827 protein-coding genes, 4 tRNA genes, 1 other RNA gene, 12 pseudogenes, 6 riboswitches and 1 other annotated feature (1 of these 851 cut by a window edge) are annotated in these 922,746 nt (G+C 55.6%); of the genes and pseudogenes, 655 read left to right on the top strand and 189 right to left on the bottom strand.

What is annotated here, in order from left to right; translation table 11 throughout:
- Positions 1–179: 179 nt before the first annotated feature.
- Complete coding sequence (locus ABC336_RS04780; protein WP_413237584.1) at positions 180–1,379, top strand: methyl-accepting chemotaxis protein; 1,200 nt, start codon at positions 180–182, stop codon at positions 1,377–1,379.
- Positions 1,380–1,463: 84 nt separating this feature from the next.
- On the opposite strand, the gene ABC336_RS04775 is transcribed toward ABC336_RS04780, so the two are convergent.
- Positions 1,464–2,339, bottom strand: a complete 876-nt coding sequence (locus tag ABC336_RS04775) for a LysR family transcriptional regulator (protein WP_413237583.1) — start codon at positions 2,337–2,339, stop codon at positions 1,464–1,466.
- Between the two features lie 189 nt (positions 2,340–2,528).
- Between ABC336_RS04775 and ABC336_RS04770 the strand changes: the two genes are divergently transcribed.
- From ABC336_RS04770 to ABC336_RS04710, 13 genes are all read left to right on the top strand, one after another.
- The gene (locus ABC336_RS04770; protein WP_413237582.1) at positions 2,529–3,515 is read left to right on the top strand and encodes a phosphate ABC transporter substrate-binding protein PstS family protein; all 987 of its coding nucleotides are present in this window, start codon (positions 2,529–2,531) and stop codon (positions 3,513–3,515) included.
- Between the two features lie 83 nt (positions 3,516–3,598).
- Positions 3,599–4,513 carry a phosphate ABC transporter permease subunit PstC gene (gene pstC / locus ABC336_RS04765; protein WP_413237581.1) on the top strand — a complete coding sequence of 305 codons (915 nt, stop codon included), beginning with the start codon at positions 3,599–3,601 and terminating at the stop codon, positions 4,511–4,513.
- The gene (gene pstA, locus ABC336_RS04760) at positions 4,510–5,397 is read left to right on the top strand and encodes a phosphate ABC transporter permease PstA (protein ID WP_413237580.1); all 888 of its coding nucleotides are present in this window, start codon (positions 4,510–4,512) and stop codon (positions 5,395–5,397) included. The genes pstC and pstA overlap by 4 nt, the downstream gene beginning before the upstream one ends.
- A gap of 24 nt (positions 5,398–5,421) precedes the next feature.
- Positions 5,422–6,180 (top strand): phosphate ABC transporter ATP-binding protein PstB, encoded by a 759-nt coding sequence (gene pstB / locus ABC336_RS04755; protein ID WP_413237579.1) that lies wholly within the window; start codon positions 5,422–5,424, stop codon positions 6,178–6,180.
- A 29-nt stretch (positions 6,181–6,209) separates the two neighbouring features.
- On the top strand, positions 6,210–6,965 hold the full coding sequence (gene pstB / locus ABC336_RS04750) for a phosphate ABC transporter ATP-binding protein PstB (protein WP_413237578.1): 756 nt from the start codon (positions 6,210–6,212) through the stop codon (positions 6,963–6,965).
- A gap of 43 nt (positions 6,966–7,008) precedes the next feature.
- Positions 7,009–7,668: a phosphate signaling complex protein PhoU gene (gene phoU / locus ABC336_RS04745; RefSeq protein WP_413242438.1), complete on the top strand. Its 660-nt coding sequence runs from the start codon at positions 7,009–7,011 to the stop codon at positions 7,666–7,668.
- An 88-nt stretch (positions 7,669–7,756) separates the two neighbouring features.
- Positions 7,757–9,256 (top strand): GGDEF domain-containing protein, encoded by a 1,500-nt coding sequence (locus tag ABC336_RS04740; protein WP_413237577.1) that lies wholly within the window; start codon positions 7,757–7,759, stop codon positions 9,254–9,256.
- The gene (locus ABC336_RS04735) at positions 9,253–10,440 is read left to right on the top strand and encodes an EAL domain-containing protein (protein ID WP_413237576.1); all 1,188 of its coding nucleotides are present in this window, start codon (positions 9,253–9,255) and stop codon (positions 10,438–10,440) included. The genes ABC336_RS04740 and ABC336_RS04735 overlap by 4 nt, the downstream gene beginning before the upstream one ends.
- Before the next feature lie 196 nt (positions 10,441–10,636).
- Positions 10,637–13,294: a DNA polymerase I gene (gene polA / locus ABC336_RS04730; protein ID WP_413237575.1), complete on the top strand. Its 2,658-nt coding sequence runs from the start codon at positions 10,637–10,639 to the stop codon at positions 13,292–13,294.
- Between the two features lie 39 nt (positions 13,295–13,333).
- The gene (gene mutM / locus ABC336_RS04725; RefSeq protein ID WP_413237574.1) at positions 13,334–14,245 is read left to right on the top strand and encodes a DNA-formamidopyrimidine glycosylase; all 912 of its coding nucleotides are present in this window, start codon (positions 13,334–13,336) and stop codon (positions 14,243–14,245) included.
- A 307-nt stretch (positions 14,246–14,552) separates the two neighbouring features.
- Entirely contained in the window at positions 14,553–15,275 is a 723-nt protein-coding gene (locus tag ABC336_RS04720; RefSeq protein ID WP_413237573.1) for an MntP/YtaF family protein, read from the top strand.
- A gap of 32 nt (positions 15,276–15,307) precedes the next feature.
- On the top strand, positions 15,308–15,907 hold the full coding sequence (gene coaE / locus ABC336_RS04715; RefSeq protein ID WP_413237572.1) for a dephospho-CoA kinase: 600 nt from the start codon (positions 15,308–15,310) through the stop codon (positions 15,905–15,907).
- Positions 15,904–16,467 (top strand): lytic transglycosylase domain-containing protein, encoded by a 564-nt coding sequence (locus tag ABC336_RS04710; RefSeq protein ID WP_413237571.1) that lies wholly within the window; start codon positions 15,904–15,906, stop codon positions 16,465–16,467. The genes coaE and ABC336_RS04710 overlap by 4 nt, the downstream gene beginning before the upstream one ends.
- A 115-nt stretch (positions 16,468–16,582) precedes the next feature.
- Here the strand turns inward: ABC336_RS04710 and ABC336_RS04705 are convergent, their stop codons facing one another.
- Positions 16,583–16,801: an alpha/beta-type small acid-soluble spore protein gene (locus ABC336_RS04705; RefSeq protein ID WP_413237570.1), complete on the bottom strand. Its 219-nt coding sequence runs from the start codon at positions 16,799–16,801 to the stop codon at positions 16,583–16,585.
- Between the two features lie 117 nt (positions 16,802–16,918).
- Here ABC336_RS04705 and nrdR point away from each other — a divergent pair, with 117 nt between their 5' ends.
- Positions 16,919–17,398: a transcriptional regulator NrdR gene (nrdR, locus tag ABC336_RS04700; RefSeq protein ID WP_020620600.1), complete on the top strand. Its 480-nt coding sequence runs from the start codon at positions 16,919–16,921 to the stop codon at positions 17,396–17,398.
- Positions 17,399–17,778: 380 nt separating this feature from the next.
- Entirely contained in the window at positions 17,779–18,927 is a 1,149-nt protein-coding gene (locus ABC336_RS04695) for an S-layer homology domain-containing protein (protein ID WP_413237569.1), read from the top strand.
- A gap of 202 nt (positions 18,928–19,129) precedes the next feature.
- On the opposite strand, the gene ABC336_RS04690 is transcribed toward ABC336_RS04695, so the two are convergent.
- Both ABC336_RS04690 and ABC336_RS04685 read right to left on the bottom strand, forming a co-directional pair.
- Positions 19,130–20,554 carry a M56 family metallopeptidase gene (locus tag ABC336_RS04690; RefSeq protein ID WP_413237568.1) on the bottom strand — a complete coding sequence of 475 codons (1,425 nt, stop codon included), beginning with the start codon at positions 20,552–20,554 and terminating at the stop codon, positions 19,130–19,132.
- Between the two features lie 3 nt (positions 20,555–20,557).
- Positions 20,558–20,932: a BlaI/MecI/CopY family transcriptional regulator gene (locus ABC336_RS04685; protein ID WP_413237567.1), complete on the bottom strand. Its 375-nt coding sequence runs from the start codon at positions 20,930–20,932 to the stop codon at positions 20,558–20,560.
- 254 nt (positions 20,933–21,186) lie between these two features.
- On the opposite strand from ABC336_RS04685, the gene ABC336_RS04680 reads away from it, so the two are divergent.
- The 10 genes from ABC336_RS04680 (at position 21,187) to ABC336_RS04635 (ending at position 34,006) form a co-directional block, all read left to right on the top strand.
- Positions 21,187–21,259 (top strand) — tRNA-Ala (locus tag ABC336_RS04680).
- Between the two features lie 991 nt (positions 21,260–22,250).
- The gene (locus ABC336_RS04675) at positions 22,251–23,564 is read left to right on the top strand and encodes an ABC transporter substrate-binding protein (RefSeq protein ID WP_413237566.1); all 1,314 of its coding nucleotides are present in this window, start codon (positions 22,251–22,253) and stop codon (positions 23,562–23,564) included.
- 74 nt (positions 23,565–23,638) lie between these two features.
- Positions 23,639–24,520 carry a carbohydrate ABC transporter permease gene (locus ABC336_RS04670; protein WP_413237565.1) on the top strand — a complete coding sequence of 294 codons (882 nt, stop codon included), beginning with the start codon at positions 23,639–23,641 and terminating at the stop codon, positions 24,518–24,520.
- A complete protein-coding gene (locus ABC336_RS04665; protein WP_413237564.1) occupies positions 24,520–25,347 on the top strand; it encodes a carbohydrate ABC transporter permease in 828 nt (275 codons plus the stop codon). The genes ABC336_RS04670 and ABC336_RS04665 overlap by 1 nt, the downstream gene beginning before the upstream one ends.
- A gap of 218 nt (positions 25,348–25,565) precedes the next feature.
- Positions 25,566–26,726, top strand: a complete 1,161-nt coding sequence (locus ABC336_RS04660; RefSeq protein WP_413237563.1) for a cache domain-containing protein — start codon at positions 25,566–25,568, stop codon at positions 26,724–26,726.
- Between the two features lie 90 nt (positions 26,727–26,816).
- Entirely contained in the window at positions 26,817–28,007 is a 1,191-nt protein-coding gene (locus tag ABC336_RS04655) for an IS256 family transposase (RefSeq protein WP_413237562.1), read from the top strand.
- A gap of 104 nt (positions 28,008–28,111) precedes the next feature.
- Positions 28,112–28,783, top strand: a complete 672-nt coding sequence (locus ABC336_RS04650) for a sensor histidine kinase (protein ID WP_413242437.1) — start codon at positions 28,112–28,114, stop codon at positions 28,781–28,783.
- Between the two features lie 22 nt (positions 28,784–28,805).
- Entirely contained in the window at positions 28,806–29,945 is a 1,140-nt protein-coding gene (locus ABC336_RS04645; RefSeq protein WP_413237561.1) for a response regulator transcription factor, read from the top strand.
- Between the two features lie 194 nt (positions 29,946–30,139).
- Positions 30,140–32,884 (top strand): cohesin domain-containing protein, encoded by a 2,745-nt coding sequence (locus tag ABC336_RS04640; protein WP_413237560.1) that lies wholly within the window; start codon positions 30,140–30,142, stop codon positions 32,882–32,884.
- A 78-nt stretch (positions 32,885–32,962) separates the two neighbouring features.
- The gene (locus tag ABC336_RS04635; RefSeq protein WP_413237559.1) at positions 32,963–34,006 is read left to right on the top strand and encodes an S-layer homology domain-containing protein; all 1,044 of its coding nucleotides are present in this window, start codon (positions 32,963–32,965) and stop codon (positions 34,004–34,006) included.
- Between the two features lie 610 nt (positions 34,007–34,616).
- Here the strand turns inward: ABC336_RS04635 and ABC336_RS04630 are convergent.
- Entirely contained in the window at positions 34,617–35,618 is a 1,002-nt protein-coding gene (locus ABC336_RS04630) for an NADP-dependent oxidoreductase (protein WP_413237558.1), read from the bottom strand.
- A gap of 177 nt (positions 35,619–35,795) precedes the next feature.
- Here ABC336_RS04630 and ABC336_RS04625 point away from each other — a divergent pair, with 177 nt between their 5' ends.
- Both ABC336_RS04625 and ABC336_RS04620 read left to right on the top strand, forming a co-directional pair.
- Entirely contained in the window at positions 35,796–36,116 is a 321-nt protein-coding gene (locus tag ABC336_RS04625; RefSeq protein ID WP_413237557.1) for a winged helix-turn-helix transcriptional regulator, read from the top strand.
- Positions 36,117–36,236: 120 nt separating this feature from the next.
- Positions 36,237–36,617 carry a MerR family transcriptional regulator gene (locus ABC336_RS04620; protein WP_413237556.1) on the top strand — a complete coding sequence of 127 codons (381 nt, stop codon included), beginning with the start codon at positions 36,237–36,239 and terminating at the stop codon, positions 36,615–36,617.
- A 53-nt stretch (positions 36,618–36,670) separates the two neighbouring features.
- Here ABC336_RS04620 and ABC336_RS04615 read toward each other — a convergent pair whose 3' ends face one another.
- Positions 36,671–37,429 (bottom strand): SDR family oxidoreductase, encoded by a 759-nt coding sequence (locus ABC336_RS04615; protein ID WP_413237555.1) that lies wholly within the window; start codon positions 37,427–37,429, stop codon positions 36,671–36,673.
- 241 nt (positions 37,430–37,670) lie between these two features.
- Here ABC336_RS04615 and ABC336_RS04610 point away from each other — a divergent pair, with 241 nt between their 5' ends.
- The 9 genes and pseudogenes from ABC336_RS04610 to ABC336_RS04570 all read left to right on the top strand — a co-directional run bounded on the left by ABC336_RS04610 (position 37,671) and on the right by ABC336_RS04570 (position 51,194).
- Positions 37,671–39,461: a cache domain-containing sensor histidine kinase gene (locus tag ABC336_RS04610; RefSeq protein WP_413237554.1), complete on the top strand. Its 1,791-nt coding sequence runs from the start codon at positions 37,671–37,673 to the stop codon at positions 39,459–39,461.
- A gap of 18 nt (positions 39,462–39,479) precedes the next feature.
- Positions 39,480–40,082: a response regulator gene (locus ABC336_RS04605; protein ID WP_413237553.1), complete on the top strand. Its 603-nt coding sequence runs from the start codon at positions 39,480–39,482 to the stop codon at positions 40,080–40,082.
- A gap of 43 nt (positions 40,083–40,125) precedes the next feature.
- Positions 40,126–40,293, top strand: a pseudogene (locus tag ABC336_RS04600) (response regulator); the annotation flags it as partial.
- A 255-nt stretch (positions 40,294–40,548) separates the two neighbouring features.
- Positions 40,549–41,088: a helix-turn-helix transcriptional regulator gene (locus tag ABC336_RS04595; protein ID WP_413242436.1), complete on the top strand. Its 540-nt coding sequence runs from the start codon at positions 40,549–40,551 to the stop codon at positions 41,086–41,088.
- A gap of 234 nt (positions 41,089–41,322) precedes the next feature.
- Positions 41,323–42,684 carry an ABC transporter substrate-binding protein gene (locus ABC336_RS04590; RefSeq protein WP_413237552.1) on the top strand — a complete coding sequence of 454 codons (1,362 nt, stop codon included), beginning with the start codon at positions 41,323–41,325 and terminating at the stop codon, positions 42,682–42,684.
- Between the two features lie 99 nt (positions 42,685–42,783).
- A complete protein-coding gene (locus ABC336_RS04585) occupies positions 42,784–43,668 on the top strand; it encodes a carbohydrate ABC transporter permease (protein WP_413237551.1) in 885 nt (294 codons plus the stop codon).
- Positions 43,669–43,681: 13 nt separating this feature from the next.
- Positions 43,682–44,494: a carbohydrate ABC transporter permease gene (locus ABC336_RS04580; RefSeq protein ID WP_413237550.1), complete on the top strand. Its 813-nt coding sequence runs from the start codon at positions 43,682–43,684 to the stop codon at positions 44,492–44,494.
- 266 nt (positions 44,495–44,760) lie between these two features.
- Complete coding sequence (locus ABC336_RS04575) at positions 44,761–50,067, top strand: DUF4972 domain-containing protein (RefSeq protein ID WP_413237549.1); 5,307 nt, start codon at positions 44,761–44,763, stop codon at positions 50,065–50,067.
- Positions 50,068–50,159: 92 nt separating this feature from the next.
- A complete protein-coding gene (locus ABC336_RS04570; RefSeq protein ID WP_413237548.1) occupies positions 50,160–51,194 on the top strand; it encodes an S-layer homology domain-containing protein in 1,035 nt (344 codons plus the stop codon).
- Between the two features lie 77 nt (positions 51,195–51,271).
- Here ABC336_RS04570 and ABC336_RS04565 read toward each other — a convergent pair whose 3' ends face one another.
- Complete coding sequence (locus ABC336_RS04565) at positions 51,272–52,492, bottom strand: MFS transporter (protein WP_413237547.1); 1,221 nt, start codon at positions 52,490–52,492, stop codon at positions 51,272–51,274.
- A 98-nt stretch (positions 52,493–52,590) separates the two neighbouring features.
- Between ABC336_RS04565 and ABC336_RS04560 the strand changes: the two genes are divergently transcribed.
- Entirely contained in the window at positions 52,591–53,343 is a 753-nt protein-coding gene (locus ABC336_RS04560) for a MerR family transcriptional regulator (RefSeq protein WP_413237546.1), read from the top strand.
- Positions 53,344–53,432: 89 nt separating this feature from the next.
- On the opposite strand, the gene ABC336_RS04555 is transcribed toward ABC336_RS04560, so the two are convergent.
- Positions 53,433–54,272: an oxidoreductase gene (locus ABC336_RS04555; RefSeq protein WP_413237545.1), complete on the bottom strand. Its 840-nt coding sequence runs from the start codon at positions 54,270–54,272 to the stop codon at positions 53,433–53,435.
- Between the two features lie 247 nt (positions 54,273–54,519).
- Between ABC336_RS04555 and ABC336_RS04550 the strand changes: the two genes are divergently transcribed.
- From ABC336_RS04550 to ABC336_RS04540, 3 genes are read left to right on the top strand one after another with little or no spacing between them, the layout of a single operon-like run.
- Positions 54,520–55,164: a TetR/AcrR family transcriptional regulator gene (locus tag ABC336_RS04550; RefSeq protein WP_413237544.1), complete on the top strand. Its 645-nt coding sequence runs from the start codon at positions 54,520–54,522 to the stop codon at positions 55,162–55,164.
- A 38-nt stretch (positions 55,165–55,202) separates the two neighbouring features.
- Complete coding sequence (locus tag ABC336_RS04545) at positions 55,203–57,392, top strand: glycoside hydrolase family protein (protein ID WP_413237543.1); 2,190 nt, start codon at positions 55,203–55,205, stop codon at positions 57,390–57,392.
- A gap of 57 nt (positions 57,393–57,449) precedes the next feature.
- On the top strand, positions 57,450–58,292 hold the full coding sequence (locus ABC336_RS04540) for an ion transporter (protein ID WP_413237542.1): 843 nt from the start codon (positions 57,450–57,452) through the stop codon (positions 58,290–58,292).
- A gap of 66 nt (positions 58,293–58,358) precedes the next feature.
- Here the strand turns inward: ABC336_RS04540 and ABC336_RS04535 are convergent, their stop codons facing one another.
- Positions 58,359–59,363 (bottom strand): aldo/keto reductase, encoded by a 1,005-nt coding sequence (locus tag ABC336_RS04535; protein ID WP_413237541.1) that lies wholly within the window; start codon positions 59,361–59,363, stop codon positions 58,359–58,361.
- 182 nt (positions 59,364–59,545) lie between these two features.
- Between ABC336_RS04535 and ABC336_RS04530 the strand changes: the two genes are divergently transcribed.
- The 10 genes from ABC336_RS04530 (at position 59,546) to ABC336_RS04485 (ending at position 74,028) form a co-directional block, all read left to right on the top strand.
- On the top strand, positions 59,546–60,736 hold the full coding sequence (locus ABC336_RS04530; RefSeq protein WP_413237540.1) for a DUF4317 domain-containing protein: 1,191 nt from the start codon (positions 59,546–59,548) through the stop codon (positions 60,734–60,736).
- Positions 60,737–60,873: 137 nt separating this feature from the next.
- Positions 60,874–61,656 (top strand): DeoR/GlpR family DNA-binding transcription regulator, encoded by a 783-nt coding sequence (locus tag ABC336_RS04525; RefSeq protein ID WP_413237539.1) that lies wholly within the window; start codon positions 60,874–60,876, stop codon positions 61,654–61,656.
- Between the two features lie 85 nt (positions 61,657–61,741).
- Positions 61,742–63,493 carry a class I mannose-6-phosphate isomerase gene (locus ABC336_RS04520; protein WP_413237538.1) on the top strand — a complete coding sequence of 584 codons (1,752 nt, stop codon included), beginning with the start codon at positions 61,742–61,744 and terminating at the stop codon, positions 63,491–63,493.
- A 12-nt stretch (positions 63,494–63,505) separates the two neighbouring features.
- Positions 63,506–64,441: an ROK family protein gene (locus ABC336_RS04515; protein WP_413237537.1), complete on the top strand. Its 936-nt coding sequence runs from the start codon at positions 63,506–63,508 to the stop codon at positions 64,439–64,441.
- A 121-nt stretch (positions 64,442–64,562) separates the two neighbouring features.
- Positions 64,563–67,010, top strand: a complete 2,448-nt coding sequence (locus ABC336_RS04510; RefSeq protein ID WP_413237536.1) for a glycoside hydrolase family 38 N-terminal domain-containing protein — start codon at positions 64,563–64,565, stop codon at positions 67,008–67,010.
- 81 nt (positions 67,011–67,091) lie between these two features.
- Complete coding sequence (locus ABC336_RS04505) at positions 67,092–68,648, top strand: response regulator transcription factor (protein ID WP_413237535.1); 1,557 nt, start codon at positions 67,092–67,094, stop codon at positions 68,646–68,648.
- A gap of 97 nt (positions 68,649–68,745) precedes the next feature.
- Complete coding sequence (locus tag ABC336_RS04500) at positions 68,746–70,425, top strand: extracellular solute-binding protein (RefSeq protein ID WP_413237534.1); 1,680 nt, start codon at positions 68,746–68,748, stop codon at positions 70,423–70,425.
- A gap of 93 nt (positions 70,426–70,518) precedes the next feature.
- Positions 70,519–71,409: an ABC transporter permease gene (locus tag ABC336_RS04495; protein ID WP_413237533.1), complete on the top strand. Its 891-nt coding sequence runs from the start codon at positions 70,519–70,521 to the stop codon at positions 71,407–71,409.
- A gap of 15 nt (positions 71,410–71,424) precedes the next feature.
- The gene (locus tag ABC336_RS04490) at positions 71,425–72,306 is read left to right on the top strand and encodes a carbohydrate ABC transporter permease (protein WP_413237532.1); all 882 of its coding nucleotides are present in this window, start codon (positions 71,425–71,427) and stop codon (positions 72,304–72,306) included.
- Between the two features lie 51 nt (positions 72,307–72,357).
- Positions 72,358–74,028, top strand: coding sequence for a sensor histidine kinase (locus ABC336_RS04485; RefSeq protein WP_413237531.1), 1,671 nt, complete (start codon positions 72,358–72,360; stop codon positions 74,026–74,028).
- An 85-nt stretch (positions 74,029–74,113) separates the two neighbouring features.
- On the opposite strand, the gene ABC336_RS04480 is transcribed toward ABC336_RS04485, so the two are convergent.
- Entirely contained in the window at positions 74,114–75,541 is a 1,428-nt protein-coding gene (locus ABC336_RS04480) for a family 43 glycosylhydrolase (RefSeq protein WP_413237530.1), read from the bottom strand.
- A gap of 318 nt (positions 75,542–75,859) precedes the next feature.
- On the opposite strand from ABC336_RS04480, the gene ABC336_RS04475 reads away from it, so the two are divergent.
- The 8 genes from ABC336_RS04475 to ABC336_RS04440 all read left to right on the top strand — a co-directional run bounded on the left by ABC336_RS04475 (position 75,860) and on the right by ABC336_RS04440 (position 86,573).
- Positions 75,860–77,611, top strand: coding sequence for an extracellular solute-binding protein (locus tag ABC336_RS04475; protein ID WP_413237529.1), 1,752 nt, complete (start codon positions 75,860–75,862; stop codon positions 77,609–77,611).
- An 85-nt stretch (positions 77,612–77,696) separates the two neighbouring features.
- Positions 77,697–78,596: an ABC transporter permease gene (locus ABC336_RS04470; RefSeq protein WP_413237528.1), complete on the top strand. Its 900-nt coding sequence runs from the start codon at positions 77,697–77,699 to the stop codon at positions 78,594–78,596.
- A gap of 12 nt (positions 78,597–78,608) precedes the next feature.
- Positions 78,609–79,514, top strand: a complete 906-nt coding sequence (locus ABC336_RS04465; protein ID WP_413237527.1) for a carbohydrate ABC transporter permease — start codon at positions 78,609–78,611, stop codon at positions 79,512–79,514.
- Positions 79,515–79,580: 66 nt separating this feature from the next.
- Complete coding sequence (locus ABC336_RS04460; protein WP_413237526.1) at positions 79,581–81,320, top strand: sensor histidine kinase; 1,740 nt, start codon at positions 79,581–79,583, stop codon at positions 81,318–81,320.
- Between the two features lies 1 nt (position 81,321).
- Positions 81,322–82,962 (top strand): response regulator transcription factor, encoded by a 1,641-nt coding sequence (locus ABC336_RS04455; protein ID WP_413237525.1) that lies wholly within the window; start codon positions 81,322–81,324, stop codon positions 82,960–82,962.
- A 168-nt stretch (positions 82,963–83,130) separates the two neighbouring features.
- The gene (locus ABC336_RS04450) at positions 83,131–84,162 is read left to right on the top strand and encodes a LacI family DNA-binding transcriptional regulator (RefSeq protein WP_413237524.1); all 1,032 of its coding nucleotides are present in this window, start codon (positions 83,131–83,133) and stop codon (positions 84,160–84,162) included.
- A 563-nt stretch (positions 84,163–84,725) separates the two neighbouring features.
- Positions 84,726–85,313, top strand: a complete 588-nt coding sequence (locus ABC336_RS04445; protein WP_413237523.1) for a TetR/AcrR family transcriptional regulator — start codon at positions 84,726–84,728, stop codon at positions 85,311–85,313.
- A 90-nt stretch (positions 85,314–85,403) separates the two neighbouring features.
- The gene (locus tag ABC336_RS04440; RefSeq protein WP_413237522.1) at positions 85,404–86,573 is read left to right on the top strand and encodes a DUF418 domain-containing protein; all 1,170 of its coding nucleotides are present in this window, start codon (positions 85,404–85,406) and stop codon (positions 86,571–86,573) included.
- 69 nt (positions 86,574–86,642) lie between these two features.
- Here ABC336_RS04440 and ABC336_RS04435 read toward each other — a convergent pair whose 3' ends face one another.
- Entirely contained in the window at positions 86,643–87,434 is a 792-nt protein-coding gene (locus tag ABC336_RS04435) for an SDR family NAD(P)-dependent oxidoreductase (RefSeq protein ID WP_413237521.1), read from the bottom strand.
- A 195-nt stretch (positions 87,435–87,629) separates the two neighbouring features.
- Between ABC336_RS04435 and ABC336_RS04430 the strand changes: the two genes are divergently transcribed.
- From ABC336_RS04430 to ABC336_RS04390, 9 genes are all read left to right on the top strand, one after another.
- Positions 87,630–88,187, top strand: a complete 558-nt coding sequence (locus tag ABC336_RS04430; protein ID WP_413237520.1) for a TetR/AcrR family transcriptional regulator — start codon at positions 87,630–87,632, stop codon at positions 88,185–88,187.
- 108 nt (positions 88,188–88,295) lie between these two features.
- Positions 88,296–89,933 carry a response regulator gene (locus ABC336_RS04425; protein ID WP_413237519.1) on the top strand — a complete coding sequence of 546 codons (1,638 nt, stop codon included), beginning with the start codon at positions 88,296–88,298 and terminating at the stop codon, positions 89,931–89,933.
- Positions 89,933–90,559, top strand: coding sequence for an SGNH/GDSL hydrolase family protein (locus tag ABC336_RS04420; protein ID WP_413237518.1), 627 nt, complete (start codon positions 89,933–89,935; stop codon positions 90,557–90,559). The genes ABC336_RS04425 and ABC336_RS04420 overlap by 1 nt, the downstream gene beginning before the upstream one ends.
- Positions 90,560–90,587: 28 nt before the next feature.
- Complete coding sequence (locus tag ABC336_RS04415; protein ID WP_413237517.1) at positions 90,588–92,396, top strand: cache domain-containing sensor histidine kinase; 1,809 nt, start codon at positions 90,588–90,590, stop codon at positions 92,394–92,396.
- A gap of 235 nt (positions 92,397–92,631) precedes the next feature.
- The gene (locus tag ABC336_RS04410) at positions 92,632–93,546 is read left to right on the top strand and encodes an ABC transporter permease (RefSeq protein ID WP_413237516.1); all 915 of its coding nucleotides are present in this window, start codon (positions 92,632–92,634) and stop codon (positions 93,544–93,546) included.
- 17 nt (positions 93,547–93,563) lie between these two features.
- Entirely contained in the window at positions 93,564–94,454 is an 891-nt protein-coding gene (locus ABC336_RS04405; RefSeq protein ID WP_413237515.1) for a carbohydrate ABC transporter permease, read from the top strand.
- A gap of 105 nt (positions 94,455–94,559) precedes the next feature.
- Positions 94,560–96,089 carry an extracellular solute-binding protein gene (locus ABC336_RS04400; protein WP_413237514.1) on the top strand — a complete coding sequence of 510 codons (1,530 nt, stop codon included), beginning with the start codon at positions 94,560–94,562 and terminating at the stop codon, positions 96,087–96,089.
- 93 nt (positions 96,090–96,182) lie between these two features.
- A complete protein-coding gene (locus ABC336_RS04395) occupies positions 96,183–97,211 on the top strand; it encodes a glycoside hydrolase family 130 protein (RefSeq protein WP_413237513.1) in 1,029 nt (342 codons plus the stop codon).
- A gap of 173 nt (positions 97,212–97,384) precedes the next feature.
- Entirely contained in the window at positions 97,385–99,532 is a 2,148-nt protein-coding gene (locus ABC336_RS04390; protein WP_413237512.1) for a glycoside hydrolase family 28 protein, read from the top strand.
- A 19-nt stretch (positions 99,533–99,551) separates the two neighbouring features.
- Here ABC336_RS04390 and ABC336_RS04385 read toward each other — a convergent pair whose 3' ends face one another.
- From ABC336_RS04385 to ABC336_RS04375, 3 genes are all read right to left on the bottom strand, one after another.
- Positions 99,552–100,982: a sensor histidine kinase gene (locus tag ABC336_RS04385; protein ID WP_413237511.1), complete on the bottom strand. Its 1,431-nt coding sequence runs from the start codon at positions 100,980–100,982 to the stop codon at positions 99,552–99,554.
- A gap of 9 nt (positions 100,983–100,991) precedes the next feature.
- Entirely contained in the window at positions 100,992–101,663 is a 672-nt protein-coding gene (locus ABC336_RS04380; protein ID WP_413237510.1) for a response regulator transcription factor, read from the bottom strand.
- A gap of 194 nt (positions 101,664–101,857) precedes the next feature.
- A complete protein-coding gene (locus ABC336_RS04375; protein WP_413237509.1) occupies positions 101,858–102,919 on the bottom strand; it encodes an SGNH/GDSL hydrolase family protein in 1,062 nt (353 codons plus the stop codon).
- 196 nt (positions 102,920–103,115) lie between these two features.
- Between ABC336_RS04375 and ABC336_RS04370 the strand changes: the two genes are divergently transcribed.
- From ABC336_RS04370 to ABC336_RS04340, 7 genes are all read left to right on the top strand, one after another.
- Positions 103,116–104,942: a sensor histidine kinase gene (locus ABC336_RS04370; protein WP_413237508.1), complete on the top strand. Its 1,827-nt coding sequence runs from the start codon at positions 103,116–103,118 to the stop codon at positions 104,940–104,942.
- Positions 104,939–106,501, top strand: coding sequence for a response regulator transcription factor (locus ABC336_RS04365; protein WP_413237507.1), 1,563 nt, complete (start codon positions 104,939–104,941; stop codon positions 106,499–106,501). The genes ABC336_RS04370 and ABC336_RS04365 overlap by 4 nt, the downstream gene beginning before the upstream one ends.
- 155 nt (positions 106,502–106,656) lie before the next feature.
- Positions 106,657–107,634 (top strand): ABC transporter permease, encoded by a 978-nt coding sequence (locus ABC336_RS04360; protein ID WP_413237506.1) that lies wholly within the window; start codon positions 106,657–106,659, stop codon positions 107,632–107,634.
- 13 nt (positions 107,635–107,647) lie between these two features.
- The gene (locus ABC336_RS04355) at positions 107,648–108,517 is read left to right on the top strand and encodes a carbohydrate ABC transporter permease (RefSeq protein ID WP_413237505.1); all 870 of its coding nucleotides are present in this window, start codon (positions 107,648–107,650) and stop codon (positions 108,515–108,517) included.
- A gap of 56 nt (positions 108,518–108,573) precedes the next feature.
- Positions 108,574–110,253 carry an extracellular solute-binding protein gene (locus ABC336_RS04350; RefSeq protein ID WP_413237504.1) on the top strand — a complete coding sequence of 560 codons (1,680 nt, stop codon included), beginning with the start codon at positions 108,574–108,576 and terminating at the stop codon, positions 110,251–110,253.
- Between the two features lie 80 nt (positions 110,254–110,333).
- A complete protein-coding gene (locus ABC336_RS04345; RefSeq protein ID WP_413237503.1) occupies positions 110,334–112,868 on the top strand; it encodes a hypothetical protein in 2,535 nt (844 codons plus the stop codon).
- Between the two features lie 128 nt (positions 112,869–112,996).
- Complete coding sequence (locus ABC336_RS04340) at positions 112,997–114,277, top strand: hemolysin family protein (RefSeq protein ID WP_413237502.1); 1,281 nt, start codon at positions 112,997–112,999, stop codon at positions 114,275–114,277.
- An 83-nt stretch (positions 114,278–114,360) separates the two neighbouring features.
- On the opposite strand, the gene ABC336_RS04335 is transcribed toward ABC336_RS04340, so the two are convergent.
- The 5 genes from ABC336_RS04335 to ABC336_RS04315 form a co-directional block, all read right to left on the bottom strand.
- Positions 114,361–115,860 (bottom strand): BCCT family transporter, encoded by a 1,500-nt coding sequence (locus ABC336_RS04335; RefSeq protein WP_413237501.1) that lies wholly within the window; start codon positions 115,858–115,860, stop codon positions 114,361–114,363.
- Positions 115,847–116,020, bottom strand: coding sequence for a cytochrome c oxidase assembly protein (locus ABC336_RS04330; protein ID WP_413237500.1), 174 nt, complete (start codon positions 116,018–116,020; stop codon positions 115,847–115,849). The genes ABC336_RS04335 and ABC336_RS04330 overlap by 14 nt, the downstream gene beginning before the upstream one ends.
- A gap of 52 nt (positions 116,021–116,072) precedes the next feature.
- The gene (locus tag ABC336_RS04325) at positions 116,073–116,924 is read right to left on the bottom strand and encodes a cytochrome c oxidase assembly protein (RefSeq protein ID WP_413237499.1); all 852 of its coding nucleotides are present in this window, start codon (positions 116,922–116,924) and stop codon (positions 116,073–116,075) included.
- Complete coding sequence (locus ABC336_RS04320) at positions 116,921–117,382, bottom strand: DUF2243 domain-containing protein (RefSeq protein ID WP_413237498.1); 462 nt, start codon at positions 117,380–117,382, stop codon at positions 116,921–116,923. Before ABC336_RS04320 ends, ABC336_RS04325 begins: the two co-directional genes overlap by 4 nt.
- A gap of 382 nt (positions 117,383–117,764) precedes the next feature.
- The gene (locus ABC336_RS04315; RefSeq protein WP_413237497.1) at positions 117,765–118,670 is read right to left on the bottom strand and encodes a CPBP family intramembrane glutamic endopeptidase; all 906 of its coding nucleotides are present in this window, start codon (positions 118,668–118,670) and stop codon (positions 117,765–117,767) included.
- Positions 118,671–118,840: 170 nt separating this feature from the next.
- Here ABC336_RS04315 and ABC336_RS04310 point away from each other — a divergent pair, with 170 nt between their 5' ends.
- Genes ABC336_RS04310 through ABC336_RS04295 form a run of 4 tightly spaced genes read left to right on the top strand, consistent with a single transcriptional unit; the run spans position 118,841 to position 122,100 of the window.
- On the top strand, positions 118,841–119,752 hold the full coding sequence (locus ABC336_RS04310; RefSeq protein ID WP_413237496.1) for a M15 family metallopeptidase: 912 nt from the start codon (positions 118,841–118,843) through the stop codon (positions 119,750–119,752).
- Complete coding sequence (locus tag ABC336_RS04305) at positions 119,749–120,276, top strand: VanZ family protein (RefSeq protein WP_413237495.1); 528 nt, start codon at positions 119,749–119,751, stop codon at positions 120,274–120,276. The genes ABC336_RS04310 and ABC336_RS04305 overlap by 4 nt, the downstream gene beginning before the upstream one ends.
- Before the next feature lie 38 nt (positions 120,277–120,314).
- Positions 120,315–121,010: a response regulator transcription factor gene (locus ABC336_RS04300; protein WP_413237494.1), complete on the top strand. Its 696-nt coding sequence runs from the start codon at positions 120,315–120,317 to the stop codon at positions 121,008–121,010.
- Positions 121,003–122,100, top strand: coding sequence for a HAMP domain-containing sensor histidine kinase (locus tag ABC336_RS04295; protein ID WP_413237493.1), 1,098 nt, complete (start codon positions 121,003–121,005; stop codon positions 122,098–122,100). The genes ABC336_RS04300 and ABC336_RS04295 overlap by 8 nt, the downstream gene beginning before the upstream one ends.
- 63 nt (positions 122,101–122,163) lie before the next feature.
- Here ABC336_RS04295 and ABC336_RS04290 read toward each other — a convergent pair whose 3' ends face one another.
- The gene (locus ABC336_RS04290) at positions 122,164–122,631 is read right to left on the bottom strand and encodes a hypothetical protein (RefSeq protein ID WP_413237492.1); all 468 of its coding nucleotides are present in this window, start codon (positions 122,629–122,631) and stop codon (positions 122,164–122,166) included.
- Positions 122,632–122,908: 277 nt separating this feature from the next.
- Here ABC336_RS04290 and ABC336_RS04285 point away from each other — a divergent pair, with 277 nt between their 5' ends.
- The 9 genes from ABC336_RS04285 (at position 122,909) to ABC336_RS04245 (ending at position 136,054) form a co-directional block, all read left to right on the top strand.
- Positions 122,909–126,160 carry an RCC1 domain-containing protein gene (locus ABC336_RS04285; RefSeq protein ID WP_413237491.1) on the top strand — a complete coding sequence of 1,084 codons (3,252 nt, stop codon included), beginning with the start codon at positions 122,909–122,911 and terminating at the stop codon, positions 126,158–126,160.
- A gap of 215 nt (positions 126,161–126,375) precedes the next feature.
- Complete coding sequence (locus tag ABC336_RS04280) at positions 126,376–127,179, top strand: AAA family ATPase (RefSeq protein WP_413237490.1); 804 nt, start codon at positions 126,376–126,378, stop codon at positions 127,177–127,179.
- A 196-nt stretch (positions 127,180–127,375) separates the two neighbouring features.
- Positions 127,376–127,460: riboswitch (cyclic di-GMP riboswitch) on the top strand.
- 75 nt (positions 127,461–127,535) lie between these two features.
- A complete protein-coding gene (locus ABC336_RS04275; RefSeq protein ID WP_413237489.1) occupies positions 127,536–129,206 on the top strand; it encodes a pyridoxal phosphate-dependent decarboxylase family protein in 1,671 nt (556 codons plus the stop codon).
- Positions 129,207–129,273: 67 nt separating this feature from the next.
- Positions 129,274–130,953, top strand: a complete 1,680-nt coding sequence (locus ABC336_RS04270; RefSeq protein ID WP_413237488.1) for a methyl-accepting chemotaxis protein — start codon at positions 129,274–129,276, stop codon at positions 130,951–130,953.
- Positions 130,954–131,099: 146 nt separating this feature from the next.
- Positions 131,100–132,143, top strand: coding sequence for an ABC transporter substrate-binding protein (locus ABC336_RS04265; RefSeq protein ID WP_413237487.1), 1,044 nt, complete (start codon positions 131,100–131,102; stop codon positions 132,141–132,143).
- Positions 132,144–132,178: 35 nt separating this feature from the next.
- The gene (locus tag ABC336_RS04260; RefSeq protein ID WP_413237486.1) at positions 132,179–133,183 is read left to right on the top strand and encodes a FecCD family ABC transporter permease; all 1,005 of its coding nucleotides are present in this window, start codon (positions 132,179–132,181) and stop codon (positions 133,181–133,183) included.
- A complete protein-coding gene (locus ABC336_RS04255; protein ID WP_413237485.1) occupies positions 133,176–134,246 on the top strand; it encodes a FecCD family ABC transporter permease in 1,071 nt (356 codons plus the stop codon). The genes ABC336_RS04260 and ABC336_RS04255 overlap by 8 nt, the downstream gene beginning before the upstream one ends.
- Before the next feature lie 286 nt (positions 134,247–134,532).
- Positions 134,533–135,486 (top strand): D-2-hydroxyacid dehydrogenase, encoded by a 954-nt coding sequence (locus ABC336_RS04250; RefSeq protein WP_413237484.1) that lies wholly within the window; start codon positions 134,533–134,535, stop codon positions 135,484–135,486.
- Positions 135,487–135,631: 145 nt separating this feature from the next.
- A complete protein-coding gene (locus tag ABC336_RS04245) occupies positions 135,632–136,054 on the top strand; it encodes a VOC family protein (RefSeq protein ID WP_413242435.1) in 423 nt (140 codons plus the stop codon).
- A 7-nt stretch (positions 136,055–136,061) separates the two neighbouring features.
- On the opposite strand, the gene ABC336_RS04240 is transcribed toward ABC336_RS04245, so the two are convergent.
- Both ABC336_RS04240 and ABC336_RS04235 read right to left on the bottom strand, forming a co-directional pair.
- Positions 136,062–137,132, bottom strand: coding sequence for a saccharopine dehydrogenase family protein (locus ABC336_RS04240; protein WP_413237483.1), 1,071 nt, complete (start codon positions 137,130–137,132; stop codon positions 136,062–136,064).
- Positions 137,125–137,631 (bottom strand): MarR family winged helix-turn-helix transcriptional regulator, encoded by a 507-nt coding sequence (locus ABC336_RS04235; protein ID WP_413237482.1) that lies wholly within the window; start codon positions 137,629–137,631, stop codon positions 137,125–137,127. Before ABC336_RS04235 ends, ABC336_RS04240 begins: the two co-directional genes overlap by 8 nt.
- A gap of 139 nt (positions 137,632–137,770) precedes the next feature.
- Between ABC336_RS04235 and ABC336_RS04230 the strand changes: the two genes are divergently transcribed.
- From ABC336_RS04230 to ABC336_RS04190, 9 genes are all read left to right on the top strand, one after another.
- Positions 137,771–138,358 (top strand): dihydrofolate reductase family protein, encoded by a 588-nt coding sequence (locus ABC336_RS04230; protein ID WP_413237481.1) that lies wholly within the window; start codon positions 137,771–137,773, stop codon positions 138,356–138,358.
- On the top strand, positions 138,351–138,914 hold the full coding sequence (locus ABC336_RS04225; RefSeq protein WP_413237480.1) for a dihydrofolate reductase family protein: 564 nt from the start codon (positions 138,351–138,353) through the stop codon (positions 138,912–138,914). The genes ABC336_RS04230 and ABC336_RS04225 overlap by 8 nt, the downstream gene beginning before the upstream one ends.
- Before the next feature lie 310 nt (positions 138,915–139,224).
- Positions 139,225–139,707 (top strand): DinB family protein, encoded by a 483-nt coding sequence (locus ABC336_RS04220; protein WP_413237479.1) that lies wholly within the window; start codon positions 139,225–139,227, stop codon positions 139,705–139,707.
- Positions 139,708–139,728: 21 nt separating this feature from the next.
- A complete protein-coding gene (locus ABC336_RS04215; protein WP_413237478.1) occupies positions 139,729–140,373 on the top strand; it encodes a TetR/AcrR family transcriptional regulator in 645 nt (214 codons plus the stop codon).
- A gap of 5 nt (positions 140,374–140,378) precedes the next feature.
- On the top strand, positions 140,379–140,897 hold the full coding sequence (locus tag ABC336_RS04210) for a DinB family protein (protein WP_413237477.1): 519 nt from the start codon (positions 140,379–140,381) through the stop codon (positions 140,895–140,897).
- 71 nt (positions 140,898–140,968) lie between these two features.
- Positions 140,969–141,568, top strand: coding sequence for a hypothetical protein (locus tag ABC336_RS04205; RefSeq protein ID WP_413237476.1), 600 nt, complete (start codon positions 140,969–140,971; stop codon positions 141,566–141,568).
- Positions 141,569–141,582: 14 nt separating this feature from the next.
- Positions 141,583–142,479 (top strand): SDR family oxidoreductase, encoded by an 897-nt coding sequence (locus tag ABC336_RS04200; protein WP_413237475.1) that lies wholly within the window; start codon positions 141,583–141,585, stop codon positions 142,477–142,479.
- The gene (locus tag ABC336_RS04195) at positions 142,476–142,928 is read left to right on the top strand and encodes a DinB family protein (RefSeq protein ID WP_413237474.1); all 453 of its coding nucleotides are present in this window, start codon (positions 142,476–142,478) and stop codon (positions 142,926–142,928) included. The genes ABC336_RS04200 and ABC336_RS04195 overlap by 4 nt, the downstream gene beginning before the upstream one ends.
- A 42-nt stretch (positions 142,929–142,970) precedes the next feature.
- Entirely contained in the window at positions 142,971–143,633 is a 663-nt protein-coding gene (locus ABC336_RS04190; protein ID WP_413237473.1) for a hypothetical protein, read from the top strand.
- Here ABC336_RS04190 and ABC336_RS04185 read toward each other — a convergent pair.
- Complete coding sequence (locus tag ABC336_RS04185; RefSeq protein WP_413237472.1) at positions 143,630–144,232, bottom strand: nucleotidyltransferase domain-containing protein; 603 nt, start codon at positions 144,230–144,232, stop codon at positions 143,630–143,632. The two genes, ABC336_RS04190 and ABC336_RS04185, sit on opposite strands and share 4 nt — an antisense overlap.
- A gap of 218 nt (positions 144,233–144,450) precedes the next feature.
- Between ABC336_RS04185 and ABC336_RS04180 the strand changes: the two genes are divergently transcribed.
- On the top strand, positions 144,451–145,440 hold the full coding sequence (locus tag ABC336_RS04180; RefSeq protein ID WP_413237471.1) for a cell wall hydrolase: 990 nt from the start codon (positions 144,451–144,453) through the stop codon (positions 145,438–145,440).
- A 442-nt stretch (positions 145,441–145,882) separates the two neighbouring features.
- Here the strand turns inward: ABC336_RS04180 and ABC336_RS04175 are convergent, their stop codons facing one another.
- Together ABC336_RS04175 and ABC336_RS04170 are read right to left on the bottom strand one after the other, a co-directional pair.
- The gene (locus tag ABC336_RS04175) at positions 145,883–146,359 is read right to left on the bottom strand and encodes a YfbM family protein (RefSeq protein WP_413237470.1); all 477 of its coding nucleotides are present in this window, start codon (positions 146,357–146,359) and stop codon (positions 145,883–145,885) included.
- Positions 146,360–146,375: 16 nt separating this feature from the next.
- Entirely contained in the window at positions 146,376–147,641 is a 1,266-nt protein-coding gene (locus ABC336_RS04170; RefSeq protein WP_413237469.1) for a copper amine oxidase N-terminal domain-containing protein, read from the bottom strand.
- A 155-nt stretch (positions 147,642–147,796) separates the two neighbouring features.
- On the opposite strand from ABC336_RS04170, the gene ABC336_RS04165 reads away from it, so the two are divergent.
- The 12 genes from ABC336_RS04165 to ABC336_RS04110 all read left to right on the top strand — a co-directional run bounded on the left by ABC336_RS04165 (position 147,797) and on the right by ABC336_RS04110 (position 170,076).
- Positions 147,797–148,402 carry a DNA-3-methyladenine glycosylase gene (locus ABC336_RS04165; protein ID WP_413237468.1) on the top strand — a complete coding sequence of 202 codons (606 nt, stop codon included), beginning with the start codon at positions 147,797–147,799 and terminating at the stop codon, positions 148,400–148,402.
- Positions 148,403–148,608: 206 nt separating this feature from the next.
- The gene (locus ABC336_RS04160; protein WP_413237467.1) at positions 148,609–150,924 is read left to right on the top strand and encodes a helix-turn-helix domain-containing protein; all 2,316 of its coding nucleotides are present in this window, start codon (positions 148,609–148,611) and stop codon (positions 150,922–150,924) included.
- Positions 150,925–151,174: 250 nt separating this feature from the next.
- Positions 151,175–152,149 (top strand): ABC transporter permease, encoded by a 975-nt coding sequence (locus ABC336_RS04155; protein WP_413237466.1) that lies wholly within the window; start codon positions 151,175–151,177, stop codon positions 152,147–152,149.
- Between the two features lie 13 nt (positions 152,150–152,162).
- On the top strand, positions 152,163–153,062 hold the full coding sequence (locus tag ABC336_RS04150) for a carbohydrate ABC transporter permease (protein ID WP_413237465.1): 900 nt from the start codon (positions 152,163–152,165) through the stop codon (positions 153,060–153,062).
- Positions 153,063–153,082: 20 nt separating this feature from the next.
- Positions 153,083–154,765, top strand: a complete 1,683-nt coding sequence (locus ABC336_RS04145; RefSeq protein WP_413237464.1) for an ABC transporter substrate-binding protein — start codon at positions 153,083–153,085, stop codon at positions 154,763–154,765.
- Positions 154,766–154,891: 126 nt separating this feature from the next.
- Positions 154,892–156,265 (top strand): alpha-L-fucosidase, encoded by a 1,374-nt coding sequence (locus ABC336_RS04140; RefSeq protein WP_413237463.1) that lies wholly within the window; start codon positions 154,892–154,894, stop codon positions 156,263–156,265.
- A 45-nt stretch (positions 156,266–156,310) separates the two neighbouring features.
- Positions 156,311–156,772 (top strand): RidA family protein, encoded by a 462-nt coding sequence (locus ABC336_RS04135; protein WP_413237462.1) that lies wholly within the window; start codon positions 156,311–156,313, stop codon positions 156,770–156,772.
- A gap of 8 nt (positions 156,773–156,780) precedes the next feature.
- Positions 156,781–157,881: an alanine racemase gene (locus tag ABC336_RS04130; RefSeq protein WP_413237461.1), complete on the top strand. Its 1,101-nt coding sequence runs from the start codon at positions 156,781–156,783 to the stop codon at positions 157,879–157,881.
- Between the two features lie 15 nt (positions 157,882–157,896).
- Positions 157,897–159,060 carry a M20 family metallopeptidase gene (locus tag ABC336_RS04125; RefSeq protein ID WP_413237460.1) on the top strand — a complete coding sequence of 388 codons (1,164 nt, stop codon included), beginning with the start codon at positions 157,897–157,899 and terminating at the stop codon, positions 159,058–159,060.
- Positions 159,061–159,521: 461 nt separating this feature from the next.
- Entirely contained in the window at positions 159,522–163,058 is a 3,537-nt protein-coding gene (locus tag ABC336_RS04120) for a metallophosphoesterase (protein WP_413237459.1), read from the top strand.
- Between the two features lie 10 nt (positions 163,059–163,068).
- Positions 163,069–164,658 carry an S-layer homology domain-containing protein gene (locus ABC336_RS04115; protein ID WP_413237458.1) on the top strand — a complete coding sequence of 530 codons (1,590 nt, stop codon included), beginning with the start codon at positions 163,069–163,071 and terminating at the stop codon, positions 164,656–164,658.
- A gap of 24 nt (positions 164,659–164,682) precedes the next feature.
- On the top strand, positions 164,683–170,076 hold the full coding sequence (locus ABC336_RS04110) for a GH92 family glycosyl hydrolase (RefSeq protein ID WP_413237457.1): 5,394 nt from the start codon (positions 164,683–164,685) through the stop codon (positions 170,074–170,076).
- 396 nt (positions 170,077–170,472) lie between these two features.
- Here ABC336_RS04110 and ABC336_RS04105 read toward each other — a convergent pair whose 3' ends face one another.
- From ABC336_RS04105 to ABC336_RS04075, 7 genes are all read right to left on the bottom strand, one after another.
- Positions 170,473–171,285 (bottom strand): alpha/beta fold hydrolase, encoded by an 813-nt coding sequence (locus ABC336_RS04105; RefSeq protein WP_413237456.1) that lies wholly within the window; start codon positions 171,283–171,285, stop codon positions 170,473–170,475.
- Positions 171,272–171,823 (bottom strand): helix-turn-helix transcriptional regulator, encoded by a 552-nt coding sequence (locus tag ABC336_RS04100; RefSeq protein ID WP_413237455.1) that lies wholly within the window; start codon positions 171,821–171,823, stop codon positions 171,272–171,274. Before ABC336_RS04100 ends, ABC336_RS04105 begins: the two co-directional genes overlap by 14 nt.
- 442 nt (positions 171,824–172,265) lie before the next feature.
- A complete protein-coding gene (locus tag ABC336_RS04095) occupies positions 172,266–172,799 on the bottom strand; it encodes a hypothetical protein (RefSeq protein WP_413237454.1) in 534 nt (177 codons plus the stop codon).
- A 112-nt stretch (positions 172,800–172,911) separates the two neighbouring features.
- Positions 172,912–173,328 (bottom strand): hypothetical protein, encoded by a 417-nt coding sequence (locus ABC336_RS04090; protein WP_413237453.1) that lies wholly within the window; start codon positions 173,326–173,328, stop codon positions 172,912–172,914.
- An 87-nt stretch (positions 173,329–173,415) separates the two neighbouring features.
- A complete protein-coding gene (locus ABC336_RS04085; RefSeq protein WP_413237452.1) occupies positions 173,416–174,432 on the bottom strand; it encodes an ABC transporter substrate-binding protein in 1,017 nt (338 codons plus the stop codon).
- Between the two features lie 62 nt (positions 174,433–174,494).
- On the bottom strand, positions 174,495–175,013 hold the full coding sequence (locus tag ABC336_RS04080) for a TroA family protein (protein ID WP_413237451.1): 519 nt from the start codon (positions 175,011–175,013) through the stop codon (positions 174,495–174,497).
- Positions 174,943–176,097, bottom strand: coding sequence for an AraC family transcriptional regulator (locus ABC336_RS04075; RefSeq protein ID WP_413237450.1), 1,155 nt, complete (start codon positions 176,095–176,097; stop codon positions 174,943–174,945). The genes ABC336_RS04080 and ABC336_RS04075 overlap by 71 nt, the downstream gene beginning before the upstream one ends.
- Before the next feature lie 174 nt (positions 176,098–176,271).
- Here ABC336_RS04075 and ABC336_RS04070 point away from each other — a divergent pair, with 174 nt between their 5' ends.
- Positions 176,272–177,033, top strand: a complete 762-nt coding sequence (locus ABC336_RS04070) for a TVP38/TMEM64 family protein (protein WP_413237449.1) — start codon at positions 176,272–176,274, stop codon at positions 177,031–177,033.
- 29 nt (positions 177,034–177,062) lie between these two features.
- Here ABC336_RS04070 and shc read toward each other — a convergent pair whose 3' ends face one another.
- Positions 177,063–178,964, bottom strand: coding sequence for a squalene--hopene cyclase (gene shc / locus ABC336_RS04065; protein WP_413237448.1), 1,902 nt, complete (start codon positions 178,962–178,964; stop codon positions 177,063–177,065).
- Between the two features lie 197 nt (positions 178,965–179,161).
- Here shc and ABC336_RS04060 point away from each other — a divergent pair, with 197 nt between their 5' ends.
- From ABC336_RS04060 to ABC336_RS04050, 3 genes are all read left to right on the top strand, one after another.
- Positions 179,162–181,012, top strand: coding sequence for a UbiD family decarboxylase (locus ABC336_RS04060; RefSeq protein WP_413237447.1), 1,851 nt, complete (start codon positions 179,162–179,164; stop codon positions 181,010–181,012).
- 2 nt (positions 181,013–181,014) lie between these two features.
- Positions 181,015–181,869 (top strand): amidohydrolase family protein, encoded by an 855-nt coding sequence (locus ABC336_RS04055; protein WP_413237446.1) that lies wholly within the window; start codon positions 181,015–181,017, stop codon positions 181,867–181,869.
- Positions 181,870–181,942: 73 nt separating this feature from the next.
- The gene (locus ABC336_RS04050) at positions 181,943–183,010 is read left to right on the top strand and encodes an alcohol dehydrogenase catalytic domain-containing protein (protein WP_413242434.1); all 1,068 of its coding nucleotides are present in this window, start codon (positions 181,943–181,945) and stop codon (positions 183,008–183,010) included.
- 88 nt (positions 183,011–183,098) lie between these two features.
- On the opposite strand, the gene ABC336_RS04045 is transcribed toward ABC336_RS04050, so the two are convergent.
- The gene (locus ABC336_RS04045) at positions 183,099–183,743 is read right to left on the bottom strand and encodes a GntR family transcriptional regulator (RefSeq protein ID WP_413237445.1); all 645 of its coding nucleotides are present in this window, start codon (positions 183,741–183,743) and stop codon (positions 183,099–183,101) included.
- Between the two features lie 295 nt (positions 183,744–184,038).
- Here ABC336_RS04045 and ABC336_RS04040 point away from each other — a divergent pair, with 295 nt between their 5' ends.
- The 23 genes and pseudogenes from ABC336_RS04040 (at position 184,039) to ABC336_RS03930 (ending at position 211,357) form a co-directional block, all read left to right on the top strand.
- Complete coding sequence (locus tag ABC336_RS04040; RefSeq protein ID WP_413237444.1) at positions 184,039–184,863, top strand: transporter substrate-binding domain-containing protein; 825 nt, start codon at positions 184,039–184,041, stop codon at positions 184,861–184,863.
- Positions 184,864–184,885: 22 nt separating this feature from the next.
- Positions 184,886–185,545: an amino acid ABC transporter permease gene (locus ABC336_RS04035; protein ID WP_413237443.1), complete on the top strand. Its 660-nt coding sequence runs from the start codon at positions 184,886–184,888 to the stop codon at positions 185,543–185,545.
- A complete protein-coding gene (locus ABC336_RS04030; RefSeq protein WP_413237442.1) occupies positions 185,542–186,264 on the top strand; it encodes an amino acid ABC transporter ATP-binding protein in 723 nt (240 codons plus the stop codon). The genes ABC336_RS04035 and ABC336_RS04030 overlap by 4 nt, the downstream gene beginning before the upstream one ends.
- 171 nt (positions 186,265–186,435) lie before the next feature.
- The gene (locus tag ABC336_RS04025) at positions 186,436–187,641 is read left to right on the top strand and encodes an ornithine--oxo-acid transaminase (protein ID WP_413237441.1); all 1,206 of its coding nucleotides are present in this window, start codon (positions 186,436–186,438) and stop codon (positions 187,639–187,641) included.
- A 40-nt stretch (positions 187,642–187,681) separates the two neighbouring features.
- Positions 187,682–188,596 (top strand): arginase, encoded by a 915-nt coding sequence (gene rocF, locus ABC336_RS04020; protein ID WP_413237440.1) that lies wholly within the window; start codon positions 187,682–187,684, stop codon positions 188,594–188,596.
- A gap of 27 nt (positions 188,597–188,623) precedes the next feature.
- Complete coding sequence (locus tag ABC336_RS04015; protein WP_413237439.1) at positions 188,624–189,553, top strand: proline dehydrogenase family protein; 930 nt, start codon at positions 188,624–188,626, stop codon at positions 189,551–189,553.
- Positions 189,550–191,115, top strand: coding sequence for an L-glutamate gamma-semialdehyde dehydrogenase (gene pruA, locus ABC336_RS04010; RefSeq protein ID WP_413237438.1), 1,566 nt, complete (start codon positions 189,550–189,552; stop codon positions 191,113–191,115). Before ABC336_RS04015 ends, pruA begins: the two co-directional genes overlap by 4 nt.
- Before the next feature lie 361 nt (positions 191,116–191,476).
- A complete protein-coding gene (locus ABC336_RS04005) occupies positions 191,477–191,614 on the top strand; it encodes a hypothetical protein (RefSeq protein WP_413237437.1) in 138 nt (45 codons plus the stop codon).
- A gap of 100 nt (positions 191,615–191,714) precedes the next feature.
- The gene (locus tag ABC336_RS04000) at positions 191,715–195,128 is read left to right on the top strand and encodes a M20/M25/M40 family metallo-hydrolase (protein WP_413237436.1); all 3,414 of its coding nucleotides are present in this window, start codon (positions 191,715–191,717) and stop codon (positions 195,126–195,128) included.
- Entirely contained in the window at positions 195,095–196,045 is a 951-nt protein-coding gene (locus ABC336_RS03995) for an S-layer homology domain-containing protein (protein WP_413237435.1), read from the top strand. The genes ABC336_RS04000 and ABC336_RS03995 overlap by 34 nt, the downstream gene beginning before the upstream one ends.
- A gap of 237 nt (positions 196,046–196,282) precedes the next feature.
- On the top strand, positions 196,283–196,900 hold the full coding sequence (locus tag ABC336_RS03990) for a hypothetical protein (RefSeq protein WP_413237434.1): 618 nt from the start codon (positions 196,283–196,285) through the stop codon (positions 196,898–196,900).
- Positions 196,893–197,414 (top strand): accessory gene regulator ArgB-like protein, encoded by a 522-nt coding sequence (locus ABC336_RS03985; RefSeq protein WP_413237433.1) that lies wholly within the window; start codon positions 196,893–196,895, stop codon positions 197,412–197,414. The genes ABC336_RS03990 and ABC336_RS03985 overlap by 8 nt, the downstream gene beginning before the upstream one ends.
- Positions 197,415–197,419: 5 nt before the next feature.
- Positions 197,420–197,542 carry a cyclic lactone autoinducer peptide gene (locus ABC336_RS03980; RefSeq protein ID WP_413237432.1) on the top strand — a complete coding sequence of 41 codons (123 nt, stop codon included), beginning with the start codon at positions 197,420–197,422 and terminating at the stop codon, positions 197,540–197,542.
- Positions 197,543–197,606: 64 nt separating this feature from the next.
- Positions 197,607–197,957: a LytTR family DNA-binding domain-containing protein gene (locus ABC336_RS03975; protein WP_413237431.1), complete on the top strand. Its 351-nt coding sequence runs from the start codon at positions 197,607–197,609 to the stop codon at positions 197,955–197,957.
- A gap of 1,056 nt (positions 197,958–199,013) precedes the next feature.
- Entirely contained in the window at positions 199,014–200,762 is a 1,749-nt protein-coding gene (locus ABC336_RS03970; RefSeq protein ID WP_413237430.1) for a sensor histidine kinase, read from the top strand.
- Positions 200,759–202,399: a response regulator gene (locus ABC336_RS03965; protein WP_413237429.1), complete on the top strand. Its 1,641-nt coding sequence runs from the start codon at positions 200,759–200,761 to the stop codon at positions 202,397–202,399. Before ABC336_RS03970 ends, ABC336_RS03965 begins: the two co-directional genes overlap by 4 nt.
- A gap of 100 nt (positions 202,400–202,499) precedes the next feature.
- Positions 202,500–204,200 carry a type 2 periplasmic-binding domain-containing protein gene (locus tag ABC336_RS03960; protein WP_413237428.1) on the top strand — a complete coding sequence of 567 codons (1,701 nt, stop codon included), beginning with the start codon at positions 202,500–202,502 and terminating at the stop codon, positions 204,198–204,200.
- Between the two features lie 351 nt (positions 204,201–204,551).
- Entirely contained in the window at positions 204,552–205,412 is an 861-nt protein-coding gene (locus ABC336_RS03955; RefSeq protein WP_413242433.1) for an ABC transporter permease, read from the top strand.
- 15 nt (positions 205,413–205,427) lie between these two features.
- Positions 205,428–206,306 carry a carbohydrate ABC transporter permease gene (locus tag ABC336_RS03950; protein WP_413237427.1) on the top strand — a complete coding sequence of 293 codons (879 nt, stop codon included), beginning with the start codon at positions 205,428–205,430 and terminating at the stop codon, positions 206,304–206,306.
- A gap of 314 nt (positions 206,307–206,620) precedes the next feature.
- Positions 206,621–209,692 (top strand): S-layer homology domain-containing protein, encoded by a 3,072-nt coding sequence (locus tag ABC336_RS03945; RefSeq protein ID WP_413237426.1) that lies wholly within the window; start codon positions 206,621–206,623, stop codon positions 209,690–209,692.
- A gap of 163 nt (positions 209,693–209,855) precedes the next feature.
- Positions 209,856–210,534, top strand: a pseudogene (locus tag ABC336_RS03940) (YebC/PmpR family DNA-binding transcriptional regulator).
- Positions 210,535–210,696: 162 nt separating this feature from the next.
- Positions 210,697–210,879 (top strand): hypothetical protein, encoded by a 183-nt coding sequence (locus ABC336_RS03935; RefSeq protein ID WP_413237425.1) that lies wholly within the window; start codon positions 210,697–210,699, stop codon positions 210,877–210,879.
- A 100-nt stretch (positions 210,880–210,979) separates the two neighbouring features.
- Positions 210,980–211,357, top strand: coding sequence for a DUF948 domain-containing protein (locus ABC336_RS03930; protein WP_413237424.1), 378 nt, complete (start codon positions 210,980–210,982; stop codon positions 211,355–211,357).
- 180 nt (positions 211,358–211,537) lie between these two features.
- On the opposite strand, the gene ABC336_RS03925 is transcribed toward ABC336_RS03930, so the two are convergent.
- Entirely contained in the window at positions 211,538–212,257 is a 720-nt protein-coding gene (locus ABC336_RS03925; RefSeq protein ID WP_413237423.1) for a glycosyltransferase family 2 protein, read from the bottom strand.
- A 206-nt stretch (positions 212,258–212,463) separates the two neighbouring features.
- Positions 212,464–212,656: riboswitch (cobalamin riboswitch) on the top strand.
- A 1,295-nt stretch (positions 212,657–213,951) separates the two neighbouring features.
- On the opposite strand from ABC336_RS03925, the gene ABC336_RS03920 reads away from it, so the two are divergent.
- The 5 genes from ABC336_RS03920 (at position 213,952) to ABC336_RS03900 (ending at position 221,651) form a co-directional block, all read left to right on the top strand.
- A complete protein-coding gene (locus ABC336_RS03920) occupies positions 213,952–217,281 on the top strand; it encodes an S-layer homology domain-containing protein (RefSeq protein ID WP_413237422.1) in 3,330 nt (1,109 codons plus the stop codon).
- Between the two features lie 65 nt (positions 217,282–217,346).
- Positions 217,347–218,378 (top strand): DUF4430 domain-containing protein, encoded by a 1,032-nt coding sequence (locus ABC336_RS03915; protein WP_413237421.1) that lies wholly within the window; start codon positions 217,347–217,349, stop codon positions 218,376–218,378.
- A complete protein-coding gene (locus tag ABC336_RS03910) occupies positions 218,375–219,265 on the top strand; it encodes an energy-coupling factor transporter transmembrane component T (RefSeq protein WP_413237420.1) in 891 nt (296 codons plus the stop codon). Before ABC336_RS03915 ends, ABC336_RS03910 begins: the two co-directional genes overlap by 4 nt.
- The gene (locus ABC336_RS03905; protein WP_413237419.1) at positions 219,238–220,950 is read left to right on the top strand and encodes an ABC transporter ATP-binding protein; all 1,713 of its coding nucleotides are present in this window, start codon (positions 219,238–219,240) and stop codon (positions 220,948–220,950) included. The genes ABC336_RS03910 and ABC336_RS03905 overlap by 28 nt, the downstream gene beginning before the upstream one ends.
- Entirely contained in the window at positions 220,929–221,651 is a 723-nt protein-coding gene (locus tag ABC336_RS03900) for an ECF transporter S component (protein WP_413237418.1), read from the top strand. The genes ABC336_RS03905 and ABC336_RS03900 overlap by 22 nt, the downstream gene beginning before the upstream one ends.
- A 109-nt stretch (positions 221,652–221,760) precedes the next feature.
- On the opposite strand, the gene ABC336_RS03895 is transcribed toward ABC336_RS03900, so the two are convergent.
- Positions 221,761–222,900 carry a zinc-dependent alcohol dehydrogenase gene (locus ABC336_RS03895; protein ID WP_413237417.1) on the bottom strand — a complete coding sequence of 380 codons (1,140 nt, stop codon included), beginning with the start codon at positions 222,898–222,900 and terminating at the stop codon, positions 221,761–221,763.
- A gap of 101 nt (positions 222,901–223,001) precedes the next feature.
- Positions 223,002–223,223, bottom strand: a complete 222-nt coding sequence (locus ABC336_RS03890; protein WP_413237416.1) for a DUF2905 domain-containing protein — start codon at positions 223,221–223,223, stop codon at positions 223,002–223,004.
- Positions 223,224–223,348: 125 nt separating this feature from the next.
- Between ABC336_RS03890 and ABC336_RS03885 the strand changes: the two genes are divergently transcribed.
- The 21 genes from ABC336_RS03885 (at position 223,349) to ABC336_RS03785 (ending at position 249,681) form a co-directional block, all read left to right on the top strand.
- Positions 223,349–223,780 (top strand): CBS domain-containing protein, encoded by a 432-nt coding sequence (locus tag ABC336_RS03885; protein WP_413237415.1) that lies wholly within the window; start codon positions 223,349–223,351, stop codon positions 223,778–223,780.
- A 124-nt stretch (positions 223,781–223,904) separates the two neighbouring features.
- Positions 223,905–224,315, top strand: a complete 411-nt coding sequence (locus ABC336_RS03880) for a GntR family transcriptional regulator (RefSeq protein ID WP_413237414.1) — start codon at positions 223,905–223,907, stop codon at positions 224,313–224,315.
- 74 nt (positions 224,316–224,389) lie between these two features.
- On the top strand, positions 224,390–225,166 hold the full coding sequence (locus tag ABC336_RS03875; protein ID WP_413237413.1) for a hypothetical protein: 777 nt from the start codon (positions 224,390–224,392) through the stop codon (positions 225,164–225,166).
- A 33-nt stretch (positions 225,167–225,199) separates the two neighbouring features.
- Positions 225,200–226,507 (top strand): hypothetical protein, encoded by a 1,308-nt coding sequence (locus tag ABC336_RS03870; RefSeq protein WP_413237412.1) that lies wholly within the window; start codon positions 225,200–225,202, stop codon positions 226,505–226,507.
- Entirely contained in the window at positions 226,504–227,241 is a 738-nt protein-coding gene (locus tag ABC336_RS03865) for an ATP-binding cassette domain-containing protein (protein WP_413237411.1), read from the top strand. The genes ABC336_RS03870 and ABC336_RS03865 overlap by 4 nt, the downstream gene beginning before the upstream one ends.
- 164 nt (positions 227,242–227,405) lie before the next feature.
- Positions 227,406–228,773: a hypothetical protein gene (locus ABC336_RS03860; protein WP_413237410.1), complete on the top strand. Its 1,368-nt coding sequence runs from the start codon at positions 227,406–227,408 to the stop codon at positions 228,771–228,773.
- A gap of 217 nt (positions 228,774–228,990) precedes the next feature.
- Positions 228,991–231,252, top strand: coding sequence for a helix-turn-helix domain-containing protein (locus ABC336_RS03855; RefSeq protein ID WP_413237409.1), 2,262 nt, complete (start codon positions 228,991–228,993; stop codon positions 231,250–231,252).
- Positions 231,253–231,494: 242 nt separating this feature from the next.
- A complete protein-coding gene (locus ABC336_RS03850) occupies positions 231,495–233,117 on the top strand; it encodes an extracellular solute-binding protein (protein ID WP_413237408.1) in 1,623 nt (540 codons plus the stop codon).
- Between the two features lie 267 nt (positions 233,118–233,384).
- Positions 233,385–234,287 (top strand): ABC transporter permease, encoded by a 903-nt coding sequence (locus ABC336_RS03845; RefSeq protein ID WP_413237407.1) that lies wholly within the window; start codon positions 233,385–233,387, stop codon positions 234,285–234,287.
- A gap of 27 nt (positions 234,288–234,314) precedes the next feature.
- Positions 234,315–235,190, top strand: a complete 876-nt coding sequence (locus ABC336_RS03840; protein WP_413237406.1) for a carbohydrate ABC transporter permease — start codon at positions 234,315–234,317, stop codon at positions 235,188–235,190.
- A gap of 43 nt (positions 235,191–235,233) precedes the next feature.
- A complete protein-coding gene (locus tag ABC336_RS03835) occupies positions 235,234–236,976 on the top strand; it encodes a hypothetical protein (RefSeq protein WP_413237405.1) in 1,743 nt (580 codons plus the stop codon).
- A 68-nt stretch (positions 236,977–237,044) separates the two neighbouring features.
- Positions 237,045–238,931: a 3D-(3,5/4)-trihydroxycyclohexane-1,2-dione acylhydrolase (decyclizing) gene (gene iolD / locus ABC336_RS03830; protein WP_413237404.1), complete on the top strand. Its 1,887-nt coding sequence runs from the start codon at positions 237,045–237,047 to the stop codon at positions 238,929–238,931.
- A gap of 2 nt (positions 238,932–238,933) precedes the next feature.
- Positions 238,934–239,839, top strand: a complete 906-nt coding sequence (iolE, locus tag ABC336_RS03825; protein WP_413237403.1) for a myo-inosose-2 dehydratase — start codon at positions 238,934–238,936, stop codon at positions 239,837–239,839.
- A 57-nt stretch (positions 239,840–239,896) separates the two neighbouring features.
- Positions 239,897–240,895, top strand: a complete 999-nt coding sequence (iolC, locus tag ABC336_RS03820; RefSeq protein ID WP_413237402.1) for a 5-dehydro-2-deoxygluconokinase — start codon at positions 239,897–239,899, stop codon at positions 240,893–240,895.
- A 55-nt stretch (positions 240,896–240,950) separates the two neighbouring features.
- Complete coding sequence (locus ABC336_RS03815; RefSeq protein ID WP_413237401.1) at positions 240,951–242,411, top strand: CoA-acylating methylmalonate-semialdehyde dehydrogenase; 1,461 nt, start codon at positions 240,951–240,953, stop codon at positions 242,409–242,411.
- Positions 242,412–242,450: 39 nt separating this feature from the next.
- The gene (gene iolG, locus ABC336_RS03810) at positions 242,451–243,488 is read left to right on the top strand and encodes an inositol 2-dehydrogenase (RefSeq protein WP_413237400.1); all 1,038 of its coding nucleotides are present in this window, start codon (positions 242,451–242,453) and stop codon (positions 243,486–243,488) included.
- 13 nt (positions 243,489–243,501) lie between these two features.
- Complete coding sequence (iolB, locus tag ABC336_RS03805; RefSeq protein ID WP_413237399.1) at positions 243,502–244,314, top strand: 5-deoxy-glucuronate isomerase; 813 nt, start codon at positions 243,502–243,504, stop codon at positions 244,312–244,314.
- A gap of 145 nt (positions 244,315–244,459) precedes the next feature.
- On the top strand, positions 244,460–245,074 hold the full coding sequence (locus tag ABC336_RS03800; RefSeq protein WP_413237398.1) for a biliverdin-producing heme oxygenase: 615 nt from the start codon (positions 244,460–244,462) through the stop codon (positions 245,072–245,074).
- 27 nt (positions 245,075–245,101) lie between these two features.
- A complete protein-coding gene (locus ABC336_RS03795; RefSeq protein WP_413237397.1) occupies positions 245,102–247,645 on the top strand; it encodes a diguanylate cyclase domain-containing protein in 2,544 nt (847 codons plus the stop codon).
- Between the two features lie 17 nt (positions 247,646–247,662).
- On the top strand, positions 247,663–248,031 hold the full coding sequence (locus ABC336_RS03790; protein ID WP_413242432.1) for a DUF423 domain-containing protein: 369 nt from the start codon (positions 247,663–247,665) through the stop codon (positions 248,029–248,031).
- A 36-nt stretch (positions 248,032–248,067) separates the two neighbouring features.
- Complete coding sequence (locus tag ABC336_RS03785) at positions 248,068–249,681, top strand: MHYT domain-containing protein (RefSeq protein ID WP_413237396.1); 1,614 nt, start codon at positions 248,068–248,070, stop codon at positions 249,679–249,681.
- 115 nt (positions 249,682–249,796) lie between these two features.
- On the opposite strand, the gene ABC336_RS03780 is transcribed toward ABC336_RS03785, so the two are convergent.
- On the bottom strand, positions 249,797–250,735 hold the full coding sequence (locus ABC336_RS03780; RefSeq protein ID WP_413237395.1) for a ribose-phosphate diphosphokinase: 939 nt from the start codon (positions 250,733–250,735) through the stop codon (positions 249,797–249,799).
- Between the two features lie 191 nt (positions 250,736–250,926).
- On the opposite strand from ABC336_RS03780, the gene ABC336_RS03775 reads away from it, so the two are divergent.
- Positions 250,927–251,034 carry a hypothetical protein gene (locus tag ABC336_RS03775; protein ID WP_020616996.1) on the top strand — a complete coding sequence of 36 codons (108 nt, stop codon included), beginning with the start codon at positions 250,927–250,929 and terminating at the stop codon, positions 251,032–251,034.
- Positions 251,035–251,149: 115 nt separating this feature from the next.
- Here ABC336_RS03775 and ABC336_RS03770 read toward each other — a convergent pair whose 3' ends face one another.
- Positions 251,150–251,368, bottom strand: coding sequence for a hypothetical protein (locus ABC336_RS03770; RefSeq protein WP_413237394.1), 219 nt, complete (start codon positions 251,366–251,368; stop codon positions 251,150–251,152).
- 115 nt (positions 251,369–251,483) lie between these two features.
- On the opposite strand from ABC336_RS03770, the gene ABC336_RS03765 reads away from it, so the two are divergent.
- Positions 251,484–251,717 (top strand): DNA-binding protein, encoded by a 234-nt coding sequence (locus ABC336_RS03765; RefSeq protein ID WP_413237393.1) that lies wholly within the window; start codon positions 251,484–251,486, stop codon positions 251,715–251,717.
- 115 nt (positions 251,718–251,832) lie between these two features.
- On the opposite strand, the gene ABC336_RS03760 is transcribed toward ABC336_RS03765, so the two are convergent.
- Positions 251,833–252,960 carry a toxic anion resistance protein gene (locus ABC336_RS03760; RefSeq protein WP_413237392.1) on the bottom strand — a complete coding sequence of 376 codons (1,128 nt, stop codon included), beginning with the start codon at positions 252,958–252,960 and terminating at the stop codon, positions 251,833–251,835.
- A gap of 34 nt (positions 252,961–252,994) precedes the next feature.
- Positions 252,995–253,606, bottom strand: coding sequence for a 5-bromo-4-chloroindolyl phosphate hydrolysis family protein (locus ABC336_RS03755; RefSeq protein WP_413237391.1), 612 nt, complete (start codon positions 253,604–253,606; stop codon positions 252,995–252,997).
- Between the two features lie 200 nt (positions 253,607–253,806).
- On the opposite strand from ABC336_RS03755, the gene ABC336_RS03750 reads away from it, so the two are divergent.
- From ABC336_RS03750 to ABC336_RS03730, 5 genes are all read left to right on the top strand, one after another.
- Positions 253,807–254,517, top strand: a complete 711-nt coding sequence (locus tag ABC336_RS03750) for a GntR family transcriptional regulator (protein WP_413237390.1) — start codon at positions 253,807–253,809, stop codon at positions 254,515–254,517.
- Positions 254,514–255,593 carry a mannonate dehydratase gene (uxuA, locus tag ABC336_RS03745; RefSeq protein WP_413237389.1) on the top strand — a complete coding sequence of 360 codons (1,080 nt, stop codon included), beginning with the start codon at positions 254,514–254,516 and terminating at the stop codon, positions 255,591–255,593. Before ABC336_RS03750 ends, uxuA begins: the two co-directional genes overlap by 4 nt.
- Positions 255,590–256,438: an SDR family oxidoreductase gene (locus ABC336_RS03740; protein WP_413237388.1), complete on the top strand. Its 849-nt coding sequence runs from the start codon at positions 255,590–255,592 to the stop codon at positions 256,436–256,438. Before uxuA ends, ABC336_RS03740 begins: the two co-directional genes overlap by 4 nt.
- A 174-nt stretch (positions 256,439–256,612) precedes the next feature.
- A complete protein-coding gene (locus tag ABC336_RS03735) occupies positions 256,613–257,839 on the top strand; it encodes a DUF2157 domain-containing protein (RefSeq protein ID WP_413237387.1) in 1,227 nt (408 codons plus the stop codon).
- Positions 257,832–258,359, top strand: a complete 528-nt coding sequence (locus ABC336_RS03730) for a GDYXXLXY domain-containing protein (protein WP_413237386.1) — start codon at positions 257,832–257,834, stop codon at positions 258,357–258,359. The genes ABC336_RS03735 and ABC336_RS03730 overlap by 8 nt, the downstream gene beginning before the upstream one ends.
- Before the next feature lie 118 nt (positions 258,360–258,477).
- Here ABC336_RS03730 and ABC336_RS03725 read toward each other — a convergent pair whose 3' ends face one another.
- Together ABC336_RS03725 and ABC336_RS03720 are read right to left on the bottom strand one after the other, a co-directional pair.
- Complete coding sequence (locus ABC336_RS03725; RefSeq protein WP_413237385.1) at positions 258,478–259,506, bottom strand: S-layer homology domain-containing protein; 1,029 nt, start codon at positions 259,504–259,506, stop codon at positions 258,478–258,480.
- Positions 259,507–259,618: 112 nt separating this feature from the next.
- Entirely contained in the window at positions 259,619–261,640 is a 2,022-nt protein-coding gene (locus tag ABC336_RS03720) for a cohesin domain-containing protein (RefSeq protein ID WP_413237384.1), read from the bottom strand.
- Positions 261,641–261,958: 318 nt separating this feature from the next.
- On the opposite strand from ABC336_RS03720, the gene ABC336_RS03715 reads away from it, so the two are divergent.
- The 10 genes from ABC336_RS03715 (at position 261,959) to ABC336_RS03670 (ending at position 275,669) form a co-directional block, all read left to right on the top strand.
- Positions 261,959–262,945: a LacI family DNA-binding transcriptional regulator gene (locus tag ABC336_RS03715; RefSeq protein WP_413237383.1), complete on the top strand. Its 987-nt coding sequence runs from the start codon at positions 261,959–261,961 to the stop codon at positions 262,943–262,945.
- 77 nt (positions 262,946–263,022) lie between these two features.
- Entirely contained in the window at positions 263,023–264,534 is a 1,512-nt protein-coding gene (locus tag ABC336_RS03710; RefSeq protein ID WP_413237382.1) for a tagaturonate reductase, read from the top strand.
- Positions 264,531–266,021 carry a UxaA family hydrolase gene (locus ABC336_RS03705; protein ID WP_413237381.1) on the top strand — a complete coding sequence of 497 codons (1,491 nt, stop codon included), beginning with the start codon at positions 264,531–264,533 and terminating at the stop codon, positions 266,019–266,021. The genes ABC336_RS03710 and ABC336_RS03705 overlap by 4 nt, the downstream gene beginning before the upstream one ends.
- A gap of 68 nt (positions 266,022–266,089) precedes the next feature.
- Complete coding sequence (locus tag ABC336_RS03700; protein ID WP_413237380.1) at positions 266,090–267,349, top strand: glucuronate isomerase; 1,260 nt, start codon at positions 266,090–266,092, stop codon at positions 267,347–267,349.
- Between the two features lie 224 nt (positions 267,350–267,573).
- Positions 267,574–269,349 carry a sensor histidine kinase gene (locus tag ABC336_RS03695; RefSeq protein ID WP_413237379.1) on the top strand — a complete coding sequence of 592 codons (1,776 nt, stop codon included), beginning with the start codon at positions 267,574–267,576 and terminating at the stop codon, positions 269,347–269,349.
- On the top strand, positions 269,346–270,860 hold the full coding sequence (locus tag ABC336_RS03690; protein WP_413237378.1) for a response regulator: 1,515 nt from the start codon (positions 269,346–269,348) through the stop codon (positions 270,858–270,860). The genes ABC336_RS03695 and ABC336_RS03690 overlap by 4 nt, the downstream gene beginning before the upstream one ends.
- Before the next feature lie 540 nt (positions 270,861–271,400).
- Positions 271,401–272,363 (top strand): ABC transporter permease, encoded by a 963-nt coding sequence (locus tag ABC336_RS03685; protein ID WP_413237377.1) that lies wholly within the window; start codon positions 271,401–271,403, stop codon positions 272,361–272,363.
- 18 nt (positions 272,364–272,381) lie between these two features.
- Positions 272,382–273,287 (top strand): carbohydrate ABC transporter permease, encoded by a 906-nt coding sequence (locus tag ABC336_RS03680; RefSeq protein WP_413237376.1) that lies wholly within the window; start codon positions 272,382–272,384, stop codon positions 273,285–273,287.
- Between the two features lie 88 nt (positions 273,288–273,375).
- Positions 273,376–275,073: an ABC transporter substrate-binding protein gene (locus tag ABC336_RS03675; protein ID WP_413237375.1), complete on the top strand. Its 1,698-nt coding sequence runs from the start codon at positions 273,376–273,378 to the stop codon at positions 275,071–275,073.
- 167 nt (positions 275,074–275,240) lie between these two features.
- Positions 275,241–275,669, top strand: a complete 429-nt coding sequence (locus tag ABC336_RS03670) for a YhjD family protein (protein ID WP_413237374.1) — start codon at positions 275,241–275,243, stop codon at positions 275,667–275,669.
- A gap of 10 nt (positions 275,670–275,679) precedes the next feature.
- Here ABC336_RS03670 and ABC336_RS03665 read toward each other — a convergent pair whose 3' ends face one another.
- Positions 275,680–275,937, bottom strand: coding sequence for a hypothetical protein (locus ABC336_RS03665; RefSeq protein ID WP_413237373.1), 258 nt, complete (start codon positions 275,935–275,937; stop codon positions 275,680–275,682).
- A 121-nt stretch (positions 275,938–276,058) separates the two neighbouring features.
- Between ABC336_RS03665 and ABC336_RS03660 the strand changes: the two genes are divergently transcribed.
- On the top strand, positions 276,059–276,346 hold the full coding sequence (locus tag ABC336_RS03660) for a Dabb family protein (RefSeq protein WP_413237372.1): 288 nt from the start codon (positions 276,059–276,061) through the stop codon (positions 276,344–276,346).
- 356 nt (positions 276,347–276,702) lie between these two features.
- The gene (locus ABC336_RS03655) at positions 276,703–277,128 is read left to right on the top strand and encodes a DUF86 domain-containing protein (protein WP_413237371.1); all 426 of its coding nucleotides are present in this window, start codon (positions 276,703–276,705) and stop codon (positions 277,126–277,128) included.
- A gap of 105 nt (positions 277,129–277,233) precedes the next feature.
- Here ABC336_RS03655 and ABC336_RS03650 read toward each other — a convergent pair whose 3' ends face one another.
- Genes ABC336_RS03650 through ABC336_RS03640 form a run of 3 tightly spaced genes read right to left on the bottom strand, consistent with a single transcriptional unit; the run spans position 277,234 to position 280,458 of the window.
- Positions 277,234–278,295, bottom strand: a complete 1,062-nt coding sequence (locus tag ABC336_RS03650) for an ABC transporter permease (protein ID WP_413237370.1) — start codon at positions 278,293–278,295, stop codon at positions 277,234–277,236.
- Entirely contained in the window at positions 278,279–279,256 is a 978-nt protein-coding gene (locus tag ABC336_RS03645) for an ABC transporter ATP-binding protein (RefSeq protein ID WP_413242431.1), read from the bottom strand. The genes ABC336_RS03650 and ABC336_RS03645 overlap by 17 nt, the downstream gene beginning before the upstream one ends.
- Before the next feature lie 41 nt (positions 279,257–279,297).
- Positions 279,298–280,458, bottom strand: a complete 1,161-nt coding sequence (locus ABC336_RS03640; RefSeq protein ID WP_413237369.1) for a COG1470 family protein — start codon at positions 280,456–280,458, stop codon at positions 279,298–279,300.
- Positions 280,459–280,648: 190 nt separating this feature from the next.
- Between ABC336_RS03640 and ABC336_RS03635 the strand changes: the two genes are divergently transcribed.
- The 5 genes from ABC336_RS03635 (at position 280,649) to ABC336_RS03615 (ending at position 283,772) form a co-directional block, all read left to right on the top strand.
- Positions 280,649–281,290, top strand: coding sequence for an RNA polymerase sigma factor (locus ABC336_RS03635; protein ID WP_413237368.1), 642 nt, complete (start codon positions 280,649–280,651; stop codon positions 281,288–281,290).
- Positions 281,274–282,059 (top strand): anti-sigma factor domain-containing protein, encoded by a 786-nt coding sequence (locus ABC336_RS03630; RefSeq protein WP_413237367.1) that lies wholly within the window; start codon positions 281,274–281,276, stop codon positions 282,057–282,059. The genes ABC336_RS03635 and ABC336_RS03630 overlap by 17 nt, the downstream gene beginning before the upstream one ends.
- A gap of 80 nt (positions 282,060–282,139) precedes the next feature.
- Complete coding sequence (locus ABC336_RS03625) at positions 282,140–282,835, top strand: helix-turn-helix transcriptional regulator (protein WP_413237366.1); 696 nt, start codon at positions 282,140–282,142, stop codon at positions 282,833–282,835.
- A 95-nt stretch (positions 282,836–282,930) separates the two neighbouring features.
- Positions 282,931–283,338: a hypothetical protein gene (locus ABC336_RS03620; RefSeq protein WP_413237365.1), complete on the top strand. Its 408-nt coding sequence runs from the start codon at positions 282,931–282,933 to the stop codon at positions 283,336–283,338.
- 38 nt (positions 283,339–283,376) lie between these two features.
- A complete protein-coding gene (locus tag ABC336_RS03615) occupies positions 283,377–283,772 on the top strand; it encodes a YtxH domain-containing protein (protein ID WP_413237364.1) in 396 nt (131 codons plus the stop codon).
- Here ABC336_RS03615 and ABC336_RS03610 read toward each other — a convergent pair whose 3' ends face one another.
- Positions 283,773–284,693, bottom strand: a complete 921-nt coding sequence (locus tag ABC336_RS03610) for a helix-turn-helix domain-containing protein (RefSeq protein WP_413237363.1) — start codon at positions 284,691–284,693, stop codon at positions 283,773–283,775.
- A 182-nt stretch (positions 284,694–284,875) separates the two neighbouring features.
- Between ABC336_RS03610 and melA the strand changes: the two genes are divergently transcribed.
- From melA to ABC336_RS03585, 5 genes are all read left to right on the top strand, one after another.
- Positions 284,876–286,174 (top strand): alpha-glucosidase/alpha-galactosidase, encoded by a 1,299-nt coding sequence (gene melA, locus ABC336_RS03605; protein ID WP_413237362.1) that lies wholly within the window; start codon positions 284,876–284,878, stop codon positions 286,172–286,174.
- 196 nt (positions 286,175–286,370) lie between these two features.
- Positions 286,371–287,180 (top strand): glutamate racemase, encoded by an 810-nt coding sequence (gene racE / locus ABC336_RS03600; RefSeq protein ID WP_413237361.1) that lies wholly within the window; start codon positions 286,371–286,373, stop codon positions 287,178–287,180.
- Between the two features lie 167 nt (positions 287,181–287,347).
- Positions 287,348–288,298, top strand: a complete 951-nt coding sequence (locus tag ABC336_RS03595) for a M14 family metallopeptidase (protein WP_413237360.1) — start codon at positions 287,348–287,350, stop codon at positions 288,296–288,298.
- 211 nt (positions 288,299–288,509) lie between these two features.
- Positions 288,510–288,812 (top strand): iron-sulfur cluster assembly accessory protein, encoded by a 303-nt coding sequence (locus ABC336_RS03590; protein ID WP_413237359.1) that lies wholly within the window; start codon positions 288,510–288,512, stop codon positions 288,810–288,812.
- A gap of 70 nt (positions 288,813–288,882) precedes the next feature.
- Entirely contained in the window at positions 288,883–289,110 is a 228-nt protein-coding gene (locus tag ABC336_RS03585) for a DUF1450 domain-containing protein (RefSeq protein WP_413237358.1), read from the top strand.
- 73 nt (positions 289,111–289,183) lie between these two features.
- Here the strand turns inward: ABC336_RS03585 and ABC336_RS03580 are convergent, their stop codons facing one another.
- Entirely contained in the window at positions 289,184–291,136 is a 1,953-nt protein-coding gene (locus ABC336_RS03580; RefSeq protein ID WP_413237357.1) for an LTA synthase family protein, read from the bottom strand.
- On the bottom strand, positions 291,133–292,290 hold the full coding sequence (locus ABC336_RS03575) for a THUMP domain-containing class I SAM-dependent RNA methyltransferase (protein ID WP_413237356.1): 1,158 nt from the start codon (positions 292,288–292,290) through the stop codon (positions 291,133–291,135). Before ABC336_RS03575 ends, ABC336_RS03580 begins: the two co-directional genes overlap by 4 nt.
- Before the next feature lie 139 nt (positions 292,291–292,429).
- Here ABC336_RS03575 and ABC336_RS03570 point away from each other — a divergent pair, with 139 nt between their 5' ends.
- Complete coding sequence (locus ABC336_RS03570; protein ID WP_413237355.1) at positions 292,430–293,062, top strand: O-methyltransferase; 633 nt, start codon at positions 292,430–292,432, stop codon at positions 293,060–293,062.
- Positions 293,063–293,132: 70 nt separating this feature from the next.
- Here ABC336_RS03570 and ABC336_RS03565 read toward each other — a convergent pair whose 3' ends face one another.
- The 7 genes from ABC336_RS03565 to ABC336_RS03535 form a co-directional block, all read right to left on the bottom strand.
- A complete protein-coding gene (locus tag ABC336_RS03565; protein WP_413237354.1) occupies positions 293,133–294,983 on the bottom strand; it encodes a CotH kinase family protein in 1,851 nt (616 codons plus the stop codon).
- Positions 294,984–295,014: 31 nt separating this feature from the next.
- Positions 295,015–295,698 (bottom strand): DUF4956 domain-containing protein, encoded by a 684-nt coding sequence (locus ABC336_RS03560; protein ID WP_413237353.1) that lies wholly within the window; start codon positions 295,696–295,698, stop codon positions 295,015–295,017.
- A 36-nt stretch (positions 295,699–295,734) separates the two neighbouring features.
- Complete coding sequence (locus ABC336_RS03555; RefSeq protein ID WP_413237352.1) at positions 295,735–296,436, bottom strand: polyphosphate polymerase domain-containing protein; 702 nt, start codon at positions 296,434–296,436, stop codon at positions 295,735–295,737.
- A gap of 165 nt (positions 296,437–296,601) precedes the next feature.
- A complete protein-coding gene (locus ABC336_RS03550; RefSeq protein ID WP_413237351.1) occupies positions 296,602–297,954 on the bottom strand; it encodes a sensor histidine kinase in 1,353 nt (450 codons plus the stop codon).
- A 1-nt stretch (position 297,955) separates the two neighbouring features.
- Positions 297,956–298,633 carry a response regulator transcription factor gene (locus ABC336_RS03545; RefSeq protein WP_413237350.1) on the bottom strand — a complete coding sequence of 226 codons (678 nt, stop codon included), beginning with the start codon at positions 298,631–298,633 and terminating at the stop codon, positions 297,956–297,958.
- Positions 298,630–299,865: an MFS transporter gene (locus ABC336_RS03540; protein ID WP_413237349.1), complete on the bottom strand. Its 1,236-nt coding sequence runs from the start codon at positions 299,863–299,865 to the stop codon at positions 298,630–298,632. The genes ABC336_RS03545 and ABC336_RS03540 overlap by 4 nt, the downstream gene beginning before the upstream one ends.
- Before the next feature lie 595 nt (positions 299,866–300,460).
- Positions 300,461–300,742, bottom strand: a complete 282-nt coding sequence (locus ABC336_RS03535) for a hypothetical protein (protein WP_413237348.1) — start codon at positions 300,740–300,742, stop codon at positions 300,461–300,463.
- A gap of 220 nt (positions 300,743–300,962) precedes the next feature.
- On the opposite strand from ABC336_RS03535, the gene hemE reads away from it, so the two are divergent.
- The 5 genes from hemE (at position 300,963) to ABC336_RS03510 (ending at position 306,764) form a co-directional block, all read left to right on the top strand.
- Positions 300,963–302,033: a uroporphyrinogen decarboxylase gene (gene hemE, locus ABC336_RS03530; RefSeq protein ID WP_413237347.1), complete on the top strand. Its 1,071-nt coding sequence runs from the start codon at positions 300,963–300,965 to the stop codon at positions 302,031–302,033.
- Positions 302,026–302,958 carry a ferrochelatase gene (hemH, locus tag ABC336_RS03525; protein WP_413237346.1) on the top strand — a complete coding sequence of 311 codons (933 nt, stop codon included), beginning with the start codon at positions 302,026–302,028 and terminating at the stop codon, positions 302,956–302,958. Before hemE ends, hemH begins: the two co-directional genes overlap by 8 nt.
- A 6-nt stretch (positions 302,959–302,964) precedes the next feature.
- Positions 302,965–304,479: a protoporphyrinogen oxidase gene (gene hemG / locus ABC336_RS03520; protein WP_413237345.1), complete on the top strand. Its 1,515-nt coding sequence runs from the start codon at positions 302,965–302,967 to the stop codon at positions 304,477–304,479.
- Between the two features lie 187 nt (positions 304,480–304,666).
- On the top strand, positions 304,667–305,989 hold the full coding sequence (locus tag ABC336_RS03515; protein WP_413237344.1) for a CapA family protein: 1,323 nt from the start codon (positions 304,667–304,669) through the stop codon (positions 305,987–305,989).
- Between the two features lie 25 nt (positions 305,990–306,014).
- Positions 306,015–306,764: a glycerophosphodiester phosphodiesterase gene (locus ABC336_RS03510; RefSeq protein WP_413237343.1), complete on the top strand. Its 750-nt coding sequence runs from the start codon at positions 306,015–306,017 to the stop codon at positions 306,762–306,764.
- Positions 306,765–306,788: 24 nt separating this feature from the next.
- Here ABC336_RS03510 and ABC336_RS03505 read toward each other — a convergent pair whose 3' ends face one another.
- Entirely contained in the window at positions 306,789–307,946 is a 1,158-nt protein-coding gene (locus ABC336_RS03505; RefSeq protein WP_413237342.1) for an HD-GYP domain-containing protein, read from the bottom strand.
- 128 nt (positions 307,947–308,074) lie between these two features.
- Between ABC336_RS03505 and ABC336_RS03500 the strand changes: the two genes are divergently transcribed.
- The 3 genes from ABC336_RS03500 (at position 308,075) to ABC336_RS03490 (ending at position 312,792) form a co-directional block, all read left to right on the top strand.
- Entirely contained in the window at positions 308,075–308,956 is an 882-nt protein-coding gene (locus ABC336_RS03500) for a DUF92 domain-containing protein (protein ID WP_413237341.1), read from the top strand.
- 173 nt (positions 308,957–309,129) lie between these two features.
- Positions 309,130–312,171 carry an efflux RND transporter permease subunit gene (locus tag ABC336_RS03495; protein ID WP_413237340.1) on the top strand — a complete coding sequence of 1,014 codons (3,042 nt, stop codon included), beginning with the start codon at positions 309,130–309,132 and terminating at the stop codon, positions 312,169–312,171.
- Between the two features lie 27 nt (positions 312,172–312,198).
- The gene (locus tag ABC336_RS03490; RefSeq protein WP_413237339.1) at positions 312,199–312,792 is read left to right on the top strand and encodes a TetR/AcrR family transcriptional regulator; all 594 of its coding nucleotides are present in this window, start codon (positions 312,199–312,201) and stop codon (positions 312,790–312,792) included.
- Between the two features lie 84 nt (positions 312,793–312,876).
- Here ABC336_RS03490 and pepF read toward each other — a convergent pair whose 3' ends face one another.
- The 6 genes from pepF to ABC336_RS03460 form a co-directional block, all read right to left on the bottom strand.
- Positions 312,877–314,676 (bottom strand): oligoendopeptidase F, encoded by a 1,800-nt coding sequence (gene pepF / locus ABC336_RS03485; RefSeq protein ID WP_413237338.1) that lies wholly within the window; start codon positions 314,674–314,676, stop codon positions 312,877–312,879.
- Between the two features lie 215 nt (positions 314,677–314,891).
- Entirely contained in the window at positions 314,892–315,080 is a 189-nt protein-coding gene (locus tag ABC336_RS03480) for a hypothetical protein (protein ID WP_413237337.1), read from the bottom strand.
- A 20-nt stretch (positions 315,081–315,100) separates the two neighbouring features.
- The gene (locus tag ABC336_RS03475) at positions 315,101–315,334 is read right to left on the bottom strand and encodes a hypothetical protein (protein ID WP_413237336.1); all 234 of its coding nucleotides are present in this window, start codon (positions 315,332–315,334) and stop codon (positions 315,101–315,103) included.
- Between the two features lie 83 nt (positions 315,335–315,417).
- Positions 315,418–316,077 carry a nitroreductase family protein gene (locus tag ABC336_RS03470; protein WP_413237335.1) on the bottom strand — a complete coding sequence of 220 codons (660 nt, stop codon included), beginning with the start codon at positions 316,075–316,077 and terminating at the stop codon, positions 315,418–315,420.
- A 77-nt stretch (positions 316,078–316,154) separates the two neighbouring features.
- Positions 316,155–317,345, bottom strand: coding sequence for an MFS transporter (locus ABC336_RS03465; RefSeq protein WP_413237334.1), 1,191 nt, complete (start codon positions 317,343–317,345; stop codon positions 316,155–316,157).
- Between the two features lie 21 nt (positions 317,346–317,366).
- Positions 317,367–318,689 (bottom strand): multi antimicrobial extrusion protein MatE, encoded by a 1,323-nt coding sequence (locus ABC336_RS03460; protein WP_413237333.1) that lies wholly within the window; start codon positions 318,687–318,689, stop codon positions 317,367–317,369.
- A gap of 213 nt (positions 318,690–318,902) precedes the next feature.
- On the opposite strand from ABC336_RS03460, the gene ABC336_RS03455 reads away from it, so the two are divergent.
- Positions 318,903–319,934: a tetraprenyl-beta-curcumene synthase family protein gene (locus ABC336_RS03455; protein ID WP_413242430.1), complete on the top strand. Its 1,032-nt coding sequence runs from the start codon at positions 318,903–318,905 to the stop codon at positions 319,932–319,934.
- A gap of 34 nt (positions 319,935–319,968) precedes the next feature.
- Positions 319,969–320,937, top strand: coding sequence for a 6-phosphofructokinase (gene pfkA / locus ABC336_RS03450; protein ID WP_413237332.1), 969 nt, complete (start codon positions 319,969–319,971; stop codon positions 320,935–320,937).
- A 128-nt stretch (positions 320,938–321,065) separates the two neighbouring features.
- Here pfkA and ABC336_RS03445 read toward each other — a convergent pair whose 3' ends face one another.
- The 3 genes from ABC336_RS03445 to ABC336_RS03435 form a co-directional block, all read right to left on the bottom strand.
- Positions 321,066–322,238: a putative glycoside hydrolase gene (locus ABC336_RS03445; RefSeq protein ID WP_413237331.1), complete on the bottom strand. Its 1,173-nt coding sequence runs from the start codon at positions 322,236–322,238 to the stop codon at positions 321,066–321,068.
- Between the two features lie 133 nt (positions 322,239–322,371).
- Positions 322,372–322,566 (bottom strand): hypothetical protein, encoded by a 195-nt coding sequence (locus ABC336_RS03440; protein WP_413237330.1) that lies wholly within the window; start codon positions 322,564–322,566, stop codon positions 322,372–322,374.
- Between the two features lie 191 nt (positions 322,567–322,757).
- Positions 322,758–323,582: a YitT family protein gene (locus tag ABC336_RS03435; protein ID WP_413237329.1), complete on the bottom strand. Its 825-nt coding sequence runs from the start codon at positions 323,580–323,582 to the stop codon at positions 322,758–322,760.
- Between the two features lie 184 nt (positions 323,583–323,766).
- Between ABC336_RS03435 and cshA the strand changes: the two genes are divergently transcribed.
- Positions 323,767–325,356, top strand: a complete 1,590-nt coding sequence (gene cshA / locus ABC336_RS03430; RefSeq protein WP_413237328.1) for a degradosome RNA helicase CshA — start codon at positions 323,767–323,769, stop codon at positions 325,354–325,356.
- Positions 325,357–325,446: 90 nt separating this feature from the next.
- On the opposite strand, the gene ABC336_RS03425 is transcribed toward cshA, so the two are convergent.
- Entirely contained in the window at positions 325,447–325,554 is a 108-nt protein-coding gene (locus tag ABC336_RS03425) for a sporulation protein YjcZ (RefSeq protein ID WP_413237327.1), read from the bottom strand.
- A 196-nt stretch (positions 325,555–325,750) separates the two neighbouring features.
- Between ABC336_RS03425 and ABC336_RS03420 the strand changes: the two genes are divergently transcribed.
- From ABC336_RS03420 to ABC336_RS03410, 3 genes are all read left to right on the top strand, one after another.
- Positions 325,751–326,554: a YesL family protein gene (locus tag ABC336_RS03420; protein WP_413237326.1), complete on the top strand. Its 804-nt coding sequence runs from the start codon at positions 325,751–325,753 to the stop codon at positions 326,552–326,554.
- 50 nt (positions 326,555–326,604) lie between these two features.
- Positions 326,605–326,787, top strand: a non-coding RNA gene (gene ssrS / locus ABC336_RS03415) — 6S RNA.
- Between the two features lie 199 nt (positions 326,788–326,986).
- The gene (locus tag ABC336_RS03410; RefSeq protein ID WP_413237325.1) at positions 326,987–327,379 is read left to right on the top strand and encodes a DUF1499 domain-containing protein; all 393 of its coding nucleotides are present in this window, start codon (positions 326,987–326,989) and stop codon (positions 327,377–327,379) included.
- A 68-nt stretch (positions 327,380–327,447) separates the two neighbouring features.
- Here the strand turns inward: ABC336_RS03410 and tpx are convergent, their stop codons facing one another.
- Positions 327,448–327,966 carry a thiol peroxidase gene (tpx, locus tag ABC336_RS03405; RefSeq protein WP_413237324.1) on the bottom strand — a complete coding sequence of 173 codons (519 nt, stop codon included), beginning with the start codon at positions 327,964–327,966 and terminating at the stop codon, positions 327,448–327,450.
- A gap of 111 nt (positions 327,967–328,077) precedes the next feature.
- Here tpx and ABC336_RS03400 point away from each other — a divergent pair, with 111 nt between their 5' ends.
- Together ABC336_RS03400 and gltC are read left to right on the top strand one after the other, a co-directional pair.
- A complete protein-coding gene (locus tag ABC336_RS03400) occupies positions 328,078–328,695 on the top strand; it encodes a rhomboid family intramembrane serine protease (RefSeq protein ID WP_413237323.1) in 618 nt (205 codons plus the stop codon).
- Positions 328,696–328,707: 12 nt separating this feature from the next.
- Complete coding sequence (gltC, locus tag ABC336_RS03395; protein WP_413237322.1) at positions 328,708–329,616, top strand: glutamate biosynthesis transcriptional regulator GltC; 909 nt, start codon at positions 328,708–328,710, stop codon at positions 329,614–329,616.
- Between the two features lie 90 nt (positions 329,617–329,706).
- On the opposite strand, the gene ABC336_RS03390 is transcribed toward gltC, so the two are convergent.
- Together ABC336_RS03390 and ABC336_RS03385 are read right to left on the bottom strand one after the other, a co-directional pair.
- Complete coding sequence (locus ABC336_RS03390) at positions 329,707–330,390, bottom strand: zinc metallopeptidase (protein WP_413237321.1); 684 nt, start codon at positions 330,388–330,390, stop codon at positions 329,707–329,709.
- Between the two features lie 30 nt (positions 330,391–330,420).
- Entirely contained in the window at positions 330,421–330,852 is a 432-nt protein-coding gene (locus tag ABC336_RS03385; RefSeq protein ID WP_413242429.1) for a MerR family transcriptional regulator, read from the bottom strand.
- 484 nt (positions 330,853–331,336) lie between these two features.
- Between ABC336_RS03385 and ABC336_RS03380 the strand changes: the two are divergent.
- The 3 genes and pseudogenes from ABC336_RS03380 (at position 331,337) to ABC336_RS03370 (ending at position 334,821) form a co-directional block, all read left to right on the top strand.
- Positions 331,337–332,634 (top strand): annotated as a pseudogene (locus ABC336_RS03380) (ammonium transporter).
- A gap of 354 nt (positions 332,635–332,988) precedes the next feature.
- Positions 332,989–334,062 (top strand): DUF294 nucleotidyltransferase-like domain-containing protein, encoded by a 1,074-nt coding sequence (locus ABC336_RS03375; RefSeq protein ID WP_413237320.1) that lies wholly within the window; start codon positions 332,989–332,991, stop codon positions 334,060–334,062.
- A 21-nt stretch (positions 334,063–334,083) separates the two neighbouring features.
- On the top strand, positions 334,084–334,821 hold the full coding sequence (locus ABC336_RS03370) for an exonuclease domain-containing protein (RefSeq protein ID WP_413237319.1): 738 nt from the start codon (positions 334,084–334,086) through the stop codon (positions 334,819–334,821).
- Here ABC336_RS03370 and ABC336_RS03365 read toward each other — a convergent pair.
- Positions 334,795–335,232, bottom strand: a complete 438-nt coding sequence (locus ABC336_RS03365; RefSeq protein ID WP_413237318.1) for a M67 family metallopeptidase — start codon at positions 335,230–335,232, stop codon at positions 334,795–334,797. The genes ABC336_RS03370 and ABC336_RS03365 overlap by 27 nt on opposite strands.
- Positions 335,233–335,311: 79 nt before the next feature.
- The gene (locus ABC336_RS03360; protein ID WP_413237317.1) at positions 335,312–336,616 is read right to left on the bottom strand and encodes an MFS transporter; all 1,305 of its coding nucleotides are present in this window, start codon (positions 336,614–336,616) and stop codon (positions 335,312–335,314) included.
- 137 nt (positions 336,617–336,753) lie between these two features.
- On the opposite strand from ABC336_RS03360, the gene ABC336_RS03355 reads away from it, so the two are divergent.
- Positions 336,754–337,284 carry a TlpA family protein disulfide reductase gene (locus ABC336_RS03355; protein ID WP_413237316.1) on the top strand — a complete coding sequence of 177 codons (531 nt, stop codon included), beginning with the start codon at positions 336,754–336,756 and terminating at the stop codon, positions 337,282–337,284.
- A gap of 94 nt (positions 337,285–337,378) precedes the next feature.
- On the opposite strand, the gene cimA is transcribed toward ABC336_RS03355, so the two are convergent.
- Positions 337,379–338,992 (bottom strand): citramalate synthase, encoded by a 1,614-nt coding sequence (gene cimA, locus ABC336_RS03350; RefSeq protein WP_413237315.1) that lies wholly within the window; start codon positions 338,990–338,992, stop codon positions 337,379–337,381.
- Between the two features lie 349 nt (positions 338,993–339,341).
- Between cimA and ABC336_RS03345 the strand changes: the two genes are divergently transcribed.
- From ABC336_RS03345 to ABC336_RS03320, 6 genes are all read left to right on the top strand, one after another.
- Positions 339,342–340,628, top strand: a complete 1,287-nt coding sequence (locus ABC336_RS03345) for a DNA polymerase IV (RefSeq protein WP_413237314.1) — start codon at positions 339,342–339,344, stop codon at positions 340,626–340,628.
- 44 nt (positions 340,629–340,672) lie between these two features.
- A complete protein-coding gene (locus ABC336_RS03340; protein WP_413237313.1) occupies positions 340,673–340,909 on the top strand; it encodes a ferredoxin in 237 nt (78 codons plus the stop codon).
- A gap of 132 nt (positions 340,910–341,041) precedes the next feature.
- Complete coding sequence (locus ABC336_RS03335) at positions 341,042–342,916, top strand: CHASE2 domain-containing protein (protein ID WP_413237312.1); 1,875 nt, start codon at positions 341,042–341,044, stop codon at positions 342,914–342,916.
- A complete protein-coding gene (locus ABC336_RS03330; RefSeq protein WP_413237311.1) occupies positions 342,913–344,694 on the top strand; it encodes a FecR domain-containing protein in 1,782 nt (593 codons plus the stop codon). Before ABC336_RS03335 ends, ABC336_RS03330 begins: the two co-directional genes overlap by 4 nt.
- A gap of 14 nt (positions 344,695–344,708) precedes the next feature.
- Positions 344,709–346,316 (top strand): stalk domain-containing protein, encoded by a 1,608-nt coding sequence (locus ABC336_RS03325; RefSeq protein WP_413237310.1) that lies wholly within the window; start codon positions 344,709–344,711, stop codon positions 346,314–346,316.
- An 88-nt stretch (positions 346,317–346,404) separates the two neighbouring features.
- Positions 346,405–347,739: a L,D-transpeptidase gene (locus ABC336_RS03320; protein ID WP_413237309.1), complete on the top strand. Its 1,335-nt coding sequence runs from the start codon at positions 346,405–346,407 to the stop codon at positions 347,737–347,739.
- Positions 347,740–347,741: 2 nt separating this feature from the next.
- On the opposite strand, the gene ABC336_RS03315 is transcribed toward ABC336_RS03320, so the two are convergent.
- Positions 347,742–347,879, bottom strand: coding sequence for a hypothetical protein (locus tag ABC336_RS03315; RefSeq protein WP_413237308.1), 138 nt, complete (start codon positions 347,877–347,879; stop codon positions 347,742–347,744).
- A gap of 195 nt (positions 347,880–348,074) precedes the next feature.
- On the opposite strand from ABC336_RS03315, the gene ABC336_RS03310 reads away from it, so the two are divergent.
- The gene (locus ABC336_RS03310) at positions 348,075–349,172 is read left to right on the top strand and encodes a quinone-dependent dihydroorotate dehydrogenase (protein ID WP_413237307.1); all 1,098 of its coding nucleotides are present in this window, start codon (positions 348,075–348,077) and stop codon (positions 349,170–349,172) included.
- A 20-nt stretch (positions 349,173–349,192) separates the two neighbouring features.
- Complete coding sequence (gene yjbM / locus ABC336_RS03305) at positions 349,193–349,999, top strand: GTP diphosphokinase (protein ID WP_413237306.1); 807 nt, start codon at positions 349,193–349,195, stop codon at positions 349,997–349,999.
- 67 nt (positions 350,000–350,066) lie between these two features.
- Here yjbM and ABC336_RS03300 read toward each other — a convergent pair whose 3' ends face one another.
- Positions 350,067–350,549: a thioredoxin family protein gene (locus ABC336_RS03300; RefSeq protein WP_413237305.1), complete on the bottom strand. Its 483-nt coding sequence runs from the start codon at positions 350,547–350,549 to the stop codon at positions 350,067–350,069.
- Positions 350,550–350,697: 148 nt separating this feature from the next.
- On the opposite strand from ABC336_RS03300, the gene ABC336_RS03295 reads away from it, so the two are divergent.
- The 15 genes and pseudogenes from ABC336_RS03295 (at position 350,698) to ABC336_RS03225 (ending at position 365,753) form a co-directional block, all read left to right on the top strand.
- Complete coding sequence (locus ABC336_RS03295; RefSeq protein ID WP_413237304.1) at positions 350,698–352,266, top strand: RsmB/NOP family class I SAM-dependent RNA methyltransferase; 1,569 nt, start codon at positions 350,698–350,700, stop codon at positions 352,264–352,266.
- Between the two features lie 45 nt (positions 352,267–352,311).
- On the top strand, positions 352,312–353,076 hold the full coding sequence (locus tag ABC336_RS03290) for a pseudouridine synthase (protein ID WP_413237303.1): 765 nt from the start codon (positions 352,312–352,314) through the stop codon (positions 353,074–353,076).
- A 295-nt stretch (positions 353,077–353,371) separates the two neighbouring features.
- Positions 353,372–354,538 (top strand): type III polyketide synthase, encoded by a 1,167-nt coding sequence (locus ABC336_RS03285; RefSeq protein WP_413237302.1) that lies wholly within the window; start codon positions 353,372–353,374, stop codon positions 354,536–354,538.
- Positions 354,531–355,268, top strand: a complete 738-nt coding sequence (locus ABC336_RS03280; RefSeq protein WP_413237301.1) for a methyltransferase domain-containing protein — start codon at positions 354,531–354,533, stop codon at positions 355,266–355,268. Before ABC336_RS03285 ends, ABC336_RS03280 begins: the two co-directional genes overlap by 8 nt.
- Positions 355,261–356,424, top strand: coding sequence for an NAD(P)/FAD-dependent oxidoreductase (locus ABC336_RS03275; protein WP_413237300.1), 1,164 nt, complete (start codon positions 355,261–355,263; stop codon positions 356,422–356,424). Before ABC336_RS03280 ends, ABC336_RS03275 begins: the two co-directional genes overlap by 8 nt.
- Before the next feature lie 12 nt (positions 356,425–356,436).
- Entirely contained in the window at positions 356,437–358,482 is a 2,046-nt protein-coding gene (locus ABC336_RS03270) for an MMPL family transporter (protein ID WP_413237299.1), read from the top strand.
- Between the two features lie 72 nt (positions 358,483–358,554).
- On the top strand, positions 358,555–359,862 hold the full coding sequence (locus ABC336_RS03265; protein WP_413237298.1) for a sensor histidine kinase: 1,308 nt from the start codon (positions 358,555–358,557) through the stop codon (positions 359,860–359,862).
- A gap of 18 nt (positions 359,863–359,880) precedes the next feature.
- Positions 359,881–360,522 carry a response regulator gene (locus ABC336_RS03260; RefSeq protein WP_413237297.1) on the top strand — a complete coding sequence of 214 codons (642 nt, stop codon included), beginning with the start codon at positions 359,881–359,883 and terminating at the stop codon, positions 360,520–360,522.
- Between the two features lie 104 nt (positions 360,523–360,626).
- Complete coding sequence (locus ABC336_RS03255; protein WP_413237296.1) at positions 360,627–361,478, top strand: ATP-dependent DNA ligase; 852 nt, start codon at positions 360,627–360,629, stop codon at positions 361,476–361,478.
- Between the two features lie 124 nt (positions 361,479–361,602).
- The gene (locus tag ABC336_RS03250; RefSeq protein WP_413237295.1) at positions 361,603–362,040 is read left to right on the top strand and encodes a thiol-disulfide oxidoreductase DCC family protein; all 438 of its coding nucleotides are present in this window, start codon (positions 361,603–361,605) and stop codon (positions 362,038–362,040) included.
- Positions 362,037–363,005: a DoxX-like family protein gene (locus ABC336_RS03245; RefSeq protein WP_413237294.1), complete on the top strand. Its 969-nt coding sequence runs from the start codon at positions 362,037–362,039 to the stop codon at positions 363,003–363,005. Before ABC336_RS03250 ends, ABC336_RS03245 begins: the two co-directional genes overlap by 4 nt.
- Positions 362,965–363,642 carry a DUF4166 domain-containing protein gene (locus ABC336_RS03240; RefSeq protein ID WP_413237293.1) on the top strand — a complete coding sequence of 226 codons (678 nt, stop codon included), beginning with the start codon at positions 362,965–362,967 and terminating at the stop codon, positions 363,640–363,642. The genes ABC336_RS03245 and ABC336_RS03240 overlap by 41 nt, the downstream gene beginning before the upstream one ends.
- Before the next feature lie 137 nt (positions 363,643–363,779).
- Positions 363,780–364,262, top strand: a complete 483-nt coding sequence (gene fur, locus ABC336_RS03235; protein WP_413237292.1) for a ferric iron uptake transcriptional regulator — start codon at positions 363,780–363,782, stop codon at positions 364,260–364,262.
- A gap of 309 nt (positions 364,263–364,571) precedes the next feature.
- The gene (locus ABC336_RS03230; RefSeq protein WP_413237291.1) at positions 364,572–364,967 is read left to right on the top strand and encodes a GNAT family N-acetyltransferase; all 396 of its coding nucleotides are present in this window, start codon (positions 364,572–364,574) and stop codon (positions 364,965–364,967) included.
- Between the two features lie 18 nt (positions 364,968–364,985).
- Positions 364,986–365,753: pseudogene (locus ABC336_RS03225) on the top strand (DUF4184 family protein).
- A gap of 303 nt (positions 365,754–366,056) precedes the next feature.
- Here ABC336_RS03225 and ABC336_RS03220 read toward each other — a convergent pair.
- On the bottom strand, positions 366,057–366,419 hold the full coding sequence (locus tag ABC336_RS03220; RefSeq protein ID WP_413237290.1) for a c-type cytochrome: 363 nt from the start codon (positions 366,417–366,419) through the stop codon (positions 366,057–366,059).
- A gap of 161 nt (positions 366,420–366,580) precedes the next feature.
- Here ABC336_RS03220 and ABC336_RS03215 point away from each other — a divergent pair, with 161 nt between their 5' ends.
- The 3 genes from ABC336_RS03215 to ABC336_RS03205 all read left to right on the top strand — a co-directional run bounded on the left by ABC336_RS03215 (position 366,581) and on the right by ABC336_RS03205 (position 368,089).
- Positions 366,581–367,012, top strand: coding sequence for a disulfide oxidoreductase (locus ABC336_RS03215; RefSeq protein ID WP_413237289.1), 432 nt, complete (start codon positions 366,581–366,583; stop codon positions 367,010–367,012).
- Positions 367,013–367,065: 53 nt separating this feature from the next.
- A complete protein-coding gene (gene hisA, locus ABC336_RS03210) occupies positions 367,066–367,830 on the top strand; it encodes a phosphoribosylformimino-5-aminoimidazole carboxamide ribotide isomerase (protein WP_413237288.1) in 765 nt (254 codons plus the stop codon).
- A 100-nt stretch (positions 367,831–367,930) separates the two neighbouring features.
- Positions 367,931–368,089, top strand: a complete 159-nt coding sequence (locus ABC336_RS03205; protein ID WP_413237287.1) for a hypothetical protein — start codon at positions 367,931–367,933, stop codon at positions 368,087–368,089.
- A gap of 242 nt (positions 368,090–368,331) precedes the next feature.
- Here ABC336_RS03205 and ABC336_RS03200 read toward each other — a convergent pair whose 3' ends face one another.
- Together ABC336_RS03200 and ABC336_RS03195 are read right to left on the bottom strand one after the other, a co-directional pair.
- Positions 368,332–369,219, bottom strand: a complete 888-nt coding sequence (locus ABC336_RS03200) for an alpha/beta fold hydrolase (RefSeq protein ID WP_413237286.1) — start codon at positions 369,217–369,219, stop codon at positions 368,332–368,334.
- 32 nt (positions 369,220–369,251) lie between these two features.
- A complete protein-coding gene (locus ABC336_RS03195; protein WP_413237285.1) occupies positions 369,252–369,596 on the bottom strand; it encodes a DUF2512 family protein in 345 nt (114 codons plus the stop codon).
- A 274-nt stretch (positions 369,597–369,870) separates the two neighbouring features.
- Here ABC336_RS03195 and ABC336_RS03190 point away from each other — a divergent pair, with 274 nt between their 5' ends.
- The 3 genes from ABC336_RS03190 (at position 369,871) to ABC336_RS03180 (ending at position 373,711) form a co-directional block, all read left to right on the top strand.
- Positions 369,871–370,716 (top strand): M15 family metallopeptidase, encoded by an 846-nt coding sequence (locus ABC336_RS03190; protein ID WP_413237284.1) that lies wholly within the window; start codon positions 369,871–369,873, stop codon positions 370,714–370,716.
- 77 nt (positions 370,717–370,793) lie between these two features.
- Positions 370,794–371,468, top strand: coding sequence for an SOS response-associated peptidase (locus ABC336_RS03185; RefSeq protein ID WP_413237283.1), 675 nt, complete (start codon positions 370,794–370,796; stop codon positions 371,466–371,468).
- Between the two features lie 98 nt (positions 371,469–371,566).
- Complete coding sequence (locus ABC336_RS03180; RefSeq protein ID WP_413237282.1) at positions 371,567–373,711, top strand: DNA topoisomerase III; 2,145 nt, start codon at positions 371,567–371,569, stop codon at positions 373,709–373,711.
- 4 nt (positions 373,712–373,715) lie between these two features.
- Here the strand turns inward: ABC336_RS03180 and ABC336_RS03175 are convergent, their stop codons facing one another.
- Entirely contained in the window at positions 373,716–374,339 is a 624-nt protein-coding gene (locus ABC336_RS03175) for a TraX family protein (protein ID WP_413237281.1), read from the bottom strand.
- A gap of 173 nt (positions 374,340–374,512) precedes the next feature.
- Here ABC336_RS03175 and ABC336_RS03170 point away from each other — a divergent pair, with 173 nt between their 5' ends.
- The 5 genes from ABC336_RS03170 to ABC336_RS03150 all read left to right on the top strand — a co-directional run bounded on the left by ABC336_RS03170 (position 374,513) and on the right by ABC336_RS03150 (position 377,998).
- Positions 374,513–374,983, top strand: a complete 471-nt coding sequence (locus ABC336_RS03170; RefSeq protein ID WP_413237280.1) for a GyrI-like domain-containing protein — start codon at positions 374,513–374,515, stop codon at positions 374,981–374,983.
- A gap of 69 nt (positions 374,984–375,052) precedes the next feature.
- Positions 375,053–375,499 (top strand): hypothetical protein, encoded by a 447-nt coding sequence (locus ABC336_RS03165; RefSeq protein ID WP_413237279.1) that lies wholly within the window; start codon positions 375,053–375,055, stop codon positions 375,497–375,499.
- A gap of 6 nt (positions 375,500–375,505) precedes the next feature.
- The gene (locus ABC336_RS03160) at positions 375,506–376,066 is read left to right on the top strand and encodes a GNAT family N-acetyltransferase (protein ID WP_413237278.1); all 561 of its coding nucleotides are present in this window, start codon (positions 375,506–375,508) and stop codon (positions 376,064–376,066) included.
- Between the two features lie 126 nt (positions 376,067–376,192).
- The gene (locus ABC336_RS03155) at positions 376,193–376,663 is read left to right on the top strand and encodes a VOC family protein (RefSeq protein WP_413237277.1); all 471 of its coding nucleotides are present in this window, start codon (positions 376,193–376,195) and stop codon (positions 376,661–376,663) included.
- Positions 376,664–376,858: 195 nt separating this feature from the next.
- Complete coding sequence (locus ABC336_RS03150) at positions 376,859–377,998, top strand: glycosyltransferase family 4 protein (RefSeq protein ID WP_413237276.1); 1,140 nt, start codon at positions 376,859–376,861, stop codon at positions 377,996–377,998.
- 4 nt (positions 377,999–378,002) lie between these two features.
- Here the strand turns inward: ABC336_RS03150 and ABC336_RS03145 are convergent, their stop codons facing one another.
- Positions 378,003–379,040 carry a YkvI family membrane protein gene (locus tag ABC336_RS03145; RefSeq protein ID WP_413237275.1) on the bottom strand — a complete coding sequence of 346 codons (1,038 nt, stop codon included), beginning with the start codon at positions 379,038–379,040 and terminating at the stop codon, positions 378,003–378,005.
- 89 nt (positions 379,041–379,129) lie between these two features.
- A complete protein-coding gene (locus ABC336_RS03140; protein ID WP_413237274.1) occupies positions 379,130–379,861 on the bottom strand; it encodes a hypothetical protein in 732 nt (243 codons plus the stop codon).
- 120 nt (positions 379,862–379,981) lie between these two features.
- Here ABC336_RS03140 and ABC336_RS03135 point away from each other — a divergent pair, with 120 nt between their 5' ends.
- From ABC336_RS03135 to ABC336_RS03105, 7 genes are all read left to right on the top strand, one after another.
- Positions 379,982–380,551, top strand: a complete 570-nt coding sequence (locus tag ABC336_RS03135; RefSeq protein ID WP_413237273.1) for a xanthine phosphoribosyltransferase — start codon at positions 379,982–379,984, stop codon at positions 380,549–380,551.
- An 81-nt stretch (positions 380,552–380,632) separates the two neighbouring features.
- Positions 380,633–380,959: a hypothetical protein gene (locus ABC336_RS03130; RefSeq protein ID WP_413237272.1), complete on the top strand. Its 327-nt coding sequence runs from the start codon at positions 380,633–380,635 to the stop codon at positions 380,957–380,959.
- Between the two features lie 108 nt (positions 380,960–381,067).
- Positions 381,068–381,277, top strand: coding sequence for a hypothetical protein (locus ABC336_RS03125; RefSeq protein ID WP_413237271.1), 210 nt, complete (start codon positions 381,068–381,070; stop codon positions 381,275–381,277).
- A 20-nt stretch (positions 381,278–381,297) separates the two neighbouring features.
- The gene (locus tag ABC336_RS03120; protein WP_413237270.1) at positions 381,298–381,753 is read left to right on the top strand and encodes a zf-TFIIB domain-containing protein; all 456 of its coding nucleotides are present in this window, start codon (positions 381,298–381,300) and stop codon (positions 381,751–381,753) included.
- A gap of 730 nt (positions 381,754–382,483) precedes the next feature.
- Positions 382,484–382,729, top strand: coding sequence for a hypothetical protein (locus ABC336_RS03115; protein ID WP_413237269.1), 246 nt, complete (start codon positions 382,484–382,486; stop codon positions 382,727–382,729).
- Positions 382,730–382,892: 163 nt separating this feature from the next.
- Positions 382,893–382,976 (top strand) — tRNA-Leu (locus ABC336_RS03110).
- Positions 382,977–383,123: 147 nt separating this feature from the next.
- Positions 383,124–383,969, top strand: coding sequence for a divergent polysaccharide deacetylase family protein (locus tag ABC336_RS03105; RefSeq protein WP_413237268.1), 846 nt, complete (start codon positions 383,124–383,126; stop codon positions 383,967–383,969).
- On the opposite strand, the gene ABC336_RS03100 is transcribed toward ABC336_RS03105, so the two are convergent.
- On the bottom strand, positions 383,937–384,614 hold the full coding sequence (locus ABC336_RS03100) for an N-acetylmuramoyl-L-alanine amidase family protein (protein WP_413237267.1): 678 nt from the start codon (positions 384,612–384,614) through the stop codon (positions 383,937–383,939). The two genes, ABC336_RS03105 and ABC336_RS03100, sit on opposite strands and share 33 nt — an antisense overlap.
- Positions 384,615–384,753: 139 nt before the next feature.
- Here ABC336_RS03100 and ABC336_RS03095 point away from each other — a divergent pair, with 139 nt between their 5' ends.
- A complete protein-coding gene (locus ABC336_RS03095; protein WP_413237266.1) occupies positions 384,754–384,966 on the top strand; it encodes a YqzE family protein in 213 nt (70 codons plus the stop codon).
- Between the two features lie 158 nt (positions 384,967–385,124).
- Here the strand turns inward: ABC336_RS03095 and ABC336_RS03090 are convergent, their stop codons facing one another.
- From ABC336_RS03090 to ABC336_RS03080, 3 genes are all read right to left on the bottom strand, one after another.
- Positions 385,125–385,892, bottom strand: coding sequence for a hypothetical protein (locus ABC336_RS03090; protein ID WP_413237265.1), 768 nt, complete (start codon positions 385,890–385,892; stop codon positions 385,125–385,127).
- A 249-nt stretch (positions 385,893–386,141) separates the two neighbouring features.
- Positions 386,142–387,071: a YqhG family protein gene (locus ABC336_RS03085; RefSeq protein WP_413237264.1), complete on the bottom strand. Its 930-nt coding sequence runs from the start codon at positions 387,069–387,071 to the stop codon at positions 386,142–386,144.
- The gene (locus tag ABC336_RS03080) at positions 387,068–388,864 is read right to left on the bottom strand and encodes a DEAD/DEAH box helicase (protein WP_413237263.1); all 1,797 of its coding nucleotides are present in this window, start codon (positions 388,862–388,864) and stop codon (positions 387,068–387,070) included. The genes ABC336_RS03085 and ABC336_RS03080 overlap by 4 nt, the downstream gene beginning before the upstream one ends.
- Before the next feature lie 304 nt (positions 388,865–389,168).
- On the opposite strand from ABC336_RS03080, the gene ABC336_RS03075 reads away from it, so the two are divergent.
- From ABC336_RS03075 to ABC336_RS03005, 15 genes are all read left to right on the top strand, one after another.
- The gene (locus tag ABC336_RS03075) at positions 389,169–391,778 is read left to right on the top strand and encodes an adenosylcobalamin-dependent ribonucleoside-diphosphate reductase (RefSeq protein WP_413237262.1); all 2,610 of its coding nucleotides are present in this window, start codon (positions 389,169–389,171) and stop codon (positions 391,776–391,778) included.
- A gap of 279 nt (positions 391,779–392,057) precedes the next feature.
- The gene (locus ABC336_RS03070; RefSeq protein WP_413237261.1) at positions 392,058–392,888 is read left to right on the top strand and encodes a carbohydrate ABC transporter permease; all 831 of its coding nucleotides are present in this window, start codon (positions 392,058–392,060) and stop codon (positions 392,886–392,888) included.
- Positions 392,889–392,900: 12 nt separating this feature from the next.
- Positions 392,901–394,124, top strand: coding sequence for an extracellular solute-binding protein (locus ABC336_RS03065; RefSeq protein WP_413237260.1), 1,224 nt, complete (start codon positions 392,901–392,903; stop codon positions 394,122–394,124).
- A 32-nt stretch (positions 394,125–394,156) separates the two neighbouring features.
- Positions 394,157–395,038 carry a carbohydrate ABC transporter permease gene (locus ABC336_RS03060; RefSeq protein ID WP_413237259.1) on the top strand — a complete coding sequence of 294 codons (882 nt, stop codon included), beginning with the start codon at positions 394,157–394,159 and terminating at the stop codon, positions 395,036–395,038.
- A 55-nt stretch (positions 395,039–395,093) separates the two neighbouring features.
- Positions 395,094–395,888, top strand: coding sequence for an inositol monophosphatase family protein (locus tag ABC336_RS03055; protein ID WP_413237258.1), 795 nt, complete (start codon positions 395,094–395,096; stop codon positions 395,886–395,888).
- Positions 395,889–395,915: 27 nt separating this feature from the next.
- The gene (locus ABC336_RS03050) at positions 395,916–396,638 is read left to right on the top strand and encodes a GntR family transcriptional regulator (protein WP_413237257.1); all 723 of its coding nucleotides are present in this window, start codon (positions 395,916–395,918) and stop codon (positions 396,636–396,638) included.
- A 26-nt stretch (positions 396,639–396,664) separates the two neighbouring features.
- The gene (locus tag ABC336_RS03045; protein WP_413237256.1) at positions 396,665–397,108 is read left to right on the top strand and encodes a hypothetical protein; all 444 of its coding nucleotides are present in this window, start codon (positions 396,665–396,667) and stop codon (positions 397,106–397,108) included.
- Between the two features lie 42 nt (positions 397,109–397,150).
- The gene (locus ABC336_RS03040; protein ID WP_413237255.1) at positions 397,151–398,590 is read left to right on the top strand and encodes an RNA-guided endonuclease InsQ/TnpB family protein; all 1,440 of its coding nucleotides are present in this window, start codon (positions 397,151–397,153) and stop codon (positions 398,588–398,590) included.
- A 75-nt stretch (positions 398,591–398,665) separates the two neighbouring features.
- Entirely contained in the window at positions 398,666–398,815 is a 150-nt protein-coding gene (locus ABC336_RS03035) for a hypothetical protein (protein ID WP_413237254.1), read from the top strand.
- The gene (locus ABC336_RS03030; RefSeq protein ID WP_413237253.1) at positions 398,812–399,636 is read left to right on the top strand and encodes a hypothetical protein; all 825 of its coding nucleotides are present in this window, start codon (positions 398,812–398,814) and stop codon (positions 399,634–399,636) included. The genes ABC336_RS03035 and ABC336_RS03030 overlap by 4 nt, the downstream gene beginning before the upstream one ends.
- A gap of 398 nt (positions 399,637–400,034) precedes the next feature.
- Entirely contained in the window at positions 400,035–405,623 is a 5,589-nt protein-coding gene (locus ABC336_RS03025) for an Ig-like domain repeat protein (protein ID WP_413237252.1), read from the top strand.
- Positions 405,624–405,709: 86 nt separating this feature from the next.
- Positions 405,710–413,368, top strand: a complete 7,659-nt coding sequence (locus ABC336_RS03020) for an S-layer homology domain-containing protein (protein ID WP_413237251.1) — start codon at positions 405,710–405,712, stop codon at positions 413,366–413,368.
- Positions 413,369–413,455: 87 nt separating this feature from the next.
- Positions 413,456–422,479, top strand: coding sequence for a chitobiase/beta-hexosaminidase C-terminal domain-containing protein (locus tag ABC336_RS03015; protein WP_413237250.1), 9,024 nt, complete (start codon positions 413,456–413,458; stop codon positions 422,477–422,479).
- Positions 422,480–422,502: 23 nt separating this feature from the next.
- Complete coding sequence (locus ABC336_RS03010) at positions 422,503–423,177, top strand: S1 family peptidase (protein ID WP_413237249.1); 675 nt, start codon at positions 422,503–422,505, stop codon at positions 423,175–423,177.
- A gap of 96 nt (positions 423,178–423,273) precedes the next feature.
- Positions 423,274–423,645 carry a LytR/AlgR family response regulator transcription factor gene (locus ABC336_RS03005; protein ID WP_413242428.1) on the top strand — a complete coding sequence of 124 codons (372 nt, stop codon included), beginning with the start codon at positions 423,274–423,276 and terminating at the stop codon, positions 423,643–423,645.
- A gap of 71 nt (positions 423,646–423,716) precedes the next feature.
- On the opposite strand, the gene ABC336_RS03000 is transcribed toward ABC336_RS03005, so the two are convergent.
- The 5 genes from ABC336_RS03000 to ABC336_RS02980 all read right to left on the bottom strand — a co-directional run bounded on the left by ABC336_RS03000 (position 423,717) and on the right by ABC336_RS02980 (position 429,853).
- Positions 423,717–424,538 (bottom strand): TerC family protein, encoded by an 822-nt coding sequence (locus ABC336_RS03000; protein WP_413237248.1) that lies wholly within the window; start codon positions 424,536–424,538, stop codon positions 423,717–423,719.
- 93 nt (positions 424,539–424,631) lie between these two features.
- Positions 424,632–424,749, bottom strand: a riboswitch (yybP-ykoY riboswitch).
- A gap of 73 nt (positions 424,750–424,822) precedes the next feature.
- Positions 424,823–426,271, bottom strand: coding sequence for a methyltransferase domain-containing protein (locus tag ABC336_RS02995; RefSeq protein WP_413237247.1), 1,449 nt, complete (start codon positions 426,269–426,271; stop codon positions 424,823–424,825).
- A complete protein-coding gene (locus ABC336_RS02990; RefSeq protein WP_413237246.1) occupies positions 426,268–427,155 on the bottom strand; it encodes a hypothetical protein in 888 nt (295 codons plus the stop codon). The genes ABC336_RS02995 and ABC336_RS02990 overlap by 4 nt, the downstream gene beginning before the upstream one ends.
- Positions 427,152–428,744, bottom strand: a complete 1,593-nt coding sequence (locus ABC336_RS02985) for a glycosyltransferase family 2 protein (RefSeq protein WP_413237245.1) — start codon at positions 428,742–428,744, stop codon at positions 427,152–427,154. The genes ABC336_RS02990 and ABC336_RS02985 overlap by 4 nt, the downstream gene beginning before the upstream one ends.
- Positions 428,741–429,853, bottom strand: coding sequence for a glycosyltransferase (locus ABC336_RS02980; RefSeq protein ID WP_413237244.1), 1,113 nt, complete (start codon positions 429,851–429,853; stop codon positions 428,741–428,743). Before ABC336_RS02980 ends, ABC336_RS02985 begins: the two co-directional genes overlap by 4 nt.
- A 648-nt stretch (positions 429,854–430,501) precedes the next feature.
- Between ABC336_RS02980 and ABC336_RS02975 the strand changes: the two genes are divergently transcribed.
- From ABC336_RS02975 to ABC336_RS02935, 9 genes are all read left to right on the top strand, one after another.
- Positions 430,502–432,733, top strand: coding sequence for a helix-turn-helix domain-containing protein (locus ABC336_RS02975; RefSeq protein WP_413237243.1), 2,232 nt, complete (start codon positions 430,502–430,504; stop codon positions 432,731–432,733).
- A gap of 333 nt (positions 432,734–433,066) precedes the next feature.
- On the top strand, positions 433,067–434,056 hold the full coding sequence (locus ABC336_RS02970; RefSeq protein ID WP_413237242.1) for an ABC transporter permease: 990 nt from the start codon (positions 433,067–433,069) through the stop codon (positions 434,054–434,056).
- The gene (locus tag ABC336_RS02965) at positions 434,050–434,949 is read left to right on the top strand and encodes a carbohydrate ABC transporter permease (RefSeq protein ID WP_413237241.1); all 900 of its coding nucleotides are present in this window, start codon (positions 434,050–434,052) and stop codon (positions 434,947–434,949) included. The genes ABC336_RS02970 and ABC336_RS02965 overlap by 7 nt, the downstream gene beginning before the upstream one ends.
- Before the next feature lie 101 nt (positions 434,950–435,050).
- Positions 435,051–436,637 carry an extracellular solute-binding protein gene (locus ABC336_RS02960; protein ID WP_413237240.1) on the top strand — a complete coding sequence of 529 codons (1,587 nt, stop codon included), beginning with the start codon at positions 435,051–435,053 and terminating at the stop codon, positions 436,635–436,637.
- Between the two features lie 63 nt (positions 436,638–436,700).
- The gene (locus ABC336_RS02955) at positions 436,701–439,418 is read left to right on the top strand and encodes a hypothetical protein (RefSeq protein ID WP_413237239.1); all 2,718 of its coding nucleotides are present in this window, start codon (positions 436,701–436,703) and stop codon (positions 439,416–439,418) included.
- Positions 439,415–440,197, top strand: a complete 783-nt coding sequence (locus tag ABC336_RS02950; protein WP_413237238.1) for an SDR family NAD(P)-dependent oxidoreductase — start codon at positions 439,415–439,417, stop codon at positions 440,195–440,197. The genes ABC336_RS02955 and ABC336_RS02950 overlap by 4 nt, the downstream gene beginning before the upstream one ends.
- Before the next feature lie 16 nt (positions 440,198–440,213).
- On the top strand, positions 440,214–441,140 hold the full coding sequence (locus ABC336_RS02945; protein WP_413237237.1) for a dihydrodipicolinate synthase family protein: 927 nt from the start codon (positions 440,214–440,216) through the stop codon (positions 441,138–441,140).
- Positions 441,137–442,585: an aldehyde dehydrogenase family protein gene (locus ABC336_RS02940; RefSeq protein ID WP_413237236.1), complete on the top strand. Its 1,449-nt coding sequence runs from the start codon at positions 441,137–441,139 to the stop codon at positions 442,583–442,585. Before ABC336_RS02945 ends, ABC336_RS02940 begins: the two co-directional genes overlap by 4 nt.
- Positions 442,586–442,606: 21 nt before the next feature.
- The gene (locus ABC336_RS02935; protein ID WP_413237235.1) at positions 442,607–443,797 is read left to right on the top strand and encodes a mandelate racemase/muconate lactonizing enzyme family protein; all 1,191 of its coding nucleotides are present in this window, start codon (positions 442,607–442,609) and stop codon (positions 443,795–443,797) included.
- Positions 443,798–443,808: 11 nt separating this feature from the next.
- Here ABC336_RS02935 and ABC336_RS02930 read toward each other — a convergent pair whose 3' ends face one another.
- Entirely contained in the window at positions 443,809–444,537 is a 729-nt protein-coding gene (locus tag ABC336_RS02930; RefSeq protein ID WP_413237234.1) for a FadR/GntR family transcriptional regulator, read from the bottom strand.
- 253 nt (positions 444,538–444,790) lie between these two features.
- On the opposite strand from ABC336_RS02930, the gene ABC336_RS02925 reads away from it, so the two are divergent.
- The 4 genes from ABC336_RS02925 to ABC336_RS02910 all read left to right on the top strand — a co-directional run bounded on the left by ABC336_RS02925 (position 444,791) and on the right by ABC336_RS02910 (position 451,375).
- A complete protein-coding gene (locus tag ABC336_RS02925) occupies positions 444,791–446,206 on the top strand; it encodes an FAD-linked oxidase C-terminal domain-containing protein (RefSeq protein ID WP_413237233.1) in 1,416 nt (471 codons plus the stop codon).
- Entirely contained in the window at positions 446,199–447,572 is a 1,374-nt protein-coding gene (locus tag ABC336_RS02920; protein ID WP_413237232.1) for a (Fe-S)-binding protein, read from the top strand. Before ABC336_RS02925 ends, ABC336_RS02920 begins: the two co-directional genes overlap by 8 nt.
- Before the next feature lie 201 nt (positions 447,573–447,773).
- Positions 447,774–448,700, top strand: a complete 927-nt coding sequence (locus ABC336_RS02915; RefSeq protein ID WP_413237231.1) for a nucleoside hydrolase — start codon at positions 447,774–447,776, stop codon at positions 448,698–448,700.
- A complete protein-coding gene (locus ABC336_RS02910) occupies positions 448,697–451,375 on the top strand; it encodes a family 78 glycoside hydrolase catalytic domain (protein WP_413237230.1) in 2,679 nt (892 codons plus the stop codon). Before ABC336_RS02915 ends, ABC336_RS02910 begins: the two co-directional genes overlap by 4 nt.
- Before the next feature lie 169 nt (positions 451,376–451,544).
- Here the strand turns inward: ABC336_RS02910 and ABC336_RS02905 are convergent, their stop codons facing one another.
- Positions 451,545–452,609, bottom strand: coding sequence for a LacI family DNA-binding transcriptional regulator (locus ABC336_RS02905; RefSeq protein ID WP_413237229.1), 1,065 nt, complete (start codon positions 452,607–452,609; stop codon positions 451,545–451,547).
- 350 nt (positions 452,610–452,959) lie between these two features.
- Here ABC336_RS02905 and ABC336_RS02900 point away from each other — a divergent pair, with 350 nt between their 5' ends.
- From ABC336_RS02900 to ABC336_RS02875, 6 genes are all read left to right on the top strand, one after another.
- Positions 452,960–454,402: an L-fucose/L-arabinose isomerase family protein gene (locus ABC336_RS02900; RefSeq protein WP_413237228.1), complete on the top strand. Its 1,443-nt coding sequence runs from the start codon at positions 452,960–452,962 to the stop codon at positions 454,400–454,402.
- Between the two features lie 71 nt (positions 454,403–454,473).
- On the top strand, positions 454,474–455,292 hold the full coding sequence (locus tag ABC336_RS02895) for a transketolase (RefSeq protein ID WP_413237227.1): 819 nt from the start codon (positions 454,474–454,476) through the stop codon (positions 455,290–455,292).
- Positions 455,293–455,297: 5 nt separating this feature from the next.
- Complete coding sequence (locus ABC336_RS02890) at positions 455,298–456,254, top strand: transketolase family protein (protein ID WP_413242427.1); 957 nt, start codon at positions 455,298–455,300, stop codon at positions 456,252–456,254.
- 12 nt (positions 456,255–456,266) lie between these two features.
- Positions 456,267–456,587, top strand: coding sequence for an FGGY family carbohydrate kinase (locus ABC336_RS02885; protein ID WP_413237226.1), 321 nt, complete (start codon positions 456,267–456,269; stop codon positions 456,585–456,587).
- A 37-nt stretch (positions 456,588–456,624) separates the two neighbouring features.
- A complete protein-coding gene (locus ABC336_RS02880; RefSeq protein WP_413237225.1) occupies positions 456,625–457,764 on the top strand; it encodes an FGGY family carbohydrate kinase in 1,140 nt (379 codons plus the stop codon).
- A complete protein-coding gene (locus ABC336_RS02875; protein WP_413237224.1) occupies positions 457,748–457,978 on the top strand; it encodes a hypothetical protein in 231 nt (76 codons plus the stop codon). The genes ABC336_RS02880 and ABC336_RS02875 overlap by 17 nt, the downstream gene beginning before the upstream one ends.
- Positions 457,979–458,163: 185 nt before the next feature.
- Here the strand turns inward: ABC336_RS02875 and ABC336_RS02870 are convergent.
- Positions 458,164–458,240: transfer RNA gene (locus tag ABC336_RS02870), tRNA-Pro, on the bottom strand.
- A gap of 184 nt (positions 458,241–458,424) precedes the next feature.
- Between ABC336_RS02870 and ABC336_RS02865 the strand changes: the two genes are divergently transcribed.
- The 4 genes from ABC336_RS02865 (at position 458,425) to ABC336_RS02850 (ending at position 462,589) form a co-directional block, all read left to right on the top strand.
- On the top strand, positions 458,425–459,798 hold the full coding sequence (locus ABC336_RS02865; protein WP_413237223.1) for an ATP-binding protein: 1,374 nt from the start codon (positions 458,425–458,427) through the stop codon (positions 459,796–459,798).
- Between the two features lie 61 nt (positions 459,799–459,859).
- Positions 459,860–460,546 carry a response regulator gene (locus ABC336_RS02860; RefSeq protein WP_413237222.1) on the top strand — a complete coding sequence of 229 codons (687 nt, stop codon included), beginning with the start codon at positions 459,860–459,862 and terminating at the stop codon, positions 460,544–460,546.
- Positions 460,547–460,744: 198 nt separating this feature from the next.
- On the top strand, positions 460,745–461,458 hold the full coding sequence (locus ABC336_RS02855; RefSeq protein ID WP_413237221.1) for a YwaF family protein: 714 nt from the start codon (positions 460,745–460,747) through the stop codon (positions 461,456–461,458).
- Between the two features lie 69 nt (positions 461,459–461,527).
- Positions 461,528–462,589 carry a LacI family DNA-binding transcriptional regulator gene (locus tag ABC336_RS02850; protein ID WP_413237220.1) on the top strand — a complete coding sequence of 354 codons (1,062 nt, stop codon included), beginning with the start codon at positions 461,528–461,530 and terminating at the stop codon, positions 462,587–462,589.
- Between the two features lie 77 nt (positions 462,590–462,666).
- Here ABC336_RS02850 and ABC336_RS02845 read toward each other — a convergent pair whose 3' ends face one another.
- Complete coding sequence (locus tag ABC336_RS02845; RefSeq protein ID WP_413237219.1) at positions 462,667–463,143, bottom strand: glutathione peroxidase; 477 nt, start codon at positions 463,141–463,143, stop codon at positions 462,667–462,669.
- A gap of 244 nt (positions 463,144–463,387) precedes the next feature.
- Here ABC336_RS02845 and helD point away from each other — a divergent pair, with 244 nt between their 5' ends.
- The 7 genes from helD to ABC336_RS02810 all read left to right on the top strand — a co-directional run bounded on the left by helD (position 463,388) and on the right by ABC336_RS02810 (position 472,722).
- A complete protein-coding gene (gene helD / locus ABC336_RS02840) occupies positions 463,388–465,772 on the top strand; it encodes an RNA polymerase recycling motor HelD (protein ID WP_413237218.1) in 2,385 nt (794 codons plus the stop codon).
- Positions 465,769–466,350: a hypothetical protein gene (locus tag ABC336_RS02835; RefSeq protein WP_413237217.1), complete on the top strand. Its 582-nt coding sequence runs from the start codon at positions 465,769–465,771 to the stop codon at positions 466,348–466,350. The genes helD and ABC336_RS02835 overlap by 4 nt, the downstream gene beginning before the upstream one ends.
- Before the next feature lie 2 nt (positions 466,351–466,352).
- A complete protein-coding gene (locus tag ABC336_RS02830; protein ID WP_413237216.1) occupies positions 466,353–466,646 on the top strand; it encodes a DUF1294 domain-containing protein in 294 nt (97 codons plus the stop codon).
- Between the two features lie 360 nt (positions 466,647–467,006).
- Positions 467,007–468,170 (top strand): glucose-1-phosphate adenylyltransferase, encoded by a 1,164-nt coding sequence (locus ABC336_RS02825; RefSeq protein WP_413237215.1) that lies wholly within the window; start codon positions 467,007–467,009, stop codon positions 468,168–468,170.
- A gap of 2 nt (positions 468,171–468,172) precedes the next feature.
- A complete protein-coding gene (glgD, locus tag ABC336_RS02820; protein WP_413237214.1) occupies positions 468,173–469,285 on the top strand; it encodes a glucose-1-phosphate adenylyltransferase subunit GlgD in 1,113 nt (370 codons plus the stop codon).
- A 22-nt stretch (positions 469,286–469,307) separates the two neighbouring features.
- Positions 469,308–470,753 carry a glycogen synthase gene (locus tag ABC336_RS02815; RefSeq protein ID WP_413237213.1) on the top strand — a complete coding sequence of 482 codons (1,446 nt, stop codon included), beginning with the start codon at positions 469,308–469,310 and terminating at the stop codon, positions 470,751–470,753.
- Between the two features lies 1 nt (position 470,754).
- Positions 470,755–472,722: a glycoside hydrolase family 15 protein gene (locus tag ABC336_RS02810; protein ID WP_413237212.1), complete on the top strand. Its 1,968-nt coding sequence runs from the start codon at positions 470,755–470,757 to the stop codon at positions 472,720–472,722.
- Positions 472,723–472,790: 68 nt separating this feature from the next.
- On the opposite strand, the gene ABC336_RS02805 is transcribed toward ABC336_RS02810, so the two are convergent.
- From ABC336_RS02805 to ABC336_RS02780, 6 genes are all read right to left on the bottom strand, one after another.
- Positions 472,791–472,931 carry a hypothetical protein gene (locus tag ABC336_RS02805; RefSeq protein ID WP_169447564.1) on the bottom strand — a complete coding sequence of 47 codons (141 nt, stop codon included), beginning with the start codon at positions 472,929–472,931 and terminating at the stop codon, positions 472,791–472,793.
- Positions 472,932–473,094: 163 nt separating this feature from the next.
- A complete protein-coding gene (locus tag ABC336_RS02800) occupies positions 473,095–473,520 on the bottom strand; it encodes a spore germination protein GerPE (protein WP_413237211.1) in 426 nt (141 codons plus the stop codon).
- Complete coding sequence (locus tag ABC336_RS02795; protein ID WP_413237210.1) at positions 473,517–473,717, bottom strand: spore gernimation protein GerPD; 201 nt, start codon at positions 473,715–473,717, stop codon at positions 473,517–473,519. The genes ABC336_RS02800 and ABC336_RS02795 overlap by 4 nt, the downstream gene beginning before the upstream one ends.
- Positions 473,714–474,361 carry a spore germination protein GerPC gene (gene gerPC, locus ABC336_RS02790; RefSeq protein ID WP_413237209.1) on the bottom strand — a complete coding sequence of 216 codons (648 nt, stop codon included), beginning with the start codon at positions 474,359–474,361 and terminating at the stop codon, positions 473,714–473,716. Before gerPC ends, ABC336_RS02795 begins: the two co-directional genes overlap by 4 nt.
- Before the next feature lie 18 nt (positions 474,362–474,379).
- A complete protein-coding gene (locus ABC336_RS02785) occupies positions 474,380–474,583 on the bottom strand; it encodes a spore germination protein GerPB (RefSeq protein ID WP_413237208.1) in 204 nt (67 codons plus the stop codon).
- A complete protein-coding gene (locus ABC336_RS02780) occupies positions 474,580–474,807 on the bottom strand; it encodes a spore germination protein (protein WP_020616825.1) in 228 nt (75 codons plus the stop codon). The genes ABC336_RS02785 and ABC336_RS02780 overlap by 4 nt, the downstream gene beginning before the upstream one ends.
- Before the next feature lie 165 nt (positions 474,808–474,972).
- On the opposite strand from ABC336_RS02780, the gene ABC336_RS02775 reads away from it, so the two are divergent.
- The 4 genes from ABC336_RS02775 to ABC336_RS02760 all read left to right on the top strand — a co-directional run bounded on the left by ABC336_RS02775 (position 474,973) and on the right by ABC336_RS02760 (position 478,231).
- Positions 474,973–475,437 (top strand): Hsp20/alpha crystallin family protein, encoded by a 465-nt coding sequence (locus ABC336_RS02775; RefSeq protein WP_413237207.1) that lies wholly within the window; start codon positions 474,973–474,975, stop codon positions 475,435–475,437.
- Between the two features lie 118 nt (positions 475,438–475,555).
- Positions 475,556–475,756 carry a hypothetical protein gene (locus ABC336_RS02770; RefSeq protein WP_413237206.1) on the top strand — a complete coding sequence of 67 codons (201 nt, stop codon included), beginning with the start codon at positions 475,556–475,558 and terminating at the stop codon, positions 475,754–475,756.
- 131 nt (positions 475,757–475,887) lie between these two features.
- Entirely contained in the window at positions 475,888–476,112 is a 225-nt protein-coding gene (locus ABC336_RS02765; protein WP_413237205.1) for a hypothetical protein, read from the top strand.
- Between the two features lie 178 nt (positions 476,113–476,290).
- Entirely contained in the window at positions 476,291–478,231 is a 1,941-nt protein-coding gene (locus ABC336_RS02760; RefSeq protein ID WP_413237204.1) for a stalk domain-containing protein, read from the top strand.
- A gap of 86 nt (positions 478,232–478,317) precedes the next feature.
- Here the strand turns inward: ABC336_RS02760 and ABC336_RS02755 are convergent, their stop codons facing one another.
- The 3 genes from ABC336_RS02755 to ABC336_RS02745 all read right to left on the bottom strand — a co-directional run bounded on the left by ABC336_RS02755 (position 478,318) and on the right by ABC336_RS02745 (position 481,524).
- Positions 478,318–479,427 (bottom strand): Gfo/Idh/MocA family protein, encoded by a 1,110-nt coding sequence (locus ABC336_RS02755; protein ID WP_413237203.1) that lies wholly within the window; start codon positions 479,425–479,427, stop codon positions 478,318–478,320.
- Positions 479,428–479,458: 31 nt separating this feature from the next.
- Positions 479,459–480,412, bottom strand: coding sequence for a helix-turn-helix transcriptional regulator (locus ABC336_RS02750; protein ID WP_413237202.1), 954 nt, complete (start codon positions 480,410–480,412; stop codon positions 479,459–479,461).
- 122 nt (positions 480,413–480,534) lie between these two features.
- The gene (locus ABC336_RS02745) at positions 480,535–481,524 is read right to left on the bottom strand and encodes a Gfo/Idh/MocA family protein (protein WP_413237201.1); all 990 of its coding nucleotides are present in this window, start codon (positions 481,522–481,524) and stop codon (positions 480,535–480,537) included.
- A gap of 257 nt (positions 481,525–481,781) precedes the next feature.
- On the opposite strand from ABC336_RS02745, the gene ABC336_RS02740 reads away from it, so the two are divergent.
- The 7 genes from ABC336_RS02740 (at position 481,782) to ABC336_RS02710 (ending at position 488,674) form a co-directional block, all read left to right on the top strand.
- Positions 481,782–482,210 carry a Fur family transcriptional regulator gene (locus ABC336_RS02740; RefSeq protein WP_413237200.1) on the top strand — a complete coding sequence of 143 codons (429 nt, stop codon included), beginning with the start codon at positions 481,782–481,784 and terminating at the stop codon, positions 482,208–482,210.
- Between the two features lie 21 nt (positions 482,211–482,231).
- Positions 482,232–482,477, top strand: coding sequence for a membrane protein insertion efficiency factor YidD (gene yidD / locus ABC336_RS02735; protein WP_413237199.1), 246 nt, complete (start codon positions 482,232–482,234; stop codon positions 482,475–482,477).
- Between the two features lie 442 nt (positions 482,478–482,919).
- Complete coding sequence (metG, locus tag ABC336_RS02730; protein ID WP_413237198.1) at positions 482,920–484,920, top strand: methionine--tRNA ligase; 2,001 nt, start codon at positions 482,920–482,922, stop codon at positions 484,918–484,920.
- Between the two features lie 133 nt (positions 484,921–485,053).
- Positions 485,054–486,220 carry a metal ABC transporter solute-binding protein, Zn/Mn family gene (locus ABC336_RS02725; RefSeq protein ID WP_413237197.1) on the top strand — a complete coding sequence of 389 codons (1,167 nt, stop codon included), beginning with the start codon at positions 485,054–485,056 and terminating at the stop codon, positions 486,218–486,220.
- A gap of 56 nt (positions 486,221–486,276) precedes the next feature.
- The gene (locus ABC336_RS02720; protein WP_413237196.1) at positions 486,277–487,095 is read left to right on the top strand and encodes a metal ABC transporter ATP-binding protein; all 819 of its coding nucleotides are present in this window, start codon (positions 486,277–486,279) and stop codon (positions 487,093–487,095) included.
- Positions 487,096–487,132: 37 nt separating this feature from the next.
- On the top strand, positions 487,133–487,936 hold the full coding sequence (locus ABC336_RS02715; RefSeq protein WP_413237195.1) for a metal ABC transporter permease: 804 nt from the start codon (positions 487,133–487,135) through the stop codon (positions 487,934–487,936).
- 30 nt (positions 487,937–487,966) lie between these two features.
- Positions 487,967–488,674: a cytochrome c biogenesis CcdA family protein gene (locus tag ABC336_RS02710; protein WP_413237194.1), complete on the top strand. Its 708-nt coding sequence runs from the start codon at positions 487,967–487,969 to the stop codon at positions 488,672–488,674.
- A 16-nt stretch (positions 488,675–488,690) separates the two neighbouring features.
- On the opposite strand, the gene splB is transcribed toward ABC336_RS02710, so the two are convergent.
- The gene (gene splB / locus ABC336_RS02705; protein WP_413237193.1) at positions 488,691–489,761 is read right to left on the bottom strand and encodes a spore photoproduct lyase; all 1,071 of its coding nucleotides are present in this window, start codon (positions 489,759–489,761) and stop codon (positions 488,691–488,693) included.
- A 177-nt stretch (positions 489,762–489,938) separates the two neighbouring features.
- Here splB and mntR point away from each other — a divergent pair, with 177 nt between their 5' ends.
- Complete coding sequence (mntR, locus tag ABC336_RS02700; protein WP_413237192.1) at positions 489,939–490,361, top strand: transcriptional regulator MntR; 423 nt, start codon at positions 489,939–489,941, stop codon at positions 490,359–490,361.
- A gap of 104 nt (positions 490,362–490,465) precedes the next feature.
- Here mntR and ABC336_RS02695 read toward each other — a convergent pair whose 3' ends face one another.
- Together ABC336_RS02695 and ABC336_RS02690 are read right to left on the bottom strand one after the other, a co-directional pair.
- A complete protein-coding gene (locus ABC336_RS02695) occupies positions 490,466–490,780 on the bottom strand; it encodes a hypothetical protein (protein ID WP_413237191.1) in 315 nt (104 codons plus the stop codon).
- A 44-nt stretch (positions 490,781–490,824) separates the two neighbouring features.
- On the bottom strand, positions 490,825–491,853 hold the full coding sequence (locus ABC336_RS02690; protein WP_413237190.1) for a DUF1385 domain-containing protein: 1,029 nt from the start codon (positions 491,851–491,853) through the stop codon (positions 490,825–490,827).
- Positions 491,854–492,037: 184 nt separating this feature from the next.
- Here ABC336_RS02690 and ABC336_RS02685 point away from each other — a divergent pair, with 184 nt between their 5' ends.
- From ABC336_RS02685 to ABC336_RS02665, 5 genes are all read left to right on the top strand, one after another.
- Positions 492,038–492,511, top strand: a complete 474-nt coding sequence (locus ABC336_RS02685) for a YqhR family membrane protein (protein ID WP_413237189.1) — start codon at positions 492,038–492,040, stop codon at positions 492,509–492,511.
- An 85-nt stretch (positions 492,512–492,596) separates the two neighbouring features.
- On the top strand, positions 492,597–493,037 hold the full coding sequence (gene aroQ / locus ABC336_RS02680) for a type II 3-dehydroquinate dehydratase (protein ID WP_413237188.1): 441 nt from the start codon (positions 492,597–492,599) through the stop codon (positions 493,035–493,037).
- A gap of 28 nt (positions 493,038–493,065) precedes the next feature.
- Positions 493,066–494,136 carry a M24 family metallopeptidase gene (locus ABC336_RS02675; protein ID WP_413237187.1) on the top strand — a complete coding sequence of 357 codons (1,071 nt, stop codon included), beginning with the start codon at positions 493,066–493,068 and terminating at the stop codon, positions 494,134–494,136.
- Positions 494,137–494,167: 31 nt separating this feature from the next.
- Positions 494,168–494,725 (top strand): elongation factor P, encoded by a 558-nt coding sequence (efp, locus tag ABC336_RS02670; protein ID WP_413237186.1) that lies wholly within the window; start codon positions 494,168–494,170, stop codon positions 494,723–494,725.
- A 195-nt stretch (positions 494,726–494,920) separates the two neighbouring features.
- Positions 494,921–496,177 carry an aspartate kinase gene (locus ABC336_RS02665; protein WP_413237185.1) on the top strand — a complete coding sequence of 419 codons (1,257 nt, stop codon included), beginning with the start codon at positions 494,921–494,923 and terminating at the stop codon, positions 496,175–496,177.
- A 91-nt stretch (positions 496,178–496,268) separates the two neighbouring features.
- Here ABC336_RS02665 and ABC336_RS02660 read toward each other — a convergent pair whose 3' ends face one another.
- Together ABC336_RS02660 and comA are read right to left on the bottom strand one after the other, a co-directional pair.
- Positions 496,269–496,733, bottom strand: a complete 465-nt coding sequence (locus ABC336_RS02660; protein WP_413237184.1) for a DUF441 domain-containing protein — start codon at positions 496,731–496,733, stop codon at positions 496,269–496,271.
- 84 nt (positions 496,734–496,817) lie between these two features.
- Positions 496,818–497,681 carry a phosphosulfolactate synthase gene (comA, locus tag ABC336_RS02655; protein ID WP_413237183.1) on the bottom strand — a complete coding sequence of 288 codons (864 nt, stop codon included), beginning with the start codon at positions 497,679–497,681 and terminating at the stop codon, positions 496,818–496,820.
- A gap of 181 nt (positions 497,682–497,862) precedes the next feature.
- On the opposite strand from comA, the gene ABC336_RS02650 reads away from it, so the two are divergent.
- The 31 genes from ABC336_RS02650 (at position 497,863) to ABC336_RS02500 (ending at position 526,967) form a co-directional block, all read left to right on the top strand.
- Positions 497,863–498,126, top strand: coding sequence for a YqhV family protein (locus ABC336_RS02650; RefSeq protein WP_413237182.1), 264 nt, complete (start codon positions 497,863–497,865; stop codon positions 498,124–498,126).
- 95 nt (positions 498,127–498,221) lie between these two features.
- Positions 498,222–499,241: a stage III sporulation protein AA gene (spoIIIAA, locus tag ABC336_RS02645; RefSeq protein WP_413237181.1), complete on the top strand. Its 1,020-nt coding sequence runs from the start codon at positions 498,222–498,224 to the stop codon at positions 499,239–499,241.
- Positions 499,234–499,752 (top strand): stage III sporulation protein SpoIIIAB, encoded by a 519-nt coding sequence (gene spoIIIAB / locus ABC336_RS02640; RefSeq protein ID WP_413237180.1) that lies wholly within the window; start codon positions 499,234–499,236, stop codon positions 499,750–499,752. Before spoIIIAA ends, spoIIIAB begins: the two co-directional genes overlap by 8 nt.
- 15 nt (positions 499,753–499,767) lie before the next feature.
- Positions 499,768–499,971 (top strand): stage III sporulation protein AC, encoded by a 204-nt coding sequence (gene spoIIIAC, locus ABC336_RS02635; protein WP_128655744.1) that lies wholly within the window; start codon positions 499,768–499,770, stop codon positions 499,969–499,971.
- A gap of 50 nt (positions 499,972–500,021) precedes the next feature.
- Entirely contained in the window at positions 500,022–500,417 is a 396-nt protein-coding gene (gene spoIIIAD / locus ABC336_RS02630; protein ID WP_413237179.1) for a stage III sporulation protein AD, read from the top strand.
- Between the two features lie 4 nt (positions 500,418–500,421).
- Positions 500,422–501,618 carry a stage III sporulation protein AE gene (spoIIIAE, locus tag ABC336_RS02625; protein WP_413237178.1) on the top strand — a complete coding sequence of 399 codons (1,197 nt, stop codon included), beginning with the start codon at positions 500,422–500,424 and terminating at the stop codon, positions 501,616–501,618.
- Positions 501,619–501,652: 34 nt separating this feature from the next.
- Complete coding sequence (gene spoIIIAF / locus ABC336_RS02620; protein ID WP_413237177.1) at positions 501,653–502,336, top strand: stage III sporulation protein AF; 684 nt, start codon at positions 501,653–501,655, stop codon at positions 502,334–502,336.
- A 27-nt stretch (positions 502,337–502,363) separates the two neighbouring features.
- Complete coding sequence (gene spoIIIAG / locus ABC336_RS02615; protein ID WP_413237176.1) at positions 502,364–503,002, top strand: stage III sporulation protein AG; 639 nt, start codon at positions 502,364–502,366, stop codon at positions 503,000–503,002.
- Between the two features lie 38 nt (positions 503,003–503,040).
- Positions 503,041–503,706, top strand: a complete 666-nt coding sequence (locus ABC336_RS02610; RefSeq protein ID WP_413237175.1) for a SpoIIIAH-like family protein — start codon at positions 503,041–503,043, stop codon at positions 503,704–503,706.
- Between the two features lie 179 nt (positions 503,707–503,885).
- Positions 503,886–504,377, top strand: coding sequence for an acetyl-CoA carboxylase biotin carboxyl carrier protein (gene accB / locus ABC336_RS02605; RefSeq protein WP_413237174.1), 492 nt, complete (start codon positions 503,886–503,888; stop codon positions 504,375–504,377).
- 27 nt (positions 504,378–504,404) lie between these two features.
- The gene (gene accC, locus ABC336_RS02600) at positions 504,405–505,790 is read left to right on the top strand and encodes an acetyl-CoA carboxylase biotin carboxylase subunit (RefSeq protein WP_413237173.1); all 1,386 of its coding nucleotides are present in this window, start codon (positions 504,405–504,407) and stop codon (positions 505,788–505,790) included.
- A gap of 113 nt (positions 505,791–505,903) precedes the next feature.
- Positions 505,904–506,314: an Asp23/Gls24 family envelope stress response protein gene (locus ABC336_RS02595; protein WP_413237172.1), complete on the top strand. Its 411-nt coding sequence runs from the start codon at positions 505,904–505,906 to the stop codon at positions 506,312–506,314.
- 165 nt (positions 506,315–506,479) lie between these two features.
- The gene (amaP, locus tag ABC336_RS02590; protein WP_413237171.1) at positions 506,480–507,040 is read left to right on the top strand and encodes an alkaline shock response membrane anchor protein AmaP; all 561 of its coding nucleotides are present in this window, start codon (positions 506,480–506,482) and stop codon (positions 507,038–507,040) included.
- A 14-nt stretch (positions 507,041–507,054) separates the two neighbouring features.
- Positions 507,055–507,285 carry a DUF2273 domain-containing protein gene (locus ABC336_RS02585; RefSeq protein WP_413237170.1) on the top strand — a complete coding sequence of 77 codons (231 nt, stop codon included), beginning with the start codon at positions 507,055–507,057 and terminating at the stop codon, positions 507,283–507,285.
- 127 nt (positions 507,286–507,412) lie between these two features.
- The gene (gene nusB / locus ABC336_RS02580) at positions 507,413–507,880 is read left to right on the top strand and encodes a transcription antitermination factor NusB (RefSeq protein WP_413237169.1); all 468 of its coding nucleotides are present in this window, start codon (positions 507,413–507,415) and stop codon (positions 507,878–507,880) included.
- A gap of 16 nt (positions 507,881–507,896) precedes the next feature.
- Positions 507,897–508,757, top strand: coding sequence for a bifunctional methylenetetrahydrofolate dehydrogenase/methenyltetrahydrofolate cyclohydrolase FolD (folD, locus tag ABC336_RS02575; RefSeq protein WP_413237168.1), 861 nt, complete (start codon positions 507,897–507,899; stop codon positions 508,755–508,757).
- A gap of 4 nt (positions 508,758–508,761) precedes the next feature.
- Entirely contained in the window at positions 508,762–510,132 is a 1,371-nt protein-coding gene (gene xseA / locus ABC336_RS02570) for an exodeoxyribonuclease VII large subunit (protein ID WP_413237167.1), read from the top strand.
- Complete coding sequence (gene xseB, locus ABC336_RS02565) at positions 510,119–510,376, top strand: exodeoxyribonuclease VII small subunit (RefSeq protein ID WP_413237166.1); 258 nt, start codon at positions 510,119–510,121, stop codon at positions 510,374–510,376. The genes xseA and xseB overlap by 14 nt, the downstream gene beginning before the upstream one ends.
- A gap of 8 nt (positions 510,377–510,384) precedes the next feature.
- A complete protein-coding gene (locus ABC336_RS02560) occupies positions 510,385–511,287 on the top strand; it encodes a polyprenyl synthetase family protein (protein WP_413242426.1) in 903 nt (300 codons plus the stop codon).
- A gap of 116 nt (positions 511,288–511,403) precedes the next feature.
- Entirely contained in the window at positions 511,404–513,299 is a 1,896-nt protein-coding gene (gene dxs / locus ABC336_RS02555) for a 1-deoxy-D-xylulose-5-phosphate synthase (protein ID WP_413237165.1), read from the top strand.
- A gap of 17 nt (positions 513,300–513,316) precedes the next feature.
- Complete coding sequence (locus ABC336_RS02550) at positions 513,317–514,159, top strand: TlyA family RNA methyltransferase (protein ID WP_413242425.1); 843 nt, start codon at positions 513,317–513,319, stop codon at positions 514,157–514,159.
- 231 nt (positions 514,160–514,390) lie between these two features.
- Entirely contained in the window at positions 514,391–514,849 is a 459-nt protein-coding gene (locus ABC336_RS02545; RefSeq protein WP_413237164.1) for a hypothetical protein, read from the top strand.
- A 23-nt stretch (positions 514,850–514,872) separates the two neighbouring features.
- Positions 514,873–515,331 carry a transcriptional regulator AhrC/ArgR gene (gene ahrC / locus ABC336_RS02540; RefSeq protein ID WP_413237163.1) on the top strand — a complete coding sequence of 153 codons (459 nt, stop codon included), beginning with the start codon at positions 514,873–514,875 and terminating at the stop codon, positions 515,329–515,331.
- A 52-nt stretch (positions 515,332–515,383) separates the two neighbouring features.
- Positions 515,384–517,084 carry a DNA repair protein RecN gene (gene recN / locus ABC336_RS02535; protein ID WP_413237162.1) on the top strand — a complete coding sequence of 567 codons (1,701 nt, stop codon included), beginning with the start codon at positions 515,384–515,386 and terminating at the stop codon, positions 517,082–517,084.
- A 120-nt stretch (positions 517,085–517,204) separates the two neighbouring features.
- Positions 517,205–518,527: a SpoIVB peptidase gene (gene spoIVB, locus ABC336_RS02530; RefSeq protein ID WP_413237161.1), complete on the top strand. Its 1,323-nt coding sequence runs from the start codon at positions 517,205–517,207 to the stop codon at positions 518,525–518,527.
- Positions 518,528–518,811: 284 nt separating this feature from the next.
- Positions 518,812–519,618 carry a sporulation transcription factor Spo0A gene (gene spo0A, locus ABC336_RS02525; protein ID WP_413237160.1) on the top strand — a complete coding sequence of 269 codons (807 nt, stop codon included), beginning with the start codon at positions 518,812–518,814 and terminating at the stop codon, positions 519,616–519,618.
- A 196-nt stretch (positions 519,619–519,814) separates the two neighbouring features.
- The gene (locus ABC336_RS02520) at positions 519,815–521,368 is read left to right on the top strand and encodes a response regulator (RefSeq protein ID WP_413237159.1); all 1,554 of its coding nucleotides are present in this window, start codon (positions 519,815–519,817) and stop codon (positions 521,366–521,368) included.
- 15 nt (positions 521,369–521,383) lie between these two features.
- Entirely contained in the window at positions 521,384–523,135 is a 1,752-nt protein-coding gene (locus tag ABC336_RS02515; RefSeq protein WP_413237158.1) for a sensor histidine kinase, read from the top strand.
- 116 nt (positions 523,136–523,251) lie between these two features.
- The gene (locus tag ABC336_RS02510) at positions 523,252–524,949 is read left to right on the top strand and encodes an extracellular solute-binding protein (protein ID WP_413237157.1); all 1,698 of its coding nucleotides are present in this window, start codon (positions 523,252–523,254) and stop codon (positions 524,947–524,949) included.
- A 124-nt stretch (positions 524,950–525,073) separates the two neighbouring features.
- Positions 525,074–526,003, top strand: coding sequence for an ABC transporter permease (locus tag ABC336_RS02505; RefSeq protein ID WP_413242424.1), 930 nt, complete (start codon positions 525,074–525,076; stop codon positions 526,001–526,003).
- Between the two features lie 22 nt (positions 526,004–526,025).
- On the top strand, positions 526,026–526,967 hold the full coding sequence (locus ABC336_RS02500) for a carbohydrate ABC transporter permease (RefSeq protein WP_413237156.1): 942 nt from the start codon (positions 526,026–526,028) through the stop codon (positions 526,965–526,967).
- Between the two features lie 180 nt (positions 526,968–527,147).
- Here ABC336_RS02500 and ABC336_RS02495 read toward each other — a convergent pair whose 3' ends face one another.
- Entirely contained in the window at positions 527,148–527,447 is a 300-nt protein-coding gene (locus ABC336_RS02495) for a DUF2627 domain-containing protein (protein ID WP_413237155.1), read from the bottom strand.
- A 162-nt stretch (positions 527,448–527,609) separates the two neighbouring features.
- Here ABC336_RS02495 and lpdA point away from each other — a divergent pair, with 162 nt between their 5' ends.
- The 5 genes from lpdA to lipB all read left to right on the top strand — a co-directional run bounded on the left by lpdA (position 527,610) and on the right by lipB (position 533,316).
- Positions 527,610–529,037: a dihydrolipoyl dehydrogenase gene (gene lpdA / locus ABC336_RS02490; RefSeq protein ID WP_413237154.1), complete on the top strand. Its 1,428-nt coding sequence runs from the start codon at positions 527,610–527,612 to the stop codon at positions 529,035–529,037.
- 158 nt (positions 529,038–529,195) lie between these two features.
- Positions 529,196–530,227 (top strand): thiamine pyrophosphate-dependent dehydrogenase E1 component subunit alpha, encoded by a 1,032-nt coding sequence (locus ABC336_RS02485; protein ID WP_413237153.1) that lies wholly within the window; start codon positions 529,196–529,198, stop codon positions 530,225–530,227.
- Between the two features lie 2 nt (positions 530,228–530,229).
- Entirely contained in the window at positions 530,230–531,213 is a 984-nt protein-coding gene (locus tag ABC336_RS02480; RefSeq protein ID WP_413237152.1) for an alpha-ketoacid dehydrogenase subunit beta, read from the top strand.
- A 59-nt stretch (positions 531,214–531,272) separates the two neighbouring features.
- Positions 531,273–532,589: a dihydrolipoamide acetyltransferase family protein gene (locus tag ABC336_RS02475; protein ID WP_413237151.1), complete on the top strand. Its 1,317-nt coding sequence runs from the start codon at positions 531,273–531,275 to the stop codon at positions 532,587–532,589.
- 13 nt (positions 532,590–532,602) lie between these two features.
- A complete protein-coding gene (lipB, locus tag ABC336_RS02470) occupies positions 532,603–533,316 on the top strand; it encodes a lipoyl(octanoyl) transferase LipB (RefSeq protein ID WP_413237150.1) in 714 nt (237 codons plus the stop codon).
- Here the strand turns inward: lipB and prli42 are convergent.
- The gene (prli42, locus tag ABC336_RS02465; protein WP_413237149.1) at positions 533,284–533,379 is read right to left on the bottom strand and encodes a stressosome-associated protein Prli42; all 96 of its coding nucleotides are present in this window, start codon (positions 533,377–533,379) and stop codon (positions 533,284–533,286) included. The two genes, lipB and prli42, sit on opposite strands and share 33 nt — an antisense overlap.
- A gap of 95 nt (positions 533,380–533,474) precedes the next feature.
- Between prli42 and ABC336_RS02460 the strand changes: the two genes are divergently transcribed.
- Positions 533,475–534,605 carry a M20/M25/M40 family metallo-hydrolase gene (locus tag ABC336_RS02460; RefSeq protein ID WP_413237148.1) on the top strand — a complete coding sequence of 377 codons (1,131 nt, stop codon included), beginning with the start codon at positions 533,475–533,477 and terminating at the stop codon, positions 534,603–534,605.
- Between the two features lie 57 nt (positions 534,606–534,662).
- On the opposite strand, the gene mciZ is transcribed toward ABC336_RS02460, so the two are convergent.
- On the bottom strand, positions 534,663–534,830 hold the full coding sequence (mciZ, locus tag ABC336_RS02455) for a Z-ring formation inhibitor MciZ (protein ID WP_413237147.1): 168 nt from the start codon (positions 534,828–534,830) through the stop codon (positions 534,663–534,665).
- A gap of 122 nt (positions 534,831–534,952) precedes the next feature.
- On the opposite strand from mciZ, the gene ABC336_RS02450 reads away from it, so the two are divergent.
- The 5 genes from ABC336_RS02450 (at position 534,953) to ABC336_RS02430 (ending at position 539,088) form a co-directional block, all read left to right on the top strand.
- Positions 534,953–535,510 (top strand): NUDIX domain-containing protein, encoded by a 558-nt coding sequence (locus ABC336_RS02450; protein WP_413237146.1) that lies wholly within the window; start codon positions 534,953–534,955, stop codon positions 535,508–535,510.
- Positions 535,510–536,742 (top strand): endonuclease Q family protein, encoded by a 1,233-nt coding sequence (locus ABC336_RS02445; protein WP_413237145.1) that lies wholly within the window; start codon positions 535,510–535,512, stop codon positions 536,740–536,742. The genes ABC336_RS02450 and ABC336_RS02445 overlap by 1 nt, the downstream gene beginning before the upstream one ends.
- Positions 536,743–536,814: 72 nt before the next feature.
- Complete coding sequence (gene spoIIM, locus ABC336_RS02440) at positions 536,815–537,441, top strand: stage II sporulation protein M (RefSeq protein WP_413237144.1); 627 nt, start codon at positions 536,815–536,817, stop codon at positions 537,439–537,441.
- Between the two features lie 106 nt (positions 537,442–537,547).
- Complete coding sequence (gene fur / locus ABC336_RS02435; RefSeq protein WP_413237143.1) at positions 537,548–538,009, top strand: ferric iron uptake transcriptional regulator; 462 nt, start codon at positions 537,548–537,550, stop codon at positions 538,007–538,009.
- A gap of 107 nt (positions 538,010–538,116) precedes the next feature.
- A complete protein-coding gene (locus ABC336_RS02430) occupies positions 538,117–539,088 on the top strand; it encodes a 2-hydroxyacid dehydrogenase (RefSeq protein WP_413237142.1) in 972 nt (323 codons plus the stop codon).
- Here ABC336_RS02430 and ABC336_RS02425 read toward each other — a convergent pair.
- Positions 539,069–540,280, bottom strand: a complete 1,212-nt coding sequence (locus tag ABC336_RS02425) for a S8 family peptidase (RefSeq protein WP_413237141.1) — start codon at positions 540,278–540,280, stop codon at positions 539,069–539,071. The genes ABC336_RS02430 and ABC336_RS02425 overlap by 20 nt on opposite strands.
- 161 nt (positions 540,281–540,441) lie before the next feature.
- Between ABC336_RS02425 and ald the strand changes: the two genes are divergently transcribed.
- The 36 genes and pseudogenes from ald to ABC336_RS02245 all read left to right on the top strand — a co-directional run bounded on the left by ald (position 540,442) and on the right by ABC336_RS02245 (position 572,897).
- Positions 540,442–541,581: an alanine dehydrogenase gene (ald, locus tag ABC336_RS02420; protein ID WP_413237140.1), complete on the top strand. Its 1,140-nt coding sequence runs from the start codon at positions 540,442–540,444 to the stop codon at positions 541,579–541,581.
- Positions 541,582–541,677: 96 nt separating this feature from the next.
- Complete coding sequence (locus ABC336_RS02415) at positions 541,678–541,911, top strand: DUF4227 family protein (protein ID WP_413237139.1); 234 nt, start codon at positions 541,678–541,680, stop codon at positions 541,909–541,911.
- Positions 541,912–541,993: 82 nt separating this feature from the next.
- Complete coding sequence (gene xerD / locus ABC336_RS02410; protein WP_413237138.1) at positions 541,994–542,929, top strand: site-specific tyrosine recombinase XerD; 936 nt, start codon at positions 541,994–541,996, stop codon at positions 542,927–542,929.
- On the top strand, positions 542,926–544,101 hold the full coding sequence (locus ABC336_RS02405; protein WP_413237137.1) for a phosphopentomutase: 1,176 nt from the start codon (positions 542,926–542,928) through the stop codon (positions 544,099–544,101). Before xerD ends, ABC336_RS02405 begins: the two co-directional genes overlap by 4 nt.
- Positions 544,102–544,124: 23 nt before the next feature.
- Positions 544,125–544,949, top strand: coding sequence for a purine-nucleoside phosphorylase (locus ABC336_RS02400; RefSeq protein WP_413237136.1), 825 nt, complete (start codon positions 544,125–544,127; stop codon positions 544,947–544,949).
- 119 nt (positions 544,950–545,068) lie between these two features.
- Positions 545,069–545,251: an aspartyl-phosphate phosphatase Spo0E family protein gene (locus tag ABC336_RS02395; protein WP_413237135.1), complete on the top strand. Its 183-nt coding sequence runs from the start codon at positions 545,069–545,071 to the stop codon at positions 545,249–545,251.
- A 13-nt stretch (positions 545,252–545,264) separates the two neighbouring features.
- A complete protein-coding gene (locus tag ABC336_RS02390) occupies positions 545,265–546,614 on the top strand; it encodes a pyrimidine-nucleoside phosphorylase (RefSeq protein ID WP_413237134.1) in 1,350 nt (449 codons plus the stop codon).
- Positions 546,615–546,704: 90 nt separating this feature from the next.
- On the top strand, positions 546,705–547,544 hold the full coding sequence (locus ABC336_RS02385; protein WP_413237133.1) for a sugar phosphate isomerase/epimerase family protein: 840 nt from the start codon (positions 546,705–546,707) through the stop codon (positions 547,542–547,544).
- A gap of 192 nt (positions 547,545–547,736) precedes the next feature.
- Entirely contained in the window at positions 547,737–548,912 is a 1,176-nt protein-coding gene (locus ABC336_RS02380; RefSeq protein WP_413237132.1) for a D-alanyl-D-alanine carboxypeptidase family protein, read from the top strand.
- A 109-nt stretch (positions 548,913–549,021) separates the two neighbouring features.
- Complete coding sequence (spoIIAA, locus tag ABC336_RS02375; protein WP_413237131.1) at positions 549,022–549,375, top strand: anti-sigma F factor antagonist; 354 nt, start codon at positions 549,022–549,024, stop codon at positions 549,373–549,375.
- Positions 549,372–549,818, top strand: coding sequence for an anti-sigma F factor (gene spoIIAB / locus ABC336_RS02370; RefSeq protein WP_413237130.1), 447 nt, complete (start codon positions 549,372–549,374; stop codon positions 549,816–549,818). Before spoIIAA ends, spoIIAB begins: the two co-directional genes overlap by 4 nt.
- Before the next feature lie 21 nt (positions 549,819–549,839).
- Positions 549,840–550,595, top strand: a complete 756-nt coding sequence (sigF, locus tag ABC336_RS02365; RefSeq protein WP_413237129.1) for an RNA polymerase sporulation sigma factor SigF — start codon at positions 549,840–549,842, stop codon at positions 550,593–550,595.
- 131 nt (positions 550,596–550,726) lie between these two features.
- Entirely contained in the window at positions 550,727–551,482 is a 756-nt protein-coding gene (locus tag ABC336_RS02360) for an SDR family oxidoreductase (RefSeq protein WP_413237128.1), read from the top strand.
- Between the two features lie 75 nt (positions 551,483–551,557).
- Positions 551,558–552,136: a TetR/AcrR family transcriptional regulator gene (locus ABC336_RS02355; protein ID WP_413237127.1), complete on the top strand. Its 579-nt coding sequence runs from the start codon at positions 551,558–551,560 to the stop codon at positions 552,134–552,136.
- A gap of 179 nt (positions 552,137–552,315) precedes the next feature.
- Positions 552,316–552,954 (top strand): stage V sporulation protein AA, encoded by a 639-nt coding sequence (locus ABC336_RS02350; RefSeq protein ID WP_413237126.1) that lies wholly within the window; start codon positions 552,316–552,318, stop codon positions 552,952–552,954.
- The gene (locus ABC336_RS02345; RefSeq protein WP_413242423.1) at positions 552,947–553,375 is read left to right on the top strand and encodes a stage V sporulation protein AB; all 429 of its coding nucleotides are present in this window, start codon (positions 552,947–552,949) and stop codon (positions 553,373–553,375) included. The genes ABC336_RS02350 and ABC336_RS02345 overlap by 8 nt, the downstream gene beginning before the upstream one ends.
- 40 nt (positions 553,376–553,415) lie before the next feature.
- Positions 553,416–554,996: a spore germination protein gene (locus ABC336_RS02340; protein ID WP_413237125.1), complete on the top strand. Its 1,581-nt coding sequence runs from the start codon at positions 553,416–553,418 to the stop codon at positions 554,994–554,996.
- A 137-nt stretch (positions 554,997–555,133) separates the two neighbouring features.
- Positions 555,134–556,465 carry a diaminopimelate decarboxylase gene (gene lysA / locus ABC336_RS02335; protein ID WP_413237124.1) on the top strand — a complete coding sequence of 444 codons (1,332 nt, stop codon included), beginning with the start codon at positions 555,134–555,136 and terminating at the stop codon, positions 556,463–556,465.
- Between the two features lie 201 nt (positions 556,466–556,666).
- Positions 556,667–557,098 (top strand): peptidylprolyl isomerase, encoded by a 432-nt coding sequence (locus ABC336_RS02330; RefSeq protein WP_413237123.1) that lies wholly within the window; start codon positions 556,667–556,669, stop codon positions 557,096–557,098.
- Between the two features lie 122 nt (positions 557,099–557,220).
- Positions 557,221–557,433, top strand: a riboswitch (FMN riboswitch).
- A gap of 137 nt (positions 557,434–557,570) precedes the next feature.
- Positions 557,571–558,686, top strand: a complete 1,116-nt coding sequence (ribD, locus tag ABC336_RS02325) for a bifunctional diaminohydroxyphosphoribosylaminopyrimidine deaminase/5-amino-6-(5-phosphoribosylamino)uracil reductase RibD (protein ID WP_413242422.1) — start codon at positions 557,571–557,573, stop codon at positions 558,684–558,686.
- A gap of 11 nt (positions 558,687–558,697) precedes the next feature.
- Entirely contained in the window at positions 558,698–559,390 is a 693-nt protein-coding gene (locus ABC336_RS02320) for a riboflavin synthase (RefSeq protein ID WP_413237122.1), read from the top strand.
- A 53-nt stretch (positions 559,391–559,443) separates the two neighbouring features.
- Entirely contained in the window at positions 559,444–560,709 is a 1,266-nt protein-coding gene (locus ABC336_RS02315; RefSeq protein ID WP_413237121.1) for a bifunctional 3,4-dihydroxy-2-butanone-4-phosphate synthase/GTP cyclohydrolase II, read from the top strand.
- A gap of 5 nt (positions 560,710–560,714) precedes the next feature.
- Complete coding sequence (ribH, locus tag ABC336_RS02310; RefSeq protein ID WP_413237120.1) at positions 560,715–561,185, top strand: 6,7-dimethyl-8-ribityllumazine synthase; 471 nt, start codon at positions 560,715–560,717, stop codon at positions 561,183–561,185.
- A 21-nt stretch (positions 561,186–561,206) separates the two neighbouring features.
- Positions 561,207–561,986 carry a segregation and condensation protein A gene (locus ABC336_RS02305; protein ID WP_413237119.1) on the top strand — a complete coding sequence of 260 codons (780 nt, stop codon included), beginning with the start codon at positions 561,207–561,209 and terminating at the stop codon, positions 561,984–561,986.
- Positions 561,955–562,581, top strand: coding sequence for an SMC-Scp complex subunit ScpB (scpB, locus tag ABC336_RS02300; protein ID WP_413237118.1), 627 nt, complete (start codon positions 561,955–561,957; stop codon positions 562,579–562,581). Before ABC336_RS02305 ends, scpB begins: the two co-directional genes overlap by 32 nt.
- Before the next feature lie 85 nt (positions 562,582–562,666).
- Positions 562,667–563,329 carry a DUF2953 domain-containing protein gene (locus ABC336_RS02295; RefSeq protein ID WP_413237117.1) on the top strand — a complete coding sequence of 221 codons (663 nt, stop codon included), beginning with the start codon at positions 562,667–562,669 and terminating at the stop codon, positions 563,327–563,329.
- Positions 563,302–563,787: a GerW family sporulation protein gene (gene ytfJ / locus ABC336_RS02290; RefSeq protein ID WP_413237116.1), complete on the top strand. Its 486-nt coding sequence runs from the start codon at positions 563,302–563,304 to the stop codon at positions 563,785–563,787. The genes ABC336_RS02295 and ytfJ overlap by 28 nt, the downstream gene beginning before the upstream one ends.
- Positions 563,788–563,956: 169 nt before the next feature.
- Positions 563,957–565,141: a D-alanyl-D-alanine carboxypeptidase family protein gene (locus ABC336_RS02285; RefSeq protein WP_413242421.1), complete on the top strand. Its 1,185-nt coding sequence runs from the start codon at positions 563,957–563,959 to the stop codon at positions 565,139–565,141.
- A complete protein-coding gene (locus ABC336_RS02280) occupies positions 565,135–565,809 on the top strand; it encodes a nucleoside recognition domain-containing protein (protein ID WP_413237115.1) in 675 nt (224 codons plus the stop codon). Before ABC336_RS02285 ends, ABC336_RS02280 begins: the two co-directional genes overlap by 7 nt.
- A 24-nt stretch (positions 565,810–565,833) precedes the next feature.
- A complete protein-coding gene (locus ABC336_RS02275; RefSeq protein ID WP_413237114.1) occupies positions 565,834–566,367 on the top strand; it encodes a spore maturation protein in 534 nt (177 codons plus the stop codon).
- A gap of 71 nt (positions 566,368–566,438) precedes the next feature.
- A complete protein-coding gene (locus tag ABC336_RS02270; RefSeq protein ID WP_413242420.1) occupies positions 566,439–567,182 on the top strand; it encodes a pseudouridine synthase in 744 nt (247 codons plus the stop codon).
- A 78-nt stretch (positions 567,183–567,260) separates the two neighbouring features.
- Positions 567,261–567,788, top strand: coding sequence for a redoxin domain-containing protein (locus ABC336_RS02265; protein WP_413237113.1), 528 nt, complete (start codon positions 567,261–567,263; stop codon positions 567,786–567,788).
- A gap of 21 nt (positions 567,789–567,809) precedes the next feature.
- Positions 567,810–569,464: pseudogene (resB, locus tag ABC336_RS02260) on the top strand (cytochrome c biogenesis protein ResB).
- Positions 569,461–570,723: a cytochrome c biogenesis protein CcsA gene (gene ccsA, locus ABC336_RS02255; protein ID WP_413237112.1), complete on the top strand. Its 1,263-nt coding sequence runs from the start codon at positions 569,461–569,463 to the stop codon at positions 570,721–570,723. Before resB ends, ccsA begins: the two are co-directional and overlap by 4 nt.
- Positions 570,724–570,755: 32 nt before the next feature.
- A complete protein-coding gene (locus ABC336_RS02250; protein ID WP_413237111.1) occupies positions 570,756–571,472 on the top strand; it encodes a response regulator transcription factor in 717 nt (238 codons plus the stop codon).
- Positions 571,473–572,897, top strand: coding sequence for a sensor histidine kinase (locus ABC336_RS02245; RefSeq protein WP_413237110.1), 1,425 nt, complete (start codon positions 571,473–571,475; stop codon positions 572,895–572,897).
- A gap of 125 nt (positions 572,898–573,022) precedes the next feature.
- Here the strand turns inward: ABC336_RS02245 and serA are convergent, their stop codons facing one another.
- On the bottom strand, positions 573,023–574,615 hold the full coding sequence (gene serA / locus ABC336_RS02240; RefSeq protein WP_413237109.1) for a phosphoglycerate dehydrogenase: 1,593 nt from the start codon (positions 574,613–574,615) through the stop codon (positions 573,023–573,025).
- Positions 574,616–574,883: 268 nt separating this feature from the next.
- Between serA and ABC336_RS02235 the strand changes: the two genes are divergently transcribed.
- Positions 574,884–575,210, top strand: coding sequence for a rhodanese-like domain-containing protein (locus tag ABC336_RS02235; protein WP_413237108.1), 327 nt, complete (start codon positions 574,884–574,886; stop codon positions 575,208–575,210).
- Positions 575,211–575,240: 30 nt separating this feature from the next.
- Here the strand turns inward: ABC336_RS02235 and ABC336_RS02230 are convergent, their stop codons facing one another.
- Positions 575,241–576,152: a hypothetical protein gene (locus ABC336_RS02230; protein WP_413237107.1), complete on the bottom strand. Its 912-nt coding sequence runs from the start codon at positions 576,150–576,152 to the stop codon at positions 575,241–575,243.
- A gap of 87 nt (positions 576,153–576,239) precedes the next feature.
- Between ABC336_RS02230 and ABC336_RS02225 the strand changes: the two genes are divergently transcribed.
- The 3 genes from ABC336_RS02225 to ABC336_RS02215 are packed head-to-tail and all read left to right on the top strand — an operon-like array spanning position 576,240 to position 577,934.
- A complete protein-coding gene (locus ABC336_RS02225) occupies positions 576,240–576,833 on the top strand; it encodes a CPBP family intramembrane glutamic endopeptidase (RefSeq protein ID WP_413237106.1) in 594 nt (197 codons plus the stop codon).
- Positions 576,830–577,093: a hypothetical protein gene (locus ABC336_RS02220; RefSeq protein ID WP_413237105.1), complete on the top strand. Its 264-nt coding sequence runs from the start codon at positions 576,830–576,832 to the stop codon at positions 577,091–577,093. Before ABC336_RS02225 ends, ABC336_RS02220 begins: the two co-directional genes overlap by 4 nt.
- Position 577,094: 1 nt before the next feature.
- Complete coding sequence (locus ABC336_RS02215; RefSeq protein ID WP_413237104.1) at positions 577,095–577,934, top strand: metallophosphoesterase; 840 nt, start codon at positions 577,095–577,097, stop codon at positions 577,932–577,934.
- Here the strand turns inward: ABC336_RS02215 and ABC336_RS02210 are convergent.
- Positions 577,900–578,805: a polysaccharide deacetylase family protein gene (locus tag ABC336_RS02210; protein ID WP_413237103.1), complete on the bottom strand. Its 906-nt coding sequence runs from the start codon at positions 578,803–578,805 to the stop codon at positions 577,900–577,902. The two genes, ABC336_RS02215 and ABC336_RS02210, sit on opposite strands and share 35 nt — an antisense overlap.
- A 142-nt stretch (positions 578,806–578,947) precedes the next feature.
- Between ABC336_RS02210 and ABC336_RS02205 the strand changes: the two genes are divergently transcribed.
- The 59 genes and pseudogenes from ABC336_RS02205 to ABC336_RS01915 all read left to right on the top strand — a co-directional run bounded on the left by ABC336_RS02205 (position 578,948) and on the right by ABC336_RS01915 (position 626,073).
- Positions 578,948–579,259, top strand: coding sequence for a hypothetical protein (locus ABC336_RS02205; RefSeq protein WP_413237102.1), 312 nt, complete (start codon positions 578,948–578,950; stop codon positions 579,257–579,259).
- Between the two features lie 187 nt (positions 579,260–579,446).
- Positions 579,447–580,058, top strand: a complete 612-nt coding sequence (locus tag ABC336_RS02200; protein WP_413237101.1) for a genetic competence negative regulator — start codon at positions 579,447–579,449, stop codon at positions 580,056–580,058.
- A gap of 156 nt (positions 580,059–580,214) precedes the next feature.
- Positions 580,215–581,468 carry a Glu/Leu/Phe/Val family dehydrogenase gene (locus tag ABC336_RS02195; RefSeq protein ID WP_413237100.1) on the top strand — a complete coding sequence of 418 codons (1,254 nt, stop codon included), beginning with the start codon at positions 580,215–580,217 and terminating at the stop codon, positions 581,466–581,468.
- 28 nt (positions 581,469–581,496) lie between these two features.
- Complete coding sequence (gene prsW / locus ABC336_RS02190; protein ID WP_413242419.1) at positions 581,497–582,192, top strand: glutamic-type intramembrane protease PrsW; 696 nt, start codon at positions 581,497–581,499, stop codon at positions 582,190–582,192.
- Positions 582,193–582,467: 275 nt separating this feature from the next.
- Positions 582,468–583,829, top strand: a complete 1,362-nt coding sequence (ypeB, locus tag ABC336_RS02185) for a germination protein YpeB (protein ID WP_413237099.1) — start codon at positions 582,468–582,470, stop codon at positions 583,827–583,829.
- 162 nt (positions 583,830–583,991) lie between these two features.
- Positions 583,992–584,645 carry a flagellar brake protein gene (locus tag ABC336_RS02180; protein ID WP_413237098.1) on the top strand — a complete coding sequence of 218 codons (654 nt, stop codon included), beginning with the start codon at positions 583,992–583,994 and terminating at the stop codon, positions 584,643–584,645.
- Positions 584,646–584,715: 70 nt separating this feature from the next.
- Entirely contained in the window at positions 584,716–584,982 is a 267-nt protein-coding gene (locus tag ABC336_RS02175) for a hypothetical protein (RefSeq protein WP_413237097.1), read from the top strand.
- A gap of 125 nt (positions 584,983–585,107) precedes the next feature.
- Positions 585,108–585,809: a (d)CMP kinase gene (gene cmk / locus ABC336_RS02170; protein ID WP_413237096.1), complete on the top strand. Its 702-nt coding sequence runs from the start codon at positions 585,108–585,110 to the stop codon at positions 585,807–585,809.
- Between the two features lie 3 nt (positions 585,810–585,812).
- Positions 585,813–586,391, top strand: coding sequence for a lysophospholipid acyltransferase family protein (locus ABC336_RS02165; RefSeq protein ID WP_413237095.1), 579 nt, complete (start codon positions 585,813–585,815; stop codon positions 586,389–586,391).
- A 99-nt stretch (positions 586,392–586,490) separates the two neighbouring features.
- A complete protein-coding gene (rpsA, locus tag ABC336_RS02160) occupies positions 586,491–587,765 on the top strand; it encodes a 30S ribosomal protein S1 (protein WP_413237094.1) in 1,275 nt (424 codons plus the stop codon).
- Between the two features lie 111 nt (positions 587,766–587,876).
- A complete protein-coding gene (locus ABC336_RS02155; RefSeq protein WP_413237093.1) occupies positions 587,877–588,506 on the top strand; it encodes a YphA family membrane protein in 630 nt (209 codons plus the stop codon).
- Positions 588,503–589,411, top strand: coding sequence for a YIEGIA family protein (locus tag ABC336_RS02150; RefSeq protein ID WP_413237092.1), 909 nt, complete (start codon positions 588,503–588,505; stop codon positions 589,409–589,411). Before ABC336_RS02155 ends, ABC336_RS02150 begins: the two co-directional genes overlap by 4 nt.
- A gap of 7 nt (positions 589,412–589,418) precedes the next feature.
- Positions 589,419–589,595: a capping complex subunit for YIEGIA gene (locus ABC336_RS02145; protein WP_413237091.1), complete on the top strand. Its 177-nt coding sequence runs from the start codon at positions 589,419–589,421 to the stop codon at positions 589,593–589,595.
- A gap of 73 nt (positions 589,596–589,668) precedes the next feature.
- Positions 589,669–590,991, top strand: a complete 1,323-nt coding sequence (gene der / locus ABC336_RS02140; RefSeq protein ID WP_413237090.1) for a ribosome biogenesis GTPase Der — start codon at positions 589,669–589,671, stop codon at positions 590,989–590,991.
- Between the two features lie 6 nt (positions 590,992–590,997).
- A complete protein-coding gene (gene plsY, locus ABC336_RS02135; protein WP_413237089.1) occupies positions 590,998–591,621 on the top strand; it encodes a glycerol-3-phosphate 1-O-acyltransferase PlsY in 624 nt (207 codons plus the stop codon).
- Positions 591,608–592,618 carry an NAD(P)H-dependent glycerol-3-phosphate dehydrogenase gene (locus ABC336_RS02130; RefSeq protein ID WP_413237088.1) on the top strand — a complete coding sequence of 337 codons (1,011 nt, stop codon included), beginning with the start codon at positions 591,608–591,610 and terminating at the stop codon, positions 592,616–592,618. Before plsY ends, ABC336_RS02130 begins: the two co-directional genes overlap by 14 nt.
- Positions 592,619–592,741: 123 nt before the next feature.
- Positions 592,742–593,014: a stage VI sporulation protein F gene (locus ABC336_RS02125; protein WP_413242418.1), complete on the top strand. Its 273-nt coding sequence runs from the start codon at positions 592,742–592,744 to the stop codon at positions 593,012–593,014.
- A gap of 136 nt (positions 593,015–593,150) precedes the next feature.
- Complete coding sequence (locus tag ABC336_RS02120; RefSeq protein ID WP_413242417.1) at positions 593,151–593,330, top strand: DUF2768 family protein; 180 nt, start codon at positions 593,151–593,153, stop codon at positions 593,328–593,330.
- A gap of 25 nt (positions 593,331–593,355) precedes the next feature.
- Positions 593,356–593,652: a 2Fe-2S iron-sulfur cluster-binding protein gene (locus tag ABC336_RS02115; RefSeq protein ID WP_413237087.1), complete on the top strand. Its 297-nt coding sequence runs from the start codon at positions 593,356–593,358 to the stop codon at positions 593,650–593,652.
- Positions 593,653–593,665: 13 nt separating this feature from the next.
- Complete coding sequence (locus ABC336_RS02110; RefSeq protein ID WP_413237086.1) at positions 593,666–594,271, top strand: nucleotidyltransferase family protein; 606 nt, start codon at positions 593,666–593,668, stop codon at positions 594,269–594,271.
- Complete coding sequence (locus tag ABC336_RS02105; RefSeq protein WP_413237085.1) at positions 594,268–594,618, top strand: 2Fe-2S iron-sulfur cluster-binding protein; 351 nt, start codon at positions 594,268–594,270, stop codon at positions 594,616–594,618. The genes ABC336_RS02110 and ABC336_RS02105 overlap by 4 nt, the downstream gene beginning before the upstream one ends.
- Positions 594,619–594,635: 17 nt before the next feature.
- Positions 594,636–595,370 (top strand): hypothetical protein, encoded by a 735-nt coding sequence (locus ABC336_RS02100; RefSeq protein WP_413237084.1) that lies wholly within the window; start codon positions 594,636–594,638, stop codon positions 595,368–595,370.
- Positions 595,371–595,713: 343 nt separating this feature from the next.
- The gene (gene spoIVA / locus ABC336_RS02095; protein ID WP_413237083.1) at positions 595,714–597,192 is read left to right on the top strand and encodes a stage IV sporulation protein A; all 1,479 of its coding nucleotides are present in this window, start codon (positions 595,714–595,716) and stop codon (positions 597,190–597,192) included.
- Between the two features lie 191 nt (positions 597,193–597,383).
- Complete coding sequence (locus tag ABC336_RS02090; RefSeq protein ID WP_413242416.1) at positions 597,384–597,719, top strand: HU family DNA-binding protein; 336 nt, start codon at positions 597,384–597,386, stop codon at positions 597,717–597,719.
- Between the two features lie 112 nt (positions 597,720–597,831).
- A tRNA-Pro gene (locus ABC336_RS02085) sits at positions 597,832–597,908 on the top strand.
- 88 nt (positions 597,909–597,996) lie between these two features.
- Complete coding sequence (gene mtrB, locus ABC336_RS02080) at positions 597,997–598,218, top strand: trp RNA-binding attenuation protein MtrB (protein ID WP_413237082.1); 222 nt, start codon at positions 597,997–597,999, stop codon at positions 598,216–598,218.
- 105 nt (positions 598,219–598,323) lie between these two features.
- Positions 598,324–598,860, top strand: a complete 537-nt coding sequence (locus tag ABC336_RS02075) for a hypothetical protein (protein ID WP_413237081.1) — start codon at positions 598,324–598,326, stop codon at positions 598,858–598,860.
- Positions 598,861–598,999: 139 nt separating this feature from the next.
- The gene (locus ABC336_RS02070) at positions 599,000–599,833 is read left to right on the top strand and encodes a heptaprenyl diphosphate synthase component 1 (RefSeq protein WP_413237080.1); all 834 of its coding nucleotides are present in this window, start codon (positions 599,000–599,002) and stop codon (positions 599,831–599,833) included.
- A gap of 5 nt (positions 599,834–599,838) precedes the next feature.
- Positions 599,839–600,558 carry a demethylmenaquinone methyltransferase gene (locus ABC336_RS02065; RefSeq protein WP_413237079.1) on the top strand — a complete coding sequence of 240 codons (720 nt, stop codon included), beginning with the start codon at positions 599,839–599,841 and terminating at the stop codon, positions 600,556–600,558.
- Positions 600,555–601,430 (top strand): UbiA-like polyprenyltransferase, encoded by an 876-nt coding sequence (locus tag ABC336_RS02060; protein ID WP_413237078.1) that lies wholly within the window; start codon positions 600,555–600,557, stop codon positions 601,428–601,430. Before ABC336_RS02065 ends, ABC336_RS02060 begins: the two co-directional genes overlap by 4 nt.
- Positions 601,424–602,080: a UbiX family flavin prenyltransferase gene (locus ABC336_RS02055; RefSeq protein ID WP_413237077.1), complete on the top strand. Its 657-nt coding sequence runs from the start codon at positions 601,424–601,426 to the stop codon at positions 602,078–602,080. Before ABC336_RS02060 ends, ABC336_RS02055 begins: the two co-directional genes overlap by 7 nt.
- Positions 602,043–602,897, top strand: coding sequence for a menaquinone biosynthesis protein (locus tag ABC336_RS02050; protein ID WP_413237076.1), 855 nt, complete (start codon positions 602,043–602,045; stop codon positions 602,895–602,897). The genes ABC336_RS02055 and ABC336_RS02050 overlap by 38 nt, the downstream gene beginning before the upstream one ends.
- Before the next feature lie 4 nt (positions 602,898–602,901).
- Positions 602,902–603,874, top strand: a pseudogene (locus tag ABC336_RS02045) (polyprenyl synthetase family protein).
- A 36-nt stretch (positions 603,875–603,910) separates the two neighbouring features.
- Complete coding sequence (gene ndk, locus ABC336_RS02040; RefSeq protein WP_413237075.1) at positions 603,911–604,354, top strand: nucleoside-diphosphate kinase; 444 nt, start codon at positions 603,911–603,913, stop codon at positions 604,352–604,354.
- 64 nt (positions 604,355–604,418) lie between these two features.
- The gene (locus tag ABC336_RS02035) at positions 604,419–605,201 is read left to right on the top strand and encodes a CheR family methyltransferase (protein ID WP_413237074.1); all 783 of its coding nucleotides are present in this window, start codon (positions 604,419–604,421) and stop codon (positions 605,199–605,201) included.
- A gap of 60 nt (positions 605,202–605,261) precedes the next feature.
- On the top strand, positions 605,262–605,429 hold the full coding sequence (locus tag ABC336_RS02030; RefSeq protein WP_413237073.1) for a hypothetical protein: 168 nt from the start codon (positions 605,262–605,264) through the stop codon (positions 605,427–605,429).
- 286 nt (positions 605,430–605,715) lie between these two features.
- Positions 605,716–606,885 (top strand): chorismate synthase, encoded by a 1,170-nt coding sequence (gene aroC, locus ABC336_RS02025; RefSeq protein WP_413237072.1) that lies wholly within the window; start codon positions 605,716–605,718, stop codon positions 606,883–606,885.
- A 1-nt stretch (position 606,886) separates the two neighbouring features.
- Complete coding sequence (gene aroB, locus ABC336_RS02020) at positions 606,887–607,984, top strand: 3-dehydroquinate synthase (protein ID WP_413237071.1); 1,098 nt, start codon at positions 606,887–606,889, stop codon at positions 607,982–607,984.
- Between the two features lie 2 nt (positions 607,985–607,986).
- Positions 607,987–608,358 (top strand): chorismate mutase, encoded by a 372-nt coding sequence (gene aroH, locus ABC336_RS02015; RefSeq protein WP_413242415.1) that lies wholly within the window; start codon positions 607,987–607,989, stop codon positions 608,356–608,358.
- Between the two features lie 335 nt (positions 608,359–608,693).
- Positions 608,694–610,244 (top strand): anthranilate synthase component I, encoded by a 1,551-nt coding sequence (gene trpE / locus ABC336_RS02010; RefSeq protein ID WP_413237070.1) that lies wholly within the window; start codon positions 608,694–608,696, stop codon positions 610,242–610,244.
- A 12-nt stretch (positions 610,245–610,256) separates the two neighbouring features.
- Positions 610,257–611,303, top strand: coding sequence for an anthranilate phosphoribosyltransferase (gene trpD / locus ABC336_RS02005; RefSeq protein ID WP_413237069.1), 1,047 nt, complete (start codon positions 610,257–610,259; stop codon positions 611,301–611,303).
- Positions 611,293–612,090: an indole-3-glycerol phosphate synthase TrpC gene (trpC, locus tag ABC336_RS02000; RefSeq protein WP_413237068.1), complete on the top strand. Its 798-nt coding sequence runs from the start codon at positions 611,293–611,295 to the stop codon at positions 612,088–612,090. The genes trpD and trpC overlap by 11 nt, the downstream gene beginning before the upstream one ends.
- A complete protein-coding gene (locus tag ABC336_RS01995; RefSeq protein WP_413237067.1) occupies positions 612,087–612,743 on the top strand; it encodes a phosphoribosylanthranilate isomerase in 657 nt (218 codons plus the stop codon). Before trpC ends, ABC336_RS01995 begins: the two co-directional genes overlap by 4 nt.
- Positions 612,740–613,945 (top strand): tryptophan synthase subunit beta, encoded by a 1,206-nt coding sequence (gene trpB, locus ABC336_RS01990; RefSeq protein WP_413237066.1) that lies wholly within the window; start codon positions 612,740–612,742, stop codon positions 613,943–613,945. The genes ABC336_RS01995 and trpB overlap by 4 nt, the downstream gene beginning before the upstream one ends.
- Entirely contained in the window at positions 613,932–614,738 is an 807-nt protein-coding gene (trpA, locus tag ABC336_RS01985; protein WP_413237065.1) for a tryptophan synthase subunit alpha, read from the top strand. The genes trpB and trpA overlap by 14 nt, the downstream gene beginning before the upstream one ends.
- 90 nt (positions 614,739–614,828) lie before the next feature.
- Positions 614,829–615,926, top strand: coding sequence for a histidinol-phosphate transaminase (gene hisC / locus ABC336_RS01980; protein ID WP_413237064.1), 1,098 nt, complete (start codon positions 614,829–614,831; stop codon positions 615,924–615,926).
- 3 nt (positions 615,927–615,929) lie between these two features.
- The gene (locus ABC336_RS01975) at positions 615,930–617,021 is read left to right on the top strand and encodes a prephenate dehydrogenase (protein ID WP_413237063.1); all 1,092 of its coding nucleotides are present in this window, start codon (positions 615,930–615,932) and stop codon (positions 617,019–617,021) included.
- 531 nt (positions 617,022–617,552) lie between these two features.
- Positions 617,553–618,149, top strand: coding sequence for an RNA polymerase sigma factor (locus ABC336_RS01970; protein WP_413237062.1), 597 nt, complete (start codon positions 617,553–617,555; stop codon positions 618,147–618,149).
- A complete protein-coding gene (locus tag ABC336_RS01965; protein WP_413237061.1) occupies positions 618,146–618,739 on the top strand; it encodes an anti-sigma factor in 594 nt (197 codons plus the stop codon). The genes ABC336_RS01970 and ABC336_RS01965 overlap by 4 nt, the downstream gene beginning before the upstream one ends.
- Before the next feature lie 98 nt (positions 618,740–618,837).
- On the top strand, positions 618,838–619,410 hold the full coding sequence (locus ABC336_RS01960; RefSeq protein ID WP_413242414.1) for a histidine phosphatase family protein: 573 nt from the start codon (positions 618,838–618,840) through the stop codon (positions 619,408–619,410).
- A 65-nt stretch (positions 619,411–619,475) separates the two neighbouring features.
- Positions 619,476–620,684: a hypothetical protein gene (locus ABC336_RS01955; protein WP_413237060.1), complete on the top strand. Its 1,209-nt coding sequence runs from the start codon at positions 619,476–619,478 to the stop codon at positions 620,682–620,684.
- A 58-nt stretch (positions 620,685–620,742) separates the two neighbouring features.
- Positions 620,743–621,249: a gamma carbonic anhydrase family protein gene (locus ABC336_RS01950; protein WP_413237059.1), complete on the top strand. Its 507-nt coding sequence runs from the start codon at positions 620,743–620,745 to the stop codon at positions 621,247–621,249.
- A gap of 55 nt (positions 621,250–621,304) precedes the next feature.
- A complete protein-coding gene (locus ABC336_RS01945) occupies positions 621,305–621,490 on the top strand; it encodes an IDEAL domain-containing protein (protein WP_413237058.1) in 186 nt (61 codons plus the stop codon).
- Positions 621,491–621,625: 135 nt separating this feature from the next.
- Complete coding sequence (locus ABC336_RS01940) at positions 621,626–622,045, top strand: DUF2487 family protein (protein ID WP_413237057.1); 420 nt, start codon at positions 621,626–621,628, stop codon at positions 622,043–622,045.
- A gap of 261 nt (positions 622,046–622,306) precedes the next feature.
- On the top strand, positions 622,307–622,864 hold the full coding sequence (locus ABC336_RS01935; protein WP_413237056.1) for a Rieske (2Fe-2S) protein: 558 nt from the start codon (positions 622,307–622,309) through the stop codon (positions 622,862–622,864).
- A gap of 20 nt (positions 622,865–622,884) precedes the next feature.
- A complete protein-coding gene (qcrB, locus tag ABC336_RS01930) occupies positions 622,885–623,556 on the top strand; it encodes a menaquinol-cytochrome c reductase cytochrome b subunit (protein ID WP_413237055.1) in 672 nt (223 codons plus the stop codon).
- 18 nt (positions 623,557–623,574) lie between these two features.
- Complete coding sequence (locus ABC336_RS01925; protein ID WP_413237054.1) at positions 623,575–624,453, top strand: menaquinol-cytochrome c reductase cytochrome b/c subunit; 879 nt, start codon at positions 623,575–623,577, stop codon at positions 624,451–624,453.
- An 82-nt stretch (positions 624,454–624,535) separates the two neighbouring features.
- The gene (locus tag ABC336_RS01920; RefSeq protein WP_413237053.1) at positions 624,536–625,195 is read left to right on the top strand and encodes a DUF1405 domain-containing protein; all 660 of its coding nucleotides are present in this window, start codon (positions 624,536–624,538) and stop codon (positions 625,193–625,195) included.
- 41 nt (positions 625,196–625,236) lie between these two features.
- Positions 625,237–626,073, top strand: a complete 837-nt coding sequence (locus ABC336_RS01915; RefSeq protein WP_413237052.1) for a sporulation protein YpjB — start codon at positions 625,237–625,239, stop codon at positions 626,071–626,073.
- A 151-nt stretch (positions 626,074–626,224) separates the two neighbouring features.
- On the opposite strand, the gene ABC336_RS01910 is transcribed toward ABC336_RS01915, so the two are convergent.
- Positions 626,225–627,091, bottom strand: a complete 867-nt coding sequence (locus ABC336_RS01910; protein WP_413237051.1) for a YitT family protein — start codon at positions 627,089–627,091, stop codon at positions 626,225–626,227.
- Between the two features lie 159 nt (positions 627,092–627,250).
- Here ABC336_RS01910 and ABC336_RS01905 point away from each other — a divergent pair, with 159 nt between their 5' ends.
- The 22 genes and pseudogenes from ABC336_RS01905 (at position 627,251) to ABC336_RS01800 (ending at position 649,058) form a co-directional block, all read left to right on the top strand.
- Complete coding sequence (locus ABC336_RS01905; RefSeq protein ID WP_413237050.1) at positions 627,251–627,583, top strand: nucleotide pyrophosphohydrolase; 333 nt, start codon at positions 627,251–627,253, stop codon at positions 627,581–627,583.
- A gap of 52 nt (positions 627,584–627,635) precedes the next feature.
- A complete protein-coding gene (locus ABC336_RS01900) occupies positions 627,636–628,181 on the top strand; it encodes a tetratricopeptide repeat protein (protein WP_413237049.1) in 546 nt (181 codons plus the stop codon).
- 8 nt (positions 628,182–628,189) lie between these two features.
- Positions 628,190–628,993, top strand: a complete 804-nt coding sequence (gene dapB / locus ABC336_RS01895; protein WP_413237048.1) for a 4-hydroxy-tetrahydrodipicolinate reductase — start codon at positions 628,190–628,192, stop codon at positions 628,991–628,993.
- A gap of 39 nt (positions 628,994–629,032) precedes the next feature.
- Positions 629,033–629,458, top strand: a complete 426-nt coding sequence (locus ABC336_RS01890) for a methylglyoxal synthase (protein ID WP_128655906.1) — start codon at positions 629,033–629,035, stop codon at positions 629,456–629,458.
- Positions 629,455–630,156 (top strand): bacillithiol biosynthesis deacetylase BshB1, encoded by a 702-nt coding sequence (gene bshB1 / locus ABC336_RS01885; RefSeq protein ID WP_413237047.1) that lies wholly within the window; start codon positions 629,455–629,457, stop codon positions 630,154–630,156. The genes ABC336_RS01890 and bshB1 overlap by 4 nt, the downstream gene beginning before the upstream one ends.
- 247 nt (positions 630,157–630,403) lie before the next feature.
- On the top strand, positions 630,404–631,567 hold the full coding sequence (bshA, locus tag ABC336_RS01880; protein ID WP_413237046.1) for an N-acetyl-alpha-D-glucosaminyl L-malate synthase BshA: 1,164 nt from the start codon (positions 630,404–630,406) through the stop codon (positions 631,565–631,567).
- A gap of 18 nt (positions 631,568–631,585) precedes the next feature.
- Positions 631,586–632,854 (top strand): CCA tRNA nucleotidyltransferase, encoded by a 1,269-nt coding sequence (locus tag ABC336_RS01875; protein WP_413237045.1) that lies wholly within the window; start codon positions 631,586–631,588, stop codon positions 632,852–632,854.
- Positions 632,851–633,813 (top strand): biotin--[acetyl-CoA-carboxylase] ligase, encoded by a 963-nt coding sequence (locus tag ABC336_RS01870; RefSeq protein ID WP_413237044.1) that lies wholly within the window; start codon positions 632,851–632,853, stop codon positions 633,811–633,813. The genes ABC336_RS01875 and ABC336_RS01870 overlap by 4 nt, the downstream gene beginning before the upstream one ends.
- 394 nt (positions 633,814–634,207) lie before the next feature.
- Positions 634,208–635,060 (top strand): annotated as a pseudogene (panB, locus tag ABC336_RS01865) (3-methyl-2-oxobutanoate hydroxymethyltransferase).
- Between the two features lie 2 nt (positions 635,061–635,062).
- Positions 635,063–635,947 (top strand): pantoate--beta-alanine ligase, encoded by an 885-nt coding sequence (gene panC, locus ABC336_RS01860; protein WP_413237043.1) that lies wholly within the window; start codon positions 635,063–635,065, stop codon positions 635,945–635,947.
- Entirely contained in the window at positions 635,940–636,323 is a 384-nt protein-coding gene (gene panD / locus ABC336_RS01855; RefSeq protein ID WP_413237042.1) for an aspartate 1-decarboxylase, read from the top strand. The genes panC and panD overlap by 8 nt, the downstream gene beginning before the upstream one ends.
- Positions 636,324–636,460: 137 nt before the next feature.
- The gene (locus ABC336_RS01850; RefSeq protein WP_413237041.1) at positions 636,461–637,108 is read left to right on the top strand and encodes a hypothetical protein; all 648 of its coding nucleotides are present in this window, start codon (positions 636,461–636,463) and stop codon (positions 637,106–637,108) included.
- 15 nt (positions 637,109–637,123) lie between these two features.
- On the top strand, positions 637,124–640,021 hold the full coding sequence (gene dinG / locus ABC336_RS01845) for an ATP-dependent DNA helicase DinG (protein ID WP_413237040.1): 2,898 nt from the start codon (positions 637,124–637,126) through the stop codon (positions 640,019–640,021).
- A complete protein-coding gene (locus ABC336_RS01840) occupies positions 639,999–640,661 on the top strand; it encodes a redox-sensing transcriptional repressor Rex (RefSeq protein ID WP_413237039.1) in 663 nt (220 codons plus the stop codon). Before dinG ends, ABC336_RS01840 begins: the two co-directional genes overlap by 23 nt.
- On the top strand, positions 640,642–641,943 hold the full coding sequence (locus tag ABC336_RS01835) for an amidohydrolase (RefSeq protein ID WP_413237038.1): 1,302 nt from the start codon (positions 640,642–640,644) through the stop codon (positions 641,941–641,943). The genes ABC336_RS01840 and ABC336_RS01835 overlap by 20 nt, the downstream gene beginning before the upstream one ends.
- A 3-nt stretch (positions 641,944–641,946) precedes the next feature.
- Positions 641,947–642,498 (top strand): cell wall elongation regulator TseB-like domain-containing protein, encoded by a 552-nt coding sequence (locus tag ABC336_RS01830; RefSeq protein ID WP_413237037.1) that lies wholly within the window; start codon positions 641,947–641,949, stop codon positions 642,496–642,498.
- Positions 642,499–642,607: 109 nt separating this feature from the next.
- Complete coding sequence (locus ABC336_RS01825) at positions 642,608–643,141, top strand: hypothetical protein (RefSeq protein ID WP_413237036.1); 534 nt, start codon at positions 642,608–642,610, stop codon at positions 643,139–643,141.
- On the top strand, positions 643,134–644,630 hold the full coding sequence (locus tag ABC336_RS01820) for an AAA family ATPase (RefSeq protein ID WP_413237035.1): 1,497 nt from the start codon (positions 643,134–643,136) through the stop codon (positions 644,628–644,630). The genes ABC336_RS01825 and ABC336_RS01820 overlap by 8 nt, the downstream gene beginning before the upstream one ends.
- A 214-nt stretch (positions 644,631–644,844) precedes the next feature.
- Positions 644,845–645,759: a 3-hydroxyacyl-CoA dehydrogenase family protein gene (locus tag ABC336_RS01815; RefSeq protein WP_487247456.1), complete on the top strand. Its 915-nt coding sequence runs from the start codon at positions 644,845–644,847 to the stop codon at positions 645,757–645,759.
- Entirely contained in the window at positions 645,756–646,961 is a 1,206-nt protein-coding gene (locus ABC336_RS01810) for an acetate kinase (protein WP_413237033.1), read from the top strand. Before ABC336_RS01815 ends, ABC336_RS01810 begins: the two co-directional genes overlap by 4 nt.
- Positions 646,962–647,003: 42 nt before the next feature.
- Positions 647,004–648,299 carry an asparagine--tRNA ligase gene (gene asnS, locus ABC336_RS01805; protein ID WP_413237032.1) on the top strand — a complete coding sequence of 432 codons (1,296 nt, stop codon included), beginning with the start codon at positions 647,004–647,006 and terminating at the stop codon, positions 648,297–648,299.
- An 87-nt stretch (positions 648,300–648,386) separates the two neighbouring features.
- On the top strand, positions 648,387–649,058 hold the full coding sequence (locus ABC336_RS01800) for a DnaD domain protein (RefSeq protein WP_413242413.1): 672 nt from the start codon (positions 648,387–648,389) through the stop codon (positions 649,056–649,058).
- Between the two features lie 113 nt (positions 649,059–649,171).
- Here the strand turns inward: ABC336_RS01800 and ABC336_RS01795 are convergent, their stop codons facing one another.
- On the bottom strand, positions 649,172–650,203 hold the full coding sequence (locus ABC336_RS01795) for a zinc-binding dehydrogenase (RefSeq protein WP_413237031.1): 1,032 nt from the start codon (positions 650,201–650,203) through the stop codon (positions 649,172–649,174).
- A 141-nt stretch (positions 650,204–650,344) separates the two neighbouring features.
- On the opposite strand from ABC336_RS01795, the gene ABC336_RS01790 reads away from it, so the two are divergent.
- Positions 650,345–651,208 carry a LysR family transcriptional regulator gene (locus ABC336_RS01790; protein ID WP_413237030.1) on the top strand — a complete coding sequence of 288 codons (864 nt, stop codon included), beginning with the start codon at positions 650,345–650,347 and terminating at the stop codon, positions 651,206–651,208.
- Positions 651,209–651,234: 26 nt separating this feature from the next.
- Here ABC336_RS01790 and ABC336_RS01785 read toward each other — a convergent pair whose 3' ends face one another.
- The 9 genes from ABC336_RS01785 to ABC336_RS01745 all read right to left on the bottom strand — a co-directional run bounded on the left by ABC336_RS01785 (position 651,235) and on the right by ABC336_RS01745 (position 660,199).
- Positions 651,235–652,254: a MerR family transcriptional regulator gene (locus tag ABC336_RS01785; RefSeq protein WP_413237029.1), complete on the bottom strand. Its 1,020-nt coding sequence runs from the start codon at positions 652,252–652,254 to the stop codon at positions 651,235–651,237.
- A 5-nt stretch (positions 652,255–652,259) separates the two neighbouring features.
- Positions 652,260–652,913, bottom strand: coding sequence for a methylthioribulose 1-phosphate dehydratase (gene mtnB / locus ABC336_RS01780; protein ID WP_413237028.1), 654 nt, complete (start codon positions 652,911–652,913; stop codon positions 652,260–652,262).
- Positions 652,910–653,581, bottom strand: a complete 672-nt coding sequence (locus ABC336_RS01775; RefSeq protein ID WP_413237027.1) for a 2-hydroxy-3-keto-5-methylthiopentenyl-1-phosphate phosphatase — start codon at positions 653,579–653,581, stop codon at positions 652,910–652,912. The genes mtnB and ABC336_RS01775 overlap by 4 nt, the downstream gene beginning before the upstream one ends.
- A complete protein-coding gene (locus ABC336_RS01770; protein ID WP_413237026.1) occupies positions 653,578–654,810 on the bottom strand; it encodes a 2,3-diketo-5-methylthiopentyl-1-phosphate enolase in 1,233 nt (410 codons plus the stop codon). The genes ABC336_RS01775 and ABC336_RS01770 overlap by 4 nt, the downstream gene beginning before the upstream one ends.
- Positions 654,807–655,682, bottom strand: a complete 876-nt coding sequence (proC, locus tag ABC336_RS01765) for a pyrroline-5-carboxylate reductase (protein ID WP_413237025.1) — start codon at positions 655,680–655,682, stop codon at positions 654,807–654,809. Before proC ends, ABC336_RS01770 begins: the two co-directional genes overlap by 4 nt.
- Before the next feature lie 24 nt (positions 655,683–655,706).
- Positions 655,707–656,957, bottom strand: coding sequence for a glutamate-5-semialdehyde dehydrogenase (locus ABC336_RS01760; protein WP_413237024.1), 1,251 nt, complete (start codon positions 656,955–656,957; stop codon positions 655,707–655,709).
- A gap of 38 nt (positions 656,958–656,995) precedes the next feature.
- Positions 656,996–658,096, bottom strand: coding sequence for a glutamate 5-kinase (gene proB / locus ABC336_RS01755; protein ID WP_413242412.1), 1,101 nt, complete (start codon positions 658,094–658,096; stop codon positions 656,996–656,998).
- Between the two features lie 307 nt (positions 658,097–658,403).
- The gene (locus ABC336_RS01750; RefSeq protein WP_413237023.1) at positions 658,404–659,597 is read right to left on the bottom strand and encodes a pyridoxal phosphate-dependent aminotransferase; all 1,194 of its coding nucleotides are present in this window, start codon (positions 659,595–659,597) and stop codon (positions 658,404–658,406) included.
- A 170-nt stretch (positions 659,598–659,767) separates the two neighbouring features.
- A complete protein-coding gene (locus tag ABC336_RS01745; protein ID WP_413237022.1) occupies positions 659,768–660,199 on the bottom strand; it encodes a hypothetical protein in 432 nt (143 codons plus the stop codon).
- A 156-nt stretch (positions 660,200–660,355) separates the two neighbouring features.
- On the opposite strand from ABC336_RS01745, the gene ABC336_RS01740 reads away from it, so the two are divergent.
- Positions 660,356–661,159 carry a carbon-nitrogen family hydrolase gene (locus tag ABC336_RS01740; RefSeq protein WP_413237021.1) on the top strand — a complete coding sequence of 268 codons (804 nt, stop codon included), beginning with the start codon at positions 660,356–660,358 and terminating at the stop codon, positions 661,157–661,159.
- Here ABC336_RS01740 and ABC336_RS01735 read toward each other — a convergent pair.
- Positions 661,150–662,055: a LysR family transcriptional regulator gene (locus ABC336_RS01735; RefSeq protein WP_413237020.1), complete on the bottom strand. Its 906-nt coding sequence runs from the start codon at positions 662,053–662,055 to the stop codon at positions 661,150–661,152. The genes ABC336_RS01740 and ABC336_RS01735 overlap by 10 nt on opposite strands.
- Before the next feature lie 164 nt (positions 662,056–662,219).
- On the opposite strand from ABC336_RS01735, the gene leuC reads away from it, so the two are divergent.
- The 16 genes and pseudogenes from leuC to gyrA all read left to right on the top strand — a co-directional run bounded on the left by leuC (position 662,220) and on the right by gyrA (position 687,334).
- Positions 662,220–663,644, top strand: coding sequence for a 3-isopropylmalate dehydratase large subunit (gene leuC, locus ABC336_RS01730; RefSeq protein ID WP_413237019.1), 1,425 nt, complete (start codon positions 662,220–662,222; stop codon positions 663,642–663,644).
- A gap of 31 nt (positions 663,645–663,675) precedes the next feature.
- Positions 663,676–664,269 carry a 3-isopropylmalate dehydratase small subunit gene (gene leuD / locus ABC336_RS01725; RefSeq protein ID WP_413237018.1) on the top strand — a complete coding sequence of 198 codons (594 nt, stop codon included), beginning with the start codon at positions 663,676–663,678 and terminating at the stop codon, positions 664,267–664,269.
- 186 nt (positions 664,270–664,455) lie between these two features.
- Complete coding sequence (locus ABC336_RS01720; RefSeq protein ID WP_413237017.1) at positions 664,456–665,862, top strand: N-acetylmuramoyl-L-alanine amidase family protein; 1,407 nt, start codon at positions 664,456–664,458, stop codon at positions 665,860–665,862.
- A 20-nt stretch (positions 665,863–665,882) separates the two neighbouring features.
- Entirely contained in the window at positions 665,883–666,515 is a 633-nt protein-coding gene (locus ABC336_RS01715) for a GerMN domain-containing protein (RefSeq protein WP_413237016.1), read from the top strand.
- Between the two features lie 114 nt (positions 666,516–666,629).
- Entirely contained in the window at positions 666,630–669,338 is a 2,709-nt protein-coding gene (locus tag ABC336_RS01710) for an S-layer homology domain-containing protein (protein ID WP_413237015.1), read from the top strand.
- Positions 669,339–669,563: 225 nt separating this feature from the next.
- Positions 669,564–670,256 carry an endonuclease III gene (nth, locus tag ABC336_RS01705; RefSeq protein WP_413237014.1) on the top strand — a complete coding sequence of 231 codons (693 nt, stop codon included), beginning with the start codon at positions 669,564–669,566 and terminating at the stop codon, positions 670,254–670,256.
- 6 nt (positions 670,257–670,262) lie between these two features.
- A complete protein-coding gene (locus ABC336_RS01700) occupies positions 670,263–670,541 on the top strand; it encodes an NAD/NADP transhydrogenase alpha subunit (protein ID WP_413237013.1) in 279 nt (92 codons plus the stop codon).
- 45 nt (positions 670,542–670,586) lie between these two features.
- Positions 670,587–674,303 (top strand): dynamin family protein, encoded by a 3,717-nt coding sequence (locus tag ABC336_RS01695; protein WP_413237012.1) that lies wholly within the window; start codon positions 670,587–670,589, stop codon positions 674,301–674,303.
- Positions 674,304–674,800: 497 nt separating this feature from the next.
- Positions 674,801–676,570 (top strand): ABC transporter ATP-binding protein, encoded by a 1,770-nt coding sequence (locus tag ABC336_RS01690; RefSeq protein ID WP_413237011.1) that lies wholly within the window; start codon positions 674,801–674,803, stop codon positions 676,568–676,570.
- Positions 676,567–678,395, top strand: a pseudogene (locus tag ABC336_RS01685) (ABC transporter ATP-binding protein). The gene ABC336_RS01690 and the pseudogene ABC336_RS01685 overlap by 4 nt, the downstream one beginning before the upstream one ends.
- A 152-nt stretch (positions 678,396–678,547) precedes the next feature.
- A complete protein-coding gene (purT, locus tag ABC336_RS01680) occupies positions 678,548–679,732 on the top strand; it encodes a formate-dependent phosphoribosylglycinamide formyltransferase (protein ID WP_413237010.1) in 1,185 nt (394 codons plus the stop codon).
- Between the two features lie 209 nt (positions 679,733–679,941).
- Positions 679,942–680,841: a GDSL-type esterase/lipase family protein gene (locus ABC336_RS01675; RefSeq protein WP_413237009.1), complete on the top strand. Its 900-nt coding sequence runs from the start codon at positions 679,942–679,944 to the stop codon at positions 680,839–680,841.
- Positions 680,838–681,815, top strand: a complete 978-nt coding sequence (locus ABC336_RS01670; RefSeq protein ID WP_413237008.1) for an ABC transporter ATP-binding protein — start codon at positions 680,838–680,840, stop codon at positions 681,813–681,815. Before ABC336_RS01675 ends, ABC336_RS01670 begins: the two co-directional genes overlap by 4 nt.
- Entirely contained in the window at positions 681,808–682,797 is a 990-nt protein-coding gene (locus tag ABC336_RS01665; protein ID WP_413237007.1) for an ABC transporter permease, read from the top strand. The genes ABC336_RS01670 and ABC336_RS01665 overlap by 8 nt, the downstream gene beginning before the upstream one ends.
- 107 nt (positions 682,798–682,904) lie before the next feature.
- Positions 682,905–684,890 carry a DNA topoisomerase IV subunit B gene (gene parE, locus ABC336_RS01660; RefSeq protein WP_413237006.1) on the top strand — a complete coding sequence of 662 codons (1,986 nt, stop codon included), beginning with the start codon at positions 682,905–682,907 and terminating at the stop codon, positions 684,888–684,890.
- Positions 684,887–687,334: a DNA gyrase subunit A gene (gyrA, locus tag ABC336_RS01655; RefSeq protein ID WP_413237005.1), complete on the top strand. Its 2,448-nt coding sequence runs from the start codon at positions 684,887–684,889 to the stop codon at positions 687,332–687,334. Before parE ends, gyrA begins: the two co-directional genes overlap by 4 nt.
- On the opposite strand, the gene ABC336_RS01650 is transcribed toward gyrA, so the two are convergent.
- A complete protein-coding gene (locus tag ABC336_RS01650) occupies positions 687,325–687,492 on the bottom strand; it encodes a hypothetical protein (protein WP_413237004.1) in 168 nt (55 codons plus the stop codon). The two genes, gyrA and ABC336_RS01650, sit on opposite strands and share 10 nt — an antisense overlap.
- Positions 687,493–687,668: 176 nt before the next feature.
- On the opposite strand from ABC336_RS01650, the gene ABC336_RS01645 reads away from it, so the two are divergent.
- Both ABC336_RS01645 and ABC336_RS01640 read left to right on the top strand, forming a co-directional pair.
- Positions 687,669–688,115, top strand: a complete 447-nt coding sequence (locus tag ABC336_RS01645; RefSeq protein ID WP_413237003.1) for a MarR family winged helix-turn-helix transcriptional regulator — start codon at positions 687,669–687,671, stop codon at positions 688,113–688,115.
- Between the two features lie 163 nt (positions 688,116–688,278).
- Positions 688,279–688,473 (top strand): annotated as a pseudogene (locus tag ABC336_RS01640) (helix-turn-helix domain-containing protein); the annotation flags it as partial.
- A 356-nt stretch (positions 688,474–688,829) separates the two neighbouring features.
- On the opposite strand, the gene ABC336_RS01635 reads toward ABC336_RS01640, so the two are convergent.
- From ABC336_RS01635 to ABC336_RS01625, 3 genes are read right to left on the bottom strand one after another with little or no spacing between them, the layout of a single operon-like run.
- Complete coding sequence (locus tag ABC336_RS01635; RefSeq protein WP_413237002.1) at positions 688,830–689,576, bottom strand: RluA family pseudouridine synthase; 747 nt, start codon at positions 689,574–689,576, stop codon at positions 688,830–688,832.
- Positions 689,573–690,445: a class I SAM-dependent methyltransferase gene (locus ABC336_RS01630; RefSeq protein ID WP_413237001.1), complete on the bottom strand. Its 873-nt coding sequence runs from the start codon at positions 690,443–690,445 to the stop codon at positions 689,573–689,575. Before ABC336_RS01630 ends, ABC336_RS01635 begins: the two co-directional genes overlap by 4 nt.
- The gene (locus ABC336_RS01625; protein WP_413237000.1) at positions 690,432–691,163 is read right to left on the bottom strand and encodes a response regulator; all 732 of its coding nucleotides are present in this window, start codon (positions 691,161–691,163) and stop codon (positions 690,432–690,434) included. The genes ABC336_RS01630 and ABC336_RS01625 overlap by 14 nt, the downstream gene beginning before the upstream one ends.
- A 144-nt stretch (positions 691,164–691,307) precedes the next feature.
- Here ABC336_RS01625 and ABC336_RS01620 point away from each other — a divergent pair, with 144 nt between their 5' ends.
- Positions 691,308–693,329: a sensor histidine kinase gene (locus tag ABC336_RS01620; protein WP_413236999.1), complete on the top strand. Its 2,022-nt coding sequence runs from the start codon at positions 691,308–691,310 to the stop codon at positions 693,327–693,329.
- Positions 693,330–693,406: 77 nt separating this feature from the next.
- On the opposite strand, the gene ABC336_RS01615 is transcribed toward ABC336_RS01620, so the two are convergent.
- A complete protein-coding gene (locus tag ABC336_RS01615; RefSeq protein ID WP_413236998.1) occupies positions 693,407–694,132 on the bottom strand; it encodes a hypothetical protein in 726 nt (241 codons plus the stop codon).
- Positions 694,133–694,294: 162 nt separating this feature from the next.
- On the opposite strand from ABC336_RS01615, the gene ABC336_RS01610 reads away from it, so the two are divergent.
- Complete coding sequence (locus ABC336_RS01610) at positions 694,295–694,849, top strand: hypothetical protein (protein WP_413236997.1); 555 nt, start codon at positions 694,295–694,297, stop codon at positions 694,847–694,849.
- A gap of 30 nt (positions 694,850–694,879) precedes the next feature.
- Here ABC336_RS01610 and ABC336_RS01605 read toward each other — a convergent pair whose 3' ends face one another.
- Entirely contained in the window at positions 694,880–695,200 is a 321-nt protein-coding gene (locus ABC336_RS01605; protein WP_413236996.1) for a helix-turn-helix domain-containing protein, read from the bottom strand.
- 150 nt (positions 695,201–695,350) lie between these two features.
- Here ABC336_RS01605 and ABC336_RS01600 point away from each other — a divergent pair, with 150 nt between their 5' ends.
- Both ABC336_RS01600 and ABC336_RS01595 read left to right on the top strand, forming a co-directional pair.
- Positions 695,351–695,536 (top strand): hypothetical protein, encoded by a 186-nt coding sequence (locus ABC336_RS01600; RefSeq protein ID WP_413236995.1) that lies wholly within the window; start codon positions 695,351–695,353, stop codon positions 695,534–695,536.
- A 67-nt stretch (positions 695,537–695,603) separates the two neighbouring features.
- Positions 695,604–696,224, top strand: a complete 621-nt coding sequence (locus ABC336_RS01595; RefSeq protein WP_413236994.1) for an MBL fold metallo-hydrolase — start codon at positions 695,604–695,606, stop codon at positions 696,222–696,224.
- A gap of 472 nt (positions 696,225–696,696) precedes the next feature.
- On the opposite strand, the gene ABC336_RS01590 is transcribed toward ABC336_RS01595, so the two are convergent.
- Complete coding sequence (locus ABC336_RS01590; protein WP_413236993.1) at positions 696,697–697,800, bottom strand: AI-2E family transporter; 1,104 nt, start codon at positions 697,798–697,800, stop codon at positions 696,697–696,699.
- 243 nt (positions 697,801–698,043) lie between these two features.
- On the opposite strand from ABC336_RS01590, the gene ABC336_RS01585 reads away from it, so the two are divergent.
- The 13 genes from ABC336_RS01585 to ABC336_RS01525 all read left to right on the top strand — a co-directional run bounded on the left by ABC336_RS01585 (position 698,044) and on the right by ABC336_RS01525 (position 713,795).
- Entirely contained in the window at positions 698,044–698,919 is an 876-nt protein-coding gene (locus ABC336_RS01585) for a fumarylacetoacetate hydrolase family protein (protein WP_413236992.1), read from the top strand.
- Between the two features lie 29 nt (positions 698,920–698,948).
- Positions 698,949–700,409 (top strand): alpha-ketoglutaric semialdehyde dehydrogenase GucD, encoded by a 1,461-nt coding sequence (gene gucD / locus ABC336_RS01580; RefSeq protein WP_413236991.1) that lies wholly within the window; start codon positions 698,949–698,951, stop codon positions 700,407–700,409.
- 52 nt (positions 700,410–700,461) lie between these two features.
- Positions 700,462–702,462, top strand: a complete 2,001-nt coding sequence (locus ABC336_RS01575; RefSeq protein WP_413236990.1) for a YjhG/YagF family D-xylonate dehydratase — start codon at positions 700,462–700,464, stop codon at positions 702,460–702,462.
- Positions 702,459–704,027 (top strand): glycoside hydrolase family 43 protein, encoded by a 1,569-nt coding sequence (locus ABC336_RS01570; protein ID WP_413236989.1) that lies wholly within the window; start codon positions 702,459–702,461, stop codon positions 704,025–704,027. Before ABC336_RS01575 ends, ABC336_RS01570 begins: the two co-directional genes overlap by 4 nt.
- Before the next feature lie 223 nt (positions 704,028–704,250).
- Entirely contained in the window at positions 704,251–704,994 is a 744-nt protein-coding gene (locus tag ABC336_RS01565; RefSeq protein ID WP_413242411.1) for a GTP pyrophosphokinase, read from the top strand.
- Positions 704,995–705,127: 133 nt separating this feature from the next.
- Positions 705,128–705,970 carry an STM4015 family protein gene (locus ABC336_RS01560; RefSeq protein ID WP_413236988.1) on the top strand — a complete coding sequence of 281 codons (843 nt, stop codon included), beginning with the start codon at positions 705,128–705,130 and terminating at the stop codon, positions 705,968–705,970.
- 11 nt (positions 705,971–705,981) lie between these two features.
- A complete protein-coding gene (locus ABC336_RS01555) occupies positions 705,982–707,217 on the top strand; it encodes an STM4014 family protein (protein WP_413242410.1) in 1,236 nt (411 codons plus the stop codon).
- Positions 707,205–707,990, top strand: a complete 786-nt coding sequence (locus ABC336_RS01550) for an STM4013/SEN3800 family hydrolase (protein ID WP_413236987.1) — start codon at positions 707,205–707,207, stop codon at positions 707,988–707,990. Before ABC336_RS01555 ends, ABC336_RS01550 begins: the two co-directional genes overlap by 13 nt.
- A 45-nt stretch (positions 707,991–708,035) precedes the next feature.
- A complete protein-coding gene (locus ABC336_RS01545; protein ID WP_413236986.1) occupies positions 708,036–709,406 on the top strand; it encodes an STM4012 family radical SAM protein in 1,371 nt (456 codons plus the stop codon).
- Positions 709,403–710,266, top strand: a complete 864-nt coding sequence (locus ABC336_RS01540; RefSeq protein WP_413236985.1) for an STM4011 family radical SAM protein — start codon at positions 709,403–709,405, stop codon at positions 710,264–710,266. Before ABC336_RS01545 ends, ABC336_RS01540 begins: the two co-directional genes overlap by 4 nt.
- A gap of 415 nt (positions 710,267–710,681) precedes the next feature.
- A complete protein-coding gene (locus ABC336_RS01535) occupies positions 710,682–710,870 on the top strand; it encodes a hypothetical protein (protein WP_413236984.1) in 189 nt (62 codons plus the stop codon).
- 226 nt (positions 710,871–711,096) lie between these two features.
- Positions 711,097–712,812, top strand: a complete 1,716-nt coding sequence (locus tag ABC336_RS01530; protein WP_413236983.1) for an ABC transporter ATP-binding protein — start codon at positions 711,097–711,099, stop codon at positions 712,810–712,812.
- 221 nt (positions 712,813–713,033) lie between these two features.
- Positions 713,034–713,795 carry a pirin family protein gene (locus tag ABC336_RS01525; protein ID WP_413236982.1) on the top strand — a complete coding sequence of 254 codons (762 nt, stop codon included), beginning with the start codon at positions 713,034–713,036 and terminating at the stop codon, positions 713,793–713,795.
- Between the two features lie 122 nt (positions 713,796–713,917).
- Here ABC336_RS01525 and ABC336_RS01520 read toward each other — a convergent pair whose 3' ends face one another.
- Positions 713,918–714,322, bottom strand: coding sequence for a CBS domain-containing protein (locus tag ABC336_RS01520; RefSeq protein ID WP_413236981.1), 405 nt, complete (start codon positions 714,320–714,322; stop codon positions 713,918–713,920).
- Between the two features lie 207 nt (positions 714,323–714,529).
- Here ABC336_RS01520 and ABC336_RS01515 point away from each other — a divergent pair, with 207 nt between their 5' ends.
- The 4 genes from ABC336_RS01515 to ABC336_RS01500 all read left to right on the top strand — a co-directional run bounded on the left by ABC336_RS01515 (position 714,530) and on the right by ABC336_RS01500 (position 721,682).
- Positions 714,530–716,059 carry an FAD-dependent oxidoreductase gene (locus ABC336_RS01515; protein ID WP_413236980.1) on the top strand — a complete coding sequence of 510 codons (1,530 nt, stop codon included), beginning with the start codon at positions 714,530–714,532 and terminating at the stop codon, positions 716,057–716,059.
- 143 nt (positions 716,060–716,202) lie between these two features.
- On the top strand, positions 716,203–718,248 hold the full coding sequence (locus tag ABC336_RS01510) for a molybdopterin-containing oxidoreductase family protein (protein ID WP_413236979.1): 2,046 nt from the start codon (positions 716,203–716,205) through the stop codon (positions 718,246–718,248).
- 169 nt (positions 718,249–718,417) lie between these two features.
- Positions 718,418–720,733, top strand: a complete 2,316-nt coding sequence (locus tag ABC336_RS01505) for a glycoside hydrolase family 95 protein (protein WP_413236978.1) — start codon at positions 718,418–718,420, stop codon at positions 720,731–720,733.
- A 151-nt stretch (positions 720,734–720,884) separates the two neighbouring features.
- Positions 720,885–721,682 carry a DUF2935 domain-containing protein gene (locus ABC336_RS01500; RefSeq protein ID WP_413236977.1) on the top strand — a complete coding sequence of 266 codons (798 nt, stop codon included), beginning with the start codon at positions 720,885–720,887 and terminating at the stop codon, positions 721,680–721,682.
- 28 nt (positions 721,683–721,710) lie between these two features.
- Here the strand turns inward: ABC336_RS01500 and ABC336_RS01495 are convergent, their stop codons facing one another.
- Both ABC336_RS01495 and ABC336_RS01490 read right to left on the bottom strand, forming a co-directional pair.
- A complete protein-coding gene (locus ABC336_RS01495; protein ID WP_413236976.1) occupies positions 721,711–722,268 on the bottom strand; it encodes a helix-turn-helix domain-containing protein in 558 nt (185 codons plus the stop codon).
- 154 nt (positions 722,269–722,422) lie between these two features.
- The gene (locus ABC336_RS01490; protein ID WP_413236975.1) at positions 722,423–723,286 is read right to left on the bottom strand and encodes a sigma-70 family RNA polymerase sigma factor; all 864 of its coding nucleotides are present in this window, start codon (positions 723,284–723,286) and stop codon (positions 722,423–722,425) included.
- A gap of 139 nt (positions 723,287–723,425) precedes the next feature.
- On the opposite strand from ABC336_RS01490, the gene ABC336_RS01485 reads away from it, so the two are divergent.
- The 3 genes from ABC336_RS01485 (at position 723,426) to ABC336_RS01475 (ending at position 725,572) form a co-directional block, all read left to right on the top strand.
- The gene (locus ABC336_RS01485; RefSeq protein ID WP_413236974.1) at positions 723,426–723,974 is read left to right on the top strand and encodes a cupin domain-containing protein; all 549 of its coding nucleotides are present in this window, start codon (positions 723,426–723,428) and stop codon (positions 723,972–723,974) included.
- A gap of 141 nt (positions 723,975–724,115) precedes the next feature.
- Positions 724,116–724,610 (top strand): RNA polymerase sigma factor, encoded by a 495-nt coding sequence (locus ABC336_RS01480; RefSeq protein ID WP_413236973.1) that lies wholly within the window; start codon positions 724,116–724,118, stop codon positions 724,608–724,610.
- The gene (locus tag ABC336_RS01475) at positions 724,607–725,572 is read left to right on the top strand and encodes a hypothetical protein (RefSeq protein WP_413236972.1); all 966 of its coding nucleotides are present in this window, start codon (positions 724,607–724,609) and stop codon (positions 725,570–725,572) included. The genes ABC336_RS01480 and ABC336_RS01475 overlap by 4 nt, the downstream gene beginning before the upstream one ends.
- A gap of 291 nt (positions 725,573–725,863) precedes the next feature.
- Here ABC336_RS01475 and ABC336_RS01470 read toward each other — a convergent pair whose 3' ends face one another.
- Positions 725,864–726,175 (bottom strand): hypothetical protein, encoded by a 312-nt coding sequence (locus ABC336_RS01470; protein WP_413236971.1) that lies wholly within the window; start codon positions 726,173–726,175, stop codon positions 725,864–725,866.
- A gap of 130 nt (positions 726,176–726,305) precedes the next feature.
- Positions 726,306–727,355, bottom strand: a complete 1,050-nt coding sequence (locus tag ABC336_RS01465) for a LacI family DNA-binding transcriptional regulator (protein ID WP_413236970.1) — start codon at positions 727,353–727,355, stop codon at positions 726,306–726,308.
- 111 nt (positions 727,356–727,466) lie between these two features.
- Between ABC336_RS01465 and ABC336_RS01460 the strand changes: the two genes are divergently transcribed.
- On the top strand, positions 727,467–729,023 hold the full coding sequence (locus ABC336_RS01460; protein ID WP_413236969.1) for an FAD-dependent oxidoreductase: 1,557 nt from the start codon (positions 727,467–727,469) through the stop codon (positions 729,021–729,023).
- Here the strand turns inward: ABC336_RS01460 and ABC336_RS01455 are convergent.
- On the bottom strand, positions 728,999–729,205 hold the full coding sequence (locus ABC336_RS01455) for a hypothetical protein (protein ID WP_413236968.1): 207 nt from the start codon (positions 729,203–729,205) through the stop codon (positions 728,999–729,001). The genes ABC336_RS01460 and ABC336_RS01455 overlap by 25 nt on opposite strands.
- A gap of 84 nt (positions 729,206–729,289) precedes the next feature.
- Positions 729,290–730,969 (bottom strand): extracellular solute-binding protein, encoded by a 1,680-nt coding sequence (locus tag ABC336_RS01450; RefSeq protein WP_413236967.1) that lies wholly within the window; start codon positions 730,967–730,969, stop codon positions 729,290–729,292.
- A gap of 155 nt (positions 730,970–731,124) precedes the next feature.
- Here ABC336_RS01450 and ABC336_RS01445 point away from each other — a divergent pair, with 155 nt between their 5' ends.
- Positions 731,125–731,865 (top strand): NADPH-dependent oxidoreductase, encoded by a 741-nt coding sequence (locus tag ABC336_RS01445; RefSeq protein ID WP_413236966.1) that lies wholly within the window; start codon positions 731,125–731,127, stop codon positions 731,863–731,865.
- A 235-nt stretch (positions 731,866–732,100) separates the two neighbouring features.
- Here ABC336_RS01445 and ABC336_RS01440 read toward each other — a convergent pair whose 3' ends face one another.
- The 3 genes from ABC336_RS01440 to ABC336_RS01430 are packed head-to-tail and all read right to left on the bottom strand — an operon-like array spanning position 732,101 to position 733,568.
- Positions 732,101–732,511 carry an alpha/beta fold hydrolase gene (locus ABC336_RS01440; protein ID WP_413236965.1) on the bottom strand — a complete coding sequence of 137 codons (411 nt, stop codon included), beginning with the start codon at positions 732,509–732,511 and terminating at the stop codon, positions 732,101–732,103.
- Entirely contained in the window at positions 732,496–732,990 is a 495-nt protein-coding gene (locus ABC336_RS01435; RefSeq protein ID WP_413236964.1) for an alpha/beta fold hydrolase, read from the bottom strand. Before ABC336_RS01435 ends, ABC336_RS01440 begins: the two co-directional genes overlap by 16 nt.
- Positions 732,991–733,028: 38 nt before the next feature.
- Positions 733,029–733,568 carry a CGNR zinc finger domain-containing protein gene (locus tag ABC336_RS01430; protein WP_413236963.1) on the bottom strand — a complete coding sequence of 180 codons (540 nt, stop codon included), beginning with the start codon at positions 733,566–733,568 and terminating at the stop codon, positions 733,029–733,031.
- A gap of 146 nt (positions 733,569–733,714) precedes the next feature.
- Positions 733,715–733,943 (top strand) — a binding site (T-box leader).
- Positions 733,944–734,012: 69 nt separating this feature from the next.
- On the opposite strand from ABC336_RS01430, the gene tyrS reads away from it, so the two are divergent.
- The gene (tyrS, locus tag ABC336_RS01425) at positions 734,013–735,272 is read left to right on the top strand and encodes a tyrosine--tRNA ligase (RefSeq protein ID WP_413236962.1); all 1,260 of its coding nucleotides are present in this window, start codon (positions 734,013–734,015) and stop codon (positions 735,270–735,272) included.
- A 516-nt stretch (positions 735,273–735,788) separates the two neighbouring features.
- Here the strand turns inward: tyrS and ABC336_RS01420 are convergent.
- A complete protein-coding gene (locus tag ABC336_RS01420; protein ID WP_413236961.1) occupies positions 735,789–736,625 on the bottom strand; it encodes an aldo/keto reductase in 837 nt (278 codons plus the stop codon).
- Positions 736,626–736,879: 254 nt separating this feature from the next.
- Between ABC336_RS01420 and ABC336_RS01415 the strand changes: the two genes are divergently transcribed.
- A complete protein-coding gene (locus ABC336_RS01415; protein ID WP_413236960.1) occupies positions 736,880–738,016 on the top strand; it encodes a SurA N-terminal domain-containing protein in 1,137 nt (378 codons plus the stop codon).
- A 45-nt stretch (positions 738,017–738,061) separates the two neighbouring features.
- Positions 738,062–741,208, top strand: coding sequence for a beta-xylosidase family glycoside hydrolase (locus ABC336_RS01410; RefSeq protein WP_413236959.1), 3,147 nt, complete (start codon positions 738,062–738,064; stop codon positions 741,206–741,208).
- Between the two features lie 535 nt (positions 741,209–741,743).
- Here the strand turns inward: ABC336_RS01410 and ABC336_RS01405 are convergent.
- A complete protein-coding gene (locus ABC336_RS01405; RefSeq protein ID WP_413236958.1) occupies positions 741,744–742,298 on the bottom strand; it encodes a hypothetical protein in 555 nt (184 codons plus the stop codon).
- Complete coding sequence (locus ABC336_RS01400; protein WP_413236957.1) at positions 742,288–743,157, bottom strand: hypothetical protein; 870 nt, start codon at positions 743,155–743,157, stop codon at positions 742,288–742,290. Before ABC336_RS01400 ends, ABC336_RS01405 begins: the two co-directional genes overlap by 11 nt.
- 270 nt (positions 743,158–743,427) lie before the next feature.
- On the opposite strand from ABC336_RS01400, the gene ABC336_RS01395 reads away from it, so the two are divergent.
- The 5 genes from ABC336_RS01395 (at position 743,428) to ABC336_RS01375 (ending at position 750,437) form a co-directional block, all read left to right on the top strand.
- Complete coding sequence (locus ABC336_RS01395; protein WP_413236956.1) at positions 743,428–744,384, top strand: ABC transporter permease; 957 nt, start codon at positions 743,428–743,430, stop codon at positions 744,382–744,384.
- 13 nt (positions 744,385–744,397) lie between these two features.
- Positions 744,398–745,279, top strand: a complete 882-nt coding sequence (locus ABC336_RS01390) for a carbohydrate ABC transporter permease (RefSeq protein ID WP_413236955.1) — start codon at positions 744,398–744,400, stop codon at positions 745,277–745,279.
- A 27-nt stretch (positions 745,280–745,306) separates the two neighbouring features.
- Positions 745,307–746,845: an extracellular solute-binding protein gene (locus tag ABC336_RS01385; protein ID WP_413236954.1), complete on the top strand. Its 1,539-nt coding sequence runs from the start codon at positions 745,307–745,309 to the stop codon at positions 746,843–746,845.
- A 167-nt stretch (positions 746,846–747,012) separates the two neighbouring features.
- Positions 747,013–748,845, top strand: coding sequence for a cache domain-containing sensor histidine kinase (locus tag ABC336_RS01380; protein ID WP_413236953.1), 1,833 nt, complete (start codon positions 747,013–747,015; stop codon positions 748,843–748,845).
- Entirely contained in the window at positions 748,842–750,437 is a 1,596-nt protein-coding gene (locus tag ABC336_RS01375; protein WP_413236952.1) for a response regulator, read from the top strand. Before ABC336_RS01380 ends, ABC336_RS01375 begins: the two co-directional genes overlap by 4 nt.
- 114 nt (positions 750,438–750,551) lie before the next feature.
- On the opposite strand, the gene ABC336_RS01370 is transcribed toward ABC336_RS01375, so the two are convergent.
- Positions 750,552–750,977, bottom strand: a complete 426-nt coding sequence (locus ABC336_RS01370; RefSeq protein ID WP_413236951.1) for a VOC family protein — start codon at positions 750,975–750,977, stop codon at positions 750,552–750,554.
- Between the two features lie 114 nt (positions 750,978–751,091).
- On the opposite strand from ABC336_RS01370, the gene ABC336_RS01365 reads away from it, so the two are divergent.
- The 3 genes from ABC336_RS01365 to ABC336_RS01355 all read left to right on the top strand — a co-directional run bounded on the left by ABC336_RS01365 (position 751,092) and on the right by ABC336_RS01355 (position 755,140).
- Positions 751,092–752,057: a helix-turn-helix transcriptional regulator gene (locus tag ABC336_RS01365; protein ID WP_413236950.1), complete on the top strand. Its 966-nt coding sequence runs from the start codon at positions 751,092–751,094 to the stop codon at positions 752,055–752,057.
- Between the two features lie 93 nt (positions 752,058–752,150).
- Positions 752,151–752,927: a hypothetical protein gene (locus ABC336_RS01360; RefSeq protein WP_413236949.1), complete on the top strand. Its 777-nt coding sequence runs from the start codon at positions 752,151–752,153 to the stop codon at positions 752,925–752,927.
- A gap of 443 nt (positions 752,928–753,370) precedes the next feature.
- Positions 753,371–755,140, top strand: a complete 1,770-nt coding sequence (locus tag ABC336_RS01355) for a methyl-accepting chemotaxis protein (RefSeq protein ID WP_413236948.1) — start codon at positions 753,371–753,373, stop codon at positions 755,138–755,140.
- 503 nt (positions 755,141–755,643) lie between these two features.
- Here the strand turns inward: ABC336_RS01355 and ABC336_RS01350 are convergent.
- From ABC336_RS01350 to ABC336_RS01340, 3 genes are all read right to left on the bottom strand, one after another.
- Positions 755,644–756,081 carry a VOC family protein gene (locus ABC336_RS01350; protein WP_413236947.1) on the bottom strand — a complete coding sequence of 146 codons (438 nt, stop codon included), beginning with the start codon at positions 756,079–756,081 and terminating at the stop codon, positions 755,644–755,646.
- Positions 756,082–756,205: 124 nt separating this feature from the next.
- On the bottom strand, positions 756,206–757,216 hold the full coding sequence (locus ABC336_RS01345; RefSeq protein ID WP_413236946.1) for an N-acetylglucosamine kinase: 1,011 nt from the start codon (positions 757,214–757,216) through the stop codon (positions 756,206–756,208).
- A 14-nt stretch (positions 757,217–757,230) separates the two neighbouring features.
- Entirely contained in the window at positions 757,231–758,514 is a 1,284-nt protein-coding gene (locus ABC336_RS01340; protein WP_413236945.1) for a 6-phospho-beta-glucosidase, read from the bottom strand.
- Positions 758,515–758,756: 242 nt separating this feature from the next.
- Between ABC336_RS01340 and ABC336_RS01335 the strand changes: the two genes are divergently transcribed.
- The 14 genes from ABC336_RS01335 (at position 758,757) to ABC336_RS01270 (ending at position 775,395) form a co-directional block, all read left to right on the top strand.
- A complete protein-coding gene (locus ABC336_RS01335; protein WP_413236944.1) occupies positions 758,757–759,620 on the top strand; it encodes a MurR/RpiR family transcriptional regulator in 864 nt (287 codons plus the stop codon).
- 323 nt (positions 759,621–759,943) lie between these two features.
- Entirely contained in the window at positions 759,944–760,858 is a 915-nt protein-coding gene (gene murQ / locus ABC336_RS01330; RefSeq protein ID WP_413236943.1) for an N-acetylmuramic acid 6-phosphate etherase, read from the top strand.
- 299 nt (positions 760,859–761,157) lie between these two features.
- Positions 761,158–762,609: an ABC transporter substrate-binding protein gene (locus tag ABC336_RS01325; protein ID WP_413236942.1), complete on the top strand. Its 1,452-nt coding sequence runs from the start codon at positions 761,158–761,160 to the stop codon at positions 762,607–762,609.
- Between the two features lie 82 nt (positions 762,610–762,691).
- Complete coding sequence (locus ABC336_RS01320; RefSeq protein WP_413236941.1) at positions 762,692–763,594, top strand: carbohydrate ABC transporter permease; 903 nt, start codon at positions 762,692–762,694, stop codon at positions 763,592–763,594.
- Between the two features lie 18 nt (positions 763,595–763,612).
- Positions 763,613–764,473, top strand: a complete 861-nt coding sequence (locus tag ABC336_RS01315) for a carbohydrate ABC transporter permease (RefSeq protein WP_413236940.1) — start codon at positions 763,613–763,615, stop codon at positions 764,471–764,473.
- 22 nt (positions 764,474–764,495) lie between these two features.
- Positions 764,496–765,467: a GNAT family N-acetyltransferase gene (locus ABC336_RS01310; RefSeq protein WP_413236939.1), complete on the top strand. Its 972-nt coding sequence runs from the start codon at positions 764,496–764,498 to the stop codon at positions 765,465–765,467.
- Entirely contained in the window at positions 765,464–766,171 is a 708-nt protein-coding gene (locus ABC336_RS01305; protein WP_413236938.1) for a PIG-L deacetylase family protein, read from the top strand. Before ABC336_RS01310 ends, ABC336_RS01305 begins: the two co-directional genes overlap by 4 nt.
- A gap of 65 nt (positions 766,172–766,236) precedes the next feature.
- Complete coding sequence (locus tag ABC336_RS01300) at positions 766,237–767,376, top strand: exo-beta-N-acetylmuramidase NamZ family protein (RefSeq protein ID WP_413236937.1); 1,140 nt, start codon at positions 766,237–766,239, stop codon at positions 767,374–767,376.
- A 36-nt stretch (positions 767,377–767,412) separates the two neighbouring features.
- On the top strand, positions 767,413–768,405 hold the full coding sequence (locus ABC336_RS01295) for an N-acetylglucosamine kinase (protein ID WP_413236936.1): 993 nt from the start codon (positions 767,413–767,415) through the stop codon (positions 768,403–768,405).
- Positions 768,402–769,586: an anhydro-N-acetylmuramic acid kinase gene (locus ABC336_RS01290; protein WP_413236935.1), complete on the top strand. Its 1,185-nt coding sequence runs from the start codon at positions 768,402–768,404 to the stop codon at positions 769,584–769,586. The genes ABC336_RS01295 and ABC336_RS01290 overlap by 4 nt, the downstream gene beginning before the upstream one ends.
- Positions 769,587–769,619: 33 nt before the next feature.
- Positions 769,620–773,609, top strand: a complete 3,990-nt coding sequence (locus ABC336_RS01285) for a family 10 glycosylhydrolase (protein ID WP_413236934.1) — start codon at positions 769,620–769,622, stop codon at positions 773,607–773,609.
- A 161-nt stretch (positions 773,610–773,770) separates the two neighbouring features.
- A complete protein-coding gene (locus tag ABC336_RS01280; RefSeq protein WP_413236933.1) occupies positions 773,771–774,583 on the top strand; it encodes a DUF6597 domain-containing transcriptional factor in 813 nt (270 codons plus the stop codon).
- Between the two features lie 71 nt (positions 774,584–774,654).
- Complete coding sequence (locus tag ABC336_RS01275; RefSeq protein ID WP_413242409.1) at positions 774,655–775,092, top strand: ribonuclease domain-containing protein; 438 nt, start codon at positions 774,655–774,657, stop codon at positions 775,090–775,092.
- Between the two features lie 12 nt (positions 775,093–775,104).
- The gene (locus tag ABC336_RS01270) at positions 775,105–775,395 is read left to right on the top strand and encodes a barstar family protein (RefSeq protein WP_413236932.1); all 291 of its coding nucleotides are present in this window, start codon (positions 775,105–775,107) and stop codon (positions 775,393–775,395) included.
- A gap of 347 nt (positions 775,396–775,742) precedes the next feature.
- On the opposite strand, the gene ABC336_RS01265 is transcribed toward ABC336_RS01270, so the two are convergent.
- A complete protein-coding gene (locus tag ABC336_RS01265) occupies positions 775,743–777,116 on the bottom strand; it encodes an IS110 family RNA-guided transposase (RefSeq protein WP_413236931.1) in 1,374 nt (457 codons plus the stop codon).
- Between the two features lie 639 nt (positions 777,117–777,755).
- Between ABC336_RS01265 and ABC336_RS01260 the strand changes: the two genes are divergently transcribed.
- The 12 genes from ABC336_RS01260 (at position 777,756) to ABC336_RS01205 (ending at position 790,087) form a co-directional block, all read left to right on the top strand.
- The gene (locus ABC336_RS01260) at positions 777,756–778,451 is read left to right on the top strand and encodes a DUF7002 family protein (protein ID WP_413236930.1); all 696 of its coding nucleotides are present in this window, start codon (positions 777,756–777,758) and stop codon (positions 778,449–778,451) included.
- Between the two features lie 210 nt (positions 778,452–778,661).
- Positions 778,662–779,339 carry a response regulator transcription factor gene (locus ABC336_RS01255; RefSeq protein ID WP_413236929.1) on the top strand — a complete coding sequence of 226 codons (678 nt, stop codon included), beginning with the start codon at positions 778,662–778,664 and terminating at the stop codon, positions 779,337–779,339.
- Positions 779,340–779,414: 75 nt separating this feature from the next.
- Positions 779,415–780,338, top strand: a complete 924-nt coding sequence (locus ABC336_RS01250) for an ABC transporter ATP-binding protein (RefSeq protein ID WP_413236928.1) — start codon at positions 779,415–779,417, stop codon at positions 780,336–780,338.
- Positions 780,331–781,113 (top strand): ABC transporter permease, encoded by a 783-nt coding sequence (locus ABC336_RS01245; protein ID WP_413236927.1) that lies wholly within the window; start codon positions 780,331–780,333, stop codon positions 781,111–781,113. Before ABC336_RS01250 ends, ABC336_RS01245 begins: the two co-directional genes overlap by 8 nt.
- 19 nt (positions 781,114–781,132) lie before the next feature.
- Complete coding sequence (locus ABC336_RS01240; protein ID WP_413236926.1) at positions 781,133–782,062, top strand: sensor histidine kinase; 930 nt, start codon at positions 781,133–781,135, stop codon at positions 782,060–782,062.
- 133 nt (positions 782,063–782,195) lie between these two features.
- Complete coding sequence (locus ABC336_RS01235; RefSeq protein WP_413236925.1) at positions 782,196–784,463, top strand: helix-turn-helix domain-containing protein; 2,268 nt, start codon at positions 782,196–782,198, stop codon at positions 784,461–784,463.
- A 318-nt stretch (positions 784,464–784,781) separates the two neighbouring features.
- Positions 784,782–786,386, top strand: a complete 1,605-nt coding sequence (locus ABC336_RS01230; protein ID WP_413236924.1) for an extracellular solute-binding protein — start codon at positions 784,782–784,784, stop codon at positions 786,384–786,386.
- 25 nt (positions 786,387–786,411) lie between these two features.
- A complete protein-coding gene (locus ABC336_RS01225; protein ID WP_413236923.1) occupies positions 786,412–787,317 on the top strand; it encodes an ABC transporter permease in 906 nt (301 codons plus the stop codon).
- Between the two features lie 34 nt (positions 787,318–787,351).
- Complete coding sequence (locus ABC336_RS01220) at positions 787,352–788,245, top strand: carbohydrate ABC transporter permease (protein ID WP_413236922.1); 894 nt, start codon at positions 787,352–787,354, stop codon at positions 788,243–788,245.
- A 140-nt stretch (positions 788,246–788,385) separates the two neighbouring features.
- The gene (gene hxlA, locus ABC336_RS01215; RefSeq protein WP_413236921.1) at positions 788,386–789,018 is read left to right on the top strand and encodes a 3-hexulose-6-phosphate synthase; all 633 of its coding nucleotides are present in this window, start codon (positions 788,386–788,388) and stop codon (positions 789,016–789,018) included.
- A gap of 4 nt (positions 789,019–789,022) precedes the next feature.
- On the top strand, positions 789,023–789,583 hold the full coding sequence (hxlB, locus tag ABC336_RS01210) for a 6-phospho-3-hexuloisomerase (protein WP_413236920.1): 561 nt from the start codon (positions 789,023–789,025) through the stop codon (positions 789,581–789,583).
- Positions 789,584–789,733: 150 nt separating this feature from the next.
- Positions 789,734–790,087, top strand: coding sequence for a winged helix-turn-helix transcriptional regulator (locus tag ABC336_RS01205; protein ID WP_413236919.1), 354 nt, complete (start codon positions 789,734–789,736; stop codon positions 790,085–790,087).
- A 670-nt stretch (positions 790,088–790,757) separates the two neighbouring features.
- On the opposite strand, the gene ABC336_RS01200 is transcribed toward ABC336_RS01205, so the two are convergent.
- Positions 790,758–791,165 (bottom strand): phosphotransferase enzyme family protein, encoded by a 408-nt coding sequence (locus ABC336_RS01200; protein WP_413236918.1) that lies wholly within the window; start codon positions 791,163–791,165, stop codon positions 790,758–790,760.
- 32 nt (positions 791,166–791,197) lie between these two features.
- Positions 791,198–791,413, bottom strand: coding sequence for a hypothetical protein (locus ABC336_RS01195; protein ID WP_413236917.1), 216 nt, complete (start codon positions 791,411–791,413; stop codon positions 791,198–791,200).
- 155 nt (positions 791,414–791,568) lie between these two features.
- Here ABC336_RS01195 and ABC336_RS01190 point away from each other — a divergent pair, with 155 nt between their 5' ends.
- The 8 genes from ABC336_RS01190 to ABC336_RS01155 all read left to right on the top strand — a co-directional run bounded on the left by ABC336_RS01190 (position 791,569) and on the right by ABC336_RS01155 (position 801,231).
- On the top strand, positions 791,569–792,966 hold the full coding sequence (locus tag ABC336_RS01190; protein ID WP_413236916.1) for an extracellular solute-binding protein: 1,398 nt from the start codon (positions 791,569–791,571) through the stop codon (positions 792,964–792,966).
- A gap of 487 nt (positions 792,967–793,453) precedes the next feature.
- The gene (locus ABC336_RS01185) at positions 793,454–793,726 is read left to right on the top strand and encodes a hypothetical protein (RefSeq protein ID WP_413236915.1); all 273 of its coding nucleotides are present in this window, start codon (positions 793,454–793,456) and stop codon (positions 793,724–793,726) included.
- A 9-nt stretch (positions 793,727–793,735) separates the two neighbouring features.
- A complete protein-coding gene (locus ABC336_RS01180; protein ID WP_413236914.1) occupies positions 793,736–795,118 on the top strand; it encodes an extracellular solute-binding protein in 1,383 nt (460 codons plus the stop codon).
- A 94-nt stretch (positions 795,119–795,212) separates the two neighbouring features.
- Positions 795,213–796,169 carry an ABC transporter permease gene (locus ABC336_RS01175; RefSeq protein ID WP_413242408.1) on the top strand — a complete coding sequence of 319 codons (957 nt, stop codon included), beginning with the start codon at positions 795,213–795,215 and terminating at the stop codon, positions 796,167–796,169.
- Between the two features lie 19 nt (positions 796,170–796,188).
- A complete protein-coding gene (locus tag ABC336_RS01170) occupies positions 796,189–797,067 on the top strand; it encodes a carbohydrate ABC transporter permease (RefSeq protein WP_413236913.1) in 879 nt (292 codons plus the stop codon).
- 63 nt (positions 797,068–797,130) lie between these two features.
- The gene (locus ABC336_RS01165) at positions 797,131–798,255 is read left to right on the top strand and encodes a zinc-dependent alcohol dehydrogenase (RefSeq protein ID WP_413236912.1); all 1,125 of its coding nucleotides are present in this window, start codon (positions 797,131–797,133) and stop codon (positions 798,253–798,255) included.
- Complete coding sequence (locus tag ABC336_RS01160; protein ID WP_413236911.1) at positions 798,140–800,149, top strand: WD40 repeat domain-containing protein; 2,010 nt, start codon at positions 798,140–798,142, stop codon at positions 800,147–800,149. Before ABC336_RS01165 ends, ABC336_RS01160 begins: the two co-directional genes overlap by 116 nt.
- Complete coding sequence (locus ABC336_RS01155; RefSeq protein ID WP_413236910.1) at positions 800,146–801,231, top strand: glycosyltransferase family 4 protein; 1,086 nt, start codon at positions 800,146–800,148, stop codon at positions 801,229–801,231. Before ABC336_RS01160 ends, ABC336_RS01155 begins: the two co-directional genes overlap by 4 nt.
- Before the next feature lie 217 nt (positions 801,232–801,448).
- On the opposite strand, the gene ABC336_RS01150 is transcribed toward ABC336_RS01155, so the two are convergent.
- Positions 801,449–802,174, bottom strand: coding sequence for a hypothetical protein (locus tag ABC336_RS01150; protein WP_413236909.1), 726 nt, complete (start codon positions 802,172–802,174; stop codon positions 801,449–801,451).
- Positions 802,175–802,414: 240 nt separating this feature from the next.
- On the opposite strand from ABC336_RS01150, the gene ABC336_RS01145 reads away from it, so the two are divergent.
- From ABC336_RS01145 to ABC336_RS01120, 6 genes are all read left to right on the top strand, one after another.
- On the top strand, positions 802,415–803,071 hold the full coding sequence (locus tag ABC336_RS01145; RefSeq protein ID WP_413236908.1) for an RraA family protein: 657 nt from the start codon (positions 802,415–802,417) through the stop codon (positions 803,069–803,071).
- 81 nt (positions 803,072–803,152) lie between these two features.
- Positions 803,153–803,914, top strand: coding sequence for an SDR family NAD(P)-dependent oxidoreductase (locus tag ABC336_RS01140; protein WP_413236907.1), 762 nt, complete (start codon positions 803,153–803,155; stop codon positions 803,912–803,914).
- 44 nt (positions 803,915–803,958) lie between these two features.
- Entirely contained in the window at positions 803,959–804,729 is a 771-nt protein-coding gene (locus ABC336_RS01135) for an SDR family NAD(P)-dependent oxidoreductase (RefSeq protein ID WP_413236906.1), read from the top strand.
- An 80-nt stretch (positions 804,730–804,809) separates the two neighbouring features.
- Positions 804,810–805,721, top strand: coding sequence for a fumarylacetoacetate hydrolase family protein (locus tag ABC336_RS01130; protein ID WP_413236905.1), 912 nt, complete (start codon positions 804,810–804,812; stop codon positions 805,719–805,721).
- Positions 805,718–806,557 (top strand): amidohydrolase family protein, encoded by an 840-nt coding sequence (locus ABC336_RS01125; protein ID WP_413236904.1) that lies wholly within the window; start codon positions 805,718–805,720, stop codon positions 806,555–806,557. The genes ABC336_RS01130 and ABC336_RS01125 overlap by 4 nt, the downstream gene beginning before the upstream one ends.
- Positions 806,558–806,582: 25 nt before the next feature.
- Positions 806,583–808,313, top strand: coding sequence for an IlvD/Edd family dehydratase (locus ABC336_RS01120; protein ID WP_413236903.1), 1,731 nt, complete (start codon positions 806,583–806,585; stop codon positions 808,311–808,313).
- A gap of 492 nt (positions 808,314–808,805) precedes the next feature.
- Here the strand turns inward: ABC336_RS01120 and ABC336_RS01115 are convergent, their stop codons facing one another.
- The 5 genes from ABC336_RS01115 to ABC336_RS01095 all read right to left on the bottom strand — a co-directional run bounded on the left by ABC336_RS01115 (position 808,806) and on the right by ABC336_RS01095 (position 811,877).
- A complete protein-coding gene (locus ABC336_RS01115; protein WP_413236902.1) occupies positions 808,806–809,558 on the bottom strand; it encodes an ABC transporter permease in 753 nt (250 codons plus the stop codon).
- Complete coding sequence (locus ABC336_RS01110; protein ID WP_413236901.1) at positions 809,555–810,535, bottom strand: ATP-binding cassette domain-containing protein; 981 nt, start codon at positions 810,533–810,535, stop codon at positions 809,555–809,557. Before ABC336_RS01110 ends, ABC336_RS01115 begins: the two co-directional genes overlap by 4 nt.
- Before the next feature lie 12 nt (positions 810,536–810,547).
- A complete protein-coding gene (locus tag ABC336_RS01105; RefSeq protein WP_413236900.1) occupies positions 810,548–811,123 on the bottom strand; it encodes a hypothetical protein in 576 nt (191 codons plus the stop codon).
- A complete protein-coding gene (locus ABC336_RS01100) occupies positions 811,113–811,436 on the bottom strand; it encodes a PadR family transcriptional regulator (RefSeq protein ID WP_413236899.1) in 324 nt (107 codons plus the stop codon). The genes ABC336_RS01105 and ABC336_RS01100 overlap by 11 nt, the downstream gene beginning before the upstream one ends.
- Before the next feature lie 144 nt (positions 811,437–811,580).
- A complete protein-coding gene (locus ABC336_RS01095) occupies positions 811,581–811,877 on the bottom strand; it encodes a hypothetical protein (RefSeq protein WP_413236898.1) in 297 nt (98 codons plus the stop codon).
- 71 nt (positions 811,878–811,948) lie between these two features.
- Here ABC336_RS01095 and ABC336_RS01090 point away from each other — a divergent pair, with 71 nt between their 5' ends.
- From ABC336_RS01090 to ABC336_RS01080, 3 genes are all read left to right on the top strand, one after another.
- Complete coding sequence (locus ABC336_RS01090) at positions 811,949–812,185, top strand: hypothetical protein (protein ID WP_413236897.1); 237 nt, start codon at positions 811,949–811,951, stop codon at positions 812,183–812,185.
- Positions 812,186–812,534: 349 nt separating this feature from the next.
- Positions 812,535–814,793 (top strand): ATP-binding cassette domain-containing protein, encoded by a 2,259-nt coding sequence (locus ABC336_RS01085; RefSeq protein ID WP_413242407.1) that lies wholly within the window; start codon positions 812,535–812,537, stop codon positions 814,791–814,793.
- A gap of 743 nt (positions 814,794–815,536) precedes the next feature.
- A complete protein-coding gene (locus ABC336_RS01080) occupies positions 815,537–816,091 on the top strand; it encodes a hypothetical protein (protein ID WP_413236896.1) in 555 nt (184 codons plus the stop codon).
- Here ABC336_RS01080 and ABC336_RS01075 read toward each other — a convergent pair.
- Entirely contained in the window at positions 816,077–817,357 is a 1,281-nt protein-coding gene (locus ABC336_RS01075) for an adenylosuccinate synthase (protein ID WP_413236895.1), read from the bottom strand. The two genes, ABC336_RS01080 and ABC336_RS01075, sit on opposite strands and share 15 nt — an antisense overlap.
- Positions 817,358–817,468: 111 nt before the next feature.
- Between ABC336_RS01075 and ABC336_RS01070 the strand changes: the two genes are divergently transcribed.
- From ABC336_RS01070 to ABC336_RS01060, 3 genes are all read left to right on the top strand, one after another.
- Complete coding sequence (locus tag ABC336_RS01070) at positions 817,469–818,350, top strand: LysR family transcriptional regulator (RefSeq protein WP_413242406.1); 882 nt, start codon at positions 817,469–817,471, stop codon at positions 818,348–818,350.
- Positions 818,351–818,511: 161 nt separating this feature from the next.
- Positions 818,512–819,999: a DUF5605 domain-containing protein gene (locus tag ABC336_RS01065; protein WP_413236894.1), complete on the top strand. Its 1,488-nt coding sequence runs from the start codon at positions 818,512–818,514 to the stop codon at positions 819,997–819,999.
- An 18-nt stretch (positions 820,000–820,017) separates the two neighbouring features.
- A complete protein-coding gene (locus ABC336_RS01060; RefSeq protein ID WP_413236893.1) occupies positions 820,018–820,524 on the top strand; it encodes a GNAT family N-acetyltransferase in 507 nt (168 codons plus the stop codon).
- 18 nt (positions 820,525–820,542) lie between these two features.
- Here ABC336_RS01060 and ABC336_RS01055 read toward each other — a convergent pair whose 3' ends face one another.
- Both ABC336_RS01055 and ABC336_RS01050 read right to left on the bottom strand, forming a co-directional pair.
- Positions 820,543–821,067, bottom strand: coding sequence for a hypothetical protein (locus tag ABC336_RS01055; protein WP_413236892.1), 525 nt, complete (start codon positions 821,065–821,067; stop codon positions 820,543–820,545).
- 61 nt (positions 821,068–821,128) lie between these two features.
- Entirely contained in the window at positions 821,129–822,034 is a 906-nt protein-coding gene (locus ABC336_RS01050; RefSeq protein WP_413236891.1) for an AraC family transcriptional regulator, read from the bottom strand.
- Positions 822,035–822,198: 164 nt separating this feature from the next.
- On the opposite strand from ABC336_RS01050, the gene ABC336_RS01045 reads away from it, so the two are divergent.
- From ABC336_RS01045 to ABC336_RS01030, 4 genes are all read left to right on the top strand, one after another.
- A complete protein-coding gene (locus ABC336_RS01045; RefSeq protein WP_413236890.1) occupies positions 822,199–822,936 on the top strand; it encodes an SDR family oxidoreductase in 738 nt (245 codons plus the stop codon).
- A 322-nt stretch (positions 822,937–823,258) separates the two neighbouring features.
- Complete coding sequence (locus ABC336_RS01040) at positions 823,259–823,627, top strand: ArsR/SmtB family transcription factor (RefSeq protein ID WP_413236889.1); 369 nt, start codon at positions 823,259–823,261, stop codon at positions 823,625–823,627.
- Positions 823,628–823,731: 104 nt separating this feature from the next.
- Positions 823,732–824,523 (top strand): SDR family NAD(P)-dependent oxidoreductase, encoded by a 792-nt coding sequence (locus ABC336_RS01035; RefSeq protein WP_413236888.1) that lies wholly within the window; start codon positions 823,732–823,734, stop codon positions 824,521–824,523.
- A gap of 84 nt (positions 824,524–824,607) precedes the next feature.
- Positions 824,608–825,819 carry a GTP-binding protein gene (locus ABC336_RS01030; RefSeq protein ID WP_413236887.1) on the top strand — a complete coding sequence of 404 codons (1,212 nt, stop codon included), beginning with the start codon at positions 824,608–824,610 and terminating at the stop codon, positions 825,817–825,819.
- A gap of 12 nt (positions 825,820–825,831) precedes the next feature.
- Here the strand turns inward: ABC336_RS01030 and ABC336_RS01025 are convergent, their stop codons facing one another.
- Both ABC336_RS01025 and ABC336_RS01020 read right to left on the bottom strand, forming a co-directional pair.
- Complete coding sequence (locus tag ABC336_RS01025) at positions 825,832–826,452, bottom strand: zf-HC2 domain-containing protein (RefSeq protein ID WP_413236886.1); 621 nt, start codon at positions 826,450–826,452, stop codon at positions 825,832–825,834.
- Positions 826,453–826,462: 10 nt separating this feature from the next.
- Positions 826,463–826,618, bottom strand: coding sequence for a hypothetical protein (locus ABC336_RS01020; RefSeq protein ID WP_413236885.1), 156 nt, complete (start codon positions 826,616–826,618; stop codon positions 826,463–826,465).
- A 168-nt stretch (positions 826,619–826,786) separates the two neighbouring features.
- Between ABC336_RS01020 and ABC336_RS01015 the strand changes: the two genes are divergently transcribed.
- Positions 826,787–827,440, top strand: a complete 654-nt coding sequence (locus ABC336_RS01015) for a DUF998 domain-containing protein (RefSeq protein WP_413236884.1) — start codon at positions 826,787–826,789, stop codon at positions 827,438–827,440.
- Positions 827,441–827,500: 60 nt separating this feature from the next.
- On the opposite strand, the gene ABC336_RS01010 is transcribed toward ABC336_RS01015, so the two are convergent.
- Positions 827,501–828,100: a TetR/AcrR family transcriptional regulator gene (locus ABC336_RS01010; protein ID WP_413236883.1), complete on the bottom strand. Its 600-nt coding sequence runs from the start codon at positions 828,098–828,100 to the stop codon at positions 827,501–827,503.
- A gap of 167 nt (positions 828,101–828,267) precedes the next feature.
- Here ABC336_RS01010 and ABC336_RS01005 point away from each other — a divergent pair, with 167 nt between their 5' ends.
- The 6 genes from ABC336_RS01005 (at position 828,268) to ABC336_RS00980 (ending at position 833,385) form a co-directional block, all read left to right on the top strand.
- Positions 828,268–829,194: a ketopantoate reductase family protein gene (locus ABC336_RS01005; RefSeq protein ID WP_413236882.1), complete on the top strand. Its 927-nt coding sequence runs from the start codon at positions 828,268–828,270 to the stop codon at positions 829,192–829,194.
- 152 nt (positions 829,195–829,346) lie between these two features.
- The gene (locus ABC336_RS01000) at positions 829,347–830,276 is read left to right on the top strand and encodes a sensor histidine kinase (RefSeq protein ID WP_413236881.1); all 930 of its coding nucleotides are present in this window, start codon (positions 829,347–829,349) and stop codon (positions 830,274–830,276) included.
- A 2-nt stretch (positions 830,277–830,278) separates the two neighbouring features.
- The gene (locus ABC336_RS00995; RefSeq protein ID WP_413236880.1) at positions 830,279–830,971 is read left to right on the top strand and encodes a response regulator transcription factor; all 693 of its coding nucleotides are present in this window, start codon (positions 830,279–830,281) and stop codon (positions 830,969–830,971) included.
- A 143-nt stretch (positions 830,972–831,114) separates the two neighbouring features.
- Complete coding sequence (locus ABC336_RS00990) at positions 831,115–832,041, top strand: ABC transporter ATP-binding protein (protein WP_413236879.1); 927 nt, start codon at positions 831,115–831,117, stop codon at positions 832,039–832,041.
- Entirely contained in the window at positions 832,034–832,795 is a 762-nt protein-coding gene (locus ABC336_RS00985; RefSeq protein WP_413236878.1) for a hypothetical protein, read from the top strand. The genes ABC336_RS00990 and ABC336_RS00985 overlap by 8 nt, the downstream gene beginning before the upstream one ends.
- Positions 832,796–833,100: 305 nt before the next feature.
- Positions 833,101–833,385, top strand: coding sequence for a hypothetical protein (locus tag ABC336_RS00980; RefSeq protein ID WP_413236877.1), 285 nt, complete (start codon positions 833,101–833,103; stop codon positions 833,383–833,385).
- On the opposite strand, the gene ABC336_RS00975 is transcribed toward ABC336_RS00980, so the two are convergent.
- Entirely contained in the window at positions 833,382–833,972 is a 591-nt protein-coding gene (locus ABC336_RS00975) for a YdeI/OmpD-associated family protein (protein WP_413236876.1), read from the bottom strand. The genes ABC336_RS00980 and ABC336_RS00975 overlap by 4 nt on opposite strands.
- A gap of 199 nt (positions 833,973–834,171) precedes the next feature.
- Here ABC336_RS00975 and ABC336_RS00970 point away from each other — a divergent pair, with 199 nt between their 5' ends.
- Both ABC336_RS00970 and ABC336_RS00965 read left to right on the top strand, forming a co-directional pair.
- Entirely contained in the window at positions 834,172–836,952 is a 2,781-nt protein-coding gene (locus ABC336_RS00970) for a glycoside hydrolase family 3 C-terminal domain-containing protein (protein WP_413242405.1), read from the top strand.
- Positions 836,953–837,104: 152 nt separating this feature from the next.
- Positions 837,105–838,238, top strand: a complete 1,134-nt coding sequence (locus ABC336_RS00965; RefSeq protein ID WP_413236875.1) for a serine hydrolase domain-containing protein — start codon at positions 837,105–837,107, stop codon at positions 838,236–838,238.
- Position 838,239: 1 nt separating this feature from the next.
- On the opposite strand, the gene ABC336_RS00960 is transcribed toward ABC336_RS00965, so the two are convergent.
- Positions 838,240–838,977: a MerR family transcriptional regulator gene (locus ABC336_RS00960; RefSeq protein WP_413236874.1), complete on the bottom strand. Its 738-nt coding sequence runs from the start codon at positions 838,975–838,977 to the stop codon at positions 838,240–838,242.
- A 153-nt stretch (positions 838,978–839,130) separates the two neighbouring features.
- Here ABC336_RS00960 and ABC336_RS00955 point away from each other — a divergent pair, with 153 nt between their 5' ends.
- Positions 839,131–839,352 carry a hypothetical protein gene (locus tag ABC336_RS00955; protein WP_413236873.1) on the top strand — a complete coding sequence of 74 codons (222 nt, stop codon included), beginning with the start codon at positions 839,131–839,133 and terminating at the stop codon, positions 839,350–839,352.
- Complete coding sequence (locus tag ABC336_RS00950; RefSeq protein ID WP_413236872.1) at positions 839,318–840,196, top strand: RCC1 domain-containing protein; 879 nt, start codon at positions 839,318–839,320, stop codon at positions 840,194–840,196. Before ABC336_RS00955 ends, ABC336_RS00950 begins: the two co-directional genes overlap by 35 nt.
- Positions 840,197–840,360: 164 nt before the next feature.
- On the opposite strand, the gene ABC336_RS00945 is transcribed toward ABC336_RS00950, so the two are convergent.
- The 7 genes from ABC336_RS00945 to ABC336_RS00915 form a co-directional block, all read right to left on the bottom strand.
- A complete protein-coding gene (locus tag ABC336_RS00945; RefSeq protein ID WP_413236871.1) occupies positions 840,361–841,692 on the bottom strand; it encodes an alpha/beta fold hydrolase in 1,332 nt (443 codons plus the stop codon).
- Complete coding sequence (locus tag ABC336_RS00940; protein ID WP_413236870.1) at positions 841,689–842,024, bottom strand: ArsR/SmtB family transcription factor; 336 nt, start codon at positions 842,022–842,024, stop codon at positions 841,689–841,691. Before ABC336_RS00940 ends, ABC336_RS00945 begins: the two co-directional genes overlap by 4 nt.
- A gap of 153 nt (positions 842,025–842,177) precedes the next feature.
- Complete coding sequence (locus ABC336_RS00935) at positions 842,178–842,735, bottom strand: NADPH-dependent FMN reductase (RefSeq protein ID WP_413236869.1); 558 nt, start codon at positions 842,733–842,735, stop codon at positions 842,178–842,180.
- Positions 842,729–844,093, bottom strand: a complete 1,365-nt coding sequence (locus ABC336_RS00930) for an MFS transporter (protein ID WP_413236868.1) — start codon at positions 844,091–844,093, stop codon at positions 842,729–842,731. Before ABC336_RS00930 ends, ABC336_RS00935 begins: the two co-directional genes overlap by 7 nt.
- A gap of 56 nt (positions 844,094–844,149) precedes the next feature.
- Positions 844,150–844,740: a TetR/AcrR family transcriptional regulator gene (locus tag ABC336_RS00925; RefSeq protein ID WP_413236867.1), complete on the bottom strand. Its 591-nt coding sequence runs from the start codon at positions 844,738–844,740 to the stop codon at positions 844,150–844,152.
- A gap of 162 nt (positions 844,741–844,902) precedes the next feature.
- Complete coding sequence (locus tag ABC336_RS00920; protein WP_413236866.1) at positions 844,903–845,463, bottom strand: DUF2703 domain-containing protein; 561 nt, start codon at positions 845,461–845,463, stop codon at positions 844,903–844,905.
- Positions 845,464–845,520: 57 nt separating this feature from the next.
- The gene (locus ABC336_RS00915; protein WP_413236865.1) at positions 845,521–845,976 is read right to left on the bottom strand and encodes a MarR family winged helix-turn-helix transcriptional regulator; all 456 of its coding nucleotides are present in this window, start codon (positions 845,974–845,976) and stop codon (positions 845,521–845,523) included.
- 205 nt (positions 845,977–846,181) lie between these two features.
- Here ABC336_RS00915 and ABC336_RS00910 point away from each other — a divergent pair, with 205 nt between their 5' ends.
- The 4 genes from ABC336_RS00910 to ABC336_RS00895 all read left to right on the top strand — a co-directional run bounded on the left by ABC336_RS00910 (position 846,182) and on the right by ABC336_RS00895 (position 848,865).
- Complete coding sequence (locus ABC336_RS00910) at positions 846,182–846,631, top strand: MarR family winged helix-turn-helix transcriptional regulator (RefSeq protein WP_413236864.1); 450 nt, start codon at positions 846,182–846,184, stop codon at positions 846,629–846,631.
- A gap of 56 nt (positions 846,632–846,687) precedes the next feature.
- A complete protein-coding gene (locus tag ABC336_RS00905; protein WP_413236863.1) occupies positions 846,688–847,746 on the top strand; it encodes an NAD(P)-binding domain-containing protein in 1,059 nt (352 codons plus the stop codon).
- A 24-nt stretch (positions 847,747–847,770) separates the two neighbouring features.
- On the top strand, positions 847,771–848,568 hold the full coding sequence (locus ABC336_RS00900) for an arsenite methyltransferase (protein WP_413236862.1): 798 nt from the start codon (positions 847,771–847,773) through the stop codon (positions 848,566–848,568).
- A gap of 99 nt (positions 848,569–848,667) precedes the next feature.
- Entirely contained in the window at positions 848,668–848,865 is a 198-nt protein-coding gene (locus tag ABC336_RS00895; RefSeq protein ID WP_413236861.1) for a tautomerase family protein, read from the top strand.
- 99 nt (positions 848,866–848,964) lie between these two features.
- On the opposite strand, the gene ABC336_RS00890 is transcribed toward ABC336_RS00895, so the two are convergent.
- Positions 848,965–849,774, bottom strand: coding sequence for a helix-turn-helix domain-containing protein (locus ABC336_RS00890; protein WP_413236860.1), 810 nt, complete (start codon positions 849,772–849,774; stop codon positions 848,965–848,967).
- 116 nt (positions 849,775–849,890) lie between these two features.
- Between ABC336_RS00890 and ABC336_RS00885 the strand changes: the two genes are divergently transcribed.
- From ABC336_RS00885 to ABC336_RS00820, 14 genes are all read left to right on the top strand, one after another.
- Positions 849,891–851,273 (top strand): FAD-dependent oxidoreductase, encoded by a 1,383-nt coding sequence (locus ABC336_RS00885; protein ID WP_413236859.1) that lies wholly within the window; start codon positions 849,891–849,893, stop codon positions 851,271–851,273.
- Positions 851,274–851,331: 58 nt separating this feature from the next.
- Positions 851,332–852,903 (top strand): response regulator, encoded by a 1,572-nt coding sequence (locus ABC336_RS00880; protein ID WP_413236858.1) that lies wholly within the window; start codon positions 851,332–851,334, stop codon positions 852,901–852,903.
- Positions 852,900–854,585, top strand: a complete 1,686-nt coding sequence (locus ABC336_RS00875; RefSeq protein WP_413236857.1) for a sensor histidine kinase — start codon at positions 852,900–852,902, stop codon at positions 854,583–854,585. Before ABC336_RS00880 ends, ABC336_RS00875 begins: the two co-directional genes overlap by 4 nt.
- A gap of 202 nt (positions 854,586–854,787) precedes the next feature.
- Positions 854,788–855,648, top strand: a complete 861-nt coding sequence (locus tag ABC336_RS00870; protein WP_413242404.1) for an ABC transporter permease — start codon at positions 854,788–854,790, stop codon at positions 855,646–855,648.
- Positions 855,642–856,502, top strand: a complete 861-nt coding sequence (locus tag ABC336_RS00865) for a carbohydrate ABC transporter permease (RefSeq protein ID WP_413236856.1) — start codon at positions 855,642–855,644, stop codon at positions 856,500–856,502. The genes ABC336_RS00870 and ABC336_RS00865 overlap by 7 nt, the downstream gene beginning before the upstream one ends.
- A gap of 35 nt (positions 856,503–856,537) precedes the next feature.
- Positions 856,538–858,097: an extracellular solute-binding protein gene (locus ABC336_RS00860; RefSeq protein WP_413236855.1), complete on the top strand. Its 1,560-nt coding sequence runs from the start codon at positions 856,538–856,540 to the stop codon at positions 858,095–858,097.
- Positions 858,098–858,210: 113 nt separating this feature from the next.
- Entirely contained in the window at positions 858,211–859,875 is a 1,665-nt protein-coding gene (locus ABC336_RS00855; RefSeq protein WP_413236854.1) for a response regulator transcription factor, read from the top strand.
- Positions 859,859–861,604, top strand: coding sequence for a sensor histidine kinase (locus ABC336_RS00850; RefSeq protein WP_413236853.1), 1,746 nt, complete (start codon positions 859,859–859,861; stop codon positions 861,602–861,604). Before ABC336_RS00855 ends, ABC336_RS00850 begins: the two co-directional genes overlap by 17 nt.
- A 155-nt stretch (positions 861,605–861,759) precedes the next feature.
- A complete protein-coding gene (locus ABC336_RS00845) occupies positions 861,760–862,737 on the top strand; it encodes an ABC transporter permease (protein ID WP_413236852.1) in 978 nt (325 codons plus the stop codon).
- A gap of 22 nt (positions 862,738–862,759) precedes the next feature.
- Positions 862,760–863,671 carry a carbohydrate ABC transporter permease gene (locus ABC336_RS00840; RefSeq protein ID WP_413236851.1) on the top strand — a complete coding sequence of 304 codons (912 nt, stop codon included), beginning with the start codon at positions 862,760–862,762 and terminating at the stop codon, positions 863,669–863,671.
- Positions 863,672–863,778: 107 nt separating this feature from the next.
- Positions 863,779–865,389 carry an ABC transporter substrate-binding protein gene (locus ABC336_RS00835; protein ID WP_413236850.1) on the top strand — a complete coding sequence of 537 codons (1,611 nt, stop codon included), beginning with the start codon at positions 863,779–863,781 and terminating at the stop codon, positions 865,387–865,389.
- 216 nt (positions 865,390–865,605) lie between these two features.
- A complete protein-coding gene (locus ABC336_RS00830) occupies positions 865,606–869,850 on the top strand; it encodes a glycoside hydrolase family 9 protein (RefSeq protein ID WP_413236849.1) in 4,245 nt (1,414 codons plus the stop codon).
- A 236-nt stretch (positions 869,851–870,086) separates the two neighbouring features.
- A complete protein-coding gene (locus ABC336_RS00825) occupies positions 870,087–870,794 on the top strand; it encodes a DNA alkylation repair protein (protein ID WP_413242403.1) in 708 nt (235 codons plus the stop codon).
- A 70-nt stretch (positions 870,795–870,864) separates the two neighbouring features.
- Entirely contained in the window at positions 870,865–871,788 is a 924-nt protein-coding gene (locus tag ABC336_RS00820) for a DUF2268 domain-containing putative Zn-dependent protease (RefSeq protein ID WP_413236848.1), read from the top strand.
- A 37-nt stretch (positions 871,789–871,825) separates the two neighbouring features.
- Here ABC336_RS00820 and ABC336_RS00815 read toward each other — a convergent pair whose 3' ends face one another.
- Complete coding sequence (locus ABC336_RS00815) at positions 871,826–872,926, bottom strand: GNAT family N-acetyltransferase (protein WP_413236847.1); 1,101 nt, start codon at positions 872,924–872,926, stop codon at positions 871,826–871,828.
- A gap of 50 nt (positions 872,927–872,976) precedes the next feature.
- Positions 872,977–873,058, bottom strand: a riboswitch (ZMP/ZTP riboswitch).
- Between the two features lie 318 nt (positions 873,059–873,376).
- Between ABC336_RS00815 and ABC336_RS00810 the strand changes: the two genes are divergently transcribed.
- The 9 genes and pseudogenes from ABC336_RS00810 to ABC336_RS00770 all read left to right on the top strand — a co-directional run bounded on the left by ABC336_RS00810 (position 873,377) and on the right by ABC336_RS00770 (position 879,370).
- On the top strand, positions 873,377–874,687 hold the full coding sequence (locus ABC336_RS00810; protein ID WP_413236846.1) for a phytoene desaturase family protein: 1,311 nt from the start codon (positions 873,377–873,379) through the stop codon (positions 874,685–874,687).
- The gene (gene sigJ / locus ABC336_RS00805; protein ID WP_413236845.1) at positions 874,684–875,586 is read left to right on the top strand and encodes an RNA polymerase sigma factor SigJ; all 903 of its coding nucleotides are present in this window, start codon (positions 874,684–874,686) and stop codon (positions 875,584–875,586) included. The genes ABC336_RS00810 and sigJ overlap by 4 nt, the downstream gene beginning before the upstream one ends.
- Positions 875,587–875,754: 168 nt before the next feature.
- Complete coding sequence (locus tag ABC336_RS00800; RefSeq protein ID WP_413236844.1) at positions 875,755–876,156, top strand: VOC family protein; 402 nt, start codon at positions 875,755–875,757, stop codon at positions 876,154–876,156.
- A 196-nt stretch (positions 876,157–876,352) separates the two neighbouring features.
- Positions 876,353–876,629, top strand: a pseudogene (locus ABC336_RS00795) (PadR family transcriptional regulator).
- Positions 876,626–876,973, top strand: coding sequence for a DUF1048 domain-containing protein (locus tag ABC336_RS00790; protein WP_413236843.1), 348 nt, complete (start codon positions 876,626–876,628; stop codon positions 876,971–876,973). The pseudogene ABC336_RS00795 and the gene ABC336_RS00790 overlap by 4 nt, the downstream one beginning before the upstream one ends.
- Before the next feature lie 11 nt (positions 876,974–876,984).
- The gene (locus tag ABC336_RS00785) at positions 876,985–877,335 is read left to right on the top strand and encodes a DUF1048 domain-containing protein (protein ID WP_413236842.1); all 351 of its coding nucleotides are present in this window, start codon (positions 876,985–876,987) and stop codon (positions 877,333–877,335) included.
- A 103-nt stretch (positions 877,336–877,438) separates the two neighbouring features.
- A complete protein-coding gene (locus ABC336_RS00780; RefSeq protein ID WP_413236841.1) occupies positions 877,439–877,849 on the top strand; it encodes a hypothetical protein in 411 nt (136 codons plus the stop codon).
- Between the two features lie 35 nt (positions 877,850–877,884).
- Positions 877,885–878,763: an aminoglycoside phosphotransferase family protein gene (locus ABC336_RS00775; RefSeq protein ID WP_413236840.1), complete on the top strand. Its 879-nt coding sequence runs from the start codon at positions 877,885–877,887 to the stop codon at positions 878,761–878,763.
- A 34-nt stretch (positions 878,764–878,797) separates the two neighbouring features.
- Entirely contained in the window at positions 878,798–879,370 is a 573-nt protein-coding gene (locus tag ABC336_RS00770) for a hypothetical protein (protein ID WP_413236839.1), read from the top strand.
- Positions 879,371–879,439: 69 nt separating this feature from the next.
- Here the strand turns inward: ABC336_RS00770 and ABC336_RS00765 are convergent, their stop codons facing one another.
- On the bottom strand, positions 879,440–879,541 hold the full coding sequence (locus ABC336_RS00765; RefSeq protein ID WP_413236838.1) for a YwiC-like family protein: 102 nt from the start codon (positions 879,539–879,541) through the stop codon (positions 879,440–879,442).
- Between the two features lie 199 nt (positions 879,542–879,740).
- Here ABC336_RS00765 and ABC336_RS00760 point away from each other — a divergent pair.
- The 7 genes and pseudogenes from ABC336_RS00760 to ABC336_RS00730 all read left to right on the top strand — a co-directional run.
- Positions 879,741–880,341: pseudogene (locus ABC336_RS00760) on the top strand (phosphotransferase).
- A 284-nt stretch (positions 880,342–880,625) separates the two neighbouring features.
- Positions 880,626–881,753, top strand: a complete 1,128-nt coding sequence (locus tag ABC336_RS00755) for an NAD(P)/FAD-dependent oxidoreductase (RefSeq protein WP_413236837.1) — start codon at positions 880,626–880,628, stop codon at positions 881,751–881,753.
- Between the two features lie 255 nt (positions 881,754–882,008).
- On the top strand, positions 882,009–883,487 hold the full coding sequence (locus tag ABC336_RS00750) for a DHA2 family efflux MFS transporter permease subunit (protein ID WP_413236836.1): 1,479 nt from the start codon (positions 882,009–882,011) through the stop codon (positions 883,485–883,487).
- 35 nt (positions 883,488–883,522) lie between these two features.
- A complete protein-coding gene (locus tag ABC336_RS00745) occupies positions 883,523–884,230 on the top strand; it encodes a DsbA family oxidoreductase (protein WP_413236835.1) in 708 nt (235 codons plus the stop codon).
- 372 nt (positions 884,231–884,602) lie between these two features.
- On the top strand, positions 884,603–885,556 hold the full coding sequence (locus ABC336_RS00740; protein ID WP_413236834.1) for an NAD-dependent epimerase/dehydratase family protein: 954 nt from the start codon (positions 884,603–884,605) through the stop codon (positions 885,554–885,556).
- 317 nt (positions 885,557–885,873) lie between these two features.
- Positions 885,874–886,113: a response regulator gene (locus tag ABC336_RS00735; RefSeq protein WP_413236833.1), complete on the top strand. Its 240-nt coding sequence runs from the start codon at positions 885,874–885,876 to the stop codon at positions 886,111–886,113.
- A 185-nt stretch (positions 886,114–886,298) separates the two neighbouring features.
- Positions 886,299–886,928, top strand: a pseudogene (locus ABC336_RS00730) (FMN-dependent NADH-azoreductase); the annotation flags it as partial.
- Positions 886,929–887,035: 107 nt separating this feature from the next.
- On the opposite strand, the gene ABC336_RS00725 reads toward ABC336_RS00730, so the two are convergent.
- On the bottom strand, positions 887,036–887,392 hold the full coding sequence (locus tag ABC336_RS00725; RefSeq protein ID WP_413236832.1) for a winged helix-turn-helix transcriptional regulator: 357 nt from the start codon (positions 887,390–887,392) through the stop codon (positions 887,036–887,038).
- 130 nt (positions 887,393–887,522) lie between these two features.
- Between ABC336_RS00725 and ABC336_RS00720 the strand changes: the two genes are divergently transcribed.
- The 7 genes from ABC336_RS00720 (at position 887,523) to ABC336_RS00690 (ending at position 898,388) form a co-directional block, all read left to right on the top strand.
- Complete coding sequence (locus ABC336_RS00720; RefSeq protein WP_413236831.1) at positions 887,523–888,350, top strand: AraC family transcriptional regulator; 828 nt, start codon at positions 887,523–887,525, stop codon at positions 888,348–888,350.
- Between the two features lie 129 nt (positions 888,351–888,479).
- Positions 888,480–892,592: a discoidin domain-containing protein gene (locus ABC336_RS00715; RefSeq protein ID WP_413236830.1), complete on the top strand. Its 4,113-nt coding sequence runs from the start codon at positions 888,480–888,482 to the stop codon at positions 892,590–892,592.
- Between the two features lie 367 nt (positions 892,593–892,959).
- Positions 892,960–895,596, top strand: a complete 2,637-nt coding sequence (locus tag ABC336_RS00710) for a winged helix-turn-helix domain-containing protein (protein WP_413236829.1) — start codon at positions 892,960–892,962, stop codon at positions 895,594–895,596.
- 149 nt (positions 895,597–895,745) lie between these two features.
- Positions 895,746–896,435: a DUF4386 domain-containing protein gene (locus tag ABC336_RS00705; protein ID WP_413236828.1), complete on the top strand. Its 690-nt coding sequence runs from the start codon at positions 895,746–895,748 to the stop codon at positions 896,433–896,435.
- Between the two features lie 36 nt (positions 896,436–896,471).
- The gene (locus ABC336_RS00700; RefSeq protein WP_413236827.1) at positions 896,472–897,140 is read left to right on the top strand and encodes a DUF4386 domain-containing protein; all 669 of its coding nucleotides are present in this window, start codon (positions 896,472–896,474) and stop codon (positions 897,138–897,140) included.
- Positions 897,137–897,850 (top strand): NAD(P)-dependent oxidoreductase, encoded by a 714-nt coding sequence (locus tag ABC336_RS00695; protein ID WP_413236826.1) that lies wholly within the window; start codon positions 897,137–897,139, stop codon positions 897,848–897,850. Before ABC336_RS00700 ends, ABC336_RS00695 begins: the two co-directional genes overlap by 4 nt.
- Positions 897,851–897,857: 7 nt before the next feature.
- Positions 897,858–898,388 (top strand): GNAT family N-acetyltransferase, encoded by a 531-nt coding sequence (locus tag ABC336_RS00690; protein WP_413236825.1) that lies wholly within the window; start codon positions 897,858–897,860, stop codon positions 898,386–898,388.
- Positions 898,389–898,513: 125 nt separating this feature from the next.
- Here ABC336_RS00690 and ABC336_RS00685 read toward each other — a convergent pair whose 3' ends face one another.
- Positions 898,514–899,215 carry an ABC transporter permease gene (locus ABC336_RS00685; protein WP_413236824.1) on the bottom strand — a complete coding sequence of 234 codons (702 nt, stop codon included), beginning with the start codon at positions 899,213–899,215 and terminating at the stop codon, positions 898,514–898,516.
- Positions 899,212–900,165, bottom strand: a complete 954-nt coding sequence (locus tag ABC336_RS00680) for an ABC transporter ATP-binding protein (RefSeq protein ID WP_413236823.1) — start codon at positions 900,163–900,165, stop codon at positions 899,212–899,214. The genes ABC336_RS00685 and ABC336_RS00680 overlap by 4 nt, the downstream gene beginning before the upstream one ends.
- Positions 900,166–900,309: 144 nt before the next feature.
- Between ABC336_RS00680 and ABC336_RS00675 the strand changes: the two genes are divergently transcribed.
- Both ABC336_RS00675 and ABC336_RS00670 read left to right on the top strand, forming a co-directional pair.
- The gene (locus tag ABC336_RS00675) at positions 900,310–900,984 is read left to right on the top strand and encodes a response regulator transcription factor (protein WP_413236822.1); all 675 of its coding nucleotides are present in this window, start codon (positions 900,310–900,312) and stop codon (positions 900,982–900,984) included.
- Between the two features lie 68 nt (positions 900,985–901,052).
- Positions 901,053–902,075: a HAMP domain-containing sensor histidine kinase gene (locus ABC336_RS00670; protein WP_413236821.1), complete on the top strand. Its 1,023-nt coding sequence runs from the start codon at positions 901,053–901,055 to the stop codon at positions 902,073–902,075.
- A 13-nt stretch (positions 902,076–902,088) separates the two neighbouring features.
- Here ABC336_RS00670 and ABC336_RS00665 read toward each other — a convergent pair whose 3' ends face one another.
- The gene (locus tag ABC336_RS00665) at positions 902,089–902,943 is read right to left on the bottom strand and encodes an SDR family NAD(P)-dependent oxidoreductase (RefSeq protein WP_413236820.1); all 855 of its coding nucleotides are present in this window, start codon (positions 902,941–902,943) and stop codon (positions 902,089–902,091) included.
- Between the two features lie 244 nt (positions 902,944–903,187).
- On the opposite strand from ABC336_RS00665, the gene ABC336_RS00660 reads away from it, so the two are divergent.
- From ABC336_RS00660 to ABC336_RS00650, 3 genes are all read left to right on the top strand, one after another.
- Positions 903,188–903,475 carry a hypothetical protein gene (locus tag ABC336_RS00660; protein WP_413236819.1) on the top strand — a complete coding sequence of 96 codons (288 nt, stop codon included), beginning with the start codon at positions 903,188–903,190 and terminating at the stop codon, positions 903,473–903,475.
- A gap of 413 nt (positions 903,476–903,888) precedes the next feature.
- Positions 903,889–904,389, top strand: coding sequence for a hypothetical protein (locus ABC336_RS00655; protein ID WP_413236818.1), 501 nt, complete (start codon positions 903,889–903,891; stop codon positions 904,387–904,389).
- Positions 904,390–904,881: a DinB family protein gene (locus ABC336_RS00650; RefSeq protein ID WP_413236817.1), complete on the top strand. Its 492-nt coding sequence runs from the start codon at positions 904,390–904,392 to the stop codon at positions 904,879–904,881.
- Between the two features lie 322 nt (positions 904,882–905,203).
- Here ABC336_RS00650 and ytvI read toward each other — a convergent pair whose 3' ends face one another.
- From ytvI to ABC336_RS00635, 3 genes are all read right to left on the bottom strand, one after another.
- Positions 905,204–906,262, bottom strand: coding sequence for a sporulation integral membrane protein YtvI (gene ytvI / locus ABC336_RS00645; protein ID WP_413236816.1), 1,059 nt, complete (start codon positions 906,260–906,262; stop codon positions 905,204–905,206).
- Between the two features lie 120 nt (positions 906,263–906,382).
- A riboswitch (cyclic di-AMP (ydaO/yuaA leader) is annotated at positions 906,383–906,540 on the bottom strand.
- Between the two features lie 243 nt (positions 906,541–906,783).
- Positions 906,784–907,068, bottom strand: coding sequence for a YxcD family protein (locus tag ABC336_RS00640; protein ID WP_413236815.1), 285 nt, complete (start codon positions 907,066–907,068; stop codon positions 906,784–906,786).
- Between the two features lie 2 nt (positions 907,069–907,070).
- Positions 907,071–907,508: a hypothetical protein gene (locus ABC336_RS00635; RefSeq protein WP_413236814.1), complete on the bottom strand. Its 438-nt coding sequence runs from the start codon at positions 907,506–907,508 to the stop codon at positions 907,071–907,073.
- A gap of 132 nt (positions 907,509–907,640) precedes the next feature.
- Here ABC336_RS00635 and ABC336_RS00630 point away from each other — a divergent pair, with 132 nt between their 5' ends.
- The gene (locus ABC336_RS00630; protein WP_413236813.1) at positions 907,641–908,216 is read left to right on the top strand and encodes a DUF309 domain-containing protein; all 576 of its coding nucleotides are present in this window, start codon (positions 907,641–907,643) and stop codon (positions 908,214–908,216) included.
- On the opposite strand, the gene ABC336_RS00625 is transcribed toward ABC336_RS00630, so the two are convergent.
- Together ABC336_RS00625 and ABC336_RS00620 are read right to left on the bottom strand one after the other, a co-directional pair.
- Positions 908,213–908,806: a beta-class carbonic anhydrase gene (locus tag ABC336_RS00625; protein ID WP_413236812.1), complete on the bottom strand. Its 594-nt coding sequence runs from the start codon at positions 908,804–908,806 to the stop codon at positions 908,213–908,215. The genes ABC336_RS00630 and ABC336_RS00625 overlap by 4 nt on opposite strands.
- 51 nt (positions 908,807–908,857) lie before the next feature.
- Positions 908,858–909,184 carry an iron-sulfur cluster biosynthesis family protein gene (locus ABC336_RS00620; RefSeq protein WP_413236811.1) on the bottom strand — a complete coding sequence of 109 codons (327 nt, stop codon included), beginning with the start codon at positions 909,182–909,184 and terminating at the stop codon, positions 908,858–908,860.
- A gap of 273 nt (positions 909,185–909,457) precedes the next feature.
- Between ABC336_RS00620 and ABC336_RS00615 the strand changes: the two genes are divergently transcribed.
- From ABC336_RS00615 to ABC336_RS00585, 7 genes are all read left to right on the top strand, one after another.
- Positions 909,458–910,963 (top strand): carboxypeptidase M32, encoded by a 1,506-nt coding sequence (locus ABC336_RS00615; protein WP_413236810.1) that lies wholly within the window; start codon positions 909,458–909,460, stop codon positions 910,961–910,963.
- A 463-nt stretch (positions 910,964–911,426) separates the two neighbouring features.
- Positions 911,427–912,008, top strand: coding sequence for a sigma-70 family RNA polymerase sigma factor (locus ABC336_RS00610; RefSeq protein ID WP_413236809.1), 582 nt, complete (start codon positions 911,427–911,429; stop codon positions 912,006–912,008).
- A 102-nt stretch (positions 912,009–912,110) separates the two neighbouring features.
- The gene (locus tag ABC336_RS00605) at positions 912,111–912,749 is read left to right on the top strand and encodes a DUF3600 domain-containing protein (RefSeq protein ID WP_413236808.1); all 639 of its coding nucleotides are present in this window, start codon (positions 912,111–912,113) and stop codon (positions 912,747–912,749) included.
- A 456-nt stretch (positions 912,750–913,205) separates the two neighbouring features.
- Positions 913,206–914,225 (top strand): ABC transporter substrate-binding protein, encoded by a 1,020-nt coding sequence (locus ABC336_RS00600; RefSeq protein ID WP_413236807.1) that lies wholly within the window; start codon positions 913,206–913,208, stop codon positions 914,223–914,225.
- 156 nt (positions 914,226–914,381) lie between these two features.
- Positions 914,382–915,185, top strand: coding sequence for an ABC transporter ATP-binding protein (locus tag ABC336_RS00595; RefSeq protein WP_413236806.1), 804 nt, complete (start codon positions 914,382–914,384; stop codon positions 915,183–915,185).
- Positions 915,163–916,023 carry an ABC transporter permease gene (locus ABC336_RS00590; RefSeq protein ID WP_413236805.1) on the top strand — a complete coding sequence of 287 codons (861 nt, stop codon included), beginning with the start codon at positions 915,163–915,165 and terminating at the stop codon, positions 916,021–916,023. The genes ABC336_RS00595 and ABC336_RS00590 overlap by 23 nt, the downstream gene beginning before the upstream one ends.
- 117 nt (positions 916,024–916,140) lie before the next feature.
- Positions 916,141–917,094 carry an aromatic acid exporter family protein gene (locus tag ABC336_RS00585; RefSeq protein WP_413236804.1) on the top strand — a complete coding sequence of 318 codons (954 nt, stop codon included), beginning with the start codon at positions 916,141–916,143 and terminating at the stop codon, positions 917,092–917,094.
- 598 nt (positions 917,095–917,692) lie between these two features.
- Here the strand turns inward: ABC336_RS00585 and ABC336_RS00580 are convergent.
- On the bottom strand, positions 917,693–918,061 hold the full coding sequence (locus ABC336_RS00580) for a hypothetical protein (protein ID WP_413236803.1): 369 nt from the start codon (positions 918,059–918,061) through the stop codon (positions 917,693–917,695).
- A 189-nt stretch (positions 918,062–918,250) separates the two neighbouring features.
- On the opposite strand from ABC336_RS00580, the gene ABC336_RS00575 reads away from it, so the two are divergent.
- The 3 genes from ABC336_RS00575 to mutS all read left to right on the top strand — a co-directional run.
- A complete protein-coding gene (locus ABC336_RS00575; RefSeq protein ID WP_413236802.1) occupies positions 918,251–918,814 on the top strand; it encodes an outer spore coat protein CotE in 564 nt (187 codons plus the stop codon).
- A gap of 298 nt (positions 918,815–919,112) precedes the next feature.
- Positions 919,113–920,687 carry a putative amidoligase domain-containing protein gene (locus ABC336_RS00570; RefSeq protein WP_413236801.1) on the top strand — a complete coding sequence of 525 codons (1,575 nt, stop codon included), beginning with the start codon at positions 919,113–919,115 and terminating at the stop codon, positions 920,685–920,687.
- A 375-nt stretch (positions 920,688–921,062) separates the two neighbouring features.
- Positions 921,063–922,746, top strand: partial view of a DNA mismatch repair protein MutS gene (gene mutS / locus ABC336_RS00565; protein WP_413236800.1) — the 5' portion only. The gene runs 1,073 nt beyond the window's last position; 1,684 of the gene's 2,757 nt are visible here — the first part of the coding sequence; it begins with the start codon at positions 921,063–921,065; its stop codon lies off the right edge, out of view.

Genomic DNA, 922,746 nt, shown 5'->3' with positions numbered 1-922,746 from the left:
ATCATATACCTATTTAACCATGAAGTCTTGTTGAAAACAAGATGAAAATCGCCATTCATATGGGTCTCCCGAACCAAATTTAACGTCTCGTTTACAAGAATCTGCAGTTGGGATAATAGGAGGCGGCTACAGTTAGAAGAGTGAATGAGCACTGTAATGTGGATAAAGGGGGAAAAAACATGCTTAGCGTGACCGCCAAACCCATGGAACCGACTGTACGGGATGATAAAGATGAGAAAAGACCGTTGCCAGTGGAGCAGAACAATCGCCGGCAGGTGATGCCGGGCACAGCGGACTCCGTGATCCGCCGGTTCGTTCGTCAAAGTCCAATCGTATCTCCACTATATACTTGCCGAGAAGTAGCAGGGGTATTCGATCAATATCCGGATGCTGAATGCATCACAGTATCGTCGGAGGACGGGGAGCCAGCGGGCCTGGTCATGCGGGATCGCTTCTTCCGGCAGCTAAGCCGCCGCTTCGGAACGGAACTCTATTATGACCGGCCGATTACCTGCCTCATGACAGAGGGGCCGCTCTGTGTCGATATCGCCTCTCCGGCGCAGCAGCTGATCGAAGAAGCCCTCTCCAGAGAGGACAAAACCTTGTATGACTGTGTGCTGGTAACGGACCAGAGCCGGATCGCAGGCATCCTGACCGTCTCCGATCTGCTGGGCATCTCGCGTGTGCTGCAGCGGCAGGCAACCCAATCTCAGGCCCAGACCATCGAAGGTGCGGAAGCGCGTGTGCAGGAGATCAACCAGGTGGTTGTGGCCGTGCGGACCTCGGCAGAGCAAGGGGACGAGCTGTCCGAGCATATGGTCGATCTGACTTTGCAGGGCAAGCAGCAGCTCGATCAGGTGAAGCGCGCGTTCCAGAGCTTGTCTGAACAGACCAATGCTCAGGAGAGTCAGGCGCTGGAGCTGCAGGCTCGTGCAGGAGAGATCGGCAGCGTCTCGCGGGTCATCCGGGAGCTCGCCGATCAATGCAATCTGCTGGCGGTCAATGCCACCATCGAAGCAGCGCGCGCCGGCGAGCACGGCCGAGGCTTCGCTGTCGTCGCTGACGAAGTCCGGAGTCTGGCTACCCAGACCAAAAAATCCGCGGAAGAGATCAGCGGGATGATCCAGGCGATCTTGGATGCCGTGCTGCAAACCGTCAAGCTGGTGCATAGCGCAAGGTCAGAATCCCAGGCGAGCGCGGCTTACGTCGATCAGGCTGCGGATCTGTTCCAGAGGCTGTTCATTGCCGCTGCGGACAATCAGAAAAGCAGCAAGGAGATGACGGGACTGTCCATCCAAGCGCATGAGCAATCCTCCCGTGTTATTCGCGAGATGGAGCAGCTGCTGGCGGAGATAACGGATAATAAGCGGAGTGAATGAAGTTACATATATCGTGCACACAAATCGCGCCGGCATCCTGTCGGCGCGATTGCTGATATCGTCGTAGAAGCGGGGGTGCTGCGCTTACCCTTGACGCAGCCGCTCTATCGTCTGACTGAGAAGGGGAAGATTCCAATGCTGCTTGGGCGAGTGAACGTAGAGCTTCCAGTGCGGTGCCCGTCCTGGCAAGGACAGTCTGCGCATACCGGGTTCATCCTCGGCGATCGCGGCTGCCGGGAGGATGGCGAAGCCGCGGCCGCGCCTGATCGTCTGGGTGAGCAGAGCGCAGCGATCGGTGCGGAGATGAGGCAGCAGGGAGATGCCTTGCTCGGCTTCCCAGACCATGACCGTTTCTGTCACTGAACGGTCCTCCAGCATGAGATATGGATAGGCAGTCAGATGGACGCCGACGAGCGGGCCTTCGAGGTGCACGAGCGGATGGCTGTCGGAGACAAACAGCGCGAGCGGCATCTCCATCAGCGTCAGACTCTGATAGCGGCTTGGCTCCTGAGCGCTCTGGCCGCTCAGGAGCAGATCAAGACGGCCTTCGCCAAGCATATCGATCAGAAGATCGTGATCGCCGGTGCGGATATGATAAAAACTGTCCTCCGTGGCTCCCCCTTCTGTCAGCCATGGCGCCTCCGCCAGCATGCCCAGCGACGTATCGGTACAGCCGATCGTCAAGCTGCCCCGGCCATGACCGCTCATCTCCTGTACACGCATGACGGCTTCATCACAGCTGGCGACGATCCGCTGCGCATAGTGATGGACCAGTCTGCCGGCCTCCGTGAGGATGATCTTGCCGGCTTTGTACTCGAACAGCTTGATGCCCCACTCTTCTTCCATCTTCTTCATATGAAAGCTGATCGTCGGCTGTTTCATCCCCAGATGCTCGGCAACCGCCGTCGCTTTTTTATAACGTTCAATGAGGACAAGCATACGGAATTTTAAAATGTTCATCACATTCACCGCCTGAATCGGTAATATCATAGAACTATTCTATGGCAGCGCCATGCATTATGCAATTATTCGAATGAATTTTGTTTTTGCGTTAACATTTCGAAGATATGAATTTAATGACGGAATTCTATACTTTGTCTTGTAAAGCAAACTATTATCATGTGGAAAACGGAAGGGGAACCCAAAGAAATGAAAAAGAGCTTACTGTTGATTATGACGCTGGTCCTGTCAATCACTCTGGCGGCATGCGGAGGCACCAACACGACCAACAATGGTACAAACCCTGGCACGAATAACACACAAGGCGGCACGAACAACGGCGGGAACACGGGTGCAAACAATACGTCTGAGGAAGAGCCTGCTGCGGAACTGGAAGGCTCGATCCTGGCGGTCGGCTCGTCGGCCATGGCACCGCTCGTAGAGCAAGCTTCCATCAAGTTCATGGACATGCCTGAATATAGCAAGGTTACCGTTCTGGTACAAGCCGGCGGCAGCGGCACCGGCCTGACGCAAGTATCCGAGGGACAATCCGACATCGGCAACTCCGATATCTTCGCTGAAGAGAAGTTCGTAGACGACGAAGCACCAAAAGCAGAAGAACTGGTCGATCATCAAGTAGCCGTTGTAGCTATGGCTGCCGTCGTCAACCCGGCTGTTGGCGTAGAGGACCTGACTCAGGCTCAACTGGTACAGATCTTCAAAGGCGAGGTCTCCAACTGGTCGGAAGTAGGCGGCGTGGATCAAGAAATCGTCATCGTCAACCGTCCTTCCAGCTCCGGTACGCGCAAAACGTTTGAAACGTATGCGCTGGGCGAAGCTTCCCCTGACCTGCCAGGTCAGATCCAAGAAGAATCGTCCGGTAACGTAAGAAAGCTCGTGGCTGAAACGCCTGGCGCCATCGGCTACCTGGCTCTTTCATACCTGGATGACTCCATCACTGCACTGAACTATGAAGGTATCGAACCAAACGAAGAGAACGTAACCAATGGCACTTACCCGATCTGGGCATACCAGCACATGTATACAAAGGGTGAGCCAAACGAAGTGGTTCAAGCGTTTCTGGACTTCATGCTCTCTGACGAAGTACAAACGAACGATGTTGTTGAGCTTGGCTACATCCCGGCTTCCGCGATGACGATCGTCCGTGATGTTGAAGGCAACGTTTCGCAGAAGTAAGCTGCGCCCAGGCAAACTGCATAAGCTTTGTACGGAACTAAAACCGATGAAGAGGTGGAGTTAATCTGCCTCTTTATCGGCGTGTGAAGGAGAGGGTCACCCTGGATCACCCCAAGGAGAAAGTAAGCAAGCAGCATCTGACCGAAGAATGGGTCGGCAAGATATATACCTGGCTATGTATCATCGTTCTTATCATAACCATCTTTTCCATGGTTTATTTCGTCGCCTCCCGCGGCATGACCACCTTCTTCAGAGGTGTCAATGTGTGGGATTTCATCACAGGTGTCAGCTGGCAGCCGGACGCCAAACCGCCGATCTTCGGTGCGCTGCCGTTCATCTTCGGCTCCTTCAGCACGTCTATTATGGCGGCGCTGATCGCAGCGCCGCTTGGGTTTTGCGCGGCTATCTTCATGACAGAGATCATGCCCAAGTACGGCCGTCGCTATCTGCAGCCGGTAGTCGAGCTGCTGGCCGGCATTCCGTCCGTCGTCTATGGCTTCGTCGGCCTTAGCGTCATCGTCCCTTTCCTGCGCGATATGTTTCCCGGACAAGGTGTCGGATTGGCTGCGGGTTCGCTGGTCCTCTCCATTATGATCTTGCCGACGATTACGACGATCGCTACCGATGCGTTGTCGGCACTGCCAGGCGGTTTGAAAGAAGGAGCGTATGCCCTTGGTGCGACACGCTGGCAGACGATCTACCGGATCGTGCTGCCGACCACCTTTCCTGCCCTGATGACGGGGGTGGTCCTTGGCATCTCGCGCGCTTTCGGAGAAGCGCTGGCCGTGCAGATGGTGATCGGCAACGCGCCGTTCCTGCCAAGATCCCTGTTCGACTCGACGTCGACGCTGACCAGTGTCATCACGCTGAGCATGGGCAACACGGTCATGGGCTCTCCCCACAATAATGCGCTGTGGACACTTGCTCTTATTTTGATGCTGATGACCTTTGTGTTCGTATTTATCGTCAGATGGCTGGAAGGGAGGACCAAGGTATGAGTGCAAAGCTAGCCAATCGGATCGCTACCATTGTCATTATCGCGGTAGCCATTTTTATCGTTGCGATTCTGGCCGGGCTGCTCGGCTATATTCTGATCCGTGGTCTCGGCCATGTCAGCTGGGACTTTCTGACCTCGGTTCCACAGACGATCCGTGCCGGCGGCGGGATCGGCCCGCAGCTGTTCAACTCGATTTTCCTGCTCGTGCTGACGCTGCTCATTACCGTACCGCTGGGAGTGGGTGCAGGCATCTATATGAGCGAGTATGCCAAAGCCAACCGGTTTACGGATTTTATCCGTCTGGTCGTCGAGGTGCTCTCCTCGTTCCCGTCGATCGTCGTCGGTTTATTCGGCCTGCTCGTTCTGGTTCATTATTTCGGTTTGGGCTACTCCTTGTTTGCAGGCGCGCTGGCATTGACCGTGTTCAATCTGCCGCTGATGGTCCGCATCACGGAGCAGGCGATCCGCGCCGTACCCAAAGAGCAGAAGGAAGCGAGTCTGGCGCTCGGCCTGTCCCGGTGGAAGACGATTACTTCGATCATGCTGCCGATCGCGATGCCGAACATCCTGACAGGCACGATCCTGGCTTCCGGGCGCGTATTCGGCGAAGCGGCAGCGCTGCTGTTCACTGCCGGCATGAGCTCGCCGAGGCTGGATTTTACCAACTGGAATCCGTTCAGCCCGACTTCCCCGCTTAATCCTTTCCGTCCGGCTGAGACACTGGCGGTGCATATATGGAAGATCAATAGTGAAGGGTTGGCCCCCGACGCCGCCCAGATCGCAGCGGGCGCTTCGGCCGTGCTCGTCATCGTCGTTCTGTTATTCAACTTTACGGCCCGCTTCATCGGCGGTTATATCCATCGCAAGTTTACAGCCAGCAGATAATGCGGGGGAGTGGAGGAGGCAGAGATGCAAAACACAGATTTATATGTACGTGATCTAAGTGTTTATTATGGCAAAAAGCAAGCTGTCAAGAATATCAATCTGGACTTTGCGGCCAAGGAAGTAACGGCGTTGATCGGCCCGTCGGGCTGCGGCAAGTCAACCTTCTTGCGCAGTCTGAACCGGATGAACGACCTGATCGGCGATGCCCGCATCACCGGGGAGATCTGGATCGAGAATAACAATATCAACGACCCGTCCGTCGATGTGGTGCTGCTGCGCCAAAAGATCGGCATGGTCTGGCAGCGGCCCAACCCCTTCCACAAATCGATCTATGAGAACATCGCTTTCGGGCCGCGTTATCACGGCATCAAGAACAAAAAAGAGCTCGACGGCATCGTCGAGAACTCGCTGCGCAAAGCGGCGCTCTGGGAGGAGACGAAGGACAGGCTGCATCAGTCTGCGCTCTCGCTCTCAGGCGGTCAGCAGCAGCGTCTGTGCATCGCCCGGTCGCTGGCGGTCAAGCCGAAGATCATCCTGATGGATGAGCCGGCTTCGGCGCTGGATCCGGTCTCGACGTCCAAGATCGAGGAGCTGATCGCCGAGCTCAAGCAGGATTACTGCATCATCATCGTCACGCACAACATGCACCAGGCAGCCCGGATCTCGGACAAAACAGCCTTCTTCTTCATGGGCGAGCTGGTCGAGTTCGACGATACGCAGAAGATGTTTACGAATCCTGCCAAGAAACAGACGGATGACTACATCTCCGGCCGCTTCGGTTAACGCCAATGGACACGATGAGAGGTGAGAAAATGCAGACCAAATACGAAATCAAAGACCTGAAGCTGTATTATGGGGAGTTCATGGCGCTTAAGGGACTCAACTTCGATATACCGGAAAAGTCGATCACGGCTTTGATCGGTCCATCAGGCTGCGGCAAATCCACGTTTTTGCGGACGCTGAACCGGATGAACGATATGATCGCGGGGACGCGCGTGGAAGGCCAGATCCTGCTGTCCGGAAGCAATATCTATGCCCAGGAAACGGATGTCGAGCAGCTGCGCAAACGCGTGGGGATGGTATTCCAGCAGCCCAATCCTTTTCCGAAGTCAATCTATGAGAATGTTGCGTTCGGTCCAAGGCTGCACCAAAAGCTGGACCGCAAGCAACTGAATGAAGTAGTCGAACGGAGTCTGCGCGGCGCCTCGCTCTGGGACGAGGTCAAAGACGACCTGAACAAAAGCGCAATGGGACTCTCAGGCGGTCAGCAGCAGCGACTCTGTATCGCCAGGGCACTCGCTGTTGACCCGGATGTACTGCTGATGGATGAGTCGACCTCGGCGCTTGACCCGATCTCGACGCTGAAGATTGAGGAATTGGCGCAGGAGTTGAAGCAAAAGTACACGATCGTCATGGTGACGCACAATATGCACCAGGCGGCCCGCGTATCGGACCGGACGGTCTTCTTCCTGAATGGTGAAGTCATCGAGGCGGACCAGACGGGGCAGTTGTTCTCCAACCCGTCCGACAAGCGGACGGAAGAATATATTACGGGTCGGTTCGGCTAAGAGCTGAGCTATCCGTCCCCAAACGAAAGGTGGCCTATCTATGATGACGATTCGCAAGGAGTTCGACCTGGGGCTCCAGGAGCTGCACAACCTGATCGTAGAGCTCGGCGGGCGGGTGGAGCAGGCGCTCAGCGAAGCGATGATCGCGCTGCAGGAAGTGGATGTCGTCAAGGCAAAAGCGATCATCCGCCAGGATCCGGAGCTCAATAATCTGGAGGACCGCATCACCGAGATCGGCTCCAAGCTGATCGCGACTCAGCAGCCGGTCGCCAAGGATCTGCGGATCATCCTGTCGGCCTTCAAGATCGCCAGCGATCTGGAGCGGATGGGCGACCTGGCGACGGACATCGCCAAAGTGGTCGTGCGCCTGGAGGGCCAGGAACTCATCAAACCGCTGATCGATCTGCCTCGCATGGCCGAGATCGCCCAGACGATGACCTATGAATCGATCCAGGCATTTATCCATGAGAATGTGGACCTGGCTTATAAAGTCGGCAGGGATGACGACAGCGTCGATGCGCTGTACAGCCAGATTATCCGCGAGCTGTTCTCCCTGATGATGGAGAATCCGACGACGATCTCGCAGTCTGTGCTGCTCAGCTTTGTCGGCCGGTACATCGAGCGGATCGCTGACCATGCGACCAACATCGGCGAGAGCGTCGTCTATCTGGTTACCGGCAAACGACCGGACCTCAACGTATAATCAATAACATCTGGAACTGTTTGTCCCCTTGCGGGGCAGACAGTTTTTTGAATGGTCAGAGGACAGCTCATCCGCGAGGGGATACGAGATGGAACAGACAGGGACCGGACTGATCAATCGGAAGCTGATCAAAGCAATCAACCGATGTCAAAGGCAGGGAGAGCGGCTAACGGTGCTGTATGCCGGCATAGACGAGAGCAGCGAGGCTGCGGTGCGGCTGCAGCGCTGGCTGCAAGGACACAAGCAGCTGCTGTGGTCGCAGCAGCTGGGAGAGGACTATTACGGATTCTTCCGCCAAGGCGCGGAGCGCTCAGCGGGATCGGCCTTCAGCAGTACCGACGAGCCGCCGCGGACGGCGGCAGACATCCTGGTCGAGGCGGCGGCTCAGGCTCTGGGCGATGCCGCGCCGGAGACGCTCATCCATGCTGTGCCGCTGCGGGCGGCAGATACCGATGACGGGACCGAGACGATGGTCTACCGGGCGATCAAGGAGGCGCAGCTGGCTGCAAGGGAGAGCCGCTTCTTGCCACGGAGCAAGGCGCAGCGTCGGAGTAGTGTGCGGTACGGGAGGCGGGTCAGGGACGGCCGGCGCGAGCCTGTGCCGGCACAGGGCGCCGCAGCGACCATCGGCGAGCTGGCCGTGCCGATCCCGAGCTTCCCCAGAGATACGGAAGTATCTGAGATTGCCCGCCTGATGAGTCAGGATGCGGGTATCCATAACGTTGTCATCGTCGATGGGCAGCGTCCCGTCGGGTTGGTCATGAAGGAGAAGCTGAATCAGCTGCTGGCGGGACAATACGGGATGCCTCTGTACTGGCGGCGGCCGGTGAGCCGGATCATGGACAGCGAGCTGCTCGTCATCGAGAGCAGCACCTCGGTCGAGGTGGCTTCACAGCGGGCGATGGCCCGGGACGATGCCAAGCTCTACGATGTGGTCACCGTCACCTGCGGGGGCAAGCTGCTCGGAGCGGCTTCGATCCGGGCGATGCTGGAGGCGGTCACGAGCCGTCGTACGGAAGCGGCAAGAACGGCTAATCCGCTCACCGGTCTGCCCGGCAACGAAGGTATCCAGCGCGAGCTTGCGCGGATGCTGGAGAGCGGCCGTCCGTTTAGCATCGTCTATGCCGATCTGGATTATTTCAAATGGTTCAACGACACGTTCGGCTTCCGCAAAGGGGACGACATGATCCGATTCACGGGAGAGCTGCTCCAAGCAGCGGAAGGTCCGCATGCGGAATGCTACCGCTTCGTCGGTCACATCGGCGGAGACGACTTCATCGTCCTGACGGATGATATGGAATGCCAACTCTGGTGTCACAGCCTGCTCCGGCAGTTCGACCTGGAGGTGCGGAGGTTCTACGGCGAGACGGAAGTGACAGAGGTGTCCGACCGTCACGGTCAGACGCTGGAGCGCGAGGGGGTCACGCTATCCCTTTCTCTGATGATGTGGGATGGTACTGAACCGGCTACGCCGGAATCGATCTCCGCGCTGGCCGCCCAGCTCAAGAAACGCGCCAAGTCCCAGCGCGGGAGTATATGTGTCGCAGAGTTCATACAAGCACAGCAGCACAGAGAGGAAGGCAGATGATGCAGCAGCGACAGGCGAATTACCAAGGGTACGAAGAGGACAGCCGGAGCGGGCTTCGATACGGTATCGTCTATTTGTCCTGGCATGGGACGGACGGAGGAGCGACGATCCCCGGGGAGCATTTCCATAGGAGTTGGAAGGGGTTTGCAGACCGGCATCTGCCGGAGCACCGGCTGGGCAGACGGGTTGCCGATCGAAGATGGGTGGCGGATGACCTGTACCTGCTGATGCCGATCGGGAGAGTGGAGGAGTGGATGCAGGAGGTGCAGGAGTTCCAGCTCGGTCTCCAGACCGCTTACCTCGCACACATCCATGAGCCCCAATCCGGGAGCTGGCTGCTGCATGTGGGGATGTCCGAGACGTTCGGCCCGGAGTCGCTGGCAGACCGGGAGCAGTGGTACCGTGCCGCCAAACAGGCGGTAATCGACGGTCAGGCCAGAGACAGCGTCGAGCTGAGCATGAGGCGGCGGGAGCTGCAGCGCATCCTCTCACATGGCTTGCTGTATCCGGTGTACCAGCCCATCTACCGGATAGGCGGCGGGATCCTGGGCTTCGAGGCGCTCTCGCGCTGTGAAGAGAGCCGTTGGTTTGACGGTCCGCTGGCGTTGTTTTCGTTCGCGGAGCGGGAGGGGGAGGTCTACAGCCTGGACAGGCTCGCCCGAGAGAAAGCAATCTCCGGCAGCACGGGGCTGGGAGAACGGCAGAAGATGTTTATTAACATCTCGGCGAATATTATGCAAGATCCTCATTTTACGCCGGGACAGACGCTGAGCCTGCTGCGGCAGCAGGGGCTCTCCCCCCGTCAGATCGTCTTCGAGGTGACGGAGCGCAGCTCGATCGAGGATTTCGAGACGGCCAAGAAGGTACTCTCCCACTATCGGAGCCAAGGGTATGAGATCGCCATCGATGATGCGGGGGCGGGTTATTCATCGCTGCAATCGATCGTGGAGCTGCGACCGGACTATATCAAGGTGGACCGTTCACTGATCCGGAGCATCCATGAGGATGAGATAAAAGAGCATATCTTGGAGACGTTCGTCGCTTTTGCGCGCAAGATGGGCATCCGGGTCATTGCCGAAGGCATCGAGCTGCCGGAGGAGCTGGCCAAGCTGGAAGCGATGGGCGTCGATTATGCACAGGGCTACCTGCTGGGCAGGCCTGCGCGGGATATCGGTGTCTGGTGAGGAAGAGACAAAGGATGAACAAGTTTTTCCGATATGCAGGGTGTGACTGCAGAGTGGGAAAGCTTGTTTTTTTGTGAGTGTTGGATTCCGGGGTCCCCGCAAAGTATCGGACATCGCTTCGAAGCCAAGGCTCCACTTTGCGGGGATATTTTGTGATATGATAGATGAAAGACATGTTAATGAGTGAGGTGCCTTGATGGATAAATGGATGTTGATCGACGGCAACAGTATCGCCTACCGCGCGTTCTTTGCGTTGCCGCCTTTGACCAATAGCGCCGGGCAGTATACGAACGCGGTGTTCGGCTTTACGACGATCCTGCTGAAGCTGATCGAGGAAGAGCAGCCGACGCATATCATGGTCGCGTTTGATGCCGGCAAGACGACGTTTCGCCATGAAGGCTATGCGGAGTATAAAGCCGGCCGCGAGAAGACGCCTTCGGAGCTGTCGGGCCAGTTCCCGCTGCTCAAGGATCTGCTCACGTCCTTTGGCGTCGCCCGCTTCGAGCTGGAAGGCTATGAGGCGGATGATATCATCGGCACGCTGACGCGGCTGGCGGATGAACAGGGGATCCCGGCGCTGGTCGTGAGCGGCGACAAGGATCTGCTGCAGCTCGCCTCGGAGCAGGTGACGGTGGCGCTGACGCGCAAAGGCGTCAGCGAGGTCGAGCGCTACGACCCGGTTGCGATCAAGGAGCGGTATGGCCTGGAGCCGCTGCAGATCATCGATCTGAAGGGGCTGATGGGGGATGCCTCGGACAACATCCCCGGCATCCCGGGCGTCGGCGAGAAGACAGCGCTCAAGCTGCTGCATGAATACGGCTCGGTAGAGGCGGTGCTCGAAGCCAGCGGCTCGCTCAAGGGGAAGATGAAGGAACGGGTCGAGACGCATCAGGAGGATGCGCGCATGAGCAAGCAGCTCGCGACGATCTACCGCGAGGTGCCGCTGGAGCAAGGACCCGAAGGCATGAAGTACGACGGCTATGATCCGGCCGTGCTCGGTCAGGCGCTGCGCAAGCTGGAGTTCCGGTCGCTGCTGGAACGGCTGGATCTGCCATCCTCCGCAGGAGACAGCGGCGAGGCAGTGGAGCTGCCGGAGCTTGAGGTGATCACGGCCGCGGGAGCGGCTGAGCTGCAGGCGTTGGAAGCGGCGCTCCCACAGATCGAGAGTCTGCTGGTCGAAGCGGTCGGCGAGAATCCTCATCATGCAGAGCTGCTGGCGGTCGCCTTCACAACGGGAGAGCAGGTGTATGTCGTCCCCGCAGAGCTGCTGGCGAGCGAGGAAGCGGCGGCGATCCGGGGCTGGATGGGAGATGCGGGGCGCGAGAAGCGGGGATATGATATGCACAAGTCCCAGCTCGCCCTGAGCTGGCGCGGCATCGAGCTGCGCGGCGTCAGCTTTGATGTGCAGCTGGCGGCGTATCTGCTCGATCCGACTGATCCCGATCACACGCTTAATGGGCTGACGCACCGTTACCGGCTGCCGGCCGTCCCAGCGGATGAGGACGTCTACGGCAAAGGCGCCAAGTTCAAAGTGCCGGAGCCGGAGACGCTGCATGCGCATATCGCCCGCAAGGCGCATTCAGTCTATGCCGTGATGCAGATCCAGCAGGAGGAGCTGGAGAAAAGCGGCATGCACAAGCTGTATTACGAGCTGGAGCTGCCGCTGTCCTCGATCCTGGCGGGTATGGAGAAGCAGGGGATCACCGTGCAGTCCGAGGAGCTCAGCAGGCTAGGCAGCGAGATCGAGAGCCGGATTGCCACCGCGATGCAAGAGGTCTACTCGCATGCAGGAACCGAATTCAACATCGGCTCTACGAAGCAGTTGGGAGAGATCCTGTTCGAGAAGCTGGGCCTGCCGGTCATCAAGAAGACCAAGACCGGTTATTCCACGGACGTGGATGTCCTGGACAAGCTGGAGCCGTATCACGGCATCATCCCGTCGATCCTGCATTACCGGCAGCTGACCAAGCTGCAGTCGACGTATATCGAGGGGCTGCTGAAGGAGATTCGCCAGGACACCGGCAAGGTGCATACGTACTTCCGGCAGACGATCGCGGCAACGGGACGGCTGAGCAGCCAGTTCCCCAATCTGCAGAACATCCCGATCCGTCTGGAGGAAGGCCGTAAGATCCGCAAAGCATTCGTGCCGTCGGAAGCCGGATGGTCGATCCTGGCGGCCGACTATTCGCAGATCGAGCTGCGGGTCCTGGCCCATATCTCCGGGGATGAAGGGCTGAAGGAAGCATTTATCCATAACATGGATATCCACACGAAGACGGCCATGGATGTGTTCGGCGTCAGCGAGAGCGAGGTTGACGGCAATATGCGTCGGCAGGCCAAGGCAGTCAACTTTGGCATCGTGTACGGGATCAGCGATTTTGGCTTGTCGCAGAACCTCAATATTACCCGCAAAGAAGCGCAGCGTTTCATCGATCAGTACTTCGATGCGTTCCAGGGCGTGCGTGCTTATATGGACAATATCGTCCAGCAGGCGCGCAATGACGGCTACGTGACGACGCTGCTCGAGCGGCGGCGTTATCTGCCGGAGATCAAGGCATCCAACTTCAACGTCCGCTCGTTCGCGGAGCGCACGGCGATGAACACGCCGATCCAGGGGACGGCGGCGGATATCATCAAGCTGGCGATGGTGCGGATGGACGAACAATTGCGCACGCGCAAGCTGCGCAGCCGGATGCTCCTGCAGGTGCATGACGAACTTGTCTTCGAAGTGCCGCAGGAGGAGCTGGAGACGATGCAGGAGCTGGTGCCTCAGGTGATGGAATCGGCCATCGAGCTGGATGTGCCGCTGCGCGCGGATGTCAGCTTCGGTGCCAATTGGTATGAGACGAAATAAGGTGGTCTCGGTTATAATGGAAAAGGAGGTGTTGACAGCATGCCGGAATTGCCGGAGGTAGAGACCGTGCGGCGAACGCTGATCGAACTCGTCGCGGGAAAAACGATCGAGCGGGTCACAGTGCGGCTGCCGCGCATCATCCAGCGACCAGAGGAACCGGAGATCTTTGCCGGTGCGCTGGCAGGACGGACGATCGAGACCGTCGAGCGGCGGGGCAAATTCCTGCGTGTGATTATGGACGGGCTGGTGCTCGTCTCTCATCTGCGCATGGAAGGCCGCTACGGGCTGTTCCGCGAGGAGGAGCCGATCGAGAAGCACACACACGTCATATTTCATTTTACGGATGGCACCGCCTTGCGATATAAAGATGTCCGCCAGTTCGGCACGATGCATCTATTCGAACCCGGAGAGGAGTTCCTGCTCCCCCCGCTTAACCGTCTGGGCGTGGAGCCGTTCTCCGAAGCTTTTACATCTTCGGAGTTGAGGCGCATGCTCTCGCGGAAGAGCACGCGGATCAAGCCGCTGCTGCTCAATCAGGAATATGTCGTCGGTTTGGGGAATATCTATGTCGATGAAGCACTGTTCCTGGCCCGCATCCATCCGGAGCGGTCCGCTGACAGTCTGACACGACCGGAGTGGCAGCGGCTCCATGAGGCTATCGTCGTCACGCTCGGACAGGCCGTTGAAGCGGGCGGCTCTTCGATCAAGTCCTATGTGAACGGCCAAGGCGAGATGGGGATGTTCCAGCACAGCCTGTCCGTCTATGGACGGCAGGACCAGCCGTGCCCGAGCTGCGGGCGCAGTATCGTCAAGTTTGCGGTCATCGGCCGCGGTACGCATATCTGCGACCGCTGCCAGCGGGCGCCCCGCGGGGCGACAGCCGCTCCCAAGCGCCGGAAACAAGCGGGGGCCAAAGCAGGGACGAGCCGGACTGCCGAGACCACTTCGTAATCAAAAAAGTCCGCTTTTCAGCACCGAGAAGGTTGGAGGCAGGAGGAAGTGAGGAGCGTCCACGTTTTCGGTGAAAACGACTTCGGAAGCATTAGGCTACGTGAGCACCTAGGATGAAGCTTACGAAGCTAGTTTCCTTCGGAAACTCTTATTCGACTACATTCAAGATTCGATGTCGAGTTGGCTTCCCTGAACCACTTCGTGATCAAAAGCGGACGATGGATGCACTCCCGGTGGGCGCCTGCATATGATGTGTAACAGACATGGGCGCGCCTAAGCCGCGCCTACGTGAGGAGGGACACATCTCATGCTGGCGCATTTGGTATCGCTGATCCTGCTGGCCTGTGCTGTCAGTCTGGACGGATTTGGAGTCGGCGTCACCTACGGCCTGCGCAAAATCCGGATCCCGTTCTTGTCGATCCTGATCATCGCCGGCTGCTCCGGTCTAGTGATCGGTCTGTCCATGATCGCTGGACAGTGGCTGGCGGGTTACTTGCCGCCGGTGGTCGGTCAGTTCATCGGCGCGTTTATCCTGATCGGCATCGGGTTGTTCGCGATCATCCAATTCATCCGGCGGACGAACAGGGAGCCCGAGGATTCGTCTGTTGGGAATCGCGAACAAGATGTATTTGTGCGGGATGACGTTCCTACACATACGGACACTGCAATGCTGCCGGCTTTGTCGCCGTCGATGGTGATGATCGTCGAGCTCAAACGGCTCGGGATCGTCATCCACATCCTGCGCAAGCCCCAGGCGGCGGACATGGACCGCTCGGGCACGATCTCCGCTTCAGAGGCGGTACTGCTGGGCTGCGCATTATCGCTCGATGCGTTCGGAGCAGGCCTCGGAGCAGCCATGCTCGGCTTTTCGCCGCTCTGGACCTCGCTGCTGATCGCCGGGGCCAGCGGCAGTTTCCTGCTGATGGGGCTGCGCGTTGGTCTCCGGTTCGCAGCATCGGAGCGGATGCGCGCATTATCGCTGCTGCCGGGAGTCATCCTGATCTTGATGGGCATTCTAAAGTTGTTGTAGGCTGTAGAGTGAAAATGAGGTGAGTGAGACTAATGAAAATCGGATTGACCGGCGGCATCGCCTGCGGCAAAAGCACAGTCGCGGCGATGCTGGCGGCCCGCGGCGCCGCACTGACGGATGCGGATCAAGTCGCCAGGGAAGTGGTGATGCCGGGCGAGCCCGCGCTCGCAGCCGTCGTCCGGCAGTTCGGACAAGCCGTGCTCTCGGCGGATGGGACACTTGATCGTCCGGGGCTGGGCAAGCTGGTATTCGGCAACCGGGAGAGGTTGAAGGAGCTGGAAGCGATCCTTCACCCGGCTATCCGAGAGCGGATGCAGAGCCGGCTCCAGCAATATGAAGACGAGGACCCTGACCGACTGGCGGTGGCCGATGTACCGCTGCTATTCGAGACTGGACAAGCCGGGCTGTACGAAGGCGTGCTAGTGGTATACATACCCCAGCCCTTGCAGGTCGAGCGGCTGCTGGCGCGCTCCCCCGGGATGACGGAGGAAGAGGCGCTCTCGAGAATCGGGCTGCAGATGGATATCGAAGAGAAGCGCAGCAGGGCCGATTGGGTCATCGACAACAGCGGATCGCTCGAGGAGACGGAGCAGCAAGTGGAAGCCTTTATGCGGAAGGCGGTGAAACGGTGAGACGACTGATGCGTACAGTTGTACTGCTGGCGGTAGTTGTCGCTACCGTCGTGTTGTTCATCCGCTCGGATCGTATCGAACAGATGATGTATCCGATTCATTATCGGGAGGATATACGTGCCAGTGCAAGCAATTACAAGGTGGATCCATATCTGCTGGCGGCAATCATCCGCTCGGAGACCAACTACCAGACCGGGCGTGAGTCGTCCAAAGGCGCGCTGGGCATCATGCAGATCATGCCGGACACAGCCGACTGGATTATCGATCAAGCCAATTTTACTTCTGTGACCATGGATGACATCCATCATCGCGCGGATGTAAGCATCGAGATGGGGTCATGGTATATTCATTCCCTGAGCAAGCAATTCGATCAGAATACGATCGCGGCAGTGGCCGCGTACAACGCGGGTCCCGGCAATGTGAAGCGCTGGATGTCGGAGCAGGTGTGGGACGGCACCCTTGATCAATTGAGCGATGTTCCGTTCGGAGAGACGAGGCATTATGTGAAGCGCGTTTTTTATTACTATGAAAAGTATAAGTCCTTATATCCGACACTTTGACGGAAGGCAGGGACGTTCTATATAGAGTGAAATTGGCTAGCGTCCATTACACCAAAGAAAGCCTTGACCGGCTGACTTTCGGCAGTGGTCAAGGCTTTCGAATTAAGACTTAGTATTATTTGTATTGCCCGGCAAGGGATTGCTCAGCGATCTGTACCAGGCGGCGGGTAATATAACCCCCGATGGAACCCGCATCGCGAGTTGCCATATTGCCGTAGTATCCGTCTTGCGGAATAGCAATACCCAGCTCTTGCGCTACCTCGAATTTCATTTGGTCCAGCGCTGCTGTTGCTTGTGGTACGACCAGTTGGTTGCTGCTGCGGTTTTGGCTCATGTGTGTCACCTCCTTGCGGTTGGTAAAAGTATTATGTGCGATTTTCGTCTGATCATAACCGAGAATACATGGTAATTATTGTCCCCATACTTTAAGAGAACGGAGGGAATGACGAACATGAAATGTCCCTATTGCGATTATGCGGGTACCAAGGTGCTGGATTCCAGACCGGCCAACGAAAATAAATCGATCCGCAGACGGCGCGAATGCGAGCAGTGCAGCCGACGGTTCACGACCTTCGAGATGATCGAGGAGACGCCGCTTATCGTCATCAAGAAAGGCGGCAGCCGCGAAGAGTTCAGCCGCGATAAAATCCTGCGCGGGTTGATCCGAGCCTGCGAGAAGCGACCAGTCTCTATTGATCAGTTGGAGGTTATCGTCTCCGAGGTGGAGAAGGAGATTCGGACCACGGCACAGGCTGAGGTCGAGAGCTTCCAGATCGGCGAGCTGGTGATGGAGCAGCTGTACCCGATTGATGAAGTCGCTTACGTGCGCTTCGCCTCGGTATACCGGCAGTTCAAGGATATCAACATGTTCATGAAAGAGCTGACCGGTTTGCTATCCAAGCATCCGATGTCTGACAAGGACGGGCGGTAGCAGGGAGCGTTAATTTGTATTGGTCTGTAGACGTTCGAAACGAACATGAGGATGGTCGAAAAAACAGTGGCAGCGATGCCTCTGTTTTTTTGTCGTTAAGAATTTTGGTTGCTTCGGCAAGATGTGTCCGCTAACCGCTGGTTGTCAGCTGTGACACACCTTTCTTCCTCTATTTGCTGGCAAACCCGCCACGCGTCGACTGTAACGTACCGGGCATCGTCAGAGCCAGGGGATAGTCTTTAATAATTATTTTCAGGATGATAAACATACGATGCAAAATTAAACGAAAAAAAATTTGACAGCTGCTGGAAGGATGCGGTATGCTTTTATCAATTGGGTTAATGAGAATGATAATCAATTGAGGGTGGAGGGCTTTTATTTTGAATACGTACATAAAAACAACGGCTGCATCTGTAGCACTCATGGCTGTTCTGCTAACACCGGTGTCACCTGGGGCCGCGATTTCCGGTACAAATCAACAAGGACCTTCTATCGCATACGCGGCAGAGACAGGGCAGCAGCTGGCTGATGGTGTGTACAGCCTGGACTACACCTTCCTGAAGCACAATACCGACCAGGTCTCCGTCATGCAGGATTATGTCGTGACTCCGGGCAAGCTCATTGTGCAAAACGGCAAGTTGACGGTAGAAGTGACTCTAAAGCAGAGCAAGGAGATTATTGGGTTCAAAATCGACACTGGCAACGGGCTTGCGACACCGGAGACGGTAGTGGAGAACGAGCAAGCCAATACCCGAGTCGTCTCGTTTGAGGTTGACGATCTGAGTGAGAAGCTTGAGGGCTGGGTGAAGATCTACTGGCAGGTCAGTCCGACCTTCCTGTATGATCACGAGTACAAGGTAGAGCTGCAGCTGGATAAGGACTCAATCGAGGAATGGCAAGGGGAGCAGGAGCCTACAGAACCAGTGGACCCTGAGCCTGAGCAGCCCACCCAGCCGGAGCAGCCAGCGCCAGGGCCTGAAGAGCCTGTCGCACCTTCTCCTGATTTCACGGATCTGACGAATCATTGGGCAAAATCCGCGATCGAGCAAGCTGTGAGCAAGGGGATCGTCAATGGCTATGAGGATAACACCTTCCGTCCTAATGGACAGGTGAGCCGGGCGGAATTTGTGGCCATGCTGGGACGTGCGCTGCCAGCTAATGAGGAGCCATCTACGTATGCTAGCTTCTCGGATGAGCAGGACATACCGGCTTGGGTGGAGCCTTATCTTGCGCCAATTGCTGGAGCGGGCATCATCGGTGGTTACGAGGATGGCACGTTCCGACCAGCGCAGCGCATTACCCGTGCTGAGCTGGCAGTCATTATTGTCCGTGCGCACCAGCTCCAGACCACACCTGACGCTACATTGACCTTTGCAGACGCCGCGGACATTCCTGACTGGGCCAGAGCCGAAGTAGCCGCAGCTCATGCAGCTGGACTGATGAACGGACGAGAGGGCAATGTGTTTGCGCCGCATGTCCTTGCAACGCGTGCGGAGGCTGTGAGTTTAATTCTGTCCTTGTCTAATTAATTCTTATGTATAAACCATGATACAGGTGTAAATGCTGCATTTTACACCTGTTTGTCATGCATTTTTTTTGTGGCATGTCATAGAATAATGAACAGAAAACATATTCCCGCCAGTCGACAACGACACTATGAACGTTCGGGAAGAGCGTAAAAACACTGCCCAAGGGCAGTGTTTGAAGGACGGGTATGGAATGGTTAGCTACTTATTTCTCACTTGCGGGGACAGTTCTGACCTCATCGGTAGGTGGCGCCTCAGCAGGGATATTATCGGACTCAGAGACAAACGGTGGTTCAGAGATGGACACGTCTGGAACATTATCCACGCCTGTCTCATCAGCAGGGACAAGTAACGGCTTCTCCTCCGCTGGGACAGTTTCCGCTACACCTGGTGCAATCTCATATTGGTCCTGCGGCACGGGGCGGGCTTCCGTGACCCTATCTGGAGCTGGAATCTCTTCGTCCGAAACAGCATACAGTTCGCTTGGATAGTCATCAGCCACTTTGGATGCTGCGGGATAGAGCTCGATTGGAATGGTGTGAGCCTCCGACGCATCCGAAGGTGCGGGAAGAGGCTCCACCTTGGATGGCGCTGGATCAGTTACAGGTGACAGTTCGGCTGGAGCGGGTTCGATCGAAGGCGCATTGTCGGATGCCCAGACAGCCGCAGATGTGCCCAAGGCAGCGACGAGCAGGCCGGATCCGGCCAATAGAATGAGTGTCTTCTTTTTCATTTGTTTCACAGTCAGCATAAGGGTTAATCTCCTTTTTAGATGTTGGCCTTCAGAGGACAAGGAAGCACAAAATTGCGTGGGTACGGATCGTGAATCTGTCATCACACTCAGAATCGTCTGACCATAGCGTTTACGCTCACGATGGGACATGGTTTTGACCACTTGTTCATCGCACGCCAACTCGCTCCAGGTCTGGATTTCGCGGCGGAGCAAGTAGACCAGCGGGTTAAACCACTGTAGTGCAGTTACGCACAATACCGATGCCTTAATCCAGAGATCCTTGTGCTTCAGATGAATGAGTTCGTGATGGAGGACCATCCCCAGATCCATCTCCGCAGCCGCTTGTCGGGGGAGGTAGATTGTTGGACGCCATAAGCCTACCAGCAAAGGCGTGCGAATCAACTCGCTATAGGCGAGCCTGACCGGGCGCTTGAGCGAAAGAAACGTTTTGTAATGGGCTAGTTCTAATGAAGCATCACTATTAGGCGGCACGTCGGTGCCCGAACGTTCGAGCAAACGGACGAATCTCCGATATTGATAGATCTGCCAACTGATATAACTTAGCGCACCTACAGCCCACACGGTCAAGATAAGGGCAGCAGCAGATACGGGAATCGTAGTCGCGGACGAGCCTGCGGGTAGCAAAACCGCTCCAGTGTCAGGTGCGTCTGATGTGCTATGAGCCGCAGCGAACCAGGATGTCAAAAAGGGAGTCAGCCATTGAACAACGATTGCTAGCGGCACAAGATAGAAGAAGACAGCCAACTGGTTGAGTTTGTAGCGCCATAAGGCTGGCATATCCTGAACAGGAAGCAAACGCAGCAGCAAGCTGCAAGCCACGACCACGCTCCCGGCGACGGTTAACGACACGAGCCAGTCAAGAAGAAGAGTCATCATGGCCTACTTCTCCGAAAACCATTGCTTCAGCTCATTGATATCTTGCTTGGAAAGCTTGTCGCCGTCGTAAAGCGCCGAGATTAGGTTCTTTACAGAGCCTTGATACAAATCGTCCAGTACGTTCTGGGTTTCAGCCAGTTTGTACGCTTCTCTAGTGATGCGGGGGACGTACTTATTGGTACGGCCTTCTTTGGTTGTAGCCAGTGCGCCTTTCTCCACGAGCCGCGATAGGAACGTGGACATCGTCTGAGCCTTCCAGTCACGGCCTTTCTCTGCAAATTGGGTTAGCAGCTCGGTAGACGTCACCGGCGGATCGCTCGCCCAGATCGCCTCCATGAGCTCCATTTCTGTATCTGACAACTTATGAACCTGGTTCATTGCAGTACACCTCTTCTTCACGTTATGCGTCCATAACGATGGTATTACTACACTACGTAGTATTAACAATCTACTACATAATGTAGTAATAAGTCAAGCGAGGAGAAGGGGGATTAAGAGTGCCAGGGAAATGGCTGAAAAAGTTTATGAAAAGTGTTGACACACAAATCGAATTTATGATATTATCTATTCTGTTGCCACATAAACTTATGAACACGGAACGTAAGCTCCAGTTACATAAGATGTAGGAATACGGGGCCTTAGCTCAGCTGGGAGAGCGCATCGCTGGCAGCGATGAGGTCAGGGGTTCGATCCCCCTAGGCTCCATACGAACAAGAACGCCATCACAATCATGTGATGGCGTTTTTCGTATGGATTGCCTAGGGGGTGATGAACCCCGAGAAGGGGGTTCGCCCGCACGGACGGAGCGAAGCGGAGGAGTACGGCGTTTGAATCTACCGCTAAAAGTCCCCGTCGAATACGCTTCGTCAGCCATATAATCAAAGATTCATACATCCCCCTAGGCTCCATAGGTTCAAAAGTCTAAATTCCCTCCACATTTCAGCGCGTAATCAACGGCTAAGGAATTGGATTGTTCGGAGAATAATATATGTTCTATAATGAATCAACACCCTTTAAAAGGACGATTGATCCAAATCTGGAATGGGGAAATATTCAGGGGGCAAACAGATGGATATATCTGATCGACTCTTTATGTCAATTATAGTTTTTGTTTTGTTGGGGGGGGTCTGGATTGATGAGAATCTTTTTTCCTGAGTTTTCTTATCGAACCTCATCCACCAATTTATTGAAAAATAAACCAACTAAAAGAAATATCAAAAGTACTATAATAAGTAGTTATATATTATTATTTATTTCAATTATAATAGTAATACTAATTCTATTAGGGAAGATCCCTTCGTCCTAGGAATTTTATTTGAACAGGTTAATGAGGATACAATCGTTGTGCCACCGGTGCCCTTTCTTCACATACGTTAGGATCTTTGACCGCATAGCGCTTCGCCGTAATCAAAGATTTCTACATCCCCTAAACTCCATACACAAAAAAAGGCTGTCTCAAAAAGTCATCCCCAGATGACTTTCGGGACAGCCTTTTCGCCGATTCTTGCCCGCATAAGCTTCCGAATACTTTTGCAGCGTATTCAAATGGTTTCGAACATACACCTGTGCAAGATTTGACAACAAATGATGCAATGATATGAATTCAAATTTGAGCGAGCAAGCAGTATACTCAACGTGTAAGTGCTTTCAGCCAGTGCTTAACACAAACACAATGATGCTATAGGGGGTTTACGAAATGAAGAAAACGTCTTCGCTGCTATTAACCACTGTTCTTTGTTTGTCCGTTGTGCTCGGTGCCTGCAGTAGTAACACCAATACCAATACGAGTAATACGGGCACTCCGGGCAATCAAAATACGAGCAGCACCAATACGACTGGTGAAGAAGCACCGACACCGGTCAAGCTGAGCATCCTTGCCTGGAACAATGAAAAAGAAATGAAGCCCGTCCTGGACGGTTTCCAAGCGAAATATCCACATATCTCCTTCGATTTTCAGTTTGCTCCACCGGTTACAGATTACATAGCGAAACTGCAGACGATGCTGTTGTCTGATACGGCCCCTGATCTATTCATCATCGCTGCGGAAAATCGCAATGAGATTATCGATGGCGACTTCGCGCTAGATTTGACCGATGAGCCGTTCATGTCCGTTATGTTGGACAGCAACAAACCGATGGTTAGCAAAGATGGAAGAATCTACGCGTTCTCACAAGCAGGTTGGGCAGGCGGCTTATTTTATAACAAGAAATTATTTGAACAGGCCGGCATAACTGAATTGCCACAAACATGGGATGAATTCGTTCAAATGTCCTTGCAATTAAAGGATGCTGGCATTCTTCCGCTGTATGACAGAATGCATGATATTACCATTATTCATTCCGCAATGTTTGGTGCGAATGTACTATCGAAGGACCCAGCGTTTGACGAAAAGCTCTTTAATGGCGAGGCAACATTTTCGGAGGGCTGGACCGAAGTGTTAACGATGTGGAAAGAAGGGCTGATCGACAATGGCATTCTGTCCCCTGACATGATCGGTCTGACGAGTGAGCAAGTTATGAACGAGTTCGCTCTTGAGAACGTAGCTATGGTCCCTGGTGGCCCTTGGAACATCCCGACGATTGAGGAAATTAATCCGGATATCGAGTTCGAAATTATGGGGATCCCGGGTAAGGAGCCTGGCAACACGTATTACAACGGAGCGCCAGGTGTAGGCTTTGCCGTCAATAAGAAGACGCAACACAAAGAAGAGGCTTTGCTATTCCTTGAATACTTGACAACAACTGAAGGGTTGAAGGAGTTCGAAGAAGGTACGGGCGGCATCATAACGGTTCATGGCTATAATACTGAAGTACACCCAGCGTACGAACCGGCCTATAGAGATGGACTCATGGAAGGGCGAATTTACTTGCCGATGGTATCATGGAATCGCCACCAAGAAGCACTTCGACTCCAATTTCTAGTATCGTTCCAAGACATCGCGACCAACAAAATAACGCCGGAAGAAGCAACCGCATCCCTTGACAATAAATTGAAGGAAATGGATGAGTAATCAGCATTAGAGGATTGAGGGGGAGGGGGCAGCCTGCTCCCTCTCTTTGACTATTCGAATTTGGAGGCAAAACCATGAACAAACTTAAACGACAGCTACAGTTCCAGTCCTTTTTGCTTCCCATTCTCATTGTGTATACCTTGTTTACCATCTATCCATTATTGCAATCTCTATTTTTAAGCTTTACTAACTTCGGTGGATATTCAAATATCTATGATTTTGTAGGTTTTAGAAACTATAAACGGTTATTTGTTGATGATGCGATACGTGCTTCCATATCCTATACGCTGTTATTTACATTTGGCAAGGCTTTGCTTGTCACGGTCTTAGCCATACCGCTTGCGATGGTGTTGGATCAAAAGTTTTTAACAAGGAATTTGCATCGGGCCATTTTTTTCTTCCCTTCCATTCCAAGTGGGTTGCTAATCGCCTATATATGGGGATTTATTCTGGCACCGATTGGGTCTGGCGTATTAAATAAGATCCTCAATCAGTTGTTTAACATCGGGGCACAGCCTTGGCTGTCAGACCCGCTTCTTGCGAAGTGGTCTACCATTTTCGTTGCTACTTGGGCGATCACCGGTTGGCATGCCGTGTTGTACTTAGCCTTCTTGCAGTCAATCCCTAAAGATTATTACGAGGCCGCCTCCATAGATGGGGCGAATCGCTTTCAGCAATTCCGATATGTTACCTTGCCATTACTCGCTCCTGCGATGACCGTTAGCGTGATGTTACTCCTTACAGGCGGACTAAAAGTGTTCGAAATTCCATTTGCATTGACGAAGGGCGGGCCTGGTTTCGAGACGTTAACCGTCACCCAGGTGATCGTGCAAAAGGGAATCACAGAGGCACAATACGGTCTTGCATCGGCGATGTCAGTCGTATTTTTCCTCATTGTATTAGCGATCGCAATCTTCCAGGTGACAATGATGCAACGAAGGGAGCAGGACTTGTAATGACGACGACTTCTCAAAAACGCAATTGGATTCTCGATCTAGTCATGCTCCCTATAGGATTAGCTGTTTTTTTTCCGTTTTATTTAATCATTATTAATACCTTCAAAACGATGCAAGATGCTACGAGGAACCCGATAGGCTTACCTAAAGAGTGGATCCTAACGAATTACGTACAAGTTTTTGAAGAAACTGCACTCTTGCGCAGCTTTGGAAATAGCTTGACCATCACCTTCTTTTCAGTAACCCTGGTTGTGATCATTGGCGCAATGGGGGCCTATCCGGTTGTTTTCAATGCGAATCGTGTAACAAGATTTGCTATGCTCTATTTGTTAGCAGGATTCATGATTCCATTTCAGGCGACACTGATCCCATTGTTCCAGCTGATGACTGGATTGAATCTAATCGACAAGCTCTACGGTCTCATTGCGCTATACTTGAATGGCTCCGTTTTTGTATTCTTCCTTATGATGGGGTATATGAGAACGATCCCGCGGGAGCTATCTGAAGCGGCGGTCATAGACGGTTGCAGCGTGTGGGGCATCTTTTGGAGGATTATTTTCCCACTCCTGAAACCGATCTCGACGACGGCTGTTATTTTTCAGACGATGTGGATATGGAACGACTTTTTGGCACCTATGCTGTTTCTAAACTCGTCCTCCAACTCAACGCTTGTTCTGCAAATTTATCGAGCGAAAGGTGAATTTACCGTGCATTGGCCGATGTTTATGACACTTACGGTCGTTACCTTGGTGCCGATATTCCTTTTCTTTATCTTCATGCAAAAGCATATCGTCAAGGGAATCGCTGCCGGTGCTGTTAAAGGCTGATCCAAACCAAACAAAAAAACATGTTAACCGCCCAATCCCTTGTCACGCTCGAGGTTGAGGCGGTTTCTGTGACTGAAAACGGTCAAAGCCGGAATCAACTGCCCAGGAAAATTTACATGGACATCTTCATTCTCATTTGCTATTATGTGGCCATATATAATAAGAAACGATGTTTTATATTATAAAACGAATTTGAAAGCGCTTAAAGGAAGTGCGGGATGAAGAACACTGGAATCAAATTTTTAATTCGTTCTCTAATCGGAAATACCATTATTCGAACGATCTTGTTCTCCTATTTGGTCGTAAATATCCTGCTCTTATTGCTGCTCGGATTGTTATCTGTACGCGATTCAACAGCAAGTCTTACCAGGGAAGTTACGCAGTCCAGCTATAAGGTGATGGAGCAAGCGGCACGTGGTCTGAGCTTTAATCTAGAAGAAGCTACTCGCTCGCTTGTCCTTCTGGCTGGCGATCACTCCGTTCGCAGGATGATGATACCAGGGAGGGAAATGGATATCGGAGGGCGAATCCAGCATGAAAGGAATATCGCTGACGTAGCTTTCGGCGTATCTTCTTTGCAGTCTATGATTAGCGATATTTTAATATTAGGGAAGAATGATTATGTAAACAACCTAGATGGAAGAAAGTCTCTGCAATGGGACTATTCATTCACTGGGCAGACTTGGTTTAAGCAGGCCATTTCGGAAACGGGAAGCAAGGGTTTCATCGCGCTTGGACTTCATATGCAGGACTACTATTTCAAAAGTAATATTTCAAAACATAACCTGCCTACGTTATCGATCGCTCTCCCAGTAAAGGATTACACGCTCAAGACGATCGGCGCTGTCGTCGCTAACTTGGATATTGCCAAAATCAATGCGATGTTTGAATTAAGCTATTATCAAAACAATGAAAGCATCTTTATGATCGATAATGAGCAGAACATCATCGCACACAGAGAGATAGCTGCAATCGGCACAAAGCTTAACTTCACAGGCATCGAACGTATTCATCCCGGATTTTCTGGAAGTTTCATGACAGAGCTTGATGGAGATGAAACCCTTGTCATTTTTCACCCTACTGCTGTAGAAGGCTGGAGTATCATCTCAACGATTCCAAAGTCGGTCATTAACGAACAAGCAGACTCGTTAAAATCTAATCTGATCGACTTTATTTGGTTGTGCTTGTTGCTTAACATCCTGATTTCAATCTTGATCACCGCTAAAATCTCTCTCCCCTTCGGAAGTTTGCTCTCCAACTTAGACAAAATTGGAAAAGATGACATCTATGTGATTAAGAATAATTACAAATATCGCGAGCTGGACGTAATAGGCGATAAATTTAGGGAGTTAGTCGTGCGAATCGGTGAAGTACAATAGTTTGTGTACCATGATTTGGAGTCTATCCAAAACATAAAAAAGTAGGGTATCCTCGGGATTGCTAAGATCACCAAGGAGGAACCCTACTCGATGAATACTATACCCGAAACCATGTACAGCAATCTACTTGAAAATTCTGTTACCCAGCTGCTGCAAGAGAAGCTGGAACTTCTCTTGCGAGAAGAAATTAAAAACCACCTGAGCGTCGAACAACCGCATGTACGCAATAGCCGGAACGGACACTACAAACGAAGCTTCCAGACCCAGCACGGAACAATTCGAGCCTTACGGGTTCCACGCGATCGAAAGGGTACGTTCCATACTCGTTTGTTTGAGCCGTACCAGCGGCGTGAGGGGTGGTTGGAGGAAACCATCATTCACATGTACAAAGGCGGCATGAGCACGCGGGAGGTCGCCAAGTTCATTGAGTCTATGTTCGGTACCCACTACTCGCCCACCACGATCAGCAACATCACGCAGACGGTCATGGAAGACATTGAGGCATGGCAGAATCGCCCTCTGGAGAAGCGGTACTCCGTCATCTATCTCGATGGACTTTACGTCAAACTCAAACGCAACTCGGTCAGCAGTGAAGCCGTGTACTTGGCCATGGGGATCGACGAGAGAGGCATTCGTGAAATTCTTGGTTTCTACGTCGGCGGTCACGAAAGCTCAAACGGCTGGCGTGAGGTCCTGAAAGACCTTCAGAAGCGTGGTGCGACCGAAGTGCTGCTCGGTGTGTTTGACGGCTTACCCGGCCTGGAGGAAGCCTTTCAGGAAATCTATCCGATGGCTGACGTCCAGCACTGTATCGTCCACAAAGTGCGGGCGACGTTCCCCAAAATCCGTGTCGCAGACAAAACCGAATTTCTCGCTGACCTCAAGCAAGTGTACTCGGCCATTGATGGCGATGTGGCACGCGCGGTCTTTGAAGGATTCAAGGAGAAGTGGCGCAAGCAATACCCAAAAGAGGTGAAGTCTTGGGAGGAACAGCTGTCAACACTTCTGACCTTTTACAAGTATCCCGCGCTCACCTGGCCTGCCATCTACACGACCAACCCGATTGAGCGAATGAACAAAGAACTCCGCAAACGCCTTAAGCCAATGAATAGCTTGACCAACATTGAAGCAGCCGAAAAGATTATTTACTTGCAGGCGACGGATTACAATGAAAAATGGTGCGGTAGAGCCATACGAGGCTTCGTTGATTCCGACACGAAAGCCGCGTTTGATACCATGTACCGTGAGCGGTATGCCAGAGGATCGAGCGACAAGCACTAGCCTCCCGCGCCTTCGCTTGGGCTACACTCGCCACCAGAACGACAACCTATATACCACCCATCGTCCCGATGGATAATCTTACTACACAAACTTCTTGACGCTACCTGCGAATCGAATCTCTGGTCAAGCAAAACTATCAAGCAGATATTGCATTAAAAGAAGTAGAGCTTAAAACGCTGCAGTCTCAAATCAATCCGCATTTTCTTTTCAATACGCTGCAGCTGCTGCAAACCGAGATTGTTTGCGGGAATACGGAAGACTCCAACCATTTGGTGCTGTCCTTGAGCGGACTGCTGCGGTACTCCATGAAGCAATCGGAAGAGATGGTAGAGCTGAAACAGGAGATTCAAAATGTCAAAGATTATTTGTATATCGTGAACAAGAAATATGACAATCGAATTGATATTCAATTTCACATCCCGGATGAGGACGTTTTGAAAAATAGAGTGCTTAAGTTGCTCCTGCAACCACTAGTAGAAAATGTAGTTCTTCACGGATTTGGGGAAAATCCGCAATCCGCAAAAATGACGATTCGTGTCGTTTCCGTCAAACCGGGGATTCTAATCGTTATTCATGATAATGGAAGAGGTATAGCGAAAAATCGATATCGTCAACTTGCTAGCCAATTAAACAAACCGGACATGAAGCCGGATAGCATAGGTCTATTCAACGTCAATCAACGGATTCGATTAAAATTCGGCCCTCAGTACGGATTGAAGCTCCGAAGTAAGGAAGGTGTATTCACAACGGTTTATATTGTGTTGCCTAGAAATTGATATCTTCAAGGGGGGAATCAAGTTGAAGCTGCTTATAGTTGACGACCAAGTATCATTGCATCGATATTTAGACAAAGTGATGGATTGGAAGGAGCTTGGACTAACAAGTGTAGAGCATGCTTATGATGGCGAGGAAGCGGCAACCATGGTCGAACAATTGCTCCCGGATCTCATGATCATGGATATTCATATGCCGTTATTAAATGGCATCCAATCGTTGGAGCGAATGCAAGGGTTAAAAAAAATACCGCAGACGATTATCTTAAGCGCTTATGATGAATTCGAATACGCCAGGGATGCGCTTCGACTCCGCGCTTCCCAATATTTGCTGAAACCTGTTGATGCGCAATTGCTTAAGAAATCTTTAAGCGATTTGATTGAAACGTCCATATTGGCTGCCCGACAAGCCATTCTCAGCGAAATCAATCGAACGGTGTACTCCGGACAGATTGATTCAGAGTCCATCATGAACGTGCAGAAAGCATTTGAAATTCTCGCCATCGATCGTTATGCGATTTTGACATTCGAGGACAGTCTGCACTCGGAAATTGATTATTCATGCTTATTGCAAGGACAAACAGATATGAACAACCACTGTATCATGTGTACGAGACACCGCAACGGGCAAATCGTATTAGTAGGCGGGGGAGAAGGTTTAACCGAAGATCGTTTGCGTCAAATCAGTGAAACGGTGATGGACAATATGGCGACATCAACGGACACCTTGTCCGTCGGAATTAGCTCGATTGCCCAAGATACCGCATACCTGCCACAATTAATTACGGAGAGTACGCAAGCCCTTCGCTCGCCCGCTTCGGGAACCAGATTCAAGCTGAGGGATGCGGTCCGCCGGATCAAAACGTATGTAGAAAACGATTATCAAGAGGATCTAACCTTGCAAACGGTTGCAGATCGATTCGATATTGATAAATACCAATTAAGCCGCGCGTTCAAACAGGAATTCGGTATTAATTATTGGGCTTATGTCACGCAAGTGAGGATGAATAAAGCCGCGGAGCTACTCATTGGCACGAGTTTGAGGAACATACAGATCGCAGAGCATACCGGCTTTTTGGGTGAAAGTCACTTTAGCCGCGTGTTCAAAAAATACTATGGAGCTACGCCCAAGGAGTACCGCGAATCGTATGCTCGTCCGATCTAATCGAATCTAGATTTGTGCAAGATTTGACAACAACTGATGCAATGATATGAATTTAAATTTGAATGAACACAGACTATACTTGCTTTGTAAGCACTTACAAAAGGAGCTTACCACAAAAAAGGAAAAGGAGTTGTAGCTCAATGCGTAGAATGGTGGCTCTCTTGGTTTGCTTTGCAATGTTAGCAGGTTTAGTTGTGTCGGGCCATGCGGAGGCAGCGCAAGAACCAAACGACACGTGGAGGCAGGTCGACCCTGCTGATGTCGAGATTGGCAAAAGCTATCTCGTGGTGTCCGAGCACGGCGCGCTATCTAACGCTCAAGCGACAATCAAAACACCTGGCGACGTCACCGGCGACACTCAGATTGGCATGGCTTCCAAGCCTGTAACCATCGAAGGGGACCTCATTACATCCGAAGTAACAGACGACATGATCTGGCAGTTTGGCCGTGGCGCGAACACTGCTGCGGCATCCGGCGGTCTTGGTGAAGGCCCGGGCTACTATTTGTTGAACAATGCTCCCGGCCCAGGTGCAGGCAAGGAACCGCTGAGAAGGGAATCGAGCTTCAACGCCCAGCACGCGCCGCTCAACACGACTGGCGCAGCCATCAATGGCAACCAGCAGAGCATGCTGCTGCATGTTCTGGATGAAGAAGAAGGCACCGTTTCCCTGTACATCTGGGGTGGGAATAACCAGTGGAACTTTGCTCTGACGAGTACGGAAGACGGCTTCACCTCGAAGAGCAGGACGGCGAACACGACGAGCGCCGCTCAACTGCTGGAGCAGATCAATCAGTCACCGGCACTGCGGCTGTATGAGCCGAACGTGACCGCCGGCGTTCAGCACTACGTCATGGCATCATCCGGCGCGAATGGCAGTATAAGCCCATCCTCCCTGGCCGGCCATGTCTGGGTCAACGATGGCGAAGACGTGACCTTCACGTTCAACCCTGCGTTCGGCTTTGAAGTGGATACCGTTACGGTGAACGGCGATGAAGTGGCTGTGTCAGACAACACGTACACCATTGAGAATGTTACCGCAAGCGGCACCACGATCCACGCCACATTCAAGGCTGCTGCAAACGCAGGAGAGTTGCCGTTCACCGTGTACAACGACATCTTCTCTGTCGGCAATGTGACGACAGCAGTTGTCATCGATCTTGGCGAAGGCAACACGGCCAACCTTGCTGACCTGAGCGCCGACATGTTCACGGCGGCCGCCACGAACACAAGGCTGGATGGTTCGACCGTCATTTTCGATGGCTTGCGTAATATTACGAGAGTCTATGTCAACAACGATCCCGAGCCGCTTGGCTACCTATCACCCGCACCGGGATCAGGCGACCTCGTCACCGATACGCCTGCTAGCGGACGCTACATCATCATCGAATTGGAGTTCTGGAATGCCAACGGCTATACATCGGGGGCCATGGTGTCGGGCAACCTGCAAAACGCCTTCTCGGCGATCCTCAATTACCGCATCAACGTGGATCGTGAGATCAAGCTGACAGACGGTACGTCCGTAACCCCGAGATTCACTCAGCAAGCGGTAGTCAACCCGGCGCTCGACAAGTTTGACCCGGACAAAACGAACCCGGACGGCACAGGCAGTATGGACATCCTGATCTCGATCGACGACTCTTGGGAAGAGCAAGGTCCGCTTCCTCTCTTCATCTACAACCATGGCGGCGGCCGCGGCGGCCCTTCGGGAGACTTCTTCGCACCGATGCAAACCGCGAATGGCGCAGCGGTGCTCTCCAAACGCCAACTGGAGAACCCCGGCAAGTACAACGCGCACATTATAGCTACGCAGAACCACGCGAACAATCAGGACAATAACGAGGCTCTTATCGCTTACGTGGAGAAACTGGCTGCTGAGGGCAAGGTGGATCTGAACCGTGTCTACATGTCCGGCTTCTCGATGGGCAGCATGTACACCCTCGGTTTCTATAGCCGCAATCCTGAGTTCCTCTCTGCCATCGTTCCACTTGCAGGAGGCAGCTTGCCGACCGAGGCACAGCTTACGGCGAACCCCGAGCTCGCAAAAACCGCCATATGGGCGCATACGCATAAGAATGACGGGGCTGGTAATAGCTGGACACAGTATTTCTCAACCGGTGCTGGCGTCAGCGGCTTGTATGCTAATGCCAACGTGAATGTGCTGGAAACCAACCAGGCCTATAATTTCCCATATTTTGGCTATGACTGGACGCCGCATGAAACCGAAGCTCAAGTGTACAGCAACCTTCTTGGCCAATCCAATGCCAGCTTCAGGTATGGCCCAAGCCAAGAAGCGTTCGCAGATAAGAACATTTTTGATTGGATGTTCGCCCAGTCCAGAAACCAGGCGACTAGCTCAGCCGTATTGTCAGGTCCAGCTCAAGTGCAGTCTGGAGCAACATTCGAGGTGACCTACAGTCTTGAGGGCCTGGAAGAGGAAGTGTACGCCCAAGATATTACCATCGAATATGACGCTGATAAGCTGGAGCTTGTCGGCCAGCCAGTATCGGTGGATGCGGAGAAGTTTATCATCGCAGGTACAGACAAAAGCCAAGAAGGAAGCATTCGAATTCTGGGTATTCATGTGAATGACAGCGTACAACATCCAAATGAGACTTTCTTTAAGCTCACCTTCAAGGCCAAGAACACAGCGGGTATTGCGGATATCGCAGTAACGCTTGTCATGCTTGCGGATGGCGAGGGAATCGAGGCGGAAATTAATGGTGGTACGCATTCCGTTGAGATTGTTAAACCTGTCATACCAGGTGACGTGAACAATGACGACAGAGTAAGCGTGGGTGACCTGGCGCTCGTTGCGAAAGCGTATGGCAAAACGTCAAGCAGCCCGGATTGGAATGAAGTGAAGATCTACGACATTAATGAGGATGGAAAAATCGACATTGAAGACCTTGTCGCATTGGCTCGTTTCATTCTGCAGTAAAAAGTATAACACGGAGGCCGGCGTCATGCCGACCTCCGTTTCTCCACTCCTTTAAATTCACAGAAAAGGATCGATTCCATGATGAGACGTAAAGTCCTATGCCTATATTTATCTCTGATGCTATCGTTAGCTGTCATTCCTTTCCCCGCTTTTGCTCAGGATGCTTCCTTTACCTTGACCGTAGACAATGAACGCCCTGCTGTCGGTCAGAATATCCAGGTTACCGTAACTGGAGACCACTTGACCGATGTGTACGGCTATGAAATAAAACTGACCTTCGATCCAAGTCGCTTGCGTTATGTGAAAGCGGAAAGCTCCTTGCAGGGCTTCTCCGTTCCGATGGCCCCCAAGGGTGGGGAGCTTGTATTTGCCCATACGAAGGTTGGCAGGGTTGCTGGTGAAAACGGAAGGGTGGTTCTGGCTGCGCTTACGTTTGAGGCCATCGGTACGAGCGATGACCCGACAGCGATCGAGCTTAAGCAGGTGAAGCTGGTGAAGAGCGACCTGACCGCTACGAATCCAGTAGCCAATGTAAACCTGAGCGTGATACCTGCCGATACCTCCCCACCGCCACCGGTAAGCTTCACTGACCTTGATAACCACTGGGCGAAAGAGGAGATCGAAAGAGCAGCGGGACTTGGTTTCGTAAACGGTTATCCCGAGGGCACGTTCCGTCCGCAGAATCATGTAACCCGAGCAGAGTTTATCGTGATGATCGCCCGGGCGATGGAGCTTACGTCCAAAGGCGGGGAAGCTTTTGATTTTGCCGATCTGGACGCGATTCCGGGTTGGGCTAGGCCGTCTGTTACGGAAGCCCAATTGGCGGGCGTGATTACGGGATACGAGGACGGAACCTTCCGTCCGAACCAGCTGATCAACCGTACCGAAATGGCCGCCATGGTCATGCGGGCATTGAATATTGTGCCTGGCCAAGGCTTGACGCCGACATTTGCCGATACCGACAGCATTGCAGCCTGGGCTCAGCCCTTCGTTGCTGCGGCAGCGGATGCGGGGCTGATCAACGGCAGAGGCAATAATCGATTTGTGCCTGCGGCTAACGCGACCCGCGCGGAGGCAGTCGTTTTGATCTTGAGAATGATGGACTTCGAATCGACTGAGTAATACGGAGGCCACAGAAAAGGTCTTAACGAAATGAAGAAGGTACTGTACCCCGAAATAATGATGGGTGCAGTACTTTTTTGTTTTTAAAACGAGGTTGGTAAGCGCAATCGTTGTAACGTGTCTTACCACTTACGATGCGACAATCCAGGTAATGGAACCAGCGGGAAATAGGTTGGCTGGCTGGACATTAGTTACACTGAACTCGGGCATCCCTTCAGGTGCTCGCAGGATGGCTGCTTGGGCAACCGGACATGGCGCGAGGTTCCTTGATGGTGCTGTCAAGAACGTACCTGCAGCTGTGGGTAAACCGGATACCGTCTTATATTATTGTGGCAATAAGTCTGCGTTCGACGACTACCAGTCCACGCTTAAGGTGTTGGGCGGAGACACCGTCTACCTGGGCGAGGATGCAGACCTCGCTAAGCTTTACGAGTATGCCGTGGGAGGTATGCTATTGCCTGCTCTTCTTGGTTTCTTCCAGGGAGCTGCTCTAATCACAGGGCGAGGTCTTAAGGCAAGCTCGTTGGTCTTATTGTGAATCGCTATCTGCCACAGAGTTTTTGTTTGCGATTGAAAGTTATCCGATAATTCTCATGCATCTATCCCATCATTAAATCTGAACCAACAGCTTTCCGATATTCTCCCCTGAGAATAATCCTGCGAATGCTCTTGGCGCTTGTTCGAAGCCTTGGATGATATGTTCTTTATATTTAATTTTGCCTGCCTCACTCCAACTGTTCAACTGCTCCAGAGCCGCCGGGAACTGCGAAGAATAATCAATGAATGAGAATCCTTGCATGCGGGCAGATTTTTTGACAAGCAGGTTCCCTACTCTCGGACCGAGCTCCGGTTCCTCAGAGTGGTATTGTGAAATTTGGCCGCTGATAGGAATGCGTGCTCCTCGATTCAAGAGAGCCAAAACGGTGTCGGAAATCCATCCCCCTACGTTGTCGAAATATACGTCAACACCATTCGGAGCAGCTGCCTTTAAATCAGCCAGCAGGTTCGATGTCGTACGATAGTTAATTGCCCCATGGAAACCGAGTTCTTGAAGCAAATAGTTCGCCTTCTTATCGGAACCCGCGATACCTATGACTCTCGCTCCATTAATCTTAGCGATCTGACCGGCCAGCATACCTACCGCACCTGCTGCTCCTGAGATGACTACGGTTTCGCCGGCTTTTGGCTTGCCAATCTCGTTCATTCCGAAATATGCGGTTAAACCTGATATTCCGAGAAGGCCCAGTGCGGTGGAGATCGGGGCTTGGTCTGGATTAATAAGCATCAGATCCTCATCGCTTACATTCGCATAGGTTTGCCAGCCCCAAGAACCGGATACGAAATCGCCGGGTCGGAACATCTTACTTGTTGATTCGGTAACTTCGCCTACAACTAACTCCCCAAACACTTGACCCAATTGAAAGGATGGCGCGACAAATGGTTGTTCATTCATCATGTTGCGCAAATAAGGATCTATCGACATATATTGAGTCTTCACTCGAACTTCATTCCTCTCCAGTTTCGGGAGCATGGCTTGAACGATTTCAAAATTTGATTCATCCGGACGGCCTATCGGTCTCTTCATTAAGTGTATTTGCTGTGTGATGTGCATAGCTCATTCATCTCCTATCCTTGGTTAGCATCTAGAGTTATCTTTTGGCGCCAAAAGTATTGAATGTACCGGTTTATTGATATTATAAGGCAGTGGTTGTAGACTTGTAAGAAGGCAATTGCTTTTGACATACTCCATTGCTTTTGACTAGCTAACCTTATGGTAAGGAGTGTTTTTATGGCTGAAAATGATTTGAATGATACCAATTTGTATATTTGTGAAGTGCTTCAAATTCTCGGTTCGAAGTGGACGCATACAGTCATGAAGGAATTGCTGAATGGGCCGACACGGTTTAATCAATTACAGCGTAACACTTCGATCATTCGAACCCAGTCACTTCGAGATACACTGCGTCACTTGGAGAGCCATGGACTGGTCAATCGTGAAGTGTTTCCAACGGTACCTGTCAGTGTAGAATACACGTTGACGGAAAAAGGCATCGATTTTTATGCGGCATTGAAGGAAATGGAAAAGTGGGTGCTGAAGTACCGTGAGTAAGACGGAGCGCATAGGAGGGACCAATTTTTTAAGGGGGAATTTGTAGATGCCGAACGTGATATAATGAGGTTCGGGGCATATACATGTAAAATTCATTTAAAAGCAAGGAGGTCTACTCGAGTGAAAATAAGTGAATTATCCCGCCTGACAAATGTCAGCCCGCGTGCAATTCGGCATTATGAAGAAAAAGGTCTGCTAATGGCGGATAGACTCGAAAACGACTACCGAGATTTCGGTGAACCAGCCGTCGAACGGGTTCGAGCGATTCAGCTCTATTTGAAGCTGGGATTCACAACGGATGAAATACATAGCTTGTTCCAGTGCGAGGTCGCATCACCAGACGATTATGAATACTGCGATGAAATGCAGGAAATCTACGAAAACAAACTTCGTAAGGTGAATTATCAGATCGATTCCATGCTGCAATTGAAGCGGCTGCTGGAACGGCAGGTTGCGCTGTCTAGTTCGAGCAAAGGACATAAGCTGGGTATGTCCGTCTAGAGTGCCAGAGCATCTTGTCAGTGGCACCTAGGACGGAGTGTACCAGCTTTTTTTTACTGCACTGAGAGGCCTTGCCCTAAGCCGCCGTCTATTGCCAATTTGGCGCCAGTGGTGAAAGTGGCCTCAAAAGCGAGAAAAAGTACTGCTTTTGCTACTTCCTCAGGCGAGCCATGACGTTTCATTGGCGTAATCTGGTCTCCAAGCTCTTCAAAGGCGGCGCGTTCCGATTCTAAGATGCCAGCCACACCCATTGTCGGCGTTTGGATGAAACCGGGACTGACCACATTGACGCGAATACCCCGAGGCAACAGTTCAGCTGCAAAACCAGAGGCCAGCGAACGCAAGGCCGCTTTTGAAGCGCCGTAGACGCTCATCCCCGGGGTGCCGCCTTCCTCTGCCACGGATGATGCAAAGACGATCGACCCGCCTTCTCGGATGAGGGGGGCCAAACGCTGAACGGTGAAGAAAGCCCCTTTAGTATTAATGTCGAATGTCTTATCGTACGAGCTCTCGGTCACTTCCGTGAATGGTTCTAGCATCGCGATTCCTGCATTGAAGTGGACTAAGTCGACCTCTCCGAACTGTTCGGCTACGTAAGCACCAAATGCATCGATATCCGTCATGAGAGATACATCGGATTGCATGACTTGCGCCCGTTCTCCCAGTTCCCGTCTCGCTTTTTCTACATTTTTAGGACTGCTTCCCGTCAACATCACCTGGGCTCCCCCCGCTAGCAATGCCTCCACCACAGCTCTCCCCATACCATGTGTACCGCCTACGATAACAGCTTTTTTACCCTCATAATGGTTCAAGACTTTGTTCCTCCTGTTCATCATAATGTTGATTGCAGCTTTCTAGCCATAGTATAAAGCTTCACGCTGGTGTGAAGGTCAACCGTCGCTGAGATTACAAGCAGTTCTCACGTTACAGGCAGGTTTATCATTTTCTGCACACGCAGGAGGAATGCTTACCTATGATGTCGAATGTTCATTAAAATGAAAACGGTTTTATGCTGGGAACCTTTTTACTGTGGGGGGAAGTGAGGGTTCAAGAATGAAGCACCCATTCGATCTGAAAAGCATCTCGATCAAAAACAAAATTTTCGCCACCATCATTGTTATTGTGGGCATTCTCATTACCGTCATCGCTTACTTCTCCAATAGTATCTCGCAAAAAGCGATCATCGACAAGGCGATGAACAATTCATTGCGCGAGCTCGTTCTTATCAACAATAATATCGAGACGTTGATTACGTATGTGGAGGATTACTCCAAAATGCTGGCGACTGATTTTCGTTTGCAGGAGGTTTTGTACAAGGATATGGCCATGGAAAAGTCGGAGGGCGGACTCGAAAGCTTAAATATGAGTATGAAAATCTCGGAGATCATCAGCAATTTTGTGGAGCCCAATACGATCGTCAAAGCTGCCAGTGTCCTTTCGTCCCGCATGCGATGGGCAGATGCTGGATATGGGGATAACAGATATGCAACACAACTATTCGGTACGGAGCCAACGGCCATGGAGCTTGCCAATAACAATCGTCCGATCTGGACGGGACTGGTGCCGTTCAAATTCCGCTATGATGCTTCCGAGAGCGATGTGTTCGCCGTGTCCAAAGCGGTGGTGCACAAAGAAATGGGACAAACCATCGGCATGGTTGCGCTCTATATCAAAGAATCTGTCATTGCCGCGATTTATGAAAGTAGCTTAAACTATCAGGGAGGGGAATTCTATGTCCTCGATGATACGAATCGTATCATATCTTCCCGAAATAAGTCGTTACTGTATCGAAATTTCACGAAAATGACCTCGATTACCCTTCCTGATCCGGATGAAAGTCAATTGAGTTTCATTCTCGGCAAGGGACGGGACAAGCTGCTCGTATCTACGCAGCGGTTTGAACCGCTCAGTTGGACCATCATCAGTGTCATTCCGCTTGAAGTCATCACGGCAGAGAATAAAGAAATCAATCAGTTTATTATTCGTACCGGAATCTTGTGTCTTGTAGTGGCATTGGGAATTTCTTTTTTTCTGTCCCGTTCCATCACGAAGCCTCTGCTTATCCTTGCCAGCACCATGAGGAAAATAAGAAATGGTCAAATGAATGTGCGGAGCGCATATAAATCTACGGATGAAATCGGACATTTGAGTGACGGCTTCAATAGTTTGATGGACCGGATCGAAGCGCTTGTGACCAAGATTGCTGAAGAGGAACGAACGAAGGGAGAGATTGAATTCAAGCTGCTTCAGTCTCAGGTCAAACCCCATTTTCTATACAACACGGTTGAAACGATTATTTCGCTGATCAAGCTGAATATGAAGACAGAAGCGATTGCCGTGGCCAAGTATATGGCGGATTTTTACAACATCTCACTCAGTAGAGGCAATGATGTCATATCGATACGGGAAGAGATGAAATTAACGGAGAGCTATCTGGAGATCCAGAAGCTTCGCTATGTCGAATATATGGATTACAGCATGACGATTGATGAAGAGATTATGCGTTATGCAACGCCCAAGCTGATGCTTCAGCCGCTAGTCGAGAACGCGATTTATCACGGGCTCAAGTGGAAGAAAGAGAAGGGACAATTACGCATCACCGGTACGTTGCAGGAGGGTCAAATTATTATTGAGGTGCTGGATAACGGTGTTGGGATGAACCCGCAGCAAATCGAGCATCTGTTGCAGCCTGCGGTGGAGGACAAGAAACAAGCGAGCTTCGGGGCACGAAGCGTGAACCGCCGCATCAAGATGTTGTATGGGGACTTCTATGGATTAGAAGTGGATAGCGTCTCCGGCTCGTTTACCAAAGTCACGATCCGTCTTCCGCTAACAGAGCTATAGAATGAAAGGGGCAGGAGCATGTATAAAGTGTTAATTGTCGATGATGAATATTACTTTAGACAAGCGCTCAAAATTTCATTGCCTTGGGAGGAATGGGATCTTCAATTGATCGGCGAGGCAAAAAATGGGGAGGATGCGCTTGAACAGATGAGAGTGCTGCATCCGGATATTATTATGGTGGATATCAACATGCCGATTATGGACGGATTAACGTTTATTGCGAAGGCAAGGTCAGCGGGCTTCAACGCCAAGTTTATCGTACTGACGGGTCATAGCGAATTTGCCTATGCGAAGAATGCAATCCAGCTCGGTGTCTCCAACTATGTATTAAAGCCGATTGATACCGATGAGATTCAACGATCATTAAGTGAAATGAAGCATGTGATCACTCACGAGAGACATGCAAAAATAGAGCTGGATGATTTGAAAAGGCAGGCGGTTGAAAAAGCATCCCTGCAGAGAACGCAAGCTCTCAACGACTGGGTGCTGGGCAACCTCGAAGCTGAACATAAGGACGAGCGACTGCTCCGCTTGGGAATCGACACCAGCTCAACGAGCTATCGGACAGCAGTTATTGAAATTAGTGAGGATGATAAAGATCTGAAGTCTAACCCAGGATAAAGCAGCATTGAGGCGGAATCTGCCTGCCCTTGTTCAGCAAGCCATGGAACCAACATTATGCTGCGAGGGATTCTTTAATGAAAAGGGCCAATTTGTCCTTGTGTTTGGTTCGAAAGACCACGAGGTGCACGACATAGGGGCGCAGTGTGAATCGATAGGCGCGAGGATGTCGGCGGCCCATGGATGGGCCTATACCATTGGTCTGGGGAACGGGCATGATGGCCTGGAGGGCGTGTCCGCCTCTTACAAAGAGGCCCTCTATGCGCTCAAGCATCGCTATCTGCTTGGGGGCAATCGCGTGATCGGGTATTCGCACATTACACGGTCGGCCATGAAGGTCCATCTCTATTCCATGGAGAAGCGGAGCAGCTTCTTGAAGAGTATGCGAACAGGCAATGCACCGGAGGTAGAGGCATGGCTGAGCGAATTTTTCAACCATGCCCGATTAAAGCAGGCCTCTCTGGACATGCTGCTTGTGGCTGGTTTTGAAATCTATTCGACATGCATGGAGTTCTTGGAGGAAACCTCTCAGGATATCCATGAGATCGTCCATAGTCGGTCTGAGCCTGATCTGTTCGGACTCGTAGAAAGAATGGACTCGTTTAGTGAGTTTGAGGATTGGATCCGGAGTCTGATCGGCAGGATCATGCTCCATGTTCATGCGAAAAAGTCCAGTCGGTCCGCAGTTATTGTAGAAGAGGTCAAGGCGTACATTACAGCACATTATTGCAACGAAGAATTGAAGATTGAGGACATTGCCAGAGGCGTCCATATGAATTACACCCATCTCTGCTATGTATTCAAGAAAGAGACCGCCTCTACGATCAATGATTATTTAACGCAAGTCAGAATGCAAAAGGCAAAGGAGCTGTTTGACCAGGGCTATCTTATCGTTCAGGATGTTGCGAGCAGGGTAGGGTATTCGGATGCCAATTATTTCGGGAAATGTTACAAAAAGTATTCGGGGATTACGCCTAGTAAGTATATAAGCAACGTCAGCAAATAAGAGGAATTATTCAAATCAAGTGATCCAATCCTTTCATCGTCTGTCAGAGCGGAGCCTTCCGAAGCCTCTGACAGACGTTTTTACTTGCTGCCAGACAAGTGCCGACAATATTCCTTCCCCACCTAAAATAGTCTCTGTTAGAGGCTGGGGCTGCTAGATAAAATAAAACGTGTAGATGGTAGCGCTCTCTTGAGTGGGCTGTCATCCTACAGAAAAAAACGGGAGGTCAGAACATTGAAATCAAATCGCGCAATTTATTTAACGGCTTTGCTGGCTTGCACAATGATGGCTGCGGCAGCTTGTTCGTCTACCACCAATTCGCCTGCACCTGCGCCTGCACCATCACCTTCGCCTTCGACGGGCGCTTCAGAACAAACCAATGGGGGGAAGACAAACGAGGAAAAAATCAAGCTTCGTGTCATGACCCTCACGACGGATGAAAACCGCAATAACATCATGGACCAATTTATCAAGCCCAATCTGGCCGAGGCGTTTCCTAACCTGGAGGTCGAATTCGAGCCAGGCGGCGGCGGTGAGGATATGGCGAACAAGATCAAAACCTATAATGCTTCCGGAGATATGCCGGATGTGTTCTGGAATGATGCCGGCTTCTTCACTTCCTTGAATCAGGCAGGCAATATTATGGATTTGAAGCCTCATATTACAGAAAGCGGTTTTCTGAACAAATATAAAGTACCTGAAGCCCTGGAGCATTTTGATGGCAAGATTTATAGCATTGCTTCTGGCGCGGATACGTATTTCACACCGGTTATTTTCTATCACAAGGATCTGTTCGAACAAGCAGGCGCAGAAGTGCCCCAAACCTTCGATGAGCTGATCGAGGTGTCGAAGAAGCTGAAGGATAACGGCATTGTTCCGGTGGCAACGCCGGGCAAAGACGGCTGGGCACCGAAGCTGTTCATGCTTCAGCAGATGATCCAGATTGAGGACCCGGAGGCAATGAGCAAGCTGGTCAACAATCAGACAGACTTCAATGATCCCTCCGTTATGGCAGGGGTGGAGCGGATTGAACGACTGGTCAAGGAAGGTGTCTTCGCAGATGGCATTGCCAATCTCGATTATGGTCCGGCGATGGAAATGTTTACGTCCAAGCGCTCAGCCATGCTGTGGATGTTCACGTGGGAATTGCCGAATATGGCGAAAATCGAAGGGGTCGATTTCTTCCCGTTCCCAAGCGCAGGACCAGCGTATGACCAGAACAAAGTAGTTCAATTCTGGGGCTCTCCATTGAACGGCTATGCCGTCAGCGCCAAGACAGCTCACCCGGATGAGGCCGTCCAACTGGCCGAGTTCCTGGCGATGCAGGATGCCTTGTATTTCGAATCAGTCGGTTCAGCCATTGCGTTGGAGACCGGCAACACGCCATCGGATCTGGAGCCGTTGATGGAGAAGTTCTTGACTTGGTACAATGCGGCGGAAGTGATGATTCCTTCGATGGCGCTCAATTCTCTCGATGCGCGGATGTCCTCGGAGATGTCAACTCAGGGGGCCAGACTGCTGACGGGTGAATATCCGGCCGCCGATTTCATCAAGGTCATCAACCAGGAGTGGGAAGCCAATACATGGTTTGATTAAGGAATCGTTTGTCATGGCATAGAGATAAGGTCATCCCGCCGGACGCACGTCTGGCGGGCCCATGCCTGCGATTGAACTACGGATAGTGGAGAGTGAGCTATGAACAAGTATTTCAGCACCAAGCTGTCGATAACCGTCTTTGCTGCTCCTGCTTTAATCTTATTTACCCTGTTCTGTGTCTACCCGCTATTGCCGCAATTATGGATGAGCTTCCATAACCATAATGGCTTTCAGAATCTGGGGTTTGTTGGTCTTGATAACTATTGGAGCGTCATGCAGCAATCCTCGTTCTGGGTGGCGCATAAGAATACGTATTTAATTGTCGGCATGTCCCTCTTGATCGGACTGCCGCTTTCCATGATCCTGGCGCTTTTTATCGATGCCCAGACACCGAAGCTGCGAAGGTTTTTCAAAACCGCTGCGATGTTCCCGGCGATTCTGTCCGTCATCGTCATCTCCCAGATCTGGGTGGCCTTCTATGAGCCGAACTGGGGTTTGTTCAATACGATATTGAGGGCCGTGGGATTGGATCACCTGACCCGTTCCTGGCTGACCAACTCGAACACGGTTATGGCGAGCATCGGCTTGACGTTCCTGTGGCAGTACATCGGCTTGAACGCCATCCTGTTGTATACCGGGATCAAGACGATTCCCAAAAATTATTATGAGGCTGCCCTGATTGATGGCGCCAATCCTATTCAAGTCAGCCTCCGCATTACGATTCCCTTGCTGCAAGACGTTATCAAATATGTCCTCATTCTCTCGACTTTAGGCTCTATGGCTTTCTATGCCCATGTCCGGGTGATGACGGCCGGCGGTCCGGGCGATTTATCAAGAACCGTGATTTATCAGATGTATTACACGGCGTTTGATACCTCGCAATTTGGTAAGGGAACAGCCATTGCCGTTATTTTTGTCCTGCAGTGTCTGCTGATTTCCTTCCTTATCCAACGTTTCGTCGCCCGTGAAAAAGTAGAGTTTTAGGAGGCATGGGACAGTGAACTATTTATTTCGCGTATTTTGGGTGGTCATCGGCTGCACCTTTCTATTTCCGTTTTACTGGATGATCACCACATCCTTGAAGTCCAGATCTGAAGCGTATGAGAATCAGTTCGGCTTGCCTCAGTCCTGGGAATGGCAGAATTACACCGAGGTTTTAGCCAAATATGATTTTTTGCTGTATTTCAAGAACAGCTTTATCTACACAGGCGGCACCATCGCGATTACGCTTCTCGCGGGGACGATGCTTGCTTATTGCTTGAGCCGGATGTCTTGGAAGTGGAATGGGACGATGCTGTTCTATGTCTCTTTGGGGCTGATCGTGCCGATAGAGGTCGTTGTCATTCCGTTATTTCAATTGGTGAAGTCGCTCCATATCAATGACACGCACTTTGCGCTGATCTTGCCCTATACCGGTTTCTCTCTGGCGGCATGCGTGCTGATGCTCTATGCCTTCCTGCGGTCTCTGCCCAAAGAGCTGGAGGAGGCGGCCTGTATCGATGGAACCAATGTGTACCAGGCGTTCTTCCGGATTATCTTCCCGATTGTCATGCCGGCGCTCATGACGCAGACCGTCCTGATCTTCATGCGGGTCTGGAACGAGTTCCCGCTAGCTTTCATTCTCGGAGCCAGAGAGCAATTCCGGCCGCTTACCGTAGGGCTGCACAGCTTTTTTGTCAGCGTTGGGGTGTCCCACTGGGGACTGATCGGGACAGCTATGCTCATGACAAGCCTGCCTACGATGTTGATTTACATGATTGGCAATGAAAAGATCGAGAACGCTCTAACGGCAGGAGCCATTCTTAAATAATAAGGACGCAAGTATACGCGATTATGGAGGTGATCGGGCATGTAAAATTAGCACGCTTGTGAAAGCGCTTAAACTCTAATTGATTGAAGAAAAATGGCCGAAGAGGCACGGAATCGAATCTGGTCAACGCTTTCTGAAAGAAAGCGATTTCGGGAGCATATGCTGCGAAGCGTTCGCACAACAGCGATCGTAAGATCGATCCGTGACTTTAGGCTTCCTTTTCAACTGTTTAAGATTTTCACCTTATCTAGGGAGGTTATTTGAACGTGAGGAAAAGAGCATTCATATGGATGATGAGTTTGATGCTGGTCTTCTCCATGCTGCCCTTGTCGGCAGCGGCAGCTTCGGCCGACAGTGCGACGAGTAATGAGATAAGCAATACGGTGAGCCAAACAATCTATGTAGCTGCGACTGGCGACGATAGCACAGGTGACGGATCGCAAGCAAAGCCCTACAAAACCATTGCCAAAGCAAAAGAGATTGTGAGAACGCTTCCGAAAACCGGCGGTGATATCGTTGTTCAAATCGCGGATGGATTTTATTCGCTGGATGAAACGCTGGTCTTTGACAAGAACGATTCCGGCAGCGCCAGCAGCACGATCCGGTATGAAGCGGCTCCTGGAGCGAAGCCCGTCATCAGCGCCGGTGAAATGCTGGACAAGGGAGTATGGACCGAAGCGGTTGGCCTGACTCACACGAACGGCTTGACGGCGTATAAAACGACCCTTGAACGGAGCGACAAGCTGCGTGCCATCTATGTCAATGACAAGCGAGCCAACATGACGCTGAGCCCGCAAATCGTGTCGGCTAACCGAACCGTCAATGGCACACCGACAGTCAGCTTCACCGGTGCGGATAATGATTGGGCATGGCGGGACGGCAATAATATCCGCGCCGGGATCGTATTCGATGCCAGCGTCGGTCTGAAGGCCGATACGAAAAACCCTCAAAACATCGAAGCCGAAAGCATGGGCGGCTCTACCGCCAGATGGGCGAGACCGTTTGTCACGTTCGCGTCAATCGAGCAGGCGCCGGAAGCGAGCGGCAAGCCTGGCGGGGTCATGCTCCGCTTCCAGATGCCGTACGGTGCGATCTCCCAGTCTTTGAGCAACAATACCCAATACAATCCTGGCAATAACCAAGTGATCCGCAACGCTTTCGAATTTTTCAACAAACGCGGAGATTTTTATTTTGACCAGGCAGAGAGCACGCTGTATTACATCCCGCTGGAAGGCGAGGACATCCATACCGCCGATGTGGTCATTCCGAGGCTGGAGACCGTCCTCGACATCAGAGGCATCCCTGTAGGGGACCGCTTGAGCCCTGTGGCGGGCTCGGATGATGGACGAGTGAAGCACATCACATTTAAGGGGCTGCGATTTGCCCATACCGACTACAAGCTGTTTGAACTGACAGGCACCTATACGCTAAGCGACGGAAGCGGTAAAGTAACGAGCAGCTCCCGCGGGTATGCGTCCGTTCAGGGCTCGATCGTGAACACGGTGTACTTCCCGAGCAGCATCAACTGGCATGAGACGTTCTACCGCGGGTATGACATCCCGCCCGCAGCGGTCATGATCAACGGGGCAAGAAATATCAAAGTGCTGGACGGCGATATTATGCTGACCGGCTTCAATGGCATCCATATCGAAAATGATGTCAAGGACATCGAAGTTACGGGCAACTATATTGCGGATACGCTCGCTTCGGGCATTGTCATCGGTCATCCGCACCATATCTATGAGAACGATAAGCCTGAAGTGCATGAATCCCGAATTTCGGTCTCGGGCACGCCCATCCGGAGCTGGGCAGGCGTGGACAAGGAAAAGTTCAAGTCGGGTACGGAAGCCGTGCCGGAGAACATCTATATCACGAACAACTTTTTGTTCAGGAACTGCTATGGATTCCCGGGAGCCAACTCACTCGCCTCCTTCTACACCACGAACATGCAGGTGCTGCACAACTACTTCTACGACTCCACTTATGGCGCGATGAGCATCGGCTGGGGCTGGGACGAGTACGACGGGTTCGGCTTCACGGCCCAAGGCACCAACAAGACCGGCGGCCCTTACCATGGGACGCACGAGACGAGTCTCGCCAGATCTCCAGAGATCACTACGACGTCCAGGAATAACAAGATCAGCTATAACCGGGTAGAGGAGATCTGTACGGTCGTTAACGACTCCGGGGCCATCTACTCCCTGGGCAGACAGGGAGATCCGGGCACGCTGCCGGATGGCGGGACGTGGGATACCATCAACACGCTCACCAACAATCCCGTCACCGACAAGACCAGCAACTGGCATCCGGACAACTGGACGAATTATACCGAGATGAACTACAACTTTCTGGATCCGAATCCGACGGGCAAACCGACGACCTCCAACAACTGGACGAACGGGTTCCATCCGGACGAAGGCAGCACATTTATCAAGATGATCGGCAATGTCGTGCAGTCCAAACTCTCGCATGCCCCCGGACAAAGCCGCCTGTTTGAGTTCAACAACTGGAAGCGTAAAAGCGATATGATCGCCATAGACGGTTACGTGGATGGCAACAACAACCAGAATGGCGCCCCCAGGATTACTTACGACAACTACAAAAGCGAAGCCCGCATTTGGCCGCTTAAGGGCAACGAAATCGTACTGAATTCGGGGTTGAAGAATGAATACACCCATATGATCCCAAGAAGCCTCATTGCCGATACCGAGTTCGAGCTGGCGTCCAACGTCATCATGGGCAATGGTGGGACGCTGAAACGCAGGGGGCTGCTGCAAGCCCAAGACACGGTTTGGCTCGCCCCTGCGAACACAACGGCCTTTGGTGAAAGCAATCGGATGACCAAAGCGGCCGGCGACGCCAAAACAATCAAAGCTCCTTCTGCAGCAGGGGAATACAAGCTGTATATCGTCTATGCCGACGGCAGAGCAACAGCGACGTCCAAGCATACGGTATACGTCGACCAGAGCGCGTCTGCCATTAACGTGGAGGACGGGCAAAGTTACGAGGTTTCATCGGTACGACCGCTTGAATTGACCTTGAGCGGAGAATACTCGTATACGCTTAACGGCAATCCCGTGGCGAGCGGATATAAAATCGCCACCGAAGGAAGCTGGACGTTGGTCGTCAGCACACCAGCCAATCCGAATGAAATGACCATCCAATTCACCACCACTGTATCTGTTGCAAACAAGCTGCTCCCGGCTGATGTGAACGTAGCCCCCGGCGGGAAAGTGAGATTCGCTATTGATTTGGATGATGCCACCAAAAAAATATGGATCTCCTCGTCGAGCGGTGGACATTTTGATGGCGGCGACGATGAGTCGGTGGCCTCGGGTGACGCGATCGGGATGAACGCCCCGATGGTGCCCGGACCCTACATTATCTATGTCCTGGCGGAGGACGGCGAAGTCTTGAGTCAATCGCACACTCGTGTTGTGGTAAGTGATACGACACTCGCCGACATTCCAAGAAATGGTCTCGACTTATGGCTCAAGGCCGATGAAGGCGTGGAAAGAGACAGCAGCGGCAATGTGACCGGATGGACAAATATGGGAAGCGTCCCGGCGAAGCTTGTCCCGGCAAATGTCCCCGGCAGCGGCGGCGACAATCTTGGAACACCAAACGGCAACCCCGCCATAAAGAAGGATGTATACGACTATGTGGAATTCGCGGCGAACTCCAGACCGCTAAAAGCGGCAGGTTTTAAAGATTATAACGGCAGTACGGAGATGACGATCTACACACTGGTTAGACCAACAACGACTGCCAACAACTCCAGCGACCAAAATGGCCTTGTTTACTTTGGTTTGAATGAGGCTTACCAGACATGGGCTGCCAACGATGGCTGGAGCGGGATTAATCTCGGTGTCGGAACCAACCGAGTCAACATTCGCTTTGGCAACGCCGACGGCAGCGTATCTGGCGGAGGCCAGCAGATTACAACTACAGCCACTGACGATCTGGTCAGCGTGCGAGCACAGCTGAACGGAACCCATCGAGCCGTCTTTGTAAATAACAACGTTATCGGCACGCCTGGGACCAACGCGAAGGCGCTTGCAGGGAACCGATCTGATCTGGGCGTCGGATACAGTATGTCGGCTTCAACCCCATTCCGCTTCCTGGGCAGAGTCTCGCAGATTCTTATCTACGACCGGGTGCTGACGGCTGACGAGATTACGAAAGTAGAGGCTTATTTTAACGAGGTCAAAGTCGGCCGTGGGGGATCCGCCAACCCGATTGACCCGACGGGGGTCGACAAAACCTTACTGACTGACTTCATAGGGGCCGTTAATAACCTGGACCATACGAAGTATACGATGGATTCATGGAACGTTTTTGCAAGCGCCTTAAGTGAGGCCCAAACTGCCGCTTCGGACGACGAGATCGGGCAGGATTCAGCGGATAATGCATATTATGCGCTGCGCAACGCATTTAAAGCGCTTCAAGTCAACCAAGAGCAAGAGAACGCAGAGCTCGGCGGTCCATCTACCGTCATCGCAGGACATCCTATTCATCTGTCCGTTGGCATCGACAATCTGGTCACGGGGATTGATGCGTTCTCCGTTGAAGTGAATTACGATCCGGCAAAATTCGAATTCGAGACCCGGACGGACGATGGCGGTGTGGTCAGCCTGGCCGATCGCGCGATTACCAATGTCCATCCTGATCTAAGCATCCTGGCAACTGCCGTCAAGCCGCAAACAGGGCAGATCCTTATCATCGCATCAACGAAAGGCAGTCTGTACCAAGACAGCGGCGAACTGTTCGTGCTCAATGGCAGCGCGGCAAGCAGCGCAGCTGCGGGCGGTACGAGCGTGTCTCTCTCAGACTTTGTGGTGACTGCACAAGCCTCTGCACGCAATATCAATGTAGAGGAAGCCGTGCTGGACATCCAAGTCAGATTGACAGATGGCTCAGGGCTCGCCGCCATTATCGAACAAGCGCAAGAGTTGCTGAGTGCAGCTACCGAAGGTACACAACCCGGGCAATATCCGGTCGGTTCCAAAGCTAGACTGCAAGAGGCCATTCAAGCGGCCATCCAGGTCCGGGATGATGCTGCCTCGACGGAGAGTGACATCGCGCAGGCGATTACAGCGCTCAATCAAGCGATCTCGGTGTTCAGAAGCAGTGTCATTGCTGATCCGAATGTCAACAAAGCCGAGTTGATCAAAGCCATTGACGCAGCGAAAGCTAAACTGGGCAGCGTAGAGGAAGGCACTAAAATCGGTCAATATTCCGCCGAGGCCATCGATGCGCTGGAAGCAGCAATCCAGCGGGCAGAGGCCGTGAAAAATGACGGATCTGCCTCACAGTCTACGGTGAACCAAGCCGTGACGGCGCTTCATGAAGCCGTACAAGATTTTGCTGCCGGCATCATTACGCTTGTACCGGGTCAAACCGCCGTGACGATTCTCGATCTGTCGTTCCTGGCGAAGTACTACGGTACGAAATCAAGCGATCCGGATTGGGTCCATGTCGAGAAGGCAGACTTGTTCGACAGCGGCGAGATTACGATTCGCGAATTGTCAGCCGTAGCAAGAATGATTGTTGAAAACTGGTTGTCCGAATAAGAGATATACCACACGGAGGCCGGCGTCACGCCGACCTCCATTTCTCTAAGCGATGCAAGGGTAAAATCTGCCGAAAAAGGATGGATCCGACGATGAGACGTAAACTCCTATTCCTCTGTCTAGCTCTGATGCTGTCACTCTCTCTTCTTCCTTATACCGCGCTTGCCAGGGAGGCTGCCTTTACCTTAACCGTGAACAATGAACGCCCTGCAGTCGGTCAGCATTTCCAGGTTACCGTGACCGGAGACAACTTGACCGATCTGTATGGCTATGAAATAAATCTGACCTTTGATACCAGCCGTTTGCGTTATGTGAAAGCGGAAAGCTCGCTGCCGGGCTTTTCCGTGCCGATGGCGCCTAAGGAAGGGAAGCTCGTATTTGCCCATACGAAGATCGGCAAAGTTGCCGGTGATAACGGAAAGGTGGTGTTGGCTACCATCACGTACGAGCTCATAGGGACAAGCTTGGAGCCTACAGCCATCGGTCTTGCTGAGGTGAAGCTCGTAAAGAGCGACCTCACCGCTACGAATCTTGTTACGAATGTCAGCCGGAGCGTGAGGCCTGCCGGTGAGCTGCCTGCGCTCTTCAACGATCTTGACGGTCACTGGGCGAAACAGGAGATCGAGCGGGCAGCCGGACTTGGCTTCGTGAACGGTTATCCCGACGGCACCTTCCGTCCGCAGCATCAGGTAACGAGAGCCGAGTTTGCCGTCATGATCGCCCGGGCGATGGAGCTTCCGTCCAGAGACGGCGCAGCGTTCGAGTTTGCTGATGCCGGCACGATTCCGGCTTGGGCCAGGCCGTCTGTCACCGAAGCCCAATTGGCCGGCGTGATTACGGGGTACGAGGACGGCACCTTCCGTCCGCACAGTTTGATCAACCGCACCGAGATGGTTGCCATGGTGATGCGGGCATCAGGACGTGCAGCTGACCAAGGTCTTAAGCCGACATTCGCCGATACCGACAGTATTGCGGCCTGGGCACACCCTTATGTGGCGGCGGCAGCCGAAGCGGGTCTGGTCAACGGAAGAGGCGATAACCGGTTTGTGCCTGCGGCTAATACGACCCGGGCGGAGGCGGTCGTTCTGATCTTGAGAATGCTTGACGCTCAACCGGCATCTCGATAGAGCTGATGCGCTGCCCACAAACAGTGGCGCTTCCTCGCCGGCATGCGAGGGAGCGCCCCTTTTACAGGTCAGCCTGGTCAGTAGTTAGAGGTATAGCCTCTGAACACTTTTCCTCTCCAGAGGGTGACAAGAGCAATCAGCAAGCCAACAATGGAGAAGGACAAAATAATGGATTGAATATCGAAGCCGCGGGAAACAAGTAAAGTTACAGCCGCATAAGCAAGAGGATCAAACCCGTTCATGGCCAGGAAGACGATACTCATGACTCTGCCCATAATGCGCGGGTCCGTATCTTCCTGAGCGGAGGTGAAGAAGGGAATCGAGACAAAGGTCATCGTAAACCCGATCAGGAACGCCAACGAAGTCAATATATATAGATTAGGAATTTGACTAAAGGCTATCGCTACCAGTAAGGTAGCAATCAGCCCTGCAATCGAGGTTAATCCCCTGCGGCGTATTTTGACGACCCCGATGATTGCGGTGCTTGCGAGCATCCCAACCCCTAACGCAGCATCAATGTAGCTGAGGTTCATCGGGGTTCCGCCATACGTTTCAACTAAGATGGGGATGGCTATCGATATGGCACCGAAGGCAAAGAAATTTAACGTAACAAGAATCAGTATGCCCGTAAGCAAGAATTTGCTGGCTTTAACATAAGTAAACCCTTCTAGTAAATCTTTAAGCGGCGTTTGTTTGATGGTGTTGTCCACAGGACCTTCTTTCAAGAAAGGGGGGAACATGAATAAAGCAGATAATAGCACGATAATGGATGCGACCATATAGCCTGACGTTACACCTCCAAACTCCATGACACTTCCGGCAATAATCGGTCCAATCACAAAACCAATTTGCCCGAGACCCTGAATGACGGCATTGGCTTGTTTGATTTGTTCTTTCGGTACCATTTTTGGAATGAGCGATGTTCCGGCTGGTCCTGAAAAAGCATCCAATGTCCCAAAACAAAATCCTAAAACAATCAAATACCCAAAGGTTAATAGGTCGTTATATTTCAACAAAAATATGATGACGAGCAGAATGCCTTGAATGGAGCTTGTACTGAACATAATTGTCGTTTTCTTAAACTTATCTGCCAGCACTCCGCCAAACGCCATCATAACAATACGCGGCACCGTAATGGCAATAAGGATGAGACCTAAGGAACGGGCAGAGGCCAATTCCGAAATGACAAACCAGGTCGTGGTCATATAAAACATGGTGAACCCAATAATGGCAAAGAAACTACCGAGAAACAGAAATAAAAAAGCACGGTTCTTAAATAACGATTGTGGTGATCCCATACTATCCTTCCTCTCAGATGTAAGATACAATCAATCATAGGTTGTGACGTTATGTCGTAAGCAAGCCTTTCATCGAAAGAATGGTAAGGGGGCTTAACATGGAAGTAACCATTGGCCAGTTTGCAAAATTAGTGGATTCAACGGTTAGAACCATACGGTACTATGATAAAATCGGGTTGCTGAGACCACAGAAAACGAACAAGAATGGCCGCAAAGTGTATACAAGGTCAGATGTGGAATTGTTCCAGCAGATTATGATCTTAAAACATTTTGGTCTTTCTTTGGATGAGATAAAAGAGCATATGACCAACGAAGCGTTGAAAAGCCGCGATCTCATGCATATCCAAAAGAAGCTTATTCAAGAGAAACAAGCAGAATTAGAAGATATGTTAGAAGTGATTAAGAGGATGGAGCGGTTGTACCAGGCTGAGGGCATGGCTGAGGAGGAGTTGGATGAATTTGCTTTTATTATGCTTGACGTACTCCGCCGGGAAAAGAAGCAGATTCAAGCTTTAGAAACGTACTTTAAGACGGACAAGCAGATTATGGGGGAGTTAAAGCAGCTCCGCGATCCGGCCTATCAAGAAAGGATGGATCTGAATGTATGGTATTTGCTGCAAGCCGTCAGACGTGCGATTCAGCATGATGATCCTGCAAGCAGAGATCAAGTGAGGGAGAGGATTGATGATATGAACCGGCTGTTCCCAACGAATAAAAACGTGTTGCGTCTTATGGAGGATAACCGGTTTTTGGAGACACACAATCATGAGTTTAACAATTATATTCCTGAAGACATAGCAGATTATTTGGGGAGGGAAATCCAAGCGTATTATCAAGATGAGGCGTTCTGAACAAGCCATCACGACGGCTTCAGCCAAGGATCAACTTTGCTTATCAATGGATTTAGAAGAAGACATTCCCGCTTGGTGTGGTGAGATTTTTAGGTTTGCTGGCTGTTCACCTTAAACATACGATATAGTATACGGTCAAACATGCGGTCGGACAACAAGTAGCGCATAAGGAGTACAGGTTTGGCATTTCCTGCCGCATATCTGGTCTTCGGGTTTTTGGCCAATATCGCTTTCGATACTAAGTCAGCAATACGATTGGGAGAGTAGATATTACTTGATTTTTCAAGGGCTTTAAAGGCGTCAATAAATGAAGCCGTCAATGAGCTGTACGCTGTATTCCCCGATGTCTTGCGGACATGATCGATGGCGACATCCGCCCATTCGCTCTCAGTAGCGCCTGGTTCGATGACGATGACGTCGATCCCGAACGGCTTGACCTCCAGACGAAGACAGTCGGAGTAGCCCTCCAGCGCATGCTTGGCGGCATGATACCAGGCGCCCAGCAAGGTGTAGACTTTGCCGCCTGCCGAGGACGTATTGATGATCTTCCCCGAACGTTGCCCCCTCATATAAGGAAGCACGAGCTGAGTGAGCCGGCTTAAACCGAACAGGTTCACTTCAAACTGACGTCTCGCTTCTTCGATAGGGACATCCTCCACAGCCCCGTAGGAGCCATATCCAGCGTTATTGAATAACACGTCAATCCTGCCTTCCTCCTCGATGATCCGACCCACTGCGCTCGTCATCGATGCATCGTCAGTCAGATCCATCGCGATGACCCGGGCGCCCTTCGATGCGATATCCTTCATCAGCTCCATACGTCTGGCAGCTCCGTACACGATATACCCCTCATGCAACAGCTGCAGCACCGTTGCTTTCCCGATGCCTGCCGAGGCCCCGGTAACAAGCACAACCTTTGGTTTACTCATATTCATCAACCTTCCCGATATTAATTGACGTTACGTCACGTTACTTAAGAATAGTATAAAGGTAATCTTAGAATCCTGCAAGAGGAATGTGTTATAATTTTGAAATATAAGCGTATATGATTTCTCATCTACTTGGCTTGTATTTCTCCGGAATGAAACGCGCTGCGCCGCGTGCTTACGAAGCCAGTTTTGCTTTGCAAAACTCTTAGGCGAAGCCGTTTCACCTTGCCGAAAGGAGTTAGGTAACATGGAATTCGATCGGGTACGAAATGAGGAGCAGCGGAAGATTCGCATCGAGCAAATCAAGAATGCGGCGATTAAATTGTTTGATACAGAACAATTTCACGAGATTGATCTGGCCAAAATTGCCAAAGAAACGACTTTTACTCGTGGAAATCTATATAAATACATCTCGTCCAAGGAAGAGATCTACCTGATGGTGGCGCTGGATGAAATGCTAGGTTGGGTTGCCGACCTCAGGACCACGTTTGTTAAAGACATGACAGAAGATATTCCTGCGTTTTCACAGCAGTGGGCCCAAGCCGCCGATCGGCATCCACGCTTCCTGAAGCTGATCTCCATGCTCTTCACCATCATTGAGCGGAATGTGACGCTGGAGAAACTGGTTGAGTTCAAGAAGCAATATATGCTAGCTATAGCCGAGGTAGGCCAAGTCATCGCTACAGCTTTCCCTTCCTGGGATGATAAGACGATTGCTAAATTCCTTGATTTGCAGTCTCACTATGTCGTCGGACTATTTCCCTATACTGCGCCTGCCCCGATCCAGAGAGAGGCGATGGAACAATCAGGATTTCATGTGGAACCTATACAATTTGTAGATAAGCTGGCTGAGTTTGTGGCATATACGGTGCGATATCTCAACGAGCGATAGCGAAGCAGCACATTAATCAATAGATGGGAGGAATCGAAATGAAACTTGTAAACAGCGAATATGAGCTTTCTTTCACAGACGGAGGCGTGGAGGTGTTAAAGGGCGGGAGGCGGCTTTATTATAACCGACGGCCGATGTTTGTAACGGTTAAGACGGCAATGGCTTTGAATGAGTTTTATGACAAGGCCTACAGCGAGATAGAAGCGTCGGGTAACCAAGTCATTGCCAAAGGTACGCTTGCCGTGCCGGCCGGCTCGGAATTCTCATTTGTCGATGCCTATGAAGCCGCCGGTCCGGGGTTTAGAGTAACCCGGAAGGTCCAGGTATTGAAGGCTGGTGACGATCTTGGCTTCTCCACCAAGATTTCCTTCGTGATGGCTGAATCGGAGGACACGCGCGATTACAACTGCTTCGCTCCGGGCGTATGGTATAAACAGAATGAATTCGCACGCGAGACGGACTTTGGCAAAGACCTGGACGGCGAGTATTTCTGGCGTATGGAGACCGGATCCGCCCTGCCGCTCTTCGCGATGCACCATATCGCTTCCGGCGAGATGGCGGCGTTATCGCGCTGGACTTCCGACGTCACGATGCGTTCCCTTGATATCAAGCTGGCTGGCAACCACGTGGACCCCAAGTTTACGATTGGCGCTATCGGCATGAGCAAGCCGAAGAACCGGACGATGAATTACCTGTATTATGGTTTTCCTGTTCGCAAGGATTTTGAAGCCCAGGTAGACGGGTTGTCCATCGATTACATCTATCCCGGCTGTAACGGACAGATGTCTGCTGCCAGGAGATATGCCGGTTTGGATTACAAGGGCGAATCGAAAAGCTTCAATCGTGTCAACCATCCGGTAGAAGTCGGATTTGAACAAAGCTATTCAGTAGCGCTTCAATTCGGTCACTATCCGGACTATCAGCTCATGATGCGCGATATCTGGAGGACCACCTACGATCGGATGCGGGATCAGCTGTTTGAAGTCGATAATGAACGTCACTTCCACAATTGTATGCGTATGTTGACCCATTATACAAGGCAATATGGAGACGCTTACGGTTTGCCGTTTTCCTGTCAATTCCCCAACATGGACGTGTCCAGTGTATCGTTTCAATTCGGATTTGTCGGACAGCAGCCGGGGATCGGTTATCAGCTGCTTCGATATGGAGACAAAGAGAACAACGCGGAGTCTTATGAAAAAGGAATGAACATCGTTGATTTTTGGGTCAGGTCCGCGATGACCGACTCCGGCCTGCCGCAGATGTGCTATCATCCCGGGATCGGGGCGTTCGAACCTTACCCGCATTATATCCGGATGCTGGCAGACGGCATCGAGAATATATTGGACGCCTGGTTATATATGCATAAGAAGGGCGAGGAGAAGCCCGCCTGGTTGGCATTTTGCAAAAAAACAGCGGATTGGATTGTAGACATCCAAAATGAGGACGGCAGCTTCTACCGAGCTTACAATACAGACAGCTCCATTCGTATGGACTCCAAGGCCAACACCCCAAGCGTCATTCGGTTCCTGGTCCAGTTCTACCTGGTGACCGGCGATGAACGGTACAAAACTGCGGCAATCAAAGCAGGGACTTGGTCATTCGACAACGCCTATCGGAACCTGGAATACCGCGGAGGGACTTGCGACAACACCGATGTTCAGGATAACGAGGCTGGCATCTATGCGATGTGGGGATTCTTGGCGCTGTATGACCTGACTGGCGAAGATAAATGGCTGGAGGGTGCGATCGGGGCTGCAGATTATACGGAGACGTGGACGTATGCGTGGACTTTCCCGGTGACGACCCCATGGCCTGTGCATCCCTTCAACAAATATTCCATCAGTGGTCAGAGTATTATTACCATTGGCGGAGGAGCGGATGTCTATATGGCTGCTTGTTCCTATACGTATTACCGCCTGTATATCATCACCGGGGATGAGCATTATCTCGATTTTGCCGAATTCATTCATAAGAATACGAGGCAGTCCAATGATGTGGACGGCAGTATCGGCTATATTATGCCTGGTTTGGGCCATGAAGCGGGCAATTTTATCAACCAGGTATTGGAAAGTCATTATCACTGGCTGCCTTGGTGTACCTATGTAGAAATCGATCCCTCGTCGAGGCTGTATGACACGTTTGGCGGGTACGAGATTGCCGATGCCCAGAAGCTCAGCCCGCAAGAACGAGCCGAGCGCAATCGGATCTATGATCATTTTGTATGATGCTTGTTCACTTGTAGTATAATGAATCATTGAAACGATACTCACGGAAGGGAAACGGTGAGCAAGACCATGCACATCCATAAAGATAGCAATCGGGATAGGAGATCTATAAGAAGCTTCATAAGAGAGCTCGTAGAGCACAGGTACTTCCAACCGGCAGTGATCGGCATCATTCTCTTGAACGGAATTATTATCGTGTTGGAGACCTATTATGTCGGCCACCCGCTGTTGTTCGCCCTGGATCGCATCATTATTTGGATCTTCGTACTGGAGATGGTATTGAAGACAGTGGGGCTCGGTCCCAAAACATACTTGTCGGACAGGTGGCATAGATTTGATTTTGCGATCGTCGCGGCCAGTCTGATCTTTTATTCCACGCCATTTGTCAGCGTACTGAGGTTAGTTAGGGTATTGCGGCTCATTCGCATGATTCCGGCGATTCCCGCGCTGCGCAAAATTATCGATTCGCTTATGAAATCCGTGCCGGCCTTAGTCGGCATTCTGGGTCTCACGCTGCTCATCTTTTCGATTTATGCCATTATCGGCACGACCTTTTTTAGAGATGCCATGCCGTATGAGTTTTTTGGCAGCTTCCATACCTCCCTGTTCACGTTAGTCCAGGTCGTCACGTTTGAATCATGGGCCAGTCAGGTGGCGAGACCGGTTATCGAACAGATGCCGTGGGCTTGGACGTACTTTGTATCCTTCATTGTCGTGGGCGCCTTGGTCATACTCAATCTGGTGGTTGCTGTCATCCTGAGTTATCTCAACCAGGAGGACGATGCGAACCGCGAAGTGATGCTCGAGCAGATCATTCATGAGAATCAGTCGCTCAAGAAAGATATTCAGGAGATCAAGACCTTGCTTCTAGAGAGGGGAAGTCCTCGAGAAGGCCAATGATATAGACCCATTAGCGTGTCGGCGGCTCCCGGTATCCATAATGGATACCGGGAGCCGCCTGCTCTATCATGAATGGACAACTTCAGGATGATTCGGTAAGGGAGCATGAGGAGCAATCAGTTTTTGTTCCCGCAACTCCTCCCAGAATGCAGCAGGAATTGTTGTCTGGAATGCTTTTAGATTATCTGCAATACGTTCGGGACGGCTGGCTCCCGGGATGACGGCAGCCACAGCAGGATGTGCAGCTGAGAACTGCAGCGCCGCGGCTTTGAGGCTGACGTGATGGCGCTTCGCGATCTCGTTCATCCGGTCCAATTTGGAGATGACTTCTGCAGGTGCCTCTTCATAATCGTAATGAGGGCCGCCAGCTGTGACGCCCGAATTGTAAGGGGCGCCGACCACGATACGAACATTCTGCTTCGTGGCGGCGGGCATTAAGCGCTGCAAGGCATGCTCGTGGTTCAGCAGCGTGTACTTTGTTGCTTGCAGCACGATATCCGGCTTCGTTTCTTCCAGGGCAAGAGCCAGCTCGAGCGGTTCAGTCAGGTTCACGCCAATCCCCCACGACTTGATCACGCCTTCCTTGCGGAGCCGGGTCAATACCCGGAACGCTCCGGTTCTTGCTTCTTCAAATTTGGCCAGCCACTCCTCCCCATGAAAATCCGGCGAGATGTCATGAACATAGACGATATCGATCCGGTCCGTTTGCAGACGCTCCAAGCTCTGACGAATCGATTCCATGGTGCCTTCTGCGGTATAATCATCCACAATTTTGTTCTTGCGGCCGAATGCGAACAACCCCTTGCGATCCTCCGTTGTATCCGGGGAGATGACCCGGCCGACCTTTGTGCTGAGCACATAATCGTCGCGCTGATAAGAGGATAACACTTGTCCGAGCCGCAGCTCGGCAAGTCCGGCACCATAGAACGGAGCCGTGTCAAAATATCGTATGCCCTGCTCCCAAGCTTCCTGAATCGTGGCCCGGGCTTCCTCCTCAGGAATGTCTCGGAACATGTTGCCTAGCGGAGCCGTGCCCAAGCCGATTTTCTTTGTTTCATTTAATGCAGTCATATGCGTTTACCTCCTTTTTCCCTCTTTAACCGAAGTGACTTGGTTTAAACACGAGAACCTTAGCGTCAAGCTGCGTCTTTGAGCTTTCCTTTTTGTCAAAGCGGCGGTACAATCAATTAGAACGCGTATTCGTATAGCGGGTTAAGACAACAGGAGTAAAGTTAGGAGATGGCTCTGCAATTATGATCAAAAAAGAAGTCGCACATATTCGCAAGCAGTTCAAGTTGGACCATGAGATGCTCACGATTCACGATATTCTAAATGCCTATATTATGAAAGATAGCGAAGAAATTTATCATTACGAATGCCAGCCGTTCGCGATGGTCGAGCGGGAGAAGCAGGAGCTGTATATGCTCAATTTCAAAAAACTGCTGACCGGGGAACTGGATCAAAAGCTGTTCGAATTGAAGTTCATGGAGGAGGCGGAGGATCCGACCCGTGTGCTTCTTCATCAGGGCATGGTGACCGGGGATACCGAAGAGTGGATGAATCTGATGCTGCATCTGGTAGAGAAAATGCTCAAGGACAACAGGTATGAGCGCGATACGGTGGTCACGTTCGTACGCGGGCAATATTATCGTCCAACCAAAGGTCGTAACGATGAAGCCGAAGAAACCGGGAAGGACGAGATGTTCTCGCATCTGTTCATTCTGTGCAGTGTGAACTCCACAGAGCAGCAGCGCAAATCGCTCTTGTTCGATTATACCGAGCGGGAGTTTAAATACAATGTGAATGTTGATCCGATCATCAAGCTTAGCACGCCGGAACAGGGCTTTTTCTATCCTAGCGTGACAGACAATGTATCGGATGTGAACCGCGTTCTGTATTGCGTCGGGAAGATCAATGAACCGAATGTAAAATTCATTGAGGACGTGTTGAATGCGGAGCGCTCGGTGACGGCCATAGAAGAGCGAGGCATATTTGAAGAGATCGTCAGGGAGGTTGCGGGCGACCAGTTGGATGCTTCGACCATTTCTCAAGTGTATGAGGAAATCCATCGGGTGATCGAGGACAATGAAGAGGAAGAACCCCCGAAGCTGGATTACCGGGATATGGAGCAGCTGCTGACGGTCAGCGGCGTGCCGGATGTCACGGCGGAGAAGATGGAGCAAGCGTTCCAGAATGTCGTGGATGACAGGAATTATGAGCTCAAAGCCAGCAGCGTGATTCCCAAGTTTAATTCCAAATCCATCAAGATTCAGACCAAGGTGGCCTCGATTTCTGTCAGTCCGCAGGACTTGAAATACGTGAAACAGGTCAATTATCAGGGCAAACGATGCATCCTCATCGAGGTAGATGAAGATGTGGTGATTGAAGGGTTTACGTTAAATACCGAGACACTGTTTGGAGATCGCAAATTGGATAATGAATAGACATGGAGAGGGCACCATAGCGTTGGTGTCCTTTTGCGTGTATATTTTACGAGGAAAAGTTTGAAGCATGGGGATTGCCTTTCTTGAACAAATGATGTTCATTTGTGATAGAATAAGAAAAAAGACGAGGTGCCGTTATGCTGCCATTGCAACGAAAACAAGCACTTATTACGTATCTGGCCGACAAAGGCGCGGCTTCATTAAAAGAACTCAGCGATCGTTTTGGTGTCACCGAAATGACGATTCGCCGCGACCTGAACGGGCTGGAGCATGAATATCCAATACGCCGCTCACATGGCGGAGCCGTCTATCTGGATGCCAGACAAGAGATGCTCCAGGACGAGCCGGAGATGGAAACAAAGCAAGCAGCCAACCATCAGGTCAAGGAAAGACTGGCTGCTTATGCGGCGAAGACCTTCGTACGCGAAGGGGACACCATTGTGCTGGAGAACGGGACGACAGTCTCACGCATAGCAGAGCGACTGGGACATCTGGATCGGGTGACACTGCTTACGAATGGAATGGATACCATGAACCGGTTTCGGCCCTATGCCACCGATAAACGGCTAATGATAAGCTGCGGGGGGATGTTCAGGGACATATCCGGCACATTTGTGGGTCCTGTGGCGGAGGAGTTCTTCACCCGCTATCATGCCGATACGTTGTTTTTGTCCGCTCTGGGCTATACATGGGAGACAGGATTTACCGATCCGAATCTGATGGATACGCAAGTCAAAAAAACCATGATTCGCTCGGCAAAGAAAATTGTCATGCTGCTCGACTCCTCGAAATTCGGCAAATGTTTCTTCTCGCCGGTCGCAGAGCTGAGCGACATACAGGTGCTTGTTACCGACGACGGCTTGTCTGAAGAGAATCGGGTACGTATAGAAGAAAGCGGCGTTGAGCTTCACATCGTTTAGCTTTTTTTTTGCTCAGGAATGTTAATTTAGGTTAGTTTGTGTTATATTATGATAAAAATAATCATCAAGGAGCTGCAGGTATCCTATGGCATCGCATTATAATAAAGCGCCTTTTATTGAGATTAAAGGACGAACGGATGAGGTCTGGCAAGGGTACAACGACATTGGCTTTGAATTGGCTTCCGCAATCGAGCGAGCAGGAAAACGAAAAACCGTAGTCGTCGTTGAATGCTACCCTGGCGTGCGGCAGGATGAAATTATCGCGGGCTGTCGGCAATCGATCACACCGCTAACGGTTGTGCATGCCGAGGAAGCGGCGATGGACCACGAGGTCGTAGATGCCAAAGTCGAACGTTATATGACCGACGATCGCGTCTTTGGCTATATGACACCGTTCGAAATTGACGAATTTTATGTCAAGGAACGAATTTCCATCTTAAAGCAGCGGATCGATGCCGTGCAAGAAGGTGTCGTGCTTGTCATCGGTTTTGGCGCCTCACTCATTGCCGAGGGAGACGTTCGTCTCTATGCCGACCTTGCCCGTTGGGAGATTCAGCAGCGTTTCCGTACCGGCGAACTTGCCAACTGGCGTTCGAGACGCCGGGAGAACGATGTTTTGCGGCTGTACAAGAGAGGGTTTTTCTTCGAGTGGCGCATGGCTGACCGACTGAAGAAAAAACGGCTTGGCGAGATGGATTATTATCTGGACACGAATGCCAAGGGATTACCTAAAATGCTCACCCGCAAAGCGCTTTTCGAGGGGATGAGACAGACGGCCAGTCGGCCGTTCCGTCTGGTTCCCTACTTCGACCCCGGCGTGTGGGGCGGCACATGGCTGGAAGATACAATCGACCTGCCCAAGCGCGAACACCCCTATGCGTGGGGGTTCGACGGCGTCCCGGAGGAAAACAGTGTCTACTTTCAATACGGATCCGTTCGTGTCGAGATGCCAGCGATTAATCTGGTGTTCTTCCAATCCATTGCTTTACTAGGGGAGAATGTCTATGCCCGGTTTGGTGCGGAGTTTCCGATCCGCTTTGATTTTCTGGATACGATTGGCGGCCAGCCTCTAAGCTTGCAGGTCCACCCTACGACGGACTATATCCGCGAGCACTTCGGTATGACCTATACGCAGGACGAGAGCTATTATATCCTGGATGCGGCTCCTGGAGCGGAGGTCTACTTGGGGCTGAAGGAAGATATTTCTCCGGAAGCCATGATGGCCGATCTCCGTCAGGCGCAAAAAGGGGGCTTCACGTTTCCGGCACAGAAGTATATCAACACCTATCCGGCGAAAAAGCATGACCATTTTTTGATTCCCGCCGGCACGGTTCACTGCTCTGCTGAAGGCTGCATGGTACTGGAAATCAGCGCAACACCCTATATTTTTACGTTCAAATTATGGGACTGGGATCGCCTGGGACTCGACGGGAAGCCCCGCCCGGTGCATCTGGATCATGGCGAACAGGTCATCCGCTGGGACCGGACGTCGCCATGGATCGAGGCCGAGTGTGTGAATCGCATAGAGGCGATCGGAGCAGGCGAAGGCTGGAAGGAAGAGCGGACGGGGCTGCATGAGCTGGAGTTTATCGAAACGAAGCGTCATTGGTTCTCAGAGCCTGTTCTGCACATGCAGAACGGCAGTGTCCATATGCTAAATCTGGTTGAAGGCGCAGAGGCGACCGTGGAGAGCCCGGACGGAGCATTCGAGCCGTTCGTCGTTCATTATGCCGAGACCTTCATCGTCCCTGGTTCCGTAACCGCCTATACCATCCGGCCCAGCGGCCCGAGCGAGGGCAAGACCATAGGTACGATCAAAGCTTATGTCCGATCGTAGGAGGAGCGACAGATGACCACATCCCTTATTGTTGCCTTCGATGTAGGCGGCACACAGATCAAAGCAGCCGCTCTGGCTGATGGGGCAATCTTGGAAACCACGGCCGGACATTATGAATCCCGTGCCGATCTGGCGGCCGGACCGATGATTGCCCGCTTCGCTGATATCTTCGCAGACGTTCTCGCCAAGGCAGGTCAGGACGCAGTGGCGGCGGGACTGGGAATCGCTTTCCCTGGGCCTTTCGATTATGCAACAGGTGTCAGCCGCATCCGCGGGCTTGGGAAGTTCGAGTCGCTGTACGGCTTATCTGTCGGACGACTGCTCGAAGAAGCGCTTCGCTCGGATGATCGGACGAGCGGCAGGCTCTCATCGCAGTTCAGCATCGCTTTCGAGAATGACGCAGCCTTGTTCGGGCTTGGCGAATCGCTTCCCGGGGGCGCGGCGGCGGGTGCCAATCGCGCCGTCTGCCTGACGATCGGCACTGGGCTGGGTTCTTGCTTTCTGGAGCGGGGGCGGTTGGTCAAGCGGCGAGGCGATGTGCCGCCCGAAGGCTGGCTGTACAGCGTTCCTTGGCAGGAGGGAACGGCAGATCACTATATCTCCCGACGCGGCATCCTGCGCTTGGCCGCCAGACTCGGCTTAGATACAAAGCAACTGGACGTGAGAGAGCTTGCCGCCCTGGCAGACGCGGGAGAGGCGGAAGTTCTGCGCCTGTTTGAACAATTCGGCACGCAGATGGCCGACATTCTAGCTCCGCCCTTGCGGCGCTTTCAGCCGGACCTCATCGTTCTCGGCGGACAGATCTCCAAGAGCGCCCATCTATTTGCACCGGCCTTTCGCCAAGCTTTGGCGCTTCCCGGACTGCATGCCGAAGTACGGGTCAGTCGCGACACGCTGTCGAGCACGCTGCTTGGTGTATATGGGCTTATGACATCACAAGCGACGTAACAAGACGGTTCAAAAAATATCGATACGAATCGCAAAAATGTAGCCTACCGCTCGTTTCGCACGGGCGCTATACTTGTCGCAAGCATAAGAGAATTCATTCTTTGATTAGGGGAGATAGGCCATGCAAACCGGGAGAAAGAAATGGAAGATCTATGTCGTTCATCACTCGCACACCGATATCGGGTATACCGAACGACAGGAAAAAATCGAGCAGTATCATGTCGAGTTCATCCGGCAAGCCGTAGCGATCTGTGAAGCCTCGCATACGGACGACCGTCCGGAGTGGAAGGGCTTCAAGTGGACCTGTGAGACATTCTGGGCGGTTGAAAAATTTCTTGAGGATGCGACAGAAGAGGAAAGGGAACGATTCGTGGCGGCCTTGCGCAGAGGCGATATCGAGCTGTCGGGCACCTACTTGAACATGACGGAGCTGATTCAGTACGAGTTGCTCACCGACATGCTTGCCAGAGCCGGCAAGTTCGCTGCGCTTCACGGACTGAATGTCCGCTCGGCGATGACCGCGGACATCAACGGTTACAGCTGGGGCTATGCGCAAGCGATGGCGGATGCCGGTATCGAACACTTGCTGAGCTGCATTCATACGCATCACGGGATGTTTGCCATCGGGCGCAAGCAGTTTCCGTTCTATTGGGAGACGCCAAGCGGCAAGCGTCTGCTTGTATGGAGCGGCGAACATTACATGATGGGCAACGATCTGGGCATTAACCCCGACGGCACGCTATCTTACACAGTCCGCGACGAGAATCGGGTCTGGGGGATTGCCGAAGATCATTGGGCCATCGCAGAGACGAGAATTTCACGCTATCTGGAGCAGCTCGACAAGGAAGGCTACCCGTACGATTTCATACTGGTCAATGTAATGGGGCTGCTGCGGGACAACGCCGCTCCTAACGGTCGGATCATGAGCTTCATTCATGAATGGAATGAAAAGCACGGGGAACAGGTAGAGATCGAGATGACGACGTTGAATCAATATTTCGATCTGGTCAAGCAGCAGGATGCAGACATTCCGATCTACAGAGGGGACTGGCCAGACTGGTGGTCCGATGGCGTAGCCTCGACAGCTATGCATACGCAAATCTTTCGCAATGCCCAGCGCACGCTGTCCGCCGTCAAGCGGCTTGATCCGGACAGCAGAAGTGTGAGGCCGGAGGAGCTGACAGAAGCTGAAAATCAATTGATGATGTATGCTGAGCATACCTGGGGGTACCATTCCTCGATCTCCGAGCCATGGCATCCCATGGTGCAGGAATTGGCAGTGCGCAAGGAAGCGTATGCGGCCAATGCGAGCCGTTTGGCGAACCGTTCGCTGGACAGGGTCATGCAGGACCGGGGTGATGCGCTGCTGCGGGCGAATCGGGCGTTCACGTACAAGGTGATCAACTCATTTGATCACCCTGTACAAGATCTGGCCTTCTTCTATCTCGAGGAACAGTGGGAGGCAGATTACTTCCGGGATGGCATGGAAGTCGTAGACGAGCAGACGGGTGAGGTGGTGCCGCATCAGCAGGAGAAGGTGAGCCGAGGATATCAGATTGCCATCAACGCCAAGCTGGATGCGAAGGAAGAGAAGCGGTATGTGATCCGCAGCGTCTCCAAGCCTGCTGCAGGGCGCACCACCAGCAGCACCCGACTCATCGGCGCCGACCGTATCCATGATATATCAGATCTGATTCCTCTTGCTAATGAAACAGACCGGGTCGCTATCACGGAGAACAGCATTGAATCCGCTGATGTCCATATCGTATGGCGACAGGGAGCGGGCATTGTCTCCTGGGTGGACAAGGGGACAGGCACGGAACTGATCGATGCCAGCCAAGCCTGCGGTGCCTTTACACCGGTTTACGAAGTCACGCATGGCGAACAGAGCGATCAAATGACCGTCAGGAGAATCATGGGAAGAAACCGCAAGGGAATGAATGTCCAGCGTTCGATCGGTCGGCTATGCGGTGTCAAAGAAATAGCGAACGGCGCTCTCTATGCAGTTGTAGAGCTTACGTACGAAGTAGAGGGGATGAGTCATTACTCGCTTTTCCTCAAGGTTTACAGGGGGCAGCCGAGAGTCGACGTCTCTGTTCGCATGCATAAGATGAGTATCTGGGAACCTGAAAATGTGTATGTGTCTTTGCCTTTTCTTCGAAAGGATAACGGCGAGCTGTGGTTTGATAAGGCAGGAGCGGCGATTCGTCCGGGGATCGACCAGATTCCTGGAACGCTAACCGATTTTTATTGTATTCAGGAAGGGCTGGCTCTGGTAGGAGAAGCCGGCGGATTGGCGCTGGCCACGCCGGATACGCCGCTGATGCAGACAGGACCATTGGCATTCGGCGAACGCAAGGTTCAAGGACTGGCAGCGCAAGGGTCTCCCGAATCCCTGTATGCCTGGGTGTTGACGAACTATTGGGAAACGAATTTTAAAGCGACCTTGGGCGGATTCTATGAATTCCGCTACACGCTTCAATGGGGCGAGCAGCTTCATACGGCAGAACAAGCCTTGCGTGCCAACCATAGCGTGAATGCAGGTACGATTGCTTTGAGAAGCCTATAGCATCAGCAGACACAAAAAGGGCGGCACCTTTTAAGCGGAGCGGCCCTTTTTGTGATTTTGTGTTCAGAGGGGAGTCCGGTTATGCACCGTGTACTGATTGTCGACGATGAAAGGATCGAACGGGAGGGCATTCGTAATCTCATCCGCAGTCTGAAGCTGGAGCTGGAGCCCTTGCTGGCGGAGAACGGCGAGGCGGCTCTAGACATGATCCGCAGCCAGCCCATAGATATTGTCATTACGGATATCAAGATGCCATTTATGGACGGATTGGAGCTCGCAGAACACATCCGCTCCGAGCAGCCGGACATCGAACTGATCATTTATAGCGCATTTAACGAATTCGAATATGCCCGCAGAGCGATACGCACGCAAGTCTCCAATTATTTGCTGAAGCCGATTCAGGTACCTGAATTTCTCGCGGCGATCAACCGGGCGCTTGACGCTTGCCTGGAGAAGGAAGCCGAGCGGGCCCGTAATATTATGCTGCTTGAAGGGTATCGACGGGGGATGATCTATGAGCGAGAGAAGATGCTGCTGGACGCCATCAACGGGACCAGGCCCGCCAGCCCTCCCGCTTGGCGGCTGCTGGGTGGATCCTGCGAATCAGAATATATTCATCTCCTGATGGTGGAGTGCGTCAATGCGTTTTTTGATATGTATAATGATGATTTTTACACGATGGTAAGTGAACGCATTCATCTCCCCTTCGATTACTTGAACGTAAATGAAAATCAGAGCCTTCTGTTTGTGGCTCAAGCTGAGCCGTTGTCACGGGACGCGATCCAAGCGATGGCGGAGGTGGTCGCCTCCAGTACAACTGAGCGTTATGGCCAGGAAGTGAGCGTGATTGTAGGTGCAGTCGCAGCGGGATGGGATGGGATCCGGGAAGCCTATCTCGGCATCGAACGGCTGCTGGAGTACAAGTTTTTTATGGAGGATTCCACCATCTTGTTCACTGAGGAGCATTTTACAGAATCATCCTTTGATAAGGTAGAGCTGAAAAGCCTCATGGACAAGATCTACCAATGTCTCGACTACGCTGATATGGAGGGGGCCAAATACGGGGTTGAACTGCTCTTTACGTTTTTGAAAACCAGGGGTCAGCTTTCTTCGCTGTATACCAAATTCCTCTGTTCGGAAATCATGCATAAAGCGCTGGCCGGGGAAGTCCGGAACAATCTGGGCGTTATCAATCAGTATCTGGACAAAATCTCTCGTTCTTCTTCGCTCTATGAGCTTAAAGAGCTGATGCACGAAATTTTCACTGTTATGGATTCAAGTGCAGGCGAGAGCCAGCAGACCGAGTCGGTCAACAGGAGCATTGAGCAGATCAAACAGCACATAAATAACTACTATTATCAGGATTTGTCTCTGGAAAGTATTGCCGAGCAAGTCTATTTGACGCCAAGCTATCTCAGCTACCTCTTCAAGAAGGAGACCGGTCAAAGTTTGATTCGTTACCTCACCACCGTCCGCATGGACAAAGCCGTTGCGCTGCTTCAGGACACAAACATGAAGATCGTCGATATTTGCAAGAAAACCGGCTATCGCAGTTCAAATTATTTCATCCAGTCCTTCCGGCAGCATCACGGGATCACGCCAGCCAAATATCGCGAATCACACTCCGTAAAAAAGTGATTTAAATCGTAAATATGTGAGATGGAAGGCGCTTTCACAGGGAGGTATGATGGAAACGTAGACAAAACCACGCAACTCAAATCAGGGAGGTTGGGGCATGAACAGAAATAAATGGCTCATCTTGCTTTGTACGACAGCACTACTAGGCATGACGGCATGCAGCAATGGCAATAAGGGCTCATCAACGAATGCTACACAGGGGACGGAACCGCCACCGCAGTCCGCAGAGTCAGGCGAAGCAACGACTAGCGATGGACCGTTTGAAAAGTACGAGGACACTGTCACCATTACGCTGGCCCGGCAAGGGGTTTCCGGCAACAATTTGCCGGCCGGGGACAAGTTGGAGGACAATCTTTATTTGAAGTACGTCGAGGATCGTCTGAACGTGGACATCAAGTACGAGTTCTCGGTAGAGGATCAGGAAGCCTACAATCAGCGCGTCACCTTGGCGATTGCAAGCGATAATATTCCCGACGTCATGATTGTGGATGAGCAACAATTTCACCGAATGGCCAAGGCGGATATGCTGGCGGATCTGACCGATGTATACGAGGCGTACGCTTCGCCCTTGATCAGAGAATATTATGACTCCTATACCGGAGACCGCGTACTCAATACCGGACGTATCGACGATCGGCTGTATGCACTCCCGAACACTAACATTGACGGCAGCTACCAGCTGCTGTGGATTCGTGAGGATTGGCTGAACAACCTGAGTCTGGAGCTGCCTAAGACCGTGGATGATGTGAAAAATGTCATTCAGGCCTTCGTGGAGCGTGATCCTGATGGCAACGGTGCGAACGATACGGTCGGTCTTCTCGGAGATACAACGGTTGTCGGCGACGGCGGGTTCTTTACCTTCGACCCCATCTTCAATGCGTATCATTCTTACCCCGGCAGCTGGTTCCAGGATGGCGACGGGAATATCTTCTATGGCTCTACCGCGCCAGAGACCAAGGAAGCGCTTGGCGTATTGAGAGACATGTATGCAGCAGGTCTGATCGATAAAGAGTTTCTGACGCGGAAATGGGAAGACAATGCCGGTCTGGTCTCAAGCGGTCGCGCGGGAATCCTGTTTGCACCATGGTTCGGCGGGTGGGCGATGTCCGATGCGGTCAAGGCGAACCCCGACGCGGACTGGGTGCCCCTCGCAGTGCCCCTCGATGGCGCAGGCAAGCGAAATATCGTCCCTTCAGCTCCATCGGGTACCTTCCTTGTCGTCAACAAAAAAGCAAGCAACCCGGAAGCCGTCATCAAGATTCTCAATGTGCAATATGAAGGCATCCGTATGATTGATCCGGCGGTTAAGGAGCTTTACAGCGGCCTGGGCGTCGGCTGGTTGAACTATCCGCTGAACCTTCAACTGGACTATCAGGATTCCCTGGCAAGAGACGTGCCGATCTATGACAAGGTATTACAGGATAAGGATACATCCGGCTTGCCGGAACGCATCCTGCCGCGCGTCGAAGCGATTCTGAAAAACCAGGAAAACCCCAAGCAGGATATGGCAGCTTACGCAGATTCGTTGGCGTTCTACACGGCTGCAGCGGTTACGGGAGCAGATGAATTAAACCGCATCGAGCCGGTCTTCTACGGCAACACGGAAACGATGCTCCGTCGAGGCTCCAACCTGGAGAAGCTGGAGAATGAGACGTTCCTGAAAATCATTACGGGCACAGCCCCGCTGGACGAATTTGACTCCTTTGTATCCACGTGGAAATCAATCGGTGGAGATGCAGTCACCAAGGAAATCGCCGAGATCGTCAATAATCAGTAAAGCAGTCGACGCATAACACTGCTAAGCAGGGGCAGCCCAAGGGCAGCCCCTGCTTAAAATATAATGAAATTTTCTCACATAGGTGGCGAGGCAATGAAGAATCGTATGTTTATCCGTAACTACCATATCATGCTCCTGCCCGGTCTGGCACTTTTGTTCGTCTTCAGCGTGATCCCGATGTTCGGCATCGTAATTGCTTTTCAGGATTTTCAGCCGACGAGGGGCATTTTTCGTTCGGATTGGGTGGGCTGGGAGAACTTTGAGTATATGTTTGCACTGCCGGACAGCCGGATTGTGTTTGTAAACACGGTCATTATCGCATCATTTAAGATTGTATTCGGCATGGCTGTCCCGTTTATCTTTGCCTTACTTCTGCACGAGGTCATTAGCAGAAAGTTCAAACGGGTCGTACAAACCATCGTTTATTTGCCTCATTTCATGTCTTGGGTTATTCTCTCCGGCATTCTGATCAATCTTCTCAGTCTGGAAGGTGTCGTTAACCAGATGGTCCGTTTGTTCGGTGGGGAGCCCATCATGTTTCTACAGAGTAATACCTGGTTTCGGGTCATTCTCGTATCCAGCGACGTGTGGAAGGAGTTTGGGTTTAACACCATCATCTACATTGCAGCGTTAACATCCATCAATACCAACTTGTACGAAGCGGCCGCCATAGACGGCGCCAACCGCTTTCATCGCCTGCTTTACATTACGATTCCCGGTTTATTGCCGACGGTTATTTTGCTCGCGACCCTGAGCCTGGGCAACGTATTGAATGCGGGTTTTGAACAAATTCTCAATCTCTATAATCCGATTGTGTATCAGACCGGAGATATTATTGATACGTACGTCTATCGCGCAGGCTTGCAGGAGATCCAATACGGCTTGGCGACGGCTGTCGGCTTGCTCAAATCCGTTGTCAGTTTCCTCTTGATTGCCATATCCTATCTGCTTGCCGCCCGCTTTGCCAATTACCGCATCTTTTGACGGGAGTGACGCTTTATGATCCGTGGAACGAACCGATTCGTCGATTGGACCATCTACCTAATATTAAGTGTTGTTGCGTTTCTATCCATAGCTCCTATTCTCAATACGCTGGCCATTTCATTCAGCGGGAAAATACCGGCTATGGCCGGTCAAGTCTATTTCTGGCCCGTCGAATTTAATCTGGCCGCCTACGAATCCATTCTCAACGATCGCAATTTCTTCATTTCCTTTGGCGTATCGGTGCAAAGGGTTCTGTTGGGCGGGGCCATAAACTTCATCATCACGATTCTGATGGCGTATCCGCTGTCCAGATCCGCTAAACAGTTCCCCGGGAGAAATGGCTATATGTGGTTTGTCATCTTCTGCATGCTGTTCAATGGCGGATTGATCCCTTGGTATATGACGATCTACTCCCTGGGATTGCTGAACTCCATCTGGGCGCTTGTACTGCCGACAGCAGTACCGATCTTCAACGTCATTCTCCTTATGAATTTCTTCCGGGGCATCCCCAAAGAACTCGAGGAAGCGGCCAATATGGATGGAGCGGGCCCATGGAGAACGCTATTTGGCATCTTCGTCCCCATTTCATTGCCGGCCTTGGCTACCGTCACCCTGTTTTCGATTGTTGGGCACTGGAACGCCTTCTTCGATGGAATGATACTGATGAATTACAAGGAGAAGTGGCCCTTGCAGACCTATATTCAACAGCTTATCATCAGCGTCAACTCCATTATGAATACCACGGATCCGGATGAAATCCGAAGACTGACCAACATGTCGAGCCAGTTGCTCAACTCTGCCAAGGTCATGGTCTCAATGGTGCCCATTCTATTAATCTATCCGTTTCTGCAAAAATACTTTGTCAGTGGCATCGTTCTTGGGGCCGTTAAAGAATAGAGATACGACAGGAAAGGCGGAAATTCCGTGCTTGCGAGCTGGATCCATTCAATGAAGCTCAGACACAAGCTATTCATCTCCTATCTGGCGGTCATTTTGATTCCGCTCACGATTCTCGGTGTCTATTCGTATCAGCAATCCAAGATGGTCCAGCTGGAACAGGCCCACATCGTCTTGCAGGAAAACTTGCGGAAAATTGAGGAAAATTTCAGCTACAAGCTGCAGCGTTTCAACTCCGCTATTGAACTAATCAGCTATAATCCAAACTTTTTTACGATTTTCAATGAGGAATACGAAAGCTATTACGTCATGTATATCGATTTGAAGGAAATTGTTGATCCACTGATCAACACCGCCACATCTCTAAACAGCGACATCGAGCGTATCGTGATTTATACCGAGAACAATCTGACCCAGCGCCTGAACTCCATTCTGCCGATCGCATCAGTCGAGCAGGAGGACTGGTATGAAGAAGCCATGCAGTCGCTGGAGACGCACTGGCATGTCAAGGAGGGCAAGGTCTTCGGCGTTAGGCGCATCTTCGGCAATGTCAACTATGAGAAGAAGAACCTCGTCTACGTAGAATTGGTCCCGGGCTTCCTCTCCAGCTCCTTGGACCTCTCCGATCTGCAGCAGGCCTCCGTCGTTATAACCGATCCGAAAGGCAACATGGTCTATGCAACGGAGCCGGAGACCGCGAATCAAATAGATGCCGCACGAGTGACGGAGCGACGTCTGCAGGGCGAGGCGGGAGAGCTTCCAGGGCACCTATGGCTGAATCGCGAGATGAGGGAATCGAAGTGGTCGTTGTCCTTGATTGCTCCCGTCGATGCGTTGACCATTAGTCCCTGGAAGATCATCCGCGCGACTTTGATTATCGAGGGGATCAGCGTTGTTGTGCTGCTATTTATCATTTGGCTATTCTCCCGTATATTTGTAAGGCGGATTCAGCGGCTTAATCACAAGATGCAATTGGTCGAAGAAGGCACGTTAACGATCAATTTGAAGGTCCATGCCAGCGACGAGATCGGGGAACTAGAATCACGTTTCGGCAAAATGCTGGCCAGTATCAATCTGTTGATTGAGGAAGGGTACAAAAGCAAAATTACCCAGCGGGAAGCTGAGTTGCGTGCGCTCCAAGCGCAAATTAACCCCCATTTCTTATACAACTCGCTTTCTGTTATCAATTGGAAAGCGATTGATGCGGGATCGGAGGAAATCAGCCGGGTCGCGGGGATATTGTCCACTTTCTATCGCACAACCCTTAACCAGGGAAAAGAACTGATTTCCATCAGAGACGAGATCCTGAACACGCGGTCTTATATTGAAATGCAATTAATTATGCATGATCATAATTTCGAGGTGATTTATGAGATCGATGAGGAAATTCTCGAGCAGCGCATGATCAAGCTCATCCTGCAGCCGCTCGTGGAGAATGCCATTGAGCACGGCATTGACCAGAAGCGTTCCGGAAGCGGGGTGTTGAGGATTAGCGGAACCATCGGAGATGCGGGCGGTACCCTTGTCTTCACTGTCGAAGATAACGGCCCGGGGATGAACCCCGGTATTGCTGAAGAGGTGCTGGTCAAGCAGTCCAGAGGCTATGGTCTATACAATGTTCAAGAGCGGATTCGTTTTCAATACGGCAACGGGTACGGGGTGGCCATTGCGAGCGAGCCTGAGTGTTGGACGAGAGTCACCGTGACGATCCCCAAAGCGTAGGATGATTCATCAAAGTATAAAGCCATCACATCCGTGATGGCTTTTATATGATGGGGGGCAGAGTCATCATTGTCCCCCAAGCGGACTATGATTCGAGCGTGAACGAAGCGAGACTAGCGCTGCCCATGCCGACATATTGGAAATACAGCGCATGTACGCCATCGGGGATGGTAATGGATGCTTCGTAGCTTGTCCATACATTGGTGAATTTGACAGGGATCGAGCCTAAAGCCGGACCGTCCCAAGCGGTCTTGACCTCGAAGCTTCCGTTGGCATAACCACGGGCCTTGATTTTGATCCGTTTCACACCGGTGCACTGGAAATATTTGAAGCCTGCAATAGCAGAATGCTGCATATTGGCGATATAGCCGATCTCTTCATCTCCATCTTTGCCATCCTGCGTAATCTTCGGGAACCGCCCATCCATCCAGGCTCCATGCGTTCCTGTGTAGGCTTCGTCGACATCGGTGAACAGGTGGCATGCCAGATAGGCCGGATATTCGCCTTCCCCGACGAGCGGGCCGCCGTTGGGGCCGCTGGTAGTAATCTCCACTTGCGGGATCGAACCATCCTCTTGGATCTCAATCGGTTCGATGCAGCCTTGGCGGCTGAAGCTCGTCCCGTTCGTATGCCGGTGATAGAAGATGTACCATTGGCCGCAGAGCTCGACCATGCCGCCATGGTTGTTGCCTCCATAGTACGCCGGCTTCTCCGCCGGCTTGTAGGTACTGATGTGGGTGTCGTTATTGCTGACGATGACGCCGCGGTACGTGTAATCCCTGGTTGGGTGCTTGCTGGTGGCATAACATAACTCATGCATGGCAACGGAGGAGTACACGAAGTAGTACGTATCGCCATGCTTGCGGATGGAAGGCGCTTCAAAAAATTCATAGCATTCAAAGCCGCTTCCCGCGCTGTATGGCTCGCTGGGAACGATGAACACCGGCTCCTCTACAATGGACAACATATCCGCACCTAACACGGTCGCCATCGCGCCATTGCGCGAGCGGTCTCCCTTGGCACAGAAACCGGTGTACAGGTACGTCACGTCGCCCTCGGTCAGCACGCCGGGATCAAACTGCGGCTGGTCGCCTTCCCGCTCGCCCAGCCTCGTTCCGTCCGCGTAGCGGACGTATCCGTAGAATTCGTACTTGCCTGCAGGCGAATCGCAGACTGCCACTGAAACGACAGGCACTTTATCCAATACATAGTACAAATAGTAGCGTCCGTCCGGGCCGCAGGTGACGTCCGGTGCATACAGGCACATGCGGCCGTCCGGGTTGAGCGGATCGTCGGTTTTCTCATAGATTACGCCTTCATAACGCCAGTTGCCCAGATCGTCCTGCGGCGCAGAGTAGCATACATAATCGTTGAGACAAAAGACATGCCCGTTGAACCGGTCATGCGAGCCATACACATAGACACGGTCTCCGAAAAGATGGGGTTCTCCGTCAGGGACATATTCCCACGACGGCATGTAAGGGTTCACAGCTTGTTTTTTGGACATCTCCATTCACTGTTCCTTTCATTCATTGAGTAATAGTAGCAGACCAATAGCGTACCAATAAGTTCAGTCCTATTATAGCACAGAAGCCCATGCCATGGCCTGGACTTCTTAATAAGGGTTAGCTAATTTAATAGGTCGGCAAACGTTGTAGAAAAAAAGCTCATTTTGTCTTAAAATGAAGCGCTTACAAAAAAGTATCATTGAGTTAAAGAAGTAAAAAGATGACCATTGTTCGGCGAGTGAAGATTTTCTTATAATGAAAGCGCAGACACTCGCATGCGCTGCTTTGTCTCGTATCTGATAGATGGGGGAGTTGAAGTTGGAATGGCAAGCAAAAGGAAAGCTGTAAAAGTGTTGGCGCTGCTGATGGCGACGGTACTGGTGCTCATCGCCTGCAGCAACAATAGTGGAACGAATAGTAGCGGCAGCTCGAACGAGCCGCCCAAGCAAGAGACGCCCGCAGGGAATGCAAATACGAATAACGATAATTCCTCGTCAGAAACCGATGCATCAGATGGACCGCTCGGTAAATACGATCCGCCGATTGAAGTATCGACGGTGCGCAACTTGAGCGACGTCGTCGAGAACAACGTATTGGGCGTGCTGGATGGCGAAACGTTTGAAGATAACCGCTGGACCCGGGTCTATGAAGAGCAATTGGGCATCAAAATCCGGAATGAGTGGGTCGTCAAAGGCAATCCGGAATCCGACCAGTATGTTCAGAAAATGAATGTCACGCTTGCTTCCGGCAATCTGCCGGACTTCCTCGCCGTGAACGCGGTTCAGCTAAAGCAGCTGGCAGAATCGGATCTGATCGAAGATATGACGGACTTGTATGAGAAGTATGCCAGTCCGCTGACCAAGGATATCTTGTCGCAAGAAGGCAGTGGTCCCTTCGACGCTGCAACGTTTGACGGCAGGTTGATGGCGGTGCCTCAAGTCGAGCCTTCGATTGAACGGTCGATGTTCATCTGGATTCGTACGGACTGGCTTGACAAACTGGGCCTGCAGCCGCCGAAGACGATGGACGATGTATTGGCCATCTCCAAGGCATTTACAGAGAATGACCCCGATGGCAATAACAAGGCGGATACCTTTGGACTGGGCGTCACCAAAGACTTGTGGGGCGGAGCCAATGGGCTGCAGGGCTTTATGGCAGGCTACAAGGCTTATCCGAACATCTGGATCGAGGATGCATCCGGCAAGCTCGTGTACGGCAGCGTCCAGCCGGAGGTCAAGCAGGGCTTGCAGGCTCTGCAAGATATGTTCAAAAGCGGACAGATCGATAAGGAGTTCGGGATCAAGGATGGCGGCAAAGTAGCGGAAGATATCACAGCCGGCAAAATCGGCATGGGCTATGGCGAGCAATGGAACTCCATCTGGCCGCTCCAATTGAATAAAAATAACGATCCTAACGCACAGTGGCAAGCGTTCCCGATCGTCTCGGATTCAGGCGATAAGGCCATGGTACCGCAAAGGTTCAGTACGACGAAATTTTTCGTGGTCCGCAAAAGCGCCGAGCATCCGGAAGCGGTTATCAAGCTGTTCAATCTGCATCTGGAGAAAAACTGGGGCGAGACCGCCGAATTTGATTTTTACTACGCGCCGAAAGAAGCGGAGAGCGTATGGCAGCTGTCGCCGGTCCAACCGGCTCCGCCTAAGAAAAATGTAACGGCGTTCCGTGAAATCGATGCCGCACGTCAAGCGAACGACTTCTCGACACTGGTAGGGGAAGCCAAAACGATCCAGGAAAAGCTGGACCTGTATGAATCCGGTTCCGAGGAAGGCTTTGCCGTATGGGGCTGGGAGCGGATCTATGGTCCGGACGGCTCCATGGGCATTACCGACCTGTATGACAAGAACGATCAGTTCCTGATCGACAAGTTCGTTGCCGCGCCAACACCGACCATGGTTGAACGGAAATCGACCCTTGAGAAGCTGCAAAATGAGACCTTCGTTAAAATCATCCTTGGCGATCCAATCGATTCCTTCGACAAGTTTGTCGAGGATTGGAAGAAGCTGGGGGGAGATCAGATGACGCAGGAAGTCAATGAGTGGTACGAGACAACGAAATGATAGCAGCGGCAGGGGAGAGGAGGCCTAGGGCATCTGCCTCCCCTGTTATTTTTCTCAATCAGGAGATGGAGAGGTGGTCCGCATCATGATCCGAAAGTGGCGAAGGGAGCTCCCGCTGCACATCATGATTTTGCCAGGTTTAATCTTTATATTGATCTTTTCTTATGTGCCGATGGCCGGCGTAGTGATCGCCTTCCAAAAATTCATTCCGGCCAGAGGGCTGTTTGGAGAGCAGACCTGGATCGGTTTGGATAACTTTAGGTATGTCATGGACTTGCCCAGCTTCACGACCGTCTTTTTTAATACCCTATACATCGCCAGTATGAAATTAGTGCTTGGACTGCTTGTGCCCATTGTGTTTTCCATTCTGTTAAATGAATTGAGAAATGAACTGGTCAAGCGTTCGGTGCAGACGGCCATTTACTTGCCTTACTTTCTGTCATGGGTCGTTCTGGGTGGGATTCTGATCGATTTGCTCTCACCCTCAGGCGGCATCATTAATAGTTTAATAACTTCCATTGGCATGGAGCCGATCTTCTTCCTCGGTGATAATAAATGGTTCCCGACTACCTTGATTGGATCTGACATCTGGAAGAACTTCGGCTATGGAACGATCGTCTATCTGGCAGCCATTACCGGGATCGATCCGGGCTTGTATGAGGCGGCGACGATTGACGGCGCAAACCGCTGGCACAAGGCATGGCACATTACGCTGCCGGGTATGCGGATGGTGATCGTGCTGCTGTCAGTTCTTAGTTTGGGCCAGCTGCTGAATGCCGGTTTTGACCAGGTGTTCAACCTGTATAGTCCGCAGGTGTATGAGAGTGGGGATATTCTGGATACCTTTGTATACCGCATTGGTTTGCTGGATGCGCAGTATGGGGTCGCGACGGCAGTCGGGTTATTCAAATCGGTGATCTCGTTTATCCTGATCGCGGGTTCTTACTTCTTCGCTTACCGGTTTGCCCGTTACAGAATTTTTTAGGAGGAACCCTATATGTCATTAAAGCCTGCGAAACAAGCTGCGATTCCCGGCAAGCGGCTGGACTGGTTCGCTGTCGTGAATACGGTGTTTCTGATTACGGTAGCCCTGTTGTGCATTCTGCCGCTTGTCCATATTATCGCCGTATCCTTCAGCTCCAGCACGGCGGCGGCGGCCGGGTATGTCAAGCTGTGGCCGGTCGATTTCACTTTTGCCTCTTACGAGTTTACTGCTAGCCGGCAAGGCTTCTGGGTGTCGATGGGCACCTCGTTGCAGCGGCTGGCGCTGGGAACGCCGCTTAATCTGTTACTGACCATCATGGTGGCGTATCCGTTATCAAAGGACACTGGACAGCTGCGCCTCCGTCCAGTCTATGCCTGGATCTTCTTCCTGACCATGCTGTTTAACGGAGGTCTGATTCCCTGGTATGTGACGATCAAGGAGCTGGGACTGCTGAACTCCATCTGGGCGCTGGTCCTGCCGGGAGCTGTTCCCGTCTTCAGTATTGTTCTGTTGCTTAATTTTTTCCGTGCAGTCCCAAGGGAGTTGGAAGAGTCCGCGGTCATTGACGGTGCGAGCCAATGGACGACGCTATGGCGAATTTATGTGCCCATCTCCAAGCCTGCGATTGCCACCTTGGCCTTGTTCTCTATGGTAGAGCATTGGAACAGCTGGTTTGATGGATTAATCTTGATGGGAGATCCCTCCAATTACCCATTGCAGAGCTACATCCAGACCATTGTTATCCAACAGAATTTCATGGCCGTATCGCGTGAAGAGCTGTTAAGTTTGGCACAAATTTCGGACCGGACCCTGCGGTCTTCCCAGATTTTTCTTGCTTCTCTTCCCATCCTCATGGCGTATCCATTTCTACAGAAGTATTTTGTCAAAGGTATCGTGCTTGGCAGTGTGAAAGGCTAAATGAGGATGGTCGCGGCGCATGCTTGTTGTGTATAGTAGAGAGAAAAAGGCCGGGGGAATGGAACAATGATCATGCGCCGCGATTATTCCTTGCGAAACTCGATTTTTCTGCGTTTGGTCATCACCTTTGCTTTGATTATGCTGCCGATTATTACGGCCGGCGTGTACATCTATCACTGGACGATCCGTACGGCAAGCGACGATATCTCGAAGACGGCTGTGTCACAACTCTCGTTCTACCTTAACGACCTGGAGAATGAACTGGAGCGGATGAAGCTGCTGCAGTATGGTCTGCTTGAGGATACAGACCTGAACAAGATCGCCATCACCTGGGAGACGATGAATGATATCCAGCGGATGCAGAGCATTACAGCGGTGATCAACCGCCTTTATGCAGTACAGAACAGCAGCGGCTACATCCACAACGTCAGTGTGCATGTCCAAAGCATCGCCAAAACCCTCTCCTCGTTAAACGGGGCAAGCGAATTCGAGAGCGAGAGATACCGGGACATTCGATCTGCCTTCGGCAGCCGCGGGACGAAGCTTATCGTATGGGAGGGCAATCTCTACCTGAGTGCCGCCAAGCCGAGCGGGGGAAAGGGCAAGGAGCCGCTATTTATCATTGAGATCGAAATGGACAATTTCAAGATTCTTCAAGCGCTCCGACAGTTCAATATCTATCCGGCCAGCGGCACCATTATGCGCTCCAGCAATACCGACTTTTCCATTGGAAGCGGATTCGTCAGCATGCCTGACGATGACACGCAGCTGAAGCTGGATCATATCTCCAGCGGCAGTTCGAACGCAATCACATGGGGCGGTGAGCATTATTTTGTCTCTCATGCTTACTCGGAACAATTGGATATGTCCATTTACCGTTTTATTCCAGAGGAGATCGTCCGCAAGCCGCTCGACAAATTTTATACTATTGCGTGGCTGTTCGCCGCAGGCGCGCTTGTCATTATGGCCGTCTACGCCTTGTCCACCTACAAGTTCATTCATAAACCGCTGCTCAAGCTGGTGAAGGGGTTCCGCCGATTGGAGAACGGCGATCTCGAGCAAGCCATCGCGCATGAGGCGAATGACGAATTCAGATATATCTATGAACGTTTCAATCAGATGGTTATGAATCTGCGCACGTTGATTGATCAGGTCTGGAAGCAGAAGGTGCTTGCACAGCGCGCCGAGCTCAAGCAGCTGCAATCGCAGATCAACCCCCATTTCTTATATAACAGCTTCTTCATTATGAATACGATGGCCAAGACTGGCGATACGCAGCGCATCGAGATGTTCACCACCCTGCTGGGCGAATATTTTCAGTTCGTCACCCGCAATGCATCCGATGAAGTGACGCTGAAGCAAGAGATTCACCACGCCAGGACGTATGCAGACATTCAGGAGTTGCGGTTTTATAAACGGATCGAAGTCCATTTTGAACAATTGCCTGCTTCCTTTGAACGAATCAAGGTTCCCCGCTTAATCGTGCAGCCGATTATCGAGAATGCCTTTGAGCATAGCCTGGAGAAAAAAGCGAGAAACGGCCTCATCGAGATTCGTTTTGAACGGAGAGAGGCGTGGTTGTGCATTATTGTCGAAGATAATGGACATAGCTTGACGGACGAAGTGCTGGGCAGTCTCTCCAATAAACTGATGCAGCAGGAAGAGATATCGGAAACGACCGGCATCATCAATATCCACCGCAGGCTGGTCATCGCTTGCGGAGAGGGCAGCGGCGTTGCCGTCTCACGCGGGGAGTGGGGCGGTCTTAAGGTCACGCTCAGCATACCGTTGAAGGAGGAAATGTGATATGCGCCGATTGCTGATCGTAGACGACGAAGCGATTATAACCGACGGAATAGCGGAAATCCTCGGCGGTTTGGACATGCAAGGACTTGAAATCTGTAAAGCATATTCAGGAGTCGAAGCGTTGGAGTGGCTGAACACAACACGTATTGACCTTGTCCTCTCCGATATCCGGATGCCGGAGCTCGACGGACTGGAATTGCTGGAGATCATACGCCGGGACTGGCCGCGCTGCAGAGTGATTTTCCTAACCGGTTACAATGATTTTGACCCCGTCTATCGCGCCATTCAGACATGGGGCGTTCGCTATTTGTTGAAAACGGAAGGCTACGCCAAGGTCATTGCGGCTGTGGAAGAAACGCTAAAGGAGCTGGAGGAAGGGCTCCGAACAGATACATTGCTGAAGCAGGCAAGGGATACGCGAACGACGCTTGAGACACTGGCGCATGGTGAGTATTTCAGGCATCTGCTGCTCGGGACAGGGAGTGTGTCGACGAGCAGTTTAAGGGATGATTTCTGCAAGCTGCATGTTCCGCTGGATCCTGCAAAGTCTTATCTGATCGTCTTGGGAACCCTCGTGCATGAAGGAGCCAATACGTCTTATACCGGACGGCAGGAATCAGCGCTCGCAGCCAAGCTGCTTGCAGAAGGCTGCTTCCATGAGAAGGCTAAAAGCGTCGGTATCATTGACCGGTACGGCGACCTGCTCTGGCTGGTGCAGCCGATAGGCGAATCTGCAGATGAAGAGGTTTCGTTTGAAGGCTTGACGCGTTTCTTGGAAGGTACGTTAGAGTGGGTCCAAGCCGCTTGCGTGGATAGCCTGCGTATGGAGACCACCTTTACGATCTGTCGTACGCCGTACACTTGGGAGGCGCTGCCGGGTGCGTACCACCGGTTGAGACAGATGCAGCATCAGCGGGCTGGGGATGGCAGCAGCATGGTGATGACCGTGCAGGCTGAACCGATCGAGCTGACCGAGCCGACCCGTGAGGGGTTGCGGGCGGATAAGATCGAGCCGCTGGCGGGATTGCTTGAAGCTGGCCGCAGCGAAGCCTTCATGGCGTCATTTCAAGCATTATCCGACGCGATGCTGGCTGAGCCATCCGTCGACGCCAACCAGGTCATGGAATTGTATTACGCGGTGGCGGTGATGCTGCTCGCCTATATTAACCGGAGGCAGCTTGCGGGCCGTATTTCAACCACCGAGCTGATGCGCTTCGAAGCGCATGGCTCATGGGAGGAAGCCTATATCTATCTGGCCACGACCGCAGATCATCTATTTGCCCTCAGACGCTCAGGGGAGAAAAAACGCGCGGAAAGCGTCATAGACGGGATCTGCGACTATGTGGAGCAGCATCTTGCCGAGGAGCTCTCGATGATCCGGATCGCCAGTCAGTTCCATTTCAATCCGGCTTACTTGTCCCGGTTGTTCAAGCAGGGACGCGGTCAGAATCTATCAGACTACATCGAGGAGGCAAGAATTCGTAAAGCCAAAGCGTTGCTTGCTGCTGAAGAATTGCGCATTCATGAGGTTGGCATACGTGTCGGATACGAGTCACCGCATTCCTTTACCCGCTTTTTCAAGAAAGGAGCGGGCATGACACCCCAGGAGTATCGGGAGTTCGCGAGGGAGTCGGTTACCTGACCCCGCTGCTGATCAAATGGAGAGGAAGGCGTCATGATGAAGAAGTGTCGATTCTTTGTCTACTATACGTCATACGAATATCAAAGAACAAATATCATATCTCCCTTGACATTACCCGTTCCATTCCGTATTAATAAGGTAAGACGAATGCGAATGGGACGGATGAGTATGTCAACGATTAAAGAGATAGCCGAAAGAACCAAGCTTTCTGCCGGAACCGTCTCCATCGTGCTCAACGGACGCGGCGACGAAATGCGGATCTCGAAAAAAACGCAGCAGCGGATCCTTGAAGCAGCGCAAGGGGTCGGTTATTTGCCCAATGTATCGGCCAGAAGGTTAAGACAGTCCAACGGCCGTAACATCCCGTCAATTGCGACCTTCTGGCCATCCGATCTGTCATCGGATTTATTGGGGCGTTTCTTCATGGGCGTTCAGAACCCGATCCTGGAGCAAGAATTTGAATTCGAGATGACGATTCAGCCCTACACGCGCAGGCATATTCACCGGATCAAAGAGATTTGCGACCAAGGCAACTACCATGGCGCGATCCTGACGGGTATCTCTGCAGAGGAACAGCGTTACCTGGAAGAGAATCCGATACAGGTGCCGGCTGTCTTGTTCAATCGTGAGAGCGCCAGCTATAGCTGTGCCCACGTGGATACGTATGAGATCGGGCGCAAGACGGCAGAGTTGTTCGCGCTCCGCGGGCATAAGAGGGTGGGGACGATTGTGCCGGATCATCTTGTGAACACGGAGCATAACTTGCGTTTCCGAGGATTCGTGGAATCGTGTGCAGCATATGGACTGCAATTGGAAGCGCATCATATTCAGACGGCTCCGATGACGATGGAAGGGGGGAACGCAGCGGCCAAGAGGCTCTTGGCGGGGGGCGGCGAACTGCCAACCGCCATGTTCTTCCCGATGGGACTGATGGCTGTCGCCGCGCTTCCAGAGTTTCGTCGCGCAGGTATCGATATCCCGGATCAGATGGAGATCCTGACCTATGGGGATCATGACGCCGAGAAATACAGCGTTCCGTCACTCTCTACAGTGAAGCTGCCCGTAGAAGAAATGGCTGCCGCTTGTATTCGTCTGGTTATGGGCCGCATCCTGGATCCTTCGGCCAAGCCCAGATCGCTTGAGTTTGAGACGCCGTTTGTTTTCCGGGAATCCTGTGGAGGATTCGGGTTTGAGATGTAGGTACCTTGCATCGGATATTCATCATGGGCGGAGGATTCATATGGAATTGACCGATCTGAAGGTGTTTCTGGCAATTATCGAGAAAGCAGCATAAGGTTCGCCGGATGTTGCAACAGCCTCCTGGATTGTCTTTCCGAAAGGGTGCCCGTTCCGAAAGACTCGTCCCTCAACAATATCAAACCGCAACAACTCAGCTGGTTTCCAGAAAAGGAAAATTTCAAAGCAAAGCGTTCGCTGCCTTCGCTTCCTGTATCAAAGCAGCGGGGATTTGATGATTATGCCAAAGCCCGTCAGAGATGGCGGGCTCTTGCTGTGCCGCAGTTGGTTCGATCACCTGCTCAGATTACAAGCTCTTCATCTCTGATTGAAGCGATAGGGTACAAAAAACTATGATCAATTCGGATTAACGCTTGGCCTTCCTTCACTTTGTTGGGCCAGTCCGGATTTACCAAGGCGCTCGTGCCGATTGCAACCAGATCGGCAGATGTTAAAAACAACTCCATATCTGGAAGGTATGTTATACTGAATTGCAACACATTTTATACCAATGAGAGGTTCAATAGATGGCACGCTATACGAGAGAGCAGACAGATCAAATTCGCGAAGAACGCGAAAGCCAAATTTTGAAAGCTGCTTTGCAGGTCTTTTCCGAGAACGGGATCCAAAACACCAAAATGAGTATGATCGCCAAAGCTTCCGGATTGAGCCAAGGCCTTGCTTATCATTACTTTGCATCCAAAGAGGATGTGCTCACCAAATGTTTGCTGTGGGCGACCAAGGATGCCAATCAATTAATTGAAGAGGTACGGGGATTAGCCGCAGTCCCGCTGGATAAGATCGCTTACTTCACACGTTCTGCACTCGCGGCGGGGAGTCAGGAAGTATTCCGATTGATCCAAATCTGCTTAACCGCGCCAGAGCTGGACGAAGAAGTGAAGCAGCTGATAGAGGTAACAAGAGAAAGCTATGTTGAATTGTTCATCCCTATTATCCAGGAAGGTCAGCAGTGTGGGCAGGTTATTGATGAGGACCCTCACAAACTGGCCAATCTGTATCTCGCCGTATTATCTGGCCTTATCGTCGATGATGCGGCTTGGCTCGGGCTGGATCTGGAGTGGAACGTCAATCGTTTGCTTAGAATTTTACAATAATAAACCGCGAACTGCGGAGGTTGACAAAAAAATTTTTTTGCAATATTATTGAACGAACGGTTCAATCAATAATAAATGAGGTGTTTTTTTATGGATCAGCAAACGGTGAGGAAGATGACACCAGAGAGAGCTTTGGCTCCGGATCTGGGTCGCGGTTTTATGCTGCTGCTTATTGTCGTGGCACACGCGCCGGTCTATTTGTTTGCAGCAGACACGCGTTTGATGACACGCCCCCTGGGCGAGCATGCATTGGACCAGGTAATCAATTTTTGGGGTTTGTTATTCGTAGACAATCGTGCTTATCCCATGTTCGCGGTATTGTTCGGTTACGGGCTTGCCACCATGGTCTCACGCCAGATTGGCAAAGGGCTGCCGGTGCAGCAAGTAAAACGGTTATTGCTGCGACGCTCCTGGTTATTGATCGTGTTCGGTTTTATCCATATGGTGATTATTGGCGGCGCTGATATCCTTGCTGCGTATGGCGTTGCCGGACTTGTAATCGGGTGGTTATTGTTTAAGCGAACGCAACTACAGATCCGTGCCATCATTGGGTTTGGACTCGTATATATGCTCTTGATCCCATCAGCCTGGCTAGTTCTTTTCCCCATCTTGAAGAGCGAGGATTCCGGCATGGGACTGACGGCCACGCATACTTATTTGCAGCTCGTCGGCGAATACGCGATGGCGTTTCCTTTCGTAGTTCTGATCAATGTGTTGCTTTATCCGATGATTTTTATTATATCTCTGGGCATCTGGTCTGCCCGCAATCGATGGCTGGATCAGCCGGAACGGTTTCATAAGCGATTAAAACAGTTGGCGCTCGGCGGGATAAGTATTTCGATGACTGGCGCGCTTCCTTATGCTCTGGTTGGAGCGAACGCGTGGCATCCGCAGCCTGAAATGATCAGCTGGTTCTTTATCCTCCATGTTCTGACGGGGGTCGCGGGCGGATTGGGATATACTGCGCTGATCGCAATTGGGAGTCACTCGATCCGCAGGATCATGCCGCGGGTGACGAGCATGCTGGTCTCAGTAGGGAAGCGCTCCCTGACCTTTTACATTTATCAAGAATTGATGCTTGTCGTGCTGCTTTCTCCGGTCGCCTTTGGATTAGGGGGCAGGATGGACAGTGCGGGTGCATTGATAACGGCTGTATTGATTTGGATGTCGGGTATTGCTATCGCTGTCTGGCTCGAAAGTCGACGTCTGAGTGGGCCGGCTGACGCAATAATGCGTAAACTTGTGTATCGCAGGAGATAGAAGCGAACTTTCGTGAGCCGGGAGATGAGCCAAACAGTAGCTTTGGCTCATCTCCCGGCTTCGTCGTTTTCAGATCGTCCTGGGACGAACAATTCGTTCCATTAACCGTGCGACCCACTTGCGCGGCAGGAAACGACTGGCCTGGGACGTCCAATAATTTTGTGTTCCTGCTATGATATAGCTTCGTTTCTCGTCGACTCCCCGAAACCCTGCTTTGACGACATCAACAGGTGAAGCGAGCTTGCTGCCTCCCGCCGCAGCCTCGGTGCCAACCACGTTGAAAAACTCTGTCTGCGTTGCTCCGGGGCAAAGAGCCAGAATGTGCACGCCTCGATTGCGATTCTCTGCCCAGAGTGCTTCGGAAAACGAGAGTACGAAAGCTTTGGTAGCAGAATAGACCGCCATATAGGGAGAGGGCTGGAAGGCGGCAACCGAAGCAACGTTGACGATAACCCCATCTCCACGCCGCTGCATGTCCGGTAGGAATTGATGATTCATGGCGACCAAGGATGCAATATTAAGGGCTATCTCTTCTTGCTCGCGTTCATTCGGTATGTCCTCGAACCTCCCGTAGGTGCCAAACCCGGCATTATTAATCAAGATATTTACTTGGAGTCCATAATGCTTGATTTGCTCCGATAACGCTTCTACTGCCTCTGGCTTGGATAAATCCTGAGCAATTGCAAAAGCGCGGATACCGTAAGCTGCTGTAAGCTCTGAAGCCAGCGCATCGAGCTTTCCTTTTGAGCGTGCGACCAGGATGACATGGCATCCTTTAGCTGCCAGTTCGGTGGCGTATACCTTGCCGATTCCCGCCGATGCCCCAGTAACCAGCGCAACTTTTCCCTTATAGTTAGTCAAATGAGAGCCTCCATTCCAGAACTAATAAATTGGATTTAGAATATTTATTCTACTTAATTGTAATTGTTTAAGGTAAATGTGTCAATATCGATTCTTTATGACGATTTTTGTGGAATTTTTATTCCTGAGTTATAGTAAAGATTGAAGTTGCCTTCGGCGAAGTGGAATGAATATTCTGATGTGGAGCTGGTAATCGTGGGGAAGCGTGAAGATATCCTGGAAGCTACATTGCAATTGATCAATGAAGATGGGCTTCAGTCTGTGACGTTTGCAAAGATATTTAAGAGAGCCAATGTCGGGTCCAGTACGGTCTATCATTATTTCCAGGATAAAGAGCAATTGGTCAACGAATTGTTTGACCTGTTGCGCATTCATCGGACGGAACAGGTGATGAACAATTACGACGCCAATCAACCTATTTATGAGCGGGTGAAAACGATTTTGCGAAATATGGCGCAGTACGCTCTGAAATATCCCGAGAAATTAACCTTTTTAGAGAATCATAGTTACTCGCCTTACATTGCCGAAGAAATCCGAAACGCTCAAGATCCATCCGTGGTGGAAGTTTTCTCTATCATTAGGGAAGGTCAGCAGCAGGGCATCATTAAGGACATGGAACGAATCATCCTTATTCAACTCTTATACGGGATGATCACCTCTGTTATCAAAGGACATTTGGCAGGAGAATATAAATTGGATCAGGCTCAAATTCAACAAGTGATTGAGCTATGCTGGAAGACAATCAAGGTGTAGCGGTTAGCCAAGAAATTCATGAAGATTCGACCATTATTCCTTAAACGCAGCCTAGTCCGAACAGGATATAATGAAATCAATATCTTTTCTGTGTCGGGGGGAAGAGGCATGTATAAGCTGATCATTGTCGATGATGAATATTCGACAAGGAACGGACTGAAATTATGCATCAATTGGTTCGAATACGGTATCGAAGTTGCAGGCGAGGCTGAGAACGGGAATAAGGGCGTGGAGCTGGCAAACCGTATTCTGCCGGACATTGTGCTGACCGATGTGAAAATGCCCAGCATGGACGGGATTGAGATGGTCAACCGGCTGAAGGACGATCATCCCGAGACGAAATTCGTATTCATCAGCGGGTATGACGATATCGGGTATTTGAAATCGGCCATGAAGATGGATGCGGTGGATTATATTTTAAAGCCGGTCAATCTGGAGGAACTGAAGGCGGTTATCGAGAAGATCATGGCGATGACAAAGCGGGAAGAGAGCCGTAAGGACATGCTGCAGCAAATGAATGCCAGACTGAACCAAAGCATCCCGCTGCTGCGGGAGAAGTTCTTTATTCAGTTAATACGCGACAGGCAAGCGGACAGGATGTCGATGGAGAAGCGCATAGATTTTCTTGATCTCATGCTTCCATACGAGGCCCCTTACTGTGCGCTGATCATCCGCATCAACAATCCAAGAACCGTGTTCGCTGCGATGACCGAGCAGAATACGCAGTTAATCTCATTTGCCATTCAGAACATCTGTCAGGAAATTGTGGATGCGCGCATCTCAGGCAGGGTGTTCGAGCATCAACGAGGCGAATATGTGCTTCTTGTCGCATTGCCGGAGATGGAAGGAGAAGATATGATCTTTCCGCTGGTGAGTGAATTGATGGATAGCCTCAACAGCTTCCTGAGTCGAATGGCGGAGGCGATTAGCTTAACGATCGGTGTCGGCGGTACGGTGGAGCATATGGGAGTGTTGGCCGATAGCTACAAGATGGCGGCAGAGGCGATCGAGCGCAAGTTGTTCCTTGGCAGAAACCAGGTGATCACCTTTGACGTCATGGCCGCGCAGAAGGACGTCGATTACCGCCTGATCAATGAGCGCATCACGGTGTTCGCATCTGTCCTGAAGACAGGCGATGTCGCTCAGGTAACGCTGCAACTGGATAAATTGTTTGAGGAATTGCGTACCAGCCCGGGTATTGGCTTTGTCGATTGCCAGCGAATCTGCTTGCAGCTTTTGCTGGTCACTTCCCAATTTCTATCCGAATTCGGCATGCGTGCGGGCGATCTCGGAGAACGGGAATCCGAAGCCTGGTCGCAGTTGATGAAGCTGGAAACGATTGACGATATGAGTCTCCATATCAAAAAATACCTGATGGCGGTTTGCAAACGAATCGAGAGCCGCCAGGAGAAGCCGGTCCCGGAAGTCATCACGGCCATCATGCGCATCATTCATGAGAGATACCCGGACAACCTGACGATTGCCGACATTGCATCGCAGGTGTATTTGGCCAAGACTTACATATGTCTCTTGTTCAAGCAGGAGACAGGAGAGACGATCAACGAATATATAACCAGAGTCCGCATGGAGAAAGCCAAAGAACGGCTCACGGGCAGCGATCAGAAGCTGGCCGAAATATGCGCGTCGATCGGATATGCGGAACCGAGCTACTTCACCAAACAATTTCGCAAGTATACAGGGATGAATCCAAGCGATTACCGGGACTTGCACAGGAGGACGATGTAATGGGGGGCCCTAGATGGCAGGGGGCAAGCTGGGCAACGTTGGGAGACAGCATTACCGCAGCCGGCGGGTATCAACCGCTTGTTCAAACGGCGCTCGGTTTCGCACAGGTGGACAATTTTGGCCGCGGCGGGTGCCCGATGACAGCTGGCAGCGATCGGGACGACGGGGCAACCGTCTTTATGGGTCGGTACCTGGAACAAGCGTACGACTGTTTGACCATCTTTGCCGGCACCAACGATTATCGGCTTAATATGCCACTCGGCGAGTTGAAGCCGATCGGTTCTACGTTCGATGATCACACATTTTTTGGCGCTTACCAGTCTCTGATCGAAGAGCTGCTTACTCGCAATCCGCTCTGCAGGATGAATCTGTGGACACCGCTGCAACGGGACAAAGACGGATATAACAGCGAGAAGCACAACGGCCAAGGCTGTTTGTTAGCGGATTATGCGGCGGCTGTGCAAACGATTGGACATGCGTATGCTTTGCCGGTACTTGACTTATATGCGGTCAGCGGCTTCAACAAGCTAACGCTGGCGCACTTCACGGATGACCGGCTTCACCCGAATCAAGCAGGATACCGCCGAATCGCCGAGGCGGCGGCTTCGTTTCTGGCAGCGATCTAGATGACGATATATGGGGGGCGGCCATTTCATGAGCATGCTGCTGCGCAGATTTCAACTTATGTGGCTGACATACCGGCGGATGCTGCTGCTCTATTTGCTCGTATTGCTGCTGCCCGCCGGATGCCTCCTTTATTACTACATCGAGAAATCGGCAGAGATTCTGGAGGATCAGGTGACCCAGTCGATGCTCAAGTCCGTGCAGCAGGTGAAGATTAATCTGGATTATCGGCTCACCAAGGTGAAGGAGATATCCGACGCGCTGATTCTCAATACGGAATTGTACGAGATCTTGGCTCGTGATCCGCATAGAGGTACTCTCTTCAGCCAGGTGGAGGAAGAGAAGAAGCTTGGCAATATGATTCGCAGCCTGCAGGGCAGCGATATCTTGAAGATCAAGCTGTATGTCAATGCCGAGAAGATGTATGCGCGCGAACATGTCAATTTCTTCAGCCTGGACCAAGCCGCTGTGATGCCTTGGTATAGTGCGGTACTTGAGCGCAATGGCGCTCTGCAATGGATCCCGACGCGTATGGAGCATTATATTACTGCGCCAGGCGCAGCCCGTGTCTTCTCTACCGCTCGTATCATCCGAGATCCGAAGGCGTATAGCCGGATTATCGGCATTCTCATGCTGGATGTGGCGGAAGCCAATATGGCCTCCATCCTGAACCAGGCGGAACTGGACGCGCATAACCCTAATATGTATGTCGTGGATCAGGCCGGGACAATCGTATCCCATGGACAGCCGGAGAAGATTAGCAGCCTTCTGCTGCCGCCTGATACGTTCAAGAACATCGCCGAACAGCCATTGGGTATCGAGAAAATCACGATGGATGCCCAGTCGTATTTTGTTATTTTCGATTCGCTTCACGAAGGCGGCTGGAAGGTGGTTTCCCTGCTGCCGGCCGGCCAGATCAGTCGCATGAGCCATCAATTTAATGTCGGGTTCTCTCTGGTCTTGGCACTGTCGCTGGCCTTGCTGTTTATCCTTGGAGCCTTCTTCATATTCGCTCATATTACGCGCGGCACGATCAACCGCGTCCGCGATATTACCGAACAGTTGAGAGCGCGCGGGGCCGCCATGATTGAGGAAGGCATCCCTCACCGCAGCGGCGTCGTCATCCGCCTTGAGAAGAGTGTGACACAGATGCTCTCGACGTTCCAGCACTTGATGGAAGACAACTATCGTACCAAGGAGCGGGAGAAGGAGGCCAGGCTGCGGGCGCTGCAGGCGCAGATCAATCCCCATTTCCTGTACAATGCGCTCGATACGATCAACTGGATGGCCTTAACGAAGGGAGCCCATGATATCAGCCGGATGCTGAACATGCTGGCGCAATATTTCCGTTTGACGTTGAATAATGGCAAGGACATCGTACCGCTGACAGATGAGATGAATTTATCGAAGGCGTATTTGGAGATCCAGAAGCAGCGGTTTCACAATTTTGAATATTCCGTAGCATTCCCCGGCGTATTGTCCGACCGTATGATCCCGAAGCTGTCGATTCAACCGATCATCGAAAATGCCATTATGCATGGCATCCATAATAAGGAAGGGCATCATGGAAACATCAGCATCGAGGCGGAAGCGGATGGCAGAGCATGTATCATTCGCGTGACCGATGACGGGATTGGCATGACGGAGGAACAAATCGCGCAATTGGTTGACAGTCTTAACGCTCCTGCATCATCGTCGAGTTACGGGTTGTATAACGTATGGGAGCGAGTGCGTCTGTTCACCGGCGGCGAAGGCCGCTTGACCATTGAGTCGCAGCCGGGAAGGGGAACGACGGTCAGCATGTGGTTTCCGGCGGGGGAGGATGATCAAGACAAATAACCGGAAATAAGCTGTCTGGCAAAGGTATCCTGTGACCTTTGCCGGACAGCTTTTTATTTTTAATCTTATATTTACATGTTATCGGGCCCCCCCGCAATGTACTTAATTGTGGGGATTTTTTGTTTCCTGACAAATGGACTATTCCCGCTAACATCTGTACCTCACGCTCCTAATCGCCCGGCATGTATCCTAGATCCTAAGATCAGTAACGAGCAACGCCGATTGGAGGAGCAGTATGAACAAAGGTAATCATTGGATGTCGATCGTCAAGCGCAATTACGATTTGTACCTGCTGCTGATTCCGGGACTCGTCTTTTTGGCCATCTTCAAATACACGCCAATCTACGGCCTGGTTATCGCGTTTCAGGATTTCAACATCTTTAGAGGCATTGGCGATAGCCCGTGGGTAGGGTTAAAGCAGTTCGAGAGACTGTTCGCCTCGGATGACTTTGGAACCATCATGACGAACACGCTGCTCATCAGCTTATATAAGATCGTCATCTTGTTTCCGATCCCGATTGTCATTGCAATCTTGCTCAACGAGGTCGGCCGCATGTGGTTTAAACGCACGATCCAGACGATTATTTATTTGCCCCATTTTCTGTCGTGGGTCATCATCGCCGGATTGTTCGTCAACATTATGTCCCCGCAAACCGGGATCGTGAATGGAATGATCTCCTACTTCGGTGGAGAAACGATCAACTTTTTCATGGATAACGACTATTTCCGCAGTATCATCGTCGCTACGGCCGGCTGGAAGGAAGCGGGATGGAACGCGATCATCTTTATCGCAGCGATCGCAGGGCTCGATCCGGAATTGTACGAGGCGTCCAAGCTTGATGGCGCAAGCCGCATCCAGCAGGTGTTTACGATCACGCTGCCCGGGATTGCTTCGACAATTATACTCATGCTTATTTTGCGGATTGGCAATGTGCTGGAAGCGGGAACCGAACAGATCCTGCTCCTGTACAACCCCACTGTCTATGAGACAGGCGATGTCATTGGAACTTACATATACCGCATGGGGTTAACCTCAATGGAATACAGCTTCTCCACCGCAGTCGGACTGTTCGAATCGGTGATCGGATTTATCCTCGTTATCGGCGGCAACACGCTGGCTAAACGGGTTACAGGCAAGAGTATATGGTAGGGAAGGGGCGGACGACATTGGCAAAGACGATGAAAATAAAACAGTCCTTATCAGAGCGATTTTACATCTGGCTTGCATACATCATCCTGATCGGTTTGGGCATTCTCTGCCTGTTCCCGTTCCTGAACGTGTTCGCCAAGTCGCTCAGCTCCAACTGGGCGATCATATCCGGCAAAGTCGGACTGCTGCCCGTGGCGTTCACGATGGAGAATATCATGTTCGTCCTGCGCGATCATTTATTCCAGAAAGCGTTCCTGGTCTCGGTCTTCGTAACCGTCGTCGGCACGCTCGGATCGGTCATATTCACAGCTGTTACCGCGTATCCGCTATCGAAAAAGCATCTGCCCGGCATCAAGTTCATCCTGTTGCTCTATATTTTCACGATGCTTTTCAACGGCGGGTTGGTGCCTTCCTATCTGCTGATCAAAAATCTCAATCTGATGGATAACCTAGGCTCGCTTATATTCCCCGCGCTGATCAATGTATTCAACCTGCTGCTGATGAAAAATTATTACGAGAGTCTGCCGGAGAGCCTGGAGGAATCGGCCAAGCTGGATGGCGCCAGCAATCTGAGAATCGTGCTTCGCATCATCATCCCGATCTCGGCACCTGTGTTTGCTACGATCAGCTTGTTTTATGCGGTCGCCTATTGGAGCAACTGGTTCCATCCGATGCTGTACTTGAATGATCCGGCACTCAAGCCGCTGCAACTGTATTTGCGGGACATCGTGCTGCAGGCTTCGGACGAGAATCTGCTCAACCAAGATATCGATTCGCTGCTTAACCTGTCTCCCGAAGGCATACGCAATGCGACGATTATCGTCTCAACGATTCCGATTCTTTGCGTGTATCCGTTGCTGCAGAAGTACTTTATCAAAGGGATTCTGATCGGATCCGTGAAAGGCTGACCGCTTTAGATAGCAATGCCGGTTCAAGCGGAATAACCTCTTGCGTTTTCTTTAGAGCAAATCGTCAAGGGATTATTTATAATGAAACTCATGGAGGGGTTCAACATGTCAAGGAGAAAATGGCAGGCAGCAATGATTACACTGATGTTATCTACTACTTCTGTACTGGCAGCTTGTGGTGGACAAAATGATCCTGCTGCAACCAAACCAGTCGCCGAGAGCAGCGCGCCTGCCGGCTCGGAAGAGGCTCCGGAAAAAAAGCCGACGCTCAAAGCGTTGCGCAACTACATGCAGGACGATTACAACCAGTATCCGGTTAATCGCTACGTGGAGGAAAAGACGGGGTATAAGGTCAACAACGACATGCTGCCGCAGGAGAAGCCCAGCGATAAGCTGAATTTGATCATGGCTTCCGGAACAGATTACGACTTCATCGATGCGATGAATAAACAGGATTTCTTCAACTTCGCACAGAACGGCGCCTTAACGGATCTCACACCGCTGATTGAAGAATACGGGCCGAATATTAAGCAAGCAATCTCCGAAGAGTCTCTCGCTGGCGCAACTGTGGATGGGAAAATCTACGGCATCCCGACGCTTAACGTCAGCTATGTGAGCAGCGGATTGCTTATCCGCACGGACTGGCTGGAGAAGGTTGGCAAGGAAATGCCGACCACGCTGGACGAGTTTATGGATGTCCTGCAGGCTTTCAAAGATCAGGACCCCGGCGGCAACGGCAAAAACAATATTCCTTTCACGATGGACAGCTCGGGCCTGATCGACAACATTATGGGGGCATTCGGGATTTATGGCCATTGGAATGTGAGAGACGGGAAAATTGAAAACGTCACCAGTCATCCCGAGCTCGAAAATTATACAACTTTTATACGTTCACTATACGAGCAAGGGTTGCTCGATAAAGAATTTGCAACGAATAAATCCGCCACTTCCGCTGAGAAGTTCACCAGCGGACGCGCAGGCGTGCTGTGGACGCGCTGGTCATCGATTCCGGGCTACGACGAAGCGCTGAAAAAAAATGTACCTGATGCGACCTACCAGTTCATCCCCCCGATGACAGGTCCGGACGGGCTTAGCGGCTTCACGGAAGTAGGAGGATTCAACAAAATCACCTTCGTGCCGAAGTCTTCCAAGCATGCCGCAGACGTGGTGAAGATGATCAATGCCTTGCTGGAACCCGAAGTATTCAAAGGACTCTTCATCGGCGAGGAAGGCTTAGATTATCAAGTGGATAATGGAAATTATATTCCGATTGAGCCGTCCTTTACCGAGACGAGAGGGCAGGCGAACAACTTCGTCATCGGCATGGATGAAGCGAACTTCGTCACCTACTGGCAAGCCCGTCTGCAGAAGAGCAAGCCGATGTTCGACAATTTCCAGATCGTCAACAATATTCCGAAGGAACAGATCCATCAGGATCCGCTGGCGTTCTCGCCATTCCTGCCGAAGTATTCGGCGTCCAGCGACAAACTGGGCACCGCGGTGAACGACAATCTGATCAAGATGATCGTCGACGGGGTATCGGAGGCAGGGATCGCAAGCCTGCAGAAGGCATGGAGCAGCGCAGGCGGAGAAGAAGTCGTCCAAGAAATCAATGACTGGTACGTGAACAAATAAGGATGGTTCGGGGCTCCGGCGCTGCCGGAGCCCTGACCTTCGTTATGCGATAGCATAAGAATATGATAGCGAACCAAGAAGGGAGAATCTTCTATGAATCGTCATACATCAAGCGAATCACTGATCGGACAACTTACTTCTGCTCCGGTCATCCAGCGGCATGCTCTTAATCCTGTACTGTCGCCCCGCCAGGTCCCTTATGGACCGGCAATGGTATTTAATGCCGGCGTGGCAAAGTATGAAGGCAAATATGTGATGGTGTTCCGCAATGATTACGGCAACGAGGAGACAGGCGAGGTGTATCCGGGCCGGACGACGAATCTGGGCTTGGCGACCAGCGACGACGGTATTCATTGGCATGTGCAATCTGCACCGATATGGCAATGGTCCGATGAGGAAGTGTACCGGGTATACGATCCGCGACTGACCGTAATGGACGGCAAAGTATATATGTGCTTCGCCATGGATACGAAGCATGGACTGCGCGGCGGTATTGCCGCGACAAAAGATTTTGCGACATTCGATGTCATAAGCTTGAGCGTGCCGGACAACCGGAACATGGTGCTGTTTCCGGAGCGGGTTGGTGGCCGTTACCTACGTTTGGAGCGGCCGATGCCCGTGTACAGCCGAGGCGGTCGCGACCGGTTCGATCTGTGGCTGTCCGAGTCGCCAGATCTCGTCTATTGGGGGCGTTCGTCGCTGGTGCTTGGTGTCGAGGATGTGCCGTACGCCAACGACAAGGTAGGTCCGGGTGCACCGCCGGTACGTACGAAGCATGGGTGGCTGACCACGTTTCATGCCGTAGACATTGATCCGTCGCGCGGCAAGAACGGTTGGGAGACGGCCTGGAAGAAACGGTATTGCGCGGGCATCATGCTGCTGGACCTGGACGATCCGCGCAAGGTGATCGGGCAGTATCGCGGGCCGCTGCTCGCACCGGAGGCTTCATACGAGGTAGAGGGCGGATTTCGCAATCATGTCATATTTCCCGGCGGCATGATCCTTGAAGATGACGGTGAAGTCAAGATTTATTATGGCGCTGCCGATACCGTCGAGTGTCTGGCAACGGCGCATGTGGACGATTTGATTGCACTATGCCTGGAGAGTGGTCTTGACCAGTAACTCGCGCTTACTGTACGGGGCCTCAACGCCTTGCGGCCTCTCACCACAACTCTGTGGCCGGCAAAGAGGATGAAATCGTCTCCCTTAATCATCTGTTTACCGCCTTATCTCATGCCGCAAGCTTGACTATAATGGAGCACGATAGCATCTCAAAGGCTAAGGAGGAGGTAATTATGAAAGCGGTTAAACAAGCGGTGAAGGGTATGGCGATTGTGCTGGGCCTGATGTGCGGACTCTTCATCATGACCGGCGAGGCGCAAGCCAGCGGCAGCTATACCGCATACGATCTACCGGTGTCGGTCTACCCGGAGAGTCAGACGTTTGATGTAGAACTGGACGGTGATCCGGTCACGGTGTACCAGCACACCCGGTTCGGCACGAGCGTCAACTCGCATTTTGTCCACTATTCCCAGGATGGTCCGATCCAGATCACGGTGCGTGCGCCGGCTCCGATCCAGAGCTATACGATCAGTCCGCAGAGCTACGGGATCCCGGGCACGGTATCCGGCAACACGCTCACATTTACACTCGACGGGCCGTCGTACCTGATCCTGCAGATCGACAATTATGAGAAGCTTCTGATCATGGCTGACCCGATGGAGACGGATGCTCCTGCTCCAACCGGGACAGGCGTGTACAACGTAACTCATGCCCCTTACCAGGCCGACCCGACAGGAGCCGTGCTGACGACAACCGCGATCCAGCAGGCCATCGATGATGCGTCTCTGAATGGCGGAGGTGTCGTGTATGTGCCGCAAGGCTTGTACAAGGTGGCGACCCTGAACTTGAAGGACAAGGTTCACCTGTATCTCGAAGGGGGAGCGGTGCTCAGAGGTACGGGCAATGCTGCCGATTATGTGCAGTATTCCACCCGTACCTCCAACCAGACGCCCGTCTATCTGCAAGTGCATGTCGATGAGGGGGCCGACGATGTGCGCATCAGCGGGCGGGGGGTCATCGATGCCAACGGGATCGAGCTGGCGGGCAATCATACCAATGACCATAATTTCGCCAATATGATCCATGCCGTGCTGACGACGAATGTGAACGACTTCGAGATGGAAGGCATCATCGTCACCAATGCAACGTACTGGACGATCGTGACAGCCTACAACGACGGGGTAGATATGCACAATGTGAAGGTTGTGAATGCGCCGTTCTATGATCACAATGACGGCATCGATATTGCCGGCAGCCGTAATGTGAGAGTCATCGACTCGTTCGTCTTTACCGGCGACGATGCCTTGTGCGTCAAGCCATCCGGGCCTTACGGCATGATGACGCCGTGGGGGGCGTCTCAACCGATGTACAATGTCGTGTTCGACGGCGCAGTGGTCTACTCCAGAGCTGCGGGCACCAAGGCGGGCATCCAGGCATTCGACCACATGTATGATATCTGGTTCCAGAACATCGATGTCGTCCGGGGCAGCCGCGGCATTTCGATCATGCATCAGCAGGGTAGCGCGTTGATGGAGGATATCCACTTCATCAATATCAATGTCGAGGAGCTGCTGTACAAATCGTACGCTCCTTATCCGATCGAGATGCGGGTCATCAACGACAGCTACGGCAACGGCAGCGTCCGCAACGTCGAAGTGAAAAATGTCCGTTTCCTCTCCTCAGGCGATACGCATTCCAGAATTCAGGGGCTCTCTGCGAGCCACAAGATCGAAAATGTCACCTTCGAGGACCTCTATATAGAAGGCCAGCTGATTACCAGTCTGGCGCAGGGAAACATCCAGACCAACAGCCATGCGTCGGGAATCCAGTTCCTGAATGAAACGCCATGGAATCTGATGGATGACCCGATGACGAATGTGCTGAGCCGCTGGAGCACGACAGGATCGGGCGGTAGTATCCAGCAAAATGCGTCGACGCTTCATATCGTCAGCAATCAGACGGCGGGGAGCAACGCCTACTTTTTCCTGACGAAGAACCAGTTCCAGGCGCCGACGGGACCCTTTACACTCGAGACGCGTATCCGTGCCAATGCGCCGGGAACCAAAAACCAGGTCACGGTCCGCAGCGGCAATTATCTGGTGTCGTTCTATGTGACCTATGGTACACAGGGAACCGTGCAGAACAAGGCAACGAATCCGGATCGATCCTTTACGCTGGATACGACACAATATCACACGTACCGGATGGTTGTGCATCCAAGCTATACTTACGATATGTATGTGGATGGTCAGCTGGCATTCTCGGGCGCAGCCAGCCAGGGCTCCGGCTCCGATCTGATCAAACTGGGGGCGGAGAGTCAGGACACGGCCAATATGACACTTGCTTTCTTCCGGATGGGCAGCGGTATCCTATTGCCCTGATCACCTAGTTAGCTTGCTCTTAGACTTGGTGGCCGGGTTGCGGCAGCAGGGCAGTCGAGCCTTCGCCTGCCGCCCCGTTCCACCGTACCTTCACCACCGTGCCTTTCCCCTCCTGACTGGTGAGCTCCACCGCCATCCCATGCGCCTCGATGATATCGCGGGCGATCGCCATCCCCAGACCGGTGCCGCGCGTATCAAGCGTATGGGTGCCGCGATAGTAGCGGTCGAACACCTGCGTCTGCTCTTCCTCGGGGATGCCATGTCCGTTATCAGCGATGGTCACACAGGTGTCGCTGACTTTGACGGTGACGGAGGATGCCTCGCCGCTGTGGATCAGCGCATTGTGCACAAAGTTGAGCAGGGCCCGTTTCATGAGATGCTGATCCACCGGCAGCCTGAGCTCCGGGGCTTCGCTGTCAAAGGTCAGGTCCCGGTCTTTGAATTGCGGGTCATTGAGCACATCGATGACCAGCTCCCGCACAAATGGCTCTATGCGCGTGTCCTGCAGCTGCATCGGCAGGTCGTGGCTGCGCAGCCGCATCGTCAGATTCAGATCCTCGATAAGCTCTTTCATGTAGATCGATTGCCGTTCGATGACGCCTGCGTACTCCAGCCGCTCCGCTCCGTCTATGCCTTCTTCGCCCAGCAATTCGGCATACCCCTGGATGGAAGCCAGCGGCGTCTTCAGATCATGCGAGACATTGCTGATCCATTCGCTGCGCATCCGCTCCAGCTTCAGCCGCTCCTCTTCGTGCTGCTGCAGTGTACGGGAGACATCATTGAGGTTATCGAAGACCGGGGTGTAGACGCCCGGCCGCTTGGGACGAGAAGGCGCGAAGTTCCGTTGCTTGAGCTGGGCGATGCGCTCGATGATCGCATGGACCGGTTTGGACAGCACGGAGCTGAACAAGAGTCCGATCGCTGCGGCGATCAGCACATCGACGATAATCATCACCAGCAGCGCCCTGGAGGCTTGGGAGAGAAACGAGCCGAAATTCAGCGTGAATACAAAGCGGCTCTCCTGCGAGTAGGGGATGCCGACAATATAGCTGTAGGTCTCATACCCGCCGAGGAAGTAGGTATTGAACTCATCGTCCATATACTTGTACTTGTGCACGAGCTCCACCGGACTATAGTGAGTGGAGGCCGTGTCCGGCGCATCGTAGGCGGAGACGACATGCCCGCTTCCGTCCAGGATCTGCAGCCATGCCCCGTACGCCGACAAGGCTTGCAGCCCTGCTTCGGTGACGACAGGCTCGTCATTCTCCAATCGCATATATTGGCTGAATTCCCGCGTGAACCGCTCGGCCGAGTCGCTGCTCACCTCTTCGAGCCCTGTCCGGTGCTGGTAGAGCAGTATGCCGATCACCATCAAGGTATTCACGATGATGACGATCAGGACGATGCTCAGGATAGAGAATAGATAACGTCCGGTTAGTTTCCATTTCACGATGCTCACCTATTTTTCCTTGAATCGGTAACCCAGTCCCTTGACGGTCGTCACGTATCTCGGCTCGGAAGGCCGCTCCTCGATTTTCTCCCTCAGTCTCCGGATATGCACCATTAATGTGTTGTCGGCCCCGTAGAAATCTTCTCCCCATACGGCCTGGTACAAGGTCTCCTTGCTCACGATCCGGTTCGGATTGCGCATGAAGCATGCCATCAAACCGACCTCCTTGGCCGTTAACCCCAAGCGCTCTCCGTTTTTCGTGACTTCCGTTTCTTCAGCATTGATGGAGAAGGGGCCGAGCGTCCTCATCGCTCCGGTGCCGGCCCGTCCTTCCAGCTCCGCTGCATACAGTCCGGCACGCCGCAGCTGCGCCTTGACCCGGTAAGCCACTTCCTTGGGGCTGAAGGGCTTGGTGACATAGTCGTCCCCGCCGATCGCTAGCCCCAGGATTTTGTCGACTTCGTCGTCTTTGGCGGACAGGAACAGGACCGGGATCCGCGACACCCCGCGGATCCGGCGGCACAGCTCATAGCCATCTCCATCCGGCAGCATGATGTCCAGGATCGCCAGATCGGGAGCGAACCGCTCGAACAGCTCCCAGCCTGACTTCACGCTCCCCGCTGTCTCCCACGGGAGTACGAGCAAATCCGCAGGCCGTAACGCTCGCTCACGAGAGGACACAGTAGCCCTTATTTCGAGCAGGGTCGTGTTTTTAGAGCTGCTTGCGGACAGAGGATCCGTTATCGGTCTAAAAATGGCGCTTCACGAGCCCAAAATCAGCACATAACGGATCGTGTGTCCGTAGGACCTGCTCCGAGTAGGGTTTTGATCGAAATAGGCGCTACCCGTGTCCGTATCGGTAGCAGGAGCCGCTGCTATCCGCCTCCTTGAAGGATCACGTCCATCGCCTGAGACAAATGCTCGGCGATCAGCGTATGGCCATAATCGGAAGGGTGGATCAGATCAGTCGTCAGTCCGCTGACATCCGGCAGCAGTTGATGACCGTCCAGCAGATGCAGGCAGGGGTGATCCAGCCTGAGGTAGATCTGCCTCAGCCGTTCGGTGAGCTGTCTGTTCGCTGTCGACATCTCACTGCCGGCAGTCTGTTCAAGATCATCCAGGTTAGGGAACATGGAGATCAGCACCACCGGCTTGCCGGGATGCTGCCGGAGCATGCCCTCGATCAAGGATGTGGCGCGCGCTTCAAACTCATCGGGCGTAAATAAGCCGCGCATATTGACGCCGAGCTCCAGCGTCGCTGCATCCCAGTCCCCGCATGACATCAGATAGTCCGCCATCTCCGGCTCGCAGAAGCATGCCCCGCCGATCCCCTTGTTCCACACATCCACACCGAGCCTGCGGGCCGTCTGCTGCACATAGGAGGAATGGTGGAGTACCGCTCCTGAACCGTGCGTGATCGAAGAGCCGTAAGCCAGCCAGACCCGTCCGGGGAGCTCCACCGAGGACGGCGGTCTCACAGGATGCCCCAAGGTGTCGAGATGATGGAAGACTACCTGAAATCCGAGTCCTGCCGTATAGTTGCGGCTGATCACAACCCGCCAGACGTCAGGTGAGAAGCGTCCTGCCGGGGCCGTCTCCCTTCCGACAGCGCTCAGCCGGCCGGGTTTATCGAGCTGCAGCGTATGCAGCAATCCAGCCTGCAATCGGTGCACGGAGTGAAAGTAATCCCCATTGTAGATCAGGATATCGCCAGCTTCTACAGTGGCCGACAGTGTAATGCGGATGTGCTCGGCACCTGTGACGAAGCGGAGCTCGCACCCTGTGGAAGCCTGTGCCATAAACCGTCCCCGCTGATGAATTCCTTTGCCCAGAGCCTCCCTTACTTCTCGCGGAAACCGCTGCAGTGTCCAGCCGCTTCCCCCGGGAGCCGGCTCTAGCTCTGCAACATTGTGAAACATGATGTCATCCCGCAGCATAGCGCATCCCCCTTGTCCATAGTTCCGCCGATACCGGCATCTTCCCCCAGTATACCGAAGCCGCTTGCTGCAGCGTCTTTGATTTGCAAAGGAAACTCTTTGATCTCGACGGAATCTTGCAGCTCCTATTTGAATGCTCCCCGCATGGGTGCTACTATGGAAAGGATAAGCTGGGCCACTGGGAGGAAGGACACGCATGTGGAAGAAAGGCAGCTTTTCTTCACGTATTATGCTGCATATGGCGCTGATCATCATGTTTACTTTTCTTGTATCCGGTTACATATCCTATCGGATTACAGTCAATTTGTTCTCGGAGGTCGTCAGCAATCAGTTTTCCAAAGCCAACGAACAAGCTGCCGCACGCATTGATCTCCAGATCAGGGACATTTACCGGATTTCCAATTTTATCGTGTTCAATCCTTATGTCGAGCAGGTGTTGAGACGTTCAGCGGAGACGGATGAGCGGGAAAGCCACACCCAGATTTCGAATCAGGATGAGCTGAACAAGATGCTGTATCAAGTCAAAAATGACGAGAACAAGTTTTATTCCATGTTTCTTTACGATAATAAAGACAACAGCTTCTTCTTTCATTTCTCGGCAGTCGCCCGCAGCTCGCTGCGGCAGGAGGTCTACGAGGAGGTGAAGATGCGGCTGGCGGATTCGTCAGGCAATCTGGTCTGGTTCCCCATCGCCTTGCAGAGCTCGGTGGAGGATTCGGGCTATCGCCATTTCTTCGTGGCGGCCCGTTATATGAAGAATAAGGATTTTGACCAGTACGGGACGATGGTGATGCTGTTCGACCGCTCCTTGTTCTCGGAAGATCTGGGCGAGCTCGTAAGCGATGAGAAGGCCAATGTGTTTTTGTACGACAGGCAGGATAGTCTCGTCTATACAGATCAGCAGGATCAAGACCCGTCCCGCATCCCGGACCCGGCCGAGCTGGGAGCGCAAGAGATCGTCCAGGAGAACGGCATCTCCTATCTCTATGCCAAGAGCAGATCCAGGGAGATGGGGTTCTCACTGGTAAGCCGGGTGGCGCTGGACTCTATCCAGGAGAAGAGCTCCGTGGTCCTCAAAATATCCACTGCTGTCGGCGCCGTCGGGGTCCTGCTGGCTGTGCTGCTGCTGTACTGGAGCGGCAAAAGACTGTTCAAGCCGCTGAGCATGCTTGTACATGGCATGAAGCGGATGAGGGGAGGCAACCTGGAGACCCGGGTTGCCATCGACACCTCGGATGAACTCGCTTATATCGGACAGAGCTTCAACTCCATGGCGGAGAATGTCAACACGCTCGTCCGCGAAGTGTACGAGAGGCAGCTCAATGAACGGGAAGCGGAGCTGACGGCGCTGCAGACGCAGCTCAACCCCCATTTCCTCCATAATACGCTCGATACGATCTATTGGCAGCTTTATTTGAAGGATGAGATGGAGACTGCCAAACTGGTCGTCTCCTTGTCGGATATGCTAAGGTATGCCCTGGAGCCGGCGGACACCGAGACATTATTGTCCGATGAGCTCGCCCAGATCCGCAATTACCTGACGATCCAGAGCAGCAGGCACGGCGAAGAGCTGGAGACGATCATCCAGATGGGACCGGGCGCAGAGCAGGCCAAGGTGCCGCGACTGATCCTGCAGCCGCTCGTGGAGAATGTATTCGTCCACGCCTTTGCCGATAAATTGACCTCGCGCGTCTTGATCATCCACGCCTCGATCGACCGCGAGTTCAAGCTGGAGAGCGCTTCAGGGGAGCGGCACGGTGTATTACGCATCGATATCATCGATAACGGCAAGGGCATGGATGAGAAGGAGATGTCGGACATCGTAGCCTCGGCCATGGCTCCCCGGGCGACGGAAGGGCCGGTCGTGGGCAGGAAGCGGACACCTATCGGCATCCGCAGCGTCATCCGCCGATTGAATCTGATCTATGGCGAGCCGTATGGGCTCAAGATGGAGTCCAAGCCGGGAGCGGGTACCAAAATCCGATTGCTGTTGCCAATAGAACAAGGGGAGGAATCCGTATGAAGGGAAAGCTGTTGATCGTCGATGATGAGCCGTTCATCCGGAAGGGGCTCCACAAGCTGGTAGACAGCAACCCGCTGGGCTGGAGCGTGGTGGGCGAAGCCGGCAACGGCCGGGAGGCGCTTGTCAAGTTCCGTGAGCTGCAGCCCGATCTGGTGCTCACCGATATCCGGATGCCGCTGATGGACGGTCTGGAGCTGGCGGGCAAGATCGCGGCCGAAGGAACGGGGGCGTCCGTGATCATCCTGACCGGGTATCGGGATTTTGATTATGCCCAGGCGGCGATCAGCCATGGCGTCAAGCACTTCCTCCTGAAGCCCTGCAGGGAAGAAGAAGTGTGCCGGATCCTCGGAGATGCTTTCGAGCAGTTCAGGCTGCAAGTGCTGGAGCGGGAGAAGGTGGCCGAGGAGCAGCTGCACAAGGAGGATGTGCTGCTGCGCAGCGCCCTCTTGCATCTGCCTTATGACCTGGGCGAAGCGGAGAGGGTAGAACGGCAGCTCCGCGGACATCAGCTCTGGCTGCTGGAGGTCGACAGCTATCTGCCAGAGAGCAGGGATTACCGCAGAAGCGACAGGATGCTGCTGCAGTTCGCGGTCAGCAACATCCTGCAGGAGATGCTGACTGCCGTTTCTCCTCATATCCGGTGGCTGATGCTCACCTATGACAGGTTTGCCTACTGGCTGCCTCAGGAGGTCCAGGCCAAGCCATTGTTCGAAGAAGCGGCAAATGTCGTGGGGCAGCTGTTAGGCATCTCTGTACTGGCCCACCTGTTCGGAAGCTTCGAGTCTTTCCGGGAGCTGGAGGGCTGGATGGAGACGAAGCTGAGAAGATCGGTAGCGGATGAAGGCGTGTCCAAAAGCGGAGCTCCCATGATCAACGAATCCAAAGTGAAGCTGATCCGGGGCGAGATGGCGGCGATGATGCTGCTGGGCAATACCGATGCGTTGCAGAACTATGCCGAGCAGCTGCTCACATCGCTGACGTCCGCTCAGGTATCGCCGGATGAGTCGAAGATCGAGGCCTTCTGCGCCGCCCTGGCGATGAATGACATCATGCGTAAAGAGCTTGAGGTCGATCCCAAGATGGCGGGCGAGATCGGCCGATGGGCGGCAGATCTTCACGTCTGCAAGACCAGAGAAGAGGTAGCGGCATGGCTCGGCGAGCAAGTCGCACGGTTCCGGCAGGCATTGTCCAGTTGGCAGATGGACCGCAACAGCGGCATCGTCGCCCGTGCCCTCCAGTATATCCAAGCCCACTATGCCGAGGAGATCGGCTTGCCGGATGTGGCCGCACATTCCCATCTCAGCGCCAACTACTTCGGCAATCTGTTCAAGAAGGAGACGGGAGAGAGCTTCAGCAGCTATCTCTCCCGGCTGCGGATGGACAAAGCCAGACTGCTGCTCAAGAATACTGACATGAAGGTTGCAGAAGTTGCGGAAGCTGTCGGCTACCCCGATTCCAACTATTTTGCTACGGCCTTCAAAAGCGCATCGGGCTGCTCGCCCTCGGAATACAGGAAGCGGGAACGGGTTTCAAGCGGTGCTGTTTCGCAGGGTCACTAGACGCTGTGGAGCAGCTTTTTTCTTTCACGGTCGGCTCCGGGGAACATCGTTGCAAACCGAAGATTTCTCTTTGCTAATCAAAGGCGGCGGCTCATGAGGGCTTTTATAATGAGGACAGAAGTCAAAGAGAGCTCAAGGAAGGGAGAATCGATACGATGGCAACAGGCAGAACCGTCCCCGCCTTGGACCCAAGCGGGCCGAACAACCAGACTACGCGCAGTCCTTCCGGCTTGAGCGCCAGCCGCCGCAGGTGGAAAGCGAATATTCCGCTGCTGCTCATGTTCATTCCCGGTGTGTTATTTTATGTCATATTCAAGTATTTGCCGATTGGCGGCCTGGTGATTGCTTTCAAAGATTACAATTTCGCCGATGGCGTGTTCGGCAGTCCGTGGGTCGGGATGGACAATTTCGAGACCATTTTCCGCCAGCCGCAGACGCTGAACGTCATCCGCAACACGGTCGTCCTGTCCTTCCTCAATGTGTTCGTCGGGTTTCCGTTTCCGATCCTGCTGGCTGTGATGCTTAATGAGGTCAGAAGAAACTGGTATAAACGCATTATTCAAACCGTCGTCTATCTGCCTCACTTCTTCTCGTGGGTCATCATCGGCGGATTCGTCGTCACCCTGTTCTCGGTGGAATCGGGGACGATCAACAATTGGGTGGAAGCGATTACGGGACAGCCGTATCCGTTCCTGTTCGAGCCCGGCTCCTGGATCAGCATCTATGTTGGCTCCGGGATCTGGAAGGAGATGGGGTTCAGCGCCATCATCTACCTGGCGGCTCTTACCGCGATCGACCCCAGTCTCTATGAATCGGCGAGTCTGGATGGCGCCAGCAAGTTCAGACAGATCTGGCATATTACGATTCCGGGCATCAGCTCGACGATTATCATTATGTTCATCCTCTCGATGGGCAGACTGATGGAGGTCGGCTTCGACCATGTCTATGTGCTGCAGAACAGCATCGTCTCCGGGGTTGCGGAAGTTATCAGCACCTTTATGTACAGGGTGGGCCTGCAGGGCGGACAGTTCAGCCTGTCGGCAGCGATGGGGATGTTCGAGTCGCTGATCGGCTTCATCCTTGTGCTGGCTGCCAATGCAGTCGCTCGCAGATTCGGCAAAGGCTTATGGTGAGGGAGGGAACAACATGAAAAGCACGCGTGGAGAAAAAATCTTTTATTTTATCAATAGCGCCATATTGCTGCTGCTCGGCATCACTTGCTTGTTCCCGCTCGTCAATACCATTGCGCTCTCGCTAAGCGATCTGCAGCCGATTGCCTCGGGCAGAGTCACCTTTTATCCGATCGGTTGGAACACGGACGCGTTTGCGATGCTGTTCGGAGGGACGCGGATCATCCCGGCCTTTTGGAATAGTGTGGTTATTACAGTCGTCGGTGTGATCTTCTCGATGAGCGTCACGATCATGACGGCGTATCCGCTGTCGCGGAGAATCTTCTTCGGCCGCCGTTTCTTCACCCTGGCGATGGTGTTCACGATGCTGTTCAGCGGCGGTCTGATCCCGACGTATCTCGTCGTCAAGTCGCTAGGACTCATCAACTCGTACTTCGCGATCTGGCTCCCGGCCCTTGTCAGTACGTACAATCTTCTGGTCATGCGTACCTTCTTCGAGAATATCCCGGACGAGATTGACGATGCCGCTCGCATCGACGGCTGTACGGAGTGGACTTACCTGCAGAAGGTTGTCATCCCGCTCTCCATGCCGGCGATCGCGACGCTTACCTTGTTCTATGCCGTCGGCTTCTGGAATGCATTCATGAACGTGCTTATCTATATCAACGAGACGAGCAAGTACAATCTGACGGTGCTCGTGCAGAATATGATCCAGAGCCAGAGTCTGCTTCAGGAGATCGTCGCGACCGGCGAGCAGGTGCAGGTCGTGCCAGAATCATTGAAAGCGGCCGGAGTGCTGGTCATGGTCATCCCGATGCTCGTTGTCTATCCGTTCCTGCAGAAGTATTTTGTGAAAGGCGTTATGCTTGGCTCGATCAAGGGTTAGGCTGATGCGATAGATGAAGCTGTACCTCAACATTCAACCTTAAGGGGGAAATAAGCATGAGTAGGAAGAAGTTGATGAACGCGCCGCTGGCGCTGCTGCTCAGCGCAGCCATGATCGCAGGCTGCAGCGACAATGGGGGGGGCGGCGGCAGTTCAAGCGGCGCCGGCGGGGAGCAAGCGGTCAAGAAACAAGACATCACCGTGTCCATCTATGACCGGGGCAATGTCGCTCAGGACGAGGGCACGATCGAGAACAACCGCTGGACCAAGTGGATCAACGAGAATGGACCGGCTAATGTCAAATTTGTCGCGATTCCGCGCACAAATTCATCGGAGAAGATCAACGTGCTGTTCGCTTCGGGCAGCGCACCGGATCTCTTGTTCGAATATGCGCCGACAAACCGCAATCCGCTCTACGATCAGAAGCAGCTGATGCCGATTGACGACCTGATCGAAGAACACTCTACAAATTATAAGAAGCTGCTGGAGGAGAATCCGCTGCTCCGCAAAGCCGGGACTAAATCGGACGGAAAACTGTACGAGTTCGGGCGCATCAACTGGGTGGAGCCGCAGCGCGGCATCCTGATCCGGGTCGATTGGCTCGAGAAGCTGGGGCTTGAGATTCCCAAGACGACGGATGATCTCTATACCGTTGCGAAGGCTTTTGCCGAGCAGGACCCCGACGGCAATGGTCAGAAGGATACGTATGGCGTGTCGATCAGCGGCAGAGGCGAGATCACGATGAAACAAATCTTCGGCGCCAGCACCAAATGGGTCGTCCAGGACGATGAGCTGATCATCGATTGGGATCGCCGTCATGCCTATTTCTCCTTCATCAAGCAGCTGTATGATGAAGGCATCATCGACCGCGACTTCATCAATGATGAGAACGGGGCCAAGGCACAGCAGGATTTCGTCAACGGCAAGGTCGGCATTTATCCGTTCCAGGAAGGCAACACGGTCAATCTGATCAAAAACTTCGTCGATCCGCTCAAGCAAAATGTGCCGGACGCCGAGGTGACCTTTATCCCGCTCCCGGAAAGCGAGTTTGGCGCCTTCACGCCAACCCTCACGAATCCGGTACAGATGACGGCTGTTATCGCCGCCACGGCGAAGCATCCGGAGAGCGTCATGCAGTATATCGACTTCCTGATCCAGGAAGATACGATGGAGCGGCTCGCCTATGGGGAGGAAGGGACGCACTACCAGAAAAACGGCGAGGTCATCGAGATCATCGATGCGGATAAGCATAAGAAGGAAGTAGAGGATATCACACTGGATATGCGGATGCTGCAAAACAGCGGGCTCACCTACAACAAAGGGAATCTGCCGATCCTGAAATTCAACAGCGACCCCCGCAAGGAAGAGTATCAGGAGATGTACGACCTGCAGCGCGAGACATATCTGACGATGGATAAACCGTATCCGGAGCTGACGATCTCCGAGCATATGCCGGCGCTTCCCAAAGATCTGGCGACTTCCGACTCCAATGCGGAGAAGTCGATCTCGGATCTGTGGATGAAAGGCGTCGTCGGCGGAACCAAGTACAGCATCGATCAGGCGCTCGCCGAAGCGCAGGACATCTGGCAGCGGAGCGACGGCGCAAAGATCGAGGAATGGTACAAGGACTGGTATGCCGAGAATAAGGACAATGCACTGCTCGCTGAAGATATCTATGCAATGGTTGCTGAGCAATTGGAGATGTACGAGGAGTTAAGACAGGAAGTACTCAACTAACGAGGATGAAGAGAGGAGAACCGGCTCACCGCCCAAGTTCTCCTTTTCTTATGTCCTTCGACAAGAAGTGAGGGGAAACGATGAACACGAATAGCGCTACACAGACGCTCCGTGACTGGCTGTATGCGGGGCCGTTCGACCTTAACGTCTCTGAGCTGTATCAAGACAATTATCGGGTGCCGATCGCACCCTACGCGGAGCTGCTGGATGAAGCCGCTTCCCGGCTGACCGGGCTTGCGCCAACCGAAGGAGAGACGCTATCGCTCTACGATCAGACCTTGCCATGGTCCCTATTGCGGACAGATGAATCGGAGCACAAGATGACCTGGGCACGCTTCGGCATCCATGCGCGACTGCTGGTCACCTACGCCTACACGAGGCTTCATGCCCCAGACGATGGCGACTATGCCTTCGGCTTGTGGCTAAGCGGCTCGGCCCGGGTCATGGTTAATGGCGTGGAGCGATTCAGCCATCAGCGTGTGGGACGGACCGAAGACACCTTCGAGGTCCGGCTGCCGCTCACGCGGGGCATCAACCATATCGTCATCCTGCTGGCCAATGTGCATCTGCATTGCATCAATTCCTTTTCGCTGACGGCGCAGGATGATCGCATCCGGACAGAGGTGCCGCGCTTGCTGGAGCCGGCCAGCCGCAGTCAGCTTGAGACGGATTGGCGGCGTTTCTACACAGCACACAATGTGGTGAGCGGAGAGGAGCAGATCGTGCTGGACTGGGATGAGCCCATCGGCAGCACGGGCACATTCAAGGCCATGCTGTCGGCGAGCAAGCGAGGGATGCCGCTGCGAACCGTGCGGACCATCGCAGACAGACTGGCTGGCGACAAGCGGACCTGGGAGATCGCCAGGGCCAGCGAGCTGCCGGAGGCAGGAGAGTACCTGCTGTCGCTCGTCTATGAAGCGGACACCGGCGAGCAGATCCAGGGCCTGTCCTTCATCTTCGAGCGTGTCGATTGGATGCAGGATCTTCCGCAAGGGGCGGACTTCAGCCAGCGCAAGCGCTACATGCTGGAGCAGATGGCGGAGGCGCCTGCCGATGACCGGTCGCTGCTCTACCGGGAGTACGCCAAGATGGCAGCCGGACGCTGGGACGCCGTAGATAGATCTGCGATCGAGACGGCAGTGGCTTATATCGAAGACCGATACGACTGCGCGGACTTCGCGATGCATGGCCTGCTGCGGATGTATATCCGATACGCCGACTCCGGTCGTCTCGATCCCGAGCTGGCGGCTCGGATGAAGGCCTGCATCCTCGGCTTCAAATACTGGGAGGACGAGCCCGGCCGCTCCCTGATGTTCACGCGCTCGGAGAATCACGAGATTCTGTTCTTCAGTGCGGAGTACGTGGCCGGCCTGCTCTTCCCCGGCGACCTCTTCACGAACAGCGGCCAAAACGGGCTGTTCCATGCACTCAAGGGAAGACTGGCTTCCGAGCGCTGGATCCGGGAGAAGGGGACGTACGGCTTCATGGAGTGGCACTCCAACACGTATTATGAGGAGGATATCCTGGCCTTGCTCAGCATTGTTGATTTTGGCGAGGAGAAGGGCTACGCACGGCTGCTGGCCCGCCAGCTCCTGGATCTGATCTGTCCGATCATGGCGTCGCACAGCAGCAGGGGGATCATGGCGACGACGCATGGCCGCAGCTATGAAGAGTCGATCATCCACCCGGAGCTGGAGGCGATCGGACATATGAACTGGCTGTTGTTCGGCTGGCCGCACCGGCTCGTCCGCGACATGTCGATCGGGTGCATCGCGATGGCTGGCAGCTCGTATAGCCCGGAACCCGAGTGGGAGAAGGTCGCGGGCAGCGAGTCGGAGTTGTTCACACGGTCGCAGATGGGGCTGTTCCCGGGTGGCGGGATGTCAGGAGTAGACTGTTCGACGTACCGGACCCGGGACTATATGGTGTCCGGGATGGTCGAGTCCAAGGCAGGCGAGCATGGGGGGCAAGTACATGCGGGCCAGGTGCTGCTGGGCGGGACGGTGCCGGTCTTCGTCACCTGCTTCGACAACAAGTCCGAGATGACGCGGCCCTCGTATTGGGGGGGACAATATATCAACCCGCATACGTTTGCCCACCGCAACGTGCTGGCCTACAACTATCGGCTGGGCGAAGGACCCGGCTATACCCATGCGTACTTCCCGTTCGACCAGTTCGATGAGACCGAGGCCAGCTCCGGCTGGCTGTTCGGCCGGCTCGGGGAGGCCTACGTTGCGCTGTACTCGCAGCAGCCTTATCTTGTGATGGATCATGGCAAGTACAAGCGGCGGGAGCTGCTCTGCCGGAAGAAGAACAATATCTGGCTGCTGGAGGCAGGCAGCACGGAGCAGTCCGGGTCTTTCGCAGACTTCAAGGAAGCTGTCGTCTCCGCACGCATCCAGTCGTGGGATGACGGGGCACTCGTCTACGATTCTCCATCGCTCGGCGAGATCACGCTTCAATACGGGAAGCCGAGCCGGATCGGCGGTCAGCAGCTCAAGGCCGATGACGGCTATCCGCTGATTGATAATCCGCATCTTTATGGCGAGTATGGGACGGGGATTGTGACGCTGTGGTTGCCAGGCGGAAGGAAAAAGCTAAACTTCAATATATGACGAGAGGTCGGCCGGTACGTCCAAGTACCGGCCGATCGACGTTTCGGTACACCCAGAGATTGAATGCCTGAATCAAAACGATTATAATAAAATATTAAAACAGAAGAATCATAGGAGAGTGAAGGATATTGTCCGAAGTTCCCTTAGGACTTATATTGACTTTAGGGCTGTTAATCTTTTTGTCTGCTTTTTTCTCATCTGCTGAAACCGCGTTTTCCAGCGCAAACAAAATCCGGTTAAGGAACTATGCAGCTGAAAACCGGAGGGGGAGCCACAAAGCTTTATACATTGTTGAAAATTTCGATCATGCCTTATCAACCATCCTCGTAGGCAACAATATCGTAAATATAGCTGCCGCCAGTATTTCTTCCAAAGTGGCTATTGACTTGTTTGGGGCCAGCACGGGTCTGCTCGTCAGCACATTCGGAATGACGCTGCTGATCTTGGTGTTCGGCGAGATCCTGCCGAAATCCTTTGCCAAAGAGAATGCGGAGCAATATGCCTTGACGGTGTCCGGAGTTTTGCTCGTGCTTATCCGCATCCTGACCCCCGTCAACTTTGTGTTTGGCAAGTTAAAGGCCTTCGTCTCCAGAGTGTTCTCCTCCAAAGCGGACCCGGCACCCTCTATTACAGAAGAAGAGATCAAAGTCATGGTCGACATCAGCGAAGAGGAAGGTGTGATTAACGAACGGGAAAAAGATCTTGTTCATCGTTCCCTGGCCTTCAACGAGATCACTGTCAGCGAAATTTTGACGCATCGGATGGACGTCATCGCTGTGGAGGTCACCCTGCCCGTGGATGAAGTAAAGGATATATTTCTTCGCGAGCGATTCTCCCGCATCCCGGTTTATGAGGATTCGATCGACCACGTCATCGGAATATTGTCAGAACGGGAATTTCTGGCGGCACTGGTGCAGAGAATAGAAGTAGATATCAAGATGCTTGCTCGTGAACCGTTGTTTGTGATGAGATCAACGAAGATCTCCACACTCCTAAATGATTTCCAAAAGTCCAAAAATCATATGGCGATTGTTGTGGATGAGTTTGGCGGCACAGTGGGTCTGGTTACGCTGGAGGATATCCTGGAAGAACTAGTCGGTGAGATATGGGACGAACATGACGATGAAACGAGCGATTTCAAAAAAATAGGTTCAGATTCTTATCTTCTTGACGGGAAATACGAACTCGACAATTTTGCGCAGGTATTCCAGATCCCGGTGCCGGACGAGACGTATCAAAGTGTGGGAGGCTGGATCTTCAAGCACTTTGGACGTACGCCAGATCAGGGAGAAAGTTTTTTGCATGAGCATCTCAAGATCACGGCAGTCAAGGTTGAAAACAACCGGACACGCAAGGTGAGGGTGGATGTGCTTGCGCAATCGAAGCTGGAGCAGGCTCAGATGAAATGATAAGAAGCGTCAATATGCGGCCTGTGCCCGGATCTGCCATCAGCCGACTGATGACTGACCCGGGCATATTTATCTACCAGAGTCTACTTTTCCTTCTTGATTTGCAATACAAAGGAAACGCACATCAAGATCATAAGGATGGAGAAAGGCAAGGCCATCAGCAGCGAAGCTGTCTGCAGACCTTGCAGACCGCTTGCAAGCAGAAGAACGATGGCAACTGCCGCCTGAAGGATACCCCAAACAATCTTGCCCATCCTTGGTGGATTCATCTGGTCCTTGGTGGTCATCATCGCCAGCACGAACGTGGCAGAGTCCGCTGAAGTGACCAAAAAAATAAAAATAAGCACCAGGGCAATCATCGAGAGGATCATCCCCAGCGGGAACTGCTCGAGTGTTGCAAACAACGCATGCGTAATATCCTCCTGCACGACCTCTGCGATCGGAATCGATTCGACGGTTTCGAAATAAAGTGCAGAGCCTCCCATAATGGCCATCCATGCGATGGCAACCAACGGTGGCACCAGCAACGCTCCGGCGATGAATTCACGGATCGTCCGGCCTTTGGAGACGCGCGCGATGAAGGTTCCTACAAATGGAGACCAGGCGATGGCCCAGGCCCAATAAAATAGCGTCCACTCCTTCAACCACGCCAGATCTGGCTGCAATGGCCGCATATTCAGGCTGAGCGGGATGATCTCACTCACATAACTGCCTATACCGGAGAGCCAAGTATTAAACAAGTAAAGGCTGGGACCGAACACAAACGTAAACCCCAGGAGTAAAAAAGCCACGCTCAAATTAATGAAACTCAGGATCCGAATGCCTTTATTAAGTCCGGTAACCGATGATACCAGGTAGGCGGCAAGCAGCAAGCCGATGATGATCAATTGAGTCCCGGCGTTATCCGGCACACCTAACGTATAGTTTAATCCTCCGTTTACCTGCATGACGCCAAGCCCGAGCGAGGTTGCGACTCCCGTAGCTGTTGCGAGCACGGTAAGCGTGTCGACCGCTGACCGCCACCCCCTCTTGATCTTTAGGCGTTGCGCCAGCGGCTCTAGCACGGAACTGATGGTGCCGGACTGCTGCTTGCGAAATTTCGCATACCCCACCGTCAGTCCGATAACAGCGAAAATAGCCCATTGATGAATTCCCCAATGGAACATCGAAAATTTGATGGCCGCTTCGACGGCCTCCTGTGTCCGAGCCTCATAGCCCAATGGCGGGTTCAAATAATGCTTGACGGGCTCGGATACGCCCCAGAAGATAAGGCTGACCCCAAAACCGGCACTAAACAACATCCCCACCCAATTGAAAAACGAATACGCCGGTCGATCCCCCTCCTGACCCAATCGTATCGTTCCCCAACGGCTGAACGCGAAGTAAAGACAGAAACCGATGAACCCGACCACGATTAGCAGATAGTATCCGCCTGCATAGGCAGCGGTTAGATCAAAGGCTCGTTCAGCAAACTGTTCTATACGCTCCGGAAACAGCACGCCAAACATGACGAATAGGACAACAAGCAAGGCAGAGACAAAAAAAACAGGCTTAAAGTTTTTATTGCGTTTAAAAAAGTTCATAGGGAAGTTTTAACCGAATCCAAATGGGCCTAAACGGACTTTCGCTGACAATCGCCCGGTACATGTAACTCTTGCGGTGCGGTGCCGGATCGATATAGAGCATGGATGCGGTGAACGCATAACCGGCCAAAAAGATATGGAGATGGACCAGCATATACATCCATCGAGCGGCCGTCAAGTGTCACAGGATAGAGGCAGACATCCGCTAGCCGCTACCCGTGGGACGTGCTCTTAGTCCCTCGGAGAAGCGCGCGCCCCGCGGACCTGTACCATTGCCGGCATAACAGGAAGATGACCGCGAGATGAACCAAATCGCCTCCATAGTACATCAGCATGCTGCCTGCTTCTGCCTCGTCAGGCATTACGCCTGCCGGAGGGTGGGCATACAAATATTTGGCCAGTATGCCGTGACCTGCAATAGCCAGTACCAGGACGATCGAGCGGTACATATAGCTCTTGCGGTGAGGCACAGGATCAGTGTACAGCATGGACGCGGTAAACGCGTATCCGGCCAGAAAGATATGGAGATGGACCAGTATATAGATCCACACATGCTCGTGCATCAACGTATAGAGCTCTGTCAGATAGAGCAGAGCGAGTCCCCCGACATTGAGCGCCGCCGCAGTAACCGGATGGATCACCAGCTGCAAGGGGGCTGAGCGAAGAACGGCGGACAAGCGGCGGGCGTGCGCCACTGGCAGCGTCCGCAGCGCCAGCGTAAGCGGAGCGCTCAGCACCAGCAGCAGCGGAGCCATCATGCCGAGCAGCAGGTGCGTTGCCATATGGGCCTCGAAGGAGTGATGCGCAGCAGCCGCGAGCGGTCCGATCACGGCAGCGGCCGCAGCTCCGACTCCAAGCAGCCAGCATATCATGCGGTGCCTCGGCCAGGAGCTATAGCGGCGTGCTGACAGAGCTGCTGCTACCGCATAAGCAGCTGCTGCCAGCAGGAATGGGGTGGACGGCAAGACCTGCTCGAATCCCTCACCTCCTGCAGCCTCCGCTGGAACCCTCTCCCCATTGTCCGATGTATGATGATGATATCCTTCGTGCAGCGTCTTTGTCATCGCTTGTTCCTCCGGCGAGAGCCTCGCATCAGTATCAGTCCAGCCGCGATCATGGCTATGGCTGTAAGGTTCCATATCCAGTCATATACCCAGACATGCTCGACATAGCGGATTTGGTGGATACGCATCACTTTATGCTGGATTAAGCCGTCATACAGCTGGAATACGCCGCCGCCAAGCAGGACGGCTCCCCACCAAAGCTGTTTTCGGAGAGCGTGTTTGCGCCGAAGATCTGCATACATGAACAACCCGCCGATGGTAGCGAACCAGCTGAAGGCGTGGAACAACCCATCCGAGACCAGTCCGATCTCTGTCGTGGACCGGTCGTAGAAATGATGCCAGTGGAGCAGTTGATGAAAGACCGCTTCATCTATAAACGCGACGAGTCCAAGGCCGAATAGCATACCGGACACGGTGTTGCGCCTGGAGTCAGTGAGCTGAGCGGAATCGTGTGACATAATTTCCCTCCTCACATTATGCTTCGCATACTATATACCCCAAGTGGGCTGGGGAGCGAACCAGTTTCTAGAAAGTATTGCCCAGCAAGCTAACCCTATGCGTGTCCATCAGGTGAAATTCTTCTTAGTATGATGATCCTATTGGCGCTCGCACGGTTGCTTCCAGCCATTGCGGGGGCGACGGGTAGCCCGATCCGCAAACAGCTTTTGATCTTTAGGCATGCCAGAATCGTCAGCGGTCTCATTCTGAGTCTCATGCTGCATGCCCTCGTCTTGTTCATGCTGCCTCTGGGAGCCGCATGGACAGCGGCCGCAATTATGCTGTGTGCGATGTGCTGGCTACCAATACGACGATCCCGGCGCTGCAGACGTTAGATCCTCGTTAATTCAGCCATATATCAAGCAGAAACCGGGGAGAGGCGTTGATCAAGCCATGGACAATGAAGAGAACCCACACGTTGCGGTACTTGGCCCACAAGTAGCCTAGAAATATCCCCGTCACCCCGTGGTTAGCAATCACGGTCGCCAAGTCCAACTGCCACTCCCCGGTGCCTTGAATCGCAATGTGCCAGATCGCCCATAGGATCGATGTAAGCAAGATGGCCGGCCAGACACCCAGCAGCCGTTCCAATCGGGTCTGCAGCCACACCCTGTAAAACAATTCCTCAAGCACGCCATTGATGAAAAACCCGATGAGTACGTAAAAGATCGCCGCGATGACGGGTTCCGTCAGTTCGCTCGCAGCATAAGGCACCGATAATCCCGTGAAAAAGTTGATATATGCCCAAACTGTCAAAACCACCAGCGGCGCGAACCAATGCCAGCGGGTCAGAGCTTGCGGTTTTGCATGCGGGGGCGAAGTGGAAGAGCTGCCCCGGTAAAACCGCAGCACGAGCCAGGGAACAAGCAGCAGGAAGATAAGTTTGAGCAGCATATACCACAGCTGGAATGCCGGGTGTTCCTCGCCAACTAGAAGCAAACCCATCATAAAAATGATGCATGCGCTAACTAAAATCCAGGTTTGGTGAAGGATTCGTCGCGGATATCCATCTCCAAGTGGTTGGTAATAGGGTAGTTTAAATGGTATAAGACGAATTAGAGCTATACCGACAAGTGCAGGGATCCATTTGTGCCAGATCGGCATCGTTTCCCCGTGGTCCGCCGTATAACGAATATTGCCATGTCCGCTCCATAAGAGCCATATTGCGGCTGTCACCACGAGTATCCCCGTCACAACCCCGATCGTGCTCCCGATGCCGGGAAACTCAGCTTTGTTCTTGTTCTTCACTCGCTTCACTCCTCTATCATTTCAAGGTCATCAGATGCTGATTAGAACGATATCATTAACGTTTGCGTTAAGGTCAAGCACGACTTTATAAATATTTTAAGTTTATCCGATGAATTCTTTTAGAACTCTCCTTTATCCTACTAGAACAGGTTAGGAGAGGAGTGTCATGGATGAAAAAAATAGTGGCGGGCTTAGCCCTCGTGTTTGTGCTCGTATATGGCGCATTGACAGGGCAGCAGCAACAGGAATCACCGCGTGATAAAGAGGTGGTCGCGTCGGATGTCATTCATATCCCAGAAACAGCAGACCACGACGACTCACCCCGCATCACGGTAGACCGGACTGCCGTCTATGCGGGGGAACTGCTGCTCATCGATCCGGAGCATCCGGTGCCTGATAATCTGGTTGTAAAGGACGTGGTCAACCTGTTTGAGAATCAGCACTTGCTGGAGGGGTTCGGCATCCTGGATAACCAGGTGGAGATGCCGCAGCAGTTACTGGAACGATTCACCGCTATGGTTGCGTCGGCCAGCGCGGATGGCATAGATCAATTCCTGATCACCAGCGGATACAGGGATCAGACAGAGCAGGCTATGCTCTACAATGATCGAGGGCCGGAGGCTGCCCATCCGCCGGGCCACAGTGAACATAATCTGGGTCTGGCGATGGATATCGGCTCCAGGCTCGGCTTGATGAAGGATGCGCCGGAAGGGAAGTGGCTGGCGCAGCATGCCTGGAAGCACGGGTTTATCCTGCGGTACCCCGAAGATAAGACGGAGATTACCGGGGTGATGTACGAGCCGTGGCATTACCGTTACGTCGGTCTTCCACACAGTGCGATTATGCAGCAGCATGGTTTCGTATTGGAGGAGTATCTGGACTTTCTGAAGGAGCAAAAAAATGTAGTTTTTGAACTGGACGGGATATCATATAAAGTGTCGTATTATGCTTTCGGCAGTGAAGAGCAGCTTGAAGTTCCGGTCATGGACAATTACATGCTGTCCGGCGATAACCGGGATGGAATCGTGGTCACGACACGGATCGGGGAGGCGAGGACGGAAACGGGGGCGGAGCAGTCATGACTTATCGTACCGTTTTCCTTCAGATTCTTCTTATCATCTATTTTTCTTTGCTGATCAAGGTTATCCTGTTCAAAGGTCACGCCATCGATGTGTCTTTTTTGGTTCACCAATTCCAGATCAGCTGGCAAGAGCCGCTGCGTGTCGTGGAGCGGATCCAGAGGGGCAATCTCATTCCCTTTCATGAGATAACTCGTGCGCTGGATGCGGGTACCCGTCACGGGAATATCAATTTGGTTGGGAATATCGGTATTTTTATGCCTTTCGGTCTCCTGCTGGGACTGCTCGGATCAGACCGAAGGTTCATCGTCCCCGAGGTGCTGGGGAAATCGCTGATGCTCAGCCTGTTTCTGGAGATGTCCCAAGCGATCTTCGCCATGGGAACCTTCGATGTGGATGATATCATCCTGAACACCGTGGGGGGGTTATGCGGAGTCCTCGCTTATGTATTGTGGGGCAAGGCATCAGGGATGGCATCTGCTCCGCGGGAAACGGATATTATGCCTGTCCGCACCAAGCGAGTATGATAAACTGAACATAAAGCATATGTAGAGAGGGTGTAGGCGTGAAGCCGATTACGATACTGATTGCTGAAGATGATGCCGAGATCGCGGATCTGGTCATGCTGCATCTGGACAGGGAAGGCTACCGCTGTATCACGGTGCCTGACGGTCAGGCGGCAGTCGAGGTGATAACCAGCCAGCCGATTGATCTGGCGATACTGGATATTATGATGCCGAAGCTGGATGGCTATGAGGTGACCAGGAGGATTCGGGACAAGTATCATTTCCCTATCCTGTTCTTGAGCGCGAGAAGCTCGGATCTCGATAAAATCACCGGTCTCGTCCAGGGGGCCGACGATTATATGACCAAGCCGTTCAATCCGATGGAGCTGGTTGCCAGAGTGAACGCCCACTTGAGGCGGGCTATGCAGTTCAGTCGTCCGATGCCCCAAGCACAGCCGATCATCGAGGCGGGCAGTGTCGTGATTCATCCCGAGGAACGTACGGTGCTCGTCAGCGGCAAGCCGGTGGAGCTGACCCCGAAGGAATATGACATCTTGCACTTGCTGGCCAGTCACCCGAAAAAGGTGTTCAGCTCGGACAATATCTTTCAACAGGTATGGGGCAAGGATTATTACGAAGGCAATAATACGGTGATGGTACATATCCGGACCTTGCGCAAGAAGCTCGGCGAGGATCTGAATAAGAACAAGCTGATCAAAACCGTATGGGGAGTTGGGTATTCATTCCATGGGTAACATCTTTCGCAGCTTTCGGTTCAACATGCTGTTATTATTTTGCTGCAGCTTGTTATGTGCCGCGGTGATAACCTTCGCGATCTATAAAGCCGCGCAGCTCTATTATTACACGACCGACATAAGCGATGCGACGACCCGGATTCGCTGGTTTATCCGCGAGGTTGGAGATGTGAATTTCTTTCTCCTATTCTTTGTCCCGTTGTCGATCGTTTTTTTTCTCATGCTTACCAAGCGTTATGCCCGCTACTTCCAGGAGATATCAGGAGGCATCAACCAGTTGGCCTCAGGCAACTTTGACGCCAAGATTAATGTGCCTTCTTCAGATGAATTCGGAGATATCGCCCGCGACATCAACCTGGCGGGGGAGAAATTGCGGAGCGCTCTGCAGCGGGGAGACTTTGCGGAGAGCAGCAAGGAGCAATTGGTTCTGAATCTTGCGCATGATCTCCGTACCCCGCTCACTTCGGTTATTGGCTATCTGGATTTTATCCTTAAGAATGAAGAGCTGGAGCCGTCCCAAGCGAAGCATTTTACTTCGATTGCCTATACCAAGTCTCTGCGCTTGGAGCGGTTGATCGATGAATTGTTCGAGGTCACCCGCATGAACTACGGCAAGCTTCAGATCGACCGTAAGCTTGTAGATGTCGCTGAGCTGCTGCTGCAGTTGAATGAAGAGCTATATCCGCTGTTTGAGAAGATGCATCTGACGGCGCGGCTGGATGTCCATCCGGGCGCGTATGCATGGGGCGATGGCGAGCTGCTGGCGCGTGTGTTCGAGAATCTGCTGAGCAACGCAGCCCAATACGGGCGCGAAGGTCAGTTTATCGATATCCGCTGCATCGCCGAGGAAGATCAAGTCGTTGTGGGCATCGTCAATTACGGCAACCGGATTCTGCCGGAAGATCTGCCGCAGATCTTCGATATGTTCTTCACCGGCGACAAGGCGCGGACCTATCATGAGGACAGTACGGGACTGGGGCTCTTCATCGCCAAAAACATCGTCGAGCAGCATGAAGGGACGATCACGGCGACCAGCGATGAGATCAAAACCGAATTTGTCGTCCGTTTGCCGCGCGGAACGCCGGAGTGATCCACTAGAACCTGCAAGCCCCGCGGCAGACCCGGCGTTGATCCGCAGGATCCGCCTCCCTTGTTACGCGATCAGGACGAAGAAAGCAGCCAGCGATGTCATCGGGATCGCACCCATCAGCGCGATCGCCAGGATCGCCATGGCCTTAAAGGATTGCGTCATCCCTTGCCCCTGCACCTCCACATGCGATAACGCGACGCTTGTAGTCATCCATATACTGATCACGCCGCCGGCCAGTAACCCAATGACTATTGCCAACGGTACGGCTATGTCGAGAAAGGACAAACTGGCGGGGATATCGATTACGTTCATGAACCCGACGGCGACCAGGAGGATCGGGATCAATTCAATGATCGGAAGCTTGATGAAAAAAGCCGTTCGCTGCTTGTTCAATAGCGAAAGAAGCGGGATGTCAGGGCGGCGGTCCACTTCCGTTAAGATGAAGGTAATCATTTGTTTATACACGATGATGATGCCGACGACTGCTATGACACTTGCAATGACAAAATACCAGCTGGGGTTAGCGAGCACATGTTTTCCTCCTTGCGACCTCTTGTCTCATTCCATATACCCATTTCTTAATGGGTTCTAACTATAGTACGAGGGCAAGTGCTGTAAGTTCCAGCCTCGAATAACAGCTCCCGCTTCAAGACGCGTCTTCCTTTAAGGGCAGCGCGTTTTTTGCGTTTCTTCACAACAGGCCGACACAGAGAAAAATAGCCGAATTAACGTTTGTTAATTGTTCTGAAAAATGAGCTCTCCTATACTTATGACAAATTGGGATCACTTGTAGAATGGAGGCACAACATTGAGAAAAGGATGGCTAACGGGATTATGTCTGCTCCTGCTTGCTTACTATGTTCCCTTCTACCAGGGGAAAGCGATGGGCATGGAATATGTCGTGGAGCCTGCGATTGCTGCGGGTTACTATCATAGTCTAAGTGTGGGAAGCGACGGGTCGGTATGGGCATGGGGCAATAACCAACGCGGGCAGCTGGGCAATAATTCGACCACGAGCCGCAGCGGACCGATTGGCGTTCACGGCTTGGCAGAAGTAGCGTCTGTGGGGAGCGGGGCGAGATTCAGCCTGGCGCTCAAGAGCGATGGCACGGTATGGTCCTGGGGACAAAACGATAACGGAGAGCTGGGGGACGGTACGTCGGAAGATCGCAGGGTCCCTGTGCCAGTGCTGGGATTGACAGACATCATCCAAATAACGGACAGCGTGGGCTATCATGCGTTGGCCTTGAGGGGGGACGGCACAGTCTGGGCATGGGGACTGAACACATCAGGACAACTGGGAGACGGAACAACAGATCCGACATTGGTACCTGTCCAAGTCCATGGTCTCGAGGATGTCATCGCAGTCGCGGCAGGCGGCTATTACAGCTTGGCGTTGAAGCAGGATGGGTCGGTGTGGGCCTGGGGCGATAACGGACAAGGACAGTTGGGTGACGGAACGACGACACACCGCGCTTTTCCTGCCCCTGTCCCGGGACTAATCGATATGACCGCAATTGCGGCGGGCGGCAATCATAGTCTGGCATTGCAGGCGGACGGGACACTCTGGGCATGGGGTGAAAACCAGTGGGGAGCGGTAGGCACGGGCTTCAACAGTGCCAGAGTGACTGCGCCAACACAGGTTGAAGACCTGGATGAAGTGGTAGCGATGGCTGGCGGCGGATTCCATAGTGCAGCTATCCAAGCGGACGGCACCTTATGGACATGGGGGTTGAACAATTACAGTCAGCTTGGCGACGGTACGAGTACTAACCGCAACAGGCCTGTACAGGTTCTGGATCAAGCGGCTGACGTGGCGGCCGGCGGATTCTCGACGATCGCTATGAGGCAGGACGCCAATGTATGGAGCTGGGGATTGAACAGCTCCGGTCAGTTAGGTGACAATACGGCTACTTTGAGACCAACTCCAGTGCAGAGCCGCGCGTCTCTGGATATCACGGCGCCTAGCGCCCCCAGTATGGTTATTGCTCCTGAATATGATAGCTATACAGAGCTGACACTTCGATGGGACAAGGCAACCGATAATATCAGTGTGCAAGAACAGCTGGAATACCGGGTCTACCAGTCGGATCGGGCCAATCTGAACACGGTAGCTTCCCTTGAATCGAATGGAACCCCGTTACAACCGTATACAGCCGATATCGATACCATAGCAATCGACAATCTGACAGAAGGCGGAATCTATTATTTTAACGTCATCGTTCGGGATGTCCGGGGGAATAAACGGGCGTATGCCATGCTGCAGGCGACGATGCCTGAAAGGGAGCGGTACGCTGTCACTTATGAGGGGAACGGCCATACTAGCGGGACACCGCCTTTAGATCAGCAGGCTTACTTGGCAGGAGAGGAGGCTGTCGTGCTCGGCAATGCCAATGAACTTGTTCTGCAAGGACATTCGTTTGGCGGTTGGAACACCGCGGCGGATGGCTCCGGGACGACCTATGCGCCGGGAAGTCGCCTGAGCGTCACGGCCTCCACGACGCTGTATGCGATCTGGCTTCGCGAGCCGAGCGATGTGAACAGTCTCAGCAACCTTCTATTCTATCATGCCGAGGATGAGCTGGAGTTGAGTCCGGCCTTTGCGGAAGAGCAATTGACCTATACGGCAGAAGTGCCGCATACCATGGACGCTGTCGCTGTAGCGGCGGTGGCTGCAGATACGGCAGCCAAGATAGACGCGTCGTTAGTTGACGGGCAGGAAGCCTTGGTGTGGGGGCCGGTCGAGCTGACCAGCGGCGAGAGGAGCGGGGCTGTGCCGTTATCTCCAGGCAGCCAGACGGTCCGGCTAACGGTGTCTGCAGAGAATGGCGAGACGCGGCTGTATACGATCACCATTATCAAAGCAGAGGAACCTGAGGAGCCCGGAGAACCCGGAGAACCCGGAGAGCCCGGAGAGCCCGGAGAGCCCGGAGAGCCCGGAGAGCCCGGAGAGCCCGGAGAGCCCGTGATTACCGAAATTGGCATCCGTTCGGATTCTGCTTACCAGACGCAGTATCGCGTGGGTGATACGTTGAATGTCACGGGATTGCAGCTGGTTGTCCGCTGGAATGATGAGAGTGAGACTACCCTGCCGGTAACGGCGGATATGGTCAGCGGTTTCGACAGCAGGCAGCCGGTTGCTCAGCAGACTCTGACGATTTTATATGAAGGATTTACAGCCACCTATACCGTATCCATTACGGAGCGAGCGTCTGCTCCTGCACCCGTATATCCGGTCTATTACTTGATCAGCTTTGACACAGGGGGCGGAAGTGCGGTTAACAGCATCCGGGTTGCACCAGGTTACCCGCCTGGCGCGCTGCCTGTCCCTGAGCGGGAAGGTTATATCTTCGAAGGCTGGTATACGGTGGATGGGGAAGCATTTACGGGTTCTTCCAGTGTCCTTGCCGATCTTAGTCTGACGGCCCAATGGCGCGAGTCGGCTGATGCGACTGGGCCTCCGGAGCCTGGTGCTCCCGAAGAGCCGCAGGCTCCGGAGGTGCCGCGGGAGCCAGAGAAGCCAGAACCGCTGACGATTCATTTTGCCGATGTGCCGGCGGCGCATTGGGCCAGCCAGGAGATCGAGCGTCTGGCAGCAGCGGGCATCATCACAGGTTATCCGGACGGCACGTTCAGGCCATACGACAACATGACAAGAGCGGAGTTTGTGCAGATCATCGTACAGGCGCTCGGGTTGCCACCTGAAGAAGCTTTCGTATTTGAGGATACGGAAGCCCATTGGGCTAGAAGCTCGATCGCCATAGCGGTGGGGGCCGGTATCGTCACGGGGATGAATGACCGTACCTTTGCTCCGGATCAGGTCGTCACCCGTCAGGAGATGGCGGTCATGCTGATGCGTGCTCTGGGATGGGAAGGCAGCGGCGCCCCGACTCGCTTCGAGGATGAAGCGGCGTTTGCAGCCTGGTCGAGAGAAGCGATTGGAGCGGCTGCTTCCAGCGGTGTGATGCTTGGCTATCCGGACGGGAGCTTCGGTCCCGAGCGCCGCGCGACGAGGGCGGAAGCTGTGGCGGTCATCGTACGATTGCTAGAGAACCGATAGATTGAGGCTGCAATCGGCAGCTTAACATCGTTATTGTAGCAAGCCCCTGTCATTCATCTGGCAGGGGTTTGTGTCGTTAGCTTCCGTCCGCTAGCAGCGATGCGAAGATAAATAATCATGACTAACAACTTGCTTGCATTCACCTTCGCTTGCTATAATAAAATGTAAACATTACGATTAAACCACAGGCAACAGAAGGACAAGGAGACTGCCCCATGAGCAAAACCAAATCGAACTCTCGTATCCCCCGAGCCAAGGGAATCGATACAGCCACTTACTACGCACCTAAAGAATGTGCAAAAAAAGTAAGGCGAATCGTACTGCCGCCCAAAAATCGCCAGATCGTCGAGGAGTTCGTAACCATCCTCGGGATGAAAGAAAAATTCGAGCTCTGCGATGTGCCGATTCCCAATAAGGTTGTTTTGTACGGACCGCCGGGGACAGGCAAGACGCTAACCGCTTTTTATCTCGCATCCCGGCTCGAAATTCCGCTCGTGCTTGTGCGGCTGGACGCGATCATCCACAGCCACCTGGGCGAGACGGCGAGCAATGTCCGCAAAATTTTTGATTATGCCAAGTCGGAGCCGTGTGTACTGTTTCTGGATGAGTTTGACGCGATCGCCCGCACCAGAGACAACAACGATGAAGTCAAAGAAATGGCGAGGGTAGTCAATACGCTGCTGCAATGTCTCGATGAGTTCGACGGCAACAGTATTCTGGCGGCTGCCACCAATCTGGAGACCGAGCTCGATATGGCAATCTGGCGTCGCTTCGATACGAAAATGTCGTATTGTATGCCCGATGATGGGGCCAGGTCGGAGTATATCGGTCTCTTGATCGGCGACTTTGGACATGAAGAGCAGGTCCGAGCATACGCGCAGGAATGCTTGGCCGGCTGCAGCTATGCAGACATGGAGCAGGTCATGCTCAAGGCCAAACGCAAAGCGATAATCGAGGATCGGCCGCTTAGTGTTCTGCACGTAAAAGAAGCTTACGTCGAGTATGCGCCGCACACCTAAATGTATTTCACGACTTCCCGTTAATAACTCGGGAAGTTTTTTTGTGGAATTTAAGTGCAAACAATACAGGGTGGTTAGCAATTTAAACTTTTGGTAAATTATGTTGCCAAGATGATTCTAATGAACTATAATAACTATCGGGATTATCAGATTGAGTGGGTCAAAGGTATAGAAAGTTTCACTTTTTCTTCGGAAATGAATAGTTAGGCAAACCTATTGAAAGATAGGGACGCAAAGCTAAAGGGACTAACTCCTCAGGGATAAGTCAGCCAGCTGCACTTGAGTAATGGGTGAATTGCGGGCCTTTTGTCCTGTGTTCACCTTTTTTGTGTGACCTTGGAGAAGGAGATGAAGCAATGAGAGAGAGAAACCACACGGCTGTAACCTCGTTATTCCCTAGCGAGGATGGCGATCTGCAAGAGAGAGAAAGACTCCTGCAGCTTATCGAACAACTCGTCAGCGGAGTAGACGAGCTCAAGGATCCGGACCGAGTCAATCTTAAAGGGGAGAAGCTGCGTACCGAGCGCTTCTATGAGGATCTGATCCGCTCGAGCATCATCCCGCAGAGCGGCAAGCAGCTGGAGCAGGTAAACCGCGAGCTGCTCGAGCTGCTGCATGATCATCCGTACCATACACGCTACTTCCTGACGAATATCCTGCCGATGGCCAGTACGCCCGGCATCCTGGGGATGATCACGGCGATGCTGGTCAATGGCAACAATCTGTGGGATGTCTATGGGCCTGCGGGTGCCGAAGCGGAGGTAAGGGTCATCAGCATGATGTCCAAGCTGGTCGGTTACGATGCCCACCGCAGCGGCGGATATACGACCTGGGGCGGGCAGGGCGCCGTCTTCACCGGCCTGCGTCTGGCGATCGCCAAGTTCGCACCGGAGGCCCCGCGCAAGGGCGTACCCGGCAATCTGTTCGCATTCTGCTCCGACTCGGCGCACTACAGCTTGTTCAAGTCGATGGAAGCGACAGGGATCGGCAGCGATCAACTGATCAAAGTACGTACGCGGGCGGACAGCGCGATGGATGTGGACGATCTCCGGGCGAAGCTGGAGAAGGTGATCGCAGGCGGCGGCATCCCGGTCTACATCGTCGCGACGACCGGCACGACCGATGCCATGGGCATCGACGATGCCGAGCTGATCTACGCGTCCGCAGCCGATGTTGCGGTGAGGCATGGGCTGCAGCGTCCTCATATTCATGCCGACTCGGCGCTGGGCGGCTTCTTCGCTTTCTTCAACGCGTATGATTTTGCGGACAATCCGCTCGGCTTCAAGCCGCAGGTCAGGGAGGCGCTGCAGGCCATCGCACGCAAGATGCGCCATCTGCAGTACGCCGATTCGCTCTGCTTTGACTTCCAGAAGCTCGGCCAGACACCTTACCTGACCAGTCTCTTCCTGGTCAAGGATGCGGCCGATCTCAGGCTGATCGATCTCCAGCCGGACGAGACCCCGTATGTGGGGCACCGCGGGTACGGACAGTATCATACGGGCTATACGCTGGAATGCTCGCGGATGGCCAGCTCGATCAGCATTTACAGTGCGCTGCTGGCTTTCGGCGTGGAAGGTTATCAGCGTCTGCTGGGGCAACTGGTCGAGGTCAACCTGACCTTCAGGGAAGTGCTCCGTACACAGCTGCCGGAGGCGATAGTTGTCAACGCGGACAACCCCGGCATCGTGACGCTCTTCCGGATCTATCCCGAAGGCGGGCCGGGCTTCGAGGAGGAGCTCTCCGGAAGCTGCAGTCTTGAGGAGATCGAGCGCACCAACCGTCTCAATGCATGCCTGTTCGAGGCGCTCGGCGAGCAGCGGGACCGTATTTTCTTCGGGGACACCAAGAAGCATCTGGTCGTACCGACTATCGACGGCGGCTTCACCGCATTATATGCGGCCAAAATATTCGTCATCTCCCCGTATACCGAGCCAGGAGATGTGTATGGAATAGTAGATTATCTGACAGAGCGGATCGGGAAAGCTTATGCAGCCTATGCGAATCCGTCGATCATCAGTAGGAGGTAGGACGTTGGAACAGCAGGATCAATCACCCCCCGCGAGGAGCTTTCGGGGCAGGATGCTCGTAAAAATCATGAGCAGCATATTAGTATTGGTGCTGCTCATCTGTACTGTATTTTGGATTACCGTATATCAGATGAACAAAAACCTTTCCGACAAGCTGGAAGATCAATTCGAGCTGCGGCTGACGACGAACATCCAGGCCGTAGCCAATTATCTGGCCGCGATTCCCGAGCAGGCATTCGATATCGATGGCCCGGATCATCCGGCCTATCATAAGATCAAGGCGCAGCTGGAGTCTTATCAGGACGATTATTCGCTGGAGAACGTCTATATCCTATGGCGCGCCGGGGAAAGGGAGCAGATCGTCATCCTGAGCGGTGTCGATGACGATTATGGCACCGAGTATCCATTCACGGACGAGATGAAGGCGGCGCTGGAGACGGACAGGCAGATCGTAAGCTCAATCTACGAAGACGAGTACGGCATCCACAAATCCGTCTTTATCCCTTTGAAAGACGCGAGCGGGCAAAATGCCGGCCTGGCCGGCATCGATCTCGACGCCTCCGTCGTGCCGGAGACGAGAGCGACGGTGTACACCGTAACGCTGGTAATTATGATCATCGTGGCGGTGGTCGGGGCGTTGGTCGCTTACTTCATCAGCCGCAGTATAACCAGGCCGATCATTCGTCTTGCCCAGGGCACGGAAAAGGTAGCCTCCGGATTCTTGTCGGAGCAAGTCTCGATCCGGCGGTCGGACGAGATCGGCAAGCTGGCGAAGGCATTCGAAGACATGCGCAGCAATCTGGAGACGCTGATCCGGCAGATCTCGGCCTCTGCTCAGACGGTGACTGCGACCAGTGCCCAGCTGTACCAATCATCGGAGGAAATGAACACCAGCTCGCAGCAGCTGGCGGGCACGATGAATCATATGCATGAGGGCGTGGCTGAGGTCGCATCATCGATTACTGGCAGTGCCGCTGCGATCGGCGAGGTCCATACCGACCTGGCGGCAGTCAACCAGGAAGTCCGATCGATGCAGGAGATGGCCCGGGCGGCCGGCACCCAGTCGGCAGAAGGTCAGCAACTGGTCGAGCAGACGCTGCGGCAGATGGATGCGATCCAGCAGGAGATGCGGCAGTCCCAGGAGGCGGCGACACAGCTCGATTCACGGTCCAGGGAGATCGGTGAGATCATCACGATCATCACGGATATCGCCCAGCAGACCAATCTGCTCGCGCTCAATGCTTCTATCGAGGCAGCGCGTGTCGGCGAGCATGGCAAAGGCTTTGCCGTTGTAGCTGACGAGGTCAAGAAGCTGGCCGACCAGTCGTCCAAAGCTGCCGGCTCAGTGACCGAGCTGATCTCCGGGACGCAGCATGACAGTGTGCTCGTCCTGCAGAGCATCTCTCAAGGGTCTCAGGCCGTGGAGCAGGGCCAAGTCTGGATCCGGGACATGTATGACAATTTCAATCTGATCTACAGCGGCATCTCGGCGTTCTCGGAACGGATGGATCATCTGCAGCTGGCGCTCGACAAGGCCGATCGTTCCTTTGAGGTCATCGCCGGGTCGATGCAGAGCATCTCGGGGATAACGCAGGAGCAGTCGGCAGGCTATGAAGAGGTGGCAGCTGCGGTCCAGCAGCAGAGCGCGACGATGCAGGAGATTACGAGCGCGATCCGCCATTTGACGGAGATGGCAGAGGAGCTGCAGACGTCGGTACGTCGCTTCAAGATCGCGGATCGGACATAAGATGCGATGATAAGGGCAGCCTGGCAGCAGGCTGCCCTTTGGGTTTGCCGCAATACATTCCTTGACAAAGTTAAAAGTAATCATTACAATTAAAACGTTGATTTTATAATAGTAATAATTACGTATATGTTGAGGGGAATCGGACAATGGGAAACAGAAAGAAATCGGCATTATTACTCATGATGATTGTTGTGCTGCTCCTGCTGGCGGCTTGCGGCAATCCGGCGGAGAACAGGGAGGAGACGGATGCCGCACCTGTGAATGCAGCGCCTGCGGGCAATAGCGGAGGCAATCTGGCTGCAGGGGAAGAAGAGATCTTCCAGGCTGTAACTGCGAAGGATGTGACCGGCGAGACGATCGCGGCTGACGAGCCGGTAGTGAAGGTGGCGTGTATCGTGTCGCTCTGTGTCGATGTGCTTGCCGAGCTGGGTATGGAGCCGGTGGCCGTCGCCGAAGGCGGCGTCCGGGTGATCGCCAGCGCACCGGAGTTCTACGGGAGCAAGGGCGAGACCTTCCCGTCGATCGGCGGCAGCTTCTTCGAGCCGAGCCTGGAGGACCTTGTCACTGCCGCACCGGATCTCGTCATCGGTCTGCAGGGTGTGCATGATGCCTTGCGCGAGGGGTTGGAAGGGATAGCGCCACTCTACCTGGCCAATCCGGTGCATTATAACGATTCGCTCGCCATCCTGGAGACGATCGGCCAGCTCACCGGCAGGACAGAGGAGGCCGCGGCTGCGCAGCAGCGGTTCCAGGACAAGCTGGAAGGCGCTTCCGCCGAGGCTCCCAAGGACAAGAAGGCGCTGATCATCTACGGCTCGGATGTGAATTTCTCGGTCATCACTGATTCGGGTCTCGGCGGTACGGTCATGAAGGAGATCTCGGACTATCCATGGAAAGTCGAGAAGCCGGAGGACGATCCATTCGGAGAAGGCGCTGTTCCTTATTCGCTGGAGCGTCTGCTGACGGAGGATCCGGACGTCATCTTCGTGCAGAGCTACACGTTCAGTCCGGACGCCGCGCCAATCTCCGAGCAGCTGGCGGCATCGCCGCTATGGGAGAAGCTCGCAGCGGTACAGAGCGGACAGGTCCACGAGGTTCGCTCGCCGATCTGGGGCGACGGCAGGGGGACGCGCTCCCTGGGCATCCTGATCGACGAGTCGATGGCGATCCTCTATCCGGATCTCCAGTAGGAGGCACGGCTTTGATAACAGAGGAGACACGTCATGTGACCGGAAGAAAAGTGATTCTTCCGGTTTTTCTGATGCTCGTCGCACTGGCATTGACGATGGCGATCGGACTGAGATCGGGTACGCCGTTCTTGAGCTGGAAGGCACTAGCGGAGCTCTTGTGGGCAGGAGGCGGCGAGGAGCTCGCCCGTACCATCGTAATCGACATCAGACTGCCGCGCTTCCTGCTGGGCCTGATCGTCGGCGCGCTGCTGGGAGCGGCAGGCACGCTGATGCAAGGTGCGCTGAACAACCGGCTGGCAGGACCGGAGCTGCTAGGCATATCAGCGGGGGCTTCGCTGGCTGTGGCCGCGATCACCGTGCTGCACATGCCCATACCGTTTCACCTGCATCCGCTGCTGGCGCTGGCGGGCGGTCTGGCTGGCGGGCTTGTCGTCGTCCTGGCTGCCAAAGGAAGCAAAGGCGCGACAGGCATGCTGCTCGTAGGGATGGCCGTATCGGCCATGCTGAACGGGCTGTTGGTCGTCTTGATCACATTGGGCACCGGCAACGATGTGAATCTGCTCTACACATATCTGCTCGGATCACTGGCCAATCGCGGATGGGATCAGGTGCTGCGGATCCTGCCCTGGACTGTGCTCATGCTGCCATTGGCACTAGGACTCGCCCGCTCGGTCAATCTGCTGCAGCTCGGCGACGAGACAGCTGCCGGTCTGGGGATCAAGGTCGATCGAGTCCGACTGCTCGTGCTCATCGTCTGTGCACTGCTGGTCGCAGTGACGGTGGCGCAGTGCGGCCCGATCGGCTACATCGCGCTGCTGGCTCCACATCTGACCAGAGCCATCATACGGTCGCAGGATGTGAGGCTGGTGCTGCCTGTATCGGCTGTATGCGGCGCGGCGCTCCTGACAGCGGCCGATCAGTTGGCCCGGCTGTGGCTGGAGCCGATGGAGCTTCCCGTTGGCGTATGGACGACGCTGATCGGCGGTTCTATTTTCCTGGTGTATATCGTGAGTAGAAGAGGAGGGGGAATCCATGGCTAGGCTCCTCGGCTCAGGCTCGGGAACGTTCGGCACCCGGCGTTTTCTGTGGACCCTCGCCGTGTTGTCGGTGCTGCTCCTGTCACTGGTTCTGCTCCATCTTGCATTTGGCCGGACTGTCATGTCGCTGCCAGAGGTAGCCGGGGCGTTGCTCAACCTGTCTGAAGATCCTGCTGGCCGGCACATCGTCTGGAATCTGAGACTGCCGCGCGTGCTGATCGCGATCGCTGCCGGCGCGATGCTGGGCCTCGCGGGAGCGATCCTGCAGATCGTGCTTCGCAACCCGCTGGTCGAGCCGGGGCTGATCGGCGTATCGGCTGGTGCCGTACTGTCCATGGTGCTTGCGATGCAACTGCTGCCGGCCGCTTCGCTCTCCGGCAATCAATTGTCGTTCCTTGCCATGGCAGGAGGGATCCTGACGGTGCTTTTCATCTACCTGCTTAATGGCTGGAGAGGCAACAGCGGCGCAAGGCTGGCTTTGACGGGCATCGTGGCGACCTCGATCCTCCAGTCGCTGACCTCCCTGCTGCTGCTCCGGCAGCAGCAGGGGCTCGCTTCGATCCTGCTGTGGAATTTCGGCTCCCTCAATGGACGGGTCTGGACGCATTGGCATCATTTATGGCCGTGGGGGCTGACCTTTGTCATCCTGGCGTTGCTGCTGGCCCGTCGAGCCGCTGTGCTCCGGTTCAGCGATGATACAGCCGTGGGACTGGGGCTCGCGGCCGGCCGGACCAAGCTGATGCTGCTGCTCGTGGCCGCAGCGCTGACAGCGTCGGCCGTATCGGTTGTAGGCGCGATCGGCTTCATCGGTCTCATCGGTCCGCATATCGCCGGACGGCTCGTCGGGGGACATCCGATGCGGCTGTTTCCGGTCAGCGCATTATTCTCGGCTGCCCTGCTGACAGCGGCAGATTGGGCGGGGCAGAGCGTCACATTGACGCTGACCCTGCCTGGCCTGGAGCATCGCGTCTCGAGCTTGCCGGTCGGGGCAGTGACGACCTTGCTCGGCGCACCGTTCTTCCTCTATCTCCTGCGTCACAATTTTATGAATCGGCGAAGTGAATAAAACATACAGCCACTGTTCTCTAATTAGGGGAGCAGCGGCTTTTTTGCAAATATAAGCGTACATGATTTTCTCATCAACTTAGCTTTTATTTCTCCGGAATGAAACACGCTGCGCCTTATGCTTACGAAGCCAGTTTTGCTTTGCAAAACTCTTAGGCGAAGCCGTTTCACCTTGGGTATAATGGTTTTGAAAGAAATTCCGTTTTTCGATTCGCACCGAAGCACAACAGGGTAAGTGGGTAATGAGTATTTACATAATCTATCACAGGTTGAAGGAGTGGATGCGTATGTCAACCATGATCGTGTTTCCGCAGCTCTCGGAGGAGGGGATCCGTCGGATCCGGGAGGCGGCTCCCGAGGTTACAGTCGTGATCGCGGATCAATCGGAAGATCTCGCGGCTGACCTGAAGTCGGCAGATATCATCTGCGGCTGGAAGGGTGAAGCAGAGAAGGCTTGCGAAGCAGAGGATACGAGCATCAAGTGGGTGCAGGCGTGGGGAGCGGGGATCGACAGGATGCCGCTCGCGCTCATGTCGCGGCGCGGCATCGCACTGACGACGGCCAGCGGCGTGCACCCTCACCCGGTGTCGGAGACGGCGCTGGCGATGATCCTGGCCTTCGGCCGCAAGCTGCATATCTCGATCCGCAATCAGGCAGAGCGGCATTGGGAGAACCCCGGCGGACTTACGGAGATCTACGGCAAGACGATGGGGATCGTCGGCGTTGGCGCGATAGGAGAGGAACTCGCAAGGATGGCCAAAGCATTGGGGATGACGACGCTTGGCGTCCGGCGCTCGGCCGCGCCCGTCGACACGATCGACCGGATGTATGGCCTGGACGATCTGGATACGGTATTGGCCGAGAGCGACGTCGTCGTGGCGATCATGCCGCTGACCGATGAATCGCATCATATGTTCGGCCGTGAGCAGTTTGCCCGGATGAAGGAGACAGCCATCTTCATCAATGTGAGCCGCGGAGCAACAGTCGACACCGATGCGCTGGTCGATGCGCTCCGCAGCGGAGTCATCGCGGGCGCCGGTCTGGATGTCTTCGAGCAGGAGCCCCTGCCGGCAGAGCATCCGTTGTGGACGCTCAGCAACGTGATCATGACCCCGCACAACGGCGGCGTTACAGACCGTTACGAAGAGCGGGTACTGGATATCTTCCTGGCCAATCTGGCGACTTATCTGAAAGAAGGCAAACCCTCCATCAATCTGGTTGATACAGAACGGCAGTATTAGATGCTTTCGATCAATAATGAACATCTGGTCCGAACAAACGGGTATCTAAATGCAAGATGACCGTTTTTTACAAGAATGAGACCATGCGGCTGGTCCATAATAGGGGGGCAGGCATACGTAATTGAAATAGGAGGATCAAAGAATGATGAAACCAACCATTTCTGTGCTGACGATCGGAGTAGATGATCTGGAGAGATCTCTGCACTTTTATCGGGATGGACTCGGTTTCCCGACTGAGGGGATCATCGGCCGGGAGTTCGAGCACGGCGCTGTGGCCTTCTTCGAGCTGCAGGGAGGGCTGAAGCTGGCGATCTGGCAGCGCAAGGATCTGGCTCATGAGGCCAAGGTACCGCCCGGCGCACCCAGCTCTACCGAGATGACGATCGGCCACAACGTCGGCAGCGCCGAAGAGGTCGATGCGATCATGGCGCAGGCCGAGCGGGCGGGAGCGGTCATCCCGGATCCGGCGCATCACACGTTCTGGGGCGGGTACTCCGGCCATTTCCTGGATCCTGACGGCCATCTGTGGGAGATTGTCTGGAACCCTGCCTGGGAGCTGGTGGATTAACGAGGATTTACCGGATCGTCAAGGATGCCGTTTCATCGAATGCCGGCGCCAGCTCGTTATAGTCAAACAACTGCTCAATATGAAACACACCGCCCGGTGTCTCGCTGCTGCAAAGATGCGTGGCGACTGCTGCCGCAGCGAGAGCGGTGACCTCGGATTCATGACGGCCGGTCAAGATGGCTTCGGCTATCGCGTACTGACCGTTGCGGCTGCCATGTGCCTCGACCTTGATTGCGAAGATCGGCTGGCCGATCCGGATATTCGAGAAGGCGCGGATCGCCAGGGCTTGGAGACGGGGGCTGCGGAGCAGGTACAGGAGGCCGAGCTGCTTGGCGGCGGCCATCGTATCTGTCAGCCATCCGGGATCCAGAGAGAGTCTCGTGGATACCTCCGGGACATGCAGTGTCCGCGATAGGATGTGTTGATCGGCGAAGTTAAAGCGGTACGCCCGTCGTGAGCCCAGCGACCCGCCGTAATCTACCCTCCTGCCGTCGCCCATGCTGGATCTTCTCATTTCTTCTCCTGAATGGTGTGTTCGCGCTGTGAAATCAGTGGCGGCGTTGTCCAGTGTCCAGGCCAGGGCGGCCTCGCCGTGGTCATCGCCCATCCCGAGCAAGACGCTGATCTCGATGCGTTTCGTCGTATCAACAAGACTGTGCACATGCTTCGCCAGCAAGTTGGTCAGCCCCGGAGCGAGACCGACGCTCAGTACAGCCGTCGAACCGCTGCCGGCTGCCGTCTCATGGAGAGCCTCTACTTGAGAGAGGAAGCGGTAATCCGCCGAGACGTCGATATAATGGATCCCTCTGTCCAGGCATGCCCGGACAAAAGTTGTATGCTGCTGATCCATACACATGATGACCAGACGCACATCCTCTAGCAACGCAGCCTCCGTCTCTTTAGACACATCAATCGCCATCGGAAGGATGCGTCCTTCGCTTGGCTCGCAGAACGCCTCCGCCTTCACAAGATTTCTGCCTGCAGCGATAACCTGCCCCGGATAACGTTTCGCCAGCTCCAGAGCGATCCTGCCGCCGACATGGCCGTAACCCCCAATGACAACGATCTTTTCATTCATAGCCGCTTTCCTTTCTGCTTTTAGAACCGTTGTGCGGCTCCAGCATGTCATTCAATATCGCCAGACTTTTCTCAAATGCCCGGATCTCCTGCTCGCTCAGTTGCGTGCGAAGGCGATCATAGAATTGATGATGGACAGCCTCGTGGGCCGTGTAAGCCTCCTTTCCTAGCGGAGTGAGGGAGAGCAGGGTGGAGCGAGCGTCCTCGGGATGAGGCGTGCGGGACACCAGTCCTTTGGTTTCCAATCGCTGGATGAGCTGTGTGATCGCGCCCTTAGTCACGCCCAAGCGGGCCGCCAGGTCACTCATCAGGATAGGAGCCTGGATGCCGATCGCATCGATGGTATGAATTTCGCTTGGCGACAGGGTGCCGGCGCTGCCAAACGTGTGGGGCTGACGCTCCAGCCTTCGCAGCTGCATGATCAGCCGGCCGAGACTTCGACTGCCTTGATTGGCTTCCTCGTTGTGCTGGTTCTCCATATGTGCTTTGAAATGTGTCATGCATTTAGTTTAGTATCTAAACTATAAAACGTCAAGAGCCGGGGCCAGCAAGTCCCCCATGACCGCAATTGAAAAGTAATCCAGGCTTTTTGGTATGTTATGGTTAGGAAGGGTTAGCAATGTTGAAGGAGGTAGGGCAATGAGAAGAGTCATCTATTCCCAAATGGTATCTCTGGACGGCTTCATCGAAGGACCGAGAGGGGATATCAGCTGGAGCGCGCCGGATGAAGAACTGTTTGCCTACATTCAGGATAGGGAAGCGCAAGTCGATATGCATTTGTACGGTAGACACACCTATGAGAATATGGCGGCTTATTGGCCGACGGCAGATGAGCAGCCTTTGGCAACGGCGCAGGAGATTGCGTTTGCCCAGTCATGGAAGCAGGTGGAGAAGGTCGTATTCTCCAGGACGCTGGAGGGTGTGGAGTGGAACAGCAGGCTTGTCCGCGACAACATCCAGCACGCGGTTGAGGACCTAAAGGCAAGGAGGGGCGGCGATATGCTCCTGGGCGGCGCTGGCTTGGCGGCTACCTTTATGGAGCTTGGATTGATCGACGAATTCCATCTGTATACCCACCCCGTTCTGCTAGGCGATGGCAAGCCATTTTTCCCCGCACTTCAGCACAAGGTCGGGCTGGAGCTCGTGGAGGCGCGCCGATTCGGGGGCGGTGTCGTGATGCTGCATTACCGGAGACAAGGCGAGAGAGGAGCGGGTGCTGATGGCTAAATGGATCTCGCAAATGATGGTATCGGCGGACGGTTTTTTCGAGGGACCCGACCGGGAGATCGGTTGGCATCAGGTGGACGGGGAGTACAACGCCTATACATCCGGTCTGCTGGAATCGGTAGAAGCCATCCTCTTCGGCCGGGTAACATACGAGCTGATGGCCGATTATTGGCCGACCGCAGCAGCGGTGGACAACGATAGGGTCGCCGGGCATATGAACCGTCTGCGGAAGTATGTGGCCACTCATACGCTGCAGCATGCGAGCTGGCACAATACAACTGTGCTGAGCGGCGACATCGCGGACAGTTATGTCGGGCTGCAGCCGCCCGGCGGCGGGGATGTGGCCATCCTGGGCAGCGGCACATTGGCAGCGTCGATGTCGCAGGCCGATCTGATCGATGAGTATCAACTGATCGTCAATCCGGTCGTACTGGGCAGCGGCCGGCCGTTCCTGAGCCGTCTGAACCCGCGCATGCGTTTGGAGCTGGCGGAGGTCAAGGCGTTCCGTTCGGGCAATGTGCTGCTCGTTTATCGTTCGCTGACCGCTCGCCGCTGAGTTGTGCCGAGCGGTGGCAGCCAGGCAGGTAGGAGTACCGTTTCGGCAGGTTCTGTGCGGTTCCCATCGTCTAAAGTGGCTGTATTGGGAGAGAGCTCCGGCTGTCAGTAGAAGCGGGCGGGACATAGCGCCTACGGGAACCGCGTACGTTTGTCCCCAAGCTGACCTATCATGCTAAGCGGACCCAGCAGGCGCTACTTGCGCAAAAAGCGTGGAATGCCAAACAGCAAAATATAGTTTGCACTTCTTACAAAAAATGAGTACACTCTAAAATAAGTGTACTCATATTTCTTCAAGGGAGGCAAGCCTGATGGACACAATCATTCAAGCGTATGAGAGCGGAGTAGTGAAGCTGAGCAAGGCTGCAGAGGCATTCCCGCCGGAGCAGCTAGACTATCGCAGCTCTGCCGACAGTTGGACGATCCGCGAGATCATCGTCCATGTCGCCGATGCCGAGATAGTGGCGGTGCACCGGATGAAGAGCGTCATCGCCGAAGAAAGGCCGCTCCTGACGGCGATTGATGAGAAGAAATGGACCACCCGTTTGGCCACTCAGACGCAAGATCCGCAGCTGGCCATCCAACTGTTCGCAGTGCTCCGCCAAGGGATGGCAGCGGTGCTGCGTGAGTTAACGCCTGCGGATTGGGAACGCACGGGCGTGCATACGGAAGCCGGGATCCAGACGCTGCAGCAGATCGTGGAAGGCTATACCGAACATCTGCACGTGCATCTGCGGCAGATCGAACGGGTGCAGCATGCTTATCACGCCAGCCGGAAGCAAGCGGACACCTAGAACTTACACAGACGGGAGACCATGATGGGATTAAGGGAGCGCAAGAAAGAAGAAACAAGGAGAGCCATCCTGGAGCAAGCTGCCCGGCTGTTCGAAGCCAAAGGCTACCAGCAGGTAACGACTGCGGAGATTGCACGTGCAGCAGGGATCGCCGAAGGTACGCTGTTTAACTATTATCGCAATAAAGGGGAACTCTTCGTCGCTGCGGTCATGCCGCCTTCCGATGATCCGCAGGCAGCCGATATCGTGCTGTCACAGATGAGCGCCCGGCACCTGACTGCGACGATCGTTGCCATGCTGGATCAGGAATTGGCCAAGATGAAGCAGGTAAGCCGTGGGCTGCTGCGGGATTATTTCGCGCTCGTCTACAGTGGCGCTTCCATCGACAGTGCTGAAGCCCGCAGCGGCCTGTTTGCCGCAGACGACCGCATGCTGCAGCAGATGATTGCTTTTTTGGAGGTGCAGCGAGAAGCTTACCCCGAAGCATTGGCGGAGCTCGACATGCAGACCGCATCCACTTGCATCTTCGGCTGCGTCGTTACTCTGCTCTCCCAGTATGTGCTGATGGAGGAGTGGACCTATGAGGCGCTGCTGCAGGCGATGCATGATCAGATCTTGTTTGTATTGACAGGTCATATCCGCGAAGACGTTTCGAATAGGAGGTGAACTGGATGCGACTAGATGAAGCGCTGCCGCTGCTCCAGCGAACGCCTGATGTGCTGGAGGCGCTGCTCGCCGGACTTCCGGAGCCTTGGTTGACCTGCCATGAAGGCGCCGACACCTGGGACGCGACAGAAGTGCTCGCGCATCTGGTGGAGGCCGAGCGTACGAATTGGATGCCGCGCCTGCGAGGGATGCTCACGGGCAGCGGCGCGAAGCTGCCGGCTTTCGACCGGTTCGCGCATAAGCAGCGGGTCAGCGGGCAATCCCCCGACCATCTGCTGCTTGCTTTCAGGAGAGAGCGTACATCCAGCCTGGAGCTGCTGCATGAGATGAACGTAGATAAGGAGCAACTGGCTCATACAGCGGTGCATCCGGAGCTAGGCAACGTCAGCGTGAGCGAGCTGATCGCCACATGGGTTGTCCACGATATGACGCACCTGAGTCAGATCCTCAGGGTGATGGCGGGCCGTTACCGGGCGGATGTCGGACCGTGGTCCGCTTACCTGAGTATTATCCAGCCGCGATGAAGCGGCTCTTTTCAACCCCGAAAAATGAGTATACTCATTTTAAAATTATTAAACAGAAAGAGGTCTGCGAGATGAACAATAAAGCTCCACGGATTGATTGGTCCTATGAAGGCAAAACCGATTTCTCCGCAGGCACAGGCGCGTACGATTCCGAACGCTGGCTGAGTTTGTTATCAGCGCTGATCATTCCAGCTTTTGTAGCGGTTATGATAGGGCGGGGAGATGTATCGTGGTCGATCGCCCAGATCATCGTTGCTCTGGTGTTGGCTGCCGACATCAGCGGCGGACTCGTCTCCAATGCCCTTAATTCCTGCAAGCGATTCTATCACACGCCGCCCAAGCCGCATGAAGGGAAGACCGGTCGTGTCCTGAAGCATCCCGTCTGGTTCAGCATCCTTCATCTTCATCCGGTGGTCGTCGGCCTATGGCATGGCGGGGGAGATTGGATATATGGCCTATCCTGGTACATCATCTATCTCCTATCTGTTGCTCTGGTGCTCATGACGCCGCTGTACTTGCAACGCCCTGTTGCCATGCTGCTGATCATGGTGGCCTTCCTAATTAATGGCTATGTCGTCGATGCCGTCCCGGGCTTTGAGTGGCTGATGCCGCTGTTGTTCATTAAGATCGTCTATGGCCATCTGGTTCGCGAAGAACCGTATCGCAGATGAGGGAGTGAGGTGGGATGAAAACCGTACTGATTGCCGGCGCATCCGGGTATCTCGGCCGCTATGTGGTCCAAGAGTTCAAGCGTCAGGGCTTCCGGGTCCGGGTAGTGGTGCGACGGCCAGAGGCCCTACAGCAGGAAGGCCCGTTCCTGGCTCCTGCCATCGCAGATCTGGCCGATGAGATATTCGTCGGCGAACTGACCCGGCCTGAGTCGCTCCGTGGGCTCTGCGACGGGGTGGATATCGTCTTCTCGTCTGTAGGGATTACCAGACAACAGGAAGGCTTCACCTATGAGGATGTCGATTTTGGTGCGAATATGAATCTTTTGTATGAGGCAGTCCGAGCGAGTGTACAGCGATTCTTGTTTATATCAGTGTTCCAGGCGGAGCAATTCCGTCATCTGGAGCTGGTGGAAGCCAGGGAACGGTTCGTAGAAGCATTGACCGGATCGGGTCTCTCGTATACGATTATCAGACCAACAGGATTTTACTCTGATTTGACCGAACTGCTACACATGGGTGCAAAAGGGGTGATCATGCTGCCCGGCAAGGGAGATTGCCGGATGAATCCGATCCACGGAGCCGATCTTGCCCGATTCTGCGTGCAGTCGGCGGAGGGCGGGCCTCCCGAGCTATCGGTCGGCGGGCCGGAAGTGTTCACCTACCGGGAGCTGGCTGAGCTGGCAGGCACGCTCGTCAGCAGAACTCCCAGGCTGCTCCGGCTGCCCCATTGGCTGATCGCGGCGGGCCTGGCGATTCTGAAGCGGGTGAACCATCCGCTACACGGGGCGGCGGCCTTCCTTAGCGCCGTCACGACGACCGATTTGATAGCGCCGGCAGCAGGGGAGAAGCGGCTCTGTCCGTATTTTGAAACGTATCTATCCGATCAGGAGAAGAGGAGGAAGCGGCCATGAAGACAGTGTCGCTCATGATGAAGCATCTTTTTTGGGCCAATCGCCAGGTTGTGGAATTATTGGAGAAAGGTGAAGTGCAGGATCCGGCAGCGCTCCGGCTGCTTCGGCACATGGCGGTAGCGGAGCAGGTCTGGCTGATCCGCCTGAATGGCGGCAGCACGCGGCATCTGACCTTGTGGAAAGACGGCGTGCAGTCCGATATTGCTGCCATGATGAGAGACAACGAGCGGAGCTATAATCAGTATCTCGAGACGCTCACCGAGCAAAAGCTGGATAGCATCGTGACCTATACCAATCAGCAGGGGACGCCTTTTGAAACTTCAGTCCGCGAGATTGTGACGCATGTCGCGCTGCACGGCCAGTATCACAGAGGACAGTTCAACCGGATGATGGTCTCATCGGCCCAAAAGCCGCTCGTCTTCGATTATATCGCGTTTGCGAGGTTATGAGCAGTGATTTGATTTTAGTTGCAGCAGAACGGGGGGAATCTTGTGAATAAGCCGCCCAACGATACCACTCCGAGTTTCTCCCGTTTCGATAACGAAACAAGGGAAGAGAAGGAAAAGGCGTATCTGAATTTCGAGGCGTCGCAGCGAATCCGGGACCGGCGGGAGGAGCGGCTGCGACCGTTCATGAAGGCCGGGAAATTATTGCTGGCAGCTGCATCGCTGCTTCTGATCATCTGGGCCATCACGTCAGCTATCTGGGCCATCCCGTTACGGGTTTCTCAGGAGTACCCCGCTGTTATGCTGAGAATGGAAGATCCGTCCGTGGTGGAACCAACGAAGATCCGGATCGAAGGCCAGTGGAAGCGCCGGCTGTTCGCCGATCCCCGGTTTGAGGGATCTATGGTCATCGATAGCTTTGAGCATACGGCCACGACAGAGCTCGCCGATCTCACTTTCATTACAGACGCACACAATAACAAATTTGGTTACTTAACGTATGTGGATTTTGAAATCGGGACGTTGGATGTGCAGACCCTCGGTTTGATCTGGCAAGTGAATCGGATGGAAGAGGTAGCCATCTGGGTCTTCGAGCCTCTGACTGGCGACCGTAAGAGTACCAAGGATCTCATGATTGCGGGACCTGCCGAATCCAGAGAAGAAGCAGTTGCGATTATTGAGCGGCACACCAGGTACGGAGAACCTTAGAAGCAGGTCATCCAGGCATGCCCTTGCGGGAACTGGCTCATTAATGAGCGTTTTAGCCAATCTTTTTCCTGCGGTTCCAGGAGGGGGAGCATCATTCGAAAATCCTGGTGATCTTTCTCCCGGATTTGGGACGAGCCTCCCTTATAAAGAAGCTGAATTTCCGGTCTCAAATAGGGTATGCCTGCGGCTGTTTTCAACACGATATCATCCATCGGTTTTCGAATGGATGGCTCTCTTTTATAAATCCAAGTGTTATCTATACGATCAATAATCATCAGTTGAAATGCCCACGGCGCATCGCCGCTCTTACTGATCCAGACATCGCTGGTCGCTTCCAGAAATTCACCCTCCTCCCAAAGCTCCAGTTTCCCATCCTCGGCCTTGTACAACCTCCAATCACGCGCTAGATGCTGATAGACTATTAACTGCTCTTCACGGATTATACTGATATCGATGTCGCTATGTGTTCTTGTCTGCTTGCCAACGTGCAAATCAAGGGCCCATCCTCCTGACATATACCACCGAGCCGGGATGCCGGCAAACATCGCGTTAATTTGCGCAACAGTCAGGGGCCGCCAATTTTCAATATCTGTCCTCATCGGTTGTCCTCCCATTCATATGAGGTTAGTTGAGATCTTATATCTTACACCCATTCAGCCGCCTCAGCAAGGCGTCAGCCGGACCAGCAGCTTGTCCCGGGGAAACTTGGTTAATTCTGTGAAAATGTTAATCTTCTGGACAAGGGGAGCTGTGTTATAATCGTTTCTGTGAATAATGACATAGGCATATCGACCCATACTTGCATTGGGAGGTACATATGATCATACGATACACTTCCAGAAACAATCTGCTTGCTGTAGTGGCAGGGCTATTCCTGCTGAGTTGCTTACTGCTCTCTTTCTCTCCCGAGAAAGCTAATGCCGCTGCTCAGCCGGAGATCCGGGTGGACGGAGAGAATATACAGTTATCTGCACCTGTCCTTCATCGCGACGGACGATTGTATGTGCCAGCGTCTTCGATCGCGGAAGAGTTCGGCGCAGCGGCAAGCTGGGACGGGAAGAATGAGGAGCTGACGATTCAGACGCAGGCCAAGGATACCGTCATTCTGGGCAACGAGCTGCCGGTCGTCTATCTGAGTGAAGAGCGTCTGGTCATGGATGCGGTTCCATTCTTGTCCGGCGGCAGACTGTACGCCCCGCTGCGCGAGTTGACGGAGCTATTGCACGGACAGATGCATTTCGACGCCGATGCGGAGATTGCACACTTGACCCGGCTGAAGCCGGAGCAGGTCAGCACCGACAACGGACTGGACGCGATCAGCCAGGCGTATGGCATCTCTCGGCAAGAGCTGCTGCGGCGCAATGGTCTGGATGGCAAGGGTGAGCCGGAGCACGGGTCCGTGCTCAAAGTCGTCATCCCTTCGTTCTATGACCGCGTAGCCAAACCGTACACGGAAGCGGAGCACGAGCTGCTGGCCAAGATCACTATGGTCGAGGCGGGGCACGAATCATACGAAGGCCAACTGGCGATCGCCAATGTCATCCTGAACCGGGTGGCTCACAGCCAATTCCCTGATTCGATCCGCAGCGTCATCTATTCCGGCAAGCAGTTCCCGCCGGCCCATAATGGTCTCCTGGACCGGAGCAAGCCGCATACCAGCGCGCTGAAGGCCGCCAAGGACGCACTGAACGGCAGGAATAACGTACCCGGTGCTGTTTACTTCTACAATCCGAAGGTGACCAAAGGCTCATTCTGGTCCGGCCTGACGACGGTGAAGACGATCGGCAATCATCGGTTCGCTAAATAATAAGAAAGTCAGTTTCTTTGCGCCAACCGCAACAAAGTCTGGGGCAAAGGCAGGCTGCAATCATTTAATGCGCATGCTTCACTCCGAAGCATGCGCTTTTTTTCTCTTCCGGGGCTCTGGCTTCGAAATGCTGAGTGGAAGTATATGTTGAATGGTGGGTTCAGAGCTCTCACTCGCCGCCTCGATAAGTGCAAAAGTACATCTAAAAGCGCCGAAAATCTCCTATTGACCTTGGGTAAGTGCAAAAAGTACATTTAACTTATTCAGAATTGTAACAATATGGATAAAACACTTAATTTAGATGCACTTTTTGCATCTAGGGTCTGAGCTTCAAGTCAACGCTACCCTAGAATCAGCTGACGGACACCGTCCCGCTGACGGACGCCGTTACAAGCGCCAGCATGACGCTTGTGACGGCGAAGTCGTTTTTGCTCGGTCAGTGTCAGGAGACAAAGAAGACGATGCCTTGGCCCAGCTCGGCCGCTTGCTTATACAGCTCGGAGACCGCTTCGAGATTCGTCGCCAGGTAGTCGAAGAACTCCTCGCTGTCTTCATCTGTAAAGACGGGATACACTTGGTTACTAGCGAGCTGATCGATGTCATACCGCGCGCGAAAGTCTTCTCTGGTGAAGCCTTTTAGCGCTTGGGCAGCTTCTGCGACCTGACCGGGCAGCAGATAAAAGGCGCCAAACTCGCCAAACTCGATCGCCTGGGCGTCCAGCATCGGCACGACATAGCCAAGGGGCGGCTCGCCGTCCGCGATGTCTCCGCACAAAACGAAATGAATGGCCTGCCAGCTTTTGTCGATGTCCAGACTTGGGCGCTCATAAGGGTTCAGATCCTCCAGCTCAAGCCCGCCATGTGCAAGCTGACCCGCTTCCTCCCTGCTGACTGCGGAAAAATAACCGATCATTCCCATTGCAACTCACACATCCTTAATCGATGTAAAAGTAATTCTCGCCGATATGGATATCTTCCAGCGAATCGTCCTCGTGCACGAAGAAGAGCTCCGTCTCTACCCGGCCGTCCCGGTAAGCGAGGACAATCGTATTGCCGGTAATGCGATAAGAGCCGCTCGTGGAGGATCCTGCGGACCCATGAGTCGGGGCTCCGCCCTGGACAGAGCCGATCATGACCTTGTCGCTCTCGAAGTTGCCATTGGCCTGGAACGTGATAGTCGTGCTCCAGGAGGTTGCACCGCCGGAGATGCCGACCAGTCCGGAGAAACCGCGATAGATATACGAATCCGACAGCCTGAGATTGCTGCTGACCGGCTTGACTCTCGCCATCTCGACGTCGTCGATGAACAGCTTGCCGTCACGTCGCTCGATCGTGTGGACGGAGCCGCCGGCGATCGTCAGCTTGCCGCCGCTGATCGTATAGCTGCTGCACGTATCCTTGGTGCAGTTGATCGTCTCCGGTCCGCCATTTACCGGCGTACCCACGACAACTTTGCCCCCGGAGAGGAATGTGTACATATCCCAGCACATGCCGCCGCACTCCGAGCCGTCAAAGTCGGAGCGGAAGCCATAGTACATGCCCTGCAGGTTATTCAGGTCTATCGCATCGGAAGCGGCCGGTTTATAGACACCGCTCCCGGCAGGGGCTGCCGGTACATTCACCGGCGGATTGGCGGCCTCGGCTGCCTCGATCTGAGCTTTGATCTCAGCGATCCGGTCATTGATGGTTTTGTTGGCCTGCTCCTTGGTTAGTCCCATCGATTGCAGATACGGATCCGTATAGATCAGGATTTCGGGAGCATAAGGATTCCACGCGACCAGGGCACCGGTGGATTCGCCGACGAAGCGCAGCGGCACCAGCGTGCTGCCGCTGCGGATCTGCGGAGCGAGGCTAAGCGGAAGCGCTTGACCGTTGACGGTCGCCTGCTTGCTGTTGATCTTCAGGACGATCGACAGCCCTTCCTTCTTGCCGGTCACCGTCTGCTGACTGCTGTTCCACTCGACAGTCATCCCCATCGCTTCAAACAGCGGACGGAAAGGCACCAGTGTTGTGCCGTTATCGAGCACCGGAGCAGGACTGAAATCCAGTTTCTTATCATCGTACATGACCTGGATCGGCTTGGAGGTCGCTGCATGGGCGTCGGCTGACGACCAGATGACTCCAAGCATGAGCAGCAGGACTATACCTGCAGCCAGCTGGAACCATCGCAGTTCCCCTTTGATGGATGCTTCGTTTTTCATGAGTGCCCCCTTTGGGTATATAATCAGTTCACTAGAAATATAAACAATTTACGGCAAGTTAAACAGGTGCGAGAGGAACAATTTTCCTGGATTCGTACATAGGACCTGTACGGTTCCATTCGGTTATAATGAAAGAATAGGATGATAACGGAGGAATGAACTTGGAACAACATAAGGAGCTTCCGGCGCCATTGCCGGAATTCTGGTTTAATCAGCCTACCCTGAAACTGGCCCGCGCGCTTCTAGGCAAGCTGCTGGTCAAAGAAACGGATGAGGGCGTTGCGGCTGGTTGGATCGTGGAGACCGAAGCATACATCGGTCCAGGCGACCGTGCTGCCCACAGCTACAATAATCGGCGGACGCCGCGAACTGAGGTGATGTTTGGCCCGCCGGGCTATGCCTACACATATGTCATGCACACGCATTGCCTCGTCAATGTCGTGAGCGGCAAGGCCGAGCATCCCGAAGCGGTGCTGATCCGGGCCGTAGAACCTTGTCTCGGCCTGGACCTGATGCTGGACCGCCGTCCGGTCGCGCGATTGGAACAGTTAACGAGCGGACCGGGCAAGCTGACACGGGCGCTTGGCATTACTCCTGCCGATTACGGCAGTCCGCTGTTTGCTCCGCCACTCTATATTGCGGAAGGCAGAGAAGTGAGCATGGTCGAGACGGGACCGCGGATCGGCATCGACGGCAGCGGCGAAGCGCGTGACTATCCGTGGCGTTTTTGGGATGCGGACAATCCTTATAGATCGCGCTAAACGTTGTTCAAAAAGCTGTTATTTATAGAAAATTTGCAAGACCCCTCGATTTTGATAGCGCTTTCTAGTACGATGTTTGTACTTAGCTCTATATTTAACTCAGTCATAAGTGATAATGGTGTTATAATTAGTTACATACATGAATAAAAAACCTTAATATTTGACTATAAATTACACTTAAAGTGAGTTTTACGGGAGGTTTAAGTGTGGCAAATCATCCATTCAACCGTATCGCCAATCTTCGCAAGCACCGCTGGTTCGTTCGATTGATTATTCCCTACTGTATGTTCATGCTGCTCACGCTGCTGCTCGGCTATCTGCTCTATGACCGGACCTATGATGTCGTCGAGAATGAAGTGACGGGCACTAATCTTCAGCTGCTGGATCAGGTGCGCGATACGCTCGACCGCAGGCTCTCGGAGATCGACAGTATTGCTTTCCAGATCATGAACGATCCTCAGGTGACCGGCTTCCAGCGGGTCGACCGTCCGTTCGAAGGCTCCAATACATTCAAAGTGCTGGAGACGCAGCAACGGCTGTACTCCTACAACATGTCCAACAATTTTATCGTGGACTATTATCTGTTCTTTAAGAACAGCGGTCTCGTGTTATCTTCCAAGACGACCTATGAGATGCCGCGATTCTATAAGCAGATCCTCAATTATGAAGGCGTGGGCTATGAAACTTGGGAGCAAAGCTTGTTTGAACGCTACTATAACCGCGAGTTTCAGCCTGTCAGCCGGGTGAGCTACCAGGGAAAGCAGCGAGAGATGATGACCTACATGCAATCCATGGGGTATCCCAACCGGGTAACAGGCGCCATCGCGATCCTGGTCGACAACAGCCAGCTCCGTTCCTTGCTGCAAGGGGTCGATCTGTCCCAAGGCGGCTGGGCTTCGATCCGCGGCAAGAACGGCGAGGTGATCAGCGCCATCTCGGCTGATGGGGAGACGCCGTCGGATCTGGCCGGTCTGCCTGCCGGTAGAGGCATTCTCAAGCCTTCCGAACGCACCGGCGGCATGATGGTCTCGTACACGACCTCGCCGGAGACGGGATGGTCTTACGTCGTTGCCCAGCCGCCTCATGTCGTGCTGGAGAAAGTGCTGTACATTAAGAAGATTACATTTGCACTCGTCGGATTGTTCCTGGTGATTGGTCTGCTGCTGGCGAGTTGGCTGGCCTACCGCAACAGTCGTCCGCTCCTGCGGATCGTCTCGACGCTGTCCGATCGGCTCAGTGCTCAGCCCCAGCAGCCTGGCGATATGTATGGCTTCATCCAGCAGGCTGTCTCCGGACTGATCGACAACAACCGGGAGCTGCAATCGGAGATAGAGAAGCAGGCTCCCTTGCTGTGGGAATCGTTTTTTGAGCGGCTGCTCAAAGGCGAATTCGTCACGATGGAACAGATCAATACGCTGCTGCGGCATCAGCGTCTCGAGCTGCAGGGTGCTGAATATGCGATCGGCATCATCAAACTGCAAGGGGGCAGCCGTCATACCGGAGAAGAGCGGCTTCATCGCCTCGACCTGGAGCGTGTGCTGCTCAAGGAAGCGCTGCGGCATCTGCTGGGAGATACCGCCTATTATCATGATATCTCCGAGGACCGCATCGCCCTGCTGGTCGTGGACCGCGGACACCATAGTTCTTCGTTCAAGGCAGAGGTGGTGCGGATGATCGAGCAGCTGCGTGAATACATGGTTCGTGTGGTGCCCGAAGGACCTGTCGTCGCCATGGGGGGCAGCTACGGTTCGCTGCTGGAGATGTCGAGCTCCTACGAAGAAGCCAGGCAAGCTTTGTTCCATGACGAGCTGCAAAGCAGCCAGAGCATCCTCTGGTTCGACGAACTGCCCAACGAAGCAAGCGGATTCTACTTCCCCGGCGAGGTGGAAGTACGGCTGATCAACTATACCAAGGCGGGGGAGATCGAAGAGGTCGCCAGACTGCTGTCGATGCTGCGCGAGGAAAATTTGGCCAGTCGCCATCTGCCGCTGCCGATGCAGCAGCTGTTCCTGTGCGAGGTCAGCGGATGTCTGGTCAAGGTGCAGGATCAGCTGCAGATCAAACAGTCGGAGGAAGTCCGAGCTCTCCTTCACCAGATCTATAGCTCGGCGGATCCGCATGCTGTGTACCGGTCGCTGACGGACCTCTTCATCGAGATCTCCCATGCCATCGACCAGCGCAAGAAGAGCCGCAATGTCGGTCTGATCGAGACCATCACCAGCCTCCTCCAGGAGCGTTACAAAGAACCGAGTCTGAATCTGGACCAGATCGCCGACGAATTGGGCATGTCCAAGGTTTATTTGTCGCAGTTTTTCAAAGAGCAGACAGGCACCAACTTCTCGGATTATCTCGTGGAATTGCGGATGCGCCGTGCCAAGGAACTGCTCATTCGAACCTCGGAGCCGGTCAATCGGATCGCAGAGCTGGCCGGCTATTATTCCTCCAATACCTTTTGCAGAGCATTCAAACGGGAGACCGGGCTGAGTGCTACGGCCTACCGCAATTTGGAGATCGGCCATTAGTGTAAGCTAAGCCCGCCGAGTTAACGGTTTGGGCCTCTAATCTTAACAAATGCAAAGCATATGACAGCGGTTAATCCCGCATTCTTAACCCTTGCCAACACCTTGCCCAGCTTCCCATTTACGCCCTCCGGTCTTCCTCGTTATGCTGTGACCAGACGTTCCCGCCGCAACGCAAAGAGCGGGGATGACCCTGGCGAAGAGGAGGTTGGGGATAAGCATAGATGTGAAGAAAGGGTGAGGTGATTTGAGCATGCCGGCAAACCATCCAACGGCTGTCCCTGCCGGTGAGAGAGGATTGGCGCGGTCTGCCGGGAAACATCCGGTGCTCCGCAAGCTGATACGGAGTTGGCAATTGTATGTCTTTATGTCGATCCCGTTTCTTTATCTGGTCGTTTTCAAGTACTATCCGATGTACGGCGCCCAGATCGCGTTCAAAGACTACAGCGTCGTCAAAGGCATCGCCGGCAGCGACTGGGTCGGCTGGAAGCACTTTATCCGGTTTGTGAACTCGTATGACTTTATGCGGATTCTGAAGAACACGCTGCTGCTCAGCTTTTACAATCTGGCGGCGGGCTTTCCGTTCCCGATCCTGCTGGCGCTCTCGTTGAATTATCTTCGGGAGGGGCTCTATAAGAAGGGCATCCAGATGGTCACCTATGCGCCTCACTTCATCTCCATCGTGGTCATGGTGGGGATCGTGAAGGAGCTGCTGGATCCGCGTACCGGACTGATCAACAAGGTGCTGCAGGCGCTCGGCTTTCAGGCAATCAACTTTCTCGGTGACGCCTCGATGTTCAAGTCCATCTATGTCTGGTCGGACGTCTGGCAGCATGTCGGCTTCAACTGCATCATCTTCATCGCAGCGCTCGCCGGCATCGATCCGGCCCAGCACGAGGCAGCTGTTGTCGACGGCGCCAGCAAGCTGCGGCGGATGTGGCATATCGATCTTCCGGGCATCATGCCGATTGCCATCATTCTGCTCATTCTCAACACCGGACAGATGCTGGATGTGGGCTTCGAAAAAGTGCTATTGCTTCAAAATCCGATCAATCTGACTGCCTCAGAGGTCATTGACACGTATGTGTACAAGGTCGGTCTGTCCGCAGCGGTAGCCAATTATTCGTATTCGACCGCGATCGGACTGTTCAAGTCGATCATCAACCTGATTCTGCTGCTTATCGTCAACAAGGCTGCGCAAAAAACGAATCAGGCTAGTCTGTGGTAGAGGGGGAGAGGCGATGAACACCAGCTTTCGCAACGAGTCCTGGCAGGACCGGACATTCTCGATCGTCAATTACGTCCTCGTAACCTTGTTGTTTCTAAGCGTGCTGTACCCGCTTCTCTATGTAGTGAGCGCATCCTTCAGCGATTCGTCGGCGGTCATCTCCGGCGAGGTCTGGCTGTGGCCGGTACGTCCGACGCTGGAGGGCTATATCGCGGTTTTTCAGTACAGCCAGGTTTGGACCGGGCTCAAAAACTCATTCATTTACACGGTTTTTGGGACGCTGGTCAATATTGTCCTGACGATCGCTGCGGCTTATCCGCTCTCGCGAAAAGATTTTTTTGGTCGCCACATATTCATGTTTCTGTTCATTTTCACGACCATGTTCACTGGCGGCTTGATTCCTACCTACCTTGTCGTCAAGGATCTGGGGATGCTCAATACGGTATGGTCGATGATCGTGCCGAGCGCGATTACTGTGTGGAATGTCATCATCGCCAGAACGTATTTTCAGATGACGATTCCGGATGAGATGCTGGAGGCGGCGCAGATCGACGGCTGCAGTGATTTCAAGTTTGTCTCGCTGATCGTCATCCGGCTCTCGGGACCGATTATCGCCGTAATCACGCTGTATTATGCCGCAGCCAACTGGAATCAGTATTTCAATGCGATGATCTACCTCAAGGAACAGTCGCTCTATCCGCTCCAACTGGTGCTGAAGGATATCCTGATCAGCAATGATATGGACAACACGATGTTCGGCGGCGATCCGCAGGATGCGGCGCGCCGGGAAGCGATGCGGGTGCTGCTTAAATATTCACTTATCGTCGTCGCTTCGGTGCCGCTGCTTGTGATCTATCCGTTTGTCCAGAAGTACTTTGTCAAAGGCGTCATGATCGGTTCGTTAAAGGGATAATCGTGGGGGAGGTATTCAATATGAAAAAGAAATCCGTGTGGGCCATGACGCTTTGTCTGGCGATGACTGCCCAGTTGCTGGCTGCTTGCAGCAACGCTGGCAACGAAGAGAATGCAACGGCCGGCGGGCAGGAGGGCGGCGTTCAGACCGTCACCGCAGCCGGGGAGTTCCCGATAACCGAAGAGAAGACGACGATCCGGGTGATGACCAGCGCCAATGCGGCGGTCGAGGACTTCCGCACCAATGAATTCACAGCTTATCTGGAAGAACTGACGAATCTACACATCGAATGGGAAGTCGTGCCCGCCAGCTCGGTGGCCGAGAAGCTCAATCTGACGCTCGCCGGCGGCGATCTGCCCGATGTCATCATGAGCATGAACGTCAGCCCGGAGCAGCAGGTGCTCTACGGCCAGCAGGGCGTCTTCCTGCCGCTCAATGATTATATCGAGCAATACGGCATCAATACGAAGAAGATGTTCGAGGAAAGCCCGCTGGTCGAATCGGCGATCACGACGACAGACGGCAATATCTATGCGCTGCCTGCGCCGAACGAATGCTACCATTGCTCGATGCGTCAGAAGATGTGGATCTATCAGCCATGGCTGGATGAACTGGGCCTCGACATGCCTACCACAACCGAGGAGTTCCGCGACGTGCTGATGGCCTTCAAGACGCAAGACCCCAACGGCAACGGGCAGGCTGATGAGATCCCGTTCTCCGGCGCGCCGATGGCTAACGCGACATCTACCTTGACCACGAGCGTGGAGAACTTCTTGATGAACTCGTTTACCTATGCGCCGTATACGCGGGTGTATATCAACGAGAACGGCGAAGTCGATGTGCCCTATAACAAAGATGGCTGGAAGGAAGGACTCAAATACCTGCATGGTCTGTATGCGGACGGCCTGATGGATCCGCAGGCGCTGACCCAGGATGCCAATCAGCTCGTGCAGTTGGGCGAAAATCCGGGCACGCCGATACTCGGCGCAGCAACCGGCCCCAACATGAGCGCGGTCTCCCAGCTTAACGGCAGCAGCGGTCGCTGGCTCGAATATGTCGCCGTGCCGCCTCTCAAAGGACCGGATGGTGTGCAGCTGACCCAATATGACCCGTATCAGGTGGCTGGCGGCCAATTCGTCATCACTTCCGCAGCAGCCAATCCGGAAGCGGCCTTCCGCCTGGCAGATGCCCTGTATGAGCGCGAGATGACGCTGCGTCTCAACTTCGGCGAGCCCGGCGTGGACTGGGAGTATGCGGAGGACGGCGTACTCGGTCTGAACGGCGAGCAGGCAGTCTATAAGGACAATGCCAGCTTCGGCGTCACGCAGAACAAGCACTGGTCCCAGACCGGTCCGAACTATCGTCCGAACTCGCTGCGTCTGGGCGAAGCCGCCGATCCGGACAATCCGCTCGGGACGATCCTCTACGACGAGACGAAGGAGAAGTACGAGCCTTACCGGGTCGATGCGAGCATGGTCATGCCGCCGCTCTTCTTCACGACGGAGCAGACCGAAGAGATTGCCGACCTGCAGAAGACGATCTACGACTACGTGAGCGAGATGAACGCCCGCTTCATCACCGGCAACACCGACATCGACGCGGAGTGGGACAACTACCTGGCCACGCTGGCCAATATGAATCTCGACCGTTATCTGCAGGTGTATCAGGAAGCCTACGATGCCAATATGGATGCAGCCTCTTAGTAGAGGTAATTCCAACTCGTACTAGCCAGTGATCGTAAGCCCCCTCTCCTCGCAGCGACCTTAGTAAAGTTATTGCAGGTTCGATCTACTAGTACACACTCCGACTGACGAAAGGGAAGGGATACGATGACCGATACGAAACAGAAGATACCGGACTACTGGCAATGGTTCACGGACAGTCGCTACGGCATGTTCATCCACTGGGGACCCTACGCCTTGTACGGGCGGGGCGAGCAGGTTCTGTTCCGCGAGCATCTCGAGCATCAAGAATATGCCGAGCAGGCCTGCAACTGGAATCCGGAGCACTTCGATGCCCGGCTGTGGGCGCGTACCGCCAAGGCGGCGGGCTTCAAATATGCTTGCTTTACGACCCGCCACCATGACGGATTCTGCTTGTGGGACAGCGCCTATACGGATTACTCCAGCGCCCGCCAGGCGGCGGGACGGGATTTTGTCCGCGAGTACGTCGAGGCCTTCCGCGCCGAAGGCCTGCGGGTCGGTCTGTACTATTCCTGGATCGACTGGCGGCTCCCGGCCTATTTCGACGGCCCGCAGAAGGATCCGGCAGGCTGGGAGAAGGTGCGCGACTATCTGCACAACCAGGTCAAGGAGCTGCTGACGAATTATGGCCGCATCGATCATTTCTTCTTCGACGGTGTGTGGCCCCGCAATGCGGACGACTTGCAGAGCGTAGAACTGCTGGAGCAAATGCGGCGGCTGCAGCCGCATATCCTGGTCAACAACCGGCTCGGCTACTCGGAGCAGCATGATGGCTACCGTGCCGACGGCGGGGTCGGCGCGGGCGACTCGGATACGCTGGGCGATTTCGGCACCCCGGAGCATGTCATCGTGCCGGATGATCGCCGGCTGTGGGAGTCGTGTCAGGTGACGACCTGGCGGCTCTGGAGCCACTCCATCGGCGAGCGGTGGCGTCCGGCGGATGTGCTGCTCGACATGCTCGTCGACTGCGTGCAGAAGGGCGGCGGTCCGACCGGCGGCGGGGGCAATCTGCTGCTCAACGTCGGTCCGATGGCCGATGGCCAGCTGCCGCCTGGCTTCGTGGAGCGGGCGATGGAGATCGGACGCTGGCTGGAGGTGCACGGCGAGGCGATCTACGGCACGGACGGCGGCTCGGTGACCGAGTTCATCACCCGAGGCTGGCAGACGACGAAGGGCAATAACCTGTATCTGATCATCCGGTTCTGGGATGGACGGCCGCAGCTGCGGCTGGCCGACCTGACGACGCCTGTCGAGTCGGTCACCCTGCTGACGACCGGTCAGGAGCTGTCCTTCCGTCAAGACGGGGAAGTGCTGACGATCGACGGACTGCCGGCCGAGGCGCCGACCACGCTGTTCCCGGTCATCCGGATCGCCTGCACCGGCAAGCCGGAGGCTAACCAGTGGGGACGCGAGCGGCTGTGGGAAGGCGACCCTGCACGGATCTCGGCATGGGCGGCGACCCGTGGCAGCTCGGTGTATGCGGACGGGCAAGAGCGCTGAGGCAAGAGAGTCAAGGAAATTTACTTATTCGAGAGGAGGAAGCATATGGGACAGGTAGAAGAACGTTTGGCGGAACTGGGCATCGTGCTGGGGGAGGTGCCGCCCGCCGCAGCCAACTATGTACCGGTCAAACAGGTTGGCCCGCTTGTCTATACCTCCGGCAATGACTGCCGGGTAAAGGGCGTCCTGATGATGACGGGCAAGGTCGGCAGCGACCTGACGGTGGAGCAAGGGTACGCGGCTGCCCGCCAGGTGGCCATCAATCTGCTGACGGTGCTGAAGGCGCATCTGGGTGAGCTGGACCGGATCAAGCAGGTGGTGAAAATGCTGGCGTTCGTCAATAGTGCGGACGGCTTCGTGGAGCAGCCTTATGTGATCAATGGCGCCTCCGATCTGCTGGTGGATGTATTGGGCGAGAAGGGCCGCCATGCGCGTTCTGCCATCTCGGCCAACGAGCTGCCCTTCGATACGCCAGTGGAGATCGAGCTGATCGTGGAAGTGGAGTGACATCCCAGATGGTATCGGGTTATGAGGAGTTGAGTACACCGGCCGTCGTCATCGATCTGGACATTATGGAAGCCAATATCGTTGCCATGGCTGAGCGGCTGCGAACACGGGGAATCCAGCACCGGCCGCACATCAAGTCGCACAAATCGCTGCAGATCGCCCGGCGGCAGCTGGCTGCCGGAGCCACGGGCATCACCGTGGCCAAGCTGTCGGAAGCCGAAACTTTCGTGCGGGGCGGGATTACAAATCTGCTTATTGCCTACCCGATCATCGGCGAGGATAAGCTGCAGCGGCTGGCAGCGCTCCATCGGCTGGCCGACCTGACGGTGACCGCTGACAGCATCGCCGGCGCCGAAGGACTGAGCCGGGTCGGCGTGAAGACCGGCAAGCCGCTCCGGGTATTGGTCGAGATCGACGGCGGTCTGCACCGGGGCGGCAGGCAGCCGGGGGAGGATGCCTTGGCTTTTGCCCGCCGGATCGTTGGGCTGCCGGGACTGGAGGTGTGCGGTCTGATGGGCTACTTCGGAACGGTCTACCGGCAGTCCGGCATGGAGGGACTACGGGCCGCCGTTCGCGAGGAGTCAGCGATCATGGGTGAGTCGGCAGAGCGCTTCCGGGCGGCAGGTCTATCTGTGAATGTCGTCAGTACAGGCTCTTCTCCTGCGGGTCTGCTGTGCGAGGAATTGACTGGCGTAACCGAGGTGCGGGCAGGCAACTATGCCTTCTTCGACGCTTCGGCAGTGGCGATGGGGCTTGCCCGGGAAGAAGACTGTGCGCTGCGCGTCGTGGCGACCGTCGTCAGCACGCCGCTGCCGGGCTATGCGACGATCGATGCCGGGACGAAGACGTTGACCAGCGACCGAGCGCATCACCGCGAGGACTATGGCATCGTCATCGGCCGTCCCGACGTGCGGATCGCGGGACTCAATGAAGAGCACGGCTTCCTGCGGTATGACCCGGAGGGCACGGTACTGTCGGTCGGCGACCGGCTGGAGATCATCCCCAACCATTCCTGCGTATTGCCGAACTTGTGTGACCGTGTAGCGGGGAGAAGGCAGGGTGTATTCGCCGAGTGGATCGTCATCGACGCCAGGGGTTGCAGCGACTAGAGGAGGAGGAAGGCTATGCGAGAGATGGGAGCGATCCGTCTGCTACAGGAGCTCGTGCGGATCCCCAGCGTCAATCCCGCGCTGCCGGGCGGTACCGGAGAGGCGGAGATGGGACAGTATGTGGCGGCATTTTGGGCACGGCTGGGCTTGCCTTATGCCGTACACCCCGTCGCAGCCGGCCGGGACAATGTGATCGGCATGCTCCGTCAGGACGACCGGTTGCCGACCTTGCTGCTCGAGGCTCACATGGACACCGTGCAGACGGAAGGGATGACGATCGCGCCATACGGGGCAGAGTGCAGAGAAGGCAGGCTGTACGGCCGGGGAGCCTGCGACACCAAGGCGTCGCTGGCTGCCATGCTGGGAGCTGTCGAACGGCTGCGCTTGAGTGGTGAGCATCTGCCGGTCAACGTTCATGTCGCCGCTGTGGTCGACGAGGAGGTTCATTATCGGGGTGTCCTGGACCTTGCCCGGCGCATCAGGGAGGGGGAGTTGGCCTACACGGCTGCGATCGTCGGCGAGCCGACCGGCCTGGATATCGTGGCTGCCCACAAGGGCGTGATCCGTTTCTACATCGAAGCGGGAGGCATCGCGGGACACAGCTCGGAGCCAGAGAAGGCCAGCAATGCGATCGAGCAGATGACGTCGGTAATCCGGCATATGAGCGAAGAGGCTGTCCGGCTGCGCCAGCGTGACCGCCACCCTCTGGTCGGTTTGCCGACCTGCTGCATCACCGAAATCCACGGCGGTCGTGCGCCCAATGTAATCCCAGACAACTGCCGGATTACGATTGACCGCCGGACTGTACCGGGCGAGGAGCCGATGGAGGTATGGACGGAGATTCGGGAGCAGCTGTTGGCGCTGGCCGAACGGACGCCGGGACTCCAGCTCTCGGTGAGCGAACCGTTCATTCTCGATTATGCGATGGAGACTGCGGCGGATCATCCGCTTGCCCGGCAGCTGGCGCAGGCTGCGTGGCGTGGCGCTGAGCGTGGCCGGGTGATCGGCGCGCCGTACTGCAGCGATGCCAGCAAGCTGACCCGCGTCGGCGTCCCGACGGTAGTGTTCGGTCCCGGCAGCATCGCCCAGGCGCACACCGCCGATGAATGGGTTGACCTCGAGCAGGTGGCGCAGGCAGAAGCGATTCTGATGGATGTGATACGCAATTGGCAAGCATAAGCAGGCTGGCGGGGCCGCTCTTTTCTTCGGAGGAGAGCGGCTCTTTGCCGACAGATCGTACGACTGTTTACTAAGCCATCCATCCTGGCGGATCCGGCATACGTTATTTACGCATCTTTCGCAATGGTACATTCCTTAACATTAGCTTCCTTATTATTCCACCCTATTGGACTATAATATTACCTCCTTTTGCAGCCAGTGAAAAGGCTTTCCTCCCCCAAAGTAACTCAAGTCTTCCATCCAATACCCCCGTAGCATAGCGATTCTCAGCACAATCATTTGCCGGTTAAACAATCACCACGCCCACTTTTATACATATTAACAAACGGTAAATCTCGAATTTTGTATATAAAATATCTTTATGTTTTCATAACAAAAATCAGCACATGGCTTATATTTCTAGCAGTATAATTACCCAGTGTTGGACAGGAGCCAGAAATATATGTTTAGGAGGAAATGCTGTGAGACCGATTCAAATCAAGGCAAAGTCTAATCGCTACATGGGAGTCATGCTCAGTCTGATCCTGGTGCTGACCCTCGCTGCGACGAGCTTCTTGCCCCATGTGGCTGCCGTCAATGGCATGAGTACGGCTGCCGCAGACCATGTGCTCGTACCACTGAACAGTACATGGGACTATCTGGAGGACGGTTCCGATCAGGGAACGGCTTGGCGCCATGCCGACTTCGACGACTCGGACTGGAAGAACGGTGAAGCCCCCCTCGGTTACGCAAGTGCCGGCAAAGGGCAGGACATCCGCACAACCATCGGCTATGGCCCGGACGCCAGCCGCAAGCCGATCACCGTATACTTCCGTCAGACCTTCGATGTGACGGATGCCGACGCGATCAGGCAGCTGAACGGATCGCTGATTCGCGATGACGGTGCAGTCATCTATCTGAACGGCGAGGAAGTGTTCCGCTCCAATCTGCCGGCAGGCGAGATTACCCACACGACGCTGGCAACGGTGGTCGGCGACGAGCGCGATCCTGTGCCTTTCTCCATCGAGCCTTCGATGCTGCGAGAAGGCACCAATCTGATCACTGCCGAGGTCCATCAGAATGCGGCCACCAGTTCTGATCTGTACTTCTCGCTGGAGCTCAGAGCCCTGACGGGTGATGAACCGAAGGACCGCGGATTACTGGCCGAGCATTACACCAATACAGGCGCCAGCGGCAACTTTTCCTTTGACGAATTGAAATCCACCGCCATCTACCCCGATATCAACTTCTCGAACCTTGAACCTGTTCACGCTGCGATGGCCGGACGCTCCGACCAGGCGAGCATTCGTTTTACCGGTCAGATCATGCCGGAGCAGACGGCGGACTATACCTTCTATATCATCGGCGACAATGGCTTCCGACTATGGATTGGCGACATGGAGACGCCGATTATCGACTTCTGGGTCAATGAATGGGACAAAGAACAGACCAGCCAACCGATCAGGCTTGAAGCCGGTCAACAATACGACATCAAACTCGATTACTTCGAGAACGACGGCGGCTCCAATCTGTTCCTCCGCTGGTCGGCTGACGGCATCGCCAAGCAGCTCGTACCGGCCAGCGTCTTCTACCAGCCGGCGGACTATAACGGGCCGGTAAGCGGCAGGCTGATGGCCGAAGGCAATCGGGCAGTGCTGACCTTCCCGCATGAGCTCGGCCAGCTGCCGCAAGGCGTCTTTGGCCACTTCGTCCTGGAAGCGGGCAACCGGAGCTACTCCGTGCGTACGGTCACGCGGAACGCTGACGATGCCTCTACCTTGACGCTAGAGCTGGACAGAGCGATTCCGGGAGGACAAAGCTTGTTCGTCAGCTACGACGGCGACAGCAGCTTGACAGCGGACGGCAATGCCATCGCAGCTTTTCGGTTTGGCATTGCCAATGAGTCGCGTTACATCAGCTACGAGCCGATTACGATTGCCATGACGCTCCATGGCAGCGCGAAGACGAACCGGGGCTTTGCCTGGTATACGAGATATGACGATCAGGAAAATGCGCCTGACAATGTCCATGACAGTATCGTCGAAGTTGTGCCGGTTGGCGGCGCTTTTGGAACGGATGCCGTGCAGCGGTTCGACGGCGAGTCCAAGGTGCTCCCGCTCAGATGGGACGGCTCGCGGAATGCGACCTTCATCGGCCACAAAGTACTGGTGGAGGGACTGACGCCCGGCACGGCCTACAAGTATCGTCTCGGGAGCGACGACAACTGGAGCGAGACCGGTTACTTCACGACCGAGGCCGAGAATGTGACCGATTATGAATTTATATATGTAGCGGATTCGCAAGGTGGAAATACAAACGATTATGTCGTGTGGTCGAACACCCTGCGTGCAGCATTGGATAAGTTCCCGGAATCCCAGTTTCTTGTGCACGCAGGCGACCTGGTGGACGCAGGTCCGTACGAAAGCCAATGGTTCGACTTTTTCACCCAGCCTCAGGATATTCTGATGAATCTGCCGATCCAGGCAACGGTGGGCAATCATGAGCCGCCGTTCACGTATGAGAACAATTTCTATCATCATCTCAATTACCCTGTAGGCGAGATCAATAACCCGCTGCCTGAAGGCAGTGTCTACGGTTTTGATTATGGCGATGCCCGGATCATGGTCATGAACACGATGGACATGAACTGGAATGCCGCCATGCGCGATTCCTTTGAAGAACAGATCGAATGGCTGCGCAAGGAAGTTGCGCAAACGGACAAAAAGTGGAAAATCGTCGTAGGGCATAAGGGGATCTACTCGCTGGGCGGCCACTCTGACGAAGCTGAGATCCGGGATCTGCGAAAACAATTATTCCCTGTCTTCGACGAGCTCGGCATCGATATGGTTCTGCAAGGACACGATCACTCGTACGTCCGGACATATCAGATGTATGGCGACAAGGCCATCAGAGACATAGAGACCAATCAACAAGGCCATGCGCTTAACCCGGATGGGACGATCTACATGATCAATAACACGGCAGGCACCAAATTCTACGGGATCAATCCCAACGTCCAAAACTACTTCGGCGCAGTGGTCGAGCAACCGAGGAAGCAAGTGTACACCGGCCTGCGGATGACGGCTAGCAGTCTGACGCTGGAATCGTACCGTCTGGGCGAGGACGAGCCTTTTGACACCTACACGATCGTGCGTGATGATGTCAAGCCCGATGAGGTCAAGGATCTGAGCTCCGGACTGAACAAGGACGGCGAGATCATCCTCTCCTGGGGCAAGCCCGAACAGGACGACATCCGCGGCTTCAGGATCTATGAGCAGGATGGCAAAATGAACGGCAACAAAAACTGGAGTGCTTATATCCCGGTCAAGGCCGGCCTGAACGGCTATAGTTACAAGCTCGAAGGGTTGGACCCCGAGGAGACGTACACATTTGTCGTCAAAGCGGTCAACAAGCGCAACAACTCTGACGGCCTGGCGATTGCAGCTTCGGGAGAACGGGTTGCCGCTCCGTCAGGCGGCACGGTCGACGACGGCTTCAACACCTTCGGCTGGACCAACGTGCCTGGCTTCGACAGCCTGGACGATTATGAATATTCGGTCGACGGCGGCCAGACATGGTCTACCGCAGAAGCCAATCCGCAATTCGTAGGCGATACGGACATTCCGGCCGGCGATGTCAGGGTGCGGGTGAAGGCAGATCCGGCCAGCAGCAGAGAGGCGGGATTGTCCTTGCAGTCCAACCGGCCGTACACGAAGAACAGCATTCATCGAACGTACAATATCGCAGGCGAGCTGACTGCCGGCGAACGTCTGCAGGTGGATATCGATGTGCGTCGGGTCGCTGATTACGAAGGAGACGCATATGTTGTCTTCCAGCTGATGAACGGCAACCAGCCGATGCTGATCAACGCGGTGCCGCTCACGAAGGACCGCATGACGATGTCCCAATATTTTAATGCCAGCGGCAGCGGGTACTCGGTCAAAGTATTCGTCTTCGACGAATTCAATGGATCGATCGAGACCCCTGTCCATCTGGCTCAGCCGCTGGTGCTGAAGTAAGGAGAAGAAAGTGAGGCTATCCAAGGTGAAAAATGTGTTGGCAGCGATATTGGTCATCGTCATGCTGGCCGTGCCGGCGGCTGCATATGCCGCCCCGGACATGACGTTGCAGGCGAGCAGCAATCAAGTCCAAAGAGGGGGAGAGATCACCCTCTCCGGCACCGTGCCCGATGGGACGGGCGAAGTCGTAATCAAGGTGATGCGTCCCGACGGGACCATCTTCTTCCTGGATGTGGCGGATATCGTGAACAGCCGCTATACGACAACTGTGGGGATTCCGACGCAGGCGGAGCTCTCCCCGCTGGGGGCGTATACGGCGCTTGCGGGGTACGGCTCGCAGCAGGCAACAGCGAGCTTCTCGGTCGTCGTCCCTGCCCCGGGTGGCGGCATATACTTCCCTGGCCCCGTGATGCCGGAGGAGGAAGAGGACCAGGAGCAGCAGCCGGGGGAAGAGATAGCGGGCTCGGTGATCAAGCCGGCAGCTGATGGCGACGGCATCTACAAAGTCAGCAGCGCGGCGATCACACAGGCCAAGGGCGAGAATGGCAGTGCTGTGACGATCGAGCTGCCTGCCGCATCCGCCGGAGCGATCCGGGTCGAGCTGGCGGCGGCGGCGCTGCAGGAGCTGAGTGCAGGCGGTCATGAGCTGGTACTGCAAGCGGGCGGGCTGACGATGCGCTTCCCGGCGGGAGCTATAGCTGCAGGAGGAGACAGCGTCCGTATTACTTTGGACACCGCATGGGCAGGCGAAGTCCGCTCTGCGGTCGAAGCGGCGGCAAGATCGGGCGAAGCGTACCGTGCGACCGGTGTCGTCGTCGATGTGGTCATCGAAAGGATTGCAGGCGGGGTACGCTCTGTCATCCGCACCTTGACGCATCCGGTAGGTGTGGAGCTGACGCTGACAAGCGAGCAGCAGCCCAGCCTGAACGCTGATCTGGCTGGCATTTACTATGTGAACGGACAGAATCTGGAGTATGTCAAAGTCGGGCTGACAGGCGGCAAGGCGGCATTTACGACCGATCATTTCTCCACCTACGCCCTGCTGGAGTACGACAAACGCTTCGCCGACATGGCCGGTCACTGGGCCGAACTGCCGGTGAAGGCGCTGGCGGCCAAACATATCGTCACAGGTGTGGATGAGCAGCATTACCGGCCGAGTGTCAGCATCACCCGTGCCGACTTCGTCACGCTGATCATGCGTGCGATGGCATGGCAGGAAGGCGCGGAGCAGACGGCAGCATCGCATGACTTCACCGATGTGCCTGCAGGCCGCTACTATACGGAGCATGTTGCAGCAGCAGCTGAGCTCGGCATCGTCAACGGCTACAACGGCCAGTTCCGGCCGCAGGATCAGATCACGCGTCAGGAAGCCGCAGCGGCGCTGGTCCGCGCTTCACAATACTTCGATGTCCGTTCCGCTATGGCAGGCACGTTGCCGTTTGCGGATCAGGACGAGATCTCCGGCTGGGCGGTATCGCTCGTCGAGCAAGCCTGGTCGCTTGGCCTGATCGAAGGCGATGCAGGACGCTTCCTGCCGCTGGAGTCCGTTACCCGGGCTCAGGTTGCTGTGATGATCAACCGGCTGCTCAGCAACAGCTAATCAATCCAATTACGGGAGGATCCCATGCGAAATAAATGGATGGCGCTAAGCCTGGCCTTCGTGCTGCTGCTGACGCTGCTGCAGACGGCGGGTCTTGGCACTGTGGCAGCTAATACGCTGCTGCCGACTTCGGGCATTGAAACAAGAAATTTGGCTTTGGACTCTATTGCGATGGGGTCGGGAGCATGCAATGAGCGGGAGGTCGCCCAGTTTGCCGTCGACGGCAAAACCGATACGAAGTGGTGCGACAACTCGCCCCGTGAAAATCGCTGGCTGATGCTGGATCTGGGTGAGGTATTCACCATCAACCAATATGTCGTACAGAACAACTGTATGGCCGAGGGCAACCAGTGTCCTTATTGGAACACCAAGAACTTCCGCTTCCAGAAGAGTGAAGACGGCAAGCGCTGGGAGGACGTCGATGTCATCCAGAACAACAGCCAGACGATCGTCGACCGCTATGTGCCGGCTTTCGATGCCCGCTACGTGCGGCTGTACCTTACCAAGGCCGCCCACAACGGCAATACGGCGCGGATCAGCGAGTTTGAGGTGTACGGGGTGGAGCGCGGGCAATCGCCGGCTTATCCCCTCACCAATCTGACGCCGGTCGAGTATGTGGACCCGTTCATCAATACGCTGGGCGACAACGGCCAGACGAACCCGGGACCGCGGACACCGTTTGGGCTGGTCGCTCCCGGACCGGATAGCGACGGTGGCGCATTCAGCGGTTACTATTATGAGAATCAATCGCTCAAAGGGTTTTCGCATCTGCGCTTCAGCGGCGTCGGCTGCAACGGAGCCGGCGGCAACATCCTGATGATGCCGACGACCAAGGACTTCACGACCAACAGCAGCGTCTACAAGGAACGTTATGACAAGACGAGCGAAGGCGCATCTGCCGGTTATTACACCGTAGAGCTGAATTCCGGCATCCAGGTGGAGCTCACCGCCTCGGACAATGTCGGTTTTCACCGCTACACGTTTCCAGTGGATACGGAGACAGGCTCCGTGCTCGTCGACCTGTCCAATTCGTATGCCGGTATGGTCAATGCGAATCTTAAGGTAGAAGGCAATGAAATCACCGGCATGATCGAATCCCGCAATGTATGCGCTAATGGGTTCTACAAAATGTACTATTCCATTCAATTCGATCAGGACGTGGCGTCCTATACGACATGGAGCGGTGCGGAGTCGGGCTCGGCCACCGAGCGCTCCGGCGCCAACAGCGGCGTCTGGCTGAACTTCAATTTCGATAACTCGGCTGACAGGATCGTGCAAGCCAAGGTCGGACTGTCGCCGATCAGTGTCGAGCAAGCCAGGGCAGAGCGCGAGCAAGAGCAAGAGAGCTTCGGCTGGGATTTTGACAAGCGGCATGAAGCCACCCGCCAGCTCTGGAGCGATACGCTAGGCAAGGTAGAAGTCACCGATACGGATGAAGAGAACAAGCGGATCTTCTATACCCAGCTGTACCATGCGATGCAGCATCCCAACAACGTCACGAGCTCGGACGGCGAATTCCGCGCGGGCCGGGACGAGAACACCATCCGCCATACATCGGAGATCGGCGAGAACTTCGAGTATTACAATGGCTGGTCGACGTGGGACGACTTCCGCAAGTACCCGCTGTACTCGATCCTTGAGCCGCAGCGCTTCGAGAACATGGCCTTGTCCATGATCGATCTGTACAAAACCAGAGGGTCTTATACCAAGTGGGGAGCCGGCTACTGGCCGAGCCCGACGGTGCGCAACGAGTTCAACGGCGCTGTCATCCTCGACGCCATCGCCAAAGGGCTCGAGCTGAGCGAACCCGAGCTCCGTGAGGTGCTGGAGGGGATGGCTGAAGATACGGACCAGTATGACACGGAAGACCGTGTGTCGGGCATGCTGGAGAAGGCGTACAGCGCCTACTATCCGATGAAGCTCGCGGAGATGGTGGGCGACGAAGACATGTACGACAAGTACAAGCAGCTGGCCATGTCTTACAAGCAGCACTGGAACGCAACCCAGGAGGATGGAGACGGCGTCGAGCGCGGCTTCTTCACGAAGAATGGCGAGCAGGTCAATCCGAATGATGTCAAAGCCGTGGGCCGACTGGTCTATCAAGGCAATCTGTGGACGTACCGCTGGACCGTGCCGCATGATGTGCCGGGCCTGGCTGAGCTGATGGGCGGCAAGCGGGCGATGGCCGAGGATCTGCAGCACTTCTTCGCCATCGATGAGTATGTCGCAGTCAATGAACCGGATCTGCATGTGCCCTTCCTGTTCAACTATCTCGGCATGCCGTACCTGACGCAATATTATGCACGGGAGTATACGACTGAGGTGGTTACCCAGAAATACCACAACCATGGGTTGTATAACTATCCGATGAAGTCAAGAGTGTACCGGGCGGATCCGGAAGGCTATCTGCTGTCGATGGACGACGATGCGGGAGCAATGTCCTCCTGGTTCGTATTCAGCGCGATGGGTCTGTTCCCGAGCAATCCGGGCGATCCGTACTATACGATCGGCTCGCCGATCTTCTCGGAAGTGAAGCTGAACCTGGACAACGGCCGGTCGTTTACGATCAAGGCCAATAATGTGTCCAGCGCGAACCGCTTCATCCAGTCCGCGACCTTGAACGGCGAGGTGTTCGACCAGCCGTGGATCAATCACGCGGACATCATGAATGGCGGCGCTCTGGTCTTCGAGATGGGGGCTGAGCCTAACTATGCTTGGGGAGCCTCCCCGGAGGCTGCGCCGCCGACCACCGATTATACCGGTGCGGTGGAGAATAAGTATGCGAGCCAGGAGCTTATCGAGGAGAAAGCGGACTGGCAGTTCTTCGACCAGGGCCGCCATCCGGGCGACGGATGGACGGCCATCGGCTTCGACGACAGCGACTGGGCGGCGGGTGCTGCAGTGCTTGGGTACGATAACACAGGTTACGTCGATACAGTGGTGGGATATGGTCCCGACGGCAACAACAAGTATCCGACAACCTACTTCCGCCATGCGTTCCAGATCGATCATCCCGAGGACGTGGCGGCACTTGCTGGTCGCCTGATCCGGGATGACGGAGCGATCGTCTACTTGAACGGACACGAGATCATCCGCACCAATATGCCGAATGGTCCAGTCGGCTATAACACCTGGGCGAATGCGACAGTAGGCAATGAACGCAACTGGCTGCCGTATACCATCGACAAGTCGCTGCTGGTCGAGGGTACCAACGTGATTGCAGCCGAGGTGCATCAGGTCAACGGGACGAGCTCGGATGTCGCCTTCGCTTTCGGATTGGAGGCGCTCAAGCTTCTTGAGGTGCCGGCTGCGCCGACAGCGCCGGTCATTGATGATGAGCTCAATACTTTCGGATGGAGCTATGTCCCGGGCTTTGAACAGCCGGAGCTGTATGAGTTCACGACAGACGGCGGCCGGAGCTGGCGCCAGGTGACGAACAATCCGCAGACGGTCGGCGCGGGAGACTATCCGGCCGGCAAGGTGCAGATACGGGTACGAGCGAATCCGGCAGCGGAGCAGGCGGCAGGTCTGGCGCTGATCTCCGATCAGGATTATACGGCCAATCAATTGTGGGAAGTGTATGATCTGGAAGTCGCAACGACCACCCGCGGCCAACTGGCGGTCACGGCGAGCGGGACGTTGACCGGCGACTACCACGAAGATCCGTATGTCGTCTTCCAACTGATGGATGGCGGCAGTCAAGCCTGGATGACCAACGCGATCCCGGTCGATAACGGCGACTTCCAGGTATCGCAGATGTTCAATGTGACAGGCAGCCGTTACGCCGTCAATGTGTATGTCGTGGATGCGTTCCACGGCAACATCTACGACTCGGTTTGGCTGGCTGAACCGGTTGCGCCGCGTCCTGAAGGACAGCCGGGCGAAGAGCCTCAGGAGCCCGGACTGGAGCCGCTGCCGGTCCCTGAGAAGCCGGTCGATCCGATCGACCCGTTCGACCCGGATGCCGAAGAGGAGCTGCCGGACTTCCCGGACGCCCCGGAGCTCCCGGAGACGCCGGAGGAGCCAGGCAGCGACAGTCTGAAGATCGAGTTTGAGAGCTTTACCAGCATGACGGAAGCCACGAATCCATTGAATCAAAACAGACCGATGTACACGGAACCGAACAATGGCGGTACAGTGGTCGGCAATACCTTCCCGGGTGCTTGGCTGGCATTCGAGGGTGTAGACTTTGGAGAGAAGGGCAAGAACAAAGTCTCCATCGTCTATGATGCGCCCACAAACCGCGCGCCAGAGGACATCGCGCTCGAGTTCCGCTTGGGTGGTGCCGATGGCCCATTGGCCGGCGAAGTAGAACTGCCTCGTACTGGCGATAGCTGGGGTTCGTATATCACCCATGATGCGGTATTGGATACGACTGTCACTGGTGTACACGATTTATATATCGTCATGAAGGGGAGCACAACTGGAACGCATCCGTACATCTCCAACCTAGACAGCTTCACCCTGGACTATCTGGAGCTGCGTGACGATTATGCGATGCTGGAGCTGGAGGACTATGATGAATGGTCGACAGCGCTCAATGCGGGCAACGGCCGGCCGATGCATCTCGAGAACGGCAGAAGCGGCAGGCAAGTCGCCAATACGTATGACGGCGCATGGCTGGCCTACAAGAACATGAACTTTGGTACTTCGGGCGTCAATCATGTGGAGATCGAATATGCCGGCAACCGGGGCAACACGGCAGCCGATTCGCGGGTCGAGGTGCGGCTGGGAGGCATCGACGGCACACTGCTTGCTACAGTCGAGGCGCCGCCGACAGCGAGCGGATGGACCACGTATGCGATCGTTGATGCTGAGCTCTCGCAGCCGGTGACTGGCGTACATGACCTGTACTTGGTGCTTCGCGGTACGACGGGAGGCGGTATCTCGTATATCGGCAACTTCGACAACGCCCGTTTTACGGTGAAAGACCAGCCAGAGACGCCGGTTGACCCTCCTGTGGACCCGCCGGTCGAGACCGAGCCGCCAATACGCCTGGAGTTCGAAGCGGCTGAGCGGTCGCAGGAGAACAATACGTTCAGGAATAGTCCGATGGCAGAAGAGAACGGCAATGGCGGCAGAGTCGTCGCTAATACATTTACTGGAGCATGGTTTAACTTTGCTGACGTTGATTTTGGCACTACGGCCAAAAACAAAGTTTCGCTAGCCTACTCCGGGCCGTCCAATCGTATCCCGGCCGATGTAAAGGCTGAGATTAGACTGGATGGACCGGGCGGGACGGTAATTGGTGAAGTGGCGATGCCGCAAACCGGAAGCTGGAGTGATTTTCGGGTAGCCGAAGCTGTGCTGACACAGCCATTGAGCGGCACGCAGACCATTTATATGGTGATTACCGGATCGACAACCTCGAGTCTAATGTATATCGGCAATCTGGATTACGTGAGCTTTGCCGAGTAAGACCAATGCGGAGGGACGAACAACGCAGATTGGTAAACCCCCGCAAGATAGCACAAAGGACCGGTCGCTGGCCGGTCCTTTGTTAAATATAATTTATATGATTCCTGGGAGTCAGGCTATAACTGATGAGCATAACCAGGAATCGTTCGCTGAGCAGCAACGAACCTTTTCTCCCTTACAGCCTCTCCACCCGCCACGCCACACGCTCCAGCGAACCTTTTTTTCCTTAGAGCATCGGAATCGACCGTCAGCTGAGCTGCAACGTACTTCCCTTAGAGCGCCGGAGTCGGCCGTCCGCCTAGCTGCAACGTACTTTTCTTCCCCTCGGCACGCCGATAAATTCTGCCATCGCATCGTTAACCCCCGGCAGAATGAAGCATCACGGCTGCGCCATGGTTACTGCTCCATCGGGATGCCGATAAATGCCGCCAGCGTCCGGTTAAACGCCGCCGGATCGTCGGCATTGGCGCAGTGGCCGGCGCCGGCCAGCTCCATCAATTGACAGTCGGGCTCGGCCTGGTGGAGCGCCTGCATCGCTTCCCGAATCACGGGCAGATCCTCCGAGCCGTAGACGAGCAGCAGCGGATAGGGCGCAGGATCATCCTTGGGCACGAAGAAACGCTGCATGCCATCCATTGCCAGAAAGGATCGCCGGGTGAACGACGCGGAGCTCCGGGTTAACAGCTGCTGTCCCCGTTGAGTCGTACAGCACTGCTTCACTATGCGGCGTTTGAACCGCTCAAAGGCAATAAGCCCTGTCACGAACCAGCTCAGCGTCTCTTTGCGTTGCGCCTTCAGGACGTTATCATTCGCCTTGTGGATCGAATAGCCGCCGACGATGGTTAGCGAGCGGACACGGGAGGGGTAGCGGTCAGCGAAGGCCTGGGCAACCAGGGAGCCCATAGATACGCCGAGCAGATGGCAGGCTGCGATGCCCTCCTGATCGAGCAGAGCGGCAAGGATATCTGGCATATCGCCCATTACCACCCGAGTGCCCTTTACGATGGTACGGCCGTGCCCTGGCAGATCCAGCGTCAACACCCGGCAAGCTTTTGAGAAATAGCTGCATTGATCTTCAAACAGCTGCCGGTCGGCAAATGCGGCATGAATCATGACCAGCGCTTCGCCTGCGACAGGCCCCTGTACGCTGTAAGCAATGCGGGCGCCCCGATACGTCAACTCCCGGGCATGCGGATTAGGATTCTCCACCGTAGATCTCCTCCTCCAATTCAGTCAGCACCTGCCGCAGCCCCTCCAGCATGCTGCGATGCTGCAGCAGACCGAGGCTCAATGTCTTCAGCTGATAGCGGGCGATATCGCGGTACGGTGTGTCGACGGAGCGTGCAGATTCTGCCAGTTCCGTCTGCTCATAGAGCGCTGCGACGAGCTCCAGCTGCTGGACGATATCGCGGATGATAGCCAGTCGTTCCGCAGGCGCCATCAACCCTAGGAAGAACAGCTTGGTACCGACATCCGTCTCCAACCGATCCTGGGCGATGCTGGCGAGCATCCAGGCGCGCAGCGCTTCCCGGCCCGACGCGGTTATCGTGTACAGCTTCTTCTTGCGCCTACCGTCCGCTTGTGTCTCAGGCACCACATAGCCTGCGGCCTCCAGCTTTTTGAGCGCAGCCTGGATGCTGCCCAGGCTGGGGCTGTAGAAGGGGGACACCTCACGGCTCAACGCCTGCTTCAGATCGTACTGCGTGAGCGCGCGGATCATCAGGAACCCCAATATCACATAGACCATGTCGTGTACCGCCTCCGTTTCATAACTCCAATATACCTAATAGGTATATATAAGTAAAGCAGCAATATAAAAAAGACAGCGATTAGCTGTCAAAATTAGACTCCAGTTACTAATAAGGCGGTAAGGGTTGTTCTGCAAGCACCGTCTTGATGCTTGGAGCGGTGGAATGGAGTCAGTAAGTCCCGATTTGGTGCTTGGAGTAGTCAAACATAGGTAGGGTCAGCAAACACCATTTTAGTGCTCATAGTACCGGCTGGTATTATCTGGACGCATATTCCGATAGTTCAAAGACCTGCGTTCTGTTCGCTGTTGCTCCCGGATTACCACCCTGAGAGGGCCAAATCAAGAGATCCGGGAACAACAGCGGTCAGTAGAACGATTCGTTACCGCGAGGCTTTGTATTCAACTAGCTGTCAGCTTGAGTTCCCCTGTTGGTGCAACCTTACGCTGCCATATAGAATCGGATCAGTCCCAGTACGGCAAATGCAAGCAGGGACAGTCCCGTGCCGATGCCGGTGACCGCGCTGTTGGCGACGCCAAGTCTGCGGGAGAGCGGCAGGGAGATAAGAGATACCGCCACCAGCAGCGCGGCAAGCACGTAGAGCGCAGCATCCAGGAACACAAACTTGAGCCAGATGAAATGGATGCCGACGATGAACGCGATCCATGGCGCGACGTAGTCGGACCGTTTGGAGCGAATAAGGAAAAATGCGCCGACGCCGGCAAGCACAACCTCGATCGCGACAAAAATAAGATAGCTGCGGAATGCGCCCATCTCCGAGAGCGCAGTCGGCGAGGACCAGTGAGTCGCGCTTAGATAAATCCCCAGGATACTGATCAATAAACCGATGCCTGAACCGATACCGAGGAACACGCGCCATCCCTGCCGCGGCCGCTCCTGTGCCCAGCCAAACCAGCAAAAGCTGAACCAGCCGAATATGGCGGCATACATCGAGTAATCTCTTATGTAGTCCATACTGCCTCCTTTAACTTGGCATCTCTCGGGTTGCAGATGCCGAATGCCTTCTTAAGTATAGCGTGAAAGGCGGCTCAGGTTAAGGTTCAGTTGGGGCTATTTGGAAACCAATTTATTTTCTCTTCCAGACGGTGCCGTCCGAATAAGCAACCTTGTTGACAAGGATGTTGCGAAGAGTGTGAGTTCTCTCATACCACATCAAATCGGTCGTGTATGTGCTGCCCTGTCCGGGCGACAGATCTGTGTGTCCCACATTGGCATTGATGCGGTGATTGCCGGAGAACGTGCCTTTCACCTTCTGGCCATAAGCATCATAACAGTCAAACGTAAATTCAAAGGCGATAATGCGTTTCTCGGTCAAATTTATGAATTGAAAATTGGCATGCGGCTGATCAATCATATCATAATCAATATAAGTGCCCTCTACCTTTAGCGGAACCCCGTTGTTGGCGGCCAGCTGCTGCTTCAGCGTTTGACGGAACGCATGAAGCTGCTTTTCAAAAGCACCCGTATCATGCCGCTTCTTCACGCTGGCTTAGCTTTTGCTCTCCACAGGTTCGCCGTCTCCGGACACCGCACTTACGATAGCCCGCCCCAGGAATGTATACCGGCAGAATCAGGACAAGCTTTGCAGGATTTCTTCCACGATCTGAGCGCGTCCGATCGCGCCCCAGCCTTTGAACAGCCAGAAGGAATCTGTCTCATGGACCTGGTCTGTGGCGACGGCGGGGACGATCGACCAGAGCGAGCTCTCGCGGATGCTCTGGAGATTGTCGAGTCCATTCGGATCAACCTCCAGGAAGATCAGTCCGGCATCCAGATCGGGGACCACTTCCAGAGACAGGTCGGCCCGCTGATCCTCGGGGGTCAGCGCTGATGGCTCGAATCCGAGATCATGATAGAGCAGCGTGTTCATCGGATGACCGGCAGCAGCGTAGATTTGCACGGTTTTCTCGCGCACCCGGAGATAAGCAAGCTTTTTATCCTCCAAGGCTTCGACCGTTTGCTTAGCTTCCGCAACTTTCTGCTCGAGCTCGGCGATCCGCTCTTTGGCGAGGTCCTCCTTGTCATACAATTGTGCAATCTTCAGCAGGTCGAACGTCCAGGAAGCAGGGTCATCCTCGTACGCCAGCCATTCTGTGCCAAGGACGATCGTCGGCGCAATCTTGCCCAGCTGATCATATGTCGTCTCCGCTGTCCGGCTCTCGATCAGGATGACGTCGGGATCAAGCTCGGCGATGGCTTCCAGGTTGGGCTCTTCGGCCGAGCCGACCAGCGCCACACCTGCCAACTGATCCGCGAGATAGGCAGGGTAATCGCCGCCATAGCGGGCTTCTACATTGATTCCATATGGCTTCTCGCCAATCGTCAGCAGATGATCGGCATAAGCGGCGGATAGCACGACGATCTTGCCGATCTCCGCAGGGACCTCGGTCTCGCCCATCATATGGGTAACGGTACGCATGTCGGATGTGCCGGCTGCTTGATTGTTCTCGGCAGCTTCCGATTCGTTCCCCGTGTTCTGCTGCTGGGGTGGAGACGGATCATTGTCCGGTGTCGCATTGTTCTGTCCTCCGCAGGCGGAGAGCAGCAGGATAAGCATCAGGCAAGCAAACGGCAATAGCGGTCTCATGGTGAATCCCCTTTTCGATATAATAATGAAAATCATTATCACTTATAGTAAGGCGGCGCCACCTACCTGGCAATGGATATTTCCTCTAAGTATGCTTGGACAATCCCCCGCACATCGACGCCAAGCTGCCCCGCGGCATGATCTATCGTCGCGATCCGGCCGGCTGTACCGAGTGCCGCATACAGATAATCGTCGGCTCGATAGATGCAGCCGTTCTTCACCGGACGCCACTTGCGCCACTGCTCGCTGTGCGTGAGCTCGCGCAGCCTCCGCCTGGAGTCGGGCATCGGGTCGACCATGAGGAAGACGTGGTCTGGCCGTAGCTGCATGAGCATGTGCCTGTCGAGCTCAACCGCCCAACGCTCCGGCTCCAATCCGGCAGGCAGGGACAGCCCGAGATCGCCATAGAGCAGAGCTCCGGTCTGACAGCGGGCCCCGTATACCCGGTATCTGGAGGGCATAATCCGCAGGAAGCAGGCAGTCGCGGAACCGAGCTGCGCGGCGATGCGTTCACCGACACGGCTGCGCAGCTCGGCGAAGCGCCCGATCCATCGCTCGGCCTCCCGGTCTCTGCCAGTCATACGAATGCTTCAGCAGCGCCACAGGTGCGATCTCGCGCATGCGCGCAGCCTCATCCGCCAGAAGATCGCTGGTGATGAGCAGCTCCGGGCGGGAGCGCAGGAGCGCCTCATAATTCATGCCGATGCTGTCGAGCCGCAGGGTCTGCGGCTGAGGCGGCAGGCCATGGGGTAAGGCGCTTGGGGATAAGACGGGCTGCGCGATGCGTCTTGTATAGGAGAGACTGGCCACCGGCTGCAGACCGAGGGTTTGGAGGCACTCGTCCAGCCCGTAGTATAAGGCGGCTACCCGGCGGTGGCAAGTCTTGATGTAGATCGTCGGTGCCACGCCGGTTGCCTGTTTGAAGACCCGGCTAAAGTAATGCTCGTCCCGGTACCCGACCTCGCTGGCCACCTCTTTCATTGATCCGGAAGTCAGCATGAGCTGCTTGGCCCGTTCGATCCGAAGCTTCGTCAGGTAGGCGACAGGTGTGCAATCCATCGCGGATTTGAACAGTTTGGTGAAATGATTGGGACTGTATCCTGCGATACCAGCCAACTGTTCGACCTGCAGGGACTCGGTAAAATGCTTGTCCATGTAAGCAGCAGCCGCCTCTATGCCGCCTCCCCCAGCGGGCTGCTCGCTCAGCTCCGCGAGGTAGCGCTGGAGCAGCCGGGCCAGCAGGAAACAGACCATGTGGCGCTCCTGCGTCTTCAGTGCATCGAAGAGCTCAGCGGCCCCGGTCGCCAGAGCCGGCCCTATAGCAGCCGGGAGCCGGGCGGGACCGGTGCGCCAGTCGGAGCCGCGTCCAGCAAGCACGACACAGTGAAAAAGCAAAACCCGATACCGCAGCGGTTGACCTCCCAACGCTTGTCCATAGGCAAGCGTACCTGGGGGCAGAAGGAAGGCGCTTCGGGCGCGGACGATCTGCCGTTTTCCGTCCATGACGATCTCGACGCTGCCCTTAAGGATGATGCCGAAGGCGTATAACCGGCCTGTTCGAAGACAGAACCTTTCTTGCGGATTGTAGCTGCCGGCAGCAGCGCGCAGGCTGGGGACGAATAGGCGAGTGCCGGCCGCTGTCCGTTGCTTGGTGTGGGTCATCATGGTCCTCCTAAAAACTATTCAAAGGAAAAATCGCTTCATAAGCTTGGGCTTGGTACAACCTTATCATCCTTTACTTTACCACATGAAGACTGGCCGTCGCCGCTCCAATTGGGTACAATGGGCACAGGCTGCCTGTCCACATCGCGCAGGCTGGCCCTCGAAGGAGAGAAAAGCATGAAGCATCCTGCAAAGTCTGACATACAACATGATCCTGAAGCCAAGACGTCTGCTCCAGGTACGGAGCAGCGAGAGGCTGGCCTACCCGAACCGGGGAAGACAGGGGCGCCGCTGGACGTGACGCCCGGCAAGCCGCTGTACCAGCGCATCCTGTCCTTTCTGATATACGGCGCTGCGATCGTCCTGATCCTCTGGTACCGCAGCGATATCCTCGGCTGGCTGGAGCAGGCGAGCGGCGTCCATCCGCTGATGATCGTTAGCGCAGCCACGCTGCTTGCCTTATTCCCGGTTATCCCGTATCCGCTGATCGGCGGCATCCTGGGCGCCACCTTCGGCTCGCAGCTGGGTGCGGTCTATACCTGGATCGGCTCATCGGCCGCGTCCATCCTGATGTTTGTAATGGTGCGCTGGCTGTTTTTTGACTGGGGTCAGCGGATGCTGCACCAGGTCTCCCTGATCGGACGCATCACGGCGATGTTCGAACGCAGCGCGTTTATCTTTATCCTGTCCGTTCGGCTCATCCCCTTCATCCCCTCGGTGCTGGTCAATATCTATTGTGCCGTCAGCAAAGTGGGTTTCTGGCCATACTCTATCGCTTCTTCGCTGGGCAAAATCCCGTCCATGGTGCTGTTTGCCCTGCTGGGCAGCCAGCTGTTGGCCGATCCGCGCAGTATTATTGTGACCTTGGCGGTGTACGGAGCCTTCATCGGACTTGTCTATGTCGGCTATTTCAAAGTCTATCTGCGGCAGCAGCGCTGAGAGGCTGGCCAAGTCAGCTCCGGGCACTGCTACTCCGACACGCTCCCGTACTTGGTCCGGTAATGCGCCAAGGCGAGCAAGGGCCAGATCTGATCATAGCTGTGGTAATGGATGTAAAAGCTGCCCGGCAGGGCGGCCCCCGTCGGATAACCGGCCCCGCGGCCGTGCGATTCCAGCAGCTCTATCAGTCTGGCGATCCCCCGTGTCATGGAAGCTGTCGGCTTATCATGAACGGCGATCAGCGCGTCCAGCGCCCAAGCCGTCTGCGAGAGCGTGCTCCAGGGAAGCGGCACATAGTGCTTGCGCTGATCGCTTTGACAGGATTCCCCCCAGCCGCCGTCCTCCTGCTGGATCTTCTCCAGCCACTTGGCGCCGTGTTGCACCGTCTTGTGGTCCGCAGGTACGCCGGCCGCGGCCAGCCCCGTCAACGCCGCCCACGTGCCGTAGATGTAGCAGATCCCCCAGCGGCCGTACCACGAGCCGTCCTTCTCCTGATGCTTGACCAGCCAATCCACGCCTTTCCTGACCAACGGATGTGTCCAGTCCAGACGTGCCCAATGGCCGAGATACTCCAGCGTGCGTCCCGTCAGATCCGCCTCCGACGCGTCGATGGCTGCGGCTGCGGCATCGTCGATTGCCAGCCAAGTGAGCATCTGCATATCCGTATCCTTCTCAAACGCTGGCCAACCGCCGTCTTTGTTCTGCATAGAGACGACCCAACTGAGCCCCCGGTTCCAGGCGGCCAGCCAGCGGGCATCACGGCGCGAGCCCGCATAGATCGCCCTAAGCGCTGCTGTCGTATCGTCCACGTCGGGGTTGATCGTGTTGCTCTCGGAGAACCCCCAGCCGCCGGGAGCCGCGCCCGGATTATGCAATGACCAATCTCCCGGCTTGGTGTGCTGATGAGTCAGAAGGTAGCGGCCTGCCCTGTCGATTATCGGGTGCTCGGCAGGCACGCCCGCTTCTTGCAGAGCATATGCCAGCAGCGCCGTATCCCAGATCTCGGAAGGCGAGTTCTGGATCATCGCCCCCGCTTCCAGCTCATACTTCATCCCCGTGAGTCCTTTCAGCGCTGCCCGGATCACCGGATCCTCGCTGTCGTAGCCCAGCGCCAGCAGCGCCAGGATCATCAGGATCGTGCAGCTGGCATAGCTGTACAGCGTCCCGTCGGACTCGATCCGCTCCAGCATGTAGCGCTCGGCCCGCACAGTCGCCTCTTCATGCAGCGAACGGCGGCTGCCGATGAGCCGGTACAGTCCGGCATCCAGCCGCTGCTGCACCGCTTGCTGGCCCTGCGGCAGCGGAGATTCGTAGCTGCTCTCGCGGGCGCCAAGGAGACTGCGCAGGTCCGGGCACCCCTCGCCCTGCATGGCGAACTGCCGGTCTGCCATAAGCAGCAGGGGGACGAGATGCACGCGCGCATAGCCGGAGAAGTCGAAGAACTGGACAGGCGATGCCGGGGGCAGCAGGAGCACCTCCAGCGGGATCGACGACACCGACCGCGGCCACCGGATCTGTCCCGTTGCGGCGAGCAGCGCCTGCGTCATGATGCCGCCAGCGCGGGCGAGCCCGCCCTTCCTGGCGATATAACGCTGCGCCCTTACCATACTCGCGTCTTCAGGACGGCAGTAGCCGGCGTATAGCAAGGCATAATAGGCTTCGATGGTCGTGGAGAGGTGACCCTCGCCGTCATCCTCATAGAGCCGCCAATACCCGTCAGGGTGCTGTCGGTTCCTGATCCGGTCGGAGAGCTGTCGGATGAGCGGCTCATCCGCTTCCCCAAGGGTTCGCATCAGGATGATCATATACGTGTCGATATTCGTGCCGTTGTCGAAGCAGCAGCGCCAGGAGCCATCAGGCTGCTGCGACTGCGCGAGCTCGGCCGTCAGCCGGTCGATGGCATGCTGGATTCGTTCGCCAAGCTTGTTCATGGACGAGGTCCTCCCGGAATTTGTTTCTGCCATTATATGAACGGAACTGTACGAACATACAGGCTGATCGTATGGAAACCCGGCCTCCGAGTTGACCTGGCCCCAGCCCTAGCAGATATAAGAAGTACATATCGAAATACATAATTGAAGTGGATATATACGTGCAGCAAGTGTGACTTGGATAAAGGAGTGTCAGGATGAACTATCGCACGATGGAGCAATGCGTCAATGACCTGGAACGGGCGGGCCACCTGATCCGGATCCGCGAGGAAGTCGATCCGCATCTGGAGATGGCAGCGATTCATTTGGAAGTGTACCGGGCAGGGGGGCCTGCTATATTGTTCGAGCGGGTCAAAGGCAGCCGGTACCCGGCTGTGTCCAATCTCTTTGGCACGATCGAGCGGAGCAAGTACATCTTCAGGGATACCTGGGATGCGGCGCAGCGCGTCATCGATCTCCGCAATGAACCGATAGGCGGGCTCAAGAAGCCGGTACAGTCGCTCGGGACGGCGCTCTCCGCCCGCAAGGCGCTGCCGGTCAAGTCTTCGGGGGAGCGGCCCGCAGGGTTTGAGGAGATCCGCATCTCCGATCTGCCGCAGATCAAGCATTGGCCGGATGACGGAGGCGCTTTCATCACCCTGCCGCAAGTGTATTCGGAGGATCCGGAGAAGCCGGGGGTGATGAATGCCAATCTCGGCATGTACCGCATTCAGCTGACAGGCAATGACTACGAGACGGACAAGGAGATCGGCCTGCATTACCAGATCCACCGGGGCATCGGCATCCATCAGGAGAAAGCGAACCGGCTCGGCCAGCCGCTCAAGGTCAGCATTTTCATCGGCGGGCCGCCTGCGCACACGCTATCTGCGGTGATGCCGCTGCCGGAGGGGATGAGCGAGCTGACCTTCGCAGGCCTGCTGGCCGGCCGGCACTTCCGCTACAGCTACTGCGAGGGTCATTGCATCAGCCTCGATGCCGACTTCGTCATCACCGGCGAGATCCATCCCGGCGAGACCAAGCCGGAGGGGCCATTCGGCGATCATCTCGGCTATTACAGCCTGGTCCATCCGTTCCCGGTGATGCGGGTGCACAAGGTATACGCGCGCAGCGGCGCGATCTTTCCCTTCACGGTGGTCGGCCGGCCGCCGCAGGAGGACACCTCCTTCGGCGAGCTGATCCATGCTCTTACCGGCGGGGCGATCAGCAAGGAGATCCGCGGCGTCAAGGAGGTTCATGCTGTCGATGCGGCAGGCGTGCATCCGCTGCTGCTCGCGATCGGCAGCGAGCGCTATACGCCCTATGAGCAAGTGCAGCGTCCCGCCGAGATCCTGACGATCGCCAACCGTATATTGGGGACGGGACAGCTCAGTCTGGCCAAGTATCTGTTCATCGCGGCCGAGCAGGAGCAGCCGCTCAGCACGCACCGGATGGAGGAATTCTTCACCTATATGCTGGAACGGATGGATCTGCAGCGCGATCTGCATTTCCAGACCCAGACGACGATCGACACGCTCGATTATTCCGGCGAAGGGCTCAATATGGGCAGCAAGGTGATCTTTGCCGCAGCGGGCCCCAAGCGGAGAGAGCTGTGCCGGGATGTGCCGGAGCTGTTGCGTCAGCTTCCCGGCATCCGGCACGCGGGGTACGTGCTGCCGGGCATCGTCGCGGTCGACGGCCCGGCTTACCGGGGTGAGAAGCAGACCGCAGAAGAGACAGCGGCATGGTCCGCTTTTATCATGGAGCGGGGCGGGCTGCCGGAGTGCCCGCTGATCGTCCTGTGCGACGACAGCGAGTTCTTGAGCGCGGAGCTGAACAACTTCCTGTGGGTCACGTTTACCCGGAGCAATCCTTCGCACGACATGCATGGCGTAGGCGCAACCTACCGTCACAAGCACTGGGGCTGCGACAATGTCATCCTTGACGCCCGCAGCAAGCCGCATCAGGCGCCGCCGCTTATCCCCGACGCGCAGGTGCAGGAAGCAATCCACCGTTTCTTTGAAGACGGGGGAGCGTTGAGCGGCATAACCACAATGAGGAGGAATCCCTGACTATGAGTGAAACGAAGCAACGCATTGTCGATGCCCATCAGCATTTCTATGATTTTGACCGCATCCCATATACCTGGCCGACGGTGAATGAGCCGGAGCTGTTCCGCAGCTTCCATCCCGAAGAGCTGGAGCCGCTGCTGCGCGAGAACGGGATCGATGAGACGGTTATCGTCCAGGCCGACCACAGCGATGCAGAGACGGATTATCTGCTTGAGGTCGGCGATCGCCATCCGTGGGTGGCAGGGGTCGTCGGCTGGGTGGATCTGCGCAATCCCGAAGCTGCCGGCAGGCGGCTGGAGGCGCTGAGCTCCCGTACCAAGTTCAAAGGGGTACGGCATCTGATTCATGACGAAGCCGATCCGGATTGGGTGATCCAGCCCGCGGTGCTGGAGGGACTGGGTGTGCTGGCTGATTTCGAATACACGTATGATGTCGTCGCTGTGCTGCCCCGCCATCTTGAGCATGTCTGCACGCTCGCCGAGCGGCTGCCGAAGCTGCGTCTGGTGATCGATCATCTCGCCAAGCCGCCGATCCGCGAGCGGCAGTTGGAGCCATGGGCGACGCTGCTGCGGGAGGCCGCACAATACCCCAATGTCTTCGCCAAGGTGTCCGGACTTAACACGGCAGCAGATCCTGATAGCTGGGCCGGAGAGGATCTGAAGCCGTACATCGAGCACGCGATGATCTGCTTTGGCGCGGACCGGCTGATGTTCGGCAGCGACTGGCCGGTGGCCAATCTGGCGGGCGACTACCGCAAGGTATGGCTCGAGACCAACCGGGCGCTGGCAGGTTTCTCTGATAGCGAACGCCAGTTGATCCTGGGCGGGACAGCAGCGCATTTCTATAACCTGGACTAATATGCGAATCCGCAACCTGAACCAATAAGCGAAGGAGAAGGGAGCCAGATAGGTGATAGGTGTACCAGATACGATGAAAGCGGTTGTATGTCACGGGCCGGGCGATTATCGGTACGAGACAGTACAGACACCCTCGCCGGGACCAGGAGAAGTGATGATCCGGGTGGAAGGCTGCGGCATCTGCGCAGGCGATGTCAAGGCGTGGGACGGCGCACCGATGTTCTGGGGCGGCGACGGGCAGCCTACGTACGTTAAGACGCCGGTCATCCCCGGTCATGAATTCGTCGGTATCGTAGCTGCTGTCGGGACAGGTGTGACCGATTATGCCATAGGCGACCGCCTGATCTCGGAGCAGATCGTACCTTGTACGGAATGCCGCTTCTGCAGGCGGGGACAGTACTGGATGTGCCAGAAGCATGATATCTATGGCTTTCAGTCGAATGTGAACGGCGCGATGGCCGAGTATATGATCTTCCCGGTTCAGGCGATCAATCACCGGGTGCCGGAGGCGCTGCCGCTCGAGCAGGCGATCCTGATCGAGCCGTATGCCTGCTCGATGCATGCGGTCAACCGCGCCAATATTCAGTTGGGAGACTTCACGGTGATCTCTGGCGCCGGTACCCTCGGGCTGGGTATGGTAGCGGCAGCGCGGCTGAGAGGACCCGGCACGCTCGCTGTCATTGATCTGCAGAACGACCGGCTGGAGCTGGCAAAGCGATTCGGGGCGGATCTTGTGCTCAATCCGACCCGGCAGGATGTCGTGGCGGAGATTATGCAGCTGACAGAAGGGTACGGCTGCGATGTCTACATCGAAGCCAGCGGCGCACCGGCCAGCGTCATCCAGGGTCTGCACGCGATCCGCAAGCTGGGTACTTTCGTGGAGTTCAGCGTCTTTGGCAGTCCGGTGACGGTGGACTGGAGCATTATCGGCGACCGCAAGGAGCTGGATATCCTCGGAGCCCATCTCGGTCCTTACTGTTACCCGCATGTCATCTCGGGCATCGCGGACGGCCGACTGCCGACAGACGGCGTAGTGACCCACAAGCTGCCGCTTTCCGAGTTCCAGGAAGGGTTCCGGTTGGTCAAGCAAAGCCAAGGCTGCCTGAAGGTTATTCTGCTGCCTGATCAGACTTCGGCGTAAGACGCAAATCCTACGACTGCCCTCCACATACCAGAAAGCACCTTCTGCCGCTTTGGTGCGGTGAAGGTGCTTTCATTTGTTTAATTTACTACAGCATCTCGCTGTCGATAATGCGCCAATGATACTTCAGCGTGGCCTCAAGTCCTGCCTTGTCCCGGGTGCGGAGGAGCTCCACAATCTTGCGGTGCTCGTCATTGACGACATAGAGGATACGCATCAGCTTGTCCGGATCCTCGCTGGCATAGGATTGGCGGATAAAGCTGTTTTTGAGCGAGCCTAGCGTCTCGATCAGAATTTCATTATCGGATTTGTCGATGTACATCTTATGGAAGATAATCTGATCCTTATAGTAGTCCGAGAATTGATGATGGGCAATAGCATGGTCCATCTTCTCGACAAGCGCCTCCATAGCCGAGAGATCCTTGGGCGAGAGGTGATCCGCCGCCAGTGTGGCTGCCAGACCTTCCAGCGTACCGATGATCATCGACAGGTCCAGCTTTTTCTTGGGGTCAAAGGCTTTCACCGTAAATCCTCGGCGCGGCAGGTAATCCAGCAGATTATCGGAGGCAAGCTGGAACAGCGCTTCCCGGGTTGGCGTCCGGCTGATGTCCAGTTTTTTACAAATTTCAGCTTCATTGATTTTTTGGTTGGGCAGCAGCGTTTGATCTTGGATACGCTGCGCGATATAATCGTATACGTGGTCTTTTAGTGACTGGTACTTTGGTGCCTGCAACGATAATTCCCCCTTGTAGCAATTCGAGTCTCGCAAGGTTAGTATTTATTAGGTTATTATACCCAAGTTCGTAGGAGTTGTCAGGTCTTTTCACACGAGAGCTGTCATCATTTCGACCTAAAAAAGCGTTGTGCACGGGGAATGAGAGTGTTATAATTGCTTACATTCGAATAGTTGTATATTGTGCGGAATATTCTGTATACAATATACTATATATCTAGCGGCGTGAGATTCACGTAAGTGTTTGGAATGCTAGATTGACGTGTAAAATGATTAAAAACGGGGGATGGAGAAGATGAACAAGAAGTGGCTTTCTACTGGCAGTATTGCCGCAATGGCAATGATCGTCGCAGCGTGCGGAGGCGGCAGCGGTACTAATAATGCGCCGGACAATACTGGCAGCAACGGAGGCAATGCGCCAACTGAAGAGACCCAGACACTCATCTTGGGGACAAGCGCTGACTATGCGCCGTTCGAGTTCCATGCCAATATCGACGGCACGAATACAATCGTTGGCTCGGATATCGAGCTGGCCAAAGAGATCGCTAAGGATCTGGGCGCTGAGCTTCAGATTATTGACTCCGAATTTGACGGCTTGCTGATGTCGCTTAACACCGATAAAGTGGATATGGTCATCTCGGGCCTGACAGCTACTGATGATCGCCGTCAGAATGTCCTGTTGTCGGATATCTACTATCAGACTTCGCAGGCGGTGCTCGTGAAGGCGGATCAAGCGGATCAGTTCACTTCTGAGGAGGACTTGCACGGCAAACGGATCGGCGTTCAGCTGGGTTCGATCCAGGAAGGGATTGCCGAAGAGATCGATGGCGCCGTCCTGACGTCGCTGGGCAAGATTCCTGAGCTGGTCATGGAGCTTACTAGCGGCCGTGTCGATGCGATCATCCTGGAGTCGCCGGTAGGGGAGCAATATGCGAGAACCCAATCGTCCCTGGCTATCGCCCCGGTCGAGATCGCGGAAGAAGACGAAGGCTTTGCCGTAGCGGTCAAGCTTGGCGAAGATGAGTTGATGGAAAGCATCAACGCGACGATCCAGCGCTTGGTCGAATCGGGCGAGTACGAGCAATTCGTCGTGGAGGCCAACGAACTGCTGGGTGAATAATAACGGACGGAGTTAACGACCTATGAATCAGGATTTGAATTTCTCTTTCCTAAACGAACATTGGCCGACCTTTGCCAAAGCCGCCTTGACAACGCTGCAGCTTTCTGCTGTCGGCGTTGTTCTCGGTACGCTGTTCGGCGTCATGTTTGCTTTGATGCGCATCTCGACGGTTGGACTGCTGCGTTTTTTGGCGGGCGCCTATATCGAGCTTATTCGCGGCACGCCCATGATTGTTCAGATTTTAATTATTTATTATGGCCTTACGACATTTGGCATTAATCTGCCGCCGTTTACGGCTGGCGTGGTGGCACTGACGATTAACAGCGCGGCTTATATGGCCGAAGTGTTCCGCGCGGGAATTCAGGCGATTGACAAGGGACAATATGAGGCGGCGCGTTCGCTTGGGATGACCCGCGCGATGGCGATGCGCCATGTTGTGCTGCCGCAGGCGTTCCGCAACATGCTGCCGGCGATCGGCAATGAATTCATTATCATTATCAAGGACTCTTCGCTCGTCGCCTTTATCGGTATCGGAGAATTGATGTATACAGCTCGCAATCTGCAGAGCTCGTTGTTCTTGCCGACTGAACCGCTGCTAGTCATTGCGGCGATCTATTTCATCATGACTTTCACGCTCTCGAACCTGCTGCGCGCGCTGGAAAGGAAGTTGACCAAATCATGATTACAGTAGAGGAACTGCATAAGTCGTTTGGCAGCAATCAGGTTCTAAAAGGAATCAATACGACCATTCACAAGGGAGAAGTCGTGGCGGTCATCGGACCAAGCGGATCGGGCAAGAGCACGTTTCTCCGTTGTTTGAATAGACTGGAAGAACCAAGCAGCGGCCGGATATACTTTGAAGACCGGGAAGTGACGGGCAGCCAGTCGGAGCTCAACCAGATCCGTCAGCGGATGGGCATGGTGTTCCAACACTTCAATCTGTTCCCTCATATGAGCGTGATGGAGAACCTGCTGCTGGCGCCAACCCTGCTCAAGAAAAGTGACAAGGCTTCGGGCCGCGAGCTCGCGCTGGAGCTGCTGCGTACCGTTGGGCTGGAGGAGAAACAGAACGAATATCCTGCCAAGCTCTCCGGCGGCCAAAAGCAACGGATCGCGATCGCCCGGGCACTGGCCATGCAACCCGCCGTCATGCTGTTCGATGAGCCGACGTCGGCGCTCGATCCCGAGATGGTCGGCGAGGTGCTCGATGTCATGAAGAAGCTGGCCAAGGACGGCATGACGATGATCATCGTCACGCATGAGATGGGCTTCGCCCGAGAGGTCGGCGACCGCTTGATCTTCATGGATGGCGGGCTGATCGTCGAGGAAGGCATCCCGCGCGAAGTCATGGCGAATCCGCAGCATCCACGAACCCAGGACTTCCTCTCCAAAGTATTGTAGAGAGTAAGGTCAGCTTCCAGCATCAGAGACCCGATCCGACCGCCCCATGCGCCGCTCGTTGCAATCACGTATAAATTATCCCAGGACAGGGCATACTAAAGCTTTGTCCGATTTTTTATATCCATACGTATATTGTATACAATATTCAAACATCGAAAGCGAGGATTCGTGATGAGCCAAACATCATCTAGAACGGCAATCGAGCAGTCCAACCGGTATGGCGCACACAATTACCATCCGCTGCCGATCGTGATCGAACGGGCAGAGGGCGTCTGGGTCGAGGATCCGGAAGGAAACCGATATATGGACATGCTAAGTGCATACTCCGCGCTGAACCAGGGGCATCGCCATCCGGATATTATCCGGGCGCTCAAGGAGCAGGCGGATAAAGTCACCCTTACCTCGCGGGCTTTTCACAGCCCCTCGCCAGGTATCTTCTATGAGAAGCTGTCCGCTTACACGGGCAAGTCCCGCATCCTGGCGATGAACAGCGGCGCCGAGGCAGTGGAGACGGCGATCAAAGCGGTCCGCCGCTGGGCGTACCGTGTCAAAGGCGTCCCGGACGGCCAGGCGGAGATCATCGTCTGCAGCGGCAACTTCCACGGGCGGACCTTGACCGTCACCTCCTTTTCCTCGTCGCCTGAGTACCGCGAGGACTTCGGTCCGTTCACGCCGGGCTTCAAGATCATCCCTTACGGGGATCTGGCAGCGCTGGAGCAGGCAATCACGCCGCATACGGCCGCGCTGCTCATCGAGCCGATCCAGGGCGAGGCGGGCATCATCATCCCGCCGGCAGGGTACCTCAAGGCTGCTCACGAGCTATGCCGCCGCCATCGAGTACTGCTGGCTGCCGATGAGATCCAGACCGGCTTCGGCCGTACCGGCCGCCGCTTCGCCTGCGACTGGGAAGGCGTGGTGCCGGATCTGTATATCCTGGGCAAAGCGCTCGGCGGCGGCGTCGTGCCAGTATCGGCGGTGGCTGCCGATGACGATATCCTCGGCTTGTTCGAGCCTGGATCGCATGGCTCGACGTTTGGCGGTAATCCGCTCGCCTGCAGCGTGGCGATCGCGGCGCTGGAGGTTACCCGGCGTGAAGCGCTTGCCGAGCGCTCGGACCAGCTTGGCACGTATCTTCTCCGCCGGCTGGAGTCGATCGCCAGCCCGTATATCCGCGAGATCCGGGGACGCGGGTTATTCATCGGCATTGAGCTGGACCGTCCGGCACGGCCGTTCTGCGAAGAGCTCATGGCTCTTGGGCTGCTCTGCAAGGAAACGCATGAGACGACGATTCGTCTGGCGCCACCGCTCGTGATCCGGCAGGAGGAGCTGGATTGGGCGCTCGAGCGAATCGAGCAGGTATTGACAACAACTGTCTGAGCAAAGTGTTGCATATAAATAAGAAGAGAGGATGACCACTATGTCTACATTACCGATTCAAGTCATCAAAGTTCCGTTCTCGCTAGGCGGGAGATATCCGGGGTCCGAGCTCGGACCAGACGCGGTCATCCAAGCCGGTCTGCTGAGACAGCTGGGCCAACTGAAGCTGGAGCTGTCAGAAACCGTCGAGATCGATTGCCCCTCTGCGGGGACGGAGAGCGAGGACAGCTGGACACGCGGAAGCGCGCCTAAGCGCAGGAAGGAAGTGCTGGAGACGGCGTCACGGCTCGGTGAAGCGGTATCGGATGCTGTCTCGCGGGGTGTCATGCCCCTAGTTGTTGGCGGCGACCACAGCATAGCGATGGGAACACTGGCCGGCCTCACCAAGCATCATCCCAAGCTGGGGGTCATCTGGTTTGATGCGCATGCCGATCTCAACACGGAAGCATCCAGCCCCAGCGGCAACATGCACGGGATGCCGCTCGCTGTCGCGACGGGCCATGCCCGTCTGAAGCTCGCAGATATTGTGGAGGGTGCGGGCCGGATCGATACGCGCAATCTGGTTATCATCGGCGCCCGTGAGCTGGATCCCGATGAGCGTGAGCTGATCAAGTCGGAGGGGATCGCCTGCTATACGATGCATGAGGTCGACCGGATGGGGATCCAGACGATCGTCGGGGAAGCGCTCCGGATCGCCGGCGACGGGACAGACGGCATCCACGTCAGCTTTGACATGGATTGTCTGGATCCGATGGAGGCTGCCGGGGTCGGCACGCCTGTACCGGGCGGGCTCAATTACCGTGAAGCCCACTTCGCATGCGAGCTGCTGGCCGAATCGGCCAAAGTGACTTCAGTAGAGATCGTGGAGGTCAATGCGCAGCTGGATCATGACCGCCGGACGGCCAGGTTGGCGGTGGAGCTGGTCGCATCCTTGCTAGGCAAGCGAATACTGTAGGATATCTCTGGCAGGAGGTCATGCAGCATGTTCGAGTCGGTGATGCGTCGCATATTACTTGGTTTGGGCGGCAGCCCGGCAGCCGGGCGGCTGGCCCGCAGATACGGCTTCAGGCTGGGGGCCGGACGTTTCGTCGCGGGCAGGACGATCAGCGAAGCCGTGTCCGTCGTGCGCAGGCTCAATAAAGCCGGCAAGCTGGCCACGCTGGATCATCTGGGAGAATTCGTGACGACGCCTAAAGAAGCCGCTGAATCGGCGGAGATGTGTCTGCAGACACTGGATGCGATCAAGGAAGCGGGTCTGCAAGCCAATCTCTCGCTCAAGCTGACCAGTCTTGGTCTGGATATAGACGGCGGCCACGCTCTAGGGCATATGCGGCGCATTGTCTCGCATGCTGCTGCCGCAGGTCAGTTCGTACGCATCGATATGGAGGACTACGCCCATTGTGCGCAGACGCTGGAGCTGTATCGGGAGCTGAGGCGCGAGTATGACAATGTCGGCGTAGCGATCCAGGCTTATCTCCGCCGTTCCATGGATGACGTACGTGCCTTGGGCAAGCTGCAGGCCAATCTGCGGCTGGTCAAAGGCGCCTACAAAGAATCCGAATCGGTCGCGTTTCCGCACAAAGCGGATGTCGACGAGCAATTCATAGCGTTGATCCGGCTGCACCTGACTCAGGGATATGCGGCGATAGCGACCCACGACAAGGCCATTGTTGATACCGCTCTTGCTTACATCCATGACCGTCTTATCCCCAAGGAACGGTATGAGTTTCAGATGCTGTACGGGATCGGCGAGGAGCTCCAGAACGTTCTGGTGCGTCAAGGGCACCGGGTCCGAATCTATGTGCCGTTCGGCGAAGACTGGTTCGGCTACTTCATGCGTCGACTGGCCGAGCGGCCGGCAAATGTCTGGTTTGTACTCAAAAATCTGCGAAGAGCGAGGGGATCGCGATGACGGAAGCAGGATGGAAGCCATTCCGCAACGAGCCGATGACAGATTTTAACGATGCCGGCAATCGCCAGGCTATGCTGGAAGCGCTGGAGAGAGTCAAATCCCGGCTTGGGGGTACGTATCCGCTGCATATCGGAGGTCAGCCGGTCATGCCCGAGGCCAAGATCGTCTCGATCAATCCGGCTGCTACCGGGCAAGTGATCGGCAGCGTCGGCAAAGCCGGCCGCGAGCAGGCGGAGCAGGCGATGGCCGCGGCATTGGCGGCTTTTGAGCGGTGGAAGCTGACGCCGTCAGCCGACCGGGCAGAGGTGCTGGTGCGGGCGGCTGCACTGATGCGGCGACGCAAGCATGAGTTCTCGGCGTGGATGATCCTGGAGTCAGGCAAGAACTGGGCAGAGGCGGATGCTGATACAGCGGAGGCCATCGATTTCCTGGAGTACTACGCACGCGAGATGCTCCGCCTCTCCCGGACGAATGAGCTGCAGCCGCTGCAAGTGGTGCCGGGAGAGGATAACCGGCTGTCGTACATCCCGCTTGGCGTCGGCATCATCATCCCGCCATGGAATTTCCCGCTCGCGATCTGCGCAGGCATGGCCTCGGCAGCCGTCGTCTCCGGCAACACGGTCATCCTGAAGCCGGCGTCGGCCACACCCGTCATTGCCTACAAGTTCTACGAGGTGATGGTGGAGGCGGGGATGCCTGCTGATGTCATCCAGTATCTGCCGGGCAGCGGCGCCGAGATCGGCGATTATCTTACCCGTCACCCGAAGACGCGATTTATCAGCTTTACCGGCTCCAAGGAGACGGGACTGCATATTCAGAAGCTGGCCGCCGAGACAGCGGAGGGCCAGATCTGGATGAAGCGGCTGATCGCCGAGATGGGAGGCAAGGACGGCATCGTCGTCGACGAGACGGCGGATCTGGAGGCGGCGGCGTCGGCTGTCGTCGCGTCGGCATTTGGCTTCCAGGGTCAGAAATGCTCGGCCGGCTCGCGGGCGATCATCGTGGACAGCGTCTACGATGAGATGGTTGATCGGATCCGGGAGCTGACAGCGAAGCTTGCGATCGGCTTGCCGGAGGACAATGCCCCAGTCGGGCCGGTCATCGATGAGAGCTCGTACCAAAGGATTCTGGCGTACATCGAAACCGGCAAGACCGAGGGCCGTCTGCTCCTCGGAGGCCGTCCCGGCGATCCTAGTGGGTACTATATCGAGCCTGCGGTCATCGCGGATCTGGATCCGCATGCGGTAGTGATGCAAGAGGAGATCTTCGGGCCGGTGCTCGGCATCTGCCGGGCGGCAGACTGGGAAGAGGCGATCCGCATCTATAATGATACGGAGTTTGGCCTGACGGGTGCATTCTTCTCCGCCGATGAGGACCGCATCGCGCAGGCGCTCCAGACGATGCACTGCGGCAACTTGTATATCAACCGCAAGTGCACGGGCGCGCTCGTCGGCGCACATCCCTTCGGCGGCTTCAATATGTCCGGCACCGATTCCAAAGCCGGCGGCCACGACTATCTCCTGCACTTCACCCAAGCCAAGCTTACTTCCCGCAAGCGATGAGGTGACGCTGCAACAAGTCATGAACCGCTTTTCCAAAGGAGAGAACTGTTCCAATATAAGGGACGGTTCTTTTTTGTGTGAGATTCATGTAAGTTATCGGGGGTTCAGAGGCAAGATGGCTTTCGTAATAGGAAGATTCCATAAAAATAGCATTGTTCGTGTGACAGAGCGGTGTTATAATAGATTCCATTAATATAGTATATTGTATTCTGTATACTGTATACATAATTGGCTCTGTTTTCATCGCTCTGTGGTGCTTTGTCTATGAATTGAGCCAATCCGGGAGTTGATAGATGAGAGAGTGGGGATTAGGACAGTTGGCCGTAGTTTATTCATCATCCTATTTTGAAGGAGGAACAAGATGTACGGGAAATCATTTGCCAAATCATGGCTGGCATTGGGCTTGACGTTGACGATGCTGCTGGGAACAGTGGCGCCGGGAATCGCAATGGCCGAGATCGTACAGGGCGGACGACGGATCGTCCGGGGCGCAGACTGAACAGGTAGCGCAGGATTCGGCCCTGGATCCGGGGCAGGAAGACCAAGAGAATACGGATGCGGATGTCTCAGCAGATACGGATGTTACGGCAGCTGATGAAGTGGAAGTGACGCTGGCTGAGACCATGCTCGAAGCTGAAGAGACGGGCTACGCCGCCTACCAGTATCTCGCGTATCTCACCAACGAGATCGGTACGCGCGAAGCGGGGACGGCCAAGGAAGTCGAAGCCGGTGAGTATCTGAAGGAACAGTACGATACACTCGGACTGGAGCCGGAAGAGCAGCCGTTTACGTATTCGACCTCTGACGGTTCGTTCAACAGCAATAATATTATCGGTGTCGTCCAAGGTGCCTCGGACCGTGAGATTATCGTGGGTGCGCATTATGATTCCGTTTCGACTGATCCGGGCTCGTATGAAGGCAAGGCGTATACCGGACAAGGCACTGACGATAATGCATCGGGCGTAAGTGTCATGCTGGAGGTTGCTGAGGCCATCCAGGCGCTTCCTGAAGAGCAAAGGCCGTATACCGTCCGTTTCATCGCATTTGGTGCGGAAGAGGTCGGACTGCAGGGCTCCAAGTATTATGTCAATCAGATGACTGAGGAGCAGATCGACAACACGGTCGCCATGATCAATCTCGACAGCCTCGCAGCTGGCGATATGATGTATATCTACGGGGGTGCGGGAGCCGGCGGTTTCGTCCGCGATCTCGGGCTGGCGATTGCCGACCGTGATGGACTGGATGTAACGACCAACCCGGGATTGAATGCGGATTATCCGGAAGGTACAACGGGTGATTGGAGCGATCATGCGCCATTTAAGGCGAAAGGGATCCCTTACGCTTATCTGGAAGCAACCAACTGGGAGATCGGCGATCTGGACGGCTACACCCAGACCGAAGAGCATGATGAAATCTTCCATACGTATAAAGATAATCTTGCCTTCATCAGCCAGGCGTTTCCCGGCCGAATCGAAGAGCGGTTGTCTACATTTACTCAGCTGCTGACCAGCATTCTGCTGGAAGTGCAAGAGCCGTCGTCGTCTCAAACGATGGTACTTGACAAGGACGTAGCGTCGATGACGGAGAAGCGCACACTCACGGCAACCTTTGACCTGCCTGAAGGCGTCAGCGCGGACAGCCTGACCTGGACATACGATGGCAAGCCGCTCGCAGACTGGAAGCAATGGGTACCGGGAGCGACCCCGCAGACGCCTGGCGCTTATACAGGTCCTTCGTTTATCTCTGCAGAGGTGATGTCCGTCGCGGGCAGCACGGTTACGGCGGAGATCACCTTCGATCTACCGTTCGGAACGGACAACTTGTCTCCACGTACAGCGAACAACAACATCCGGCCGGAGTATCCGAAATTCATCGGCAACTTTGAGCTGGCTGCTGTGGCGGACGGGGAAATAGTCGCTCATACGAAGGTCAAGCTGACCCCTTACGACAGCTACCGCAGCTATGCCGAACTGAAGCCCGAGATCGACCGGATCACGGCAGAGGCGGCAAGAGAGACGGGCCGTTACATCGAGACGACGTCAATCGGCAAGTCGGTCGAAGGTCGCGACATCTATTTCACTGTGCTGGCCAAGGATGAGGCTTCCGTGGACCAATATCAGAATGATATCCATCCGAAGATGATGTCAAATCCGGCAGAGCTGGCAGAGGATATCCGTGAAGATCGGCTGACGGACTATAAAGTGCCGATCTGGTTGAACAATATTCATCCGGACGAGTCCCCGGGCGTGGACGTCATCCTCAATTATTTTGAAACGATGGCGCTTGAAGAAGAGATTCAATACGATACCAAGCTCGGCGGGCACGACCAAACCATTACATTGAATATGGACGATGCACTCGAGCATGCTATTTTTATCTTCGTCTATACCAATAACCCGGACGGACGGGTGCATAATACGCGGGCCAATGCCGAAGGGTTCGACCTGAACCGGGACAACTCTTACCAGACTCAGCCGGAGACGCAGGCGGTCACGAAGAAAATTGCTGAATGGTCGCCGCTGTCCTTCCTGGATATGCACGGATTCGTGGGGAGCTTCCTGATCGAGCCTTGCACGCCGCCGCATGATCCGAACATCGAATACGATCTGCTCATGGAGAGCATGCTGGAGCAGGCCTATGCGATGGGCGAGGCGGGCATCGCCAATACCACTTACGATGTCTACCATATCCCGTATGAAGAGAATCGCAAGATGTTCGAGGATGAGAACTACGAGCCGATCGCCAATGCAACCGGATGGGATGATGCATCCCCGGCTTATACGGCTGTCTACGCGCTGCATCACGGGGCACTCGGTCACACATTGGAGATGCCGGAGCTCAACGAAGAGTCGCAGAAGGCGCTCTACTATACGGCTGCAGCGGCAACAGACTATGTGGTAAAAAACAAAGAAACGCTGTTCCTCAACCAGCTCGAAGTCTACAAACGCGGTGTCGGAGGGATCGACATCGGCGAGGATGTCGATAAATTCCTGGTAGACAGCAACAACGAAGTGATTGGACGTCCGCGTCAGGGGAATACCAACTTCTTCCCTGAGTACTATGTGCTCCCGGTTGACGGCACTCTACAAAAGAATGTGCTGGAAGCTTACCGCATGGCAGAGTACCTGCTGCGCAACGGCGTCCAGGTAGACCGTTCTACGGAGGAAGTGACCGTAGCGGGCACCACATATCCCGCAGGCTCGTATGTCGTCAATATGCATCAGGCCAAGCGCGGTCTCGCCAATCTGGTGCTCTATGACGGCATCAACGTTTCCGATTTTGATGATATGTATGCAGATATCGTCCAGAACTTCCATGATATGCGCGGCTTTGACCGCTACATCATCAGAGAAGCAGGTGCTTTCACGGGCAAGCTGGACGAGGTGAGCGCTCCCGTCGACATTCCGGCAACCGTCGTGCCGGACGGCTCGACTTATGTCGTGCTCCGCAACAGCAACAATGACGCACTGCTTGCCGTCAATACCTTGCTGGCTGAGGATAAAACAGTCGTCATGCTGACTGCTGACGATGCCGAGCACGAAGCCGGCGACTTCGTCGTCCGGGCAGAAGATCTGCAAGAAGTCGTGACCGATCTCTATCTTGAGCTGGAGCTGTTCAGCGGCGAAGAGCCGCAAGGCAAAGAGCTGGAGGCTCTGAAGGTGGCGGCAACCGGTGTACCGGCTTACGTATTGAAATCACTAGGCTTCGAAGTCGTAAGCAATCAGAGTCAAGCGGACGTTCTGGTGAACACCAGCGGCTCCACGACTCTGATCGACCAAGGCAAGCCGTATGTCGGATTCGGCCGGACGGCGATGAATACGGTCCGCACGGCTAACCTGATCCCTGGATTCGAGTTCGCCACAACCCGCAGCTCGCACGAAGGACTCTTCCGGACTGACGTATCGCCGTCGAGCCCGATTACCGGCCCTTATGATGCAGTAGAATATTTCTATACCGTCTCTGGCTCTATATCACGGCTGTGCCTTCTTCGGCCGATGTACTGGCTCGCATAAGCGATGACGAGGACTTCTTCAAGGCAGGCTGGTGGCCGGGCCATGAGGCAGCCAAGGGACAGGTGATGGCCTTCACTTACGCTGGAGGAGGCAAAAATCTGACCATCTTCTCTAATGAACTGGTCAACCGTGATCATCCGCGGCATCAGTACCGGCTGCTGGCCAATGCGATCTATCTCGCTGAACCTGGCGTACCGGTCATACCTGAGCCGGGCCCGAACCCGAGCCCGGGTCCATGGATACCTGGACCGACTCCGGATTTGGCAGATCCGACTGACCCTACGGATCCAACAGACCCAACAGATCCGACCGAGCCTGGCACACCTCCGGTAGATCCAGAAGTACCGGGTACGCCGACCCCTGAGTTCGGCGATCTGGAAGGCGTGGAAGCTTGGGCAGGTGATGCGATCCGCGAATTGGCAGGTCTCGGCATCGTAGGCGGTGTTGCCGAGAACCGGTTTGCACCGCGTCAGCAAGTGACCCGTGCCGAGTTCCTGACGATGCTCGTCAGAGCTTACGGACTCACGAACCTCGATGCTTCGGTATCGTTCTCGGACGTGCAGCCGTCAAACTGGCATTACACTTATGTAGCGTCTGCTGTCGAACTGGGACTCGTACAGGGTGTAGGCGCAGGCCGTTTCGAGCCGAACCGGGCGATTACGCGTGAAGAGATGGCCATCATGGCAGCCAATGTTCTGAAGCTGACGCAAGCTGCTTCCGCCAGCGATGTTGGCGGCCTACTTGCGAAGTTCAGCGATAGCGGCTCGATCGCATCTTACGCATGGGAGGCAGTGGCCCTGCTGACGGAGGAAGGCGTCATCCAAGGCATGACGGAGACGACTTATGGTCCGAAAGGCATTGCCAATCGCGCCCAAGCGGCGGTCATCATCAGCAGAATGTTGCAATTGAACGACTAATTTGACAGCACTCCCCCTCCGGTCTTCGGACCAAGAGGGGGAGTTTTTGAAGGTTCTGCAAGAATATTGGCGTTTTTTGTCGAAATTTGATTGAAAATATGTTGGAATTCTCGTAAAAATTTCTTAACTTACAAATTTTGATATAGTATAATAGACTTATAACATTTTCCATGTGTTGAGGGAAAACGGGAGCGTACTTATGAGTACTGTACTATATTTCTTCTTCTCAGGTATCGAGTGGCTGGCTCTCATTCTATTAACCTTCGCGATGTTCAAGTTTCAGTTGAGAGGGTATTGGGGTCAGATCCTATTAACTTCCGCGCTCATGTCGCTGATCTCGCATTTCGTGTTTCAGGTTTTGGAGATGAGGGGACTCGCAACACTTTTGCAGCCGCCGATCATTTTTCTTTTTCTATGGCAGATGTTCCGCATACATATCTTCTACGCCGCTTTGATGACGGTTTACGGTTATATGGGGTATTTCTTTATTCAGTATTTGATTATGATTTTTATGATCTGGTTTCAAGTACCCTTGGGACTTTAGTCCCAAATTCGGTTCCGATGTATATTCTCCAGTCTTTATCGGTTTCTATCGTAATTGTGATTGTGTGGCTGCTCTATAAGTTTCGTCTCGGTTATACCTTTGTGCCGGATTATGAGCATGTTTCAGTAGCCATGAAAGGAATTAATCTTAAATTGTTTGTGTTTATCATTGCGGGGTATGTCAGTTTAGCGGTTACAAACTTTGTTACATTTGCTTCTAACTTGTGGGCATTAGCTATTATTTTCCCGCTTTTCATTCTCCTTTGGGTTCTACTCTATTATGCACAGCGAAAGGAGTACACCAATGATTGAAGCGTGGGCTGAGAAGCTTGCTATATCGATCAAGAATGCAAATACGAGAGAGACAAGCAGTATCGCCGTCATGACTTATGCTCTAATCATTGTCATCAATTTTCTGATTCCTTACACCTCCGCTGCCATAATCGGCCTGCTTACCGGGACATTACTCGAGACGGGATTCTCCATTATGATGCTCGTACTTGTTCGTGCGGTTTCCGGCGGCTATCACTTCCAGTCATCAGCGCTCTGCACCTTGGTTACTTTGAGTGTAGCAGCCGGTGCGCCCCATCTTCCTTTTCCCGAGGATTGGATTCTGCTTGCGACGGGGCTTTGCTTTATTTTATTTGCAATCTTCGCTCCAGCCAATATCAAAGGTTATGCGCGCATGCCAGAGAAATACTTTCCTGTTATGAAAATCTTGTCTTTATTCATCGTCGGCAGCAATTTTTTCATTCAGTCCCCCACACTTACGATAATTTTGTTATTGCAGGCTCTATCCTTGGTCATTCCCAATAAAAGGAGGTGATATCCATGAGTCAATGGGTTGCAAGGCAAGTTTCGACGGTTCTTGATCGTATTGCCGCCTATTTTGCCGCTACGGCATCTCCGTTTGCCGGACACCGTCCAGAATTGCCTGAAGAGTTAAAGAAGTAATATCGAGAGGGGGGCCGCGGGTCAAACCCGTCGGCCCAATCCAATTTTTCGGAGTGAGTGTGAGATGAAATTCTACGTAACAAAGGATCCGAAAAACATGGGCGAACTCATCACCATTGATGTCGAAGACGTGATCTTTATCGAGAATTCCGAGCGTTCCGTACTGCTGCATACGGCAGACGGTCAGTATTATCCTCTGATGCCTACCCTCTCCACCTACGAGCATCACATGAAGTCCTACAACTTTCAACGGCTGGATCGTACCAATCTGGTAAATCTGAATAAAATCGAGCAATTTGACGAGGAGCGTTCGCTCGTTTTTTTTACAGGAACCGAAACAAAAAGTGGCAAATATGGAACGGTATCGAATAATATGAAGCGTGTGCTCAAGAAATGGCTCGGCATGAAAGACTAGGGATGGAAGCTACCTTGGCTGCAAAGGGCAAGCCCTGAACCAGCGCAAGATACGATATATATTGCTATTTACGCTGCCGCATGCGAGCGCTCCGCTCGCTGCGGTTTTTTTTGATTGTTGCGCGCCTAGACAAGCTAGGTACAACTGCCGGTGCAAGTCCGGGCGAGGTAAATGCCAAGTTGCCTCGTAGCTGACGGGCAACTGGTGGAGAGATCCTAAGGTTGAAGCCCCGTGACAACGTAACTCCCACGGGAGTGCGAGCAAATCAGCAGGCCGTAACATGAAGTGAATCCTGCCGCATCGTCAAAAATCACCCGCAAGGGACAAGGAAGTGCCGAGCCCCGATATTTGGGCGAAGGCCATAGAACGTGTGAAGTACTTGGAACGCAGCGCGGAAGAACTTGCAGGTAGTAGGGGATCGGTATGCTGAGCACGTTGTGCCTGGAACTAGGGAGACCACCCCCCGCACGAGTTTTTCGTAGGGAGCGGACCTATAAGCCCGAAAGGTGAAGTGGAGAGCTGCGGGAAGGGAAGCCTCAGTGAATGCAGTAAACCCTGCTAACGACACCAAACGAAAAGCACGGGTAACCCCAAACCGGACTATACCTTGCAGCCAAGGGAAACTAGGGGGCGGCGAATTCATGCGCTGTACGACAAAGTGTACCGCAGCGACATGCTTTGGGCGTGACCATCCAGCACATCGTGGAGGAGGTCGGCGAGAAACCATCAAAAGTAGCATTACAGCCCGCCACCCGCCGAAAATCGGAGCTCCAATTATAGAAAAGTATCATAACAGCCAGCCGCCCGCCGCCAAAAACCAGCCCCCCCTTCGACAACGAGGCAGGGGCTGGTCGCTTGTTTACCTAACGGCGACAGCCGTTTCACCTTGTATCGCGACATCCTTCTGTTCTCCGCTTAAACGACTGCCAAAACATCCGATATGTTGCGAAATGATGGATTGTCTAGCTGCCGCCTAGTCCGTATGATGGAGAGGGCGGTCTATGCTTTTGTCTACCGCTAGGAAGATCATCAGGACCTAAGGAGCTTCAACCAACGATGCCCAAAATCAATCTGTTTACGAAAATCATTGTTTTGGCCTTGCTTTTGCTAATTCCCATTCTGACCCTTTATTTCTACTCCAACCGGACCAGCACGGATATCATTGGCGAGGAACTGAATAAATCCAATGCCAGCCAGCTGGTCTTTTTTCAAAATGAAGTGGATGCCAGCATCGATGCCATCGCCTTGTGGCCGGATCTGCTCATCCAGGATCCGGATATCGCCTCGCTGCGCGATATTTTCACGCCGATGCCGGAGCTGGATCTACGGACGACGACGCTCATCCGCCGCATCCAGACGAAGCTGGCGATCCAGGAGAGCTCGCTGAAGTGGCGCAATTCGCTTCATATCTACTCGCCTGTCCTCCAGCGGGACATCTCTTCGCTCGATGTGTCGCTCTACGATGCCGAGCTGCTCAAGCAGCGGCTGCGGCCGGGCTGGCAGATGCATGCGAGCGGCGGAGCAGGGCAGCAGCAGGTGACCTTTTCGCGGTTCGCGGTGACGCCTTATTCCAGTTACGAGGATCCCGGCCATTATAATCTGATCATCGAGGTGCGGTTCAGCGGCAGCAACATCATCGACATGCTGGACCAATTCAAGCGCGGCGGCCGCTCCGATCCGTTCTATTATCACCCTGATGCCGGGGCGATCTACAACCGCTCTGCCGACCGGGAGCTGATCGGCGAAGTCATCCGTACCCTCGGGAACCGCCCGCTGGAGGCGCTGGAGAGCCGCAATGTCCATCTGGGCGACCAGGACTATCTGATCAACATGGTGCAGTCCGAGATGCTCGGTTGGCATCTGATCGACTATATCCCGATTACGGAGATTCTGCGGCCGATCGAACAAGCCAACCGGCTGTTTTATTATTCGGTTGCCGGTCTGCTGCTGCTCGGCTGTATCGCCGCCTATCTGCTCTACGCGCAGGTTCAAGTGCCAGTCAAGCGACTGGTCGCCGGCTTCCAGCGGCTCAAGAACGGTGATTATACCGTACGGATGAAGTCCAAAGGCTCTGGTGAATTCGGCTTCCTCTTCACCCGCTTCAATCTGATGGTTGCCCAGATCCAGGAACTGTTCGAGACAGTGTATCTGGAGCGGATCCATGTGCGGGAAGCGCGGCTGAAGCAGCTGCAGTCGCAGATCAATCCGCATTTCTTCTACAACTGCTTCTCCTTCATCTCCAGCATGGCCAAGCTCGAGCAGCATCAAGCGGTCGTGGCGATGTCGCATCATCTGTCGGTGTATTATCGCTATACGACGAGACAAGAGCGTGAACTGGTCACTCTCTCGGAAGAAGTCCACTTCGTGACCAGCTACCTGGAGATCCAGAAGATGCGGATGCCGCGTCTGAACTATACGCTGGAGATCAAGCCCGAGATGCTGCAGCTGGAGGTGCCGCCGCTCATCCTGCAGCCGCTGGTCGAGAACGCCGTACTCCACGGCATCGAATCCAGCAGCCAGGCGTCGACGATTCGGATAACCGGTCTGTGGGAATCGGAAGCCGCGCTGTTGATTGTCGAGGATGACGGCAAGGGGATGACGCCGGATGCGATGCACGCGTTGCAGTACAAGATGAACCGGTCGATGGACGAAAAGATGGGATGCGGCCTTTGGAATGTCCATCAACGGATGCTGCTGCGTTTTCGCGGCGGCGCGGGCCTTGCCTTTGAACCGTCGCCGCTCGGCGGCGCGAAGGTGACGATCCGGTGGGAGCCGGTATCCAATAGCGAGGAGATGATCGAATGATTGATATTTTGCTGGTGGACGATGAAGTATATGTGACCTCGAGTCTGGCCAAGACGATCCCCTGGGCCGCGGTCGGCATCAGGCATGTGTATCAGGCGGCCTCGGCCCAGGAAGCGCTGGCGCTGCTGGAAGAGACGCCGGTCGATATCGTCGTCACGGATATCGCGATGCCGGAGATGGACGGTCTGGCGCTGCTGCAGGTGATCGGCGAGCGCTGGCCGCATATCAAGAGCATCCTCCTGAGCGGGCATTCGGATTTTCAGTATGCCCGCAAGGCGGTGCAACTGCAGGCGTTTGACTATATCCTGAAGCCGCTGAACGACGACGACTTCGTCCATATCCTGACCGGCGCCATCAATGCGCTCAAGGACGAGTGGGAGCAGGCGGAGAAGATGCATCAGCTGCAGTACAGCCGCAAGTCAGACCTCAAGGTACTGCGCGCCAACCTGATGATGGATCTGGTGCTCGGCCGGCAGCTCTCGCCGAAGACGCTGCAGGAGAAGCTCCAGCAATATGAGATTCCGCTGGTGCCGGACAAGCCGACGGTGCTCTTGCTGGTCCAGCTGGGCCGTCAGTTCTCGCATCTGGACTACAATTCGGTCTCGCTGATGGAGTTTGCGATCGGCAATATTGCCGAGGAGTCCTTCGCCGGGAGCTTCCAAGTCTGGCACGGCAAAGCACCTCACGAGTATCTGATCCTGCTCGTCCAGCCGCGGAGCGATGCGCCGCCCAGCGTCCAGTACAGCACAGACGGGCGCACCAAGCGGCAGAAGCAGCTCGCCGAGGCAGCGCAAAGCTTCCGCACCAATGTCAGCAACTACCTCAAAGGGGATATCTCGATCGTCGTCACAGAGTGGTTCCAATTCCCCGATGCCGTATCGGCCGCCTACCGCGCGGGCCTGGGGACGATGTTCATGATCGCGCATGAGGAGCATCACACGATCCACTATCTGGAGGAGCGGGACGGCAGGGGCGCTGCGCATGTGAAGTCGCTGGAGAGTCTGTACAAGCCGCCGACTCTGATCACGCTGCTGGAGTCCAAGCGGTGGGAGGCCGTCCGCGAGAAGATCGGCGAGGTGTTCGTCGACCTGACCAAGACGGGTTACTCGCGGGAGCACCTGTATGAGGTCTACCTGGCACTGACCAATGCTTATCTGTATGTCGCACACCGTCAAGGGCACTATGTCTCCCAGATCGACGAGCTGGGGATCAACTTCATCCTCGACCAGACCATCGTGCTGTCGCCGGAACGGCTGCGCGGATGGTCCGATGAGGTGCTGCGCAAGCTGGAGAGCGAGCTCGCACAGAAGGAGGAGAGCGCCAAGAGCTTCATCGTCAAGCAGGTGCATGAGATTGTCGCCAGCAATCTGAGCCAGGATACGACGGTCAAGACGATCGCCGACCGGGTGTTCCTGCATCCCGTCTATCTCTCCAAAGTGTTCAAGGCCGAGACGGGGGAGAGCCTGAGCGACTGGATCATCAGCTTCAAAATGGAACGGGCGCTCTATCTGCTCAAGCACACGAACAAGAAGATCTATGAGATCACAAGCGATCTGGGATATCAGAATCCGCAATACTTCAGCAAAACCTTCAAGAAGTACTACGGCTCGACGCCCCAGGAATTCCGGGAAAGGTAAACAGGTTGCAATAGGTGCTGAGATGTTCGCATTGTGTCATAGGCCGGAGAGTCCATGCACCCTATAATTAACCTGTAGACATTACCAAAGGGGGATTCCTATGAACGTCAAGAAACGTCGACTGTCCTATACGCTATGTATGCTTCTCATCGCCTCCATGCTGGCTGCTTGCTCCAACAGCGGTACTGGCAATGAACCGGCGAACCCGGTCACGCCTGCTGCGAATGGTGCTGCCGGCAGCACGGACGAAAGCCCTTACAAGGACAAATACGATCCGCCGGTGGCGATCTCGACGGTATGGGGCGTCGATCCGGCGCTCACTTTCCGCGACGGCGAGTCGATCGAGAACAGTGTCGCCACCCGCTGGGCGCTGGAGACGCTGGGGATCGAGGTCAAATCGCTGTGGTCCGTCACGGATACGAATAACGCGTTTGTGACCAAGGTGCGCCTGGCGATGTCCTCCGGTCAGCAGATGCCGGATGTGATCACCGTCAATGATCCGCTGCTGGTGCAGGATCTGATCGATTCCGGCCGCTTCCAGGATGCCGGAGCCTTGTTCGACCAGTACGCCAACGAGAAGTGGAAGGCAGCGATGAGTCTGGATCCCAATGTATGGAATGCCTATGTCAAGGACGGCGTGCGCATGGGGATCCCTGTTCTGGACTACGCGTACAATAACGACTACCTGCTGTGGATCCGTCAGGATTGGCTGGACGCGCTTGGTCTGGAAGGGCCGAAGACAATCGCGGAGCTCGAGAACGTTATGGAGCAATTCCTCAACAATAATCCGCAAGGCCTAAGCCCGCAGCAGGTGACGCCGCTGAGCATCGGCTTCAAGTCGTCGATGAATACGTGGATGGGCGACCCATCCTGGGTGTTCGGGGCTTACGGCACGATCCCGTCCCAATGGAACGAGGCGGAGGATGGGACGCTCATGTACGGCTCGATCCACGAAGGCATGAAGGAAGGGCTGCTCAAGCTCAAGGAATGGCGCGACAAGGGATATATCCCCAAGGAAGCGGCGCTGTGGGATGAGAATAAGACGTCCGAGCCTGCGGTTGCAGGTACGGCGGGCATTATCCCGGGTCCCTACTGGATGAGCGGCTGGCCGCTGCTGGATACGGCCAAAAATGTCGATGGCGCAGTCTGGAAGCCCCATCTGATCCCGACTGGCCAGGATGGTACGGCGATGCGGCATGGTACGCATTTCCACACCGGCGTCACGCTGATCAACAAGGATATGAAGCATCCGGAAGCGTTCTTCACTTACCAGAACTACTTGTTCGACAACCTGGCGGATCCGCAGGAAGGCAGTCCGTTCGAGCATGGCGTCTTCGAAGGTTATGACTATGCGTTGGACGCGAGCGGCAATCCGCTCTACCTCGATGATGTGCCGGGCGGGGCAGTCACGGCGCCGCTGCGCTACTTCCTCGTCCGCGACGGTGCGCGCATCCCGGATGTGCAGTTCCAGGCGCTTATGAATCTGGCCGAAGGCAAGGAGCCGACCACCTACCGGGAGAAGGAGATCGTCTCCAGCTATGGGCCGGAGACGGCGCTCGCCGCGACGGTCGTCAAGGAGCAGGAGGAGATCTCCAAGAAGGATATGTTCGTTGGTCCGCCTACCGATACGATGAAGTCCCGGATGGACTATCTGAACAAGATCGAGGCGCAGACCTTCAACGAGATCATCTTCGGCGAGAAGCCGGCCGAAGCGTTCGACCAGTTCGTCGCCAGTTGGAAATCCTCCGGCGGTGATGACATTACCAAAGAAGTGAACGAGTGGTACGACAGTATTCAATAACCGGTACGGCTATGGCGGCCCCCTGCATGCGGATGCAAGGGGCCGTTTGGTGTGCGGGCCCGGGAGCAGCAAACCCGCTTGAGCAGCTTTGCTGCTGCTGGATGGTGCCGAACGGTTAAGTCGGCTGCCCGCCAAAGTGGTTGCAATTATGCCCTATATGTTGGGTTTTGTCTGCTTATGGGATCGTTCTGGCGTTGCTATACTTGATCTATACACTAACAGCTCAGGGGGAAGCGCCATATGGAGCAGACACAACCACCGGTTGGGGCAGCCGGTCAACAAGCGGAGAGGATCCGTCCGCACCGCCAATCTTTTTTTTATTATCTGGCCAAGCAATGGCCGTTTCATGTCATGGTGCTGCCAGCCCTGATCTTCCTGATCCTGTTCGCCTACCTGCCGATGGGCGGACTCGTCATGGCGTTTCAAGATTTCAAGCCGTGGCTCGGACTCACCGGCTCGGAGTGGGTGGGATTGGACCAGTTCCGATATCTGTTTGAACGGGAGGACTCCTTGCAGGTCATCTGGAACACGCTGGTCATCGCCGTCTTCAAGATGGTGCTCAACCTGCTGGCGCCGTTCGTCTTTGCCATCCTGCTTAACGAGGTGCGCAAGCAGCTGCTGAAACGTTTTGTTCAGACGTTGGTTTACCTGCCTCACTTTCTGTCATGGGTGATCCTGGGCGGCATCCTTACCGATCTGCTGTCGACAGAGGGCGGGCTCGTCAATCGGGTGCTGAGCGGCGTCTTCGGCATCGAGCCGATCTTCTTCCTCGGCAATGGCGACTGGTTCCGCTTCACGGTGATCGTCTCCGATGTGTGGAAGGAATTCGGCTTTGGCACCGTGGTCTTCCTGGCTGCGCTGGCCGGAGTCAATCCGGCGCTCTATGAAGCGGCAGAGGTGGATGGGGCTAACCGCTGGAAGCAGACGCTGCATATTACGATTCCGGCGATGCTGCCGATCGCGATCGTTGTCGGTACGCTGGCGCTCGGCAATGTACTCAATGCGGGCTTTGACCAGATCTTCAACCTGTATAATCCGCTTGTTTATGCCAAAGGCGATATTATCGACACCTTCGTGTACCGGGCCGCGATCCTGAACGGCGAGATGGGCTTCGGGACGGCCATTGGGCTGTTCAAGTCAGTGATCAGCTTCATCCTCGTCGTCATTTCCTACCGGATGGCTTACAAAATGGCGAACTACAGAATCTTCTAGAAGGGGGCGGGCTGCATGTACTATAAATCGCCATCGTATAAAATTTTCAATGGGTTTAACATCATCCTGCTGGTGGTGCTTGCGCTGCTCTGTATCATCCCGCTGATCCACGTACTGGCCGTCTCGCTCAGCTCCAAGGTGGCTGCGGACGCCAATATCATCGGCTTGTGGCCGGTCGACTTCACCCTGGAAGCGTATAAAAAGACGACCAGCAATCCGGTTTTCCTCAGTTCGATGTGGATCTCCGTGCAGCGGACCATTCTCGGTACGGCGCTGACGCTCGCACTGGCCTTCCTGGCGGCGTACCCGCTCTCGAAGGAGACTTCGGCCTTCCGCGGCCGCAATGTATACGCCTGGCTGTTCGTCTTCACGATGTTGTTCAATGGCGGTCTCGTCCCGTTCTATATGGTCATCCAACGGCTCGGGCTGATGGACAGCTTCTGGGTGCTCGTCCTGCCGGGGGCAGTCAATGTGTTCCTGACGATCCTCATGCTCAACTTCTTCCGTGGTATCCCCAAGGAGATGGAGGAAGCGTCGCTGATCGACGGGGCCGGCCACTTCCGGACGCTGTTCAGCATCTATCTGCCGGTATCGCTGCCTGCGATCGCGACAATCTCGCTGTTCAGCATGGTGTTCCATTGGAACTCGTGGTTCGACGGCCTGCTCTACATCGGCGATCCGAACCGGTATCCGCTGGCGACGTTCCTGCAGACAGTCATCATCCAGCGCGATATGAGCTCGATGAGCATCAATCCGGCCGAGATGGCCCTGATCTCGCAGAAGACGGTGAAGTCCGCTCAGATCTTCATCGGCGCGTTGCCGATCCTGCTCGTCTATCCGTTTCTGCAGCGCTTCTTCGTCAAGGGTCTGGTCATGGGCTCGGTGAAGGAGTAGGATTAGAGCAACCAGACGATTCTCTTCCGTTTTACCGTCCACGCCATCGATCGGATTGGCGTGGTTTTTTTATTGCCAAACGACTTTATTTTTATTTATGGAATAAAATTGCATTCTTTTAAACTAGTCTTAAAGTTACTATGATAATCTGAAATCTATTGATCTCACAGGAAAGAAGGATTATCGTGAAACCAAAGAAAAATACACGTGCATCAGCAAGAAGTCTGTCTGCTTTAATGTGTCTTATGCTCTTATGGTCCATACTGCCTCAAGGCAGTGTGTCTGCCGTAAGTGCCCCGCCCGATGCTGGGGGAGTGCATGAGATAACCCTTGGCAATCTGCCCGTCGGAGCCGTAGTCCGTGATCAGTCGGGATATACGGAGCCGTGGATTGTTTTATCGCAGTCTCACTTTGGAGAAGGCCGGACGCTGCTGTGGGAGCAGGAGACCCGAATCGAGCGGGCTTTCAGCGGCACCTTCACACTGAGCTGGAGAGAGTCTCAGATGCGGGATTATTTGAGAACCGAGTTCTATGCAGGGTTGTCTGAGGATTTTCAGGCCAGCGTTGTGGAGTCTACCACATATACAGATGATGAGATCAATACAGACGAGACGCTCTTTATCTTGTCGCTGTCCGAATTGGGAGAAGAGCATTTGTACACGGGCAACACTCCTCCTGCCACAAATCACGGTAGTAAGATTGAAGGCGTCGATGACTATCTCTACAGCAACCATTCCTATTGGACGCGATCAACGTATAATCCGATGACGATATACTTTTATTACTCAGAAGGCAATGGCCGGGGCCACGTGAACTTCACGGGAAATCATGTCTCTTCTAACCGGGTACGCGCAGCCGTCAACTTGCAATCGGATACTGTAGTTTACGGACCGTATGGCGAGGAGGGCTTCTACACGCTATTTGATCCCCATCCTTTCTGGGGAGGCAGCGGCACCCTGGACAATCCTTACCTGATCGCATCTGCCAGACATTTGCATAATATCCGACACGATCTGGACGCCCACTATAGGATCGTCAGGGACATTGATCTGGCCGGCTTTATTCCCGATCCGATCTTCGATACCGGACTGACGTGGGTGCCCATCGGGCACGAAGTCGAGGGTGGTTTTGAAGGCTCGCTGGACGGTGGGGGACATACGATTACGGGGCTGACGATTTCAGCTCCCGGCAGCGACCAGGCTTTGTTCGGTCATATCAGTCCGCAAGGCAGCGTCAGCCACCTTTATCTGGAAGACGTAGAGCTATTATTGGATTTATGGGGCGTCATTGCCGGATTGGCAGCCAGAAATGAAGGCGTGATCCATAATGTCCATGTCACGGGCCAACTCCACGGCGACAGCTATGTAGGGGGACTTGTGGGCTTAAACAGAGGCACAATCACGGCATCTTCTGCGCAGGTTCAGATCTCAGGGGGGGATTACAGCGGTGGTCTTGTTGGTGACAATCGAGGAAGCATCTCCCAATCCTTCACCCGAGGCACGGTTGAGGGGAAACAACACGCGGGTGGCCTGGTGGGATTCAATTTTGCCGGAACCATCAGGGACTCTTTTTCAGAAGTTATCGTACAAGGAACTGAAGCTGTTGGCGGTCTGACCGGTTATAACTCAGGCACAGCACAGGTTGAATCATCCTACGCTTCGGGGTCGGCAGCCGGTGAAGTTGCTGTCGGCGGATTGATCGGGAACAACTACGGAAGCGTGACGGCCTCCTACTGGAACGAGAGTGCCTATGATGGTGAACCGCCAATCAATCATGCAGGCGAGCGGGTTACTGCGGAAGCGTTGAAGCGTCCGTCGACATTCGTTGGATGGGATTTCGACACCGTATGGTACGCCTATCCGGATAAAGTGCCTTTCCTGCAATGGATGGATCCACTCCAGGAGGTGGAAGTGACGACAACGCGTCCGTGGCTCTCACTAAGAAATCCCATTGCCCAAATCCATATTGTAACCTACCATGAGAGCGGTGACGCGTATGATGTGACGGAGACAGCCCGTTACGAAGTGACGGAAGGCGAGGCTATCATCGAGGTGGATGACAAGGGCCAAGTGACTGCCAAGTCTCTCGGTGGAGCCGTCATTACAATCAGAATTTCGGGAGAAGTGAGAACCGTCCCGTTTAACGTGGGGCCCGCTACGGTTGATGAGGTGGCTTGGCTGACGCCGCTGGTGACTGAGCCCGGCACGGCGCGGAGCGAGTTGGTGCTGCCGGAGCAAGTAGAGATTACAGTGGACGGAGGGGAGAAGTTGGAGGCCGGGATAACCTGGGATGACGGGACTCCGGTCTACAACGGGGAGGAAGCCGGCGTCTATTGGTTTACTGGGGAATTGACATTGCCATCAGACGTAGAGAATCCTTGGGAACTCAGTGCGGCAATTATGGTATTGTCCATGCCGGTTCCAGAGCTTCCGGCTATCGTCGTCCCTTACGGCACCGAACGGAGCGCACTGCCGCTGCCGGAGAAGCTTGAGGACACAATGGAGGACGGAGAGACGGTAATTGTGGACATCACCTGGAACGACGGCACGCCGAGCTATAACGGGCAGCAAGCCGGCACGTATACGTTCGAGGGCGAGCTGCAGATAGATATCGGATATGGGAGTTCCGTTACGGCGAAAGTGCGTGCAGCTGTAACGGTTCAAGCGAGAGCATCCGAACCGTCCCAGCCGTCCCAGCCGGGTCCGATCTTCACTCCGCCGGTACCGCCTTCTCCTGACGCTGGCAGTCCCGGAGCCGACACGCCGGGTGGCGATTCGTCTCATGAAGATCCGGACAGCGATACGGATGTGCTGCCTCAGGAGCCAGAGCAGCCTGAGACGCCGACACCATGGCCTGTGTTTGAACCGAGTGATCTGGAAGGGCACTGGGCAGCAGACAGCGTACGCCGTCTGATTGCGCTGGGTGCGATTGGCGGTTATCCTGACCATACCTTCCGGCCCGATGCGGGGATTACGAGAGCCGAATTTGTTACTGTCCTTGTGAGGGCCTTGCAATTGGAGGCCCGGACAGGCCGCAGGTTCCAGGACACCGAGCAGCACTGGGCGGCCGAATCGATAGCGGCAGCTCATGAGCAGGGATGGATTACAGGCTATACCGAGAGCCGCTTCGGGCCAAACGATCCCATTACGAGGGAGCAGATGGCACGTATTCTGCAGCAGGCGTTCGATATTCAGGGGGCGATACAGTCCCCGGGAAGCTTCACGGATACATCGGACATCTCTGCATGGGCAACAGCAGCCATCGCTGCGCTTGCTCAGCACGGCATCCTGTCCGGGTACCCGGATCAGAGCTTCCGTCCCAAACAAGGCGCCACCCGCGCCGAAGCCGCTGAAATTCTGATGCGTGTCCTGCAACTCGATTCATAGGATAAGCCTTGCGCTGGCGCCGATGCCGATCGGCGTCAGCTTCTTTTTGCGCAGTCTTATGCCCTGGGAGACTAGCTTGACAAAGCCCGGGTTTTTCTACTAGGATTAAAGTCGGAATACCCATATCGTTGTACAAGAGTAATGAGGAAAGAAGTGGAACCAGATGGGTCGTAAATGGAATAATATCAAGGAAAAGAAAGCGTCCAAGGACGCCAATACAAGCCGGATCTATGCCAAGTTCGGCGTAGAGATCTACGTGGCTGCGAAGAAAGGCGAGCCCGATCCCGAGTCGAACCGGGCGCTCAAGGTCGTACTGGAGCGGGCCAAGACGTACAATGTGCCCAAAGCGATTATCGACCGCGCATTGGACAAGGCCAAGGGCAGCGGCGATGAGAACTATGTGGAGCTGCGCTATGAAGGCTTCGGTCCAAGCGGTTCGATGATTATCGTCGATGCGCTGACCAACAACGTCAACCGGCAACATGGGGGTCAGCGGCTCGGTATCCTACATGTTCGATGCTACCGCTGTCGTCGGTGTGACCGGCAAGACGGCGGATGAAGTGATGGAGATCATCCTGGAAGCAGATGCGGATGTGCGCGATATCCAGGAAGAGGATGACGTAGCCATCGTCTACGCGGAACCGGACCAGTTCCATACCGTGCAGGAAGCGCTGCGAGGCGCAGGTATCGAAGAGTTCGCGATCGCCGAGCTGTCGATGATCGCCCAGAACTACGTCACGCTGGACGGCGACGCGCTGGCCCAGTTTGAGAAGCTGATCGATACGCTTGAGGATCATGACGATGTGCAGCAAGTGTATCACAACGTCGAGCTGCCGGAGTAAGAGGCAGTCGGAGTGCGCCTGATTCCTGTGGGGATCGGGCGTTTGGTTTGGGGGCTGGGAGCATCGAACACATAAAGATCATTATATTGTGAAAATAATCACATACTTATCGGCGACTCCCTCGTATACTAAAGGTAACAAAACGAATGGAGCGTGATCAAGATGAGAGCCGACCAACTGGACGTGACCCGCAACTTGCTGCAATACTGCTACACCTGTGATGATGCCGGAAACTGCTTGACCGAGGAGGCTTGCCGGCAATGCTGGCTGGAGCATGGTTTGCTGGGCAACGAGATCGGCGCCGAAGAAGACACGAGGACACTGCTGCAGGCCTATTATGCGTAAATGACAGCCGATGCGAGACAGCAGCTAGATGATGCTCGCCTTACGAGGAATGTCCGCCACTTCGTCCACATACATTGTGATGAAGGAGGGGGAGCCTTACATGGTGATTCAAATCAGTGTGGTCTGTGCGGTCATCGCTTTCAGCTGTCTGGTCTACTATGGCATTCGGACGCTGCACAACGGCATGTCTACATTGGCTCAGACCAATCAGACCTTGGCCGAGGTCCGCAATGCGGTACACGACCTGACGAAGGAAGCGTCGCAGTTCATGAACTCTGCCAACCAGATCACGACGGAAGTGAAGGGGAAGATGGAGACGATCGATCCATTGCTGGAATCGGTGCAGGATGTGGGGGAGGTGTTGCATCATGTCACCGAATCCGTGAAGAAGGCAACGACCGGGAAGAGACAAACGGAAGAGAGTACAACGCCAACCAGACAAGCACCACCGCCGCAGCTCCGGATAAAAATGAAATGATCCTGTTTCGTGGCGAAAAAATAGCTTTCGTGAAAGGCAAGCGGCCAAAACCATGGTCGGTCGATGTCTTCGCGAAAGCTATATTTGTGTTGCATCTTGGCCGCAGGCACAAAAGCTGTGGTGCTGTGCTTTGAACGTCGAAAGTCCGTCCGCGTGCCGTTGTAGATCTAGAATCTATACTTAGAAGTTCTGCCGGTCCGCCAGAGGCTGGTAGGGCTTGCCTTGGGCAACGGGGATGCTTCCCTTCTTGTAGAAGCTGTCCTTCACCCGCCAGGTATGGCTTTGTTTATTGGATCTGCGCATATATACATAATTGAAGGGAGACGTCGAATAGATTTTGAATCCGGCTTTTGTACAATCTCTCAGGAACTTGGTATCTTCGCCAAGTGATCGGTCAGGGAAGCCGTGATGGGCCAGCACCCGACGATGGAAAAGAATCGTTCCGCCTTGGACGAACCTTTCTTCGCGATTCCTGTGTTTGGGCGAGCGGATGAGCAGCTCACGGGTAGCTTCCAAGTATACGAGGCATGCGTGCTTTCCGACGACATCGCTTTTTGTGCGTATGAGAGCCCGGACTTGCTCCTGCAGATAAGAGGGCGAGTAATAATCATCGTCGTCAAACTTTGCAATGAGTGGATACCTGGCTTTGGCGATCCCGCAGTTGAGACACTGACCCAACGATAGCTTCTCCGGCACCTGATAGACACTAACTTGAGGAAAAGCTTGCGCCATGCGGCGATAACGCCCTAGTTCCGCGCTGTCTTTGTTCAGAATGATGATTAGCTCTTTGATAGAATAGCGTTGTCTGGCATAATTAGTTAGCAAGTTCTTGATATACTGAGGACGATGCGTCGCGGTAATAATCGATACGCCCGGTCTTTTGTCTGTTTGTCTGCTCAACGCATGGAAGCCTCCTTCGCATTCTTTGGTTCAAGCTATGTCAAAAAGCTAATGGACGTGCGGGCAGAGAAGCTAGAGAGCTCGAAATGGGGCGCATCCAAAATAGCTGGTGGAAGCTACTAGCGGCACCAAGGAATATTCACAACCTTTGTGATCAAAAGTACATGACAAAACTTGCTAGATTCGGTATGATAGTCAGGACAATCGAATCGATGAGAGAAACAGGTGCCAGGATTGATCCTCTGGGTCAAAGACTGGTTAAAAGGGAAGCGGGTGTAACTCCCGCGCGGTCCCGCCGCTGTGAAAGAAGAGTTCGTGCCAGATGCCACTGGGAAACCGGGAAGGCGGCATGGATGATGACGCTTGAGCCAGAAGACCTGCCTGTATTCTGTTGTACACAATTCTACGATGGATAGGAAGGTGTTTATTTGGTATGCAAACCGGGATGGTTTGCTTCTAACACCCTGCATTCTTAGATAGAATGCGGGGATTTTTGCGTTTGCATGACAACTGGCGGGCAGGAACGACTACAAGCGTGTGAGAGAGGAATGGGAAAAGAAGAAATGAAACGCACATTTTTGGCCTTATTTTTAATGCTCAGTATGTTGTGGTCCCTGGTATTGCCGGGGGTATCCGCTGGTAACGTACAGGCAACTGATATTGCCTTTGGAAATGAAGGTAACTATTTTGAACCCGCAGATAAGGATGCGCTGACTTCCAAGCTTGCAGAGATCAATAGCGATGCGAAATATGTCAAGCTGATGGAGAATGCTGAACTACGGACTTCGTATGAGGAAGCGGTGGCAGTTGCCGTCAATACAGAGAGCTCGGCTGAAAGCATAGGCAGTGCCCTGGCAAAACTAAGTGAGGCGCTGGCCAAGCATCACTCGGATGAGAGAGTGCGGATCGAGCGTCATCTTGAGAATAGTCTAGCGTATTTAGTAAGTAGCAAGCCAACGCCGATAGACGGTCAAGAATGGTCTGTCTTCACATTGGCTCGCTCGGGATACCAGGTTCCAGAGGGGTACTATCAGAACTATTATAAGAGTGTAGAAGCAAAAGCAATTTTACAATCTGGAAATTTTGGAAACAACCGCAATAGCACGGAATATTCCAGACGTTCTCTAACTCTCTCAGCAATTGGCGCCGATATCAGAAATATCGGCGGCTATGATCTGAGAGGTTATATGGCGGATAGCGGCAATTACGAACAAGGAATTAACGCTTACGTTTTTACCCTCATTGCATTAGATACACGTAACTATGATCTGCCTGTTCTCCATGCAGGTGAGAAGCAGGCTACAAAAGAAATGTTAATCGAAGGTGTATTGTCTAGAGAAGTTAGAAGAGGGACAGAAGCCGCTGCAGGATGGGCATACGGATCTGGTGTAAATGGGCCGGATCCTGATATGACAGGAATGGCCATTCAGAGTTTGGCTCCTTACTATGAAACTCATCCTAATGTAAAGGCTGCGGTAGACAGAGCCTTGGTTTGGTTATCAGAGAACCAGAAACCAAATGGCGGGTATGAGAGTTGGTACGTTATTAATCCCGAAAGTTCGGCTCAGGTTATTGTCGCATTAACTAGCCTGGGTATTGATCCTCATACAGATCGACGCTTTATAAAAAATGGGAATTCTCCACTAGATGCTATGATGGGGTTTGCGGTAGAAGGCGGAGGTTTTGTTCATTCTTTGAGTCAAACAAGACCTGATGGTATGGCAACCGACCAATGCACTTACGCCCTAGTCGCCTATGACCGTTTCCTCAAAGGTCAGAATGGTCTCTATGATATGACGGATGCGCCGGATAGCTTGCCGGGCGGCCTGCCGCCGATTGAGCTGACCATACCGGCAGGAGAACAGCCGGTCATCACGGTGCCGAACAATCAGCGTGAGTATGTTATCACGCTGCAAGCCGCAGATCGTGACAAAGATGTCCGCATCGAGCTTGCGGAGGGCCGGACCGCAGCGGTTCGTCTTCAGCTGCCAGCCGGAGAGCTGCCGCGCATCGAGGTGGTTCAAGGCGGTGTAGCCGTTGTTCTGCCGCAAGGCAGTGAAATTACTACTGGCCAAGACCAAGCGTTAACGCTATTCGGTCCAGCCTCGATTACTGCGGCAGAGCTTACGGACAAGCTCGCCGAGGGGCAGGAGCTGGAGTCGATTGTCCGCCAGTTTGCCTTGGGTGGAGAGAGTCGGATTGCGTTTGACAGCTACGTTACCTTGACCTATCCGGGACTTGCAGGGTATGGCGCTGCCTATGCCGAGCAGGATGAGCTGACGCTGATCCAGCACTTCGATAGTCAAGCTGCCGGAGAAGCAAGCGGAGCAGAAGTCTTCGCCTACGATGCGGCTGGCAACCTGGTCATCCAGACGAAGCATTTTACTGATTTCATTGTCTATAAGCTGTCTCCTGAAGATTCGTCAGGCGGCGGGGGCGGCGGTGATCTCGGAACGCCTCCAGCTACACAATCCGTTACGGTTTCGGTAGACAAACAAACGATTGGCAAAGGTACTGTACTCGCGCCAACCACTGTTACTCTGCAAGCGGGCGACACGGCATGGAGTGTCCTGCAGCGTACGCTGGATGCACGCAATATCCCTTATGAGAGTAGATTTAGCGGTGAGTTCGCTAGTGTCTATGTGGAGTCGATTGCCGGCGACGGTGAATTCGACCATGGTGAAGGCAGCGGCTGGATGTACAATGTCAACGGAACGTATCCGAATATTGGTGCGAGTGCGTATTCCGTGAAGAGCGGGGACAGCATCCAATGGCGCTACACAACCAACCTCGGCGAAGACTTGGGACAAGCGCCTTGGCCAGGGACGGACCCACCAGGCCCAGGTACTAATCCTGGACCTGGCGGAGGCATTCCTGGCGGTGGCGGAGCTTCCGAGCAACAAGCGCTCACTGTTCCTTCTACGCTTACTGCAAATTATACAATCAAGCTGACGGAAGAGCATAAGAAAGCCAAGCATCTGACGGTCAACGTCCCGTCGTCCACGCACGCTGTCCTGTTGGACCTGGCGGCTGTTACTTCCAGCATTCCACAGCTGACGGCGACACGCGGGGAGCTGACGCTTCATATTGTGGAGGGCACCAAACTGACGGCTGGTGGTCCAGCCATTCGTTTGCTGCATACCTTTGAACCAACGACAGAGCAACGCGAAGCCGCCATCCTCGCACAAGAGAACGAGCAAGCGAAGCTCGGTCATGCGTTCACGCTGACTCAAGGCGAGCAACATGCAGCGTTTGATCAGCCGCTCAGTGTAACGATTAAAGGTGGTGCCAAGCAGCAGGCAGCTTACCAAGCGGGCGACGAGTGGCAGCAACTGCGCGTCTATGCAAGTCAGCAAGCGGCACAATCGGCGCAGCCTGGAGCGGTATATGGTTTCGTGCAGGGACAGGACTTGGTACTACGTACCACCTCTGCTACCGCATTTATCACCTATACGGTAGAGTCGATTACTGCACCGGAGCCGCAACCAGAACCAACCGATGCCAATGCCATCTACGATGACCGGACCAGCATGGCTGCTTGGGCTTATGAGGGAATCGCCCGGGCGACAGACTATGGCTGGCTGCAAGGCAGCGAAGGGCAGTTCCGTCCGCAGGCGAGCATCACGCGTGCGGAGTTCACCAAGCTGTTGAGCGAGCTGCTGGAGCTCCCGCTGTCCTCGTCTTCTGCGAGTGCATTTGACGATGTGCGTGCGGGCCAATGGTTCCATCCATATGTTCAAGCCGCGTATGAAGCGGACCTGGTTAACGGTTTCGGCAGCCGTTTTGAACCGCAGGCGACCATCACCCGCGAGCAGATGGCGGTCATGATCGCCAGAGCCTTGGAGTTGCCTGCTGCATCCGGTAGCACCAATCTGACGGACGCGGCACAAATTGCTGCATGGGCCCGTTCGGAAGTGGCAGCTGTCTACGCTGCCGGGCTAATGACTGGCGACGCCAATCGCTTCCACCCGCAGCAGCAGGTGAGCCGTGAGATGGCTGCCGTTGTCGCGGTACGGGCGTTTGATTACCTGGAGGGGGAGCCGCTCCCTCCAGCTCCCGAGCCGGAGCCCCCGGCTCCGTCAGCCGCGCTGCCGCAAGTACAGCGTACCATCGCCGATGCAGCCGGGTACCTGCAGCGGACAGTGACCAGCCCGGCCGTTGCCAGCGTAGGCGGCGAGTGGAGCGTGTTCGGACTGGCCCGTTCGCAGATCGACGTACCGGCAGCTTATTACGACCGGTATCTGACCAACCTGGAGGAAACCCTGAAGGCGGCGGACGGTGTGCTGCACCGGGTCAAGTATACGGAGTACGACCGGGTCATCCTGGTGCTGACTGCGCTGGGCAAGCCTGTCGATGACGTGGCCGGCTACAATATGCTGCAGCCGCTCGCGGATTATGACACGCTGATCAAGCAGGGCATCAACGGCCCGATCTTCGCTTTGATTGCTCTGGATAGCAAAGACTATACCATTCCAGCTCACACGGGCAGCGGGACGCAGACAAGCCGGCAGCAGCTAGTCGACTTTATCCTGAACCGGGAGATCGGCGGCGGGGGCTGGGCGCTCGACAGCCAGGCGACGGATCCCGACCCGGATCTGACGGCGATGGCGATCCAGGCGCTGACGCCATATTATGCGCAGCAAGACCGCGTCAAAGCGGCTGTCGACCGCGCTGTGGCCTGGCTCTCCCAGGCACAGGCCGCAGACGGCGGATATCTGAGCTGGGGGGCTTCCAACGCAGAGAGTGCGGCTCAGGTTGTGGTCGCCTTGACGGGACTGGGTATCGATCCCCACACGGATCCGCGCTTTATCAAAAATGGCAGCTCGGCGCTTGATGCGCTGCTCGGTTTTGCGGTTGCCGGCAGCGGCTTCTATCACATCCTGCCGGGCGGAGCGGATAACGGCGGCGCCAAGCCAGGCGAAGTCGACGTGATGGCGACGGACCAGGCGCTGTACGCCCTTGTCGCTTACGAGCGATACGCTACGGGCAAGAGCCGGTTGTATGACTTGACCGATGCTAATTAATCAACGATTGCATGGCAGGGGCAGATATGCCCTTGCTTTTGCTATGTAAGGTGGTGCAACACGCAATGAACAAACGCAATCGCTGGATCGCAGCGGCGGCGATCCTGCTGGTGCTGACGGTCGTCTTCATCTGGGAGGGCCGGGGGACGTCGCAGCCGTTAGAGCCGCAGGTGGGGATGGGAGAGGCAGGAGGTCCGTCCGATCTGACTGCTCCGATGACGGATGCTGCACAGCACGAAGGCGCGGATGAAGCGGCTGCAGGGGCGGATATGACTACCCTGGTAGCCGATGCGGACCCGCAGGCGACTGCCGGAGCGGGAGCTGGTCTGGAGGCGGCTGAGCGGCAGGGGACTGAGGTGTCGGTGGCGGCAGAAACGGCAGGAGCGGAGGACGATACGCCCCCCGCGTCCGATACCGCGTCCGACGAAGCTGCGGGCGATCCGGCCGCACCGTCCATCGCCGATGGGAAGGCACCGGCGTCATCGGGCGGCCCGGCTCCAGACAGCAGCAACGGTACGCCGCGGCAGCCAGCGGCAGCGAAGCCGCCGGCGCAGCCAACGCCATCACAAGAGAGTCCGCCCGCAGGCAGCAAGGACAAGTACCAGACGGACCCGGTCCCCGAAGGCAAAGCACAGCCGGTCGAATGGCAGGATGCCAAGGTCGATAAGAGCAAGGCGTTGACCGCTACCTTATCGGTATCTGCCGAGACGCTGCTCACCCGGCTCGACCGGTTCAATCCGGACAAGCTGGAAGTGCTGCCCGAGGACGGCATCATCTACAAAGCACAGCAGGTGAACTTTTACGAAGGCGAGTCCGTATTCGACCTGCTGTTGCGGGAGATGAGAAAAAACAGCATCCACATGGAGTTTGTCATGACGCCGCTCTATAACAGCAATTATGTCGAAGGCATCAACAATATCTACGAATTCGACGGCGGCGAGCTGAGCGGCTGGATGTACAAGGTGAACGGCTGGTTCCCCAACTATGGCAGCAGCCGTTATGCCCTGCAGGACGGCGACGTCGTCGAATGGGTCTACACGACTGATCTTGGGCGCGATGTCGGCGGCGACGGAGCGGCGGGAGGCAACGGGGGATGAGGGACCACTTCGGCTCCAGTCACCCGCTGATCCAGGCGGTCTACTTCATTGCTGTTCTGACGTTTAGCATGCTGTTCATGCATCCGGTATTCCAGGGCATCGCGCTGCTGGCTGCGATCGCTTATGTCCTGCTCCTGAAAGGACGGCGCGCCGTCCGCTTCCTGCTGCTCGGCATGGTGCCGCTGCTGCTGGCGGCAGCGGTGCTGAACCCGGCTTTCAACCACGCTGGCGTGACCATCCTGTTCTATCTTCCCAGCGGCAATCCGGTCACCCTCGAATCGCTGCTCTATGGCGTTGCTGCCGCTTGCATGTTCGTCACTGTCATCATCTGGTTCTCCTGCCTGCATGTCGTGATGACCTCGGACAAATGGGTCTATCTGCTGGGCCGCATCCTGCCCGCGCTCTCCCTGCTGCTGACGATGTCCCTGCGGTTCGTGCCGCGTTATGTCGCCCAGGCGAAGCGGATCTCCGCAGCTCAGCGGAGCATCGGACGCGACGTCACCCAGGGCAATCTGCTGGCGAGAGCCAGCAACGGCATGACCATCGTGTCGATCCTGACGACATGGGCGCTGGAGAATGCGATCGAGACGGCGGATAGCATGAAAGCCAGAGGCTACGGCCTGCCCGGTCGCAGCCACTTCTCGCTCTTCCGGTGGGGGTTGCGCGACAAGCAACTGCTGACGGTGATGGCGGTGCTGCTGACCATAGTAGGTGTGGGGGCGGTCTGGGGAGAAAATACGATCCGCTATTTCCCATCGGTGCTTTATGCTGATATCACCTGGCGTTCCGCCCTGGTCTATGCCGCATACGGAGCGCTTTGTCTGCTCCCTGTCATCCTGAATGGAATGGAGGAATGGCGATGGCGATCTACCACATCCGGGAGCTGAGCTTCACCTTTCCCGGACAAGCTGAGCCAGCTTTAAAGGATATCAACCTGAATCTTATCAGCGGTCAGTTCGTGGCAGTATGCGGCCGTTCGGGCAGCGGCAAGAGCACGCTGCTGCGGCAGCTCAAGCCGGCGCTGGCACCGCACGGCGAGCGGAGCGGCGAGATCCGTTACGGCGGCCAGCTCCTGGCCGAGCTGGAAGCCAGACGGCAGGCGGCCGAGATCGGCTTCGTGCTGCAGCATCCGGATAACAGCGTCGTCACCGACAAGGTATGGCATGAGCTGGCTTTTGGCCTGGAGAGCCTGGGCTATGACCAGCAGACGATCCGGCTGAGGGTGGCGGAGATGGCGAGCTTCTTCGGCATCCAGAGCTGGTTCCATGCCTCGGTATCCGAACTCTCGGGCGGTCAGAAGCAGCTGCTGCAGCTGGCTTCAGTTATGGCGATGCAGCCTGCCGTGCTCATCCTGGACGAGCCGACTTCCCAACTGGATCCGATCGCTGCCCTCGAGTTCATCGGCACACTCGCCCGCATCAACCGTGAGTTGGGCACGACAATTGTGCTTAGCGAGCACAGGCTGGAGGAAGTGCTCCATCACGCCGACCGCCTCATCGTCATGGACGAAGGCCGTATCGTAGCGGATGCGGCCCCTGCAGAGGCAGGTCAAGCGCTAAGGGTAAGCGGACATCCGATGTTCCGGGCGATGCCGTCGGCGATGCGCATCCATGCGGGCACCGGCAGCAGCCTGGCGGCGCCGCTCACGGTGCGGGAAGGCCGCGCGTGGCTGTATGCTCATCTGGCGGAGGAGCCTGCAGCCGCGGAAGCACCAGCTGGACGACTTATTGCAGCCGAATCGCGGAGTTCTGCTGTGGAGGCATCAAGCTCAGCTGACGACGGACCCGCGCTTCAGTTCCGGGACGTCTGGTTCCGCTATGACAAGCATGGCGCCGATGTGCTCAAAGGTCTATCTCTGGAAGTGAAACGGGGGCAATGGTACTGCATCCTTGGCGGCAATGGCACCGGCAAGACGACCACGCTGGCACTGGCCAGCGGCTTGCACCGGCCTCAGCGAGGCAAAGCGCTGGTCCTCGGCAGCGACCCCGCACGGACCGTTGCGAAGGCGCTGTTCACGGGCGGCCTCGCGGTACTGCCGCAGCAGCCGCAGACGTTGTTCGTACAGAAGACTGTCGCGCTTGAACTGACGGACATGATGCGCGGAAGCGGACTGGAGGGACAGGATAAGCGGATGAAGCTGGAGGCGGTGACGGCATTTGCCGAGCTCGAGCCGCTGCTGGACAAGCACCCGTATGATCTGAGCGGCGGCGAGCAGCAGCGGGTCGCCCTGGCCAAGATCCTGCTGCTGGAGCCGCAGCTCCTGCTGCTTGATGAGCCGACTAAAGGACTCGACGGCTTCTTCAAGGAGAAGCTCGCGGCGCTGCTGCAGCGGCTGCAAGCGGACGGCGTGACGATCGTCATGGTCTCCCATGACGTCGAATTCTGTGCGCGTTTTGGTGAAGTTTGCGCGTTATTCTTCGACGGCACGATCATCGCGGAGGACGCCGCAGGACCGTTCTTTACAGGCAACAGTTTCTATACGACGGCAGCCAACCGGATCGCCCGCGACGTCTGGCGCGATGCCTTGACCGTGGAGGAGGTAGTCCGCCGATGCCGGGAGGAAGTGCGCTGAGCCGCCGGACGATCTGGGCGGCCGCTCTGATCCTCGTCGTGATTCCGGCCACCATCCTGGCTGGCATCTTCCTGCTGGACGACCGCCGCTACTACTTCATCAGCCTGCTGATCATCCTGTACACGCTGATCCCGTTCGCGCTCGTCTTCGAGCGCCGCAAGCCTCAAGCCCGTGAGCTTATTACGATTGCAGTGCTGGCATCGATCGCAGTAGCGGGGCGGGCTGCTTTCTTCATGCTGCCGCAGTTCAAGCCGGTGACGGCGATCGTCATCATCGCCGGTGTCAGCCTGGGCGCCGAGGCTGGCTTCCTGGTAGGTGCGCTGGCCGGCTTCGTCTCCAACTTCTTCTTCGGCCAGGGGCCGTGGACCCCGTGGCAGATGTTCTGCTTCGGCCTGATCGGCTTCCTGGCCGGACTGCTGTTCGGCCGCCGCGAGAAGCTGCCGTCGCGGATGGTGCTCTGCGTCTTTGGCGGCTTGGCGACCCTGGTGATCTACGGCGGGATCATCAATGTTGGCTCGCTCATGATCTTCAGCCCCAGGTTCACCTGGGAGGCGCTCGCTGCCGTATATATGACCGGCTTCTGGTTTGATCTGGTGCACGCCTCGGCGACCGTTATCTTCCTGCTGGTGCTGGCGCGGCCGATGCTGGAGAAGCTGGAGCGCATCAAGACGAAGTATGGGCTTATTCAAGACAAGTCTTAGGCAACTAGCAAGAGCCTGCTCCGTGAAGAGCAGGCTCTTGCTTACTGGACCATGATGATCCGGTCGTGCATGCAGCTGCAGAGCTTGGAGCGTCCCAAATCCCCCTCTGCTACGGCTTCAAAACAACCTTCGTGCACTCATCCTCATGATCATTGAACATGCGGTACGCCTCGGATGCCTGCTCGAGCGGCAGCCTGTGCGAGATGATGGCTGTCGGATCAATCTTGCCGTCCGTGATCATCTGGAACAGCTCGGGCATGTAATGGATGACAGGCGCCTGCCCCATCTTGATGTTGATGTTCCGCTCGAAGAAGTTGCCGAGCGGGAAGCCATTGTAGGACGAGCCGTACACGCCGGTCAGCTGGATGGTGCCGAACTTGCGTACCGCCTGCGAGGCGATCTCCAGCGGACCGAGGGAGCCGCCGTGCATCCCCAGCTTCTGGCCGATTTCCTCCAGTGTCGTTTTTTTGCCGTCCATGCCCACACAGTCGATGACGACGTCCGTACCGCCCTGGGTCATCTCGCGGATCGACGCGCCCATATTCTCATACTCCTCGAAGTTATAGATCTCCACATCATTCATCCGCTTCGCCTTCTCCAACCGGTAAGGAAGCCTGTCCACGGCGATGACGCGCGAGGCGCCCTTCATCCATGCGAACTTCTGCGTCATCAGGCCGATCGGGCCGCAGCCCAGCACCGTGACCGTATCCCCCGGCTTTACGCCGGCATGCTCCACACTCCAGTAGGCGGTTGGCAGCACATCCGAGAGAAACAGCAGCGCCTCGTCCTCCAGCTCGCAGGCTTCAGGGATGACAAAGGGCATGAAATTGCCATAAGGAACACGCAGCAGCTCCGCTTGGCCGCCCAGGAAACCGCCATAACGGTCTGTGAAGCCCAGATAGCCGCCGGTATGGATATCCGGATTGCCGTTGGAGTTATCGCACTGGCTTTCCATCTGATGGTTGCAGTAGAAGCAGTGGCCGCAGGATACGTTGAACGGCAGCACGACACGATCGCCTTTTTTGACCCGCGAGACGTCCGGCCCCGTCTCTTCGACAACTCCCATCGGTTCGTGACCGATCACATAATCTTTGTCCGCCGGGAGCGCGCCTTGATAGATATGGAGGTCGGAGCCGCAGATTGCCGTTGATGTGATGCGGACGATAATATCATCGGCTTTGCGGATGGACGGGTCTTCCACCTGTTTGACTTCGATATTTTTGATCCCTTGATACGTAACAGCTTTCATAACGATAACCTCCTCGCAATTGAAATTGTTGCCCATGTATTCATGGTCTCTTAGCTCTTACCCGATTATGATCCCCTTAAAAAAATGTTTTAATTGACAGCTTATTTATTGAACAATCGGAAGATATAGAAGATGAGCGAGAGGACGATGCTGATGACGATGCAAGTGACGATAGGAAAATAAAAACGGACATTGCCTTTCTCATAGGCGATATCACCCGGCAATCTTCCCAGGTTCAAGAAGCGGCCGCCGATCATCCAGATCAGCCCGATCACGATCAGCAAGATGCCGGCACCGATCAGCAGCTTCGGAAACGAATTCATGACTTTCACCTCCACTTCCATAAGTGTATCAATACTCGCCATGTCCTGTCATGTTCGGCACCCCGCATAAATCAGACGCAGCCCGGACAGTCTAAGCAGGGTTAACCAACAAAGGAGGGTTTAGTATGCGTACAATCTCGGATATTATGTCCAAGGACTGTGTGACTTGCTCCACGAACAGTACGATACAGGAAGTGGCGCAATTGATGAAATCTCATGACATCGGATTTATTCCGGTGACCGAGCAGTCCAGACTGATCGGCGTCATTACCGACCGCGACCTTGTTATCCGTTGCTGCGCGGACAATCATGCGCCGGACACAGCGATCGCTAATTTTGTATCCAAGGACATCCGCACCGCAGAGCCTGGCATGAGCGTGGAGGAAGCGGCCTCGATCATGGCTTCGGAGCAGATCCGACGGCTGCCGATCGTCGAGAATGGCCATCTGCTCGGCGTTGTCGCGCTGGGCGATCTGGCCGTGCGTGAGATCTTCATCAACGAAGCCGGCCAGGCGCTGAACGAAATTTCGGAGCACCACGGTTCGTCTATTCACTAACCGGATAAGCTCCAGTGCAGACCGGCTCTCTCTCAAGAGAAGCCGGTTTTCTTCGTGTGCCATTGACAACATTGGTGTATTACCCCCATAATACACATATAGCAGAAAGCAGGTGACGGGAAGGATGCTGAGTTTTTATGGGCTGAAGCTTAATACGCGTGATCCCGTGTACATCCAGACTGCGCTGTACGTTAAGCGGCAGATCCTGCTGGGGTACGCCAGATCGGGCGACCGGCTGCCTTCACGGCGGGAGATCGCCGCGCAGCTGCAGATCAACCCCAATACCGTGCAGAAGGCGTTCAAGCTGATGGAGGATGAAGGATATGTGCATACGAGCGGCAACCAGGGAAGCGTCATCTATGTGGATGCGGAGATCCGGCAGCGCATCGAGTCCGAGCTGACGCATGAGCTGGTGACGGAATTCATCGATTCGGCCAAAGAGATCAATCTGTCGTTCAAGCGGGTCGTCGATCTGGTCAGCGAGCTATGGGACGACGGAGGCATGGACGAGCGGCGTACGAAAGACAGGCATTAAGCGATGGAGGAATGACGCCGTTTAGTGTGCATATCGTGTACTATATAGATAACACATGAAAGAAGGGCTCGAAGATGAAAGGTTACTACCGCCTGATTAATTATGAGCTGCGGTCGATGATGAAGGGTTTGCTGGGCATCTGCCTGGGCACGATTGCTTTGCAGTTGCTTCTTCTACAGCTGACGGTGTCCTCGATGTCGAGAGAGACGGCTCTGTTGCGCTATGAAGATCTGTATGCCGCTTCAGGCGGCGTGGTGGCATTCACGTTGATGCTGGCACTGCTGCTTGTCCTGTTTGCAGTCAATGTGTACGGCAATTACTGGGGAAGCAAGAGCATCTATACGCTGCTGACGCTGCCGCTTGCCCGGAGCGCACTCTATTGGAGCAAGCTGTCGGCTTATGCGCTCGGTCTGCTTGCGTTTCTTGTCTCCCATCTGCTCGGGATGCGGCTCGGTTACGGACTGGTCCAGGGCGCCGTAGACCGCTTCAGCGGCGAGGACTGGACGATCGCGGGCGGCTGGTTTCTGGCTGTGATCCGCTCTTCCTTTTTTCGACTTCTGCTGCCTATGACGTGGGAAGGTCTGCTGTCCAGCTTCAGCTTGGCGCTGGTTTTGCTTACCGGACTGTACTTTGCGCTGCTATGCGAGCGGAGCCGGCGCTTTGACGTGCTGCCCCTAGTGGCAGTAGCCCTGTTCTTCATTATTCGTGAACTTATGTTCCGGACTGCAGAGGCTTCATATGAAGAGGTCGGGTTTTTCAAGATGTATTTGAATACAATAGCGATGCTGAGTCTGAGCGGGTTATTCATGCTTCTGGGCAGCCGCTTCGTCCGGGAAAGGGCGATTGCATGATACGCTGCGTGACAGGAAGGGAGAGATTACATTATGCGAGCCATCAATCTTTGGATCCAGTCGCACCTTGCCGCGCTTCTGTTGTTGGTTGTTCTGGCCGGCGCTGCTGCGCTCATCGTGCCGCTGCAAGCTGATCTGTACCGGCCGACCGCGACAGTGCAGCATCTGAGCGGCGATCCGGCGGCGCTTCAGGGACTAACCGTCACCGGGACATTCAATGATTTTTATCATAAATCAGACTTTCGGATCGCGGGCGAACACAGCGTCTCGGAGGCGGAGATCTTCCCGGTCCTTCGGCCGCTCCCGCCGAGCCAGCAAAACCAGGCGTTCTCGCATATGATAGGGGAGACCCGGATCGAGGTGGCCAATTATGCTCATGAGCATATCATCAGGCGCTATGAGCAATCGATAAATGGAGGTATGACAATTGCGGTTGTACGTCCGGTTCTGCGTCCCGATTCTTCTGAGAACAGCTCGGATCCCAACTACTTTACGTTATGGAACAGTGTGGAGTACGGACTGACGAATATCGGCGACACCGTCTACTACATTGCTCCATCATCGCCCCAGCATACCGGCACCAATGCGATCTTCGAGGTCGCCTTCCAACCCCGTATGGTTGAAGGCGAAGAGGAAGTATCCCGCAGAGTGGTTGAGTTCAGCCTGCAGGGCAACAGCAACGCCGATGCCGGTCCGACGCTTGGCATACTGGGGCTGGAAGCAGTAGGCGGTCAATTGCTCCTCCTGGCTGCAGAGGATGGGATGCTGACCGTAACCCGGTATAACCCTGAGAACGGCGAGCGCACGGGCCATGTGACACTGCCACAGATCAGCCTTACGGCAAGCGACGGACGTGTCCGTTACGAGCTAGCCTACAATGCATTCCCGGATGAAGGGGAGGGACTGCTGCATCTGAGACTGCCAAGCAGCCAGAGCAGCGAAACCCGTATCGTCGAGACGATCGTTACGCTGGAATCGGCAGAGGAGCTCGCCATCAAATCCGTCACGCCGGCCAGTTACGAGAGAGTCGAGCGTAATGGGAACGGTGCGATTCTTCACATGAGCTGGCACTACGGGAGGCTCTATGTGATCCGAATGATGGCCGCAGAAGACTTTCAAGCTGGCATTATCAGCAGGCTGGGCGGGCCGCAGCGCATCCGCATTGAGGCATATGAAGAAGGAGAGCTCATCTATACAGGCGAACTCGCTGCCGATGCGAAGGACGACAGTATCCGCAGCGTCTATCAGATGCCCTCACGCGCCGCGGTCGGCGACCTGTCGGCCAACCGGATGCTGGCGCGGATCGCCATCGCCAAGACGAGGGGGGAGGATGCGCCGTGATCGAAGCCAGTTATATCGAGAAGAAATACCCGGGGACCGGGGTTGCGCTCTACCTGCGTGAGCTGAACATCGGGGCCGGGGAGATCGTCGGTGTGCTCGGCGCGAATGGCAGCGGCAAGACGACACTGCTCAAGGCGATCATGGGCATCAGCGCCCTGAGCAGCGGCAAGCTGCGCGTCATGGGGGGACGTCCGGACGAGCATTACGAAGAGATGGCTTACATTACGGAAGAAGGCAGCTTCCTGCAGAGCATGTCCCCTATGGACTATGGGAGGTTCCTAAGCGATTTCTTCCCCCGTTTCGATCACCGGCGCTACCAGCGGCTGCTGGAATTCTACGAAGTGCCCCGGGAGCGCAAGCTTCGGAGTTTCTCCAAGGGACAAAAGCTCAAGGTCGAGATTAGTGCAGGGCTGGCCAAGTCCGCTAAGCTGATCATCATGGACGAACCGTTCCAGGGCAAGGATCTGCTGAGCCGCCGCGAGTTGATCAGACTGGCGGTATCCGAGCTGCACGAGGAACAGACCTTGCTCATCGCGACTCATCTGATCAGTGAGATCGAGAATGTCATCGACCGTGCCATTATCCTGCACGAAGGCCGTTTGAAGGCGGATGTGCAGATCGATGAGCTGCGTGAGCAGGGGAGCAGCTTGACCGATGCCCTAACCGAAGCGGCAGGACATACCGAGAAGCGGGTCCGCAGGGTGCTGGAGGCGGATGAACAATCGCGGTCTTGAGAACCGATGGATAATCGGGAGTTTCCTGCCCCCGTAAGGCTTTCTAACAAGGTTATGGCATTTTATTGCCATTGACACCCCCGCATATTCATCATATACTTCATACTAATTCTTTATCCGACGAAAAGTATCGGGATTAATACATGATGATGGGGGTATTCCAGTTGACTTATTCACCGCGTTATTCACCGAAATGGCTCACCGCTGTCGCTTTGTCCGCTACACTGATGTTTTCTTCGGCTGCCGCATATGCTGCAGAGCCGACGGCTATCCATGCTTCGCAGCAGGTCTATGCCGACGGGCCGGAGCAATATCAGCAGTTTCTCGCTGCCAAATATGACGTCAGCCTGCAAGGGACGATCACGAAAGGCCAGTTCATCGCTGCCGTGGCACATATCTTAAGCTTGACACCGTCCGGCGAAGCGGTCGCTTTCACCGATCTGACCTCGTCTCATTCGCTCTTCGCGGATGCGGCTGCTTTGTACGAAGCAGGCATCCTGTCGGGACCCGCGATCCAGCCGAACCAGACGCTGACCAACAGTGTTGCCGTATCGATCGCCGTGCGTGCAGCCGGGCTCAAGGAACTGGCATATACATATCCGGAGGCCAAGGTGAATCAGGTGCTGGCCAAGCTGGGCGTAGGAAGCGGCGAACTGAGTAAAGGCATGGCGCAGGAGCTGGCTGCGGCTGTAGACACAGGCGTATTGCCGGCGGCATGGCTGGCCAATTACAAGCCGCACCATACGGCAAGTGAATCCCTATATACCAGCCTCCTCGGTCAGGTACTGGTCAACCAAGGGCTGTACAAGCAGTACATCGGTTATGTCTATGATCAGGATATCGCATTGAAGATCCAGACCGCTTACCATACGGCAGATCTGTTCGAAGCGCCGAAGCTGCAAGAGCTGGTGAACGAAGCGTTGGAGCAGGAGCTGGTCACCGGTTACAATATCAAGGATTCGCGCTATGACGCCAACTTCATCCCGGAGTTGACGCTGACCTACGGACATTCCAATCTGAAGCATGCGATCCAACTGATCGGACTGCTCAAGAGCGAGCAGCTCAACGCCAAGGTGCAATACGAGCCGAAGACGTCCGCATTCCTGCATCTGGCAGAGTGGGGCGATCCGGGACCGAATGTCATTCAGATCGAAAACGGCAATTATATTGCTTTTTCGCTTGAATATGATCTGGTGTTTGAGTTTGCCAACGCTGCTGACAAAGCGGCCTTCCAGGATGTCGTCCTGACCTACGCCAAGAAGAATGAAGCCGATCAGCAGGGACTGATCCACGGATCGTGGTGGCAGCCGCTGTACTTCTCGGAGACCGAGCTGGCCGATTATGAGATCATCACCAACAATCTGATCACCGATCCGGACAGCACCTACAGCGTGCATCCCTTCTCGCTCAACGAGGATTCCGAGCGGGTCGTCGAAGGGTTCAAGGCGATTGATCCAAGTGCGGTCATCACACCGTACCAGTTCTGGGTCGACAAGCCTTTCTTCAACTACCTGCACGGAGAATCCCTCTAAGCAACCGATGTCGGGGTCTGGTTACACCCGGGACGGCGCGTTACACGCGCCGTCCTGTTTTTTTTGGGAAAGCAAGCAATGAGCATCGTCGGAGGGAACGTTCACCGGAAGATACAGGTACTTTTTGACGGTTGATTCCGGAGGCGGTTTGCATTACACTAGAGTAAGCGCTTACCCTATATTTTCCTTTTTGTACTTCTTGCCTAGGAGGCTGTCGATGTTGCTGAAGAAAAATTGGTATCGACGGATGCTGTTTTCTTACTTTCCGATATTTCTGATCACGATTACGATTTTGATTTTTTTATCGTTCGTAATCGTTACTGATATTTCCAATACAGAAACGGTTAAAGCCGACCGTATCAACGCAGAGTATACGATCGATCGCTTGTCCCGGTCTTTGACGGAGATCGAGCTGAGCTTGCTCGAAGAGATACAGAAGAATAACCGCTTCGAGCAGTTCTTCGGGACGCGACAGACCGGGCAGGACACCGAGATTGCCTACGATGTGGCGAATAGCCTGAGAGCGCTTGCCGCCGGAGAAACGTTGATCTACTCCGTTTATTTGTACCGTGCCGAGGATCAGACGGTGCTGACGCAGGATGGCTTGTTCCCGCTGGCTCAGTTCTCGGATCGGGACTTTATCCAGCTGGCGCTGGATCAACCGGACTATGACGGATGGTCGGAGGTTCGGATCGTGCAAGAGCAGATGCCGCATCGAGAAAAGCGATTATTGTCCATGTACAAGCGGCAGCCCATGCCTTTCGGCAACGAGGGGCTGGCAGTGATCAATGTGGACATGTATGCAGTGGAGCAGCTGATCCGGTCGATGAACAACAATGAGCTATCCTTTCTGCGTATCCTGGACCGCCAGGGAGAGACGATCTTCGCGACGCATGGCGCAGGCTTCTCTGACAGCGAGGAGCCGGATGGACGAGTATTGAATCGGCAGATATTAGAACCGCTCGGGTGGACATTTGTGAGCGGCAGCACGGCCGGGCAGTTATTCCTCTGGGTGTCGGTCATTTCTTATGTCTGGATTGTCATCGGGATTGTCACCGTGCTGCTGGCTATTATCTATATCATCTATATTACCCGGAGAAACTATCGTCCGATCCGCATCATGATGAACAGGATCGAGTCGATCCAGATGAATCGCGGCGAGCTGGGGATGAAGATGGACGAGCTGGCGATGATCGACCATACGCTGGAGAGTCTGATTCAGCAGAGCGCCGATTTCGAGAAACAGCAAAACGAGAATTTGCAAGCCAGCAGACGGCAGTTGTTCTTCGATCTCATCCAGGGAGAGCTGGAGGCCTCGGAGATCGAGCAGCGCATGCGCCGTTTATCCTTATGGCCGCGAGCGACGGACCGGCTTCAATCGGTATTTATCGCAGTCGAGATGGCCCGCTACGGGAGCTTCCGCAGCGATTATTCGGTCCGCGATCAACATACGCTGAAGTTCGCGCTTATGAATGTGCTGCACGAGCTCAGTCAGGGCGAGGGCATGCAGGGCTGGCTGGAGTGGATCGGCGAGAACCGGATGGGCTTGATACTGATCTTCAGCCAGCCGCAAACCGAGCCCAGGGCAATCGTGAGATCGCTGGTCGATAAGGGCTGCAGCTGGATCAGAGACAATCTGCGGATGACGCTGCGCTTCGGGGTCGGCACATTTGCCGGAGGACTGGGGCAGCTTCAATCCTCGTACAAAGGGGCCGTGCAGGCGTTGGAGCATCGACTTGCCATGGGAGAGAATGGACTCATCATGAGTGAGGAACTGCCTGGCAAGAGCGGCCGGACCTGGTACAAGTATATGCAGCTGAGCGCTGAGGCCGTCAAGGCGTTCCGATTATTAAGCGGCGATTGGCGTTCAGCGCTGGACCGGATCTTCGCAGAGCTCCGGCAAGACCAGTTGAAGGATGAAGAAATCCGGATGATTATCAGTGCGATGATGGATATGCTGGGCAGCGAGCTGTCGGAAATCTCACATGAGCTGCAGCGGCAATTTGACAGCGAAGCGATCCGGGAGTTGAATCGCAAGGGGGAATCGACGGAGACGCTTGAGCAGCTTCAAAGCTTATATCTGGAGCAATTGACAGACATTTACCGTACCTATGTGGCGCATAGCGAATCCAAAAATCATCGTGCGATGATCGCCGAGATCAAATCGTATATCGAAGAGAATTTTGAGAATCCGGATCTGTCGCTGAAGCATCTGAGCGACCGTTTCAATATCTCCGGCAAGTATGCCAGCTACTTGTTCAAGGAAGAATTCAATATGAAATTCGTCGACTTTATCGTCCAGCTGCGGATGGATCGGGCGGAGCACCTCCTCGCGCACACTGCAGAGCCGATCCAGAATATTGCGCTGCAAGTCGGCTATGCCAATGCGATCACTTTCGGACGGGTGTTCAAGCGGATCGTCGGCGTCACGCCTGGCGATTATCGTAAGCTGCAGATGAGGCCGGGGTCGACACCGTAAGGTTGAAAAATCCAGTTGTAGCAAGGGATCTGGCATTTTGTTTAGGATGCGAAGGTAGTTTAGTATTCCATATATTGGTGGATTCGTGCTTTGGTTTATCGATTTGAAACAGGTTTATTGCCGCCTGCTTTCCGGCTGTGACATACTGTGGTCAGTCCGGAAGGGGCGCACGGCGCTGAGGCAAGAACGCGCTTACAACTCCCCGTGCCGGCAACATTCGTGAAGGAAAGAAGGGGTTAGGAATGAACAGACAACACACTCGCAGCAAACGTCTTATCTCATCCAAGACGCTCGTATCGGCAGTCGTGCTAAGTACGCTGCTCGTATCGGCATGCTCCTCCAACGACGGCAAAACCAGCAGCACGGGGGGGACAGCCGAGGGAGGAAACGGAGCGCGCGTTACACTGAAGGTTGAAGTATTCGATCGCGGCAATACGCCGACAGGCATGACAATTCAGGATAACTATATGACCCGCTATGTGCAGGAAAGCTTCGGCGACCCGAACAATATCGATGTCGAGTTCGTGCCCATCCCCCGGTCCGAGGAGATCGAGAAGCTGAACGTGCTCATGTCCAGCGGCAGCAATGTGCCGGATATTGTCTTCACCTACGACCCGAACACCTTTAACCGGTACGCGAGTCAGGGCGGACTAACGGATGTCGGCCCGCTGCTTGACGAGCATGCGCCGAACCTGAAGGCGTTTCTCGGTGACGACGTGCTGGAATACGGAAAATTCGAAGGGACACAGTTCGCTGTCCCGGCCAAACGCTCCAACACAGGCAAATATGCCTCGTTCATCCGCCAGGACTGGCTCGAGAAGCTGGACATGCCGGCCCCGACGACGACCGATGAGCTGTACGAAACATTGAAAGCCTTCAAAGAAAACGATCCGGGAGAAACCGGGGGTCAAGTCATTCCGTTCGGTATGACGATTGCTTCCGCGCAATATGAAACGTTGCTCTGGTCGTTTATCGAGCCTTTGAGCGAGGAAGAGCGCTTCACGATGACACAGCAGCTGGGCTCCAACGACTATCCGCCGCTGCTGCCCGGCTTCAAGGAAGGTCTGAAATTTATGAACAAGCTGTACAACGAAGGCTTGATTAGTAAAGATTTCGGACTCGATGAGGATAAAAAGAAGTTCAATGAAGACATCTCCAGCGGCAAGACAGGGTTCTTCTCGGAAGATGACGTGAACATGTTTTACGAAAATGGCACCTACGATATCCTCAGAGCCAATGTAGAAAGCGCCAAGCTGCTGCCCATCGACGTGTTCACCAATTCGGAAGGGAAATATGTCAAGCCGAAGTACGCGCCGAACGGGATGTATATCATGATTCCAAAATCGAGCCAGCGTCCGGTAGAAGCAATCAAGTATCTGGAGTGGATGGCTTCCGAGGATCATCTGTTCCATATCCAGAACGGTGTAGAAGGCGAAAACTACACACTCGAAGACGGCATTCCGGTCGTTCTCGAAAACCCGAGCCAGGAGGCAATCGACCGTCTGTTTATCAGCGGCGACATGGCGATTATCTCTAACGGCAAGCAACTGGGCAGTGAAGAGGACAATATGAAAGCGCGTGCGCTGCAATTCCCTACCCGTTACCAGGAAGATGTCGCCCTGGCTCAGGATATTGCCAATCGGGATACGGTCGAGATGGTCGTAACCGGCAGACCGATCGAAGCGCAGACCAAATACGCAACGACCCTGCAAGACAAGTTCAACGAGTTGATCGTAAAATCGACTATGGCCAGCCCGGATCAATTTGATACCGTCTTTGAAAACATGATGAGGGATTACATGACCAATGGCGGCCAGGCGATTCTCGACGAGCGCACTGCGTTGTACAAGGAACTGAACGGCTAAGCAGCACGAAGGTGAGGAGAGGAGCGATCGCTTGCGGGCGATTCGCTTCTTCCTTACGAAGCGAGTTTTCCTGCGGAAAACTTAAGCGTATGCTTACGAAGCGAGTTTTCCTGCGGAAAACTTTTAAATTCTAAGAAAGTATAAGTTTCACATTCATACTTAGCTTAGAATTCTATGGAATGAAACGCGCTGCACTCAGAGATTTGCGAAGCAAAACTGGCTTCGTAAGCACACGGCGACAGCCGTTTCACCTTGGGAGGGGACGTTGTGAGTTTTAAAAGCTATTTCACCCGCTATTGGCAATTGTATGCGCTCGTTGTGTTGCCGCTGGCTTATTTTCTTATCTTCCGATACGGTCCCATGTACGGCATCCAGATCGCCTTCAAGGATTTCAATTTCTTTCAGGGCATTCTTGGAAGTCAGTGGATCGGCTTTGATGCTTTTAGAGAAGTTTTCGGTATGCGGGATTTTTATCTTGCGCTGCGTAATACGCTCATGTTGAATTTTCTCGATCTACTGGTGTCCTTCCCGGCACCGCTCATTCTGGCGATCTTGCTCTATGAGATGAAGATCGTCTGGTTCAAGCGGCTCTCCCAAACCGTTCTGTATATCCCGCATTTCATCTCTTGGGTTATCATTGGCGGCATCGTCTATCAGGTATTCGGCACGCAATCAGGGATGATCAACAACCTCATCACGAGTATCGGCTTTGATGCGATTCCGTTCCTGACGAGCAAGAATGAGTGGCTCGTCACTTACCTGCTGGTAGGCGTATGGCAGAGCGCAGGGTGGGGGACGATCATCTATCTCGCAGCGCTGACGGGCATCAACAAGGAGCTGTTTGAGGCCGCCAGCATCGACGGCGCCGGCCGATTGAAACGGATCTGGCATATTACCTTGCCGGGTTTGAAGTCGACCATCGTTATCCTGCTCATTATTAATCTGGGCAACATGATTACCATCGGTTTTGATCGTCCTTATGTCATCGGCAACCTGGCGGTGAGGGAATACTCGGATGTGCTCAGTACGTTTGTTTATCGAGTCGGACTGCAGTCTGGACAATATACGATGGCTACGGTAGTCGGTCTGTTCCAAGCCGTCGTCGGCATGATCTTTGTCCTGGGAGCCAACTATACATCCAAGAAGCTGACGGATGAGAGCATTCTTTAATTCCTCCACGAAAGGAGCATACTCCCTATGAAAGAGCAGACCGCCAGCCGCTGGTTTGATATGTCCACCATCATCATTATGACGATTGCAACATTGCTGTGTCTGGCCCCGTTTGTGCATTTGATCGCGATATCGTTGAGCTCGGCTGGACCGATTACATCGGGCAAGGTTAGTCTGATGCCTGTTGGTCTTACATTTGAAGCCTACGCCAAAGTCTTCGCTGACGCTGCCATGATTCGTTCGATGTTCTTTACCATTGGCTTGACTGTGCTGTTCACGCTGATGTGCATGCTGATGACGATTGCGCTCGGTTATCCGCTGTCGCGCAAAAAGCTGAAGGGGCGCAAAACGATGATGCTGATCGTCGTGATCACCATGTTCTTCAGCGGCGGTATTATTCCTGAATACATTCTGGTTCGCAATCTGGGTTTGCTTGATTCCGTGTGGGCACTTGTTTTGCCCGGACTCATTAATCCGTTTTATCTGATCATCATGGTCTCGTTCTTCAACAATATCCCGGAGAGTCTGGAAGAATCTGCGGAGATCGACGGCAGCAGCCATTTCCGGACCCTTATGAGCATCATGCTCCCCCTGTCGCTGCCGGTGCTGGCAACACTTAGTCTGTTCTATGCGGTCGGCCGTTGGAACGGATTCCAGGATACGTTAATGTATATTACCAGTCCCGAGCTGTATCCGCTCCAGCTCAAGTTGTATCAGATGGTGCAGAATTCCATGATTACGGATCTCTTGAAAAACGAAGGCGGCCAGCGCAACATGCTGCTCGTACCGGAGAGTCTGAAGGCGGCCAGTGTCATCTTCGCCACCGTGCCGATCCTGCTCGTCTATCCATGGCTGCAGCGCTTCTTTGTCAACGGGGTCATGCTCGGAGCCGTGAAGGGATAACGACTATGTCAGTCCATAGCGGGCTGAGGAAGCGAGGAATGAGATGGAGGACATCTATCTGAGAAATGTCGCTCTCGGCGACGAGTGGACGGAGCTAGGTCTCGAGCGACAGGTGATGGATCCTGCCAGCCGCTTCTATGGAGGCGTGCGCGATCCGTTAACCGGTCTGGCTTGGCCAAGCCATGTCGGGGGCGCACCGCTCTATATCGCGACGTGGACTGCTGCTCTGTTATGCAAAGAATCGCGCTACTACCGCAGCGAGCCGCTGGCGGAGCGGCTTGAGCTGGCAGCGGACTTTCAGCTCCGCTCGCAGCATGCCGACGGTACGATCTCGCCGGGCTTCACCAACATGCACTCGCCGCCGGACACCGCCTTTGTCGTGAGCGGGCTGGCGCAGACATACGAGCTCATGATCTCCAGTGGCTGGGAGCCGCTGCAGCGAGCTGCGGCAGTGCTCCGCCGGTTCCTTGAGGGCACGGTGCCGGCGATGCTGACCGGCGGTTGCCATACGCCCAACCATCGTTGGGTGCTCACAGCCGCGCTCGGCTTCCTCTACCGGCTGACCGGCGAGGAGGCGCTGCGGCAGCGAGCTGAGGTCTGGCTTGCCGAGGGGATCGACTGCACGTCGGACGGCGAATGGACCGAGCGGAGCAACGGGATTTACAATGCGGTCAGCAACCTGTCGCTGTACTATACCGCCGAGCTTCTCGAGCTGCAGGAGCTGCTGGAGCCGGTCCGGCGCAACCTGTACATGATGCGTTATCTGATTCATCCGAACGGAGAAGCAGTTACGGACTATTCGGGACGCCAAGATTTTGGTACAATGGCCCATATGGGGACTTACTTCGTCGTCTCAGCCCTGATGGCCTGGAAGGACGGCGATGCCGAGTTCTCCGCAATTGCTTCACTCGCAGGGAAAGCGCTAACCCACCCTGGAGGCCTGCCCAATCACACGATGACGATGCTGCTGCGTCATCCTGATCTGCTCCGGCAGCTGCCGGCACCGGCGCCGCTGCCGGACCGTTACCGCATCGTCCTGCATGCCGATTTTCCGCGTCCTCGCTATCTCCAGGATATGGCGAGCGTGGGGCATGGGGGCGTCATCTACCACAGCCGCATGCATACCGAGTTCGGCGCTGCGCTGGCAAGGCACCGGGACGGACGTACGAGTGCGACCATTATGACGGAGAGCCCGTCATTATTCTCCTTGCGCCACGGCGAGGCACGTCTGCTGGGCGTGCGGATCGCCACCGCGTTTGAGCCGGGCATCGTCAAGATGCATCGTATGGAGACGATCGAAGGCGGCTATCGGCTGCAAGCAAGCGAAGCCAAAGGCTATTATGGACCGCTGCCGCCTGAGCTGCTCCCGGATACGTCCAGCAGCGCCTGCAGTCCCTGGTATCTGCTGCCGCATCATCTGCGCGAGCTGACGCATGAGCAGCAGCACCGCCCAGAGGCAGAGCTGACCGAGACGGAGAGCGGCTGGCTGCTGCGCCTCCGCTGCGAGGAGCCGGAGCTTCTGATGACCCAGGTCATCCTCCTGTTCGGCAGCGAGAGCGAGCTTTCCGGCCCGCATCTGGAGCAGCAGGACGACGGGAGTTACCGGCTGGTCCAAGGGACGATGCGCTGTCGATCCGGCACGGACTGGATTGAAGTGCAAGGAGGCGCACTGGAGCATCTGAAGCCAGCCGGGGAGGGGGCGTTGCCTCGCCATTGCCAGGCCGTTGCGGTCAACCTGCTGACACCGTACGATCATACGATCGCGATTCGGCTGTCCTCAGGGTAACCCCGTATATACCGGGGTTTTATTTTCATAAGGGGTTAAGCGCTTAACCTCGAAGAGAGGAGATTATTATGACAACCTTGCGTTTATCGATGTCTCAGGCGCTTTTGAAGTTTCTGGATCAGCAGTATGTGTCAGTAGACGGCCAGGAGTACAAGTTCGTGCAAGGGGTGATGGGCATCTTCGGTCACGGCAACGTGACCGGCCTCGGAGAGGCGCTGGAGCGCAGTCCTGGCTCGCTGACCTTCATCCAGGGCAAAAACGAGCAAGGCATGGTTCATGCGGCTGCCGCCTTTGCCAAGCAGCGCCAGCGCCGCCAGATCTATGCCTGTACGTCGTCAATCGGGCCGGGCGCGCTCAATATGGTGACAGCTGCCGCGACGGCGACGGTCAACCGGATTCCCGTACTGCTGCTGCCTGGCGACAACTTTGCCTGCCGCCAGCCCGATCCGGTGCTCCAGCAGTTGGAAGTGCCCGGCGATTACACTGTCTCCGCCGTCGACGCCTTCCGTCCGGTCAGCCGCTTCTGGGACAGGATCGTCCGCCCGGAGCAGCTGATGAGCGCGGCGCTGCATGCGATGCGGGTGCTGACCGATCCCGCAGAGACCGGTGCGGTTACGCTGGCGCTGCCCCAGGATGTACAGGCGGAGTCGTATGATTATCCGCTCTCGTTTTTCGAGAAACGGGTGCATTTCATCGAACGCCGCCCCCCTGCCGCCAGTGCGGTCGCCCGGGCAGCTAGGGCAATAGCCGGCAGCCGCAGGCCGCTGCTGATCGCCGGCGGCGGCGTGCGGTATGCGGACGCCGGAGGCGAGCTGGCAAGCTTTGCCGAGCGCTTCGGCATTCCGGTCGCCGAGACCCAGGCGGGCAAGAGCGTCCTGCCATGGGATCATCCGCTGAATATGGGCGGCATCGGCGTGACCGGGACGCTGGCCGCCAACCGGCTGGCGCGGGAAGCCGACATGATCATCGGGGTCGGGACGCGCTACTCCGACTTTACTACGGCGTCCAAATCCGCCTTCGCCCCGGATGTGCAGTTCGTCAATCTGAACATCAACGGGGCCGACGCAGCCAAGCTGACGGGGCTGCCGCTTGCGGCAGATGCGAGAGAAGGCCTCAGGGCGCTTCATCAGGCGCTAGGGGATAGCGGTTACCTCAGTGGTTACGAGGATGCGGAGCTAGCGGAGCTTCATGTCGCTTGGAAGGGCGAGGTGGACCGGCTGTATGCACTGGAATCGGACGAAGGGCTCGTCCAGACGCATGTGCTCGGCATCATCAATGAGTCGCTGCGGCCAACGGATGTCATCGTGTGCGCCGCCGGCAGTCTGCCTGGCGATCTGCAGCGGTTATGGCGAGCGTCGGAGCCCGGCACCTACCATATGGAATACGGATTTTCCTGCATGGGCTACGAAGTGAGCGGCGCATTCGGAGCGGCCTTGGCTGAGCCCGGCCGGGACGTCTACGCGCTTGTGGGCGACGGGAGCTATCTGATGCTTCACTCGGAGCTGCTGACAGCGATCCAGGAAGGCGTCAAGCTGACAATATTGCTGCTGGACAATCACGGCTTCCAGTGCATCCACAATCTGCAGCGGGGACACGGCAGCGACGGCTTCGGCAATGAGTTCCGCCGCCGGGACGCCGCCAGCGGCAGGCTGTCCGGGGCGTATCTGCCGATCGACTTTGCCGCCCACGCCGCCAGCATGGGCGCGTATACACGCGCTGCGCGCACGGCGGCGGAGCTGCGTCAGGCGCTGCAGGACGTCCAGGCGCATCCGGGCGTCGCTCTGATCGATATTAAAGTTCTGCCGGGAACGGGCACTTCGGGCTACGAATCATGGTGGCGCATCGGCGTGCCGGAGGATTCGGAGAGCGATAAGGTGCGAGCGGCAGGCCGCGAGATGGCGAGGCGTTCAGGGGCTGCGAGCGAGATCTACAAGTCCACAGGGAAGGGGCAATAGCGATGCTGCAAGATTTGCGTTTTCGAATCGGGGCACACCCGATCAACTGGGTCGGCGAGGATGTCAGGGAGCATGGCGCGGAGACGACCTTCGAGACGATCATGGACGATCTGCAGGCGCTTGGTCTGCGAGGGACGGAGATGGGGCGCAAGTATCCGACAGACCCTGTTGTGCTAAAGCAGGAGCTGTCAGCGCGCGGCATCGAGCTGGTATCGCAGTGGAAATCGGTGCTCTTCTCGGACCCCGCATACCGGCAGCAGGAGCTGGAAGCGTACCGTGCCCATGTGGCGTTTCTGAGCGAGATGGGCAGCCGGGTCGTCAGCACGGCGGAGATCGGCGGCTCGCAGCATTTCGATCCGCGGCGGACCCCCCATGAACAGACGGTGGAGCGGCTGGATGAAGCGGGCTGGCAGGCGCTTGCCGAAGGGCTCAACCAGGCGGGAGCTATCGCGGCTGAGTATGGCATGAAGCTGACCTATCATCACCATGGCGGCACGGTCATCGAACGACCCGAAGAGATCGACCGGCTGATGGAGCTCACCGACCCGGCTCTCGTCCACCTTCTCTTCGACACCGGTCACGCCTACTTCGGCGGCGCGGATCCGCTGCGCGTGCTGCGCAAGCACTATGACCGGATCGCATACGTGCATCTGAAGGATGTGCGCCCGGATGTGCTGCAGCAGGCTGCACTCGATGGCACCGACTTCATCGGTTGCGTGCGCCGTGGCGTGTTCACCTTGCCGGGTGACGGCTGCCTCGACTTTGGTCCGATCATCCGAGAGCTGCACCAGCGGGGCTATGACGGCTGGGCGATGCTCGAAGGCGAGCAGGATCCCGCCGTCCATCCGCCCAGACTGTACGCCGAGCGGGCATTATCCTTCCTGGACGGGATACCGCTGGAGCGCTGAACCTGCAGCTGTCAAAGCCGTCCTGACCAAGACCTAGGAGAGGAGCAACACTAATCCATGATTGCATTTCCTGATCACAAAACGCTTGATTTTGTCGCTGTCGGCCGGCTATGTATCGATCTCAACGCCAATGAAATCAATCGTCCCATGGAGGAGACCGTCACTTTCACCAAATACGTCGGCGGCTCGCCGGCCAACATCTGCATCGGCATGGCCAGACTTGGCCTGAGAACCGGCTTCGTCGGCAAGGTGTCGGACGACCAGATGGGGCGATTCATCCATAAGTATCTGGAAGACTGCAGCATTGATACTTCCGGCGTCACCACAGATGATACGGGGGCGGTGACGGGGCTGGCATTTACCGAGATCAAGAGCCCGACCGACTGCAGCATCCTCATGTATCGCGACAATGTCGCCGATCTGCTCCTGGAGCCTCGCGAGGTGAGGGAGGAGCTGATCGCCAACACCCGGCTGCTGCTTATCTCCGGTACGGCGCTGGCGCAGAGCCCTTCGCGCGAAGCCGTGTTCCAGGCGTTGTCCTATGCCCGCAAACACGGGGCCGTCGTCGCCTTCGACCTGGACTACCGGCCGTATACGTGGAGCTCGGAGGAAGAGACAGCCACATACTACAATCTCGCCGCCGAGTCATGCGACATCATCATCGGTACGAGGGAAGAGTTCGACATGATGGAGCGCTATGAGGACAACCCGGGGCACGAAGACGGGGTAACCGCAGCCAAATGGTTCGATTACCGGGCCAAGCTCGTCGTCATCAAGCACGGCAAAGCCGGCTCGATCGCCTACACCAGAGACGGGGGCAGCCATCGCACAGGCAGCTACCGCGCCGAGGTCGTCAAGACATTCGGAGCCGGCGACTCCTATGCGGCCGGCTTTCTGTACGGTCTGATGCAGGGCTGGAGCGTCGAGCAGAGCATGCAATACGGCAGCGCGGCGGCAGCGATCGTCGTCTCCAGCCACAGCTGCTCGGATGCGATGCCGACAGCAGCGGCGGTCGACGCCTATATGGCCGCCAATACCCTGCATGAGCAGTCTTGAGGCCGCTTTTTCATCCGTATTCCCCACACTACGTACAGGAAGGGAGATTGTCTCCATGACAACGTCCAATGAAGCCAACACTATCCCGAATTTTATCGGCGGCCGCTGGGCCGCCTCCGCCTCGCAGACGACGGAGCCCGTCTATAATCCGGCTAGCGGCGAGGTAATCGCGCAGGTCCCGCTCTCCTCGCGCGCTGACCTGGATGACGCCGTGGTTGCAGCGAAGGCAGCCTTCCCGGGGTGGAGCCGCACAGCTGTGCCGCGTCGCGCGCGCCTGCTGTTCCGCTATCAGCAGCTGCTGGTCGAGCACTGGGAAGAGCTGGCCCGGATCATCACCCGCGAGAATGGCAAGAGCTACAATGAAGCATACGGCGAGGTGCAGCGGGGCATCGAATGCGTGGAATATGCCGCCGGCGCGCCGTCGCTCATGATGGGCAAAGTGCTGCCGGACATCGCTACCTCCCTCGAGTCGGCGATGTACCGCTATCCGGTCGGGATCGTGGGCGGCATCACGCCGTTCAACTTCCCGATGATGGTGCCGTGCTGGATGTTCCCGCTCGCGATCGCCTGCGGCAATGTCTTCGTACTGAAGCCGTCAGAGCGTACGCCCCTGCTGGCCAACCGGCTGGCGGAGCTGTTCGCTGAGGCGGGGCTGCCGCCTGGCGTACTCAACATCGTCCACGGCGCCCATGATGTCGTGAACGGCCTGCTGGAGCATCCCGACATCCAGGCGATCTCGTTCGTCGGCTCGCAGCCGGTGGCCGAGTATGTGTATCAGACCGGCACCGCGCACGGCAAGCGGGTGCAGGCACTGGCCGGCGCCAAGAACCACTCGATCGTCCTGCCGGATGCCGATCTTGATGCAGCAGTGCAGCAGATCACAGCGGCCGCCTTCGGCTCCGCCGGCGAGCGCTGTATGGCGTGCGCCGTCGTCGTCGCCGTCGGCGAGGCAGGCGATGCGCTAGTTGCCAAGCTCAAAGAAGCGGCAGACGGACTTTCCATAGGCGACGGTATGCAAGAGGACGTATTCCTCGGCCCGGTCATCCGCGATTCGCACAAAAAACGGACGCTGGGTTATATCGAGCAGGGCGAGCAGGAAGGCGCCAAGCTGGTGCGGGACGGGCGCCTCGATGACGCGTCGGGTGGCCCAGGATATTTCGTCGGTCCGACGATCTTCGATGAAGTGACAGGCGAGATGAAGATCTGGCAGGACGAGATCTTTGCGCCAGTACTATCGGTTGTCCGGGCAGCTTCGCTGGAGGAAGCGATCGCCTTGGCCAACCGCTCGGAGTTTGCCAATGGCGCCTGCCTCTTCACTCAGGACGGCAGCGCGGTCCGGCAGTTCCGCGAGACGATCGACGCAGGCATGCTTGGGATCAATCTTGGCGTTCCCGCGCCGATGGCATTTTTCCCTTTCTCCGGTTGGAAGAAGTCCTTCTACGGCGATCTGCATGCCAACGGCGGCGACGGCGTGGAATTCTATACCCGCAAAAAAATGGTGACGGCCCGCTGGTAGCGCCAACTGACGGTAGTCCATCTAAAGGAGCACAAGATTATGGATAAACTCAACATCGGGATTATCGGCGCCGGCCGCATAGGCAGGATCCATGCCGAGAATCTGTCGCGGCTGCCCGAGGCCGAAGTGATCGCGATCAGCGATCCTTGGGCAGACGACGCTCTGCGGAGCTGGGCCCATGGGCTCGGGATCGGTCTGGTGACGGCCAACAGCGAGGAACTGCTGCGCCATCCGGCGATCGGCGCAGTCCTGATCTGTTCGCCGACTGACACGCATGTGACGCTGATCAAGCAGGCGGCTGCCGCAGGCAAGCATGTGTTCTGCGAGAAGCCGGTCAGCCTCAGTATCGGGCAGACGGCGGAAGCGCTGGAAGCGGTGCGGGAAGCCGGGGTGACGCTGCAGGTCGGCTTCAACCGGCGGTTCGACCGCAATTTCCGCAAAGCCAGGGAACTGGTGCAGAGCGGGGAGATCGGCCAGCCCCATATCATCAAGATCACCTCCCGCGATCCCGCACCTCCGGGAGCCGACTACATCCGCACTTCCGGGGGCATCTTCATGGATATGACGATCCACGACTTTGACATGGCCCGTTATCTGACCGGCAGCGAAGCGGTGGAGGTTCATGCCTATGGCAGCGTGATGATTGATCCGGTGTTCGCCCAGTATGGCGATGTCGACACTGCGATCGTCACGATTCGGTTCGAGAACGGGGCGCTCGGCGTCATCGACAACAGCCGCCAGGCCGTCTATGGTTACGACCAGCGCATCGAAGTATTCGGTTCCGGGGGGAGCGTGACGGTCGCCAATGACTATCCCAACACCGCTGAGGTGCATACGGCGCAGAGTGTCCGCCGCGACAAGCCGCTGCACTTTTTCCTGGAACGCTACAACGAAGCGTATATCGAAGAAGTGAAGCAATTCGTCGAGGCGGTCTGCGGCAGACGGCCGGTAACGGTCGATGGGAGGGACGGGTATCAGGCCGAGCTGATGGCGCTCGCCGCCCGCCATTCGCTGCAGCTCGGCCGGCCGGTGCGGCTGGACGAAGCGCTGCAGCTGCAGCAAGCAGCGGCACAATAAAGGAGGCGTGCAGATGAATAATCAGTTGATCGTGAAGCCGAATGCGCAGCCTGCGGAAGACGGCAGTCTGCTGCGGATCACCCCGGAGTCTGCGGGCTGGCAGTATGTCGGCTTTGAAGCGCTGCGGCTGGCCCCGGGCGAGACCCTGGAGCGCAGCACCGGCGATACGGAAGTCTGTCTGGTGCTGCTGAGCGGGCGGGCGGACGTAGCGGCTGCCGGGCTGTCCTGGCAAGATGTCGGCAGCAGGATGAACATCTTTGAGAAGATCCCGCCTTACGCAGTCTATGTACCTGGCGGCGAGCAATACCGTGTCGCCGCCGTTACCGAACTGGAGCTCGCAGTCTGCTCCGCACCTGCCGCCGGTGGCCACACTGCAAGACTTATTGAACCTGAACAAGTCGGCGTGGAGCTGCGCGGCAGCGGCAGTATGGAGCGGCTGGTGCACAACATCCTGCCGGAGCAGGAGCGGGCAGACAGTCTGCTGGTCGTCGAAGTGTTCACACCGGGGGGCAACTGGTCGAGCTACCCGCCGCACAAGCATGACCGTGATGCGCTTCCCGAGGAGTCGCTGCTCGAAGAAACGTATTATTACCGGATCGATCCGCCGCAGGGGTACGCCGTCCAGCGGGTATACACTGATGACCGCTCCCTGGATGAGACGCTTGCCGTCCGTGACGGGCAAGCGGTGCTGGTGCCGCGGGGCTACCATCCGGTCGGGGCGCCGGCAGGCTATGAGGTGTATTATCTCAATGTCATGGCTGGTCCTCGCAGGACCTGGAAGTTCCATAATGATCCTGACCATGAATGGATGCTTCGCAAATCATAGCTCTTTATCTTTTGCAGGGGTACGCAACTCGTAAACGAGTCGTGCTCCTGCTTTTTGTTTGTGCGTCCAAAACGCTTCGCCTCAGCTAGTGCTTTTCAAAGTGAATTAATGGTATGATTATAGTATTGTGAAGGAGGCTAGAACCATGTCTACAGCTTCGACAATCCTAACCCGTCTAAAGGAAGAAACGGCGCCGATGCATGAGCACATCGAGAAAAACGAATACGCGGCAGCCATTATGAACAACAGTCTCTCGATGGAAAAATATAAAGATTACTTAATGAAGTTCTACGGTTTCATCAAGCCATGGGAAGCCCGGCTGCACGAGGTGGAGCATCCGCACGGCAGCGCGCTCAGCGAACCGTCTCGCAACAAGACGAAGTGGCTGGAGCAGGATCTGACGGCTCTGGGAGTAAAACGTCAGGAGCTGGATCGTCTGCCGCTGTGCGACGCTCTTCCGGACCTGACCACGCGTGCCAGGGCGCTCGGCAGTCTTTACGTCCTGGAAGGGTCTACGCTTGGCGGTCAGATGATCGCCAAGAAGCTGGCGCAGGTTTTGCCGGTTGACCCGCAAGAGAACTGCCGGTATTTCTACAGCTATGGTCCACATACCCGCGAGCGCTGGCAGGAATTCCGGCAGGAGCTTGAGGAAGAGGCGGATACCGCCGAGAAGGAAGAACAGATGATAGCAGCTGCCCGGGAGACGTTCGTGCTTCTCGATTGCTGGATAACAGGCAGAGAAGTGCCGGCGGCGCTTTGATGCATCTCATAGAAGGGAATGGACCGGATGTCTGACGCGAGCAACCCTGCCAACAAAGAATTGCTAAACCGAACGCTCCTCACGGATGGAGATTACATCCTCCAAGATCCGATCGATCTGACCAATTGCGACAAGGAACCCATCCATATCCCTGGCAGCATACAGCCCCACGGCCTGCTGCTTGCAGTAACATTGGACGATTACAAGGTTGTCCAGTGCAGCACCAATTCAGAGCACATGATTGGGATCGGACACCAGGACATCCTTGGCATGGCGCTCAGCGACCTGATCGAGGAGCCGCAGATCGACAGCATATTGCAGAGGTATCGCAATCGTGCCGTGCCGTCTGCCCTCAATTATATGCACGTTACGGTCCGCACGGCTGGCGGCGAGGCACCTTTCTTCGCGATCATGCATGAGAGCGAAGAGCTACTGATTCTGGAGCTCGAAGAAGGAGACGGCGATATTTTTGCCGATCAGCGGGATTTTGAATGGATCCAGACGTTCTTCAACATTATGAAACAGACCGGGAGCCGTCTCGAGGCCAGTCAGGTGACGGCCGAGCAGCTGCGGCTGATCCTCGGGTACGACCGGGTCATGGTTTACGAGTTCGATGAGAACTGGAACGGCAAGGTCATTGCTGAAGCGAAGAAAAAAGGGCTGGAGCCGTTTCTGGGTCACCACTATCCGGCCTCCGACATCCCCAGACAGGCACGCGAGCTGTATCTGCGCAATTGGCTCCGTATGATCATCGATGTGAATTACAAGCCAGTCCCAATCCTGCCTGTTCTGCAACCGCAGTCCGGCAAGCCGCTCAATCTAAGCCTGTCGACACTGCGGAGCGTGTCTCCCCTGCATATCGAATATTTGCAAAATATGGGCGTCCAGGCAACGATGACGATCTCGCTGATCCATGCCGGGAAGCTATGGGGACTAATTACCTGTCATCACAATGAAGTCAAATATGTCAATCACCGTCTGCGCAATCTGTGCAATTTCCTTGGCGCGTTTTTCTCCAATGAGTTGTATCAGCGGCAGCAGCTCGATGATTATCAGGAAGAAGTAGAGATGAAGACCAAAGTGAATCAGCTCTCGAGCATCTTCATCGGCAACACGACAGCTACAGCTGTGATGCAGCGGCTAAAGGCTGAAGAAGCCTCCCTGCTGAACCTCATGAAAGCATCCGGTGCCGCTGTCTGCTATCAGAACGAGCTCACGCTGTTCGGCGCGACGCCGAGCCGCAGTCAGGTCGGGGAGCTGGCATCCTGGCTGGCGAAGCAGACGACGGGATCGGTCTATCATACGTCCAGGCTCAGCAAGGAATACGAGCCGGCAAAGGCTTATAAGCATCTGGTCTCCGGGGTCATGTATCTGGCGCTCTCCGCAGAGCACAACGAATTTATCCTCTGGTTCCGACCGGAGGTGATCCAAATCGTAGATTGGGCTGGCGATCCTGCCAAAGCGGTCATCCAGGAGGATGACGGGATGCGTCTGAGCCCCCGCAAATCGTTCGAGAAGTGGAGGGAGATCGTGGAGTCCAGTGCGCTGCCATGGCGGGAGATCGAGATCCGGGTCATGCCGGATTTCAACAGCATCATGCTCAAGCGTACCGAGCACCAGCTGCTGCAGGCGGAAGAGAAGGCGCTGCTCAACATGCGCATCATCAAGGAAAACGAGAAGCGTTACATGCAGCTGATGGAGATCTCGTCGGCTGCCTTCTTCACGCTGACAGAGCGCGAGATCGTCTACTGCAACGACGGGGCAGCGCGGCTGCTCCGGGCGTCTGAGCCCGAAGCGCTGCATGGCAGGCAGATCGAAGAGCTGCTCCGAAGCACTGCGGAAGAGGGGCTGCTCGCGGAGCTTGAGCGGCTGGAGCATTCCTCCGAACAGCTGTCCTCGATGAATGAGACGCTGACCGCTCTGGACGGCACAGAACTGCAGGTTGAGCTTACCGCTGCTCAGGTCCAGTTCGGCGGCAAGACTTCTTATTGGATCATCGTCAGGGACCGGGCAGGAGGCCAGCGCCAGGAAGAGAGTTATTCCGATGTGACCGACCAATTACAGAAGTATATGAATCTGGATCCGTTAACCGAGATCCCGAACCGGCGCTACTTCGAAGAATCGCTTTATCATGAGTGGGGGCGCTCTCTTAGTGAAGAGAAGCCGTTGTCTCTGATGATGCTGGACATTGACAACTTCAAGGTGTACAACACGCTCCAGGGCTTCCACGGCGGAGATCTCTGCCTGCAGTGGGTAGCTGATGTGCTCAGCGCGTTCGGCAAACAGGAGGATGCATTCATCGCCCGTTACAGCGGCGGCACCTTCGCGCTTTACAAGCCGGATACGACGCTGGAGGCCATGGCAGTACTGGCAGAGGATATCCGCCAGGCAGTCATGTCGGTACAGATCCCGATGGATCAACTGGAGGCAGGTGATTCGCTGACGGTCAGCATCGGTGTCGCTTCTACGGTGCCGACGCTGCAGCGCAGTCATGCCAGACTGATCCGCGGGGCCGAGAAAGCGCTGGCGCAGGCCAAACGCTCCGGCAAGAACCGCGTGGTCAGCATGTAAAAGGGAGGATATACATGATGCAAACCTTGCTGCTGCTGGGCAGTCTGAATATGATGATCTCTGTCATCCTGGGGGCCTTCGGCGCCCATGCCCTGAAGAAAAAACTGAAGCCTGAACAACTGGCAATCTATCAGACCGGGGTACAGTACCATATCGCTCATGCGCTGGGCATCCTGATCGTCGGTTTACTCGGTTCTGAGCTGGCAGCGCCTTCCCTAGCCGCATCGGCAGGCTGGGTATTGTTCGCCGGTATCGTCTTGTTCAGCGGCTCCTTGTACATTCTAAGCATGACCGGCATACGCAAGCTAGGCGCGATTACGCCTCTTGGCGGGCTGGCTTTCATCGTCGGCTGGGGGATTCTGATCGCTGCAATTCTGCAAAACTAGTGCATGCCATTTGATAACATCTGAGGAGGTTCAACCATGGGGCATATGCATGGCAGCCATGATGCGGTACTGGTCGTCTTCTCCTATATCATCGCAGTTGCCGCGTCATACACACTGCTTGATCTGGCAGGACGAACCAGCAACGCCCGCGGCGGGATCCGCTGGGGCTGGCTGATGTTTGGCGCGGCTGTGATGGGGATGGGGATCTGGTCCATGCATTTTGTCGGGATGTTGGCGTTCTCGCTGCCTGTACCGATTCCCTATGATATGGGGCTTGTTATTGTATCCGTATTCGCCGCTTTTGCCGGCGCCTTGCTCTCGCTCATCTGCGTCAGCCGTCCCGAGCTGCCGCTCAGGCGGCTGCTGCTTGGCGGATTGACGCTGGCTGCGGGTATTTCCTGTATGCACTATATCGGCATGGCTGCCATGCAGATCGATATTGTATACGACCGCCTGATGTTTGGACTTTCGATTCTGATTGCTGTCGCAGCTTCCGTTGCCGCGTTGTGGCTGGCTTTTTATTTCCGCCACACCAGCGGGAAGCGAGAGATCTGGAAGAAGCTTGGCAGTGGCCTCATTATGGGTACGGCTGTCGTCGGCATGCATTATACAGGCATGATGGCGGCCCATTTTGAACAGCGAGACCCTTCGCAGATGTCCAATGGCATCCTGCTCGATCAGACTTCGCTTGCTTATATGATCACGATCGGGACGCTGTTCACGCTGGGACTTTCATTGCTCAGCATGATGATCTCCAACCGCTTCTCGCTCAAAGACAACCAGCTGCAGCAGCAATCTGACGAGATCCGCGAGAAGAACCGCGAGCTGCAGCTGCTGAACTTGCATCTGGAGGATCTGGTTGCCCAGCGCACGGCAGAGCTTGAGCAGGCGCATGACGAGGCCATCGAAGCCAATCTGATCAAAAGCCGTTTCCTGGCCAATATGAGTCATGAGCTGCGCACGCCGCTTAATGCGATCATCGGCTATAGCGAGATGTTGATGGAAGAGGCGGAGGATCTCGGTCAGGAAGCGATGGTCGAAGATCTGGACAAGATCAGACGCTCCGGCAATCATCTGCTTGCATTAATCAATGACATCCTCGACATCTCCAAGATTGAAGCGGAGAAGATGGAGACGTATGTAGAAACATTCTCTGTGGCGGAGCTGATCATGGATGTAGAGTCCTCGGTAGCACCACTCATCCGAAATAACGATAATCGGCTGGAGATTGAATATGTGGCCGGCGACATCACTGCCGATCTGACCAAGCTGAAGCAGGTGCTGCTCAATCTGCTCAGCAATGCAGCCAAATTCACGAAGAGCGGCCTGGTGAAGCTGGGAGTGATCCACTTGGAGCGGGACGGGGTGGCCGGATATCAATTCCGTGTACAAGACAGCGGGATCGGGATCGCTCCGGAGCAATTGAATAACCTGTTCCAGCCCTTTACGCAAGCGGATGCATCGACAACCCGCCTTTATGGCGGCACCGGTTTGGGACTGGCGATCAGCAAGCACTTCATCGAAATGATGGAGGGTGAGATGGAGGTCAGCAGCGAACCGGGGCAGGGCAGCACGTTTCTATTCTGGATCCCGGCGTCGGCAATCGGTCCGTCCGCCTTGTCCCACGCCTCGGCCGGAGCGGCCGGATAGCCGTCGCAGCGAGGGGCTCAACTTGAAGAAGGGGCATCCCATAGTCATCTAAAATGACTTTTGGGACAGCCCCTTGGTTTTATTTTGAAGATGAATCTTGCTTTGTGGGTCTACTCTAATGCGATTTGATCAAGGTATCGATCGATCCGCCCTGGGTGATGATCTGGATCGCAGTCGCAAGTCTGGGCGCCATCGGGATCATGACGAATCTGGACGAGTGCTTCTCGGGAAGGGCAATCGTGTCGGTGATGACGACTTCCTCGATATTGGGGTTATCCAGCTTTTGCAAGCCGTCAGCGGAGAACAGGCCGTGCGTCGCACAGACATAGGCATTGCTCGCGCCGTTCTTCTTGAGAGCTTCGACGACATTGACGATGGTGCTGCCGGTATCGATGAGATCCTCGATGATGATCGGTGTCATCCCTTCGACTTCGCCGATGATATGCGTAATCTCCGACATATTGTGCGCTGGCCGGTTCTTGATCATGATGGCGAACGGACAGTCCAGACTGTCGGCCAGCTTCTCGGCGGTTCCGGCCCGTCCAGCATCGGGAGAGACGACCACCGGATTGACGATGCCCTTATTGCGCAGGTAATCTGTGATGAGATCAAGCGCGGTAAGATGATCGACAGGGATCTCGTAGAAGCCCTGGATTGGGTCGGCATGGAGATCGATAGTCACCAGCCGGTCTGCTCCCACTGAGGTCAGGACGTCTGCGACGAGCTTGGCCGAGATGGGTTCGCGAGGAGCCGATTTGCGTTCTTGCCGGGCATAGCCGTAATAAGGCATGACGAGATTGATCGTTTTGGCCGAAGCGCGTTTGGCGGCATCGATCATAATGAGCAGCTCGACAAGATTCTCATTGACAGGATGCGACAGTGATTGGACGATGAATACATCGCATGTCCGGATTGATTCCTCATACGAGACATGGATCTCGCCGCTTCCCAGCCGGGAGATGTCGATCTTGCCCAGCGGGATACCGAGACTTTTGCAAATCTGCTCCGCAAGGGGCCGATTGGATGAGCCGGAGAATAGTTTTACTTTGTTCATTGGACCTCCCTTACGGATCTATGACCTGTACTTGCATACTGTTTGAATATTATAGCATAATCCATGGTGCGAAGAAATAATCGATACAGCGCCCATAATCGCAGGGATCGATAAAAATTGCCAAAACACCCAGTCCTCTGGCCGCCCGTCGCATATGTTGTGGTGTAGCCTAAATTAAAGGAGGAAACAACATGGGTAATGCTGTAGGCGGTTATGGCGGGTTTCATGGTACATCCACCGGCGCAATTCTTGTCCTGTTCATCCTGCTGGTTATCATCTCCTGCACGTTCCTGTACTAGAAGCTTAAGAAGGTTCAACTGATTCGAGAAGCGTACGCTTTATCCGTGCAGCACCCCCGTCAGCTGGCCTGGCGAGGGTGTGTTTTTGAGTTGGGGCTTATGTGGGAGGTTTAATCTAGGACTCAAAGTTCAGGAAGACATGACGGTCCCGGATATATGCAATATGATCGATAAAGAACGCCTCTTCATTCCAGTCGGTCACTATACCGGCAGCTAACGCCCGCCCGTCTGCTGCTTGCAGGGAATAGACATGAAGAACGGTTTCTAAAGCATAAGCAGTCTGGACATCTTCGTCATGGAGAACTTCCTTTGGGGTTTTCGTAATTGTCACCACCTTTTGGAAATAACCTTTAATATATCATATCTACTTACCTTTGTAAACAGAGAATTTCAGCTTTGGGGTTTACTAGGCGGACAAGGCATGATATGGTTGGCAATATGAGGTGATTATGAAGATGAGACGCGAGGAGTTAACCCGATTGATTCGTCAGCATGTCATGACAGCTTCAGCTGTGAGCGACTATCTCCAAATTTCCAAACAAAGCCTGTCCTCGCTGGTCAAACGGAAGAAATTAAACCCTGTGTTGGAGGAAGGCGCAGTGAGGCTGTTTTTGCGCGGCGATGTGGAGGAGCGCAAAGCTATGGCGAGCCAGTTGCGCGAGAAGTACCGACCTTATGAATGAAGGGGAGGAAACTGAGGAAGCAGTCCCACTCCGTGCATACTTAACATGCACACCAAAAAGCCCTGCGTCGCAGTGTTGCGACGCAGGGCTTCTTGGTGTGCGTTAACGGGATAAATCAAGCGTAGCGTTCGCCTGGACTGAGCCCGATCGTGGCCGCCAGCTTCTCCTTCAACTGACGCTCCATCAGCTGCAGCTCAGCCTCGGCCTCGGAACGCTGCTGTCTGCCTTCATCATAGATCGTCATCGTCTCCTCCAGCGTCATGAGCAGCTCCTGATGCACGGAGCGCAGGGTGTCCATGCTGATCATGCCCTGTTCACTGCGAGCAGCCACCTCAAGCGTGAGCTCGCGATGCCGTTCGGCGCTGCGCTGCATGCTGGTCTCGATCTGCTCTTTCACCTGATTGTGGACGTCCAGCGCCCGCCCGACTCTCGCCTGGGCCATACTTGTGACAAGATCCATCTTCCAGAGCGGGATCAGATTATAGATGACGGACTGGATTTTCTCCATCATCAGTTGTTCCCCTTGCTGCAGCAGGCGGATCCGAGGCGCTTGTGCCAGCGAGATGTATCTCGTCCGGCGGAAGTCGTCGAGCCTCAGCTCCAGTCGGCGGATGAAGTCTTCCAGCTCGCTCACCCGCTGGTCGGCCCAGGGGTCGCTGCCTTCAGCTGCCTTTTGCTGCAGGCGCGGGCGCTCCTCTGTGATGGCTTCCTCCAGACGCAGCTGTACGGCGGCGATGTGAAGATCCAACTGTTTGAAGTAATCATAATTGCGCTTGAGCACGATATCCAGCAGTTGGATATCTTTCTGCAGCATGATGTAGGCTGCGTCGAGACGGTCACGGATCAGCTCGACCTGGTCTTCAAGGCTGCGGGATTGCTGGGCTGTTCGCTTGGCGCTTGCCACCAGCTTGCCGACAAAGGGCAGCTTCATCAGGGAGCGTGCAGGCTTCTCTTCCGTCGGCGTCTGCTGCAGCGTCAGGATCAGCTCGGTGACTGCACTTCCGATCTCCCCGCTGTCGCTGCTGCGGATCTGGGCGAGGATGGAGCCTGCAAAAGCAGCGATATCCTCCTGGATGGCGCTGCCGAAGCTGGCGACAGAGCTGGATTCGTCCCTCGACAGGGTGTCTGCAAGCCGGCGCGCTTGCTGGAGCTCGATCGGGGTCAGCTGTCCAAGGATGCCGGACAGGTCCGTGCCGTTAGTTCCAGCAGCTGCCTGGGGGATCGCCGTCGTGTTGTTCATCATCTATTCCTCCTTGTAAAGTCGTTGCACCCCAGAGTTAACCGGATGCCCGCTCGGATCGCATCACCTGTTCGAGTGTACCTACTTCCACCTCGATATCGATAAGCTCGTGACGCATCAGTTTGTGCACATATTTATCGAAGTTTGCACGGAGACTGGGAAGCAGATTCTCGATGCGCTTCACCTGAAATTCCATTTCTTTGGTATAGACGGGGCTGTGGATCAAACGATCGTACTGCTGGAGCAGCTCGACTGTGGTCGGCAGATAATAGTCATAATGACGTCTAACCAGCGTCAATCCTCCCGGACGGAGACGGAGCTTGCCCGCGATGCTCTCGGAGCTGACACATAGCGCATGGAGCTGGGCGGCGACTTCTCTGTCGGCTAGCCGGGCAGCGATCCTGCGCAGACTCGCGAGCTGTCCGGCGGCTGCCTCGGATACCAGTCTTACCCGCTCAGACATCGGATGATCCGTTACTGGCGGGAGCTCCTCGGTAGAGAAAGGAAGAAGAAACGAATGCTGAGCTGCTGATGGGCTTCTCTCCTTCGAAGGCCGCCCGGTCTCGTTCCTTCCCCACTGCTGCCTGCCCAGCATGACGATCAAAACAGCCGCAAGGACGATGATCAGAATGAGGAGTATAAGCGGCATCAATGGGCTTCCCCCTTTCAGATTGTTAGGATTGACAGCTTGGCTATAAATGGCAGTATCAATTACCCGGAAATTAACAGTTTTAAACATCTAAATGAGATTAAGAGGCAACGGAAATTGAACTGTACTTGTATACAAGTATACATAGAAGATGATAAACTTGAATTGATGATGATAACGAACCAGGAGTTGATGTGACAATGACATTCTCACCTGTGGACCCGCCTGAGCGACAATCGCTCGGTACAAGAGTTTACGAGCAGATCCGGGAAGTCATCGTCAGCCTGCAGGCTGAGCCTGGCTCGATGCTCTATGAGAATGAACTGGCGGCAGCATTGCGTGTCAGCCGCACTCCGATCCGCGAGGCGATCCGGATGCTGGCGGGAGAGAAGCTGATCGAGGTGCTGCCGCAGCGAGGCACCCGGATCGCCCGCATCTCGGTTGCTCGGGTGGCAGAGGCGAGATTTGTCCGGGAGCAGCTGGAAGAAGGCGCTTTCCGCCAGGCTGCCAGTCTCTGGCCGCTTGCCGACCGCTCGCTGACCGAGCAACGGCTGACCGAGCTGTTGGAGAAGCAGCGGCTGGCGGCGCAGGCGGGCGACATGTACGGCTTCCTTCTGGCAGACGAAGCGTTCCATCGGCAGATCATGGCTGTTGCCGGCAATGCCATGCTGCAGGAGATCATCGATCAGGTGCGTGCGCATATCAACCGGATGCGTCTGCTGTCGATGCGCGAGTTCCGTCATATGGAGCATGTGATGGAGGAGCATATGGGTCTGCTGGAAGCCTTGAGACGCGGCGATGAGGAGCAGACCGCTGCCAGGCTGAAGGTACATATTGGCAAGCTGGAGGAAGAGCTGCCGGAGCTCATTGCGCGTTATCCACATTTTTTTGAGGAGGAGCAGGAGAGATGAGGATGGTATTCCGGTGGTACGGAGAAGGCAATGACAGTGTGACGTTGCAGCAGATTATCCAGATTCCGGGGGTCGAGGGCATCGCCTGGTCGCTGCACGAGGAACTGCCGGGTGACGAGTGGCCGATGGACAAGATTATGGCGCTGCAGCAGCAAGTGGAGCCGTACGGGCTGCATCTGGACGTCGTCGAGAGTGTTAATATTCATGAGGACATCAAGCTCGGCTTATCGACACGCGACGGTTATATCGAGAACTACAAGCGTACGATGGAAAAGCTCGCCCAGGTCGGCGTCAAGACGATCTGCTACAATTTTATGCCCGTCTTCGACTGGGTCCGTACCGAGCTGTTCCGCGAGCTGGAGGACGGTTCGACGGCTCTGTTCTTCGAAAAGTCCAGAGTCGACCAGATGGATCCGCTGGAGCTGGTCAGGAAGATCGCGGTCAATCCCGAATATTCCATGCCGGGCTGGGAACCGGAGCGGCTCGCTCATCTGTCTTCCAGCTTTGAGGCTTACAGACAAGTGTCCGAGGAAGATTTGTGGGACAACCTGCGTTATTTTCTGGATGCGATTATCCCGACCGCCGAGCGGCTGGATATCAAGATGGCGATCCATCCCGACGACCCGCCTTACTCGATCTTCGGGCTGCCGCGCATCATCACGACGCGGGACAACATCCGCCGGCTGCTGCAGCTTGTGGATAGTCCGTACAATTGCGTGACGCTGTGCAGCGGTTCGCTGGGCGCCCGCCCCGACAATGATATTGCGGCGATGATCCGTGAATTCGGCGATCGTATTCCGTTTGCCCATATCCGCAATATCCGCCTCTATGACAATGGCGATTTTATCGAGACGTCGCACCGCGCCCAGGACGGAACCGTCGATATCTGCGATGTCGTCGCCGCGTACCACGAGCAGGGATATACTGGTTATGTCAGACCGGATCACGGCCGGCATATCTGGGACGAAGAGTGCAGGCCGGGCTACGGACTGTATGACCGGGCGCTGGGCATCATGTATTTATGGGGGATCTGGGATTCATTGGAGCGGCAATCACAAGGGAGGTATGGGGCATGATACCGATTCATCCGCAATTGGCGGGCAAGACCGCAGTCATCACGGGAGGGAGCGGCGTACTGTGTGCGGCGATGGCCCGCGAGCTTGGAAGACACGGCGTCAAGGTGGCGATCCTGAACCGTACAGCCGAGAAGGGCGAGGCTGTCGCGGCGGCGATCCGCGAGCAGGGCGGCGAAGCGATCGCGGTCGCCTGCGATGTATTGGACAAAGCAAGCGTGGAGCGGGCCGATGTCATCATCGCAGAAACGTTCGGCGGGTGCGACATCCTCATCAACGGGGCGGGCGGCAACCATCCGAAGGGCAGCACGACCAGTGAGACTTATCGTCCGGAGGATGTAGACGACCCGGCTGTCACCAGTTTTTTTGACCTCGGTGTGGATGGGTTCGGTCATGTGTTCGATCTGAACTTCATCGGCACGCTCATCCCCACGCAAGTGTTCGCCCGGCGGATGATGCACCAGCCGGGAGCTGTTGTCATCAACATGTCTTCGATGAGCGCTCCTTCCCCGATGACCAAAGTGCCGGCCTACAGCGCTGCCAAAGCGGCCATCGACAACTTTACGCAATGGCTGGCCGTGCACATGGCGGATGCTGGCATTCGCGTCAATGCGATCGCGCCGGGGTTTTTCCTGACGGAGCAGAACCGCCGGCTGCTGACGCATGAGGACGGCTCGCTGACCGAGCGCTCGCACAAGATCATGGCGCACACGCCGATGCGCCGCTTCGGCAAGCCGGAGGATCTGCTCGGCACGCTCATCTGGCTGGCTGACGAGGAGATGTCGGGCTTTGTAACGGGCATTACCGTGCCAGTGGATGGCGGGTTTATGTCTTATTCAGGCGTCTAATTTATTGCTGCTGTACGTGAGCTCCTGGCCAACCCGGCCGGGAGCTCTCTTTTTCAGCGGCTTGTGTGAGGGGTACTAGAGAAGAATAGGACTATGAAATGCCAGGCAGCGAGCTATACTAAGGGTAGGATCAGCTTGCAAGTTCAATGATCCGATCTCTAAGGAGTGATGCTTATGTCTCGCAAGTGGCTGGAGAAAGAAGCGCCGAAGTGGGTGGATCAAGAGATTATATCCTCTGATCAGGCAGACCGGCTATTGTCGCTGTACGACGAGAAAAAACGTGCCGTAGGCATCCTGCCGATTCTTGGCAGCCTGCTGGTCGGCATCGGCATCCTGACCTATGTAGCGGCCAACTGGCAAGCGATCGGTCATCTCTGGCGGCTGCTGCTGCTGATCGCCGCGATGACCGGCTTTTATATCGCTGGCGAGCGCTTCCACCGTCAAGGCGACAAGCGGCTGGGCATCGCGCTGCTGGCGATCGGCCTGACTACCTTTGGTGGCTCGATCTTCCTGATCGTGCAAATGTACCATCTGCTGCTGGCGCAATCGACGGCATTCCTGCTATGGGGCGCCGCCGGCGTGCTGCTGACCTGGCTTTATCCGTCCCGTTTTTTATTTGTTTATACAGCACTTGTGCTGAATATCGCGCAAGGCTACAGCCTTGCCGATACGGATCAGTTCAATATTATGGCTTTTCTGGTGCTGGCGATCGGTCTGGGCTGGTACTGGCTCGTGCATCGTAACGGTTGGCTGGCATGGGTGCTCGGGCTTAGTCTGATGGTGCAGTCGGTGATGCTGATCGGGATGCAGGAGTGGAAGATCGTCTGGTTCTTCCTCCCGGCCCTCGCTATGTATGCGGCAGCGGACTGGCTCAGATCCCGTGAAGATGCATATGCCCTGCAGGGCAGCGTCATGACGGGGATGTATCTGTTTGGTATCGTGATGGTGCTGTTCCCGGATGAGATCCCCGCGCTTGCTTTTGCAGGGAGCGAGCTGGCCGCTTCGATAACCTTCCTGATCGTGTTTGCGACGCTGCTGGCGCTTTCCTCGATCGGCAAGAGACAGTACGGAAGAACGAGCACGCTGGGAGACTGGCTGCTGCTGCTGCCCTGGTTCTTCATCCCGCAGGGAACGGGATTGCTCTATCTGCTGGCCTTATGTTTCTATTCACTGTATGTCTTATGGCATGGCTATACCGAGCAGTGGCGCTTCCGGATCAATCTTGGCACATTGCTGTTCCTGTTCGCGATCTTGCTGGCCTATACGCGGCTGGCATGGGACTTCATGGACAAATCGTTGTTTTTCTTGCTGGGCGGCGTGTTGCTGCTGGTGCTCAGCTGGTATCTGAACCGGCGCAGGAGAAGCTTCCTGACAACAGAAGGAGAGGATAAGGATGCCTAGAACCGAACGTCGACGCGTGCTGCTCATCCTCCTGGTCGCGCTGCAGATTGTCGTGCTGGGCGGCATGGCTTTCACCTATGCGGCAGCAGGGTGGTACGGGCAGCAGATCGTGCTGAAGACTGCTCCTGTGGATCCTCGGGATCTGTTCTATGGTGATTATGTCATCCTGGAATATGAGATCAGCCGTCTGGACGTTGCACTGTGGACGGGAGGAACCGGACTGCCGGATGCCAGGGATACCGTCTATGTGAAGCTGCGCCGGACGAGCGGCGGGGAAGGGGTATACGAGGCCGTCGAGGTCTCTCCCAGCCGTCCGGAAGCTGATGAGAATGAAGCTGTATTGAAAGGCAAAGTAACCTATACCGGCTTTAACGCGATCCAGGTGAGATACGGACTGGAGCGATATTATGTGCAGGAAGGGACAGGGCGGGCTCTGGAGGAACAGCGTGAGGATATGCTGGTCTCGGTGCGGATCGCGCCCTGGGGCCAGGCCCGTCTGATGGACCTGATCCTGCCATAAGGCACAAGAAGGCATAAGACAGCCTGTCTGTACACAAGAGCGACGGTAGCGGCAGTCGATTCTTCGTGTATAGACAGGCGATTTTGCTTTCAATTATAAGAAATGATATGTTTCACTCCTATTTATGATCTAACAGTCTCAAGATTAAGGTCACGGCTTCAGCTCGGGTCGTATCGCCGCCGGGAGCGAACAGGTTGGCGCTCCTTCCCTGGACGATGCCCTTGTCCGTCGCTGCTGCCACGGCCGGATACGCCCACTGCGGGATGAGATCTGCATCGGCATAGGTGAGCGGCAGACTGGATTCCCTGTCGTCTTCGTATCCCAGGACACGCATCAGCATGACCGTGATCTCGGATCGATTGATCCAGCGCGATGGTCTGAACGTGCCGTCTTCATACCCTCTGATCAAGCCCGCAGCGGCTGTTCGCTGGATATGGGGTTTGGCATACGCCGGAATCTGATCATCGTCCTGGAACGTGTGGATCGCCTCTGATGAGGCAGACAGTGCGAGTGCTCTGGAGAGCATCGTAGTGAACTGGGCGCGAGTGACCTCTTCCTGCGGGGCGAAGCGTCCATCAGGATATCCGGTGATCCAGCCTTGTTCTGTTGCTCTTGCAATCTCTTTTTCTGCCCAGTGGCCCTTGGTGTCTACATAGTAGTCGGCCTCTTCCTTCACTGGCGTACTGACCTTGAGCAGGAAGTCTGGTTCAGCCGTTGTGCTTCCGGTTTCGCTGTCGACCAGCTTGACGCGTGTCAATCGGATATCGGCATCGCCCTGACCGATAACTTGGAATCGCACAGAGGCAAAGCGTACATGTCCGTTCTCCCCCTTGGTTCTGCCTACCTTCGTATGGGCGAAAGTCAGACTCCCGCTCTCCACGATCGCCGGAACGGTGAAGCCGCTCCAGGTCGTGGTTGCCTGAAGGAAGGTCAGCACGGTCGGATCATAGGATAGACGAACCTCGAAGCCATAAGCATCGGATACGTTTTGGCCTTCAACAGTAATCGTGACTTCATTGCCAATCACTGCTTCGTTAATGGAGCTGCTCAATGAGAATACGGGCTTATCCTCGGCATTCGCCAGCGCCGGCAGCATCGCGAATAGCAGAAATGTGGACAGCAGCAGATGCAGTATTCGAATCTTCAAACTAATCGTCTCCCCGCTCATAGTCGATATATAGGAATAGATAGATGAGGGACAGCGCCCAGGGTATCAGCACTTCAAGGATTGGCGATACCCCGGGGCTGCAGCCATGCAATTAGTTTGTCAGGATGAGACGCGCCAGTGCGACAAGATCTTCAATATCGATGAAGCCATCGTTATTGATGTCGTATTGCTTCACTTGATTCCAATCCGGACTCTCCGAGGTTTTGCCATATGCTTTGGCTACCAAGGCCAGGTCGCCGACGCTTACTCTGTCGTCGTTATTGAAATCGCCAGGGATGATCGGCCGGCGAATCTCGACGATATGCGTATCTCCGTCAACGACGGATTCGACGCCTTCGCCGTCAGCGATGACGAGCTGCGAGACCTGGATATCGGTTACGCCAGTTGTATTCTTGGCACGGAAGCTAAGCTTAATCAGATTTTGATTTGGTTGATCCACACTTTCGCCGACATGGATGCCGAGTATCCGGATACTGCCTGCTTGTTCCTCTGTGCCGGCAATAACAAATATATTCGAATTGACCGAGACGGGAGCGCCCGCCAGTTCGAGCTTATCGGTGTCATATGCAATGGTAATGTCTTGTGCATAGACGTCGTGTTCGATGCCTTTCAGACCATAGATGACTTCGAATTGCTGGCCGGTTTGGACCCACTCCGGTCCTGTCAAAGTCGCGGAGCTGGAAGCAGTGGAGACAACAGTTACCGTAGCCTTCGCCTTCTCAAGCACGCCCTCGATCGTGCCCAAGACTTCAAACACGCCAGACGCGGCATAACGGGAAGGATCAATCGCATCCCATACAACCGGACGGTTTTCCGTCGCCACCCCGGTAGCGCTATGATTGACATCTACAGCCACCGTTTCTGGCAGTACAGGAGCAATCCCGGCTTCCGTAATCACCTCTGTTTCGGCGATGCCCCTGATCTTGCTCTGGGAGAACAGCCAGTCAATCAGCATACCGCGGTCTGGATGCACATATTCGTTGTAGACCGGCAGCCATACGGAGTGCCCGTCGAACCTGTGACCGTTGTATGGAGGTTCATGCAATTGATTGAAAGGAATGATCGTCAACAGAGAGTCGTTCCAATAAGGTGAATAGGTTCTGTCGGTATTCACCACGGAGTTGTATAAGAAATCTTCTTCATCGACAAATGTCCAAAGCGGGAGATTCGCTACTTTCAGCGCATTCTCTACGTTTTGCGGTCCACCTGCAGGGCACAGGGGCGCTGCCGCAGCGGCGAAGTCGGGATAGGTGCGCAGGAAGGTCCAGGTGGAGCCGCCGCCCATCGAGAAGCCAGTGATATAGACCCGGTTCGGATCAACCTTGCCCGCTTCGATCATCCCGTCGATGACAGCTTTCACCTTGTGCATGCTCTCTACAGTCGTGGCATTGCGAGGAGCCAGCACATGGGTTGGATATTTCTCCTGATTCTCGGGATTGGCCCATACGGTGCCGCCGTTGCTGAAGCGGATCGGCGTATAGATATCGTTGCCCTGCCCGCCGCCATGGAAGAATACGACCAGCGGCAACGGCTGCCCGGCCTCCTCGTTATAGAAGTAACTGTAATCCAGTCCATCATGGTTCGCATATTTGTACTTATCCAGGACCGGACTGACCATGCCGCTCTGGACGAAAGTCGGCATGTGGGAGGAACCGTCCGCATAATCGAGCTTGTCGCCTGTGAACGTGATAGTGTACTGGGGATCGAGCGTGTAGCCGCCATCAATCATGGTCCCGCCGTCGCCCCAACCTACGTCGGCAAAATCAACAATGATGTACCGGCCGCTGTCGGCAGGAGAACCGGTACCATTTACTTGACTGACATACACGTCAGTGACTACTCTGGGTCCATCATACACGACAAAATTGGCGTTGACTTTTCGCGTCAATTTGACATGGACTGAAAAATCGGATTCAGACAAAGAGGAACCGCTTACATCATTGCCGGCGTCTATAATAACGGCGTCTGTCCGCTCTTCAAAAGCAAAATTCACATTGTGGAGAACAAACGGCAAAGCCTCATTTGAAGCGGACTCGTCTGCGAAGGCCGATGGCAGGCTGAATGCCATAATCAAGAGGGACAGGTAGATGGTCAGGTACCTTTTTTTAAACAATGTGGATTACTCCCTTCAATATTTTCGTTTTAGCAAATATGGACCCTGAAACATTTCACTAATTCACTGTATCACTCCTTATCTTGCGTTTTCGTTTTAGTTCAATTTGATCGTAACAGAAGGATTAAGAAAAAAACGTCGAATAATGGATGCCCAAAAGGACTATTTTTTGTCGGGCTTTATCCCGGATTTGTGAGCGTTTATTATTATTTGTATGGAATTGGACCTAGCATGGCATTTAGATCGTTTATAACAACGTTGTTATTGTTCTGGCAATCAGTTTGTGCTATAGTGAAGGCAAAGCAAGGCGAAAGCGGGTTGGGTGAGAAGATGATCACGATAAAAGAAATAGCCAAGCTCGCCGGCTGCAGCTTCAGTACAGTCTCGAAAGCGCTTAACGACAGTCCGCTGGTGAAGGAAGAGACCAAACGCAAGGTGCTGCAGATCGCGGAGCAATACGGTTACCGGAGGAACCTGTTGGCCAGGCAGCTGGTCAGCGGCAAGAGCCAGATGATCGGTCTGATCTGGCAGGATGTCAACAACCCCCTCTATGCCCAGCTTGCGATGCGCCTCTTCCAGATGTTCCAGGTCCATGGCTACGAGATCGTCATGATGATGTCGCCGCCGGAGCAAGCTTCCGACTGGTTCAGGCAGATGCGGGTTGACGGCCTTATCTTCTGGGGAGACGTGGAGGAGCGTGCGCTGAAGCTGTCCAAGCGGCTGGCTACGCTGGATACGCCGCTGCTGGTCGTCGGCAGCAACCTGCATCTCCCGGTGCACGTCCTGCAGATTGACCGCAAGGCGGGCATCTATGCCGCTGTTGAGCATCTGTATGGGCTTGGCCACCGCCGGATCGGCTTCATCGGCGATACCCAGGAGGTCAAGCTGCGCGGTTACAAGGAAGCGCTTCTGGATGTCGGCCTGCCGCTTACGCCGGGTTACGTGCTGCCTGGGGGATTGTCCTGGGAGGACGGCTACGAGGCGATCATGCGGCTGCCTGACGGAGAAGGCTCCCCGACAGCGTTCATCGGCAGCAACAATCTGGTCGCGCGCGGCGCTTTGCGGGCCTTCACCGAGCGTGGCATAGCCGTACCTTCAGAGATGTCGCTTATCGGTTATGACGAGCTGCCCGAGATGGCTTATGCCGAAGTGCCGCTGACCTCGGTGGGACCGCCGCTTGAGGAGGTAGCGGAGCAGACAGTGGAGATGATGATGCAGATTCTCCAGGATGGCGCAGAGCATCTCAGCCGGACGATCAAACCGGTGCTTCACGTGCGCAGCTCGGTTGCAGCCCCGCCCGGCTAGGCTTCCGCTCAGTTTGGAAGGAGAGGCTGCACGCCATTATAACAACGTTGTTATTATATAGGAGGTGGAGGGTTAATATGAATTTGCCGCGTTTAACGCGCTCGCATCCGGCTGTTGCCGGACAGACGGGCGATTGGCCTGTCAGGGCCATTCAGATCGGAGAAGGGAATTTTATCCGCGCCTTTGTCAATTGGATGATCCATCGCAGTAACAGCCAGGGCTTGTTCCGCGGCTCCGTGCTGGTCACCCAGCCCAGGCCCGCTGGCGCGCCGAAGCTGGAGGTGCTGCGGGAGCAGGAAGGGCTGTTCACGCTCGTAGAGCGGGGCGTCAGCGGCGGCGAGACGATCGACCGCACCGAGCTGGTCAGCAGCATCTCGCAGTGCGTCGATCCCTATGCCGAGTGGGAGACATTTATGGCTTCTGCGGAGGAGACGCAGATTGAGTTTGTGTTCTCCAACACGACCGAAGCAGGTGTAGTCTATACAGAGGAAGCTTACAATCCCGGCCGGCCGATCCTGTCCTACCCGGGCAAGCTGACCGCCTGGCTCTTCCGCCGCTTCCAGACCCTCGGTCCGGACAGCGGCGTGGTGATCGTCCCTTGCGAGCTGCTGCCGCGGCCCGGAGATGCGCTGCGCGAGGTGGTGCTGCAGAAGGCTCAGGCCTGGCAGCTCGGCGCCGACTTTGAACGCTACATCCGTAATGCCAGCCGGTTCGTCAACTCGCTCGTCGACCGGATCGTCACAGGCTACCCTCCGGAGCCGGAGGCGGCCGCTCTGCAGCAAGGGCTCGGTTTTGAAGACCGGATGCTGGTCGCTGCGGAGCCATATTACCAGTGGGTTATCGAAGGAGATGCGGAGCTGAGATCCCGCCTGCCATTCGCCGAGGCGGGTCTTCAAGTCGAGTGGGTCCATGATCTCAAGCCTTACAGCATGCGCAAGGTGCGTATCCTGAACGGTGCGCACACCTTTCTAGTGCCAATGGCATATCTGCTGGGGCATGATATCGTCCGGGAGTCGATCGCTGACGAACGCGTGGCTGCGCCGCTGAAGCGATTTCTGGGCGAGACGGTGTCAGCTGTGCTGCCTTTCCCGGCAGAAGAGTCCGAGGCGTACATCAATCGAACGCTGGAGCGCTTTGCCAATCCGTTTATCGATCACAAGCTGCTGGATATCGCGCTGAACTCGGTGCAGAAGTTCCAGACGCGGCTGCAGCCGACCCTGCGCGAGTATGCTGCGGCACAGGGGATCGTGCCGGATACGATGATTGCTTCACTGGCCTGCTTCATCCGTTTCCACCGGTGCGCAGCCCGGGGCGACATCTGGGAAGGATACCGCGTCAAGGGCGGCAGGAAAGAAACGTATGAGCTGAAAGACAATGCGGATAGCCTGGCGGCGTTTGCAGGTCTCTGGACGATCTATGAGCAGACGCGGGATCTGACGGTGCTGGTGGAAGGCGTCATGGAATCAGAAGCCATCTGGACGTCGCCGCCCGGACGGGAGCTGCCTGCCGAGCTGCAGGAAGGCTGCTATACTCAGCTGGTGAGCGCGCTCTCGGCTCTGCTCGCGCAGGAGGAGGAGGAGATGCGATGAATGCTTATATCAAGATTAATCAGGAAGACTCGGTTTTTATCCTCTATCAGGAGACGAAGGCCGGGACGGAATTCGAGATTGATGGTACAATAATAACGTTGCACGAGGACATCCCTGCCGGACACAAGGCAGCAGTGAAAGCGATTGCCAAGGGTGAGCACGTCTACAAGTTTGGCTATTCCATCGGTGTGGCGCAGCAGGATATTGCTCCCGGGCAGTGGGTGCATACGCACAATCTGAAGTCGGGATTATCCGGTCTGTTGTCCTACGATTACAAGCCGCAGCTCCAGCCGCCGCCCGCTCCGGCAGAGGTGCCGACCTTTAGCGGCTATCTGAGGGAGAACGGCGAAGCCGGTATTCGCAACGAGATCTGGATTATCAATACAGTGGGCTGCATCAACAAAACGTGCGAGCGTCTAGAGAAGCTGGCCGGTAAGCGCTATACGGGACGGGGCATCGACGGGGTCCATCATTTCTCCCATCCTCTGGGCTGCTCGCAGCTCGGCGACGATCTGAGCTACACGCAGAAGCTGCTCGCTGCGCTTGCCAATCATCCCAACGCCGCAGGCGTGCTCGTCGTGGGGCTCGGCTGCGAGAACAACCAGATCGGCGAGTTCAAGCAGGTTATCGGAGATCCCGATCCCCGCCGCATCAAGTTCATGTCCGCGCAAGAGGTGGACAACGAACTGGAACGCGGGCTGGAGCTGCTCGACGAACTGGTCGATTATGCAGAGACGATGACCCGTCAGCCGATCCCGGTCTCCAAGCTGAAGGTCGGGCTGAAGTGCGGGGGCTCGGACGGCTTCTCCGGCATCACCGGCAATCCGCTCGTCGGCGCCTTCTCGGATAAGCTGATCAGCTACGGCGGCACATCGATCCTGACCGAGGTGCCGGAGATGTTCGGCGCGGAGACGATACTGATGAACCGGGCCAAGGACGAGGACACCTTCGAGAAGATCGTCTCGCTGGTCAACGACTTCAAGGCTTATTTCATCCGCTACGGCCAGGAAGTGTATGAGAATCCGTCCCCGGGCAATAAGAGCGGCGGCATCAGCACGCTCGAGGAAAAGTCGCTCGGCTGCACGCAAAAGGGCGGCACCAGCAATGTGATGGACGTCCTGCCTTACGGGGAGCGCGTACGCGCGCAGGGGCTTAATCTGGTCCAGGCGCCGGGCAATGATCAGGTGTCAGTGACGGCGCTTGCCGCCGCAGGCGCGCATATCGTCCTGTTCACGACTGGACGCGGTACGCCGTTCGGCGGCGCTGTGCCGACGGTGAAGATCTCGACCAACTCGACACTGGCCGAGCGCAAGAAGCACTGGATCGACTTCAACGCCGGCCAACTGATCGACGGCGCCGACAAGGATGAAGTCAGGGATGCGCTGTTCCGATACGTACTGGACCTCGCATCGGGCGTCAAGGAGACGAACAACGAGCTGTACGGGTATCGGGAGATTGCGATCTTTAAGGACGGCGTAACCCTCTAACATCAGCAGTCGCTTTTGATCACGAAGTCATTCCATTCTACACAATTTGTATTGGAGGAATCATCGACATGACAGTTATTGCACAGGATCAACTGGCGGAGTTTGTCCGCAAAACGGTAGCTGCGCAGCCGGTAACGGATCTGCATACCCATCTGTACGCCCCGGAATTCGGCGGATTGCTGCTCCGCGGTATCGACGAGCTGCTGACGTACCACTATCTGGTCGCCGAAGTGATGCGCTGGTCGGACATTGCGATCGAGGACTTCTGGAAGCTGAGCAAGCAGCAGCAGGCGGAGCTGATCTGGCAGGAGCTGTTCATCAACCATTCGCCGATCAGCGAAGCGTGCCGCGGCGTCCTGACTTGTCTGGACGCCTTCGGCCAGGACGTGGGCAGCCGCGATCTGGCGAGCTACCGTAAGTACTTCGACGGCATGACGGCCGCCGAGCATGTGGATGCAGCCCTGAAGCTGGCCAAGGTTGAACATGTCGTCATGACCAATGACGTCTTCAATGAAGAAGAGCGCAACGTCTGGCTGAGCGGCGTCGAGTATGATGATCGCTTCCACGCGGTACTGCGGATGGACCCGCTGCTCAATGACTACGCCAACACCAAATCGCGGCTGCGCGAATGGGGCTACGAGGTGCAAGACGAGTGGAATGAAGCGACGATCGGCGAGGTGCAGCGCTTCCTGACAGACTGGATCGACCGCATGAAGCCGCTCTACATGGCTGTTTCGCTGCCTCCTGACTTCGCATTCCCGGAGGATTCGGACCGCTCTCGTGTCATCGCCGACTGTATCCTGCCTGTGAGCCGCGAGCGCAACATCCCGTTTGCGATGATGATCGGCGTCAAGAAAAGAGTTCATCCGGCGCTTGGCGATGCCGGCGATTTCGTCGCCAAGGCCTCTCTGGAGTCGCTTGAGCATATGCTGCTGCAATACCCGCAGAACAAATTCCTGGTGACGATGCTCTCCCGCGAGAATCAGCAGGAGCTGACGGTGCTGGCGCGCAAGTTCCGCAACCTGATGGTGTTCGGCTGCTGGTGGTTCCTGAACAATCCGGTCTTCATCGACGAGATGACCCGGATGCGGATGGAAATGCTGGGTACGAGCATGATCCCGCAGCACTCCGACGCGCGCGTCCTCGATCAGGTCGTCTACAAATGGAGCCACTCCAAGCGGATCATCGGCGACGCGCTGATCGACAAGTATGCTGACATCGCGGCATCCGGCTGGCAGGTGACGGCCGAGGAGATCGAGCGCGACGTCGCCGATCTGTTCTACAACAACTTCTGGAATTTCCTGAAGCGGGAGCTTCCGGCCAACTAATTGAATTATGGCAAACCAGAGAAGGGAGCAGTATCGGCTGCATCCCTTCTTTGGTTTGTTATGATAGGCGTAAATCACTAATTTTCATATGATTTTTGATATAATTTACAGATGCTTTTGCTTGCTTTATTCGACTATAATCATAGTTGGATAAGGCAGCTCTATGCGCATGCGCGGACTTGTTAACGCTTACGGAGAGCTGCCGGGACAGGAGAGGAAGGTTCATGCTGCGTTACTTGAATGACATGAAGCTGCAAAAGAAGCTGATGCTGACCTTTATTATGATCGTATTCGTACCGGTCATGATCGTCGGACTCTTCCTGACGGGAGAGCTGCGGCAGATGGCGCTCACCAATGCCATGGAGCAAAATGCGCTCAACGTCGACCGGGTTTTGAAGCGAACAGCCGAGGTAATCAATGTCTCCTACGATATCTCCTACCGACTCTCCTATGACAGTCGGCTCAAGGATGTGGCCAACCGGCAGTATGAATCGGTATATGAAGTGGTCAGTGCTTATCGGGGTTACCCGGACTTCAGGGAGTACGCCCGGCTTTACAAAGAAATTACCGATATTCGGTTTTATATCGACAACCAGACGCTGTTGAACAATTGGGAGTTCATCCAGCCGGACGAAGGCACGATCAGACAGGCTTGGTACCAGCAGGCCTTGGCGACCAATGGTTTGATCTCCTGGAACCGGATCGTAGACGAGCGGGATCAGACGCAGCGGTTCAGTCTGATCCGCAAAGTCGACTTCCGCGAGAACGACGAGGATGGCGTGCTGGTTATCAATGTGAATACGAATCTGCTTCAGTCGATCCTGGATCAAGAGTCGTTCGAGACGATGATCGTCGACGACCAGGATGCGATCATCGCGGCCAACCGCCCGGGCCGTACCGGCAAGACACTCGCTGACATACGGTTCGATGCTTCGGTCATCGCTGAGGAGAGCGGGGACTTCGATGCGGTCGTGGACGGCCAAGCCTCCAAGATCCTGATCGAGCAGCTGCTGCCCCAGTCCAGCTTTAACGGCATTCGGGTCATCTCTGTCTTCTCGGTAGAGAGCATCGTCAGGGATGCTGACCGGATCAATAATGTGGCGCTGCTCGTCATCGGCATCAGCCTTGTAATCGCGGTCGTGCTGATCTACGCTTTCTCCTCGCTCATCTCCAACCGCCTGCGGCGGCTCAGCAAGCACATCAGCAAGGTGGCGACAGGCAATTTCGAGACCTCGATGGCAATCGACGGACGCGACGAGATCGGCCAGTTGTCCAGACAGTTCAATGCGATGGTTGTCAGCATCGACGATCTGATGATGGAGATCAAGGAGTCGAACCGGGAGAAAAGCGAGCTCGAGCTGCGGCAAAACGAGATCAAGTTCAAAATGCTGGCTAGTCAGATCAACCCGCATTTCCTCTTCAATACGCTGGAATCGATCCGCATGAAGGCGCATCTCAGCGGCCAGCAGGGAATCGCCCGTGTCGTCAAGATGCTGGGCCGCATGATGCGGGCCAACCTGGAGGCAGGCAAGCGGACGGTCATGCTGCGGGACGAGCTTGATATCGTCCAGAGCTATTTGGAGATCCAGCAATTCCGCCACGAGGAGCGGCTGGCTTACGAGATCATCTGCGAGCCTGACGTCGGCGACGTGCAGGTGCCGCCCCTCATTATCCAGCCGCTGGTGGAGAATGCCGTCATCCATGGGCTGGAGAAGCGGGAAGAGGGCGGCAAGGTCAGTGTCAGGGTATGGCGGGAGAGGGGCGAGGTGGTTATCTCCGTCGAAGACAACGGCCTGGGCATCTTGCCAGAGCGTCTCCAGGCGATCATGACCTCCTTCGAAGAACGCGAGGAGGATGACGGTCAGCGGATTGGCATCCGTAATGTTCATCTGCGACTGCAGCTGGCATACGGCGCCGAATATGGACTTGCGATACACAGTCAGCAGGGTCAGGGAACGCAGATTCAGTTTCGTGTCCCGGCAGAAGGAGGAGCGCTATGATCAAGGTCGTCATCGTCGACGATGAGAAGATGATCCGCGAAGGCTTGCGGTCGATTATGCCTTGGCATGAGCTGGGCTATGACGTGGTGGCTACTGCCGCCAATGGACGGGAGGGGGTAGAGCAGTATCTGGCCTATCAGCCGGAGTTGATGATTGTCGATATTCGTATGCCGGGGATGGATGGTCTGGAGCTGATCGAAGCGGTCCGCGCTTTGGGAGGGGCCGTACGATTTTTGATCTTGAGCGGCTATGCGGATTTTGAATATGCGAAACGTGCGATCAAGCTGCAGACCGACGGGTATCTGCTGAAGCCGGTGGATGAAGACGAGCTGCAGCAGCATCTGATGAAGCTTCGCGATACCTTGGAAGCGGAGGCGGCAGAGCGTGCCAGGACAGATGCGCCCAAGAGCCGCGAGCTGCTGTTCCGCGAGCTGCTGGAAGGTACGGCTGAGCTGACGCAGACGGCGGAAGACGAGTTGGACTGGCCCAGCGGCAGGATCCTGCTGCTCCGTTTGGCTGATGTGTCTCAGGAGTCGGGAGAGCTGCAGGCGATAGTCATGAGCCGGCTGGCGCAAGTCGTGGAGCAGGATCAACGCGGCTATGTCTTTGCGCATCAGCATGAGCTCGTTATCGCTCTGAAGGATGCATCTGAGCTTGACCAGGCCCGGCTGCTGCTTCAGCAAGCAATGCAGGATTTGTCCGCGCCTTGGGTGGCGGCGGCTGGCCGCATCGTCAAGGGACCAGGGGCTTGGCCGGCCAGCTATGCCGATGCCCAGTCTTTGCTCGGGGAGGCCTTCCGTCATGCCGGAAGGCAGATCCTGGCGGAAGGGGCACAGCCTCAGATGCCAGACTGGCTGCCGAGAGAGGGGGAGCAGCCGGAGAGCGCCGCTGCGCTCGCGGACAAAGTGTATTATGCCGCGGACGCAGGCAATATGGAGGCCGCGCAGCGTATGCTGGCAGGCGTTGGCTGGAGCTGGCTGGCAGCAGGGATCAGCGAGCAGGAGCTCAAGACCAGGCTGGTACAAGCAGCCAGCACGGTCATCCACCGGCTCGTTCAGCATCGTCCGGAGCTGACCCGGGAGCCAGGCGACTATGCGTCCGAGCTGCTCCAAGCGTACCAGGTGTCCCATTTTTCCGATCTGGTGGCCTCTGTCATGCTGGCACTCGAGAAGGTGGTCAGCCGCCTGGATCAAGGCAGCTCGGACCAGCAGATTAAGCGGCTGATCGATTTTATCCATCGCAACTATAATCAGCAGCTGCGTCTGGAGATGCTGGCCGAGATCTTCAATTACAACAGCGCCTACCTGGGCAAGCTGTTCAAGAGCAAGACCGGAGAGTACTTCAATACCTATCTGGACAAAGTCCGGATCGAGCATGCCAAGGCAATGTTAGAAGAAGGCATGAAAGTATACCAGGTCGCCGACCGAGTCGGCTATCTCAACGCGGATTATTTCCATACCAAATTCAAAAAGTACGTCGGCATCTCTCCAACCGGCTTCCGCAAGCGTTGAAAACGGCCTGTGGTAGAGGCAGTTTCTAAATGGAGAAGGTCGTTCATGGAAAAAGTTCCAGCGAGTCTGATGGGGTGGTGCGGGCGGCGGGGCCAAGCCCCGCTGCAACGCACCTTTTTTCCCTTACAGAGCGCCATCCGGCGCTCCCACCCGCTGCAACGCACTTTTCTTCCTCTACAGAGCGCCATCCGGCGCTCCCACCCGCTGCAACGCACTTTTCTTCCTCTACAGAGCGCCATCCGGCGCTCCCCCTCGCTGCAACGCACTTTTCTTCCTCTACAGAGCACCATCCGTCGCGAGCACCCGCAGTAACGCACCTTTCTTCCTCTACAGAGCGCCATCCGGCGCCAACTCTCGCAGTAACGCACCTTTTTTCCTCTACAGCGCGCCCTCATTTGACCTAGCCAATTTATATCACTCTATGGAGGTCCGAATAACGAAACTATAGCTAATTTTTACATGATTTTCGGCACAATCCATGGGGTACTGCAAACGCTTCACTTGATTTAAGATAGCTATATAAAGCAAGGAGGAATCATCATGGAAGCGATCACAGCCAAGAAACCGGAGAAGCAAAAACCGAAACCGAATCCGGGCCGTTTTTTCAAAATTGCCCTGCAGCAGCGGTATCTATATCTTATGTCGCTTCCCTTCGTTATCTGGGTGTTTGTATTCAGCTATTTGCCCCTTTGGGGCTGGACGATGGCATTTCAAAATTTCAGGCCGGGTCGTTCGTTTTTCGATCAAACGTGGGTAGGCTTCGATCACTTTGTCGCCTTGTTCAGCGACGACCGTTTCTTCCTCGCTCTGCGCAATACGCTGGCGATGAGCTTCATGGGTCTGATCGCAGGGTTTACGGTGCCGATCATCCTCGCGATCCTCATCAATGAGGTGCGGCAGCAGGTGTTCAAACGTTTCGTCCAGACCGTCTCATACCTGCCCCACTTCGTCTCGTGGGTCGTCGTCGCCGGTATCGTCACCAAGATGCTGTCGACGGAGAACGGTGCTGTCAATGACCTGCTGATGTTTCTGGGCGTCATCGATACGCCGTATCAATTCATGGCCAAGGGCAATTGGTTCTGGTCCATCGTCACAGCAGCGGATGTATGGAAGGAAAGCGGCTGGAATGCGATTATCTATCTGGCAGCGATTGCCGGGATCGGGCCGGAGCTCTATGAAGCGGCAAAGGTGGACGGGGCGAGCCGTATCCAGCAGATCTGGCATGTGACGATACCCGGGATCCGGACGACGATTATCGTTCTGCTGATTATGTCGATCGGCCATCTGATCAGTATCGGCTTCGAGAAGCAGTTCCTCCTCAGCAACAATCTGGTGCGGGATTATGCGGAGGTATTAGACTTGTACGCCCTCAACTATGGGCTTGGCATGGGACGATTCTCCTTCGGTACGGCCATCAACATGTTCAACTCCGTCGTCAGTATCATGCTGCTGTTTATTGCCAACGGCACATTCAAGCGCATCACCAAAGAAAGCATCATGTAAGAGGGGGCTTTACGCATCATGAACCGAACATTCGCGAGAGCATCCTGGTCGGACCGGGTTTTCGATATCTCCGTCTATGTTATTCTTGGCTTAGTAACTGTCGTCACCCTGTATCCGTTCCTCAACGTGCTGGCCATCTCGCTGAATAACTCCACGGACACCGTCCGCGGCGGCATCACGATCTGGCCACGGGAGTTCACGCTGGAGAACTACCGGGTCATCTTCTCCTTCCCGACACTGCTGACCGGGTTTCAGATCTCGATCCTGCGGACAGTCGTCGGTACGTTCCTGGGACTCGCAAGCGCAGCGATGCTGGCTTATACGCTCAGCCGTGCCGACTTCCAGGGCAGACGCTTCATCTCGGTGTTCCTGGCGCTTACGATGTATGTATCCGGGGGGCTGATCCCCGTCTATATCCTGATTCGGGACCTCGGCATGATGAACTCATTTGCCGTCTATGTCCTGCCGGGACTGGTCAGTGCGTTCAACGTCTTCATCATCCGCTCTTTCATGGACGGACTGCCGTATGCTCTCCAGGAATCGGCCAAGCTGGACGGCGCCAACGACTGGACGATCTTCTGGCGAGTCATCCTGCCTCTCTGCAAGCCGGCGCTGGCGACGATCGCCCTCTTCCTGGCCGTCGGTCAATGGAACGCCTGGTTGGATACTTACCTGTATAACGGCTCCAACGCCAGCCTGACGACGCTCCAATATGAGCTGATGAAGGTCATCCAGAGTACGACGACAGGCAACAGCGGCGGCGACTACCGCAGCCAGAACATGTCGCAGGTGATGAGCCGGGTATCCCCGGAATCGGTGAAGATGGCGATCACGATCGTCGTTACCGTACCCATCCTGGTGGTTTATCCATTCTTGCAAGGGTACTTTGTCAAGGGCATGACTCTTGGTGCTGTAAAGAGTTAGCCAAGTTGTTTGCAGGACAACCTGTTAACATATAGAGATTACAGTTGCGCATGATTAGGTTACATTTAAAGAGGAGGGTTTTTGCATCATGATGAAAACAAAGAAATTTACCGGCGTTCTACTATCCGCTACCATGCTGATCGGGCTGCTGGCCGCATGCTCCGGAGGCAATAACGAGCCGTCCCCGGGCAGCTCGACCGGTGGAGAAAATGGGGATGGCCAGGCGCCGCTCACCATGAGCTTCTTCAGTGCCGACCCTAGCCCGAACTGGGCAGGCATGCAGGATCGGATCGGCAAGATTCTTACGGAAAAAACAGGCGTCGTCCTCGATGCGGAATACGCGGTAGGCGATCCTGTACAGAAGGTTGCCCTCATCGCAGCCAGTGGTGAGTATCCTGACCTGATCAGTGCCAAGCAGGATGTCGCCAAGCTGGTCGACGTTGGTGCGATGATGGATCTGACAGATCTGATCGAGGAGCATGCGCCGAACATCAAAGCTTTGTTCGGAGATTATATGAAGCGCTTGCGCTACAGTGAAGACGATCACGCCATCTATGTCATCCCGACTTATGCGGCTGTGGACAGCCAGAACTTCAGCGCTGGCGGCGGCTTTGGCCTCCAGCACCGCGTCGTCAAGGAGCTGGGCTTCCCCGAGATTCGTACGGTGGAGGATTTTGAGAACGCGATTCGCTCCTACCTGGAGAAGCACCCAACAGATGAAGCCGGCAACAAAAACATCGGTCTGACGCTGAATTCCGACGACTGGCGGATGTATATCTCTGTAACGAACCCGGCATTCTTTACGACCGGCGGCAGCGATGATGGAGAATTCTATATCGATCATGAGACGATGGAAGTGACGTATCATTTCAGACGTCCGGAAGAGAAAGAATATTTCCGCTGGCTGAACCATATGAACGCGACCGGTCTGCTTGATCCCGAGACATTCGTACAAAAACATGATCAATACAATGCCAAAATCGCCAGCGGCCGCGTCCTTGGTCTGATCGACCAGGATTGGAACTATGGCGACGGCGAGAATGCGCTGAAGGCCGAAGGCAAGTTCGATCAAACGTACGGACACTATCCGGTAACGATGTCTGAGGAATATCTGGAGACGTCGTTCTGGCCAACGGGTTTCATGTCGGGAAGCGGCGTCGGTATCAGCGTCGACAACCCGGATCCGGTCCGCGCGATCAAATTCCTGGATTACCTCGCTTCCGAAGAAGGACAGATCCTGCTCAACTGGGGCGTGGAAGGCGAGCATTACAATGTCGTGGACGGCAAACGCGTCATTCCGGCCGATGTCAACAACCGTAAGGTCAACGATGTGGCGAATTTCCAAAGAGAGACGGGAATCGGCCTATACACCAACATCGGCGCTCACTATGGCGATGGCGTATTGGATTCGACAGGCAACTACTACACCACCAGTTTCCCTGAGCAGCTGATCGAAGGCTACAACGAGGCTGAGAAGGAAGTGCTTGAGGCGTATGGCGCAACCCTCTGGAAAGACCTGTTCCCAAGCGAGGACAACTTCCCGATCAAGCCTTGGGGCGCGGCATGGAACATCCCGATCCCCGGCGATCATGAAGTAAGCGTGCTGGATACGAGACTTCGCGACATTACGTGGAAGCGGATCCCGGAAGCGATTCTGGCCAAGCCTGAAGAGTTTGACGCGATCTGGGACGCTTACATGGAAGAGCTGGAGAAGAACGGCGTAGAACGAGCGGAGAAAGGCCGTCAAGAGTTCGTAGAAGCTCGCGTAGCGCTGTGGAATGACTAATTAATATGCCAGAACCCTTGGGGCGCAAATCGCTTCAAGGGTTTTCGCGTTAACCAAACTTCAAATTCGTATCGGGTGTTGCACGGAGACCGTCCTTGCCAGCAGAGCATTTGTTCGCTATAATAGGAACAAATGTTCCTTTTTTTCGTGGAATGGAGGCACAACAGATGAAAGATTCGGCAACGCAAGGACAAGCTTCCGCAGAGGTGCAGGCAGGTATGCCGATCCAGACGGAAGAAGAGTTGAATCTGGTCAAGCACTATCTTTTGCTCCGCGTCGCGGTGCAGATCCTCGATCATGATATCGGCGTGGCGGGCGCTTCCCCGATGAAGCTGCCGCGCCTGTACGAGTCGATCCTGCGGGCATTGCAGGACCGGGTCCTGCTTGAGCAGGCGGCAGCCAAGCGGCAGATGCGCTCCAGCGGGATCCGCATCAACCAGGAGCGCCGGCATGCCGAAGGGCTGTCGGTACAGTATGCCGTACGGGGCTATCAGCACCAGTTCACGATGCTGTGGTCCGTCGTGCGCCGGGAGTCGGAGCGGCTGCTCGGACAGTATCGTCAGCGTCTCCAGCCGGCAGCATCGGGTCGACGGTAACGCCTCGCCGTCAACGGGAGCGTGCCTGTCTTGCCCTCGTATGGTGGATGATACGATCGGTGATATAACCGATTAGCACATAGCTCAGTACAGTCGCTACATACATCAGCAAGACGCTGACCTCGTGGATATCGACGAACAGGTCGACGACCCAGGCAGGGACACTGAACATAAAGAAGACGAAGTTATGGGGGTCGTGGCCGGTAGAATTGTACAGACAGAGCGCCAAGCCTACGATTGTGGCAATTATCGTAACGGGATAACGCATGAATATCGGTTCCCCTTCCTTGCTGTTATTGCTAGGTTGCGGTCATTTAAGTTATTATGTGACAAAGGGGCCTGCCTCATGCGCAGGCGCTGTAACCGTTAGATGAGGAGAGATGTGGAAGATGATTACCCATATTGTCTTGTTCAAGCTGAAAGACAGATCGCCGGAGAGCGTAGAGGCGACAGCGGATGTGCTGCGCAATATGAAAGGCAAGATCGAACAGTTGAAGAAGCTGGAGGTAGGGACCGATGTGCTTCATACGGAGCGGTCGTACGATATCGCCCTGACGACGGTGTTTGATTCACTCGAGGATCTGCAGGCCTACCAGGTGCATCCGGTGCACCAGAAGGTCATCGAGCATATGAACCAGGCTCGCGAATCCGCTGTCAGCGTCGACTACGAGAGCTGATTCCTAACTAATCCGAATAATACAAAAGAGGGATCCTGATGGATGACAGCAGAATGCTGATGACGTATCTGTTGGTTGTAATTATCAGCTTTATCGTTATGACGATCTGGCTGAAGCGAAGAGGCAGGAAAAAGAAACAATAACGAGCGAGTTCAATTAAAGTGCGTGTTCAAAAAGGTCGGTGTTCAGCACCGAGAAGGTTGAAGGCGGGAGGAGATGAGGAGCGGAGCGTAGGTGAACCTACGTGAGCACCGGAAGTTCCGACTGCATTCAAGATTCGATGTCGAATTACCTCCTGAGTCACTTCGTGATGGGCAGCGGACTTTTTGAACAACCTCTTAAAGGCAGGTTGGCCCATGTATTATGTAGATCGTAAGCAAATCGAAGCCCGGCTCCGCAGCATACCGCCCCTTGCAGAGGCAATGCAGACGCTGGCTGCCGATTGGCAGGGCACGCTCCTGCAAGGTCTCGCCCAGGAGCGGGCGCTCCATCTGGCTGTCGAGTCAGTAACCGACATCGGCAGCTATCTCATCGATGCGTTTATTATGCGCGATGCCAGCAGCTATGAGGATATTATCGATATCATCCATGGGGAAGGCGTCTTTGCGGACGAGCTGTACAGCAATCTGACTGCGCTGGTGAAGCTGCGCAAGCCGCTGGTACAGGAATATTACGCGTGGCCCCGGGAACAGCTCCATGAGCTGACACCGCAGCTTCCCCGCAACCTGCTGGATTTTGCAGCGGCAATCGAAGACTATCTCTCCCGGGAAGCTGCCAACTGAGCAGATTCTTGCACGGCACGACGTTCGGCGGGGATACCCTCCATATGACAACAAAACAAACCGCGGCTGACGCGGTTTGTTTTGTTTTGCAGGGAGATATCCATTTTAGGATCGGGAACGAATCTCCTGGCGCATGAACAGGTAGTAGGAGATGCCGAAGCAGATCATCGTCGCAGCCAGCAGTCCCGTAAGCTGCGGCCAGACGAGCAGCAGGCTTTGACCCAAGGGGAGCGGACTTGGCAGTGCTCCCACCAGCTGTTCCATCGTCAGCGGGCCGAGCGACCGGACAGCCGGCATGAGCAGTGTAGTCGTCGCTTCATTGAACAGTTCGGCAGGCGACAGCCGGTTAAGGGAGAGCATCAGCCGTTGGAAGGACAGGATGGCTCCCGTATCTGCCTCGCTCTCTGGAGCCAATGAGCGGGCGATCAATCCCATAATCATGCTGTAGAAGACAGAAAAGAAAATCCACAGCGAGATGGCAGAGAGCGCGGAGGTCGCTGCCTGGCGGAAGCGAATCGACAGCAGGATAGCCAGATTCAGCCAGAAGCCGACATAAACAACGGCAGCGAGCAAAAACAGCACGACTCTTGCAAATTCCTCAAACGTTGGCGGAAAGCCGATGACCAGCAGCCCCAACCCCATGACTAGCAGCCCGAGGGTGAAGATGACGATGCCTATGATCAGCAATGCAGCCGCAAACTTGGCCTTCAGGAAATCATCACGGTAGATGGGCTGCGAGATCAGCCTGCTGAGCGTACCCTTGCTTCTCTCGGTGTTGACGGCATCAAAGCCGAGCGCAATCCCCATAAGCGGTCCCAAAAAGGAAACGAAAGCAGTAAAGTTCGGCAAACTGCCATCGGAGAGCGTGAACATACGCAAGAACAAAAAACCGTCTTCCGCCTGATCGGCAGCGCTGCCAGCCAGCAGTGCGGAGATGGCGGAATAGAGTGAGCCGATACAGGCCAAAAAGATAATGCCGAGCAGGATGCCGAAACGCCAGCTGCGAATGTGGTCACTGAACTCTTTGCGCACCATAACCCGAAAGGCCGAAGCCGTGGATTGGCGGGCAATCCGCTTACCGGCCCGCTCGGCGGAAGGTGAATCCTTCGGCCAGCGGATGCTCAGCGTGGCTGGCAACAGCGAAGCGAGCTTACGCGCCATGTCCATCGCTCCCTTCGAAATAACGGCGGTAGATGTCATCCAGTTGGTAGCTGTGTCTGCGGATCGACTGCAGCTCGGCATGCGTTGCCGCCAGTCTGGCAATGACAGGGATCGTCTCGTCGCTGCAGGTGACATGGACGTTGACGGTACCCGTCCGACAGATGTCCCCCATCTTGACAGAACTTACCCCTTCCAGCTCCTGCAGCTTATGCTCCAGCCCTTCGTTCCAGCCCTGGATCTCAAGGTCGACCAGTGTGTCGTTGCCCTGCTGATCCAGTTGGCTTGCCAGATCTGCGAGATCTCCGCATGCGACCAGCTCTCCATTGACGAATAGGCCGACTCGGTCGCAGACCTGCTGCACCTGATGCAGATGATGCGAGGACAGCAGGACAGTCAAGCCTTCTTCACGGCTTAGAGCGGTGATGAGGCGCAGCAGCTCGGTTACGCCTCTGGGGTCGATACCGAGCGTCGGTTCATCCAGGATGATCATCTCCGGTCGCTTGATCAACACGTCGGCCAATCCCAGCCGCTGGCGCATTCCCCGGGAGTAAGTACCGGTTTTTTTGTCGGCGGCATCGCCCAGCCCCACTCGTTCAAGCAATTGATATGCGCTGTCTGTTGCCTCTTTGACAGGGATCCCGTTCAGCCGGGCAGTATAGATCAGATTGTCGAGTCCGGTCCGGTCTTCATAGAACCCGATATCATCCGGCATATAGCCGACCTTGCGTTTGATCTCGATCGCGTCAGCTGCCGGATCCAACCCCAGCACGCGCACGCGGCCTGCGGTCGGTTCGGACAGACCGAGCAGCATCAGGATCGTGGTCGTTTTACCAGCGCCGTTAGGACCCAGCAAGCCAAAGATCTCCCCGCGCGGGATCGTCAGATCCAGCCGGTTGACCGCCAGGTGGGACCCGTACGCTTTGGTCAAAGCTGATAGCTCGATAGCCGCCTCTGACAGCCCGTTCATCTCCTGCTGCCCGCCGATAGCTGCAACTTCATGATTCACGGTTATCGCCTCCCATAACGGCGGAACAAGCCGTAGATCCCCAAAGCGACCGCGGCGATGATCAAGACGCCGATCCACCCCCAGAGGGAGGAGGATTTGACTGCTACCCGCAACGCTGCATTCGCCGACTTCTGCGGGCTGCTGGCGCTCATGCTCAAGGCGTAATCCCCGGGGATCGACTGTTCATCTGCCCGGATGACCGCCTGAACATTGGCTGTCATTCCTGGTTCCAGCTGCTGGATCGTTTTGGGTTCAAACGTGACCTCCCAGTTCGTGGGCGTCTGTGCCGACAAACTGATGTCTTCCAGTGCTGCCGTGCCTGTATTGGATACGATCAGGTCAAGCGTGCGGGTTCCTCCCGAGCGGACCTCGGCATTCAACCGCTCATCGGCGGTTGCCAGCCCGATGCCATAACTGCCTGTGACTACAGCCTCGAGTGTCGTCTCTGCCCGAGTCGCATGATTGGCTGCTGCGATCGGCAGCTTGTACGTTCCGGCCTCGACATGATCCGGGGGCAGCGCCTCGACGGTAATCGTCTGCGATGCATTGGGTTCAACCGTTACGGATGTGACGCTGTTGCCGCCGGCTTTGAAGGTTACCTCCCACCCAGCCTCTGGTGAAGCGGCCAGTGCATAGGTCTGCTCCTCGGCAGTCTGGTTCCGCAAGCTGGTCGAGAATGTGAAGCTGGCGTCCGCATGTCCTTGGATATTGGCCTGCTCGGCTTCCAGCTTCGTTGTATACGTACCCTTCTCCGTTACGAATACTTTGAGCGGCAGCGCCGCATCGCCGGCGGTTAACCTGAAGTTGTATTCGCCGCGTTCGATCTCCAGCGGGACCTCCAGCCGAAGGGAGAGAGATTGCGGACTGTCGGGACGGACTGCCAGCTGCTTGACGCCGCGTCCTCCTGCAGTCAGCTCGGACTGCCAGCCGCTCCCTTCGTCGTGGAAGACGACATCCGCCTGCCGCGTAAGTGCGGTATGATTGATCAGCTCCACATCGTACGTGATCGATTCACCCGGTGCCGCATCCAGGGCAGTATAGGGGGTGTACAGCTCCAGCTCGCCAGCTGCGTGGACGGCCGGCGTCCATACAGCTGCACTCCCCGTCCATGCCAGTACCATCGCCAGCATCGCCAGCCCTAAACTTCGCCATGTTTTGTACATCGACTATCATCCTCCTGCACGAAGATATATTAGCGCCAGAGGCGCTTTTAACCGGATTACGCACGAGAGAACGTTTTGGATTTAATCCTTCTCCCAAAAATGTCGCGGGTATTTTCAAACCGCACTTTTTTATGATACAAATGGAAATATAGAGGTTGATTACGTCGTAGGTTCGGGAGGAGAGAGGGAAGTGCGAACGGATGGCAGCAAGAAGGCGGCTCATGGGCCGTCATGCGAAAGTCAGGATATGGCTAGCGTGCTGGCCTTGATGTGCGAGGGCTCGCTGGAGGCATTTGAACTGTTCTACAGCCGGTATGCGCCGTTGGTGCTGCGCATGGCACGGCGGCTTCTGGAAGACCGGATGGAAGCGGAGGATCTGTGTCATGACGTGTTTATCGAGGCGCTGCGCAAGGGAAACCGTTATGAGGCGGCCAAAGGTTCCGTCGAAGCCTGGCTGGCTGTCATGACGCGCAGCCGAGCCATGGACCGGCTGCGTCGCAGCGGCCGCCTGACCATAACCGACCGAGCCGAGGCGGTTGTGGAGAGTGTCGGCAGTGGAGGGGCGACACCTGAGGAGAAGGCGTTGGAGAGGCTGGAGCGAAGTGTGCTCCGCGAGGTATTGGATGAGCTGCCGACAGCTCAAAGGAAGGCGGTCGTAGGCGCTTATTTCGGCGGCAAGTCGCAGCGCGAGATGGCACAGGCATGGGAAGTGCCGCTTGGCACAGTGAAGTCGTGGGTTCGTTATGGATTGGGACATATGCGAAAAGGACTGGCTCGCAGAGGCTGGCTGGATGGAGAAAAGGGAGGGTTGAGCGATGAAGGGAAAGCCTGAGGCGGCTGCCGGACAGCGACTCTGCATAGCCGGATATACGGAACAAGAATGGGTCGATTATGTGCTGGGCAAGCTCCCTGGAACAGCTGCCGATCGGATGCGGACACACATGGAGGATTGCCGCTGCTGCGAAGAAGCACACGGACAGTGGAGCCGCTTGCTGGGCGAAGCACCATCGCCGTCGGGCATGAATCATCTGATGACACCCGATCCGGCGGAATATCCCGCAGAGCGGATCCGACTGGCATTGGCCGGACGCGTACGCCGGCTGGCATGGCTACGGCGGCTGCGCCGCACGTGGCTTGCGGGGACAGCTTCAGCCCTCGCGGCTTCCCTGATCATCGTGCTGATGATAGGCAGCCAGGGAGATCACACCGGACAGCCGCCTGTTGATTCTTATGTGCAACTGCAGGAACCTGCGGCTCTGGCGGTGCTGTCGGCGCCGGATACGTCCCGCTACCGGATGTATCCTGCTGTGCCGGGGGAGGGCGAAGGATATATCTGGTTAAGCGGAGATAACCGGGAGGCTGTGCTGCTGCTGGAGCGGCTGCCGGAGCGGGAGTTCGAGGACTATCAGGCCTGGGCGGTCAGCGGCAGCCGGCGGGACAGCCTGGGACTGATAAAGCTGGCTGACGGGCGAGGCCACTTGTACGTACGCGGAGATGTGCTGCAGTTGGCCGAGATGATCGCGCTAAGCGCCGAGCCCAAGGGAGGCAGCCGACAACCGACGTCGAAGCAAACCTTGCTGCTGCTGGGACGCGACCAGTAACGCATCGCCATCTTAACTTGCGTGCCAGGCCGATTCGTTGTATGTTAATACGTATAGCGAGGGGCAAGGGAGGCCTGACAATGGACGGTAAGGACAATGCGAACATGGAAGAGATGCGCCGTCACGAAGGTTCCACCCGGCAGGCGATCCTGACGTTATTGAAGACCAAGGGTCCCAGTCATGCCGGTTATCTGGCCAGGACGCTGGACATGACAGAGATGGGCGTGCGGCGTCACCTCAATACGCTGGAGAAGGACGGCTTCGTCAGATTGTCTGTCGTTCGTCAGCCGATGGGCCGACCTTCGCACGTCTATGCGCTGACGGAGGCGTCGGCTGGCTTATTCCCCAGCAATTATCATACCTTGACGCTGGATCTTCTGGAGGAGCTGGATGATCAGGATGGCGGGGAGCGTCTGGTCGAACAAATATTCGAAGGCCGCAAGCGCAAGCTCCTGCAGCGCTACACTCCTCGGATGACTGGAAAGTCACTGGAAGAGCGCATCCAGGAGCTGGCAGTCATCCAGAACAGCGGCGGATACATGGTTGAGGTCGAGGGGCAAGGGGACGATGGATTTGTATTTAACGAGTACAACTGCCCTATCGCAAGAGTGGCGGATCGGTATCAGCAGGCATGCCGCTGCGAGTTGGAGCTGTTTAAACAGCTGTTGTCCGCCGAGGTCGAGCGCACCGAGTGTCTCGCCAAGGGCGGCAGCAAATGCAGCTATCGGATAGACAGGCTATCCGGTAGTGCGGGAACAGCGGAGAATCAGGAATAATTTTGCAGCGACTTGTGTCAGGACAAGCTTCCGGTGACTATAATGTCAGTAGAAACTGGGCATTCGTCCAGAACCCGGAGAGGAGCTGACCTGCGATGTCGGATCTGCTGACGGTATGCCTGATCCTCCTGACAGCGGCTGGAATGGTCTTGACGGCAACTGCGGTGTGGGCGGCACGAGTCGCGCTCGGCAGACTGAATGAAATCCATACCAGTTTGGGAAAACTTCAGACAGACACTTCGCAGCTGATCGGCGAACTCCACATCCTCACACGGTCGGCGGACCAGTCGCTTCAACATGTCAACCGGGGGCTGGTCATGATCGAGGATCGCCTTCGGTCAGGCAGCCATCTCGGACGGCAGATCTCGGGCGCCCTGGATCTGGCGCATGCCGGCTGGGAGGCGTGGCAGTATTGGCAGGAGCGGCGTGCCGAGAAAGACGCACGCGCAGACGCTTCGGAGGGCAATGCACACGAACCACAATCAGAAGGGAGCAATCCGTAATGACAGGAAAACGGGACAATCAAGCAAGCAGTTTCCTCTTGGGAGCAGTAGTGGGGACGATCGCGGGTGTGGTTGGTGCACTCCTGCTCGCCCCTAAATCCGGCAAAGAGCTCCGCAAGGACATCGCCGCGGGAGCGCAACAGGTTAGTGAAAAAACCGTCCACACAGCACATATCATCGGCGAACAGACGAGCAAGATCGCCAGCCAGGTCGGTGAGCAAACCTCACACCTGGTCGATAAGGCCAGATCCGCAGCAGACTCCGTGGCCGGCGAAGTGCGGGCGTGGCGCGAGCGCCGCACCGGTGTGGCCCAGGTCTCCTCGGCTGTCTCGGAGACGGTGGATGCCGCCGAGATTGTCAATGATCCAGACACTGCCGACACGGCTCAGGAGTCGGAGCTCCCGTCGGTTGCGGTACAGCAAGATAAAGACTGATCACTCTCTTATGCCTAGCCCGTCCGGATCATCCGGGCGGGTTGTTTGCTGTGTACTGGCTTTGGCCTGGGCGGTCAGCGATCTACGGTAGGCTGTCGGCGTAAGGCCGCTCCAGCGGCGGAACTGCTTGGAGAAGTAGAGCGGATCGGGGAAACCGACCGAAGAAGCGACCTGCCCGATCGTCAATTCACTTCCCAGCAGACTCTCGGCTCGCTGCATGCGGACCCGGTACAGATACTGGGATGGCGAATGCCCCGTGACCTGCTTGAACATCTTGGACAGATGTGTCCGGTGATAGCCCAACGTTTTGGCGATCTGGGCAATCGAGAGATTCTGGTCGTACTGCAGCGACAGCCACATCGCCATCTGGCTGATCTGGCGCTCCATATCGGACTGGCGGTTGCCGGAGACAGGATGATAATCGACAGGCACGGTGCCGAACTGGCGCAGCAGCAACCGCAGCTGACCGCCCGCTTCCAGATCCGCCATCATGGGAGAGTCGATCGTCAGGAATGCCAGACGGATCCGATCGTAGAGCACCCGGATCCGGCGGATATCCGCATGATGCAGTACGGGACGGAGAGGGGATACACCGTAAGCTTCCAGCAGCGGACGGGCGGCCACGCCTTTAAATGCCACCCATTGGTATTCCCATGGCGTATCGGCATCGGCAGTGTAGGTGAAAAGCTCGCCGGGGAAGATAACAAACGAGTCCCCGGCACGACAATTGTACCGCTTACCGCCGATATCCAACGTACCATAGCCCTTCTTCACCGTGTGAATCAAATAATAGTTATGCACAGCTGGTCCCATCCGGTGCTTGGGCATCGGCCTGCCGTATCCGCTAAATAAAACAGCCAGTTCTCCTTGAGCAGGCAAACTATTAATGCCCATGGAAAATTCATAATGATTAACCGACATGTCGTTTTCCTCCCCGGACCGGTAGTGAAATGCTTGAAACATTACACTCCAAATCGTATAGGAACGTCCTTCATTTGTCCATATCCATCCTCATTTATTCCATACCTCTGACAAGCGAATTCTCTTATAGTGAAGAAAGGAAAGTGAACTCATCTCAATCACGGAAACAGGAGGATACGACCATGTCAAAAATTACGTTTCTGGGTGCCGGAAGCACGGTATTCGCCAAAAATGTCCTGGGAGACTGCATGCTGACTCCCGCTCTCCAGGAATTCGAACTCGCCCTGTTCGACATCGACGAGCAGCGATTGAAGGATTCGGAGCAAATGCTGCTCAACCTGGCACAAAGCTCCGGCAGTACTTGTCGGATCAAGGCTTACAGCGATCGCAAGGAGGCGCTAAGGGGGGCCAAGTTTGTCGTCAATGCCATCCAGGTCGGCGGCTACGATCCGTGCACGATTACCGATTTCGAGATTCCCAAAAAATACGGCCTCCGGCAAACGATTGCAGACACCATCGGCATCGGCGGCATCTTCCGCAATCTGAGAACGATCCCGGTCATGCTCGATTTTGCCCGCGATATCCAGGAGGTCAGCCCGGACGCGCTGTTCCTCAACTATACGAACCCGATGGCGGTGCTGACCAATGTTATGAATACGCATGGCGGCGTCAATACTGTAGGCTTGTGTCACAGCGTGCAAGTCTGTCTGCCCCATCTGTTCCGCGACCTTGATATCGAGCCGGAAGGGGTCAGATCGAAGATTGCCGGCATCAACCATATGGCATGGCTGCTGGAAGTTACTCGTGACGGGGTCGATCTGTATCCGGAGATCAAGCGCCGGGCGGCGGAGAAGCAGAAGGAATCGCATCACGATATGGTCCGCTACGAGCTGATGCTCAAATTCGGATACTATGTAACCGAATCCTCCGAGCACAACGCTGAGTATCATCCTTACTTTATCAAACGCAATTATCCGGAGCTGATCGAAAGGTTCAACATCCCGCTCGATGAGTACCCGCGCCGCTGCGTGGAGCAGATCGAACGGTGGAAGAAAATGCGCGGCGAGCTGGTGGACAATGTAAATCTGCAGCATGAGCGTTCGCATGAATACGCGTCCTATATTTTCGAGGCCATCGAGACGAATACGCCATATAAGATCGGCGGCAATGTCATGAATACGGGTCTTATCACCAACTTGCCGAAGGAGGCCTGCGTCGAGGTCCCTTGCCTGGTCGACCGCAGCGGCATCCAGCCGACCTACATCGGCGACCTGCCGCCCCAGCTGGCTGCACTGAACCGCACCAATATCAACACCCAGCTGCTGACGATCGAGGCGGCGATGACCGGTAAAAAAGAGCATATTTACCATGCGGCGCTGCTCGATCCGCATACCAGCGCCGAGCTGTCGATGGATGACATCATCGCGATGTGCGACGAGCTGATCGAAGCTCATGGCGACTGGCTGCCGGCTTACCGGTAACCGCCGTGCCGGCCCTCTGCTGGGCTGAGCCTTCCTTTCCTGTCAGATGCTGATCTTGAACCTTGTCCGGAATTGCGCTAATATGTAGGTACGTTTTGGAACGGCCGCACATATTCTATGATGAACTTGCAAGCGTGATAAGCAGGGCAATCGACCATATCCAGTGCGTTAATCTGATCAGGAAAGCGGTGTGTCCGTGCAACATCCAATAGCTATCTTAGATTCCGGCGTAGGCGGCCTTACGGTGGCCAAGGAAGTGATGCGCCAGCTTCCGAGGGAGCGCATTATTTACTTTGGCGATACGCTCCGGACGCCTTACGGCCCCAGACCTTACGAGGAAGTACTGCGATTCACCCGGGAGATCGTCGATTATCTCGTGCAATTTGGTCCCAAGATGATCGTGATTGCATGCAATACGGCAACTGCCGTCGCATTGGAAGATATACGGACACGCGTCAATATTCCTGTTGTCGGCGTGATCCATCCCGGATCGCGGGCAGCGATAGGCCGGACCAAATCGGGTCTGATCGGCGTCATCGGCACGGAGGGAACGATCCGCAGCAAGGCATACGAGCATGCGCTGAAGCAGCTGAGCCCCAATATCGAAGTGCTCAGCAAAGCGTGCCCGCGTTTCGTGCCGCTTGTCGAGCAAGGCAACTTCTATTCATCGGAGACACATGAAGCCGTATCGGAGTCGCTGGAAGGACTCAAGGAGAGCCGGATGGACACGCTGATTCTTGGATGTACGCATTATCCATTTTTGGCTGAGACCATACAGGCTGTGATGGGTCCGGAGGTGTCACTTATCTCTTCGGCAGAGGAAACTGCCAGGGAGATCAGCACCATCCTTCATGAGAAGGGCAAGCTCTCGCAAGGCGATGTCATCCCGGTTCACCAGTTCTGCTGCAGCGGGGATCCGCGTCTCTTCAAGATGATCGCCCAGGATTGGCTCGATGAGCAGATTGAGCTCACGCCGGTTGTATGGCAAGTGCCTAAGATCGGATGAGTGGTCCATTATACCCGGAAGGACTGAGATAAACCGTTTGTTCGGTGGAGAGGATCCGCCGACAAGCGGTTTATTGCTGTTCAGGCACGGCTGAACCAGCGTTGCATGTGTTTGCACGCCATTGCATACACATGGTGGTAGTGCACTGTCAAGGAGGTTGTTACCGCTTGAATAGACGACTCACTCGGCCGGCATCACGCTTGCTCGCGCATAGCGGCTGCCGGATCGTGACGGCTCAGCAGGGTTACGGACCGGATAGCTGCGAAGCCGATATGGCTGCGCTGGCGGCTGCTTATCCATTTCTTCATACGGAACAGGCAGGCAGCAGTGTCATGGGACGGCCAATCCGCGCCGTCCGGTTCGGCGAAGGCGATTGCCGGATTCATCTGAATGCGGCTTTTCATGCCAATGAATGGATCACTTCCCTGCTGGCCATGGCGCTGCTGGAGGACTTGTCGTCCACATATGCCGGCGGTCAGCCGTGGGGCGGGATGGAGATAAGACGCATCTATGAACAGTATTCATTATGGATCCTGCCGATGGTGAATCCGGACGGCGTCGGGCTGGTGGTCGATGGCCTGCCGGAGGAGCGCGGCTTGCGGCAGCAGCTGTTGGCATGGAACGGCGGCTCCGACGATTTCGGGCAATGGAAAGCCAACATCCGCGGCGTCGACCTGAATGATCAGTTCCCTGCCTATTGGGAAGCAGAATGCGAACGCCGCGCCGCAGCCGGTCCGGGTCCGCGGGATTATCCGGGTCCGCAGCCGCTGAGCGAGCCTGAAGCGGCAGGGCTTGCCGGCTGGACGCGCAGGCACGATTTTGATCTGGTGCTGGCGCTTCATACTCAGGGGCAGGAGATCTATTGGAATTATCGGGACTATGAGCCGCCGGAGGCCGAGGCGCTGGCTCAGGGGATGGCGAGGGCGAGCGGCTACAAAGCCGTCAAGCTGACCGACAGCGATGCTGGCTACAAGGATTGGTTTATCTACGAATTCCGCCGTCCCGGTTTTACCATTGAGGCAGGCTACGGCGTCAACCCGCTGCCATTGACCCAGCTCGAAGATATGTATGCGGAGCTAAAGAGCCTGCTTTTGCAGCTGCTGGGCGAGCTTCGATGAACAACCCGGCAAGCAAGCCCGCTCCCGAACCAAGGGTGAAATAACAGTTGCTCTGTGGGATCCTTTTCGATACAATGAGACTACAGCAATTGCAACCCGATGTACCACTTTATGCCGCCAACCTGTCCTCGTCCCGGCTAGCCGGGACGGGGTTTCGTTACGTATATGTGCGGATTCCGTATGAAAATGACTGCGAGGAGCTGGATTGGATATGAAATGCAAGATTTCACGCAATGCCGCCAAAGTGCTGCGCACCGAGCTGGACAAGCCGGAGAACGAAGGAAAGATGCTGCGGGTATCGGTGACGCATCAGCATGGCGATCATGCGCATTACGGCATGTCGCTTGATGTCGCCAAAGAGGACGATGTCGTCGTCCCGACAGATAAGGAGATCGACGTCTTGCTCAGCACGAAGGAGCCGATGCTCGACGGCGTTCGGATCGATTACTTTTATCTCCCGAAGGAGGGCTTTGCGATTACCAATCCCTCCAAGGGCAACCACGGCGATCACTAATAAGGATTCATTGAACGTCTGCCAGAAAGTCTGATGCGGCAGGATGCATCACAGGAGATGGGGAATACCGATGGCTACAAACGATATCCGGATCTGCGATAAATGCAAGCATGTCAAAGTGAAGAGCATGCTAAGCAAGCTGAACAAGGCGCTGCCGGACACAGAGATCAAAGTGGGCTGCAAATCGTATTGCGGTCCATGCGCGCGCTATGCCTTTATCTTCGTCAATGGGCGTTACATCAAGGCGCCTTCGGAGGATGAAGTCATCGAGAAAGCAAAACCGTACTTTAAAGCTTGATTTCTTTATAAAGAAGGCGTCCCGACAGTCATAGACTGGGGGACGCCTTCTTGTTCAATATGGGGGTCGAAAGTCACCGCTGCCGCAGGCGCGGGACGAGGTTGTTCATGACGATCCGGTCCGAATGCATCAGCTGCGCTCTTGCCTTCAGGGCCAGTGGCTCGCAGGCCGAGACATCGACAGGCTCTCCGGTCATCAGGCTGTAGCATGTCCCGTGTGCGAGGATGCCGTCGCCTGACGGTACGAAGTAATGGGACGCAGAGGAGAATGCGCCATCGCGGAATACGACGGTCTGCTCAGGCAGCGGCTGTCCGGTCAGCAGCGGGGCGCCCAGCATATAGTGATCATCCGGCCGGATCCCCAGCAGATGCAGGAGCGTCGGCGCGATATCGAGCTGGCCGCCTCCTGGATAAGTGCCGGCATGAGCGCCATCAGGCAGGTGGATAAGCAGCGGCACCTGGCGCAGCATCCGCTCTCGCTGCAGGGCGGATAACGGCTCTCCCAGGAACGTCTCGAACGGCTCCCAATCACGGATCGAGTTGTCATGGTCGCCATAAAAGACAACGATCGAATCCTCCCATAGATCGGCTGCTTGCAGCTCGCCCACGAACGACTTGAACGCCTGGTCCACGTAATGCACACTCTGGATATAGTCGCCGAACATCGTGCCGTCCAGCTCCCCCAGCTCAAGCGTCTTGTAAGATGCAGGCAGCGAATAGGGGTGATGGCTCGTGAGTGTAATCAGGAACGAATAGGACGGCTTCCGGTGCAGCTTCATCTTCTCCACGGACTGGCGGAAGAAGGAACGGTCGCCGACCGACCAGCCAAGCGGCTCGTCCACGATATAGTCATTACGGTTATAGTATTTGACGTAGCCCATGTTGTTGTACATTACATTGCGGTTCCAGAATCCGCCGTCGTAGGCGTGATAAACGCCGGTAGCGTAGCCCTCGTCCCGCAGGATCCCGGGAAGGCAGCTGTATTCGTGCTGCGCGTAACGGATGAACACAGAGCCTGTGGGCAATGGCTGCAGAGAGCAGTTCGCGGCAAAATCGGCATCCGATGTCCGTCCTTGCGCCGCCTGATGGTAGAAATCCGGGAAATAGGCGCTGCTCTCGATCAACTCGTTCAAGTAGGGAGTAATCGTCTGGCCACCAAACGAACGGCCGATCATAAAGCTCTGAATTGCCTCGGCCTGGACCATGATGACATTCTTGCCCCTGTAGGCTCCGAACAGTGCATCGTCCGCAGACGGCAAGACGCTTGCGCGGTGTTCCTGCAGCCACCGTGCGGTATCGGCAAGCTCGCTTTCCGGCAGCTCCGTCCTGCCGAGCTGCTGCTTGACATACTGGTAGGCGTCGTAGCCGTGAAAACCGAACAGTCCGGTGACGTTATACAGCGAGACATTCCACCATATCCCGACGAACAAGCCTTGCGCCCACGTCCGCTTGGCGATCTGGATCGGCACGAACACCAGCGTCACGCTGAGTGCGAGAACGATCAGACTAAGCGACAAGCGAACCATGGCGCTGCGCAGCCGCCGGCGGGGCGCCCGACCGTCTGAGGCAGCCGGCTTCCGGCGGAGGAGCAGCCAGAGCGACAAGGTGATCAGCAGCGGCCAATCGAGGAATAGCCGGATGTCGGAGATCTTCAGCAGCGAACCGATGCTTTCTCCGAGTGCGCCGACCTGCCCGGCCTGCAGCAGGACCGGGATGGAGATGAGATCCTGGAAATACCGGAAATAGAGCAGGTCGGCATACAAAATCGAAGTCAGGACAATATTCAGCAGGATCAGAACGAGGATACGCGCCCGGGCAGAAAGCCAGATTGTCCAGAACACGATCAGACCGAGCGTTCCCGTGGCTACGATGACATCAGCTGCGCCCATCCTCATATTGCGGACATGGATCGAGTGGTCGAACAGGTACAGCTTAAGCAGCATCAGCAGAACGAACAGCAGCAGCTCGATCCCCCGGAAGCGGCTGAGCATAGGCCACAATCGTTTTAATGAGAGTGTCGGATTCAATAATCCTGCGCCTCCCGTTTGCTCAAGGGCGGCAGCGGTCCCAGATATTGAAAGAGCGCACACTCGATACGGCCGTTATACAGCTTGCGCTTCTTGTGCGACGGCCTGCCATAATCGCGTTCGAACTCCCGGGAGGGGCTGAGCGCGAATACCGACCACGAACGGGCAGCCTCAGCCATATCGCCAAGCTCACGGATCGCACGGTCCGCTTCCCGTTCGCTGCCCAGACGTTCACCGTAGGGGGGATTGGTGATGATACAGCCATACTCTCCTGTCAGCTTGACCTGGGACACGGGCAGCGTCTGCAGCTTTAGCTCCTTGGCGAAGCCAGCCTTGGCTACCGCGGCAAGAGCGACCTCGATCGCCTCGGGATCGATATCCGAACCGCCGATCTCCAGCGGCACTTCATCCTTGACTGCGTCAAACGCTTCGTCCTGGGCATCGTCCCAATGGGCTTGGCCAATGACCGGCCAGGCTTCGCTCGTAAAATTCCGGCGCAGGCCGGGTGCGATGTTCCAGCCGATCATGGCCGCCTCGATCGGGATCGTCCCTGAGCCGCAGAACGGATCGTAGAGCGGCCGTTCCGGCCGCCAGCGGCTGAGCAGCACCATCGCCGCAGCCATCGTCTCCTTGAGCGGCGCTTCGGTTACGAGCTTGCGGTATCCCCGCTTGTGCAGACTCGGGCCCGTCGTGTCGAGTACGAGCTGAGCCCGGTCCTTCAGAAGCTGGACCTCTATAGCATACAAGTCGCCGTCCTCGGGGAACCACTCGGTGCGGTAAGCAAGCTTCAGCTTTTCGACGATCGCTTTTTTGACGATGCCCTGGCAGGCGGGCACGCTGGTGAGCTTGGATTTGTGCGAGCGGCCCTGGACGGGGAACTCGGCGTTTTTCGGGATGAAAGCGGCCCAGTCGATCGCCTTGGTGCCCTCGAACAGCTCCTCAAATGTGCGGGCCTCAAATTCGCCCATCTTGACGAGCACCCGGTCTGCGGTCCGCAGCCACAGATTGGTCCGGCAGATATCTGCTGGACTGCCTTCAAAGTTGACCCGGCCATTCTCCGTACGGGTATCCTTATAGCCCAGATCCTGAAGCTCGCGGGCGACGATAGCTTCCAGTCCCATCGGGCAGGTGGCGATGAGTTGCAATTTGTCCATATTTCGTACCTCTTCCGGTTCGGGATAAGCGGCGAAGAACATTGTATTCGGCCGCACAAAAACATACAATCAAGTTGACTAGAACTCAAGTATAGGATAAAGCGTGACAGGTTACAAATGTCAAAGGAGGAATACAGAAATGAGTATGACGGTAGAGGAATACGCCAATCAGATCTTCGGCTCGGATCCGGATCTGGAGCGGGCCCAGGAGGGCATCCGGGCCGCGGGCATGCCGGAGATCTCGATCGCTCCGGGCTTCGGCAGATTGCTGACGATGCTCGTCAGGATGTCAGGCGCCAAGGATGTTATCGAGATCGGCGCCCTGGGAGGGATCAGCGGGATCTGTCTGGCGCGCGGCTTGGCTGCAGACGGTACGTTGACTTCCCTGGAGTTGAAAGAGGAATATGCAGAGGTGGCGCGGTCGCATATGGACGCAGCGGGACTGGGCAGCCTGGTGAACTACCGGATCGGTGATGCTACGGCAAGCCTGGCGCAGCTGGAGGAGGAGGGGCGCAGCTTCGACTTCTTCTTCATCGATGCCGACAAGGAAGGGTATCCCGTCTATCTGGACTATGCTATCCGGCTGGCGAGGCCCGGTGCCATCATCGCTGGTGACAATACGCTGCTGCGCGGCCGGGTGGCCGACCCCGCCAAGAACGGCCCTTCGGTCCAGGCGATGCGCGCCTTTAACGAGCGGATGGCGACCGACGGGCGACTGATCAGCACGATCTTGCCTGCGTATGACGGCTTGACGCTGGCGATGGTGAAGTAAGGAGCAGCGACAACAGCAGGCGACCTGGCATCCCCCGATGAAAGGGAACCAGGTCGTCTGTGAACGTTTATTATATACGTCGTCTGCGAAAGCGGGCCACGAACCAGAGTCCTGCTGCCAATACGGCGACACTGACCCCGGATGAGAGCAGGAATTCGTTGCTGTAGCCTGTCCTGTTATTCGCGGCAGAGCCTTGCGGGCCACCTCCCCAAGCGCCGGGACCGCCGCCCCTGGCGGGCTCGAACCCTTCGGGGAACTGCATACCTTCTGGCGGCTGCATCCCTTCGGGGAACTGCATGCCCTCCGGCGGCTGCATCCCTTCAGGGGGCTGCATGCCTTCCATAACCATGCCTGGAACTCCGCCGCCGAAGCCTTGGCTCGTATCAGCCTCCACGACGAGATCGCCCGATATTTGGGCAAGGATAGATTCGGAGCGCTTGACCGCGAAGGCGGTTAGACTGTTGTCTCCCGATACGCCTTGAAGGAATTGTTCGGTCGTGAAAAACTTGGTCGGGTCGGCTTCCACATACGGAAGAATCAGCGCCGAGATGTTCGCTGTCTTCGTCGTGAACCATTCTTCCGTGAAGTACGTGGCCGCGATTTCTTCCAGATAACTGTAATACTTCTCCTTGTATTCGTCGACGGCCAGCAACGATGCCAGCAGTGGACGGCTCTCAAGCTTCGCGCCCGATACCGGCGTTTCGATGCTGAAGTTAATATTGCTCTCGTTCATGAAGTTGGCGCTAGAGTCCATCATACCGCCCGTGTCCATGCCGATGCCGCCTCGGAAGCCGCGCTCTTGCCTCCTCGCGTCATCCCCCCCGCCTGCGTCCTGAGCTGCAGCTGGCGTGTTCCGTTGCAGTCGGCCTGGAGCTGTCCCGGTTTGCTGGCGTGGCGCGGCGATGCCGTCACCCGCAGCGCCTTCTACGCCCGTGGCAGCTCTCTCGCCCGGGACGCCGCCCTGGTCAGGCTGGCCCATCATGCCTCCGCGCATCCCGCCGCCAAAGCTGAAGCCGCCGAACGACATGTTATAATCCCACGGGAGGATGGAGAAGACACCGTCTTCCTCGTACAGATAGTAATTGTGCTTCAGAGAGCCTTGATAGCTGTCCAGATTGACCAGCGCCGTATTAACCGCAAAATAGCGGAGCGCCTCGTCGACATCAAGCACGGATTCCAGATCACCGCCGTTATTGATGGCATCCAGAAACCTAATCGTCGATTGACCGTTGGAGATGTTCTTGTTCGTCTTCAGATTCAGCCCCGGGTAATCATCAATGTCGTCGCTGATCCATACCAGGTCGCTGCCGGTGCCTTCCGGCTTGTAGAGGTCTCCAGTTCCGGTATCAAAATGTCTGGCAAGATACGTCTCCTCGATCGCTTCAACACCGACGTACAGTCCCCATTCCCGACCGTTGATCGACACATACATATAGGAGTACCCCGGCGTTGGCACACCCATAGCTTCCATGATTTCGTATGACAGCACCTCCCTCATCAAGGAGGCATCGCTAAAATTGTTGTTCAGATTAAGTTTTTTCAGACCGTTCAGACTTTGATTCGTGTAATAGTCGAAGTCTACTTTGAAACTATAGCGATCCGTTTCCTCGCTCTGAGCAATCGAGCGAAGCGATGAATTGCCTTTGGTGCGGACTGCGACTCCTTTGACGGTGACACCGTTCACGGTTACATCGGCTAGTTTGTTCTCCTCGGCAAGCGGGTCGTCCAGCATCGACTGCAGGTCGTCATCCGACATCGTAATATCGACCCGGGTGACGCGATTCTGATCAAAAACGGTATCGACATAACCCTCGCCCGCGCCTCGTGCCGGTACGGCCACTCGAGGCAGCAGCAGCATCGATACGAGCAACAGGGCAAGCAATAAGAGGATGGTTCCCATGATCGTGCGCGAGCTTACCATCGAGTTATCCCTCCTTTCAAGCATCCGGTCATCAAGCTGTGAAGTTGCCGTCGTAGCTGAGCATGACCGCGGATTTGACGCCATCCATCTTCATAATCGTATCGACAAAGCCGGCCTCCTTATCCTTGACCCGCACTTCGTACGTAATCTCATAATCCTCGCCAGGCATGACCGACTTGGACTTCATGGCGTGCTTGCGGGTATGCTGCGTGAGGACATGCTCCAGCGAGCTTTCGAGCTTGCCTTCCGTGTAACGGACGATCAGCAGATACGGATTCTCGACGGTAATCCGGTTGACGAATACGAGCATGACGATGCCGATCAGGATCGAACCGATGATGACGAGCGGGATGAAGCCGGCTCCGCACAGGATGCCGCTGACGATGGACCAGAAGACATAGACCAGATCCATCGGATCTTTGATCGGCGTCCGGAAGCGGACGATCGAGAGCGCGCCTACCATGCCGAGCGAGAGCAACACGTTGGAGGAGATGCCCATGATGATCAGGGCGGTTGCCATCGAGATGATGATGAGCGAGATGTTGAAGGTATGGGAGTAGATGACGCCGGTGAAGCTTTTTTTATAGATGAAGTAGATGAACAAGCCTACGGCGAACGCGACCAGCAAACCGACAATGGAATCGATAAGCGAGAAGCTGCTTGTTTTCTCCAAAAAGTTGGACTTGAAAATATCATTAAAAGTAATCGTTTCCATGAAAGTACGCCTCCAGATTCACATTAGAATACTTCGTTAACTGTACATGCGGCTTAGCTGATATTTGGAGTATGCCTCCGTGCGCCGGTTGCCGATCTGCAGCAGTTTTTTGATGATATCGGGCATGTATTCATCATATTTGATCTCCAGCACGACGAGATCCGGCTCGAGCGCAGGCGCCATCGGCACATTCGGGTTCAGCAGATCGTGGTTGCGATTGCTTGTACGAATGTTGCTGTCGAAGGTGACCCGCACATTGCCGTGCGGGTAGGTGAATACCTCGCGTTCGTAATCTACGATGGTGAGCGGCTTGAGCTGATAGCGCTGCATCTGCAGATGCAGCTCCCGGATGAGCGGACGTTCATCCTCCGACATCCAGGCGATGTCGCCCTGCCGCATATGCTCGTACTCCTCCGCCGCGATGCGGCATTTCTCTTTGAACGTTTGATTGTTGCGCTTGCTCTTTTTCTCCAGATGGAGGAGATTGCTGTTGTGGTCGTAGAGCCGAACCCGGTATTTATCCCTCGCGTACAGCCCTTCTTTTTTCTGGATCAGCGCTTTGTTGTCCAAGTTGTCAAAGTAGACGCTGCGTACCAGATACGTGCCGCCCGGACCCGCATGGGGGTCGCTTCGCATGACATGCCGCAATCCGCTGCGGAGCAGGTGGCAGTCGAGCCGTGTGATGGCGTGCTTCAGCTCGCGCCGGCCCTTCGGATACGGGTTGCGATCCTTGATCATTCCTGGTCCTCCATTTCATGTGTAAGATAGGTGGGCATGGATTAAATTATAGTCTTGCACCTTAAAGAAACCTTAACAATGGCGGAGCGTCATCCGGAGGAAGACAAATGAAAAAGGCTGTCCCGGCGTCATTGCATATGACGGAGGGACAGCCTGTTTGTGGTATTAGCGCAATGGCAGGCGGATGCGGAACACGATACCCTTGGTCTCCTGGGGGACGGCTTCGATCGTGCCATGGTGGGCGTCGACGATCCAGCGCGCAATGGAGAGGCCAAGCCCGGAGCCGCCTTGCTCGGCAGAACGGCTCCTCGCCTTGTCCTCGCGATAGAAGCGGTCAAACACCGATTGCAGATTTTCGGGACGGATGCCGATGCCGGTATCGCTCACCTCGATTAGCAGGCGATGCTCGTCGCGACGGGCGAGTACGCCGATGCTGTCGTCCTCGGCAGTATATTTGAGCGCGTTGTCCAGCAGGATCACCATAAGCTGATGCAAGCGGCCCGGGTCGGCCTCGATGACAAGTTCCGGCTCAAGCGACGTCCACAGGTGCTTGTCCTGACTTTCGGCGATCTCGGCGTAAGGCTCGCAGATTTCCTTAAGGAAGGGTTCAAGCGGCAATTTCTTTTTCTCCAGTACCGTCTCGGCCGAATCGGCACGCGCCAGCGTCAGCAGATCGGCTGTGAGCTTGGAGAGACGCCGCGTCTCGGAGAGGCTGACGGCGATCGGTTCGAACTTGTCGACGATCCGCTCCTGCGGCGAGGTGAGGAGCAGCTCCAGCTTGTTCTGGATGATCGTCAGCGGCGTCCGCAGCTCATGCGAGGCGTTCTCGACGAATTCGGTCTGCTTGCTCCAGGAGCGCTGGATCGGTCGCATCGTGCGGCTCGACAGCAGCAGACTCGTGACGATCGAGAGCAGGATGAACAGCGCCGTGCAGAGGATGAGGATACGCTGGAAGCTGGCGACTGCCGCTTCCTCGGCATCGACGTTGATTAGCAGTTGCATCGCATAGACGCCATTCGTCGCTTCGGGATTGATGTAGATCAGCGTCCGATAGCGATAGCTGTCCTGGATCGTGATCGTACGGATCTCGTCTACGGCTTGAGGATTGTAGGCCAGATCGCTGAAGTACGTCTGATAAAGAGTGGAGCCGAGCTGATCCTGGTTGATGATCTGACCGTCCTTGTCCCAATGCAGCACTGTCACTCTCGGACTGGGCGGCATCGAGCCGTCTCCCGGGCGGAACGGCCAGCCGCCCGGGCCCTCACCCTGCGGACCGCCGCCTCCGCTCCCGCCCTGGGGACCGCCGCCGCGCATGCTGCCCGTGTCGGGGATGATGCCCCCAAAGTCTGCCGCCCGATCCGTGAAGCCACGCAGCTCCTGATCGGTCTGCGAATACATGCTGCGTTGCACCTGACTGAGGATGATCACGGCGAACAGGGCGAAGATGAGGGTGAATGTAATAAAGTTAAGGATCGTGAATTGCCGCCTTTGCTTGCGGAATACGAAGTTTTGGTCCATCCTAGGCCTCCTGGTCGCCTAGCATATAGCCTAAGCCCCGGAACGTGCGGATGTACCGGTCGTAGCCGGAGGACTTCAGATGCTTGCGGAGATGGCTGGCATACACCTCGACCACGGTCGTCGAGGTCTCGGATTCGAAGCCCCAGATGCGATCGAAGATCTGGTCCTTGGTCAAGATCGCGTTTTTGTTATGGACAAGATATTCGAGCAGCTCGAATTGCTTGCCATTCAGATGCAGCACCTCGCCATTAATCGTCGCCGTCTTGTTAAGGAGATTCAGCTTCATCTCCTTGAAGCCGAGCGTCTGATCCTTGAATTCGCCCGTTGCCCGGCGCAGGATCGCCTCAAGCCGCAGGAGCAGCTCCTCGCGGTGGAACGGCTTCACCAGATAGTCGTCGGCTCCCTCGCGGAAGCCCTTCAGCTTGTCGTCGATGCCGTCCTTGGCGGTCAGTATCAGCACCGGCGTGCGGATGCCCCGGCTGCGCAGCTCCCGCAGCACCTCGTAGCCGTTGCGATGGGGGAGCATAATGTCGAGGATGATGGCGTCGTAGATGTTTTGCTCGGCCTGATACAGCCCTTCATCGCCGTCGTAAGCTTGCGCCGTCTCGTAAGAGGGGCGCAGCGTATCGCAGATCGTCTTGGAGAGCTGAAGATCGTCTTCGATGATTAGCAGTTTCATGAGCGTTCTTCCTTTCGGTGATGTGACAAGTCGGGCTTCCCGCCCCGCTTTACGAGCGATTTGCGGACCCAGACGGCGTTGGCCAGCAGAAGCGCGGCCGATATAAGGAAGACGCCCTCGATACCGATGAAGCCGGAGACGGCGCCGCCGAACACGGGACCGATCATATTGCCGAGACTAAGTGTACTGGTATTGAAGCTGAACGCGCGGCTCTCCATGCCTTCCGGTGTATTAAGCCGGATCAGGGCGTTGACGGCAGGGATCAGACCGCCCAGGAAGACGCCCAGCAGGAAGCGGACGACTACGAGCTGGCCGACCGAAGTGACGAAAGCCTGAGGGATGAACATGATGGCCGAACCGACCAAAGCGACCCCCAGGATGCGCTCACCCCCGATCCGGTCGCTGAGCCTGCCGAGGACCGGGGAGGAGATCAGGTTGGACAGCCCCGTCACCGAACCGACGAATCCCGCCCAAAAGGCCAGATTCTCTACAGAGCCGTGCAACTGCTGAACGTAGAGCGGCATCAGCGGCATCGGAGAGAGCATGGCAAACTGGATGAGGAACGTGACGCCATACAGCGCCATCAGCTGCGGGACGTGACTCAGCTCCCGGAAGCCCTGCAGCACGGATACTTGCGGCTGCGAAGCGGCTTTCTCGCGATCAAAGCTTTCCTGAACCAGGAATGCGGCCAGCATGGTGGCCAGGAAGAGGAGTCCGCCCGTAATGTAAAAGATCGGCCGGAAGCCGAAAGCATCGGCCATCACTCCGCCGATGAACGGTCCAAGGATCGTACCTGCGATTGCACCGGACTGGAGCGTACCCATCGCGAACCCCATCCGTTCCTTCGGTGTTGTCGTCGAGACAAGCGCCACGGCCGCCGGATTGAACCCGGAGATCGTACCGTTGAGCATCCGCAGCAGCAGCAGCTGCCACGGGCTGGCCGCAAAGCCCATCAGCGTCATGACGATCGCCATGCCGAAGCCGGAGCGCAGCAGCATCACTTTGCGGCCGTAACGGTCGGCAAGCTTGCCCCAGAGCGGCTGGAACAGGAAGGAAGTGACGAAGTTGCCGGCGAAGATGACGCCGGACCAGACTGCAATCTCATGCGGGTCTGTCAGTCCCAGATCCTGCTGGAGATAGAGGGCGAGAAAGGGGATAATCATGGTCATGCCAGCCAGGACCAAAAACTGGCCGAACCACAACACCGCAAGATTGATTTTCCAACGTTCCATACAGACTGGGGCCTCCCTGTGAGCAAGTCGGTATCGCGATAGGACAGGACCGGCTTATTTTGAGATACAAGCGATTTCTTGAAATATAAGCGTATATGTTTTACACATCTACTTGGCTTCTATTTCTCCGGAATGAAACGCGCTGCGTCGGAATCGACCGTCCGCAGAGCTGCAACGCACTTTTCTTCCCATCTGCTTTCAGTTCGGAGAGCAAGCTGTTCCCAGTCCTTTAAGGACCACACTAGGCGTTTTTCTTATTGTTTAGGAAATTATGATTTTCGTCTCTTGTGGATAAGTTGTGCTCCCGGATGGATTGAATGCCACGCTCCATAACCAGGGGTAAAAAGTCACTTGAATCCGTTTGAATGGTTGGTCCGAATCAGTTGGCTCATGCCGGGGTGGTTGTCCCGAGAGCTGCTATTGTGTCTGCACTCCAAGCCAATCTGCGTTAGCAGATTTTGTTTTTAGGTTTATTATACCTCTTCAGAGTCCAGCAAAAAAAGACTCCTTTCGGAGCCTTGATTTTTATGTTTTCGGGGCCCCCGCAAAGTACCGGAGCAAGCTTCGCAGCCAAGCGGCACTTTTGGGGGATCTTTTAGTGAAGCGTCCGGTGATCGGTAATGCCATCCTCGGGTTTGCGGTTGTCGTGGATCAGCGGCAGCAGCTGTTCCTCATTGGCATACAAGTGGCCGTCCTCGATCTTCAGATCGAACTGTCCACCGCCAAAGGACGGGACGATCTCGATGCGGTCGGGCTTCATCTCCGGTCGCAAAAACGAGATATTGCCGATGACGACACTGTCGCCGAGTTCATACAGCAAATTATGTTTTCGTGCGATCTCCTCCAGCGTGCTCCATTCCAGGTGCGGATGTGTCATGTGCAGCGCTCCTCTCCATAGTTGCAATATTTTGTTGCAGTATGATTACTATTACCCAATTCCCGAGGGTTAAACAGCCGGATCGTGTGATCTATAATCTGACGTTAGGCTGTTGATTGTCAAACTATTGTCATACTAGATCGTTTATTGACGGTTGTTAGCTATAGCCAAAAAGGGCATAATGGAATCGAAGGGAATACGTGAGAAATGGGGAAAGTCGATGAGCTACAACGACCGTTTCATTCGGGCCTGCCGGGGGGAGAACGTGGACCGCGTGCCGGTATGGTACATGCGTCAGGCAGGACGTTATGATCCGGATTACCGCAAGATCAAAGAGAAATTCTCGCTGCTCGAGATTTGCAAGCAGCCGGAGCTGGCAGCCGAAGTGACGATGATGCCGATCCGCAAGCTTGGTGTGGACGCGGCTATTCTCTATTCCGATATTATGAATCCGGTCGCATCGATCGGGATTGATTTTGATATTGTTCAGAACGTCGGTCCTGTCATCCATAACCCCATCCGGGGAAAAGCCGATGTCGAGCGGCTGCGTCCGATCGATGTGGAGGGGGACCTGTCTCACGTACTGGAGACGATCCGCATTCTGGTCGATGAGCTCCAGGTGCCTCTGATTACGTTCGCAGGAGCGCCATTTACGATCGCCAGCTATCTGATCGAAGGCAGGCCTTCGCGCAACTATCTGCTCACCAAACAGATGATGTACAATGAGCCGGACGTATGGTTCCAATTGATGGATAAGCTTGGAGATATGGTCATTACGTATCTTCGTGCGCATATCGCCTCCGGCGGCAAGGCGTTCCAGCTGTTCGACAGCTGGGTAGGCTCGCTGGCGCCCCATGACTTCGAACGGTATGTGCTGCCGACGATCGAGCGGATCTTCCGGGAGCTGTCCGATCTGGATGTACCGAAGATCTATTTCCCCGGCGTCAGCTCGGGAGAGCTGCTGCCGAGCCTGCGGCAGCTGCAGGCGGAGATGATCGGCGTCGACTGGCGGATCTCGATCCGCGAAGGGCGCAAGCGGCTTGGCGGCCGGTTCGCCATCCAGGGCAATCTGGATCCTGTACTGCTGACTGCGCCGGAGGCGGTGCTTGAGGCGGAGGCCCGCCGTATCATCGATCAAGGTTTAGAGGTGCCGGGATATGTCTTCAATCTGGGCCACGGCTTGTTCCCGGAAGCTTCCTTGGACAAGCTGCGCCATCTGACCGAGTATGTGCACGCCTACTCGGCTGACAGGATCAAACAGCTCAGCAGAGAGGAGAGCCGCCATGTCTGATGCAACAATCGGAGTTTTGGTGATGTCATACGGCACCCCGGCCAGCCTGGATGATATCGAGAGCTATTACACGCATATCCGCCGCGGCCATCCGCCGACGCCAGAGATGCTGGCGGATCTGAAGGGACGCTACGAAGCGATCGTCGGCGGCGTGTTTCCGCTGCGGGAGAATACCGATGCCCAGGTCGCCGGACTGCAGGCGGTGCTTGAGCACACCGCACCCGGACGCTACCGCTGCTACCAGGGGCTCAAGCATGCCCAGCCTTACATCGAAGACGGGGTGGCTGCGATGGCTGCCGACGGTATCAAAGAGGCGGTAGGCATCGTCCTGGCGCCGCATTACTCCTCGATGAGCGTCGGCAGCTATATCAAGCGCGCCAGCGAAGCAGCGGCGGGGCAGGGCGTGAAGATGCGGTTTGTGGAAGAGTATCATCTCCATCCGAAGCTGATCGCCGCTCTGACCAGCAGGGTCGAAGCGGGACTGGCCAAGTTTGCACCAGAGACGCCGGCATCGGCTGTCAAAGTATTGTTCAGTGCCCATAGTCTGCCTGAGCGCATCCTGGAGATGAAGGATCCGTATCCGCAGCAGCTGCTCGCGAGTTCGGCGGCCATCGCGGAAGGCGCCGGTGTGACGAACTGGCAGTTTACGTGGCAGAGCGCAGGACGGACGCGGGAGCCCTGGCTTGGTCCGGATATACTGGATACGCTCCAGGAGGTGCGGACGCAAGGGACCGCACATGTGCTGATCGCGCCGATCGGGTTCGTATCCGATCATCTGGAAGTGTTGTACGATATCGACATCGAAGCCAAGGACGTGGCAGCCAAGCTGGACATGCAGCTGGAACGGATCGAGATGCTGAATACCGACCCGTTATATATGGAGACACTGGCTGAGTCAGTCTTGTCGGCACAAGAGAAAGGTTGAGTGCATATGCGGAGCAATGAACGTATCGATCGAATTGTCATTGTTGGCGGGGGGATCAGCGGTCTTAGCTCCGCTTTTTATGTGCTCCGTCAAGCCGAGGAGCAAGGCAGGAAGGTGCGGATTACGCTGGTAGAAGCGAACGACCATGTTGGCGGTCTCATCCAGACGCTGCGCAGGGACGATTTTGTCATCGAGCAGGGTCCGGATTCCTTCCTGGCCCGCAAGCTGCCGGCCATCGAGCTCACGCGGGAGCTTGGCCTTGAGGGAGAGCTGACGGACCAGAATGCCAGACAGAGCTTTATCGTTCGCGAGGGACGGCTGCTGCCGATGCCTCGGGGGCTTGTCCTCGGCATCCCGACCGACCTGGAGGCATTTATGGCGACGGAGCTGGTGAGCGAGGAAGGCAAGCAGCTGGCGCTGAAGGACCTTGAGCTGCCTGCCAGGCCCGCCGCGACGGCCGGCGACGACGATGAGTCGATCGGCGGCTTCCTGGAGAGGCGGGTCGGCACTGAGGTGATGGAGCGGCTCGCCGAGCCGCTGCTCGCGGGGATCTATGCCGCTGAGCTGCGCCAGCTCAGTCTGCAGGCGACATTCCCGCAGTTCCGCCAGGTTGAGCTGGCCCATGGCAGTCTGATCCGGGGCATGCAGTCCAGCCGACAGACGGCGCCGGTTCATGAAGACAAGCCTTCTCCGGCTGTCCAGACCAGCGTCTTCCTCTCCTATAAGAGGGGCTTGAGCACCTTGATCGAAGGTCTCGACGCCGCGTTGCAGTCGATCGACCGCCGGTTGGGGACGGCAGCTGCAGCGATCCGTGACCGGAGGGCCGAGGCAGAGGACGGCGGAGGCATGCGGGACGATGATCGTCTTGGATCGCCGCGCTACGCCATCGATCTGTCGGATGGCCAGTCGGTGGATGCCGATGCCGTCATCCTGACGGTGCCAGCATATCATAGTGCCGATCTGCTGGCACCGCTGGCGCCGGTCCCGGAGCTGGAGGAAATGCGCTACGTATCGGTGGCCAATATCGTGCTCGGCTTTGATGCGGCAAGCTTCGGCCGGGAGCTGGATGGCTCCGGGTTTGTGGTGCCGCGCAGCGAAGGGTATTCGATTACGGCTTGCACCTGGACTTCGGCAAAGTGGAGCCATACGGCTCCTGAGGATAAAGTGCTGATCCGGTGTTATGTCGGTCATGCCGGCGAGGAGACGATCGTTGAGGAATCCGATGAAGAGATCACGGCTCGCGTACGGGCCGATCTGTTGGCTCTGATGGGCATCGAGGTTGAACCTGAGTTCGTCGAGATCACCCGGCTGCGCCGGTCGATGCCGCAGTATCCGGTCGGCCATATCAGCCGGATAGCGCGCTTGCGGGAGCGGCTGGCGGAGCGGCTGCCGGGGATCTGGGTGACCGGCATGGCCTTCGACGGCGTCGGCATCCCCGACTGCATCCGGCAGGGCAAGGAAGCGGCGGCGGCAGTGCTGGCTGAGCTGGACAGCAGCAGGTCAACTGAAATGTCGGTGTAATCAAGCTTGGGGTGTCTCGAAAAGTAGGCTCGCTTACTTTTCGGGATATCCTTTTTTTGTGGGGTTATTTTGTATTATCCATGCAAAAATCGGCGTAGGAACACCGGTCTTATCCTGCTATAATAGGTGTAGTTCAAACCGTGATACATATAACGCCAATTGTCATTCAAAAGGAGCTCTCTCATCCATGCCTCGTTCACGCTCGGAACAATACCGACACCAACAACATCGCAAGCGTAAACGCCTGCGGCAGCTTTTGCTGCTTAACAGCGTCTTGTTCGTTCTAGTGCTGCTGCTCGGCATGTTCATCTGGCAACATCGCGACACCATTATCCAGCCTAGAGCCCATCCCCCGAGCGCTCAAGTCCCCGAGCCAGGCCCAGACATGGAAGCTCCGGCCGGCTCGGGTGGAGATCAGTCTGATCCCGATGCGGGAGATGGGAAGACGGAAGCGCCCGACGATGATGCGGCTGAGGAAGAGCCGGACCATGCCTCACCGGAAGAAGCGGGCACTCATGAGCCGGACATTCCGCAGGATCAGGAGCCGCTGCTGCCCGAGGCAGACGAGGAGGAAGTGCTGCTGTCGTTCGTCGGCGATATCCTGCTGGCCGGATCTGTGGAGAAGCTGATGCGCCAGCACGGCTGGGACTATCCGTATGCCAACGTGCTGTCGTATCTGGCGGATGCAGATCTGAGCGCTGGCAATCTGGAGAATCCGATTACACTCCGGGGGACACCGGCCGAGGACAAACAATACGTATTCAAAGGCTCTCCGGATTCGCTGCCGTTCCTGCGAGAGGCCGGCATCGACATCGTCGGCCTGGCCAATAACCATACGCTGGACATGGGTGTGGTCGGGTTGATGGATACGATGGACCATCTGGATCAAGCGGGCATTCCGCATGTCGGAGCGGGCGCAAATGATACCGCAGCCTTTGCTCCGGTCATCCTGGAGTCGCGCGGCATCAAGGTGGCTTATCTCAGCTTCAGCCGGGTCGTGCCTGTCGTGGAGTGGAAGGCCGAACGCAACCGTGCCGGTGTGGCCGAAACTTACGATCCTGCGCGGGCTGTAGCAGCGATCAAGGCGGCCAAGGAACAGGCTGATCTGGTCATGGTGATGGTGCACTGGGGCAAGGAGCGGGTCGATCATCCCCTTGATTATCAGCGAGAGATGGCGCGTGCGTACATCGACGCCGGCGCCGATCTGATCATCGGCTCCCATCCGCATGTGCTGCAAGGATTCGAGCAGTATAAAGGCAAATGGATCGCCTACAGTCTGGGCAACTTTATCTTCAACATGACAGCTACGCCTGCTACGGCTGACACCGGAGTGCTGGATGCCCGCTGCACGCGTGACGGGGAGTGCAGGCTGAAGCTCCATCCGATGCGCCAGGTCCAGTCTCAGCCGACGCCGCTTGCAGGGGCGGATGCGGCGGCGCTGCTGCAGCGGATCTCGGCGCTTTGTTACGACGCTGTCATCGACAAGGATGGCAATATTATAGCCCAATAGGCCAGAGAGGAAGGAGGCACGCGTTATGGGTAACTGGTGTGTCGCACACCGCGGCGCATCGGGGGAGGCTCCCGAGAACACGATGGCGGCCTTCGCGCGCGCGATGAAATACGATGCCCTGCAGTGGATCGAGCTGGATGTCCAGCTCTCCCAAGACGGGATCCCTGTCGTCATCCATGACGACAAGCTGAACCGCACAACCGGCAGCAAAGGCTTCGTCGGGGATAAAACGGCTGCTGAGCTGCAGCAGCTGGACGCCGGGAGGTGGTTCGGCCGTTCATTCTCCGGAGAGCGCATCCCGCTGCTCGAAGAGGTGATCCAAGCAACCGTCGGACGCTGCAGGCTCAACGTTGAGCTCAAGACTTACGGCGGCCGCTATCCGGGAATGGAGGAGCGGGTGGTCGAACTGCTGTACAAATGGAATCTGCAGCATGATACGGTCATCACGTCATTTGATGACGCAGCGCTGCGGAGAGTACGCAGCCTCAGCTCGGAGATCGGCACGGGTCTGATCATCGACGGCGCCCCTGCCACACTGCTGGATAGGCTTCGGCAGCTGGGCTGCAGCTTCCTGTCGATCGGCTACCGGTCGATTACCGCAGCGCGGATGGCCATCTTCAGGCAAGCCGGGATCCAGGTGATGGCATGGACGGTCAACGATCCTGTCGCGATGCGCAAGCTCGCTGCGATCGACAGGACTGTGATGATCTGCACCAATTATCCTGACCGGTGGGAGCGGGCGATCGGACAGGGCACCGGCTTGCGGCGCTCATGAGAGGACGGGATAAGTAACACCATCCTAGCAGTCGCTATACTGCTGGCGCACCGAGAGGAGCGCGGGCAGCTGCTCCAGTAATACGTCGACAATCCGCGGATCAAAGTGGCGGCCGCGCTCCTCCCGCATCAGCTCAAGGATTCGCCCCAGCTCCCAGGCAGGCTTGTAGACACGTTCGCTGCCGAGCGCGTCGAACACATCGGCGACAGCAGTGATCCGGGCGAACAAGTCGATCGTCTCTCCCCGGAGCCCTCGGGGATACCCGGCACCATCCCAACGCTCATGATGCTCATAGGCGATCCGGGCTGCATAGCGGAGCAGCCGGCGGCCGGACTTGTTCAGGAGATTATAGCCGATAACCGTATGCTCCTTCATCTGATCATATTCTTCTGCCGTAAGCTTTCCGCTCTTGTGCAGGATGCTGTCGGGGATTGCTACCTTGCCGATATCGTGCATGGGCGAGGCCATCTTGAGCAGCTCGGCCTGCTCGCGTGAGAGCCCCAGACCAAGGGCCAGCAGATAGGAGTACTCGGCAACCCGTTTGACATGATTGCCGGTCTCTCGGGATCGGCTTTCGCCGATTTCTCCCATCGCTAAAATAATCTCCCGCTGTGTGGCGACGATCTCTTCATGCAAAATGACCGATTCGAGCGATTTGCCGGCATAGGAGGCGGCCAGGGTCAGGTATTCCAGATCTCGGGTCGTAAACACCGCATCTGACGATCGTTTGTTCACCGCCTGATAAGCACCCAGGATGTTGCCGTCATTGCCTACGAAGGGCACCGTGATGACAGTTCGGGTGACATAATGGCTTCTCTGGTCATTGTCCGCGTTGTGCCGATCGTCCGCTGCAGCATCTTCGATCAGAAGAGATTCGCCGGTTGCGATGGAGTGCCCGACGAATCCGGAGCCGATCGGGACCCGGATCTCTTCGCTGCCGTGGGCGACAGTGGTGAAGAGCTCCTGCTTCTGATGATCGATCAGCCAGACGGCGCAGCGGTCGGAGAGGATCATCCGCCGACCCATGTCGGCCATGAGACTAAGCACGCGCTGGAGATTTCGCTCATTGGCGATTTGGGCTGTATAGTCAAAGATAATGCGAAGAATCTGGGCGGGCGGCAGTTCGTCAGGAGAGCCTGCCGATGAGTGCTGGAGGGAAACAGGTTGGCGCAAAGGATACACTCCTTTTTACAAGATTGGACGATGATTTATAGAAGGAGATGAGTAATACCGCACTATTCGACGTGAACAGCTCGAATCCTGCCGAATCTTAGCAACGGCAAGCAAATTTATGGGCAAGGGGGATCAAGATGCAGTGGTGGGTTGATCTTACAGAGTGGTGGTGGATACGGCTGCTGCTCGGGGCAGCCGGAAGCGCTGCGATAACTTGGTACGCTTATCGGCGCGATTCGCTGTCGCTATCAGGCGCCTGGTCTGCGGCAGTGATGGGCACGGCATATGTGACGTTTGGCGGGCCGGTATGGTTCGGCTGTCTGATCGTCTTCTTCATCACTTCCACCTTCTGGTCCCGCTGGAAGCGCCGGCACCGGGCCAAGCAGCAAGCTGAAGCCCGCTATGCCAAAAGCGGCCGGCGCGACGCAGGTCAAGTGTGGGCCAATGGCGGGCTGGGCCTGCTGCTCTGCCTTGGTCATGCAGCCTGGCCGGATCCGCTCTGGTTGTATGCTTTTGCCGGCGTGATGGCATCTGCCAACGCCGATACGTGGGCGACGGAGATCGGCGCGCTCAGCCGTACCGCCCCCAGAGCCTTGGTGGGCGGCCGCCCGGTCAGCACAGGCACCAGCGGCGGCGTGACACCGCTCGGCAGCGCAGCCGCCTTGGCGGGTGCGGCGGTGATCGGTCTTACTGCAGCCGCCCTGGGAGCCCTGGCCCCCAGCTCTCCTGGCGGGGATGCTGCCGGTACGCTGGCATGGTCTGATGCTGCAGTACTGGCTGTCATCGCCGCTGTGGCCGGACTGGCAGGGGCGTTCGCAGATTCATGGCTGGGGGCCGTCTGGCAAGTGATGTTCCGTTGCCCGGCATGCGGGACCGAGACGGAACGCGCCGAGCATTGCGGCAATCCGGCCGAGCGGATCCGTGGCTTGCGATGGTTGACCAACGACAGAGTCAATCTGCTGGCGTCGGCTGCGGCGGGCCTGTTGGCAGCGCTGCTGGGGCTCTGGTGGCTACAATAGACAGACGAAGAGCCAATCTGAGAGCAGCCGGATTGGCTTTTTGGCATGTGGAATTCATAACGCTTGACAAAGGTTATACAATGGATCTATACTTGCAATGACTAACCAGTCAGTCAGGAGGATGCTGTTAATTAGGAATATGTTCTTATACATAGACAACGGGAGGAATGAGCATGTCATTTTTGACCAGATTCAGTCTGAAAAATGCGGTGGCCATCATCATCATCGCCGCACTGCTGATCGGCGGGGGCGTCTACAGCTTCCTTACGCTGAAGTCGGATCTGCTGCCGGATATCGAGTTTCCACAGCTCACCGTAACGGCGGTCTACCCTGGCGCATCCGCAGTGGACGTTGACGGCAACGTCACTTCCGTACTCGAGGAACAGCTCAAGGGGATAGAAGGGCTCGGCAGCTTAACCAGCCAATCGCTGGAAAGTGTGGCGCGGCTGCAGCTATCCTTTCCGATCGGCACGGATATGGACAGTGTTACCCAAAGTGTGAACGACCGGATCTCCGGCGCTTCACTGCCTCCAGAGGTAAGTGCGCCGACGGTCAGCCGCTTTTCCTTTAGCTCCGTGCCCGTCGTCAATCTGGCATTGTTTGCCAACGGAGGAGACGATGTCGAGCAATGGGTGAGTGATGTGCTGCAGCCTGAGCTGGAGCAACTGAGCGGCGTCAACTCGGCTGCGCTGTCTGCCGTCTCGCAGACCTATCTGCAGATTACAGTGGATAAGGAGCAGGCCGTCCAGGCAGGCATCACACTGCAGACGATCCAGGAAAACATCGAAGGAGCCTTCTTCTCGTTTCCGGCGGGAGCCATGACCGAAGAGGCCGTCGTCGTGCCGATCCATATCGAGCAGAAGCTGACGACGCTTAGCGAGCTTGAGGCGTTGACGATCCAGTCTCCAGTAACCGGAGTGCCTGTCGCGCTGGCAGAGGTCGCAGAGATCGCCCCTATCGAGACTCGCAATGAACTCGCCCGCTACAATTTGACAGATAGCATGGCGCTGCTCATCAACAAGAAGCAAAATGCCAACACCGTCGAAGTGGCGGATAGCGTCATTGAAGTGCTCGACAAATATGAGGATCGGATATCTTACGTCATGATCTTCGATCAGGCCGAAGCGATCAAGAGCTCGATCAGCGAGCTGGTATCCAAAGGCTTGTTCGGCGCGTTGTTCGCTGCGATCGTTGTGCTGGTCTTCCTGCGCAATTTCAGAGCGACGTTTATCGCCGTCCTTTCGATTCCACTATCGCTCCTCATCGCTGCGATCTTTGTCAAATGGTGGGGACTTACCCTCAACGTGATGAGCCTTGCCGGCATGACTGTAGCAGTCGGACGTGTCGTAGACGACAGCATCATTGTCATAGAGAATATATACCGGAAAATGAAGCTTGAACCTGCAAAGGATCGCACCGAGCTGACCAAGGAGGGCACGCGGGAGATGATGAGCGCGATCCTGTCATCGACCATCACGACGGTAGTCGTCTTTTTGCCGCTTGGCCTGGTGGGAGGCATCACTGGCGCGTTTTTCCTGCCGTTCGCCCTCACGGTGGTTGTTGCTCTGCTGGCCTCGCTTATCGTGTCGATCACAATCGTACCCGTGCTGGCAAGGGTATCGTTCGTCAAGCTTCATGAGGAGACGAAGGATCCATTCTATGTTGACTGGTACTTGGCGGTTATCCGTTTCAGCTTGCGCCGCAAAGCGATCGTCATGGTATCGGCGCTGCTGCTCCTCGTCGGCTCCGGCGTGCTGTATCAGCTTAGCAATGTAGGCTTCGTCTTCCTGCCTAATGAGAAGCAGAAGATTCTCTCGGCTACAGTCGAGCTTCCGCCTTCGACGACACTGGAGAAGACAAGCGAGATCTCGCTGCTGCTGGAGCAGCAGCTGGAGCAGGAGCAGGAGAGGTATGCCAAGCGGTTCGTCTCGATCGGCAGCTTCGATTTTGCTACAGGCTCCTCGCTGCCCAATCGGGCAGTGTATTTCATCGAATTGGCCGAAGGGATGGATACCGTTACAGAGATCGCCCGTCTTGAGTCATCGTTTCAGGGTATCCTGGACAGGGCTGCCCCCGCCGCCCGCTTCTCCATCCAGGAACAGTCGACAGGCGGCCCGCCTAGCAACAACAACGTCGATATCGATCTGTTCTCCGATGATCTGAGCAAGCTGGAGGAAGCTTCGGCCATGGTCGAAGCTCTGATGCTGGAGCGCGGCGATCTGAAGAACGTCTCTAATAATATGCAGGAGAAGCAGCAGCAGTGGTCTGTTCAGCTGGATCATGCTAAAATGAAAGCATATGGCCTTTCTCCCTATATGGTACTCGGCCTCGTATCCGACCGTACGGGACCGGTGGAAGCCGGTACGCTGATGCTTGACGGCTACTCGAGAGAGCTGCGGCTGGCATATGATGAGCCGCTTCAGGGCAGGGGAGAATTGGCATCGATCATGCTGGTTGGCGCAGCCGGGCCGGTGGCGTTGGAGGAAGTAGCAACGATCGAACAGACAGAAGTCTATACGTCGATTCAAAAGCTCGATGAGCGTGTATATGCTAGAGTATCCGCGGAAGTGGTGGGCAACGATGTGCGCGCGGTTTCCAGCGACGTCACCGAGAGGGTCCGGGCGCTGGATTTGCCGGAGGGCGTATCGCTCGAATCCGGAGGCGGCAGTGACGAGACGGTTCAAACCTTCATCGATATCGGGATCGCGATGCTGATTGCTGTCGGTCTTGTCTATCTGACGATGCTGATCTTCTTCGGCCAGGCTCGCGTGCCGTTCATCATCATGACATCGCTGCTGTTCGTCCCGATCGGCGCGCTGCTGGGACTGGTGATCGCCGGAGAGCCATTATCGATGAGCGCGATGATCGGTCTATTGATGCTGATCGGTATCGTCGTCACCAATGCGATCGTGCTTGTCGACCGGATCAATCATAACCGCCGTGCAGGCATGACGATCCGCGATGCCTTGATCGAATCGGGCAAGACCAGGCTGCGGCCGATCCTGATGACGGCGATTGCGACGATCGCAGCTCTGCTGCCGCTCGTATTCTCCACACCGGAAGGCGGACTGATCTCGAGAGGCCTGGCGGTTGTCGTCGTCGGAGGTCTGACGACATCGACACTGCTCACGGTTGTATTCCTGCCTGTCGTCTACGAGCTGGCCTTCCACAGGCAGCACCGACGTGAACAAAATGCCCGGACTGCACTCCGGTAATGTACCAATAGCAAGGAGGGGTTGGATGTGAGCGCCGCACCGGGCGAGAAGTGGACGATCATCCTGGATGCTGCCTACAGGCTTTTTGGCACCAAAGGGTTTTATGAGACGAAGATGTCTGAGATTGCTGATGAGGCAGGTATTGCCAAAGGAACGCTTTACCTTTATTTCTCCAGCAAGGAGGAGCTGTTCACCGCGATGACGAAGCGGGATCATGACCGGTTCCTCAGCCAGCTGCAGCGGATGCTGCAACCGGATAATAGTCTCCAGGAGCAGCTGCATGCCGTTGCTTCGCATCACCTATCCTATTATTTTGGCGTGAAGAACTACCCGCGGCTGTTCTTCCAGGCTCCCAACAGCGACCAAGCGCTGATGGAGATGATGCATGCTTTCCGGCGAAACTATATGTCGATCATAGCTTCGATGCTGGAAGCGGCCGGCATCGAAGAACCGCATCTGCATGGGGCATCGTTTATCGGCATCCTGGAGGTATTCAAGATGGATATCCTGACGGCCAAGACGTTCACGGATGCCGATCTCCAGCGGCGGATCGCCTTTGCGGTCCGGCTCTTCCATGACGGCTGCGGGGGGGCGCTCAGGGAACAAAGGGAATCTCCGTGACGGGGATGCGAATAAGCATACAAAAAAACGGTACCCGGATAGGTCTCCGGGACCGTTTTTTTTTGGCGTGTTCTGCCGATGAGCTTACTGGCCTTTCTCTACCAGCTGTTCCATCTGCGAGATCAGGTCCTCGAAAACGCTCATGGCTTGGCTGATCGGCTCCGGCGAAGACATATCCACACCGGCTTTCTTCAGGATCTCGATCGAGTAATCGCTGCTGCCGCTCTTCAGGAAGCCGAGATAACGCTCGACTGCCGGTTTGCCTTCGTCCAGGATCTGTTTGGAGAAGCTCGTCGCTGCGGAGAACCCGGTCGCGTATTTATAGACATAGAAGCTGGTGTAGAAGTGCGGGATCCGGGCCCATTCCATCTCGATGTCCTGATCCACGACCATTTCTTCGCCATAATACTTCACGTTCAAGTCATAATAGATTTTGCTCAGCTCCTGCGGTGTCAGCGATTCGCCGCCGGCGACTTTCTCGTGAATGATCTTCTCGAACTCCGCGAACATCGTCTGGCGGAACACGGTCGTCCGGAATTGATCGGCATAATAGGTGAGCAGATACATCTTCTCTTTCGGATCCGTCGATTTCTCCAGCAGGTAGTGCATCAGCAGCGCTTCATTGAGCGTGGAGGCGACTTCTGCCAGGAAGATGGTATACTGCGCATCCCGGTAAGGCTGTTCCTGATCCGAGTAATAGGAATGCAGGGCATGCCCCATCTCGTGGGTCAAGGTGAACATGCTGTTCAGATTGTCCTTATGGTTGAGGAGGACATACGGATGGGTGCCGAATGCTCCCCAGCTGTAGGCGCCGCTGCGCTTGCCTTCGTTCTCATAGACATCGATCCACGATTGGTCGAAGCCCTCCTGCAGCACCTTCAGATAATCTTCACCCAGCGGCTTGAGGCTTTCTTTGACCAGGCTTTTCGCCTCATCATAAGCAATGTCCATCTTGAACTCTTCCACGAGCGGTGCGAACAAGTCGTACATATGCAGCTCATCGACCTTGAGCAGCGATTTGCGCAGCTTCATATACCGGTGCATCAGCGGCAGGTGATCGTGGATGGTGTCGATCAGGTTCGTATACACTTCCTCGGGAATGTTGTCTCCGAATAATGACATCTCCAATACGGAAGAATATTTGCGCGCCCGGGAATAAAAAATGTTTTTGGTCACGTTCGCGTTCAGGGTCGCGGCCAAGGTGTTTTTCATTTTGCCGTAAGTCTCGTACATTTTCTCGAACGCTTCCCGCCGGACATCGCGGTTTTTGCTCTCGAGAAACTGAATGTATCTGCCGTGCGTAAGCTCTACTTCCTCGCCGTTCTCATCCTTGACCTTGGGGAATTTGAGGTCGGCATTGTTGAGCATGCCGAAGATCGTACCCGGCGCCTGAGCCACATTGCCGACCTGGGCGAGCAGCATTTCCTCAGACTTGGAGAGGGTATGCTCCTTTTGTCTGCGCATCTCTTTGAGCGTCGAGCGGAAGGGGGCAAGCTCGGGATCGGCGATGAAGGCTTCCAGTGTCTCGTCCGGCAAGGATAGCACCTCCGGTGAGATGAAGGAGGTGGCTTCGCTTGACTGAACGCTCAGCTTTTTGCTCTTGTCCGAAAGCGCCTGGTATTCGGGAGCGGCCATGTCCTCATGATGCCGCATATTGGCATAGACATACAGCCGCTCGACATGCAGGCTCAGTTCATCTTCAAGTGCAAAGCAAGCCTTGAGCTGTGCCGCATCGTCCAGTTTGCCTTCATACTGGGCGATTTTTTGGATCGCTTCTGTTGCTTGCGCAAATTCTTTGTCCCAGTCGGCTTGGCTGGCAAAGAGATCTTCCAGCTTCCAGCGGTGCTCGGGCTTGGTCTCGGACCGTTTGATAACAGCGTTCATGGAATTCCTCCTCAAAGTATGTATATAATCGCCTGCGCTGGCGGCGGGTAGACGTTCCGCAGGCTGGTGCACACTTGCAGGCTGGATCAGACTTATCGACAGGCAGAGAGACAGGGTCAGAGGCCACTTGTTCACGGAGTATCACATCTCCTCCACACAGTTTGCCCTAGTATGCACTGCCTATCGGCAAAACATGAGCAGGATCGCTCACGGAGTCAGGGAGCAGTCGAACCCATCGTAAAGAGACTGTAGACAATCAGGAAAAAAGCGAAGGCAATCAGCAGGATCGATGCGATCGCCATGCCGCGACGCAGCCTGGCCGGGATCGATTCGCGATAGAGCATGATGACGCCTCCCAAGACAAAGGCGGAAACGATAAAAATGGCGGTAGCTGTCGTGTTCATCTGTTCCTCCCGTGACTGGATTAAACTTCTTTCAAGGCGGCGATGATCGCTTCCCGCTCCTGTTCCCTGCCTTCGTAGTCCTCCGGCCGGTAACGGTTCTCCGCCCAATGCAGCAATTGCGGACGGCTGAGGAACTCATGGCAATCCTCGCCCCATTGGTCGGAGATCTCGCGGACAACCAGTGTTTTGCCCCGCACTTCGACGGTCAGCATATTATAATTGTCGGTTTTGTAGATGACATGTTTCTTGAACATCGGTCGTCACCTCGATTCTTTGAGTTTGTATTTTATCATATCGAACAATGGGGGCCTTGCGCAACTTCGTGATCAAAAGCGGATTAATCGACGAAGCGGAGGATCTCGTCGATCTCTTTACGCGGCAGCTTCCCCGGTGTGACTTCGGGATAGCCGAGAGCGATCACCATATTAATCTGGCGGCTCGCTTCGATATCGAGGTATGCCTTGAGCTGCTCCTCAGCCAGCAATACAGGGCCTGTCATCGGGCAGGTTGCCAGTCCCAGAGCGTGAGCGGCGAGCATAAGGTTCTGCGAGGCCAGACAGCTGCTCTTGATGCCTTCTTCCCGCCATACCTCTTCGGGAGCCAGCTGGATCGGGTCAAAGATCTTCTCCCTGAACTTGGATGTATAGGGCGTAGCTAGACAGATGATCAATACAGGGGCATTGGAGAAGGCGGTGGCATAGGGACCAAACGATTTGAGCAGCAAGCGGGCTTCCCGAACCAGCCCGTCCCCTTCGGCTGCGGCAGCCCGTCCCCGAAGCTGTTCCCAGGTCATCTCCTCGATTGTCCGGATCGTCTCGGGCCGGGTCACGGCGATGAACTCCCAGGTCTGCGAGTTGGTATCGCTGGGTGCATAACGCGCGCAATCGATCAGCTCGCGGATCAGCTCCTTGTCCACAGGACGCTCTGTAAAGCTGCGCACGCTGCGCCGGTCATGGATAATGTGTTTCAGTTGTGCATAGGTTTCGTGATTCGTCACGCGTCACCATTCCTTTTACCTTTATTATAATAGAAATTGTTCAAAAAGGGTCCATGCTTCGCAAGCTGCGCTGACAATTAGCGGCTGCGCAGATGCTTGACGAGAAAGCCTGCTGCCGCAAACAGCGAGAAGGTCATGCCAGCCTGGAAGAAGAGCGTGGGCCCGTGCTGTTCAATGACGAAGCCGCCTACCGTGCCTGCCAGCAGTCCGGCGAACCCGGTCCAGACGACGGCATAGACAGCCTGGCCCGAGGAGCGGTATTCATCCGGAATAAGTACCGACAGATAACGCAGCGCGGTGGAAAAGAAGACCCCGAAGGTAATGCTGTGCATCCCCTGGATCAATACCATCCACTCCGGTGCAGTCGCGATACTAAGCAGCCAGAACCTCAGGGCGTAGGCGACGCCGGCGAAGGCCAGCAAGGGCAGCTCCTTGAACCTGTGGCCATACTTGCCCAGCAGATAGAGCACCGGGATCTCGCTGGCAGACGAGATCATCCATGCCGTGCCGATCATCGACTCGCTGGCCCCCATCTGACGCATGATGATGGCGAGGAAGCCTTCATTCATCCGGTGGGCCACCGACAGCACGAGGATCAGCAGGAAGAACACGACGATCTGCGGCTTGCGGATCAGCATGAAGAAGCCGGAGAATTCCATCTTGCGCAGCGAGCCGTGATAATCTCTCAGCAGCAGGGACAGCACTAGGGCGGCCACTATGGAGCCCATCGCAATATACATCGTGGAGCCCAAGCCCGATCCGCTGTTCTGCATAAATTGTCCGATCAGCAGCGCCGCGACCGAGAAACCGATCGACCCGAAGATCCGGATCGAAGGGTACCGGCGTCCGGTATGCGGCTCGGACAGCAGGATGAGACTGTCGTTAAGCGAATTGACCGGCGTCTGGAAGAAATAAAAGCCTCCCATAATGAAGCAGACCAGTACAAAATGACTGACCGGAAGCAGCAGCGCAATCATGATCAGTTGCCCGGCAAGGAGCAGCGTGAGCAGCTTGCGGATCGTCCGGTATTTGTCGCTGGCCAGCCCCATGATAAGATTGGCGAAGATCGAGACGCTCGGACCGATGGAGTAAAGGATGCCGACTTGCTGCTCCGAGTACCCGCGGTCATAGAAGTAGAGCGGAAAATACGAAACTACCACAGCCATAACGGTGTAGAAGGCAAAGCTGAACATACGCAGCCGCCATGCGTCCCGTGTGGCTGTCGCTGACAGCTGCGGCTGCTGCGGGATTTCGTTGGGTGCAGACATGATGTGCGTTTCACTCCCGAGTTATCGTTGATTCCCTGCGATGACGGTATCCATCGGTTTGATAAACCGGAGCGCTAATGCGACGAAGCCGAATTCGGCCAGCATGCCTACGGATTGTGCCCAGGCGCCGATCGCGCCGTTCCACTCCGGGGTCAGCCAGATCAGAAGCAAAAGTGTCAACAGGGTAAAGGTAAAGTTGGCGGCCTGCGAACCGAAGATGAGCCGGGTCTGCCCCCGTACCATAACCAGACCGTTCAGCGCATCAAGCCACGGCATGACCAGCGTCAGCAGCACAAACGCTTTGAGCGACTGCAGTGTTGCCGCCTTCAGGTTGCCTTCCACGCCCATGACGTAGCCAAGGAACCATTCACCGGCCGGTGTATACCCCAGCACTCCGATCAGCGCTGCGGGCACAAATCCGGTCATCAGTGTGAATTTGCGGACCGCCCCCGGATCAATCCGGTAAAAGTTAAGCACGATCTGATGAAAGTAACTGAAGAAGCTGGTAATCAGGCCGACGACGCTGGCAGCAACGGCAAAGGAGGCAATCGCCAGTACTGCGTCAAACGACTTGCCCAGCATCGCATTGATCGTCGGTCCGATCCAGACCGTAATGAGCGATGAGTAGAGCAGCGGCCGGTAGAACGTAAAAATCTCGCGGCGGCCTTGCACGGGATGATCGGGTGAAATCTCAGGCATCTTCTTGACCAGCGTTCGCCCTTCAGCGTAGCTCACAGCCGCTTCGATCATCATGCCGATCAGGAATATGATCGCACCAACCACGCCGCTGGTAATCCCGGTGCGGATGAAATACAGCGACACCAGGTACATGCCCAGCAGTCTGAAGGCCATCCCGATCGTCAGCCATTTGGTCCGAAGATTGTAGATAATCACGCCCTGATACAGGCAGCGGATGCCCGAGAACAGACTGACAAACATCAACACCTGGTAGATGTCGAGAATATCGCCGACCCGCTCCTGTTCCACGCCGAACAAATGGGTGAAGATCAGGGCGCCGAGCGGCGTATAACAGACGAGCAGACCCAGGAGGATGATGCTGGCAAACACCAGCTGGGCTACCTTGAGCATCGCTGCAAAAGAGCGGCGGTCTCTAATCAGGGCAGAGCAGGTCTGACGCAGCAGGACGGCCGGTCGCTCCGTCATGGTGATCAGACTGAGGGCGATCGCATAGCTTGCAATGATGCGCTCAGGCTCAGCGGCCCGGCTGAGCGTACTGTTAATAATGACATGGGAGATGGTCACCAGCGAGGCGGCCACTCCGAGCGGCAGAAAAAAAGACCATAATCGCTTCATGGTCACTGTCTCGGCAGGATGCGGATTCATAAGGTGCGGCTCCTTTTTGCTTTGCTTTCCAGTATATCACGTCGGACGTGAACTTTCTTGAAATTTTGGTTAACCGGGTCATAAGTACTGGATAAATGACGATTGAAATGGTACATTTAAATTTGTAGGTTTACAGGATTAGGGGATCCAGGAGGACCGGAAGTGAGAGCTGAGCGTAAATGGCAAGCACTGCCCGCCACGCCGGCGGGTCTGATGTTCCGGATGTACAAGCATGTGCTCCCCGAGGTCGACAGAGAACTGTCGTATTGGGAGTCACGGGCAGGTGAGATTCCGGACGAGGAGCTGCGGACGCAGGCGCTGGGCAGCATCCGCACCAAGCGCTTCCACTGCCAGGGAGGCGCGGTGTATGCCGCCGCCGATCCCGCCAGCCGCCCGCAGCTCGTATCGCTGATCGTCGCATTGCAGACGATCAGCGACTATCTCGATAACCTGTGCGATCGCAGCAGTTCGCTGGATCCGGCTGATTTCCGGCTGTTGCACCAGGCGATGCATGATGCCGCAGCCCCGGGTAGAGGCCCTGTCGACTATTACGGGCTGAGGCAGACTGCCGGAGATGGCGGATACCTCGCGGAATTGGTCGTTACCTGCCAGCGCAGCTTGGCGGCGCTGCCTTCATACCGAGTCGTTCTGGAACCTCTTGAGCGGCTCATCACGCTGTACGCCGACCTGCAGGTGTACAAGCATATTGCGCCTGCACTGCGCGAGCAGCGGTTAAGGGCATGGTGGCAGGGGCATCAGGAAGCGTGTCCCCACCTGCATTGGTACGAATTCGCGGCAGCTGCAGGCTCGACGCTAGGCATGTTTGCCTTGTTTTTGGCAGCGGCGCAGCCGGCTCTGGAGCAGGAGGAAGCTGTCGCTGTCAGTCGCGGTTATTTCCCTCATGTCAGCGGGCTGCACATCCTGCTCGATTATTTGATCGATCAGGAAGAAGACCGCCGTGAGGGGGACCTGAACTTTTGCGCGTATTATGAGGATACCGCCACACTGACTGACGGGCTGGAGGAGATGGCGGCGCGGGCATTGGCGGACGTTCAAGCGCTGCCTGCGGCGCGATTTCACCGGATGGTGATCGAAGGTCTGCTGGCGCTCTATCTCTCGGACGCCAAAGTCCGTGAGCAGGAGGACGTCCGACACATTTCCAGAACGATCATGCGGCGCAGTCCGCTTGCCAGACTGTTTTTCTGGATGAATAGCCGATATATTCGCAGCAAGAGTAAAGAGTAGAAGGATTTTAAGCATTCTGAGGAGGAAAAGCAAGATGTCAAATGTAAAAAAGATTGCAGTATTGACCAGCGGCGGCGATTCGCAAGGAATGAATGCCGCTGTAAGAGCAGTGGTGCGGAGCGCTCTGTATCACGGTATTGAAGTGTACGGCGTACAGCGCGGTTACCAGGGCCTGATCAATGGGGATCTGCGTCAGATGGATCTGCGCAGCGTGGGCGACATCATCCAGCGGGGCGGTACGATTCTACAGACGGCAAGATGCAAGGAGTTTCTCACGCCTGAGGGTCAGCAGCGCGGGGCGGATGTGCTCAATGAAAGGGGCATCGACGGCCTGGTCGTCATCGGCGGCGACGGCTCTTACCAAGGCGCCCAAAAACTGAGTAAGCTCGGCATCAAGACGATGGGTCTGCCAGGCACCATCGACAATGACATCCCGTTTACGGATTTTACGATCGGTTTTGATACGGCTGTCAGTATCGTGGTCGATGCGATCAACAAGCTGCGCGACACGATGACCTCGCATGAGCGCTCCTCGATCGTCGAAGTGATGGGGCGTCATTGCGGTGATATCGCGCTGTATGCGGGACTCGCGAGCGGCGCCGAGACGATCCTTGTTCCCGAAGCGGCTTATGATCTGGATGTTGTCGCCAACCGGATGCACGAGAACTTCCAGCACGGCAAGCGTCACAGCATCATCCTGGTCGCCGAAGGCGCGGGCAAGGGCGAGGACGTCGCCCGCGAGATCACCGAGCGCAACGGCATCGAGCCGCGCGTGACCGTGCTGGGCCATATCCAGCGCGGCGGCACGCCGACGCATAATGACCGGATTCTGGCCAGCCAGCTGGGCGACTTCGCCGTTCGCAAGCTGATGGAGGGCGACTCCGGCAAAGGCTGCGGGATCATCCGCGGGGAATATGTCGTCACTGACATCGACAAGGTTGTCAGTACCAAGAAACCGTTCAATACCGAGCTGTACGAGCTCGCATCCCGCCTCTCGCAATAACCGGCAGCTGCCTGATCGGTCAGCCGCCAGGAAAGCGCCAAAAAACCTCTCTTCGCCCGTTATGAACCGCTGCAGGCTCATACGGACGGAGAGAGGTTTTTACATGTACAGCTCGCTTGGGCGGTGCGTTAATCGTAGATAACACCCGCTGTGTAACGGTTGCTTGCGTTCCAAAGCAGATATTCGTCGATCCCGGTGTCTTTGAGCGCCTGGATCTGTGCCTGGACTTCTTCTTTGCCGTAAGGGATATAATGCCCCTGGCCGAGCCAGCTCGCCGTGAAGTCCTGTATCCAAGGCCGGATTACGGGCTTGTAGTGACCGATCGGATCCAGCTTCTTGTGCGTATCCAGCATAGAGCCCTTGATCGTCTCATAGGGCGCCTTGTCAGGCGCTTGCTGACCGAACCAGCCGGTGCTGTAATGGCTGGGGTAAACCATGGGGGAGATGACATCGACATGCTTGGAGAGCTTGACGAAGTCCTGACCGATGCCTTCGGCTGCAGGGACCGAAGCCGCATAGCCGAATATATCGACGGAGACGCGGATGCCCATCGGCTCCAGCTGTTCCCGGGCATACTTTACGAAGTCGGCAACGATCTGCACACGTTCTTCCTCCGTTTTGTCGAACGTGAGCGAGTCGGCTCTGTTCTCGAAGCCCTCGGGAAACCGGACATAGTCAAATTGGATCTCCTGAAACCCCAATCGTGCCGCTTCTTTGGCCACGGCAATATTATAATCCCATACTTCCTTGCGGTACGGATTGACGAAGCTTTCCTTGCGACCGTTCTGCCAGACCTTCCCATCCTCCTGTACAAACGACAACTCCGGGTGCTTGGCTGCCAGCACACTGTCCTTGAAAACGACGATGCGGGCGATCGGATACACCTTGTGCTTCTCGAGCCGGTCCATCAGCGCTCCGATATCGGCGATATTTCGGCGTGTCTCGCCGAGCAGAAGAATCTCCTCGTTGTCCGATGGATAGGTTATGTACCCGTGGTCGTCCTTGATATCGATGACCATACTGTTAAGAGCGCTGTCATCGATCAGCTGCAGCAGCTGATCCATCCGCTGGCCACCCGCACTATGGGAAGTGACGTAGATGCCTTTGACGAGAGGGGCATCCGGCTGCGGGTCCGTTTTGACGAAGATATCGGGCTGCTGCGCATCCGGCTGCTCTTCTTCCCCGAATGCTGTCAGTCCGGGTATGGGAGCTAGCGAGTGCAGCAGCGGCTTCGTATGATCCCCGGGTGATCCGCCGAGCAGGCCGTAGAGGACTGCCAGCATTGAAAATATAAGTTCCATGCTTCTCCTCTCCCATTAAGCGTATTGATTCCAGTATAGTCCAGTTGACGAGAGGGAGACAGAGGTCCTTCGTAGGATAAATGAAAAAGCTATTCCCGGTTTCCGCAGTGCGGCATCGGGAATAGCCATATCCTCATTGCAATAACACATTCTTCTGAACTTCACAAATACTGTGCTGCACGATCTCGATCGCGTCTTCCGGTTCAAGCACCGCCAGTCCGTCTCGCAGCACGATATTCAGTTGCAATTCGTTTGCTGTCAGGAATGAGTACATCTCCGGTGCAAGCTTCTCGACAATCCGCGATAGTGTTACCGTTTCATGATCCATCCTGCATCACCCTTCCCGCGAAAATTCTAAGAATTATCTGAGAAATGAGGGACTACCAGTGGCGTGAAACAAAGCATCGAGGATTGGTTATAGTATAACAGGAATGCTTCAAAAAACCTAGTCTTGCTGCCGCAAATCCATATCCGTCCCATATTCCGGGCCTTTCTGGCTGTTTGAAGCCGCAGAGGCGGCTATTTGCGAAATTCACCCATGACGCCCGCCGTCTCCACGATATTGACAAAGGCTCCCGGATCGAGCTCGGAGATCAACCGGCGCAGCTCGGAGAGCTCGTAGCGGGTTGTTACCGTCATGAGCATGTCCCGCTCCGCATCGGAGTAAGCGCCTCGGGTTCGGATGATCGTCACCCCTCGGGGGCGCTGCAGCAGACGGCCTGTCAGCTCCTTGGTCCGATTCGTGACGATAAATACGGTTACTTTGAGATGGCTGATGTGGAGCCAATCGACCATCTTGCCGGCAGCAAACATCGAGAGCATCGAATAGAGGGCAGGCAGCCAGTCTCCCGAGAGCAGACCGAGCGCCAATACCACAATCCCGTTCAGGAGGAAGATGAGACTGCCCACCGGCACATCCCTCTTGCGGGTAATAATCGAAGCGATAATATCAAAGCCGCCGGAAGAACCGCCCATTCTTAGCGCGATGCCGCTGCCTGCGCCAACGAGGATCCCGCCAAAGAGGGCGCCGAGCAGCAGATCCGGAGCAATCGGCTGAACCGGGAGTATCTTAAGTAATACGGTCGCTGACACGACGGAGAACATGCTCCAGAAGATGAATGGTCTGCCCAGCCGCAGCCAGCCCCAGACCAGCACGGGGAGATTGAGGGCAAAATATAGCCAACCGATATCTCCGCCCGTGGCATAACCGATGATCATGGCGACGCCTGACAGTCCGCCGCTCAGCAGGCCAAGCGGGATAAGCAGCATGTTGAAACCGAAAGCGACGAGCAGCGAGCCGGCAAGCATTGAGAGGACGGTAGCAGTCTTGCCTGGAATATTCATCAGTCTTCTCCTCTCCGGCTTGTGCGGCGGGCTGGGAGTCTTTCTAGGATGGCGCTTTCATAACCGCACTTGCCTTCATATAGGATGTGTATATAGGTGCCGCTGGTATTCATCGACATAAGTATGCTATAATGAACAGGATAATTTTCAAGTAAGACGCAGATAAAAAGGAGTTTGAGTACGTTTGAAAACATTTGCTGAATTCGGCTTGGAGCCAAAGGTTCTGCAAGCCATCACAGAGTTGGGCTTTGAGGAGTCAACCCCAATACAAGACAAAGCGATCCCTGTAGCCATCACCGGCAAGGATCTGATCGGCCAGGCACAGACAGGCACAGGCAAGACTGCCGCCTTCGCCATTCCACTCATCAATAAGATCCCGGTTTCCGAGGACCGTATCGTAGCTCTGATCATGACCCCTACACGGGAGCTGGCGATTCAGGTTGCGGAAGAGATCGGCAAGCTGTCCCGGTTTAAAGGCATCCGCTCGCTGCCCATCTATGGCGGACAGGATATCGGCCGCCAGATCCGCGCGCTCAAGAAGCGTCCGCAGATCATCATCGGTACGCCAGGCAGACTGCTGGACCATATCAACCGGAGGACGATCAAGCTTGACGATGTCCAGACCGTTATCCTCGACGAAGCGGACGAAATGCTGGATATGGGCTTCATGGAAGACATCCAGTCGATCCTGAAGCTTGTACCTGAAGAGCGCCATACGATGCTGTTCTCGGCGACGATGCCGCCGAATATCCAACGTTTGGCCCAGCAGTTCCTTAAGGATCCTGAGCACGTCTCCGTTATTCCTAAGAACATTACGGCGCCGCTGATCGATCAGGCATACATCGAAGTGCACGAGCGCCAAAAATTCGAAGGTTTGAGCCGTCTGCTGGACATGGAATCCCCAGACCTGGCGATTATCTTCGGACGCACCAAACGGCGGGTAGACGAGCTGAGCGAAGCGCTGCAGAAGCGCGGATACTCGGCGGACGGCCTGCATGGCGATCTCTCGCAGAACCAGCGTGACAATGTCATGCGCAAGTTCCGCGACGGCAGCATCGATGTACTCGTTGCCACCGACGTAGCAGCGCGCGGTCTGGACGTATCCGGGGTTTCCCACGTCATCAACTTTGACCTTCCGCAGGACCCGGAGAGCTATGTTCACCGCATCGGCCGGACAGGCCGCGCCGGCAAAGAAGGTACAGCATGGTCATTTGTAACGCCACGCGAGATCGATCATCTGCACTTTATCGAGCGTGTCACCCGCCAGAAGATCTCCCGAAAAGCGCTGCCTTCGCTGGCTGAAGCGATCGAGGGCAAACAGCGGGTCACGGCTGAGCGGCTGCTGGAGATTATCCAGTCCGAGGACTTCAATGAATTCAAAGGCACAGCGATTCAGTTGCTGGAACGCTATGATTCGGTTCATCTGCTGGCAGCGGCGCTGAAGCTGCTGACCGGCGAGAAGAAAGACGTCAACATCGAGCTGACGCCTGAAGATCCGATCCGTGCCAAGAAACGTCGTCCGGATGTCCGTACCAACGGGCGCCGCTTCTCCGGTTTCAATGACCGGGGACGCAGCGGTTCTGGCTACCGCGGGGGACAAGGTGGTGGCAATCGCGGCAGCAGTGGCGGCAGCGGCCGTGGCGGATACGGCAGCAGCCGGAGCAGCAGCTACGGCAGCGGCCGCGGCGGTTACACCGGCAGCCGTGACGGTGAGAGTCGCGGTGGCGAAGGACGTCGTCCACGCAGCTCCTCCGACGATTATGTAAACAACTAATGACAATAACCGGGAGTTGATCCATGGCCTCGCATCTGAAGAGATGCATGGCCGTGGATCCCCGGTTTTCGTCATGCGGCGATTAGGCGTTTAGTAAAGAAACGTCCGGCTGATGATGACAAGCAGGATGAACAATACAAGGATTGTTCCTGTCGAAGTTGCGAAGCCACCGTATCCGCCATATCCTCTTTCGCTCATGCGGCAACCTCCTTTGGGTGTTGGTTAGGATTACACCTTATCTTATGGCCCTTAGGTGGCAGCCGTTTAGACGCTAGCCCACCGTATGACAAAATAGGCGCGTGACGGCTCGGCGGCTTGCCAGAACGACCTATGAGAACGTTTACGAATCTTGCCGGCCGCTTGTGATAGTCCGAACAGTTTAGGGGGAGTCAACATGGAAATGAGAGGCCTCATGGGAGGCTTTTACAAAATCTCCGAATGGATCATGCGGCTGTCCGTGACGAATGTGCTTTGGATTATCTGCTCCATTCCGTTTGTATTTTTGCTTGTAACAGGGTTGTTTTTGTCGTCGACGGAGGATGAGCTGTTCACTGCTCTGATCATGGCGGCCATCGTCGCGCCGTTTTTCTTTTTCCCGGCTACTGCAGCTCTCTTTGCGGTTGCGCGGAAATGGGTGATGGGCGAGGTGGATGTGCCTTTGTTCAAGACCTATTTCCGGGGCTACAAAGAAAATTATCTGCAAAGCATGCTCGGCGGACTTCTTTACACGCTGTTGTTCGTCATCATGTACGTCAATTACCGGTTTTATATGAATGAGCTGACTTCGTTTCAGCTTCTCTCATTCGTTTTCATCGGGTTGATGGTCTTGTTGTTCATATCGATGTTCAACTATTTCTCCATGATGGTTCATTATCACATGAAGACGTTTCAGCTCCTCAAAAATGCAATTCTGATTACGATTGGCCGTCCCTTCCGCTCGCTGTCCACGGTGATCATGAGCGGCGCCGTCGTATTTATCAGCTTTCAATTTACCTTTCTCATCCCGTTCTTCATGGGGAGCATCATTGCCACCGTTTCCTTCTACAACTTCTTTCTGATCTACCAGAAGCTGCAGATGCAGGCCGAGAAAGCGGCGGCTGAAGAAGAGGCGAAGCGGTCGCAGGAAGAAGAAGAGGATTTGGAGCTGGCGCGGATGGACGGAGCATCCGTCAAGGACGAGTCCGAGCAGGCCAAGTAACAGTCTGGCGTTCAGTTTACTTTCACGTTTAAAAAGACTATAATAGCTATTACATCCTGCGGTGTGCGTTACGGCTTCACCTTGTTTTGAACCAATGGCTGTACTACGGGAGACCTAGATCGAGTCGCGGCTGTCATGCCCCCGAAAAGGGACTTCAAATGCGTCTCTGCGGTCACCCACCTGCGAGAGCGGGTTCAGAAACAAGCTAGCCGGACGGCATCAGCGGGGATGTTATAACAGATGCTCCGGCGATGGGCGCCGGATTTGACCTTAATATAAGCTCGTATAAGTTCAGCTCTTATACGAGCTTATATTTCAGCGCAATGCAAATGGGACCTTGTGTCATAAGTTGCCCTTGTATATGAAACGAGAGTCCATCTTATAGAAGGTTTGAACTCACACATATACATAGACGTTGGAGGGGGAGATGTCGTGTTGAAACGGACACTGATTGGACTGCTCCGCAGTTTTGAACAGACGGGGGACAAAGCCAAGGATCCGTTATTGAAATCCCATTACTACAAGCTGTCCAAAGATAAGGTATGGGAGGATGTCGTATCGACTCTCAAGAAGATGCAGGGCTATAAAGTGCTTCACGAAGTACAGTCCGTAGGCGAGATCGTCGTCGAGAAGCGAACGGCAACCGGTAGAACGATGGATATTACGGTGTCGGTTATTAGCATCAATCCGGTTACGACGGCAGTGGATATCTACTCGGCATCGCGGGGCTCGCTGGGTGATCTCGGTTCCAACTATCGGGTCATTCTTGATATCTACCGTACGCTCGACAAGAAGATGGCTGCCTATAAGACGAACAGTCCATAGACAATAAAGCGAGGAAGGGGCTGCCTTCTCTCGCTTTATTTTCGCTTTGGGGCCGATATGGGACTGCGTTAGATGAGCGCGCGTACAGCTTGGAGCGCTTGATCATAGTTCGGATGCTCAGTCATCTCAGGCAGGATCTCGATGTAGCGGATGGTGTCGCTGGCATCGATGACGAAGATCGCGCGCATATCCAGCTTGAGCTCCTCGATCAGGACGCCGTAAGCGGAACCGAAGTTGTTGTCCTTATAATCGGACAGCATGGTCACCTTGTCTACGCCCGCTGCTCCGCACCAGCGGGATTGGGCGAACGGCAAGTCGGCGCTGACGGTCAGGATGACGACATTGTCTCCGAAAGCCGAAGCTTCCTCATTGAATCGGCGTGTCTGAGCATCGCATACCCCTGTATCGATAGAAGGGACGACACTGATCAGCTTGACTTTGCCGGCGTAGTCTTTGAGCGACACACTGTCGACCAGCGATTTGTTGAGCACGAAGTCCGGTGCCGGATCGCCGACTTTGAGTTCCGGGCCGAGCAGAGTGATCGGGTTGCCCTTGAGGGTGGCTACACCTTTGCGTTGTTGAGCCATGATTAAGAATTCCTCCTCTATCGTATGCAAGTATTGGATTACCCCATTCATTATAATCGTAAGCCAAGACCCTTGTCCAATCTGTATGGCATGTACAAAGGAGGCGTCCCGTTGATATTTTTGCGTTATGAGAGCTTTCGCTCGTATTTGAAGTTTTACCCCGTCACCTCTGTGCTGCTGGCGATCAATCTCGTCATGTTTGCAATTTTGGAGCTGACCGGAGGGTCAATGAACACGCTCAATCTGTTGCGTTGGGGGGCCTTTATCAAGGCTCCGTCTATAGATCCCTTCGGTTTGGCGGAGCCGTGGCGTTATTTAAGCGCGATGTTCCTGCACATCGGCTGGCAACATCTGCTATTTAATTGTTTTTCTCTGCTAGTGTTTGCGCCGCCGCTGGAACGTCTGCTCGGACATGTCCGTTACTTTGCGTTTTACATTCTTAGCGGGATTGCCGGCAGTTTCTTAAGCCTGGTGTTGTATGATGATTCCGTGCGATTTGGTGTATCAGCCGGCGCCTCCGGAGCCATCTACGGCGTGTTTGGTGCGTTCCTCCATATCGTCCTGCTGCAGCGCAACAAACTGGATGAGGCTTCGAGGAAGACGGTGATCACGATTCTGGTGATCGGGGTGTTGATGTCCATCTTTATCAGTCGGATTGACCTGATGGCGCATGTCGGCGGCGGCTTTGCCGGCTTCGCACTATACGGCCTGCTGCAGCGGCGGAGATAGAGAGGAACAGCTATGGAGTTGAGACAGCTGTACTACTTCGTCAAAGTGGCCAGGCTGGAGCATGTGACCAAAGCGGCGGAGGCGCTGCATGTAGCGCAATCGGCGGTGAGCCGGCAGATCAGGCAGCTGGAGGAGGAGCTGGGCTTGCAGCTATTCATCCAGAAGGGGAGGAATGTGCAGCTGACCCCGGTCGGACAGCTTTTCCTGAAGCGGCTCGAACACATTCTCGGCGATCTGGAGCGGGCGGTGGTCGAGGTCCATGAATTCATGGATCCCGAACGCGGCGAGATCCGGATCGGGTTCCCGCACAGTCTGGGGATCCAACTGGTGCCCGAGGTTGTGGCCGAATTCCGCAAGCGGTATCCCCATGTCAAGTTTCGCTTCAAGCAGGGGATGTATCCGTCCTTGATCAGCGAGCTTCTCAAGGGGGATATCGATCTGGCCTTTATCTCTCCATTTCCCGAGATGCATGAACAGGTGTGCGGTGCGGTTCTGCTCACGGAAGAGCTGTATGCCGTACTGCCGCCGGGCCACCGTTTCGCGGGAGAGGCCTCGATCCGGCTGGAGCAGCTGAGGGACGAGCCCTTTGTGCTGTTCAGCGAAGGCTACTCGTTGCGTCCGATCGTCTGGGAAGCCTGCCTGGCGGCTGGTTTTACGCCGCAGATCAGCTTCGAGGGCGAGGAGACCGAGACGATCCGCGGACTCGTCGCTGCCGGGATGGGGGTTAGTCTGCTGCCTGAGATGGCGTTGTACTCCTCCGACCGTCTGCAGCCTGCCAAAGTAGCGGTGCACGGTCCGCAGGTGACGCGTACGATCGGACTGATCCAGCGCTCGCATCAGAAGCTGCCGCTGGTCGCCAAGGCGTTCCAGACATTTTTGCTGCAATACTTTGCGGACAAGCCACGGGAACACGAGCGTTGATGTGCTCGATCTGCCAACCATTACCAAAAGCCCGCTTGCATCGTATAGACGCGCAAGCGGGCTTTTTATTGACGGCGACAGCCGTTCCCGTTATTCTCGGTTAGAGGCGAAGATCATTACAAACTTCAGCAGCTCCAGGAGCGAGATCAGAGCAGCGGCTACGTAAGTCAATGCAGCTGCGTTCAGCACCTTGGCGACGCCGCCTTCTTCCTCGGAGCGGATGAAGCCTTCGGAGATCATCAGATCGCGGGCGCGGCTGCTGGCGTTGAACTCGACCGGCAGTGTCACGAGCTGGAACAGCACAGCAGCTGAGAAGAATACGATACCGATACCGATAAGTCCGGTGGCCTGAAAAAGGATCCCTGCGATCAGCAGGAACGGCGCGATGCCGGATACCAGGTTGACGACCGGGAACATCTTGTGGCGCAGCACCAGCATCGGATAGCTGTTGGCGTGCTGGATCGCATGTCCGACCTCGTGGCAGGCTACCGAGATGGCAGAGATCGAGCCCTCATAATATACCGGCTCTGACAGTCTGACAACGCGGTTCATCGGGTCGTAATGATCCGTCAGACGGCCCTGGACCGGCTCGATCTGGACATCATGCAGACCGTTGTTATCCAGCATCCGCCGCGCAGCCTGGTAGCCGGTGAGGCCGCTGGAGGCGGACACTTGCGTCCATTTATTGAAGGTGCTTTTCACTCGGAACTGAGCCCACAATGAAATACCAAACGCAATAATAATGAGAAAATCCATCGGGTGAAAGAACAACATTTGGCACAAGCCTCCTTTTTGAGTTAAATCTTACATTAGAGGACCTTTGCCCAGCAGGAACATCAGAGCTTCCATGCAGGCTGCTGTCTGCGGCATCAGCTGCTTGACCATATGCCGGGCCTGCTGCGGCTTGAGCTGCTCGATAACGGGCTCCAGCTCCCTCACTTCGCGCTGCAGCTGCTCGAGATGGAGCTGCAGATCGGAGAGCTTCTGGGACACCTGTTCTTCGGGGGAGACCTTGCTCCACTGGTCCAGACTGGTCTTGATCTCTTCCAATGTATATTTTTCTTTTTTCATCTGTTCAATACGCTGCAGCCGGAGCAAAGTTTCATCGCTGTACAGCCGGTAATTTTTGGCCGAGCGCCTCTCCGGAACGAGCAAGCCGATCGAGGTGTAAAAATCGACGGTGCGGGAGCTGACATTGGCTTTTTTGGCCAGTTCTCCGATGCGGTACAATGCTATATCCCCATTGGGTTCACCTTCTTTCCTCGCATACTTACCTAATTAAAGCAATGAACTTTCTTCTTATAACTATATGATACCTAATCAAGAAGTATACAGTCAAACGTTATGCTTTGACGATTGTTACGATGCTGTGAAGAAAAGCTTACATTTGTTAAAAACTCTAAACAAAGGGGTGGTGGAAGCTCTAGTACATATCTCCTATTCCAGGGCAAAAAACGAAGAATTAAGTCTTGACAATCGCGTTTTTATTTGAAAAGCGTTCTAAAACTTAACATTAAAGGCGTGAAAACTCCCGAACGTTAGAGTTTTGAGCCTTTTTTTTTGTAAATTTTTAAAAAGTGTATTGTCAAATGACCCTTCTCTGACTATAATGACATTAAGTCTTTCCTGAACTGTTAGGAAACATCACACTAAAGGAGTGGTCATTGTGGTCAAGAAAGTCATAAGTTCATTAGGTGGGTTGCTATTATTATTCCCTGCAATGGCCTTTGCCTCGGAGCCAACCGCGAGCTCGGTGCTGCTCGGCGTCAATCTGCTGTGGGTGATGGTAGCAGCGATTCTGGTCATCCTCATGCAAGGGGGCTTCATCCTGCTGGAAGCCGGTTCGACAAGAATGAAGAATGCCGGTCACGTCGCCGGTAAGACAATCTTCACGGTCGGCCTCGGTTCCCTTATGTTTTGGGCAGTTGGTTATGGTTTTGCGTTTGGAGAGAACGGCAATCTGTTCATGGCCTCGGAGATTTCTTCTACACCCCTTCGATGACGATCACTGACGATGTTGTTCCATCCTCGCTCTTCTGGGTATTCCAGGCCGCATTCGCAGTCATCTCGCTGTCGATTGCATGGGGCGGGTTTGCAGAACGTGCAAAGCTGTCATCTTACTTAATCTTTACGGTAGTATTCGTAGGCTTCATCTACCCGGTCGTGGCTCACTGGATCTGGGGCGGCGGCTTCCTGGCTGAGGACGGCGCACAAGACTTTGCCGGATCGACGGTCGTTCACTTGTCTGGTGCAATGGCAGCTTTGGCAGCTACCATCCTGCTGAAGCCAAGGATCGGCAAATATAACAAAGACGGCTCGGCTAACCAGATCCTTGGTCACAACCAAGTGTTCACCGCACTGGCAGTACTGCTCCTGTGGGTCGGCTGGTTCGGATTCAATGCAGGCAGCGCGCTTGGCGTCGACGATGGCTTCTTCGGCTTCGTAGCGTTCAACACCCAATTGGGTGCAGCAGCCGGTGCGGTAGCTGCAATGCTCATCACCTGGATCGTGCTTGGCAAAGCTGACATCACTACTATGCTGAACGGTGCGCTTGCAGGTCTGGTCGCTATCACTGCATCTTGTGCATTCGTTGAGCCTTGGGCAGCAGTCGTCATCGGTCTCGTTGCTGGCGTGTTCGTATTCTTCAGCATGAAGTTCTTCGAGAAAATGAAAATCGACGATCCGATCTTCGCCTTGTCCGTCCATGGTGCGGCAGGTGTCCTGGGTACGCTGGCCAACGGTTTGTTCGCTACGCCTGAGCTTGTAGAGTATAATGGTGTTGGTCGTGCGGGCTTGTTCTACGGCGGCGGCTGGGAACAGCTGTGGGTTCAATTCCTGTCAGTTGTTGTATGCGGCGCATTCGTGTTTATCGCATCCTTCATCGTCCTGGCCATCATCAAGTCGGTTATGGGCTTCCGCGTCTCGGAAGAGCAAGAGATCATTGGTCTTGACCTCAGCGAGCACGGCGCTTACGGTTACCCTGAGCAAATGAAAAAAGGAACAAACCTGAACGCTTAGCCCCTCAAAGGTGCCAGGGCCTGATAAAGGAAGAACGATCCGTTACTGAGGCCCTATTGTGAGGGCAGTCTAAAAGATTGGTGAAAAAGTGCCGGAAGTGGGGCGGAATTGTCCTGGAGAAGGGCGTATGCTTTCGAAGTCGCTTTCTTGCAGAAAGCGTTGAAGCGTTCGCCTGAAAGCTTTTCGCAGAAAAGCTAGCTTCGGAAGCATACACTGTTCCCGGAATTCAACCTCAACCCGAGGTTATGATTAAAGAATTCTGGGAACCACAGCGATCGGAAGGACGATCCGCACAACGTAGGCCTAATTTTCACCACGCTTCTAAAGAAAGAACAACATGAAGGGGAGAGCGGCATGAGTGATCCGTCAGGAGAGCAACTCCTGAGTCGTATCGGAACGGCCGAAGACTATCCCGAACTGCGCAGACTTAGAGATCAAGCGCACGAGCGGATGGAAGCTCTGCTCTCCTCCATGCCAGTCGAACAATTCTATGAGGCATTAAATGAAGTTCATGACGCGCTGATCCGGCGCGTCATGAAGCTTACAGAAGCAGATATGGCACGGCAGGGGAACGGTTCTCCCCCCGTGCCATATGCTTATTTATTGTTCGGAAGCGGAGGCAGGGAAGAGCAGACGTTGTCCAGCGATCAGGACAGCGGCATTCTATACGAAGACCCGCCACAGGAACAGGAGGCTGAAGCGGTACAGCATTATTTTGCCTTGTTTGGCTCGTTGGTAGTAGAGAATCTGCAGAAGGTCGGCTATCCGCCCTGCGAAGGCAATGTGATCAGCTCCAATCCGTTATGGTGCGACTCGATGACCAACTGGGTCCGGAAGCTGGAGGGTTGGTTTGCAGAGGCCGAGTTCGAAGAGGTTCGCTATTTGCTCATTGTAGCTGATGCCAGAATGGTGTATGGCGAAGAACAACTGCACAGCCGTTTAAAGGACCATTTTTTCTCGGATATGCTGGCCCATCCGCGTATCGTAAGGCGGATGCTGGATAACACGATGCGTCATAAGGTATTGCTTGGTTTGTTCGGACAACTGCTGAAGGAACAATACGGTGAGGAAGCAGGCAGTGTGGACATCAAATATGGCGCGTATATACCGATGGTCAACGCGATCCGGATGATGGCTATTCAGAGCGGTGTGCGCAGCACCTCCACTCTGAAAAGACTGCGCGATCTGGAAGCTGCAGGCATTATCAGCAGCGAGCAGTCCGAACTGCTGCAGGAGGCGTTTCGATCCTTTCTCACCTTCAGGCTCTTGACGATGAAACAGCAGGAGGACGGCTTATATTCCAGTAACGGAATGCTGTCCCGGCAGAGGCTGGACAAGACATTGACCGAACAACTGAAGCAGGGACTACGCGTAGGGAAGCGGCTGCAGCGCAGCGTATCGAGGCAAATCACACGCAAGCTAAGGTAAGGCTAGGCGGAGGCGAGAGCAATGAAAGAACACCCGAAAGGCGTCGGACGAATGTGGAATCTGTATAAAATGGGCGGACTTACGCCAGCCATTGCTTCCATGATGGGTGCGCAAAACGCCCAGCAGATGGCATTCATCCGATCGGTGACTAAAGAGCAGCGGAAGCTGTCCATCATGGACGCTCCGCTCAAGGAGCTGGAGCTGGTTGTCTTCGATCTGGAGACAACCGGTTTTTACCCTTATAATGGAGACGAAATTATCTCGGTAGGCGGCGTCGTGCTGCGTGGCGATCGAATAGAGCGTGACAAAACCTTTTATAGTCTGGTTAATCCTAATCGAAAGGTGCCCAAGCATATAACGGCATTGACAGGAATAACCAATGAAATGGCGGAGACAGCACCCGATCTGATGCAGGTGCTACATGACTTCATGGAGTTTGTCGGCAAGCGCGTGCTGATCGCTCATGGCAGCAGTCATGACAAGCAGTTTCTCAATGCCGCGCTTTGGCGCACCTCCAAAGTCAATCTGACACATCGGGTGCTCGATACGATGATGGTGTCCAAATGGCTTGAGCCGGGGCGGGGTTCGTATGGGCTGGATGAGCTGCTGGATAGCTATGGCGTGCCTGTCACTCAGCGTCATCATGCCTTGGAAGACTCCTTGATGACTGCTGAGCTGTGGCAAAAGTATCTGGCGATTATATTGTCCCGCAATATCGTCACTTTGGCTGACTTATATGCCTATTTGAGCAAGCACTAGCGGACTGAGCCTCCCTGAGATCCCCCTGTAGGCATGCACCCTGGGTGATTCGTCTTCCAGAGAGACGATGCAATACACGCCGGCGAATGCCGGAGGCAGACCGGCATAGTCCGCAGCGGAGGGCTCGGGACTGCCGTGAGGATGCGAATGAAAAAAACCAACCACAATCTGTTGGTTTTTTTGTGCTGCATAATAGATGGGTATCCATTGCTCCGGGTCAAAAGAAAAACTGCGTTCGGGATGCCGGCTGCCGTTGCGGATCGGGACTGCCGATTCAATGCGGGAGGACGTGCCGGACAACAGCACCCCGCAGGCTTCCAGCGGATAGGCAGATAGGGCGCAAGCCGTCATCTGCTGCACGGCTGCTGCAGTAATCCGGCAGATCTCATCAGGAAATTCCGCTGCCTTCAAGGGCTACACCTCTCCGATCTCAAGTACCTCTGAGTATAGCTTATATCCTCTGAGAGGGCTATACCTTCTTCGACCGGCTTCATGCAGCATCTCCTGCTTTGGCTGGCGGCTTGACACTCATACAGATCATGATGAGCGCCCCCAAGGCCAGCACAGCGACAACAGAGAACAACAGGGTCTGGGATCGGTCAGTCAGCCAGCCGAAGAGCGGCGGCCCCAGAGCAACGCCGAAGAAACGGAGGCTACTGTATAATGAAGTAATCATCCCCCGATGCTTGCGCTCCACTGAACCGATGATCAGCGTGTTCAAGCAGGGCAGCAGCAGACCCGTACCAATACTGCTTACCGTCAGGAGGGCAATGAGCACATACAAGTTGCCGTAAAGAAAGATGGCAGCAGCGAGCGAAGAGGTCATGGCCGCCATGCCAACGATCATGAACACTCTCATGCGTTTGCCGTTCGTCTTGATCAGTTTCCCTGAGATATAAGCGGTTAGCACCAGACCGAGCAGCGGGATAGCAAGCACGCCGCCTTTGGCGACCCCGTCGATATGATGCGGAGCCTTCTCCAGCAGATCCGAGAGGAAGAAGAGTACGCCGAACAAAGTGAACAGGGCAAGTGAGCCGACAAGAAAAGCCGGGATAAGCCAATGTCCCTGCTTTCGGAAGATCGTCCCGATCTGCCGCGCATACTCGCCAATGGCTTGTTTGTTGCGGTCGGCATCAGGCTCCTTGATCATCCAGATCATCGCCGCCAGCGACAAGGCGCAAAATAGTGGAAAAGCAAAAAACGGCGCATACCAGACGATCAGGGCCAACAAGGAACCGAGAATCGGACTGATAACCTTGCCTGTGCCGTTGGCGGCTTCGATCAATCCAAGCGCTTCGCTTTCCTGGCCGTCTTTGTATTTGTCGCCGACCAGCGCCATCGCGATGGGAGCAGTTCCTGCGGCACCCAGGCCCTGGAATGCTCTGGCTGTAATGACGATTGCATACGAGCCCCAGAGCGCTCCCAGACCAGCCACGATACCAGCGATGCCGTATAAGGCCAAAGCAGGCAGGATCACGGCCTTTCGCGAAAGGCGGTCGGACAAATAACCGGCAACGGGTATGAAAATGGCGGCTGTAACCGAGAATAAAGTTATAATCAGGCTGGATTGGAATTTGCTGATTCCCATACGATTGACCATATCGGGCAGGATCGGCACCAGCATGGAGTTGCCCAGCACCAGGACCATAGGGACACTGGCCAGAGCGATATATTCCTTCCATTTCCCTCCGGATGAGCCTCCCGTGGAATTGGCAGACTTGGCTTCCTTCTTGCCGGCAGGGTCGTTCGTTACATTGTCAGGCAGCCAAAGCCGTTTGGATTTAACGAAGCCCACTGTTTATGCAACTCCTTTTGAGAATCATGATTTCGGTCACAATATCGACGATGTTATTGTGTCCTTGATGTTGAGAAGCCATTCTTGGACATGGTACTATCTTAAGAAGGACTACGGATGAGATGAGAGGTGTTATCATGAAACGGACGTGGCTGGTTATCGCTGTCCTGGTCGTGTTGACGGGTGTCGTCATCTACCAGAATGTTGGACATCAATCCGTGATCGCCCAGCAGTCGGAGGATACGAAACCAAAGACGGGCAACGCCGCCCCTGTATTGGATCTGCCCAATCTGGAGGATCATCCGGTGACCGTTGCCGGGGAGCGGGACAAGCTGCTCTTGCTCAATTTCTGGGCATCCTGGTGCGGACCGTGCGAGCTGGAGGCACCTGACCTGCAGGCGCTGCATGAGGAGCATGGCGATAGGATCGACCTGTACGCGATCAACGCCACCAAGTACGATAAAGAACGGCAGGCCCGGGAGTTTGTAGACAACTTCGGTCTGACGTTTCCGATTTTGATGGACCGGGAAGGCAAAGCTGTGGAAATGTATAAAATCGGACAATTTCCGAGCACGCTGCTCATTGATGCCGAAGGCATCATCCGGGAGCGGGTAACCGGCGTGATCTCCAAAGCAGAGTGGGAGCAGTTGATCGACAAGTGGTCGTAAGTGGTGTTCGGCACAGTTTGAAAGTCAGAAATGGCGGCGCAGGCAACAAACCCTGGCACCGCCATTTCTTTGTTTTGTCTATTTTTGAGGACAATCAGTGGTTGATCAGCCCGATCCGCTCGCGTTCGCCGCTTGGAGCGGGTTCGACCTTGGTCGAGTGGAATAACGCGTAGCGGATGCTGTCCACGAGCGCTTCCCAGCTCGCTTCGATGATATTGCTGGAAACGCCGACCGTGCTCCATTTATTATGGTAGTCCGTGGATTCGATCAGGACGCGTACCTTGGCCGCCGTTGCGTCATTCTCGTCCATGACGCGCACTTTGTAGTCGGACAGCGTGATATCCATAATACCGGGGTAATACTGCATCAAGGCTTTGCGCAGCGCATTGTCAAGCGCATTGACCGGGCCATTGCCCTCGGCAACGGTATAGACGGTCTGACCGTCGACATTGATCTTGACGATGGCTTCGGACACCATCTGAGCGCCGGTCTTCTCGACGATCATCTTGAAGGACTCCAGCTTGAAGATTTCCTTCGGCTCGCCAAAGGCTTCTCTAAGCAGCAGCTCCAGCGACGCGTCAGCACCCTCGAACTGATAACCTTGATGCTCGAGCTCCTTGATCTGATCCATGATCTGTCTGGTCTTCTCGTTGTTGGTGCTTACATCCAGCCCCATCTCCTGGGCCCGGGAGATGATATTGCTCTGCCCCGCCAGCTCCGAGACGAGGATACGCTGCTTGTTGCCGACCAGCTCCGGCTCGATATGCTCGTAGGTCTTGGCATCCTTCATGATCGCTGAGACGTGGATGCCGCCCTTGTGAGCGAATGCAGCATTGCCGACATAGGGCTGGCCGACAGGCATCTGCACGTTGGCGATCTCGGTAATCGTCCGCGCGACATTGGTGAGCTGGGACAACTGCTCATCGGAGATGCAGTCATAGCCCATCTTGATCTGCAGATTCGGGATAATCGAGCATAGATTGGCGTTGCCGCACCGTTCGCCGTAGCCGTTGATCGTGCCTTGAACCTGTCGGGCACCTGCACCGACGGCAGCCAGCGTATTAGCTACGGCCAGTTCACAGTCATTGTGGGTATGAATGCCGATCGGGGCTGTCAGCTCGTCCCTTACTCGGGAGACGATCTCATGGATCTCGGAGGGCAGCGTGCCGCCGTTCGTATCGCAGAGCACGATCCAATCAGCTCCCGCCTCTTGGGCTTTGAGCAGAGCGGCTAGCGCGTACTCGGGGTTATGCTTGTACCCGTCGAAGAAATGCTCGGCATCATAGATGGCCTCCATGCCTTTGTGCTTGAGGAAGGCAAAGGAGTCGAAGATCATCGCCAGATTCTCCTCCAGCGTCGTCTGCAGCGCCGTATGGACATGGAAATCCCATGACTTGCCGACAAGCGTCGCGGCTTGCACGCCGGACTCGACGATGCGCAGCAGACTGCTGTCCTGCTCGGCAACGCTGTTTTTCCTTCTCGTGCTTCCGAAGGCCGTAATCTTCGCCGACAGCCCGAGCGTCTGGACCCGGCTGAAAAATTCAATGTCTTTGCTGTTGCTGCCGGGGTTGCCTCCTTCTATATAATGGACACCTAGCGTATCCAGTTTTTTGGCGATTTTGATCTTGTCGTCAGCCGACAGGCTGATGCCTTCGCCCTGTGTGCCATCTCGCAGAGTCGTATCAAAAATCGAGATCTGGTTGGTCATGCGGGACGCGTCCTCCTTTATGCAATCCAATACAAAGTCATAATTTCCTATTATAACATCAAAGCCTGGCGCAGGGTATGTTTTTTGCATATACTGCAGGATTGACCTGGGGCGGGGCAGGGGGTATGCTTAAGGGACAGCGGTCTTTTTTGAAATTCTAAGAAAGTATAAGTTTCACATTCATACTCAGCTTAGAATTCTATGGAATGAAACGCGCTGCGCTCAGAGTTTTGCGAAGCAAAACTGGCTTCGTAAGCACACGGCGACAGCCGTTTCACCTTGACTACTTCTGCAAGGGAGATGCTGCATGATGGCTATTACTGATCAGCGGGCATCGCGCCTAAGTTAAATGAAGACGACAAGCGACCACTACCCGGCCAAGGGGCGGGTCATCCTGCATCTGGATATGAATGCCTTCTACTGTTCCGTCCATGAGGCAGAAGAGCCCGCGCTGTATAAAGGCAGACCGACGGCTGTCGCCGGCAGCGTGGAGCTGCGCAAGGGAATCATCGTCACCAGCTCTTACGCGGCCAGGGCCAGAGGGGTGCGGACAGGCATGACCGTGCGCGAAGGTCTGCGGCTATGTCCCGATCTGACATTGATCAAGCCTGATTTTGATCTGTACCGCAAATATTCCCGGGGTTTCATGAGCATTGCCAGGCAATACACGCCGCTCGTCCAGGCTGTCTCTATCGACGAGTGCTATATGGATATAACCGGCTCCAAAGCGTTTGGCACGCCGCTGGAGATCGCCTCGCTGATCCAGAGCCGGATCGCTACCGAGTGGTCGCTTCCTTGCTCGATCGGAGTTGCGCCCAACAAGCTGTTGGCCAAGATAGCTTCTGATATGAAGAAACCTGGCGGACTTACCGTCCTGCGTCTGCGGGACGTGCCGGCGACGCTCTGGCACGAACCGTGCGAGATGCTGTTCGGCATCGGCCGCAAGACCGCTGAGAAGCTGAAGCGGATGAACCTGCATACGATCGGACAGCTGGCTGCGGCCGACGAGACACAATTGAACAGAGCCTTCGGCGTGATGGGCTCCTGGCTGCTGCAGGCCGCGCATGGTATCGATCATTCGGAGGTAAAGGAGGTACGCGAGCCCAGCAAGTCAGTCGGTCATACGACCACCTTGCCCAAGGACGTGAAGACGAGGGAGCAGGTGTGCACGGTGCTGCTGAATCTCGCGGACCAGACTGCGAGGCGGATGCGAAGGCAGCAGCTTGTCGCCCGGGCAGTGCAGATTACGATCCGCACGCCCGATATGAAGACGATCACCCGCTCGCATACGCTGGATGCCCCGACCTCAGCAGCGGACAGGATTTATAAGGAAGCTTGCGCGCTGTACGACCGTCACTGGCAGGAAGGCAAGCCGATCCGGCTGCTTGGGATCACACTGCACAATCTGGAGCCTGAAGCGACGGCTGCCATGCAGCTGGATCTTTTCGACTATAAGGAAGAGCCGCGCAAAGAGGCCCTGACCAAGACGATGGACGCTCTTCGCGACAAGTACGGCGAGGATGCCGTGCTGACGGCGGGCATGCTCAGCGACGACCCGTCGGCGCTCATCCGGAATCGACGAATTCGCGGGACATCCTTGCAATTGGATGAGGAATTGTTATATATTGATGAGTGAGAGAAATCACAACGGGTTTATAGAGAGTACAGGAGGGAAATACCATGGGTAAGTATACTTGGGTTGAGAAGGATACATGCATTGCTTGCGGTGCATGCGGGGCTACGGCGCCTGACATCTATGATTATGATGATGAAGGTCTCGCTGAAGTCATCTATGGAGACGACGGCAATCGCGGAGTAACCGAGATTCCAGAAGATCTGTTCGACGACTTGCAGGACGCTTCCGACGGATGTCCTACAGATTCGATTAAGATCGCGGACGAGCCATTTAATATGTAACTATACAATTTTCTCCCTGCTTCCTATGCGAAGCAGGGTTTTTTTCGATGATTCGTATTGCCAATATATGAAAAGCTGGACTAGAATAGAGAGAAAAGACAGATTAGATTACATAAGCATAAGGGGGAAACTATGTCTGTCAAAAAATGGATGAGAGCGGGGGCTGCCGGGGTATTGATCGCCCTGTTCTGGTCGCTGCTTGCAGGGCTTGGTTCTGGGGGTACGCTGAACTTCGTCGAGTCACCGCTGCGAGACTTGATGCGAGCTAAAAGCGATGCCCAGCGAGCGCCTCATCCGAACATCATGATGATCAAAGTGGATGACTATTCGTTGGAACGTATCGGGCAATTCCCGTGGGATCGCAGCGTCTATGCCGAACTGATCACCAAGCTGGCCGATGCCGGCGCCGAGGCGGTCTTCCTCGATATCGTACTGGCCGAACCGGGGCAGAATCCGGATGCGGACGCTGCGATGGCTGAGGTGATGCAGCGGTATCCGAACGTATATCTGCCGGTCGTGTTCCAATTGAGGGAACGGCAGGAGGCAAGGGGGCTGCTCGAGACGCATTCAGTCATCTACCCGGCTCCGACTATCGCAGCTCCGCTCGAGCAGACCGCCCATATCAATGTCATGCCTGACAAAGACAACGCGGTTCGGATGCTGACGATCGGACTGCAGGATCCGGACGGCGAGATGGTCCCTGCGATGAGCGTACGGCTGGCCAATCATCTGTTGGGAGAGGATCTGCAGATCCGGTATGACGAAGCGACCGGGGCATGGCAGCGGGGAGGGAAGACCATCCCGCTCAACGCCAAAAACCAGGTTACGATCGATTTCTTTACCCAGCCCAGAGAGCAGGCGAGCCATTCGACAGGGTATGACGCGCAGTCTTTTTTTGACGTCTGGTCAGGCGATATTCCCGCGGAGTACTATGAAGGCGCAGTCGTCTTGATCGGACCTTACGCTGCTGGCCTGCAGGACGAATTCTACACCCCGATGAGCCGCACGACGACGATGTTCGGGGTAGAGATCCATGCCAATATGGTCCAGTCGCTCGTAGCGGGCGCCTTCTTCTTTGATACGGGCATGCCTGTTACCTACTCGCTCATACTCGGACTGACACTGATCGGGTTATTCCTGTTTGAGCGTTATCCGGGACGCGCGTCGCTGTATCTCTATTGCGGGCTTATCGTCGCTTACGCGGCGGCTTGGCTGATCGTCTATCAGTTCTTTTCCCACTTCATCTCCTTGACCTACCCTGTCTTGGCTGTGACGACGGCAGCGGGCTGGGCGGTGGTCTCGCATTATATGGATGAACGTAAAGAGCGCAGCCGGGTCACAACGATCTTTGGGCGTTTTGTGCCCCGCAGCGTCGTCGATGAGATGCTGGCTTCCGGTCAGGATGTCAAAGTAGGGGGACAGCGGAGGGATATCAGCGTCATGTTCGTCGATATCCGGGGATTCACTCCGATGTCGGAGCGGTTGCAGCCGGAGGAAGTCATCGACGTGCTCAACGAATATCTGGATCTATGCACCAAAGCGGTGTTCAATTCGCAGGGTACACTGGACAAGTTTATCGGCGACGGCGTAATGGCGATCTTCGGCGCTCCTGTCGACCTGCCGGATCATGCTGCCCACGCGGTACGAGCCGCGCTGGAGATGAAGGAGCAGTCCGATCTGCTGGAACAGCGCTGTCTGGAGAAATACGGCATCGGAGTCAAGTTCGGCATCGGCCTTCACTGCGGCGCTGCTGTCGTCGGCAACATCGGCTCGGAGAGACTGAGATTGGATTATACTGCCATCGGCGATACGGTCAATCTCGCTGCACGTCTCGAATCAAACGCCAAGCCCGGCCAAATCGTCATCAGCAGCGACCTGTATGAACGGATCAAGGGCAGGTTCCGTACCGAAGACATGGGACAGATCAAGGTAAAGGGCAAAGAAAAGCCGATTCAGGTGTACGCAGTGATTGGTGAGGAAGGTAAAAGGGAGGAATACATGCGATGAATAAAGGATTCTATGCGCTGCGGCTGCTGCTCGTCCTCGTACTGGCAGCTGCGCCGCTCAGCTTGCTGGCCGCGCCGGATGAGACATCCGCCCAGATCAAACGGATAGCGATCGTCAAGGAGTTGAAAGGGACGGTCCATGTGAAGAAGTCAGGCGGTTCCAAGACGTTTACCGGGTTCAAGAACATGACGCTAAATGAAGGCGATACTGTCACTACCGGCAAGGGCGCGTCAGTCGTGCTTGAGTTGTCCAACAGCAAAGCGGCGCAGGATACCGTGACGATAGCCCAGAATTCACAGGTGACATTCACCAAGCTCAAAGATGACAAGGGCAGTAAAACAAAAATGAATGTTTGGGCGGGATCCCTGTGGGTCAAGGTGCAGTCCATCTCTAACGCCAGCGACCAGTTCGAGCTGGAAACCCCGACGGCCATCATGGGCGTGCGCGGGACCAACTTCCTGGTCTCCGTGAGTCCGTCTACGGGACTTTCGACAGTGACCCCCCTCTCAGGAATCGTGACGGGCAAGCATAACTCGAAGAAATCGGATACCGCAGTTTACCCTTCGCAGCAGATCACGCTGCTGCCGGGAGAGGAGCCGGAAGAGCTCGTCACGATCATCGACATCGAGGAATTCGTCTCCTCTGCCGGTCCCGAGATCATCGAAATGATCATCCGATCTGCTGACCAGATCGGGGAGGAGAACGATCGTCTCATCGAACAGACCAAGCAGAAGCTTCAGAATGGCGATGTGCCGCCTCCGTTCCTGGAGAGCCCGTCTGATCTGGAGCGGGTCTTGAATAACCTGGACCGCCTGATCGGCAATATTGCCAGAGAAGCAGTGAATCAACAGAAGCTAAGTCTGGAGGAAACGCGCAGGCTCGCAAGTGAGGTCAATCCGGACTTGCCCGACAAGAACAAGATCAACCTCGACGATCCAAAAGAAATCGTCAAATCACCAAAAGAGCAGGAAAAGCTAAATCAGGTTCAGGAAAAAAAGAAACAGCTGGAAGCGCAGAAGCAGCGCGAAAAAGACAAACTGGCTGCGGAAAGAGACCGGCAACAAGAGCTGCTGGCGAAACTGGAAGCAGCACGCAAGCTGCAGGAAGAAGCCAATCGCAAGGCACAGGAAGAAGCGAAAAAGAGAGCGACGGAAGAACTGCTCAATCGACTGGGTGCAAGCGAACGGGAACGGTTCGAACGCGACAAGCAACTGCGCGAGCAAGAACAAGCTCCGGCTCCCGAGCGGCCGACGTTCTACCCGGCCCCGAATCCGCCTGTCGTAAGCCAGCCTGCCGCGAGACTGGTGCTGAGTCCGGATACCGGTATTGCGGGTTCGAGCTTTACGGTAGGCCTGGAGCTGAACGGGTTTACGGGATCCCGGACCATCTATGGCTTGCAGCTCAGGCTGGCCTATGATGCAGATAGACTGCGGGTTGACGAAGAAGCGTTTGGCAGGACGGATCTCGCGTATCGGACAGGCGGCGGTCTGTTCCGGATTCACCCGGGGAATGGCACGGGGACGTCTTACGACAGTGTGGACCGCTACGATACGTTCGAGGACGGATTCTATTACTCGCTTATGAAGTATAGCGGACAGGCAGTCAGCATCAATACGCCAACATCCGTTGTGAAGCTGCCCTTCCGGATCACAGGCTCCGGCGAAGCCGTACAGACGATCCGCATCGCCGAACTGATCGCCGTTGATGCCGCTGGCCGTCCGATTGCAGGTATCGACATATCTCATCTGGATGTCAGATTGGCATCCCAAACCAATTAGTTAAGGAGCCGCTTATGACAACAAGCACATCAAACCTAACTATACGTTCGAAACGTCTGCTTAAAGGCGCGGTGGCCGCTTTGCTCATGCTGTCCCTCCCTGCTTGGGGGGTATCCGGGGCTGAGCTGCAAGGCGATCCGCTTATGGAGCAGTTGCCGCTCTATGAAGTTCGTACACTTGCCGGGAGCGGGGAGATCGGTTTGCTGGACGGGGCTAGCAGACATGCCGAATTCCGAACCCCAACCGGCCTGGCTGCTACGAGCGAAGGTCTGCTCTACGTAGCGGACACAGGCAATCATCGCATCCGTCAAGTGACAGCAGCTTCGACCACGGACAGTGTCGGCCTCGACCTGGGAGAGGACGAGCAAGGCGGCCTGCTCGGCGCCTGGAATGACGGAGACCGCACATCAGCTGCCTTTGATTCGGTCGCCGGACTGACCATAGACCCGTCCGGGGCGATCATTATAGCCGATCCGGGCAATCACGCGATCCGTCAGATGACCCCTCAGGGCCAAGTAACCACGCTTGCAGGCGACGGTATCCTGGGCCTGGCGGACGGCGAAGGCCAGGAGGCCAGGTTCTATCAACCTTTGGACGTTGCCGTATCGCAAGAAGGTATAATCTACGTTGCCGACACTCTCAACCATGTCATCCGCAAGATCGAGCAGGGACGGGTAACGACCCTTACCGCTCCTTCAGCTAGAGTGATTGAGTATTATCCGGGCGCGGTAGAAGCAGCAGGGGATTATGCGGACGGTCCGATCGCTGCGGCCAAATTCAATGAACCGAGCGGACTGGCCATCGACGGACAAGGCAACCTTTATGTCAGCGATACCGGCAATCATTTGATCCGTTATATCGATTTTGGCGCCGGCACGGTACGGACAGTCGCCGGGACCAGCCAGGCTTACGGCACTGGCGAAGCTTATGCCGAGGGCGGTTATGCAGACGGCCCGGCCGGGACTGCCGCCTTCCGGTCGCCGCGCGGACTCGCTCTGACGCCAGAAGGCGGGCTGCTGATCGCAGACTCGCTCAACCACAGCATCCGCTATCTTAAGGATGGGGTCGTCCACACCGTAGCAGGTACGCCGGAGGAGACGGGCAAAGATGATGGCTTGGCCCTCTATGCGGCGCTGAACGTGCCTACAGATATTGCGAGTCTTGGCGACGGTGCTTATGCGATCGCTGACTCGGGCAATAACAGGATCCGTCTTCTCGCAGCATACCAGATGCCAGAAGGTTTGACAGGAGACAGCCGGGTCAAGCTGCTCTACGGCGATGAAAGAATCCCTACTGATGCCGATCCGATCATCCTCAGCGGCACCACGTTCGTCCCTGTTCGGGTGCTAGCCGAACGACTGGGTTACCAGGTCGAATATGAAATGGCCGGCAGGCAGATCGAGGTAATACGGGATGAACGCACTTACCGATTGCATCAGGGTGACGTGACGATCAGGATCCTCGATGCAGGCGTACAAACGACATTCACTTTGAATGCTGCACCTTTTATACAGGAAGGCCGGCTCTATCTGCCGGTAAGGTTCTTCGCAGAAGAGCTGGGACTCGATGTGCAGTGGCTGCCATCCTCCCGCTCTGTCCTGCTCCGCAATCCGCTGTTCTAAGCCGTCATAATGAACTTTCAACCGCCCGACCCTACATCGGGCGGTTTTTGCTGCCGATATAAATATATAAAAGGAAAGGGGCGGCGGCGTGAATCAACGTGAAGAGCAGATCCACCTCAAACATTATGTCAAACAGCATCCGGACAACAAAATGGCCTGGTATCTGCTTGGCAAGGAATATATCCGCTTGGGCAAAACCGCCAAAGCCAATTACTGCTTCATTCAGGCAGGCGATATCTATGAGGCATTCGAGGACAAGCAGCATCCGCTCGTACTGCAGCAGCAAGAAGCGATCCAGCAGTGGATCAGGCAGCGCAAGCGCAGAGCTGCGGTGCGCCGCACAGTGGCCACGATCATCGTGCTGCTCGGCTTGACGGCTCTCGCACCGGCCAGGGAGGAGCCGGTTGACCCGGTACCGGTGATGCAGGATCAGCCGGCGTCATCTGATTGGACGGTAGCATTCGTCAAGGAAGGCGATCCCCAGTCAGTCAGCTCGCTGCTCGCCGGTCTGCTGTACGGCAGCGGCAAGCCGCAGAGTCGAGCGATCGCTGTGTCGCTCGAACAACGGGAGGAATACCGGGTGTGGCAGGGCAAGAGCAGAATCCTCATGTCTGCGGAACGTTCCCCTTCGGGCGGCGAGCTGGCTGTCAAGCTCCACGACGCGGCTGCCTGCCGCTGCGAGCCGGCCAGTCCGGCGGAAGCCGAGCAGGAGCTGAAGCAGTGGCGTATGCAGCAGGAGGAGCGGTGGACCCTGGCCAGCGCCATCCACCACTATCGACAGTCTGCGGGCAGTTGGCCAGATTCGCTGGATGATTTGGTCGGCGCCTATCCGTCCAATGTCCTTTCGGGAGATACGCCGGGCATGCGGGACCAGTTCCCGCGTCTGCTGGAGGAGATGAAGGGAAGAGCGGCGGGAGCAGCCGGCCCCGGGGGGAGCCCTGATGGTATGGGACGCTGGCTGGAGGCGCTGCAGCTGCCCGAGACGCCGCTGCGCATCGTCGTGGACACGCAGCAGTACCGGCTGGCTGTCCTGAGCGGGGATGTACTCGTACGGAGCTATCCGGTCGGTCTCGGCGGTGACAAGACGCCGGAGGGCAGCTTTACGATTACCGAGAAAGTAAAAAATCCGAACGGCCGTAATAACGGCGAGTTCGGAAGCAGGGGCATGACCTTGTCGGGGACGTTGTATGCCATCCATGGCACGGATGAGCCTGCGAGCATCGGCAAGGATCAATCGCTCGGCTGTGTCAGGATGGGTAAAGCTGATGTGGAAGAGCTCTATGATCTCGTTCCGCTGGGCACCTCAGTAACGATCCAGCGGGGCGGGCTGCCCGATCTGGTGACGCCCGGCAAGGATCGCTTTCAGTTGACCCCTCGGCAGGACGAGACCAATCCCGGCAAGGTGTACCGGTGGCTGGACTGACATCAGGAGACAATGATCAGGACGGAGACGAGGATGACGATAACGGCAAATGTCGAGCCAAGGACGATCATGGCTTTTTTGTTGCCTTCTTCCTTTGGCTTGCCGGGCAATATAGGCGGTTTTCTGCGGTTGGCGCCCATCTGACTACACCACCTTTCGAGTCCAGATAAGTTTAGCAATTGATTATAATGTCAGTGTAATCGTTTTCGGCCATTGCCGCAATGCATGTGTTGCTGTTACTGCTCCGGTTGCGGCATATGACCCTTTTCTTTTCACATGGAAAAGGATAAACTTAAGTGATGACGTGTGGTACGAAGGAAACGGAGTGAAGGAACGTGTTGTATTCAAAAATTGCCAAGCCGGCGCTCTTCCGCATGGACCCGGAGAAGGCTCATCATCTCGTGATCGACGGGCTGCACAGTGCGGGTAAAGTTCCGGGGATGCTGAGCCTGCTGCAGTCGATGTATGGCATGGAGCCAGTCCCGGAGCTTGCCATGGATTTATTTGGTTTGCGCTTCCCGCTGCCGGTCGGACTGGCTGCCGGACTGGATAAAAATGCGAAGTCGGTCGACGGCTTCTCCAGCATCGGCTTCGGCTTTGCGGAAGTGGGTACAGTAACCCCCAAACCCCAGGCAGGCAACGAGCTGCCGCGGCTGTTCCGCTTGCCGCCTGACGACGCGCTCATCAACCGGATGGGCTTCAACAACGACGGGACGGAAGCGATGCGCCTGAGCCTCTCGCGTCGGCGGGTGAAGACGATACCGATCGCCATCAACATCGGCAAGAACAAGGCGACCCCCAACGAGCAGGCGCATGAGGATTATATGGCGTGCATACGCGTCCTGTATGAGTACGGCGATTTTTTTGTCGTCAATATCAGTTCGCCCAATACACCCGATCTGCGCGCGCTGCAGCATGGCGACGAGCTGAAGACCTTGCTGGATTCCGTCCGTCGCGAGATGGACGCTCAGGGTGCCCGTCGGGGAGAGACGCCCAAGCCGGTCCTGGTAAAGATCGCGCCGGACATGACGGCAGAGCAGTTGGAATATACGGTGGATACGATTCACAAAAGCGGGATTTCGGGTATTATAGCTACGAATACGACGCTCAGCCGGGAGGGCTTGACGCATCCTCATGCAGCCGAAGCCGGAGGGCTGAGCGGCCGCCCGGTCACAGCTATGTCGACGGCAGTCATCCGCAGCGTATACAGCCAGACGGGAGGACAGCTCCCGATTATCGGCGCGGGCGGCATTTTTGATAGCGACGACGCATACGATAAGATTTGCGCAGGCGCCAGCTTGGTTGAGATCTATACGGCATTGATCTATAAGGGGCCGGAGATCCTTCGCGAGCTGAACCGCGGCCTGTTGGAGAGGTTGCGCCGCGACGGCTTCACACGGCTCACGGAGGCAGTCGGTTCAGCGCACCGGTAAGCTGAAATGGAGGTAACGTCATGGATGGAAGGGATTGGGACCTTTTCTTGCTCCCATATGAGCAAGCAATAGAAGAGCTGAAGGTCAAGTTCAAAACGTTACGCAGTGAATTGAAGGTCCGGGAATCCTATGCGCCGATTGAATTCGTCACGGGGAGGGTCAAGCGCATATCCAGCATCCTCGAAAAAGCCAAACGTCTGGGAGTACCGATGGATCGGATTGATACGGGGATTGAAGATATCGCCGGGATCCGAATCATGTGCCAGTTCGTCGAGGATATCCAGCGGGTGGCCGAGTTTATCCGCAAACGGCAGGATCTCACCCTTGTCTACGAGAAAGATTATGTAACCAATTATAAAGAGAGCGGGTACCGGAGCTTTCACATGATCGTCGAGTATCCGGTACAGACGGCGCTGGGATTCAAGAAAGTACTCGCAGAGATCCAGATCCGTACATTGGCGATGAATTTTTGGGCGACGATCGAACATTCGCTTAACTATAAATATAAAGAGAGCTTGCCGGGGCATGTGCGCGCGCGGCTCAAGAAGGCTGCGGAAGCCGCCTCTCAGCTTGATGCGGAGATGTCCAGCATCCGGGCGGAGATTCTGGAAGCCCAGAGAGGCTTCGAGGACCGCTCCAATATCGTCTCCAAAGTGCTGAGCGATATTCAGGATTTGTACTTTTACAACCGGGTGCGGGAAGCTGCCCAATTTCAGTTGAAATTCAATGAGCTGTGGGACAGCGAGGATATCTGGGGGCTCAAAGAATTGTCTGTAGAAGTGCAGGCGGCCATTATGCGAGCCAAAAAGAACAGCGGCCAATCATAACTGCTATCGCTGAAAAGCCAACCCCCCGGGCCCGGCCCGGGGGGTTGGCTTTTCAAAAGACCAGTGGTCAGCCTTTATGTTTGGCAAAGAAATCTGTATAATGCTGTTCTGTAAATCCGGTGCTGCCGTCTACGGTAATGCCGCCTTCCATCTTGTCGACTAGCGATCCGTTCTCGTAATAAGCCAGAGTCGGGGTGAATTGAATGCCCATCTTCTGGAAATAGCTGTCGAACTCTCTCAGGTTGAACTGCGGCAGATCGACGCCAGCTTCCTCGGCGAGCGGCATCAGCACCGGAGTGGTCTGTTTGCAAAACCCGCAGTCTGAGGCAAAGTAATAGACGAATGTTCCGTCGCCGCTGGCGATTCGGCTCTCCAGCTCGTCCGGCAAAATAATATTCTGATAATTGGGATCATCCAATATCGCGCGGGTCTGCGGATTGAGCTCGGAAACCGGCTTATTGTAAACTTCGTTTACATTGGATTTGTTGAGCACAAAGATACCTGCGAACAATAGGACAATGATACCTAAAAAGATGCCCATTTTCTTCATGAGTTGCTTTCTACCTCCATACCGAATTTGGTTGATATCGCTTCCGCTTCTTCCACTTACTTTAAGTAATTATACACCATGCTGCACTGTTTAGGTAAGAGATCTGTCCAAAATCGTTGCAAATCTGTGAACCGGAGGAGGAATCATCATGGAAAAGACGCTCCCGCAGCCGTTTGTGGACCAGATGCACACGCTTCTGGGCGAACAAATCGACGCCTTCCTGGCTTCTTATAGCGAGGAACGGCGGTACGGCTTGCGTATCAACCGGCTTAAGCTGTCAGCTGAAGAGTTCCGCCGCCTGGCTCCGTTCGGCGAGCGGCTGGAGCCAGTGCCCTGGAGTGAAGACGGCTATTATTACCAAGGCGATGCTGACCGTCCGGGCAAGCATCCCCTCTACCATGCCGGACTGTATTATATCCAGGAGCCGAGCGCGATGGCGCCGGTAGCTCTGCTGGACGTGCAGCCGGGCCACCGGGTGCTGGATCTGTGCGCCGCCCCGGGGGGCAAATCGACGCAGATCGCTGCCAGACTGCAGGGTAAGGGCCTGCTGGTTGCCAATGACAATGCCGCTGAACGCGCCAAAGCGCTGGCCAAAAACATCGAACGGGCGGGCGTGCGCAATGCAGTCGTGCTGCAGGAGGAGCCGGCCTCGCTGGCCAGGGTGTTCCACAGGTACTTTGACCGGATCCTTGTCGATGCCCCATGCTCCGGCGAAGGGATGTTCCGCAAGGAGCCGGGGATGATCGCTTATTGGGGCAAGCATGATGCTGCCCGGTATGCCGCTATGCAGGATGACATCCTGCTTCATGCCGCAGCCATGCTGGCTCCGGGAGGAAGACTTGTGTATTCGACGTGTACGTTTACGCCGGAAGAAAATGAGCATCGCATCGCCGCGCTGCTGCACAGCCACCCCAGGCTGGACGTGATTCCTGTCCAGCCCGACCACGGCTGGCAGCCCGGATTCGCGGATGTCTCGGGAGGAATAGACCACAGACTGGAGGGGACGGTGCGTCTCTGGCCACATCATGTTCAGGGCGAGGGGCATTATGCCGCTGTTCTGGCAGCAGACCTGCAAGACAAGCAAGGAACTGGCTCCGATGCTTCACCCCCTGCTGGTTTGGGAACCCCCGAACAGCCCTCCGCACCTCTGCGGACAAGCAGCAGGGAGCTGCGGAGGGACCGACAGCAGCAGGCAGCGGTATCTGGGCGGGCTGTCCGTGCCGACAGGCGGCGGGGATCCCGCAAGGAAGCGCCGGATCTCGCTTCAGCGGAGGCGCAGTGGCAGACGTTTGCCGAGCATCAGCTGACCCTGCAGCGGCCATTAGCCGGACGGCTGACGGCTTATGGCAGCCGTCTGTATCTGCAGCCGCATGGCCTCCCGGCACTGGACGGACTGCGGGTCATCCGGGCAGGCTGGTATATCGGAGAAGCGGGCCGTCACCGTTTTGAGCCGTCCCAGGCACTGGCGCTGGGGCTTACGGCAGCAGAAGCTGCAAGAGTGCTGGATCTGCGGGCGGAAGACGATACGGTGTGGCGTTATCTCCGCGGCGAGACGCTGGAGATTGACCGGGAGCAGATCAAGGGACCGTCGGGCGCCGACGCAGATGAGCCGAAGGGGCTTGTCCTTGTCTGTGTAGCAGGCTACCCGCTCGGATGGGGCAGATGGCAGGACGGCGTGCTCAAAAACGAACTGGCGCCGGGATGGCGGATTGTCTGAGCATCCAGGTCCGCTGCTCGGAATACTAAGGAAGGGGTAATGCAGATGACCAAGACAATCCGCCTGGACAAGCTGCTATCCCATATGGGATTCGGCTCCAGAAGCGAGATCAAAAAAGCGGTCAAGCAAGGCTTCGTCTCCGTGAACGATGCCGTAATCAAGGACAGTGGGCTCGCGGTCGATCCAGAGCGGGACACCGTGCGGTGGCAGGAGAACGTAGTCCTCTACAAAGAGGTCGTCTATCTCATGCTGCACAAGCCGCAAGGCGTCATCTCGGCGACCGAGGACCGCCGTGAGCGTACGGTGATCGATCTGCTGCGGGCGGAGGACCGATTGCTTAAGCCTTTTCCGGTAGGCAGGCTGGACAAGGATACGGAAGGGCTGCTGCTGCTCACCAATGACGGTCAGCTGGCCCATGAGCTGCTGTCGCCCCGCAAGCATGTGGACAAGACGTATGAGGCAATTGTGAAGGGAGAAGTCGATGAAGCGGACCGACTGCAATTTGCCCAAGGCGTGACGCTCGATGACGGATATGTGACGATGCCAGCCGAACTGATGATCGACAAGGTGGAGCCGGCGGCTGACGGCTCGCCGCAGTCGAGGATTACGCTGACGATCCGCGAAGGCAAGTTCCACCAAGTGAAGCGCATGTTTGAAGCGGTGGGCAAACAGGTGACCTATCTGCGCCGGGTGGCCATGGGTGCGCTGCATCTGGATCCGGACTTGCCGCTTGGCAGCTACCGGGAGCTCACGCCGACTGAGCTTGCACTGCTGCAGGAGCATTCCGGGGCGAAGACGAAGGGCAGCTAGATTATGCGTTGATAGAATACGGAAAATCGAGTCCAGAGGTAACGCGGGAGCAGCCCGATACGCTTCACGTGAACGCAGTACCGCTTTCATCCGTCCGGCTCCTCTTGCCCACGGCCCTGCTGAATGCAGCAAGGGTTCGTGGGCTTTTTCTGTTCTTTATGCAGCGGATAAGCGCATAGAAAAGGCTGGTGCCGAATATCCATAGATTACGGCATGTCCATAGCAAGATTAGCAGACACATGCCCGGGAGACGATCTCGCGGCATGCCATATCGCAATAGATGGAGGGGATCGAGATGGATAGGGAGAAGACGGGGATAGCGATAACCGGCATCGGCCTGGCTGTGCCTGAGCATCGTCTGGAGCAGCAGGAAACCGCTGGGCGGCTGGCGGAAGCGCTAGCCGGCAGGCCGGATGCGGCGAGGTGGGCCAGACGGTTGTTCCGCCAGAACGGCGTGGAGACGAGGTATACATGCGAGCCCAATCTGCTTGCCGAGCCTTCGGCATGCAGGTATTTTCCTTCGGATGGAGGAGCAGCCGCGCCTGCACCCGGTACAGCAGAGCGGATGCGTATCTATAAAAGGGAGTCGGTGCCGCTGGCTCTGGCTGCGGCTCGCGCGGCGCTGCTTGAGAGTCAGGCCAAGCCTGAGCAGATCACGCATCTGATCACGGTCAGCTGCACCGGACAGTTTTTGCCGGGACTCGATGCCGAGCTTTGCTGGCAGCTTGGGCTGGCATCCGATGTACAGCGGATGCCGCTGCAGTTTTTGGGCTGCGCGGCAGGCCTGAAGGCGATCGGCCTGGCTCGCCAGCTCGCTGCCGGCCAGCCTTCCGCTCAAGTGCTCATCGTCTGTGTCGAGCTCTGCACGCTCCATATCCAGCCATCCAGCGAGCGGGAAGCGCTCTATAGCGCTTCCTTCTTCGGCGACGGGGCATCAGCTTGTGTCGTCACGGCAGCGGCGAGGACTGGGGAGGCCGACCTATTCCTGCTGGATGAACCTTACAGCACGCTGCTTCCCGGCTGTGCGGATCAGATGTCATGGGAGCTCGGGGATTACGGTTTTGAACTGTACCTGTCGCCGGAGGTGCCCAAGCTGATCGCCAGGCATATCCCGGACGAGCTGGAGCGGCTGCTGGGCGGGGAGATGCCGTCCTGGTGGGCTGTACATCCTGGAGGCAAGGGGATCGTCGACAGTGTCCAGCAGACCTTCGGCCTGGCGGATGAGCTGGTTGCCAACAGCCGCGCCGTGCTGCGGGAGTATGGCAACCTGTCCTCGGCGACGATTCTGTTCGTCCTGCACAAGCAGCGGCAGGCGCTGCGCGAGTCAGCGTCTCCGGCGAGAGACGGCCTGGCGGTCGCTTTTGGTCCGGGGCTGACGTTTGAGATGCTGCGCATGACGTTTGCCGGTGCAGACTCAGTCGGTAAAGGCCACCGTGAGCCGGAGAGGTCCATCCGTGCTTAGGGCGCTCGGGGAACGTGCCGTCAAGCCGGAGTTGATGGACGATGCGGAGGCGAGCGGTCCCGAGCTGAGCGCCGCGCTGCGTCAGCTGCGGCTGCTCAACCGCCTGTTCCATGCAGCCGGGCCTACTCTATACGGTGTAGAAAGGCTATGGCAGGCGGCAGGCCGTCCGAAGCGCCTCAGGGTAACGGACATCGGCAGCGGATCCGGCGATGTTAACCTGGCGCTGCTGCGTTGGGCGGATCGGCAGCGGATCGCCATATCGATCCAACTCGTCGATATGACGGCCGAAGCGTGCGCGGCTGCGCGGCTGGTGCACCGGATGGAGCCCAGGATCACCGTCGTCCAGGACGAGCTGTTCCGGCTCAGCCGCCAAGGCGAGTCAGCAGACATCGTCACAGCGACCCAGTTCTTGCACCATTTCACCGGGCCGTCACTGATCGCTGCCGCCGAAGCATTGAGCAGCATGGCGCGGCTTGGTGTCGTCGTCAGCGACATCCATCGGCACTGGCTGGCATGGCTCGCGGTGTGGGGCGCCTCCCGGCTGCTGCCCGGCAACCGCTATATCCGGCATGACGGGCCGCTCTCCGTCGCCAAAGGGTTCCGCGGCGCTGACTGGACGCGGCTGGCAGCGGCGCTTCCGGGATTGAGGCTGGAATACAGCTGGCGGCCTTTATTCCGTTATGCGGTGTGGATCCGGCCAGACGGACGGGGAGGTCTTGTTGATGGATGAGGTGGATATCGCGATCATAGGCGCAGGGATCGCCGGCAGCAGTGCTGCCATAGTGCTGGCACGGAGAGGCTGGCGGACGGTTGTGATCGACCGTCAACGCTTCCCCCGGCACAAGGTATGCGGGGAGTTCCTCTCGCCCGAGGCGCTGACCATGCTGGCGGAGCTGGGTGTCCTTGAGCGGATCTATGACCGGGGACCGGGCATCATCCGTCAGGCCGCACTGACGCTCCACGGACAGGAAGAGCTGCGCCTCGCACTCCCGGCAGCTGCGCTTGGCATCAGCCGCTATTTCCTGGACAGTGCCTTGCACCGGCAGGCGTCGGACGATGGCGCGCGGATCGTGACGGGTACGACGGTGAGCGCGGTGCGCAGTCAAGGGGACGGGTATACCATCGACACCCGGGGCAGCGAGTGTGGCGGATTCCGTGCACGTGCAGTCATCTCGGCTTGCGGCTCCGCTCCCGGCCGTGATCTGCCGGGGGGCGCTCTGCGGGATCCGGCCGGCGGCAGACTGCGATATCTGGGTGTCAAATCCCACTATAGCGGCATGACATCGGGCGATGCAGTAGAGTTGTATTTCTGGAAGGGCGGATATGTCGGGCTGGCTCCCGTCGAGGATGGGATCGTCAATGTCGCCGGATTGCTCGCTCACACCAGCGCTGTCCGTGAGCGGGGTTCTGTGCTTGAGCTGCTGGAGTGGGCTTGCCGGAACAACCCGCAGCTGCAGCGGCGGCTGAGCGGTGCCGAGCCGGTATCGGGAACGCAGGCGGCGGTCTCGCCGGTCCCGCTCGGCAAGCCGCTGACGGCCTGGCAAGGGGCGGCTCTGACAGGCGATGCCGCGATCGTGATCCCGCCGCTCTGCGGCGACGGCATGTCGATCGCGCTGCGGACATCGCTCTTGTGTGCCGCACAGGCGGATGCGTTCTTGAGCGGCAGGATCAGCAAGGATATCTGGCAGCGGAGCTATGAGAAGACTGTGAAGCGTCAGCTGAGCCGGCCGCTGCGCTGGGGCCGGGTGATGCAGCAGTCGCTGAGCCACCCTGCTCTGGCGCCCTTCCTGGCTCAGCTGGCGCGAACAGCTCCTCGTCTCGCCTCGCAGTTCGTCAAGGCGACCCGGCTCGACCCGCATCCTTCGGGCGGCGGGTTGTACGGATAGCGCGAGAGCGGCATGGGTAGCGGATCTCTTGAGCGGCGTATCCGCCGCCGTGCTCTGACTGTCGTAGGCGGATGGCTGCTGGTGCTGGCCGTGCTTGCCCCCTGGGCTCCGCGGCTGTCTGCCGTCCTGCAGGATCACGGGCTCGCAGCGGAGGGCGATTACTCGTCTGTCCAGCAGCTGCTCGCCGACCATCATGGTTTTCCTGCGGATCCGGTCATTCTGCTGTTTGAGAGCCAGCCAGGCGTGTCCAGCCAAGCGTTGGGCGACTATATCCGGCGAACAGCAGAACGGCTGCGCGCATGGGAGGTGACGGCAGTTTTGCTCTCCCCCCTCGAAGACCCCCGGATGCAGAATGGGACGAAGGCTTATGCGCTGCTCAGCTTTGACGCCCCCTCCCACCGGTGGGGGCCGCTGATTGCCCTGCTGAGACAGTCCCTTTCGGAGCCGCCAGGCATCACGGTCAGTCTTACAGGCAAGCCGGTGATCCAGTCGGAGGTCAACGAAGCAAGCCGCCGGGATTTCAAAGCGGCGGAGCTCGTCGGCATTCCGGCTGCTTTTGCCATCCTGCTGCTGGCCTTCGGCGGGGTCGTCTGCGCCGTTATTCCGATCATCACCGGCTTGGTCGGGGTCAGCTGCGCGATGGGCATCATGTATGTGATAGGCACCCAACTGATGCTTTCGTCGTTTGTGCTTAGCGTCATTCCGATGGTGGGGCTGGCGCTTAGTCTCGATTTTGCCTTGATGCTTGTCAGCCGCTATCGGGAAGAGCTGACCAGCGCTGAACCGCGGCAAGCGCTGGCAACTACGATGCAGACGGCCGGACGGGCAGTCCTCTATGCGGCCGCCACTGTGGCGCTGGGACTGGCAAGCACCTTGTGGATCCCGCTGCCGTTGTTCCGGTCGGTTGCACTTGCCTCGCTAGTCGTCCTGGCTTTTAGTGTCCTCCTGGCCTGGACGCTCGTCCCGGCACTCATGACGCTGCTGGCAGCTGATATCCGCGGGTCAGCCGGCAGCAGACGTCAAGCGCCTGATTGGCGGAGCTGGTCCGCCTGGCTGATGAAGCGTCCGCTCCTGGCTGCTGCTGGGTCTGCGGCGATCCTGCTGCTCAGCTGCCTGCCGCTGCTGCGGATGCAGCTGGCGATCCCGGACGCATCTTCATTGCCTGCTTCCTCTGAGGTCCGGCAGGCCTATGAACGGTTCGAAGCCAGGTTCGGCATCACCGGGCAGACGACAGTCTACGCAGCACTTGTCTTCGACCAAGACCAATCGGAGGATAACCGGAAAGCCGCCTCTGCTTCGCTGGCAGCTCGCTGGGCGGCCGACCCCTTGGTCGCTGAGGCAGCTGTGCTGCCGCCTGTCTCGACGTCAGTGCAGTATGTGCAGCTGACCGTGCGAGGGGAGGCCGGCGCGGCTGCCGTATCCGACTGGCTGCGGCGGGAGGCGGACGTCCAGCCAGATGCCGGGCGTTATCTGCTTGGCGGGGAAGCCAAGTATCATCAGGAGGTGCAGGGCCATATCTATGGCAACCTCGGTAAAGTAGCGATCAGCATCGCTGTCTCCAACTTCGTTATTCTGGTGCTTGCTTTTCGTTCCGTGGTCATCGCCCTGAAGACGCTGCTCATGAATGCGCTCAGTCTCGGCGCGTCTTTCGGGCTCCTGACATGGATGTTCAGCGCCGGATGGCTGGGCGTGACACCGGGGCCGATCGCCATTATGATACCCGTCTTTATCTTCGGTCTTGCCTTCAGCATCAGTATGGACTACGCCGTCTTCCTGGTCTCCCGCATCTATGAGACCTACCGAATCACGCGAGACAATGACGAGGCGGTCATCTACGGGTTGGCGCGGACGGGGCGCATCATCAGTTGCGCTGCTGCCATGATCATCGTCGTGACCCTGCCATTTGCCTGGGGGGAGGTGGCGGGCGTGCAGCAGCTCGGGGTCGGTATCGCAGCGGCGATCTTCATCGATGCGACACTGATTCGATTTCTGCTCATGCCGGCATTGATGAAGCTGCTGGGCGATTGGAACTGGTGGATGCCCGGCAAGCGGGGGTAAACGTATCCGCCATTCGCCGGGGAGCGGACTTATGGTAGAATGGGAGGTATTAACCGGTAAGGAAGGTAGCCGATGCTGTACTATTTTGCTGCATTGATGGCCGCCGCTGCTGTTGTCTGGCTTGTTCAGGTCCGTCATGCCACCAATCGGTGGGCGGCGCTGTTCCTTGTCAGCGCAGCGATTGGCGGAACATCCGAGTGGTTGGACGGGCGGGGCTGGCTGCTTGCCTCCGGCATCGTCCAATTCGTTAATCTGACCTGTACTCCCTATGCAGTACTCGTATTCTCGCTTGTCTACGCTGAGCGACTCGATACGCCGGGCCGGCGTCGCGGCGCCAAGCTGCTGCTGCTGATTCCTGTACTTGCTACGGCGGCATGGACGACCTTTGATCCGCCATTTGCGATCCATTATCCGCTATTGGCGGTTTGGGCAGGCGTCTATTACCTTGGTGCTTGTTTTGTGCTGCTGGACGCCTGGCGTCAGGAGAAGGATCGGCGCATGCGGCGCAGCCGCTTTATTACCAGTATCATCATGACGCCGACCTTGCTGGCTGTTTATGGACTTATCTATATCGGACGTGCCGCCCAGCCTGACTTTCCGTTTTTTGGCTACGTTTCGATCTTCGTCTCGTACTCGCTGGGCATTGCGCTGCTCTGCTCTTTTGTCTACAGCGTGCTCGGCGTCCGGCTGCGCGTGGAGCATGATCCTCTGGAGCCTGCGCTGCAGGCCGCCAGCTCCGGAGCAGCGATGCTGAACCACACGATCAAAAATGAACTTGGCAAAATCGCCATCAGCGCCGCTAACCTGAGACGTGAATCAGCGGGTAACGAGACAGCCGAGGCGCATCTGCGCATCATCGACAGCAGCTCCGAGCATATGCTGGCGATGGTGTCGCGGATCCATGGCCAGATGAAGGAGCTGTCGCTGCAGCTCCAGCCTTGCCGCCTCGATACTGTAATCGAGGATGTGCTCTCAGCCCAGCAGACGAGGCTGGAGTCGGCAGGTATCGATCTGACGACATCGTACGGCACGAATCCCCAGGTGCTTGCGGATCCTGTTCATCTGCGGGAGGCCGTCAGCAATGTCGTCGCCAACAGTATCGAAGCCATGCCAGACGGCGGGCAGCTGGACATCTCGGTGGAGGAGATGCGGCGGCAGGTGAGAATCCTCATCCGGGATACGGGGAATGGCCTGACGTCTGCCCAGAGTGCCAGAGTGTTCGAACCGTTCTTCAGCACCAAAGGCAGCGCCGACAATTACGGGCTCGGTTTATCGTATGTGTATAAAGTGATGGCCCAAAGCGGCGGGCGAGCAGAGCTGGCGAGCCGACAGGGCGAAGGGACGACGGTGATGCTGACATTTCCGCGAGCCCGGACTTAGAGAGGAGGGAGCCTGCCCATGGACCAACCGCATATCCGGATTTTCATGGTGGAGGATGATCCGGACTGGATCAAATCCATCACCGCTTTTCTGAATCATGAGCCCGATCTGCTGGTCGTCGGAGCGGCTACTTCCGAGGAAGAGGCGGTGAGTATGGCCGAGAGTCTGGCGTTTGACATCGTGCTGATGGATATCCAGCTGACGCCAAGCGGTCGTGAAGGCATCTATGCCGCCATGCGGGTTCATGACATCCGGCCGGTGCCGGTGATCATGCTCAGTTCGCTTACCGACAGCCTGAGCATCATGCAGTCCTTTACGGCCGGGGCGGTCAACTATCTCGACAAAACCCGGTTTGCAGAGCTGCCGCAAACGATCCGGCATGCCGTCCGTCACACATCGGCGATGGAGCCGCTGCTGCAGGAATTCGCCCGCCTCAAGCGGGAAGAGCAGCTGAAGGACCTGACCCCGGCAGAGCGGGAAGTGTTCGAGCTGATCGAGCAGGGCTACACGCAGCAGCAGATCGAGAAAAAGCTGTACAAGGCGGAGAGCACACTGAAAAACCAGGTTAACAAAATCCTTAAAAAACTGGGTGTCAAAAGCAGCAAAGAAGCGGTGGAGCGCGTCCGCCGGCGCGGTCTGCTGCGGCGGCCGCCGGAGTGACATGCCGCTGCACCCGCAAGCTCCATCCTTGAAGCTTCCCTGAATTTACCGAGTGGCACAGCCTGAGGCTGATGCTACAATGGTTGAAATGGGAGGCGCGTGAGATGTTTTACGAACCAATGCTGCCTGTGTCATGCGAGGCGGCTTTTGATGATGAACGGTATGTTTTTGAGCCGAAGATCGACGGGCATAGGCTGGCCTTGTCGATGATGAGCGGGGTCGTCAATCTGTATACCAAATTCAGAACCAATGTCACCGAGCGATATCCGGAGCTGCATCATGTACCGGTGGACAGCCGGCATGTCGTACTGGACGGCGAAGTCGCGTACTACAACCCGGACACGGGAGCGTTCGAGTTTGAAGCGGTCATGGAAAGGTTCCGGCTGACGAAGCCGGCCCGTATCCGGGATGGCGCCAAGCGGCTGCCTTTGCGCTACTATGTATTCGACATCCTGAGCTATGACGGAGAAGATGTGCGGCGATGGCCATTGGCCGAACGCCAGCAGCTGTTAAGCGAGGTGCTGACGGAGAACAAATCGTATCGCAGGGTGCTCTCCGTGGAGCGGACAGGCAAGGATCTCTTCGAGGCTGTCAGGCAGCGCGGGCTGGAAGGCGTCGTCGGCAAACGGAAGGACAGCTTGTATCTCGGACGCCGGTCCGACGATTGGCTGACAGTGCCCAATTATCAGTTTGCCGAGGTGTCGATCGCCGCTTACCGCAAGTCCCGGTTCGGCTGGCTTGTTCACATGGGCGGCAAGCCAGTCGGCGTCGTCGAGCAGTCGGTACCGCCAGAGATCCGCAGCGCTTTTATGGCAGCTGCGAGAGGACTCGTCTTGTCCGAAGACAGGCATTATGTCTATCTTCAACCACAGCTGCGGGCCCGGATCCGGTACCGGAGCCGGTACAAGTCAGGCATGTTGCGTTCGCCGCAGTTTGTCGACTTCCTATCCTCCTGATTCCCGTCCTCGGACGGCAAGGGTACTACGTTTTGTAGTACCTTTTTTGGCGTCGACCCATAAAAGTTGGTTCTGCCGCTCGCGGTCATCTCCGGGTAGACTGGAGTCAAAGGGGGCGGCGAGGATGAACAACAGCAGATATAGACCGGAGGAACGAATCCTCCTGCTCATAGACGGCGAATGCCTGCTTTGCCACGCGGTTACGCGTTTTGTTGTCCGGCGGGATCCATACGGACGCTTCCGTTTTGCGGCGCTCCAATCAGACGAAGGCCGGCTGCGGCTGCATCAGGCGGGACTTCCGGCGATGGAGCGGGATACCTTCGTCATGATCGATGGCGGCGTCTGTTATACCCGCTCCACAGCAGCGCTGCGGACGCTGCGCAAGCTCGGCGGTTTCTATCGTCTCTGTTACTTGGGGATAGTGGTGCCTGTGCCGATCCGAGACGGGATCTACCGCTGGGTAGCGAAGGCGCGCTACAGATGGTTCGGGCGCAGCGCGGTCTGCATAGTGCCGGATGCCCGGAACCGCGGACGATTCATGATCGGGGGGGAAGAGCTATGAGACGCAAGCCGGTTTATGTGCAGTTGGATATGCAGACGGACATGGATACCTTGTGGGAGCATACCCAGATTCCGAGGCTGCATGAGCAGTGGGATGTAAGATTCAGCAAGATCGATTATTTGCCTCGCGATTCGGAGGATGCCCCACAGCAGTTTGAATATATTACTCGCATTGGGGCCGGGATGGCCATCAAGGGTACAGGAGAGACACAAGCCAACCAGTTGAAGGAAGGGGGGCGAATGTCGACCCTCGTCTTCGCTTCGGACCAGCCGTTCTCTCTGATCCGGCACGGGTCGGGCTATTGGCGGTACGAGAAACGGCATGACCACATCTCCTTCATGACCCGATTCGATTACGATACGCGCTTTGGCTTGTGCGGATATTGGCTGGACCGGCTGCTGTTCAGACCGTTATTCGGACGAGCTACGGCATGGAGCTTCGATGTACTGCGCATATGGCTTGAACAATATATTCCACCAGCCATCACGATCAGAAACGCTTGCATTCACTATTGCCTCGTTATTGTGCTTGCCGTGCTTTGGATTTATCAGGGTCTGGTGCCCAAGCTGCTGTATCCTGATGCCGGGGAATTGGCGATGCTGCAGTCGACGGGCTGGGCACCCGGTTATGAAGTTCAGGTGGTCAAGGTTCTCGGCATTGCCGAGATCCTGCTCGGCGTCCTGATCCTGCTGCAGCACCGCAAGCGTTGGACATATGGCTTGCATAGCGTGTTCCTGCTCGGGTTGACGCTGCCGGTGCTGTGGAGCCGCCCGGAGCTGCTCAGCCAGCCGTTTCAACCGCTGACGTTTATGCTGGCACTGTTGGGCTGCGGCCTGGCTGCTGCAGGGACACGAGAACGGCTGCCGCATGCCGGACGCTGCCGGCGCAGGCCGGCCGCAGGCGCAGAGAGGAGGGAGTCAGCCGATGCCTTCTATATACCAAAAAGCAATGGGGGCCGAGTTTGAGCGGCTGCATCCCCGGATCCGCGAGCGATTCGGGTTCTCTAGTGCCGACGGAATCGCCTGCATCGGCCGGGGGATGATGGAGCGGATCTGGTATGCCCGGGCAGCTGCGCTGCCGCTTGCACTGGGGGCGACCCGTCATCTGATGTTTCCTGAAGGCGGCAGTGAGATCCCTTTCACAGTGCACAATTATGCCTATACCGACAAGCAGGGGCGCGAGACGGTCAGCTGGGTGCGCAAATTCCGGTTTCCGCGCCGCATCCGCACCTTCGATGCCTCGATGATCTACAGCCCGCAGCGGGAGCGGATTGTGGACTATCTGGGCAATCGTCAGCATTTGGCGGTCGATCTGCAGTTGTCATCCGATCCCCGCGGCGGCATCCGGATCCGATCCGGGGAACAGCGTTTTTATGAAGGCCCGCTTCAGTTCAGGTGGCCACGCATCGGTACTGGGGAAGCCGAGGTATGCGAATGGTACGATGATGATGCCAGATGCTTCCGGATCGAGGTTACGGTGAGGAATCCGCTGCTCGGCCCAGTCTTTCATTACAAAGGAAGGTTCCAGGCCGAGTATATACCTGCCTCGGGTCGTCCGATACCGCTTGATATCCTTCCATTCCGCGAAGAATACCGCGAATAGCCCTTCAGTTCCAGTACTAAAAGACATCGAAAAGACAACTAAAAGACATCCTTTGCTAAATTCGCCCGATTGAGATATAATCAAATGAGAATCATTCTAAATAAGGGTGTCCAGTACTACAATTGGAGGTGTCTGTTATGGTACCGGTAATGGAAGAACTGGGGAAGATCAATCATCAGCTGAAGATGAAGGGCTACAAGCTCACCCCGCAGCGGGAGGTAACAGTCCGTGTGCTGCTCGAAAACGAAAAGGATCATCTGAGCGCTGAAGACGTATATATGCTGGTCAAGCAAAAATTTCCCGAGATTGGTCTGGCAACCGTATACCGCACGCTGGAGATGCTCACCGATCTGCAAATCGTCGAGAAGGTCAACTTTGGCGACGGCGTAGCCCGGTTTGATCTGCGCAGTGACGACCATGCCCATATGCATCATCATCTGATCTGCCGGGACTGCGGAGCGGTCCAGGAGATCAAGGACGATTGGCTGCAGAGCATCGAGGAGCGGGTCGAGCGGGAGTTCGGGTTCGTGGTCAGCGACCATCGGCTTGACTTTACCGGCGTCTTCAACACGTGCACGAAGTCCAAATCGGAATGCCGCAAAAAACGCAAAGCCGTGTGACAAGGTGCTACTCCTTGAACCGTTGACCTCAGGTCAGCGGTTTTTTCCATGGGAGCAGCAAAGTCAGCCAGACCACTGACCCCAAAACACCCACTCCAACGAATCTTTTCTCCCTTACAGCACCTCCACCAGCCTCGCCGCCCGCTCCAACATCGCGGCACCCCGCAGTTTGGTCTGCATTTAGCACGTTCAATGTCTACGGTATCACGGTGCCAGCATAAGGCTGTAGAATTTGTTTTGTTCGCTTGCCGTTTGGATCAGTTATGATAAAATCACGGAAACTACCGTATCTATTGGGGGGGCGTATCGATGATTATCTATAAGGATGACAAAGAGATACAGGCGGCGGATGTGGCGGAGGTTTTCCGTTCATCGGGGATCAAGCGTCCTTATGAGGATCTGGACCGGATCCAGCGGATGATCGATCGGGCGGATCTATTGGTCACGGCTTGGGCGGACGGCAGGATGGTCGGCGTGGCCCGGGCCGTCACTGACTTTGCCTATTGCTGTTACCTGTCCGATCTGGCGGTGGACAAGCAATATCAGAAGCAAGGCATCGGCAAAGCATTGATCGCCAGAGTCCAGCAGGCGATAGGAGAAGAGAGCTCGCTGGTGCTGCTCTCTGCGCCGGGTGCTGAGCCGTATTATGAGGCGCTCGGCTTCGCCAAGTCGGAGCGGGCATACGTCATCACACGCAACCGCTAACGTACAGGGGGGGTTGGGATGCCTTTTACCTTTGCTCATCCGCTGTATGCACTGCCTGCCAAGCTGGTCGTTCGGCGCCTCAGCATGACAGGGCTTATACTGGGGAGTATGTCGCCCGATTTCGAGTATTTCCTGGCGCTCGAGCCGCATGCGACGATCGGTCATTCCTGGCCTGGTTTTATCGTCCAGGCGCTGCCGCTAAGCGTATTGCTGGCCATGCTCTTTCACCTCCTGGTCAAGGAGCCGTTGGCCCAGCATCTGCCTTCATGGCTGGGGATGGACCGTCGCGCTCTTGCGCTGGCAGTCCGCGGCTCGCCTGTGGATATGCGCAGACCGGCAGGCTGATTGAATTTTATCGTGGCTGTGCTGATCGGCTTTGTCTCGCATCTGTTCGTCGACGCCTTTACGCACCGGCATGGCTATTTTGTCGTCCGCTACGAATGGCTGCAGGGCTCGATCTTTGGTTACCAACTCTACAAGCTGCTGCAGCACGGGCTCTCCCTGCTGGGTCTGACGCTGCTGATGCTGCTTGTGATCAGAGCGTTTGCCGGAGCTCCTGTCCAAGTCAGACAGACCCAACACATACAGACACGGCCGGCGTCTCGCAAAGCGGTCTACTGGCTGATCGTCGCGGGTTCGATGGTAGTCACTGTGGCGCTCAAGTTCATCGTCTCAGACAGCGCCAACCTGCTTGGGATGGCCGTCGTCTCGCCGATATCGGGACTGTTACTCGGCATTGCCGCAGCTTCTTGCTGGTCGCGTTGGCAGCAAATAAAACTCCGTTGAAGGGCCAATAAAGCCCACGGACAATGATCAGCACATCTCATGCCGTTGTCCTATGGGACACGGCTGAGAGTGAAACGAGACACTAGTGGCATCAAAATGATACTTGTAGACCTTTTCCACGTGATGTTTGAACGCTCTAAGCACCAAACCAATCCTTGCAGAACATTTCGAGCGCGGCAAATATAAACGCCGTTGCCCCCGGGACAATTTATAAGCAAGTGAAACGCCATTGTCCCCCGGGGCAACTTATAAGCACATATAAACGCCGTTGCCCCCAAAGGCAACGGCGTTATTCCTCATTCATTATTGTTTCTCTGCCAGGAACAGCGAGAGGTTGATGATCTCGTCTTCGGTCAATTGATCCTCAAAGCCAGGCATCCCGTTGCCGCCATTCATGATGACGCGGTAGATCTGTTCTTTGGTCAGGGTCGAGCCGACCTTGTCCAGCGCCGGACCCATGCCGCCTTCGAGATTGCCGCCATGACAGCCGATACAATTTTGCTGAGTCAGCAGCTGCTCGGCAGCGCCCGCGTCAATCTCGCGCACTGGCACTTCAAAGGCTGCTTCCCGTTCGGCTTCTTCCTTGGACGGAAGGGTGAAGAGGATGAGATAGATGCTGAATATTCCGGCTAGGCAAAAAACCCCGAACATCGCCCATTTGTGCATATACAAGCTCCTTTCTTCATGCTAAAATTTTATTCAATACATTCCAGTACATAAGTAGATCCGCCATGCAACTACTGGCAACCATGCCATATACACGTGCCGGATATAGCCTGGGTATGTAGAATATAAAGTTGTCGACGCGAGAGCAAGGAGTGATAGAAGTGAAGTATAGAAAAAGCGGTTCCTGGCTGTTCCTGGCCTGGGCCGTGTCGGTCGTGGCCACGCTCGGCAGTCTCTACCTGAGCGAGGTTCTCCATTATGTCCCGTGCAGCCTGTGCTGGTACCAGCGCATCTTCATGTACCCTCTGGTGCTCCTGCTCGGTATTGCCACCGCGCGCAGCTCTTCGGTTATTATACCCTATGTGCTGCCGCTTGCAATCATCGGCGGCGGATTTTCTGCGTATCACATCCTGCTGCAGAACCTGCCCAAGGACTCTGGACTGGCCAATGCCTGCGGCGCCGTATCCTGCGCAGAGGATTACCTCAACTGGTTCGGCTTCATCACCATTCCGATGCTTGCCCTGGCGGCGTTCCTCATTATTATAATTGCTCTGGTGCAGGTTCACAAGCTTGAGAAGCGGTCCCGCTACTAAATTTTGTACGAGTTCGACACTTGTGTCACTTCGGAAAGGATGAGGACATAACGATGCAATTCCGGCCGTGTATTGATCTGCATCAAGGAAAAGTCAAACAAATCGTCGGCGAAACGCTGGGGACCGGCAAAAAACCAATTATCGAAAATTTTGTGTCCGAGCATAATTCGGCCTATTATGCGGACCTCTTCAGGCGGGATGAGCTGCGGGGAGGCCATGTCATCATGCTCGGCGGCGGCAACGAGACAGCTGCAGTCGAGGCGCTGCGGGCGTATCCCGGCGGCTTGCAGATCGGCGGCGGCATTACAGCTGATAATGCGGCCCATTATCTGGAGCAGGGCGCGACCCATGTGATCGTCACCTCGTACTTGTTTGAAGGCGGCGAGCTCAACGAAGGCAATCTGCAGCGGCTCGTCTCGGAGGTCGGCAAAGACCGTCTCGTCATCGATCTGAGCTGCAAGGCAAAGGATGACCGCTGGTACGTGGTAACCAAGCAGTGGACGCAATTCAGCAGCTTCTCCGTCGACGAGACCCATCTGAATCAGCTGGCGGAATACTGCGACGAATACCTCATTCATGCCGTTGACGTCGAAGGCAAGCGCTCGGGTGTGCAGCAGGATCTGGCGCGTGCACTCGCCGGCTGGGTGACGATTCCGACGACCTACGCAGGCGGCTGCCGTTCGATGGAGGATCTGGGTGCTTTCCGCGAGCTGACAGACGGCCGGCTGGACATTACGATCGGCAGTGCATTGGACATTTTCGGCGGCGCTCTGTCTTATGACGAGGTCGTTGCCTACAATAGCAGGCTTTTACGCTAGCTGAGGAAGGCAGCGAATGAAGCAGAGAGGGCCGGGAACAATAACTTGCCGGTGCTCCGACTCCGGAGTCCGGCAATAACACGAAGAGGGGCGATGCCCGGTGAAAGAAAATAAGTCCAACGAGGAGCGGCGCGAGCTGGAAGGCAGCGAGCTTACTGAAGAACTGATGGAAGATATGTATACTGCAGGCACAAGCGATGGCATCCATCAGCTGCAGGACGGGAAGATCAAAGTGGAGAACGAGCCTTTCAAAAAATAGTTCGGACGCGGCATACAAAACCGCGCTTCTCTAAAAGATTGGTGAAAAAGTGCCGGAGAGGTGTGGATCGATTCTGTAGAAGCGGAGCATATGCTTCCGATGTCGCTTTCTTTCAGAAAGCGTTGACTCGCCGTGGTTCCCGGAATTCAACCTCAATCAGAGGTTATGATTCAAGAATTCTGGGAACCACAGCGATCGGAAGATCGATCCACTACCCAAAGGCCCTCTTTTTCACCACGCTTCTAAGGAGAGGCGCGGTTTTCTTGATCCAGGACCGACGGATCAGATTCAGTGATATGAACGGCAGTTACATCTGCTTCGCTTTCGGGCGCATGGATAACACCCAGGTTCGCTTCTTTGACTATTTTGGCTACCCAGCGGCGGATGACATCGTTGGTTTGGAGAGCCGCCTTTGTCGGCAGCTGATGCTTGGCCGAACCGATTACAACCAGCTGGCTGTGCGGAAGCCCATGCCGCAGGATCGTCCGGTACCGTTTGAAGTTCCGGTCTTTGCCGCCGTACAGGAGCAGGACAGGAGCCTGAATCTCGGGCAATCTTTCGGTACAGCGATACTGCAGGCTGTAGGCGTACAGTTGTCTGATATTACGGCGGCTGCCCCGCCTGGCATCACTTCTCAGGGTGCGGAAAGTGGTGCGGCTGTCCGAGTTCCCCCATGCAATCCCCCATCGGAGCAGCCGCTCTGACGGGCGCCATGAAGACAAGCCGACAGCGATGCGGATCCGGTTGCGAAGATAGATGTCGCTCGTCTCAGACATGGCGCTTATCAACACACCGCCGACGAAAAGATCCGGATACGTAAGCATCGCTTCCAGGGCGATGGACCCTCCCGTAGAATAGCCCGCGACGATCACTTTTTCAATCTGCAGCTTGTTCATCAATTGCTTCATGTCCTCCACGATCAGTCCGTATGTCAGAGGAGTCTCGGAAGGACTGCTCTTGCCATGCCCCCGGATATCGAATGTGATGACCCTGTAGCTCGGGGAGAGGGAGCTCTGTTGATAGCGGAACACGGCTCCGGTAAGCAGCGGCGGATGGATGAAGACAATCGGCATGCCTTCTCCTTTAGATTCGTAATACATCTCGATTCCATTGATCGTCTCATAGGGCAATGCTTACCCCTCCCTTCGTATTGCCGTCGGTGTTATGTCCCATCGACACTCATCTTATCTTTAAAGACATACCTGTGAAGGACCCACTCCACTACACCGACCAGCAGGCCGAGGAAGAAGGCTTCACCCCAGGTGATACCCAGACCCAGTGCATACGATAATACGCCGAAGTAGACTACAGCCAGCAGTACATCGCATATCGCGGCGATCAGACTGTTGGTTGCGCGCAGAAGGACCTGGTCACCGATCAGATATGACAGTGCTGTCAGGCCCGTAGCCATAAGAGCTGCCATCCCAAAAGTAGCGTTGGAGTAATACATAAGGAAGGCAACGACGACAGTTCCGTTTACCACCCACTTCATCAGAAGCTTAAACATTGGCTTTCACTCCGATTCAAATCGATCTGAACTAGTGGACTTGCCGGCATATTGGGCCCAGCTATAGCTTCCCTCGTCTGTTCCGTTTTATTCAGAGAGATTGCGTGTATGCGGTACTTCCAACCCTAGCTGTTTTCATCGCGGGCTTACGCGGGTATTGACTATGAAAGCGTCACGTATTAAGAGTTTACAAGTCCGAAACAAGTCGAGACGATAAGGAGACAACTTCGTCCTATACTCTATCTACGACTACTAGATTGGGAGGCATAGGCTTATGAATCTATCGAAAAAGAATGTAGCTGCCCTACTACTCATCCTGGCCGGTACCGGATATCTGGCGATGGCCGAGACGCCGCTCGACCACTTGCTCATCAAGCAGGTCGCATCCCAGACGCCTGCCCCTCCCTTCATCCAGCATACGAGTAGCGCAGCTGCAACTGAAGCGGCGCTGGCTGATCCCAAAGCAGCGCTGGAGAATGCCTTGACTGCAATGATCGATGCGAATCGTCCGGGCGCAACCGCCGAAGAGCGTGACGGACAGTTGATCATCACCAACGTCACCAGCATGCTGGTGCTTGTGAACAAGGAGCGCCGTCTGCCTTCGGATTACACGCCACCGGATCTGGTCGTGCCGGATGTGCCGTTCTCCTTCTCCGGCGACCACCCCAAGAAGCAACTGCGCCAGCCGGCGGCCCGGGCGCTGGAGCGGCTGTTTGCACGGGCGGAGACGGAGGGCATCGAGCTGAAGGCGGTGTCCGGCTACCGATCATACGCCACGCAGCAGGCGATCTTCGAGCGCAATGCCAGAGATAAGGGCGAGGCGGAAGCAAACCGGACCAGCGCTTATCCGGGAGAGAGCGAGCACCAGACGGGATTGGCCATGGACGTGTCCAGCGGGAGCGTAAATTACGGACTGGTCAAAAGCTTTGGTCAGACCAAGGAAGGCAAGTGGCTTAGCGAGCATGCGCATGAATTCGGCTTTATTATCCGATACGGTGAAGGTCAGGAAGAAGAGACGGGGTATGCTTATGAACCGTGGCATTTGCGCTTTGTAGGGGTCGATGCGGCGACCCGGATCGTAGAGAAGGACTTTATTCTGGAAACTTTTCTAGAAGCTTAGCAGCCTCTAAATCGGAAGGTCATGCATAAGATGGCAAAAGCTGCGGATAATGGAGGTAAAAAAGGTGGCTGATCTCCATGTGCGAACGCTTTTCCCTGACGGCTGACATCGTCCAGCTCCAACAAACCTTCGGCATTACCAAAATGATGACTCCCTACAGGAGACGGTACAATATCTCGCCGCTGCAGCAGGTCCCCATCGTCATCGGCAAGCTTCATGAACGCGAGCTGGTGGATTCGAGATGGGGATTCTTTCCTTACTGGGCCAAAGATTCCGTCAATGCGGATTATGATGCCGTAAGCGGCAAGAAAATCTTTGAACGCATCCTCAAACGTCAGCGCTGCATCGTGCCGTGCAGCGGTTTTTACATGACCAGGACCGAAGGCAAGCTCAGCAGCTCATTGCGTGTCGTACTGCGGGACAAGCCTGTCTTCGGCATGGCTGGTCTGTATGAGACGAGGGTGGACCCGCGCGGGTTGGAGCATCGTACGTTTACGATTGTGACAACCATGTCCAACCGCATCGTCTCGGAGTATACCGAGCGGATGCCGGTCATTCTGGAGGCGGAGGATATGGACTTGTGGCTGGATGCCAACGCCACCGACACCTCTTGCTGGAATAGCCGGATCTACCCGTATGCCGCTTCCGGCATGGACAGCTACCCCGTCAATCCGCGTCTGCAGCTGGAGGAGCTGGACACCCCCGACTGTATCGTTCAGTACGATCCCGGCACGCTCACTGTCAAAAGATAAGATACTGCCAGGCCAAGCATCCAGGCTTTGACAAGCGTCCCCACTTCCATGGATAATGGTGAACAGACATGTTCATTATGGAAGTGGGGTTTTTGCATATGAAATCATTGGTATTGGCAGAGAAGCCGAGTGTCGCCAAGGAACTGGCGCGGGTACTGGGCTGTCATCAAAAACAGCGGCATCATTTTGAAGGCCCGGATTATGTCGTCACTTGGGCGCTGGGGCATCTGGTCACGCTGGCGGAACCCGAAGATTACGATGCCAAGTACAAAAGCTGGACGCTGGAGGATCTGCCGCTGCTGCCGCAGAAGATGAATCTCAAGGTCATGAAGGAAACATCGCAGCAGTACAGGGCAGTAGCGCAGCTCTGCAAACGGCAGGATGTCAAGGAACTGATCATCGCCACAGACGCCGGCCGCGAAGGGGAACTGGTCGCCCGCTGGATTATGGAGCTGGTGCATTGGCGCAAGCCGTTCAAACGGCTATGGATCTCTTCCCAGACGGATAAGGCGATCAAGGAAGGATTCCGGTCGCTGAAGCCCGGCCGCGACTACGATAATCTATACGCATCTGCGGTGTGCCGGGCGGAAGCGGACTGGCTGATCGGGCTCAATATGACACGGGCGCTAACGGTCAAATACAACGCCCAGCTCGCAGCAGGGCGCGTACAGACGCCTACCCTGGCCATCCTGATGAAGCGCGAGCAGGAAATCGAAAGCTTCCAGCCGCAGCCTTACTGGACGGTCAGCGGCGATCTGGGGAGCTTCCAGGGGGCATACAGACCGCAGGAGTCGCATGATGGACGATTGTGGGACAAGGCCGCTGCGGAGGCGGCAGCAGGCCGGCTGAACGGCAAAGCGGCCCGGGTGGATAAGCTCAAGACGTCGCAGAAGTCCGAACCGCAGCCCCTTGCTTACGACCTGACCGAGCTGCAGCGGGACGCCAACAAACGGCTTGGCTTCTCTGCCAAGCAGACCTCCTCGGTGCTGCAGAGGCTGTATGAGCAGCACAAGCTGGTGACCTATCCGCGAACCGACTCGCGGTATCTGACCTCTGACATGGCGCCCACGCTTAAGGGGAGGCTGGAGAGCATCGCCGTGGGGCCTTATGCCGTCCTTGCGAGAAAGGTGCTGCGGCAGCCGCTCCAGATTACCCGCCGCATCGTTGATGACAGCAAGGTGACGGATCATCATGCGATCATTCCTACCGAGCAGTATGTACAATTGGGTGCGCTCAGCAATGAAGAGCGCAAGCTGTATGATCTGATCGTCAAACGGTTCGTTGCCTTGTTCTACCCCGTGTACCGTTATGACGAGACAAGCGTAGTGCTGCGTTCAGGCGGGGATGCCCTCTATGCCAGAGGCCGGGTGCAGACGGATCTGGGCTGGAAAGAAGTATACGGATCTGCCGTCATCCCGGAGGATGAGGATGACGAAGCGGCGCCTCAAAACGAGGAGCCCCAGCAGCTGCTGCCAGCGCTCAGAGTCGGCCAAGAGCTGCAGATCAAGAGCGCCAAAGCGCGGGAGCTGCGCACGCAGCCGCCGCCCAAATATACGGAAGCGGCACTGCTCTCGGTGATGGAAAAACACGCATTGGGCACTCCTGCGACAAGAGCGGATATCATCGAAAAGCTGCTGAACACCGATACAATCGAGCGGGTGCGTAACCGTCTGGTCCCGACAGGCAAGGGCAAGCAGCTGATCGAGCTGGTCGTCGACGAGCTGCGCAGTCCGGAGATGACGGCGGAGTGGGAGCGGGAGCTGGAGCGGATTGCCCGGGGCAAGGGGGATCGCAGCCGCTTCATGGCCGCCATCCGCGAGCAGGCGGCCAAGTGGGTCGGCGAAGTGAAGGCCGAGACTAAGGAGTACAAGCCGCATAATCTGACGCAGTCGCGTTGTCCCGAATGCAGCAAGCCGCTCATGGAGATCAAGAGCAAGCGGGGCAAAACGCTCGTCTGCTCCGACCGCGAGTGCGGCTATCGCCGCGCCGCAGAACCGGCGCTCTCCAACAAGCGCTGCCCGCAATGCCGCAAGAAGATGGAGATCCATACCGGCAAAGCGGGCAAATATGCGCAGTGCCGGCCTTGCAACTTCGTAGAAAAGCTGGACGGCGAACGCAGCGGCGGCGGCCGCAAGGACCGCCGGCAGCAGGAAAAGCTCGTCCAGCAGTTCAGCGACAACGTGACGCTGGGCTCGAGTCTTGGCGATGCGCTGAAGGCTGCGCTGGAGCAGAAGAACAAATAATTCGCTAGATGATCAGCTGCGCGACGCCCAGCAGGACGAGGTGGCCGGGGTAGAAGCTGCGCCACACCCAGCGCGGGAGCGGGATGCGGTCGAAGGTCCGGTAAAAGACGGGCCAATACACCAGCAGCACGGTTGCGAAGACGCTGTAGAGCTGGGTCTCCCAGTGCTTGGAAAGCAAGGTGGACAGGTTCAGCAGGAAATGGAGCAGTACCTGCATATGAGACTGGCTGTACCGGTAGATGAGGACGAGAGCCAGTCCGTAATAGCCATAATTGAAGTTAAACGTCTCCAGGATATAAGCTGCCCCGCAGCCGATTACGACCATCAAAGCGGGATGTGACCACCTTTGCATCGCAATCAGAGCAAGCAGACTGACGAGCAGCGTGCCCACCACATTGATGTCGTCCGAGTGGAGCGCCCATTGATAGGGCACCTGGGAGAGCAGTGCAATCATCGTCAGCCGCAGCAGGTACCGCTTCATGTTGGAGGTGTGGAAGAAGCCCTGTACCAGTGCGTAAGTATAAAGGGGGAAAGCCAGCCGGCCGATGATGCGCCAGAGCGGGTCGCCGGCAAAATAGACCAGACCCACATGGTCGATAAGCATCGTCAGCATGGCGACGATCTGCATGGGTGCACCGCCTTTCATGGGAATCGCGTAGATTTAGTATACTCCAAATAATTCTTGCGAAAAAGTTGCAGTGGACGATAATAAATTAGTACAATGACTAATAGACTTAACAATTGCCGTCAGACAGCGTTCAAGCCAAGCAGTATCCAAACTGATTGTTGGAGGAAACCGCTATGGACAATTGCATGATGGTAAACAAGCCTTCTTTGAATCTGGTAGGCATCAGCTATTCCGGACCGTACTCTACGCTGCCTGAGCAGGCGATCCGGTTGCAGAGCGAGTTCCTCGCCAGGAAGCATGAGCTGCACACTCCGATTAATGCATCGGTGCTGTACAGTCCCTTCCACGGCAATGAAGTGTTCGCTACGTATTGGTCGAGCTACGAGACGGCTCATCTCGAAGAAGTGCCGGAGGGCATGGTCCAATTCACCATACCGGAGCATACCTACGCTATGGTTACCTGCACCAACGAGCGGATGGGAGAGGGCTATGAGCAGATTGCGGCATGGATGGCCGAGAATAATCTCAAGAAAGACGACAATGCGGTCACGATTGAAGTGTACTATATCGATGAGCATCTTGAAGAAGAGCCGGTAGAGATCCTGATCCCGGTAAAGCAAGATGGTCTGTCGAATGATAAATAACGATGCTGGAAGTCGTCCAAAGAGCTGAAGATGGCTCTTTTTTCTTTATAAAGGCAGGGGGAGCGCACCATGAACCGCAATTGGCGGCGGATCATCATTCACGGCTCAGCCGCGGGCCTGTTGTCGGGGCTTGTGCTGGGCGGCCTGCTGAAGTGGATCGAGCATGAGAGCGGCAAGCTTGTGTATACGCTGCTGTTGAATGTCGATTTTGTAGACTGGCTGCCGCAGACGATGCCGGAATGGCTGGAGTTCGGACTGCATCTGCTCATAGCGGTGCCTCTGGGCTGGCTGTACGCCGTCCTGACCACGTGGCGGGGCCGCCCGTGGCTGCTGGCCGCCGCCATCGGGTTGACGGCTTCTCTCACCTGGGTGCCGCTGACGCTGGCATCTGACAGAACGCCCGGTACAGGCGATCTGTCGGCACTGCTGTGGTGGCTGTCAGGACATCTGGTCTATGCAGGCGTCCTTGGCGGGTATGGCAAGCTAGTGATGTCGCATCGGGCTGGAAGGAGGTAAGAGGCTATGCCGCATCTGCATGGAGCCAGGATTATGCTGCGGGAATACCGTCTGCAGGATCTCCCTTATATGAGAGCCTGGGTCAACAATCCCGTTATCACCTGCGGGTTGTCCGATGCATTCCTGTATCCGCATACGATGCACGAAACCGAGACCTTCCTGCATCGTGTCATGGAGGGGGAAGGCGGTCATCGGGGATTCATTATTGCCCACCGGGACAGTGAGGATTATATCGGGCAGCTCGATCTGTTCGAGATCGACTGGAAGAACCGAATGGCCGAGATGGGGATCGTCATCGGGGATCCCGCGGATCACGGACGGGGGTACGGTCGCGAGGCGATCGGCGTGCTGCAGCAATTTGTGTATCATGAGCTGGGTCTGAACCGGCTGCAGTTGGAGGTGCATGAGGACAACCGTGCCGCCATCCAGTGCTATCAGCATTGCGGCTTCCGCGAGGAGGGGCGGCTTCGCCAGCGTCATTATCGGCAGGGGCGCTACACCGATCTGCTGTTGATGGGTCAGCTGCGAGAGGATTATGACAGGCAGATTGCCGGGATGACAGGATGAACCACGCGTGTTGCGGGGTTCAGAACCGGGAGAGTCGGGTATAGGAGAGAAAGGGCGCCGCAGCACTTTGAGGCGCAGTATCCGTTCAGGCGGATCTAACTACTATACCTGTGAAGGAGGCTTTCTATGAATCACTACGAAGCGGATGTTGACGGGTACACACTTATTCAACTGCCGGTGGCCGATTTGGCAAAGTCGGTAGCTTTTTATAAGGAATTGCTGGGATTCGTGGAAGAGAACCCGCAGTCGGTAAACGACAAAAATTGCTTCCTGCACATCAGGAACGGGGGCGGTGGAGATGGACGCGGCGCCGGTCCGACGCTTCACCTGCTTGTGACGGATGCAAGAGCGATCCAGCCCACGCAGTGGGAGATTGACGGTCAGCCAATCCACGCGCTGGAGCTTCATTCCAAAAACATCAAGGCTCTGCATGAGCGCCTGGCAGAAGCCGGTGTACGGATCGTCGAGGAGCCTTATTTTACCCCTCCGGCAGGGGGCTATCTGAAATTTCTCGATCCGGACAGCCATCTCATCTGCGTCAATCAGGCAGAAGAGTATACGACCAATTCAGAGTCAGGTGAAGGCTCGGACACCTGATCTGCTGCGGGAGGATAAGAACAGCCGTTGCGCTTATTGAAGCGCGCCCGGCTGTTCTTTTGTGTCGCTGTCGTTGCTGCAATCGTGGCCCTTGACTCTGTCATTCGTCTGCATAAAGGGGTATAATTAAACCAATTGAGCTACATTTGTCAATGCAGCAGTCGGGCGTCGCCCGGCTGGATAGGAGGCAACAGGTTGAACATATTGCAGGCGCTGTTTTTTCCGCCGGAACAGCCGGGCGGCGTATCTTCCATGGTCCCATATATTCAGGAGAGATTCCACAAGATGGATTGGCCGATGGATATCTTCTCTCTGCCTAAGCGCATTCGGAATAAAGGTCAGGAGGACGTCAGCTTCGCGACGATCGACCACAAGCAGTTCGAGGGCAATCCGATCCTGGACAAATATATTCAAACCTACAAAGATTATGTCTGGTGGACGCGGATGCGGATCAAAACGAACTATGACCTGATTCATGCCCACCATCCGATTGCCGGTCTCGTCATGAAGCAGCTGTTCCCGGATACACCAGTTCTGATGACGATCCACTCGAGTTATGAACGCGAGCTGATCCTTAACGGCAAGATCCGTGAAGGTGGGGCCGAGCATCAGTTTTTGACCGCCATCTACGGTGAACTGGAGCATCGACTGGATGGACTGCTGACCGTGTCGGAGTCGTTCCGCAAGTACCTCTCTCCTTACCTGAAGTTTCCTGAACGCGTCAAGGTGATCCCTAACGGCTTTGACGAGAAGCGCTTCAAGCCGATCTCGCATGAGAACGCTGTGCCGCAGTTGATTACGGTATGCCGCCTGGTGCCTGCCAAGGGGCTCGATATTTTGCTTCATGCCTGCGCGAAGTTGAAGAGGCGCAATCACTCGTTCGTCCTGCATATTATCGGCGATGGCCCGATCCGTAAAGAACTGGAGGAGCTCGCGGTCGAGCTGAATCTGTATGACGAGATCATATTTTATGGATACATGCTGCATCCGGAAGAGTTCATGCCCTTCTTCGATATCTTCGTGCTGCCCTCGCGGGCGGAAGCATTCGGGTCAGTGTTTGCCGAGGCGGCGCTCTGCTGGCTCGCGTTGGTCGGTACGAGTGTCGGCGGGATCGCCGAGCAGATCAAGGACGGTGTAAATGGCCTGCTGGTGCCGCCGGAGGATGCGCCAGCGCTTGCTGATGCGCTCGAGAAGCTCGTCTCGGATCCGTCTTATCGGTACAATATGGCCCGGGCGGCATGGGATAGGGCGAAGAAAGAATATTCCCTGGAGCGGGTGATCAGCCAGATCAAAGAGGTCTATCTGCAAAACGGCAGCGGAGCACAAGCCCAGTGAGCTTCTAGTTCTCCAGGCCGCGCTTGCGGATGATGAGGAATAACCAACCTAGACTAATGAGACCGAAAAGCGGATACAGGGTCGACACCAATGGGCCGAAGCCGATCTGGCTGGCTGCGTAGCAGACAAGAAGGATAGCCAGGATGAGCAGTTCTCGCGGCCAGCGCAGCCGCTCGCGAAGCTGTAGGGAGAGGCCGTAGATATCTGCGATCAGCGTCGTGAAAATCTCGGCAAAGATAAGGAAAATGTAGATGAGCTGGATGGCTCCGCCAAGCTGTCTGGCGATGCCGCCCATCGGAATGGCGAATTGGGTGATCCCGGGCATATACTGAGAAAGCGCGATATGACCGACCAGCAGCATGAAGCCGATGCCGATGCCGCCGATCCAGGCTCCGGTGAGGATGATGCGACGGTCCTTGATACGTGCTCCCAGAGGGACCAGTACCGCCTGCGCTAATGAAAGATTGAAGGCTGTATACAGGAACGGAGAAGCCCAGAGCGCCCACGGCGAATGATCGCTGGTGAGCAGGAGCCAGCGGTCCGAACCCGGCGAAGTGAGGCTGTCGACCATGATGAGAATAGTAAATATGAGCATAACAGGTACGACGACTGTGTTGACGGCGAGAATCGCCTCCATCCCTTTGCGGAGCAGCAGGAAGCAGCCGAGCAGCGTGATCATCAGGCCGGTCTGATAATGGATGCCGAGGTGCTCCTTGAAGATGGCTCCGGCTCCTGCCAGCATGACGGCTGATACGCCCAACAATACGACAAGCATGAAGTGGCTGACCCAACTGCCGACGCGGGGTCCGAATAGCGCTTTGTTGAGGTCCTCATACGAACGGGCTGAGATCGAAGAGGCCATCAGCATCATCTTGGCGCCCAGCCATACGAAGAGGGCGGTGGAGATGATGATCGCCGCTGCCCCCCAGGCTCCGAAACGGGTGAAAAACTGGATAATCTCCTGGCCGCTCGCAAAACCTGCGCCGACGACAGTACCGATGTAGGTCAAAGCGACCTGTAAGATGCGTCCGATGCTTCTCATCGACGTCCCCCCTCATATCTGCTCTTACTAGCGTATGAGTCTTGGGGGACAGGCATGACTAGTCCATCATGCGAATTGCAGCGCGGATATTAAACCTGTAGGAACAGCTTGATGGAGAGGATTTCCCGGCTTTTGGGGTCCATATCGAATTTGAGCAGGGTGCTTTTGGCTTTGTACCCGATGACGTAGCTGGTATGTGTGGTCGGCTTGCCCAGCGCTTCCAGTACATTCTCCTCGAAGTCGCCGATTCGCACGCCATTCAAGCCGGTCCGAACGCCAGATTCGAACACTTCGATAAACCGGATCTGCTGATCCTTGCCATATCCGATGGCAAAGCCATTATAGCCATTGACGGTAATCTGATCCTCATCGTCGGCCAAGATGTATGTCTCTGCAGCGTCACCGAACTGCTCGGTCGCCTTGGTGATGCTTTCTCCGATGGCGAGATTGATCAGCTTAGGCACGTTTGTATTCCATTTCTCTTCGATGACATCCGATGTGACATCGCCTTGAGAGGGTCTGACATTCTCCCCGGTGCCGTGCCCTTTGGCTGCCTCGTCTGGACGGACGAGCGGGTCTTCTGCCCTGGGAGCTGGAGGCTGGCGGTCATATGACTGTTGAGGGGTCTCTGCACCTGGTCCCGGGGCATGCGCAGGCTGCTGGCCTTCGCTATGACCTCCCGCCGGCGCGAACACATCGGAAGCTTGTCCGAGCAGAGATGGAGAGTCTGCCGGAGATTGCTGGCAGCCTGACAAGGCTATAGTAAGCGCGGTCGCTGCCGCAAGCCGCCGGAACTGCCGCATATAAAGATCCTTTGTCATGGGGGAACCTCCTGTCGAGTGCTGAAAACGGGCAGGTTTACTAAAATTGAAGTTGCGCAACCTATACCGGCTGTGGTAACTTATCCAAAAAAGGTCATCCGGTAAAGGGGACGTGAAACCATGGATTTGCTAAAAGAACGCATCTTGCGCGAAGGTTCGATCCTGTCGAGCGACGTGTTGAAGTTGGATGGCTTGCTTAATCATCAGGTTGACCCGGTGCTGACGATGGAGATGGGAAGAGAGTTCGCCAGAAGGTTCGCAGAAGAAAAGATTACCAAAGTGATCACTGTCGAATCATCCGGGATCCCCGTATCGTTTGCGGCGGCGTTGACACTGGGGGTGCCTCTTCTGTTCGCAAGACGAAAGAAGACACTGATTGCGGATCCCGAGGCGCTGTCCGAGCGTGTGCCGTCGTTTACTAAAGGTATTGTAACAGATATTATGGTCTCAAAGGAATATCTTACAGTAGAAGATCGTGTACTCTTTATTGACGATATCATTGCCAATGGCGATGCTGCACGGGGGTTGATCAAGATCATCGAGCGTTCCGGTGCCGAGTTGGCCGGGATGGGGGTCGTTGTGGAGAAATCGTTCCAGGCCGGCGGCAGAGCTCTCAGAGAACAGGGAATACGAGTGGAATCACTCGTGCAGATCGCATCGCTTGAAGGCGGCAAGATCACCTTTGTCTGAGGGCAGGGGGCAGTTCCCCTTTCCTCAAGGGACATTTTCCTTTATAATAGCTAGTAAGTGGCCGAGAGGAGGCAGATAACTATGGGGAAATCAGAGTTTTCTTTGGACTTTTTTCAAACCAAGCTGAATGATGCCAAGGTGCACTTCGAGCGTGCGCTCGACTGCAAGCATACGGAATTCGACGATCTCTATCCCTACATGATCGAGCATCCGCAGTTTTTTTGGTACAAACGATATGTTGCCTGGTCAGAGCTGCTTACGATCGTGAAGCTGGGTGAAGAACTCCAGATGGATTGGAAGCCTCATTTTACAGAGCGTCAGAGTGAGTATATCGAGAAGCGTGTGATGTCCTCACGTGTATTGGATGAGTGGTTCGAAACCAATGATTCAAGAGAACATGTTGGCTAACCGCCGGCTCTAATAGCACAAAATAGTGCATAACGGAAGACCTCGATGAACGGCAAAGTGCGGCATGGAGGTCTTTTCCGTTGTTGGTGCGAAAGGAAGATTCAAATCATGGTGTCTGATGCGCAGCTGGATCAGTATCGGCAGGATGGTGTCAAGGTACGGGTCGTCAGAGACGCGATCGAGAGTAACGATGTAGTGGGCATTGTCGTGGCTTGGGATGACGCGCATGTGATGATCCGCCGCCCGAACAGAAGGGTTGTCAAGCTAAGTCGTTCGTACAGCTACGAGCCCGCTTCCAACAAGCGAGAAGAAGCGTAGTCTACAGGAGGTTGAAGGCAGTGAGATGTCCCGTTTGCGAAGATGTGCGAATGCGTGAGGTGCAGAAGAACGAAGTAATGATCGATGTATGTCCGGATTGCAAAGGCGTATGGCTGGACCGAGGCGAACTGGACAAGCTGATGAGAGGCGTACACGAAATGAGGCAGGAGCTCGAATCGTGGGACCAATCGATGCCAGAAGCAGCCATGCCTCCACAGCAGAGCGGGGTCCCTAGCTTCGGCAATGGGGCGCCGCCTCGGCAGCCTTACGGAGGTCCGGCAGCCAATCCTTACCCGGGTCAGCAGAGCACCTATGGAGCGCCGCAGCAGCCACAAGGCGGTTACGGGGAGCATGGTCCTAACGGTCCGTATCACGAGCGAGCTACCGAGCAGCGATACTATGACAAACATGGCTATCCATACAAACGCAAGAAGAAGAAGACGGTACTCGATGTGTTTGGCGATTTGTTTGATTAAAGAGGATAAAGGTGGCAGATACCGCAGTGAAGCGCCGGCAGGTGCGTCCTGCGGTTTTTTTTGTGCTTTATAGCCAGATTTTATATGTTTCAGGTCGACGGAGTATGGAAGAAGACCGCTGAGGGTAGTGTGCTCGCTTCCGAGCGGTCTCAGTAGCCCTTATTTCGAGCATGGGCGGGCTTTTAGAACTGCTTGCGGACAGAGGATCCGTTATCGGTCTGTAAACGGGGGCTAACGGGCGTAAAACCAGCAAATAACGGATCGTGGGTCCGCAGGAACTGTTTCTGGTGGGCTTTTCTGCAAAATAGAGTTTATTGTGTCCGTATCGCAGTGCCAACCTGGGTGAGCAGGTTTTGTTAAATAGTAAGAAAGTATATGTTTTACACATCTACTTGGCTTATATTTCTCCGGAATGAAACGCGCTGCGCCGCCAGAGGACGGCGACAGCCGTTTCACCTTGGCAATAGCGGCAGAAAGGATCGTTATAGCGGCTCATACCAATGATTATGACGTATAACGTAATTGTTATGTTACATTTATGAAGGATTTCATGTGATTGTGTTAGATTAATTAACTTGAATATTACAAAAATATCCCGTATAATAAAAGCAACTACCGAACGTGCTGTTTCATCCCGCTGGGAGTGGGTAATAAATACTATCATCGCAGCATACGATATGAATACAAAGGCTTATCCAATAGACTAGATTAAAAGAGAGGCGATTAGGATATGAACAACGATTACTTTGAGCGTCTGTATAACACAGTTGGCGATCTGTTGTATCGCGTCAGAATCTACGACAGAGATCTGATGAATACGGATGAGATTATTGCCATGGACGAAGCTTATGAGAAAATACAGGTCAACAAATGGATGATGGGCAGTCCGCAGTGGCAAGACCGTGCGATCGAAAAGCTGGAGCATATGAATTACCGGCTAGTAACCATTATGGAAGATCTCCTATATACAGCTTAATCATTCCAGTCCTTAAAGGGCTGGTTTTTTAATGGAGAAATCGCATATCGCCCGAATTTTCGAAATTCTTTTATTTTTTTGATCAGCTTGACTTCCCATCCCGCTGCATGCTAAGATAAATCTCGTGATCAAGACACGCTTCGGTGTGAATCACAACTATCGTGCGGTCGTGGCGGAATTGGCAGACGCGCTAGATTCAGGTTCTAGTGGTGTAACAGCCGTGGAGGTTCGAGTCCTCTCGACCGCATATCTTAATTAGAAAAGCAGGTTTTTGTCGTGTAGTATAGCCGACAGGGATCTGTTTTTTTTATTATTTTGGCAAGAGGTACATATTCTGAAGGGCATTTCCACACAATGAGAGGAGACTTTCGCTGGCAAGGAGATGACCATTCAGATGTCGATATGGCTTAGACTAACCACACTATGCCTCGTGCTGCTCTCCGTATCATTGACTGGCTCCGCACCGCGGCTATCACTGGCTGGTCCGGCAAGCGCTTATGCGGGTGGACAGTCTGCCTCGCTGCCTGCCCTCCACCCGCCGAGCAAGCGCATTGCTATCGTGATCGACGATTTCGGTAATCGGATGTCGGGAACAGAAGACATCCTGGCGCTCCCCATCCCGCTTACAGTCGCGGTGATGCCATTCCTGCCGTCCAGCAAGGAAGATGCGGAGGAAGCCCACCGCAGAGGTCATGAGGTAATCATCCATATGCCGATGGAGCCTAATCGGGGCAAGAAGGAATGGCTTGGCCCTGGCGCGTTGACCGCAGATATGAGCGATGCAGAGATCCGCAACCGGGTAGAGGCAGCGATCGAAGCCATCCCGCATGCTGTTGGGATGAACAATCATATGGGGTCCAAAATTACGGCCGATCGCCGGATCATGACAGTCGTCCTGGAGGTATGCAGGGAACACGGGCTATATTACCTGGACAGCCGGACGACGCACAAGTCCGTCATAACGGAAGTGGCTGACAAGGTAAAGGTGCCTGTATTGATCAACAAGCTGTTCCTGGATGACCGTTACCAAGCTAGCCATATCCAGCGGCAGCTGGTGCTTCTGGCACGTTACCTGCAAGAGTCGCCCGAGGTCATCGCGATTGGTCATGTCGGGCCGTCCGGCAAAAATGTTGCTTCTTTGCTTCGCAGATGGTCTCCTGAGCAGGATGCGTCAACTGTTTTCGTCACGGCTTCCCATCTTATTCCCTCAATGGCCCGTGATCAGCAGATATTGCCGTAATCCGTTGGCAATCGCTTGAGCGATGGCCGTTTGACCTTGAGAATTGGTCATCATCTGCCGGTCGCCGGCATGACTGAGAAACCCGACCTCGATGATCACTGCAGGCTTGTCTGTCTTGCGAAGCATATAGAAGTTGTTTCCATTGCGAGGCAAAGTCCGCGTCTGCTGCTGCTGGTTGAGTGCATCCTGGATACACTGAGCGAGCAGCATGCTCTGGCCATTCTCCTTGTACAAGACGACCGGACCGCGTTCGCTGCGGTCCGGCGTCCAATTAACATGGAGGCTCACGAGGATCCGTGTAGGAATCTCTTGCGACAGCTGACGGCGCTGAGAGAGGTCGCGTCGATGTCTCGAACGGCTGATATGCCAGCGGTTATCATCGCTAAGCGCATAGTCGCTGTCTCTGTTCAGGACCGCGTCGATGCCTTGGCTGCCAAGCAGCAGATAGAGCTTCCGGGCAATGGCCAGATTGATATCCTTCTCCAGAATGTCCCCATGATGTGCGCCGCCATCAATTCCTCCATGTCCGACATCGATCAGTACCTCAGCGCCCGGCAGGGCGCCGGAAATATCCGGACGATCGGATGCATGTGCGTGCGGCACGAGAAGTCCAAATATGAGCACGAATGCCAACCATCGCTTCATTATCGCAGCCTCCCTCATGACTTTGTTGATCTGAATCCAACATTGCTTATCTTGGCTCCAGAAGGGAATTGTCATGCACGGATGCCGCTTGCAAATGGAGGACATACTGAAGATAAAGGGGTATGAGGGAGGAAGGGTTATGGCAGACAGTAAAGAATTGATCACGTATGTAACCAAGCAGGTTGTGCGGTATGTGGAGACCCCCCGGGCGGAGCGCAAGCAGCAGCGAAAAGCATCCCGGGTGCAGAAGGAGCACTGGACGATTCGCTGGTTCGGTCTGGCGCCGCTTGGTTTTATGGTATGGTGGAAGACCCGGTGGCACAAAGTCCGATCCTCTGGAGATTCCCAATAAAAAAGCTGCTGCCCGAACGAACGTCGGGCAACAGCTTTTTTGAAATATAAGAAAGTATATGTTTACACATCTACTTGGCTTCTATTTCTCCGGAATGAAACTTGCGACGCCGCCAGAGGACGGCGATAGCCGTTTCACCTTGACCATAAATGGATAGGTTAATAATAGCTTCCGGCAGCATGCAGTACGGCCAATGGGATATAACGGCTGCCTTCCTGATCCACCGACAAATAAAGTTGATGGTCATCCCAATGGTGATATCCGGTGACAGGCCAAACGAAAAGGTGCCGACCTTCAAAAGGATCCGCCGTAAAACGGACCTGTTCGCGCAGCCTCAGTTGATCGGCGGGTGCTGCTGGACGCAGCGGCTGACGGGTAAGCCAAGGCATGCGTTCAAATGCATCAAAAGAAGGGAGGACAAGCACGTCCAGCAGTTTTACTGGAGTCGGGCTCGGCGGTATGTGAGCAGCGTCCGCTGCCATTTGCCAGTCAGCATCCTCAATTGGCAGCTGTTCACCCGTTTTGGCGTCGACATATATCGGTTCCTCGTCTTGTTGCTGAATGCGCCATACTGCGAGTACTGGAGAAATATAGTGCTGTTCGACCTTGAGTATCCCTGCCAGGTGAGCAGCTTCCAGACCGAGTGAAGATAAAGACCGTCTAAGTGTGGCAGCACCGTAAAGAGGCTCCTCTCCCACACCGTATTCGCCGAGTGCATAACCGCCGTCTTCCGTTGCATGGACAACCATATATCCAATTGTTTGCTGGCCGCTATGAAAGGTTACGAGCCAGCTATGCGTACCGGGTCCCAGCGGAGAAATGTCTCGGACAGCTTCAGCCCATTCGCCAAAAGCGGGCTGGCTGGATAAGGCGTCAAGCCACTGGTCAATCTGATCATGGATATTCTCTGAAGCGGAAGCGGTCAACTCGAACGACTCGCTTCGCACAGCCTGAGCGCTTGCTACGCTTGCAAACAGCAAGACTGCAGCTGTATATAAGGGAACCCAACGTCGCAAACCGTTCACCATCCTGTCTGTCTATGAGCCGCTATGCAGCTGGCTTGTCCTTCTATTGTACCGGAACCGCTCCGGGAAGCTTGTTGGAACCTGTCAGGCGCAGCTTAGCTGCGCCTGTTCTATTTTTGCCGGAATCCAGCGAATCCCGTCTGTCCTGGGCTATTCGATACCTGCCAGGTGAAAAATACCGCCATTGATGGCGGAAGCCGTCACCCGAGGCTGGTACTGCCAGTCGATCTCCGCCTTGCGGTTCTCGTACTGCTCCTGGATTTGCGGCTTCACTTCGTCCACGGCCGAGGATAGCAGCGCATCGTAGTAATGGGAGATCAACTGCTGCTCTTCATGCAGCCGCTGCGAGGCTTCTTCCGCCCAGGCATAATCATAGGTGCGCAGTTTTTTTTCAAGTGTCTGCTCGATGATGCCTGCGGCCTTGTGGAGTGTGACTGCACTTCGGGCGACATGGATGTTGGGCGGGATGCGCGGCGTCATCTTCAGACCCGACAGACGGTCCTGGAACTGCTCGACACATTGTCCCGTGGCAAGCGAAATACCAAAGGAATGGATCTCCTCTCGCTTGCGGTCGCAAAGAAAATCAACCTTGAGATTAATTCCCAGCCAAGGGGTATAAGCGGTTGATTCCAGCGGGTGGCTCTTGCGGGCGTCCGGCTCCTGGAACAGGCATACGTAGCTGCCTCCGCTCCGGGCTGCTTCGAACAGCTGCTCCAGCCGCTTCGAGCCGTAATACAGATCTTCTCGGGGCATCCGGGCTCCTGCGGTAGTGCTGTGAACGTAGCCGTAGCTGCGCGCGAGTGCCGCATCTGCGGCAGCGGATCCATCTGCCTTGCTAGAGGTTTTTTTTTCCTGCTCCTGGTCATATTTTTCTTTGTCGGTGACAAACAAAAACGACATCGTCTCCGGCTCCGCTCCCGTGCGGTCCACGAACCCCCAGTAATAAGGACGATTGGTAAGGATCCGGTCCGCGAGCGGGGAGAGCTTGACCTTGAAATGGACCGGCGATTTCTCGATGATGTGACACCCGGTCGATTCCAGATAATGCTGGACAAACCGGTGGATCTGTCTGGTATTCATTGCTTCACCTCCACGGTGTGACTGACCGCATCAAGCAGCTGTCCGAATGACGCATCTGCTGGGCGGTCCTGATGCTCCAGACGTGCGCTGCTCAGCGAGTGGCCCAACTGCCGGAAGCGGCTGCTCAGCTCGCGCTGTCCCGAAGATTCCAGCATCGCTTTGGCAATCTGTTTCTCCAAGGACTGATCTTCTTTCTCTAAGCGTTCCAGGATATGATCCAGCTCGCCAATAACCATCTCGAACAGGTTGATCTTCTCGTGCAGCAGACCCACGATATGCTCTTCGATGGTCCCGAGGGTGCAGAGATTATAGATGCGCACATCTTCCGTCTGGCCCAGCCTGTGTACCCGGCCGATCCGCTGTTCGACCCGCATGGGATTCCAGGGCAGGTCAAAGTTGATCATGTGATGGCAGAACTGCAAGTTGATGCCTTCGCCACCTGCTTCGGTTGCGATCAGCACCTGCGCGCGGCCGCGGAACATATCCATCATCCAGTCTTTCTTGCCGCGGTTCATGCCGCCGCGGTAGGGCACCGCGATAAGCTCATGGCTTCGGAAGTACTGCAGCAGATACTCCTGGGTGGCCCGGTACTCCGTAAAGACGATAACCTTCTCATTCATGTCCCTTATCAGCCGCAAAGCAGTCTCCGCTTTGGTATTAGCCTGGATCTGTCGGATATATTCGACCAGCTCCCAAATCTTCGGCCGCAGTGGTGAATCTTCAGGCGTCTTCTTGAACATATTGACGAGCGTGATGAACACGGCATCCCGGCTGCTGCACACCTCACGCTGCAGCGTGACCAGCGACAGCATGCTGGTCAGGTCGCCGCCGCTCTCGGCGTACCGCTGTTTGACAAAGCTGGTCACAGCTTCATAAAGCGCCTGTTCCTCGGGAGAGAGCTGCAGCGGGATATTCTTGACGATGCGGCGGGTGAACTCGATACCGCCATCTCCCCGGCGGTTGCGGATCATGACGCCTGAGAGCGCATCATGAAGTTCAGTTTCGTTTTTGGGCTGCCGTTTATCGACGACAAAATTGGCCGCAAATTCGCTCTGCCCGCCCAATTGTCCCGGCTTGAGCAGGGTGATCAGATTGTACAGCTCATCAAGCTCATTCTGCACCGGCGTAGCTGTCAGCAGCAGGCAGTATTTTTTGCGCAGCAGGGTTGCGAACTGATAATTGGTAGTTTTTTTGTTCTTCAGCTTATGAGCTTCGTCGATAATCAACATATCGTAGTCCGTGCCGAGCAGCAGCTCGCGATGCGGCTCCCGCTTGGCGGTATCGATCGAAGCGACGACGACATCATAATGCCACGTGTGGGCTTTTTTTTGAGCCACGGCGGCGATTCCGAATTTTTGGTTGAGCTCCCGGACCCACTGAAGCACGAGTGAAGCTGGCACCAGGATAAGCGCCTTTTTGACGAGCCCGCGAACGATATATTCTTTGAGGATCAGTCCGGCCTCGATCGTCTTGCCGAGACCGACCTCATCTGCGAGAATCGCTCGTCCGCCCATGCCGTCCAAAACTTTGCGAGCGGTGGAGATCTGGTGGGGCATCGGATCAAAGGACGGCAGCACGCGCAGACACTGCAGCTCGTCGAAGCTGTCGATTTTGCGCGCCTGCTGGGCTTCGATTGCCAGCTTATAGAGCACCCATTCATCCCAAGGACCGTTTTTGGCCAGACGCTGCTGCAGCTCATCCTGCCAGCTGCGGTCAAAATGAAGCTCGACCAACGGATGGAGTTTGTTCTTGCCGGGCGAGTCCGAACTTGCAGAATGTGTGGAGTTGGCCATTGTTTATCCTCCTTATGAGAGCCTTGCCCTTGCAGGGGCGAGGGCTGGCTGTGAGAAACATTACATGTCTATCAGTATTGCCGCAATCTAGGGGAATCATAAGAGGAACCCGCAAAAACAGGGACACTTCAGGATCGCGACCGCTTGGACAGGCGGAAGGTTGCGTCACCAGATTGTGAGATTTAGAACGGTGGTAATACAATATATAGTATGTTATTATGAAACAAACATACAATATGTAGTGATTGGTTAGTCTGAATGGATCCGAATGATCAATCCTGCAGCAAATGGAGGCGTGGTAAAGATGGCAGAGGTGCAGACCAGCAGCTTGACAGGGTTAAGCGAGAAAATATTCCTGGATCGTTACGCTTGGAAGGCTGATGACCCGGCCGCTGCGAAGCCGGGAGATACCGTGCTGGTCATGATAAAGGATGACCCGAAATTCCCGGCCAAGGAAGCCGGAGAAGTCATCGAGCGTACCGGCAGCCAGGCGACCGTGAAAACAAGAAGCGGGCTGATCGTCACGACCGATGTGGACAAGCTGACCTTGACGCGCGAGCAGACCCCTGAGCAGATGTGGGACCGGCTCGCGGAAGCAATGGCTGCGGTAGAAGAGACCGAGCCGCTGCGCAAGCAGTGGCAGCAGAGGTTCCGGTCGATCCTGGCGGATTGGAAGCTGGTCCCGGGCGGCAGGATCGCCGCAGGGGCAGGGGCGAGCGACGAGCTGACGTTGTTCAACTGCTATGTGCTGCCGTCCCCTCATGACAGCCGTGGTGGCATCATGGCCACGCTCACCGAGATGACCGAGGTGATGGCCAGAGGAGGCGGTGTCGGCATCAATCTGTCGTCGCTGCGGCCCAAACGGGCGGTCGTCGCCGGCGTCAACGGTTCATCGAGCGGTTCAGTGTCCTGGGGCGGCCTGTTCAGTTATACGACCGGGCTGATCGAGCAGGGCGGCAGCCGACGGGGTGCCCTTATGCTGATGATCAACGACTGGCATCCGGATCTGGAGGATTTCATCACGGTCAAGCAAAAGATGGGCGAAGTAACCAATGCCAACCTCTCGGTTTGCGTCAGCAACGGCTTCATGGAGGCGGTCAGAGAGGATCTGGAGTGGGAGCTCGTCTTCCCGGACACCCGGGATCCGGATTATGACCGGCTCTGGCAGGGAGATCTGGCAGCTTGGCGGGAGATGGGCAAGCGGGTCATCCCTTACCGGACCGTCAGAGCACGCGAGGTCTGGCATACGATCATCGAGTCGGCGTGGAAGTCGGCGGAGCCCGGTGTCGTCTTCATGGAACGCTACAATGAGATGTCGAACAGCTGGTATTTCAACCCGGTCATCTGCACGAACCCGTGCGGCGAGCAGGGACTGCCGGCGTGGGGCGTCTGCAACCTGTCCGCGATCAATCTTTCCCGGTTCTACGATGAGACCGCGCATGATGTGGACTGGCAGGAGTTGGGCCAAGTGACGCGATGGGCGGTTCGGTTCCTGGATAATGTCATCGATGTGACACCTTATCATTTCGAGCAAAATGAAGCGAACCAGAAACGGGAGCGCCGGGTCGGTCTGGGGACGATGGGGCTGGCGGAGCTGTTGATCCGGCTGGAGATCCGCTATGGCAGCGAGGAGTCGCTGGGCTTCCTGGACCGTTTGTACGGATTCATCGCCAAGGAGGCGTATCTGGCTTCTACCGAGATCGCGGCGGAGAAAGGCTCGTTCCCGGCTTTCGAGTCCGACAAGTTCTTAAGCAGCGGCTTCATGCGCGAGCTGGCAACGGTGTACCCCGAGGTGGGGGAAGCGGTCCGTGGGCGCGGCATCCGCAATGTAACCCTGATTACGCAGGCGCCTACTGGCAGCACAGGCACGATGGTCGGCACCTCGACCGGCATCGAGCCTTACTTTGCCTTTGAATATTACCGTCAGAGCCGGCTGGGGTATGACAAGCAGCTCGTGCCGATCGCCCAAGTCTGGAAGGACCGGCACCCCGGCGAAGAGCTGCCGGACTATTATGTCACCGCCATGGAGCTGGCGGCGGAGGACCATATCCGGGTGCAGGCGGCGATCCAGCGCTGGGTCGACAGCTCGATCTCCAAGACGGCCAATGCCCCTGCGGACTTCACGGTCGAGGATACGAAACGGCTCTATGAACTGGCCTTCGAGCTGGGCTGCAAAGGCGTGACGATCTACCGCGACGGCAGCCGCGATGTGCAGGTGCTCTCGACGGACAAGAAGGAGGATGCCGCTAGCGAGACCGGGGCCCCAGCTTCCGATGATGCCGAAGTTATAATGGCTGCTGCGACCGCACCGGCGGAGCCGTCCGCGAGCGCAGTGGTTGCTCCATCCGCTTCCGAAGCCGCTATACCGTCTTCTCCGGTCCCGATCGACAAACAGTACAAACGCCGTCCGCAGGTACTGCGCGGCGCGACGTACAAAGTCAACACGCCATTCGGGATGGCTTACATCACGATCAATGATCTGGATGGCACGCCGGGAGAGATCTTCCTGAACGTGGGCAAAGCGGGGTCGGATGTGTTCGCCATGGCGGAAGCGCTCGGCCGGGTATGCTCATTGTTTTTGCGCTACGGCGACCATGGCAGCAAGGTGCAGCTGCTCATCAAGCATCTCAAGGGCATCGGCGGCTCGGGGGCGATCGGCTTCGGTGCGACCCGGGTCGAGTCGATCGCCGATGCGGTGGCCAAGTCACTGGAGCTGCATGTATCCGATCTGACGACGGACGCCGGGGAAGCCGCCGGTCTAGGGACAGAGCAGGGTGCCGGAGAAACGCCGCAAGGGCATCAGCCCTCCCGGGCCTTTAGCTCTACCGACCTGTGCCCCTCCTGCGGCTCGGCCTCGCTGATCAACACCGAGGGCTGCAAGACGTGCGCGAGCTGCGGATATAGCCGGTGTTAACCGGCTGCTTGGTTCGTTAGAAGAGCTAAATAACTAAGGCCATCATCGAAAGATGAGGCCTTTTTTTGATGGGCGTGCCAGTTGCGATCTCAATTGAATTTCGATTCCTCCTTAACCTGAACGCCGATTTCTTACCGTCGGCGTTTTTGTAGTTTGGCTTCAGCCGTCCCCCCCCCCCCCCCCTTAACCAATCCTTATTTTCCACATTACACCTAGTTAACAAACGATCCCTATAGTAAACGTATAGACGTCTAGACAATTAAAAGAAAGGAAGATCCTTTGAACAGGCTACTTATTGGCTCCAAATACGGGATGCTGACGGTTGTGCTCCTCTGCACCTTGTTCCCGGTGTATTGGATGGCTGTTATGGCGACCCGGCATTCGACCGACTTGTTCGCCCAAGTGTCGCTATGGCCAAGCTCGTTCACCTTCGAGCACGCCATCAGCATCTTTACCGAGGAGAGATACGGACTGCCGCTCTGGAATAGCGCGGTCGTCACTTTGGCATCCCTGACGATTGTGCTCGCGGCGGGTTTGTCCTGCGCTTATGTGCTCAGTCGGCGAACCTTTGCCCCTGTTTTCAGAAACGCGTTGCTGGTCTGGATTTTGCTCGTTCGTGTACTTCCGCCGATTACCTTTGCGCTGCCGCTGTATATCCTGATGAACGATGCCGGGCTGCTCCATACCAAGGTGCCGATTGTGCTCGCGCATGTTCTGGTCAATCTGCCGTTCGTCGTCTGGTTTATGATGGCCTTTTTCATCGGTGTGCCCGAGGAGATCGAGGAGAGTGCACGCATCGACGGCGCCTCGGAATGGACGATTTACCTGCGTGTGGTCCTGCCGCTCGTGGCCCCGGGCATCGCAGCTGTGACGATCCTGTCCTTCATGGACTCCTGGAATGAATATTTGTACAGTGTCATCTTTATTCAACGCCCGGGCGACTTTACGATTCCCCTGAAGCTGGCCACGCTGAACAGCGAGCAGGAGCTGACAGAGTGGGGCAAAGTCGCGAGCGGCGGCATCGTGTCGATGATTCCCGTCGTATTGATCGCAGTTTTCATGCAGCGGCATTTGATGAACGGCCTAACGGCCGGCGCCATAAAAGAATAGGAGGATGGAGAGATGAAACGTAGGTTCAGTGTGGTGTTGAGTGCAGGTCTGGCGGTTGGACTGCTGGCAGGCTGCCAGTCGTCGCAGGGACAAGGTCCCGACAAGCTGGTGATCGCCGCCCGGGGGGGCTCGCATGTAGCGGCCATGGAAGCTGTAAAAACGGCTTTCGAGGAGGAGCATCAGGTCGAGGTGGAGATCATCGGTCTCGAGGCAGCGGATCTGAAGCAGAAGATCTCGCTTGATGCCACCAATGCCAGAGGTTCTTATGATCTGGTGATGGCTGATGATCCCTGGATGCCGGAGTTTGGAGAGGCCGGTATTTTTGCCAACCTGTCCGAGCTGGGAGTAGAGGCGGATGAGGACTTTGAAGCGTCGTCGCTGGCTCTCGGCAAGCATCCGTATGGTACCGGCGACCTGTACGCACTGCCGTTCTCGGGCAATGTGCAACTGTTTTTCTACAATGAACAATTGATGGCGGACAAGGGGTACGACGTCCCGGATAGCTGGGAAGAGGTGCTGCACATCGCAGGCGAGGTCCATGCCGCTGACGGGACAGCCGGCTATGTCATCCGCGGCCAGCAGGGCAATCCAATCGTGTCCGACTTTTTGCCGATCTTCTGGGCGTTCGGTGGACAAGTATTCGATGAAAGCTGGAGTGCCCAGATCGATACAGAAGCGGGCCGGGAGGCACTGAGTTTGTATATCGAGCTGGCTGCCGCTGGCGCCAACTACGAGACGACGGATATCGTCAGCTCGGTGTCCGAAGGCCGGGCGGCGATGGCCCTGGGATGGCCGTCCTGGTTTATCTCCGGCGAGACAGCAATCGCCAGCTACGCGCCGATTCCTTCCAAGGGAACCGCGGCCGATCCGGCCATCTCCACCGGCATGATCGGCAACTGGATGATGGGCGTTGCTGCCAATTCGCAATATCCCGAGCTTGCTGCCGAGTTCCTGAGTTTCATCACAAGCAGCGAGACCCAGAAAAGTATGGTCGAGCATGGCGGTGTCCCGACGAGAAAAAGTGTCTACCAGGACAACGAGCTGGCAGCAAAATATCAGCACTTCCCGATCCAGCTGGAGGCGCTGCAAAATTCGGTCGCCAGACCCCGCACACCGAAATGGTCGCAGGTGGAAGAAGCGCTGGGAGCCGAATTGTCGGCAGCTATCGCTGGTACCAAGTCGGCGGAACAAGCGCTGGCGGATGCCAATCAAGCGATCAACCAGGTGATGCAATAACACTGCGAAAGGTATGGAAAGGGGCAAAGAACTTGCATAGCAAATGGCGTTTTCAACTGGGCATGCTGGCCCCCGTGCTCATCCTGCTGATCGGCCTGACCGTCTTTCCTTTCATCTACACGATCCTGAACAGCTTCACGGATTATTACTACCTGGCCAGCGACGCCAAGCAGTTTGTCGGGTTCGACAATTATGCCCGGCTGCTCCAGGATCCGCTGTTTATGCAATCGATCTGGAATACGGTCAAATTCATGGTACTGGCGGTCTCGATCGAGACCGCCCTGGGCCTGGCAATCGCGCTGCTGCTGGACAGCATGCGGCGAGGCCTGAGAGTACTGCGGGTGTCGCTGCTCCTGCCGGCGCTGCTGCCTCCGGTTACCGTGGCGCTGGTATGGCAGATGATGCTCAGCAATCACAACGGCATTATCAATTATATGCTTTCGTTTTTTGGGGCCGGCCCCTTCAACTTTCTGATGGATATCCGTCTGGCTTTCAACACCATTCTGCTGATCGATATCTGGCAGTGGACGCCGTTTGCGTTTTTGCTGCTGTATGCGGCGCTGCAAGCCGTATCCAGAGCCCAATACGAAGCGGCCAAGGTCGATGGCGCCAGCAGATGGAGCCTGTTCCGCCATGTTACGCTCCCCAATATCTTGCCGGGTCTGTTGTTAGTCATCCTGCTGCGGACGATCGATACGTTCCGGCTGTTTGACAAAGTCAATCTGTTAACCGGCGGCGGGCCGGCTAATTCGACGGCGACCATCACCCAGTACATCTACCGGCAAGGGGTATACAATCTGCAGATCGGGTACGGGGCGGCCGCTTCGATGGTGATGGTGCTGCTGGTGCTGGCCTTTACCGTAGCCTATATTATGCGCTCGCTTGGAGGAAGCCGTCATGGGCATCATCGTTGATTTCCTCAACCACACATAGAATCATCCGAAGGAATGTGAAGGAAGGGACGCTGAAATGGATCGAATAGATCAGCAGGAACGGCTGCTGTTGGAGGATGTGCTTCACCATATGGGAGCTTGGACAGAGCAAGTGGCTGCTTACCAGAAACAGGCGGCTCAGGCGCGCGACTTCAACGTCCGAAGCAAGGGCCTGGAGACGGATTTCGTTACGGATGTGGATCTGAAGTCGGAGGACATGCTGATCCGGCTGATCCGCCGCCACTATCCGGATCACGGCATCCTGGGTGAAGAGAACGGCCGGATGGACGGGTCCAGTGATTATGTGTGGCTGGTCGATCCGTTGGACGGAACGACCAATTATATTCACGGCTTCCCGCTGTCTGCCCAGTCGATTGCCCTGCAGCACAAGGGCATTACTGTTGCGGGGATGGTGTATGCGGCCGGGCTGGACATGAAATTTTGGGCCGTGCGGGAGAGCGGGGCTTATCTCAACGGCAAGCGCGTACACGTCTCGCAGACCAGGGACCTCAAACATAGTCTCCTGGCTACCGGTTTTCCAAACGATTGCAGCCGCCATCAGCTCAATCTCCCGTACTTTGCCAAGATGACCGGGCAGGTGTCAGGGATTCGGCGTACGGGCAGCGCGGCGCTTGATCTGTGCTTTGTCGCGGCGTCGTATCTGGACGGATTCTGGGAGTTCGATCTGAACGACTGGGATACCGGCGCCGGCGCCCTGATCGTCGAGGAAGCCGGGGGCATGGTTGAGCGGCTGCAGCTTGACGATCACCCGCTGCTCGTATGCGGCAACAAGCGGTTGACGCCGCTGCTGCAGCAAGCGCTTCTTGCCTAGAAGACAAGGAATGAATTGGAGGAACCTGTGTTGATCAGTTATCCCAACATCAAGAGCGAGATCGAAAAAATGATAGACAGCAAGCTGTGGAAAGTCGGGCAACGGTTGCCCTCCGAGTATGAGCTGGCCAAATATTTCAGTGTCAGCAGGGAAACGCTGCGCGCGGCCATCAAGCTGCTCGAGCAGGAAGGGAAGCTGCTCGTCAAGCATGGCATCGGCACCTTCGTCATCAAGCCGCTGCCCGTTATCCCGAGCCGGCTGGAGATTCTCCAAAGCATCGGGACGATGATCAAGCTGGCTGGCCTGAGGGAGGATGACACAAAAGAAATGATCGGGGAGGTGGTGTGCAATAAGGAAGGGGCGCGGGCATTGAACATTGCAGAGGAGGCCAAGGTGATTCAGATGGAACGGATTCGATATGCGGACGGGGAAGCCGTAGCCTATTCGGTCAATCTGATCCCTCGGGATCTGGTCGGCGACGCCTTTGAGCGGATAGACTTCTCGGGCTCGCTGTTCGGCTTTCTCGAGGACAAGTGCAGGATTACGATTGCCAGAGCAGACACCGAGCTGGTAGTGCCGCTGAAGCAGGACAAGTATGTCCAGCGGCTGCAGATCGACAAGGAAGAAGAGACGCCGGTCATTCTCATGAAGCAGCTGCATTATGATGAGCAGAACAAAGAGATATTGTATTCACTGGACTACTTGCGAAATGACATTTTCAACTTTTGGGTTCGCCGAGAGCGCAAATGACAGATTAGCATGAAGGAGTGGTACGTGTGAGAAAAACGTCAGGAATGGCAAAATCAAGTTTGGTGTGGCTGCTTGTAGCCGCGCTGCTCTTCGTTGCCCCTGTAGGGGCTGCCGCAAATGCCGAGGTGATCCAAGCCAATCTGTACAAAGCGTTTCATGACACCTATGATGAGAACGATCCGGATCAGAAATTCTCGGGTGCGCTGGATTTGCAGTTCTACAACATGGAACTGGACATTATGGTCGATGCCAATCACAGTACCTATACCGGGCCGCAATATCCCGACTACCTGCAGGGCAAAGTCAGACTGTATGTCAAGCATGATGCCGCAGCCCAGCCCAACACCAGAGATCTCTATCAACTTTCGCCGAGAGGACTCCCACTTCTTCAAGTGGTGAGGTTAATCGGCGACTGCTTCTTTAGCCCACAAAATCTTCTTTCCTTTTCTCCTTTGCGACGGTATAATTAATAGGAACATACATTCGCTTATCGGGTAAAAGGGAGTGACTTCATGTCCGTGCCAAAATCCGAATATCGAACGTTTCAAGTGTGGATCAAGCCGGGACATCCGTTATTTTCTTACCTCGATGAAACGTGCCAACATGCTAAAAATCTGTATAATACGGCTACCTTTTATGTCCGACAAGTGTTTACTGCCAGGGGGCAGTCTGCTGCTTGCCAGCCGTTGCAACGGCAAGTGATGGATACCCTCTCCGCGCATCTGGATGCGATGAACGAGCGAAGAAGTGCGAAAAATCATGCTCGTCCCTTTGTATTGCCTACGCCAGAGCGGCCCTTCCTCTCGTATGCCTTCCTGGATGCCTTGTTCAAAGTGATGAACCAGCCGGATTACCGCGCGCTTCCTGCACAGAGCAGCCAAGGTATCCTGAAGGTGGTGTTCCAGAACTGGGCTTCCTTTTTCGCCAGTATGAAGGCGTACCGACAACATCCGGAGCGATTCACGGGCAAGCCGAAGATGCCGGGCTATGCTCGGAGCAAGGTGAAGGAAGTGGTGTTCTCGAATCAGGACTGCGTCATCAAAGAAGGGAAATATCTTAAACTCCCCCGAACCAAACGGCAACTGAACATCGGCAAGCTGGGCTGTAAGGACGGCAAGCTTATGCAAGTGCGTGTCGTCCCTCGTCATGGGCACTATGTTGTCGAACTGATCTTCGCTTGCCCTCTGAAAGTGCCGAAACCGGTAGCGGACGCTGCTCCATCTGCATGTTGCATGGCGATTGATCTCGGCGTGGACAATCTCGCAACCATGGTCACGACAACCGGTGCGCAGCCGATGCTCGTGAAGGGCGGGATCGTCAAAGCGATCAATCAATACTACAACAAGATGAAAGCGCACTACTCGCGTATTCTTCGCCATGGCAAGGACCCGCGAGAAGGCCTGCATACGTCCAAACGATTGGAACGCTTGCACCTGCAGCGCTATCGCCGAATCAAGGACCTGTTTCACAAGGTCAGTCATCACGTGGTCAGGCTGGCCATAGAGGCGCGAATTGGCACCATCGTGATCGGTCAAAACACAGGATGGAAGCAAGGCACCGGCATGGGACGGCGCAACAACCAGTCATTCTGTCACCTCCCGCACGGGCTGCTCATGGGGATGATCCAGTATAAGGCAGCAGAGCAAGGCATCACGGTGATCGTGACCGAAGAAGCGTATACGTCCAAAGCAAGCTTCCTGGATCACGATCCGTTACCGCGCTTTGATGAGGCGGTGACCTGTGCCTTCTCCGGCAAGCGGGTCCACCGTGGGCTGTATGTGAGCCCGCTCGGCATGATTCACGCCGATGTGAACGGAGCGGCCAACATCCTGCGCAAAGTATTCCCAAACGTATCCGCTAAGGGTACAGATGGGATAGAGGGGCCCGCCGGTAACCAGTCCGTCAACGTGTCAACTCCACAGGTGTTAAGCATCCTGAGAAAGTCAGGTTGAGACATCTGAAACCCCCACTTCAGCCAAGCGTCAGCATCGGCAAGTGGCGGGAGTATTCATAAATACTTCGAAGATGTGGCGGCCCGAATCGAAGTAAATGGAGACAGCGTCTACGGAGACGGCAGGGACATCATCATCAATCTCGACATGAAGACGGCCAATAATCCCGATTACCGCGAAGTCTCGCGTTCGCTGCAGCGATTCTGGACCATTACCCGTCCTTGATCAGCTACGGATATGTCGGCGAATCGGGCAGCTTCACCGAACAAGCCATTACGGTCTGCCTGTCCGGTTCGGACGGCTTGAAGGACGCTTACTTTGCCTTTATCTCGGAAACGACGGGCAAGCTGTCGGCGTTCAAGGATCAGGTCCACAGTGTCACCGGCAGCAGACATGCGCAGGTCTCCGACTACTTCCCCCGGGAAGCGGACATCTACCACCGGTTCTATGCGATCCACTGGAAGCATATCGAGAGCGGCTTCGACCTGCTGATGCCGGGCAATTGGTCCCAGGAGGAAGAACAGCGGCTTGAGGCGATGATGCGCGATGCCACGCAAAAAGGGTATACGTTGCGCTTCTACAGCCTCAATGGGGCGGTTGGCGCCTGGCTGCATGCCGGTACCGTGGATGGCCAGAACGGCGAGCGCCCCGATGTCGCGATGCAGGACGGCCGCATCGTAGCCGTATATCGCAGCAGCAGCAAGCTGCAATATACTGCAGGGACTTGGGGAACAGGCGGAGCGCTGAGCTGGCAGTTTACCGGACAGATGCAGGGCCAGGACGGCACGGATCCGACAGTGGCTTTTGTAGGAGAGGACAAAATCATTGAAATGCATACGAGCCAGAATACCGGCCTGATCTGGTACAACATCGGCGAGCTCCATTGGCCGTCGGTGAACTGGGTACACAATCATATTTGGGATTCGGGCGTCTCGTCCAAACCAAGCGTCGATTACCATGCCGGACATCATATCCTGATCGATGTGCATAAGGCCGGTTTGAACGACGCCCTGTGGTACAACAGTGGCAGAGTTCACTTCCCATAATATACATGTGGAACATATAAATTATTAGAATTTAAATTGAAACAGCAGCGACAGCTATCCTCTGTCGCTGCTGTTTTTTTGTTGTTCAGGGCGTGCCCAGCTAATCACCCATCGTCCACCCGCCCCCTCTTGGCTGCAGCGACCGGCTCATCCTTTGCACAAGTATTGTGTTAAAGATTGAGTCCATAGTCTCTGTACAACGTTGTCCAGAATTTGTTCAGTACGACCTGTTACACTTCGGACAGTGTCGAAATTTCAGAGTGTCGGTAGGTCTAAAGTCTCATGAAGAGACGATCTTCTAAACAGAGAGAGCGAGGGTTACATGATGAGCAGGATGGGCATCCAACCGTTGCGGCTGGGGCTGCGCACAGATCAAGGGAAGACAGGGAGGTGCGGGAATGCGTAAGCAGAGCCTGGGGAAACGATTACTGGCTGCAGCTCTGATCATGTCGATGTTTGTCATGCTGTTCCCTGTGGGGAGCATGCCGGTTGCTTATGCGGCCGCGGATCGAGAAGTGTTTTTTGGCAAAGGCGTCCGGATTGGCAATGCCACGTATGCGGCCCAAAATTCGCTGATCAACTTCTATCAAAATGACGTGCCTGGCTTTAGTCATCCAATTAAGCCGAGTCAGATGATCGACTGGGACCGGGGCAATATCCGGCTTGGATATAACGACAAGTGGGAAACGGCCCGCTTCGTCATCAACGTAGCACAAAATCCGGAGCTTAGACAGCTCGCCCAAAGCGGTGAGGCTGAGGTGCTGATCGGCTTCAACTCGATGATTTACTATTCGGGGTTCCTATCCTGGACACGGGTGACCCGGGGCAGCATCGTCGTAGACGGTCAGACGCTGTTCAGCGGCCAGACGCCGAAGGGCGGCATCGGCAAGCGCGATTTTAAAGCAAAAATCCATGAAAACTCCGTCATCACCGTCGAGTTCGCCGGCGAAGGCCGCCGCTACAAGGACAACGGCCGGCTGAACGGAGTCGAGGGTCTCTATATCAAATTCCAGGATACGGTTCGTCCCGTATTGGAGGATTACGACCTGACAGGTACTGGCGCTCAGCGGGTCAATACGGTCGCCAAGCATCAGGAGATGTTCATCAAGCAGCAGGAGAACCTGACACTGTCCTATAAGTTCAGCGAACCTGTACAGCCTTTTGCCCTTAACTCGGGTTTTTATGATCATTTCACACGCCACCCGCTGTTCGTCAACATTCCCGGGACGGGATTGCCGGCGGCTGGCCAGCAGCAATATATGCAGAACATGCAGTATCAGACCGCTGCTGATCTTAGCAAATATACAGCTACGATCGATTTCCGTTATACCGGTTCTCGCTATCATCAGAGCCCAGGCTATATCGAGCCCAAGATGATAGGCGGACAAAGCGGTGCGCCGATCGATTGGCCGATGGAGGAGAAGCTCAAAACCGCCAATCTTTCGGATGCGGCCGGCAACGCCGTACAGCTGCGGATCCCGCGCAAAAAACTGACGCCGCAGCTCGTATACCCCGATGCTTCGGGAGAGCTGACCGACTTCATGACAGGGCTCACGGACGATCCGTTCAACCCGCGCCGCTTCGGCTTTGCGGTCACCATTGACGGCGTCGCACCGAAGTATACAAAGGTCGGCAACGGCATCCAGCCGGAGATTCTGACCGGCGTCAATATCAACAAGAACGACAAGGTCGAATTTACGCTGCAGCTGACCGAGGAAGCGGTCGTCAAGCGGGGATGGGACCCTTACCGAACCTATATTCACCTTAATAACGGCATGAAGGCCTACTATGTTGCAGGCGAGAACACAAAAGACTGGACGTTTGAGATGGAGATCCCCGCTGGCAAGACCGTCGAGACGCCACTGCTCAAGGTTATCGCGATCTCGCATGACCAGAAGGCAGGCGGCACCGATATGGATGTCATCCAGGACTATGCCGGCAACCTGCTCATCCAGCCGGCCAACTTCGACGGCGAGCATGTGGACGGAGCGGTAGGGAACGGTGATGTGTCGCTGGTCAATTCCAAGATCGACTGGGCCAAGCTGATCATCGACAATACGCCGCCGATGATAGACTACCGGTACCAGCAGGGCGGTGCCACTGGACAGCAGTACCAGAAGACCGGCACCATCACCGTCGATGCCAATGATCCGCATCTGTTGATCCCGTCGCTTGATCCTGTGCCGGGCGACCGCGGCAGCGAGCGGCCGAGTATGGGCATCTTCCGTCCTTCCAATATGACAGGAGAAGGGTCGCCTTCCGTCGGCCTTATCTATTACTGGTGGAGCAAGTCGCCGGAGGATCCGCTCGCCGGCAAGGAAGCTGACCAGTTTGCCGCAGTCAAGCGTTACTCGCTATCCGGCAAGCAGCCGAGCCAGGGACTGTATGAAGGCTACGAGCATCTGCAGTTCTCCGTCGTCAACAACAAGAACAATCTGATCGCGCCGCCGCCGGAAGCGATAGCGAGCGGTACGGCAGGACCATGGTATCTGCATACCTGGACGGCGGATATGACATGGGACTCCGCACGCGAGCTGATGCAGTATGAGAAGATGAAGGATTTCAAACGGCTCAATGAAGAGTTGTACAACCAGTGGAAAGCGGAGCTGCAGGGCAGCGATATCTCCGATGCCGACCGCGAGATCCATGCCGATAAGAAGGCGCTGCAAGCCGTCGGCGATTATGGCAATCTGCAGGATTGGCCGATCAGCGACTTCACCCGGGAGGATTCCAACTGGACATATAAGCACACTTCGATCATGTTGGATAACGCTGCTCCGGTGATTATGAATACCGCCACGGCGGGCGACAACACGATGGATGTCCAGATGACTGTCTCGGTCGAAGACGAGCACAGCGGACTGGCCCAGGCCGATTATCAATGGGTCAGAGACGGCGGACAGCCGAGCGAGATCGAATGGCAGGAAGTCGAACTCCACAACGGCCAGGCAACACTGCGGACATTGGGCGAGGTGTTCGAGGACGGCGATTATCGTCTCTACATCAAAGCGTCCGACCGGGCGGGCAACTCGGTCGTCTGGCCGGCAGAGAAGGCGGTCACCGTCAGCTCCCTGGAGAGCGTCCATGGCGAATTCCTCACTCCGGCCAACCCGGACTATGTGCAGAGCATGGATGTGTTCTTCCGGCTTAGCGGTATCTTGCCGGACAAAGTGGCTTACGCGGTAAGCAGCAGCGCCAACCGGCCATCCGCCGAATCGGCTTATACCGAGCTTCAAGCAACCACGGGCATGCAAGGCAGCGTCGCTGATGGTTCATTGACCGAGGAGCTGGAAGTACCGGAGTCAGGCGCGCAGCAAGCAACGGCCAAACCGGACAAGCCGGAGGTCAGCATCCAGAGCGCAGGCAGCCCATCCGGTCAAGAACAAGGTGACGGCGCGGTCCAGACCGGGGATGGTGCATCGGACTCGGAGCCGAAAGCAAGCGAGAACGGTCAACAGGATGGTGGCTCCGACAGCGTGCCGCAGCAAGATTCGAGCGCCAACCCGGATAGCGATCCGGACGCGCGGCAAGAGGATGACGAGCTTGTCGGACCGGGGCTCCCGGTTACGGCAGCGGTCAGCGGTCCTGCGCTTGAGTATGCGGTGCCGCTGAGCGATTCACTGAACGGCATCCATTATGTGCACATGATGGTAAAGCAGGGCGACCGGTACTATTATTTCTCCAAAGCTTACTATCTGGATAATGAAGCGCCTCTCGTCACGTTCAACAAGCGCGGTGTCGACTACCCTCGTGAGAAACAGGACGTTACAGTGACGGTCACGGAGAACTACAGCAAAAACAATATGGACAACAAATATCTCTGGGTTATGAATGGGGATCCTGCTCCGGATGCGGCCACGCAGGGCTGGCAGCCGCTGCCTTCCAGCGGAGTTGCGGTTATCGATGGATCGGCACTGGAACCGGGCGCAGTAGCGGACTACAAGCTGTATGTCTGGGCGACCGATGGCGCGGGCAACATGGCGATCGTCAGTACCGAATCCACCTTTAAAGTGACACGTCCGGCTGGCGCAGAAGAGCCGCCGGCACCGGGAAGCTCCGACCTGATCTATCTGTTTGGAGACGCGCAGGACGGCTATACGGCGATCCTGAAGCTGAATCTCGAAACGGTGAACAAGCAGGGCTACGAATACTCCGTCTCGCCGGACAAGGGCCAGACATGGACAAGATGGAAGCCGTACACGAACTTCGTCTCGCTGAGCGTACCAACCGGTCGCGCGGACCAGCTGCAGGTTCAGGTCAAATATAGAGCGCCTAGCGGTTCAATCAGTGATCCGAAGACGCTGGATATCACCAAGCTGTCCAAGGATGAACCGATCTACGGATTGGCAACTCATAATACGACACGTCCGGTAATGTCCGATAAAGGCGTCAATATCGAAGTAATGGTGCCGCTCGGGATCCGGGTCGTGCCGGCAGCCGTCAATCCGTCGGCGCCGACGCGCAGCGGCAATGTGTTCAATGTCAAAGAGAATGGCTACTATGCCTTCGATCTGCTGGATCTGAGCGATCCGAACCGCAAGGATGTGCTCTATGTCGTCGTCAGCAACATCGACAACGAGGCGCCGCGCGTCTCGATTGAATACAACATTACTGCTCCGACCAACAGCAACGTCACGGCCCGGATCGTCGATTCCTCGGAGCCGATCGTTATGGTCAACAATGATGGCCGCAACGCGTACACCTTTGAAGCAAACGGTACGTTCCTGTTCCAGTTCCGTGACGAAGCGGGTAACGTCGGCACTGCGGAAGCCTCGGTGGGCAATATCAGCAAGGAAGCGCCGCGGGTGAGGATCGTCCGTTCCTACGGCTATGGGGAGAACGGCAGCCTGACCTTCGGGACGATCAGGGACGGCAACGGCAATGTCCTGTTCTCCTCCGGGGTGACGCTCGGAGTGGAGCCGGAGAATGGCAACCAGCGACTGTTCTTCCCGGATATGAAAAATATGCAGACCCTGTACGAAAACGGAACGGCCACCTTCGTCGTTGCCGACGAGAATGGCAATACGACTGTGATCGAAGAAACGATCGACACGATCCGCTCCGGGGCTCTGGAGCCGTCGATCAGCTACACCTTCGTCGACGACAATGGGGAGCCGGTCAACCAAGAGGAGATCGTCACCATCGGCGGTCAGCGCTATGCGAAGGGCAAGGTGCAGGTGACGCTGGCAGGCAGCATCGATGCGCCAAACCAGGTGTTCTCCGGTCTGCGGCCGATAGAAAACGACAATGGTCAATACACCAACCGGATCAGCGATCAGGACGGTTCTTACACTTATGCTCGAGCTTATGCGACCAACGGCACCACGACGATCGGCTTGTCCGACCTGCTGGGCAACAGCAGCCGGGTTCCCGTCGTCATCAGCGGCCTGGACAATACGCCGCCGGAGCTGACGCTGCATCAGGAGTCCGTAGGGGTCCTGGTTAACAAAGAGGACTTCGATTTCCGTACTGATCTTGGCGGGTTCACCGTATCGGATAATTTGTCGGCAGCTGCCGACATCAAGGTAGACATCAGCGAGCTGGATCTGACGACCACCGGCACCAAGATGGTCACTTATACTGCTACCGACCAGGTCGGCAACATCACACAACTTCAGCAAAAGGTTGTAGTGACTGCAGACGGCGGCATGCTGATCTCCGGCAACGGCACGATTATCTCTTCTGCTTACGGCGAGACTGCCCTATTCAATACGAATGTCATCACCTTCAAGGTGACCGGCTTCAACCAGATGCTGATCGGCGGCAATAAAGAAACCAATGAATGGGGAACCTTCGATCTGCTCTATCAGCCGGGCTTGTACCGTGAAGGTCAGATGAAATATATCGCTCAAAAAGTATCATACAAGGAACTGGTGAGCGGTCAGTACAAAGTGACCTTCCCGCAAGTGGGCTGGTACACGATCATCGTACGCAACCAGGAGAGAGAACGCGAGTACGCCACATTCTTCGTTGGCAAAATGCAGTAACAGTTGAGGCAGGGAGCTCATCACGGGCTCCCCGGCCTTATGGTTGCGAGTCCGACTAAGGTTAGTAAAGAACAGGAGGTACTGAAGTGAAGCTTGTCAAGAAGACGACGGCCTTATTGCTTGCATTGATCCTATTCATCTCGTCTGCTGCTGTCGGCATCGAGACGATCGCTGCGCAAGTGTCCACACCCGATGTCACTGTGCTCCAGAACGAGCTGATCAAGATTACGGTGGACAACAGCACGGGACGGTACGGCATCCGCACGGTTGAGGGGCAGCCCATCCGCAAAAATGACCAGAATGTAAATCTGATGTTCCGCGGTGACGACCCCGAGACATCCTTTACGACGTTCCGCATCGACGGGGACGATTATATCTTTGGCAATCCGTACAAATTCGGAATCAGCTTCTTCTCCGAAACGACGAAGCCGCGTATCGTCAACAATCCCGACGGCACCCGCCACATCGAGACGACCTGGAAGATCAAGGGTGTCGCCATCAGGCAGGTGCTGATGCTCTACACGGATATGAACGACAAGGCCAACATCGGCAATGTCAGCATCCGTTACGAAGTCATTAATAACAGCGGAGCTGATGTCCAGATCGGCAGTCGGATCCTGCTCGACACGATGGTAGCCGGCAATGACGGCCCGGCTTTCCAGATCGGTACAGCCTACAAGGCGCCGCTGCTGGTCGAGCGCAAGCTCGTCCATGAACCGGATGTACCCGAGGAAGATGTCAACTTCTACAAGCTCCCGCCGTACTGGGTGATGCGGGACCGGCTGGATCTGAACAATCCGCAGGCCACCAACGTCATTGCCTATGGCTTCAACAATGTCGCAGAGAACGGCTTCAACATCGTCGACGAGATGATCGTCGGCCACTGGAACGGTCTGGCGAACACCAAATGGGACTACGAAGTCAATCCCAACCTGGATTACACCCGGGACACCAACGATTATGGAACGGCCGATTCTGCGGTCGCCTTCTACTGGCAGCCCAAGACGATCGCACAGGGCGCTGCGACTTCCTACGAGACCGTCTATGGCTTGGGCGAGATCATCGAGCCGGACAAAGTGTTCTCCATCCGCTACATGGATCCGCCTCAGCAGCTGGCTACGCTCGGAGACAACAGCGCGTACAGCAATGAAGGCATCTTCGATATCACCGCCGAGATCGAGAACCTGGCCATGTTCGATATGGAACATGACTCGATCAGATCCGAGCTGACCCTCCAAGGCGGCCTGAATTTCGTCCGTCTCAACGATCGAGGCGAGGTTGTCAGAGACAGCAGCGGTAAAGCGGTACTCGAATCGTTCCGGAGCAAGGAACTGGAGATTCGCAAAGAGCCGACTCCGCAGGAAGCGGAACTGGGGATTCAACCAACATTCAAGCCTGGCGATACCATTACGGTATCATATAAAGTGCAGGCGGTTGGCCGGCCCTGGCCGGTGACGAGAGAGTATCTGATGACAGCCAGCAGTCCGCAGACGCGGGCCAAGCTGACTGATACAGAAGACGAAGGGCTGATGGCGCAATACGAATCCAGCCAGTCCAACTTTATCCTGCTGCCGGCAGTCGGCGACGCCGTCCCTACGACGGTATTCGGCGTCACGCCAAAAGAGCTCTACAGCACGGATGTCAAATACATCACGATGAATCTGACGAATATCGAAGCTTATAACACGGGCAATGAAACGACGCAGCCCAACTTCGACCTGTATATCCGCGAGAAGGTAACCGGCAGCCGCTACAAAGTGCCGGTCCAGGAGTCGGTGCTGATGCAGCCTACCGATGACGGCTTCTCCGGCGATATGCGGATTACGTATCGCGGCGGCGAGATCGTCGACAACGAAGGCCGGAAGATCGGCGAGACTAACGGACCTGAGCTACCGCTTGGCGAGTATCAGATGGAGCTGGATTACAAAGGCACGTTGGGCGACGACGAAGAGACGGCAGACTTGTTCGATGTGATTACCGCGCAGACCTTCATGGTGACCGACAACGACGAGTCGCGGATGCGTGAAGCGGGTATTCTGGCCGTGTACAAGCAAGCGATCGATGTGAGCTCGATCAACAGCTTGTCCAGTCACGACCAGGACCTGCTCGATGAGCTGAACAGCATGTTCCCGAACAATCCGTTCAGCAGCGTGTCGGGGCTGAGTTCCGACCTAGTGTCGTACAAAGCGCTGCGCAGCGCGTTTGGTACGGCGAGCAAAGCGGTAGACCCGGAGTTCGATCTCAGTAAATTCCTGGACGATAAAGTGTACGAGAAGGTGCCTTTCTACCAATACAAAATGTTCTCCTCGGAAAAAGAGCTGGAAGACTTCTTCAGCGATGACGATTATGACCGCGAAAGGCTGGTGGTCATCCGCGGCATGGTCAAGGAAGTTGGCACAGGCGACACAAAGCAGGTGATCGTCGACACCAAGACCGAGCCGGCCATCATCAACGAATCGGTCGCATATCGCGGCAAAGATCTCGTGTTTGTGCGGGGTCAGCTGGAGATGTTCGGCCGGAAGTCGGACTCGGCATTCGTAAGATCATTGTTTGTAAAAGGCGACGGTACGCTTAGCGTGGCCAGCAGCGGCTTCATCTTCCATAAAGGCGAGTGGACACTGGACTTCTACAACGGCTTCAAAAAATCACTTGGCCAAGGGTTGACCGTGGGCAAAGACGAGAAAGCAGACAACAAGGGCAATGAAGAAGACGATACGCTCAACGGCAGTCTGCGCTGGGCAGTCGGGGCGCTCGGCGACCGGCTCAACCCGATGCGTCAGGTCATGATCGAGAATGTCTACTTTAACAGACAAAGTCTGTTCGCGCCGCCGAGCTTTGCAATTGGCGGGTTCGGATTCTCCTTCAATGACTTCATCCTCCGCGAGGGCGGCATCTCCTTCGGCGGGTCGATCAAGCTGAAGATCATCGAAGGGGAGGTCAACAATGTCGTATTCAACGACGAAGGCTTCGTCGGCGTAGATGCGGCGCTTAAGTTCGAGTTAGGCTCTGATATTGGGCTCATCAACGCCAAGGGAAAGAAAGAAAAAGGCGACAGCGCCAGTGGCGAGCTCAAGGTCGTCCACTACGTACAGCCAGTGCCAGGGGTGGCCAACACCTATGGCATCAAGTTTGAAGCCGTGCTCAAAGAAGTGGTCGACATCGGCGTCGAGCTGGCATTCAAAAAAGTAAAGGACGGACGGATCCTGCCGGATGTGATCGGCTTCAAAACGTCCCTCGGCAATCCAGGCGTGCTGGTCACAGGAGCTACATACCTGACTGGGGTGCGCGGGGCGATCCGTGAGCTGGCCGATACGATCGCCGGCGGCTCGGACAAGGATCCGTTCCCGCTGGTCGTGCAGGCAGGAGTCAGCATGCGCTTCGGCATCGCGCCGGCCTACTTCTTCGGCGACGTCGACCTGACCGTCAAGCGGACGGGTCTGAAGATCGAGGGCAAGCTGGATTTCTCCACGAACCCTAGTCCGGATGATGATGATCTCATGGAGATGGTTACGAAGGCGCTGCTCGAAGCCCAATGGGTGACGCCGTGGTTCGTCCGGGTCGAGACGGAAGTCAATATCGGCGGCTGGGACATCATCATCGGCCGTGCGGGGATCTTCGTGGGGCAGAACCTGGAGAAGAACCGGACCGATTTTGAAGGCTTCATCGGCGCCAAGCTGCAGATCCCGTCCAATGTTCCGATTGTCGGTGGCATGCCGCTCGCCAGTGTCTTCTTCGGCGTCAACAATGACAAGATCTGGGGAAGCGTCGGTATTCTCTTTATCTCCATCGGCATCACTTATTATTGGGGCGGCGGGATCGAATTCGGCACCTCCGGCGAGCAGCTGCCGGACGGTCTGATGCATCTGGTCGTCGAGGATCCGGAGCGTGGTCCAACGCTGATGGTCATCGGCCAAGGCATGGAGACGCTCGCGACCTCCTGGCTTAATAGCGAGCAGGAGACGCATGAGATTACGTATCGTCAAGTCGCTGAAGGCGTCCAGATTATTGAGAACGGCTCCGCCTCGATCGGCATCGGCGGCATCAATGTCAAAAACAACGGCAGAGTGCACGAAATCGCTATGAACGATGTAAGCGGCAATGCGATCATCGAGGTCGCATACGACGGCAGCGCGAGACCGGAATTGAAGCTCAGGGATGCATCCGGTGCGAATCATCCGATCGTCTATGACAACACAAATACGGTGAAAGGCGCCAATGCATATACCCAGATCATCCCGGCTGGGAAAGCGCTCGATGGCGTAGACTCCAGAAAAGTCTATATCGTCCTGCCCGATGACAAGCTGGCCAGCGGTGGGAACTGGACGCTGACTTCAGACCGTGCTGTGGATACGCGACTACTGAACGTACCGACGGTACCGGAACTGATGAATGTTGAATTGACCAAAAACACCAGCAACCCCAACCTGTTCACAGCTTCCTGGAGCGTGGCGAACGCCAAACCGGGAGACACCATCAATCTGTATCTGACGGACGAGCCTGTGGCACCTGTCCTGGATCCCGGTCAAGCTGCGAATCCAAAGGCGCTTCCAGACGCAAGCGATCCGGGACTGCTGATCGCCAAGAACCTCCCGGTCGTCAAAAACGGCGGCAAAACCGGCAAAACAACGAGCGGCAGCGAGGTCATCGACGTGACCAGCGTATCCCTTCTCGGAGACAGGGAGGATATCCGCGGCCTGCTGCAGCAAGGTAACTACTACCTGCGTGCGGAGCTCAAATCGGCCAGCGCATACGGAACGAAAACGTCGACCGAGCGGTTCGAGCTCATCGATCCGCTGGCACCGGAAGCGGTCAGCGACGTCGTGGTAAAGCCGGCGGGCAATGGTTTGTTCGCTCTGTCGTTCAAGCCGAAGGCCAAAAAATCCGGCCATAGCGCATTTGAACACAGCTATATGATCGAAGCCCGTCAAGAAAAGGGCGGCGCGCTCGTGCCTTACGCGGCATTCGGCGACATTCTGTTCACCGAAGAAGAGCTAGCGCCATTCTACAACAGCCAGACTGGCCAGTATGAGAACATCCTGATCGGCGGCTGGAGTGCCACATCCACCTCCGACGAAGTGAATCTGCAAAGTCTGGATGGAGATACGGCACTGCGCAGCAGTTATGTTTATACCGGTCTTGAGGTCGGCAAGGAATATGTCATTGGCGTGAGCAGCGTCACCAAGCCGACCAAAGAAGCGGACAAAAACGAGAATTACCACTTCGCGAACCGGACGGATGCGGCGAAGCGGCTGCTGCCGGTGCCGGCGAAGCCGAAGCTGTCCATGAGCGGGCAGCATAACGCGGATTTCCTGGAGGTTCTGACCAAGCAGACGACCCAGACGATCCAGCTGACTTCCGATCAGAAGGATGTCGAGGTCGAGGCGTTCTATGATGACAAGTCGGTCGGCAAGGTCAGCTTGACCAATGCGGGCAGCGGCAGCGCCGGGGCCATCAGCTTTGACCAATTCGATACCGACGGTCCTTATGCGATCGAGCTGGTAGCCCGCAACAAGACGACGAGAGATATGGCGGTTACAATGCTATATCTGACGGTTGATACGATCGCGCCGAAGCTGTTCATCGATCAGCCGCTAACCGGCGAGCGCACAAGCGGCGGCGAGATCCGAATCGTCGGCTCTACCTCAACCGACGCCGTGCTCACGGTAGGCGGAACTGTTGTGGAGCTGGCGGAGAACGGCGCATTTGACAGCATGGTGCCGATTAAAGGGAATGATCCGGTCGTGGATCTGACATTCGTGGCACGCGATGCCGCAGGCAATGAGAACCGCGCGACCGTCGGCATCACCAACGACAGCTTCAGAGTGCCGACGGCGCTGGTTATCGAGGAGCTGACACCGATGAAGCCGGGCGAGGCCCGGACACTGCAAGCGAAGCTGCGATATAGAAATGGTAATCAAAACGGTAAGCCGGTATATGTTGAGGAGACCATCCCGTCGAGTAAGCTGGCGAATCTGAGCTATCAGGTTACGCGAGGAGATAGCATCAAGCTCGATAAAAATGGCAAAGTCACGGCCCAGGCGCTCGGCGCCAGCCTGATCGAAGCCGAGTACCGGATCTCCGAGGACGTTACGCTGGAGACAATGGTTGCTGCGAGCGTCGTGGCTCCCGAGCAAACGGCAATTCGTTCGATTACGGCTTCGACAGCAGTCGTGAGCGGCAACAAGTCGATGACCCAAGTGGTCGTTCAATCCGCGGGAGAGATGACTGGTCAGCAGCTGGTTTACAAAGTGTTCGCCAAAGGGACGAATGCTGCAGCACCAACCTTCAAACAAAAAATAGAAGACTGGAAGTTCCTGCCTCAGGATGGACGGATTGCGGCTGCCGAAGGCGACCGTATCATCGTCGCTGCCCGTACATCGCTGAACAAAGAAACGACTGCGGTGTCCGGCATCCTGACAGCCCGGATCTACACCGATCCCGTTCTTCCAGGCCCTGGCGGACCTGGTGGCCCAGTCGGTCCAGTAGGCCCTGGCGGCCCTGGTCCGGGAGCTCCAGGACCAGGTGCGCCGGGAACAACGCCTCCTGCGGAGGAGACACCGCAAACCCCTGAGCAGCCGACGGGACCGATCGAGGTTAATGTAGGCGATCAGAAGGTCACGGCGCAATGGAACGGCACTACTGCAGTATTGCATGTTACGGATGAGATGGTTAACAACCTGACGGCAGATGGCCTGATCATCAAGGCTCAGCAATCCAACAACAACAAGAATTATACGCTCAAGATCGATCGTGCAGCTGTCAAGAAGACGACAGATGCCGGCAGCAAGCTCGTCATCGATCTGCCGCTGGCAAAGCTCGAGCTGGACCATACACGGCTTGCAGCCGTGACGGGAGACCTCGAGCTGACGATCCGTCCTGCCAGCGCGACAGAGCGTGCAACGGATCGGGAGATCGCTCGCGGACTGGGTGCAGCAGCGCTTGGCGCAGGCGATGGCGTCATCATCAGCTCCAACCTGCCGACAGCCAGCTGGTCCTCGCCGATCCTGGCATCGATCAGCGTACCGGAAGGCATCCGGTCGTCCGACATTACAGCAGTTGTCCTGCGTTCGCCTGACGGCAGCAGCTGGACAACCGTACCTTGGAAGCTTGAGACTGAAGGTGCGCATGTATCCGTGCAGCTGACCGGGGAAGGCCAACTGTTCTTCGTCCGCAGTGCAGGCGAGTTCCAGGATGTACAGCCGGGCTTCTGGGCAGGCGAGAGCATCCGTGATGCAGCAGCCAAGCTGTTCGTCCTCGGTAAAGGCGACAGCCGATTCGATCCGAACAGCAAGATTACGAGAGCCGAATATCCGACGATCCTGCTCCGCGTGGCGGGCTGGATGAATAAGGATGCGTCATCGGATTTCACCGACGTACAGCAATCCCACTGGTTCAACCGGAGCGTCTCGGTCGCTTCGCAGATGGGAATCGTTAACGGCATGGCGGACGGCTCCTATATGCCGCAATCCTCGCTGACCCGCGTGGAGGCGATGGCGATGGTCGGTAGACTGCTCTCGGCGATGAATATCGGAGCGGAGATCACGGAAGCGCAGATCGAGGACATCTTGGCAGGCTTCGAGGACGAGGCTGCGATTCCTGAGTGGGCCCGCCGTCCGGTAGCGCTGAGTGTCCAGAGCGGCATTATTACCGGAGACAACAACCGGGTCAAACCGGCGGAGGTGCTCACCAGAGCGCAAGCCGCGGCTATTGCCATCCGTCTCGACCGGTTGATTACCGACTACTAGACTATAGCGATGCTACCCACTTGGGGCGAGAGCAGCCCGGGTGGGTGCGTCTGCTAACGATTTACAAACAGCTAAGGCGGTGTACGAATGGCTCTTAAGCAGAAGACCATCTATTGGATTGCAGCTGTCCTGGTCTGTGCAGTATTGGCGGCAGGAACGAGCGTATATATGGCACAGGCGGACGGGTCCAGCTGGATCGAGCATGCCGATACGGACTGGTACGATCCCATCTACCCCAGTTACAAGATCAATACTGCAGAACAACTGGCTGGCGTAGCCAAACTGGTTAATGAAGGCAGTGTCAATGGATTTCAAGGAAAAATATTGGAAATCACCCAGGACATCCAGCTCGGCGGCGGATATGTATGGGAGCCGATCGGCACCGAGCAGCATCCGTTCCGCGGCTCCCTGACAGCGCTGGAAGGCGAGACGTTTACGATCCGCGGCATGACGCTCCCTCAGCAGCTCCAGTATGGCGGTCTGGTCGGGTATATGGAAAGCGGCACGGTCGGCGGGTATGTATTCGACGTTTCGGGCAGCATCCAGGTGAATAATAACAATCAATCTGTGTATGTCGGTGCAGCCGTCGGCAAAATGACCGGCTCCAGTATCGTCTACAATATTACCAACAACATCGTGATCTCGGTCAATTCAGATCAGCAGGTCTATGCCGGCGGCATCGTCGGCTGGGGCGAAGGGGACATCTCTACGTCGCTCAACTACGGCACTATGACCGTGAACGGCCAGGATACACACGTCGGCGGTATCGTCGGATACACCGGCAGCTATGGCATGAAGATGAAAAAGAATGCCAATCACATCACTCTGACGGCGGTAGGCAGCCCAACAGGCAGTGTCTATGCCGGCGGCATCGTCGGCTATGCGCAGGGCGACCTGCGGATGGACGAAGAAAATACGCCGTTTGACAATGCAGGTCACATCCTCGCCCAGTCCGGTCTCCATAACTACGCCGGCGGCATCATCGGACGGGTGGACGGCGAGCTGACGCTCTCCGAGTTGACCTCCAGCAAAGCTACTGTAGAGGTATCGGCGCCAGGCTCGGCAAGCAGCTATGCCGGCGGCATCGCGGGCAGCATCCATAGCTTCCAGTTGGACCGTCATTATCGGGTGCAATACATGCATACGCAGCCCGTTATCAATAACGGCGGCTCGCAAGTGCATACCGGAGGCATCGCCGGTTATGTCAATAGCGACCTGACCTGGCACCTGCCGCATACCAATATTAATGAAGTAACGGTATCGGGAACGAACCAGGTGTATACGGGCGGCCTCTTTGGCCGCGTGAACGGCGAGCTGGCCTTCGAAGGCGCGGCGGGCAATGCGGCCAATCTGACCGTCAGCGGCGCTCCGAACGAAGCTTATACAGGGGGAGTGCTCGGCTACGGAGGCAGTCGCGTATTGTTGAACAGCGCAGAGCCGCAGGCTTATCAGACGCACGGCACGATTACGGTATCCGGCGGCACTGGGGTATACACCGGCGGCATCACTGGCAACCGGGCTTACGCGAGAGCTTCCGGGGAGCCCAGCAACAATGTAGTAAGTAACACAGATCTCATTGTTAATGGCCAGCAAAAAGTGTACACCGGCGGGTATATCGGCTGGATCCCGGCCGAGAGCGTCGACAAGCGCGTGAGCGGTGCAACCTATGCCCATACGATCCAAGTGACGTCGACAGCATCGGCTGCTGATGCTACAGTCAGTACGGGCGGCATCGTCGGGTACGCCCACAATGCCAATGTGGACCATGCCGTATTCTCCGGCAGCATCCAGGCTGTTGGAGGAGATAAGACGTTCACCGGCGGTATCGTCGGCAGCCTGCAAAGCGGGACGCTCTCGGCTTCGCAGGCCGGCGGCACGGCAGACACGTTCGCGGAGCTGAGCTCGGATGGGACGCTTGGGGGTATCGCGGGTTACTTAAACGGCAGCGCTGAGAACGTAACGGTGCGTCACATACGCCTGACGGCGACTACTCCGGGCGCGGCGGCAGGCGGGATCGCCGGCTCCGCTCAGGGTACGATTACAGGCGCCACCGTCGGCGATCCAGGCTATCATGGCCATAACTCTTTGACGATCTCCGCCAGTACTGGAGCAGTAGATGGGGCTCAGCATTTGACGGCAGGCGGCATCGTCGGCCACAACGAGACAGCTCTGTCCATCCGGCAAAGCAGCGTCACCAAGGTAGGCTTTATGACCGAGGACGGTACAAGCCAGTACACGTTGGGCGGCGTAGCCGGCAGACTGACAGCTGACGCTTCGGTCGGAGAGGCGGAGTCGATGGTCCGTGTCAGCCAGATCACGATGCAGCTGTTGGCAGACGACAGCAGCTTCGGCGGTGCGATTGGTGCGGGCCGGGCACCGGTGGTCTACACGGATGTAAGAGATATCCACCTAACCTCACCTGCAGACCGCATCCGTGCAGGCGGTATCGTAGGTATCCAGGAAGGGGCGATCAGCAGCGAGCGCAGCCGCATGGAGTCGCGGCATGTACAGTTCGAGCTGAGCGGCGCTTCCGCTTCGGCGGGCGGCAGCTTCGGCGAGATCTCGGGCGACAGTCCGCGCACGCTGGCTGAGGATATCCAGATCACGGCGACCGGGGCGGACAACCGGCTGGGCGGCATTGCCGGTTACTTAAGCGGCTCACTGACAGACAGCATCGCCAGCTCGATCGTGATCAACACTTCCGGTGAACGGACCGCTGCGGGCGGGATCGCCGGCCATGCCGAGCCGGCTGAAGCAGGCAGCCAGTCAGCTGCCATCGCACGCAGCCACCTTATTGCCGGCGAATTGCCAACGATTACCGTCAGCGGCAGCCAATCGATGGTCGGCGGCATCGTCGGTCATGCAATCCAGACCGACATCCAGCAGCCGGTCGCAGACGGTGAACTGCCCAATTATGTCATCCTTTCGGTGAGTGCGCCTGAGGTGCAGGCAGGCGGGATTGCAGGACGCATGGAAGAAGGCGGCATCACCGGCGACCTGACGGCAGCCAATCTGCGCAATGTGCTGATCAATACCGCAGAAGCGGCGGCTGATGCGTACATCGGCGGGGTCTCCGGCTACAACGATCGCGCCAAGCTGGGACGTCTCGACGGACGTACTGTCAATCTGAACGTCCGCGGACCTCGCAGCATCGTCGGCGGGATGGCGGGCTACAATCGGGGTACGCACGAAGCCGTCATCACGGGCGTAGCCATTACTGATCTCTATGTGCAGGTTATCTCGACAGCGGCTTCGTCTACCGTCGGCGGCTATGTCGGCATCAACGATGCCCGCGCGGGGGATGCGGGTGCAGATCCTGCGACGGCAGCAAGCAGCATCCAGCACAGCCGGGTTGTAGGCACATCGACCAGGGCGGTCCATGTAACCTCGCCTGCGACAGTCACAGGCGGCATGGTCGGCGAGAACCGCACCTTGATTGCCAATAACAGCATTACCGACAAGATTCCTGTCACCTCCACTGCAAGTCAGGGCATCCTGGGCGGTCTGGTGGGCAGGAACACAACCACAGGCACACTTTACTACACCTACGCCAACGCTACGATGACCATCGAGGGCGAGGGCACGCTCGCCGGCGGGCTGGTTGGTCGCAACGAAGGCCATATCCAGGCTTCGTATGTCGATATCGACATCAACGGCCAAGCTACAGGCTCGCAATCGCAGCCGGTATATCTGGGCGGGCTTGCAGGCTGGAATACGGGTCATATCAAACAGTCGCATACTTCTTCTGTAGTAACAGCGGGCGGGATCAACAGTGTGGTCGGCGGCTTCGTCGGCAACCATGAATCCGGCACGATCACCGACGCATATGTCATCAAAAATGTACGTGCAGTCAATGAAAACTCCTTCGCAGGCGGTTTCGCCGGCCGGATTCGCAATGGCGAAATTGCACAGACGTATTCGACTGCAAGAGTCGTGGCCGAGAACGGGGCGTTGGCGGGCGGTTATGCAGGACGCTACGACAATGCAAGTAAAAATCTCCTGTACAAAAACTTCTATATCAAAGACGAAGGCAAGCAGTACAACAACGACTTGCCGGATTTTGCCGCAGGCAACTTCAACTTCCTGGGCGTGCTCGGCGGTCTGAGTACGCTGCAGACAGAGACGCTGAAGGACCGGCAGATATTCCCTGGACACTCGGGCTGGGATTTCGTACAGACTTGGAAGTACGCCTCGCCCAATGCCAGCTATCAGTATCCTGAGCTTAACCGTACGGCCAACACAGGGGGGCAGGGCGGCAATGATGTCAATGCCAATATCAACTGGTATATGAACGACCGCGGGGCTGAGACTTATGTGCTGACGACTGAAGCGGAGCTGGCCGGTCTGGCGGCGCTGGTCAACGGCACAGTACCGGGTATGGAATCCTTCGACTTCCGCAATCGGATCATCGAGCTCGGCGGCAAGGTTTCGATCCAGTCCCAGCAGTGGGTGCCGATCGGCTTCAATGAAGATCGTCCGTTCCAGGGCACCTTCGATGGCAAACATTACCTTATCGATGGTCTGACCGTACAGCCTGTCCATGACTATAGCGGACTGTTCGGCGTCATCGGCGAGCATGGCACCGTGCGCAATATGACGCTGGAGCCGAGCGCGGTTGCCGGCATGAATTACACAGGTGTGCTGGCGGGCTACAACAAAGGCAGGGTAACGTCTGTCACGTTGCATCTGCTGGACGGGATGGAAGTGTCCGGCCGTACGGTGGGCAGTGTCATCGGCAAGAATACGGGCGTGTGGGAAGAATTGCTGATTATGATCGAAGACGGCAGCCGGATCGTCGGCGCACGTCCAGAGTCTACCATAGGCGGAGTGATCGGAGAGAATGAGGCTGAGCTGCAGCCGTCACTCTTCGAGATCAGAGCCCAGGACGGCAGTGTCGGCAGCGATGCCGAATTGTCCGTGATCGGCGGTATCGTCGGCAGACAGACTGGCGATATGTCTGGCTTCCGCGTCTCGCTAAAACCTGAATTCACCATTTTCTCCGGCGGAGGCGGCCAGACGGTCGGTGGTCTGATCGGGGAATATGTGAGCGGTAAAGGAACGGACCTGACTGTGATTTTCGATGGCGGTGTCCTGAGCCCGACCGGCGAGCAGACGATCGTCGGCGGTATTATCGGCAGATCGTCTGCAGGCAATACCTTGCAGGAGCTTGTCGTCACGGGAGCTGCCGAAGGAATTCATCTTAGCGGCAAAGGCGTGCTCGGCGGCGCCGTTGGCGTCAAGGAAGGACAAGGGACCGCGGACTTCGATATCGAGGAGATCGCTGTAACCGGGCTGAGCATTGCCCCGGATACAGCGAGTCAGGATGCTGTGATCGGCGGTATCGTCGGTCGTTCGCTTGAGATGGCGATGAGCGGCGCTCGAGCAGAGCTCGCGATCCGTGGCGAGGCTGAGCAAATAACAGCCGGCGGCATCGTCGGCAAGGCGGAGAACTCCATCATTCACGATGCCGAGGCTCTGCCACAGCTGATAGTAACCTCGCGCAGCGGAAACAGCTATGTCGGCGGCATCGCCGGCGTGGTCAGCTCGGAGGCCCGCGATCAAGGGTTTGATTTTGGCCACGCGATGCCGCTCTATCACGGCTTATACGATGCAAGGGTGATGCCGATCATGATCACTGTGAATGGCACAGACCATGAGGCGAATCTCGCAGTCGGCGGCCTGACGGGTCAACTGCTTGATGCGTCGATCTACAACAGCGACTCGCAGGCTGACTTTCTCGTCCAGGGCGGCAAGACGACGGAGCTGGGCGGGATCGCCGGCTACTCCAGCGGCATTATCGTCAGAAGCTATGCTGACGGTGCGATTGATGCGCCTTCCAGCCATGTCTTTCATGTCGGCGGCATTGTCGGTCATACGGTCGGCGGTGAGCTGCATTACACCAGGTGGCAGGGCGGCAGCGACAGCAAGCTGACAGTCGGCACGGCAGTATCCAAGCCAGGCAGGCTGCCAGGCACGTTTGCCGGCGGTTTCGTAGGCACAGCGGAGCGCACCGTCATGTCCAACGTGTCGACGGAAATGAACGTCGCAGTTCAGGATGACAATCAGGACAACACGATCTATGCCGGCGGCTTTGGCGGCCTGACGGGTACCGGCGATCCGTCGGTCAAGGGCGAGCTGACGCTGGCCTACGCTACCGGAGATGTCATGTTGAACGGACGTCTGGGCGCCTACGCCGGCGGCTTCAGCGGGGCGATCAATCATTATCTGATCTCGGACAGCTATGCTGCCGGCAATATCAGCAACACCGGCTTCGATACGCGCAGCGGCGGCTTTGCCGGCGAGATCGAGGCGGGAGCGCAGATCAGCCGCTCCTATGCGCTGCAGGACAGCGTCAAGACCGTGGGCACGCGCGGTGCAACCCGTTCGTATACCGGCGGTTTCGCGGGCTACAATGACGGCTTGCTGCATCAGGTGCATGCCGGTGCGGTCGCCATCTCTGTGGAGGTCACAGGAGCCAACGTATATAAAGGCTCCTTGGTCGGCTACAACTTCCGAGACGGCAGGATCACCGGCGCGACTGTGGACAGCAAGTCGGACCTGATCGGACACAACAGGGGCCCGGCGCCGAGCTACAGCGAACAAGCGGTCAATCCGCTGGGTGAGACGTCCATCTGGACGGATCGGGTCGATACGCATTTCCTGAGCGATGCATGGGAAGGCGAGCTGGCCGTGCGCACGGTGGAGCAGCTGAACGGTGCGGTCCTGCTGAACAATGAGCGAGGATTGGACTATTATCGTCTATTCGACCGGACGGCCGCAGCCAAACTGGCAGTCGACCGGATCACCCTGACAGCGGATCTGGATCTCGAGGGTCGGCCGTGGCAGCCATTTGCGGCTTTTAACGGGATTTTTGACGGCGGCGGCCACACGATATCAGGCTTGACGCTGCATGGCGTCGCAGGCGTGCCTACCGGCTTCGTATCCGAGAATGCAGGGACCATCCGCGACCTCCGGTTCGTATCGGCCGGGGTGAACGTATCGTCTGTAGGCGGTGTTGCAGCCGGCATAAACACCGGTCTGATCGAGCAAGTCCGCGTGGACGCACAGATCAACGGTGAAGGTACGCAGGTCGGCGGCATCACGGGCCGCAACGACGGTACGATCTCGCAGTCGCTGACGACTGGCAGGATCGAGACTGCGAACGGTCAGGCTGTCGGCGGCATCGCCGGCGAGAACACGTCACAAGGCGTCATCACCGAGGTGTTGTCCTATGCCGAGGTCCATGCCGAAGGGGAGCGTCCATCAGCCGGCGGTATCGCCGGGGTAAGCAGCGGCATCATCGAGTATAGTTCGTCTACCGGGACGGTTCATGCGGGTGGCAGCGACCGAGCCTGGGCAGGCGGCATCGCCGGACAAGCGACGGACAGCGGAACGATCCGTCAATCGCTCGCGGGCGGCCAGGCAACAGCCGTCTCAGATGGCATCTTGATCGCGCAGAAGACCTATTTCGGCGGCATCGCTGGTCAAAAGAGCGATGCAACGGTTCTGACTGGCAATGTGTACAACAGTCAGATGTTAAAGCTGAACAGCAGCTTCTATAATGCAGATGGTATCAGAGTACCAGGTGATGCCGGCAGTCAGGGCTTGACCGGCCAACAGCTTACCGGAGGAAGCTTGCCCGGCGGACTCGCAGCAACGCATTGGCAGCCAAGCGCAAGCTTCTATCCACAGCTGAAGAACCTGCAAACCAAGGCGGAATCGCGGCTGGGAGCTGCGACGGTAGTGCTGCATGCACAGGATCTGGTGAGCCGCATCGAGCGCGACCGAGCGGTAGCTCTGTCCACACCAGGCATCAGCTGGACGGCCGCGCGCGGAGAAGCGCTTGTCAGCGGCGCCAAGGCGCAGCTGGCGACTACGGGTCCTGTGGCGTTGAAGGCCGCAGCCGGCGGACTGGAGCGGACGATCCGCATCCAGCAGCCGGCTCCGAGGTACAGCATCCAAGCAGCGAGCCCGGTGCTGCCGGCACAGGTTTCCTTCAAGGATACGGTCCAAATCACGCTTACGACGACCGAACCGGGCGGACGGATCTACTACACGACCGACGGCAGGACGCCGAATGAAACTTCGCAAGTGTACAGCGGACCGATCGAGCTGAAGCAGACGACAACGATCAGAGCCATCACCATCGCCGAGAATAAAGAGTACAGCAGCATGGTGACCGGCGTCTGGACCAAAGAAACGGCTGGCGGCAACCCTCCTGCCGGCGGCGGAGGCGGCGTTGCGATCCCGACAACGCCACAGCCGAAGCCGGAGCCCGAGCCGGAGCAGCAGCCGGAGCCGACGCTCCAGGCAACGATCGGCGGCCAAGCTGCTGACGGTACGGTCAGAGTCGCCAAGAACAGCAAGCTCGTGCTGACTGCACCAGCGGGCCAGACCATCTATTACACGACGGACGGCAGTGAGCCGACCAAGAGGAGCAAGATCTACAAGGGCGAGCTCATCCTCAGCGGCAACACGACAGTCAAAGCTATCACAAGCGGCGATGACACGATCATTACCCTTCGCTTCGAAGTGGAGAACGCCCATTATCAAGTAAAAGAAAATGCATCGGAGATTCGTTATATTTCGGCTTATGAGAACCAGACGTTCAAGCCGAATCAAGCAATCACCCGCTATGAGCTGATCGAGGCACTGGCGCCGCTGCTGGATATGCAGCAGATAACCGTAGGCCACCCATTCAGCGATGTCAAATCCCGGGAAGAGGATCTGGTCGGATTCTTCGCTTCCGCTGGGATCATCGAAGGTTATCCCAACGGCACCTTCGGCAGCAGCCGGGGGCTGACGAGAGCCGAGTTCGTCGTTGTCCTTTCGCGGGTATTGGAACTGGAGACGGCGGTATCTCATACGACGATTCTGAGCGATGTCAAAGGCCATTGGTCCGAAGGGTACGTCAACGCCTTCACCGCACTGGGATTGATCCAGGGATTCCCGGATGGTACGTTCAGACCGCAGGAGCTGATCACCAGAGCCCAGGCGGTGACCGTGATTAACCGGATGGTAGGGACCAAGCCGGACGGCGAACACGCACCGATCACCGATGTGAACCCGGGTCATTGGGCTTATGAGGCCATCATGTCGGCCATCAAGTAATCGCAAGGAATGAGGAGAGGCAAATGAGAAGCAAATGGGCGGCAGCATGGCTGCTGCTCCTGCTGCTGGCAGGTACCGGACTTGTCGCGCTAGGCACACAAGCGGATTCGCCGGCAAGCTATAATGCTGAAGACAGTTATGCGCGGTCACATAAAGCGATGATCTATCTGAGAGTACTGAATGAAGATCAAACCGTTAAGTCGGTGGGCAGCGGATCGCTCATTGCAGCGGACGGCACTGCTGCAACGGCCTACCATGTCGTCAAAGACGCAGCTTCGATCGAAGCGGTGTTGAGCGATGGACGGACTGTACGTTCCGTAAAAGTATTGGCGTATGACGAGCGGACTGATGCTGCGATCGTCAAGCTCCCGGCACCCAAGGCCAATGTACCGGCATATACGATCCTACCTGTCAGAGAACCGGCACTCCAGCACGGGGAACGCATCTATGCAATGGGCTACCCGCTCAAGGATACGCCGATCATCACCGAAGGCATCGTCAACAGTCCCGCAGCGATCATCAACGGCCGCAGCCGGGTGCTGGTGTCCTCGGAGATCGTCAGCGGCATGTCCGGCGGTCCTCTGCTGGACGAGCAGGGGCGTCTGGCCGGCATCATCTCAGGTTCCTTGCGCACGATGAACAATATTCATCTCGTCGTACCGACCCAAGATCTGGCGCTTCTGCGGCCGAGCAAGTGAGAATAGGCATGAGCAGATGACTGCTCGCGGCCGGCTTATCTGCCGCAGAGCAGCCGCTGCTATACTACCGGTGAAGGAGGGGAGCGGTTGATAAAAGTGTATGTGCTGGATGCCAATGAACGTGAAATGCACCGGCTGGCTGATATGCTCGGGCAACTGGACAATGTAGCGGTTATCGGCAAAAGCAAGAGCCCATTCGAAGCGATCGACAGCATCGGTCTCCTTCAACCGGATGCCCTATTCCTTGATTTACAACTGCCCGACATGCATGGCGTACTCGTCGCAGAACAGATCAGAGAGCAGTATCCCGGCGTCCAGATTGTTGTCGTGACCGAGAATAAAAATTATGCGTTGTGGGCGTTTGATCAGCAGATTGTGGATTACATCATCAAGCCTTGCGAGAATGTCCGGCTAAAACAAGTATTGCATCGGCTTGCGGCCCGAATGGGAGCAGGCGGCGCTTCATAGATTCCAAATTTAAAACGACTTCGCAGGTCCTTTGGGACAGCGAAGTCGTTTGTTTTGTTGTAAAATGCGATTTATTTTTCGCCGGTTTCGACGATGTTCTCCTCTTCCTTGACGACCTTGGCTTCCTTCTCCGTAATCGGACTCTCGGCGTCCAGCTTGCCGCTGAGGAACCAGGAGACGACGGCGATGCCGATCAGGACGGCCCAGAAGAAGATCTTCCATGTCGACGACTCGATGAAGTGTTTGTCGATAAAGTTGATGTCGGGGTGAGCAAGTGTATACAGCGCCAGCTTGACGCCGACCCAGCCGACGATCAAGAAAGCTGCGGTCTCTAGATTGGGCCGCTGCTTGAGCAGCGAGACGAAATAGGTGGCTGCAAAACGCATGATGACGATGCCGATCAGACCACCTGCCAGAATGACTGCGAATTGACCGCCATCCAGCCCGCCAATGGTCGGCAGATTGGTTGCCGGCAGTGTCACGGCCAGTGCAACGGCGGCCAGGATCGAATCCACTGCGAATGCCAGATCTGCCAGCTCAACCTTCAAGACTGTCATCCAGAATCCGGATTCTTTCTTCGGCTTGCCGTTCTCTTCGTCCTTCTTCAAGAAGAATTTTTTGATGATGTGATTGATCGAGATGTAGAGCAGGTAGAGTGCGCCAATCGCTTGAACCTGCCAGACATTGACCAGGAACGAGATCAGGAACAAAGCGCCGAACCTGAGCACGAACGCGCCGGCCAAACCGTAGAACAGAGCCTTCTTCCGTTTGTCGTCCGGCAAGTGCTTGACCATAACCGCCATGACGAGGGCATTGTCCGCTGCCAGGATCCCTTCCAGCGCGATCAGGACGAGCAGTACCCAACCATACTCCAATAACAAACTTGCTTCCATGTTTTCCTCCTGTGGGGGCTTGTATTTTCTTCATCCCGTAGTCGGCTCAGGACATAAAAAAGACCTCTGCCGACTATAGGCAAAGGTCTTGCTGAGCATGAGATAAAGAACAAGCGCTTCATGCCAACAAAGCCGATGGATGGCGGACATCCATGTAATGACGACTTTGTTTCCGGACGGAATCCGGACGCTACTCCCCTTTGAGGAAGAATATGTGATTGGTAACATTGTAGCCTGCTGCTTCGGCTTTGTCAAGGCTGGTTTGCGGGCAGCCTGCAGCTGCGTCAGAGCCGGATAAACCAGGCCAGCAGATGGCCGTTGAACAGCTCTAGCGACTGAACTCTGAATCCGGTATGCTCGGCCAGTCTGAGCAGCTCATCCGCCGTATAATATTTAATCTCCGCGTCGATGAATCCATCTCCCGGCTGATAGCAGGGCATCGCCAACAGGTCGGCATATTCGTGTGATGGGGCGAAATGTTGCTTCCAGGGTGTCGATACAAGCAGACTGCCGCCGCTGCGCAGTCGGGCATGGAGCTTATGAAAGACGGGGATCGGATTGTAATTCATATGTTCCAAAACTTCAGTGAATAAAATCAGATCAAAGGTGTCTATGCCGGGAATTGCGTCAGATTCGATGTTGCACAGCGACCAGCCGATGCCATAATCCCTCTCCAGCTGAGGCGACCAGAACCGGTCGGTCATATCCAGACCAAAGCATCTGGCTCCCGCAAGCGTGCCGTATACGAGCAGCGTGCCGTAGGCAGCGCCGACGTCGAGCAGTTGAGTACGTCCCGGCTCGATCAACGCATCCACCCATCGCAGCAAGGGGAACCAGTACGTCGCCTCCGCTTCCCGGTAAGCGCTGAGATAATGGCTGCTCGGCCGCTGAGCGTGGTAGCTGCTGAGGATAAGCTGAGCCTGAGCCAGTCGTTCCGGCGCTGCAGCCGCAGGGTGCGCCGACGCCTGTGGAGACGCCTGGGGCGGGACCTCCCGTCGGTGACCGATACGGCCTTCACTAACGAGAAGATAGCCTGCAAAGGGAGCTCGATGCTCATCGTCAAGGGAATCATACCACTGGCTTAGCCACGTTTTGACGGACTGCGAGCCGCCGATAAAATCGAGAAAATCCAAACTGTTGGCAAAGCCGATATGCGTCTCCCCGACAAGAGTGATCCCGCTGGCTGCGAACTCTTCGTTCAGCGACCAGACGGGCTCTTCGACGCCATACATCCAAATGCCCTGCTGCTCGGCCGCATACTTGCCTGCCAGATAGGGCAGACATCTGGCTGATGGTGTAAAGACAAGGATGGTGCCATCCGGCTTGGTTAGCCTGGCCATCTCCTCAAGAATTGCAATTTTATCTTCCCGCGTAAAATGTTCCAGCACTCCCGCATTCCAAACCAGGTCGAGCTCGCCGTCAGGCAGCCGGATGTTCCGGATATCGGAGACGATGAACCGCCCGGCTTGAAGCCGCTGTTGAAATGCGCGCTGGCTGTTGACAATTGCTGCTTCGGAATAATCGACAAGCGTGACATCCGCCTCGTCCTCTGCAAGCCGGAGCGAGATTTTGCCTGTGCCGGAACCGGCCTCTAACACACGGCTTGAAGCCGGATCCGGCAGATGCTCACGGATCTTCCTGTAGATGGATTCGCTCAGAGGATCCCACTCGTAGGACACCTCGGCGGTCCATAACTGATCCCAGACCTTTTTTTGCTGCTCGGCTTGATTCATGCCTCTTGACCTCCTGAGAGCAGAATATATTTACGGACCATGTCGCCAAACATATTGGGCTGGCTATGCAGCCGGGCAAGCTCTCGCAGTCCGTTGATCCCGTATTGATGGAACAGTCCTAGCTCATTAAGCTCGAAATCCTGTTGTTTGTCCGGGATCGACATCCGCTGAGCCATCGTAGCGTGAAATACCCAGCTCTGCAGGTAGCATCGCGGTTTCCAGCGGGTCCTTGTGCCCATGTAATACGCATAAGCCAGCAGCAGACTGTCATCCTCATAGCCTTGTCTGCCGCGCAGAAGAGAGATATCGTAGCCGCCGATTGCCCGGAGGGCCTCGCAGCGATGGATGACCGGATGGACGAAGCCGTAAGCCAGACCAGCTCGAGGCAAGGAAGCAAGCAGAGTCAGCCAGCCTGCTGCATCCTCCGGCGGGCTGATGCGCAGACCGAGCGGCTGCAGCTCCCCTGAGGACGTGACGATGCCGGGACAGACCATCGGCTCCGACGAAGCGGCGAGATAGTCGGTCAATGGGACATACCAGTCTGGCGGAAAGAGCATATCCACGTGGATCTCCGAGATATATCGAGCGTCAGGGAACTCCTGCCAGACATACTGAAAACAGGCTTGCCTGGCCCGGGCGATCCCGACGTTGCTCTCTGCACCGAGGATGACCGCATCTACACCGCAGTCTCTGGCTATGACGGATAACTGGGCATTCGTCAGACATCCCTGGTTGTAGATGACGACTTGCCGTGCAGAGGATTGGGCTAGCGTATGAAGACAGGTGACGACCATCTCTACATCCTGCTGCCGCGACGTATGCCGGATTAGCAGCGGCAGCGTGTGGATGAGCACGTGTTCCAGCGCGGCGGGGGACGTGCTCATGCTTCTTCCCATGCCACGAGATAAGGATGTGGGTCCAATATGGATTCGTACTGCTCCAGCCAGCCATAGCGGGCTTGGGGGTCCAATTGCCGATAGCGTTCAAGTTTGCGTATGCGTTCTTTGGGATCAGCCCAGCCGTAATGCTTGATCCGGTACTCAGACAACTCGTGCGGCAGCTCTAAGACATTGTTAGGGAAGCGCCCGCAATGCTGCGGCGTTTCTCGCCAACGGTAATCAAAGTCCGGCCGGTACCGGAGCAGAAACGGGCGGTAGGTACGGTGAGCCTGCCAATACTCATCCTCCCGGTAGTGCGTAGCGTTCCAAAAATCATAAAGTCTAAAACAATATACATCCGTCTCGGTCCGGGAGGTCAAGCTCGCAGCTGCTCCTGCGAACCTGGCCTCCAGCAGCTCGTCGCCATCAAGGTTGAGGATCCATTCCGGAGAAGCCTTGACTGTCTCTTCCCACTGCTGTTTGCGAAGTAGTATCTCATTATCAAACCGGGATACCGGATTGTGCACGATTCGCACAGGAATACCGCTCAGCGCGCGTATACAAATCTCGACAGTCCGGTCACTACTGCCGTCATCGATGATCACGGCCTGGTCGATGAAGGAGCGGTGAGCTTGCAGCACATCCTCTAGATAGCGATGTTCCTCGTTACGCAGCACCATCGAAAGAGTAATGCCGGTCTTCTCTCTGCTCGTCGCAGAGGCGTGGGCCAGAGGCTGCTCGCTCATCTCGATCACAGGATCCGCTGTGCTTGCCGGCGTTTCGACTGCGCTCGCCAAAAACTTGTCACTATCGTCCAGGTCTGTATCTCTGTAGATATGGAATGCAGGGTAGAAGGTATCAACATATAAGGGAAGGTCCATGGCTGCGGCGCGGATACAGAAATGGCGGTCTTCTCCCCAGAACGTAAGATTGGCGATCGGCTTGTAGGAGACGCCTTTCTGTAGAGCATCGCTTCGAATGAGCGTACAAGCGCCAAGCCCGCCAACCTCATATAAACCTGGAACCCGCAGTTTATCCAGAAATTGGTGGAAGCGTACGCCTTTCTCTTGTTCAGTCAGACTCTCGCCTCGGCTCTGCTCCCATTGGCCGTACTCATCCCACATCCATACTTGAGGCTGGGGAATCGCATCGGGTTGCCAACGTGTCCAAAAGATCTCCGCTACGATCGGTTTATCGGCTGCTACTAGCTGCAGCAGAGTATGGGGACTTAATAAAAGATCCGAGTCGATCAGAAAAACAAAGTCATAGCGCATCTCCCGGCCGTAGTTCAGGATAGCATCTTTAAACTCAGCCACTTTCCATACAAGCTGTTCATTCCAATAATGTGTTTTCTCGTCTCGCACATATTCCCCTTCCCGAGTTGCGTACCGGATAAGTGTCTGACTGGAAAAGTTAATAAACTGCTGTAGTTCCTGTTGAGAAGCTGGATTGTCATTGTCGTCGATAAATAAATAGGTCAGATCCAGTCCTTCGGCCCGCAACAGCCGCAAGGACTGGAGAAAGCGTCTGAGGATATCGGGAGATTGACGGATCGGACTGCCGATGAGAATCCGGGGACGGGGTTCCTGGCTCATGGGGCTGCACCTCCCTGATCAGATTCGTTTTGCTGGCCGGTCAATCGTGCGAGAAGATAAGCGCGATTAGCCAGCATTCGGGTATCGGACGGCCGGTATTGAAGAGCCTGCTCGTTATGAATATGAGCAAGTTCATACTGACCCAATCGGTCGTAGCAGACGCACAGCTGGAGGTGGGGCAGCCAGGTGTGGCAAGCGGGATTGGTGAAACCCCAGCTGTCCGACTGCTGCAACTGGGTTGCCGTTCTGTACCAGACGACAGCTGCAGCGGTGTCCCCCTCCTCCAGGTAATGATAACCGATTCTGCAGCAGGTCTCGGCTCGCGGCGTGCCATACTGCAGAGCCCGCAATGCAGATTCCAGCGACATTTTGCGGTCTCCAAGTTCCGTGTAGCAGTCGGCAAGCTTGCCGCATGCCGCGATCACATCCTCGACCCAGCCCTGACCCCCGCGAATGAATTGCTCGTACATCCTGATGGCCTTTACGTAATGTCCATGGTCCTTGAGCTCATTGGCATAATAATACATATCTCTTGCCGAGAACTGCTCTCCTAGGGCAAGCCGCTTCTCATAAATAGTCAGATTGCGGTCCGAATCCCGATCCTCATCGCCTGGAACATGGGTTACGGCAATGTCGCTGGTGAGGATTCGGCCACTCACCTCAAGATATTCGTGGACCGGACCGATCCAGCGAAACGACCGGCTGCGTTTGACGAGCCGGTTGCGGCGCAGACTGAAACTGACATTGCCAAATTCATCGGTGCTCAGGTTGTATAGCATCGAGACCGAATCGACCTCGGGGTCGAGCGAGGATTTCAGCTCCAGCAGTTTGTCTTTGTCTTTTTTCAGAATCACATCGTCTGCGACCAACCAGAGGATATAGTCTTTGGTGGCTTGGGCAAAAGCATAATTGCGTGCAGCGGCAAAGTCACTGATCCACTCAAAGGAATAGATGCAGTCGGTAAACTTCCGGGCAATCTCGACCGTCCGGTCCGTGGAACCGGTATCGACGATCACAATCTCGTCGGCGATGGCTCCCACAGAGCCAAGGCAACGGGCGAGTACAGCCTCCTCATCTTTGACAATCATGCATAAGCTAATCGATATCAATTCAGCACCCTCCATTTGACAATTGAATGTCATGTTATTGCATCTCTATTCCAAACCGGGCGCAAGCATGAATAGAAGAAACCCCCATTTAGAAATATTGTCTTCCATAGTTCAAGCTGAGGCATAACCTACCACGTTGGACAATAGGCTAAATGTAATCATTCTGCTGACGACATGCGCTGTGGCGTCAGTTCGACCCGTCATTGCCAGTTGTCCAAAGGAGGGGTCCCGTCCAATGAGTATGCCAACGGTTCCCGAGGAACATTTCAGATATTGTCACGGGATTAAATATTCCGGTTGCTGCGCAGACGCGTCTGTTACTGGTCTTCTCGGCAACGACGACCGGTCTGGCTGTATTAACAACGACTACAGGATACGCAAGTGGAGGACTTACAATAACTTAGCATAGTAATGGGCATTATGACGGTGCAGGTTTGTTCCTGCATCGTCTATTTGTGTGTATGCATTGACTGAATTTGTTTTATTTTAGTAAAAAACAAAATAAATTTTAGTGGTGAAAACAAAACTTTGCTGTGATACTATAAAACTAATCAAGTAAAATGATCGAAGAACGGAAATGGCTATTCCAAAAAAAGAATTATTGTAAGCGGTAACAAACAAAGAGGGCCCTAACAAGGGGGGATACGGGTGCGTAGTTGGATTCATAAGCGCTTTGGCAAAAACAAACATGTTTTCGGGAAGTTTTTGTTCTCCTACTTTTTGATCCTGTTATTCCCTTTGACCATCGGGGCCTATGCGTATCAGCAGACCGTCAAGGTCGTGCGGGAGGATGCCGTGGAATTGAATCAAACGGTGCTCGAACACAGCAAGCAAAGCTTGAACAGTCTGTTCGCGGAAATCCGCGAAGTCGTGTCGGTCATCTCGCTGGATAAGGATCTGCTTGCTTTGATTCTACTCGCGGAAGCAGAGTGGTCGCCGGAATCGATCTACCAATTTTCCTTGCAACGCAACGAGCTTTATAAGCTGTCGACCAATAATTACTTCTCCGGCTTATTTGTGTACCTGGCCAAAAGCGAGACGATCATCGCCAATGACCATATCTCCAGGTTACATGAACATCCGCTGCAGATCGGCGATCTCGCTTTCGGAGAGTGGCTGGAGGATGTGGTCAGCAAAGAGGAAGTTAACCGTTATCATCGGCTTGAGAATGTGGATGGCGGCAAGGAACGCGGCAACTATATCGCATACGTGAGCGGTCTGCCGGCCGGTCATCGGACCCATATCGATGGAGCGGTTGTCATCTTGATCCGTGAGCAATCAGTCTTGCAGTTATTCAACAGGTCACTCGATGAAAAAGGAGCTTTTGCGTATATCCTGGACGAAGAAAACCGGCTCATTGCATCGACCTTCCAAGGGCATCCGCCGATCGAGTCAGCCTTGCTGGATGGCGGACCTAGAGACGGCTATGAGGTCTATAACATTGACGGCAGCGCTACGATGATCTCTCACACCCGTTCTGCATATAACGGTTGGACGTATGTATCTGGTCTGCCGGAAGCCGCAGTGTTTGCCAAAGCGGAATACATCAAGCGAATCAATTATAGTATTATCGCTGCTGCATTACTGATCGGTTGTATCGCTGCGCTATTGTTCGCTTATCGCAACAGCCGGCCGGTACAAGAGCTGCTGGAATCGCTCAGCGATCTGCGCGTTCGCATGGACAAACAACAGCTATTGCTCAGGAGCGCTTATTTGGAAAGGCTGCTCAAAAACGGATTCAACACTAGGGGAGAGCTGCTAGGATACGGAGAGCAAGCCCGTATGCAGCTTTCAGTAGACGGAGAATATGTTGTCGCACTGATCCGTATTCATGGACAGCCTTATGTCGAGACCGGGCATGCAGACCTGGGCAGCGGCATATCACTGTTGGAGTCTGTGGTAGAGAATTGCCAGCCAGACTGGCTACTCCATCAGCTCAAGCCAATGACGATGGCGCTAGTTATCCCTTTAAGTTCATCTGTTGCAGCCGAAGACAAGCTTGACTGGGCGGAGGCGGCACTGCTGCAGTTACAGGAACGGCTGCTGCAGGAAAGACAGCTGTTATGTTCAATCGGTCTTGGCCAGGTCGCAGGCAATGCTATGCAAATCTGGCGTTCCTATAATGATGCAAGACAGGCGCTTGACGTCCTGGATCCCGAATTGACCCAGCAGCTATCCCGGTATGATGCGCTTGGCAAACATTCGGCCTATTACTATTATCCGCCCGATCTGGAACTGAAGCTGATGAATACAGTGCGTGTGGGGGATACTGCCGGACTGGAGCGATTGCTCGGGCATATCGAGACGGAGAATTTCGTGCAGCGGCAGCTGAGTCCGTGGCGGACAAAACAGCTATTCCAGGAGATCCAGGGAACTCTGCAGAAGCTGACAGAGCAGCTGAGCCGCCTGCCCGGTTCGGATATCCCTGCTCTAGTCAAGCTGGAGCACGCCGAACTCGAGCATCCGGTACCGGATATGGGGATGCTGCGTGTAGTCCTGACACAGTTCAGCGAACAGATCCGTCAACAGAAGACGAGCCGTCACCGCAAGCTTTTCGAAGAGATCAAAGCGACGATTGCCGCCGATTATAAGGACAGCGGACTCAGTCTATGTCAAATCGCTGCCAATCAGAAGCAGACGGAAAGCTTTATTTCGATCTTGTTCAAGGAACAAATGGGGGTCACTTTCTCCGAATATGTGGAGCAGCTGCGGCTGAATGAAGCATGCAGGCTGCTGCGGGCAACGGAACTGCCGATCGTAGAGATCTCGCTCATGGTAGGGTACAACAGTGACAAATCGTTCCGGCGGGCGTTCAAACGGGCCTATGGTATCCAGCCCACTTCGTTCCGCAAGGTGCCTGGCGCACAGACTGATCCATAGACGACCGAGGGTATAAATGAAAAAGCCGCGTCCATGTCGCCTGACCAGTGACAGGAACACGGCTTTTTTTTATCCTCTCTCATGATCTAACCAATAATTCTGAAGCAAAGAGTGCCGAAAAACTAATGGGTGGTGAGAAGGAAATACCGCGTGGAGCAAGGGGTCCGGCTACTTGTGTGCGGATGGTGTGCTTGGTATGAACTGTTCCTTTACGAGCGCCCCTCCGCAGAGGTAAGGTTGGATTGTTGATAGCGCTATCAAATGGACTGCCTTTCCCGTTGGCGTCCTTACCGCATCAAAAAGCAATCATTGCCTAAGAGGGAGTGTGATGAAATGACAGAAGCGGTTGCCGAAACCAAATCAGCAAGACAGACGCGCTTGCGTGAGCGAATCGCGGATATGCGCCTGCGGAGCAAAAAGCAAAAGGTGCTGCTTCTGCTGCTGCTTCCGGCGATCCTTTATTTTATTGTCTTTAATTACATCCCGATGTACGGGGTGCTGATCGCGTTCAAAAACTTTCGCATGCAGGAAGGACAAAATTTTATTGTAACCGTCTTCACATCGCCGTGGGCAGGACATCTGGGCTTGGATCATTTCAAAAACTTTGTCAATGGCCCGTATTTTTGGAATCTGCTCCGCAATACGTTTCTGCTCGGATTCTACTCCCTGCTGTTCGGGTTTCCGATTCCGATCCTGTTCGCCCTCCTGCTCAATGAAGTAAGGCTCAGAATGTACAAAAGCTTCGTGCAAACCGTTAGTTATCTGCCTTATTTCCTGTCGATCGTAGCGGTTATCGGCATGCTCAAGATGGTGCTCTCTCCCAGCTCAGGCGTGATTAATATGCTGCTTGGACGGCTCGGGTTTGAACCGATTTACTTTTTTGCCATGCCGGAATGGTTCCGCTTTCTCTTCGTCAGCTCGGGGATCTGGACCAGTATGGGAATGGGGGCCGTCATCTATCTGGCAGCTTTGTCTAAGGTCGATACGGATCAGTATGAATCTGCCGTCATGGATGGAGCTTCGCGGATCAGGCAGATCTGGCACATCACGCTGCCTGCGATCAAGCCGGTCGTCGTTATTACGCTCATCCTCAACATGTCAGGCGTGCTCAGTGTTGGCGCGGAGAAGATCATCCTCATGTATAACTCGCTGACGTACGAGACGGCCGATGTGTTCTCGACCTTTGTGTTCCGGCGAGGCTTGATTGAACTGGATTTCAGTTTCGGCGCTGCCGTAGATTTGTTCAATGCTGCGGTCAACATTATATTCCTGGTGACTGCCAACTACATCGCCCGAAAGGTGGCTGACGAGAGCTTATGGTAAAAGATACTTCGCTTGGCTCCCGGGTGCTGGATGTGGTCGTCCATGCAGTTATGATCGTTGTCGTATTGATTACGCTGCTGCCGATTCTACATGTTATCGCCATCTCGCTCAGCTCGCCGGAGGAGATCGTCCGAGGCCGTGTCGGTCTGCTGCCGAGCCAGTTCAGCCTGGGGGCCTACCGTACGATTCTGTTCGAGAATGTGCATATCCCGCGTTCGTTCTGGAATTCGATCGTGATTACGACAGTAGGCACAGTGCTCAATGTCGTGTTTACGACGGCGGCAGCTTACGTGCTGTCCAAGCGGGATCTGCTGTTCCGGCCGCTGTTTATGACCGTTTGTATCCTGCCGATGTTCTTTACCGGCGGCATCATCCCGCAATTCCTCCTGATTCAGTCGCTGGGGATGATGAATACGATCTGGGCGGTCACAGTACCTGTGCTGATCAGCTCGTGGTGGCTCATCATTATGATCTCGTTCTTCAAAAATTTCCCCGTGGAGATCGAGGAGGCCGCCAAGCTGGATGGCTGCGGCGATCTGCAGACGCTGATTCGAATCGTGCTGCCGCTGTCTACAGCGGGTGTAGCAACGATCGGGTTGTTCTACGCCGTCTCACACTGGAACTCCTATTTCACAGCCATGTTATATTTGCGCAATTATGACAGCTACCCGCTGCAGCTGATTCTACGGGAGATCGTCCTGCAGAGCACGCTCGCCGACCAGCTTGCTTCGCAGGGCAATGCGGCGCTGGCCGAGGATCTGAGCTCCAACCTGACGCCCGAGTCCGTGCAGTATGCGACCCTGGTGATATCGATTATCCCGATGCTGATTATCTATCCGTTTATCCAGAAGTATTTTGTCCGCGGCATTATGATCGGGTCGCTCAAAGGGTAGCGGAAGATCTCTATAAGGGAGGTGATGCGCCGGCTGTTCTTATGATGTTCAGTTTAGGGAAAGGGTCAAATTTCGTTGAAAAATGAAAAGGGGATGAGTACATGAGCAAGAGCAAATCGCTGGCTGTATTGCTGTCCTTAGTGTTCATGCTGACCGCCGTGCTCGGAGCTTGCAGCAGCAATTCCGATCCAACACCGGGAAATACCGGGGAGAGCTCCGGTTCGAATGCACCTTCGGGAGAAGGCGGGACCTCGGCGCCTGTAAAGATCTCAGTGGCCGGGATGCCCAAATATCCGCCCAATCAAGTACCCAACGATTATATTACGGAAGTGGAAGAACGGTTCAACATGGATTGGGATTACGAAGCGATCCCGCTGTCTGCCGGGATGGAGAAATATAATGTCATGTTCGCGTCGGGGCAGTATCCGGACTTTATCCCGAACATGAATAGTCCGAGCAGCGTCGCCAAGTGGGCTTCCGCCGGCTTTCTGCTGCCGATCAGCGACTATATCGATCAATTGCCTGCGTACCGAGGTCTGTTTACCGACGAAGACTGGGAAGTGCTGATGAGCTTCGCTGCCACCAACGGCAAGCTGTATATGCTGCCCAGCGTCGCCAGCAGTGATCCGATGACATGGATCTACCGCAAGGACGCATTTGAGAAGATCGGTCTGAAGGAGTTCCCGTCGACGATGGATGAATTGTATGAGGCCTTGAACGCGCTCAAAGCCGAATATCCGCAGTCTGTCGGTATCGGTGTCAGAGGCGGTACCGAAAATACGGGCATCCGCAATCTGATGAACGGCTTCCGGCAGAGCTTCCGCAATCCGCGCAACGACCATACCAAAGGCTTCTGGAACGATCCTGATGCCGGGGATGCCGTCGTCTGGAATATGGCGTCGGAGAAGCACCGCGAGATGCTGATCTTCCTGGCCAAGCTCTACAAGGAAGGACTGATCGAGAAGGAATTCGCCACCCTGACGCAGGAACAGTGGAAAACCAAACGGCTTACCGGAAGCGTCCTGGTGGATTTCCAGTACGCCAGCCACACGATCGATCCGGAATATGCGCTGACGGACATCCCGGGCGGCGAATGGGCTTATGCCCGCACGTTGCCGAGCGCAGGCACCGAGCCAGCACTTGAGTTCAGCCCGCTCAGCTTTGCCCTGTTCGGGCCGATCTTCAGCAGCAAGCTGGCCAATGAGCCGGAGAAGCTGGAGAAGCTGTTCGAATACATCGAATTCTCGGCTTCTCCGGAGGGCCAGTTGTTCCACCATATGGGACTGAAGGATGTGACCTATACCGAGGCTAATGGCGAGATCACCTACGCTGAAGGCTATGATCGTCAAACGGTGGCGGAGCAGCACGGGTTCGACTGGCTGCTCAAACAGAGTGAAGACGTGTTGAAATCGGATCCGATGTTCTTGAAAAAGCAGGAGGCGATGGAGGAAGTGTCCGGCATCTACAATCTGACGCCGAAGAGCGCCCCGTTCACGGAAGAGGAGCAGCAGACGATCAATACGACCGTCAGCGCCATGGAGGATGTCGCCTATCAGTTCGCGACCCGCGCCGTCATGGGCATCGCGGATGCGTCGGACGACGCCCAATGGGCCAAATACCTCGATGATCTGGGCAGGGTCGGCATGGCTGAGGCGCAGAGCATCGCCGAGACTTATCTTAGCGAGTAATCCGGCTTGCCGGCAGGGCGGGATGGCGCCGTGCCGGCTGCCTATATGAGAAGGAGGCTGTACATGACTACGATACATCTCGCCTTGCCGGAGCGGGCCAGCGCGCGCATCCGCTATGGCGCCGAGCTGCTGCGGCAGGCGGTCGCCGGTCAAGGACTGGTACCTGCTGAGACGGCGACGGCATGGACAGTGGAGAATTACCGGGATACGCCAGGGTCCAAGATCGCCATTGCGGTCCGGGGGGAATGTTCGTTTATCCAGGCGCTCGAAGAGGCGGAGGTGCTGCTCTATCATACTGATCCGCCAGTAGAAGAAGCGTTCTACCTCGCTTCGCTGCCCGGCTCGCTGACGGTTGTTGTCGGCGGCAGCGCAACTGGCGTGCTGTACGGCTGCCAGCAGCTCGCAGGTATCCTCGCCGCTCGCGGCGAGCTGCCGGACAATCTGGCTATGAAGGACGGCCCGGTGATGAAGCTGCGCGGTCCGGTCGTCCCGCTGCAGCTGACCAAGGTCGAGCCGCCGCGCCGGACGTACGAATATCCGATCACGCCGGGCCGCTTCCCCTGGTTCTATGACCGCGGGCTGTGGTCGGCATTCCTGGACATGCTGCTGGAGCAGCGTTGCAACGTTATCTACGTCTGGAGCGGTCATCCGTTCTCATCGCTGGTGAAGCTGGACGAATATCCGGAAGCGATGGAGGTTACCGAGGAAGAGTTCAGACTCAACGTTGAGACCTTCCAGTGGCTGGCGGAGGCTTGCGACCGCCGGGGGATCTGGCTGGTGCTCAAATTTTACAACATCCACATCCCGCTGCCGTTTGCGGAGAAGCATGGCCTGGATCTGCATCAGCCCAAGCCGCTGCCGCTGACAAGCGACTATTATATCCGCTCGATCTCAGCTTTCATCCGCAATTTCCCCCATGTCGGACTCATGGTATGTCTCGGAGAGGCACTGCAAGGCGCGATCTATGGCGCGGAGTGGTTCAATGAGACGATTCTTGCCGGCGTACATGACGGGCTGAAGGATCGGGGAGTGAAGGAGCTGCCGCCGATCATCGTTCGCGCCCACGCGATCCCCTCGGAGAAGGTGATGGCGGAAGCTATTCCCAACTATGCCAACTTGTTCACGGAGGCCAAATATAACGGGGAATCGCTGACGACGTACACCCCGCGCGGCAAATGGCAGCACACCCATCGTCATCTGGCCTCGCTGGGCTCGATACATCTATTTAATGTGCATATCCTGGCCAACCTTGAGCCTTTTCGGTACGGCTCCCCTTCCTTTATCCAGAAGAGTGTACAGGCGGCCAAATACCGGCTGCATACGAACGGCATTCACCTATATCCGCTATTCTACTGGGATTGGCCGTATGCGCCGGACAAGACGGAGCCCCGGCTGCGCCAGATGGACCGGGACTGGATCTGGTTTGCCGCATGGTTCCGGTATGCCTGGAATCCCGACCGCGACCCGAGCCTGGAGAGGGAGTACTGGATCGCTCAGCTGGCAGAGCGCTTCGGCAGCCGGGAGGCGGGAGAAGCAATCCTGGACAGCTATGAGCATACCGGGGAGATCGCGCCCAAGCTGCTCCGACGCTTCGGCATTACAGAAGGCAACCGGCAGACGATGAGCCTGGGCATGACGATGAGCCAGCTTACCAACCCCGCCCGTTATGGACAATGGAAGGAGCTGTGGGACTGTCAGGCTCCGCAGGGAGAGCGGCTGGATGAATATGTCGCGGGTCAGCTGCAGTGCCGGCAACCGGTCGGCGAGTCTCCGCTGGATATCGTGGCAAGCGTAGAGGGGCATGCGGAGCGTGCTGCCCGGGCCGTGGCTCGCGCTGCAGCCTCGGTGACGAAGGCGCGGGAGGAATATGCCAGGATCTCATCCGACGTCCGGGCCATCTCGCTCATGACGAAGGTCTACACGGAGAAGGTAAGGGCGGCAATCCTGATCCTGACCTACAAAGAGCAGTGCGCCGGCAATTATACGGATCAACAGCAGGTGAAGCTGCTGGAAGAAGCGCAAGCGCACATCTACAGCAGTCTCGAAGCCTACCGGGAGCTGGCAGAATGGACTGCGGACACCTATCTGTATGCGAACAGCATGCAGACGCCGCAGCGCAAGGTGCCGTTTTCGAATGGCGAGACGTACGGCCACTGGCAGCAATGCCTGCCGCTGTACGAGGCAGAGTACAGTCATTATGCCAGAATCGTCGAGGGGCTGAAGGCAGGGCGGCTGCCCGAGAAGCTGGCTGCCGCCGAAGGGCCGCCGGCGCCATACCGGCAGGCAGAATTCATCCTGCATTCGCCGGATGCGGAGACCTACGTGCTCCAGACGGACAGCGAGCTGTTCACTGACGGCGGAATCCCGGCCGCAAGCGTAGCCGAAGAACTCCAGGGGCTGACGGCGATCCGCTTTAACCGGGAGCGCTCCAGCAAGGAGGGGTTCGATCTCGATATCGAGCTGAATGAGCCAGCGATCATCCTGATCGGGTACTTCAACTCCAGTCATCCGCAGTGGCTGCAGGTGCCGAGTCTCGAAGAGAATACGCATGCGGATGACCGGGGGGGATTGGCGCCGGTACTGACCAATGCGCTCAAAGTGTTCTTCCAGCCCAGCGTCAATGTCCATGCTTTCCGTTACGAAGCGGGTCGGCATCGGCTTGTGTTCGGACGAGGCGCCTATCTCGTCCCTGGTGTGATCAAGGCCGATCAGCCGCTGCGGGTGAGGGATGTCGAAGGCGAGGGCAAGACCAATACACTGGATTGGCTGTACGAATCATGAGCGGTCTCCGGCTGACTGGCAAGACTGTGGTTGTGACAGGAGCGGGCTCGGGGATCGGCAGAGCCATCGCCCTCCGGTGCGGGGAGGAAGGCGCGGCAGTGGTCGTAGGCGACATTGCTGCTGCCGAAGGCGAACAGGTGGCAGCGATGATCCGTGATTGCGGCGGCCAGGCGGCTTTCCTGCAGGGAGATCTGCGGGAAGAGGCGGCGGCAGCCAGGCTGATGCATACAGCTGCCGAGCGCTTTGGGGGTCCCCATGTACTCGTCTGCAATGCCGGTGTTACCGGCACGACCAATGTGTTGACAGCAACCGATGAAGACTGGGACCGGATTATGTCCATCAATCTCAAAGGAGCCTGGTACTGCGCCAAGCATGCCATTCCATATATGGCGGCTGCAGGCGGCGGCAGCATCGTCAACATCTCGTCGACGCATGCGATCCGGACCCAGTTCAATCATTTTCCTTATCAGGCGGCCAAGGGCGGGATGCAGGCGATGACGCTCGGCATCTGTGTCGATTACGGCCACCAGGGCATCCGGGCCAACAACCTGGTGCCCGGCTTTGTCATGACACCATTGGCACGCCGCTTCCTGGACGGCTATCCCGACCCGGCCAAGAAGGAGCGGCGGATGCTGGAGGCGCATCCGCTGGGCAGGCTCGGGACGCCGGAAGACATCGCTGCCGCTGCCGTCTTCCTTGCTTCTGACGAAGCGTCGTTTATCAGCGGCACGTCACTGATCGTTGACGGCGGCAGGTCGGCGTACCAGCAGTCTGATTAATACTGGAGGTGAGCTTATGAACAACAGAGAAGCGATAGTCGCGAGACTCAGCGGCATCCATGCGATTCCGGTCACGCCATTCCGGGACGATCTAAGCATCGATGAGGCAGCAATCGGGGTCAATATCGAACGGCTGATCGCTGGCGGCATGACGGCAGTGTATCCCTGCGGCAATACCGGCGAGTTCTACTCGCTGACCGTCGAGGAAGCGGAGCAGACCGTCCGGCTCACCGTCCAGCAGGTGCAGGGAAGAGCGCTGGTTATGGCAGGCGTAGGCTACGATACAGCGACAGCTGCGCAGCTGGCAGCTGCCGCCGCATGGGCCGGCGCCGACGGCCTGATGGTGCACCAGCCCGTGCACCCGTTTCAGTCCGAGCATGGACTGCTGGACTACTATACGGCCATTGCAGCGGCCACAGACCTGCCGCTGATTCTGTATGTACGCAGTGAACAGGTACGGACGGCCACGCTGCTGGAAGCAGCAGAGATCCCTCAGGTTGTAGGCGTCAAGTATGCGGTCAACCATCTGCCTTCCTTTGCCGAGGCCGTACAGGCGATCGGCGAAAGGCTGGCCTGGATCTGCGGGACGGCGGAGATGTGGGCGCCCTTCTATTACGCCGCCGGCGCTGTCGGCTTCACATCGGGTATGGTCAATGTCGATACCAGACTGTCGCTTGCCCTGCTCGCAGCGATGAATCGCAGCGATGTGGCGGAGACGATGCGGATCTGGCAGCTGCTCCGGCCGTTCGAGCTGCTGCGTGAGCAGCGCGGCGGCGCAGCCAATGTCAGCGTTGTCAAGGAGGCGATGGCCCAGCTCGGGTACGACAGCGGTCAGGTAAGGCCGCCGATCGCCGCGCTCACAGTGGAGGATAAACAGCAGGTGACCGGGATTCTGCGCGCATGGGAGTTGTTGGAGGATGACGAGGAGGCGAAGCGAACATGATCGAAGCGAACAATTACATCGGCGGCCGCTGGTGCGGCGCCGAGTCCGGCGAACGCATCGATGCGCATAATCCGGCGGATCCCTGCGAGCGGCTGGGATCTGTACCCCGTTCGGCTGCTGCGGATGCCGAGCAGGCCGTGCTGGCGGCGGATGCCGCTGCTGCAGGTTGGCGGGATACGGCCCCTGGCACGCGCGGCGAACTGCTGCGGCAGGCGGCCCTGCAGCTGGATGCCCGCAGCGGCGAGTTGGCAGACCTGCTGACCCGCGAGATGGGGAAGACGCTGCCGGAGGCGCTAGGTGAAGTGAAACGAGGAGTGGCGATCCTGCACTATTATGCAGGCTTGACCATGCATGCGGATGGCGCTCATCTGCCTGCAGCCGATGGAGCCTCATTGCTGTACACACAGAAGATCCCGCTCGGTGTGGTGGCGCTCATCACACCCTGGAACTTCCCGGTGGCGATCCCGGTCTGGAAGCTGGCGCCGGCGCTGGCATCCGGCAACACGGTCGTCTTGAAGCCGGCCACCCAGGCTTCGCTGACGGCGGCGCGGCTGATGGAGATCCTGTGCGAAGCCGGCTTCCCGGACGGGGTCCTGAACCTCGTGCATGGTTCGGGGGCTGCGGTCGCATCCGCGCTGATCGAGCATCCGCTTGTGCAGGGGGTCAGCTTCACAGGTTCTAATGGCGCCGGCAAACGGATTGCGCAGCAGGCGGCAGCCAGAGGCATCAAATACCAGCTGGAGATGGGGGGCAAAAATGCTGTCATCGTGTTGGCTGATGCCGATCTGGAGCGGGCGGCGGACGCAGTCGTGTCCGGGGCGATGAAGAGCGCAGGCCAGAAATGCACGGCTACCAGCAAGGTCATCGTGATGCCGGAGATTCGGGAGCGCTTCACGTCGCTGCTGCTGGAGCGTCTGCAGCGCATTACGATGGGTCCGGGAACCGAGGAGGGTGTCTATTATGGACCGCTGGCATCGCGTGAACAGCAGCGGCATGTGCTGGAAGCAATCGCCGCAGCCGGTGAAGCGGGAGCGGAACTGCTGCACGGCGGCGGTGTGCCGGAGGACGCCCGGCTGCACGGCGGCTATTTTGTCGAGCCGACGCTGTTCACTGGCGTTGATCCTGCAAGTCTCTTGGCCCGGGAAGAGATCTTCGGGCCAGTGCTGGCACTGCTCGAAGCGCCGACGCTGGCAGAGGCGATCCGGCTGGCCAACGATACCGAATACGGGCTCAGCGCCGCTATCTTCACGACGGATCTTGGCTCGGCGATGACGTTCATCCGCCATATCGAGGCCGGCATGGTCAAGGTCAACAGCGAGACGGCGGGCGTCGAGTATCAGGCGCCGTTTGGCGGATTGAAGCAGTCCAGCTCGCATTCGCGCGAGCAAGGCCTGGCCGCGCTGGATTTTTACACGCATACGCAGACGATCTCGTTGTCGATGTAATAGAGGGAGGAGCGGCAGAACATGAAAATAACGGATGTAAAGCTAGATGTGGTGCGCATTCCGCGGGAGACCGGCTTTGTGTGCGAACACGCCTTTGTCCGCCTGCTGACTGACGAGGGCATCACCGGCGTAGGCGAGATGTCCGACTTCTCGCATCTGCCCAAGTATGCACTGGATGCGGCGGACCTGACGGTTACACTGCGCAGGCAGCTCGTCGGACGCGACCCGCATGAGCTCTCCGCATTGAATCTAGAGCTGGCAGGGCTGTTCCCGGAGACGATGTATTATTATGAGAAAGGCACATTTATCCGCTGCGGAGTGGACATGGCGCTGCATGATCTGCTGGCCAAGTCGCTCGGCGTCAATGTCAGCCGGTTGCTGGGCGGACGGCTTCGGGACAAAATAAAAGTATGCTATCCCATCTTCCGTCACCGGAGCGTCTCGGAGGTCGCGGACAATCTCGCTGTCGTGCGGAGCAAGCTGGAGCAGGGCTTCGACGTATTCCGGCTCTATGCCGGGGTCAATCCCGATGCCGATGAGGCGTTTCTGGACGGCGTGAGAAGCGAGTTCGGCAGTCGGGTGACGATCAAATCCCTGGATTACAGTCATCTGCTCGACTGGAAGCCGGCGCTGCGAATCACGCGCAGACTGGCGCCGTACGATGTACAGCTGGTGGAGAGTCCGGCGTTCCGCAATGATGTCGAAGGCCTGCGCAACTTCCGGATGGCAGTGGATCTGCCGGTCAGCGAGCATGTGTGGAGCTTCAAGCAGCTATCCGATATGATCCGGCACGACAGCGTAGATCTGTTCAACATCGCCCTCATCTTCATCGGCGGCTTCGAGGCGGCCCGCAAAGCAGCCGCAGCCGCAGAAGTGGCAGGCAAAGGCGTATTGATCGGGACGACGCAGGAGCTGGGCTACGGTACGGCGGCGCAAGCGCTGCTGGGCGGTGCACTGGCCAACCTGAACGCCGTCTCCGATCCGACGGGCCCATATGTGTATACGGATGATGTGAGCACGGAAAAGGTGCGGTACGAGGACGGTTATCTGCTGCTGCCCGAACTGGCCAAGCCGGGAATCGGCGTCGAGATTGATTGGGACAAAGTGGAGCGGCTAAAAACCGAGGGGTTCAGCTGGGGAGACCAGGAACTGGCTCAGCTGCAGGACCGTACGCGGGCGGCCAAGCCGCCCGGCACGTCGGTCATCTCTTAACGAAGATTGCATCAGGGGGATGTGGCTCCCCGCTCGTCCAGCACCTGTTCGACCTTGGCGATGTGCTGCCCCATCAAACGGGCTGCCTCGGGGCCGTCGCCAGCGGCGATCGCTTCATAAATGGCCCGGTGTTCGCGGAGCAGACGCTCTGAGCTCGAACGTTCCGAATAGAACCAGAGGGCACGCGTGTCCTTCATGCTCTCATGCAGTCGTCCCGAGAGCGAGGCCATCAGATCGGCGATGACGGGGTTGCAGGTGGCAGCGGCAATCTGCAGATGGAAGCGGATGTCGGCCTGTTCACCGGCGCGCTCATCGTCCAGCTCCGCCTCCATCTCTGCCAGCGTCTGCCGCAGCTGCTCCAGATCCGCTTCAGTGCGGTGGGAGGCAGCCAGCAGTGCAGCGCCCGTCTCCAGCACCTGGCGGACCTCAAGGATATGCCGCAGCGACCGGGAGCGGTCCAGCCACGCTTCCGGCTGCAGCTGTGCCGGATGAGGCGGCGGGGTGGGGCTTTCGATGACGAAGGTGCCGCCGCCTTGGCGGATATCGAGACGGCCCATCGCTTTGATGGCGCTCAGCGCTTCGCGGATCGTCGAACGGCCGACGCCGTATCGGGCCGCCAGGTCGACGACAGAAGGCAGGCGGTCTCCGGGAGCGAGCTCGCGTTCATTCAGCTGCCGGAGCAGATCCTGCATGACCCACTCGCTGTTCTTGAGCGGACGTTGGCCTAAGTGTTCCATCATCGTAACTCCTTTCGCAGGTTCTTTATGTAGAGAAATCCGGGGACAAAGGCGAGCGTTTCGAAGCATATGCTCCCGGAGCCGCTTTCTTCCAGAAAGCGTGGTTCAAGCACGATTCCGCACCTCGCCGTCCCTTTTCAATAAGCTGCTATTTGCTGTCTTCTAATTTTAGTGTATACTAAACCCAAACAAAAGTCATCAGATGACCTGATCAATTGCAGTTGAGAGGTTGGGTGGCTATGGGAGGGTACGAGGTGTGTTGAAGGAAGAAATACGTTCGGCGCTGACGTCAGTGCTCGGTAAAGATGGATTCAAGGATGACCAGCAAACGCTGGTCACGCATTCGTATGACGGCACGCCGATGCTGCAGGCGCTGCCGGATGCGGTCGTCTACCCCGCAGATACGGCGCAGGTGTCCGCTGTGATGAAGGTGCTCAGCCAGCATAGGATCCCCCTCGTCAGCCGCGGTTCAGGAACCAATCTGTGCGGCGGCACCGTCCCCGTGCAGGGCGGAGTCGTCATGGTCATGCATCGGATGAACCGTCTGCTGGAGGTAGATCAGGAGAATCTGACAGCAACGGTGCAGCCCGGGCTCATCACCAAGCAGTTCATTGCCCATGTGGAGGCTCTGGGGCTATTCTACCCGCCCGACCCGAGCAGTATGGCGATCTCGACGATCGGCGGCAATATCGCCGAGTGCTCGGGCGGCCTGCGCGGACTGAAGTACGGGACGACCAAGGACTATGTCATCGGTCTGGAAGCCGTACTCGCCAGCGGCGAGATTATCCGCACCGGGGGCAAGCTGATGAAGGATGTAGCGGGCTATGATCTGACCAAGCTGCTCGTCGGCTCGGAAGGGACGCTGGCGGTCATTACGGAAGCGACGTTGAAGCTGATCCCGCCGCCCAAAGCGAAGAAAACGATGCTGGCGATGTACAGCGACCTGTATGACGCTGCACGTACAGTGTCCAAAATTATCGAGCACCGGATCATTCCGGCAACACTCGAATTTTTGGACAATCCGACGATCCGGGTCGTCGATGCGTTCGCCGGCCTTGGCCTGCCGCTCGATATGACGGCGATCCTGCTGATCGAGCAGGACGGGGAGCCGGAGACAGTGGAGCGGGATATCGCGCTCATCGCCTCCATCTGCGAGGCTGAGAACGCCGACCGTGTCGCTGTTGCGGAGGATGCGGAGCAGGCGCTCAAGCTGATGACGGCCAGGCGCAGCGCCTTTACCGCTCTGGCACGCTTGCGTCCGACGACGATCCTCGAAGACGCGACAGTCCCCCGGTCCAAGATCGCTGACATGGTGCTGGAGATCAATCGGATCGCCAGCAAGTATGACGTGAACATCTGTACATTCGGGCATGCCGGTGACGGCAACCTGCACCCGACAGCGACGACGGATGCCCGAGATCCGGAGGAGATCCACCGGGTCGAGGAAGCGTTCGCCGAGATCTTCGAAGCGGCGATCGCCCTTGGCGGTACCATTACGGGCGAGCACGGCGTCGGGATCGTCAAGGCGCCTTACCTGGAGTGGAAGGTGGGCAGCGAAGGAATCTCGCTCATGCAGGGTATCAAGAACACCTTTGATCCCCATCATCTGCTTAATCCCGGCAAGCTGTTCGCCAAATCGGCTCGCAGAAGGGTGGTGATCGACCGTGGCTGAGACGAAGATAAAACCCGAGGCATCAAATGATCTTACAAAGCTTAATCCGCTTGCCGAGAAACTCCGGCTGCGACTCGATGAGGATCAGCTGACCAACTGTATGCGCTGCGGCTTTTGCCTGCCGGCTTGTCCGACGTTCCGCGAGACCGGGATCGAAGCCGAGTCGCCGCGAGGCAGGATCGCCCTGATGAAGGCGGTGGCCGACGGGATCATGGACCCGGATGCCGCATTCGAGGAACAGATGAATCACTGTCTCGGCTGCCGCGCCTGCGAGCCCGCTTGTCCAGCGGATGTCAAGTACGGCCAGCTGATCGAGCAGACTCGAGACGCCATCGAGGATCATACGGACAGCCACCGCTGGTGGGTAAAGGGGCTGCGCAAGACGATGTTCCGCGGCGTATTCCCCAAGCAGAAGCGGATGCAGCTGCTCGGCGGAGCCATGGCACTCTATCAGCGCACGGGTCTGCAGCGGCTGGCGCGCGGGAGCGGCATGCTGAAGCTGCTGCCGGCTCATCTGGCCGAGATGGAGTCGATCCTTCCCGAGGCATCGGGCAAAGGCGTCATCGACCGGATCGGCGCCCGTCATCCGGCCAAGGGCGAGCGAGTGGCCGTGGTAGGGTTGTTCAGGGGCTGTATTATGGATGTCATGTTCACAGATACCAACGTCAAGACGGTAGAGCTGCTGACAGCGGCGGGGTTTGAGGTGATCATCCCCGAAACCCAGAACTGCTGCGGTGCGCTTCACGCGCATAGCGGGGAGACAGAGGACGCGCGTGCGCTCGCACGCGGCAACATAAGAGCTTTCCAAGAAGCCGGCGTGGAGTATATCGTCTCCAATGCCGGCGGCTGCGGAGCCAGTCTGGTCGAATACGACCATCTGCTGCACCGGGACAGGGACTGGGAGGAGGGCGCCAGGTGGTTTGCTTCCCGTGTCATCGATGTGAGCGAGCTGCTGGTGCGTCACGGCAGACTGCCGAGCTTCTGCGACACGTCGGCAGCGCCTGCCGGGGATGGCGGCGTCCGGATCACTTATCAGGATTCATGCCATCTGCGCAACGTGATGCGCTCCTCCGATGCGCCTCGCGCCTTGATGCGAAGTGTCGAGGGCGTGACGTACGTCGAGCTCCCGGAAGCGGACCGCTGCTGCGGATCAGCAGGGATATATAACATTACTCAGCCAGAGATGGCTGGTCAACTGCTGGAGGCCAAAATGTCGCAGGTCGAGTCGACCGGCGCTGCTGTCGTCCTCACCAGCAACCCTGGCTGCCTGCTGCAGATGAAGCTGGGCGACCGGCGGCATGGCGGGGGGCGTGAGACCCAGCATATTGTTGATTTCCTTCATGACAGGCTCGTTAGACCGATTTGACACCAGTTACCCTCCAAGACAGCTGTCCTGGAGGGTGACTAAATTTTAGTTTCCGCATAACTAAATTTATAGAAAAAACATTGACGATAAATTGACGTCATGATACGATAATTCATGGATTGAAACGAAATTCATGCCTTGCAAAGACTAAAACTGTTTAGTATACGAACCTTCATTGTTTTGTGAAAGGGGATACATATCATGTTGATGCCTTTTGATGTGCCCGAGAGCAAGCGGATTCGACTGATCATCAACACGGATGCCAAAAACGAAGCCGATGACCAGTACGCCATTGCCCATGCTCTGCTAACGCCGCGGTTTCGGATCGCCGGCATCATTGCCGCGCATTTCGGCACCCGTACGGAAACGACCATGGAGGAATCTTACGCAGAAATCCGTAAAGTGATGCGCTTGATGCGTATGGAAAGCGCTTCCAAAGTTTTTCGCGGCGCCACTGGGGCGCTGCCGGATGAAGAGACGCCAGTAATGTCTGAAGGCGCCGAGCTGATCATCAGGGAGGCGCTTAAGGAAGACGACACGCCGCTCTATGCGATCTTCCTCGGCACCCTTACCGATCTGGCAGCCGCTTATCTGCATGAGCCGCGCATTGCGGACCGGCTGACGGTGATCTGGATCGGCGGAGGCGCCTATCCCGAGGGCGGGACGGAGTTCAATATGGGGATTGACCGTCACGCAGCCAATGTCGTCTTTGGTTCCCCGATCCCGCTCTGGCAGGTGCCGAAGAACGTCTACAAAATGATGCGTGTCTCCCTGGCAGAGTTAGCTGTCCGCGTACGTCCATATGGCGAAATCGGACGTTACCTGTATGATCAACTGGACGCGTTTAATCATTTGCCTCATCACGGGCCCCGCTGGCCCAAAGGGGAGATGTGGCATCTCGGCGATTCGCCTGCGGTGGGGCTGCTGCTTGATGATCATGATGACGATTACGATCTGGTTGATCCGCCATACGTACGAGAAGATTTGAGCTATGGGGAGCGTCCCGCAGGCGCGCCACGCCAGTTACGGGTATACCGTTACGTCGATTCTCGATTTATCCTGGAGGACATGTACGCCAAACTGCAATTATGGGCGGAGAGATACAAGGAACTGGAGGGATTGAAATGACTGTGCAAGCCGTGAACTGCAAGACGGAGTACAGGGTGAATCCGCTCGGTCTCGACACCAGGACTCCCCGGCTGTTCTGGCAGCTGCAGTCCGATGCGCGTTCGGCAGCGCAAGCCGCTTATCAGATCCTGGTCGCATCGGATGCGGCCGTCTTGCAGCGCGATGAAGGGGATGTGTGGGACAGCGGCAAGGTGGAATCCGCAGCATCCACTCATGTGTTGTATGCCGGACAGCCGCTGCAGTCGGAGAGGCTTTATTACTGGAAGGTCAGGGTTTGGGACGGCGCCGGTAACGTCTCGCCTTGGAGCGAGCCGGCCTATTGGTCTATGGGGTTGCTGGAGCGTATCAGTTGGAAAGCCAAATGGGTCGGACGCAAGACGGAACCCGGTGTGGAGCTGCAGCCTTCGCCTTATGTCCGCAAAGCATTTGAGACCAAAGGGGCGATCGGCCGAGCGACTGCTTATGCTACGGCGCTTGGTCTCTATCAGCTGCAGATCAACGGTCAAGTTGTCGGCGAGCTGTTTGCCCCGGGCTGGACCGATTATGACAAGCGGACCCAGGTGCAGACGCTGGACGTCACGGACCATGTGGTGGAGGGCGGCAACGCTGTCGGAGCCATCCTGGGCGATGGCTGGTATGCCGGCACCGTCGGCATGCTGGGCAGCAAGGTATACGGCGAACGGCCGTTTTTCCTCCTGCAGCTGGTCATCGAGTATACGGACGGCACCAAAGACATCGTCGTGACGGACAGTACCTGGAAGACCGCGCGCGGACCGATCATTTACTCGGATATGATCAAGGGAGAGAGCTACGATGCGCGGCTGGAGCTGGGCGATTGGAGCCGGTCGGGATATGACGATTCGTTCTGGGAGCAGCCGGATGTCCGTCCGGGCTACAATGGCCTGCTGGTATCGATGGTCGAACCGCCTGTCCGGATCACCGAGACGGTCCGTCCGATCGACGTCAGGAAGACGGCTGCCGGGACGTACATTTTTGACATGGGACAGAATATGGTCGGCTGGACGGAAGTGAAGGCTTCCGGGCTGCGGGGCACCAGGATTACGCTAAGTCATGCCGAAGTGCTGAAGCCGGACGGCACGCTCTATCTGGACAATCTGCGGAAGGCCGTTCAGCAGAATCATTATGTGATGAAGGGGGAAGGCGAGGAGCGGTATGAGCCGCACTTTACGTTCCAGGGCTTCCGATATGTCGAGGTGATCGGCTATCCCGGCGTGCCGTCATTGGACGATATTACGGGCAAGGTCGTGCACTCGGACACGCCGGTTACGGGACGGCTGGAAACTTCGGATGCAATGGTCAATCAATTGTACAGCAATATTACCTGGGGACAACGGGGCAACTTCCTCTCCGTGCCGACCGATTGCCCGCAGCGCGACGAGCGGCTGGGCTGGACGGGGGATGCCCAGATCTTTGCCCGGACCGCGTCCTACAATATGGATGTGTCGAGGTTCTTTACCAAGTATGTATGGGACTTGATCGACGCGCAGCAGCCTTCCGGAGCCTTCACGGATGTCGCGCCGGACGGCGGCTGGAGCCGGTTCAAAATGTGGAATACGCGGCTGAACTGGTACGCGCCGGACAATTCGGGCTGGGGCGACGCCGGCGTCATCATCCCATGGACGCTCTATCTGATGTATGGCGACACGCAGGTACTGGAGCGTCATTACGATGCGATGGTCCGCTGGGTCGAATATTTGCGGAGCAACAGCGAGGAGCTCGTGCGTCCCGGCTATGCCAACTATGCAGACTGGCTGTCGATCGATGCGGATACGCCGAATGAGGTGCTGGCTACAGCGTATTTCGGCTACAGCACCAAACTGCTCTCGCGGATTGCCGGCGTCCTGGGCAAACAGGAGGACAAGGCGCATTATGAAGGGTTGTTCGGCGAAATTGCAGAGGCCTTCCGCCGCGCCTTCGTAAGCGAAGACGGACGTATCCACGGCGATACGCAGACCGTCTATGTGCTGGCGCTGCAATTCGGACTGCTCGAGGGGGAACTCCACAGCAAGGCGCTCGAGCATCTGGTATCGGATATCCGCCTCCGCGGCAGCCGGCTGTCGACAGGCTTCCTCGGGGTCGGCTATCTGCTGCCGGCGCTGACGGATAACGGCCGACTGGATGTCGCTTATGAGCTGCTGACGCAGGAATCCTTCCCGTCCTGGATGTATTCGATCAAGCACGGCGCCACGACGATCTGGGAGCGTTGGGACGGCTGGACCGAGCACAAAGGCTTCCAGACACCGTCGATGAACTCGTTCAATCACTATTCGCTAGGTTCCGTGGGCGAGTGGATGTACCGCTACATGGCCGGTATCGAGGCCGACCCGTCTGCACCGGGCTTCCGCCATACGCTGATCAAGCCGCGTCCCGGCGGCCGTCTGACCTGGGTCAAGGCATCATACGAATCGTTGTACGGTACGATCAGGAGCGAGTGGGAGCTTCAGGAGGACGGTACACTCAAGCTGCAAGTCACGATCCCGCCAGGAACGACCGCCGAGGTCCATGTGCCTGGCCGCCAGGTGACTGTCGATGGGGCACAGCCAGCCGAGGATGGCGATTGCCGCCTGATTCGTACCGGTGAAGAGGAGACCGTGCTCCATGTCGGGTCGGGCAGCTACACGATCGTCTGCGAGCGATCAGCTGTGTTGCAGTAGCGTACTGGCCTCCAAGAATAAAGAGCATGAAGCCGGATCCCCTGGGGTCCGGCTGCTCGCCGTTGGCGCGGCCACCCTCCGCACGCAAAAAAAAGCCGCTGTGAAGCGCCGCCCAGCGAGGAGCTGAGCGGACCACAGCGGCAGATCGGCATCCGATCCATCGCACCGGTTAAGGCTGGGCGGTCACTGAGCCGCGGGAGGCGACTGGCGGGGCTTGAGAAGATTTGCGGACGACAAGACGGGTATCAACCACAGTCTTGCTGGTGATGCCCGGCATAATCGACGCCGGCTCCATCAGTCTGGCTACCGCAAGCTCGGCCATCGCTTCCTTCTCGACATGGATGGTCGTCAGCTCAGGAGAGATCACGACTGACTCGTGAATGTTGTCAAAACCGACGACAGATATGTCGTGCGGCACCCGCAAGCCCAGCTCGCCAAGCGTTTTGATGACACTGATTGCGATATAGTCGCATTCGCAGAACAAGGCGGTCGGCAGATCTTCGAGACGGCTGCGGAGCGCTTCCACGAGATCTGGCTGCGAGGTGACGACAGTTGGCGAGACGGTGAAGACGTCTTCGTCGCGGACCTCCTGGCCGGCACTCGCCAATGCCTGGAGGAAGCCTTGCTTGCGGGCGTCAAAGTTGTGCATACGGACTTGCGACTGCACGAGCCCGATCCTCTTGTGCCCTTGCTCTGCCAGGTGACCGGCAGCCTGATGGGCGCCTTGCGTGTTGTTCATGACGACGAAGTTGGCGCTGAGCGTATCGTGGCACGTGTCCAGCACGATCAGGTTCCGGTGACGGGCGGCGAGCGCTTCGACCTGTAGCTTGGTCAGGTTGGTGCCGAGCAGGATGATCCCCTGCGAAGGCTGGTCCTGCTCCAAAGCGGCGATCCCGGCCTCCGCCTCGTCGGCGGGCAGAGCGTGGACGAGCAGGGATAAGCCGCGTTTGCGACATTTATCCTCGATATAATGGATCAGCTCCATGAAGAAAGGCTGCTGGTTAAAATGCTCCAGGACGATCCCGGCATGCGTACAAGCGACAAACCGCAAAGCGGTGCCAGTGGCGTGCTGCTTCTCAGTACGGCTTGTACGATGGACGTAGCCGGTTTCCTTGACGATGCGCAGAATATTGGCCCGGGTCTGCTGGCTGATCCCCGGCTTGCCGTTCAGAGCCAGAGACACAGCGGATTTGGATACGTTGGCATATTTTGCGATATCTTCGATTTTGATCAAAGGGCGAATCCCTCCTTAATGGCTAACTAAATCTTACTATGTGCAACTAAAATATACAACCGAATTACCTAAATCTTTTCTGGATCAAACGCTATAGATCGTAATTAATCGGCCTTCTTATGGGTGAAGGCCGCTTCATTGCCTCTCGATGAGACGATCATGTGTTTGAAGTCGGAACTAAAAAACAGATCGTTTTATATAAAATAAAATTGACCGAATATAAATTATCATGATAGTATTAGCTAAACGTTTTCTTTGAAAGCGATTGCTTGGGTTGAATGTAGATGTGTGATTAATATTTTTTTAGTAATGGTTTAGTCGAAGGGATGTTTGCCGAGGGAGTGGATGTTGTGGCCAGATTTACATTGGGGTATGCCCCCACGCGTCGTTTTGTATTCAGCACGGAGGATGCTCACCGTTATAAGGTGCTGATCCGCGAACAAATCGAGAGCTTCGGCCTTGATATTGACATCGTGGATTTGGAGGGCATCAATGAGGAAGGATTGTTGTTTGACGATCTGATTGGCGCCGAGGCGATCATCGAGCGGTTCCGGGCGGTCAAAGTTGACGCTGTGTTTTTTCCGCACTGTAACTTCGGCACGGAAGATACGGTCGCAAGGGTAGGCAAAGCGCTGGGCGTGCCTGTCCTGCTCTGGGGTCCGCGCGACGAAGCGCCGCTCGAAGACGGCATGCGCTTGCGGGATACGCAATGCGGGCTGTTCGCCACCGGCAAGGTGCTCAGACGCTTCAACGTGCCTTTCACCTATATTACGAACAGTCGCATCGATGACCCGGTGTTCGAACGCGGATTCGTCAACTTCATCGGTGCTGCTCATGCGGTCAAAGCTTTCCGGGAGCTGCGCATCCTGCAGATCGGCCCGCGTCCGTCGTCTTTTTGGACGATGATGTGCAATGAAGGCGAATTGCTGGAGCGCTTCGGCATCGAGCTGCACCCGATCACGCTGGTGGATATCCAGCGCGCCACTACCAAGATAGAGAAGGGCGACTCGCCTGAGCTGCAAGAAGCCATCGCTTACATCAGAAGGGCGCTCGATACGTCCGAGGTGACGGATGAAGCGGTCCGCCGCATCGCCGCTCTCAAGACAGCCATGAAACGATATGCCAGCGACACGAGAAGTACAGCTATCGCCATCCAATGCTGGTCTTCGCTGCAGGATGCGATGGGCATCATGCCTTGTCTGGCCAATGCGATTCTCACAGATGAGCAGATTCCGGTGACATGCGAGACCGATATCCACGGCGCGATCACATCGATCCTGGCTCAAGCCGCTGCGCTTAATCAGACGCCGACCTTCTTCGCCGACCTGACGATCCGTCATCCGGATAACCCTAACGGGGAGCTGCTGTTCCATTGCGGCAACTTTCCCGTCAGCCTGTCTGTTGAGCAGGAAAAAGGCGACAAGCCGAAGCTCCGCAAGCATTTCCTGTTCGACGACCATTCGCCGGGCACGCATGAAGGTGAGATTCGCGGAGGCAGCATAAGTATCGTGCGCTTCGACGGCGACCATGGCGAGTACTCGCTGTTCCTCGGACGTGCGAAGGGCATCGAAGGACCTTTCACAAGAGGCTCATATGTGTGGGTGGAGGTCAACGACTGGCCGTTGTGGGAGCATAAGCTGGTGGAAGGACCTTATGTCCATCACGCTGTGGGCATCCATGCCGATATCGTGCCAGTTCTGTTCGAAGCCTGCAAATATATCCCGGGACTGCAGGCGGATCCGGTGGATCCGACGGAGCAGGAGATTCAGGCGTGGCTGCGCGGCTCGCATTAATAGGCGCATTCTAGCGGGAGGAGCATGTCAACCGCGTCTATGCGCCCCACAAGCGGAAGGGAGAGGGGCAGATGGATAAGCAGGAGTTGAAAAGCAAAGCGGCTCAGATCCGCATGGACTTATTGAGGATGATCCATGGCGCCAAGACAGGGCATACAGGAGGATCACTTAGCAATACCGATATCCTGACCGTTCTTTATTACAACGTGATGAACATTGATCCCGCCCGCCCGGACTGGGCGGATCGCGACCGGTTTATCGCCAGCAAGGGGCATTCGGTAGAATCTCTTTACTGCATCCTCGCCGACAAGGGCTTTTTCCCGTCGGAAGAGCTGGAGACTTACTCCCGGTTCGGCTCCCGGCTGATCGGCCACCCCAACAATAAAGTGCCCGGCATCGAGATGAATACAGGCGCGCTCGGCCACGGACTCTCGATCTCTGTCGGCATCGCGCTGGCCGGCAGGATGGATGGCCGCGCCTACCGCACCTACACGCTGATGGGCGATGGCGAGCTCGCCGAAGGCTCGGTCTGGGAAGCGGCGATGGCGGCGGCGCATTACAAGCTCGATACGCTTGTCGGCATCGTCGACCGCAACCGGCTGCAGATCAGCGGCAGCACGGAGGACGTGATGGCGCTGGAGCCGCTCCGGGACAAATGGCAGAGCTTCGGCTGGACGGTTCACGAGGTGGACGGCAACGATGTTGCCGCCCTCGCGGAGCTGCTCCGCAGTCTGCCGTCTGCGGGCGGCAAGCCGTCCCTGATCATCGCCAATACGGTCAAAGGCAAAGGTGTCTCCTTTGCCGAGAATGTGCCTCACTGGCATCACCATGTACCAAGCGACGAGGAGCTCTCGCGGGCGCTCGCCGAATTATCCAAGGAAGTCGGGTGAAGGCCATGACAGTCACTACCAATAAAATCGCCAACCGCCAAGTGATCTGCGAGACGTTGCTGGCGATGGCAGAGGAAGACAAGGATATCGTCGTCCTGGCCAGCGACTCTCGCGGCTCGGCAGCCATGGCTCCGTTTGCCGCAGCCTATCCGGAGCAGTTCGTTGAGACGGGGATTGCGGAGCAAAATATCGTCGGCATCGCCGCCGGTCTTGCCGCTAGCGGCAAAAAACCGTTCGTCGCGTCGCCGGCTTGCTTCCTCAGCATGCGATCGATCGAGCAGATCAAGGTTGATGTCGCCTATTCGGGTACAAACGTCAAGCTGATCGGCATCAGCGGCGGGGTCAGCTACGGGGCGCTCGGCATGTCCCATCACTCGCTTCAGGACATCGCAGTGATGCGGGCGATCCCGGGACTGACCGTTATCCTGCCGGCAGACCGGCACGAGACCCGGAGAGCGACCGAGGCGATGCTGGAGCATCAGGGCGGCGTCTATATGCGGATCGGCCGCAATCCTGTGCAGGACTGCTATGCGTCGTCCGAAGAGATTCCTTTTGAGTTCGGCAAAGCAGTCGAGCTGCGCCAGGGTGACGCAGTGACGATCGTGGCAGCGGGCGAGACGGTGCGGGTGGCGCTGGATGCAGCCGATAGCCTGGCGGCCGAAGGCGTGAAGTGCCGGGTGCTCAACATGCATACGATCAAGCCGCTCGATGCAGAAGCGATCCGGCGCGCGGCAGCGGAGACGGCGGGGATCATCACGCTGGAGGAGCACAGCATCCACGGCGGGCTCGGCGCAGCCGTCGCCGAGATCGTGGTCCAGCATCGTCCTGTTCCGGTACGGATCGTCGGTATTGCAGACGAACCAGCGATCACCGGCAAAACTGCCGAGCTGTTCGAGCACTATGGCATCAGCGTACCGCATATCTGCGAGCTGGCGACGGACTTGCTGAAGCAAGCGCGATAAGGCGGTGGCAGGGTGAGATATATATTAACGGTCGATCAAAGCACCTCGGGTACGAAAGCGCTGCTCATCGATGAAGCCGGCTGCATCGTCGCCAGCAGGGCTGCCGAGCACCGTCAGCTGTACCCGCGTCCCGGCTGGGTGGAGCATGATCCGGAAGAGATCTATGCCAATGTCAGGCAGTTGATCCGGCAAGTCATGGAGAGACTCGGTATCGGCTGGGATCGGATCGCGGCGCTCACGATCACCAATCAGCGGGAGACGGCCGTCGTCTGGGACAGGCAGACCGGCTCCCCGGTCTATCCGGCGATCGTCTGGCAGTGCCGCCGGACTTGAAGCTTGCCGGTTCCTCAAGGAGCAAGGCGCCGAACCGATGGTGCGCAGCCGGACCGGGCTGCTCCTGGACCCTTATTTCTCTGCCGGCAAGATCTCCTGGATCCTGCGGCATGTGCCAAATCTGCCGCCGCAGAGCCGTCTGATGGCGGGTACGATGGACAGCTGGCTGGTGTGGAAGCTGACCGGGGGAGCGGCTTATGTAACGGATCATACCAATGCGAGCCGCACTTCGCTCTACAATCTGCAGACGAAGCAGTGGGATGAGGAGCTCAAAGCATTGTTCGGTCTTGAGGGACTCGAGCTGCCCCGGATCATCTCAAGCACCGAAATCGCAGGTTATCCAGCGGCATCTGAGCTGCCCGGGGCCCAACGCGTACCGGTCTGCGGCTTGATCGGCGATTCGCAGGGCGCCTTGTACGGACAGCGCTGCCGGCAGCCCGGGATGGCCAAAGTCACATACGGTACCGGCTCCTCCGTGCTCGCCTACACCGGTAAGAAGCCGCTCTCGTCAAGCAGCGGCCTCGTCACAGCAGTAGCCTGGGCGATCGGCAGCGAAGTTCATTATGCGCTCGAAGGCATCATCCATAGCTCTGGCGATACGATGAAATGGCTGAGGGATAATCTGGGGTTGTTCGACAGCTTTGAAGAAGCTGTGCAGTTAGCGTCCGGTCTCCATCATAATGAAGGTGTATATGTGGTCCCGGCATTCGCAGGATTGGGCGCGCCTTACTGGGATGCGGATGCACGGGCAGCAGTGGTCGGTCTGAGCCGGGGCGCGACACGTGCTCATCTGATCCGGGCGGGGTACGAGAGCATCGCCTATCAGATCCGGGATGCGGCGGAGCTGTTTGCCGACGAAGCGGGCATCCGGCTGGCGAAGATCCAGGCGGATGGAGGCGCGAGCTCCAGCGGATATCTGATGCAGCTGCAGGCGGATATCCTGCAGGCAGAACTCGTCTGCTCCGATGTCGCGGAGCTGTCTGCGATGGGCTCCTGCTATCTGGGCGGCTTGACAGCGGGCGTGTGGCGCCACGAAGCCGAGCTGGACACACTGTCGCGGCAGGCGACGCGTTATCTCCCTGGCTGCTCCCGGGCTGCGGCCGATACGGGGTATGCCGGCTGGCAACAGGCGGTGGCGAGAGTGAGAAGCGATCGGCTGCTTGCGCAGGCGAAGTGAGGAGGAAGCAGCGACGACTAGCCTGCCGCGAGGCGGCGAAGAATTGCTCGGCAAGCATGTGTGCACCGGGGGCAAATGGCAAGCGAGCGATGGCAGCCCAGGGGCCGCCATGAGCCGGAGCTCTGGATCAGGCATTTCAAACAGCACTGCAAGCTCTCTCCCCGAGAGCACGCTGTATGGCGGCGGAGCGGAGAAGGAGGCTAGCTATGCTTAGTCTCCTTTTCCGTGCGTGAATCCCTTTCCCGAGCAACGATAGTAGGGCTCTATCGTAGCCTGCCTTGTAAGCGGATACTTCTTCGGAAAGGGGAATGAAGTTGTACAATTGTCCTCAGTTCGCGCAAGGCCCAACAATCAAAAAAACCGCCGATCGCAATCGGCGGTTGCGTGGGAACGTATGGATGGTCGGGATGACACGATTTGAACATGCGACCCCCTGGTCCCAAACCAGGTGCTCTACCAAGCTGAGCTACATCCCGATAACAAGGCTTGATGTGGAGGGAAAGCGTCCCCCTGTCATGAAGCACGAAAAGTATCATAGCACGGGGATGAGGCGGATGCAACTGTTTTTTCTTCGTTTGGCTTCAATCCCGGCAAGGAACAGGGTATAATCAAAATGAATGCTAAACGATTCGTAAATCTCACTAATGAAGGAAGAGATAGATGCTCTTCGTAATCCTTGCCTTATGGGCGATGACGATCTTTCTGATCGCCTCCGACCCCCGGTCAGCAGTCAACCGCGCACTGGGCGGCGTAGCATTCTTCGGCGGGACCGGAGCGCTGGCTGCGCTGCTGGATGACCGCATCATTCCTTATATCGAAGAGCATTACGGCATTACCACGGCTAGTGAAGCGCTTTATACGTTGCAAGCGGCATCCTCTGTCAGCTCATACTACGGGGTACCGTACTTTTTTCTGTTGTTCGCACTGGCGTACCGTCCCATCCGGAGACTGCAGCGATACCGTCTTTGGATTGCGGCAGCACTGCTCGTACCAATCATGATCAGTCTGATCGCGACGCCGCCATATAATGAGATGTACCCCATTACATTCCGCTTCGTCGTCTGGTGGGCCGTGCCCTATATCCTGATCGGAGCCGTCCTGGTCCTGACCAGACGGAGCGTGCATGCGCTGCAAGCAAGAACCCACGGCGTCGTTTGTCTGGCAGTGCTGCCGCCGGTCCTCATCTTCATGATGCTTAATTATGTTTTGCCCAGCTTTGGCATGCTGCGAATGTGGGTCTACAACACCTGGTTTGTCGGAGCGGGATTTGTCATCTTTATCATCGGCTTGTTCACTTACGGGTTCCTGGGCATCCGCGTGCTGATCGACCGCCGCCGGCTGGATTCGACCCTGCGGGCGGTAACCTCCGGTACGGCAATCCTCAACCATGCGATCAAGAACGATATCGGCAAAGCGAAGCTGTTCAGCGAGAAGATACAGAGCTACGCCCGTCAGACGCAGCAGCAGGAGCTGCTCGAGGATATCGAGACCGTCCTGCAGGCGTCCCGGCATATCGAGCAGATGATCAGCCGGGTCCACAGACGCACGGAGGATCTGGTTGTGAAGCCTGCGCTCGTAGATCTGGGCGGGCTCATCCAGGAAACCGTCAAGCCGTATCGGCAGCTGTCCGAGGAACTGACGGTTACCGTACGGACCCGCGAAGGCTGGCAGTGCCATCTCGATCCGGCGCAAGTCGCGGAGGCGCTCACCAACCTGATCTCCAACAGCATCGACGCCATGAACGGCCGGGGCGAGCTGGCGGTTGAGCTGGTCGAAGCCAAGCGGGAACTGATGATCGAAGTGCGGGATTCGGGAGGAGGCATGCCCAAGGAGGCGATCCGCAAAGCCTTCGAGCCGTTCTACACGACCAAGAGAAGCAGCGGTGCCAACTTTGGACTGGGAATTCCCTACGCTTATCATGTCATGAGGAAGCACGGCGGCCGATTGCTGCTGCGAAGCAGGTCTGGAGAGGGCACGACTGCGACGATGGTGTTCCCCAAACGGAGTATCCGGGCGAGAAGAGACGAGAATTAGTCGGTTGAATCCGAAAAAACGAACAATGAAAGTGGAGCCAATCGATGAAGGGGGTGAGCGGATGGATAAAATCAAGCTGTGGATTGTCGAAGATGACAAGGAATGGCTGCGCGGTCTGCGGGCATATCTTGCGATGCAGGACGATCTGGAGGTGGCGCTTGCGACGGATCAGCCGGAACGTATCCGGGAAGCGCTGAGCTCGGGAGAAGCTCCTGCTGATGTCGTACTGATGGACATCATGCTGCATGGCGTACCGGAGGGCGTACAGCTGGCCGAAGAGGTGGGAGCAGCTACGGGAGCCAGGGTGATCATGCTCACGTCGATGGAAGAGAAGGACCTGATCTTCGGCTCCTTCCAGGCCGGTGCGATCGATTATCAGATCAAGTCCGACTATGAAGGACTGCCGGAGGCGATCCGTTCGGCCTATGTGCGCCGCTCGACGATCAGTGCCGCCGCGGCGGAACAGATGCGCGATGAGTTCCGCAGACTCAAGGAACTGGAGCGGGAGTTTGAAGTGCAGAAGCTCAAATCGTTAATCACGCCGTCGGAGCTGCAGCTGTTGGAGCTGGTCGATCAGGGCTATACGCAGTCTCAGATCGCTGAGCGGCAGTTCGTTTCGATCCGGACTGTCAAGAATCATATCGGCAATGTGCTGAAGAAGCTGGGTCTCAGCGGCTCCAAAGAAGCGGCGGGCAGAGTGCGGGAGATGGGGTTATTCGATCACAAGGATAGCAAAGACAATCAATAACGGCGAGGCTAATTAGGCCGCAGTACCAGTAGAACTTGAAATATAAGAAAGTATATGTTTTACACATCTACTTGGCTTATATTTCTCCGGAATGAAACTAGCGACGCCGCCAGAGGACGGCGACAGCCGTTTCACCTTGGTACTGGTCATCCATACCCGAAGACCGGATAATGGAAGCAAATCGGGGGTGACATGAGGATGGAGTTTGCATGGCTGTCAACGGCTCATCTTGTTGCGCTGGTTATCGGCGCGCTGTGCTTCTTGCTGATCGTGCTCTGGCGCGGCAGGCTGCGGCACCCGCGCTTGAACCGGCTCGTACGATGGGGATTGGCTGCCGTATTGCTCGGCAGTGAGGGTGCCCTGCAGATCTGGCATATCATGAGCGGGACCTGGAGCGTGCAGGCTTGGCCCCTTCAGCTGTGCAGCATGACGCTGCTGCTGTCTGCCGTTCTGCTGGTTTCGAAGGGCAGAAGGCTTTATGAGATCTGTTTCTTTCTGGGTATTCTCGGCGCGCTTCAGGCGCTCCTGACTCCCAATCTGGACTATACGTTTCCGCACTTCCGCTATCTTCATTTCTTTGTCGCGCATATCGCGATTATTTGTGCGAGCCTCTTCATGACGGCAGTCGAAGGCTACCGGCCGACAGCGGGTTCCGTACTGCGGGCGATCGGTTGGCTCCACGTGCTCGCCGTCCCGGCGGCGCTCGCCAATCTGTGGACAGGCAGCAATTTTATGTTTCTGGCCCGGAAACCGGCCACGGGTTCGATGCTGGATCTGCTAGCTCCTTGGCCGTGGTACCTGCTGCAGCTGGAGTTTATCGTCTGGGGGCTTTGTTTTCTGCTTTACGGGCTGCTCCTGCTTGTCGACCGGCTGGCAGCCCGAGCTTCGCAAGCCGGTAAGCGTTTAGCTTGATTTTTGATATGCGCTCTGGTATAGATGGAAAGTAGATAACCTTTTATAGAAAGCAGCTGAACTACGAATATGGGCAAAAAAGTCTCCATGCAGCAAATCGCCGATTACCTGGGCGTATCCAAATTTGTCGTCTCCAAGGCGCTCTCCGGCAAAGGAGGCGTCAGTGACCAGACGAAAGAACGCGTCATCCAAGCAGCGTCCCAGCTCGGGTACTTTGCACAGAGCGCAACGGCGCTCCGGCCGGCGGAGACGGCTCCTGCAGGGGTCAAGCCCCGCACCAGACAGAAAAAAATCGTCATTGTGCTCATGCCCAATATCCGGTTCCAGACGCGGGAGTCGACGTATTGGGGTAAGATAGTCAACGGCATCTCCGCCAAGCTGGAGGAAGACGGACTGGGGATCTTGATCGTCTCCGAGCACAGCGTCGATCATTTTATGGACATCCTCAATCCCAAAGGCATCATGGGGCTCATCGGCGTCGGCGTGATCTCTTCATCGCTGCTGCTTGAAGTGCACCGGATGGGGATCCCGATGGTGCTGGTGGATCATGAGGATGCCCTGATCCCAACCGATACGGTATTCGTCAACAATACCGATTGCATGTATCGGCTGACACGCTATATGATCGGTCTCGGACACAGACGGCTCCAATTCGTCGGCAGCCATCAATTTTCCCGCAGCTTTACTGACCGTTGGATCGGTTTTCGCAGCGCCGTGGAAGAAGAGCTTGGCACGGCTGCGGGCGGCGCGGAAAAGCTGCTCAGCATCGACGGGCTGACCGGGCCGGCAGCCGAAGGGGAGATCGTGGCCTGGGCCGAGGCTGCGCGTACCGGAGGCGAGCTGCCGACAGCATGGCTGTGTGCTAATGATATGATCGCAATCCACGTCCTGCGGGCACTGGGCTCGCTCGGGATCGAGGTGCCCGGCGAGGCGGCAGTGACCGGCTTCGACAATATCGAGGACGCCTACCGGTCCCGGCCTCCGCTGACCACCGTCAATGTGCCCAAGGAAACGCTCGGCAGGAGAGCTGTCGAACGGCTGCTCGCCAGGATCGCCAAGCCGTCCGATCCGCTGGACAAGCTGCTCATCAACGGTGAGGTGCTGTACAGGGACTCTACTTTCAAGAGGTAGATCTTCTCTTCGCACCACAAATGGCGATGCCCGGGAGGCATCGCCATTTGTCTTCACGTTCAAAAAGATCGGTTCTCTCAGAGGAGTGCTTCGATGTCTGCGGTCAACTGGCTTGGCTCGGTGCGGGCGCTGAACTGCTTGACAACGTTGCCGTCGCGGTCTACAAGGAACTTCACGAAATTCCATTCGATCTCGCCGGTCCGGTAAGGCTCGGGCACCTCTTCTGTCAGATGTGTAAAGAGTGGGTGGGCATGCTCGCCCTTGACGTCGATCTTGGCAAACATCGGGAACGATACATTGTATTTCAGCTCGCAAAACGATTTGATCTCCGCTTCGGTTCCCGGTTCCTGACCGGCAAACTGGTTGCAAGGGAAACCAAGAACGACTAAGCCTTGCTCCCGGTATGTATCATACAAGTGCTGCAGCCCTTCATAGTGGGGAGTAAGCCCGCATGCGCTCGCTGTATTGACGATAAGCAATACGTGACCTTTGTAATTGGCCAGTGTCGTGATCTCGCCGTCAATCGTAGTCACCGTGTAATCATAAATGGACATTTGTAATTTCCCCCTGAATGAATGATGGAATTTCAAAAAGGCCTCCTCGTTGCTTTTGGAAGCCTTACATGGTAAAGTATAGGTTGGTGGCTTTGCCCACACGAGTAAACACATCAGAGCCAACAAATAGCTACATATATTATAAAGCGCCGGCAAGCAAAAGTCAAGCCGATAACAGCAAGAGGTCGGGAGCAGCCCCGGCGCCGTCATCCAAGCCTAAGCCTAGGAAGAGAGGTCGGAATCCATGAGTATTACAAAGCAGGATTGGCAGGAGGAGCAGCAGCGAGTCGACATGGTCATCGCCGCCATCTCCCGGCAGCTCGTCCAGTTGGAGCGCGAGGCGGGAGAGGTTCACAGCGAAGCCACCGAAATCAAGAAAAACTTCTGGGATGAAGTATCGATCAATTTCAGCACCAGCGAAGATATAACGGAAACGTACTTTAGTATGAAACAGCAGGCCGATCTGCTGTCCGAGCGGGAGCGCAGCCAGCGCCATGCGGCGGCGGCCATGGAGAAATACGGACGTCTGGCGAAATCGCCCTACTTTGGCCGGATCGACTTCCGGGATGAGCGTACGGGGGCGACTGAGCAGATCTATCTGGGCATCGGTTCGTTTCTCGATGAGCGTTCGGACAGCTTCCTGATCTATGACTGGCGGGCTCCGATTTCCAGTCTCTATTACGATCATGGCCCCGGCCCGGCCGCTTATGATACGCCTGGCGGCGAAGTGCAGGGCGACCTGCTGCTCAAGCGCCAGTTCGTCATCAAGGACGGCCGGATCGAGCTGCTGTTTGACACGGGGCTGACGATCGGAGATGAGCTCCTGCAGCAAGCGCTCAGCCGTACCAGTGATCAGCAGATGCGCTCGATTGTCTCGACGATCCAAAAGGAGCAGAACAGGATCATCCGTGATGAGAAGGCGCGGATGCTGGTAGTTCAGGGAGCGGCCGGGAGCGGCAAGACATCGGCGGCCCTGCAGCGCGTCGCATATCTGCTGTATCGGCACCGCGAAACCCTGCGGGCGGAGCAGATGGTGCTGTTCTCGCCCAACCCGCTGTTCAACAGTTATGTCTCTACTGTGCTTCCGGAGCTGGGAGAACAGAACATGGTCCAGACGACGTTCCAGGAATATCTGGACCGGCGATTAAGCGACACTTTTGCGGTAGAGGATCCGTTCACGCAGATCGAATATATTCTGCAGGATGCCGATACACCCGGTTATGATGCCAGGCTGGCGGGGATCCGGTACAAATCTTCCGCAGCCTACCTGAAGACGCTCCATCGTTATATCAAGCAGCTGGAAGAGGGCGGATTGCCTTTCAAACCGGTCAAATGCCAGGGGCAGACGGTCGTCTCGGCAGCAGAGCTGCAGACGCGGTTCTATCGGATGGATCCTGCGATCAGGCTCGCCAATCGCGTAGTCCTGCTGGAGGAATGGATCCAGGAACGCATACATTCCTTCGAGCTGGAGCAATGGAAGGAGCCGTGGGTCGAGGAGCAGATCGAGCTGCTGTCGCCTGAGCAGTATCAGCGGGCATACCAGAAGCTGCGCAAGCAGAACCGGGACAAGATCGATACGTTCGACGATCAGGACAAGGAAAAGGAGCTGCTCGCCAAGCTCATCGTCAGAGAGCGGCTTAAGCCAGTACGGCGCCGGGTGGCATCGCTGTCCTTTGTCGATTATGTGAGGCTGTACCTGCAGATCTTCGAGCAGACGGGTTACTATGAAGCGGCTGCCGAGCCGGGCGAAGCGCCTGAGGCCTGGGGTGACATCTGCAAGCATACGGCGGCAGCGATCCGGAGCCAGTCTCTTCCTTACGAAGATGCGACCCCTTTCCTGTATGTGAAGGAGCTTGTCCAAGGCTTCGAGACCAATACTAACGTCCGTCATGTCATCGTCGACGAAGCCCAGGACTACTCGGCTTTTCAGCTGGAGTTTCTCAAACGGCTGTTTCCTCGCGCCCGCATGACAGCACTTGGCGATCTGAACCAGGCGATCTACGCGCACACGCCTGTGATGGGCGAGACGGAGCCGCTGATCGCATTGTACGGCGAAGAGCATACCGGCATCATCCGGCTCCTGCGCAGCTATCGATCGACCCGAGAGATCGTCGCATTCACCAGCGGCATGGTTCCTGGCGGCGAGTCGATTATCCCGTTCAACCGCAGCGGCGACAAGCCGTCCGTCACTGTGGTGTCTGACGCCGAGGAACATCGTGTTGCGCTGGCGGACATTCTAGCCGAGCTGCAGCGGGAGCGCTATGCTTCTGTTGCAGTGATCGGCCGGACGGCAGCCGAATGCGAGACACTGCATGAAATGCTGTCTGAAGTCCGCGACGTTCATCTGATTCGCAAGGAAACGTCATCCTTTAAGACCGGGATCCAGATCATCCCCGCCTATCTGGCCAAAGGCGTCGAGTTCGACGCGGTCATCATCAGCGACGCTTCCGATCTTAAGTATGGCCGTGAGCTGGAGCGCAAGCTGTTCTATACGGCATGCACGAGGGCGATGCACGAGCTGCGGCTTTTGTCGGTCGGTGAGCCGAGCCGCTTTGTATCGGCGCTGGAGCCGGGCCTGTATGTACGGAGACAATATCAGGCAAGTACATCCGGGGAGGTCGGCAGATGAAAAGCTTGCATGCTTCCACGCGGTGTTATGGGCTGATCCTCATCCTGCTGGCGGTATGGCTCGGCGGCTGCACCCCTTCCACAGTGCCAGTGGAAGGGGCGGTGTCCGAGAGCGAGCAGCCCCCGGGAGCGGATCCTTTCCCGCCAAGCGCTTATGAAGGCCGGCTCGAGCCTTTTGCCTACGGGCTTGGTGATTATACCGAAGCCCTGATCGAAGAATTGGGAGAGCCCCAGGCAATGGACTTTTTTGCGGGAGGACTCTACTTCTCGTACGCTGATGTCGTCTATTTTACCGATGCCGAGCTCAGCGAAGGTGATGAAATAAACCATGGCAGTGTCAAGCGCATCGGCATGAGGCCGGGCACCGGGCTGTTCGGCGTGACCGTCGGCGATCCGCTCCCGGAGCTGGCGGGCGTCCTCGGCGCAGGGAGCCTGCATTCTCCGGAGGATAACGTCAATGACGGGTACTATGAAGGACAATGGACGCTGCACTACGCGCTCGGCGATTATGAGTTGGTATTTACCGCTGAGTCGGAGGATGGGCCCAGCATAGCGGCCTATTACGAGGAGAGAGCATGAACATGGCAGGATGGCATGCGGTCCCTTTGTTGCCCTTCGTGCTCGGATGGCTGATCCTGCTCAGCCTGGCCGGCTTTGCCGTTATGGGACATGACAAGCGACTGGCAAAGAGATCCGGCAGTCGCCGCGTACCGGAGCGGCGGCTTTTCCTGCTTGCTCTGGCCGGGGGAGCCGCAGGGATGTGGCTGGCGATGCGCAGCTTCCGCCACAAGACCAGACACCGGACATTTACCACCGGTATGCCTTTGCTGACGTTCGTTCACACAGCTGTCATCGTCTTCCTCATGATGCGATAAAACCTCTGTATAATCCCCAAATTCCTCTCTTGTGTGCGTACCGGAAAACCAAGATAATATAGGGAGACGCATCCTGATTTTTACAAGGGGGGAGGAACAGGCTGCCAGGCCGTATCCGCGCTTAGCGGATTTTGAGCTATTTTAGGGTGTCAATCTAGCAAATCCATAGTATAATAACAGAAACGCCTCTATGTCACTTTTATTTACATCTTCTTCACAATCGTGATCCCTTCCATCCTCACTCTGATGGCCGTGCCACGCTGCGCGGCCGGATTCATCTCTTTTCCGCAACCGCTCTTGTCCGCAGCCTTACGGTGTGCGCTCGGACAGGGAATACACAACATCGAGGGAGTGGTGTCCATGGCACGCAAAAAAATGGTGGCGATGCTGCTAGCCGGAGGAGAAGGCAAGCGGCTGGGCGTACTTACCAAGGATCTGGCCAAGCCTGCCGTACACTTTGGCGGCAAATATCGGATTATCGACTTTACACTCAGCAATTGCGCGCATTCCGGCATTGATACCGTCGGTGTGCTGACCCAGTATCAACCGCTCGTCCTGAACCAATACCTCGGTATCGGCAGCCCGTGGGGGCTGGACCGACGGGATGGCGGGATGTCCGTCTTGCCTCCTTATGTGAAGTCAAAGGGAGGAACGTGGTACAAGGGGACGGCCAATGCGATCTATCAAAATATGGGTTTTATCGACAGCTACGATCCCGAATATGTCCTCATTATCTCCGGAGATCACATCTATACGATGGATTACGACCTGATGCTGCAGGACCATAAAGAAAAGGGAGCCGACGTGACGATCGCCGTCTTCGAGGTGGACTGGAAGGAGGCGAGCCGGTTCGGGCTGATGAGCGTCGATGACCAGAACCGGGTGACGGATTTCCAAGAGAAGCCGAAGAAACCGCAGAGCAACCTCGCTTCCATGGGCGTCTATATCTTCTCCTGGCCAGTACTGCAGCAGTATCTGATCCAGGATGAGGCCAATGCGCGCTCCTCCAACGACTTCGGCAAGGATCTCATCCCCGCCATGCTTGAGGGCGGTATCGAGCTGAATGCTTATCCCTTCCGGGGGTACTGGAAGGATGTCGGCACCATCGAGAGCCTGTGGGAAGCCAATATGGATCTGCTCGAGGATCAGCCGGCACTGGATCTCAATGACAAAAACTGGCGTATCTATTCGGTCAATCCGAACCGTCCGGCGCAATACGTCTCCGGAGACGCCGAAGTGACCTCCTCGTTGATCACGGAGGGCTGTTTCATCGAAGGCCGGGTCCATCGTTCTGTCCTCTTCAACGGTGTCCAGGCAGCCAAGGATACGATCATCCAGGAGTCCGTCATCATGCCGGGAGTGAAGATCGGTCAAGGCGTCCGGATCTATCGCGCCATCATCGGCGAAGGTGCGATCATTGCAGATGGGGTGACGATCGGCAAGCCGGAAGACGAGACGATCACCGTCGTAGCCAGCGACGAATATGTGGACAGCAGTTCACAATCGCTACAGGAGGTGGAGTAGCCATGAATCAGGAACTGATGGGCGTTATCAATCTAATTCACGAGCCCGATGAGCTCGAATCACTGACGGCGAATCGCTGCCTGGCGACCGTCCCGTTCGGGGCTCGCTACCGGCTGGTAGATTTTACGATGTCCAGCATGGTCAACTCCGGGATCTCCAAGGTCGCCGTCTTCGCCCATACGAAGTACCGCTCCTTGATGGACCATCTGGGATCAGGCAGTCACTGGGATCTGCATCACCGCCAAAGCGGTTTGTTCGTCCTGCCGCCGATAGCTGACGATATGAGCGATCTGCGCAAAGGGGACTTGTTCCACTTCTTCCAGCATCGGGATTACTTCCTCCGCAGTCATGCGGATTACGTGGTCGTCGCCCGCAGTCACATGGTTTGCAACATCGATTATAACCGGGTGCTGGCAGACCATCTGGCCAAGGGTGCGGATATCACCGTCGTCTGCAAACGCCAGAGCGACCACCTCTCAGGCAAAGCAAGGAAAGTAGAACTCGACGGCAACCGTCGCGTCGTTGGCATGCAGGATCATTACGGTCGGATGCAGAGCGATCTGGTGTCGATGGAGATGTATGTCATGAAGAAAGAGCTGCTCCTGGATCTCGTGGAGACTTCCCTGGCGCAGGGCCAGGATCACCTGGTGCGCCATGCGATCATGTCCCGGCTTGATACGCTGCACATCAACGGCTATCTGTATGAAGGCTATCTTGGCATCATCAATACGATCACGAGCTATTACCGCAATTCGCTGGAGCTCTTGAAGCCGCAGGTATGGCGGGAGCTGTTCTTCGAACCGGGGCCGATCTTCACCAAGGTCAAGGACGAACCCCCGGCTGCCTATCTCGAAGGGGCCAAGACGAGCAACTCGCTTATTGCCAACGGCTGCATCATCGAAGGGACCGTCGTGAACAGTGTTTTGTTCCGGGGCGTGAAGGTGCGCAAAGACGCTGTCGTCCGCAACAGCATCATCATGCAGAACGGCGAGGTCGGCGAGGGCAGCCAGCTCGAACATGTCATCCTGGACAAGGAAGTCCATATAGAAGCCGGACGGGAGATCCGCGGTGTGACTGACGCGCCGTATTTGGCGGGCAAGCGCAAAGTGATCTGATCGTAGACGGGGGTGGAGAGAGATGAATATCCTGTACGCAGTCTCCGAGGCGGCGCCATTGGCCAAGACCGGCGGGCTTGGCGATGCGGCTGCAGCGCTTGCCAAGGCAGTGTCCGAGGCAACAGCCGCCCAGGCCATTGTACTGCCGCGATACCGTGACATCCCGGCGGAATTCGATCGTGAATTCCGCTTGATACATACATTTGATATACAGCTTGGCTGGCGACGTCAGCCGTGCCGGCTGCTCCGCGGGGTGGCCTGTGGCCAAACCTTCTATCTGCTGGACAATTCGTACTATTTTGGCCGCAGCGGTCTGTACGGCTATGATGACGAAGCGGAACGGTTCGTCTTCTACAGTCTTGCAGTGCTAGCGGCGCTCCCTTACATGGATGAGATGCCGGATGTGATTCACTGTCATGATTGGCAGAGCGCCCTGATTCCTTATTTATTGAGGACGCGGTATGCCGGTGATCCGGCGTACCGGGACATCCGGACCGTCTTCACGATCCACAATATGCTTTATCAGGGCCGTATGCCGCTGGAGCTGATGGCCGACCTGCTAGGCATCGACCCTGCCGATCTGACAGCAGATACCCTTGAGTTATACGGCGAGGCCTGCTGTCTGAAGGCGGGACTCCTCTATGCTGACAAGCTGACCACGGTCAGCGAGACTTATCTGCAAGAGATCCAGACGCCGGCATTCGGCGGTCAGCTTGATGGCGTCATTCGCTACCGACTGCCTGATATGACGGCATGGACCAACGGCATCGATACCGAGCTCTACGATCCGATGCGTGATCCGGCACTTGCGTTTCCATACCGCAATGCGCTGGCCAAGAAAGCCCGCAACAAGCCGCTCCTGCAGCAGCGGCTGGGACTGGACCAATCCGGAGACCGGCCGTTGATCGGCATCGTCTCCAGGCTCACCTGGCAGAAGGGGCTGGACTTGATCGAGCCCATACTGGACGAGCTGATAGCCGAAGGCCCGCAGCTCGTCGTCCTAGGGGCCGGAGAACCGGAGGAGGAAGCGCGGATCGCAGCATGGATGGCGCGTCATCCCCGGCAGGTGGCCGCTGTGACAGGGTTTGACGAGCAGTTGGCGCGGCAGATCTATGCCGCTGCAGATCTGTATCTGATGCCTTCGCGCTATGAGCCTTGCGGACTGAGCCAGTTGATCGCGATGCAGTACCGGGCAGTGCCGGTTGTCCACGCAACCGGGGGACTGAAGGATACGGTACGACCATACGATGCGGCCTCCGGCAGCGGCGACGGCTTTGTGTTCACGGAGCTGGAGCCGCAGGCGATGCTGGATGCGCTGCGCGAAGCGCTGACGCTCTACCGGGATCCCGAACAATGGACGCGTCTTGTCGCAGCAGCTTCGAGACGGGACTTCGGCTGGAAGAAGCCGGCCCGCCGCTACCTGGATTTGTACAAGAGCTTGTGCACCACCCGAAAGGAGAAGATTTGAAATGGCAAGGCAACTGGTAATCGGCAATGGTAAACTTCTCATCAACCTGGACGATCATTGCTTCATCCGCGATATCTACTATCCATTCGTTGGCCAGCTCAATCATGTCGGCGGGCAGAAGTGCCGTGTCGGCGTCTGGGCAGGCGGTTCCTTCTCCTGGCTCGATGACCGCGAATGGCAGATTCAACTCGGCTATATCGAGGATTCACTGGTGACCAACGTACTAGCCAAAAACGAGCGGCTCGGCCTGGAGCTGCAGCTCAATGACGGCATCCACCAAAGGGAGACGATCTATATTAAACGTGTGGTCGTACGCAATCTCCGGGATGATGAGCGCGAGGTCAAATTGTTCTTCCATCAGGATCTGATGATCGAGGGCAACGAGGTCGGCGATACCGCTGCCTATTATCCGGAGAACCATACGGTGTTTCATTATAAACGTTCTTCTTACTTCATGTTTAACGGCTTCTCCGAAGAAGGCGGTATCCATCAGTACTCCACGGGGATCAAACGATTCGGCTCGGCCGAAGGAACGTGGCGCGACGCGGAAGACGGCATCCTGATGGGCAACTCGATCTCACAAGGTTCTGTAGACAGCACGATCAGCTTCCGGACGATGGTCCCTGCAGGCGGCGAGAAGACAGTGTATTACTGGATGTCGATCGGCAAAGATCTGACCGAGGTCAAACGGCTGAACCAATATGTACAGGATAGTCATCCAGAGAAGCTGCTCAGCCGGATCGTCATCTACTGGAACCATTGGCTCACCCGATCGGAGATGGACTTCGGCGACCTGTCCAGACCGGTCATCAGCCTCTACAAAAAAAGCCTGTTGATGGTGCGCACCCAGATCGACGAGCGGGGGGCCATCCTGGCTGCCAACGATACTGACATCCTGCAATATAACCGGGACCATTACAGCTATATGTGGCCAAGAGACGGCGCATTGATCGCTGATGCCATGTCGCTGGCGGGCTATCAAAGTGTGGTCAGTCCATTCTTCCAGTTCTGTGCGGACGGGCTGTCGCCGGAAGGCTACCTGTATCACAAGTACAATCCTGACGGCACGGTCGGCTCCAGCTGGCATCCCTATATCGTCCAGGGGAGCGAAAGAATCCCGCTGCAGGAGGATGAGACGGCGCTGGTGCTGTATGCGCTGTGGAAAGACTACACCCGCCATCGCGTCATCGAGCTGCCCCAGTCGCTCTATAGCAATCTGATCCGCAAAGCGGCACAGTTCCTCGCCAGCTATATCGAAGAGAGCCTGGACTTGCCCAAGGCAAGCTATGATCTCTGGGAGGAACGCTATGGTATCTGGACCTATACGGCAGCTTCCGTATACGGCGGCTTGATGGCTGCGGCATATTTCACCGATCTGTTCGGCGATTATGAGCGAAGCGATCACTACCGCGGTATCGCCGAGAAGATGAAAGAGGCGATGATCAAGCATCTGTGGGACGAGTCGTCCGGGCGGTTCGCCCGCGGCCTCGTCCTCAAGGAGGATGAATGGGTCAAGGATATGACGCTCGAGAGCAGCATGTTCGGCGTCCTGGAGTTCGGGGTGCTGCCGGTAACCGACGAGCGCGTCATCCGAACGATGGATTCAATCAGAGACGGCCTTGGGGTCCGTACAGAGGTCGGCGGAATCGCCAGATATACCAATGACTACTATTTCCAGCACGCTTCGGACATCGAGAAGGTGCCAGGCAATCCTTGGATCATCTGCACCCTATGGATCGCCAATTATGAGATCGATGCAGCGACGGACCTGTCAGAGCTCGTCAAGCCCCGCCAGACGCTCGAGTGGGTCGTCAGTTCGGCGCTCGAGAGCGGCGTTCTGCCGGAACAGCTACATCCTTATGACGGGACTCCGCTGTCTGTCGCACCGCTTACCTGGTCCCATGCCACTTATGTTCAGAGCGTCTGCAAGTATGCAGCCAAGTACGCGGAACTCCGCGCGAAGGCATGACAAGAGCCGGCCAGGATGGCCGGCTCTTTCAGCATGTCATTGCAGTACTGCCGGTTGCTTCGCAGCTCCTACCAGAGGCAGGCGCGAGTAATAATAACCAGCAGAATGAAGAGCACCAGAATTGCGCCCACGTTATTCCAAGGGCCGCAGCCTACGCCGCCTACGCCACCAACCGGACCGCATCCGGCACCGCCTACAGGGTATCCCACAGTACATACCTCCTGTTTAGTGTTTGTGTTGGTTAAACCTGTGATCGTGTCCGGTCACCTAACCGGCGATGGTTTAGATCACACTGTAATGTATGTCAGAGAGGGCGGATGGTTATGGACGTTTGTACCGGGAGGGCAGATTCGGGCTGCTGCCCAGACAAGATCAGGATTGGGCTGGAAGGGGATGTGCGGGGTCTCTGAATTGGCGGATATGCTTGACACGCGATTCGGCCCGGGTGTACCGCCCGTTGCCTGCCTGCACGAGCGACGAAGAGCCGACTCCGATGACCGAGATGCTGCCGACGTGGATATCTGGACTAAGATGAAGCTTATCGATCGCAAGGCTCTCGGAAGAGTTAGCTCCCGCAGGCGGCAGCGGAAAGAGAGGGAAAGGACGGGTGAAAAACGGATAGGAGGCGAAGGAAGCTTCCCCAGCGGTGAGATGGTCCTCCTGGCGCTGGACCGCGATCGCCCGGACAATAGGCGTAAAGCTGTCGTGGTCGCCTAGCTGGACAATGCCGGAGAGCGAGACGTTAATGATCGTGAGCTGCCCCAACCTGGCTGTACGGACGCGGCCATCCGCGATCATAATTCTTCTTCCTCGGTGAGATCCGGGGGAGGCAGCGGCGCAAGCGGACCCACGACGACGGATTCGGGCGGAGTATCGAACATCGAATATAAGATGACCTGGTCCGTGTCCCCTACCTGCAGCATCGAAGAAGTGGACACGCCGATCAGCGAGATGCTGCCGACGGCAAGCTGATGATTGGTCACTTGAAGTCTCAAGACGGATCCTCTCCTTGTCCGAGGCGTGTGATATACACACGCATCGCCTCCTCAATGTCCCGGATCGTCCGGGCTGCGATATCGTCAGCCGCAGCTGTTCCACTGGAGTCCCGACGGGCCGTCTCCCGATAATAGGCCAGCCGCGGCAACGCCTGCCGCTTGAGATCGTCCAGAATCAACCTTGCATGATGCGGATCGATCGGCAGCTGCCGCTGCGCTGCCAGCTCAGACAGTAAGGCAGGGGCAGCATGCGCCAAGTAGTGATCAATCCGCTGGCGCAATTCGTCATCCGGCGGTCCGAGGGCCGGCTCGACTGTCTGCGAGGAAGGAGCGGCAGCTGACGGCGAGCCCGGCGGCTGGGGATAGGCGGGCGTCACCGTGAACTGATCCATCTCGCCGAGTGATTCCCCGGCCGGCGGAGTCATGCCGATGTGCAGCGTGCCTTCGAGCCGGTCTACCTTGAGCTGATCAAAATGATATTCCAACCTTTCGATGGTATATGACGGCTTTTCATCCATGCAGGCTAGCCGGGCGGACAGCTCGCACATCTGCCGCTCCAGCTCGGCGATCCGCTTCGCCTGCTGCTGCACCTGGTGCTGGGTCTGGCGTGCCCAGTCCTGCCATGAAAAAGGCTGCTGCTGCATGTAATCCCTCCTTAATTATTAGCGGGGGCTGGGGAAGGGGACCAATGAGAGCGGGTCCTCTTCGCCCAGCTGGGGTGCCGGTCCGGTAAATTGCCCCGTGTTGTAGAGCTGGGACACGGAACGGATAGCCCCTGCCGTCCCTACTTGCAGGACGGATGAATTGGACACGCTGTCGACCCTCATTTGATGAATCGTAATATGCTGATATACCGTCAGGCTCATACGGCATTCACTTGATTGGTGGCGTTGTCCTGGACGTCCGGATCGAGTGTGTTGGTCGCACTGACGCCGTTATTGGCATTGCTGAGTCCGCCTGTGAGGAACGAGCCCGATCCTGCATAGGACTTGGAATTGCTGATGGGTGAGAGCTGCAGCGCATCACCGAATTGGATGACGGCACTGGATCCTACACTGACAATGTTGACAAATCCGACGACTGAAGGCATATTACCACTCCTGTAGCAAGCTTTTGCTCCATCCTATGCGGCATTCGCCCAGACGTTCCTCTGCGGGAGGGAATAAACCATGTACTTCATGGAATTTCCAGGGGCATAGCCCTCCTTCGCCGCATAGGATGGAAGCAGCGACGTCAGTGGGCGGAGGTGAGCGGCTTGGCGGATGGTTACTCCAAGGAGGATCCGGCATTTGACTGGGAGCAGATGAAACGGTGGATGGGACAGGGGGGGCTGCCGCAGGCACAAGAGATGCTGAAGCAGCCGGATTGGGTCGAGCGATACGTCGGACAATTGCTTGGCGGCGCGCTTCCGGGCATGCAGGCGGGCTTGTCGGGAAATGGCAAGCCGGAGCTGTTCGAAACGCATCGTTTCGTCATCGTCAAGCTGCCGATCCCCGCAGCAGTCCGGGATGCTGAACTGAGGCTGTTCATTCGTCCCGATCGGATCAAGCTTGCCATGGGCGAGGGGAGGGAGGCGCGGATCGTCAGGCTGCCTTGTCTTGTCCTGCCCTCCACTTGCCGCGCACTGCTTGCCTCCGGCATCCTCCAGGTAAAGCTGAAGAAACGACGTGCCGGTGACCAGTATGAGGAAATGCCGATCCGCAGAACCCCCGGGCGTTAAATGTCACCAATTTGTCCGATATCCAGCTGGCATTGGCGCAAGGTATCCCTTATAATGCAAGGTATAAGTGTGTGTTCAACAGCCTATATAAACTTGTTTGCCAAGGGAGTGCGTATTCTTGTCATTAGTCAATGTCAGCGAAGTTTCTGCCGGATTGTTTATCCTGGGAGCTGTCGGTATTCTGCTGATTTTCAGCTTGCTCAGTCTGGGCATCCTGCGGATGTTCCAAACGCGGTTTCGTACAGGCTGGTTTTATTTTGGCGGCACCGTCGTCAGCGCTGTCGTTTTTTTCGTACTGCTGGACTTGTGGTACGTCTAGCCGGCGCGGGCAGCCGATGAACATCAGCCTATAGCGCAGTTATGTCACACACAAGGGCTGTAAATCCGACCCTCGCCGGTCCGGTTTACAGCCCTTGCCCGGTAATAGACTTCCTAGAAGGAGGATATGTTTTGGATCTGGGACAAGCCTGGTTTATTATCAATATCTTTTTCGTGGCAGCGTTGATTATGATGCTGTTCGTGCAGCGGCAGTTCGCGGAAGGCGTGCATCAGCAGCTGCCAAGGGAGCAGCTGGTCCGGCTGAAGCGCAAGCGCGATCTGCTGCTTGCTGTTTCCATTATTCTGTTCGTTGCGATGGCGGGTACATTTCTTGCCGACATGCGATTTAACGGCTAACCACGTCATCTTATCCACGATGCCCAGGCCTGCCGGTATCAGCCGGCAGGCCTGTTCACGCTGCAGGCGGTTGTGACAAAATGATGACGTTTGTAAAAACAATCGCAACTTTTACCGTAGACCCCGCGTCACAGTATCGTATGATTAGTCAGCCAGATCGGCACAAAGGAGTTCAAGCATGAAATCATTCAAGTCCCTGCTCATTTTTTGTCTGCTTCTACCGATGATCGTCCTTCCTCAGGAGGCGGAAGCGTCGAATCGCTCGTCGGAACAGCTCGTCCTTACCAAGAATAGCAAAATTCTGCGTCATAATGGCACGGCTGTACAAGCGGTACAGCCCGTGACATTTCGGAATGGTTCCTCCTATGGCCCGTTCAAAACGATGGCGCAAATCTATGGTTTCCAGGTCTCATATAATGCAGCCACCAAGGAATCAATCGCGGTCAAGGGCAATCTGGACATCCGCTTTCGCCCCAATCAATCGGATATCCGTGTCAACGGACAGGTCGTTCGCTCGTCCGGGACGGTGTTCATACAGGAGGGCTTCCTGATGGTGCCGCTGCGCACGTGGTCCGAGTTGACCGGCAGCTCGATCGACTTTACGCCGACCGTCATGACGTTCCGCTGGAGCAATGCGCTGCAGGCGACGTTCGAGATCGTCCCGAGCAACATCTTTGCAGGACAGACCAGAGTATCGTACCGCGACCTGGCCAATGGACGGTATGTAGATGAATACTGGACAGGGCTCCAGGAGTATTATGACCAGCCGGGACAATATACGATCACCCGGACCGTGCTGGGAGAGGACGGCAACTGGAGCGAGCCCTACTCCGTTACGATCCAGGTCAGGATGCCCAATCAGCCGCCAGTAGCAGACTTTACTACTGACAAGACGACCTACCGGATCGGCGAACGAATACAGTACATCGACCGCAGTACCGACGACGAGAACGCGATCGTAAGACGAACCTGGACGGGCAACGCCGAGGTATTCTTCCAGCCAGGCAGGAAGTATGTAACGCTGGAAGTAGAGGACCGTCACGGACTGAAGGATCGGATGACGCGGGAGATTACTGTGACCTCGGAAGTTCTGTATACCTTCGACGAGTACCACCGGTTGTTCGCTCCGGTAGGGGACAAGTATGCGGTCGATGGTTCGGCTTCGTTGTCCTACAGATCCATCCCTTATCAAGTGGAGTCGCTCTCTGCCCAGATGGTGCGCAGCAACTCTCCAGAAACCCTGCTCGGGGAAGGGATCGCGTATGATGATCAGTTAACCGGTCAGACACGGTTTATGTTCCATCATCTGAACGGGACGAGCAAAAATCTTAAGCTGGTGCTGATCGCTACCAACACCAACAGCGTGGTCACCCAGGTCGGATTTGGCGCATTTGCCATGGGAGGTCCCGACCCGTATGTTGCCAACACGGGCAAACGGTCGGTGGAGCGCTACCTGAACGCACTCTCCAGCCGGCCGCAGACGCAGTGGATGCGGCTGGGGCCGGGCGAGTCGAAGGTCGTGCTGCCCGACCTGCACCGACTCCCCATGAAGCCTGGACATGTGCTGAGCGCCTACGCGGACGTCACGACGACGACCAATGTACGCTTCCGCATCGCAGTCGTCGGCGAGGGCCGCGATCCGGTCGCTGCGCTGGAGTCGCTGCCGCTGCTGGCTCGGGACAATAAACATGTCCGGGGCACATTCAGCTCGGCTGACCGGATCATCCGGGTAAGCGAGACGCTCGGCGCCGAGCCGCACCGGTTAGTGCTGGGGGATCGGACGATGGACAGCTACATCTACGGGATCGACAACCTGACAGGGCTGTTGGAGCTCAATACAGGCAACTTTGGCGTATTGTACCGGATGCAGGTCAGAGTAGCCCCCAATACGGTCATTGCGCTGAATGCCCGTGGCGGTCAATATACCGGTGCCTTTACGATCAATGGCACGACTGTACCGGTCACGCGTACGAACATATTATGGAACCAGCATGAAGCGGCAGTCCTGTACAGGACAGGTTACCGCGAAGAAATTGTAGACTTTGTCTTTACGCTCGCTTCCGGCAGCAATCTGCCGATCCATATGCTGTTCCTGCCGATGCCAGAAGTCCGGTGGTAGCAGGATAAAGCCGGGCAGCCACAACGAACAGCCCTCCTGGCAGATCGCAAGTAAATGCGATCTGCCGGGAGGGCTGGTTTTGACTGTTAGGGTGAGACTTGGAATAGCGCATCCGGGAGCTTGAGCTCGATCTCCCGCTTCTGCTCGGAGGAGCGTATGATGCCGTCGATAATCGCTTGTTGAATCAAGATCTCATCGCCGGGGATCGGCGCGGGACGTCCTTCTCTGACGGCTTCGACGAAGTCGCGCACCTTCTCGAAGAAGAGATCCTTCTCATGGGCAATGACGGGGATCGGCGTATGCGTCTGGCGTCCCATGACATCATGATACATCGTAATGTCGCCGACCCGGCCGTCCCAGACGCCTGACCAGTTGCCGCTGCCAAACGGGTTGATCTTGAGTCCGGCGTCGGTGCCGAGGAACATCGTCGAGCCTAGCGTATCCATGTGCATCGCCCAGGAGATCTTGAACTGCAGGACGAGATCGTCCTCGAACCGGATCATCGCTACGCCGAAATCCTCGACTTCGAAACGTTCGGCTTCCGGATGGTACAACGGGTTGGAGCCGAAATGGTTGGAGGTGTAAGCAGTGACGGTGAGCGGCCGGGGGTAGCCCATCGCATGAAGCGCCATGTCGAGCGAGTAGCAGCCGATATCCGCCATTGCGCCGGCGCCGGCCAGGTCTTTGCGGATAAAGGTGCCGCCCGGCATCCCGCGTCTGCGGCCGCCGCCAGTCTCGACGTAGTACACTTTGCCGAGCTTCCCGGATTGCACGATATCGCGAACCAGCTCCATATTGGGATCGTAACGCGGCTGGAAGCCGATCGTGAGCATGCCGGAGGATTGATGCGCCGCTTCGGTCATTGCGATGGCTTCCTCGAGCGTGACGGACATGGGCTTTTCAAGCAGGACATGCTTGTTGGCCTTGAGCGCGTCGATCGACAGCTGATGATGCGAGATATTGGGTGTACAGATGCTGACACCGTCCAGATCGAGATCCAGCAGATCGCGGTGATTCTGGAACGCTTTGGCCTCATGCAGCAGCTCAAGGGCCAGGAATTCCTCGGCTTTGCCAGGGATGATATCGGCGACGCCGACGATCTCGACGCCGGGCAGCTGCTTGTAGGCGCGGGCGTGCGCGTGGGCGATGCCGCCGGTGCCGATGATGCCGATGCGGACGTTCGGGACTTGACTCATGGGATCCACCTTTCTATTTGCCAGCTCGCCTCTACATGTTAAGCAGCTGGCTGCGGGATTGATGCTTCTGTTTATATTGCTTAGGCGTCATGCCGATTTTTTTCTTGAAGACATAATAAAGGTAATTGCTCCCGGAGAACCCGTGATCCAATGCAATCTGCTCAATCGGCTGCGTATCCTCGATGAGCGCCGCACAGACGCGCGTGAGCCGGTATTCCTCCAGATAGACGCTGAAGGAACAGTCGTGCTGCTCCTGGAAGATCCGCTGCAGCTGGCGCACGCTGATATGGAGCCGCTCGGCAACCTCCTGCAGTGTGATCGCGCTGCCATAATTGTCCTGGATATACTGGACGGCCAGTTGAAACCGGTGTTTGTTCAGATTGCGGGAAGGAAGCGCGAACGGCGCTTCAACAGGGCCGGTAACCCGGGCCGCACGCAGCATGATCTGGATGATGGCCTGTTTGATCGAGCTGTAATACCCGGGCCGTCCTTCTACCCAAGCGCGATAAGCGCTCAAAAACCAAGGCATCGCCTGATGCTGGTCCAGGAACGTCTGCAGCGGAAAATGCTGCAGCGCCTGTATGCAATGCTCGGCTTCCTGCTGCTCCCACAGCTCGCCCCAGCTATCTTCGGCGCTCTGTCCCACAAGAGGCAGAATATCGACATGCAGACAAAGCTCATACATCGGATCAACCTCGGCGGCCTCCTGTTCGTGCATGACACCGGGACCGGTAATATAGAACATCCCTTCGCGCAGATCGAACTGTTCTTCGCCCATTCGGACGATGCCGCTGCCGCGGGGAATGAAATGGAATTCGAATTCGGAATGCTTGTGATAGCGGATAATCTTCCCAGGCGGGAAAGAGGTCAGATGGCAGCGGAGCACCCGGAACCCGTACGCGCCCCAACGGAAGCGGAGCTCCAGCCGGTCGAGCGCATCCATCTTGTCCTCCATCAATTGATATGGAAAAGGCTTGCTGGCCATCGTATCGATCCCCCCTGGTCAGGATTGCTTATTAGTTCAGAATATATGTGTTATACCGGGCTTCCCCGCAACGTACCTGATTATGCTTCGAAGTCAAGGCTTCACTTTGTGGGGATTACTGATTATTTTAACTCGTCCAGCCGGACATTGCGCCCTTGGGCCGCAGACAGGTTAGCAGCCTCCATCAGGCTGGTCAGATCGGTGGCGAGTGCGATGTTCTCATCGGCTGTCGTACCGTTCTGAACATGTTCTACCCATTGATCGAAAGCCGGAATTCTAGCCGAAGGCAAGTCAACCTCTTGCCAGCCGTCACTGTCCTTGCGCGTGCTGCGCAGCAGGAGCTTGCTCTCTGGCGTGCCATAAAGGATCGTGCCTTCGGTACCGTGGAGCTCCATCGTAAATGGCGAATGGCTGTTCACGAAGCCGGCTTCGACGATACCGACTGCGCCGTTGTCATACTTCAAGGTAGCGACGGCGTTGTCCTCGACTTCTTTGCCGGACACATAGCCGAATTGAGCGCTTACCGATACAGGAAGTCCGAGGAACAGGCGCGTCAGATACATCGGATGGCAGCCCAGATCGATCAGAGCGCCGCCGCCGCATTCTTCCAGACTGAAGAAATGCTCAGGCAGCCAGCCGGCCAATGCGCCGTTATGCGACAGTCGCACGCGCACGAGCGTCAGCTCGCCGAGCAAGCCCTCCTGGACGATCTGCTGGGCAGCCAGCGTGTACGGGTCGTTGAGTCGCGGCAGTGAAACGGTCAGCTTGACGCCGGCTTCCTTGATCGCAGCGAGGATCTCGCGTACTTCACGCTGCGTAGGTGCGATAACCTTCTCGGTAAAAATATGCTTGCCTGCACGGGCGGCCTTGATCATCACTTCATGGTGCATCGTGGTTGGCGTGTCGACGACAACAGCATCGATAGTCGTATCGGAGAGCAGGGCATCGAGGTCTTCGATGAAAGAGACGCCCAGCTTTTCTGCCGCTTCGCGGCCTCTGGCGGGTTGCTCGTCCCAGACGGCGACAATTTCCGTATTCGGGTTCGCCTGCACCTGTTTTGTATAATCCCAAGCATGGACGTGCCAATAACTCAACATAGCTACTTTAATCATGTTATCTCTCCTTATTTAAACTATGATTTGACGACATGTCAATAAAGTAACACAGGAGAAGAAGATGATATAATAGGAATAGGCGACAAAGATACTATAAAATCACGCCTTCCCTGTTAGAATGCTGCCACTACTTAGTCGAGCGGAGCGCTGCTGCGAAGAGCGGTGCGCCGTCCTGGTAAAAGCGGGACTTGGCGCTGAATTGACGCCGCTGAATTTTTCGGGCATTATGGAAGTAAGAGAACGGAGGTAAATGAGTGCTTACTGCAGATGAGATCATCCAGAAGATGTCCGGACAAGGCCTGCGTGTGACCGATCAGCGCAAGACCCTGGCCCGGCTGTTCGCCGATACCCCAGGATACTTGGCGCCGAAGGAAGTCTACGATTATATGGGACAATATTACTCGGGACTCAGCTTCGATACCGTCTACCGCAATCTTCGTGTGATGGAGGAGCTGGGCGTGCTGGAGCAGGTGATGTTCGAAGAGGGTGTCAAGTTCAAGCTGCACTGCCGGGAGCATCATCACCATCATCACATGATTTGCCTGCAATGCGGCAAAACCTATCCGATTACCTTTTGCCCGATGGATATGACCGAAGCGCCGGATCAGTTCCAGGTTGTGAAGCACAAGTTTGAAGTGTTCGGCTACTGCAAGGATTGTCCGCAGGAAGAAGCCACCGTCTAGAACGGGAGGGAGGACGTGCCGATGCGGCAGCTGCTGAAGATGCCGGTATTGTTCTATCGCAAAGTCATCTCGCCCCTCAAGCCCCCAACCTGCCGGTTCTATCCGAGCTGCTCCGCGTATGCGCTGGAGGCACTGGAGACGCATGGGGCTGCCAGAGGGTCGTGGCTGACCGTCAAGCGGATCTGCAAATGCCACCCATTCCATCCCGGAGGGATCGATTACGTGCCGCCTCGGAAGCCTGAGATTGCCAGACGTCCGCCAGCTTGACAATAATGATGATTGTCCGGTATATTTTGACATAGATACAGTTACATTAAGTTCGTGATCAAAAAAGGTCGCTTTTCAGCACCGAGAACAGGATAATATGTTGTCTCTGATGAACGGATGAGTACACAGACTAGCGCATTGCAGAGAGCCGGAGCAGCTGAGAACCGGTATGCCGCCGCTGTGGAAGATGGTCCCGGAGGAGCTGTCGTCGAGCGTTCGGCTGGCTAAATGCCGGCACCGTAAGATGCAGCGCCCATGCCGGCGTTAACGGCAGTCCGCCAGTCGTGGCGGCAGATGAAGCCTTCCGGAAGCCATTGCATTCGGAGGGGAATTTGGGTGGTACCGCGTGAGTGCATGACTCTCGTCCCATATGTGGACGGGGGTTTTTTGTTATTTTTGTTGTACGTCAGTGAACGCAACAATATAAAGGGAGGACGCAAAGATGTCTGAACAAAAAAAGTCGTTTTATATTACCTCGCCCATCTATTATCCGAGTGACAAGCTTCATATCGGCCATGCCTATACGACGGTAGCTGGCGATGCGATGGCCCGTTACAAGCGGCTGCGAGGCTACGATGTATGGTATCTGACAGGTACGGACGAGCACGGCCAGAAGATCGAGCGCAAAGCGGCCGAGAAAGGCCAATCGCCCCAGCAGTTTGTCGACGAGATCGTGGGCGGCATCCGCAAGCTGTGGGATACGCTGGATATCTCGCATGACGATTTCATCCGGACGACGGAGGAGCGCCACAAGCAGCAGGTGGAGCAGATCTTCAGCCGTCTGCTGGAGCAAGGGGACATCTACAAAGGCGAATACGAAGGCTGGTACTGTACGCCTTGCGAATCGTTTTTCCTTGAGCGTCAGCTGGACGGCGGCAATTGTCCGGACTGCGGGCGTCCTGTCGAGCTGGTCAAGGAGGAGAGTTACTTCTTCCGGATGAGCAACTATGCCGACCGCTTGCTGCAGTATTACGAAGAGCATCCCGACTTTATCCAGCCGGAGTCGCGCAAGAACGAGATGATCAACAACTTTATCAAGCCGGGCTTGGAGGATCTGGCCGTCTCGCGGACAACCTTCGACTGGGGCGTCAAGGTGCCGGGCGATCCGAAGCATGTGATCTACGTCTGGATCGACGCATTGTCCAATTATATTACGGCGCTGGGATACGGCTCGGACGATGAGAGATACCGACGCTTCTGGCCTGCCGATGTGCATCTGGTCGGCAAGGAGATCGTCCGCTTCCATACGATCTACTGGCCGATCATGCTGATGGCGCTCGATCTGCCGCTGCCGAAGAAGGTGTTCGCGCATGGCTGGCTGCTGATGAAGGACGGGAAGATGTCCAAATCCAAAGGCAATGTTGTCGATCCGGTCATGCTGATCGACCGTTATGGATTGGATGCGCTGCGTTACTACTTGCTTCGCGAAGTTCCGTTCGGCGCCGACGGCACCTTCACGCCGGAGAACTTCGTCGAGCGGATCAACTATGATCTGGCGAACGATCTGGGCAACCTGCTGAACCGGACGATCGCCATGATCGACAAGTACTGTGGAGGCGAGATTCCGGTCTACGCAGGCAAGGTGACGTCATTTGACGAGCCGCTGGAGGTCTTCGCAGCCGAGACGATCCGGGCCGTAGAGCGGGCGATGGAACAGATGGAGTTCTCCGTGGCGCTGAGCAGCCTCTGGCAATTCGTCAGCCGTACCAACAAATATATCGATGAGACGCTGCCCTGGGCGCTGGCGAAGGATGAGGCCAAAGCGGCGGAATTGCAGTCGGTCATGGTCCACCTGGCCGAGTCGCTGCGGATCATGGCGATCCTGCTGCAGCCATTCCTGACCCATACGCCTGCACGGATCTGGGAGCAGCTTGGGATCGAGCAGGGCGAGCTGACGACCTGGTCGTCAGCAAGCTCCTTCGGACTGCTGCCGGCAGGCACGCGGGTCAGCAAAGGAGCGCCGATCTTCCCGCGTCTTGATGCAGCCGAGGAGGTGGCGTACATCGCAGGCGAGATGTCGCCGGGGAGTATTCCGGCTGCCGCAGGGGAAAGCGGCGAAGCAGTTCAGGCCGCTGCCCCTTCGGCTGCAGCTGCTCAGGCGCACGAGCAGGAAGGGCTGCCGGAGATCGCCATCGATGAATTCGCCAAGGTCGAGCTGCGCGTTGCGCAAGTCCTCTCTGCTGAGCCGGTAGCCAAGGCTGACAAGCTGCTGAAGCTGCAGCTGGATCTGGGCAGCGAGCGGCGCCAGGTCGTCTCCGGCATTGCCAAGCATTATAAGCCGGAAGAGCTGGTCGGACGCAAGGTCATCTGCGTCACCAATCTCAAGCCGGTCAAGCTGCGCGGCGAGCTGTCGCAGGGCATGATCCTGGCAGCGTCGGCGGGCGATCAGCTGACGCTGGCAACGGTGCCGGACGCGATGCCAAACGGCGCGCTGGTCAAATAAATCTGGGCTCCCTCAGCGATGAGGGGGCCTTTTCGTGCCTCTGCTTGACACTCCGAAGGGAGCCCGCTATAATCATTACGTAATCCTTACGATTACTAATTATGATTACTTAAGCAAAGGAAGGATCACAATCATGTACAATTGGAATAAATTAGGTAAACGAGCGAAAGGGACCCTGTTGGCTTTTGCATTGCCTGCACTGGTGCTGACAGGCTGCGGCAACAACACCAATAACAATGGAATCGTTAACGAAGATACAAGCGGCAATGAAACCGTCGTAACGGAAAAAATCCAAGTGGTAACCAGCATTTATCCGGTCTATTATATGGCGAATGAAATCGGCGGCGACTTCGCTGAAGTCGTAAATCTGATCCCGGCAGGCGTCGAGCCCCACGACTGGACACCGGGCAGCGCGGACCTGATGCGGGCTTCCCAAGCCGATCTGTTCCTCTACAACGGCGCTGGTCTGGAAGGCTGGGTCGATAATTTCCTGAAGGGGCTGAACCAGGATGCGACCGTGGTCACGGCAGAAATGAGCAAAGGGATTGAGCTGATCGAGGGCGATGGGCATTCGCACAGCCATGACGACCATGCGCACGAGGATGATCATGGCGATGACGACCACGACCACGCGCACGAGGATGATCATAGCCATGACGACCACGCGCACGAGGATGATCATAGCCATGACGACCATGCGCACGAGGATGATCATAGTCATGAAGGCGACGATCATGCGCACGAGGAAGATGATCATGGACATAGCCATGATCATGGCGGTGTAGATCCGCATACGTGGGTGAGCCCCAAGTCAGCTCTGATCATGGCGGAGAATGTCAAGGACAGCTTCGTACAAGCAGATGAGGCCAATCGTGAAGGTTACGAAGCCAACTACGAGCAACTGAAGGCCAAGCTGACAGAGCTGGACCGGCAATACACCGAGCAGTTGGCGACGACGACACGCAAAGAGATCGTTACTTCTCATCAGGCGTTTGGCTATCTGAGCCGGGATTACGGCCTGACGGAGGTTTCCATTATGGGACTTTCTCCGGATGCCGAGCCAAGAGCGCAGGACCTGAAGGATATCGCGAACTTTGTTAAAGAGCATAATGTGGAATATATTTTCTTCGAAGAGTTGATCTCGCCGCAGCTGGCACAGACGTTGGCAAACGAAGTGAACATCGATACGCTGATCCTTAATCCTGTAGAGGGCCTGACGCCGGAGCAGGAAGCGAGAGGCGAGGACTTCGTCTCGCTCATGGAAGCTAATTTGCAAAATCTCATGAAAGCATTACAATAGAGAGAGCAGAAAACATCTGTCCGGTCTTGCAGGCTGGCGGAGAAAGGAGACTTGCGATGGCAAACAAGGTGGATACGCAGCCGAATTCAGCCAGAGGCGCAGCATGTCATCAAGATATCATATCAATTCGTGATGTTTCTTTTTCCTACGAGCAAAAGCGGGTCATCACCGACCTGAATTTCTCGGTCAAGGAGCGCGACTTCGTCGGATTGATCGGATCCAATGGTGCAGGCAAGACGACGCTGCTGCGGATGATCGTCGGTCTGCTGAAGCCGGAGCAAGGCTCCATCTCGTTGTTCGGCCAGCCTGCAGACCGGTTCAAGCAGTGGGAGCGGATCGGATATGTGCCGCAGAAGAATGCCTTCAATCCGTTGTTTCCCACTACCGTCCGGGAGGTCGTCATGTCCGGACTATACGGCAGGAAGAAGCTATTGCGGCCGCTGAGCAAGGCGGACAAGCTGAAGGCGGAGGATGCCATGCATGCGATGAGGATCGAGGATCTCGCAGGGAAGCGGATCGGTCAGCTGTCTGGCGGTCAACAGCAGCGGGCTTTTCTGGCACGGGCCATGATCAATAACCCTTCGCTTCTCATTCTGGATGAGCCGACAGTGGGGATTGATGTGGAGACGCAGGCGAATTTTTTCCACATGATCAAGCATATGCACAAGCATCACAACATTACATTTCTGATGGTATCTCATGACATGGACATGATACGCTCTTATCTGGGGGACGAGCCCTTGCAGGAGAACGGTAAATTGAAATTCTATGTCAAGCATACCCACGAGCTGGACAATTGCGGGGAATCGGATCTGGCTCACAGCTTGCGGGATCTGCGCAATACGATTGATGAGCAGCAGCCAGTGCCGGGATGAGTCAGGGTGGTTGCAACGGGAAGGATGGACTCGGATAGTGGATATACTTGCGTTCGATTTTTTTAAACGGGCCTTGGCCGGCGGTGTGCTCATTGGCATTACAGCCCCCTTACTGGGGCTTTTTCTTGTGTTAAGGCGCTTGGCCATGATCGGCGATACGCTGGCGCATGTCTCGATTGCCGGTGTAGCGCTGGGCTTTTTGCTCGGTGTCTATCCGATCGGGATGGGACTCGTATTTGCCCTGATCGCATCCTTTGCGATTGAGAAGCTGAGAAGAACTTATAGGAGTTATGCGGAGTTATCGATTGCCATTATTATGTCCGGCGGGGTTGCCATGGCTTCCATGCTGTTCACGATCGGCACGGGTTTCAACGTCAACATTACCAGTTATCTGTTCGGCAGCATTTACACGCTGGCCAACGAAGATCTGATTGTCATCGCGGTCGTTACCGTTCTTGTATTAGCGGCTGTGATTACTTATTACAAAGAGCTTTTTCTGATTACTTTTGATGAAGATGCGGCGGCAGTCAACGGTTTGCCTGTCCGGTATTTTAATATTATGATTAGTGTAATGACCGCTCTTGTCATCAGCGCATCGATCAAGCTGGTCGGCGCTCTGCTCGTGTCGGCGCTGCTCACGATCCCGGCGGCATGCAGTCTGATCATCGCCCGCAGCTTCAAGCAGTCGATCGTCGTCGTTGTCCTGATCGCTGAGATGGCGATTATCGGCGGCCTGATGATGGCTGGCGTGTGGAATCTCGCACCCGGAGCAACCATTGTACTTTTGCTGATCGCCGTACTTATATTGCTGATGCTTGTCAAACGGGGTTTGCGTATCTGATTGATTATTTTGATCGAGGAGGGTGCTTTCGTGGATTTGAATATATGGCTCGCTTTCGGGGCGGGTTTCCTGTCATTTATCTCCCCCTGCTGCCTGCCGCTCTATCCATCTTATCTCTCCTATATTACCGGTATCTCGGTGACAGATCTCAAAGCGGAGCGGCGTACCCGGGATGTCCGGATACGCACGATGGTACATACGTTTTTTTTCATGATCGGGTTTTGTATTGTATTTTATACTTTAAGCTACGGTTCCAATGCATTCGGTGATTTCTTCCGAGATTACCAGAATCTGATCAGGCAGTTGTCGGCGATCCTGATTATCGTGCTTGGACTTGTGCTGATTGGGCTATTCCAGCCCAAATTTCTGATGAAGGATCGCAAACTGGATGTCAAACTGGGCAAGAAGAGTTATCTTGGTTCAGTTATTTTCGGGATAGGTTTCTCGGCGGGCTGGTCACCCTGTGTCGGACCGATTTTGACGGCTATCCTGCTGTTGGCTGCGAATAATCCCGGAACCTGGTTTCAGCTGACGACCGCTTATGCCCTCGGCTTCGCCATTCCTTTTTTCGTCCTGGCGTTCTTCATCGGCTCCACGCGCTGGATCCTCAAGTACTCCCAGGCGATCATGAAGGTCGGCGGCGGCGTGATGATCCTGATGGGCATCCTGCTGTTCACCGACCAGATGACACGCCTCACCGTTTGGCTGAACCAGTTTGCCCCTTCCTGGCTAGGCTAATCAGTGGAACGAGTCATTACGTAAAATAGTCGATATTCGCTTCCGGGAAATGTTCAAAGATGCGCTCCGAGAGAAACATACGGAGCGCATGTGCTTTTTCATCGGGATAGACGTATTTGCCCTGGCCCCAACGCCCCCATTTGTATTTGCGCTTCTCGATGTCCATCTCGAGCTTGGTCTTCGGATAGCGGCGGGAGATAACGTTTTTGGCCGTCTTGGTGAAACGGTGCTGGATCAGCTCGAAGGTCAGCCCCTTCGTCGCTTCGGTTGGCAGTGCCTCCGCCAGCTGGGCGATCAGCTCGCCGTAACCGTCCTCCCAGCCGTCATGCCAGATGATCGGTGCAATAATAAAGCCAAGCGGATAACCTGCACCAGCTACCTTGGCTGCCGCTTCGATCCGCTGTTCGAAACGGGAGGTCGCCGGCTCGAAGTGCTTGATGACATACTGGCTATTCACACTGAAGCGGATGCGTGTATGACCGTTATGGCGGGCATCCAGCAGCGAGTCGACATGGTGGAACTTGGTGACGAATCGCAGCCGCCCGTACTCTTGCTCCGCCATGAACTCGATCAGCTCCCGCAGGCTGCCGGTGATCGGCTCCAGGCCTACGGGGTCCGACGTACAGGCCGCTTCGAACCGCGTCAGCTCCGGCTTGCGTTCTTCGATATATCCGCGTGCAGCATCCATAATCTCGTCGATGTTGACATACACCCGGATATACGGCTTGGCGCCCAGCGTGGTCTGGAGGTAGCAGTAATGGCAATGTCCCATGCAGCCGGTCGCGATCGGAATCGCATATTCGGCCGAGGGCTTGGACTGGTCGAACTTCAGCGTCTTTCTTACGCCGACGACCAGCGTCCGCTTGGCGATTTTATACTGCTCGAGCTCGCCTTCGCCCGGCAGATTGGTGATCCGGTTGTGGGAGGTGGTCATCCGCAGCGGGATGCCTTGCTCCTCCACCCAGCGGTAGATCATCTGACCTTTGGGATAATCCAGCGCACCTGGTTCAAAGTAGACCAATTCTGGAACAAACGATTCGTGAAGCTTGCTTCTTCGCGGTTTACTCTCCGTGTCCGGGGTTGGCATCTATCAGCCCTCCTTATCGACAGATGATGGCGTTAACCTCGTTAGTGTTTGGAGTAGGGGGCCGATGCAGTCATGGAAGATCAAGGTCCCAAGGTTGCTATGGCAGCAGATAACAGTGTATGATACTAAGAGCAACACCGCAGCAGGTGGAATGAAGCAAGTGAGGGGGAGCTTTCGATGCCGACTCCGAGCATGGAAGATTACTTGGAGAGAATTTATAAACTAATCGACGAAAAAGGATATGCGCGCGTCTCGGATATCGCCGAAGGTCTTGAGGTGCATCCCTCATCCGTTACCAAAATGATCCAAAAATTGGACAAGGACCAGTACCTGATCTATGAGAAGTACCGGGGCTTGATGTTGACGGGCAAAGGCAAAAAAATCGGCAAACGGCTGGTGGACCGGCATCAGCTGCTGGAGGACTTCCTGACGACAATCGGCGTGCAGGAGGCCAATATTTATACCGATGTCGAAGGGATCGAGCATCATCTGAGCTGGGATTCGATTACCTGTATCGAATCGCTGGTCGAATATTTCCGTGCCGACCCTGTACGCCTGGACGAGCTCCGTAAGGTCCGTGCCAATCTGGACAACGAGTAGGCGTTCATGCCGATATACATAAGTTAACGCAACAAAAAATAGGGCTGCCTGAGGTCTGTAACCTCAAGGCGGCCCTTTTGCTATCGTATACATGGTGCAGGCTGTCAATGATATTTCGGGATATTGTCGTCATCGTCCTTGCCGCCCTCAATCACCCGAAACGGTACCTTTTTGCGCGGCTTCTTGGTACGGGCCTGCATCTTCTGGACCGTGCGGGCCGACGGCTTGACCTTCGGCTGATTGCGGCTGCCGGGCTTCCGGCCGAACCAGCGGTCCGGCGGGAACTTGTAGAGCAGGTAGATCACGCCGAACACCGCCGCGGCAATGATCAGGATAGAGGGATCGCTAATCAGTGTGACGATCAGTCCGATGAAGATCAGCCCAACGACGATAATCACTGCCGGAGAAAACCTTCGCATACACAGCACATCCTCTCTTGACTATGAATGCTTGCTAACGTGATCTATACTGCCGGATTGCCAACCTTGGGCTCGGCCATCTCGCGGTCCAGCTCGCGCATCCGGTTGAAGGAGGCGATGGAGACGGCGACCTGGTCGTCCGTAGGCTCCTTCGTCGTCAGCTTTTGCAGCCACAGACCAGGGTATCCTAGGAAACGAAGGACGGGCGTATCGCGCAGCGCGTTGGTAAACCGGAGCGCCTCATAGGAGAAGCCCAGTACGAGCGGAAGGAGCAGCACCCGCAGATATACCCGTTGCCACAGCGACTCCCACTCAAAGAACGAGTAGATAATGACGCCGATTATGACCGACAAAATAATGAAGCTGCTGCCGCAGCGGTAATGGAGCCGCGTATACTTCTGAACGTTGTTCACTGTGAGCTCTTCGCCCGCTTCATAGGCACTAATCACTTTATGCTCGGCGCCGTGATATTGGAACAATCGTTTGACGATGGGCGTGAGCGAGATCAGATACAGATACGTCAAGAGGAAAATAATCTTGATCAGGCCTTCGATCAGGTTGTGCACGAAGATGCTGTAGCTGCTGCCAAAAATGAGCTCCTCGAGCACGGCGGGGACGACAGTGAACACCAGCTTGCCGAAGATGAAGGAAAGAACCCCCATAACAGCTACGCCGAGGATCATCGTCAGGTTCCAGCCGGACTTCTCTTCTTCCTTCTTGGCGGCTTTGGCAGCCTCCGGAGTCTGCTGCTCCTTGCCTTCCGTATCCTCGGTTTCGTCTTCCGCATAGGCTTCAGCAGAGAAATTCAGATGCTGGGAGCCTTTGGCGCTGGATTCGACGATGCCGACGACTCCGCGCACGAGGGGGATCTTCTTCAGGTTCTGAACCCAGCGGGCGGATGTCTTGGGCACCTCATAGAAGACAATATCGTTGTTTTTGCGGCGCACCGCAGTTACATTCACATGCTTGCCGGCGAACATGACGCCTTCGATTACAGCCTGTCCGCCATAAATGGCTTTGCTATCTTGCGGCAAGAGATAGTCACCTTCCTCATCAGCTTCTATATGATCCATTGTACTTGATTCCGCAGCGGTTTGCCAATTTTAAGTCGTCGGGTCGCAACGTGCTGTATGGATGCGGCAAGGCTTGTTGCATACTATCCTTGTGACGAACCAATCTGTGCATGTTGAAAGGAGCAGAAGAGATGGGGCAAACCAGGCAACATGATAACAAGCGCGGCGATGAGAACACCAATCCATGGACTTACTGCCTGATGATAGGGTTTTACGCCGGACTGATCTGGGGATCGTACGCTGGCTGCTGTACATTGTTCATTTCACGACCGTAGTGCCCGGCTTTCTGGTGGAGCCGTTTTTTCGCCGTTCGTTTCTCGAAAGCTACTGGGGTATTCTGATCGGGTGGGGAAGCTTCGTGATCTTCTCCATCGTGGCTGCGTATTTGTACAAAGCGCTGCTCGGACGCTTCAGCGGTCCCGGCGCCGGGATTCTCTACGGGATATTGTGGTGGGTCGTGCTGTTCGCATCGATCGGTCCGTTGATCGGCCTGATGGCGCCGCTGCCGCAGCTGGGATGGAATACGATCGTTGCGGAGTTATGCGTGTTCACTGTCTGGGGTCTGTTCATCGGGTATTCGATTGCCTTTGAGTTCCACGATGAGTCTGAAAGGGAGCCGATGGGGTCCAAAGCGCGTTCAGCCAGCCGGTCGTCATAGGAAACGCTTCTCAAACCGGCGGCTCCTGTGGTAAAATGGCAATTGATTCTTGTTGAATCAGGACGAATACACAGGAGGTGTCGAGGTGACGGCTGTACTCGTACTTAATGGCCCCAATCTGAATATGCTGGGGGTCAGGGAGCCCGGCATTTACGGCACGGTTACACTGGCAGAGATCGAGACTCGACTTGCTGTGCTGGCTGCGGAGGCCGGTGTCAGCATCGACTTTTTCCAATCCAATCACGAAGGTGCGCTGATCGACCGCATCCAGGAGGCCTACGGCAAGGCCGACGGCATCCTGATCAACCCCGGCGCATACACGCATTACAGCTATGCTCTGCGGGATGCGATATCTGGCAGCGGTATTCCAACAGTTGAAGTGCATATGTCCAATATACATAAGCGGGAGGCGTTCAGGCATCATTCCGTGATCGCTCCGGTAGCCGCCGGTCAGATCGTCGGCTTCGGCGACAAGAGTTATGATTGGGGCTTCCATGCTCTTCTGGATCATCTGAACAGCCGGTAACCGCAGATTCCGCAAGAAGGAGGCAGCAATGGCTAACAAACGTGTATTCCGGTTAAGAGAGCGCCTTGCCGAGCGTGGCCTGAAGGCGATGCTGATCACCCATCCCGTCAATCGCAGATATCTGAGCGGCTTCACCGGTTCATCCGGCTACGTACTGGTCACAGAGCAAGACAGCTGGCTGCTGACCGATTTCCGTTATATGACCCAAGCTCCCGAGCAAGCCCCGGGCTTCCGGGTGGTCGATCACGGTACGAGTGCGATCGATAAGGTAAGAGAGCTGTTAGGCGGCGGATACGGCCGCGTCGGCTTTGAGCAAGAGTTCGTCGTATTCAGCGATTATACCAGCTGGAGCGAGGCGCTGGCCGAGGTCGAGCTCGTCCCGGTCTCCGGCGTCGTAGAGGAGCTTCGCGCCACCAAAGACGATGGCGAGATCTCGGTCATGCAGGAGGCGGCCATGTTAGCCGATGAGACCTTCTCGCACATCGTCGGGCTGCTCAAGCCAGGCATGGTCGAGTCCGATATTGCTCTGGAGATGGAAGTGTTCATGCGCAGCCATGGCGCGACCTCGTCTTCCTTTGACACGATCGTCGCTTCCGGCGAGCGCTCCGCGTTGCCTCATGGCGTAGCCAGCGGCCGCGTCATCGGCAATCATGAGTTCGTCAAGCTGGACTTTGGCGCCTATTACAAAGGGTACTGCTCCGATCTGACCCGTACAGTTGTGGTGGGCAAGCCGACCGACAAGCACAAGGAGATATACAGCATTGTATTGGAGGCGCAGATGCATGCGCTCGAGCATATCCGTCCCGGCATGACGGGGGTTGAAGCGGATGCCTTGACGCGCGATATCATCACGCGGTATGGTTATGGAGATTATTTCGGCCACGGAACAGGCCACGGATTGGGTATGGAGATTCACGAAGCCCCGCGCCTGTCGAGGCTCAGTCAGACAGTTTTAACACCCGGTATGACAGTAACGGTCGAGCCCGGCATCTATCTCCCCGGCTTTGGAGGAGTGAGGATCGAGGATGATATCGTCATTACGGATAACGGGATTAAAATATTGACCTCATCCCCGAAAGAGCTTATGATCCTGGGATAGGAATTCAATCGTATAATTGGAGGGACTTGCAGTGATTTCAGTCAACGATTTTAAGACAGGCCTGACCGTCGAGGTAGACGGCGATATCTTTACCGTTCTTGAGTTTCAACACGTAAAACCGGGTAAAGGAGCCGCGTTCGTACGCTCCAAGCTCAAAAACCTGCGTAACGGCAACACCGTAGAAAAAACCTTTCGAGCCGGCGAGACGATCGGCCGCGCGATGATCGAGAACCGCGAAGTACAATATCTGTACAACTCCGGCGCCGAATATACGTTCATGGACAACGAAACGTATGACCAGTTCAATCTGGACAAGAAGCAGCTGGAGTGGGAGATCAACTTCCTCAAAGAAAATATGAATGTAAATATTGCCAGCTACCAAGGCGAGATCATCGGGATCACCATTCCGAACAGCGTCGAGCTGAAGGTTACCGAAACAGAGCCGGGCGTCAAAGGCAACACGGCCCAAGGCGCGACCAAAAGCGCGACTCTGGAGACAGGCCATACCGTTCAGGTGCCTTTGTTCATTAATGAGGGCGATGTATTGTTGATCGACACCCGTGAGGGCAAGTATATCTCCCGCGCATAAGCGAGGGCTAGCCGGAGAGCCGCTCTATGCCTGTGATGGCAAGAGCGGCTTATTTGTGTGTGACGGCTCAGCCGTCCCGTCCTGACTTGTCGGAATGAAACTTTATGTTATAATGTATAACTGATTGTTAAAGTGAGCGTCAATTAGGACTGCTTGGATTACTTTATAAAGTCTAGATACGGGAGTGAGTCAGTGTTGTCATTACTAGTGATGAAGTTCGGAGGCAGTTCTGTCGGTACCCCGGAGCGGATGCAGCGTGTGGCCAGACGAATCCTGGAGCGGCAGCAGGAGGGCAATCGGGTCGTGGTTGTCGTCTCGGCGATGGGAGATACGACGGATGATCTGATCGATCAGTCCAAGCTGCTAAACCCGAATCCGCCGGCGCGGGAGATGGATATGCTGCTGACGACAGGAGAGCAGATCTCGATCGCGCTGCTGTCGATGACGATCCATCAGCTGGGCGGCCAGGCGGTATCGTATACCGGTTGGCAAGCGGGCTTCCGGACAGAGCCGGTTCACGGCAAAGCCAAGATTACGGATATCCGGCCGGAGCGCGTGATCCGTTCGCTTGATGAGGGACAGATCGTCATCGTCGCAGGATTCCAGGGAATGTCTGAGGATGGCGAGATTACCACACTGGGACGCGGCGGATCCGATACGACGGCGGTGGCGCTTGCAGCTGCCATCAAGGCAGATCGCTGCGAGATCTATACGGACGTCGATGGCGTATATTCGACCGACCCTCGCGTCGTCAAATGCGCGCGCAAGCTTGATGAGATTTCGTATGACGAAATGCTTGAGCTGGCTCATCTTGGGGCTGCTGTGCTGCACCCGCGTGCGGTCGAGTATGCCAAACACAATAACGTTTGTCTCGTAGTAAGATCCAGCTTTACGCATAATGAAGGTACGCAGGTGAAGGAGGAAGCGGTAATGGAGCAGGGTATTGTCGTTCGAGGAATAGCCTTTGACAAAAATGTGGCCAGAATCAGTCTGCTGGGCGCGCAGGATATCCCAGGCATCTTGGCCAAAGTATTCGGAGCGCTGGCGGGTCACGGGATTGATGTCGATATTATCGTCCAGAGCGGCGTCTCGGACGGCAGCGCCGACTTTTCCTTCTCCGTCTCCAATAATGACAAGGAAAAAGCGCTGCGCGTGATCGAAGACATCCGCGGCGAAGTGCCTTTCCGTGAAGCGACGTCCGAGGACAATCTGGTCAAAGTCTCGATCGTCGGCGCTGGTATGGTCAGCAACCCCGGCGTCGCCGCCAAAATGTTCGAGACGATCTCACAGCTCGGCGTCAGCATCAAAATGGTCAGCACCTCGGAGATCAAATGCTCCTGTGTGATCGAAGCCGGACCGCTGAATGATGTAGTCAAGGCGCTGCATACGGCGTATAATCTGGATACCGAAGAGCAAGCCTTCGTGGGCGGACCACAGGATCGCCGCGAATAATCGGACTTATATCTGCAAGCGGCCCCCCGGCACTTTGTGCCGGGGGGCCTTATTAGATTTTGCATCGATCCGGGTCCCCGATCTTAAGATCCTAACCTATGCGTTCACTGATCATCAGGAAAACTTTGTAAAGAATGGCCGTGATCCCCGCAGCCATCAGCGGTCCGACCGGAATGCCGCGCAGGAAGACGATACCGAGGATCGAGCCGATCACCAGACCAACGATAAGCTGCGGGTCGTACTTCAGCATCTCCAGCCCTTTACCATTGACATAGGTGGCGATCGCGCCCCCGGCGAGCGCCAGCCATCCCGGCCAGGATGTCAGGGCGGCGGTGATCTCCTTGAGCTGGATGCGTCCTGAGGCAAAGGGGACCAGGACGCTGAATGTCAGAAACAAGAGTCCAAGCTCCAAGCCCCGTCGTTCGATCATCGGCAGATAGCGATCCAGATGCACAAGCTTGACGACGAGCAGTACGCATGCTGCTGTCGAGATAATCGGCGATTTGCCAATCAAGCCGACGATGATCAAGCCTACCAAGATTATTTCTCCTATCATAGTACAATCACCCGTTCCGCTGACTTGGAGCCTGTACAAGCCCCCTACCACTATATGCTCGCCAGAACGGTTTATACCTGAACCCTAGATCATATAATAGAAAGCTTCCTCCTGAACCTCCGCCGCCTCCAGAGGGAAGGTGTCGGACCGCAGGCCGCGCCTCATGGCTTCCAGCGTCAATACGTCTGCCGGCTGGATGTTGCCCAGGTGTACGTTGAAGCCGAGCGATCGCAGCAGCGCAAGCTGCTGATGCCTCAGCGGCGCCTCCCACATAAAGCCATCAAGATCGGCAAACCGACTGCGGATCTGCTCCAGCTCGTTGTCATTGCACTGGCCGTTGTGATCGAACAAACCGACGCCGACCCCTGACTCCCTGGCTTCGATAGAGACAAGCTCGGCGCCAGCTGTCCAGTCGGCATAGGCGGTCGCTGCCAGCATCTCCAGATCAATGCGGAAGCCCGCTGCTTTTTTGCCGTACTCAGTATATACAAACAGTCCCTGCGCTAGTCCTTGCCTGATCAGCTCGGTGCGTGTCTGCCGGGATATCTCGATCGTCCCGTCGGACACCTCGATGGTGTCGTAGCCGAGCTTGCATACTTGCTCCAAGAACGAGCTTGTCACGCCATGACGGATAGCCGCCTCGAGCAGGGTCCCGCCGGGCATGATGCGGATCCCGCGGCTGCGAGCCAACCGAATCTTGCTTGTCAGCAGTTCTTCATCATACAACGTCGAAGTACCAAACCCCAGCTTGATGCAATCGATGTAGTCGCCTGAGGTCGCGATGAGGTCGCTGAAAGCATGCAGACCAAGTCCCTTGTCGATAACCATCGTCTTGCCGCGTTCCCCGTGCACAGCTGTGCCGGAAGTGCCGCCGCTCTGCCGGGGCTCGCGTTCGCCAATCGGGTCGCACAGCAGCGGATGCCATCCTGTGCGCGAAGTTTCTTCCATAGTCATTCTCCCTTACCTACGTAATAGAACAGGATTTGCTGTGCCGCCATTCGAAGGCGACAATAGATTACCTGCTGCACTATATGCGATTGCCATCGGGCTGGTGTCTCCATGCCTAAATCGAGACATACCCGCATAAGATGAGGTAGCGGTCAATGGATGCAGAGGGGAGGAAGACGTAATGGACAGGCTCGTAGTTGCAATGGCCGTGCTCCGCCTATGTTCCGGCAGCATCGAATTAGCGGCGGCATTGTTGATGCTCAAGTTCAATCAGGTGGAAAAAGCGCTGGCCATCAATGCGTCACTGGCGCTGGTCGGTCCGCTTATCTTAATCTCATCGATGACGATCGGCTTGGTAGGCATCTCGGACAAGCTCTCAGCTGCCAAAATGGTCTGGGTACTTGCCGGCGTTACTTGTCTCCTGATCGGCATTCTCAAAAAATAATCCCTTCCGTCTACATCTCCGCAGCAGTCATAATCCGTCATCTGGCGCATACATTGAGTACAAACGAAAGGACAAACTTCCGGGAGGGAAACCGCATGTTGAACCGCATAATGGAATTGCTTCCCCTGGAGCTGCAAAGCGTATTGGATCGTCTGCCGGCAACTGTAAAGGACGAGCTGGAGGAAATCCGGATCCGTGAAGGGCGGCCGCTGGAGCTCGGATACGCTGGTCAATCCCATTTTGTTGACCGGGAAGGACGGTTAGGCCCTCTTCCTGCTCACGGGATGTACAAGCCGAGCGCTGCCCTGTGCAGGCAGCTGTTGGAGAAGATAACGAACCATTCCCTGTATGCCATGGAGGAGGAGCTCAGGCGGGGGTATATCACAGTTCAAGGCGGACACCGGATCGGACTGTCGGGACGTACCGTGCTGGAGGGCGGCGCGGTCAAAGGCATCCGTGACGTCAGCGGTTTCAATGTACGAATCGCCCGGGAAGTGATAGGGGCGGCTGACAAGCCGCTGCCCCAGCTGCTGGACAGGCAGCGGCAGTCGATCGTCTCCACGCTGATCCTGGGGCCGCCGCAGCAAGGCAAGACGACGTTGATCCGGGATCTCGCCCGCAGCGTGAGTTACGGCGCCTGGCGGCATCCGGAGGCTGTTCAGTGGCGAGGACGCAAAGTCGGCATTGTCGATGAACGGTCGGAGATCGCCGCTTGCTATCGAGGCGTCCCTGCCTTTGATGTAGGACCGCGCACAGATGTGATGGATGCTTGTCCAAAGGCGGAGGGCATGATGATGCTGGTACGCTCCATGTCGCCGGAAGTGATCGTCATCGATGAGATCGGACGCAGCGAGGATACGGAGGCGATTCATGAGGTGAGCCGCGCCGGGATTCGGCTGATCGCGACCGCACACGCCTTCGATCTGCCGGAGGCGCGCAGCCGTCCACAGATCAGGGAACTGCTGGATGCCGGCGTATTCGGGGCCGTCGTTACCGTAAGACGGCGGGATGCGGCACTGCAATGCGCCGTCCAAGCGCTGAAGCCGGAGCTGCGGCAGCTGCCATCGGCTCGCGGCCACCCGGCAGGAGGTGCTAAGGAGGGGGGATATGGTTAAGCTGCTGGGTGCCATCCTCATCCTGTTTGCCGGTACAATGATCGGGTTCCAGCAGGCTGCCCGCTTTGCCGAACGTCCGCGGCAGCTCCGTCAGATGGCCAACGCGCTGCAGAGACTTGAAACTGAGATCGGCTATGGATACACACCGCTGGGCGAAGCGCTCAGACGGGCCGGTACTGCCTTGGCCGAGCCGGCAGGGGGGCTGCTGATCAGCACGGCTGACCGCTTGACTGCCGGTGAAGACGTCACCTTCCACGAATGCTGGGAAGCTGCTCTGCAGGCGCATTGGCCCGCGACGGCCATGAAACGATCCGAGCTAGACATCATGCTGCAGTTAGGAACATTGCTCGGCATCAGCGACAGAGAAGATCAAATCAAGCATTTGCGGTTGGCGCTGCTGCAGTTGCAATCGGAAGAAGATGCGGCACGGGAGGACCAGGTCCGGTATGAGAAAATGTGCAAGAGCTTGGGGATCCTGGCCGCTGCGCTGATCGTTATTCTGATGGTGTAGTGGGGTGCCAAACAGATGAATATGGATGTCAGCGCGATTTTTCAAATCGCCGGAATCGGGATTATCATCGCGATGATCCACACGGTGCTCAAGCAAATGGGCAAAGAAGATATGGCGCACTGGGTTACTCTAATCGGCTTTGTCGTCGTCTTGTTCATGGTCGTGCGGATGTTGAACGATTTGTTCCAGGAAATCAAAGATATTTTCTTGTTTCAATGAAGGGCCAAGGCCGGACCCGAGCGGCCGTACCGGCATAGTGGGTGAGACTCGTGGAAATGGTGCAGATCGTGGGACTAGGTCTGGTAGCTACGCTTTTGATTCTTGTCATGAAGGAACAAAAACCATTGTTTGCTTTCGTGCTGGCGGCTTTCACGGGCATCTATCTGTTCTTGTACCTGATCGGCAAGATCGACACGGTGATCCGGGTGCTTGAAGATCTGGCCAGCCGTTCCGGCGTGCCAGCCATTTATCTGCAGACGATCCTGAAGATCATCGGCATAGCCTATATTGCAGAGTTCGGAGCCCAGATCGTCAGGGACGCCGGGCAGGAAAGCATCGCATCGAAGATCGAATTTGCAGGCAAGGTGCTGATCCTTGCCATGGCAGTACCGATTATCAGCATTATTGTCGAGACGGTGCTGAACTTGCTGCCGGCGGGGGGATGAGCTTGTGAAACGATGGCTGCCTCTGCTCCTGCTCTTTCTCCTGCTTCTGCTGCCTGAACCGGCAGCGGGTGCAGCCGCTCTGGAAGCGGCGCCGGCCGATGCGGCAAACCCGCAGACACTTGCGCGGGAGACTGCGGAGCGGCTGGATACCACTGAGGTGGAACGGTACTGGAGCTTGCTGATGTCGGAGTATGGCGGCTTCTTCCCCGATGAGCGCCTGCCCAGCTTCATCGAGATGATCACACCGGGAGGCGAGGGGCTCAAGCTGGGGACGGTGGCAGGCGGGCTGCTTCGGTACCTGCTGCACGAGGTGCTCTATAACGGCAAGCTGCTCGTGACGATCGTGCTGCTAACGGTATTCAGTATGATGCTGGAGACCTTGCAAACCGCCTTTGAGCGCCGATCCGTCAGCAAAGTCGCATATGCGGTAGCCTATATGGTGATGATCATCCTGGCGATTAACAGCTTCCATGTCGCCATTGGCTATGCCAGGGATGCTATCGGGGCCATGATTGACTTCATGATGGCGATGATTCCGCTGCTCCTCACTCTGCTTGCTTCGATGGGCAGCATCGTAACCGTGTCAGTCATGCATCCGTTGATCATATTTATGATTCATACCGTCGGGACAGTCATCTATACCGTGGTTTTTCCGTTGTTGTTTTTCTCCGCGGTGCTCCATATTGCCAGTTCCCTGTCGGATCGGTTCAAGGTCACGCAGCTGGCAGATCTGCTCCGCAACCTCGGTGTCGGTCTGCTGGGCGTCTTGCTCACGGTGTTCTTGGGCGTCATCTCGATCAGAGGGGCTACGGGAGCTGTGACCGACGGGGCGGCCATCAAGACGGCCAAGTTCCTGACCGGCAATTTCGTACCGGTTGTCGGAAGGATGTTCTCGGAGGCGACAGACACCGTTCTCTCCGCATCGCTGCTGCTCAAGCATGCGGTCGGCATCGCCGGCGTGGTCATCCTGTTATTCCTCTGCGTCTTTCCGGCGATCAAGATTCTGACGCTCGCACTTATCTATAATGTTGCGGCGGCGGTGCTGCAGCCGCTCGGCGAGAGTCCGATCATCACCTGCCTGCAGACGATCGGCAAATCCATGATCTATGTGTTTGCTGCCTTAGCAGCGGTCAGTCTCATGTTCTTCCTGGCGGTCACGATCATCCTAACGGCCGGCAATGCAGCAATCATGGCCAGATGAAGCAAAGCTGCCTAACAAGGTAAGGGGGGGAAGCATGGCTTGGCTTGCAGAGTGGCTCAGACAGATTATCGCGATCATCCTGCTGGCAGGCATCATCGAACTGCTCTTGCCTAGTAATGCTTATCAGCGTTATGTCCGACTGGTGATCGGCTTGTTCATCCTGCTGGCGCTGCTCTCGCCGATTCTCAGTCTGCTCCAGGGTGAGTTTGGCAGCCGGCTCGAGCAGGGAATCCGCAGCTGGCAAGGCTTGGATAGCGCGATGCTGGCGGGAGATGCCGATTCCCTGGCAGCTGTCAATCGTCAAGCCGAGCTGCTCCGCGAACAGCAGCAAGAGCAGGCAGCCGGTCTAGCCGCAACCAAGGTGGCAGAGGAGATGAAGCAGGAGATCTCCCGGCGCAGCGGCGCCCCAGTAACGCGAGTTGATGTCATACTGGCAGCTGACAGCCGCGCCGGATATTGGCGGATCGAAAGCGTCGCGGTTGCGCTGTCGGGCAACCCCTCACGCGAGGAGACGCCTTCTGATATAGCCGTCCGGCAGCCGCCGCCAGTCGAGCCGGTAGCCGTGGAGGTATGGCTCGGAGGGGAGGCGAGCCCTCCTGCCGCTCCTACAGGCGGCGAAGCCGGGGCGCAATGGCAGCAAACGGTCAGATTGATCCTTGAAGAAGGATGGGGCGTGAGCGGCGAGTCGGTCATCGTCAGACAGGCGGACAGCGAGTAGGAGATGCCGGAAGGGGGAGGAGAGCAGGTGGCCAAATGGCTGGACCAGATAGAAGCAATGGTGGGGGGAGGCCCTACAGGTCCGAAGCGGGTCCGTACCTTGCGGTGGCTCCTGCTCATCGGTTGTCTGGGCGTCGCGCTGATGATCATCCAATCGTTTGTTAATTTCGAAGATGTCGCCCCGACCGTCGATCAGCCGCCGGTTGCGGAGGTCGCGCCTGATCCTGTGCTGGGACCGGCGCGCGAGGAGTCCGAATCGATCTTTGCGGCTATCGAGCGGCCGCTGGAGCAGCGGCTCCAAGAAATACTGGAGAAGATCGTCGGGGTGGGGACGGTCGATGTGCTGGTCACCATTGATTCTACGGAAGAAACCGTCGTGCAGCGCAATCAGAAGGAATCAGAGCAGATCACCGATGAAACCGATCGAAATGGCGGCAAACGTCATGTGGCCTCAACGACAACGGACGGGCAAGTCGTGCTGTATGAGGTCGAAGGCGAAAAACGACCCTTCGTCACGAAAACGATCAAGCCGCGCATCCGCGGTATCCTCATCGTTGCTCGGGGAGCGGAGGATCCGACTGTCCGCGGTCTGCTGATGGAGGCAGTCCAGCGCGGGGTCCAGGTTCCGGCCCACCGGATATCCGTTGTCCCGAGCAAGCAGCCCTAATCTTTGATCCTAAGTATAAAAAGGAAGGTGGATAATCCATGAATACAAAACGCCAAACGATTTGGCTGGTCTCCATGCTCTCCCTGATGGTCATTCTCTCTGCCTATTACCTCTTCACAGAAGACAGCACGCCGACAGATCATCTCACGGATGCCGGGGGGATCACCGATATCGTACTCGGTGACGGAGCCAAGGAAGCCGCTGCCGGCGGCGGGACGGAAGGCGCGATGGAAGAGATCATCGTCACCGATGTAGAACGTCTGGGCGACCAGGAGAGCTCCAGCGCGCCTGATGACGCCGGACCGACGGACCAGGAGGTGCTGAGCATGCTCAAAGAGCAGGAAGCATCTGCTGCGGCGAGCGATTACTTTGCCCAGCAGCAATACCTCCGGGCCGAGACGCTCAGGGAGGATGTGGACCGTCTCTATAGTATCGTCACAGACATGAGCCAGTCGCCGGAGACGGCTTCTGAAGCGATGATCCAGCTTGAAGGCATCCAACAGGAGGATGAAAAAATAACCGGGCTTGAGGAAGAGCTGAGCAGCGAGTTCAGCAAAGTGGCTATTACGCCGGAACAGGATAAATACAAGGTAGTGGTGCAGAGTCAGAACCTGGAGAGAAGCCAGGCTGCGAGCATCATCGACAAGGTGATGCGGACACTCGATATCTCTGCGGAGCACGTCTCGGTCCAGTTCATCCAGTAATAGGAAGCACCAGATATCCCGCATGGCTCATGGGCCTGGCGGGATATTCGCATTTCAAATCGCCGGGCCAAATTATGACTCGTTTCTCAAAATGGGTTGTGATATAATACTAACGTTATGTGCGAGGCGGGCCCATCGTGAGGGCGGGCGCTTCACAACTGCTAAGGAGTGAATAAACGATGTTCAAACTGAGCGAGATTAAAGAGCTGATCAAATTGGTTGATCAGACCTCTGTACAGGAACTCGAGCTAGAAAACGAAGGAGCGCGTCTGCTCATTCGCAAACCGGGCAAAACCGAAGTGGTGAATATCCAGAGCGCACCGATTACCCATACATATACACAGCCGGCGATCCAGCCGACTGCTCCTCAGACTGGCGCGCCTGCTGCCGATCAACCAGCAGCGCCTGCTGCACCGGCGATTGCCGACAATCTGCACAAAATTGTCTCTCCGATGGTCGGCACGTTTTATCGCGCTTCTTCACCGGACAACCCTCCATTCGTCCAGGCAGGCGATCGCGTGAACGAGAAGACGGTGGTTTGTATTCTGGAAGCGATGAAGCTGATGAATGAGCTCGAAGCCGAAGTGCGCGGAGAGATTGTCGAAATCCTGGTGGAGAACGGCCAGCTGGTGGAGTTCGGACAGCCGCTGTTCCTGGTCAAACCGGAGTAACTTAGTCTCTCGAAAGGGGTTCGAAGGGTGGAATTTCAAAAAATACTGATCGCTAACCGCGGCGAAATCGCTGTGCGGATCATTCGCGCCTGCCGCGAGCGCGGCATCGCCACTGTAGCGGTATACTCCGAAGCGGACCGCGATTCGCTTCATGTCAGGCTGGCGGACGAGGCATACTGTATCGGTCCGACAGCTACCAAAGACAGCTACCTTAATCTCACCAATATTATGAGTGTCGCTACCTTGACCGAATGCGACGCCATCCATCCCGGATACGGTTTCCTCGCAGAAAATGCCAACTTCGCCGAAATCTGCGAATCCTGCAATATTACCTTTATCGGTCCGTCGCCGGATGCTATCAGCCGGATGGGGGACAAGTCGGTAGCCAAGCAGACAATGAAGGAAGCCGATGTACCGATCATCCCCGGCTCGGACGGGCTGATCGACGATCTGGAAGATGCGGTCCGGATCGCTGGCGAGATCGGCTACCCGATCATCATCAAGGCGACTGCGGGCGGCGGAGGCAAAGGCATCCGGATCGCCGAGGACGAAGCTTCGCTGATCCAGCAGATCACCACTGCGCAGCAGGAAGCCTTGAATAACTTTGGCAATGCCGGCGTCTATCTGGAGAAATATCTAACGGGCATGAAGCATGTCGAGATCCAGATCATCGCGGACAAGCATGGCAATGCGGTACACTTGTTCGAGCGCGATTGTTCGATCCAGCGCCGACGCCAGAAGCTCATCGAAGAAGCGCCTTGTCCGGTTATGTCGCCGGCGCTGCGTGAACGAATGGGAGAGGCTGCTGTACGTGCAGCGCTCGCTGTCGACTACTCCGGCGCGGGCACGCTGGAGTTCCTGCTCGGACCAGACGGCAATTTTTACTTCATGGAGATGAACACACGCATCCAGGTGGAGCATCCGGTGACGGAGATGATCACCGGCATCGATCTGATCAAGGAGATGATTGCGGTTGCTGAAGGCAAGCCGCTCTCCTTCCGTCAAGAGGATGTCAAGATCAACGGCTGGTCGATCGAATGCCGGATCAATGCGGAGGATCCCGAGCGTAATTTCATGCCGTCTGCCGGCAAGATCGGTTTTTATCTCCCGCCGGGCGGGCTGGGCGTCCGTGTAGACAGTGCTGCTTACCCCGGATACACGATTACGCCGCATTATGATTCCATGATTGCCAAGCTGATCGTTTGGGGCGCTACCCGCGAGGAAGCCTTTGCGACGATGAAGCGGGCCTTGTCCGAGTTTGCCATCGAAGGCATCCGCACGACGATCCCGTTTCATCTCAAGCTGCTCAATCACCCCAAGGTTATCAAGGGCAATTTCGATATCAAATTTCTTGAAGAGCATGATCTTAGCGAGCCTGTGGAGACCGGTCGGGAAGCTGATTCCGACAATTAGACGAGTTTGTCATAATTCTTGGCAAATGGTATAGTATAGAGAATAAGAAGCGGATAAGCTCTGCGTGAAATCTGGCGGACGGTTCCGCATTTTATGGGAGGTGTAGATTCTAAATGAGTACGATTGCTGCGGACTATGAGAAAACCGATATGGGAACGATTCAAATTGCACCTGAAGTCATCGAAGTGATCGCCGGTCTGGCGACAATCGAGGTGCCCGGCGTGGCCGGGATGAGCGGCGGCTTTGCCGGCGGCATCGCCGAATTGCTGGGACGCAAAAACCTCTCCAAAGGCGTCAAGGTGGAAGTGGGACAGCGTGAAGCGGCAATCGACGTCTCCATCATCGTAGAATACGGTAATCGGATTCCGGATATTGCCTCCGAGATCCAGCAGAGCGTCAAGCGTTCCATAGAGACCATGACCGGGCTGCTGGTCGTCGAAGTGAACGTCCATATCCATGACGTTCATTTCAAAGCGGCCGAGAAGATCGAGGACGAAGAAGTGGCCCACAACCGATTGAAGTAACCCCATCACTTCGTGATTAAAAGCGGACTTTTGAACCACCTCTTAAGGACCCCCCTCGTGAAGGGCTTGCCAGCTCGGCACCAGGGGGGCTTTTCAATGAATATGAGATGGAAAAGCGCGTCCGAAGCAGGATAGCAAGGCGTAGTCGTCAAAGGAGGCAGACGGTTGATCAAAATTGTGGACAGGCTTCTTCTATTTATATACAGTCTCATCATCGGCTCGCTGTCCGTTATAATCTTGGCGCTGGGGGCGCGTTGGATTCCCCAGTCGGTGACGAACGCATGGGTCAGGGAGCTGTATGGCAGTCAGATCTGGCTGCCGGCGACTTTGATCGCCTCGTCGCTGGTTGTGTTCCTGATCAGCCTTCGTTTCTTCTATGTCTCCGTCAAGCGGGGCAATGCCTCGGTGCCGTCTATCGATCAACGGACGGAGTACGGGGATATCCGAATCTCCATGGAGACAGTAGAGAATCTGGCACTCAAAGCGGCGGGCAAGCAGCGCGGTGTCAAGGACCTCAAAGCGAGGATCCGCATTGTCGAGGCCGGTCTGGAAATCATGCTGCGCGCGATCGTGGACGGCGAGAGCTCGATCCCGGCATTGACGGAAGATATCCAGCGGTCGGTCAAGGACCATGTTGAAGAAGTGACCGGTATCCCCGTGGCGGATGTGACGGTATACGTCGCCAACATCATCCAGACCCAGACCTTCAAGAGTCGTGTGGAATAGGGGTGGTGAAGCCGATGTGGAGGGAATACTGGCTACAGTACCGGGGACGGATCGCGGGAATGGCGATCGCGGTGTTCCTGGGGATGATCTATTTGGTCGCAGGGTTCTGGGACATGCTGTTCGTTGCGCTGCTGCTGTGGATCGGCTACTATTTCGGCAAGCAGAAGGACGAAGCCGCCCCGCCTATGATTCCCTGGGGACGAATAACGGACTGGCTGACTGATCGGTGGCGCTGGTTCAAATAGACCCTGTGATTTCCTCCTTCCGCTTGCCGGTGCTGTGTGCCGGGCTGCAGCTGAAGGAGGGAGTCATAGGTTTTTTTGGGATTGGAAAAGCACCTAATACAACATTTCGACCAACCAAGGAGGTTCCATGAAAAGGAGACTGGCTCGAGAAATCGCGATACAAAGCTTATATCAGATGGAAATGAATGATGTGAACACTGCCGATGCTGTGGACATGCTGATAGAAGAAGCGGCACAGGAAAACGAAATCGGTGCTGACACTGGAGAAGTGGACAAAATCGATGCCTATGTGCGCGAATTGGTCGGAGGGGTAACCGGTCATCGGCAGGCTATCGACGACTTGCTGCAGCAGTTTCTGACCGGGTGGCAGGTCGACCGGCTCTCCAGAGTGGACCGCCAGGTGCTGCGTCTGGCATGTTATGAGATGGTTTATCGCGATGATGTGCCGCCCAAAGCCGCGCTTAATGAAGCGATCGATCTGGCCAAGCATTTCGGAACCGACGATTCCGGCAAATTCGTCAACGGCGTACTTGGCAAGCTGCTGGGAGCGCTGGATCAGTTGAAGCAAAATTCTGGCGACACTTCCGCCACCTAACGAGAGGAGACTGGACATGAGCGCACAACGAATCGAAGGCAAGACGATATCCGGCAATATCCGTGAAGAGATCAAACAGGAGGTCGAACAGCTCCGCAGTCAAGGCGTCACTCCGGGGCTGGCAGTCGTATTGGTAGGAGACGATCCGGCTTCGCGTGTCTACGTCGGCAGCAAAGACAGGGCTTGTCAGGAGCTGGGGCTGTACTCGGAAGTGCACAGGCTCCCGGAAGATACGCCGCAGGGGGAATTGCTGGCGCTGATCGACCGACTGAACACCCAATCGACGATCCACGGCATCCTCGTGCAGCTGCCGCTGCCGGCTCATATCGATGAAAAAGCGGTCATCGATGCTATTGCCGTGGAGAAAGATGTAGATGGATTTCATCCGGTAAGCACCGGCAATCTTGTCATCGGCGACGACAGTCTGCTGCCATGTACGCCTGCCGGCTGCATCGAACTCCTGAAGCGCTCGGGCGTGGAGATTGCAGGCAAGCACGCCGTCGTCATCGGCCGCAGCAATATCGTGGGCAAGCCAGTGGCTATGCTGCTCCTGCGTGAGAATGCGACGGTGACGATCTGCCACTCCCGTACGGTAGGCATGGCTGATATCGCCAGGACGGCGGATATTCTGGTCGTGGCAATCGGCAGGGCCAAGGCGATCGACAAATCGTATATCAAGCCGGGTGCTGCAGTTATCGACGTCGGCATCAATCGTCTGGAGAACGGCAAGCTAGCCGGGGATGTAGACTATGACGACGTGCTGGAGACTGCGGGGTTGATCACTCCAGTACCGGGAGGCGTCGGACCGATGACGATCACGATGCTGCTGGGCAATACCCTCAAAGCCGCCAAGCGGCTTCACGGCATCGGAGAGTGATCCCATGGCTGAACAGCCGCGGATCTACTCCATCAAGGAGCTGAACCGTTATATCCGAATGAAGCTCGAATCGGACAAGCTGCTTTCCGATGTATGGCTGCGGGGCGAGATCTCCAACTTCACCCACCATTCCAGCGGACATATGTACTTCACGCTGAAGGATAAAGACAGCCGATTGAAATGCATCATGTTCAGTTCTCACAACCAACGTCTCCCCTTCATTCCCAAGGAAGGAATGAAGGTGATGGCGCGGGGCAACGTATCGGTCTATGAACGGGACGGCAATTACCAATTTTATGCAACCCAGATGCAGCCGGACGGTCTTGGCAGCCTGTATCTTGCTTTTGAGCAGCTGAAACTAAAGCTCGAGGGCGAGGGACTGTTCGAAGCCAGCCGCAAGCGAACTCTGCCTTTATATCCGCGGGCGATCGGAGTGGTCACTTCATCCACGGGCGCGGCGGTCAGAGACATCCTGATTACGCTGCAGCGGCGCTATCCGGTCGTGCCTGTGCTCGTCGTGCCGGTGCTTGTACAAGGCAAGGGTGCTGCGCCATCGATTGTACGGGCGATTGAGCTGTTGAACCGGCTCGGTGAAGCGGATGTGCTGATCGTCGGCCGCGGCGGCGGTTCATTGGAGGAGCTGTGGGCCTTTAATGAGGAGAGCGTTGCACGGGCGATCGCGGGTTCAGCGATTCCGGTTATATCGGCAGTGGGCCATGAGACGGATTATACGATCGCCGATTTTACGGCCGACCTGAGAGCCGCGACTCCAACAGCAGCTGCGGAACTTGCCGTCCCTCATCAGGCTGAGCTTCGGCAGCAGCTGATCCGCTTGGAACAGCGGCTGCAGCAATCGCTGCGCAGCAGACTGGAACAGGAGAAGCAGCGGCTGGACCGCATCCGGCGGTCGCCGCTGTTCCTGCATCCGCGCCGTTATCTGCTGGAGCCGGCCGAGCGTCTGGATCGGCTGAGAGAACAGTTGGTTCAACGAACGATGCGCCGCGTGAGCGGAGCCGGAGAACGACTTGGGCGGACAAGGGCCCGTCTGTCGGGCCAACACCCAGGAGCCCAGACGGTATTTGCCGGCAAGCGTCTGGCTGCGCTGCAGCGACAGCTGGAACAGAGCATGACTGGTATCGCAAGGATGCGCCGCGTGCAGCTGCAAGGCGTGATCCGGGGATTGGATGCCTTAAGCCCTCTCAAAGTCATGGCCCGCGGATATAGTCTGGTCTATGACGAGAGTCAGGAACGGCTGATCCGTTCAATAACGGATGTCCAGCCCGGTGACATGGTGCACGTCAACTTGTCCGACGGCAAGCTGGAATGTCATGTGTGGTCGATGAAAGGAGCGGAGGATAAAGATGGAAGAAAGTGAAAAAACCATTAGTTTCGAGGAAGCGATGGAGCAGCTGGAATCAATCGTAACTCGGCTGGAATCTGGCGATGTGCCGCTGGAGACAGCCATTGAGCTGTTCCAGGATGGCATGAAGCTCTCGCAGCTGTGCGGAAGCAAGCTGGAGCAGGTAGAGCGGCGTATCGAGGCGCTGATCGAAACGGAGGACGGCTTGCGGCGGCAGCCGTTTGAGGGCTCAGGCGAGATTAGAGGAGAAGAGGCGTGAAGCAGCTGATGACCATACGTGATTATATAGCAGAACAGGCTCAGGCAGTAGAACAAGCGCTCAGCGTGATCATTCCTGCCGATTGGGATATCCCGAAGCCGCTGCGCGAATCCATGATGTATTCGATCACCGCAGGCGGCAAGCGTCTGCGGCCGATTCTGGTACTTGCTGCAGCACATGCCGCCAGCGGTATCGAAGAGGCGGAGCGGGCGGCGATGCCGGTGGCCTGCGCGATCGAGCTGATCCACACCTACTCGCTCGTCCATGACGACCTGCCGGCGATGGATGACGACGATTACCGCAGAGGCAAGCCAACCAATCACAAAGTGTATGGCGAAGCAATGGCCGTGCTAGCCGGCGATGCGCTGCTTACGCACGCCTTTCATTCCGTCACCAGAGCAACCGAACATGAGCTCGTAACCGTCGAAGCGGCACTTGCGATCACCCGCGATCTGGCCTATTATGCAGGCGCAGCAGGGATGGTCGGCGGACAAGCGGCTGATATACTCGGAGAACAGGGCGTCACGGCATTGTCTGATCTGGAGTATATCCACCTCCACAAGACGAGCGACCTGATCGCGTTTTCCTTGCTCGCGGGAGGCCGTGTCGGCGGTGCCGAGACGCAGCAGCTTGAAGCGCTTGAGGCATTTGGCCGCAAGCTTGGACTGGCATTTCAGATTCAGGACGATATCCTTGATCTGGTGGGAGACGAGCAAAAGCTCGGCAAAAAAACGAACAGCGACGTGGCGCAAAAGAAAGTAACCTACCCGTATCTGCTCGGATTGGACAAGAGCAAAGAACTGGTCGAGCAGCTTACTTCCGAGGCCAAGCAGAGTCTGGAGATCGCGAAACTTCCCGAGCCTGCGCGACTCGAGGAAATCGCCGATTATCTGATGCAGCGCGACCATTAACGACAAGGTTCTAAACGGTCGGATTGGGTTTATATATAGATGTGTGCTATAATAGCTGAAAAAGTTACACGTTCATGGACAACAGTGTTTTCAGTCCAGGAAAGCGAGGAAAACACGTGCTGCTGGAACAAATTTGCGAACCAAAGGATTTAAAGACGCTGTCGATGGAACAGCTGGAAAGCCTGGCACAGGAAATTAGACAATTCTTGATCGAGAAGCTGTCTGCGACGGGCGGTCATCTGGCCCCTAATCTAGGCGTAGTAGAGCTCACGCTTGCCATGCACTATCTGTATGACAGTCCTCGAGATAAATTCATCTTTGACGTGGGGCACCAGTCGTACGTGCATAAGATATTGACTGGACGGATGGACCGGTTTGACACCCTGCGCCAATACAAAGGTCTGTGCGGCTTCGTCAAGCGGGCGGAGAGCGAGCATGATGTCTGGGAAGCCGGGCACAGCAGTACTTCACTGTCTGCGGCGATCGGGATGGCGATGGCCCGCGACCTCAAAGGGGAAGACCACAGGGTCGTGGCTGTTATCGGCGACGGAGCGCTGACGGGCGGCATGGCGCTGGAAGCGCTCAATCATATCGGCCATGAGCAGCGGAAGATGATTGTCGTGCTCAATGACAACGAGATGTCGATTGCCCCTAACGTCGGCGCCATCCATAACTATCTCGGCAAAATCCGTTCCGACAAGACCTATAAGAAGGCCAAGGAGGAGCTGCAGTATCTGCTCAACAAAATCCCCGCCATCGGGGGCAAGCTGGCCAAGACCGCAGAGCGGGTCAAGGATAGTCTGAAATATATGGTCGTATCCGGCGTTTTGTTCGAAGAGTTCGGGCTCACTTATCTTGGTCCGGTGGACGGACACGATCTGCAGAAGCTGGAAGAAGCATTCATGCAGGCGAACAACGTCAATGGGCCTGTGCTGCTGCATGTGCTGACAACCAAAGGCAAAGGCTATAAGCCAGCCGAAGCGGATTCGCATACGTGGCATGGCATATCGCCCTACAAGATCGAGTCCGGGCAGGTGCTGAAGGCTGTCGGACCGCCGATGTACACGCAAGTATTCGGAGACGCGCTGATCGAGCTGGCGGAGCAGGATGAGCGTATCGTTGCTGTTACCCCGGCGATGCCGGGAGGTTCCGGACTGCTGAAGTTCGCCGACCGTTTCCCGGGGCGGATGATCGATGTCGGAATCGCGGAGCAGCATGCGGCGACGATGTCTGCGGCGCTGGCTATGGAAGGGCTTAAACCGGTATTCGCTGTCTATTCGACGTTCCTTCAACGGGCATACGACCAGGTGGTCCATGATATCTGCCGTCAGAATCTTAACGTTGTATTTGCTATCGACCGGGCCGGTTTTGTAGGTCCTGACGGGGAGACCCATCACGGCGTCTTTGATATCGCATTCCTGCGTCACGTGCCTAATCTGGTGCTGATGATGCCAAAGGATGAGAATGAATTGCGTCATATGATGAAGACGGCACTGGCCTATGACGGTGGTCCAATCGCTGTCCGGTATCCCCGGATCAACGGGACGGGCGTGGAGATGGACAAGGAGATGACTCCGATCCCGATCGGCACCTGGGATGTAGTCCGCGACGGCGACTCCGCAGTGATCATCGCGGTCGGCCCGATGCTGCAGATTGCCGACGAAGCGGCTGAGCTGCTAAAACATAACGGGCTGAGTATCCGTGTAATCAATGCCCGCTTCATCAAACCGTTCGACCAGGATATGCTGCTGCAGCTTGCCTCCGAAGGCCAGCGTGTCGTCATACTCGAAGAGGGCTCGCAGCAAGGCGGACTTGGCAGCGCGGTGCTCGAATTCTACTCGGAGCGCGATATTCATGATATGGCCGTACGCATCGTGGGTATCCCGGATGAATTCATCGAGCACGGATCGATCAAGGAGCAACGGCGGGATGCGGGGCTTACCGGCGAGCGGGTGGCATCTGAGCTGATCAAGCTGTTGCCCCGACAACACAAGAGCGCTTCAACCCAGTAACCGGCAGGAGAACGATGATGACGACTGCAAAAACAATGAAAGAACGAATCGATCTGCTCTTAGTTGAACAGGGCTTCTATGAGAGCCGCGAGAAAGCAAAAGCGGCGCTTATGGCCGGATTGGTGCTGGCCGACGGCGAGCGGATCGAAAAAGCGGGCACAAAGGTGTCTAGGACAGCTCAACTGACGGTGAAGGGCGCTGTTCATCCCTATGTCAGCCGGGGCGGGCTGAAGCTGGAAAAAGCACTACGCCATTTCGGCATTGATCTTGAAGCAAGGACAATGCTGGATATCGGAGCATCGACAGGGGGCTTCACAGACTGCGCCCTGCAGCACGGCGCCGCTTATGTGTATGCCATCGATGTCGGATACAACCAATTGGACTGGTCGCTTCGCCAGGACGAGCGCGTGTGCGTCATGGAGCGGACCAACTTTCGTTACATGAAGCCAGAGGATCTTAAGGGGCCTGCTCCGAGCTTCGCGACGATTGATGTTTCGTTTATTTCGCTCCGGATCATCCTGCCCGCATTGGCCGCGTTGCTCCCTGCCGGCTCAGGTGTGATGGCGCTGATCAAACCCCAATTTGAAGCAGGACGAGAGAAGGTTGGCAAACAAGGTGTCGTACGCGATCCTGTCGTGCACACCCAGGTATTGGAGCACGTCTTGGGATTTGCTGCAGAGCTCGGATTCGCGTTGCAGGGTTTGACGTACTCGCCGATTACCGGCGGAGAAGGCAACATCGAATTTTTAGCTTATTGGCATTGGCAGCCCGGCGAGGCTGGAGCCTCGCCGGGAGCCCAGGAGATAGCTGCGGTGGTGAAAGATGCAGCCAACGTCTTTACGGGGAAGAAAGGCAGCTAGCTGGACGATACATGCGAAGAACGACGATGTGCAATTCCTGCGCATCGTTTTTTTTTTTGGGAGAATGCACACCATATTGTTGCGATGATTTTTAATTTTGGGTATAGCCATCTCGCCAACAATTTGGTACACTGGTAATGAAGCAAACAAATGTTCGTAATTTTTATACAGGATTTTTACTTGCCCGCAGCGAAGTGTATGGTAATCCATTCACGAAAGAGGCGGTGCGGATTGGGCCATATCAGTGACTGGTTTATTATGATTATCGTCGGCATCTTGTTCGTCGTTTGGGTCTATAGGCGGTTTTATATCTGGCTTCACGAACCCGTAGGTTCCCAGCTGATCATGCTGGACGGAGGAGATGAGCCGGATCCTGGCGATGAGAATGTCCGGTTGCTGGAGATTGAAGGCTACACGGTCACTTCTGCCAGGCACCGGGTTCCAGTATCCGTAGAACTGGATGGCGAGATGCTTGGCAGTCGGCTCTATATTGATTATGTTGCTGAGAAGGATAGCGAGTTGTATCTGGTCAAGACAGCAAGGGATCGTATGCCGATAGATTGGACGGGCAGCGGGATCCGCGACCGCCTCCTGGTATACACGCTGCTCGTCCCGTCCAGCAGCGGCGTTCTCTATGTAGATGCGAAGCACCGGCAGATCCGCGTAATCCGGTTCCACGTGAATGAATGACACAGAGAAGAGGGGTGCCGTCCATGAAAGGCTACAGACATATCAAGATCAGGGAACTGATCGGCAGCCACGATATCGAGACCCAGGATGCCCTGGTTGATATGCTCCGCAGCAGCGGGATGCAGGTTACACAGGCTACGGTATCAAGAGATATCAAGGAGCTGCAGCTGATCAAGGTGCCGACCGAATCGGGAAATTACAAATACGCAATGCCTCAGGAACAGCGCTACATACCCATCCATAAGCTGAAGCGGGCTTTGCTGGATCATTTCGTCCACATTGATTACACCGATCATCTGGTCGTTATGAAGAGTCTTCCAGGCACGGCTAATGCCTTTGGATCTTTGATTGATAACATGGAATGGGAAGAAATTATGGGGACCATTTGCGGCGATGATACGATTCTGATCATTTGCCGGAATACAGAATACAGCCGCGAGGTTGTAGATCGCATTGTTGCCCTGATGAACCAAGAGACTTGAGGATAAGCGTAGTGAAGACGTCAACAGAAATGAAGTAAAGGAGAGGTTAAACATGCTTCGGGAATTGTCCATACGCAATCTGGCGGTAATCGAACACGTAGTCGTCGGTTTTCATAAAGGCTTTCATGTACTGACAGGGGAGACCGGCGCAGGCAAATCTATTCTGATCGACGCGCTGGGATTGATCGCCGGCGGCCGCAGCTCAACAGAGATGGTGCGCCATGGCTGCGATAAGGCAGAGATCGAAGCCATGTTCGACCTCTCTGAGACCCATCCGGTATGGTCGGTGCTGTCCGGTCTAGGCATCGCCGCCGATCCGCAAGAGATGCTGATTATCCGCAGGGAGGTATCTGCCCAAGGGAAGAGCATCTCCCGTATCAACGGTCAGATCGTCAATCTGAGTATGCTGCGCGAGACTGGTGAGTGTCTGATCAATCTCCACGGCCAACATGAGCATCAGTCGCTGATCAAGACCGAGAAGCATTTGGAGTGGTTAGATCTTTATGCCGGCAGTCCGCTCATGGAGAAGAAACGATCATACCAGCAAGCATACCGAAAGCACCTGCAGATACGAACAAGGCTGCGAGAGCTCGAAGAGAACGCACGGCAGAACATGCAGATGTTGGACCTGTACAAGTTCCAGATGGAGGAGATTGCCAGCGCAGCACTGATTGTAGGCGAAGATGAATCATTACTGGAAGAGAAACGCAAACTAACGCATGCAGAGAAAAGAATGGACTATGCTTCCGAAGCTTATTCACTTTTACAAGCTGGAGGCGCACTGGAGTCGCTTGGAGCCGCCGTTGCCCGGCTGGAAGACATCCGCACATATGATCAAGTCGTGTTGGATCCGCTGGTGGAGCAGCTTCAATCGGCTTATTATCAGGCGGAGGATGCTGCCTTCCAGCTTCGCAGCTATCGTGACAGCATCGAAGCCGACCCGGAGCGTCTTGCTGCCATCGAAGAACGATTAGATCTGATCCACAGTTTAAAGCGCAAGTACGGAGAGGGCATCCCGGATATCCTTGCGTACTTGGAGAAGATCACTGCGACTGCAGACAAGCTGGAGAATAGGGACGAGTATATCAAGCAGCTGCGTGCGGAAGAACAGGCGGCTTTTGATACGGCGATGGCTCAGGCGGTGACACTTTCCGGTCTGCGCCGTCATGCGGCAGTGCGCTTGGCTGAAGCGATCGAGTCGGAACTCCAGCATCTCCAAATGGGAAGGACAGCATTTTGCGTACAGCTCGATCAGCTGCGTGACGGCGAAGCGTTGCGGTTGACGGCACAAGGCGCTGATGAAGCGGTATTTATGATAGCTCCCAACCCCGGTGAACCGCTAAAAGCATTGAACAAGATTGCTTCTGGCGGAGAGATGTCGCGAATCATGCTGGCATTGAAGGCAATTTTTGCAGGGATTGATCTCGTGCCGGTACTCGTGTTCGACGAAGTGGATACCGGTGTCAGCGGACGCGCAGCCCAGGCGATTGCCGAGCGGATGTCGGCGCTGTCAGAGCGGTGCCAAGTGTTTTCGATTACCCATCTGCCTCAGGTCGCCTGTATGGCGGATCACCATTACGAGATCTGCAAGAACATTATCGAAGAACGAACATCGACATCGGTCACCGAATTGCAGATCAAGAAGCGTATCGAAGAACTTGCCAGAATGCTCGGCGGCGTCGAAGTAACCGAGAAGACCAGACATCATGCACAGGAAATGCTGGATCTTGCAAGCAGACAAAAAGGCGCGTAACCGAGCCATTTCGGGAATGTTTTGTAGGACATAAAAGGGTGTTGGCGGGGTTACCTTATAGGTACGCCATTGGCGGTGTCCGCACCGTCATGCGATGGAACCATAGGGAGCGTGAAACCATTGAACTCCAGTCAACGAAAGCGATGGATCGGTCTGGCATTAGCTCTCATCGTTTGCCTGATCGGGCTTTCCTCCCCTTTTCAACATTTTGCATCTTTTCCGAATGAGCTGCGCTTATTCACCGGTCAACTGACACAGCTCAATTATGCGATGCCTGTGCATGCACAATTGACGGTTGATCCTGATGTCGTCCGCGTGAACGGTTCAACAGACCGTTCGGTTCAAGTGAATCTGAATCGTCCGCTTGCACTGGAGCCGCATGGGAGCGGGCAGACCTTTATGACCCTGAAATTATTCGGTAAGATCCCCTTTAAAACCGTCAAGGTCAACGTCGTTCCGGATCTGAAAGTCATCCCTGGCGGTCAGACCATTGGTGTTAAGGTAAAATCTGCAGGCATCATGGTTGTCGGACATCATCAGGTTGCAGCATCACAGCAGAAGTTGTCCCCCGGAGAAGCAGCGGGGATCCACGTAGGCGATCTGATCGTTAAAGTTAACGGCATCCACCTGAACGAAGTCGCCAAAGTTGCTGAAGTAGTAAAAAAGGCAGGAACGGCTGGTAAACCGCTGGATCTCATCATCAAGCGCAAGAATGAACTCATCAACAAACAGCTGATGCCGGTATTTGATATTGAAGACCAAGCTTGGCGGTTAGGGTTATATATTAGGGATTCTGCCGCTGGCGTTGGCACGTTAACCTTTTACGCACCCGATCAAGGTGTCTACGGTGCTTTGGGCCATGTTATTACCGATATGGATACCCAGTCTCCAATCGAGGTCGGAGATGGTCAGATCGTCCAATCCAATGTGACTTCAATCAATAAGAGCCAGCATGGAGAACCCGGAGAGAAACGCGCACACTTCTTGAGAGACAGCAAAATACTCGGCAACGTGAAACGGAATACTGCATTCGGCATCTTCGGACAAATGAGCGAATTGCCATCTCACAGTTATGATACCAAACCAGTACCGATTGCATTCGCAGAAGAAGTAAAGGAAGGGCCAGCGGAGATCCTTACCGTGTTGGATGGTCAAAAAGTAGAACGATTTAAGATTGAGATTGCCCATGTCTCTAAACAGGCAGCTCCGGCTACCAAAGGAATGGTCATCAAAGTCGTGGATAAGACGCTGATCGAGAAAACCGGCGGTATCGTCCAAGGCATGTCAGGCAGCCCGATTCTTCAAAACGGCAAACTCATCGGTGCAGTGACTCATGTATTCGTCAATGATCCATCATCCGGGTACGGCTGCTTCATCGAATGGATGCTTCAGGATGCTGGGGTATTGCTCAGTCCCAACCCACCCAAACTCAAGGCGAGCTAGCTGCCGCCTTGAGTTTATTTTTATTGACTCATTGTCGAAAAACAATGAATGATTTCGAATGATCCCGACTTTTGCAGCAAAATATTAATTATAAAGGATTAAGAAAAAAAAATAAAGAAAAATAATTTTCGACAGAAGGATTTCGATGGCCGGTGTCGAAATCGTGTAGTACAAGCAGATCTGGTTAGTATCGATTTTATCGGTAGCTGAGAGGCCAATATCTGTAAATATTGTTCTAGATTATAGGTTTGTACAAAACCAGATGTTAAAGGGAGGACCAACCATTGCAAAAAGTTGAAGTTCTACTGGCGGATGATAATCGGGAATTTACCAATCTGTTATCGGAGTATATTTCTGAACAAGAAGACATGGTTGTCACGGGAATTGCTTATAACGGCGAAGAAGTCCTTCGTCAATTGGAGGAGATGAATAAGGTACCGGATGTCTTGATTCTTGATATTATCATGCCTCACCTGGATGGTCTGGGTGTTCTCGAACGTCTCCGTGAACTGAATCTCCAGACGACGCCAAAGATTATTATGCTGACCGCCTTCGGTCAAGAGAACATTACACAAAAAGCAGTGCAGCTTGGGGCCTCTTACTACATTTTGAAACCGTTCGATATGGAAATTCTTGCGAACCGAATACGCCAGCTGGTCGGCAATGCTTCTGTAACGTCGACGTCTGCGTTTAGCAGCAGCATTCCCAAATCCAATGTGGTTCCTTTGGCCAAAGGAAAAAACTTGGACGCCAATATTACCAGTATCATCCATGAAATCGGTGTGCCCGCTCATATTAAAGGTTATCAGTACCTGAGGGAAGCCATCACAATGGTATACAACAATATCGAGATCTTGGGAGCGATTACTAAAACACTCTACCCGGCAATCGCCGAGAAGTTCAAAACGACCCCATCCCGCGTTGAACGAGCCATTCGTCATGCGATTGAAGTCGCTTGGACGCGAGGCAACATCGATAGTATCAGTCACCTGTTCGGTTATACAATCAACATCAGCAAATCCAAACCGACCAACTCCGAGTTTATCGCGATGGTGGCTGACAAGCTGAGAATTGAACATAAAGTGTCTTGAAAGAGTTAGAAGTTTTTAAATGATTTGTAAGCCGTCTGATCAGGAATCCGGGATGGTTCTCCGGGTTCCTTTTTTTATTTTATCCTTCCTAACAAAACCTATAATTACCTAAGCAAAATCTAAACTTCTTCAATTTCATCCGGCAGCCAATTGAGGTATACTAATTGAAAGCGGTTACCTTCGAGGAGGGACAACCATGTTTAAAGTTGTATTGGTGGATGATGAAATCTACGCCAGGCAAGGACTCAAGCAATTTGCGGATTGGAACAAACACGGATTCGATATCGTTGCCGAGGCCGCCAACGGGGAAGAAGCGCTTCATATCATTGAACAAACCTCGCCGGATCTTGTCGTAACTGATATTCGGATGCCGGAGTTAGACGGGCTGGAGCTTATCCAGGCTGTCAAAGATCAAAAAAAAGCAAGTCCTATCTTTGTCATTGTCAGCGGCTATAATGATTTCAAATATGCACAGCAAGCAGTTCGATTCGGTGTGGAAGACTTTATACTGAAGCCGATCGATGAAGACGAAATGGAACAACTATTGTCCAAGTTGAACCTTATCTTGACCGAGCAGCGAGAGGATCGGGCAGAGAGAGAGCGCCAGCAGTATCAATTTTACCTGGAACAGGTGATGATCGGCAGAATGCCTGCAAGCATGACGAAGGACGCTGAGATCACATTGAGACTGACTGGAGCCGAGACACGTTATATCGAGGTGGAGTTCAATAACTGCCATACCCGGCCAGGAAGTGGATGTCATGAAGAAGTGGCTGCCGAGACCATTGGCCAGCTCTGCCATCCTGCAGTGCCTTATATCCACAAGAGACAATCAGGAGTTTATGCGTTATTGATTAATGATTCAGCAGTGGAATCTGTAGGATGGCATACTTATCTAGTGACTCTCCACACGAGGCTAAAGGAAACATTGGGCGATCACATCTACCTTTATGCCGGTAAGGCAGTGCGGGATATAACCGGACTTCATGAATCCTACCGCAGCGTTATTCAGATGAGAGCATTCAAGTACGCGGTTCCGGGCAGCATGCCCTTTTTGTATGAAGAGCTGCAATCGATCCCTTTGCAATACAGTGACATCGAGGATCGACTATTTGGCCGCCTGATGGAAGCGATGGAGGAGCAGGAAGCAGTAGCGGCGCAGCAGACTCTGGATGAGATTTTCCTGCAATTTCAAGAGCAGCGATTTGCTGAGTCGGCTGTGAACCGTGCGGTATCCCGGTTGGTATTCGGTGTAGCAAGGATCATCGAGACGATGCAGGGTGATGTGCGCGACTTGCCCGGCTTTCATGCAATGGGAGAATGGTCTTCATCACCTGTGACGATAGAAGGGCTTCGGGTTATCTTTGAGCAATTCATGGGTGAGAGCATGCGTCTGATTAGTGATCTTCGCAAAAACGGAAGTAAAGGCAATATTCAAAAGATAAAACAATATATTGAAGCGCATTACAATGAATCCATCAGCCTAAAATCAATTGCCTCCCATTTTTTTATGAACCCTGTCTATCTGGGTCAGCTGTTCAAAAAAACCCAAGGTCTATATTTTAATGACTTTTTGCTGCATACCCGCATGCGCGAAGCCAAACGTCTGCTGCGCCAGACTGAACTGCGCGTGTATGAAATTGCCGATCGTGTCGGGTTCAGCAATGCAGATTACTTCGTTACCCAATTTGAAAAGGTGGTACACAAGACACCGAGTGAATACCGCAATGAGCTTCATGCGAAATCCTAATGCAGAGGTATGAATATGATCAAATTAAGCCTTAATCATATTAAACTGCGCGACAAGATGCTCCTTATCTATTTGCTTTGCGTTCTTATTCCCATCGTATTAACCAATGTGATTTTTTATCAGGTCATCAGCAGCAACGTAAAAGCGCAGCGGATGCAGGATTTGATGCTGACTGCGGAAAAAGCGGCAAATAACTTGCGCGACCAGTTTGAGATTGCGATGGGCATATCTGATGTCCTCAACACCGATTATTTTCTCAATGAATCACTGGAGCGTCAGTACATGTCGGACAACGAATATGTGGATAGCTACAATACCAATGTCTTTTGGATCCTGAATAAATATAGTCCTGTCTACAATTCCATCAAACAAATCCGTTTGTATACGGACAATCCGACGATTATCGGGGGCGGGTATGTCCTGCCTATTACAGAGCACGTAACAGCTGCCGATTGGTTCGAAAAACTGGAGGCATCCCGGCATTCTGTTATTGTGCGCAACCTGGAGCAAGGGGCATTCGGCGAAGAAAATCACTACAGCGTCATCCGCAAGCTGAATTATTATACGAATCGCTGGACCAAAATTGTCAAAATCGATATTCACCAGAATGCCATCCGGCAGGCGTTTGGCTCTGCCATCATTGACGGCGATGTCTATCTGCTTGATGAGAACGATATCATCCAATATACGAACCGAAGCGACCTGGATTGGGTATCCCAACCGGTCGCTTTTGATCCTTCTTTACTGATGACGGAAGCCTATACCTTCGAACAGCCGGCAGGTGTGAACAATCTCGGCAACTGGACGATCAGACTGGCGGTCGCTGAAGATAATGTGCTGGAGGAAGTGAGCAAGTCCAAATCCTTCGTGCTGTATCTGGCGATCTCCAACTTGATCGTGACGACATTGGTCATTATCTGGATTACCCGTTCACTGAGCACCCGTTTGGTGCGCCTGGTCCGTCATGTCAAGCAGGTGAAGCATGGATCGTTTGAGACCGTGGCTCACGGAAATCATCGGGACGAGATCGGTCAACTCACGAGTGAATTCAACCGTATGACCCGTCAGATCGGCACATTGATCGATGATGTCTATGTGGCCGATATTCAGAAAAAGGATCTTGAGCTCAAACGAAACCGCGCCCAGCTGCATGCTTTGCAAAGTCAGATTAATCCTCATTTTCTATTTAATGTACTAGCCACGATCCGCACACGCAGCATGATGAAAGAAGAGACTGAGACAGCCCGTATCATTCACAATCTGGCCAAGATCTTCCGAAAGTCGCTCCAGTGGAATCAGGATCTGGTGTCAGTTAAGGAAGAAATGGATCTGGTATTATCCTTTTTGGAAATTCAGGTCTATCGGTTTGGTGAAAAGCTTCATTATGAGCTTGATGTGGAAGAGTCTTCCTATTCTTGCAAGGTGCCGAAAATGATGCTGCAAACGTTGGTGGAAAATGCAAGCATTCACGGCATTGAACCGATGAAAGAGGCAGGGCGAATCTCCGTCACGATCCGGCGCAGGGATGGATTATTGTTATGCCTAGTCAAAGACAACGGCGTCGGTATGGAGGAGGAGCGGCTTAGAGGGCTGATGCGTTCTCTAAATGAACACGAGGAGATCGGCGACAACGTCGGACTCAAAAATCTGTACTATCGTCTTCGCATGCATTACGGGAGCAACGCCACCTTTCAAATTAAGAGCGCCCCCGGCAAAGGAACGGAAATTCATCTGCATCTGCCGGATACACCGCCTGATATGGAATAACATATTTGTTTTTTTAAGTAAGGCATATAGTTTGTTGGGTGCCCTGAAAATGGATTTCAAACTATACTGAAAGTGCTTACAACAATACAAGAGATCGAAAGGGGATGGCAAAACCAATGAACAAAAAGTGGCTGATTCTGTCTCTGGCTGCGATGATGGTGGCAACGGCATGCAGCAACGGCAATGATGGCAACACGAACAGCGGCAGCAGTAATCCGCCGGCTTCCGGAACAGATGCTCCAGATAATAGTGAGAAGCCGTTGGAGAAAGCTACCTTCACAATTTTTAATGCAGCGGGGGCGGCTAAAGACATCAATACGAACGAAACGACAATCGGCAAGATCCTTGAAGATGAGACCGGTGTCAATTTCCGGCTTGAACATCTCGTGGGCGATATTAATACCAAGATTGGTACGATGATCGCTGCCAATGATTATCCGGACGTACTGATCCCGGATGCGGCTATCGACAAGATTTTGGACGCCGGGGCATTCATTCCTTTGAATGATCTGATCGAGGAGCATGGTCCTAACATCCAGCGGGTGTATGGGCCGTACTTCAATCAGATGACGGCTGAGGACGGGAATATCTACTTCCTGCCATTTTCCAATCTGGTTAATGAGTTTATCCCAGACCCAAATATTGGACAAGGTGCATTTTGGGTACAGCGTCGTGTCTTGAAAGAAGCGGGTTATCCCGAAATCCGCAAGCTGGATGACTACTTCAATCTGCTGCGGGACTTTAGAGCAAAGCATGCCGATGAAGACTTGACCGGCTTTGTCGCTCTGACACATGACTGGCGGTTTTTTGCCACCTCCAACCCGCCGATGCATCTGGAAGGCTATCCGAATGACGGAAACGTGATCGTAGATATGGATACACATGAAGCCAAAGTATATGCTGCTACGGATTCGACGAAGCGCTGGCTAAAAGCGTTGAATGAATTGAATGCGGAAGGCATGTTCGACAAGGCGTCCTTTGTTGACAACTATGACCAATATTTGGCCAAGTTGACTTCCGGAAAGGTGCTTGGTTTCTTCGACTACGGCTGGCAAGTCGGCAATGCGACCAACGCTTTGAGGGATGCGGCGATTCAAGATCCGTCCAAAGACGATTATCGCTACTTCCCGCTTCCAGTTACCTTCGATGGTGGAAAGGACCAGTATCTGGATCCACCGGGCTTCGTTAAAAACCGTGGTATCGGCATTACCGTCAGTGCCAAGGACCCGGCCCGGATTATCCAATACTTCGATCACCTGCTGACGGATGAGAAACAGGCATTGGTGATGTGGGGGATTGAAGGGGAAACGTATGAGCGCAATGAGGAAGGCAGAATGTACCGCACGGAAGAGCAGATCAATATGATCGATGAGGCCTTTAATGAATCGTTCGGATTTAAATATTATAGCTGGAACTGGCCACGTTATGGCGGCGGCTCCACATTCGCTGACGGCAACTCATTAGGTCCCGGCGAGCAGCCGGAAGTATTCCAGATGAGTCTGACCGAAGGAGATAAGCACATCCTCGAACAATATGGGGTGCAAACGTATTCGGAGATGTTCTCTGCACCGGATGAGCGTCCGTGGTTCCCTGCTTGGGGCATTCCGAAGGAGCAAGGCTCGCCACAACAGATCTGGGAAACCCAGCGCGAGGAGCTGACCAAGAAATACTTCCCGCGGCTTGTCCTCTCGACTCCGGCAGAATTTGAAGCCATCTGGACAGAGTTCACAAACGAATTCGGCAAACTGGATACCGAAGCTTATGAGAAATGGACAACCGAAGAGGTTAAAAAGCTGATCGAGCAAAACAGCTAGACACTGGTATCTGCAATCACGGGCAGGCGGTTTGTACGGCCGCCTGCCTATACATTACGACGAATCAAGCCGGAAGGAGTAGATTACATTGGAGAAAATCCCCGTGGGGACGTCACCATCAAAGATGACGACAGGAAAACCGGCTGGGTTTTGGACCAAATTGATTCGGCAACGCTCTCTAGTCTATATGTCCATTCCATTTTTAATCTGGTTGTTAATCTTCAAATATGTGCCGCTTTGGGGCTGGACCATCGCATTTCAGGATTTTAAGCCGGCTAAAGGCTTTTTGGATCAGAACTGGGCCGGACTGAAGCATTTCGAATTCCTCTTTCAGGATGAGCGCTTCTTGCGCGTCCTGCGCAACACACTGGCCATGAGCTTCATTAATCTAATACTGGGTTTTGTCACAGCGATCGGACTGGCGCTCTTGCTCAATGAAGTAAGGCATATCGTGTACAAAAGAGTCGTGCAGACAGTAAGCTACCTGCCTCACTTCATCTCGTGGGTCGTAGCGGCAAGCCTGGTACAGTCGACCTTGTCGCCGGACGGGACCATCAACCAGCTGCTTGTGTGGTCGGGTTTCATCGACAAAGGCAATGAGATCCTGTTCTTGGGCATCGGTGAATACTTCTGGGGACTGTTCGGCGCCGCATCGGTATGGAAGGATGTAGGGTGGAACACGATCGTCTACTTGGCAGCGATGACTATGATCGATCCAGCCCAGTATGAGGCTGCTGAAATAGATGGCGCATCCCGTGTGCAGAGGATCTGGTATATAACACTGCCAGGGATTAAGCCGGTCATCATCGTCCTCCTGATTATGCAGATCGGGTATCTGCTGGAGGCGGGCTTTGAACCCCAATACTTATTGGGTAACGGATTGAATGTGGATTATTCGGAAGTCATCGATATCTTCGTGCTTAAATATGGCATCGCGCAGGGCAATTTCTCCCTCTCTGTCGCCGCGGGCATGTTCAAGACCGTCGTCAGCTTCATCCTGCTGTTCGGAGCCAATCATCTGGCCAAACGCATGGGAGAGGCGAGGTTGTTCTAACTAGAGAAAGGAGGCCATCACCATGCCTGCTGCAGCAACCGGCAAACCAAAGAAAACATTTCGCAGGTATGCTTCGCGAGAGGACCGTATCTTTGACATTTGCAATTATACCTTCCTGTTCCTGTTAATGATTATTACGCTGTATCCGTTTATCAACACCTTGGCTGTCTCCTTCAATCAAGCGACGGATTCGATCCGGGGAGGCATTACCGTCTGGCCGCGTGCATTCACCCTGGAGAATTATGCCTATATCTTTAGGGAGAACAGTGTGATGCACGCCACGATGATCTCGGTATTGCGCAGCGTTATCGGTACAGTACTGACGGTGTTCTGCTCGGCGATGGTCGCTTACACGATGAGCCGTCAGGAATATGTGCTTCGCAGGTTTGTTACGATTGCATTTATTCTAACGATGTATTTTAATGGCGGATTGATTCCCAACTACCTGCTCATTCGTGAGCTCAACATGATCGGTACGTTTTCCGTCTATATCATTCCCGGCTTGATCGGGGTATTCAATCTGATCATCATCCGTTCGTTTATCGACGGCTTGCCGGAGAGCATCATCGAGTCTGCCCGGATCGATGGAGCAGGAGAATTCACAACCTTCATGAGGATCGTACTCCCGCTGTGCGTTCCGGTTCTTGCTACGGTAGCGTTGTTTACAGCAGTGTTCCAGTGGAACTCCTGGTTTGATGTGTTTCTCTACAATTCATCGTATCCTAATTTGAGCACACTGCAGTACGAGCTGCAGAAAATCCTGCAGAATTCCAATGCTTCCATGACCAGCCGCACGGCCACAGATGCTTTTGCCAATGCGGGCAATACGACAGCCAATACCGTGACCCCGCTCTCGATCCGGGCGACGATGACGATTGTTGCCAGCGTGCCGATTATTATGGTGTATCCGTTCCTGCAGAAGTATTTTGTTAAAGGGATGATGGTCGGCGGAGTGAAGGGATAATCGTGACAAATCCAGACAAAAGAACCCCGTTGACGTCTTCGCCAGGTAAGGTATACTGTAGACAACTGCGAGAGCGGCCAGTCCACAGACTACTTAAGTGAACAAGCAGAATAATGGATGGCTCCGCCTAGGAGCCATCCATTTGTGCGTGGGATGCGATTAATGGGTAGATGGCTGCAGTCAAGTAGAAGGACCGGATCTCGGGGGGCGAGGGCGTTTCGGCTTGAAACGCGATGAGAGGTAGTTGCGCTTGCGGTCCCGGAAGAAAATCCAGCCGCCGATAAAAGCAATACCTGCCAGGAAGAGCACAGCACCAATTATGAATCTGAGCCAACCGAATGCAGGCGTCATCTGATCATTGCCAAAGTCAGCGAAATAATCGAATATCGCATTCTTCATAGCCAAAAAACCATACGTTGCCGCGACACCGGGAATGGCGAGCAGCAATACCGCAATAAAACGCGATATTATCAATCTCATGTCCGTTCCTCCTCAACAAAACTGCCGATTAGCAGCCTAGCACTATAATAACCGACTGCCCATCGCATGTCCAATGCTAGCACGAAGTCGTTTTTGCTTGCCACAATGAAAACAGGTACAATAGGAGAGTGCAGCAGTAGGCTGAAAGTGGAGGCGTGAAGGATGACAATTGAAGTAGATATCGCTATATTGGGCGGCGGACCAGCCGGCTATACGGCGGCGATCCGCGCCGCGCAGCTGGGCAAGCGCACAGCGGTTGTGGAAGCGGGCAAGCTCGGCGGAACATGCCTGCATCAGGGCTGTATTCCAAGCAAGTCGTTGCTTCGCAGCGCAGAAGTATATCACACGGTTAAGCAAGCGGAGGTTTTCGGCGTCCGCGTGCCGGCCGATCGTATAGAACTGGACTATACCCGAGTGCTGGAGCGCAAGCAGCAGACGGTCGACCAGCTTCACCGGGGTCTCCAATCGTTGATGCGCAAGCATGATATTCTTGTCGTACAGGGCAAGGGCAGAGTAATCGGACCATCGATCTTCTCGCCCCGCAGCGGTTCGCTCGCAGTCGAACTGGCAGACGGCGAGATGGAAACCGTCGTGTCCCGGAATCTGATCCTGGCAACGGGGTCGCAGCCCCGCACATTGAAGGGGCTGGAGCCTGACGGCCGTTATGTCATGACCAGTGACGATGCGCTGGCGATGACGGAGTTGCCGCGATCGCTGCTCATCGTCGGCGGCGGCGTGATCGGTGTGGAATGGGCTTCGATGATGAACGACTTCGGCGCCCAGGTGACGCTTGTGGAGACGGCCTCGCGACTGCTGCCCGGCGAGGACGGCGAAGTATCGGCAGAGGCGGACAAGCAGCTGCAGCGGCGGGGCGTCCGGGTATTGACCGGGGTAGCGATCGATCCATCCACCTATCGCGCAGAGGATGGCGGCATAGCGATCTATGCCGATACCGAAGGTGGACGCGTACAGCTGGAAGCCGAGCGGATGCTTGTATCCGTCGGCAGGGCGGCCAGAGTGGCAGGTATCGGACTCGAGAACACCGACGTTCGTTCCGAAGATGGCATCATACCGGTCAACGGCATGATGCAGACCTCTGAGCCGCATATTTATGCTGTCGGCGATGTCAATGGCGGACTGCAGCTGGCGCATGCCGCAGCACATGAAGCGATTATCGCAGTCGAGCATATTTGCGGACTGGCCCCCCAGCCTTTGGAGCATCACCGCGTCCCAAGAGCGATCTACAGCAGACCGGAGATTGCTTCCATCGGATATACCGAATACGAGGTCAAAAAGCTTGGTCTGGAAGTGAAGACTGGCAAGGTGCCTTTTGCTGCCATCGGCAAAGCTTGGGTTCGGGGGGAGACGGAAGGCTTCGTCAAGGTCATCGCCGATCGGGCTACAGGCGATCTGCTGGGCGTACATATCATCGGACCCGGTGCCACCGACATGATCTCGGAAGCGGCGCTGGCGCAGCTGTTGGACGCTACGCCGTGGGAGGCATCGCAGGCAATCAGGCCTCACCCGTCTTTATCGGAGTCGCTGGGGGAAGCGATGATGGCTGTGGATGGCCAGTCGCTGGCCTTCTAATTACAATCCCAGACGCTCCTCCGGTACGGATCTTTAATTGCGATTGGTAGAGTATCTTTTTTGCAAGGGAAGGGTTATAATGGGCAATACCTAGTCTTAGTACCTGGTAATAATCATAACCAGTAACCAATAAGAATGCTATAAAGGAGGACGCTTGCATGTCCCAATCCGGATCCGTAAAACAAACCTCCAGACATCATGAGCTTGGACTGACAGATGATCAGGCGATCGATATGTATACAAAAATGATGATGGCCCGCACGTTTGACGAGCGGTGCTTGCTGCTGCAGCGTGCCGGCAAGATCAACTTCCATGTCTCGGGCATCGGTCAGGAGGCTGCACAGGTCGGTGCAGCCTTCGCGCTTGACCGCGACCAGGACTATTTCCTGCCCTATTACCGGGATTATGGCTTTGTGCTGTCCGTTGGCATGACGATGCGCGAGCTGATGCTTTCCGTGTTTGCCAAAGCGGAGGATCCCAACAGCGGCGGCCGCCAGATGCCCGGACATTTCGGCAGCAAGCGGCTGCGGATCGTTACGGGCTCTTCGCCCGTGACGACTCAGGTTCCTCATGCGGTAGGTCTCGCGCTGGCCGCGAAGATGAAGCGCCAGGATTTTGTCAGCTTCGTTACGTTTGGGGAGGGCTCCAGCAATCAAGGGGATTTTCATGAAGGCGCCAATTTTGCGGGTGTGCACAAGCTGCCCGTCATCTTCATGTGCGAGAATAACCAGTATGCCATCTCGACGCCGCTGCATAAGCAGATCAGCGGACGCATCAGCGATCGCGCGGCAGGCTACGGCTTCCCCGGGGTCCGAGTGGACGGCAACGATGTGCTGGCGGTCTATGAAGTCGTCAAGCAGGCAAGGGAGCGGGCGGTTGCAGGCGAAGGCCCGACCTTGGTCGAAGCCCTCATGTACCGCATCTCACCGCACTCCACCTCGGATAATGATCTGATGTACCGGACAAAGGAAGAGGTCGATGAGCACCGGGGCAAGGACGGAATCGCCGCGTTCAAGCAGTATATGATCTCTTGCGGAATCTGGTCGGAGGAGCAGGAGCAGGCGCTGCTGAAGCAGCTTCGCGAACTCGTGGACGAGGCAACGGCTTACGGCGACAATGCACCGTTCCCGGCACCTGAAGATATCTTGCTGCATGTGTATGGCGATCAGGATGGAGAAGGGAGAACATAAGCATGCCACAGATGGAATATATCGATGCCATCCGACTGGCCATGGCCGAAGAGATGGAGCGAGATGAGGATGTATTCGTACTCGGCGAGGATGTCGGTTACAAAGGCGGCGTCTTCACGACGACCAAGGGGCTGCTGGAGCAGTTCGGCGAGACTCGGGTGATGGATACGCCGCTTGCCGAATCCGCGATCGCCGGCGTGGCGATCGGAGCGGCTATGTACGGGATGAAGCCGATTGCCGAGATGCAGTATTCGGACTTCATGTTTCCCGCCACCAATCAGATTATTAGCGAGGCGGCCAAGATCCGCTACCGCTCCAACAATGACTGGACGTGTCCACTGGTCATCCGTGCCCCGATCGGCGGCGGTATCTTCGGCGGTCTCTATCATTCCCAATGTCCCGAATCGGTGTTTTTTGGCACGCCGGGTCTGAAGATCGTGGCCCCATATTCGGCTTACGATGCCAAGGGGCTACTCAAAGCAGCTGTGCGCGACGCTGATCCGGTCCTTTATTTTGAACACAAGAAATGCTACAAGCTCGTTACCGGCGATGTGCCGGCTGACGATTATGTGGTGCCGATCGGCAAAGCCAATGTGCTGCGCGAAGGCGACGATCTGACTGTGATCGGCTACAGCCTGCCGCTTCATTATACGATGGAGGCTGCAGCCGAACTGGAGAAGGAAGGCATATCGGCGCAGGTGCTGGATTTGCGGACGTTGCAGCCGCTCGATAAAGAAGCGATTCTGGAGGCTGTCCGCAAGACCGGTAAAGTCCTGATCATCCACGAGGATAACAAGACAGGGGGCGTCGGCGCCGAAGTCGCGGCCATCATCGCCGAAGAGCTGCTCTATGAGCTCGATGCGCCGATCATGCGCCTGTGTGCGCCGGATGTGCCGGCGATGCCGATCAATCCGCCGGGCGAGAAGTTCTATATGCTCAATAAGGATAAGGTGAAGAAAGCCATGCACCAACTGGCCTTGTATTAGTCGGTATTGACACGTTTAGATTATTTTTGGCGGCGCTGCAAGCCGCCACTGCACGGGAGATGAATGAGATGAAATCGTTGACGGAAATCGTCATGCCGCAGCTCGCCGAATCGCTCGTCTCGGCGCAGATCGACAAATGGCTCAAGCAGCCTGGCGATGAGATCGATGTGTATGAGCCGCTCTGTGAAGTACTCACAGACAAAGTCAACGCCGAATTGCCCTCGACCGTCAAGGGCAAGCTGGTCAAGATTCTGGTGGGGGACGGCGAGAAGGTGGAGGTCGGCACGCCCATCTGTCTGATCGAAACGGAAGGGGAAGCGGCATCCGACCAAGCGAGCGCCGGTGAGAGGGACATCGCCGAGATTAGCAGCGAGCCGCTGCCGTCAGAGGAAGCCGATCAGTCGATGCGGCACCGATACTCGCCAGCTGTTCAGAAGCTGGCTGCAGAGCATCAGGTACCGCTGAGTGCGATGAAGGGCACCGGGCTGGGTGGGCGTATCACCCGCAAAGACGTGTTGGCTTATCTCGAAAGCAGCCCGCGCAGCGGCCGAGGCGAATCCGCGTCCGATGTCAGTATTGACCCCAAGATGGCGCTGCGTACGACCGGCCTGCACCTGACAGAGCCGCCGCGCGTGCCCGAGGTCGAGGTTGAGGCGGATCATAAGCAGGACGGGCGCAGAGGTGAATATTTCATCGATGTAACGCCGATCCGCAACACGATCGCCCGCAATATGCGTCAGAGCGTGACCGAGATTCCGCACGCCTGGACGACGATCGAAGTCGACGTCACCAATATCGTCGTGCTTCGCAATAAAATGAAGGATGAGTTTGTCAAGCGCGAGGGTGTCAATCTGACCTACCTGGCATTTGTTATGAAGGCTGTCGTCAATGCGATCAAAGACTATCCGATCATGAACTCGGTCTGGGCTGTCGACAAAATTATCGTCAAACGCGACATCAACATTTCTCTGGCGGTTGGCACAGAGGACGCTTTGCTGACGCCGGTAATCCGCAACGCGGACCACAAGACGATCGCCGGGCTTGCCCGAGATATCGATGATCTGGCTCGCAAAACACGGGAAGGCAAGATTACTCTGAATGATCTGCAGGGCGGCACATTTACCGTCAACAATACGGGTTCTTTCGGATCAATCCTCTCTTACCCGATCATCAATTATCCGCAGGCGGCAATCCTGTCCTTTGAATCGATCGTCAAGCGGCCGGTCGTCATCAACGATATGATTGCGGTCCGGTCCATGGCGAATATCTGTCTGTCGCTGGACCACCGGATCCTGGACGGTGTCATCTGCGGACGATTCCTGCAGCGGGTGAAGGAGAACCTGGAGAGCTACAACCTGGAGACCAAACTATACTAAGAGGGTACAGACCATGACAGAGAATGCACGGGCGCTGGACGCCCGCTACTACCCGATGATCGGCTATGCAGAGGCTTGGGAGCTGCAAAAGCGGCTGGTGCGGGAGATCGACAACGGCAGCCAGGATGAGTCGCTGCTGCTGGTGCAGCATCCGCCGACCTATACGATCGGTTCGCAGCGCCATCCCGAGCATCTCCTCCTGTCGGAAACCGAGCTCGCCGAACGGGGGATCTCGGTATTCCAGATCGACCGCGGTGGCGACATCACCTATCACGGCCCCGGCCAACTGGTGGGTTATCCGCTGCTCTACCTGGATGCTGTGGGGTTGGATCTACATGCTTATCTCCGTGATCTGGAGCAGGTGATCATCGATTGGCTGGAAGGTTACGGCATCCGGGGCGGACGCAAGGAAGAGTATACAGGCGTATGGGTTGGCGAGGAGAAGATCGCAGCGATCGGTGTGAAATTCAATAAATGCCGACACCGGAGAGGGTTTGTAACTAGCCACGGATTCGCGCTTAATCTGCATGCGGGTCTCGCTCAGAGCGGATTCGCAGGGATCGTCCCATGCGGGATCCAGCAGTACGGCGTTACGTCGCTGGCAGAACTGACCGGCCGGGAACTGACGCTCCGGCAAGCGGCAGACGAGGTGCTGCCGCATTTCTGCCGCATCTTCGGCGTCCGGGCGGACGCGTTACAGGAGCAGGCCGATGCCCATCACGAGTGAGGACAGCAGCATCGAAGCGATGATGAGGTAGACGAGCACTTTGATCCATTTGTTGTTTTGCATGATCAGGCTCCTTTCGGGCAAATTCTATCTAATGAGGTTCACAGGAACTCTATTAGTTACTATTGTATACGAACTGTAGGGATGGAGGAAAGTCTATGATCAATAAAGATCGGCTGATAGCGAATTTTATGGCGCTGGTCCAGGTTGACAGCGAGACAAGGGATGAGAAGGAGATCAGCCAGGTGCTGACCAAGCAGTTTTCTGACCTCGGGCTGGAGGTGGAAGAAGATGATACAGCGGCGGTAACCGGACACGGAGCCGGCAATCTGTTCGCAACGCTGGCGCCTGCCGGGGCACAAGGGGGCAGACCGATCTTCTTCACATCGCATATGGATACGGTGACGCCGGGTAAAGGCATCAAGCCGCAGCTTGATAAGGATGGCTATATCCGCAGCGACGGTACGACGATCCTCGGGGCGGACGATAAGGCCGGTATCGCGGCGATGTTGGAGGCAATCGCGGTGATCCGAGAAAATAATATCCCGCATGGACCGGTTCAGTTCGTCATCACGGCAGGAGAGGAAGCGGGATTGTATGGCGCGCGGGCGATGGATCCGGCACGATTGCATGCAGAGCTCGGATTTGCGCTAGACTCCAATGGTTCGATCGGCGATATCGCTGTGGCGGCTCCCACGCAAGCCAAGATTACGATGAAGGTGATCGGCAAGTCGGCCCATGCCGGGGTCAACCCGGAGGACGGCATCAGTGCGATCCAGGTAGCAGCCAAAGCGATCTCGCGCATGTCGCTCGGAAGGATCGACAAAGAAACGACAGCGAACATCGGACGTTTCGAGGGCGGCGGCGCGACTAATATCGTCTGCGATCATGTGACGCTTGACGCGGAAGCCCGCAGCATCGTGCAGGAGAAGTTGGATCAGCAGGTGGAATCGATGCGGAGCGCGCTCGAGAGCGCCGCAAGCGATTATGGAGCACAGGCGGAGTTTGAAAGCGAGATTATCTATCCGGCGTTCAATTTCACGGAAGAGGACCATGTTGTAGCCTTGGCCTCGGAGGCGATTACTGCCATTGGCTGCCAACCGCGTACGTTTCATTCGGGAGGCGGCAGCGACGCCAATATTTTCAATGGCTTTGGCATTCCGACCGTCAATCTGGCTGTGGGATACGAGCATATCCATACGACTAAGGAACAGATCAAAGTCGACGATCTGGAGAAGACAGCCCGCCTTGTCGTGGAGATTATCACCCGGGCAGCTGGCTCGCGTTAAGCAAGAAGCCGACAGGTTAACCGCTTCGCTGCGGTTGGCCTGTTTTTTACGCTGGTATTATTTCTTTTTAATTTTGGAGACACGTACCGTGCGGCTGTCGTGCTGCAAATAGCCTTGCAGAGTAGCTCCCGCACCGCCGCTTCGGGCGAGCTGACGTAGCGTGTGCCTGATCTCCCATGCCTTCCCAACCATACGGAGCTGTCGTTCGCTCATCTCTCTTTTCATGACGAAAATCCCCCTGACATAACCTGAATAAGAGCTTTGATACAATTGATATGCGGAGAATGGACAAGTATGCCTAACAGAAGCTTGGAATTGCGCTAGAAATAATAGAGAGGATGCATCCGATGAATAAACGACCCGAGCTGTGGCAGGAGGAAACGATCTCCTCCAAGCCGATCTATGAAGGACAGGTGATCACGCTGCAGGTGGATACAGTGCGGCTGCCGGATGGGGGCACGGCCACCCGGGAGATCGTCCGCCATCCCGGGGCAGCTGCCGTCGTCGCCCTGCTGGGTGACAAGCTGATCGTCGTCGAACAATACCGCAAGCCGATGGAGAAGTTCCAGGTCGAGATTCCAGCGGGCAAGCTGGACGGCAACGAAGATCCGAGGACGGCCGCTTTTCGCGAATTTGAAGAAGAGACAGGTTTCAAGGCAGCTGATATGAAGCTGATCAGCGCCTTCTACACCTCCCCGGGCTTTGCGGATGAAAAGCTGTACCTGTATTGGGCGGAAGGGCTGACCAAAGGACAGATGAGCCTGGACGAGGAGGAATTCCTTGCCGTAAGTACGATTTCTTTTGAAGAAGCGCAGCAATACATCCGGGAAGAGCGGATCAGCGATGCTAAGACGATGATGGCCGTCTACGCCTGGCAGCGGTATCGGATGACTGGTGAAATCTGATGCTGCCTCATACGAAGCTTGGACAACAGAGAGCTGATGGAGGATTGCGCCGGATCTTCGCGGATCTTCATCTCCACATCGGCCAGACGTCTGCGGGAGAGCCGGTCAAGATCAGTGCCAGCCGCCGCTTGACCTTCCGCGAGATCGCCCATGAAGCGGCAGTCCGCAAGGGGATCTCGCTGCTGGGCGTCATCGATGCCCATGTGCCGGGTGTCCAGCACGATATTATGAATCTGCTGGATGCCGGCGAGATGGCAGAGGCCCCGGGAGGCGGTATCCGCTTCGGCGACACGACGATTGTATTGGGCTCGGAGATTGAAGTGTATGACGCGGGAACGGGAGGACCGGCGCATCATTTGATTTTTTTGCCCAGGCTTGCCGACATGCAGGATTTCACTTCATGGCTGGAGCGCCATATGCGAAACGTCAATCTCAGCTCGCAGCGTATCTATGTATCGGCCAGAGAACTGCAGGCGGAGGTGAAAGGGAGGGGCGGGCTGTTTATCCCGGCGCATATCTTCACCCCGCACAAAAGTCTGTTGGGCAGCGCTACTGAGCGCATCGCCGATGTGCTGGAGCCCTCGCTCATCGATGCCGTCGAGCTGGGTCTGAGTGCGGACAGCCGGATGGCCGGATGGATCGAGGCGCTCGATTATTGTCCATTCCTGACCAACTCGGATGCGCATTCCCTCTCGCGAATCGGCCGCGAGTACAATGCGATGCTGATGGCCGAACCAAGCTTCGAAGAGCTGTGTCTGGTACTGCAGGGTTCGCGGGGGAGACGGATGCTGGCTAACTATGGGCTGGATCCGAGACTGGGCAAGTATCACCGTACCTGGTGCAAGGCTTGCGGCCAGATCGCGGATGGGAAATCTGCGGCACATGAGCGCTGTGAGAAGTGCGGCAGTCCCCGGCTGGTACGCGGCGTAATGGACCGGATCGAGCAGCTTGCCGCCATTGCCGGCCGAACGGAGGCTTACTTGGCGCCAGAGCGTCCTCCCTACCTGTATCAAGTGCCCCTGGAATTCATGCCCGGGGTCGGACCGGTCACCCTGGAGAAGCTGCTGGGACGCTTTGGCACCGAGATGGATATCCTGCATCATGCTCCGCTTGATGAGCTGTCCGCCGTGGCCGGAGCACAAGCAGCCGCGCTGATCGCAGCGGCCCGGGCGGGCGAGCTGCAGGTCAGTTCAGGGGGCGGCGGCCGATACGGCAAAGTCGATCGCAGCTAGGGATCGGATGACATAGCGGAGAAGCCTTCTTCATACACTGGATTATCCGGACAAGTGTGGGAGAGGGTTTTATTGAAATCATCCTGGCTGCGGCCGCTGGTCAAGGATCAGCTGTCGTTGTATGTATTTGTGTCGGTACTGTTGGTCGTTGGTGTAATATTCGGCACGCTGCTGGTGCATGCCTTGACACTGGAGCAGCAGGAAGATCTGGCCGGCGATATCCATCATTTCGTCCAGTTGCTGGATGCCGGTATGGGGCCGGATCAAGCCCAGGCGTTTTGGGACCGCGGGTGGCTTCATACCAAGTGGGTGATGCTGATTTGGCTCTTGGGCATTTCGGTCATCGGGATGCCGCTGGTGCTGGCGCTTGATTTTTTGAAAGGGGTGCTGATCGGCTTTACGGTCGGGATCCTGATCCAGGGACACGGCTGGAATGGGGTGCTGTTCTCCTTGTTCTCGGTGGCTCCGCCCAATCTGATCATCCTGCCGGCACTGCTTATTGCAAGCGTATCGTCGGTCTCGTTTTCCATTCATCTGGTCAAGCATCGTCTGCTCCTGCGGCAAGGCCAGCTGCGTCATCCGTTTATCTCCCATGTATCGATCACCTTAGTTATGCTGGCAGTTATATGGGTTGCGGCATGGTTGGAGGCGTATGTATCGCCGCATCTGATGGGCTGGGCATCCGGGTTTCTGAACTAGTGTCCGACCGGCGTCAAAGCGATTGACTTTCGCTGCCGTTAACCCCTATAATTAAAGGACAAAAGTTTGCTAGAGTGGGCACGGTATGGACGCAGGGGGGGACATTATGGAAGCCCGGATCGATAAAATTAAACAGCAGCTGCAATCTCAGGGCTATAAGTTGACTCCACAGCGTGAAGCAACCGTACGGGTACTGCTGGAGAACGAAGAGGACCATCTTAGTGCAGAGGATGTCTTCATGCTCGTCAGGGACAAGGCTCCGGAGATTGGATTGGCAACGGTGTACCGGACGCTGGAGCTGCTTAGCGAGCTGCATGTCGTGGAGAAGATGAATTTTGGCGACGGCGTGGCGCGTTATGATCTGCGTACGGATTCCAATACGCATCATCATCACCATCTGATCTGCGTGCAATGCGGTACGATGGACGAGATTATGGACGATTGGCTCGGCCCGCTCGAAGAGCGACTGGAAGCGGAGTACGGTTTCTCGGTCATCGACCACCGTCTTGATTTCCAGGGCGTCTGCAGACGTTGCCGCGAGAAGAATGATAATAAGGGACCTGCGTAGCATCTAGTAGGTGGGACAGCCCGGCTCGCTCCTCAAGGGGAGAGCCGGGCTGTCTATGTTATAATGGACCTGTATTGGTACATAACGATAATATGGGAGGCGGCAAGATGAAACCGAAGGTCTACCTGGCTGCAAGACTGCCGCAGGAGGCAGAGGCCTATCTGCAGGAGCATTGTCACGTCAACAAATGGGAAGGCAAGCAAGCTATCACCAAAACGCAGCTGATCGAAGAGGCGAAGGAAGCAGAGGGGATCCTGCTTACCGGCATTGCGGTGGACGACGAACTGCTGGAGCAGCTGCCACAGCTGCGGGTAGTGAGCAATATGTCCGTCGGTTACAACAACTTCGATCTGGATGTCATGAAACGCAGAGGCATCATCGGCACGCATACGCCATTTGTGCTGGATGCCACCGTGGCCGATCTCGTCTTTGCACTGATCCTCTCGGTCTCGCGAAGAATTGCCGAGCTCGACCGTTTCGTGCGTGCAGGAGGTTGGGTAAAGGGCAGTGATGCCGATCTGTTCGGCACAGATGTCCATCATGCGACGCTCGGCATCATCGGCATGGGCCGAATCGGTGAAGCGATCGCCGCCAGGGGCAAGCGGGGCTTCGATATGGATGTCGTATACCACAACCGTTCCAGAAAGCCGGACGCCGAGTCGCAGCTGGGCATCCGCTACCTGGAGCTGGACGAGTTGCTCGCGCAGTCCGATTTTGTCGTCCTCATGACACCGCTCACCGAGGAGACCAGAGGATATATCGGCAGGGAAGCTTTTGCGAAGATGAAGCGCAGCGCCTTCTTCATCAATGCTTCGCGCGGCCAGACGGTCGACGAGGAAGCATTGATCGAGGCGCTGCAGAGCGGTGAGATCGCCGGAGCGGGACTGGATGTATTCGCGCAGGAGCCCGTCTCGCCCGATAATCCGCTGCTGAAGATGGATCAGGTAGTCCTCGTACCGCACATCGGCTCGGCTACTGCTGCCACCCGCTTCGATATGGCGATGCTGGCGGCGCGCAATCTGGCCGGGGCACTGAACGGCACCGGCGACATCCATATCGTCAAGGAGCTGCAGCCGTAGCTTTACGCCTGAGCGCGCTGGGCGCGGCAGCCGGACTTGTGCGCCTGCAGGCCGACATACGGTGAAGCGCAGCTGCGGCCTGCAGCAGTCCATGGCCTTGGGCGCGTCGGGGAGTGCCCGGCAGCGGCCGAGCGCTCCGCTCCAGCAGCCGACGGACATTAGCCGAGGTAAGCTGCGGCCTGGCGCTCAGCAATAGTGCGGCAGCCCCGGCGACGTGCGGAGTCGCCATGCTGGTGCCCGAGAGGATCTTGTAGCCTCCCCCCGGCCAGGTGGAGCGGATGTCTTGGCCAGGAGCGGTCACGCCGATACCGGCGCCGCGGCTGCTGAGCGCTGCGATCCGTTCGCTGCGGGTAGAGGCAGCGACCGCAAGCGGCGCTGCATAGTGCGCCGGAGCGTCGAGGCCGGCTGCGCGCGCGCCGGCATTGCCGGCGGAAGCGGCCATGACGATGCCGCGCCGGGCTGCCCGGCGGATCGCCTCGTGCAGCGCTCTGCTCCGGACACCGGGCTCGAGTCCGAAGCTCATGTTCATGACCTGCATGCGATTGCGGATGCACCAGTCGATGCCCTCGACGATGTCGGAGACGAACCCGAAGCCGTAAGCATCCAATACTTTGACGGCATACAGCTCGGCCTGCGGCGCGACGCCGGCCTGCTGACCGCTCCTCCCCAGCGCGGCTGCGATCCCGGCCACATGGGTGCCGTGCCCGTTGTCATCGTTGTAGGAACGCGCGCCAGTCGTATCTACGCCGCCTGCAATGCGCAGATCCGGATGCTTCGCGATGCCCGTATCGAGGATCGCCAGCCGTACGCCGCGGCCGCGGGTTAACGGCCAGACCCGGGGGGCCTGGACTTGGCGGATATTCCAGGGGATAAGCGGACCGCTGCCGCGGCGGGTGACGACAGTCCCCCGGATCGGGCTCCGGGCAGCATGGGCCCGCGCCTTCCGATCCTCTTCGATATAGCGGATGGCGGGATGAGCCTGCAGCGATCGCCAAGAGATGCGCTTGTCGAGATGACAGCAGAGCATAGAGGCGCCCTGCACGTGTTTGACGGCACGCATCCCACGTCTGACGAGGTAGGCGTGGCAAGCCTTGCAATCCGTTTCCTTGCGGAATACGATCAGATGTCTCGCCGTATGCGCAGTCGGTCTGGAACGTGCGCAGCGGCACAGGATGTGCCCGATATGGGTCAATGGAATCCCTCCTGCAGTCGATACCTTACCATATGGGATAAAAGGGCCAATGGATACGCCTCATACATAATATTGGGCAGGTTGAACTAGATTACTGAAGAGGGATAGGCGCCTGGCTTCTGCCTGTCTTCCAATAAGCAGATCAGAGGAGGAAGCACCTGATGAGAATAGGCGTGCCTACCGAGATCAAAAGTAATGAGAGCCGGGTGGCTCTCATCCCTGCAGGTGCGGGGATGCTGCAGCAAGCAGGTCATGAAGTGCTGGTGCAGCAAGGCGCAGGCGAGGGAAGCGGCTTCTCCGATGAGCAGTATGAGCAGGAAGGTGCGACGATCGTACCGCACGCGGCTGATCTATGGAAGGAAGCGGAGATGATCCTCAAGGTCAAAGAGCCGTTGCCGGAAGAATACGGTTATTTCCGTCCTGATCTCATCTTGTTTACTTATCTACATCTTGCGGCGGCGCCAGAGCTGACTCGCGCTCTGGCGGATCGGGGCGTCACCGGGATCGCGTACGAGACGATCCAGCTGCCGGGAGGCGGCCTGCCGCTGCTGACGCCGATGAGCGAAGTGGCCGGGCGGATGGCCGTACAGGTTGGAGCACAGTTCCTCGAAGCCTTTTACGGCGGCAGGGGCATCCTGCTCGGCGGCGTCCCTGGCGTACCGCCTGCCGAAGTCATCGTGCTCGGCGGCGGCATCGTCGGCACCAATGCTGCCCGCATGGCGCTGGGCATGGGCGCGAGTGTCGTGATCCTGGAGCGCAGCGCCGAGCGGATGCGGTACATCGATGAGCAGTTTAACGGACGGATCCGCACCCTGATGTCCAACCCGTACAACATCGCCCATGCGGTTCGCAAGGCCGACTTGTTGATCGGCGCCGTCCTGATCCCTGGTGCTCGCGCACCCCGCTTGGTAACGGAGGCGATGGTTCAGACGATGAAGAAAGGGGCCGTGATCGTCGATGTCGCGATTGACCAGGGCGGCTCGATCGAGACGATCGACCGGGTGACGACCCACCGGCAGCCCGTCTATATCAAGCATGGTGTGCTCCATTATGCTGTTGCCAACATGCCGGGTGCCGTACCGCGGACTTCGACGCTTGCCCTGACCAATGTTACTTTTCCGTATGTGCAGGAGCTGGCTGACAAAGGGGTGGAAGCCGCCATTGCCGTCAATGAATCGCTGCGCAAAGGCGTCAACACCTACAAAGGTCAGGTGACCTATCTTCAAGTGGCGGAAAGTGTCGGTCTGCCCTATATGCCATTGGAACAGATGATTCCGTCATCGTCGCTGCCTCAAGCCTGAAACAGGCGGCAAGCGCCGCAGCTCCGCACTGTACTATTCCGGATCCGCCGGTCATAAGGTGGGAAAGAAGACAACCTGTGGGCCGGGGGGATTGCCATGATTATTTCGCTGCGCAAATGCTGGGAGCTCCTGCAGTTCCTCGTGCTGTTCCTGATGCTGACCATCATCGCGGTGACGCTGTACCGGTGGGCGGTCGATTGGCTCAATCCGGTCGATCCTTATGCGATGCCGCACGGTCAAGCGCTCAAGGTGTTCCAGACGGATCAGACCGCCTGGGACAGCCGGGCGTGGCTGGAGCGGTTGCAATGGTTTTACTGGATGGGCGAATAGCCCATGCTTTCACGCAACCGGCAGGAATCGGCAAGCACCATGTGGAATAGTACGGGAAACGTTGTGTGAAAGGAACGGTTATGTGGAATCCGAAGTACAGTCATTTGTCGAACATTTGGCGGACGAGCGCAATCTGAGCTCGAATACGCTGGACGCTTATACACGGGATGTAACGGCTTTTTTGGCTTTTGCGGCAGCGGAAGGCGCGCCAGACGTCCCGGCAATCACTCGTCATCATATCGCCCGTTATATGCTGCTGCTCCGGCAGAAAGGGCGGGCGAGTGCGACCATCACCCGGACGATCGTCTCGCTGAGAGCGTTCTTCCATTATCTTATTCGCAGCGGCCGGCTCGCCCAGGATCCGTCAATCTATCTGGAGACGCCGAAGCAAGAGAAAAAAATGCCTCGCTTTCTGTCCGTCGACGAAGTGCGGCAGCTGCTGGAAGCACCCGATCCGGCGAGCGCGGCAGGCTGCAGAGATGCGGCGATGCTGGAGTTGCTCTACGCCACTGGGATGCGGGTGACCGAGCTGATCATGCTGGACCTGGAGCACGTGCATGCGGAGCTGCGATTCATCCGCTGCATCGGCAGCAACGGCAATGAGCGCATCATCCCGATCGGCGAGAGTGCGCTGGCTGCCTTGCTCCGGTATGTAGAGCACGGCCGGGAGAAGCTGCTGCGACCCGATCAGGGACATGCCGCGCTCTTCCTGAACCAGCAGGGCGCGCGGATCACCAGACAAGGCTTCTGGAAGCTGATCAAAAAGTATGCTCAGGCTGCAGGCATCTCGGCCAAGATTACGCCGCATTCGCTGCGGCATGCCTTTGCTGCCCATCTGCTGGAAGGCGGTGCTGACCTGAGATCTGTTCAGGAGATGCTCGGTCATGCCGACCTGTCGACCACCCAGATGTATATGGCCCCTGGGAAAGTCCGTATGAAGGATGTATATGACCGGGCCCATCCCCGCGCCGCGCTGCCAGCGGCCGGAGCTGCCCGGGAGGAGGGAGAACAGCCATGAGATTCAAACGTATCGCGGTCATTGTACTGGACAGCGTCGGCATCGGTGCGATGCCCGACAGCGCCGACTTCGGAGATGAGGGGACGCATACGCTGGGCTCGATCGCGGCCAGCGTGCCCGGCTTCGATCTGCCCCGGCTCCGGGAGTGGGGGCTCGCGCATATCGCGCCGATCCATGACTGGCAGGGAGCTGGCGAGCCGCGTGCCGCATACGGCAAGATGGCTGAGGCATCGGTGGGCAAGGATACGATGACGGGTCATTGGGAGCTGGCCGGACTGCGGATTGACGTACCGTTTCAGACATTCCCTGGCGGCTTTCCGGAGGAACTGATCGTCCGCTTCGCGGAGCTGACCGGCCGCCCTGTACTCGGCAACAAGCCTGCCAGCGGCACCGAGATTCTTGAAGAGCTCGGCACCGAGCAGCTATCGACAGGGGCATGGATCGTATATACGTCTGCTGACAGCGTGCTGCAGATCGCAGCCCACGAGGACGTGATCCCGCTCGAGGAGCTATATCGGGGCTGCGAGATTGCCCGTGAGCTGACGATGGACCCGAGGTTTGCCGTCGGTCGGGTCATTGCCAGACCTTTTGTCGGCGCCCCGGGTGCATTCGTGCGGAGCTCTGGTCGACATGACTATGCGGTATCGCCGCCGGAGCCGACGATTCTGGACGCATTGTCGGGGGCGGGGTATGACGTATGGTCCGTCGGCAAGATCCATGATATATTCAGCGGTCAGGGGATTACCCGTTCGATGCCGACGAAGAGCAATGAGGACGGGATGGTCAAGACGCTGCAAGCGCTGGGCGAACCGTTTCGAGGCCTGCTGTTCACCAACCTGGTCGATTTTGACTCGCTATACGGCCACAGGCGCGATCCTGTCGGATATGCAGAGGCGCTGGCCGCGTTCGACCGGACATTGCCGGATCTGGCTGCTGCGACAGACAAGGACGATCTGCTGATCATTACGGCCGACCATGGCAATGATCCGACCCATACCGGTACGGACCATACCCGCGAATATGTACCGCTGCTCGCCTACAGCCCCGCCTTGAAACGACCGGGTGCGCTTGGCACACGCACCACCTTTGCCGATGTAGCGGCAACGATTGCTCATAATTTCGGTGTCGCCGGTACGGGCAGGGGCACCAGTTTTCTGAATGAACTGCAATGATCTTTAGAATCGGAGGAATCAACGTGAATCAACTAACTGTTAGCCACATTAATGAAGCTGTCGAATACATCCGATCCCAGACGAGCATCCGGCCGGAGGTTGGTCTGATTATGGGGTCGGGACTTGGCGTGCTCGGCGACCATATGACTGATGTGACCGTTATTTCTTATCATGACATCCCGCATTTTCCGATCTCGACCGTGGAAGGACATGCCGGCGAACTTTTGATCGGCTCCCTTGCGGGCAGGGCAGTCGTATTGATGCGCGGGCGCTTCCATATGTACGAAGGTTACGGACCGGAGTTGACCGCCTTTCCGGTGCGAGTGATGAAAGCCCTTGGCGCAACGGCCGTCGTCGTCACCAATGCCGCCGGCGGCATCGACACTGATTTTGGCTCAGGCGACCTGATGCTGATTACAGATCATATCAATCTGACCGGACGCAACCCGCTGATCGGCGCCAACGACAATGAACTGGGGCCGCGCTTCCCGGATATGTCGGAGGCCTACAGCAAGCGGCTGCGCCGGATCGCCATCGAACAAGCGGCGGCTCAGGGCTTTGAGCTGCGAACCGGGGTTTATGCGGGGCTCCTGGGTCCGTCCTATGAGACGCCGGCGGAGATCCGCATGCTCCGGACGCTGGGCGCTGACGCAGTCGGCATGTCTACGGTGGCGGAGGTCATCGCGGCTCGTCATAGCGGCATGGAAGTACTGGGCATCTCATGCATCAGCAATATGGCGGCAGGCATTTTGGATCAGCCGCTCTCCCACACCGAAGTCATGGAGACGACCGAGCGGGTGAAGAGCCGGTTCCTGGGTCTGGTGCTGGCCGTCATTCCGCAGATCTGATGCGGATGTTGTTACATAACTGTAACAATCACCTCGACGCATTGTGACATTTTTTGTCCGGAGATACTCGTATAATGTTCCATGGTGTGACCGAATAAAACATGGAGTGAGTCGAGCTGATGGACAAGCAATGGATGAAGCAAATGGAAAGTCTGCGCAAGCAAATGATTGATACGGCGCTAGGCAAGCAGACGCTGCAGCACCGTGATGTGCTAAGTCTCAGCCAGTCTTTGGACCGGCTGATCGTGAAGGTGCAGGCGGAGAAACTGGCTGCCAGCAAGCGCCAAAAACCATCATGGTAGGAGGACATCTGGCATGCGGACTGTGGATTTGATCCGTAAGAAGAGAAACGGCGGCGAGCTGACAGCCGCCGAGCTGACACACTTGGTGGAAGGCTACTGCAATGGAGATATTCCTGACTATCAGGCTGCCGCATGGGCGATGGCCGTCTATTTCCAAGGTCAGACACCCGAGGAGACGGCCATCCTGACCGAACTGATGGCCCGATCAGGCGATCAGCTCGATCTCAGCAGCATCCCCGGTCTGAAAGTCGACAAACACAGTACCGGCGGCGTGGGTGATAAAACGACGTTGATCATCGCTCCTCTCGTAGCGGCTGCCGGCGTACCGGTAGCCAAAATGTCGGGACGGGGGCTTGGGCATACAGGCGGGACGATTGACAAGCTGGAGTCGATTCCAGGCTTCAAGACCGAGTTGGACCGGGAGGCCTTTCTGGCGCAGGTCCGGCAAATTGGGCTTGCTGTCATCGGCCAGAGCGGCAATATGACGCCTGCCGACAAACAGCTGTATGCGCTGCGGGATGTGACGGCTACCGTCGATTCGATACCGCTCATTGCAAGTTCGATCATGAGCAAGAAAATCGCCGCTGGAGCGGACCGAATCGTGCTGGATGTCAAAGTCGGCAGCGGCGCTTTCATGAAAACGGTGGCTGCTGCCGAAGAGCTGGCCGAGGCAATGGTCGCGATCGGTAAGCAGGTCGGGCGCAGCACCTCGGCGCTCATCAGCGATATGGATCAGCCGCTGGGCTACGCGATCGGCAATGCGCTGGAGGTCGAAGAGGCAATATCAACACTGCGCGGAGAAGGACCGGAGGATCTGACCGCCCTTTGTCTGGAGCTGGGGGCGCAGATGGTCGTGCTTGGCGGCAAGGCCGATACGTTGGCAGTGGGCAGGGCACTGCTGGAGGGCCTGTTGCATGACGGACAAGCACTCGGCAAGTTCCGCGATTTCGTGGCAGCGCAGGGCGGCGATCCGGGGGTAGCCGATACGCCCGCAGCTATCCTGCCTCAAGCTGCTTCCCGGACAGAGGTGAGAGCTGCTGCCGCAGGCATCATCCAATCGATCGACGCTGAACAGCTGGGAGCAGCGGCTATGCGGCTGGGAGCCGGGAGGGCGACCAAGGATGATGCGATTGACCCGGCAGCCGGTGTAGTGATGGTCAAAAAGGTCGGCGATGCGGTAGCGGCAGGAGAACCTCTGGCAGTGCTTTGTCACAATAGCACCGGATCCGCAGTCGCCGAGGCAGCTGAGCTGGTCTCGACGTCCTACCGGATTGGTATCGAGCCGCCAGAGATGCGTCCGCTGCTGCTCTCTGTCGTGACTTCTGAGGGAACCCGCAGACTCGCGAAGGAAGCTGGCAAGTGACCGTGCGTCAGCTATTCATGCTGCTGTGCCGGCCGGCCTGCGCCCTGTAGTCGCAGCTGCTGGCAGGGCATGCCAAAGGGAGAGATGAACATGAGATTGGCAGGACCCGTATTCCTAGACAAGCAAGATCTCGAACCTGGGCGGTGGGTTGAAGCGCTGCAAGCGGCCGGCTACCGGGCAGCCGTCTGTCCGGTGGGCAATCGCGCCGACGATCATGAGGTAGCGGCATACCGGGAGGCGGCTGGCGGCGCCGGTCTGGTCATCGCCGAAGTGGGGGCATGGAGCAATCCGATCAGTCCCGACGAGGCGACACGCACACAGGCGATCGACTATTGCATCCGGCAGCTTGAGCTGGCCGACCGCATCGGCGCCCGCTGCTGCGTCAATATCGCCGGCTCAAGGGCCAGTAAGTGGGATGGCCCTCACCCGGACAACTTCAGCGACGATACCTTTGCGTTGATCGTCGACACGGTGCGGCTCATTATTGACCAGGTCAACCCCCGCCATACTTTCTTTACGCTGGAGACGATGCCCTGGATCGTACCGGACAGCGCAGACAGCTATCTGTCCCTGATCCAGGCGATAGACCGTGCATCCTTTGCGGTGCACTTTGATCCTGTCAATATGATCACCAGTCCCAGGCTGTATTACGCCAACGGAGAGCTGATTCGGGATTTTGTCCGCAAGCTGGGTCCGCATATCAAGAACTGCCATGCCAAGGACATCCGTCTTTCTGATCGCCTGACCGTGCATCTGGAAGAAGTCATTCCCGGCACCGGGGCTCTGGACTATCGGACATTGCTAACCGAGCTGGACAAGCTGGCTCCGGATCTGCCGCTAATCTTGGAACATCTTTCCACTCCGGAGGATTACAAGCAAGCTGCTGATTATGTGAGGCAGACTGCGAATGATTTGTCGATTTCTCTCTGACGTGTTGACCGACCAACTTCTCCTATGCCTGATGATGCAGGCAGTGCGAGCGGTTGGTTTTTTTGTTTTGGGAGGAGTTGGAATATTATGCTCAGGTTCGGTCAAGACTGGTAAGGATAAATGCAGCCGGTCTGCGTCTGTGTGAGTCTGCATAGACCATGCACCTGCTCCGATACCAGGAGGGAACCGTTTATGTTGAAGTCGACAGGTTACAAAGGATTGCTCCTAACCGTAATTATCGCCTTGTTGGCCGCTACGGCCGCTAACGCGGAAGAAAAACCGGAGGCGATGCCGACCTCGCTCGCACCGTCGGCTCTCTCCGCGATCCTCATCGATGCCGACAGCGGGACGATCATCTTCGAGAAAAACAGTCATGCCAAGCTGCCGCCTGCCAGCATCACCAAGGTCATGACGATGCTGTTGATCGTCGAGGCGCTCGATGAAGGCACGATCAAGCTGACTGACAAGGTCCAGGCAAGCGAATATGCCGCTTCGATGGGAGGCTCGCAGATCTTCCTGGAACCAGGAGAAGAGATGACAGTCGAGGAGATGCTCAAGGGGATCGCACTTGCCTCCGGCAACGACGCCTCCGTAGCGATGGCGGAGAAGCTGGCCGGGACGGAAGAGGCATTCGTCAAGCGGATGAATGAGCGGGCGGCGGAGCTGGGACTCAAGAACACCCATTTCGTCAATTGCAATGGCCTGCCTGCCGAGAATCACTATTCCTCTGCGCATGATATCGCCATCATGTCCCGCGAGCTGCTCAAGCACGAAGAAATCACGAAATATACCGGTCTATACCAGGATCATCTGCGCAAGACATCAGATAAGCCGTTCTGGCTCGTCAATACCAACAAGCTCGTGCGCTTCTACAGCGGCGCCGACGGCCTCAAGACAGGCTATACGACTGAGGCAAAGTTCTGCCTGACCGCAACGGCCAAGCGGGACAATCTGCGGGTGGTAGCCGTGGTCATGGGAGAGCCCAATACGAAAACGCGCAACAACGAGGTGTCACAGATGATGGATTATGCGTTTGCCCAGTATACCAACCATCCGATTTTCAAGACCGGGGATACCATAGGTCAAATGAAGGTGCATAAAGGCGAGGTGGCTGAACTGCCGATTGTGGCCAAGCATCAATACAGTGTGCTTCTGAAAAAAGGAACGCCTCAGGATGAGATCCGTCACGAGCTGAGACTTGAAGGACCGCTCCAAGCGCCAGTTAAAGCGAACCAGCCGATCGGCAAGCTGATCGTCTTCCAGAAGGACAAGATCCTTGGCGAGTTCGAGGTCACGGCGCCGGAGTCGGTAGATCGGGCAGGCTGGTGGACGATGCTGAAGCGTGTGACCAGCGAGCTATTCGACTGATGCGGTTTTTGTCGCTCTCTAGCGGCCTGCTTCTAGTTTTGTCGGCGGGCAGGAATGTATCGGCAGCGTGTGGAATCCCTCTCTATCACAGGGAGGAGTGAACCGATCAATGAGTCTTCAAATGGAACTGGAACATCACCGTAATGTGCTGATCGTCCGTCTGCGCGGCGAACTGGATCATCATACGGCAGATACTGTGCGCCATCGGATGGAAGAGGCGATTCTGCGCGGTAACAGTGATCACGTCATCCTCAGTCTGAAGGAGCTGAGCTTTATGGACAGCTCCGGCTTGGGCGTCATCCTGGGCCGCTACAAGCTGCTCAAAAGCAAAGGCGGCAAGATGGTCGTATGCGACGTCAGCAAAAGTGTGTACCGACTGCTGGAGCTGTCTGGATTGTTCAAAATATTGACGATTCACGATAATGAGCGAATGGCGCTCACAAGTTTGGAGGTCGTATCATGAGCGGCTCGAACTTTATGACACTCTCATTTGCTGCGCGTTCGGAGAATGAAGCATTTGCCAGGGTAGCCGTGGCAGCGTTCGTATCGCAGCTGGATCCGACGTTGGAGGAGCTGAACGACCTGAAGACGGTCGTCTCCGAAGCGGTGACCAATGCGATTATCCACGGCTACGACGCCGATCCGGCGGGGGTCGTCACGATCGAGGCCGCGATCGAAGCGGACGTCGTGTCGATCACGATTGCCGACCGCGGACGCGGGATCGAGGATCTGGAGCTGGCGCGTCAGCCGCTGTATACATCCAAGCCGGAGCTGGAACGGTCGGGGATGGGCTTTACGATTATGGAGAATTTCATGGACCGCTTTGAAGTGGATAGCGCCCACGAGCAAGGCACGCGGATCGTTATGGCGAAGCGCATCGAATCGAAAAAGGCGCTGTACAATTAGGCGCATAGGGGTTGGGACCTCATGGACGCACAAATGAAGCAGCAGGCGCAGCATTATCTGGATGACAGCGAAGTCAAGCGGCTGATCGCGCTAAGCCAAACTGGAGACAGCGGCGCTCGGGATACGCTGGTGAACTGCAACATCCGGCTCGTCTGGTCGGTGGTGCAGCGGTTCATTAACCGAGGGTATGAGCCTGAGGATCTGTTCCAGATCGGCTGTATCGGTCTGCTGAAGTCGGTAGATAAGTTCGACCTGTCATATGATGTCAAATTCTCGACGTATGCCGTGCCGATGATCATCGGCGAGATCCAGCGCTTCCTGCGCGATGACGGGACGCTCAAGGTCAGCCGCTCGCTCAAGGAGCTGGCCAATAAGGTGCGCAAGACGCGGGATGAGCTCTCGAGAGAATTGGGCCGGATGCCGACAATCAAGGAAGTGGCGCAGCAGCTCGGGATCTCGCCTGAGGATGTGGTGCTGGCTCAGGAAGCCAATAAGCCGCCAACCTCGATCCATGAGACGGTATTCGAGAACGATGGCGATCCTATTACGCTGATGGATCAAATTGCCGACGACTCGCAGGACAAGTGGTTCGAGAAGCTCGCTTTGAGCGAAGCGATCGAAGCCCTGTCCGAGCGGGAGCGGCTGATTGTCTACCTGCGGTACTATCGCGATCAGACCCAATCGGAGGTTGCTTCCAGACTCGGGATCTCGCAGGTGCAGGTATCGCGGCTGGAGAAAAAAATATTGCAGTCCATCAAGGAGCAGATCGCGCAGTAGCGCGGTCTTTTTTTTTTGTTGTGGCAGGAAAATATGAACCATGTATTGACACGATACAATACAGTATTGTATCGTTTGAATGGGCAATACGAAAACCTTTCTAAATAAATGTTATCCAGGAGGAATCCACGATGATGCCAAATCGATTCAAGGGTAAGAACGCAGTGGTAGCAGGGGGAACGCACGGAATGGGACTGGCAATGGCAAAACATCTGATCTCCGGTGGCGCCAAGGTGATCGTAACCGGCAGGAAGGAAGCAAATGTTGAGGCCGCGCAGCAGGAGCTGGGCATGAATGCTTATGCGCTCGCATGCGATGTTACCCGCATGGAGGACATCAAACGTCTTAGGAGCACCGTCCAAGAGAAGCTTGGCACCGTCGATGCGGTGTTCGTTAATGTAGGTGTTGCCGAATTTGAATCTTTCGAGCAGGTGACGGAGAATTCGTATGATCGTCAGTTTCAGACCAATACCAAAGGCGCGTACTTCACCATCCAACAGCTCGCACCGCTGATGAATGAAGGAGGCGCCTTTGTGCTAACCACGGTCACACCGGCAACGGCCACGCCGGGGATGAGCGTCTATATGGGGAGCAAAGCCGCTCTCCGTTCTTTCGCCCAAGGTTTCGCCGCCGAGCTGCTCCCCAGAAATATTCGGGTCAATGCAATAGCTCCCGGCTTCATTAGTACGCCCACCATGGGGGTTACGCAGGCAACGGATGAAGAACGGGCGGCTTTAGTTGAAGCCGGGGACATGGCTACTCCGATGAAAAGGCATGGGACGGTTGATGAAATCGCGGCCGCGGCGATGTATCTGGCTTTCGATGCTACCTTCACTACGGGAAGCGAACTCCCAGTTGATGGCGGTCTCTCCCAAGTGGACGCTTGAACCCTTCCATAGTAGAATGAGGGCATTGTTCTAGCGCGGATAAACCGTAAAATTTTTCATGAGGTGGTGGAACGAATGGCGCTACAGGCCAAAACGTCGGCTCGACAGCGCGTGCTTGCTGTCGCTTGCGAATTGTTTTATCGGGAAGGCATTCGAGCCGTTGGTGTCGATACCATTGTCGAGAAGTCCGGTGTGGCCAAGACAACCTTGTATCGTCACTTCCCGACCAAAGAAGATTTGATCATCGCATATTTGGAAGCCTATGACCATATGAATTGGGAATCGTTCGACGAAGTATTGTCCAAGCACAGCGGGGCGCCTCAGGACCAGCTGCTGGCATTCATCGAGGCGACTATTGAGATCTTGGAGCCTGATCATCACCGGGGGTGTGTATTCCTCAACGCCTTGGCCGAGTTCTCCAATCAAGAGCACCCGGTCCATCTCCTTGCGCTGGAGTACAACCGGGCGCTTCGCCTTCGCTTGACCCGGCTAACCCGACAAGCCGGCATAGAAGATGAGCAGTTGGCCGATCGATTGATGCTGTTGATTAATGGAGCCATGGCCTCAATCCCAATCTACGGGTTTGACGGTCCAGCAGCCCAATTAAAAACGATCGCGGCTCATTTGATCAAGACCTCCAATTTATCCGGATAAGCATGGCGTACACAACAGATCCATTCGTGTTTCAACTATATAACTTCGATATCTAGCCACACTTTGTGTGGTTATTTATTATGCTTCCGGTCAATATTTCCATGTCAGTCATGAGTATCCGCCGCTGGGTTATCTCATACTATCGATAGAGTAAGCTGCAGCCGGAAAGGAGGGGCAGCATGGATCAACACAGAGGCGGCACTGTCTATCTGCGTCTGCGCAAACGCATCGCGATTACACCAGGCAGCGGGGTTAAACTCGGTGAGGTGGCACGCATCGTGGCCAATAACCGGTTAGCCCGGCAGCTTGCATCTCTCGAGATTTATAAGCATACACCCGAAGACGGCAATCGCTATGTTCTCGACGTGCTGCATATCATCCAGCGGATTCGAGCGGAAGTGCCGGGCCTGACGATTGAGCCTTATGGCGACCCCCAGGTGCTCATCACGATTCAGGACAAACCGGATAAGCCGCGGCTGCTGATTTTGGTTTTTACTTGGCTGCTGCTTTTTTTTGGCTCAGGGCTCGCCATCATGAATTTTCATGCCGATGTGAGCATGCAGGAAGTCCATGTCCGCCTGTCAGAGCTGATCACAGGCGAGCAGATCCGGCATCCGCTCTGGTTTCAAGTTCCGTATTCGCTTGGTATTGGGCTGGGCATGGCGCTATTCTTCAACCACTTCTTCCGCAAGCGGTTTAATGAAGAGCCCAATCCGCTCGAAGTCGAGCTATACATGTATGAAGAGAATGTCAATGCGTGCGTGATCGCCGACGAGATGCGCAAAAAGCAAGATGCGGGGGAGGATAATGATGATTGACGGGTTGGCTTATTCGTTGTTGCTGTTCCTCGGTTTGGCTGGCGGGATCGCCGTGGGCAGCGGCATGGTAGCGCTCCTGGTGATCCTGGATCTTATCCCTCGATTGGCCCAACTGGCACGCGCCTATCAGAGCTCAATCTGGTTCGAGTCGGCTATTATCGCTGGATCGGTCTATTGGTCGTTCGCCGACTTTCTCGGATGGCGGCTCCATGTTCCGGGGGCATACCATTTGGCAAGTATCGGTTTGATTGACGGCGTGTTCGTCGGCATGCTGGCAGCTGCCCTGACCGAAGTCCTCAATGTTCTGCCCATCCTGGCCAAGCGGCTCAAACTCAGCCATTATATGGTCGCGCTCGTGATGGCGATGGTATTCGGCAAAGTTACGGGCTCGCTCTTCGACTGGCTGGTCTTCCAATGGTAAAGAAGAAAACAACCGAATTTCAGAGGAGAGGTGCGCGCAAATGGATAATGAGCAGATGAACATGGACCGGGAAGCTGCTGCGCTTCCGCATCAGACCGAGGAGCATTCGCAAGAGCCGGCTGCCTCGCAGAAGCAGGAGGAGAAAAGAAGGGTCCCTGCCAAGCTGGAGAATTTCAAGCGGATGCTGGAGGATGAAGTGGGGCTTGGCAAAAGCTTCGATGTTGTGGCCAGGGAGATGACCTTTGGCGGACGCCGGACACTCTTGTTCTACATGAACGGCTTTGCCAAGGACGAGGTGTTGACCGATGTCCTGACCCGACTGTCATATCTGGAGGATGATGAGGTGTCTGCGGATGCCGTGCACGGCTTCCTGCATCATTATGTGCCGGCGATTCAGGTCGAGACAGAGGATGACTTCGACGGCGTGGTCGATACGGTCATGGCTGGCAACACGGCTCTCTTCATCGAAGAAGAGCAGACGGCGCTGATCATCGATGCCAAAAACTTTCCGGGCCGAGGTCCGGAGGAGCCTACGCTCGAGCGGGTCGTCCGGGGCAGTCGGGACGGCTTCGTCGAGACGCTGATGATCAATATTACACTGGTCCGCCGCCGGCTTCGCGATCCCGGCCTGCGCTACGTCATTACCCGGACAGGACGGCGAACCCAGACAGATGTTTGTCTGGCCTACATCGAAGATATTGCGGATCCCAAGCTGGTCGATTCGATCCGCAGCAAGATCGACGATGTCGAGCTTGACGGACTGCCGCTGGCTGACAAGCAACTGGAGGAGGCGACGGTGAAACGCGGCTGGAATCCGTATCCGCTGGTCCGTTATACGGAACGTCCGGACGTAGTGGCCGCGCAGCTTATGGAAGGCAACATCGCCGTTTTTGTCGACACGACGCCGAGTGTTATGCTTCTGCCAACTACATTCTTCGATCTGGTGCAGCATGCGGAGGAGAACCGGCAGACGCCGTTTATCGGCACGTATTTGCGCTGGGTGCGTTACTTTGGCATCCTCTCGTCGCTGTTCTTGCTGCCGCTCTGGTTTTTATTCGTACTGGAACCACAGCTCCGGCCGCCATTCCTAGCTTTTATCGGACCCCAGGAGATGGTCAAGCTGCCGCTGCTGGCACAGTTTCTGATCGCAGAGGTGGGGGTGGATCTGATGAGGATGGCTTCCGTGCATACACCTTCGCCGCTTGCGACGGCGATGTCGCTGATCGCCGCCATATTGATCGGCGACATCGCTGTTCAAAGCGGATTTTTCGTCAATGAGGTTGTCATCTATATGGCCATTGCCGCCATCGGCATGTTCGCTACGCCCAGCTATGAGCTCGGGTTGGCTAACCGGATCGTCCGGCTGCTGCTGCTTGTCATCGTCGCCGCCTTTAAGGTGCCGGGCTTTTTGATTGCCACGACTGTAGTTTTTATTATTCTGGTCAAGGAGCGCTCCTTCAATCACCCCTATATGTGGCCGCTGATTCCATTCGACGCTCGCGGCATGCTCAACATCCTGATTCGGGTTCCCGTGCTGTTCAACAGGAAAAGGCCTAACCTGCTTCGCCCTCAGCAGATCGACAAGATGCCCGGGCACAAAGGCGGGGGACCCTTGCAATAAATACAAATGAACGGTGAATAAATCCATTTCGCTGACGCTGCAAATACGGTATACTGAATGTCAAATGGCATGGTGGCGCGGATCCGATAGCGGCCGCCCGCATACACTACCAGCATGCAGAAAGCGGAGGGAAAGCAATGTACTTGCATGGGACAAGCAAAATCAATGACAAAGGCCACCTGGAGATCGGCGGCAACGATGTAACCGAGCTGGCAGCCACTTACGGCACGCCGCTTTATATTGTAGATGAAGCGCTGGTCCGTCAACGGGCGCGCGAGTATGTGGAGGCGTTTCGGGCTTCCGGACTGAAGTTTCAGGTCGCTTACGCGAGCAAAGCGTTCAGCGTGATGGCGATGTGTGTCATTGCCGAGGAAGAGGGACTGTCGCTGGATGTCGTGTCGGACGGCGAGCTCTATACAGCCATCAAGGCTGGATTTCCGGCAGAGCGCATCCATTTCCACGGCAACAACAAGACGCCGGACGAGATCAACATGGCGCTGGATGCAGGCATCGGCTGCTTCGTCGTCGATAACTTCACCGAGCTGCATCTTCTCGACGCCCTGGCTGCCGATAAGGGCAAGAAGGTGAAAATTTTGCTCCGGATCACACCTGGTGTCGAAGCGCACACGCACGATTACATCTCGACTGGCCAGCAGGACTCCAAATTCGGCTTTGATCTCGGCAATGGTGCCGCATACCGAGCGATCGAGGAAGGAATCGCGCTGAACAACATTGAAGTGCTCGGCGTGCATTCTCATATCGGCTCGCAGATCTTCGAAGTGGAAGGCTTTCGCATGGCAGTCGACAAAGTTTCGGAGTTCGCAGTCAAGATTAAAAACGAGCTCGGCCTGACCTTCCAGGTCATTAATCTGGGCGGCGGCTTCGGCATCCGTTATACCGAAGAAGACGCGCCGCTGCAGGTGCGCGAATATGTCCAGGCGATCACAGAATCGATCAAAACCAACTTCTCGCAAGCCGGTCATCCGCTGCCGGAGATCTGGGTCGAGCCGGGCCGCAGCATGGTTGGCGACGCCGGTACGACGCTCTACACCGTAGGCACGCACAAGGACATCCCCGGCGTACGCAAGTATGTGGCCGTCGATGGCGGGATGACCGACAATCCCCGTCCGGCACTGTACGAGTCCAAATACGAAGCGGTGCTGGCGAACCGGGCCAATGAAGCGGCAGAGGAGACCGTCTCGATCGCAGGAAAATGTTGTGAGAGCGGCGATATGCTGATCTGGGATCTGGAGCTGCCAAAATCCAATAGCGGCGATCTGCTGGCCGTCTTCTGCACGGGCGCATACAATTATGCAATGGCTAGCAACTACAATCGGATCCGCCGACCGGCGGTTGTATTCGTCAAGGACGGACAAGCCGATCTTGCAGTCAAGCGCGAATCGCTCGACGATATCGTCGGCAATGACGTTATTCCTGCCCGTCTGTTGAAGGCTCCGGCAGTAAAATAAGCCTATTTCATTTTGGGCAGATGCATAAGGTTTGCATAGTTAGTTGACATCGCCAAGAGGTACGGAATCGATCTGTAGAAGCATGGAAAGGTCGATCCGTGCCTTAAGGCTTTTTTTTTCAACTTTTCAGATCGATTTTTGCGATTGCATGAAGATTGTAGTAAGATGTAACCATACATACGACATTAAGGAGTGAGTGACTTGGCAAAGCAGGCAAAAATCAAGATGGAAAACGGCGCAGAGATCGTCCTTGATCTATTCGATAAGGATGCGCCAAACACAGTAGCCAATTTCGAAAAGCTGGCAAACAGCGGTTTTTATAACGGTTTGAACTTCCACCGCGTCATCCCGGGCTTCGTCGCGCAGGGCGGCTGCCCTGACGGCACGGGCGCTGGCGGACCCGGCTATCAGATCGATTGTGAGATTAACCCGAACAAGCATGAGCGGGGCACGCTGGCGATGGCACATGCCGGACGGAACACCGGAGGCAGCCAGTTCTATATTTGCTACCAGCCGCAGCCGCATCTCGACGGCGGTCATACCGTATTCGGCAAGGTAGTCAAAGGGATGGAGCATGTCGATGCTTTCAAAGGCCGCGACAAGATGGAGAAAGTTGAAATCGTCGAAGCGTAACATTGTTATTCGGACAATTAGCCATCGATTGCTTCGTTAGTACGACAAATCGAGCTTGAGATATGACATGGACATTGCTTTTTAAAGCATTCAGTGATAATATTACTTACAAAAGTAATGCAGCTTTCCTTCGGGGTAGGTGAAATTCCTAACCGGCGGTGATCGGGAGCTGGCGTCAGGGGATATCGTAAGTCATCCCCTGAATGCCGCACTCGTCAGTCCGTGACCCGGTGGATCGACCGTTCATTCCTCATCTGAGGTTGACCGGAAGAACCAACGGTGGACCTGGTGCAACTCCGGGACCGACAGTACAGTCTGGATGGGAGAAGGAGATGCTTGAAGATTTCATATTCTGCGGCTAGCAGCGATTGTTCTTTTTTTCACAATTCTGCAGCTTGTTTGAATTTGCCATCATCATGTATCCCGATATCACCCACCCCCGGAGGCAGCTGCCCCGGGGGTGTCTGCATTGATCGATATTATTAATGATGAGTATTATATGCGGCTGGCGATCGATATTGCGGCCAAAGCCAAGGGCCAGACCGGGATCAACCCCGTTGTCGGCTGCGTTGTTGTCAAAGCGGGCCGGATCATCGGTATCGGCACGCATCTGAAACGGGGCTCCGGTCATGCAGAGGTTCACGCGCTTGACATGGCTGGGGACGAAGCGAAGGGGGCCACCGTCTATGTAACCCTGGAGCCGTGCAGCTATCACGGCAAGACGCCGCCATGCTCGGAGCGTATCGTCGCTTCCCAGGCGGCAAAAGTGGTCGTGGCGATGGAGGATCCCAATCCGAAGGTGGCCGGAAGGGGCATCGCACGGCTGAGAGAATGCGGAGTTGAAGTAAAGGTAGGGGTGCTCGCCGCTGAAGCTAGGCTGCTCAATGAAGCGTTTATCAAATACATCACAACAGGGCTGCCCTTCGTCACGTTGAAAACGGCCAGTACTCTGGATGGCAAGATCGCTGCGAAGAGCGGCGACAGTCAATGGGTGACAGGCCCCAAAGCAAGAGAGATGGTGCATACCTTGCGGCATCAGCATGAAGGTATCATGGTCGGTGTCGGTACGGCGCTCACAGACGATCCGCTGCTCACGACGCGGTTGTCGGTACCGGCGATCAGTCCCGTCCGCATCGTCGCGGATTCTTCTCTGAGACTCCCCAGAACCGCAAGGCTGTTGCAGGATGGAGCTACGCGGACGTATATCCTGACCACGGAGCGTGCCGACCCTGCCAAGATCAAGGCCTTGGAAGCAGCTGGTGCCAAAGTCGTGGCCAGCGGAGCAGGCAAGCATGTTGATCTGAGGAGGGCCATGAAACGGCTGGGCGAGCTGGAGATCGGCTCGATCCTGCTCGAAGGCGGCGGACGACTGAACGGTGCAATGCTGGAGGAAGCGCTGATCGACAAGCTCATGCTCTTCTATGCACCGAAGATTATCGGGGGTGCGGCGGCACCGGTCAACTTCGCCTTGAACGGGTGGGACCGGATGGCGGACGCCGTGCAGATCAGTCAGATGCAGGTAGAGGTCGTGGGAGAGGATGTCTGCCTGAGCGGATATCCGATCTATCCCGGCCAGACCAAACGTTAGGAGGGGAAGCGATGTTCACAGGTCTGATCGAGGAGATCGGCCGGCTGCGGCATACCGGCCGGCAGGGAGAAGCGATGCTGCTCACGATCGATGCAGCCACTGTGCTCACCGATGTGAAGATTGGCGACAGTATCGCCGTCAATGGCGTCTGTCTGACCGTGGTGTCTTTCGATAGAAACAGCTTCACGGTTGATGTGACGCCGCAGACGTATCGTCATTCCAATCTGAAGGCAATGCGAAGCGGCCAGCCGATCAATCTCGAGCGCGCCATGCTCGCCGGGGGCCGTTTTGGAGGCCATATCGTGCAGGGACATGTCGATACAACGGGGGTCATCACGGAACGCAAGCAGGAGGCCAATGCCGTCATCTACCGGATCGCTCCGGCCCAGAAAGCATGCATGCGTTATGTCGTCCCTCAAGGCTCGATTACCCTCGATGGCATCAGCCTGACTGTCGCTGATTCGGGAGAGGACGATCTGACCGTATCGATTATCCCGCACACGCTCATGCAGACGGCGCTTCAGTACAAGGAGAATGGCGATACCGTCAACATTGAGACGGATGTGCTGGGCAAGTACATGGATCATCTGCTGCACTTCGGCAGCCGTTCCGCAGCAGGATCGGAGAATGCGGAGCAGAACGGCAGACAGCCGGCGCGCGGCGGACTATCCGCAGCATTCCTGGCCGATAACGGTTTTTTGTAAGTAGGCATTATGACGCAGGGACATTATTTTGAGAGCCGAAGGAGCGAGGCGAGATGCAGGACGCCATTTCATTTGACGCCATTGAAGAAGCGATTTATGATTTGATTCTGGGCAAGTCGGTCATCGTCGTAGATGACGAAGACCGCGAGAACGAAGGAGATCTGATCGCGCTGGCGGATAAAGCGACGCCAGAGCTTATTAATTTCATGATCAAGGAAGCGCGCGGACTCGTCTGCGTGCCGATTACTCCGGAGCGGGCGGAGGAGCTCGATCTGCCGCCGATGGTGACGCACAATACGGACTATCACGGCACGGCTTTTACCGTCTCCGTCGATCATATATCGACCTCCACCGGCATCTCTGCGCCAGAACGTGCGGAGACGGTACGCCGGCTCATCGACCCGGAGACCAAGGCTGGGGATTTCCGCCGTCCGGGCCACATCTTCCCGCTGATCGGCAAGAAAGGCGGAGTCCTGCGGCGGGCCGGTCATACGGAGGCAGCCATCGATCTGGCTCGGATGTGCGGCTCCAAGCCTGCAGCTGTTATCTGCGAGATCATCAAGGAAGACGGGACGATGGCCCGCCTGCCCGATCTGATCGAGTTCCGGGACAAACACGGACTCAAACTGATCACGATCCAGGATCTGATCCACTACCGCAATGAAAAGGAAAAACTGGTGGAGCGCATCGTCGAGGTGAAGATGCCGACAGACTTCGGTACGTTCCGCGCCGTCGCTTATACCAATGAGGTGGACGGCAAGGAGCATGTCGCGCTCGTGAAGGGACAGATTGATCCGAATCAGCCTGTCTTGGTAAGAGTTCATTCCGAATGCTTGACCGGCGATGTGTTCCATTCGCACCGCTGCGATTGCGGTCCGCAGCTCGCTGCGGCGCTGCAGCAGATCGATGAAGCCGGGCGCGGTGTCCTGCTGTACATGCGTCAAGAAGGACGCGGGATCGGCCTGATTAATAAATTGAAGGCATATGCCCTGCAGGAGCAGGGATTGGATACGGTGGACGCGAATATTAAACTTGGCTTTGCTCCCGATCTGCGGGAATACGGCATCGGAGCTCAGATTCTCAAAGATCTGGGGGTCAGCAAGATGCGCCTGTTGACGAATAACCCGCGTAAGATCAAAGGTCTGGAAGGCTACGGCATCGAAGTTGTGGAACGTGTACCGCTGCAGATGCCCGAGAACGAAGATAATACGAACTATTTGCATACCAAGCAAGCCAGACTCGGTCATATGCTGCGCTTTGACCAAGATGATGACAAAGCATTGAAAATTAATCAAGAGATCGAACAGAAGGAAGGATGATTCATATGACACGCATTTATGAAGGTCAGCTCGTTTCCGAAGGTTTAAAATACGGTATCGTGGTCGGCCGGTTCAACGAATTTATTACGAGCCGCCTGCTGAGCGGTGCGCTTGACGCCTTGAAGCGCCATGGTGCGACGGAAGAGGAGATTGAAGTCGCTTGGGTGCCGGGGGCGTTCGAGATCCCGCTTATTGCCCAGAAGATGGCAGAGAGCGGCAAGTATGACGCGGTGATTACGCTGGGGACCGTTATCCGCGGCTCGACGCCGCATTTCGATTATGTATGCAGCGAGACAGCCAAAGGCGTAGCAGCGATCAATCTGAAGACTGGCGTGCCGACGATTTTTGGTGTGCTGACGACTGACTCGATCGAGCAGGCGGTGGAGCGTGCGGGTACGAAAGCGGGCAATAAAGGCTGGGAAGCGGCAGCCTCTGCGATAGAGATGGCCAATCTAACCAAATCAATGCAAGGTTGAGGATAGCAGGAGGACACTACGGTGACGATGCTCTATAAGCTGGAAACCTTTGAAGGGCCGCTGGATCTGCTCTTGCATCTGATCGACAAGGCCGAGATCGATATCCATGAAGTGTCGCTCAGCGACATCGCGGATCAGTATGTGGCTTATCTGGAGGCGATGCAGGAGCTGGAGCTGGACGTGACAAGCGAATTTCTCGTCATGGCGGCCACCCTGCTCTCCATCAAGAGTCGCCAGCTCCTGCCCAAGCCGCCGATCGTCGATGAGATCTACGATGAGTGGATGGACGACGGGCTCGATCAGCATGACGAACTCATCCAGAAGCTGGTAGAGTATCGGAAGTACAAGCTGATTGCCGAAGAGCTGCGCGCCAAGGAATATGAACGCAGCCTTGTTTTCACGAAGGAGCCCGAAGATCTAACTCCCTTTCTGCCGGAGACGATAGAGAATCCGGTCAAGGGTCTGGGTGTGCCGGATCTGATCGCAGCATTCCAGAAGGCGCTTAAGCGGGCTGCTAGAAGATCGCTGGTCGCAACGGTCAGAAGAGATGAGATTTCGGTGAAAGACCGGATTATCGATATCGTCGAGCTGCTAAAGGAACACCAGATGGTACGCTTCTCGCGACTAGTCCGCAAGGATCTGGACCGGCATGAGATTGTGGTTACGTTTCTGGCGATTCTGGAGCTGATGAAGATGAAGCAAGTTCACTGCTTCCAGCATCAATTGTTTGATGATATTGTGATTCATTGGAGAGGGGAAACGGCTGAGGGTGGACTTTCCAACATTGAAGTCGATTATTGAGGGTTTGCTCTTTATGGTCGGCGATGAAGGCATCACGACGAAGCAGATGGCCGAAGTAACCGGTCAAGACAGCAAACTTATCGCGGAGGCGCTGGCCGGATTGCGCAAGGATATGAGCAGAGCCAAACGGGGGATTCGGATCGCGGAGGTGGCTGGCGCATACCGCTTGACGACGAATCCTGATCATGCCGTGTATTTTGAGAGGCTTGCCCATTCTCCCAGCCGGGCCAGTCTCTCTCAAGCGGCTCTGGAGACGCTGTCGATCATTGCGTACAGGCAGCCGATCACCCGTATCGATATCGAGGAGATCCGCGGCGTCAAGACCGACCGGGCGCTACACACGCTGGTCGGCAAGGATCTGATCGAGGAAGTGGGGCGCGCCGAGGCGGTCGGACGTCCCATTCTCTATGGGACGACACGAGCCTTTCTGGATTATTTCGGCCTGCCTGATCTCGAGTCGCTGCCGGAGCCCTCGGCCATAGATACGGAAGATATGCTCGATGAACAGACGCAAGCCTTGTTCGAGAAGCTCGATGAAAGACAACTGACTTTGGACGAATATACAGCGCAGGGCACAGAGCCAGAAGAAGTATGAGACTAGTCGGATTGGCCAATACTACATCTATCCAGTTTCAGGAAACGGAGTGAACCGCAGGATGCGATGGTTCCCGGATGGATCGATGTGGTGGCTGATCGCGGCAGGTCTCTTTTTTTTGGTTAGTGCCGCTGTCTGCGCCACGCATGTGGTTGTCATCGGCAGGCTGACACGCAAACAGGAGGATGACCAGCTGGCCTTTCATATTCATGGCTTATTCGGCTTGATTAATTCGGTATGGGAAGTTCCGATCATAAAAGTGAGCGGAACTGCGCTTGACATCAAGACCGAAACACATAGCCATGCCGTGGCAGACAAGACAAAAAATCAACGCATCGGAGTCCGTTCGGTGATGCACAGGATCGAGCAACTAGAGCAGCTGCTGCGTGGCACCGACCGGCTATTTGACTGGATCGGCAGGGTTCTCCTTCGTGTCAAGCTGTTAGAATGGCGCTGGCAGACAGCGGTAGGGACCGGGGATGCGATGTGGACGGCGATGGCGTGCGGTACCGTGTGGACAGTCCAGACCACACTTCTTGGCGTCTGTTCTCAGTTTATGCAGTTAAGAACGACGCCGCGGATGACAGTTACGCCGGTTTATAGTCATGTTCATTTTTCAACCGAGTGGTCTTGTATAGCAAAAATCCGCTTCGGTTATGCTATTATTGCCGGACTGCAGTTGCTGGTTCGTATACGAAGGGTGAAAGGAGGCTTCACCACGTGGCAGAACATCCTATTCAAGGGTTAATGCAAACCGCGATGGAAAATATTAAAGAGATGGTTGATGTGGATACGATTGTCGGGAGTCCTGTACAAACTCCGGACGGCAGTGTGATCATGCCGATATCCAAAGTAGGCTTCGGATTCGTAGCCGGAGGAAGCGATATTGGGTACAGCAAATCACAGAATCATGCCGCAGGCAATCATGAGGGGCACCAGTCCGACAATAGCCAGCCGTTTGGCGGCGGCAGCGGCGGCGGGGTGTCGATTACCCCAATTGCTTTTCTGGTTGTCGGCACCCAAGGCGTGAAAGTCGTACCGCTCGACAATCAGACCCACCTCATGGAACGTATGATCGATTCTGCACCGCGGGTCATTGACAAGATCCAGACGATGTTTCGTTCCGATCGTACCCGGGAAGATGAAGTGATCGAAGATCTGGAGGATCTGGTCCATCTCAGCGATGAAAAAGGTCATTTGATCTAGTCTACATCCGGTTAGGCCTAGTCGCAGCTCAGAAAGTGAACGAGCTGCGGCTTTTGGCGCGATTATGACGAATGTACATATCCGGCAGGCCCGTACATATAATGTACAAGAGTGTGCAGCCTTGGAACGCTGCATATAGAAAGCGAGGGTATCCATCACTATGCCATCCATGCTGAAACGCTTGCTGCTCGTCGTCGTTGTCGTAGGTGCCGCGTGGCCGTTACTGCCTGCACTGCAACCAGCGCATGGTGCACCACCAAAGGTTTATACCAATGCCCATGCGGCCGCAGTTATTGATGTGCAATCGGGTCGTATCCTCTACTCGCAGCGGGGAGACGAGCCCAATAAAATTGCCTCCCTGACAAAAATAATGACTGCCATCGTGGCGATTGAGCACGGCAACCTGACGGATATCGTCAAAGCGGGCACAGGTGCCGTCGGCAAAGAAGGATCCTCCATTTATCTCCAGATGGGGGAAGAGATGAGTCTTCATCACATGCTGTACGGATTGATGCTGCGCTCGGGCAACGATGCAGCGACAGCGATCGCTCAGCATGTTGGCGGATCGGAAGAAGGATTTGTCCATCTGATGAATGAGAAAGCGAAGTGGCTCGGACTCGAACAGAGCCATTTTATGAATCCGCATGGCTTGGATCACCCGGAGCATTACTCTTCGGCTAATGACATGGCCAAGCTGACGGCTTATGCGCTGAAAAATGCGAGCTTCCAGGATATCGTCAAAACCAGGGTGAAGAAGGTACCCAACCCGCATGACCCTTGGGACTATACATGGACCAACAAAAACAAAATGCTCTCTATGTACGAGGGGGCCGACGGCGTCAAAACGGGATATACCAAACAAGCCCTGCGCTGTCTCGTATCCTCTGCAACACGCGGCGGGCAGCAAATCGCCGTTGTTACACTTAATGACGGTGACGACTGGGCCGATCACCGCAAGCTGCTGGACTGGGCGTTTGCCAGCTATCCTTTGGTTGATCTGGCCTACAGCAATCAACATATTGCAGGATTTCCGTATCTCGCAGCTGGAAGCTTGCGTTATCCGCTGGCAGCAGGAGAGCAGGAAAGCATAACAAGCAAGCTGGTCGTGACGGACCCGTCCTCCATCGACCACGCGCTCGGGGAGAGAGGCAGACTCGAATTCTATCTGAACGAGAGTTTGGTCGGGGCTGTGCCGCTCAGAGATGCGCCGCCGTCCGAAGAGATGAGACGGACGAACGATCATTCTGATGCCGCACAGGCCACCGTACGCGAGGCCGGCAGGGAAGCTTCCTATTTCTTCACGCTCACACGCGTCTTGTTCACTATGTTCGGAGCGGAGGTAGGACGATGGTAAACTGGATCTGGCTGCTGCTCATTACCGTCAGTGTCATCTTTGGTGCAGCGACCGGCAAGCTCGAAGCCGTGACGGCTGCGGCATTCGAGGGGGCCAAGACAGGAGTGACAGTCAGTTTTGGCTTGATCAGCGTCCTGGTGTTCTGGATGGGCATCATGAGGATCGGCGAGGATGCCGGTCTGCTGCGTAAGCTGGCTGAGCTGCTCAGTCCGCTGGTTCGCTTCCTGTTCCCGGACGTGCCCAAGGGACATCCTGCATTGGGCTACATTATGACCAATATGAGCGCCAACATCCTGGGACTGGGCAATGCGGCAACGCCGATGGGGATCAAGGCGATGCAGGAGCTGCAAAAATTGAATCCGGATAAGGACACGGCGACGCCCGCCATGTGTACGCTGCTCGCACTCAATACGTCCAGCATCACGCTGGTGCCGACCACGCTGATAGCGATCCGCATGAATTACGGTTCGGCCAACCCGGCGGAGATTGTAGGGACGACGCTCATGGCGACTGCGATTGCAACGGCTGCGGCGATCCTGGCGGACCGCTGGTACCGGAGCCGCGCGAAGCAGCCGCCTAACATCAAGCGCCAAGGACCACCCAAGGGTGCGGCTGCGGCTCATCATGCTGCAGCTGCGGGAGGCGCCCCGCAGGATGCGGCATCCTGAGCTTGAACTGGGGGAGGGCTGGCTATGTACGATCTGATCACGATGCTGTCGATCTGGCTTATACCTGCACTTCTTGTTTTTATTCCGCTTTATGCCGCTTTTCGCAAAGTCCCTGTCTATGAATCCTTCGTCGACGGGGCCAAGGGAGGCTTTGACACGGCGATCGCGATCATCCCGCATCTGGTCGGGATGATGGTGGCCATCCAGATGTTCCGGGCATCCGGAGCCATGGAGCTGATGGTGCAAGCGCTGCAGCCGCTGCTAGCGGGTATCGGCATCCCGGGGGAAGTGCTGCCCCTGGGAATGCTGCGACCGCTCACCGGCGCAGGCTCGCTGGCTTATACGACGCATCTGATTGACAGTTACGGCCCAGACTCGATGATCGGCCGGATTGCCTCGACGATCCAGGGCAGTACAGATACAACCTTGTATGTACTGACAGTTTATTTTGGCGCCATCGGCATCCGCAGGACCCGTTATGCGCTCAAGGTCGGCTTGTTCTCAGATGCAGTCGGCTTTATTGCAGCGGTATTTATCTGTTTGTATATCTTTGGTTGACAGGGGCATTGCTCGTCCCGCGCGCTTGTGCTTTGGCCAAGCTGTGGTATGATGTGATTGAGGTGAAAGATTTGGAACGTCTACAGAAAATATTGGCACAAGCCGGGATCGCATCCCGGCGTAAATGCGAAGAATTGATCCTCTCCGGAGCGGTGCAGGTAAACGGAGAAACCGTGAACACACTCGGCGCAAAAGCCGATCCGGCCGAGGACAGCATTACGGTGAACGGCAAGCCGGTCAAAGGCGAAGGCAAGCTCTATCTGATGCTGAACAAACCCAAAGGCGTCATCACGAGCGCGAGCGACCCGAAAGGGCGCAAGGTGGTGGGCGATTTCCTGCCGGGAATCAAGGAACGTGTCTATCCGGTAGGCCGGCTCGATTATGATACCGAAGGCCTGCTGCTGCTGACCAACGATGGCGAATTTGCCAACCTGTTGACTCATCCCAAGCATCACGTACCCAAAACCTATCTTGCCACGGTCAAGGGTATTCCGCACGGGACTGAGCTGGACAAGCTGGCCAAAGGCATCAAGCTCGATGACGGCATGACTGCCCCTGCCCAGGTAGAATATCAGGATATCGACGAGGACAAAAAACAAGCTGTGATCACCATCACGATCCATGAGGGCCGCAACCGCCAGGTAAGGCGGATGTTCGAGGCGATCGGCCACCCTGTGGTCCGTCTCAAGCGTGTCCGCTTTGGCGAACTGGGACTGCTGAACCTGCAGCGGGGCAAGTTCAGACATCTGTCACCAAAAGAGGTTCAGGACTTGCTGGGTCTGGCCCGCAAGTCACATAATGTTCATAAAAAGTGAACCCCGCCCCGGTTTTTAAAGTCTTGTTATTCGCTATAATGTAACTATCATGCATTGTAGCCTAGGTGGTGTATAGCGATGAATTCTTCGCGCAAAAAGATTCAAATTGTTGTACTTCTAGGCGTCTTGCTGATCGGCGGATATGCGATCGGCAAGACGCTGTTTGCAGATGATAACCCGATTCCGCGGGCAGGTGTGGAAGCGCCCGGTTTCTCCCTGCTTGGTGCCGACGGGAACGTGCATCATTTGTCCGATTACAAAGGCAAGGCGTTGGTCATCAATTTCTGGGGCACGTTTTGCCCGCCCTGCGTGAAAGAAATGCCGGAGTTCCAGAAACAGCACGAGAAATGGCGGGACGCCAACTTCGAGATCCTCGCGATCAATCTCAGCGAGACTGATCTGGTCGTCTCAAGCTTCCTTCGACAGTTTGATCTGGAGTACCCGATCCTCAGAGATCAGAACCGGGCTACGGAGCGGCTCTACGGACTGCGCTCGTACCCGACGACGTTCTTCGTCAAGCCGGACGGCAAAATTATGGAAGTCTTCGTCGGCGGCATGACCGAGGAGCAGATCAATGAGCGGGTTGAGAAACTGCTTCAGACATAACGGGACAAGGAGGCCACCCCATTGATTCACAACACCAAATGCGAATGCGGCCATCAGAATAATGTGGGTACGGTGCTCTGCGAATCTTGCGGCAAGCCCCTGGGAGAGGACATGCATTCCCAAGAACCGCTGGAGATGCGCTACGACGGTGTAGCTCGGCGCTCGCAGAAAAGCAACCCCAACTGGATCGACAGGATATGGAATTTTTTCTCTTCCGTCAAAATTGCCGTCTATTTGATCATCATAACGCTCGTCGGTTCGATATTCGGTACCATCCTTCCGCAGGAAAATACGTTCATCCGGGGAATCCCGCAGACTATTACAGTACGAATCACGGCCGGATGGGAGAATTGTATTATGCTCTGGGACTCTCCCGAACCTATGAATCCTGGTGGTTCATCACGCTGCTCGTCATGATCGGCACCTCGCTCGTCATCTGCAGCCTGGACCGGGTGCTGCCGCTCTACCGAGCGCTCAAGAAACAGCAGATCCGCAAGCATCTCAGCTTCATCACCAGACAGAAGGTCGTCTTCACCCGGGATCTGGATGTCCCGGGTGAAGCGTTTGCCCGTGATATGGAGGCGCAGCTGAAGCGCAAGCATTACCGCGTGCATCGGGAAGGGGACGCCTTGCTGGCCGAGAAGAACCGTTTCAGCCGGTGGGGACCCTACATCAACCATATCGGTCTGATCATCTTCCTGCTTGCCGTTCTTGCCCGCAGCATCCCGGGCTGGTACATGGACGAATATGTGACCATCCCTGAAGGTGAGACGGTGCCGATCGAAGGGACTAACTATTATATCAAAAACGAGCAGTTCTCGGTCGATTATTATACGGACGACGAACTTCCCGCCGAGATGCAGGGGCAGCTGAGGCCCAAGCTATACCAGACCAAAGCCGTACTGTACGAATGTACAGCCAATTGCCATGATCTCATCGAGCAGCCGGTTCTCGAAGAAGTGAAGCGGCATGATATCATCGTCAACAGTCCGCTTTCGTACCAGGGACTCAGCGCTTATCAGTTCGACTTCGACGATTCACCGAAGCTGGCCGCCGTTCAGCCATCCCTGATCGACAAACAGACTGGAGAGAATTACGGTTCGTTCGAGCTGCGGATGATCAATCCCGAGCTTCAATACGAAGTAGGACCGTATGAGCTGGAGCTTCGCTCGCAGTATATGGAATTTGCGATCGGGGAAGATGGTGCGCCGACTTCGCTTTCCAGAGATCCCAATGCGCCGGCATTTTTCTTTGTTATCAGAGGACCGGGGCTTGCCGAGGAAGGCGAGACGTATCTGTACTTCCCTCGCCAAGTGGACAAGCAGCGCTTCAGCCAGGATCAAATCAATAGTCATATCTCCGACCGGCTGGAGTTGTCCGTCGGCTCGATGGAGGGCGTGACGTTCGCCGGTGCGACAACATTTCTGAATATCCGGATCGACACGGCGATGCCTTACGTATGGGTAGGGGCGGGCATTTCTATGCTCGGTCTGATTATGGGCTTCTATTGGAATCATCGACGGATCTGGCTGCGTGTCGATAACGGCAAGCTGTCGCTGGGCGCCCACACCAACAAGAATTGGTTCGGCATGCGAAGTGATGTCGCGGCGGCCTTGAACAAGCTGGCGATCGAGGTCGATCCGAAGTCACTGGATAACGGAGGGAAAAATTCGTGAATTGGGTAGAATTTAGCAGTGATGCGTTTATTGCCGCATTCTTCTTGTACTGTTTTGGATTCTTGTTTTATGTGATTGCTGTAGCGGGTAAGAAATGGAGCAATCGCGACCCGGAGCTTCATGCCAAGCGATGGTCGAGAGTCGCTTATATTGTGTCGGCCCTGGGCTTGTTGTCGCATCTGACCTTCTTCTTCACTCGTTGGTACGGCTCCGGCCAGATTCCAACGAGCAATATGTACGAATTTATGACCTTTCTCGGTATGGCGATTATGATCGCCTTCATCATCGTCAATGCGATCTACCGCAAGGCAGTGCTGGGGATGTTCGCGCTGCCGCTGGTTGTACTGATCGTGGCTTATGCTTCCGTCTTCCCGCAGGAAGTGCAGCCGCTCGTCCCGGCGCTCAATTCGATCTGGTTGAAGATCCATGTTACGACGGCAGCACTGGGCGAAGCGTTTTTCGCCGTCGCCTTTGCCTCGGGCTTGATGTATCTGCTGCGGGTCGTCGACTTCAAGGGTACGAGCAAAAAGGCACGCCGCTCGCAGCGTTGGGTTGAGTTTACGCTGTATGTAATCATCGTCATCATCGCTTTCATCGCCACAGTATTTATCTTCCGGGGGATGGGCTACCAAGCTAATTTTACGCAAGAGCTGGTCACTGTCGACAGCCGGGGTGTGGCCAGCACGACTGTGGAGAATGTCGAATACAGCATGCCGCCAATCTTCAAGCCCTATAACAGTGAAGTCGTCGAGATGGATACCTTCCTTGGCATTGCGCAGCCGCTCTTCGAAACACCGGGCTGGATGGATGGGGTCAACGCGGGACGCAAGCTTAATACGATTGCCTGGTCGATCCTGATGGGTTCGCTGTTGTACGGGCTGCTGCGACTCGCGCTGCGCAAGCCGCTTGGAGCGGTGATTCATCCGCTGATGGACGGCATTGACCCTGATGATCTGGATGAGATTACCTACCGGGCTATCGCCATCGGATTCCCGATCTTTACGCTGGGAGCGCTCATCTTTGCCATGATATGGGCCAATATTGCCTGGTCCAGATTTTGGGGATGGGATCCCAAGGAAGTATGGGCTCTGATCACCTGGCTCTTCTACAGTGCCTATCTGCATCTGCGCTTGTCGCGCGGCTGGCAGGGGCAGCCTTCGGCATGGCTTGCCGTTATCGGCTTTGTCATCGTCATGTTCACATTGATCGGTGTCAACCTGATCATCGCCGGCTTGCATTCTTATGCCGGTGTCAACTAGTCTTTTAACTCAGTAGAGAGGGGAGACGCAAGATGTCCGAGCATATGCAGCGTATTCTTGTCGTAGACGATGAAGAGCGAATCCGCCGCCTTTTGAAGATGTATCTGGAGAAGGAAGGCTATCTGATCGAAGAAGCGGAGGACGGCGAGAACGCGCTCCGCATGGCCTCCTCTTCCGATTTTGATCTTGTGCTGCTGGATGTGATGCTGCCGGGAATCGACGGGATCGAGGTCTGTACCCGGCTCAGGCAGGTCAAATCGACACCGGTCATCATGCTCACAGCCAAAGGCGAGGAGATGAACCGGGTACAGGGGTTTGAAGTCGGCGCGGACGATTATGTCGTCAAGCCGTTCAGCCCGCGCGAGGTCATCTACCGGGTCAAAGCGATCTTGCGCCGTTCCTCGGCGACCGCTTACTTGACCAAGGAGGCTAACTCCAGCAATAATATTGTATTCCCGCACCTGGTCATCGAGCATGACGCGCATCGTGTTTCCGCAGGCGGACAGGAAGTCAGCCTGACGCCCAAGGAGTACGAGCTGCTGCACTATCTCGCCATTTCGCCCGACAAGGTGTTCAGTCGGGAAGAGCTGCTGAAGGACGTTTGGAATTACGAGTTTTTCGGTGATCTGCGCACAGTAGACACGCATGTGAAGCGTCTGCGCGAAAAACTGAATAAAGTATCGCCGGAGGCCGCAGCGATGATCACAACGGTGTGGGGCGTCGGCTACAAGCTCGAGGTACCAAAGTAAATGCTCTGGAGAAGTGTAGTCGGCAAACTCTGGATCACGATCATTCTGCTGGTGGCCGTGGTTCTGATTATTTTGGGCGTGTTTTTGCTGGCTTACGTCGATATTGAATTTTTTGATTACGCACACGATATTAAGGTGCTATTCGTCGTCGTAGGCGTCATCGGGTTTCTGTTGACGACGTTCTTTGCTTTTTTCCTCATCACCAAGATTACCCAGCCGCTGCGGATGTTGAAAAAAGCGGCCGACCTGATCGCTCAAGGCGATTACCGCTCACGGGTACAGATCCGTTCATCCGACGAGATTGGCGATCTCTCGCATACCTTTAACCATATGGCTGAAGAGGTGGATACGCTGATCAAGGATCTCTCACATGAGAGAGACCATCTGACAAGCGTACTGCGCAGTATGGCGGATGCGGTGATCACCTTTGACGCGGCGGGCAAGGTTATCCTGACCAATCCGCAGGGACAGCTGCTGATGGAGCAGTGGAACAATCTGGATTGGTCAGACGAATCGGCGAGCTTCGTCTCCTATGGCGATGTGCCGGCACCGCTCTACGATCTATACCGCAAGGTGGTTCGGGAAGGACATGACCAGAGTGACAAGATTAATGTTATGAGCGGAGTCTGGTCGGTGGTCATGGCGCCGCTCAAATCAGACAGTCATGTGCGCGGTGCAGTAGCGGTCATGCGGAATGTTACCGAGGAGTTCAAGCTGGAGAAGCTGCGCCGCGACTTCGTAGCCAACGTCTCGCATGAGATCCGGACGCCGCTCTCGATGCTGCAGGGCTACAGCGAGGCGCTCATGGACGACATCGCGGCATCGCCGGAGGAGCGTCAGGAGCTGGTCCAGGTTATCCACGACGAGTCGCTGCGGATGGGCAGACTGGTCAAGGATCTGCTCGACCTGGCGAGGATGGAGGCGGGACATCTCCAGATGAATATGCAGCAGGTAGACGTCAAGGCACTGATCGTCCGGGTGCACCGCAAGTTCCAGGTGTATGCCAAGGAACGCGGCATTCGTCTGCGCTATGAGTGTGCCGAACTGCCGCTGGAGCTAAAGCTGGCCGACGAAGATCGGCTGGAGCAGGTGCTGACCAACCTGCTGGATAATGCGCTGCGCCACACGCGTGAGGATGCGGCGATCACGATCCAGGCAGACATGATCCGTCACGAAGGCAAGAGCTGCGTCCAGATCATCGTCAAGGACGAGGGCCAGGGCATTCCTCCCGAGGATCTGCCCTTCATCTTCGAGCGGTTCTACAAGGCCGACAAGGCCCGGACAAGAGCAGTCTCCAGCGGCACCGGCCTGGGTCTGGCGATCGTCAAAAATATCGTCGAGTCGCATCGCGGTACGATCCGTGTCGAGAGCCGGCTTGGCGAAGGCACTTCTTTTACGGTGCTGCTTCCTGTCGAAGCGCATTAGCTCTTGTCTGAGTATGGCGGCAATTCTTGTTGTACGTGAAACAAATAGGCATTGCAAAAAAACCACTCTGTGCGCCGGTTCGGCCAGCAGAGTGGTTTTTTTTTGAGCTATTTTTTGGGGGACGCTTAGAACAGGTTGATTTCTTTGGCCTTGTTAATATCTGATAGCTCGGCCAGCTCTTCAATCACGTCTTTGGTTGGGGCTTTGTCTACGGTAAGCACCATAATAGCTGCACCGCCCACAAGCTCCCGTCCAACCTGCATGGTTGCGATATTTACATCCTTGGAGCCTAGCAGCGAGCCGACGCGGCCGATAATCCCCGGTTTATCGTTGTGCGAGATCAGAATCAGATTGCCGCCCGGCGTCACGTCCACCGGGAACTTGTCAATCTGTACGATCCGCGAGCCATATCCGTTCAACAGTGTACCTGCGACATGACGTTCTTTTTCCTTCGTACGGAGTGTCACGGACACGAGGTTCGTAAAGCCCTTGGCTTCAGGCGATTTTTGGACCACGACGTTTACGCCGCGAAGCTTGGCCAGGTGCATCGAATTGACCAGGTTGACTTGTTCCATGCCCAGATGATGCGCGAGCACGCCTTTAACGATATGACGGGTTAACGGCTGTGTGTCTACTTCTGCCAATTCACCGGAGAAGCTGACCGCGATCTCCGAGACGGCGCCCTTGGACAGCTGGGCAACAAAACTGCCGAGCTTCTCGCCGAGGGCGAAGTAAGGCTGCAGCTTGTTCAACAGTTCGCCCGGAATCGGCGGCATGTTCACCGCATTGATGAACGGCTCGTTGCGCAGGATATGCAGCACTTGCTCGGATACGTCGATGGCTACATTCTCTTGAGCTTCTACCGTGGAAGCGCCGAGATGCGGAGTCACGATTACTTTCGGATGCTTCAGGAACGGGTGATCCTCTGCAGGGGGTTCGATCTCGAAGACGTCAAACGCCGCGCCGGCCACGATGCCCTGATCGATAGCTTCGACGAGCGCCTGTTCGTCGATGATGCCGCCGCGGGCGCAGTTGACGATCCTCATGCCGGGCTTCATGACGTCAAACTGAGGTTTGGCGATCATATGCCGGGTCTCCGGCGTGAGCGGCGTGTGGACGGTCATAAAGTCGGCCTGACGGACGATCTCGTCGATACTGGCAAGCTTGACACCAAGTTTGGCTGCCCGCTCTTCTGTAAGGAACGGGTCGTAGCCCAGAATTTCCATACCGAATGCTTTGGCCCGCGCAGCTACCTCGCTGCCGATCCGTCCCATCCCCATCACGCCGAGCACTTTATTGCGCAGCTCGACGCCGAGGAAGGATTTGCGGTCCCAAACGCCGTTGACGGTCTTCATGTACGCTTGCGGGATATGACGGGCGAGCGCCATCATCATCGCAAACGTATGCTCACAAGTCGTAATCGTATTGCCGTCAGGGGCGTTGATGACGATGATGCCGCGCGCAGTGGCGGCCTGCAGGTCGATGTTGTCGACGCCGACGCCGGCTCTGCCGACCACTTTAAGTTGTTTGCCGGCTTGCATGACTTTCTCGGTAACGCGGGTCTGGCTGCGGACGAGCAGCGCGTCGTAGTCTCCGATAATGGCGATCAGCTCATCCTCGCTAAGACCCGGCTTCTTGTCTACCGCCACGTCAGCCGCTTCTACGAGCTGTTGAATTCCCAGATCGCTGATCGGATCCGATACTAGCACTTTAAACATGTAGTTTAAACCTCCTAGATATAATCGCTTCTGTATAAATTTGAAAAACCCCGGTACCCGGCCGTGTGCAGCAGCGGGACGAGGGTCGCTTTCAATTCTGCGGAGTAATACATGCTAATCCTATGACCTCTCCTATTTTATAGCAAGGCTGTGGTAGATTGCAATGCCAAAACTTGAACAAGTTGTTGATATTGGTTATGATGCAAGCAAGCGACCGGCTTCGGCCGCATAACACCGCCGCTACTGAGCGGCATAAGGAGAGAAGGACTTGAGCAACTGGAAAACGATAGATGCTGCTTCATTGAAAAATCAACTGGAGAGCGGCGGACTGGAGGCTTCACAAATTATCGATGTGCGCGAGCCGGCCGAGTGGGACTACTACCATATCGAAGGCTCTGCTCATGTGCCGATGAATACGATCCCTGGCCGACTGGACGAGTTGGATCCGGAGCGGCCGCTTTACATCGTCTGCGCGCACGGGGTGCGCAGTGAGAGGGTATGCGCTTATTTATCGGACCAAGGTTACGGCAAGCTGATCAATGTTGAGGGCGGCATGGCCGCCGTATCGGCGCTTGAAGGCTTCCAATACGACTGAAGGCGAGATCCAGAGCGCCTGGTTGCCTGCTTATTCAGGAAAGAAGAACGGGAGCTGCGGAAGCAGCTCTTCGCTGTATAATGTAGCTTTGCTGGCAGCAAAATCACCAGTTCGAACCGCCTTTGTGCCGAGCAGCAGATCGACGACGGCTGTCACGGTCCGGATCTTCATGCGCGCCGCTTCGCCCGTCGCGATGAACTCGTCGACACGGGTACTGAGGTCCTGCGGATAGTAGGCAGGCAGGATACTGCGGGCGACCAGCTGGTCGGCCATCAGTTTATTTTTGATCGTAAGGGGGAGCTGCTTCCAGACACTGATCTCCATAATCTGGGGCATCTCGTAATCGCCCGGAATTTCGGTATTGACCGATGCGCTCCACTTCAGCATTGCTGCATAATATTCCTGCTGGCCGATACCGGCGTGCTGGACGGCCTGCTGATAAAACGCATCCTCGGCAAGCTCCTTCAATAGAAGCTGAGCTTGCTTGCTGTCCGCCGAAGCTGCCATGCGGGCAGCCGTCTGCTCAAACAAGCGAAGACTTTTTAACAGATTGACCTGGCCCTGGGCCAGGAGCGGCGAGGTTGCCGGCAGGGCTGCTTCTGCAGCTTGACTGTATTTTTGGGCCGCCAGCTTCTCCAGATCCTTGAACGCCGCTTTAGGCTGGGTGGCCTGTTGCGAACGAATCCGGCTCAGAGCTGAGTGCCATTCATTCTGGAATTCACGATGAGGCAAAAATACGGTATGATAGAACGATACAAGATCCTGTTGCTGATATGCGGCTCCCCCGCCCTCGCTTTGCAGCAGCTTCATCGGTTGATACTTGGTCTCCGTCTTCTCGGCGCCCACTTTGACCCCGTAGAAGAAAGCGGCCACAGCTACTACCAGCATGAACAAAAAACCTAGACTGAACAACATCTCTGTACGTGAAAGTCGTTTTTCCATCCGAAATCTCCTTCATGTGCTATGTATGGTTCTATATTGTAAGCTGCATCGGTCAAAGGATCAATAATAATCAACAGGCGGTTACTCATGAGAAAATTTAAATGGCAAAAAATCAAGATCAGGCAAGTAACGGCTGACCAGCTGGACGACAGGATGCTTTTGATCAATCTTTATGTTTCTCAAGGTCTTATACTTGTTATCGGTATTGTATGGATTTTATTACAGCGTCAGAATATAATTTCGTTATTGGCCATTCCGAATTCCTTTCCTTTTATATATTGGGGCTTGGGGCTAGCGGCGGCTGTGATCGTCATCGACCTGGCTATCTCCCGCTGGGTGCCGGAGGAGGCGGCGGATGACGGTGGGGTGAACAACAAACTGTTCCGCGAGCGGCCCATCTGGCATATCGTACTAATCTGTCTGATCGTGTCCATCTGCGAGGAGCTGCTGTTCCGCGGAGCCATTCAGTTCGCCATCGGCCCCTACTGGACCAGTATTGTTTTTGCCGCCATCCACATTCGTTATTTGAAGCATTGGATTCCGACCGGACTTGTGTTCTCGATCAGCTACGGTCTGGGTTGGATCTATATCGAGACCGGGACGCTGTGGGCGCCGATTGCGGCGCATTTTGCTATCGACTTGGTGATGGGACTCATCATCCGCTACCGGAGGGAAACATGAGCAGAGTAGAGAAATATCGTAACCGTAGTAAAAACAGCTTGCAGCCGATGGAAGCGGAGTTTTCCGGCACAGATTTGCCATCCAGGAAGAAAAAACATCCCTCGAGCCGCGTCAAGCTGACTCAATGGTTCTACCGGCTGTTGATTGTCCTGTTCGTCGCCCTTGTCGCCGTCCTGTTCATATATGGGAATAAAGCGATCAACAGCGACATCGGCAAAAGCGGTCAGGAGCAGGCGAGAAAGGTGCAGGTGAACCTATAACGTGTGGTGGTTACTGGGTGCGGCCGCGGCCGCTGCGATCTTGATGGTCGCATGGATGATAAAAGAGGCTTTCGGGTGCAGGGTGGTGGTGGAAGAGGTAAGGCTGGATAGACTGCCTGAGTCCTTTGATGGTCTGCGCCTGTTCTTTATTAGCGATATTCACCGCCGGACCATCCCTCAGCGTCTGGTGGAGCAGGCTGCGGAGGCTGGCGGAGCGGATCTCGTCTGTATCGGAGGCGACTTGAGGGAGGGAGGTGTGCCGCTGGAGAGGATCAGGCACAATATCCGGACTCTGTCGCGCATTGCTCCCGTCTATGCTGTCTATGGCAATCATGATTATGATCAATCGAGAGTGGAGCTGGATAAACTGCTCCATGAAGAAGGCTGCACGACTCTGGTCAATGAGCATATACTCCTGAAACGGCCGGAGGGGAGCATGATCAAACTGTGCGGTCTGGACGATCCGATCACGGAGCGGGCCCGTCTTGCACAAGCTCTTAAGCGCGGCGAGGCGCGGGATGAGAGCGGACTGTTCACCTTGCTGCTCTCCCACGATCCGAATATACTGGACAGGCTGGAAGGCGCCCCAGTGGACCTCATCTTGTCGGGTCACACCCACGCAGGTCAGATCACGCTCCCCGTATACGGGCCGCTGTTGCGCTCGCCGGAGATTCTCACCTACTTGAGGGGCTGGTATACGCTGGAGGACGCTCCTGGCGTCGTGAAACCCCGGCTTTATGTAAGTGCCGGATTTGGCACCTCCAAGCTGCCGATCCGGCTGGGAGCGCCTGCGGAAGCCAAACTTCTCATTCTGCGGCAGCGGGACGGTCGGGAAGCTTGATAGTCGCCGGATCGATGAAGCTATAGCCTTTGGCCGTAAGCAAGCCGAGCAGCTCATCCAGTGCGTCGGCGGTCCAAGGCAGTTCATGCATGAGAATATTGGCACCGGGGTGGAGCTGTTCCATGACGGAGCTGATGACTACCTCCGGGTTGTCCCGCGCAGCGTTCTCCCAATCCCTTGAACCGTTGGACCAGGTCATATAGAGCAAGCCCTGCTCCGCTGCCATTTCCTTTACGGCGTCTCCTCCCGAGCCGAAGGGCGGCCGGAAGAAACGGGGGGCCTCGCCGGTCACTTCGCTGACGATCGTCTGCACTTCATCGATTTGGCGGCGCGCTTCCTGCGGCTCGGCCTTCCTCAGATCAATATGGTCCCAGGCATGATTGCCGATCATATGCCCGTTGTCGCTGACCAACTGGAGAAGTTCCGGCTGCTGCTCGACACGGTATCCGTTAACGAAGAAGATGGCTTTAGCGCTATGCTTGTCGAGTATAGCGAGCATACGCTCCAGCAGCGCTCGCTCCTTGGGCCCGTCGTCAAAAGTCAGCAGTACCGCATCGGCATCGACTTCGTCGCTAAGCGGTGTGAAACGGTATGAGGCGTCGTTCATCTCGTACTGTATTTCCAAAGGCGGATCGCCAGGGACATCCGGCTCCGGCTCTGCAGCATTAGGTTCTACTTCAGAGCCGGGCGATTCCTGGCCCAAAGTGTCCGTTTCTTCTGGAGTTGCTGATTCGGAGACCGGCGTCTTCTCTGGCTGTTCTTCAAGCTGCGGCGGCGGGCTGTCCTTGGTTTCTCCCGGTCCTGCCGAGCATCCTGCGAGCAGCGCCAAGGCCAGCAACGCGCCTCCTAAAGGATGTGTTGTGCGGTTCATGCCATTCCCTCCCATGCAGTAGCTGATTGTTTCCTCATTGTACCATACCCTCTTCGAGTCCGAAGGACACGCCTGCATGCTCCGGCCCCGGAGGGGGAAAGCTACCAATGGCAATTCAACTCAGCTTAAGGAGGAATGGCGAATGAGATGGGGATCGATACTCGCAGGCGGGCTGCTCGGCATCGCTGCAGCCGCCGTGATTGCAAGACGACGTCCCGGCGCGCTGCATTTAGTCGGCGAAGGCGTCAGTACGTTGTGGCGAGGTCTCAGCCACCGTACGTTAGATCGCATGTTTAACCGGGAAGCGGAGCGTGATGCTGCCGCTCCTGCAGTTCACGATGCCCAGGCGGGTGCAGAGGGAATGGCGGTACTTGAGCAACTGGTGGCCAACGACCCTGTTGCCCGCAGCGAAGCCAACAAAATTCTTACGGAAAATCACCTCTCCAGTCACTAGCACATTACTGTTGCATCATCCGCTCTGCACCTCCCGTGAGGGGGGAGGGCGGATGATTATTTTTTGTATCCGGTAGTGCAATCCATAGTCAAAAATGATAACATAGTTACATATAATAATTTTGTTCACATATTATATGTCGCTTCATAATCTGTTATAACTTGATGCTGCAAAGGAGGATCCTGTCATGAAGATCGAGCGATTGAGTCAGGACAAGATCAGGATTTTCCTGACGTTCGACGACCTGCTGGAGCGTGGGATCCAGAAGGACGACATGTGGCGCGAAATTCCGAAGGTGCACGAACTGTTCAGCGAGATGATGGATCAGGCATACAGCGAGCTGGGGTTTGACGCCAGCGGGCCGCTTGCCGTCGAAGTTTTTGCGCTTCCAGCGCAAGGCATGGTCGTTATTGTAACCCGCGGCAGAGCCGAGGCGCAGATTCACGAACGCGCAGACAGCGACGAAGACAATGATGAAGATGTCTATGAGATGGAGGTTACCCTCGAGCAAAGCGACGTCATGATGTACTCTTACCGGGATTTTGAGGATGTCATATCCGTCAGCAAGCAGCTTCAGGCTGCAGGACTTTCCGGGGATGGCCGACTTTATTCCTATAAAGAGCGCTGGATTCTTGCATTTGACCCAAGTGGATTGGAGACAGCGCAATATCATGCGATCATTGCTTTGCTGGCCGAGTACGGCGAGGCCACATCGGTTACGGCCGCTGTGTTGGAGGAATACGGCAAGGTGGTCATACCGGCAGGAGCCGTCACGGAGATCTGTCAGCACTTCAAATGAATACCGATAGAGAGCATCGTCAGTCGCGCCTCTGCTGGACGATGCTCTTTTACTTGAATGAACAGCCTCACCAAACGTTCCGTATAGAACCGTTACATCCCGCCCATATTAGAACCGTGCTACATGACGGGACTTTTGACGGGGTGGTGTTAACGAATGATAGCAGTACAAGGAGCGTTCGACGTGCTGAAGTCGACCCAGATCGTTATCGAGCAGGCGCTGCGCAAACTGGGCTACGGAGATGATATGATCGATCTGCTGAAAGAACCATTGCGGATGATGACCGTAAGGATTCCGGTCCGCATGGACAATGGCGGTACGAAGGTTTTCACGGGCTTCCGGGCTCAGCATAATGATGCGGTCGGACCGACCAAAGGGGGCGTTCGCTTCCATCCCGATGTGAACGCGGATGAAGTGAAGGCTCTTTCTATTTGGATGAGTCTCAAATGCGGCATCGCGGATCTGCCTTACGGGGGCGGCAAAGGTGGGATTATCTGTGACCCGCGGGGGATGTCTTTCCCGGAACTGGAGCGTCTTAGCCGCGGCTACGTGCGAGCAATCAGCCAACTGGTCGGGCCCACCAAGGACATACCTGCGCCGGATGTCATGACCAATTCTCAGATCATGGCCTGGATGCTGGATGAATACAGTCGCATCCGGGAGTTCGACTCGCCCGGTTTTATTACCGGCAAGCCTCTTGTCCTCGGCGGTTCGCGGGGCAGAGAGACGGCGACGGCGCGCGGCGTCGCCGTCATGATTCACGAGGCTCTGCGAACCCGGGGGATTCCCTTGCACGATGCCCGGATTATCATTCAGGGCTTCGGCAATGCCGGCAGCTTTCTGGCCAAATTTATGCATGAAGCCGGCGCATCTGTAATAGGGATATCCGATGTGCACGGCGCGTTGTATAATGAAGATGGACTGGATATCGAGCATCTGCTGGACCGCCGGGACTCATTTGGCGCTGTGACCAATCTGTATTCCGGCTCGATCAGCAATGAGGAACTTCTGGAGAGGCCGTGCGATGTGCTGGTACCCGCAGCGATACAGAACCAGCTTACCGCAGACAACGCGCCGCGTGTGCAAGCCGGGATCGTTGTAGAAGCAGCTAACGGCCCGACAACGCTGGAGGCGACACGTATCCTGACGGAGCGGGATGTGCTGATCATACCTGATGTACTTGCCAGCAGCGGCGGAGTGATCGTCTCCTACTTTGAGTGGGTCCAGAACAATCAGGGATATTATTGGAGCGAGTCGGAAGTAGAGCATAAGCTTCAAGATATGATGATCCGAGGCTTCAGGCAGGTATATGAGCTGCATCAGAGTCGAGCGGTCGATATGCGGCTCGCTGCATATATGGTTGGTGTCAGACGGCTTGCTGAAGCCGTGCGGTATCGCGGTTGGGTTTGACTAACACGAGGAAGGGGGATGACAAATGGTGCTATTGTTCTCGATATTAATGGCGGCAGTGGCACCTGGCGTCTCCTTGCTGACTTATGTCTATTTGAAAGACCGATATCATTCCGAGCCGATTACTATGGTCCTGAAGCTGTTTTTTCTCGGTGCACTGGTTGTGTTTCCGATCATGATCATCCAACGGGGACTGCTTCTGTGGCTGGGCGAGTCGCCGATTGTATTTTCCTTTATTATTTCGTCAGCCGTTGAAGAGGGGCTGAAATGGTTTGTTCTGTTCCATATGATATACAATCACACCGAATTCGACGAGCCTTACGACGGTATCGTATATGCCACTGCCATTTCGCTTGGTTTTGCCACATTTGAGAATGTGCTGTACGCTTTTCTCGTTCCCTCCTCTTTTGGCGGACTCCTGATGCGCGCGCTCCTGCCTGTTTCCGGGCATGCGTTGTTCGGGATTATGATGGGTTATTATCTAGGCAAAGCCAAGTTCAGTCCCGGCCCTCAAAAGCGCAAATTTATCGCCATGTCGCTCGCTCTGCCATTGTTCTGGCACGGCACATACGATTGGATTATGCTCACTCTAAAAACCAACTGGGTTTTTATTATTGTGCCGTTAATGGTATTCCTGTGGATACGGGGACTGCGCAAGATCCAACGGGCTAACAATAACTCGCCGTTCCGTCTGCTCAAGCGCGAGGACGAGATTAAATTTTAGCCGATCCGTCAACACTTTCAAGTAGCAAAGCAAACCGTTACAGGAGGTGTGCGGGTGGAACAGAGAGTCAAAGTCCGGATCCGCTGCAGACAATGCGGCGAGAAATTCGTTCTTCGCGGGCGTATGGAAAAGGGTCATATCACTACCGGCTTCAAACAATGTCTATGCAACAACTTGGATGATTTCGAAATTGAGGAACACCAATAAGAATGTATAAAGCTCCTTCTTGCAAACCAAACTAACACCAGGTATTGCACAGAAAGGAGCTTTTGTCTATGTATAAGCGTTTGAGCGCTGTGCTGTTTCCTGTCATGGCGCTGATGTTCATCGGCGCAGCCTTTTGGGGCTATCAGGAGCATCAAGACAAAAATGCGGTGCTGATCAAGGCGGAAAATCAGTATCAACGGGCTTTCCATAATCTCAGCTACGATCTGGATCAAATCCACAAACAGTTGGGCAATACCTTGGCGGTAAGTTCGAAATCAAGCGGACATCACCGCAAAGGTCTGGTCAATGTGTGGCGCATGACAAGTCAGGCGCAGAATGAAATCAACCAACTCCCGCTCACGATGTTGCCGTTTAGCAAAGCAGAGGATTTCCTCTCGCATGTCGCTAGCTTTGCATATCGCACATCGATTCGGGACCTCACCAAAGAACCGCTCTCGGACAAGGAATTTACGACTCTCAAGACGCTGTATACCAAATCGGAAGAACTGACAAAGGACCTACAGAACATGCAGACTGAAGTCATGCAGAACAGTTTGCGATGGATGGATGTGGAGGTGGCGATGGCATCCCGGCAGGAGTCGGGTACTAACGCCATTATCGATGGCTTCCGCACAATGGAGGATAAGGTAGGCCAATACCCCGAGATCGATTGGGGGCCTACGGTATCTGCGGTATTCCAGAAGCATACGCTGCGCGCCTTGTCAGCGGAAGCAGTCGGACCTGAAGAGATCAAGCAAAAGGCCGCGCGTTTCCTCGGCTTGGCTGATAGCAGCGGTGTCGAGGTTGTCGAAAATGGTACAGGTACCGAATACGAAACGTATACGGCCATCGTGGACACCGGTGACGGCGAACCTGCAAGAATCGATTATACCAAGCGCGGCGGTGAGCTGATCTCCTTTTTCAACCCCCGGGAGGTTGGCGAAAAGCAGGTGAATCTTGAAACGGCGGAGTCTGCTGCCCGAGAGTTCCTGGCTTCCCACGGATACCCGGATATGGAGGCTGTAAGTTATGACGAATACGCCCGAACCGGCAATTTCACATACGTTGCTACGCAAGATGGCGTGCTGATCTACCCGGACCGTGTGACGGTACAAACGGCACTGGATGATGGTCAGCCGGTTTCGATGCAGACATCTGACTATCTGTATGAGCATCGCGAACGCCGGCTGCCCGAGCCGGGATTGACGGAGCAAGAAGCGCGGGAATCCCTGAACCCCGACTTTGAGGTGCGTTCTGCCAAGCGGGCACTCATCCACAATGAGCGCAAGGAAGAGGTTCTGTGTTACGAGTTTCTTGGTCGAATCAACGGCTCGCTCTATCGAATCTTTATCAATGCAGACACAGGTGAAGAGGAATCGATCGAACAGGTGCCCGGTATGAATGATGAAGTGCTGCAGCAGGCCGACTGAACAACATGTGCCAACGAGTGTTGCACATTTGGCGCCCTTTCTTTCGAGGGGCGCTTTTTGCATGCTAAGAACGTTTTGGCGTTCATCTTTTCCTGAAGTCTATTGTATAGCTCGTATCCGATTGGCGTGCTATAATAAATGGATTACAAGGGGGGAGCCAAAGTGTTGCCGAGTGTGAATCAAGTGTTGTATCTGCAAGTCGCTTCACCCGATGAAACGGAAGCCCGTATCGAATACAAAACGAGGATTGCGGATATGGGTGATGGAGATTTGTTGATCGAAATTCCTTTGAATGAAGCGACAGGTCGCTATAAAAAGCTTTATCTGGGCGACGAGCTGTCGGCTTTTTTTGTGGTGGAGGGCGGCGTCAAGCATTATTTCAATTCACATGTGATCGGATTTCGAGAGGATGTCGTCCGCCTGGTAGCGATTCAGAAGCCGGATACCGAGCAGATTACCAAGGTGCAGCGCCGAAGCTTCCTGCGTGTTGCCGCGGAGCTGGAGCTGGCAGTGAGACTGACTGAAGGCATCAAATTTGTCGCTGCAACAGATGATGTCGGCGGCGGCGGCATCTCATTCATCTGTGAAGGCAAGTGGAAACTGAAATTCGGCGATCTGCTTGATAGCTGGTTGTTGATTCCATATAGAAACGGATCTTTGGACCATGCGAATTTTAAAGCGGAAGTCGTACGCATCAAGCCGCTAGAAACAGGAAGAACCCAAGTGATGTGCAAATTCGCCGCGATCTCGGACGGGGAACGCCAGAAAATTATCCGCTTCTGTTTCGAAAGGCAGCTCGATTTTCGCAAACGATAGCATACATAGGACGGTTTTGCACATACTAGCCATACATTGCCAACTTCGCGGGATAAGGAGACAGTTGCTCATGAACGGTACAGCGAAGCGCCGCCGGGCCGGCCATCCGCCTTCAGAAGTACTACGGGAGCTGACAGTGATGGATAAAGTTGGAGCATTACTCGGCAAGGCTGCTCTTATGCTGCTTGCCCTCCTTTTGGCTGCCCAGTTTGCCCTGCAGTTCAGCTCGGTTCGACAACTTGTTACAGGAATCGACAGAGCGGAAGGCGAACCTCTGTCCCTTGCGCAAGCGCGCCAGGAAATCACCCCCATGAAACTTGCATTTACAGCAAATTAGTGCCTCGCTGTTAAACCTTGTTTTTTGCATCTTAGCTTATAGTGTGGTATAATTTTCACGTTCGCAGGCAGAGCCTGCTTTTTTATTGATACTTAGGCTTTACACTTCGCAAGGGGGATTTGCCGTTGAGCACACAGCATCGAGACGGGAGCGAACGGATCAATATCGCTATCGACGGGCCTGCAGGCGCAGGGAAGAGCACAGTGGCGAGAAAGGTCGCCGAGCGTCTGGGCTACATCTATATTGATACCGGAGCCATGTATCGCGCTGTGACGCTGGGCATTATCCGTGCGGGAGTAAGTGCGGACGACCATGCAGCCGTTGCCGCTGCGGCCGCATCGTTTGACATCCTCATCACCAATGAGGACGGCAGGCAGGAGGTACTGCTGGACGGCCAGCAGGTGACGCAAGAGATTCGTTCCCGTGAAGTGAATCTCCTCGTATCCGAGGTCGCCGCCATACCGGCTGTCAGAGAACTGCTGGTGGACAAGCAGCGCAACCTAGCCCTCATCAAAGGCGTCGTCATGGACGGCCGGGATATCGGTACCAAAGTGCTCCCGGGTGCCGACTTGAAGGTTTTTCTGACGGCAAGTGTCGAGATTCGCGCGCAGCGCAGATTTCTGGAGACGACCGGTAAGCAGCAGATTACGCTTGAGCAGCTGCGCCGTGAGATCGCCGCACGCGACAAGATGGATCAGGAGAGAACCGTTTCGCCGCTGACACGCGCTGCCGATGCGCTTATTGTAGATAGCTCGCATCTCACGATCGAACAGGTTGTCGAACATATTATTGAATTAGGCAGAACCAAATTGGCGGGGGCGAAGTAAACTATGATGTATCGCATTTGTCAGACCCTGCTTCGCGCCATTTTTGCAACCTTGTTTCCGCTGAAGGCCGAAGGGCTGGACAATATTCCGGCCAGCGGGCCCGTCTTGCTCTGTTCCAATCATATCAGTAATATTGATCCGACCACAGTAGGCGTCAAAGTCCGCCGCAAGGTGCATTACATGGCTAAGGCCGAGCTGTTCAGCACTAAGCTCTCCAACGCTTTTCTTCGTTCGCTTGGCGCCTTTCCTGTTAAACGAGGCGGCGTCAGCAAGGAATCGATCCGGCTGTCGATCCAGATGCTCAAGGACGGTCATGTCGTTGGGATATTCCCTGAGGGCACGCGTGGCGGGTCCGAAGACAGTATGGGCAAGAAAGGCGCAGCCATGATGGCTTTGCGCAGCGGGGCTGCCGTCGTTCCTGTGGCCATCATCGGACCCTACAAGCCGTTCCGCAGGATGAAGATCAAGTATGGCAAGCCCATTGATATGCAATCGTTTATCGACAATCCATCATCAGATGTCCTGGACCAGGCAACCGAGCGAATCATGACCCATATTAGAGCCATGGTGCGTGAAGGCTAAAGTTTTGATTGAGTTTTAAATCCTGACGCCACAATTTATGCTTGACTCGGCGCACAGGTTTAAATAAAGTTGGGGTATGAACTGAGGAGGTTATTTCAAATGTCAGAAGAAACAAAAATCCAAGATTCAACGGTTGAAGAAACGGTAAGCCAGGAAGAGGCTGCTGCCGAAGCGGAAAACCAAGAGGCTATGGACAATCTGGTAACGCTGAAGAAAGGCGATACCGTAAAAGGTTCGATCGTCAAAATCGAAGATAACCAGGTGACTGTCAGCCTTGGATATAAATATGACGGTGTTATTCCGCTCCGTGAATTGTCCGCAGTCCAGATCGATAGCGCGACAGGCCTGGTCGAGCTCGGACAAGAGATCGAACTGAAAGTCGTCAGCATCGATGATGATAAGGAGAAGCTGGTGCTCTCCAAGCGTCTGATCGACGGCGAGAATGCATGGGATAAGCTGCAAGAAGACTTCGACAACGGTAATGTATTCGAGATTACAGTTGCCGATGTAGTCAAAGGCGGTCTGGTCGCCGATGTCGGCGTTCGGGGATTCATCCCGGCTTCGATGGTCGAGCGTCATTTTGTCGAGGACTTCAGCGATTACAAAGGCCGCACCTTGCGTGTCAAAGTCAAAGAGCTGGACCGTGAGAACAACAAGGTCATCCTCTCTGCCAAAGAAGTTCTAGATAGCGAGTTCGAAGAGAATAAGCAGCGTGTAATGGAATCTCTTGAGGTCGGTCAGGAGATCGAGGGCACAGTACAACGACTGACTCCATTCGGCGCATTTGTCGATATCGGCGGAGTGGATGGATTGGTCCACGTATCGGAGCTCTCCTGGCAGCATGTCGCTCATCCGAAGGATGTCGTCTCCGAAGGCGACACCGTTCGCGTCAAAGTGCTGAAAGTCGACCCGTCGGTCGGCAAGATCAGCCTCAGCATCAAAGCGGCTCAGCCGGGTCCGTGGGATACAGCTACCGGTCAATTCAATACAGGCGATATTGTTACCGGCACTGTCCGCAGACTGGTGAACTTTGGAGCATTTGTAGAGATTGCTCCTGGGGTAGAAGGTCTGGTCCATATTTCCCAGATCGCTCATCGCCACGTTGCGACACCATTTGAAGTACTGCAGGAAGGTCAGGAAGTCAAAGCGAAGATCTTGGACTTCAACCCTGGCGAGAAGCGTGTAAGCCTGAGCATCAAGGAAACTGAGGAAGCTCCTGAGCAAGCGCCTCGCTCCGAGCGTCCTGAGAGATCAGATCGTGGGCCTCGCGTGTCCAAAGAAGATCTCAACAACCCTAACGTCAGCCTGAATAAAGAAGGCATGAGCTTCACGCTTGCTGAGCGCTTCGGCGACAAACTGAGCAAATTCAAATAAGTTTGCAATAATCATAAGAGCAGCCCTCATAGAGGGCTGCTTTTTGATTTCAGTTTTTGTGGGTTTATTTTACCCCCTGCGGCGCATAATAGTGGCAACGGAGGGATGCCAATGAATGCGGGGGTGTTGACGGTTTGGGCGATAACCGTCATTCTGATCTTGTTGTCAACAGGTTGGCGAAACGCGCTTTTTGGTGAAATCACGCGGTCCAGACTGTTGGTGCTGGCAGGAGGTCTTGTTTTTTCGTTGCCGTTCGCACTGCCGATTACAGAGGGTCTCAGTATTCATTTATCCGTTTTGTGGCTAATCATCTGGTCTGCAACTACGATACGTTTACCGCTGCAGACCGGAACGATGATCGTGCTCGTCGGCGGTAGTGTGGTGGCTGCTCTTGGTTGGTATGGGCTGGAACGATTGTATCGGGTGGATCCGGTGTTTTTCATCCTGCATCCTGCCTGGGATGGCATTGTTCTTATCGGCCTGTTCACTGGCCTGCTGACTTGGCGATTCGAGGAACAACTCGTCATTGTCGCATTTTCCTTGCTAGCTGCTGAAACCGCACGTTTGTTGTCGGTTAATGGACCTGGTTCGGGATTGCTCGGCAGCTGGGCGTGGTGGGACAGTCTGTTGGCTGCCGCGACTGTCGCCAAGCTGACTGGTACGGGAGTCAGGTTGCTATGGTTTATGCGCAGTCAATGGCAGACAGGAAAGTTTCAGGATGAAGGGGGCGGACATCCATGATAGCGTTCCTGGCTGCCAACCGTTTAAGCGTGGGCATCGTCATAGGCGTACTTTTTGGTTTGTTTGCACGGCTGCTGCTGCTTCGAACGGACTATCGACAATATCCTACTTATCCGCACGGCCGGATCATTCATATTTCGCTTGGCATCATTGCCGCGGCGCTGGGAGCAGTAGCCGTACCGGCTTTGCTGGATAAAGATTATACGGCGATTACGTTTCTCACGCTTGCCGCTCAGCAATTTCGCGATGTTCGAAAAATGGAACGGGAAACCTTAACCAAGATTGACGAGATGGAGCTCGTGTCCAGAGGGACAACTTATATCGAAGGAATTGCGATGGTGTTTGAAGGCCGTAATTACCTTGTTATTATGACTGCATTTATCACAAGTTTGTTTGCTATTTTGACGGATTGGTATTGGGGCGTTGCTGCCGGAGTGGTCTCGATGTATATCGTGCACAAATTGCGCTCCGGCAAATCACTTTCCCATATCGCGTCCGCGAAGATAGCTGCGGTGAGGCTGGATGGGCCGGATCTATATGTGGGTGATATTTATATGATGAATATCGGTCTGTCGGCCAACCGGGAGCTGATCGCTCAGCGAGGGCTTGGCATCATCTTTGATCCTCGTAATGCGAACGCCAAAGTGACACTGGCCAACCTGGGGCAGCGTCAAGCGATCCTCTATGACATGTCGACGATTCTTGGAGTCTACCGGGATTCCGGCGAGCCCGCGCTAGTCCCACTCGCCAAGCTGGATATGGCAGACGGGCGGCTCGGCGTGTTCCTGCTGCCGCAGGAACTGAGCAAGGATAAAGCGATCTCGGTTGCGATGGCCGTGCCGGTTCTGGAGTCCGCTGTGAGAATGCCGACTGAGGCGCATGTCAACGCGGGTGAAGGAGGCTGACTAAGTAATGGCACAGATAAGAGCGATTGTAACGCTGAACCGCGGCCAGCCTGGCGGCGGTGCGCCGATATTTCAGGTAAAGACCATCGAAGAGCTGCAGGATACAGCTTTTTTGCTGGAGAAAATCCTGGACGCAAGTGCGCATGATTTGAAGAATGGCACCGTCATCCTCGTGGAGAGATAAATCAATGTTAGCCAAGCCAGCCGTTTTTTGCTATGATGAGATACGTGAGAATTTTAGTGGGGAGTGGACATGGATGGCAAGACCCGTAATTGCTATTGTCGGGCGGCCAAATGTGGGTAAATCGACGATCTTCAACCGGATAATCGGTGACCGGCTGGCGATCGTGGAAGACAAACCGGGCATTACCAGGGACCGTCTTTACGGTACCAGCGAATGGAGCGGCAAAGCGTTCAGCATCATCGATACGGGCGGTATCGAGATTGATGGTGAGGACGAGATCATGAAGTCGGTCCGCATGCAAGCGGAGCTGGCGATCGAAGAAGCCGACACGATCATATTTATGGTCGACGCCAAGACCGGTTTGACACACGCGGATGAAGAAGTGGCGCAGATGCTGTTTCGTTCCCGCAAGCCCGTAGTTGTGGCTGTCAATAAAGTGGATAATTTGGACCGTATGGATGATATTTATGAATTTTATAGTCTGGGATTTGGCGATCCTGTTGCGATCTCCGGTGCGCATGGCTTGGGGATTGGAGATCTGTTGGATGCAGCGGCAGGGCTGCTTCCTGAACCGCAGGAGGACGAGTATGACGAGGATACGATCCGCGTTGCTCTTATTGGCCGGCCGAACGTAGGCAAGTCCTCGCTCGTCAATGCTTTGCTGGGCGAAGAAAGGGTCATCGTCAGCAATATTGCCGGCACGACCCGCGATGCGATCGATACGCCATTCGAGAGGGATGGCCAGCGCTATGTTCTGATCGATACAGCGGGGATGCGCAAGCGCGGCAAAGTGTACGAGACGACGGAGAAATACAGCGTGATGCGGGCATTAAAGGCAATCGAGCGTACAGATGTCGTGTTAATCCTGATTAATGGAGAAGAAGGCATCATCGACCAAGACAAACATATTGCCGGATATGCGCATGAAGCGGGCAAAGCTTGCGTCTTCGTGGTGAACAAATGGGATGTGGTCGCTAAAGATGAAAAGACGATGCAGCAATTTACACAGAGCATCCGTGATCACTTCTTGTTCATGACCTATGCTCCCATCGTTTTCTTGTCAGCCAAAACGAAACAGCGCTTACAAAAACTGCTTCCTATTGTGAATTATGTTTCCGAGCAGCACGCCCTGCGGATTCAGACGCATCTGCTTAACGATGTCGTAGCTGATGCTGTAGCAATGAACCCTCCGCCTTCGGACAAAGGCAAACGCCTGAAGATCAATTATGTCACACAAGTGGCTGTGAAGCCGCCGACGATTGTGATCTTCGCCAACGATCCGGAATTGATGCATTTCTCATACCAGCGCTACCTGGAAAATAAAATTCGTGCAGCTTTTAATTTTGAGGGGACGCCGGTCAGAATGTTTACGCGTCGGAAGTCCGAAGAAGATTAGGGGAGAATGATTTTGGAAGCCGTATTGGGTGTTGTGATCAGTTATTTGTTGGGGTCGATCGCGTTTAGTATTGTCATTGCAAGGTGGGTCAAGGGCATCGATATCCGTCAGCATGGAAGCGGCAATGCAGGTGCCACCAACACCCTTCGTGTCCTCGGTAAAGGACCGGCGGTTGCCGTGCTGCTGCTTGACGCGGCCAAGGGGATCGCAGCGGTGCTTATCGGCCGTTGGCTTGGTGGGGATCACACCGAATGGGTCGCGTCACTGTGCGGACTTGCTGCCGTCTTCGGCCATAACTGGCCGATCTGGTTTCGCTTCAAAGGCGGCAAGGGGATTGCTACGACAGTCGGCGTCATGGCTACGCTGGCTTTTGTGCCGTCGCTGCTGGCAGGGGTTCTGGCGATTCTTGTTATTGTCCTCACACGCTACGTTTCGGTGGGCTCGCTCGTATTTGCACTGATGACGCCATTCTTGATCCTGGTTATCGATCAGAGCATGCCCCTGTTTTGGGCGGGGCTTGTCGTTGCGCTGCTGGCAGTCGTCAGGCACCGCAAAAATCTGAGCAACCTGATCCAGGGTACGGAGAACAAGCTTGGCGCCAAGAAAGGAGTGCCCCATGGCAAATCGTAAAGTGGCCGTATTGGTCGCAGGCAGCTGGGGTACGGCCCTGGCGGCTGTGCTGGCGGATAATGGCCACGAGGTATGTCTATGGACGCGTCGCGATAGGCAAGCCGAGGAGATTAATCAGACCCGTCTAAACACGCGGTACCTGCCGGAAGTCAGATTGCCGGAGCGGCTCGCCGCTACGAGTGACCTGGCTGAAGCTGTGATGGGCGCTGACGCGGTCCTGTTCGTCGCACCTTCATCGGCGTTGCGGGAAGTCGCCAAGGCGGCTGCGCCTTACCTGACAAAGGACACACTGGTGCTCCATGCCGTCAAAGGCTTTGAGGTGAACAGTCTCAAACGGATGTCCAGCGTGCTTGCCGAAGAACTCCCGGTGCCGGCAGAGCGGCTTGTAGTGCTCTCTGGACCGAGCCATGCCGAGGAAGTCGTCCGCAAACAGCCGACGACTGTTGTGGTTGCGTCCGTCGATCGGACGGCAGCAGAGCAGGCCCAAGACTATTTTATCAATCATTACTTCCGCGTCTACACCAATACAGATGTCGTTGGGGTAGAAGTCGCTGGGGCCATCAAGAATATTATTGCACTCGGAGCAGGTCTCTCTGACGGTCTTGGTTTTGGAGACAATGCCAAAGCGGCTCTGATCACCAGAGGACTGGCCGAGATAGGCAGGCTCGGTGAAGCGATGGGGGCCAATATGCTGACATTTGCCGGATTGGCGGGCGTAGGCGACCTGATCGTGACGTGTACCAGCCAGCACAGTCGTAATTGGCGGGCAGGCTCCTTGCTGGCCCAAGGCTTGACGGTAGCAGAAGTGTTGGAGCGGATGGGGATGGTGGTCGAAGGGATACGTACGACTGCGGCTGCACATTCCCTGGCCAGCCGCTATCAGGTGCAGATGCCCATTACGGAACAACTGCATGCCGTATTGTTCGAAGGCAAGGAGCCGCGTCTGGCCGTAGAGCACTTGATGGCTCGCGGCCGGACACAGGAGATGGACAAGTAAGAGGAGCGCCTACACCAATCCCGTCCCTTCTTCATATGATGAAGCAGATGCAGGCGGTCGCCGACAGGTGCGAACGTTTGTCAGAAGCCGCATACTTGATGAGGAGGACATATGGCCAAACAACTGCCCAAAAATATCTCCAAGGACGTGCTCAGCGCCGTGAGCAAAAAAACCGGCAAACCAATCAGTGAGCAGGCAGTCAAAAAGCTGGCCAGCGGCGTAACATCGGAGACGATGCAAAGCGAAGCTGAGCTGCGCAAGCTGATCAAGCAGGTGTCGGCAATGGCCAAAGTGCCCGTATCGGAAGATACGATCAATGACATCGTCGGTGTCGTGAAGAAGACCGGGAATATGAATAATATGGAATCCCTGGTTAAAATGATGCTGAAAAAGTGACAAGAACGTGGACAAAAGCGAAGGGAAGCGCCACTTTGGCGCGTTTGAATCCCCCTGAGCTTTTGTCCTTTTTTTGTTCAGATGCTATAATAACCTGAGATTATAGCATGGCGGGAGAAGTGAAGCGATGGACGCAATGGATCCAATGACAAAAATGTGGGTTTCTTTTATCGGCATCGGCCTGATGGCGTTTGCGGCGCTGCTTATAACGGTGGCTAGGACCAAAACCAAAGGGGTTATTCGGCTGATTTTGTCGATTGTTGCCTTTGCATTATTATTGTTCGGAATTTTATATAGCTTTATCTCCATTATATAAAACAGATGCGGAGGAGGAATGCAGCATGATTGAACTGAAGGGACGTACAATCCAGGCCGAGGTCGAGGCGGAAGCCGGACTCTCACTGCTGGATCTGGCGCTGAAGCATCAGATCGACTGGGGATTCTCCTGCACACGCGGCACTTGTGCGCGCTGCCGCTGCCTGGTCCTCGAAGGGATGGAGCACCTCGAGGAAATTACGGATGCCGAGTGGGACCGGCTCGATGAGGATGAGATGGAAGAGGGTTACCGCCTGGGTTGTCAGGCGATCGTCAAGTCGGGAGCCGGTACGATTCGTGCGGTCAACAAAACGTACTTCTAAGGATGTGTCTGTCATGAGTGCGGCATCGCATATGACCGAAAGCCTGGCTGTCATTGCCCGTCTCACCGAAGCCGCACACACGGCTTGGGTTGTCGGCGGCAGCGCCGGGCTCATGCTGCGGGGCCTGCCGCTGCCGCAGCCTCCGGGCGATCTTGATCTATACGCGGACGAGCCTGATGCAGAGAAGCTGCATCAGCTTCTGTCAGCGTATGCCGTGGATCAACCTCAGCGCTCCCGAAGCGGCCTTTATGATTCGGTACTGAGCCATTACAGGATCGGAGAGACACAGGTAGAGCTGGTAGGCGGCTTCACCATCACCGATCCGAAAGGATCCTATCGCACGGAAGTAAGAGAAGTGCTCCTGGCTGATGCGTACTGTACAAAAGCGGCAGGGATCCAGGTTGCCCTGGTGCCGCTTGTACACGAGCTGTTGTTCAATGCGCTGCGGGGGAGAGCGGACCGGACATCGCTGATTGCCCGGGCGCTGGAGGAAGAGCCGGGATCAGATGGCCATATCCGGCTGCTGCGCAAGATTGCGAGCCGCAACCGGTTGTCACCCGAGCTGACTCGGCAGATGAATGCATGGGTGTCTCGCAGCAGGGAAGGTGATCTGAGATGACAATAATGGTAAGGTTTATGCCCGAGGACCGTACGATCCGCGTGAAAGCCGGGTCGACGGTGATGGATGCGGCCAGGCTGGCGGGGATAGCCATCCGCTCGCGGTGCGGGGGCAAGGCAGGCTGCCTCATGTGCAAGGTGTCGGACATTACGCCGGGCGGCCAAGGGCTGCTGCCCGCTTCCGAATTGGAACGGCGCAAGCTGGCCGGGCAGCTCGGTGAAGGGATCCGTCTGTCTTGTCAGGCTCGGCTGGGAGCCGATGCGGTCATCGAAGTGCCGGAGGATCCGCTCAGGGCAGCGGTTCGACGCAGACTGGCGGAAGCGCAGCAGGAGGATGAACTGTGGTAGCAAGGAGAGGGGAAGCGATGAAAGCAATCAAAGGATGGCGATTAACGGCATTGGTCGTGGCGATGACAATGCTGCTCAGCGGCTGTATGTACCCCCGGCAGAACCTGGTTCAGAACCAGGGAACGGTAAGGGAAGCGGTTCGTAATATGCAAAGCGTCATCGGGGAGTACCAGGAGCGAACAGGCTTGCTTCCCATTCTGAACAGCGATGCCCAGACCCCCACCTACGAGAAATACAGAATGGATATGAAACGGCTTCAGGAGCTTGGGTATATCGGTGACATCCCGTCCATTGCCTTTGAGAAGGGCGGCAACTATTATTTTATGATCATCAACGAGACGACAGAGCCTACTGTAAAGCTGATGGATCTGGTTCTGTTCCAGCGGGTCAATGAGATCGAGCGGGCCATCCGTGAGCAGACGGATATCCACGGGGCCCAGCTGCCGCTCGGAGAGCAGGCGTATCCAGGCTTGTACCGGATCGATTACAGCAAGTTGACGATCCCGGAGCCGCAGCTGCAAAGCAGCTTCTCCGGCAGTTATATAACGGCTATGATCGATGAGCAAGGCAAAGTGTATGCCGACTATGGCATGGATATCGCCAGATTGATCCGCGAGGGAGGGCTTTCGCCGGAACCGGATGAAGATCTGCGACCGCTGCTTACCGAGAACTCGGATTATGTGCCGGTAAAGGGCCCAGTTTATCACTGGGTCGATGAGGAAGTTCAGGCTATGGCTGGACTCCAGCCTTAACAAACGACAGCTGTCCTTCGCGTGTGCACAAGCAACGCGGCTGGGCAGCTGTTTTTTGTTGCAATAAGGTAGGTTTTTATGACCTGATACGAATATCTGAGCTCGCCGAGTCATATAACCTTTCTTGGAAGGTCGATTCGCGGATGAAGAATCCATCAAAACGAATCGTCATAAAACACGATCTGCCACATATGCTGTTACTAGTCCAAATTGATGTACGAGTTACGTTGCTTGCCCTTGCACCGCAAGAGCGGCGAGCCCTGGCGACTATCGTCACCAACCAGCATCTTCGTCAAAGTCGCAGCACCTTGTACTCGGAAATTTCATTGGGAGGGGATATTCAGTGGAGAAAGTGGACATTTTCAAAGACATTGCCGAGCGAACTGGTGGGGATATTTACCTCGGTGTCGTCGGTGCGGTCCGCACAGGCAAATCGACGTTTATCAAACGGTTTATGGAGACCGTAGTATTACCCAACATTACAAGCGAAGCGGACCGTGTACGGGCCGTTGATGAATTGCCGCAGAGCGCTGCAGGCAAGACCATCATGACGACAGAGCCCAAATTTGTCCCTAACCAGGCCGTACAGATCAATGTTGCCGAAGGACTCGAGGTTAATGTGCGGCTCGTCGACTGTGTCGGGTACGCCGTAGAAGGAGCCAAAGGCTATGAGGACGAAAACGGTCCGCGCATGATATCGACGCCCTGGTTCGAAGAACCGATTCCGTTCCAGGAAGCAGCTGAGATCGGCACACGCAAGGTGATCCAGGAACATTCTACGCTCGGCGTCGTCATCACTACTGACGGCTCGATCGCCGAGATTGCCAGAAACTCATACGTCGAGGCCGAGGAACGGGTCATCTCCGAGCTGAAAGAAGTCGGCAAGCCGTTCGTGTTGATCGTCAACTCGACACGGCCTCGAAGCGAAGAAGCGCTGCAGCTGCGTCAGGAGCTGCAGCACAAATATGACATCCCGGTTATGACGATGAGTGTAGCTACAATGGGGGAAGATGAGGTCATGTCGGTGCTCCGGGAAGTCCTCTACGAGTTCCCGGTTCATGAAGTCAATGTCAACCTGCCGAGCTGGGTGATGGTGCTGCAGGAAAATCATTGGGTCCGCAGCAACTATGAGAACTCGGTACGCGATACGGTCAAGGACATCCGCCGTCTCCGCGATGTCGACCGGGTGGTCGAGCAGTTCATGGAGTACGAATTTATCGCCAGAGCGGGACTCAGCGGTATGAATATGGGGCAAGGGGTTGCAGAGATCGATCTCTACGCACCCGATGAGCTCTATGATCAGATTCTGATGGAGGTCGTCGGTGTCGAGATCCGCGGCAAAGACCATCTGCTGCAGCTGATGCAGGAATTCTCTCATGCCAAACGAGAATACGACCGCTTCGCAGAAGCGCTGGAGATGGTCAAAACGACCGGCTACGGCATCGCCGCACCGACGTTGGCCGAGATGGCGCTGGACGACCCCGAGCTGATCCGGCAGGGCTCCCGTTTTGGCGTCAGACTCAAAGCGACTGCGCCGTCTATTCATATGATCCGCGTCGATGTGGAGTCCGAGTTCGCGCCGATCATCGGCACGGAGAAACAGAGCGAAGAGCTTGTGCGCTATCTCATGCAGGATTTTGAGAATGATCCGATCAAAATCTGGGAATCCGATATCTTCGGCCGTTCGCTTCATTCCATCGTCCGCGAGGGCATCCAAGGCAAGATCGCGATGATGCCGGACAATGCCCGCTATAAACTGCAGGAAACGCTGGGGAGGATTATTAACGAGGGCTCCGGCGGGTTGATCGCTATCATTTTGTAAATCGCTAACTTCAAGGTCTTGCCACGCGCTTCATAGCGTGCGCAAGGCCTTTTTGTATCCTTTCAGCCCTCATATGGCCAGATGTGACGCGGAAATCACGGTTTTTGTGTGAAAACTTCTTAATCTACTTGAAATTCCGAAACGGCTGTATTACTATAAATTTGTTGTGAATCAAGGTATAAAAATGTTGGATTCGGTTTAAACAGAATGATAATGAAGCGACCACCGTTGCCGTCAGAGGAGGTGAACACATGAATAAAACAGATTTGATTGCTAAAGTAGCCGAAACAACTGAGCTTTCCAAGAAGGATGCGACAAAAGCAGTAGATGCTGTTTTTGATGCCATCTCTGATGCGCTGCAAGGCGGAGACAAGGTTCAATTGGTTGGGTTTGGCAACTTCGAAGTTCGCGAACGTTCGGCCCGCAAAGGCCGCAATCCGCAAACCGGAGAAGAGATTGAGATCGCTGCAAGCAAGATGCCAGCGTTCAAGCCAGGCAAATCCCTGAAAGATCTCGTATCCAACTAAGCGTGAGCTAGCAACGTCCGAATGATTCTGTTCGGACGTTTTCTAAAAATCCAAGTTGACTTTTCACCAACTTTTCGGTAGACTCGATTTTGCACATTATATATGGCATTATCGGGGTATGGCGCAGCCTGGTAGCGCGCACCCTTGGGGTGGGTGAGGTCGCAGGTTCAAATCCTGTTACTCCGACCAGTTACATAATTTGCACACTGCCTTCCTGTTGACCGGTTACCGGCGGGAAGGCCGTTTTTTTGAAATCGATCTGGGGAGGGCTCAAGCGATGGACGCAACACATGGCGATTATATCGTGGTCAAAGCGAAGGAACAAGGCGTACAGGTCATCGGACTGACTCGCGGCCTGGACACCAAATTTCACCACACGGAGAAGCTGGATCGTGGCGAAATTCTGATTGCGCAGTTTACTGATCACACCTCCGCGATCAAGATTCGCGGCAAGGCGTCGGTGTTAACCAAGTACGGCTCCATGGATACCGATAATTAAACGGGAAAGCAGGCATAGCCTGCTTTTTTTGTTATACAATGAAGTATGGGGGACTGGCCGGATATCGTCCGGAGCGCTCCAATATCGGATGCGGGGGCTGATGTGATGCGAATCTGGAGGCAGTTGTTTCTGTCGGCCATGCTGGCTTCGCTCGCCGTCTATGTCCTCGCAGAGCTGCCAGGCGGCGCCTGGACGCGGCCGAGCGGCGGACAAGAGACTGCCGCGTTCAGCCCGGACGACGATGGACTATTGAGTCCGTACAACCTTGTCGATGTGCTTGGCAGACAGAGCTGGTACAATCAGCTGGCCCGAGTCCAATGGGACGGCTCCGAACTGGCCGTAGACTTTGCCGTCGGACCGGAAGCGGAGTCAGAGCAGATCAACGGCGATCTGCTTGCGATGCTTGATCTGGCATTTGTCGGTCTGTCCAATGTCGACCGGCTGCTCATCCGTTTCCTTGAAGAAGAGAGCGTCCATGTCCGGCTGCTGATGGCAGCAGATGTCCGGAGCTCGGATGCGGAGCTGAAGCGTTATCTGCCTGGTCTTAGCGCAGGAGATATGCTGCAGCCACAGTGGCGTGCGTTGTTTCGGATCAGCGTGACTTCGCAGTGGGTGCGTCGTTACGGCTCGCTTGCGGAATAACCGTCAAGGGGTCAAAGTGCCAAGGAAGGGACACACTTTTGATATACTTCTGATTTTGGGATGTGCTATAATAATTTAGATATTTGTTCATTTGTTGAACAACCTCATAAAGGCTGACAGCTGTTCGGAGGCTTGACCGATGAAACCTTATAGAATTCCTGAGCTTGCCAATAAATTTATTGCGTACGATATGATACACCGGTTTACCGGACTGCCTGCATTTACAGAGGCGCGGACCCGACTGCTCTATGTCGCGCTGACCGGAGAGCCTACATCCCCTCCGCAACACAATGAGCTGTATGTGCTGGTCGTCGGATTGCTCCAATTGGGACTCGATACACATGATTGGATCGACACACAGCGCGAGACCGGCTCCGAGATGGAGATGCGGGAGCGTCAGTTGAGAGTACTCGGCGGCGATTATTTCAGCGGCCGGTTCTATCATCTGCTCGCTCATGCCGGCCAGATCCAGGTGATCCGCAAACTAAGCGAGGCGGTGTGCGAGATTAACCGGCTCAAGATGGACCAGTACGCTGCGATGCAGCAGGAACGTCTGGATAGCGACGGCTATATTGCATGTGGCGTGGCGCAGCGATCACAGCTGCTGCTTTCGTTCACAGAGATGATCAGCCGCGAGCTGAGGCCATGCTGGGAAGAGCTGGTCGAATCGGTCAGCCGGGCGGAGCTGCTGGCCGGTGAGCTGGACCGTCTGCATGATCCGGCTGGATTTCACTGGAGTCTGGGGTATTGGCTCTTGAGGGAGTACGGGATGGTGGATGCGGGGGCCGCAGAGCCCGGGGTCCGCGCTGCTGTACACGACCGGATAGCAGGAGAACTACAGCTGGCTGTGGCCGATCTCCGCAAGCTCGCGGATACACGGGCGCCGATGATGGCGGAGGTGCTGCGCCGGATCGGCGAAGATTTGTTGGCTGCTGAGGCTAGCCCCGCTCCAGCATTCAATGAGACGAGGTGACACAGATGGAACAACAAGCCAAGGAGCAGCATGTACACTCAGTATTTGAGCGCATAGCGCCCAAGTATGATATGATGAATGATCTGATCAGCTTTCGCAGGCATAAAGCCTGGCGAAAGTTTACGATGCGCAAGATGGCGATGAGTCCGGGCGACACGGCGATCGATCTATGCTGCGGTACATGCGATTGGACGATTGATATCGCCCAGGCGAGCAAGACGGGCGGCATTGTCGGACTCGATTTCAGTCAGGCCATGCTCGATGTCGGCAAGACAAAACTGGACAAGATGGGTCTCTCTCGACAGGTTACGCTTGTCCAGGGCAACGCGATGTCGCTTCCATATCCCGACAACCATTTTGATTATGCGACGATCGGCTTCGGTCTGCGCAATGTTCCCGACGTGATCAAGGTGCTAAGCGAGATGAAGCGGGTCGTCAAGCCCGGCGGTCAAGTCGTCTGCCTGGAGATGTCCAAGCCCGGCTGGCAGCCGTTCAAGTTTTTCTACTACTTCTATTTTCGGAAGATCATGCCGCTCCTGGGCAAGCTCATCGCCAAATCGCATGAGCAGTACAAGTGGCTGCCAGAGTCGCTTGTCACTTTCCCGGACCGGAAGCGCTTGGCGGAGATTTATCGCGAGATCGGCTTGCAGGATGTTCGGGACTATGGCTTTGCCGGCGGTGTGGCGGCGCTTCACATGGGCACGAAGGGAACGGATAAGGCATGATTCGCAAAACACGCATTTTTTTGGAAATGATCAAATTCGAGCATTCGATCCTCGCTCTGCCGTTTGCGTTCGTCGGCGCCATCCTGGGCGCCGTTACGATGCAGGGCAGGCTGCCTTCGTGGGCGGAGATCGGCTGGATCATCCTCGCTATGGTCGGTGCCCGCAGCGCAGCGATGGGGTTGAATAGGCTGATCGACAAAGCGATCGATCTGCGCAATCCCCGTACAGAGAATCGGGCTTTGCCGGCCGGACTGCTTCGCTCGGGCGAAGTGCTGCTGTTCGTCATCATATCGTTTGCCCTATTGTTCTTCGCAGCATTTCAGCTTAATCAATTGGCAGTCATCCTTCTCCCGCTTGCCGTGTTCATGCTGGTGATCTACTCCTATACGAAGCGGTTCACCTGGCTGTGCCACATCGTCCTGGGTCTGACGATCGGACTTGGACCGTTAGGCGGTTGGGTTGCCGTAACCGGAGCGGTGGACTGGACGGCCATGCTATTGTATGTATCCGTTGCCCTCTGGACAGCGGGATTCGATATCATCTATGCTTGCCAGGATTTTGAGTTCGACCGCAAGGAGCGTCTTCATTCGATTCCAGCCCGCTTTGGGCTGGCTGGCGCGCTGGGCATCGCGAGAGCCTTCCATCTCCTGACGGGAGCCGGCTTGATCGCTCTCTACTGGTTAACCGATCTTGGAACGGGGTATCTGGTTGGTCTGCTGGCGGCGCTGTTGATCTTGGTGTACCAACATCGGCTGGTAAAACCTGATGATCTGACCAGAGTGAATACCGCCTTCTTCACGATGAATGGTGCACTCAGCGTGGTCGTGTTCGTATTCACCTTTGTCGATTTGGTGGTGCTGCACCGATGGTAGCTGGACATACTGCGAGAGCCCCGCGTTGGATCGTCGGCATCACCGGCGCGAGCGGGGCTATCTACGGCATAAGACTTTGCGAAGAGTTGCTTGCTTCAGGTATTGAACTCCATCTGGTCATAACAGATGCCGGGTGGCGGGTGATCAAGGAGGAGCTCGGCTGGGATGTCGCAAGACGCCGCGATACGCTGGAACGTTATTTTGACAGGACGAGCCCAGGCAGTCTGCACTATCACGACAACCGTGACATCGGAGCGTCGATCGCCAGCGGCTCGTTTCTGACTGAAGGGATGATCATCGTTCCCTGCTCTATGGGCTCGCTGTCTGGGATTGCCCACGGCTCTTCCGACAACCTGCTGACCAGGGCTGCCGATGTGATGCTCAAGGAAGGCCGCAAGCTGCTCCTGGTGCCGAGAGAGACGCCGCTGCATGCGATTCATCTGGAGAACATGCTGGCCTTGGCCAGACTTGGCGTCAAGCTGATTCCGGCGATGCCGGCTTTTTATTACAAGCCGCAGTCGATGAAGGAAATGGTCGATTTCCTTGTCGGCAAGATGATGGACAACATGTCAATGGCACACGATCTGTACAGAAGATGGGGGGAAGAGCACCTTGGAGAGCAGACACCCGATTACCCTCGGTCGGATTGACTATGCCAATGCATGGCCGATTTTTTTTCATCTGCATGAAGCAAGGCTAGGCGGCGGCGTGCAGGTCACGACTCAGGTTCCTGCCCGTCTCAACGCTGGGCTGCAGCGTGGGGAACTGGATGTGGCTGCGATCTCTTCGTTTGCCTATGCCCAGCACAGCGACGATTATATCCTGCTGCCCGGCTTGTCCGTGAGTTCGGAAGACAGAGTCAACTCGATCCTGCTGTTCATGAAACGGCCGCTTGAAGAGGTGTTGCAGGGGACGATTGCCATGACCAATACGTCAGCCACCTCGGTCAACCTGTTGCGCATCCTTATGCACAATTACTATGGCGCTCAGCCGCACTACACGACAACTGCCCCTTCACTTGATGATATGCTGGAGTCGGCAGACGCCGCCTTGCTGATCGGCGATACAGCCATCAAGGCATCCTGGCGGGATACCGGCTGTCAGATCATTGATCTCGGCGCATTGTGGCGGCGCTGGACGGGACACGGGATGACTTACGCTGTCGTGGCCGCCCGCAAGGATGTTGCGCAGCAGCAGCCTGAGCTGTTGAGCGAGCTCCATGAGGCGCTGCTGGACAGCAAACGCCGCAGCTTGCAGCAGCCTGAGCTGCTGGTGGCTCGCGCTTGTGAGGAGCTAGGCGGGGAGCCCGCTTATTGGCGGCGTTACTTTCAAGAGCTCAATTATGATCTTGGGCCGAGTCAGCAGGCGGGGCTGTCGCTATACTTCCGTTATGCAAGAGAGCTCGGCCTGCTGGAGCAAGACGTACGGATGCAATACTTGAACCATCAATCTCTGTCGCATGGGTGAACGAATGAAACTATTGGAAATATACGCAAAACTGAAAACGGATCTGCAAACTATCGAGCGCGAGCTGGAGGCTGTCGTCAGCACCGACCATCAGCTGCTTGGCGAAGCTTCCCTGCATCTGCTCAAGGCGGGAGGCAAGCGGCTGCGTCCAGCGTTCGTGCTCCTGGCTGGCAAATTTGGCGATTACCGCGGACCGGCTGATGCGGATCGCTGCGCCGCTCGAGCTGATCCATATGGCCTCGCTCGTCCACGACGACGTCATCGACGACGCCGAAACCCGGCGTGGCAAGCAGACCGTCAAGTCGAAGTGGGACAACCGTGTGGCGATGTATACGGGCGACTACATCTATGCCAAAGCATTGATGATGGTGACCGAGCTGGATCATCCCGAGATCCATAAGGTGTTGTCCGGGGCGATCCTGCAGATGACTATCGGAGAGATGGAACAGATCAGAGACTTCTTCAATACGAGCCAGTCGATCCGACATTATCTCAAACGGATTCGCCGCAAAACAGCGCTGTTGATCGCCGTCAGCTGCCAGCTCGGCGCGATCGCCGTAGATAGCGACCGTCGGGATGCGCTGCGGCTGTACCGGTATGGCTACAACGTAGGAATGGCGTTTCAGATCCGTGATGATGTCCTCGATATCTGCGGTACCGAGAAACAGATCGGCAAGCCGCCCGGCTCCGACATTACCCAAGGCAATATGACGTTGCCCGTCCTGCTGGCACTGCAGGAGGCGGGTACCGGTGCCGAGCTGCGAGATGAGATCGCGCGGATCCGGGAGCTCGGAGAAGCAGCCGACATTACCCGAGCGCTGTTCTTGATCCGCAGCAGTAAAGGCATCGTCCTCTCAGAACAGCTGGCTGACAGCTATACCGACAAAGCCATCGCTTCACTGGATGGTTTGCCGGACATCGGAGCGAAGCAGCATCTGATCGATATCGCGCGGTTTGTGGCCAAACGCAATTTTTAACTCAAACCCTGTTCACTATTGAAGGAGGCTCATATCATGGAACAAACGTTTTTGATGATCAAGCCGGATGGCGTTCAGCGGGGTCTGATCGGAGATATCGTCAGTCGACTGGAGAGAAAAGGGCTGCAGTTGACTGCCGCCAAGTTTATGCGTCTGGACCGCAAGCTGGCAGAAGCACATTATGCCGAGCATGCGGGAAGACCCTATTACGATCCGCTGATCGCATTTATCACTTCCGGCCCCGTCTTCGCCATGGTGTGGCGAGGCGATGGCGTCATCGCCCTGACACGGGCTCTGATCGGCAAGACGGATGCGCTGCAAGCGGCGCCGGGCACGATCCGCTCCGATTATGCCGTACATACCAATTTCAATCTCATCCATGGCTCAGATTCGGCTGAGAACGCGGAGCGGGAGATTAAGCTGTACTTCACACAAGAAGAGCTTGTGGACTACGAACATACAATTCAACGCTGGATATGATCGGTTGAGCTAACGCCGCCGCAGTTGGGGGCAGCCATCTAAGTCAGACAAGGGGGAGCATCCGTTGGAGGATCAGGATTTTGCGTTATTCATCAAGAGGATCAAGGAGAAAACGGCCATCGATTTATCTCAGTACAAGGAAGCCCAGATGAAACGGCGGCTCACGACGCTTCGCGCCAAACACGGTTTTACGAGTTTCCACAGTTATATGGATACCCTGCAGAAGGATCCGCAACTGATGAATGAATTTCTCGACCGGATGACCATCAATGTCTCCGAGTTTTGGCGCAATCCTAACCGCTGGCAAGCACTTGAACAGCGTTTTTTGCCTGCGCTGTTGAAGGAATCGCCCCGTTTGAAAATATGGAGCGCTGCCTGTTCCACTGGCGAGGAGCCTTACACGCTGGCGATGATCCTCGATCATCTGGGCGTGCTGGAAAGCTCAAGCATCCTGGCGACTGATCTCGATCATAAGGTTTTGGAGAGGGCGCAGACTGGTCATTATCTTGATCGTTCGATCCGCGATGTCCCTGCCTCTTATGTCAAACGTTATTTTACTGTCAGCGACGAGCTGTATAGCGTACGGGATCAGCTCAAAAAAGCGGTCAAGTTCAAGCAGCACAACCTGCTGCATGACCGGTTCGAAGGGCCGTTCGATCTTATTGTCTGCCGCAACGTGATGATCTATTTCACAGAAGAAGCCAAGCAGCAGCTGTACCGCAAGTTCTCACAGGCGCTGCGGCCGGGCGGTCTGCTGTTCGTCGGCAGCACAGAGCAGATCTTCTCGCCGCTGCAGTATGAGCTGGAGACGGTGGAGACCTTTTTTTATCGCAAGCGCCAAGGATGAATAGAGCTGGCCAATTCCTCCAATACTAGGGCTACTGACCAATTGTGAAGGGAGTAGCACATGGATAAGCGAAAGGTCGTTGCCGCGTACCGCCGCGGGATCCTATCTATTCAGGAGTGCGCCCAGATCCTTGGGGTGGACAGTCGTCACGTGACAGGCATCCTGAACGATCCCAAACTGGCCGCCGAGCCTGCAATCAGGCATGCCGGCCAGACCGTCTCCGGTTAGCTGCAGCCGGTCAGCGGCCGGCATAGCAGTGGATGATACCAAGCCCGTCTCATTGGAGCGACGTCATTACGTTTTATGACAAGGCTCCAGGAGGCGGGCTTGGTGCGTTGGCCCATCTATGACTCTAGTGTCCTGTTTCTTGTCAAACCTGCAGAGCTATACTATAATTAGCAAAGATGTCGAGAGGGCTGGCGATAGCCCGATCGCTGCGAATCATGCAAGCTTTGTATCCGCATCCCGCATGCGGATTTTGGACTGCCGCTAGAAACTTCGAGGAGGAACCGAATTGACTTTGCGATACCTTACAGCAGGGGAGACTCATGGGCCCCAGCTCACCGCCATTATTGAAGGATTGCCCAGCAATCTGACGTTGGATTTTGAGGAATTGAACTTTCAGCTGCAGCGCCGCCAAAAAGGACATGGCCGAGGCCGCAGAATGCAGATTGAGAAGGATACAGCCGATATCGTAGGCGGCGTCAGACACGGCCGGACGACTGGAGCGCCGGTTGCGCTGGTCGTGGCCAATAACGACTGGAAGCATTGGACCAAAGTCATGAACATCGAGCCGATCGAGGGCGGAGATGAAGAGAAGCGCCGCGTCCACCGTCCGCGTCCGGGACATGCTGATCTGAACGGCGGACTCAAGTACAATCTGAAGGACCTGCGCAATGTGCTGGAACGCTCCAGCGCGCGGGAGACGGCCGCCCGGGTAGCGATCGGCGCGGTTGCCCGCCAGCTGCTGGCAGAGTTCGGTATCAAGGTCGCCGGCCAAGTCATCCGGATCGGCGAGATCGAAGCGCCGGCGAACCAGCTATCTGTCGACGAGCTCATCGCGCAGACCGAGGAATCGCCGGTCCGTGTCGTCCATAAAGAGACGGAAGAGAAGATGATGGCGCATATCGACCAGGTCAAAGCCGAGGGCGACTCGATCGGCGGCATCGTCGAGTGCATCATCGAAGGCGTGCCTGTCGGATTGGGAAGCCATGTGCAATGGGACCGCAAGCTGGATGCCCGAATCGCGCAGGCTGTCGTCTCCATCAACGCCTTCAAAGGCTGCGAGATCGGCATCGGCTTCGAAGCCGCCGAGATGCGCGGCTCCAAGGTTCATGACGAGATCCTGTATACGGAGGAGCGCGGGTATCACCGGGCCTCCAATCGGGCAGGAGGCTTCGAAGGGGGCATGACGACAGGCGAGCAGATCGTCGTCCGCGGCGTGATGAAGCCGATCCCCACACTATACAAGCCGCTCCGCAGTGTCGATATCGATACCAAGGAAGCGTTCACCGCTCAGGTGGAGCGTTCGGACAGCTGTGCCGTACCGGCAGCGAGCGTCGTCATGGAACATGTAGTGGCCTGGGAGGTCGCCCGGGCGTTCATGGAGAAGTTCGGCGGCGATTCCATCGACGAGATGCGCGCCAACGTTACTTCGTATCTCGAACAAGTGAGGCAGTACTAGGATGAGGGAGCTCACAGTCGATCTTGGCGAACGCTCCTATCCGATCTATATCGGTGAAGGCTTGCTGGGGCGTGCGGGCGAGCTGTTCACCAAGCATGGCATCATCAAGCGTTCGCCTGTGCTGATCGTATCCGATACACAGGTGGCGCCGCACTATCTGGCGCCGCTGACGGAGCAGCTGGAAGCGTCGGGATATAATGTTGTCTCTACTATAGTGCCGTCCGGCGAGGCCTCCAAGTCGCTGGAGATGTTCGAGCAGATCATGACAGAGGCGCTGCAGGCGGGGTTGGACCGCAAATCTGCTGTCGTCGCGCTCGGCGGCGGGGTCGTCGGTGATCTGGCGGGATACGTGGCTGCCGCCTATATGCGCGGCATCCGATTCGTGCAAGTGCCGACGACGATACTGGCCCATGACAGCAGTGTTGGCGGCAAGGTCGCCGTCAATCACCGCCTGGCGAAGAACGTGATCGGCGCCTTCCATCAGCCGGAGCTGGTACTGTACGATCTGGCGACGCTGCAGTCGCTGCCGCCCCGTGACATCAGTGCCGGCTTGTCGGAAGTGGTCAAGCATGGTCTGATCTGGGACGCCGAATTCGTGGATTGGGTCGACGAGCATGCAGAGGAGTTGCTGGCGCTGGATGCGGATGCGCTCGGCTATGCCCTTTACAAAGGCTGCAGCGTCAAGGCTGCCGTTGTCTCTCAGGATGAGCGCGAGAGCGGCCTGCGGGCGATCCTGAACCTGGGGCATACGATCGGACACGCATTGGAAGCGGTCGGTCATTACGGTGAGCTGCTCCACGGTGAAGCGATCTCGATCGGCATGGTGGGCGCAGCGAGACTGGGCGTCGAGTTGGGCGCCCCCGAAGAAGTCTACTCTGTAACCAAGCGAGTGCTGCAGCGCTGCGGGCTGCCGGTCAGGCTGCCGGAGCACTACGATATTGATGCGATTATGAATGCCATGATGTTCGACAAGAAATTCGTGGAGGGCCGGATGGTATTTATCGTCCCGACAGCGATCGGCAAGGTGGAGATCAACCCTGCAGTCGATGCCGCCAGGGTGCGCGTGATTGTGGAGCAGTTGAAGAAGGAGGCCGTATAGTGATGAATGTTCGGGGGATTCGCGGGGCGATTACGGTAGACGCCAACGAGGAACAGCAGATTCTCGATGCAACCGCACGGATGCTTGACGATATGATCAAGGAGAATCAGCTGGTGCCGGATCAAGTGGGCAGCATTTTCATAACCGTCACCCATGACCTGGATGCCGCATTTCCGGCAGTGGCGATCCGGCGGCTGCCTGGCTGGGAGCTGGTGCCGCTCATGTGTTCGCTGGAGGTGCCAGTCAAAGGCAGTCTGCAGCACTGTATTCGTCTGATGGTGATGGTCAATACCGATCGCAGCCAGGAAGAAATCCGTCATATCTATCTTGGCGGCGCAAGGGCGCTGAGACCGGACTTGGCGGCCAAGAATTGACGAATCAGGCTTGCTGAGGTATAGTGTTGATTAGATTTAGGTAAGCGTTATTGGCGTTTGGGTCCCGGTAGCGGGAGACAGACGCAGCAGTTTTGAGATCGAGATGAGCAGAGCGTAGCCTAGTGAGAGATGAGCTGAGTTGAGAAGAGAGTGCTGTTTGGGACTGACATTGGAGGAGACTCGCAGGAGAGGTGTATTTGCCTTGCCTTCGTTCCCATTCCGTTCGTTGATGTTCCCATGTGCGCATTCCGGATCCAGGCCTAATCGATCACAAGCTCCTGCTATCCGCAGGAGCTTTTTTATTGCCTTTGGAGTAGAAAGGAAGGGGATTGCCCATGACCACCGAATTGCAGCACATTATCACCTTGGCCAAGCAATACAACCTGATCCCGATCGCCCGTCATGCGCTGGCGGATACGGAAACGCCGATCCGCCTGTTCCAGCATTTCAGCCAGGAAAGCCATGCTTTCCTCCTCGAGAGCGTCGAGGGCGGCGTCAAATGGGCACGGTATTCGTACATCGGTACGGATCCGTTCATGCTCATCTCCGGCAAGGACGGCGTAATGACGATCGAAGACAAGCACGGCAAGCAGACGACGAGCGAGCGTCCCTTGGAGCTGCTCAAGGCGAGACTGCGCAGCTTCCGCAGTCCCGACATGCCGGGCATGCCTTCCTTTACAGGCGGGGCGATCGGATTTTTTGGTTATGACCTGCTCCAGTATTATGAGAAACTGCCGGCGCACCGGATCGACGATCTGGACATGAATGATCTGCAGTTCATGTTCTGCGATCAGATCATCGTCTTCGACCACTTCAAGCAGCAGATCCAGGTGATCGGCAACGTGCATATTCCCGAAGGGGCGACCGACACCGAGATAGCCGCTGTGTACGAGTCGACGCTGACACGTATCGATGCCGCCCTAGCCCGTCTGCAGCAGCCGCTCGCTGTACCGATGCTGACAAGCAGCGGTATGCCGACGGATCCGGATCTGGGAGAGGTCAACTCCAATGTGACCAAAGATCAATTCATTCACAACGTACAGCAGGCGAAGGAATACATCCGCGCCGGCGACATCTTCCAGGTAGTGTTGTCCCAACGCTTCAGTATCGATACCGAGGTGGATCCGCTCCACGTATACCGGGTGCTGCGAACGATGAATCCGTCGCCCTACATGTATTATCTGAAAATGGGAGAGGAGACGATCGTCGGCACATCGCCCGAAGCGCTCGTCAAGGTCGACGGGGACCGCGTCGAGACCCGGCCGATTGCCGGTACGCGGCCGCGCGGCAAGACGGATGAGGAAGATCTGGCGCTGGAGAAGGAACTGCTCGCAGATGAGAAGGAGCGGGCGGAGCATCTGATGCTGGTCGACCTGGGCCGCAATGACATCGGGCGGGTCGCCGAATTTGGTACCGTCCATTGCGACGCTTATATGGAGATCGAACGATATTCGCATGTGATGCACATCGTCTCCAATGTCTCGGGCAAGCTGCGCAAGGACAAGGATTTCTTCGACGCTTTTGTCTCCTGTATGCCCGCAGGCACCGTATCCGGCGCTCCGAAGCTGCGGGCCATGGAGATCATCGCCGAGCTGGAGAATGAAGCCCGCGGAGCATATGCCGGGGCGATCGGCTACCTCGGCTTTGGCGGCAGTCTCAATACATGCATTACGATCCGGACGATCGTCTTCAAGCACGGCAAAGCCTATGTCCAGGCAGGCGCTGGCATCGTCTGGGACTCTGTACCGGAGAAGGAATACGAGGAGACGGTGAACAAAGCCAAATCGAGCCTCAAAGCGATCCGGGCGGCTGAAGCGATGTTCCCGGCAACGGGGCACAGCGCACCAGCCGGCGCGCTCAATACGGATTACTATATACAAACCTAGGGGGAAGCTGAGATGACGACGCAGACGATGACCATGCAGCTGGCCTTGTCCCGTCTGATCGAGGGACAGGATCTGACGCGAGCCGAAGCTGCGGGCACGATGGAGATTATCATGAGCGGCGAGGCGACGCCGGCTCAGATCGCAGGGGTTGTCACAGCCCTGCGGATGAAAGGCGAGACGATCGATGAGATTACAGGGTTCGCCGAGGTGATGCGCAGCCGATCCTACCGGGTGCGGACCGAGCAGAGCGGGCTGCTGGATACTTGCGGGACCGGCGGCTCCGGCATTCACAAGTTCAATATCTCGACCGCCTCTGCGATCATCGCGGCAGCGGCCGGGGTCAGAGTGGCCAAGCATGGCAACCGGGCCATGTCGGGCAAAGCCGGCAGCGCCGATGTGCTGGAGGCGCTGGGGGTAGATATCACACTGACTGCAGAGCAAGCGGGTCAGTGTCTGGAGAAGATCGGCATCTGCTTTATGTTCGCCCAGTTGTTCCACCCCTCCATGAGACATGCCGCAGTGCCGCGCAAAGAGCTCGGGATCCGGACAATCTTCAACATGCTGGGACCGCTCACCAATCCGGCTGGAGCGGACCGGCAGCTGCTAGGGGTCTATGACCGCTCGCGGACCGAGACGGTGGCGGCGGTGCTGGGCAGACTGGGGCTGCAGCGGGCGATGGTGGTCAGCAGCCATGACGGGCTGGATGAGATCAGCATCTCGGCGCCGACCCAGATCTCCGAGCTGAAGGACGGGCAGCTGCGCACGTTTGATATCACGCCCGAGTCGCTAGGCCTGCAGACGTATCCCCTTGGCGAAGTGATGGGCGGAGATGCGGCGACCAATGCCGCGTTGATCCGCAAGGTACTAGGCGGAGAAGAGCAGGGGGCTTACCGGGCGATTGTGGCGGCCAATGCAGGTGCATGCATCTACGTCGGCGGAGCTGCTTCTTCGCTGCAGGAAGGCGTGGGCGTGGCGCTGCAGATGATCGATGAAGGCAGCGCTGCCGCCAAGCTGGAGCAATTGATCTTGACGACAGGAGAGTGCGCACATGTTTCTTGATACGATCGTAGCGGCCAAGCGGCGCGAAGTGGAGCGACTGGCCGAAGGCTTCGAGGTGCAGGACTATGAACGGCGGATCGCGGCTTTGCCGCCGTGCCGCGGCTTCGAAAAAGCGCTCACGGAACGGCGTCAGCGGAATCTGGGACTGATCGCCGAAGTGAAGAAGGCCTCGCCATCCAAGGGGCTGATCCGGGCTGATTTTGACCCCGTTGCCTTGGCACGGATCTACGAGGAAGCGGGAGCTGACTGTATTTCAGTGTTGACTGATGTCGAATTTTTCCAGGGCTCGCCTGATTATCTGACCGCTGTCAGCGAGGCTGTTCGCGTGCCTCTGCTGCGCAAGGATTTTATCATCGACCACCGGCAGGTGTATGAAGCGCGGCTCATGGGAGCGGACGCGATCCTGCTGATTGCCGCGATCCTCTCAGCCGGACAACTCGCAGAGTACGATACGCTGGCTCGCAGTCTCGGCATGGATGTGCTCGTGGAGGTGCATGACGCGCAGGAACTGGCGACGGTACTGGAGGTGGGCCAGGCAACGCTGATCGGCGTCAATAACCGGGATCTGCGCAGCTTCTCCACCGATCTGAAGACGACCGAGCGCTTGATCGGCATGATGCCTAAGACGGCTACCGTGATCAGCGAGAGCGGGATCGCAGCGCCTGAGGATATCGGCTATCTGGAGAGCATCGGCGCGCACGGCGTCCTGATCGGCGAATCATTCATGCGGCAGGCCGATGTCCGTGAAGCTGTCGATACGATCATGGGTCCGGCGGGTGTCGCATGACGACCCGAGTGAAGATCTGCGGACTGCGGGATGCAGACACGATCCGGGCGATGGACGGTCTGGCAGTCGACGAGATCGGCTTCATCTTCGCCAAGAGCCGCAGACAAGTGACGCCGGAGCAGGCGCAGGATCTGATCAGCGAAGTCTCGATGCTGCGCAATAGGCAGGGTCTGCAGCCGCGGACGGTCGGCGTCTTCGTCAATCCGACGCTGGCTGAGCTGACGGGGATCCTGGCTGCAGCGCAGCTCGATGTGGTGCAGCTGCACGGGGAAGAGGATCCCGAGCTGTGCCATGCAGTGAAGGACCAGTTGGGACGCGAGGTATGGAAGGTGCTCTCCGCCGGCGAGGAGACGGGCGATGTGGCGGCCAGGCTAGCGCCCTATGCCGGCACGATCGACGCCCTGCTCATCGATACAGCCGGCGGTGGGACGGGCAAGGCCTTCCAATGGCATTTGATCCCCGCCTATGCCGAGGAAGCTCGCCGGCTCGGCATCCCGCTCTATGTGGCAGGGGGGCTTCATTCTGGCAATGTACAGGAGCTGATCCGGGATTACGCGCCGCAAGGCATCGATATCTCGAGCGGCGTAGAGAAGGATGGCATCAAGGATATCGGATTAATCAAGCAGTTCATCGAAAGGGTGAAGGAAGCATGAAGCAAGTGCCAGACAGTAGCGGCCGGTATGGAATCTTCGGCGGACGTTATGTGCCGGAGACATTAATGAATGCTTTGTTTGAGCTCGAAGAGGCTTATAAGCATTATGCCAAAGACCCCGACTTTGTAGCAGAGGTCCGTTATTGGCTCAAAAAATATTCCGGTCGCCCGACATCGCTATATTATGCGGAGCGTCTGACGGAGCATCTGGGCGGCGCGAAGATCTATCTGAAGCGAGAGGATCTTAATCATACCGGCGCTCACAAAATCAATAATACACTCGGTCAGGGTGTACTCGCGAAGCGTATGGGCAAGACCAAGATCATTGCCGAGACCGGTGCCGGTCAGCACGGCGTCGCATCGGCAACCGTCGCGGCGCTGCTCGGTCTCGAATGCAAGGTGTTCATGGGCGAGGAGGACACCAAGCGCCAGCAGCTCAATGTGTTCCGCATGAATCTGCTGGGCGCGGAGGTGGTGCCCGTCACCTCCGGCACCAGAACGCTGAAAGACGCATGCAATGAGACGCTGCGCTACTGGGTCAGTCATGTTGACGATACGTATTATATCCTGGGATCCGTAACCGGACCGCATCCTTACCCGATGATCGTCCGCGACTTCCAGCGCATCATCGGCGATGAGACCCGTTCGCAGATGCTCGAAGAATACGGCGCGCTCCCTGATTACGTGGTCGCAGCCGTAGGCGGCGGCAGCAACGCGATCGGTATCTTCTACCCGTTCATCGAGGACGAGTCGGTCCAGCTGATCGGAGTCGAAGCAGCGGGCAGAGGCGTGGACACGGACGAGCATGCGGCGACCATGACCAAAGGCAGCCATGGCGTCTTCCAGGGCTCGCTGAGCTATGTCCTGCAGGATGATTACGGCCAGGTGCAGCCGGCACATTCGATCTCCGCCGGACTCGATTATCCCGGCATCGGGCCTGAGCATGCGTATCTCAAGGATTCGGGCCGGGCGAGCTATGTCCCGGTTACCGATGCTGAGGCGCTCGAGGCGCTGCAGCTGCTCTCCCGCAAAGAAGGCATCATCCCGGCCTTGGAGTCTGCCCATGCGATCGCCCAGACGATGAAGCTGGCGCCAACGCTCGGCCGCGACAAAACGATCGTCGTCAGCCTCTCGGGCCGCGGCGACAAGGACGTAGAATCGATTATGGGGTATCTGGGAGGGAATGCGCATGAATCGCATTGATGAGACGTTCCGGCAGCTGAGGGAGCGCAAGGAGACGGCGCTTATCCCGTTTCTGACTGTGGGCGATCCGGATCTCAAGACAACGGTCGAGATCATCCGGACGCTGGAGGAAGCCGGAGCGGACATGATCGAGCTGGGTGTTCCCTACTCGGATCCGCTAGCAGACGGTCCCGTGATCCAGCGGGCTTCCGGGCGGGCGCTGCGTCACCGCGTCACCGTAGCCGACTGCATCGAGGTCGCTTCGGCGGCCCGGGCGGCTGGCGTCAAGCTGCCATTCATCCTGTTCTCCTACTACAACCCTGTCCTGCAGCTGGGCCTTGAGCGCTTCTTCGGATTAGTCCGGGAGCATGGCATCAGCGGTCTGATCATCCCGGATCTGCCGATCGAAGAAGACGGCGAAGTGCGGGAGATGGCGGAGACGGCGGATGTACATCTGATTCCGCTGGTGGCGCCGACCTCCAATGACCGGGTGAAGCGCATTGCTGAGAAGGCCAGAGGCTTTGTGTACTGCGTGTCTTCGCTCGGGGTGACCGGCGTGCGGGCCGACTTTCATCACGGCATCGATGAGTTCCTGGAGACGGTCCGTTCCGCTACCGAGACGCCGATTGCCGTCGGCTTCGGCATCTCCAGCCGCGAGCAGGTGCTGCGCTTCGCCGGCAAGACGGATGGCGTCATCGTCGGCAGCGCCATCGTGCGCCGGATCGAGGAATCCATCCCCAAGCTGGAGGATCCCGCCCTGCGGGAAGAAGGCCTGCGCGAAATTTATGAATACGTCCGCCAACTGAAGGTTTAAATCAGCGGCGACTTATGAGACAATAGATGGCACAGAAGCGCGGTGTGCAAACACCCGTTTTCGGATACAACTGTCGATGAGGTGACCCTATTGAAGCCAAAGCAAAATATAACCCATCTCCCTGTCTACCAGCCCGGTAAACCGGTAGAGGATGTCAAGCGCGAACTTGGCCTGAGCGAAGTCATCAAGCTTGCTTCCAACGAAAATCCATACGGCTGCTCGGAGGAAGCGAAGGCTGCGATTACCGCCGAGCTGTCCAATACGAGCATTTATCCCGATGGCGCAAGCGTAGCGCTGACCCAGGATGTGGCGGCCAAGCTTGGCGTGAAGCCGGAGCAGTTGATCTTCGGAGCCGGTTCTGACGAGGTCATCCTGATGCTGGCGCGCGCCTATATCGTGGCAGGCGACGAGACGATCATGGCTGACGAGACGTTCCCGCAGTACAAGCACAATGCCGAGATCGAGAATGCGGTCGTCATCGAGGTGCCCCTCCGCGAGGGCAAGCATGATCTGGAAGCGATGCTGGCCCGGGTAACGGACAAGACCAAGATCGTCTGGATCTGCAACCCGAACAATCCTACCGGCACGATCGTTACCCATGATGAAGTCGCGGATTTTCTGCGTCGCGTGCCGGATTCGGTCCTTGTCGTGCTGGACGAAGCTTACTGTGAATACATTGATGATGCGGCATACCCCGACGGGCTGTCGCTGCTTGCCAGTCATCCCAACCTGGTGCTGCTGCGCACGTTCTCCAAGATCTATGGTCTGGCTTCGCTGCGGATCGGCTACGGCGTAGGACACCCTGATGTCATCCGTTCGATCAACCAGGTCCGCGAGCCGTTTAACACGACGCGGTTTGCCCAGACGGCGGCGCGTGCTGCCCTGGCCGACGAAGCTTTCATCACGATGTGCCGTGAAAGCAATACGAAGGGGATCCGTTATCTGGCCGGTGAGTTCGAGCGCCTGGGACTGTCTTATTTCCCGGCCTACGGCAACTTTATCATGTTCGATGCGCAGCATCCTTCCCAACAGGTATTCGACGGATTGCTCCGCAGAGGCATCATCGCCAGAGCCCGCTGGAGCTATTATCCTACGCATATCCGCATCACGGTAGGGAGCCAGGAACAAAACGAGAAGTTCATCGCCGCACTGGAGGAAGTGCTGCAGGAACTTGCAGTGCAAGTGTAGCTGATGACCAAAATTGCAATTTTTGGCGTTGGCTTGATGGGCGGCTCGCTGGCGTTGTGCTTCAAAGACAAGCCGGGGCTGCAGGTGGTCGGCCATTCGGTTCGCGAGTCGTCCGTAGCCAAATATATGGAACGCGGCGTCGTGGATCACGCCACCACTTCGATGGAAGAGGCGGCAGCGGATGCCGACTTTATCTTCCTGTGCGTACCAGTCGGATCATTGGCCGAATATGTGGAGGCGCTCAGCCGCCTGCCCTTGAAGTCCGGCTGCATCATCACCGATGTAGGCAGCACCAAGGCTTCGGTAGCCGCGTGTGCACGGGAGCTGCGGCTGGGCGGTGCGATATTTATCGGCGGGCACCCGATGGCCGGCTCGGAGCGATCCGGGGTGGAAGCGGCCACGTCGCATCTGTACGAGAATGCCTACTACGTGCTGACGCCGGAGCCGGGGACGCCGCAGGAGGCGCTGGATCGTCTGCAGGCGCTGCTCGCCTATACCAAGGCGAAGATCGTCAGCGTCGACCCCGAACTGCATGATGAGATTGTCGGCGCGATCAGCCACCTGCCGCATATCATCGCTGTGGCACTGGTCAATCAGGTGCGCGGTTACCACCAGGACAACGACCTGTACGGCATGCTGGCGGCCGGCGGCTTCCGGGATATCACCCGGATCGCTGCGAGCGAGCCGGTCGTCTGGCGCGATATCCTTCTTAACAATAAGAAGGTGCTGCTGGAGCTCCTCAAGGATTGGCAGGACGAGACGTCCCGGTTTGCCCGGCTCATCGAGCAGGAGGATGGGGACGGGGTAGAGGAGGCGTTCCGGCTGGCAGGCGCCTTCCGCAACCAGCTGCCGGAGCGGCGCAAGGGCATGATTCATTCTCTCTATGAATGTTATGTGGATGTGCCGGATCACCCGGGTATTATCGGCAAGATCGCGACGCTGCTGGGCGATCAGCACATCAACTTGAGCAATCTGCAGATTATTGAGAGCCGGGAGGATGTGCCGGGCATTTTGCGGCTCTCCTTCCGGGAGCAGGCTGATCTCGATGCTGCCCGTGAGCTGCTGGAGTCGCTCGGTTACACAGTGCACGATTAGTGAAAGCACAGGCAGGCATACGTCCTGTCTGTGCTTTTTTTTTGCGTTTATCAAAAAAAATGAAAACGCTTATTGACAAATTGAAAACGGATACATATAATAAGAACTACAGTATGGTTTCTCTCCACTCCTATCCAAACTGTTTGCCTCGAAAATAGGCATGGGCCACTTCATTGAAGTGGTCTTTTTTTTGTCTTCTTCATGAATCAATTTCATAACTCCAAATAAGCATTATGAAATTGAATTCTCATGAAAAAAAATTTAGAAAAGTTTTGGACCGCGGTTTGGTCCGGTGTGATAAAATGAAACGTATCAATGTAAATAATTGGAGATGCTTCCCATTCCGACAGAACGGTTAATGATAGATTCCTACTTTTTTAGATTACAGCCGCAACTTTTTCCTTCCGGCTCGGTATTAACTAGTAGTGAAATTTCAAAGAGATCGGTTTTTCAGCACCGATAAGGTTGAACCTCTCTTCTAGTAATCCGGTACCGGGATGATCACTCCGAAGGCCAAGGAGGGTCTCTTGCATGACGGATTCACAATTAATCAGAGAGATCAAGGATGGCAACGTACAGTTGTATTCGGATCTGATGCGAAAATATCAGCGCAAGATTCTCACTTTTATTTATCATATGCTAAAAGGCGCCGGCATGGAGATTATGGCGGAGGACTTGTGCTCGGAAACCTTTTACAAAGCGTATCGCAGCCTGCATTCGTTCCGGGAGGTAGACGCCTCCTTCTCAACCTGGCTTTACACGATCGCCCGCAATACGGTACTTAGCGAACTGCGCAAGCAAAAATCCGGGAATATCTCCCTGGATGAATCAGGATACATACCGGTTGCCCCCATAGAGACAGTACCCGAGCAGCAGCTGCTGCTTAATGAACGGATGTCGCTCGTGAGGCGAGCCATCAACAACCTGCCCGAGAAACAACGCTCCGCCCTCATCCTTCGCGAGTATGATCAACTGGAGTACCAGGAGATCGCTGCGATTCTCGGACAATCGGTCAGTTCCGTCAAATCGTTACTGTTTCGGGCAAGAGCGAGTGTCAAGTCACAGCTGGAGCCGTATTTTGGCGAGACAAGTACGATAGTGGAATACGAAGGGATGAAGTTAAGATGACATGTGAAGAAGCGCAACAAACATTCGCATGGTATTGGGATCTGGCAGACGGGGATCCGCGCAGGCTGTCGGTTGATTTGCACACGGCAGAGTGCCGGGCCTGCCAGGAAGAGCTGAAGCTCTGGGAAGAAAGCCGCCTGCTGATCCGAGCCTTGGCGGAGGAAGATGCGCCCAAAGTCTCTTATGCCGCGATGAACCGCGATGTCATGGACCGGATCTATCGAGAACAGTCGTGGCTGACGCCGCTCCGCAGACGAGGCCGTGCTCTTGCAGGCCATGTCCGCCGCAGATCGGTCGCCGCGCTCGCCTGCTGCATGGTGTTCTTTATGGTCGCACTGGCCTTCATGATGTTCGGGTCGACTTCGCCTGCGGCACCTGAGCAGATCATCCAGATGCCGGGCATGCTGGACGGCAGCGGAGTGACGACCGTCAGTGCGAAGTTTAACGAGGCGATACCGATGGCCAGCATCAGCGACCCATTTGTCCTGAACGTGCCCCGGTCCGTACCGACCTATCTGATCACCATGTCGGTCGCAGGGTTGTTGATGACGCTCCTGGCGATGAACTGGCTGCTCCGAACAAGAACCTAATGAAGCCCTCCAGCGTATGGTGCTGGAGGGTTTTCCTTTGGCATGATAAGATCTAATCAGGATAAAGGCAAAGACGAAGGAGATGGACGAAAGTGCAAATGGGATGGGTGCGGCACGGCCGTACAGCATGGAATGCGGCTGGCAAAATCCAGGGTCAGACGGATATTCCGCTCAATGAAGAGGGGACGGCGCAAGCGTTCAGACTGGCTGAGCGGCTGGCCACGGACGAGCTGCGGTGGGAGGCGGTCATCTCCAGCGACCTGCAGCGGGCCAGAGAAACCGCGAGGATCATCGCGCAGCGGTTGGGCATCCCTCTGCTGCCTGCAGATCCAAGATTGCGCGAGCGGAGCTTCGGCGAGATCGAAGGCACGACGGAAGAGGAGCGCCTGCAGCGATGGGGACCCGACTGGAGAAAGACTTATGGCGGTCAGGAATCCGATGACGAGGTGACCCGGCGCGGAATGGCGTTTATCGACGACATGCGGAAGGCCGAGCCGCAGCACAGGCTGCTCGTGGTGACGCATGGCAGCTTTTTGAGCCGGATGCTGCATTCGCTTTGCGATAATCTGGATGACAGTTATATCGGCAATATGTCCTATTCGATTTTGGAGCTGCGGGATGAATCATGGGTGTCGATATTGCATAACTGCTCCATGCATTTGCAAGATTGAGCGATCCACGTTTATTTTTCATCTTTCTTCCTATACTGGTTAGTAACAGCGCAGGGAGGTGCAGGATGAAACTTGCGGAGATGCTAGGGTATGCGGATATCGAACAGTTGAACAGGATAGCCGAGCAGTACCGGCTGCAATGCAACAGCCATTCCAAAAATGAGCTGATTCAGACTATTCTATCCACGATCAGCCGCCGGGAAGCAGTCAAGCAGCAGTTGAACGAGCTGACGATAGCCGAACGTCGGTTCCTGGGTACACTGTTGTTCGACACCCAGTACGCTTACAGCCTGGAGGAGTTGATCGCCAGAGTGCAGCAGGGGCGATTTGATCAGGAACAGAAGTCTGCTGCGATAGCCGATCGTAAGCACCAGCCCCCCGGGGGGAAGTCCCGTAAGACCAGGAGCAAGAAGATCGACCCGCCGCAGCCGGCAGGACCGCGTTCGACGATCGTCAAGTTCAAAGAGGCCGGCTGGCTGTTCAACGGCTTCTCGGGATCCTCCCGCTATCTCCTTCATGTGCCTACCGATCTTCGTGACAGATTCCGGGAGCAGATGGCATTGACGATGCGCGAGCAGCTGCAATATATCGAGGAGCCGGACGGCTTCCGGGACGAGCAGCAGCTGTTGGCTGAAGATGTACTCACCTTGCTTAGATATATCCGCCAGCATGAGCCGGCGATTACGGCCGAGGGATATATGTATAAGCGAAGTATCCTCCAGGTACTGGAATCCATGCATATTCTGGAAGAGCCGCCAGGACGCGGCGCTTGGCGATTCGGCTACGGCAAACGGATGAAGGAATATCCGAACCGGATGTCGCTGATCTATGATTACGGTTACTACGATCAGCTGTTCAAGGAAGAGTCCGGGCGACTGGTCATTGCGCCTTCAGGCACGCGGATGCTCGAGGAGCGGATGCTGCCGGAGCCAACTGAACTGTACAGGTTCTGGCTGAGGCTGTATAAGGGGGCTATCCCCAATATCCTGACGCTGGCCAACTGGATTCATGTACTTGCCGACCCATGGGTTACGACAGCCTCTTTGGCATCTCAGTTGTTGCCGTACATCAAGCCTTTTTATTATGATAACGCGTCCGATGTTCTGGAGACACGGATCCTGGCGATGATGATGCATATGGGACTGCTGCGAATCGGAGAGCATCACCGGCATGGAGGTCGTGCGAATGACCAAGATCGGCCATGCCGTCGTGTCAGGCGTGTATGTCGGAGAGAAGGATCGTATCGAGTTGGAAACGCCCGTGTGAACCGTTGACAGGCGAGTGCCGCTGCTGATAGAATGTCTTCCACCACTCTAAAGGAGGGCAACCCGGATGTACATTCCCTATCAGGGCATCATGCCTCAGATCGATCCATCCGTATACATAGCCGAAGGCGCCAAGCTGGTCGGCGATGTCCGGATCGGCAGTCAAAGCACCGTCTGGTTTAATAGCGTTCTCCGCGGCGATCTGGCACCAATCCGGATCGGCAGCCGCTGCAACATCCAGGACAACGTTGTCGCTCATGTCAATACGGATCAGCCGCTGCTGCTGGAAGACGAAGTGTCGGTAGGCCACGGCGCGATTATCCACGGCTGCAAAATAGGCAGAGGCACATTAATCGGTATGGGGGCCATCGTACTGAGCGGTGCAGAGATTGGTGAATATGCTTTAGTAGGGGCAGGTTCGCTCGTCACGGAAAACCGTACCATCCCCCCCTATACACTGGCGCTCGGCTCGCCTGCCAAGGCGGTCAGAGAACTGACCGATGCCGATCTGCTGCGGATGAAGAAGACGATGGAGAGTTATGTCCGCAAAGGCGAGGAATACACAAGCAAGTAGAGGAACGATGGTATAGCAGTCTGGCTTCAACCTGGTCTGGAGGTGCATGTATCCTATGGACAAAATGAAGGTCACTTATGAGGCGATGCTGGGATTGACTGCCGAGATGGTCCTGGACGAAGCCGTTCGGCGATTCAACAAAGAGCGAATCCAGCAAGCCATTGATCAAGCGTTGGCGGCTGGTGACGAGGATACGTTTCGCCGGCTCGCAGAGCAGTGGAACGCTCTGAGTCAAGACTAGCAGGGCGCGGGGCAGACTTATCTGCCGGGCTTGCATGCGGTTACTTGGATGAATCCAGTAGCAGCGGCAAGCCTTTTTGCTTTCTTCAGACCTGTCATGATACGATGAACAAAACGACAGACAGGAGAGCAGACGATGAAGTTCAGTGAATTAACAGAAGCACAATGGCAGGAGAACGGGATGTACTACGATACCTGCCTGCTTCCGGTCACAGGCTTGACCGGCGGCGGGAATCCGCTAGAGACGACAACGGCTCTGGAGAAGCTGGCCGATGCCATCGATCTGATCGAGCAGCCCTTCAAAGGCAGGGTAGTCATCTACCCCGCTTGTCATTATTGGGGGGCTGAGGACAAGCCGATGCTGGAGAGGCTGTGCAGCGAACTCAAACGGAGCGCCGGGTTCAAGTATGTCATTCTTGTGAGCGCGATACACTTGCCGCTGCCAGGCACGGAGCAGGCCGATCTGGTGGTCATCCCGGATCAGGACGGCAAGCTGCCCCCGGCTTCAGAGGTGAGAGAGAAAGTTATGCAATGCTGGACACGCAACAATGGATAACGATCTTCAGTCATGACTTGCGGTCATAGGCGGAATAGAGGTATAAAGCGGGCCCCCGGTGGGATCATATATTCCAGAGAAGGCCAATTGTGACAAAACGTCAACAAATTAAGAGCGGATATTTGTTCATCGACTTAAATCGACCGGCTCATTCTTGACGCTTATGGGGCTCTGAGCTATTATAAGTAATGTCCTAGTTCGTTGTGTTTTGTCCACTCGGCAGAATGCAAGATACGGTTGCTAAAGGGGGTAGAACAGAAGATGGAAGAAAAGGAACGCACGTATTTGCCTGATGAAGAGCGTCAACGTGAAGCCGCGCATCAACCTGTACGTCGCAAAGAGATGTCCCGGCGTCAGTTTCTAGCATATACATTGGGCGGCGCAACGGCATTTATGGGTGTTGGAGCCGTGCTCCCGATGATCCGCTTTGCCGTGGATCCACTGCTGATGCCGCAAGCGGAAGGGACATTCGTCAAGGTCGTCGAGGAGAGCAGCGTCACGGAAGAACCGCAGGAATTCCGCTTTCAGATCAACCAGGTCGACGGTTGGTACGAGAGCACGCCGGAGTTGACGGCATGGATCTCCAGAGGCGCTGACGGCACGATCTTCGCGCTCTCGCCGATCTGCAAGCATCTGGGCTGTACGATCAACTGGAATACGCAAAATGACAATCAGTACTTTTGTCCTTGCCACGACGCCAAGTACGACAAGGACGGCAAGAACCTGGCCGTCGCGCCGAACCCGCTCGACGAGTACGAAGTGGAGCTCCGCGAAGGCGTCGTATACCTCGGTCCACTGAAGCCGAACACAAGAGTTTGATAAGGAGGGCGTAGAATCAGATGTTTAAAGGCATATACAACTGGATTGACGATCGTCTTGATATAACGCCTATGTGGAGGGACGTAGCGGACCATGAGGTCCCTGAGCACGTAAACCCGGCCCACCACTTCTCCGCCTTTGTGTATTGCTTCGGCGGACTGACGTTTTTCATCACCATCATTCAGATCCTCTCCGGGATGTTCCTGACGATGTATTACGTGCCGGATATTATCAATGCTTATGCAAGCGTTGACTACCTCCAGCACAAGGTCGCCTTCGGCGCCATCGTCCGCGGGATGCATCACTGGGGCGCAAGTCTCGTTATCGTTATGATGTTCCTACATACCCTTCGGGTTTTCTTCACAGGCTCTTACAAGGCGCCTCGCGAGATGAACTGGGTTGTAGGCATGCTCATTTTCTTCATCATGCTTGGTCTGGGCTTCACCGGGTACCTGCTGCCTTGGGATAACAAAGCTTACTTTGCGACCAAGGTCGGCATGCAGATTGCGGAGTCCGTCCCTTATATCGGCGTCTATATCAAAGAGCTCATGCAGGGCGGCGAGATCGTCGGCGCGCAGACGCTTACACGCTTCTTCGCGATCCACGTGTTCTTCCTGCCTGGCGCTCTCCTGGCGATGCTGGCGGCACACTTTATCATGATCCGCAGACAGGGCATTTCCGGACCACTATAGACGAAAGGAGGGTTCCTCATGGCGCATGGCCATAATTCCAAAGAAAAAGTTGTGTACGTTGGCGATTCCCGCGTCCGCAAGGGCTCGATGCCGAATACGCCAGTGGATTACACTGCTTTTCCTGGGAAGTCCGAGGCATTCATCCCGAACTTTCTGTTGAAAGAGTGGATGGTCGGTGTAGTTGCCCTGGTCGGCTTCCTGGCTCTTACCATTGCGCATCCGGCACCGCTCGGCTATCCGGCGGATCCGACGAATGCCAGCTTTATCCCGATGCCGGACTGGTACTTCCTGTTCCTGTATCAATTGTTGAAGTATCCTTATGTTTCGGGCGATTATGTCGTTCTCGGTACCGTAGGCGTGCCGGGCGTTGCCTTCGGAGCGCTCCTGCTGGCGCCGTTTCTGGACACCGGCAAGGAACGCCGCTTCTACAAAAGACCGATTGCCTCGGGCTTGCTGATCCTGTCCATCCTGGCTTGTGTATACTTGACCAAGGTGTCGTGGGATCATTATCAGCATCAGCTTGAGATCAACAACGTCACACCTGAGCATATCGACCGTGCGGAGAAGGCGAGACAAGCCCATGAAGCCGGTCAGCCGCGGCCGAATCCGATCCAGCGCGAAGAAGCGGCCGAGGTGCCGATCGTCGATGCAGATGATCCGGCGATGGAGCTCGCAGCTTCCTGTCTGCAGTGCCACGGTTCCGATATGAAGGGTATGCCAGGTGCAGGCATCCCTTCGCTCAGAGGAGTAGGCGACAAGCTCACCGAAGAGCAGATTGCCGATATCATCACCAACGGACAGGGCGCGATGCCTTCGCAGGCCGATCAGTTCTCGACAGAAGAGATTGACCAGATTGCCAACTGGCTGTCCAGACAAAAAGCCGAGGCTGCCGAATAATAAGCCAACACTTGAACCTGACCCGCAGCGCTGCGGTCAGGTTCTTCTTTTGAATCTGGGATATATAAAGGAGCGTGGCGTCTTGTCAATATCTTTCTTCTGGAGCCGGGCATTGCTGACGAGCCGTCCCTTCCTCTGGCTGCTGTTTATTGTGAACCTGCTGGGCACGATCTACGGATATATGTGGTACGGCAATCAATTGATCTATACGGCCAGCAACCATCCGCTGTGGCAGCTCATTTTTGTCCCGGACAGTCCGACAGCAAGCCTGTTTTTTACGATCGCTTTGCTCTATCTGCTGTTCCCTCCGCGTCTGCCACAGGCAGCGGCCAGAGGGGTCAGGATGCTCATCGAAGCATTGGCAGCGGCTACCTCGGTCAAGTACGGGATCTGGGCGGTCGCGATGATCTTCGCAGGCTATGCCCAGGGCGACTCACTCGGGTGGCAGGACTGGATGCTGATCTTCTCGCATCTGGGGATGGCTCTGGAAGCCTTGCTGTTCGTGCGGTTTATGACGTTTGGCCGGCTGGCGTTGGCAGCGGCCGCAGGCTGGCTGCTGTTGAATGACACGCTTGATTATACTTTTGGGATCTTCCCGTGGCTTCCCAGAGTGCTGCAGGACGATCTGACGGTTATCCAGTGGTTCACTGTGGGACTGTCTCTAGCAAGTGTAGCAGTAGTATGGCTTGCGATGGCTAGCCGGGACAAGTCCGCCAAGGCTGCCGGGTTGCCCGAGTCATAATCAGTCCCATCCTCCCATAGGATGATATGGGGGGATGTCCTATGAGAAGATGGACGCTGCTGACAACTGTACTGTTGGTCGCGATAACGGGAATAGCGCTATATACTTCGGCTACGATCCGGGCAAACGTTCCTCAGGTACGAACGAACGAGCTGACTGAGGCGGCGCAGGCACTCTATCACTCGGCTGCCCAGGGCAATCGCCAGCTTGTCTACCAGCAGGTACAGCAGCTAAGGCACAAATCGGCCCGTCCCGAGCTCCGGGCATCAGGACAAGCCGAAGGTTGGGGCGAGATCGACCAGATGCTCGGAGAGCTGACGAGCGGCCTTCAGGGTGCCAGCAGCGCGCATGAGGTAAGGGTGGCCAGCGCGCGTCTGTCGCTTGCTTTCGATGCACTGCAGAGCGGCCCCAATGCAGCCTGGCGTTCCTATTATCCGCTCCTCCGGGAAGATATCAGCCGACTCAACAAAGCGTGGCACAGGCAGACAGATGATCATGCCTCGGCGGCACTCGCAGCGGCGCGGGGGATGAGGGAGCACTACCGGATGATCGAAGCGGCCGCGCTCTTGCAGCAGCAGCCTGCTCTGGTACAAACGCTGGATATTTCCATTCACTATATGATCACGCAGTTGGAGACGGCTGAGCGCGACGGGCTCCGGCACATTTCGGTATCGCACGCGATCCGATCCCTCTCGGATGACGTGGACCGTATGTTTCAGCTGTCGGCTGACAGTGTCCCGGATCCGGTCATCGCTATCGACCGGGGCAAAATGCCGCTTCGGTTCATCTTTATGCTCGGACTGATGATCGTAGCAGTATTGCTGTATGCAGGCTGGCAACGGTACAAATATGACCGTGATCGCTATACCAAAGCATAGAATTCGAGTGCGTATAAGGCGCTGCCCAGTTAGGGTTGGCGTCTTTTTTAAATTTATAAGCGTTTTTGCTTGTAAAGAGTTCAAACGTTTTCGGGGCCCCCGCAAAGTACCTGAATTCGCTTCGAAGATAAGCACCACTTTATGGGGAATGCTAGTCGGGCCGGAATCCTTCGCCGACGACATCCTGAACATCGTGGATGACGATAAAAGCTGCTGGATCGGCTTCCCGGATCACCCGTCTCATCTTGCGAATCTCATGGCGGGCGACGACACAATAGACCATCTCCCTGGCTTGACCGGAGAATGCACCGACCGCCGGCATGAGCGTCGCCCCGCGGTCGAGCCCGTCAGCGATCGCCGCTGCTACCTCTGGGCCTTTCGCTGTGATGACTGAAAAGGCCCTGGCTGCGTAGGCGCCCTCTTGGACAAAGTCGATCAGCTTGGAAGCGATGAAGACGGCGACAAGCGTGTACAATACTTTCTCCTTGGAGATGAACAGCAGCGAGAGGCTGATGATCGCAGCATCCAGCATAAGGATGATCTGTCCCATGCTCCAGCCCGTCTTGGCGGAGACGATCCTGGCGATGATATCGGCGCCGCCCGTCGTGCCGCCGAAGCGGAATACGATGCCCAGCCCCAGGCCGATCGTGACGCCAGCATACAGGGCAGCCAGCATATAGTCGGTAGAAGTGACGAGGGGGGACATCCAGCCAGCATGTATCAGCAATTCAAAGAGAGCGAGGGCTCCCGAGAGCGACAGAGCGCCGATAATGGTATAGATCATCTGACGCCAGCCGAGCATATAAGTCCCGAGGAAGAACAAAGGAATATTAAGCAGCAGGGTAGTAATCGACAGCGGCCACCCGAATGCATAATTCAGCAGCACGGCGATCCCGGTGACACCGCCCTCCATCAACTGGTTCGGCAAAATAAAGTAGTGCAGTCCGAACGCATAGACTGCCGCCCCGCATACAATAGGTACTATGGTGCCGGCGGCCCGCGCCACGGGATGAGCCATCGTCATCTTCCTCTCCAACCGGAAATTGGCTATGGTTCTAGTATGCACACTCCCGCCTTTATCCTATGCCGGTGACTCGCGGCGGCACATATGCCTGACTATTGTCTTCAAGCTGGCTTTGCGATAACATATGGAGTGATACGGTTAGGGGGAAGGGCCATGGCAGACAAGTCGCTATCGGCGATCCAGAAGGAAGTCGACGATTATATCTCGCAGTTCAAAGAAGGCTACTTTAGCCCGCTCTCCATGCTTGCCCGGATGAGTGAGGAAGTCGGCGAGCTGGCCCGCGAGGTGAACCACACCTATGGGGAGAAGCCCAAAAAGCGCGACGAGGCGGATAATTCCATTGAGATGGAGCTCGGGGATATTTTGTTTATCCTGGCCTGCTTCGCCAACTCGCTCGGTATCGATCTGACCGAGGCGCATGACAAGGTGATGCACAAATTCAACACCCGCGATGCCGCTCGCTGGACGAGAAAAGACGAACCGTAAGCGGGAGCCGTACATATGCTGTATCATCCCTGTGTACAAGGAGGATGGGCGTATGAACGGCGATGAGGCAATCAAAAAAGCTTACGAGTCCATCCTGGGCGGAGACTTCGAGCAGGCTGTCGTCTGGTTCGAGCAGGCGATCGCCGCATGCCCGGACGAGGCGGACTATCACTATCGCTGCTCGATCACATGCGCACGCAGCGCCAAGTGGAGCAAGGCCATGCATCATGCCGAAGAGGCAGTCCGTCTGGATGGAGCTCATCAGGAATACAAGTACCATCTTGATACGGTTACCGCAAGGATGATGGCAGTGGAGGCTGCGCAGCTGCTTGAGAGCGAACCGCAATCTTCTGAGGCAGCAATCTCTCTGCTGGAGCGGTCGATCGAGCTCGACCCGCTGCATGGCGAGGCTTATTTGCTGCTCGGTGCGGCGCTGGCTGAGAGGTCGCGTTACACAGAAGCGGTCTCGATCCTCAAGACATTGCTGGAGCTCGACCCCCAGCATGGGCCCGGACGCCGGTTGTATGCCGAATACAGACGCAAGAGAAGAGCTGCTTTGTCCCGTGCGGGACGGACAATAAGACGAAGGAACAGGTGATTACACAAATGACACAACCTATCAAAGTAGCAGTAACCGGAGCAGGCGGCAGGATGGGCCGCGAGGTCGTCAAAATGGTGTTGGAGGATGAGGCACTTGCGCTCGCTGCTGCGGTTGATCCGTCTGCAGGACCGATCGATGCCGGCTCGCTTGCAGGCAAGCCGGCTACCGGTGTGATCGTAACTGACGATCTGGACGCGGCGCTGCGCGACTCCGGGGCTCAGGTGCTGGTCGATTTTACGGTGCCTCAAGCAGCTTACGGCAATACGGTGAAGGCAATCGAATATAACGTTCGTCCGGTAGTTGGCACAACGGGCTTCTCGGCGGAGCAGATTGAATCGTTGGACAAGCTTTGCCGCGAAGCGGAGATCGGCGGGTTGATCGCGCCGAACTTTTCGATCGGGGCACTGCTGATGATGAAGTTCGCCGCCGAGGCGGCCAAATATATGCCGCATGTCGAGATTATCGAATATCATGGAGACCAAAAGCTGGATGCTCCGTCCGGCACATCGATCAAAACGGCAGAATTGATCGCTGAGACAAGACAGGAGCTGCGTCAGGGCAACCCGAAGGAAGAGGAATTGATCGAAGGCTCCAGAGGCGGTTATTATAATGGCTTCCGCATCCACAGTGTGCGGCTGCCCGGCGTATTTGCCCAGCAGGAGGTCATCTTCGGAGGACACGGCCAGACGCTCAAGATTCGTCACGATTCGTACGAGCGCGCGGGTTACATGCCCGGCGTCAATGTGGCGGTCAAAAAAGTCATGGGCTATACAGGCATGATCTACGGCTTCGAGCATTTGATGGACTAACCGACTACCAAGGGACAGCCGACGGGGGAGAGAGAGCAGATGAATATCGCGTTTATCGCGCATGACCGCAAGAAAGAAGAAATGGTGAACTTCGTAATTGCCTATGAGCCTGTCTTTAAGCAGAACCACACGTTGTACTCGACCGGGACGACCGGGACGCGCATCATGGAGCAAACCTCGCTGAAGATCCACCGTTTCATGTCGGGGCCGCTTGGGGGGGACCAACAGATCGGGGCTATGGTCGCTCAGAATGAGATGGATTTGATCATTTTCCTCCGCGATCCGTTGATGGCTCAGCCTCACGAGCCCGATATTATCGCACTGCTGCGTCTGTGCGATGTGCAAGGGATCCCGGTAGCTACCAATGTGGCGACAGCTGAGCTGTTGGTCAAAGCGTTGCAGCGCGGCGATTTTGCATGGCGTGAGCTTGTCCACAAGTACAAGCCTGGCGAGGAGTTGTCATGAGCAGCGACTCGCTGGATATCCTGGCTTTTGGCGCTCATCCCGATGATGTCGAGATCGGCATGGCCGGGACGATCGCCAAGCAGGTGGAGGCCGGGAGCAGGGTCGGCATCTGCGATCTGACGCGTGCGGAGATGTCATCCAACGGCACCGTGGAGCTGCGGCAGCAGGAAGCTGCCGCAGCCTCCGCGGTGCTTGGTCTATCCGCACGGAGCTGCCTGGACCTGCCGGACCGCGGGTTGACGGGCTCAGAGGAACAGATCGCCGCAGTGACGGCGGAGATTCGCAAAGCGAGGCCGCGGATCGTCTTTGCTCCCTATTGGCAGGATCGGCACCCCGATCATATCGCTTGCAGCCGGCTGATCGAGCAGGCGGTATTCAATGCCAAGCTGCGGCGCTATTTGCCGGAATTGCCTCCGGTTAGTGTGGAACAGCTGATCTTCTATTATATTAATGATGTCGAGGCTGTCAACCTGATGGTGGATGTCAGTGCCCACTATGAGAAGAAACGACAGGCGCTTGGCTGTTACCGCTCCCAGTTCGAGGCTGCGGCACCTGGAGAAGATCGCGTAGTTACACCTTTGACGGGCGCCTACATCGCCAATGTCGAAGCGAGAGACCGATTGCTCGGTTCCCAGAGGACCTGGGCATTCGCTGAAGGCTTTGCAGTCAAGCGGCCCCAGCCGATTCATTTATTCTAATACCGGCTAATACAAATAGATAAACTCAGCTTGTTGAAAAAGCGCCGATGGGTGCGGAATCGATTCTGGAGAAGCGCAGCGTTCGCCTTTGTTCCCGGATTTCCCCCCTTAAAAGGGGTCCAAAATTCAAGAAATCTGGGAACAACAGCGATCGGAAGAACGATCCGTTACCTTGAGGCTTTATTTTTCAACAGCCTGATAAACTGCATCCTATCCTAGCAGAACCGTAAATGAGGTGTAAACCGCAATGGCAAAGCCGCTCAAAATCGGCATTACCTGCTATCCCACACTGGGTGGCTCTGGCGTAGTGGCGACGGAACTGGGCAAGCTATTGGCCGAACGAGGCCATGAGATTCATTTTATTACGCACAGCATCCCGTTCCGTCTCGGCAAATTTCGCAAGAACATCTACTACCATGAAGTTGAAGTCAACGATTATTATGTCTTCCGCTATCCGCCCTATGATCTGTCGCTGGCGAGCAAGATGGCCCAGGTTGCCAAAATGCAGAAGCTTGACCTGCTGCATGTTCATTATGCCGTCCCTCATGCGATCTGCGCTTTCCTGGCCAAGCAGATGATGGGCAATGGACTGAAGACGGTGACCACGCTGCATGGAACAGATATCACCGTCCTGGCACAGGATGAGTCACTCAAAGACATGATCCGTCTCGGCATCCTGCAGAGCGATGCCGTTACCGCCGTGTCGAATGATCTCATCAAGGAAACAAAGGAACTGCTGGACATCACGCAGCCGATTGACCTGACCTATAACTTTGTGGATAAACGTATCTATTACCCTCGCGACATCCGGACCTTGCGGATGGACTATGCTAAGTCGGAAGAAAAAATTATGATGCATATCTCGAACTTCCGCCCGGTCAAGCGAGTAAGTGACGTCGTGGATATATTCGCGCGTGTCCAGGAGCGTATCCCCTCCAAGCTGCTGTTGGTAGGCGAAGGGCCGGACCTCTCCCGCATCCAGTGCAAAGTGAGGGACATGGGTCTGGAAGGCAAGGTGCATTATCTGGGCAAGCAGGATGACGTCGCCCAGGTGATCTCGCTAGCCGACCTCATGCTGCTGCCCTCCGAGAAGGAAAGCTTCGGATTGGTAGCGTTGGAGGCGATGGCCTGCGGAGTACCGACGATCGGTTCGCAAGCCGGCGGCATCCCGGAGCTGGTCACGCACGGGGAGACCGGATATCTCTCGCCGATCGGCGATGTAGAAAGCATGGCGGCGAACAGCATCAGGCTGTTGAGTCAGCCGGCACTATACGACCAGTTCCGAGAAGCTTGTCTGAACCGGGCACGGACTCGCTTCTGCAACGATCGGATTACGTCCGAATACGAACAGATCTATTATCGGGTACTGGGCATCGAAGCACCGGTGCCGATCCCGCTATGCAACGACTAATCCGAGGGAGGCGGAGCCATGATTGTCAACGAGCGGATGCGCTCGGCACTGCCGGTCCTGGAGAGGTTGAGCGGTCCGTATGAAGCGGTGTTCGTCGGCGGCTGCGTGCGTGATGTGTTGCTCGGCGCGGATGTAACCGATGTGGATATCGCCACCTCTGCTCTGCCCGAGCAAGTCATGGCTTTATTCGCCCGGACGCTGCCGACAGGGCTGCAGCATGGGACAGTCACCGTTCTGACAGACCAAGGGCAGTTTGAAGTGACCACCTACCGCAAGGAAGCTGCCTACGAAGGGTTTCGCCGCCCCGGCAGCGTTGAGTTTATTCCCAGCCTGACAGAGGATCTGCGGCGCAGGGATTTTACGATCAATGCAATCGCCATGTACAAGGATGGCACGATCGTCGATCCGTTCGGGGGACAGCAGGATTTGGAGAAGCGTCTGATCCGTTGCGTCGGCGATCCGGATGCGCGGCTGCAGGAGGATGCGCTGCGGATCCTGCGAGGTGTCCGTTTTGCTGCCCGCCTGGGTGCCCGGATCGAATCCGCCACATGGGCCGCGATGCTGCGTCATCGCGGCCTGCTGCGTCATGTTGCCATGGAGCGGGTCGGCGTAGAACTGGACAAGATGATAGGCGGACCTGATCCGGCAGCGGCATGCAGCATGTTGGCGGACAGCGGACTTCTGGCTTGTACGCGGGAGGCATTGGCAGTAAACGGTCGCATGGAAGGTGCGGATTGGACTGGTCTGGGACAGGTAGCGGGGACAGATGCCAGGTGGGCGGCGCTGTGCATCCTCTGCGGACTGGCTGGCGAAGCGTCAGTTCAGATGCTGCGAACGCTCCGGTTTGCGGCCAAGCGGGCAGACAGCGTCGGACAGGCGGTCGATTTTCACTGCAAGATCATGCAGGCGAGTGCCGAGATGGCTGAACAGACGAGGGATGCTGCGCGGGAGGCTTGGATTCGTGCTGTCCTTGCAGCCGGCAGAGAAACAGCCGCAATGTGGCTGGCCGTGCTGCAAGGGGACATGCTGGACAATGTAGCTGCGGACGAGCTGTTGGCGCCATATTCCTCGCTGAGTCAGTGGCTAACCGAGCTGCAGCCGGCAACGCTGCAGCAGCTTGCCCTGGGTGGTCACGAGCTGCAGAGACTGTTGAACCGCAGCCCTGGGCCATGGATTCGTACCTTGCTGCAGCAGCTGCTTGTTGATGCCGCCCTGGGAAAAGTGGATAATACCAAAGAAGCGCTCGCAGAGCGGGCAGCCATGCTTTATACAAAGGAGCAGCCATGAGTGACAAATTATTGCAGTTGTTTGCCCAGCAGCCGGGAGAGTACATATCCGGCGAAGCGATCAGCAAAGAGCTGTCGGTAAGCCGTACAGCCATATGGAAGCAGATAAAAAAGCTGGAAGCGAAAGGGTATGTCTTCGAAGCTTCGCCGCGGCTTGGTTACCGGTTGATGTCGGCGCCTGACAAGCTGGATGCAGATACGCTGCGGCAGCTGCTGGGCAAGGGCAAATACGGACAGGAGCTGGAATGGTACGCTTCGCTGGATTCCACTCAGAATCGTGCCCGTGCCCTTGCAGAGGGGGGCGCCCCGGACGGTACGCTGGTGCTGGCGGATCAGCAGGTCCAAGGCCGAGGCCGGCTAGGGCGAAGTTTCGTATCGCCGCCCGGGAAGGGCATCTGGATGAGTCTTGTGCTGCGTCCGGCGATCCCGCTGCCTTACACGCCCCAGCTGACCTTGCTGACAGCAGTGGCTCTATGCAGAGCGCTCCGGCAGATCACGCAGCTGGAGATCGGCATTAAATGGCCCAACGATCTGCTTGCAGGCGGCCGCAAGCTCAGCGGTATCCTGCTGGAGTCGACCGCCGAGGAGAACAGGCTGCGCTATGTCATCGCCGGCATCGGCATTAATGTGAATCTCGAAGAAGGTGATTTCCCGCCTGAGATACGCGAGAAATCGACTTCGCTTCGGATCGCCGCCGGCCGCTCATGGAGCCGGAGCGAGATCGTCCAGCGCTTCCTGGCGGAGCTTGAAGGGCTCGTGGAGATCTATGAAGCGCAGGGCTTTGAGCCGGTACGGCTGCTGTGGGAAGCGCTCAGCTTGTCGCTGGGCCGCCCGGCGGTGCTGCTCACGCCCCAGGGAGAGCGGCAGGGGACGCCGGTGGGACTAAGTCCCGAGGGAGCGTTGTTGCTCAAGTCCGACGATGGCAGCATCCAGCCGGTTTTTTCGGCGGAGATGGCATGAGGGCGCAGGGAAAGGCGGCCGATCAGCGACAACAGCCAGTACCCGCTTCACTCATAAAGGAATGAAACTTGCTGCGCTCAGTGTTTGCGGAGCAAAACTGGCTCCCTAAGCAAATGGCGACAGCCGTTTCACCTTGTGCTATACTATAAGTGTAAATTTTAAAGATGTTTGCAGCAATAGCCCGGGACGGCATCCGCCAGTCGGAGTTGTACCCAGGAATAACAATGCCGCAACCATGCAGTCATTTGCCGTTACGCACTCTGCTCTGAGCCGTAGGGACCGAGACAGAAGGAAGCAAGTGGAGATTGTTCCTTTTTGGTTTGGGGACCTTTTTAGTCGGCGGCTAAAAGGTTTTTTTGTTGTGGTTGTCCTAATCAAGGAGGAGGTAGATAAGATGGCTCCGCTCACCGTAACGAAGATGAAACAAATGAAGCAGCAAGGCAAGCCGATTTCGTTTCTTACCGCCTATGATTATCCGTCAGCGAGACTGGCGGAAGAAGCCGGAATCGATGCGATATTGGTCGGCGACTCGTTGGGAAATGTCGTGCTGGGCTACAATACGACCGTTCCGGTGACGATCGACGACATGGTCTATCATACTAGGGCAGTGGCACGGGGGGCGACGGCAACGTTCATCCTCGCCGATATGCCGTTCATGTCCTATCATACCGGCATGGAGACGACGCTGCGCAATGCGGCCCGGTTGATGCAGGAAGGCCTCGCGCACGCAGTGAAGCTGGAGGGCGGCGAGGAGATTGCGGAAGAAGTAAGACTGCGTCCGCGGCGGCATCCCCGTTGTCGGACATCTGGGACTGACGCCGCAATCGGTGCATCAGCTTGGCGGTTACCGGGTGCAAGGGAAGCAGGAGGCGGAAGCCCAGCGGCTGCTGGCGGATGCCCGGGCGTTGGAGCAGGCGGGGGCAAGCGCCATTGTTCTTGAGATGGTCGTCTCCTCCGTAGCCGAAGCGATCACGCGCGCAGTCTCCATTCCTACGATCGGTATCGGGGCAGGCAATCGTTGCGACGGTCAGGTGCTCGTCTATCACGATATCCTGCAGTACGATGCCGACTATAAGAAGAAGAAATTTGTCAAGACCTATGCTGATATCGGCTCGACGATTCGCGACGCGATCAGTCGTTATGCCGCTGATGTCAGAGACGGCAGCTTTCCTGGCGAAGAACACAGCTTCACCTCCGATTCCTCCCAGCCGGCAGTCGTATACGGCAGCGAGAAGGAGAAAAGCTAATTATGCTAGTATTTACAACAATTTCCGAATTAAGATCCCATATAAGCAGCTATCGCAGCATGCATCCGGAAGCTAAGGTGGGGCTGGTACCGACGATGGGCTTTTTGCACGAAGGACACGCCAGCCTGATCCGGCGCTCGGCGGCCGAATGCGGACTGACTGTAGTAAGTATCTTCGTCAACCCGCTCCAGTTCGGACCTGGTGAAGATTATGAGCAGTACCCCCGGGACGGCGAGCGCGACAAGCGGCTGGCTGACGAGGCTGGTGCGGACGCGTTATTCATGCCCACTGTGGAAGAGATGTACCCAAGGCAGACGTCGACGCGCGTGCTGGTGTCCGGCGTGACCGATCGGCTGTGCGGCGCTTCCCGGCCCGGCCACTTTGACGGCGTAGGTACGGTCGTCAGCAAGCTGTTCCATATTGTCACACCGGATCATGCTTATTTCGGCATGAAGGATGCCCAGCAGGTGGCGGTCATTACACGGATGGTCGAGGATCTCAACATGCCGGTGACGGTCGTCCCGTGCGAGACCGTGCGTGAGCCTGACGGCTTGGCGCTGAGCTCGCGCAATGTCTATCTGGACGATGCCGAGCGTACCCAGGCCGTGGTGCTCTCGCAGGCGTTGGCGCTCTCGGAGCAATGGCTTCGTGATGGAATTACGGCAAGCGACGCCGCACAGCGGCTAAAAGCGTATATTGCAAAGGCGCCGCTTGCCGATATCGACTATGCAGAGGTTTTGCATTTCCCGGATCTCACCGTCCCCGGCCCGGAAGAGCGGCTCGCTGAGGGGGGCCGCTGGATAGCTGCCGTGGCAGTGAGATTCGGGCGGACCCGATTGATCGACAACAGGATATTCTCAGGAGACGAGGTGACAGCATATGTATAGAACGATGATGAAGTCCAAGCTTCACCGGGCGACTGTAACTGAAGCCAACTTGAATTATGTTGGCAGCATTACCATCGACGAGGATCTGATGGAGCTCACCGATATATGGGCCAATGAGAAAGTTCAGATCGTCAATAATCACAACGGCGCCCGTTTTGAAACGTATGTCATCCCCGGGCCGCGCGGCTCCGGCGTGATCTGCCTGAATGGCGCCGCAGCCAGGCTAGTCCAGCCTGGCGATCAAGTGATCATCATCTCTTATGCGATGATGACTGACGAGCAGGCTCGCACACACAAGCCCAAAGTGGCGATCATGGATGCAGCCAACCGGCCAGTGGAAACCTTACATGAGGAGATTCATGCGACAATCGTCTGATCGGCTGCAGTGGATCACTGTCAGCCTTATGTAACGGCTGGCACAGGGAATGAAACACCTGTCCTTGACAAAGAATGATCATAACAACCGCACGAAGCGGCGAGCGTTCATTCTTATCGTAAAGGCGGGGGCGAGTTATGATTACTCATTTGTTTGCCACGATGCACGAGAAGCTGGATCACCTAATAGAACGCTGCCCGGAGAGCTTGCGGTCGGATGACGATGAGGCGCAGCTGGCCACGCTAATCGCGCTCAGCGATCAGGTGATGGATCACTGGGTACAATTCGAAGAAAAGCTCAGCCAGTACCGTCAGCAGTTGGGCGAGAGCAGTCCTCCAGAGCTAACGGAAGCAGATGAGGCGGGGGAAGCAACCTCAGAAGGGGAAGCGTGGCTGAGCCGTGGACAAGGTTACTTCAAGCTGTTTATGTTCCGTCAGGCGGCCGAGGCGTTGGAGAAGGCGCTGGGCGTGATGCCGGAATGCAACCTATCGCGGATGTTCCTGGCCATGACCTACATGCATCTGCAGCAATGGCTGGATGCACAACGTCTGTTCCAGATCGTCGTGGCCCTTGCCGATCAGCCCAAATGGAAGGCGCTCAGCTTTAATGCGCTGGGCTGCATCCAAGCGATCAGGATGAACCTGGATGAGGCAGAAGCTTACTTTATGCGGGCCCACGAAGCCGACCCTACGTTCGCGGATCCGCTGAACAATTTGAACAGCTGCAGAACGCGTGCCGGCCAATTGTCCTTGTATTTTGGAAGTGCGGAGCTCAGCTGTTTGTGAGAGGACCAAAACCGGATGAATTATGCTGTACTTGATTTTGAAACGACCGGTCATCAGACCGATGACCAGATTATCCAGGTGGGACTGGTGGTCTTGGATGAAGAGCTGCAGCCTGTTGACAGGTACAGCTCCTTCGTCAAGCCTTCCATTCCCATTCCTGCGTTTATTACGACACTGACCGGTATAGACGATCAGATGGTGGCCGCGGCACCTCCCATTGAGGAAGTACTGCTCGAGCTTATCCCGAGATTGGAGGACGCCGTGCTCGTCGCACACAACGTCGGCTTTGATGCGGGCTTCCTGAACGAATGGCTTGAGCGCAGCGGCTATATGCCTTTTGTCGGTCGGCGTCTGGATACGATTCTGCTGCTGCGTGTTTTGTATCCGTCCTTGACCACTTATCAACTAGGAGCGGTAACAGAGCTTTTCGGGATCCCCCACGAACGGCAGCATCAGGCCGACAGCGATGCGCAAGCGACGGCGGACTTGTTTGTGGCTGTGGTGCAAAAGCTCCGTGAGCTGCCGTTGCTCACATTGCAGCGCTTGTCCTCACTTCTGCAGGATCATCATGACCTGGGCTGGATTGTCGACGACGCTTTGCGTCGCAAAGAGAGCGAAACGTCTATTGACGAGGATGAATTTTCCTATTTTCGGCAGTTCACCCTCAAGGTCTCAGACTGGACCGAGGAGGAACCGCCGCGCAGCGATCCCGGGGAACAATCCCTTCTGGAAGGCGTTAGCTTTGATGATTTCCTGGAGCAGCTGAGAGAGACGTTCCGTGCGCAAGTGGCCGGATACGAAGAGCGTGATGCGCAGAACCAGATGTTCCAGGAAGTCTACGAATCGCTCGCAGAGAACCGTCATCTGCTGATCGAAGCGGGCACAGGCACAGGCAAATCGCTCGGGTATCTGATCCCTTCCTTGTTCTATGGTGTCCAGCAGGAACAAAAGATACTCGTAAGCACCCATACGATTAATTTGCAAGAGCAGCTGCGTGAAAGGGACATTCCGTTGCTTCAGCAGGTGCTGCCGTTTCCTTTCAAAGCGGCGGTTTTTAAAGGAAGAAGCAACTATTTGTGTCTTCGCAAGTTCGAAGGCAAAGTCAATACGGCGGACTTCATCAGTCTGATGGACGATGCGTTGACCGCCGCCCAGATGGTCGTCTGGCTCGGCGAGACCGGCCGGGGCGACCAGGAAGAGCTGCATCTGGGGAACAAAGGCAGCGAGTTCTGGGATACCGTCGCCAGCGATACGGATTCCTGTCTCAATCGCGCCTGCCCCTGGTTCAAGCGATGTTTCTACCATCGTGCCAAACAGGAAGCGAACCTGGCTGATGTCGTCATTACCAATCACTCCATGCTGTTCACGGATATCCGTGCCGAGCATCGATTGCTGCCAACCTATGAATATCTCGTCGTCGACGAGGCCCATCATCTGGAGGAAGTGGCGAGCAAGCACCTGGGTATCCAGGTGTCTTACTTCACCCTGCACCATCCGCTGCTGCGGATGTATAAGGATGCCCGCAGCGGGCTCATCCATCAGCTCCGGGGCAAGCTGGAGTATGAAGGGGATGAGCACAGTGAAGCGTGGCGCGAGACCGTCGATGAGCTAGTACCTGTCTTCCCGGAGGTAAGAGATGCCTGGGAGCGTCTGGTAGAGCTGCTCTATGCCGTCTCAGGCGGCGGCGCCGAGGTGACCGGTGCAGCTTCGACCGAATCTGTCGCTGCTGTATCGAGATTGCGGCCGCAAGAGCCGCCGGCAGGCTGGGACAACGTGCAAGATGCGGAAGAGCAGCTGTTCGGGCACTTGAAAAGGCTGGTCAAGGGTCTGGACAAGCTGCTGGCCGACATCAAGGACCGCAGCGACGACAGCGGACTGCAGGCGCTCGTAACCGATATTAACGGCAATGTCAAAGATCTCGCCAGGGTGCGCGATGATCTTCATCATTTTATGAAGCTTGAGCACCAGTCGGAAGTGTATTGGATTGAATCCAACCCCAACTTCCGGGCGAAATCCGTACATCTCTATGCGGTGCCGGCAGATGTCAGCAAGCAGCTGCAATCCTATTTTTTCGAGACCAAGCAGAGTATCGTCCTGACATCCGCGACACTGTCCGTGCAGAAATCGTTTCAGTATGCTTGTGAGCAGCTTGGATTGGATGGGCAGGAAGCGACGGGCCGGCTGAAGACGGTACAGCTCCCTTCTCCGTTCAATTACAGAGAGCAGGCGCTCGTCTGCATCCCTCGCAACTTCCCAAGCGTCAAAGGGACGGTAGGCGATCCTGCGTTCATCGGCATGCTGGTGCAGTCGCTGGCCGACGCGGCGGCAGAGACCAAGGGCAGAATGCTCGTGCTGTTCACTTCCTATCGGATGCTGAGACAGGTCTATGAACCGCTAAAGGAAGCGTTGGCAGGCTCAGGGATCCAGGTGCTGGGACAGGGAATCGACAGCGGCAATCGGACGAAGCTGACCCGCCGCTTCCAGCAGCAATCGGCGTCCGTACTGCTCGGTACGAGCAGCTTCTGGGAAGGCGTCGATCTGCCGGGTGAAGCGCTGGTCGCGCTCGCCATCGTCCGGCTGCCGTTCCAGCCGCCCAACCATCCGCTCGTCGAAGCCAAATCCGAGCTGATCCAACAGCAGAAACAGAATCCGTTTATGAAGCTGTCGATCCCGCAAGCGGTCATCCGCTTCAAGCAGGGCTTTGGCCGTCTCGTGCGAAGCGCACAAGACCGCGGGATCGTATTGATCTACGATACGCGCGTGATCGAAACGTACTATGGCAAGCATTTCCTGTATTCGCTGCCCGGTCCGAAGATCGAGCATATGCACCTGGACCAGATCGTGCCGCGCATGCGGGAGTGGCTGCAAGCAGATGAAAAGGAGGCGAAGGATGAAGCCCATCAAAATATCTGAAGCTGTCGTGCGGAGGCTGCCCATCTACCTGCAATATTTGAATGAGCTGTCGAGGAGAGAGGTCCAAACGGTATCTTCCCAGGATCTGGGGCAGAAGCTGGATCTCAACCCGGCGCAGATCCGCAAGGATCTGGCTTACTTTGGCGAGTTTGGCCGCAAGGGCATCGGCTATGATGTCACTTATCTGATCGAGAAAATCAGAGGCATCCTGAAGCTGGACCAGACGCTTAATGTGGCTCTTGTCGGTGCCGGTAATCTCGGCCACGCTCTCAGCAACTACAACAAGTACATTAAAGATAATATGCGGATTGTCGCCGTATTCGACGCACAGCAGGACAAGATCGGCACGGCGGTGAACAGCATGCTGGTGCAGCCGATGGAAGAGTTGAACCAAACCGTACGCGAGCTGGATATCCGGATCGGCATCATCACGGTGCCGGCCACAGAGGCTCAGAACGTCGCCAATCAGTTTGTGGATGCGGGCATTGAAGGCATTCTCAATTTTGCGCCTGTGATCCTGAAAGTGCCGGATCAGATCCGGATCCATCATGCGGACTTTACGACGGAGCTGCTAAGTTTGGCTTACTATTTGGAGAATCGGGGAGAAGGAGATAAAGAAGATGAGTCAGCTTTGGATTGAGCAGGGATCGTTCGTGACGATGACCGGAGAACAGGAAGTAATCGAAGGCCATATGCTGATCGAGGACGATCGGATCGTCTATATCGGCGAAGAGCCGCCGCAAGAGGTTGCAGTGGATGCCAAGCGCCTGCCGGGAAAAGGGCTTTTATTTATGCCTGGCTTGATCAATACGCATGGCCATGCGGCGATGTCGCTGCTGCGCGGGTTTTCTGACGATCAGGTGCTGCAGGTCTGGCTCGAGCAAAAGATGTGGCCGATGGAGGGCCGCTATCAGCAAGAGGATACGAGGGTCGGCACCGAGCTCGCCATTTTGGAAATGCTCAAGAGCGGCACGACTACTTTTGTCGATATGTACGATCGTATGGACATGGTAGCCGAGGCAGCAGAGCAATCCGGGATCCGGGCATGGCTGACCCGGGGGGCGATCGGTCTCTGTTCGGAGCAGGAGCAGCGGGAGAAGCTGGAGGAAGCGATCCGTTTCGTCCAGGAGTGGAATGGACGAGGCGACGGGAGGATCCGCACCATGCTGTCGCCTCACGCTCCCTATACTTGTCCGCCCGCTTACATCGAGCAGTTCGTCCAGGCGGCGCATGATCTGGATGTCATGCTGCATACGCATATGTCCGAGACAGCTGCCGAGGTCGAGCAGAATGTGCGAGACTATGGCTGCCGGCCGCCTGAGCATCTGGACAAGCTCGGCTTTTTCTCCCGCCCGGCTTTTGTCGCGCATGCCGTCCATCTGCTGGACGAAGAGATCGCCCTGCTGGCGGAGCGCGGTGTCGGCGTATCGCATAATCCGGCGAGCAATCTGAAGCTGGCAAGCGGGGTCGCCAGAGTGCCCGAGCTGCTCGCAGCCGGAGTGAAGGTGTCGCTGGGCACCGACAGCGCGGCCAGCAACAACAACCTGGATCTGTTCGATGAGATCCGGCTGTCGGCATTGATCCATAAGGGCGTGTCGGGAGATCCGACCGCCGTACCCGCCTATCGTGCGCTGGAGCTGGCAACGCTCGGCGGTGCCGCTACCCTGGGCCAGAGCAGTCAGCTAGGCCGGCTGCAGCCGGGCATGAAGGCTGATTTTATCGCGATCGACATTGACCAGCCGCATTTTTATCCGCGTACCAGTCTGGTTTCCCACCTCGTGTACGCCGCTTCGGGCCGCGATGTACGCCATGTCTGGATAGACGGCAGACAGATTGTCAAGGATCACGTCTGTCTGCTGATGGACGAAGAGCGCATCAAGTCGGAGTCTCAGCAGCGTTTCGAAGCGCTGCTGGCGAGGTGACGGATGCGTCTTCGGAGCCGCAGGCCGGCTCTGATGACGCCGGTGCGCTGGGTCGTCCTGACGCTTTCACTGCTGCTGGTGTGCTTCCTTCTCTTCAATATGTGGTACCGTACGATCCACAAGGAAGTATGGGCGGAAGAGCGTGCGGTTGCAGAGCGGGCAGTTGAGGCTGCGCAGCTGACCGAGATCGGCCAAGTGGACAAGCATGTGTGGGATACGACGACTTGGATTGTGCAGGGAACGGATACGGACGATAACCAAGTGTTTGTCTGGCTGGATGACGAGAACATCGATATCGTCAGTGCAGCAGAGGGCATATCTGAAGAGATGCTGCAAGAGCGGATCGCCGCCGACAATCCCGAGTTCGATCTGATCCGGACGATGCCCGGGATGATGAACGGGCAGAAAGTCTGGGAGGTGTACTACAGCGTGGATGGTTCGCCGCGCCGTTACTTTTATCGATTTTACCGCTTTGACAACGGACAGCTGATTACCACTTACAATCTCCCCAACCGGTTTGCCGGAAGCGTGAGCGACGAGGATGGACCACGCTAGGAATGGTACTATTTACAGCCTCCTTCGTATACTAGCCTATGATATACTTTGATATAGATGTTTATCTATCATTCAAGGCTATCATAGCTGGCGAAGGAGGCTTTTATTGATGAGACTGCGACTGTTTCCCTTAGCTCTAACTGCTATTCTCGCCGCAGCTCTGCTGCTTGGCGGATGGTCTCTATATAACAGCATGGCGCTGCAAAAGCCGTTGACCGGCGTGGTGGAGGAAGTGCCGGGGGTCCGCTCGGCAGAGCCCGTCATTGACCGGACCCGTGTTCAGCTCCGGCTGGAGCTGGAGCGAGGCGCCGGATTGCGGGAGATCTACCAGGCGATCCGCAGCAATGGCGCAGACTATATAGGCAGCCGGCAGCTGCAGTTGGAGGTTGTGCAGACACCGGATGAGCAGCTTGATGACCTATGGTCGATGCTGCTCTTCGATATCGCCCAGGCGATGGAGACCCGGCATTATGCCGACATCCCGGCAGCACTTGATCGTTTGGCCGGGCAGACCGAAGGTCTGACCGCCACAACCGAGATGGATGCGGACAATGTCTATATCACACTGGAGAATGACAAGGCAGCCAAGTATGTGATCCTCCCCCGGGTGCCGTCTGAGATGGGAGTGTGGAGCCATGCTTAAATATTGGAAGGAACTGTTGATCGGCACCGCTGTTGCACTACTGGGATTTTTTGCTTACATCGGCTATAATATCGTGCCTGTTCTAATCGCGATTGCGATCGGCACCGTGCTGTTTGTCGCTATCCGCAACCGCGGCCAGATGGCAACGGCAGGCGGTGACCGTCTTACCCGGGGGCGGGTGCCGCTGGAACTGTCGTTTGACGAGATCGGCGGTCAGGAGCGGGCCAAGCAGGAGCTCATCGAAGCGCTGGATTTCTTGGTCAAGCCCGATGAGATCGCCCGCTTCGGCATCCGCCCGCTCAAGGGCATCCTGCTGACCGGTCCGCCGGGGACGGGCAAAACCTTGCTCGCCAAGGCCGCCGCGCGTTATACGGACTCGATCTACGTCGCCGCATCGGGCAGCGAGTTTGTCGAGATGTATGTCGGCGTAGGCGCAGGGCGGATCCGCGACCTGTTCAAGAACGCTCGCCAGCGGGCGGCCAAGGCCGGCAAGAACAGCGCAGTCGTCTTCATCGATGAGATCGATGTCATCGGCGGCAAGCGTGACGGCGGCCAGCACCGGGAGTATGACCAGACGCTCAATCAACTGCTGACGGAGATGGACGGGATCCATACGTCCGAGTCCCCGCGGATCCTGATCATGGCGGCGACCAATCGCAAAGAGATGCTGGATCCGGCACTGATCCGTCCCGGACGATTCGACCGTCATATCGGCGTCGAGCTGCCGGACAAGAAAGGCAGAGAGCATATCCTGGGGATCCATGCGCGCAACAAGCCGCTGCAACCCGGAGTTGAGCTGAGCCGAGTGGCTGAAGAATCCTTTGGCTTCTCCGGCGCACAGCTGGAGAGCGTCATGAATGAAGCGGCCATCTATGCGATGCGCGACAATGAGCTGGAGATCAGCCACCAGCACCTTTCCTCGGCGATCGACAAGGTGATGATGGGAGAGAAGACGGACCGGGAGGCGACCCGCGAGGAGCGCGAGCGCGTGGCGATCCATGAGCTGGGCCATGCGATATCCGCCGAGCTCGTCCGTCCGGGCAGCGTCTCCACTGTCGCTTTATCGCCGCGGGGGCAGGCGCTCGGTTATGTCCGGCATCATCCCCAGCAGGACCAATACTTGTACACCAAAGAGTTTTTGGATGGTCAGATCATGATCGCACTGAGCGGCGCAGCGGCGGAAGAGATGTTCTACGGCAGCCGCAGCACAGGCTCGCGCGGCGATTTCGATCAGGCGATGAACATCGTACGGACGATGGTCGAGTCGGGCCTGACGGAGCTGGGCATCGTCGACAGCTCGATGATGACGCCTGACAGCTGGGCCAAGATCAGTTCGTCGATGCTGGAAGGCTTGATGGACCGCACCAAGTCAGTGCTGCAGGGGCACCGTCAGCTGTTCCTGCGTTCGCTGGACATCCTGCTCGCGGAAGAAACGCTGAGCGGCGACCGCTTCCGCGAGCTGATGCGGGAAGAGCCGCAGACGGCCTAGTAGATTGCCCCAGAAATAAACAGGATCGGGCTACTAGTTAGGTGACGCAGCCGTTTCCAGACATAGTTAATCCTCAAAAGAGCGCCTGTCGCTCTTTTTTGCTTGTTTGACGTCACAATTCCCGATTAAATTATGCAAACAGCTGTTCCATTTGCTTGCGCCCGGCAGTGGTGGATGTGTAGAATAGGAGATAGCGGCAATAAGCTGCCGACAGATGCAACCATACAGCAACTATAGAGAAATGGGTGGAGAGCGTATGAAGGTACGTAAGGTAGGCGTCGTCGGGATGGGCACGATGGGCCAAGGCATCGCAGAGATGCTGGCGTTCAAAGGGCTCGAAGTCCTGGCCATCGAGAAGACAAAAGAGAAATTAACCCAAGCGGTGCGCATGATCGAGCATAGCCTGGATAAACAGATCGAGAAATGGGCGCTCACGCAAACCGAGAAAAAACTCGTCATGAACCGCATTCATCCGATAGATAGTTTCGCCGAACTGGCCGATTGCGAGCTGGTCATTGAGACGATTACCGAGGATCTCGATACCAAGCTGCAGATCATCGCGGAGATCGACAAGCATTGTCCGCCGTCCGTCATCCTGGCGAGCAATACTTCCACACTCAGTTTGACTGAGCTGGCCAGTGCCTCGGCTCATCCGGAGCGGGTGATCGGGATGCATTTTATCCATCCGGTGTTCAAGATCGATCTGGTAGAGATTGTGCGGGGGCTCAAGACTTCGGAGGAGACATTCCTCCAGACCAAGCACTTCATCGAAGAGACGATCGACAAGAAGGGCATCATGGTGTTCGAATCGCCGGGCTTCGTCACGACCAGGCTCATCTGTCTGCATATCAACGAGGCGCTGCATGTGCTCGAGGAAGGCGTCGCTACGGCAGAGGATATCGACAGCGCGATGCGGATCGGTTATTCCTTCCAGCACGGCCCTTTCGAGATGGCCGACCGGTTCGGACTCGATTCGGTACTTGCCGCGCTGGAGATCATGTTCCGGGATTACGGCGAGCTCAAATACCGGCCGTCGATCGTCCTGAAGAAGATGGTGCGCGCAGGTCAACTGGGCGTCAAGACCGGCATCGGTTTCTTTAACTATAACGAGGATGGAGAACGGATATGAAAGTATTGGTCATCAATGCGGGGAGTTCCTCGCTCAAATATCAGCTCTACAATATGGAGAACGAATCCGTCCTGGCGAGCGGCAGCGTCGAGCGCATCGGTATGGATTCCTCGATCGTCACGCATGAAGTGCCGGGCAAGGACGAGACGCGCGATGTGAGCGAGATCCTCGACCATGTGACGGCCGTCAAGCGGGTCATTGATATGCTGCTGCACGACGAACATGGCGTGCTGAAGCGGATTGAGGAGATCGAAGCGGTCGGCCACCGTGTGGTTCATGGCGGAGAAGTGTTCAAGCAGTCGGTATTAGTCACGGATGAAGTCAAGCAGGAGATCCGCCGATTGTTCGACCTGGCGCCGCTCCACAACCCGGCTCATATGATGGGCATTACAGCGGTCGAATCCAATCTGCCGGGCGTGCCGCAAGCGGTTGTCTTTGACACCGCTTTTCACCAGACGATGCCCAAGGAATCCTATCTGTACCCGATCCCTACGGTGCTCTATCGCCGTCACAAGATTCGCCGGTACGGCTTCCACGGCACATCGCATCATTATGTGAGCGATCAGGCCGCAGCGTTCCTGGAAGAGCCGCTGGAGTCGCTCAAGATGATCACCTGCCACATCGGCAATGGCGCCAGTTGCACCGCGATCATGGACGGCAAGTCGTTTGATACGAGCATGGGGCTGACGCCGTTGGAAGGACTCATGATGGGCACGCGCAGCGGCGATCTCGATCCGGCGATCGTGCCGTTCACCATGAACAAGGAGGAGCTGTTGCTGAGCGAGGTCAACTCGATGCTGAACAAGCACTCGGGATTGATGGCCGTATCTGGCATCAGCAGCGATATGCGCGAGATCGTCGAGGCGATGGAGGAGGGCGACAAAAACGCCAAGCTCGCCTTTGACATGTACACCTACCGCTTGCGCAAATATATCGGCGCCTACGCGGCGGCCATGAACGGACTTGATGTGCTCGTGTTCACTGCAGGGGTAGGAGAGAATTCGACGCATGTCCGGGCTGCCGCCTGCGCCGGCTTGACCTTTCTCGGTCTGGAGCTGGATGAAGAGCTCAACCAGGTGCGTTCCCGTCAGACGCGGCGGATCTCGACGGCGTCGTCGCGGATTACCGTACTGGTGGTACCGACCAACGAGGAGCTCTTGATCGCCCGCGATACGTTTGCGCTTGTGAAGGAACAGAGGTAAGACAAGATCAAGAGGTTGTTCAATAAAGGGGAGGCCGAACAAATGGAAGAGATGACGGTCATTGCATCTGTAGCGGAAGCGGCGGGCAAGCAGGTCCGCATCGGCTGCTGGCTGCACGGCAAGCGCTCGAGCGGCAAGATCCAGTTCCTGCAGCTGCGGGACGGCACAGGGTATATCCAGGGCGTACTGGTCAAACAGGAGACGTCCGCCGAGACCTGGGAATCGGCGCAGAAGCTGACCCAGGAGAGCTCGCTCTATGTTACCGGTACGGTAAGAGAAGAACCGCGCAGCCCGTCCGGCTACGAATTGACCGTCACCGGGATCGAGATCATCCAGCTGACGCAGGACTATCCGATCACGCCCAAGGAGCATGGCGTAGACTTCCTGATGGACCGGCGCCACCTGTGGCTGCGTACGCCGAAGCAGCGGGCCGTGCTGATCATCCGGGCGGAGATTATCCGGAGCATCCAGCAGTTTTTCGACGAGCGCGGCTTCACACTGGTCGATCCGCCGCTGCTGACACCGTCGTCCTGCGAAGGCACGACCAATCTGTTCCATACCAAGTACTTTGACGAAGACGCTTATCTGACCCAGAGCGGACAGCTCTATATGGAGGCTGCGGCGATGGCGCTGGGCAAGGTCTATTCATTCGGCCCTACCTTCCGGGCGGAGAAATCCAAGACGCGGCGTCATCTGATCGAATTTTGGATGATCGAGCCGGAGATGGCGTTTGTCGATCACGAGCAAAGCCTGCGCGTACAGGAGCAGTTCGTCTCCTACGTCGTCGCTAAAGTGTTGGAGAAGTGCCCGGCGGAGCTGAAGACGCTGGAGCGCGATACGGCCAAGCTGGAAGCGGTGAGGGGTCCGTTCCCGCGGATCACCTACGACGAAGCCGTAGCCAGACTGCAGCAGGATGGACATGAGATCGCCTGGGGCGAAGATTTCGGGGCGCCTCACGAGACGGCGCTAGCCGCCGCCTATGACCGGCCGCTGTTCATCACAAATTACCCGACGGCTATCAAAGCGTTCTATATGAAGCCTGATCCCGCTAGACCGGAGGTCGTGCTGTGTGCCGACATGATTGCTCCGGAAGGTTACGGCGAGATCATCGGCGGTTCGCAGCGGATCGATGATCCAGAGCTGCTCGCCGAGCGCTTCGCGGAGCATGAGCTGTCTGCCGATGCCTACCAATGGTATCTTGACCTGCGTAAATACGGGACGGTGCCGCACTCCGGCTTTGGGCTCGGACTCGAACGTACGGTAGCCTGGATCTGCGGTTTGGACCATGTGCGGGAGACGATCCCGTTCCCGCGGATGCTGTATCGGTTGTACCCCTAGCAGCGAGATGGCATGCATTATATGACAACTAAGAGAATATGGGGGGACACGACGTTGAATGAAAGGCAGGAAAGCAGAGTGTCAGGAATGATCGAGGCGCTGTCCGAGGGTGGCGTCTTTGTTCCTGGCATGCTGATGAAGACCTATCGCGAGACCGGGCTCTCGGATACCGAGGCGATGCTGATGCTGCAGTTGATGACTTTCCGGCAAGCGGAGGGCAACGATTTCCCGACACCCGAACAGCTGGCCGCGCGGATGGGCGTGACGCCGCAAGTGATCGGTCAGCTGCTGCAGCGGTTGATGAAGGGCGGTTTCCTGACCATCGACGAACGGATCGAGGAAGCGAGCGGTATCCAATACGAGCGCTACAACTGGCTGGGCTGGCTAAGGCTGGCGGCAGCGATCCTGGCGCAGCCTGTATCGGGCGAGGCTGCCGCTGCTGCGGAAGGGACAGATCTGCTCGGGAGGATAAGGAAGCCTGCCGAACAGGATGCTCAGTCGCCCAATTTGTTCAGCCTGTTTGAGCGGGAGTTCGGAAGGCCGCTCTCGCCGATGGAATGCGAGACGATCAGCAGCTGGCTGGATCAGGACCGGTATCCGGATGAGTTGATCCGATTCGCCCTGAAGGAAGCTGTGTTCGCAGGCAAGCTGCATCTCAGATACATAGACCGCATCTTGATCGAGTGGAGCCGCAACCGGGTGACGAATCCGGATGAAGCGAGAGAGCATACGCGTCGTTTTCGGGGCGGGGGGCAATAAAACTGTTCGCAAAAAAGGAGCTGTCGACGGCCGACGACAGCTCCTTTTTTTTCAAAATATAAGAAAGTATATGTTTTACACATCTACTTGGCTTATATTTCTCCGGAATGAAACTAGCGACGCCGCCAGAGGACGGCGATAGCCGTTTCACCTTGTTCGATCCTGATAGCAATATTGCCGAACTGCAGGCCTTGAGACATTCGCTCGAAGGCACGGGATACGTCGTGGAGCTGATAGATGGAGTCCACGACAGGTCTGATCTGATGGCGCTGGATCCACTCGAGCATCTGCACAAACTCCTCGCGACTCCCCATCGAGGTTCCTAGCAGGCTGATTTGTGGAAAAAAGATCGAACGAATCGGCACCTGCAGATCATCGCCTGAACTTGCACCATACATGACAACGCGTCCGCCTGGACGCAAGACGTCGAAATACTTTGCAAACATGTCCTGGCCAATGCTATCCATAATAAGATCGACCGATTGCGGGCTTAACGCCTCGCTCCAATTCCCGTGACTGTCCAGTGCATGCCCTGCTCCTAAGCGAGCAGCCGCAGCCCGTTTCGCTTCACTGCGGGAAGTGACACTTACCGTTGCCCCTGCGCTTTTTGCAAATAGCAGGGCGAAGGTTGCGACTCCGCCTCCGATGCCCGGGATGAGTACATGCTCTCCTTGTCGTAGCTGTCCGCGTGTAAAGAGCGCACGGTATGCGGTGAGAGCGGACAGAGACAACACTCCGGCTTCTTCCCACGACAGGTGGGAGGGCTTGGGGAGTACATTATCGGCAGGTAAGGTAATATATTCGGCAAGCGTGCCTTCACCCGGTCCTCCGACAATCTGTGGGATCAAGGGGACATCAGCAGCTGTATTCCAGCCAAGTGTCGGATGGAGGATGACTTCATCCCCGACTTGCAGACGAGATACGCCTTTCCCGATTTTTGCGACGATGCCTGCGCCGTCCGAGCCTAGGATAAGTGGTTTATTACTCGCAGTACGAGCGGCCATGACAAACAGGTCACGATGATTGATTCCGGCTGCTTTGAGACGGACCTGCACTTCTCCAGGTTTGGGGTGATTACTGACCGATACATCAGCATATCGAAGGCCTTTCAAACCGCTATATCTTTCATGTAAAATAGCTTTCAAATGGTAATCCTCCTGTTGGATGAGTTATCGTGTTTGATGCTGAGGCTAATTGTAACGCGAGCGGCATATTTCGTAAAATGAACAAAAACGAAAGCAGCCTTCATAATTTTTGATGGGAATAATGAGGAAGCAGGTGAAAGCGTGGATGCGGGAACTCTGAAAATATTTCAGGCTGTTGCCCAGGAAGGAAGTATCAGCAAGGCAGCCTTAAAGCTGAATTATGTGCAGTCCAATGTGTCTGCTCGAATCAGACAGCTGGAAGAAGAACTGCAGGTTTGCTTGTTTGAACGTTCCAGCCGCGGCATGTCGATAACATCTGCAGGGGAGAGCTTGCTCGGATATGCGGATCAGATATTGTTGTTGTTGCACGAAGCCGAACTGGCAACCAGGGGTAAACAGGAAACGTACGAGGTTCTGCGGCTTGGTTCTATTGAAACAAGTGCGTCCGGTTTGTTAACGCCGTTGCTGGCTCAACTCCGTATCCACTATCCAGACGTGCAGCATTCACTCGTGACAGGCGCTAATCATGCGTTAATCCAAAAGGTCCTATGTCAGGAACTGCAGGGGGCTTTGGTTTACGGACCCGTGGAGCAATCAGAGGTGGAGTATATCAGGTTGTATGACGACGAACTGGTATTGGCCGCGGAGAGAGGGGCGGGCGATCTGATGGAGTCATTGCAGCGACCCATGCTGTTTTTTGAGGTGGGATGCGCGCATCAAGCATCTGTGAATGCCCTTATGCTAGAGAACGGCATCGATAACCCGGTTGTTGTGGATTACGGAACACTAGACACGATTAGGAATGGGGTATCGGCAGGACTAGGGGTTTCATTATTGCCTCGTTCCTCAGTTAGTAAGCTCGAAGAACGAGGCGAGCTATCGCTTATTTCTCTTCCTGATCGGTATCGCTCACTGGAGGTTGGATTTGTATATTCACGAAGCGAGTGCTCGACGGGAGCGTTACGTATGCTGATCTCGTTAATGAATCGGATGCATGACATCTGACCTGGATTACGTGGATTGATTCATCGTCAGGACATGAGATTGGCCCCAAGGACAAGGACGCTCTGATCCAGCAAATGCTTGTCAAAACTAAAGCTGCGGGCCGTGCACCAAGCCATGAAATGCGGCTCTGACAACGGATACCAGGGTGGCGACTGGTCACCGTTATAAGATTTGTGTTCGTCGGTAAGAGCCAGGCCGGCAAGACAAAGACGGCCCTGCGGCTTTAGTACCCGGCCGACCTCTTGCAGCGCCAACTGTTGTTGCTCAGTGGTCAGATGGTGCATGGCAAAGCTGCAAGTGATGAAATCAGCGGTTTGGTCGGCAAAGGGAAGCGAGAGGAGATTGCCCTGGCGAACGGAAAGCTGTGGGTGACGCTGGCGACACATCTTCAGCATCCCGATCGACTGCTCCACCCCTATCACCTCCGCTCCGCTGGCTGCGAGCCGCCACGCGAGATTGCCCACGCCGGTACCGAGATCGAGACCTTGCTCGCCGGGCATAGGCGCGACCACGGCAGCGATGGTCTCCAGCGTGTGTTCATACAATGCGTCTGATAGTCCGGCTGTAAAAGCAAGCGGCATGCTCGCTTTGCCTTCATCCATGCGGCGGGCCAGACGATCATAGTCCCACCGGTCCTGCCAGGACTCCCGAAGCATCCGGCTCACCCGCAGATGGCGCGCGGCGTCCTGCATCTCCTGGAGGGGGACTTCACCGGCCCTCTCCAAAGCTGCAATCACTTGATCCAGCGCCTGCAGCCCTTGAGCTGCTGCAAGATGCTGTCTGTAGAGCGAAGCTCTGGCCGCTTGCAGCAGCTCAGCCCATTCGCCGGGCTGTCCCCCGACGGCGAAAAGCCCGGCGATCGCGTCAAGCGACAGGCCGAGCTCACGCAGCGCCACAATCGTCTGCAGTCGGTGCATATCCGGCTCTGTAAATCGGCGATACCCGCTACCGGCATCCTTGACCGGCTGCAGCAGTCCCCGCTGCTCGTACAAGCGGATCGCACGGGCCGTCGTGCCGAGCCGGTCGGCTACCTCCTGGATACGCATCCTGCTTATCTCCGGGTCGCCTTCAGCAGCTCGTACCGATAGGCATACTCAAACAAGTATTCGAATGCTTCCAGATGACGCTTCGCTTCAAAGCCGTTGGCGCCCCAAGCGTAGATCCCGTGCTTGCGCAGCAGAATACCGGGAATTTGCTTATTCATGACACGCGTGACTTCGGGTACAATGCGTGGAATATCCGCATAGTTGGGCACAATCGGCACGTCGATTACCGCTTCTTCGTCCCAGATGTTGAAAGCCTTGATGAGCTCTACGCCTTCGATCGGCACTGCTCCGCGTTCCCAGAACCATTCCGAGACGAGATTGTTGAACACGGTATGAACATGGTAGATCGCGCCTGCACCGGTCAGGCGGTAGATCTCGCAATGAATCAACGTCTCCGCCGAAGGCTTCAGACGCGTATGCTCGGCAGGCTTGCCGTGCTGATCGACGAACAGGAAGTCCTCGGGCGTCCGCTGAGACTTGTCCTTGCCGCTGGCAGTGATCGCAAAATGAAACTGTTCGGGCTCGAAGTCGCCTACGCGCATCGACAGGTTGCCGCTCGTACCGGCAAACCAGCCGCGGTCGGCAAACAGCTGCTTGGCATCTGCAAGCTCCGAGAGGGCTCGCTGCTTGTCCTCTGATGCAATCGCTGAAAATGTCATGAGTGGCTCGTCCTTTCTTTCTTCAAAGTATCCGTAACTTCATGGAACGTCTCGTAGGGTACGAACGGCAGGCCGAGCTCCCGGCATTTCTCGGACAGGTGGGAACGGGAGAAGACGAGATCGGCCAGCTTGGCGCCTTCAAAGTCCGTGACGCTGTCGCCGATCAGGATGCGCTCGTACTGTTCTGGCGGAAAGCGGCGCATAATCGTCGTCTTGCACATGCCGCACGCCCGGTCGCAATCATCGTCGCAGGGATGAGGCCATGTTATCTCGATGGCCTCGCCTTCAAAGCTGCTGCCGTTGCAGTAGATGTGATCGACCGGGATATCGAACCGGGACAGGATCGGATAGACGAAGAAGTCGATGCCGCCGCTGGTTACATAGAAAGGGATCTGCTGCTCCCTGCAGTAAGCCAGCAGCTCTGCGAACCCTTCGCGAATCTCCGCATTGGAGATGGCATAGTCCACGACCTCCTGTTGACGGGAGGCAGGGAGGAGGGAGAAGAGCTTGCCGACGCCTTCCCGGATCGACATCCGCTGGCGGATGATATCGTCTACGATCGTCTCCCAGCCCGGTGGATTGAAGTGACGGATGATGGCAATGATGTTGTCGTTCTTGGTGATCGTCCCGTCAAAATCGCAGAAGATTACGCGCTGGCGCTCGCTCATTCCTTATTCCCCCACAGCTCCAGCGCCGTCCGCAGCTCTTCATGCTCCGCAGCCGCTTCGCTCAGCTTGCGGCCGGAGGCAGCCGCATCGATCGCCTGCCGGAAGGCCCGGCCGCCGGCTGCTGTGCCCATCGGATGACCGTGGATGCCGCCGCCGGCATTGACGACAACCTCATGGCCGAAGTCTCTAAGGATGAGCGGCACCAGGCCGGGATGGATGCCCGCCGATGGCACCGGCATACTCGCCGGTACGGAGAGCTCGTCCGAGAGCAGAGCGTCACGCACCGCAAGATTTTCTTCCTTCGGCATGACAACCGAGCCGTACGGCGAAGGGAAGAGCGACAGATCGGCACCTGCGATCCGCATTAGTTTGCCTAGCAGCAGGGGGGCCGCGATGCCGTAATGCGGGGACGGATAGAGCGCGCCGGCCATGGCCGGATGAGCGGCGATTGGTACAGAGATAGCCGGATCCTTACTGAGCTCGTGCAGGACGTCGTATCCGTAGGCAAGCACGTTGAAGAGCAGGGCGTTGGCACCGGCGTCGACGGCTTTTTTGGCCTGTTCGGCCAGCCGGGACGTCGGCCCTGTCAGATTGACCGCATAGAGCAGCTTCTGCCCGGTCTCCTGCTCCGCGCGGCGGGCTGCCGCGATGCATACCTCGACCCGGCGCTCGAGCGGCGTGAGCGGATTCTCGAACAGAATCTCGTCATCCTTGATCAGATCGACACCGCCCAGCGCCTGTTGGAAGAACTGCTCTTCCAGCCCTTGCAGATCGTGACCGATCACCGACTTGAAGATACTCATCAGCAGCGGGCGGTCATGGACACCGAGCTGTTCACGAATGCCGCGGATGCCGTATTTGGGTCCCGGGAAGACCGAGAGGAACGATTCGGACAGATGCAGGTCGATCAGCTTGATGCGGCCGTCCATCGACAGCTTGCCGAACACGGTCACGAGCAGTGCAGGGATATCCTGACTGAAATTGACTTCCGGATACGCGATATACAGGTCGGCGTACCTTGCCCCCGGCGCGCCGTCCTCCGGCTCATGGATATCGACCCGTACCACTTGGCCGAGATGCTTTTCCATCGCCGCTTTTTTGGCTTCCGGCAGATCGGTCCAGCTGCCCACCGTGAGACCTACAGCGATCGATTGGGCTTTCTTGTGGAAATCCGCTTTGTCGTCATAGGTGCGGTATACGGCTATACACATGCCTTTATCAGGTTTCATTGAATCGTACTCCTTTCGATCATGGCTCCCAGCTCACCGGCTCTTTGAGCCGAACGGGAGACAGCTTTCGTTACGGATTCAGCAAAGCCGTGCTGTTCGAGCGTTTCGATCGCGGCTTGCGTCGTACCGCCTGGCGATGTCACTTTGCGGCGCAAGTCGGCCGGTTCTTCGCCGGTGATCTCGACCATCCGGGCGGCGCCCAGCACGGTCTGTACCGTCAGCTTGCGCGCATCTGCCTCTTCCAGACCGAGGGCGGTGCCAGCCTGGATCATCGCTTCCATCATATAGTAGATATAAGCCGGCCCGGAACCGGATAACCCTGTGACAGTGTCAAGGAGCGGTTCCTCGACGACAATCGATACGCCGAGGCAGCGGAACATCTCGATGGCGGCGTCCTGTTCAGCCTGGGTGACTGACTCCGAGAAGCTAATCCCTGTAGCGCCGAGGCCAATCGTACTGGACGTGTTCGGCATCGTCCGGACGATCGAAACCGGCTTATCCAGCAGCTGCTCGATCGTACGGATCGACAGACCGGCGATGACGGAGACGATCATCTGTCCGCTGCTTACCACGTCGCGCAGGCTCAGGATCGCATCCTGCGCATCTTTGGGCTTGACAGCCAGGAAGATGATATCTGCCTGCCGTAGCGCCTCGCGCTTCTCGTTATCGGCGGACGGCGTCACGACGCCGTAGCGCTCACGCAGCTCGTGCAGCCGCTCTTCATTGCTCCGGTTGATCATGAACAGCCGGTCGGCTGATGCAAGGCGCCGGTCAAGCAGCCCTCTGGCGATCGCTTCGGCCATCGACCCTGCGCCGTAAAAGGCAATCCTGCGCTCGGGAATCCCGGTCGCAGGCGATTCGTTATGAGTCATGCTGCATCCTCCTAAAGTATGTGCTCAGCCGCGGATCTGTCCGCTGCCGACGATCTGGTACTTGGTTGACGTGAGCGCAGGCAGCCCCATCGGACCGCGGGCATGGAGCTTTTGCGTACTGATGCCGATCTCGGCGCCGAAGCCGAATTCAAAGCCGTCCGTAAAGCGGGTAGAGGCGTTGTGATACACAGCTGCGCTGTCGACCTCCTGCAGGAAGCGCTGGGCGTGCTCTTCATCCTGCGTGACGATGCACTCGGAATGCTGGGTGCCAAAGGCGGCAATATGCTCCAGCGCTTCATCCAGACTGTCTACGATCCGGACATTCAAAATGTAATCATTGTATTCCGTCGCATAATCTTCGTCGGTAGCCGCCTTGATATCCCCGCCGAGCAGCGAGCGCGTCCGCTCACAGCCGCGGAGCTCGACGCCGGCTTCTTGAAGCCGCTGGGCGATGGGCGCCAGGCTGGCGGAGGCAAAGTCGGCATGCACAAGCAGCGTCTCTATGGCGTTGCATACGGAGGGGCGCTGAACCTTGGCATTGAAGGCAATATCCGATGCCATCGCCTGCTCGGCGCTGGCATCGACGAAGACATGGCAGATGCCGGCGCCGGTCTCGATAACGGGGACCGTGGCATTCTCTACCACATTGCGGATCAGGGAAGCGCCGCCGCGGGGAATGACGACATCGAGTCCGTCCTTCAGCTTCAACATCTCGTCTACGGAGGAGCGGTCGGCGTCCTCGATCAGCTGCAGCGCATCCGGCGGCATCGCAGTGTCCGCCAGCGCTTCGTGCAGCACTTCGACGATCCGGCGGTTCGAGGAGAGGGCGGCGGAGCCGCCACGCAGCACGACAGCATTGCCCGTCTTCAGACAGAGACCGGCCGCATCGACGGTGACATTAGGCCGGGCTTCATAGATCATGCCGATGACGCCCAGCGGCACCCTGATCTGCCGGATGTGCAGTCCATTGGGAGGCGTCAGCTCGGAGAGCTGCTCGCCGACGGGGTCAGGGAGCGCAGCGATCTGCCGCAGCCCTGCGGCGATACCGCCGATCCGCTCTTCATTAAGGGCCAGTCTGTCCAGCAGGGAGGAGCTGGTCCCGTGATCCCGGCCGCGCTGCAGATCCTCGGCGTTGGCCTGGATGATCGAATCTTGTTCATTTACGAGCGCATCGGCCATTGCCAGAAGCGCCTCATTTTTTTGCTTGGTCGTCAGCCGGTTCATGGCTGCTGTCGTCAGACCCGCCCTCCGGGCTTTTTCGCGTACTTCACTCATAGTATCGTACCTCCTTGGAATATAAGCTGCTGCAATGGTTACATGGCTACCCATTCATCGCGGTGGATCACTTCGATCCGGACGACGTCCAGCCGCTGCCGCACCTCGTCGGAGCTTAACCCCGCAGCGGCTTGCACCTGCCAGGCGGCATAGTTGACGACGCCGCGGCCGATCGTTTCCTGTCTGAGATTGCGGACCTCTACGACATCCCCGGGGTGGTAATCGCCCTCGCTGCCCCGGATGCCTGCCGGCAGCAGGCTTCTGCCGCCAGTCAGCAGGGCCGTCTCGGCGCCTTCATCGACAGTGATGCTGCCATGAGGCTGGGAGTGGAAGCCGACCCACTGCTTCTTCATCGGCAGCGTATGGAGCTTGGTGTCAAAATAGGTGCCGTGACCGCGCCCCTCCAGCGACTCCAAGAGATCGCCGGGCTCGGCGAGCTTGCCGATGAAGGCGGGGATGCCGCCGCGCATGGCGATGCGCGCCGCTTCGATCTTGGAACGCATCCCGCCTGTGCCGACAGCCGACCCCGAGCCGCCGGCGATCTGCTCGATCTCGGCGGAGATCTCTTCGACGCGCACGAGCCGCTTGGCCTCCGGATTCTTCCGCGGATCCTCGGTATACAAACCGTCGGTATCGGTCAGCATGAGCAACTGGCTCGCCTTGACGAGATTGGCGACGAGCGCTGAGAGCTTGTCATTGTCGCCAAACTTCAGTTCGTCGGTGGCGACAGTGTCGTTCTCGTTGATGATCGGCACGACCCGCTGCTTCAGCAGTTCATCGATCGTCCGCTGGGCGTTATGGATGCGCCGCCGGTTGGAGAAGTCCGATCGGGTCAGCAGCACCTGCGCCACGCTGATCCCGCTGCGGGCAAACGCATGATGATATGCCTGCATCAGGAGCGCCTGGCCAACTGCCGCTGCGGCTTGCTTCTCATGGACCAGCTTGGGTCTGGCAGCGTAGCCGATCTGACGGAACCCGGCGGCGACGGCGCCGGAGGTGACCAGCAGGACTTGCTTGCCCTGCCGGTGCAGATCGGCTAGTTCACTGGCAAAGAAGTCGATTCGCTCGCGGATAAGACCGCCTGTGTCTTCCGAAGTCAAGGAGCTGCTGCCGATTTTGATAATGATCCGATCTCCCATAAACATCCCTTTCCCTCTATGCATCAAGGTCTAAAAAATACAAAAGACTCCCGTCCAAAAGGACGAAAGTCTGGGCTTCCGCGGTACCACCTTCATTGACAAAAAGGTATGATCGCCTTCTTATCCTGCTTAGGACCTGATAACAGCAGGTACTGTGCGGCTCATCGCCGCCCGTTCGGGGGTGGGGACACACCGTTATCGCGGTAAATTCTTGCAGCCTGGAAATTTACTCTCTGGACACGATTCATCAAGGGCGTGCGGTTCCCGTCATCACGTTTGGATCTTCGATTGCTTCCAGCATATCATGTTATGTGAACAAATTCAATCGTCCGATCCGATGGACGGCCTCTTCGAGGCGGGCTTCGTCCGCCAGCAGCCCGAGTCTTACATACCCTTCGCCATACGTGCCGAAGCCTGCGCCGGGAGCCACCACGACATCGGCCTCTACGAGGAGCCGGTCCGCAAAATCGACCGAACGCGCCCCCGCAGGCACCGGCAGCCAGCAGAAGAAGGAGCCGCCGGGACGTTCAGCCTGCCAGCCGATCCGCTCCAGGGCGGCAAACAAGGCATGCATGCGGGACTCGTAGGTCGCATTAAGATCGCGGACGCATTGCTGCGGACCGGTAAGGGCGGTCGCAGCAGCCTGCTGGATGCCGCCGAACAGACTGCAATAGTAATGATCCTGGATCAGATTGATCAGACCGATCAACTCGGCGTTGCCGACAGCAAAGCCGACCCGCCAGCCGGCCATATTGTAGCTCTTGGATAAGGTATAGATCTCGAATCCGACATCCTTGGCTCCCGGCGTCTGGAGGAAGCTGACGGGGCGCTCGCCGCCAAAGCCGATGCCGCCGTAGGCGAAGTCGCTGACCACGGCAACGCCGTGACGCTCGGCGAAGGCGACAGTATCCCGGTAGAAGTCCGAACCGGCCACCGCGCCGGTCGGGTTGTTGGGATAGTTGATAAACATCAGCTTGGCACGGTCGGCATCAGCCGGATCAATAGCTGTATAGTCCGGCAGGAAGCCGTGATCCGCGGTCAGCGGCATCAGCGACATCCGTCCGCCTGCGAGCGCGATGCCCGACCAGTAGTCGGGATAACCGGGGTCGGGCACGAGAGCGACATCGCCGGGGTCCAGCAGACATTGGCTGATCTCGATCAGACCGGTCTTGCCCCCGAAGAGGACGGCGACTTCCTTGTCCGGATCGAGGTCGACATCGTAATCTTCCTTATAGCGCTGGGCGACCGCTTGCTTGAGGACGGGATAACCGCCAAAAGGCGGATACCGATGATACAAAGGATTGGCTGCTGCTTCCTGCAGCGAGGCTACGATATGCTCCGGCGTCGGCTGATCGGGGTTGCCCTGGCCGAGATTGATAATATCGCGCCCTTTGGCAGCTTGGGCGGCCGCTTTGCCGACCAGCCGGGCAAAAAATTGCTCCGGCAGTCCCTGCATGCGCTTGGCCGGTTCGAACGTTCGTTTGACATGTACAGAACTCATTAAGTAATCCACTCCATTTGGTCGGACATAGACCTGAATCGTAACCCTAATGTAGCAGATTCGCGGGGAGGTGTCGAGTGGCGGAGTGAGCGGAGGCTCGTTAACAGACAACAGGCACCGCCGCACGGTGCGAGCGATGCCTGTGGCTGCTTGTGAAGAGGGCCTGGGCTTTAGGCGTCAGGCGAACCTATTTTTTGGAGGAACGGCTGCAAATTCGCTTTTAAAGACAGCAGGTAGGGCTTCTTTTGCGCATCGAAGACCAGCAGCACGGCAGGCTTGTCCGGGCAATAGAAAAGGAACACATCATCCGTCTGCAAACTCAGCTTGCCTGCCTTGACGACAGCCTGCTGGTCAAGCGGGATGCGGTAGACATAGCCGCATTTTTCATTGGGCTTGAGCTGGGGAGACAGGCCGGTAACGGCATTCAGCCAATCCTTGGCATATTGCTGGTATTCGGCTGTGTTGTCGACGGTTTTGACCACCTTGCCTGCGACGACATCGAACACCTGGACCGGTCCGGGAGCCGCCAGGGCAGCGGAGGGAAGCAGCAGCAGCACGGTCAGTACAGCCAGCAGGGCGATTCTTAACGAGCGTTTGAGCATATCATGACCTCCTTAAGCCAGAAGTCCACATAACTGTGGGGTGCAGGCTGTACTAATATTCCCAACTTGACAGCATTCCATGACACGTTATGATTAGAGCAGGCGGCTGCGGCCGGTAATGTAAGATTGGATAAGTGTTCGACAGGAGGCTCGGCAATGACAGAGACAAAGCTGAAACTTGCGATATTGCAAATGGATATTGAAGCCGGTTCGCCGGATGTGAATTTTGCCCGTCTGGCGGAGCTGCTGGAGCAGGCGGCAGGGCTGAGCCCGAAGCCGGACCTTATCATCGCTCCGGAGATGTGGAACACGGGATATGCCCTGGAAGAAATCGAAACGCTGGCCGACGAGAACGGCAGCCGCACCAAAGCCTTGATCGGTGAGTTCAGCCGTCGCCATGGCATCCATGTATTGGCAGGATCGGTTGCCGAGCGGCGAGCGGAGGGCGTGTACAATACAACATATGCTTTTGACCGCGAAGGCAAAGCACATGCGCAATATTCCAAAATCCATCTGTTCCGGCTAATGGATGAGGAGAAGCATCTGCAAGCGGGCAGCGCTCCAGGGTTACTTGAAATCGACGGCTCGCCGGCGGCGACGATGATCTGCTATGACATCCGCTTCCCCGAACTCGCCAGAAGGCTGGCGCTTGGCGGTGCGAAGCTGCTCTTCGTGCCTGCCGAGTGGCCCAACCCGCGGCTTCACCACTGGCGGACGCTGCTGACTGCCCGGGCGATCGAGAATCAGATGTATGTGGTTGCCTGCAATCGGACAGGCAGCAGCGGCAGCACGTCCTTCTTCGGTCACTCGATGGTGATCGATCCGTGGGGAGACGTCGTCGCAGAGGCGGGGGAGGAAGAGACCATCCTGTGCGTGACGATCGACTTGGCGCTAGTGGATGAGGTTCGGACCCGCATCCCTGTTTTTGAAGACCGGCGGCCCTCTCTCTATCAAGGTTGATCATGTTCCGCCATCGCAGCCTTCATCGTCTCGATGAAGGCTTCCGCCGCTTTCGACAGATACCGCCCGCGGCGGCTCGCCACTACCAGCGTGCGAGAGGGCCGGGGGGCGCTCAGGGACAGATAGACCGGCGCCAGCGTGCTGCGGGCAGCCCGTGTGACCATCATCGGCACAAAAGCAATCCCCATCCCGGCAGCGACGAGCGACTGCACAGTTTCAATATTGGCACTCTCAAATACGGTGCGCGGTACAAAACCGGCTTGCGCGCACAGGTTAATGGCAATCTGACGGAACCCCTGCCCGCGTTTCAGCATGATGAAGGGCTCATCGGCAAGCGCAGCGATATCGGCTTCCAGCCGGCCGCTTGCAGCCAGCCGGTGCTGGGGCGGCACCGCCAATTTGATCTCTTCTTCGATCAGCGGTTCCCAGGTCAGAGAGGAATCAAGAAGCGGCAGCGCCAGCAAGCTGAGATCGGTCTGCCCGCTCGATGTCAGCTGCTCCAGACGGGTCGTAGTGTCCTCGAGGAGGACGATCTCGATCTCGGGATATCGTTCCTGGAACAACGGGAGGACGATGGGCAGGATGTGCGAGCCGGTGATCGGCAGACTGCCGACGACCAGCCGGCCGCGGCGCATCTGGCCGAGGTCGTCCATCTCCTGCTTCAACTGCTCCACCGCATCGAGGATGACGCTGGCCTTGGCGACGAACACGTCGCCGGCATGCGTCAGTTCTACCGAGTTGGTTGTACGGCGGAACAGCTGCTGGCCAAGCTCCTTTTCCAGCTTCGCCAGCTGCTGGCTCAGCGAGGGCTGGGCGATATGTAGCTTCTCGGCAGCCCGGGAGAAGTTCTTGTCGGCGGCGATCTGCACCACATACTGCAATTGTCTGAGCTCCATATGATTCATCTCCTTTATTATCGCAGGGATCTCTAGGTCTATAGGCTGCACCTATCATCGTTATAGATATTATATCTTGGATCAATGAAGAAAGACATGGTATGATACGATTATTAGATTGGAATGATTCAATTCATAACCTACCAATACATGAGGTGAAAGAAATGTCGAAGAAAAAAACAATGTTCGAAAAAATCTGGGACAATCATGTCATCCACCAGGAAGAAGGCAAACCGAGCGTCATCTACATCGACCTGCATCTGGTTCATGAGGTGACATCTCCCCAGGCCTTCGAGGGCCTGCGGCTCTCCGGACGCCAGGTGCGACGTCCTGACCTGACCTTCGCCACGATGGACCACAACGTACCGACTAAGGACCGCTTCAACATTACAGACCCGATCTCCAAGCAGCAGATCGACACGCTGACGCAGAACTGCGAAGACTTTGGCGTCACCTTGTACGACCTGAACAGCATCGACCAGGGCGTCGTTCACGTCATGGGACCGGAGCTGGGGCTGACCCATCCCGGCAAAACGATCGTCTGCGGCGACAGCCATACTTCGACGCATGGCGCATTCGGCGCTCTGGCATTTGGGATCGGCACCAGCGAGGTGGAGCATGTGCTGGCGACCCAGTGTCTGCAGCAGTCCAAAGCCAAGACGATGGAAATCCGTTTTAACGGCAAGCGCAAGCCAGGCGTTACCGCCAAAGACTTGATCCTCGGCGTGATCGCCCAGTACGGCACCGATTTCGCAACCGGCTACGTGCTGGAGTACACAGGCGAAGCGATCCGCAGCCTGTCGATGGAAGAGCGGATGACCGTCTGCAACATGTCGATCGAAGCGGGCGCCCGTGCCGGTCTGATCGCTCCCGACCAGACGACCTTTGATTACCTCCGCGGACGCGAGTATGCACCGCAAGGCGAGAAATTCGAAGAAGCGGTAGCCGTGTGGAGTCAATTGACTACAGATGAAGGCGCCGAGTACGATACTGTCCTCGAATTCGACGTAGACAGCCTGATCCCGCAAGTAACCTGGGGCACTAGCCCGGGCATGGGAACCGACATTACTGCGACAGTACCGGTACCGGCCGAGCTGCCGACCGAGAACGAGCGCAAAGCAGCCGAGAAGGCCTTGGAATACATGGGTCTTACGCCTGGCACGCCGATGACGGAGATTGACATCGATTATGTATTTATCGGCTCGTGCACGAACGGACGGATCGAAGACTTGCGCGCAGCTGCAGAGGTGGCTCAAGGCCACAAAGTCAGTGATCGCGTGACTGCGATCGTCGTCCCGGGTTCGGGGCGCGTCAAGATCCAGGCCGAGAAGGAAGGGCTGGACAAGATCTTCGTGGAAGCGGGATTCGAATGGCGCGACGCCGGCTGCTCGATGTGTCTGGCGATGAATCCGGATGTTCTGGAGCCGGGTCAACGCTGCGCTTCGACCTCCAACCGCAACTTTGAAGGCCGTCAGGGCCGTGGCGGACGCACGCATCTGGTCTCGCCTGCGATGGCCGCTGCGGCAGCTGTCAAAGGACGTTTCACCGATGTCCGCGACTGGGAATTCAAGACGGCCGTTGTCAACTGATATCACTGACTGAGAGGAGCATATATCTATAATGGAAGCATTCAGCAAACTGACGGGTATCGTTGCACCGGTTGACCGGGTCAACGTGGATACCGATGCCATTATCCCCAAACAATTTTTGAAGCGCATTGAGCGCAGCGGCTTCGGCCAGTTCTTGTTCTACGAATGGCGTTTTCACGAAAACGGCGAGGTGAACAAAAATTTCGCTCCGAACCAGGAGCGTTATCAAGGCTCGTCGATTCTGATCTCCCGCGCCAACTTTGGCTGCGGCTCCTCGCGCGAGCATGCGCCATGGGCGATCCTGGATTACGGCTTCAAGGTGATCATCGCGCCGTCTTATGCCGATATTTTCTACAACAACTGCTTCAAGAACGGCATCCTGCCGATCAAGCTCTCCGAGGAGCAGGTCGAAGAGCTGTTCCAGCGCACAGCGACACATGAAGGCTACGAGCTGACTGTCGATCTCGAGAACAAGAAGCTCTCGGATGCGCACGGTCTTGAGATTGCCTTCGATCTTGACGAGCACCGGCGTCAGTTTCTGCTGCAAGGTCTGGACGATATCGGTCTGACGCTGCAGCATGAAGACAAGATTACAGCTTATGAAGCCAGCCGTGTGGCGTTTTAACGCTGCACGACCTGGCTTGCCCGGATGAATCGCAGCACCGCGAGGCGTTCGGGCTTTTCATGTTTTGCTCTTAAAATTTTCCTCGAAACGCAACTTTTTATGTCGGCCTGCGTCTAATGTTCGTCTGGCGTTATTCGGATGCGACGGTTCGGATGTCATCAGCCAACTAATCAGTCTTCGAGGTGAATGATGAAAAAGTTAGTATCCATGCTGTTGATGCTGTCGGTCATGCTGGTCCTGACGACTCATACTGGACAAGCCGCTGCCGTACCCAAGCTTTATCTGAACGGAAATACCCTGGCTTCAGACGTCGAGCCCCGCCTGGTAAACAATAACACCATGGTGCCGATCGCAGTCATTGCTAGCGGGATGGGCTACCAGGTAGGCTGGGATCAGAACACCAAGTCGGCAAGCATACATAGCGGGCAGACCGAGATGGTGCTGACCGTGGGCAAGGCGACCGCTCTGGTGAACGGTCAGCAAGTGAGGCTGGATGCGCCTCCCCTCATCGAGAAGGGACGCACCATGCTGCCGCTGCGATTCGTCGGCTCGCAGTTCGGACTGGATGTGCAATGGGATAACGTCGCCAAGTCTGTACACATGAATGATAAGCAGCCTTCTCTGCCAGGCAACCCCGGAGTTCCCCCGGGAGCTGGCCCTAGCCCGGATCTGCCGCCGGACAGCGGATACATCCAGGCGATCTCTTATGATGGCGTCAGCCGATTCTCAATCTCATACGATGGCGTGATCGCGCCGAATGCGATGATGGTGTTGACCGGGCCGGACAGGCTGGTGCTGGATCTGCCGAACACATCGTTTGGGTCGAGGTTCGAGCCGGGTACACCGTCAGGGGAAGCCAGCTTTGAGGTGGACGGCCATCCTGCGCTCAGCGGCATCCGCTATTCTGCGCACGCGGATAAGCCGCTCCGCATCGTATTCGATCTCGCCGTTCCTACCTCATATGAGTTATCCCAAAGCGACGGGATGCTGAATATCGATGTCAAGTATCCCGAGCCAGGCGCCGTACCGTCTCCCGGTACGGACAGCGAAGGCAACAAGATCTACAAAGTGGTGATCGATGCCGGACATGGGGGCAGGGATCCCGGAGCGATCAGCATTACAAAACGGCAGGAGAAGGAGTTTAACCTGTCGGTCGCTTTGAAGATCAAGGCGCTGCTCGATAAAGAGCCCCGGATCCAGCCGTACATGACCAGAAGCGACGACACGTTCGTCGAGCTGGCTGACCGGGCAAAATTTGCCAATGACCTGAAAGCGGACTTATTCCTGTCCATTCATGCCAACAGCTTCAGGCCTGAAGTTACAGGTACGGAGACGTATTACAACCGCCAAAGCAGCCGGGCGTTCGCCGATGTGATGCATAAGCATCTGGTGAAGGCTACGGGGCTGCCCGACCGTAAGGTCAGACAGGCCAACTTTGCCGTCATCCGTCAGACGACGATGCCGGCGATCCTGATCGAGGCGGGATATCTCTCCAACCGGCATGACGACAGCGTTCTCGCCAAGAATGAAGTGCGGGACCGGATCGCCCAAGAGATGGTAGCAGGAATCAAATCCTATTTGAAATTGTCTTAGCAGAATCGGAGGGATACCCAATGCGTGGAGTCAAAAAATTGCTGATCGTAACGGCAGCCGTCCTGGTACTGTCAGGTTGCGGAGCAAGAGAAGAGCAGCTCTCGGAAACACCGGCAGCTCCGGGTGTGGAGAACACCCCTATTGACAATGAAGCGACTCCCGAGGAGAATGACATAGAGGAGCAGCCAGAAGAGACGCAGCCGGAGAACAGCGGCGAGACGACGGAGCCGCCCGCCTCGGGCGAAGAGGAAGTGGATGCTGTGTCCGAGGAGCGTCTCATCAAAGTATACCGCACCGATGATCAACTGATGGAGCTTGTCGAAGCCGAAGAGGTCATTACGTTCACAGACGAGCAAGAGATGCTCGAGGCGGCACTGGACAGGCTGCAGCAGGATGGGGACGAGGGCACGATATCGCTTTGGAAAGAAATCCAATTCAAAGACGTTTCTGTTGCCGACGGCAATGTTGTTCTCGATCTGAGCGTACCGGGCGAAGCCAGAATGGGTTCGGGCGGAGAGGCTTTTGCAGTTGAGAGCATTACGAGCACGGTGTTCCAATTTGAAGCATTCGATACCTTGCAGCTGCTCGTCGACGGCGAGCAAGTCGAGTCGCTGATGGGGCATGTGACGCTAGAACATCCTTTCGTTAAATAGGGTCTGATCACCGACCTTTTTGAACCTTTATTTATTGTCAATTCATATTTTTTGTCGACTATGCGCTGTGATTTTTTCACAGCGCATAAAGTCCGAATGGAGGCGTTTTTGTAAATGACTCGAAAGTCGTCATGGCAGAAGAAGATCGCTTTAGCGCTTGTCTTTTCAATGACCGCGGGGTCTGCTGTTACCGTGGTTCCGTCCGCCTACGCAGAAGAGACCGTTGCTCCGGTTAAGGCAACTCCTTACGTAGATGTCGTTGCCGGTCATTGGGCCGAGAAGCATATCGCCAAGCTGTCGCTTCAGGGCATCGTCCAGGGTTATGGAGCAGATGGCAGATATGGCACCAATGATGGCGTATCGCATGAAGATGCAGTAATCATGGCAGTCCGGTTTCTCGGCCGAGAGGACGAGATCGATTTGGAACAGAATGTTGTCTTCCCGGAAGATTTCGGAGTGAAAGATTATGCCAAGCCCTATGTAATCTATGCTATGCAGAATGGTCTGCTTGATCGCGACCAGGAATTCGAGTTGGCCGAAGAGCTGCCGGAAGGATGGGGCTCCCGCAAAGCAAGCCGCGAGTGGGTCACGCGTCTGATGATCCGGACCATTGCGGAGACGGAACTTGCAGAGGAATTGGCTAACCGGCCATCCAGCTTCAATGACCGCAACCAGATCGATGCAGAGTATCGGGGCTTTGTAAACGCCGCCGTTGAGCTGAAGCTGATGAACGGTGTGAGCGAAGACAAGTTCGAGCCCAAAACGACGGTCACCCGGGCCATGCTGGCGACCTTGCTCAGCCGCGCCCAAGGCCAGTTTGCCGTGGACTATCCCGCTCAGGCACAAGGGCTGATCAGCAGGCTGACCGATACCGCGATTACGCTTTTTGATGTCGAAACGCAGACATCGCGTACCTTTGAGCTGGATGAGCGTTCGATCTTCTATCGTTTCGACTCCGAAACGCAATCTGCAGCGGACAAACTGACGTTGTATGCGGAAGCGCTCGTCCTCGCCGAAGGCGGCAAAGCGCGTTTCATCGAAGGCGCCAGCGACGATGCTCAGGTCGAGACGCTTGAGGGCGAGATCGCCCGCGTCGTGCCGGCCGAGAACAAGGTCTGGCTGTGGATGGGTACGAATCCTATCGAAGTGAATTATGACAGCTCGCTCATCATCAGGAGTCGGTCTGGACAGAGCCTAACCATCGCTGATCTGGTCGCGGGCAGTACGGTTGAAGTGCAACAGGACACCTTCCGCAGCCAGCCGCTTGCCCTATCACTGACGGTGCAGGATGCACCGGTCAACAAGAGCGGAGCAGGCACGGTGCAGGCGGTGAGCAGCAGCTCAATCACCGTATTGAACAGCGAAACCGGTGAGTCGGAGAATTGGGAATTCTCTTCCAATGTTCTGGTTACGCTGAACAATCAAGTCAAACAGCTGAGCGACGTGACAGCCGGCAGCAGCATCACTTACGAAGTAAGCAATAGCCAGATTACCGCTATCCGGATGTCGCAGACCGCCGGCTACACGGAAACTGGAGAATTTTACAACGTTAGCGAAGACGGCCGGATGATCAACTATATTAGCGGCGGCGAACCCAAAGCCCATTTCCTTGCATCCAACGTCCAGGTTGTCATCGAAGGATTGAACAATCCGACCACCTCCGATCTGGTTCAGGGAGATCAACTGGAACTGACGGTGAATGAACAAAGAATGATTACAGCTATCAAAGTGGCCAACCGTCAAGTGGAATACTTGAACGGCGCCCAGATCATCTCATATGACAAGGAACGCAAAGTACTCACGGTCCTTGACGGCAGAGGACGAGCCGAGGCCATTACGATTACGCCAAGAACCCGCATTACGTATAACGGCACCGTCTACCCGCAGCAGGCGGCAGAAGATCTGCTGACGAGAGACAAGAAGATCTCGATCGGTTATACGGATCGCACTGCTGTTTCCATTGAGCTGGTGCTGAACTATACCGGCAGGCTGACCGCGCTCAACCAGTCGGCCAACACAATCACGCTGGCCCTGCAGAACGGCACCTCGATCACGGTGGACTATCAACATATGGCAGTCGACTTGTACGGGCGGACTACGGCGACGATCGCTGACCTGAAGATTGGCGACAATGTAACAGCCATCCTGGGCGCCAACCAGGATCGTGTCGTAGCGCTGCAAGTGCATACTGTAGCTCAGCAGGAGATTGTCTCTGTGGACAACAACGGCAAGAAAGTAAGACTGCGTGCCGACGACGGTACGGTAACAGACTGGTTCGTCACGTCGAACTGGCAGTTCCACTCCGCCGCCAACCAGCCGATTACACTGGCCAATCTGACGCCGGGTCAGCTTGTGAATGTTACGTTCATCGGCAAACAGCCGGCCGCCCTCAAAGTCGTCGATGTCAAGTCGGGCAAGCTGGCGTCTATCGGATCCGACCGGATTACGATTACCGAGTATAACGGAAGCAGCACCGACGTCCAACTGGGCAGTTCGTTCCGCATCGAGAAGAATGGTGCGGTGAGTACCTCCACGGCAGCTCTTGCCGTAGGCGATCATGTGGAGATCCGCAAGGATACGCTTGATCAGCCGGTCGTTGCGGTCAACAGCGGAGTCACCCGCACGTTCTGGCGACAGGACACGGCAGCCGGGGAGCTGCACGTGCTGCGCAACGGCGTGAACGACAACAACTACCGCTTCAAGCTTTCGCCGGAGACCAAGGTATATGTTGACGGTGCCCTAAGCAGCGTCGATGCGCTCAAGAACGGCGATCGTCTTACTCTTTATGTAGTAGGCGGCAAGCTGGTGGAAGTGATCAAGTAATTGGATTCATAGGATACTAAGTTATGGTTGAAACCCGGTGACCGTCTGCGAATCGACGGTTCCCGGGTTTGTTTCGTTTGGCATTAGCCGCTATGAAAACGCATCCAATTGTCCGGGTTCCGATTCTGCAAAATATTGTTGCAACTTCATACGGAATAGGCTTGCGTACCGCGACATTTTTCGCTACACTTTGAAACGAAGCCCATTATTGGGGAGCGTAATCGAATGAACAAAAAACAAATGAGAGAGATTCTGGACGTGATCGGCAAGATGTTTCCAGATGCTCATTGCGAATTGAATCATAGCAATGCTTTTGAACTGACGATCGCTGTACTGCTGTCTGCCCAATGTACAGATGAGACGGTCAACCGGGTAACCGCAGACTTGTTCCAAAAGTACAAGCGGCCTGAGGACTACTTGCAGGTGCCGCTTGAAGAGCTCCAGCAGGATATCCGCAGGATCGGGCTGTTCCGCAACAAAGCTGCGCATATCCAGAAGCTGTGCCGCATGCTGATCGACAAGTACGATGGCGAGGTGCCGCGGCTTCATGCGCAATTGACTGAGCTGCCGGGCGTTGGCCGCAAGACGGCCAATGTCGTTGTCTCCAATGCTTTTGGCGTGCCAGCCATTGCTGTAGATACTCATGTGGAGCGTGTTTCCAAGCGGCTGGGGGCGGCAAAGGCCGACGATTCTGTACTCGAGGTCGAGAAGAAGCTCATGAAGCTTGTTCCGCAGGAGGAATGGACGCAGACGCATCACCGACTCATCTTTTTTGGGAGATACCATTGCAAAGCCCAGCAACCGGCTTGTTCGGTCTGCGAGCTGCTGGACCGGTGCAAGGAAGGCAAGAAGCGTATGAAGCCGGTCACAGTCAGGAAAGATAAGGAAAAGACCATTACATTACCCAGCAAAGGATGAGAGACGATGAAGTGCATTTCCGTATACACCAACAATTTTGAACTGTTCTCCGATATCTATCCGGATATCATCGCAGCACCCCCTGCAGACAATGAAGAGGTGATTCTCGAAGGCGTTACCGTGAGCGGAGCAGGAGATGTGCCCGATCAATACCTGGAGCGCATGCGGGTCAAGCCGGAGGTTGTCGTCATGCGCGAGAAGAAGCGCGGCATCACTATACTGCAGCACGGCAACGTATTCGAAATCTGCATGCCCGACGGCAATGAAGAAGGCACGGTCGAGTAGAGCACTCAAGGCCAATTCAGTAATAGATATGGAGAGATTACACATATGAGCAGTATGACTCAGAGCGCAGCGGAGCCGGTCTCCGCTGCGCTCTTGGAGATTGCCGGGCAGATGGAATCGGCGGGAGATTACAGGCATGCGGAGCGGCTTCGCGAAGTGAATGGCAAACTCGCAGAGCAGCAGCTCGTCGTGGCATTCTGCGGTCACTTCTCCGCTGGCAAGTCGACGCTAATCAACCGGCTTTGTGAGGCGCCTTTGCTGCCGTCTAGTCCGATCCCGACGAGTGCTAACGTCGTCTCAATCGCGGACGGCGCGCCCTGTGCCCGAATCGAGCAGTTTAGCGGCGGCCAGCGCAGGATTATCGAAGCGGCGCCCGAGGAGCTGGAAGCTTATTGCGTCAACGGTGAAGAGTTCACCTCAGTTGCGATTACGTACCCAATCCCGCGGCTAGGCGGTCATACCGTGCTGCTGGATACGCCGGGGATCGATTCTACAGATGACGCTCACCGGATGGCGACCGAATCGGCGCTGCATTTGGCGGACGTCGTTTTTTATGTCATGGATTACAACCACGTACAGTCGGAGATCAATTTCGCATTTGCCAAGCAGCTCAAAGACTGGGGCAAGCCGCTCTATCTGATCGTCAACCAGATCGACAAGCACCGCGAGCAGGAGCTTGCCTTTGAAGAATATAAACGCAGTGTTGAGGAGGCGTTTGCCGGGTGGCATCTTGAGCCGGCAGGCATCCTGTATCTGTCGATGCGGCAGACGGATCATCCGCATCAGCAGTGGACATCACTGGAGCGCCTGCTCGCAGGTCTTGCTGAGCTGAGGCAGGAGCTGAGCCGTGTCAGCGTGGAAGCGTCGGCCCGCCACCTGCTGGAAGAGCATGCACGCTGGCTGGCGGAGGAACAGGAGCCGCAGCGCGAGAAGCTGCTAGCCGAGGCAGGAGGAGAATCGGGACTGGTGGAGCTGCGACAGGAGCTCGAAGGAATCGCTGCAGCGGAGAAGACACGCAGGGAAGCGCCGGAACGGCTGAAGATCGGACTGCGGCAAGAGGTCCAGTCGCTGCTGGATAATGCCAACATTACACCTGCTGCTACCCGCGATCTTGCGCATGCGTTCCTGGAGAGCCGCAAACCGGGCTTCAGAACGGGGCTGCTGTTCGCCGGGGCGAAGACGGCAGCCGAGCAGGCGAGACGTCTGGAGCAGTTCAATACCGAGCTGCAGGCAGGCATACGGTCCGGCATTGAGTGGCACTTGCTGGAGCTGTTCCGCAAAGAGGCTGCGGGGCTTGGCTGGCAGGACGAGACGCTGGAGCAGCGGCTCGCAGCAGAGCTGACCGGTCTGGTGCAGCCGTCGATGCTGGAGGAGCTGATCCCGCCGGGTGCCGTGTTCAGCAATGAAGCGACGATGAACTACTGCAGCTCACTCTCGGCCGCGATAAAAACGCGTTACCGCAAACAAGCGGCAGATTGGTCCGAGCTGTTGGCAGAGCGGGCGGCGGCGGCGGGAGACGCGCAGGCGGCCGGTCAGAGAGCTAGGCGAGAGGAGCTGTCCCGGCAGACGGCCGCGCTGTCCCGCCTGGAGGAGCTGGAGTCGAAGCGGAAGATACATGAGACAGAGCTGGAGCGGCTGTTGCCGCCAGCACAGCCGATGCCCCAACTGCCGGCGCCTGAAGCGGCGGCTGCCGTCTCGAGCGAAGGCATGCCGAGCACTGTGGACGTCAGACCGCGGTCTATCCCCGCATCGGAGCAGCCGGCTGCCCTCCAGGCGTCCTTGGCTGGAGCAGGAGGCAAGGCTATGGGCACAACTGACGCAACAGCCGGCAGCGGCAGCCTGGCAGGAGCTGCTGTCCTGGCACCGCAGCGGCTGGCTGCCGAGCGCCTGCATCGGGCTGCGGATCTGCTCCAGCCGACTGCCTCGCTGGCCTCTGCGGTTACGGCGATGCGCAGCAAGGCGGAGCGGCTGCAGCGCAACCGGTTTACGATCGCGTTGTTCGGTGCGTTCAGCGCAGGCAAGTCTTCCTTTGCCAATGCCCTCATCGGCGAGCCGGTGCTGCCCGTGTCGCCGAATCCGACGACAGCAGCGATCAACCGGATCGTCCCGCCTTCGCCGGGTCAACCGCATGGCTCGGCGCGGATCGTCATGAAATCGACAGCAGCGATGGTGGACGATCTTCAATACTCGCTTAAGCTGCTGGGCGAGGAAACAGGCGGCCTCTCGGCAGACGCCCTGTTGGAGCGCATCGAATCTCTGACCCCGGAGGCGCTGCATCCGGGCGGAAGACCCCACTATAGCTTCCTGAAGGCTGCGGCCAAGGGCTGGAAGACGCTGGAGCCCCATCTCGGCGGGGAGCTGTTCGTCGACACCGCCGGATACCGGGCGTATGTAGCCGAGGAGTGGCGTTCCTGCTTTGTCCGCGAGATCGAGCTGTTCTACGACTGTCCGCTGACAGCCCAGGGCATCGTACTCGTCGACACGCCTGGCGCGGACTCGGTCAATGCACGTCATACGGGTGTGGCGTTCAATTATATTAAAAATGCAGATGCAATTTTATTCGTAACTTATTATAACCATGCCTTCTCTCAGGCTGACCGGCAGTTCTTGCTGCAGCTTGGCCGGGTCAAGGACCAGTTCGAGCTGGATAAAATGTTCTTCATCGTCAATGCGGCCGATCTCGCCGCTGATGCAGCCGAGCTGGCAGGCGTCGTGGGTCACGTCGAACGCAATCTGCTGCAGCATGGCATCCGTTTCCCGCGGCTGCACCCGATCGCCTCGCTGGCGGCGCTGGACGCCAAGCAGCAGAGAGATGCGCAGGGGATGGCGCAATCCGGCATCCAGGCGTTCGAAGATGCCTTCCTGCGCTTTACCTCGACGGAGCTCGGGCAGCTGGCCGTAGATTCGGCTGCCGAGGAGATCGCCAGAAGCGCCAAGACGATCCGCAGCTGGCTGCAGACCGCCAGAAGCGACGAGCTCTGCCGACAGGCTCGCCGCGAGCAGCTGACCGTCCGGGTCGGCGAAGCGCTGGAGACGACAGGAGCGTTCCGCAGCCGATTGTCCTTCGAGCCGATCAGACAAGAACTGCAGGAGCTGCTGCACTATGTCTTGCAGCGGGTACAATACCGGTTCGGCGAGCATTACAATCTGGCCTTCAATCCTGCCAGTCTGCAGGAAGACGGCCGGGATCTGCGCAAGATGCTGTGGACCTCCTGGCTGGAGCTGCAGCGTCTGCTGCAGAGCGAACTCTCGGAGGAACTGCTGGCGACCACGCTTCGGCTGGAGGGGGCCGTCAAGCGACAGGTGGGCGCCCGGTACGACGCTGCAGCGGCAGAGCTTGCCGAGCGGCTGGAGGGCTTTACGGCGGCAGCCTTCGATCCGCAGGAGATAGAGGCGCCGGATACGGGGGAAGTCTGGCAGACCGATGTTGTTGACCGCAAGCTCTTGTGGACCCGCTTCCGCTCACCGCGCCACTTCTTCGAAGGCGACGGCAAAGCGCAGCTCCGTCAGGAGCTGGAGAAGCTGCTTGCGGGGCCGCTGCAGCAGTATGCCGATGCGATCGCAGAGGCCTGGTCAAGCCACTATGAACGACAGTGGAGCCGGCTGGCCGAAGCGACGGAGACGCAGCTCAAAGCTGAGATCCAGAGCTACGGTGACAGTACGCTAGCCTCATGGTCAGAGCTTACCGATCCGGCGGAGCTGGAGCGGCTGCTTGCCGGTATCGAGGCAATCGTCGCCGAGAGCCGGCAGGAACCGGTTTGAGTCGGCGGGCCGTCCAGACTCGTATAAATCATAATGAATCAAGCCCGGGACAGCCGGGACCAGGCAGCTGGACTGCCCGGTCCCGGCTGTCTGCCGTCCAAGTGCAATTGTCTTTTATTTTCTCCGGCCATTGGAGCGCCGGAGTCGGCCGTTCGCCGAGCTCCAAGGCGCTTTTCTTCCCTTAGAGCGGCGTACCCGGCGATTCGCTTTGCGCCAAGGCAAACTGTAACGGCCTCAGCTTGGCCATCCGCCTGCGTTAGCCGCTATTTTTCAGGAACTTGCACACGTTTTTTGCAGTTTATAACGAAACGCGAGCATTATGCCGCTCCGGGGGATGAAAAACGACTATTCGGGAGAATACCCCCCGCTTCGTTTTCCATATGTGAACAAATGATGACACAGTCTAAAATATGGTGCGATGCACGGTTTGCCGTCCGGGTGGGATGCTGGTAATATTCATTCATGCTTATAAAAATGGTCAAGGGAGAGAAAATGGCGTGAATGTGTTCAGGCAACTTAAGGATTTTTACTGGCCCGAACGAAGGCTTCTTTATGTCTCGATCATCGCTCTGATGTTCGCGACGGCACTGGGGCTGGTGTATCCTAACCTGCTGCGGGTGCTGCTTGATGATGTGATTGGGCTGGAGCGTTACGAGCTGGTACCGCTACTATCGCTGACAGTTGTAGGCGTTATCACGCTCAAGGCAAGCATGCAGTTTGTGCATGGCTTTTTTGGCGGACGCCTGGGCAACAAAGTCGCTTACCGGCTTCGGGACGGCAGCTACAAGAAATTGCAGGAATTATCTTTCCCTTACTACGATACGGCCAAGACCGGCGACCTGATGTCCCGGTTGACTGCGGATCTCGAGGCGATCCGGATGTTTATCGGCTTCGGTTTTGCCCAGATTCTGAACATGTTCCTGATGGTGCTCTTCGGCGGCGCGATGATGATGACGATCCATTGGCAGCTGACGCTGCTCACGTTCATCTCGATCCCGTTTCTGGCGCTCGTCGCCCTGAAGTTCGAGCGCAAGATCCATCCCGCATTCCAGGAGATGCGTCTGGCGATGAGCCACTTGACCACAGCTGTCCAGGAGAACATCACCGGTGTGCGGACGGTCAAGTCGTTTGCCCGCGAGCCGCATGAGGTGGACAAATTTTCGGTACGCAGTGACGAATACCGCAACAACCAGATTCGCGCAGCCAAGATCTGGGGCAATTACTTTCCGGTCATGGAGCTCCTCGCCAGCTTGTGCGTGGTTATGCTGCTGGTCGTTGGCGGCAGACTGGTCATCAGCGGATCGCTGTCGATCGGCGAATTGGTCGCATTTTTCAGTCTGATCTGGTTTATCATCCAGCCGATGTGGCAGTTGGGCTTCCATATCAACAACTATACCCAATCGAAAGCGTCGGGGGAGCGGGTATTGGAGCTGCTTAATCAATACGTCCATGTCAAAAACCCGGAGCAGGCAATCGTCCTGGACGATCGCAAAACGGAGGGGCATGTCCGGTTCGAGAACGTTACGTTCAACTATGCGGACAAGAAACCAGCGCTCACCGATCTGTCGCTGGAAGCGCCTCCGGGCAAAGTAATCGGCTTCCTCGGCGGCACCGGTTCGGGCAAGTCAACCGTCATCCAACTGCTGATGCGGGCTTATAACGTCAGGCAGGGACGGATTACGTTCGACGGCATCGATATCAATAAGCTGGACGTGCGAAGTTTGCGTCGCCAGATCGCTCCGGTATTCCAAGAGACTTTTTTGTTCTCGGCCTCGATCCGCGACAACATCGCATACGGCGTAGGCCATGTGTCCGATGATGAGATTATCCGGGCCTGCCAGCTGGCCAAAGCGCATGAGTTTATCATGGAGCTGCCGCTGGGCTACGATACGATCGTCGGCGAGCGGGGGCTGGGGCTCTCGGGCGGCCAGAAGCAGCGGATCGCCATCGCCCGTGCGCTGATCAAAAATCCCCGGGTCCTCGTATTGGACGATTCGACGAGTGCCGTCGATATGGAGACGGAGCACGAGATCCAGGCCGGCTTCCGGGAGGTTATGAAGGGCCGGACAACGTTTATCATCGCCCACCGGATCTCCTCGCTGCGCCAAGCCGACGAGATCATCGTCCTGGATGAAGGGGTTGTGGTGCAGCGCGGCACGCATGAAGAGCTGATTGCAACCGCAGGCCATTATCGCGATACGTACAATATTCAATATGCCGATCGGCCGACCGATGCGGCGGCTACAGAAAGAAGGGTGTCAAGTTGAGCGAGCAAGCCTCCAAAACTAGCGACAAGCGGTCGCGCTTCGTCTATCAGGACGATGAACTGATCGAAAAGCCGTTCAACTGGGCGCAAATGGGCCGACTGGTTCGTTATATGAAACCTTACCGCAAGCAGCTGATTCCGATCGTGATGCTGATGATGATCATCGGCACTGCGACGCGGCTGGCGATTCCGGCGATTATCGCGCTGGCGATCGATGAAGCGATCTTTCCGGAGAGTGGGGCCGGCAGCTACGAGCAGCTCTATACGTACGCAGGCTGGATGCTGGGATTGTATATTATTCAATGGGCGGCCAATACGTTCCGGATCCGCTTCACGAATATTATCGGGCAGAAGATTATCTATGATCTGCGCAAGGACTTGTTCAGCCACATCCAGAAGCTGTCGTTCCGCTTCTTCGACAAGCGGCCGGCAGGATCCATCCTGGTGCGGATTACCAATGACATCAATGCGATGCAGGACCTGTTCACCAACGGCGTAGTCAACCTAATGATGGACTGCGTGCAGCTGGTCGGGATCGTCGTCATCCTGCTGCTGCTGAACTTCCAGCTCGGTGTGGCGGTCATGATCACCGTGCCGCTGATGTTCCTCGTCTCCAGCGCCCTGCGGCGGCGGATCAGGCTCGCCTGGCAAGGGGTGCGGATGAATCAGTCCCGTATCAATGCGCATCTTAACGAGAGCATCCAAGGCATCAAGGTGACGCAAGCCTACGTACAGGAGCAGGATAACATCGCTTACTTCGACAACATGAATCAGAGCAACGTGAAAGCCTGGAACAAGGCGTCGGCGCTCAACCAGGCGTTTGGCCCGGTCATCGAGATCACCTCGGCGATCGGTATGCTGATCTTGTTCTGGTACGGCTCTCACCTGATCCAGACGGAAGTGCTGACGATCGGACTGCTGGTTGCCTTCGCCCAGTACATCGGCAACTTCTGGGATCCGATCAACCGGCTGGGCCAGATGTATTCGCAGCTGCTGATCGCGATGGCCTCCTCGGAGCGATCTTCGAATTCATGGACGAGAAGCCGAACGTAGCCGAGCTGGAATCGGCCAAGGATCTCACCGAGATCCGCGGCGATGTGAGCTTCGACAACATCGTCTTCGAGTACGAGAAGGGACGTCCGGCGCTGAAGAACATCAGTCTGGACGTCAAAGCCGGCCAGTCGATCGCTCTGGTCGGGCATACCGGCTCAGGCAAGAGTACGATCATCAATCTGCTGTGCCGCTTCTACGACCCCGTCGAGGGACGCGTGCTGATCGACGGCCAGGATATCCGCGATGTGACGATCTCGTCGCTCCGGTCCCAGGTTGGCATCGTGCTGCAGGATACCTTCATCTTCTCCGGTTCGATCCGCGACAATATCCGGTACGGCCGCCTGGATGCGACTGATCATGAGGTCGTGCTGGCCGCACAGGCGGTCGGCGCCCATGACTTCATCATGGATCTGCCTGACGGCTACGATACCGAGGTGCAGGAGCGCGGCAATATCCTGTCGATGGGCCAGCGGCAGCTGCTGTCCTTTGCCCGTGCGCTGCTGGCGGATCCGCGTGTGCTGATCCTAGACGAGGCGACGGCAAGCATCGATACCGAGACGGAGCTGAAGATCCAGGAAGCACTCAAGACGCTGCTGTTCGGCCGCACCTCGTTTATCATCGCGCATCGGCTCTCGACGATCCGCCACGCCGACAACATCGTCGTGCTCGACCATGGCATTATCATGGAGCAAGGCAATCACGACGAGCTGATGGCCAGAGGCGGCATCTATCACGGTTTGATCGAGGCGCAGTATCGTTTCTTGTCGGCTTAACGCAGGTTCGGAGACGCCGAATCTCCCAGGCAAAGCTATTCAAACGATCTAAAAGAACATCGAAGTCGTTTTTGCTTGACTTATCCGCAGACAAACCTCCACAATGGAAGAAAAACCAGCGGCTTGCCGCTGCTTCCAGGAGGTTTTTTCTGTTGAATTATGGATCGCCGCTTCACCCGCAGGCCACCAAAATCATGCTGCTCGGATCGGGAGAGCTGGGCAAGGAAGTCGTTATTGAAGCGCAGCGGCTAGGTATCGAAACCATCGCCGTCGACCGTTATGCTCATGCGCCGGCTATGCAGGTAGCCCACCGCTCGCATGTCATCGACATGCTGGATGCGGATCAGCTTAGACAGCTGATCGAGCAGGAGAAGCCGGATCTGATCGTTCCCGAGATCGAAGCGATCGCGACTTCGGTGCTGGTGGAGCTGGAGCAGGCAGGGCAGCGTGTTATCCCGACTGCGCGTGCAGCACAGTTGACGATGGACCGCGAGGGTATCCGCCGCCTTGCTGCAGAGGAGCTTGGTTTGCCAACGGCGCCTTACCGGTTCGCCGACAGTCTGGACGAGCTCCGTCAGGCGGTCGCCGAGCTCGGGACGCCTTGCGTTATCAAGCCGATCATGAGCTCTTCCGGCAAAGGCCAGAGCGTATGCCGTACCGAAGCGGAGATCGAGGGATGCTGGCAGCTGGCGATGGACGGCGGACGGGCGAAGCGGCAGCGTGTCATCGTCGAGGGATTCGTTACCTTCGAATCGGAGATTACGCTGCTGACTGTGCGCTCGGTGTCGGGCACCGCCTTCTGCGCGCCGATCGGCCATATCCAGCGCGACGGCGATTACATCGAGTCGTGGCAGCCGCATGAGGTGTCGGCCGAGAATCGCCGTCAGGCGGAAGAGATCGCGAGCCGAATCACCGATGCGCTGGGCGGATGGGGCATCTACGGCGTTGAGTTGTTCCTGACAAGAGATGGCGTATTGTTCAGCGAAGTATCGCCGCGTCCGCATGATACGGGCATGGTGACGATGGTCACCCAGGATCTGTCGGAGTTTGCCCTGCATGCCAGAGCGATCCTCGGCCTGCCGATCCCTTCGATTCGCCAGCTCGGCCCCGGTGCTTCCTATACGCTCAAAGCGGATCGCGAGAGCGACCATTACCGTATCGAAGGGGTTACCGAGGCACTGGCTTTGCCGCATACGCAGGTCAGGATCTTCGGCAAGCCGCAGACTCGGATCGGTCGCCGGATGGCCGTAGCGCTCAGCAGTGCCGACGATGTAGCGACAGCCCGGGAGCATGCCCGGAGAGCCGCCCAGTCGCTGCATCTTGAATACGGCGAGTAGCCGGCCAGCACCCCGCAAGGCGCGCAGAGTGATGTGCGCTTTGCGGGTTTTTGCGTGGTTCGCAAAGCGGTATCGTGCGGCTTGGTAGAGAAGACCCGGACGTCCTCCATTTGCAAATTCAGGCCGGAAGATTTATTTTATAGGTTAAGTATGTAAGAATAAGAGGATGACTAAGGATACGGATTGTGGGAAAAAGAGGGGGTTACAGCATGGACAAGCAGCGTAGGGCAGAGCGGCAAGGTGCAAAAGGATTGTGGCGGGTCATCGCTCTGGCAGCCACAGCGGCAACGCTGGTGCTACTATTCGGCTTTGGCTACGCAGTGAGCGATGTGATGGGGCTGGGAGGACCCAGGCAGACGCTGCAGTCCCCGGATCACACGCCTGATCTGGCAGACCGGCAGGAGCTGCGGGTCACCGCGATGGGAGATTCGTTGACCCGCGGCGTGGGCGACACTGGAGGCAGAGGCTATGTGAACCGCGTGCTGGACGGATTGTCGGAGAAGCTCGATGTACCGGTCAGGCTCAATAACAATCTGGCCGTGGGCGGACAGCGCATGGACGGTCTGGCAGACAAACTGGCGTCCGACAGCGGCTACCAGTATGCGATCCGACAAGCGGATCTGATCCTGCTGACGATCGGGGGCAACGATCTGTTCCAGTTCGCCCAGTATCAGGAGGAGCTGCCGTCTGGAGAAGGGGAGTCGCCCTCTGGTGTGCCGGTGCCGCCGGAGGGGACGGAGACGGGGATAAGCGGGATCCCCGGCGGACTGAGCGTCGAAGCGGTAGCCGAGCGGATCGGTGTTGCACTGGAGCGCTTCCGGAGTGTTGCGGGAGCGATCCATGAGCTCAATCCCGAAGCGAGATTGATCTACGTCGGTTTATACAATCCATTCTATGATGTCCCCGAGCTGCGGCCGGCCAGTATGCTCGTCCAGCAGTGGAACAGCAGCGTGTATACCATCCTGCAGGAATACCCCGCCATGCATATGTTGCCTACCTATGATCTGTTCGAGGAGACGATCGACACCTATTTGTCCGCTGACCGCTTTCATCCGAATGGTGCGGGTTATGAGCAGATCGCTGATCGGATCATCCAGATAGTCGAATGAGAGGAGGGGAAGGGATGGCTGAGCAGGAGATTATCTTAACCGTACAGGGACTGCAAAAGACGATCCGCCGCAAGAAAATCATCCACGAGGTCAGCTTTGACGTGCGCAAAGGGGAGATCTTCGGATTCCTGGGCCCCAACGGCTCTGGCAAAACGACGACCATCCGGATGCTGGTCGATCTGATCAAGCCGACTGCGGGTTCGGTCAAGGTGGGCGGCTACGATGTGCAGCGCCAGCCGGAGCAGGCGCTTCGCCATATCGGATGTATCGTCGAGAACCCCGAGCTTTATCCGTTCCTGAGCGGGTGGGAGAATCTCGAGCACTTTGCCCGTATGCTGCCCGATGTCGGCGCAGACCGGATCAGCGAGGTCGTGAGCATCGTTGGCATGAGTCAGCGGATCATGGACAAAGTCAGCACATATTCCCTGGGGATGCGGCAGCGTCTCGGGATCGCTCAGGCGCTGCTGGGACGGCCCAAGCTGCTCATCCTGGACGAGCCTACGAACGGGCTGGATCCCAAAGGCATCAAGGAGCTGCGCGAATTTATCCGGATGCTTGCCGCTCAAGGCATGAGCCTGTTCATCTCCAGCCATCTGCTCAGCGAGATCCAGCTGATGTGCGATCGGGTCGCGATCATCAGCAGAGGCAGGGTGCTGGCGGTCGGCGGTGTCGAGGAGCTGGTCAGCCAGGCCGGCGGGTACGTGCTGTGGCAAGTGAGCGATCCGGGCGCGGCGCGGACGTTGATGCAGACCGATCCGCTGGTGCAACTGGTGGATGAGCGCGATCATGCGATCGATGAGACGATACTGACAGCTCTGCCGGGGGCGATCGTGAGCGCCATCCCGGAAGAACATATCGCTGCTGTGCTGCGACAGCTAGTAGAGGCAGGAATTGATGTGACAGGTATGCAGAAGGTATCGCCGTCACTCGAAGAGCTATTCTTGAAACTGACGGAGGGTGAGGGGATTGACTAAACAGCTGTTATCGCTCATACAGAATGAAACGCTGAAGATCTGGAAGAAAAAGCGGTTCTATGTCATCCTTATCATCCTAGCCATCCTGGTGCCGATCTTTACTTACGCCCAGATGATCATGTCGACCCGGGATGAAGCTCGATTCGATGATTGGCGCAATCAGCTGCAGGAGCAGATCACCGATTATGAGAACACGCTCTCAAGCAACCGGATACCCGAGGAGTGGAAGCAGTTCCGCCGTGTGATGGTGCAGCAGCTGACCTATTATTTGGAGCAGGATGTCAATCCCAACGCTCCCAATGCGGTTACGTTTACGCGGGGCTTCATGAGCAATTCCGTAACGCTCTTCATCCCGCTGATGGTACTAGCGATCGCTTCCGATCTGGTCTCCGGCGAGCGGACAACAGGCACGATCAAGATGCTGCTCACACGGCCGGTACGGCGGTGGAAAATCTTGTTCAGCAAGCTGGTGGCTCTCACCTTCTACGTCTCGCTGACGATCGTGGCGATGGCGCTTATCTGCTACTTGATCTCCGGGCTCGTCTTCGGGTACAGCGGCTGGGGGCTGCCTATCTTCACGGGGTTCGTGATCAATGGCTCCGATGTGGATACGACGAATGTGCATGCGGTGCCGCAATGGCAATTCCTGCTCATGCAGTCCGGGCTGACCTGGTTTGCGGCCATGGTGGTTGCGGTGCTCTCGCTGATGGTATCCGTGCTGCTGCGGAGTACGGCTGCAAGCATCGTCACGATGATGGCGGCGATTATCTCGGGGACGATCCTCTCCAATATGGCCTCCGCCTGGGAAGGCGCTCGATACATCTTCTCGGTGAACCTGCAGCTGACCGGTTATCTCGAGGGGACACCGCCGCCGGTCGAGGGGATGAACCTGCTGTTTTCGCTGGTTGTTCTGGCCGTTTGGGCGGTCGGCTCACTGATCGTCTCGTTTACTGTCTTTACTAAACAGGACATCTTGAATTAAAATAGCTTGAGTATATGCAAGAGGTACGCATCGCGGAAAGCAAGACACAGGAGAACCAGGCCGGGAGCCTGGACTCCCGTTGCTTTAGATAGCCAAGGGGGACGCTTATGACCGAGCAAGTGAACAAGTTAATGAATGCGCCGGCTCAGGAACGGGGGTACGACGCTGAAGATATTCAGATTTTGGAAGGGCTGACGGCGGTCCGCAAACGGCCGGGCATGTATATCGGCAGCACCACCACGTCAGGGCTGCATCATCTGGTATGGGAGATCGTCGATAATGCGGTGGACGAGCATCTGGCCAAATATTGCAGCGAGATCGATGTCATCATACATAACGATCAATCGATCACAGTCAAGGACAACGGCCGCGGCATCCCGACCGGCATGCACAAGACGGGGGTCCCGACGCCGCAGGTTGTCTTCACGATCCTCCATGCCGGCGGCAAGTTCGGGGGCGGGGGGTACAAGAAGTCCGGCGGCCTCCATGGCGTCGGAGCTTCGGTGACTAATGCCCTCTCGGAATGGCTGGAGGTCGAGATCGCTCGCGACGGCAAGCTGCACAAACAGCGTTTTGCCTACTGGGTCGATGAAGCGGGAGCTGAGCATGTCGGCGAACCGGTGACGACACTGGAGGTCGTCGGCAAGACAAACCGCACGGGCACGAAGGTAACCTTCAAGCCCGATTCCCGCGTGTTCCATGGCAATACGACGATCAACTTCGATACGCTCGCGGAGCGGCTGCAAGAGATCGCTTTTCTGAACTCCGGCCTCAAGGTTACCGTCAAGGACGAGCGTGCGGACAAGCATGAGATGTTTCATTACGAGGGAGGCGCCCGTCAATTCGTCCAGTTCCTCAACGAGGACAAGGCGGTCATGCACGACGTCATCCACTTCGCAGCCGAACGTGACGATATCGAGGTCGAGGTGGCCATGCAGTACAACGACGGCTATACGGAGACGATCGCTTCCTTCGTCAATTCGATCCCGACACGCGGCGGCGGTACGCATGAGACAGGCTTCAAGACGGCTTACACCCGCGCGATGAACGACTACGCTCGCAAAACGTCGCTGCTGAAGGAAAAGGAAAAAAATCTCGACGGCACTGACCTGCGCGAAGGCATGATGGCGGTCATCAACATCAAGATGGCCGAGGTCGAGTTCGTCGGCCAGACGAAGGATCAGCTCGGCAGCGCCTCTGCGCGCAGCGCAGTCGATGCGATCGTCACTGACAAGATGCAGGTGTTCCTGGAGGAGAACCCCCAGGTTGCACAGCAGCTCATCAAAAAAGCGGTGCAGGCGAACAAGGCCCGCGAAGCGGCGCGCAAGGCTCGTGACGAGATCCGCAGCGGCAAGAAGCGCAGCGAGAGCTCGAACCTCGGCGGCAAGCTGACGCCGGCTCAGTCCAAGGACTATGCCCGCAACGAGCTGTTCATCGTCGAAGGCGATTCGGCCGGCGGATCGGCCAAGCAGGGTAGAGATTCCAAGCATCAGGCGATTCTGCCGCTCAAGGGCAAGCCGATGAATCCCGAGAAGGCGCGGCTCGGGGATATCCTCAAGAACGATGAATACAAAGCGATCATCGCGGCGATCGGCGCCGGGGTCGGGCCGGAATTTGACGCCACTGAGGGCAATTACAACAAGATTATAATTATGACGGACGCGGATACGGACGGTGCGCATATCCAGGTGCTGCTGCTGACTTTTTTCTATCGCTACATGAAGCCGCTCATCGATGCAGGCAAGGTGTACATCGCCCAGCCGCCGCTCTACAAAATCTCCAGCAAGTCGGGCAAGCACAGTACGATCCGCTACGCGTTTACCGATGAGCAGCTGCAGAACTACCTGAAGGAGTTCAAATCCTATGAGCTGCAGCGCTATAAAGGTCTGGGCGAGATGAATCCCGATCAGCTCTGGGAGACGACGATGGATCCGGAGACGCGCACGCTGCTCCAGGTGCAGATCGAGGACGCCGCCAAGGCGGAGAAGCGGGTATCGACGCTGATGGGCGACAAGGTCGAGCCGCGCAAGCGCTGGATCGTCGAGAATGTGGACTTCATGGAATATGAGGATGCGGAGGGGATCGAAAAGTGAGCAGCCAAGGAACCGAACAATTTCTCCCGGCTTTCCTCGAAGAGGTGGTCGGCGACCGCTTTGGCAGATATTCCAAATATATTATCCAGGACCGCGCCATCCCCGATGTGCGAGACGGCCTGAAGCCGGTACAGCGACGGATCCTGTATGCGATGTACGACGCCGGCAACTCGCCGGACAAGCCATACCGCAAGTCGGCCAAGACAGTCGGCGATGTTATGGGCAACTATCATCCGCATGGCGATTCCTCGATCTATGAGGGCATGGTGCGGATGGCCCAGCCGTGGAAGATGGGGCATATGCTCGTCGACGGCCATGGCAACTGGGGCTCACAGGACGACGATCCGGCTGCGGCGATGCGGTATACCGAAGCGCGCCTGTCACCGATCGCAATGGAGCTGCTGCGCGATATCGAGAAACGGACCGTGTTGTTCAAGGACAATTTTGATAATACGGCCAAGGAGCCGGTCGTATTGCCCGCACGTTACCCCAATCTGCTGGTCAATGGCGTCAGCGGCATCTCCTCCGGCTTCGCCACAGAGATCCCGCCCCACAATCTGCGCGAGGTGATCGACGCCTGCATCGCGCTCATGTCGCGGCCAGAGATGACGCTAGAGGAGCTGATGGGCATCGTCCGCGGACCGGACTTCCCCACTGGCGGGCTGATCATGGGCGAAGAGGGCATCAAGGAGGCGTATCGCACGGGCAAAGGCCGTATCTATCTGCGTTCGCGTACCGAGATCGAAGACATGCGCGGCGGTCGTCAGCAGATCGTCATCACCGAGATCCCCTATCAAGTGGTCAAATCAAGACTAGTCACAGCAATGGAAAATATACGGCTGGAGAAGAAGGTCGAGGGCATCGCCGAGGTGCGTGACGAGAGCGGCCGGAACGGCCTGCGCATCGTCGTCGAGCTGCGCAAGGAAGCTGACGCGCAGGGCATCCTCGCGTATCTGCTTAAGAAGACGGATCTGCAGGTTGCCTACAACTTCAACATGGTTGCAATCGTCAACAAGGCGCCCCAGCAGCTCGGGCTGCAGCCGATGCTGCAGGCTTACGTCGACCACCAGAAAGAAGTCGTTACGCACCGCATCCGCTACGAGCTCGAAAGAGCCGAAGACCGCGCCCATGTGCTCGAAGGACTCGTCAAAGCGCTAAATGTGCTTGATGAAGTCATCGCCGTCATCAAAGCGTCAAAAAACCGCCAGGACGCCCAGAAAAACTTGATCGACCAGTTCGGTTTCTCAGAACGGCAGGCCGATGCGATCCTTACTTTGCAGCTCTATCGGCTGACCAATCTGGAGATTACGACGCTGCAGAAGGAGCTGAAGGAAATCGCCAAGCGGATCAGCGGCTATCAGGCGATCCTCGGCAGCAACAAGAAGCTCGTCCAACTGATCGCCGGCGAGCTCCAGGAGATCCGGGAGAAATACGGGATCGACCGCCGCAGCGAGATCAGGGGCGAGGTCGAGGAGCTGAAGGTCAATCTGGAAGTGCTGGTTACGCCGGAGGACGTGCTCGTGACGCTCAGTCAGGACGGGTATATCAAGCGGACATCGATGCTATCCTTCACCAGATCGGGAGGCGAGCTCGAGAGTGCTGGTGTCAAGGAAGGCGATATGATCCGCCACCTGCTGCCGGTCAATACGATCGAATCGCTGCTCCTGTTCACCAAGAAAGGCCAGTACTTCCTGTTGCCGGTCCATCAGATCCCGGAGTTCAAGTGGAAGGACAACGGTACGGCCGTCGTCAATCTGGTCCCGCTGCCCAAGGATGATGCAGTAGTGAGTGTGATCCCGGTGAAGGACTTCAATCAGCCGGAGCTCTCGCTCGTCTTCGTCACCAGGCGGGGACAAGTGAAACGGACCGAGCTCAAGGATTACATGACCTCACGCTCAACAGCAATCGCAGCTTGCAAGGTAGGTGCTGGCGATGAAGTGATGCTCGTCGAGACAAGCGATAATACAAAGGAGCTGCTGCTTGTCAGCAAGCTCGGCATGAGTATCCGGTTCCGCGAGAATGAGGTCAATCCGATGGGACGCGTCTCGGCGGGGGTCAAGGGCATCCAGCTCCGCGAAGACGATGAAGTCGTAGCGGCGATACACGTCGAGGGCGACGAAGGCGAACTGCTCGTCGTCAGTGATTTTGGTTATGCCAAGCGCTCGCTGCTGCTGGATTACCCGGTTCAGGGCCGGGGCGGCAAAGGCGTGGCAACGTTTGAATTTAAAGAAGGCAAGCGGGTCCGCTCCAATGGCGAGCGGCTGATCGGAGCGCTCTGGTGCAAGCATGAGCAGCAAGTGACGCTGGTTACCGTCAGCGGCGCGCAGCATCTATTCTCGACGGAGAAGGCGCCGATCGACGAACGCAGAGCTACCGGCAAGTCGCTTGCTCCTGCGGACAAGAAGGATCCGGGCGTGCTGTTGCTCGTACGCGGTCAGTCATAAGGCCTGCCGACCGGCTCGACCTTCTCCTGCAGGTTCAAGATGACTTCCAAGAGGACCCACAGGGGCACCGGTTCATGCAGCCGGTCCAGCCACTGTGGGTCTTTGAGCAGTCCAGATGCCCGGATGCGGCGCAGCAGGTCGCCGTCAGGTTGGTGCATAGTGATCCCTCCGTGTATACAAGATGTGCGTCCCCCGTCGGTTCTTAGGCTATAGTCTATGTCTGAAGCTGTCAAAATGTTCGGTTTTTTATCAGTTCATCATACAAATTATTAATCTCGTTAACCTTTTATTCGACATTTGCGGATGCTATACTTAAGGACAGGAGGTGGGGAACATGCACGCTGCAGAGTTCACTCGACTATGGACGAAGTTCTCAAAGGAATGGAAGCTGTATCTGGAGGATGCGCTTGCGCCTCATCTGACGGAAGGCCAGCTCAATGTGCTGGAGCTGCTGCTGCAGCATGATCCGATGAAGCCCTCAGATCTGCTGCAATATCTGAACACGACACCCGCTGCCATCACGACGCTTCTCGACCGGATGGAGCGGGGGGGCTTGATCACACGCAGCCGCGACCAGTCCGACCGCCGGATCGTCTGGGTGACGGTCACGGAGAAGGGACACCGGGAAGCCAAGCGAGGCACGGATCTGAGAGAGGCATACATCAATGATGCGCTCGATGGACTATCCGTCCACAACCAGCAGCTGCTGGTCTACCTGCTCGGCAAGGTCGTCTATGCTGACGAATCCCGGGCCAAGGCGCAGGTTAACTCGGCCGTATAAGATCGCAGGGACAGAAGCGCCGACCGTGTCTCCTCATTGAAAGCCGGCCCCTATAGGAATGCTCCGCCGCGGACCCGCTGCCATCGTGCAGCGGGTCCGCGGCGGTTTGGCGCGTGATGCCGCGTCATACAAAACAAAGCATGATTGAACAGGCTGAGCGGCCCGGATGTTTCACGCACTAACAGGGTTTACGGTCACGGTTTACATTCGCAATCGCAGGTTGACCCTTGCGGCGGAAGCGCTGGCGGCAAGCGATGTCAAGGTCATCGATCTGGCCTTGAGCTACGGATATGACAGTCCCGAAGCGTCTGCCAAAGCCTTCCAACGCGTCCATGGCATCACGCCGAGTGCAGCCCGACATCGCGTTTTTGATGCTGACCAAGGTGAGGTCTACTTCCTCGTTCTTCGCCCGGATGATAAGAGCAAAAGTGCATTTGTTGTCCCTTCTTTGGCTCGAATCCAGGACCATAAATGCAAAAGTGCATGTATTTCAAACCAATTAACCATATTATACCAAATTAGATTGAATTAGATGTACTTTTGCACTTATCGAAATGGTGAGCGGGAACTCGGAGCTGATGCAGCTCCGCCAATCCCCGTGTCTCACTCGAAATAAAAAAGTCCCGGAATATCGGCAGTGGTTGTGCTATCTATTGTTGATGTCAAAGGGCCATCCCGTGCGGGATGGCCCTTAACCCTATCTAATTGACGCTCTCAGCGCAGGAACCGCTCAGCCGCATCAGACAGCTGCTCCGGCGACCACAGCTGCCAGGCGCCGCGCTGCGGCGGCTGAGAGCGAATCACGAGCAGTTCCTTGGTCACCGGATGAGGTGCGGTGATGGAGGTTGACCAGAGCGCGATCTCCGGTACGACAGCGTTGCCCGCTTCGGAAGGTCCGCCGTACTTGCGGTCGCCCGCCAGCGGTGTGCCCAGCTGGGACATCTGCACCCGAATCTGATGCGAACGTCCAGTATGAAGACGGATGGCCGCCAGCGCATGACCGGCGCCCACGGCGACGACCGCATAGTCGAGCAGCGCTTCTTTGGCGCCAGCAACCGCGCGATCATACGCCTGCACGGTATTGGTCTTGCTGTCCTTCAGCAGATAATGCCTGAGGCTGCCGCTGGCAGCTGCCGGCGCACCGGTCAGCACGGCTGCATAAGTCTTGCCAAAGCTGCGGCTGCGGACGGCGTCGGATAGTCTGGAGGCGGCTTTGGACGTTTTGGCGAACAGCATGGCTCCGCCGACCGGCCGATCCAGACGGTGTACGAGCCCGAGGAACACATTGCCCGGCTTGCTGTATCGTTCTTTGAGATCGGCCTTGAGCAGCGTGAGCATGTCGGGATCGCCGCTCTCGTCAGCCTGGGAAGGGATGCCCGGCGGCTTACTCACAGCCAGCAAGTGATTGTCCTCATAGAGAATCTCGATTCCCGGGGCAAGGTCTGCACCCCGACCGCTCAACGCTCGTCCGCCTCCCAGCGGCCCAGCATGCCACAAGGAAGGTTCAGACCGGATCGGGTTATCGGCAAGCCGATCTCGCCGCAATGGATCTGTCCGCCATACTTGCGGCTGACGGTCAGATGGAGCAGGTTGTGCAGCACGGACGGCGACAGGCCGGTTGTATATGAGTTGACCAGCACGAACAATGGATTGGGCGAGAGGATGCTCATGCACGACTCAAGGAAAGGATAGAGGTTCTGCTCCAGCTTCCAGGTCTCGCCGTTGGGTCCCCGGCCGTAAGAGGGCGGGTCCATGATGATGGCGTCGTACTGCCGTCCGCGCCGCTGCTCTTTTTGGACGAACTTGAACACATCGTCTGTAATGTAGCGAACAGGCTTGTCTGCCAGTCCGGAGAGCCGGGCATTTTCTTTGGCCCACTGGACCATCCCCTTGGCGGCATCGACATGGCACACTTCAGCTCCGGCCGCCGCAGCCGCAGCTGTAGCCCCGCCGGTATAAGCGAACAGGTTGAGGACTCGGATCGGTCTGCCGGCCTGCGAGATCTTCTCCATCATCCAGCTCCAATTGACCGCCTGCTCGGGAAAGAGGCCGGTATGCTTGAAGTTGGTCGGCTGGATCCGGAAGCGCAGCGGCCCGTAGGCGATTGTCCACGATTCCGGCAGCTGCTTGCGGAAGCTCCACTGGCCTCCCCCGGAGGAGCTGCGATGATAGTGGCCGTCGGCCAGCCTCCAGTCTCCGTCTTCTTTGGCGAGCGGCCAGATGATCTGGGGGTCCGGACGCCTGAGGATGACGTCCCCCCAGCGTTCCAGCTTCTCGCCGCCGCCCGTGTCCAGCAGCTCATAGTCGGTCCATTGATTAGCGATGTACATGTGTTGATCCTTCCTTGCCGATGAATTTGTAGCCGACGCCGCGCACAGTCACGATATAGACGGGATTGGCCGGGTCGGGTTCGATTTTTTTGCGCAGGTTGCTGATATGTACCATGATGGTGCGGGTATCGCCAGCGCTGTCGGTGCCCCAGATCAACTCATAGAGATGATCGAGATGGAACGCCTTGTTCGGATGTTGCACAAAGTGTGTAAGCAGATGAAATTCTTTGGTGGACAAATTAACCGGCTTGCTGCCGACATGCGCGGTGTATGCCTCGAGATCGATCGTCAGGTCGCCATGGGTCAGGACCTGCTCCTGCGAGGATGCTTCCTCTGCGTGGCCATGATGAAAGGCCTGGCGCCGCAGCTGCGCCTTGACGCGTGCGACGAGCTGGCGGGGGCTGAAGGGCTTGGTTATATAATCATCGCCGCCGATCGACAATCCGTGTATAATGTCGGTATCGTCGCTCTTACAGCTGACAAATATAATCGGCACTGAGGAGAACTGACGGATCTCACTGCAGATCTGCAGGCCGTCCAGCGGCTTCAGTTGGATGTCGAGCAGGACAAGATCCGGCTGAAGCGCTCTGGCCTGGGCCAGCGCATCGGTGCCATTGTCCACGGTATGCACTTCATACCCTTCGCGGGTTAGATAGAGTTCGATTAACTCGGTAATATCGGGTTCATCGTCAACGACGAGAATGCATGTGTTGCTCACGATCGGTTCCCCTCGCTTTCTCGACTATTATAACGAATGCACCAAGTACGAAGCAATCGCTTTTGGAGGTTATCTTTAGTGGTATTACGAAGAACCATAGGTTGCGTTGCATTACTCCTTATCATCTGCAGTCTCGCGGGTTGCATGCAACTCTCCGAGAAAGCGGATCTGAAGGCGGTGGATGGCAGAGCCGACCTCACCGGGCTGCGCGCCAGCGGACATGAGCTGTCGACCTTGGGCGGCGTATGGGAATTTTACAGTCATCGCTTGCTTGACCCGCAGACGGACTGGGACAGCGAAGACGCACAGCTGGTCCAGGTGCCCGGCTCGTGGAACAGCTATCAGGATGGTGAAGAGCTGCAGGACGGCCAGGGCTACGGGACTTACCGGATGCAATTTACGACCTCCCTCGATGAGGAGATTCTGGCGATCCGCATTCCGAACATCTTCAGCTCCTACAAGCTGTGGATCGACGGCAAGCTGCTGGCGGAGCGAGGCAAGGTCGGGCAAAGCCGCGATACGTCCGTTCCCGAGCAGTATCCCGGGATCGTCATGTTTGTCAATGACCGGGAAGACCACGAGATGATCATCCAGATATCCAATTACCATCATAGGAAAGGTGGAATCTGGGTAGAATTTCTGATCGGGGGCAGCAGCGATATGGTCCGCTATCAGATGATGGATACGGCCAACCATATGATTATTTTCGGCAGTTTGGCGATGGTCGGCTTCTATCATTTGGGATTGTATGCATTGCGGCGCCAAGAAAAGTTTACGTTGTATTTCGGTTTGCTCTGCTTGCTGGTAAGCTTGCGCATAATCGTGACAGGCAACGCCTATCTGATGCAGTGGATCCCGTCCATCAGTTGGGGGACGGGGATGCGGATGGAATACTCGGCTTTTGCGTTGTCTGTGCTCACCAGTTATCTGTACATCCATCATCTGTTTCCCAAAGAGTCCTCGACTCGTTTTCTGAAGCTGCTGACCGGCTGTGTGGCGACCTTGTGTGCGATCGTCTTTGCTTCCTCGGCGCTGTTCTACTCCCGGCTGCTGCCTGTCTTTCAACTGCTGGTCGTCATCGTCTCGCTGTATATCCTGTATGTGTTGGTCAAGGCGGTCCGCAACAAACGAAACGGTGCGGTCTACGTGTTGATCGGGATTGCGGTGTTCGTGCTCACCATTCTCAACGATATGGCCTTTTACAATGAGTGGTCTACGATCGGTGACCTCGTGCCGATCGGTCTGTTCTTCGTCATCATGATGCAGTCTTTCATCATCTCGACCCGGTTCTCCAATGCGCTGGCCCGGGTGGAACAGGTCTCTGCAGAGGTCAAGTCGCTGAATCGGGGACTCGAAAAGCGAATTGAGCAGCGGACAGAGGAGCTGCAGGCCTCGCATGCCAAGCTGGAGATTACCCACCGCGAGCTGGAGAAGCTGGAGAACTCCCGGACCCGGCTGCTCAGCAACATCTCGCACGACCTGCGGACGCCGATGACTCTGATCCAGGGGTATCTGGAGGCGATGCAGGACGGTGTTGTGACCGAACCGGAACAACGGGATCGATATGTCCGGATGATGTTGAACAAGGTGGGGGGGCTGAACAGGCTCATCCACGAATTGTTCGAGCTCTCCAAATTCGAGGCGGGCGTGGTGCAGTTCAACAAAAAGCAGGTGACCTTGAACAAGTGGGTCGACGAGCTGGTGGAGCTCTATCAGCTGGATGTGGAGAGCCGCGGGGTCGCGTTCGAATGCTCCCTGCTGCTGGAGCAGCGTGACCATACGGCAGACAGCGAGTATATCCTGCTGCTGATCGACCGGTTTCGAATGGAGCAGGTCATGTCCAATCTGATCTATAATGCGCTGCACCATATGCCGGATGGGGGTACGCTGCAGCTCAGCTTTCAATACACGGCGGATCAGTCTTCGCTGGTCATCGGTATTCAGGATTCGGGACCGGGCATACCGGAGCAGGATCTTCCGCATATCTTTGAACGGTTCTACAGAACAGGACGCCATGCAGACACACGCCAGGGCAGCGGCATCGGTCTGGCGATCGTCAAAGAAATCGTAGATGCGCATGACGGGACAATAAGTGTGGAGAGCACGGTCGGAGTCGGTACCAGATTCATCATCGAGCTGCCGGCCACCGAATTGATGGGTAATTAGCGACTGAGCTGCATCGTACAGACGGCAAGCCCCGCCGGCTGCGCGCAAGCGTCCGGCGGGGCTTATCTCAGGGTAGACTATGAAGTTTGTTCGTCATGGATGATCGCCGCAAGCGCGTGATCCTGGCCGATCTTCTCAAACACAAGTCGGATGAGACTCCAGCCGTTGTCCTCGGCAACATAATACTCCACAAAGGCATATTGATCGGCTGGATAGACATCCAGCAGGTTCCCTATCGAATCCGCTTGCGTCTCATTCTCGGTCGGCTCAACGGACCCATAGTCCTTATCATAGACATATTGATCATGATAGTCGGGATAGGTCATCTCGATCGCATCAGCGCCGTTTTCGGCGGAGCGCCACGTGCGCACCTCGTCGTCTGACATCAGATCGGCTATGGCGTCTGCGTCGATCAACTGATCCGACTCGGGATCGATCGTACCGTGCGGCGAGAAGCGAACGCCTTTGTCCTTGTGCGCCCAGCTCGATACCTGATCCATGTTGCCGTTCTGGAGGGCTCTCAGCACGGTAGTGGACGCTTCCAAGGCGGTAGGCGGCAAGCCTTCGTCCCCCCAATCCGGTTCTTCTCCGGTTGGATCAGCTTCTTCAGATTCCGGATCTTGCATATTGTCAGTCGCGTTGCCGTTATTCTCCTCCGGCTGCTCCTGATTGACAGGCGGATCGACTGGCGCATTTGTCGCTCCGGTGTTCTGATTCGCCGGGGAATCGTTCTGTCCGCAGGCGGCAAGCATGGCTGACAAGATCAAGAGCGCAGCCCCGTGCTTTAGTTTTTTGATGTTCATAGTTCCCACTCCTTGTCTATTTGGTTATGGATTAGACAACGGGGCGGACCGAAGAGTTCCATTTTATTTAGACGTATGATCAAAAAGGGGCATTTCCTGATTTGTGATAACAAAGTGGTGAGGGTATAATCGCACATAACAGGTGTGTCAGGAGGAATGAAGATGAGGCGCATCAGAATAATGCTAGCGGGGCTAGGGGTGGTCGTAGTCCTTGGAGGCTGTGCAGGCAACGGCGGAACGCCGGCCCAAACCACCACGCCGCCAACCAACATGAATCAACCGTCCGGCGCTGAAGCCGAAGGGGAAAGCGAGAATGAGCCGCAGGCGGAGTGGGCAACTTACAGCAACGCCAGATTCGGCTTCACGTTGGACTACCCCGCGAGCTGGCATGCAGACGGGGAGTCAGATAACGGCGACGGTATCAGGCTGACGGACGGAGACGAGGCCGTTGTGTCGGCATACGCCTCCCATTATGATGAAGCTCTGGCGCCCAACTTGTCCGATTCTGTGCCGACGACACTGGATAACGACCGCGACGCCAATCTGTTCGTCACCGATGAGGCGCATGAGACTCATCTCAGAGTTGTCTTCATTCTGGATGACCGGATTCAGTACAATCTGGACTTCAAGCTGTCCACAGCCTATTATGAAGCGCATCAGGTCGAGATCGAGCGTGTGATCGCCAGTCTCGATTTCTTCGAAGGGCTGGATAGGTGAGCGCTTTCTAAAAGGGCAGGTACAGAAGGATTATTCGTTCTGAGCGATCATCTCGCGCATCCGCGAGATTGATTGCTTGCGCTGATCCTTGCTCATCGTGTTGAAGAGCCGGATGACCTCGAGCGTGTCGGGATTCATCTGCTCATCCCTGCTCGGCTCGCCGCCGATGATGTAGTCCAGCGAGACCTGGAAAAAAACCGACAGCTTGATCAGTGTGTCGTAGACAGGCTGTCGGTTATTAATCTCATAGTGGCTGTATGCAGAGCGAGTGATGCCGATATGCCTGGCGACTTCCTCCTGCGACAATTTCTTGCGTAACCGCAATTCTCTCAAACGATCTCCCATCGTCATGTCTATGGACTCCTTACCTACTGCGGAAATAGTGTAACTGAATCATAGGCCACCCGGTTTTGATTACTTTTAATTTATGATACAATTCGTATCATTGTCAAGTGTTGACTGATATTATTAAGATCGTTTCTTGGAAGGGAGGCTCTGCGGATGAAATTGACTTTTGTGTGCGACTGCGGCAATCAGGTAGCTTTTTTTGGGACGGGCATGCCGGATGAAGACCGACGGGAGATTATGGAACCGGAAGATGACGACAGATTGCAAGTGATGGTGCTGGATAGCGGCCTGGTGCTGACGTGCCGTTTTTGTAATCAGGGATACCGCCTGCAGGCTTAGTAGGATTGGTGAAAAAGTGCCGGAGAGGTGTGGATCGATTCTGTAGAAGAGCGAGGAGCGCAGATTAATGAAAGAATACGAATATGAACGATTGATTGACGGTCAGCTGTCCACGAACAAATACCGATATCCAGACGAAAAGCGGGATATTATATGCTCGACTGTGCTGCTTATCGGCCAAGGACTGCGAGTGCTTATTGATCCCGGCTGGCGAGAGGAGCTGCTGATGGCTCGCCTCAAGGAGGCTGATGTCGAGCCGGAGGACATTGATATCGTGTATGTGACGCATCTGCACCCAGACCATTATCGCAATATCCGGTTCTTTCCCGGTGCGCGTTGGCTTGCTTCTCAGAGAGAGTTGTCCAATTGGAAGGGGCGCATACCGGCGGTTGACGAAGACATTTTTGCGCAGCTTGCACCAGCAGAAGCGGAGATTGCCCCGGGCCTGCAAATCGTGCAGACTCCGGGCCATACGCTTGGTCATACATCGGTTCTGTTCCGGCATGCCGGCTCCGGGGGGCGTGTGCTCGTTGCGGCCGATGCGGTGCTGGCAAAAGAATATTACGCTTATGGCGAGGTGCATCCCATCTCGGAGGATCAGGAAGCTGCGAAACGAACGATTGATGAGGTCAAAAGGCTTGCGCCGGATGTCATCATTCCCGGACATGATGCCCCTTTTGCAGGCTGATATAAAGGCGCCAGCGGCAATGGGCAATGTACATGTTCCTAATCTTGACAACTTCATCCGCTATGTGGTATTATATTTTGAATGGAAGTTCAAATTCGTTTGAACGCCATACTTACTGCTTGCATTGAATAATCATGAGCGAACTTTGATATATATAGTGGATGGATATATAGTTGACCTGATTCTCACTGGCGCGGTCTTCGGAGCCGCAAGGATGGAAGAGAGGAAGGGCTTTCGTTGTTTTAGGTTTTTCAATGGTTTCGTACTAGGCTTTTGTAAAGGTTTATTGACGTTATTATTCAGCAAGTGGTCTCCGGCAGCAAATCCAGCTTCGGAGTGTCCGGATCCCCGTTCGGAATTTGGACAATGATAAGCAGGCCTCCCAGCCAAATCGTGCTGGGAGGCCTGCTTTATTGCATACTCATGAGCTGTGTCTGTATCGGAACTCAAATGGGAATCCTAGTTCCGTGCGCTACACGGGAGTAGACGAATCAGGTCCCTCAGGCAGACGTTCGCGGTTGCGAACCAGATAGACATACAATTTCCTGACCAGCACTTTGGCGATCATATAGACGGGGATGGCGATCATAATGCCGACGATGCCGCTGATCGTACCGGCGATCAGGATCGTCAGGATCGTCGTGACGGGATGGATATCCAGCTTGCGCCCGTAGATATGCGGACCGAGCAGATTGCTCTCGATGTTCTGGGCGATCAGGTTGATCAGCAGGACCCAGATGACGGTAGTCGGCGAATCGATAAAAGCGACGATGACGACGGGCACCATCCCGATGATCTGGCCGATGTAAGGAATCAGATTGACGATAGCCGCAAAGATCGCCAGGAGCAGCGAATAGCGCAGTCCTACCAGCAGGAAGCCGGCGTAGATCATCGCACCGAGCAGGAAGCAGAGCAAGACCCGCCCGAGGATAAATTCGCTGAGGATCCGGTCAATCTCCAGCAGCGTCTTGCGCGCTTCATATCGCCAGTGCCGCGGCAGGCTGCGGATCAGCTTGCGGCAGCCGGCCCGGTCCTGCTTCAGCATGTAATAGAGCAGGATCGGCACGGTACCGACGACGATGACGAACGTCGTGATGAATGAAACTGCGCCAGAGACATAATCGGAGACGTAGTTAACCGCGTCGGATAGATAATCCGTCATACGGTTGGTCATGGATGAATCATTGAGATTGACGCCTTGGAAAATCTCTTGGTTTTGAAGATAGTTGATCTGCTTTCTCACATCGTTGGCGAGCTGCGGCAGACTGTTGATGAAGTCCAAGGTCTGCTTTTGCAGCGTGGGCCAGACGAGAAAGAAAAATAGTACAAGCAATCCGGCCAGCACCGCGTAGATCAGCAGGATTGAGACGGCGCGCGGCACTTTCCACTTCTGCATCCTGCCAACGATCGGCCGCAGCAAATAGTAAAAGAAGATGGAAAACAGGATCGGCATCAAGACGATGTTGAATGCCAGCACCAGCGGCTCGAACAAAAACTGAACCTTCCACAGCAAATAAATGATGAGGAGGACCAGAATTATACTGATGCACGCTCGATAAAATGTTCCGACTTGCATCTTACGCCCTCCCATCCAACAGAAACGTATATAGAATAGTACGCCTCTCCAGCCTTATATCCAACTAATAACCTTATCTATACGAACCCAAACCAAAGGGAGCGATTCCTTAAAAAGGTAGACTTCCAGCGATTACTTTGTTATTATCAACGTGTATATTTCAGAACTATGTTTTATATTATAAAACAAATAGTTTGTAAGCGCTGTGAATGACAATCTTTTATAAGCGAAGGAGAGATATCGGTGAGAATTATACGGTACCGCAATGGAGAGAAAGTGCAATTGGCTGCTATTACGGATGAAGACGCGTTGTATCCCCTGTCCGATCCCGATTTTATGTCATTTGTAGGCAGAGCAGAGAAGGAGGGGACGACGCCCCTTGAAGCTGTCAAGCAGTTGATTCAAACCTCCCAGCCGCTGCAGGCCGAGTGGCAGAGTCTGGACCTGCTGACGCCGATCGATGCGCCTGAGGTATGGGCTGCCGGTGTCACCTACCAGCGCAGCAGAGAAGCGAGGAACTATGAAGCGACAGGCGGCAAGCTCGATGCCTCAACGTTCTACGACAAAGTATATGACGCTGAACGCCCGGAGTTGTTCATGAAGTCGACCGCAGCCCGGACGGTCGGTCCAGGGGAAGAGGTCTGCTTGCGCAACGACTCCAAATGGCAGGTGCCCGAGCCTGAGCTTGGCCTAGTACTGGACAGCCACGGAACCATCGTGGGATATACTGTAGGCAATGATATGAGCTGCCGCGATATCGAAGGCGAGAACCCACTCTATCTGCCGCAGGCGAAAGTGTGGAAGAAATCTTGCTCGATCGGTCCGGCGATCCGCCTCGCGGAGGCCATGACAGATCCGTATCAGCTGCAGATCAGCTGCCGGATCTTCCGGGGCGGCGAGAAGGTTGTCGACGAATCGGCGAGTACCGGCCAGTTGAAACGCAAGCTGGAAGAGCTGGCCGCATATCTGCATCGGGATAACGTGGTTTTCGACGGTACGGTTCTGCTTACAGGCACGTGCATCGTCCCGCCAAACCAATTTACGCTGGATGCGGATGATGTGATCGAGATTGAGATTACATCGATCGGAACTCTGGTTAATACGGCCAAATGGGCTTAGATCAGTTCATATAGAAAGGAAGATGAATCATGGCAAACGAAAACACGCCGACTTATGGTAACTTTATTAATGGGGAGTGGATCACTCCAGAGAGCGGAACACAGAAGAGCATCAACCCGGCAAACCGGCATGAGGTCGTGGGTCTGATCCCGAACTCTTCAAAGGCGGATCTTGATGCGGCAGCTGCAGCGGCCAAATCCGCACAGCGGGCATGGCGCAAGCTGGCAGGGTCGCAGCGCGGGGCGCTGCTGTTCAAGGCGGCAGATATTCTCGAAAGCCGTACAGACGAAATTGGCGAGACCATGACGCGCGAGATGGGGAAAACGTTGCCGGAGGCCAAAGGTGAGACTGCACGAGGCGTAGCGATTCTTCGTTATTATGCCGGGGAAGGCATGCGCAAAGTCGGCGATGTGATCCCTGCAACGGATGCCGAAGCACTCATGTACACGACTCGTGCGCCGCTCGGTACGGTAGGCGTCATCTCCCCATGGAACTTCCCGGTAGCGATCCCGATCTGGAAGATAGCGCCGGCTCTCATCTATGGCAATACAGTCGTATGGAAGCCAGCCACGGAAACTTCGGTAACTGCGGCAAAAGTTGCCCGGTGCTTTCAAGACGCCGGTTTCCCTCCGGGCGTGCTGAACATGGTCGTAGGCAGTGGGTCGGTCATCGGGCAGGGGATCGCCGAGCATCCGGATATCAACGGCATCACCTTCACCGGTTCAAATGCGGTGGGCAAGCAGGTTGGTCAGGCTGCACTGGCTCGCGGCGCCAAGTATCAGCTGGAGATGGGCGGCAAGAACCCGATCATCATCGCCGAGGATGCCGATCTCGAGCTCGCTGTGGATGCGACGATCAGCGGCGGCTTGAAATCGACGGGCCAGAAATGCACGGCCACCAGCCGGGTTATCGTGGTCAAGGGAATCTATGATGCGTTCAAAGCAAGACTGCTCGAGAAAGTCGCGGCGCTGAAGGTCGGCGACGGTCTGGCAGCAGATACATGGCTCGGGCCGTGCGCGAATGAAAAACAGATGGAAACGGTGTTGTCTTATGTGAAAAAAGGGGTAGAAGAAGGCGCGGCGCTGCTGCAGGGCGGCGAACGGCTGGAGCAAGGCGAATTGTCCGATGGGTTTTATGTGACGCCTGCGATCTTCGAAGGCGTGACCTCCCGCATGGCCATCGCCCAAGAGGAGATCTTTGGCCCTGTGCTGGCGCTGATCGAAGCCAGAGATATCGACGAAGCGATCGAGCTCGCCAACGATACCGAATATGGGCTGAGTGCATCCATCTATACACAAAACATCGGAAATGTGCTCTCCTTTGTCCAGGATATGGATGCCGGTCTGGTACGGGTCAACGCCGAGACGGCAGGTGTCGAGCTGCAAGCGCCGTTCGGCGGGATGAAGCAGTCCAGCTCGCACTCCAGAGAACAGGGACAGGCGGCGATCGAATTCTATACCTCTATCAAAACGGTATTCATCAAGCCTTAAGTCATAATCAAGAGAGGATGGGGCAGGCATGAATGCTGGATGGACAAAGATAATGGGTGAACCTGAAAAGCAAGACTATTTTAATATCTATACCCATGCGCCAGGGCCGAGCGGCTCGCTGCCGCTCACCCCGGAGATGCTCACGAACGCCCCGAGCGGCGATCTATTCGGGCTGTCGCAAAATGTAGGCATGGGCTGGGACCCCGGCAAGCTGCTGGGAGAGCAAGTGCTGATCCTGGGCACGCAAGGCGGCATCCGCGACGAGGACGGCCGTCCCATCGCGCTCGGCTACCATACGGGTCATTGGGAAGTCGGTCTGCTCATGAAAGCCGCAGCGGAGGAGATCAGCAGCAGTGGCGGCATCCCGTTCGCAGGCTTCGTCAGCGATCCGTGCGACGGGCGCTCCCAGGGAACGCCGGGAATGTTCGACTCGCTGCCTTACCGCAATGACGCCGCGATGGTGCTGCGGCGGCTCATCCGCTCGCTGCCCCTGCGTTCGGCTGTCCTGGGCGTGGGCACTTGCGACAAAGGGCTGCCGGCGATGATGATCGCGCTGGCGGGGATGACAGGACTGCCTGGTGTTATCGTTCCCGGCGGCGTGACGCTGCCGCCGACGAATGGCGAGGATGCCGGCAAGATCCAGACGATCGGCGCGCGTTATACGAACGGGGAGCTGTCCCTGGAAGAAGCTGCGGATCTGGGGTGCCGGGCTTGCGCGACGCCGGGCGGCGGCTGTCAGTTCCTCGGTACGGCAGGCACAGCCCAGGTCGTAGCGGAAGCGCTGGGGATGACAGTGCCGCATGCCGCGCTGGCGCCCTCCGGTCAGCCGGTCTGGGAGGAGATGGCGCGGCAATCCGCGCGAGCGGCGATGCAGATGTCAAAGAGCGGGCTGACGACCGGGCAGATCATTACCGATCAGGCGATCCGCAATGCGATGGCCGTACATGCCGCATTTGGCGGCTCGACCAATCTGCTGCTGCATATTCCCGCCATCGCCCATGCGGCAGGCAGGAAGATGCCCACCGTGGCGGACTGGGCAGAGGTCAACCGTCAGGTACCGCGCCTGGTGAGCGTCCTGCCGAACGGGCCGGAGCCGCATCCTACCGTTAGGGCTTTTCTGGCGGGAGGCGTCCCGGAGGTTATGCTGCATATGAGGCGGCTGGGGGTGCTGGAAGAGACAGCGCTTACGGTGACAGGCCATACGATCGGCGAGACGCTGGACTGGTGGGAGAGCTCCGAGCGGCGCCATCGGATGCGCAAGCATCTGGAGGAGCAGGAAGGCATTGATCCCGACCGGATCATCTATAGTCCGGAGCGCGCACGCCAGGCCGGATTGACTTCTACGGTCACCTTCCCGGTAGGCAATATCTCACCCGAGGGCTCGGTCATCAAATCTACAGCGATCGATCCCTCGATGGTGGGCGAGGACGGCGTGTACCGTCATATCGGGAGAGCGAAGATATTCACCACCGAGAAAGACGCGATACGTGCAATCAAAACGAAAGGCATCGCTGCCGGAGATGTCCTGGTGCTGATCGGACGCGGACCGTCCGGTACAGGGATGGAGGAGACGTATCAGCTGACATCCGCACTCAAGCATCTATCCTATGGCAAACAAGTATCGTTGCTGACCGACGCTCGATTCTCTGGCGTTTCGACAGGCGCCTGTATCGGCCACATCGGTCCCGAAGCGCTGGCTGGCGGTCCGGTGGGTAAGCTCCGAGACGGCGATTGGATCGATATCCGAATCGATCTGCTGAAGCTGGAGGGCCGCGTCGATATGGTCGGCAGCGGAGATCAGCCGGCTGACGCTGCGCAAGGGAGTCTGGAGCTCGCCTTGCGAACGCCCCATCCGGGCCTGGCCAAGGATCCAGAGCTGCCGGACGATACGAGGCTCTGGGCCGCGCTGCAGGCCGCGAGCGGCGGCACCTGGAGAGGCTGCGTATACGATGTGGACCGGATCGTCAGGTTGTTGGAAGCTGGGATGCGTACCCCCGAGGGACAGACGATAATGAGCGGCCTATCAGAGCCGGGAGGAGTGACACGGACATGATTCAAAACCCGATCTTGCGGGGGTTTCACCCCGATCCATCGATTGTTCGCGTGAACGACGATTATTATATAGCCACCTCAACTTTCGAATGGTATCCCGGTGTGCTGATCCATCATTCCAAGGATCTGGTCAACTGGCGGCCGTTGACGTACGCGCTTACACGCAGCTCCCTTATCCATCTGGCGGGCACGATCGACTCAGGCGGCGTATGGGCGCCTTGTCTGAGCTACCACGACGGCACATTCTACTTGATCTATACCGACGTGAAGAGCCGCATGGGCAAATTCAAGGATACCCATAATTATCTGGTGACGGCCAGCGACATCATGGGTCCTTGGTCCGAGCCGATTTACTTGAACAGCAGCGGCTTTGACCCGTCTCTGTTCCATGATGAGGACGGCCGCAAGTGGATCCTCAATATGAGGTGGGACCATCGCCAGGGCAACCATCCGTTCGGCGGCATCCTGCTGCAGGAATACTCCCCCGAGGAGGGTAAGCTCGTCGGCCCCGTACGCAACATCTTCAGCGGCACGAAGAGCGGACTGACGGAAGGGCCGCATATCTACAAACGGAACGGATATTACTATCTGCTGACCGCTGAGGGCGGCACCCGTTATGACCATCAGGTGACGATGGCACGCTCGCGAAGCATCGAAGGTCCGTACGAGGTCGATCCCGAGGGTCCGGTCCTGACCTCCTCGGGCAAGCCGGAGCTGGCGCTGCAAAAGGCCGGTCATGCCGATCTGGTGGAGACGCAGACCGGCGAGTGGTACATGGTTCACCTGGTTGGGCGCCCGGTCAAGGACAATCTCTGCATGCTCGGCAGAGAGACGGCCATCCAGCGCTGCCATTGGACAGAAGACGGCTGGCTGCGCGTGGACGGCGAGGGCGCATCGCCGCAGGTTGAAGTGCAGCCGCCTCAGCTGCCGCTCCATCCGTTTCCGGAGCAGCCGGATACCGATGATTTCGACCGACCGGAGCTGGGACTCCAGTGGAATACGCTGCGGATCCCGGCCTCTCCCGACTGGCTGTCGCTGACCGAACGCCCCGGACATCTGCGGCTGTACGGACAAGAATCGCCGATCTCCATCAACCGGCAGAGCATCGTTGCCCGCAGGCAGCAATCGATGTATTGCGAAGCGGAGACGAAGGTGGACTTCGCTCCGGCGCATTACCCTCAGATGGCTGGTCTGATCCTGTACTATGATACCAAGGACTATGTCTACCTGCGGATCAGCAGGGATGACGAGCTGGGGCGGTGCCTGAACATCTTCCACTCGGTGAATGGCAATTGCGAGGAAGTGATGGATCGGGAGGTTTCCCTTTCCGAGCAGGGCGCTTGCCGGTTGAAAGTCGTGATCCGGCGTCATCTCGCGCAATTCTATTATGCGGAGGACGGAGCGGCTGACTGGTCGGCCATCGGTCCGGAGCTGGATGTCAGCCATCTTAGCGATGAGGCGGAATATATCCGCTTTACGGGCAATTATATCGGCGTCTGCGTGCAGGACACGAGCGGCACGCGTTTGCACGCCGATTTCGATTATTTCCGTTATACCGAGCTGTGAATGTGCAGCGTGCAGCATCCTAATTCATCCTCACAGAGCAAAGGCGGCAGAGCGCAGGAGGCGCACTGCTGCCTTTTGCATTGAGCCCTGACCAGACGTACATTTGATTCTACCCTATGTTTATATTAAGCTTGAATAAGAAGCGTGATCGCCGGCATCGGCCGGCCTTCTAAGACAATCGCCTTACTACTAAGATCCAGGTTAGGATGGGACAATCATGATGATGAATGGATTGCAGATGGAGCAGCTCAAGACGATACGCAACGAATTGACTCGTTTTATGATGATGTACAAGTTCGCACTTGATGCTATGGAAACCCGTGTAGAGATTCTTAAGGAAGAATTTCATCTGCTGCACGACTATAATCCGATCGAGCATACGAAGAGCCGGGTGAAGTCGCCGGAGAGCATTATCAAGAAGCTGTATCGCAAAGGATTCGATATCTCGCTGCCTAGCATTAAGGAGAACATCAAAGATATCGCCGGCTTCCGCATCACCTGCTCGTTCATCTCCGATATTTACCGCATCCACGACATGCTGAAGAGCCAGCACGATCTGATCATTCTCGAGACCAAGGACTATATCCAGAATCCGAAGCCCAATGGCTATCAAAGCATGCATATGCTGGTCGAGGTGCCGGTGTTCATGTCCGATCGTCAGGAGAGAGTATGTATCGAAATCCAGATTCGGACAATTGCCATGGATTTCTGGGCCAGCCTCGAACACAAGATTTATTACAAATACAATGCATCCGTACCGCCTTCCCTGCTCGCTGAATTAAAGGAAGCTGCCGACTCGGCCGCCAAGCTCGACTTGAAGATGGAGCGGCTGCACAAAGAGGTCGAAGTGATCAAGGAAGCTCATGAGATTATCAAAGAGGATGAGCTGAAGCAGATCATTATCAATAAACAGCAGTTCACGCTGCCAGCGGCGCTGCTGGAGCTCCTGACTGACGGCAAGGGTTGAAAGCAGGCCTATCGTCCTACTCGCGCCACATCTTCCAGTGAAAATATTAGGTGTACAGACTGTCGAATCTTGGACTAACAATGATTACCATTAGAGTGTAAGGAATTTTGAATAACCTCAGGAGGCGGCGGGGATGTCGGAGATCAAACTATCCATACCTTATGATGAGTATGAAGCAGGCGTTTCGATGGCTGACAAGCTGGAGGAGCTCGCTGGTTCGCCTGAGAGCCGCAATCTGACCAGCTTGATCATCGGTGATTGGGGCGGCGCCTATGAGAATGATTCGAGCATTGTTGTCGAGACGTTGGTGCGGTTTAAAGATGCGTTTCCGTCGCTGCGCAAGCTGTTTATCGGGGATATGAGCTTTGAAGAATGCGAGATCTCCTGGATTATGCAATCCAATATGGCGCCGCTGCTGGAAGCCTTTCCGGAGCTGCAGTCGTTCACCGTCCAGGGCGGTACGGAACTTTCCTTCGAGCCGCTCGTCCATGACAAACTGGAGGAGCTGATCGTCATCACCGGCGGTCTCAGCAGTGCGGCGATCGGTCAGATCGCTGCCGGCCGGCTGCCCAACCTGCGCAAGCTGGAGCTATATCTTGGCGTGGATGACTACGGATTCGACGGAGGATTGGACGACGTCCTGCCATTTATGGAGACCGGCCGCTTCCCCGAGCTGACATACCTCGGGCTCAAGAACAGCGAGATCCAGGATGATATCGCTATCGCCATCTCGGATGCGCCGGTCCTGCTCCAGCTGCAGACGCTCGATCTGTCACTCGGCGCGTTGACGGACAAAGGCGCCGAAGCGCTGATCGGCAGCGCCGGTGTTCGCCGATTGGACAAGCTGGACTTGAAGTACCATTACATGTCGGATGAGATGATCCAGCGTTGGCAGGCGACCGGGATGAATGTCGATGTCTCGGACAAGCAGGAAGATGAAGACGGAGACTACCGTTTTCCTTCCATTACCGAATAACCGTGAGATCGATGCTGCTGATCGGCAATCATGGCAACCGCCGTACCGAGGCACTGCAGGCCGCGCGGCGGAAGCTGGGGCTGGCACCGGCAGCGTTAGCTTCCTATGAGGAGCTGCTAAGCGGGAAGCTGTCATTGACCGAGTTGGCTGAGCGCGGCGTGTCGCCATCGCTCCTGCGGCTTGACTCACCCGGTGAGCTGTTCACAGTGGAGCGCGGGCTGATCGCCCTCGGAGCTCCAGATGCGGTGGCGGATCCAGAAGCGGACCGGCTGCTGTGGAGCGGGAGTACTCGGGAAGGCGGCTCTGTGGCACAACCGCTCTCGGCAGCTGCAGCGGCACAGCTGGAGGAGCAGCGGGGACAGATCGTGCACCCCTCCCAGTGGTTCCGAGGATTCGCACGGCTGCTGGCCCGCCTGGAGCAGGAAGCTGCCGCACTCTGGCCGCACGCTGATTGGGTACACCCGCCTGCAGCTGTAGTCGCGATGTTCGACAAGCGCCGCAGTCACGAGCTGCTGGCGGCGGGAGGCACGCTGGTCCCGCCCCGTCTGGCGCCGCCCGATGCGTTGATAAGCTATGAGGGCGTCCGCGAGACGATGATCCATGCGCGGATGCACCGGATCTTCCTCAAGCTGGCATGCGGCTCGGGAGCGAGCGGTGTGCTTGCCTACCAGGTGAATCCGGTCAGTGGCGCCGAGATCGTGATGACGACGCTCGCAGTCGAGAACTATGTGACGCGCCCGCCAATCTATTACAACTCGAGCAAGCTGAGACGATATACAGAGCCCCGTCTGATTCGCCAGCTGATCAACTGGCTGCTGCGCCACGGCGCCCACGCAGAGCAATGGATTGCCAAAGCGGCGGCGGGCGATGGCGTATATGACATCCGCCAGCTCGTCGTTGAAGGCAGAGCTTGCCACAGCATCGCCAGGGTAAGCCGGACGCCGATTACCAATCTGCACCTGCGCAACCAGCGGATGAGTCTGGATGAGCTGGAGCTGGCGGAAGCGGCCCGCCTTGAGGTGGCACGCTGCGCCGAGCGGGCGCTCAGCCTCTATCCCGGCGTACGGTCGGCTGGCATCGATGTGCTGGTCAGCCGGTCAGAGAAGGTGTATGTGCTCGAGGTCAATCCGTTCGGCGATCTGCTATACCGCGTGTTTCATCAAGGTGCAGACCCGTACGAATGGCAGCTGCTCTGCTATAGAGATCAGTTAGCGGCGAGAGGGGAGAGCGGGGCATGCCCGACATGAATCAGATCGTCGGCAGGCACGATCTGCTGATGATTACGCTGGATACGCTTCGTTATGATGCGGCAGTGCTGGAGGAAGCCCATTGTCCCCATCTGTGCGGCAGTGGGGGCTGGGAGAAGCGGCATACGCCGGGGAGCTTCACCTATGCCGCGCATCATGCGTTTTTTGGCGGCTTCCTGCCGACGCCTGCGACGACGGACAAGTCTACGCATATCCGGCTTTTTCATTCCAAGCATACCGGGCTGAAGACACACCCCGATACTTGGCTATTTGATACGCCGGATATGGTCTCTGGCTTGCAGCAGGAGGGCTACCGGACGATTTGTATCGGCGGGGTGATCTTTTTCACCAAAAAAGTGGCGCTCGCCAAGGTGCTTCCCGGTTATTTCCAGGAGAGCTACTGGCGGATGACCTTTGGCGTGACCAATCCCCGCTCGACGGAGCATCAGGTCAATCATGCGATCAGGCTGCTGGACCGCACGGAGGAAGATCAAAAGCTGTTTTTATTCCTCAACGTGTCGGCGATCCACGGCCCCAACCATTATTTTGTCCCTGGAGCCAAGCAGGATTCCGTGGACACCCAACGCGCTGCGCTGCGATATGTAGACGGGGAGCTGGGACGGTTGTTCGCCAGACTGCGGCAGCGGCAGCGGCCGGTATTCTGCATGGTGTTCTCCGATCACGGGACGGCCTATGGCGAAGACGGCTACCAGGGGCATCGGCTGGCCCATGAGGTGGTATGGGAGGTCCCTTACCGCGAATTCATTTTATAAATATTGTGAACCTCTATATCTATACAGAAAGGCTGTGCATGCCGCATGAGATCAAACGCGAACAGCAGCGCGGCTTCTGAATCGAGGACGTTTATGACCGGCTGGAAGGAGAAGCTGCAAGCCGATCCTTACCGGTCCTATTTGTATTCGTATCCCCACAAGACCGCTTACCGCCAGCTGGAGCCGCCCCTGCCGTTGGAGTCCTTGTGGGCAGCTGAGCCCGCCGATACTTACTTCCTGTACATGCACGTTCCTTTTTGCGCCGCCAGATGCGGCTTTTGCAATCTATTCACGCTGCCGGACGCCAGAAGCTCGGTACACGAACAGTATATCGATGCCCTCGAGCGTCAGGCTCGCCAGTGGGCGCCGTTCACCTGCAGCAAGCCGTTTGCCCGTTTCGCGATCGGCGGCGGCACGCCGACGCTGCTGGCGCCGGATCAGCTGGCCCGGTTGTTCTCCATCGCCGAAGACGTCATGGGGCTCGATCCGGAGCAAGCCTCGATCTCGGTTGAGACATCGCCGGATACGGTGACGAAGGAACGGCTGGATGTTCTCCGCTCCCATCGGGTGGACCGTGTCAGCATGGGCATCCAGAGCTTTGTCGAGGCGGAGGCTAACGCTGTCTATCGCCCGCAGAAGCCGGCCGAGGTCGAGCGAGCGCTAACGCTGCTGCAAGCGTACCGCTTCCCTATCCTTAACCTCGATCTCATCTACGGACTGCCGGAGCAGACGCTGCAATCATGGCTCTACTCGCTGGAGAGGGCGATCTCCTATGAGCCGCAGGAGCTTTTCATCTACCCGCTTTATACAAGAGAGCATACGATCGTCAAACCCGGCGACGTGGAGCGGGGCGGCGACGATATCCGGATGGCTTGCTATGAAGCGGCCAGGGACAGGCTGCGCTCTGCCGGTTATGTCCAGTACTCGATGCGCCGTTTTGCCAGACCGGATGCGGGCGGAGGGAAGGTCCTGCTGCCGTATGGCTGCCAGGAGGAGGGGATGGTGGGCCTTGGCTGCGGAGCCCGCTCCTACACCCGCGAAGTCCATTATGCTTCGCCGTATGGTGTCAGCCGCCGGGCCACGGCAAGCATTATCGCAGATTATGTCCATGCAGAGGATCACCGATTTGCTGAATACGGCATCGTACTCACACCAGCCGAGCAGAGACGCCGGTATATCTTGAAGGCAATACTGCATGCAGAGGGGTTGGAGCTCGCTGGCTATCACGAGCGTTTTGGCAGCGAGGCGCTGCAGACCCATGCCGAGCTGGAGATGCTGCTGCACACCGGTCTTGCCAGGGTGGAGGGCGGGGTCTACCGTCTGACTGAAGAAGGCATGGCCTACTCCGATGCGATAGGCGATTGGCTCATCTCATCCGATGTCAGGGAGCGGATGGAGGCGTATGAGCTGCGATGAGAGCGACCTTATACTATCGGGGCAAGCTGGCTTCCTGCAATTACGGCTGTCCCTACTGTCCGTTCAGCAAACGGGTGGATGATGCCGTTGTCCTGTCCCGGGACAGGGAGCAGTTGGAGACGTTTATCGACTGGACCGGCGAGCAGGCAGCCGCAGGCCACATGCTATCTATCTTCTTCAACCCGTACGGCGAAGCGCTGATCCACCGCTGGTACCGGGAGGGGATCGTCCGCCTCAGCCGGATGCAGCATACCCAGCGAATCGCGATCCAGACCAATCTGTCGGCCAAGCTCGGCTGGACGGAGCAGCTCACGCCCGGCAAGCTGTCGATCTGGGCTACCTATCATCCCGGCGAGGTGACAGAGTCCGCGTTTCTGGCGCGCTGCAGCGAGCTGATCGAGCGTGGCATTCCTTTTAGCGTAGGGACGGTAGGGGTGCGCGAGGCGTTCGGCGCGATCGCTTCGATGCGCAGTGCGCTGCCTGATCAGGTGTACATGTGGATCAATGCGTTCAAGGACAAGCCGGACTATTACACTCCCGAGGAAACTGAATGGCTTAGCAAGCTTGATCCGTTATTCATGTACAATTTGCAGGATTACGATAGCAAGGATCAATACTGCCGAGCAGGCGATGAGGTGTTCTACGTGCAGGGCGACGGCCGCGTCAAGCGATGCTACAAGGACCGGCAGGTGATCGGCCATTTGTACCGGGATGGGCTGGAGAAGCTGGCATCGCCCCGGCTGTGCCGGATGCAGAGCTGCGACTGCTACATCGGGTATATCCATCTGCCCGGTGCGCTGCCGGACGGGCTGTATGGCTCGCGGGCGCTGGAGCGGATCGCGGCCGGAGTGCGGGTGTGAGGTGGAACCGGCGCGCTTAGCTGAGACCGGAAATTCGTGTTCGATTCAATACAGTTGTGTTTTATTGTGTCTGCTGTCGTCTGACCGCATGCAGCTTGTTGCATGCGGTTCCTTGCTGTCCGGAGATTCCGCTGTCGCCATTGTCGATCTGCCGGGACGGGCCGACATGACGGGACATACCCTGTAAGAACCAAACGGCGAAGGAGTGAGCGGCCATCCGACGTTCACGGATCAAAACGTACAAGGTGAAGGCGGGTAAAAACTTGTATATCGTACTCAAGATCCAGCAGCTCGCAAATGCCAAAGCGCAGACGGGCAATGTGCTGGCCAGCAATGCGGTCAATGTACAGATCTACAAACAAAAATGAAAACAGCGGCAAGGTAATACAAAAAAAGTGGGAAGAGGATGAGAGGTATGGCAAAGCAAAGAAAACGCGGCGGAAAGCATAGTCTTCAAACCAACATTGTCGGTTCGGACAGCAGCAACACACGCTTCCGGGCCAAGCAAAGCGCCCGGGCGACAGTCGGGCAGGGAGGCAATGCCTTTGCCATTAACAGCAATGAGCTCGGCGTCATCCGGGTGCGGGCGGGGCAGCAGCAGTAAGCGCACAGACACGTAAATATTAAGCGTGCTCCAAACGCTGGGTGAAAGCATTTGGAGCGCGTCGCTTCATCTGAAAGATGTTGTCTATATCCGAAAATATAAATGAGAAGAATTATCATTCTCAAAAATCCCTTGACTTTGTGACAAGTTCACCATACATTTGTATACATAAATGATGCTAAAGTAGAGAGCCGAACCGGCTGACAGATGTGGAGAGTGATTATTCGTGTTGCGTCGCTTTTTTGCGTATTACAAGCCCTATAAAGGGTTGTTTTTCCTCGATTTTTCTTGTGCGATTATTGCCGGTTTGCTGGAATTGGCATTTCCGCTGGCGGTGAGGTCCTTCACTGAGGATTTGCTTCCAAGCGGAGATATGTCGATGATTATCTGGGCTTGTGTGGGACTGTTGGCGATTTATACATTGAATATGGTTCTTAATTACGTGGTCACGTATTGGGGTCACATGCTCGGCATCAATATCGAAACCGATATGCGGAGCAATCTGTTCAGCCATATCCAGAAGCTGTCGTTCCGCTTCTTCGACAATTACAAGACCGGTCACCTGATTGGCCGCATGACCAATGATCTGAACGATATCGGCGAGGTGGCGCATCACGGCCCGGAAGATGTATTCATCGCCATTATGACGCTGATCGGAGCCTTCTCCCTGATGGCCTACATCAACCTGGAGCTGGCGCTGATCACCTTCATCATCATCCCGGTCATGGCCTGGCTGATCATCGTCTTCGGCGGCAAGATGACCAAGACGTACCAGCGGCTGTTCGGCAATGTCGGCAGTTTCAATGCCCGTATCGAAGAAAATGTCGGCGGCATCCGTGTCGTGCAGTCGTTCGCTAACGAAGCGCATGAGAAAGAACTGTTCGCTGTAGACAACCAGAACTTCCGCACAACAAAATTGATGGCGTACAAAACCATGGCCAAGAGCATCTCGATCAACTATATGATGATGCGTCTGGTGACGATCTTCGTACTGGTAGCTGGTGCGTGGTTCTTCGTCGATGGCCGGATCCAACTGGGTGACTTCCTGGCCTTCATCCTGCTCTCCAACATCTTCTTCCGGCCGATCGAGAAGATCAATGCCGTCATCGAGAGCTACCCGAAGGGCATCGCGGGCTTCCGCCGCTATGTGGAGATCATGGATACCGAGCCGGATATTGCGGATCGTCCGGATGCAGTCACGGTAGAGAAGGTACAGGGGGATATCCGCTTCGAGAACGTCAGCTTCGGTTACGAGCAAGGGCGGACGATCCTAAATGGAATCGACCTGTCGATACGCAGGGGCGAGACGGTTGCTTTCGTCGGACCGTCCGGCGCAGGCAAGACGACGATCTGCAGCCTGCTGCCGCGCTTCTACGAGGTGAACGAAGGCAGGATCACGATCGACGGCATGGATATCCGTGATATCAAGCTGAATTCGCTGCGCAAGCATATCGGCATCGTCCAACAGGATGTCTTCCTGTTCTCCGGCTCGATCCGGGAGAACATCGCCTATGGTCAGCTGGACGCCACAGATGAGCAGATCTGGGATGCGGCCAGACGGGCCTCGCTGGCCGATATGATAGCGGGCATGCCGGAGGGGATGGATACGATCATCGGCGAGCGCGGGGTCAAACTCTCCGGCGGCCAGAAGCAGCGGATGTCGATCGCCAGGATGTTCCTGAAGAATCCGCCGATCCTCATCCTTGATGAGGCGACTTCCGCACTCGACACCGAGACCGAGGCGCTCATCCAGCAGTCTCTGGCCGAGCTGGCGATCGGACGTACGACACTGGTCATCGCCCACCGGCTGACGACGATCAAGAACGCCGACCGGATCATCGTGGTCGATGAGAACGGGATCGCCGAGCAGGGCAGTCACCGCGAGCTCGTCGCTTCGGGCGGCATCTACAGTCGTCTGCATGACGCACAATACACGTCCTGAGCTTTCATGCGAACCGTAACCCAGACCGCTTCTCCCAACAGGGGGAGGCGGTCTTTGGATTGTCACCGTGCTTAAGGCAAGATAGGGGGTTAGGTTTGACAATTAATTATCCTAATGTTAGGATATATTTATCCTTAATTAAGGATAAATGGTATGAACGGAGAAACCAGTTTACGAACAACCGAGGGCAACTCATCAATCCATGCGAGGAGGACTACGTTATGAAAGCAAGGATAATCAAACCACAGGATCAAGCAAAGGGTACGTTTGACGGCGGTAAAATCACCGAACAGAAACCAATTGGCTTCTCTGGAGAAGGCTCCGTGATCGACCGGCTCGGACCTTTATTCTATTGGGCGTGGGCTCATGCAGAGGGTCCTGCGGAGATTGGATTGCATCCTCATAAAGGCTTTGAGATCATCACGTATGTCATCCAGGGCAGCGGTCATCACCGAGACACAATGGGAACTTCAAGCATGGTAGAGGAGGGTGGCGCCCAGCTGATGCAGACGGGTTCGGGCGTGTCGCATGCGGAAGCAATCAAAGAACCGTCGGAACTATTTCAGATCTGGCTGGAGCCCAATCTGATCGAAGCAGTGAAACGAACGCCTTCCTATTCCCAGTACGATTCCAGCGACTTCTCCAGCGATCATCGGCATGGGAGTTTGATTAAAAACGTCTTAGGAAACGGATCACCCATGAAAATCGAGACAGATGCTCAGATGTGGGATATTACAATTGAAGATGGAGCGACCTATTCGCATCGGCTTTCGCCGAACCGGGCGCTGGCCGGCCTTGCTATCAGAGGCAACGGGTCATTGGAGATCGTTGACGAATCAACATATGCGTTCCAGCACAAAGACTTTTTTATCGTACAAGCTGAAGCTGGCGGAGAACTGGAGATACGGGCGGAAGAAGGGGAAGTGAGACTGTTTCTAATCGAAGTGCCGTTGGAGGTTGAGTACGCGTTATATAGAAAATAATAACGCACCGATGAGAAGGGGCAACGCACCGTTAGTTTTCGTACTAGCAGGACTCTCCACTCCGTAGACACACAACAGACCGCGCTTCGGCATCAGCCGGAGCGCGGTCTGTTGTCAACCGCTCAATCTGTAATATTACGGGTGTAATATTCGATGATATCCTTGCGGCGGATAATGCCCAGGAATACCCCTTTGTCGTCGGTAACAGGGACGAAGTTCTGGTCCGCGGCAAGCGTCAGCATATCCTCCATATGCGCGTCGATTACGACGGATTCGTTGAAGACGCGCTTCCTCATATCGCACACCGGCACCTGTTCCATCGTTTCGAATGTCAGTCCGGGCGTAGCCTTCATCTTCCAGAGCAGATCACCTTCGGAGAGCGTACCGATGTACTTGCCCTCGTCATCGATGATAGGGAGGGCGGTATAATTATGATGTTCCAATTTATGCATGGCCGAAGCCATGGACTCTGAGGCCAGCACATAGACGACCTTTTCTTTGGGCAGCAAAAAAGATGAGATCTGCATGATATCCACTCCTTTTCGAAAAAAGACGCCCGATTGGGCCCTACTCTCTATTAAAACATAATGAGCAGGGGAAAGGAAGGGAAGCAGGCGGCAGACAAGAGCTTTCCCTGAGTCATCCGGCCGTGCAACGGGTAAAAAACTCTGCTTGGGATAAATTCCCGGCAATGAGGCACATTATGCTGGAGACCAGTGATGAGGTGACATGAAATGGACAACCCAACAGTATTGCCGCAATTCCCGGAATCGTATTGGACGGCTTCGACCGATATCCCCACTTTCAGTACGCTGGATCGCGATCTGCAGACGGATGTCGTCGTCGTGGGCGGGGGCATCACCGGTGTGACAGCTGCTTATCTGCTTGCCCGCGAGGGTGTGAAGGTCGTATTGATCGATGGAGGCAGGCTGCTGAACGGTACAACCGCTCATACAACCGCGAAAGTAACGGCGCAGCATGATCTCATCTATGATGAGCTGATCCGTTCAGAAGGGGAAGAGAAGGCCAAGCTTTTCTATCAGTCGCAGCAGGAAGCGCTTGACTTTGTTAGATCTATAGTGGAGACGGAAGACATCCAGTGCGGATGGGAAAACCACGATGCTTATGTCTATACAAACAGCGAATCGCAGTTAAGCAAGCTTCAGGACGAATACGAGGCTTACCAAAAGCTCGGCATTCCGGGATCCTTTGTGAATGATATCCCGCTGGATGTGGATGCGCTGGGTGCCGTCGTGATGCATCATCAGGCGCAGTTCCATCCCTTAGCATATTTGAAAGGATTGCTGCGTGCGTTCACTGAGCTTGGCGGCCAGGTGTATGAAGAGACTACTGCATCTGATCTGGAGCATAACGAGTCGCCAGCTGTGATGACGGCCGCCGGGCACCGGATTGATGCCAAGCATGTCATCCAGGCCACTCATTTTCCTTATCATGACAGCCTGGGCTTCTACTTTGCCCGGATGCATGCAGAGCGCTCTTATGTACTGGCCCTTAAGGCCACCAAGCCGTATCCCGGCGGCATGTATATCTCAGCCGAGGACCCCAAGCGCTCGATTCGCAATATTCGGCAGTCTGACGGTACTGAGCTCATCATCCTCGGGGGCCAGAGTCATAAGACAGGTCAGGGTATCTGCACGATCAATCATTACGAGGAACTCCAGTCCTATGCGAAGGACACGCTGGAGCTCGATGAGATCGCCTACCGCTGGTCCGCCCAGGATCTGATCACCGGTGACAAGCTGCCTTATATTGGACAAGCAACTTCGAATCATCCGAATATCTATGTGGCAACCGGCTTCCGCAAGTGGGGCATGACGATCGGAACAGCGGCGGCCCTGCTGCTGACAGACCTGATCCTAGGCAGAGCCAATCCTTATGAAGAGCTGTTATCGCCTTCCCGCGGCACCTCAGGCAAAATGCTGGCTTCTCTGATCAAGGATAATGCGGATGTCGCCAAGCAGCTGATCAGCGGCAAGCTCGACTTCGGCAGCAAGCGAGCCGAGGAGCTGAGCCCGGACGAAGGCAGCGTCATCCGGTTTAACGGCAAGCGAGCCGGCGCTTATCGAGATGCGGAGGGCAAGCTCTATCTGGTAGATACCACGTGCACCCATATGGGCTGCGAGGTCGAGTGGAATAACGGCGAGCGCAGTTGGGACTGCCCCTGTCACGGCTCCCGCTTCTCGATCACGGGCGAAGTGATGGAAGGGCCAGCCGAGAAGCCGCTTAAGCTGTTGACCCCGTAAGGTTCTTAGCAGTCACGTTTAGAAGACGCCTTCCCGTGGAGGGAGGCGTCTTTTGATGTGCCGGGACATATGTAACGTAAACCTTTGCACCATAAGCAACGGATCGTTTAAAATAAGACCATGAGCAAGGAGGGAAACCCGCCATGAATAGCTACCTGGAACAAGAGAATGGTGTCGTGCCTGCGGTCTGCTCGCTGGACTGCCCGGATCAGTGCGGTCTGCTGCTGCACAAGCAGGATGGCAGGATCGTCAAGATCGAAGGGGATCCGGACCACCCGGTCACGCGTGGGGCGATCTGCAACAAGGTCCGGAAGATGACGGACCGGCTCTACGACCCGGGGCGGCTGCAGTACCCGCTGCGCAGGATCGGAGCCAAAGGCGAGCGCCGGTTCGAGCGGATCAGCTGGGCGGAAGCGATAGAAACCATCGCCGAGCGCTGGCAGTCACTGATTGCGGCACATGGCCCGGATAGCATCTTGCCCTACAGCTACTACGGCAATATGGGCAACATCACCGCTGAAGGCATGGACCGCCGCTTCTTCAACCGGATGGGTGCAAGTCTGCTGGATCAGACGATCTGCAATGCGGCAGGGGCTGCCGGTTACCGGTATACGATGGGCGGGAGCCTGGGTACCGACCCGGAGACGATGGATCAGACGAAGCTGTTCATCATGTGGGGGATCAACACCGTCAGCACCAATATGCACCAGGTCTCGATCGCCGAGCAGGCGCGCAAACGCGGTGCCAAGGTGATCGTCATCGACGTGCACAAAAACCAGACCGGCCGCTGGGCAGACTGGTTCGTACCGATCCGTCCGGGCACCGATACGATGCTTGCGCTGGGCATCATGCATCTGCTGTTCGCCGGAGGCATGACCGACGAAGTCTTCCTCGCAACCTACACCGTAGGTGCCGAAGAACTGCGCGAACACGTGAAGTCCTATACGCCTGAGCGCGTGTCAGAGATTACAGGCATCCCGGAGGCAGACATCCGTGAGCTGGCCCGGTTATATGGGGAGACGACACCTTCGTGTATCCGGATCGGCAACGGGCTGCAGCATCATGACAATGGCGGGATGTGCATCCGTGCGATCTCCTGCCTGCCGGCGCTTACCGGTCAGTGGCAATATCCCGGCGGCGGCGCGCTCAAGGGCAACTCCGGCTTTCTGGCTCATGATACGGCCGCGCTGCAGCGGCCGGACCTGCGGGCGAGCCGCAGCGCCCGTGTCATCAACATGAACCGGATCGGCCGCGAGCTGCTGGATGAAGAGCAGCCGATCCGCTCCTTGTTCGTCTTCGGCAGCAACCCCGTCGTTGTCGCGCCTGAAGCGGCGAAGGTCAAGCTCGGTCTTGCGAGGGAGGATCTGTTCACCGTCGTCCACGATCTTTTCCTGACGGAGACGGCTGCTTATGCCGATATTGTCCTGCCGGCTACATCTTCCTATGAGAATACAGATTTTTATACGTCCTACTGGCATCATTATATCCATCTGCAGCAGCCGGTCATCCGTCCGCATGGCGAAGCCAAGTCCAATACCGAGGTGTTCCGGCTGCTGGCGGAGGCGATGGGTTACGAGGAACCCGAACTGCAAGCGAGTGACGCGGAATTGATCGCTGCAGCGCTCGATCATGCGTCTAATCCGTATATTGAGGATGTCACCTATGAGAAGCTCAGAGAACAGCATGTTATGCGGGCCAAGCGCGACAAGCCGCTGTTCCCGGGCAGACTGCCGACGCCGAGCGGCAAGATCGAGCTGTTCTCCGCGAAGATGGCTGCAGACGGGCTGCCGCCGCTGCCAACGTACGTGCCGCTGCCGCTTGATGAGGAGCCGTACCCGCTGATGTTCATCCCGGGGCCCAATCACAACTTCCTGAACTCGACGTTCTCCAATAATGCTTCGCATCAGGCGTTGGAGAAGCGTCCCCGCGTATACATGCATACCGAGGATGCGGCCGTTCGCGGCATCATCACCGGCGATCAGGTCAGGCTGTGGAATGATCGCCGCGACTGCATCCTCGAGGCCGTCGTCGGAGAGCGGGTGATGCCGGGCGTGCTCGTCAGTCAGGGACTGTGGTCCGACGCGCCGGGCACGCAGAGGCTGGTCAATACCCTCACGCCCGACCGGCTCTCGGACATGGGAGGCGGGGCCACCTTCTTCTCCGGCCGGGTTGATGCTCAGCGGTTGTAAAGAAGGTGATTCCCAGATCTGAAAGGTCATCAAATCGCCCGCGCCAGTCCTCGTTGGGATAGGGCAGGAAATGATTGTGAAGCTGCAAAGAAAGCGCTATAGTAGTAGCTAGATTATCGATAAATTTGAAAATCATGGGTAACTATTTAAAAGCTGAAAGGATGTCCATATGAATCATACCCTCTGGTTTAAAAATCCGGCCAACATCTGGGACGAAGCGCTGCCGGTCGGCAATGGCAGACTGGGCGGCATGGTCTTCGGACGAGCAGCCCAGGAACGCATCCAATTGAATGAAGATACGATCTGGCACGGCGGCCCGCGCGACCGCAATAATCCGGACGCCAAGGCGCATCTGGATGAGATGCGGCAGCTGCTGTTTGAGGGCAGGCTGAAGGAAGCGCATCAACTGGCAGTGACCGCGTTCTCCGGGACGCCGAACAGCCAGCGGCATTACAATCCTGCCGCTGATCTGTTATTGTTCTTCGCATTCGACGGAGAGGCGGAGGACTACCGGCGCTCCCTGGATTTGGAGCGGGCAGTAACCGAGACGTCCTTCACTGTGCAGGGCAGCCGCTACAAGCGCGAAGTATTCGCGAGCTACCCCGACAACGTCCTTGTCGTCCGTCTGACAACAGACGCGCCTGAGGGGTTGAATTTCCATGCCCGGCTGGAGAGGTTCGCCGCGCAATTCGCCGACCATGCATCCAAGTTCGGCAACGATACGATTGCCCAGCATGGTCGCTGCTACAATCTGGCGGATGACGAGTATATGGTCGCGGTGCGGGCGATCCCGGAAGGCGGCAGCGTGAAGACGATCGGCGAGCATGTGATCGTAGATGGTGCAAGCGCTGTGACCTTGCTGGTGACCGCAGCGACGACGTACCGGTATGAAGATTCGAAGGCTGCGGCACTGAGTGCCCTTGACGCCGCTGCTGCTTTCTCCTATGACGAGCTGCTGCAGCGGCATCTGTCGGACTATCAGCCATATTTTGATCGTGTAGGTCTGCAGCTGGGAACAGCAGATGTGTCGCTAGTCGAGTTGGACACTGCGGAGCGGCTGGAGCGCGTCCAGGAGGGCGGACAGGACTTGGAGCTGCAGGCACTGTACTTCCAGTTTGGACGGTATCTGCTGCTTGCCAGCAGCCGTCCCGGTTCGCTGCCGGCCAATCTGCAGGGCATCTGGAACCACCATATTACCCCGCCATGGGGCAGCAAGTTTACAATTAATATTAATTTGCAGATGAACTACTGGCTGGCAGAGACCTGCAATCTGTCGGAATGCCACGAGCCGCTCTTCGAGCATCTGGAGCGGATGCGCGTCCCGGGGCGAGTCACGGCCGAGAGGATGTATGGCTGCCGGGGCTTCGTCGCACACCACAATACCGATCTGTGGGCCGATACGGCGCCGCAGGATATCTACCTGCCGGCCACCTACTGGACGCTTAGCGCGGCCTGGCTGTCCCTCCACATGTGGGAGCATTATCTGTTTACACAGGATCGCAGATTCCTGACAAGAGCTTATGAGACGATGCGGGAAGCGTCGCTGTTCTTCGCGGATTTCCTGGTCAAGGAGCCGGGCGGTTACCTCGTGACATCGCCTTCGGTATCGCCGGAGAATACGTACCGGCTCCCCAATGGCGAATCCGGGACACTGTGCTACGGCCCGGCGATGGACAACCAGATCCTCGCTGAACTGTTCGAAGCCTGTATCGCTGCGTCTGAGCTGCTCGGTACCGATACGGATTATCGGGAAGAGCTGCGCAGCATGCTGGCACAGCTGGCGCCGACGGTCATCGGCAGGCACGGCCAGATCCAGGAGTGGCTGGAGGATTACGAGGAGCTGGAGCCAGGGCATCGCCACATCTCCCATCTCTTTGCCCTGCATCCGGGATCGGCCATCGCACCCGGCGCTACGCCGGAGCTGGCTGAGGCGGCCCGTGTAACACTGGAGCGGCGGCTCTCCAGCGGCGGCGGACATACCGGCTGGAGCCGCGCCTGGATTATCAATTTCTATGCCAGGCTGCTGGACGGCGAGGCAGCCTATGACCATCTGACGAAGATCCTCCAGCATTCTACATTGTCCAACCTGTTCGACAACCATCCGCCGTTCCAGATCGACGGCAATTTTGGGGCGACGGCAGCGGTGGCAGAGATGCTGGTGCAGAGTCATCTGGGTCATATCCACGTGCTTCCTGCGCTCCCTGCAGCATGGAGTACGGGAGAGGTGCGCGGCCTGCGGGCACGCGGCGGATACGAGCTTGACCTATCTTGGCAAGACGGGCAGTTGACGGGGCTGGACATCCGGGCCGATCATGACGGGGAATGCCGGATTCGCTCGGTACCGCTGCAGCACCTCGCAGGCGAGGCTTCCGGCAACTCGCCGAGCGTCAGTGAAGCGGGGGGTTGGTACACCACGACGATTCAGCTCATGGGCGGCGGCTCTGCCAAGCTTGTGGCGGCAGATGCTTCACAGTCTAAGAACTAAGCGGCTTTTCCGGCAGCAGTGCATCCTCCAGGTGCACGCTGCTGTTTTTTTATGCTCAGTAAGTTCAAGATGGGTTCTGCACTTGTCTTTCTTCTACTTCCCCAATACTACACATATAGTGCTCTATTGAGGATGAAATGGAGGGGATGGGATGAATCAAGGACCCTGGTTCGAGCATCGGTTCTGGCTGCAGATTATGGGCGATCACGCCCGGATGATCGAGGGCGTGCTGGCGCCGGCGGAGAAGGCGGATGTCACGCAGGCGAGGCAATTTCGGCTGCTGTTCGATGATCTGCTGGCCAAGGCGCGCGGGCGGGAGACGGCAGCCGATCTCGCGGAGTTGAATGAACAGGCAGAGCAAGCCGTCACAGCCTTGCGGGGATTCAAGCTGAGCTTACTGGAGCGGCTGATATTGGGGAAGGTCAGGATTGGCTTCACACCGTCTTTTCTGAATCATATGGTCAACGAGCTGGAGGAGTATCAGCGGATCCTTCAGGCGCTGCTGCAAGGCAAGGGGGTCCCGGAGTATCATCCGCTGCATCATGATCTGCTGTGGCTGCAGGATGCGATCGGCCATGCGGCAGGCATCGGCAGCGACCTGGATCTGACTGAACAGCAGCTGATCAATAAGAGCCGGGCTTTCGAAGACCACTTCGAGGCATTTTATTTAAAGGCAGTTGAGATGGCAGGATACATGCGAACGGGTCTCAAGGATTATCCGGCTTTTCGCAAATATCACAAGGATGTCGACCTGGAGATGCGCGTCTTCATGCATTTCCTCCAAGAGCTGGAGGAAATGCAGCTCAGCGCGGAGACGCTGGACCGGATCACGCCGCTTATCCCGGACCATATGTACCGGGAGGAATGCTATTATCTGACCAAGCTGGCACAGAGCGGCATGGTGCCCGACCCGAAGTGTGACCCGGCGAAGCCGCGGGTGGCAGATTAGCGCGGGTGCCGGGCCGGACATCGGACGCTTAGTCGTTGGCGGCTGATTTTTGCGTGAAGATCGCGATATAAGTCACTTCATCTGTAATCGGGTACAGCAAATGCTCTTCAAGCGAATTGAAGTAGATGGAGTCTCCCGGATAAAGGGTGTACTGCGTGGGGCCTACTTTGTAATTCATTTCGCCTTCGAGCATGTAGATGAACTCTTCGCCTTCATGGGTGAAGCCGTGCTGTCTGACCTCGCCTTTCCTGGCTGTAATCAGATAAGGCTGGATCAGCTTGTCCCGTCTTTCGCTGGCAAAGGCAAAGAAGGAATAGCCTTTGCTGGTTTTGATCCACTTGCTCCGGTCCCGGTAATGCTCGCTGGTGTTATAGACCGTCGTTTGTTTGCTCTCCTCCTCGATCAAGTCGGATACTCTGACTCCGAGAGCGGTTGCAATCTTGACCAGCGTCGATACCGGCGGGGTGGATTGATCGTTTTCGATTTTAGACAGTAGACTTTTCGTGAATCCGCAGGAGTCGGCGATTTCCTCTTGGGTACGTTTTTGTTCTTTCCGGATTAGCCGGATTCTGCTGCCGATGCTCATGGTTCGCTCACCCCTACATCATTTTAGAATACTAGGCCGTTTACCTTGTTTTTAAGTGTAACATAAATAAACCCAGGCGAAAATAATTCAACTCTAGTGATTAGTGTTCAATTATTGCTTATGCAAGGCTATCCGGCCAAGCTGCGGGGGCAGATTAAAGCTGCACCCCGGACAGCTTGGCCGGATTTGCGACGGCATAGATGCCTGCAATTTTCCCGTGCTTCATGTGAAATGAGAACACGTACATCACGCGGCCGCCGCTGCTGAGCACGATGCCCGGTGTGCCGTTGACCGGGACGAAGGCCGTCTTGGCATCTGCAGGGACAAGCGTATTGGTCTTCATCAAAAAAGCGGCGACGCGTTCGGCGGAAGCGACCGGGACGCGCGAGCCGGGAACCTGCCCGCCGCTATCCCCCGTCAGGACGACTTCATCGTCAAGCAACCGGAGCAGCTGCTGGATATCACCGCTCTGAAGCGCATGCACGAATTGCTCGACGAGGGGTTGGACTTCTTCAGCAGGAGGCGGGACAAGCTCGGGACGCTGCTCCATCGCGAGCCGCGCACGCCGGCAGATCTGCCTGCAGTTGGGCTCAGACTTGTCAGTGATGAAGGCGATTTCCCGGAAATTGAACTGCAGGATTTCCTTGAGCACGAAGATCAGACGCTCCGTCTCGGATAGCTGCTGCAGCAGCAGGATGTACGCCGTAGCGAGCGATTCCCGGTGTACATAATCGCTTGACGGGTCGCCGTCATACCGGGTCAGAGGTTCAGGGAGCCAGGGACCGATATACGCTTCCCGCTCGCGGATCAGCCGCTGCAGACGGGCGGCGCATTTGTTGCTGGCAATCTTGCATGCATAGCTCTTCGGATTGTCGATCAACTCCGGCGCATCGATCCGGCTCAGGTCCAGAAACGTATCCTGCACGATATCTTCGGCGCAGGCGGCTGAGCCGAGCATCCGGTAAGCCAGCGCAAACAAGGTCGGCTGGAGCGAGGGGTAAAGCGCGTTAATGTCCATGACTGCGAGCCTCCCAAAAGAACATTCATTTCTATCAGAATCATTTGTCACATTTTAATGGGAATCTGACACTACATAGTAAGCTGGCAGTTCACAAGCAACGCCGGCAACTATACGACATAGCAAGGAGCTGCATCACATGAAAACAACCTCATCCTCTTCAGGTATTGAGAAAGGCCAGCGGCTGGTCCATCCAAGCGGACAAGTCGTCACTTTTATGGATCACGGCACTGACGAGAAAGGTGATTTTGTCATCGTCGAGCACAAAATTCCGAAACAAGGGGCGCTTAACGGTCCGCACTGGCATCCCGAGCTGACGGAGTCTTTTACCGTCGTGGAAGGCAGCATGCGCTTCCGCGTCGATGGGAAGGAGCGGGTCGTCCAGGCTGGCGAGCGTATCACCATACTGCCCCGGCAGGTGCACCAGTTCTGGAACATCAGCGAAGCCGGTCTGACTGCGATCCATGAGATCCGCCCGCCGGGCAGACACTGGCAGATGTTCAAGGTTGTGCACAAGCTGGAGAGCGAGGGCAAGATGAACAGCAAGGGCATCCCGCGCAACCCGCTCTGGCTGGGCGTGGCATGGGAGAGCATCGACGGTTATCTGCAAGGCCCGCCGCTGGTCGTGCAGCGTGTCGTGCTCGGCGGACTCGCCAAGCTGGCGCGGCTGCTCGGATATAAAATATAACCCTGCTGCTTTAGGAATCAGGCACGAACGTCAAGCCTCCTAAAATCCAATATACCGAAACTTTCCTGCGAATGACAGAACAAAATGTGACCAATTGCCGTCCTTAAGAGTGTTAAAGGTATAAAGGAGGGCAGAACAACCATGCAGCAATCAGCGCCCCGGCCGGGCAATCACGTGATGAAAATCTATGAGACATACGCAGACACGCTGTTCCGGATTGCCATGGTGCACCTCGGCAGACGGGAGGATGCGGAAGAAGCCACTCAGGATACCTTCATCAAGCTAATGGAGAAAGCCCCTGCGTTCAACGATGCGGAGCATCAAAAAGCATGGTTGATCCGGGTTATCACCAATCATTGCAAAAGTTTGTTAGGCAGAGGCTGGCGCAAACGGGAGGTCAAGCTGGAGGGCGTGGATCCTGTCGTTACAGACGATCCCGAGGCTCAAGCGCTGATCGAGCTCGTGCTGTCCCTGCCCGTGAAGTATAGAACTGTGATCCATTTGTATTACTATGAGGATTATCCCATCCGGGAGATCGGCGATATCCTGCAGATCAGCGAGTCTGCGGTGAAGATGCGGCTGAAGCGGGGAAGGCAGCTGTTGAAATTGGAGCTGGAAGGAGCGGATCCGCTATGAAGGAAGAACAATTCAAACGAAGCTATAAGAAAGCGGTGGATAATATGAAAACCAATGATGCCATGCAAAAACGGATGGAGCATACGATGAACGCACACAGAAAATCGCAAAAACTCCCGCGCAAAAAGCTGTATATCGCGGCGAGCGTCGTAATCGCCGCCAGCATCGGCTTGGCTGCGCCAAGCGTATGGCAGCAGGTAAATGGGCCGGCAGCGCCAACGGAGGTGGCGCAGGTGGAACCGGGGGCTGCTTTTGATCCCGTCGTAATCCCCAAGATAGAACTGCCAGGTGCGGAAGACGGGATGATGGCGAGCATGATAGGACTGGTCTTCTATGAGGGCAACATCTATACCCAGTCCGCGACGACGATTGATGCAGCCGGCGCACTTGCGCTGCGCGGCGAGAAGCTGGGCACCACCACAGGCGGCATCCATGAGCTGAGCGGGCAAGATGACTACAGCGAGCTGGCATCCACGATCGGCGAGGCCGATATCTATGCGGTAAAAGGCTACGATACCAGCTTCCGTATCATGTCTTACACTGAGATTGACGGTCAAAAATATGTCCAATTGTTCGATCAGGCGAACGGTATCACCGTCAGCAGCGGAGCTGACCTGTTTGGCAAGCTGAACCTCCAAGGCCATGTTGCTTCTGCCGACTGGGAGACCTTCAACAGCTGGAACAACGGCCTGCTGGAGCTCCAGCCGCTGGCGGCAGGCGAGTCGCTGGACAGCTTCATCTCGGCGCTCTACGCGGCGAAGCCGGTAGCGACCAGTCCTGAGCTGGAAGAGCGAGTGTACGGCGGGGAAGACCGCAAGATCATCTACCTGACGCTGGAGGATAACACGCAAGTCCAGCTGGTGCTGTTCGGCGAAGGCTTGGTTCGTTATGGAAACGCTCCGGTGTTCTTCGAAGTCGAGTCCGGCGCGTTCCAAGGATTCTGGGAGAGCATGGCTGAGTAATGCACGGGTCAATATGAGGGGAGAGCGGGCGGGGAGCAGAGATGCTGCCTGCTCGCTTTTTTTGTTTTTATCGGCTGGAGCTTATGGGGACAGGATACTCGATTGTTAATTCTCGGTGGTTTGGAGTGTCGGAGTGGATGCAGAGATCAACGAACATGAAATTTCGAGTTTATTTAAGAGATATGAGTAGAAGTGGCTCAACGAACACGATTTTTCGCATTCGTTGAGCCATTTTTAAGCAAATCGGCAAAATGAGTATGAAATTTCATGTTCATTCCGCTGATTACATGATTAACTCCAATTAATGACGATTAGCAGCAAGGCGGCACTAAGGATCCATGCCAACGGGAAGAGCTGCCATAACAAGGCTGCTCGGTACCTTTGACGAGCAAAGCCGACCCACCCCAACACAATGCCAAGCAGTAGAGCGACGGGATAAAGGAGGAGATAGGCAATAACAGCCCAAGTAAAGGCGTGACGAAATACCTCCTCGGTTGTAAAGCCCATCGCTGCAGCACCGGCCAAAATCATCCAAACCATCACAAAAGCCAGGGCGAATAAGTGAAACAGGACAAGCAGCCATGCGGTTTTTCTTCGACTCATCGAGGGTATCCTTCTTCCGACGCAGATATCTACCGTCAGTCTGACGTAGATCCAATTCTAAAGTAATCGATTTGAGCGCGAACGTAAATAGAAAAATGTGCGGCGTTGTTCCAAAACGACAACGGAAAAGCTATTCCTCTCGACAAACGCTGAGCGTCTCACCGGTTACAAAGGTGCCTTGCAGCCGGATCTGCTCGTAAGGCAGCGTCGGGTTGGCGAGCCGCCACAGCATGCGCTCTGCCGCCCGCTGGCCGGCTTCGCTCACCAGCAGCCGCGGCCTCGAGAGGCCGGGCATTGTGGCGTGTTCCGTGTTCTGCAGGCTGATGAGAGAACAGTCCTCCGGGAAGCGGATGCCTGCGCTGCCACAGGCATAGTAGATCCAGGGCAGATCTTGATCCAGCCCGCTGACGATCGCCGTCGCGCGCAACGCCATTAGTTTGCTGACGAGTTCTTCCGACCACCATGCACGATCGGTAATCTGATCGACGACATGCTCTGACTCCATCGCAGGGAGTCCGGCGCTGCGCATGACATCCTGGAATGCTTGCCATCGGATCGCAAAACCTCGATGTACGAACCGGTGACCGACGTACAGGATCCGCCGATGACCGAGCGCCAGCAGTTGGTGTACGGATTGATGCACAGCCGTTGCTACATCCCATATGATGCTGTCCACCTCGGCAGCGTGAGGGGGGAAGTTGATCAGGATGCGCGGCATGGGGAGCGCGAGCAGACGGGCTTCCAGATCTGGAGTCACCGAGGGCGACAGGAACAAACCGTCCGTATAGCCCAAGCTGTGCTGTTCTGCCCAAGCGTGGCACGCCGCCTCATCCGCAAATCGTTCCGGCGTCATCAGAATGCTCACGGTATGGCCAAATTCACTAAGACGCTCCTGCAAGCCTTGCAGGATCAGCTGGTTCAATCCGGAGAAGGCGTGCTCGCCTGTCATGACAAAGTGAAACCGGCGCCCGGCTCCTGGGATAAGCGGCAGCTGTTCGACCGCCATACTGTGCCTTTGTCCTTTGGTCCGATAACCCATCTCTCTCGCAGTGAGCGCCACTGCCTGTCTTGTCTCCTCCGACATCCCCGGTTTGCCGCGCAGCGCTTTGGAGACCGTCTGTACCGATAGTCCCATCCGCTCCGCCACCTGCTCCAGGGTCACTGTTTTCCGATTCACCATCAGATGCATCCCCCTCAAAACTTAAACCAAAATGATACTAAAAAGAAACCTCTTTTTACACTATACTGGTTGCAGAAAGCACTTACAACCATAAAAAAGAGGTGTTGACCCGTGATCAATTTTGAAAAGGTATACTATTACAAAGGCACTCCTAAAGCAGCCGAGCCCCGAACCATCCAGGCAGACTTGTGCATCTATGGTGCGAGCTCTGCAGCGGTCACGGCTGCGGTACAGGCGACCAAGATGGGCCTAGAGGTCGTAATCGCCGATCCCTGCCGTCATCTGGGAGGGTTGACGACCGGCGGACTAGGGTCTACAGATATCGGCAACAAAGCGGCGATCGGCGGGCTGTCTCGGTCATTCTACCAGGCGATCGGCAAGCACTATGGCTCCAGTAAAGAAACGGACGGCTCCGTATGGTACTTCGAGCCGCACGTCGCCAGCATGATCTTCGAGGCATGGCTGGAAGAGTCAGGGGTAAGCGTGTATTACGAACAACAGCTGGAAAAGGTGGAAGTGAAGGAGGGGCAAATCCGGAGTCTGGCGATGCGCGGCGGCGATACATTCGAGGCCCGAATGTTTATCGATGCGACGTATGAAGGCGATCTGCTGGCGATGGCCGGGGTCTCTTATCATGTGGGGCGTGAAGCCAACTCGGTCTACCGGGAGACACTGAACGGCATGCACTACGGCCATCCCAACCATAACTTTATGACCTGGGTCGACCCCTATGTCGTGCCCGGCAAGCCGGACAGCGGGCTGCTCTATGGCGTATCGGATGAAGAAGTAGGGTATCAGGGGCAAGGCGATCACCGGGTACAGGCATACAATTTCCGGATCTGTCTCTCGAACCGTCCGGACAATCAGATGCCGATCCCGGCACCGCCGGGCTACGACCCGGACCATTATACATTACTTTTGCGGTATATCGAGAGCGGCATCTGGGATGTGATGCGACTGTGCTCGATGATGCCGGAGGGCAAGACGGATCTCAACAACTGGGGCGGATTCTCGACCGATCATATCGGCGCGAACTACCGTTGGCCGGAGGGCGGCTATGAGGAGCGTGAGACGATCTTCCAGGATCACGTAACGTACAACCTCGGTCTGCTCTACTTCCTGACAAACGATGAACGCGTGCCAGCCCGCATAAGGCGGGAGATGAGCGGATGGGGATTGCCGCTGGACGAGTACAAAGCACATGGGCTGTGGACACCTCAGCTATATATCCGCGAAGGCCGGCGGATGGTCTCCGATGTCGTCATGACCGAGCATCACTGCCGGCGCCACGAGACGGTTCAGGATGCGGTCGGTCTCGCAGCATATACGATGGATTCGCACAACTGCCGCAGGCTCGTCATCGATGGGCGCGCAGTCAATGAAGGCAATGTCGAAGTTGCACCTTCTGCTCCATATGAGATTTCTTACCGCTCGATCATCCCGCGAGGCGAAGAGTGCACCAATCTGCTCGTGCCGATCTGTCTGTCTTCCTCGCATATCGCGTTTGGCTCGATCCGCATGGAACCGGTGTTTATGATCCTCGGACAATCGGCAGCAACGGCGGCGGCGCTGGCTCTGGAGGCGGGGGTGTCGGTGCAGGACGTGGATTACACCAAGCTGCGAGAGCGTTTGGAGCAGGACGGTCAGGTGCTGGAGTGGACGTTGTAAACCTGAAAACATAAAACAGCGCCGTCCGTTCCGCCTTTACGGCAGAACGTGCGGCGCTGTTCCGCTTTCTTATTGATAACGACCTGTGTGTGCGGCTTGCGCGTCCATACCTTGCGAACGGCCATCTCCGGCGGTTTGCCAGCTGCGGCTCGCTGTTTCCTGGAGCCTGCCTGTTTTCCCATCTTGCTTCACTCCCCGTGTAGACTGGAGAAATCATGCTTCTCCAGTCTCATCTTAACTGAAGGAGGGAGTTTGTGCAATCTAGACTATTCGTTCAATGCTTCCATCATCCGGATATAATCATCGCTGTCTTGAAGCTTGGCGATGAAGGTGTCCCATTCGTTCAGGCTGGTACCCATGATTACTTTGGTGCGCATCTCCTGGAGCTGGCGAGTGACACGGGCATACGCCGTCAGCGAGTCCTTCAGCAGATCCAATGGAGAGACCAAAGCGCCTTGTGTCGTGACAAGCGCCTCGCGCTGCTCGCGAACAATTGTCAGTTGTTCGCGTTTCTCCTCGCTAAGCTCTGCGGTGAATTCTGTTGCTGCAGGGAACTGCAGCGCTTGCTTCAGCAGCATCCTCCCCTCGTACACATCCTCCGTCTCGACTGTCGTATCGGTCGACATCAGTCCTTCGAGGAGTGACATCAGCTGCCCCATCTTATCCGGTTCTGTCCGGTAGGAGAACAGCAGTATGCCTTCGTAGTTCTTGCCCTGAGCTGTGACGGCCGGGCTCGACGCATCCGCCTGCAAAGAAGTGAGCGGCAGCAATGTGGCTTTGCTCTCATCATCGTGCCAGGTCATCTCCAGCTCTGCTACTTCTTCAAGTGTGAGAGCGGCGCCGCCAGTAACTCCGCGGCGGACCTGCTGCTTGGCGGCCTCAGCGGACAAGGTCGCCCATTCGGGATGAAGCCAGCCGTTGCGATACGCTTCTTGCAGCCAAGCCAGCGCTTCACGGGTGCCTTCGCCAGTCATCGTATCAGTCACTACACCATCTACAACCTGGAAACGGGAGCTGCTGTTATTGAAGATCCGATCAACCCATTCAAAGCCTTCTAAACCTTCGGCACCAGGAATCGCGCTCAACCCGTACGTATCATTCCTGCCATTGCCGTCAGGGTCCCGTTCTGTGAATTGCTTGATCGTTTGTTTCAACTCCTCCATCGTCGACGGGGCCTTCAGATCCAATGCATCCAGCCAGTCTTGACGAAGCGCCGGGAATGATCCGCTCGCAGGGGATATGGGGATCGGCAGGGCATACAGACCACCATCGTCATCGCGGAGTTCCTGCAAGGCGGCAGGCGAGAGCTGCGCGAGAAGCGGATATTGATCCAGATAAGGCCTGATATCCTGGCTGGCGAGAGGATAGATATGAGATGGAATCTGCGAAGCGTCGGGCAGGAGCATCAGGTCCGACGGATCTCCGGCAGCGATTTTCAGTCTCATACGATCTACATAACGATCATACGATGTCTGTTCGAGTATTAACTTGACACCGCTGACGGCAGCCCCGTAAGCTTCAATCGCTTGCAACTGCGCTGCTGTATAGTCCTCTGTCAGAGGAACGAAAACCCTTAGTGGGGTCAGTTCCGGAGAAGAGAAGAGGTCGATCTGCCGGAGCTCCGGACGCCATATCACCTCTAACTTAGCTGTCGCGGCCGTAATCCGCACGGGGATATACAGGGTGTCGCTGTGGTTAAAACTGCTGATGTCCAGCTCGCGCTGCTGGCCATCTAATCCCAATGCTCGTAAGAGGTCATCGGCCGGCGCATACGTTATCCCCTCACGAATAATAGGCGGCTCGGAAAAGAGTAGCTTTTCTCCGTTCAGCGTAATCGTCAGTGGGGCTGCTGAGGCAGCTGCGGGTGCTGCGGCGCCCACACATAAGGACAGGATGAGCAGCATCAGGAGCCACTGTGCTGTTCGTGGCTTACTTGGCGTTCTCATTAACTTCATCCTTTCTTGAATCGTTGTTGTCTTATGTATCCTGTCCATCATACCTTGAGATGAAAAATGTGTAAATACTTGGAATTCGGTTGAGTCGATTAAAGTTTCTTTGGTCGTGGTAAACTTAGGCAGAGCAAAGATACAGGAGGGATATCATGAATGACGTCTATCACACGCTAACCAACCGCAGTTCCATCCGCAGCTATACCGATCAACCCGTCAGCGAAGCGCAGCTGACTCAGATCATCGAAGCCGTCCAGGCGGCACCGACCTCCATCAACGGTCAGCAGGTGACCGTCATCAGTGTCCAGGACCCGGTCAAAAAAGCCAAGATCGCCGAACTGGCCGGCAACCAGGCATGGATTGCCCAAGCGCCAGTGTTCTTATTGTTCTGTGCGGACTTCCGGCGCGCCCAAATCGCCGCCGAGTTGAACGGTCAAGAGCTGGTCATCACCACTGGGATCGAATCCATTGTCGTCGGCGCCACTGATGTCGGCATTGCCCTTGGCAGTGCGATGGCTATGGCGTCATCGCTCGGACTCGGCACGGTGCCGATCGGCGGGGCCAGACGCAGCCCGCTAGCGCTAATCGAGCTGATGGAGCTGCCGAAGTACGTATTCCCTGTCAGCGGACTGGTCGTCGGACATCCGGCAGATCCGACGCACAAGAAGCACCGGCTGCCGCAAACCGCGGTGTGGCACAGGGAGCGCTACGAGCAAGAGCCGCTGCCAGAGCTGATCCGGCAGTATGATGAAGAGGTCTCGGCCTATATGAGAGAACGGACCGGGGGCAAGGAATCACGCAACTGGTCGCAGACGGTCTCTTCATTCTACAACCGCATTTATTATCCCGAAGTCCGGCAGATGCTGGAACAGCAGGGGTTTGATTTTAAATAATCGCATGCTTTATATAATCGCAAGCCGCCATTACCTAAGGATAGGTACGGCGGCTTTTTTTTGTACTGAGGAGCGGAGCGTAGGCAGACCTACGTGAGCACCTATGCGGAAGCTTACGAAGCTAGTTTCCTTTGGAAACTCTTATCCGACTGCATTCAAGTTTCGATGTCGAATCCACTTCTATCAGCCCTCAGCGATATATTATCGAAGGCGTAGTGGCCGGAGCCGTCAAGGGCTAGGAGCATCCTGCTTTCACATCGCAGATAAAGCGCTCAATGAGTGCGGCACATTCGCGATGATGCGTCTCCAAAAGGAAGTGGCCCCCATCAAAAACATGAATCTCGAGCATGTCAAGGACGCGGCTATAGGCCATGATTTCGTCTAACGCAAAGAAAGGGTCATGCCGTCCCCAAAGCAGCAGGCAAGGAGGTTGGTGTTCACGGTGGTAGGAAGCTATGACCGGAAAACGAGCGACATGTGCGCTGTAATCCATAAAGATTTGGAAGTGAATGTCGATGTGGCCGGGTTTCGCCATGCGTTCCCAATCGAGATGCCAGCAATCCGGCGGGTGAAGGACCTTCAGGCGTTCGGAAAGACCTCCAATATAGGTATCACGGGTGCCCTCAAAATTTAGCCACTCCGGCATTTTAGCCTTGTTCGCCTCGTAGGATCGGCCCAGAACGCCTTCGCAGTATCCCATTCAGGGCCCAATCCCTCATCATGTGCATTGCCATTCTGAATAACCAGACCGAGGATACGATCCGGCCGCCGCGTCGCAAGATGGTAGCCGACAGGCGTACCGAAGTCGTTAACGAACAGGAAGAATCGATCCATGCCGAGGGCGTCGATGAAAGCCTCCATCGTATTGGCCATATTCTCAAACGTATAGGTATAGGTATCGATGGACGGCGACGAAGTGAGGCCGAAGCCTGGCAAATCAGGCGCGACGACATAGGCTGATTCTGCTAGGGATTCAATAATGTTACGAAACATATACGAGGAGCTTGGAGATCCGTGAAGCAGCAGAATGGCTGGATTCTCAGGATTGCCCGCATATCTGTAGAAGACGTCCAGATTGTCAACGGTGATGGTTTGATGATGGGTTCTATGCCGATAGTTTTCCATTTTTCTCTCCTTTTGAATGGATTGTTGAACGAAGTCGCCTAATCGTTCTGTTCCTTTTTTCTGTTGCGAAAGCGACGGACTTTCATAATATTGCCGCATACTTTCGTATCACACCAGCGACGTGTTTGGTTTTTACTCTGATCAAGAAATATCCATTCACAATTTTGGTTGTCGCATACTTTTAATCGATTTACATCGGGTTTGGATAATAATTGGGCAAAGGAGTATGTGGTCTGCCATAGGACCAGGGTCCAATCCTCGGCATTGTACATTTGCTCCATCTCAAAAGCGTTTTTAGAAGCGTTAAGCTGAAATTGTGAAGATACACTAGTCAACATAAGGTTGATTTCATGAAGTTGGTCTTGTTGCAACGCTAAGTCGGCGTTCAATGCAATACAGATCGTACGCATAAGATCACGCAATCTCTTTAGTTTCTTCAAATTATCAGCGTTCATGGGGAGAGTAGCAGTCAATTCCCATTTACATAAAAAATCACGTATCCATTGTTCATCGTCGAGCATGTCCCGTTGAATTTTTGAGTCACGCCAATCAACCCGATTACTGTTGATGACGTCCATGAATAATAAATCCATCTTTAACCTCGCTTCTTTCTTCTGTGCTGAGAATATAACATGCGTAACCATCAAAGTAAAGTTATATGGTTACATAATCATTTGGTTGACAGCGGAAATTTAATTCTCTATAATGCTTTTAACGTTATATAACACGTATGTTGAAAGAGCTCAGTAGCAGCCTAGTCCCTGTAACAGAAAGCCGGGGGTTGATGGAACCCGGCACACACGACGGCAGCGAATTACACTCTGGAGTATCTCGGGTAACGCCGGGCGGATCTGGCGAACGATATCTCGCCAAAGAGTGGCAGGTATGGGAGTGCGCGCGCCTTTCCATACATGCAATCTGGGTGGTACCACGGTTTTTTAATCGTCCCTGTGTCAGTAGACATGGGGGCTTTTTTGCGTTTGTACAGGGTAGCAGGCATAACTTTGAAGGGGTGTTGGACAGTGAATATTATCGATGAATTAACATGGCGCGAGGCCATCAATCAACAGACGGATGCGGAAGGGCTGCGGGAGCTGACGGAGCAGAAATCCATCTCGCTATACTGTGGCGTCGACCCGACGGGCGACAGCATGCATATCGGTCACCTGATCCCGTTTATGGTGCTCAAACGGTTCCAGCTGGCGGGCCATCGTCCGGTCATCCTGATCGGTGGAGCCACGGGGACGATCGGCGATCCGAGCGGCCGGCAGTCCGAGCGTTCGCTCCAGACGCTGGAGCAGATTCAGGACAATGTCGAGGCGCTTAGCGAGCAGATGCGGAAGCTCTTCCTGACGGAAGGCGATACGCAGATCCGGATGGTCAACAACTACGACTGGACGCACAAAATCAACGTTATCGAGTTCCTGCGCGACTACGGCAAAAACTTCAGCATCAATCAGATGCTGGCCAAGGACGTCGTGTCGAGCCGACTGGAGACCGGTATCTCGTTCACCGAATTCTCTTACCAGATCCTGCAGTCGCTGGACTACCTGCACCTGTACCAGAATGAGGATGTCCAGCTGCAGATCGGCGGTTCCGACCAGTGGGGCAACATTACGAGCGGCCTGGATCTGATCCGGAGAAAAGAAGGGTCGGAAGCCGTAGCTTTTGGTCTGACGATTCCGCTCATGCTCAAAGCAGACGGCACCAAATTCGGCAAAACGGCTGGCGGCGCAATCTGGCTGGATCCGAAGAAGACGACGCCGTTCGAGTTCTATCAGTTCTGGGCCAATACGGACGACCGGGATGTCGTCAAATACTTGAAGTACTTCACCTTCCTCACCAAGGAGCAGATCGATGCGCTGGCAGAGAAGGTGGAATCGGAGCCGCACAAGCGGGAAGCCCAAAAAACGCTGGCTGAGGAAATGACACGATTCGTGCATGGGGAGGAGCTGCTGGAGCAGGCCAAGCGTATCACGGCAGCGCTGTTCACCGGCGACATCAAATCGCTTACCGCAGATGAGATCGAGCAGGGCTTCAAGGAAATGCCGACGTACGAAGCGTCGCAGGAATCCAAAAATATCGTCGATTGGCTCGTCGATCTCGGCATCGAACCGTCCAAACGCCAAGCTCGCGAAGATATTACAAAAGGCGCAATCTCGATGAACGGGGAGAAAGTGACGGATGTGGCACGCGATGTTACGGCGGAGGATGCAATCGGCGGCCGCTTCATCATCATCCGCAAAGGCAAGAAGAACTATAGCTTGGTGAAATTGGCTTAAGGGACTTACAGTGAAAAAGACACGAACGGATGGCGTTCGTGTCTTTTTTCAAATATAAGCGTATATGTTTTACACATCTACTTGGCTTATATTTCTCCGGAATGAAACTAGCGACGCCGCCAGAGGACGGCAATAGCCGTTTCACCTTGGTTATGGAGTGGGGACGGGGCAGCGTCAGCACAATGAATACGAAAATTCATACTCGATTGACCAATTTTCCTGAAAATGAGAAAATAAACACGAAATATCGTGCTTATTCTGCCATTTTCGGGGTTTTGCGTGGAATGAATACGATTTTTCATATTCGTTCGGTCACCCAGCCCGTTCGATCAGGAATGATGCGAATCATCGCATAGGTTGTTTTCAGAGAAAGGAATCGGCATGGATGTTATAACCGAAAAGCTACTGTTTATCGCTCTGTTCATCTTCATTATCCACTCCATTGAAAAACCAAAAAACTCTCCATCCTGCTGGTGTAACAACCAACTAGATGGAGAGTCTTGTTTTATTTGCCGTTTAGAAGTTGAAATTGTCCGGGTCCGAGCCATAGCGGCGGTTTTGGTTCAGCGCATCAATGGCGGCGACATCTTCGCTAGACAGCTCGAAGTCGAAGACATCGGCGTTCTCTTTGATCCGGGACGGTGTGATCGATTTGGGAATCGTCAGCACGCCCTTCTGCAGATCCCAGCGGATGACGATCTGGGCCGGCGACTTGCCATACTTGGCCGACAGCTGCAGCAGCAGCGGCAGATCGAGATTGCCCTGCATGAGCGGACTCCAGGCGGTGATATGGATGCCTTTGTCCTCGCAGTAGCCCTTGACCTTCTCCTGGGTGAGCAGCGGATGGTATTCGATCTGGTTCACTGCCGGTACGATCGTGTTATCCTCGAAGATATCATCGAGATGATGCGTCTGGAAGTTGCTGACGCCGATCGCCCGCACGACGCCGTCGCTGTAAAGCTTCTCCAGGGCGCGCCAGGTATCCTTGTACTTGCCTTTGACCGGCCAATGGATCAGATAGAGGTCCAGGTAATCCAGCCCCAGCTTGCGGCGGCTTTCCTCGAAGGCTTCCAGCGTACTGTCGTAGCCTTGACGGCTGTTCCATACCTTGGTCGTGATGAAAAGCTCCTCGCGGGGGATTCCGCTCTCCCGGATCGCCTGGCCGACACCTTCTTCATTCTGGTAGGCTGCTGCCGTATCGATCGCACGATAACCAGCGGCTAGAGCCGCTTTGACGGCATCTACGACTTCTTCGCCAGCCTTCACCTTGAAGACGCCAAAGCCGAGGCGGGGCATCTGCACCCCGTTGTTCAGACTTACGGTATCTTGCAGACTGCTGATGGTAATCGTCATCTTCATTTCCTCCTCTAGCTTGTTTGGGATATGTACCTGCTCCTCTGGCTCACGCCAGATGCCCAGCATACGTGGCAGGCGGAAGTGATCTACACCGCTTATTTTAGCATAGGAAACGAAACGGCTTAAGTAGGTATTTTTATAGAGTTTGCGTTTAAAGTCATTAAATTACCGGAATCGGTCATCAGCGACCCCTTCTGTTCTAAACTGAAAACGTTTACAATCCAAGTGAAAACCGAGAAAGGAGGGAAGAGATGAATCAAAAACGCCTCATCGAAAGGAAGCCGGTCTGGCTGGGAACCCTGCTGGCCGCAGTCGCTGTATGTTGCTGTGTCTGGTTGCTGCCCGGACAAGGATGGTCAAGCGACAGGCTATTCGAGCCGGGACCGCCGGTCGCTGTCGTCAATGGCGTAGATATTCCTGAAGCGGAGCTGGGGAGCGCGATGTCAGCATTGCGGGCAAGCGTGATCGACGAGTTCCGGCGCGAGCGGGGAATGCAGTGGAGCGCTGCGTTCTGGCAGACGGCGGGCGAGGGGCCGACACCGCTTGAGATCCTAAGGGACCGGGCTTTGGAGGAGGTCATACGTCTGCAAGTGCTCCTCCAGGCCGCAGTCGAGGCTGAGCTCGCACAGGATTCATCCTATGCGACGAGAACAAGTCTGATGCGGCAGGAAAACGCCCGCCGGAGCGCCGACAAGGAAGCCGGGTTGACCGTATACGGACCAGTAGCCCTGGACGAGCACCGGTTTACGGAGCTGTACGCCAGTACGCTGCGTCTGGAGCTTATGGAAAGCTTGGCCAACGGACCGCTTGCCGTATCGGAGAAGGAGCTGCGGGAGCACTATGAGACCATCAAGGACGAATGGTTTCGCATGGAAGACGAGGTAAGCTTCGTGCTGCTGACCGCCTCGTACAGAGATGACAATGAACAGCTTAGCGCGGATGATCAGTCGCAGCTATACTCGGAACTGACGTCTGTCCAAAGGCTGTTGGAGCAGGGCCGCGATCCGGAGGAAGCGGCCGGACGCACGAGCCTGTCCGAACGAGCGATAAGCTATACGATCACTGAGCACCGGCTGGATGAAGGGATGGCGCGCACCTTGTATAAGGCCCAGCCGGAATTGTACCGCTTCGTCTCGGAAACGGGGCGCCCAGGCGAGGTCAGTCATGTCGAGGAAAACCCGCAAACGGGGCAATATGCTGTTGCCCTCATCCAGGCGCGGGAGCCCGGCGGCTATGAGAGCTTTGAATTGCAACGGGGCAATGTCCGCAAGCATTACTTGAGCAGCGCTTTCGATACGTATCTTGAGGAACGAATCCGCAGCGCCGAAATCCAGCTCACATCTGCGGCTCATGATGAACAGCGATGGCTGCGTTATGTGAAGGAATGAACGTCAGTCGGATCACAACCTATCTCGTGAAGGAGGAAATGGAAAATGGATCAGTTACGACGCAATGCGGCCAGATTTCTGGCGGTGCTCCTGATGGCTGCCCTCTGGCAACTGCCCGCAGGGACTGTCGCGGAGCGTGCAGCGGCATCAGCAATCGGCACGGTATATTATATCGATGGGGCTTCGGGTGACGACGCCAACAGCGGCACCGATCCTGCCGCAGCCTGGCAGACGCTGGAGAAGATTAATGCGACGACGTTCCAGCCGGGCGACGAGATCCGCTTCAAGGCGGGTGGAGTCTGGTCCGGAACTCTGCATCCCAAAGGGTCGGGCAGCGACGGCGCGCCCATCCTCATCGACAGGTATGGGGAAGGGCCCAAGCCGCTGATCGCCGGCGACGGCGCCGATGCCGCAGTCTATTTTTATAATCAGGAGTATTGGGAAGTCCGCCATCTCGAGATAACGAACGAGGCCGACACCCCCGGACAGCGCCGGGGCATCCATGTCTCGGGCAACAGCGGTGATGACTGGACCAATATGCGGGAGTACCGGCACTTCGTGTTCGAAGAGCTGGAGATCCACCATGTGTCGGGCCAACAGGGAGGCGGCTGGCACAGCGGCGGCATCATCGTCTGGGGACCGGCTTGGAACTATGCCGTCTCGGATGTGGTCATCCGCAACAATACGATCTACTCGCTGGACAGCGTGGGCATTTATCTGAACGGCGCTACGCGCAGTTTCTCCTCCAACAATACGATCGAGCACAATATGATCTACGACATTTCCGCCGACGGGGCGATCCTGCTCAATACGACGGATGGCGTGATCCAGCATAATGTCGTGTTCGATACCCACAAGCGCGCAGGCGGCTATCATGTGCCGCTTTGGACGTGGGGGACGCAGGATGCTGTCATTCAGTACAATGAGGTGTTCAACACATACCCCGGCGGCGATGCCATGGCCTATGACTCTGATTTCAACAGCACCGGGACTGTTATTCAATACAACTACAGTCATAACAATGCCGGCGGTTTCGTGCTGACGATCAATGACGGCACCAATCCCGCCAATTTCAACCGCGATACGATCATCCGGTACAACATCAGCCAGAATGACCAGCATACGATCTTTACGTTCGGGGGACCGGTCGAAAATACACTTGTTCACAACAATACGGTCTACGTTCCGGAACATTCCAACACGCGGATCATCGGCAGCGGCAATTGGGACGGCTACGCGGAGGACACCTTTTTCTACAACAACCTGATCGTCAATCACGGCTCCGGCGGCTATGAATTCGGTCAGAGCGTCAACAATGTGTTCGACAGCAATCTGTTCTATGGCAACCATCCGGCCAGCGTGATCGCGATGGATGCCAATGCCGTAACCGCCGACCCGCTGCTCGCAGCTCCCGGCACCGCGTCGATCGGACGGGATACGGTAACCGGCTACCAGCTGCTGCAGGGCTCGCCGGCGATCGGTACGGGCAGGCTAATCGCGGATAACGGCGGTCAGGACTATTGGGGCAACCCGGTCTCCGCTTCAGCTTCCCCCAACATCGGAGCTTATGAAGGGGCGGGTCTGGATCCTGCGCAGCTGCCCGAGCTGCCGCTGCTGCCGGAAGCGCGCAATCTGCTCGTTAATCCGGGATGGGAGAGCGGCGACTTTACAGGCTGGGGCTATCACTACAATGGAGCAGCCGTGGTCGATGAAGAGGCCCGCACCGGACAATTCGCAGCCCGGCTGACGGCAGGCGCCTCGGGCATCGAGCAAAATATTACGGGGCTCAAGCCCAATACGATGTACCGGCTGGTTGCCTATGGCAAAAGTGCCAACGGAGGCTATGCAGTGACCGGAGCCAAGAACTATGGCGGCACGTTCAAGGATATGGGCTTCAGCGGGGCGGATTACACCCGACGAGAGCTGCACTTCACCACCGGCAGTACGCATACGAGCGCTACGGTGTATCTGTATAAGCAAGGAGCGGCAGGCGAGGTCTACTTCGACGATCTGCTGCTCTATGAGTACGGCCCTGTACCTGGCGCGTCTGCGGAACAGCCGCCGGAGCCAGAGTTCGTTGTGGGCGAGAGCGATGAGTTCGAGAGCGATGAGCTCCATCCGCAGTGGAACTGGGTTCGAGAGAATCCTGCGAAGTGGTCGTTGACGGAGAGTCCCGGGCAGATGCGTATCGTCAGTGAGCCCGGAGATATCGTGAACGGCCAGGCCACGGCACGCAATATCCTGCTGACCGGCGCTCCCGAGGGCGACTGGACGATTGAGACGCGGATGGACGGCAAGCCGACCTCCCAATGGTCGCAAGGCGGGCTGATCGTCTATGAGAGCGACCAGACCTACTTCCGGCTGACACGTCTATACGGCAGCGGCAACCAGTTCCAATTCACCAGGCAGATCCAGGGTGTCCGGCAGCATGTCGAGGTGCCAGATACAATCGCTTCGACCGTCTCTTATCTGCGCATCGTCAAGGAAGGCAATACGTACACGGCCTACTACTCGGCTGACGGCGACAGCTACACCCAGCTCTGGACGACCCAAACCGCCGACCTCGTGCAACCGAAGATCGGGCTGATCGTCTGTGCGGGGACGGGACTCACTGCTGACTTTGACTATTTCCGGATCATCCCAGCGGACAGCGGAGGCGGCGAGTGGGATCTGATCAATGACAGTATGGAGAACTATACAACGGATTGGCAGACGACGGGGAGTGGCGGAACCGTCATTCAGCATGACGAGCATGTGACCGTCACCGACGGACCAACGGGCTTCTTCTTCTTGACGCGCAAGGATTTTGCGCCGCCAGTCGGTCCGTTTACGTTTGAGGTGCGTGCGCGGGCCACGACCCCGGGCACGACCAATGAGATCGGTGTCCGCAGCGGCGCGTACAACATCCAGCTGTTCCTGCCTTACGGCATCACCGGCTCGGCTCAGGACCGCGAGAGCTCCCCTGGCCGCACGGTGACGGTCGACACGACCGTGTATCACGATTACCGGGTGGTCGTGCATGGTGATTACACGTACGATCTGTACATTGATGGCGAGCTTGCGTGGAGCGGTGCGGCAAGCGCCGGCAGCGGCAGCGCAATCTTCAAGCTGGGCGGCAGCGCGACGGCGGGCGTCACGGCGGGCATGGATATCGACCATGTGAGGATGGGTACCGGCGTCATCCTACCTTGATGTCCGTAGGAGCAGTCAAATTTGTGGATGGGAAAGAGGGTCAGTCAGAGATCATCTGGCTGGCCTTTTTTTGATGTTAAGTACGCTCGCACCACGAGAGGACACAGTAGCAGCTAATTCGAGCAGAGACGTGTTTTTAGCTCGACTTGCGGACAGAGGATCCGTTATCGGTCTAAAAATGGCGCTTCACGAGTCCAAAATCAGCACATAACGGATCGTGTGTCCGTAGGACCTGCTCCGAGTAGGGTATCGAAATAGGCGCTACCCGTGTCCGTATCGGCAGTGCCAACCTGCGCCAGCAGGTTTTGTTCATTTGGCACGCCTGGATCGCTCGAAAGCGGGGAGTGGTGCTCAACCAGGGACAAAAAAGTTACTTGGATTGCGTCAATAATCGCGCGCTGCTTACTTGACTTGAAGTATACTGACTTTTGAAATGAAGTCGCCTTCCGGGGAAGGCGACCGCATATTAGACGGATAGCCTCGCATCCGCGCCGGTTGCGAGGGGGCCTGCGCACGTAGAGGCACATAGGATGAGCTAGGCATCGCTGGCAGCGAAAGCCTTGGCAGACTTGCGGAACAGGAACATAATGAGTATCATCGCCAGCAGCAGCAGGATCGTCAAGGCCACAACTGCCAACACCGCGTCGTCAGTATTCAAGCTGTAAGGCGTCACAAATAACATGACCAGTTGCAGAAAGCAAAAGAATCGCATTCGGTTACGGCTGGCATAAGCCAATTCCTGAAGACCTTGCGAGCTTGCATGCCGGGTTAGGGTGCTGAGGATCGCAAAGACAAGTACGAGAAGCAGCACCAGATGGAGGCCTGTGATACCCACCCATAAAGGAGATGGAGGGGGTGCTTGCTGCTGAAGGCTGAATTGTGGTGGGGTTGGAACTAAAGAAAGCACGCACAATACCAAGGCCACCGGCCATGCCTTCTTGTAACCGGAATAGTGCCTGTCCAGCTTGTGCAGGGCTGAGATGATCAGCAGATAACCGATGAAATCCGGAAAAATATCAAAGATAAAGATGTGAATATCCAACAGGATGAGCAGAAATGCCCAAGCCAGCTTTCGAAAATTAGCTCTCATGGCCATAAGCCTCCGTTCGCCGTTCGACCAATTCCTTGATTGTCTCTTTACTTGCTTGAGGGTATGACCGCAACGGCAAGTCCAATGTCTTGTGCTCACCGTTGGCAAGCTCCAGCGATAGCCGGAGTGATGAGCGATACACATGGAGCGACCGCGGATCCTGATCGGGTATATGGATCGTATAGACCACGGATGTCCCCTGACCTCGTTTTAGCTCAATGGGGAAGCCGGATTGGATGGCCCGTTCTACGGCTGTGTATTCCGGCGGGCTGCTTAGCAACGAATAGTCGAGCGCATCCCCAATCTTTTCACCTAACGTTGGATACACATCCAGAATGCGAAGATCCTCCATCATACGGAGATCGTAGCGGTGATCGCCATCGCTGCTGCTCATACCGAATGTCGTATCTACCGGGGATGAAGCCGGCTGTGGCGCGGGCAAGAATTGAATACTGCCTACGGGCAGCGTATCCACGGTCCCGTCATTAAACCAGGCTTCGATCTCGGTGAACCGCTCATACGTCTGATCCGGTAGAGTCTGATCGGGATACCCGATCTCCACAACGGCGGATTTGAGTATGTAAGGACCATATTCCCCATGATATTGTTGATACCTGGCATGCCAATAGAGTCCATCTGACAGGCGGATGGCCACTAGCTCCCTGGATGAACTGCGATGCGTCACATAATAGAAATTGACGGTTTCACCAGGAGTCACCTGAGTTTCGTAATAATGATCGAGCATCACCGCCCCGTCAAACTTATGAGCATAATAATAGTAGTAATTTCCTCCCCATATGCCTGTCACACAAAGGACAAGCAACATCGCCCACCCTTTCGAAATAAGCTTGCTTTTCATATCTCCTGCCCCATTCCAGATACTTCCTTAATTAATCGCCTTTACCTTATACGTGCGTGGAAGGTTAGAAGTTGCTCGTAATCTCATGTACAAGGTAAAAAAAATACCGACAATGGTCATCGCGCTCCTCTAACCAAAACGGTCTCGCGCCCTTAAAATTATAAATATACAAGTGAAGAGAATGGTGAGGTGCCGGAGTGGACGGAATCGATTCCGGTCCAAGCAGGTCATTCACCATCCTCTGAACCACCAACGAGAGGAGGCAACATCATGGCTGACATAGCCGAGGCCGCCACCGAGGCAGTGACGAGACGTCCCCGTGAGCGAAGGCGCTTTCATTCGCTGCGATCGCACTGGGATCTGTACTTGATCATGGTACCGGGGCTTTTGTACTTCATCATCTACAAATATGTCCCGATGTGGGGCATCGTCATCGCCTTTCAGAATTACAGCGTATTCAGCGGCATCAGCGGCAGCGACTGGGTCGGCCTGCAGCACTTCAAGACGATGTTCGGCAACAGCGATTTCTACCGCATCTTCACCAACACGCTGTTGATTAGTATCTATAAGCTCATCTGGGGCTTCCCGGGTCCGATCATCCTGGCGATCATGCTTAATGAGATCCGCAACATGCTCTACAAGCGTTCGATCCAGACCCTAGTGTATTTGCCGCATTTTCTCTCCTGGATCATCGTAGGCGGGATCATGGTCAACGTGCTGTCACCATCGTCAGGAGTGGTCAACCAGCTGATCACGATGTTGGGCTTTGAGCCGATCTACTTCCTGACCGACCCCGACTGGTTCCGCAGCATCCTGGTCATCAGCGATATCTGGAAGGAAGTCGGCTGGGGAGCCATCATCTATCTGGCGGCGATTGCCGGTATCGATCCGCAGCTCTACGAAGCTGCGATTATGGATGGTGCGGGCAAGTTCAGGCAGATCATCCATATTACGCTGCCAGCGATGATGGGCGTCATCGTCATCCTGTTCCTGCTCCGGCTGGGGCATGTACTGGATGTCGGATTTGAACAGATCTTCGTCCTGTACAATCCGCTGGTCTACGAGGTATCGGATGTGATCGAGACTTATGTGTATCGTGTAGGGATCCAGCAGGCCAAGTTCAGCTTCACCACAGCCGTCGGACTGTTCAAGGCGGTCATCGGGCTGCTGCTGGTCATGATGGCCAATCGCGGCGCCAAGAAGCTCGGGCAGGAAGGCATATGGTAAGGGGGGCGTATCCATGAGACTAAGCAAAGGCGAACAATTCGCTTCATTCATCAACTATGTGCTGCTGGGTGCGCTCGGCCTGCTCGCGCTGCTGCCCTTTGTCCACGTCCTGGCGCAGTCGCTCAGCAGTCATGATGCGATTACAACGGGACGCGTGACACTGCTGCCGGTTGACTTTACACTGGAGTCATACAGCCGCGTACTCAGGGAACAAGCGTTTTTAAATGCTTTTCAGATCAGTGTGCTGCGGACCGTCGCCGGGACGCTCGTCAATGTGGCGCTGACTTGTCTGCTGGCCTATCCGCTGTCCAAGACCTACATCAAAGGACGTTCGACGATTATGTTCCTGATCGTCTTCACGATGATGTTCGGCGGCGGCATGATCCCGACCTTCCTGGTCGTCAAGGCAACGGGGCTGCTCAACACGTTCTGGGCGTTTATCATTCCCGGGGCCATCAGCGCATTCAACGTCATCATTATGAAAAACTTCTTCCAGAGTGTCCCTGTAGAGCTGGAAGAATCGGCGAAGATCGACGGGGGCTCCAATCTGGGCATCCTGTTCCGGATCGTCATCCCGCTCTCGATGCCCGCCATCGCAACCATCACCCTGTTCCACGCGGTCGGACACTGGAATTCGTTCTTCGATACCGTGCTCTACATCACGGACCGCAAGATGTACCCGCTGCAGGTGTACCTGCGCGAGCTGGTCATGTTCAATCAATCCAATATTGATAACAACTCCGGTTATTCTGCCAATATGGACAGCGCCCTGTTAGCGCTCGAATCGATCAAGGCGGCGGCGCTCATTGCAAGTACGGTACCGATCCTGGTCGTCTATCCATTCCTGCAGAAGTATTTTGTCAAAGGCATCATGCTGGGTTCGGTCAAAGGCTAAATAAGAGAGAAGAGAGGGGTATTACCGATGCATATCAAACGATGGAAGCAAGGAACAAGCCTGCTGATGGTGGGAGCGCTGACAGTATTGACCGCATGCTCGAACGGAGGGAGCGGGGGCGGCAGCGCCGAAGGCAACGCGCCAGCCGGACAGAACGGCGAGGAGGGGATGGAGCGCAAGTCGATCCGTGCCGTCTTCAACAATGGGGGGCGCAATTTTCCGGACGGTATGGACGAGAACAACAACCCGTACATCGACTATATCCGGGAGAATACGAATCTGGACATCACGCTGCAGATTCCGCCGGCGGATGGCTATCAGGATGCGCTTAACGTCATCATGGCTTCCGATAATCTGCCGGATATGATCCACTCGATGGATCCGAGCTGGTTCGAGAACTATGTCCAGCAGAACGCGCTGCAGCCGCTCAATGAATGGATCGACCAGTACGGACCGGACTTGAAGAAGAACATCCCCGAGGATGCATGGAAGACGGTTACGATCGACGGCAATATCTACGCCATCCCATCGATGAATGCCGTCCCCGGCAATGAGATCATGTACGTACGCAAAGATTGGCTCGACCATCTCGGCCTGGAGCCGCCGCAGACGCTGGAGGAATACCGCGAGGTGATGCGCGCCTTCACCCATGACGATCCCGACGGCAATGGGCAGAATGATACCTACGGCTTCATCACGGCCGAGAACCTGGCGCGCATCGCGCCGATCCTGGGCGCCTTCGGCATCCAGCGCGGCATGTGGACCGAGCGGGACGGCGAGCTGGTGAACATGAGCACCCTGCCGGAGATGAAGGAGGCGCTGGGCTTCCTGGCCGGTCTGCACCAGGATAAGCTGCTCGATCCGGAATGGCCGCTCAACAAAGAAGCTAACTTCACCGAGAAGATCGCAGCCGGCAAGGTCGGCCTGTTCTCCGCCTTCTGGTACGATACCCGCGGACCAATACTGACCAACAAGAACAACGATCCCGACGCGCAGTGGCTGGCACTGGAGTTCCCTACGGGACCGGATGGAAAAAAAGGGACGATGGGCTTCGGCTATATCTCCGGCTATAACGTTGTCCCGGTGACCAGCAAAAACCCGGACGCTGTCGTCCGGATGCTGAACTTCATGAACGGCGAGGGATACCGCACGCTGCTGCTCGGCTTCGAGGGAGAAGTGTGGACTGAAGAAGACGGCAAGATCGTCACGGATTTTGAGAAGCACAACGAGCATATCTACCGCCAGACGCTGGGCGAATCGATCCGGCCGTATCAAGCGGACGAGGAGCGCGACCGTCTGGACTCGCTGGGCATGGAATTCGATCTCAACGCCAACATCGACAAAATCGCGGAAGCTGTCATCCGCGACGAGTACCTGGGCATCCCGACGCCGGCGATGGGCTCCTACTCAGCCGATCTGAACAAGCTGGAGATTGAATACTTTACGAAGATTATCGTCGGCCAATCGCCGCTCGATGAGTTCGATTCCTTCGTACGCGAGTGGAAAAGCCGTGGCGGTGACGAGATTACCCGAGAGGTAAACGAGTGGTACGCCGCGAATAAGTAACCCATAGCAACTGCAAGCAAGGCTTTCATCCAATGACCAGGGTGGCGCTTCCGATCCGGAGCGCCACTTTGCCGCTGCCTGGGCAGCGTGCTAAGTCTGGTGAAAAAGTGCCGGAAGAATGGTTGAAACGATTCCGGAGAAGACGGGAAGAACAGGAGGTGTAGTGAATGAAATGGCTGCGTACCTTGAGGGATAGATTCAGCCGGTCGATCCAGGTCCGACTGACCTGTTACTTTATCCTGATCCTGCTGCCGCTTATCCTATTCAGTCTGTATGCCAACATGCAATCGCAGCGGATCCTGGAGCAAGAGCTTGGGGAGCGGACCATGAGCGGCATGGACTCCGCGCTGGAGTATGTGGATCAGACCTTGCAGTCGCTGGAGCAGCTGTCGACGATGCTGGCGACGGATGGCAGCCTGACCTCCAGGCTGAAGCATCAGAGTCCCGAGCTGACGCCGGAGACACTGGTTGACTTTACAGCGGTCATGTCCTACATCTCCAATGTCAATGCAGTCAATCCGATCCTCTCCGGCGTCTCCATCTATCACGGGGGGACGAGCAAGCTGATCTCCAGCCGAGTCGGTCTTCTGGATCGGCCCCCGCATGCGATCGAGGAATGGTACGACGAGTTCGTCGAGACGGGCCGTTCTATCGTCCTGTATAATCCGACCCGGCATGAGGAAGCGCTGATGGGCTGGGCTGACCCGATCTATAATGAAAGCCAACTCCTGCTCATGCAGCTGATGGATCTGTACAGCAGAGACAGGGGGAACAACGTCCTGATGCTGTCGCTGCCCAAGCGCACGCTGCTCAGCAATATCTCGCATCTGGCCCCCAGCCAAGCTTCTCACGTGTCGCTGTACGATGACCGGGGCAGGCTGCTCGTCTCCAGCAGCGGAGCTGCGGAACCCCTGTTGGAGCAGGAGATACCGGCATCCGAAGTGTCGGTGGCACAGCTCCCGGGACGTGCGGAGAAGCAGATGATGCTGCGCACCGTCTCGCCCCGCAGCGGCTGGTCGCTCGTGCTGGAGCAGCCCGAGCGGGAGATCTACAAGAAATCGCGGCCGCTGCAGATCTTCACCTATTGGATCATCCTGATCAGTTGTCTGCTCGCAGTTTGGATCGCATGGTTGATCTATAGCAGTATCGCTGCCCCGGTGTCATCCCTGGTCTCCGGGATGCGGCAGCTCCGGCTAGGCAATCTTGATACGAAGCTGGTTCACCATCGACAGGATGAGCTCGGTTATCTGACGGATGCGTTCAACCAGACGGCCGAACAACAGCGCCACCTGATCCAGGATATCTACGAGCAGCAGCTGCGCTTGACCAAGACCGAGCTCAAATTCCTGCAGTCGCAGATCAACCCGCATTTCCTGTACAACACGCTGGATTCGATCTACTGGTCCGCCAAAAACTACGACGCCGAGGAGATCAGCGAGATGGTGCTTAACCTGTCCCGGTTTTTCCGGCTTAGTCTGAGTAGGGGCAGAGAGACGTTTACCGTGGAGGAGACGTTCACGCATCTGAACTATTATATCCGTGTGCAGCAGCTGCGGTTTGTCGGCCAGTTCACGGTTAGCTTTGATGCCGATCCACAGGCAGCAAATCTATATGTGCTGAAGCTCATCCTGCAGCCGCTGGTGGAGAATGCCATCCTGCACGGCCTGGAGAAGCAGAAGGGAGGCGGACAGCTGGCGATATCCGCCCGTTTGGAGAGCGACCGCCTGTTGCTGACGGTCAGCGATAATGGCAAAGGGATGGAGGAGCAGCGGCTGCGGCAGATTCATGATGCGCTGGCTGGCGCGGAGAACATGCAGGCAAGCGGCGCGGAGCGCAAGGATGAGTTCTTCGGACTGCTGAATGTCGCCTCGAGGATCCGGCTTTACTATGGCGAAAGCGCCATGCTAAGGATCGCGAGCGAAACCGGAGGAGGGACGAGCGCAGTGCTGGATTTGCCGAGGGCCCTATGCAGCAGCGAACAGGAAGGAGATCTGGTATGAATCTGATGATCGTAGAGGACGAGATACGGATCCTGAATTCTCTGGTCCATAACATACCTTGGGAGGAGCACGACATAGAAGTGGTGGCGACAGCGGAGAATGGGCGGGAAGCGCTACACCTGTTAAATCGGCGGAAGCCGGACATCGTACTGCTCGACATCGAGATGCCGGAGCTGGACGGACTGTCGCTGGCCGAGCGGATCGCCACCGAGTCTCCGCATATCCGGATGATTATCCTGAGCGGCCATGATGACTTCACATTTGCACAACGGGCAGTAGGCCTCGGGATCAAGCGTTACCTCCTGAAGCCGGCAGGCGAGGAAGAGATCCTGCAGACCGTGCTGGAAGCTGCGAGGGAAGTGCGCGCTGAGCTGGCCGATCGCCACAACCTGGCGGATCTGCAGCACAAATGGCGGACGCGGCTGCCGCAGCTGCAGGAGACATTCCTGCGAAGCTGGATGCTGGACCGCTATGACGGGTGGGAGGTGCTGCGGCATGGCGAGGAGCTGGGGCTCGGTCTGCCGCCGGATGCCCTGTATACGGCGGTGGTCTGTTCGATCGACCCGCTGACCGAAGAAGAGCAGCGTTTTACCGCGTCGGATATGCCGCTGCTCGCTTTCTCGCTGACGAGTATCGCCCGGGAGTTCCTGCCAGCGTCAGAGGGTTATGTATTTGCCGGGAGCGAGGGACAGACGGTGTTATTGTTCGTCGGCGCACCTGACGAGTCGGCATCCGAGCTTATGAAGCGGGTCCATCTTCGGTGCATGCGGTTGCTGCAGGTTGTCAAGGAATGTCTCAAAGTACCTGCAAGCGCGGGGGTTGGCCGTGCTTGTCAGCTTGCGGAGTCGCCGACCTCGTACCGGGAGGCCTGTCTGGCGCTCAGGGAACGGGCGGTCTACGGGCATGAGCTGGCGATTCCGTACTTGACGGTCAAGGATGAGCCGCGTCCGCTGCAGCTCGACGCCGCCTTCGAGAAGCAGCTTGAGATCGCGATCTACATGGATACCAAGGAGCATATGGTCGAACTGGTCGACAACTATATGGCGCAGCTGCTGGAGCAGGCGGGATCGTCCGAGCGGGTCTACGAGCAGCTGCTTGTGATCAGCAGTTGCTTTGTGCGGCTCATCCAGGGGCAGGGCTGGTCGCTGCAGCGGGTGCTGGGCGACGATTATGCTTACTTCCTGTCCTTGCAATCGCTGCTCAGCAGCGAGCAGATCCGGGCATGGAGCAGGCGGGTCGTCGGCCACATCCGCACCTATGCCGAGGAGACGCGCCGTACGACCAGCCATCAGCTCGTGCGCCAACTGGTTGAGACGGTCGAAGCACAGCTGTCCGAGGATCTCGGACTTCATACACTGGCGGAGCAACTCTTCGTCAATCCTTCGTATCTCAGTCGGTTATTCAAGAAAGAAACCGGAACCTCGTTCTCCAGCTATGTCCAGGAGCGCCGGATGGAGCGGGCCCGCGAGCTGCTGCAGGATGGGGCCAAGGTGTTCGATGCGGCAAGCAGGGTGGGCTACCGGGATATCAGCTACTTCGCCAAAGTATTCCGCAAGCATTGGGGCGCAGCGCCCAGCGAGATCCGCAAATAACGGACGGACGGCCCGCAGGGGCCGTCCATTTCCTTATTTTATATATTTCCGGGGCCCCCGCAAAGTACCTGAGTACGCTTCAAAGAAAAAGCTTCACTTAGTGGGGATTTCTTATTATGACGGCCGCTTGGTGAACAATTGGAAGGTGACGCCATAGCGGTCCGTGATCATGGCATAGGCTGGACTGAAATAAACAGCCTGCAGTTTTTCGATGATGGTTCCTCCCTCTGACAAAACCTCGTATAACCTTGCCGCCTCTTCCGGGTCCTCCAGCAGCAGACAGAGATTGACCGCTGTACCGAACGTAGTTGGCGCACTCGGCAGACTGTCTGCGACCATCAGCTGGGTCTCACCGATCTGCAATACCGCGTGCGCGATCCGTTGCCGCTGCTCCTCATCCAGCACGAAGCCTTCGGGCTGCGGCCCTTCACCGAACGTCTGGCGGAAGACGATCGTTGCGCCCAAAAGTTTCTCATAGTCTGCGATTGCCTGGGCAGCTGTACCGTTCAACATCACATAAGGCACCACTTGTAATTTCATTTTCATTCTCCTTTATTATGAGTGAGAGTCGTCCTACTGCTGTACTGGACGCTCTCTATATAATAGGAGATAATGGTGACAACTATTGTCACTATCATAGAAAGGGAAAAGATCATGTCACGATCTGAACGATTGGTAGCTCTGATGATGACGGTAAACCGGATGCGCAGGTTTACGGTAAAGGAGCTCGCGGGAGAATTCGGCGTATCGCGCCGGACGATGCTGCGGGATCTGCAGGAGCTGAGCCGAATGGGGGTGCCTCTTTACTCGGAGGCTGGACCGCACGGCGGCTATCGGGTGCTGCGTGAGCGGATCCTGCCGCCCATTGCTTTCACGGAGGAGGAAGCAGTGTCCATCTTTTTTGCAAGCCATGCGCTTCGTCATTACACCCAGCTCCCGTATGAGGAAGCATCAGCCTCGGCACGCGACAAGTTCTACCTGCATATGTCCGGCGAGGTGCGGGAGCGGATCGACCGGATGAAGCAGCGATTCGATCTTCTCACGCCTGCCAGGCATGCGACATCCCCTTACTTAAGCGTGCTCCTGGAAGCGGCATTGGATAGGACCGTGCTGGATATCGACTATGAGAGGGGGGAGGCCAGAGAGGACAGGACGATCCAGCCTGCCGGCATTTACGCCAGTCAGGGTCTCTGGTATTGTCCCGCCTATTGCTATGACCGCGGCGCGATCCGGCTGTTCCGATGCGACCGGATCCGCAGCGTCCGCCCGGCAGAGACGGCGTATGAGCCTGTTGATCTGGGGGCGGTCGAACTAAGCAACCGGCTTACGTGGCCCGAGCGCCCTCAAGAACCGCTGACGCTGCAAGCCGAGTTAACGTCCGGCGGGGTGCAGCGCTGCGAGTCCGAGCAGTGGGCGCAGGCTTTGCTGCATGTCCGGGCTGACGGCACGGGACAACTGGCCGGAGAGATAGGTCGGCGCGATATCGGATACTTCGCCGACTTTTGTCTCGGGCTGGGGACGGAAGTCACTGTTCTACACCCAGCTTCCTTGCTTGACGAGATCAGAACCCGCTTGAAGCGGCTCTCTGAGAAGTATGACCAGGGTGCAGCGGCTCCGTAGTCCGTCCCTCATGGTACTACAAAAGTTAGAACTGCCTGGGACCTGCAATTCCTGATATTCTAGATTTAACAATTATGAGAAAGGAGAATAGCCATGACGATCAGTGTCCGGAGTCGCTGGCAGTCGGCGGCTGCCTATCTGTGCGCCAAGCTGACGGCTGCCGGAGCCGTGTTTATTGCCTTGATGGTGCTTTTGGCTGGATTGGATCCGGTAGCCCTGAGCCAATTGATCGGACAGCTGCCATTCTGGGCGATTTTTTACGGCTACGCGGTTCTCTTTTCTATTTGTATGGATGGCTTGATGGCGGTGTGGAAGCCCAAGTCGAGTCTTTTCATTCGCGTGTTGCTGTATATAGTCGGCGGTTACTTGCCATTCCTATGGTTTTTCCCGCAGCAGCCGTTTTGGATCTTGTTCATTGGTCTGTACGGTGTAGTCTGTGCGCTTTGCTTTTATGGTATTGACGCCAGCATGAGGCACAAATGGCCGGCGAGTGCCATAGCTGCGCTGGCTTTGCTTGGGGCGATGGGATACTTGACACTGGCTGACCACACCCGAGTGGAAGGCTGGTCGGAACAGCGGGAAGAGGCGGCCTATTCCGCTCAGTTCGACTATTTTCACGGCCAGAAAGAAGTCGCAATCCAACTGAAGCAAGGGGATACGCTGACATATCGCGTGGCCTTCGAGCTTCGCGAGGGCGGACACGGCTACCGGCTGGATGGTCCGGGTGGCGACCCGATCGGCATGGAGCAGTTGGAGGACGGCGGTCTGCGGATGAGAGCTGAAGAGGATAAGGAGGTTCGTGTCATTCTAACAGGGGATCGGGCGAACGGAACAGTCCGTGTGACGTGGGAGGTTGAACCGCCTGCCTGATGGCTGCGCAGCAATCAGTCACGTATCATGATAGAACCTCCTCGCTCGTAATCACCTCATTAACTTGAATCTCATGATAGCTCATAGCTTCTTTAATGTCGTGCGTATCGTATTGGTTCTGGATCAGGTCATGTGCGATAAACGTTCCATAAAAATCCAGGGGAACGGCTTTGAGCGGTATAATCGACCTCCTACGTCTTTTCATTGCTTTCTCGCTCTAATATATTATCGCGCTAAAGTCATTTTGAATATATACCAGTAGATCACAATCAGCTCTACCCAAAGGACACATCAGAGAAGAGGTTCAATCATAAGGCCTTGGTCATAAAATCTCGTGAGAAAAAGCTTAGGATTTAGTCGAATCATCCTGTTTCAAATCATTCTTTTGAGGGGAATGAGTACTTAGACCCATTATAAAAGACCCCCAAAAGGAGCATGTACTCATGAAAATCGGAAAAAAGCTGATGGTTAGTTTTTCGGCAATCCTTGTCCTTACTCTTATCGTTGGCGCCATCGGCTGGATTCAGATGACCTCTCTGAACCATACATATCAAAACATGCTGGATGATCGTGTTCAAAAGATCCAATGGGTCAAAGATTTGAAATATCTGGCCGCCGACCAATCCAAAAATGTGAGAGGGTACCTTATAACCGGAGACTCCGGTCAATTGGAGGCTTATGAGGTTGACCGGGCGGCTTTTGCTGACACCTGGCAGACCCTTCACGACAGCTTTTATACGGAACGGTCCATCGCTTTGTCCACACAGCTCCGCGATCAGGAAGCGCAATACGCAGAGGTTGTAGCTGAGATCTCGTCATTCAAAGCAGCTGGCGACAACGAGACCTATGTGAGACTGGTGGAAGAAAAATGCGTGCCGCTGGCCGCAGCGCTTGCTTCGACCGCTCAAGAGCTGGAGAATTTCCAACGGCAGCAGCTCCAGGAAGCTCAGCAGGCGACGGCAGCCGGAGTCGAGCAGGTCAAGCAAGTGCTGATCGGTGTCCTGCTGGCTGCGACAATTGTGGGCATCGCGCTCGCTCTCTTGATCACACGGATCATCTCTCGTCCGGTTATTGCTGTATCCGAAGCGGCAGGACGGATCGCTTCCGGCGACCTGACCGGACCGGACATCAAGCTCCGCCAACGGGACGAGATCGGTCAGATGGCGAACTCATTTAATGAAATGAAACTGCAGTTGCGCACGTTGATGGGGACGATCCATCAGAATGCGCAGGAAGTATCCGTCGCGTCCCGTGACCTCTCCAGCGGCTCGGAGCAGGCGGCTGCAGGATCGGGAGCAATCGCTGAAGCGGTCCAGGCGATCTCCGAGTCGGCGGCGACACAAGTAACGCGCATCAAGCATAACCAATCCGCCATGCAGGAAAGTGTGGAGAGTCTGCAGCGGATTGCCCATTCCGCATCCATCACGGCTGAATCCTCCGCTGAGGCCATGGCACGAGCCGAGCAAGGGGGGCAGCTTCTGGAGCAGGCCGTGGTTCAGATCGGTCAGATCCGGAATAAAATGACTCATCAGACCGAGCTTATCAACGCCTTGGGTGAACAGTCGCAGCGGATCGATCAGATCACGTTGTTCATTAAAGAGCTGGCCGCCCAGACTAATCTGCTCTCGCTTAATGCCGCCATCGAGGCGGCGCGTGCAGGTGAGCATGGCAGAGGGTTCGCTGTCGTGGCAAGCGAGGTTAAGAAGCTCGCGGAACAGTCCGGCGAAGCTTCGGGACGAATCGCTGATGAGATTCAGCATATGGTCGACGGCATCCGGACGGCGATGGATGAGATGAATCAAGGGGCGATCGAGATGAAGGCCGGGGCAGCGAGTATCGACGCCACCGGCGAAGCGTTCACCGCCGTGCGGGAAGCGATCGCCACGGTAGCGGAGCAGGCGCAGGAGGTGTCCGCCGCAACGGAAGAGATCACGGCGATGACGGAGCAGATCCTGACAGCCGAGGAAGAGCTCGTACAACTATCCGGCAAGATCTCTGACGAGTCGCAGAGCGTGGCTGCTGTTTGCGAGGAGCAGCTTGCTTCCTCCGAAGAGATGTCCGCTTCCGCAGAGACCTTGAGTCATATGTCGCAGCATTTGATGGGGGAGATCGGGAAGTTCAGATTTGAGCAGGTGGGTGCAGCGGTAATCGATGTGCCAGCCGCATCTGGTGGAAGTGAAGAGAAGCGGAGCACGCTTGCGGCAGTTTCTTAACACTTTCTGAATTAAGGATCTTATGGTAAAATTTACGATGGTTGAGGGGAGGGAAGAGGGTTTGAAGAAGTGCGAAGGTTGCGGGCAACCGCATAGGTACAAGGCCATGATGCATTCATTAGCTTACAGCTACAGGTCGTTGACATGCACTGCTTGCGGCATGGAGCATACCATTTCCTTCGATCGCGGCTGCTGATCGGCGCTGCTGTTGCTTTGCCTGTCCCTCTTGTCATCAGCATCACCTCGAACACCTTCTGGCCCAATGGCTTTTTACTCTATTTTATGCTTGTGCTGCTCATCTTTCCGCTCCTGCCGTTTGCGATGCGATGACAGACACAGGGCTCAAAAAAGAAAGCATAGGATTCCATACATATATTTGTATGAAATCTTATGCTTTTTTTTACATTCTACGGTTCCTTGGGATCGGTTCCGCCAGAGACTAACCAGTACAGGACTGTCTCCACATTCTCCGCAGTTACATGTTTGAATTTCCTTCCGCTTCTTTATTCGGATTGGCCCTGTTCTTGCTCGACGTCATAATTGAACTGCCAGCCGATGCCGAACTTGTCCTGCAAGCTGCCGTAGAGCGGGCTCCAGAATGTCTCCTGCAGCTCCATCTGCACCTGACCGCCTTCTTTCAGCTTGTGGAAAGCATCCTTAAGGGCATCCATATCCCGGCTGATCAGCGACAGGCTGATGTTATTGCCCTCTGTGAAAGGCATGCCTGGAAACACGTCGGAGAACATCACCCGGCTGCCAAAAATCGTAAGACGCGCGTGCATAATCAGACCCTTGGCTTCTTCTGGCAGCGGGAAGTTCGGATCCTGGGGCGTTTCGCCAAAGGTCATGATGTACGGTTCTTCGATCCCGAACACCTCTGCGTAATATTGGACAGCTTCGCGGCAATTGCCCTTAAAATTCAGATACACTTCAACAGACATGCCTTTCACTCCTTAAGATCGAATGGTCTTGCCTTGTCCAGTGTAGCACCTGCATGTCCACCCGGCAATGGGAGGAGAAAACTGGACTCGGTGAGTAAAAGGCAAGCAACCGGAAAGGATGCGGTCAGGACTGTATCTGACCGTCCCGTACTATGCTCGCCCGGAGCTCATCGGGGACGGGTCCCCCCAACGCCTGCTCCATAGCCCAGAGGACCGCTCCTGTAGCAGGGGGCACCCGCAGGGTTGAAAAGCGGAATTGCTTGTCGGGTAGCAGCTGCTGGACATACCGTTGGAAATAGTCGCGAAGGATAGGGGAGTCGGCTTTGACCCAGACAGAGCCTGCCAACACCACTTCGATTGCTCCATTCCCAAAGTCCAGGCGCTGTACGCAGCCGGCGGCCGAGCGGGCCATCTGCTGCGCAGATTGCTTGACGATAGCGAGCGCGGCTGCATCTCCCTGCTCAGCCGTGTTCAGGAGCAGCGTCACCAGCTCTGTGTAAGGGAGACTGCGGTCAGTGACGCCTGCGACCATCCTCTCCAGCAGCAGGGTGTCATCGGGGAGGCCAAGCAGATCCAGGACCGGTCCGCACAGCGCTGTCGGTTCACCGAGTCGGTAGCATGCATCATAGACGGCACGCAGGACTCGGCGGGAGAGGTAGTATCCTCCCGCTTCATCGCCCGCAAGTTCACTGCCGACGCCGCCGATCTGCAGCCGGGTGCCGTCTGGCGCGATCGCGCCGGTACAGGCGCCGGAGCCGTTGATCGAGCAGATGCCCCACCCAGATGAACTGCCCGCTTTGAGGCCGAGGAAACTGTCATTGTCCACCACATAGCGCTGCAGTCCGAGACGGCCGATGATCTTGTTCAGCTCGGCTTTCTGGGAGGGGATATCCGCGCCGGCAAGGCCGAATGCAGCGGCTGCGATATCCGCAGGCATGATATCGCAGCTGTTCAAGATTTCGCTCAGCTGCTCGCGCATGGCGCGCTCGGCACCAGCATAACCATCAGCGAAGCGTTCATGGCTGCACGTGCCAGTCCGCAGCTGAGCGATCCTGCAGCCCCGCAGATCGTACAGATGGTAATCCGTTTTGCTGTTGCCGCCGTCTACGCCAAGTACGTAATGCTCTGGGCTCATATGCTCCTTGCCTCCTATCCGAACTGCGGCAGGTACGCTTGATGAGCTCGCTTCAACTCCTCGAAGCATGCCAGAGCAGCGTCGTAATCGCCAACCAGCGGATTCATCAGAAGCGCCCGTATCGCCGCGGCTTCATCTCCATTTATTGCTGCCGTCACCGTTTCGCGCTCGTACGCTTTGACCATACGCATATAATCGATGATATGCCGGTTGTCAAAACCGGGCAGTTGCAGCGGCTTTGCACCGTCTTTGCCGACGATGGCGCTCACTTCTACCGCATCGGTATGTTCCATAAACGGCAGCGCCCCTTGATTCAGCACATTAACGACATGCTTCTCCTGCTTGTCATTGGCGATCGCATCTACCAGACTGATTGCCACCTCCGAATAATTGGCGCCGCCCCGCGAAGCGAGCAGCTCCGGCTTGATATGGAGCTCCGCATCCGCATAGATGCCCAGCAGTTCCTTCTCGATCTGCAGGCAGGTTTCTCCACGCGAACGCTCGCTATTTTGCAGCAGCTGCAGCTTCTTGTTTTTGAAGTAGTAATATTCAAGATAGGAGGAAGGTATGGCTTTGAGTGCCTGGATCAATTCCTTGCTGAAGCCGCTGGAGGGAATGTTCTTCATCGACTCGCTGTTCAGTCCCTGCTCCAGAGCCTTCTCAAGATAGTCCTGTCCATGATGTTCGATCGCCGTGATCCAGCTCAGGTGATTGAGGCCGACATAGGTGAACTCGGCATCGGGGAGCGACAGGGCTTCACGGATGCTTTTGAACATATTGAAGGGAACATTGCACAGTCCCAGCATCTTGACCTTCGTATGATTCAGCATCGCTTCCGTGATGATGCCGGCCGGGTTCGAGAAGTTGATCAGCCATGCATCGGGGCAGAGGGTCTCCATCCGGGCGGCGATATCCAGCATGACGGGAATGGTCCGCATCGCCTTGAAGAAACCGCCGATACCGCAAGTTTCCTGACCGATCATCCCGTATTTCAACGGAATCTGTTCATCCAGCACCCGGGCGGGAAGCTTGCCGACGCGGATCTGGCCCAGGACGAAGTCGGCCCCTCTCAGCGCTTCGTCCAGCTGCTGCGTCATGACGACCCGGACATGCAAGCCGGCGGCAGCCGCCATCCGTTCGCACAATCCGCCGACAATCCTCAGTTTCTCTTCGTCGATGTCCATCAGTGCCAGCTCGCGCAGCGGCAAAGCGCTTTTACGCTTGATGATGCCCTCCATCAATTCAGGTGTATAGGTGCTGCCTGCTCCGATAATGGCAACTTTGAGCGGATTGCCCATGGTCCGATTCCTCCTGTACATTCATCTGTGTGTAAGATGGCGATATCCGGTCGCCTCGCGCTGCTAGTATAGCACATCAAATTCGAAGCCAACAATAAATTTTAAAATATTAATTTGCATTGAAACATAGTTTTGAAATAAAATTACAATGTCGAACATATAAAAAACTTGTCACCTGACGCGCGTAAAGATACAATTTATTACAACACGACACTATTATTCGGACGAATAGGGAGCATGATATGACGATAAGCGATAATCTGTTCATCAGGATCCGCGACCGCAAGGCCAGTCTGACGCCGGTGGAGCAGCGGGTAGCCGAGTATATCCTGGCCAACCGCGAGGAGATCCCGCACCTGTCTATCAAAAATCTGGCGCATGCCAGCAAAACGAGCGACGCTTCGGTCCTGCGCTTCTGCAAAACGATGGGCTACAGCGGCTACCGCAGCTTCATCGTCAGCATCTCGGCCTCGCTGAGCGCCAAGGAAGAGTCCGTAGGAGAACAATATACCGATATTCAACCGGGAGATGAGCTGGAGACGATCATTGCCAACATCGGCTTTAATAATATCCAGTCCATCGAGGATACGATGCGCGTCATCGAGCATGGCGCAGTAATGCGAGCTGTACAAGCCTTGAGGGAGAGCAAGCGGATCGTGCTGTTCGGCATCGGGGCTTCGGGAATCGTCTGCCAGGATGCGGAGCAGAAATTCAGCCGGATCAACAAAAATTGCCGTGCCTATACGGACGGCCACGGCCAGCTCACTGCGGCGTCGTTGATGACGGAAGGGGATGTAGCGATCTTCGTCTCGAACTCTGGCGATACGCAGGAGATCCTGGACTCCCTGGATATCGTCCAGAAGAATGGCGTCTACACCATCGCCATTACCAAGTACAATAAGAGTAGACTGTCCGAGAACGCTGACGCCGTGCTGAGCATCTCCACCCCCGAGATCTCGATACGGAGCGGGGCGATGGGCTCGCGGATCGCCATGTTGACTGTGATCGACATGCTGTTCGCAGGCGTCGCAAGCGCGGATTACGAGCAAGTGAAGACTTATCTTGCCAAAAGCCATGATATTATCTCCAGTAAACGCAAACGATAGGCGGGCATTGCCGCCGTACCAACAGGCCTTTTTCAAGAACAACAGATGTTCTTGCAAGGGGCCTGTTTGTTATTTGCGGTCATTCAGAAGGGGAGTTCGCCCTTGAAGCGTTAATACAGGACACGAAAGTGACGCAACAGGTCAGTTTATAGAATTAAAAACCAAAAATATATTACACAATGAAAATTTATTTCGAAATTTATTGACGAAATCCCTGTCCTGCGTTTAATATGGAGTCAGAAGCCAGAAACAACCTGGTCACAACGGTCAAGGAGTCACCCGGCTTTATAGACCCAACTACGAGTACGTAAGGGGAAAACATTATGACAGATTATCTTGCCAGCCTGACTACGGAAGGGAACAATGCCGGTACCCGAGCCATCGACGAGAGCTCGACGGAAGAGATTCTTGCCTTATTGAATCACGAGGATTCGAAGGTCCCGGCAGCAGTCGCTGCAGAAATCCCGTCCATTGCGCGTGCCGTGGAAGCGCTAACTACATCCCTTTCATCAGGTGGGAGAATGCATTACATCGGTGCAGGGACTTCCGGGAGGTTAGGGGTGCTGGACGCCTCGGAGTGTCCACCGACCTTTGGAGTCGACCCTCTGCTTGTGCAAGGACATATCGCCGGCGGCGATCAAGCACTGCGCATGGCAGTCGAAGGCTGCGAGGACGACGGGGAAGCGGGCAGATCCTTGGTTGACCTGCTGGGCATTACCTCCACGGATGCGGTTGTCGGCATCTCGGCGAGCGGCACGGCTGCGTTCGTTATCGAAGCCCTCCGGCGGGCCAAGGAACTGGGCGCTGTGACGATAGCTGTCGTCAACAACAAACAATCGCAATTGGAGCAAGTGAGTGACGTTTGCATTGCCCCTGTCGTCGGGCCGGAAGCGATCGCCGGATCTACCAGGCTGAAAGCAGGCACCGCCCAGAAGCTCGTCCTCAATATGCTCACCACATCCACGATGATCAAATTGGGCAAGACCTACAATAACCTGATGGTCGATCTGAAGGCCAGCAACAAAAAGCTCTACAACCGCTCGCTGCGCATCATTATGGCCGCTGCGGAGGTGGATGAGCTAGCAGCGGCGCGTTATCTCGATGAAGCTGCCATGGATTGCAAGCTCGCCATCATGATGATCAAGTCCAAGCTGGGTTCAGTCGAAGCTGCAGCTGCGCTGGAAGAGTGCAATGGCAACCTAAAACAGGCTATACGCATCTGCAACCAAGCCATTTAAGGTAGTTCAAAAAGGCTGCTTTTGATCACGAGGTATTCCAGAGAAGTGATTCGACATCGAATCTTGAATGCAGTCGGATAAGAGTTTCCAAAGGAAACTAGCTTCGTAAGCTTCCGCATAGGTGCTCACGTAGACAATGCTTCCGAAGTCGTTTTCTACGAAAACGCGGACGCTCCTCATTTCCTCCTGCCGGAGGGCTTCTCGATGCTGAAAACCAGCTTTTTGAACTTTATTGTAGGTGGCAGTGCAGATGGAAGTATATAAAGAAAGACTAATCAATTAAGGGAGGCTTCACTGGTATGACAAGTAAAAGAAAAATGACCGCTATGCTGCTCGCTCTGACATTGGCTACAGGCTCGCTGGCCGCCTGCTCCTCCGGCAATAACAATACGCCTGCAAACAGCGGCGGCACAACGAATGCCCCTTCTGAGAATGGAGGCAGCACCGATGCGCCGGATACCATTACAGCCCTGCTGCCGCCTGTATCGCCTGCGTACCAGGAAAACTTCAAGCAGATGGAGGAGGAGTTCAACAAGCTGTATCCGAACCTGACGCTCAAGATCGAGCCGGCCAGCTGGGAGGATATGACCCAGAAGCTGGATACCCAGGTCAATGCGGGCAGTCCGCCGGATCTGGCCTTCATCGGATCGGACGGCATCTCCAAGTACGCTCAGATGGATATGCTGATGGACATCCAGGATCTGGTGACCCCGGAGATGCTCGCCGATTTTGACGAAGCCCCCCTGGAGTACATGAAGAACGGAGACGGACTGTATGGCTTCCCGGCTTACATGGAGGTTCATGCGATCGGCGGCAACAAGCAGTTCATGGAGGAGGCGGGGATCGACTGGAAGGCTGTTCAGGAGAATGGCTGGACGTACGATGAGTTCCGCGAGGCGATTAAGAGCGGCGTCGTGCAGGAGAACGGCAGCACACGTTACGGCTTTGTGTTCGCCACTGCAGGCGTAGCCTCCAAAGACTATCTGGCCATCCTGGTCAAAAATGCCGGCATGCCGTCGCCGTTCACGGAAGACCTGAAGTATGCCTACACCAGCAAAAACTATCTGGACGTGCTGAAAGCGATCCGCGAAATGATCGATGACGGCTCGATGCCACGAGAGCTCAGCTCGGTCGATGCCGGCAAGCGCTGGAACATGTTCCTGACCGGTCAGACGATGATTACGGGCAAGGGACTGGCCGTGTTCGAGAACTCCGCCAATAAGAATAATGAGAAGATCCAAGCGGGCGACGGCAGTGCCGTAGCTGACAGTATCGAAGTGGACTATATCGTGCTTCCTATGCCTTCTTTCGGCGATCATGATCCGGTATCCTACGCGGTTGTCGACGGGTACGTAGCCTTCCGAGGCAAAAACGAGCCTACAGACGAGCACAAAGCCAATGTTGTCAAGGCAGCTTATTTCCTGGCGAGCGGCAATGTCGCGGCTACAACCAACAGCGACCTGTTCGCAGCCCACATCACCGAGAGTGGACGTGAGGCGGCGGCCAGCATGGAATCCAACCGCAATCCTGATAACGTAGCTGCCGTAGACCGGATGCTGGAGCATGCAGCGCCAGCACGCCCGGACATCCCCGTGGCGCTAGGCGCTCAAGCGATCAAAGTCGAGAATGAGACGGTCATTCCGCGTCTCCAAGCTTTGCTCGCCGGTGAGATCACACCGGAGCAGATGTACGAGGATGTGAAGAAAGCCGCCATCGCCGCCTTTGGCGAGGACGGGGTTGTCCAAGACTAAGCACAAGCGGATAGCCTGCCCTCATCCGGTAGGCTATCCGGGCTTTTGCCCGCTTAGATTCACTTAGAAAGGAGCCTGCATCATGAGCCGAGCTACCTCGCGCGCACGCAACCGTCTGAACCGCGGCGACAGTGCATGGGCTTATCTGTTTATTATCGTTGCCCTGCTGGTCTATGCCCTTTTCACGGCTTACCCGGTGCTAAGCGCATTTATTATCAGCTTCCAGGAATACAGTCCCCGCGGCTCCACGTATATCGGCGTAGACAATTACACTTCGATTCTCCAAAGCGAGCTATTCTGGAAATCGATCCGCAATACGATTATCTATACAGTGCTCACCGTACCTGTCGCCCTGATCCTGTCCTTCGCCGTGGCGATCATGATCATGCCGCTCAGGAAGCGGCTGCAGACGACGTTCAAAGCGATCTACTATCTGCCGGCGGTTGCCTCCGGCGTCGCACTCGCGGTTGTCTGGCTCTGGATCTTCGATCCGATGTCGGCAGGTGTCCTGAACCGGTTTATCGGCTTCTTCGGAATCGACAGCCAGAACTGGCTGGGCTCCAGCTCCACTGCCATGTTCTCGCTTGTCCTCATGTCCTGGCTTTCCAGTCACGGTACGGCCATCATCATCTATGTCGCAGCCTTGCTCGGCATCGACAGCAGTTATTATGAAGCGGCCGATATCGACGGGGCCAACTTTGTTCAGAAAATGTGGCATATCGTCATTCCATGCCTGAAGCCGACTACTCTGTTCCTGCTCGTAACAGGAGTCATCGGTTCGTTCCAGGTGTTCCAGAATGCCTATCTGATGACGGGCGGAGGGCCAAACCATGCGACAACAATGGTCGGCTTGCTCATTTTCGATACGGCCTTCAAATACTTCGAATTCGGCAAGGCGGCGGCCCAGTCGCTGCTGCTCGCCCTGATGATCGGTATTGTTGCTTTTCTGCAGTTCAAGTTTCTCGGCAAAGATGTGGAATATTAAGCAGAAGGAGGAATGGACGTGGCTTTGTACAACAATCATCTTGGCAACCGCACAACGAGAACCTTCCGCAATACGATTCTCATTGTCCTTCTTCTGCTGTTTGCCCTGGCGACGTTGTTTCCAATTTATTTTATGCTCATCTCATCATTTGGCGATCCGGTGGAGGCCGGTGCTGTCAGTTACTCTCTATGGCCTGGCAAGTTTACTCTGGAATCATACAAGTTTTTCTTTGCCTTCAGCGAGCATTCCTTCCGCTGGATCCTCAACTCCCTCATCGTCGCTACCATCGTCATGATCTCCAATGTGGCGTTTGCCACAACAGCGGGATATGCTTTCTCCAAAATCAACTTTCGCGGCCGCGGCCTGCTGTTCGCCCTCCTGCTGAGCTCGATGATGATTCCTTATCAGGTGACGCAGGTGCCGCTCTACATTCTGATTGTTAATATTTTCGAAATTCAGAATACGTACAGCGCGCTAATCATGCCGACGCTGGTGACCGTATATAACATCTTCCTCGCCAAGCAGTTCATGAGCTCGATCCCGAGGGAGATTCTGGAGAGTGCCAAGGTGGAAGGCGCCAATCAATTCCAGACGCTGGTCCGCATTATCCTGCCGTTGTCCAAGACAGTGATGGCAGTTATGGCCATTTTGACATTTATGGAGACATGGAATACGTTTTTCTGGCCATTCCTGGTCACGAACACGATGGATATGCAGACGATTCAGGTTGGACTCAAAAATTTCCGTTTTGCCAATACGACTTACTTTGCTCCGATGATGGCAGGGGCGACAATCTCGGCTCTGCCGATGTTCATCCTGTTCTTCAGTCTGCAGCGTTACTTCCTGGAGGGCGTGACCGTCGGGGCAGTCAAAGGCTGATGCAGCCGGGAAGGAGTCTGAGATGATTCGTACTTGGGAGAACAGGTATACCGATGAAGTCATCGCGCTCTGGAATGCCAATGCCGTGCGTGATCACTATCAGGAGATGAATACTACACGGTTCAAAGCGATCTTTACAAAAAACCGCTACTTCGATCCGAATACGGCTTGGGTGTGGTTGGAAGAGGGTCGGGTAACGGCCTTCGCTTGCGGCTGCACCGGGGCTGACCTGCCGCTCGGTGATGTCGCCGGCTATCTGACCTGTATCATTACAACGGACGAAGTGGGAGCGGCAGCTAGATATGCTCAGTTGCTGGCAGCCATGGAAGCGCGGTTCCTCTCGCTTGGCAAACGGCAGGCCGAGGTGCTCTTCTTCAACCCGATGCAGCTGCCGTGGTATGTGCCGGGCACGGAACGGCATGAGCACAATAACGCGCCCGGCGTCCCGGTCGGCAGCGCGCTCCACGATGCGCTGCTCCGGCATGGATATGCTGAGCGAGCCATACAGTGCGCCATGTACCTGCAGCTAGGCAGCTTCAATGTGCCGGATGCGATTCTCGCCAAGGAACGGAAAGCGGCTGAGGCCGGATATGAGGTCGGATTATACGACAAACGGCAGCATCACGATCCCCAAAGACTGCTGGCGGCGCTGGGCAATCCGCTCTGGCAGCAAGAGATTGCGGCCGCAGCGGCATCGGACATCCCTTTTGTCATCGCGAGCCTGCAGGGCGAGCCGGTAGGGTTCGCGGGCCCTATGGTGCGGGAGCCGAGCGGACGCGGACGGTTCGCCGGCATCGGCGTCCACCCCGAGCATGAGGGCCACGGGCTCGGCTCGAGTCTTTTCTTCCGTCTTTGCGAAGCGTTCCAAGCGATCGGCACCGATTATATGACCCTCTACACCGGCAGCAACAATCCTGCGCTCCGTATCTATGAACGGGCCGGATTCCGCACCGTCAAAACGTTTGCCACCATGAGAAAGGAGCTAATGCAATGACTAACCGAACACCGAAGACCATCATGGGCATAGGAGCCCATGTCGGCGATGTGGAGCTCGTCGCCGGAGGCGTCATGGCGAGCCATCATCTGAAGGGCGATCAGATCTTCACCTTGGCGTTAACCGCTGGCGAGCGAGGCGTGCCAGCCGGGCAGGATGTGCATGATTACCGGGAACAGAAGGTCCGGGAGGCCCACACGTTTGCAGAGATGCTGGGAGGAGCTGCGCGTGTGTTCGAGATCCCGGACGGGGAGATCCCGGATGATCAGGAGATCCGGATGCGCGTCGCCGACGTCATCCGTGAAGTGAAGCCCGACATCATCATCACGCATCACTGCAATAGCATGCACAAGGATCACGCGACAACTCACCGCATCGTCAACGACGCCCGCTACTTCGCCAGCCTGCGAGCGCTGGAGCGAGAGCTGCCGCCGCATTTTGCCCCAAAATTGTATTATGGCGAGAATTGGGAGGATGCGGTCGATTACGTGCCATACGTCTACGTAGATTTCGACCAGCAGGCTTTCGATCTGTGGATCGCAGCGTTGTCGACCCACTGGTTCGTAACGGGAAGCACGTCCTTCAATTATATGGATTACTACAAGTCACTGGCCCGCGTCCGTGGATTGGAAGCCCGCAAGCAGTATGCGGAGACGTTCATGGTGCCGCCGGAGACGATGAAGCTGCGCCAGGGCGAGCTGTAGTCGATGAATCGACGACATCATGCGCGGATGCATCCGTCGCTTGATAACAGAAGGAGGCATGGTCAATGATCGCCAGCGGAATCGACAATATCGTCAGTATCGACCCTCTGTTAAAAGGACGGCGCGTAGGGCTGATCACTTCGCCGACGGGACTGTCGGCGCACCTCCGACCGACCATCGATATCCTGCACGAGCGCTACCGGCTGGCGGCTCTGTTCTCGCCGGAGCACGGCGTGCGCGGGGATCTTGATGCCGGCGCTCTTGTAGACAGCTACACCGACGCTGCGACAGGCGTGCCCGTCTACAGCTTGTACCGCAAGGACAGCAAGCGGCTGACGGCGGAGATGCTCGAAGCGGTCGATGTCGTCGTCTACGATATCCAGGATATCGGCGCCCGCTATTATACGTTCATCTATACGATGCTGTATGCGCTGGAGGATTGCGCCCGGGCCGGCAAGCCGTTTGTCGTGCTTGACCGGATCAACCCGCTGGACGGCATGACTGTCGAAGGCAACGTATTGAAGGCGGGCTATAGTTCTTTTGTCGGCAACTATCCGCTGGCGATCCGGTATGCGCTGACGGCAGGCGAGGTGGCGACGATGGCGGGTGATGAGTCCGGCTGGGGAGCCGAGCTGCACGTCGTCCGCTGCTCGGGATGGGAGCGCAAGCACCGATACAGTGACACGGGCCGGGTATGGATACCGCCTTCGATGGGCATCCCGAGGCTCGATACGGCGCTGCTCTATCCCGGCACCTGTCTCTTTGAAGGGACCAATCTGTCGGAGGGCAGGGGGACGACGGCCCCGTTCGAGATCATCGGCGCACCGTATATCGATGCCGAGCGGCTGGCCCGTGTGATGAACGGACACCGGCTTCCCGGCGTGTATTTCCGTCCGTTATCGTTTAAGCCTTCGACGTCGAAGCATGCCGGCACCTTGTGCAAGGGCGTGCAAGTGCATGTGCTGGATGAGGCTGCTGTCCGCCCGGTTGCTCTTGGTCTGACCTTGTTGTTTACGATACGAGAGCTGTTCGCGCCCTTTGCCTTTCTGCCGCCCGTCAGAGACGGGGGACGGCCGTTTATCGATCTGCTGTGCGGGGATCGTATCCTCCGGGACGAGAACACCGAGCTGCGGAGCATCATCGAGACCTGGGAGGCCGAGAGCGAGCAGTTTGCCCGGCGCAAAAGCACTTACCACCTCTATTAAGGTAGAGATTAACGACTCCGAGCGGGAGGAAGAAGGATGAATTATGTAGCGGGGATAGACGGCGGCGGAACGCGCACGAGCGTCATCGTGGCGAGGACGGACGGTGAGATCGTCTGCAGCTTCACCGCTGGTCCATTGAACTATAACGGGCAGGATGAAGCGGTCGTCGCCAGCAGCCTGCAAGAGATCACGGAGAGAACCGCCGCAGCGATAGCGGCGGATGAAGGGTCTGCACAGTTGAATCGTCAGCACTCGGAGGAAGGCGCCGGCACCGCTGCTGGGCTTGCTTCTTGCCAGGCAATCTGCATCGGCGCAGCCGGCATCAGCAATCCGCTCGTCGCCGGACGTCTGACATCCCTCCTGCGAGCTCGAGGTTACTTGGGCGAGCCGATGCTCGTCGGCGACCATGAGACTGCGCTCTGCGGGGCGCATGGCGGCCGGAGCGGGCTCATCCTGATCGCCGGCACCGGAACCATCTGCTATGGCCAGGGTCCCGCCGGCGATACGCATCGGGCAGGCGGGTACGGACATCTGATCGATGATGGAGGCAGCGGCTATGCGATCGGCAGAGACTTGCTTGCTGCGGTGGTGCAGGCTGCAGACGGCCGCACAGGTCCGACACTCATTACAGAACTGGTGTATGAACGGCTCGCCGTCTCCACAGTGCCGGAGCTGATCGGCTATGTCTACGATCAGGCACGCAGCAAGCGGGACATCGCCTCCCTCGCTCCGCTGCTCTCGGTCGCTTGCGAGTCCGGAGATGAGCAGGCGCTCCTTATCGCCGGGAGGAGTGCGGACGCGCTGCTGCAGCCGGTCGCAGCTGTTGCCGAGCGTCTGGGCATGCAGGCGGGACCGCTGGCGCTGCTCGGCAGCGTGCTGTTCGCCAACCGGCATATCCGCGATGCCCTGCATGGCCGGATCGCCGAGCGTTATCCGCAGATGGTCGTCACTGAGCCGCAGCATGACGCCTCGTACGGTGCCGTCTTGCTGGCGATCAAACAGCTGCGAAGGGGAGGTGTACCGGGATGAGGGTGACCTGGTCGTCGGAGAGGCCCTATCGGATCGGAGTGGGGCTGATGTCCGGCACTTCGCTGGACGGGATCGATGCCGCAGTCGTGCAGCTCACGGGCAGCGGGGCGAAGACCGAGGTCCGGCTGTTGCATCATGCGACCCGGCCTTACCCGGAGGAGCTGCGCGAACAGTTGAAGCAGCTGTGCACGCCGGGTGCAGCCGACGTCGCGGCGCTCGCGGGGATGAACGTCTATCTGGGCCGGCTGTTCGGCGACAGCGCGCTCTCTGCTGTGAAGGCTGCCGGATTAACCGCCGACGAGATCGACTTTATCAGCTCGCACGGTCAGACGGTGTGGCATATGCCGGAGCCTGCGGGCAAGTACCAGCCGGGTGCCACGCTCCAGATCGGCGATCTGTCGGTGATCGCCAAGCATACCGGCCTCCCTGTCGTCGGCGATTTCCGGCCGGCCGATCTGGCAGCAGGCGGTCAAGGCGCGCCGCTCGTCCCTTATGGGGACCTGATCCTGTTCGGCGATCCCCTCCGGGGGCGGCTGCTGCAGAACATCGGCGGCATCGGCAACTGTACGGCCATCCCGGCAGGAGCGGAGGCTGGCGACCTGCTGGCTTTCGATACAGGACCTGGCAATATGATCATCGATCAAGTCGTACATAGCTTGACCGGCGGCCGATTGGCTTACGACGAGGGCGGAGAGTGGGCAGCACAAGGCACGACCGACGAGGCGCTGCTGGCCGAACTGCTGAACCACCCCTACTATGCCCTTGCGCCGCCCAAGTCAACGGGGAGGGAACTGTTCGGAGCCGCCTACGCAAGCCAAGTACTTGACCTGGCTGCGGAGAGAGCGATCCCGGCAGCTGATACTGTCGCCACAGTGACAGCGCTTACTGCATCTTCGATCGCCGAAGCTTGCAGGCGATTCGTCATGCCCCGCTTCCCAGTCGACGAAGTGATCGTGAGCGGCGGCGGCGCCCATAATCGGACGCTCATGCGACAGCTGGCGGAGCTGCTCCCGGAGCAGGAGGTGCGCACTGCGGGCGAGCTGGGCATGCCTGACGATGCCAAGGAAGCGGTCATCTTCGCGCTTCTCGGTCACGCTTTCCTGGAAGGCAACCCGAATAATATACCTGCGGCTACAGGAGCTTCACGACCGACGATCATGGGCAAGCTCGCGCTGCCCTGATGGTATAGATCACTCGAGGAGGAGATGAAAGAGATGAATCTGCCTTATCGCAAGCTGTATGGCATGACCGCTTTTGTACTCATCATCGTACTATTGTGTACCACCTTGGCCGGCGCCGCCGGTCTGCCGCCGGGAGGCGAGTCTGAGGATGCAGAAGATGATCCTACCCTGAACATCGTCCAGCAACAGGAGGGCGAGTATGAGCTTGCGACAGTGGATTCATCCCTGGCGGCTGCAGACCAGCCTGCTGCGCCATTTGTCATCGTCGAGGATTTCGAAGCCGGCGGCGTGACGGCCAGCGCCGTCCGCGCCAGCGTCCAGCTGGCGATGGCCAGCCGGCCCGAGCCGGTCCTGTATGGCAATCACTCGGCCAGACTGAGTTATCAGTTCGTGGGCGGGGAGAGCGGGACGGCGGCAGCGTATGTCAACCTGTGGGAGCCTGACAACGCGACGTACCGCCTGCTGCCGGGCAAGCCGGCCAAGATCGGCATGTGGGTGCATGGCGACGGCAACAACAAGCATTGGCTGCGCGCCGAGTTCGCGGCGATGAACGGGACCACGCCGATCGCATCGGCGATTGCGGATCTGACCACCAGCACCGGCTTCAACTGGACCGGCTGGCGTTATATCGTTGCCGACCTGCCTGCAGTGCTGCGAGAAGCCGACGTCACAGATATCAAGCTGCGGCGGATCTACATGACCCAGACCAACAACGACAACAAAACCGACGGCGTCGTCTATCTGGACCGCGTCAGCGTGTTCTACGGCGATACTGGAGGATTGTATGGTCTCGATCTGCATGGGCTGGCTCCCATGAAGACTGGGGAGACGCTGCAGGCATCGGTGTACGAGACACGTCAGCATGCCACGGCACCGCAGCGGTTCGAGAGCGGCACCGTCTATGCAAGCGAGGACGCGGCCGTCGCCACAGTCGATCCTGCCGGCAGCGTACACGCGCTTGCGCCGGGCACCACCCGCATCACGGCACAAGCCGGCGGCTTCGAAGCGAGTTATATGCTAACTGTCAGTGACAGCGATCCGGTGGTGGATGAGCTGAGCCTTACGGGACCGGCTGAGCTGCGAGCGGGTGATCAGGCACAGACGACACTGATTGCCCAGATGGCTGGCACTGGGGAGCGGGTCCAGATCACGCAGGGCGCCGCGTATTCCAGCAGCGATGAGATGGTGGCCGTCATCGACGAGGAGGGTGTGATTCACGCTCGCGGCGAAGGAACGGCGATCCTGCAGGCCGAGTACCGCGGACGTACGGCCACCCTGGAGATCGGCGTCGGCGTACAGATCCCGGTGCTGGAGCGGATCGTCCTCAGCGGACTTGGTCCGCTCGAGATTGGTCAGGAAGGGCAGGCGCTGATCACCGCTATCTATAATACAGGCGAGGAAGAGCTGACTGAAGGCGTGACCTTCACCTCCAGCCAGCCGGCTGTTGCCGCTGTCTCCGAGGGCGGCAAAGTGCAGGCGCTGTCGATGGGCATCACCCGGATTACGGCTGCCTTTGAGGGCAAGAGCGTCAGCTTCACTGTTGTGGTCAACAAGGCCGGCATCGCGCAGCCCAAGCATGAGCTGCGGGCGGCCTGGATCGCCAGCGTCGAGCAGATCGACTGGCCCAAAACCTACGATCCCGAGCAGCAGCGCCGGGACTTCAGCGCATTGCTGGACTTCCACCAGTCGATGGGCATGAATGCAGTCGTCGTCCAGATCAAGCCGACCGCTGACGCCTTCTACCGCTCGGAGCTCGCCCCGTGGTCGCACTGGCTGACAGGAGAACAGGGCAAGGATCCGGGCTACGATCCGCTGGCCTTCATGATCGAGGAAGCGCACAAGCGCAACCTGGAGTTCCATGCCTGGCTCAATCCTTATCGCATCAGCATGCATACCGACCTGAACCGACTGACGGAGGATCATCCGGCACGGCTGAACCCGGATTGGGTGATGAATTACAGCGGCCGGCTGTACTTTGATCCCGGGCATCCGGACGTCATCGACTACATCACCAAGAGTGTCGACGAAGTGGTGGCCAATTACGATGTCGATGCGATTCATTTCGACGATTACTTCTATCCTAACCGCTACGACGGCACGGGGTATCCGGATCAGCAGACCTATGAGCGATTCGGTGAAGGCTACACGGATATCAACGCCTGGCGCAGACACAATGTCGACACGCTGATCGAAGGGCTGAACGCCTCGATCAAGGCTGAGAAGCCGTACGTCAAGTTCGGCATCAGTCCGTTCGGCGTCTGGCGCAACAAGTCGGCCGACCCGCTCGGCTCCGATACGACAGCCGGTCAGCCGAGCTATGACAATCTCCATGCAGATATCCGCAAATGGGTGCTTGAAGGCTGGATCGACTATGTTGCGCCGCAGGTCTACTGGAACTTCGGATTCTCGCCCGCGGCGTACGAGGTGCTGGTGAAATGGTGGGACGATCTGATCGCCGAGCATGATGCCGACGTCCACCTCTATATCGGCCATGCCGCCTACAAGGTGGATGACAACGAGAATTTCACCGATCCGTATGAGATCGTCAATCAGATGCGCTATAACCTGAACTTTGAGCATGTGCATGGCAGCATCCAGTTTACGACCCGCGACCTGCTGGCCAAGACGCATCTGCAGCAGATCCTCAGAGAGTACCAGCAGCAGCCGGCGCTGGTGCCGGCGATGCCTTGGCTGGGCGGCGGGGCGCCAGCGGCCCCGGTCCAGCTGTCGGGCAGCTATCGCAATTCGTCCATGGAGCTGCGCTGGACTGATGCCGACGAGCAGACGGCCTATTATGTCATCTACCGGGCAGAGGGTGAGACGGCGCCGTCGGTTGCCGATCCGTCGCAGATCCATGCCATGGTGCGCAAAGGAGCGGATAGCGCCAGCTATATGGATAACGAAGTCGTCAGCGGCCGCACGTACACGTACTTAGTCACCGCTGTCGACCGGCTGCACCATGAGAGCGACGCCAGCCGTCCGCTGACAGTAGCGGCTGCTGTACAGAACCCGAATCCGCCGGTCTATTATCCGCCGCTGGTACCGGGACCGGGCGGGGAGCCGGAGCAGCCGGAAGGCGTGCTGCAGCTGGCCGCCGGCGCTGCTGGCATCGTGAGGCTTGGAACGGCCATTACACTGGAGGTGCCGGCAGGGGCGACCGATCGCCAGACACGTCTTGCCATCGAGCGTCTGATGCCGGCAGAGGTGCCGGAGATGGCAGGCTACAGGCTGGCGAGCGAGGTGTATGAGATCACCTCCAGCGCTGTCGACCCTTTCCTCCGGCCGGCGGCCGTCACCGTATCGTTCGATGAGACGCTGACTGCGGCCGACCGGACACCGACGCTCTACGCTCTTGCAGCGGATCGCACTTGGCAGCCGCTAGCGGGTATGGTCGCCGACGGATTGATCCGTGCCGAGATCGACGGACCCGCTGTGCTGGCCGTGTTCGTCGAAGCGGCGTCATCGCCGCCCCCGGCACCGGCGTGCCCGGCAGAGACGCTTAGCGATCTTACCGGACACTGGGCAGCATCCCAGATCGTCCAGGCGGCGGAGCAGTGTCTGACCAGCGGATATCCCGATCAGACCTTCCGGCCGAATGCCCCGGTATCGCGGGCCGAGTTTGCCCAGCTCCTCGTGCGAGCGCTGGGGCTGGAAGGCCCGGGAGCCGAGCTGAGCTTCGCAGATCAGCAGGCAATCCGCCCGTGGGCCCGTGACGCTGTCGCATTGGCGACGGAAGCGGGTATCGTAAACGGCTTCGAGGATGGCACATTCCGTCCAGATGCCCTTATCACCCGTGCCGAGATGACGACGATGCTCGGCCGGGCGCTGCAGCTGCCAACAGGAGCGGAAGCGACACCGTTTGCCGATGATCAGGACATCCCAGCCTGGGCCAAGGACGCCGTGGCGGCTGCCGCCGCCGAAGGCCTGATCCAGGGCCGCAGCGGCGGCCGATTCGAGCCGCAAGGCAGCACGACGCGTGCTGAAGCCGTTGTCGTGCTGCTGCGGATGACAGAGCGCAGCTAGTCCTAGTCTGGCATTTTGGGCAACACGAGCCCCCAGTCCTTTTGAGGACTGGGGGCTCCGTGTGTTGGCGGACTTCTATATAACTGACACATAAATATAGTCAATTCACTGCCAAATATAGTAGGATAAAGACAAAACAGTGCAAAGAAAGGACGAGCCGAATGTCACGACATCAACCGACGCCTGCCATGGGCGTGCTGGGTCTGAGCAGCAGCGCTCTCCCGTTCGAGCTGACCCGGCATGCGCCCGAACCGGCACTGAGTCATCTGGTGCTGCATTATTGGGTAGTGAGCTGGAATCTCCATGAAGGTCAGACATTCGATCAGGACGTCGTGCCCAATCCGTGCGTCAATCTGGTCATTGAACAAGAGCGCAGCGGCATCTATGGGCCGGCGAGCAGCAAATATACCAAGCAGCTGTACGGACGCGGTCTGGTATTTGGTGTCAAGTTCAAGCCGGGTGGGTTCTACCCCTTCTGGCGTGAGCCGGTGGCCGCTTTAGCGGATCGGGTGTTGACACTCGCCGAAGTCTTCGGAGCCGATTCAGCTGAAGGCTATGCAGCTGCCATGGTGGATACGGAGGAGACGAGCGCGCGGATCCGGCTGACGGACAAGCTGTTGTTAGCAGCGCTGCCTCCTGCAGACCCGGATGCGCTGATGATCCAGCGTGTGGTGGCACAGATCCGCGAGGATCGCAGCATGACCCGAGTCGAGCAGCTGTGCCAACCATTCGGCATGAATATCCGCAAGCTGCAGCGGATGTTCCACCGGTATGTCGGCATATCTCCCAAATGGGTCATCAAGCTGTACCGTCTTCAGGATGCTGCTGAGCGGCTGGAAGAGGGTGCCTGCCAGGACTGGAAGGCGTTGGCCCTGGAGCTGGGGTATTACGATCAAGCTCATTTTATCAACGATTTCAAAGCGGTAGTCGGCTGGACGCCTGATGTGTACAGCAGCCGGTTCCACCAACAGTAGTCCGTACACTCTAGAGAAAAAAGGGGATGCAATACCACATGAAACACTGGAATGGTGACCAGAGGAGCGGCATGTGGAGAAGTTGGTGTTCGTTCCTGCTCATCAGTTTGACCTTGCTGGTGCTGGCCGGATGCGGTGTCTGGCTCGAGCAGCCGGGTGTGCTGTCGGATCCGTCAAGCGCCGGGCAGATGACACCTGAGGACGTGGCGGATTATATCCGGCAGACTGGTGAGCTGCCGGATAATTATCTCACCAAGCAGGAAGCCAGAGATTTGGGCTGGGATCCGCAGAAGGGCAATCTTCATGACGTGGCGCCTGGCATGAGTATCGGGGGAGACCGTTTCTATAACCGGGAGAGACTGTTGCCGGACAGCAGAGGCAGGCTCTGGTACGAAGCTGATATCTTGTACGACGGCGGGCGCCGCGGCGCTGCTAGAATCGTGTATTCCAATGACGGACTCATCTACATGACAGAGGATCACTACAAGACATTTACACAGATGGAGTAAGGGGGCAGATTCATGCGTGTAGCAGTACTGGATGGCGGCTGCATCAAGAGCAAGGATGAGCTGCATGCCTGTCTTGCCGAGCAGATGGAGCTGCCAGGACATTATGGCGCCAATCTGGATGCGTTATGGGATATGCTGACTGGTTGGGTCAGGATGCCGCTCACGGTTCGCTGGCTGCAGTATGATCTGTGCCGCGAGCGCTTGGGCGAAGATTGTGAGCACGTGCTGCAGCTGTTTAGAGAGGCCGAGCAGGAGCTCCCGGGATTTACACTCATCATCGAGGGTGCAGATACAAGGAAATGAATGGGGAGACCGGCGCAGGCCGGTCTTTCTTTTAAATACTAGCGTACTATGTCAACTACTTTTTATCGACTTTAGAGCAACCCAAACACACCTAACCGATTTGTTTTACAAAATTTGGTTGCCGACTGACGAAAAGCGGTGGATGCACGCGGTAGGTCTCGAACCTGAAGAAAATAGCCTCGTTTTCAATCCTGTATGTAATCTGGCTGAGTGCAGATAGTAGTCTAACGTACAATTCGCATTGACAGGACGAGGTGGATAACGCTTTAGTACGAGGTCTGGCCTCCAGAAAGTGATCCGATCTTCCCTCGGTCCCAGACCTACAGATGCATCTTTTTTTCTTTGTCTTAGGCGGCGTGAGACGTGAGAATACAATTAAACGTCAATTTTTTATTCATTTCCTGCACAAGCCGGTACGCAGGCTGAGCAGAATGAAACGGCTGCTTATCCCGCAGCATGGCAAAAGCAATCTTAAGCATCTTGTTGCCCATCGCGACAAAGGTTGCGCGCTCATGCTTTCCGCGATGCTTCAGACGCTCATAGAACGGCTTGAGGTCGGCATTGTGCAAGCAGAGACTTCGGCCAGCGAGAAAGGTGACATAGCGCAAATGAGCATTGCCTTGTTTGGAGATGCTGCGGTAGGAACCTTTGCCGCCGCCGGACTGCTTGACGATGGGATTCGTGCCGGCCTTCTTGATGAGCTGCCCAGCATGCTGATAATCCGAGACATTCCCCATCTCTGCGTAGAGTTCTGCAGCCAAGGACACGCCGAGGCCCGGAACCGTTAGGAGTAATCGCCCGTCGGTCTGGAGCAACAGGCTTTCAATCTCCTGCTCCAGTGTCTGAACTTTGGCATCGAAGGCCCGAAGGTCCTGCAGCTTCAAACGCAGCACCAGGAGCTCGGGACGGAGCGTCTGCACGTCAGGGGCAAGGGATTCCTTTGCCACATAAAGAAGCTTGTCAATGGCGGTTGTGCATAGTTTCAGGTTGTGCTCGGCGGAGAGCTTCCGCAGCCCCGCTTTTCCCAGTTGCAGAACAAGGGAGGGATGGGGATAGTGCTCCATGAAGAAGAGGGAAGCCTTGCCCCAGAAATCGCTGAACACCTTCACTTTTTTTGCTCGTCCGTTCTGGTGGTCGGCGTAGCCTTGATACTCTCGCCAGACGACATCCATGAGGGTTCGGATCTCCATGCGAAGGGACGAGCGCTTACGGATCTCCGCGCGTTTGGCGCGTGTGAGCACACGCAGTTGCCGCTGGAGTCCTTCCGCCAAGCGGAATTCGGTCGCCTTGTTGTTTCGAAGGGCGTGGGCGATAGCGACAAGATCGAGATCATCGGTCTTACACCAACTAAGGGCGCTCGCACGTTCTTCAGAGGTCGTGTAGGCATTGAGAATTTGAACGAGATATCCTTGCTTGGCCATCTGCCTGACGATGTCCTCATAGTAGTGACCAGTGGCTTCAATGCCCAGAAACAAACGAACCGCCCCGACCTCCTTCATGGCTCTTTCAATGGTTTCATAAAGGATTTTCATGCCGGAATGACTCACCGAGAAAAAGAAGGGTTTTTCGACCACGTCGCCGAAGTAGTTGCAGATCAAGGCTTTTTGGTGGAGCTTGGCCGCATCGATGGCTACGATGAGAACCTGCTCCAGGTTAACGCCTCGTAGTTGTTGACTGAACTTTGTTCCCTTAGAGCCTTGGATATGATGGGATTTCCCCATGCGACTTCAACCTCCTGTGGTGGGTGGGTTAGATTGAAGCTCTTCGTCAGGTGCTTCTTTCTTCGATAGTCGCTGGGGATTTTCCTTTTCTAAGAGGATTATATTACACGCCAGAAAGTATATGATTCTCTTATCTACTTGGCTTGTATTTCTCCGAAATGAAACTAACTGCGCCGCCAGAGGACGGCGATAGCCGTTTCACCTTGTATAAGCGTACTATGTCACCTATAGATCAGCTTATAAAGGTCCACGCCCGCCGGATGATAAGGGCAAAAGCGCATCTATTTCTCCTCCTTTGGCTCGAATCCCGGACCATAGAAGCAAAAATACATCTATTCCACTAATAAAACCCTTATCATTCCAATTCAGGGCGAGTTAGATGTACTTTAGCACTTATCCAAGGTAGTCATTAGGTTTTTGGTGCTTTTAGATGCACTTTTGCACTTATCGGGATGGTGAGCCGGAGTTTGGAGCCGCACGACGATTGGTTTTCACGCTGCGTGGAGTGCATATGTTTTCGGGGCTAGTGACGAGGCAGTCATCATCCCACGAACATTCCCTCATGCTTGGTTAGGCTGGGCCCGATCAGGGCAAATCTATAATAAAATCAAATGCACTACCAAATCAAGGGGCGGCAGAATGGAACATCTAACGGATATCATCACAGCCATCACCCGAAGCAGCAGCCGGAAGCATCTCTACCATATGACGCGCGTTACCAATCTGGCCCACATTGCGCTTACCGACAAATTGCTTGCCAGCTCCCGCATGGTCCCGCAGCTATCCGGAACGATTCGTGATCGTCCTGTAGAGGTTGCAATCGATGCTTATACGGTGACGGTTAATGCCCATCTGCGCATTCCAGAGGCGATGATGGCGCCGGGGATCTCACGAGCGGCGTTTCACGCCTATCTGGACAAGCATGTCTTCTGCTGGCCGACCAAGCGGGACTGCCGGTATATGATCGACAGCTATGGCCGCAGGGAACCGTCGGAGACCGTGGCTGTGATGGAGCTGGAGGCGGCTTCCCTGCTCATGGATCATGGGCGGCGGGTCAAGCTGTCCCGGTACGACTCCGGCAGCGCTCCTCGTTATCCCGGGCGGTGCTCCTACCGCAAAAGTCCAGCAATGTTCGTAAGACTGGAGTCCTTCGGGCGGCGGGAAGCGCCGTGGGTCCCGACGATACCTTCACAGATCCGCGAAGTGCTGATCGAGGAAGAGGTAGGACCGCTATCGGACTATATCTCCACGCTCTATTGTGATGAGTGGAAAGCCGTTCCTGCATGCTGGCAGAACATCAGGAAACCGTTATCAGCACTTGCGGTGGAGTCATGACGATTCGGCTTGCCGTATGCGGGTTGTTGTTTAAGGCGGTCCAAGGAAAATCCTGCGTGCAAAAAGAAGCGAGCCGCTTAGTCGGCTGGCTTTTTTTTGCGGGATAAGGGAAGAACGGGCAATCGGGGAACCTGCCGTAACGGGAGGACATAATAATGATATACTAAGCATGCGAAGTAAATGAAAGTCTAGGACAGGCAGGTGGCTCGCTTGCACAACATACTGATTATCGAAGACAATACGGACCTCAACCACTTGCTTGCTGAAGCGTTGACGGACGCAGGCTATCAGGTGAAGTCTTCCTACACTGGAGTGGACGACCTGCAAGAGATCAAAGACCAGGTATATGATCTGATCCTCCTGGACCTCATGCTGCCGTTCCGCAGCGGGGACGAGCTGCTCCGGGAGCTCCGCCGTTATGCCGACACACCGGTAATCGTCATCTCCGCCAAAGGGATGGTGGACAGCAAGATCGAGCTGCTTGGACTCGGGGCGGATGACTATATCACCAAGCCCTTTGATCTTGGAGAGGTCGTAGCACGCGTGCAGTCCAATCTGCGGCGATCCTCCAAACCTTCCGGCGACCGGATCTTACGGTACAGGGATCTCACTTTGCATGAGGGCGGCAAGCGTGTGAGAGTAGGCGAGACGGAGCTGGAGCTGACGGCAAAAGAGTACGGTATACTGGAGCTCCTGCTGAAGCACCCCGGTAAAGTCTATACGAAGGCTAATCTATACGAGACGCTGTGGCAGGACGAATACATAGGCGATGACAATGCGGTTAAAACCCATCTCAGCAATCTTCGCTCGAAGCTGAAAAAAACGAGCCCCGCAGCCGATTATATCGAGACGGTGTGGGGGCTTGGGTATCGTTTATATCCCTTGTGAAATTGTGGTGCCGGCGCTTAACCTTTTCTAAACCTTTGGCTTGTAGACTGATAGCAGAAAGGGAAGGTGAGCGCTATGCAACGCTGCATACTGAGAACAAACCAACTGACCAAGAGCTATGCCGGCACCAAGGTGCTAAGCGATGTGAGTATTACGATGGAGCCGGGCCGGATCTACGGCTTGATCGGCCAAAACGGGGCAGGCAAAACGACGCTGATGCGACTGCTTACCGGACTCAGCTATCCGACAAGCGGGAGCATCGAGCTATTCGGCGCAACCGGTGAGAAGGCGCTGCAGGAAGAGCGCAAACGGTTAGGCTGTATGATCGAATACCCGAGTCTCAGTCCGTCGATGACGGCCAAGGAAAATCTGCGTCTTCATCGTATCATGCAGGGCATTCCGGGCAAAGAAATCGAGGATGAACTACTGGCTTTTGTCGGGCTGGCGGAAGCAGGGAGCAAAAAGGCCAAAAACTTCTCGCTCGGCATGAAGCAGCGGCTCGGCATCGCCATCGCGCTGGTCGGCAATCCTGAGCTGCTGATCCTCGACGAGCCGATCAACGGTCTCGATCCGATCGGCGTCGTGGAGATCCGCAAACTGCTCAAAGCGCTCTGTGTGGAACGCCAGATGACCATCCTCATCTCCAGCCACAATCTGCCGGAGCTGTACCAGACGGCGACCGACTATATCATCATCCATCGCGGCGAAGTCAAGCAGACGTTGAGCCTGGCTCAGCTAGAGGAGCAGTGTCAGCGTCATCTCGTCATCCGTTGCGATCAGCCGGAGAGGCTGGCCAGCGTGCTGGAGACGGAGCTGGGCACGACCAATTATCTGGTGCTGCCGGATAAGACGGTCAAGCTGTACGATCATCTGGACAATCAGGAGCAGGTCGCCCGGATACTGCACGCCAGCGGTATCGTCGTGACAGCATTTTCACTGGCGGGGGATACGCTGGAAGAATACTTCCTGTCTGTAGTAGCGGGTGGCGCGCATGGTTAATCTCATCTGGGCGGAATGGTATAAGCTGCGCAAGTCCGTGGCCATCAGGATCCTGATCTTCATCACTGGCATCTGCGCAGTGGTCATGGCACTGTTCGCGCATCTGATCGCCGAAGGGAAGATGGCGGAGAGCATGGGCAATCTTGGCTTCATGTTCTCCGATATGAATGTCATCAGTATCCTGGGTGCTGTTATCGCTGGCGTATACATCTGCGGCGACTTCGACAACAAGACGATCCACCACATGATAGCCGGCGGCAAAAGCCGCGGTACCGTGGTGGCGGGCAAGGCGGTCATCATCGCGTGCGGACTCGTCCTTATCTTGCTGCCTTATGTCATCGTCACCGCTGCCGCACTGATGAGCGGACTGGCGTTCGATATGCAAGCGGCCGGACTCGGGTTTCTGAATCTGCTCTCGGCGATGCCCGGTACATTCTCCGCTGCCGAGGCAGGCAAGCTGGCGGCGCTCATGCTGACCCTGATCATCGTCTACATCGCGCAGCTCAGCATCACGCTGCCGCTTGCGCTGATGCTACGGAAGCCGGTGCTCGTCATCGTCATCTACTACGCCTTCAGTATCCTTTGCGGTCAGTTAGCCGGCCTCGGCGGGTTGGATACTTGGCTGAATCTGACTCCCTATGGCACGGACCACGTCCTGCTGGGAGCAGACTCCGGATATGCTGAGATGCTGCAATCGATCGGGATCAGCGTAGTATTCGTCCTGGCGATGCTGCTCCTGTCTTATCTTGTCTTCCGGAGGGCAGAGCTCAAATAATCCGACAAGGCAGGTGAGGGTGTTGAATGCACTTGTATTTGCGCTGACCGGCCTAGTCTTCATCCTGCTGATGTATATCTTCTTCCTCCAGCGGCAGTTGGTTCGGATCAACCGGCAGCTGGACAAGCGGCTTCGCAAGAGTACGAGGCAGCCGATCACGATCGAGCTGTTCAATCGCGAGTTGAACCGGTTGACGGCAAATATCAATCGATGTCTGAAGGTGGAGGAGAACCTTCGCCTGGACAGTATTCGCGAGGAGAAACGATTCAAAGAACTGATCGCCAATATTTCTCATGACCTGCGTACCCCGCTCACCGCGATTCGAGGCTATCAGCAGCTGATTGCCAAGGAGGAACTGCCTGCACAGTTGCGGGACAAGCTTCAAACCGCTCAAAAGCATGCGGACGAACTTGGTGTGCTGATCGAGCATTTCTTTGAGTATGCCTATCTGGTCCAGGCCGAGCAGCAGCCGAATCCACAACGCATTCATCTATCGAGTCTGGTGACGGAATGTCTGGCGGCGTCGATCCCGGCTATGGAAGTGAGAGGCATATCGCTGAAACTTGCAGAAGACGCCTCTGTCATGGTGTGGGCGGATAAAGAGATGACGGTCCGCATTGTCCGCAACCTGATCCGCAATGCGATCGAACATTCGGGCGGTGATCTGCAGGTTCATATCCAGCAAGGAGATCAAGCTGAGCTGCGATTTCGTAATCCTGTGAGGAATCCGGAGCAGTTGGAGGCAGGTCGCATCTTCGATCGCTTCTACACAGCCGATCGGGCGAGAGGCCGCACATCCGGGCTGGGCCTGGCGATCGTCCGATTGCTCGCCGAGCAAATGGGCGGCAGCGCGAGCGCCTCTCTCCAGGATGGCGAGCTGGAAGTGCGGATTGAGTTGCCTATAATAGTTTCAGGATCGGCCGCGAAGCGGCCCCCGAGCTTACCCTAGGATGTCTTCTACCGAGTGGTAGAAGGCGTCCTTTTTCTATTGTTGCGCAGTAGTGTAGAATAAGGAGCAGAATATTTTTGTATTCGTTTACATAGCATGGCTGCCCGAGCGGCCGGGAAGGTGGGGAATCGATATGAGGAGGACCAAGGGCAATTTATTGCTCCAGTTTCTGGTATCGTATTTGTTAGTGTTTTTGCTGCCAGTTGCCAGCATCCTGCTCTATTATTATCCGAACTCAACGCAAGCGGCCAAGGAAAAGGAGATGGCCTGGAACATGCATGTGACCGAACAATTCAAACATGCGATGGATATTTTCTCACGCTACGTGTATGACTTGCCGTATGAGCTGATGCGCAACCGGGATCTGAAGATGTATCTCACACCGCATGATGATTATCACCGCTATGTCCTTGCCAACGAGATGCGCAAGTACAACGCGACTGACGGTTTTATCTACAACACACTGCTCTATGTGAAGGATGTCGGTTACTTGTTCTCCAAGACCGGCAATGTCTATACGGTTGACGATTTCAATCGGAAGGGGATCGGTTACTCCTATACGTCCTGGCCGCACAAGCAGATGTTCGCAGAACTGGACAAGCTGTCTGTGCCGGAAGTAAGAGGCGTGGAAGACGTGGTCATTCCCGGCAACAACCGGGCGCGGTTGATTACCTTCCTCCTGCCGATGCCGCAGGGCGGCGAGCAGTCTCCGGGCGTTCTGTTGATCCAGGTGCTGGAGAGCACAGTCGTCCGAATGGTCAATTCGGTCTCGGATTCGTACAACGGCGCCTTTTTTATCTTCGATGAACAGGGGCAGCCGCTGGTATCGACGGAGCAGCCGGCATACAGCGAGACTCCGGCATTTGAGCAATTGGTGAGTGAGCTCAAGGAACAACCGGGCGGCACGGTTATTCACAGTCTGGACGGCAAATCCTACATCGTCTCGCACAGCGCATCGAATCTTAACGGCTGGCAGTATGTGAGTCTGCTGCCGCTCACAGAGTCGCTGCAGAGCATCCGCACTCTTCAGTGGAATTCGGTCCTGATGTTCATCCTGATCCTGCTGGTAGAAGTGCTAGTCATCTACATCTCGCTCAAGATCAATTATGAACCCATCAAGCGGCTGGTCAAGATGGCGGCGGATGTTTTCCAGCATCACAGCCTGCCAGCCATGAACGAAGTGGAGACGATCCGTTATACACTGGATCAACTATCCAGCGACAACAGCCGGTTGGATGAGGAGGTGAGGCGGAGTCTGCCGATCGTAAGGGTGTCCGTCCTGTTCGATCTCGTCAGCGGGCACTTCGCCACGTGGGATGAGTTCCAGGCGCAGGGGGATGTCCACGGCATAACGAGGCTGAGCAAGCCGTGTGTGACCGCTGCGATCCTCAGCTTCGCAGATGATCCCCAGAACGCGCAGGTTCAAGCCGCCATCCGGCGCGAGGAAGATCAGATGGCGGGGGAGGAGGATACGTATTTGTTCGCCAGTATCTACCCTCAAGAATATGTCTATCTCTGCTCGCATGAGGAAGGCGAATCGGTGCTGGAACGACTGACGGACATGCAGCGGCGGTTAGCGGACGCAGCCGGCGCCGCGCCGCTAGTCGGCGTCGGCCAGGCGGCTTCCACGGCATCCCCGGAAGGGGCGCATCACTCTTATCTCCAGGCGCTGCGCGCCGCCGAACATCTGCGTATGCGCAGTGCGCCGACGCTTCTCGCCTTTGAGGACATCGAGGCGCCGCAGAGCGGTTCGGTATCCTACTCCGCGGAGCTGCTGCAATCGCTGGAGATGGCGATCATAAAAAATGAATCGGCAATGGTTCGTTCGGTGCTGGAGCGGCTCATGGACTATATGAACGGCGAGGGGATGCCGCCTTATCGGGTAAGGAGCGTCTATGCCAACACGGTCAGCATCCTATTATCCGGTCTGCAGCGCTTCCGTCAGGATGATGCCAATCTGCTCCGGTTGACGGATGCCGTGCTTCAGCATACGTATACGATTGCCCAGATGGCCGAAATTCTGCGGGAGACCTCCAGCAAGCTGTGCGATATGATGGATGGTACGATGCCCGCGCCGCGGATCGTCTCGGCGGAGGAGATTATGGCCATGCTGGAGAGCAAAGCGTATGATCCGGATTTTTCCCTTCAGTTCATGGCGGATCACTTCGGGATGTCCCTATCGGGCTTCAGCTATCATTTCAAAAAAACCGTCGGTCACAATTTCAAGGAATCGGTCGACCGCATGCGGATTCAGAGGTCGCTGCAGCTGCTGCGAGAAACCGAGGACACACTGGTCTGCATTGCCGAGCAGGTCGGGTACACCAATGCCTCCAGCTTCATTCGTTCCTTCAAAAAAATCGTCGGCACCACGCCGGGTCAATATCGGGAAACCCATAAATAAGTCATGCATTTGAAGGCTGTTCGCTGCGTTGGCGGCGGACAGCCTTACTGTTGCCAATTAGCTGGCATAGGCGAAATTTCAAGCATGTCATTTTTTCAAAAGCCGTGCCAGAACTGCGTTGTAAGCGTTTCATAGAGAAGTCGAATAAATCGCTCTCAAAAAATGAAAGCGTTCAAAAAATGCCTGTATACGGCAGTTGTAACGTCAGGGTACAGTTAGGTGGCCGCAAGAGCAGAACGCCCGCTGCATCCAGAGTTCATCCTGATTCGCTGCTGCTTGGCAGGCAAGAATCCAATGAGGTAGGGGGAATTCCATATTATGCGCAAAACGTTAGGAACCACGCTCTCGCTAGTCTTGATCTCCACAGCCGTACTTGCTGCTTGCTCCAATTCGGAGAATGCGTCAGGCGGTGATCCGGGAGACGGCACGACACCGGTACGACTGAAGGGAATCGTCAACAAGCACGCACTTACGAAACCGGTTGCAGAGATGGAGTGGCTGCAGGAAGTAGAAGCGGCTGCAGGTGTGAAGATCGACTGGCAGGAGATCTCTGCAGATTGGGAACAGATGAAAGGAACGATGCTCGCCAGCGGTGACGTACCGGATCTGTTCGTAGGACCGAACATCATAACGGATGCTGACTTCGCCCAGTTCCAGGGACTGTTCCAGGATCTTCATGAGCTGATGGAGCTGGCTCCCAACGTCCAGCGGATGTTTGACGAGAAGCCCGAGACGCTGAGCATCGCGACCCAGCGCGACGGTCAAATCTATGGGCTGCCCAAATACCAGCGGTACTGGCCGGACTCTTCTACGCGCCAATATATCAATCAGCAATGGCTGGACCATCTTGGCTTGGATGTGCCGACAACTTGGGATGAACTGTATGAGGTGCTGCTGGCGTTCAAGAATGAGGATGCCAACGGTAACGGCGATCCGGGTGACGAGATTCCGATGGACTGGCCAGGCGGCATCGGCGGTTATTTCAACCCCGCAGTGATGCTCGGCGGAATGGGCATGACGATCTCGGCGGAAGTGAGCGGGCAAGGGTACTTCGTGGAGGATGGGCAGGTCAAAAACTTCCTCATCGACGAACGATTCAAGGAAATGGCAGGCTTCCTCCATAAGCTGTATGCGGCAGGTCTGATCAATCAGGAAGTGTTCACCAGCGATTATACCAAGTACCAGGCGCTGGGCAGGGGGACTGGGGATACGGCCAAAATCGGCTTCACGTGGGGCTGGGTCGCTTCGGACCGGTTCGGGGAGCAGGTGGCTCCGCAGTACACATCGATGCCGCCGCTGCAGGCTACACCCGGTACGGAGGTGTCCTGGAGCTACGATGCGTTCAACTTGAACTACGGCGCTAACCATATCGTCATGTCGGCGACCTCCAAAAATAAGGAAGCAGCGATGCGGTTCATCAACGAGCTGTATGATCCGAAGGTTGGCATCCAGGTGCTGTTCGGCTCGATCGGACCGAATATCGAGGATCATGGCGACGGCACGTATAGCGTGCTCCCGCCGCAGGATGCGCAGATGGACCCGGGGACATGGAAATGGACCTCTTCATGGGCGGATCACGGCGCATTCTACATCTCGGATGACATGGAGCTGGCACTGGGCAAGGATATGCAGGAGGTGTTGACCCAGTCCGAGCCTCTGGCTGATGCGCTGGCCGGTGTCGATCCGATGCGGGATATCTATCCGGGATTATTCATCAAGTACTCGACCCAGGATAACAATACGCTGAGTCTGAACAATACGAATATCATGAATCTGGCCGAGACTTCCTTTGCGAAGTGGGTCATCAACGGCGGCATCGAAGCCGAATGGGAACGGTTTGTCACCGAGATGAGCAGAGCGGGCCTCGAGCGGAACCTTGAGATCATGCAGCAATACTACGACGAGCATCTGCAGGAACAATAGCGAATGAGGAGGAGGAGGAACGGCGATGCGATCTATGCTCAAGAGCCTGCGGCAGGACTATCAACTATGGATGATGATCTTCCCGGCGCTGGCGGTCATTATGATCTTCAACTACCTCCCGATGTACGGCGCGCAGCTCGCCTTCCGCGATTTTGACTTCAGCAAGGGGCTGACTGGCGGCGAGTGGCGGGGATGGTATTACTTCCAACAGTTCATCGACAGCTACCTGTTCACCGATCTGATCCGCAATACGTTTCTGATCAGTCTGTCAACGCTCGTCGTCGGCTTCCCCGCGCCGATCATCCTGGCTCTGATTCTCAATCAGATCCAGAATCGGCGTTGGAAAAAACTGATGCAGACGACTGTCTATGCACCGCACTTTATCTCGGTCATCGTGCTGGTCGGCATGCTGCATGTCCTGTTGTCCCCGAGTACCGGAATCGTCGGCCTTCTGATGCAGTCAATCGGGCTGGGCCATATCCATCTGCTTGGTTCAACGACGACGTTCATCCCGACTTACGTGCTGTCAGATATCTGGCAGCATGCGGGCTGGAGCAGCATTATCTATCTGGCGGCCCTCTCCGGGGTCGATCCGCAATTATACGATTCGGCCAAGATCGACGGGGCGAACCGTTGGCAGACCGTGCGATATATCGATTTTCCGACACTGTTGCCGACGATCATCATCTTGTTCATCCTGAGTATGGGCAATATTCTAAGCACCGGGTTCGAGAAGATCTTCCTGATGCAGAATTCGCTCAACCTGCCTGTCTCGGAGGTCATCTCGACGTATGTGTACAAGATCGGCATCGTCTCCAATCAGTTCAGTCTGGCGGCGGCGATCGGGCTGTTCAATACGGTGATTAATTTCTTCTTCCTGATTACGATGAACCAGATCTCCAAGCGAGCGTCCAATACGAGTTTGTTCTAGCGGCGCGGCATATTTTCAATGAGGAGGTGAGGGTATGACCCGCTTGCGGCTGAGCGGCAGTGAGCTTGCTTTTCGTATAGCATTGTTCCTGTGCTGTGCATTGATCTTCCTGATCATTGCATATCCGCTGTACTTTATCATCATTGCTTCCATTAGCGATTCGACCCTTGTCTCTACTGGACAGGTGCTACTGTTTCCAAAGGGGATCAGCTTCTTTGGCTACAACCAGATCTTCCAGGACGAGCGGATCTGGATGGGGTATCGCAATACGCTGTTCTATACGTCAGCCGGTACATTCGTCAATCTGCTGGTTACGCTGCCTGCCGCATACGCGCTGTCGCGACAGCAGTTCAAGCCTAGAAGAGTGCTGATGTTCATCTTCGTCTTCACTATGTTCTTCAACGGCGGCCTGATTCCGACCTATCTGGTCATCCGCGACATGGGGATGATCAATACGCCATGGGTGTTTATCATCCCGTTCAGCGTTAATGTATTTTATCTAATCATCGCCCGCACATTTTTCGAGAATACGCTGCCCAAGGAGCTGTACGAAGCGGCGGCGATGGACGGCTGCTCGCATTTCACTTACTTTACCAAGGTGGCGCTGCCGCTGTCCAAAGCGATGATCTCCGTCATTGGCCTGTACTACCTGGTAGGACACTGGAACAACTTCTTCACCGCGCTGATCTATATCCGGGACAACAACCTGCAGCCGCTGCAGATTATCCTGCGTGATATCCTGCTCTCCAACCAGGTCTTCTCACAAGGGGCCGGCTCCGGCGGCGCTTCTGGCGGATACGCGCAGCGATTTGCGGATCAGATCAAGTACGGGGTCATCATCGTCTCGACGCTGCCCGTGCTGATCCTGTATCCGTTCCTGCAGAAGTACTTTGAGAAAGGCGTCATGATCGGCTCGGTCAAAGGATGAAGCAGTTGGCTGTCCCTTGCGGGGCACAATAGTATCCTCCCGGTAACTACGCCACTTTGAAGTGCGTACTTCCGAATCGGAAAGAGAGTCTCTAAAATAGAGCCTGTACTCAGATTCAGAAGACAGGGAGAGATGAATAGATGAAGCTGCAATTGGCATTGGACCTTGTGAATATCCCCGAAGCGCTGGCACTGGTAGAAGAGGTGGAGGCGTACATCGATATTGTCGAGATCGGTACGCCGGTGGTCATCAATGAAGGACTGCATGCGGTCAAGGCAATCAAGGATCGCTTCCCGGGCTTGCAAGTGCTGGCCGATCTGAAGGTTATGGATGCCGGCGGATACGAGGTCATGAAGGCATCGGAAGCAGGAGCGGATATCATTACGGTGTTGGGCGTATCTGACGATTCGACGATCTCCGGCGCTGTGGCAGAGGCGAAGAAACAAGGCAAGCTGATCATGGTCGATATGATCAACGTCCCGGATATCGAGCAGCGGGCAAGAGAGATCGACGCGCTAGGCGTCGACTACATCTGCGTACATGCGGGATATGATCATCAGGCGGCAGGCAAAAACTCGTTTGCCGAGCTGAAGGCGATCAAACGTGTCGTAACCCAAGCAAAGACGGCGGTCGCAGGCGGCATCAAGCTGGACACGATCAAAGAAGTAATCGCTGCCCAGCCGGACCTTGTTATTGTGGGCGGCGGTATTACCGGTGTGGATGACAAACCGGGAGTTGCCGCGCAGATGCAGCGCCTGGTCCGCGGAGCATAAGCGGATGGCTGCGGTACAGGCTTGGGCCGATCGGATCGCCGGCGAGCTGACGGCGCTTGCCGCATCGATCCCTTCGGAGTCGGCGAACCGGCTGGCGGAGGCCCTGCATGAGGCCTCCGCTGTCTTCGTCGCCGGGGCGGGCCGCTCGGGGTTGATGGGCAAGGCGCTGGCGATGCGGCTGATGCACCTAGGCATCAAGGCGCATGTAGTCGGCGAGACGGCGACGCCGGCGTTCGGCGCGGACGATGTGCTGCTGCTCGGCTCGGGCTCCGGAGAGACGGCCAGCCTGGTGGCGATGGCCGGCAAGGCCCGGCAACTGGGCGGCACCGTCGCGCTCGTGACGACCAACAGCCAGTCGACGATCGCCGCGTCCTCGGATCTGGTCATCGAGCTAACGGCTTCGCAGAAGGACCATGCGGGGAGTGAGCGTTTATCCGTCCAACCGATGGGTTCGTTGTTCGAGCAGGGGCTGCTGTTGTTCTATGACGCTGTGATCCTGCGATTGATGGAGCTGAGCGGGCAGGACGGTGCTGCAATGTATGGCAGTCATGCCAACTTGGAGTAGTGAAAGGAACAGGCCGGCATACACGCGCCCTTCGAGAAATCAGGAGCACAAGTGCGGTGGCCCTCATCTCCTGCGACAGCGGGCGCTGGCAGTGATAGCGCAATAGGTCTGATTCGGGTATACTGGGGGGATGAGGGGGGGATGTGCGAGATGGCACAAGTGTTGAAAGAGAGGATCAACCTGCGGGAGATCAACTGCGAGAAGGAGCTGACACTCGCTGTCATCGGCGGCAAGTGGAAGCTGATCATCCTGTGGCATCTGGGACTCGAGGGAACCAAGCGGTTCAGCGAGCTTAAGAAGATGATCCCCCATATCACCCAGAAGATGCTGACGAATCAGCTGCGCGAGCTGGAGGAAGATCTGCTCGTCGAGCGCAAGGTCTATGCCGAGGTGCCGCCGCGCGTCGAATATTCACTCACCGCCTACGGCCAGAGCCTGATGCCGGTGCTGCGTCTGATGTACGATTGGGGCAAGCAGTACGGTGAGCAGGTTGTGTGGAAGTAAAGTAACGCCCGGGACGCCGGGCGTTTTTTTGATGGTATAGGAAATTATGCACGTTCTATAATTGTGGATTAGGAGGTCGAAGGAAAAGGGAAGACGACTGGGAGAGCTGCAGCCGCAGTCCCTCGCTGCAGCCGCAGTCCCTCGCTGCAGCCGCTCCTAAGCTCCAGCCGGATGATAAGGGCAAAAGTACATCTGTGGTTCCTCTTTTGGCTCGAATCCCAGACCATAGAGGTAAAAGTGCAGCTATTTCAGTTGGATATACCTTATTTTACCAGTTCCGGGCAACTTAGATGTATTTTTGCGCTTATCCAAGGTTGATGTTAGATTTTTCGTGCGTTTAAATGCACTTTTGCCCTTACTGGAGCGGCGAGCGCGAGCTTGAAGCCGAACTGTATTTCATACGTCATCTGGCTGCGGAGGAGTGAACATATGTCAACCGATGGAGTGGCCGCAAGGCCTGTTTCTTGAAAAAATTGATGGCGGATTTCTTCGGACCGCCTTTGAGAAAGCGAGAGGAGAGCATGTGCGGCTCGGCCATCCCGAACATGAACGAATGGGGTTCCGACCAGCGAGTGAATCCATCGCAACGCGACTGGGTTGAATGGAATTTCGCCGGAATCCTACGTGATGAACCTTGCATGGAACCGGCTATGTTACGGGAACTAGGCCGCTAATCGGACTCCATCTTCACCGGCTCCACAACCTCGAACAAAAAGGGCTCTCCACCCAGAAATAACTTCAAGTAAGCGAGCGCATACGGCTGTTCGGCCTTGAGCGATGCCGCTTCTCGTGGGTTCGATGCGTGATGGCTATAGTTCTCGATCATGATCATGATGAAGAACGTTTCCAGCGCCTGAACCGCCCCGGGTCCAGTTGGTCGCAATGCTTCGTAGCTGCTCAGCAGCATCCACCGATGTTTCGGCCACATGGATAACATGGGAGCAGCCACATCATAGAGATAATAGCCGTGCCCGCATAGGCCAAAATCGATCGGAGCGGGCACGCCGTCGTGGAAAACGATGTTGCCCAGATGCAAATCCCCGTGTACCAATCCATAATTAAGGCTTGTCTGCTCCATCTCCGAAAGATTCTCCTGCACTTTGACCGCTGCTAACGCGGGGAATCCTGATTCACGTGAATACGCAGCAAGTAGTGACTGTCCGGAGTGGTGGTAATCCGGTAGGTCACCGATTCCGAAAATTGTACAAAGGCAACCCGGCTCCAATCCAGGTCATAACGCTGCAGCGCGAGTAAGCAAACCTGTCTCGCCTGTCTGAGCAGCGTCGTTCGTTTTTCTTCGTTATCAAATGCGACAGAGGACTGCATTTCATCCATCCTTACCGTTTTTCCCGTGCTATACTAAAGTATAACACATCCATATAGTGGAAGTAGAGAACTAGAAACGAATTGACATCTGCGTGCCATTCACGCAAAATAAGGGTGATATGATGTAAAACTATTGGTTACAGGGAGAATTGTACATGACGAATAAACCAGGTCGCCATTCCTTTCGGGAACGACTGGACTATATGATTGATAAGCTGCGGACCGATATCCTGAGCGGTGTCCTGCAGCCCGGCACGTATCTGCCTGCGGAGAGCACGCTGGCCAAGCAGTTTCAACTAAGCAACAAGTCGGTCCGCAAAGGATTGGAGGCGCTCGTCCAGGAATCGCTCATCGTCAAGATCGACCGGGTCGGCAGCATGGTGCTGGACTCGGCCCAGGAGCGGATCCGCATTCATTTTGGCTGCAGCGCGTCTTTGTCTCAGGACTTCCTGCTCGACGAACTGATCGCTTCGTTCCACCGCCAGCACCCGGGCATCCATGTGTTCCCGGTGACGCTGAACGATTTCACCCATGTCACCTCCGCGACGGAGATGATCAACAACGGCATGCTGGATGTCATCTCGCTTAACAGCGTCCAGTTCCAGGAGCTGTCGGAGAATGAGCAGACGGAGCTGCTGGATCCGCTGGAGCCGGATGCCGGTCTCTATCCCATCGCCACCGAAGCGTTTTGGAGCAACGGCTCCCTGTATGCGTATCCAATCTCGTTCTCACCGGTTATCCTCTGCTACAACAAGACGCACTTCCAAGAGGCGGGGCTGCCCGAACCGGACAGCTACTGGACCTGGGACGATCTGATCGGAGCGGCGGAGACGTTGTCGGAGAGACTGGGGAAGCATGCGATCTACTTTGTGCCGGCCTCGGAGAACCGTTACTCGGTCTTCCTGCTGCAGAGCGGTCTTCATACCGTAACTGATGACTCGGGCAGGCAGACGCTCAGTCCCGATACGATGAAGAGCCTCAGCATCTACAGCGGGCTGGTCAACAATCACCGCATCTTCCCCAAATATCTGGCAGGAGACCATGAGGACGAGACGATCTCGTTGTTCGTAAACGGACAGGTGTCGATGGTGCTGGCAACGTACTTCAATCTGAACGCATTCAAAAATTTGCCGCTCGATTACGACCTCGCCCCGCTGCCGACGCTCAAGGCCCGCGATCCCCAGCGGATGCTGATGGTGACGATCGGTGCGGCCGTTGCTGCCAATTCGCGGCAGAAGGAGGCGGCCAGGCAGTTCGTCCGCTATCTTGCATCCGAGGAGGCGCAGAGCCTCATTCGGGAGAAGACAGTCAGTATCCCGGCCCGCAAGCTGGTGGCGGAATCGGCGGCGACCGGCAGCCTGAACCGGCCTTCGCGTTATCTGATGTACAGAGAGCTGCTGCCGGCGTTTTTTTACCACAGCGAATTGGGACTGCCGATCGTGGCCCTGCGCAGCTTCCGGAAGCTTCTTAATGCCTACTGGTCCAATCTGATTGATGAAACCGTGCTGCATGAAGAGATGAGCCAGCTTATCCAGCAGCATCGCCGCAATTAATCGATATATCCTGGTTTTTTTCCCAAGCACTGCATTCCGAACGCAAACGGCGGTCGGTGTGCAGTGCTTTTTGGTGTCATATTATATAACACAAAACAAGAAAATGATGATAATTTAATTGACAGGGATTGTGCGAGGGCATATAATTGAGTACATCAGATATACAACAGATATTTCGAAGTTGTGGGCTGATTTTCAAGAGGAAGGGGGCCAGTAATGGCTCAATTTCCAGGAAAAACCTATGGAAACGAGTCGTTTTCGTAAAAAATTGCCGTGAAAGCGTTGACAAATTTCGTTTTCTGCAGTTATTATGATGTACAACAGATGTATAACTGCATCTTAACCAAAACTGTCAGCCTGGTAGGTAATGGAGGTGAGTGCAAGCTGCAGGATTGTAATTGTACAGCAGTTATCGTGTGCGTTATAAACATGCGTAACCAAATTTTTCATTCGTAATCGAATGAGCCCCAGGGGGTTGACGACAAGTATGGCAAAGCGTAAATGGATCGTTCTGATGGCTGTGTTGCTTGTGTTAAGTACCGTATTGGCGGCGTGCAGCGGCGGCAATAACGAGGACGGTGGCGAGCCGGCCACTCCGCCGCCGGCTTCGGGTGAAGGCAATACCCCGGATAACAGTGCGGAAAGCGGCCGATCGGCGGGCGGGCTGTCGCTGCCGATCGTCCAGGATAAGCTGGAGCTGACCCTGTGGTCGCCGAGCGGCGGCAATTTCAGAGGCACGAACTTTAATGAGAAGCATTAGTTCCAGAAGATGGAAGAGGACACGAACATCCATATCGACTTTCAGCATACGACGGAAGCAAGCGCCGAAGCGTTCAACCTGATGATGAGCTCCGGCCAGCTGACAGATATTATCTACTCCGACGTGTGGGGCACCGAAGCCGCCAAGTACGGCAACTGGGGCGCGCTGCTGCCGCTGGAGGATCTGCTGGCAGAGCATGCGCCGAACTTCACCCGAATTCTCGATGAGAACCCGGATATCCGCGGTCAGATCACGTCGCCGGAAGGCCATATCTACTATTTGCCCAACCTCGCTCTTGCTTCAGAGGATCTGACGCAGATGTTCCCGCAGATCCGCCAGGATTGGCTGGACGCGCTGGGGCTGCCGTTGCCGGAGACGACGGATGACTGGTACGAGACGCTGAAGGCATTCCGCGAGCAGGATCCCAACGGCAACGGCAGTCAGGACGAGATCCCTCTTGTCACAGTGAGCCTGGAGAACATCATGTTCCTGTTTGCGCCGGCGTTCGGCGTCGAGTACGGCTTCTTCGTGGATGGCGGGGAAGTGAAGTATGGGCCTGCTGATCCCAGATTCCAGGACGTGGTCGAGTACCTGCGCAAGCTGTACGAGGAGCGTCTGCTTGACCCCAACTACCTGGTAGACAACACCTTCCAATCGCTGACGGAGAAAGTGACGACCGACAAAGCGGGCGCCTGGTTCGGCTGGTCCGGTTCGTACATGGGCAATTTCACTACCTTAATGGAAGGTAAGCACGAGACGTTCAAGATCTCGCCGGTGCTGCCTCCCAAAGGGCCGAACGGCGATCAACGCCATGCTTCCTTCCGCTGGCAGGCGGCCGCTCACGGATTGGCGGTATCTTCGCAGACAGCGAATCCGGTGGAGGTCGTCAAGTGGCTCGATTACCAATACTCCGAGGAAGGCATCCTGCTCAACAACTTTGGTGTGGAAGGGATCTCCTACGAACTGGTCGACGGCGAGCCGGTATATAAAGAAGACGTCACGCATCCGAGCAATGGGCTGACCAACACGCAGGAGCTGCTGAATCATACGATCGGCGGCGGCAGCTGGGCGACCGTAGCCGATCCGAGATATGCCGAGCAGATCCGGATCGCCAACGGGCAGACGGAAAATCCGCTCGAATTGTACAGCGATTATCTGGATTTCGACGCCAAGATGCCGCCGGTTCAGTTCACAACGGAAGAGTCCGAGATCAGCGTGCCACTCATGGCGGATATCCAGACGTATGCAGCCGAAACCGTAAATGCGATGATTATGGGCAGAGGTTCGGTCGACGACTATGCATCAGTTATCACCCAGTTGGAGCAAATGGGCATCAACCAGGTGCTGGAACAATACCAGTCCGCCTACGAACGCTTCAAAGCGCAATCCTAAACCGATGATGTAATGGCTGTCTGCGGGCAGGGGCGGCGAACGCTGCCCCCGCTCCGCAGACAGAGCAGTGTCTATTCCGGAAAAGGAGGCCATGATGGCGATTTCATCCAAGACCGTCGACCGAAAGCCTGCGGCCGGCAGATTCCCCGCTTTGATAAGGCGGGTGGTGGCCAACCGTTATTTATATCTGATGCTGCTTCCCCCGATTTTGTTTTTCCTGATCTTCGAATACAAGCCCATGTATGGGGCGCTGATTGCCTTCAAGCAATTTAACCCGTACCTCGGGATTGACAATAGTCCATGGATCGGTTTTCGCAATTTCGAGAAGTTTTTTGAAAGCTACTATTTTTGGCGCTTGCTGAAAAATACGTTCCTGATGAGCTTTTACTCGCTGATCTTCATCTTCCCGGCATCGGTGGCTTTTGCTCTGCTGCTTAACGAAGTACGGATCAAAAGATTCAAATCGGCTGTCCAGACCATCTCCTATCTGCCGCACTTCATCTCGCTCATCGTCATCTGCGGCATGATCATCGACTTCAGCAAGCCGGGCGGCATCATCAACTCGCTGCTGCTCTGGATCGGCATCGTCAGCGAACCGATCCAATTTCTCATCCTGCCGGAATGGTTCCGGTCGATCTATGTGGGTTCGGGTCTGTGGCAGAGTCTGGGATGGAACTCCATCATCTATCTGGCCGCCTTGTCCGGGATCAATCCCAGTCTGTATGAAGCGGCAGTGATCGACGGAGCCGGACGCTGGAAGCAGCTGCTGAACGTCACGCTGCCGGGCATCCTGCCGACCGTGCTGATCCTGTTGATCTTGAATGTCGGGACGCTGCTCAATGTCGGTTGGGACAAAATCATTCTTTTATATAATCCAAGCACCTACGTGACGGCGGATGTCATCTCCACTTTCGTCTACAGGCGTGGCGTCATCGAGGCAGATTACAGCTTTACCGCAGCCGTCGGCTTGTTCAACTCGGTCATCAACTTCACGCTGCTGGTCATCGCCAACCGGATCAGCCGCAAGACGACCGACAGCAGTCTCTGGTGATAAGGAGGGAGAGCATAGCATGGTGGTCAAACGCAGTCTGGGCGAGGTAATATTCGACAGCTTCAATGTTGTCTTTCTGATCGTCTGTTCATTCCTGTTCCTGTATCCCATGTGGTATGTGCTGGTGTCCTCGTTCAGCGACGCCTACGCCATCGCATCGAGCAGGGTTACCTTCTGGCCGATCGGCTTTAACTTCAACGCTTACAAGCTTGTCTTCGAAGACGCGCGGATATGGGAAGCTTACGGCAATACGCTATTCTACGTCGGCGTCGGCACAGCGATCAACCTGGTGCTGACCACGCTGGGCGCGTATCCGCTCTCCAGAAAGAACCTGGACGGCAAACGGTTCTTTATGGCTTTTATCGTATTCACAATGTTTTTCAGCGGCGGCCTGATCCCGGCTTATCTCAACATCCGCGACCTCGGCCTGTTCGATACGCGCTGGGCATTGCTGCTGCCGGGGGCGATCAGCGCCTTTAATCTGATCGTCATGCGGACGTTTTTCCAGGGGATCCCGGACAGCCTGATCGAGTCGGGCAAGATCGACGGGGCCAATGACATCCGGATCCTGCTGCGGATCGTCCTGCCGCTCTCGATGCCGGTTATAGCGGTCATGACGCTGTTCTATGCGGTCGGTCACTGGAACAGCTGGTTCCCGGCGATGATCTACCTGCAGGACCGCAGCTTGTATCCGCTGCAGCTGATCCTGCGCGAGATCCTGATCCAGTCTTCGGCGCAGAATATGCTCTCGGGCGCTACCCAGGACGAGGTCTTCCGGATCAGCGAATCGATCAAGTTCGCGACGATCATCGTCGCTACGCTGCCGATTCTGGTAATCTACCCTTTTCTACAACGTTTCTTCGTCAAGGGCGTCATGATCGGCGCTATCAAAGAATAGCGGATGCGGCACCGAGCGAAACAGCATGATAGAGGGGCCATAGCAGTGGAAGGAGACATACGGATGAAGGCAATCATATCACAAGGTGGACAGATTAAAATGACTGAGGTGCCACAGCCAAAGCTGGAGGACGGGTTCGTGCTCGTGCAGACGGAGTGCTCGGCGATCAGCCCGGGGACGGAGCTCATGATGAACGGACTGCAGCGGACCGAGCCGGTCGTGCTAGGATACAGTGCGTCTGGTATCATCCGGGCATGCGGGGGCGGCATGGAGGATTGGCAGGTCGGACAGCGGGTGGCTTGCTACGGGGCGCCTTATGCGCGGCATGCCGAGTGGCTGCTGATGCCCCGCCACCTGATCGTGCCTGTGCCGGATCACGTCAGCTCGGTGGAAGCTTCGACAGTCGGATTGGGAGCCATCGCGGTGCATGCGGTGCGCCAGGCGGGATTGCAATTCGGCGAGACGCTGGCGCTGATCGGCGCCGGTATCCTGGGGCAGCTGATCGCACAGATCGCCAAAGCTGCGGGCATCAGAGTCATCGTCTATGACCTGCTGCCGGAGCGCTGCGAGATGGCGCACAAGCTCGGTATCCGCCATACGGCGGCGGACCCGGCCGAGGCCGGCAGGATGCTGGCAGAGCTGTCGGGCGGTAACGGCGCCGATGCGGTGATCCTCTGCGCCAGCGGCAAAAGCGGCGAGCTGATCGATCAGTCGCTGACCTGGCTGCGGGATTGCGGCAAGGTGGTGCTGGTAGGGGACGTCAAACCGGATTTTTCGCGGGATCTGATGTTTGCCAAGGAAGCGCAGGTGCTCATATCCAGGGCTGGCGGTCCCGGCCGGTATGACGAGGTTTATGAGCGGGAAGGCACGGATTATCCCTACGGTTATGTACGCTGGACGGAAGGGCGCAACATGGGGGAGTACATCCGGCTGATCGCCGAAGGCGATATCCGCGTGCTGCCGCTGATCAGCGGCGTGCTGCCGGCGGAGCAATGTGAAGAAGCATTCCGCAGGTACGCCGAGTCACCGGCAAGTCTGTTGGGTACCGTGCTGCTGTACGGGCAGGCAGGAGATGGGGAACCGCAACCGCAGTCCGGAGCTCGCGACGAAGCGTCCCTGTCTGAGCGGCTGTCACAGGAAGCGGCTGTCGGTTCCGGCGGAAAGGGAGAACGCGATGAAGGGGGCTAAGCTCGGAGAGCCTCTGCAGAGCCTTGCCGTATGGGCTTCCGCTTATACGGAGGGGCCGGAAGGCAGCAGGATCTATGCCGTCTCCTCCGGCTCGCCGTGCATGCTGCATATTATCGATCCGCTCGCAGGCAAGAGTCTGATCCGGCTGCCCATGCCCGGCTCTGACCATTGCTGGGGCGTCGTGGCGGCGCCGAGCGGCATCTATATGGGTGGCAGCGGCATCTTGTACCGCTATACGCCTGAGCGAGGCGTAGAGGATCTGGGCGTGATTATCCCCGGCGAAACCTATACCTGGCGGCTCACGGCCGATGCAGACGGGATGATCTACGGCGGCATCTATCCCGGCGGCAAAGTGTTCGGGTACGATCCCGGACGGGACACGTTCCGTGATTACGGACCGATCGTACCGGGCGAGCAGTATGCGCGCTCCATGGCGGCGCTGGGGGGCAAGCTGTATGTAGGTGCAGGCACCCGTACACCTCATCTGGTGGTGCTCGACACGGCTACGGGCAAGAAGCGGGAGATCGCTTTGCCGCCCGGTTGCGAGAATGACCAGCTCGTCTATGATGTGGACATTAGCAGGGGGAAGCTTTTTGCCCGGCTCACTCCGTCCAATCGGCTGCTGATCTACGATATGGCCAGCGGCGAGTGGGAAGGCTCCCTAGAGGGATGCAGCGGACTAAGCGTATCGCAGCCGGATGCACTCGGCCGGGTGTACTTCGTCAAGGATGACCGGTTGCACAGCTACGATGCAGCGACGGGGGAACTGCGTGCCACTGCGCTGCCGATGCCGGAGCCGGCTGGCGATTACGGATGGCTGCGCGGACATCCGCTTAATCCGAAGGGGGACTGTCTCATCGGTGTGTATCGCAGCGGCGGGTATTGGGTGTACGATCCGGCCTCGGACACGCACGAGACATACGATCTGGAGCTGGCGGGCCAGCCGGTCATGCTGCAGTCGATGACGCAAGGACCGGAAGGAGCCATCTATGTCGGCGGATACTTCGCCGGGGGACTGGGCCGATACGGGAACGCTGAGCCGTCGCTCGCCTCATGGCGGGGCGTCGGCCAGATTGAGGGGATGATCGCGGGTAACGGTCTATTGTATCTAGGCGTCTATCCCAAAGCCAATATTATGGCGTATGACCCGGCCCGGGCTTGGCGGCCTGGTGATAACCCCAAGCTGCTGTTCTCGCTGCAGGTCGAGGAGCAGGACCGGCCGTTTGTCTTCGCTTGGGCAGCAGGCCGGCTGGCGATCGGCACCGTGCCTTCTTACGGCAGGCATGGCGGGGCGTTGACCCTGTACGATCCGGTTACTGGCAAGCGGGAGGTTCAACGTCATCTGCTGCCTGATCAGAGCATCGTCTCTCTGGTCAGCCGGGACGCCGTGCTGTATGCTGGCGGCTCGGTCTGGGGAGGCCTCGGCATTGCTCCCGTGGCGGAGGAGGCGGAGCTGCTCTGCTGGGATGCTGCCGCTGGTGCGACACGATGGCGCAGGACGCCGATTGCCGGAGCCAAAGCGATATCCGCGCTCGTATGTGACGACCGCGGTGTGCTGTGGGGACTGGCGGGCGGCTTGCTATTCGCCGTCAATTCCCAGGATGGCCAACTGCTGCACACGGTGGAGATCGAAGCGCGCGACTGGTCTAAGGCAGCGCATTTCTGGCGGGGCGGCGAAGAGCTGATCTGTCGTGCCGGCGGGCTGTACGGGGTCTCGGGCGGCGTATTGTTCCACTACAATATGGAAGAAGCGCAGCTGACGCTCCTGGATCGAGGGGTGAAGCTGCTCGCAGCTGGGGGTGAAGGCGGTTTGTACACCGCCAAAGGAACAGAGCTGTATCGATATGAAGCGAGTCGTGGCGAGCAATGTGGAGAGCGGGTGGAACTTGGGTGAACATATTCTACCTTTATAAATACTGCATCCTCGGCGGCTGCACAACGCAGCTTGCCAACCGGCTGAAGTTTCTGCGCGGCGGTGCCCGGCCGCACTTTGGTTTTATGGGCGATTATGGCGGGCTCAGCGCTTTTGAGGGCTATCCTTATGCGTTCATCCTGCCAACAGTAGAGGCTATCCGGGCCTATATCGCTGCAGGAGATTTCGATGCGGTGATTACTATCGACACCTACGAGCTGTATGAAGCTCTGGCAGGGATGGACTATAAAGGAGCAGTCATCCATGAGGTGCACACGACCTATGAGGCACCGTTGCGGAGACTTCGGGAAGACTGGGAGCAACTGCCGACCCGTCATGTGCTGACGCCTTCCTATTATATGAAGCAATACCTTGAGGGCATCGGTATCCCGGAGGTGCATTACGTCGATAACTGCCTCGATACGTCGTTGTTTCGGTATGAGCCGGTAGCAGGTCAGTCCTGGGCAGCACAAGCTGACAAGCGGCTGATCTTGTGGGTGGGCAAGCTGGATGAGCACAAAAACTGGCGGGCCTTCCTGCGAGTGGCCTCAGAGTTGAACGGGAAGCATGACGATCTGCAGTTTGCGCTTGTCGGCGGACATACCGCTTCTGATGAGGTCAAGGATCAATTGCGCGTCATGCAGGTAGATCTGGAGCTGCACAATCTGACTTGGTTGCCGTCGGTTGCCTACGAGGAGATGTACCGGTTGTATTCGGAGACGGCAAGAAGCGGCGGACTGTATGTCAGCACGACAGCCAACGAGTCGTTCGGCATGACGGTGCTGGAAGCGATGGCCTGCCGCTGCCCGGTAGTCGCCCCCGCGGTCGGTGCGCTGCCTGAACTGCTCGGCGGTGAACGGGCAGCGGGCCTGTACGATGCGAGCGATCTCGAAGCATGCGCGGGCAGGATCAGCAGGCTGCTGGAGCAGGACGAGCTGCGCGAGCGGGTGGCTGCTTCAGGCGAACAGCTCGCTCGAGAACGCTACAGTATCGGGCAGGTCGGCCGCGTCTACTTGCCGCTGTTAGAGCGGTTGGTAGACGAGCGTGGTGCGGCAAGCAAGTAGCGTACGGCCGTGACCCATTTTCCGCTTTAGCGTCGAAGTCGCAGGTGAGGCGAGCAGCAACGACCCTTTGTGCCGCTACAGCGTCGAAGTGGCTGGTGAAGTGAACAGCAGCGCCCTTTGTGCCGCTATCCCTTGTACCGACGTGTACTCGTGAGATTTTGTTGTGTTGGGTGCGTTGCCTCGGTATCGCTCGGCGTTCAAGGTGCTTTGGGCGGGATTACACCTTATCCAGCGCCTGCTGGAGATCCGCCAGTTTTTGCAGCTCCACTTCGATCGTTGCCGGGTCGATGGCTCGTGTATCAATCTGCCTGATCGCTGGGAGCAACGCCTGGACATGATCGGGATCCTCCGTCAACATCGCCAGATCCGCCCGGAGCACGAGCGCTTGGAAGCGCTTGGCGGGGGACAGGTCATCCGGCAGATGATCAAGCAGACGGTCCAGCACCTTGAGGGCTGCTTTATAGTCTTCTTTGGAGTAAGTCAGGGTATAGGCCAATTGATATGACTTGTCAAATGGCGTTGCAGGCTCCATCGTCAGCTCCTTCGTTTTTTCGTTCGCCAGCGCTTGACTGACGGTCAGCGTATTGCCCGATGGATCTGTCAGGTTGAATCGGCGGTCCTCCTTGGTCGTGTTCAAGGCCGATAGACGCGGGAGGCCTCGAGCCTGTACTTTGCCGTAAGCATTCTTCAGGTTCTGCTTCCACTCTGCATGGACTGATGCGACATCGGACACTTGAATGATGCAGCCATGCAGCGAGTTCTGCGGGTTGTAGCTCTTCATCGAGAAGAAATGAAGCTCTGTGATCGGATGCTTCACACAAGCATAGCCATAAGGGCTCCGCTGATCATAAGTGATCGCAAAACCGAGGGCGCGGTAGTAGTCGACTTGTTCGGCGATCGAGATGCAAGGGAAGGTCGGGATGGTTTTGGACGTGGGGATCATCGTATATCCTCCGTTTCGTTGGTGGGATGTGGCCTCAAAATGTCGCCTCAAGGTAGGAGCTTTGGTTGATTCCAACCCATGGGCCTTATTGAGGTCAGCTGTAATTCAAGTGTATCACCTTCGTGCAAATGCTAAGGTTTGAAAGTATCCATTCAGCATCCACGAGGGCGAGACTTTCATATGCTTCAAGATAATACATTATGCCGTCGCAGACGGACATGGGGGAAGGGGCAGAGTAGGATGGAAGATCAACAATTGTTCGATACGATGTGTGAGTCGCTGTATACCGCGGTTATCTCCGATACGCTGGATCAGCTTGGCTTCCGCAATCAGGTGATGCGTGAGGATATCAATCCGATCGTCAGTGACTGGGTGGTGGCGGGAAGGGCGAAGACAGTGCTGTCCGTGGACGTCCATTACGTATCCGATGATCCATACGGCAAGGAGATCGAAGCAGTGGACAGCGTCAAGCCGGGCGAGATCGTCATCGGCTGCACCAACGAGTCCAGGCAGAACGGGCTGTGGGGCGAGCTGCTCTCTACGGCTTCCAAAATGCGCGGGGCACGCGGCGCCATCGTCGACGGCCTGATCCGCGATACGAAGAAAATCGTCGAGCTCGGCTTCCCGGTGTTTGCAACCGGTACAAAGCCGGTCGACTCCCAGGGACGTGGCAAGGTTATCGAATACGATGTGCCGGTGCTGTGCGGAGGCGTCATGGTCTACCCCGGCGACGTCATCTTCGGCGACCGCGACGGTGTCGTCGTCATCCCGTCCGCACGGGTGCGGGAAGTGTTCGATATCGCGCTGGACAAGGCGACTCGTGAGAACCATACGCGAGATGAGCTGCTGGAGGGACGGACGCTGCGGGAGGTCTACGACAAGTATGGGGTGCTATGAGGCAGCGGGGATACGTCTGAGCGCCGACCTTTGAGCACGCATTGTAGCAGTGTAGTTCATGAAAGCTAGGGAGAGAATGCCATGCGACTGAAAGGAAAACGAGCGATCGTCACCGGTGCGGCCCGCGGGATCGGTTTGGCGATCGCAGTCCGTTTTGCAGTGGAAGGGGCCAAGGTAGCCTTGCTGGACCGAGACGGCGCAGAGTTGGAGCGGGCTGCTGCTATGCTGCGTGCGGACGGCGGCGATGTCAGGTCTCTTGTCTGCGACTTGCGGGACTTGTCCGCACTGGAGGCATCGGCGAATGAAGCTGTGGCGTGGCTCGGCGGGCTGGATCTGTTGGTAAACAACGCCGGGATCGCTTATCGTGAGCCGTTCCTGTCGATCACGCCGGAGCACTGGGATGCGGTGTTCGATATTAACGTCAAAGCCGTGTTCCGGCTTGGTCAGCTGGCGGCGCGGGCGATGATCGACTGCGGGCAAGGCGGTGCCATTGTAAACATGAGCTCCAAGAACGGGCTTGCCGGCAGCGCCGAGCTGGCGCATTACAATGCGTCCAAAGGGGCGGTCCAGCTGCTGACCGAGTCGATGGCCGTGGAGCTGGCGCCTCACGGGATCCGGGTCAATGCCATTGCGCCCGGCTTCGTCGACACGCCGCTCGACCGCGAGCTCCGGGAGTCTTCCGGGCTGCCGCTGTACTCGGAGCGGACACCGATGATGCGCAACGGGACGATGGAGGAGATCGCGAGCGCTTTTGTCTTTTTGGCTTCCGATGAAGCCTCTTACGTCACGGGGGCAACGCTGCGGGTAGACGGAGGCCACCTGGCCAATGCAAGCGAGCTGTGAGCGGTTGTTCCACAAGCGATCATCAATGAAAGGAGGACAAAAGCATGCGATTGCAAGGCAAGACGGCTGTTATTACCGGTGCAGGATCGGGGATCGGCCGGAGTACAGCACTGCTGTTCGCGGCAGAAGGCGCTGCTATTGTCATCGCCGATATCGACACGGCAGGTGGGGAGCAAACGGCGGCGGAGATCCGCGGGCAAGGCGGAGGAGCGTTGTTCATCGCCTGTGATGTAACGGATGAGGATGGCGCAACGTCGATGGCTGCCCAGGCGGCAGAAGCATACGGCGGGATTGACGTGCTGTTCAACAATGCGGGGATCAGCGGCATCGGCGCGCTGCACGAGGTAGAGCCGCAGGTGTGGGAGCGGGAGATGCGTGTCAATGTTACGGGGGTGTATCATACCTGCCGCGCTGTGCTCCCGTACATGATGGAGCGCCGGAGCGGCACGATCATCAACATGTCTTCCAGCATCGCCGAGATGGGCGTAGCGGCCCGCGCTTCGTATACCGCCTCCAAGGGGGCGGTGTTGTCCCTGACCAAGGCGATGCAGGTCGATTATGCCCCCTACAATATACGTGTCAACGCACTGCTGCCGGGGACGATCCTGACACCGTTCGTGGAGCGGTATGTGCAGGCGTCCGAAGACCCGGAAGCGGCAGTCGCAGCCATCAAACGCCGCCAATTGAGCGGAGAGCTGGGACGGCCGCAGCAGGTGGCGCAGGCTGCGCTATTCCTGGCTTCCGACGAATCCTCCTTCGTCATGGGGTCGCCGCTGTACGTGGACGGCGGGCTCGTGTTCGGCAAGCAGGTATAGCGCTTTGGAGACATCTTGGCCGGATGAGGCGGGCGATGCTGCAATACACGTACCAATACCCATAGCAAGGAGTGATGACAGTGAAGCTGCTTAATTATATCGAACATGGCGTGAGCAAGCTGGGGGTACTGACCGAAGATGGCGTACTGGATATCGGAGCGGCGGCTAACAAAACCGGAACCAATGCAACCGGCGTCCCTGTGACGATGCAGGCGGTGCTTGACGGCGGAGACGGTGCGCTCGCTAAGCTGCAAGGTTTGGTGGCGCAGGCGGCTGCGGCGAGCGAGTCATCCTATTTTCGCAAAGAAGATGAGCTGACTTTCGGTCCGTCACTGGGCCTGCCGGAGAAGATCATCTGTGTCGGCCTGAACTACCGGCGGCATGCGGAAGAGACCAACATGCCGATCCCAGCGTATCCGATCCTGTTCAACAAGTTTGCCAACACGCTGACCGGCCACGGCGCCGCCGTACCGCTACCGCGTACCTCCCGCAAGGTCGATTATGAAGCCGAGCTGGGCATCGTCATCGGCAAGGAAGCCAAATATGTGAGCGAGGGTGAAGCGCTGGACTACGTATTCGGCTACTGTGCGGTCAATGACTTGTCGGCGCGCGATCTGCAGATGCGGACGAGCCAATGGCTGGCGGGCAAGTCGTGCGACGGTTTCTCTCCGGTAGGACCCTACCTGGTCACTGCCGATGAGATCGCGGATCCGGACAATCTGCGGATCGGCTGCTCGGTCAATGGCGAGGTGCGGCAGGACTCCAACACCTCGGATATGATCTTCAATTGCCGCCAGCTGATCAGCGATATCTCAAGCTGCATGACGCTGAAGCCCGGCGACATCATCCTGACCGGGACGCCGGAGGGCGTCGTACTCGGTTATCCCGAGGAGCAGCAGCATTTTCTGCAGCCCGGGGATGTCGTCACCGTGACCATCGAGGGGCTCGGCACCATCCGCAATTCGATGATGAGCGAGGAGGGAGCGGGATGATCTTCGACTGTCATACCCATCTCTTCGGTCCGGGCATGATCGGCGGACCGACGGAAGCCGCGATCAAGCGTGCCTGGGGAGAAGATATGCAGATCGGCGCGACGCCGGAGCAGCACCGGGACAACCTGGCGGGCTGCGGCGGCGCGATCGTACTGGCGATGGCGGCAGGGGCGACCGGCCTGGTCGTCCCCAACGAATATGTGGCGGAGTACTGCCGGACGGCGCCGGAGCGGCTGTTCGGATTTGCCAGCGTAGATCCCAATGACTATAACTGTGTCCCGGCATTCGAGCGTGCGATTCGCGAGCTGGGGATGAAGGGCCTCAAGCTCGGGCCGATCTACCAGAACTTCTATCCCGATGCTCCGGAGCACTTTGCGCTGTATGCCAAGGCGGAGGAGCTCGGTGTGCCGATCCTGTGGCATCAGGGCACGTCATTCGTGCCGGAGGGGTATCTGGACGCCTCGCGGCCGGCGATGCTCGATCCGATCGCACGCGCATGTCCACGGCTCAAGATGATCATCGCGCATATGGGTCATCCGTGGATCGATGAGTGTATCGCCGTCGTGCGCAAGCACCCTAACCTGTATATGGATGTCTCTGCGCTGGGCAGCCGTCCGTGGCAGTTCTACAATGCTCTGGTGTCTGCCATTGAGTATGGGGTACAGGACAAGCTGCTGTTCGGGTCGGATTATCCGTTCTTCAGCACGCAGCGGATGATCGACGCCCTGCGGAGCATCAACGACCCTGTAGAGGGCACGAAGCTGCCGCGTATCCCAGATGAGATGATCGAAGCGATCATCCATCGTCCGACGCCGGAGCTGCTGGGGCTAGTTTGATCATATGGAGCGGGGAGAGAGTGCAATGGACAACGAGGAGCGGGACCATGTTGAGCCGCTGAAGAGCGAGAGGTATTTCCAGGAAAAAGACTTGTGGGGCTTCATCCACCGCTCGTTCACCAAGTCGATGGGCTACAGCGAAGCATCGCTGCGCAAGCCCATCATCGGCATCGCCAATACGTTCAGCGAACTGAATAAATGCCACTCGCACTTCAATGAACTGGTGGACTATGTGAAGCGGGGTGTCTGGCAGGCTGGCGGGACGCCGATGGAGTTCCCCACCATCTCGATCGGCGAGCCGTATATCAAACCGACGACGATGCTGCTGCGCAATCTGATGGCGATGGATACGGAAGAGATGCTGAAGGGGCATCCGATCGACGGCGTCGTGCTGCTCGGCGGCTGCGACAAGACGGTCCCGGCCCAGCTGATGGCGGCAGCCAGCGCCAACATCCCGGCGATCGTCCTGACGGGCGGACCGATGCTGAACGGACGTCTGGGAGGAAGAAGCCTTGGGGCCTGTACGGACTGCTACGGCTTCACCCTCGAGCACAAGGCAGGCAATATCTCGGATGAGGAGCTGGCGGTCGCTGAGGATGCGATCTGCCGCAGCGACGGGCACTGCATGGTTATGGGCACTGCGAGTACCATGGCTTCGATCGCCGAGGCGCTCGGTATGGCGCTGCCCGGCTGTGCCGCGATCCCGGCTCCGGACAGCCGGCGACGGCATCTGGCAGAGGAAACCGGCAAGCAGATCGTCGAGCTGGTCCGTCAGGGCATCCGCCCGCGGGACATCATGACCCGCGAGGCGCTGGAGAATGCGATCACCGTCACGATGGCGAGCGGCGGCTCGACCAATGCAATCATCCACCTCATTGCCATCGCGCAGCGGCTGGGCATGAAGCTGCCGCTGGAGACCTTCGACGAGATCAGCGCCCGGACGCCCTTCATCCTCAATCTGCGGCCGTCGGGCCAGTATCAGATGGAGGAATATTTCGAAGCGGGCGGCGTGCCGGCTCTGATGAAGGAATTGGAGGAGCTGCTGCATGGCGACTGTCTGACGGTAACGGGAGAGACGATCGCAGACAATCTGCGAGGGGCGAGGACGCTGGACCGGGATGTGATCCGCACGGTGGAGGAGCCGTTAGACACGCAGGGCGGCATCGCGGTGCTGCGGGGCAATCTGGCGCCGGATGGGGCGCTTGTGAAGCAGACGGCAGTCTCTGCGCACCTCAAGTCTCATATCGGGCGAGCGGTCGTGTTCGAGAGTCCCGAGGACCTGACCCGCCGTATCGATGACCCCGATCTGGAGGTGGACGAGACCAGCGTGCTGGTGCTCAAAAATGCTGGCCCGAAGGGGGCTCCTGCGATGCCGGAGATCGGCCAGATCCCGATCCCGCGCAAGCTGCTCCAGCAGGGCGTGCGCGACATGGTACGCATCTCTGATGCGCGGATCAGCGGCACGTCTTATGGTGCGCTGATCGTCCATGCGGCCCCGGAGGCGGCGGTGGGCGGTAACCTGGCGCTCGTCCAGAGCGGCGACCGGATCGAGCTGGATATCGCCTCCCGGCGCCTGATCCTGCATGTGCCGGACGATGAGCTGGCCCGCCGCCGCGCAGCATGGCAACCGCCCAAGCCGCACTACGACAGAGGCTACGGGTTGCTGTTTCATGAGCGGGTGCTGCAGGCCAACCTGGGCTGCGATTTCGACTTCTTGCTGCCGGCGGAGCTGCGGCGGGAGTTGCTTGGGGAGTAGGGGAGTGGTTTATAGTGGACCCAAGGAGGGCTTATCGCTCCTGCGAAGTCAGCAGTAACCCCTATACAAGTCCGCGAAGGATCGGAGAGCCAGGAAGCGCGAAGAACCGACGCCGAACAAAAGGGTGGGCGAGCTGAGGGAGTACACGAAGGAAAGGACTGACTGCCGTTTTTTTTCTACGACTCGTTGGAGAACTTCGCTTCAAGCGTCACTTAACAATCGCTGAAATCACCGAAGAGCTTAACGGACGTGGAGTAGCAACATCCGAGTGTAATTCAATGAGATGTATGATCGTTATCTAACGCTGCTTCGGGCTTCGGTTACAGAACAAATGGAACGAACGCCTTATTGTAGGTACAAAGCGCCGCCGTTTTTCGCAAGAACCCTGAAAGTTACCTGCAGAACATCGAGCGCAAAGTCTATACGTTAATTGGTCAGTCGTAGAAAAAAAAGACGCCGGATTCGATCCGGCGCCGCGGCGGACATGACGGCTTACGCGACCGCCTTCCTGTATACCCGGGTCGCCCAGCCGAGCGTGATTGCCAGAAGCGCCCCCATGACGGCAAACGCGAGCAGCACTTTCGGGTCCCAGACGCTGCCGTCGGCCAATACGCGGGCAGCTTCGACCACGTAATAGAGCGGGTTGAAATGCGCCAAAATCTGCAGCCATAGCGGCCCGAAGGAAATGGGCAGCAGCACCCCCGCCAGCAAGGTGAGCGGAAGCTGCAGGCCGGTGACGACGGCCGCCAGCGTACCGATATCTTTGAACAGCAGTCCGAGACAACTGCTGACGGCGGACACCACGGCGGTCAGGATGCACAGCAGGACAAGCAGGAGCGCAAGCCCGGCGGCATGCAGCCGGAATCCGGTAAAGCTCGCAACGATGATGACGATCAGCGCCGGCAGCACAAACATAACGACATCCTTGAGCACATTTCCCATCAGAAGCGAGAAGCGGCTGATCGGCGACACCCGGAACCGCTCGATTACTCCCGTGTTCAGCTCGTGGATAATCGTCCAGCCGATGCCGGTGCCGCTGCTCAGCGCAAACAGCGCCAGCAGGCCGGGAACAAAGACGTTGGCGACGCCCGCTTCTCCCATGGCGGGAATGCCCCCGAGCAGCGGCGCGAACAACGCCAGGTACATGAGCGGCGTTGCAAAGCCCATGAACAGCCAGACAGGCGAGCGGACTTGCTCGATCAGCCTCCGTCTGAACAGCAGCCACGTTTCCCTCGCGATTCTCATGCGGTTCCCTCCTTGGCGTCGCGCAGCAATCTGCCCGTCTGCTGCAGGAAGACGTCGTCGAGTGACGGCCGCGAAATCGCGGCCGACCGAGCCGCTATGCCGGCCGACTCCAGCGATTCCAGCATGCGGGGCAGGGCGTGTGCGCCGTCCCCGGCATACAGATGGATGTTCTCGCCTTCGAGCCGGACTTCATGGACGAAGTCCAATGCGGCGAGCTGGCGCTTCGCCCGTTCGGCGCTGTCGCCGCTCACCTGAATTTGGATGACATCGCCGCCAATCCGGCTTTTCAGCTCGGCCGGCGCGCCCTCCGCCACGATCCGCCCGTGATCCATAATGACCAGCCTGTCGCTGAGCGCATCCGCTTCGTCCAGATAATGCGTCGTCAGGAAGACGGTCGTGCCGCCCTCCCGCAGCTTCCGGATCTGCTCCCACAGATTGGCGCGGTTCTGCGGGTCGAGTCCGGTCGTCGGTTCGTCCAGAAACAGAACGTCCGGCCGGTTGATCATGCCGAGCGCGATTTCCAGCCGGCGCTTCTGCCCGCCGGAATACGTCCTCACGCGCCGGTCCGCCGTGCCGGTCAATTCGAACACGTCCAGTAGCTCGGCGGCGCGTTGCCACGCCTCGTGGAGGTTCATCCCGTATAGCCGCCCGGCGAGGATCAAGTTCTCTCGTCCGGTCGCTTCCCAGTCGCCGCCGCCGAACTGGCTGACATAGCCGATGCGGCGGCGCACTTCTGCGGGCTGACGCGTCAGATCGTATCCGCAGATCGCCGCCGTCCCGCGATCGATCGGCAGCAGCGTGGTCAGCATGCGGAGCGTCGTCGTCTTGCCGGCTCCGTTAGGGCCGAGGAAGCCGAAAATTTCGGCTCGCTTCACCGAAAAGGTAATGCCGCGCACCGCTTCGACCGTCGCTACTCCGCGCTTGCTTTTGACGGCAAAGCTTTTCCCGACATCGGTGATTTCAATTGCATGTACCATGTGATAGCTCCTTTACGTTCTATTATTGAGCGCAATGACGGCGTTGCTGACCATCCCCAGCCCGAGGCCGATGATGACGCCGGCGGCGACGCCGATCAGCGTATCCATCCATCCGCCGGCCAGGAACGCCCCACGCCCGCCGCCGACGACAAAACCGATCAGCCCGCCGATCGCGAATCCGAAAAACATGAAGCCGGCGTAAAACAGCCCGATCGCCTCGTATTCGGCGGGACCGCGATGCTCATAATATTGGACGAACCGCTGCTGCAGATCGGCGGAGCCGGCCGATTCGCTGCGGAACGCCAGATCCGTTTTGGCGCGCTCGAGCGCGTCCTGCTCTGACATCCCCTGGGCGATCAGATCGCTCATATAGTCGCTCATATAGAGCAGCATGTCGTTCTGCGCTTCCAACGACGTCTCCGAGCGGCGCTTGAACTTCGCAAGCTTGGCCATCATTCGGCCTTTGGTCTGGCCGGTCTTCCGGCGCAGCTTCTCCAGATACGTCATCTCGGCTTCATCCAGATAATGCTGCGACTGCTCCTTCGCAAACCGGTTCAGTTTGTCCGTCGTCTCCCGACTAAAGCTCATGCTCGCGACCTCCTTGTTTTCGAAAATGTTGAATGCGTCCGCTCAGGAAATCCCACCTCGCCCAAAAGGACGTCAGCTCCTCGAAGCCCCGCTCGTTAAGCGTGTAAAATTTTCGTGGCGGGCCCATTTCCGACGGTTTCTTCGTAATGTGAACCAACTTGTTCTTCTCCAGCCGCAGCAGCAGGGCGTACACCGTCGCTTCCGCCAGCCCTTCGAATCCCATGGCGTGCAGCTTCCTGGCAATCTCGTAGCCGTACACTTCGCCGCGGCTTATAATTTCCAGTACTATGCCTTCCAGCACGCCCTTCAACATCTCGCTTAGATTATCCAGAAGCCCCCCCCCTTCGGTACTCAACATTATAGGTAATCAATATTATTGAGTACCACTATACAATAACATTGAGTAGCGCCGCAGTCAATAGGCTTCGGCCGACTGGCAGGCCGCTACAGAAAAAAACTACGACTGACGAATTAACGTATAGACTTTGCGCTCGATGTTCTGCAGGTAACTTTCAGGGTTCTTGCGAAAACGGCGGCGCTTTGTACCTTCAATAAGGCGTTCGTTCCATCGGTTGCGCTCTTGATTAAACGTTTTGTAATCGACCTTCTGTAGACGGTTTACTAAATCAGTCTGCTTTAATGCATCGTCAACGAACACAACGACTTCATCGCTTCGGAGGATATAGTCGTTCCAACTTGGGATGTATGTAAAGCAACCGAGCCGTGTCGAAGCGCTCGGGGTCGTATTTGTCATGGTACTCCTGATGTATGGGCTGCTGGAGTGGCGTGTACGTGAGCAGATGAAGCAAGAGAAGGAGGGAGCCATTGATTCTACAAGGCAAACGCAAAAGCTTCGCTCCCACGGGAGAAATGCTGCTGGCTCTGCTCAAAACCATTGGGGTCATCCATGTCTTGATTGGCGGCAAGACCGTCCGGGGCCTGTTGTCGGCGCATGTCGATGACCAGGTCAAACACATTCTTCGCTTGGCCGGGCATAATATCTCCATTTACACGGATGCCGTTGGAGTGGACGATCCAAAACAACCGACGACGCTTGTTTAACAGCTGTTTCTATATTAACGAATAATTTATTTGTGAATAATTAATTCATGCGGAAAGTCGGGTCTAAGCCCTGGGTATCAGCCAGCCGCACGTATCCCGACATTTGCGTATCTTGAGTCTCGACTTTAGTGTCATTGGTGTTATAATCGTAGGTATATTCATCTCTGACCCCATCTCGGTTACTCCAGATGAGGCAACGTTTAATGGCATGATGCATTCCGTTGGAGCGATGCTTGATTATACGCTGGTTGGCGTTCTGGGCGGTTTGTTCGGACGAATCTTAATCGAAAACGACATGGCTTGGCTGTTCATTGTCGGAATCCACGCTGCGAAGAAAGGTCGAAAAAAGATGAGTACATACAATCACGATCATATTATCATCGCTGGGGCGAGGGAGAACAATCTTAAGAACGTTTCCTTACGCATACCCAAACGCAAGATTACGATATTCACCGGGGTATCGGGATCGGGCAAATCCTCGATTGTCTTCGATACGATTGCAGCGGAATCGACGCGACTGCTAAATGAGAATTTCAGTATGTTCGTACGCAACTTCCTGCCCCGCGTGCCGCAGCCTGATACGGATGCGATCGAAAACTTGAGCATGGCTGTCATCGTTGATCAGAAAAGGCTTGGCGGCGGCTCTCATTCCACATTGGGTACGATTACCGATATTGCTCCGATCCTCCGGCTTCTCTTCTCCCGGGTAGGCCAGCCTCAGATTGGACCAGCGCACTTATTTTCGTTTAACGATCCGCAAGGGATGTGTCCGGAGTGCAACGGGATAGGGCGCAGGCTCGGCGTCGATATGAGCAAGGCTATAGACCTGTCGAAATCTCTAATCGAAGGAGCTATTATGCTTCCCGATTATGCGGTGGACGGCTGGGAATGGAATATGATCGTTCAAGCGGGATCCTTGGATCCCGGCAAGAAGCTTAGCGAATATTCGGAAGATGAACTCGAACAGCTTCTTTACGGCAAGGCTAGGAAAGTGAAGATGGATTTTGCAGGAAAGGCCATGAATATGACGGTGGAAGGCATCATCGAGAAATTCACCAACAAATACATCAAGCAGGACGTGAAGACGAAGTCCGAGCGTACGCAGAAAGCCGTTGCGCCTTTCATCTCCGAAGGGGAGTGCACGAGCTGCCAGGGGGCGAGACTGAGTCAGGCGGCGTTGGGCTGCAGGATCAATGGATTCAACATCGCAGAGATGTCCTCGATGGAGGTCGGCCAGCTGATCTGTCTCGTTCGGGAGATCGACGAAGCTGTTGCGGCGCCGATCGTCAGATCATTGACGGAGCGACTGCAGCATCTTGTCGATATCGGACTGGACTACCTGACACTGGATCGAGAGACGGATACCTTGTCTGGGGGCGAGTCTCAGCGTGTGAAAATGGTGAAGCATCTAAGCGGCAGTCTGGTTGATGTGACCTACATCTTCGACGAGCCCAGCGTAGGGCTGCACCCCCGCGATGTTCACCGATTGAACGCGTTGCTCCAGCGGCTGCGCGACAAGGGGAATACGGTCATCGTCGTCGAGCATGATCCCGATGTCATCAAGGTGGCGGATCATATCATCGATGTCGGGCCGCATGCAGGCAGCAGGGGCGGCAATATCGTGTATGAAGGCAGCTTCGCAGGCTTGCTGGAATCCGGTACGCTGACAGGCGATCATATGAAACGGCCGCTCGTACTGAAGCAGGAGTGCAGAATGCCATCCGGCAAGCTTTCTATTCAAAACGCCACGCTTCATAACTTGCAAAACGTCAGTGTAGATATTCCTACAGGCGTGCTTACCGTCGTTACCGGAGTTGCTGGATCAGGCAAGAGCACGCTGATCAACGGAATATTCCTCCGCCAGCATCCGGATGCGATCGTTATCGATCAATCGGCGGTAGGGGCATCCACTCGCTCGAATCCGGCAACGTATACGGGGATCATGGATGGGATCCGCAAGGCATTTGCCTCTGCGAACAAAGTGAATCAAAGCTTGTTCAGCTTCAACTCCAAAGGGGCTTGCGAGAATTGCCAAGGACTTGGGGTCGTGTATACGGATCTTGCCTTTCTCGATAGCGTGAAGCTCCCATGCGAAGTATGCGGTGGCAAACGGTTCAAGGAAGAAGTATTAGCTTACAAGCTGAATGACAAATCCATTGCAGACGTATTGGAGATGACAGTAGAACAGGCGCTGGACTTCTTCCAGCTGAAAGAGGCCGGGCGCATCCTTCAGGCACTGAGCGATGTAGGCTTGGATTATATTACATTGGGCCAGCCGCTTAGCACACTCTCGGGTGGTGAGTGCCAGCGCATCAAACTGGCTAGTGAACTTCATAAGAATGGAAGCATCTATGTGATGGACGAGCCGACGACCGGCTTGCATATGTCGGATATCGGCCAGTTGATGACCATCATAAACCGTCTCGTTGATACAGGCAATACAGTCATCGTTATTGAACATAATCTTGATGTGATCAGCCAAGCGGACTGGATTATCGACATGGGGCCAGACGGAGGCAGCAGAGGCGGCCAGGTCGTATTCGAGGGCATGCCTACGCAGATTACCCAGGCAGAACAATCACTTACAGGAAAATACTTAATTTTTTAGGAATTATGCATGTTCTATAATTGTGGATTAGAGGTCGAGGGAATAGGGAAGAAGACGGCTGGAAAGAGCTGCAGCCGCAGTTCTTGCTGCAGTCGCTCCCAAGCTCCAGCCGCAGTCCTTGCTGCAGTCGCTCCCAAAATCCAGCCGGATGATAAGGGCAAAAGTACATTTATGGTTCGTCTCTTGGCTCGAATCCTAGACCATAGAGGCAAAAGTGCAGCTATTTCAGTTTAATATCCCTTATTTTACCATTTTCAGACGACTTAGATGTATTTTTGCGCTTATCCAAGGTTGATGTTAGGTTTTTCATGCGTTTAAATGCACTTTTGCCCTTACAGGAGCGGCGAGCGCGAGTTTGAAGCCATCGATAATCCCGAAAGCGGTCATGAAGACTTGAGGTAACGGTGTGAAACGAATCCCCGTACTTTTCTGGTGCCTTCACGCCAATCTGCGTAAGCAGGTTTTGTTCTTTAGCAATTGAAAAGAAAGGGATGAATGTTCGACGGGTTATACTGGAAAAGTGTAATCAGAACGTAGGGGAACCACATTGACCACAGATCATATGCATTCGCAACGAGGAATTGCAGAAGCTTTTTCGAAAGGGAATTTTGAACTGGCGTATCCTTTCTTTGCAGAAACCATTGAATGGCATGAGGTATAATGGAATTCTCGTGGTGTCATTGCTATTGCAAAAAGAATCGCTCCAAGCGGCGGAGGTCAACACAGTAAAGGAGTGAACAACGATGAAGCGGAACAACACGCGACTGCATAGTCTGCTAAGCGCTCTCCTGGGTGCCAGCCTGCTGCTCACCGGATGCAGCGGGGGCGCCGTCATCGAAAACGAGCTGCCCAGCAAGCTGTTAAAGACGGAGAATACACGGCCCGAGGGAAGGTTCGACGACATCGTGGTCAATATCGCTAAGACGGAGCAAGACATGGCGAATGCGTGGGAGGAGTACGGCATGTCCGGGAATCCGCCACATGTGAATTTCGATGACCAAGAGGTATATTTTGTAGGCATCTATGAGAATTCATGCGAGCTCGAATTTGCCGGTACGGCGCTTGACGAAAGCGAGGAAAATCTAATTGTACATGTGGGACACTCCTCCAATGCTTGTGACGATATAGGAATACCCAGGACGTATGTGCTCGCCATCGATAACGAAGCACTGACAGCTGTCCGATCGGTAAGTATCCAAGAATGGTACGGGAAAAATAAGCTGGATACCTCCCGCCAATTGGAAGTAGAGGTGGCAGCGCAGACAGACACTGCCACCATCCTCTTATCTGCCGATTAGCTGCTCGCGGCGCGGACCGATGGAGACATGCGTGACAGGGACATGACTCGCTTCTTCGATGAATGCTACATATCGCTGGGCTGCTGCCGGGAGGTCATCCCAGGAACGGCAATCGGACAGGTCGCAATGCCAGCCATCCATGTACTCCAGTCGTGGCTTGCAATCATCCAGCGCTGCCCCGACAGGAAACGCGTCTGTCACTGTCCCATCTGCCAGTTCGTAAGAAGTGCAGACCGGAATCTTCTCAAGGTAGCCGAGCACGTCGAGATTGGTCAATGCGATCGCTGTGGCGCCCTGGATCCGGCAGCCATAGCGGGTAGCCACGGCATCGAACCAGCCGACCCGGCGCGGCCGGCCTGTCACAGCGCCATATTCGCCAGCATCGCCGCCACGTCGTCTCAACTCATCCGCCTGCTCCCCGTCCAGCTCCACCACGAATGGTCCGGCACCCACACAGCTGGAGTAGGCTTTGACCACAGCGAGGATGTTCGTCACTGCATACGGAGGCAAGCCCGCACCTACAGGAGCGAAGCCTGCCAGCGTAGATGATGAGGTCGAGTGGGGATAGATGCCGTGATCCGGATCCCGCAGCGCCCCGAGCTGGCTTTCCAGCAGGATGGACTCGCCATTGGCCCAAGCCTTATGAAGCAAGGCAGTGGTGTCGCGGAGATAAGGCCGCAGCTTCGTCCCCCAATCCAACAGTTGCGGGATCAAAGATGCTGCCTGGATCGGCTCCTGGCCGTACAAGTGTTGGAGCAGAATATTTTTGCTCTCCAGCGCGTGCTGCAGTCGCCGCTCCAGTCTGTCCCGATTCAGAAGATCGCCAGCCTGGATGCCGAGCTTGGCATACTTGTCCGAGTAGAACGGCGCGATGCCTCGTCTGGTGGAGCCAAAGCTGCGCGCACCCAGCCGCTCTTCCTCCAGTTGATCAAAGAGCCGGTGATACGGCAGCACGACCTGCACGCGTTCCGATACGAATATCCGAGGCGCGGGTACGCCTTTCTCCTGCAAGACTTCGAGTTCCCGCAGCAGTGTCTCGACATCCAGGGCGACGCCCGGTCCGATAACGTTGCTCACGCCGGGGTGAAATACGCCGGACGGGAGCATTTGCAGCGCGAACTTTCCATATTCATTGATAATCGTATGCCCCGCATTGCTGCCTCCCTGATATCGGACGACATACGAGGAGCCCGCCGCGAGCACGTCCGTCATCTTCCCCTTGCCTTCATCGCCCCAGTTGGCTCCCACAATCGCAGTTACTGTCACATCCATCGCCTCCGTACTTGTTATGTCTCACACGATCGATTATATTTGGAGTGAAACCATTAGTAAAATGACTATTCGTAATGATCGATATAAAGTGAGGTAATGACATTGATGCGCAATATGGAGTGGTACCGGGTGTTTTACTGGACGGCCAAGCTGGGGAGCCTCACTCATGCCGCCCGTAAACTGAACATTACGCAGCCTGCGGTTAGCCATACGCTCAAGCACCTGGAGGAGTCATTGGGATCGCCCTTGTTTATCCGCACGACAAAAGGGGTAACGATGACCGGTGATGGCGAGGCCTTGTATCATTTCGTGGAGCAGGCGATCCAGTTCATCGAGCTGGGGGAGAAGCAGCTTGGAAGCCGGCAGGAGTTGCTGAGCGGAGAGGTAAGGATCGGGGCGAGCGATACGATATGCAAATATTTCTTACTGCCCTACCTGGAGAAGTTTCACGGACAATATCCGGGTATCCATATCCGCATCACGAACCGGACGACGCCGGAGACAATCGAGTTGCTCAAGGCAGGCGAGATTGATTTCGGGGTAGTGCATATGCCTGCCGACGATCCGGCCCTGCACTTCCAGCAGGTTGCCCGTCAGCAGGATATTCTGGTCGGAGGTTCAAAGTATGCCGCTTTAGCTGAAGCGCCATTTCAGGCGGGAGGGTTGAGCGGGCTGCCGCTGCTGCTGCTCGAGAGGGGACCGAGTACGCGTGCCTACCTGGATGACTATGCGCGTACGCAAGGCGTGACGCTGCGTCCCGAGTTTGAACTGGGCAGTGTGGATCTGCTGGTGCGGTTTGCGCAGAGCGGCTTTGGACTGACGTTTGTAGTGAAGGATTATGTACGGGAGGAACTGGCTTCGGGAGCCCTGGTAGAGATCCCGCTGGAGCCGCGGATCCCGGAGCGTCATATCGGGATTGCGACGCGCAGGCAGCTGCCCTTGGGCCAAGCATCCAGACGTCTGCTGGAGATGATGCTGCCGAGATGATGCTGCAGGGATGAATCGGGCTTTGACGGTGCTCTGGCTTTTGATATTATTATAACTAAAATGAACTAAAATTTATCGTCGAATTTTAATTGACTGAACTACTAAAACGTGATAGTTTTAAGTAAACAAGGAACAATTCTTTCACGTAATGGAGGTTCGCGATGTCAACCAATGTACATACAGCTTCGAACAATGGGCAAGCGCTTACACAGATCGAACAATGGGATTTCTTCGAGTTATCCTTGGCAGGACCGCAGGAGGGTAATCCCTTCGTCGATGTGATCCTGGAGGCTGTCTTCACTTCAGAGCACGGTGTAGAAGCAGAGGTGCATGGTTTCTATGACGGGGATGGCATCTATCGGATTCGGTTCATGCCCCAGCAACAGGGAGTGTGGCGCTACCGCACGCGGAGCGGCGCTTCCGCCCTGGATGGTGTGCAAGGCAGGTTCGCATGCATCCCGGCAACAGGGGGCAACCATGGCCCGGTGAGCGTAAAGCATCAATTTCACTTCGGTTATGCAGATGGCACGGCATATATCCCTGTTGGGACAACCTGTTACGCCTGGACGCATCAGGATGAGGGGCTGCAGGCCGAGACGCTGGCCTCTTTGAAGGCATCACCGTTCAACAAGCTGCGGATGTGCGTGTTTCCGAAGTCCTACCAGTATAATACCAATGAACCGCCGCATCACGCTTTTGCAGGTGATCTGGCGTCGGGATGGGATGAGACTCGGTTCAATCCTGCTTTTTTCCGGCATCTGGAACAGCAGGTGGGCGAGCTTAGGGAGTTGGGCATTGAGGCCGATCTGATCCTTTTCCACCCCTATGACCGCTGGGGCTATGACAAGTTGTCTGCGGAGACGGATGACCGTTACTTACGCTATATCACAGCGCGGCTGGCAGCTTACCGCAATGTGTGGTGGTCGCTCGCCAATGAGTATGACTTGATGAAATCCAAGACGACGGAGGACTGGGAACGGTTCGCGGACATCGTGACCGGACATGATCCGTATGACCATCTCATCTCCATCCATAACTGCATTCCGTTCTACGACTATACCCGACCCTGGATCACGCACTGCAGCGTCCAGCGCGTCGATGTCTACCGGACAGCCGAGAATACGGATCAATGGCGGCAGCAATGGCAGAAGCCCATTGTCATCGACGAGTGCGCCTACGAGGGCAATATCGACTGGGGATGGGGGAATATTACGGGCGAGGAGATGGTCCGCCGCTTCTGGGAAGGCGCGGTCCGCGGCGGTTATGTCGGTCATGGCGAGACTTATCTGCATCCGGAAGATATTCTCTGGTGGTCCAAAGGAGGTCGGCTGCACGGAACTAGCCCGGCGCGCATCGGCTTCTTGAGGAAGATCATGGAGGAGGGGCCGGGGGACGGCCTGAATCCTCTGCCCTCGGAGTGGGATGTGCCCCGAGCCGGCATCGCTGACCAATACTACCTCTACTATTTTGGTTTCAATCAGCCGAGTTACCGTCACTTCCGGATGGAACCCGGCGTCCGTTACCATGCGGATATTATTGATACCTGGGAGATGACGGTGCAGACGCAAGAAGGGACGTTTGAGGGTGATTTTCGCCTTGATCTGCCGGGCAAACCCTATATAGCTGTCCGCTTGCGCAGAGCGCAATAATAGGAGGACTTATGGACAATGGACATCACTATACAATCGTTGACTTCTTTGGAGCAGGTGGCAATCTGGAAACAGGCGTTCAAGGAGCAGGGAATTCATCGGGAGGATGAGTATTATGAGCGTTGTTTGGAGGAGAACAAGTCGGGCGTCCGAGTGACGCTGTTCGCTTTGATCGGGGGTCGGGTGGCTGGATGCACGCATCTGAAGTACCACTCGGATTATCCATCCTTCGCGGAGCAGGGCATCCCGGAGATCAATGATCTGAATGTGTTCCCGGCTTACCGGCGCAGAGGCATCGCGAACCGCCTCATCGAGGCTTGCGAACAAACGGCCGGCAAGACGCACCGGACGATCGGCATCGGGGTGGGATTGTACAGGAGCTATACAGCCGCCCAGCGTATCTACTGTCGCAGAGGGTTTATCCCCGATGGCAATGGACTGATGTATAACAATGAACCTGTGCCGCCGGGGACGATGGTGAGGGTGGATGACGATTTGAATTTGTATTTTACCAAGGAGATATAATCTTCTATACAGGATTCTTTAGCCTGCTGATACTTCCTTGATCGTCTGACGCAGCCGATCCCTTAGCTCGATTAATTGCTCCGCTTGTGCATTAGTGACATTGAAGTTCGGCTTGCCGCCATGATGGCTCGGGACATAATATGTGTCTGTGATTAAAGGGAGTAATGTAGTGATGTTGTTAATAATGAACGTGTATCTCTCTCTGTCCGTAGGATCGGGCGATACGGGATTGATCGTCTGCTGCAGTGCGAGCAGGTCATCCGCTATATGATGCAGCAACTGCGTCCCTACGGCAAGATCCACCATATTGGAGTAGGCCTGGACCGAGATCAGGTGGCTGTGCATGTCGTGAATAACCTCTTCATTGGGCGGTCCCTCAGGCGCTTCCAGTATACGTGTGTAGCCTTCCCATGTCTTGTATAGCGCTTGTCCGACCAATCCGTCCAGCGGTACATTGCGTTTTTCGGTTTGGTTAATGAACGTAACGACGACGATAAGCAGCATGATGGCTAATACACTCATTGGCATGATTAGCTTTTTCATCTCTGGTTAGGCTCCCCCTAATTTCGTTGTATTGAATAGACGTTGCAGGGAGAACTTGGGTTCACTGATGGAGTGATTCGCGGAACCGCCGCACGTCCCGCATCGGCGGCTGACCGAATAACCGGGCGTACTCTCGGCTGAACTGCGTGGCGCTCTCATACCCTACCTGATAAGCGGCGCTCGTCGCATCCACGGGCGTAGCAAGCAGCAGTCTGCGGGCCTCCTGGAGACGAAGCTGTTTTTGATACTGTATCGGAGTCATGTTCGTGACCTCCTTGAAGTAGGCATAAAATGATGAAGGGCTCATCATGGCCTCTTCCGCCAGCTCATCCACCCGGATGGGCTCTTTGTAGTTGTGATTCATCCGCTCGATGACATGGGCGATCCGTCCGGTCTGGTTGCCCATGAGGGCAAACTGCCGGATCGCATGGCCTTGATCGGACTGCAGCATCCGATACAAGATCTCCCGCACCACATAAGGACCAATGGCCTGCAGATCTTCCGGCGTATCCAGGAGCCGGACCAGACGCAAAACTGCTTCATGCAGCGGATTGCTCAACCGGCTGATGACCAGACCCCGGCGGGGGCCGAGCTCTTCCTGAGCGGCTGGCTTGGCGGATGACATGACATCGAGGATCTGTTCCATGTCGAATTGCAGCTGCAGCGATAAGTAAGGGGCGGATTCGACAGCTTCGGTGACTTGACCGGTAATCGGCAGATGTACAGAAGCGGCCAAGAAACTGCTCGGATCATACTGATAGCTCTCGGAGCCGAGCAGCACCCGCTTGGCGCCTTGTGCTACGACGCATAAGGACGGTTTGTAGACCGTATGGATCGGCTCCGATACGGTTGATGAACGGACGAAAGACAGATCCGGATAGGCGGTGGTGAACGTTCCGTCTGCTCCGGTCAGGCGCTCGATTCGCTGGGCGAGCTCAGTAGGGGATCCTGGTTCAGGACGGGTCATAAGGACGCCTCCAATCTCTATATTATTGACTCTACTGTACATGTTTCCGGAGGATTAGGCAATCATGCTACAGCATCAGGCTACCTCATCGCTTGTTTTCGCTGCCATAATGAATACATACCCAGCAGTGGTGCTGGAGAAATGGATAAAAGGGAGCGAGTGCAATGACGGAACGCAACAATAAAGTAGTGGTCATTACCGGAGCAAGCAGCGGGATTGGTGAAGCGACAGCCAGGCTGCTCGCTGAACAGGGGACAACGGTTGTGATGGGGGCCAGGCGGCTGGATAGACTGGAGAAACTGGCTGCGGAGATCCGGGAAGCGGGCGGTACAGCGGAATACCAGTCACTCGACGTGACGGATCTGGAGCAGATGCAATCGATCATCGAGTATACAAGGAAGACGTTCGGACGCGTCGATGTCATCGTGAACAATGCAGGACTGATGCCGTTGTCGCCTCTGGACGCGTTGAAGGTGGAGGAGTGGAACCGGATGATCGATGTCAATATCCGCGGTGTATTGCATGGGATCGGTGCCGTCATCCCCGTAATGAAGGAGCAGAGCTACGGCCATGTCATCAATGTCGCCTCGATCGGAGCCTATACCGTATTCCAGACCTCTGCCGTGTACTGCGCAACGAAATACGCGGTCCGAGCGATTACGGAAGGGCTGCGACTAGAGCTGGGGAGTACGATTCGGACGACGCTCATCTCGCCCGGCGTAACTGAATCCGAGCTGGCGGAGACGATTACGGATGAGGAGGCACGCGAGATGATGAAAGAGTTCAGGGCGAATGCGCTGCCCGCCTCCGCGATTGCTCGTGCGATAGCCTATGCCATCGAGCAGCCAGCAGGAGTCGACGTCAGCGAGTTGATCGTGCGGCCGGCGGGACATCCAGCTTGATGCCACACCTCTGTTGCAGGGAAATGTTTCGATTGACGCTTGCCGCGCTGTTCTGACGACTTTGTGTTGATGGCCTGCGACTATCGGCCGGATCCGGAAGTTCCGCGTGCGCCTGTGCCCAGCGACAAGATAGAAGAAGTGATCCAGCTGTTGCTGGACATTTAGGCCAAGCAGCTGCTGTAGCTGCTTGGTTTTTGGTAATAGGCAAGGAGGGACGGCTGCAGGATTATTCAATCCCAAAACACTTGCTGTATAGGAAGAATTTCGTTATAATAAACAAATGATTAAATATTCGATCATTTAATTGTAAGGTGGTGAAGAAGTGACCTCTCCCAAGGAAAGCTATGATGCAGAGCACCAGTTATTAGATAAAAAGAAAGCGCTGATTACAGAAATCAAGCAGTCGACTGATGTTTTCAAAGCATTGGCTGATCCCGTAAGGCAGGATATCCTGATGATGTTCATGCTTGCCAAACGGATGAATGTAGCTGAGGTCGTCGAGCAGTCCTCATTGTCCCGCCCGGCCATCTCGCACCACCTGAGGATTATGAAGCAGGCTGGCATACTAACCTCCGTGAAGGAGAGAACGGAGGTGTTCTACAACCTTGCGATGGGTGAATCTGTAGTGGCTCAATTGAAAACAATCGTGCAGCTGGCAGAGAGTATCCTGGAGGACCCGGCCAAATCCTGACCAACACATCTGACTTTCTTCGCAGGAAAGTCTTCTTCTTTGCACATAATGATCAAATAATTAATCATTCAAACATTTAATTGTATTGATATGGAGGGATTAATATGACATGGAATGATAAGGGCCAGACTGCTATGATAACCGGCGCTTCTTCAGGAATAGGCAAGGCTTTTGCCCAGGAATTGGCCCGCAGAGGATGCCACGTGATCTTGGTTGCCCGTTCGCGGGATCGTCTTGAACAGCTGGCTCAGGGATTGGAGTCAGCCTATGGTATAAGAGCCCTTGCCCTGCCAGCTGATCTCACCGATCCAGCATCTGTAGATGATTTGATGACCGAGTTAACCGTTCGGCAATTGGGTGTAGATATTCTTGTGAACAATGCGGGTTTTGGGACGATGGGGGCTTTTCATCAGTTGTCGCTTGAACGGCTCATGCAGGAGATCCAACTGAATGTGGCTGCGCTAACTGGACTTACCTATCGCTGTATTGGACACATGCTCCAGGCCAAGAATGGCGTGGTTATTAATGTTGCGTCGATGACGGCTTTTCAGCCGACACCTTATATGTCCGTGTATGGGGCGACCAAAGCTTACGTGTTGTCCTTCACTGAGGCGCTCTGGGCCGAGTATCGGGACCATGGGGTTCGGATTGTGGCTTTGTGCCCGGGCGAGACCAGAAGTTCTTTTCATGAGGTGTCGGGAACGGATGACCTGAAGAGCAAACGTATGGAGCCTGAAGAAGTGGTTCAAGCAGCTATGAAAGCGGTCGATCAGGATCGCAGCAGTAAAATTGCCGGAAGACAAAATTATCTGATGGCTCAGTTGCCCCGCTTCCTGCCGCGGCGTCTCGTATTAAACGTAGTTCGGGGGATGTTCCGGTCAATAGCAGAGAAGTGATTGACTTTAATCGTTATAATTACTATTATTAAATAGTAACAATTACTAATAACGATCAATCTGTGAACTGAAGGAGTCATTGCCATGGATGGGAGAAAGGAAAAGGAGCAAGTGGAGAAGCTGCCGGTTACTGTATTGAGCGGGTACCTGGGTTCAGGAAAGACGACGATCCTGAATCATGTCCTGAACAATAAGGAAGGATTGAAGGTGGCGGTCATCGTCAATGATCTGAGCGAGGTCAATATCGATGCGGACATGGTGCGCAACGGCGGCGGGCTCAGCCGAACGGAAGAAAAGCTGGTCGAGATGTCCAACGGCTGCATCTGCTGCACGCTGCGTGATGATCTGCTGCAGGAAGTCGAGCGTCTGGCGATGGAGAGGCGTTTTGATTATATCCTCATCGAATCGACCGGGATTGGCGAGCCCTTGCCTGTAGCCCAGACCTTCACGTACGTCGATGAAGAGCAGGGTATCGATCTCTCCCAGCTCACACGGCTCGACACGATGGTTACCGTCGTAGATGCGCTCAACTTCTGGCAGGACTACAATACCCGTGAGACGTTGCGAGACCGTCAGCAGGAGGCTGGTGATGATGATACCCGCGGCGTGGTGCATCTGCTGATCGATCAAGTCGAGTTCTGTGATGTGCTCATCCTCAACAAGTGCGATCTGGTGAGCGAAGAAGAAGCGAACCGGCTGGAGCAGACGTTGCGAGGGCTGCAGCCACGGGCCAAGATCCTCCGCGCCGTGAACGGCCAAGTGGATCCGCGCGAGATTTTAAACACACACCGTTTTGATTTTGAAGCGGCCAGTCAGTCGGCGGGCTGGATGCAGGAGCTGCAAAAGCCTCATCATACGCCTGAGACGGAGGAATACGGCATCACTTCCTTTGTTTACTCACGCAAGGTGCCCTTTCATCCCGAACGTCTGCTGCGGTGGCTGGGAGCCTGGCCCAAGCAAGTTGTACGCTCCAAAGGGCTGCTCTGGGTAGCGACACGCAACAATATGGCCATTTCGTTCAGCCAGGCAGGTGTATCCAGGCAACTGTCGTCAGCCGGCTTGTGGGTGGCCGCTTTGTCCGAGGATGAGCGGGAGGCCTATTTTGGCAGTGCGCACGATTTCCCCAAATCTCCGGATTGGGACGATGCCTGGGGAGATCGGGTCACCAAGCTTGTCTTCATCGGCGTGGATCTCGACAAAGAGCGCATCATCCGTACCCTGGATCAAGCTCTACTCACCCCATCGGAGATGCTAGGGGATTGGCGGACGCTGCAGGACCCGCTGCCCAAATTTTAATTATCAAACAGTCTAATCTAAGGGCGACTCATTGCGGATGAAGGTCGTAGTTATCCGCGCTGAATACAACGTCCCTGTCCCCCATGCGGAAAACAAATGCTTAAAGCTTGAAATGGTAGTGCCATACATGAATGAATCATTGCCGCTTTCCAGAAGGGGGGACGGGAACACCTCATAGGGTTTGACGATCATGCCGGTAACGGGGCGGATCCCAGAGCTATTGGCCTCTCCGTAGATCGGTTCCGTCCGCACCAGCAGCGCCTTGCCGTTGGTCAGTTCGATGTCCATGCGCCACTCGTCGCATACCACACGGGTTGTATAGTTGAGATCCTTGGCTTGGACAGGGGCTCCGATCGCACAAAAATAGGTGAAGGCACCAAAGAGAATCAGCAGCGCGGCTGAGGCAGCGGAGATTTTGCCTGTGGTTTTCTTGCGCACCTTCTTCAGATAGTCGATCTCTTTCTTGTCTGATTGAAGCTCGGGTTGTCTACTCGAAGCGGTCAGCTTGGAGTACAGGGCCCGGCAGGTATCGCAATCTTGTAGGTGCCGGTGGATATCCTCATCTGTCTCCGCACTCAGCAATCCATCTATGTGGCCAACTCCTGATACCAGACATGCTTGGCGATCTGGCACAGCCACACACTTATCTTGCAGCTGCCGTTATACGAGTGGATGGAATATACCGCCCGGCAATCGTCTCTTCGGTCAGTTCTTCCGCCAGATCCTCATCGTGTGTCAACCGAAGCAAATACCGGTATACGCTGTTGGCATGATTGCGGTAGATCTCTTCCAATTCCACAGCCGCTTCTTCACCTCCTCAGAGTATGTATCCGAAATCACGGCGTTTCGTTACAACGTGTTTTGAAAAATTGTATCGCATGTGTCGAATCTAAGCCATCCCATTCGTTGTATGGATAGATGCCGATTGATAGCCTATAGAAAATCCATGAAAGAGAGGGAGAATGGGATGTTAATGGTAAGGGTCCAGAAGAGAAATCAACAGGTGATCAGCTGGCTTCTGCTCGGAGGGGCAATTTCAGCGCCTTTGTTTTTTGCCATCGCGATCGTCCAGGCCTTCGCGCGTACAGGATTTGATATCCGGCGTCACGCGATCAGTACTTTGACACTGGGGGATGCGGGTTGGATTCAGAGTGCTAACTTCGTGGTAACAGGGGGACTTGCGGTGTTGGCTGCGCTAGCCATAGGCAGTCTGCTGCGAGGCGGCAAGGGAGGGATAGCGGCGCCGTGGCTGATCGGGCTGTACGGCTTCGGTATGATCGGTGCCGGATTATTCCTGCCGGATCCAGGCCAGAGCTTTCCGCCGGGTGCCCCGGAAGGTATGCCTACTGAGATGAGCAGCGCAGCGGCGATCCATTCGTTTGCTTTTTTCGCGGCCTTCATCTGTCTGGTTGCGGCATGTTTTGTGCTGGCCCGGCGGTTTGCCGCCATAAGAGATCGCCGCTGGCAGCGCTATTGCATTGCGACAGGCATCCTCTCGCCTTTGCTTATTGCTGCGGGTATGATCCCCGGCATCTGGATCGGTGTCATGATGGGATGCGCTGGTATGGTGGTGTTTGGCTGGGTATCTCTTCTTTGTGTACGATTGCGGAACGGATTATAGTACCCACTATGTCACGAGCCAAAGTTATGACCATCAATGAAGCGGCAGCTCTATGACGTATCACGTCTGGGGCAGCCGCTGTTTGGTGTGCGCCATGTCTACAGAGACAGGCCATAACCTCAGGTTTGCCTCCATGATTTTGGTCATCTGATCCACCATCTGGGCAGGGGTATAGGGCATGGATTCGACGACCCACCATTCCAGCAGGCCAACAACGGCGACGGATAAAAATTGAGCCAGCACATCTTTGCCGATACTGGTGTCTAAGTCGAGTCGGTCGACGACCACTGCCATATTCGTCTGGATGATCGCCGTCATCCGGTTCCGGAATGCCGGGATTCCCTTGTTCGTCAAAAGAATCGTATAAATGGCCGCATGTTGTTCCAGATATTCGAATGTGCGGAGCAGCAAGTCCCGGGAAAGCTCCGCTTCGGGTCCTCCATCCGGAGTGCAACTATTGACAAGCAGCTGTAGATACGTCTCGACACACTGCTCCAGCAGGTCATATTTGTCTGTAAAATGGAGGTACACGGTACCCCGGTTTACATCGGCCTGATCCGCGATCGCCTGAATCGTCATCTTCTCAAACTCCATCTCTTTCATCAGCCCTACGAACGCTTCCATGATGGCCTGCCGCGACCTTGCTATTCTACGATCCACCAGTTTTCCGCTCCTTTTTGAACAGATTAGGTATTCTTTGTTCAATACTCAACAATTCGTCGTGACATTAGCGATTGCTCCTGTCGTCGGTTCGATGCTACCTTAAGTATAGTGAACAGCTGTTAGATATTCAACATCTGTTAAATGAACTAAAGGAGAGGCGATGGATGAAAGTATTGGTGTATGGGGCAGGCGTGCAGGGGAGCTATCTGGCGCATGTGCTGTTGCGGGGCGGCATGGACGTGACGGTATTGGCAAGAGGAGCTCGGGCAGAGGAGCTGGAGGCGGAAGGGATCGTCATCCGCCACTATATCCAGCGTAAAACAACGGTCGATCCGGTTCGCGTCATCCGTACGCTGGAGTCAGATGATATCTATGACTTGATTTTTGTCGTTATGAAATATTCGGACTTCGCATCGGTGCTCCCGACTTTAGCCGGCAATGCCAGCCAGCATGTGATCCTCGTAGGCAACAATATGGATGTTCATGCGATGCAGGCTTACTTGCGAGAGCATAGCCGCACCCCCAAGCAAGTCGTATTTGGCTTCAAGACGATAGCAGGCAAGCGTGAACACGGGCGAGTCATGTGCATCCGGGGTGGCCAGGGGCAGATGGTGATCGGCGCGCTGGACGGACCTGTTCCTTTTCGGAGCCTGTTGGATGAGGCCTTTCGGCATACGAAGTTCAAGCTTACTTACCACGATCAGATCGATGCCTGGCTGAAAAATCATATGGTGCTGGTCGTCCCCATGAACTTCGTCGTGATGTTCCACAACTTCCAGATGAAGAAGGTCGCGGGCGACGACAAGCGGCTGCGTCAAATGATTGCGGCCATGGATGAAGGCTTCCGTGTCTTGGAGTCAGTCGGATATCCGCTTACACCTGCTGCCCAAGCCGCCTGGATCAGTGGACGGCCAGCGCTGATGAGGTGGGCATTAAAGCTTTTCTACCGTCTCCCCGTAAGCGGGTTGATAGACGGAACTTCGGCAGAACTCGAGGCGCTGAACCGCGCTTTTGCCGATTGGCGAGCGCAGTCCGATGTACCCACACCCAATTGGGATGCGCTGGAGCGGGAGTTCTTGGCCCAAATATAATGAAGCATAGAGCATAAAAGTTGGCGTGCATAGTCACTGCCTGAGACAGTATGATATGATGGGTTCACCATGACCGGGAAGTGTCAGAAGGTTCGGCTGCCCGTTCGCATCGTGCCGCCGGCGCGTACTCCCGTTTCGGAAGGAGAGCCTTCATGCTGGTTACTCTTACAATCATATTGGCATTTCTGCTTGCGGGCCAGACGATCTATATGCTGGTTTACCGCCGCCAAATCAGGGACATCGGCCAACAGCTGGCTTTTATCGTGACGCATGATTCCTTCAAGTTCGTAGAGACACAGCTTCACACACAGGAGATCAGGCTGCTGTCGGGGAAATGCAACGAGATGCTGGAGCAGCAGCGGCAGCTGCGCAGCTTGTCAGCTCAGCGGCATGAGGAGATCAATGCCACCATCGTCAACCTGTCCCACGACATCCGCACACCGCTGACATCGTTAGATGGCTACCTGCAGCTGGCCGGACAAGCCCAGGATTCCCAGGATCAGATACGGTATGTCGGGCTCGCGAAGACAAGGACGCGGCATATGATCGATCTGGTAGAGGAGTTGTTCCTGTATACCAAGCTGCAGAATCCGGCGTATCGCATGGATCTGCAGATGATCGACGCAGCCGGCGAACTGATGCGGAGCCTGCTGTCGTTCCACGGCGAGTTCGTGCAGTCGGGACGGGAGCCCCGGCTGGCGTTGCCGGAGCAAGCAGTTCCGGTGATGGCCAACAGCAGGGCGCTGGAGCGGGTTTTTGGCAACTTGATTCGCAATTACCTGCTGCACGGAACAGAAGAACTCGAGGTCGACTTTACGGACGGTCCGGACGTGGTCAGCTTGCGATTCGCCAACCGTTTGAAGCCGGGAGCTGAACCGCGTATGGAGCACGTTTTCAAACGTTTCTATAAAGGAGATGCGGCGCGAACGGTTAATTCCACCGGACTCGGACTCTCGATCGTTCACTCCTTGATGGAGAAGATGGAGGGGACGACAGAAGCCGAATTACAGGAAGGCCGTTTCGTCATCCGCGTCGGCTTTCGCAAACCGGAAGCCGGCAAACGCGGGACAAAGGAGGAGTGAACATGGCAGCCGAAAAGGCGCCTCATCTGCTGATCATCGAGGATGACGAACATATTAATACGATGGTTTATGAGGGATTGACGGCGGCAACCTTTCGCTGCTCGCAAGCTTATTCGGGCACGGAGGGCAAGCTCAGGATGGAGCGTGAGCGCTACGATCTCGTGATTCTGGATCTGATGCTTCCCGGACTGAGCGGCGAGCAGCTGATCCGGGAGATGAGAGCCGGGCTTCACGTCGCAGTCCCGGTGATCGTCCTATCCGCCAAAGATCACTTGGATCACAAGCTTGATCTGTTCAGCCTCGGCGCGGATGATTATGTCACAAAGCCGTTTGCGCTGCCCGAGCTTATCGCCCGCATCCAGGTACACCTGAAGCGTTACATGCAGCCGCCTGAGAGCCGCGTTAGCCTTTACAAGGGGCTGCTGCTCGACGCCGAGGCGTTTACCGCGTCTGTTGACGGCTCGCCGCTGCAGCTGACAAAGCGCGAATTTAACATTTTGGAGCTGCTCGTGAAGCATCCGACCCGTTTATTCAGCAAGCGGGATCTGTATGAGCTGGCCTGGGACGAGACCTATCTGGGCGAGGACAAGACGATCAATGTGCATGTCAGCCATATCCGGGCCAAGCTGCGCAGCTGCACGGATGAAGATTATATCGAGACGGTGTGGGGCATCGGGTTTCGCCTCCATCCATGAAGCGCGCGGCCAGGGCACACGGTCATGAAGATGTAACTTCATGACATACCAGGGCTGGCGCTTTCTTTATATTTGCTTAACCTTTTCTTTGCGCTTTATTTGTCCCTGTACGTTAATCTGATAGGGGTAAGGGAGGAAGAGCGATGAAGAGCGAGATCATTGAATTAAAGCAGCTTAACAAGCGATATAAAAACAAAACCGTGCTCCGCAACGTCAATCTTAGTGTAGCCCAAGGAGATATTTTTGGCCTGATCGGCCATAACGGGGCAGGCAAGTCGACGCTGCTGAAGCTGATCGGCGGCCTGATCCATCGGACGGAGGGCGAGGTGCGTTTATTTGGCCAATCCACTGACGTACATAAAGGTATATTTGACCGCATGGGACTGTTGATCGAGCAGGCCGGCTTGTATCCGGGCTTTACTGCACGAGAAAATATGCGTCTGCTGGCTACGGCTTATGGTCTTCGTGATGGAGACGAGAGGATCCAGCGTCTGCTGCGTCTGGTAGGGCTGCAGGAAGAGGCGAAAACGAAGGTCAAGCATTATTCCATGGGGATGAAGCAGCGACTCGGCATCGCGATGGCACTGGTCGGGAGTCCGGATGTGTTGATCCTGGATGAGCCGATCAACGGCCTAGATCCACAGGGGATTGCGGACATCCGCAGACTGATCCTGGACCTGAACAAAGAGGGACTGACGATCATCCTCTCCAGTCATATCCTCGAGGAGCTCTCCAAGGTGGCGACCCGTTATGCAATTATCGACGGCGGCGAGATCATCGAGCTGCTCACGCGCGAAGAACTGGTGGCCCAGTGCGGCGAGCGGATCGAGCTGGTCGTGGAAGATGCGAGCACGGCGTCGCCAGTGCTGGAGAGGGAGCTGCAGATTGCAGATTACCGAGTGATCGACCAGCATACGATACATATTCACGAGACCGAGATCGAGAACCAGGTGATCAATCAAGCGCTGGTAGCCGCCGGTGTGCCGGTGCGGTCGCTGATCACCCGCAAGCAAAGCCTGGAACAGTATTTTCTGGAACGGACGGGTAAGGGGGATGTGCCGCATGCTTAACCTGCTGCGCATGGATTTGCGGCGTTTTGTCCGCAACAGGCTAACCCTTATTCTGCTCCTAGTCTATTGCGTGTTTCATATGTTCGCTATCTTCATGATGAGCCAATATCCGACCGCGCCGGTACAGGGGATGGCAATAGACGAGATGACGGAAGGACAATTTTTGCAATACATAACCTCTTCCGCTCCGTCGTGGGTATTGATCTATCTGAGCGTATTTACCGTGTACTTCTACATGAGCGAGTATCAAGCGGGCTTCTACAAAAACTACATGTCGATGCGCCGCGCACGCGTCTATTCGGTGCTCGCCAAGCTCGCTGTGCAAGGCGTGTTTACAATGCTATTGCTGGCCGCGGTTGTCTTCTCGGATATGGCCAGCCGTTGGTGGTTTTTCAATAACACCGAATTTGGCGAGCTCGGTCTGTTCCTCCGTGTGCTTGGCGTCCAGTTTGTGCTGCACTGGGGATTTACCGCTCTGGTGCTCTGCCTGACGATCCTCGTCCGCAGTCTGCTGACTGCAGTGATCGCTGGTATCGTCTTGTCATTCAACCTTATCGGGATGGGATTGGCGGTGTTGGAATCGCTGGCTGGTTTACCGCATATTTCGTCTTATCTGTTGGTAAATAGCATTGTCACTTATAGCGATTATTCGGATAACGGACATGCGCTGCATGGCATTGCCGTAGGTGTGGTTGCACTTGTCTTGTTCACTGTGGTTAGTATCCGTCTGAAGATGAAAGAGGATCTGCGGTAAGAAATGATATTGCTTTAGACATCGCATCAAGCAAGCCCCGGGATCACTTGCCCGGGGCTTGCTGCATGAAGGGGTTCTACAATTGTTAGAACTACAAGGACGGGCAGGCGTGGAGTATGCTGGTAATGCCGGGCAACCCCGGTGAGGCTCCACAAGCATACAGGTCCAAGATAGGATGAAGACCCATCAAACCCTTGCTAATCATTATCATATGTTTTATTTCATATCTGACAGGTTTCCTTGCCTATGAAGCAACACTTTGGCTGGTTTGGGAACAAACGCTTGGCGGCGATTGGAGAGCGGTTATGGTATGGTCCGCACTTGCGTTCCTGTTTGTCATGGGGCCGCTGAACTTGCTCATCTGTGATGCGATCCAGCGGAAAGTGAAGTCCCCACTGGTCCGAATATGGTCCTATCCGGCAGGCTGCGCGTTGACTTTTGTCCTGCCGACAGCCTTCATTATGACGCAGTTCGGCGGGGGCAATCTGCTTGCTCCGGAATCGATGCTGTTCCATGCTTTCTTCGTTACATCCGGCATCGTATTCGGTCTGGGATATGGCGTGATCACGCGTCTGACACGCAGGCGCTAGTCATTCAACCCTTTGCCATCCATAATCTGCGGCAGATATTTCTCGATCCGGGAATCGCGGGTCTTGGATTGTTTGGGCTGTGAGAAATAATAGATGTACGCCCGCTGGCGTCCCGGCGTCAGGGCTTCGAAGGCGGTTTTCAATTCCGGGATCTCCACGAACTTGTTTTCCAGCTCTTCTGGTATGACATATTCGTCGTGCGGCTTGTACTCCACCTGCAAGCCGGCTTTTTCGACTTCAATTGCTTCATCTATATAGTCTTTAATGATCAACTGCATCTCATCGATCTGCTGCAGACTCGTGAACCGGAGCTGTCGGGCAGCCTGTACATTCTCTGTTTGCTGAATCAGGATCCCGTGTGGATCTTTGAGCAAGGCGCCTTTGTGAAACAACAGCGCACAGTACTCTTTGAAGCCGTGGATCAAGACAACGTTTTTACCCTCGTACATATAACAGGGATGCATCCACTTGACATCCTCGGTCAGATCACAGTCAAGGACGATGTCGCGCAAGGCTTCGAATTCTGCTTTCCACGCTTTGGCCTTCCTCATAAATCCGTCTACTTTGGGATTCCGTTTCGTTGTCATCTATTGAACGCTCCTTATCAGCAGATCTGTATGTATGATCAAACACAGGTGGTGCGATATGATTATAGGACACCATTTTGTGTCGTGTCAACCTTAACAAAAGAGCAAAGATCTATAAATTTTGTTATGTCTTCGGCAGTCCAAACCCTTTACAATGGAATGAAGTGCGAAAGATTTCATGGGAGGGTTTAGGATGCAAATGACGAATCAACCAGTTCCTTCGCAAGCCTTTGCGGACTTTAGCCGCAAGGCGGCTGCAGAAGGAGCTGTGCTGCTCCAAAATGAAGAACAGATTCTGCCGATCCAGAGCGGGGAGCGGGTGTCGGTATTTGGCCGCTCGCAGATCGATTATTACCGAAGCGGGACGGGGTCGGGCGGCAGTGTAAATGTGGCATATACGACCAATCTGCTAAATGGCTTGCGCAGTAAGGCGGGTGTTCAGGTCAATGAGGAACTCGCAGCTGTCTACGAAGCGTGGATCAAGGAGAACCCGTTCGATAACGGCGGCGGCGCGTGGGCGGCCGAGCCGTGGCATCAGCAGGAGATGCCACTGACGGATTCGATCGTCGCGGAAGCCCGGAGCCGCTCGGATAAAGCGATCATCGTCATCGGCCGTACGGCGGGCGAAGACCAGGACAATGCCGCCTCGCCTGGCAGCTACCTGCTGACACCTGAAGAGCAGGCGATGCTTCGTGCGGTGACAGCTGCTTTTGAACGTACAGTCGTCGTGCTTAACGTCTCCAATATCATCGACATGAGCTGGCTCTCGGACGAGTCGCATGCCCACCCGATCCAGGGTGTCATCTACGCTTGGCAGGGCGGGATGGAGGGTGGTAATGCTATCGCGGACTTGCTCGCTGGCGATGTGACGCCGAGCGGCAAGCTGACCGATACGATCGCCTTTTCCATCGAAGACTATCCCGCTGCCGGCAACTACGGCAGCGATACGCAGAATCTGTATGAAGAAGATATCTACGTCGGCTACCGCTACTTCGAGACCTTTTGCCCGGACAAGGTCCAGTATCCGTTTGGCTATGGCTTGTCGTACACCACATTCGTCATCAAACCTGAAGCTGGCCGGATCGTCCGGGAAGCGGGCCGTGACCGGATCGAGCTCGTAGTATCAGTGGCCAATACGGGGAAGACGTATGCCGGAAAAGAGGTTGTCCAAGCCTATGTAGAAGCACCGCAGGGCAAGCTGGGCAAGCCAGCCCGCGTACTCGTCGGATTCGCCAAAACCGGAGAACTGCAGCCTGGCGCTTCGGAGCAGGTGACCATCCGCTTCGCGGTAAATGCACTGGCATCCTATGATGACAGCGGTGTGACCGGCCACCGGTCGGCCTATGTGTTGGAAGCAGGGGTCTACCGGGTCTATGTCGGTAGCAGTGTGCGCGATGCGGCAAGCGTAAAGCTGGATGGACGGGAAGGCTATGAAGTCAAGACGCTGAGGGTTGTGGAGCAGCTGCAGGAGGCGATGGCGCCGACCCATACGTTTACCCGTCTCGTACCCGGGGTGCGCAAGACGGACGGCACCTATGAGCTGACCTACAGCGAGGTGCCGAGACGTCAGGTGTCACTGGCCGAGCGGATCCGCGCCGGCATGCCGGCCGGGCTGGAGCCGACTGGCGACCAGGGACTTAAGCTTAAAGATGTGCACGAAGGCAAGGTTAGTCTGGAGACCTTCGTCGCCCAACTGGAGGATGAGGATCTCGCCGCGCTGGTCAGGGGCGAAGGTATGAGCAGTCCGCTCGTCACGCCGGGGACGGCATCGGCATTCGGCGGGGTGACGGAGCAGCTGCAGCATTACGGCGTGCCGATTGCCTGTACGGCCGACGGTCCGTCCGGCATCCGGATGGACAGCGGTCATCAGGCAACGCAGGTGCCGATCGGCACCTTGCTGGCAGCCACCTGGAACCTGGAGCTGGTGGAGGCGCTCTATGTGATGGAAGGTCAGGAGCTGGTGGATTACCGCATCGACGCCCTGCTCGGACCAGGGATGAATATCCGCCGCCATCCACTCAACGGGCGCAACTTCGAGTACTTCTCGGAGGATCCGCTGCTCACGGGTGTAATGGCCAGCGCCTCCGTGCGCGGCATCATGAAGGGCGGCTCCAATGCCACGCTCAAGCATTTTGCCTGCAACAATCAGGAGCACCAGCGGCACTATGCCAACGCCGTCGTCTCCGAGCGGGCGCTCCGCGAGATCTATCTGCGCGGCTTCGAGATCGCAGTCAAGGACGGCGGGGCCAACTGCATCATGACGGCGTACAATCCGATCAACGGTCATTGGTCGGCTTCCCACTACGATCTGAATACGACCATCCTGCGGGGGGAATGGGGCTTCACGGGCATCGTCATGACGGACTGGTGGGCCAAGATGAACGATCCGGTCCATGGCGGCCAGCACGATGAGAAGAACACGGCAGCTATGGTGCGTGCGCAGAACGACCTGTACATGGTCGTACAGAACTATGGCGCCCAGTTCAATGTGATGGACGACAATACGATCCAAGCCTTGTCGAGCGGCGAGCTCACGCGCGGCGAGCTGCAGCGGTCAGCGATCAATATCTGCCGCTTCCTCATGGCAGCGCCGGTGTTTGCCCGCGAGCCGCAGACGGAGGAACCAGCGCCGCGGGTGGCGGCAGATCGTGTTATTGCGCCAGCGGCGGTACAGTCGCTTGCGGATGAAGGCCAGGTGCGTCCATCTGAGAAGGAGCCCGTCTATGTACGCGTGGATGAAGCGGGCATCTATCGTCTCGTTGTTAGAGTGAAGTCCGACGCGATCCGCTGGGCACAGTGCGCGTGCAACGTCTATCTGAACCGTGAGCTGCTCACGACAGTCCAGACGAGCGGCACCGAAGGGCGCTGGCTGCAGCAGCGCCTGGGCAAGGTCGAGCTGGAAGAAGGACTATACGAGATGAAGCTGGACTTTGTGAAGCCGGGCCTGGAGATCGAGTGGGTGGCGTTTAGGAAGGAATAGCATTGCGGAATGAGCCCGGGGTGTTAGTCCCCGGGCATTGTTTTGGTTAACCATTATGCGCAGAAAAAGGACTGTTCAAGCCATGTAGATGCGATTATAGTAAGAGTAAGCAGGAAATTCTTACCTACTACATACTAAAGGATGGTAGCCGAATGGATTTTAAACCGCTTGTTTCGTTTATTGACCGCATCACAGCCTGGCGGATCCCGTGGGCCGAGGTGCTGGTCATGCATCGCAATGAAAACGTATTCCGTTACCGTAACGGCTATGCCAATCTTGAGGAGAGCACCCCGATCGGGGAGGGCGCGATCTTCCATCTCTATTCGATGACGAAGATCATGACCTGCGTCGCCGGACTGCAGCTTGTGGAGCGGGGGCAGATGCTGCTGAGCGACCCGGTGTCGGATTACTTGCCGGAATACGCCGACATGCTGGTCAAGAAGGAGCTGCCAGGCGGAGAGAGCACGCTGGAGAGAGCCGCCTCCGTCATGACGGTGCGCGACCTGTTCACGATGACGGCCGGGTTCTCATATGATATCGGCGCGCCGAGCTTCCAGGAAGCGATCAAGCTCAGCAACGGCACGCTGCCGACGCGCGAGTTTGCGCGGGCGCTGGCCAAGGAGCCGCTCCTGTTCGAGCCGGGAACGAAGTGGAATTACAGCATGTGTCACGATGTGCTGGGTGCGCTGGTGGAGGTCGTGAGCGGCAAGCGATTCAGCACCTACCTGCGCGACGAGATCACTGGACCGCTGGGCATGGACGATACGGCATTCGAGCTGACCGCCGAGCAGCAGGTGCGACTGGTGCCCCAATACAGGTACGATGGCGAGACGGGAAACACCGAGCGCCAGGATGGCAACGGGTTCCGCGTCGGGACCGAACTCGAGAGCGGCGGAGCGGGACTGTTGTCTACTGTGAGCGACTACGCCTTATTCCTGAACGCATTGACCGGGCGCGGCACAAGTCCGGAGGGCGTACGCATCCTCTCTGCGGCTTCCGTAGACCTGCTGCGGACTGACCATCTGAACGAGCAGACACGCAGTGATTTCAACTGGCCTCATTTTGCAGGCTATGGCTATGGCTTGGGCGTGCGCACGCATATCTCCAAAGCCCGCAGCGGCTCGCTCAGTCCGCTCGGCGAATTTGGCTGGAGCGGCATGGGAGGCTGCCTGGCCATCATTGATCCGGAGTCCGAGCTTACGGTTATGTATGCGCAGCATCTGATCAACAATCAGGAGCCGTTCGTTCACCGGCGGCTGCGGAATGTGGTGTATAGCTGCATGTAAGTTAAGGTATAGCTGGCTTGAAGGGCTCATAACAACCGCTCTCCACCTGCCGGCATAGCTTATCCAGTGCTGAGATGCTCCTGATCTGCATACGGTTCATCTGATCCAGCTGGCTCCGGATATTGTCCAGAAAGGCTCCGATCTCTTCGTCATTCGTATAGTCAAAAGCGGCATAGGTTTCTTGCATGGTCTGGTGAAAATGCTTCAACCGGTGCGTACGTACCGACAGTTTGATCGCATTGAGGGTCAGGAGCTGGCGGAGATGCGCACCGGTATAGATCCGATAGCCATTGTCGCTATTCCGCTCCGGGGTAATCAGCCCCGCCTTCTCCCAATAACGAATGGTCGTCGCCGGGATTCCCGTTTCACTGCTTATTTCCCCAATACTCATAGGGTTCAAGGGCTCGGGATCCCATGACTTGTCCAGCAGAATATCCACCGTTTTGTGATAGGTCTGCCGCTCATGCCATAGATCCGCTTGGGCTTTATTGGCGAGCCATAATGCGGCATCGATACGACCCGCTTGCACATCTCGGAGGACTGCAGCGATGAAGGTCAAGTCAAAAGCCGGCAGCATGGCCCGTACGCATAGGAAATACGCGACATGCATGTCGTCATAGGCTCTGTAGCTGGAAGGAGAACGGGGAACCGGCGGCACCAAGCCTCGTTCCTCGTAACCTCTCAACGTCGTAGTGCTGATACCGAGCTGTCTTGCCAGGTCGATGGGGCGAATGCTCATCTTATCACCTCCCTATTCGAATCCAGAAAATTATACTATAGGTGCAAGGTTGGATCGAGTCCAGTCCTGTGTCTGCAGGATGAGTAGGGTGAAAAGCTTACTCGTTGCACCTATGTTATACAATGGAGCTGAAAAGAAGAGGAGGTTATAGGAATGGTGGAAGAAATATCGAAAAGAGATCTGCAGGAATCGCTCCGTGCCATCACTTCGCTGATCAGCAAATGCGAGAAAGCGCAACTCAAGTTGACGGAAGGCAGCTCGCAGCATTCGCTGCTCAGAAACCGGATTAAAGCCTTACGGGTGTCTTCGACATTGATCACCAAGGAATTGCGACAACACGATGAGCATGATCGGCAAGTGCCAGCCAATGAATGATGCCCATCGGAGACCTCAACCTGTCCTTGCAGCGGGACGACGTCATAGCATTGCCCTTAAACCGGATGGCACGGTGGTGGCTGCGGGCGATAACAGCTATGGTCAGTGTGAAGTAAGCAACTGGTGCGATATCCAGGCCGTTTCGGTTGGTAATGTACATATGGCTACGAACACGGGGAATGCACATACTCTGGGCCTCCAAGCGGACGGCACGGTAGTCGCAGCCGGTTGGAACAAAGATAACCAATGCGAGGTTAACGAATGGCGCGGGATTATCGCAGTGGCAGGGGGCTGGCGTCGTTCTGTCGGTCTGAGAGCGGATGGCACAGTGGTCGCCGTCGGGCGCAATAAGGAAGGCCAATGCGAGGTGAATGGCTGGCGTGATATAGTGGCTGTAGCGGCAGGGGATTGGCATACTGTCGGCGTCAGCTCGGACGGGTCGGTAAAGTCAGCAGGCAATAATCGGTATGGTCAATGTCAGGTGGACGACTGGCGGGAGATTGTTGCGGTAGGGGCGGGTTATCTGCATACTGCCGGCCTGCAAGCGGATGGTTCTGCGGTTGCCGTGGGGCGCAATCAGGAAGGCCAATGTGAGGTGAACGGCTGGCGTCATATAGTGGCCATAGCGACGGGAAGCCAGCACACGGTCGGCTTAAGAGCAGACGGCACGGTGACGGCTGTAGGGCGTAATGATCATGGCCAATGCAATGTTGGCAGCTGGCATGATATTGTTGCGGTCGCTGCAGGTTGCGCTCATACGCTAGGACTTCGATCGGACGGCACAGTGGTCGCTGTTGGAGATAATAGCTACGGTCAGTGTGAGGTGGGCGGCTGGCTATTGTGAATCTAAGTTGACTTCTTGGTTCATATGTTTTTTAGGGGGAAGATGATGAAAATTGCAGGGTTTATTATTTTGGGTATGGTAGTTTCAGGAAGCCCCTTGGGGGCTTCCTTTTGCATTAGTATAACAATTCTACCGGTTTCCAGCCCACTCGCACAGCCCTATCGTTACGATTGTTTCTCCAGTGTTTTGCTTTGATAAAAAGCAATGATGCGCTCAGCGAGGATGTCGGAGGCCATCATGACAGCAGAATGATCTTGACCGGGCAGCACCTGGTGAGCGGCGGCAGGCAATAGCTGGACAAGGGCCTGTGCAGCCTCCTGGAAATAGGGCTCGCTGCTCTCGCCGGTCATGACCAACGTGGGAACCTCTACGCGCCAGCGGTCGGCAGGCAAGGGTTGACCCGATTGCGTATCGCCCATGATGATCCCGTCATAGGCAAGCGTATGGGCAAGACTCTCCATGTGCTGCCAGGAGGGATCAGCTTGCATGAAGGCGATGAATTCTCCGGGGATCCCGATGGCTGTGGAGAGAAAATATGCTACGGCTTCGCTCCGTTTGCCGGCTTCGATCCGGGTGTTCAGCTGTTGAACATAATCGCCCGGGACAGGCTGGCGGCTGTCATTGATGATGAATGGCGGTTCGTACATAAACAGCTTGGCGATTTTGTCACCCAAGCGGCTGGCGGCTTCGAGAGCGAGCACCGCACCCGAGGAGCTTCCGAAGACATAAGCGCGACCGCCGGCTTCCGTGATTAAGGCATCGATGTCTTCGATTTCACGCTGCACGGCATAGGGCGGTGTATCCGAGCTCTGGCCGCGACCGCGACGATCGTAGTTGTAGACAGTGTACTGGCTGGAGAGGTGCTCGGCGAGCTGCTTGGCATCCTGATGATCGGCATTGGCAGAGGAGACGAGGATGACCGCAGGACCGCTTCCGGATGTTTCGTAGGCAATAGTTGTTCCGTCTTTTGAGATAATAGTGTTCATATACCCTCCTAAATTTGTAAGATATTTCTCCAATCTGTCAAATGCATCGGTAAACCCTTCGATCATGCCCATAGCTTCGGCATTTTCCAGATCACGAGCGCTTGCGAATCGGGTGACAATACTGATGCTGGTGTCAGCGCCCAGAGGTTCAAATAATATGGTCGTGTACATCTCACTATCTTGGATTATGTTCCAATCTTTGTCGGCGAATGAATCGACGTAGACGAGTCTGGCAGGTTGGATGACTTCCTGATACACCGCCCTGCAGTAAGCTGTGTCGCCGACGCCGTCGTTCGGACGGAGACTATATCGCCATACGCCTCCGGGTCGGACATCCATCTCGTGGATGGTTGTGGTCCAGCGTTTGGGTCCCCACCAGCGCGAGACGTGCTCAGAGTTGGTCCACCCCTCCCAAGCCAGCTTGGGAGACATCGCTACCACACGTTCCACAGTGAGCTCACGGCGCTCGTGGTTTTTATAGATCTTGGTTTGGTTGAAGGCAGCTGTCATGATTTCTCCTTTCGTTCATTGTCGAGCATATAGCTCTCGAATTGATCCAGACGTTCTTCCCAAAGGATACTGAAGGAGTCAAACCACTCATCCAGCTTCTGGAAAGGTGCGGCTTCGAGACTATATATTCGCTGCTGTGCTTTGGTGCGGGAATGCACCAGCCCGGCTTCGCTTAAGATCCGAAGGTGGCGAGACACCTGGGGCTGCCCAAGGTTCAGGGCTTGCACAATTTCGTTTACTGAGCGCGGGCCATGCCTTAGGAGTTCAACAATGTTAAAGCGGTTAGGCTCAGCCATAGTGAAAAGTGTCATTTGCAATGATGTCGTGGTCATGTTCTTAATATACATGAAAACGAATATACGTGTCAATGTATATATCCAAAAAAATCCGATGCATCTTTCCTAAGATAGGGAAGCATGCATCGGCAAATTTAAATCAGCTTCGGAGCTTCCAGTGTTCCGCCTTTCTGTATGACAGTCAGTCAGCTAGCTTCTTACTGTCCTCATCGCCTTGCTCCAAGATATCAACTGATCCAGCATTCCGTATAACGACTTCTCTTGATGGGGGGCCGGTTGAAACGTTTCGAAGGCGATAAAATCGGTATGGAGCGATAGCTTCACCTGATTTCGAACGTCTGCAATTTGCAGTTCGGCAAGAATCATTCGCAAGCTTTCCGCTGCACTGGCGCCATTCCCTGCACCGTAGCCTACGATTCCTGCAGCTTTATTGTTCCACTCGCGGTACAAGTAATCGATCGCATTCTTCAAGGCGGCGGATATGGAATGGTTATATTCGGCTGCGACAAATATATATCCGTCATAGGCGTCAATTTTCTTCGACCAGGCAACGGTATGTGGCTTCTCATAGGTGCCAAATGCCGCAGGCAAAGGTTCATCAAGAAGCGGCAAACTAAAATCGGCAATATCGACAATGTCAAACTCAGCATCGGTGCGGTGCTTTGCGAGATCGTATACCCACTCGGCGATGACTTTTCCAACGCGACCCGGACGTGTGCTGCCAATAATAATTCCAATTTTCAACATGCTGCATTCCTCCTGAAAAAGTAGTAGTAAATCGAAACGGTCACGGCACATGCGACGACCAACACAAGGAAGATATTGCTGTAAATGGCTCCACCCTCAAACCCGTTGACCGGATTCCAAGGCTTCACTTGCTCCAAGTCAATGAAACTGCCGTATGCCCCTGCAGCCATTGATCCAGCGATAAAATTCATCATACTGAGCAGTCCCATCCCTACGCCGCCGAGTTCTTTTGACAGGGTCAGGGAAGCTGCATTCGACATGGCAATCATGGCAAACGTGGATCCAACATGACCCAGAATCAAGATCAGCGCGATGAATGGGGCAGGTGCGCCGATGAGAGTCGACAACAAAGCAAAGCAAGTAATCATCAATGCGCCAGCGATATAAAGCAGGTAGGCATTGCCGCGTTTATCTGCAATCTTGCCTCCCTTCCTCCCGAAAATGGCCGATACTACAGCCCCCGGGACCAATGCGAATCCGATCCAGGCCGGGGAAAGCTCATTAACTTGCGCTAGCATGAGGGGGCTAAGAAAGTGGACCGAGAATCCGATTCCGCTAATCAGAAAAGCGATAGTAAGGGTAAGGGTATATTTGGTGTTGCGGAACAAACCGGGTGCCACAAAGGGGAAGGCAAAGGATCGGATTCTCGCTATAAAAAGCGTCAAGGCAATTACACCTCCGATGACGTACCATGCCGTGCTGGTTGTCACAGCAAGCATGAAGAACGTCACTGTTGCCGCAAGCAGTCCGCCTCCCAGCCAATCCAGCTTGCCTGGTGCCACTTCATCGTTGTCCAAATATTTACGATAGAAGGGCAGCGTGAACAATAATAAGAAGGGAAAGCAGAACAGCCATTTCCAGTGAAGTGCACTGAGAACAAAGGCAGATAGTACAGGTCCAAGAGCGCTGCCGATCGCTAGCCCCATAAACGCCGTACCCAGGGCTGCCCCCCGGCGTTCCGGCGAGATGTATCGAAGCGGGATAAGCATCGCAGTAGCCGGAATGCTCGCTGCACCCATGGCTTGAATCACTCTGCCCGCTAGCACCATCCAGAATGCCTGAGCTGTCAACCCGACCACAGAACCGGCGGCGAATAACAATAAGCCGAAGGTCAATAAATTTTTGAGCTTGAAGCGATCGGCGAGCTTGCCGTAAATAACAGTGCCAATACCATAGATTAATGTATACGCGGAGGTGACCCAGCTGACCTGCGCATTCGTCACGGAGAACTCGTCGCGGATCTGCGGAAGCACGAGACTAAACATCAATACGCTCATGGCCGACAAAGCTAGAGTAGTCATCACTACGTACATTAACTTATCTTTTGTCCGATCCTGTGATGAAGCGGTCGTTTCCATTGTTTTCACTCCCCGTTCTGACTGTCAGTACTAACTGACGTTTAGAATAAAAATAATCAGGGCGTTAAAGCCCTGGTAAACAACTTTACTTCATCCTCTATGAGCTTTTCAAACGGAATGCTTCGCAGCAACGGATCATTGTGCATCCTGCCCATAGCTGCGCCATAATTCATATATATAAACGCCAGCGCCTTCATGTCGGGATCTGACGGAATCATCTTGCCTTCACGAATCATGCGGTTGAAATACTCCGTCAAGAGAGCTTTCAACTGCTGGGGATGCTTATGCGTTCGTTCGCGAAAGCCGGGAAGATTGCCGCCATCCTTGATAGAGATCATAGCCAATTTCCGATTGCGGTACATAATGTGATGGTATCGCTCGGTTATCAACAATAGATCGGAATACAGATCCCATACCAGTTCGTTCTCGAACAGTGATTTCATCTCTTCGGCATAATGAAATCGCGTGAAGGCAGACTCGAGCAGATTCTGTTTGCTTTTAAAATGTCGGAACAATGTTTTCTCACTGAATCCAGCCTGCTCGGCAATCTCTTGCGTCGTCACCCCGTTATAGCCTTTGTCTGCCATCAGATCGATTGCGGCAAGCATAATCTTATCGGAGGTGTCGGAGGGGGAGTCTACTGGCATATCATTTCCTCCATTCAAAGGTGTGTCAGTGGTTACTGACATCAGTATATGCCAAGTTGAATCCCTTTGTCAACTTGCAGTTATGTGGAGCTCGGGTGCAAAGAGCGCAGCGGTGGAATCCGCCGCTGCGCTGCATGAACAAGAACGAGCGTGGAGGCGCGATTAAGCCGTTGGGTTTACTCTAGTTGGTGAAGAACAGTCACAGCCGCCGCTCTTGGAGCTGCCGGAAAGCTTGGCAAAGAAATCTTTTAGGTTCTCAGGCATGTGATAAGGATCAGTTGTTGTATCGGCCATAGCATGACTATCCACATAGGCGCGCAATACAGCGTCGATGAATAAGGCGGCTGGGGGCGAGGGGTATAGAACTCCTTCCCATTCCCAATATCGTTCTCCTAAACCCAATAGATCACCTTTCGTCGGAATCATATCGAATCCGCCAATGCGGATCGTTGGCGACGCCTTAAACCGCAGTGTCTGGGCCTGCTCCACATCCGTGACTAATGTCTTTTCAAACTTGATGTCTGTATCGACCCTGCGAAGCACTGGCTGAAGCTCAGCGAGCAGTTGATGGATCTGATCCTCCACACTCAAGCATGTATTGCAGCTCGATGAGTCTATGAGAGTCATATCCAATTCCAGGAATTGCACCTCGATAACACGCCTTTGAGCCTTTGCTGGTTTTGGGAGCGGAGTACATCCACACTGGGAACTGTTTTCACTCATTAGGGAACCTCCTCCGAATTTAATTGATTGAGTCAACTATTATACAGATGAAAGGTACTATTTCCCAATATTTCTTTGCACCTGTTGAACAGTGCTTTGCAATGCCTGGAGAGAAGCAATAACTACTTGCCGCATAGCGGGATCTAGTTTCATGAGAATTTGCTGGTGATAGGCAAGCACTTCTGATTCGATACGGTCGATTAACTTGGTGCCCTCTTGAGAAAGAACAATGCAGCACACACGTTTGTCAATGGAGTCAGTCAATCGGATGACATATCCTTTATTAGACAACTTATCGATTACTCGCGTAGCTCCGCTTCGGGTTAAAGCCAATTTTTCCGCAAGTTCATTCATCGTTACGTTATGTTCTGTCTGCTTTAAGTAACTAAGGGCCCGGCACTCGGAAGTGGTAACGTCATAACAACACAGTTGCTCCTGTTCTTGATGTCTCAACAGATCGCCAAGAGAATAGAGGAGTTTAGTTAGTTCTTGAACTTGAGAATCAATCGGCATAGGTTCACCTTCTCCCTGTCAATAATAGTTGACTCAATCAACATTATATCGATGCCTGTAGTCCATGTCAATGATGCCCTTTTTGATTAACCAATCGTTTTGCACGCGTAGATATAATCATTGAACAGCCACAAATTTTACTTGCTATTTGCAATTAAAAGATCTAGGATATAAACAGATACAGCAATGGCATGAGGTGAAGCACATGGACAATGTCAGAGATTTATTCCAGATCATGACGCGAAGATTCGGTTTTCTTGATAAATATTGTTGTTCGATTGGTGGTGCAGATATTTCGTTAATCCACAGCCATATTCTTTATGAGATTGATCGTCAGCATCACCCATCGATCCAGCAGGTAGCCGAAGCTCTCGGGACGGATATTACTACGTTCAGCAGGCAGATTCAATCGCTGATCAAAATGAGCCTGGTGCAGAAAACGCCCGATCCGAATGATCGCAGAGTATCGATCCTCTCTCTAACTACGGAAGGGAAGTTTGTATCGACCACCATTGATGAGCAAATGAAGTCGTACTTGAACGAGATATTCTCCCATATGAACGAATTTGAAAAAGAGACGGTTATTCGTTCCATCAAGCTTCTCAATGACGCCATGGCGAAGTCCGGAACATGCTGTATGCCCCCTGTGGGGTGATTCCTTTTTTCTAATACTTGCAAAATGCAATTAATATCGGGAGGTTGATAATTTCAATGAGTACAAAGTGGGATGTCATTGTGATCGGAGGAGGGCAAGCGGGGCTTGCTTCCGGATATTACTTAAAAAAGAAGAAGCTGCGGTTTTTGATTTTGGAAGCAAATAGAGAGGCAGTCGGGTCATGGCCACATTTTTACGACAGTTTGAAGCTCTTTTCCCCCGCACAGCTCTCGTCCCTGCCGGGGTTGAAAATGCAAGGTAAAAGGACTCATTACCCCTTACGGGATGAGGTCATTCAATATTTAAAAAATTATGCTAAAACCTACGACTTGCCGATTCAGACGAATCAAAGGGTCATCCGGATCGAGAAGGGCGACGGGTTTACGATTCATACGGAGGCAGGGGACGTTTATCAGACAAAAGCGATCATTAACGCCACCGGATCTTTTCATAATCCGTTTACTCCGAACATTACGGGGAGAGAGGTTTTTAAAGGGGAAGTGCTCCATTCCTCCGCGTATCGCAGTCCGGATCGTTACAAGGATCAACGCGTGTTGGTGGTCGGGCGAGGAAATTCAGCCGTTCAAATTGCGGTGGAACTGGCCGAGAGCAGCCATACATCCTTAGCCGTCCTGCAGCCTGTGCAGCTGGTAAATCAGAAAGTGCTTGGCATTGACTTGCACTTTTGGGTCAGGGCTATTGGCTTAGATGCGTTTCAATTCTGGCGCTTCGGAAAACAAGCACCGATCCCCACGGGCGCAGTTGATTTAGGTGACTACAAAGCGAAATTGGAAGCAGGCAAGCCCGATCAAAGGGCTATGTTCGTTGCGTTTAACGAAAACGGCGTTGTTTGGCCGGATGGTTCGAAGGAGAAGGTGGATACGGTCATCTTTGCTACCGGATACCGTCCAGGACTGACGTACTTACAGGAGATGGGGGCATTGGACGGGGAAGGAAGGCCATTGCATACGGCGGGCATTAGCCAGACCGTACCGGGGCTGTACTATATGGGCTTGGAAGCTCAGCGCTCCTTTGCTTCTGCCACCTTAAGGGGGGTGGGGCCGGATGCAACATACGTCGTTCGCCATCTAAGACGCTACCTTCAATTCTCGTAAAATTATTAAAGGAGTGATTGCATTATGCGTCATGAGGTCAGCAAAGATCAAATCCGTCAACAGGTGCGGAGTCGTTACAAAGAAATCGCTGTTCAAGACATGGAAACCGCATCGTGCTGTATACCGGACTCAAGCTTGGCGAGTTCGACCACGAGCACTTCATCTCAAATGGGGTATTCATCCGAAGAGCTTAAGTCCGTGCCGGATGGTGCGAACCTTGGACTGGGTTGTGGCAATCCCCAAGCGATTGCTGCATTGAAGCCGGGCGAAGTGGTATTGGATCTGGGCAGCGGCGGGGGATTTGATTGTTTCCTTGCTTCCCGGCAAGTCGGGGAGACGGGACGCGTCATCGGTGTAGATATGACACCAGACATGATAAGCCGTGCTCGGCGTAATGCGGAAAAAGGAGGCTTCGCCAATACGGAGTTCCGGCTAGGAGAGATTGAATATTTGCCCGTTCCGGATCAGTCAGTGGACGTCATCATGTCCAATTGTGTCATCAATCTTTCTCCAGACAAGCAACGTGTATTCGATGAAGCGTACCGCGTGCTGCACTCTGGCGGTCGGGTGGCGATATCCGACGTTGTGACGACTGCCGAGCTGCCTGAGCCTATCAAGCAGGACCTGGACCAACTGTATACCGGTTGCATTTCAGGCGCCTCATCAGTGGATGAAGTCAAGCAAATGTTAATCCAAAGCGGGTTTCGAGAAGTTGTAGTTGAGCCGAAGGATGAATCGAGATCATTTATTAAAGAATGGGTCCCTGGACAGCAGATTGAAAACTATATCGTTTCTGCCGTAATCCAAGCTATAAAACCCTAAGCACAATCTTGTCAAGAGGGAGAATTTTGCTCCGTTAACGAAATAGACCAGATGTCCTGATGGATGAAGAATAAGCAAGATCACTTTCGGAGGTGCGGCATGCCGTATATTAATCTGCAAATTACAAAAGGTGCTTCGCGCGAGCAAAAAGCTCAAATCGTTCAAGAGTTTACAGAAACGCTGGGCAAGGTACTGGGTAAGAAGCCTGAGCACACGCATATCGTGATCCAGGAAATCGACGACGAAAACTGGGGATACTCAGGCATGCTAACTGATGATTACAAGAAGCTGTCGTAGAGTCGCGGGTGATCCGCGATATGCATACGTGCGCCTTCGGACGATGGCGATTGCTCACTCGTCCGATGAGACGGGGGAAGCGAGCTTTGTCAGACTCTGTCAGATGCGATGCATATTGCGGTATTCGGACGGAGGCATATGTAATCTGTTTGCGAATACACGGCAAAAGTAAAAGCCGTTGGAATAGCCGCATGCAAGCGCGACCTGCTCGATCGTGAGTGAGGAATGGGTAAGCAGGTGGCGCGCCTTGCCCAGCCGGATCGACTCGATATAGGCGGATGGTGTCACGCCGTAGGCCTGCTGGAATCGGCGAGTGAACTGTACTGCGCTCATCCCGTGAGCCTCGGCGACCGAACCGACAGACAGAGGTGCGTCGCATGCGGTATCCAGCATGCGGCGCGCTTTTTCCATACGCGGATCCTGCCCTGCGCAGCGTTCCGGCAGCGCGGGTACAAGCTGCTCCATCGCATGCTGACGGAACAGATCGAGCAGTATATGGTTTAGCCATTGCCGGTAGGCCGGGTGCGGAGCGAGTGCAGGCGGTCGAATCGTTGCCAGCGTGGCGCGCAGCCGCTCTGCCGAATCGAATCTGAGGTGTGCGGGTTCCGCGTAGTCTTGGTCGGTGGACGCTTGGCCGTTGTCGTCTACCCAATGGAACAGGAAGTAATGAAAGGAGATCGGTCGTGCAGTGTACCGGTGAAACGGGATACCTGGCGGGCAGACGAGAATCTCGTCTACAGTGGCGCGGCCCTCCTCGGGGCCGATCCGATACTCGAATTCACCGTCCTCCACGGCAAATGCCGACCACTGCTCGTACGTATCGGTCTCTCGTTCGAACGAAGGCTTGCCATCATAGTAATGGTGCCGAACGACAAGCGCCTTGTGTTCCCAGGGCGAGGGATATGGCATCGTGCAACCCACCTCCAAAATGAAAAAAAGTATATATCATAATGAATTATAATGCATGGATTAAGGAATTCAAACCCTCTATACTGATAATAAATGAATAGAGGAGTGTTGCAGCCATGGTTATCCATGAATCGGCAAGGGAAGTGCCTGTCTATCACGAAGCAGATATATGCGTACTGGGAGGCAGCTGTACAGGTGTATTCGCCGCTGTGCGAGCGGCGAGGATGGGGGCGAGGGTGGTCATCGTCGAGAAGCAGAATGCATTCGGCGGAGTTGCGACGTCGGGACTTGTGAACATCTGGCATTCGCTGTACGATACGGAATTCTCTAAGCAGATCATCGCAGGCATGACATGGGAGACGATCGAGCGGCTGCAGCGGCTTAGCGCGGTGAAGGCAGAGGAGAAGAGTCACTCTGTCGGTTATGTCCTGAATACCGAGGAGCTCAAAATCGAACTCGATCAATTGATCGTGGAGAATCAAGTCAAGGCATATCTCCATACATCGTTTGTCTCGCCTTATGTGAAGGACGGTGAACTGCAAGCCGTCATCGTAGAGAACAAGTCGGGTCGCGGCGCAATCCGCGCAAGCGTCTTTATCGATGCGACGGGGGACGGCGATCTATGTGCAAGATTAGGGCTTGATCATCGCGTATCCTCCCATTTTCAACCGTCGACGACATGCGCGAAGATCAGCGGCTGGGGGGCCAGCGGGGAGATGCAGGATGATGTGACGGGCAATGATCAGCTGATCGGGCTCGACCTGCAGGAGGCAAGACTCGTGCATCGCGAGGAGTTTCAGCTGCCGGAGGGCTTTGGCTGGGGGCGCCACGTGCCGGGAACGAAGGACGTCTACATGTATGCGGGTACAAGGGTGTACCATGCAAACAGCGCAGACGGCGAGCAGCTCACTGCAGCGGAGATCGAAGGACGCAGACAGGTGCGAGCAGTGATGGATCTGATCCGCAAGTATGGTCCTGACAATCGGATCTCGCTCGTGTCGCTGCCCTCTTATATCGGGACGCGCGAGACGCGGCATATCGATTGCTTATACCGGCTTAGCGGAGATGAAGTGCTGCTCGGCCATCCCTTCGACGATGCGATCGCCTATGGCAGCTATCGCGTCGATATACACCATCAGGACAAGCCGGGTCTGACCTTTAAGTATCTCGACGGTGTGCAAGTCTACGTGAGGCCGGGCCATCCTCATGAGATCGGCCGATGGCGCGGCGAGCTGCAGGAGAATCCGACATTTTATCAGATTCCGTACCGCAGCCTGCTGCCGAAGGGGCCCTATGCAAATGTGATCGTCGCCGGCCGGATGATCGATGTCGATGACGAAGCATTCGGGGGCGTGCGGGTCATGGTCAATATGAATCAGACCGGCGAAGCTGCAGGTGTGGCAGCATACTTGGCGCTGCATCGATCCCTGTCCCCCCGGGAGGTCCCGGTCGGTGAACTGCGCAAGCAGCTGCATGCAGGCGGATCTATTATTTTGTAGATGTTGACCGGCTGGCGGAACCATTCTACTATGGCAGAGAAAGGGGACGGCGGTTTGGATGTATGTGCTGATTATCGAAGATGAACCGCAAGCCCTCGAAGGGTTGAAGCGGATCATGGAACAGCTCGATCCGAGAATCAAGCAGGCTTTCTTCTGCGACCGTGCGGCAGCGGCGATGCATATCATCGAGGAGCATCGTCCAGAGCTCATAGTGACGGATATTATCCTGCCCGATTCGACAGGTCTGGATCTGCTAGAGCAGATTCAGTATGACGGTTATGAACCCAAGGTCATTATTGTAAGCGGATTCGACGACTTTGATTATGCCAAGCGGGGGATGCAGCTGGGTGCAGTCGATTATTTCCTGAAGCCCTTCGATACCAGACAGTTCTGCGAGAAGATCAGGGACTGTCTGAATTGGATCGAGGAAGAGCAGCAGGATCGCCTTGCGCATAACCGGGCAGTCGAGCTGGCACATCTGGGCACGCGCTCGATGCGGGATCTATTCCTGATTGGGCTGTGCATGCAGCCCACGTACCTGCAGGAGCATATCGTTCACAGGCTTCGCACATGGGGCCTGGAATGGCTGTCACAGGCGCCGTACACTATCATTGCGCTTGCCGCTCGTGCGGCAGTGGCGGAGCTTTCCGAGAAAGAAGAAGACCTGCTGTCGTTTGCGACCGGCAATATTGTAGAAGAGGTGCTGCTCGGCTACGCGCCTTCCCTGACATTTAAGAACAGCAAGAAGCAGTGGATCATCGTCACACCGCTCGAGGACATCCGTCCCTTGCTCGCCATGCTGGGCCGGGAGATCCGCACGTATCAGAAGGTTGAAGGCAGATTCGGCGTCAGCGAACGCATGGTCTCCTTCCAGGGGCTGCATACAGCTTATCGGCAGGCCATGGATTGCCTGCGGGCAGCGCTGCTCAGCGACGAAGAGGAAGTGATGGCTTATGAGCAGCTGAAGCCGCATCTGGCCGATCTCGAGGTAGACATCACCGCATACATGACCCGTGCCATCCGGCAAGGTGACGAACAATTGATCCGTACAGCTTCGATAATGTTTGTGCGAAGCTTGGTCGTGAAGGGAGATGCAGCGCGGCCGAGCGAGATCTCGCAGCGCTGCATGGATTGGATCATGCAGCTGCAGTCCGAGCTCCGGAGCTCGGCAGAAGGCGTGTCCACCGCGGAGCTCGGCGAGATACCGGTCTCACTGTGGGATGAGATGGATGCGTGCCGATCGGTGGATGAGATGAGCCGCACGGTGGCTCGGTTCTGCAATGTTACAGCCTGGAAGCTGAAGGGCATGAGCAAGAACTCGTTCATCGAGCAGGCGCTTAGACGAATACACGGCTCCTATACTTGCGAGCTGAAGCTGCAGGATCTGGCAGACGAGTTGTCGCTGCATCCCGTCTGGCTCAGTCAGCTGTTCAAGAAGGAGGTAGGTACGAACTTTCTGGACTACGTGACGGAGCTGCGTATACAGAGGGCGAAGGAGCTGCTCCGTCAGTCCAGCAGCAAAGTTTATGAGATCGCTGAAGCTGTGGGCTATCACGATGTTCATCATTTCGGCCGATTGTTCAAGAAGAAAACAGGGCTCACGCCGAAGGAGTATCGATACGGCAAATGAAAATACTGCGCGGTCTGTGGAAACGGTCGACGTTGTTCTCAAAGCTGCTTCTCGTCCTGATCGTCACGGTATCCCTGCCAATAGCGGTACTCGGCTACGTCTCCTACGAACGGTCCAAGGATCAGATCGAGGAAGTCGCGCGTGCTTTCCTGACGGACAACGTGAACCAGAACCGGCAACGTGTGGAGCGATTGCTGCGCGAGGCGGAACAGCGCTCCGAAGCGGTCATCGGCTCGGAGGAGCTGCAAGCCCTGCTCAGAAGACCTGCACCGAGACTGGTTACAGATGAGCTGGAGTTCATCCAGCGGATGAACGGATTGATCACCGAGTTGAGGGGGCCATACGAGTTGTATGTGTTCCCGCAAGCGTACGAGCGGTACCCCAATTACAACAACCTGATGCAGTACCGGCAAGTGAACCCGTCCGAGGCTATGTTTGAGGAAGCGGCGAGATTGGCCGGCAGAGGATATTGGACGCATGAATGGAACGAGCAATGGAAGGCACCTGATTACATCTATGTGCGTCAGGTCCGTTCGCTCGATCGCTTCGAGCCGGTAGGGGTATTGGCGATCCGCATCCCGCATTTTATGATCCGCGCCGAGCTCATCGGTCCGACGTTATATCCACAGGCAGGGCTCATGATCACAGATGCAGAGGGAGCGGTCCTGTCGCATCCGGTTGCAGAGGAATACGGCATGCTGTCAGCGATCCACCGCGACCAAGGGGCATATTTATACGCATCCGAGGAGTTGTCCGCCGAGGGCTGGCAGCTCTCTATCATACTGCCTCGGGACGTCATAACGGCATCGCTGGGCGAAGTGCAGCGGTTCACGTTATGGATCGTTATCTTGAATCTGATCCTGATCACCTTGCTCCTATACCTGATCGTGCGGATGTTTACCAATCCGATCAAGCAGATCCTGCGGTACATGAAGCGCGTTCAGATCGGCCAATTGGAGCCGATCACGGCAGAGGAACGCCACGACGAGCTTGGCCAGTGGGTCAAGGGCTACAATGCCATGATCGATAGCCTGCTGGATCAGATCGCCACGATCCGGCAGATGGAGCGTGAGCGGCAGGATCTGGAGCGGCAGATGCTGATCCTGCAGATCAATCCGCACTTCCTCTATAACACGCTTGATTCGATCAAGTGGAAATTGCAGGCGTTGCAGGAGCCCGACATCGCGGAGATGGTGACGCGTCTTGCGGGGATGTTCCGGTTCAGCCTGAGCGACAGCGATGGCTGGACCTCGGTAGAGCGGGAGCTCGAGCATGTGAAAAACTACGTGGCGATCGAGCAGCTGCGCAATCCGGGGCAGTTCCGTGTCCTGTACCACGTGCAGCCGGAGCTGATGGGCGAGCGCATGCTGCAGCTGCTGCTGCAGCCGCTTGTCGAGAACGCGATCCGCCACGGCATGGGCAATCGACAGGAGAAGAACGGCAAGATCATTCTTTCTGCCTACAAGGCTGAGGACGGCGACATGGCTTTTACCATTGAAGATAACGGACCAGGGGGGCAGGCGGGCAAACCGGCAGGCGGTATCGGCATGAGCAATGTCGAGCGCAGGCTCGTACTGCATTTTGGCGAGGCGTATCGGCTGGCGATCGATAGCTCCGATCTGGGTTTCAAAGTGACGATCAAGCATCCTGCAAGTGTGAACTCGCTAAATATGCACCCGTAAAATTTAAGAATAACCCGTATTTTCCTAACAGAGTACGGGTTATTCTTATGTTGACCGACAGGCAAACCTAAACTATGCAAAGGAGAATTCCATGAACAAACCGATCGAAGCACGTGCCGGGAGGCCCACTCCGAACGGCGCTGCCGGCAGCTGGCTGTCGTTGAAGGCCTTTCTGCTGTGGAGACATCGCGTCCTGTACCTGATGCTGCTGCCCGGACTCGTATATTACCTTCTGTACCGGTATGCACCGATGGGCGGAGCCATTATAGCCTTCAAGGATTTTAACGTGTTGAAGGGTATTTTCGACAGTCCTTGGGCTGACCCGTGGTTCAAGCATTTTCAAGCATTCTACGAATCCCCGTATTTCTATCAGATTCTGTCCAATACCTTCCTGATTAGCTTCTACAAGCTGTTGTTCGGCATGCTGCCGGGAATAGCGCTAGCGGTGCTGCTCAACGAAGTGCGGATCCAATTGTTCCGCAGAATCGTACAGACGGTGACCTACTTGCCGCACTTTCTGTCCTGGGTCATCATCTATGGCATATCGCTCTCGATGCTCTCCGAGACGAGTGGGCTGATCAATATGTGGCTAAAAGAGAGCGCCGGCCAGAGCATCCCGTTCCTCACGTCGACGGACTGGTTCCGCAGCATACTCGTCGGTACGGAGATATGGAAGGATACCGGCTGGAGCGCGATTATCTACTTGGCGGCTATCGCCGGCATCGATCCTTCGCTCTACGAAGCGGCGCGTGTCGACGGAGCCGGACGGATCCGCAGCATCTGGCATGTGACATTGCCGGGCATCCGCAGCGTCATCATCCTGCTCTTGATCCTGAAGCTCGGCCATATGCTGGACGCCGGCTTCGATCAGATCTATATCATGTACAACATACACGTTTATCCGGTGGCGGACATCATCGACACCTGGGTGTTCCGAACGGGACTTGAAGAGTTGAACTTCAGTCTTGCCGCGGCTGTCGGGTTGTTCAAGTCACTCGTCGGATTCGTCCTGGTCGTCATCGCCAATCACATCGCCAAGCGTTGGGGGGAACAAGTATGGTAGCCGGATGGAACGACAAAGTATTCAATGTCATCAATATTATTTTCCTCAGCCTCGTTGTCGTTTCCGTTGTGTTCCCTCTGCTGTATGTCGTAGCAGTTTCGTTGACGCCGTACAGCGAGGTCCTGAAAAACGGCGGATTTGTTGTCATCCCCCGCCAGATCACATTCGAATCTTACATCGCGTTTCTGAAGGATTCGCTTATCCCGCGCGCCTTCGGCGTTACCTTCTTCATTACGATCGTCGGTACTGTGCTTAACCTGATCTTGACGGCTTGGATGGCCTATCCGCTAAGCAAGCCTTATCTGCCCGGCAGGACGCTGCTCTTGTTTCTGGTTGCGTTCACCCTGCTCTTCAACGGCGGCGTTGTGCCAACCTACCTGATCGTCAAGATGACCGGCCTTGTGAATTCGGTCTGGTCGATGATTCTGCCGAGTATCGTCTGGTCATTTAATCTGCTTATCATGAAGACGTTTTTCGAGAACTTGCCGCGCGAGCTGGACGAGGCGGCAAGGATCGATGGAGCCGGGGAGCTCCTTATTCTCGCCCGCATCGTGCTGCCGCTCTCCATGCCCGTTATGGCGACTGTGGGACTGTTCTATGCCGTTGGGCATTGGAATGAATTTTTTCAAGCGATCATGTACATCAACGATACTGATAAGTATCCGCTGCAAGTCATCTTGCGGAACATCCTCGCCAGCGCGATGATGCCGCCGATGGATGCGGAGGATGTGCTGCCATCGGAGTCGATGCAGATGGCAGCAGTCGTTCTGTCGGCACTGCCGATCGTCGTTGTTTACCCTTTCTTCCAGAAATATTTCACGCAAGGGATGCTTCTGGGCTCCGTGAAGGGTTGACATAATAATCATAAGATAAGTGAGGGGAATGTCCAATGGGAATGGGAAAAGGGAAGGTTCGACTGCTTAGCGGCTTGCTGGCTGTCACGGTACTATTGTCTGCATGCGGGTCGCCGGGAGACGGCAATGGAAACGGGAATGGCAGCAACAGGCCGGCTCCCAGCAACGACAGCGGCTCGGCATCCGAGACGCCGGTGGAGCTCAGCTTGTTCGGATCCGGTACAGGGATGCCTGCAGCCAACGAGGATTTCATCCTGCATGAGCTGAATGAGAGGCTGAACATGAATCTATCGTTCAACATCGTCGCGACGGAGTATGAGCAGCAGCTGAATGTCAAAATCGCAGGCGGTTCGATGCCCGACATCTTCTCCGTCTCCAAGCCGCTGTTGGAGAACTATGCAAAGCAAAACTTGCTGCTCAATCTGGATGCCTATCTGGAGCAGATGCCCAACGTGAAGGCCAATCTGTCCGAGGATGATCTGAATAAGGGCAGAATCGACGGTATACTGTATGCTATTCCAAAGCGGGCGTACTTGCCGATGTCGACGTATTGGATACGCAAAGACTGGCTCGATGCGCTTGAGCTTGCTGTGCCGAAGACACTCGAAGATTTCAAGGCAGTTGCAAAGGCGTTCACAGAGAACGATCCCGACGGCAATGGCAAGCAGGATACGTACGGCATCACCGGCAGCGGCATCGGCAGCGCGGACGCCGTCAACGCACCGGCCACCTTCGATCCTGTATTCTCCGCATTCGGCGCCGCAACGCCTGGCCGTTTCCAGATCAAGGACGGTCAGGCTGTCTACTCGACAGCTCTGCCGGAGATGAAGGATGCGCTTATATATATCCAGGAGCTTGTCTTGGCGGGCTATGTCGATCCGGAGTTCATGACGAACAAAGGACTCAAGCATCAAGAGAAGGCGTTTATGGGTCAGGCCGGCATCGTCTATCTGAACTGGGGCGAGATGGTCAAGGATAATTACGTCGAGCAGTACAAGGCGATCAACCCGAATGCCGAGTGGATCCAGCTTCCGGCGCTTACAGGTCCGGGCGGGACGTACCAGGGCAACTTCGACATCGGCAGCACGGGCGGCCGTTATGCGCTGCCGGTTACGCTGGATGAGGAGCCTGAGAAGCTGGCGAAAGCACTGGAATATATCGATTATATTACGGGTGATGAAGGCGGACATCTCGTCATGTATGGCCTCGAAGGCGAGCACTTTACACTCGAAGGAGACAAGATTGTACCGACAGAGCGCAGCTCGGAGACCAGTTATGCGTTCAACCATCAATTGACTGGCCGGGACGAGCTCAATTATCTGCGCACAAAATTCGACAAGCAGCAATCTTATGTTGACTTCGCGGCAGAAGAGCCTAGAATCGAAGTATATAACGAATTCATCCCGATCCCGGATGGTGTGTCCTTAAATGACAAGAACCGATATGAGCTGGAAGAAATCACAAAATTCATTCACGGCAAGCGTCCGATGACTGAATACGAAGCGTTCGTCGACAAACTGATAAACGATTATAAGGTGTCCGCGTACCTGGATCAAGCCGTGGTGACGCTGAAGGAGCTGGGTTATCTGCAATAAATCCATCACCAACTTGCGATAATCCATCATTGAAGTCAAGCGGTGGTTTCATCTACACTTTGCCTATCGTGTACACCAACAGAGGATCCCATGGAAGGGAGGCCTGACAAGCGATGCATAGAATACTGGTCGTGGACGATGAGCCGCGAGTCAGCTCGGGCATCAAAAACCTGCTCCTCTCCTCGCAGCTTCGTATCGCGCATGTCGAGACCGCTTTAAACGGCTTCGAAGCGATCGATTACATCCGGATGGAGCCATATGATCTCGTGCTGACGGATATTCAGATGAGCCGGATGAATGGGCTGGAACTGATGGAGACGATCTATCTGGAACAGCCGCAGCTTCCCGTGATCGTCATTTCCGCGCATGAGAAGTTCGATTTTGCCAAAAAATCGCTCAGTCTGGGTGCGCGGGACTACCTTGTCAAGCCGGTCGAACGGGACGATCTGCTGCGTATCGTAGGCAAAGTGCTGCAGGAGAAGGAAGAGATCGGCAAACAGTCGATGGAGCTGTCCATCAAACAGCGCGAACGGGAACTGAACAAGTCCGATACGCAAGGCAAGAACGAGCTGTTACTGGAATTAGTGACGGAGGGGTACCTGTCAAAGGAAGACCGCGCAGAACTGATACGGGAGCTGGGCGATCAAGGCCACGATGTGCGCTATGCCGTCATCGCGATCCGGCTTGATCTGACCCGGGGCGGATTCAGCAATCGAGAGATCGGGCTGCAGGATCGCAAGCTGCTCAAGTATGCGGCCATCAATATACTGGATGAATGTCTTGTCGAGTGGAATGGTGTGACCATGGTCGGGTACGGAAACGAGCTCATCGCGATTATCCGGCTTCGTGAGCAGGGAACAACCGGTTCGTCCATCGAGGTGAAGTCTCAGCTGCATCTGATCGGACAGATGATCGATACGAATCTGAGAAACTACCTTAATATCGAGGCAACGATCGGCATCAGCACGGCGCATCCGGACATCTTCATGCTGGCGAAGCTGATGGACATGGCGAATAATGCGGCCGAGTGGCGATATATATACCCTAGCAACAAAATCTTCTATTATGAGGACCGGCTGATGCAGGAAAATCTCGGGATCGTCGATTGGGCGGCGAGGGTGGACCGGTTTGTGCAGGGACTGAAGACGAGCTTCGGCGATAAGGCGCGCAGGATCGATGTGGAGTCCGTCATCGCTCCGCTGCATGAGCTGGGGCAGGCGGAGGAGCTGTTCAACAGCTACTTCGGGATGCTGGCTTATCGGCTCTACGGCTTGCTGCTGGAGGTCGGGCATGGAGGCGGGTTATCGCTGCAGCGATTCGATCCGGACGTGTTTTTTCGCGGCGCAGGCCGCAGTGAGAAGCTCGGGCGGTTGCATGACTATGTACGCGAGATCGAGGAGCTGCTGTTGCTTCTCGTTACAGAGCGGGACCAGTCGATCGTCTCCCGCATCCTGTCGTTCATCCGGGCCAGCTATCGCAATCCGGCGCTCAAGATTCAGGACATTGCCAGCGAAGTGCATTTCAGCCCTGCGTATCTAAGCTACTTGTTCAAGAAAGAGACCAAGAAAAATCTCTGGGACTATGTAACCGAGCTGAGGATCGAGGAAGCGCGCCATCTGCTGAGTACGACCGACAAGAAGCGGTACGAGATCGCATATGCGGTGGGATACGAATCCCCCGAGCACTTCAGCCGGATGTTCAAGCGCTGCGTCGGCGTCAGCCCGGCGGAGTACCGCAAGGAGAAGCCGGGGGGAGTCATCGTTGAAGCTGAAATATAAAGTGACTGCCGCGTTCGCCATCCTGATCGTTGCGCCATTTCTCGTCGTCGGCTGGCTGTCGGCCTACACGGCGACAGACACGATGATGGATGAGCTGGGCCGGACGACGCTGCAGCTGGTCATGCAGAATCACGTGACGATAGAGAAGACGATGTCTGCGGTGAATGACCGTACGACTACTTTTCTGGATAACTATTTTTTTGGGTCGACGACCAGCGTGTTCTGGCAAAGTATCGAGACACTGGGCGATATCCGGCATGCGGATGCCATCCTGGAGGGCTGGTCATCCAATGATACCGACTTCTCGCTGTATATGATCAATGTGTTCGGGAAGGAGCCGCCGATCGACCTATCGAACAGGGCCAAAGGCTTCAATTACTTGAATCAGGATGCCTCCAATATGCCAGGATGGACGCGGCATGCGATCCAAGCCAAGGGGGCGGGCTCATTCCGGCTCGTCGAGACAGAGGAAGGCAAGACGGAGGTTCGCTTCATGCGGAGCATCCTGAACGCACAGCGCTATGATCAGACCATCGGTTTCCTCGTCGTCTCGAACATGAAGCCGACGCTGGCCCGGGATCTGTTGTCCGTCCGGCTGCCAGAGCATGCAGGCCTGTTCTTGTTCAATGAGCTCGATGAGCAATTGCTGCGGGCCGGCGCGCCGGATATTGCCATGGACCGCATGCCAGACCCGGCCAAAGGGAAAAGGGAGGGCTACTACTTCGCCGAGCAAAACGGCAAGCAGTGGCTTTTTGCCTATTCGAGCCGCTCCGCATTTGATACTCGCCTGGTATACCAGATCCCGCTAGAATCGATTACAGGCAACCAGACCCGCTTACAGTGGCTGATGATGGTCGCATCGGGCGTGTATCTGGCTTGCGTGCTGCTCTACTTGCTCTATCTGCTGCGGATTATCGTGAACCCGCTTAGCAAACTCGTTTCACTTACCCGCATCTACGAGCCGGGCAAGCCGCTTGATGTCGGAGAGGACCCGCCGCGTGCGGATGAATTCGGCATACTATATGGCGCGATTCTGAAAATGACCCGCAGGCTGAATCAGTCGTTCGAAGAAAACTACGTGATGAAGATCAAGCAGAAGGAGAACGAGCTGAATGCATTGCACTCCCAGATCACGCCTCATCTGCTGTACAACACGCTCGATTCGATCTATTGGTATGCGCTGGACAGCGGCAATACTGGTGTAGGAGAGATGGTGAAGGATTTGTCGAAACTGTTGCGCATCGGGCTGAGCAAGGGCAGGACGATGATCACGCTCGGCGAGGAGCTGGAGCATGCTCTGGCCTACTGCAGACTGCAGGCGCAACGTTATCCGGATACGTTTGAGGCGACCTGGGACATCGATGAAGCGGCCAAGCTGTATATGACGCCCAAGGTCATCCTGCAGCCGCTCATCGAGAACGCGATCTTCCATGCGGTTAGCGGGATGGACGGCGAGGGGGAGGTCCTGATCAGGGTCCGTCTTACGGAGGACAATATCGAGATGGCCGTCGAGGACAATGGCTTCGTGCCTGTCGAGCTCGAGCGGATGAATAAGATCGTCCGAGGCGAGATCAATGACGCCGGCTTCGGGATCAGGAATGTACATCAGCGCATACAGCTGCATTTCGGCGACTCGTACGGCCTCTGCTATGAACACCGCGAAGGGGGCGGCACTGCGGCATGGATCCGGATCCCGCTGCAGCTGCCGGAAGGAGGCAGGGCGGATTAGCGACTGGACGAAGAGAGAGGGAAGCCGGGCGAGCGGCGACCTCTCTTTTTGTCATTTTATGTATGGATCCGGGTTTTGATCACATTTATGCCGGGATAGATCATCGAAGTCCGGGAGCTGCGGATCTATACTTAGTAGGAGAGGAGGTGGACATAATGAACGAGACATCGACCGTCTTACGCAGCGACTTGCCGATAAGCCGGCGCAAAACCAGGCTGGCCCTTTTTCTTCATGCGCTTTGGAAGTATAGAGCGCTCACAGTCATGGTCATCCCGACTTCGATCGTACTGCTTCTGAACAGCTATTTGCCGATGTTTGGCGTGTTCATCGCGTTCAAGAACATCAACTACATTGACGGCATCTTTGGCAGCCCGTGGGTGGGGTTCAAAAACTTTGAATTTTTATTTTCTTCCGGATCGCTGTGGCGCATAACGCGCAATACCGTCGGCTACAGCCTGCTCTTTATGGTGGTCAATCTGCTGCTGTCTGTCGGCATCGCGGTCGCCATCAACGAGATTCGGAGCAAGTGGCTCGCCAAAAGCTATCAGACCTTCTTCATCATGCCGTTCTTCTTGTCGGCGGTAGTCGTCAGCTACCTGGTCTATGCCTTCCTGAATCCTGAGAAGGGCTTCCTGAATCAAACGGTTGTCCAGTGGCTCGGGATGGATCAGGTGTACTGGTACTCCGAGAAGGAATACTGGCCCTACATTCTGACTGTCGTTAATGCCTGGCGGGCTATCGGGATCGGCGCGGTCATCTACATTGCCGCGATTGCCGGCATCGATCCGGAATACTACGAAGCGGCCGTTATCGACGGAGCCTCCAAATGGAGGCAGATCTACCACATTACGCTCCCGACCATTCGCCCGATTATAATCATCATCACGATCCTGAATATGGGTCAGGTGTTTAACTCCGACTTCGGCCTGTTCTATCAGGTTCCACTTAACTCGGGAGCGTTGTATCCCGTCACGGATACGGTCGATACATACGTGTTCCGCGTCCTGCGGGAACTCAACGATATCGGTATGTCATCCGCTGCGGCATTGGTTCAATCCGTGCTTGGCTTCCTGCTCGTCATCCTGACGAACGCCAGTGTGCGCAGAATCGACAAAGACCAGGCGCTGTTCTAGTGCGCAACTTGAGGTGAAGATAATGAGCAAATCGATCAGCCGCAGGGAGAATACAATCTCGCCCGTCGCGAGTTTCTTGTTGAACGGCAGCTTTATCGCCATGTCGATCGCCTTCGTCATGCCGGTTCTGCTAGTCTTTATTGTTTCTTTTACCCATAACGATTCGCTGCTGAGCAACGGCTACAGCTTCTTCCCCGAGAAGTGGTCCCTGATCGCTTATGAGAGCTTATACAAGGACTCAGGTACCTTGATCCGGGCGTATGGGGTCAGTATAGGCGTGACAGTCGTCGGTACGATGATCAGCGTGATCATCATGGCGCTGTTTGCATACCCGATCTCGAGGCAGGACTATCCATTCCGGAACTTCTTTACGTTCTTCCTGTTCTTCACGATGCTATTCAACGGGGGGCTCGTGAGCAGGTACTTGGTCTATACGCAGGGCCTGGGTCTGCTAGATTCATATATAGCGCTGATTATGCCTCTCTTGATTATTCCGTTCAACGTAATCATCATGCGGACCTTCTTCCAGTCCACGATACATCCGGCGCTTCTTGAGTCGGCCCGTATGGACGGCGCAGGCGAGCTGCTCATCTTCATGCGCATCGTGCTGCCGCTGTCGCTCCCGGTCATGGCGACGATGGCGCTGTTCAGTACGATCAATTATTGGAATGATTGGTTCAATGCGCTGCTCTTCATTCGTACGGAAGATAAATATCCGGTGCAATATTTGATGATCCGGGTGTTGAACGATATCCAGTATCTGCGAGATAATGTCCAACTGGCTGCGCAAAATCCCGAGCTGATGCGAAACCTGCCGAACGAATCGCTGCAGATGGCGATGGCCGTCATCGGCATGGGACCGATTCTGATCGTTTACCCGTTCTTCCAGAAATATTTTGTCAAAGGACTGACCGTCGGAGCCATCAAAGGCTGACATCCGCAACTCGGGTAGTAACGCTCCGGCGTCCTCTGCCGCACCCGCGGCACGGACAAATGAGCCGAACTATAGATAATCTATTGAACTACAGGAGGGGTAAAGCAATGAAACAACGTAAACCAAGCGTCGTCTTGCTTACAATGATCATGATCCTTGCCATGATCCTGCAAGCTTGTTCGAGCGGCAGCAACGGGAACAACACCAACATCGCACCGACTCCCCCGGCGAATGACGCTGGCGGCAACAACAACCAGGCGGCTGGAGCGGACAACGATACGGCAGCGTCAGAGCTGGAACCGTATGAAGTATCGATCGTGTATTTCGGGACGCCGGAGGCCGACGTCCCGCTGGTCGAAGAGAAGCTGAACGAATACTTCAAAGAAAAAATCAATGCCACCGTAAAGCTCACCCCAATCGCATCGAGTGATTACAAAACGCGTTCGGAGCTAATGATGAACACGGGCGAGAAAATGGACCTCGTCTTTACAGCTTCATGGTTGAACTACTTCGGCAATGTGTCCAAACATGCCTATCTGGAGCTGGACGAATTACTGGAAAAGCACGGTCAAGGCATCCTCGAGCGTTTGAATCCGCTTTATCTGGAAGCGCCGCGCATGGACGGCAAGCTGTATGCGATCCCGACGAACAAGGAAATTACGCAAGGCTATGGCTATACGTACCGCAAGGATATCGTGGAGAAGTATCAGATTCCGATCGAAACGATCAACAACACGAGCGATCTGACGCCATGGCTGGAAAAGGTCAAGGAAGGCGACTCGAGCTTCATCCCGTATTATGTAAGCGGCGGTTCCGGCAACTTCGGCGGCGGCGGCAACCAGATGTATGCGACCCGCAGCACGCTGCAGCCTGTCGGTCCTACGCCGGGCAAGGTTCCGGTCTTCCTGGTCGATCACACATCGACGACGGAAGTGAACGTCAGATCCGTGCTGGATCCCGAAGTCTACGAGGTGAATAAGGCAGAAGTCGAATCACTGCGCAACATGTATGAAAAAGGGCTGATCAATGCCGACTCGGCGACGAGTACGACGAGCATCGGCGATCAGCAGCGCGACGGGAAGATATGGGTACAGCCGGCGACGTGGAAGCCTGGTACCGATATCGAGATGAGCAACTCCGTCAATAATCAATATGAGTATGTCTCCCATGTGGTCGCGGAGCCTCTAGTGACGACTGATCTTGCGACCGGTTCCATGTTCTCCATCTCAAGAACATCCGGGGATCCAGAGCGTGCAATGATGGTGCTCAACTATCTGCACACCGACCCGTATGTCGTTAACTTGATCGTTCATGGTATCGAAGATAAGCATTACACCAAAGTCGGCGAAAACCGTATCGAGCAGATAGCTGATTCCGGGTACGGTACGAGTTCGCTGTTCTGGGTTATCGGCAACCAGTTGATCAACTATCTGAAGCCAGGTCAGCCGGACGATCTGTATACAAATTGGGAAACGTTCAATAACGAAGCAAAGCGGTTCCCGCTCATGGGCTTCGTGTTCGATGAGACAAACGTGAAAAATGAAATTACGCAGATGACAGCGGTCATTACGGAATACAAGTCGATCTTTACGGGTGCCGTCAAGGATCCGGTCAAGCTCCTGGATGAGCGGAACAGCAGGCTCAAAGCCGCGGGCATCGAGACGGTGCAGGCAGAGATCCAGAAGCAGGTCAACGCTTGGCGGGCGGCCAACCAGTAGCGGCAGATATATCGAGAAACGAACGATGAGAAGAGTCTCCTTGTAGAGGCTCTTCTTATGTTGTCCCCCCCAGATAGGCTGACTGGCGGCGGTTAGCAGAGGCAGCGGGCCTCTGCCGAATATTGATCACGAGAATAAGAGATTAGATCATCGAATATGGCGTAAGAAAACAGTAAGATAACGGTGCAGTCTACTATATTCTCATAGGAGGGTAAAATGATGTCGTCCAAAATCCCACGCAAGAAAGGAAAGGTAAGAAGGTCGCTGGCGGTGCTGCTAGGATTGACTTTGTTTGTGAATGCGCTTACAGTTTTGCCTGTTATTTCTTCCGCTGCCGTTCCCCCGCTGCCAGGACCGCATAATCCAGTTGTGTTTGACGATTTTGCCGGAGGTGGTGTGTTTAATCAGAACTGGATGAACTGGTGGAACCAGGATGGCGGTACAGGATCGTTCACGAAGACGACTGCCGATTCCCGGGAAGTAGGTCAGTTCGCTCAGACTCCGGCATCGGCCAGCTCGTGGGCGAAGTTTCAGCCTTGGCATGAGAGCGTCGACCTGACGGGGTACAAGTATCTGAACGTCACCTGGAAGGATCCGGGCTATCCCGACTCGCGTATCCGCTTCATCGTACTGGACGGAACGGTCAGTTATAATCTGACGGGCGGTTGGGTTCCGGTCCCGACGAGTTGGACGACCACCCGCTACGATCTCGATACGATGGCGCCGAACCTTAACAAGTCCAAGGCCAAGTTCGAAATATGGCTTCGCCAAACAGGCGGCAGCTACGGCGAGGTACTGATCGACGAGATCTTTGCTTCTACGGACGAGAGCGGCACCGCGCCTCTCTTGACAGGCAGCATGACAGCCAATATGGCTGGCTCCTACAATCAGAACACGAACTTCACTTTCCGCGCGACGTATACGGATGCCGACAACGAGAAGCCGTTTGCCATGCAGCTCGTCGTCAACGACGAGACCATCCACAACATGATGGAGGTCAATCATGCGGATACCGACTACACGGACGGCAAAGATTACATCTTTATCACGAAGCTGCCGCCAGGCACGCATACCTATTATTATCGGACAACGGACTTGACATCGGACGAGGTCAACACTTCCGTGCAGTCCGGGCCTGTGGTCAGCCAATCGGAGCAGGTCATTGACGTCGTAGTCAGCCAGGCCGGCTATCATGCCGCCGGCTTCAAAAGCGCCAAGGTCACCTCGCTGCTTCCGCTGAACGATACGGCTTATGAGATCAAGAGCGGCACGACCGCCGTGAAGACCGGCAATATAACCTACGAAGGCGTTACGTGGGACAAGCATGTGTACTCGATCGATTTCTCTGACGTGACTGCGGCTGGCCTGGATTACACGATTGTGTCCAATGGCGTCGCGTCCTATCCGTTCCCGATCCAGACGAATATGTGGACGGACTATAAGGACGAGATGACCGCCTTCTACCGCCTGCAGAGGGCAAGCGTAGCCACCACGGAGGCTTACCCGGCGGGCTACAGCAGCATCGCGCCTTCGGCCAGGATCTACCATCCGGCCGGTCATCTCGACGATGCCCAATCAGAGGACGGCACTGCGAACTACGACCTGACTGGCGGCTGGTACGATGCCGGCGATTACGGCAAGTATGCGGGCAACCAGTGGGTCGGCACGCAGATCGCCTTGGCTTACATCCGTCACAAAGATGCAGACGACGTGAAGTTCGATAATGATACGAACGGCATACCCGATCTCGTGGATGAAGCGATCTTCGGCAGCGAGTATCTGATCAAATGGGCCAATCAGCTGGGAGGCGCTTTGTATGACCTCAAGAATAACGCCGGCGGCTTCGTCCATCCGCACAAGACGACTGACGGATTGATCGGCACATCTGATGATCGCAAGCTGTCCAATCTCGGTGTTGCGGGTTCGGCCAAAGCAGCAAGTACGCTTGCAGCTACAGCGCGCGCCATCCATACGGCGATTGCCGAAGGCGACATTGCTGCAGAGCAGGTCGCAGCGCTGCAAACGTTTGCGGAAGAAGCTGAGGACGCGGCCGTCGTGTTCTACAGCTATGTCATAGCGAATCCCGATGGGCCGCTCGGCTCTTATAGTACTCGCGGCGGCATTCCGAATGCGAAGCTGCTGGCCGACGTTCAATTGTATCTGCTGACCCAAGACACTGACTATCTCAGCGCCGCGGTTGCCAACGCCAATACGCTTACGATCAGTGACATCTATTCGACCAATTACTGGGATATGCGGCCGATGGCGCTTGCCGAGCTGTACCCCGTCGCGGATCCGACTACTCAAGCTCATATCCAGCTTCTACTGAAGCAGCAGGTGGACTACTTCCTGTCCTCGACAGACGATACCCCATACGGCGTACTGAATCAGTTCAAAAACTTCGGGGTAAACGAGCCCCATGCCTCATACCTGGGGGACTTGATGCGCTACTATGAATTGTTCCAGGATCCAGCAGCGCTGCGCGCTGTGGAGAAGGGGATCTACTGGATTTTTGGCGAGAACCCTTGGAATATCAGCTGGGTGTCGGGCATCGGTTCCGACTTCGTCGACTTCCCGCATACACGTTATGACGAAGGCTCTAATTCGAGGAGGTCTGGCGTCGTCCTCCCCGGTGCGATGGTGAGCGGCCCGAACATGAAGGATACAAAAGACAAAAAGAGCGTCAGCCCGTGGTACGAGGATCGTTCCTTACACTTAGACGATACGAGCCAGTGGCGCTACAACGAATACAGCATCAGCATCCAGGCGGGTCTGCTTTATACGATTATGGGACTGAGCGCCTATGAAAACGCCGATTCATCCGGAGGTACGGAACCAGTCAAGCTGCCTACACTCACCCCGACGATCGGCGATTATGTTCGCGGTGAAGTGACGGTTTTTGCAGGGCCGGCAGCCGGCATGCATGCAGTCGATTATTCCGCCTCGGGACCGTCCGGCACGAACGGCGAGTATGCGCCGATGTCGGTAAGTGGTGAAGTATACGCCGCTACCATCGATGAAAGCGGTACTGCGCCTTACGCCAATAAACGGGTCGATGTAAGAGGAACGGATGCAAATGGCAATATGACCTATAGCTCCACGCATTACACCGTGGCGGCGCCATTGCCCGATCCGTCAACTCCGGCATTATATGACGATTTTGGCGGTGGCGGCCTGTGGGGCTCCACCGGCGGCAACAACCAATGGGTGAACTGGTATACCCAGAACAACGGTTCGGCGACCTACACGAAGACGACGGAGGACGGGCGCACGGTCGGCAAGTTTACGCAAACGCCGGCGGCGACGAACTCCAACGCGAAGTTCCAGCCATGGCACGACATTGTCGATTTTGACGGTTACCGGTATCTGAACTTCACGGTCAAGAACCCGGGTTACAGCGACCTGAGGATGAAGATAGAGCTGTCGGACGGCAGCAAGGGCTATAATCTCACAGGCGGTTATATACCCGTCCCAGCAACGTGGACAGAGCTCCAATACGATATGGACGCTTTGTCCGCCACGCTGAACAAGAAGACATTGCGGATGTCGATCTGGCTGAACCAGTCAACGGCCCAGTACGGCGAGATGTTCATCGACGAGATCAAAGCGACGAATCTTGCCAGTGGCAGCGCGCCTACGTTGACAGGACTCAGTCTTGACCACTCGACTGGCGATACGGATACCGAATTTACATTTGGCGTTACTTATACGGATGCTGATAACGAAGCTCCGTTCGCCATGGAGGTCGTCATCGATGGGGTTGTCCATCTGATGGAAGAGGCAGATCCCGATGACATGATGTATACGGACGGCAAGGACTATAACTATACGACGAAGCTGCCGTTGGGCATCCACTCGTACTACTTTCATACGAGCGACACCACTTCGGATGCGGTTAGCAGTACCGTGCAGACGGGACTGGTCGTCAGCGGCAACAGCGTACTCTTCTCCGATGACTTCAATGACGGTGATGCTGCCGGCTGGACGTCGACGAGCGGCAACTGGTCAGTCACCGCCGACGAATACATTGGCCAAGCCGCTAGCGGGAACAGCTACTCGATCGCCGGCCAACCGGATTGGACAGATTACACATTGGAAGCCAAGGTCAACGTAACGAACAATACTAATGGCAACAAGGATGCTGGGCTTGTGTTCCGTTACACGGATCCTGACAACCACTACGTGCTTTACCTGAAGAACGACGACCGCTCCGGCCGGAAGATGGAGCTGGTCAAGGTGGAAGGGGGCGTTCGTACGACGCTGGATCATGCCAGTCCGAGTGTGATGCCGGATACGTCCCATACGTACAGGATCGTGCTCAGCGGTGATGAGATTGCAGTCTATCAAGATGAGGTCTTGCAGCTGAGCGCTTCGGATAGCACGCACGCCAGCGGCAAGATCGGTGCGCGCGTCTACGCGAACACGAAGGCCATCTTTGACAACTTTACAGTTAGCCAGTAGATATGTCATAGCTGCAATGCCAGCGATTCTCACATCACCCATGAAGATTACGTATCTTCGAACCCTTCACTAAGCTATACTTAACCTAACAGTCATCCTGGACATGCCGCCTAGATTCGGTCACGATCGAGGCGGCATATTTCCTTTTGCTTGCATCTACAGGGACTCTGGGTTTTATAATGGAGAATGTGAATAGCGGCTTGGTTAAAAAAGAAGATCAGGAGCGTGAACAAGTGATGATCTACGAAGAAGTGATGCAGTCATTGGCCGGCATGGGAACTGAGCAGACGAAAAGCACCTTCCTTCGCCATGGTGCGAAAGAGCCGTTCTTTGGCGTCAGGATCGGAGACATGAAGAAGCTGGTCAAGCATGTGAAAAAAGACCAAGGTCTCGCTCTGCAGTTGTATGCATCCGGCAATTACGACGCGATGTACTTGGCTGGACTGAGCATCAATCCGAAGTCGATAACCAAAGAACAGCTGCAGCAGTGGGTAACAGGCGCCAATTGGCACTCACCCGCCGAATATATCGTTGCAAGAGTGGCAGCAGAAAGTCCGTATGCCCGTGAGCTGGCTGTGGAGTGGATCGGCTCGCCGGAAGAATTGGTCGCTGTAAGCGGATGGAGTACGTACGCTAATTATGTATCGGTTGCGCCAGACGAAGCGCTCGACTTGGAGGAGATACGACGTTATTTGACAAGAGTACGTGATACCATCCACGGTGAGCGCAACTGGGTGCGCTATGTGATGAATACGTTTGTCATTTCCGTTGGAGCATACGTTGAGCCTTTAACGGAGGATGCGATGGCAGTGGCTGAGGCAATCGGCAAGGTGCAGGTGGATGTGGGGAATACGGCTTGCAAAGTGCCGCTTGCAGCCGAATATATCAGCAAGCTCGAGGCCAAGGGGCGGATCGGCAGCAAGAAAAAGACCTGCATTTGTTAATAAAGGAGCTTGACTTTGACGTTAGGTTATGGTGCATACTTCTCACTATCAACGACTAGGAGTGAGAGAGATGAACATAACAACCTTGCGTTCCGATCATATTTACCGCAAAGTTGCCCAGGCTTCCCCCGAGGAGAAAGTCGAAGTATTTAGAAACGAAATGTTGGCCCCTTACATGGGGCAATGGCGCATTCAGCAGATTCCATTCAAAGCTGAAGAGCCGCATGGGTTTGATGTCATGATAATGAATAATATGATGCACCGATCCCCTGTACAGATTACTCCTGAGATTCAGGAGGAGATTGACCAGATCTCCTCCGAATCCTTCTGGCTCGAATGCGAGGAGTCCGTGAAGAAAAGTCTGCACCTGTTTGTAGAGCAGGGGATCCAACTCCCCGTATCCGATTATATATTCACCATTCAACTCGGTAATCCGGAGAGCCGGTCCTTGGTTATTAACGGAGGATATAGCGGCTTTGGGGGCATTCCAGGCTACATTACATGCACACTCTTGCCAAATGCATACACGGTTCCCCGGATGCCGGCCGCGCTGGCGCACGAGTGCAACCATAATGTGCGATATCAATATATACAGTGGGATCACAACGTTAATTTGGGCGAGCTCATCGTAAGCGAAGGGTTGGCAGAAAGCTTTGCTGCTCTCATGTTTGGAGGGGAAATGCTCGGCCCTTGGGTTACGAAAACAAACGCAGAAACACTTAACAAGCGCATAAAACCTGTGCTTCGAGAACAATTGCAGCTAACGGGATGGGAAAACTTGTCCCCATATCTGTATGGTGACGAAATCGCAAAGCTTCATAATGTTGAACCGGTCAATATGCCTTATGCTGCGGGCTATGCTTGCGGATATCATTTGGTCCAGTACTTTTTAAGAAAAACAGGTACATCGATTGTTGAAGCCACCATCATGCCGGCTGATCAAATCCTGGATGAAGTGAAAGAATTTTGGGGTGAAATAACAGTAATCGGCTAGTAACCCGTCATACCTTATTGACGACTACTTTTGTCGTTTAGACCTTTTCTGTGATCTCTTTCTCGTACAGATTCGCGCTCCAAAATTGTGCGTCAAAGCGGCCTTGCCTCACGAATCCTAGACTGGTGTAGTAGGCATTGAGACTGGGATTGTCGGCCATGCAGTCGAGACGGATCCAGCGTTTTCCTTGTGCATGGATATAGCTTTCTGCGTAACGAAGGAGTTCCCGGCCGATACCTTTGCCCTTGCGGTGGCGCGAGACGCATAACCGATGCACATATCCCGCATGTTCGTGATATTGTTCACCCCATATTATCTCGTACCCCCATTGGACGGAGAAACAGCCGACGAGCTCATGTCCCTGCAAGGCGACGAATACTTCATGATCTTGGACAAAGGTATGTACATTCTCGAAAGTAAAGCTTTCTACACGCCATTGCCAGAAGCCATGGGCTGTATGAATCCATCGCGCAGCGTCGGTTAGAAGAAAGAGGATCCCCTCCACATCATCAACGGTTGCCCTTCGGATCGCAAGTGATTCGGAGGGCTCTCTTCGCCAGTCATGCTCCAGTCTCGACGCCGTATCGATCGCACGCTGCTCTCCGAGGAGCTTTGCGATCAGATGCAACGCGGCATCGATGCCAGCGGTAACGCCCGCGGACGTAATGATGCTCCCGTTATCCACGTAGCAGACATTCTCCATGAGCGTCGCGCTGGGCGGGGCGAGCTCCGCTAACAGATCCATGGCCCGTCTATTGGTGGTTGCTCGCTTTCCTTCGAGAAGCCCGGACTTAGCGAGCAGTAGTGCCCCTGTACAGATGGACAGTGTGAATGCGGCTTGCTGAGAGGTTTCGCTGATCCAGTGGATAAGCTTCTCATTATGGATTTCCTTGCGAGCTCCCCAACCGCCCGGTACGACCAGGATGTCCGGCGGCGGACAATCCAAAGCATCGAATTCCGGCATTATCGTCAAGCCGCTAATGGTTCTAATCTGTGCTTTTGATTCCAGTGCGACCGTAAAGACATGAAAGTCCTGTCCCCGATTACTCGCTACCACGAACGCGTCGAACGGACCCGTTACGTCCAATGCATCCACCTGATCGTATACCAGTACCGCTACTTTCTTCGCAGTTGCCATCCTGACACGCTCCTCAAATATAGAAAAGCATCTGGTTTACAATCAACCAAATGCTTTGCCCAGGCGAACGGCTTATGTGACGGATGCGCTCCCCCGTAGTGATCTACGTTCTCGCCAGTTACGCATCCCATATATTTACTGTATATTATAGGAGAGGTCAAGGCTTTAGAGCAATACTTATTTTCTATACGGTAGTCGAAAGCGATAAAAGTAAATCAAAAGTTGCTTAAACATGGGCGAGTGGCTGGAATAAGAAGACTAGATAGCCGGTAATGATAGGTGAATCAGACAGGGAGCAGCGCCGCGGCGCTGCTCTTTTTTTAATAGATAAGAACGTTCGACCCATTCGTTTGTTTTATCCCCCACAATCCAATTGTGTAACAAACCGCTCCTCTCGCTTGTCATATGTGTGTGAAGTGAATCAGATGATCGACTAGAGAGGGTGGAGGGATGAAAGCAGTGGATGCGAAGGATAACACGGTTGTGATTGGTGGAGGCATAGCAGGACTTGTTGCGGCGATCTATGTGGCCCGGGCGGGGCATTCCGTCACGCTGATGGACACATCAAAAAAGTTCGGTGGTCGGGCGATGACAAACGAAAAGCAGGGTGCCTATCTCAATTTGGGTGTACACGCGTTTTATGAGGGCGGCGAAGGAGAAGAAGTGCTGAAAGAATTAAACCTTTGTCTTAAGGGGGGTAATCCTCCGGCATCAGCCGTTGCTGTATGGGATGAACAGATGCATCCTTTTCCCGCGGGTCCAGTTCAATTAATGATGTCCAAACTGTATTCTGTAAAAGGGAAAATGGAGATGGTTCGGATGATGATGAAGCTTCCAAGCCTAGACTCAACGCTCTTGCAAGGAATCAGCCTGCAGGAATGGGTGGAACGGGAGTTTCAATGCCCGATGGTACGACATGCACTTTATGCGGTCAGCCGCTCCAACTCCTTTGTTCCGCACCCGGAGCTGCTGGATGCCGGGGCAGCAGTTGGACAATTAAAGCGCACCTTAACGGGCAAAGCCTTTTACATCGATGAAGGATGGGGTTCATTAATACGTCAGTTATCCGACCTGGCGGCTCGATCCGGCGTTGTTCTAGTTCCCGGTACGAGAGCGGAAGCTTTGGTGCTGCAAGACGGCGGATTACGAGGTGTCCGTCTGAAGGACGGCTCTGTCATCCACACTTCGAATGCCATTGTGTGCGCGGGTCCCCAGGATCTCGTAAAGCTATTGGGAGAAGCTGCGACTCCCGCTTTCATCAAACAGATCGGACTGGCGACGCCGATCAAGGCCGCCTGCCTGGATGTCGTGCTACACGATATTTCCGGCAAGCGGCCTTCATTTCTCGCCGGATTCTGGCTGGATCAACCGCTTTTCTACAACAACCCAAGTACCGTCGCGAAGATGAGCAATAATGGTTCGTCAGTCGTCCATATGATCAAGCATCTCGGTGACTCACCCGGAGATGCCAAGGCAGACTTGCATCAGTTGGAGAAGGGGCTTGACTTGGTATGGCCGGGATGGCGACAATATGAAAGAACAAGGCAATACTTGCCGTGCATCACGGTAGCCCACGATTATCGTAAAGCGGCAGGAGATGCCGGCTTCGGTTCCGAGGTCGATGGCGTTGTCGGCCTATTCGTTGCCGGAGATTGGGTCGGAACTACCGGTATGCTTGCTGATGCGTCGTTTGCGAGCGCCAAAATAGCAGCCAATGCGGTCATCGGACGATTGGATCATCCTTTTGAAGCAAGGAGATGAACAGGATCGATCATTATCAGGAATATAAACCGCTGCTTTTTTCGATTGCTTATCATATAGTAGGTCGCAGAAGCGATGCGGAGGATATGGTACAGGAGGCATATCTAGCTCTGGAGAAGCAACCGCCGGGCTCTGTCCGCGATCGTAAGGCGTACTTATGCCGGACTGTCCATAATCTGAGCATAAACCGGCTGAAATCGGCTGCCCGTCAACGCGAGTTGTATACCGGCATCTGGCTGCCTGAGCCGATTGTTACGGAAGGGGGGGAATCACAGGATCCTGAAGCGGCTTATGTCATGAAGGAGTCCCTGGCTCTGGCATGCCATTTGCTAGTTAAGCAGCTTACAGCAACGGAACGGATTGTATTTGTCCTGCGGGAAGTTTTTCAATTGTCGTTTGATGAAATAGGAGAGATTGTAGATAAAAACGCAAATGCCTGCCGGCAAGTGTTTTTCCGGGCGCGCAAAGGCTTGGGAAGCCAGCTGACTTCGCAGCATCGGCTAACGGAACCAACTCCGGCAAGCATGACAGCAGTAGTAGAACGATTCGTCAGTGCTATGTCTACGGGCAATATTAGCAGGCTGGTGGAGGTCCTGTCTGTAGATTCAACGCTGTATATGGACGGGGGAGGACAAGAAAAGGCGGCCTTGCATCCCATTGTCGGCTCGAAGATCATTACAAGATTTTTTGAAGCCGTCGAACCGGAAGTACCCAAGCCATTCCGCTGCACCATCTGTGAAATTAGCGGCCGCCCGGGAATCATCATGGAGGCGTATGGCTCAATCATCGCTGTTTTTAGCTTTTCCTTCAATGCTTCTGGAATATCGGATCTTTATCTGGTGAGGGATCCTGAGAAGCTTCACCGGTTTAACATTTTGAGGACCAATTGGGACAAATAATAGAACTATAGTATACAAGCGGCGTTTGATATCGATTTGTAAGCCAACCCATATAGTAGCGATTTCTAATAAAGAAATTTATGCGAAAAGAAAAAAACCTTGTCGATTTCGAAATTGTTCATTCGTCGTCCCCTATAGATAGACAATTTCAAATGGAAAGGTTGTTGAATGATTATGGGAGCACAAATGAACGCTTACTTGATGTCAGAGGATGCAAGAGGGCAGGCGAATTTTTACATCGAAGCGCTTGGAGGCGAGATTCAGTTCCTCACCACATTCGGTGAGACGCCGGGAACACCCGAAGTGATGAAGGATAAAGTCATGCATTTAGCTTTGACTGTGGCGGGTACAAATACGTTTATGATGTCCGATTCATTCGAGCCGGTAGCTTATAATCGCAGCATCTGCTTATCTTTGACCTATAACGATGAGGCCGAAGCCAGAACGGCCTATACCAAGCTAAGCGAGGGCGGCGAAAGCAAGCATCCGTTTTCTCTTCAGCCATGGGGGGCTTACTATGGAGAAGTGGTCGATAAATTCGGCGTCACATGGATGGTATCCAAACAGTAAGCATTCGAAATTATGTCTGAGTGTCTCAACGATAGCTGAACCAGGATATGCGGTAGCCGGTCATCCGACCCGGCTACCGTTTCTCGTTGAACACATGGGAAAGGTGTTAACGGTTGAGTTGACAAATTATCTACTGCGTGTTACTTTGTAGAGGTAGTTAGTAATACTGCATACCGGTGTTACAGACTAGAAGGGGATGAATGTGTGGGAAAATCTTACAGAAATGCTTAAAGGCGGGCTAGAGGGCTGTGTGCTTGAAATTATAAGCCGTAAGGAAACTTACGGTTACGAAATCACGCGGCGGCTGAACGCCCTCGGTTTCTCAGATGTTGTGGAAGGAACCATCTGACATAGGACCGCCACGAAAGTTTTTCGCGTTCCATGACGCGGGGCGTGAGGAACTGCGGAAGTTCTGGGGAAAATGGGAGTTTGTATCATCGAAAAGGAACGAGTTGAAGGAGATGGCGCTATGAATTTTTGGGAAAAAATTACCGGCAGCGACATGACGAAAGAAATGAAAGCTTTTGAGTTGCGGGCCAAGGAGCTGCCGGCCGATTATCAAACGGCATGGCAAGAAATTAATGCGAATCTTTGGGCGTACTCGGACTTTACCGGCCGTAACCTCATGCCCATCTTAGATGGTGTGCTGGGCCTGCTCGAAGAATCGGCAGCGGACGGTCAGAGTGTCCAAGAGGTGTTGGGTGACGATATCAAAGGCTTCTGTTCAGCTCTAGCTGGCGAAGAAGGGGCGAAGTCTTACCGCGACATGTGGCGCGAGCAACTCAACAAAAATATCGCTAAAAAATTAGGCAAATAGGAGGATGAAAAATGAGCATACGGGATCTCATTGAAGGCAAAAAAGAGTGGCGAGCTCACATTGCGCGTGTCAAAGCGCTCCCCAAGGATTATCAGATTGTGTATAAAGAGATTCAAAAATATCTTTTTAAAGTCGGTCCTGCAGAGCTAACCGACGGCACCGGTTTGCTCTCGGGGATTGTCGATCTATTTGAAGAAGGTGCAGCCCTGGGAAAAGGCGTCCTCGAAGTGACGGGAAGTGACGTAGCGGGTTTCTGCGACGATCTTATCAAAGACTCAAAAACATACGCGGATATCATTCAAAAATCAGTTGAAGAAGAAATTAGCAAGGCCATGAAAAAGGACGTGGATAAAAAAAGGTAAAGGAGCCTCCCGTTTCCCCCAAAGTCTTTCATCATATGGTAAAATCATGGAAACTTTCTCCTCTCCGAATGCGTCTATACCTGTAAATGGGGAGGTGTGATTCATGCGCAACAACTTTATTTTATGGACCGTTTGTCTGTTGCTCGTCCTTATCCTCTCAGCTTGCGGGACAGCAAGCGCGCCATCGCCGGAGGAAGACCCTGGGCAGCAAAGCGGTGAGGTGAATCGGTCGGTGTCCGGCATGATCGTCGGCAAGGAGACGAACGGTAATGGGCAGCAGCTGCTGGTCTATCCATCGGATGACCCTATACCGTGGGAGGACCGCCCTATCGATGAATGGATCAACAAAGCGCAGGAAGAGAGTGCGGATATCTCATGGTACGTAGTGGAGGATGGCCAGTACGAACAGCTGGAAGTCGGGCAACATGTCCGGATGACGATCCAGCCGGAGCAGTTGGATCCGTATCCGCCGATCCGATTCGTCATCGATCTGGAAGTGACACCGTCTACCTGACGGATCCAACACGAGATTGGGAAGGGGAGCAAGGGATGGATATTACAACGGAGCTCGTGCGCGGCTTGATCGACAGTCAGTTCCCGCAATGGCAGGATCTCCCGGTCAGAACGGTGGAGAAGAGCGGACATGATAACCGCACCTTCCGGTTGGGCGATGAGATGTCGGTACGTTTGCCGAGTCATGAACGTTATGCCGCAGCGGTCGCCAAGGAGATGCATTGGCTGCCGATATTGCAGCCGCAGCTGTCACTGCCCATCCCCAGCCCGGTCGCCGAAGGCAAGCCCACGGCGGCATATCCGCTGCCATGGTCGATCAACCGCTGGCTGGAGGGGGAGACGATCTCCGCGACCAATGTCCTGGACCGCAGCCGATTGGCGGTGGATCTCGCCGCCGTCCTGCAGGAGCTGCAAGCGATCGATGCCAGTGGCGGCATGCCTGCAGGCACGCACAACTTCCACCGTGGAGGTGACCTTGCCGTCTATGAAGGGGATACCCGGTCTGTACTGGAACGGCTGGATAGTGGCCATGACCCGCGTCTTCTGGCTGAGATCTGGGAGCTTGCGCTTTCGAGTTCTTACTCCGCAGCTCCAGTATGGGTGCATGGCGATGTGGCGGTCGGCAATCTGCTGGTGCAAGGTGGCCGACTTAGCGGCGTGATCGATTTTGGCACGATGGGCACAGGTGATCCCGCCAGCGATCTGGTCATGGCATGGACGTACTTTGATCCGGCCAGCAGGGTGGTCTTCCTGGACCGCATCGGCGCGCAGCCGGATATGGTTGACCGTGCGCGCGGCTGGGCTTTGTGGAAAGCGTTGATCTCCTACGATTGGAATGAACGGGGTTCGGAGCTGTCCGAATGGGGCAGGTCGGTCATTGATGCGATCATCGAAGAGTGGTCGGCGGCTCAATAAATAGTGTCAAGATCGTTGTTAAGGGAGTTGACGCATGCAAAGGGTCAAGAAACTTCTTATTATTGCAATGGGTATGCTAATCGTTGTAATAGTTATTTTTGCCTATAAAAACTGGGAGATGTGGCGATACAAGTTAGGCTATCAGCCCGTGTTCCTCAATCTCATTGATACTGTTGAATCTATTGATGCTCTTGAATCCGGGGACACCTTTGTTCTCAAGAATCCATCGAAGTGGATCCCGGAGATGAAGGCGGGCATCACCGATTTTTACTGGGTGGAAGGCAGCAATAGCTTGCGCTTTGGCCTATGGTATCGGGATTGGGATTATAAGGATGACTACGATTATGAAGAGATATTTGATATTCGTATTAGAGACAATCAGGGCACGGACTATGGTCCATTTTTATTTGCAACGTTGCCCGGTGTTGGCGTGTATGAAACCTTTCAGATCCGCGAGTTCAGGGGGATCGACATCCATACGATCGATCAGTTGCACCTCGATATTGCTCTGAAGCAAGATCCTGCAACAACGCACACCGTCGAAATCTACCATTCTGAAGTTGATAGATTTATACCATTTGGGAGTGGCTCACCGCCTCCTACATAGGCAACCGGGAATACGACCCAGCTGAACGCGCAGATCGCCGCGGCGGGATTTCACCCATTGCAAGAGAGGTTAGCTCAGCAGATACAACAGCAGCCAGCAAATGAATAGCGGCAGATGCAGCCATGTGGCTTTAGAAGCGGCCATTCCGTACAGGAAGGGTAGGATGAGCATGGCCCATGTCCCGACTAAGTCCAAGGGTTTGTCTATAACGATCAAAACATCTTGAAGTGAAAAGCGATCACGCGAGCCTGACTGGACATAAATTGACGATCAGGCTTTTTTGCGATGATGAAAAAAAGGAGCGAGCCAATGAGTGAGATTGATTGGGATGAATTAAGAATAATGTAAGGAACAAGGAGGCCGACAATTCATGGGAGGAACGAATGTATGGGATGCGGAGTGGGAGGTTAACGAAGAGCAGGTGCGGATGCTGATCGGCCGACAATTCCCTCAGCTGTTATCAAACCAAGTGAAGCGATTGGGCTGGGGCTGGGACAATACGGTTTTTCTCGAAACTTGACGGACATAACATCGCGCAAAGTGAAGTTGGAGAGCTTTCTAGCAAAGGTGGTTGAACACTTGTCGCCGGAGGAGTCCGGTATGATCGAAACGTATATTGGCAGGCTGCAAAAGGACCGTGTCGAGGCAGTGAATGTACTGCTACATGGAGACCTTCATTTCAAAAATATGCTTGTGAATGAGAGCGGGCTCGTTTCCGCATCATTGATTGGGGCGATCTGAGCGTTGGCCATCCGGCTTGCGATTTGAGCGTTGCTTATAGCTTTTTACCACCTTACGCTCGCAGCGTGTTTTTTGAAACGTACGGAGGAGCGGATGAGGATACGAAGCTGCTGGCGCGGCTGATCGCGGTATACATCCCCATACTGATCTTAATGCAAGCGGTCGATGACGGGAATGAAGCGATTGCAGCAGAGGCGAAATCCAACATCATGCGGGCACTGTCGGATTAGGCTCATTATTTGGTCACTAACGCTGTATTGACCGAGGCGGAAGCCAGACATGAACATGAGCAACGCATGACGCACTTTGAAGACAATGAGTCGATCTTTACGGTAACGGAATGAGAGCGTGTGTGGTTTATCAAGGTTAACAAGTCTGTTGTCATGGAGGGGGGAACTGTCCCAAAGACATCGGATTCGGTATAATGTGAAGCATCAAGATGACATCGACGGGATAATGTCCTGCGAGGAGCCGGGCAATTCGTGGAAGCGCCCTGTAAGAGAGGAAGTCGAAGATGAAGAAATGTATTGTGATCGGAGCGGGTATCCTTGGGGCATCCACCGCCTATCGTCTCGCAAGACTGGGGGCGGAGGTGACCGTCGTCGACCGGCAGGACGCGGGGCAAGCGACGCAAGCGGCAGCGGGTATCATCTGTCCGTGGGTATCCCAGCGGCGCAATCAAGACTGGTACCGGCTGGCGAAGGCGGGTGCAAAGTACTACCCTGAGCTGATCCGCGAGCTGGAAGCGGAGGGAGAGACGCAGACGGGCTATGCCCGGGTGGGGGCGCTGGCGATCCACGATGACTTGGACAAACTGGACAAATTGGAGGAGCGTGCACGTCAGCGTCAGGCCGATGCGCCGGAGATGGGAGTGCTCTCGCGACTGGAGCCAGCGGCAGTGCAAGCGAGATTCCCCCTGTTGAACGATGGCTACGAAGCGCTGGTGATCAGCGGTGCGGTTCGGGTAGATGGTCGCGAGCTGCGCGATGCGTTGCTGCGCTCGGCCGCGCGGCATGGTGCACGAGTGGTGCACGGTGATGCTGTCGTACTGTGGGAAGCTGAACGTGCTACCGGCGTCAGGATAGGAGAGGTCGCCTATGATGCGGATGAGGTGATCGTCTGCGCCGGAGCCTGGGCCGCTCCGCTGCTCGAACCGCTGGGGATTCGGCTGGAGGTCGGCTACCAGAAAGCGCAGATCGTCCATCTGCTGGTGCAGACCGGAGAGGACACCGGGAATTGGCCTGTCGTCATGCCTCCGTCTACGCAGTATGTGCTGGCGTTCGATGGCGGGCGGATCGTGCTCGGTACAACGCATGAGAATGACCCGGACGGGTACGACACGCGCGTGACAGCCGGGGGCATGCATGAGGTGCTGGACAAAGGGTTGTGCGTTGCCGGCGCACTTCGCGATGCGACGCTCCTAGAGGTGCGGGTCGGCTTCCGGCCGTTCACGCCGGGCTTCCTGCCCGTGGTTGGGCGCGTCCCTGGCTGGCAGGGACTGCTCGTAGCTAACGGTCTTGGCTCATCCGGCCTAACCACCGGCCCCTGGATTGGCACCCAGCTCGCCAAGATGGCGCTCGGGATCGAGCCGGATATGGCTATGGAGACGTATGAGGTGGGCCAAGCGATAACTTTGATTTAGGCAAGATAAAAAGATGTTGCAAATCCAAGATAAGTCGTATATTATAGACACAGGATATCCGTAATAAAAGATTGTCGAGAGAATAGGAGGTGCGCAACGGGATTCAGTTCATGATGAAAATTCGATGTTGGACGATTAACCACGGGACAAACCAAGCAGCAAGTCCCTTTTTTTGCACCTATTATAGATATAATATATCTATAATAGACTTATATAATGGCTATTTTATCGTATATATACATGGAGGAGATAGGGATGGTTGATTTAAGTACTTTGAAACGCGGCCCGATTATGGTCGCTATGATCGTCGGCATGTTTGTCGCCGCATTGAATGAAACGCTTATGGGTAATGCCATCCCCGAATTAATGCGATCATTTGGCGAGCCGGCCTCCACGATCCAATGGCTGACTACCGCTTATTTATTAGTCGTCGGTGTGCTTGTCCCGGTCACGGCGGTGCTGCAGCAGTGGTTCACGACAAGGCAGATGTTCCTGTCGGCCATGACCCTGTTCCTGGCAGGCACACTGATCTCGGCAGTGTCTCCTACGTTTGGCGTGCTGCTGGCAGGACGGGTTGCTCAGGCGATCGGCACAGGGATGCTGCTGCCGCTGATCATGAACATCATCATGACGATCTTCCCGCCCGAGAAGCGCGGGGGAGCGATGGGGATGCTGGGACTCGTCGTCATGTTCGCACCTGCGATCGGCCCGACGATATCGGGCTTGATCGTCGACGGACTGTCCTGGCGGTGGCTGTTTATTCTGGTGCTGCCGTTTGCTTTGCTCTCGATTGTGATCGGGGCGGCCGTGATGAAAAATGTATCGGTCGTGACCAAACCGAAGGTCGATATCCTCTCTATCCTGCTCTCGACAATCGGGTTCGGCGGCATCGTCTATGGCTTCAGCAGCGCCGGTGAACGAGGGTGGTCGGAACAACTGGTCATCTGGACGATCGTCGCAGGCGGCGTGTCTCTGGTGTTATTCATCTGGCGGCAATTGCTGCTCAAGAATCCCGTTATGGATCTGAGGGCATTCCGCTATCCCGTATTCGCGCTTGTCGCCGTCTTGATGTTTGTGTTGCTCATGACGTTTTTCTCTTCCGCCATCATGCTTCCGATGTTCATGCAAGGCGTGCTGCTGATGACAGCATTCCAGTCGGGCCTGGTTCTGCTGCCCGGTGGAATATTAAATGGATTGATGGCCCCTGTCTCAGGCAAGCTCTTCGACCTGTTCGGACCGCGCGTGCTGGTTATTCCTGGCTTGGCGATTGCCGTATCGTCGCTGTGGCTGTTTACCCGCTTCGGCGAATCGACATCGACCGGTTTCCTGATCGCCGCTCACATCACGCTGATGGTCGGCATCGCGCTGGTGATGATGCCTGTACAGACCGCGGGGCTTAACCAGCTGCCGCAGCATCTGCATCCGCACGGGACAGCGATCTTGAACACGCTGCAACAGATATCCGGAGCGATCGGCATTGCGCTGTACATCAGTATTATGTCGAGCGGACAGCAGCAGTATTTGAGCGGCGTGAGCGATCCGGAGTCTCCAGTGCAGATGACCAAAGGGCTGGCCGCAGGTATTAACGATGCATTCTGGTTTGGCGTGATCGTGGCATTCATCGCGCTCATACTCGGTCTCTTCCTCCGTAAAGGAAAAGCGCCGATGCAGGAACTGATGCAGAAGCAAGGGCAGCAGGACCTGCCGGTGGCAAGCGAAGCATTCAAATCATAAGGAAACGGGAGGCGAGAATCTTGGAGAGATTGACGATGAGAATTGATGTATGGTCGGACTTCGGATGTCCTTTTTGCATCATAGCCAAAACAAAACTCGAGCAGGCGCTTGGCCAATTTGCCATGCGGGAGCATGTGGAGGTGGTCTACCGCAGCTTCCAGCTCGATCCGCACGCGGAGAACCGGACACTAACCGTCCAGCAACTGGCGCTCGAAAAGCGAATGACAGTCGAACAGATGAAAGCCAAACAAGCGCAAGTAGCGGAGATGATCAAACAAGAGACGGGACTAATCGCCAGTTACGATCCGGTTGTCATTGCCAATACGTTTGATGCTCATCGTCTCGTACATTTTGCAGCACAAGCGGGCAAGGGAGCGGAGATGAACGAACGGATTTTTCACGCGTATCTATCTCAGTCCTTAAACATCGCAGATCACGACGTCCTTGTTGCCTTAGGGCAGAAGGCGGGGCTTGACGGACAGAAAGTGGCCGATATGCTGGGTTCAGAGGCATACAAGGATGCAGTCCTTGCGGACATTGCCACGGCGAGGGGATACAATATCTCAAGTCTGCCGGCCTTCGTCTTCAACAATAAATACTTGGTGCTGGGTGCGCAGCCGGTGGAGGTTCTTCTGAACGCGATGGAGACGATCTGGGAGGAAGACCGCCATTTCCTGAAACCCAGCGTCAAAGACCCAGCCGAGGGCGAGGACAGTTGCAAGGATGGGGCCTGCAGAATATAGTCTTGCATTGAAAAGAAAAGAAGGATATAATGTGATTGATCAATTACTAATAAAGCAACATGATGGCAGCAAGCCTAGAGAGACAGCAGGGGGATATCCTAAATGCTGATGATCCTGGGCTCTGCCCTTTGTTCCATTGGCGATCAGGAAATGTAGTTTAATTAGGCCTGACTGTAATTGATCAATTACTAATGAAAGGTGGCTTTCTATGGTCAGATCGAAAGGAGGTGATCGCAGCCGTGTTAGCGATGATCGGGGCACTCTTAGTCACCCTCGTTCAACGGAAGACTCATATGCGGGTGCAATCACAAAAAAGAACCATTTATAACGCTAAAATGTTATTGATTGATCACTTAAATGGAGGTTATAATATTGAAAAAAGCGATGGTGTTAGGAGCAACTGGAGCCACGGGGCAAGTCATCATAGCGGAACTATTAGCAAGAGAAGTTCAAGTGATTGCCTTTGCACGCACGGAGACAAAATTAAAAGCGTTAATGAAAAAGCATGATTATCATCCGAGACTGTCCTACAAAACAGGAGATATATTTGATGATCAAGCCATCGTAGATGCAGCAGAAGATGCAGAGGTTATTTTCCTCTGTTCTGCTGTGGCCTATCAGGATATGGCAGAAAAACTGCTTTTGTTTGGAGAAAGTGCAATGAAGGCTGCGGATCATTTAGGAGCTAAAATCGTTGTTGTCGATGGCATATATGTCTATGGTTATCAAGTTGCGAAGGGGAATGAAGATCACCCCAAGCAACCCCATACGAAAAAGGGAAAGTTAAGGGTAGCATACGAGAATTTAATACTCAGCGATCGATGGAAAAACGCGAAAGCATTAATTGTTAGACTTCCAGATTACTATGGGGCAACCTCCCAAGACTCTTACCTGCAGCCAACATTAGAAGGGATGGCACATAAAAAAGTATCCATCTTTATTGGGAATTTGAAAACGCCAAGGGAATATGTCTATTTACCGGATGCCGGAAAAATGATTGTCAATATAGCAGAGAAGGATGATTCTTATGGAGAGAACTGGAACATACCTGGCAAGGGGGTGATTTCAGGGAAAGAAATTATTCGGATCGCCCGTGAGGTAACCGGTAATCAAAAAAGAGTTATTCCGTTAACGAAAAGTACCATTCGTTTTATGGGACTCTTTAATTCGTTCATGAAGGAAGTCGTTGAGGTTATGTACCTTACAAAGGAAGGCTTTATTCTAAGCGGAGAAAAGTACGAAAACCGTATTGGTCCGATCCCGGCAACTCCGTATAGGCAAGGTCTTGAAGAGACGTTAAACATCTTAATGAAGGAGAAAAATTAATGACAACTAATGAAATCAGAGACGTTGACGAACACACTTGACCGAAGCTGAAGAATCAGAGTCTGACCACTTCATGAAGAGGCGGTCAGGCTCTATTTGCGGTTGCAGGTTAGATAAAGTTTAGAACCAGTTCATTTCCCGTTTGACATTAGCCTGTATATTTATCATCTTCCAGCCAGACCGGGATGACCATCGGATTCTCCCTTACCGTCTTATCTGGATACATGGCGATCCTGCTCCTTGTGAGCTGCGTCAGCAGTGTTTATACCGGTCAACTTGGATAAAATCGCGCATGATGCCTATGAAATGATTTGTTCGTGCTCGATGTCATGCTTCCGGATATCGACGGATTTCAGCTGTGCCAGAAAATAAGACAGTTAACTGCGATTCGTATATTATTCCTCACGGCGCGCTCAAGCGATCTGGACAAAATGACCGGGCTTGGGCATGGCTATCGTCAAGTGATAGGGGCTCATCAGGGGTCCATTGATGTAGAAAGCAAAGTCGGGCAGGGAACGACGATTACGATCCAGTTGCCGTTAAGTCAGGGCCAATAACATCAATCCCTACAATTTGTATGAGTCTTGTCATACGTTGACTGAATATATTCGGATTCCGAACCCGCAAGGGTACTTTCATGTAACCCGGGCACAAATTAGTGCCTACTTCTCAAAACAAGCTTCACCACGCATACTGATACTGTGGAAAAAATAACACAGATAATGAATGTGGAGGATGAAGCACTATGGCTAATGTACTTTTTATTAAAGCAAATGATCGTCCCAGTGAACAAGCGGTCAGCGTGCAAATGTATGACGCATTTTTAAACACCTATCGCGCTGCTAACCCGCAAGATTTTATTACGGAAGTGGATCTTTTCCAGGTTGAACTTCCTTACTTCGGCAACACGGCATTAACAGGACTTTATATGTTAAATCAAGGCATGGAACCTGCCCCGGAAGTAAAGAAGATTGCCGAGATCGCCAATTTTTATCTGAATCAATTTCTCGCCGCCGATAAAATCGTGTTCGCCTTCCCTTTGTGGAATTTTACCGTTCCCGCACCGCTGATCACCTATCTCTCGTATCTTTCACAGGCAGGGAAGACATTCAAATATACAGCGGAAGGGCCGGTCGGTCTGGTTGCTGACAAGAAAGTGGTGCTGCTGAACGCTCGCGGCGGTGATTATTCCACCGAATATATGCTGCCCATGGAGATGGCCGTCAAGTTGGTCCAATCCTCGATCGGGCTATGGGGTATTAAGGAACCGAAGCTCGTTGTAATCGAAGGGCATGCGCAGTATCCGGACAAGAAGGAAACCATTATCGGAACGGGCTTGCAGGCGACGAAAGCGCTAGCCGCCAGCTTCTGATAAATCCCTCCCCGCAATATTCGGTTCTCCAAATCGTCAAAAAGGCCGCAGCTGCGGCCTTTTTCAATGGCGGGGTACTAGTTTGCTAGTAGTATACGGCTTTAGCTCTATTCTTGCGTCTTCGTCATGCTCTGCCGTTTCTTGTGCATACGGGTCCGGTGCTTAGTGCCCCATTCGGACATCATGTGCAGCAAGGGAGCCATGGTTTCTCCGTATTCCGAGAGAGAATATTCAACCTTGGGCGGAACAACCGGATGGACCACCCGCTTGACAATATCTTCTTCCTCCAGCTCCCGCAGCTGCGAGGTCAGCATTTTCTTCGTAATATCGGGGATATCTTTCTGCAGCTCGCTGAAGCGCTTTGTTCCTTCAAACAGCAAGATCAGCAGGATTGTACATTTCCACTTGCCTACGAACACATCCGCCACCGAATGTACCTGGCATTCATCATATTTGGATTGCATTTGCTCTCACCCCATTGTTGCTCTTCATGCTAATCAAATTATGTAAAAAGTTTCACGGTATATTATAGCACATAGGCTAGGATGATATAATTTAATTGACGCAAGCAGCAACCAATTGGAGGTCAATGAAATGGAAACGTTCTTATCCTCGTTTCATCCTCGGATTATGCAAATCTATCATCGTGACCATTCGTTCTGGAGGTCCGGCAAGGTGTCCGTCGAGACGAACGGGACGAGAATGGTCAGTTTCCTATTCGCCTATGCCGGAGAAGGAGAGCTCCAGATCGACGACGAACGGGAACCGCTGGTTGCAGGGGATATATTTCAGATTCCATATGGTCGTAAGCTGGTTCTGCGCACCAATGCCAAGACTCCTCTGTGCTACTACACAATCCAGTATGAATTTGCCTGTGTGGGCTGGGACAACGGACTGCCGTACTGCTACAAGCCGGAAAGGCAACATTTGCCGCTCCCGTTGGTTGTTCATCTGCCGGAGCGGGCCGGTATGCGTGAGGCGATGGAGGAGCTGTACGCGTGCTGGCAGGCCAAGCAGCCGGGGTATATCGATAAGTCGCTGCTGGCTTTTAGATCAATGATCCATCAGGTCATGGCTCATCTGGGTGCACATCGTGAAGAGACGCCCAATGAGCGGGCCATCCGCGAAAGCGCGGCTTATATCAAGACACACATCCACGAAGATCTCGACCGCAATATGCTGGCCGCGCGAGCAGCGATGTCTGAAAGCTATTTCTCGGTCCTGTTCAAGCGGTATATGGGCTGCTCTCCTGTCCAGTATATAACCAAGGTGCGGATGGAGAAGGCGATGAGGCTGTTAATCGAAACGCACAAGACGGTCGCCGAGGTTGGGCATGCGGTGGGGTATGATGACGCGCTTTACTTCACCCGCGTGTTTACACGGTATGCCCGTATGTCACCAAGCGAGTATCGGCAGGGTTGAATGCTTTGAACAAAAATCCATTCTATTTATCCAATTCTACATATACGAAGGAGATGGATATCAGTAATACTTAATGATGTAAGCGCTTATAAAAATGTCGTGCCAATACGGATTGAAAGGAGCGAATGTATGAAGCATTCATTGGATTGGGATCAAGACTCCAATCGCTTGCAGGACCCGTCGGGGAGGAGGACAAGCAGGAAGCGATCCTGGCTTGCGGCGCTGCTGGCGCTGCTGCTGATGCTGCCGGTGATCGACGCAACGGCTCCGACGGCATCCGGCGAGGAAAGCGCCTGGCCGTTTACTTTGTTCGCCGATGACTTCGAAGACGAAGACTTGGGAGCGCTTCCGAGCGTCGGCGGCACGGGTTGGACGAATGCGGTGCGCTCTACCGAATCGACCCTTACGGTAGTAGCGGATGGCAGCAATCAAGTGCTTGAATTCGAGCGGGTGCCCGGTTCTACCGGCACTGGGGGGCCACGGGTCGAGAAGCATTTGAGCGACGTTAGCGGGAACTTGCGGCTAGACTTCCGGGTGAAAACATTCGGTCACCGGTTTGATCTGTACCTGCGCAATCCGAGCACGTCAGCGCCGGCTGAAACCCGCTTGATTCGTTTGAACGGTGCGGGTCTGGTATCCGGCGCCCCGGCAGGGAGCGCATTTGACGGCAATCAGTTTGCAGCGGTGTCAGCGGAGATCGATCTCGGCTCGCTAACCTATTCCGTGTCTATTGACGGGCATCCGGTTATCGTAGACGAGGCGCTCAATCCTACTCTCGACAAAGAGGAGAAGATCGAAATTCGCCTGACGGCTGTCCTTGACCCGGGGCAGCAGCTGCAGCTCGACGATGTCCTGATCCGAACCAATGATCAGTTCGAGCCGTGGCCGTACGCTTTATTTGCTTATGATGCTGAGGAGGATCAGGCCGGAGGATTGCCGGCAATCGGGATTTCGGGCTGGACAAACGTGGTGCACAGCAGCACGTCGACGGTCACGGTCGTACCTGACGGTGACGGACAAGCGATTGCCTTTGCACGCGACGCTGGCGCTACCGGCAACGGCGGGCCGCGGGTGGAGAAGCATTTGCGGGGGGTGACCGGGAATTTGCGACTCGACTTCAGGGTGCAGACATTCGGACATTCCTTCGATCTGGAGCTGCGTCATCCGGTGGCATCCGCTCCGGCGACGACCTCGCTGCTGCAGCTGAGGAACGCGGGACTGGTGGCATCTCCTCCCCCGGGCAGCGCCTTCAATGGTAACGCTTATGTGGATGTGGCGGCTGAGCTTGATTTCTCGTCCATGACGTATTCGGTCTGGATCGACGGCTATCCGATCAAGACGAATGCAGCCATCAACCCGGCCTTTGACAGGGAGAAGCTATTGGAGATCCGCTACGGGACCGGGTTGTCTCCAGGTCAAACGGTCAGGCTGGATGATGTGATCATTCGCACGGATATGGATCCCTTTGCGGATCTGCCCTGGGAACCGGACGAGGATTCGGTCATTGTCAACCTGCTGGACGAGCATCCGCGCTTGTTGGCGACGGCCGACGATTTTGACGAGATGCGCCTGCGTGTGCAGAGTGATCCGAAGTCCCAGCAATGGTACGCGTCGATGGTGACGGCGGCAGATCGCATGTTGACGTTGCCGGTATCGGAATACGTGTTTCCCGACGGCCGCACGCTGCTGCAGATCAGCCGTCAGGTGCTGGATCGCGCTTATACGCTGTCAATGGTATATCAGATGAGCGGCGATGACCGCTATGCAGAGCGGCTCTGGGACGAGCTGGAGGCGGCTGCCGCTTTTCCGGATTGGAATCCGGTCAGTTTCCTGAGCACGGCGGAGATGACGCATGCTTTGGCGATCGGTTATGACTGGCTCTATCATTACTGGTCGGAAGACCAACGCGACGTCTTGAGCGGGGCGATCATCAACCTGGGGCTGCGGCCGGGCCTGTTCGGCTACAATCAAGGAGAATGGTGGGTGACGACCACAAACAACTGGAATATCGTGACGCATAGCGGACTCGGGATGGGGGCACTTGCAGTTGGCGATCTGATGCCGGGACTGGCCGATCATATGATCACCCGCGGGCTGGGTTATCTTCCGATTGCTATCGCAGAGTTTGCACCGGATGGAGGTTATCCCGAGGGTGTCGGCTATTGGGCGTATGCCATCCGTTATCTGGTGCCTTATATGGCGGCTCTGAATACGGCGACAGGCAGCGATTACGGGTTGTCGGACTTGCCGGGCTTGCGTGAGACGTCGCTCTACCCGCTCTATATGGGTGGACCGAGCAATCATGCGTTTCACTTCTCCGATGTCGGTCCCGGCGTCCAGCAAGACCCGGAGCTCTATTGGATGGCCGGACACTATGATATACCTGAAGCCGGGTGGTGGGCGCTGCAGAGCAATCAGGCGTCGCCCCGTCATCTGATATGGTATGACCCGGACTATATCGAGAGTCCGCGGGATACCCAATTGCCGCTGGACGCGAAGTTCCGCGGTCCGGAAGCAGTGAGCATGCGCAGCGCCTGGGATGCCGACAATGCTTCGTTCGTTGGATTTAAAGGCGGGGTTAATGGCGCGAGTCACGGTGACCTTGACCTGGGAACCTTTGTATTCGACGCATTGGGCCAGCGCTGGGCAGAAGAGCTGGGGACCGAGAGCTATAGTGCCCCGGGCATGTTCGACAACGGCCCTGCAGGTCAGCGCTGGACGTATTACCGCAAGCGGGCGGAAGGACAGAATACGCTGGTCGTCAATCCGGGACTTGGGCCGGATCAGAACGCTACGGCAGCCGGTGAGGTCGTTGCATTCGAGAGCGGAGACCTGGAAGCGTACGCCATTGCCGATCTGGATGAAGCCTTTGCCGATCGCGGCGTGTCGGCCTGGAGTCGCGGCGTCCGTTTGTTCGATCATCGCAGGCAGCTGCTGATCCAGGATGAACTGACTTCTACAGATCCTGCGGATGTCTGGTGGTTCATGCATACCCGCGCCAATATCGATGTGGCGGCAGACGGCAAGTCGGCGATCCTGACGTTGAATAACGAGCAGGTGCTGGCGCGTATCGCTTCCCCGGCCGCGGCGGAATTCGTGGCGATGGAAGCGGAGCCGCTGTGGAGCTCGCCGGTCACGAGTTGGAATTCGAGCAACATCGGCATGCGCAAATTGAGTATCTATCTGGAGGGGGCTGTCGATCCGCAGCTGGCGGTTGTGCTGACGCCGATCCGCCCCGGAGCGAGCACGCCAGCCTTGCCGGTACTAGAGCCGCTCAGTGGATGGACACTGGACGAGACGCCTGCGGCGACAGTAGACGGATTGCTGCTGGACGGTGTTGCGATGGATGAGTTTGATCCGAACGTGTACACCTACGATCTTCGTGGATATGGAGAGACAGACAGTGTGCCTGTCGTATCCGTGGTCAACACGGAGCCCGGAGTGACGGCGGTGGTCGAGCAGGCCAGCGCGCTTCCTGGCAAAGCCGTCGTCACGGTGACGGGCCCGGGTACCGCCGCGGCGAACTATGAGATATATTTCCGCACCGGAGCAGAGACGCCAAGCGTCGTCACCGCGAGCATCGAGGGGACGTTCCCACCCGAGCATACGATCGATAATGATCTGGGCACGTTCTTCTCCGCCGAGGGCATCGGACAGTGGGTCCAGTATGATCTGGGAGAGAGCCGCTCTGTCGATAGCGTGTCGCTTGCCTGGTACTTGGGCCATACCCGCTCCTTCTCCTTCGAAGTGCTCGGGTCGGAGGACGGCGAGATATGGCAGACCTTGTACACCGGTTCCAGCAGCGGCACGACTGTGGAGCTGGAGGACTACACCTTCAGCGAGACTGACGCGCGCTATATCCGGATTGTCGGCCAAGGCAATACGACCAACAATTGGATGAGCATCACAGAGGCAAGGATCCGGGTCGATGATGAGACATGGCCGGTTTTCGAGGATACAGAGCCGCAGCTGACGCGACTGACTGCGCCGGAGACAGTAACAGTGAGTGTGGGCGGCAGTACACCGATCACGCTTGCGGGGGAGCTCAGTGACGGCAGCCCTGCCGATCTGAACGAGGTTGCGATTCAGTATAAAGTGGCGGATCCATCCGTGGTCCAGATCGATGCAGCCGGTGTGGCAACTGGACTGGCAGCAGGGGAAACCAACGTGGGCATCTATGCGGTAACGGCGGAACGTAAATTGATCTTCACGTCGGTGAAGGTAGTGGTGACAGAGCCATAAGCAGCTAACATGCTCTTAACTGGGCAGCATAGGGCACGTATAGGAGGGCTGGCAACGGGTCGTGAGACGCCGCGCCGGCTCTTCTTTTCTAGGGTCGAGGAGCAGCGATCACGTTCGAAAGATGGATAAACTGATCATGAGCATGTTAAAATAGACCTCAAATCAAACGGATAGGATTAGAGGTGAGGGTATGCTAAGAAGGGCAAAGAAACGATTCGCAAGCTTGCCAGCAAACATACATAAGGTTTTGGCTGACTATGAGTTGGACGGTTACGCGGTGGAGTGTAAAAAGCACGCTCTATTGGCGATGGAATATCACCTGGATGGGGTAATCAAGCATTCGCGTCCCGGTGAAAGGTAGGTTGATATGAGCATACCTCTGTTAACCACCAAGCTGCACATTCCGCCAGCCCGATCAAACGCGGTTGCCCGTACCGATTTGTTCCGTCGTCTGGACGAGGGCCGGCTTCGTAAAGTGACGCTAATCTCCGCTCCTGCGGGGTATGGGAAAACAACGCTGGTAAGCGAATGGATAGCCCGAGGCAAACGTCCAACCGCTTGGTTATCGCTGGATGAAGCGGACAATGATCCCATACGATTCCTTCTTCATCTAAGCGAAGCCATTAAGAGAATTGTGAACATTACCGACCATGGAGCAACAAGGGCTTTGCAATCTCAGCAACCGCTGCCGATGACCTATATCCTTACTGCTCTCATCAATGAACTCTCCTCTGCGTCCGAGCCTTTCATTTTCGTGCTTGACGACTATCACGTCATTGAATCGCAACCTGTCCATCACGCGCTATCTCTTCTAATCGATCATCTGCCATTACATCTACACTTGATCATCCTGACTCGTGAAGAGCCGCTGCTGCCCATCGCCAGATTGCGAGCACAAAACGAGCTAACGGAACTGCGCGGTCATGACCTGCGGTTTACCCGGGGTGAAACGACATTGTTTTTTCAACAGACGATGGGACTCCATCTATCATCTGCAGAGGTATCTTCCCTGGAGGTGCGCACGGAAGGGTGGATTGCCGGACTGCAGCTGGCGGCGATTTCCATGCAGGGGTATGCGGATCCGGCCTCATTCATCTCAACCTTCACGGGAAGCCACCGTTTTGTGCTGGATTATCTGATAGAGGAAGTGCTGAAGCAGCAGTCCGATAAAGTGCAGACCTTTCTATGTCACACCTCCATCTTAGACCGCTTTTGCGCTTCGCTTTGCGATGCAGTGACGCAGCGTGATGGAGAAGGGCAGGAGATCCTGGCGCATCTCGAGCAAGCGAATTTGTTTATCGTTCCGTTGGATAACGAGCGGCGATGGTATCGCTATCATCATCTTTTTGCCGATATGCTGCGACAGCGCTTGGCCCGTGCCAACAAGGATGCGGTCGCTGAGCGGGAAGCTCTGCATAAGAGAGCGAGCCATTGGTTTGAAGCGAATGGACTGGAGATCGAAGCCTTTCAGCACGCGGCAGCGGCTCAGGATGTGGACCGTGCGGCAGCACTAATCGAAGGGAAAGGCATGCCTTTACATTTCCGCGGGGCGGCCAAGATGGTCTTGGACTGGCTGCAACGCCAGGAAGCGTCCACGCTCCATAAGCGGCCATCGCTCTGGGTGATCTATGCTTCCGCGCTGTTGATGATCAGTCAACTGGATGGTATCGAGCAGAAACTGTCGGCTGCAGAAGCCGCTATGTCAACTATGGAGCCCGATGAGGTGGATCGCGATCTGATCGGACATATCGCATCGATCAGGGCTACGCTCGGTGTGATCCGGTATGATGCAGATACGATTATGACGCAATCCTGCATCGCTCTGGAGCATCTGCATCCGCATAACCGGCCTGTGCGCGCCGCAACAACCTGGACATTGGGCGTCGCCCACCAGCTGCAGGGTGATCACGAGGCTGCCAGGAGATCCTATGTAGCAGCCATCTCAATCAGCACACGTATCGGACATCACATGATTACGCTGATGGCATCTTTGGGGCTAGGCGATATCCAGGCATCCGACAATCAATTAAGCGAGGCGAAGCAAACCTATCAGCAAGTCATCCAGCTTGCCGGCGAACCGCCATTGCCGGTTGCTTGTGACGCCCACTTGGGTTTGGCTCGGATCGCATATGAACGGAACGATCTGGATGCTGCCGAACAGCATATCCAGCTGGGTATGCGGCTTGCCCAGCAGATCGAGAACACGGACAGGCTGGCGGACAGCCAGTGTTGTGCTGCAAAGGTCAAGCTCGCAAGACACGATCTCTCAGCGGCGGAAGCCTTGCTGAAGCAAGTCCGCCATCAGTTGCCAGCACAACCATACAACCGTATGCAAGGCGAGATCCAACATTTGGAGCTGCGGATTGCTCTTCATCGCGGCAACTTTACGGAAACGGTCCAGCACTTGGATACTAGCGGCTTCCCTTTGCTGCAGGCAAGAATCCATATCATTCAAGGACAGACAAAAGCGGCTCTTGCTATTCTGGGTGCTCTGTATGATCAAGCGAATACGAAACAGTGGAAAAATGATGCGCTTAAGCTGCTGATCCTCCAAGCGTTAGCTTATCATGTTCAGGGCAATAGGGAGCGGGCGCTTCAACGACTCCAAGGGGCTTTCACCAAGGCGCAAAACGAAGGGTTCGTTCGTCTTTTTATCGAGGAAGGAAGGCCCATGCTTGATCTCTTGACCGCAGCGGCTGCCCGTCGTATGCATCCGGAGTATACCGCGTGTTTGCTCGCCCACATGCAGCAGGAACAAAAGCTGCTCGATTACGCTTCTCACATTGTGCCGGGCCGTATCGTCCCGCTCGTCGAGACGCTAAGCGAGCGTGAACTGGAGGTTCTGCGATTAATTGCCGAAGGCTGCTCGAATCAAGAGATAAGCGAACGTCTTTTCCTTGCTTTGAGTACAGTGAAGGGGTATAACCGCAACATTTTCGACAAATTGCAGGTAAAAAGGCGCACCGAAGCGATCGCCCGTGCCAGAGAGCTTGGGCTGATCTGAAGGTTGGTCGGCTTCCTGTCCCGGTCTCAAGTCATGCCGAAAGGCGAGGCTTGAGATCTTTTTCTCAAACCCTACTTTAGTATCTACAAGGGCTTCCATCCGGCTACTATACTATACACATTCATGGTCAGTCGAGAGGAAGGAAACCGATGAAAACGTATAGAATGACAGCAGCAATCGTAGGTATTCTCTACATTATCGGAACGATATCAGGGATTTTAAGCCTTGTTGTTACCCGGGATCTGCTTGTTGGCGATGATTATCTCACCCGGATTGCAGCTGATCCTTTGCGGCTTAAGCTAGGCGCTTTTTTTATTGTTACGATGGGGCTTTCGCTGGCGGCAATGCCTGTATTCCTGTATCCCCTCTTCAAACACAAGAATGAAGCATTGGCAATGGGAATGGTCGTCTTCCGTGGGCCGCTAGAAGGAAGCACCTATATCTTAGTGGCAGTCAGTTGGCTATTGTTGGATGCGGTTGGCCAATCATTTACTGCTGCCCAGGCAGATGCGGCCTCTATACAGGTTGTCGGGAATGTCTTGCTGCAGAGCCAGGACATCATTGCCCCTGTTTTAACGATTGTATTTATCATCGGGGCAATGCTGCTTTACATCCTCTTCTATCTCACCAGACTGATCCCCCGCTGGTTATCCGTAGGGGGGATGATTGGAGGAGTGATCTACCTTGTTGTTGACTTGTGTCTGTTGTTCGGTCTCGACCTTCACTTGGATGTTCTCTATGTACCGCTGGCTTTGCAGGAGATCACCATGGCGCTTTGGCTGCTCATCAGAGGATTTGATCAAGCGTACCTGGGCGAGCTTCGAGCGGAAAGGGAGTGAAGGGGTATTAAATCAAATAGAAGAACGTCGATCCAGTTGGGACTGCTGCTTATAAGCGGCATGATTTTCGGTGTGTTCAGCTCAGTACCTGCATTAGAGCGTTCGGATTATTTGGAACAGTTGCCGGAACTCAAATTACATGTGTTGACGGCGACTTTCTTTCAAGCGGCAATGGCTGTTGTATACGTTGGGATTGCTGTATCGTTCTATAGCCTGCTAAAAACACAGAGCGAAGCGGTCGTGAGAGGATTTGTCGCTTTCAAATTAATAGGCGCTGGGTTTCTTTTTCTCGGTATCGGGTTTCTTCCGCTTTTATTGGAGATCAGCCAAAGTGCAGGATCGGCCACTCCTGCAAACGCAGTTGTCTTTGAATGGCATGCGGAGTGGCTTCGGCAAGGTCGGGATTTTGTGAATCATATTGGCATGGTTTTACCATGGAGTATCGGCAGCGTGATTTTGTATTATAGACTCATCACAACTGGACAGATTCCAAGATGGTTGGCCATATGGGGGATGCTAGGTGCCGTATGTACAATTGGCGCTACGTTGTTTTTGTTATTGGACCGGATTTCGATCACAAGTCCGGTATATATGCTCTTGAATGCGCCGACGGCTGTTGGCGAGGTGATCCTGGCTGTAATGCTGATCGTTCAAGGAATAAAAGTAAATGGATATGAGCGGAGAGGAGCAAAGAGTAACGTATGAAAATCGTCGTGCTAGGTGCCTCTGGGGCCACGGGTCGGCTGGTGGTCAGGGCATTGATGAGTCGCAGTATGCCAACAAGGATCCTTATCCGAGAAACGGCTGTCCTCGATCCGGACATCGCGAACAGTCCATTTGTTGAAATCGTGAGAGGAAATATTATCGAGCTTGGCCGATCCGAGCTGGATGGTCTGCTGAGTGATTGTACGGTTGTGATCTCTTGTCTAGGCCACACGCCTACGGTCAAGGGGATATTCGGTAAGCCTCGTCAATTGGTTAGCGATACCATCCAGCACATTTGCGAAACGGTGGTGAGGTCTGAGCGGCGAATAAAACTCATCCTGATGAGTACAACGGGCTATACGAATCGCTTGATAGGTGAGTCTCATCCCTTGGGAGAGCGGATGCTGTTCTCTGCATTGAGCGTGCTCTTGCCCCCGCAGCGTGACAATGTCAGGGCAGCCGACTACTTGGTTAACGGTGTGGGACAAGGACATGAGGCGATCCGTTGGGTTGTCGTAAGACCGGACACGTTAGTCAATCAGGATGAAGCAAGCCCATATGACATCACCAGTTCTCTCGCCAGCAGTCCATTATTCGGTTCAGGGAAAACCAGCCGAATGAATGTAGCACACTTCATAACGGAGCTTGCCACAGATCCAATGCTTTGGGAGAGCTGGGAGGGCAAGACACCGGTGATTTATAATAAGTGAAACAGTCATGATTATTTTCAGAAAATTAAGCGTTCATGATGCAATACAACTGGGCGATATTGATCGTTCAGAGTACATCGAACTTATCTATAGAATGGAAGACAATCAATTAGTGGAAGACAAGGAGGACCCTCATGAATGTCCAAGCTGGACAGAGGACATGTTGGATGAACTAAAGGAACGTTTTGTAGATGAGCTCGCAAATGGCGGAACAGCTTATGGTGCATTTGATCAAGATACATTAGTGGGCTTTGGCGTACTCGCTCATAAGTTCAGAGGTGATTGTAAAGATCAGCTTCAGATCGATCTCATGTATGTATCCAGAGCATACCGCAGAAAAGGGATTGGTACCAGAATACTTGATGAACTCTCCAACGAAGCAAGAAAAAAAGGAGCAAAATCGTTATACATTTCTTCTACGGAAACACAGTCTGCGGTTTCTTTCTATAGAAACAATGGAAGTAGGATCACGCAGCAAGTCGATGAAGAATTATTTGAAAAGGAACCTCTAGATATCCATATGGAGAAGCAGCTTTGAACCATTTTTCCGATTCTTCCTAAAACACCTCCAACCCTTGTTCTACAAGGGTTTTTACTATATCTTAAACCCCTCCTACAACGTAGGAGGGGCGCAACGTCACAATGGGATGGTTCAAGGGTCTGTCACTTATGCTCGGCCAATCGCCACCAAGCGACGGTTCCGGCGAACCCTGCTATTCCTGTGACAGCAAGTATGATCATGCTGATCATGCTGAGCTCTGCTCCGGTTAACAGCAGAACGGGAATCGTCCAAGGGAAATATGGGCCGAAGCCTAACTGCACGACCACATTCGAGACGATGACGATGAGAAAGATGACGCCGATCGGAGCAAGATAGCCTCGGGTGAGATTGGCGATTAAAGCGCTCGTCGTGCTGACGAGTATGATCAGCAGGGAGGCGCCCATAAATGTCCAGAAAATATGCAAGATCGAGAACATGGAGCCTCCGCTGACGCCAATCAGTGAACCTGCAACTGCGATGACTGCAAAGGTGAAAACAGCCAAGCCTGTATTCCACAAAATGACCGCCATAAATTTAGCCAATACCGTAAAGGTTTTGGGCACCGGCTTAACAAGGATGTCCTTGATCGTATTGTTGGTGTACTCCACGCCAAACACCCAGGCGGAGGTGAATGCGAATCCTACGACGAGCAAGGAGGCTATGGATCCGAGCAGATCTGCGAAGTAGGCTTCCCAATGGGCTGCGGAACTGTTGAATAGAGCAATCATCAAGGGCAATGCCGTAAAGGCTCCAAGCATGACCCAAAAGACGACAGACCGCAAGATCTTGCGAGCTTCGTTGTGAAGAAGAGAGAGGAGCCTCATGCTTGCTTCCTCCCCTCTGAACGGATCATGCGCAGGAAATAACCTTCCAGATCTTCTGTAACGACACTCAGGTGAGTCGGCGGCTGGCCTGCTCGCACCAATATTTCTGCGAGTTTCTCCGGCTGGGCTATCGCGCGGTCTTCTGCCAAGATCAGGCGCCCGTCAGCAGCTTCTTCGTAGCTGTACTCATGCTCTGTGAGGCTGCGCTTCAGGGCAACACGATTACGCCCGTCCACGATCACTTTCTTTTGCAGAGATTGCTCCAGCTGGTCCACCTTCATATCCTGGATGAGCTGTCCTTTGTGCATGATGATGACACGGTCTACCAGCTTGGATAATTCTTCTAACATGTGACTGGAGATGAGGATGGTGACGCCGCGATTACGAGACAAGTCGAGCAGCAGCTCCCGGATTTCGACGACACTGGCCGGGTCCAGGCCGTTGATCGGCTCGTCCAGTATTAATACCTCCGGGTCATGAAGCATAGCCTTAGCCAATCCTAGCCGTTGTTTATTTCCCAGGGAAAGCGCTTTGGCAGGCTTGTCCTGATGGGCAACGAGATCAAGCTGCTTGATGACGCGAGCAACAGAGCCGCGGTCTGCGAGCAGGTGCATTCTGCGGGCAATGTCCAGATTTTCGGTGACCGTAAGATCGGGATAAAAGGCTGCCTCCTCCAGATAGCCAACCTTTTCCCACAGCTTGTAATTGCCGGTGTCTACTTTACTTCCCAGCATGTAGATGCTGCCGGATGATGGCTTCAGTAACGACAGGAGCATTTTGATCGTCGTGGTCTTGCCCGCTCCGTTTAATCCAAGGAAACCAATCACCTCACCCCGTCTCACGTCCAACGAAAGATTGCGCACGGCCGGGTAATCGCCGAAATATTTACTGACGTGCTCAAGATGGATGACGCTGGCACTGCTTATGTTGCCTGTTCTGCTTGTGCTCATGACATAACCTCTCTTTGTGATGGGATAATTAGAACTGTAATCGACCAATATCAACTGAACCTCAAGCAATGAAAGAGAATCAGGTTGATGTTCGGTTTACGTTGGAGCAATATAATAAGGATAGGGTGGAGGGAGGCATGTATAGTGTTCAATATTCTAGTGGTCGAAGATGATGCCAATACACAAAAGCTGATATGTGCTGTGCTGAAGCATGGAGGCTTCACTGCCTATCCGGTTAAGAACGGGCTCGAAGCGCTGAGCAGGATGGAGGAGCAACGCTTCGATTTGATCGTGCTGGACCTGATGATGCCGGAGATGGACGGTTACCAATTATGCGAGGCATTGCGCAGCGTCGGGGATCCTGTCCCGATTCTGATGGTCACGGCTATGCAAGACATGACAGATAAGCATCACGGCTTCCTTGCGGGTACGGACGATTACATGACAAAGCCATTCGACGAGCAGGAGCTGTTGTTGCGGATTAAGGCTCTGCTGCGCAGGGCGCAGATTGCCAGCGAGCACAAGCTCGTGATGGGCGATACAACATTGGATTACAATGCGCTCACGGTGACAAGAGGAGCTCAGCGAATTTCGCTGCCCCAAAAGGAGTTCTACCTGCTGTTTAAGCTGATGAGCTACCCCGGCAAAATTTTCACCCGCCTGCACCTGATGGAGGAAATCTGGGGGCTGGACACCGAGATGGATAGCCATACCCTGAATGTTCATATCAATCGATTGCGCGACAAATTCAGGGATAATCCTGATTTTGAGATCGTGACGGTGCGCGGGTTGGGATACAAGATGGTGAAGCGCCAATGAAGGGGATAAATAGGAAACCAAGAACGCAAAGGATCCTACCGCAAAAAATCAGTCTGGCGTTTTCCTTGGTGGCGTTGGTATTTGTGGTCATGGTGTTATCGATCGGGTCCGCAGGGTTGCTTGCGTTTTTGCTTTATCGGACAGGTCTGCTCGACATGAATCAGCCGGAACCCATTCGCGGGGTATATGTGTTGTTATATATCAGCCTCTTTATGGGGGTGGTGATAGCCGCACTATTGAGCCGGCGCTCGGTTAGGCCGATCCGGGATATGATGGAAGCCACCAGCAAGGTAGCGAAGGGGGATTTCTCAGCAGAGGTGAGAGCGAAAGGCAGCATTGTCTTTGAGCTGGATGCACTGGCGGGGAGCTTCAACAAAATGGTGCAGGAGCTGCGGGGAATCGAGACGTTGCGAAGCGATTTCGTGCGGAATTTCTCCCATGAATTCAAGACCCCGATAGCCTCGATCAGCGGCTTCGCCAAATTGCTGAAGAAAGGTGACCTCAGTGAGCAAGACAAACAGGAATACCTGGACAGCATCATCCAAGAATCGGAACGATTGGTCGGCTTATCGACCAGTATTCTCAATCTGTCGAAGGTAGAGAATATTGAAATTGTGAGCGAGAAGTCCGTCTACCGCCTGGACGAGCAAGTCAGGCTGGCGATTCTGATGCTGGAACCGCAATGGAGTGCCCGCAGCCTCCATTTGGAGCTCGCCTTGGACGAGGAGATCGACATCTGCGGCAATAAACATATGATCCAGCAGGTGTGGATGAATCTGTTGGATAATGCGATCAAGCATTCGAACAGCGGCGGGATGCTAAAGGTCGGCTTATGGCAACGCGGAGGGGAAGCGGTGTTCCGGCTGGAGGACCACGGAAGCGGGATGAGCGAGGAAACGAGGCAGCGGATGTTTGACAAATTTTATCAGGGCGATGCTTCTCGCGCAACGGCGGGGAACGGGCTCGGATTAACGCTGGTCAAGCGCATCGTCGACCTGTGCGAAGGCACGATCGAGGTAGAAAGCGAGCTTCATCGAGGTTCCATTTTTACGATCAGGCTGCCTTTGGGGGGAGCGTCGGTCACCTCATAGCAGCCATCGTTTTCTATTGGGACGAAGCCTCCAGATAAGCAGCCATCCACTGCATGCTTTTTTCATGCAATTCATTCTGCTTGTCCACATCCATGGTGACAGCTACGGTGCGAGCGACTTGCATGACTTTGAAAAATTGACCGGTTGTTGTGCCGACTTCTTCGGAGGTTGCCAGGTAGATAGAGGTGTGTGCGCCTTGCTGCGGGGACTGCATAAACAGCTTCAACAGCGGTCTAGCGAAGGCAGGTACGGATCGGACGGATTGCGGTGTATAGATCACGCCGGGATGAAGGGCATTGACGGTCACGCCGCTGCTGGACAACTCTCTCGCCAGACGATAAGTCATCATCAGAACCGCTGTTTTGGCAAGCTTATACGCGTGCATGCTGCGGTAGGAGGAAGCGGCGGGATGGGCTGCATCCTCCGGATCAAACTGCTTGGCTTGCATGATGGATGCGACATGGATGATTCTGCCTGCTTCGGCTTTCTTCAGCAGCGGCAGCAAGAGCCGCGTCAACAAAAAGGGGGCCAAGTAATTCACGGCAAAGGTCTGTTCGAAGCCCTCGTCATTGGTCTGATAGCGATTGAATACGCCTCCTGCATTGTTAATGAGCACATCCAGGCTGCCGTAACTTTCTTTTACTTGCTTCGCCAAGCGAACAATATCTTTAGCGGAGGACAAGTCCGCTATCAGCAGATCTACCTTTGTGCTGCCTGTTTGTTGCATGATGGCTTGCCTGGCTGCGGCTCCGCGCTGCGCATCGCGGCAGACCATAATGACGTGATGCCCTTGGCTTGCGAGCCCCTCCGCTGTGGCATAGCCTATCCCCGAGTTGGCACCTGTAATTAAGCTTGTTTTTGCAGACATTGATTTTATTCCTTTCATCATGATATGATCCAGCTCTCCAGCAGTATTTTATGTAGAATCCGCTATGTTCTCAGTATATTATCATAGTACAAGAATCACATGGTACGGTCAAAATCATTCTTGGTTGGAACTACCTCGAGAAATGGGGAGACGGAATTAGGAGGCTGTTGGTATCCAATAGTTTCCTTGGATGGTATGATAATAAAAATACGCGGGGGTTTAGATGTTTAATCAGGAGGAGTCGATGAAGAAGATACTTAAAGGCGTAATATTAGCATTGGGGCTTGCCTTAATACTGCTTGTCTTAACATGTCCGAATGACGATGATTATGTTGTCTGGTTGGAAAGAGAACACCAAATTAAATGTGTGAATGGCGAGTGTACTAAAGGAGAAGAGACGATGGATTGGCGTTCAAGAGCGACACGAAATGCGGGAGTATACCAGCGGATCATTGAAAATTACCGGGGACCTTCTGGTGAGAGAGTTGAAATCCGGGCAATGGGGTTATTAGGTCGATACTATGCATATTAGCATTTTGTCCGCATTTTGTTCCTCGATCACCTTATCCATCCTATTTTCACTGATTAATCATGAGCATGAGTTCCAGCAGTATTCGTTTCTGTATCAAGTTATGGCCGGTTTTATGGTGTTGTTCGCTATATTTTTACTTGTAGGTATACCGGTATCTCTAGTTATTGAGAAGGTCCTACAGAGGGATGTCCCGTCGCCATCAAAAATCCTTGGAAAATCAGGATTAAAGTTAATCCTTTATATCGTTGCTTCAACTGTTATCGGTTGCGTACCACTTATGTATCATGGAAACTTCGACATCTCATTTCTTCTATCCTTTGTTGCAGCCGGGTTCACATACTACTTGTTCGAGCGCTTGTTTGCAAAGGTTATGCAAATTCATAGATTAAGAAACTAAATATAGAGGAGAGTGAATGAAAATCAACAAGAAAAAAGCAACCTTTCTATCGATCATAATCATTTTGCTAGCTGCATTTATATACAGCTATTATTCTTATAGTAAGCTTAAATTGTCCAATCAATATGAAGACGTATTTTCTGGAAATTTGCTAGCTGTTGTCGGCTATAATGAAGCATTTGATATGGCAGACATAACGCCCTTCGAATGGGATAAAATGATCGTGTTTTCTCCTTATACATCAAGAGATGAAATGGAAAAAACGGTGGGACGTGAATGGACGACCTACTCCTATATTGGTTATTATCTATTTCAAAAGACCTCTCTGGGGGACTATCCCTTAAGTGACGATTCGGTTAATAAAATTATTTTTATGCACGGAGATGAAATCATACTTGATGTAACCTTCAATCGAAATCAAGTGGATGTCACCCAAATTAGTCAGATCATCCATCGAGAAGAAGCAGCGTTTTCAATTGAAGAGATGGTATTAAAACAAAATCCTTCGAGGGAGTAGATGACATTGCCGAAATCCTCAGATGAAATGGTTGAAGAATACAAGTCGTTTATTCATTTCGTCGAAGATCTTAGATCGATTAGTGAAGCGAACTGGAATAGACCCCTTGCTGAAGGCAAGTGGACTTTGAAAGATGTGATCAGTCACATCATGTTATGGGATCAATACTTTTACGACGAAGGTATTAAAAAGATTAAGCTCGCAGAGCCGGTTACTGTAAAGCATCTGGACTTTAATGAATTCAATGCGAATGCTGTCCAATACGCAAAGACTCAAACAAAGAACGAAATATTAGACCAATGTATCCATAACCGGAAACAGATTATAGACGCTATATCCGGTCTCGCTGAGGAAGAGTACACCAAAGCATATAAAGACGGTGAGAAGAAGAAGTTCTCGATTAGAGGATTTCTACGAGGGTTTATCCCGCATGATAGACACCATAAAAAGCAAATTGAAACGTTTATCAAGACAATATCAGCTACTCAATAAAAAATCAGCGCGGGGAGGATTCAGCGTGGCATATGATTTCAACCAGCACTTAAAGATGTTATGTCTCAACCTCTATATGAATTCAGTGCAGTTACTTTGGGCTTTGGTAAACGTATCAGGATACCGGCCAACTTGAACTGTTCATCTGCCGATCACCATTTGATGCGCAAGCGTGAATTGATCGAGCGACGTGATTTTCACTTTTCCGTGAATCAAGCCACTGATCACCAAGCGTCTGTGCGGAAGGAAGGCCGCTAAAAAATGAGCGAAGCGCTGAAAGCGGCCATGGAATAATGGTTGGGTATGATGCCCCTCGCGTGAATCACAATTTATTCCTGAAATTAATCAGTCCAGCTTCTTTCAGCGAGGTAAACGCAATTACGAGAAGCGGACCTACGAGCAGACCGACAACGCCCAGGAGACTGGCCCCGAGATACATCGAGATCAAGGCGGCAAGCGGAGACATTCCAATATGCTGTCCCATTACCTTGGGCTCCACGGTCCTGCGAATCAGCAGAAGAATGCCACCGAGAATGAGCAGGCGCACTCCCATGGATGGATCGCCCGTCAATAGTTTATAGATGCCCCATGGCGCCAATATGACGATGGAACCGATCAGCGGAATAAAATCAATGATCCAGATAATGATGGACATGGTCAAAGCCAGCTCAGGCACGATGATCAGCAAGCCTATCAATGAAACGGCAAAGATCGGGATGCTGACGATAAACTGGGCTTTCAAAAAACCGAATGTGGCTCTGGAAAACCGGTTAGCAATAAACAGGACGCGGGTCTTGGTCTGCTCGGACATCATCGATAACAGGCCTTCTTTCAATCGAGGGAGGTCGAGCATAAACAGGAACAAGGTAATCAAGAAAACCAGGAAAGACAGCAGGAATCCGGGAGTCCCGGAAATAAACCCGGTCACGAAAGAGATCAGATCGATCTGACTTACACTGCTCCTGATGTCATTGAAATACCGATTGGCCTCTTGGTTCAAGGCTGCGATCAATTCCTGAGGATAATTAGCGGTATACTCCTCCAGTGAACTTAACCAGTTGCTTGAAATTAAGTTTAACTGCTGAATATAGTTCGGCAAATTATCAAAAAACCGGATGCCAAAATTAATAATCACGGTTATCACCGTATACATCGAGAGCAGCAAGATCAAAACGAACAGAAAGAAAACGATCAGAGTGGAAAAGAAATGGCTTATTTTCATATATTTTTGACACCAGCCGACAAGTGGCGACAGCATCATGGAAACCAGCAGAGCAATGATGATCGGTTGCGACACCGGCCATATAAAATAAATAAAGCCCAACAGAAGCAGGATCAGAACCAGACGGCCTAGATTTTTCCGAGTTAGCAACTTTACCATGGACGTCTCTCGCTTTCTCATTTTGAAATCATCTGCGTACCATAGGCAACAAAAAAAACCACGGAGCAGAGAATATCTGCTGCCGGGGTTTTGACATGTCAAATAACATGCATGGGGCTGCATTTCTCTCTCAAACACCTACGAGGTTAGCTGTCGGGTTCGGGCCTGAGAGTGCCCGTCTGCTTCTTCAGACATCGTGCAGATTCACCCCATTGAAACCAAATTGGTCTCATGTGGTCCCCCCGTTTTCCAAAACGGAAATTCGGCATCTCTATGCGGTTATTAGTTTCTATCAAGGAATACTACGCCTATTCCTGATAAAAGTAAAGTTAAAGCAGGAATGGATTCAAAGCTAGGCTGATCAAATGAGTCCAGTCCATCGCAGCAATTAGAAATGGGGTGAGCAGGCGACGCAAGGCAAGCAAAAGCCTGACCTTGATGTCTAGCAAGGACAGGCTCTTTGCGAGAGCAGGCGCCGATTACCTGGATCACTGCCTGCATTAAACGAAATAACAATCCGACTAGTGATCCGCAATCTCCGCATAGATCTCGTCATCGAGATCCAGCTTAATGGCGGAGCGGAACACTCTGCGGTCGTAGTGGTTGTACATGTATTGCTCGATAGCTTCGAGCAGATTGGACTCGATCAGGTACTGACTTCGTCCCTCGACCCAAGCCTCGGCGGTGAAGCCGGTATCTTCATCCCAGGCCAGTTGCACTTCCACTGCGGTCGGTTCGACGCGGCGGCGGTCGGCGAGATGGTAGCAGACGGCGTTGATGACTTCATCCATCGACAGGCGAGTCATGGTTAGTAAGGTCTCCGCTGGTCATCGACTCTTCTGCGGTTGTTGCGGAAGTAGTGGATGATGCCGCGTACGGCAACGATCAGCAGGAAGATGGCAAATACGTTAACGAGCAGTCCCAGCATCTCGCCGAAGAAGCCCATGCCGCCGAACATCCCACCGAACAGCATGCCGGCCAGACCGCCGATCATGAGGCCTTTCATCAGGCTGCCGCCGCTGAAAAATCCTGGCTTGGCCGCTGCGCCTGTTCCTGTTGTATTCGAGGTGTTGCGCGTGTTGGCTGCGGCTCCGGAGTCACTGCGGGTCTCGGTTTGCTTGGGTGTCTTGGTCACGCTCTGCTTCGGAGACTTGAATCCGCCGCCGCGTTTCGCATCGGCAATGTCGGCTGCGCCAAACGCCAGGAACAGCGTAAACGCGATCATAACTAACAAACTTCTTTTCATGTACTGGTTCTCCTCCTGATCTAATTTAGCAAGGACGTTGCCTTCTTCATCAATTACGTCTAAGATAGATGAAAGTTTCACTTTTTTTTGGATCTTTTTTTGGGATGTTCCCAAGCTCGAAAGGAGCGCATCATGAAGCCGTCCAGCCCCGAGATCTACCCGGATAATTATATACAGTACCTGATCGAATTTCACGTCACCCGAGACTACTTTGAATGCCATGAGCTGCTCGAAGAATACTGGAAAGAACAGCCCGGCGACCACCCGCTCTACAACACCTGGGTCGGCCTGATCCAGATCGCGGTCAGCCAGTATCACCTGCGACGCACCAATCGGCGCGGCGCCAGGCTCATGCTGGAGCAGGCGCTGGATCGCCTGACGCCCAACAAGCTGGACCAGCTGGGACTCGATGGCCCGGCCTTGATGGAGCTGCTGAAGCAGCGGCTGCGCCAGATCAAGGATCTGAATCAGGCGGTGCCCTACACGGATTACGAGCTGCCGTTCCAAGATCCATCCTTACTGGAGATTTGTCAGGACCGCTCAGGCGATGCCGCTGCGCTCTGGGGTGCCCCGAGCAGGATGGAGGACGATTCGCTCATCCATCGCCATACGCTCAGGGACCGCAGCGAGGTGATCGCCGCCCGGCAAGCAGCCATCATACGGCGCAAGCACCGGCGCGAGGCTGCCCGCTCCAAGCAGCACGGTTAACCCGAGATCGACTCCTGCTGCTGCGCGTACCCGTCCACGACCAGATCGAGCTTGCCGGTATGCGGATCGATGATCAGACCGTGGACGTTGACGCTTGCCGGCTTGAGCGGATGGTTCCTGACGATCCGCACGCTGTTCTCCACGCTGTCTCGGACCGAGTCAAAGCCGGTCAGCCAGCGCTTCAGATTCATCCCCGAATTCAGCAGCGTCGTGATCGTATCTTCGCTGATGCCGCGCTCCCGCATATGCGAGATGACGAGCTCGGGGTCGAGGCCGGTCATGCCGCACTCGTGATGGCCGACGATGAACACTTCATCGGCTCCCAGCTCATACACCGCGACCAGGATACTCCGCATAATATTGCCGAACGGCTGCGTGACGATGCCGCCTGCATTTTTGATGATCTTGGCGTCGCCGCCCTGCAGGTTCATCGCTTTGGGCAGCATCTCGCTGAGCCTGGCATCCATGCAGGTGACGATCACCATACGTCTGGCGGGGTAGCGGCTGTACTGATACTGTTCAAATGTCCGCTGCGCCACAAACTCCTCATTATGCGCCAGGATTAACTCCAGATTGTTCTCCGATTTCATTCGCTCTCTCCCTTGTCATGCCTATTTGTCTACTTATCTAATGTTGCTCGTCTAGACGACCTGCCCCCGCACCAGCTGCAGCTGGTTGGTATAGATCTGGCTGTCGCTCTTCAGAGTGAACTGGCCGCGCGCAGTATCGTAATCCACTTTGAGCTGGGGCTCGAAGAAGACCTCGAAGCGCGGTTCGTGCCAGAACGCCAATGGCTCGCCGTCGCCCTCGACATCATGCTCGCCAGGCGCATCCAGCAGCTGCAGGGCAGGGACGCCGCTGACGACGCAGCCGCAGCCTTCGGTATCATAGAGCAGCTTCAGCAGCTTGCCGCCGGCCAGCTCGGGCTGCAGCTTGTCTACCGCCGCGGGTGTGAATTGGATCCGCATGGGTTAACCTCCTCTTTTTTCGCCTATAAGTTGATTATAGAAGTTGCAAAAAGTATGATCAAGAGGAGCGAGTTCCAGACTGGTGAAAAGGGACGAGAAGGTGAGGATCGATTCTGGAGAAGCGGAGCGCTCGCCTTTGTCCCCGGATTTGCACCGCTAATGCGATATAATCATAAAACCTGGGGACAACAGCGATTGGAAGAACGATCCGTTACCTAGAGGCCCGTATTTACAACAGTCTGAAATCTACATAGTAAAGGTGGTTGGTGCGAAATGACAGTGGAAAAAAGCCGAGCGCGGTTCCGCGAGCTGGACCGCACGATCAAGAGCTATAGCGAGGCGCTGGGCGTCTTGTATTGGGATCTGCGCACCGGTGCGCCGGTCAAAGGCGTCGAGAGCCGTTCGGAAGCGATCGGCGTGCTCTCGGCGGAGATGTTCCGCCTCTCGACCTCCGAGGAGTACGGCGAGCTGCTGCAGCATCTGAGCGAGCCGGATGCGCAGGCGGAGCTGGACGAGATCGACAAAGCGCTGGTCCGGGAGTCCGCCAAAGACTATGAACGCAACCGCAAGATTCCCGCCAAGCTGCATCAGGAGTATGTGGTGCTGACTTCGCAGGCAGAGTCGTTCTGGGAGACGGCCAAGGAGAAAAATGACTACGCGGGCTTCCAGCCCTACCTCGAACGCATCATCAACATGACGGATGACTTCATCGACCGCTGGGGCGTCCAGGGTTCGCGTTACGATACGCTGCTCGATCAGTATGAGCCGGGCATGACGACAGCGGAGCTGGACCGCGTCTTCGGCGGACTTCGCGAGGAGTTGGTGCCGTTAGCCGCTGCGATTGCGGCGTCGCCGCATCAGCCGGAGACCGGATTCCTGCGCCAGAGCTTCCCCAAGGCCGCACAAAAGGAGTTCAGCCTCTACATCCTGGAGCAGATGGGCTACGACTTCGAGGCGGGCCGTCTGGACGAGAGCGTCCATCCTTTCGCAACCGGCCTGAGTCCAGGCGATGTGCGGATTACGACGCGCTACCTGCCGGAGGATGTGACGAGCGCGCTGTTCGGGACGATCCACGAGGGCGGTCATGCACTGTATGAGCAGAATATCCGCAAAGACCTGATCGGCACTTCTCTGTCGGAAGGCACATCGATGGGCATCCATGAGTCGCAGTCCCGCTTCTGGGAAAACATGGTCGGCCGCAGCCTCCCGTTCTGGGAGCGTTACTATGGTGAGCTGCAGCGCCGCTTCCCGGGACAGCTGGAGGTGCCGGTCGAGGACTTTTACCGTGCGACCAATGTCGTCCAGCCGTCCCTGATCCGCATCGAGGCCGATGAACTGACGTACAATCTGCATATCATCATCCGCTACGAGATGGAGAAAGCGATCTTCAACGGCGGTGTCCGGGCGGCCGAGCTCCCCGAGCTGTGGAATGCCAAGTACAAGGAATACCTCGGCATCACGCCGCCGGATGACCGCGAGGGTGTGCTGCAGGATGTGCACTGGTCGGGCGGCGCCTTCGGCTACTTCCCGTCCTATGCGCTGGGCAACATGTACGCCGCCCAATTCGCCGACACGATGCAACGTCAGTTGCCGCTTCAAGAATTGGTGGCCAAGGGCGACCTGCTGCCGATCAAATCGTGGCTGACCGAGCAGATCTATCAGTACGGCAAGCAGCAGTCGCCGACGGAGATCATCCAGCGCGTCACCGGCAAGTCGCTGGATTCGTCGCATCTGGTTGCGTATCTCAAGCGCAAGTATGAGGACATTTACCGTTTATAGGTAGCGGCATGTGGCTAACCCCCAGTATGAGCATGAAATTTCATATTGGATCGTTCAGCAAACGTGGAGCGGACGTAACGAATGCGAAAAATCGTATTCAAATGGCTCTTTCTATCGAAAATCCGGAAATGAGGTTGAAATTTCAGTCTCATTCGACGCATACCATGCTCCGGCAGCCGAATGAGTGCGGATAATCATGTTCATTGCCCACCATGCCCCATCATCGTCATCACGCCAAACTGTCCCACCCCTAGCCGTCCTTGCGACGGCTTTTTTTCGTTCAAGGCACTCCGCAAATGCCCCCGCATACCCCGAAGAGACTGCCTCATATGGTGGGGCTATTTTGCGTTGGACTCCTTACGCGCCGTGGCCCAAGGATTCGCAAGGAAAACTTTTTTTGCCAATATTCGAACGGTATGAGACGCTTATGCCAATAGAGAGTGTACGGGGGAGGAGAAGAGGCATGAGCGGGGGAACTGAGCTCGAACGACTGGCTGCGCTCGCGGCGGCCGGACATGATGAAGCTTATGGACAGATCTATGAACACACCGTAAAAGACGTGTACCGGGCCGTCTACTATCTGGTCGGCAACCGCTCGGATACCGAAGACATCGTGCAGGACAGCTATCTGCAGTTTCATCGCTCGCTCGGTACGTATGACCCGTCACGACCCTTGCGGCCTTGGCTGATGGGAGTAGCCATGCAGCAGGTTCGTGCTTATCGGCGGCGGCGCTGGATGCACTTCCGGTTCGCGGGACGCTCAGAGCGGTTGCATGACCGGCTCGAGGAGGATTTTTCGGGCGAGGTGGTCGACCATCTGGCAAACAAGTCGTTGCTGGAGGGAGTCAGAGAGTTATCGTTCAAGCTGCAGCAGGTGATCACCCTGCACTATCTGAACGAGTACACGCAGGAGGAGATCGCGGACATCCTGGAGATTCCGGTCGGAACGGTGAAATCGCGGATCCACGCTGGGCTGGCCAAGCTGCGCCAACAGGTTGACACACACACGCAGAACGGAAAGGTGGGGGAGCTCCATGAAGTTTGAAGACCAGCTGCGCAAGGCCTATCGCGAGGAGTCTGCATCGGTGACGCCCCCGCCGGAGATGAAGGACAGGCTGATGGACCAGTTAAGGGAAGAGGTGGCAGGATGAAAGGACGCAAATGGCTGATAGTGACGCTCCTGGCAGCGGCGCTGATCATACCGACAGGAGCTTATGCGGGGTACACCTACCTGGCGGATTCGATCTACGGATCAAAGCAGCAGGCCGTGGAGAAGTGGGGAGAGACGATGGATTACGAGCGGCTGGAGGCCAAATTGCAAAGCGCCCGGCAGCATCTGAGCGAGGAACAGTTCAAAACGTTCATGGATACAGCCAGCCAGTTAGGGGCGTTTGTCGAAACCTACGGCCACGAGAAGGGCTTCGTCGATCCGGAAGCCTTAAGTGAGGATGAGCGGGCAGAGTACGAAGCCATCATCCGGCAGATGGAGCCGCTGTTGGCCATCCTTGAGGAGGCAGCTGCTGTGCCATCCGACACCGAGCTTTTGAGTAAAGACGAATTCTGGGCCGAGCAGTTGAACATCGCGGAGCGCACATTCACGCTGGAGGATCTGAAGACGTTCAAGAGCCTGTTGATGCAGATGAAGGCTTATGAGGCGATCGTGGCCGGGGAGGACGGCAGTTATGACCTCGACAGGTTAACAGAAGAGCAGCAAGCCGATCTGAAACGGGTCAGGGAAGCTTTTACTCCCTACATGGATCGATTGAATCTCCTGGAAGATAATTGATTTCTCTTTCTATGACAAACGACATCGCAAATGGAGCGTGCGTACGTTTCATTTGTGATGTCGTTTTCTACTCCGACTTTAACTGCCCCGTGAAACCGATCCATTCACCGACGTTCTCTAAACGTAAGAGCCCCTACAAATCCTACGGCAATGGTAACGACAACGACAGCTCCCGAAAAGAATAAATCACTCGTGTCGTGCACTGTATCGATGAATGACCGAATCCACAGCAATTCAAAGAATAAGATAAATACCCACGCTATAAACAAAATGTTCCTCATAGCTTCCTCCTTAGCTCGATAGGCACTCCATATATAAACTGCTTCCCTCTACATATTTTCTTTAAACCATCTTAAGATCCCTCCTTATTCGCTTAGTAAACCCGCGCCCACTCACCAACCGTTCTCCCTCGGCATACCCTGAGAATATCTAAACGAACAAGGTGGAGGGATTCAGATGCGCATGCGTATAGGGGCGGCATTGGTCGTCGTGGCCGTGATGATCGCTGCGCTGGTGGCGGGATTGTGGGACAAAGAGGACGGACAAGACACGGTGAAGATCAGTCTGGGCGAAGTGACCCGATCCTTGTTCTATGCGCCGCAATACGTCGCTATCAGCGAAGGTTTCTTTGCAGAGGAAGGGCTGGAGGTCGAGCTGACGACGACCTTTGGCGGAGACAAGACGATGACGGCGCTGCTCTCGGGGGGCATCGACATCGCGCTGGTGGGCTCGGAGACCTCGATCTATGTAGCTCAGCAGGGCGCTGCCGACCCGGTGATCAACTTTGCCCAGCTGACCCAGACCGACGGGACGTTCCTGGTGGCTCGGGAGGCAGATGAGGCGTTCGACTGGCAATCGCTGAAGGGGACCACCTTCCTCGGCCAGAGGAAAGGCGGCATGCCGCAGATGGCCGGCGAGTTCACGCTGAAGAAGCATGGCATCGATCCGCAGGCCGATCTGGAGCTGATCCAGAACATCGACTTCGCCAACATCCCGGCGGCTTTTGCTTCCGGAACCGGCGAATATGTCCAGCTGTTCGAGCCTCAGGCTTCGATCTTCGAGCAGGAGGGCCGCGGCCATGTCATCGCTTCCTTCGGCGCCGAGAGCGGACATCTGCCGTATACGGTGTTCATGGCCAAGTCGAGCTATCTGAAGGATAACGAGGCTGCCGTGCAGGCGTTCACCCGGGCGATCCACAAGGCGCAGCTGTGGGTGATGGAGCAGGACAGCGGCACGATCGCGGACAGTGTGCTGCCGTTCTTCGACGACACCGACCGCGAGCTCGTCATCATGGTTATCGACCGGTACAAAAGTCAAGGCTCCTACGCCAGCGACCCGATCGTCGACGAAGCGGAATGGAACAATCTGCTGGACGTGATGGAATCGGCAGGCGAGCTCCGGGAGCGGGTAGCGCATGCCGAACTGGTAGATAACCGCTACGCAGAACATGCGATCGGGGAGGTTGCTGGACAGTAGTGTAACAGGCCGGGCGCTGCAGATGGACCAGTGTCCGGCCATGCAGTTTGTCTATGCTGGCGTGATCTGGTGTAGTCTGTCGTAAGTATCTGGCACGGCGATGGATACCATGTGCTCAAAGGTGTCCTATCGTTTGCAGAAAGGGGGAACCGCAGCATGAAGCCCATGCTTGAACTGCGCAATGTATCGCATGTGTATGTCAACGACAAAGGTGCTTCTCTGGCAGTCGAAGGACTGGAGCTGTCCGTTGGCAAAGGCGAGTTCGTCAGTCTGGTCGGTCCGAGCGGCTGCGGCAAGACGACGATCCTGAGCCTGCTGGCCGGTCTGTTCGCTCCGGCTCGTGGCGACATCCTGCTGGCCGGGCAGCCGGTGCGAGGCCCTTCGCCCAAGGTCGGATATATGCTGCAGCAGGATTATCTGTTCCCCTGGCGGACGATCCTGGACAATGCCCGCCTCGGTCTGGAGATTCGGGACGAGGTGAGCGAAGCGCGGACGGCAGAGGTCAGGCGGCTGCTGGCGGAGATGGAGCTGAGCGGGATGGAGGAGAAATATCCGCATGAGCTCTCCGGCGGCATGCGCCAGCGGGTCGCGCTCGTGCGGACGCTCGCCACAGAGCCGGATGTCCTCCTGCTCGATGAGCCGTTCTCGGCGCTTGATATGCAGATCAAGCTGCAGCTTGAGGATCTGGTGCAGCGCACCCTCCGCCGCCTTGGCAAGACCGCCGTGCTGGTGACGCACGATCTTGCCGAGGCGGCGGCGATGAGCGATCGGGTCATCGTGCTGGGCAGCCGCCCCGGACGGATCCGCCAGGTCTTCCACATCCCTCGCGAGCTCCGCCAGCTCTTGCCGACCGGCGCCCGCCGTTTGCCGGGCTTCCAGGATGTGTTCGATGCGATATGGGAAGAGTTGGATGCGGAAGAGGAAGGAGTGGGGCGCGGTGAAAAGCCGATCGACGGGTAAACGGATCGAGGCTGTCTCGGAGGCCGAACAGACGGGCTGGCTGAAGCAGCTTCACGAGGCCTTCCAGCGGCGGGCGAGGCGGCGGACGGCAGCGGTTCATGCTGTACAGCTGGCCATACTGGCGATATTCCTGGGCTGGTGGGAAGCGGCGGGCCGACTGGGCTGGATCGATGTGCTGCTGTTCAGCTACCCAAGCAAGATCGGACAGCATCTGTGGCAGACGACGATGGACGGCACGCTGCCGCCGCATATCGGGGTGACCGTGACGGAGACAGTCGTCGGCTTCGTCCTGGGTACGCTGGGCGGTGCGCTGCTGGCGGCGCTGCTCTGGTGGTTTCCCTTCGTCTCCCGGGTCGCCGATCCGTATCTTGTCGTCCTCAACAGCATGCCCAAGGTGGCGCTCGGACCGATCTTCATCGTCAGTCTCGGCCCGGGCTTCCTGTCCATCGTGGCGACGACGCTCTCGATTACCGTCATCATCACGACGCTGGTCATCTACAACCGGTTCCGAGAGGTCGATCCGAACTATATCAAGGTGCTGCAGCTGTTCGGAGCGACGCGCAGCCAAGTATTCCGTCAGGCCGTGCTGCCTGATTCGTACCCGGTGATCATCTCCACCCTCAAGGTCAATGTCGGACTCGCTTGGATCGGCGTCATCGTTGGCGAGTTTCTCGTCGCCAAGGCGGGCCTTGGTTATCTGATCATCTACGGCTTCCAGGTGTTCAACTTCACGCTGGTGCTCTCATCGCTGATCGTGATCGCCGTCATCGCAGCGATCATGTACCAACTGGTGGCACTGGTGGAGCGCAGGCTGACGGCAGGCTGGCGGGACCGGTAGCTGGAGACCGAGCTGCGCAGCAGTGATCCCAGTTGTCCCTGACCCATCATTCCCTTTGCGGGAGACACCCGAAACGGATATAATCTATAGTTATCAAAGTGAACGGGTGTGAGCACTGTGATCGGAATCCGCGTCATCAAGACCGCGATCGCCGGATTGGCGGCGATCTATACCGCAATGTACCTGGACCTGTCGCCGGCGCTGTCGGCAGGTCTGCTCGCGATCCTCGGCGTCGAAGTCACCCGGATGCGCGGCATTCGCAATGTCGCAGCGCGGATGCTGGCTTCGGTGCTGGGGTTGTTTTTTGCCTCGCTCATCTTTACGCTCTTCGGCTTCGAGATCTGGTCGCTGTCGATATTCATCCTGATCGCCTTCCCGATCCTGACCCGGCTGAAGCTCAAGGAAGGGATCGTCACCAGCTCGGTCATCGTCTTCCATGTCTTCGAGAGGCAGGAGGTGACGATGGCGCTGATCGGCAACGAGATCATGCTGCTGGTCACCGGTCTGGGCTGGGCGACGGTCGTGAACATGCTGTACATGCCCCGGGAGGATCACAAGCTGCAGAAGCTGCGTCATGAAGTCGAGGCGACATTCAGTACGATCTTCCATGAACTGGCGCTGACGCTGCAGAATCCACGCCATGTCTGGAATGGCGAGGAGCTGCTGCAGGCCGGGGATCAGATCAAAGCTGGACTCGAGCGGGCATCGTCGTACCAGGAGAATGTCCTGTGGCGATACGAGTCCTACTGGCGCACGTACTTCGAGATGCGCAGCCAGCAGCTGGAGTCGATCCAGCAGATGCTGACGCTGATTGCCTTCGTCTATGAGAAAGTGCCGCAAGGCTTGCTGCTGGCCGATGTCCTGCTGCATCTAACCGAGGAAGTGAAATCGGATGTGTATGAGGGGACGGTCGAGCGGGAGCTGGACGAGCTGGAGGAACGCTACCGGCAGATGCCGCTGCCGCAGACACGTGAGGAATTCGAGGTGAGAGCGGCGGTGCTGCAGCTTTGTCATGAGCTGGAGCGCTACCTCTCGGTCGCCAAGCGTTGGAAGAAACGTAAGCCAAGGTGAAACTAACAGCGCCGTCCTCCGGCAGCGCTGTTAGTTTCATTCCGGAGATTTATAAGCTGATATACGTGTGAAACGTAGAAAGTCTTATAAATCAAGGTGAAACGGCTGATGCCATATGCTCACGAAGCCAGTTTCATTCCGGAGAAATAGAAGCCTAAGCAGATGAGGAAACCATATACTCCTTATATTTCAAGGTGAAACGGCTGTAGCCGTCCTTAAAGGAATGGGAACAGCATGCTCTCCGAACTGGAAGCTGAGGGGAAGAAAAGTGCGTTGCAGCTTAGCGGACGGCCGACTCCGACGCTCTAAGGGAAGAAAAGTGCGTTGCAGCTTAGCGGACGGTCGATTCCGACGCTCTAAGGGAAGAAAAGTGCGTTGCAGCTTAGCGGACGGCCGACTCCGACGCTCTAAGGGAAGAAAAGTGCGTTGCAGCTTAGCGGACGGTCGATTCCTGGTTATGCTATGAGCGCAGCGCGTTTCATTCCGGGGAAATAGAAGCCAAGCAGATGGGGAAATCGTATGCTTTCTTATATTACAGGCAAGGCCGCCGCATCATGCGGCGGCCTTGCCTGTAACAGAGAGAAAGTGGCAGGGGTGATTACTGCACCAGCCCCATCTCTCGCAGCCTTTTTTTGATGGCTTGCAGCTTCTGCTCCCGCTCTGCCGAAGCCTCGTCAATGAGCAGATCCGGGTGCTTGACGATCCTCTCGAACAGGGCTGCGAGCAGCTCAAGGCTGGTATCGCCCATTTGGCGAAGTCGGCCGAGATCCGCCCAGCTAGCCTCCAGCACATCCTCTATCTTCATATAATGATTGGCTCTTAGGACCATTAGCAGTCGCCGGAGAGTTTGCTCGTTGTCTTCCTCACGCGTCGCGGCATGGAGATAGGAGAGATCGAGACGCCGGCAGGCCTCTTTTACCGGATACATCTGCTTAAGCGGGAGCGATTGCCGCTCGCTATGTAGCATATCATTCACCTCTGTTATGTAATGTATTTAGTTAACCACATCCAACTATACAGATTCTTATCAACTATTTTTGGCCCGCTATTCCCGGCTTTTCTAAAAGGTTGACTAATCTTGCGCCCAGATTTATCAACATTTGCCCATGTCCTGCATACACTTTAATTGAATGATTGTATGGAGGAGGTTAAGTCGATGGCATTGGCAGATAAACAGCTGCAGTGCAGAGAGATTATCACGAAAGCTGTCTGCGGAAAGGGTCGTAAGTTTACAACCGTTACCCATAATGTCGCACCGCCCCAGCATCCGACGAGTATCCTGGGTGCATGGATCATCAACCATGAATATGAAGCGGTGCGGTCAGGCGACGGAATCGAGGTCATCGGTACTTACGATATCAACATCTGGTATTCCTATGACAAGAACTCGCAAACCGACGTAGCCAAAGAGACGATCTCATATGTAGAAAATGTCCCGCTCTCGTATCTTGACGCCAAGCACAGAAGGTCCACGGAAGAAGTGTCGGCCGAAGCGACGCAGGATCCGAACTGCATCGAGGCCAACATTTCTTCGAGCGGCACATCCGTGATCCTGCGGGTGGAGCGGGAGTTCGCTGTCGAGTTGGTCGCCGAGACCAAGGTGTGCGTAGCGGTCTGCCCAGGCGGCTGCGAAGACCATGACAAAGGACTGGACTATGGCTTTGGCGACGAAGGCGACTATGACGATCTGGATCCGGAGCTGTTGGACGACGAGCTATAGACCGGATCGACCCTGTACGCTGCTTGCATTGGACGATGTGAGCAGCGTTTTTGTCGAGGGATGCAGGAGTGCAATGCTGAATACGCCTGCCCATACTGTGCCTTGCCTTATCTCTGCGTTTAGTTAGGTCTGAGGCTTACCATATGTGCTGCATCCTGAATGGGTTTTGGATGGTTATGTTGCATTGTATGCAGGGCTGCGCACGGTTTTGAGGGCGTAAGCCCTCTTTTTGTAATTTTTAATGCGATGCGCCGACTGTTGCGGGACGGCAGGACGCGGCAGGGAAAGGAGCCGGGAGATGGCTGGCAGCTTGTGGATCTGGAATGGGAATCGGTGGCTCATGCCGGATGGCGGGACAAATGCTCAGAGGCGGAGCGAAGGCAAGGGAAGCTCAAGTGGTGTCCCGATGTCTGGGGACGCCGGGTTCGTCATGTCTGACACGTGCGGGGACGGAGACTTCCTGGACAGCGGCGTGCTTAGATCCGGGACGGCTCGGAAGAGCTCTGAGCGCCCTCTGCTGCCGTCGGGCTTCTGGCTACTGCGGGGAGCCGGGAGATTGACCGGGGCTACCAGGAGCAGTGACCAAAGCCTTCGTCATCCCGCCGATTCAGAGGGAGAGGGGGAGATGCTGCCGCAACGACTCCAGCAGCGCCTCATCGAGGCGGGGCTGTTCGTATGGACTGCTGCCTTGCCGTTGTCCGAGCTGAGGGAGTATGCCGTCCCGGTGTTCCATCTGGAGGCGCTGGCTGTCGAGCGGATCTACCGACAGCTGCAGGTGCTCGCAGTGTCCGGCTCGACCAAGAGCGGGCAAGAGCCAGTCCCGGAGCAAAGTTGGCGGCAATGGCCCGCCGAGAGCCCTGATCCCCAGGTCCGGCGGGCTGCCAAGACGGCGGTGCGGGCACTGTATACGCTTGGCTTGGACTACGGGGAGGTGCGGGTCGTTCTGGACGGACAGGGGCGGGCCGCCGTACGGACGATCCTGCCGCTTCCGGCACGCCGTCTGGCAGCCGGGCCCGGGAAGGAAGCGCTGCAGCGCTTCGCGGCCGGGTACGGCTCGGCGCGGGGAGGCGGGCCAGCAGCGGAGCTCCGGATCGGGGCTGACCCGGAGTTCGTGCTGCTGCGCGCCGACGGCCGCATCGTCTCGCCGGCCCGCTTCCTCGATCCGCACAGCGCAGTGGGCTGCGACACCGTCGTCATCGGGCGGCGTGTGCGCCATCCCGTCGCCGAGCTGCGACCGTCGCCGGCCACTGACCCAGCGGTGCTGGCAGGCCAACTGAGGCGTTTGCTGCGGCACGCCGCTTCCCGGATCACCGAGCCTGGGCTGCGCTGGCTCGCTGGCGGTATGCCCGTCCCCGGACTCGGCCTGGGCGGGCACATCCACTTCAGCGGAGCCTGGCTCAGCACCCGGCTGCTGCGGATGCTCGACAGCTGCGTGGCATTTCCGCTGGCGTTGGTCGAGGATCCCGCAGGCCGCAAGCGGCGGCCGCGTTATGGCGCGCTCGGCGACTACCGGCTGCAGCCGCACGGCTTCGAGTACCGGACACCGCCGAGCTGGCTGATCTCACCGATGGCGGCACAGGCTGCCTTTGCCCTCGGCCTGCTCGCTGTCCGCGAGCTGTGGCCGCTCGCCGCTGCCTGCAGGACGCTCCCGGCAGAACGGACGGAGCTGGTGTCGGCTTATTATGCAGGGGATCGCGACGCGCTGTACCAAGGGATGCGCGGCTTCCTCGGGCAGATGGCTGCCACGCCGTCTTATCGCGAGCTGAAGCGCTACATCGCACCGTTGCTTCACGCCATCGACAGCGGCGCGACGTGGGATGAGCAGCAGGATTTGCGCCACAAGTGGAAGCTGCCGGCGGAAGCAATGAAGTAATTGATTAGTTTGCTGCGAGGGCTGCTCGGCGTTTGGTGTATAAACTGGTGAGGCGTGGGGTAGATAGAGTGTGCTGGAAAAGTAGCAATCAGCAGCGCCAGGAGTCGGCATGGGCTGCGCTTCGGGTCTGAAGAGTTGGAATAGAGCGGACAAAGTGAGCTCAGACGTTGCTGCAGATCTAAAAAGTAGTATTACAGTAGGCAAGGCTCGCACAAAGACGCAGATCAGCAACCAACCTTAGCCCTCCTGCTTCCCACAGGCTAATCAGCAAATCTTGCCATTTCATCCCCTCCTGGCACTCCCTTTTCACGCGGCGGCGGATTTCTGTTATAATGAAGCTTGCAAATTAACCCCACAGGAGGGGCGAGAGGCATTATGATAACTAGCGATAAACCGGCTTATACGCCGATGATCATGCAATATCTATCGATAAAAGAACAAGCGCAGGATGCGTTTTTATTTTTTCGCCTTGGCGACTTCTACGAGATGTTCTTCGATGACGCGATTAACGCGGCACGTGAGCTCGATATCACGCTGACCGGCCGCGAAGGCGGGAGCAAGGAGCGGATCCCGATGTGCGGCGTGCCGTACCACTCGGCGGAGGGGTATATCTCGCGGTTGATCGAAAAAGGCTTCAAAGTCGCCATCTGCGAGCAGGTCGAAGATCCGGCTGCGGCCAAAGGCGTCGTCCGACGGGAGATCGTCCGCGTCGTCACCCCTGGTACGGTGATGGAGACCAAGGCGCTCGAGGGCAAAAGCAACAACTTCATGGTCGCGGTGGCTGAGTCAGGCGACGTCTATTCTTTGTCGGCTTGCGATCTGTCTACGGGCGAACTGTACGTTACCTCCTTTACCGGTTCGCTGCAGCTGCTGCTGGATGAGATCAATGTCTATCTGCCGTCAGAGATCGTCGGCGACGAGCAGGTCATCGAACAGCTGCAGAAACAGCCCAATCAATGGAATCGTCCGGTCGTCTATACGCACCGGCTGCCGATGGCCCGCGAGCGACTCATCGAGCAGTATGGCGAAGAGCCGCTGCAGGCGCTGCCTGCCGCAAGACAACGCGCTGTCAGCTTGCTGACCGGCTATCTGGATGATACGCAGAAACGCTCGCTCGGCCATGTGCGGACGATCCGCTCCTACGAGCCAAACCAATATATGATCGTCGACCAGTTCACCCGCCGCAACCTGGAGCTCACCGAGACGGTACAGGAGCGCAGCAAGAAGGGTTCTCTGCTGTGGCTGCTCGACCAGACGCAGACTGCGATGGGCGGGCGGCTGCTGCGGCGCTGGATCGACAAGCCGCTGCTCAGTCTGCCGCAGATCGAAGAACGGCTCGAAGCGGTGGACAAGCTGTACCACGATTACATACTGCGTGAGGACCTTCGGGCCGACCTCAAGCAGATCTACGACCTCGAGCGGCTAGTCGGGCGCGTCGCCTTCGGCAATGCCAACGGCCGCGATCTGATCGCCCTCAAAACGTCACTGCAATGTGTGCCGGAGCTGACGAAGCGATGCGCGTCATCGGAGTCGGCGACGCTGCGCAAGCTGGTGCAGGAGCTGGACGTGTGCGGCGATCTGGCCGAGCTGATCGAAACGGTATTGGTAGACGAGCCTCCCGTCTCGATTCGTGAGGGCAGTCTGATCCGGGCAGGCTATGACGCTTACCTCGACCAGCTGCGTGAAGCGAGCACCGGAGGCAAACAGTGGCTGGCTGAGCTGGAGCGCAAGGAACGTGAAGCGACCGGCATTCGCAGCCTCAAGATCGGCTACAACAAGGTGTTCGGCTACTATCTCGAAGTGACCAAGTCCAATCTGGCACAGTTGCCGGAGGGCCGTTACGAACGCAAGCAGACGCTTGCCAACGCCGAGCGTTACGTCACGCCGGAGCTCAAGGAGAAGGAGCGGCTCATCCTCGAGGCAGAAGATAAAATGGTCGATCTCGAGTACCAGCGCTTCCTCGAATTGCGCGACCATCTGGCGGGCGAGCTGCACCGGCTGCAGCGGCTGGCAGAGGTGATCGCTACGATAGACGTCTATCAGTCGCTCGCTTCGGTGA

It is taken from the genome of Paenibacillus jepli, assembly GCF_047238105.1.
In the GTDB taxonomy this organism is placed as follows: Bacteria; Bacillota; Bacilli; order Paenibacillales; family Paenibacillaceae; genus Paenibacillus_D.
Note: the sequence above shows the minus strand (reverse complement) of the source record. Positions and strands in the feature narration are given on the sequence as shown.

Excerpts from the sequence above, each read along its gene's own strand:
- ABC336_RS04780 (WP_413237584.1), top strand. The coding sequence starts at position 180 with ATGCTTAGCGTGACCGCCAAACCCATGGAACCGACTGTACGGGATGAT.
- ABC336_RS04775 (WP_413237583.1), bottom strand. The coding sequence starts at position 2,339 with ATGAACATTTTAAAATTCCGTATGCTTGTCCTCATTGAACGTTATAAA.
- ABC336_RS04770 (WP_413237582.1), top strand. The coding sequence starts at position 2,529 with ATGAAAAAGAGCTTACTGTTGATTATGACGCTGGTCCTGTCAATCACT.
- pstA (WP_413237580.1), top strand. The coding sequence starts at position 4,510 with ATGAGTGCAAAGCTAGCCAATCGGATCGCTACCATTGTCATTATCGCG.
- pstB (WP_413237579.1), top strand. The coding sequence starts at position 5,422 with ATGCAAAACACAGATTTATATGTACGTGATCTAAGTGTTTATTATGGC.
- pstB (WP_413237578.1), top strand. The coding sequence starts at position 6,210 with ATGCAGACCAAATACGAAATCAAAGACCTGAAGCTGTATTATGGGGAG.
- phoU (WP_413242438.1), top strand. The coding sequence starts at position 7,009 with ATGACGATTCGCAAGGAGTTCGACCTGGGGCTCCAGGAGCTGCACAAC.
- ABC336_RS04740 (WP_413237577.1), top strand. The coding sequence starts at position 7,757 with ATGGAACAGACAGGGACCGGACTGATCAATCGGAAGCTGATCAAAGCA.
- ABC336_RS04735 (WP_413237576.1), top strand. The coding sequence starts at position 9,253 with ATGATGCAGCAGCGACAGGCGAATTACCAAGGGTACGAAGAGGACAGC.
- polA (WP_413237575.1), top strand. The coding sequence starts at position 10,637 with ATGGATAAATGGATGTTGATCGACGGCAACAGTATCGCCTACCGCGCG.
- mutM (WP_413237574.1), top strand. The coding sequence starts at position 13,334 with ATGCCGGAATTGCCGGAGGTAGAGACCGTGCGGCGAACGCTGATCGAA.
- ABC336_RS04720 (WP_413237573.1), top strand. The coding sequence starts at position 14,553 with ATGCTGGCGCATTTGGTATCGCTGATCCTGCTGGCCTGTGCTGTCAGT.
- coaE (WP_413237572.1), top strand. The coding sequence starts at position 15,308 with ATGAAAATCGGATTGACCGGCGGCATCGCCTGCGGCAAAAGCACAGTC.
- ABC336_RS04705 (WP_413237570.1), bottom strand. The coding sequence starts at position 16,801 with ATGAGCCAAAACCGCAGCAGCAACCAACTGGTCGTACCACAAGCAACA.
- nrdR (WP_020620600.1), top strand. The coding sequence starts at position 16,919 with ATGAAATGTCCCTATTGCGATTATGCGGGTACCAAGGTGCTGGATTCC.
- ABC336_RS04690 (WP_413237568.1), bottom strand. The coding sequence starts at position 20,554 with ATGATGACTCTTCTTCTTGACTGGCTCGTGTCGTTAACCGTCGCCGGG.
- ABC336_RS04685 (WP_413237567.1), bottom strand. The coding sequence starts at position 20,932 with ATGAACCAGGTTCATAAGTTGTCAGATACAGAAATGGAGCTCATGGAG.
- ABC336_RS04675 (WP_413237566.1), top strand. The coding sequence starts at position 22,251 with ATGAAGAAAACGTCTTCGCTGCTATTAACCACTGTTCTTTGTTTGTCC.
- ABC336_RS04670 (WP_413237565.1), top strand. The coding sequence starts at position 23,639 with ATGAACAAACTTAAACGACAGCTACAGTTCCAGTCCTTTTTGCTTCCC.
- ABC336_RS04665 (WP_413237564.1), top strand. The coding sequence starts at position 24,520 with ATGACGACGACTTCTCAAAAACGCAATTGGATTCTCGATCTAGTCATG.
- ABC336_RS04660 (WP_413237563.1), top strand. The coding sequence starts at position 25,566 with ATGAAGAACACTGGAATCAAATTTTTAATTCGTTCTCTAATCGGAAAT.
- ABC336_RS04655 (WP_413237562.1), top strand. The coding sequence starts at position 26,817 with ATGAATACTATACCCGAAACCATGTACAGCAATCTACTTGAAAATTCT.
- ABC336_RS04635 (WP_413237559.1), top strand. The coding sequence starts at position 32,963 with ATGATGAGACGTAAAGTCCTATGCCTATATTTATCTCTGATGCTATCG.
- ABC336_RS04630 (WP_413237558.1), bottom strand. The coding sequence starts at position 35,618 with ATGCACATCACACAGCAAATACACTTAATGAAGAGACCGATAGGCCGT.
- ABC336_RS04625 (WP_413237557.1), top strand. The coding sequence starts at position 35,796 with ATGGCTGAAAATGATTTGAATGATACCAATTTGTATATTTGTGAAGTG.
- ABC336_RS04610 (WP_413237554.1), top strand. The coding sequence starts at position 37,671 with ATGAAGCACCCATTCGATCTGAAAAGCATCTCGATCAAAAACAAAATT.
- ABC336_RS04605 (WP_413237553.1), top strand. The coding sequence starts at position 39,480 with ATGTATAAAGTGTTAATTGTCGATGATGAATATTACTTTAGACAAGCG.
- ABC336_RS04595 (WP_413242436.1), top strand. The coding sequence starts at position 40,549 with ATGCTGCTTGTGGCTGGTTTTGAAATCTATTCGACATGCATGGAGTTC.
- ABC336_RS04585 (WP_413237551.1), top strand. The coding sequence starts at position 42,784 with ATGAACAAGTATTTCAGCACCAAGCTGTCGATAACCGTCTTTGCTGCT.
- ABC336_RS04570 (WP_413237548.1), top strand. The coding sequence starts at position 50,160 with ATGAGACGTAAACTCCTATTCCTCTGTCTAGCTCTGATGCTGTCACTC.
- ABC336_RS04565 (WP_413237547.1), bottom strand. The coding sequence starts at position 52,492 with ATGGGATCACCACAATCGTTATTTAAGAACCGTGCTTTTTTATTTCTG.
- ABC336_RS04560 (WP_413237546.1), top strand. The coding sequence starts at position 52,591 with ATGGAAGTAACCATTGGCCAGTTTGCAAAATTAGTGGATTCAACGGTT.
- ABC336_RS04555 (WP_413237545.1), bottom strand. The coding sequence starts at position 54,272 with ATGAGTAAACCAAAGGTTGTGCTTGTTACCGGGGCCTCGGCAGGCATC.
- ABC336_RS04550 (WP_413237544.1), top strand. The coding sequence starts at position 54,520 with ATGGAATTCGATCGGGTACGAAATGAGGAGCAGCGGAAGATTCGCATC.
- ABC336_RS04545 (WP_413237543.1), top strand. The coding sequence starts at position 55,203 with ATGAAACTTGTAAACAGCGAATATGAGCTTTCTTTCACAGACGGAGGC.
- ABC336_RS04535 (WP_413237541.1), bottom strand. The coding sequence starts at position 59,363 with ATGACTGCATTAAATGAAACAAAGAAAATCGGCTTGGGCACGGCTCCG.
- ABC336_RS04530 (WP_413237540.1), top strand. The coding sequence starts at position 59,546 with ATGATCAAAAAAGAAGTCGCACATATTCGCAAGCAGTTCAAGTTGGAC.
- ABC336_RS04525 (WP_413237539.1), top strand. The coding sequence starts at position 60,874 with ATGCTGCCATTGCAACGAAAACAAGCACTTATTACGTATCTGGCCGAC.
- ABC336_RS04520 (WP_413237538.1), top strand. The coding sequence starts at position 61,742 with ATGGCATCGCATTATAATAAAGCGCCTTTTATTGAGATTAAAGGACGA.
- ABC336_RS04515 (WP_413237537.1), top strand. The coding sequence starts at position 63,506 with ATGACCACATCCCTTATTGTTGCCTTCGATGTAGGCGGCACACAGATC.
- ABC336_RS04510 (WP_413237536.1), top strand. The coding sequence starts at position 64,563 with ATGCAAACCGGGAGAAAGAAATGGAAGATCTATGTCGTTCATCACTCG.
- ABC336_RS04505 (WP_413237535.1), top strand. The coding sequence starts at position 67,092 with ATGCACCGTGTACTGATTGTCGACGATGAAAGGATCGAACGGGAGGGC.
- ABC336_RS04500 (WP_413237534.1), top strand. The coding sequence starts at position 68,746 with ATGAACAGAAATAAATGGCTCATCTTGCTTTGTACGACAGCACTACTA.
- ABC336_RS04495 (WP_413237533.1), top strand. The coding sequence starts at position 70,519 with ATGAAGAATCGTATGTTTATCCGTAACTACCATATCATGCTCCTGCCC.
- ABC336_RS04490 (WP_413237532.1), top strand. The coding sequence starts at position 71,425 with ATGATCCGTGGAACGAACCGATTCGTCGATTGGACCATCTACCTAATA.
- ABC336_RS04485 (WP_413237531.1), top strand. The coding sequence starts at position 72,358 with ATGAAGCTCAGACACAAGCTATTCATCTCCTATCTGGCGGTCATTTTG.
- ABC336_RS04480 (WP_413237530.1), bottom strand. The coding sequence starts at position 75,541 with ATGGAGATGTCCAAAAAACAAGCTGTGAACCCTTACATGCCGTCGTGG.
- ABC336_RS04475 (WP_413237529.1), top strand. The coding sequence starts at position 75,860 with ATGGCAAGCAAAAGGAAAGCTGTAAAAGTGTTGGCGCTGCTGATGGCG.
- ABC336_RS04470 (WP_413237528.1), top strand. The coding sequence starts at position 77,697 with ATGATCCGAAAGTGGCGAAGGGAGCTCCCGCTGCACATCATGATTTTG.
- ABC336_RS04465 (WP_413237527.1), top strand. The coding sequence starts at position 78,609 with ATGTCATTAAAGCCTGCGAAACAAGCTGCGATTCCCGGCAAGCGGCTG.
- ABC336_RS04460 (WP_413237526.1), top strand. The coding sequence starts at position 79,581 with ATGATCATGCGCCGCGATTATTCCTTGCGAAACTCGATTTTTCTGCGT.
- ABC336_RS04455 (WP_413237525.1), top strand. The coding sequence starts at position 81,322 with ATGCGCCGATTGCTGATCGTAGACGACGAAGCGATTATAACCGACGGA.
- ABC336_RS04450 (WP_413237524.1), top strand. The coding sequence starts at position 83,131 with ATGTCAACGATTAAAGAGATAGCCGAAAGAACCAAGCTTTCTGCCGGA.
- ABC336_RS04445 (WP_413237523.1), top strand. The coding sequence starts at position 84,726 with ATGGCACGCTATACGAGAGAGCAGACAGATCAAATTCGCGAAGAACGC.
- ABC336_RS04440 (WP_413237522.1), top strand. The coding sequence starts at position 85,404 with ATGGATCAGCAAACGGTGAGGAAGATGACACCAGAGAGAGCTTTGGCT.
- ABC336_RS04425 (WP_413237519.1), top strand. The coding sequence starts at position 88,296 with ATGTATAAGCTGATCATTGTCGATGATGAATATTCGACAAGGAACGGA.
- ABC336_RS04420 (WP_413237518.1), top strand. The coding sequence starts at position 89,933 with ATGGGGGGCCCTAGATGGCAGGGGGCAAGCTGGGCAACGTTGGGAGAC.
- ABC336_RS04415 (WP_413237517.1), top strand. The coding sequence starts at position 90,588 with ATGAGCATGCTGCTGCGCAGATTTCAACTTATGTGGCTGACATACCGG.
- ABC336_RS04410 (WP_413237516.1), top strand. The coding sequence starts at position 92,632 with ATGAACAAAGGTAATCATTGGATGTCGATCGTCAAGCGCAATTACGAT.
- ABC336_RS04400 (WP_413237514.1), top strand. The coding sequence starts at position 94,560 with ATGTCAAGGAGAAAATGGCAGGCAGCAATGATTACACTGATGTTATCT.
- ABC336_RS04395 (WP_413237513.1), top strand. The coding sequence starts at position 96,183 with ATGAATCGTCATACATCAAGCGAATCACTGATCGGACAACTTACTTCT.
- ABC336_RS04390 (WP_413237512.1), top strand. The coding sequence starts at position 97,385 with ATGAAAGCGGTTAAACAAGCGGTGAAGGGTATGGCGATTGTGCTGGGC.
- ABC336_RS04375 (WP_413237509.1), bottom strand. The coding sequence starts at position 102,919 with ATGCTGCGGGATGACATCATGTTTCACAATGTTGCAGAGCTAGAGCCG.
- ABC336_RS04370 (WP_413237508.1), top strand. The coding sequence starts at position 103,116 with ATGTGGAAGAAAGGCAGCTTTTCTTCACGTATTATGCTGCATATGGCG.
- ABC336_RS04365 (WP_413237507.1), top strand. The coding sequence starts at position 104,939 with ATGAAGGGAAAGCTGTTGATCGTCGATGATGAGCCGTTCATCCGGAAG.
- ABC336_RS04360 (WP_413237506.1), top strand. The coding sequence starts at position 106,657 with ATGGCAACAGGCAGAACCGTCCCCGCCTTGGACCCAAGCGGGCCGAAC.
- ABC336_RS04355 (WP_413237505.1), top strand. The coding sequence starts at position 107,648 with ATGAAAAGCACGCGTGGAGAAAAAATCTTTTATTTTATCAATAGCGCC.
- ABC336_RS04350 (WP_413237504.1), top strand. The coding sequence starts at position 108,574 with ATGAGTAGGAAGAAGTTGATGAACGCGCCGCTGGCGCTGCTGCTCAGC.
- ABC336_RS04345 (WP_413237503.1), top strand. The coding sequence starts at position 110,334 with ATGAACACGAATAGCGCTACACAGACGCTCCGTGACTGGCTGTATGCG.
- ABC336_RS04335 (WP_413237501.1), bottom strand. The coding sequence starts at position 115,860 with ATGAACTTTTTTAAACGCAATAAAAACTTTAAGCCTGTTTTTTTTGTC.
- ABC336_RS04330 (WP_413237500.1), bottom strand. The coding sequence starts at position 116,020 with ATGTATATGCTGGTCCATCTCCATATCTTTTTGGCCGGTTATGCGTTC.
- ABC336_RS04325 (WP_413237499.1), bottom strand. The coding sequence starts at position 116,924 with ATGACAAAGACGCTGCACGAAGGATATCATCATCATACATCGGACAAT.
- ABC336_RS04320 (WP_413237498.1), bottom strand. The coding sequence starts at position 117,382 with ATGTCACACGATTCCGCTCAGCTCACTGACTCCAGGCGCAACACCGTG.
- ABC336_RS04310 (WP_413237496.1), top strand. The coding sequence starts at position 118,841 with ATGAAAAAAATAGTGGCGGGCTTAGCCCTCGTGTTTGTGCTCGTATAT.
- ABC336_RS04305 (WP_413237495.1), top strand. The coding sequence starts at position 119,749 with ATGACTTATCGTACCGTTTTCCTTCAGATTCTTCTTATCATCTATTTT.
- ABC336_RS04295 (WP_413237493.1), top strand. The coding sequence starts at position 121,003 with ATGGGTAACATCTTTCGCAGCTTTCGGTTCAACATGCTGTTATTATTT.
- ABC336_RS04280 (WP_413237490.1), top strand. The coding sequence starts at position 126,376 with ATGAGCAAAACCAAATCGAACTCTCGTATCCCCCGAGCCAAGGGAATC.
- ABC336_RS04275 (WP_413237489.1), top strand. The coding sequence starts at position 127,536 with ATGAGAGAGAGAAACCACACGGCTGTAACCTCGTTATTCCCTAGCGAG.
- ABC336_RS04270 (WP_413237488.1), top strand. The coding sequence starts at position 129,274 with ATGAGCAGCATATTAGTATTGGTGCTGCTCATCTGTACTGTATTTTGG.
- ABC336_RS04265 (WP_413237487.1), top strand. The coding sequence starts at position 131,100 with ATGGGAAACAGAAAGAAATCGGCATTATTACTCATGATGATTGTTGTG.
- ABC336_RS04255 (WP_413237485.1), top strand. The coding sequence starts at position 133,176 with ATGGCTAGGCTCCTCGGCTCAGGCTCGGGAACGTTCGGCACCCGGCGT.
- ABC336_RS04250 (WP_413237484.1), top strand. The coding sequence starts at position 134,533 with ATGTCAACCATGATCGTGTTTCCGCAGCTCTCGGAGGAGGGGATCCGT.
- ABC336_RS04245 (WP_413242435.1), top strand. The coding sequence starts at position 135,632 with ATGAAACCAACCATTTCTGTGCTGACGATCGGAGTAGATGATCTGGAG.
- ABC336_RS04240 (WP_413237483.1), bottom strand. The coding sequence starts at position 137,132 with ATGAATGAAAAGATCGTTGTCATTGGGGGTTACGGCCATGTCGGCGGC.
- ABC336_RS04235 (WP_413237482.1), bottom strand. The coding sequence starts at position 137,631 with ATGACACATTTCAAAGCACATATGGAGAACCAGCACAACGAGGAAGCC.
- ABC336_RS04230 (WP_413237481.1), top strand. The coding sequence starts at position 137,771 with ATGAGAAGAGTCATCTATTCCCAAATGGTATCTCTGGACGGCTTCATC.
- ABC336_RS04225 (WP_413237480.1), top strand. The coding sequence starts at position 138,351 with ATGGCTAAATGGATCTCGCAAATGATGGTATCGGCGGACGGTTTTTTC.
- ABC336_RS04220 (WP_413237479.1), top strand. The coding sequence starts at position 139,225 with ATGGACACAATCATTCAAGCGTATGAGAGCGGAGTAGTGAAGCTGAGC.
- ABC336_RS04215 (WP_413237478.1), top strand. The coding sequence starts at position 139,729 with ATGATGGGATTAAGGGAGCGCAAGAAAGAAGAAACAAGGAGAGCCATC.
- ABC336_RS04210 (WP_413237477.1), top strand. The coding sequence starts at position 140,379 with ATGCGACTAGATGAAGCGCTGCCGCTGCTCCAGCGAACGCCTGATGTG.
- ABC336_RS04205 (WP_413237476.1), top strand. The coding sequence starts at position 140,969 with ATGAACAATAAAGCTCCACGGATTGATTGGTCCTATGAAGGCAAAACC.
- ABC336_RS04200 (WP_413237475.1), top strand. The coding sequence starts at position 141,583 with ATGAAAACCGTACTGATTGCCGGCGCATCCGGGTATCTCGGCCGCTAT.
- ABC336_RS04195 (WP_413237474.1), top strand. The coding sequence starts at position 142,476 with ATGAAGACAGTGTCGCTCATGATGAAGCATCTTTTTTGGGCCAATCGC.
- ABC336_RS04185 (WP_413237472.1), bottom strand. The coding sequence starts at position 144,232 with ATGAGGACAGATATTGAAAATTGGCGGCCCCTGACTGTTGCGCAAATT.
- ABC336_RS04180 (WP_413237471.1), top strand. The coding sequence starts at position 144,451 with ATGATCATACGATACACTTCCAGAAACAATCTGCTTGCTGTAGTGGCA.
- ABC336_RS04175 (WP_413237470.1), bottom strand. The coding sequence starts at position 146,359 with ATGGGAATGATCGGTTATTTTTCCGCAGTCAGCAGGGAGGAAGCGGGT.
- ABC336_RS04170 (WP_413237469.1), bottom strand. The coding sequence starts at position 147,641 with ATGAAAAACGAAGCATCCATCAAAGGGGAACTGCGATGGTTCCAGCTG.
- ABC336_RS04165 (WP_413237468.1), top strand. The coding sequence starts at position 147,797 with ATGAACTTGGAACAACATAAGGAGCTTCCGGCGCCATTGCCGGAATTC.
- ABC336_RS04155 (WP_413237466.1), top strand. The coding sequence starts at position 151,175 with ATGCCGGCAAACCATCCAACGGCTGTCCCTGCCGGTGAGAGAGGATTG.
- ABC336_RS04150 (WP_413237465.1), top strand. The coding sequence starts at position 152,163 with ATGAACACCAGCTTTCGCAACGAGTCCTGGCAGGACCGGACATTCTCG.
- ABC336_RS04145 (WP_413237464.1), top strand. The coding sequence starts at position 153,083 with ATGAAAAAGAAATCCGTGTGGGCCATGACGCTTTGTCTGGCGATGACT.
- ABC336_RS04140 (WP_413237463.1), top strand. The coding sequence starts at position 154,892 with ATGACCGATACGAAACAGAAGATACCGGACTACTGGCAATGGTTCACG.
- ABC336_RS04135 (WP_413237462.1), top strand. The coding sequence starts at position 156,311 with ATGGGACAGGTAGAAGAACGTTTGGCGGAACTGGGCATCGTGCTGGGG.
- ABC336_RS04130 (WP_413237461.1), top strand. The coding sequence starts at position 156,781 with ATGGTATCGGGTTATGAGGAGTTGAGTACACCGGCCGTCGTCATCGAT.
- ABC336_RS04125 (WP_413237460.1), top strand. The coding sequence starts at position 157,897 with ATGCGAGAGATGGGAGCGATCCGTCTGCTACAGGAGCTCGTGCGGATC.
- ABC336_RS04110 (WP_413237457.1), top strand. The coding sequence starts at position 164,683 with ATGCGAAATAAATGGATGGCGCTAAGCCTGGCCTTCGTGCTGCTGCTG.
- ABC336_RS04100 (WP_413237455.1), bottom strand. The coding sequence starts at position 171,823 with ATGGTCTATGTGATATTGGGGTTCCTGATGATCCGCGCGCTCACGCAG.
- ABC336_RS04095 (WP_413237454.1), bottom strand. The coding sequence starts at position 172,799 with ATGGACTACATAAGAGATTACTCGATGTATGCCGCCATATTCGGCTGG.
- ABC336_RS04085 (WP_413237452.1), bottom strand. The coding sequence starts at position 174,432 with ATGAGACCGCTATTGCCGTTTGCTTGCCTGATGCTTATCCTGCTGCTC.
- ABC336_RS04080 (WP_413237451.1), bottom strand. The coding sequence starts at position 175,013 with ATGACTGGCAGAGACCGGGAGGCCGAGCGATGGATCGGGCGCTTCGCC.
- ABC336_RS04075 (WP_413237450.1), bottom strand. The coding sequence starts at position 176,097 with ATGATGACCCACACCAAGCAACGGACAGCGGCCGGCACTCGCCTATTC.
- ABC336_RS04070 (WP_413237449.1), top strand. The coding sequence starts at position 176,272 with ATGAAGCATCCTGCAAAGTCTGACATACAACATGATCCTGAAGCCAAG.
- shc (WP_413237448.1), bottom strand. The coding sequence starts at position 178,964 with ATGAACAAGCTTGGCGAACGAATCCAGCATGCCATCGACCGGCTGACG.
- ABC336_RS04060 (WP_413237447.1), top strand. The coding sequence starts at position 179,162 with ATGAACTATCGCACGATGGAGCAATGCGTCAATGACCTGGAACGGGCG.
- ABC336_RS04055 (WP_413237446.1), top strand. The coding sequence starts at position 181,015 with ATGAGTGAAACGAAGCAACGCATTGTCGATGCCCATCAGCATTTCTAT.
- ABC336_RS04050 (WP_413242434.1), top strand. The coding sequence starts at position 181,943 with ATGAAAGCGGTTGTATGTCACGGGCCGGGCGATTATCGGTACGAGACA.
- ABC336_RS04040 (WP_413237444.1), top strand. The coding sequence starts at position 184,039 with ATGAACAAGAAGTGGCTTTCTACTGGCAGTATTGCCGCAATGGCAATG.
- ABC336_RS04035 (WP_413237443.1), top strand. The coding sequence starts at position 184,886 with ATGAATCAGGATTTGAATTTCTCTTTCCTAAACGAACATTGGCCGACC.
- ABC336_RS04030 (WP_413237442.1), top strand. The coding sequence starts at position 185,542 with ATGATTACAGTAGAGGAACTGCATAAGTCGTTTGGCAGCAATCAGGTT.
- ABC336_RS04025 (WP_413237441.1), top strand. The coding sequence starts at position 186,436 with ATGAGCCAAACATCATCTAGAACGGCAATCGAGCAGTCCAACCGGTAT.
- rocF (WP_413237440.1), top strand. The coding sequence starts at position 187,682 with ATGTCTACATTACCGATTCAAGTCATCAAAGTTCCGTTCTCGCTAGGC.
- ABC336_RS04015 (WP_413237439.1), top strand. The coding sequence starts at position 188,624 with ATGTTCGAGTCGGTGATGCGTCGCATATTACTTGGTTTGGGCGGCAGC.
- pruA (WP_413237438.1), top strand. The coding sequence starts at position 189,550 with ATGACGGAAGCAGGATGGAAGCCATTCCGCAACGAGCCGATGACAGAT.
- ABC336_RS04005 (WP_413237437.1), top strand. The coding sequence starts at position 191,477 with ATGTACGGGAAATCATTTGCCAAATCATGGCTGGCATTGGGCTTGACG.
- ABC336_RS03985 (WP_413237433.1), top strand. The coding sequence starts at position 196,893 with ATGATTGAAGCGTGGGCTGAGAAGCTTGCTATATCGATCAAGAATGCA.
- ABC336_RS03980 (WP_413237432.1), top strand. The coding sequence starts at position 197,420 with ATGAGTCAATGGGTTGCAAGGCAAGTTTCGACGGTTCTTGATCGTATT.
- ABC336_RS03975 (WP_413237431.1), top strand. The coding sequence starts at position 197,607 with ATGAAATTCTACGTAACAAAGGATCCGAAAAACATGGGCGAACTCATC.
- ABC336_RS03970 (WP_413237430.1), top strand. The coding sequence starts at position 199,014 with ATGCCCAAAATCAATCTGTTTACGAAAATCATTGTTTTGGCCTTGCTT.
- ABC336_RS03965 (WP_413237429.1), top strand. The coding sequence starts at position 200,759 with ATGATTGATATTTTGCTGGTGGACGATGAAGTATATGTGACCTCGAGT.
- ABC336_RS03960 (WP_413237428.1), top strand. The coding sequence starts at position 202,500 with ATGAACGTCAAGAAACGTCGACTGTCCTATACGCTATGTATGCTTCTC.
- ABC336_RS03955 (WP_413242433.1), top strand. The coding sequence starts at position 204,552 with ATGGTGCTGCCAGCCCTGATCTTCCTGATCCTGTTCGCCTACCTGCCG.
- ABC336_RS03950 (WP_413237427.1), top strand. The coding sequence starts at position 205,428 with ATGTACTATAAATCGCCATCGTATAAAATTTTCAATGGGTTTAACATC.
- ABC336_RS03935 (WP_413237425.1), top strand. The coding sequence starts at position 210,697 with ATGAGAGCCGACCAACTGGACGTGACCCGCAACTTGCTGCAATACTGC.
- ABC336_RS03930 (WP_413237424.1), top strand. The coding sequence starts at position 210,980 with ATGGTGATTCAAATCAGTGTGGTCTGTGCGGTCATCGCTTTCAGCTGT.
- ABC336_RS03915 (WP_413237421.1), top strand. The coding sequence starts at position 217,347 with ATGAACAAACGCAATCGCTGGATCGCAGCGGCGGCGATCCTGCTGGTG.
- ABC336_RS03910 (WP_413237420.1), top strand. The coding sequence starts at position 218,375 with ATGAGGGACCACTTCGGCTCCAGTCACCCGCTGATCCAGGCGGTCTAC.
- ABC336_RS03905 (WP_413237419.1), top strand. The coding sequence starts at position 219,238 with ATGGCGATCTACCACATCCGGGAGCTGAGCTTCACCTTTCCCGGACAA.
- ABC336_RS03900 (WP_413237418.1), top strand. The coding sequence starts at position 220,929 with ATGCCGGGAGGAAGTGCGCTGAGCCGCCGGACGATCTGGGCGGCCGCT.
- ABC336_RS03895 (WP_413237417.1), bottom strand. The coding sequence starts at position 222,900 with ATGAAAGCTGTTACGTATCAAGGGATCAAAAATATCGAAGTCAAACAG.
- ABC336_RS03890 (WP_413237416.1), bottom strand. The coding sequence starts at position 223,223 with ATGAATTCGTTTCCGAAGCTGCTGATCGGTGCCGGCATCTTGCTGATC.
- ABC336_RS03885 (WP_413237415.1), top strand. The coding sequence starts at position 223,349 with ATGCGTACAATCTCGGATATTATGTCCAAGGACTGTGTGACTTGCTCC.
- ABC336_RS03880 (WP_413237414.1), top strand. The coding sequence starts at position 223,905 with ATGCTGAGTTTTTATGGGCTGAAGCTTAATACGCGTGATCCCGTGTAC.
- ABC336_RS03875 (WP_413237413.1), top strand. The coding sequence starts at position 224,390 with ATGAAAGGTTACTACCGCCTGATTAATTATGAGCTGCGGTCGATGATG.
- ABC336_RS03870 (WP_413237412.1), top strand. The coding sequence starts at position 225,200 with ATGCGAGCCATCAATCTTTGGATCCAGTCGCACCTTGCCGCGCTTCTG.
- ABC336_RS03855 (WP_413237409.1), top strand. The coding sequence starts at position 228,991 with ATGTTGCTGAAGAAAAATTGGTATCGACGGATGCTGTTTTCTTACTTT.
- ABC336_RS03850 (WP_413237408.1), top strand. The coding sequence starts at position 231,495 with ATGAACAGACAACACACTCGCAGCAAACGTCTTATCTCATCCAAGACG.
- ABC336_RS03840 (WP_413237406.1), top strand. The coding sequence starts at position 234,315 with ATGAAAGAGCAGACCGCCAGCCGCTGGTTTGATATGTCCACCATCATC.
- ABC336_RS03835 (WP_413237405.1), top strand. The coding sequence starts at position 235,234 with ATGGAGGACATCTATCTGAGAAATGTCGCTCTCGGCGACGAGTGGACG.
- iolD (WP_413237404.1), top strand. The coding sequence starts at position 237,045 with ATGACAACCTTGCGTTTATCGATGTCTCAGGCGCTTTTGAAGTTTCTG.
- iolE (WP_413237403.1), top strand. The coding sequence starts at position 238,934 with ATGCTGCAAGATTTGCGTTTTCGAATCGGGGCACACCCGATCAACTGG.
- iolC (WP_413237402.1), top strand. The coding sequence starts at position 239,897 with ATGATTGCATTTCCTGATCACAAAACGCTTGATTTTGTCGCTGTCGGC.
- ABC336_RS03815 (WP_413237401.1), top strand. The coding sequence starts at position 240,951 with ATGACAACGTCCAATGAAGCCAACACTATCCCGAATTTTATCGGCGGC.
- iolG (WP_413237400.1), top strand. The coding sequence starts at position 242,451 with ATGGATAAACTCAACATCGGGATTATCGGCGCCGGCCGCATAGGCAGG.
- iolB (WP_413237399.1), top strand. The coding sequence starts at position 243,502 with ATGAATAATCAGTTGATCGTGAAGCCGAATGCGCAGCCTGCGGAAGAC.
- ABC336_RS03800 (WP_413237398.1), top strand. The coding sequence starts at position 244,460 with ATGTCTACAGCTTCGACAATCCTAACCCGTCTAAAGGAAGAAACGGCG.
- ABC336_RS03795 (WP_413237397.1), top strand. The coding sequence starts at position 245,102 with ATGTCTGACGCGAGCAACCCTGCCAACAAAGAATTGCTAAACCGAACG.
- ABC336_RS03790 (WP_413242432.1), top strand. The coding sequence starts at position 247,663 with ATGCAAACCTTGCTGCTGCTGGGCAGTCTGAATATGATGATCTCTGTC.
- ABC336_RS03785 (WP_413237396.1), top strand. The coding sequence starts at position 248,068 with ATGGGGCATATGCATGGCAGCCATGATGCGGTACTGGTCGTCTTCTCC.
- ABC336_RS03780 (WP_413237395.1), bottom strand. The coding sequence starts at position 250,735 with ATGAACAAAGTAAAACTATTCTCCGGCTCATCCAATCGGCCCCTTGCG.
- ABC336_RS03775 (WP_020616996.1), top strand. The coding sequence starts at position 250,927 with ATGGGTAATGCTGTAGGCGGTTATGGCGGGTTTCATGGTACATCCACC.
- ABC336_RS03765 (WP_413237393.1), top strand. The coding sequence starts at position 251,484 with ATGAAGATGAGACGCGAGGAGTTAACCCGATTGATTCGTCAGCATGTC.
- ABC336_RS03760 (WP_413237392.1), bottom strand. The coding sequence starts at position 252,960 with ATGATGAACAACACGACGGCGATCCCCCAGGCAGCTGCTGGAACTAAC.
- ABC336_RS03755 (WP_413237391.1), bottom strand. The coding sequence starts at position 253,606 with ATGCCGCTTATACTCCTCATTCTGATCATCGTCCTTGCGGCTGTTTTG.
- ABC336_RS03750 (WP_413237390.1), top strand. The coding sequence starts at position 253,807 with ATGACATTCTCACCTGTGGACCCGCCTGAGCGACAATCGCTCGGTACA.
- uxuA (WP_413237389.1), top strand. The coding sequence starts at position 254,514 with ATGAGGATGGTATTCCGGTGGTACGGAGAAGGCAATGACAGTGTGACG.
- ABC336_RS03740 (WP_413237388.1), top strand. The coding sequence starts at position 255,590 with ATGATACCGATTCATCCGCAATTGGCGGGCAAGACCGCAGTCATCACG.
- ABC336_RS03735 (WP_413237387.1), top strand. The coding sequence starts at position 256,613 with ATGTCTCGCAAGTGGCTGGAGAAAGAAGCGCCGAAGTGGGTGGATCAA.
- ABC336_RS03730 (WP_413237386.1), top strand. The coding sequence starts at position 257,832 with ATGCCTAGAACCGAACGTCGACGCGTGCTGCTCATCCTCCTGGTCGCG.
- ABC336_RS03710 (WP_413237382.1), top strand. The coding sequence starts at position 263,023 with ATGAATTTGCCGCGTTTAACGCGCTCGCATCCGGCTGTTGCCGGACAG.
- ABC336_RS03705 (WP_413237381.1), top strand. The coding sequence starts at position 264,531 with ATGAATGCTTATATCAAGATTAATCAGGAAGACTCGGTTTTTATCCTC.
- ABC336_RS03700 (WP_413237380.1), top strand. The coding sequence starts at position 266,090 with ATGACAGTTATTGCACAGGATCAACTGGCGGAGTTTGTCCGCAAAACG.
- ABC336_RS03695 (WP_413237379.1), top strand. The coding sequence starts at position 267,574 with ATGCTGCGTTACTTGAATGACATGAAGCTGCAAAAGAAGCTGATGCTG.
- ABC336_RS03690 (WP_413237378.1), top strand. The coding sequence starts at position 269,346 with ATGATCAAGGTCGTCATCGTCGACGATGAGAAGATGATCCGCGAAGGC.
- ABC336_RS03685 (WP_413237377.1), top strand. The coding sequence starts at position 271,401 with ATGGAAGCGATCACAGCCAAGAAACCGGAGAAGCAAAAACCGAAACCG.
- ABC336_RS03680 (WP_413237376.1), top strand. The coding sequence starts at position 272,382 with ATGAACCGAACATTCGCGAGAGCATCCTGGTCGGACCGGGTTTTCGAT.
- ABC336_RS03675 (WP_413237375.1), top strand. The coding sequence starts at position 273,376 with ATGATGAAAACAAAGAAATTTACCGGCGTTCTACTATCCGCTACCATG.
- ABC336_RS03670 (WP_413237374.1), top strand. The coding sequence starts at position 275,241 with ATGAAAGATTCGGCAACGCAAGGACAAGCTTCCGCAGAGGTGCAGGCA.
- ABC336_RS03665 (WP_413237373.1), bottom strand. The coding sequence starts at position 275,937 with ATGCGTTATCCCGTTACGATAATTGCCACAATCGTAGGCTTGGCGCTC.
- ABC336_RS03660 (WP_413237372.1), top strand. The coding sequence starts at position 276,059 with ATGATTACCCATATTGTCTTGTTCAAGCTGAAAGACAGATCGCCGGAG.
- ABC336_RS03655 (WP_413237371.1), top strand. The coding sequence starts at position 276,703 with ATGTATTATGTAGATCGTAAGCAAATCGAAGCCCGGCTCCGCAGCATA.
- ABC336_RS03650 (WP_413237370.1), bottom strand. The coding sequence starts at position 278,295 with ATGGACATGGCGCGTAAGCTCGCTTCGCTGTTGCCAGCCACGCTGAGC.
- ABC336_RS03645 (WP_413242431.1), bottom strand. The coding sequence starts at position 279,256 with ATGAACGGGCTGTCAGAGGCGGCTATCGAGCTATCAGCTTTGACCAAA.
- ABC336_RS03640 (WP_413237369.1), bottom strand. The coding sequence starts at position 280,458 with ATGTACAAAACATGGCGAAGTTTAGGGCTGGCGATGCTGGCGATGGTA.
- ABC336_RS03630 (WP_413237367.1), top strand. The coding sequence starts at position 281,274 with ATGAAGGGAAAGCCTGAGGCGGCTGCCGGACAGCGACTCTGCATAGCC.
- ABC336_RS03625 (WP_413237366.1), top strand. The coding sequence starts at position 282,140 with ATGGACGGTAAGGACAATGCGAACATGGAAGAGATGCGCCGTCACGAA.
- ABC336_RS03620 (WP_413237365.1), top strand. The coding sequence starts at position 282,931 with ATGTCGGATCTGCTGACGGTATGCCTGATCCTCCTGACAGCGGCTGGA.
- ABC336_RS03610 (WP_413237363.1), bottom strand. The coding sequence starts at position 284,693 with ATGTCGGTTAATCATTATGAATTTTCCATGGGCATTAATAGTTTGCCT.
- melA (WP_413237362.1), top strand. The coding sequence starts at position 284,876 with ATGTCAAAAATTACGTTTCTGGGTGCCGGAAGCACGGTATTCGCCAAA.
- ABC336_RS03590 (WP_413237359.1), top strand. The coding sequence starts at position 288,510 with ATGAAATGCAAGATTTCACGCAATGCCGCCAAAGTGCTGCGCACCGAG.
- ABC336_RS03585 (WP_413237358.1), top strand. The coding sequence starts at position 288,883 with ATGGCTACAAACGATATCCGGATCTGCGATAAATGCAAGCATGTCAAA.
- ABC336_RS03575 (WP_413237356.1), bottom strand. The coding sequence starts at position 292,290 with ATGGACAAATTGCAACTCATCGCCACCTGCCCGATGGGACTGGAAGCT.
- ABC336_RS03570 (WP_413237355.1), top strand. The coding sequence starts at position 292,430 with ATGAGTATGACGGTAGAGGAATACGCCAATCAGATCTTCGGCTCGGAT.
- ABC336_RS03565 (WP_413237354.1), bottom strand. The coding sequence starts at position 294,983 with ATGGTAAGCTCGCGCACGATCATGGGAACCATCCTCTTATTGCTTGCC.
- ABC336_RS03560 (WP_413237353.1), bottom strand. The coding sequence starts at position 295,698 with ATGGAAACGATTACTTTTAATGATATTTTCAAGTCCAACTTTTTGGAG.
- ABC336_RS03555 (WP_413237352.1), bottom strand. The coding sequence starts at position 296,436 with ATGATCAAGGATCGCAACCCGTATCCGAAGGGCCGGCGCGAGCTGAAG.
- ABC336_RS03550 (WP_413237351.1), bottom strand. The coding sequence starts at position 297,954 with ATGGACCAAAACTTCGTATTCCGCAAGCAAAGGCGGCAATTCACGATC.
- ABC336_RS03545 (WP_413237350.1), bottom strand. The coding sequence starts at position 298,633 with ATGAAACTGCTAATCATCGAAGACGATCTTCAGCTCTCCAAGACGATC.
- ABC336_RS03540 (WP_413237349.1), bottom strand. The coding sequence starts at position 299,865 with ATGGAACGTTGGAAAATCAATCTTGCGGTGTTGTGGTTCGGCCAGTTT.
- ABC336_RS03535 (WP_413237348.1), bottom strand. The coding sequence starts at position 300,742 with ATGACACATCCGCACCTGGAATGGAGCACGCTGGAGGAGATCGCACGA.
- hemE (WP_413237347.1), top strand. The coding sequence starts at position 300,963 with ATGAGCTACAACGACCGTTTCATTCGGGCCTGCCGGGGGGAGAACGTG.
- hemH (WP_413237346.1), top strand. The coding sequence starts at position 302,026 with ATGTCTGATGCAACAATCGGAGTTTTGGTGATGTCATACGGCACCCCG.
- hemG (WP_413237345.1), top strand. The coding sequence starts at position 302,965 with ATGCGGAGCAATGAACGTATCGATCGAATTGTCATTGTTGGCGGGGGG.
- ABC336_RS03515 (WP_413237344.1), top strand. The coding sequence starts at position 304,667 with ATGCCTCGTTCACGCTCGGAACAATACCGACACCAACAACATCGCAAG.
- ABC336_RS03510 (WP_413237343.1), top strand. The coding sequence starts at position 306,015 with ATGGGTAACTGGTGTGTCGCACACCGCGGCGCATCGGGGGAGGCTCCC.
- ABC336_RS03500 (WP_413237341.1), top strand. The coding sequence starts at position 308,075 with ATGCAGTGGTGGGTTGATCTTACAGAGTGGTGGTGGATACGGCTGCTG.
- ABC336_RS03495 (WP_413237340.1), top strand. The coding sequence starts at position 309,130 with ATGTCATTTTTGACCAGATTCAGTCTGAAAAATGCGGTGGCCATCATC.
- pepF (WP_413237338.1), bottom strand. The coding sequence starts at position 314,676 with ATGAACGCTGTTATCAAACGGTCCGAGACCAAGCCCGAGCACCGCTGG.
- ABC336_RS03480 (WP_413237337.1), bottom strand. The coding sequence starts at position 315,080 with ATGAACACGACAGCTACCGCCATTTTTATCGTTTCCGCCTTTGTCTTG.
- ABC336_RS03475 (WP_413237336.1), bottom strand. The coding sequence starts at position 315,334 with ATGTTCAAGAAACATGTCATCTACAAAACCGACAATTATAATATGCTG.
- ABC336_RS03465 (WP_413237334.1), bottom strand. The coding sequence starts at position 317,345 with ATGTCTGCACCCAACGAAATCCCGCAGCAGCCGCAGCTGTCAGCGACA.
- ABC336_RS03460 (WP_413237333.1), bottom strand. The coding sequence starts at position 318,689 with ATGAATCCGCATCCTGCCGAGACAGTGACCATGAAGCGATTATGGTCT.
- ABC336_RS03455 (WP_413242430.1), top strand. The coding sequence starts at position 318,903 with ATGTTCCGGATGTACAAGCATGTGCTCCCCGAGGTCGACAGAGAACTG.
- pfkA (WP_413237332.1), top strand. The coding sequence starts at position 319,969 with ATGTCAAATGTAAAAAAGATTGCAGTATTGACCAGCGGCGGCGATTCG.
- ABC336_RS03445 (WP_413237331.1), bottom strand. The coding sequence starts at position 322,238 with ATGGAACTTATATTTTCAATGCTGGCAGTCCTCTACGGCCTGCTCGGC.
- ABC336_RS03440 (WP_413237330.1), bottom strand. The coding sequence starts at position 322,566 with ATGGATCATGAAACGGTAACACTATCGCGGATTGTCGAGAAGCTTGCA.
- ABC336_RS03435 (WP_413237329.1), bottom strand. The coding sequence starts at position 323,582 with ATGAATATTCCAGGCAAGACTGCTACCGTCCTCTCAATGCTTGCCGGC.
- ABC336_RS03425 (WP_413237327.1), bottom strand. The coding sequence starts at position 325,554 with ATGAGCGAAAGAGGATATGGCGGATACGGTGGCTTCGCAACTTCGACA.
- ABC336_RS03420 (WP_413237326.1), top strand. The coding sequence starts at position 325,751 with ATGGAAATGAGAGGCCTCATGGGAGGCTTTTACAAAATCTCCGAATGG.
- tpx (WP_413237324.1), bottom strand. The coding sequence starts at position 327,966 with ATGGCTCAACAACGCAAAGGTGTAGCCACCCTCAAGGGCAACCCGATC.
- gltC (WP_413237322.1), top strand. The coding sequence starts at position 328,708 with ATGGAGTTGAGACAGCTGTACTACTTCGTCAAAGTGGCCAGGCTGGAG.
- ABC336_RS03390 (WP_413237321.1), bottom strand. The coding sequence starts at position 330,390 with ATGTTGTTCTTTCACCCGATGGATTTTCTCATTATTATTGCGTTTGGT.
- ABC336_RS03375 (WP_413237320.1), top strand. The coding sequence starts at position 332,989 with ATGAGTGATCCGTCAGGAGAGCAACTCCTGAGTCGTATCGGAACGGCC.
- ABC336_RS03370 (WP_413237319.1), top strand. The coding sequence starts at position 334,084 with ATGAAAGAACACCCGAAAGGCGTCGGACGAATGTGGAATCTGTATAAA.
- ABC336_RS03355 (WP_413237316.1), top strand. The coding sequence starts at position 336,754 with ATGAAACGGACGTGGCTGGTTATCGCTGTCCTGGTCGTGTTGACGGGT.
- cimA (WP_413237315.1), bottom strand. The coding sequence starts at position 338,992 with ATGACCAACCAGATCTCGATTTTTGATACGACTCTGCGAGATGGCACA.
- ABC336_RS03345 (WP_413237314.1), top strand. The coding sequence starts at position 339,342 with ATGAAGACGACAAGCGACCACTACCCGGCCAAGGGGCGGGTCATCCTG.
- ABC336_RS03340 (WP_413237313.1), top strand. The coding sequence starts at position 340,673 with ATGGGTAAGTATACTTGGGTTGAGAAGGATACATGCATTGCTTGCGGT.
- ABC336_RS03335 (WP_413237312.1), top strand. The coding sequence starts at position 341,042 with ATGTCTGTCAAAAAATGGATGAGAGCGGGGGCTGCCGGGGTATTGATC.
- ABC336_RS03330 (WP_413237311.1), top strand. The coding sequence starts at position 342,913 with ATGAATAAAGGATTCTATGCGCTGCGGCTGCTGCTCGTCCTCGTACTG.
- ABC336_RS03325 (WP_413237310.1), top strand. The coding sequence starts at position 344,709 with ATGACAACAAGCACATCAAACCTAACTATACGTTCGAAACGTCTGCTT.
- ABC336_RS03315 (WP_413237308.1), bottom strand. The coding sequence starts at position 347,879 with ATGGGCGCCAACCGCAGAAAACCGCCTATATTGCCCGGCAAGCCAAAG.
- yjbM (WP_413237306.1), top strand. The coding sequence starts at position 349,193 with ATGGATGGAAGGGATTGGGACCTTTTCTTGCTCCCATATGAGCAAGCA.
- ABC336_RS03300 (WP_413237305.1), bottom strand. The coding sequence starts at position 350,549 with ATGAAGAAAATGGGCATCTTTTTAGGTATCATTGTCCTATTGTTCGCA.
- ABC336_RS03295 (WP_413237304.1), top strand. The coding sequence starts at position 350,698 with ATGGAAAAGACGCTCCCGCAGCCGTTTGTGGACCAGATGCACACGCTT.
- ABC336_RS03290 (WP_413237303.1), top strand. The coding sequence starts at position 352,312 with ATGACCAAGACAATCCGCCTGGACAAGCTGCTATCCCATATGGGATTC.
- ABC336_RS03285 (WP_413237302.1), top strand. The coding sequence starts at position 353,372 with ATGGATAGGGAGAAGACGGGGATAGCGATAACCGGCATCGGCCTGGCT.
- ABC336_RS03275 (WP_413237300.1), top strand. The coding sequence starts at position 355,261 with ATGGATGAGGTGGATATCGCGATCATAGGCGCAGGGATCGCCGGCAGC.
- ABC336_RS03270 (WP_413237299.1), top strand. The coding sequence starts at position 356,437 with ATGGGTAGCGGATCTCTTGAGCGGCGTATCCGCCGCCGTGCTCTGACT.
- ABC336_RS03265 (WP_413237298.1), top strand. The coding sequence starts at position 358,555 with ATGCTGTACTATTTTGCTGCATTGATGGCCGCCGCTGCTGTTGTCTGG.
- ABC336_RS03260 (WP_413237297.1), top strand. The coding sequence starts at position 359,881 with ATGGACCAACCGCATATCCGGATTTTCATGGTGGAGGATGATCCGGAC.
- ABC336_RS03255 (WP_413237296.1), top strand. The coding sequence starts at position 360,627 with ATGTTTTACGAACCAATGCTGCCTGTGTCATGCGAGGCGGCTTTTGAT.
- ABC336_RS03250 (WP_413237295.1), top strand. The coding sequence starts at position 361,603 with ATGAACAACAGCAGATATAGACCGGAGGAACGAATCCTCCTGCTCATA.
- ABC336_RS03245 (WP_413237294.1), top strand. The coding sequence starts at position 362,037 with ATGAGACGCAAGCCGGTTTATGTGCAGTTGGATATGCAGACGGACATG.
- ABC336_RS03240 (WP_413237293.1), top strand. The coding sequence starts at position 362,965 with ATGCCTTCTATATACCAAAAAGCAATGGGGGCCGAGTTTGAGCGGCTG.
- fur (WP_413237292.1), top strand. The coding sequence starts at position 363,780 with ATGGTACCGGTAATGGAAGAACTGGGGAAGATCAATCATCAGCTGAAG.
- ABC336_RS03230 (WP_413237291.1), top strand. The coding sequence starts at position 364,572 with ATGATTATCTATAAGGATGACAAAGAGATACAGGCGGCGGATGTGGCG.
- ABC336_RS03220 (WP_413237290.1), bottom strand. The coding sequence starts at position 366,419 with ATGCACAAATGGGCGATGTTCGGGGTTTTTTGCCTAGCCGGAATATTC.
- hisA (WP_413237288.1), top strand. The coding sequence starts at position 367,066 with ATGCAATTCCGGCCGTGTATTGATCTGCATCAAGGAAAAGTCAAACAA.
- ABC336_RS03195 (WP_413237285.1), bottom strand. The coding sequence starts at position 369,596 with ATGTTTAAGCTTCTGATGAAGTGGGTGGTAAACGGAACTGTCGTCGTT.
- ABC336_RS03190 (WP_413237284.1), top strand. The coding sequence starts at position 369,871 with ATGAATCTATCGAAAAAGAATGTAGCTGCCCTACTACTCATCCTGGCC.
- ABC336_RS03185 (WP_413237283.1), top strand. The coding sequence starts at position 370,794 with ATGTGCGAACGCTTTTCCCTGACGGCTGACATCGTCCAGCTCCAACAA.
- ABC336_RS03180 (WP_413237282.1), top strand. The coding sequence starts at position 371,567 with ATGAAATCATTGGTATTGGCAGAGAAGCCGAGTGTCGCCAAGGAACTG.
- ABC336_RS03175 (WP_413237281.1), bottom strand. The coding sequence starts at position 374,339 with ATGCAGATCGTCGCCATGCTGACGATGCTTATCGACCATGTGGGTCTG.
- ABC336_RS03170 (WP_413237280.1), top strand. The coding sequence starts at position 374,513 with ATGGACAATTGCATGATGGTAAACAAGCCTTCTTTGAATCTGGTAGGC.
- ABC336_RS03165 (WP_413237279.1), top strand. The coding sequence starts at position 375,053 with ATGAACCGCAATTGGCGGCGGATCATCATTCACGGCTCAGCCGCGGGC.
- ABC336_RS03160 (WP_413237278.1), top strand. The coding sequence starts at position 375,506 with ATGCCGCATCTGCATGGAGCCAGGATTATGCTGCGGGAATACCGTCTG.
- ABC336_RS03155 (WP_413237277.1), top strand. The coding sequence starts at position 376,193 with ATGAATCACTACGAAGCGGATGTTGACGGGTACACACTTATTCAACTG.
- ABC336_RS03145 (WP_413237275.1), bottom strand. The coding sequence starts at position 379,040 with ATGAGAAGCATCGGACGCATCTTACAGGTCGCTTTGACCTACATCGGT.
- ABC336_RS03140 (WP_413237274.1), bottom strand. The coding sequence starts at position 379,861 with ATGACAAAGGATCTTTATATGCGGCAGTTCCGGCGGCTTGCGGCAGCG.
- ABC336_RS03135 (WP_413237273.1), top strand. The coding sequence starts at position 379,982 with ATGGATTTGCTAAAAGAACGCATCTTGCGCGAAGGTTCGATCCTGTCG.
- ABC336_RS03130 (WP_413237272.1), top strand. The coding sequence starts at position 380,633 with ATGGGGAAATCAGAGTTTTCTTTGGACTTTTTTCAAACCAAGCTGAAT.
- ABC336_RS03125 (WP_413237271.1), top strand. The coding sequence starts at position 381,068 with ATGGTGTCTGATGCGCAGCTGGATCAGTATCGGCAGGATGGTGTCAAG.
- ABC336_RS03115 (WP_413237269.1), top strand. The coding sequence starts at position 382,484 with ATGAACAACGATTACTTTGAGCGTCTGTATAACACAGTTGGCGATCTG.
- ABC336_RS03105 (WP_413237268.1), top strand. The coding sequence starts at position 383,124 with ATGTCGATATGGCTTAGACTAACCACACTATGCCTCGTGCTGCTCTCC.
- ABC336_RS03100 (WP_413237267.1), bottom strand. The coding sequence starts at position 384,614 with ATGAAGCGATGGTTGGCATTCGTGCTCATATTTGGACTTCTCGTGCCG.
- ABC336_RS03095 (WP_413237266.1), top strand. The coding sequence starts at position 384,754 with ATGGCAGACAGTAAAGAATTGATCACGTATGTAACCAAGCAGGTTGTG.
- ABC336_RS03085 (WP_413237264.1), bottom strand. The coding sequence starts at position 387,071 with ATGAATACCAGACAGATCCACCGGTTTGTCCAGCATTATCTGGAATCG.
- ABC336_RS03080 (WP_413237263.1), bottom strand. The coding sequence starts at position 388,864 with ATGGCCAACTCCACACATTCTGCAAGTTCGGACTCGCCCGGCAAGAAC.
- ABC336_RS03075 (WP_413237262.1), top strand. The coding sequence starts at position 389,169 with ATGGCAGAGGTGCAGACCAGCAGCTTGACAGGGTTAAGCGAGAAAATA.
- ABC336_RS03065 (WP_413237260.1), top strand. The coding sequence starts at position 392,901 with ATGAAACGTAGGTTCAGTGTGGTGTTGAGTGCAGGTCTGGCGGTTGGA.
- ABC336_RS03055 (WP_413237258.1), top strand. The coding sequence starts at position 395,094 with ATGGATCGAATAGATCAGCAGGAACGGCTGCTGTTGGAGGATGTGCTT.
- ABC336_RS03040 (WP_413237255.1), top strand. The coding sequence starts at position 397,151 with ATGTCCGTGCCAAAATCCGAATATCGAACGTTTCAAGTGTGGATCAAG.
- ABC336_RS03025 (WP_413237252.1), top strand. The coding sequence starts at position 400,035 with ATGCGTAAGCAGAGCCTGGGGAAACGATTACTGGCTGCAGCTCTGATC.
- ABC336_RS03015 (WP_413237250.1), top strand. The coding sequence starts at position 413,456 with ATGGCTCTTAAGCAGAAGACCATCTATTGGATTGCAGCTGTCCTGGTC.
- ABC336_RS03010 (WP_413237249.1), top strand. The coding sequence starts at position 422,503 with ATGAGAAGCAAATGGGCGGCAGCATGGCTGCTGCTCCTGCTGCTGGCA.
- ABC336_RS03000 (WP_413237248.1), bottom strand. The coding sequence starts at position 424,538 with ATGGAAGCAAGTTTGTTATTGGAGTATGGTTGGGTACTGCTCGTCCTG.
- ABC336_RS02995 (WP_413237247.1), bottom strand. The coding sequence starts at position 426,271 with ATGAATCAAGCCGAGCAGCAAAAAAAGGTCTGGGATCAGTTATGGACC.
- ABC336_RS02990 (WP_413237246.1), bottom strand. The coding sequence starts at position 427,155 with ATGAGCACGTCCCCCGCCGCGCTGGAACACGTGCTCATCCACACGCTG.
- ABC336_RS02985 (WP_413237245.1), bottom strand. The coding sequence starts at position 428,744 with ATGAGCCAGGAACCCCGTCCCCGGATTCTCATCGGCAGTCCGATCCGT.
- ABC336_RS02970 (WP_413237242.1), top strand. The coding sequence starts at position 433,067 with ATGACAGAAGCGGTTGCCGAAACCAAATCAGCAAGACAGACGCGCTTG.
- ABC336_RS02965 (WP_413237241.1), top strand. The coding sequence starts at position 434,050 with ATGGTAAAAGATACTTCGCTTGGCTCCCGGGTGCTGGATGTGGTCGTC.
- ABC336_RS02960 (WP_413237240.1), top strand. The coding sequence starts at position 435,051 with ATGAGCAAGAGCAAATCGCTGGCTGTATTGCTGTCCTTAGTGTTCATG.
- ABC336_RS02955 (WP_413237239.1), top strand. The coding sequence starts at position 436,701 with ATGACTACGATACATCTCGCCTTGCCGGAGCGGGCCAGCGCGCGCATC.
- ABC336_RS02950 (WP_413237238.1), top strand. The coding sequence starts at position 439,415 with ATGAGCGGTCTCCGGCTGACTGGCAAGACTGTGGTTGTGACAGGAGCG.
- ABC336_RS02945 (WP_413237237.1), top strand. The coding sequence starts at position 440,214 with ATGAACAACAGAGAAGCGATAGTCGCGAGACTCAGCGGCATCCATGCG.
- ABC336_RS02940 (WP_413237236.1), top strand. The coding sequence starts at position 441,137 with ATGATCGAAGCGAACAATTACATCGGCGGCCGCTGGTGCGGCGCCGAG.
- ABC336_RS02935 (WP_413237235.1), top strand. The coding sequence starts at position 442,607 with ATGAAAATAACGGATGTAAAGCTAGATGTGGTGCGCATTCCGCGGGAG.
- ABC336_RS02930 (WP_413237234.1), bottom strand. The coding sequence starts at position 444,537 with ATGATGGAACACTTAGGCCAACGTCCGCTCAAGAACAGCGAGTGGGTC.
- ABC336_RS02915 (WP_413237231.1), top strand. The coding sequence starts at position 447,774 with ATGTTGATGCCTTTTGATGTGCCCGAGAGCAAGCGGATTCGACTGATC.
- ABC336_RS02910 (WP_413237230.1), top strand. The coding sequence starts at position 448,697 with ATGACTGTGCAAGCCGTGAACTGCAAGACGGAGTACAGGGTGAATCCG.
- ABC336_RS02895 (WP_413237227.1), top strand. The coding sequence starts at position 454,474 with ATGGATAAGCAGGAGTTGAAAAGCAAAGCGGCTCAGATCCGCATGGAC.
- ABC336_RS02890 (WP_413242427.1), top strand. The coding sequence starts at position 455,298 with ATGACAGTCACTACCAATAAAATCGCCAACCGCCAAGTGATCTGCGAG.
- ABC336_RS02880 (WP_413237225.1), top strand. The coding sequence starts at position 456,625 with ATGGTGCGCAGCCGGACCGGGCTGCTCCTGGACCCTTATTTCTCTGCC.
- ABC336_RS02865 (WP_413237223.1), top strand. The coding sequence starts at position 458,425 with ATGCTCTTCGTAATCCTTGCCTTATGGGCGATGACGATCTTTCTGATC.
- ABC336_RS02860 (WP_413237222.1), top strand. The coding sequence starts at position 459,860 with ATGGATAAAATCAAGCTGTGGATTGTCGAAGATGACAAGGAATGGCTG.
- ABC336_RS02855 (WP_413237221.1), top strand. The coding sequence starts at position 460,745 with ATGGAGTTTGCATGGCTGTCAACGGCTCATCTTGTTGCGCTGGTTATC.
- ABC336_RS02850 (WP_413237220.1), top strand. The coding sequence starts at position 461,528 with ATGGGCAAAAAAGTCTCCATGCAGCAAATCGCCGATTACCTGGGCGTA.
- ABC336_RS02845 (WP_413237219.1), bottom strand. The coding sequence starts at position 463,143 with ATGTCCATTTATGATTACACGGTGACTACGATTGACGGCGAGATCACG.
- helD (WP_413237218.1), top strand. The coding sequence starts at position 463,388 with ATGAGTATTACAAAGCAGGATTGGCAGGAGGAGCAGCAGCGAGTCGAC.
- ABC336_RS02835 (WP_413237217.1), top strand. The coding sequence starts at position 465,769 with ATGAAAAGCTTGCATGCTTCCACGCGGTGTTATGGGCTGATCCTCATC.
- ABC336_RS02830 (WP_413237216.1), top strand. The coding sequence starts at position 466,353 with ATGGCAGGATGGCATGCGGTCCCTTTGTTGCCCTTCGTGCTCGGATGG.
- ABC336_RS02825 (WP_413237215.1), top strand. The coding sequence starts at position 467,007 with ATGGCACGCAAAAAAATGGTGGCGATGCTGCTAGCCGGAGGAGAAGGC.
- glgD (WP_413237214.1), top strand. The coding sequence starts at position 468,173 with ATGAATCAGGAACTGATGGGCGTTATCAATCTAATTCACGAGCCCGAT.
- ABC336_RS02815 (WP_413237213.1), top strand. The coding sequence starts at position 469,308 with ATGAATATCCTGTACGCAGTCTCCGAGGCGGCGCCATTGGCCAAGACC.
- ABC336_RS02810 (WP_413237212.1), top strand. The coding sequence starts at position 470,755 with ATGGCAAGGCAACTGGTAATCGGCAATGGTAAACTTCTCATCAACCTG.
- ABC336_RS02800 (WP_413237211.1), bottom strand. The coding sequence starts at position 473,520 with ATGATCGCGGATGGCCGCGTCCGTACAGCCAGGTTGGGGCAGCTCACG.
- gerPC (WP_413237209.1), bottom strand. The coding sequence starts at position 474,361 with ATGCAGCAGCAGCCTTTTTCATGGCAGGACTGGGCACGCCAGACCCAG.
- ABC336_RS02785 (WP_413237208.1), bottom strand. The coding sequence starts at position 474,583 with ATGAGCCTGACGGTATATCAGCATATTACGATTCATCAAATGAGGGTC.
- ABC336_RS02780 (WP_020616825.1), bottom strand. The coding sequence starts at position 474,807 with ATGCCTTCAGTCGTCGGATTTGTCAACATTGTCAGTGTAGGATCCAGT.
- ABC336_RS02760 (WP_413237204.1), top strand. The coding sequence starts at position 476,291 with ATGAAATCATTCAAGTCCCTGCTCATTTTTTGTCTGCTTCTACCGATG.
- ABC336_RS02755 (WP_413237203.1), bottom strand. The coding sequence starts at position 479,427 with ATGAGTCAAGTCCCGAACGTCCGCATCGGCATCATCGGCACCGGCGGC.
- ABC336_RS02750 (WP_413237202.1), bottom strand. The coding sequence starts at position 480,412 with ATGGCCAGCAAGCCTTTTCCATATCAATTGATGGAGGACAAGATGGAT.
- ABC336_RS02745 (WP_413237201.1), bottom strand. The coding sequence starts at position 481,524 with ATGATTAAAGTAGCTATGTTGAGTTATTGGCACGTCCATGCTTGGGAT.
- yidD (WP_413237199.1), top strand. The coding sequence starts at position 482,232 with ATGCGGCAGCTGCTGAAGATGCCGGTATTGTTCTATCGCAAAGTCATC.
- metG (WP_413237198.1), top strand. The coding sequence starts at position 482,920 with ATGTCTGAACAAAAAAAGTCGTTTTATATTACCTCGCCCATCTATTAT.
- ABC336_RS02725 (WP_413237197.1), top strand. The coding sequence starts at position 485,054 with ATGTACAATTGGAATAAATTAGGTAAACGAGCGAAAGGGACCCTGTTG.
- ABC336_RS02720 (WP_413237196.1), top strand. The coding sequence starts at position 486,277 with ATGGCAAACAAGGTGGATACGCAGCCGAATTCAGCCAGAGGCGCAGCA.
- splB (WP_413237193.1), bottom strand. The coding sequence starts at position 489,761 with ATGCCAACCCCGGACACGGAGAGTAAACCGCGAAGAAGCAAGCTTCAC.
- mntR (WP_413237192.1), top strand. The coding sequence starts at position 489,939 with ATGCCGACTCCGAGCATGGAAGATTACTTGGAGAGAATTTATAAACTA.
- ABC336_RS02695 (WP_413237191.1), bottom strand. The coding sequence starts at position 490,780 with ATGCGAAGGTTTTCTCCGGCAGTGATTATCGTCGTTGGGCTGATCTTC.
- ABC336_RS02690 (WP_413237190.1), bottom strand. The coding sequence starts at position 491,853 with ATGGATCATATAGAAGCTGATGAGGAAGGTGACTATCTCTTGCCGCAA.
- ABC336_RS02685 (WP_413237189.1), top strand. The coding sequence starts at position 492,038 with ATGGACTTACTGCCTGATGATAGGGTTTTACGCCGGACTGATCTGGGG.
- ABC336_RS02675 (WP_413237187.1), top strand. The coding sequence starts at position 493,066 with ATGGCTAACAAACGTGTATTCCGGTTAAGAGAGCGCCTTGCCGAGCGT.
- ABC336_RS02660 (WP_413237184.1), bottom strand. The coding sequence starts at position 496,733 with ATGATAGGAGAAATAATCTTGGTAGGCTTGATCATCGTCGGCTTGATT.
- comA (WP_413237183.1), bottom strand. The coding sequence starts at position 497,681 with ATGGAAGAAACTTCGCGCACAGGATGGCATCCGCTGCTGTGCGACCCG.
- ABC336_RS02650 (WP_413237182.1), top strand. The coding sequence starts at position 497,863 with ATGGACAGGCTCGTAGTTGCAATGGCCGTGCTCCGCCTATGTTCCGGC.
- spoIIIAA (WP_413237181.1), top strand. The coding sequence starts at position 498,222 with ATGTTGAACCGCATAATGGAATTGCTTCCCCTGGAGCTGCAAAGCGTA.
- spoIIIAB (WP_413237180.1), top strand. The coding sequence starts at position 499,234 with ATGGTTAAGCTGCTGGGTGCCATCCTCATCCTGTTTGCCGGTACAATG.
- spoIIIAC (WP_128655744.1), top strand. The coding sequence starts at position 499,768 with ATGAATATGGATGTCAGCGCGATTTTTCAAATCGCCGGAATCGGGATT.
- spoIIIAF (WP_413237177.1), top strand. The coding sequence starts at position 501,653 with ATGGCTTGGCTTGCAGAGTGGCTCAGACAGATTATCGCGATCATCCTG.
- ABC336_RS02610 (WP_413237175.1), top strand. The coding sequence starts at position 503,041 with ATGAATACAAAACGCCAAACGATTTGGCTGGTCTCCATGCTCTCCCTG.
- accB (WP_413237174.1), top strand. The coding sequence starts at position 503,886 with ATGTTCAAACTGAGCGAGATTAAAGAGCTGATCAAATTGGTTGATCAG.
- ABC336_RS02595 (WP_413237172.1), top strand. The coding sequence starts at position 505,904 with ATGAGTACGATTGCTGCGGACTATGAGAAAACCGATATGGGAACGATT.
- ABC336_RS02585 (WP_413237170.1), top strand. The coding sequence starts at position 507,055 with ATGTGGAGGGAATACTGGCTACAGTACCGGGGACGGATCGCGGGAATG.
- nusB (WP_413237169.1), top strand. The coding sequence starts at position 507,413 with ATGAAAAGGAGACTGGCTCGAGAAATCGCGATACAAAGCTTATATCAG.
- folD (WP_413237168.1), top strand. The coding sequence starts at position 507,897 with ATGAGCGCACAACGAATCGAAGGCAAGACGATATCCGGCAATATCCGT.
- xseA (WP_413237167.1), top strand. The coding sequence starts at position 508,762 with ATGGCTGAACAGCCGCGGATCTACTCCATCAAGGAGCTGAACCGTTAT.
- xseB (WP_413237166.1), top strand. The coding sequence starts at position 510,119 with ATGGAAGAAAGTGAAAAAACCATTAGTTTCGAGGAAGCGATGGAGCAG.
- ABC336_RS02560 (WP_413242426.1), top strand. The coding sequence starts at position 510,385 with ATGACCATACGTGATTATATAGCAGAACAGGCTCAGGCAGTAGAACAA.
- ABC336_RS02550 (WP_413242425.1), top strand. The coding sequence starts at position 513,317 with ATGACGACTGCAAAAACAATGAAAGAACGAATCGATCTGCTCTTAGTT.
- ahrC (WP_413237163.1), top strand. The coding sequence starts at position 514,873 with ATGAAAGGCTACAGACATATCAAGATCAGGGAACTGATCGGCAGCCAC.
- recN (WP_413237162.1), top strand. The coding sequence starts at position 515,384 with ATGCTTCGGGAATTGTCCATACGCAATCTGGCGGTAATCGAACACGTA.
- ABC336_RS02520 (WP_413237159.1), top strand. The coding sequence starts at position 519,815 with ATGTTTAAAGTTGTATTGGTGGATGATGAAATCTACGCCAGGCAAGGA.
- ABC336_RS02515 (WP_413237158.1), top strand. The coding sequence starts at position 521,384 with ATGATCAAATTAAGCCTTAATCATATTAAACTGCGCGACAAGATGCTC.
- ABC336_RS02510 (WP_413237157.1), top strand. The coding sequence starts at position 523,252 with ATGAACAAAAAGTGGCTGATTCTGTCTCTGGCTGCGATGATGGTGGCA.
- ABC336_RS02505 (WP_413242424.1), top strand. The coding sequence starts at position 525,074 with ATGACGACAGGAAAACCGGCTGGGTTTTGGACCAAATTGATTCGGCAA.
- ABC336_RS02500 (WP_413237156.1), top strand. The coding sequence starts at position 526,026 with ATGCCTGCTGCAGCAACCGGCAAACCAAAGAAAACATTTCGCAGGTAT.
- ABC336_RS02495 (WP_413237155.1), bottom strand. The coding sequence starts at position 527,447 with ATGAGATTGATAATATCGCGTTTTATTGCGGTATTGCTGCTCGCCATT.
- lpdA (WP_413237154.1), top strand. The coding sequence starts at position 527,610 with ATGACAATTGAAGTAGATATCGCTATATTGGGCGGCGGACCAGCCGGC.
- ABC336_RS02485 (WP_413237153.1), top strand. The coding sequence starts at position 529,196 with ATGTCCCAATCCGGATCCGTAAAACAAACCTCCAGACATCATGAGCTT.
- ABC336_RS02480 (WP_413237152.1), top strand. The coding sequence starts at position 530,230 with ATGCCACAGATGGAATATATCGATGCCATCCGACTGGCCATGGCCGAA.
- ABC336_RS02475 (WP_413237151.1), top strand. The coding sequence starts at position 531,273 with ATGAATGAGATGAAATCGTTGACGGAAATCGTCATGCCGCAGCTCGCC.
- lipB (WP_413237150.1), top strand. The coding sequence starts at position 532,603 with ATGACAGAGAATGCACGGGCGCTGGACGCCCGCTACTACCCGATGATC.
- prli42 (WP_413237149.1), bottom strand. The coding sequence starts at position 533,379 with ATGCAAAACAACAAATGGATCAAAGTGCTCGTCTACCTCATCATCGCT.
- ABC336_RS02460 (WP_413237148.1), top strand. The coding sequence starts at position 533,475 with ATGATCAATAAAGATCGGCTGATAGCGAATTTTATGGCGCTGGTCCAG.
- mciZ (WP_413237147.1), bottom strand. The coding sequence starts at position 534,830 with ATGAAAAGAGAGATGAGCGAACGACAGCTCCGTATGGTTGGGAAGGCA.
- ABC336_RS02450 (WP_413237146.1), top strand. The coding sequence starts at position 534,953 with ATGAATAAACGACCCGAGCTGTGGCAGGAGGAAACGATCTCCTCCAAG.
- ABC336_RS02445 (WP_413237145.1), top strand. The coding sequence starts at position 535,510 with ATGCTGCCTCATACGAAGCTTGGACAACAGAGAGCTGATGGAGGATTG.
- fur (WP_413237143.1), top strand. The coding sequence starts at position 537,548 with ATGGAAGCCCGGATCGATAAAATTAAACAGCAGCTGCAATCTCAGGGC.
- ABC336_RS02430 (WP_413237142.1), top strand. The coding sequence starts at position 538,117 with ATGAAACCGAAGGTCTACCTGGCTGCAAGACTGCCGCAGGAGGCAGAG.
- ald (WP_413237140.1), top strand. The coding sequence starts at position 540,442 with ATGAGAATAGGCGTGCCTACCGAGATCAAAAGTAATGAGAGCCGGGTG.
- ABC336_RS02415 (WP_413237139.1), top strand. The coding sequence starts at position 541,678 with ATGATTATTTCGCTGCGCAAATGCTGGGAGCTCCTGCAGTTCCTCGTG.
- ABC336_RS02405 (WP_413237137.1), top strand. The coding sequence starts at position 542,926 with ATGAGATTCAAACGTATCGCGGTCATTGTACTGGACAGCGTCGGCATC.
- ABC336_RS02395 (WP_413237135.1), top strand. The coding sequence starts at position 545,069 with ATGGACAAGCAATGGATGAAGCAAATGGAAAGTCTGCGCAAGCAAATG.
- ABC336_RS02390 (WP_413237134.1), top strand. The coding sequence starts at position 545,265 with ATGCGGACTGTGGATTTGATCCGTAAGAAGAGAAACGGCGGCGAGCTG.
- ABC336_RS02385 (WP_413237133.1), top strand. The coding sequence starts at position 546,705 with ATGAGATTGGCAGGACCCGTATTCCTAGACAAGCAAGATCTCGAACCT.
- ABC336_RS02380 (WP_413237132.1), top strand. The coding sequence starts at position 547,737 with ATGTTGAAGTCGACAGGTTACAAAGGATTGCTCCTAACCGTAATTATC.
- spoIIAA (WP_413237131.1), top strand. The coding sequence starts at position 549,022 with ATGAGTCTTCAAATGGAACTGGAACATCACCGTAATGTGCTGATCGTC.
- spoIIAB (WP_413237130.1), top strand. The coding sequence starts at position 549,372 with ATGAGCGGCTCGAACTTTATGACACTCTCATTTGCTGCGCGTTCGGAG.
- sigF (WP_413237129.1), top strand. The coding sequence starts at position 549,840 with ATGGACGCACAAATGAAGCAGCAGGCGCAGCATTATCTGGATGACAGC.
- ABC336_RS02360 (WP_413237128.1), top strand. The coding sequence starts at position 550,727 with ATGATGCCAAATCGATTCAAGGGTAAGAACGCAGTGGTAGCAGGGGGA.
- ABC336_RS02355 (WP_413237127.1), top strand. The coding sequence starts at position 551,558 with ATGGCGCTACAGGCCAAAACGTCGGCTCGACAGCGCGTGCTTGCTGTC.
- ABC336_RS02350 (WP_413237126.1), top strand. The coding sequence starts at position 552,316 with ATGGATCAACACAGAGGCGGCACTGTCTATCTGCGTCTGCGCAAACGC.
- ABC336_RS02345 (WP_413242423.1), top strand. The coding sequence starts at position 552,947 with ATGATTGACGGGTTGGCTTATTCGTTGTTGCTGTTCCTCGGTTTGGCT.
- ABC336_RS02340 (WP_413237125.1), top strand. The coding sequence starts at position 553,416 with ATGGATAATGAGCAGATGAACATGGACCGGGAAGCTGCTGCGCTTCCG.
- lysA (WP_413237124.1), top strand. The coding sequence starts at position 555,134 with ATGTACTTGCATGGGACAAGCAAAATCAATGACAAAGGCCACCTGGAG.
- ABC336_RS02320 (WP_413237122.1), top strand. The coding sequence starts at position 558,698 with ATGTTCACAGGTCTGATCGAGGAGATCGGCCGGCTGCGGCATACCGGC.
- ABC336_RS02315 (WP_413237121.1), top strand. The coding sequence starts at position 559,444 with ATGCAGGACGCCATTTCATTTGACGCCATTGAAGAAGCGATTTATGAT.
- ribH (WP_413237120.1), top strand. The coding sequence starts at position 560,715 with ATGACACGCATTTATGAAGGTCAGCTCGTTTCCGAAGGTTTAAAATAC.
- ABC336_RS02295 (WP_413237117.1), top strand. The coding sequence starts at position 562,667 with ATGTGGTGGCTGATCGCGGCAGGTCTCTTTTTTTTGGTTAGTGCCGCT.
- ABC336_RS02285 (WP_413242421.1), top strand. The coding sequence starts at position 563,957 with ATGCTGAAACGCTTGCTGCTCGTCGTCGTTGTCGTAGGTGCCGCGTGG.
- ABC336_RS02280 (WP_413237115.1), top strand. The coding sequence starts at position 565,135 with ATGGTAAACTGGATCTGGCTGCTGCTCATTACCGTCAGTGTCATCTTT.
- ABC336_RS02275 (WP_413237114.1), top strand. The coding sequence starts at position 565,834 with ATGTACGATCTGATCACGATGCTGTCGATCTGGCTTATACCTGCACTT.
- ABC336_RS02265 (WP_413237113.1), top strand. The coding sequence starts at position 567,261 with ATGAATTCTTCGCGCAAAAAGATTCAAATTGTTGTACTTCTAGGCGTC.
- ABC336_RS02250 (WP_413237111.1), top strand. The coding sequence starts at position 570,756 with ATGTCCGAGCATATGCAGCGTATTCTTGTCGTAGACGATGAAGAGCGA.
- ABC336_RS02245 (WP_413237110.1), top strand. The coding sequence starts at position 571,473 with ATGCTCTGGAGAAGTGTAGTCGGCAAACTCTGGATCACGATCATTCTG.
- serA (WP_413237109.1), bottom strand. The coding sequence starts at position 574,615 with ATGTTTAAAGTGCTAGTATCGGATCCGATCAGCGATCTGGGAATTCAA.
- ABC336_RS02230 (WP_413237107.1), bottom strand. The coding sequence starts at position 576,152 with ATGGAAAAACGACTTTCACGTACAGAGATGTTGTTCAGTCTAGGTTTT.
- ABC336_RS02225 (WP_413237106.1), top strand. The coding sequence starts at position 576,240 with ATGAGAAAATTTAAATGGCAAAAAATCAAGATCAGGCAAGTAACGGCT.
- ABC336_RS02220 (WP_413237105.1), top strand. The coding sequence starts at position 576,830 with ATGAGCAGAGTAGAGAAATATCGTAACCGTAGTAAAAACAGCTTGCAG.
- ABC336_RS02210 (WP_413237103.1), bottom strand. The coding sequence starts at position 578,805 with ATGAACCGCACAACACATCCTTTAGGAGGCGCGTTGCTGGCCTTGGCG.
- ABC336_RS02205 (WP_413237102.1), top strand. The coding sequence starts at position 578,948 with ATGAGATGGGGATCGATACTCGCAGGCGGGCTGCTCGGCATCGCTGCA.
- ABC336_RS02200 (WP_413237101.1), top strand. The coding sequence starts at position 579,447 with ATGAAGATCGAGCGATTGAGTCAGGACAAGATCAGGATTTTCCTGACG.
- ABC336_RS02195 (WP_413237100.1), top strand. The coding sequence starts at position 580,215 with ATGATAGCAGTACAAGGAGCGTTCGACGTGCTGAAGTCGACCCAGATC.
- ypeB (WP_413237099.1), top strand. The coding sequence starts at position 582,468 with ATGTATAAGCGTTTGAGCGCTGTGCTGTTTCCTGTCATGGCGCTGATG.
- ABC336_RS02175 (WP_413237097.1), top strand. The coding sequence starts at position 584,716 with ATGAACGGTACAGCGAAGCGCCGCCGGGCCGGCCATCCGCCTTCAGAA.
- ABC336_RS02165 (WP_413237095.1), top strand. The coding sequence starts at position 585,813 with ATGATGTATCGCATTTGTCAGACCCTGCTTCGCGCCATTTTTGCAACC.
- rpsA (WP_413237094.1), top strand. The coding sequence starts at position 586,491 with ATGTCAGAAGAAACAAAAATCCAAGATTCAACGGTTGAAGAAACGGTA.
- ABC336_RS02155 (WP_413237093.1), top strand. The coding sequence starts at position 587,877 with ATGAATGCGGGGGTGTTGACGGTTTGGGCGATAACCGTCATTCTGATC.
- ABC336_RS02150 (WP_413237092.1), top strand. The coding sequence starts at position 588,503 with ATGATAGCGTTCCTGGCTGCCAACCGTTTAAGCGTGGGCATCGTCATA.
- ABC336_RS02145 (WP_413237091.1), top strand. The coding sequence starts at position 589,419 with ATGGCACAGATAAGAGCGATTGTAACGCTGAACCGCGGCCAGCCTGGC.
- der (WP_413237090.1), top strand. The coding sequence starts at position 589,669 with ATGGCAAGACCCGTAATTGCTATTGTCGGGCGGCCAAATGTGGGTAAA.
- plsY (WP_413237089.1), top strand. The coding sequence starts at position 590,998 with ATGATTTTGGAAGCCGTATTGGGTGTTGTGATCAGTTATTTGTTGGGG.
- ABC336_RS02130 (WP_413237088.1), top strand. The coding sequence starts at position 591,608 with ATGGCAAATCGTAAAGTGGCCGTATTGGTCGCAGGCAGCTGGGGTACG.
- ABC336_RS02120 (WP_413242417.1), top strand. The coding sequence starts at position 593,151 with ATGGATCCAATGACAAAAATGTGGGTTTCTTTTATCGGCATCGGCCTG.
- ABC336_RS02115 (WP_413237087.1), top strand. The coding sequence starts at position 593,356 with ATGATTGAACTGAAGGGACGTACAATCCAGGCCGAGGTCGAGGCGGAA.
- ABC336_RS02110 (WP_413237086.1), top strand. The coding sequence starts at position 593,666 with ATGAGTGCGGCATCGCATATGACCGAAAGCCTGGCTGTCATTGCCCGT.
- ABC336_RS02105 (WP_413237085.1), top strand. The coding sequence starts at position 594,268 with ATGACAATAATGGTAAGGTTTATGCCCGAGGACCGTACGATCCGCGTG.
- ABC336_RS02100 (WP_413237084.1), top strand. The coding sequence starts at position 594,636 with ATGAAAGCAATCAAAGGATGGCGATTAACGGCATTGGTCGTGGCGATG.
- mtrB (WP_413237082.1), top strand. The coding sequence starts at position 597,997 with ATGGACGCAACACATGGCGATTATATCGTGGTCAAAGCGAAGGAACAA.
- ABC336_RS02075 (WP_413237081.1), top strand. The coding sequence starts at position 598,324 with ATGCGAATCTGGAGGCAGTTGTTTCTGTCGGCCATGCTGGCTTCGCTC.
- ABC336_RS02070 (WP_413237080.1), top strand. The coding sequence starts at position 599,000 with ATGAAACCTTATAGAATTCCTGAGCTTGCCAATAAATTTATTGCGTAC.
- ABC336_RS02065 (WP_413237079.1), top strand. The coding sequence starts at position 599,839 with ATGGAACAACAAGCCAAGGAGCAGCATGTACACTCAGTATTTGAGCGC.
- ABC336_RS02060 (WP_413237078.1), top strand. The coding sequence starts at position 600,555 with ATGATTCGCAAAACACGCATTTTTTTGGAAATGATCAAATTCGAGCAT.
- ABC336_RS02055 (WP_413237077.1), top strand. The coding sequence starts at position 601,424 with ATGGTAGCTGGACATACTGCGAGAGCCCCGCGTTGGATCGTCGGCATC.
- ndk (WP_413237075.1), top strand. The coding sequence starts at position 603,911 with ATGGAACAAACGTTTTTGATGATCAAGCCGGATGGCGTTCAGCGGGGT.
- ABC336_RS02030 (WP_413237073.1), top strand. The coding sequence starts at position 605,262 with ATGGATAAGCGAAAGGTCGTTGCCGCGTACCGCCGCGGGATCCTATCT.
- aroB (WP_413237071.1), top strand. The coding sequence starts at position 606,887 with ATGAGGGAGCTCACAGTCGATCTTGGCGAACGCTCCTATCCGATCTAT.
- aroH (WP_413242415.1), top strand. The coding sequence starts at position 607,987 with ATGAATGTTCGGGGGATTCGCGGGGCGATTACGGTAGACGCCAACGAG.
- trpE (WP_413237070.1), top strand. The coding sequence starts at position 608,694 with ATGACCACCGAATTGCAGCACATTATCACCTTGGCCAAGCAATACAAC.
- trpD (WP_413237069.1), top strand. The coding sequence starts at position 610,257 with ATGACGACGCAGACGATGACCATGCAGCTGGCCTTGTCCCGTCTGATC.
- trpC (WP_413237068.1), top strand. The coding sequence starts at position 611,293 with ATGTTTCTTGATACGATCGTAGCGGCCAAGCGGCGCGAAGTGGAGCGA.
- ABC336_RS01995 (WP_413237067.1), top strand. The coding sequence starts at position 612,087 with ATGACGACCCGAGTGAAGATCTGCGGACTGCGGGATGCAGACACGATC.
- trpB (WP_413237066.1), top strand. The coding sequence starts at position 612,740 with ATGAAGCAAGTGCCAGACAGTAGCGGCCGGTATGGAATCTTCGGCGGA.
- trpA (WP_413237065.1), top strand. The coding sequence starts at position 613,932 with ATGAATCGCATTGATGAGACGTTCCGGCAGCTGAGGGAGCGCAAGGAG.
- ABC336_RS01975 (WP_413237063.1), top strand. The coding sequence starts at position 615,930 with ATGACCAAAATTGCAATTTTTGGCGTTGGCTTGATGGGCGGCTCGCTG.
- ABC336_RS01970 (WP_413237062.1), top strand. The coding sequence starts at position 617,553 with ATGACGGATTCACAATTAATCAGAGAGATCAAGGATGGCAACGTACAG.
- ABC336_RS01965 (WP_413237061.1), top strand. The coding sequence starts at position 618,146 with ATGACATGTGAAGAAGCGCAACAAACATTCGCATGGTATTGGGATCTG.
- ABC336_RS01960 (WP_413242414.1), top strand. The coding sequence starts at position 618,838 with ATGGGATGGGTGCGGCACGGCCGTACAGCATGGAATGCGGCTGGCAAA.
- ABC336_RS01955 (WP_413237060.1), top strand. The coding sequence starts at position 619,476 with ATGAAACTTGCGGAGATGCTAGGGTATGCGGATATCGAACAGTTGAAC.
- ABC336_RS01950 (WP_413237059.1), top strand. The coding sequence starts at position 620,743 with ATGTACATTCCCTATCAGGGCATCATGCCTCAGATCGATCCATCCGTA.
- ABC336_RS01945 (WP_413237058.1), top strand. The coding sequence starts at position 621,305 with ATGGACAAAATGAAGGTCACTTATGAGGCGATGCTGGGATTGACTGCC.
- ABC336_RS01940 (WP_413237057.1), top strand. The coding sequence starts at position 621,626 with ATGAAGTTCAGTGAATTAACAGAAGCACAATGGCAGGAGAACGGGATG.
- ABC336_RS01935 (WP_413237056.1), top strand. The coding sequence starts at position 622,307 with ATGGAAGAAAAGGAACGCACGTATTTGCCTGATGAAGAGCGTCAACGT.
- qcrB (WP_413237055.1), top strand. The coding sequence starts at position 622,885 with ATGTTTAAAGGCATATACAACTGGATTGACGATCGTCTTGATATAACG.
- ABC336_RS01925 (WP_413237054.1), top strand. The coding sequence starts at position 623,575 with ATGGCGCATGGCCATAATTCCAAAGAAAAAGTTGTGTACGTTGGCGAT.
- ABC336_RS01915 (WP_413237052.1), top strand. The coding sequence starts at position 625,237 with ATGAGAAGATGGACGCTGCTGACAACTGTACTGTTGGTCGCGATAACG.
- ABC336_RS01910 (WP_413237051.1), bottom strand. The coding sequence starts at position 627,091 with ATGGCTCATCCCGTGGCGCGGGCCGCCGGCACCATAGTACCTATTGTA.
- ABC336_RS01905 (WP_413237050.1), top strand. The coding sequence starts at position 627,251 with ATGGCAGACAAGTCGCTATCGGCGATCCAGAAGGAAGTCGACGATTAT.
- ABC336_RS01900 (WP_413237049.1), top strand. The coding sequence starts at position 627,636 with ATGAACGGCGATGAGGCAATCAAAAAAGCTTACGAGTCCATCCTGGGC.
- dapB (WP_413237048.1), top strand. The coding sequence starts at position 628,190 with ATGACACAACCTATCAAAGTAGCAGTAACCGGAGCAGGCGGCAGGATG.
- ABC336_RS01890 (WP_128655906.1), top strand. The coding sequence starts at position 629,033 with ATGAATATCGCGTTTATCGCGCATGACCGCAAGAAAGAAGAAATGGTG.
- bshB1 (WP_413237047.1), top strand. The coding sequence starts at position 629,455 with ATGAGCAGCGACTCGCTGGATATCCTGGCTTTTGGCGCTCATCCCGAT.
- bshA (WP_413237046.1), top strand. The coding sequence starts at position 630,404 with ATGGCAAAGCCGCTCAAAATCGGCATTACCTGCTATCCCACACTGGGT.
- ABC336_RS01875 (WP_413237045.1), top strand. The coding sequence starts at position 631,586 with ATGATTGTCAACGAGCGGATGCGCTCGGCACTGCCGGTCCTGGAGAGG.
- ABC336_RS01870 (WP_413237044.1), top strand. The coding sequence starts at position 632,851 with ATGAGTGACAAATTATTGCAGTTGTTTGCCCAGCAGCCGGGAGAGTAC.
- panC (WP_413237043.1), top strand. The coding sequence starts at position 635,063 with ATGCTAGTATTTACAACAATTTCCGAATTAAGATCCCATATAAGCAGC.
- panD (WP_413237042.1), top strand. The coding sequence starts at position 635,940 with ATGTATAGAACGATGATGAAGTCCAAGCTTCACCGGGCGACTGTAACT.
- ABC336_RS01850 (WP_413237041.1), top strand. The coding sequence starts at position 636,461 with ATGATTACTCATTTGTTTGCCACGATGCACGAGAAGCTGGATCACCTA.
- dinG (WP_413237040.1), top strand. The coding sequence starts at position 637,124 with ATGAATTATGCTGTACTTGATTTTGAAACGACCGGTCATCAGACCGAT.
- ABC336_RS01840 (WP_413237039.1), top strand. The coding sequence starts at position 639,999 with ATGAAGCCCATCAAAATATCTGAAGCTGTCGTGCGGAGGCTGCCCATC.
- ABC336_RS01835 (WP_413237038.1), top strand. The coding sequence starts at position 640,642 with ATGAGTCAGCTTTGGATTGAGCAGGGATCGTTCGTGACGATGACCGGA.
- ABC336_RS01830 (WP_413237037.1), top strand. The coding sequence starts at position 641,947 with ATGCGTCTTCGGAGCCGCAGGCCGGCTCTGATGACGCCGGTGCGCTGG.
- ABC336_RS01825 (WP_413237036.1), top strand. The coding sequence starts at position 642,608 with ATGAGACTGCGACTGTTTCCCTTAGCTCTAACTGCTATTCTCGCCGCA.
- ABC336_RS01820 (WP_413237035.1), top strand. The coding sequence starts at position 643,134 with ATGCTTAAATATTGGAAGGAACTGTTGATCGGCACCGCTGTTGCACTA.
- ABC336_RS01815 (WP_487247456.1), top strand. The coding sequence starts at position 644,845 with ATGCAACCATACAGCAACTATAGAGAAATGGGTGGAGAGCGTATGAAG.
- ABC336_RS01810 (WP_413237033.1), top strand. The coding sequence starts at position 645,756 with ATGAAAGTATTGGTCATCAATGCGGGGAGTTCCTCGCTCAAATATCAG.
- asnS (WP_413237032.1), top strand. The coding sequence starts at position 647,004 with ATGGAAGAGATGACGGTCATTGCATCTGTAGCGGAAGCGGCGGGCAAG.
- ABC336_RS01800 (WP_413242413.1), top strand. The coding sequence starts at position 648,387 with ATGATCGAGGCGCTGTCCGAGGGTGGCGTCTTTGTTCCTGGCATGCTG.
- ABC336_RS01785 (WP_413237029.1), bottom strand. The coding sequence starts at position 652,254 with ATGCGTATCCAGGAGGTAGCCGACCGGCTCGGCACGACGGCCCGTGCG.
- mtnB (WP_413237028.1), bottom strand. The coding sequence starts at position 652,913 with ATGACATTTTCAGCGATTGCATCAGAGGACAAGCAGCGAGCCCTCTCG.
- ABC336_RS01775 (WP_413237027.1), bottom strand. The coding sequence starts at position 653,581 with ATGAGCGAGCGCCAGCGCGTAATCTTCTGCGATTTTGACGGGACGATC.
- ABC336_RS01770 (WP_413237026.1), bottom strand. The coding sequence starts at position 654,810 with ATGAAACCTGATAAAGGCATGTGTATAGCCGTATACCGCACCTATGAC.
- proC (WP_413237025.1), bottom strand. The coding sequence starts at position 655,682 with ATGACTCATAACGAATCGCCTGCGACCGGGATTCCCGAGCGCAGGATT.
- ABC336_RS01760 (WP_413237024.1), bottom strand. The coding sequence starts at position 656,957 with ATGAGTGAAGTACGCGAAAAAGCCCGGAGGGCGGGTCTGACGACAGCA.
- proB (WP_413242412.1), bottom strand. The coding sequence starts at position 658,096 with ATGGGAGATCGGATCATTATCAAAATCGGCAGCAGCTCCTTGACTTCG.
- ABC336_RS01750 (WP_413237023.1), bottom strand. The coding sequence starts at position 659,597 with ATGAGTTCTGTACATGTCAAACGAACGTTCGAACCGGCCAAGCGCATG.
- ABC336_RS01745 (WP_413237022.1), bottom strand. The coding sequence starts at position 660,199 with ATGCTCAAACGCTCGTTAAGAATCGCCCTGCTGGCTGTACTGACCGTG.
- ABC336_RS01740 (WP_413237021.1), top strand. The coding sequence starts at position 660,356 with ATGACAGAGACAAAGCTGAAACTTGCGATATTGCAAATGGATATTGAA.
- ABC336_RS01735 (WP_413237020.1), bottom strand. The coding sequence starts at position 662,055 with ATGGAGCTCAGACAATTGCAGTATGTGGTGCAGATCGCCGCCGACAAG.
- leuC (WP_413237019.1), top strand. The coding sequence starts at position 662,220 with ATGTCGAAGAAAAAAACAATGTTCGAAAAAATCTGGGACAATCATGTC.
- leuD (WP_413237018.1), top strand. The coding sequence starts at position 663,676 with ATGGAAGCATTCAGCAAACTGACGGGTATCGTTGCACCGGTTGACCGG.
- ABC336_RS01720 (WP_413237017.1), top strand. The coding sequence starts at position 664,456 with ATGATGAAAAAGTTAGTATCCATGCTGTTGATGCTGTCGGTCATGCTG.
- ABC336_RS01715 (WP_413237016.1), top strand. The coding sequence starts at position 665,883 with ATGCGTGGAGTCAAAAAATTGCTGATCGTAACGGCAGCCGTCCTGGTA.
- ABC336_RS01710 (WP_413237015.1), top strand. The coding sequence starts at position 666,630 with ATGACTCGAAAGTCGTCATGGCAGAAGAAGATCGCTTTAGCGCTTGTC.
- nth (WP_413237014.1), top strand. The coding sequence starts at position 669,564 with ATGAACAAAAAACAAATGAGAGAGATTCTGGACGTGATCGGCAAGATG.
- ABC336_RS01700 (WP_413237013.1), top strand. The coding sequence starts at position 670,263 with ATGAAGTGCATTTCCGTATACACCAACAATTTTGAACTGTTCTCCGAT.
- ABC336_RS01695 (WP_413237012.1), top strand. The coding sequence starts at position 670,587 with ATGAGCAGTATGACTCAGAGCGCAGCGGAGCCGGTCTCCGCTGCGCTC.
- ABC336_RS01675 (WP_413237009.1), top strand. The coding sequence starts at position 679,942 with ATGGACAAGCAGCGTAGGGCAGAGCGGCAAGGTGCAAAAGGATTGTGG.
- ABC336_RS01670 (WP_413237008.1), top strand. The coding sequence starts at position 680,838 with ATGAGAGGAGGGGAAGGGATGGCTGAGCAGGAGATTATCTTAACCGTA.
- parE (WP_413237006.1), top strand. The coding sequence starts at position 682,905 with ATGACCGAGCAAGTGAACAAGTTAATGAATGCGCCGGCTCAGGAACGG.
- ABC336_RS01650 (WP_413237004.1), bottom strand. The coding sequence starts at position 687,492 with ATGCACCAACCTGACGGCGACCTGCTGCGCCGCATCCGGGCATCTGGA.
- ABC336_RS01645 (WP_413237003.1), top strand. The coding sequence starts at position 687,669 with ATGCACGCTGCAGAGTTCACTCGACTATGGACGAAGTTCTCAAAGGAA.
- ABC336_RS01630 (WP_413237001.1), bottom strand. The coding sequence starts at position 690,445 with ATGTACATCGCTAATCAATGGACCGACTATGAGCTGCTGGACACGGGC.
- ABC336_RS01620 (WP_413236999.1), top strand. The coding sequence starts at position 691,308 with ATGCAACTCTCCGAGAAAGCGGATCTGAAGGCGGTGGATGGCAGAGCC.
- ABC336_RS01615 (WP_413236998.1), bottom strand. The coding sequence starts at position 694,132 with ATGAACATCAAAAAACTAAAGCACGGGGCTGCGCTCTTGATCTTGTCA.
- ABC336_RS01610 (WP_413236997.1), top strand. The coding sequence starts at position 694,295 with ATGAGGCGCATCAGAATAATGCTAGCGGGGCTAGGGGTGGTCGTAGTC.
- ABC336_RS01605 (WP_413236996.1), bottom strand. The coding sequence starts at position 695,200 with ATGACGATGGGAGATCGTTTGAGAGAATTGCGGTTACGCAAGAAATTG.
- ABC336_RS01600 (WP_413236995.1), top strand. The coding sequence starts at position 695,351 with ATGAAATTGACTTTTGTGTGCGACTGCGGCAATCAGGTAGCTTTTTTT.
- ABC336_RS01595 (WP_413236994.1), top strand. The coding sequence starts at position 695,604 with ATGAAAGAATACGAATATGAACGATTGATTGACGGTCAGCTGTCCACG.
- ABC336_RS01590 (WP_413236993.1), bottom strand. The coding sequence starts at position 697,800 with ATGCAAGTCGGAACATTTTATCGAGCGTGCATCAGTATAATTCTGGTC.
- gucD (WP_413236991.1), top strand. The coding sequence starts at position 698,949 with ATGGCAAACGAAAACACGCCGACTTATGGTAACTTTATTAATGGGGAG.
- ABC336_RS01575 (WP_413236990.1), top strand. The coding sequence starts at position 700,462 with ATGGGTGAACCTGAAAAGCAAGACTATTTTAATATCTATACCCATGCG.
- ABC336_RS01570 (WP_413236989.1), top strand. The coding sequence starts at position 702,459 with ATGATTCAAAACCCGATCTTGCGGGGGTTTCACCCCGATCCATCGATT.
- ABC336_RS01565 (WP_413242411.1), top strand. The coding sequence starts at position 704,251 with ATGAATGGATTGCAGATGGAGCAGCTCAAGACGATACGCAACGAATTG.
- ABC336_RS01560 (WP_413236988.1), top strand. The coding sequence starts at position 705,128 with ATGTCGGAGATCAAACTATCCATACCTTATGATGAGTATGAAGCAGGC.
- ABC336_RS01555 (WP_413242410.1), top strand. The coding sequence starts at position 705,982 with ATGCTGCTGATCGGCAATCATGGCAACCGCCGTACCGAGGCACTGCAG.
- ABC336_RS01550 (WP_413236987.1), top strand. The coding sequence starts at position 707,205 with ATGCCCGACATGAATCAGATCGTCGGCAGGCACGATCTGCTGATGATT.
- ABC336_RS01545 (WP_413236986.1), top strand. The coding sequence starts at position 708,036 with ATGAGATCAAACGCGAACAGCAGCGCGGCTTCTGAATCGAGGACGTTT.
- ABC336_RS01540 (WP_413236985.1), top strand. The coding sequence starts at position 709,403 with ATGAGAGCGACCTTATACTATCGGGGCAAGCTGGCTTCCTGCAATTAC.
- ABC336_RS01535 (WP_413236984.1), top strand. The coding sequence starts at position 710,682 with ATGGCAAAGCAAAGAAAACGCGGCGGAAAGCATAGTCTTCAAACCAAC.
- ABC336_RS01525 (WP_413236982.1), top strand. The coding sequence starts at position 713,034 with ATGAAAGCAAGGATAATCAAACCACAGGATCAAGCAAAGGGTACGTTT.
- ABC336_RS01520 (WP_413236981.1), bottom strand. The coding sequence starts at position 714,322 with ATGCAGATCTCATCTTTTTTGCTGCCCAAAGAAAAGGTCGTCTATGTG.
- ABC336_RS01515 (WP_413236980.1), top strand. The coding sequence starts at position 714,530 with ATGGACAACCCAACAGTATTGCCGCAATTCCCGGAATCGTATTGGACG.
- ABC336_RS01510 (WP_413236979.1), top strand. The coding sequence starts at position 716,203 with ATGAATAGCTACCTGGAACAAGAGAATGGTGTCGTGCCTGCGGTCTGC.
- ABC336_RS01505 (WP_413236978.1), top strand. The coding sequence starts at position 718,418 with ATGAATCATACCCTCTGGTTTAAAAATCCGGCCAACATCTGGGACGAA.
- ABC336_RS01500 (WP_413236977.1), top strand. The coding sequence starts at position 720,885 with ATGAATCAAGGACCCTGGTTCGAGCATCGGTTCTGGCTGCAGATTATG.
- ABC336_RS01495 (WP_413236976.1), bottom strand. The coding sequence starts at position 722,268 with ATGAGCATCGGCAGCAGAATCCGGCTAATCCGGAAAGAACAAAAACGT.
- ABC336_RS01490 (WP_413236975.1), bottom strand. The coding sequence starts at position 723,286 with ATGGACATTAACGCGCTTTACCCCTCGCTCCAGCCGACCTTGTTTGCG.
- ABC336_RS01485 (WP_413236974.1), top strand. The coding sequence starts at position 723,426 with ATGAAAACAACCTCATCCTCTTCAGGTATTGAGAAAGGCCAGCGGCTG.
- ABC336_RS01480 (WP_413236973.1), top strand. The coding sequence starts at position 724,116 with ATGCAGCAATCAGCGCCCCGGCCGGGCAATCACGTGATGAAAATCTAT.
- ABC336_RS01475 (WP_413236972.1), top strand. The coding sequence starts at position 724,607 with ATGAAGGAAGAACAATTCAAACGAAGCTATAAGAAAGCGGTGGATAAT.
- ABC336_RS01470 (WP_413236971.1), bottom strand. The coding sequence starts at position 726,175 with ATGAGTCGAAGAAAAACCGCATGGCTGCTTGTCCTGTTTCACTTATTC.
- ABC336_RS01465 (WP_413236970.1), bottom strand. The coding sequence starts at position 727,355 with ATGGTGAATCGGAAAACAGTGACCCTGGAGCAGGTGGCGGAGCGGATG.
- ABC336_RS01455 (WP_413236968.1), bottom strand. The coding sequence starts at position 729,205 with ATGGGAAAACAGGCAGGCTCCAGGAAACAGCGAGCCGCAGCTGGCAAA.
- ABC336_RS01450 (WP_413236967.1), bottom strand. The coding sequence starts at position 730,969 with ATGAGAACGCCAAGTAAGCCACGAACAGCACAGTGGCTCCTGATGCTG.
- ABC336_RS01445 (WP_413236966.1), top strand. The coding sequence starts at position 731,125 with ATGAATGACGTCTATCACACGCTAACCAACCGCAGTTCCATCCGCAGC.
- ABC336_RS01440 (WP_413236965.1), bottom strand. The coding sequence starts at position 732,511 with ATGCCGGAGTGGCTAAATTTTGAGGGCACCCGTGATACCTATATTGGA.
- ABC336_RS01435 (WP_413236964.1), bottom strand. The coding sequence starts at position 732,990 with ATGGAAAACTATCGGCATAGAACCCATCATCAAACCATCACCGTTGAC.
- ABC336_RS01430 (WP_413236963.1), bottom strand. The coding sequence starts at position 733,568 with ATGGACGTCATCAACAGTAATCGGGTTGATTGGCGTGACTCAAAAATT.
- ABC336_RS01420 (WP_413236961.1), bottom strand. The coding sequence starts at position 736,625 with ATGACGATTACCATCAGCAGTCTGCAAGATACCGTAAGTCTGAACAAC.
- ABC336_RS01415 (WP_413236960.1), top strand. The coding sequence starts at position 736,880 with ATGAATCAAAAACGCCTCATCGAAAGGAAGCCGGTCTGGCTGGGAACC.
- ABC336_RS01410 (WP_413236959.1), top strand. The coding sequence starts at position 738,062 with ATGGATCAGTTACGACGCAATGCGGCCAGATTTCTGGCGGTGCTCCTG.
- ABC336_RS01405 (WP_413236958.1), bottom strand. The coding sequence starts at position 742,298 with ATGAGAGCTAATTTTCGAAAGCTGGCTTGGGCATTTCTGCTCATCCTG.
- ABC336_RS01400 (WP_413236957.1), bottom strand. The coding sequence starts at position 743,157 with ATGAAAAGCAAGCTTATTTCGAAAGGGTGGGCGATGTTGCTTGTCCTT.
- ABC336_RS01395 (WP_413236956.1), top strand. The coding sequence starts at position 743,428 with ATGGCTGACATAGCCGAGGCCGCCACCGAGGCAGTGACGAGACGTCCC.
- ABC336_RS01390 (WP_413236955.1), top strand. The coding sequence starts at position 744,398 with ATGAGACTAAGCAAAGGCGAACAATTCGCTTCATTCATCAACTATGTG.
- ABC336_RS01385 (WP_413236954.1), top strand. The coding sequence starts at position 745,307 with ATGCATATCAAACGATGGAAGCAAGGAACAAGCCTGCTGATGGTGGGA.
- ABC336_RS01380 (WP_413236953.1), top strand. The coding sequence starts at position 747,013 with ATGAAATGGCTGCGTACCTTGAGGGATAGATTCAGCCGGTCGATCCAG.
- ABC336_RS01375 (WP_413236952.1), top strand. The coding sequence starts at position 748,842 with ATGAATCTGATGATCGTAGAGGACGAGATACGGATCCTGAATTCTCTG.
- ABC336_RS01370 (WP_413236951.1), bottom strand. The coding sequence starts at position 750,977 with ATGAAATTACAAGTGGTGCCTTATGTGATGTTGAACGGTACAGCTGCC.
- ABC336_RS01365 (WP_413236950.1), top strand. The coding sequence starts at position 751,092 with ATGTCACGATCTGAACGATTGGTAGCTCTGATGATGACGGTAAACCGG.
- ABC336_RS01360 (WP_413236949.1), top strand. The coding sequence starts at position 752,151 with ATGACGATCAGTGTCCGGAGTCGCTGGCAGTCGGCGGCTGCCTATCTG.
- ABC336_RS01355 (WP_413236948.1), top strand. The coding sequence starts at position 753,371 with ATGAAAATCGGAAAAAAGCTGATGGTTAGTTTTTCGGCAATCCTTGTC.
- ABC336_RS01350 (WP_413236947.1), bottom strand. The coding sequence starts at position 756,081 with ATGTCTGTTGAAGTGTATCTGAATTTTAAGGGCAATTGCCGCGAAGCT.
- ABC336_RS01345 (WP_413236946.1), bottom strand. The coding sequence starts at position 757,216 with ATGAGCCCAGAGCATTACGTACTTGGCGTAGACGGCGGCAACAGCAAA.
- ABC336_RS01340 (WP_413236945.1), bottom strand. The coding sequence starts at position 758,514 with ATGGGCAATCCGCTCAAAGTTGCCATTATCGGAGCAGGCAGCACCTAT.
- ABC336_RS01335 (WP_413236944.1), top strand. The coding sequence starts at position 758,757 with ATGACGATAAGCGATAATCTGTTCATCAGGATCCGCGACCGCAAGGCC.
- murQ (WP_413236943.1), top strand. The coding sequence starts at position 759,944 with ATGACAGATTATCTTGCCAGCCTGACTACGGAAGGGAACAATGCCGGT.
- ABC336_RS01325 (WP_413236942.1), top strand. The coding sequence starts at position 761,158 with ATGACAAGTAAAAGAAAAATGACCGCTATGCTGCTCGCTCTGACATTG.
- ABC336_RS01320 (WP_413236941.1), top strand. The coding sequence starts at position 762,692 with ATGAGCCGAGCTACCTCGCGCGCACGCAACCGTCTGAACCGCGGCGAC.
- ABC336_RS01310 (WP_413236939.1), top strand. The coding sequence starts at position 764,496 with ATGATTCGTACTTGGGAGAACAGGTATACCGATGAAGTCATCGCGCTC.
- ABC336_RS01305 (WP_413236938.1), top strand. The coding sequence starts at position 765,464 with ATGACTAACCGAACACCGAAGACCATCATGGGCATAGGAGCCCATGTC.
- ABC336_RS01300 (WP_413236937.1), top strand. The coding sequence starts at position 766,237 with ATGATCGCCAGCGGAATCGACAATATCGTCAGTATCGACCCTCTGTTA.
- ABC336_RS01295 (WP_413236936.1), top strand. The coding sequence starts at position 767,413 with ATGAATTATGTAGCGGGGATAGACGGCGGCGGAACGCGCACGAGCGTC.
- ABC336_RS01290 (WP_413236935.1), top strand. The coding sequence starts at position 768,402 with ATGAGGGTGACCTGGTCGTCGGAGAGGCCCTATCGGATCGGAGTGGGG.
- ABC336_RS01285 (WP_413236934.1), top strand. The coding sequence starts at position 769,620 with ATGAATCTGCCTTATCGCAAGCTGTATGGCATGACCGCTTTTGTACTC.
- ABC336_RS01280 (WP_413236933.1), top strand. The coding sequence starts at position 773,771 with ATGTCACGACATCAACCGACGCCTGCCATGGGCGTGCTGGGTCTGAGC.
- ABC336_RS01275 (WP_413242409.1), top strand. The coding sequence starts at position 774,655 with ATGTGGAGAAGTTGGTGTTCGTTCCTGCTCATCAGTTTGACCTTGCTG.
- ABC336_RS01270 (WP_413236932.1), top strand. The coding sequence starts at position 775,105 with ATGCGTGTAGCAGTACTGGATGGCGGCTGCATCAAGAGCAAGGATGAG.
- ABC336_RS01265 (WP_413236931.1), bottom strand. The coding sequence starts at position 777,116 with ATGGGGAAATCCCATCATATCCAAGGCTCTAAGGGAACAAAGTTCAGT.
- ABC336_RS01260 (WP_413236930.1), top strand. The coding sequence starts at position 777,756 with ATGGAACATCTAACGGATATCATCACAGCCATCACCCGAAGCAGCAGC.
- ABC336_RS01250 (WP_413236928.1), top strand. The coding sequence starts at position 779,415 with ATGCAACGCTGCATACTGAGAACAAACCAACTGACCAAGAGCTATGCC.
- ABC336_RS01245 (WP_413236927.1), top strand. The coding sequence starts at position 780,331 with ATGGTTAATCTCATCTGGGCGGAATGGTATAAGCTGCGCAAGTCCGTG.
- ABC336_RS01235 (WP_413236925.1), top strand. The coding sequence starts at position 782,196 with ATGAGGAGGACCAAGGGCAATTTATTGCTCCAGTTTCTGGTATCGTAT.
- ABC336_RS01230 (WP_413236924.1), top strand. The coding sequence starts at position 784,782 with ATGCGCAAAACGTTAGGAACCACGCTCTCGCTAGTCTTGATCTCCACA.
- ABC336_RS01225 (WP_413236923.1), top strand. The coding sequence starts at position 786,412 with ATGCGATCTATGCTCAAGAGCCTGCGGCAGGACTATCAACTATGGATG.
- ABC336_RS01220 (WP_413236922.1), top strand. The coding sequence starts at position 787,352 with ATGACCCGCTTGCGGCTGAGCGGCAGTGAGCTTGCTTTTCGTATAGCA.
- hxlA (WP_413236921.1), top strand. The coding sequence starts at position 788,386 with ATGAAGCTGCAATTGGCATTGGACCTTGTGAATATCCCCGAAGCGCTG.
- hxlB (WP_413236920.1), top strand. The coding sequence starts at position 789,023 with ATGGCTGCGGTACAGGCTTGGGCCGATCGGATCGCCGGCGAGCTGACG.
- ABC336_RS01205 (WP_413236919.1), top strand. The coding sequence starts at position 789,734 with ATGGCACAAGTGTTGAAAGAGAGGATCAACCTGCGGGAGATCAACTGC.
- ABC336_RS01200 (WP_413236918.1), bottom strand. The coding sequence starts at position 791,165 with ATGGAGCAGACAAGCCTTAATTATGGATTGGTACACGGGGATTTGCAT.
- ABC336_RS01195 (WP_413236917.1), bottom strand. The coding sequence starts at position 791,413 with ATGCAGTCCTCTGTCGCATTTGATAACGAAGAAAAACGAACGACGCTG.
- ABC336_RS01190 (WP_413236916.1), top strand. The coding sequence starts at position 791,569 with ATGACGAATAAACCAGGTCGCCATTCCTTTCGGGAACGACTGGACTAT.
- ABC336_RS01185 (WP_413236915.1), top strand. The coding sequence starts at position 793,454 with ATGGCAAAGCGTAAATGGATCGTTCTGATGGCTGTGTTGCTTGTGTTA.
- ABC336_RS01180 (WP_413236914.1), top strand. The coding sequence starts at position 793,736 with ATGGAAGAGGACACGAACATCCATATCGACTTTCAGCATACGACGGAA.
- ABC336_RS01175 (WP_413242408.1), top strand. The coding sequence starts at position 795,213 with ATGGCGATTTCATCCAAGACCGTCGACCGAAAGCCTGCGGCCGGCAGA.
- ABC336_RS01170 (WP_413236913.1), top strand. The coding sequence starts at position 796,189 with ATGGTGGTCAAACGCAGTCTGGGCGAGGTAATATTCGACAGCTTCAAT.
- ABC336_RS01165 (WP_413236912.1), top strand. The coding sequence starts at position 797,131 with ATGAAGGCAATCATATCACAAGGTGGACAGATTAAAATGACTGAGGTG.
- ABC336_RS01160 (WP_413236911.1), top strand. The coding sequence starts at position 798,140 with ATGGGGAACCGCAACCGCAGTCCGGAGCTCGCGACGAAGCGTCCCTGT.
- ABC336_RS01150 (WP_413236909.1), bottom strand. The coding sequence starts at position 802,174 with ATGATCCCCACGTCCAAAACCATCCCGACCTTCCCTTGCATCTCGATC.
- ABC336_RS01145 (WP_413236908.1), top strand. The coding sequence starts at position 802,415 with ATGGAAGATCAACAATTGTTCGATACGATGTGTGAGTCGCTGTATACC.
- ABC336_RS01140 (WP_413236907.1), top strand. The coding sequence starts at position 803,153 with ATGCGACTGAAAGGAAAACGAGCGATCGTCACCGGTGCGGCCCGCGGG.
- ABC336_RS01135 (WP_413236906.1), top strand. The coding sequence starts at position 803,959 with ATGCGATTGCAAGGCAAGACGGCTGTTATTACCGGTGCAGGATCGGGG.
- ABC336_RS01125 (WP_413236904.1), top strand. The coding sequence starts at position 805,718 with ATGATCTTCGACTGTCATACCCATCTCTTCGGTCCGGGCATGATCGGC.
- ABC336_RS01120 (WP_413236903.1), top strand. The coding sequence starts at position 806,583 with ATGGACAACGAGGAGCGGGACCATGTTGAGCCGCTGAAGAGCGAGAGG.
- ABC336_RS01115 (WP_413236902.1), bottom strand. The coding sequence starts at position 809,558 with ATGAGAATCGCGAGGGAAACGTGGCTGCTGTTCAGACGGAGGCTGATC.
- ABC336_RS01110 (WP_413236901.1), bottom strand. The coding sequence starts at position 810,535 with ATGGTACATGCAATTGAAATCACCGATGTCGGGAAAAGCTTTGCCGTC.
- ABC336_RS01105 (WP_413236900.1), bottom strand. The coding sequence starts at position 811,123 with ATGAGCTTTAGTCGGGAGACGACGGACAAACTGAACCGGTTTGCGAAG.
- ABC336_RS01100 (WP_413236899.1), bottom strand. The coding sequence starts at position 811,436 with ATGTTGAAGGGCGTGCTGGAAGGCATAGTACTGGAAATTATAAGCCGC.
- ABC336_RS01095 (WP_413236898.1), bottom strand. The coding sequence starts at position 811,877 with ATGACAAATACGACCCCGAGCGCTTCGACACGGCTCGGTTGCTTTACA.
- ABC336_RS01085 (WP_413242407.1), top strand. The coding sequence starts at position 812,535 with ATGAGTACATACAATCACGATCATATTATCATCGCTGGGGCGAGGGAG.
- ABC336_RS01080 (WP_413236896.1), top strand. The coding sequence starts at position 815,537 with ATGAAGCGGAACAACACGCGACTGCATAGTCTGCTAAGCGCTCTCCTG.
- ABC336_RS01070 (WP_413242406.1), top strand. The coding sequence starts at position 817,469 with ATGCGCAATATGGAGTGGTACCGGGTGTTTTACTGGACGGCCAAGCTG.
- ABC336_RS01065 (WP_413236894.1), top strand. The coding sequence starts at position 818,512 with ATGTCAACCAATGTACATACAGCTTCGAACAATGGGCAAGCGCTTACA.
- ABC336_RS01060 (WP_413236893.1), top strand. The coding sequence starts at position 820,018 with ATGGACATCACTATACAATCGTTGACTTCTTTGGAGCAGGTGGCAATC.
- ABC336_RS01055 (WP_413236892.1), bottom strand. The coding sequence starts at position 821,067 with ATGAAAAAGCTAATCATGCCAATGAGTGTATTAGCCATCATGCTGCTT.
- ABC336_RS01050 (WP_413236891.1), bottom strand. The coding sequence starts at position 822,034 with ATGACCCGTCCTGAACCAGGATCCCCTACTGAGCTCGCCCAGCGAATC.
- ABC336_RS01045 (WP_413236890.1), top strand. The coding sequence starts at position 822,199 with ATGACGGAACGCAACAATAAAGTAGTGGTCATTACCGGAGCAAGCAGC.
- ABC336_RS01035 (WP_413236888.1), top strand. The coding sequence starts at position 823,732 with ATGACATGGAATGATAAGGGCCAGACTGCTATGATAACCGGCGCTTCT.
- ABC336_RS01030 (WP_413236887.1), top strand. The coding sequence starts at position 824,608 with ATGGATGGGAGAAAGGAAAAGGAGCAAGTGGAGAAGCTGCCGGTTACT.
- ABC336_RS01015 (WP_413236884.1), top strand. The coding sequence starts at position 826,787 with ATGTTAATGGTAAGGGTCCAGAAGAGAAATCAACAGGTGATCAGCTGG.
- ABC336_RS01005 (WP_413236882.1), top strand. The coding sequence starts at position 828,268 with ATGAAAGTATTGGTGTATGGGGCAGGCGTGCAGGGGAGCTATCTGGCG.
- ABC336_RS01000 (WP_413236881.1), top strand. The coding sequence starts at position 829,347 with ATGCTGGTTACTCTTACAATCATATTGGCATTTCTGCTTGCGGGCCAG.
- ABC336_RS00995 (WP_413236880.1), top strand. The coding sequence starts at position 830,279 with ATGGCAGCCGAAAAGGCGCCTCATCTGCTGATCATCGAGGATGACGAA.
- ABC336_RS00990 (WP_413236879.1), top strand. The coding sequence starts at position 831,115 with ATGAAGAGCGAGATCATTGAATTAAAGCAGCTTAACAAGCGATATAAA.
- ABC336_RS00985 (WP_413236878.1), top strand. The coding sequence starts at position 832,034 with ATGCTTAACCTGCTGCGCATGGATTTGCGGCGTTTTGTCCGCAACAGG.
- ABC336_RS00980 (WP_413236877.1), top strand. The coding sequence starts at position 833,101 with ATGGTATGGTCCGCACTTGCGTTCCTGTTTGTCATGGGGCCGCTGAAC.
- ABC336_RS00975 (WP_413236876.1), bottom strand. The coding sequence starts at position 833,972 with ATGACAACGAAACGGAATCCCAAAGTAGACGGATTTATGAGGAAGGCC.
- ABC336_RS00970 (WP_413242405.1), top strand. The coding sequence starts at position 834,172 with ATGACGAATCAACCAGTTCCTTCGCAAGCCTTTGCGGACTTTAGCCGC.
- ABC336_RS00965 (WP_413236875.1), top strand. The coding sequence starts at position 837,105 with ATGGATTTTAAACCGCTTGTTTCGTTTATTGACCGCATCACAGCCTGG.
- ABC336_RS00960 (WP_413236874.1), bottom strand. The coding sequence starts at position 838,977 with ATGAGCATTCGCCCCATCGACCTGGCAAGACAGCTCGGTATCAGCACT.
- ABC336_RS00955 (WP_413236873.1), top strand. The coding sequence starts at position 839,131 with ATGGTGGAAGAAATATCGAAAAGAGATCTGCAGGAATCGCTCCGTGCC.
- ABC336_RS00950 (WP_413236872.1), top strand. The coding sequence starts at position 839,318 with ATGAGCATGATCGGCAAGTGCCAGCCAATGAATGATGCCCATCGGAGA.
- ABC336_RS00945 (WP_413236871.1), bottom strand. The coding sequence starts at position 841,692 with ATGACAGCTGCCTTCAACCAAACCAAGATCTATAAAAACCACGAGCGC.
- ABC336_RS00940 (WP_413236870.1), bottom strand. The coding sequence starts at position 842,024 with ATGACCACGACATCATTGCAAATGACACTTTTCACTATGGCTGAGCCT.
- ABC336_RS00935 (WP_413236869.1), bottom strand. The coding sequence starts at position 842,735 with ATGTTGAAAATTGGAATTATTATTGGCAGCACACGTCCGGGTCGCGTT.
- ABC336_RS00930 (WP_413236868.1), bottom strand. The coding sequence starts at position 844,093 with ATGGAAACGACCGCTTCATCACAGGATCGGACAAAAGATAAGTTAATG.
- ABC336_RS00925 (WP_413236867.1), bottom strand. The coding sequence starts at position 844,740 with ATGCCAGTAGACTCCCCCTCCGACACCTCCGATAAGATTATGCTTGCC.
- ABC336_RS00920 (WP_413236866.1), bottom strand. The coding sequence starts at position 845,463 with ATGAGTGAAAACAGTTCCCAGTGTGGATGTACTCCGCTCCCAAAACCA.
- ABC336_RS00915 (WP_413236865.1), bottom strand. The coding sequence starts at position 845,976 with ATGCCGATTGATTCTCAAGTTCAAGAACTAACTAAACTCCTCTATTCT.
- ABC336_RS00910 (WP_413236864.1), top strand. The coding sequence starts at position 846,182 with ATGGACAATGTCAGAGATTTATTCCAGATCATGACGCGAAGATTCGGT.
- ABC336_RS00905 (WP_413236863.1), top strand. The coding sequence starts at position 846,688 with ATGAGTACAAAGTGGGATGTCATTGTGATCGGAGGAGGGCAAGCGGGG.
- ABC336_RS00900 (WP_413236862.1), top strand. The coding sequence starts at position 847,771 with ATGCGTCATGAGGTCAGCAAAGATCAAATCCGTCAACAGGTGCGGAGT.
- ABC336_RS00895 (WP_413236861.1), top strand. The coding sequence starts at position 848,668 with ATGCCGTATATTAATCTGCAAATTACAAAAGGTGCTTCGCGCGAGCAA.
- ABC336_RS00890 (WP_413236860.1), bottom strand. The coding sequence starts at position 849,774 with ATGCCATATCCCTCGCCCTGGGAACACAAGGCGCTTGTCGTTCGGCAC.
- ABC336_RS00885 (WP_413236859.1), top strand. The coding sequence starts at position 849,891 with ATGGTTATCCATGAATCGGCAAGGGAAGTGCCTGTCTATCACGAAGCA.
- ABC336_RS00880 (WP_413236858.1), top strand. The coding sequence starts at position 851,332 with ATGTATGTGCTGATTATCGAAGATGAACCGCAAGCCCTCGAAGGGTTG.
- ABC336_RS00875 (WP_413236857.1), top strand. The coding sequence starts at position 852,900 with ATGAAAATACTGCGCGGTCTGTGGAAACGGTCGACGTTGTTCTCAAAG.
- ABC336_RS00870 (WP_413242404.1), top strand. The coding sequence starts at position 854,788 with ATGCTGCTGCCCGGACTCGTATATTACCTTCTGTACCGGTATGCACCG.
- ABC336_RS00865 (WP_413236856.1), top strand. The coding sequence starts at position 855,642 with ATGGTAGCCGGATGGAACGACAAAGTATTCAATGTCATCAATATTATT.
- ABC336_RS00860 (WP_413236855.1), top strand. The coding sequence starts at position 856,538 with ATGGGAATGGGAAAAGGGAAGGTTCGACTGCTTAGCGGCTTGCTGGCT.
- ABC336_RS00855 (WP_413236854.1), top strand. The coding sequence starts at position 858,211 with ATGCATAGAATACTGGTCGTGGACGATGAGCCGCGAGTCAGCTCGGGC.
- ABC336_RS00845 (WP_413236852.1), top strand. The coding sequence starts at position 861,760 with ATGAACGAGACATCGACCGTCTTACGCAGCGACTTGCCGATAAGCCGG.
- ABC336_RS00840 (WP_413236851.1), top strand. The coding sequence starts at position 862,760 with ATGAGCAAATCGATCAGCCGCAGGGAGAATACAATCTCGCCCGTCGCG.
- ABC336_RS00835 (WP_413236850.1), top strand. The coding sequence starts at position 863,779 with ATGAAACAACGTAAACCAAGCGTCGTCTTGCTTACAATGATCATGATC.
- ABC336_RS00830 (WP_413236849.1), top strand. The coding sequence starts at position 865,606 with ATGATGTCGTCCAAAATCCCACGCAAGAAAGGAAAGGTAAGAAGGTCG.
- ABC336_RS00825 (WP_413242403.1), top strand. The coding sequence starts at position 870,087 with ATGATCTACGAAGAAGTGATGCAGTCATTGGCCGGCATGGGAACTGAG.
- ABC336_RS00820 (WP_413236848.1), top strand. The coding sequence starts at position 870,865 with ATGAACATAACAACCTTGCGTTCCGATCATATTTACCGCAAAGTTGCC.
- ABC336_RS00815 (WP_413236847.1), bottom strand. The coding sequence starts at position 872,926 with ATGGCAACTGCGAAGAAAGTAGCGGTACTGGTATACGATCAGGTGGAT.
- ABC336_RS00810 (WP_413236846.1), top strand. The coding sequence starts at position 873,377 with ATGAAAGCAGTGGATGCGAAGGATAACACGGTTGTGATTGGTGGAGGC.
- sigJ (WP_413236845.1), top strand. The coding sequence starts at position 874,684 with ATGAACAGGATCGATCATTATCAGGAATATAAACCGCTGCTTTTTTCG.
- ABC336_RS00800 (WP_413236844.1), top strand. The coding sequence starts at position 875,755 with ATGATTATGGGAGCACAAATGAACGCTTACTTGATGTCAGAGGATGCA.
- ABC336_RS00790 (WP_413236843.1), top strand. The coding sequence starts at position 876,626 with ATGAATTTTTGGGAAAAAATTACCGGCAGCGACATGACGAAAGAAATG.
- ABC336_RS00785 (WP_413236842.1), top strand. The coding sequence starts at position 876,985 with ATGAGCATACGGGATCTCATTGAAGGCAAAAAAGAGTGGCGAGCTCAC.
- ABC336_RS00780 (WP_413236841.1), top strand. The coding sequence starts at position 877,439 with ATGCGCAACAACTTTATTTTATGGACCGTTTGTCTGTTGCTCGTCCTT.
- ABC336_RS00775 (WP_413236840.1), top strand. The coding sequence starts at position 877,885 with ATGGATATTACAACGGAGCTCGTGCGCGGCTTGATCGACAGTCAGTTC.
- ABC336_RS00770 (WP_413236839.1), top strand. The coding sequence starts at position 878,798 with ATGCAAAGGGTCAAGAAACTTCTTATTATTGCAATGGGTATGCTAATC.
- ABC336_RS00765 (WP_413236838.1), bottom strand. The coding sequence starts at position 879,541 with ATGCTCATCCTACCCTTCCTGTACGGAATGGCCGCTTCTAAAGCCACA.
- ABC336_RS00755 (WP_413236837.1), top strand. The coding sequence starts at position 880,626 with ATGAAGAAATGTATTGTGATCGGAGCGGGTATCCTTGGGGCATCCACC.
- ABC336_RS00750 (WP_413236836.1), top strand. The coding sequence starts at position 882,009 with ATGGTTGATTTAAGTACTTTGAAACGCGGCCCGATTATGGTCGCTATG.
- ABC336_RS00745 (WP_413236835.1), top strand. The coding sequence starts at position 883,523 with ATGAGAATTGATGTATGGTCGGACTTCGGATGTCCTTTTTGCATCATA.
- ABC336_RS00725 (WP_413236832.1), bottom strand. The coding sequence starts at position 887,392 with ATGCAATCCAAATATGATGAATGCCAGGTACATTCGGTGGCGGATGTG.
- ABC336_RS00720 (WP_413236831.1), top strand. The coding sequence starts at position 887,523 with ATGGAAACGTTCTTATCCTCGTTTCATCCTCGGATTATGCAAATCTAT.
- ABC336_RS00715 (WP_413236830.1), top strand. The coding sequence starts at position 888,480 with ATGAAGCATTCATTGGATTGGGATCAAGACTCCAATCGCTTGCAGGAC.
- ABC336_RS00710 (WP_413236829.1), top strand. The coding sequence starts at position 892,960 with ATGAGCATACCTCTGTTAACCACCAAGCTGCACATTCCGCCAGCCCGA.
- ABC336_RS00705 (WP_413236828.1), top strand. The coding sequence starts at position 895,746 with ATGAAAACGTATAGAATGACAGCAGCAATCGTAGGTATTCTCTACATT.
- ABC336_RS00695 (WP_413236826.1), top strand. The coding sequence starts at position 897,137 with ATGAAAATCGTCGTGCTAGGTGCCTCTGGGGCCACGGGTCGGCTGGTG.
- ABC336_RS00690 (WP_413236825.1), top strand. The coding sequence starts at position 897,858 with ATGATTATTTTCAGAAAATTAAGCGTTCATGATGCAATACAACTGGGC.
- ABC336_RS00685 (WP_413236824.1), bottom strand. The coding sequence starts at position 899,215 with ATGAGGCTCCTCTCTCTTCTTCACAACGAAGCTCGCAAGATCTTGCGG.
- ABC336_RS00680 (WP_413236823.1), bottom strand. The coding sequence starts at position 900,165 with ATGAGCACAAGCAGAACAGGCAACATAAGCAGTGCCAGCGTCATCCAT.
- ABC336_RS00665 (WP_413236820.1), bottom strand. The coding sequence starts at position 902,943 with ATGTCTGCAAAAACAAGCTTAATTACAGGTGCCAACTCGGGGATAGGC.
- ABC336_RS00660 (WP_413236819.1), top strand. The coding sequence starts at position 903,188 with ATGAAGAAGATACTTAAAGGCGTAATATTAGCATTGGGGCTTGCCTTA.
- ABC336_RS00655 (WP_413236818.1), top strand. The coding sequence starts at position 903,889 with ATGAAAATCAACAAGAAAAAAGCAACCTTTCTATCGATCATAATCATT.
- ABC336_RS00650 (WP_413236817.1), top strand. The coding sequence starts at position 904,390 with ATGACATTGCCGAAATCCTCAGATGAAATGGTTGAAGAATACAAGTCG.
- ytvI (WP_413236816.1), bottom strand. The coding sequence starts at position 906,262 with ATGGTAAAGTTGCTAACTCGGAAAAATCTAGGCCGTCTGGTTCTGATC.
- ABC336_RS00640 (WP_413236815.1), bottom strand. The coding sequence starts at position 907,068 with ATGACTCGCCTGTCGATGGATGAAGTCATCAACGCCGTCTGCTACCAT.
- ABC336_RS00635 (WP_413236814.1), bottom strand. The coding sequence starts at position 907,508 with ATGAAAAGAAGTTTGTTAGTTATGATCGCGTTTACGCTGTTCCTGGCG.
- ABC336_RS00630 (WP_413236813.1), top strand. The coding sequence starts at position 907,641 with ATGAAGCCGTCCAGCCCCGAGATCTACCCGGATAATTATATACAGTAC.
- ABC336_RS00625 (WP_413236812.1), bottom strand. The coding sequence starts at position 908,806 with ATGAAATCGGAGAACAATCTGGAGTTAATCCTGGCGCATAATGAGGAG.
- ABC336_RS00620 (WP_413236811.1), bottom strand. The coding sequence starts at position 909,184 with ATGCGGATCCAATTCACACCCGCGGCGGTAGACAAGCTGCAGCCCGAG.
- ABC336_RS00615 (WP_413236810.1), top strand. The coding sequence starts at position 909,458 with ATGACAGTGGAAAAAAGCCGAGCGCGGTTCCGCGAGCTGGACCGCACG.
- ABC336_RS00610 (WP_413236809.1), top strand. The coding sequence starts at position 911,427 with ATGAGCGGGGGAACTGAGCTCGAACGACTGGCTGCGCTCGCGGCGGCC.
- ABC336_RS00605 (WP_413236808.1), top strand. The coding sequence starts at position 912,111 with ATGAAAGGACGCAAATGGCTGATAGTGACGCTCCTGGCAGCGGCGCTG.
- ABC336_RS00600 (WP_413236807.1), top strand. The coding sequence starts at position 913,206 with ATGCGCATGCGTATAGGGGCGGCATTGGTCGTCGTGGCCGTGATGATC.
- ABC336_RS00595 (WP_413236806.1), top strand. The coding sequence starts at position 914,382 with ATGAAGCCCATGCTTGAACTGCGCAATGTATCGCATGTGTATGTCAAC.
- ABC336_RS00580 (WP_413236803.1), bottom strand. The coding sequence starts at position 918,061 with ATGCTACATAGCGAGCGGCAATCGCTCCCGCTTAAGCAGATGTATCCG.
- ABC336_RS00575 (WP_413236802.1), top strand. The coding sequence starts at position 918,251 with ATGGCATTGGCAGATAAACAGCTGCAGTGCAGAGAGATTATCACGAAA.
- ABC336_RS00570 (WP_413236801.1), top strand. The coding sequence starts at position 919,113 with ATGGCTGGCAGCTTGTGGATCTGGAATGGGAATCGGTGGCTCATGCCG.